The following is an 898,257-nucleotide window of genomic DNA, read 5'->3' as shown; positions in this document are numbered from 1 at the left end:
CCCGAGATCGCGCAGCACCGCCAGGCCCTGTGCCGCGAACGCCTCGTTCAGTTCGATCACGTCCATCTGCGCGAGCGACAAGCCGGTGAGTTCGAGCACCTTGCGCGTCGCCGGTGCCGGGCCGAAGCCCATGATGCGCGGCGCGACGCCCGCCACCGCCATGCCGACGACCCGCGCCTTCGGCGTCAGGCCGTGCTTCGCGGCGGCCGACTCGCTGGCGAGCAGCAGCGCGCACGAACCGTCGTTGACGCCCGAGGCGTTGCCGGCCGTCACGGTGCCGTCGGGCTTGACGACGCCCTTGAGCTTGGCCAGCGCTTCGAGCGACGTTTCACGCGGGTGCTCGTCCTTCGTCACCTGGATCGGATCGCCCTTCTTCTGGGCGACACTGACCGGCGTGATCTCGGCGTCGAAGAAGCCGCTCTTCTGCGCCGCCACCGCCTTGAGCTGCGAGGCCAGCGCCATGCGGTCCTGCGCCTCGCGCTCGATCCTGAAATCGGTCGCGACGTTCTCGGCCGTCTCGGGCATCGAGTCGACGCCGTGCATCTGCTTCATCAGCTTGTTGACGAAGCGCCAGCCGATCGTCGTGTCGTAGACCGCGTTGGCGCGGCTGAACGCGCTCTCGGCCTTGGGCATCACGAACGGCGCGCGGCTCATGCTCTCGACGCCGCCGGCGATCATCAGCTGCGCCTCGCCGGCCTTGATCGCGCGCGCCGCGGTGCCGACCGCGTCCATGCCCGAGCCGCACAGGCGGTTCATCGTCGTGCCGGCCACGTCCAGCGGCAGCCCGGCGAGCAGCGCGGCCATGCGCGCGACGTTGCGGTTGTCCTCGCCGGCCTGGTTGGCGCAGCCGTAGACCACGTCGGCGACCTGCGTCCAGTCGACGTTCGGGTTGCGCGCCATCAGCGCCTTGATAGGGACCGCGGCCAGGTCGTCGGTGCGCACCGACGACAGCGCGCCGCCGTAGCGGCCGAAGGGTGTGCGGATTGCATCGCAGATGAAAGCTTGGGTCATGTTTTCGTCTCCAGTGTCAAGGTCACGCGATCAGCGGCACGCCGCTGAGCTTCTGCAATTCGTCGTGCGACAGGCCCGAGGTGTTCTCGACCACCTTGAGCCCCTGCGGCGTCACGTCGATCACCGCGAGGTCGGTGTAGACGCGGCTGACGCAGCCGATGCCGGTGAGCGGGTAGCTGCAGGTCGCGACCAGCTTGCTCTCGCCCTGCTTGGTCAGGTGCTCCATCATCACGAAGGTGCGCTTGGCACCGATCGCCAGGTCCATCGCGCCGCCGACCGCGGGGATCGCGTCGGCGCCGCCGGTGTGCCAGTTCGCCAGGTCGCCGGTGGCCGAGACCTGGAACGCGCCGAGCACGCAGATGTCGAGGTGGCCGCCGCGCATCATCGCGAAGCTGTCGGCGTGGTGGAAGAACGCGCCGCCGGGCAGCAGCGTGACCGGCTGCTTGCCGGCGTTGATCAGGTCGTAGTCTTCCTCGCCCGCGGCCGGGGCCGGGCCCATCCCGAGCAGGCCGTTCTCGCTGTGCAGGAAGATCTCGCGCTCCTTCGGCAGGTGGTTGGCCACCAGCGTGGGCAGGCCGATGCCGAGGTTGACGTACGAGCCTTCGGGGATGTCGCGGGCGACGCGCGCCGCCATCTGGTCACGGTTGAGCTTGTTCATTGTTTACGCCGCCTGCTTGAAACCGGCCGCAGCGGTCGCGGTGCGCGCGATCTTGACGACCCGCTGCACGAAGATGCCCGGCGTCACGATGTGCTCGGGGTCGAGCTCGCCGAGCGCGACGAACTCGTGGACCGACGCGACGGTGACCTTGGCCGCCATCGCCATGATCGGCCCGAAGTTGCGCGCGGTCTTGCGGTAGGTCAGGTTGCCCCAGCGGTCGCCGCGCTCGGCCTTGATCAGCGCCAGGTCGGCGTGGATCGGCGATTCGAGCACGTACATGCGGCCGCCGATTTCGCGCGTCTCCTTGCCCTTGGCCAGGTCGGTGCCGTAGCCGGTCGGCGTGAAGAAGCCGCCGATGCCGGCGCCGGCGGCGCGGATGCGCTCGGCGAGGTTGCCTTGCGGCACGAGTTCGAGTTCCAGCTTGCCGCTGCGATAGAGGCCGTCGAACACCTGCGAATCGGCCTGGCGCGGGAACGAGCAGATGATCTTGCGCACCCGCCCGGCCTTCAGCAGCGCCGCCAGCCCGGTCTCGCCGTTGCCGGCGTTGTTGTTGACGATGACCAGGTCCTTCGCGCCCTGCGCGATCAGCGCGTCGATCAGTTCGTTCGGCTGGCCGGCGCCGCCGAAGCCACCGATCATCACGGTGGCGCCGTCCGGCGTGCCGGCGACCGCGTCGGCGACGGACGCGACTTGCTTGTCGATCATGGGTGCAGCTCCGCGCCGGCGTCCGGCTCTGTGGCGAGAGCCCAAGAATAGCCGGTCCGCTCAGCCCTGCCCGAGCTGTGCGCGCGCCGCGCCGGCGATCAGCCCGCGCAGCCAGCGGTGCGCCGGCGCGTGGTGCGCGCGCTCATGCCACAGCTGGTAGAAGCGCATGGTCGGGAAGCCGGCCGGCGCGGCCAGCAGCACCAGCGGCAGCAGCGCGGTGAACGGTTCGGCGAAGTGGCGCGCGGTCGTGAACACCAGGTCGGTCTGCGCCACCACGTAGGGCGCCAGGCCGAAGTACGGCACCGCCACGCGGCCGTCGCGGGCCAGGCCGTGGCGCGCGAGGTGGGTCTCGACGACGCCGCGGTTCAGGCTCGAGTAGCGCATCGGCACCACGTGCTGCGCGCCGAGATAGCGCGCCTCGGTCAGCTCGCCCTCGGCCAGCGGGTGGCCGCGGCGCACCAGGCAGACCAGCTCGTCCTCCATCAGCAGCGAGAGATGCAGCCGCTCGGGCGGCTCGGGCCAGTTGCCGATGATCACGTCGAGCCGGTCTTCGGCCAGGGCGCGTTCTGAATCGAACTCGGGCCCCAGCGGGTGCAGTTCGATCCGGCAGTTCGGCGCTTCGCCGTGCAGGCGCCGCGTGACCTCGGCGAGCACCGCCGGCGCCAGGTAGTCGGGCGAGGCGACGCGAAAGGTCTGGGTCGAGGCCGCCGGGTCGAACGCCTCGCGCTCGGCCACCAGCGCACTCATCGCGTCCAGTGCGGTGCGTGCCTGCACCGCCAGCTGGACCGCGCGTGCGGTCGGCACCATGACGAGCTGGTCGCGCACCAGCAAGGGGTCGGCGAACACGGCGCGCAGGCGCTTGAGCGCGGCGCTGACCGCCGGCTGCGTCTGCGACAGGCGCCGCGCGGCCCGCGAGACGCTGCACTCGTCGACCAGCACGCAGAGCACGCGCAGCAGGTAGCCGTCGAGTTGGTCCACGTTGCTGCGCGATGTCATGGCGAAGGGCGGCTCCCGGGGTCATGCGTTTGGCTGATGGACTCTATATCCGTTTCCGGGCTCGCGCGGCGCGCGATTCAGGCGGACAGTGGCGCACTCCTTGCACCTCGCAACCGGCCCCATCGTTGGAGAGATTCGCATGTCGACCCTTGAAGCCACGCCCCCGTCCGGCCTCGTCGCACCGACCCCGAGCGCGCTCGACGAGACCTACCGCGTCATCACCTGGCGCCTGATCCCGTTCCTGTTCGTGCTGTGGGTGCTGGCGTGGATCGACCGCGTCAACGTCGGCTTCGTGAAGCTGACGATGCTCGACGAGCTCAAGTGGAGCGAGACCGTCTACGGCCTGGGCGCGGGCATCTTCTTCCTCGGCTACTTCTTCTTCGAGGTGCCGTCGAACCTGCTGCTGCAGCGGATCGGCGCGCGCAAGACGATCACCCGGATCACGATGGGCTGGGGCGTCGTGTGCGTGCTGATGATGTTCACGACCACGCCCGGCATGTTCTATTTCCTGCGCTTCCTGATGGGCGTGTTCGAGGCCGGCTTCTATCCGGGGATCATCCTGTACCTGACCTACTGGTACCCGAGCGCGCGCCGCGCCAAGGCCTTCGGCATGTTCATGTCGGCCTCGGGCATCGCCGGCGTCATCGGCGGGCCGCTGGCGGGCACGGTGATGAACGGCATGCACGGCGTGAACGGCTGGTCGGGCTGGCAGTGGGTGTTCCTGATCGAGGGCATCCCGTCGATCATCGCGGCGGTCGTGACCTGGTTCTATCTGACCGACAAGCCGGCGCAGGCCAGCTGGCTCACGCCGGCCCAGCGCCAGCTGGTCGAGGACGATCTGGCGCGCGACGCCGCGGCGCTCGGCCATCGCGAGGAAAGCCTGCTCGCCTCGCTGAAGAACGGGCGCCTCTGGCTGCTGATCCTGGTGTTCTTCTGCGTGATCGCGGCCAACTCGTCGTTGACGTTCTTCGGACCGTCGGTGGTCAAGGAAGTCGGGTTCTCGAACCCGGCCACGGTCGGCTGGATCATGTCGCTGTCCTACCTGTGCGGTGCGATCGGCATGGTCGTCAACGGCCTGCACTCCGACCACAGCAACGAGGCGCGGCTGCACTGCGCCATCGCGGCGGCGCTCGGTGCGGTCGGCCTGCTGCTGACGGCGCTGTTCATCAAGACCAGCCCGACGCTGGCGCTGGCCGCGCAGACGCTCGCGATCATCGGCACGATGAGCGCGATCCCGGTGTTCTGGCAGCTGCCGGGGCGCTTCCTGGCCGGCGCCGCGGCGGCCGGCGGCGTGGCGCTGATCAACTCGATCGCCAACCTCGCCGGCTTCGGCGCGCCGTTCATGCTGGGCGTGATCAAGACCCAGACCGGCGGCCTCGCACCCGGGCTGCTGATCGTGGCCGCGGTCGAGGTCTGCGTCACCGTGCTGATCCTGCTGTTCATCCCGCGCTTCGCGAAGAAGGTGCCGGCATGAGGTTCGACGACCTGGCGGCGCTGGACCGCCCCGCCTTCATGGCCGCGCTCGGCGACCTGTTCGAGCACTCGCCCTGGGTGGCCGAGGCGGCCTGGGGCCGGCGTCCGTTCGCGAGCGAGGCCGCGCTGCACGACGCGATGATGGCCGCGGTGCGCAGCGCGCCACTCGCGGTGCAGGTCGCGTTCCTGCGGCTGCACCCCGAGCTCGCCGGCAAGGAGGCCCAGGCCGGCACCATGACCGGGCACTCCACCTTCGAACAGGCCGGCCTGAACGCGCTGAGCCGCGACGAGGTCGACGAGCTGCGCCGCCTGAATGCCGCCTACGCCGAGCGGCACGGCTTCCCGTTCATCATCTCGGTGCTCGGCCACACCAAGCCGCAGATCTTCGCGGCGCTGCGCTCGCGCACCGAGCGCGACACCGAGACCGAACGCGAAGAGGCGCTCGCGCAAATCGCGCAGATCACCCGCCGTCGACTGAGCGCGCGTTTTGCCGCTGCCAGCTGAGCGCGTTTAGCTCCTTCCTGATCCTCCCCGCCCCCTCCACTCCGGAACACCCACCATGCTCGATCGACCGCTGACCCGCCGCTCCTTCCTGCCCGCCGGCCTTGCGCTCGGCGGCCTCGGCCTGCAACTGTCCCAGGCGCAGGCCGCCGACGCACCGGCCTCCGCACCGGGCGGGCTGACGGCCGCGCCGACATCGATGTCGGGGGTCTCGCCGCGCTTGACGGTGCACGCGATCGACTCGTTCCACGGCGTCACCGGGGCGGGGCTGAAGATGGACCTGTCGCGCTACGAGGGCGACAAGTGGGTGGTGCTGAAGCGCGTGCAGGCCCTGGCCGGCGGCCGGCCCGCCGACCCGCTGCTGCTCGACAGCGCCTACACGCCCGGCCGTTACGAGGTGCTGCTGCACCTGGACGACTACTTCGCGGCCATGGGTGCGAAGCTGCCGCAACCGTCGTTCCTCTCGAAGGTACCGCTGCGCTTCGTGATCGCCGACGCCTCGCAGCGCGTGCACCTGGCGGCGCTGTTCTCGCCCTGGGGCTACTCGTACTACCGCGGGTCCTGACCACAACCGATCGCGCCCTCGCACCCACCTCGAAGGAACACCCATGGCAGGCATCTCCACCCACGTGCTCGACAACTACACCGGCCGCCCCGGCGCCGGCATGCGCATCGACTTCTCGGCACGCCAGCCCGACGGCAGCTGGAAGCTGGTCAAGTCGGTCAGGACCAACGCCGACGGCCGCACCGACGGCCCGGTGCTTGCGGCCGCCGACGCGGCGGTCGGCGAATACGAACTGGCGTTCCACGTCGCCGACTTCTATGCGCCGCGCGGCACCGCGATCGGCGACCCGGTCTTCCTCGACCAGGTCGTGCCGCTGCGCTTCTCGATCTTCGACGTCAAGCAGCACTACCACGTGCCGCTGCTGTGCACGCCCTGGAGCTGCTCGACCTACCGCGGTTCCTGACCGGCCGCCGCTGATCCGGCCGCGCGCCGGCTCAGCACCACGTGCATCGCGTTCGGCGTGCCGGCGTGCGCGGTGCACGCATAGCCCAGCGCCGCCAGGTCGATGCCGGCGAGCAGCGCCTCGCCCGAGCCGAGCAGCGCGGGCGTCAGGGCGAGGTGGATCTCGTCGACCAGCCCGGCCTGCAGGTACTGGCGGATCGTCGCGACGCCGCCGCCGATGCGCACGTCGCGCGTCCCGGCCGCCGCGCGGGCCCGTTCCAGCGCCGCGTGGATGCCGTCGGTGACGAAGTGGAAGCTCGTGCCGCCGGCCATCTCGATCGACGCCCTGGGATGGTGCGTCAGCACGAATGCCGGGACGTGGTACGGCGGGTTGTCGCCCCACCAGCCGCGCCACGAGTCGTCCGGCCACGGCCCGCGCACCGGGCCGAACATGTTGCGGCCGAGGATCCACGCGCCGGTGTTCGCGAAGCCGCGCGCCGCGAAGTCGTCGTCGATGCCGGTCTCGCCGCCTGCTGCGCCGAACACCTTCTGCTGCATGGTGCGGGTCGGGAACGCCCAGCCCATCAGGGCCGGCCCGCCGACGCCCAGCGGGTTCTCGAGACTTTGCCGGGGACCGGCGCTGAAACCGTCGATGGAAACGCCGACGCAGCTGACCTTGACGATGCTCATGCGGAACTCCTGCGCGAAATGCGCGGTTCAAGACTGTCCTTATTGTGTCGAAATAGGTCCACTGCCCTGCCGTCGAGGGGCGCCGCCCCTTCCCACTCCATTGCACAGGACCACCATGAAGCTCCAATCCATCGCCGCGACTGTCGCCCTCACGCTGTTCACCCTGGGCAGCGCCCACGCCGCCGACCCCAAGGCGACCATCGCCGACCTGGATGCGCGCCTGGCCAAGATCGGCGTCGCCAAGGTCGACGGCACCGACAAGGCCGGTGACAAGAACGTGCCGGCGCTCTATTTCGGCGAGCGCAAGATCAACAACAACTACGACGTGGTCGACGCGGTGCGCAAGGCGCACGATGCGACCGCGACCGTCTTCGTCAAGGACGGCGACGAGTTCGTGCGCGTCAGCACCAACGTGCTCACGCCCGAGGGCAAGCGCGGCGTCGGCACCCAGCTGGCACGCAACAAGGCCTACGAAGCGGTCATCAAGGGAACCCAGTACTGCGGCCCGATCGACGTGCTCGGCACCGCGTTCGACGCCTGCTACAACCCGATCAAGGATGCCGGCGGCAAGCTGGTCGGCGTGAGCTACATCGGCCACAAGAAGTAATTCCCCTCACGTGTCGCACGCCGACGGAGACCGCCCCATGAAGATGATTCACCGCCTGCGGGCGCACGTCGGCCGCATGCCGATCCGCCGCCAGCTCTATGCTGCGTTCGGGTTCGTGCTGCTGCTCACGGCCGGCGTCGGCGCCGTCGCGCTCGACGGCCTCGGCCGCGTCGATGCGCAGGCCCATGCGATGGATACGAAGTGGTTGCGCAGCGTCGGCCTGCTCGGCGAGATGCGCATCGCGCTGGCGGACGCGCGCGAGTTCGAGATCAAGCACAGCCGCACCGCCGACACCAGCTACCACTCGGAATACGAGGAGAAGCTCGGTGTCGCGACCAAGCAGGTGACGACCACGCTCGCGAGCTTCGCCGCCCTGCCCGGCGACGACACGGAACGCGCCGCGATCGCCAAGTTCGGCAAGGGCTGGACCGCTTACCGGCAGTTCAGCGAGCGCGTCGTCTCGCTCGGCCGCGAGAAGAAGCAGCAGGACGCCGCCGACATCAGCGATGGCGGCGCCAGCATGGCGTTCGACGAGGCGATGGGTGCGTTGAACGGCCTGTCGAAGAACGCGTTCGCCGGCGGCACCACCGCAGCGGCGACCGCCACGACCATCTATGCGCGCGCCCGCCTGCTCGTGATCGGCCTGCTGGCCGGCGCGCTCGCGGTCGGCGTGCTGCTGAGCTGGCTCATCACCCGCCACCTGCTGCGCCAACTGGGCGGCGAACCTGCGGTGGCGTCCGAACTGGCGCGCCGCGTCGCCGATGGCGACCTGACCGCGCAAGTCACGATCCGCGCCGGCGACACCGACAGCCTGATGGCGCGCCTGCAGACCATGCAGCGCAACCTCGCCGGTGCCGTCGCGGAAGTGCGCCGCGGCTCCGAGAACGTCGCGACCGCCAGCGCGCAGATCGCGCAAGGCAACCACGACCTGTCGAGCCGCACCGAGCAGCAGGCCAGCGCGCTGCAGGAGACCGCCGCGACGATGGACCAGCTCGCGGCGACGGTGCGCAACAACGCCGAGAACGCGCAGCAGGCCAGCCAGCTGGCGCAGGGCGCGTCCGCCGTCGCGGTCAAGGGCGGTGCGGTCGTCGGCGAAGTCGTCACGACGATGAAGGGCATCAACGACAGCAGCCGCCGGATCGCCGACATCATCGGCGTGATCGACGGCATCTCGTTCCAGACCAACATCCTGGCGCTGAACGCGGCCGTGGAGGCCGCACGTGCCGGCGAGCAGGGCCGCGGCTTCGCGGTCGTCGCCGGTGAAGTGCGCAGCCTGGCGCAGCGCAGCGCCGAGGCCGCCAAGGAGATCAAGGGGCTGATCAACGCGAGCGTCCAGCGCGTCGCCGACGGCACCACGCTGGTCGACCAGGCCGGCCAGACGATGACCGAGATCGTCGGCTCGATCAAGCGGGTCACCGACATCGTCGCCGAGATCAGCGCCGCCAGCAGCGAGCAGAGCAGCGGTGTCGCGCAGGTCGGTCAGGCCGTGTCGCAGATGGACCAGGCGACGCAGCAGAACGCCGCGATGGTCGAGCAGAGCGCCGCGGCGGCGCAGAGCATGACGCAGCAGGCGCAGCAGCTGGTGCGCGCCGTCGCCGTCTTCAAGCTCCAGGCGACTTGACGGCCGACGCCGGCAGCGCGGCGAGCAGCGCCGCGCTCGGCGTGTGCCAGCCGACGATCGCGCCCTGCGCCGCGATCATCGCGAGCGCGGCGGCCTTGAACGCGGGGAAGTAGCTCTCGGTCGCGTCCTCGACGAGCAGGCAGTCGTAGCCGCGGTCGTTGGCCTCGCGCATCGAGGTCTGCACGCAGACCTCGGTCGTCACGCCGGTGAACACCAGGTGCGTGACGCCGAGCGCCTGCAGCATCTCGTGCAGGCCGGTGGCCCAGAACATGCCCTTGCCGGGCTTGTCGATCGCGAGCTCGCCGCGCTGCGGCGCAAGCGCCGGGATGATCGACGTGCCGGGCTCGCCGCGCACCAGCAGCCGGCCCATCGCGCCGGTCTCGCCGATGCGCAGGCTCGGCGCGCCGCGCAGGCGCTTCGCAGGCGGGCAGTCGGACAGGTCGGGCAGGTGCGCCTCGCGCGTGTGCACGACCGGCCAGCCGCGCGCGCGCCAGGCCGCGAGCAGGGCCGCGATCGGCTCGATCGCGGTGTGCAGCAGGCTCACGTCGTTGCCGAGCGAGGCGCCGAAGCCGCCGGGCTCGACGAAATCGCGCTGCATGTCGATGACGATCAGCGCCGTCCTGCCGCCGGGCGCGAACGGGTACGGGAACGGCGTGGCCGCGATCGGGATCGGTTCGTCGTCGCTCATGCGGCCTCCGGCAGCGCCTGCGGTTCTTCGTGATGGCCGCCGCCCATGTGGGCGCCGATCACGCGCCGATCGGCGCCGGCCGCCGCGGTCTCGAACACGATGCGCCCCTCGCTCATCACCGCGATGCGGTCGCTGAGCTCGAGCAGCTCGTCCAGGTCCTCGCTGATCAGCAGCACCGCGCCGCCCTTCGCGCGCACCTGCAGGATGCGGGCGTGGATCTCCGCGACCGCCGCGAAGTCGAGCCCGAACACCGGGTTCGCGGCGATCAGCACGTTGATCTGGCCGGCCAGCTCGCGCGCCAGCACCGCGCGCTGCACGTTGCCGCCGGACAGGCTGGCGATCGGCGCGTTCTCCCCGCGGGTCTTGACGCCGTATTCGGTGATCCAGCGGCGCGCACGCTCGCGCCAGGTGCCGAAGCGCAGCCAGCCGCGCTTCAGCGGCGCCTCGTCGAAATCGCGCAGCGCCATGTTCTGCGCGACGCTGAGCTCGCCGACGCAGGCATTGCGCAGCGGCTCTTCGGGCAGCGCGCGCAGCTGCAGGATGCGGTTCTCGCTGCGCCGGCCCATGTAGGGCTCACCGACGACGCGCACCGTGCCGGCCACGCGCGGCCGCTGCCCCACCAGCGCCTCGACCAGCTCGCGCTGGCCGTTGCCCGAGACGCCGGCGATGCCGAGGATCTCGCCCTGGCGCACCGCCAGCGTCAGCCCCTGCACGGCGAGCGTGCCGCGGTCGCCCATCGCGGCCAGGCCGTCGACCTGCAAGGCGACCGGCGCATCCGTGGCGGTCGGCGCGCGCGGCGCGGCGCTGCCTTCCGAGACGAGCGCCGACGCGCTCGCGGCCGAGTCGCCGATCATCGCCTGCGCAAGTTGCTCGGGCGTCGTGCCGGCGACCTTCGCGCCATGCACGCGCTTGCCACGGCGCAGCACGGTCACCTCATCGGCATAGGCCATCACCTCGCGGAACTTGTGCGTGATCATCAGCACCGTGCACTCGCCGCGCCGCGCGACGGCGCGCACGTAGGCGAGCACCTCGTCGGCCTCCTGCGGCGTCAGCACCGAGGTCGGCTCGTCGAGGATCAGCAGGCGCGGCTTGAGATACAGCTGCTTCAGCAGTTCGAGCTTCTGCTTCTCGCCGGCGGCCAGGCCGGCGGGCGTGGCATCGAGGTCGAGCTTGAACGGCGTGGTTTCGAGGAAGGCATTGAGCGCGGCGCGCTCCTTCTTCCAGTCGATCAGCGCCGGCGTGCGCCCGCCGGCGAGCAGCAGGTTCTCGGCCACGTTCATGCCCGGCGCGAGCGTGAAGTGCTGGTAGACCATGCCGATGCCGAGCTCGCGCGCGACCACCGGTGTGGCGATGTCGTGCTCGCGCCCGTCGAGCAGGATCGCACCGCCCTCGGGCCGCTGCGAGCCCGCCACGCACTTGACCAGCGTGCTCTTGCCCGCGCCGTTCTCGCCGAGCAGCGCATGCACCGAGCCGGCCGCGACGTTCATCGTCACCGCGTCCATCGCGGTGAAGCTGCCGAAGCGCTTGGTCAGCTCGAAGGTGTCGAGCGTCAGCGCGCCGGTGTGCGCGGGCTTGGGGTCGAGCGGAGCGGTCATCCCAGCACCTCCAGTACGTTGGCGGACTCCGCATGCGCCCCGAACACGCCGCCCTGCATCTCGATCATCTTCAGCGCGGCCTCGTGGTTGCCGCGGTCGGTGGCGGCGGTGCAGTCGTCGAGCAGCAGGCACTCGAAGCCGCGGTCGTTGGCCTCGCGCATCGTCGTGTGCACGCACACGTCGGTCGTGATGCCGGCGAGCAGCAGGTTGCGGATGCCTTGTGTGTGCAGGATCAGCTCGAGGTCGGTGGCACAGAACGAGCCCTTGCCGGGCTTGTCGATCACGATCTCGCCGGGCAGCGGCGCGAGCTCGTCGATGATCTGCCAGCCCGGCTCGCCGCGCACCAGGATGCGCCCGCACGGGCCGGCGTCGCCGATGCCCACGCCGTCGGTGCCGATGCGGCGCGAGCGCCAGCGCTTGTTCGCCGGCAGGTCGGCGAGATCGGGGCGGTGGCCCTCGCGGGTGTGGATGACGTGGAAGCCGCGCGCCCGCATCCGCGCCATCAGCGTCTTGATCGGGGCGATCGGCGCGCGGGTCAGCGACAGGTCGTAGCCCATCTGGTCGACGTAGCCGCCGACGCCGCAGAAGTCGGTCTGCATGTCGATCACGACCAGGGCGGTGTTGGCCGGCCGCAGGTCGCCGTCGTAGGGCCACGGGTACGGGTTGGCGTCGATCACGGTGGCGCTCATCGGGTCACCGCGTCGACGACAGTTCGCCGGGGCTGCCGACCGCCACCTTGCCCGGCCGGCAGCTGATCACCAGGATCACCAGCGTCAGCACGTACGGCACCGCGGCAAACAGGTTGTAGCCGGCGCTGATGCCGATCGACTGCAGCGCCGGCCCGATCGCCCCCGCACCGCCGAACAGCAGCGCCGCGCCGACGCAGCGCAGCGGGCTCCAGCGCGCGAAGATCACCAGCGCCACCGCGATCAGGCCCTGGCCGCTGGAGATGCCTTCGTTCCAGCTGCCCGGGTAGAACAGCGTCAGCGACGCGCCACCGAGGCCCGCGATCGCGCCACCCGCCGCGGTGGCGGCGATGCGGATGCCGTTGACCGAGTAGCCCAGCGCCTTGGTCGCGCTGGCCGAGTCGCCCGCCAGGCGCACCAGCAGCCCCCAGCGTGTCCGGGCGAAGCCCCAGTACATGGCCAGCGCGAGCAGCAGCCCGAGCGGCAGCAGCGAGTTGACCTGCAGCGCGGACTGGAACAGCGGCGAGCTGCTCCACGCGCCGAGCGCCAGCGCCGGCAACTGCGTCGCCTGCGGCTGGATCAGCGGCTTGCCGAGGTAGAACGCCAGGCCCGTGCCGAGCAGCATCAGCGCGATGCCGGTGGCCACGTCGTTGACCCGCGGCAGCGAGCACAGCAGGCCGTGCAGCAGCGCGAGCAGCGCGCCCGTGCCCGCCGCGACGAGCACGCCGATCCACGGCGAGCCGCTCAGGTACGAGCCGCCGAACGCGGCCATCGCCGACAGCACCAGCACGCCTTCGAGGCCGAGGTTGATGCGCCCGGACTTCTCGGTCAGGCACTCGCCGAGGCTGACGAACAGGAAGGGCACGCCGACCCGCAGCGCCCCGCCCAAGATCGCCGCGACGAATGGCAGCAGGATGTCGTTCATCGCGTGTTCATGTCGGTTTGATCGTGCTGCTCAACGGCACTTCCTTGGGCTGCATCGAACGCCGGAAGCGCTCGCCGGCGGCCTGCCAGTCGACGCCGCGCAGCGCCTCGCTGGCCAGGATCAGCACGAACGCGATGCCCTGCAGCACCTGCACCGACGCATCGGGCAGGCCGAGCCGCCGCTGCAGCAGGCTGCCGGCCGCACCGAAGCCGCCGAACAGGATCGCGACCGGGATGATCGCGAACGGCGAGTGCCGCGCGATGAACGAGACCAGGATGCCCGCATAGCCGTAGCCGGCGATCAGCGAGGCGTTCGCGTTGGTGTGGACGGCCGCGACCTCGATCGCGCCGGCCAGCCCCGCGCTGCCGCCGCCGAGCGCACATGCCAGCAGGATCAGCGCGCTCGCCGGCAACCCGACGAGTTGCGCGGTGCGCGGGTTGCCGCCGACCACGCGCACCGAGAAGCCGCGCGCCGTCAGCGCCAGCCACAGGCCGAGCGCGAGGCACGCGACGACGCCGATCACGAAGCCCCAGTGCACATCGGACCCGAAGATGCCGCCGATGCGGATCGCTTCGTCGAGCGCGCGGGTCGACGGCTTGTTCAGCGTCGCCGGATCGCGCATCGGTCCCTCGACCAGCTGCTTGAAGATCGCGATCGCGGTGTAGGCCAGCAGCAGGCTCGAGATCGTCTCGTTGACGCCGCGGTACTGGCGCAGTGCGCCGGCCAGTGCGATCCAGCCCGCGCCGACCGCGAAACCGGCCAGGCAGACCAGCACCGTGCCCGCCGCATTGCCGGGCAGCGGCATCAGGTAAGGCAGCGCCGCCGCCGCCAGCCCGCCGAGTACCACCGCGCCCTCGCCGCCGATGATGACGAGTCCCGCGCGCGCCGGCAGCGCGACGCACAGCGCGGTCAGCATCAGCGGCGCCGCGCGCGTCAGCGTGTTCTGCCACGAGAACCAGTCGCCGAACGCGCCCTTGAACAGCAGCACCCAGGTCTCGACCGGGCTGACCCCGCCTAACCAGACGAACAGCCCGAACAGCAGCAACGCGCCGATCAGCGCGCCGATCGGCAGCAGGGCGTCGACGAGGGTGTTGCGCATAGTGGTTATGTCCTCATCGGGACGCTGGCACGATCGGCGCGAGCAAAGGCGCATGCGGGCAGGCCGCGGCGCTTCGCTGAGGCGGTCGCCGCTGGAGGGCCACGAAGGGGGCCCTTCGTGGCCCTGCAGCGGCGACCGCCACCGAATGAGCGCCCGGCGGGCTGCCATTGCCGCGACGCGCCGATGCCACCAGCCCGAGAGGATTCGGTTCCATTCAGACCGAGCCGATCACGCCTTCGACCAGGTAGTTGATCCCTTCGAGCGCCGGGTCGGTCTGCTTCAGCGTCTTCGGCACGACGACCACGCCCTTGTTGCTCTTCAGGCCGCCGGCGAAGATGTCGAAGGTGCCGGCGAGCATCTTGGCCTTGATGTCCTCGGCCTGCTTCTTCGCCACGTCGGGCACCATCGCGCCGTACGGCGACATCTTCACGTAGCCTTCCTTCAGCCCGCCGCGCAGGAAGTTCGGATGCGGCTTGCCGGCCTGGGCGGCGTCGACGACCGTCTTGTACGCGGTGGTCCAGTTCCATTCGGCACCCGTCAGGTACGCCGCCGGGGCGAGCTTGGCTTGGCTGACGTGGTAGCCGCAGACCATCTTGCCGCGCTTGGCGGCGGTCTCGACGATCACCTTCGGGCTGTCCACGTGCATCGTGAACACATCCACGCCCTGGTCGGCCAGGCTGTTGGTCGCCTCGGCCTCCTTGACCGGCATCGACCACTCGCCGGTGAAGATCACCGTGGTCGTGATCGCGGGGTTGACCGAGCGCGCACCCATCGTGAACGCGTTGATGTTGCGCAGCACCTGCGGGATCGGCTTGGCGGCGACGAAGCCGAGCTTCTTGCTCTTCGTCATGTGCGCGGCGATCACGCCGTTCAGGTACTGGCATTCGTCGATGTAGCCGAAATAGCTGCCGGTGTTCTTCGGGTGCTTGCCTTCGGTCCACATGCCGCCGCAGTGCGAGAAGCGCACCTCGGGGTCCTTCGCGGCCATCGCGACCATGTACGGATCGAAGTAGCCGAACGAGGTCGGGAACAGCAGCGTCGCGCCGTCCTGCTTGATCATGCCGGTCATCGTCTTGGTGACGGCCGCGGTCTCCGGCACGTTCTCTTCCTCGACCACCTTGACGCCCGGCATCTTCTTCAGCTCGGCCGCGGCCGCGGCCTGCGACTGGTTGTAGCCGAAGTCGTCGCGCGGGCCGACGTAGATCACGCCGACGGTCAGCGGCTTCTGGGCGAAGGCGCCGCGCAGCGCGAACGGTGACGCCGCCGCGAACGACAGGGCAGACAGTTGCGCCAGCGAGCGGCGCCGCGAGGCATCGTGAGGATTCGACATGGAAGTTTCTCCGCGAGGTGAAGGGCCGGCCGCACTTTGGTGCACGCCTTGGTATACCAAGAGGGATTCAGCAAAAGCCGTGCCCGCTGCCAGCCCGTCGCGCGCGTGTACCGGGGCCCTCGCGGTGCGCCCCGGCCCGGTCGCCGTCCGCCTATTTCCCGGGCAGGCGCGAGCGGGCCTCGTGCAGCGTGTGCAGCGTGATCTTGCGCACCTCGGCCTTGCTCTGGTCGATGTGTGTCTTCAGCAGCAACTGCGCCTGATCGGCCTTGCGCTGCATGACGGCGCGCAGGATCTTGCCGTGCTCGGCGTACGTGGCTTCGATGCGGTCCAGGCGGGTGAAATCGAGGTGCCGGATGATGCGGATGCGCTCGGTCACGTCCCAATGCACCCGCGCGATCTCGGGGTTGCCTGCGGCGCGCACCAGCGTGGCGTGGAACTGCTCGTCGTTCGCACCGACCTGTCGCGCGTCGGTCAGGCGCTCGGCCACCGGCACCAGCCACGCGTCCTTCAGCGCCTCGAGTTCCGGCGGGTCCTCGACGCGGTTGCACAGCTTGACCAGGCTCGCCATTTCCAGCACGACCCGCAGGTCGTACAGGTGTTCGAGCTTGTCGAAATCGATCGGACGGACGAACCAGCCCAGCTTGGCCTCGACCTCGAGGAACCCCTCGTTGCGCAGCCTGAACAGCGCCTCGCGCACCGGCGTGCGGCTGACGCCGAGCCGGTTGCCGAGCTCGGCCTCCGAGAAGCGGTCGCCAGCGACGAGTTGGAAGTCGTGGATCTCCGCCTTCAGTCGCGCATACACCTGCTCGGCCAGATTCGGACGTGGCGCGGCGAGCGGTACGGCAGGCGGAGGCAGCGTGGTCATGACCCGATCTTAGCGACCCGTCATGGATCGATGAGGCTGACATGCGCCGCCACCACCCGCCAGCCCTGCGGCAGGCGCACCCAGGTCTGGCTCTGGCGGCCGATCTTCGCGCTGCCCTCGCGCCGGAACTCGGTCATCGCCGTCGCCGCGTCCAGGCCGTAGGTGGTGATCACGGTGTTGACGAGTTGCCGCGCCAGGCCGGCCGCGGGCCGCGCCACGCGGAAGGCGCGGATCGCCTCGATGCCGACCAGGTTCTCGCCGATGCCGTAGCGCACGGTCCGGGCCGAATCCCAGAACAGCTCGTCGAGCACCTCGACCTGGTTGTGGACCAGCGCGTCTTCGTAGCGCGCGAACACCGCCGTCACTTCGGCGAGCACCTCGGGTCGATTGATGTCCATCACAGTGCGGCCACCGGGGAGGTGGCGATGCCCGACGATTCAAGCTGGTGCGCGACGCGCAGCGCCAGGTCTTCGCGCCACGGCGCGGCGATCACCTGCACCCCGATCGGCAGCGTCGCGTGCACGCCCCACACCGGCACGGCGCAGACAGGCAGGCCGATGCACGAGATCGGCTGCGTCAGCAGCCCGAGGCTCGGACGCGCCGGCAGGCGCCGGCCGTTGATCTCGAGCCACTCGGTGCCGAGCCCGGGCGCGACGCAGGGCGTGGCCGGGGCGAGCAGCACGTCGACCTCCTCGAACAGCTCGGCCGCGCGCAGCGCGAACCAGCGCCGCACCCGCTGCGCCTGCTGCACCCACGCGGCGGGCAGCAACGCGCCGGCGAGGAAGCGGTCGCGCGACAGCGGCTCGAAGTCCGCGGCACGGGTGCGCAGGTCGGCCAGGTGCAGCGCGGCGCCTTCGGCATTGCTGATCAGGAACGCCGCGGCGCGCGCCCGCGCGACCTCGGGGAGCTCCACGCTGCGGGTCGCGTCGAGCGCGTGCGCGACCCGCGCGACGGCGGCGCGCGCGTCGGCGTCGGCGAAGTCCGCGAAGTAGCCGTCCAGCGTCGCGATGCGCAGCCCGCGGGTGCCGAGCGCGAGCGCCTGTGCGGTCGGCTCCACGGCGCGCTCGACGCAGCCCGGGTCGTGCGCATCGAAGCCTTGCAGCGCGTCGTACGCGAGCGCCAGATCGCGCGTGCTGCGCGCGAACGGGCCGAGGTGGTCGAGGCTGGCGACGAACGGGTAGCTGCCGTGGCGCGGCAGGCGGCCGTAGGTCGGCTTCAGCCCGAAGGTGCCGCACAGCGACGAGGGCACGCGGATCGAGCCGTTGGTGTCGGAGCCGAGCGTGAGCGGTACCTGCCCGGCCGCGATCGCCGCGGCCGAGCCGCCCGACGAACCGCCCGCCGTGCGACCCAGGTCGTGCGGGTTGTGGCACGGGCCCTCGTGGCTGTTCTCGGTCGTGAAACCGTAGGCGTACTCGTCCATGTTGAGCGCACCGACCAGCACCGCGCCGGCCGCCTGCAGGCGCGCCACCAGCGCGCCGTCGCGCACCGCGGGCGGCCGGCCGCGTTCGATCTTCGAGCCGGCGAGCGTGGTCAGGCCCGCGACGTCGAACAGGTTCTTGACCGCGAACGGCACGCCGAGCAGCGGCAGCGATTGCAACGTCGTGTCGCCGACCGCGAGCCGGGCATCGAGCGCTGCGGCGGCCTGCAGCGCACGCTGCGCCGTCACGTCGGTGAAGGCGTTGACCCGCTCGTCGGTCGCGCAGATGCGCATCAGGCTCGCCTGCACCAGCGCGGTCGCCGTCACCGCGCCGCTGCGCACGGCGTCGGCCATCGCGGCGGCGCTGCCGCGCAGCAGGGCCTCGGCGCTCATGCGTGGCCGCCGCGCGGCGCGATCGGCACGAAGGCCTCGGCCGGGTCGTCGGTGATCTGCAGCGGGTGCGCCCCGACCAGCTCGGCCATGCCGGCCGCGAGCGCGAAGTAGTTCAGCACGCCGAGCCGGTGCTCGGCCGCGATCGGCAGGGCCAATGCGGCAGCCGCCGCGTCCACGTAGTGTTCGATCTGCGCTGGGGTCATCGGGCAGGGCGCCTTTCAATGTCGGGGCGGGTTCGTTCGCCGCCCCGAAACCGGTCCGGACAGCGTGGCGACGGTTCGCGGTCGCGCTTCATCGTATTGCAAGATCCCGGCCACCCGGAGCCCGTTGGGTCGGCATGCGCGCCCGGTCGGCCAGGACGCTCGCAAAGCCGCGGCTCGACCGACGCGGACGAAGGCGGCTCAGCCCGGCATGCCGGCTGCGACGAACGCCCGCCAGCCGCCGAACGCGGTGACGTCGCGCGCCGCGCCGAGCGCGTGCGCCTCGCAGACGAAGCCGTGCACCTGGCGGCCATCGGCGAGTTCGAGCGAGCCGAGGCCGAGCGGCGGCGGAATCAGCGCGAGGAAGGAGCCGACCGCGGCCACAGGCACGTCCCACACCTCGACCGCGATGGCGGCGCCGCCTTCGGCCACGCGCAGCAGGCCGGGCTTGGGCGGCACCGTGCCCGGCAGCGCGAACAGGCGGTAGTGGGGCGCGGTGAACGTGGTGTCGCGCAGCGTCGCGCCACGCTCGGTCAGCTGGCCGTTCAGCGGCAGCCCGCTGAGGTGCGCGCCGACGACCGCGATCGGCAGCGTCGGCGCGCTGGCGGGCCACGCGCCCGGCGCGTCCGCTGAGGCCGCACCCAGTGCCAGCGGGCGGCCGGTCGCGCCGAGCGGTCCGGCAAGCGCCGCCTCCCAGGTCTGACCGAAGCGCGCAAGTGCGGCATCGGCCGCGCCGGGCGCGATGAACGTGACGCCGAACGGCAGCCCGCCGGTGGTGAATCCGGCCGGCAGCGCGAGCGCGCACCAGCCGAGCAGGTTGACGAAGTTCGTGTACGTGCCGAGCAGTGCGTTGGTGCCCAGCGGGTCGGCATCGACGTCGGCATGGGTCGGGTGGGTCGGGGCGGTCGGCACCATCAGCAGGTCGAAGTCCGCCCACAGCGCCGCGGTGTCGCGTTGGGCCTCGCGCAGCGTGTACTGGGCGCGGAAGGCGTCGGTCGCGCTGAAGTTGTCCGCGACCTCGATCACCCGGCGCACGACCGGGTCGAGGGCCTGCGGGTCGCGCTCGAGCAGCGCCTGCACCACGGCGTGGCGCTCGGCCACCCACGGGCCGCCGTAGAGCAGCCGCGCGACGGCGAGCAGGGGCGCGAAGTCCAGCGGCACCAGGGTGTGGCCGAGGGCGGCGGCGCGCGCCTTCGCCTGATCGAAGCAGACGCCGTACCCGAGATCGCCGTGGAACAGCGGCGTGGCCGGCACGCCGATGCGCAGCGCGGGCTTCCACTGCGCCGCGCCGGTGCGGAACGCACTGTACGCATCGGCGGCATCGGGGCCTTCCATCACCGCGAGCACCGCGGCGGCATCGGCGACCTCCAGCGCAAGCACCGAGATGCAGTCGATGCTGCGGCACGCCGGCACGACGCCCGCGTTGCTCACCCGGCCCGGCGTCGGCTTCAGGCCGACCAGGTTGTTGAAGCCGGCGGGCACCCGTCCGGACCCGGCGGTGTCGGTGCCGAGCGCGAAGGCCACGTCGCCACGCGCTACTGCCACGGCCGAGCCCGAACTGGAGCCGCCGCTGATGCGCTCGGGCGCGAAGGCGCTGCTCGGACGGCCGTACGGCGAGCGCGCGCCGACCAGACCGGTCGCGAACTGGTCGAGGTTGGTCTTGCCCATGCACACGGCGCCGGCCGCGATCAGCCTGGCGACCGCATGCGCATGCGCCAGCGGGGTCCGTGCATAGGCGGGGCAAGCCGCGGTGGTGGGCAGGCCGGCCACGTCGATGTTGTCCTTCACCGCGAACGGCACGCCGAACAGCGGCATCGCGCGCAGTGCAGCGGCGCGGTCGGCATGGCGCGTAGCGCGGGCCTCGAGCGCGGTGACGGCGGCGTCGATGTCGGCGGCGCCGGCGCGCGTGATCCAGAGCTCCGGCGGGCTCGCGGCGGCCAGGCGCTGCTGCTGCGCGCCGAGCAGCGCGCGCGGCGCGGCGCCGTCACGGTACGCGTGCCGCCAGTCGGCCAGGGTGAGGAGCGAAGTCGGCTTCATGCAGTCAAATGGTGCACTCGTTGGTATACCAAAAAGTGCACAGCATGAAGCGTGCCTGCGAATCGGCCCTGCGCTCAGGTCAACGCGACGACTTCAATCCAGTTGGGGTTGCGGCCGGCCGCGCAGGTGCTGCGCAGTGCCAGCACGCCGTGACGCGCGTCGATCGCGTAGACCGCGAGCCGGTCGGACTGCTGGCCGGCGGCAATCAGGAACGCCCCATCGGGCGTGATCGCGAAACCGCGCGGTTGGGCCTCGGTCGGCACGTGGCCGAGCGGCGCGAGCTGTCCGTTCGCAGGATCGACCCGGAACGCGGCGAGCATGCTGGAGCGGCGCTCGCTGCCGTAGAGGAAGCGGCCGTCGGGGCTGAGGTGCAGGTCCGCGGCCCAAGGGGCGCCGTCGACACGGGGCGGCAGCGACGCCAACGTCTGCACGGTGCGCAGCGTGCCGGCCGCCGCGTCGAAGGCCAGCACGTCGATCATCGCGTCGAGCTCGTTGAGGAGGTAGACGAAGCGCCCAGCCGGGTCGAACACGAAGTGACGCGGGCTCGCGCCGGCATGCGGCGTGAACAGCGGCGGATCGTTCGGCGACAGCCGGCCGGTGGCGACATCGAAGCGCAGCTGCATCACGTGGCCGCCGCCCAGGCAGGTCGCGAACACGAACCGGTTCGACGGGTCCGCCCCGATCGCGTGCGCATGCGGCGCGGTCGCGATCGCCTGCTGCGCGGGTTGCGCGACGCCATCGGCCCCGATCGGGCTCACCGCGATCAGGTTGCCCCCGTACGACGCGCTGAACAGCCAGCGGCCGCTGCGGTCGGTCGCGATGTTCGCCATGCTGTGCGGCAGCGGCGCGGCGCCGAGCGCGGCGAGCTCGCCGCTGCGCGGGTCGATCGCGAAGCTCAGGACCTCGAGCGGATCGGATCGGCGCGCGGCGTAGAGGAAGCGCCTGTCCGGGCTCAGCGCCATCGGCATCACCTGCCCGCCGACCGCGACGGCCTGGACCGGCGCGAGCTCGCCGCGCGCGGCGTCCAGGCGGTAGACGCCGATCTCGCCGCTGTCGGCGTTCGAGACGTAGACGATCACTTCAGCAGCAGCTGGGGCAGCCACAGGGAGATCGCCGGCACGTAGGTGACGAGCATCAGCACCACGAACAGCGCGACAAAGAAGGGCTTCATCGCGCGCGTGATCGCCGCCATCGGCAACTTGGAGACGGCGCTGCCGACGAACAGCACGGTGCCGACCGGCGGCGTGATCAGGCCGATGCCGAGGTTGACCATCATGATCATGCCGAAGTGCACCGGGTCGACACCCAGCGTCTTCACGACCGGCAGCAGGATCGGTGTGAGGATCAGGATCAGCGGCGACATGTCCATCAACGTGCCCAGCACCAGCAGCAGCACGTTGATCATCATCAGGATCGCATACTTGTTGTCCGATACGCTGGTGAAGAAGGTGGTGATCTTCAGCGGGATCTGCATCAGCGTCATCAGGTAGCCGAAGCATGCCGCGAAGCCGATCAGGATCATGACCACCGTGACGGTCTTGACGGTGCGGTGCACGAGCTTCGGCAGGTCCCGCCACTTGTAGTCGCGGTAGACGAACATCGTGACCATGAAAGCCCAGACCACCGCGACCGCCGCCGACTCGTTGGCCGTGAACACGCCGGAGAGGATGCCGCCGAGGATGATGACCATCGTCATCAGGCCCCACATCGCCTCGATGCAGATCCGGATCGCCTGGCGCAGCGGGATGACCTCGCCCTTCGGATAGTTCTCCCGGCGCGCGATGAACAGGCACAGCGCAGCCAGCGTCAGGCCGAGCAGCAGCCCCGGCATCACGCCGGCGATGAACAGGCTGGCGATCGAAACCGAGCCACCGGCCGCCAGCGAATAGATCACCGCGTTGTGGCTGGGCGGGATCAGGATCGCCTGGACCGAGCCGCTGACGGTCACCGCGGTCGCGAAGTCGCGCGGGTAGCCCTTGCGCTCCATTTCCGGGATCAGCACCGAACCGATCGACGCGGTATCGGCCACCGACGAGCCCGAGATCGCGCCGAAGAACGTCGAGGCGAGGATGTTGACCAGCGACAGCCCGCCGCGAATGAACCCGACCAGCACGCTCGCGAACGCCACCAGCCGGCGCGACATGCCGCCCTCGGCCATGATCGCGCCGGCCAGCACGAAGAAGGGAATCGCGAGCAGCGAGAACTTGTTGACGCCGGAGGCGAGCTGGATCATCACCGCGTCGAGCGGCAGGTCGATCCAGAGCGCACCGGCGAGCGAGGCCAGGCCCAGCGAGTAGGCGATCGGCACGCCGATCATCATCAGCACGATGAAGCTGCCGAGCAGCACGATCATGTCCATCAGCGGGCGCTCCCGGCGGCGTCGGCCTCGACGAGCTGTTCCTCATAGCGCACGATCGGACGGTGCTCCTGCGCCCCGTACACGATGCGCTCGATCACGAACAGCAGCGTGATCGCGCTGCCGATCGGCAGTGCGGCGTACGTCGCGCCCACCGGCAGCCAGCTCAGCTCGCTGATCGACTGGCCCCAGGTCTCGATGCACAGCCGCGTGCCGTACCAGGCGACGAACAGGCACACCGCCACCATCAGCAGGTCGACGACGAGCGCGAGCGCCCGCCGCGCCCCGGCCGGCAGGCGGTCCGTCAGCATCGTCACCGCGATGTGACCGCCGGCGCGGTAGGCACAGGCCGCGCCCAGGAACGTGAAGACCATCATCAGCAGGATCGCGATCGGCTCCGGCCACTGCGAGCCGGTGCCCAGCACGTAGCGCGTGAACACGCCCCACGGGATGATCAGCGACATCAGCAGGATCGCGAAGCCGGAGATCCAGATGCAGGCCAGGTAGAGCCTGTCCATCAGGCGGATGTAGGGACGGTCCATGTCGTCGCGTGGCGCCGGGCTACTTGACCGCTTCGATGCGCTTGATCAGGTCGGCGAACTTCTCGCCGTACTTGGCGCGCACCGGCGCGGTCGCGTCGTAGAACGGCTTGTTGTCGATCGCGATGAACTCGACGCCGGCCGCCTTCAGCTTGGCGGTGTAGTCGGCGACGCTCTTGTCCCAGAGCACGCGCTGCTCCATCTGGGCCTCGCGCGAGAACTTCTTGACCAGCGCCTGGTCTGCCGGCGTGAGCTTGTCCCAGGTGACCTTCGACATCACGAAGATCTCGGGAATGATCAGGTGGTTGGTCTGGGTGTAGTACTTCGCGCCGGCCTGGTAGTGGTTGGCGGTGAACAGCGTCGGGGCGTTGTTTTCGGCACCGTCGACCACGCCGGTCTGGATCGCGGTGAAGACCTCGCCGTAGCCCATGGAGATGCCGTTGCCGCCCATCGCGTTCATCGTGTCGACGAACAGCGGGTTACCCATCATGCGGATCTTCTGGCCCTTCAGGTCGGCCATCGTGCGCACCGGCTTCTTGGTGTAGAGGCTGCGCGAGCCGCCGTCCATCCAGCCGAGCGCGACGAGCTTGGCCGGCGAGGCGGTGATCTTGTCCAGCATCTCCTGGCCGATCGGGCCGTCGATCACCGCGCGCATGTGGGCCTCGTTGCGGAACACGAACGGCATGTTGAACACGTTGACCTCGGGCACGACCGGGCCGATCGGGCCGAGCGAGGTGCGCAGGATCTGGATCGCGCCGACCTGGGTCTGCTCGATCATCTCCTTCTCGCCGCCGAGCACCGAGCCGGGGAACATCTGGAACTTGATGCGGCCGTTGGTCGCGGCATCGAGCTTCTTGCCCATGTTCTCGATTGCGACCACGTTCGGGTAGCCGGCCGGGTGCACGTCGGCGGCCTTCATCACCATCGTCTGGGCGTGGGCCGGCAGGCCGGCGGACAGAGCGCTCAATGCGACGGCGGCGGTCAGCAGGGTTCTTCTGAAGTTCATGGTTGTCTCCTGTGAGGTGATGAATGGGGCGTCGAGCGCGGACTCACTCGAACGGCCCCTTGATGCAGAAGCCGCCGCCCTGGTACCTGGCGACCGGGTCGGTCGGGTCGATGCGCGGCTGGCGCGCCTCGCGGTCGGCGCGGAACGGCTCGGAGCTGTCCTGCGGGCGATAGCCGATGTGGCGCGCCGGGGTGTTGTCCCACCAGGTCGTCGCGTTGTCGCTCATGCCGTAGATGACGCTGTGGCCGACGATCGGGGCGGACAGGCTCGCGACGACCAGGCGTTCGAGGTCGTCGACGCTCATCCAGGTCGCCAGCATGCGGCGATCCACCGGCTCGGGGAAGGACGAGCCGATGCGCAGGCTGACCGTCTCGATGCCGTAGCGGTCGAAGTAGAACTGCGCCATGTTCTCGCCGAAGGCCTTGCTGATGCCGTAGTAGCCGTCGGGGCGCATCGGCATCGTGGCGTCGATCACCTCGTCCTGGCGGTAGAAGCCGGTCACGTGGTTGGAGCTCGCGAACACGATGCGCCGCACTTCGTGCTTGCGCGCCGCTTCGTAGAGGTTGTAGACGCCGACGATGTTGGCCTGCAGGATCGGGCCGAACGGTCCCTCGACCGAAACGCCGCCGAGGTGCACGACCGCGTCGACGCCGTCGAGCAGCGCGTGCACCGCGTCGGCCTGCTCGAGCGCGGCGGGCACCAGTTCCTCGCCCGGCGCGGCCGCGCCGAGGTCGGCGATGTCACTGACGCGCAGGACGCCACAATGCGCCTTCAGGCGCGGCCGGAGTTCGCGGCCCAGGCCACCGGCGGCGCCGGTCAGCAGCAGGCGGGCGTACAGCGGGGCGATGGGGGCGGCAGGGGTCATGAGCGGCGATCGATTTGGAAGGGTTGCCACGGATTGTTTTTGTCGGCTGTCCTGCAGAATGTAGAGCAGCTTGTCATCAGTTGTCGTACAACTAGATGGTAGCCAGCCTCCTATTCCTGTCAATGCCGCCCCGTCGGGGTTTGTACTGAACGATCGATGAATTCGACCCCGCCCCTTCGCCGCGCCCGCACGCTCGCCCATGAGTTGGTCGAATCGCTGGGCGACCGCATCCGCGACGGTCGGCTCGCGGCGGGCGACAAGCTGCCCACCGAAGCGGCGTTCATGACCGAGTTCGGCGTCAGCCGCACCGTGGTGCGCGAGGCGATCTCAAAACTGCAGGCCTCCGGGCTGGTCGAGACGCGCCACGGCGTCGGCACCTTCGTCGTCGGCATGGGCGACGCATCGGCCTTCCGGATCGCGCCGGAGCAGTTGGCGACCTTGCGCGACGTCGTCGCGATGCTGGAGCTCCGGATCGGCGTGGAGACCGAGGCCGCGGGGCTGGCGGCGCAACGCCGCACGACCCAGAACCTGATCGCGATGCGTGACGCGCTCGACGCGTTCACCCAAGCAGTGGAAGCAGGTCGAGACGCAGTGGGCGCTGACTTCCAGTTCCATCAGGAGATCACGCGCGCGACCCAGAACGCCCACTTCGTCAACCTGATGGCGACGCTCGGCACGATGAGCATCCCGCGCGCCAGGCTCGACCCGTCGCGCCCGCCGGACGAGGAGCGCCTGGCCTACCTGCGCCGCGTCAACGCCGAGCACCTGAGCATCCTCGACGCGATCGAAAACCAGGACGTGGAGGCCGCCCGCGCGGCGATGCGCACCCATCTGGCCAACAGCCGGGAGCGCCGCCGCCGCGCCGCCGCACTGGCGGGCGAAAGCCCCTGATCTCGGGTTGGCCCGCTTGTCGGGCACGCGCCAGTGATCTAGGATAGTTGTACGACGACGTACAACTGGAGACTTCCGAATGCGCTCGACCTTCCTCCGCTGCCTCGGCCTGACGGCCGCCTGCCTGCTCGCCGCCGTGGCCTCACCGGCCGCCTGGGCGGCTTACCCCGACAAGCCGGTGACGATCGTGGTGCCGTTCCCGCCGGGCGGCTCGACCGACGTGATCGCGCGCGCACTCGCGGCGCGGCTGCAGGAGAAGCTCGGCCAGACCTTCATCGTCGACAACAAGGCCGGCGCGACCGGCACGATCGGCGCCGGCTTCGTCAAGCGGGCCGCGCCGGACGGCTACACGCTGCTCGTCTCGTCGCTCGGTCCGTACGTGATCGCACCGCACCTGATCAAGGGCGTGCCCTACGACGCGACCCGGGACTTCGACTACCTGACCGTCGCAGTGCAGGCGCCCAACGTGCTGGTCGTGCCGGCCGCATCGCCGTACAAGACGCTGGCCGACCTGCTGGCCGATGCCAAGGCCAACCCGGGCAAGCAGACCTTCGCGTCGTCGGGCAACGGCTCGTCGGACCACCTGACCGTCGAGCTGTTCTGGCAGCGCACCGGCACCAGCGGCGTGCACGTGCCGTACAAGGGCGGCGCCCCGGCCGTGACCGACTTGCTGGGCGGCGTCGTCAACGCCTCGTTCCAAAACATCAACGCGGTGATCCAGCACGTGAATTCCGGCAAGCTGCGCGCGCTGGCGGTGACCGGCACCAAGCGCTCGGCGCTGCTGCCGCAGGTGCCGACGCTGTCGGAAGCCGGGGTCAAGGGCGCCGACGTGTACTCGTGGCAGGGCGTGGCCGCGCCGCACGGCCTGCCGGCCGACATCAAGGCCAAGCTGAGCGCCGCGATGGTCGCCGCGCTGAACGACCCGCAGGTCAAGCCGAAATTGCTCGAGCAGGGCTTCGAGATCGTCGCGAACACGCCCGAGCAGATGACCAAGTTCCAGGCCGACGAGTTCGCGCGCTGGAAGACCGTCATCGAGACCGGCAAGATCACCGCGGATTGAGCATGAGCACGACCCCCCTCGTCGCCGACGTCCGCGTCATCCCGGTCGCCGGCCGCGACTCGATGCTGATGAACCTGAGCGGCGCGCACGCGCCGTTCTTCACCCGCAACCTGGTGATCCTGACCGACAGCGCCGGCCGCACCGGCGTCGGCGAGGTGCCGGGCGGCGAGAAGATCCGCCAGACGCTCGAAGAGACGCGCGGGTTGCTGGTCGGCCAACCGATCGGCACGATGCAGCAGCTGCTCGGCGAGGTGCGCGCCGCGTTCGCCGACCGCGACGCGGGCGGCCGGGGGCTGCAGACCTTCGACCTGCGCACGACGATCCACGTCGTCACCGCGATCGAATCCGCGCTGCTCGACCTGCTCGGCCAGCACCTCGGGCTGCCGGTCGCGGCGCTGCTGGGCGAAGGCCAGCAGCGCGCGCAGGTCGAGATGCTGGGCTACCTGTTCTTCGTCGGCGACAAGGCGAAGACCGGCCTGCCGTATGTCAGCGAGCCGGGCGCAGCCGACGACTGGTCGCGGCTGCGCCACGAGGAGGCGATGACGCCCGAGTCCATCGTGCGGCTGGCCGAAGCCGCGCACGCGCGCTATGGGTTCAACGACTTCAAGCTCAAGGGCGGCGTGCTGGCCGGCGAGGCCGAGGTCGAGGCGATCCGCGCGCTGCACGAACGCTTCCCGACCGCGCGCGTCACGCTCGACCCGAACGGCGGCTGGCTGTTGAAGGATGCGATCCGCATCACCCGCGACCTGCACGGCGTGATGGCCTATGCCGAGGACCCGTGCGGCGCGGAGGACGGCTTCTCGGGCCGCGAGGTGATGACCGAGTTCCGCCGCGCGACCGGCCTGCCGACCGCCACCAACATGGTCGCGACCGACTGGCGCCAGCTCACGCACGCGTTGTCGCTGCAGTCGGTCGACATCCCGCTGGCCGACCCGCACTTCTGGACCATGGCCGGCTCGGTGCGCGTGGCGCAGACCTGCCGCGACTGGGGCCTGACCTGGGGCTCGCACTCGAACAACCACTTCGACGTGTCGCTGGCGATGTTCACCCACGTCGCGGCCGCCGCGCCCGGCCGAGTGACCGCGATCGACACCCACTGGATCTGGCAGGACGGCCAGCGCCTGACGACCGCGCCGCTGCAGATCAAGGGCGGGCTGGTCGACGTGCCGACCGCGCCCGGCCTGGGCGTGACGCTGGACATGGCCGAGGTCGAGAAGGCCCACGCGCTGTACCTGCAGCACGGTCTGGGCGCACGCGATGACGCGATCGCAATGCAGCACCTGATCCCGAACTGGCGCTTCGACCCGAAGCGGCCGTGCATGGTGCGCTGAAACCGCGCACCCACAGAACACTTTCCCGGAGACGACTCGATGAACAAGCGCCAGAACCTGATCGCCGCGGCCGCCACGCTGCTGGCGACCGCCCTTGCCGGCCCCGCAGCCCACGCTCAGGCGTGGCCCAGCAAGCCGATCCGCATCGTCGTGCCGTACACGCCCGGCGGCTCGTCGGACATCATCGCCCGCGCCATCAGCGGGCCGCTGGCCGAGGCGCTGAAGACCACCGTCGTGGTCGAGAACAAACCCGGCGCGAACGGCAACACCGGCACCGACCTGGTCGCCAAGTCGCCCGCCGACGGCTACACGATCCTGCTGTGCGACGTCGGCGCGCTGGCGATCACGCCCTCGGTCTACACCAAGCTGCCGTTCGAGCCGAGCAAGGACCTGAAGGGCGTGACGATGCTGGCGTATTCGCCGCACATGCTGGTCGTGCACCCGTCGGTGCCGGCCAACAACCTGCAGGAACTGGTCGCGCTGTCGAAGACGACCAAGCTGAACTTCGCGGTCACCGCGATCGGCAGCGCGCCGCACGTGGCCGGCGTCGCGGTCGAGAAGGCGACCGGCGCGAAATGGGAGTACATCCCGTACAAGGGAGGCTCGCAGGCCATCACCGACACGATCGCCGGCCAGACCCAGGTGCTGATGAACGGCATGCTGGCGACGCTGCCGTTCGTTCAGAGCGGCAAGCTCAAGGTGCTGGGCATTTCGAAGGCCACGCGCATGCCGCTGCTCGCGAACGTGCCGACGATCGCCGAGCAGGGCGTGAAGGGCTTCGAGTCCGGCACCTGGCAGGGTGCCCTGGTGCCGGCGGCCACCCCGCCGGCCGTGCTGGCGCGGCTCTCCGCCGAACTGACGAAGATCATCCGCTCGCCCGACGTGCGCTCGCGCCTGACCGCGCAGGGCGCCGAGGTCAACACGATGTCGCCGACCGAATTCTCGAGCTTCTTCGAAGCCGAGCGCAAGCGCTGGGCCGGCGTCGTCTCCCAGGGCGGCATCAAGCTCGACTGATCAGGGAGATCCACGATGACCTTGCCCACCCCCTACAAGCCCTTCCCGAACAGCTTCCGCGCCGACCTGCGCGCCGGCAAGACGCTGATCGGCTGCTGGTGCTCGCTCGCCAACCCGATCACGACCGAGGTGCTCGGCGTCGCCGGCTTCGACTGGCTGCTGCTCGACGGCGAGCACTCGCCGAACGACGTGATCACATTCATCCCGCAGCTGATGGCGCTGAAGGACAGCCCGAGCGCGCCGGTCGTGCGCCCGACCTGGAACAACCCGGTCGAGCTGAAGCGGCTGCTCGACGGCGGCTTCTACAACTTCCTGATCCCGTTCATCGAGAGCGGCGAGGAGGCGCAGCGCGCGGTCGCGGCCACGCGCTACCCGCCGCAGGGCTTCCGCGGCGTCTCGGTCTCGCAGCGCAGCAACCGCTTCGGCGCCGTGCCGGGCTACTTCGAGGGCATCAACGAGCAGATCTGCGTGATGGTGCAGATCGAGAGTCGCAAGGGCGTGGCGGCGGCGGCCGAGATCGCAGCCGTCGACGGCGTCGACGGGCTGTTCATCGGGCCGTCCGACCTGGCCGCCGGCTTCGGCCACTTCGGCAACCCGGCCCACCCCGAGGTGCAGGCCGCGATGGCGCAGGTCTTCGCGGCCGGCAAGGCGCACGGCAAGCCGATCGGCATCCTCGCGCCGGTCGAGGCCGACGCGCGGCGCTACATCGCGCAGGGCGCGACCTTCGTCGCAGTCGGCAGCGACCTGGGCGTGTTCCGCTCGGGCACGCAGGCGCTGCGCGACAAATACCTCGCGGCCTCCTGAACATTCACTGACATCGGAGCAATCGACATGAGCAAGTTGGGATTCATCGGCCTGGGCATCATGGGCACGCCGATGGCGCTGCGCCTGGCGGCCGGGGGCCACGAGCTGTTCATCCACACCCGTAGCGAGCCCAAGCCCGAGGTGCTGGCAGCCGGCGCGTTGCGCTGCGCCAGCGCCAAGGAAGTGGCCGAGCGCGCCGACATCGTCTTCACGATGGTGCCGGACACGCCGGACGTCGCGAAGTTGCTGTTCGCGGACGATGGCGTCGCTGCCGGCCTGTCGAAGGGCAAGACCGTCGTCGACATGAGCTCGATCTCGCCGATCGAGACCAAGGACTTCGCCCGGCGCATCAACGCGCTCGGCGGCGACTATCTCGACGCGCCGGTCTCCGGCGGCGAGGTCGGCGCCAAGGCCGGCACGCTGACGATCATGGTCGGCGGGCCGGAGGCGGTGTTCGAGCGCGTCAAGCCCCTCTTCGAGCTGATGGGCAAGAACATCACCCTCGTCGGCGGCAACGGCGACGGCCAGACCTGCAAGGTCGCCAACCAGATCATCGTCGCGATGAACATCGCGGCGGTCGGCGAGGCGCTGGTGTTCGCCAGCAAGGCCGGCGCCGACCCGGCCAAGGTGCGCCAGGCGCTGATGGGCGGCTTCGCGGCCAGCCGCATCCTGGAGGTGCACGGCGAGCGGATGATCAAGCGCACCTTCGCGCCGGGCTTCCGGATCGGGCTGCACCAGAAGGACCTGAGCCTGGCGCTGGCCGGCGCGCGCGCGCTCGGCGTCGCGCTGCCGCAGACGGCCGGCGCGGCGCAGCTGATGCAGGCCTGTGCCGCCAACGGTGGGCAGGACCTGGACCACTCGGCGCTGGTGCAGGCGCTGGAGCTGATGGCGGCGCACGCCGTCGCCTGAGCGGTAAGGTTTCACGACCGTGTGGCCGCAAAGGCCACACGCACCGAAACTTTCGGTGCTAGGTCCGAGAGGGTCGCGCAATCGTTTGCGCGAATGCCCGCCGCCTCCGAGACTCGCGCGTCGCCGCTGTTCAAGCGGCCAATCGTCTCGGAGTGCGCGTGAATCTCGTCTGGATCATTCTGATCGGCCTGCTGGCCGGCTTCGTTGCCAAGCTGCTGACGCCGGGAAGCGGCCCCAGCGGCTTCCTGCTGACCAGCGCGCTGGGCATTGGCGGCTCGCTGGTCGCCACCTTTCTCGGCCGTTTCATGGGCCTTTACACCGCCGGGCAATCGGCGGGGTTCATCGGCGCGGTCATCGGCGCCGTCGTGCTGCTGCTGGGCTACCACCTCGCGACGAAGAAGTAATCCCCTTTTCAAGGAACACCTTATGTCATTCGATCTCGGCAGCCTGCTTCAGCAGTATATCGGCGGCCCGGTCGCCGCCGGCCAGCACACCGAAAACCACTTCGATCAGGCGGCGCAGGCGGCGCCGACCGACATCCTCAGCGCCGGGCTGGCGGCGATGTTTCGCTCCGACCAGACGCCTGCATTCGGCCAGATGGCCGGGCAGATGTTCGGCCAGGCCAACCCGAACCAGCAGGCCGGGATGTTGAACTCGCTGATCGCCTCGATGGGGCCGGCCGTGCTGGCGTCGTTGCTGAACAAGGGCGCGTCGGGCGCCGGCGCGCTCGGTGGGCTGGGCGGCTTGCTCGGCGAACTCTCCGGCGGCGGCGCCGTCGTGCCCGCGCTGACGCCTGCCCAGGCCTCGCAGCTTTCGCCGGAGCAGGTCGAGGTCCTCGTCGACCACGCCCAGCAGGCCGATCCCGGCATCATCGACCGGCTCAGCAACTTCTACGCCGAACACCCGACGCTGGTGAAGACCGTGGGCAGCGCCGCGCTGACGATCGCGCTGGCCAAGATGGCCGAACGCGCGCGCGGCTGACGCCGCCGGGTCGCCGACGAGCGCGTCTAGCCGACGTGCCGGCCGAAGTGAGCGAGCGAACGTTCGAGCGCCGTGGCTGCGGCACCGGCGTTGTAGGAACCGCGCTGGTCGCAGTTGAAGCCATGGTTGGCGGCGTACAGGTGGACCTCCACGCCCGGCTGCGCCTGCTCGAACGCCTTCACGCTCTCGACGCTGATGTGCGCGTCCTGGTCACCGAAATGCGCCAGCGTCGGCACCGCGGGGCGGCGCGATGGCTCGCTGCCGACCGTCATGCCGCCCCCGTAGTACGCGACGGCTGCTGACAGCCCGCGCACGGACTCTGCTGCACGCCACACCAGCAGTCCGCCCCAACAGTAGCCGACGATGCCGACCTTGCCGGCCGCCGCGACCCGGTCGACCGCGGCCTGGACGTCCTGCAGCACGCCGGGCGCGGGCAGCGCCTCGACGGCCGCCTTCAGGCGCATGCCGCGAGCCATGTCGTCCGGCGTGTATCCCAGATCGATGCCGCGTTCGATGCGGTCGAACGTCGCCGGCGCGATCGCGAGGTAGCCGGCCCTGGCATACCCGTCAGCGACCTGCCGGATGTGCGAGTTGACGCCGAAGATCTCCTGAAGCACGACGATGGCGCCTTTCGGCGTCCCGGAAGGTTCGGCGAGATAGGCCGACGACGTGAAGCCGTCGGCAGCGGTGAGGGTGATCGTCGATGAAGGCATGAACGGCGCTCCGGGTTGCTGGTTCGAGGGGGACTTGTTCACCACCGCGTGGTCCACGCGGCAAGGCCACCCGGGCTTTTAGCGCAATTCGATCGACCCTGACGCCGCCGGGCTACGGCGCGCTCGCAGACGAGGCCGGCAAGGACACGACCGACGCAGCCGACGGCACGGAGGGATCGGACGCGGGCGACGAGGCCGGGACGACGCCGACGGGCGCGCTGGTCACGGTCGGTGCGGTAGGCGCAGGGTTCGGCACGTCGGCGGGGGTCCGCTTGTCGCAGCCGGCGAGCGCGACGACGAGCGCCGCCGGGATGAGGATGAGGGCGAGGCGCATGGCAGGTTCAGCGGCGCGACTGCAGGTACGACTCGACCCGGCTGGCGCGGTCGCCCACAGCGGCCACGGCCTCCTTCAGGCGCTCCTTCGAGACGCCGAACTTCTTCGACCAGTCGGCGAGTTCGTAATCCTCATCGATGTTGATGCGGGCGCGGTCCTGGCCGCCAACCTTGGTCTTGTCATCGGACATGTGGGTGCTCCTGTCGAACGCAAATGCGTCGATCCGGCGCGCGACCGATGCGAGAGAACGGCGCGTGTCGTTGACGGTGCTGTCCGACAGCGGCGCTCTCGAGACCCCTCATCAGGGCTGGCCGGTCTCCTTGAACGACGCCGCGCGCCAGTAGCCCAGCACCTGCTCGGCCGCCTCCTCGCTCCTGGCCCCGCGGACCAGCGACTCCAGGCCTCGATACAACGCCCGCGCGTCCTCGGCCAGGCCGAACAGAACGAGCGATCGAAGCAGTCGGCTGACCCGCAGATCATCGGGGCCCGCTACACGCGACCATTCCGAGGAGTCCTGCCAGCTCTCTCGCTTCAGCAGCAGACCTTCCCGCAGTTCGAGGCCCAGATACCGGAGTACCCGATCCCTGCTCAATGCGATGCCGGCACGAACGCGATGATCCAGCGACAGCCGCTCGATTTCATCCGACGTCAGCAACGGGCCGCGCTGAGTGAACATGCTTCTCTCGGCGGTCGGTAGCATCCACTGGATGAACGTCGTGTGCGCACCCATCCATTCGTCGCTCTGTGACAGCATCGTGAACAAGGTACTGCCGTGGCTGTCCAGGCCGCGGTACCCCAGGAACGATCTGAGAACTCCGTAGCGGGTCCTGTCCAGCGCCGGGCGGCACAACCAGCGCGTACGCAGCGCCCTTGCCCGCTCGAGCGCAAGCCTCGGCGCGACTGGCGATGAAGACTCGCCGGTGTTGCCGTCCGCGACTTCCGCGTGGACGTTGCGCGCATGGATGTGTGGCGCGAGCTCCTTCCAGCAACCGGCGGCCATCAACGCGGCCTCCACGAGTTGCCACGCGGACCGGTCGTCGTAGCAGAGGGAAACGGGCTCGCCGAGCTCCCTCAGGAAACTCCCCAATCTGCGCCCGAGCACCGCCAGACCGGCCCTCTGGGCGCCGGGCGCGCGTCCGAACAACGGGACCACTTTGGCGTTCGAGCGGTCGGCCGTCTCGGGGGTTTCCGCCTCGTCGTGGATGCCCAAATAGCAGCTGGCCGACCCATCTTCGGAGATCAGGCCGATGGCCGGCAGCTGCTTTGCGTCGGGGGCGGGATTGAACTCGGCGTCGACGAACAGGCGCTGCATGCGGTCCACGGAGTCCGGAAGTGTCGCTGTGTCACAGTGCGGCGGAGCCGGTGGCGGGCGGGCTGCCGATCACGCGAATTCTGCGGTGGTGCGCCCGGCTGGGATCGAACCAGCAACCCCTGCCTTCGGAGGGCAGTACTCTATCCATTGAGCTACGGACGCGACGCCCGCGATTCTATCAGCGCCCCTTGCGGACCCCCGGTCGCGGCGGCGGGTGAGCTGGGCGTCGGCCCTATAATTCCGAGGTTTTGCGCGGGGCCTTTCGGGGCTCGGGGCTCGCCGGCCCTCCCCGCCTCCCCGATTTGCGCAGTTTGAGGATCTCATGAGCGACGCCCAGAACCAGCACGATCACGATGGCCCGCACGAAGGCCCCATCAAGACGCCCAAGCAACTGATCCTCGCGGTCCTGTATGCGTTCGTCGTACCGGTCATCGTGATCGTGCTGCTGGTTGAATACGTGACCAGCGACCACCGGCCCGCGGCCGGCACCGAGGCGCTCGCGCCCGCCGCTGTGGCCGAGCGCATCCGCCCGGTCGGCATGGTGCAGGTGAAAGACGCTTCGGACCTGTCGACCCTGAAGACCGGCGAGCAGGTCTTTGCGGCCCAGTGCACGACCTGCCACACCGCCGGCCTCGTCGGCGCGCCGAAGCTCGGCGACGCCGATGCCTGGGGCCCGCGCCTGAAGACCGGCTACGACGCGCTGCTGCACTCGGCGCTGGCCGGCAAGGGCAACATGGGCGCGCAAGGCGGTGGCGACTACACCGATCTCGAAATCGGCCGCGCGGTGGTCTACATGGCGAACAAGGCCGGCGGCAAGTTCGACGAGCCGAAGGCCCCGGCCGCCGGCGCCTCGGCAGCGGCCGCCACCACGGCGGCAGCGCCGGCGCCAATGGCGGCCCCGGCCGCTTCGGCGGCTGCTCCGGTGGCAGCGCCGGTTGTCGCGGCCGCCGCACCGGCGAAGGCGGATGCCGCGGGTGCCGTGCCGGCGCTCTACACGCAGCTGTGCCAGACCTGCCACGCCACCGGCGTCGCGGGCGCACCGAAGGTGGGTGACAAGGCAGCCTGGGCCGCGCGCCTGGCCGAAGCGAAGGACATCGACGGCGTCACCGCCATCGCCATCAAAGGCAAGGGCGCGATGCCGCCGAAGGGCGGCTCGACCGCTTCGGACGCCGAGATCAAGGCGGTCGTGACCTACATGGTCAATGCATCGAAATAGTCCTGCCCGCGTTCGCGAACGAGCCGGCCCTGGGCCGGCTTTTTTGCGTCCGCACGCGGCGCAATGGCCTCGCGGCGCCAAGGAGGTTTTTGCCGCGGCTGCATCCAGTTGCACGGTCCGGCCGTAGGTGTCGGGCGTGGCCCATCGCGCCACATCCAACAACCCCAGAGGAGCCCACCCATGAAGACCGTCCTGATGATTGCCGCCGCAGCCGTTCTCGGCGCCTGCGCCACCAGCCCGATGATGATGAAGGTGGACAACGCCGCCCTGCCGGAGGCCGTGCGCGTGCCGGCCGGCCAGAAGCTGATGATGGCCACGTCCGCCACCGGCGAGATCACCTACGAATGCCGCGAGAAGAAGGACATGGCGGGCGCACACGAGTGGGCGTTCGTCGGCCCGGTCGCGACGCTTTACGGCGCCGACAAGAAGATGGTCGGCAAGTACTACGCCGGCCCGACCTGGGAAGCGGCCGACGGCTCGAAGGTCACCGGCAAGCAGGTCGCGGTCGCGCCGGCGAAGCCGGGCAGCATCCCGCTGCAGCTCGTGAAGGCCGACCCGGCGATGGGCGCGGGCGCGATGACCGGCGTCAGCTACATCCAGCGCCTGAACACCAAGGGCGGCGTGGCGCCGGCGATGGCCTGCGATGCGATGGGCAAGGGCAAGCGCCAGGTCGTCGCGTACGAAGCCGACTACGTGTTCTACGGGATGTGATCAGGCCTTCTTCGGCTTCAGCACGAAGCCGAAGCGTTCCGACAGTTCGTCGAAGCGGATCTCGGTGGGCGGCCACCGACCCGCTTCGACCGCGTCTGCGGCCAGCTCCATGTCCAGCGTGTGGACCACGCCCAGGCCGAGGTCCGTCGCCAGGAAGAGGCGGCCGTGCTCGTCCAGCCACGCGCTCTGGAACTGCGCAGCTCGGCCGGTGTGGCTGGTGATCGTCGGCGCGTTCGCTTCACCACCGAGACGCCAGACCCACGGCGCCGCCTCGAGTTCGACATAGACCCGCTGCGGCCCGTTCTGGAAGAACCAGCAGCCCGCGTCGTCGTGGAGGTAGTTGCGCTCGATGAACTCGCGCAGCTTCTCGTGCTGGATGCGGCTGCCCTTCACCTGCGGGAACGGCCCGGCGTGCTGGATGCGCTCGTCGCGCATGTACCAGTCGCCGCGCGCGTCGAGCGCGAGCCAGTCGTAGCAGTGGGGCACGTTCGGCCACTTCTTGAGGGCCTGCTTGACGATGTCGTCCATCCTTCGATGCTGACGCAAATCTTAGATCGCGGCCTGGATCCAGCCCATGACCCGCTCGGGCAAGGTGAGAACGTGGCCCGGCCAGCGCCCGCCCGGGAAGCCGACGTGCCCGCCATGCCGCGGCTGCCACAGCGTGACCGACGGCCCCACGTCCCGCTGCAGCGGCAGCGACGCGGCCGGCACGAACGGATCGTTGAGCGCGTTCAGCACCAGCGCCGGGATGCGGATGCGGTGCAGGTGCGGCTTGGCCGAGCCGCGGGACCAGTAGTCGTCGGTATCGCGAAAGCCGTGCAGCGGCGCGGTGAACACATTGTCGAAGTCGTACAGCGTGCGCGCGGCCAGCAGCTGCTCGCGGTCGAACAGGCCCGGGTGCTGCGCCAATTTGGCCAACGCCTTGGGCTTCATCGTGCGCAGGAACATGCGGGTGTAGACCTGCCGGTTGAAGCCGGTGCCGATCGCCCGCCCGCCGGCCGCCAGGTCGATCGGCGACGAGACCGCGCACACCGCGTCGGCGATCCGCGCCGCGCTCTCGCCCGCCTCCTCGGCCCAGCGCAGCAGCGCGTTGCCGCCGAGCGAGACGCCGACCGCGGCGATCCTGCCGAGTCGTCCCGCGCGTATGCGCTGCAGCACCCAGCCGATCTCCTCGAAGTCGCCCGAGTGGTAGGCGCGCGGTGCGCGGTTGAGCTCGCCCGAGCAGCCGCGGAAGTGCGGCACCACGAAATCCCAGCCGTTCGCGCGCGCCCAGTGCGCGAAGGCCTGGGCGTAGTGGCTGCCGGACGAGCCCTCGAGGCCGTGGAAGAGCACCAGCAGTGGCCGCTCGGTCGTCGCGTCGCGAGCGCTCGGCGAGACCTGCCAATCCACGTCGATGAAGTCACCATCCGGCGTGTCCCAGCGCTCGCGGCGGAACGTCGGCACTGGCCCGTCGAAGCGCTTGCCGAACAGCGCCGGCCAGATCGTCTGGGCGTTGCCGCCGATCAGCCAGCGCGGCGCGAGATAGCCAGCGTCGTCCATTCGCGGCGCGGATCAGTGCAGGACCGACGCCGCCTCGACGATCTCCTGGACCTCGCGCGGCGAACCCGGGCTCGCGTGGTGCGACACCAGCCGCCAGCCGCGCGCGCCGTTGACGTAGACGTTGGTCGCGACCACCCAGGCCGACTGTGGCCCCTCGGCCGTCATGACCTGGATGTGCTCGAGCACGCTGTGGACCGCGCAGTCGTGGGTCTGCAGGCGCCGCACCTTCTCGGGCTGCGCGTTGACCGCGCCGTTGGCGAAGATCGATTCGAAGGCCGAGCGGATCGCGGTCGCGCCGACCACCCGCGGCCCGCCCGGGTGCACGCAGCTGATCTCCTCGTCGTCCGACCAGACGGCCATCAGCCGCTCCAGGTCGCCGCGCTGCAGCGCCTCGTAGAACTGCTGCTCGATCTCGTCGGGCGAGGCGATCGGCGGGGCGGGTTTGCTGCGGGCCATCGGGGGCTCTCAGGTGAACACGACGGTCTTGCGGCCGTTGATCAGCACACGGTGCTCGACATGCCAGCGCACGGCACGCGCGAGCACGACGCTCTCCACGTCGCGGCCGACCGCGGTGAAGTCCTCCGGCCCGCGCGAGTGGTCGACCCGCTCGACGTCCTGCTCGATGATCGGCCCCTCGTCGAGTTCGGCCGTCACATAGTGCGCGGTCGCGCCGATCAGCTTCACGCCGCGTTCGTGCGCCTGGTAGTACGGCTTCGCCCCCTTGAAGCTCGGCAGGAAGCTGTGGTGGATGTTGATCGCGCGGCCGCGCAGGAACTCGCAGAACGCCGGGCTCAGGATCTGCATGTAGCGCGCCAGCACGACCAGGTCGATCTGCTCGGCGGCGATCAGCCGCTCGACCTGCTGCTCCTGCGCGCGCTTGGCCTCGGCGCTCGCGCCGGTGGCGAGCGGCAGGTGGTGGAACGGCACGCCGTGGCTCGCGCACAGCTCGGCGAAATCGGGGTGGTTGGAGACGACGGCGGCGATCTCCGCCGGCAACTGGGCCGACTGGCAGCGGAACAGCAGGTCGTTCAGGCAGTGGCCGTGCTTGCTGACCATCAGCAGCAGCCGCGGGCGGCGCGCCAGCGCGTGCACCTGCAGGTCCATCGCGAAGCGTTCGCGCAGCGGCGCGACCAGCGCTTCCAGCGCCGCAGGGTCGGTTGCCAACGCCGGCGGCGCCTCGAAATGCACCCGCATGAAGAACAGGCCGGTGGCGTCGCTGCTGAGCACGTCGCCGAACTGCTGGGAGTCGAGGATGTTGCAGCCGGCTTCGTACAGCAGTCCGGACACGGCGTAAACAATGCCCTTGGTGTCGCGACAGGACAGGGTCAGGATGAATTCGCGGTGTTCGGACATTAGGATAGGCTTCGCTCCGCGTTCGATTGTACGAACGACCCGTGAAACCGCGCCCGGCGCCGCGCCCGCGCCCCGATCGACCCCGCCGGAACAAGCCACCACCGATGCCGACGCCCCAAAGCGACTGGTCCGAACGCAGCCTCGAGCTTTCGAGGCTCCTTGCGCGCTCGGGTCTCGGCGATCGTGCGGCATTTGCCACGCTCTACGAGCGCAGCAGCCCGCATCTGCTGGGCGTGATCCTGCGTATCCAGCGTGACCGGGCCCAGGCCGAGGACATTCTCCAGGAGGTGTATGTCAACGTCTGGCGCGCGGCGCGAAGCTTCGATGCTGCCCAAAGCCAGCCCTTGACCTGGCTGACGAGCATTGCGCGCAACCGCGCGATCGACAGCCTGCGCCGCACGCAAACCCAGCCGCAGTTGCAGACCCATTTCTCCAACCCCGACAACGAGGATTCCGACGTGTACGACACCGTGGCCAGCGACGCGCCCGGCCCGCTCGATCTGCTGAGCCGGGCATCGGATGCCCGCGCGCTCGCAGCGTGCATGGAGGGCCTGAGCGCGCCTCAGCGCCAGAGCGTGGCGCTGGCGTTCTTCGACGGGCTGAGTCACGCGGAGGTGGCCGAGAACATGGCCCAGCCGCTCGGCACCGTGAAATCGTGGGTGCGGCGTGCGCTGCTGTCGTTGAAAAGCTGCCTGGACGCCGCGGTGCGCCGCGACGCCGGTACCGCGGGCGGCTGAGCCCCGCCCCCGAGAACGCCATGGACTACAGCCGCCCCGAACTCGCCGATCGCCTCGCCGCGGAGTACGCCGCGGGGCTGCTGCGCGGGCCGGCGCGGCGCCGCTTCGAGGCGCTGCTGCCGGCGCACCCCGCACTGCGCGGCGCGGTGCAGGCCTGGCACGACCGCCTGATGCCCCTGACCTCCGCGATCACGCCGCAAACGCCGTCGCCGGCTGTCTGGACGAAGATCGAGGCCCGCGTCCATGGCGGCCCGGCCCCCGCCGCGAACGCCGCCTCGTCGGCCGAGCCGGGCTGGTGGCGTCAATTGGCGTTCTGGCGCGGCGTCTCGGCGTTTGCCGGTGTCGCGGCGCTGACGCTCGGCCTGATGGTCGCGAACCCGGGCCCGGTGCAGCCGCCGGTCGTCGTGGTGCTGTCGGCCACGGCGCCCGCACCGGGGGCACCGGCTGGCGCGGTGGTGCCGGCGTCATTCGTCGCCAGCATCAGCGGCGACGGGCGCGCTGTCGTGACCCGTCCGCTCACCAACGTTGCGCTGCAACCCGATCGCGCGCTCGAGCTCTGGGCCGCCGCCGGCACCGGCGCACCGCGCTCGCTCGGGCTGATCTCGGCCAACGGCGCCACCGTGGTTCGCAAGGCGGTGCTGCCGCCGGGGACCGACCATCTCGCCGTCAGCCTGGAGCCGCCGGGCGGCTCGCCGACCGGCGCGCCGACCGGTCCGGTGCTTTACGTCGGCAAGCTGACGCTCTGAGGCCCGCCCAGCGCGTCGTCGAGCGCCTGCTCGACGCGTCCGGCGCTGACGCCGGTCAGGCAGCGCGTGTGACCGAACCGGCAGACGCGGTCGAAGCACGGTGCGCAATCGAGCTGCAGTTCTTCCTTCAGCCACAGCACCCGCGCGCGTGGGTTCAGGGGCGGGGTGTGCTCCGGGCTGGTCGAGCCGAAGACAGCGGCCTGCGGCACGCCGAACGCGGCCGCCACGTGCATCAGCCCTGAATCGTTGCTGACGACGCCCCGCGCGGCCGCGATCAGCGCCATTGCGTCGATCAGCGAGATCTGCCCGGCCAGCACCCGGCAGGCGCCGTCGGCCGCCGCCTCGATCTGTGCGCAAAGCGCAGCCTCCTTGCCCGAGCCGAGCAGCAGCACGGTCTGCCCGCCGCGCGCATGCAGCACGCGGGCCAGTTCGGCGTAGTGCTCGGGCGGCCAGCACTTGGCCGGCCCGTACTCGGCGCCGGGCGCGAACGCCCAGTACGCCCCAGGCGCGACGCCCGCGGCCGCGGTCACGCGCGCCAGCGTCGCGGCGTCGAACCGCAGCGTCGGGCGTTCGCCCGCGACGCAGGGCTCACCGGCCAGTGCGCTGTAGAACGCCACCATCGGCGGCCGGCCCGCCGGGTTCGGCAGGCGCCGGTTCAGCAGCAGATAGCGACCCTCCCCGTGATAGCCGACGCGCCGCGGGATGCCTGCCAGCCAGGGCAGCAGCGCCGATTTCAACGAGTTGGGCAGCACATACGCGTTGTCGAAGCGGCCGCGCAGCGTGGCTGCGACGCGGCGGCGCCCGGCCCAGTCGAGCCGGCCATGCGCAAACGGCAGGTCGATGACCTCGGCGACTTGCGGCATCGCGCGGTACACCGGCGCGACCCACGGCAGCGCCGCGACCGTCAGCTGCTCACCGCGCGCGGCCAGCCGCGCCAGCAGCGGCTCGGTCATCACCGCATCGCCGATCCATTGCGGGGCGATGATCAGCGAGCGGATCACACCGTCAATGGGCGTGGACTTTTTCGCCGGCCTTCAGGCGATAGACGGTGCCGCAGTACGGGCACTTGCCTTCGCCGGTGGTGGCCACGTCGATGAACACGCGCGGGTGGGTGCTCCACAACGCCATCTTCGGGTTCGGGCAGAACACCACGCCCGGGCCTTCCAGGTCGTTCGCGGTCACCTCGACCGTTGCAACAGGGGTCGTCATGGTCACACCTTGCTCAGCCACTCGGCGTATTTCGGATTGCGCCCGTTCACGATGTCGAAGAACGCGCTCTGGATCTTCTCGGTGATCGGCCCGCGCGAGCCGGAGCCAAGCTCGATGCGGTCGAGCTCGCGGATCGGCGTGACCTCGGCGGCGGTGCCGGTGAAAAAGGCCTCGTCGGCGATGTAGACCTCGTCGCGGGTGATGCGCTTCTCGACCACCTTCAACCCCAGATCGGCGCAGATCGCGAACACGGTGTTGCGGGTGATGCCGTTGAGTGCGCCGGCCGACAGGTCGGGCGTGTAGACCACGCCGTTCTTGATCACGAACAGGTTCTCGCCGGCACCCTCGCTGACGAAGCCGTTCGCGTCGAGCAGCATCGCCTCGTCGTAGCCGTCGTCGGTGGCCTCCATGTTGGCCAGGATCGAGTTGGTGTAGTTGCTGACCGCCTTGGCCTGCGTCATCGTGATGTTGACGTGGTGGCGGGTGTAGCTCGAGATCTTCACGCGGATGCCGCGCTTCAGGCCTTCCTCGCCGAGGTAGGCGCCCCAGGGCCAGGCCGCCACCATCAGATGGACCTGGTTGCCCTTGGGCGAAACGCCCAGCTTCTCGGAGCCGATCCAGGTCAGCGGGCGGAGGTAGCAGCTCTCCAGCTTGTTCTCGCGCACGACGGCGAGTTGCGCCTGCATCACCTCGTCGAAGCTGAACGGGATCTTCATGCGCAGGATCTTGGCGCTGTTGAAGAGCCGCTCGGTGTGCTCGCGCAGCCGGAAGATCGCCGTGCCCTTGACGGTGTTGTAAGCACGCACTCCCTCGAAGGCCCCACATCCGTAATGCAGGGTGTGGGTCAGCACGTGGATCTTGGCGTCGCGCCAGTCGACCATCGTGCCGTCCATCCAGATCTTTCCATCGCGGTCGGCCATCGACATGGGGAGCTCCAAAGGTGCGGGAGCGGAGATTCTAGGCGAGAGGGTCATTCGGGCGGTCGCGACGCCCGGTTTGCACCAAGTGCGACGCCAACCATCAAACTAGGGGGTTCGGCAAGCCAATTTGGGAGCTTTTTCCCCCGCGAGTGGGGGGGTCTCGTGCATTGCTAACGAAAATCAGGCGCGCACAATCGACTCAGCCGAATCACTCCGGGTCGTTGAGAGAGTTGAAGCCCGGCAAGTTTTCCCCTTAACGCTGTCTCAGGAGTTCATACATGAAATTTTCCCGCTCGCTGCTTGGTGCTGCCGCCGCAGTCGCCCTCTGCGCCAGTGCCCTCCCCGCGTTTGCTCAGCAAGCGGTCTACACGTTCAACGACGGTGGCTCTGCCTTCCCGTCGCCGGGCAACTACGGCACGATCACGCTGACCCAGAACGGCTCGGACGTCGACTTCAGCGTCGTGCTCGCGGACGGCTTCAACTTCGTCACCACAGGCAACCAGAACAGCAAGGCCACGTTCTCGTTCAACGGCGCAGGCGTCACGCTGACCGACATCACCGACATCATGACCGCCGGTGGTGGCTCGTACGCCGCTTGGACACCGGGCAACAACAGCCCGTTCGGCACGTTCGACTTCGGCATCTACTGCTCGGACTGCAAGAACGGTGGCGCCGGTCAACAGGCTGACCCGCTGACCTTCACGGTTCTGAACTCGGTCCTCGGCGACTTCGCTTCGCTGAGCACCGCCGGCGCTTATTTCTCGGCAGACGTGATCAGCGGTTCGTCGACCGGCTCGGTCGGTGCGACCGTCCCGGCCGTCCCGGAACCCGAGACCTATGCGCTGATGCTCGCCGGCCTGGGCGTCGTCGGCTTCATGGCCCGCCGCCGCAAGCAGCAAGCCTGAAGCGCCTGACAGGCGCTCGCCAGACAACCCCGCCTCGGCGGGGTTTTTTGCGTCTGGCCGGCACGCGCAGGCACCGCGCGACAATCGCACGATGCCGACCCTGAACCCGATTCCGGCAGCGGCGGCGCCAGCCCCGGTCGCGCCGCGTCCCGGCCCGCAAAAATACGCGGTGCACGTCGCCGCGAGCCGCATCGACGGCCAGGGCGCGTTCGCCGCCGAGCCGATCCCGGCGCGGCGCAAGATCGGCGAGATCCGCGGCGAATCGATCAGCGTGCGCGAGGCCCGGCGGCGCGCCAAGGGCGTCGACCGGATCATGATCGTCGAGCTCAGCGAGACCCGCGCGATCGACGCCTCGCAATCCACCGACCCGCTGCGCTTCACCAACCACTCTTGCCGGCCCAACGCGGTGCTGCGAATTCGCCAGGGCCGGGTCGAGTTCTATGCGATGCGCGACGTGGCGATCGGCGAGGAACTGACGGTCAACTACGGCGAGACGCATCACGAAGGGCGCTTGCGCTGCCGCTGCGGCGCGCCGGGCTGCGTCGGCCGGCTCTAGCGCGCGCCCGCGCGCTCAGTGCGACGCCGCCGCGCGCAGGCGCGCCGTGGTGGCCGCGAGGTCGGGCCACGCGGGCTTGTCCGGCGCGAAACGCTGCCGCATGTAGGCGGCGAGCTGCGCGATCTGCGCGTCGTCCAGGTGGTCCCGGAACGCGGGCATGAAGCCGATCTCGCGCGTCGCCGGTTCGCGGATGCCCTCGAGGATCACGCGCAGCAGGTTGTCGGGTCGGTCGCTGTGCAGGTTGGTGTTCAAGGCCAACGGGAGGTTCTGCCCGAGCAGCTGCGGGCCGCTGCCGTCGTGGTGGCAGGCGCCGCAGGCGGTCGTGAAGAGCCGCTGCGCCGGCCCCGTCGCGAGGGCTTCCGGCGCCTGGCTGCGCGCGACGCGTGCTGCCGCGTCGCGCGCGTCGGGACCGGGCGCCGTGAGCGACGCGAGGTAGGTGGCCATCGCGCGCACGTCGGCCTCGGGCAGTTGCGCGAGCTGCTGCACGACCGGCGCCATCGGCCCGCTGGCATTGCCGTGCTGGGCCGAATGGCCGTGGCGAAGGTAGTCGAAGAGCGCCGCCTCGGTCCACGGCACCGGCGCGCGGCTGAGTGTGGTGAGTGCGGGCGCCTCCCAGCCGTCGACGATCGCGCCGGCCAGGTAGCCGGCACCGCCGCGCTCGGCGCCGAGCGCGTTGCGCGCGGTATGGCAGGCGCCGCAGTGGCCGACGCCGTCGACCAGGTACGCGCCGCGGTTCCATTCGGCGGACTGCGTCGCGACCGCCGCGACCGGGCCGGGCGTGAGGTACAGCGCATTCCAGAGCGCCATCAGCGGGCGCACGCTGAACGGGAACGCTAGCCGGGTCTGCGGCGCGGCGGCGGCGATCGGCGGCTGCGCCATCAGGTAGGCGTACAGCGCGGTCAGGTCGTCGTCGGTGGCGCGCGTGAAGGCGGTGTACGGAAACGCCGGATACAGGTGGCGGCCGTCGCGCGAGATGCCCTCGCGCATCGCGCGCTTGAAGGCGCTGAACGACCAGCTGCCGATGCCGTGCACCGGATCGGGCGTGAGGTTCGTGGAATAGACGATGCCGAACGGCGTTTCGAGCGCGCGGCCGCCCGCGTTCGGCGCGCCGCCGGGCGCCGAGTGGCAGACGATGCAGTCGCCGGCCGCGGCGAGGAGGCGGCCCTTCTCGATCGTCGCGGCGGTGTAGACGTTCGCGCTGCCGGCCGCGATCGGCGCGATCGTGGAACGCCAGCCGAGCAGCCCGAGCGCAGCGGCGCCGAAGCCGATGAGCAGCGCAGCCGCCTTGGCGACGCCGCCGCGCGTCGCCCTCGCGCCGGTCTTCCCATCAGAGGGAAGTGAGCGCGGGGCGGAAGAGGCGGCCTGATTCTTCGCCGGCTCCTCGATCCCGAGCGCCTTGCGCACCACCTCCGGCGTGAACGGCGGCTCGCGAAAGCGCACGCCGGTCGCGTCGAAGATCGCATTGGCGATCGCCGCGGTGCCCGGCACCGACGACGACTCGCCGGCGCCCAGCGGCGGCTCGCCGGGCCGCGGCATCATCAGCACGTCGACGACCGGCACCTCGCGGAAGTTCAGGATCGGGTAGCTGCCCCATTCACGCGCCACCGGCACGTGGGTCGCCGCATCGACCGGCACCGATTCCTTCAGCGCGCGCGAGGTCGTCTGCAGCACGTTGCCGTGGATCTGGTGCTGCACGCCGGCCGGGTTGATCATCAACCCGGCGTCCTGGCCGACGACGACGCGGCTGACGTGGACCTCACCGGTCGTGCGGTTGACCTCGACATCGGCGACCCACGCCGCCCACGCGGCGCCGTATCCGGGAAACTTGCTGTGCACGTAGCGCGCGTAGGCGAAGCCCTGGCCCTTCAGCAGATCGCCCTCGGCCGCCTGCTGCTGCGGCTGCGTGTGCGCGCGCCAGCCGGCACGCGCGGCTGTCGCCTTCACGAGATCGCTCGCGCGCCCGTCCTTCAGGTGCCGCAGCCGGAACTCGACCGGGTCGACGCCTGCCGCCGTGGCGAGCTCGTCGACATACGATTCGTGCGCGAACGCGTTCGGCAGCGCGGACACGCCGCGCAGCCACGAGGCGCGCAGGATCGGCGGCATGTCGTTGGCAACGACGCGCAGGTGGTCGACCTGGTAAGGCGGCACCGCGGTGCGGTCGCCCATCTCGTAGGCGTGCGCGTCGGAGGCGACCGTGCCGGTCAGCAGCAGCGCCAGCGTCGGCGCGCCGTTGCTCGGGTACGAGGTCTGGAAATCGTAGGCCGCGACACCGCCACCCGCATCCAGCCCGCCGTTCACTTGCATCAGCTGCGCAGCGCCCTTCGGCTCCCACAGGTGTTCCTGCTCGCGGGTCAGCTGCACGCGGACCGGCGCGCCGACGGCGCGCGACAGCAGCGTGGCGTCGGCCGCGACATCGTCGGCGCAGTTGCGACCGTAGCACCCGGCCGCCTCCATGCGGATCACGTCGATCGCGGTGTCGGGCAGGCCGGTCAGCGTCGCGAGGTCCGCGCGCAGCACGTGCGGGTTCTGCGTGCCGGCCCAGACCGTCATGCGGTCCGGGTGCCAGTCTGCCAGCGCGCACGACGGGCCGATCGACGCGTGCAGCTGGTACGGCCAGACGTAGGTGCGCTGCAGCGGCTGCGCAGCGCGGGCGATCGCGCCGTCCACATCGCCCTGATCGACGAGCACGCGGCGGGTCGACGGGTTGTTGCGCAGCGCGTTGGCGAGATCGCCTAGCGGCACGCTGCCGGGCCAGTCGCGCCAGGTGACCTTCAGCGTGCGCATCGCCGCGTCGGCCTGCTCCTCGCGCTCGGCGACGATGCCGACGAAATCGCGGATCACGACCACCGCGCGAATGCCTGCGATATGAGCGATCGAGGATTCGTCGACCGCCTCCAGCGTGTTGCCGACGAAGTCGCCGGCGTCGACGCCTGCATACGGCGGGCGCACGACGCGGCCGTGCAGCATGCCCGGCACGCGCTTGTCGTGGACGAAGACCTCGTCGCCACCCGCCTTGGCAGGGATGTCGACGCGCGGCGGCGAGCGGCCCACCACGCGGTAGTCCTGCGGCGATTTCAGCGGGGCGGCGCTCGTCAGCATCAGTTCGACCTGGCGGCCGGCGAGCTTCTCGCGCACGCCCGTGCCCGGCTGCGCGGCGAGCCACGCCCGCGCCTGCGCGGCCGCGCGGCGCAGCGGTTCGGCATGGATCTGGATCGAGCTGCTCGCAATCGTCGCGCCCTGGTTCGGCGCGATCGCGGTGCTGCCGAGGACCACGTGGACCGCCGTCAGATCGACATCCAGTTCCTCCGCGACGATCTGCGCCAGCGCGGTGCGGATGCCGGTGCCCAGATCGACATGGCCGTGCAGCGCGGTGACGCTGCCGTCGTCCCAGACCGCCACCAGGATCTCGTCGCCCTCGGCCGGGTTGGACGGCACCGCGGCCGGCTGCCCTTGGGCCGGAACGCCCGCGGGCGGCGGCGGGCGCGACACCAGCAACACGCCCGTCGCGGCGCGCAGGTCGGCGCGCGAATGCGGCGTCTGCGCGCGCAGGCCGGTCATCGCGGCGCCAGCAGCCCGGCTGCGCGCTGGACCGCCTGCAGGATCTCGAGGTGCGTGCCGCAGCGGCACAGGTTGTGCGCGAGCGCGTCGCGCGCCTGCCGCTCGGTCGGCTGCGGGTAACGCTGCAGCAACGCGACGGTGCTGACGATCATCCCGTTCAGGCAGTAGCCGCACTGCGCGGCCTGGCAGTCGATGAAGGCCTGCTGCACCGGGTGCAACTGGCCGTCGCGACCCAGGCCCTCGAGCGTGGTGATCGCACGGCCCTCGACACCACCGACCGGGATCACGCACGACCGCGCCTCGACGCCGTCGACCAAGACCGTGCAGGCGCCGCACTCGCCCAGCCCGCAGCCGTACTTCGGACCGTTCAGCCCGAGGTCGTTGCGCAGCACGTTCAGCAGCGGTGCATCGCGCGGCACGGCCAGCGCGTGGGCGCGGCCGTTGACGGTCAACGCGATCGCCGGCACGTCAGGCGATGTCGCTGGCCTGGATCCGCTTCACGCCCTTGGCCGTCATCTGCTTCCAGGCGGCGGCGAGCGAGCCGTTCAGGTCGATCGCGCGGGTCGCGTCCTCGATCACGTAGACGTTGAATCCGGCCTTGCGCGCGTCCATCGCGGTCCAGGCGACGCAGAAGTCGGTCGCGAGACCTGTCACGTACAGCGTCTTGATGCCGCGCGCCTTCAGGTAGCCGGCCAGGCCGGTGGCGGTCTTGTGGTCGGCCTCCTCGATCGCCGAGTAGCTGTCCATCTCCTTGTGGAAGCCCTTGCGGATGATGATCTGCGCGGTCGGCAGCTTCAGGTCCTTGTGCAGGTCGGCGTCGGCCGTGCCCTGCACGCAGTGGTCGGGCCACAGCACCTGCGTGCCGTAGCTCAGCTTGGTGGTCTCGAACGGCTTCTTGCCGGGATAGGTGCTCGCGAACGAGGCGTGGCCCGGCGTGTGCCAGTCCTGCGTGACGACGATGTTCTGGAACGCCGCGGCCAGCTTGTTGATCACCGGCACGACGGCCTCGCCGTCCTTGACCGGCAGGGTGCCGCCGGTGACGAAGCAGTTCTGCACGTCGACGACGATCAGCGCGCTCTTCGCGTCGGGGGTGAACTTGGCGGCGGCGATGGCGCCGGTGGCCGAGAAGCCGGTGGCCGCCAGCGCGCCGGCGCCGGACAAGGCCTTCAACAGGGATCTGCGGGTGGGGTGGTGCATGACGAAACCTCCGGTGGTGTGCTGGATGGTGGTGCAGCTAGACGCTCAGGTAGGCCCGCCGCACGTCTTCGTTGACCGCGAGTTCGGCCATCGAAGCCTGGTAGCGGATCTGGCCCTTCTCGAGCACATAGGCCCGGTCGGACACCAGCTCCGCGAAATGCATGTTCTGTTCGGACAGCAGGATGCTCACGCCCTGCGCCTTCAGCTCGAGGATCATCTGCGCCATCTGCTCGACGATCACCGGCGCGACGCCCTCGCTCGGCTCGTCGAGCAGCACGAGGTACGGGTTGCCCATCAGCGTGCGCGCGACCGTCAGCATCTGCTGCTCGCCGCCGCTCATGCGGCCGCCCGGGCGGTCCGGCATCTCGCCGAGGTTGGGGAAGAGCTTGAACAGCTTCTCCGGCGTCCAGACCGGCGCGGCGCTGCCGTCGGCCCAGGTGCGCGGTGGCTGCTTGCCCACCTCGAGGTTCTCCATCACCGTCAGATCGGCGAACACGCGGCGGTCCTCCGGCACATAGCCGAGGCCGGCGCGGGCCACGTCGTGCGGGTCGGCCTTCGACACGTCGGTGCCGAGGAAGTGGATCGTGCCCTTGCGCTTGGCGAGCAGGCCCATCAGCGTCTTCAGCGTCGTCGACTTGCCGGCGCCGTTGCGCCCCATCAGCGCGACGACCTCGCCGCGGTGCACCTGCAGGTCGACGTCGAACAGGATGTGCGCGGCGCCGTACCAGGCGTTCAGGCCCTTCGCTTCGAGCAGCGGCGCGCTCATGCCGCGACTTTCTTTTCGAAGGTCTTGCCGGTGCCGAAGTACACCTCCTGCACCTTCGGGTGGTCGCGGATCTCGGCCGGTTGGCCTTCGGCGATCAGCCGCCCGCGCGCGAGCACGATCATTCGGTCGGCATGCGCGAACACCACGTCCATGCTGTGCTCGGTGAACAGCACGGCCAGGCCACGCTCGACGACGAGCCGCTTGGTCAACGCCATCAGCTCGTTGCGCTCCTTCGGCGCCATGCCGGCGGTCGGCTCGTCCATCAGCAGCAGCTTGGGATCGTTGGCCATCGCGATCGCCAGTTCCACGCGCTTGACGTCGCCATACGCCAGCTCCCTGCACGGCCGATCGGCCTGCGCCTGCATGCCGACCTGCGCCAGCAGCGCGAGCGCGTCGTTGCGACGGTGCATCGCCGCCCGCCGCCACAGCTGGTAGAGCTTGGCATCGGCCGAGAGCAGCGCCATCTGCACGTTCTCGACAACCGTCAGCGACGCGAAGGTCTCGGCGATCTGGAAGGTGCGCCCGACGCCGCGGTGCCAGATGTCGCGCGGCTTGCGGCCGATCAGCTCGACGCCATCGAGCGTGATCGAGCCGGTGTCGGCGCGCAGCTGCCCGTTGACCATGTTGAACGTGGTCGACTTGCCCGCGCCGTTCGGCCCGATCAGCGCCAGCAATTCGCCGGCCGCGACCTCGAAGCTCACGCCATCGACCGCGCGGTTGCCGCCGAAGCTCTTGCCGAGGTTGATGACCTTGAGCAGGCTCATGCCTTGGCCTCCCGGCGCCGATCGAACAGCCCGCCGACAAAGCCGGCGATGCCCTGCGGGAACACCAACACGAGCAGCAGGATGATGCCGCCGAGCAGGGCCTTCCAGTAATCGGTGTTGCGCGCGACGGCGTCCTGCAGCCACGTGAACGTGACCGCGCCGACGATCGGGCCGGCGAGCGTCTGCAGCCCGCCGAGCAGCACCATCACCAGGCCGTCGACCGAGCGGCCGACCGCCACCGTGTCGGGCGAGATGCTGCCTTTCGAGAACGCGTACAGCGCGCCGGCCAGCCCCGCGAAGACCGCGGCGATCACGAACGCGACCCACTGGATGCGCTTCACGTCGATGCCGATCGCGTCGGCGCGCAGCGGCGAATCGCGGCCCGCGCGCATCGCGTAGCCGAACGGTGCGAACAGCGCGCGGCGGATCAGCAGGATGCCGCCGACCACGAGCGCGAGCGTCAGGTAGTAGTAGGTGCGCTTGTCGGCCAGCCACTCGGCCGGCCAGACGCCGGTCAGCCCGTTGCTGCCGCCGGTGAAGTCGTCCCACTGGAACACGACCGACCAGACGATCTGCGAGAACGCCAGCGTCAGCATCGCGAGGTACACGCCCGACAGCCGCACGCAGAACCAGCCGAACACAAGCGCGCCGACGGCGGCGACCAGCGGCGACAGCAGCAGCGTCAGCTCCATCGGCAGCCCGAGCGAACGCACCAGCAGCGCCGCGCCGTAGGCGCCGAGGCCGAAGTACGCGGCGTGGCCAAAGGAGTGCATGCCGGCCGGGCCCATGATGAAGTGCAGGCTGGTCGCGAAGAGCGCCGCGGTCAGCAGGTCGATCGCGAGCACGGTCAGGTACGGCGAGTTCGCGGTCGCGACCGGCCATGCGAGCAGCGCCAGCAGCAGCACGCCGCCGGCAATCTTCAGCGCGGCGTCCGCCTGGCGCAGCGGCGCTTCGGCCGGTGCCGAATTGCGGCTCACCGCCTGCGGCTTGCCCATCAGCCCCCACGGCCGCACGACCAGCACGACCGCCATCACGAGAAACTCGACGACCAGCGTCAGCTTCGAGAACGAGAATGCGATGCCGAAGATCTCGACCGCGCCGATGCCGATGCAGATCGCCTTGATCTCGGCGATCAGCAGCGCGGCCACATAGGCGCCCGGGATCGAGCCCATCCCGCCGACCACGACGACGACGAACGCATCGCCGATCGTCGCCAGGTCGAGCCCCAGATTGGCGGGCTCGCGCGGCAGTTGCAGCGCGCCGCCCAGGCCGGCGAGCATCGTGCCGAGCGCGAACACCGCGGTGAACAGCCACGCCTGGTTGACGCCGAGCGCGCTGACCATCTCGCGGTCCTGCGTCGCGGCGCGCACCAGCGTGCCCCAGCGCGTCTTGGTCAGCAGCAGCCACAACAGGCCGAGCACCAATGGGCCGACGACGATGAGGAACAGGTCGTAGGTCGGGAACATGCGGCCAAGGATGGGCACCGCGTGCGAGAGCCCCGGCGCGCGCGGGCCGAGCAGGTCTTCGGCGCCCCACATCCACAGCGCGGCGTCCTTGATCACCAGCATCAGCGCGAACGTGGCGAGCAACTGGAACAGCTCGGGTGCGCGGTAGACGCGGCGCAACAGCACGACCTCGACGACCGCGCCGATCACGCCGACGGCGAGCGACGCGAGCAGCAGCGCCGGCCAGAACCACAGGCCACCGCCGAGCTTCTCGGTCAGCATGTAGGCGATGTAGATGCCCAGCATGTAGAACGAGCCGTGCGCGAAGTTGACGATGCGGGTGACGCCGAAGATCAGCGACAGCCCGGCACCGACGAGGAACAGCGAAGAGGCGCCGGCCAGGCCGTTGAGGAGTTGGACGACGAGGCCGGAGAAGTTCATGCGGGCGCGGAAAGATCAGTTCGGCGCGCGCAGTGCCTTGACCTTGTCGTTCGACGGCAGGAACTTCGCGCCGTCGAGGTACTTGTAGTCGACCATCACGCCCTTGCCACCCTCGTTCTTCGTCCGGCCGACGAACGCGCCCATGGTCGATTGGTGGTCCTCGGCGCGGTAGGTGAACTTGCCGAACGGCGAATCCATCTGCAGCCCCTCGAACGCGGCGACGAGCTTGTCGGCCTCGGTGCTCTTGGCCTTCTTCACGCCGGCGGCGATCGACTTGATCATCGTGTAGCCGACCACCGAGCCCAGGCGCGGGTAGTCCTTGTACTTGCCGTGGTACGCGAGGAAGAAGGCCTTGTGCTCGGGCGTCTGGATGCCGTACCACGGGTAGCCGGTGACGATCCAGCCGTTCGGGGTGTCGTCCTTCAGCGGGTCGAGGTACTCGGGCTCGCCGGTCAGCACGCTGACGACTTCCTTGCCCTGGAAGATGCCGCGCGTGGTGCCCTCGCGCACGAACTTGGTCAGGTCGGCGCCGAACAGCACGTTGAAGATCGCGTCGGGCTTCGCGTCGGCGATCGCCTGCGCGACGCTGCCGGCGTCGAGCTTGCCGAGCGGCGGCGCCTGCTCGGCGACGAATTCCACGTCGGGCTGCGCGGCGCGCAAAAGCTCCTTGAACGCCGCGACGGCCGACTGCCCGTACTCGTAGTTCGGGTAGACGATCGCCCAGCGCTTCTTCTTCAGCTTGGCCGCCTCGGGCACCAGCATCGCGGCCTGCATGTAGGTGCCGGGGCGCAGGCGAAAGGTGTACTTGTTGCCGCTGCCCCAGATGATCTTGTCGGTCAGCGGCTCGCCGGCGAGGTAGAAGAACTTCTTCTGCTTCGCGAAGTCGGTCAGCGCCAGGCCGGTGTTCGACAGGAACGCGCCGGCCAGCACGTCGATCTTCTCGCGCGAGACCAGCTCTTCGGCCGCGCGCACCGCGTCGCCGGGGCTGGCGTTGTCGTCCCGCGTGATCAGCTCGAGCTTCTTGCCGTTGACGCCGCCGGCCGCGTTGATCTCCTCGACCGCCAGCTCCATGCCCTTCTTGTACGGTTCGAGGAAGGCCGGCTGCGCCTTGTAGCTGTTGACCTCGCCGATCTTGATCGTCGGCCCGCCTTGCGCGTGCGCGGCCGAGAACATCAGCGAGGCCGCGGCGGCGGTGGCGGCGAGCAGCAGGGGGCGGCGTTGGGTCATCGGTGGCTCCTTGGGAAAACAGGTTCGGTGAATTGTGCTGGCGGGGCGTGCAGGCGCGAATCAGCGCAAACCATCCTCGCCCTTGATCTCGTGGGCCTGCAGGCCGCCGATGCGCGGCAGCGGCCGGCCGCTGTCGGTGACGGCGACGCAGACCACGATCTCGTTGGCGCGCGGCGCATCGGCGACGCGCGCTTCCATCGCGTCGAAATGGCTGCGCACGAAGGCGGCGTCCTTGTGGCCGAGCGGCACGTCGATCGCGGCGCCCAGGCCGCCGCGCTTCTTGGCCGACGGCACCAGCGCGGCGCCTTTCTCGACCGCCTTGCGCAGCGGCGCGCCGAGCTTGGGGTGCAGGATCGCGGCGGCGTGCTCCAGCTCGCCGGCCTCGCCGACGATCGCGGCCTTGCCGTAGCTCTGCGCCGCACCGGGCGCGATGCCGAGCGCCGCGACGCACTTGTCGCCGAGCAGGCCGCCGAGTTCCTCGCCGATCGCGATCAGCGCGTCCAGGTTTTCCTCGTAGCGGCCCGCGAACGGGTTCTCGATCACGGCCATCGCGAGCGCGCGGCGGGTCGGCGGCGTGACCGCCCGGCCCATCTCGATGCGGGTCTCGTCGACCTGGACGATGAGTTTTCTGATCTTTGCAAGCATGGTCGTGGTTCCTTCGGCGCAGGCCGTTCCCTGCGCTCAGCGCAGTCCATCCCATTTGGCGATGTCTTCCGCCTTCAGCCCGCCGACGCGCGAGTGCACCCGCGCTCCGGTGCTCATCACCAGGATGAAGACGATCTCGTCGGGCAACGGTGCGCCCGGCACGCGCACCTCGATCGCGTCGAAGTGGCTGCGCACATAGGCGGCGTTGATGTGGGTCAGCGGCACGTCGAGCGTCGCGCCGGGCGGGCCGACCTTCTTGGTCGACGGCACGATCGCGAGCGCGTTCTGGGTCTGGCCGGCGGGGGCCGCGATGCTTGACGACTTGCCCGCCGCGTAGGCGTTCCGATCGCCCTTCCAGCCCAGCAGCTCGCGCATCGCGTAGCCGCCCGGCACATGCCACAGCGCGCCATGTTCGAGCTCGCCGGCGGCGCCGACGATGGCGCCCTTGCCGTAGCCCTCGATCCGCTCGACCGGCACGTCCATCGCGGCGCGCAGCTGCTGCGCCATGTCGATACCGACCGGCTGCAGCGCGTCCATCATCGGCAGGATGTCCTGCACGTACCGGCCGGCGAACGGGTTCGTCAGCACCGCGCCAATGGCGCCGCGGCGCAACGGCACCGCGGCGACCGGGCCGAACTCGTGGTGGATGTCCTCGACGTGGGTGAAGACGCGGCGGATCTCGATCACCGGGCGCTCCTTGCGGTCGTGAAGTCAGTGGCGTGCATCTCGACTTTCGTTAAGCAAATACTGAACCAACCGCCTTGGCGGCCGACGGCAATTCGCCAGGCGCTGTGGCTTCGACGCCGAGGGCGCGATGTTGGCATACGAGCAGCGCCGAATGAATCAACCCGTCGCGTTGCAGCGCGCGGGCGCGGGCCGCGCCGGCCTGCAGGGCCGCCTGCACCTGCACGGGCGGCAGCGGCGGCACCGCGACGGTGACCGGCAGATCCCGGAGGTCGCTGTCGTCCTTCAGTTCGCACGCCGGGCGGCGTGCGATGCGGCTGTCGTCGACGTTCACGGCGTTGCCGATCACGGTCGCCGCGGCGTCGGCCATCGCGGCGGTGCGTGCCAGCACCGTCACGCTGTCGGCGATGCCGAGCGAGAAGCTGCGCCCGCGCCAGCCGCTGGTCGCGATGCCGCGGACAGCCAGGTCGGCGGTCACGGTGAAATTGCCGTCGAGACGCGGCGCGCCATCGGCCGGGTCGAAGCGCGCGAGGTCGGCGAACAGGCCGACCTTGACCGATGCGCCCGGCGCGAGGTGCAGCGCGATGTCGCCGCCGTTGTTGACCCACGCGCGGTCGATGCCGGGGCGCTCATAGGCCGGGACGATCTCCTGCGCGACCGCGCCCGCGACCGCCGCCATCGGCGTGATGAACTGGGAATGGAATGGCCGGCACGCGAGCCACATGCGGCGCGCGACCACGCCCTGCAGCGGGCAGGGCCCGCGCACCGGCAGGCGCAGCGTGCGCAGCTCGGCGACGAGTTCGGGCAGAACGGTCTGGAACCGCGCCCAGGCGGCCCCGTGCGCGGCCTCGACGGCGCCGGGCTCCCCCTCGGCGCCGATCACGAGATCGATCGGCCCGTGCTGGAAATGCCAGCGGCCGTCGGCCAGGCGAGCGCGTGTCGCGTGCATCGCGCTCATCCCAGCAGCGGCGGCTGCCCGAGCGGCCACGGAGTGGCGGCCGGCAGCGCCTCGAAGCGCCGCGCGGTCGGTGCACCGTCGTCGTGCCAGGCGCCGCGGGCGAGCGCGTCGCCGAGCGAGCGCACGTGCTCCATGTGTCCGCCGAGTGCCTGGTAGTCCGCCAGCGTCATGCTGAACTCGATCGGCGCGACGATCGCCGGCGTCGGCACGGTGCCGAAGCTGTTGTCGGGCATCCGCGCGACATCGACCATCACCGTGATACCGCCGCCCGGCCACACATAGGCCGGCGCGCCACCGCAGGTGACGTTGACGACGGCCTGCTTGATCGAGCGCGTCAGCCGCACCGGGTTGTCGGTGACGCCGGCGCGCAGGCTGCCGCCCGCGCCGCCAAGGAAGAGCACCGTCGTCAGCGAGGGTTCGCAGTTCTCGCCGATGCGGTCGACGACCGCCTGGACGGCCGCCGGCATCGCCGCTTGCTGCGGCACCAGCGCGTCGTCGAGCACGTACCACGCGGCGTGCTCGCCGGTCGTCGAGACCATCAGCAACTTCAGGCCCGGCCACGCGACCGACCCGTCCCAGCCCTCGACGATCGCCAGCGGATCGACCAGGTCGGTCCCGCCCCAGCCGGTGCCGGGGTTCGCGACCTGGAAGTAGCGCCCCGGCGTCGACTTGCGGCCGCGGATCTGGATGCCCGAGGGCCGCATGTCGAGGCAACGGCCGGCCTGGTGCTGGGTCAGCACGCCGGTGATGTGGTCGTCGACGACGACGACCTCGTCGGCCTGCCCGAAGAACTGCTTCGCGAAGATGCCGACGGTGGCCGAGCCGCAGCCGACCCGCATCCGCTGCTCCTCGACGCCGCCGACGATCGGCGCCTTGCCGGACTGGATCACGACCTGGGCGCCGCCGTCGATCGAGAGTTCGACCGCCTGCTTGTTGCCGAGCGCCAGCATCATCTCGCAGGTGACGCGGCCCTCCTTCTTGCTGCCGCCGGTCAGGTGGTGCACGCCGCCGAGCGAGAGCATCTGCGAGCCGTACTCGGCCGTCGTGACGTGGCCGACCACCTCGCCCCTGCAGCGCACGTTGGCCTGCTCGGGGCCGAGCCAGCGGTCGGTGTCGATCTTCACCTTCAGGCTGCAGTAGCTGAAGATGCCCTCGGTGACGACGGTGATCATGTCGACGCCCGCCACCTGCGAGGCGACGATGAACGGCGCCGGCTTGTAGTCGGGGTAGGTGGTGCCGGAGCCGACGCCGGTGACGAACACCTCGTCCTGCGCGGCGAGCGGGTTGGCGGCGATGGCCGCGTCGCTTTCATCGCTGCGCGCGACGAACGGCACCAGCGCGGCGTCGCCGCTGTCCAGCGTGCGCCGCAGCAGCACCACCGGATCGACCCGGATCAGGGTGCCGTCGGCGTTGGCGTAACGGTCGCAGGCGCCGGTCTTGCCGGGCGAGATCTGGCACAGCACCGGGCAGGCATTGCACTCGATCTTGTCGGTGGCCATGCGCTCGTTGCGCGGGCGCGAGCGCTCGAGCACCTGCAGGGTCTCGGGCAAGCCGTCGGTCTTGGTGTGTTCGTTCATCGCGGTACGATCGTGTTCCAACCCTGAAGCAAGCCCCGGATCGCCGTTTCATGTAGTATTTACTGAACGACGATGTTGCGGATACTACATGCCGGCCCCGGCCGGCGCAACCGAATCACTCCTACCTCTCGCTGGACCCGACCATGAGCGCCTTCAACGAAGAAACCGTGCTGAGCGTGCACCACTGGACCGACAAGCTGTTCACGTTCACGACCACGCGCGACCCCGCGCTGCGCTTCTCGAACGGCCACTTCACGATGATCGGCCTGCGCGTCAACAACAAGCCGCTGCTGCGCGCCTACAGCATCGTCAGCGCCAACTACGAGGACCACCTCGAGTTCCTCAGCATCAAGGTGCCGGACGGCCCGCTGACCAGCAAGCTGCAGCACATCAAGGTGGGCGAGAAGATCATCGTCGGCAAGAAGCCGACCGGCACGCTGGTCATCGACTACCTGACGCCCGGCAAGCACCTGTACCTGCTGTCGACCGGCACCGGCCTGGCGCCGTTCATGAGCATCATCCGCGACCCGGAGACCTACGAGCGCTTCGAGCAGGTGATCCTGGTGCACGGCGTGCGCACCAAGGACGAACTGGCGTACCACGACCTCGTCACCGAGCACCTGCCGGCGCACGAGTTCCTCGGCGACATGGTCAGCAGCAAGCTGCGCTACTACCCGACCGTGACGCGCGAGGCCTACAAGAACATGGGCCGCGTGACCGAGTTGATGGAGAGCGGCAAGATGTTCACCGACCTCGGCCTGCCGCCGCTCGACCCGGTGCACGACCGCGTGATGATCTGCGGCAGCCCCGGCATGCTGCGCGACCTGAAGCACATGCTCGAAGCACGCGGCTTCAAGGAAGGCAACACGTCGACCCCCGGCGCCTTCGTGATCGAGCGGGCTTTCGCCGAGCAATGACCGCGACTCGGCCGCTCGGGGTCCGGGCCCAGGCGGCGGCGGCCACGCGCGAGAACATCCTGCGCGCGGCGACCAAGGTGTTCGCGAAGCACGGCTACGCGGGCGGGCGGATCGAGCAGATCTCCAAGGCCGCGAAGTCGTACGACCGGATGATCTACTACTACTTCGGCAGCAAGGAAGGTCTCTTCATTGCCGTGCTGGAGGAGATGTACCGGCGTTTCAACGAGGCCGAGTCGAAGCTCTCGCTTGCCGACGCGCATCCGGTCGAGGCGCTGCAGACGGTGATCCGCTTCATGTGGCTGCACTACCAGAAGCACCCCGAGTTCATCACGCTGCTCAACACCGAGAACCTGCACCGCGGCAAGCACATCGCCAAGTCGCTGCGGGCGCGCGAGTATTCGTCGCCCGCGGTCAGCGCGCTCGGCGACGTGCTGGCGCGCGGGGTGCAGCAGAACCTGTTCCGTGCCGACGTGGCGGCGCGCGACGTCTACCTGATGATCGCGTCGATGGGCTACTTCTACCTGTCGAACCGGTTCACCCTCTCGGCCTTCCTCGGCGAGCAGCTCGACACGCCCACGGCGCTGGCGCATTGGGAGTCGTTCCTGATCGACTCGGTGCTGCGCACGCTGGCGCCCGCCTGACGGTCATCGGGATCGCAGCCGCGTGCGCGGCGAGTGCGAGTGGGTGTGGTGCGCGTCCGGCACGTGGGGGTGCGCGTGACGCACCGGCGCGTGGCGGTGCGGGTGGCTGTGCGCGCCCTCGGGCATCTGGGCGTGCGGGTGGTCGTGGTGCCCGTCGTCGTGACGGTGCGCGTGCTCGTGAGCCAGCGCCTCGTGCGCATGGGCATGCGCGTGGCGCTCGGCCAGGTGCAGCGCGATGCCGCCGAGCATCAGCAGGGCGGCCAGCAGCGTCGATACGGTGCCGCTGCGATCCCCCAGAGCGATCGCACCGAGCGCGCCGACGAACGGGGCGAGCGCGAACACCGAGCCGGTGCGAGCGGCGCCGAACGCGCGCTGGGCCAGCAGGTACAGGCGCAGGCTGAGACCGTAACCGGCCGCGCCGACCGCAAGCAGCGCGAGCGCCGCCGTCGTGGCCGGCACGGGCTCGCCGAGGCCGACGGCGATCGCCAACGCGGCCGAAGCGCCGAGCGCGCTCTTCAGCATCACGACCGCGCCCGGGTCGCGCGCTGCGACACCGCGCGACAGCGCGTTGTCGACGCCCCAGGCGAGCGTCGCGAGCGCGACCGCGAGCAGGCCGATGGACAGGCCTTCGGCCGCGGCGTCCGGGCGCCAGACGAGCAGCATCCCGCCCGCCGTCAGCAGCGCCAGCGCCACCACGAGGCGCCGGTCGATCGCCTCGCCGTACCAGGCGCGCGCGAGCACCGCCGTGAACACGGCCTCCAGCGTCAGCAGCAACGAGGCCGCGGCGCCGCCGCTTCGCTGCAGCCCCCAGGCCAGGGCGACCGGGCCGATCACCGCGCCGAACAAGGCCATCAGCGCCAGCCGGCCGATGTCCTCGCGCCGCACCCGCGCCTCGCGCGCGGCCGAGCGCCGCGACAGCGCGCCGACCGCTGCGGCCCCTGCGTAGAGCAGCGCCGCGGTCGTGAAACTGCCCAGCCCGGCGCCGAAGCGCTGGACCAGCGGCGTGCTGAGCCCGAACAGCAGCGCCGCCGCCAGCGCGAGCAGGCCGCCGCGCAACGCGGGGAGATCGAAGCGGAAAGGCATGGTCGGGCCACTGTAGCGCCACGGTAGAGTGCGGCCGGATGAACCCCGATGCCGCCGTCGACAAGCATGCCGGGCGAGCCGCCGGACCCTCGGAGGCGCCGCGTGCCGTCCCCTTCCGCGAAGCGTTCGCGTTCTGGCTGCAGCTCGGCTTCATCAGCTTCGGCGGGCCGGCGGGGCAGATCGCGATCATGCACACCGAGCTCGTCGAACGGCGCCGCTGGATCAGCGAAAGGCGCTTCCTGCACGCCCTCAACTTCTGCATGGTGCTCCCCGGACCGGAGGCGCAGCAGCTCGCCACCTACATCGGCTGGCTGCTGCACCGCACGCGCGGCGGCATCGTTGCGGGCGCGCTGTTCGTGCTGCCGTCGCTGTTCATCCTGATCGCGTTGTCGTGGATCTACCTCGCGTTCGGCCACGTGCCGGTGGTGGCGGGCGTCTTCTTCGGGCTGAAGCCGGCGGTCGCGGCGCTGGTGGTGCACGCCGCGCACCGCATCGGCTCGCGGGCGCTGAAGAACCCCTGGCTGTGGGCGATCGCCGCAGCGGCGTTCGTCGCGATCTTCGCGTTCGACGTGCCGTTCCCGTTCATCGTGCTGGCCGCAGGGCTGATCGGCCACTTCGGCGGCCGTCACGCCCCGGCATTCTTCGCGCTCGGGGGCGGGCACGGTGCGGCGCAGGCCTCCTGCGGCCGCGCGCTGATCGACGACGACACGCCGACCCCGCCGCACGCGCTGTTCACGCGTGCCCGGCTCGCGCGGGTGCTGGCGATCGGCTTCGGATTGTGGGTCGCGGCGATGGCGGTGCTGCTCGCCAGCGTCGGCGCCGACGGCACGCTGACGCAGATGGGCTGGTTCTTCACCAAGGCCGCGCTGCTGACCTTCGGTGGCGCGTACGCGGTGCTGCCCTACGTCTACCAGGGCGCGGTCGAGCACCAGCACTGGCTGACCGGCGCGCAGATGATCGACGGCCTCGCGCTCGGCGAGACGACGCCCGGTCCGCTGATCATGGTGGTCGCGTTCGTGGGCTTCGTCGGCGGCTGGGCGAAGCAGGTGCTCGGGCCCGACGCGCTGTTCCTTGGCGCGGCGCTGGCGGCGAGCGTGGTGACTTTCTTCACCTTCCTGCCGTCGTTCGTATTCATTTTGGCCGGCGGGCCGATCGTGGAGTCGACCCACGGGCAGCTGAAGTTCACCGCGCCGCTGACCGCGATCACGGCCGCGGTCGTCGGCGTGATCCTGAACCTGGCGCTGTTCTTCGCGTACCACGTGCTGTGGCCGCAGGGCCTGGGCGGGTCGGTCAGCATGGCGTCGGCGGTGATCATGGGCGGCGCGGCGCTGGCGCTGTTCCGCTTCAAGGTCGGCGTGCTGCCGCTGCTCGCGGGCTGCGCCGTCGCGGGCCTGATCGTGACGATGGTCGCCCCGTAAACTGGCGCCTCACCGACCGAGGACCGCCATGACATCCATCCGCCTGATCGCCGCCACACTGACCCTGACCCTCGTCGCAGGTGTCGCCCACGCCCAGACCCAGGCGCCGGGCCTCTGGGAGCACACCTTCAGGATGAAGTCGCCCGGCGGCGAGATGGAGAAGGCGCAAGCCCAGATGCAGGCGCAGCTCGATGCGATGCCGCCCGAGCAGCGCAAGCAGATGGACGCGATGATGAAGAGCCGCGGCGTCACGATGGGCGCACAGGGGACGACCGCGAAGTTCTGCCTCACGAAAGAGCAGGCGGCCAAGCCGCCCGAGGCGCGCATGACCGGCGACTGCAAGCCGGCCGACATCAAGCGCAGCGGCAACACGATGAGCTACAAGTTCGCCTGCACGACGCCGCAGCAGGTCAACGGCGAAGGCCAGCTGACCTACGTGAGCGACAAGGCCTACACCGGCACCGCGAACGTCACGACGCAGGCCCAGGGCCAGGCCCGGCAGATGACGATGGAGATGACGGGCAAGTGGCTCGGCGCCGACTGCGGCGACGTCAAGCCGCTCGGCGCGCCGCCGTCGAAGTGACGGCGCCTCGGCCGGGCCGCTGGGCGGTCGCACTGGCCGGCGCGGTGTCGCTCGCCGTCGCGATGGGCATCGGCCGCTTCGCGTTCACGCCGCTGCTGCCGATGATGCTGCACGACGGCGTCGTCGACCTGCCCACCGCCAGCTGGCTCGCCAGCGCGAACTACCTCGGCTACCTGGCGGGCGCGCTGCTGTGCACCTTCCAGCCGTGGATCTGGAAGCGCGCGCCGCGCCTGCCGCCGGTCAACGGGCCGTGGCTGCTGCGCGCCGGGCTGGTCGCCACCGCGCTGCTGACGCTGGGGATGGCGCTGCCGGTGGCGACGGCGTGGCCGCTGCTGCGCTTCGCGGCGGGCGTGGCGAGCGCCGTCGTGTTCGTCTACACCTCGGGCTGGTGCCTGGCACAGCTCGCGCGGCGCGGCGCGAGCGCGATGGGCGGCGTGATGTACACCGGCCCGGGCGCGGGCATCGTCGTCAGCGGCGTGTTCGCCAGCGGCATGGTGCAGTGGGGCTGGCATGCGGCGACCGGCTGGGCGATCTTCGGCGTGCTGGCCGCCGGCCTGATCGCCCTCGTGTGGCGCACGTTCCGTGGGGGCGCCGGGGCGCCGGCGCCCGCGGCAGGCGCGATGGCCGCCGGCGTGCCGCCGGACGCGGGCCATGGCCGCGGCGAGATCGCGGCGCTGACCGCGGCCTATGGCATCGCCGGCTTCGGCTACATCGTCACCGCCACGTTCCTGCCGGTGATCGCGCGCGCCGCGCTGCCCGGTTCGCCGTGGCTCGACATGTTCTGGCCGATCTTCGGCGCCGGCGTGATGATCGGCGCGCTGCTGGCGACGCGGCTGCGCACCGACGGCGACCTGCGGCTGCTGCTCGCCGGCAGCTACGCGATCCAGGCGGCGGGCATCGGCATCAGTGTCTGGAGCCCGAGCCTGTCCGGGTTCGCGATCGGCAGCCTGATGCTCGGGGTGCCGTTCACCGCGATCACCTTCTTCGCGATGCAGGAGGTGCGGCGCCTGCGCCCGGCCCTGGCGTCGAGCTACATGGGGCTGCTGACCGCCACCTACGGCATCGGCCAGATCGTCGGCCCGCCGCTGGTCGCGTGGCTGCTGCACCGCAGCGCCAGCGCGGGGGCGGGCTTCACGCTGTCACTCGAAATCGCGGCCGGGGCGCTGGTGGTCGGCGCGGGCCTGTACCTGTGGATGGTGCGGGCATATCCGGTGCAGCGCGCCTGAGCTAGCCGCCCGCGCGCTTGACGACGTGGCCCTCGGCCTTCAGGCGTTCGATCACGCGCTCGACGTGATCGCCCTGGATCTCGATCACGCCGTCCTTGAGCGTGCCGCCGGAGCCGCAGGCGGCCTTGAGTTGCTTGCCCATCACGGTCAGCGCCGCCGCATCGAGCGCGAGACCTTTCACCAGCGTCACGCCCTTGCCGGCGCGGCCCTTGGTCTCGCGCGAGACGCGCACGATGCCGTCGCCCGCGGGCACCGCCTTCCGACCGCAGACGCACGCCGCGATCGGCTGGCGGCACGCCGGGCACATGCGCCCGGCGTCGGTCGAGTAGACGAGCCCGCCGCTCGCCGAGCGTCCCTTCATCGCGGGACGATCTTTGCGCCGGTGAGCTGCTCCTGCGCTTCGACCAGTGCCGGCACGTACTTGCCGCCGTGGCCCAGCGCGCTGGCGATCGAGAGCGACTGGTGCACCGCCTCGCCGATCACGCTCGGCACGTTCAGCGACTCGGCCAGATGGGTGTAGTAGCGCAGGTCCTTGCGGGCGTTGTCGAGCTCGAACTTCAGGCCGGTCATGTCGCCGTCCAGCGTCTTGGCCATCGCCTGGAACAGGCCCGAGTTGACCGCCCCGGCCGAGACCAGCTCGACCAGCTTCTTCAGGTCGACACCCGCGCGCTGGCCGGTCGCGAAAGCCTCCGCGGTCGCGGTGCAGATCGCCTGCGCGATGAAGTTGTTCAGCAGCTTGATCGTGTGGCCGGCGCCCGGGCCGCCGACGTGGATCACGTTCTCGGCGAAGGTCGCGAGCACCGGCTGCAGCTGCGCGAAGTGCTCGGCGCTGGCGCCCACCATCACGTTCAACTTGCCGAGCTCGGCCTCGACCGGCGTGCGCGCGAGCGGCGCGTCGACGAACGCGACTCCGGCGGCCGCGCACTGCTCGCGCAGCGTCGTCGTCGAGCCGGGCTCGCTGGTCGAGCAGTCGACGATCACGAGCCCCGGCTTCGCCGCGCCGAGCAGCCCGTTCGCACCCGTCACCGCCGCCTCGACCTGCGGCGAGCCGGTGACGCAGATGAAGACGATCTCGCACGCCTGCGCGAGCGCGGCCGGCGAGGCCGCCTCGGTCGCGCCCGCGGCGAGCAGGTCCGCCACGCGCTCGCGGTTGCGGTGCACGGTCAGCGCCAGCGGATGGCCCTTGGCGCGCAGGTTCTTGGCCATCCCGTGGCCCATCAGGCCCGAGGCGCCGATGAATCCGATCTTCTGCATGTTGTCGTTCACTCCAGCTTGATGTTGGCGGACTTGATCACCGCGGCCCATTTGGCGACCTCGGCCTTCTGGAACGCGGCGATCTGCTCGAGCGTCATGTCGGCGCCCTGCATGCCGAGCTTGGCGATGCGCTCCTGCATCTCCGGCTCCTTCAGGATCTTCGCGATGTCGACGTGCAGCTTGTCGACGATGGCTTTTGGCGTGCCGGCCGGCGCGAAGATCGCCTGCCACGAGATCACCTCGTAGTCGGCCAGGCCGGGCACGCCGCTCTCGGCGACGGTCGGCACGTTCGGCATCGTCGGCAGGCGCTTGGCCGAGGTCACGGCCAGCGCGCGCAGCTTGCCGCTCTCGATGTGCGGGCCGGCGACGACGGTGGTGTCGAACATCATGTCGACCTGACCCGCGATCACGTCCTGGATCGCCGGGCCGCTGCCCTTGTACGGGATGTGCGTGATGTCGATGCCGGCCTTGGACTTGAGCAGTTCCAGCGCCAGGTGCTGCGAGGTGCCACTGCCGGCCGACGCGGAACTCAGCGGCTTCTTGGCCTTGGCCGCGGCGACCACGTCGGCCAGCGTCTTGTACGGGCTGGCCTGGTTGACGACGAGCACGACCGGGTTGGTGCCGATCAGCGTGATCGGCGCGAACGACTTGATCGGGTCGTAGCCGAGCTTCGGATACAGGCTGACATTGATCGCGTGCGAGCTGATCGTGCCGCCGAGCAGCGTGTAGCCGTCCGGCGCGGCGCGGGCCGCCATCTCGGAGCCGACGCTGCCGCCGGCACCGCCCTTGTTGTCGACGACGATCGTGGTGCCCAGCATCGGCCCGAGCTTCTGGCCGATCAGGCGGCCGAGCACGTCGGTCGTGCCACCGGCCGGGAACGGCACGATGTAGGTGATCGGCTTGCCGGGCCATTTGTCCTGCGCGGAGGCGCGGCCTCCAAGGGCCGCGAGCGTGGCGGTCAGGGTGAAGTGGCGGCGGGAAATCTGCATGCGCTTGTCTCCGTGGTTCGGCTGTACGTGAATGGTATGACGATTAGCCGAAACTGACCGAAAATCAGACCGCCGTTCCACGAGAGCCCCCATGACCGAGATCACTTTGCCCCGCGCCCCGCTGTTCATCACGATGAACGCGCTCGACAACGTCGCGATCGTCGCCAATGACGGCGGGCTGCCGGCCGGCACCGTGTTCGCCTCGGGGCTGACACTGGTCGACAAGGTGCCGCAAGGCCACAAGGTCGCGCTGGTCGACTTCGCACCCGGCGACGAGGTGCGGCGCTACAACGTCGTGATCGGCCGCGCCGCGCGGGCGATTCCGAAGGGCAGCTGGGTCCACGAGCGCCTGCTCGAGATGCCCGACGCGCGCTCGCTCGACGGCCTGCCGATCGCGACCGTCCAGCCGCCCGCGCTGGAGCCGCTGGCCGGCTACACCTTCGAGGGCTACCGCAACGCCGACGGCTCGGTCGGCTCGCGCAACATCCTGGCGATCACGACGACGGTGCAGTGCGTGGCCGGCGTGCTCGACTTCGCGGTCAAGCGCATCAAGGCCGAGCTGCTGACGAAATACCCGCAGGTCGACGACGTGGTCGGGCTCGAGCACACCTACGGTTGCGGCGTCGCGATCGACGCGCCGGACGCGATCATCCCGATCCGCACGCTGCGCAACATCTCGCTGAACCCGAACTTCGGCGGCGAGGTGATGGTCGTCAGCCTCGGCTGCGAGAAGCTGCAGCCGGAGCGGCTGCTGCCGCCGGGCTCGTTCGCGATCGTCGACGAGCGCAGCGTCGCCGACGTCGGCGCGAGCGCCGAGACCCCGCTCGACGTGGTGTGCCTGCAGGACGAGGCGCACGTGGGCTTCATGTCGATGATCGAGTCGATCATGGCCGCGGCCGAGCTGCACCTGGAACGCCTGAACGCACGTCGCCGCGAGACCTGCCCGGCCAGCAGCCTGGTCGTCGGCGTGCAGTGCGGCGGCAGCGACGCGTTCAGCGGCGTCACCGCGAACCCGGCGGTCGGCTTCTGCACCGACCTGCTGGTGCGCGCCGGCGCGACCGTGATGTTCAGCGAGACGACCGAGGTGCGCGACGGCATCGACCAGCTGACGTCGCGCGCGTCGACCCCCGAAGTCGCCGACGCGATGATCCGCGAGATGGCCTGGTACGACGCCTACCTCGCGAAAGGCCGGGTCGACCGCAGCGCCAACACGACGCCGGGCAACAAGAAGGGCGGGCTGTCCAACATCGTCGAGAAGGCGATGGGCTCGATCGTCAAGAGCGGCAGCGCGCCGATCAGCGGCGTGCTGTCGCCGGGCGAGAAGCTGCGCGACCGCGGCATCACCGGCGGCCTGGTCTACGCCGCCACGCCGGCGAGCGACTTCATCTGCGGCACGCTGCAACTCGCCGCCGGCATCAACCTGCACGTGTTCACCACCGGCCGCGGCACGCCCTATGGCCTGGCGCAGGTGCCGGTGATCAAGGTCGCGACGCGCAGCGACCTGGCGCGGCGCTGGCACGACCTGATGGACGTGAACGCCGGCCGGATCGCCGACGGCGACGCGACGATCGAGGAGGTCGGCTGGGAGCTGTTCCGCCTGATGCTCGACGTGGCCAGCGGCCGCCGGCAGACCTGGGCCGAGCGCTGGAAGCTGCACAACGCGCTGGTGCTGTTCAACCCGGCGCCGGTGACCTGAGGCGGCGCTGCCGCCTCAGCGGGCAGGCAGATTCGCCTTCAAGAAGCGCACGGTGGCGGCATTGAAGTCCGCGTGGAACGCCGCCCGGTCGAAGCCGTCCGCGCTGGTGCAGATCGAAGGGACCCGCGTCGCGAGCGCCTCGCTGCAAGGCGCGAGGAAGTCGAAGTGGCCGGCGCCGGGGACGACATGGTATTCAGGGTCGTTCGGCAGGGCCAGCCGCACCGCTTCGGCGTAGCGGGGATGGGGGACGATGGTGTCGTTCTCGGCCCGCCACAGCTGCACCGGCACCCTGACCTTCTCCAGGCCGCCGTGCGCGTACGTGAAGCCGAGCGCGGGCGCGGCCACGACGGCCGCCCTGATGCGCAGGTCGGTCGAATCAATTCGCGCCGGGGCGGCCACCGGCGCCTCGCGGGTGGCGAGCAAGCGGCAGGCATAGTCGCCCGGGTGCTGGCGGCACATCGGCGCGACCGTCGCGAAGTCCGGCACGCCGCCGATGTTTGCGAGTGCGGTGAAGCCGCCCGACGAGAAGCCGAACATCCCGATGCGCGCCGGGTCGATCGCGGCGCTCCCGGACCATGCGGACAGCATGTGGTCGATGACCCGGCTGACCTGGCGCGGTCGGTCCATGACGTCGACGCTGCGGCGCTGGTCCGCGTAGTTGTCGCCCGTGTGGCTCAGGGCCACCACGACGAAGCCGGCGTCGGCCAGCGCGATGGCCGTGTCGAAGTGACTGAGGAACGAGCCGCCCGTGCCGTGCGACATCACCACCAGCGGCAACCCCGAACCGTCGATCGGCGCGTCCGTCGCAACCGTCATGCTCGTCGGTCCCAGCGCGACAAGCCGACCCGGGCTGCGGCTCGGGTACCAGATGCCCACCTGGAGCGCCGGGCCGGCGGGTCGGCCGCGGTCCCTTGCTGGAAGCCTGCGGCTTGCGCCGATTCGGTGGCGAGCGCGACGGCCAAGGCCGCGGCGGCTGAGAGCAAGGTGGATGCGACGAGGTTCATGGGGGTCCGATCGATGAATGAAGCCCATTCTGCGAAGCGCGATACTGAAGGGCGACTCCGCTGCGACGAGACGACAGTCCGCGTCGCGGAATCGGTCGGCTCGGGCGCGAGATGGCGTCGGCCGAGCTCAGGAATGTCCGACACCGGAGCAAGACGTGTCCCGACCCGACCTCAACATGCTGTTCACGCTCGACGTGCTGCTGGCCGAAGGCAACGTGGCGCGCGCCGCGCGGCGTTTGCACCTGAGCCCCTCGGCGATGAGCCGGGCCCTCGCACGGCTGCGCGAGGCGACCGGCGACCCGCTGCTCGTGCGGGCCGGTCGCGGGCTGGTGGCGTCGCCACGCGCGCTCGAACTCCGCGATTCCATCGGCCGCCTCGTTCGCGAGGCCGAGGCCGCGCTGCGTCCGGCCGGCGAATTGAACCTGGCCGCCCTGGACCGCACGTTCAGGATCCGGTGCAGCGAGGGCTTCGTCGAGAACTTCGGCGTGCACCTGCTGGCCCGCACGTCGGCGGACGCACCGGGGGTCCGGTTGCACTTCCTGCACAAGCTCGAGAAGGACAGCGGCCCGCTGCGCGATGGCACCGTCGATCTGGAAACCGGCGTGCTGGACAAGGACATTTCGCCCGAGGTCCGCACCCAGGCGCTGTTTCGCGATCGCTATGTCGGCGTCGTCCGTCCCGGTCACCCGTTCACTCAGGGCGAGATCACACCCGAACGTTTCGCAGCCGCGAGCCACGTCCACGTCTCGCGCCGCGACCCGGACAAGAGGCCCCTGGACGAGGCGCTCGCCGCGCTCGGCCTCGAGCGGAAGGTGGCCACGACCGTCGGCGGGTTCACGGCGGCACTGGCGCTCGCCCGGGCCACGGATCTGGTCGCCTGCGTCCACGAGCGGCACACCGGCAACCTCTACGCCGGCATGCACAGCTTTGCGATCCCGCTCGACATCCCGCCGTTCACCGTCTCGCTGCTGTGGCACCCGCGGCTCGATGGCGACCTGGCGCACCGGTGGCTGCGCGGCTGCGTCCGGGAGGTGTGCAGGGTGACGGATCCGACGCCGGCGTAGGCTCGGTGCGCGTCAGGCTTATCGCTGCCGCGGCGAGCGCCAACCCGGCCGCGAGACCCAGGCCGACTCGCGGCGCCGACCCGGTCGGCGCGAGCGCGAACAGCAGGCTCATGCCGATGCCGCCGATGGTCTGGCCGACCAGCCGGGCGGTGCCTTGCATGCCTCCGGCCGCACCGCTGCGCTCGGCCGGCGTCGACAGGAACATGTTGCGGTTGTTCGGGACCTGAAAGAAACCGAATCCGAGACCGCATGCCACCGTGGTCCAGACGAGCGGCCCCGCGCCACCGTGCACCGGCAGCAGCGATGCGATGGCGAGCCCACCGCACAGCAACGATGCGCCGGCGCCGCACAGCCACGCGGTCGGCACGCGACTCGCGAGGTGGCCGGCGAGCGGCGCCGCGATCGCGACGGTCAGCGGCCACGGCATCATCAGCAGCCCCGTGGCCAGCGCGGACCGGCCGAGTTGGTGCTGCAGGTGGAACGGCAGGGCCAGCAGCGCCAGGGTCACCCCGGCGAAGCAACAGACCGATGCGAGGACGGAGCGCCGGAAGGATACGGCCCGAAGCAGATCGAAGGGAACCAGCGGCACGTCGCGCCTCAGCTCGCGGCGGATCAGCACGGTGCCGCTCATCATCGCCAGGAGCAGCAACCCGCCGGCACGGCCCGGGGCCGTCGCCAACATCTCGGCACCGACCACCAGCGAAGCGAACGCGACGGCATGGAGCGTCACGCTGAACCGGTCGAGGCTTCGGCCCGTCCCGGGCGAATCGGGCAACGCGCGCGTCGCGAAGAGCACCGCCACGCCGAACGGGAGGTTCAGCGCGAAGAGCCAGGGCCAGCCCGCGAACGACAGGACGGCCGCGCCGAGAGCGGGACCGGCGGCGGACGACAGGGCCACCGCCAGCGCATTCCAGCCGATGGCCGCGCCCAGTTCGCGCGGCGGTACGACACGCCGCAGCAGGGCGATCCCGAGCGCCATCACGGCGGCGGCGCCCAGCCCTTGACCGAAGCGCGCCGCGAGCAAGGCCGGCAGCGAGCCGGACACGGCGCAGCCGCCGGAGGCCAGCGTAAAGAGCACAACCCCCGCCGTGAAGACCCGCCGATGGCCGAGCTTGTCGCCCAGCGCCGCACATGGCAGGAGGCCCATCACCAAGGCGGCTTGGTAGGCGGTGACGATCCCCACCGCGGCGGCCGGCGTCACCTGCAGCGATCGGGCCATCGTTGGGAGCGCCACGTTGACGATGGCGGCGTCGAGCACCGCCAGCACCATCGCGCCGAGCACGGCGGCGATCGCCATGGCGCGCTCGCGCCCGACCAGGCCCGGACCGACGGAGGCGGTCATGGCGACCCGGCGGTCGTCCACGCGCCGTCGCGTTCGACGTAACGCGCCACGCGGCGCGCCTCCTGGTCCTCCTTCTTCAGGTCCCGCTCGGTGAACCTGAACAGCAGCGCGGGACCGCTGACGCAGCGGGTGTCATGGATGTCCCCGGGCAGGTACACCTGCACTTCTCCGGGCCTGACGCGGGTCGAGTTCCGCTTGACCAGCCGCACGCGGCCGTCCGCGTCCTCGACCCGGCCGTAGGTCCCCATGTCGATCTCGCCCTGCTGGATCGCGTAGATCACCCAGCCGCGGCCGTGGTCGTGGGGCGGCCGGTACAGGCCGGCGTGTTCGGTGTGCGCCAGCAGCACGAAGCCGCGCTCGGGGTCTCGGTGCAGTTCCCGATTCGCGGGTCCTTCACGGCGCAGCGCGGCCAGCCACGATTCCGCGACGGGGGCCTGGAGCAGGCGCTCCAGGTGTGCGCGACAGCCGTCGACGACCTGGCTGCTCAACGGCCCCCAGGCCGCCGTGATGCCGTCGATCGCAATGTCGAGGGTGCTTTTGTCCATGCGGCTTCTCCTTCGATGTCGATGGCGCGCCCATCGCGCCTCGGGGTGCGATGAAGATACGTGGGCACCCGCGCGGGCGGAAGGCGCGGCAGACGCAATGGGTTCATGCGTTCGACGCCATGTCGGCCCGGACGGTCCGGCCGGCGGCGTCGGCCGGCCGGGCGGGCGCCGACGCGATCCGGGCGCGGCTGGTCTAATGGCGCGTCCTCGCCGCCGAAAGCCCACCCCCGCATGAACGCCATCATCTCCGTCGCCGGTGTCTCGAAGGTTTACGCCACCGGCTTTCGGGCGCTGGACCACATCGACCTCGAGATCCGGCAGGGCGAGATCTTCGCGCTGCTCGGCCCGAACGGGGCCGGCAAGACGACGCTGATCGGCCTGATCTGCGGCATCGTCAAGCTCGGCGAAGGCCACGTGACGGTGGCGGGCCTGGACATCGGCACCGACTACCGCGCGGTGCGCGCGATGATCGGCCTGGTGCCGCAGGAACTGACGACCGACGCGTTCGAGACCGTGTGGGCCACCGTGTCGTTCAGCCGCGGCCTGTTCGGCAAGGCGCCGGATCCGGCGTACATCGAGAAGACGCTGCGCGCGCTCTCGCTGTGGGACAAGAAGGACAACAAGCTGCGCGAACTCTCGGGTGGCATGAAGCGCCGCGTGATGATCGCCAAGGCGCTGTCGCACGAACCCCGCGTGCTGTTCCTGGACGAACCGACCGCCGGCGTCGACGTGGCGCTGCGCAAGGACATGTGGGCGATGGTGCGGCAGCTGCGCGAGTCCGGCGTGACCATCGTGCTGACCACCCACTACATCGAAGAGGCCGAGGACATGGCCGACCGGGTCGGCGTGATCAGCAAGGGCAGGATCATCCTGGTCGAGGAGAAGGCCACGCTGATGAAGAAGCTCGGCAAGAAGCAGATGACGCTGACGCTGCAACAGCCGCTCGCCCGGATCCCGCCCGGGCTCGAGGCCCACACGCTGGCGTTGAACGCCGAAGGGACCGAATTGAAATACACCTACGACCCGCGCGCCTCGCAGGACGCGATCGCCTCGTTGCTCGACGACCTGCAGCGCGCCGGCATCCGCCTGAAGGACCTGCAGACCAGCGAGAGCTCGCTCGAGGACATCTTCGTCAGCCTGGTGGAGGGCGCACGATGAACCTGCACGCGATGCGCGCGATCTACAACTTCGAGATGGCGCGCACCTGGCGCACCATCACGCAGAGCATCATCTCGCCGGTCCTGTCGACCGCGCTGTACTTCGTGGTCTTCGGCTCGGCGATCGGTTCGCGCATCGCGCAGGTCGACGGCGTCAGCTACGGCGCGTTCATCGTGCCGGGCCTGATCATGCTGTCGGTGCTGACGCAGAGCATCTCGAACGCGTCGTTCGGCATCTATTTCCCGAAGTTCACCGGCACGATCTACGAGCTGCTCTCGGCACCGATCTCGCACCTGGAGATCGTGCTCAGCTACGTGGGTGCGGCGGCGACCAAGTCGGTCGTGATCGGCCTGATCATCCTGGCGACCGCGGCCCTGTTCGTGCCGATCCACATCGAGCACCCGGTGTGGATGTTCCTGTTCCTCGTGCTCACCGCGGTCACGTTCAGCCTGTTCGGCTTCATCATCGGCATCTGGGCCGACGGGTTCGAGAAGCTGCAGCTGATCCCGATGCTGATCGTGATGCCGCTGACCTTCCTCGGCGGACCGTTCTACTCGATCAGCATGCTCCCGCCGCTGTGGCAGAAGCTGTCGATGCTGAACCCGTCGGTCTACCTCATCAGCGGCTTTCGCTGGAGCTTCTTCGGCAACTCGGAACTGCACATCGGCGTCAGCTTCTCGGTGACGCTGGTGTTCTTCTTCGTGGCGCTGTGGTTCGCCACGTGGATCATGCGGACGGGCTGGCGACTGAAGGCCTGAGCCTTCGCGTCGTCGACTTCTCGCCGGTCAGCCGCGGCGGCGGCGCGCGACCAGGCCGATAGCGCCCAGGCCGGCCAGCAGCAGCGCGTAGGTCTCGGGCTCGGGCACCGGCGTCACGACATCGCGAACGAAGAAGTTGATGTTCGAGAACCCGGGCACCTGCCCGCCGTTGTTCAGCCACTCGATCGACCAGGTGCCGTTCTGCGTGACCGACGCGAACGAGGTGTGGTCGTCGAACAGGAAGGCGCCGCTGCGGTCGGAAGCGTGCATCGCGAACACGAGGTCGTAGGTCGCGTTCTGGTCGGTTGTCAGCGACCAGGTGCCGTCGGCCTGCGAGAAGCCCAGCGTGAAGGTCACGCCGCCGACGGTCGCCGAACCGGCGCCCTTGCTCAGCAACGTCCACCCGCCGCCGAAGGTGCCGTCGAAGCCGCTGGTGTTGCCGTTCGGGCCCTGCGACGGATTGACGCCGGAGAGCACGCACATCGACGAATCCATCCCGCCGAGCGTGACGTCGTCGGTCGATGCATTGCCGATGAAGCTTTCGAACCCTGCCGTGGCAGTACATGCCGCAGCCTGCGCCACGCTGGCGCCCGTCAGGGCGGCCACGGCGACGGCCATCGCGACGAGAGGTTTCGATACTGCAGACATGCGCGCTCCATCAGGAAAGTTCAAGATTGAACAAAGTCTAGGTAGCCGCCTGCACGCCGCGATACCCCTAGGTATGCCGGATATGTGTCTGCACCAATCAAACGTCTCGAGATGTTTCCTTGTCGGCGCACGGGAGGTAGGACCGCACCGACAGTGACGCCCGTCGTCGACCGCTGTCCTGGACCGCGCTTCGTGAATAAGGTCTGCGTTTCTCAACCACCAGGACTCACCATGAAAGCGATTCGATTGATCCTGACGGCCGCGCTGCTCGGCGTCGCCTCGATGAGCACGTTTGCCGCCGACGCTTCGGCCGAGGCGGCCCGCCGCGAGCGCATGGACCAGGCCTACGAGGACTACCGCAATCCGCAACCGGGCCCGGCCGCGCGCGCCGAGAACTCGATGAAGCGCGGCGTGCACCGCGCCGGGCATGCGATCAAGCACGGTGCCGAGAAGGCCGGCCACGCGATCGGCAAGGGGGTGCGCAAGACCGGCGAGGCGATCGGCCGCGGCGGCGAGAAACTCGAGGACGCGGCAACGCCGAAACCGTAGCATCATCGCGCCCAGGCCACGCTGCGCGGAGATCTCGATGAAGGTGTATGCCGTTTCCAAGGTGCGACTGGATGCCGACGGGCGCATTACCCACGTCCTGTGGGGTGAGGTGGACACCCGACGCAACGAATGGGCCGACGGCGAAACGATCGCACCGGTGGCAGACGCGGTGCGTGCGCTGCACAGCGGTCACGAGGTCTTCGCGCTGTTCCCGTCGACCCATGGCCACCTGCCGGAGCGCCGTTTCCGCGTGGTCGACTACGACAGCGGATGGGAAACGGTCTCCCTCGATGGCCCGCCCACGCACGAGCGCGAGGTGCACGACATGGAGCGCCTGCCGGCCTGAACCGCGGACGAATCAGGGCGCCGCTGGCCCCTCGGTCAACGCGATCCGCCGTTTCAGGCGAGCGACCTCGTCCGCGTCGCCGGCCTGTGTTGCGAGGCGCAGCTGGACGCCGAGCCAGGCCAGCAGCGGTCGCCGCCAACCCTGTGCGGAAGCGGTATCCACGGCGGTAGAAATCACCGACGGATCGGCCCGACCGGCTTCGAACTGCACCCCGGCGGCGATCAGGCGCGAGAGCGGATCCGGGATGCCCGCCACCGGCCCACCGCGGTGCGCTGCCGGCAACAACGCGATTTCGTCCCCACTGGCGCGACCCGCCAGATAGGCCGCATACGCGCGTTCCGGGGCGGGGGCATCCACGCGCAACGGCTCGAACGCCGCGCACGGACCGAAGGCGAGGCTCGCGACCTGCGCGGCGCATTGCGCTAGCTCGACCCGCGCCAGCAGATCGGCGCGCCCGGTGCGCGAAACCTCGCTGCGGGCGCGTGCCAGTTCGGCGGCCTCGACCCGCGCGTCGCCGGTGAGGTAGGCAGCCACCGCACGTTCGCTCGCTGCCTTGGCACGGCCTTGCCAGTCGGGCGCGGGTGGCTGGCTCGAGCAGGCAGCCAGCGCGGCGGCGCAGGTCATGTGGGCAAGCCAGCGCGCGCTCATGGCAGTCTCAGCTCCGTGTCGCGCGCGAACGGCCACTTGCGGTTGACCTCGCCGATCAGCTGGTCGATGTTGCGCAGGCTGGCCTCGACCTCGGCGCGCAGCGTGCCCAGATCGGCCGTGGCCACCCGCGCATTCGCACCGACGGCCTTCGCGTCGTCGAGCACCGCGTCGACCTTCTTCAAGCTCGCGCGCGCGTCGCCGAGCACGGCGTTGAGCTGCTGCACGGTCTGCTTCGCGTCGCGCATCACGCCGTCGGCGCCGAACACCTGGGTGTCGGCCTTCGCGGCCAGACTGTCGAGCCGCGCGAGCAATGCGTTGGTCCGGTCCAGCGCGGACAGGATCTTGGCGGCCTGCGCGTCGCCGCCGAGCAGCGCGCCCATCGCGCCGCCGGGTGCATTCAGCTTGCCGGTGAAGGTCTTCAGGTTCGCCAGGCTCTCGTTGATCGCCGAGCCTTCGGCGCTGATCGCGTTCAGGTTGACCAGCAGCTGGCGTGCCTCCGCCATCAGGCGCGGGATCTCGGCCGCCGCGTCGCCGCGCAGCACCGTGCGGACCGCGCCGTCGGGCAGCGGCGGGTCGGTCAGCACGCCGGTGTAGGCGCGGATGTTGGTGTTGCCGACCACGCCGCGCTGCACGGCGAACACGCTCGATTCGCGCAGCCAGTGCGCGTCCTTGACCGGCACGTCGACGGCGATGCGGGCGTTGCCGTCCGGGCCCAGTTCGATGCGGCGCACCCGGCCGATCGGGAAGCCCGCGAAGGTCATGTCCATGCCGACCGCGACCCCTTCGGAATCCTCGGCCACGAGCACGAGTTGCTGGGTGCGCTCGAACGCACCGCGCGCATAGCTCAGGTACAGCCCGGCCCCGGCCACCAGCAGCAGCAGCACGAGCAACAGCAGCGAGGCCTTGAATTCGAGGTGGGCGGGCGCCGGCGGCGACGTCACGGGTTCGGCGGGTTCGTCCATCGGCGAGTCAGTAGTAGTTGCCCATCAGCGAGACGACTTCGATCACCAGGATCGCCGCGAACAGGCGGACCAGGCTGTCGAGCTCGGCGCTGCCCGCGCCGCCGCGCGGCCCGCGCAGGAAGGCCGCGACCGGTATAAGCGAGACCGCGAGCGCGAAGAACAGCGTCTTCAACGCCAGGATCATCGTCACGCCGGGATCGAAGATCTGGCCCATCGCGCGGGTGAAGCCGTCGAACGCGCCGAACGTGAAGCCGAACACCGCCGCGTAGGCCAGGCCGGTCGCGATCACGCAGCTGACCGCGGCCAGCAGCAGCACCGCGAAGATGCCGGCCACCACCCGCGGCATCAGCTCGTGGCGCAGCGGATCGCCGCCGGCCTGCACGAGCTCGGTGAAGGCCCCGCGCGCATGCAGGCGCAGCAGCGCGGCACCGCTGGGCACCGTGACCTGCATCGCGACGAACAGCGCTGCGGTCAGCGGGATCAGCTCCAGCACCAGCACCCGGATCAGCAGCTGCAGCGCGTACTGCGACAGGCCGTAGCTCAGCGCCGTCACGAGCACAATGCGGATCAGCACCACGCTGATCACCGCCGACAGCAGCGCGAACCACGGCAGGATCGGCGCCGTGTCGAGGTAGACATGGTGCGCGAGCGCGCGGCGGTTGGCGCGGTCGTAGGTCGACGGCGACAGGGCGAGCACCATGATCAGCGCGCCCACCTTGACGACGTGCCACCAACTCACCGACCAGCCGATCGACGAGCGCAGACCGCTGCGGCCGAGGTCGCCGAGGCCGTCCTGGAGCAGCCGCAGGGTCGAAGGCGGTTTGGGCATGCGCCGATGATAGGCGGCGCCTCGGGGAGAGGGGCCTCAGGCGTGGACGGGGCGCTTCGCCTTGGCCAGCGGCCGGCCGTTGACGACCGAGGCTTCGACGACCCGGCCGCTGCCGCCGGCCAGCGGCCGTGCCTCGCCGTCCGCCTCGACGCGGTCGCCGATCCCGAGTCGCAGCTGCGCCATGCCTTCGGGGCGGGTGTGGATGAAGTCGCCGGTGTCGAGCACGAAGCCGTTCGGCTCGCCATGCCGCGCGAAATTCAGGCGCACGACGATGCCGCTGTAGGGCGCGCGCCGCATGGCGTGCGCGGGGTCCCCGGCCGCGCGGCCGTCGATGTCGACCAGCCGCTCGAGGGCATAGACGTGGTGCGCGGGTTCGCCGTGGTGATCGGAGGCCGGCTGCGGGCGCGCTTCGACGCGAATGCGGGCGCCGGCGCGCAGGCGCTCGAAGGCCGCGGTGCCGGCCGCGTCGTGCGGGTCGAACACCAGCTGCAGCTCGTCCTCGTCGACCAGCAGCATCGCCCCCTCGATGCCGCCGCGCGGGCTGTAGACCGGGTAGCGGAACTCGGCGTCGAGGACGTGCGGGGCGGGGTGGTGCAGGAGGTTCATCGGCGGTGGGTCGGCGAAGAGATGGCGAACGCGAAGCCTAGGACACCGCGGCGCGCGCGTTGTAGGTCGGCGCCGCATGCCCACGTCATAATTTCCCGCGAGCCCCTGCACCCGGCAGCCGGCGCATCCCGGAGCACCCATGGCAGACGCAGCAACCACCGGCAAATCGGGCAAGGTCGTGATCCGCAACATCGGCTTGCTGCTGTCGGGCGACATCGACCGTCCGATCCTCGACGCCGACACGATCGTCGTGCGCGACGGCCTGATCGTCGGAGTCGGCCGCGAAGCCGACCTGGACACCGACGAACCCGACACGCTGATCGACGCGCGCCAGACCTGCGTCGCCCCGGGCCTGATCGACAGCCACGTGCACCCGGTGTTCGGCGACTGGACGCCACGCCAGAACCAGCTCGGCTGGATCGACAGCACGATGAACGGCGGCGTGACCACGATGATCTCGGCCGGCGAGGTGCACCTGCCCGGCCGACCCAAGGACATCGTCGGCCTGAAGGCGCTCGCGATCACCGCGCAGCGCGCGTTCGACAACTTCCGTCCCGGCGGCGTGAAGGTGCTGGCCGGCGCGCCGGTGATCGAGAAGGGGATGGTCGAGAGCGACTTCAAAGAACTGGCCGAGGCGGGCGTCGGCCTGCTCGGCGAGATCGGCCTGGGCTCCGTCAAGGGCGGCACCGAGGCTGCGACGATGGTCAAGTGGGCGCGCCAACACGGCATCCAGAGCACGATCCACACCGGCGGGCCGTCGATCCCCGGCTCGGGCCTGATCGACAAGGACGTGGTGCTGGAGGCCGACGCCGACATCATCGGCCACATCAACGGCGGCCACACGTCGCTGAGCGAACAGCATGTCTGCGAACTCTGCGAGAAAAGCAGCCGCGCGATCGAGATCGTCCACAACGGCAACGAGAAGATCGCGATCGCGGCGGCCCAGGCGGCACTGCAGCTGAAGTGCCCGCACCGCGTGATTCTCGGCACCGACGGACCGGCCGGCTCGGGCGTTCAGCCGCTGGGCATCCTGCGAATGGTCGCGTTGCTGTCCAGCCTCGGCAACATCCCGGCCGAGCTGGTGTTCTGCTTCGCGACCGGCAACACCGCGCGCATCCGCAACCTCAACTGCGGGCTGATCGAGGCCGGCCGCGCGGCCGACTTCGTCTTCATGGACCGCGCCCAGCACACGGCCGGACGCACGCTGCTGGAGAGCGTGCAGCTCGGCGACATCCCGGGCGTCGGCATGGTGATGATCGACGGCATCGTGCGCTGCGGCCGCAGCCGCAATACGCCGCCGGCGACCGAGATCCCCGTCGTCGTCGGGGCGCACTGAACGCCGGCGGGCGCAGAATCCGTCGATGAAAGCACCCGCCAGACTGCAGACCCTGATCGACGAAGGCCTGATCGACTCGGTGCAGCGCCAGCTGATGAGCGGCAAGGAGGCGATGGTGTTCGTCGTGCGCTGCGGCGACGAGACGCGCTGCGCCAAGGTCTACAAGGAAGCCACGCACCGCAGCTTCCGCCAGGCCGTCGACTACACCGAGAACCGCAAGGTCAAGAACACCCGGCAGGCGCGCGCGATGGCCAAGGGCACCCGCTTCGGCCGCGAGGCGCAGGAGGCGGCGTGGCAGAGCGCCGAGGTCGATGCGCTCTATCGCCTGGCCGCGGCCGGCGTGCGCGTGCCCAAGCCGTACAACTTCCACGAAGGCGTGCTGCTGATGGAGCTCGTGGCCGACGCCGACGGTGCCGCCGCGCCGCGCCTGAACGATTGCCGCTTCACGCCCGATGAGGCGCGCGCGCACCACGCCGCGCTGTTGCGCGAGGTCGTGCGGATGCTGTGCGCCGGCGTCGTGCACGGCGACCTGTCGGAGTTCAACATCCTGCTCGCTGCCGACGGGCCGGTGATCATCGACCTGCCGCAGGCGGTCGACGCGGCCGGCAACAACCATGCGCAGCGGATGCTGCTGCGCGACGTGGAGAACCTGCGCCACTTCTTCGGACAGTCCGCGCCCGAACTGCTGCCCACGCAGTACGGCGCCGAGATCTGGAGCCTGTACGAGCGCGGCGAACTGACGAACGACAGCGTGCTGACGGGCCGCTACGAGCGCAAGGCCGGGGCGGTCGACCTGGGCGGCGTGCTGCGCGAGATCGACGACGCCAAGATGGAAGAGGCGGCGCGGCGGCTGCGCATGCAGGCCGCCGGCTGACGCCGGTCAGCCCGGCTTGCGAAAGCCGTCCTCGATCCAGGCGCTCGCGCTGGCGGTCGTCAGGCGGAAGTCGGGCTTGACGCGCAGGGACGCCAGCGTCTCGCCATAGGGATCCTGCGCCGCGAGCACCGCGTGCGGGTCGTCCTCGTCGGGCACGATGTCCAGCGTCACCAGCACGCGGCGGCCGTCGACCGTGACGCTGACGTTCTTGTGGTGCTGCGCGTGGAGCGCCTGCTCGTGACGGCGGATCACTTCGGCGGCGGTCTTGACCAGCACGTTGAACGCCGCGGTGTCGAGCGGCTTCGGGTTCTTCTTGTCGCGGCCCATGGTCCACGGGCCGACGAGCGCGGGCTCGGCTTCACCGTCGCGCGTCATCGCGACGGCCCAGCCCTCGTCGTCCTCGTTCTTGATGACGCGTGCGGTCCAGCCGTTGTCGCGCCAGAGCGTGGGTTCGTGGATCGAATCGTCGGCAGGGTTCATGGGGCAGTGGGAAGGTCGGTGCGCCACGGCGGGAGGCGGGCACCGCAGTCGCGGCAGAACCGCGCGCTGGGCAGGTGGCCTTCGCTGAGGCATTCGGGACAGGTGCGCGTGGTCGGACCGGCGCCGCTGCGCTGCGCCGCGTACTCGGCGCTGACGATGCCGGTGGGCACGGCGAGCGTGCCCCAGCCGAGCAGCATCATCACGGAGGCGATGCTCTTGCCGAGGTCGGTGCGCGGCGTGATGTCGCCGAAGCCGACGGTCGTCATCGTCGTGATCGCCCAGTACACGGCCATCGGGATGCTGGTGAAGCCGTTGTCGGGCCCTTCGACCACGTACATCAGCGTGCCCATCACGAGCACGACCATCAGCACGAACGTCACGAACACGAAGATCTTACGGCGCGATGCGGCCAGCGCGCTCCCGAGCGCACCGAATTCCTCGACGTAGGCGCCCAGCTTGAGGATCCGGAACAGACGCAGCAGCCGCAGGATGCGCACGTCGATCAGCGCATGCAGGCCGGGCACGAGGAACGCCAGGAAGGTCGGCAGCACCGCGAGCAGGTCGATGATGCCGAGCACGCTGCGCGCATAGCGGATCGGGTGCCGGACGCAGATCAGGCGCGCCACGTACTCGGCCGCGAACAGCAGCGTGAAGCCCCATTCGAGCGCGAGAAACAGATCGGCGTGGCGCGCGTGCACGGCCGCCATGCTGTCGAGCATGACCACGCCGACGCTGGCCACGATCAGGGCGATCAGCACCAGGTCGAAAGCGCGCCCGGCGCGCGTGTCGGCCTCGAAGATGATGGTGTAGAGCTGCAACCGCCAGCCCGTCTGCGGCCGGCCGTAGGGCTCGGCTGCGGGTCGATCCGGCGCGCGCACCGCGGGCATCAGCTGTTCACCGCGAACACCTGCCGCAGGTACGCGAGGAAGGTCTCGTCGTCGCACAACAGCTTGCCGGGCGAATCGCTGAGCTTGGCCACCGGCTGGCGGTTGGCGTGGGTCAGCTTCATCACGATGTGCAGCGTCTTCAGCCCCATGTCGTTGGTGAGGTTGGTGCCGATGCCGAAGCCGCACTGGGTTCGGTCGGAAAAATGGTGGTGCAGCGCGATCGAGCGGTCGAAGTCCAGGCCGTCGGAGAACACCAGCCGCTTGGTCTGCGCGTCCACGCGCAGCTTCGCGTAGTGCGCGAGCGCCTTCTCGCCCCAGACGTACGGGTCGCCCGAGTCGTGGCGCAGGCCGTCGAACAACTTGGCGAAGTAGAGGTCGAAGTCGCCGAGGAAGGCGTCCATCCCTACCACGTCGGTCAGCGCCACGCCCAGGTCGCCGCGGTACTCCTGCACCCAGTCCTCGAGGGCGGCGCGCTGGAAATCGCGCAGGCGCACGCCGAGGGTCTGGTAGGTCTGCAGGTACTCGTGCGCCATCGTGCCGATCGGCACCAGGCCGAGGTCGCGCGCGTACAGCACGTTCGAGCAGCCCTTGAAGTACTGCGGCACCTCGCGCTTGAACATCGCCACGACCTCGCGCTGCCAGTCGCCCGAGAAGCGGCGGCGCACGCCGAAGTCGAAGAACTCGAACGGGTGGCGGCGCTTGGGCTCGTCGTCGAACGCGCGCAGGCGCTCGATCTTGGCGTGCAGCCGCTTGCGGCCTTCGGCGAACGCCGGCGTCTGGTCGAAGCGGCGGAAGTACAGCTCGTTGACGATCGCGAGCACGTAGATCTCGAACGCCATCACGTGGACCTGCGGGCCGCTGGCGACGATCTCGAGCTGCTTGCCGACCGCGCGCGCGCTGATGAACTCGCGTTGGAAGTGGAAGATGCGCAGGAAGTCGATGAAGTCCGAGCGCATGAAACGCAGCCCGCCCAGGTAGGCCAGGTCGGGCGCGGTGAACTTCAGGTTGCACAGGTGGTCGAGCTGCCGGTTGACGTCGTCGACCAGCTGGGCCAGCGGGAACGCCGGCTCGTTGCGGCACACGAAGGTGTACTCCGCCTGCGTCGCCGGGTGCCGATGCAGCATCGTCTGCCACATCGTGAACTTGTACAGGTCGGTGTCGAGCAGGCTGGTGATGACGGGTTGCATCGCGGAGAAGGTCTCGTGGCTGGACAGAGGAACGCGCATCGGCCGCATCACGCGTGGTGGGCATTCTCGCGCCTTCCGGCACCTGCGCGAACGGCGCGTCGTCCGGCGCCACGAGCGCGCCGATTCCGACACGCCACGCGGGCTGCCCCGATGGCAGCGCCGTCGGCGGCGGCTAACCTACTCGTTTCCTGCCACACGGAGGCCGACACCATGGTCCGCGCGCTCGCATTCTTTCTCGTCCTCGTCCTCGTCGGGCTGTTCGCCCTGCTCAACTGGGATGCGTTCTCGGCGCTCACGCCGTTGAACCTGGGCCTGACCACCGTCCAGGCGCCGCTCGGCCTGATCATGCTCGGGCTGGTCGCATTCCTGTGCGTGCTGTTCACCGTCTGGGTGGTCACGCTGCAGGCCAGCTCGCTGATGGAAGCCCGCCGCCAGACCCGCGAGCTGCAGGCCCAGCGGGACCTCGCGGACCGGGCCGAGGCCTCGCGCTTCACCGAATTGCGCAGCGAACTGATGGCGCGGCTCGACCGCATGCAGAGCGACTCGCGGATCGCCATCGAGCAGAGCAGCAACGCACTGGCCGCGCAGGTCGGCGAGCTCGAGGACCGCCTCGTGCGCGAGCGCCTGCTCGGCCCGCCGTCCGTCTGAAAAATCCCTTTACAAGGTTGCTGTCCCGCAGGTGACAGGCTTCGAGGGTTAGTGCGCCTGCTCGCGGAGAAGCGCGCGGATATTCTGCGCTCGCCGCATCCCGGCGCCCAGTATGTGTCGGTGCTGCAGAACATCACCGGCGGCCCGCGGCCGATGTTCGCGCAGGGGCTGGCCTACGGCCAGTCGTTCCCGTCGGCCTACGGTACCTTCGCGGCCGACCCGAACACGCCGTACGGCTCGGTCACTGGCATCCTGAACAAGAACGTGCTCGACACCACCGGCTTCACGTACACGATCGACGGCGACGCGGCCGCGACGACCGCGCTGAACGCGTCGGTGCAGAAGATCACGCCGGACGCCGACGCCAACCGGCTGCGCACCGATGGCCTGCGCTGGATCCCCAAGGTGAATGGTGAATTCAAGATCCCGGTGGTGTCGATCCACACGCTCGGCGACCTGTTCGTGCCGTTCAGCATGGAGCAGGTCTACCAGAAGCGCACCGCCGCCAAGGGCAACAGCGCCTGGCTGGTGCAGCGCGCGATCCGCGGCATCAGTCACTGCGACTTCACGGTCGCCGATTCGACGACATGGTCAAGTGGGAAGCCGGCGGCGCCAAGCCGGCCGGTGACGATGTGGTGACGCCTGCCACCGTGGCCGCGACGACCTACGGCTGCACGTTCACGAAGAACACGCCGGGGCCGGACGATTCGGCCAGCACCTTGGGTCTGCGCCAGATCATCGCGGCCACGACGCCGGCCTGCCCGTAAGGCCCTGCACCCCGGCCGCACGCGCGGCCGGGGGGTCCGCTCAGAGGTCGAAGAACACCGTCTCGCCCTCGCCCTGCAGGCGGATGTCGAAGCGGTAGACCGGGACGGCACCTGGGCCGGTGCCGGCGCTGCGCTGCGCGATGAGCGTGGTGCGGCGTGCCTCCCACTCGATGAGGTTGAGCACCGCGTCCTTCGCGTTCGCCTCGGCCTCGTCGCTGAAGTACAGCCGCGTGTTCAGCCCCAGGTTGATCCCGCGCGCCACCACCCACACGTTGATGTGCGGCGCCATGAAGCGGCCATTGCGCCCGGTGACCACCCCTGGCTTGATCGTGTCGAAGCTGTAGACCCCGGTGTCGAAGTCGGTGCAGCTGCGCCCCCAGCCGCGGAAGTCCGGGTCTTCGGCCTTGCCCGGCTGTCGATCGGCCGGGTGCGCGTATCGGCCGGCGGCGTTGGCCTGCCAGATCTCGATCAGCACGTCCTTGAGCACCGTGCCGATGCCGTCGAACACCCGGCCTTCGATCCGGATGCGCTCGCCCTGCGTGCGCTCGTTGGTCAGCACGCTGCCGAAGTTGTGCTCGAAGATCTCGAAGCCGGCCTGCTGCGGCGCCAGCCCGATGTGCACGTAGGGGCCGGCGGTCTGCGAGGCGGTTTCTCTCATCAGCGGCTGCATTTGCTGCTGGCTCATTGGGCGCTCCCTTGCACGGCGTTCTCGAACAGCGTCGCGCGCTGGCCGCGCAGCACGATGTCGAAGCGGTAGGCGCGGCTGTCGAGCTGGACGAAGGCGCTCGTGTCCTGCAGCGCGATCAGGCCGCGGATCTGCTCCTCGCTGGGCACGATGCGCAGGATCGGGCAGGTGGCGATCAGCGGGTCGCCCTCGAAGTACATCTGGGTGATCAGGCGCTGGACCCAGCCGTTGCCCGAGATGGCGTAGTGGATGTGGGCCGGGCGCCAGTCGTTGACGCGGTTGCGCCACGGGTAGGGGCCGGGGCGGATGGTGCGGTAGGCGTAGTAGCCGTTGGCGTCGGTGAGCATGCGCCCGCAGCCGCCGAAGTGGGGGTCGAGCGCGCCGATGTACTGGTCCTTCTTGTGGCGGTAGCGGCCGCTGGCGTTGGCCTGCCAGACTTCGACCAGCGCGTTCGGCACCGGGCGGCCGAGCTGGTCGTGGACGTAGCCGTGCACGACGATGCGCTCGCCGATCGGCAGGCCGTCCTTGGCGGCGTTCAGGATCAGGTCGTGGTCGAGCGGGCCGAACTCCTCGGCGCGGAACACCGGCGCGGTGACCTCGGACAGCGACTGCTGCAGCGAGATCGGCGCCAGACGCGGCGAGCGCAGCACGCTGGTCTTGTACGCCGGCGTCAGCGCCGGCGGGTGCGACGTCGTGTCGCGCATCAGGTATTCGGCGTCGGGCGCGGGGGCTCTCATCGGCGGCTTCCGTTTCTGTGGAATCCTCGACTGTAGGAGACCGCTTTCGAATTGTCACGACCGCGTGCCCTCCGATCGCCGCGGCGGATGTCGGCCTACAGCCCGGCGCCGGCGTTGAGTACAGACTGGTCCACCGGATCATCCAAGGAGCGTCCCATGAGATACCACGCCATCGTCAGCGCCGTCGCGGCCTTTTCCATGACCGTCAGCGGTCTGGCGTTCGCTCAGAACGACAAGGATGTCCGCGCCGACCGGGCCGGCCAGGGGAGCTATGACGTTCGCCTGCCGCGCCACGCCGACCCGCGCGACCGCCCGGTGGACACTCGCCGTGACGACCGCAGGAGCGATCGTCGCGATGACTACCGCAGCCGCAACGACCGCCGGGACGACTACCGTGGTCGTGACGACCGGCGCGGCCCGCCCGGCCACGCGCCTGCGTACGGCTACCGCGACGGTCGCGGCGCCGGCCCGAACCACAACTTCTACCGCGGCGGGCGCCTGCCGCCCGAGTGGCGCAGCCGCCAGTACGTCGTCGACGACTGGCGCGGCCACCGCCTCACCGCGCCGCCGCGCGGCTACCACTGGGTGCAGACCGGCGGCGACTACGTGCTGGTGGCCATCGCCACCGGCATCATCGCGTCGATCCTGTTGAACCAGTGATCGCCTGAGGCTCAGGCGCGGCGCCGCCGCGCCGCGAACCCGAGTGCGCCGAGACCGACGAGCATCAGCGCGTAGGTCCCGGGCTCGGGGATCGGCGTCACCGGCACACCGCCGGTCTGCGTGAAGCCCGCGTAGGTCACGTTCGCCTGCGAGTTGTTGAAGAAGCCGAACTGACCGCCGGTGAAGGTGGTGTCGACGACCGTGGTGTCCCACAGCGTCGTCGCGCCGTTCTTCACGACGACGTGGATCTCGCCCGGGTTCTGGTCGAAGTCGAGGTGGAAGCTGTAGTCGGTGGCCGCGAGCCAGCCGGCCGAGGACGACTGGTTCTTCGCCAGCACGACCATGTCGCCGAAGCTGACCTGGTTCTCCCAGAACTCCTCGAGCGAGAGATCGGTGGCACCGTTGCCGGTGCCGCCGGTGAACTTCTTGATCGCCATGCCCTCGGCCGCGGTGCGGCCCACGTAGCCCTGCGTGCCCTGCTTCCAGTCGAACAGGTAGAAGTTGCTCGAGTTCTGGTAGCCGAACACGAAGCCCATGTAATCGTCGTCGCCGGTGCCGGCGTCGACGCGCCAGGTGCCGTCGATCGAGTACTTCGTCTGGTTCAAATTGTTCAGATAGAAGGACGGATCGGCGTTGATCACCTGCTTCACGGTGGTGTTGCCGGCCGAGAGCACCCAGCTGCCGGACCCCTGGCCGCCCGGGTAGTTCAGCGTGAGCGGCGTCCAGGACGACAGGTCGAGCGGGTCCGCGGACACGGCGAACGGGGCGGCCGACAACAGTGCGGCGAGCGCGAAGCGGTTCAGGCGAGTGGTCACGGGTGGGTCTCCTCGAAGGTGGACGTGGCGGGCAATTTGTCTGGATTGCGACAATGCAAAGCGCGAAGCTGGACTGTCGGATTCGTCAACCCGTCTGAACACCCCAAGTCCTAGGGGCAGGACCCCTGAATCGGGGGATACCGCGGTCGGCCGAGGGCACCCGCTAAACTCGACGCCTTTGCCGCCGCACGAATCCATGGCTGTCGTCCTCCAGGCTCCTGCTGCCTTCGAACTCAAGAGTGCCGCGCTCACGCTGGTGGCGGTGATGTTGAAGACCACCGACCTCGCGCGCCTGTCGCAGGCGCTCGACGAGCGCTTCGCCGACGCACCGGGCCTGTTCGACAACGATCCGGTCGCGATCGACCTCTCGCACGTGCGCGACGCCGACGAGCCGATCGACTTCGTCGTGCTCATGCACCTGCTGCGCGGTCACAAGATGTTGCCGGTGGCCGTCAAGTCCGGCAATGCGCAGCAGATGGAAGATGCGCTCGCCGCCGGCCTCAGCGAGGCCCACGGCAGTGGCCCGGGCGCGCTGCCGGTGCGCCAGCACACGCCGATCGATGCCGGGGCGGAGCCGCCGGCGAAGGCAGTGGCGGCGGTGGCACCGGCCACCGAGCCCGAGCCGATGCCCGAACCCCCGCGCACGGCGCTGGTGATCGACAAGCCGCTGCGGTCCGGTCAACGGGTCTATGCCAAGGGCGCCGACCTGATCGTGCTCGCGGTGGTCAGCTTCGGTGCCGAGGTGATCGCCGACGGCAACATCCACGTCTACGCGCCGTTGCGCGGCCGGGCGCTGGCCGGCGCGCTGGGCGACACCAGCGCGCGCATCTTCACGACCTGCATGGAGCCGCAGCTGCTCTCCATCGCGGGCATCTATCGAACCACCGAACACGAATTGCCCGCCGCCGTGCTGGGCAAGCCCGCACAGGTGCGGCTCGCGGGCGAGAAGCTCGTCGTCGAGCCCCTCCAATCAGATTGAACCAAAGGATTCCGAGACCATGGCCAAGATCGTCGTCGTGACCTCCGGCAAGGGTGGCGTGGGCAAGACCACCACCAGCGCCAGTTTCGCCTCGGGCCTCGCACTCGCCGGCCACAAGACCGCAGTGATCGACTTCGACGTCGGCCTGCGCAACCTCGACCTGATCATGGGTTGCGAGCGCCGCGTCGTCTACGACCTGATCAACGTGATCCAGGAAGAGGCCAACCTCAACCAGGCGCTGATCAAGGACAAGCAGTGCGACAACCTGTTCGTGCTCGCGGCCTCGCAGACGCGCGACAAGGACGCGCTGACGCAGGAGGGCGTCGAGAAGGTGCTGAACGATCTCGCCGCGATGGACTTCGAGTACATCGTCTGCGATTCGCCGGCCGGCATCGAGACCGGCGCGCTGATGGCGATGCACTTCGCCGACGAGGCGCTGGTCGTGACCAACCCCGAGGTCTCGTCGGTGCGCGACTCCGACCGCATCCTGGGCATGCTGTCCTCCAAGACCAAGCGCGCGATCGACGGCAAGGAGCCGATCAAGGAGCACCTGCTGATCACCCGCTACAACCCGAACCGGGTCGAGGGCGGGCAGATGCTGTCGCTGGGCGACATCAAGGACATCCTGCGGATCGACCTGATCGGCGTGATCCCCGAGTCGGAGACGGTGCTCGACGCCTCGAACCAGGGCGTGCCGGCAGTGCACCTGAAGGGCACCGACGTGTCCGAGGCCTACAAGGACGTGGTGGCGCGCTTCCTCGGCGAAAGCCGACCGATGCGCTTCACGGAGGCCGTGAAACCCGGCTTCTTCAAACGCGTCTTCGGAGGGAGGTAAGGCATGTCTCTGCTGTCCTTCCTGCTCGGAGAAAAGAAGAAGACCGCCAGCGTCGCCAAGGAGCGGCTGCAGATCATCCTCGCGCACGAGCGCAGCGGGCGCGGCGCCAGCCGCCCCGACTACCTGCCCGCGCTGCAGAAGGAGCTGATGGCGGTGATCTCGAAGTACGTGTCGATCAAGCCCGAGGACATCAAGGTCGAACTGGAGCGCCAGGACAACCTCGAGGTGCTGCAGGTCAAGATCGAGCTGCCCGACGCGTTGCGCTGAGGCCCGCGAGGGAATAGCGGCACCGTCCCAAGCGTCTACCGAGAGCGGACGTCTCGTCCGCGCCTCCGGACTGCCGCCATGCGTTTCGCCCTTCGCCCCCTATCGCTCCTGATCTTCAGCGCCGCGTTGCTCGGCGCCTGCGCCGTCATGGCGCCCGCCCCGGCGCGGACCGCCGACGGCGTGCTCGTCGGCGCCAACGGCATGACGCTCTACACCTTCGACAAGGACACCGCCGGCAGCGGCAAGTCCGTCTGCAACGGTGCGTGCGCGACCAACTGGCCGCCGCTGATGGCCGCCGACACCGACAAGCCGGCCGGCGACTACAGCATCGTCACCCGCGACGACGGCAAGAAGCAGTGGGCGCTGAAGGGCAAGCCGCTGTACTACTGGGCCAAGGACACCAAGGCCGGCGACAAGACCGGCGACGGCGTGCTCGGCATCTGGCACACCGCCAAGCCCTGAGCGCGCAGCCGCGCGCGGGAGGCGGGCCCGCTCCTTGCGTTGCCTGACGCAGAATGCCGCTGGGCGCCGACACGTGGGTCGGCGCAGGCAGGGCTGACGAAGGGTGAGCGCGGTGGCAAAGATTCCTCCAGGTGTGGGCCCGCGGTTCCCGCAGGTCGTGGTGCTGTTCGGCGCGACCGGCGATCTGGCGCGGCGCAAGCTGCTGCCGGGGCTGTTCCACCTGGCGAGCGCCGGCTTCATTCCGGGCTGCCGGATCATCGGCGTCTCGCTCGACGAGTACGGCGTCGAGGAGTTCCGCGCCGCGGCACGCAGCGCGCTCGACGAGTTCGCCGCGCGCAAGGTCAGCGACGCCGACTGGGCCACCTTCGCCGCCACGCTCGACTACGTGCCGCTCACCGCCGGCCCGGCCGCGCTGCGCGCCGCGGTCGATGCCGCCGAGGCCACGCTCGCGGGCGAGAGCCGCCGGCTGCACTACCTGAGCGTGCCGCCGAGCGCCGCGCTGTCGGCGGTGCGCATGCTGGGCGAGGCGGGTCTGGTCGAACGCTCGCGCATCGTGATGGAAAAGCCGTTCGGCACCGACAAGGCCAGCGCCGTGGCGTTGAACGCGAAGCTGCACGAGGTCTTCGCCGAAGAACAGATCTTCCGCATCGACCACTTCCTCGGCAAGGAGCCGGCGCAGAACATCCTCGCCTTCCGCTTCGCGAACGGGCTGTTCGAGCCGATCTGGAACCGCAACTTCATCGACCACGTGCAGATCGACGTGCCGGAGACGCTGGGTCTGGGCAAGCGCTCGGGCTTCTACGAGCAGACCGGCGCCTACCGCGACATGGTGGTCACGCACCTGTTCCAGATTCTCGGCTTCATGGCGATGGAGCCGCCGACCTCGCTCGAGCCCGCGCCGATCAGCGAGGAGAAGAACAAGGTCTTCCGCAGCATGCTGCCGATCCAGCCGGGCGACGTGGTGCGCGGCCAGTACAACGGCTACCGGCAGGAGGAGGGCGTCGACCCCGAATCGGAAACCGAGACCTTCATCGCGCTGAAGTGCTTCATCGACAACTGGCGCTGGGCCGGCGTGCCGTTCTTTCTGCGCACCGGCAAGCGCCTCGCCGAGGGCCAGCGGATCATCTCGATCGCGTTCCGCGAGCCGCCGAAGAGCATGTTCCCGGCCGGCTCGGGCGTCGGCGCGCAGGGGCCCGATCACCTGACCTTCGACCTGGCCGACGCGTCGAAGATGAGCCTGTCGTTCTACGGCAAGCGGCCCGGCCCCGGCATGCGGCTGGACAAGCTGAGCCTGCAGTTCGCGATGCACGACACCGGGCTGATCGGCGACGTGCTCGAAGCCTACGAGCGGCTGATCCTCGACGCGATGCGCGGCGACCGCACGCTGTTCACGACCGCCGAAGGCATCGAGCGGCTCTGGGAAGTGTCGACACAGCTGCTCGAAGCGCCCCCGCCGGTGCGGCTGTACCCGCCGGGCTCGTGGGGCCCGAAGTCGATCCACCAGCTGATCGCGCCGCATGCCTGGCGGCTGCCGTTCGAGCGGGCCTGGCGCGATCCGAACAAGTCGGGCGGGTGACCGCGGCCGTCAGCCGCGTGCGACCTCGGCGGTGATCTCGTAGGAGCGCAGGCGCGCCGCGTGGTCGAAGACCTGCGAGGTGATCATCAGCTCGTCGGCGCCGGTGCGGTCGATGAAGGCGCGCAACTCGCGCCGCACCGTGTCGGGAGAGCCGACCGCGGCGCAAGACAGGACCGAGTCGAGCAACGCGTTCTCCTGCGGGCCGAGGCGCTCGCGGTAGCCGGCCTGTGGCGGCTGCAACTGGCCTGGCCGGCCGCTTCGCAGGTTCACGAAGGCCTGTTGCATCGACGTGGCGAGGAACTCCGCCTCGTCGTCGGTGTCGGCCGCGAAGACATTGAAGCCGAGCATCACGTGCGGCTTGCCACCCGGCGCCGAGGGCCGGAATTGCTGCCGGTACAGCGCGATCGCCTGCATCATCTGCGCCGGCGCGAAGTGCGACGCGAAGGCGTACGGCAGCCCGAGGGCGGCCGCGAGCTGCGCGCCGTACAGACTGGATCCGAGGATCCACAGCGGAACGTTCGCGCCGCGCCCGGGCACCGCGAGCACCGGCTGGCGCGGCGCGTCGCTCAGGTAGTCGGCCAGTTCGAGCACGTCCTGCGGGAAGCTGTCGACGTCGGACCCGAGGTGGCGGCGCAGCGCGCGGGCGGTGGGCTGGTCGGAGCCCGGCGCACGGCCGAGGCCGAGGTCGATCCGGCCCGGGTACAGCGCCGCCAGCGTGCCGAACTGTTCGGCGATGACCAGCGGTGAATGGTTGGGCAGCATGATGCCGCCGGCGCCGACGCGGATCGTCGAGGTGCCGCCCGCCACGTGGCCGATCAGCACCGCGGTCGCGGCGCTGGCGATGCCCGGCATGCCGTGGTGCTCGGCGAGCCAGAAGCGGTGGAAGCCGAGGCGCTCGGCATGGCGCGCCAGGTCGAGCGTGCGGCGAAACGATTCCGCGGCGTCGCTGCCCTGCGTGATCGGCGAGAGGTCGAGTACGGAAAGCGGAGTCTTCATCCACCGCATCTGGGGGCGGCCGGGCCGCCTGCAACCGCCGAATCAGCCGCGCAGCGCGTCGCCGGCCCACAGCGCGTCGAGCTGCGAGGCGCTCCAGTCTCCGCGCGGCTCGCGAGCGCTGATGGCGTCGCTGGCGTCGGCGCGCGCCAGATCGATCTGCTGGGCGGGGATCGGCATGTTCGAGCGGGTCGAGAAGAAGACCTTGACGGTCGGCGCGGTCAGGTTGGTCGCGTGCTGCTTGACGACCACGGCGAGGCGCCCGGAGCGCAGCCGCACCAGCGAGCCGGTCGGGTAGATGCCAAGGCTGCGCACGAACACCGCGAACAGCGTCGGGTCGAAGTGGCCGGCCCAGGAGGCCATGCGCGAGATCGAGTCGGCCGGGTCCCACGCCGCCTTGTACGGGCGGTTCGAGCTGATCGCGTCGTAGACATCGCAGATGGCGCCCATGCGCGCCATCTGGGAGATCGCGTCGCCGGCCAGTCCTTGCGGGTAGCCGCGCCCGTCGACGCGCTCGTGGTGGTGCAGGCAGACGTCGAGCGCGACCGCGCCGGCCGTGCCGCCTTCGAGCAGCACGGCGTGGCCGCGGGCCGGATGCGAGCGCATCACGCCGAACTCGGCGTCGGTCAGCTTGCCGGGCTTGTTGAGCACCTCCAGCGGCATGAGCGCCTTGCCGACGTCGTGCAGCAACCCGGCCAGCCCGGCCTCGCGGCACGCCGCGGCGCCGAGGCCCGCTTCGCGCGCCAGCGCGATCATCAGCGCGCAGACGGCCACCGAGTGCATGTAGCTGTAGTCGTCCTTGGTCTTGAGCCGCGCCAGGCTGACGAGCGCGCCCGGGTTGCGGAACACCGAAGCCGCGAGTTCCTCGACCAGCGGCTGGAAGGCTTCGGCATTGAGCGCCTTGCCCATGCGCAGCTCGCCGAACAGCTGCTGCACCGCGAGCTTGGATTTCTTGCACAGGCGCGCGGCCTGGGCCAGCTCCTCCTCGAACGCGACGCTCGGCGCGGGCACGGTGTCGGCCGGGTCGGGCAGCCCGGCGAGCGGCGCCGGCGCGGTCGGCGAGTCCTCCACCGCCGGCATCGCAGGCGCCGCAGGGGCCGCCACGTCGAGACCCTTGGACGAGTCGATCCAGCAGTGCATGACGCCGCTGGAACGAACGGCGCTCAAGTCTGCCGCGTCAGCGAGTACAAACTTCGTTCGCCAGAAGGGGTGATCGAGCCACGGCCCCTCCAGGGCATGCAGGTGCATGCCCAGGCGAAGATCGGCGGTGGCGATTTTCTTCAGCATCGGGTGGGGTGCCCGTGCCGCGTCGAGCCGGCACCGGTCAGTGGATATCGGCCGTTGCCGGCTCGGCCTGAGCCGGGCCTTTTCCGGTCCGTCGGCGATGCAGCGTGCGCCGCGCCCATTCCATCAGGTCGTCGATGACGCTGAAGATCACCGGGATCACCAGCAGGCTGATGAAGGTCGAGGTGATCAGCCCGCCGATCACGACGATCGCCATCGGCGCCCGGAAGCTCGGGTCGGTGCCCAGGCCGATCGCGATCGGCAGCATGCCGGCGCCCATCGCGATCGTCGTCATCACGATCGGGCGGGCGCGCTTGTGGCAGGCGTCGAGCAGCGCGTCGGTGCGCGACAGGCCCAGGTCGCGCCGCGCCATGATCGCGTACTCGACCAGCAGGATCGAGTTCTTCGACGCCACGCCCATCAACATGATCAGCCCGATCATCGACGGCATCGACAACGCCGTGTGGGTGACGAACAGTGCCAGGAACGCGCCCGGGATCGCCAGCAGCAGCGCGCCCAGGATGCTGACCGGCTGCACGAAGTCGTGGAACAGCAGCACCAGCACGATGTAGATGCACAGCACGCCGGTCAGCATCGCCAGGCCGAAGCTCGCGAAGAGTTCGCCCATCGCCTCCACATCACCGACGCCGCGCTGCGAGATGCCGGGCGGCAGGTCCTTCAGGCTGGGCAGCGCCTGCGCGTGCTTCTCGACCTCGCCGAGCGGCTGCTGGTTCAGTTCGATCTCGAAGTTGATGTTGCGCTGCCGGTCGTAGCGGTCGATCTGCGCCGGGCCGCTGTCGATCGCCAGCGTCGCGACGTTGCCCAGCATCACCGGCCCGCGCGCGCCGGGCACGGCCAGGCGCGACAGCAGGTCGAGGTCGGTGCGCGCATCGGCCTTGAGCTTGACGACGATCGGCACCTGGCGCTGGCTCAGGTTGAGCTTGGGCAGCGCCTGATCGTAGTCGCCGGCGGTCGCGATCCGCAGCGTGTCGGCGATCGCGGCGGAGGTGACGCCGAGGTCGGCGGCGCGCGCGAAATCGGGCCGCACGATCAGCTCGGGCCGCACCAGGCTCAGCGTCGACGTGACTGAGCCGATGCCGGGGATCGTGCGCAGATCGCGCTCGACCAGCTTGGCGTGCGCGGCGAGCGCGTCGCCGTCTTCGCCGGCCAGCACCAGCACGTATTTCTCGCTCGAGCCGCCGAAGCCGACCTTCACGCGCGCGCCGGGCAGCACTTCGAGTGCGTCGCGCAGCTGCGCCTCGACCGCCTGCTTCTTGATGCCGTGGCGCTGGTCGCGCGGCGTCATGTTGATCGTCAGCGTCGCCTTGCGGACCTCGGCTGCGCCGCTCGGCGCGAACGGGTCGGCGCCGGTGTTGCCGCCACCGATCGCGGTGTAGACGAGCTTCACATGCTCGTTCTTCTGCACGATCGCCCGCGCCGCCTCGGCGGTCGCGAAGGTCTGCGCGAAGGTGGCGCCCGGCGGCAGCGAGATCGAGACCTGGGTCTGCGACAGGTCGTCCGGCGGGATGAAGCCGGTCGGCAGCAGCGGCACCAGCATGAACGAGCCGACCAGGAACACGGTGGCCGCAATCGTCGTCCACACCCGGTGCTTGAGCGCGCCCTGGACCCAGCGCATGTAGATGCCGAGCCACGCGCCTTCGCGGTGTTCCTTCTTCGGCACCTTGAGCACGTAGGCGGCCATCATCGGCGTCAGCAGGCGCGCCACGACCAGCGACATGAACACCGCGATCGCCGCGGTCCAGCCGAATTGCACGAAGAACTTGCCCGGCACGCCGCTCATGAACGCGGTCGGCAGGAACACCGCGATCAGCGTGAAGGTGGTCGCGATCACCGCGAGGCCGATCTCGTCGGCCGCTTCCATCGCGGCCTCGAACGGCTTCTTGCCCATGCGCAGGTGCCGCATGATGTTCTCGATCTCGACGATCGCGTCGTCGACCAGGATGCCGACCACCAGCGACAGCGACAGCAGCGTCACGCCATTGAGCGTGAAGCCGAACAGGTACATCGCCGCGAACGCCGGGATGATCGACAGCGGCAATGCGGTCGCCGAGACCAGCGTCGCGCGCCAGTCGCGCAGGAACAGCCACACGACCAGCACCGCCAGCGCCGCGCCCTCGTACAGCAGGATCATCGAGCCGTCGTAGTTCTCCTGCACCGGGTCGACGAAGTTGAAGGCTTCGGTGATCGCGATGTCGGGGTGCGCGGCCTTCAGCGTCTCCAGCTGCTTGCGCACGCCGGCCGCGACCTCGGTCTCGCCGGCGCCGCGGGTGCGCGTGATCTCGAAGCCGACGACCGGCTTGCCGTTGAGCAGCGCTGCCGAGCGCCGCTCGCCGACCGTGTCGAGCACGCTGGCCACCTGGTCGAGCCGCACGCGGCGGCCATCGGTCAGCGTGATCTCCATGCGCGCGAGTTCGTCGGCCGACTTGACCGTGGCGATCGTGCGGACCGACTGCTCGGCGCCGCCGACGTCGGTGCGCCCGCCAGACGCCTCCTGCTGAACCATGCGCAGCTGGCGCGAGATGTCGGCCGCGGTCGCGTTCAGCGCCTGCAGCCGGCCCGGATCGAGCTCGACGCGCACCTCGCGGGTCACGCCGCCGACCCGGCTGACCGCGCCGACGCCGGGCACGCTGAGCAGCGTCTTCGCGACCGTGTTGTCGACGAACCAGCTGAGCGCCTCGTCGTCCATGCGGGTCGATGCGACCGTGAAGGTCAGGATCGGCGCGCCGGACAGCTCCATCTTCGTGACCACCGGGTCGCGCAGGTCGCCGGGCAGGTCGGAGCGCACCCGCGAGACCGCGGCGCGCACGTCGTCGACCGCCTCCTGCGTCGGCTTCTCCAGGCGGAACTCGGTCGTGACGATCGCCGAGCCGTCCTGCACCGTGGTGTAGATGTGCTTGACGCCCTGCAGCGTGGCGATCGAGTTCTCGAGCTTGCGCGCGACCTCGGTCTCGAGCTGCGCCGGCGACGCGCCGGGCAGCGCCGCGGTCACGGTGACGGTGGGCAGGTCGATGTCGGGAAAGTTCTGGATCTTCATCGCCTTGAAGGCGACCAGGCCGACCAGCGTCAGCATGATGAAGAGCAGCACGCCCGGCACCGGGTTGCGGATCGACCAGGAGGAGACGTTCATCGCGCGGACCTCACTTGGCAGCCGACGCGGCGGCGGGCGCTGCGACCACGCGCACCAGGTCGCCATCGGCCAGGAAGCCGCCGCCGGCCGCAACCACGCGGGCACTCGCGTCGAGCCCGCCTGTGATCTCGATCCGGTCGCCCAGGCGCCGGCCGACAGCGACCTTGACCTGCGCGACCTTGGAGTCCGGCCCGACCCGCAGCACGTAGCTGAAGCCGTCGCGCAGCAGCACCGCGCTCTGCGGCAGCGTGAGCCCCGAGCCATTGCCGATCTCGAACTCGCCGCGCGCGAACATGCCGGCGCGCGCCGCGCCGGCCGGCGCCGGCAGGTCGACGTAAACGATGCCGTTGCGGGTCTGCGGGTCGACCGTCGGCGCGACCATGCGCACCGTGCCACGCACCGGTGCCGCATCGCCCGCGGTGACCTGCGCGACCATTCCGGGCTTCAGTTTCGCCATGTCGTTCGCCGCGACTTCGGCGCGCCATTCGAGCCGGCCCTGGCGGATCATCCGGAACAGCTCCTGCCCAGCAGGAAGCACCGCGCCGACGGTGGCGCTGCGCGCCGAGATCACGCCGAAGTCGGGCGCGAGCACCTGCGTCTGCTTCAGCCGCAGCTGCTGCGTGCGGGCCAACGCGCGCTGCGCGTCGAGCCGCGCCTTCGCGGTGCGTTCCGCCGTCAGGTACTGGTTGATCGCCGCCTCGCTGAGTGCGCCGGTGGCCTGCAGGCCGCGCGCCCGCTGCGCGTTGGCCGAGGCCTCGGCGAGCGTGGCCTCAGCCTCGGCGACCGCGGCGCGCACTTGCGCCACGTCGGCCTGCATGGTGTCGGGCGCGAAGGTCGCGAGCACCTGGCCGCGCTTGACGACGTCGCCGATGTTGACCAATACGGTCGCCAGCCGCAGCCCGTTGGCCTCGGTGCCGACGCTCGCCTCCTGCCAGGCGGCGATGCTGCCGTTGGCAGTGATGCGCAACGGCAGCGCGATCGACTGCGGTTGCGTGACGGTGACCGTCAGCGCGGGGCGGGCCGGCGCGGCAGCGGCCTTGTCATCGGCCGCACGCACGGCCAGCGTGCCGGTCGCGAGTGCCGCGGCAACGATCAACAGCGTCGCGGGCAGTGCACGCGGCCAGGGAAAACGGATGATGGGAGTCATGGGGTCAGCGTGGCGAGTGACGTGTCGGTGGCGGACCAGCCGCCGCCGAGCGCGCGGTACAGCGAGATCCAGGCAGTGGCACGTTCGCGCTGCAGGTCGATCAGCGCAATCTCGGCCTGCAGGGCCGAGCGGCGCGCGTCTTCGAGTTCGTACAGACTCGCCAGGCCGCCCTTGAAACGCGCCTCGGTGGCGCGGAACGAGGCCGCGTAGCCGGCGCTCGCGGTCTGCGCATCGGTGCTGCGGTCGGCGGTGCTCTGCAGCGCCACCAGCGCCTCCTCGACCTCGCGCACCGCCGTGCGCAGGCGGGCGCGGTAGAGCAGGCCGGCCTCGTCGTAGCGGGCGCGCGCGGCGTCGACATTGGCACGGCGCGTGCCGCCGTCGAACAGCGGCAGGGCCACGGTGATCGGGCCGATGGACCAGAGCGTGCCGCTGCTGTTGCCGAAATCGGCGGACTCGATGCGCGCCGCGCTCAGACTGCCGTTCAACGTGATGCGCGGCAGCCGTGCGGCGCGCGCCTGGGCCACCTCGGCGCTGGCCGCGACGACCTCGCGCTCGGCCGCCGCCAGATCGGGCCGCTGCGCCAGCACCTGCGCCGGCACCGCGGCCAGCGCGATCGGCGCGGGCTGCGGCAGGCGGGCCGCGTTCGGCGCGAGCCGACTGCGCAGGCCCGGCTCGTCGATGCCGGTCAGCGCGACCAGGCCCTTGACCAGCACGTCGCACTGCGCACGGCGCTGGGTCAGCAAACCGTTGCCCTGCGCGGCGCTTGCGCGGGCAAGCGCCGCGTTCGCGGGCGATTCGAAACCGGCCTTCGTGCTGAGATCGGTCAGCCGCGCCGTCTCGTTGCGCGAGCGGCTGTCGAGTTCGCTCTGCGCCACCTGCGCCTCGCAGGCGCGCAGGCTGGTGTAGGCGGTGCCGACCTCGGCGGCAACCGCGACACGCGCGTCGTGCCAGCCGGCCTGCGCGCCTTCGAAGCGCGCCTGGGCGGCCTCGCCCGCGGCGCGGCGGCCGCCGAACAGGTCGATTTCCCACGCGGCCTGCACGCCGGCGCTGGCGCTGTTGTCCAGGCCGCTGATGAAGTCCTGCCGGCCGCGCACCGCGCTGGCGTTCGAATCGACCGACGGCAGCAGCGCGGCGCCGACGGCCACGCGCGTCGCCCGCGACTGCGCGATCCGCGCCGCTGCGGTCGCGAGCGTGGGGCTCGCCGCCTGCGCGGCGTCGATCAGCGCGGGCAGCACCGGGTCGTCTAATTGCCTCCACCACTCGGCGAGCGCCGTGAGCTCGCCACGGTGCGGCAACGGCGCCTGCCATTGCGGCGGCGCATCGGTGCCGGGGGACGGCGGGCGCGTCGGCGGCCCGCTGCTGCAGGCGGCAAGCGCCGCCGCGGCCGCGGCCGCCAGGGTGGTGCGCCACGGGTTGAACGAGGGTCTGATCACAGGTCGCTTTCGTTGTCGCGTGCACCCGTCGGAACGGGATCGGCCTCGACGAGGCCCGCAGCATAGCAACGAGACGACGTTCGTCGCGGCCCGAAATCGACACGGCCGCGCGGCTGCTGACAACACGGTGTCAGCAGCGGACGCGCGAGCTCACCAGGCGAACTGGCGCTGTGCCGGCTCGGCGCGCGGCCCCGCGACGGGCGCGGCGTGCGGCACGTAGCCGCGGGTCGCGAGGTTCCAGCCCTCGGTGGCGCTGGCCTCGCTCAGCGGCAGCATCACCGCCGAACTCAGCTTGCGGGCGACCGCGCGCGCGAGCAATGCCTCGCACGACGCCGCGCTGAGCTGGCGCGCGAAACGGGTCCAGCGCTGCTGCACCAGCGTCGCGCGCCACGCGTCCTCGACGGCCCAGCGCGCGTGGCACTCGTCGCCGGCACGCCCGGCCTCGATCACGCGCGGCAGCAGGCTCATGAAGAAGCCGCGGAAATCCCGCTTCAGCGCCTTGCCAGGCAGCAGGTCCTCGAAGCGGCTGATGCGGTGGCTCCAGCCCGGCTTCAACAGCTGCTGGCTGACGAAGGCCTGCAGCGCCTGCACCGGGTTGAACAGGCGCAGCCGGTTCGGCGGCAGCACCAGCAGCGGCAGGGCGCAGGCCTCGTCGTGCGGCAGCGGCTCGACGAAGCTGCACAGCACCGCGGTGCGCGACCACTGCTCGGCCGACAGCCCGCCCAGGCCGGGCAGTTGCTCGGCCTCGATCTGCTGCACGAAGCCGATCGCGTCGCGGAAGCCGTGCGCGCCCTTCGCATGGTTGGCCTTGGTGCTCATCACCGCGAGGTTGCCGGCGGCGTAGCCGGCGTCGTTGCGAACGCGGTCGATCGATCCGTCGCTGCCCTCGAGCGTGGCGCTGGACAGCGGCACGCGGGTGATCGGGCAGTGGCTGGCGTCGATCTGCTGCAGGTAGTTCGGCGTCACCTGCACCAGCTCGACGCTGCGGCCGCGCAGCCAGGCGTTCAGGCGCAGCTGCAGCCACTTGCGCACGTGGCGGTTGGCGGCCAGCGTGCGCGTGCCGAACGCGGCGTCGCCGGCGAGCAGGCCGTTGCGCAGCGGGGACGGCTCCTGCGCAAACGGCGTCGGCAGTGCGACCCGGTAGTGGGCATAGTCCCAGCCGAGTTCGAACCCGACGTGCTCGTGCGCCGTCAGGCCGGAGATGGGGAGGCCGGTTTGCAGGTCGATCAGGCTCGCGGTGGTGTGGGTCATGGCAGGGCTCCAGAACTTTCGCGGCGACCGTTTCGCAGCGATGGAGGCAGTGTGTCGATCAGGTAGCTCAAGGCGTGAGCTACCCACGGCCGATCCGCTCGGGGTATGCTCTGCGCCACTGGCTCACCTGGTGAGCCACCGACCTGATCCAGAATCGCCGCGATGGACCGTACCGAACGCTTCTACAAGATCGAGCTGCTGCTCAAGAGCCGGGGCTGCGTCAGCTTCGCGGCGCTGCAGGCCGAGCTCGATGTCTCGCCGGCGACGCTCAAGCGTGACCTGCAGTACCTGCGCGACCGGCTGGCCGCGCCGATCGTCTACGACGCGTTCGCCAACGGTTACCGCTTCGCCGCGGGCGAGTCGGGGCCGTCGGCCGACACGCGCCGCGAACTGCCCGGCCTGTGGTTCAGCGAGAACGAGATCCACGCGCTGCTGACGATGCACCAGCTGCTGGCCGGCCTCGACGACGACGGCGTGCTGGCGCGCCACCTGCAACCGCTGATGGAGAAGCTGCAGGGCATGCTGGGCACCGACGAGAGCGCGGCGCGCGAACTGATGCGCCGCGTCAAGGTGATCGGCACCGCGCGCCGCCGCGTGCCGAGCAAGCATTTCGAACTGCTCGGCAGCGCGCTGCTGCAGCGGCGCAGGCTGCGCTTGCGCTACTTCAAGCGCAGCGACCGTTCGACCAGCGATCGCGAGGTCTCGCCGCAGCGCCTGATCAATTACCGCAACACCTGGTACCTCGACGCCTGGTGCCACGCCAGCGAGGGGCTGCGCCGCTTCGCGCTCGATGCGGTGCGCGACGCGGCGCTGCTGGTCGCGAAGGCCAAGCACGTGCCGTTGCGCGAGCTCGAGGGCGCACTCGATGCCGGCTACGGCATCTACGGCGGCGGCGATGCCAAGGTCAAGTGGGCGACGCTGGTGTTCAGCGCCGAGGCCGCGCAATGGGTCGCGAACGAGGAGTGGCACCCGCAGCAGAAGGCTCGCTGGCTGGATGGCGCGGCCGGCGAGGGCCGCTACGAGCTGCAGGTGCCGTACAGCGACCCGACCGAGCTCGCGATGGACATCCTGCGCCACGGCGACAGCGTCGTGGTCACCGGCGACAAGGCGCTGGCGGCGTTGATCGCACAGCGCCTGCGCAGCGCGGCGGCGCGCTATGCGGCGCCGCCCGCCGCCAAGCTCAGTCCAGCGTGATGCGCAGCACTTGTCCGCCGTCCGGGAACGCGCCGGGGATCGGCCCCGGCACGATGCCGAAGTTCGTCACGTAGGCGGCGCCGTCGGGCCCGATCGCGAGGCCGCCCGGGTAGAACAGCCCGGCATAGACGATCGTCTGCGCGCCGTTCGCCGCGACGCGGATCAGCTTGCCCGGCGCCTTCAGCGGTGGCCCGCCAGGGCCGGCGAAGCCGTCGCCGATCTGCAGCACGTAGAGCGTGCCGCGGGCGTCGAACGCCAGCCCGGCGATGTTGGTGAAGCCGCTCGCGTAGACCTGCGGCGTGCCGCCCTGCGGCGGGATGCGGTAGACGTTCGCCGCGCCGACCGGGAACGGGAAGCCGGTCAGCTGCCCGGCATAGAGCCATCCGTCCGGCCCCTGCGCCACGCTGGTCGGCACCGCCTGCATCGGAATGTTGGTGCCCGCCGGCAGGCCGAGGAAAGGCGGGGCCGCCACCATGCGCGCCGGGAACACGGCCAACGTGCTGATGGTCCCGTTGGCGGCAACCTCGTACAGCGCGTTCGCGCCGGCGTCGGCGACGACGTGGCGCGACGGTAGCGCGACGATGCCGAACGGATTGCTGTCGTTGCCGCCGGGGACCGGGTTGTTGACCTGCTCGAACGCCGCGATATCCGCGCCGGGTTTCCAGCCCCCGGCGACGTTCACCCGCAGCGTGGTGCCGAACAGCGCGGCCTTCGCGCCCAGCCCCTGGCGTGCGGACCCGACCGTGCCGAGCCCGATCGCGAGCTGGCCGTTGCCGGTGCCGACGAAGGAGATCGCCGTCGGCCCGCCGGCACCGAAGCCGCCCGCCGGCGCCAGCGAGGGCAGCCCGCTGATCACGCGAACCGGCGCGCTCGCGCCGGTCGGGTCGACGCGGGTCAGCGCGCCGGTTTCCCCGTAGCAGGCGGTCTGCCCGTCGCCCAGCACGGTGCAGGCGCCGTTCCCGCCGCTGCCGGCCTCGGCGACGAACAGCTGGCCGTTGGGCGCGAAGCCGATGCCGCGCGGATTGGCCAGGCCGCGGGCGATCACGTCGACCTGCGGCGCCGCCTGCGCACATGCCGCGGCCAGCAGGCCCAGCGCGAGCGCGCTGCGGCGGAACAGTCTCGGGAGGGTCATGGGAAGTCTCCTTGGCAACGGTGTCAGGCAACCGCCTGGGGGACCGAAGTGTGAACTTCCGAAAACCGCTTGACCCCCCAGTGCCGGCCCTCAAACTAGGGAGGCCAGCACGGTCCTGGCAGATGCGCGATCATCCGGGCCGACCGAGCCACCGAGAGACCACCCCATGAAAGCAAGCTGGAACGGCGTCACGATCGCCGAGAGCGACGACACCGTGATCGTCGAGGGCAACCACTACTTTCCCGAGAGCAGCCTGAAGCGAGAGTACGTGACCTTCAGCAACCACCGCAGCAGCTGCCCGTGGAAGGGCCAGGCGTACTACTACAGCCTGTTCGTCAACGGCGAGATGAACGAGAACGCGGTCTGGTACTACCCCGAGCCGAGCGAGGCCGCCGCCAACATCAAGGGGCGCGTCGCGTTCTGGAAGGGCGTAGTCGTTTCGTGATCACTTCCCGGCTTTGAACGAGGTGAAGATCCTCGTTTGAACGCGGCGGATCTCCTGCGGCGCGGCGTCGGGCGGGGTCAGGCGTTTCAGGTCGGCATCGCTCAGGAAGATTGTCTTGTTCGCCGCCACGTCCTTCTTGACGAACTTCAGCGAGGCCGCGTTCGGGTTCGCGTAGAAGACCTTGTTCGTCAGGCCGGCCGCGACCTCCGGCCGCAGGATGTAGTTGATGAAGAGGTGCGCGTTGTTCGGGTGCGGGGCGTCCTTCGGGATCGCCATCGTGTCGAAGAACAGCGTGGCGCCGCTCTTCGGAATCAGCGCCTCGATCGCCGGCGGCGCCTTGGGTGCGGCTTCCAGTGCCCGGGCGCGCGCGATGTTGATGTCGCCCGAGTAGCCCATCACCGCGCACAGCTGGCCGCTGGCCAGGTCATTGATGTAGCCCGACGACGAGAAACGGGTGACGAACGGGCGCACGCTCTTGAGCATCGCCGCGGCCGCGTCGTAGTCGGCCGCCTTGGTGCTGTAAGCCGGCTTGCCGACGTACAGCATCGCGACCGGCAGCACTTCGGACGCCGAGTCGAGGAAGTTCACGCCGCAGCTCTTCAGCTTGGCCGCGTACTTCGGGTCGAAGATCAGCGACCAGGCGTTGTCGGGCATCGGCAGGTCGCCCAGCGCCGCCTTGACCTTCGCGGTGTTGATGCCGACCGTCACGTAGCCCCACATCCAGTCGACCAGGTACTGGTTGCCGGGGTCGACGTTGGCGAGCTGCTCGAGCAGACCCTTGTCGAGGTTGCCCCAGTTCGTCAGCTTGCTGCGGTCGAGCTTCTGCAGCAGGCCGCCGGCGATCTGCGTCTTCGCGAAGTGCGAGCCGGGCACGACGATGTCGTAGCCGGTCTTGCCGGCCACCAGCTTGGCGTGCAGGATCTCGTTGGCATCGTAGTTGTCGTAGTTGACCTTGATGCCGGTCTCCTTCTCGAAGTTCTTGATCGTGTCGTCGGCGATGTAGTCGGACCAGTTGTAGATGTTCAGCACCTTCGGCTCGTCGGCCGCGCGGGCGACGAGGGCGCACGCCCCCAAGGCGAACAGCAGCGCGGTCTTCTTCAGCTTGGACGTGGTCATCACGGGTCGGGCTCCTCGGGAAGTTGTGGCTCGGGTCCAGGTGCAAATGCTAGCGGCAAACCCTCATGCGACCGGAAATTGCTTGCCGGGGATTTCGCGACGCAGGCATGATCGGCGCCGCTCTCAACCCCACCCCACAAGGACTCTCCATGCGCCTGAACGTTCACAAGACATTGCCGCTGCTGGCTTTGGCCGCCCCGCTGTTGGGGATGATCCCGGAGCTGGTGCAGGCCCAGGCCGGCGGCACGCTCGACAAGGTCAAGGCCTCGGGGACGATCACGCTCGCCTACCGCGAGTCGTCGATCCCGTTCTCATACCTGGACGACAAGGCCCAGCCGGTCGGCTTCGGCCACGAGATCTGCCTGAAGATCGTCGACGAGGTCAAGAAGGCCACCGGCCGCGCCGACCTGAAGGTGGCGCTGCAGTCGGTGACCTCCGCCAACCGCATCCCGCTGCTGCAGAACGGCACGATCGACATCGAATGCGGCTCGACGACCAACAACAGCGCCCGCGGCAAGCAGGTGCAGTTCGCGACCAACTACTTCTACACCGGCACCCGGTTCCTGGTGAAGACCGGCACCACGATCAAGACCATCGACGACCTGAAGGGCAAGACCGTCGTCTCGACCGCCGGCACGACCAACTTCCAGATCCTGCGCAACCTCAACGAGCAGAACAAGCTCGGCATGGACCTGATCGCCGCGAAGGACCACGCCGAATCCGCGCTGCTGGTCGAGAGCGGCCGCGCCGTCGCGTTCGGCATGGACGACATCCTGCTGTACGGCCTGCGCGCCAGCAGCCAGAACCCGGCGTCGCTCGCGGTGGTCGGCGAGCCGATCCAGGTCGAGCCGTACGCGATCATGCTGCGCCTGGACGACCCGGCGTTCAAGAAGCTGGTCGACACGACGCTCGCCAACCTGATGGCCAGCGGCGAGTTCACCAAGCTCTACACCAAGTGGTTCATGTCGCCGATCCCGCCGAAGGGAATCAACCTGAACGCGCCGATGAGCAAGGAGTTGGTGGACAACTTGAAGGCGCTGAGCGACAAGCCCGCGACTTGATGGGTCAGAGCGTCGCCGCCAGCCGCGTCCCCTGGTCGATCGCGCGTTTGGCGTCGAGCTCGGCGGCTTCATCCGCGCCGCCGATCAGGTGGGTCTTGACGCCCGCCGCCTTCAGCGGCGCGAGGAGCTCCCGCAAGGGCTCCTGGCCGGCGCACAGCACGACCGTGTCGCACTCGATCAACTGGCCATCGGCGCGCTTGTCGCCGTAGGTCACGAACAGGCCCTGCGGACCGATGCGCTCGTAGTTGACGCCGCCGATCATCTCGACCTGCTTCATCTGCAGCGCGGCGCGGTGGATCCAGCCGGTCGTCTTGCCCAGCCCCTTGCCGAGCTTGCCGGACTTGCGCTGCAACAGCGTCACCTGGCGCGCCGGCGCGGCGGGCTGCGCGCGCACGACGCCGCCGCGCACCGTCGCCGGATCGGCCACGCCCCATTCGGCCAGCCACTCGTGCAGGTTCAGGGTCGGCGAGTGGCCGGGCACAGTCACGAGGTACTCGGCCACGTCGAAGCCGATGCCGCCGGCGCCGACGATCGCGACGCGCGCGCCGACCGGCCTGCGGTGCAGCAGCACGTCGACATAGCTCAGCACGTTCGGCCCGTCGGCGCCCGGGATCTTCGGCATGCGCGGCAGCACGCCGGTGGCGAGCACGACCTCGTCGAAGCGCTGCGCGATCAGCGCCGCCGCCTCGATGCGGCGCGACAGGTGCAGCTGCACGCCCGTCAGCGCCAGGCGCCGGGCGAAGTAGCGCAGCGTCTCGCTGAACTCTTCCTTGCCCGGGATGCGCCGCGCCATGTTGAACTGGCCGCCGATCTCCGACGCGGCCTCGAACAGGTGCACCTCGTGGCCGCGCTCGGCCAGCGCCGTCGACGTGGCCAGCCCCGCCGGACCGGCACCGACCACGGCGATGCGCTTGCGCCTCACCACCGGCCGCAGCACCAGCTCGGTCTCGTGCCCGGCGCGCGGGTTCACCAGGCAGGACGCGAGCTGCGCCTTGAAGGTGTGGTCCAGGCAGGCCTGGTTGCACGCGATGCAGGTGTTGATCTCGTCGCGCCGGCCGCGCGCCGCCTTGACGACGAACTCGGCATCGGCCAGCAGCGGCCGCGCCATGCTGACCATGTCGGCGCAGCCTTCGGCCAGGATCGCCTCGGCGACCTCGGGCATGTTGATGCGGTTGCTGGTGACCAGCGGGATGTTCAACCCGGCGCCGCGCAGCTCCTTGCGCATCTTCTGCGTCACCCACGCGAACGCGCCGCGGGGCACGCTGGTCGCGATCGTCGGCACCCGGGCCTCGTGCCAGCCGATGCCGGTGTTGATGATGGTCGCGCCCGCTCGCTCGATCGCCTTCGCCAGCGTGACGACCTCGGGCCAGCTGCTGCCGTCCGGGATCAGGTCGAGCATCGACAGCCGGTAGATCAGGATGAAGTCGGGCCCGACCGCCTCGCGCACGCGCTGCACGATCTCGACCGCCAGTCGCATGCGGTTCTCGTACGCGCCGCCCCACTCGTCGGAGCGGTGGTTGGTGTGGGTGACCAGGAACTGGTTGATGAAGTAGCCCTCGCTGCCCATCACCTCGACGCCGTCGTAGCCCGCCTCGCGCGCCAGCACCGCGCAGCGCACGAACGCGCGTATCTGGCGCTCGATGCCGCGCGCGCTCAGCTCGCGCGGCGTGAACGGCGAGATCGGGCTCTGGATGCGCGACGGCGCGACGCAGAACGGCGAGTAGCCGTAGCGCCCGGTGTGCAGGATCTGCAGCGCGATCTTGCCGCCCTCGGCATGCACGGCGTCCGTGACGACGCGATGGCGCCGCGCCGCGCCACCGGTGCTCAGCGTGCCGGCCAACGGCTTGGCCCAGCCCTCGATGTTCGGCGCGAAGCCGCCCGTCACGATCAGCCCGACGCCGCCGCGCGCCCGCTCGGCGAAGAACGCCGCCATTGCCGGGAAGTGCCTGCGTCCATCCTCCAGCCCGGTGTGCATGCTGCCCATCAGCACCCGGTTCCGCAGGGTCGTGAAGCCGAGGTCGAGCGGCGCGAGCAGGTGGGGATAGGGGCTGTTGGCCAAGGCGGCTCCGGGGTCGGACAAGGTGGCGCATCGTAAGCTTGGCGCATGGTCGACGTGACGATCACCGTGGTCCACCGGCGCCGGCTGCGCGAGGTCTATCGCTCGGCCGGCTGGCCGTGCCTGGACGGCATCGAGATCGAGCTGCTGGCCGCGGGCCTGCTCGAGCGTCAGCGCGCCGCGCCGGGCCACGAGACGGTGCGCGTGACGGACGCCGGCCTCGCCCTGATCGCCGACACGCTGCAGCGCAACCGCGCGCGGCGCGACGCGCACGAGGTGCTGGTCGAGCGCGTCGCCCGCGAGATGACGCGCGCCGGTCGCCTCGCGTGGCGCGGGCTGAGCCTGCGCGCCAAGGTCGGCGATGCGTGGGCGATGGCGATGCCCGATGTCTTCTCGATCCGCCACACCAGCGTCGAGGCCTACCTCGAGCCGATCGTCCACGAGGTCAAGGTCAACCGCAGCGACCTGCTGTCCGACCTGCGCAGCGCGACCAAGCGGGCCGCCTATTTGCAGCTCAGCAGCGAATGCTGGTACGTGATCCGCGCCGGCATCGCGACGCCGGACGAAATCCCGCCCGAGTGCGGCGTGCTGGTCGCGCACGACGGCGCGCTCGACGTGGCGCGGCCCGCGCCGAAGCGGCCGATGCAGATGCCGTTCGGGCTCTGGATGGCGCTGGCGCGCGCCACACCGCTGGAAGGGTGGCGGCTCGACGAGGCACAGGGCCGGCTCGGCGACACTTCGGGTTGCTCCACCGAAGAAAGTTGACCCGGATGCCGCCTGCGTTCGACGCGCCCACCGATTCCGACCTGCCGCCGCCCGCGCGGCACGATCCCGCCCGCCAGGCCCGCCACGCGCTGTGGGCCGCGATCGCGATGGTCGCCGTCTGGGGCAGCAACTTCAGCGTCCAGAAGGCCGTGTTCACGGCCTTGTCGCCCGGCGGCTTCCTGTTCGCGCGCTACCTGATGATGCCGGCGGCAGCGGCCGGGTTGCTGCTGTGGCGCAGCGGCCTGGCCTGGCCGCGCGTGCCACGCGCCGACCTGTTCGCGCTGCTGAAGCTCGGTCTCGCCGGGCACCTGCTGCACGTCGGCCTGGTGACCTACGGCATCCACTGGTCGACGGCGTTCTCGAGCTCGCTGATCCTGGCGTGCGGGCCGGTGTTCACGCTGCTGATCCTGCGCTGGCAGGGCGTCGAGCAGCTGACCCGCGGGCAGGTGGCCGGCGTCGCGGTGGCGTGCGCCGGCGTGCTGGTGTTCCTGTCCGACAAGCTGCTCGGCGGCCACTGGCAGGCCAGCGGCGGCGACATCACGCTGCTGGTCGCGGCGTCATTCTTCTCGTACTACACGGTCAGCGCCAAGCCGTTGATCGAGCGCCACGGCGGCGTCACCGTGATGACCTACGCGACGCTGCTCGGCAGCGGCCCGGTCGTGCTGCTGAGCCTGCCGGCGGGGCTGGCGGTCGACTGGCGCGCGGTCAGCCCGGCGATCTGGGCCGGGCTGTGCTACGCGGTGCTGATCTCGGCCTTCCTCGGCTGGCTGGTGTGGGGCTGGGTCAACGCGGTGCGCGGGGTGGCCCGCAGCGCGCCGCTGATGTACCTGATGCCGCCGGTGGCCGGGCTGGTCGCGTGGGCGCTGACCGGCGAGCGCTACACGGGCACCAAGCTCGCGGGTGCGGCACTCACGCTGGCGGGCGTCGCGGTGGCCCAGTTCGCGTCGACGCGGCCCGGCGATCCGGTGCGCGAAGCCCCCGCCCTGGTCGACTGATTGACACACTTCGTACACTTCGCACTTCGACGAGGAGCCGTCATGTCCCAACCGCCCCGCCACGCCCTGTCCGCCATGGCCGTCGCCGCGCTCTGCGCGGTGACGCTCGGCGGCTGCTCGAAGCCCGCCGACAAGACGCCGAAGCCGAAGACTGCCGAGGTCACCGCGACCGCGCCCGCCACGGTGGCCGCCGCGCCCGCGCCGGCCGACCATGCCGCCGGCATCGCGTGGAAGAACGCGTCGAACGACGCCGACGTCGATGCCGCGTTCGCGCAGGCCAAGGCCGAGACCAAGCCGGTGTTCGTCTACTGGGGCGCCAAATGGTGCCCGCCGTGCAACCAGGTCAAGGCGACGCTGTTCAATCGCCAGGATTTCATCGAGCGCTCACGCGCGTTCGTGCCGGTGTACGTCGACGGCGACAGCCCCGGCGCGCAGAAGCTGGGCGCGCGCTTCAAGGTCAGCGGCTACCCGACGATGGTGCTGTTCACGCCGCAGGGCGCCGAGCTGACGCGCCTGCCCGGCGAGGTGGAAGCCGAGCGCTACACCCAGGTGCTGACGCTCGGCATGAACGCGCAGAAGCCGGTGAAGGAGGTGCTGGCGCAGGCCAGGACCGGCGGCGCGGGCCTGACCGCGAACGACTGGCGCCTGCTCGCCTTCTACTCGTGGGACACCGATCAGCAGCAGCTCGTGCCGAAGGACGGCGTGCCCGCGCTGCTGAAGCAGCTGGCCGACGCCTGCCCGTCCGACCAGACCGAGATCGCCACACGGCTGCGCCTGAAGGCGCTCGCCGCGGTCGACGACAAGGCCCCGGCGAAGCCGGACCCCGCCGCCCAGGCCACGCTGCTCAAGGTGCTCGCCGACGCGGCAGCCGCGCGCCCGTACATGGACGTGCTGACCAACTACGCCACTGACATCACCCGTGCGCTCAGCGCCAAGGGCACGCCGCAGCGTGCCGAGCTGCTGGCCGCATTCGACGGCGCGCTCAAGCGCTTCGAGGCCGACACCACGCTCTCGCGTGCCGACCGCATGGGCGCGCTGATCGCACAGGTCGACCTGGCCACCATCGATGCGCCCAGGGACGCGAAGGCCAAGCCGACCTTGCCGGCCGCGCTGCTCGCCGACATCCGCGAACAGACCGCGCGCGCCGACCGCGAGATCACCGACGGCTACGAGCGCCAGGCCGTCATCACCGCGGCCGCCTACCTGCTCGAGAAGGCCGGGCTCGGCGCCGAGTCGGACACGCTGCTGAAGGCCAACCTCGCGAAGAGCCACTCGCCCTACTACCTGATGAGCGAGCTGGCCAGCAACGCGAAGGCGCGCGGCGACAAGGCCGAGGCGCTGAACTGGTACGAGCAGGCCTTCGACAAGAGCGAGGGGCCGGCGACGCGCCTGCAATGGGGCTCGAGCTACATCAATGCACTGGTCGAGCTCGGCCCGACCGAAGAGGCGCGCATCGAGAAGGCCGCGAGCCAGCTGTTCGCCGAAGCCGCCAAGCAGCCGGACGCGTTCTACGAGCGCAGCGGCCGCTCGTTGCAGCGCGTCGGCAGCAAGCTGCAGGCGTGGAACAAGGGCGGCGCGCACGGCGCCGCGATGAAGCGGCTGCAGACGCAGCTCGACGGCGTGTGCAATGCGCTCGACGCGAACGACCCGAAGCGCGCCAACTGCGCCGCGCTGCTGAAGCCCGCGGCGAAGACCACCGCGTGAAGCCGCCCGCACGCGACCCGGTGCCGGCGCCCTCCTCCTTCGACGCGACGCGCCGCGCGGTGCTGTCCGCCGCCGCCGCGACGCTGGGCGGCTCGATGTGGCCGCGCGCGTCCGCTGCCGACGATGCGACGGCCGGCGACGGCCCGCTGCTCGACGTCTGGACCCACGGCTACGCGGCGTTCGGCAAGCCGAAATACGCCCGCGACTTCGCGAACTTCGACTACGTGAATCCGGCGGCGCCCAAGGGCGGCACGCTGTACCTGCGCAACCCCGACCGCCGCTCCAGCTTCGACAAGTTCAACGGCTTCACGCTGAAGGGCGCGGCGCCGGCCGGCATCACGATCTTCATGTTCGAGACGCTGGCGGTGCTCTCCGGCGACGAGCCGCAGACGATGTACGGTCTGCTTGCCGAGGAGATGCTGATCGCGCCGGACAAATCGTCGATGACGATCCGCCTGAACCCGAAGGCGCGCTTCTACAACGGTGACCCGGTGACCGCGGCGGACGTGAAGCACAGCTTCGATTCGATGGCCGGCAAGCTCGCGTCGCCGGCGCTGCAGAGCCAGCTCGCCGTGATCAGCGCCGCGGTCGTGCTCGACCCGCGCACCGTGCGCTTCGACCTGAAGGAGCGCAGCACCGACACGCTGTTCGTCGTCGGCAGCCTGGCGATCTTCTCGGCCAAGTGGGGCGTGGGCCCGGACGGCCAACGCAAGCCCTTCGACCAGATCATCACCGAGTACCCGATCACGACCGGGCCGTACACGATCGGCGTGGTCGACTCGAACCGCCGCATCGAGTTCGCGCGCAACCCCGACTACTGGGCCCGCGACCTGCCCGTGCGCCGCGGCTTCTTCAACTTCGACCGCGTGGTCTACCGCTACTACAAGGACAACGACGTCGCCCGCGAGGCCTTCCGCGCCGGCGAGTTCGACATCCTGAAGGAGTACAGCGCGCGCAGCTGGGTGCGCCAGCACGCGGGGCCCAAATGGGACAGCGGGCAGATCATCAAGGACCCGTTCCCGACCGCGTTCGGGCAGATGCAGCAGGCCTTCGACCTGAACCTGCGCCGGCCGAAGTTCCAGGACCTGCGGGTGCGCCGCGCGATCGACCTGACCTACGACTTCAAGATGGTCGTGAACCGCTACGGCCAGTACACCCGCGGCGACAGCATGTTCGCGAACAGCGAGTTCGCCGCGGCCGGCACGCCGTCGGCCGCGGAACTCGCGCTGCTCGAGCCGTTCCGCAAGGAGCTGCCGCCGGAAGTGTTCGGCCCGGCGTTCGTCGCCCCGCGCACCGATGGCGACCCGGCGAAGCTGCGCGCCAACCTGCTGCAGGCGCGCGCGTTGTTCAAGGCCGCGGGCTGGGCCCTCGCGCCCGACGGGCGCCTGCGCAACGCCGCCGGCGAGGCGTTCACGATCGAGTACATGCGGCCCGGCGAGGCGAGCAACAACCTGCCCGAGTGGCAGACCAACCTCGAGAAGCTCGGCGGCCGGCTGACCTTCCGCGATGTCGACTTCGCGCTCTACCAGCGTCGCCTGGAGGCGTACGACTTCGACATGGTCGCGATCGTCGAGGGCAAGTTCACCCTGCCGCCGGTCACCGACCTCGTCAGCCTCTACGGCTCGAAGGCCGCCGACGAGAAAGGCAACAGCAACTACCGCGGCGTGAAGAGCGCCGCGGTCGACAAGCTGCTCGAGGTGATGGGTGCGGCGACCACGATGGACACGCTGGTCACCGCGAGCCGCGCGCTCGACCGGGTGGTGATGTGGAGCGCCTGGCAGGTGCCGGGCTACTACACGGCCAACGAGCGCGCCTCGTACTGGAACAAGTTCGCCAAACCGGCGGTGCGGCCGCAGTACTACACCGTCGAGAGCCCGGGCGACCTGCAACCCGCCTGGCCGATCACGACCTGGTGGATGAAGCCCGGCGCTGCCGCCTGAGCCCCGAACCGAGAGCGACGACTCGATGCTGAGCTACATCCTCAAACGCGTGCTGCTGATGATCCCGACGCTGTTCGGCGCGCTGGCGATCACGTTCGTCGTGATCCAGTTCGTGCCCGGCGGCCCGGTCGAGCAGCTGATGGCCGAGGCCCGCGCGAGCCAGCGTGGCGGTGGCGAAGGCGGCGGCTACCGCGCCTCGCGCGACAACGACGCCAAGCAGATCGCCGCGCTGAAGAAGCAATACGGCTTCGACAAGCCGGCGCCCGAGCGCTTCGTCGAGATGATCGGCAACTTCCTGCGTTTCGATCTCGGCCGCAGCTTCCTGCAGAACAAGGACGTGTGGCAGCTGATCAAGGAGAAGCTGCCGGTGTCGATCAGCCTCGGGCTGTGGACCTTCCTGTTCACCTACATGATCTCGATCCCGCTCGGCGTCATCAAGGCGGTGCGCGAGGGCTCGCGCTTCGACGCCGTGACGTCGATGATCGTGCTGATCGGCTACGCGATCCCGGGCTTCGTGCTGGGCCTGTTCCTGATCGTGCTGTTCGCCGGCGGCACGTTCTTCGAGTGGTTTCCGCTGCGCGGCCTCACCTCGGACAACTGGGCCACGCTGAGCTGGCCGGCGCGGATCGCCGACTACTTCTGGCACATCACGCTGCCGCTGATCTGCATGGTGATCGGCAGCTTCGCGATCGTGACGATGCTGACCAAGAACACCTTCGTCGAGGAGATGCGCAAGCAGTACGTGCTGGTCGCGCGCGCCAAGGGCCTGTCGCAGAAGCGCGTGCTGTACAAGCACATCTTCCGCAACGCGCTGATCCCGCTGATCACCGGCTTCCCGGCCGCGTTCGTCGGCGCGTTCTTCGCCGGCTCGGTGCTGATCGAGACGCTGTTCTCGCTCGACGGCCTGGGGCTGCTGTCCTACGAATCGGTCGTGCGGCGCGACTACCCGGTCGTGCTGGGATCGCTCTACCTCTTCACGCTGATCGGGCTGGTCGTCAAGCTGATCGCCGACCTGCTGTACGTGCTGGTCGACCCGCGCGTGCAGTTCAGCAGCGTGGGCAAGTGACATGAGCGCGATTCCGACACCCCTGCCGGCAGCCCCGACCGCGCCAGCCCTCGCACCGGTGGCTCACGCGAAGCCGATGTCACCGAATCAACGCGCCTGGGCGCGCTTCAAGCGCAACCGGCTCGGCTACTGGTCGCTGTGGATCTTCAGCGTGCTGTTGTTCCTCGCGACCTTCGCGGAACTGGTCAGCAACGACCGGCCGCTGCTCGCGCGCTACAACGGCGAACTGGTCACGCCGCTGTTCCACAACCCGCCCGAGACCCGCTTCGGCGGCGACTTCGGCACGCCCACCGACTGGAAGGACCCGTTCGTGCGCGAGCAGTTCGCCAAGCCGGGCAACTGGGCGGTGTTCACGCTCAACGAGCACTCCGACCAGTCGCAGGACTACTTCCTGAAAGCGCCCGCGCCCTCGGCGCCGAGCGCGCAGAACCTGCTCGGCACCGACGGCGACTCGCACGACATGGTTGCCAAGCTGATCTACGGCTTCCGCGTCAGCATCTGGTTCGCGTTCGCGCTGACGCTGGTCGGCACCGTGCTCGGCATCCTGGCCGGCGCGGTACAGGGCTACTTCGGCGGTCGCACCGACCTCTTCCTGCAGCGCATCTTCGAGATCTGGGGCGCGGTTCCCGAGCTGTACCTGCTGATCATCTTCGCGTCGATCTTCGAGCCGTCGATGCTGTTGCTGCTGGTGCTGCTGTCGCTGTGGGGCTGGCTCGGCCTGTCCGACTACGTGCGCGCCGAGTTCCTGCGCAACCGCGGGCTCGAGTTCGTCAAGGCGGCGCGCGCGCTGGGCCTGTCGAACGCGCAGATCATCTGGCGCCACGTGCTGCCGAACTCGCTGACGCCGGTCATCACCTTCCTGCCGTTCCGGATGAGCGCGGCGATCATCGCGCTGACCTCGCTCGACTTCCTCGGCCTCGGCGTGCCGCAAGGCACGCCGTCGCTCGGCGAACTGCTGCGCCAGGGCAAGGCCAACCTCGACGCCTGGTGGATCATCTTCCCGACCTTCGCGGTGCTGGTGCTGACCATGCTGCTGCTGACCTTCATCGGCGACGCGCTGCGCGACGCCTTCGACACCCGCAAATCATGACCACGCCCCTCCTGTCGGTCGAGCACCTGACGGTGCGCTTCGGCGCGAGCACCGTCGTCGACGACGTGTCGTTCGCGATCGCGCCGGGCGAGAAATTCGCACTCGTCGGCGAATCGGGTTCGGGCAAGTCGATCACCGCGCTGTCGGTGCTGCGGCTGGTCGATGCGGCGACGACGAGCGGCGCGATCCGCTTCGACGGCGCCGACCTGCTGAAGAAGTCCGAGCGCGAGATGCGCGGCATCCGCGGCGCCGACATCGCGATGATCTTCCAGGAGCCGATGACGGCGCTGAACCCGCTTTACACGGTGGGCAACCAGATCGGCGAGGTGCTGGAGCTGCACGAGGGCCTGCGCAAGAACCAGGCGCGCGAGCGCGCGATCGAGCTGCTGCGGCGTACCGGCATCCCGGAACCCGAACGCCGCATCGACGCGTTCCCGCACCAGCTCTCGGGCGGCCAGCGGCAGCGCGCGATGATCGCGATGGCGCTCGCCTGCAAGCCCAAGCTGCTGATCTGCGACGAGCCGACCACCGCGCTCGATGTGACGATCCAGGCCCAGATCCTCGCGCTGCTCGATGAATTGCAGGCCGAGATGGGCATGGCGCTGCTGTTCATCACGCACGACCTGAACCTGGTGCGACGCTTCACCCACCGCGTCGGCGTGATGGAGCGCGGCAAGCTGATCGAGAGCGGCGAGACCGCTGCGGTGTTCGCCAGGCCGCAACACCCCTACACGCGCAAGCTGATGGCGAGCCGGCCGCAGCGCGTCGTCGAGCCGCTGGCCGCGGACGCGCCGATCCTGCTGTCCGGCCGCGATGTCGGCGTGAACTTCGCGATCGCGCAAGGCTGGTTCGGCAAGCGCGTGTTCGAGGCGGTGCGCCGCGCCACGCTGCAGCTGAAGCGCGGCGAGACGCTCGGCATCGTCGGCGAATCGGGCTCGGGCAAGACGACGCTGGGCATGGCGCTTCTCGCACTGCAGCCGATCGCGAGCGGCGAGGTCGAGATGGGCGGCCAGCGCATCGACAACGCCGACCGCGGCGTGCTGCGCGCGATGCGCAAGCGCATGCAGGTCGTGTTCCAGGATCCGTTCGCGTCGCTGAGCCCGCGCATGACGGTCGGCCAGATCGTCGGCGAGGGGCTGGCGCTGCACCGACCCGAGCTGACCCGATCGGCGCGCGACAAGCTGGTGCTGGACATGCTCGCCGAAGTCGGCCTGAGCGAAGCGAACGGCGTGTTCAACGTGCTGCAGCGCTACCCGCACGAGTTCTCGGGCGGCCAGCGCCAGCGGATCGCGATCGCGCGCGCGGTGGTGCTGAGGCCCGAGGTGCTGGTGCTGGACGAGCCGACCTCGGCGCTCGATGTCTCGGTGCAGCAGCAGGTGCTCGCGTTGCTGGCCGAGCTGCAGCGCCACTACGGACTGAGCTACGTGTTCATCAGCCACGATCTGGCGGTGGTGCGGGCGATGTCGCACCGCGTGATGGTGATGCAGAACGGGGACGTGATCGAGGAGGGCGAGGCGCTCGCGCTGTTCGACGCGCCGCGCGAGGACTACACCCGCCGCCTGCTCGCGGCCGCGCACCTGGCGGCGGCCTGAATTTCGTCGGGCGCGGCTTCTGGCATGCTCCGCCACCTGCTTCCACTGGCCCGTTCCGAATGACCGATTCCGCCCCCGCCCCCATCCCTGCCCCCGAGACAGCGTCGAAGCCCGAGCTGCCCGACCGCCTGTCGGTCGACCCGCGCAGCCGCCATCACGTGGCGGCCGTGTTCGAGCACCCGATCGGCATCCGCCTGAACGGCAAGGAGCGCTTCGATGTCGAGGAGTACTGCATCAGCGAAGGCTGGGTGCGCGTGCCCGCCGGGAAGACCCTGGATCGCAAGGGTCAGCCGTTGATGATCCAGCTGAAGGGGCGCGTCGAAGCGTTCTACCGCTGAGCGCGGGTCGGCCTCAGGCCAGCGCCTCGCGCACGGCGTCGAGCCGGTCCTGGCCGAAGAACATCTCGGTGCCGACGAACATCGTCGGCGCGCCGAACACCCCGCGCGCGACGGCCTCCTCGGTGGTCGCGCGCAGGGCGGCCTTGACCTCGGCGTCGTTCGCCCAGCCCATCACTTCCGCAGGCTCGAAGCCGGCGACCGCCAGGGCCTTGGCGGCCGTGGCCGGATCGTTCAGGTTCTGCGGCTCGACCCACATCGCGTGGAAGACGCCGCGCAGGTACGCATCGAGGCGCGCCGGCGCGCGCAGCTGCACGCCGGTGGCGCCACGCATCAGCACCAGCGTGTTGATCGGAAAGAACGGGTTCGAGGCGAGCGGCACGCCGTAGCGGCGCGCATGGCGAGCCATGTCGGTGTCCATGTAGCGGGCCTTGGCCGGCACGTTGGCGGGCGAGGCGTTGCCGGTCGCCTGGAACACGCCGCCGAGCAGCATCGGCCGGTAGACGAGTTCGGCCCCCGCCTGCGCGCACAGCCCGGGCAGCTGCGTCCACGCCAGGTAGGTCGTCGGGCTGCCGACATCGAAGAAGAACTCGACTTGCTTGCTCATGGCATCATCCCGATTCAATCAACGATCGTTCACTGAACGGATTGAATGTGAGGCTCCGGCCGGTGTCAACCGGGCGAGTCTCTAGCGTTTCCGGAAAGGTCGACCGCCGTGCGCTACGCCGCCACCCACAAGCAGGAAACCCGCGCGAAGCTGCTCGCCAGCAGCCGCGCGATCGCCAAGAAGGGCGGCTTCGCCTCGACCGGCGTCGATGCGCTGATGGCCGCGATCGGCCTGACCGGCGGCGCGTTCTACAGCCACTTCAAGTCCAAGGACGAGCTGTTCGCGGCGATCGTCGCGCAGGAGATGGACAACAGCACCGCGATGCTGGCCGGCGACGACGACTCGGCGCCCGACCATGTCGAGAAGGCACTGCGCGGCTATCTGAGCACCCGCCACGCACTGCATCCCGAAGCCGGCTGTGCGCTGACCACGCTCGGGCCCGAGATCGCGCGCGCCGACCCGGCCGTGCGCGCCGGCGTGGAACGCGCGCTCAAGAAACTGCAGCGCAGCTGGAGCGGGCGGCTGGACGGCGACGGCGACAAGGCCTGGGCGCTCCTGGCGCAGTGCGTCGGGGCGATCGTGATGGCGCGGGTGATCGAAAGCGAGCGCACGCGGCAGGAGATCCTCGCCGCGAGCCGCCGCTCGGTCGAGAGGGCGACGCGGGCGGATTGACAGCCGTCGGCGCGTCGCCTACCGTCAATGCCTGAACGATCGTTTTTCAAACCAGGAGGCAGGGCATGACCACGGACACGGACCGCCCCGGCGTCGCGCTGGTGATCGGGGCCGGCGACGCCACCGGCGGCACGATCGCGAAGCGCTTCGCCGCCGGCGGCTACACCGCCTGCGTGACGCGCCGCGAGGCCGACAAGCTCGAGCCGCTGCTGCAGTCGATCCGCGCGGCCGGTGGCCGGGCCCACGGCTTCGGCTCCGACGCGCGCAAGGAAGATGAAGTGGTCGCGCTGGTCGAGCGGATCGAGCGCGAGATCGGCCCCATCGAGGTGCTGGTGTTCAACATCGGTGCCAACGTGCCGTGCAGCGTGCTCGACGAGACCGCGCGCAAATACTTCAAGATCTGGGAGATGGCCTGCTTCGGCGGCTTTCTCAACGGGCGCGAGGTCGCGAAGCGCATGGTCGCGCGCGGCCGCGGCACGATCATCTTCACCGGTGCGACCGCGGCGCTTCGCGGGGCCGCGAACTTCGCGGCGTTCGCCGGCGCGAAGCACGCGCTGCGCGCGCTGGCGCAGAGCATGGCGCGCGAGCTCGGGCCGCAGGGCGTGCATGTCGCGCACGTGGTGGTCGACGGCGCGATCGACACCGAGTTCATCCGCAGCAGCTTCCCCGAGCGCTACGCGCTGAAGGAGCAGGACGGCATCCTGAACCCCGAGCACATCGCCGAGAACTACTGGCACCTGCACCTGCAGCCGCGCGATGCGTGGACCTTCGAGCTCGATCTGCGCCCCTACATGGAGCGCTGGTGAATCAGCGCTTCGCGGACGAGAAGCGAACCTCGTAGCGCGAGCGGCGGTCGTTGTCGACGAACTGCAGCGTCGGGCCGAGCCATTCGTAGGGGGCGGTGAACTCGTCGATCTGCACCACGTGGTGCATCACGATCACGTCGACCTGGCTGCTGTGGAGCTTCAGGTTGTAGACGATGTCGTCGACGCGCATGCGCAGCGAGCCGTCCGCGCGCAGATCGACCTGCGCCGGGCCGCAACTCGGCGGCATCGGCAAGGTGGCCACGCAGAGTTCGGCCGCATGGCGGCCGACGTCGGGTCGCGATGGCGGCGCGGCAACCGCCAGGCCGCCGACCGCCGATGCGAGCAGCGCGGCAACGATCGGCCGCGCCGCTGCCCTCACTTCACCAGGCCTTCGGCCTTCATGGCCGCCTGCACCGCCGGGCGTGCCGCCATGCGGGCCTGGAACGCGCCGAGGTTCTTCAGCTTCGAGATGTCGATGCCGGTGTGCGCGGTCCAGTTGGTGACCGTGAACAGGTAGGCATCGGCGATCGAGAACGCGTCGCCCATCAGGTACTGCTTGCCTTCGAGCTGCTGGTCGACCCATTCGAGCTTGGACAGCGCCTTGGCGCGGATCACGGCCTTGCCCTCTTCCGGCATGGCCGGATTGAACAGCCCGCCGATGCCCTTGTGCAGCTCGCTGGTGACGAAGTTCAGCCACTCCTGCAGGCGGTAGCGGGCCATCGTCCCGTTGGCCGGCGCGAGGTTCTTGGCCGGCACCTGGTCGGCGATGTACTGGGTGATGGCCGGGCCTTCGGTCAGGCGATCGCCGCCGTCGAGCTCGAGCATGGGCACCTGGCCCTTGGGCGCGACCGGGTAGTAGTCGCTGCCGTCGGCGGCGAGCGTGTGGGTCTTCAGGTCGGCCTTGACCAGCGTGAACGGCAGGCCCGCTTCGTTGAGGACGATGTGCGGGGCGAGCGAGCAGGCGCCGGGGCTGTAGTAGAGCTTCATGGTCGGTCAGTCGGAAGTCGGGGGACCCGCATTACACCGCGTTCCGGACAACCGCGCTGACGGGCCGTTCAAGCGCTTTGAAGGATGTGTGCAGTCGCCGCCGTTTGCGTGGCGCGGACGCGGCACTACATTGATCCCATGAACACCACCACCTCCTCCATCCCGGCCGCCTCTTCCACGCTTCGGCGCTCGCGCCAGGTCGAGCGGCTCGTGCGCGGCCAACCCACGTCCGACGGCGACGGTGTCAAGCTGACCCGCGTGCTGACCCAGCCGCTGCAGAAGCGGCTCGATCCGTTCCTGATGCTCGACGCCTTCGGCAGCGACGCCGCGAGCGACTACATCGGCGGCTTCCCGAGCCACCCGCACCGTGGCTTCGAGACCGTGACGATCATGCTGGAGGGCCGCATGCGGCACCAGGACAGCGTCGGCAACGTCGGCCTGCTGGAGCCGGGCAGCGTGCAGTGGATGACGGCCGGGCGCGGCATCATCCACTCGGAGATGCCGGAGCAGGACGAAGGCCGCATGGCCGGCTTCCAGCTGTGGGTGAACCTCGCGGCAAAGGACAAGATGCAGCCGCCCGCTTACCGCGACGTGCCGCCGGCCGATGTGCCGGTGGTGACGCTCGACGGCGGTGTCAGCGTGCGCGTGATCGCCGGCAGCGCGCTCGGCGTGACCGGCGCGGTGACGCGGCCGACGACCGAGCCGCTGGTGCTCGACATCGTGCTGCCGGCCGGCCGCTCATTCGAGGCTGCGCTGCCTCCGGGGCACAACGCGTTCGCGTACGTGTACGGCGGCGGCGTGGTGACGATCGGCGACGGCCAGGCTGCCAACAGCGCGGCGCGCATCGAAAGCGAGCGCATGGCGATTCTCGCGAACGACGCGCAGGCCGATGGCGTGCGGTTCACCGCCGAGTCGAACGCCCGCGTGCTGCTGGTCGCCGGCGCGCCGCTGAACGAGCCGATCGCGCAGTACGGCCCGTTTGTGATGAACTCGACCGCCGAGATTCATCAAGCCGTGGCCGACTTCCAGCGCGGCGCGCTCGCGGTGTAGGCTAGGCTCTCGGCTTTCCAGACCACGGAAGGCCGAGACACCATGCCCCGCCAGACGCTCGACGACTCCCGCCTCCACCCTGCGATCCGCGACAAGGTCGAGAACCTGCACGCGGACATCGTGCACAACGTCAACGCGGCGGCGCTGTCGAACCCGGTGCTCGTCGTCGGCATGGCCGGCAACCCGCACTGCCGGCGCGCCCGGCGGCTGCTCGAGGAAGCGGCGATCCCATTCCACTACCTCGGCTACGGCAGCTACCTGGCCGAATGGCGGCCGCGCGGGGCGCTCAAGGCCTGGACCGGCTGGCCGACCTTTCCGATGGTGTTCGTGAAAGGCAACCTCATCGGCGGCGCTGCGGACCTGGAGCGGCTGATCAAGAGCGGCGAGATCAAGCGCCTCCTCGGCGAATGACGCGGGCGGCCGTGCGGTGCAGCGCGCTCGCGCTGGCCGGCCTGCTGGCGGCCGGCGCGGTGCAGGCGCAGGTGTCGTCGCTGGTCGACTGCCGCGTCGCCGGGCTGCGCAACAGCGTCAAATGCGGCGTGGTGCCGCGCGCACTCGATCCGGCGCGGCCGGACGGTCCGAAGATCGACATCAAGTACGTCGTCGTGCCCGCGATGGCGCGGCGCAAGCTGCCGGATCCGGTGTTCCTGATCGCCGGTGGCCCGGGTCAGAGCGCGATCGACGTGGCGCCGCAGGTCATGCCGCTGTTCACTCGGCTCAACAACCGCCGCGACATCGTCTTCGTCGACCAGCGCGGGACGGGCCAGAGCGCGCCCTTGACCTGCCCCGATGCCAAGCGCGAGAGTCTGGCCGAGCAGGCCGACGAAGGTGCGCAGCTGCGCCAGCTGCAGGAGTGCAAAGCCGCGCTGCTGAACAAGCCGTACATCCGGGCACCCGAGGACCTGGGCTTCTTCACGACGACGCTGGCGATGGGCGACCTGGACGCGGTGCGGGCGCAACTCGGCGCGCCGCAGGTCGACCTGGTCGGCGTCTCGTACGGCACGCGCGCGGTGCTCGAGTACATGCGACTGTTCCCGGGCGCGGTGCGCCGCGCGGTGCTCGATTCGGTCGCGCCACCGGACATGGTGTTGCCGACCAGCTTCTCCACCGACGGGCAGGCCGCGCTCGATGCGCTGCTGACCGCGTGCGAACGCGAGCCCGGCTGCGCCACCTCGTACCCGACGCTGCGCACGGACTGGGCGGCACTGCTCGCCGGCCTGCCCAAGCCCGTGAGCGCACCGCACCCGCTGAGCGGCGCGAGGGAGAACTTCACGCTGACGCGCGAGATGGTGCTCGGTGCGGTGCGCGGTGCGCTCTACAACCCCGCGATGGCCGCCGCGCTCCCGGCCGCGATCACCGCGGCGAAGGCCGGGCACTACGAGGGCCTCGTCGGCATGGGTTCGCTGCTCGGCTCGCGGCGCGGGCTGCAACTGGCGATCGGCATGCACTTCTCGGTCGTCTGCGCGGAGGACATGCCGCTGGTGGCCAAGGCCACCGACGCGCCGGGCGCCGACTTCGGCAACGCGCAGGCCCGGGTCTACCAGCGCGCGTGCGCCGACTGGCCGCGCGGCGCGGTGCCGGACGCGTTCTACCGGATCCCGCCGTCGCGCACGCCGGTGCTGCTGCTCAGCGGCGGGCTCGATCCGGCCACGCCGCCGCGCCACGGCGCGCGCGTGGCGGCGGCGCTCGGGCCGGCGGCGCAGCACGTGATCGTGCCGAACGCGGGCCACAGCGTGCTTGGCGTCGGCTGCGCGCGCGACGTGCTGTTCCGCTTCATCGACGCGGCCGAGGACGCGGCGGCAACCGCGGTCGACGCCGGCTGCCTGAAGGCGATCCCGCGGCCCGGCGTGTTCCACCCGATCGATCTCGACGCGGGCCGTGCAAAGCCATGATCCACATCGAACACCTCGCCAAGTCGTTCTCGGCCCCGGCGGGCGGCGCGCGGCGGCTGGCGCTGAAGCGCACGCCGCCCCGCATCGTGCACGCGGCACGCGACGTCAACCTGCACGCCCCGGACGGCCACATCACCGGCCTGCTCGGCCCGAACGGGGCCGGCAAGACGACGACGCTGCGGATGCTCGCCGGCCTGATTCCCGCGGATGCGGGCCGGATGCAGGTGGATGACATCGATGTGAGCGCTCGCCCGCGTGCAGCGCTTGCGCGCATGGGCGTACTCTCGGACGCCCGTGGCCTGTACCCGCGGCTCACGGCGCGCGAGAACATCGCCTATTACGGCCGCCTCCAAGGCATGCCGGCCGACGCGGCCGACGCGCGCGCCGAGTCGCTGGCCAGCATGTTCGACATGCGCGCGCTGCTCGATCGCCGCACCGACGGCTTCAGCCAGGGCGAGCGCATGAAGACGGCGCTGGCGCGCGCGCTGGTGCACGACCCGGCCAACATCATCCTCGACGAGCCGACCAACGGCCTTGATGTGCTCGCCACCCGCGCGCTGCGCGAGAGCCTGCGCTGGCTGCGCACGCCCGCGGGCGGCGCGAAGTGCATCGTGTTCTCCACGCACATCATGCAGGAGGTGGAACGGCTGTGCGACAGCGTCGTCGTCGTCGCGCACGGGCGCACGGTGGCGAGCGGCACGGTCGACGAACTGCTCGCGCAGACGGGCGAGACCGACTTCGAGGAGGCGTTCGTCAAGCTCGCATTCGCCGAGGAGCAGGCGCAGCAGGGAGCCGCGGCATGAAGCGCCTCGCGACCGTCCTGACGATCTACCGCAAGGAGATCGTCGACGCGCTGCGCGACCGCCGCACGCTGCTGACCGTGCTCGCGTCGTCGGTGCTGATGGGGCCGCTGGTGCTGCTGGCGATCTCGGCGCTGGTGGCGTCGCTGGAAGCGAATGCGGAACAGCGCGAGGTCGCGATCGCCGGCCTAGAACGCGCGCCCACGCTGGTCAACTTCATCGCCCGCCAGACCTACACCGTGAAACCCGCGCCGGCCGACTACGAGCAGCGGCTGCGCAAGGCCACGCTGGCGGACGCGGTCGTCGTGGTGCCGGACGACTTCGAGGCGGCGCTGGTGCGGGGCGAAGCGCCGATCGTCGAGATCGTCTCCGACAGCGCCAACCAGCGCTCGCAGGCCAGCGCGGCGCGCGCGGCGCGGCTGGTCGAAGGCTTCAGCCGCGAACGCGCGCTGCTGACGCTGGCGCTGCGCGGCGTCTCGCCCGACGCGCTCGAGCCGCTGCGCGTGGCCGAGCGCGACCTGGCCAGCACGCAGACGCGCGCGACGCAGATCACCGGCATGCTGCCGTTCTTCGTGCTGATGGCGGTACTCACCGGCGCGCTCAATGCGGCGCTCGACACCACCGCCGGCGAGCGCGAGCGCGGCTCGCTGGAACCGCTGCTGATGAACCCGGCCGAGCGCTGGGTACTGGTGCTCGGCAAGTGGGGGGCGGTCGCGAGCGTCGGCATGCTGATCGCAGTGCTGGCGTGTTCCAGCTTCCTGCCCGGCCAGTGGTTGCTGCGCAGCGACACGCTGGCGGCGATGTTCCAGTACGGGGTGCCGGAGCTGCTGCGGTTCCTGGTCGTGCTGCTGCCGTTCGCCGCCGCGGCATCGGCGCTGCTGATGGCGGTGGCGATCCGCTGCAAGACCTTCAAGGAGGCGCAGGCAAGCACCACCGTCGTGATGCTCGCGGCCTCGCTGCTGCCATTGATCAACGTGTTCAGCCTCGGTGAGGAATCGCCCTGGTATCTCTGGGTGCCGGCGCTCGCGCAAAACGTTCTGATGACGCATGTGCTGAAGGGCGAGGCGCTCGGCATCGACCGGCTGGCGCCGCCGCTGCTGGTGTGCGCGGCGATCGCCGCGGCCTCGGTCTGGTTCGTCGCGCGCACCCTGCGCAGCGCGGCGGTGCGGTGATGGACCGCCCCGCCCTGCCGCCGCCGGCCTGGCGCTGGTGCCGCTTCGACGAACTGAGCGTGATCGAGCTCGATGCGATCTACCGCGCACGCCAGCAGGTCTTCACGATCGAACAGCAGTGCATCTATCTGGATGCGGACGGCCACGATGCGCATTCGCACCACCTCGCGGCGTGGGCGGGCGACGACCGGACGCTGCCGCTCGCCTACGCGCGGCTCGTGCACCCCGGGCGCAAGTACGCGGAGCCCTCGATCGGCCGCGTGATCACGACCGAGGCGGCGCGCGGCACCGGCCTGGGCCGCGAGCTCGTCGGGCGGGCGACGGCGCTGTGCGTGCAGACCTATCCGGCCCGCGGCATCCGCATCTCGGCGCAGACGCGGCTCGAGCGCTTCTACGCCGGGTTCGGTTTCGTCGCGGTCGGTGCGCCGTACCTCGAGGACGGCATCCCGCACACCGAGATGCTGCGGCACCCCTGACCGTGACGTGCCGGCGGGCACTCCCTACAATCCGGGGTGCTCAAAAAATAGGCAAGACGAGATGCTGTTCCCGAAGGAATTCGACGTGATCGTGGTCGGCGGCGGCCACGCCGGCACCGAGGCTGCGCTCGCGTCGGCGCGCATGGGGGCGGCCACGCTGCTGCTGACCCACAACATCGAGACGCTCGGCCAGATGAGCTGCAACCCGTCGATCGGCGGCATTGGCAAGGGGCACCTGGTGAAAGAGGTCGACGCGCTGGGCGGGGCGATGGCGGCCGCGACCGACGAAGCCGGCATCCAGTTCCGCATCCTGAACGGCTCGAAGGGTCCTGCCGTGCGCGCAACCCGCGCGCAGGCGGATCGCATCCTGTACAGGGCCGCGATCCGCCAGCGCATCGAGAACCAGCCGAACTTGTGGTTGTTTCAAGGCGCCTGCGATGACCTGATCCTCGACGGGGACAGGATCGCCGGCGCGATTACGCAAGTGGGCATTCGCTTCAAGTCTCGTGCGGTCGTGCTGACTGCCGGAACGTTCCTCGACGGGAAAGTGCACGTCGGCTTGCAGAGCCACAGCGCCGGTCGCGCCGGCGATCCGCCGGCGGTGGCGCTGTCGGCCCGCCTGAAAGAGCTGAAACTGCCGCAAGGCCGCCTGAAGACGGGCACGCCGCCGCGCCTGGACGGCCGCACCATCGACTTCAGCGTGCTGACCGAACAGCCGGGTGATCTGGATCCGGTGCCGGTGTTCAGCTTCATGGGCGACGCGTCGCAGCATCCGCGCCAGCTGCCCTGCTGGATCACCCACACCAACGAACGCACCCACGCGATCATCCGCGCCGGCTTCGACCGCAGCCCGATGTTCACCGGCCTGATCGACGGCGTCGGCCCGCGATACTGCCCGAGCATCGAGGACAAGGTGAACCGGTTCGCGGACAAGGATTCGCACCAGATCTTCCTCGAGCCCGAAGGCCTGACGACGCACGAGTTCTACCCGAACGGCATTTCCACCTCGCTGCCGTTCGACGTGCAGCTCGCTGCGGTGCACAGCATGGCCGGGCTGGAGAACGCGCACATCCTGCGGCCGGGCTACGCGATCGAATACGACTACTTCGACCCCCGCGAGCTGAAGGCGTCGTTCGAGACGCGCTCGATCGGCGGGCTCTACTTCGCCGGCCAGATCAACGGCACGACGGGCTACGAGGAAGCCGCGGCCCAAGGTCTGTTCGCGGGCATCAATGCGGCGCTGCAAGTGCGTGGGGACGCACCGTGGCTGCCCCGGCGTGACCAGGCCTACCTCGGCGTTCTGGTCGACGACCTGATCACCAAGGGCGTGACCGAGCCGTACCGCATGTTCACCAGCCGCGCCGAGTTCCGGTTGCAGCTGCGTGAGGACAACGCGGACATGCGACTGACCGAGGCCGGTCGATCGATGGGGCTGGTCGACGACGCGCGTTGGGCTGCGTTCAACCGGAAGCGGGATGCGGTTGCGCGAGAGACCGAGCGAATGAAGTCGACCTGGGTACAACCTTCGAGCCTGTCGGCCGAGAATGCCACCCGCCTGCTGGGCGCACCGATCGAGCACGAGTACAGCCTGGCCGATCTGCTGAAGCGGCCGGATGTCGAGTTCGACCGCCTGGCCGAGATTGCACACATCGCGCGCCCGGACATCGCTGTTTCACGTGAAACACTGCGAGCCGAGTTCGGCGTGTCGCTGGCGGATTCGGTGATCGAGCAGGCCCAGATCTCGATCAAGTACGCCGGCTACATCGACAAGCAGATCCGCGATGTCGAGCGCGCCGGGTCGTTCGAATCGCTGCGGCTGCCGGATGACCTCGACTATGCGCAGGTCACGGCGCTGTCGTTCGAGGCCCGCCAAAAGCTGGCCAAGCACCGCCCCGAGACATTGGGCCAAGCCTCGCGCCTGTCCGGCATCACGCCGGCTGCGGTCTCGTTGCTGCTGGTGCACTTGAAGAAGGGCAAGTTCAAGGGCTTCGCGACGCCTCCTGCCGACGCCGAGTCGATAACGTCGGCGCGTTGAGCGATGGTTGCCACGACTGGGGCGCTGCGCCCCGCCTTGCGCACCATCACTGCTGAACTTGCGCTGGACCTCACCGAGCAGCAGGCCGATACCCTTCTCGGCTATCTGGCGCTGCTGCAGCGCTGGAACGCCCACTACAATCTGACTTCGGTGCGGGATCCGGCGCAGATGCTGACCCACCATCTCGCCGATTGCCTCGCGATCATGGCACCGCTGCGCCGCCTGGTCGGCACCTCCCCGCTGCGCGTGCTGGACGTCGGCAGCGGCGGCGGCTTGCCCGGGGTGCTCATCGCGGCCTTGAACCCGGAGGTCGAGGTGACCTGTGTCGATACCGTCGGCAAGAAGGCGGCCTTCGTCCAGCAGGTCGCCGGAGAGCTGCGGCTGAAGAACCTCCATGCGGCGCATTCGCGCGTCGAGAACCTGGTGACCGCACCGTTCGACCTGATCACCGCTCGGGCGTTCGCGTCGCTGGAAGACTTCATTGCGTTGACCCGGGCACGGCTCGCCGTCGGCGGAATCTGGCTCGCGATGAAGGGGAAGACGCCGACCGCGGAGATCGAGTCCCTGCCGGCCGACATCGACGTGTTTCACGTGGAACAACTGGCGGTGCCCGGCCTGGATGCCGAACGCTGCATCGTCTGGATGCGCCCCAAGGGCTGAAACAGCGCCGGTCGCGGGTGCCGCTCTCCCTATAATTCCCCCTCTACGCCGGGGCACTCGCCCTCCTCCCAACCCCTTTCTCGAGCGCCAATGGCCAGGATTTTCTGCATCGCGAATCAGAAAGGCGGCGTCGGCAAGACCACGACGACGGTCAACCTTGCGGCGGGTTTGTCGCAAATCGGCAAGCGCGTGCTGGTGGTCGACCTGGACCCCCAGGGCAACGCGACGATGGGTTCAGGGGTCGACAAACGCGCGCTGGACCTGACCGTCTATGACGTCCTGCTCGAAAACGCGTCGATTGCGGAAGCTCGTCAGGTCCATACCAAGGCGGGCTACGACGTGCTGGGCGCCAACCGCGAGCTGGCGGGTGCCGAAGTGGAGCTGGTCGAGCTCGAACGCCGCAACGGCCGGCTCAAGGGGGCGCTGCAGGCGGTGCGGGACGACTACGATTTCGTGCTGATCGACTGCCCGCCTTCGCTGAGCCTGTTGACGCTGAACGGCCTGTGCAGCGCCCACGGTGTCGTCGTGCCGATGCAGTGCGAGTATTTCGCGCTCGAAGGCTTGAGCGACCTGGTCAACACGATCAAGCAGGTGCATGCCAACCTCAACCCCGATCTGGAGATCATCGGCCTGCTGCGCGTGATGTTCGACCCCCGCATCACGCTGCAGCAGCAGGTCAGCGAACAGCTCAAGGCGCATTTCGGCGAGAAGGTGTTCAACACCGTGATTCCGCGCAATGTGCGGCTGGCCGAGGCGCCGAGTTACGGGCTACCGGGCGTCGTGTTCGACCCGGCGTCCAAGGGCGCGATCGCGTTCGTCGAGTTCGCGAAGGAAATGTCGCAGCGCCTGGGCGCACCGGTGCGCGTTGCCGCGTGACCCCCGGCCCCACCTCGGCGCTCCCCTCCGGTCCGGCTCTTTCCCTGTTGTCGCGAATCGAAGACGCCGGTCTGAATGCCAGCGCGCCCACGCAGCAGCGCTGGGTCGATGGGTGGCTGGTGCGCTTTTCGCCCGGCAAGGCCAAGCGGGCCCGCTGCATCAACGCGGTGGCCGACGGACGGCTGCCGATTGTCGAGCGGCTCGCCGTCTGTGAAGCGGTGTTCGCCGAGGCCGGCCTGCCGCTGATCGTGCGGATCACCCCATTCACGCGGCCTGCCGAGCTGGACGCGCATCTCGAAAGTCGAGGCATGCGCCGCTTCGATGACACCCGCGTGATGGTGCTCGGCGAGCTGGGCCGCCTCGCGGCGCGGCCGGCTGCACGCGGCATCACGATCACGGCGATCGGCGCCCACGCCTTCGCGCGCCGCGTCGGCAGTTTCCGCGGCTCGCCGCTCGCTCAGCAGCAAGCGCAAGCGGAACGTCTGATCAACTCGCCGGTGCCTTTCAGCGCGTACGAGCTGCAGGAGGACGGAGAGGCGGTCGCCTGCGGACAGTTTGCCCGCGAGGGCGAACTGGTCGGCCTGTACGACGTGTTCACCGCGCCCGCCGCGCGTGGCCGAGGCCTCGCAGGCGTGCTGTGCCGCCACCTGCTGGTCGAAGCGCAGGCGCAAGGGGCGCGCCACGCCTACCTGCAGGTCGAAGGCGACAATCACGCCGCCCGGGCCGTGTACCACCGCCTCGGCTTCACCGATGGCTACGCGTACCACTACCGCACGCGCGATCCCTCTGCCGCCTGAGCGGCGCCGCGGGCGTCAGAGCCCCTTGGACTCGTCCACGCCGAGGTGCACGTTCATCGACTGGACCGCCGCGCCGCTCGCCCCCTTGCCCAGGTTGTCCAGCCGGGCCATCAGGATCAGCTGGTGGTCGTTGGCGAACACGAAGATGTCGACACGATTGGTGTCGTTGCACGCCTGGACGTCGAAGAAGCCGTCTTCCAGCGTCGGCGCATCCCGCAACGGCATCACGCGGACGAAGCGCTCGCCCGCGTAGCGCTTTTCGAACGCGGCTTGAACCGACTCCGGCGTGGCGCTCGCCGACAACTGCGAAAGATGTAAGGGCACGCTTACCGTCAATCCCTTGTAGAACTTGCCGACGATTGGCAGGAAGATCGGCTTCGTGGCAAGCCCCGTGTGCGCCGTCATCTCCGGCACGTGCTTGTGGCCGAGGCCGAGCGCGTAGGGGCGCGGCGCGTCGAGCCGCGCGTCGCCGCCGGCCTCGTACTGCTCGATCATCTTCTTGCCGCCACCCGAGTAACCGGTGATCGAACTGGCCGAGATCGGCAGCCCGGGCGGCACCAGGCCGGCATCGACCAGCGGGCGCAGCAGCAGGATGAATGCCGACGCATGGCAGCCAGGGTTCGAGATGCGCTTCGAGTCGCGGATGAGTTGACGCTGCGACGGCGCCAGCTCCGGCAGCCCGAAGGCCCAGCCCGGCGCGGTGCGGTGCGCGGTACTGGCATCGATCAGGCAGGTGTTCGGGTTGGTGACCAACGCCGCCGCCTCCTTGGCCGCCGCATCGGGCAGGCACAGGAACGCCACGTCGGCCGCGTTCAGCAAGCGCGCGCGCTCCGCAGCATCCTTGCGCTTGTCGGCATCGATGCGCAGGACCTCGATGTCGTCGCGCTGCGCGAGATACTCGTGGATGCGCAGGCCGGTCGTGCCCTCCTGGCCATCTACAAAAGCGCGGTAAGCCATGGCACCTTCTCCTTCAAAACAGCAACTCGCAAGGATAAACCAGCGCCCATGACCGACGATGCCACCACGCCCCGCATCCTGCTGCTCCCCGGCTGGCTCGACTCCGACGCCGCGCACTGGCAGACGCGTTGGGAGGCGCTGCATGGCGACCGCCGCGTGCAACAGGACGACTGGCAGTGGCCGCGGCGCGGCGACTGGATGGCGCGGCTCGACGAAGCGCTGCTGGCGTCCGACACGCCCGCGGTGCTGGTCGCGCACAGCCTGGGCTGCCTGCTCGTCGCCGCGTGGGCGGCCCACTCGCAGCACACGGCGCGGGCGCGCGGCGCGCTGCTGGTCGCGCCGCCGGATGCCGAGCGGGACGACATGCCGCCGCACCTGTTCAGCTGGCGCCCGATCGTCCGCACGCGCCTGCCGTTCGCGAGCGTGGTCGTCATCAGCAGCGACGATCCGTATTGCGATGCATTGCGCGCACAGCAATTCGCAAGCGACTGGGGCGCGCAGTCGTTCGACGCCGGCCCGCGCGGTCACCTGAACGGCGAGTCGGGCCTGGGCGACTGGCCGCAGGGTCGCGCCCTGCTGCGGACCCTGCTCGACTGATCACCGACAATCCGCGCATGGTCACCAAGAAACCCAAAGGCCTCGGCCTCGGCCTCGAAGCGCTTCTCGGCCCGCGAGTCAAAGAGGCCGGCGACACGCCCGCCACGGTCAGCGACGGCGTGCCGCACACCCTGAAGCTCGCGCAGCTGCAGCCCGGCAAGTACCAGCCACGCACGCGCATGGACGAAGGCTCGTTGTACGAGCTGGCCGAGAGCATCAAGGCGCAGGGCGTGATGCAGCCGATCCTGGTGCGACCGGTCGGCGGCGACCGCTTCGAGATCATCGCCGGCGAACGCCGAACGCGCGCCGCGCGCCTGGCCGGGCTCGACGAGGTGCCGGTGCTGGTGAAGGACGTGCCGGACGAATCCGCCGCGGCGATGGCGCTGATCGAGAACATCCAGCGCGAAGACCTCAACCCGCTCGAGGAAGCGCAAGGCCTGAAGCGCTTGACCGACGAGTTCGGCCTCACGCACGAACTCGCGGCGAAGGCGGTCGGTCGCTCGCGCAGCGCGGCCAGCAACCTGCTGCGATTGTTGAACCTGACCGAGCCGGTGCAGCAGATGCTGATGGCTGGCGACATCGACATGGGCCACGCACGCGCACTGCTTCCGCTCGACGGCGCACAGCAGATCCTCAGCGCCAACGCGATCGTCTCGAAGAAGCTCTCGGTGCGCGAAGCCGAGAAGCTGGTCGCCCGCGCGAGCGCGAGCAGCAGCGCCGGCCGTCAGACGCCGTTGCTGCGCTCGCGCCACGACAAGCCGCGCGACCTGCAACGCATCGAACAGGAACTGTCGGATGCGTTGACGGCACAGGTCGACATCCGCGTGAAGAAGCGGACCAAACGCGGCGAACAGGGCGAGGTCGCGATCGCCTTCGGCTCGCTCGACGAACTCACCGGGTTGCTGCACAAGCTCGGCCTGCCGCCACGCTGAGAACCGTCGCACGGAACTTCATGCATCCAGCGGCGCTCTGTGACGTAACAGGGTCAACCGGCAGCGCATCGGCACGTTGTTTGCTAAACACCCGTACCGACATTTGTTGTTGTGCGAGCCCATCGAAAAGGGTGGTCTTGAACCTTGTACTCGAAGGACCGCCTGGCGCAGAATGAACGAAGCTTGATTCACACACCGCTCCGCTGAAACGGAAAGCTCTGATGGCGCCCCACCGGGTTTCATCAGAACTTCCCCAAGACGTTGAAGCCGAAGGCATCGCCCGCTTCAACGTCTCCTTGGCAACCACCCAGGAGTCAGCATGGACGTGATCAGCAACTTTGCCGCTCGGTTCGAACGCAGCCGCGAAGAAGAACTCTCGATCGAGGAGTACCTCGCCGAGTGCAAGCGCAACCCGATTGCGTATGCGACCGCCGCCGAGCGCATGCTCAAGGCGATCGGCGAACCCAAGTTCGTCGACACGCGCAACGACCCGCGCATGTCGCGGCTGTTCGCGAACAAGGTCATCAAGATCTACCCTGCGTTCGCCGAGTTCTACGGCATGGAAGACGCGATCGAACAGGTCGTCTCGTACTTCCGCCATGCCGCCCAGGGCCTCGAGGAAAAGAAGCAGATCCTCTACCTGCTGGGCCCGGTCGGCGGCGGCAAGAGCTCGATCGCCGAGCGCCTGAAGCAGTTGATGGAGCACGTGCCGTTCTACGCGATCAAGGGGTCGCCGGTGAACGAATCGCCGCTCGGGCTGTTCGACCCGACCGAAGACGGGCCATTGCTCGAGAAGGAGTACGGCATCCCCGCGCGCTACCTGCAGCGCATCCTCAGTCCGTGGGCCGTCAAGCGCCTCGAAGAGTACGGCGGCGACATCCGCAAGTTCAAGGTCGTCAAGCGCCTGCCGAGCGTGCTGAAGCAGGTCGGCGTCGCGAAGACCGAGCCCGGCGACGAGAACAACCAGGACATCTCGGCACTGGTCGGCAAGGTCGACATCCGCAAGCTCGAGACCTATGCGCAGGACGACCCGGACGCCTACAGCTTCTCCGGCGGCCTGTGCCTGGCGAACCAGGGCCTGCTCGAGTTCGTCGAGATGTTCAAGGCGCCGATCAAGGTGCTGCACCCGCTGCTCACCGCCACGCAGGAAGGCAACTTCAAGGGCACCGAAGGCTTCGGCGCGATCCCGTTCGACGGCATCGTGCTCGCGCACAGCAACGAGAGCGAGTGGAAGACCTTCCGCAACAACAAGAACAACGAGGCGTTCCTCGACCGCATCTACATCGTCAAGGTGCCGTACTGCCTGCGCGTCTCGGAGGAAGTGAAGATCTACGAGAAGCTGCTGCGCGGCTCGTCCCTGGTCGACGCCAAGTGCGCCCCCGGGACGCTGAAGATGATGAGCCAGTTCGCGATGCTGACGCGTCTGAAAGAGCCCGAGAACTCGTCGCTGTACTCGAAGATGCAGATCTACGACGGCGAGAACCTCAAGGACACCGACCCGCGCGCCAAGAGCTACCAGGAGTACCGCGACTATGCCGGGGTCGACGAAGGCATGAGCGGCGTGTCGACGCGCTTCGCGTTCAAGATCCTTTCGAAGGTCTTCAACTTCGACCCGGCAGAAGTCGCCGCGAACCCGGTGCACCTGATGTACGTGCTCGAACAGCAGATCGAGCGCGAGCAATTCCCGGCGGAGCTCGAGCAGAAGTACCTGGGCTTCATCAAGGAACATCTGTCGGCCCGCTATGCCGAGTTCATCGGCAAGGAAATCCAGACTGCGTACCTGGAGAGCTACAGCGAGTACGGTCAGAACATCTTCGACCGCTACGTGACCTACGCCGACTACTGGATCCAGGACCAAGAGTACCGCGACACCGACACCGGCGAAGTGTTCGATCGCGCCTCGCTGAACGCCGAACTCGAGAAGATCGAGAAGCCCGCCGGCATCAGCAACCCGAAGGACTTCCGCAACGAGATCGTCAATTTCGTGCTGCGGGCGCGGGCCAGCAACGCCGGCAAGAACCCGCTGTGGACCAGCTACGAGAAGCTGCGCACCGTGATCGAGAAGAAGATGTTCTCGAACACCGAGGAGTTGCTGCCGGTCATCAGTTTCAACGCCAAGGCCAGCGCCGACGAGGCCAAGAAGCACGAGAACTTCGTCAACCGGATGGTCGAGAAGGGCTACACGGCCAAGCAGGTCCGTCTTCTTTGCGAGTGGTACCTGAGGGTGCGCAAGAGCAGCTGATCCGCCCGGGGCGACCAACGGAGTATTCATGCTTCAGCAGATCATCGATCGCAGGCTCGCAGGCAAGAACAAGTCGATCGGCAACCGCGAGCGCTTCCTGCGTCGCCACCACGCGCAGGTGCGCGATGCCGTGCGGCGCGCGGTCGACGGCCGCGGCATCCGCGACATGGAGCGCGGCGAAGACATCCGCATCCCGAAGAAGGACATCTCCGAGCCGGTATTCGGCCACGGCCCCGGCGGTACCCGCGAGATGGTGCACCCGGGCAACCAGGAGTACGTGACCGGCGACCAGATCGAGCGGCCCAAGGGCGGCGGCGGCAAGGGCAGCGGCAAGGGCGAGGCCGGCGACTCCGGGGAAGGTGAAGACGATTTCGTCTTCCACCTGACCAAGGAAGAGTTCATGCAGATCTTCTTCGACGATCTCGCGCTGCCACGCATGACGCAGACGCAGCTCGCCGAGACGCCCGAATGGAAGAGCCATCGCGCCGGCTTCGTCAGCGACGGCACGCCGAGCAACCTCAGCGTCGTGCGCTCGATGCGCGGCGCGATCGGACGACGGCTCGCCATCGGCGCGGGCTCGCGCGGTGAGTTGCGCGAACTCGAGGAGCAACTCGCCGCGCTGCTCCTCGAACCCGCCAGCGAATTGCGCGACGCGCACCGCGACGACCTGATGCTGCGCATCGATGCGCTGAAGAACCGGTTGTCGCGAATCCCCTACCTCGACCCGATCGACCTGCGCTTCCGCAGCCGCGTTCGCGTGCCGGTGCCGACCACCAAGGCGGTGATGTTCTGCCTGATGGACGTGTCAGGCTCGATGGACGAGGCGCGCAAGGAGCTGTCCAAGCGCTTCTTCATCCTGCTGTACCTGTTCCTGACGCGGCACTACGACAAGATCGAGCTGGTCTTCATCCGCCACCACACGCAGGCGCAGGAAGTGGACGAGGAGAACTTCTTCCACGCCCGCGAGACCGGCGGCACCGTCGTGTCGAGCGCGCTGGTGCTGATGGACGAGATCATCAAGGCGCGCTACTCGCCGACCGAATGGAACATCTACGGCGCGCAGGCCAGCGACGGCGACAACTGGCACCACGACAGCGGCCGCTGCCGCGAGATCCTGACCGAGAGCCTGCTGCCCGCCTGCCGCTATTTCGCGTACGTTCAGGTCGCGGAGGAAGAGCAAAACCTGTGGGAAGAGTACTCGCGCCTGCAGGAGAGCCACCCGGCGTTCGCGATGCGCAAGGTCACGCAGGCATCGCAGATCTACCCGGTCTTCCGCGAACTCTTCAAGAAGGAAGGCGCGGCGGCATGAGAAGGGCACCATCATGAGCACGTTCCCTGGTGAGCGGCGCGTCAGCGTCGAGCCGCCCACGCTTTATCCGCACGACCGCCGCAAGGCCGAGTTCGGCCCGCTCCAGGCGCCGCGCCCGCCCGGCCCGCGCCCCGCCGCACCGCTTCCGGACCCGAGCGACTGGAGCTTCGAGCTGATCGAGCAATATCACGAGGCCATCCGCGCGACTGCGGCGCGCTTCGGCCTCGACACCTACGCGAACCAGCTCGAGATCATCACCGCCGAACAGATGATGGACGCCTACGCGTCGATCGGCATGCCGGTGAACTACCGCCACTGGAGCTACGGCAAGGAGTTCATCGCCAACGAGAAGAACTACAAGCGCGGCCACATGGGGCTGGCGTACGAGATCGTCATCAACTCAGACCCCTGCATCAGCTACCTGATGGAGGAGAACACGACCGCGATGCAGGCACTGGTCATCGCCCACGCCGCCTACGGCCACAACAGCTTCTTCAAGGGCAACTACCTCTTCAAGCTGTGGACCGACGCGTCGTCGATCATCGACTACCTCGTCTACTCGAAGAACTACATCGCCGAGTGCGAGGAAAAGCACGGCCTCGGCCCGGTCGAGGAACTGCTCGACAGCTGCCACGCGTTGCAGAACTACGGCGTCGACCGCTATCGCCGCCCGAGCAAGCTCTCGTTCGCCGAGGAACTCGAGCGTCGCAAGGACCGACTGGCACACGCACAGTCGCAGGTCAACGACATCTGGCGCACGCTGCCTCGCAAGGCCGAGAAGACCGGCGAAGCCGCCGAGGTCAAGCGCTTCCCGGCCGAGTTGCAGGAGAACATCCTGTACTTCATCGAGAAGAACGCACCGCTGCTCGAACCGTGGCAGCGCGAGATCGTGCGCATCGTGCGCAAGATCGCGCAATATTTCTATCCGCAGCGCCAGACGCAGGTAATGAACGAAGGTTGGGCGACGTTCTGGCATCACCACCTGCTGAACACGATGTACGACGACGGGTATCTGACCGATGGCGTGATGATCGAGTGGCTCAAGTCGCACACCAACGTGATCTACCAGCCACCGGTCGGGCACCGCGCGTACAGCGGCATCAACCCGTACGCGCTCGGCTTCGCGATGTACACCGACATCAAGCGCATCTGCGAGAACCCGACCGACGAGGACCGCGAGTGGTTCCCGAACTTCGCCGGCCAGCCCTGGCTGCCGACGCTCGACCATGCGATGCGCAACTTCAAGGACGAGAGCTTCGTCGGCCAGTACCTGTCGCCCAAGCTGATGCGCGACCTGCGCCTGTTCGCGATCCTTGACGACGAAAAGGCCGAGAACCTGCAGGTCTCGGCGATCCACGACCCGTCGGGGTTCAAGCGGCTGCGCGAGGCGCTGTCGAAGCAGTACGACCTCAGCTCCCGCGAGCCCGACATCCAGGTCTGGAACGTGAATCTGCGCGGCGACCGCTCATTGACGCTGCGCCACACACGCCACAACAACCGCCCGCTGCACGAGAGCTCGCACGAGGTGCTGAAGCACGTGGCGCGGCTGTGGGGCTTCGGCGTGCACCTCGAGAGCGTGGACAGTTCGGGGACGAGTCAGCAGACCTTGTCGGTCCCGGCGCCGACCAGTTGAGCGCGCGGTCAGAGCGAGAAGATCTTCCCGGGGTTCATGATGTTCTTCGGGTCGAGCGCGCGCTTGACCGTGCGCATCATGTCGATCGCACCGGCGCCCGCCTCGTTGACGAGGAAATCCATCTTGTGCAGCCCGATGCCGTGCTCGCCACTGCAGGTGCCCTGCACGTCGATCGCCCGCTGCACCAGTTCCTGATTCAACCGCTCGGCCAGTTCGCGCTCGGCCGGCACGGTCGGATCGACCAGATAGGCGATGTGGAAGTTGCCGTCGCCCACGTGGCCGACGATGTAGTGCTGCATGCCGGCGGTAGTGGCCGCCTCGGAGGCCGTCGTCACGCACTCTGCCAAGCGCGAGATCGGCACGCAGGTGTCCGTGCTCACCGTGCGGCAGCCCGGCTTCATCTGCGCGCCGGCGAAATAGGCGTGGTGACGTGCGGTCCACAACCGGGTGCGCTCCTCCGGCGTCGTCGCCCACTGAAAGCCGGAGCCGCCGAACTCGCTCGCGATGTCCTGCACCGTCGCGGCCTGCTCGGCGACGCTCGCCTCGCTGCCGTGGAACTCCATCAGCAGCAGCGGTGACTCCGGCAGGCTCAGCTTGTCGTGGCGGTTCACGGCGCGCACCGCGTGCGCGTCGAGCAACTCGCAGCGTGCGATCGGAATGCCCATCTGGATGATCTGGATCGTCGTGCGCACCGCCGCGTCGATGCTGGGGAAAGTGCAGGTCGCCGCCGAGATCGCCTCGGGCAGCGGGTACAGGCGCAGCGTGATCTCCGTCATCACGCCCAGCGTGCCTTCGCTGCCGACCATCAGGCGCGTCAGGTCGTAGCCGGCGGACGACTTGCGCGCGCGCGTGCCGGTGTGGATCGTCTCGCCGCTGGCGGTCACCACGGTTAGTCCGAGCACGTTCTCGCGCATCGTGCCGTAGCGCACCGCGTTCGTGCCGCTGGCCCGCGTCGCACTCATGCCGCCCAGGCTCGCGTCCGCGCCCGGGTCGATCGGGAAGAACAATCCGGTGTGGCGGATCTCGTTGTTCAGCTGCATCCGCGTGACGCCGGCCTGCACGGTCACCGTCAGGTCCTCCGGTTGCACCGCGATGATCCTGTTCATGCGCGACAGGTCGATGCTGATGCCGCCCTGCACCGCGAGAAGATGACCTTCGAGCGACGAGCCGACGCCGAACGGAATCACCGGCACCGCATGCTGGTCGGCCAGCTTGACCAACGCTGCGACGTCCTCGGTGCTCTCGCAGTACACCACCGCCTCGGGCGGCGGCGCGTCGATCGGCGACTCGTCGCGGCCATGCTGCTCGCGCACCGCCAGCGCCGTCGAGCAGCGCACGCCGAAGTGCGCCTGCAGCGCAGCCAACATCGCGGCCGGCACGGGACGCGGCTCCAGGCGGGGCAACAGGTGGGCGGGCAGCGGTGCGTTCATGCGGGTCTCCGTGGCCACGCGAGGCATGACCGAATGTCGATTGTGCCAAGGTCGACGCGCCGCGCTAGCATCCGCCGATGGCCAACCGACTCTCCCAGATCGCGACGCGCACCGGCGACGATGGCACCACCGGCCTCGGCGACGGCACGCGCGTGCCGAAAGACCACCTGCGCGTGCAGGCAATGGGCGATGTCGACGAGCTGAACTCGCAGCTCGGGGTGCTGCTGGCCGAGCCACTGCCGGCCGACGTGCGCGAGCTGCTGGTCGTGATCCAGCACGAGCTGTTCAACCTCGGCGGCGAGCTGTCGATCCCGGGCTTCGAGCTGCTGAAGGCCGCCGCGGTGTTGCGGCTCGACGAGGCACTTGCGCACTACAACGACCAGTTGCCGCGCCTGAAGGAGTTCATCCTGCCGGCCGGCACGCGCAGCGCGGCGCTCGCGCATGTCGGGCGCACCATCGCTCGCCGAGCCGAGCGCGCAGTCGTGGCGCTGACGGCCGCCGACGCGGTGCGCGCGGAGCCGCGCCACTACCTGAACCGCCTGTCCGACCTGCTGTTCGTACTCGCGCGCGTCCTGAACCGGGCCAACCTCGACGGCCTGGGCGGCGACGACGTGTACTGGAAGAGCGAGCGCCTCGCGCGCGACACCGCCGGCGACGAACCCGCCGCTTGAGCCTACTGCTTGACCGGCGGCGTCGCGCCGACCGCGAACTCGGCGAACGACAGGAAGCTGTCGCGGTCGCGGTCGAGCTCGTCGAAGCGCGCAGCGATTTCGGGGAAGCGCTGCGCCTCGTCGCGGGACAGCTTGCCGTCGCCGTTGGTGTCGGCGCGCGCGAAGGCGGCCTCGATCGCTTCCCGGTCGACGGCCGACAACTCGGCCGCGGCCGGCAACGCCGTCGCGAGCAGCCCGGCCAGCAGCATCAACAGGCCAACTTGCAGCGGCCGAACCAGCTTGTCAGGCATCTCGTAGGTTCCATGCGCCGCTCCGGGCGCCAACGGCGATGATCGATTGGACCTGCTCGGCCGCCGCCGCGCCAGTCCGCTTGCGCACCATTACGTCGGTTACCGACGCCGCGGGCCGATTCACTTCAGCGCGGCGCGTGACTTCACCGCCTCGCTGAGGACGTCCAGCACCTCGAGCGAATGCTCCCAGCCGATGCACGCGTCGGTGATGCTTTTGCCGTACTCGAGCTTGGCCGGGTCGTCCTTGCCGGCGCTGAACTTCTGCGCGCCCGCCTGCAGGTGGCTCTCGACCATCACGCCGAAGATGCAGCGGCTGCCGGCGCGCATCTGCGCGGCCACGTCGCGCGCCACGTCGACCTGACGCTCGTGCTGCTTGCTGCTGTTGGCGTGGCTGCAGTCGACCATCAGCGTGCAGTCGAGCTTGGCGGCTTCGATCTCCTTGCAGGCCGCTGCCACGTGCGCGGCGTCGTAGTTCGGCGCCTTGCCGCCGCGCAGGATCACGTGGCAGTCCCTGTTGCCGCGCGTCTCGACGATCGCGACCTGGCCGTTCTTGTGGACGGACAGGAAGTGGTGCGGCCGCGCCGCCGCCTGGATCGCATCGATCGCGATCCGGATGTTGCCGTCGGTGCCGTTCTTGAAGCCGATCGGCGCCGACAGGCCCGACGCCAGCTCGCGGTGCACCTGGCTCTCGGTGGTGCGCGCGCCGATCGCGCCCCACGAGATCAGGTCGCCGATGTACTGCGGCGAGATCACGTCCAGGAATTCGCTGCCGGCCGGCATGCCCGAGCGGTTGATCTCCAGCAGCAGCTGGCGCGCGATGCGCAGGCCTTCGTCGATGCGATAGCTCTCGTCGAGGTACGGGTCGTTGATCAGGCCCTTCCAGCCGACCGTCGTGCGCGGCTTCTCGAAGTAGACCCGCATCACGATCTCCAGCGTGTCCTTGTACTTGTCGCGCTGCACCAGCAGCCGGCGCGCGTACTCGGCGGCGGCGACCGGGTCGTGGATCGAGCAGGGGCCCATGATGACGAGCAGCCGGTCGTCCTTTTTCTGCATGATCCGGCGGATCGCAGCGCGGGTGTTGCCGATCAGCGTCTCGACCGGGGTGCCGGCGATCGGGAAGAAGCGGATCAGGTGCTCCGGCGGCGGCAGCGGCGTCACGTCCTCGATCCGCTGGTCGTCGGTCTGGCTGGTGCGTTCGCTGTGCGCATACCAACCCTCGGCGGATGCGGTGTTCGTCTTGTTCGTCATGGCTTTGCTCCTGAAGGGGGATTCGAGTTCGTGCAGGCGAAAAAAAACCGCCGGGGGTGAGCCCGGCGGTTTTCGGAGATTCTTTGGCGCTTTACTTGGCGTGTGCGCTGGCCTCTCCGGCCGCAGGGCGGTGGGAGCTCCAAAAGTACGCGAAGTAAACGGCGCGGGAATTCATGGCCGCGAATGTAGCACAGCGTCTCGCCCCCGCCGTGCTCAGGCAGTGCCGCCGACCGTGAGGCGGTCGATGCGCAACGTGGGCTGGCCGACGCCGACCGGCACGCTCTGCCCTTCCTTGCCGCACACGCCCACGCCCGGGTCGAGCTTCATGTCGTTGCCGATCATGCTGACGCGGGTCAGCGCATCGGGCCCGTTGCCGATGATGGTCGCCCCCTTCACCGGGTACTGGATCTTGCCGTTCTCGACCCAGAATGCCTCGCTCGCCGAGAACACGAACTTGCCGCTCGTGATGTCGACCTGGCCGCCGCCGAAGTTGGTGGCGTACAGGCCGCGCTTGAGGCCGGCGACGATCTCTTCCCTGGTCTTGTCGCCGCCCAGCATGTAGGTGTTGGTCATGCGCGGCATCGGCACCGCGGCGTAGCTCTCGCGGCGGCCGTTGCCGGTCGGCGCGACGCCCATCAGGCGCGCGTTCATCGAGTCCTGGATGTAGCCCTTCAGGATGCCGTCCTCGATCAGCACGTTGCGCTGCGAGGCGTTGCCCTCGTCGTCGACGTTGAGCGAGCCGCGCCGGTCGGGGATGGTACCGTCGTCGAGCACCGTCACGCCCTTGGCGGCGACGCGCTGGCCGACACGGCCGCTGAACGCGCTGCTGCCCTTGCGGTTGAAGTCACCTTCGAGGCCGTGGCCGATCGCCTCGTGCAGCAGCACGCCCGGCCAGCCCGGCCCGAGCACCACGCTCATCTCGCCGGCCTTCGCGGGCCGCGATTCGAGGTTGGTCAGCGCCGCGGTGACGGCGTCCTGCACGTAGCCCTCGATCACGTCGTCGTGGAAGTAGCCGAAGCCGAAGCGCCCGCCACCGCCGCCCGAGCCGACCTCGCGGCGCAACTCGCCGCCGATCGTCTGCTCGGCGATCACCGTGACGCTCAGGCGCACCAGCGGGCGCACGTCCGCGGCCAGGGTGCCGTCGGCGCGCGCGACCATCACCACGTCGTACTCGCCGGCCAGGCCCGCCATCACCTGCACGATGCGCGGGTCCTTGGAGCGTGCCAGCTTCTCGACCTTCTCGAGCAGCGCGACCTTCTGCGTGCTGTCCAGCGTCGCGATCGGATCCATCGGCGCGTAGAGCACTCGGCTCGCGCCGACCTTCTGCTTCGTGCCGACCTTGACCTTGCGGCTCTGGCCGGCCGCGGCGATCGTGCGCACCGTCGTCGCGGCGTCCATCAGAGCGGCCTCGGTGATGTCGTCCGAGTACGCGAACGCGGTCTTCTCGCCGGCAACCGCGCGCACGCCGACGCCCTGGTCGATGCCGAAGCTGCCGCTCTTGACGATGCCCTCCTCCAGGCTCCAGCCCTCGCTGCGGGTGTACTGGAAGTAGAGGTCGGCGTCGTCGATGCGGTGCGTCGCGATCGTCGCGAGCGCCTTGGCCAGCGTGGCCTCGCTCAGGCCGAACGGCTCGAGCAGCAGCGAGCGGGCAACGGCCAGGCGTTCGATCGTGGGTTCGCGAGAGATCATCGGAGCGTCCTGAAGCGGGGTGCGGCGATTGTAGGAGTCGGCCCCGCGGGACGCGCGCGCGGCCGCGCTTGGCCCTGCGCACGGCAGGCGCTGCAGTTCAGCGTGAGGACGAGAACGCCGCGGCAAGGAAGTCGAACACGAGCTTGAGCCGCGGCGTGCCGCGCAACTCGCGGTGCGCCGTGAGCCACAACGGCAGCGGCGGCACCGGGATCTTCGGCAGCACCCGCACCAGTTGCGGCGACAGGGCCGCGACGCGCACCATGCCGACGCCGATCCCCAGCCCCGCGAGCACCGCGTGCCAGGCCACGATCTGGTTGTCGCAGCGGAAGGCGAACATCTTCTTGCCGACCTGGAACCCGGCGTCGCGAAAGCCGCGCAGCATCTGGTCCGAACGGTCGTAGCCGACCCATTCGTGCCGCTCCAGCGTCGCTGGCGTCGGCTGGCCGTGCGCCAGCACGTAGTCGCCATGGGCGTACAGCGCCAGCGGTTGGTCGGGCAGGCGGCGCGCAATGAGCGTGCCCTGTTGCGGCCGGACCCATGCGCAGCGCGATGTCGGCCTCGCGTTCGAGCAGGTTCTCGACCGCGTTGCTGGCCACCAGTTCGACCTGGATCTCCGGGTGCGTGGCGCGCAGGGCGCGCAGCATGTCCGGCAGCAGGTAGGCGCTGACCATCTCGCTGGCGGTGATGCGCACCGTGCCGGCCAGCGCCTGAGAACGGCCGGCCGCCACCATCGCGAGCTGTTGCGCGTGCTCGCGCATGCGCTCGGCCGGCTCGCGCAGGGCCGTGCCCGCGTCGGTCAGGCGCACGCCGCGCGTCGTGCGCTCGAACAGCGCATGCCCGAGTTGGGCCTCGAGTTGCGCGATCTGCCGGCTCAGCGTCGGCTGGCTGCTGCCGAGCGCCTGTGCCGCGCGGCTCATCGAGCCGCTGGTCGCGACCTCGAGAAACGCGCGCAGCAGACTCCAGTCCGGCTCGGCACGAGCCGGTGATCCGACGATCTTGCTATTCATCGATGAATGACGTTCATGCAACGGAGTCGATTGTGCATCGCGCCGCCGCGTCCAAGAATCATGTCATTCGATCCACCATCCAGCGAGATCCGCCATGTCATCCACCGTCCTGATCCTCGGCGCCGCCGGTCGCATCGGCCAGTTGCTGGCGCTCGCCTTTGCCTCGGCCGGCTGGCACGTGCGCGCCCAGTCCCGCAAGCCCCTGCCGGTCACGCTCGCAACGCACAGCCGCATCCAGCCGGTCCGGTGCGACGCGACCGACAACACCGCGCTGGCGGCCGCAGCCCAAGGCTGCATCACAATCGTCAACGCGCTGAATCCGGTCTATACCGAGTGGGACCGCCTGGCGCTGCCGCTGGCCGACGCGGCGCTCGCCGCGGCCCGCGCCAGCGGCGCCCTGCTGATGCTGCCCGGCAACGTCTACAACTTCGGCCGCGACCTCCCGCCGGTGCTGACGCCGGACACGCCCGAACGTGGCGACGTGCCGAAGGCGCGGATCCGCATCGAGATGGAGGCGCGCCTGGCCGCCGCCGCGCTCGACGGTGTCGACAGCGTCGTGATCCGCGCCGGCGACTTCTTCGGTGGCCCGGGGCCGGGCACGTGGTTCGACATGGCACTCGCGTCCAAGCTCGGCAAGGACCGGTTCGTCTACCCCGGCCGCGCAGACGTCGCCCACGCCTGGGCCTACCTGCCGGACCTGGCACAAACCTTCGTGAAGGTGGCGGAACGCCGCCAGCAGTTGCGCGGTCACCGGCGACTGCACTTCGCCGGCCACACACTGACCGGCGAGGACTTCAAGTGGGCGTTCGAGGCCCAGACCGGCCGCACGCTGCGGCGCGTCGACCTCCCGTGGACGCTGATCCGACTGGTGTCGCCGTTCGTCCCGATGTGGCGCGAACTGCAGACGATGCGCTACCTGTGGCAGCGCCCGCACGCGCTCGACGATTCGGCACTGCGTGCGCTGATCGGCCCCGTGCCGCACACACCGCTGCCGCAGGCGCTGCATGCGGCGCTGGTCGAACTCGACGCGCCGCTCGCCCCGCCGCTGAGCGCGGCCGGCGCAGCGGCGCGCTGAGGTGCCCTACTCGTCGGCGGCGGCGTTCTTCAGTGCCAGCGCACGCTCGTAGAGCGCGTTGCGCGGCGCGCCGGTGAGTTCGGCCGCAAGCGCGACAGCCTGCTTCAGCGGCAGCGCCGCCATCAACGTGCGCAGCGTCGCGTCATGGGCCGGCGCGGTGGCGTCGGGCTCGGCGGCGGCGAGCGCGTGCACGACCAGCACGAACTCGCCGCGGCTGCGGTTCGCGTCCGACGCGAGCCACGCCGGCAGCGCGTTCGCGGGCAGCGTCTGCACGGTTTCGAACTGCTTGGTCAGCTCGCGGCACACCGTCACCGCGCGACCTGTGCACGCTTCGGCCAGAGCGGACGCGAGCGCGTCGATTCGGTGCGGCGCCTCGAACAGCACCTGCGTGCGCGCATCGCCCGCCAGGCGCTTCAGTGCCAGCGCGCGCTCGCCGCTGCGCTGCGGCAGGAAGCCGACGAAGGTGAACGGTCCGCCGAGTGCATCGCCGGCCACGCTCATCGCGGCCACGGCGCTGCTGGCGCCCGGGATCGGCAGCGCCCGGTAGCCGGCAGCCTGAACCGCCGCGACCAGCGCCGCGCCCGGGTCGCTGATCGCCGGCGTGCCGGCGTCGCTGATGTAGGCGACGCGCTCGCCGCGCGCCAGGCGAAGCAGCACGCCCGCCGCAGCTTCGCGCTCGTTGTGCTCATGGACCGCCAGCAGGGACTTGGCCTCGATGCCGAGCTGGCGCAGCAGCGGCCCGCTGTGGCGCGTGTCCTCGCAGGCCACGGCGTCGACCAGCCCGAGCACATGGATCGCACGCAGCGTGATGTCGGCCAGGTTGCCGATCGGCGTGGCGACCACGTACAGTGCGCCGGTGGGGTACTGCTGCGCGCCGGCCGCATGGGCGACCGCGGACTGCAGCATCGAGAGCGAGTCGGCGGGGGATGAGGGCACGGCGGTTCCGGGTATGACGACCAAAGAGAGTGGCGACGCCGCCGAGGCGCGCGCCCTGGCGCACCTGCTGGCCCAGGGCCTGACCCTGGTGCGCCGCAATTATCGGGTCGCGCGCGGCCCGAACGCACGCGGCGGCGAGATCGACCTGATCCTGCGCGAGCGCGACGGCACGCTGGTGTTCGCCGAGGTCCGCGCGCGGCGCTCGGCCAGTCACGGCGGCGCCGCAGCGAGCGTGTCCGCCGTCAAGCAGCGCAGCCTCATCCTCGCGGCGCAGTATTTCCTGCGCACCCTGCGCACCGTGCCCCCTTGCCGCTTCGACGTGGTCGCGATCGACGGCGCACGGATCGAGTGGCTGCGCGGTGCGTTCGACGCCTGAGCGACACGCCCGGGCGCGGGACTACGGCGCGCCATTGGCCGTTCCCACAGCCGCCAGGGCACGGCAGGACTAAGCTGCGTGCATGAATCCATCGTCCGCCCCGATCACCGGCATGGCCGAAGCGCTCGCGGCGGTGTTGCTCGTTGCCGTGGCGGTCAGCCTGCGGCCGCTGCGTTGCATCGGTCCTGCCGGGCCTGCCTGGGTCTGGGTCGGGACCTGGGCGGCGATGCCGGTCCTGTGGTCGCTCGATCGATTGCTCGCGAATCCGATCGTGCCGGTCATGTCGCTCGCGCCCTTGTCCGTGCTGCTCGCCGGCTGGCCGCTGACCGTCGTGATGATGGCGCCCATGGCCCTGTTGGCCGGGCTGGCCGGGCACCTCGAGCCGTTCGAGGCGGTCCACCGGTTGCTGTGGCTGGGCCTGGCGCCCGCCACGCTGACGCTCCTGCTCGGTGCGGCGTCCCGGCGCTGGCTGCCCCGGCACCTGTTCATCTACATCCTCGTGCGCGGCTTTTTCGCGATCATCGTTGCACTGGCGCTGGCGGGAGCCGCCGCGCTCGCCGTCGCGCCCACGGTCTGGCCGGCGAGCGGGCTCGCACGGGGCGACCAGTGGCTCGGCACCCTGCTGGCAGCCTTCGGCGAAGCGACCATCAGCGGGCTCGTGGTGGCCGCACTGGTCGCGTTTCGGCCGCATCATCTCTCGACCTACACGGACCGCCTGTACCTGCCCCGCTGACGCCGCGTCGCGGGAACTGGCGCGCCAGGACCGTGTCATATGATCCGTGGTCATGCTTGAACAACGAATCCAACAGCAGTTCTTCGACAGCGCCGACCTGAAGTACGCCGCCGCCGAAGTTCTCGCGAAGCCCATCGCCGACGCCGTCAGCGCCCTGGTCGGCAGCATCACCGCGGGCGGCAAGGTGCTGGCCTGCGGCAACGGCGGCTCGGCCGCCGACGCGCAGCACTTCGCGGCCGAGTTCGTCGGCCGCTTCGAGCGCGAGCGGCCCGGCCTGGCGGCGATCGCGCTGACGACCGACAGCTCGATCTTGACCGCGATCGGCAACGACTACGACTTCAACGCCATCTTCTCGAAGCAGGTGCAGGCGCTGGGCGCGCCCGGCGACGTGCTGCTGGCGATCAGCACCAGCGGCAACTCCGCCAACGTGATCGCGGCGATCGAGGCGGCCCGCGCGAAGGAGATGGTCGTGATCGCGCTGACCGGCCACAAGGGCGGCAAGATCCGCGAGATGCTGACCGAGACCGACGTGCTCATCTGCGTACCGCACGAGCGCACCGCGCGCATCCAGGAGGTGCACCTGCTGACAGTGCATTGCCTGTGCGATGCGGTCGACCTGCAACTGCTCGGCGAACAGGAAAACACATGACTCCCAAGACTTCCATCTGGCGCCTGAGCGCGCTGCTCGGCGCCGTCGTCGCCTCCACCGCACTCACCGCCTGCGCGCCGCTGCTGCTGGGGGGCGCGATCGTCGGCAGCTCGATGGTCGTCACCGATCGTCGCAGTTCCGGCGCGCAGGTCGACGACCAGGCGATCGAGCTGAAGGCCACCAAGCGCATCAACGAGACCATCGGCGACCGCGGCAACGTCAGCACCACCAGCTACAACCGTATCGTGCTGCTGACCGGGGCGGTGACCAACGAGGCCGACAAGGCCGCCGTCGAGCGCGTCGTCTCGGCGATCGAGGGCGTGCGCTCGGTCGTCAACGAGGTCGCGATCGGGCCGACCGCGTCGTTCGGCAACCGCTCGAACGACACGCTGCTGACCAGCAAGGTCAAGGCCAGCATGGTCGACGCGAAGGACGTTCAGGCGAGCGCCTTCAAGGTCGTGACCGAGCGTGGCATCGTCTACCTGATGGGCCGCGTCACCGAGCGCGAGGCCACCCGCGCCGGCGACATCGCCCGCGGTGTCGGTGGCGTGCAGAAGGTCGTGAAGGTCTTCGAGATCGTCACCGAGGCCGAGCTGAACGATCTGCAGCCCAAGCCCGGCGCCGCGCCCAAGACTTGATCGCGCGCCGGCGTGTGACTCAGCGCAGGCGGCGCAGCAGGCTCGAAGTGTCGAGCCGGTTGCCGCCCTGGGCCTGGATGTCGGCGTAGAACTGGTCGACCAACGCGGTCACCGGCAGGCGCGCACCGTTGCGCTTGGCCTCGTCGAGCGCGATGCCGAGGTCCTTGCGCATCCAGTCGACCGCGAAGCCGAAGTCGAATTGGTCGTCGATCATCGTCGGCCCGCGGTTGTCCATCTGCCAGCTCTGGGCGGCGCCCTTGCCGATCACGCCGAGCACCGCCTTCATGTCCAAGCCGGCCTTCGTGCCGAAGGCGATCGCCTCGGCCAGCCCCTGCACCAGCCCGGCGATCGCGATCTGGTTGACCATCTTCGCGAGCTGGCCGGCACCGCTTTCGCCGAGCAGCGTCACCGCCTTCGAGAAGGCCATCGCGACCGGCTGGATCGCCGCGAAAGCGGCCGCGTCGCCGCCGCACATCACCGTCAGCGCGCCGTTGATCGCACCGAGGTTGCCGCCCGAGACCGGCGCGTCGATGAACTGCAGACCGCGCGCCTGCGCGGCTGCGCCCAGTTCGCGCGCGACCTCGGCCGAGGCCGTCGTGTGGTCGACGAAGATCGCGCCGGGCGCCATGGCGGCCAGCGCGCCGTCGTCGCCGAGCACGACCGAGCGCAGGTCATCGTCGTTGCCGACGCAGCAGAACACGATCTCCGCGCCGGTCGCGGCGGCCCGCGGCGTCGCGGCAGCGGCGTGCCCGTGTTCGGCCGTCCACTGCGCGGCTTTCGCCGGCGAGCGGTTGTAGACCGTCACGGTGTGGCCGGCCGCGGCCAGGTGTCCAGCCATCGGGTAGCCCATCACGCCGAGGCCGAGGAAGGCGACACGGCGTGCCGGAGTGGGTTCGTAGGTCCTGGTGCTCATCGAGGGGTTCCTTGAAATGCGAAGCGGCCTCCGAAGAGGCCGCCGGAATGGTGTGCGCGAAGCCTACACGATGGTGAGGTGTTCGGTGCCGGCGGAGAGATCGCTGCTGCGTGCGCGCTGGCTGTGCAGCTTGATCTGAAGCCGCAGGTCGTTGACCGAATCGGCGTTGCGCAGCGCATCCTCGAACGTGATCGCGTGGCCCTCGTACAGGTCGAACAGCGCCTGGTCGAAGGTCTGCATGCCGAGCTCGCGCGAGCGCTTCATGATTTCCTTGATCTCGGAGACCTCGCCCTTGAAGATCAGGTCGGAGATCAGCGGCGTGTTGAGCATGATCTCGACCGCGGCGACGCGGCCTCGCCCTTCCTGGCGCGGCATCAGGCGCTGCGAGATCAGCCCCTTCAGGTTCAGCGACAAGTCCATCAGCAGCTGCGCGCGCCGCTCTTCCGGGAAGAAGTTGATGATCCGGTCCAGCGCCTGGTTGGCGCTGTTGGCGTGCAGCGTGGCCAGGCACAGGTGGCCGGTCTCGGCGAACGCCACCGCGTGCTCCATCGTCTCGCGGTCGCGGATCTCGCCCATCAGGATCACGTCCGGCGCCTGGCGCAGCGTGTTCTTCAGCGCCTGCTCCCAGCCCTCGGTGTCGATGCCGACCTCGCGCTGCGTGATGATGCAGTTCTTGTGCGGGTGCACGAACTCGACCGGATCCTCGATGGTGATGATGTGGCCGAACGAGTTCTCGTTGCGGTAGTCGACCATCGCCGCCAGCGAGGTGCTCTTGCCCGAGCCGGTAGCGCCGACGAAGATCACCAGGCCACGCTTGGTGACCGCCACGTCCTTCAGCACCTGCGGCAGGTTCAGGCTGTCGATCGTCGGCAGCGTCTGCGGGATCGTCCGCATCACCATCCCGATGTTGCTCTGCTGCACGAACGCGTTGACGCGGAAGCGCCCGATGCCCTGCGGCGCGATCGCGAAGTTGCATTCCTTGGTGCGCTCGAATTCCGCCGCCTGCTTGTCGTTCATGATCGACCGCGTCAGCGCCAGCGTGTGCTGGCTGGTCAGCGGCTGCGGCGAGACCTTGGTGACCTTGCCGTCGACCTTGATCGCGGGCGGAAAGTCGGCCGTGATGAACAGGTCCGAGCCGTTGCGCGACACCATCAGCCGCAGCAGGTCGTTGATGAACTTGGAAGCCTGATCGTGTTCCATGACAGGGTCCTAGCCGGGGAAGTTTTCGGGGAACTTGGCCTTGCCGCGCGCCTCGGCGGGCGAGATGACGTTGCGCCGCACCAGGTCGGAAAGATTCTGATCCAGCGTCTGCATGCCCATCGCATTGCCGGTCTGGATCGACGAATACATCTGCGCGATCTTCGCCTCGCGGATCAGGTTGCGGATCGCCGCGGTGCCCAGCATGATCTCGTGCGCCGCGACGCGCCCGCCACCGTCCTTGGTCTTGCACAGCGTCTGCGAGATCACGCCGATCAGCGACTCCGACAGCATCGCGCGGACCATTTCCTTCTCGGCCGCGGGGAAGACGTCGACCACGCGGTCGATCGTCTTGGCCGCGCTCGAGGTGTGCAGCGTGCCGAACACCAGGTGGCCGGTCTCGGCGGCGGTCAGCGCCAGCCGGATGGTTTCCAGGTCACGCAGCTCGCCGACCAGGATCGCGTCCGGGTCCTCGCGCAGCGCACTGCGCAGCGCGTTGTTGAAGCTCAGCGTGTGCGGGCCGACCTCGCGCTGGTTGATCAGGCACTTCTTCGACTCGTGGACGAACTCGATCGGGTCTTCCACCGTCAGCACGTGGCCAAACTCGTTTTCGTTCAGGTGGTTGACCATCGCCGCCAGCGTGGTCGACTTGCCGGAGCCGGTCGGCCCGGTCACCAGCACCAGGCCGCGCGGCTTCAGCGACAGCTCGGCGAACACCTTCGGCGCGTTGAGCTGCTCCAGCGTCAGGATCTTCGACGGGATCGTCCGGAAGACGGCGCCGGCGCCGCGGTTCTGGTTGAACGCGTTGACGCGGAAGCGCGCCAGGCCCTGGATCTCGAACGAAAAGTCGCACTCCAGCGTTTCTTCATACGCCTTGCGCTGCGAGTCGTTCATGATGTCGTACACCATGCCGTGGACCTGCTTGTGGTCCAGCGGATCGATGTTGATGCGGCGCACGTCGCCGTGCACCCGGATCATCGGCGGCAGCCCCGCCGACAAATGGAGGTCGGACGCCTTGTTCTTGACCGAAAAAGCCAGCAGCTGGGTGATGTCCATGAATCCGTGGGTAGGTTGGCGCGAAGTGCGGTGAACCAGACGGCAGGCTAGGCTCACCCTAAGCCCTGCGGGATACTTCGGCGCATTATGGCGATGATCGCAGACAACTTACAACAAGTGCACGAGCGCGTGGCCGCTGCGTGCACGCAGGCCACGAGGCCCGTGCGAAGCGTCACGTTGCTGGTGGTGAGCAAGACCTTCGATGCGGGCGCAGTTCGCGAGGCTGTTGCGGCCGGCGAGCACCGTTTCGGTGAGAACTACGTGCTCGAGGGCGTCGAGAAGATCGCTGCGCTGGCCGATCTGCGCGCGCAGCTCGAATGGCACCTGATCGGGCCGCTGCAGTCGAACAAGACCCGCATCGTCGCCGAGCAATTCGACTGGGTGCATTCGGTCGACCGACTCAAGATCGCGCAGCGGCTGTCCGAGCAGCGCCCCGCCCACCTGCCGCCGCTGCAGGTCTGCCTGCAGGTCAACATCAGCGGTGAACCCAGCAAGAGCGGGCTGAGGCCCGACGAGGTGCCCGATGTCGCCCGCGCGGTCGACATGCTGCCCCGGCTGACGTTGCGCGGGCTGATGGCCATTCCCGAACCCGCCACCGACCTGGCCGCCCAGCGCGCACCGCACCGCGCGCTGCGCGAACTGCTGACGCGCCTGCGCGCCGGTGGGTTGACGGGCCTGGACACCTTGTCAATGGGCATGAGCGCCGACCTCGAGGCGGCGATCGCCGAGGGCGCAACGATCGTGCGCATCGGCAGCGCGATCTTCGGCGCGCGGCGTACCGCGGCCTGACCAGCCTGTTCAGTCGGGGCGAAGCGCCAGCGTCATGAACACGCTGTTCACGTCTTCCACATAGCTGGCGAACGGCCCGGCGCGGACGAACCCGACGCTTTCGTACAGGCGATGTGCCGGCGCGAACGCCGCGACCGAGCCCGTCTCCAGGCTCAGCCGCTCATAGCCGCGCGACCTCGCCACATCGAGGATGTGCATCAGCAGCGCACGCCCTGCACCGGTGCGGCGGCGCGCCTCGGGCGTGCGCATCGACTTGATCTCGCCATGCGTCGGGCTCAGCTCCGACAGCGCGCCGCAGCCCATCAGCTCCCCGTCTTCCCAGGCCGACCAGAACGTGATGCCGGGCGCACGCAGCTTGGCGAGATCGAGCGCGTGCACGCTTTCGGGTGGCCCGAGCGCATGCATGTTGCGCAAGTGCTCCTTGAGCAGCGCATGGATCTCGGGGCGGGACAGGTCGTCGAGTTCGATTCTCATCGTCGGCTCAGAGGGGCAGCAGGGTCGTATTCTTCACCTCTTCCATCACCGCGTAGGTGCGCGTCTCGCGCACGCCGGGCAGCGCCCAGATCACCGAGCCGACGAAGCCGCGGTAGGCGTTCATGTCGGCCACGCGGGTCTTGATCAGGTAGTCGAAGCCCCCCGCGACGAGGTGGCATTCGAGGATCTCCGGCCGCACCTGCACCGCGGCCTTGAAGATGTTCATCGCGTCGTGGGTGGTGCGGTCAAGCACCACCTCGATGAACACCAGCAGGCCCGCGCCCAGCTTGTCCGGATTCAGCCGGGCCTCGTAGCCGAGGATGAAACCATCGCGCGTCAGGCGCTTGACGCGTTCGAGCACCGCGGTGGGCGACAGGTGCACCGCCTCGGCCAGCTTGAGGTTCGAGATGCGGCCATCGGACTGCAGCACGCGCAGGATGCGGGTGTCGATCCGGTCCAGCAGCAGCGGTGGCGTGTCGTCAGCTCCCATACCGAATTATTCTCCACCAAACCGCGGCGATTCGGAGATTAATGCAGGAAGCAAACCCATAACCTAGCCATCCATCCCGCCCCAGCGAGGTCCACGATGTTCGACTTGCCCACCGCCCGCGCCCGCCTGCCCCAGCCGTATCGGGGCGAATTCGAGGTGCTGGGCGCGCTGCTGAAGTCGCTGGAAGGGCAGGTCGACTGGCCGGCCGCGGTCCGCATGGCGCGGCCGTGGGTGCAGTCGGTGCGCGACAACCCGGCCCCGTTCTGGGCAATGGAATCGCTGCTGCAGGAGTACCCGATCTCCACCGCCGAGGGCCTGGCGCTGATGCGGCTGGCCGAAGCGCTGCTGCGCGTGCCCGACGCCGAGACCGCGATCGCACTGACGGCCGACCAGCTCGGCAAGGCCGACTTCGATGCCGACTCCGGCGGCGCGCACAAGCTTCTCGCGAACCTGTCGGCCAGCGCGATCGCGTTGTCGAAGAAGTTCCTGCCCGAGAACGACGCCGAGCGCGGCATCCTGAAGCGCCTGGGTGCGCAGACGGTCGTCGCCGCCACCGTGCGCGCGATCCAGCTGCTCGGCAAGCAGTTCGTGCTCGGCCGTTCGATCAAGGAAGCGATGGGCGAGGCGGCGTGGGCGCGCAAGGCGTTGAGGGGGCTGCGCTTCAGCTACGACATGCTGGGCGAAGGCGCGCGCACCGAGGCCGACGCGCAGCGCTACCTCGCCTCGTACCTGAACGCGATCCACGCGATCGCCGGCGCGACGAGCAGCGCCGGCCCGGAGGCGGCCGACGGCATCTCGATCAAGCTCAGCGCGCTGTTCTCGCGCTACGAGGATGCGCAGCGCGAGCGGGTGTTCGCCGAACTGCTGCCGCGCGTCTGGCAGCTGATCGAGCCGGCCGCGCGGGCCGACATCAACCTGACGATCGACGCCGAGGAAAGTGACCGCCTCGAACTCTCGCTCGACGTGCTGGACGCGCTGGCCGCCCGCATCGCGCGCGAGTTCCCGCAGTGGCGCGGCTTCGGCCTCGCGGTGCAGGCCTACCAGACCCGCGCGCTCGACGTGATCGCCGAAGTCGCGCGCATGGCGCGTGAGCACCGGCTGCGCTTCATGGTCCGGCTGGTCAAGGGCGCGTACTGGGACGGCGAGATCAAGCGCGCGCAGGAGATGGGCCTGGCCGGCTACCCCGTGTTCACGCACAAGCACCACACCGACATCTCCTACCTCGCCTGCGCCCGTGCGCTGATCGCGAACGCCGACGTGATCTACCCGCAGTTCGCGACCCACAACGCCGGCACCATCGGCGCGATCATCGGCATGGCACAGGCTGCGGGCGCGAACTACGAGATGCAGCGCCTGCACGGCATGGGCGAGGGCGTGTACCGTGAAGTGATGCGCGACCCGCGCATCCCGGTGCGCGTCTACGCGCCGGTCGGCGAGCACCGCGACCTGCTCGCCTACCTGGTGCGGCGGCTCCTGGAGAACGGCGCGAACTCGTCGTTCGTGCACCAGTTGTCCGACGACGCCGTCGAGGTCGACATGCTGCTGGCGTCGCCGCTGGTGCCGGCGGCGCAGGCCGGTATCGCGGCGCCGGTCGCGCTGTACGGGTTCGATGGCCACCGCGGGCGCGCGAACTCGCGCGGCGTCGACCTGGCCTGCCTCGCCGAGCGTGCACCGCTCGACGCCGCGCTCGCCGCGACCCGCGTCCCGGTGGTGCGCGAAGCCACCCGCGCCGAGGTCGACGCGGCGATGACGCGCCTGGCCGCCGGCGCCAAGCCCTGGAACGCCACCCCGCTCCCCCAACGGGCCGCAGTGCTGCGCCGCGCGGCCGACGCCCTCGAAGCACACCTGCCCGAGTTCTGCGGCCTGCTCGTCAAGGAGGCGCACAAGACGCTCGGCGATGGCGTGTCCGAAGTGCGCGAGGCGGTCGACTTCTGCCGCTACTATGCCGACCAGGCCGAGGCGCGCCTGGCCACGCAGGTGCTGCCGGGCCCGACCGGTGAGAGCAACGAGCTGCACCTGCATGGCCGCGGGGTGTTCGTCTGCATCAGCCCGTGGAACTTTCCGCTCGCGATCTTCGCCGGGCAGGTCGTCGCGGCGCTCGTCGCCGGCAATGCGGTCGCGGCCAAGCCGGCCGAGCAGACGCCCGCCGTCGCGCAACGCTTCGTCGAGCTGCTGCACGCCGCGGGCGTGCCCGCCGACGCGCTCGCGCTCCTCCACGGCCCGGGCGAGACAGTTGGCGCGGCGCTGGTTGCCGATGCGCGCACGGCGGGCGTCTGCTTCACCGGCTCCACGGCGGTCGCGAAGCTCATCAACCGCACGCTCGCGGCCAAGGACGGCGCGATGGTGCCGTTGATCGCCGAGACCGGTGGCATCAACGCGATGATCGTCGACAGCACGGCGCTGCCCGAGCAGGTCGTCGACGCGGTCGTGCAGAGCGCGTTCCGCTCCGCTGGCCAGCGCTGTTCGGCACTGCGCCTGCTGTGCGTGCACGAGGGCATCGCCGACGGCGTGATCGAGATGGTGCGGGGTGCGCTGAAGGAACTGAACGTCGGCGACCCGGCGCGGCTCGCGACCGATGTCGGCCCGCTGATCGACGACGAGGCCTTCGCCGGCATCGGCGCGCACGTGGCGCGCCTGCGCGCGCAGGCCAAGGCCATCGGCGAGGCACCGCTCGCGTCCGACGTCCCGCGCCTGATCGCGCCGATCGCCTTCGAGCTCGACGCGATTGCCGACGTGACGCAGGAGATCTTCGGACCGGTGCTGCACGTCGTGCGCTGGCGCGGCGACGTAGACGAAGTCGTCGCGCAGATCAATGCGCTCGGCTACGGCCTGACGCTGGGCATCCAGACGCGCATCGACTCGCGCGCGCTGCGCCTGGCCGCCGCGGCGCGCATCGGCAACGTCTACGTCAACCGCAACATGATCGGCGCCGTCGTCGGCGTGCAGCCGTTCGGCGGGGAGGGCCTGAGCGGCACCGGCCCGAAGGCGGGCGGGCCGCACTACCTGTACCGCTTCTGCGCCGAGCAGACCGTGACGATCAACACCGCCGCGGCCGGCGGCAATGCGACGCTGCTGGCCGGCGGGCACTGACCCGGCTCGCCCGGCGTTGACCGTGTGGGCGCTGAGGCCTTGTCACGCGCTCCACAGGCCGTGGCGCCTGTGCCAGTCCTCCAGCGACTCGTCCGGCATCTGCTCGAACCGCGCGTGCCCGTCGCCCGCCGGCACGTCGATCCAATCGGGCGCCCACGCCAGACCGATCTCGACCACCTCGGGTGGCTTCGGCAGCGGCGTGTCGATCGCCGACGCGTGCGGGTGCACCAGCTCGGGCCAGCGCGGGTCGAAGAGCCAGAGCGGGCTGCCGCACTGCATGCAGAAGCGTCGCCCGGCCGGCGAGCGCGTGGCGCGCTGGCCCGGCTCGCGCAGCACGGCGTGGTAGACGCCAAGGTGCTTGCGGCCACGCACCTTCAGCGTCGCGGCATCGGCACCCAGGTTGATCGCATAGCCGCCGCTGCCGGCCGTCTTGCGGCAGATCGAGCAGTGGCAGTGCATGAACGGCACCGGGCTGTGCGATTCGACGCTGAACGTCACCGCGCGACAATGGCATGAACCTTCCAGACGCATCCCCTTCTCCTTCGAGCATCGAGCCTTTCATGAACATGATCGCATTCATCGGCGGCGGCAACATGGCCAGCGCCATCATCGGCGGGCTGGTCAAGAGCGGCCGCGCGCCCGAGTCGATCGTCGTCATCGACCCGGGTGCGGCGCAGCGCGACAAGCTGCACGCCGATTTCGGCGTGCGCACGCTGGCCGCGGCCGACGCGACGCTGGCCCAGGCCGCGATGGTGGTGTGGGCCGTCAAGCCGCAGCTCTTCCAGGAGGCCGCACGGCCGTGCGCACCGTTCATCGGCCCGGCGCTGCAACTGAGCGTGATGGCCGGCATCCGCAGCGAATCGATCGCGCACGCCACCGGCGCGGCACGCATCGTCCGCACGATGCCCAACACGCCGGCGCTGGTCGGCCAGGGGATGACCGGGCTGTTCGCGCGCGACGCGGTCGGCGCCGCCGACCGCGCGCAGGTCGAGGCCGTGCTGGCGCCGACCGGCGCGCTTCTGTGGGTCGATCGCGAGGCCGATCTCGACGCGGTCACCGCACTGTCGGGCTCCGGGCCGGCGTATGTCTTCTACGTCGTCGAGGCGATGACGCAAGCCGCTGTGCAGATGGGCCTGACCGCCGAGCAGGGCAAGGCGCTGGCGCTCGGCACCTTCGCCGGCGCGACCGCACTGGCGCAGGCCTCGCCGGACGCGCCCTCGGTGCTGCGCGAGCGCGTCACGTCCAAGGGCGGCACGACCCACGCCGCGCTGACGTCGCTCGAGGAAGCGGGGGTCAAGGCCGCGTTCGTCACGGCGATCACCGCCGCGCAGCAGCGCGCGCGCGAGCTCGGCGACGAGTTCGGCCGCTAGGCGCCGTAGAGCGCCGAGATCTCGGCCACCGTCCGCGCCACCGCGTGCCGCAGCGCCGCGGGGCGGATCACCTCGGCTTGCGGGCCGAGGCGCAGCATCTGCCCGGTCGCGTGCTCGATCGTCTCGATCGGGATCGAGACGCGTTGCCAGCCGGGCTTGACCCTGTCGCGGCGTGCGCTGGCCGCCGCCGCATCACCGAGCGCAGGGCCAAGGTTCCGCAACCGCTTCATGCCGAGCGGCGTGATGCGCAGCAGGGCCGTGCCCTGAACCAGCTCCGCCTCGAAGCGCCGGGTGGATTCGGTCCAGTACGCGGCCAGGTCGAAATCCTTCGGCCGCTCGAAGCGCTCGGTTCCCACCGCCAATTCCAGGATGTTCGACAGGCGCCAGGTGCGCGGCCCCTTGCCATGGCTCGCCACGACGTACCAGACGCCGGCCTTCAGCACGATGCCGAGCGGGTCGAGCCGGCGCCGGTTCGTGCCGCGCCAGCTCTCGTAGCGCACGTCGACCCGGCGCTCGCCCCAGACGGCCTGCGCGATGGCCGGCAGGTGATCGGTCTCGGCCGGGCCGCGGTACCAGTCGATCGGGTCGACGTGGAAGCGCGAGCTGACGCGCCGCGCGTCCTCGCGCCAGCCGTCCGGCAGCGCCGCCAGCAGCTTCAGCTGCGCCGAGGCCATCGCCTCGCCGAGGCCGAGATCGGCCGCCGGCCCGGGCAGGCCGCCGAGGAACATTGCCTGCGCCTCGCGGGCCGTCAGCCCGTCGACCCGTGTGCGCCACCCCGGCTGCAGCACGAAACCCCCTTGCCGGCCGCGTTCCGCCCACACCGGCACGCCGGACGCACTCAGCTCGTCGACATCGCGGTACACGGTGCGCACCGACACCTCGAGTGCCGCGGCCAGTGCCTGGGCGCTCAGCCGGCCGCGGCTTTGCAGCAGCATCAGGATCGACAACAGGCGGCTCGCTCGCATGCGGGCCAGTGTGCTTCAAAAAGCTGACATCCGTTGGCAGGTATCGGTCGCGATCATGCCGTTCCAATGTTTGCCCGGAGCCTTCATGAACACCTTGCCCCCTGTCATCGAGTTGCGTCAGTACACCCTGCATCCCGGCCGTCGCGACGCGCTGATCGCGCTGTTCGAACGCGAATTCATCGAACCACAGGAGGCGCTCGGCATCACCGTGGCCGGCATCTTCCGCGACCTCGACGAGCCCGACCGCTTCGTCTGGTTGCGCGGCTTCACCGACATGGCCGGCCGGCCCGCCGCGCTGGCCGGCTTCTACGACGGCCCGGTCTGGCGCACCCACCGCGACGCCGCGAACGCGACCATGATCGACAGCGACGACGTGCTGCTGCTGAATCCGGCCGACCCGCACGCCGTGCTCGGCGAAGCCGGCCTGGTGACCGCGACGGTGTGCGCGGTGCGTTCCCACACCCGCGCGCTGATCGACGCGTTCGAGCAGCACGTGCGCGCGCCGTGGCTGGCGGCCGGCGCGCAGTGGGTCGTCGGCCTCGTCACCGATGCGTCGCCCAACAATTTCCCGCGGCTGCCGGTGCGCGAGGGCGAATCGGTGATCGTCTGGCTCAGCGGCTTTGCCGACGCCGGGGCGCAGCAGCGCCATGCCGCGCAGATGGCCGCGGGCGCGGACTGGCAGCGCTGGTGCGAAGGGCTGGAAGAGCCCGCGTCGACGCGCCGCCTCGCGCCGACCACACGCTCGGCGATCGGGCCGGCGTATGTCGGACGGCGGCACGACTTCGATTTCCTCGTGGGCCGCTGGGAGGTCCACAACCGCCGTCTCGCGCGGCGCCATGTCGGCAGCACGGCGTGGGAGGAATTCCCCGGCCTCGAACAGGCGACGACCCAGCTCGACGGCCTGGTCTCGGTCGACCAGATCGACTTCCCGACCCGGGGCTTCAGCGGCTGCACCGTGCGCACGCTGGACCTGGCGGCGCAACGCTGGTCCATCCACTGGATCAACAGCGGCAGCGGGCGGCTGGAGCCGCCGGTGCACGGCGGGTTCCGCGGCGACCGCGGCGAGTTCTTCGGCGACGACACGGACGACGGCCGAGCGGTGCGCGTGCGCTTCGTCTGGCAGCGCCTCGGCGGCGACGCAGCGCGCTGGACCCAGGCCTTCGCCCTGCCCGGACAGGCGTGGGAAACGAACTGGATCATGGAGATGCGGCGCCGGTCCTGAACCTCGCGGCTCGGTTCGGCAGCGCGACGCGGCGGCATCGGCCACGCGGCCGGACGTGGCGCGCTGCTTCGCCGTCGGCATGGCGTAGCGCTTGGCGGTCTCCGGCCGCTGCGTTGAGGCTCGGCAGCGCATCGAAGTACGCCGGCGGGCGCGGCGCCGATGCCGGGCGCGCGTCAACGCATGCAAACCCGGCATGGCGCCGCGCCCCGAAACGGCGCAGGCTGCGCCTACAGTGTCGCCCCATGCCGGTCACGCGCCACGAGCAGGTGGCCGTGCATGTCGCATCGTTCGATTCCCATGAAGAGACAAGCATGAGCCAACTTTCCTACGTCAGCCACACCGGGGGTACCGCCTGGGACACCTACATCTCCCAGGTCGACCGCGTCATCCCTTACCTGGGCCACCTCGCCCGCTGGTCCGAGACGCTGAAGCGGCCGAAGCGCGCGCTGATCGTCGACGTGCCGATCGAGCTCGACAGCGGCGAGGTCGCGCACTTCGAGGGCTACCGCGTGCAGCACAACCTGAGCCGCGGCCCCGGCAAGGGCGGCGTGCGCTACCACCCCGACGTGACGCTCGAAGAGGTGATGGCGCTGAGCGCCTGGATGACGGTCAAGTGCGCCGCGGTGAACCTGCCGTACGGCGGCGCCAAGGGCGGCATCCGCGTCGACCCGAAGAAGCTCTCGCTGAAGGAACTGGAGCGCATGACGCGCCGCTACACCAGCGAGATCGGCATCATCATCGGCCCGCAGCGGGACATCCCGGCGCCCGACGTGAACACCAACGGCCAGATCATGGCCTGGATGATGGACACGTACTCGATGAACACCGGCACCACCGCCACCGGCGTCGTCACCGGCAAGCCGCTGCACCTGGGCGGCTCGCTCGGGCGCGTCAAGGCGACGGGCCGCGGCGTGTTCGTCACCGGGCGCGAGGCGGCGCGCCGCCTCGGCCTGAGCCTGGAGGGCGTGCGCATCGCGGTGCAGGGCATGGGCAATGTCGGCGGCGCGGCGGCCGAACTGTTCGTGCAGGCCGGTGCCAAACTCGTCGCGGTGCAGGACCACACCGGCACGCTCGTCAACCCGAACGGCTTCGACATCGCCGACACGATGGCGGTGTTGCACCGCGACGGCGGCATCGCCAACTACGCTGGCGCCGAGCGGGTCGACGACGAGTCGTTCTGGGACGTCGACTGCGACATCCTGATCCCGGCCGCGCTCGAATCGCAGATCACCGCGGCGCGCGCCAGGCGCATCAAGGCCAAGCTCGTGCTCGAAGGCGCGAACGGCCCGACGCTGCCCGACGCCGACGACGTACTGCACGACCGTGGCGTGCTGGTCGTGCCCGACGTGATCTGCAACGCCGGCGGCGTGACCGTCAGCTACTTCGAGTGGGTGCAGGATTTCTCGTCGTTCTTCTGGAGCGAGGACGAGATCAACCTGCGGCTCGACAAGATCATGGTCGACGCGCTGAAGAAGATCTGGGACACCGCCGACCGCCACAAGATCAGCCTGCGCACCGCCACCTTCGCGGTGGCCTGCGAGCGCATCCTGACCGCGCGCGAGGAGCGCGGCCTGTACCCCTGACCAACCCGAGGAGAAGATCATGCTTGCTCACGTCACCCGTCCGCTGCTGGCGGCCACGCTGTTCGGCCTCGGCGCGGTCGCGCACGCAGCCGGCTTCACGCTCACCAGTGCCAACGTCAAGCCGAATGCCCGGCTGACCGATGCGCAGGTGTTCAACGGCTTCGGCTGCACCGGCAAGAACATCTCGCCGGCGCTGAGCTGGCACGGCGCGCCGGCCGGGACCAAGAGCTTCGCCGTCACCGTCTACGACCCCGATGCGCCGACCGGCTCGGGCTGGTGGCACTGGGTGGCGTTCAACATCCCGGCCGGCACGACCGAGTTGCCCGAAGGCGCCGGGACAGCCGACGGCAAGGCGCTGCCCGCCGGCACGGTGCAGGGACGCACCGATTTCGGCGCGCCCGGCTTCGGCGGCGCCTGCCCGCCGAAGGGCGACAAGCCGCACCGCTACATCTTCACGGTCCACGCGTTGAAGACCGACAAGATCGAGGTGCCGGCCGACGCCAGCGCCGCGCTCGTCGGGTTCATGATCAACGCCAACCGCATCGGCAAAGCCAGCTTCACGGCCCGTTACGGTCGCTGATCGCAAGTCATCCGGCGCCCCCTTGAAAGGGTCGCGCCCGCCAATATCTCCATCGACGCCCGGCCTGCGGCCACCCGCAGCGGGCGTCGACTTCGTTCCACGGACCGCGAAAGGAGATACGGCCATGTATGCATCACTGCTCAACACCCCGGGCGCCCTGTTCGGTGACTTCGAACGCCTGCGCCGCGAACTCGACGACGTGTTCGAGAGCGCCGGCATGCCCGCCAGCATCCGCTCGGTGGCTCCCGGGGCCTTCCCTGCCATCAACGTCGGCAACACGCCCCAGAACCTCGAGGTTTACGCGTTCGCGCCGGGCGTCGACCCGGCGAAGATCGAGGTCACGGTCGACCGCGGCGTGCTGACGATCGCCGGCGAGCGCCCGTCCGACCTGCCGTCGCGCGAGGCGCGCAGCGGCGGCAATGGCAACGGCAACGGCAATGGCAACGAGAGCACGCCCAGCGTCTTCGGCCGCGAGCGCATCAGCGGCAGCTTCCGCCGCGCGATCAGCCTGCCGGAGGACGCCGACCCGGCGCAGATCACCGCGCAGTACCGCGACGGCGTGCTGCACGTCAGCGTCGCGCGCAAGCAGGCGGCGCAGCCGACCCGCATCACCGTCCAGTAAACGCCACGCGAGGAAAGGAGAAACGAATCATGGGCAACGACAAGGAACTGACCACCACGACCAGCGCCGCCGACAACGCGGTGCGAGCGTCTTCCGACAGCGGCAACGGACGCGAGTCACGCGACACCCGGGCGCTGCTGCCGCGCGTCGACGTGCTGGAGGACACCGCCGGCATCACGCTGCTGGCCGACCTGCCCGGCGTATCGAAGGAGCGGCTCGAGCTGAAGGTCGAGGGCGACACGCTGCTGATCGAAGGCGAAGTCGGCACGCCGATGCCGGCGCAGATGCAGTCGGTCTATGCCGAGATCCGCGTGCCGCGCTACCGCCGCGCGTTCACGCTGAGCCGCGAGCTCGACAGCGCGCGCATCGAGGCCAGCATGAAGGACGGCGTGCTGCGCTTGCGCATCCCGAAGCAGGAGCATGCGCGCCCGCGCCGCATCGAGGTGCGCGCGAACTGAGCACGCTCAGCGCAGTGCGAACGCCGCCGCAATTCCGGCGAACACCACGAAGCCGAGCCAGTGGTTGAGCCGGAATGCGCGGAAGCAGCCGTCGCGCGAGCGGGTGCGGATCAGCGTGTAGTGCCAGGCCGCGAGCAGCGCCGCCGCGGCCAGGCCGGCGAAGTACGGCCAGCGCAGCCCGAGCTGCGCCCCGAGCACGCCCCAGATCGCGATGAACAGGCCGTAGAACAGCATCACGCCGGCCACGTCGAAACGGCCGAGCGTGATCGCCGAGGTGCGGATGCCGATCTTCAGGTCGTCGTCCTGGTCGACCATCGCGTACTCGGTGTCGTAGGCCAGGACCCAGAACAGGTTGCCGATCAGCAGGCCCCAGGCGAGCGGCGGAACCGCTCCCTGCACCGCCGCGAAGGCCATCGGGATGCCGAAGCTGAACGCCACACCGAGCACCGCCTGCGGCATCGACAAGAAGCGCTTGGTGAACGGGTAGGCGATGCTCACCGCGAGCGCGACGACGCTCCATGCGATCGTCGCGGCGTTGGTCGTCAACACCAGCCCGAACGCGAGCAGCGCGAGCCCCGCGCCGAGCAGCAGCGCCTCGCGCACGCCGACGGCGCCGCTGGTCACCGGGCGCTGCGCGGTGCGCTTGACGTGCCTGTCGAACTCGCGGTCGGCCACGTCGTTGACCGCGCAGCCGGCGCTGCGCATCAGGAACGTGCCGAGCACGAACACGATCAGCAGATGCCAGCCCGGGAAGCCGCCGGCCGCGATCCACAGCGCCGACAGCGTCGGCCACAGCAGCAGGTAGGTGCCGGCCGGGCGGTTCCAGCGGATCAGGTCGAGGTACAGCGCCAGGCGCGAGCGCACCGGTGGCGCCGACTGCGACCCGGCTTCTGCCGAGGCCGTCACGCCGTCATCACGACCCGCCCGAACGCGTGCCGTCCCTCGATGTAGGCGTGCGCCTGCGCCGCTTCGGCGAGCGGGAACACGCGCGCGATCTCGACCTTCAGCTCGCCGCTCGCGACTCGCGCCAGGCACTCGGCCACGAGTTCATAGGCGCGCGGGTACTCGTGCTGCAGCGCGGTCGCGAACAGCACGCCATGCAGCGTGTTGTTGCGCGCCCAGAGGTTGAAGGCGTTGACGGCCGAGCCGCCGCGCCCGGCGACGCCGACGCTGATCAGCCGGCCGCGCCAGCCGAGCACCTTGACGCTGTCCGCCAGCGTCTTGCCGCCGACGCTGTCGACCACCACGTCGACACCGCGCTTGCCCGTCAGCCCCTGGACCGCGGCAACGAAGTCGTCTTCCACATAGTTGATGCCGTGGTCGAGGCCGAAGGCCTTCAGGCGCTCGAGCTTGTCGGCGCTCGACGCGGTCGCGATCACGGTCGCGCCGGCCGCCTTCGCAAGCTGGATCGCCGCCATGCCGACCCCGCCGGCGCCGGCATGGATCAGCACCGTCTGATCGCGCTTCAGGCCGCCGGCGTTGAACAGGCAGTCGTGCGCGGTCGCGAACGCCACCGGCACGCACGCCGCGGCCTGCGTCGACAGGCCGTCGGGGATCGCCCAGGCCATCGCCGCCGGCACCGCGCGCACGCTCGCGTGCGAGCCGTTCGCGTTGAGCGTGACCACGCGCTCGCCGACGCGCCGCCCGGTGACCTTGGCGCCGACCTCCCGCACCGTGCCGGCCGCGATGTAGCCGACGACGTGCGCAGCGCTCAGCGGCGGCGTCATCAGGCGCGCGAGCAGGTCGCCGCCTTCGATCGAGATGGTCTCGACATCGATCACGATGCCGTCGTCGGCGCAGGCCGGATCGGGCAGCTCCTCGTAGACCAGTTCCTCGGGGCCACCGTTGCGATGGATCACTGCTGCTTTCATGGAATTGTCTCCGTTCAGGGAGCGACGATTGTCGCGCCGGCGGCGACGCTCACTGCTGGCGCAGCGCCTTCAACCGGTCGAGCTTGCCGGCGTAGAGGTCGTGGTCCTTGCGGGTCGTGCTCACGTCCATCGCGCGCTTCAGGTGCAGCGTCGCGCGCTCGGCATCGTTCATCTCCATGTAGGTCACGGCGAGCCAATACTCGAATTCATGGTGGTAAGGCGCGCGCTCGATCTCCTTCGAGAACAGGCGACGCGCGGCCTCGAATCGTCCTTCGCGCAGCGCCACCTGGCCCTGCTTGAAATAGCTGAATGGCGGGTGCGGATCGAGCCGCGCGAGGCGCTCGCCCAGCTGCTGTGCCTCGGCGTTGCGCCCGAGGTCGCGCAGCGCCAGCACGCGGTTCGACATGGCGGACAGGTTGTCCGGCTCGCGCTCCTCGACGCGACGCAGCACCGCCTCGGACCACTCGGGCCGCTCGCGCTTGCGGTAGATCACGCCGAGCGTGACGTACGAACTCAGCAGCTTGGGCGCGGTCATGATCGCTTCACGAGCCCACCAGTAGGCCTCATCCAGCCGGCCATGCGCCAGCGACTCCACGGCGCGATTGTTGAGGTACATCGCGACCACGGTGGGCTCGTCGATCTCGCGCGTGTCGAGCGCGATCGCGTCGCGCGCAGGCAGGAAGTCCACGATCAACGGGCGCTGAGTGAACGCGATGCCCAACCGTGGCTTGTTGTCCTCCAGGACCAGATTGACGTGACCGATGCCGATGTAGAGCTCGCCGTTGCGGTCCCAGATGTCCTCGCCGTTGACGGCCTGGTAGTGCACGGTCAGGCCCAGCTCCTTCGCGAACGCCGAGGTCATCAGCACCAGCGCGAGGCAGTTGCCGGAGCGCGCGTCGAAGGCTTCGGCCGCCGTTCGGGTGATCGCGGCGTCGTACTCGAGCTTCAGGTCGCCGTGATACAGCGCGTCGATCAACTGGCGGCGTCGGTCGCCCGCGAATGCCTGGCTGACGCGCTTCGAGCGCAGGTACTCGCGCATCGCCGGACTCAACGCCAGCACCGCCGCCGAATCGACCGGTTTGACGGGTGCGCTGAACGCCTCGTCGTGGAGCAGGGGCGCCGCGGGCGGCATCGGCGCGGTGCTCGCGCAGGAAGCCAGGAACACGGCGATCAACAGGGCGGCCAGGGTCTTCATCGCGCCTCCTCGGAGTCGAGAAGACCATATTAGGCCGATCAGCCGTCGAGCTGCTTCTGGAAAACCAGCCCCGCGTGCTCGCGCAGCGCATGGAAGTGGATCTTCGGCCAGTTCTCCTGCATCGCGCGCAGCTCGCCGGCGTATTCGAGCAGCACGCAGGGCGCGCCGACGGCGTCGAGCGCGACGCGGTGGGCATTGCCGTCGATGAAGCGCTTGAGTTCGCGCTCGCCACCGTCGGCCTCGTCGCAAGTGACCCAGCGCGCGACGTTGTAGCGCGCCGGCGCGATCCGCGCCTTCACGCCATATTCATGCTCCAGCCGGTGCGCGACGACCTCGAACTGCAGCTGGCCCACTGCGCCGAGCAGCAGCACCGACCCCGCCACGGGGCGGAACACCTGGATCGCGCCCTCCTCGCCGAGCTGCTGCAGCCCGGAGCGCAGCTGCTTGATGCGCAGCGGGTCGGCCACCTCGACGCTGCGGAACATCTCGGGCGCGAAGAACGGCAGGCCGGTGTACTGCAGCGATTCGCCCTCGGTCAGCGTGTCGCCGAGCTGCAGCACGCCGTGGTTCGGGATGCCGATGATGTCGCCGGCGAAGGCCTCGTCGAGCAGCTCGCGGCGCTGGCTCAGAAACGAGACGACGGTGTTCGGCCGCATCTCCTTGCCCGAGCGCGCCACCTTGATCCGCATGCCGCGCTTGAAGTGGCCGCTGGCCACCCGCACGAACGCGATCCGGTCGCGGTGCGCCGGGTCCATGTTGGCCTGGATCTTGAAGACGACGCCGGTGAGCTTGGGCTCCTCCGGCTGTACGACGCGCTGGATCGCCGCCCGCGGGCCCGGCGGCGGCGCCAGGTCGACCAGTGCGTCCAGCACCTCCTGCACGCCGAAGTTGTTGACCGCCGAGCCGAAGAACATCGGCGTCTGGCGGCCGGCCAGGAACGCGGCCTTGTCGAACGGCGGCGCGGCGTCACGCAGCAGCTCGATCTCGTCCTTCGACTGCGCGTACTGCATCCCGAAGCGCTCGGGGTAGACCGGGTTGTCCAGCCCGTCCAGGAACTCGGCGCCGCCTTCCTCGCCGCCGAAGACGCGCATGCGCTTTTCGCGCAGGTCCATCACGCCGTGGAACGCCTTGCCCATGCCGACCGGCCAGGTGAAGGGTACGACCTCCATGCCCAGCTCGCGCTCGATCTCGTCCATCAGCGCCATCGGTTCCTGCACCTCGCGGTCCATCTTGTTGACGAACGTGAGGATCGGCGTGTTGCGCGCGCGGCAGACCTGCAGCAGCCGGCGCGTCTGCGGCTCGACGCCGTTGGCCGCGTCGATCACCATCAGCGCGGCGTCGACCGCGGTCAGCACGCGGTAGGTGTCTTCCGAGAAGTCCTGGTGGCCCGGCGTGTCGAGGAGGTTGATGACGCAGTCGCGGTATTCCATCTGCATCACGCTGGAGGCGACCGAGATGCCGCGCTGCTTCTCGATCTCCATCCAGTCGCTGGTGGCGTGCCGCGTGGCCTTGCGCGCCTTGACCGACCCGGCGATCTGGATCGCGCCGGAGAACAGCAGCAGCTTCTCGGTCAGCGTGGTCTTGCCGGCGTCAGGGTGGCTGATGATCGCGAAGGTGCGCCGGCGGCGGACTTCCTTGGCCAGCGGGGACGGGGTGAGCTCGGACATGCGTGCGCGGCCGCTCGCGCGGGCCGCCTCGAAAGGACAACCCGCGATTATCGGTCGCGGCGCGCGCCGGCGCTCAGCGGGCCGACCCGCCGAATTCGTCACGCACCCAATCGTCGATCAGGTTCTTCTCGTATGAGAGTGGCTCGCTGCTGTAGCGGGTGTGGCGGGTCAGGAACATGATGTCGCGCAGCTGGCGCGAGCCTTCCTTCAGCACCGCGCCGTTCGCGTCAACCAGCTGGAAATTCAGGTCGATCCGCGGCGGCGTGGTGTTGCGCACGACGCGCAGGTCGGTGCCCGCGCGGTGCCACGGCTCGATCATGCCGGCGCGCTGCACGTCGGTGATCGTCACCGACAGGTGCCGGCCTTCCGGCACGGCCACGGCGGCGCGCCTGGCGACGTACCGGCTCAATTCATCGAGCCAGTCTCGGCGCGCGCCGAAGTCGCGATCCATCTCCGTGAAGCCGGCCGGGTTGCGGTAGCTGACCGCGACCCGGTCGTTGCTGACCGGCGCACCGGGTGCCATGGCGGCAGCGGCGACGCCACAACAGGCGAACAGCATCGCGCAGCAGAGGCCACGGCGAATCGGGGTGGTGATCATCGGCATGGTGGGCTCCTCGCGTCGCTGGCGGCGACCGGGGGCTGTCCGACTACGGCGCCGGGACGAAGGGTCGCACCACGTCCAGCAGACGCTCAACATACGCCTCTTTCTCGCCGACCGGCGCCGCGTAGTGCAAAGCCCGCATCGCCGCGTCGACGCCCGCACCACGCACCATCAGCCACGCGGCCAGGTATTGCGACGCCAGGCAGCCGCCGGCCGTGGCGATCGGCCCGCGGGCGTGGAACGCCGCCTCCTCGACCCGCACGCCCGCCTCGACCAGCCAGGGCTTGGTCGTCAGGTCCGTGCAGGCCGGCATGTCGGCCAGCAGGCCGAGGCGCGCCAGCAGCAGCGCGCCGGAGCACTGCGCGCCGATCAGCTGGCGCACCGGGTCGAGCTGCAGCCGGTCGAGCAGGGCGCCGCGCCGGCCGTAGTCCTCGGCGATCGCGCGGGTGTAGATGCCGCTGCCGAAGATCACGGCATCGGCCTCGTTCGCGAACTCCAGCGGCTGCTGGGCCTGCACCGTGACGCCGTTCATCGACGTGACCTGCGCGCTCGGGCTGGTGATCTCGGCCTTCCAGCCGTCCGCGCCCAGGCGGTTCAGCAGGCCGAGCGCGATGAACGAATCGAGCTCGTTGAAGCCGTCGAAGGTGAGGATCGCGATGCGCACGCCCGGACGTTACACGATCAGGCCTCGAGGTTGGCGCGCAGCATCCACGCCGCCTGTTCGTGGACGGTCAGGCGCTGGGTCAGCAGGTCGGCGGTCGGCTCGTCGCCGGCCTTGTCGGCCAGCGGGAAGATGCTGCGCGCGGTGCGGGCGACGGCCTCGTGGCCCTCGACCAGCACGCGCACCATGTCGAGCGCGCTCGGCGGCACGGCCGGCGCGTCCTTCAGCGAGGTGAGCGCGCCGAACTGCGCGTAGGAGCCGGGCGCCACGTGGCCGAGCGAGCGGATGCGCTCGGCGATCGGGTCGACCGCGTTCCACAGCTCGGTGTACTGCGCCATGAACATCGCATGCAGCGAGTTGAACATCGGCCCGGTGACGTTCCAGTGGAAGTTGTGCGTGGTCAGGTACAGCGTGTAGGTGTCGGCCAGAAGCCGTGACAGGCCGTCGCTGATGGCGCTGCGGTCCTTGTCGCTGATGCCGATGTGGATCTCGGCGCGGCGGCCGGTCGGCGTGGCCGATGCTGTCTTGCTCTTGCTGTTCTTTGCCATGGGGTCTTCTCCTGCGGCGGACGGTTGAAAGGTCAGGCCAGATCGTAGCGGTCGAGGTTCATCACCTTGTTCCACGCCGCCACGAAGTCGCGCACGAACACGGCCTGCGCGTCGCTGCTCGCGTAGACCTCGGCCAGCGCGCGCAGCTGCGAGTTCGAGCCGAACAGCAGGTCGACGACCGTGCCGGTGAGCTGGAGTTCGCCAGTTTGGCGGTTGCGCCCCTCGAGCACGAACTCGGCATCGGCGGACTTCTTCCAGGCGGTATTCATGTCGAGCAGCCGCACGAAGAAGTCGTTCGTCAGCGCGTCGGTGCGCTCGGTGAACACACCGTGCTTCGCGCCGCCGACGTTCGCGCCGAGCGAGCGCAGGCCGCCGATCAGCACCGTCATCTCGGGCGCGGTCAGCGTGAGCAGGTTCGCCTTGTCGATCAGCAACTCGGCGACGGCCGCCTCCTGGCCCTGGCGAACGTAGTTGCGGAAGCCGTCGGCCACCGGCTCCAGCGGCGCGAAGGAGGCGGCGTCGGTCTGGGCTTGCGAGGCATCGGTGCGGCCGGGGGCGAACGGCACGCTCACCGCATGCCCCGCCTTCTTCGCCGCCGACTCGATGGCGGCGCAGCCGCCCAGCACGATCAGGTCCGCCAGCGACACCTTCTTGCCGCCGGTCTGCGCGTCGTTGAACGCCTTCTGCACGCGCTCCAGCGTCACCAGCACCTTGGCCAGTTCGGCCGGCTGGTTGACTTCCCAGTCCTTCTGCGGCGCCAGACGGATGCGCGCGCCGTTGGCGCCGCCGCGCTTGTCGCTGCCGCGGAAGGTCGAGGCCGAGGCCCACGCGGTCGTCACCAGTTGCGGGATGGTCAAGCCCGAGGCGAGCAGCTTCGCTTTGAGCGCGTCGATGTCCTGCGCGTCGACCAGGGGGTGATCGACGGCCGGCACCGGGTCCTGCCAGAGCAGTTCCTCTTGGGGTACCAGCGGGCCGAGGTAGCGCGAGCGCGGCCCCATGTCGCGGTGGGTCAGCTTGAACCAGGCGCGCGCGAACGCATCGGCGAATTCCTGCGGGTTGGCCATGAAGCGGCGCGAGATCTTCTCGTAGGCCGGGTCCATGCGCATCGCCATGTCGGCCGTCGTCATCATCGGCGCATGGCGCCTGGCCGGGTCGTGCGCGTCGGGCACGGTGCCGTCGCCGCTGGCGCCGACCGGCTTCCACTGGTGCGCGCCGGCCGGGCTCCTGGTCAGCTCCCACTCGTAGCCGAACAGGTTCTCGAAGTAGCCGTTGTCCCAACGGATCGGGTTCTTCGTCCACGCGCCTTCGATGCCGCTGGTCGTCGTGTTCACGCCGTGGCCGGTCTCGAAGCTGTTGATCCAGCCCAGGCCCATGTGCTCGATGTCGGCGCGCTCGGGTTCGTGGCCGAGGTGCTTCGGGTCGACCGCGCCGTGCGCCTTGCCGAAGGTGTGGCCGCCGGCGGTCAATGCCACGGTCTCCTCGTCGTCCATCGCCATGCGGGCGAAGGTCTCGCGGATGTCGCGAGCCGAGCCGAGCGGGTCGGGCGTGCCGTTCGGGCCTTCCGGGTTCACGTAGATCAGGCCCATCTGCACCGCGGCGAGCGGTTTCGCGAGCTCGCGGTCGCCGCTGTAGCGCTCGTCGCCGAGCCAGGTGGTCTCGGTGCCCCAGTTGATGTCTTCGCGCGGCTCCCACACATCGGGCCGCCCGCCGCCGAAACCGAAGGTCTTGAAACCCATCGATTCGAGCGCGACGTTGCCGGTCAGGATGAACAGGTCGGCCCACGACAGCTTGCGGCCGTACTTGGCCTTGATCGGCCACAGCAGCCGGCGCGCCTTGTCCAGATTGCCGTTGTCCGGCCAGCTGTTCAGCGGCGCGAAGCGCTGCTCGCCGCTGCCGCTGCCGCCGCGGCCGTCGCTGGTGCGGTAGGTGCCGGCCGAGTGCCAGGCCATGCGGATGAAGAACGGGCCGTAGTGACCGTAGTCGGCCGGCCACCAGGGCTGCGAATCGGTCATCAGCGCAAGCAGGTCCTTGATCACCGCATCGAGGTCGAGGGTCTTGAACTCGGCGGCATAGTCAAAGTCCGGGTCCATCGGGTTCGACAGCGCGGACTGCTGGTGAAGCAGCCTGAGGTTCAGCGCTTCGGGCCACCAGGCAGAGTTCGTCGTGGCGCGGGCGCCGGGTTTGTTGCCGGCGGCGAACGGACATTGGGCTTGCTCGGACATGGGTGACTCCTGAACGGGTTGCGGCGATAGGCACCAGTCTAGGGAAACCACATAGCTGTAGTCAATTGAACTATCCTATGCAATAGATAGGCTCGATCAGCCGGGGCCTTCGTGCCGCAGGCTGTTGCCCAACGCCGTCTTGCGCACGATCACCGCGAACGAGTGCACGGGCGCGGCCTTCTCCCCATCCAGCCGCCACAGGATGCCGGGCGTGCGGATCGGCGTCGGGCTCTCGATCGGGATCATCTGCAGCCCGCTCATTGCCGCCGGCACCGCGTTGATCGCGACGATCGCGCCGATCTGCGTGCGCAGCACCAGCCCGAGCATCGGCGCGATCGTCGACATCTCGGCGACGACGATCGGCTCGGCGCCGCTGGCCTTGAAGCACTCGTCCAGCAGCGTGCGGGTCGAGAAGTAGTCGGGCATCAGCACCAGCCGCTGCTGGTGCAGTTCGACCATGCGGATGCGTTTGCGGCCGGCGAGCGGGTGGGTGTCGGAGACGACGAGCACCATCTCCTCGTTGTAGAGGGGCTCGAACCACAGGTCGGTCGGGCCGGTGGGCTTGTAGGCGATGCCGATGTCGAGCTCGCCGGCGTGCAGCTTGGCGATGATCTGGACGGCCGGCAGCTCGTCGATGCGCACCCGCACCGTCGGGTGCCGCGCGAGGAACTGCGCGACGCACTCCGGGATCAGCCCGATGTTGAAGGTGTGGGTCGCGCCGATGCAGACCTCGCCGGTCAGGCCGCCGCCGCCCGGCTTGAGCATCGCGATGCCGTGGTCGACCTCCTTCAGCGCGCGGGTCGCGTAGGCCAGGAACAGCTCGCCAGCCTCGGTCGTCACGACCTTCTTGCCGATCCGGTCGAACAGCGGCTGGCCGACCTCCTCCTCGAGCTGGCGGATCTGGTGCGACAGGGTCGATTGGGTCACATGGACGCGGTCGGCGGCCTTCGTGAAGCTGAGGTACTCGGCCAGCGCCACGAAGTAGCGAAGATGCCTCATCTCCATGTAAACCCCCGTATCGAATCGATGCCATCGATCATATCGATGTGAATTCACCATTTCCGTGCGACCGGTGATCTCCCTAAGCTTCGCTCCTGCCGAGACCCCGGGAGTCGAGATGTCCGAGTACAACCAGGAAAAGCTGACGCAGGACGTGCTCGCCGCGTTCGCCAACACGCCCGACCCGCGCCTGCGCGAATTGATGACGGCTCTGGTCAAGCACGTGCACGCCTTCGCCCGCGAGGTCGACCTGAAGCCCGACGAATGGCTGGCCGGCATGAAGTTCCTCGACGCGATCGGCCGGATCTCGACCGAGCGGCGCCCCGAGTTCATCCTGCTGTCCGACACGCTCGGCCTGTCGATGATGGTCGTCGCGCTGGAACAGGCCCGCGCCACCGGCGGCGCGAAGGGCGCGACGCCCGCAACCGAGGCGACCGTCGAAGGTCCGTTCTACTGGCCCGGCGCGCCGGACCTGCCGCTGGGCGCGGACATCGGCGAAGGCGTGCCCGGCGAACCGACGTTCTACATGGGCCGCGTGACCGACACCGACGGCCAGCCGCTGCCCGGTGCGCTGCTCGACGTGTGGTCCGGCGACGGCGAGGGCAAGTACGACGTGCAGCTGGCGGCCGAGCCGACGATGCGCGCACGCGGCCGCTTCCGCACCGACGCCGAAGGCCGCTACTGGTTCTGGTCGATCCTGCCGGCCTACTACCCGATTCCGGACGACGGCCCGGTCGGCTCGATGATGCGCGCGACCGACCGCAGCATCTACCGCCCCGGCCACATCCACATGCAGGTCTCGGCGCCCGGCCACGTGATGCTGACCACCCACATCTTCGTCGCCAACAGCCCGTACATCGACCAGGACGCGGTCTTCGGCAAGCGCGACAGCCTGGTCGTCGACTTCGACCACCACGCGCCCGGCAAGGCCCCCGACGGCCGCGAGATGGCCAAGCCCTACCACTCGGCGAGCTACGACTTCCGCCTGGCACCGACCCCCGCGCCGACCCCGGCCTGAAAGACGTCCCCATGAAGATCGGCAAAGCCACCGTTCCGCGCAGTTCGATCTGCACCTCCGACGAGCACACCATCGTCGTGCGCGGCCGCGACCTGTCGAAGGAACTGATCGGCAAGGTCTCGTTCATCGACCACTTCTTCCTGCTGCTGACGGGCCGGCCGCCGACCTCCGGAGAGGCGGCGGTGCTGAACGCCACCCTCGTCGCGATCGCCGAGCACGGCCTGGTGCCGAGCGTGCAGGCGGCACGCATGACCTTCGCCGCCGCGCCGGACGCGATGCAGGGCGCGGTCGCGGCTGGCATCCTGGGCTGCGGCTCGGTCGTGCTCGGCTCGTCGGAGACCGCCGGGCGCATGTATGTCGAGATCGATGCGATGGTGCAGGCCGGCACGCCGCTGGAGGCCGCCGCGCTGCGCGTGATGCAGTCGTGGCGCGCGGCCGGCAAGGCGATCCCCGGCTACGGCCATCCACTGCACAAGGAGCGCGACGAGCGCGTCGGGGCGCTGTTCCATGTCGCCCGCAATGCCGGCACCGACCTGCGCTTCATCGCGATCGCCGAGGCTGCCGAGGCACAGATGCCGGCCGTCCTGAAGAAGGACCTCAAGCTCAACGTCTCCGGCGCCATCCCCGCGGTGCTGCTCGGCGCCGGCTTCCCGGTGCAGGCGCTGAAGGGCGTGCCGATCCTCGCGCGCACCGCCGGCCTGATCGCGCACCTGTTCGAGGAGATCAACGACCCGATCGGCTTCGCGCTGTCGTACCAGGCCACGCGCGAGGCGGTGTACGAGGGTGAGGTCCCGGCCGGCTTCGGAGCCCACCGATGATCCAGGTGTTGAACGGGCTGAAGGTCGTCGAGCAAGGAACCTTCATCACCGGCCCCGCGGCCGGCATGCTGCTGGGCGACCTGGGCGCCGACGTGATCAAGGTCGAGATGCCGGGCACCGGCGACCCGTTCCGCGCCTTCAAGGACGGCCTGTACAGCCCGCACTTCCAGACCTACAACCGCAACAAGCGCAGCATCACCCTCGACACCAAGTCCGAAGCGGACCGGGCGGTGTTCGACGCGCTGATCGCGGACGCCGATGTCTACATCCAGAACTTCCGCCCCGGCGTCGCCGACAAGCTCGGCGCCGGCGAAAAGCGGCTGCGGACGCTGAACCCGAAGCTGATCTACTGCTCGATCAGCGGCTTCGGCGCCACCGGCCCGGCGGCGAATCGGCCCGCCTACGACACCGTCGCACAGGCCGCGAGCGGCTTCCTGAACCTGCTGGTGAACCCCGAGAACCCGCGCGTCGTCGGGCCTGCGATCGCGGACTCGCTGACCGGCTTCTACGCCGCCTACGGCGTGCTGGGCGCGCTGTTCGAGCGCGGCCGCACGGGCGTGGGCCGCACCGTCGAAGTGTCGATGCTGGAGGCGATGGCGCACTTCAACCTCGACGCGTTCACGCACTTCTTCCAGGCCAACGAGGTGATGGGCCCGTACAGCCGGCCGAGCGTCTCGCAGTCCTACGTGCTGGAGTGCATCGACGGCAAGTGGATCGCGCTGCACATGTCTTCGCCCGAGAAGTTCTGGCAGGGGCTGGCCCACGCGATCGAGCAGCCCGACCTGTTCGCCGATCCGCGCTTCGCGACCCGCGACGCCCGCATCGCCAACCAGGAGACGCTGATCGGCCTGCTCGGCGAGCGCTTCAAGCGCCGCACCCGCGACGACTGGTGCGTGCGGCTGCAGGCCGGCGACGTGCCGCACGCGCCGATGTACGACACCAGCGAGGCACTCGAAGATCCGCAGGCCGTCCACCTGCAGATGACCACGCAGGCCGAGCACCCGGTGATGGGGCTGTTCCGCACCGTGCGCTCCCCCGTCTCGTTCGACGGCCAGCGCGCGCTGCACGTGCGTCCGCCGCCGACGCTGGGCGAGCACAACGAAGAGATCCGCGCGTCACTCCACCTGCCGAAGGCCTCCGCATGAACCGCCGCCACCTGATCGCGTCTGGCCTGCTGGCCGTCTTCGCCGCCGCCCACGCACAGGACGGCCCGGTCAGGATGATCGTGCCGTTCGGCCCGGGCACCACGACCGACACGATCGCCCGCGTCGTCGCCGAGGGCCTCGGCAAGGAGCTGAAGCAGACCGTCGTCGTCGACAACCGCGCCGGCGCCGGCGGCTCGGTCGGCACCGACCAGGTCGCCAAGTCCGCGGCCGACGGCAAGACGCTGGTGATGGGCACCGTCGGCACGCACGCGATCAACGCGGCGCTGTTCCGCAAGCTGCCGTACGACACGCTGCGCGACTTCGCGCCGGTCGCGTTCGTCGGCTACACGCCGACGCTGCTGGTGGTCGGCGCGAATTCGCCGATCAAGTCGCTGAAGGACCTGGCGGCGCTGGCCGCGCGGCCCGACGGCGTGACCTTCGCGTCCGCCGGCAACGGCACCTCGGGCCACCTGGCCGGCGAGCTGCTCGCGCAGCGCCTGGGCGGCCGGATGATCCACGTGCCGTACAAGGAAGGCGCGGTCGCGATGACCAGCGTGATGGCCGGCCAGGCCGACTTCATGTTCTATCACCCGGCTGCCGTGATGCCGCAGATCAAGGCCGGCAAGCTGCGCGCGCTCGGCGCCAGCGGCGCGGTGCGCAGCAGCGCGGCCAGCGACGTGCCGACGCTGATGGAACAGGGCCTCAAGGACTTCGACCTCGTCGCCTGGTTCATGCTCTACGCGCCTGCGGCCACGCCGCCGGCCATGCTCGCGCAACTGCGCAGCGCGAGCGCTGCGGCGCTGGCGAGCCCCGAGGTCGCGACGCGGCTGCGCGAGCAGGGCGTCGAGCAGCGCGCGATGCGCGCCGACGAGATGGCGCCGTTCAACAAGGTCGAGCTCGGCAAATGGGCCGAGCTGGTCAAGCGCTCCAGCGCGCAGGTCGATTGAGATTTCCCGACAACAACTGGAGACGAGGCTGATGAACACGACGAACTTCTCGCGCCGCACCGCGGTGGCCGCCACGCTGCTCGGCCTGACGGGCCTCGGTATCTCGGGCGCACAGGCGCAGACGCCCACCGGCGCGCCGATCCGCGTCGGCAGCACGCTCGCGCTGACCGGGCCGCTCTCGGCGACGGCGCAGATCCACAAGCTGGCCGGCGAGATCTACATCGAGCAGGTCAACAAGCGCGGCGGCTGGCTGGGCCGGCCGGTGGTCTGGGAAGTGAAGGACGATCAGTCCAAGCCCGACCTCGCCAGAACCTTGTACGAGCAATTGGTCACCGCCGACAAGGTCGACCTGCTGATGGGGCCGTACGCGACCGGCGCGATCCTGTCGGCGATCGGCGTCGCGCAACGCTACAACAAGGTGCTGGTGCAGCACACGCTGGGCATCCCGTCGCTGGCGAAGTACGACATGACCTTCCCGGCCTGGTCGATCGGCTCCGAACCGCAGACCACCGTGCCGAACACGGTGTTCGACGCGCTCGCCGCCGGGCCGAAGCCGCCGAAGACCGTCGCGGTCGTGACCAGCAAGTTCCCGTCGATCCAGTTCATGAGCGCCGGCGCGCGCGAGGTGCTGAAGAAGCGCGGCCTGACCGAGGTGCTGTTCCTCGAATGGGACTTCGGCAACCGCGACTTCGGCCCGATCGCCAACCGCGTCAAGGACGCCAAGCCCGACTTCGTCTGGGTCGGCGCGATCGGCCTCGAGGGCAACCTGCTGCTCGACGCGATGAAGAAGATCGACTACGTGCCGCCGCAGCACTTCTACATGTACCCGGCGCCCGGCCCGCTGGTCTCGCTGCCGGAAGCGAAGAACGCGCTGTCGGTGACGATCTTCGAGGACCAGCCGCCGTTCACGTCGAACACCGGTGCGGCCGAGTTCGTGAAGCTCTACCGCGAGCGCGCCACCAAGGCGGGGTTGACCGATCCTTCCGTCGAGACCCAGGCCGCCGCGTCGTACACCGCATGGCAGATCCTCGAGGCCGGCGTGGTCGCCACCAAGAGCATCGACGACAAGAAGATCGGCGAGTGGCTCAAGGCCAACAAGGTCGACACGCTGCAGGGCAAGCTGCGCTTCAACGGCACCGGCAATTTCGGCGACGACCTGATGCGCGTCAAGCAGGTGCAGAACGGCAAGTGGGTCGTGGTGTGGCCGAAGGAAGTGACCTCTGGCGGCGCGAAGCTGCTCGCGCAATGATGTTCGCCCCCACGTCGCTTCGCTCCTGCCCCCCGCGGGGGCGCTCAGCCTCCTTGGGGCGGCCCGGCGCCGGCTGAGGCCCAGCATGGGCTTCACGCTGCCCAGCGTCTCGCTGCTGTCGCAAAGCATCCTGTCGGGCATCTTCGTCGGTGGGCTGTACGGCTTGATGGGCCTGGGCCTCAGCCTGAGCTGGGGCCTGCTGCGGCTGATCAACCTGGCGCACTTCGCGTTCGCGTTCCTGGCGGCGTACCTGTGCCTGCAGCTGACGACGACGATGCACATCGATCCGCTGCTGACGATGCTGGTGATCGCGCCGGCGTTCTTCGCGCTGGGCGGGGCGCTGCATTGGGTGATGGCACGCTTCAAGGTCACGCCGTTCAACTCGCTGCTGCTGACCTTCGGCCTGGTCGGCATCATCGAGGCGATCATCCAGACGATCTGGACCGCGGACTTCCGCAAGCTCGAATCGCACTACGGCGAGATGAAGTTCAAGGTCGGCGGGCTGTTCGTGCCGGTGCCCGAGCTGATCACGCTGGTGCTGGCCGTCGGCATCTCGGTCGCCGCCTGGGCGGTGCTGCGCTACACCGACCTCGGCAAGGCGATGCGCGCCGCGGCCGAGGACGCGCCGATCGCCTCGGCGTTCGGCGTCAACCAGCAACGCAACGCGCTGCTGCTGGCCGGAACCTGCGCGGCGCTCGCGAGCATCGCCGGCGTCTGCCTGGCGCTGAGCTTCACGCTCGCGCCGTCGCAGATCTATGCCTGGATCGGCGTGGTGTTCGCCGCCGTGATGCTGGGCGGCCTGGCGCGCCCGCTCGGCCCGCTGATCGCCGGCACCGTGATCGGCGTCAGCGAGGCGATCACGATGGCGGTGACCGCGCCGTCGTGGGCACCGATCGTGTCGTTCACGCTCCTGATCGTGATCCTGGTGCTGCGTCCGGGACGGGCCGCATGAAGCGCACCCCGCTCGTCATCGTCGCGGCCGCGATCGCGCTGGCCTTCGTGCCGCAGCTCGGCCTGCCGGCGTTCTACGACTCGCTGCTGTACCTGATGCTGCACTGGATCGTGCTCGCGACGTCGTGGAACATCCTGTCCGGCTACACCGGCTACTTCTCGTTCGGCCACGGCGCGTTCTTCGGCGCGGGCCTGTACACCACCAGCACGATGCTCGCGCGCTACGACTGGCCGTTCCTGTGGACGCTGCCGATCGCCGCGCTCGTCGCGGCGGTGCTGGGCGTCGCGCTCGGCGCGGTGGTGTTCCGGGTCAAGGGCGTGCGCGGCGAACTGTTCGCGCTGCTGACGCTGGCGATCACGTTCGTGATCGGCACGATCGTCGTCAACACGCCGCTGGACGGCGGCAACGGCGTGTCGCTCAGCGCGGTGCCGATCCCGAAGATCGGGCCGACGGCCTCGTCGACCTTCTACCTGCTGGCGCTGGCCGCCGCCACCGCGACGCTGCTGATCGCCTGGGCGATCTACGTCTCGAAGTTCGGCGCCGGCCTGTTCGCGATTCACGACGACGAGGACGCCGCCGAAGTGATGGGCGTGCCGACCTACCGCTACAAGCTGCTGGCGCTGGCGATCTCGTGTGCGCTGGCCGGCGTGGCCGGCGGCATCCATGCCCTGTTCCTGTCGTACGTGACGGTCGGCGAGGTGTTCACGATCGCGGTGCCGCTGACCGTCGTGCTGATGAGCGTGCTCGGCGGCACGCGCCACTGGGCCGGGCCGGCCATCGGCGCGATCGCGATCACCGCGCTGCTCTACAGCTTCACCGCGGCCGACCACGCGATCGCCGGCAAGGCCATGGTCGGCGTCATCCTGATCGCGGCGATCCTGTTCATGCCGGACGGCATCCTCTCGCGGCTGCAGAAGCTGTTCGCGCGGCGTACGGCCGCGGTCCCGGTCGCGGCACACGGCACCCCGGCGCCCGCACCCGTCGACGCACCGATCGCGCGCTCCGCCGGTGTCGCACCCGGCGAGGTGCTGCTGCGGGTGCGCGGCCTGAAGAAGTCGTTCAAGGGCGTGCATGCGCTGACCGGCGTCGACGTGGACGTGCGCCGCGGCGAGATCCTCGGCCTGCTGGGGCCGAACGGTTCGGGCAAGTCGACCTTCATCAACGTCGTCACCGGCCACTACACGCCGACCGCCGGGCAGATCGTGTTCGAGGGTCGCAACCTGACCGGCCGCGCCGCACACGAGATCGCGGCGTCGGGCATCGCCCGCACGTACCAGATCCCGCGGCCGTTCGCGCACCTGAGCGTGCTCGACAACGTGGCGCTCGCGACGATGTTCGGCGGCGCGGTGCACGACGTGGCCGCCGCGCGCCGACAGGCGTTGACCTGGCTCGACTTCACCGGCCTGATTGAGAAGGCCGCAGCGCGCCCCGACGACCTGAACCTGCACCAGCGAAAGTTCCTCGAGCTCGCCCGGGCGCTCGCGTCGCGGCCGCGCCTGGTGCTGCTCGACGAGGTGCTGTGCGGCCTGACGCCGAGCGAGATCGACGACGCGGTCGCGCTGATCCGGCGCATCCGCGACCAGGGCTCGACGATCGTGTTCGTCGAGCACGTGATGCGCGCGGTGATGGCGCTGACCGACCGGATCGTCGTGTTCAACCACGGCGACCTGCTGGCCGAGGGCAGCGCGACCGACGTGATGCAGCGCCCGGAGGTGATGACCGCGTACCTGGGGACGGCCCATGCTTGAAGTCCGCGACCTGCAGGTGGCGTACGGCGCCGCGCGCGCGCTGTGGGGCGTCTCGCTCGACGTGCGCGCCGGCGAGCTGCTGTGCGTGGTCGGCCCGAACGGCGCCGGCAAGACGACGCTGATCAACACGCTGGCCGGCATCCTGCGCGCCAACGCCGGGCGGCTCGTGTTCGAGGGCCGCGACATCACGCAGCTCGCGCCGCACCGCTTCTGCGAGGCCGGCATCGCGGTCGTGCCGGAGGGCCGGCGGCTGTTCACCGGGATGAGCGTGCTCGAGAACCTGGAGCTCGGCAGCTACCTGCCCGCCGCGAAGGCACATCGGCAGGAGTCGCTCGATTCGGTGCTCGAGTTGTTCCCCGCCCTGAAGGCCAAACTGACCAGCGCCGCTGGCGAACTCTCGGGCGGCCAGCAGCAGATGGTCGCGATCGCGCGAGCGCTGATGGCGCGGCCGCGGCTGCTGCTGCTCGACGAACCGTCGCTCGGCCTGTCGCCGCTGATCGTGCACGACATGTTCGCCGCCATCCGCCGCATCAACGCGGCCGGCATGTCGGTGTTGATGGTCGAGCAGAACGTCGTGATGGCGATGCAGGTCTCGACCCGCGCCTACGTGCTCGAGGAGGGCCGCATCGTCGCCGAGGGCGAGCCCGACGAGTTGCTCGCCCGCCCTGAAATTCAACGCGCCTACCTCGGCGTCTGAAAGGACCCACCCATGCTGTTCCCCACCACGATCGTCGGCAGCTTCCCGCAGCCCGAATGGCTCATCGACCGCGCCAAGCTGGCTGGCCGCTTCCCGCCACGCACGCGGGCCAAGGAACTGTGGCGCATCCCGCCGCAGTACCTGGAGCAGGCGCAGGACGACGCGACGCTGATCGCGATCCGCGCCCAGGAAGCGGCGGGCCTGGACATCGTCAGCGACGGCGAGATCCGCCGCGAGAGCTACTCGAACCGCTTCGCGACCGCGCTCGAGGGCGTGGATCTCGACAACCCCGGCACCGCGCTCGACCGCTCCGGTCACCCGAATCCGGTGCCGCGCATCGTCGGCAAGATCCGCCGCATGCACGCGGTCGAGGTCGACGACCTGAAGTTCCTCCGCGCCAACACCGACCGCATGGTGAAGATCACCGTGCCCGGCCCGTTCACGATGCTGCAGCAGGCGCAGAACGACTTCTACAAGACCGAAGAGGAAGCGGCGATGGACTACGCCGCCGCCGTCAACGCCGAGATCCGCGACCTGTTCGCGGCCGGCGCCGACGTGGTGCAGATCGACGAGCCCTACATGCAGGCGCGGCCCGAAAAGGCGCGCCAGTACGGCCTGGCGGCGCTGAACCGCGCGCTCGACGGCATCACCGGCACGACCGCCGTCCACATCTGCTTCGGCTACGCCGCGATCATCCACGAGCGGCCGAGCGGCTATTCCTTCCTGCCCGAGCTGGCCGGCTGCAGCTGCAAGCAGATCTCGCTCGAGACCGCGCAGTCGCACCTCGATTGCTCGGCCCTGGCCGCGCTCGACGGCAAGCGGCTGATGGTCGGCTGCATCGACCTGTCGGACCCGCAAGTCGAGTCGGTCGCGACGATCGTCGAGCGCATCGAGCGCGCGCTGCCGTTTGTTGCGCCCGAGAACGTGATCCTTGCCCCCGATTGCGGCATGAAGTACCTGCCGCGCGAGACCGCCGTCGGCAAGCTGCGCGCGATGGTCGAGGCCGCGAAGGTGCTGAGGCAGCGGCACGGCGGCTGAGCGGCGATGCTGTTCGCGTTCCACCTCGTCGATCGCGCCGATGCCGGCGACCTGCGCGCGCGCGTGCGGCCCGAGCACAAGGCCTACCTCGCGCAAGTGGCGGACCGCATCGCGTTCGCCGGGCCGCTGACCGGCGACGACGGGCAGACGATGCTGGGCAGCCTGCTGGTGATCGACTTCGCCGACCGGCCCGCGGCGCTCGCGTGGCTGTCCCGCGAGCCGTTCACCGTCGCCGGCCTCTACGGCCAGACGCAGGTGCACGCCTTCCAGAACCTGTGGCCGCAGCGCACCGGGTTCGTCGCCCCACCGAACTGAGGAGATTCTTTCAACCCAGCACTGCGCAAGCAGCACACCAAACAACGGGTCATGGCTGGGCGTGACTCACCTTTGAGGAGACAACGCCATGTGCAGACTCTGTGACGAAGGGAAACCCCAGAACCATTACTTCGGCTCGCGACGAGGATTCTTCAAGGCCGCCGCGGCCACCGGCGTCGCGGCCACCGCGTTCGACCTGCTTGCCGCCGGCCCGGCCGCCGCCCATGAGGACAAGGCGCCGGACGACAGCGGCCAGCATGGCAGGCGCTACGTGATCCGCGGCGGCGCGGTGATGTCGATGGACCCGAAGGTCGGCGATTTCGCGCAGGCCGACGTGCTCGTCGAAGGCAAGAAGATCGTCGCCGTCGGCCGCAGCCTGCATGCCGGCGGCGCGGCCGAGATCGATGCGCGCGGCCGCATCGTGATGCCGGGCTTCATCGACACCCACCATCACCTGTTCGAGACCGCGCTGCGCAGCTTCCTGGCCGACGGCATCCTGATCAACGACGGCTCGGGCACGCGCAGCGCCGACCCGACCTACTTCGAATACATCCTGCTGAAGTTCGCGCCGCTCTACCGCCCGCAGGACGTCTACATCAACCAGCTGTTCGGCTCGCTGAGCCAGCTCGACGCGGGCGTGACGACGGTGCACGACATCTCGCAGATCCACCACTCGCCGCAGCACTCGGACGCCGCGATCAAGGGCGTGATGGACTCCGGGCGGCGCAGCGTGTTCGGCTACTTCGAGAGCGCCGGCGCCGCGATCCTCGGCACCAACCCGGGCAACAAGTACCCGGACGACGCGATCCGCATCAAGAAGCAGTGGTTCTCGTCCAGCGACCAGCTGATGACGATGATCATGGGCGGCGAGCTGTACCTGCCGGCCTACGAGAAGGCCTGGAAGATCGGGCGCGAACTGGGGCTGCAGGTGGCCGCCCACGTGCTCTCGCCGTTCGGCATCCGCCCGACCCTGGACCTGCTCGCGCAGGGCAAGGGCGGCGACAGCGGCACGCTCGGCCTCGGGCCGGACAACCTGTTCGTGCACATGACCGGCATGTCCGACCTGGGCTGGCAGCGGGTCAAGGAGGTCGGTGCGCAGGTCTCGCTGGCGGTGCCGATCGAGATGAACATGCGCCACGGCATGCCGCCGATCCTGAAGATGCAAAGCCTGGGCATCGAACCGTCGTTGAGCACGGACGTGGAGTGCACGCTGACGGCGGACTTCTTCACCCAGATGCGCTCGACGATGAACGTGCAGCGCGCGCTGGTGAACCAGATGGTGCTGGAGCAGGGCGCCCTGACGCCGCCGACCCAGTACCCGACGCCCGCCGCCGGCGTGCCGCCGCTGCTGACGACCCGCGACGTGCTGCGCTACGCGACGATGAACGGCGCGAAGGGCCTGCGGCTGGACAAGAAGGTCGGCTCGCTGACGCCGGGCAAGGAGGCCGACATCATCATCCTCGACGCCAGCGCGATCAACGTCGCGCCGCTCAACAGCGTGCCCGGCGCCGTGGTCTCGCTGATGGAGCGCTCCAACGTCGAGACCGTGATCGTCGCCGGCAAGGTGCGCAAGTGGAAAGGGCGCCTGCTCGACACCAACCTGTCGCGCCTGCGCACGCAGCTCGAGGACTCGCGCGACTACCTGTTCAGCGCCGCCGGCATCGCGCAGGACGTGTTCCGCTGATCCGTCGCGGCCCGCGCATCCGCGCGGGCCGCCCGTCGGTCACGACAACCGCTTCACGCCTTCGAGCGGACACGCGTAGATCGCGTTGCGCAGCGCCGCGATCGCCTCGTACCGGGTGAAGGTGCGGCGCCACGCGAGCACCACGCGGCGCGTCGGCACCGGCTTGGTGAACGGGATGTAGACGATGTGCGGCTGCTTGTCCTTCGGCACGCTCAGTTGCGGCACGACGGTCACGCCCATGCCCGAGGCGACCATGTACTTGATCGTCTCGAGCGACGAGCCTTCGAAGCTCTTTCGGATGCCCTCCGCCTCGCTGCTCGCGAAGCGCGCGTACTCGGGGCAGACCTCGAGCACGTGATCGCGAAAGCAGTGGCCGGTGCCCAGCAGCAGCATCGTCTCGTCCTTCAGCTCGTCGGTGCTCAGGCTCTTGCGCTTGGCGAGCGGGTGCAGCTTGGGCACCGCGGCCATGAACGGCTCGTCGTACAGCGGCGCGACGGCCAGGCCGGTGTCGGGAAAGGGCTCGGCCATGATCGCGCAGTCGAGCTCGCCGTTGCGCAGCATCTCGAGCAGCTTGGCGGTGAAGTTCTCCTGCAGCATCAACGGCATCTGCGGCACGCGCTCGATCGCCTGCTTCACCAGGTCGGGCAGCAGGTACGGGCCGATCGTGTAGATCACGCCCAGACGCAGCGGGCCGCTCACGGGATCCTTGCCGCGCTGCGCGATCTCCTTGATCGCGGCGGCCTGCTCGATCACCATTTGCGCCTGGCGCACGATCTCCGCGCCCAGCGGCGTGACGGTCACCTCGTTGGCGCCGCGCTCGAAGATCTTCACGTCGAGCTCTTCCTCGAGCTTCTTGATCGAGACGCTGAGCGTGGGTTGCGACACGAAGCACGCTTCGGCGGCGCGCCCGAAATGGTGTTCGCGGGCCACGGCGACGATGTAGCGCAGTTCGGTGAGCGTCATGGCCGCGATTCTGTGGGCAATTCAGGCCTTCAGGTAGTCGGAGCGACCGCCGAGCCAGCGGTTCACGTGCGCAAGCGCGACCTGCGGGTGGCGGTCCAGCAGCAGCGTGGCAGCGTCGCGTGCGAGATGGACCAGCGCCTCGTCCTCGGCCAGGTCGGCGAAGCGCAACAGCGGCGCGCCCGACTGGCGCGCGCCGAGAAACTCGCCCGGGCCACGGATGTCGAGGTCGCGGCGCGCGATCTCGAAGCCATCGCCGGTTTCCAGCATCGCCTTCAGCCGCGCCTTGCCGGTGTCCGACAGCGGCGCGGTGTAGAGCAGCACGCACACGCTGGCCACCGTGCCGCGGCCGACGCGCCCGCGCAGCTGGTGCAGCTGCGACAGGCCGAAGCGCTCGGCGTGCTCGATCACCATCAGCGAGGCGTTGGGCACGTCGACACCGACCTCGATCACCGTCGTCGAGACCAGCACCGCCATCTCGCCCGCCGTGAACAGCGCCATCACGGCGGCCTTCTCGCTCGCCTTCATGCGCCCGTGCAGCAAACCCACCATCCGCCCCGGCAAGGCCGCGGTGAGGTGCGCGTGGGTCTCGGTCGCATTCTGGAGGTCCAGCGTCTCGCTCTCCTCGATCAGCGGGCAGACCCAGTAGACCTGCTGGCCCTGCGCGACCGCGTCGCGGATGCGGCCAATCACCGCCTCGCGCTTGTCGTCGGCGAACAGCTTGGTGACGACCGGCGTGCGGCCCGGCGGCAGCTCGTCGATCGTGCTCACGTCAAGGTCGGCGAACAGCGTCATCGCCAGCGTGCGCGGAATCGGCGTGGCGCTCATCATCAGCGTGTGCGGCTCGATCTGGTTCGAGCGCAGCTTCTCGCGCAACGCCAGCCGCTGCTGGACGCCGAACCGATGCTGCTCGTCGATGATCGCCAGGCCCAGTTTCGCGAACTGCACCTGCTCCTGGATCACCGCATGCGTGCCGACGACCAGCATGGCCTCGCCGGACGCGACCTGCGCGAGCATCGCCGCGCGCCCCTTGCCCTTGCGGCTGCCGGTCAGCCAGGCGACCGTGATGCCCAGCGGCTCGAGCCAGCCGACGAGCTTGCGCAGGTGCTGCTCGGCGAGGATCTCGGTCGGCGCCATCAGCGCGCACTGCCAGCCGTCATGGATCGCGATCGCAGCCGCGAGTGCGGCGACCACGGTCTTGCCGGAGCCCACATCGCCCTGCAGCAGCCGGTGCATCGGCACCGCGCGCTGCAGATCGTGCGCGATCTCGTCGACGACGCGGCGCTGCGCCTTCGTCAGCGCGAACGGCAGCGCGGCCAGCAGCCGTTCCTGCAGCCCGCCGCCGCGCACGCGGAACGGCGGCGCGCGCTGCAATTCGCGCTCGCGCTTGGCCTGCAGCTGAGAGAGCTGCTGCGCCAGCAGCTCCTCGAACTTCAGCCGCTGCCATGCCGGGTGGCTGCGATCCTCCAGCGTCGCGAGGCCGACGTTCGGCGCCGGGTGGTGCAGGAACAGCAGCGCTTCGCGCAAGCTCATCATGCCGGCCGGCACCGCCTCGGACGGCAGCAGCTCGGACAGATCGGCCCGTGCCAAGTTGGCATCCATCGCCTTGCGCAGGTAGGCCTGCGGCAGCTGCGCGCTGGTCGGGTAGACCGGCGTCAGTGCGGTTGCGAGCGGCGCGCCCTCGGCCACGGCCTTGAAGGTGGGGTGGACCATTTCCAGCCCGAAGAAACCGCCGCGCGCCTCGCCGCGCACGCGCACGCGCGCGCCCACCGCGAGCGCCTTCTGGTGCGACGGGTAGAAGTGCAGGAAGCGCAGCACCAGGTCGTCGCTGCCGTCGTGCAGGCGCACGACGAGCTGGCGCCGGCCGCGGATCTGCACCTCGCACGATGCGACGACGCCTTCGACCTGGCCGACGCTGCCGTCGCGCAGGCTGGCGATCCGCACCAGCCGGGTCTCGTCCTCGTAGCGCATCGGCAGGTGCAGCGCGAAGTCGATCGGGCGCACCAGGCCGAGCTTTTCCAGTGCGCGTTGCGGGCCGGACTTGTCCTTGGCGGCAGGAGAAGCGGGCACGGCGGGCATGGGAGAATTCTGCCCTTCTTCTTCCAGTTGGCACGGGCCGGTCCAGCCCTCAACCGCATGACGCCTACCTATTCGCTGAGCGACTTCGATTTCGCTCTGCCCTCCGAACTGATCGCCCAGCAACCGGCCGCCGAGCGCAGCGCTTCGCGGCTGCTCGACGGCACCGGAGCCGCGCCGGTCGACCGCGTGTTCCGCGAGCTGCCGGCGCTGCTGCGCGCCGGCGACCTGCTGGTCTTCAACGACACCCGCGTGATCAAGGCGCGGCTGCTCGGCCTCAAGGCCAGCGGCGGTGCGGTCGAGGCCCTGGTCGAGCGCGTGCTGCCGGGCCATGAGGTGCTGATGCACCTGCGCGCGAGCAAGTCGCCGAAGGCGGGCAGCACGGTGCGCTTCACGGGCACCGACGGCCAGCACGCGTTCGACGCCGAGGTGCTGGGCCGCGCGGGGCCGCACGAGTCGCTGTTCCACCTGCGCTTCCCTGCCGACCCGCTCGCACTGCTGGCCGCCCACGGCCACGTGCCGCTGCCGCCCTACATCACGCACGCGGACACCGCGGAAGACGAGCGCCGCTACCAGACCGTGTTCGCGACCAAACCGGGCGCGGTGGCGGCGCCGACCGCCGCGCTGCATTTCGACGAAGCGCTGCTGGCCGAACTCGCCCATCGTGGCGTCGCGACCGCCGGCGTCACGCTGCATGTCGGCGCCGGCACCTTCCAGCCGGTGCGCACCGAGAACCTCGCGGAGCACACGATGCACAGCGAATGGTTCGACGTGCCGCAGCCGACCGTCGACGCGATCGCGCGCACCCGCGCCGCGGGCGGGCGCATCGTCGCGGTCGGCACGACGACGCTGCGTGCGCTCGAATCCGCCGCCGCTTTTTCCGGTCATTGCGGCGTGCTCGAAGCCGGCGCGCGCGACACCGACATCTTCATCACGCCGGGCTTCGCGTTCCGCGTCGTCGACGTGCTGATCACCAACTTCCACCTGCCGAAGAGCACGCTGATGATGCTGGTCAGCGCGTTCGCGGGCTTCGATCGCATCCGTGCGCTGTATGCCCACGCGATCCGCGAGCAGTACCGCTTCTTCAGCTATGGCGACGCGATGCTGATCGCACGCACGCCGCACCACCCCGGGATCGACCATGCTGACCTTTGACCTGCTGAAGACCGAGGGCCACGCGCGCCGCGGCCGGCTGACCCTCAACCACGGTGTCGTCGAGACGCCGGTGTTCATGCCGGTGGGCACCTACGGCACGGTCAAGGGCGTGATGCCGGCGTCGCTCGAGGCGATGGGCGCGCAGATCATCCTCGGCAACACCTTCCACCTGTGGCTGCGGCCCGGGCTCGACGTGCTGAAGCAGTTCGGCGGCCTGCATCGCTTCGAGGCGTGGAGCAAACCGATCCTGACCGACAGCGGCGGCTTCCAGGTCTGGTCGCTCGGCGAGATGCGCAAGATCAGCGAGGAGGGCGTGAAGTTCGCGTCGCCGGTCAACGGCGACAAGCTGTTCCTGACGCCAGAGATCAGCATGCAGATCCAGCGCGTGCTGAACAGCGACATCGTGATGCAGTTCGACGAGTGCACGCCCTACGAGACCAAGGGCCACCTCACGACCGAGCGCGAGGCGCGCGTCTCGATGGAACTGAGCCTGCGCTGGGCGGCCCGCTGCCTGGCCGAGCACGCGCGGCTCGAGAACCCGAACGCGCTGTTCGGCATCGTGCAGGGCGGGATGTTCGAGAACCTGCGCGAGGAGTCGCTCGCCCAGCTGGTCGAGCTCGACCTGCCGGGCTACGCCATCGGCGGCGTCAGCGTCGGCGAACCCAAGCCGCTGATGCAGCGCATCGTCGCGCACACGCCGCACCGGTTGCCGGCGCACAAGCCGCGCTACCTGATGGGCGTGGGCACGCCGGAGGACCTGGTCGAGGGTGTCGAAGGCGGCGTCGACATGTTCGACTGCGTGATGCCGACGCGCAATGCGCGCAACGGCCACCTGTTCACCCGCTTCGGCGACCTGAAGATCCGCAACGCGCGCCACAAGACGGACGAGTCGCCGCCGGACATGACCTGCACGTGCCACACCTGCGCGAACTTCTCGCGCGCCTACCTGCACCACCTCGACCGCTGCAACGAGATGCTCGGGCCGATGCTGGCGAGCATCCACAACCTGCACTACTACGTGAACCTGATGCGCGAAGTACGTGAGGCGCTCGACGCGGGCGAGTTCGCGGCGTTCGCGAAGCGGTTCCGGGAGGACCGGGCGCGGGGGGTGTAGCGGTTCAGTCCTTCACGCTGTTGGCGCGCACCCATTCCGCGAATTCCAGTTCACTCGACTCCCCCCCGTCGAGCCACCGTGCTCGGCGAGTTGCTCCTCGTGCACCGCGTGGATGACCGAAGGATCGATCCAGATCCACGGGTCGTTGGCCGGATTCACTTCGCCAGCTCGTGGAGCACGTTGCGGCGCTTGCGCATGATCGCGCGCGCCGCCTTCATCTGCGCCTCGAAGGTCGGATCGTGCGGCGTGATGCGCAGGCCTTCGGCGCTGTCGGTCAGGTAGATCAGGTCGCCCTTCTCCACCTTCAGCTGCGCCAGCACCTCTTTCGGCAGGATCACGCCGACCCGACGCAAGCGGCCTCGTCGGAGATTTCTTACGCGGCGGGCGCCCGTCCCCCGATATCTCGCACGCAACGCGGCGCCTAGTCTCATCGAACCAGCCGAACGCCCCGTTCGCCGCATCCCCAGGGACACCGACATGGCCACCATCAACGACATCATGACCCGCGAGGTCACGACCATCCAGTTGACCGACAACCTGCAGACCGCCGCACAGCAGATGCGCGACCTCGACGTGGGCGTCCTTCCGGTCTGCGACGGCGAGACGCTGGTCGGCATGGTGACCGACCGCGACATCGCGGTGCGCGGTGTCGCCGCCGGTCTCGCGCCCGGTGACGCGTTGGTCTCGGACGTGATGACCGACGAAGTACATTCGTGCAGCGCGACCGACACCGTCGACACCGCGATGAAGCTGATGGGCGACGCGCAAGTGCGCCGCCTCGCGGTGGTCGACCCGAACGGCAGGATCATCGGTATCGTCGCGCTGGGCGACCTGGCCACGCGCCAGAGCGCACCCACCGATGAAGCCCTTCGAGAGATCTCCGAGAACGACGCGCAGGTCTAGGCGCGCCATGGCGCACTTGGCGGCCGAGGGCAAGCCGCCGCGCGGTCGCGTCGCGCTCTTTCGCGAACGCGTCCTCGGTCCCCAGTTCACGACGGTTTTGCAGCACCCCGGCGCATTCGCGTGGAACACGCTGAAGGCGTTCCGCAAGAACCAGGGCCTGCTGCTGGCCGGCGCGGTCGCGTACTACGCGTTGTTGTCGATCGTGCCGCTGTTGATCCTCACCGTGATCGCGCTGTCGCACTTCGTCGACCAGGCGGCGCTGCTGCAGACGCTCGCGCGGTACCTCGAATGGCTGGTGCCCGGGCAATCGCGCGCGGTGATCGCGGAACTGTCGAACTTCCTCGCCCACCGCGAGCTGATCGGCGGGGTGCTGGTCGTCACGATGATCTTCTTCAGCACGCTGGCGTTCACGGTGCTGGAGAGCGCGATGACGGTGATCTTCCTGCACCGGCTGGTCGTGCGGCGCCGACATTTCCTGGCCTCGGCGGTCCTGCCGTATCTCTACATCCTGTCGCTGGGCATCGGGCTCCTGCTGGTCACGCTCGTGGCCGGCAGCTTGCAGGCGATCGGCCAGGCGAACGTCGAGCTGTTCGGCCGCGCCTGGTCGCTGCACGGCGTGTCCGGCGCATTGCTGTACCTGCTCGGCGTGGCCGGCGAGATCTTCGTGCTGACGTCGGTGTACCTCGTGATGCCGGTCGGGCGGCTGCGGGTCAGCCACGCGCTGATCGGCGGCGTCACGGCGGCGGTGCTGTGGGAGATCACGCGCCACGTGCTCGTCTGGTACTTCGCGACGCTGTCGCAGGTCAGCGTCGTCTATGGCTCGATGACGACGGCGATCGTCGTGCTGCTCAGCCTGGAGATCGCGGCGACCCTGCTGCTGCTCGGCGCACAGGTGATTTCCGAGTACGAGCGGCTCGGCCGCACGGCCGCGAAGCCGGCGTGAGCTTCAGCGCGCGTTCACCAGAACGCCCACTGCCGCGTCGCCAGCACCCAGATGCCGAGCGCGCCGTTGGTGACGGCATGCGCGATGACCGGCACCCACAGCTTGCCCGTACGCACGTACAGCAGCGCGTACGCCAGACCGGCGACGATCGCCGCCAGCCACAGCGTGTGCGCCAGCACGAACACGAACGTCGACAGCACGATCGCCTTCAGCGCCACCTGCTGCGGCACGACCGATTCGAACTGCGGGCTCTGAATCCAGCGCATCAGGAACGAGCGCCAGAACAGCTCCTCCATCAACGGAACGATCAGCGCGGCACCGATCCAGCGGACGATCACCAGCGGCCAGATCAACGCGCCTTGGGCATCGATCGGCAGGAAGGTCGCCGAGGGGCTGCCGATCGTCATCCACGGGGCGTCGAGGTGAATCCACAGCCCGAACACGACCAACCCGGCTGCGACCCCCAGCGCCAGTTCGGTCAAGTTGGGCCAGGTCTGCGCGACCAGCTCACCGTATTCGCGCCAGAAGTACGCGAGCAGCCCGCCGACCACGAGCACGGTGAGGCCGTAGATCCAGCGCGGGTCGATGCCCCACGAGCCGTCGACCGGCACCGCGCCGCGCGCGGCCAGCAGCAGCATGAATGCCGCGAACGGAAGGATGCGCGCGACAGCGGCGCGGCTCAACTGCAAGGCCATTCTTGTTCGACTCCCCGGGCGGCAAAAGCCGCAGAGGATGCCAGATCAGGAGGCCAGCAGGTGCGAAACCCTTTCACGCAGCCCGGCCGGCGTGACGGCCGCCGGCGCCACCGCATCGCCGGCGACCAGACCCACCCGGCTGAACCAGCCGCGCCGGAACGGCTTGCTCATCGCCGAGCCGTCCTTGCGTGAGAAGTACGAGCCCCACAGGTTCTGCAGCGCCAGCGGCACGACCGGCACCGGGTTCGATTCGAGCAGCTTCATCACGCCGCCTTTGAACTCGCCGAGCTCGCCGTCACGGGTCAGCGCGCCCTCGGGGAAGATGCACAGCAGGTCGCCTTCGTTCAGCACCTCGCGCGCCCTCGCGAACGCCTGCTCGTAGGCGACCGGGTCGTCGCGCTGCGGTGCGATCGGGATCGCCTTGGCGAGCTTGAAGAACCAGCCGAGCACCGGCATCGCGAAGATCTTGTGGTCCATGATGAAGCGGATCGGCCGCGGGCTCGCCGCCATCAGCAGCACCGGGTCGACGAACGCGACGTGGTTGCACACCAGGATCGCCGCGCCGGTGGCCGGGATGTTCTCGTCGCCGCGCACCTTGAAGCGGTAGACCACACGCGTGACGATGAACGCGACGAAGCGCAGGAAGTACTCCGGCACCAGCATGAAGATGTAGAACGCGACCACCGCGTTCAGCAGGCCGGTGATCAGGAACACTTGCGGGATCGTGAAGTGCGCGGCCAGCAGCGCGCCGACGATCAGCGAACTCACGATCATGAACAGCGCGTTCAGGATGTTGTTCGCCGCGATGATGCGCGCGCGGTGGCTGGGCTGCGAACGCAGCTGGATCAGCGCATACATCGGCACGCTGTACAGCCCCGCGAACAGCGACAGCAGCGCCAGGTCGGCCATCACGCGCCAGTGCGCCGGCTGCGCGAGAAAGCCGCCCAGCGTGTAGCCGGCCGACGGCGCGAGGCCGCGCGCCGCGAAGTACAGGTCGATCGCGAACACGCTCATGCCGATCGCGCCCATCGGCACCAGACCGATCTCGACATGGCGCTTGGAGAGCATCTCGCACAGCAGCGAGCCGGTGCCGATGCCGATCGAGAACACCACCAGCAGCAGCGACGCGACCCGCTCGTCGCCATGCAGCACGTCCTTCGCGAAGGCCGGAAACAGCGACAGGAACACCGCGCCGAAGAACCACATCCACGAGATCCCGAGCAGCGAGCGGAACACGACGATGTTCTCGCGCGCCAGCATCAGGTTGCTCCAGGTCTCGGTGACCGGGTTCCAGTTGATGCGCAGCTGCGGGTCGCTGCTCGGCGACGGCGGCACGCCCTGCGCCGTCAGGCGCCCGAGCAACGCGACCGCCACGCAGCCGATCGCCACGTAGTGGCGGCCAACCTCGGGGATCGCCACCAGCAGGCCACCCGCCACCTGCCCGAGCAGGATCGCGACGAAGGTGCCCATCTCGACCATGCCGTTGCCGCCGGTCAGCTCGCGCTCGTTCAGGTGCTGCGGCAGGTAGGCGAACTTGACCGGGCCGAAGATCGTCGAGTGCAGGCCCATCAGCAGCACGCAGGCGAGCAGCACGATCACGTTGCCGGTCCAGAAGCCGAACGCCGCGAGCGCCATGATCGCGATCTCGAGGTTCTTGACGAAGCGGATCACCGCGGTCTTGTCGTACTTGTCGGTCGCCTGGCCGGCAGTCGCCGAGAACAGCAGGAACGGCAGGATGAACAGCGCGCCGATCACGAGGCCGGCCATGCTCGCCGGCAGCCAGCTGACCTGCAGCTGGTAGGTGATCATCACCGTGAATGCGAACTTGAACAGGTTGTCGTTGCCGGCCCCGAGGAACTGGGTCCAGAAGAACGGTGCGAAGCGCTTCTGCTTCAGCAGCGCGAACTGGTTCGGATGCGCGGCGGCGTGCTCGTTCGGGGTCATGCGGGTCCCTGTCGTGTTGTTGAGCGCAGGCGGAATCTACCGGATCACCTGGACCGGGCCGCCCAGGCCGCTGCGATTCATCCAGCTGAACACCGAGTCGACCGTGACGGTGTCGATGCGATCGGCGAAGCGCTTCTCGTTCGGGTGATCGTCGAACGCGACGTTGGCGGCGGTCAGGCGACCACCGAGGCGCTTCAGCGCGCCGATGTGCAAGGTCGTCGGCTGGTAGTCCTTCAGCTGCAGCCAAGCCTGCGCGCGTTCGCGGGTGCGGGCGCCCGGCTCCTGCGTCATCGCCAGCGTCTCGATCGCCCACTGGTTCGACTGCTGGTAGCGCTGCGCCCACGGGTACGCGACCACGCTGTAGGCCGGTGTGTTGAGCTGCGCGAGCCGGGCGTTGTCCTTCAGCGCCGGCAACAGCTTCGCCTGCACCTCGAGTTGCGGCACGACGATCGCCGCCTCGTAATCGAACAGGTCGTCCAGGAAGAACTCGCCGAGACCTTGCCGATAGACCGAGCCGTTGGCGGTGCCGCACTGGTTCAGCTTGTGGACGACGCGCCAGCGCTCGCCGTCGCGGTACGCGAAGCCGAGGTGCGAATAGCGCAGGTGGTACTCGCTCAGGTCCTGTCCGGCGCGCGCCAGCAGCACGACCTGCGCGCCGCTGCGATCGAGCTGTTGCGCGGTGTGCTCGGCCAGCGCCATCGAGCGCTCGACCGCGCTCACGGTCGGCGGGCGGTTCTCGCAGCTGCGGCCGGCCTGCGCCTGCGTGGCGGCGAACATGAGCAGTGTGGCAGCCGCGCCGGCACGCGAGGCCGCGTTCACCGCGTCACCCGTTCGTTGTAGAGCAGCGCGTTGCCGATCTCGTTCGGCACGAACGCGATCGCGCGGCTCGCGGTCGACAGCACCCAGCCGGTGCTGACGGCCGTGACGACGACCACGGTGCCGGCCGCCAGCGACAGGCCCGCCGCCGCCTGCCCGCTCAATCGCAGCGTCGTGCGGGCGCCGTCCGAGGCGCGCTCCAGCACGCACAGCGCACCGGCCGCGGAGTACTCGACCGCGACGACGCTGAGCGTCGCGCCGGCCGACAGCAGCACCACGGGCGCGGCGACCGACACCGCGATCGGTAGCGCCGAGAGCGCGCTCGCCTCGGACACCTCCGAATGCGCCTGCGCGCCGGCGACAAGCCCGGCCAGCAAGGCCGCGAGGGCAAAGTGACGAATCGATTTCATGAAGAGTCTCCAGATCGAGTCAGGGGTCAGGCGACGTCGCGCTCGGCGCGCAGCGCTTCGTGGGCATCGCGCAGCGTCTTCGCCAGCGTGAACACGGTCGAGATCAGGAACAGCCAGCTGACGCCGAGGAAGGCCTTGTAGGTCGGGTTCACGTCCATGCGCCACAGCCCCCAGCCCGTCAGGACCATCGCCAGCGCGAAGCCGCCCCAGACGACCAGGCCCCACATCGGCGTGTCGTTGCGGGCGATCTCGTTGTCCCGCACGTACTTGGCGAGCGCGAACGCGGTCGACAGGCAGAACATGTAGCCCATCACCATGAACACCCGGTCCAGGTCGGCGCCGGGCAGGTAGGCCAGGCCGGTACCGCAGAGCAGAACGGCCACACCGAACGAGACCCAGACCTGAAGTTTCCAGGCGCGGGTGTCTTGACGGATCGAGGTGCGTGACATGAGGTGCTTTCGGGGTGGGTTGAACACGGAGCGAATGGTCGTCGTCGCGCCCTCGGGTATCAATCACCCGAAGGAGGGTCGCGGAGTTGCAGCCCTCTGGTATCGTTTCAAGGTACTTTTGGGGACCGCATGAGCACCACCCACGACCTGGTCATCGCGCTGAAGGCCGAACTCAAGGCCGCCGGCATCACCTACGCCGACCTCGCCGATCAGCTCGGCATGGCCGAGTCCAGCATCAAGCGCATCTTCGCGAAGGGCGACATGCCGCTGTCGCGCATCGACGAGGTGCTGCGGGTGCTGAAGATGGACTTCGCCGAGCTCGCGCGAAAGATCGCCGACGCGCAACCGCTGCGCCGCGAGCTGACGCTGGAGCAGGAGACCGCGGTGGTGGCCGACCGCAAGCTGATGCTGCTGGCACTGTGCTGCGTGAGCCAGTGGACCTTCGAGCAGATGGTGGCCACCTACGCGATCAGCGAGGCCGAGTGCGTGCGCTACCTGCTGCAGCTCGACAAGCTCGGCTTCATCGAACTTCGGCCGCTGAACCGCTACCGGCTCAAGGTCGGCAAGGGCTTCCGCTGGCGCCCGCACGGCCCGGCGATGGCCTACTTCCGCGAGCACGTCGCCGACGACTACTACAGCGGCGGATTCGACGGCGAGGGCGAGACGCTGATGCTGGTGCACGGCCACATCAGCACCGCGCAGGCGGTCAACTTCGTCGAGCGGCTGCAGCGCGTCGGCCAGGACTTCGCGCAGCAGCACCTGGCCGACCAGAAGCTCTCCGCCGAACAGAAGGGCCACTACACGCTGGTCGTCGGCATGCGCTCGTGGCTGTTCGGTCCCTTCCGGGACCTCAAACGGGCCGCGCCGCGGCCCGCGTGAAAGTCGCTCAGCGCTGGCGGCGCCGCACCGTCCAACCCATCAGGCCGAGGCCGGCGAGCATCAGCGCGTAGGTTTCGGGTTCCGGGATCGGCGGCGTGCCGCCGTTGCTCTGCAGGAACGAGAACGTGTTCAGCGCGTAGATGCCGTTGTCGTTGAGCGGCGCGTAGTTGCCGCCGCAAACCGGCAGGCCGCACGCGGTGGTGGTCGAGATCATGTCGATGTCGGCAATGATGAACAGCGCGCCGGCACCGGCGGCGTACTCGCCCGCCTTCCAGTAGGCCGAGGTGATCTGGCCATCGGCGTTGACACCGCCGACGTGCCCGTTGTGCGCCGTGATCGCCGCGCCATCGAGCTGGCCGGTGAGGTAATACTGGTTCACGTCCTGCGCGGCGCCGAACGGTCCGTCGAACAGCGGTGCACCGCCGTTCGACACCGAGCCGCTGCTCGCGGTGGTGCTGATGCCGAGCGCGGCGCCGAGGCCGTCGTGCCCGGCGTCGTCCTGCAGCAGGAACAGGTCGCCGCCACCGAGGAAGAAGTTCGTCACGGCGGCCGAGATCGGCGCCGCCTGCGCATCCGAGATCCAGGTGCCGACGAACATGTTGACGCCGGCCAGCGTGCCCGCGGTCACCGAACCCAGCGTCGTGGTCTGGATGCTGCGGTTGACCACGCCGGCAGGGCCGAAGTAGATCGGGTTCTCGAGAGCCGCGCGGAAGCCGGTGAGGTAGGAACCGTCCCAGGCCCACTGCCCGCTGTCGGAGGTGATCGTCTGGCTCGCGCCGGCCACGACGTAGGGTGCGGCCACGGCCTGCAGCGCCGCGCCGCACAGCGCGATCACCACCGCGCCGCGGCGAATGGTTGGGGAAATGACTGACATGGCAACGCTCCTTCGAAGTCGGGTCGGCCGGAGTGGCGACCGCGGCTTCAGATGGTCGGCGCGCGACGGGCACACGCCCATCCCACGCTCATCGGCCGCCACCCCTACGCTTGGGGGGCCAAGGCGTTACGCCGCGCGCTGCTCGAGCAGGTAGTTGGCGCCGTCGTACTGGCCGAGCACGTCAGTCAGGTAGGGCAGCACGGTCAGCAACTCGTCGTGCAGCGTGAACGGCGGGTTGATCACGAACATGCCGCTGCCGGCGAGGCCGAAGCCCTGCTGGTCGGGCTGCTGCACCGTCAGCCGCGCGTGCAGCCAACCTTTGGGCGCGAGGGCCTCGAGCCGCTTGGGCAGCTGCGCGGCCTCGAGCTTGCTGACCTGCGGGTACCACACCAGGTACACACCTTCGGCGAAGCGCAGCAGCGCTTCGCGCAGCGAACTGATGACCTTGCCGTAGTCCTTGTGGCCCTCGTAGCTCGGGTCCATCAGCACCACGCCGCGCCGCGACGACGGGGGCACCTGGCCTTTGAGGCCCTCGAAGCCGTCGGTGTCGTAGACCGTCGCGCCGGGCACCTCCCCGATGTACGACTGCAGGATGCGGTGGTCGGTCGGGTGCAGCTCGAACATCCGCAGCTGGTCCTGGGCCCGCAGCAGCATCTGCGCGAAGGCGGGCGAGCCGGGGTATTGCTCGAGCATGCCGTCCGGGTTGAACTGGCGCACGAGCTGCACGTAGTCGGCCACCGCGGGCGGCAGGTCGTCGCGATCCCAAAGACGCAGGATGCCCTGCTCGAACTCGCCCTTCTTCTGCGCGAAGCGGCCCTCGAGCGAGTAGCCGCCGGCACCGGCGTGGGTGTCGACCAGGCGGTACGGCTTGCCCTTCTGGTTCATGTAGCGCAGCACCAGCGTCAGCACGGTGTGCTTGAGCACGTCGGCATGGTTGCCCGCGTGGAAGGCGTGTCGGTAGGCAAGCATGGCGCTAGTGTCGTCGCGTTTGGAGGTCGGGGCCGGGCAGGCACTGTAGCCGCTCGCGGGCAGTCCGCTTTAACCGATTTCGCGGCGCGCCGTGCGCCGGCCTGTTATTCGGCGCAGCCGTACGATGGCTTCATCCACTGACTTCCCGGCCCGCCCGCATGACCACGCTGTTCGACACCATCCACTTCGGCGACATCGCCGCCGCCAACCGCATCGTGATGGCCCCGCTGACGCGCGACCGCGCCGGTCCCGATCAGGTGCCGACGCCGCTGATGGCGAGCTACTACGGGCAGCGCGCCACGGCCGGCCTGATCGTCACCGAAGGCACGCAGATCAGCGCCGAGGGCCAGGGCTACCTCGACACGCCGGGGATCTACAGCGCCGCGCAGATCGCCGGCTGGAAGAAGGTCACCGACGCCGTGCACGCCAAAGGCGGCAAGATCGTCGTGCAGTTGTGGCACGTCGGGCGGATCTCGCACCTGTCGCTGCTGCCGCCGGGCCTGCAGCCGGTGTCCAGCACCGCGACCCGCGCAAAGGGCAAGACCTTCACCGCGCAGGGCTTCGAGGACGTGTCCGAGCCGCGTGCGCTGCGCACCGACGAGATTCCGCGCCTGATCGCCGACTATCGCCAGGCCGCGCGCAACGCGATCGACGCCGGCTTCGACGGCGTCGAGGTGCACGGTGCCAACGGCTACCTGCTCGAGCAGTTCATGCGCGACAGCATCAATGACCGCACCGACGTGTATGGCGGCTCGCGCGAGAACCGCGCCCGACTGGTCGTCGAGGTGATGACCGCGATCGTCGACGAGATCGGCGCCGGCCGCACCGGCATCCGCCTGTCGCCGGTCACGCCGGCCAACGACGCCGGGCCGGACAGCGACCCGCAGGCGACCTACGAACTCATCGTCGAGAAGCTCGCGACACTGAAGCTCGCCTTCGTCCACGTCGTCGAGGGCGCGACCGGCGGCCCGCGCGATGTCGCGCCGTTCGACTTCGCGGCACTGCGCGCGCGCTTCAAGCAGGGTCACCCGCAAGGCGCCTGGATCGTCAACAACGGCTACACCCGCGAGATGGCGATCGAAGCCGTGGCGAGCGGCGCGGCCGACATGGTCGCGTTCGGCAAGCACTTCATCAGCAACCCGGACCTGGTCGAACGCCTGAAGCGCGATGCGCCGCTCGCCCAGCCGAACCGCCAGACCTTCTATGGCGGCGGCGCCGAGGGCTATACCGACTATCCGCCGATGGAGCTGGCGCCGGCCTGATCGACGCGCGGTCCCACGCAAACGGGCGGCCCGCGGGCCGCCCGTTGTCCACTCGAGGCGAGATCGATCAGGCGGGGATGCGCAACACCTGGCCCGGGTAGATCTTGTCCGGGCTGGTCAGCATCGGCTTATTGGCCTCGAAAATCTTCGGGTACTCGTTGGCATTGCCGTACTGGGTCTTGGCGATCGCCGACAGTGTGTCGCCGCGCACCACCGTGTACCAGCGGGATTCGTCGGCCGGCTCGGCCGTCGTCATCGCATCGTCGACCTGGGTGACGCCCGACACGTTGCCGCAGCACAGCACGACCTTCTCGCGGGTCGCCTGGTCGGCGGCCTCGCCGGCCACCGAGACGGTGCCGGTCGCGCCGTCGAACGCCACATCGAGGCCCTCGACCTTCAGGTTCTGCGTCTTGATGTACGCGGTGATCGCATCGGCCGCGGTCTTGTTGGCGGCATCGACGTCGGGCGCTTCGGCGGCAGCGGCGGGCTTGTGACCGAACAGCTTTTCGCCGGCTTCCTTGATGAAACTGATGATGCTCATGGGTGCTTTCCTGGTGGGTGATCGAACGGATGCGGCTTCGATCGAGAGCTTTCAGCCGCACAGCCCCGCAATGTAGCGAGGCAGTGCAAAGCCGCGCAGCACCAATGGTCGGCGGTTGTAACAGGCGCCCGCTGCGCGTGCCTCAGCGTCGGTGCGGCGCCACACGCGCGCGGAACAGTTCCGCGATGCCGACCTCCTGCGGCCCGGGAACCCATTCGAACGCCTCGCCCGCACGCAGCGTGCCGGGGCGGCGCACGTCGAGGTAGAAGCCGCACCAGCTGTTCTGCACCATCAACTTCGACGCCTGCTTGAACCCCATCGCGGCATTGAACTTGAAGCAGGGGAAGCGCGGCTCGCTGACCGCCAGCTCGCAATCCGGGAAGCGCAGCACGTCGCCGACCCAGACCTGGTCCTCGAGCAGCCCGGCGATCGTCAGGTTCTCGCCCAGCGCGCCGGGGACCAGCGTCTCACCCCATGCCGCGGCGCGCGCCTGGGCCCGAACCGTCTGCCAGAACGGGTAGTGCTCGCTCGGATAGGCGTAAATCGCCTTGCCGGGCCCGCCGTGCACCGACAGATCGGCCTGCTCGTCGCCCGCGAGGCCGAGCGGCCCGACCTCGACCGGGCCGGCGACGCTCCGCTTGAGGATCCCGGTCATCACCTCACGGTCGTCGATCAGCATCGGTCGCGCGGCGGACACGTTCAGGCTCAGCAGCTGGCCGAAGCGCGAGGCAGGATGGGTCACGGCGAGCGGTACTTCCCGTGGTGGGCAGCGACCACGCGTCGCCCTCGTGGCCCGGCGACCCACGCGACGAACAGCTTGCCAGCGGGGTGCCGGCTGGCGAACGCACGCATCACGTGCACCGGCTCCGCCAGCACCGGATCGCCTTCGACCAGCACGCCGAGCGGCGCGCCACCCTGCGGGGCCCAGGCGCCGCGTTCCACGAGCGCGTAGGCGCCGCGGGCGCGTGCTTGCGCGATCAGGCGCGCAGCTGGGTCGCCGCTCCCATACCAGGGCGCCGCGGGCGCAATGCCGGCCAGGCGCCAGAGCGCCTGTTCGGCCAGGTGCAGGCCCGAACCGTCGCCCGCGGACAGGAAGGTCACCGCACCGGGCATGGCGAGCGCGGCGCGCTGCACCTGCGCCAGCGCGGCGGCGGCGTCGGTCCCACCGGCGATGCCGGCCGGATCTTTTTCCCTTTCCTTGGACTTACCGCGCACCAGCGGGCCGACCAGCACGAACGCCCCCGTCGCGACCGGCTGGCGGTCGTGCGCGAAGCCCTGCTGCACGAGGCGCGCTTCGGCGTCGGGGGCGTTGGTCAACGCCGCATCCAGCTCGCCGCGCTCCAGCGCGTCCAGCAACGGCCGCGCCGGACCGGCCACCGCCTTCACGGCGATTCCGGTATCGATGCCGAACGCGCGGAGCAGTGCCGGCGCCAGGCCCGACTCGACCAGCGACGTGTCCACGCCCAGGCGGAACGGGTCGGCGTTCGACCGTTGCGGCTGGGCCGCCCCGGGCGCCGTGACGGCGATCCACGGCAACGACAACAGCAGGCGGCGGCGCAAGGGCATCGTCGATTATCGCCAGGCCTCGGGGCGGCATAAAGTCATACCGAAAGCGCATGACCCCCCGGGAAATGGTGGTTACCTGCCCATTACACTGGGACGACAATCCCCAAAAGGAACTGTAGAGAGCGGCGCCGGTCCGACCGATTCGGGCGCTCGTAATCGGCCCGTAACCACCGTTGCGGGGCTTGCGCCCAGCGGCATTGGGCAAGCCGGTCCGGCCCCTGCTACGGGCCGAGCGGGTTTGCCCAATCCCGCTTTTTTTGACTCCGATGACTGGACCCACGATGAACCGTCCCGCAATGGAAGGCGTGCGCCTGAACGTGCCCTCGAGCGTTCGCCACGCCCAATTGATCGAATGGGTGGCCGAAATGGCCGCGCTGACCGAAGCCGCCGACGTTTACTGGTGCGACGGCAGCAGCGCCGAATACGACCGCCTGTGTGCGCAGCTGGTCGCCGCCGGCACGTTCAGGAAGCTCAACCCCGAGCTCCGGCCGAACAGCTACCTCGCCTGCAGCAGCCCGAGCGACGTGGCCCGGGTCGAAGACCGCACCTTCATCTGCTCCGAGAAGAAGGAGGACGCCGGCCCCACCAACAACTGGATGGCGCCCGGCGAGATGCGTGAGCTGCTGCAGACCGGCCCGAACGCGCTCTTCCGCGGCGCCATGAAGGGCCGCACGATGTATGTCGTGCCGTTCTCGATGGGTCCGCTGGGTTCGCCGATCGCGCACATCGGCGTCGAGCTGTCGGACAGCGCGTACGTCGCCGTCAACATGAAGCTGATGACGCGCATGGGCGCCAAGGTGCTGGACGTGCTCGGCACCGATGGCCATTTCGTCCCGTGCATGCACACCGTCGGTGCGCCGCTGGCCGCCGGCCAGAAGGACGTGTCCTGGCCGTGCAACACGACCAAGTACATCGTCCACTACCCCGAGACGCAGGAAATCTGGAGCTACGGCTCGGGCTACGGCGGCAACGCGCTGCTCGGCAAGAAGTGCTTCGCGCTGCGGATCGCGTCCACCATGGGGCGCGAGCAGGGCTGGCTGGCCGAGCACATGCTGATCCTCGGCGTCACCTCGCCCGCGGGCAAGAAGCACCACGTCGCGGCGGCGTTCCCGAGCGCCTGCGGCAAGACCAACTTCGCGATGCTGATCCCGCCGGCCCAGCTAGGCGACTGGAAGGTCACGACGATCGGCGACGACATCGCCTGGATCAAGCCGGCGGCCGACGGCAAGCTCTACGCGATCAACCCGGAAGCCGGCTACTTCGGCGTGGCCCCGGGCACCAACGACAAGACCAACTTCAACTGCATGGCCAGCCTCAAGCGCGACGTGATCTTCACGAACGTCGCGCTGACCGACGACGGTGACGTGTGGTGGGAAGGCATGACCGACACCCCGCCGGCGCACCTGACCGACTGGCAGGGCAAGGACTGGACGCCCGCGATCGCGAAGGAGACCGGCGCCAAGGCCGCCCATCCGAACGCCCGCTTTACCGTCCCCGCCACCAACAACCCGGCGCTCGACCCGGAATGGGACAACCCGGCCGGCGTGCCGATCGACGCGTTCATCTTCGGCGGACGGCGCTCGACGACCGTGCCGCTCGTCACGGAGGCGCGCAACTGGGTCGAGGGCGTGTACATGGCCGCGACGATGGGCTCGGAGACCACCGCCGCCGCTGCCGGTGCGCAAGGCGTCGTTCGCCGCGACCCGTTCGCGATGCTGCCGTTCATGGGCTACAACATGAGCGATTACTTCCAGCACTGGCTCGACCTCGGCCACAAGCTCGAGGCGTCCGGCGCCCAGCTGCCCAGGATCTATTGCGTCAACTGGTTCCGCAAGGGCGCCGACGGCAAGTTCGTCTGGCCCGGCTACGGCGAAAACATGCGTGTGCTGCAATGGATGATCGGGCGTGCCGACGGCACCGCGAAGGGCGAGGAAACCGCCTTCGGCGTCACGCCGCGCTACGGCGATCTTGACTGGACCGGCCTCGACTTCACGCCGACCCAGTTCGACCAGGTGACCCACCTGGACAACGCGGCGTGGAAGACGGAACTCGGTCTGCACGCCGAGCTGTTCCAGCAACTGGCCTACCACCTGCCGACCGAGCTGACCGCCGCGAAGGCCGCGCTGGAGCGTCGCCTGGCCGCCTGACGGCGCGTCGCCTCACCAAAGCAAAGGCCGGCGATTGCCGGCCTTTCTCAATGTGCGGGCGCGGTGCGCCAGTTCGAGAACCAAGCCGCCAGCCGCACCAGCGCGCTGATCGGCCCGTTCGCCTCGTGGTCGATCGCCGGGAGGCGGCTGCGCGGTGCGAACCGCGACGTGTCGTGGCCGTCAGTCCGCATACAGGCCTTCATGGCGTGCCGCGGCGGCGTACAGGTCGGCGGCGAAGCCCGGATCGGTCTTGGCGTAGGTCGAGGCGAGCTGGCGGACCTTCTGGGCTTCGATCGAGGCCGATTCGGCGGCACCGGCCGCAGCGGTCGACGCCGCGGTGCGCGCGGCCGGGATCAGGTTGGTCAGCGCGGCGAGCAGGTGATGGGCGAAGCGGTTGCGTTGCACATTCGCGTGCAGGGTGGCGGTGGTCATGGTGTGTTCCTTGACGTATTCGATTTGAGAGGTGGTGCGCGGCGCGTCAGGCCAACGGGCCCTGGCGGGACGCGGCCCGGAGTTCCTTGGCCAGTTCAGGCTGGAGCGCCTCGCACTGATCGGCAAAGGCGAGCAGGTGGCGCTGGGCGCGGGCGCGACCGGCCGCCTCCAGCGCGCGCCAGATGGCCGCACCGGCCTGCTTGAACTGACGGCGCAGACCGGCGCCGGTCGATGCGGTGTCCGCGGCAGCGGACGTGATCGGCAGCGATGTGACAGCGGTGTTCATGCGAATTTCCCTTCTTTGCCGGGGCCGTTCTGGTCCCGATGTGCAGATACTAGGGTTAACCCGGATAATTCTCCAATCAATCTTATGAATCGCCGTTATCACGACGGCGTATGACGAATGCCCACCGCGCTGAACTTCCGAACCCTCGACCTGAACCTGCTCCGCGTGTTCGACGTCGTGATGGCCGAGCGCAACCTCACCCGCGCCGCGGAGTGCCTGTCGATCACGCAACCCGCCGTCAGCAATGCCTTGAAGCGCCTGAGGGAATCGGTAGGTGAGGACTTGCTTACACGTGCAGCGACCGGCGTGAAGCCGACCCCGCGGGCCGAAGCCCTCTGGCCGGAAGTCCGCACGGCGCTGGGCCACCTGCGCGCGGCGCTCGCGCCCGGCGAGTTCAACCCGCAGTCCGACGCCGCCAGCTTCCGTATCGCGATGGCCGACGCGACCGCGGCGCTGTTCATGCCGCCGCTCGTGGCGCAGATCGAGTCCAGCGAGGCACTCGCCAACGTGCGGGTGCTGCCCTTGGCCACCCGCGACCCGAGCGAGATGCTGGAGCGCGGCGATGCCGACCTGGCGATCGGGTACTTCCCCGAAACGATCGCCGCGCTGACCAGCCAGGGCAGCGATGCGCCGCTCCACCATGCGCACCTGCACGACAGCGAGTACGTCTGCGTCATGCGCGAGGGCCATCCGCTCGCCGCCGGCGAGCTGACACTGGACGCCTTCTGCGCGGCCGATCACCTGCTGGTCAACTTCGCCGGTCGCCCGCACGGCCTGGCCGACCAGGCGCTGGCGGCACTGAACCGCAAGCGCCGCATCGTCCTGACGGTGAACCAATACTTCACGGCGGGCCGTGTCGTCGCCAACAGCAACCTGCTGACCGTGCTGCCGGCCTACTTCGTCGAGGCGACGGGCTACCACGAACACGTCGTCACCCGACCGCTGCCGTTTGACCTGGCCGGCTTGCACGTGGCGATGGTCTGGCACCAGCGCAACGACCGCTCCAGTGCGCACCAGTGGCTGCGCGCTCGGTTGCTGGAAGCCGCAGCGCAGCACACCGCCAACGGTTGACGCGGCGCGCATCTTCCCTCATGCTCCGCAAAGTGGTCTAGACCACTTTGCCTCCATGCACGGAAAGACGCGCGATGAACTCCTCCACCGACCCGAACACGCTCGCCGACGCCGCCGCGCGCGGTGCACGCTCCGCCCCTGGCCGCGTCGTGCGCGCCCCGCACGGCAGCACGCTCCATTGCAAGTCGTGGTTGACCGAGGCCGCGTTCCGCATGTTGCAGAACAACCTCGATCCGGACGTTGCGGAGCGCCCCGAAGAACTGGTCGTCTACGGTGGCATCGGCCGCGCCGCACGCGACTGGGCCTGCTTCGACAAGATCCTCGATTGCCTGCGCGTGCTGGAAGACGACGAATCGCTGCTGATCCAGTCCGGCAAGCCGGTCGGCGTGTTCAAGACCCATGCCGATGCGCCGCGCGTGCTGCTGGCCAATTCGAACCTGGTGCCGAAGTGGGCCACGTGGGAGCACTTCCACGAGCTCGACCGCCAGGGCCTGTTCATGTACGGCCAGATGACGGCCGGCTCGTGGATCTACATCGGCACCCAGGGCATCGTGCAGGGCACCTACGAAACCTTTGCCGAGGCCGCGCGCCAGCACTACGGCGGCAGCCTGGCCGGCAAATGGATTCTCACCGCCGGCCTCGGCGGCATGGGCGGCGCCCAACCTTTGGCCGCGACCTTCGCCGGCGCGGTTTCGCTGAACATCGAGTGCCAGCAGGCCAGCATCGACTTCCGGCTGCGCACCCGCTATGTCGACGAGCAGGCGACCGACCTCGACGACGCGCTGGCCCGCATCGCGAAATACACCGCCGAAAAGAAGGCGGTGTCGATCGCGTTGCTCGGCAACGCCGCGCGCATCGTGCCGGCGCTGGCCGAGCACTTCAAGAACAGCGGCTCGAACCGGCCGGCGCTGGTAACCGACCAGACCTCGGCCCACGACCTGATCCACGGCTACCTGCCGGCCGGCTGGTCGGTCGAGCACTGGCAGGCGGCACAGGCAGACTCCTCGCAACACGCGACGCTGAAGGCCGCGGCTGCAAAGAGCTGCGCCGAGCATGTCAAGGCGATGCTGCAGTTCCAGGCGATGGGCGTGCCCACCGTCGACTACGGCAACAACATCCGCCAGGTCGCGTTCGACGAAGGCGTGAAGAACGCATTCGACTTCCCCGGCTTCGTGCCCGCCTACATTCGCCCGCTGTTCTGCGAGGGCAAGGGGCCGTTCCGCTGGGTCGCGCTCTCGGGCGACCCGGAGGACATCCGCAAGACCGATCGCAAGATCAAGGAGCTGTTCCCGCACAACGCCCACGTGCACCGCTGGCTCGACATGGCGGGCCAGCGCATCGCGTTCCAGGGGCTGCCCTCCCGGATCTGCTGGCTGGCGCTGGGCGAGCGGCACCTGGCCGGGCTGGCGTTCAACGAGATGGTGCGCACCGGCGAACTGAAGGCGCCGATCGTGATCGGCCGCGACCACCTCGACACCGGATCGGTCGCCAGCCCCAACCGCGAGACCGAAAGCATGCGCGACGGCACCGACGCCGTCTCCGACTGGCCGCTGCTCAACGCGCTGCTCAACTGCGCCGGCGGCGCGACCTGGGTCTCGATCCACCACGGCGGCGGGGTCGGCATGGGCTACTCGCAGCACGCCGGCATGGTGATCGTCGCCGACGGCACCGAGGCCGCGGCGAAACGGCTGGCGCGCGTCCTCGTCAACGACAGCGGCTCGGGCGTGATGCGCCATGCCGATGCCGGTTACGAACTGGCGATCCGGACCGCGAGCGAGCAGCACCTGAACCTGCCGATGCTCGCGACGTGAGCGCCGCGCCGCAGCGCTTCGACCTGCGCGAGATCGCGCCGCAGCCGTGGAAGAACGGCGCCGGCGTGACGCGCGAGATCGCGTTCGGCGGCGTCAGCGCCGGCGACTTCGACTGGCGGCTCAGCGTCGCGGAGGTCGCGCGCGATGCGCCGTTCTCGGCCTTCCCCGGGATCGATCGCTGCATTGTGCTGCTGCGCGGTGCCGGCATGCGGCTGCGCTCGCCGGACGGCACGCTCGATCACGCGCTGACCGTGCCGCTCGACCCGTTCCGCTTCAGCGGTGACGTGGCGCTCGACGCGACACTCGTCGATGGGCCCTGCCGCGACTTCAACGTGATGACGCGCCGCGGCGCGTGGCGAGCCGAGGTCAGCGTGCAGCGCGGCCAGGGTCTGCTGACACCCGCCGACGTGACGATGGTGATGTGCGTGGACGGCAACTGGACCGTCGATGGCGTGACGCTCGAGCCGATGCAGGGACTCGTGCTCGCCATCCCTCCGGCAGCGGGGTGGGGCGAAGGCGTCTCGCTGCTGGCGGTTCGCCTCCTCGACGACCGATCTCCATGAAGAACATGCTGCTCGCCGAACACGCGTTGCTGCCCGGCGGCTGGGCGCGCGACGTGCTGCTGTGCTGGGACGCCGCGGGCATGTTGACCGGCGTGACCGTGGGCGCCGCGCCGGCACCCGACACCGCGCGCGCGAACGGCCCGGTCCTGCCCGGCATGCCCAACCTGCACTCGCACGCCTTCCAGCGCGCGTTCGCCGGTCTCTCCGAATTCCGCAGCGCAGACCGCGCCGAGGACAGCTTCTGGACCTGGCGCGCGCTGATGTACCGCTTCGCCCGCGACCTCGGCCCCGACCAGCTGGAGGTCATCGCGACCCAGCTCTACATCGAGATGCTGCGCGCCGGCTACACCACGGTGTGCGAATTCCACTACCTGCACCACGCACCCGACGGCCAGCGCTACGCCGACGCGGCCGAGATGTCGATGCGGCTGCTGGCGGCCGCCCAGCGGGCCGGTATCGGCATCACGCTGCTGCCGGTGCTGTACCAGGACGCCGGCTTCGGCGGACAGCCGCCCCGGCCCGAGCAGCGGCGCTACCTGAACAGCGTCGACGCGCTGCTCGACCTCGTGCAGCGTGGCCGCGCGCACGGGGCGCGCGTCGGCGTGGCGCCGCACTCGCTGCGGGCGGTCGGACCGCAGGCACTGCGTGAGCTGCTCGCCGGCCTGCAGTCGATCGACCCGCGCGCGCCGATCCATCTCCACATCGCCGAGCAGCAGCAGGAGGTCGACGATTGCCTGGCCTGGAGCGGGCAGCGCCCGATTGCATGGTTGCACGCGAACGCATCGGTCGATGAACGCTGGTGCCTCGTTCACGCGACCCATCTCGACGCCACCGAACGCAGCGCGCTGGCGGCGAGTGGCGCCGTTGCCGGGCTGTGCCCGACGACCGAGGCGAACCTGGGGGACGGCGTGTTCCCGGCCGCCGCCTACCTCGGCGCCGGCGGCGCCTGGGGCATCGGCTCGGACAGCCACATCAGCGTCGACGCCGCCGAAGAGCTGCGCCTGCTCGAGTACACGCAGCGGCTCGCGCAGCAACGCCGCAACGTTCTGGCCGGTGACGGTCGGCCCGACGACGCGGCCCCGCGCCAGGTCGCCGATCACCTGTGGCTCGGCGCCGTCGCCGGCGGCGCACAAGCCAGCGGTCGCGCGGTCCGCGGCCTGGCGGTCGGCCAGCAGGCCGATTTCGTCGTGCTCGATGGCAGCGGCCCGCTGGGCGGCCTGGGGCCTGCGCAGGCTCTCGCCAGCCACGTGTTCGCGAACAGTGGCCGCAGCGCGGTTCGCGACGTGTTCGTCGGCGGCGTGCAGCGCGTTTGCGATGGCGAGCACGCGCTGCAGGGCGTCGCCTGCCGGCAATTCGTCGCCACGCGCAGCGCGCTGCTGCAGGAGGATTGAGCCGCCATGCCCACCCCCGAGTTCGACCTGCTGATCCGCAACGTCCGCATCGTCGCGTGCGACGACGACGCCGGCGCGGCGTCGCCGCCTTCCTTCGTCGCGATCTCGAACGGCCAGATCGCGGCGCTCGGTCCCAGCGAAACACTCGCCCCGGGCGCGACTGCGACAGCCGAACTCGACGGCGCCGGCGCGCTGCTGACGCCCGGGCTGATCGACTGCCACACCCACCTCGTGCACGCCGGCAATCGCGCGCGCGAGTTCGAGATGCGGCTGTCCGGCGCGAGCTACGAGGAGATCGCGCGGGCGGGCGGCGGCATCGTCTCGACGGTGCGCCAGACCCGCGCCGCCAGCGCGGACGACCTGTTCGCGGCCTCGGCACGCCGGCTGATCGAGCTGATGCGCCACGGCGTCACCACGGTCGAGATCAAGTCCGGCTACGGCCTGTCGCTGGCCGACGAACTGAAGATGCTGCAGGTCGCGCGTGCGCTCGGCCAGCGGTACCCGATCGACGTGCGCACGACGCTGCTCGCCGCGCACGCGATCCCGCCCGAGTTCGCCGGCCGCGCCGACGCCTACGTCGACGCGATCGTCGCGCAGATCATCCCCGAGGCCGCGCGCCTCGGGCTGGCCGACGCCGTCGACGCGTTCTGCGAGCACATCGCGTTCACGCCGGCGCAGACGCGGCGGGTATTCGAGGCGGCGCGCGCGCACGGGCTGCCGGTCAAGCTGCATGCCGAGCAGCTGTCGAACCAGGGTGGCGCGGCGCTGGCCGCCGAGTTCGGCGCGCTGTCGGCCGACCACCTGGAGCACGTCGACGAGAGCGGCGTGCGGGCGATGGCGCAAGCCGGCACCGTCGCGGTGCTGCTGCCCGGGGCCTACTACTTCCTGCGCGACACGCAGCCGCCGCCGATCGCGCTGTTCCGCGAGCACCGCGTGCCGATGGCGATCGCGACCGACTGCAACCCGGGCACCAGCCCCGGCACGCACCTGCCGCTGATGCTGAACATGGCCTGCACGCTGTTCCGGATGACGCCCGCCGAGGCGCTGCTCGGCGTCACGCGACACGCCGCGCAGGCGCTGGGGCTGGCGCACAGCCGCGGGCGCATCGCGCCCGGCCTGCGTGCCGACCTGTGCCTGTGGGACATCGACCAGCCCGCCGAGCTGGCTTACGCGATCGGCTCAAGCCCCTTGCGCGCGCGCCTGCAGAACGGCGTCCAGCATCCGCTGTAGCAGCGGCTGCACCTGTGCCGCCAGGTCGGGGCGGTAGTCGAACGGCGCCGTCTCGTTCATGTAGGTCGACTGGCACATTTCCAGCTGCAGCGCGTGCACGCCCGTGTCCGGCTGCCCGTAGTGGCGCGTGATGTAGCCGCCCTTGAAGCGACCGTTGCTGACGTGGGTGAACTGCGCCTGTCCGGCCATCGCCGCCTCGGCCGCTGCCTGCACGACGGGCGCGCAACTGGTGCCGTTGGCGGTTCCCAGGTTCAGGTCCGGCAGCTTGCCGTCGAAGAAGCGCGGCAGCACGCTCGCGATCGAGTGTGCGTCCCACAGCACGACGCTGCCGTGCAGTCCCTGCAGACGCGTCAGTTCGGCGCGCAGCGCATCGTGGTACGGCTGCCAGTAGGTCGCACGGCGCTGCTCGACTTCGCCGGCCGTCGGCGCCTCGCCCGGGCGGTACAGCGGCTCCTTGCGGAAGGTGTCCAGCGGCAGCAGGCCGGTCACGTCCTGACCGGGGTAGAGGCTCTCGTCCTTCGGCGGGCGGTTCAGGTCGACCACGTGGCGCGCGAAACGCGCCACCAGCGTGCTCGCGCCCAGCGCCCGCACGAACGCGTACAGCTGCGGCAGATGCCAGTCGACATCGGCGCGCTGCAGCGCCTCGGGGGTCATGCGCGCGGCAAGCGCGTTCGGGATCTCGGTGCCCGCGTGCGGGAACGAGACCAGCAGCGGCGCGGTGCCGGGCGTCAGCGTGAACATGGTCGAAAGTGGTCTAGACCGGTTGGAACCCGAGTGTAGACTGCGCGGCACGCGGCTTGCATCCGGGCTGCGCACCACCTCACATCCTCACGGGAGTCACGATGAGTCCAATTCGCCGCCTCGCCAAGCTCACTTCGCTCGCCGCTGCGCTCGGCGCCGCCTTGCTCGCCGCATCGGCCTCCGCCCAGGACACCAAGGTCGCCATCGCGATCTCCGGCTGGACCGGCTTCGCGCCGCTCACGCTGGCCAAGGAGGCCGGCCTGTTCCAGAAGCAGGGCCTGGACGTGACGATCAAGAAGATCCCGCAGAAGGACCGCCACCTCGCGATCGCCTCGGGCGACGTGCAGTGCGCTGCGACCACCGTCGAGACCTGGATCGGCTGGAACGCCAGCGGCGTCGCGACCACCCAGATCTTCCAGCTCGACAAGAGCTACGGTGCCGACGGCCTGGTCGTCAAGCCCGGCATCGCCAAGATCGCCGACCTGAAGGGCAAGACCGTCGCCGCGTCGGCACCGGGTACCGCACCGTACTTCGGGCTGGCCTGGATCCTGAAGAAGAACGGCCTGTCGATGAAGGACGTGAAGGTGCTGACGCTCGAACCGCAACCCGTCGCCAACGCGATGATCGCCGGCACGACCGACTTCGACGGCGGCATGACCTACGAGCCCTACCTGTCCGCCGTCCGCGCCAAGCCCGAGGCCGGCAAGATCATCGCGACCACGCTCGATTACCCGATGGTGATGGACACCTTCGGCTGCTCGCCGAAGTTCCTGAAGGAGAACCCGAAAGCCGCGAAGGCGCTGGCCGACGGCTACTTCGCCGCGCTCGACATGATCAAGTCCGATCCGAAGAAGTCCTACGAGATCATGGGCGCGGACGTGAAGCAGAGCGGCGAAGCATTCGAGAAGTCCGCCGCCTACCTGCGCTGGCAGGACAAGGCCGCGAACCAGAAGTTCTTCGCCGGCGAGCACGCGCAATTCACGAAGGAGGCGGCCGACCTGCTGCTCGAGATCGGCACGATCAAGGCGATCCCCGACCTGAAGGCGCTGGCCGACACCAGCTTCATCAAGTAAGCCTGCGCCGACGATCTTGAAGCCGCTGCGCGAGATCAGCCCGGGGCGCCGCAACGCCCTCGGCCTGGCCTTCTTCGTCCTGTTCTTCGTCGCGTGGGGGATCGCGACGCTGGGCGGCTTTGTGCCGAAGACCTTCCTCGCCGACCCGATCGCGATGCTGCGTTCGGGCTGGGTGCTGCTGACCGAGCAGGGCTTCGCGACGGACATCGGCTTCACGATCTGGCGCGTGCTCGGCGGCTTCGTGCTGGCCGCGATCGTCGCGGTGCCGCTGGGCGTGGCGATGGGTGCGTACAAGCCGGTCGAGGCGTTCTTCGAGCCGTTCGTCTCGTTCGCGCGCTACCTGCCGGCCTCGGCCTTCATCCCGCTGCTGATCCTGTGGGCCGGCATCGGCGAGGCGCAGAAGCTCGCGTTGATCTTCATCGGCTCGTTCTTCCAGCTGGTGCTGATGATCGCGCTGCAGGTCGGCGGCACCCGGCGCGACCTGGTCGAGGCGGCGTACACGCTGGGTGCGAGCGATGTCGGCATCGTCCGCAGCGTGCTGATCCCCGCCGCGGCGCCGCAGATCGCGGAGACGCTGCGGCTCGTGCTCGGCTGGGCCTGGACCTACGTGATCGTCGCCGAGCTGATCGGCGCGTCGAACGGGATCGGGCACATGATCACCGACAGCCAGGCGCTGCTCGCGACCGACCAGATCATCTTCGGGATCATCACGATCGGGGCGATCGGGCTGGTGTCGGACGTGCTGTTCAAGCGCTTGAATCGCAGGATGTTCGGATGGGCATCGATCTGATGGGCAAGTTCGCCGCGTCGCGGCAGGCGGCAGCCGAGCGCGCCTTTGCCGCCCCAACCAACGCACAGCCATGAGCACCCTCTCCATCCAAGGCGTTGGAAGAACCTTCGCCGCCGTCCACGGCGGCAAGCCGACGCTCGCGTTGCAGCCCACGAACCTCGACGTCGCGCACAACGACTTCATCACCGTGCTCGGGCCGTCGGGCTGCGGCAAATCGACGCTGCTGCGCATCGTCGCCGGGCTCGACACGCCCACGGTCGGCCAGGTGCTGCTCGACGGGCAACCGGTCACCGGCCCCGGCGCCGACCGCGGCATGGTGTTCCAGAGCTACACGCTGTTCCCGTGGCTCACGGTGCGCGAGAACATCTGCTTCGGGCTCAAGCAGAAAGGCATGCCGGCCGGCGAACAGGCCGAGATCGCAAAGCGGTTCATCGCCGAAGTCGGGTTGACGGGCTTCGAGTCGCATTACCCGAAGCAGCTGTCCGGCGGCATGCAGCAGCGCGTCGCGCTGGCCCGTGCGCTCGCCAACGATCCGAAGATCCTGCTGCTCGACGAACCGTTCGGCGCGCTCGACAACCAGACCCGCGCCTTGATGCAGGAGCTGCTGCTGTCGATCTGGGAGCTGCACAAGAAGACCGTGCTGTTCGTGACCCACGACATCGACGAGGCGATCTTCATGGCCAACCGCTGCGCGGTGTTCAGCGCGCGGCCCGGCCGCATCAAGAACGAGCTGCGGATCGACCTGCCGTACCCGCGGCACTACACGGTCAAGACGACGCCGCGCTTCTCGGAACTGAAGGCGCAGGTCACGGAAGACATCCGCGTCGAGACCTTGCGCGCGGTGCAGATGGAGCGGTAGCGCCTAGGCGTCGATCCCGGCTTCCACCAGCGCCGTCGCCGCGGCGATGTCGGGCGCCATCAACCGATCGACGCTCAAGTGCTCGACCTTGGCACGCAGTCGCGCCAACTGCGCCTCGAGTGCCTCGGACGAGCGCAGCGGCCGGTGGAACTCGACCGCCTGTGCCGCGCAAAGCCACTCGATCGCCACCACCGCCGCGGTGTTGTCGAGCATCGCATGCAGGCGGCGCGCGGCGAAGGTCGCCATCGAGACGTGATCTTCCTGGTTGGCCGACGTCGGCAGCGAATCGACGCTGGCCGGGTGCGCGAGCGACTTGTTCTCGGACGCGAGCGCCGCCGACGTGACCTGCGCGATCATGAAGCCCGAGTTCAACCCGCCGTGCTCGATCAGGAACGCCGGCAGGCCCGACAGGCCCGGATCCATCAGCATCGCGGTGCGGCGCTCGGCGAGCGCGCCGATCTCGGCGATCGCGAGTGCGAGGTTGTCCGCGGCGAAGGCCACCGGCTCGGCGTGGAAGTTGCCGCCGGACAGCGCCTCCTTGGTGTCCGAGAACACGAGCGGGTTGTCGGAGACGCCGTTCGCCTCGATCAGCAGGATGCCCCAGGCGTGCTCGATCTGGTCCAGGCATGCCCCCATGACCTGCGGCTGGCAGCGCAGGCAGTACGGGTCCTGCACGCGGTCGCAGTCGAGGTGCGACGCACGCAGCGGGCTGCCGGCGAGCCAGTCGCGGTAGCGTCTCGCGACCGCGCGCTGGCCGCGCTGGCCGCGCACCGCGTGGATGCGGTCGTCGAACGGCGTGTCGGAACCCTTCGCGGCATCGACCGTCATCGCACCGACCGCGACCGCGGTATCGAAGACGCGCCGCAGGCGCTGCACCGCATGGATCGCCAGCGCGGTCGAGGCCTGGGTGCCGTTCAGCAGCGCGAGACCCTCCTTCGGGCCGAGCTGCAGCGGCGCCAGCCCGGTATGCGCGAGCGCCTGCGCGGCCGGCATGCGTCGACCGTCGACGAACGCGTCGCCGACGCCGATCAGCACGCCGGCGAGATGTGCCAGCGGCGCCAGGTCGCCCGAGGCGCCGACCGAGCCCTTCTCGGGCACGACCGGCAGCACGTCGGCGTTCAGCAGCGCGAGCAAGGCATCGATCACCTCGGGCCGCACGCCCGAGACGCCATGCGCGAGGCTCGCCGCCTTCAGCAGCAGCATCAACCGCACCACCGGCGCCGCCAGCGGCTGGCCGACGCCGGCGCTGTGCGACAGCACCAGGTTCTTCTGCAGCTGCGCGAGATCGTCGTCCGCGATGCGGGTCTGCGCCAGCTTGCCGAACCCCGTGTTGATGCCGTAGACCGCCGCGTGCTGCGCGACCAGCTCGCGCACCGTGGCGACGCTGGCCTCGATATCGGCGCGGGCCGAGGCGTCGATCGCCCAGCGCGCGCCGCCTGCGGCGGCCTGCTCCAGCATCGTGGCGTCGAGTCGACCGGGGACGATGGTGTGCTGCGGCAGGGTCGAGTGCATGGACTAACTCCAAAGTGGACTAGACAACTTTAGCATGCAGGTCGATAGAATGCGGCGATGAAATCACCCTCCGTGGCCATCCGCACACTGCCGTATGCGACCGTCAAGGCGGCGTTGCGCGAGCGCATCGCGCAAGGCGGCTGGGAGCCGGGGGTGCGCCTGCCGTCGGAGCGCGAGCTGGTGCAGGAGTTCGGCTGCGCGCGCATGACGGTGCAGCGCGCGCTGCGCGAACTCGAAGAGGAAGGCCTGATCGAGCGCCGCCAGGGCTCCGGTTCGTACGTAGCCGAACTGCACCCGATTTCCAACCTGCTGCAGGTGCGCGACATCCACGACGAGATCCGCGAACGCGGCCACGCGCACACCACGCGGGTCGTCGGCGTCGTGCGCGAGAAGGCCGACGCGCGCACCGCGGCGGCGATGCGGCTGACGAAGGGCGCGCCGGTCTATCGCGTGCAGCTGGTCCATCTGGAGAACGGCGTGCCGATCCAGCTCGAGGACCGGCATGTCAACCCGGCGCTGGCGCCGGACCTGCTGGCGCGCGACTTCACGCAGGTCACGCCGTCGTTCGTGCTGTTCGAACACGCGCCGCTGACGGAAGCCGAGCAGGTCGTCGAGGCGGTGCTGGCCAGCGCGGAGCAGGCATCGCTGCTCGACGTGGCCGAAGGCAGCGCGCTGCTGATGGTGTCGCGCCGCACCGTCTCGCAAGGCGCCGTCGCGTCGGTGGCCCGCCTCTATCACCCCGGCACCCGCTACCGCCTGATCGTTCGCTCCGTCTGACGGAGCGAACGATCACAATCCGGGCATGACGCCCAAAGAAACACCCCCGTCGACCGCCGCGCGCGCCCACGACCTGACCGACGCCGAGTTCGCCGAGCTCGACGACCTGCTGCTCGAGACTCCCGAGCCGCTCGAACCCCTCGACGCGGTGATGCTCGACGGCTACCTGTGCGGCGTGATCGTGCAGCCGGTGCTGCTCGAACCGGCCACCTGGCTGGCCCATGTGTTCGATTTCGACGGCCGGCCACTGCCCGACGACGTGAACCAGGAATGGCTCGCCCGCACGACCGCGTTGATCATGCGCCGCCACGCGGCGCTGAACCGCGCGATCGTGGAGGATGGCTGGTTCGATCCGCTGGTGCTCGAGTTCGACGACGAGCACCCGCGCGAGCCGGTGCCCGAGGGCGAGATCGACCCCATGGCCGGCCTGAGCCCGGTATCGCAGTCGCTGATGCCCTGGGTCGCCGGCTTCCACCACGCCGCCGAGACCTTCCCCGACCTGGCCGAGATGCCCGACGACGCGGTGATGGCTGCCCTCGCGCGCTTGTACCGCCACCTGCCGGTCGAGGACGACGAGCAGCGCGAGCTGGTCGCGCTGCTCGACCGCGAGCACCCGCTGGCGACGCTGGACGACGCGATGGAAGAACTGGTCGTCACGATTGCCGACCTGCAGGACCTCACCGCCGAGCAACGTTACAAGGTCGAGACCGTCAAGCGCGAGACGCCCAAGGTCGGCCGCAACGAGCCGTGCCCGTGCGGCAGCGGGAAGAAGTTCAAACAATGCCATGGAGCGTGAGCCCCGGCGCCGATGCGACTGCAGCTGCTGTCCGACCTGCACCTGGAGCGTGACCCGTCGTTCCAGCCGAAACCCGCACCCGCCGTCGACGCGCTGGTCCTTGCCGGCGACATCGGCTCGTACCAGGCCGGCTCGCGCCTGAGCGACGACGATTTCGGGCTCGCGCGCTTCTCGCCGCTGCGGCCCGGCGCGCCCTGGCCGGTGGTGCTCTACGTCCCCGGGAACCATGAATTCGACGGGCTGGATTTCGACGCGACCACCGCCCGGCTGAAGCGTGTGTGCGCCGACCTCGGCATCACCTGGCTTGAACGCGAGACCGTCACGCTGGGCGGGGCGCGCTTCATCGGCACGACGCTGTGGAGCGACTTCGACGCATTCGCCAGTGCGGCGATCAAGCCGACCGAGCAGGCCAAGCGGCGCGACAAGGCGTTTCGCGCCGCGAACTTCTACCTGCGCCGCTTCACGACCCTGCGCGACGGCCAGCCGATGCTGGCCGAGGCGATCCGCGAACTGTCGCTCGACTGCCAGGCCTGGCTGCGCGCCGCGCTGGCGCAGCCGTTCGACGGCACGACGATAGTCGTCACGCATTTCGCGCCGAGCCTGCGCAGCGCCGACCCGCGCTACGGGCTCACGCCCGGCACCGCGGGCTTCTGCAACGCGATGGACGACTGGCTGCCGCAGGCCGACCTGTGGCTGCACGGTCACCTGCACTGCGCCAACGACTACCTCGCGCAAGGCGAGGCGGGCGCTCGGCCCTACCGCTGCCGCGTGGTCGCCAATCCGCTGGGCTATGCCGACAAGGGCGAGCAGCTCGCCTTTCGCGAGGACCTGGTGATCGAGATCCCCGGCTGAAGCGCCGGGCGCGCGGCGTCAGGCCCGCGCTGGCGGCGCCCCGGCCAGGCCGCGGAAGCAGGTCGAGAGCAACAATTCGACGATGCGTTCGTCCGTGAAGTTGGCGCTCGCCTTCAAGACACCCGACACCGGGTCGCAGGCGCGGGCGTAGATCGTGTAGAGAATGACCTCGGGCGGCAGCGCCGGGTCCAGCTCGCCGGCGGCCTGCGCCGCCAGAATCCAGGCCCCGAGCAGATCGCTGACCTGCATCACCCGGTCCAGGTAGGCGCGGTTGGCCATCAGCGCGCTGCGCAGGGCCGAGTTCTGCGCCGGCAGCGACGGCATCTCGCCCGCGAGCTGTGCCTGCATGGCCCAGCGAGTCACGGCTTCGAGGCGCTCGCGCGCGCTGGTGGTCTTGTCGCGCTCCAGGGTCTCGATCAACGCCAACGCCCGGTCGAGCACGCCGATCATGGCTGCGGCGGCCAGGTCTTCCTTGGACTTGAAGTGCTTGTAGAGGCTGGCCTTGGCGATGCCGACTTCGGCCGCGACCTCGTCGACCGTCATCGCCTCGAAGCCCTTTTCGGCGAGCAGGCGGTTGACGGCCTCGACGATCGCCCGTTCGCGCGCGATCAGCACCTGTTCCCGGAATGAGCCTCGCGCCATGAACCGATTCTAGGCCGCCCGCGACGCGGGCAAACGTGCCGGTCGCGGCGCGACCGACAAGTTCAGCGTGGACTCACAACCCGGTGCGTCGGGTCAGACGGTGTTCCCACGGCACGGGCGACTCCGCTGCGGCGGGTGGCGGGGACGGCTCGCCCCTGCCGACGGCATCGAAGCTCGCGTCGAGCCCGAACGCCGTGCCCATGTCGGCCGGGTCCGCGCCGTCGGTGGCGGAGTGTGCAGGCGGCCGGAGTGCCGCCAACCATGAAAGACCTGTGGACCAGCTCATCGCGACCTCCCGCGTGACCTTGTGATGTGCAATGAGTGTGCAATTGTTTTCGGCTGGCGATACGCCGATATGAGGGCGAGTTCGGTCGCAGTTGGCACCACCCCTGTGCGCGATGCGCCGCAACGCGTCGGCCTGGGGCGATTCCCCTCATTGACGGATGGCGCGGAGCTTGCGGGCCGCCTATGGTTGGGACGGCGCGCGCCACCTTTTCACGCGCCACTGGCAACGCAGGGAGCCGATCATGATTCTGGAAGGGCGCAAGACGCTGGTGTGGGGCACCATCGCGGCGGCGGTGTTCAGCGCGCTGTGGCTGGGCGCTTCCGATGGCAGCATTCCGCGCCTGAACGCCCAGCCCGGCGCGGCCGAGCGGCGCGATGCGCCGACGCTGATGCGTCAACGCGCCCCGTCGTCCGGCCCGGTCAGCGCGGCGCACTGAGCCCCCGGCCCGGCCAATGTCGGGCGCGATGCGGTCTAATTCGGTCTGACCCGCGACGCGGCCATTTGCCGCGCGCGCCCACCTCCCGAACCGAAGGACCGCCATGTACTCCGACGTCAAGCTTTTCATCAACGGTGAATGGACCACCGGCTCCTCGGGCAAGAGCGAGCCGATCGTGAACCCCGCGACCGGCCAGGTGCTCGCCCGCCTCGCCCACGCCGGCACCGCCGATCTCGACGAGGCGCTGCACGCCGCCGACAAGGGATTCAAGGTCTGGCGCAAGGTCTCGGGCTTCGAGCGCTCCAAGCTGCTGCGCAAGGCTGGCGACATCATCCGCAGCCGCGCCGACGAGATCGCCGCGCTGATGACGCAGGAGCAGGGCAAGCCGCTGGCTGAAGCCAAGATGGAGACGATGCTCGCCGGCGACATCATGGACTGGTTCGCGGAGGAATCGCGCCGCACCTACGGCCGCATCGTCCCGGCGCGCGCCGACGGCGTGATGCAGCTGGTCGTGAAGGAGCCGGTCGGCCCGGTCGCCGCGTTCACGCCGTGGAATTTCCCGATCAACCAGGCGGTCCGAAAGGTCTCGGCCGCGCTGGCCGCGGGCTGCTCGGTGATCCTGAAGGGGCCGGAGGAGACGCCGGCGAGCGTCGCCGCGCTGGTCAAGGCGTATGCCGACGCGGGCCTGCCGGCCGGCGTGCTGAACCTGGTGTTCGGCGTGCCGTCGGAAATCTCCGAGTACCTGATCCCCAGCCCGGTGATCCGCAAGATCACCTTCACCGGCTCGACACCGGTCGGCAAGAAGCTCGCCGCGCTCGCCGGCCAGCACATGAAGCGCATCACGATGGAGCTCGGCGGTCACGCGCCGGCCATCGTGTTCGGCGATGCCGATGTGGACACCGCCGTCAAGCAGCTCGCGGCGTCCAAGTTCCGCAACGCCGGCCAGGTCTGCATCGCGCCGACCCGCTTCCTCGTCCACGAATCGGTCTACGAGCGCTTCACCGAGGGCTTCGTCAAGGCCGCGCAGGCGATCAAGGTCGGCGACGGCATGAACGCCGAGTCGCGCATGGGCGCCCTGGCCAACTCGCGCCGGATCGAGGCGATGCAGATGTTCGTCGACGATGCGGTGGCCAAGGGCGCGAAGCTGCTGACCGGCGGCAAGCGCATCGGCACGACCGGCAACTTCTTCGAGCCGACCGTGCTCGGTCACGTGCCTGCCGGCGCCCGCATCATGAGCGAGGAGCCGTTCGGCCCGATCGCGCCGATCGTGTCGTTCAGCTCGTTCGACGAGGTCGTCGCCGAGGCGAACCGCCTGCCGTTCGGGCTGGCCTCGTACGCTTACACCCGCTCGTCGAAGACGGTGCAGGCGATCGGTGCGGCGATCGAGAGCGGCATGGTCACGATCAACCACGTCGGCTTTGCGCTGCCCGAGCTGCCGTTCGGCGGCATGAAGGATTCGGGCTACGGCTCGGAGGGCGGCACCGAGGCCATCGAGGCGTACCTCAACACCAAGTTGATCACGCAACTCGGGGTCGAGTAAGCAGCGCGCTCAAGGCGACGCGACGTACTTGTTGCCGTTCGCCTTGAAGCGCGCCACCGACTTCTTCAGGTCGGTGTACTCCTCGCACGGCAGCCGGCAGACCTGGTCGAGCGTGGCCAGGCGCTCCTCGGCCTTCGCGAGGTCGCCGGTCATCAGGTACAGCTCGCCCGAGTATTCGAGCGCGCCGCGGTGCTTGGGGTCGATCCGCAGCGCCTCGTTGTAGAACTTCTCGGCGGCGGCATAGTCCGGCGCGGGGCCTTTGCGCAGGCTGTAGCCCATCAGGTTGTTCCAGTCGGCGCTGCCGGTCTCGTTCACCTTCTTCAGTTCGTCGATCGCGCCACTCCAGTTCTTCTTGGCGATCTGGGCACGCGCCGGCGCGAGCGAATCGGCCTTGGCGGGTGCGGTGTCGGCCGCGTGACTGGCGCCAAGCATCGAGGCGAGCAGGGCGGCAGCGAGGGTCGGGCGGACGCGCATCGGTCTCTCCGTGGAACGAACTCAGGGCTCAGCGTCGCACCATTGCGCGCCCGGCGCAAGCCGGTCGAGCGGCGGTCAGTAGAATCGCGCCCCCGCCCCACTGCCATCGCCGGCCCTCGCCCCATGTTCTGCGCCATCGACTTCGGCACCTCGAATTCCGCGATCGCGATCCCGGCCGCCGCGGGCGCGATGCGCCTGGTGGAACTGGAGCCGGGATACACGACGATGCCGACGGCCGTCTTCTACTTCGTGGATGACCCCAGAACGGGGCCCGAGTTCGACGGCCCGCCCCGCGCCTTCGGCCGCGCCGCGGTCGCCGCGTATGTGGACGGGCTCGACGGCCGGCTGATGCGCTCGATGAAGAGCATCCTCGGCAGCAACCTGATCGACCAGACCACCGACGTCGGCGGCGGCCGCGGTGCGAAGTACCTGGACATCGTCGCCGGCTACCTGAAGCACCTGAAGGGCCGCGCCGAAGCGCAGGCCGGCGCGCCGATCCGCCGCGCCGTGCTCGGGCGGCCGGTGTTCTTCGTCGACGACGATGCGGCACGCGATGCGCAGGCGCAGGCCGCGCTCGAGGCGGCGGCGCGGCAGGTCGGCTTCGACGACCTCCAGTTCCAGTACGAGCCGATCGCCGCGGCGTTCGACTACGAGCGCAGCGTCGACCGCGAACAGGTCGTGCTGGTCGCCGACATCGGCGGCGGCACCTCCGACTTCTCGGTCGTGCGGGTCGGTCCGCAGCGCATCGACCTGCTCGACCGCAAGGCCGACATCCTGGCCAACCACGGCGTGCACGTCGCCGGCACGGACTTCGACCGCCGCATCGAGCTCGCCGCGATCCTGCCGCAGTACGGCTACGGCGCGTACGGCCCCAGCGTGGCGGGCGCCCCGGCGCGCGAGGTGCCGAGCGGCGTGTACTTCGACCTCGCCACCTGGCACCTGATCAACACGGTCTACAGCCCTGGTCGCGTCGCGGAGCTGCGCGGCATGCGCAGCTTCTACGGCGATCCGAAGCACCACGAGCGGCTGATGGTCGTCGTCGACGAACGCCTCGGCCACGAGCTGATGGCGCGAGCGGAAGCCGCCAAGATCGACGTGGCCGACGGCGGCGCGACGAGGATCGATCTGAGCCACACGGAACGTGACCTCGCGGCCGCGCTGACCGAGCGGCAGGCGGTGGAAGCCATCGAGGTCGACATCGCGCGGATCGTCGACGCCGCCGGCGAGGCCGTCGCGCAGGCCGGGCTGCAGCCGGCGCAGGTCGACGCGCTCTACTTCACCGGCGGCTCGACCGGGCTGCGCCTGCTGGCCGATCGCATCGCTGCGGCGTTCCCGTCAGCGCAGGTCGCGCGCGGCGACCGCTTCGCCAGCGTCGCGACCGGGCTCGGGCTGCACGCGCAGCGCTGGTTCGGCAGCACCTGACGCGTCAGCCGGCGAGCACCGCCGCCATCGCCACCGCGGTCGCCTCCACATTCCCGCTGTTCAGCCCCGCGACGCAGATGCGCCCCGAGCGCACCATGTAGACGCCGTGCACCTCGCGCAGCGCGTCGACTTGCGCGGTCGTCATGCCGGTGTAGCTGAACATGCCGCGCTGGGTCAGGAAGTAGCCGAAGTCGCGGCCCGGCACCTTGGCGGCGAGCACCGCGTGCAGCTGGGTGCGCATCGCCAGGATGCGCTCGCGCATCGCGCCGAGCTCGGTCTCCCAGCTCTGCCGCAGGCCCGGGTCGGTCAGTACCGTCGCGACGATCTGGCCGCCGTGGATCGGCGGGCTCGAATAGTTGCGGCGCACCGTGAACTTCATCTGGCCGAGCACGAGCGCGGCCTCGTGTGCGTTCGGGCAGACCACGCTGAGCGCGCCGCAGCGCTCGCCGTACACGCTCATGCTCTTCGAGAACGAGTTCGCGATGAAGAAGCTGACCCCGGCGCTCGCCAGCGCGCGGGCGGCGTACGCGTCCTGCTCGATGCCGTCGCCGAAACCCTGGTACGCGAGGTCGAGGTAGGGGATCAGCTGGCCGTCGCGCAGCACCGGGATCAGCTGCTCCCATTGCGCGCGGGTCAGGTCGACGCCGGTCGGGTTGTGGCAGCAGGCGTGCAGCAGCACGATGCTCTTGGCGGGCAGGCTGCGCAGCGTGGCGAGCATCGCCTCGAACTTCAGGCCACCGGTGGCGGCGTCGTAGTACGGGTAGGTGTTCACCGTCAGGCCCGCGCCTTCGAACATCGAGCGGTGGTTGTCCCAGGTCGGGTCGCTGACCCAGACCTGGCTGCCCTTGAAATACGTCGCCAGGAAATCGGCACCGACCTTCAGCCCGCCGCTGGAGCCCACCGACTGGATCGTCGCGACGCGGCCCGACGTGACCGCTTCATGGCCGGCGCCGAACAACAGGTGCTGCACCGCGGTGCGGAAGTTCGCGGCGCCCTCGATCGGCAGGTACGGCTTGGGCCCGCCCTTGGCGACGACCATCGCCTCGGCGCGGCGCACCGAGTCCATCACCGGGATGCGCCCGGCATCGTCGAAGTAGATGCCGATGCTCAGGTTGATCTTGTGCGGCCGCGGGTCCTTCTGGAAGTCCTCGTTCAGGCTCAGGATCGGATCGCCGGCGAAAGGGGGAATGTGCTCGAACATGGGGCGCGCGTGTCGGTGGGTTCAGGAAGGCTCAGGCGGCGAGTGCCGCCTCGATGTCGCGGGTGATCGATTCGGGCTTGTCGGTCGGGGCGTAGCGCTTGAGCACGCGACCGTCGCGTCCGACCAGGAACTTGGTGAAGTTCCACTTCACCGCCTTGCTGCCGAGGATGCCCGGCGCCTCCTTGGTCAGCCATTGCCACAGCGGGTGCGCCTCGGCGCCATTGACCTTGACCTTGCTCATCATCGGGAAGCTGACGCCGTAGTTGAGCTGGCAGAACGACGCGATCTCGCCGTCGCTGCCGGGGTCCTGCCCGCCGAACTCGTTGCTGGGAAAGCCGAGCACCACCAGGCCCTTGTCGGCGTAGGTCTTCCACAGCTTCTCCAGTCCCTCGAACTGCGGCGTGAAACCGCAGGCGCTCGCGGTGTTGACGATCAGCATGACCTTGCCGCGCTGCGTCGACAGCGCCGCCGGCTGGCCATCGATGCTTTGCGCCTCGAAGTCGTAGATGCTGGTGGGCGTGGTGGCCATGACGTGTCTCCGATGTGCCGCGATGCTGCGGGATGCGTGCAATCGTACCGCCGCCGCCCGGTGCGACCGGGCCGGCGGATTGCGCCGCCACGGGCGGCCAACGACGATGTGCCCCCGCGCAGCCCCCGCCTGTCGCGATCGCCGCCCCCTACGCAGATGACATCCTCCACGCCTGTCCCTTCCGCCGACGTCGATCTGCTGCTCGACATCGAGGCCCCGCGGCGAGCCCGCTCGCAGCGACGCGACGGTGCCGGGCGCGACGTGCTGGTGATCGACAGCGTCGCCATCGCGCGCAAGTTCCTGATGCAGCGGCTGGAGCGCTTCGGCTATCGCGCGCAGGGCGCCGAGCGCGGCGACGACGCGCTGGCACGCCTCGGCACGCAGCCGTTCGCGGTCGTCTTCTGCGAACTCTCGCTCGGGCCGGACGACCCGCTCGACGGGCTCGGCCTGTGCCGGGCCGTCAAGCAGCTGCCGCGCGCGGGCGGAACCGGCGCGCCGGGCTTCGTGCTCGTGACGGGCCGGCTCGGCGCCAGCGACCGCGTGCGCGGCGCCCTGGCCGGCTGCAACGCCTACCTGACCAAGCCGCTGGACGAGAGCGCGCTGCTGGCCGTGCTCGCGGGCGTCGACCCGGCCTTCCGCTAGGCGGGCCGCGCCGTGGTCAATGCTTGTCGCTTCGGGCGATGGCCAGCAGGTGATCGAGTTCGGTCTTGTACTTCACCCCGTTCGAGCGGTGCCAGCGGTAGATCAGCCACATCGTGCCGGCGACGACGCCGCCGAACAGCGCGATCGCGGTGAACGCCGACAGGCCGAACTTCGTCATACCGGTGTAGAACGCGCCCAGGCCGAGGATGCAGGCCTGCTCGTTGAAGTTCTGGACCGCGATCGAGCGGCCCGCGCCCATCAGGTTGGCGCCGCGGTGCTGCAGCAGCGCGTTCATCGGCACGACCATGTAGCCGCCGATCGCGCCCAGCATGATCAGGAACGGCGCGGCCACCCAGACGTTGGTGATCGCGTTCAGGCCGATCACCAGCAGGCCGAGCAGGATGCCCATCGGGATCACGCTGGTGGCCTGGTCGAGCCGCATGCGCATCGAGGCCACGACGGCCCCGGCCGCCGTGCCGATCACCACCACCGCCACCAGCGAGGTGGCCTGCGTCGTCGTGTAGCCGAGCGCCGCGGTGGCCCACGCGAACACGATGATCCGCAGGTTGCCGGAGACGCCCCAGAACAGCGTCGTCGTCGCCAGCGAGATCTGGCCCAGCTTGTCCGACCACAGCCGCGCGTTGCAGCTCGAGAAATCGCGCATCAGGCCGATCACGCCGTGCGCCAGCGGCTGCAGCGGCGCGTCGGTGCGCGGGATGCGCAGGTTGAATGCCGCCGCGATCAGGTACAGGAACACGATTACCGCGATCGCCGATTCGGGCGCGGTGACGATGCCGGTATCGATCAGCGGCAGGTCGATCGCCAGCAGGTGGCGCGACACCACGGCGCCGATCAGCTGCCCCCCGAGCGCGATGCCCAGGATGATCGACATGATCGTCAGCCCTTCGATCCAGCCGTTGGCCTTGACGAGCTGCGAGTTGGGCAGCAGCTCGGTCAGGATGCCGTACTTCGCGGGGGAGTAGGCGGCGGCGCCGAGGCCGACGATCGCATACGCCAACAACGGATGGCCGCCGAACAGCATCAACAGGCAGCCGACCACCTTGATGCCGTTCGACAGGAACATGACTTTGCCCTTGGGCACGGCGTCCGCGAACGCCCCGAGGAACGGCGCGAGGATCACGTAGAAGAGCGCGAACATCGGCCCCAGTGCCGGGATGTTCCACGACGGCGCGTTCGTGGTCTTCAGCATCTCGATGGCGGCCACCAGCAGCGCGTTGTCGGCCAGCGAGCTGAAGAACTGCGCCGACATGATCGTGTAGAAGCCCTTTTTCATGCGTGCGGAGGCTTCTCTTCAAACTGGGGGGGTCGGGCGAGCATGCCGGCATTGTCGCCGGAGCCAGGTGACGTTTTGTCACGGGCGGTACGCCGGGTTACCCCTTAGCTCGGTGGTGCAGAATCGATCGATGCCCCGCCCCATCGAAGCGCTGATCCACACCGAGGCCCTGGCCCGCAACCTCGTCCGCGCCCGCGCCGCGGCCCCGGAAGCGAAGGTCTGGGCGATCGTCAAGGCCAACGCCTACGGCCACGGCATCGAGCGCGCCTACGCGGGGCTCAGAGGTGCGGACGGCTTCGCGCTGCTCGACCTGGCGGAGGCCGAGCGCATCCGCGCGCTCGGCTGGCGCGGACCGGTGCTGCTGCTCGAAGGCTGCTTCGAGCCGCGCGACCTGGAGCTGTGCTCGCGTCTGAACCTCTGGCACACGGTGCACCACGAGGCGCAGATCGACTGGCTCGCTGCGCACAAGACGCACGTGCCGCACCAGGTGTTCCTGAAGATGAACAGCGGCATGAACCGGCTCGGTTTCAAGCCGGCGGCGTATGCGCACGCTTGGCGGCGCCTGAGCGGGCTGACGCAGGTCGAGAGCATCGCGCTGATGACGCACCTGTCGGATGCCGACGGCCCGCGCGGCATCGCGCACCAGCTCGCGGTGTTCGACGAGGCCGCGCACGACCTGCCCGGGGAACGCACGGTCGCCAACAGCGCCGCGACGCTGCGCTTCGCACCCGGTGCGGAGAACGTGCGCGGTGACTGGGTGCGCCCCGGCATCATGGTCTACGGCTCGTCGCCGGATTTCCCGGATCACTCGATCGCCGATTGGGACCTGCAGCCGACGATGAGCCTGCGTGCGCAGGTGATCGCGGTGCAGGACCTCAAGGCCGGCGAGCAGGTCGGCTACGGCAGCCGCTTCACCGCCGAGCGCGACATGCGCATCGGCGTGATCGCCTGCGGCTACGCCGACGGGTATCCGCGCGTCGTGCCCAACGGCACGCCGGTGTTGATCGGCGACGTGCGCACGCGCCTGATCGGCCGCGTCTCGATGGACATGATCACGATCGACCTGACGGCGGCGCCGGAGGCCGGCGTCGGCAGCGTCGCGACGCTGTGGGGCACGAGCCCGGGCGGCGCGGTGCTGGCGATCGACGAGATCGCGGCCGCGGCCGGCACGATCGGCTACGAGTTGATGTGCGCGCTGGCTCCGCGGGTGCCGACGCGGGCGATCTGAGCGCCCGATGCCCACCATCCCCGAGCACGAGGTCGAGTTCACCGCGATCCGCGCGCAGGGCGCCGGCGGACAGAACGTCAACAAGGTCTCGAGCGCGGTGCACCTGCGCTTCGACATCCGCGCCTCGTCGCTGCCCGAGCCGATCAAGGAGCGCCTGCTCGCGCTGAGCGATTCGCGCATCACTTCCGAAGGCGTGGTCGTGATCAAGGCCCAGACCACGCGCAGCCAGGACATGAACCGCGCCGATGCGCTGGCACGCCTGCAGGCGATGGTCGATGCGGTCGCGGTGCCGCCCAAGGCGCGGCGGCCGACCAAGCCGACCTTCGGCTCCAAGCAGCGGCGTCTCGCCGGCAAGAGCCAGCGCGCGCAGGTCAAGGCCGGACGCGGCCGGGTCGACGAGTAGCGCAAGCGCACGCCCGCATTTCGCGCCGGCTGCCGACGCCTCGCGCCGCGCGTCGGCGCTTCGTCGCAACATGGGTGCGCGACACGGCCCGGCTTCCTACAGTGACTCATCCGCCACCTTCGGGAGTCCCCATGAAAGCCCTTCTCACCGTCGCCACCGCCACCCTCGCGCTGCTGTCGTTCGCCACGCTGGCGCACGCACAGCCCGGCTGCGCCAACGTCGAGGTCCAGAACCTGCGCGTCGGCCAGGGGCCGTTGATGCTGGCCGCGTACAGCGATGCGGCCACCTTCCGCAAGACGGCAGCGACGCAGATGCAGGTCGCCGTGACGAACCCGACGATGACGCTCGCCGTCTGCGGCCTGAGCGGCGACGCCATCGCCATCACGCTGTACCAGGACCTCAACGCCAACGGTCGCCTGGATGCCAACCCGTTCGGCATGCCGACCGAGCCGTGGGGCGCCTCCGGCAAGCCGGCGCCGATGGGCCCGAGCTGGGCGTCGGCGCAGGTGCCGCTCGACACCGAGACCATCGTCGTCAAGCTGTCGCAGTGAGGAGCGCCGCCATGCAACGCCGCGACTTCCTGATCGCCTCTCTGCGCGCCGGCGCCGCCTTCGGCGCTGCGAGCGCGTGGCCCGCATTCGCGCTCTCGCCCGAGGGCCGGGCCTTCGATGCCGCGGTCGCCGCGCAGCCCTGGCTCAAGCCGTTCAAGGGCGTGACCGACCAGGACCTGCGCTGCGACGCGCTGACGCTGTCGGGCCGCTGGCCGGCGGACTTCCGGGGCCGCTTCTACCGCAACGGCCCGGCGCTGTACGAGCGCGACGGCCAGCGCTACCACCACTGGTTCGCTGGCGACGGCATGGTGCAGCAGTTCAGCTTCGGCGGCGGTGCGCGGCCCGCGGTGCGCCACCTCGGCCGCCTGGTGCGCACGCCCAAGCTCGCCGCCGAGCAGCAGGCCGGCAAGTTCCTGGTCAGCGCCTACGGTACGAAGATCGAGAGCGACGCGCCGACTCAGGGCGCCGACAGCTTCAACGTCGCCAACACCAACGCGATCGAGCACGCCGGCCGGGTGCTGGCGCTGTGGGAGGGCGGCTCGGCGTTCGCGATGCGCCCGGACGACCTCGCCACGCTCGGCCCGGTCACCTGGCAGGAGGGCCTGGCGCAGATGCCGTTCTCGGCCCATCCGAAGCTCGACGCGCAGGGCCACCTGTGGAACTTCGGCAGCGCCGGAAAGAACCTGGTCGTGTGGCACATCGACGCGGCCGGCCGACTCGTCGACGCGCAGATCGGCGAGACGCCCTACCACGGCGGCATGGCGCACGACGCGGCGATCACCGAGCGCTACATCGTGCTGCCGCTGCCGCCGATCAAGCTGCGCTTCGGCGAGGACGCGGCGTCGGGCCAGGCCTTCACGTACGAAGCGAACGAGCCACTGCGCGTCCTCGTGATGCGGAAGGAGGACATCGCGCAGCGCCGCGTCTTCGAGCTGCCGTCGCAGATGGTGTTCCACGTCGGCAACGCGCACGAGCGCGCCGACGGCAGCATCGCGCTGAGCTTCGTCGGCTCGCCGACGCCGGAGTTCGTGATGAAGACGGCGTCGTCACTGCTGGCCGGTCATCCGGGCAGCTTCGGTGGCTCGAGCACGCAGCTCGCGGTGCTCGACATGCGCAGCGGCCGCGTGCGCGTGGAGTCGATGAACGACATCGTCGAGTTCCCGCGCGTGCACCCGCTGCGCAACGGCCTGGACACGCGCTGGCTGCTGACCGCTGCAACCTGGGCCGGCAGCGCCGCGAAGCCGCTGTGGTTTCACGGCCTGCAGCTGCGCGACCTGCAGACCGGTCGAGCGCAGCGCTACGACTACGGCCCGCAGACCGTGGTCGAGGAGCACATCCTCGTGCCCAAGCCCGGCGCGCAGGGCGAACTCGACGCGTGGCTGCTCGGCACGACCTATGACGTGAAGCGGGGCGTGACCCGCGTCAACCTGCTCGACGCCCGCCACCTTGCCGACGGCCCGGTCGCGCAGGCGACGCTGCCGTACGGGTTGCCGTACGGGTTCCACGGCAATTTCACGGCGGCGTGAGGTCGGCCACCGGCCGCGCCGCCCGCAGCGCCGTGACCTCGATCTCGATCCGCATGCGCGGGTCGGCGAGGCCGGCGTGGATCATCATCGCGGCGGGCCGCACGTCACCGAAGTGACGGCGCAGCACCGGCCAGCACCGGCTGAAGTCGTTGCCGGGCGGCAGCACGTAGTGAACGCGCACGACGTCCTTGAATGCGGCGTTCGCGAGCGCGAGCGCGGCCTCGATGTTGCGGAAGCACTGCTCGGTCTGCTCGACCAAGTCGTCGGCGATCGTCATCGTGGTGTAGTCAAAGCCGGTGGTGCCGGAGACGAACACCCAATCGCCGTCGACGACGGCGCGGGAGTAGCCCATCTCCTCCTCGAAGCGGGAACCGGAACTGATCAGCTGGCGGGTCATGGCAGGGCAGGAGAGTCGTGACGGCCGATTGTGGAGGGCGTCGGTCGCCCCGCACGCCGCGAAGAAGCGTCCGGTTGTGACCGCGGCGACGTTTCGCTTGCGATGACAATCCCCGCATGGCCAAAGAAAAGTCGATCTACCTCTGCACCGAATGCGGCGGCACGTCCGCGAAGTGGCTCGGCCAGTGCCCGAGCTGCGAGGCCTGGAACACGCTGGTCGAGTCGGTTGCCGACGCGACGCCGAAGAACCGCTACGCCACGACCACGCGCGGCCTGATCGCGAGCCAGCCGGTCACCACGCTGTCCGAGATCGAGGCCAGCGACGTCGACCGCCAGCCGACCGGGATCGACGAGCTCGACCGCGTGCTGGGCGGCGGGATCGTCGCCGGCGGGGTGGTGCTGATCGGTGGCGATCCGGGCATCGGCAAGTCGACGCTGCTGTTGCAGGCGCTCGATTCGCTCTCGCGCGGCATGAAGACGCTCTATGTCACCGGCGAGGAGAGCGGCGCGCAGGTCGCGCTGCGCTCGCGGCGCCTCGGGCTGAACGGCTCGCAGGTGCGCGTGCTCGCCGAGATCCAGCTCGAGAAGATCAGCGCCACGCTCGACCAGGAGCAGCCCGCGGTCTGCGTGATCGATTCCATCCAGACGGTCTACAGCGATCAGCTGTCGTCCGCGCCGGGCTCGGTCGCCCAGGTGCGCGAGTGCGCGGCGCAGCTCACCCGCATCGCCAAGCGCAGCGGCACGACGATCGTGCTGGTCGGCCACGTCACGAAGGAGGGCGCGCTGGCCGGCCCGCGCGTGCTCGAGCACATCGTCGACACGGTGCTGTACTTCGAGGGCGACACGCATTCGAGCTTCCGCCTGGTGCGTGCGATCAAGAACCGCTTCGGCGCGGTCAACGAGATCGGCGTGTTCGCGATGACCGAGAAGGGCCTGAAAGGGGTCGCGAATCCGAGCGCGATCTTCCTGTCGACGCACGGCGATCCGGTGGCCGGCTCGTGCGTGCTGGTCACGCTCGAAGGCACGCGGCCGCTGCTGGTCGAGATCCAGGCGCTGGTCGATTCGGGCGGGCCGTCGCCGCGGCGCCTGTCGGTCGGCATCGAGCGCGACCGGCTGGCGATGATGCTGGCGGTGCTGCACCGCCACGCCGGCGTCAGCGCGTCGGACCAGGACGTGTTCGTCAACGCGGTCGGCGGCGTGCGCATCAGCGAGCCGGCGGCCGACCTGGCGGTGATGCTGGCGATCCAGAGCAGCCTGCGCGGCAAGGCGCTGCCGCGCGGCTTCATCGCGTTCGGCGAGGTCGGGCTGGCCGGCGAGGTGCGGCCCGCGCCGCGCGGGCAGGAGCGCCTGAAGGAGGCGGCCAAGCTCGGCTTCTCGGTCGCGATCGTGCCGAAGGCCAACGCGCCCAAGAAGCCGATCGAAGGCCTGACGATCCACGCCGTCGACCGCATCGAGCAGGCGATCGACGTGGTGCGCGGGTTGTGAGAAGGGCCGCGAGCCGCGCCGTCGGTTACAACAGCGGCCTTGTCATCGCCCCCGCCGCCCGCACGTTGAGCGCTGGTCGCCGTGTCGCGACGCCTCGATTGGAGTAAGTCCCATGTTCAAACGCATCGCCGTGCTCTGGTCGCTGGTCAAGGGCGACGCCCGCCTGTTGTGGCGCGCGCTTCGGCATCCGCAGGCGCCGGGCTGGCTGAAGCTCGGCACGCTCGGGATCGCGCTGTACCTGCTGTCGCCGATCGACCTGATCCCGGACGTCATCCCGGTCTTCGGTGTGCTCGACGACATCGTGATCGTGCCGCTCGCGATCCGCTGGCTGCTCGGCCGCTTGCCGTCGCACCTGCGGGCGGACATCGGCGCGGGGTCGCGCGCCGCATGAATCCGGTCGTCGGCTGGGCGCTCGCGTTCATCGCGCTGGTCGCGGGCTGGTTCAGCTACGGCTGGCCCGGTATCGCGCTGGCGTTCAGCGTGATCGTGTTCTGGCTGCTGATCCAGTTCAACCGTTCGGTGCGGGTGATGCGCGACGCGTCGGAGGCGCCGGTCGGCCACGTCCCCAGCGCGGTGATGCTGCACTCGAAGCTGAACGTCGGCCAGCCGATGCTGCAGATCGTCAGGATGACGAAGAGCCTCGGCCGGCGCGTCAGCGAATCGCCGGAGATCTGGTCGTGGACCGACGACTCCGGCGCCGAGGTGCGCATCACGTTCGACAAGGGCGTCTGCGCCAGCTGGACGCTGGACCGTCCGGGCTGAACCGGCGGGGCGCTGGCGATGCAACTGATCGACGCCGCGACGACGCGCCGCCACCTGCCATTCGACGCGCTGATCCCCGCGCTGCGGACGATGTTCGTCGCCGGCGCCGAGGTGCCGTTGCGCACCGCGCACCGCGTCGGTGGCCAGGGCGGCGACGGCCATGGCGGCACGATCCTGCTGATGCCGGCCTGGCGAAACGGCGCACGGCTCGGCATCAAGACCGTGACGATCTTCCCCGGCAACGGCGCGCTCGGCCTGCCCGGCCTGCACTCGACCTACCTGCTGTTCGACGCCACCACCGGCGTGCCGCTGGCGCAGCTCAACGGCAACGAGATCACCTCGCGGCGCACCGCGGCCGCCTCCGCGCTGGCCGCGTCGTACCTCGCGCGCACCGATGCGCGGCGGCTGCTGATCCTGGGCACCGGCCGCGTCGCCACGCTGCTGGCGGAGGCGATGCGCGTGGTGCGACCGATCGACGACGTCGTGATCTGGAACCACCGGTCAGCGTCTGCCGAACGGCTCGCGGGCGAGTTGCGGGCCGCGGGCATCGCCGCGCGCGCGTCGACCGATCTCGAGACCGCCGTCGCGCAGGCCGACATCGTCAGCTGCGCCACGCTCGCGACCGCCGCGCTGGTGCGCGGCGCATGGTTGCAACCCGGCACGCACCTCGACCTGATCGGCAGCTTCACGCCGCAGATGCGCGAGGCCGACGCCGACTGCTTCGCCCGCAGCCGCGTGTTCGTCGACACCGAGGAAGCGCTCGTGAAGTCCGGCGACGTGCTCGAGGCGATCGCCGCCGGCGCGTTCGATCCGGCGCAACTGAAGGGCACGCTCGCCGAGCTGTGCACGGGCACGCGCCCTGGCCGACGCGACGCGGCCGAGCGCACGCTGTTCAAGGCGGTCGGCACCGCGCTGGAGGACCTGGCGGCGGCCGAGTTGGTGTTCGACGCGGTCCAGCGCGAATCGCTATCCTCGTGCGGATGAACGACATCACCCCGGCCGCCGCACCCGCACCCCGCACGATCCGCTGGTACTGGGAGGACTTCCCGGTCGGCAACCTGCGCGAGTTCGGCGCGATGCACGTGACCCGCGAGGCGATCCTCGCGTTCGCGGGGCAGTTCGACCCGCAACCCTTCCACCTCGACGACGCGGCCGCCGAGGCGTCGCTGTTCGGCAAGCTGTCCGCCAGCGGCTGGCACACCTGCGCGATGTCGATGCGGATGATGTGCGACGAGTACCTGCTCGAATCCAGCAGCCTCGGCTCGCCTGGCATCGACAGCCTGCGCTGGACCAAGCCGGTGCTGGTCGGCGACACGCTGAGCGTGCGCATGACGGTGCTCGAGGCGCGGCCGATGAAGAGTCGGTCCGCGGTCGGCCTGATCCTGTCGAAGTGGGACGTGCTCAACCAGGACCGCGAGCAGGTGCTGACGATGCAGGGCTGGGGCATGTTCGGCCGGCGCACGCCGGCGGTCGCGTAGCGGCGGCATCGATGCGCGCCTCGATCGCCCTCGCGCTCACGGTGCTGGCCGCAGTGGCCGGGTGGACCGCCCCTTCGTCCCGGGCGGCGGAGGCAGCACCGGCAAGTGCCGCGGCGGCATCGGCACCCGCAGCGGCACCGCAACCGGCGGACCTGTTCGATTTCTGGCTCGGCGACTGGTCGCTCACCTGGAAGAACGCCGACGGCAGCACCGGCACCGGCCGCAACCGCATCACCCGGATCCTCGATGGCCGGGTGATCCAGGAGGACTTCGAGGCGCTGACGGACCCGTCACCGCCGCTGCTGAAGGGCCGCTCGCTCTCCGTTCTCAACAATGGCGTGTGGCGTCAGTCGTGGGTCGACAACCAGGGCGGCTTCTTCGCGTTCAGCGCGCGGGTCGACGGCGAACGTCGGCTGTTCGTCACGGAGCCGCGCACGCTGCGCGACGGCCGCACGCTGGTCCAGCGCATGGTGTTCCACACGATCACGCCGGTGTCGCTGACCTGGGACTGGGAGCGCTCGGAGGACGGTGGCCGCACCTGGACGCGTGACTGGCGCGTGCATTACACGCGCTGACGCGCGCCGCGAACCCCCAACTTGACGCCGCCGCGCCGCGCACGTCGCCGCCAGAATCACGGCTCCCGCGCGACGCGCGCCATCCCCGGAGACCGACCCATGCTGACGATGAACAAGTACGCGATCGTGACGACCGACGGCACGCACTGGACCGCCTACGCGGAGCAGTACAGCCCCGCGACCGGCTCGGTCTCCTTCTTCGTCGGCGGCAATGCGTTCACGACGATCGCGAACGTGCTCAGCGTCACGCTGGTCGGGCTGGCACCGGCAGGCACGACCGACGGCATGGCCCGCATCGACGAACTGACCTGAGCGCCGCGCGTCGCGCGGCGCTCAGGCCGCCGTCGCGGCGCGGTCCGCCTTCAGCAGCGTCTCGAGGCATTGGTCGCGGATGCCGTAATGGCCCTTGACGGCCTCGATCTCGCGCCAGATTTCATCGGCGGGCGTGGCCCGCGCCCGCTTCACCGCCAGGATCATCTTGTTCTTGTTCGTGTGCTCGAGCGCGACGAATTCGAACACCTGCGTGTCGTAGCCGCAGGCTTCGAGCAGCATCGCGCGCAGGCCATCGGTCAGCATCTCGGCCTGCTGGCCCAGGTGCACGCCGTGCTTCAGGATCGGTCGCAGCGGGTGCGGGCTGAGCAGTTGCGGCCGCAGCTCCTTGTGGCAGCACGGCGAGCACATGATGATCTGCGCCCCGGCCCGCACGCCGGTGTGGATGGCGTAGTCGGTGGCCACGTCGCACGCGTGCAGCGCGATCATCACGTCGATCTTGGGCGGCACGACGCTGCGCACGTCGCCCTCCTCGAAGCGCAGGCCCTGCGCGCCCAGCCGCTGCGCCGCGCCGTTGCACAGCGCGACCATGTCCGGGCGCAGTTCGACGCCGGCCACGCGCGCCGGCAGGCCAAGCGTCTCGTGCAGGTAGTCGTGCATCGCGAACGTGAGGTAACCCTTGCCGCTGCCGAAGTCGACCACGTCGAGCTGCGGGGCCGACTTCAGCGTCGTCTCGGCCAGCGCATGGTCCAGCACCTCGATGAACTTGTTGATCTGCTTCCACTTGCGCGCCATCGCCGGCACCAGCCGGTGCTGCGCGTCGGTGACGCCGAGCTCGGCGAGGAACGCGCGGTCCAGGTCCAGGAAACGGTGCTTCTCGCGGTCGTGGGCCGCGGGCGCGGCGCTGTGGCTTGCCTTGCCGCGCAGCAGCGTGCGCTTGCCCTTCTTGCTGACGAGCAGCTGGATCTCCTCCACCGCGGTGAACAGGTGCGCGTGGGCGAACGCGCCGTCCATCAGCGCCCGGACCCGCTGCACGCCGTCGGCCGGATCGAGGTTCTTGGTGATGTCGCGGGTCGGGTGGGTATGGACGAACGACAGCTGGGTCGCCCCCTTCAGCGTCACCGGCCGCACCGTCACGCGCACCAGGTCGCCAGCCGCCGCACCGGGCTTGGCGAGCACGAGTTTGGCGAACGTGCCCTGCGCGATCGCGTTGTCGAGCAGCGAAGCGAATGTCGCGAGGGGATCGAGGTCGGCCATGCTGCTAGTGTAGGGAGCATGGCCACGCGCGCGCCCCGCAGCAACCGGAAGCACCACTACAGCGTGTACGTCGTCGAACTCGCCGACACGGTCTGGAACCTCGCCGGCTTTCGCAAGGCCAACCCCGGCTACGTGCTCGGCAAGCCGTTCGTCTACGTCGGCATGACCGGTCTGGACCCGGACCTGCGCTTCGACCGCCACAAGGCCGGCATCCAGGCCAACCGCTACGTGCGCGACTACGGCCTGCGGCTGCTGCCGCAGCTGTATGCCGTCTACAACCCGATGCCGTACCACGGCGCCTGCGAGATGGAGGTCGAGCTCGGCATCGCGCTGCGCGAAGCCGGCTATGGCGTCTGGCAGGGATGACGGATCATCATCGCGCCATGACCGCCATCGCCTTCACGCTGTTCGACACGCCCGTCGGCACCTGCGCGCTGGTCTGGGGCGAGCACGGCATCGTCGGCACTGCGCTGCCCGAGGCCAGCGACGCGGCCACGCGGGCCCGGGTGCAACGCCGGTTCGGCGCCCTGCCCGACGCGGCGCCGCCCGCCGAGCTGCAGGCCGTGATCGCGCGCGTCCAGGCGCTGCTGCACGGCGCGCCCGACGACCTGGCCGACATCGCGCTGGACCTGCGCGGCGTGCCGGCGTTCGACACCCGCGTCTACGCGTACGCACGTGGCATCCCGCCGGGCCAGACGCGCAGCTACGGCGAGGTGGCCGCAGCGCTCGGCGAGGCCGCGCCGATGGCGCGCGCGGTCGGCCAGGCCCTGGGCGCCAACCCGTTCCCGATCATCGTGCCGTGCCACCGGGTGCTGGCCGCGGGCCGTCGCGCCGGCGGCTTCTCGGCGCCGGGCGGCACGCGAACCAAGCTGCGGTTGCTGGAGATCGAAGGCGCGCGGCTCGGCGGGACGCCGGGCCTGTTCGACCGCTGACCGGTCAGCCCGCGGGGGCTGCCGTGGCCGAATCCGGCGGCAGCGACTGGGGCGGCGCGGGCGGCGCCAGCAAGCGCGCCAGGACCGCGTCGAGCTCGATCCGCGCCGTCAGCACCTGGGCCATCTTCGGCGTGCACAGCTGGCCGATCCGCTCGAACGCGAACCAGCCGTAGCCGTCCATCTCGGGCAGCTGGCGGCCGGACCAGCGGTCGAGGTAGCGCGTCTCGCAGCGCAGGTCCTTCAGGTCGAAGCGCGGCATGCAGGTCGCGAACAAGTGCAGGTTCTTCTTGTTCGTGTAGTGGAAGCGGCCCAGGTCGATCAGCGCGTCGGGTTCGAGCCGCACGCCCGATTCCTCGCGGGTCTCGCGCACCGCCGCCTCCAGCGGCGTCTCGCCGGGATTGATGCCGCCCTTGGGCAGATCCCAGTGGTTCTGCCCGGTGACGTGGCAGAGCAGCAGCTCGCGACCCGGATTCAGGATCACGACACCGCAGCTCAGGCGCTTGGGGTTGAAGAACGACATGGCGGGCTCGATCGGAGCCCCGAGTCTGGCACGGCCGCGCCCGGCGAACCCATGCCGCGCTTCACCTCACGTGCACGGGCCCGCGACTCAGGCCGTGCGGCGCGACGCCGCCTTCTTCGCCGCGACGGGCCGGGCGGCCTTCCTCGCAGGCACCTTCTTCGCAGGCACCGTCTTCTTGCTCGCCGCGCGCCGGCGAGCGGGCGCCTTCGCGTCGGCCACGATCGCCTCGTACCCGCGACCGAGCGGCGCTTCCCTCGGCGCGGCGCCGACGCCGAGGACCCCGAGCGCCAGCGCGTAGTAGCGCTGACGATCGGCCAGCCCGTTGGTGCCGCCGTTGATGCGCTTGGTGATCGCGACGAAGTCGCGCACGTCGGCCAGCTCGTTCAGGCCGTTCTTCTGCCAGTAGAGGCCCGCGGTCGCGAACGCGACGCCGGGCGTGGCCGCGAGCGCCGGGTCGCTCGTCAGGTCGAGGCCGAGCAGCGCGCCGTATTTCTCGTAGTTGAAGCGGCCGGTGATCTGGATCGGCCCGCGCCCCTTGAAGCGCTTGCCGTCGCCGGCCTGCGTGTTGCCGAGTCGCTTGGCCAGATCACTCGGCGGCTCGTAGCGGCGCTGCGCATCGGTCGGGCCCCAGATCTCCTCCATCCAGCGGAACTCGCCGGACTCGTGCGCCAGCTGCGCGACGAAGGCCGCGATGCGCAGCGGGCCGTCGATGCCGTGCGCCTGCATCGCGGCGTCGAGGTGCGGCAGGTAGAGCGCCCGCTTCGCCGCAGCGAGGTTGGGCATGATCTGCTGGAGCTGGGCGTCGGTGAGCATCGCGGGTCCCCTCGGCCGGTGCGGGCCGCCGGGCACTATGACCACGCCCCACCGCCGACGGAATCCCTACTGTGAAGTCACCGCTTCACTCGGCAGGCCGGTACGCGATGCGACGCTCGCCCTCCTCAAAGTTGTCGAGCGACTGGGCCCAGCGCTGGTCCGGCCACAGCAGCTCCACCTGCCCGCTGCGCGGGCGGTACACCGCGCCGTACAGCGTGCCGTAGCCGCGCAGGTAGGCCGACTGGAACAGCGGCGCACGCAGCAGCGCCCCGGTCGCCTCGGTCAGCGAGCCCGGGCTGTCGATCTGCGCCTGCAGCGCGCCGCAGCGCTCCACGGAATGGGTCGCCCGTGCGTGCTCGGGCCACTCCACGCGGTGCTGGAAATTCGTGACGACCCGGTGGCGCGTCACCTCGGTCGGCCGGTCTGGCGCGACGAACACCGTGGCCCAGTCACCGGTGCCGTCAAGCAGCGTGACGCTGTAGCTCATGCTGACCGGCACGCGCTGCAGGATCGCAATGGCCTCCGCGGTGCTGTGCGACACATCGAGCACGTAGCGCAACACCAGCGGGATGCCGAACCCGGTGCCCGAGACCGTGCGCCCGCCGAACGACAGCGCGGCGGCGAGCCCGGCGTCGTTCAGGCCATCGAGCGCGCCCCACAGGCAGTCACCCAGCGCCGCCACGCGCTGGCCGTTCCAGCGGGTCGCGAGCCAGCTGCCTTCGAGCAGGCCGGGCGCGAAGTCGTAGTTGCGCAGCAGCGCGGGCTCTTCGTTACCGAGCGGGTCGACCCAGATCGCCTGCGAGCAGCCGGCGATGTAGGGCGGCGGACACCACAGCGACAGGAAGCGCGCCTCGACGTCGCCGCCGCCGGCGAGCGCGACCAGCCTCTCCCAGGTCGGCACCAGCTCGGGCATGTGCTCGCGCAGCGCGCGCCGGCTCTCCAGGTAGCTCGGCCGGCCGACCGCGCCGCTGCGCAGGAACCACGAGCGGTACGCCGGCCACAGGCGCTCGAACAGCGCCTGCCATTGCGGGCCGGGCGCGTCTTCGATCAAGGTCTTGAAGGTGACCGAGATGTCGGCCATCAGAGGATCTTGAACGAACCCGGCTCGGGCGCCAGCGCGTGCTGCGTCGTCACGATCGGCTTGCCGTCGTAGTGGCTCTTGATGCCGCGGATCCAGTCGCGGGCGCGGATGTTCAGGCGGAAGTTGTCGTCCATCGAGCGCCCGCGCGTGATCAGGATGCCGAGGTCGGCGCCTTCGTAGCGGTAGTCGCCCGGGCCGGTGATGCGCATGAAGAAGGCCTCGCGCTCGCTGTCGATCGCGCGGCGCTCGTGGTCGTAGCGCTGGTAGCCGATCGAGCCGTCCTCGTTCATCTTGTAGATGCCGGTGGCCGGCGCGCGCGTGACCTGGTCGACCTTGTCTTCGGTGTACTTGATGACGACCTGGGACCACGAATCGATGAAGTGCGACTGCGCCCAGCGTTCGTTGATCTCCTTGACGTTCAGGTCGAACGGCGCGCCCGAGAACTCGAGCAGGTGGAACAGGAACAGCGGCGCGTCGGCATACGCGAACGCGGCGTGGTTGGTCATCGGGCTGGCGCCGCAGATGCGCGGGTTCAGCTCGCCCAGATACACCTCGCCGTTGTCCTGGTCGATCAGGAAGTCGAGGTCGAAGTAGCCGCGGTAGCCCTCGGCCAGCAGCTGGTTGCCGAACTTCTCGGCCATGTCGCGCGCCTTCTGGCGCACGCCCTCGCTGAACGCGCCGGGGAAGACCTCGTTGCCGCACCAGCCGCCCTTGTACGGCGTCAGCTCCTTCGCGCCGACGACCTCGGTCAGCAGCGGCCCCACCAGCGTGCCCGACTGCGTGGCGCACGCTTCGAGCGTGGCGCCGCGGCAGTTGATCCGCTTCATGATCTTCACCTCGGGGTCGTTGACGATCTCGTCCTTGTGCTTGTTGAACTCGTCTTCGTTGGAGATGAAGAAGGTGGTGTGGCCCGAATCGCCGAACGCCGACTGCACGACCAGATCACGCCCGAGCTTGTTGCGCTCGGCGATCTGCATCAGGTGCTCGTAGCTGTCGACCTTTTCCAGCGCGTTGGGCACCGAGAAGACCCCGGCCTTGTGGCCGATGCGCACGGTCTCCATCTTGTTGTCGCAACGCTGGCGCAGCTTGGCGGGCGGGAACCAGATGTCGAGGCCGATCTCCTTCGCGAGCGCCTCGGTCTTCTCGTCGAACATCAGGAAGGTGCCGACCGGCTTGCCGCCGCGGCGCTCGATCAGGTCGACCACGTCCTTGTGCTGCAACAGGTAGTTGTTGATGTCCTCGATCGACTCGAACTCGGCGTGCGGCGCCTCGCCCGGCACGAACACGTTCGGGTGCCGGCCGTCGAAACAGTCGATGTAGCTGATGTAGCGGAAGCGGTTGACCCAGCGGTCGACGCCTAGCAGGTTGAAGTTAGTCGCGCTGATGAAGTAGATCGGCCGTTCGTTCGTGTGGAACATCAGCTTGAGATCGGAGACGTTCCTGACTTTGTTGATGCTCATGACTGGACTCGCGTGGTGGCTGGGGTGGCGGGGGTGATGCCTTCTTGGACTTCGACGGTCTCGGACACGGTTTGCGAACCGCGCTCGACCGGGAACGCCGCGCGTCCGGTCGCGGCCAGCGCGGCGCGTGCCGCGGTGGCCTCGGCGACGCGCCCGAGCGCCTCGTCGTTGAAGATGCGAAAGCCCAGCTCGGGGCGGAAGCCGTGGATCTCCTTCACGTCGAGCGCCTGCATGAACTGCAGGATCTCGGCGCTGATCACCTGGCCCGGCACGAGGATCGGGAAGCCCGGCGGGTACGGGATCACGAACAATGCCGAGACCAGCTCGCGCCCCCCCTTGATTGCCTGCGCGGCCTCGTTCATGCCGATGTACTCGCAGTTCTCGTCGTCATACGAGAGAAAGAATGCGCTGCGGATGTCGCCGTCGCGCGTCTGCGCCCGGCCCTCGACGCTGCGGCCGCGGAACGCGAAGTGGAAGCTTGAGAAGTCCGGCAGCGGCGGTTGTTCCAAGGTCAGCGAACGCACGCGCTTGTCATGGATGCGGCGCTCGATCGCGCTCATGTCGGCCACGCGCTTGTCCACGTCGCGCGCGATCTTGACCAGCACCTCCAGCAGGTAGGCCACCGCCGAGCGCGTGCTGCCGATGTTCGTCATGAACAGCACCGTGTTGCGCGAGGTCTTGTTGATCTGGATGCCGTACTTGTCCATCAACTCCTTGTTCTTGAAGGTGTCGCCGTCCATGCCGGTCAGGCCGATGTAGAGCGTGGCGCGGGTCGGGTCCATCGCGAACTCGTCGGTGCGCCAGGCCTGCTCGAGGTTGTTCCAGCCGCTGTCGACGTTGTAGTAGGTCTCGACCCCCGACTCGCGGTACTGCGGCGGCACCAGGTCGCCGACGCGCATGAAGCGGAAGTACTTGCTCAGCAGCGGGTGGTTCAGCACCTGCTCGCGCAGCGTCATCGCGAGTTCGAGCTGGCGCTGCACGAGTTCGTAGCCTTCGAGCTCGACCTGGCGGCGGCCGACGTCCAGCGACGCGAGGATCTGGTAGTTCGGCGACGTGGACGTGTGCGTCATGTAGGCCTCGTGGAAGGCTTCTTCGGCCTTGTCCTTGAAGTCCTGGTCCCACACATGGATCATCGAGCCCTGGCGCAGCGCGGTCAGCGTCTTGTGGGTCGAGTGGGTGGCGTAGACGCGCACGCGCGCCTTCTTCGGGTCGGGCAGCAGGCGGGCGTTCAGCACCTTCTCGTCGTCGCCCCAGGCCGCGTCGTCGAAGCCGGCCTTGAACTCTTCATAGCGCTTCGCGTAGGCCGGGTCGGCAAACAGGTCGGCGAGCTTCGCGGCCGTGGCCATGCCGGTGCGCTGGCGGTAGATCGGGTGGCAGCGCGCGAACGCGAACCAGGCCTCGTCCCACAGGAACACCAGGTCGGGCTTGATCGCCAGGCACTCCATCATCACGCGCTCGACGTCGTAGACCACGCCGTCGAAGGTGCAGTTCGTCAGCAGCACCATGCGAACGCGGTTCAGCGTGCCGGCCTTGAGGAAGTCGAGCAGCGTCTGCTTGATGTGGCGCACCGGCACGGCGCCGTACATCGAATACTGGTCGAGCGGGTAGGAGTCGAGGTAGGTCACCTGCGCGCCCGCCAGCACCATGCCGTAGTGGTGGCTCTTGTGGCAGTTGCGGTCGACCAGCACGATGTCGTCGGGCCGCACCAGCGCCTGCACGACGATCTTGTTGCAGGTGCTGGTGCCGTTGGTTGCGAAGTAGGTGCGCTTGGCGCCGAACGCGCGCGCCGCGTACTCCTGCGCCACCTTCAGCGGGCCGACCGGGTCGAGCAGCGAATCGAGCCCGCCGGAGGTCGCGGACGTTTCGGCCATGAACAGGTTCATGCCGTAGAACTGCGCCAGGTCGCCGATCCAGTTCGAGTTCATGATCGACTTGCCGCGCGCCAGCGGCAGCGCGTGGAAGACGCCGGTCGGCTGTTTGGCGTACTCGCGCAGCGCGTTGAAGAACGGCGTCTTGTGGCGTTCGCCGACGCCTTTCATGATCGAGCTGTAGAGCTCGATGTGGTCTTCCTCGCGGAAGAAGATGCGCTTGAAGATCTCGCCAGCGCGCGCCGCGATCTCTTCCACGTTCACATCGGTGACGAGGTACAGATCGAGCTCGGGCCGCAGCTGCGCGATCTGCCGGCCGAGCAGCGGGCCACGCTCCGATTCGGCGAGCTTCTCGATGCTGTTGTCCACGCCGTCGAGAAAGCGCCGCAGCATGTCGTTGTGGTACATCGAGCGGAACGGGAACCCGTGCCGGATCACGACCGCCTGCAGGTTGAAGTTCACCAGCGTCGCGATCAGCGCGTCCTCGAAGCTCGGCACGATCACCACGTCGAACATGAAGTCGTCGTCGGGGTTGCGCTTGCTCTGCACGCGGCGGCGCAGCGCCTGCTCCTCGCCGGCGCTCATCTCGTCGACGATCAGCACCTCGAAGTAGGGGCGCGACAACTGCTTCTCGCGCTCGCTGTCGGTCTCGATCTGCGAGGGCAGGTCGCCCTCGGCGTCGATTGCCGCTGACTCGTGGCGGTACGTCTGCGCCGCCAGCATGCGGTGGATGCGCCGGGCAGCCTGGTGCGCGCGGGCGAGTTCACCGCGCTCGATCCAGTTGCCGAGTTCGCCGAACACGCGGCCGCCCGGAAAGGCCCAGTAACTCTCGATCGGCGCGAGCGCCGCGACGACCGTGCGGACGCGCGCGAGCGTGGGCTCGAAGTCGGCATGGGTGCGCGGCAGCGTGGCGAGTCGGCCCAGGTCGTCGACCAGGCCGATCCAGCCGTCGGCACGCATCTCCCAGACGCTGCGGTGCCGGCTCAGCGAGTCGGCGGTGTGGCTGTTGACCACGTCGGCTTCTGTCATGTCACCTCCAATGAGCACGGTGTTCGCGTGGAACCCGGCTTCGTGTTGTCGCCTGTCGGCGCGGGGAAATTAGAAATCAGGAAAGGTCAAAGGGGCTTGGTCAGCGGCCCGAGGGTGTGCAGGAATGCCTGGGCCTCGCTGCCCTTTCGATACACGTCGAAATCGCAGTCGCGGTCGCGGAAACTCTTCAGCGGCTGGCCAAGGTTGCTGCGCAGCCCCTGCTCGCGCTCGCGCCGCACGAGCGCGAAGTCGACCGCGACCGGCACGATCTCGGCGCCCACCTGCGACTGGTGAATGACGTTGCCCGACGGGTCGCAGACGATCGAGCGGCCCACGCCGCCGTCGCCGACGCCGTTGATGTCGAAGAAGTACACCTGGTTCGTCACCGCCGAGGCGCGCGCGATCGCGAGCTCCACGTCGCGGTCGATCGTGTCGGTCATCGTCGGGTGCAGGATCACCTCGGCGCCCATCGCGGCCAGCGTGCGCGTGGTCTCGGGGAACCACATGTCGTAGCAGATCGAAACGCCGAAGCGGCCGGCGCCGGGCACGTCGAACACGCAGAACCCGGTGCCGCCTTCCACGTCCCTTTCATACGGACGGAACGGGAACAGCTTGCGGAAGCGCCGGATCACCTCGCCCTGCGGGTCGATCACCGAGGTGGTGTTGTAGACCTTGCCGTCGGCCTGCTCGAACAGCGAGCCCGGGATCAGCCACAGCCCGGTTTCGCGCGCCAGCGCGCACAGGCGCTGCTCGGTCGGGCCGGGCAGCGGCTCGGCCTTCGAGTGCTTGGGGCCGAGGGCGGCGAGCTCTGAGAACAGCACCATGCGCACCCACGGAAAACGCACGCGGATGTGGCGCAGGTACGCGCCCATGCGATCGACGTTGTCCTCGAACGCCGAGACACTCATCTGCACGCCGGCCACCCCAAAGGTGCCCGCGGACGTGCTCACGGGAACGCTCACTTGTCCAGACCCCCGAGGCACACGTACTTGACCTCGAGGAAGTCGTCGAGCCCGTACTTCGAGCCCTCGCGGCCCAGGCCCGATTGCTTGACGCCGCCGAACGGCGCCTCGGCCGTCGAGATCAGCCCGGTATTGACGCCGACGATGCCCGATTCGAGCTGCTCGGCGACGCGCATCACGCGGCCGATGTCGCGGCTGTAGAAGTACGCGGCGAGGCCGAACTCGGAGTCGTTGGCCAGCTCGATGACCTCGGCCTCGGTGTCGAACGCGAAGATCGGCGCGAGCGGGCCGAAGGTCTCTTCCTTCGCGAACAGCATGTCGGACGTCGCGCCGCCCACCACCGTCGGCTCGAAGAACAGGCCGCCGAGCGCGTGGCGCTTGCCGCCGGTCAGCACCTCGCCGCCCTTGGCGCGGGCGTCGGCGATGTGCTCCTCGATCTTCGCGACCGCCTTGGCGTCGATCAGCGGGCCCTGATTGACGCCGGCCTCCAGGCCGTTGCCGACCTTGAGCGCCTTGACCTTCGCGACCAGCTTGTCGGTGAAGGCCTGCAGCACGCCGCGCTGCACGTACAGGCGGTTCGCGCAGACGCAGGTCTGGCCGGTGTTGCGGTACTTCGAGATCATCGCGCCGTCGACGGCCGCATCGATGTCGGCATCGTCGAACACGATGAACGGCGCGTTGCCGCCAAGTTCGAGCGAGAGCTTCTTGATCGTGTCGGCCGATTGACGCATCAGCGTGCGGCCGACTTCGGTCGAGCCGGTGAAGGTCAGCTTGCGCACGATCGGCGAGCGGGTCATCTCCCCACCGATCTGCGAGGCCGAACCGGTCAGCACCGCGAGCAGGCCCTGGGGCACGCCAGCGCGCTCGGCCAGTTCGGCGAACGCCAGCGCCGAGAACGGCGTCTGCGTCGCGGGCTTGACGACCATCGAGCAGCCCGCCGCCAGCGCCGGACCGGCCTTGCGCGTCAGCATCGCGGTCGGGAAGTTCCACGGCGTGATCGCCGCGGTCGTGCCGACCGGCTGCTTCAGCGCGAGGATGCGCTTGTCGTTCGAGGTGGCGGGAATCGTGTCGCCGTAGACGCGGCGCGCCTGGTCGGCGAACCACTCGATGAACGACGCGGCGTAGGCGATCTCGCCCTTCGCCTCGGCCAGCGGCTTGCCCTGCTCGCTGGTCATGATCAGCGCCAGGTCGTCGGTGTTCGCGAGCATCAGGTCGTTCAGCTTGCGCAGGATCGCGGCACGTTCCTTGGCGGGCACGTGGCGCCACTGCTTCTGCGCCTTGTCGGCGGCCTCGATCGCGCGCACGGTCTCTGCGGTGCCGCACATCGGCACGGTGCCGAGCTGCTCGCCGGTCGCGGGGTTGGTCACGGCCACGGTCTCGCCGCTGTCGGCATCGATCCATTGGCCGGCCACGTAGGCCTGTTGCTTGAACAGGCTGGGATCCTTCAACTTCAACATGGGCTGCTCCTTAAGCGGTCATCGCTGTCGTGAGGATAGCCATGCCTTCGTCGAACACCGCGTCCTGGATCGTCAGCGGGAACAGGAAGCGCACGACGTTGCCGTACACGCCGCAGGTCAGCAGCAGCAGGCCGGCCGCTTGCGCGCGGGTGACGATCGCCTTGGTGAAATCGGGGTCGGGCGTGCCGTCGGCCTTGGCGAACTCGACCGCCACCATCGCGCCCAGGCCGCGCACCTCGGCGATGCCCGGCACCTTGGCGCGCAGGCCGTTCAGGTGCGCCTTGAGCTTGGTGCCCAGCACCTCGGCGCGGGCGCAGAGCTGCTCGTCCTCGATCACGTCGAGCACCGCGTGCGCGGAGGCAATCGCCAGCGCGTTCGCGGCATAGGTGCCGCCCAGCCCGCCCGGGGCCGGCGCGTCCATGATCTCGGCGCGGCCGCACACGGCCGACAACGGCACGCCGCCGGCGAGGCTCTTGGCCAGCGTCATGATGTCGGGCAGCACGTCATGGTGCTGCATCGCGAACATCTTGCCGGTGCGCGCGAAGCCGGTCTGGATCTCGTCGCAGATCAGCACGATGCCGTGCTGGTCGCAGATGCCGCGCAGCGCGCGCATCAGCTCGGCCGGCATCACGTAGAAGCCGCCCTCGCCCTGGATCGGCTCCAGGATGATCGCGGCGACCTGGGTCGGCTCGATGTCCGACTTGAACAGGTTCTGGATCGCCTTGAGCGTGTCGTCGACCGAGACGCCGTGCAACGCCATCGGCGCCGGCACGTGGAAGATGCTGCCCGGGAACGGCCCGAAGCCGATCTTGTACGGCGCGACCTTGCCGGTCAGCGCCATGCCCATGTAGGTGCGGCCGTGGAACGCGCCGGTCAGCGCGATCACGCCGGGGCGGCGGGTGTGGGCGCGGGCGATCTTGATCGCGTTCTCGACCGCCTCGACGCCGGTCGTGAAGAACGCAGTCTTCTTCGCATGCGTGCCCGGCGTGAGCTGGTTCAGGCGCTCGGCCAGGCGCACCACGCTCTCGTACGGCACGACCTGATAGGCGGTGTGCGTGAAGTGATCGAGCTGGTGGCGGATCGCCTCGACGATGCGCGGGTGGCGGTGGCCGGTGTTCAGCACCGCGATGCCCGAGCCGAAGTCGATGTAGCGCTTGCCTTCGACATCCCACAGCTCCGAGTTCAGCGCGCGCTCGGCATAGATGTTGAAGCCGATGCCCACGCCGCGCGGGGTCGCGGCGACGCGGCGCGCGTCGATCTCGGCGTTCGTCAGGGCCTTGCGGGCGGCCGCCTGGATGCGGGCGGATTCGGTCTGGGTCGTCGTGTTCATGGGGCCTCCGGACGGGCACGCACAGGGCCCGACAAGCTGGTTCAAAGCGCGAGTCTAGGTCGGTCTTGGCCCTATGATTGGAACCAATCTTGGCCATTTCATAGAACCAATGCGATGAGTTTTGCATCCGCCCATGCCGCTCTTTCGCGGCGGCCCCAGGCCGCGGCGCTGCCCGACTTCGTGCTGCGCCTGTTCGACCCGCGGAGCACCGAGCACGACCACCGGCAGCTCTACCGGATCCTTCAGTCCGGCATCCGCGAGGCGGTGCTCTTGGCGGGATCGAAGTTACCGCCCACTCGCGCGCTGGCTCAGGCCCTGGGCATCGCTCGCAACACGGTTGTCCATGTCTACGAACAACTGGCGCTGGAAGGGTATGTCCAGGCAGGGGTTGGGCGCGGCACCTTCGTGGCCGCGGTCGGACCGCGGCTGGTCGAGCGCGGGAGCGCGCCTTCCGCCGCGACCTCGTTGACTCGGCAGGCCGCGCTGTCGCAGCGTGGCGGCAGGCTCGTCGCCGACGCCAGCGCCGCCCGGCTGCAATGGGGGGCGTTCACGCCCGGCGTGCCGGAGGTCCGGATGTTCCCGTCGCCGGTCTGGACTCGCCTGCAGGCCAAGGTCTGGCGCAGCGCGACCCCGCATCACCTCACCTACGCCACCGGCGCCGGCGATCCCGGTCTGCGCGCGGCGGTCGCCGAGTACCTGCAGGGCACACGCGGCGTCGGCTGCACGGCCGAGCAGGTCGTGATCACCAGTGGCACCCAGCAGTCGCTCCACCTGATCGCGCAACTCCTCGCCGACCCCGGGGACTCGGTCTGGCTGGAGGACCCGGGCTACTGGGGGGCGCGCAGCGTGTTCCGCGCGCTCGGGCTCAAGCTGGTGCCGGTGCCGGTCGACGCCGAGGGCCTCGCGCCCGGCCCCGAGCACCTGCGCGAGCCGCCGCGCGCGATGTTCGTCTCGCCGTCGCACCAGTACCCGACCGGCGCGCTGATGAGCCACGGCCGCCGGCGCCAGCTGCTCGACTACGCGGCGGTCCACGGCGTCTGGGTGGTCGAGGACGACTACGACAGCGAATTCCGCTACGGCGCGCGCCCGCTGCCCGCGCTGCAGGGCCTGGACGAACACGGCCGCGTGATCTACCTCGGCACCTTCTCGAAGACGCTGTTCCCGGCCATGCGCCTGGCCTACCTGGTGCTGCCGCCCGAACTCGTCGACCCGTTCGCGCGCGCGCTCAACGAACTCTTCCGCGAAGGCCAGACGCTGCAGCAGGCCGTGCTCGCGCGCTTCCTGGCCGAGGGCCACTACGCGAGCCACATCCGCAAGATGCGCGCGGTCTACAGCACCCGGCACGACGCGCTGATCGACGCGATCGGCCGCCACTTCGGCCGTGCGCTGCCAGTGATCGGCGGCGATGCGGGGTTGCACCTGGTGCTCGGCCTGCCGGATCACCTCGACGACCAAGCCGTCGTGCAGCAGGTGCTGCGCGCGGGCGTCACGACCCGGCCGCTGTCGCTGTACTCGATGCGCCGGCCCGCGCCATCGAAAGGCCTGCTGCTCGGCTACGGCGCCGTGCGCGAGGAGGAGATCGCGACGAACTTCGCGCTGCTGGCGCGGGCAGTCCAAGGGTTCCTGTGAGGAGCCGCGTCGCGAACGCCTTCCCACGCGCCCGCTACGATCACCGTCGCCTCCACTCGAATCACCCCGCATGAACCCGCTCACCCGCCTGCCCGGCCACCGCTTCCTGCATTCGCCCGGCCCGAGCCGCGTGCCCGACGAGGTGCTGCACGCGATGAGCCGGCAGCCGATGGACCTGGCCGATCCGCGCGTCGACGCGACGATCGCCGCGTGCGAGGCCGGCCTGAAGCGCCTGCTGCACACGGAGCACGACGTGTTCCTCTACGCCGCCAACGGCCACGGCGCGTGGGAGGCGGTGATCGCCAACCTCGTCGCGCCGGGCACGAAGGTGCTGATCGCCGGCACCGGCCACTTCTCGGAATCATGGGCGGTGCAGACCGAGGCGATGGGCGGCGTGGTCATCCGCACGCCGTGGGTCGAGGGCCTGCCAATCGCACCGGCCGACATCGAAGCCGCGCTGCGCGACGACACCGCTCGGGCGATCGCCGCGGTGTTCGTCGTCCACACCGACACCGCCAGCGGCATCACCAACGACCTGGCGGCGATCCGGGCCGCGATCGACCGCGCCGGCCACCCGGCGCTGTTCGTCGTCGACGTGGTCGCCTCGCTCGGCGCGGCGCCGTTCGACATGAACGCGCTGCGCGCCAACGTCGTGCTCGGCGCGTGCCAGAAGGGGCTGATGGTGCCGCCCGGGCTCGCCTTCGTCGCGGTCGACGACGCCGCGATGGAAGCGTCCCGCCGCAACCCGGCGCCCCGCTTCTACTGGGACTGGCGGCTGCGCCAGAGCCCGCTGTCGTACCGCAAGTTCTGCGGCACGCCGCCGCAGAGCCTGCTGGCCGGGCTCGAGGCGTCGCTCGCGCTGATCGCGCGCGAAGGCGAAGCGGCCGTGCTGGCACGCCACCGCCGCCTGGCCGATGCGGTGCACGCCGCGGTCGCGCGCTGGAGCGAGGCCGGTGCGCTGAGCTTCTTCGGGCAGGTGCCGGCGTCGCGCTCGGTCTCGGTGACGACGATCGCGGTCGCCCCCGGCGTCGACCCGGAGGCGATGCGCACCGTCGCGCGCGAGCGCTTCGAAGTCGCGATCGCCGGAGGCCTCGGGCCGCTCGCGGGTCGCGCGTTCCGCATCGGCCACCTCGGCGACATCAACGCCGCGATGGTGCTGGGCGCGCTGGCCGGCGTGGAAGCCGCGATGGCGGTGCAGCGCATCCCGTTCGGGCGCGGCGGCGTCGAGCAGGCCGTCGCCAGCCTCGCCGCCGACTGAGCGGCCGGCGGCGCGTCAGCCGCGCAGCAACGCGAACGGCCCGCGCCCGCTGGCGGCGGTCAGCAGCCCGAGCGTGCGGCCCGGCTCGGGGCCGACCATCGACCAGTCGAAGCGCCAGCTCCAGTTGCCGGTCGGCGTGCCGGGCAGGTTCATGCGGTGGCTGCCGTCCAGGCCGAGCACGTCCTGCATCGGCACGATCGCGGTGTTCGCGACCGAGTTGAACGCGGCGCGGATCATCGCCCAGTGCACGTCGTCGGCATCCGCCGCGAGGTACGCACCGGCGAAGGCACGCTCGTGCACCGGGATCGCCGCCCACCAGCCGCGCGAGGTGTCGTTGTCGTGCGTGCCGCTGTAGACCACCGAGGCGGGGGTGTGGTGGTGCGGCAGGTAGACGTTGCGCGCGTCGTCGCCGAACGCGAACTGCAGGATGCGCATGCCGGGGAAGCCGCAGTCGTCGCGCAGCGCGGTCACGTCGGGCGTGATCACGCCGAGATCCTCGGCGACGATCGGCAGCGGGCCGAGCGCGCGCGCGAGGGCGTCGAACAAGGCCTGGCCCGGTCCGGGCACCCAGCGGCCGTCGATGGCCGTCGGGCTGGTCGCCGGCACCTCCCAGTACGCCGCGAAGCCGCGGAAGTGGTCGATGCGGAACGCGTCGGTCTGCGCCAGCGCGCGCCGCATCCGGGCGATCCACCAGGCGTAGCCTTCGGCGGCCATGCGGTCCCAGCGGTACAGCGGGTTGCCCCAGCGCTGGCCCTCGGCGGCGAAGGCGTCGGGCGGCACGCCGGCCACCACGGTCGGCTGGCAATCGGCGTCCAGTGTGTACAGGTCGGGGCGGGCCCAGCAATCGGCGCTGTGGTGCGCGATGAAGATCGGCAGGTCGCCCATCAGGTAGACGCCGCGCTGGTTCGCATGTGCCTTCAGCGCGGCCCATTGGGTGTCGAAGCACCACTGCACGAACTGCCAGAAACGGATCTCGCCGGCCAGCTCGCGCCGCGCCGCCGCCAGCGCCGCCGACTCGCGCGCGCGCTGCGGCTGCGGCCAGTGCCACCAGGGCGCGCCGGCATGCGCCGTCTCCAGCGCCATGAACAGCACGTAGTCGTCCAACCAGCCGGCCTGCTCGATGCACCAGGCCGCGAACGCCGCCCGGTCGTCGCGCGACGCGCGCGCGAAGAAGACATCGGCCGCCGTGCGCAGCTGGGCCAGCCGCCAGGGCCCGACGCGCGCGAAGTCGACCCGCGCGGCGCCGAAGCCGCCCTCGGGCAGCAACGGCGGCGGGAGCCAGCCCTTCGCGACCAGCGGCTCCAGCGCCACCATCAACGGGCTGCCGGCGAACGCCGAGACGCTTTGGTAGGGCGAGTCGCCGGGCCCGACCGGGGTGGTCGGCAGCACCTGCCAGATCGACTGTCCCGACGCCGCCAGCCAATCGACGAAGTGATGGGCCTCGGGGCCGAGGTCGCCGATGCCGTGCGGCCCCGGCAGCGAGGTGATGTGCAGCAGCACGCCGGCGCTGCGCTGGTTCAGGTTCATCGGCCCGATTGTGCCGGCCGCCTCGCGCCGATCGGCGCGCGCTCAGCCGTTCAGCAGCGCCGCGAGCACCTGGGCCGCTTGCCTGCACTGCGCGCCGCTCACGTCCAGGTGCGTGACCGCGCGCACCGTGCGCGGGCCGAACGCGTTCAGCAGCACGCCGCGCTCGCGAGCCCGCGCCGTCAGCGTCGGCGCGTCGATCGCGACGCTGGCCGGCAGGTGGAACACGATGATGTTGGTCTGCACGCTGGCCAGGTCGAGCTGCACCGGTGCCGCGGCCGCCAACTGCTCCGCGAAGGCACGCGCGTTCGCATGGTCCTCGGCGAGCCGGTCGAGGTGGTGGTCCAGACCGTGCAGCGCGGCCGCGGCGAAGATGCCGTTCTGCCGCATCGCCCCACCCAGGCGCTGGCGATGCCGGTGCGCGGACTGGATCAGCGCCTTGCTGCCGGCCAGCAGCGAGCCGCCGGGCGCGCCCAGGCCCTTCGAGAACGCGACCGCGATCAGGTCGAACGGGGCCGCCAGCGCGGCCGGCGCCAGCCCGCTCGCGACGCTCGCGTTCCACAGCCGCGCGCCGTCCAGAAACCGCGCCAGCCCGTGTTCCCGCGCGGCATCGCACAGGCGCTGCACCTCGGCCTGCGGCACGACGACGCCGCCGGCGCGGTTGTGGGTGTTCTCGATCTGCACCAGCGTCGTCGACGGGAAGATCGCGAAGCTCTTCGGCTTGATCGCCGCGAGCATCTCGTCGACGCTGAACAGACCGCGCGCGCCGATCTCGTGGACCTGCACGCCGGCGTTGGCCGCCGCGCCGCCGGCCTCGTGCCAGCGGGCATGCGACTCGCGCGACGCGATCACCTCGTCGCCCGGCCGCGTCAGCACGCGCAGCGCGACCTGGTTGGCCATCGTGCCGGTCGGCAGCCACAGCGCTGCCTCCTGGCCGAGCAGATCGGCCACGCGCGCCTGCAGGCGGTTGGTCGTCGGGTCCTCGCCGTACTGGTCGTCGCCGACCGGGGCGGCGGCCATCGCGGCGCGCATCGCGTCGGTCGGGCGGGTGACGGTGTCGGAACGCAGGTCGATCGGTGCAGTCATGGTGGTGATGAAGGTCAGGGGTGGACGATGCCGAGCGCGAGCAAGCTGCGCGCGGTGTCGAGGATGCTCTGTTCTTCGGGCCGCGTGGCCCAGCCGAGCACGGCCCGGGCATGCGAGGCGTCCTGGTTCCGGACCGAACCGAGCTCCGGGGCGACCGCGCGCGCGACCGGGTTGAAGTGCGCGGCGATCCGCACCAGCCAGTCGGGCACGTCGCGCGTGGTCACGCGCCGCGCCTGCGCCCCGAGACCGGCGCGCAGCACCTCGGCGACGTCGCGCATCCTCATGAAGCGGCCCGAGGCGATGAAACGTTCGCCGGCCATGTGCGGTGCCGTCAGCGCCCGCACGTGCAGGTCGGCCACGTCGCGCACGTCGACGATGCCGAAGCCGAAGTTCGGGCAGGCGCGCACGCTGCCGTCGAGCAGCTTGCGCACGATGACCACCGAGGCCGAGTAGTCGGCGCTCCACACCGGCCCGAGCACGACCGACGGGTTGATGCTGCAGAACTCAAGCCCGGCGCCTTCGGCGGCGACCCAGTCGCGCGCGGCCCGCTCGGCGATGGTCTTGGAGCGCACGTACGGCGTCAGGCCGGGCCGGTCGAGCCGCGTCCAGTCGGCCTCGGTGAAGTGGTGCACGCCGCGGCCGCGGCCGTAGGCGATCGCGGCGACCGACGACGTCATCACGAAGCGCCGTGCGCCCGCGGCCCGGGCGGCGCGCAAGGCCCGCAGTGCGCCGTCGCGCGCCGGCACGATCAGCTCGTCCGGGTGCTTCGGCACGCCGGCCGGCAACGGCGACGCGAGGTGCGCCACGTGGCTGCAACCGGCCGCCGCGTCGGCCCAGCCGGCGTCGGCGTTCAGGTCGGCCGCGAAGAAGTGCAGGCGGCTGTCGTCGACGGCCAGCAGGCGCCGCACGCCGGCCTCCTTGGCCAGGTCGCGCACCGTCGAGTGCACGGTCCAGCCCTCGGCCACCAGCTGGCGGATCAGGAAGCCGGCGATGTAGCCGCTGCCCCCGGTGACGAGCACTCGCTTGTCCATGACGCTGTTCCCACTCCCGGTGCCGGATGCACCCCGGCCGGATTGTGGCCGGCTTCAACCGCGCGCCGCGTGCAGCAGGTTCGCGAGCTCGACGGCCGAGGCGACCTCGAGCTTGTCGAAGACCTTCGCCCGGTGGACCTCGACGGTGCGCACGCTGAGCGCCAGCGCGTCGGCGATGCGCTTGTTCGGCAGGCCGCGGGCGATCAGCGCCATGACCTCCTGCTCGCGCTCGCTGAGCTCGGCCAGCCCGCGCAGCCGGCGCGCGCGCTCGCGCCGCGCGATGAGCGCCGTGGCGCTCGCCGCGAGCGCCTGCTCGATCCGGTCGACCAGCGCGTTGTTCGAGAACGGCTTCTCGACGAAGTCGAACGCGCCGCGCTTGACCGCCGCCACCGCGGTCGGCACGTCGCCATGGCCGGTCAGGAAGATCACCGGCAGCGCGGCGGTGAGGCCCCGGTCCACCAGGCGCTCGAACAGCGCCAGCCCGCTCATGCCGCCCATGCGCAGGTCGAGCAGCAGGCACGACGGCGCGTTCGGCCAGGCGTCGGCCTCGGCCCCGGCCAGCGCGGCCTCGAACGCCTCGGCGCTGGCGTGCCCCTGTGACAGCAGCCGGCGCGAGCGCAGCAGCCAGGCCACGGCATCGCGCACCACGTCCTCGTCGTCGACGAGGTAGACCATCGGCAGGCCCAGCCCGGGGGGCAGGTCGAGGCTCACGACGCGAGCGCCTCGCTCTCGCGCGCTGCCCGCGCCTCAGGACCCGGCGCCGCCGGCAGCGTGAAGCGGAATTCGGTGCCGGCGGCCGCGCCGCCGGCGTCGCGCAGGTTGGCGAAATCGAGCGCGCCGCCGTGCTGCTCGACGATCGTCCGGCACACGCTCAGGCCCAGCCCCATGCCGTCGCTGCGGGTCGTGAAGAACGGCGTGAACAGCTGCCGCGCGACCTCGTCGGCGATGCCCGGCCCGCGGTCGACGACCGACAGCTGCACCCATGGCGCATGGGTCTGGCGCACCCGCAGCGTCAGCACCGGCTGGTGGCCGGCGGGCGCGCCTTGCATCGCCTGGAGGCCGTTGCGGGTCAGGTTCAGCAGCACCTGCTCGACCATCGCGCGGTCGCAGACGACGCGCGCCATCGGCACCGGGAGGTCGAGCTCGACGCGGGTTCCGCTCTTGCGCGCCTGCAGCCGCACCAGCGGCAGGATCGCATCGATCAGCGCATCGGCGCCGACCGCCTCGCGCGCCTGCTCGCGGCGCCGCACGAAGTCGTGCACGCTCTTGATGACCCGGCCGGCGCGCTCGGCCTGCTCGGCGATGCGCTGGGCGGCCTGGTGCAGCAAGGGCCACAGCGTCGGGTCGTTCGCGGCGCCCGCGGCCTGCGCTTCCATCATGTTCAGCGAGCCGGTCGCGTAGGCCGCGATCGCCGACAGCGGCTGGTTCAGCTCGTGGCTCAGCAGCGAGGCCATCTCGCCCGCGGTCGCGAGCCGCGCGGTCGCCTGCAGCCGCTCCTGCTGTTGGCGCGCGACCTCCTCGACACGGCGCTGCGCGGACAGGTCGAGCACGGCGCTCATCCACCCGGTGTGGGTGCCGGTGCTGTCGAGCAGCGGTGCCTCGAACACCATCGCCGGGAAGCGTTCGCCGCCGCGGCGCACGAACGCCGTCTCGAAGGCCTCGCGCGAGTGGGTCGCCGGCGAGCTGGCGAGCCGGCGCTGCTGGCGCTGCTGGTACTCGGCGAGCTGCTCGGGGGGCCAGTACGGCGGCGGGTCCTGGGCAACGAGGGCGTCGGCGGAGTAGCCCACCATCGCGCAGAAGGCCGGGTTGACGTAGGTGGTGCGGCCCTGCAGGTCGCGCGCCCGCAGGCCGGTCACGACCGAGTCCTCCATCGCCTTGCGGAAGGCCAGCGCATCGGCCAGCGCGCCCTCGGCCTTCGCCCGCTTGCGCACGTCGTGCGCGAGCAGCACCACGACGCCGAACAGCGTCACCGACAGCCCGATCACCAGGCCGGTGACGAGATCGGGCACCAGGCTGGGCGCCCGGGCCGCGCTGTCGACCTGCAACTGCATCGCGGTGCCGGGCAGGTCGATCATCCGGCTGGCCTTGTAGACGCCGGCGCCGACGTGCATCCGGCCATGCGCCAGCCGCGACCCGTCGGCCTCGACGAAGAACAGGTCGTGGCCGGGCGCGAGCGCCTGCGCCGACAGCTGGTCCAGCAGGCCGGTCAGCGAGTAGCTCGCGATCACGAAGCCGGTGACGACATCGCTGGTGCGCTCGGCCACGCACAGGTCCATCACCTCGACGCCCAGACCGTCCGGCTGCGGGACGTAGTAGCTGTGCGAATACGTGGGCCCGCCGCGCCGCTGCGTCGCGCGGCAGGCGAGCTCGATCTCGAACTGCACCTCCTCGCGCCGGTAGCGGCCGAACAGCGGCGGCCGGGCGCGGGTGTCGACCGCGCTGACGATCCGCATCTGCGCATCGCGGCGCTCGAAGCGCAGCAACTCGGGCCGCGCCACGAGCAGCTGCTCGGCGCGTGCCTGCCACGCAGCCGCCGGCGCGCCGGGGCCGGGCATGTCGAGCATCGCCTGCAGGTCGCGCGCGAACAGTTGCGCCAGTTCGGCGCTCGCGGCCGCGGCATTCGCCTCGACGGCCTCCTGCGTGCGCGCCGATCGGTAGTGGAAGGCCAGCGCGACGAGCAGCGTCTGCGCCGCGATCAGCAGCACCACGAGCGCCACCCACAGCAGCGCGCGCCAGCGGCGCGGGCGGGGCGCCGCCACCGCGTCGAGCGGCGGCAGCAGGAGGGCGGGCGGAGCGTTCATCGGGGGCGGGCGGGTCAGCCCCGCACGGTAGCCGATCCGGCCGGCGCGCGGGGGCCGCCGCGCGCTATTCGGCGATCAGCTCGGCCGGCTCGCGCAGCTTCGGCGCCAGGCGGATCTTGCGGCCGTAGGCGACCAGCTGGGCGATGATCAGCAGGCTGCAGGCGCCGATGAACCAGGCGCTGATCGGCCGGTGCAGGAACACCATCAGGTCGCCGCGCGACAGCAGCATCGCGCGCCGGAAGTTCTCCTCCAGCATCGGCCCGAGCACGAAGCCGAGCACGATCGGCGAGACCGGAAAGTCGAGCGACAGGAACACCGCCCCGATGACGCCGAACACCGCCACCTCGCCGACGTCGAACAGGCTGTTCTTGGTGCTGTAGACGCCGACGCAGATGAAGAACAGCGCGGCCGGGTACAGGTACTTGTACGGCACCTGCAGCATGCGTACCCACACGCCGATCATCGGAACGTTCATGATCACCAGCAGCACGTTGCCGATCCAGAAGCTCGCGATCAGGCCCCAGAACAGGTCGGGGTGCTCGGTGATCAGCTGCGGGCCGGGCTGGATGCCCTTGATGATCAGCGCGCCCAGGATCAGCGCCATCACCGCGTCGCCGGGGATGCCCAGCGACATGGTCGGGATGAAGTCGACCTGCGTCTTCGAGTGCGACGACGCCTCCGGCGCGGCCACGCCCTCGATCGCGCCCTTGCCGAAACGGCTCGGGTCCTTGGCGATCTTGCGCTCCAGCGCATAGGCGATGAAGGTCGTGATCGTCGGCCCGGTGCCGGGCATCGCGCCGAACAGCGTGCCCACCATCGTGCCGCGCACCATCGGCCAGAACGCCTGCTTCATCTCGGCGCGGGTCGGCCGCATGTCCTTCATGCTGACCTTGGCGTCGCTCGCCTTGACCGTCGTGCGGTTGACGCTTACCAGGAAGTCGGCGATGCCGAACAGCCCCATGCACAGCGCACCCAGCTCGACGCCGTCGGCCAGTTCCGGCAGGTCGAAGGTGTAGCGCGTGGTGCCGCTGATCACGTCGGTGCCGACCACGCCGCACAGCAGCCCGAAGATCGTCATCGCCACGCCCTTCAGCGGCGAGCCGCGCGACATGGTCGCGCCGGCCAGCAGGCCGAGCAGCATGATCGAGCAGATCTCGGTCGGGCCGAATTTGAACGCGATCTCCACCAGGAGCGGCGACAGGAAGATCATCACGACGATCCCGACCGACGCGGCGAAGAACGAGGACATCATCGTGATGCCCAGCGCCGCGCCGCCGCGGCCGGCCTTGGTCATCGGGTAGCCGTCGAGGCAGGTCACCGCGTGCGGCGGGTGGCTCGGCAGGTTCAGCAGGATCGCGCCGATCGCGCCGCCGTACTGCGAGCCGTAGAAGATGCCCGCGAGCATCAGGATCGCCGGCACCGGCGCGATCACGTAGGTCAGCGGCAGCAGCATCGAGATCGTGGTGAGCGCGCCCATTCCGGGCAGCACGCCGATCAGGTTGCCGATCAGCACCCCGAACACGCTCCACATGAAGTTGCTCGGCTGCAGCGCGATGCCGAAGCCGTACCACAGGTCCATCATCGATTGGTACATGGTCGGCTCCTCAGACCCACTGGAACAGCGGCAGCTGCAGCTTCAGCCCGAAGTGGAAGACCACCAGGCAGAACAGCGTCAGGGTCGCCGCGAGCAGCGCCGACGCCTTCACGGTGCTCTGCCGGTCGCCGAGCGCCGCGACGAACACCGAGGCGAAGGTCGCCGGCAGCAGCCCGCCGTGGTCGCCGATCACGACGAACGCCAGCACGGCGCCGAGGATGCAGCCCCAGCCGCGCCATTCCGGCCCGTGGTGCGCGCCGCTGTCATGGCCGGGCAGCGGGTTGGTCATCTCGCGCCCGGCCGGTGCGGCGGTGATGCCGATCGCGGCGCCGACCGCCATCAGCAGCACGCCCAGCACGACCGGGATGAAGCCCGCGCCCATGTGGTTCAGGCTGCCGATGTGGTAGCCGATGCCCAGCGCGAGCACGGCCGCACCGAGCGCGAGCAGCAGCAGCGCACCGAGGTGGTCCTTGCTCCAGGTGGATGGTCGCGGCACGGTGGGTCTCCCGAAAAGTGGTCGACCCAGTCTAGGCAGCGCCGCCGCCCGTGCGCTGTGGGAACTACGTAGCCGCGACGCGCGTCAGGCGGTGTCGGCGATGCCGATCTCGGCGCGGGTTTGCGCGTGCAGCCGCGCGCACAGTTCGGCGGCGGTGGCCAGCGCGCCGTCAGCCAGGGCCGCGTCCACCTCGGCGGCGAGCGCGGTGATGCCGCCGTAGCCGAACGAACCGGCCGTGCCCTTCAGCGTGTGGGCCAGGCGGCGCAGTGCCGGCCAGTCGCCGTGGTTCAGCGCGCGGTCGATCGCGGCGAGCGTGTCGGGCAGGCCGGCGACAAACTCGGCGGTCAGCGCCGCGAGACGGCGCTCGTAGCCCGTCTCGGTGTCTTCGAACGGCGCCGCGACCGTGTGCGCCGCGGCGACGTGGCGTTCCAGCACCGCGTAGAAGTGGCCACGGTCGACCGGCTTGGCCAGCACGTCGTCGCAGCCGCAGTCGCGGTAGGTTTCGACATCGGCGCGCATCACGTTGGCGGTCAGCGCGACGATCGGGCCGGCGTAGCCCCGGTCGCGCAGCGCGCGGGTCGCGGTCACGCCGTCCATCAGGGGCATCTGGATGTCCATCAGCACCAGCGCATAGTCGCCGGCCAGCGCCCGCTCGACCGCGTCGCGGCCGTTGTCGACCATCTCGAACGTCAGGCCGGTCTGGCGCAGGTAGGTCGCGAACAGGCGCTGGTTGTCGACGCCGTCTTCGGCCACCAGCACCCGACCGTTCAGCCCCGGCACCGCGATTGGCGCGCTCAGCGCCTGCGGGCGTTGCGCCTCCTCGAAATCGCGCGGATCGGCCAGCAGCTGCAACGCACCTGCGTCGATGCCGAGCGGCACGCTCAGCGTGAAGCAGCTGCCCACGCCAGGCTCGCTGGTCACGCCCACGTCGCCGCCGAGCAGGTCGGCGAGCTGGCGCGAGATGTAGAGCCCCAGGCCGGTGCCGCCGAACTCGCGGGTCGTCGACACGTCGGCCTGCACGAAGGGCTTGAACAGGCGCGAGATCTGCTCGGCCGTCATGCCGATGCCGCTGTCCGTCACCTCGAAGCGCAGCGTCTGCGTCGCCGCGTCGTGCCGCACGTCGATGCGGACTTCGCCGGCCGCGCTGAACTTGATCGCGTTGCTGCAGAAGTTGAGCAGGATCTGCTTGAGCCGGACCGGGTCGGTGCGCAACGCCGCCGGCAGCGGAAGGTGGTGCGCGACCGAGAACTTCAGCGCCTTCTCGCGCGCCCGGCCGGAGACCAGCGCCGTCACGTCGCCCAGCAGCTTCGGCAGCGCGACCTCGATGCGCTCGACCTCGAGCTGCTGGGTCTCGATCTTCGACAGGTCGAGGATGTCGTTGATGACCTCCAGCAGGTGGCGGCCGTTGCGGATGATGGTCGTGGCCGCATCGGCCTTGTCGCCCGCGGAGCCGCTCGGGTCGAGCAGCAGCTCGGCGAAGCCGATGATCGAGGTCAGCGGGGTGCGGATCTCGTGGCTCATGTTGGCGAGGAAGCTGCTCTTCGCGCGGTTGGCGCGCTCGGCGGCGTCGCGGGCCTCGCGGAACTCGGTCACGTCGACGATGCTGCCGACGATGCCGCCCGGCGAGCCGTCGAGCTTGTTGAAGCTCACCTTGGTGACGATCGTGTCGCGCGGCGGCCGACCCGGGCGACGCAGCTGCTTCTCGTAGCTGGCGCGACCGGGTTCGCGCAGCAGCGCCGCGTCGCATTCCAGGTTCGTGGGGGCCTCGTCCCCGAAAAGCTCGTGCGGGTGGCGGCCGATCACCGCCTCGTGGGGGAGCGCCATTAGGTCCAGCCAGGCCTGGTTGACGATCGCATAGCGGCCCTGATCGTCCTTCAGGAACACCGGGATCGGGCTGATCTCCAGCAGCCGCGCGTTGAACGCCAGCTGCGCCTTGAGCTTGTCGCGCGCGGTCTGCTGGGTCTTGCGGTCGGCGATCACCGCTGCCGAAATGTCGTTGCCGACGCCGCGGTAGCCGATGTGGCGATCGCCCTCGAACACCGGCTCGCCGCTGATGCGCATGTGGTAGCACGGGCCCTGCGCCGAGGTGACCTCGAACTGCAGGTTGTGGAACGGCTTGCGCGCGGCCATGCGCTGCTGCAGCCGGTCGAGCTCGGCGGGCGCGCAGCGCAGCGCGCCGTCGACCGCGCAGGCGGCGCCGAGCAGCTGTTCCGCCGCGAGACCGGTGCGTACCTCCAGGTCTTCGGACACGTAGGTGAAGCGGCCCTCGACATCCTGCTCCCAGGCCCAGTCGGACGAGAGCGAGAGCAGGCTCGCGAGGCGCGACTGGCTGGCCTGCAGCGCCGCGTTCAGCGCCGCCATCTCGGCCGTGGCGTCGTGCTGGGATCGATCGAGCAGGCCGCGTTCGCGATCGGCATCGACGTAGGCCTGGCTGATCCGCGCCAGCAGCGACGCATACGTCGCGCCCTCGGGCAGCTGGCCGGGCGCCAGGCCCAACACCTGCAGCTGACGCTGCAGCGCAGGGTGCAAGTCGGTGGTCGGCATCAGCAGCAGGTCTCCGAGAACAGCGCCGGCTCGGCGAGCGCCGCAGGCGGCAGCGTGGACGGCGGCGGCAGCGTGATGTGGATGGCCGCGCCGCCGCCGGGCGCATTGGCGGCGCTGATCCGGCCCCCGTGGGCGCTCATGATCTTGCGGCAGATGGTGAGCCCCAGGCCCGTGCCGCCCGAGCCGTCGCTGGTGCGCGAGGACTGAACGAACGCGTCGAAGATCGTCTCCAGCTCATCCGGCGGGATGCCGGGCCCATGGTCACGGACGACCAGCTCGACCGTGCCCAGCGCATCCGCGGCGCGGCAGTCGACCTCGATGCGCGAGCCCTCGGGCGCATAGCGGATCGCGTTGGCGAGCACGTTGCGGATCACCTGCTGCATCCGGAACGCATCGACATCGGCCGGCAATTCGGCGGCCGGCCGCGGCACCTCGATGGCGAGGGCGCGCCCGGCGGCGATCGGCCGCAGCTCGCGCACCACCGCGTCGACCAGCTCGACGACATCGCGGCGCTGCAGCGCCAGCGAGCCGACGCTGCTGTCCATCTTCGAGACATCGAGCAGCCCGTTGACCAGCCGCAGCATGCGCTGGCCGCCGGCCTGGATGTCGCCGAACATCTCGTGCAGCTCCGGCTGCGCACCGGCCAGCTCGGCGCCGAGCTCGGAGAAGCCGATGATGGCCTGCAGCGGCGTGCGCAGCTCGTGGCTGATGTTGGCGATGAACTCCGACTTGGCGCGGTTGGCGCGCTCCGCGGCGGCCTGCGCCTCGCGGGTGTGGCGCTCGGCCTCGCGGAACTCGGTCACGTCGATGATGCTGCCGACGATGCCGGCCGGCCTGCCATCGGCCTGCGTGAAGCGCACCTTGGTGACGACGGTGTCGCGCTCCTCGCCGTCCGGGCGGGTCAGTCGGTTCTCGTAGCGCACGCGCTGCTCGGTCGTCAGCAGTGCCCGGTCACTCTGCGCGTGGGTCTGGACGTCGGCACCGAACAGTTCGATCGAATCGCGGCCGATCACGGCGTCGGCGCTCAGGCCCATCAGGTCCAGCCAGGCGTGGTTGACGGTCACGAAGCGCCCTTCGCGGTCCTTCACGAACAGCGGCGTCGGGCTGACCTCGAGCAGACCGGCGGTGAACGCGAGCTGGGATTCGAGCTCGGCGCGCGCGCGCTGGCGCTCGGTCACATCGATCGCGAAGCCGGCGAAACCCTCGACCGCGCCGTCCCGGCCGTGCACCGCCGCCACGCTGACCTCCAACGTGCGCGCGGCGCCGCGCGCATCGACGATCTGCACCGTCAGCGTGCCCGGTCCGTAGCCACCGGGTTGCGGGCCGAACAGCGCATCGACCTCCGGCTGCCCGGTGGGCACGCACAGCTCCGACAGGCGGCGCCCGATCGCGCTCGATTCGAGGCGGCCGGTGATCTGCGTCCAGCGCGCGTTGACGAAGGTGATGCGGCCCTCGGGATCGGTGCGGAAGATCAGTTCCTGCACGCTCTCGACCAGCGTGCGCAGGTCGCGCTCGCTGGTGGCGACGCGGTCGCGCGTGGCCTGGAGCGCCAGCTGCACCGCCGCGTGGCTGCCCAGGCTGCGCCACCCCAGCGCCACCATCACGCCGATCAGCAGCAACGCGATCGTGCAGGCGCCGACCAGCCAGCCGGCGATGCGCCGGAACTCGGCATCGACCCGGGCATGGTCGCACTCGACGATCACCGCCAGCGCGCGCTTGCGCAGGGTGCGGAAGGCGGTCAGCACCGGCGCGCCGTCGAGACCGGGGCCCACATAGCTGCCGCTCTCGCGCGCGGGGAGGAAGCGCGTGAAGAACGCGTGGCGCGCGGCCGAACTGCCGGGGGCGAGCTGGATGTTGCCGGTGGCCGCCAGCAGCGTGCCGTCGATGCCGAGCAGCGCGGCGGCGCGGTCGCGGTCGGCCAGCGTCAGCTCGTAGGCGTTCGCGAAGAAGTCCGGGTTCAGCGCGGCGACCAGGTACAGCGCGTCGGCGGCCGGTGGCCCGACGCGCCGCACCAGCGGCACGAAGCTGTGCGAGCTGCCGACCGGCGGCGCGGCGGCGTCGGCCAGGTCGCGCCCCAGCACCAGCGAGCCGAGCCGGTCGACCGCCGTCTCGCCCGGCAGCGGCAGCTTCCGCGCCGCGACGGTGGCGCCGACGTTGCGCGTGTCGGAGCTCGCGAGCACCACGCCGGCCGCGTTCACCACCGACAGGCTGCGCAGGAACGGCATGCCGCGCTGGGCCTGGGCCAGGGCGCGGCCCGCACCCGCCGGGTCGGCACGCGTCGCGTCCGGCGTTATCGCTTCGGCCAGCGTCGCGAGCGTCAGGTCGACGGTGTCGAAGGTGCGGTTCGCATGGTCCTCGATCACGCGCGCCAGCATCTCGCTGCTCCGCAGCTCGTGGCGCTCGATCTCGCGGTGCTCGTACCAGAGGAAGGCGGCGACCACGGCCAGCACCGCGCCGGCCAGCGTGGCACCGGTCCAGGCGATCGCGCGCCGGCTCAGCCAGCCCGGCAGTCCGGAACGTTGGCGATGGGGCATGCCGGCAACCGCCTGCTACTTGGTCACCGCGATGTCGCTGAGTCCGTTGTGCTTGGCCGCGGCCTCGAGCCGGCCGTCGCGCTTGATGCGCGCGACGAAGTCGTCGACCCGGCGCAGCCAGTCGTCGTCGCCGGGCTTCACCGCGTAGGCGTACGGCAGCACGTGGTACGGCGTCGGCGGTGCGACCAGGCGCGCCCAGTCGGCGTTGTCGAGCAGGCGCCGGCTGTACGGGTAATCGGTCATGAAGACGTCGACCCGGCCGGCCTCGAGCTCCTGCTCGCGCGTCTGCGGCGGGCGGACCACGACCATCTTGGCCTGTTTCAGGCCGGCGGCCATCACCGGTTCCATGAAGGTACCGGCCTGCACCGCCACCTGCACGCCGGGCTTGTCGATGTCGGCCCAGCTGCGGATTGCGCGGTTGCTGCGTGTCGTCACGCCGTAGATGTCGCTTTGCAGGTAGGGCTGCGAGAACCTGAGCGCCTGCTGGCGCTGCGGCAGCACGCCGATCGCGAACATCGCGATGTCGCAGCGGTCGGCGACCAGGTCATCGATCAGCTTCGGGAACGAGGAATCGACGTACACGAGCTTCACGCCCAGGTCCGCGGCGAAGGCCTGCGAGAGCTCGACGTCGATGCCCGCGAGCTGCTGCGTGCGCGGGCTGCGGAACGTGATGCCGTAGTAGTCGGGCCAGATGCACACGCGCAGACTCGACGCGGCGGTGACGCGGTCCTGCACCGGCCCGGCGTGCGCCGAGGCGGCGAGCGTCAGGACGAGCGCGGCGGCGAGCGCGACGGCGGTGAACGGAGCGGTGGTCTTCATGCGGGTATCCGATCGAGCGTGTGGGTGGTGTGGAAGGGCGCGGGCTCGGTGGCCGGCGGTTCGGCGAAGCGCTGGTTGATGCCCTGCACCTGCGGGACGAGCGCGACGAAGTGCTCGAGCAGGCGCGGCTCGAAGTGGATGCCCGACTGCGTGTGCATGTACGTGATCGCCTCGTCGACCGGCCAGGCCGGCTTGTAGGGCCGCGCCGAGGTCAGCGCATCGAACACGTCGGAGATCGCGACGATGCGCGCGGCCTCGGGAATCGCCTCGCCGGCCAGTCCGTGCGGGTAGCCGCTGCCGTCCCATTTCTCGTGGTGCGAGATCGCGATCTCGCGCGCCATCACCATCAGGTCGCTGCCGCCGCCGGCCAGGATCGCCGCGCCCACTGTCGTGTGGGTCTGCATGACGCGACGTTCCTCGGGAGTCAGCGGGCCGGGCTTGAGCAGGATACGGTCCGGGATGCCGATCTTGCCGACGTCGTGCATCGGGCTGGCGTGCAGCATCAGCTCGCAGCGCTCCCGGCTCCAGCCGATGCTTCGCGCGAGCAGGGTCGACGCGTGGCTCATGCGCATCACGTGCTGGCCGGTCTCGTTGTCGCGGAACTCGGCGGCGCGGCCCAGCGAGTGCACGATGTCCAGGCGTGACTGGCTCAATTCGCGGGTGCGCTGCTGCACCATCTGCTCCAGCACGGTGTTCTGGCTGAGCATCGCCTGGCGCGCCAGGTGGGCGAGCAGGATGTTGTTGGCACGCGCCAACAGCTCGCGGCGGTTGAATGGTTTGCTGAGAAAGTCCGTGGCGCCCGCGTTGAGCGCGCGCAGCAGGAAGTCGTCGCCCGACTGCGCGGTCAGGATCACGATCGGCGGCGCGAGGGGGTCGCCGACGCCGCGGATCTGCTCCATCACGCCGAAGCCGTCGAGGTGCGGCATGTTGATGTCGAGCAGGATCAGGTCGGGCCGGGCGCGCAGGTAGCTGCCGAGCGCCTCGCGCGGGTCCTGCACCAGTTCGATGTCGTGGTAGCCGGCCGTGCGCAGCATCAAGCCCAGCAGCTTCAGGTTCGCGGGTTCGTCGTCGACGGCGAGGATTCGCGCCGACTTGGTGTCGAAGGAGGAGTCGGCTGGCATCGAAGGTTCCGTCGGGCTGGGTGGGACGAGGCGTACGGTCGCTATCGGCGCGCGCAGAAGGTTCTGAAACAGAAACAGCTCAGAACTGATTCTTATCAATGTCGAGACTCGTTTTGCGCGTCATTTCTCACACCCCGGCGACGACTGCGCCGCGGGCCAGTTCGGGTAACCTCGGAACGACGGAATGAACGGGCCTTTCCCATGCTCCCCAAGACGCTTGCTCTCGTCGACGACGACGCCGAGTTTTCCGAATTCCTCGCCCAGTACCTCCAGGAGCGCGAGGTCGCGGTGCGCGTGTTCCACGACAGCGACGAGCTGCTGACCGACCGCGAGCCGTACGACTTCGACTTCTACGTGCTCGACCTGTCGCTGCCGGGCGTCGACGGCCTCGAGCTGATCCGGCTGCTGCGCCGCCGCACCAGCGCCGGCATCCTCGTGGTCTCCGGCCGCCTCGCGCCCGACGTGTTCGACTCGGTGATCAACGCCGGCGCCGACATGTACCTGGCCAAGCCGGTGCGCTTCGAGCAGGTCGCGCTGGCGGTCAAGGCGGTGCACCGTCGCAGCGCGACCGCCCGCGAGCAGGTCTCGAACTGGCGCCTCGACCGGCGCGGCAGCGAGCTGGTCGCGCCCGATGGCGCCCGCATCGCGCTCAGCGAGACCGACCTGCTGGTGATGGAGTGCTTCGCCGCCGCCGGCGGCGCGACGGTCACCCGCGAGGCCTTGCGCGAGCGCCTGGGCCGTCCCGCCGCAGACGAGCCCGACAACCTGCTGCATGCCACGATCTACCGGCTGCGCCGCCGGATCGAGCGCGCCACGCCGGTGCTGGTGCCGCTGCAGTCGCAATCACGCGTCGGCTACGTGTTCCGGGCGACGCTGTCGAGCGGCTGAACGCCCGCCGGCGCACGCCGCCGATCAGTCGTCGAACGCCTGCGGCACCACCAGCTGCATCGTCAGACCGGACGGCTCCTGCCGCACCCGCACCTCGCCGCCGTGCATCTGCAGGATGCGCTGCGTGACATAGAGCCCGAGGCCGTGCCCGCGCGGGTTGTTCACGTGGTCGCCGCGGGCGCCGCGGGTGAACAGCCGCGCCGCCAGCTCGGGCGGGAAGCCGGCGCCCCGGTCGCTGACCTCGATCAGCAGCGCGAGGGGTTCGTCGGAATCGGCGATCTGCACCGTCACCGGCTGATCGGGCGGGCCGTAGGCCAGCGCATTGGTCAGCAGGTTGCGCAGCGCCAGGCGCATCAGGCCGGCGTGCATCGAGGCCGTGCGGGTCGACGTCGTGCGGCTGCGCACGATGCGCTCGCGGCTGGCCGGGTCGATGTCGGCGATCGCCAGCGAGACCAGGGTGTCGATGTCGATGTCCTGACGGGCGAGCGGCCCGTCGCCGCCGAGCAGGACCGCGTCGGTCAGCGTGTTGTCGAGCGAGGCCGTCACCTGCGCCAGCACCGTCTTCGCGCGCCGCAGCCGGGCCGAGGCGCGCTCACGGTCGTCCGGCCCGCCGGCCAGCGCCTGGGCCGCACTCTGCAGCGCCGCGGAGGCGTTGTTGAGCGGCTGACGCACCTCGTGGGCCAGCACCGCGAGCATCTCCTCGCGCGACGAGAGCAGACGCCCGCGCTCGTCGAGCAGCGCGGCCTGCTCGGCGTTGCGCAGCTCGGTCTGGGCCCGGCGCTCGAGTTCGCGGGCCAGTTCGGCAGAGCGCCGCAACTCGTGGTCGCGCGATTTCTCGAGCGCGATGCCGATGTAGCCGAGGTTGCCGAACAACGCCGCGACCACCGAGGAAGCGAAGCTGAGCACGAAGTCGAGGCTGCCGGCGAACGGCCGCGGCTCGCTCCAGTGGCCGCCGACGAAGGTCAGGCGAACCGCCAGCGCCAACGCGTAGAGCGCGAAGGTGCCGCTGACGAGTGCGGCGCTGCGGTACCCGGTGGCGCGGTGCAGTTGCCAAGCCGTCCACGCCAGCCAGCCGGCGCCCGCGAGGTTGACGGCCAAGGCGATCAGGAAGCGCGGTTCATCGATGCCCGGCCGCAGCCACGTGGCCGAATACAGGCCCGCGGCCAGAACCCAGGGCAGTGCCAGCCGCAGGGAGTCCACGGGCAGGCCGCGCTCACGCTGCATGGCCGCGCCGCGCAACGGGTAGGCCGCGAACATCAGCGGGCTGGCCAGGCCGGGCGCCAGCCAGTCCGGCAGCGGCTCGCGCAGCACCAGCAGGATGAAGCCGACGCCATAGAGCAGGCTGCCGCTGCACCACAACGCCACCGCCACCCGGTCGTGCCGACGATGCAGGATCGTCCATGCGGCCGCGGGCAGCGCGATGAACAGCAGTCCGACGATCAGGAAGGCCGTGGGCGGGTGCAGCATGCCCGGATCATCCGCGATTCCTTTGCGAGACGGCCGGCCGCCGCCGCTGCGCCAAACCGTCAACAATCTGGGGTCATAGCTCAGAAATGATTTAAGGGGCAACGGGTTGCGGACGATAACCGTGCCGTGCCGCTGCTCCGCCACCGCTCCATCCGTACCCACCTGCTGACGCTGGTGGCCGCGTGCGTGATCCCGGCGATCGCCGCGTCGGTGTTCCTCGTCTTCCAGAACTACCGGCTGCAGCGCGAGCGGACATATCACGATGCGGAGCGCGTCGCGCGCAACCTCATCGGTGATGTCGACGGCGAACTGCAGGGCATCGAATCGGGCCTGCGGGTGCTGGCCACCTCGGCCGACCTGGAGCGCGGCGACCTGCCGACCTTCCACCTGCGCGCGCTCGAGGCCCTGAAATTCCAGAACGCCGACAACTACGCGCTGACGGACCGCAGCGGCCAGCAGGTGCTGAACACCCTGCGCCCGTTCGGCAGCCTGCTGACGCCCAGCGGAGCTGCGGCACAGCTCGCACCGGTGTTCGCCACGCGGTCGGTCGTGCTGAGCGACCTGTTCCAGGGCACGCTGACCCACCGGCCGCTGATCGTGATGGCGGTACCGGTCCAACGCCGCGGCGAAGTCGTCTACACGCTGAACGCGAGCTTGTCCCCGCAACGCCTCACCGACATCCTGTCGCGCCAGAAGCTGCCCGAGGGCTGGGTCGCGGCGCTACTGGACAGCTCGGGCACCATCGTCGCGCGCAGCCGCGACGCCGCCCGTTACGTCGGCCAGCGCGCGGTCGATCCGCTGATCCAGGCCTCGCGCGAGCGCCGCGAAGGCACGCTCGAGACGGTGACCAAGGACGGGGTGCCGGTCCTGACGGCCTTCAACCGATCGACCATGTCGCCCTGGACGATCGCCGTCGGCGCACCGCGGCAGGCCCTGAGCGCCCAGGTCGATCAGGGGCTGACGGGGGTCGGGATCGGCATGCTGGTCGCGCTTCTGGTCGGCCTGTGGCTCGCCTCCTCGATCGCGGCGCGGATCGCCCACGCGGTGCGCGGGCTCATCGAGCCGGCGCTGGCGCTCGGGAGCGGCCGGCCGGTGGAGATGCCGCCGCAGCCGCTGCGCGAGACTCAGGCGGTCGGCCAGGCGCTGCAGCGCGCGGCCGACATGCTGGCGCGCGCCCAGCACCTGGCCAACCACGACGGGCTCACCGGCCTGTGCAACCGCATGCTGTTCGATGAGCTGGCGCGGCGCGAACTGGCCGCGGCGCGGCGCTATGGCCGGGCGCTCGCCGTGCTGGCGATCGACCTCGACGGGTTCAAGGAAGTGAACGACAAACACGGCCACGCCGCCGGCGATCTGGTGCTGAAAACCGCCAGCGACCGGATCCTGAGCATGTCCCGCTCGACCGACACGGTCGCCCGCCTCGGCGGTGACGAGTTCGCGATGCTGTTGCCCGGCGCCGACCGCGACGGCGCGAGCCGCTTCGCCGCCACGCTGGTCGAAGCGCTCGCGCGGCCCTACCCGGGCGTGGGCACGGCCGTGTCCGCGAGCATCGGCGTGGCGCTGCTGTCCGAGGCCGGCACCACCGTGACCACGGTGCTGAAGCGCGCCGACGGCGCGCTCTATGACGCCAAGCGCGCCGGCAAGAACCGCGTGATGGTCTGGAGCGACACGGTGGCCGACGCGTTCGCCTGACGCGCCGCCCGCGTCAGCGGGGGTCCAGGAAGAAGCGGACCATCTCGGCCGAGGCGTCCGGGCCGGTCGGGTCGGTGTACGACCCTTCGGCACTGCCGCCCGACCAGGCATGCGCGCCGCCGTGCAGCAGCCACGACTCCACCCGCGCGCGGCCGTCCTCGTCGGTGTAGACCGTGCGGGTGTAGTCGCGGCCGCGCGCGCTGGCCCGCTCGCGCGGCGTCGGCGTCAACGGCACGCCACCAGCCACCGCCTGCGCGACGATCGCCTCGCCGTTGCGCGCGACCACAGTCGCGTCCTGGTCGCCGTGGAAAACGATGGTGCGCGGACCGGGCGCGCCGCCAGCGCCGCGGCGCGACGGCGGCCGCGAGTGGCCCGCCTGCGCGCCGCTCATGGCCATGAAGGCGGAGCCGACGTCGTGCGCGGCGCCTATCGGCAGCCCCGAGTGCGCGCCGACCGCGGCGAAGACCTCGGGGTGCGTCTGCCCCAGGATCACCGCCATCGCGGCGCCGGCCGAGAGGCCCGCGACGAACACCCGCGCCGGGTCGACCCGGTGGTCGCGCACCACGTCGGCGACGATGCCCGCGAGGATCGCCGGTTCGCCGCCTTCGCGCCGCTGGTCCTCGCGGCGGAACCAGTTCCAGCAGTTCGAGCCGTTTGCGTTCCGCGATTGGGCCGGGTAGGCGACCAGGAAGCCGTGCTGCTCGGCCAGCGCGTTCATGCGCGTGCCGGCGGCGAAGTCGTCCGGATTCTGTTTGCAGCCGTGAAGCATCACGACCAGCGGTCGGGGCCGGTCGGCGGCGCCGGCCGGCACGTAGAGCTTGTACGGGCGGCTGCCAGCCGAGCCGGTGTGGTTGAGGGCCAGGAAGGCCCCGCCGTCGACCCGCTCGACGACGGGCAACGGCTCGTCGACAGTGGTCCGCGCGGCGGGCGCGAGGCCGCTCGCATGGGGTGCCTGTTGGGTCAGGCCGGCGGAGGCGAGCGCGCGGCGGATCGTCTCGGAAACGCCCTTTGCGGGACCGGTGGTCGGGTCGAGCCCGGCCGAGCGCAGCGCGCGCTCGATGGTGTCGGAAATGGTGTGCAGGCTCATGGAGGTCCAGTGGGAAAGAGAAATGGTGCAGTGCAGCATAGTGCCTCGTTTTTCGTTCCGGCGTCATCGGCAGCGACCCTTTACGGCGTGGGACATCGCCTACGTCTCGCATCCGGGGTGGCCGCCTGTCGTCCTACAGCACGAGCCGCTGCACGCCGGCAAGGGGGCCGGTCGGGCCTGCGTAAGCTTCCCGCACCTAGAAACCGAGGAGAACCCCGCATGAGAAACATCCTGATCCCGGCCGCCCTGGCCTCCCTGTTCGCCCTGGCCGCCTGCGACAAGCCGGCCGTCGTGGCGGTGCCGGCGCCGTCGCCCGCCCCGTCCACCGTAGTCGTGCCGGGCCCCCCGGGACAGCCGGGGCCGCAAGGCGAAGCCGGCAAGGCGGGCGACACGACCGTCATCGTCACGCCGCCGGCAAGCGCCGCGTCGAACTGACCGCCTGACCGTCGTTACCGGCTCGCGCGCCGCGAGCCGGGTTTGACGGCTCTTTTCCGGCGATCGCGCAGAGCGCGTCGCGGCATGCTGCGGGCTGGGCCATCTGGTCTGCCCGCCGCACCGTCCCGACATGCCCGCCTTCACCGAAGAACAAGCCCGCGCCTACATGCACAAGCTGCTGGCGGCCATGAGCCAGGCCGGCGGCTCCGACCTGTTCATCGCGGCGGACTTTCCGCCGAGCATGAAATCGCATGGCGCGATGAAGCCGCTGACCACGCAGAAGCTCAGCGCCGAGCTGACCCGCGAACTGGCCAACGCCCTGATGAACGAAGCGCAGCGCGCCGAGTTCGAGCGCGAGATGGAATGCAACTTCGCGATCTCGATCCCGGGCATCTCGCGCTTTCGCGTCAACGTGCACGTGCAGCAGCAGTGCGTGAGCATGGTGATCCGCACGATCGCCTCGGAGATCCCGAACTTCGAGAAGCTCAAGCTGCCCGAGGTGCTGAAGGACGTCGTGATGAACAAGCGCGGGCTCGTGCTGGTGGTGGGCGCGACCGGCTCCGGCAAGTCGACCACGCTGGCCGCGCTGATCGACCACCGCAACCGCACCCATGCCGGCCACATCATCACGGTGGAAGACCCGGTGGAGTATGTGCATGCGTCGCGCCTGTCGCTGGTGACGCACCGCGAGGTCGGCGTCGACACCAAGTCGTGGCACCACGCGCTGAAGAACACGCTGCGTCAGGCGCCCGACGTGATCCTGATCGGCGAGATCCGCGATGCCGAGACCATGGAACACGCGATCGCGTTCGCCGAGACCGGCCACCTGTGCCTGGGCACCCTGCACGCCAACAGCTCCAGTCAGACGATCGAGCGGATCATCAACTTCTTCCCCGAGGAGCGGCGGGCACAGCTGCTGATGGACCTGTCCGCGAACCTGCGCGCGATCGTCTCGCAGCGCCTGGTGCGGCGCGAGGACGGCCACGGCCGCGCCGCCGCGATCGAGATCCTGCTGAACACGCCGATCATCGCGGAGCGCATCTTCCAGGGGCAGTTCCACGAACTGAAGGTGATCATGTCCAAGTCGCGCGAGCTCGGCATGCGCACCTTCGACTGGGCGCTGTTCGAGCTCTACAACGCCGGCACGATCAGCTTCGAGGAGGCCATCCGCAACGCCGACTCGGCCAACGAACTGCGCCTGCACATCAAGCTCAAGAGCGAGCGCGGCGAGCCGCCGCCGTCCAACTTCATGGACCTGGCGATCGAGGACGACGGACCGACGCCCGAACAGCTCGAGGAGCAGCGCCACGAGGAGCTGCTGCGGCAGCAGGAGACGCGCCGCCGGCGCGAGGACGCGGAACTGGAACAGATGCGCGAGCGCAAGCGCCTGGCGGAGGCGGCGGCGCGCAAGCCCTGACGGCGGGCTCTTCAGCGGGGGCCGGCGAACACGGTCCACCAGCGAATCCGCGGCATGAAGCTTGCAACACCCGCCCCTTCAACTCCCGGGGACCAACGTGCAGGCGTCGACGTCGATCAAGGTGCGAATCCGGGCCATCGCCGAGGTGCTGGTCATCGCGATGCTCGGCACGATCCCGGCGCTGCTGCCCGCCACCGCCCTGCTGGCGCTGATCGACTTCCACAAGGACAGTGACGGCTTCATGATGGCGATGCTTTACGCGGGCAGCGTCGGCGGCGCCACGGTCGGCATGGCGTTCGCGAAGCGGCGCGCCGGCAAGCCCTGACGGTCGCGCGGCGACGCCCTACATCGCCGCCCGCGCCGATGGGCTAAGTTCGAGGCTTCAGGACCGAGCCTGCCAGCCGCGAAGGAGCCAGCGCATGAGTGCCGAGGGCGTCGAGCGGTTCCTGGACGCCCAGGAGCCGATCTACGGACAGGTCGTCGAGGAGTTGCGCCGCGGGCGCAAGACCAGCCACTGGATGTGGTTCGTGTTCCCGCAGCTGCGCGGCCTGGGCCGCAGCCCGGCGGCGCAGTTCTACGGGCTGGCATCGGCGGACGAGGCCCGGGCCTACCTCGAGCAGCCGGTGCTCAGCCAACGACTCAGGCAGTGCGTCGACCTGGTGCTCGCCGTCGACGGCCGCTCGGCGCACGACATCTTCGGCAGCCCGGACGACCTGAAGCTGCGCTCCAGCCTGACGCTGTTCGACCACGTGGCGCCGCACGACCCGGTGTTCGGGCGGGCGCTGGACCGGCTGTTCGGCGGCATGCGCGACGACCGCACGCTGGTGCTGCTCGGCCATCGACCCTCAACCCCAGGAGATCCCCCATGACGTCGCAGCAGATCAAGCCCGAGCTTCACGGCAAGACCATCGAATCGGCCGAAGTGCTCGAACGCCCGAGCGGCGACGCGGAGTTCGTGATGCGATTCACCGACGGGTCCACGGCCACCGTGGCCGCTTGGAAGCGCGAGGGTCATGCGCTGCAGATGAACGTCGACCTGTCGCCGAACGCGCATCCGCTGACGGATGGCGGGACGCATCGGCGCAACGTCTGAACATCGCCATCCCGACCGCGACGCCCAGCCCGAGCAGCGCGGTCGTCGACGGCTCCGGCACCGGCAGGAAGCGGATGTCGTCGATCGCCACGGCCGTGCGTTCGTCCGGGGTGCGCAAACCGATCCTCAGCTCGACCAGCCGACCCGCGAACGCCGACACGTCCCCGCGCCATTCGCCGCCGACGGGCCGCATGTCGATCATCGTGCCGTCGAGCGACAGCGAAAACGCGGACTCGCTGGCGAGCACGCTCACGGTGGTTGCACCGATCGGGACCGTGCCGGTCTGCCAGACCTCGGCTTCGACGAAGCCGCCACGCGGGATCTGCTCGTACAAGGTTCCGCTGTGCATGTACAAGGCGTACGAGCCCGTCCCGAAAGCCGTGCAGCACCCCGACACCGGATACAGCGAATAGCTCACGCTGTAGCCGACGTTGAGATTCTCGTAGCCGAGGTAGGCATCGGCCGCCCGGTGACTCCATCCCGGGGCCCCCTGGCTCCAGGTCAGCAGGCCGCCCTGCTCGAGTTCGGACAGCTGCGCCTCCTCGAATCCGAGGTTGACGAAATTCTGCGCGTGAACCCCGAAGCTGGCGCTTGCGAGGACAGCAATGACGCAGGACGCGAGTCTCATGGTCGTCTCCCGCCGACAGAGGAAGCCCGGATATTCGGCGGCGCGACGGCGCCTTGCAAGTGCTTGGGGGCCCGGGCTCTTCCCCGGGTCGACGACCTGATATGAGAGGCCACTGAAATGGCTGGACTGAGGGGTGCCACAAATCAACGTCTGTCCAACATTTTCTGTCCGGCCCAAGTTCGAAATTCATTGAAATCACCAGACTTACTGCCGGCAGTTCACCAATATGGCTGGACTACCTCCAGACATGCCAAGCGCAGTGTCGGCTTCGTTTAGCTTTTACTTCTAGCTCGAGCGACGTGAGCACTATAGACGCCCGAGGCTGCGGATACTCCAGGTCCGGAAAACCGCCAGAAACGTCGACCGAGCCATAGGCCGCTTGCGAGTTCGCGCGGAAGTGAGGGGTGGGGTCCGCTTGTGCGGCCGCCCAAGGAGCAGACCCGACCAGAGCCAGCCAAAGCAGCAACTTCGCAGTTGGCGGGAGAGAGCTCAGTGTCTTCATGCGCGCCTCTGATTGTTCGCACGACGAATTTGAGCCATCCCATCGAGACTGCGTGTCGGCATGGCGCGCCCGCCAATGTAGGAACGGGTCGGTTCTGCCGCCGACCCACCGGTACCGGCGCACCCCCCACCGACTGTTCCAGCGGATCATCTCGTGATACTGTAACGAAATGCACGTTTTGCGAGCCCTCCGATTCGTCTGCGCTTTGGCGCTCCTTTGCAGCTTCAACGCGCGTGCACAGCACTGGGAGGTCAAGTCCATCCTTGCGAACGTCCAGCAGCCAAACGTTCGCCTGACAGCCACTAAGAACGGCAATGTCGAGACCGTCGACACCGTCAAGCGCGAGTGGGTTCTGCGCGTTGCCACCGTGACTGAGCGGCTCGCTCCTGCTTACGGATTGCGGGCACCCGACCAATACCTCGTGAAGCAGAGCGGCCCCAACGCTTTCGTTACGTTCTACAAAGACCAGCCGGCGATGTTCGTTAACACCGACATGCTCCGGCTCGCCGGCGATGACGACGACATGATGGCTGCCGTCATCGGGCACGAGCTGGGTCACCTCAAGGCGAACCACCTCACCGACGGAAAGAATCGTGCTGCAGTAGTCTCGTTGCTAAGTACGCTTGCCGGGCTCGCAGTGGATATCGCGCAAGCAAAGCGCGGAGTCGACACGGGAGGCCTTGGAACTCAGGTGGGAAGCCTGGGCGGGCAACTCGTCAACGCAAAGTTCTCGAGGGACCAGGAGCGCGAAGCGGACGACATCGGTCTTCGAAGCATGGCGTCTGTTGGATATGACCCGCACGCGGCCCCTCGTTTGTGGGCCCGGATGGAGGCCCTTAGCGGCGGCGGCAGCGGCCTTTGGCTGTCCTCGCATCCAAGCAGCGCAGAGAGGTTCCAGACTCTGACTGTCGCTGCGGCCAAGCTCCCTTCCGCTTCGACGACTACCTATGCGAAGACGGACACCACCCCGGCGCCCTACGACCCCTATCCCGTATCGGTATACCGAACCATGGCGCTCACAAGCGAAGAGCTTGGCGCCCTCGAGCCCGGCCCGTACCGCAGGGGAGTCGTGGCTACCAAGAGCGGGGCTCTCGTCGAGGCCGTCGAGCAGTACGCGATAGCTGCTGAGCAGGGTGACGAGCGCGCCATGGCCGCCCTCGGCGATGCCTACAGCACAGGCAAAGGCGCCAACCAGGATTTCGCGGTCGCAATCGACTACTACAAGCGCTCCGCTAGCAAAGGGTTCGGCCCGGGGCTTTTCGCACTGGCGTCCATGAACCTGGCGGGCCGAGGACAAGCAGTCGACCCGACCGAAGCCATGACCCTCTACTCTTCCGCCGAAGCGCGAGGTTTGCCGCGCGCCACGGCGATGATTGGCCTCATGTATGCGGAGGGGGCGGGAGTCCCGAAAGACTTGGTCAAAGCGCGAGAGTTGACAAGCCGCGCTGCCTCCAAGGGCGACATGTTTGGCAGGGCCGCCTATGCGGCGATGCTGCGGGATGGCGTGGGCGGTCCCACGGATGTCCCCAAGAGCTTTGAAATACTGAGCAGCTTGGGTGAAGAAAATGTCGGGTACGCGCACTTTCAGCTTGCGCTTTCCTACGATCAAGGCGCTGGCACCGCGCCTGACAAAAACAAGGCAGCGGAGTTTTATAGGAAAGCGCTCGCCAGCGGTTTGGCTCCCGCCAAAGCCCGCCTGCAAGCGCTCGGATTTGCCGAGTAGCCCACAGCTACCAGCCCGCCGCGGACCTGCCCCAAATAGTATGTTCAATGTAAGAGCAGTTCACGACCCCTTGACCAAGGTGAGTTGACGGCCGGCGCGTTGAACTCGCCGCGACTGCCCGCCGGACGGCATCTGTGCAGCAGGCTGCTGCACAAGTGTCCAAGCGCCGCTTGGAAAAAACTCCAACTCTGCGCATGGCGACGCGAACCGTACGTCGGATCGGGTCCAGTCGCTACGCAACATCCTTCACAGACAAGGCATCATCACGCCGGCTAAACGTCTCGAATGGAGATGCTGGACATGGATCACGCCCGCCTTCAGGCAACCCTGCGTCACTTCGCCGCCGAGCGCGACTGGCAAGCGTTCCATTCACCGAAGAACCTGTCCACGGCGCTGATGGTCGAAGCGGCCGAGCTGGCGGAAATCTTCCAATGGATGACGCCTGAGCAATCACGTCAGGCTCACGACGAGGCTGACGTGAAGGCCCGTATCGGCGAAGAGCTTGCCGACGTCCTGCTCTACCTGCTGCAGGTCGCGGACCACACCAAGGTCGACCTGACGCAGGCGGTTCAACACAAGCTCGTGCGTAACGCCGAGAAGTATCCGCCGGTGCGATCCATCGAAGCGGCCGCATCCGCAGCATCGCGGCCTGGCGAGACACACGTCCTGCTCGACTACGAGAACGTCCAGCCGAGCGAAGCCGAGCTGCGAGCGCTGGTCCCCGGCGTGTCAGACGTGTGGGTGTTCCACGGCACGCACCAGAAGCTGGTCGACGCGCGTTTCACGTCGTTCGGCAGGGGCGTGACCCTGATACCCATCAGCAAGACAGGGAAGAACGCGCTGGACTTTCACCTCTCGTACTACATGGGTTACATCACATCGCGCAATCCGAACGCGCGGTTCGTCGTGGTGGCCAACGACAAGGGCTACGACTCGATGCTGGAGCATGCAAAGGAGTTGGGATTCGCTGTCGAGAAGCGCGGTCATCAGCGGGTGGGTGCGGAGTCACCGCGCGCGGTGGTGAGCAGGAAGGTGTCACCGGAGCCGACAGTACCGAAGGCCGCGGCAAAGAAGAAGCCTGCGAAGAGGCCAGTGGCGGCGAAGACGGTCGCAACTAGAAGGACTGCAGCCAAGAAAGCGGCGCCTGTCACGGCCAAAGTGAACCCACCGACGAAAAAAGTTGCAAACAGATCTGGAACGACCAAAAAGGTGGTGAAAGCCGTTGCACCGGGTTCAGCTGCCATGCTGGCAAAGATCCTTGCCAGCCTGCGAAAGATGGGCGTTGCGCGGCCTGCCAAGGCGGCTTCACTTCGCCGTACCGTCAAGACACACCTGGGTAAGAGCGCCTCCGACGATGCGGTGACCGCATCAATCAATAACCTCGTGGCCAAGGGCGCAATCGCAGTAAGCCCGACCGGCGACATCACTTACTGGCTGTAAGCGTCAAATTTTGGCGACACGGAACTGCGTCCTCGCCCGAGGCGGCAATGCAAACCACCCGTCGGTGTCCCCGCCCGAGCGTCGCCGCCCTTCTATCGACATGCGTCTACGCGCCCCCGACCGCTGTCTCTCTGCCTCTCAAAGCAGCAGTCGGGGTTCTTGCGTGGGTCAGTTTTAGATGGAAATCATCGGCGTTTGTGGGTCACTTCGAGATGGAAGTCAACAAGCCGCGCCTCCCGCCACGAAACAGTGATGACACCGCTCGACGTCATGTCAAGGGAGCGATTGCTGCTAGCGTTCACTCACTGATGCCATCGATGCGATGCGCCAAGATCGGTGAAGGAGGAAGTCAATGCGTTCGCGGCGACAATCCTCCGGCCGAGGTGGCGCAGCCAGCATGGCGTGCACCCCAACCAGATCACCGACTGGAAGAACACTAGTTGCTGGCCAAGGCCGCCGACCTGTTCGGTGGTGAGCCTCAACCGGATGAACCCACGGTCGACCTGAAGGCGCTGCCGGCCAAGATCGGCCAGATCTCGGCGCACGATGGTCCGCATGCCTTTGCGAAGCTCTTTGAACGGTCGACCTGAGGCCGTCGCCCCTTACCTAAGACCGGCCCATGCCAGCCAAGCCTTGCCGTGACTGACGTGGTTTGGGGCAGCTTTGGCTTATCGAACGCTCACTTTTGCCCGCGCGCCGGCAACGCCCCCGCGCCGGACCACGCCGAGCCGAGCACCGAGCCGGCGCTGCCAAGCCGCAGCGACATCGAAAACGGTCAGTTCTTGCACAGCCTCTGCGAATGGTTGATCGAGCGCGCAGTGCAGATCCGACTGCGCCGGCGGCGCGGGCTGCCACAGCCCGCCCCAGTCCAAGACGGGCAGCGGTTGGCCAAACTGACGCGCAATGACGTGCCAGCAGCGGACCTCTATCCAAGGAAGGTTCTTGGCAGCGAAGGCCTGGCGCTTTCGGTCGTCGACCGCGTGGGTATGCCAGACCTCGACCAGCAAGAGAATCTTGCCGTCCGAGTTCGTGACCGTGAGGTCCGGGACGCACCTGCGACCGCCCACCATTAGAGGTCGCTCCCGCAACACGTGGTGGTCGCCGCCATCGGGCAACAGCCGCTGCAGCCCACACCAGTCGACTCCGGAGTGAAATCGGGCCTCAAGCCCAATTTCTGTCGTGAGCGCCACCTGGAGCCGCTTGATGGCGAGTCCGTGCGGCGGGTGACCTCCCCAGCCAAGACGCCGTCTGCGTTGCACGGAACTGGAACGGCACAAGCGCAAGTTCATCGTCGACTTCGGCCTTAGCATGGGAGCACTCCCTATGTAACTGAGAGGCTCAAGTTAGTCCGCATGGCCGTTTTTTTGCAGTCCGAAACCATCCTAGAACCGTCGGTGGACGCTTCCAGCCCCGAGGCAGCGCAGGCCGCCGCGGTAGCGTGCGCTTACCTTCTGGAGACTAGGCAACACCACAAATCACACGCATTTCAGGTGTTCTTTGCGCTGGCTCAGGCGACGCGCGAGCGGAGCCTTCGGGGCTTGGCCGTTGAGTTCAGCGCAGCCAACCTGAAGGCGGCGGTGGCACCGCATGCAGCGAAGGAGGCGAGCGGATGGATGAGCCCCCACTGGGCTCGGCTCACGAGCCTTGAGTTGGAATGGCAGGAGGGCCTGACCGCGACCGCTCGGGTTCTGAGCTTGCGATTCACACCGCGCCTACGGAAGGACGCCGGATCCCCTGCGCTGTACACGCTGGAGCCGGTACCGCTATCCGACGAGGAGCCCGGCACTCCGCTATCCGAGGTTCCTGACGGCGGGGTGCGCTACACGCCGGAAGCGGTCAAGGCGCCCGCGGCTTGGCTCAGTAGCGCGCTCAAGTCCGGCGTCGTCAGGTGGACCGTGGGTATTCGCTGGGGCATTCTCGGAGCGCTGGTGCTCACCACTGTGGTCGTCTTGTTGGGGATTTGGGCCGTCTTTACTGTCGGCATCAGATCGACCCGGGCGCTGAGCTTGGCCGATGTGCTCGGCATCATCAGCGTAGCCGCAATCGCGCTATGGCTGATGTCCCTGTACCGGTTCTTGGATGACCTGTTCGATCTTCGAATCGTCATGGCGCCGCTGATCCTGACCCCCTTTGCACATCACAACGTCACGCTGGAAGCCAGACGGCGGGACAGCGAAGATGAAGTGGGCGAGCTCGCGTTTGTAAGGTACTCGGCGATCTGCCCGCTTTGCGACGGATCAGTGTCCGTAATGCCAGGGCGGCGACGTTTTCCTGACCGCTTGGTCGGACGGTGTCGCGGATCGGGCCGGGAACATGTTTTCAGTTTCGATCATGTGTTGCGAGTGGGTCGGCAGCTTGTTTGAGCAATTTCCGATGCGTCCCAAATTGAGACCGCGCGATCTGGTTTATTTGTACTCCGCTACTGGGATGGACTGCTTTTGCCAAGCGGTTGGACAAGTCCTTGGATGACCTTGGCCCCCGCAGAGCGAGCCTCTGCGTTCATGGGCGCTTCGAGGGATCGGCACGGATCGCCCGCAAGTGCTCCCTCCAAGCACACACGTGCCCTTGTGGATGAACACATACTTGACCAACTCATCCAACATGTTGGGGAACAGGTACAGCGAAGCGTTGAACGCTTGCATCACATCGCGTGACTTCACTGACTTCGGCGGAAATGAGCTTCTTTCCGAACACGGCCAGCACCTGGCGGTACCGCCGCATCCGGCAGCGCCCCCGGCCCGTCCGGCATCGGTGCTTCCCGAAGGCATGGTCGAGCGTCGCAGGCCTCGGGTGGGTTGATTTCTAGGAGTTGCCCAACCCTCAGGTGGGGGGGCGAAGCGGGCCGCCCGAACCGCTATCAACGCATCATCGCCACAAATGAGAGCGCGGCCACAACGCCCAGAACGGCCGCCACTGCGGCACCGCCCCAAGCGCCAATCTTCGGCTTCAGAACGTAGTACATCCCGAAAGTCACGAGACCACCGACCAAGCCGAACAATTTCACAATGACCAAGGTGGCCACCGAGGGCAATAGCCAGCCCCAAGAACTGCTCTTCGTTTCTGCAATAGCCGCCTGTGCTATCTGTTCATCGTTGCTCATCTGGTACTTCTTTCTTCGTTGCTACTGCCGAATGACAATGCTACTTTTCAGTCGGTCGTGCGCGGCCATGGCGGCCTTGTCCTTATCTATGTACGACAAGGTAATCAGAACCTTGTCTGCGCCCATTGGTACGTGGTACTGAGCGACCATCATCGTTTCTGCCGGGTTGATAGTTGATGTGCGAGCGTAACGAAAGACCCACGCAAGCTGCCCCCCCAACATCTCTACTGCGGCAGCGGCCCGACCGACTTCCGTTGACCCCATTTTTGCGAGCCCAACCCACATCGGGGCCGACTCCGCCTTCCAGAGGTCGTCAAGGTCTCTCACGACCTGATTTCGATCAGCCTTCGCATCTTCACGGGCGTCCGATTGGGAAATTGGAGGCGAAAGATTGATGAACGATGCCCGCACAGACACCCGCGCGGCGGAGGGTGAAGATTGAGCCGACAGGGAGGCTACATGCTGATCCTGAACGCCGGTGATCTTTTCCGCCAATCGCGTGACGCTCTTTCGGCCCTCCGCGTCACGGATTGTCCAGTTCTCGGGCACCTCCAACAGCACCCTGTCCCTGACGTTCAGCCTCGTATAGCCAAGCGACTGCGCCACCGCGTTCGCATTCAAGACTGAGGTAAGCACGCAGGTGCTCGCAAGGAAAGTGAGAATCCGCGTGACGCTCGTCATTCAAAGGACCTTCTCGACTTCGCAGCTCGTTCCAGTGCTGAAGATGATCTTGCCGATTGAGAAGCCGCCTGTACTGTCGATGCGCAGGATCGCCTCGTCCCCATACGCGTATTCGTAGCAATACCGGGTGACTACGTAGTTCTTTCCGCCGTCGACTTTGTACAAGTCCTGATCTTTTCGGGTGACTGTCACCTTGTAGACGTCAGCTGCAAACGCAGTGCCTGCGAAAAGCATTGAAACGGCCGCCGTCATGGCGGCATGGATTCTCACCATTTCCACTCCCTCATTGTTCTGAGCGTTATGTTACATGGGGGGAGCTACATGACCCCGCTCGCGTCCCACACCGCGAGGTCCAAGTTGACGAGAACGTAGCCCACTGCGAACGTAGAGACTTCGAGGTATCTGCTCTACTGGCCATACGTTGCAGCGTGGTCGATGAACTTCCGCGAACGGTCGCACAGCACGACCTTGAGCGGCAATCTGTCGATCCGCTTGAGCGCCTTCCCGATGTCGCGAGCGGGCAGATTGGCAGAGGAGCCTTCATTGCACTTGACGCACCTTGGATCCGAAGAAGCGCAAGATTTTCGTCGTGCGCCCATTCAGTACCGGCAGATCCTCGCGGTTGCACCATCCAATGAGCTCCTGTACGTTCGATTGCCCGAACTCGTCGAGTTTGTAACGCGGTTCGTAGATTAGGTTGCTCATGCGCTCGACAACATCGCCCGGACCGAACACAAGATAGGCTAGCGACTCGCGGGCGCGCGCCGGATCGTTGGCCTTCGGAAAGACTTGCCTCCAAGTCTTCAAGCCACCTGCGAAAAACCGGAATCGGTCATGGAAGGAATGGAGCGTTGCCAGCGCGTCGAACAATTCCTCGTCGTTCGCGGCCTTCACGGTTTCCTCCGAAGCAAAGACGCGTTTCAGACGTTGATAGTGTTGATTTCCATCCAGAAGTGATCCACTGACCTCGCTGATTTCCATTTAAAACTGACCCACGCAAGAACCCTAACCTGCTGCTTTGAGTGGCAGGGAGCAGTAGGAGTGATTGACGTGGCGACACTGAGTGTCATCAGGCGGTGGGCCCTGCGCGAGCAGCTGTCCATCCGCGAGATAGCCCGACGCACCGGCCTGTCTCGCAACACCATCAGGAAGTACCTTCGGGCCGGTACGGTCGAGCCCCGGTACGCGAAGCGCGCGAGCCCGAGCAAGCTCGACTCGTATGCCGACAAACTCTCGGGCTGGCTCAAGGCCGAGGCGACCAAGTCGCGCAAGCAGCGGCGAACGTTGAAGCAGATGCACGCCGACCTCGTCGTGCTCGGCTACGCGGGTTCCTACAACCGCGTCGCTGCCTTCGCCAGAGCTTGGACCGCGCAGCGGCACGAGGTCGAGCAGACCACTGGACGCGGCACCTTCGTGCCCCTGACCTTCGGCGCGGGTGAGGCCTTCCAGTTCGACTGGAGCGAGGACTGGGCCGTCATTGCCGGCGAGCGCACCAAGCTGCAGGTTGCGCACTTCAAGCTCAGCCACAGCCGGGCGTTCCTGCTGCGGGCCTACCCGCTGCAGACCCACGAGATGCTGTTCGACGCGCACAACCACGCCTTCGAGGTGCTGGGCGGCGTCCCGCGCCGCGGCATCTACGACAACATGCGCACCGCCGTCGACAAGGTTCGACGCGGCAAGGAGCGCGACATCAACGCGCGCTTCCAGGCCATGGTCAGCCACTACCTGTTCGAGGCCGAGTTCTGCAACCCCGCCTCCGGTTGGGAGAAGGGCCAGGTCGAGAAGAACGTGCGCGACGCTCGGCACAGGCTGTGGCAACCGACGCCTGCGTTCCCGACGCTGGACGCCTTGAACGACTGGCTCGAGCAACGCTGCAAGGCGCTGTGGGCCGAGATCAGCCACGGCAGGCTGCCCGGCACCGTTGCCGACGTGTGGGCGCAAGAGAAGGCGTTCCTGATGGAGCGGCCTCGCGCCTTCGACGGCTTCGTCGAGCACACCAAGCGTGTCTCGCCGACATGCCTCGTGCACTTTGAGCGCAACCGCTACAGCGTGCCGGCGTCGTATGCCAACCGCCCGGTGAGCCTGCGGGCCTATGCCGACCGGCTCGTGGTCGCGGCCGAGGGCCAGATCGTGTGCGAGCACGTTCGCATCATCGACCGGCGCCACGACACGAGCGGCCAGACCGTCTACGACTGGCGCCACTACCTGGCGGTGCTGCAGAGGAAGCCGGGAGCGCTGCGCAACGGCGCGCCGTTCGCCGAGCTGCCCGAGGGCTTCCGGCGGCTGCAAGGCTCGTTGCTCAGACAACCCGGCGGCGACCGGGAGATGGTGGAGATCCTGGCGCTGGTGCTGCACCATGACGAGCAGGCCGTGCTCGCCGCGGTGGAGCTGGCGCTGGAAGCCGGCGTGCCGACGAAGACGCATGTGCTCAACGTGCTTCACCGGCTGCTCGACGGCAAGCCGCCCGCGCCGCCGGTGACCGCGCCGCAGGCTCTGCGCCTGGTCAACGAGCCGCAGGCCAACGTGCTGCGCTACGACGCGCTGCGGGGCAAGGCCCAGGCCGCTGTGCACGCCTACGCGGCCAAGGAGAACTGCCATGCGTCATGACCCTGCGAGCGCGGCGATCGTGATCATGCTGCGCGAACTCAAGATGCACGGCATGGCGCACGCGGTAGCGGAACTGGCCGAACAAGGTGCACCCGCCTTCGAAGACGCGCAGCCGGTCCTGTCGCAGCTGCTCAAGGCGGAGACGGCGGAGCGCGAGGTGCGCTCGGTGGCCTACCAGTTGAAGCTGGCGCGCTTGCCCGTCTACCGCGACCTCGCAGGCTTCGACTTCGGGCAGAGCGAGGTCAACGAAGCACTGGTGCGTCAGCTGCACCGATGCGAGTTCCTAGAGGATGCGCAGAACGTGGTGCTCGTCGGCGGGCCGGGCACGGGCAAGACGCACCTGGCCACTGCGCTCGGGGTGCAGGCCGTCGAGCATCATCATCGGCGCGTAAGGTTCTTCTCCACGGTCGAGCTGGTCAATGCGCTGGAGCTCGAGAAGGCCACGGGCAAGGCCGGTCAGATCGCGCACCGGTTGATGTACGCCGACCTGGTCATCCTCGACGAGCTGGGCTACCTGCCGTTCAGCGCGTCAGGCGGGGCGTTGCTGTTCCATCTGCTGTCCAAGCTCTACGAGCGGACCAGCGTGGTGATAACGACCAACCTGAGCTTCAGCGAGTGGGCCAGCGTGTTCGGCGATGCGAAGATGACGACGGCGCTGCTGGACCGGCTCACGCATCATTGCCACATCCTGGAGACCGGCAACGACAGCTACCGCTTCAAGAACAGTTCAGCCCAACCAACCCAACCCAAGAAGGAGTCCAAGACCAAGAAGTTATCCACAACGTGAGCCCGCGGGGCTCAAATACGGGTGGGTCACTATTGAATGGAAAAGGCGGGTCAGGATTACGTGGAACTCAACACCGCAAGACCGTCGAAGCGTTCGGCGGTCTGAACGAGATCCATACTCCAAGAATCATCCGAGAAGCTTTATCGATCAGTACCGTCAGATACGGTCGACCGAGCAGCATGCCGCCGTCCTCGGCAATACACAGGAGATCCAGCGGCGTGTGATCCATCTCCACCCGCTCGAGAAGGCGTGTGACCTCTGCAGCTTTGCCGAATATTCGGGTCCGCCGTCGAGCAACGGCTGGTCCATATCGCCTGTTGAGCAGCTCTTCGCGATCCATTCCATCCAAAAATCGTTGAAGCAGGCGGCGTGTCGGCTTCGGAATCAGTTCGTTGGGCCGCTTGTATTTGTTCGCCTCATTGACTTGGGCCTCGATGGACTCGAGCGTGGCAGACACGGTAGGCCGCGTCGCCTTGGCGTGAAACTCATCGATCACACGCTCCATGATTGGCTTCAGAGTGGCTGGGAGCGCCTTCGGGCTTCGACCACCACGCAGGTCATACCGGTTGACAAGGCGCGACATGAGAAAGTTCGGATGTCGCCAGCAGCGCAACCACTCATAAAACGTAGACGCACCAGGGGGACTTTTGGGCAACGCCACTCCTTTCAACTTAAAAGGGAGTTCCTTGTGCAGTTGAAACAGAGCTTTCTTGAGCTGGTCTCGGCGAACCTGGATCACCCCTCCAGGACAGATCTCCTGAAGGTAGTACACCTTCACCGCGACCTCTTCGCGCTGCTTCTCGCTGTAGTCCGAGAGAGCTTGGTTGACGGCTCTGAAATTCACCGTGGGCGAGCGATCTGAAAACAAATCGAAATGCTCTAACGTCCCTCTGCGGAACGCCTGACGAAGGGCTGACACATCACGCGTCTCCAAGGCACCGCTGGTCTCGTCCCGGACGATGCGCTTCCGCACTCCCTCTTCTTTGACTACACAAAAGCGCCTGTTCCGCTCGCAGAACTGCATCCCCACTGCGAATTCCGTCGCGCTCATGCTTCACCCCGCACAAAGCGGTTGCTGAGCCGATGACCAACGAATCGCCGTCCCTGAGCATTTCGCAATCTGGTAAGCGGCGTCCACTGCGCAGCGTCCGCGACGCCCATCTTGAGCAGCGAGCGATACGTCGGCGATTCACGAAGCGCTTCTGCCAGCGCCCCAAGGACACGCAAGCGAACATGCTCGTACTCGTCGACCAGACTCACCACCGTCCGCGGGCTCCCCAACGACTCGACGTAGTGGCGGCGCCCGGCCTCAGCTGCAAGGCGAATGTCCGGCATGCCGTCGCGTGGAAAATGCCGCTCGGTTACGACTACGAAGTGATAGCCGTGCGCTAGCGCGGCCACGCCGATGGCTTCGAATTTCTTCTGCCACACAGGAAGCATGGCGAGTTCGAGCGGTTTGACCTCGATGAGCCAGGGGACGCATTCAAACCATTCGACATATACGTCGGGCGTGTATCCGCTTGCGCGACGCGCGCCTTCGACCTTGATGCGCAGGCGCGGCGGCTGTTCTGTGAACGAACGAATAGATGGGAGAGTTTCTAGCGCTTGGAACACACTGAGTTCCAAAAGTGACTCGCACTTCAGATGGCGGTCGTTGCAAAGCGACCAGTGCTTCGCGCGAAAGCTAAGTCGGCCAGGCACGCGCGCAGGGTCGCGAGAAGGCCGAACGCCGTCCGGGGTGATGACTTGCATAGGTGAGCTCCTCCAGCGAAGCTACGCGTAGAGGCGCGGCTTCGACGGTCATTGACGAGGTTGTCTACGCACACATCGGTGATGCCAGATGCGCACGTAGCGACACGCGGCTTGACCGTCTGCTGAAAGCTCGCAACACTTGAGGCACTCCTACCCGATATCGCGAGATATCCCTCAGACGGGTCTGACCGCAAGGTTGGTCCCGTTTGTTGTTTGTGGCGGCAAAGCTCCCTTCGCGGAAAGTGGACGAAGTCGACCGCGCCGCGCTCGCGCGCGGCGTCAATCCTTTTTGCGTTACCGCCTAAGCAGTAGCAAACGAGTCTTGGCTGAGTGCAGCACGTGAGAGCATGCGGTGAACTTGCGAGCTCACGTCCTCGGCTAACGTGTCATCGTTCGTGACGACAGCGCGGTCGGACATGCACATGCGACGGCGGCGCCATACCTCCCGCACCCGAGCGAGATCCGACTCATCAATTTGATCGAGGTGGCTGTCCCTCAGAACCACGAGCCTCGCCTCGTTTGTCAGCGCAAGAAGACACAGTCGCGCGAAGCGTTCCTTGTCCCTGGCGACAGATACCGTCGTGCTCGCAAGCCACACGTACCAAACATCGCCGTTCGTCCACTGAACGCTGGCGACGACGGAATCGTCACCAGGTTCGCTTGATTCGAATACCCGCCCCAAGAATCGGAAATCCGAGATGCCCTCGCACGCGTTCATGGCTTGCTCGAGCTTTCGCTTCTTCTCCGCGTCGCATCGGATCAGTCGCCCATTGCTCTCCGACTGGGCGCCTCCTTGACGACAAGCGCCGACCAGGCGGGACACCTTGAACGCCGCCCGACGCAGGTCGGGCCCAAAACCTTGTTGAATTGCACGCATGTCCAAAACTCCTTCGGATGTGTCATTGCCAGCGCACACGAGTGCGTCCCTGAGCTAGCGTCAGGTTCCGCGCTCGACTTGCGCAAGCATCGAAAATGACTTGACCGCCGGGAGGCGCACGCGCAATACTGCAATCGTTGACACCGAGATCGCGCGAGCGGTTCTCCACAGGGGCAGACCATCAAGGTGCTGCCCCTTTTCTTTGTCTGCCCATGTCAGGCCCGTCACGGCTCGGGCTGTGGCTTCCAGACCTTGTCTCTGCGCCAGAGGCGTGAAGTGGAAGGCTCGGCCTGGCCCACGTCGACGCTCGCGAACGCGTCCAGTGAAGTCAGCAGGGCGTCGACCTGGACCGGCGGCATCCGCTCTAGCCTGTCGAACAGGCGTCTGACCAGCACGAACTTACTTGGCGAAGTCTCTGGCGGAATCACGTAGACCCGCTGTGAGTCACGGTGTGCAGCAAACAGCTCGGCGCGCTCCGAGTCTGAGAGCGTCAATGCATTGGCAAGCGCCCCAACGAATTCCTGGTCTACCGACTCCCTGTGGTCGTTCTCAAGCGCCGAGATTGTTCCGCGGTCGCAACCCACGGCACGCGCGAGCTCGTCTTGGCGTTGCCCACGCGCGATCCGCTGCAATCTCAAAGTTTCTGCAAATGGATTCGCCATGGACCTAGTGTGAAAGTTGAACTGGGGGCGGATTCGAGCGCGCTTGGAACGGCACGCGAGCGACCACTAGATCAGGAATGAAAGTGAAATACCAGAGGGTCGCCCGCCGACGATTCGGACCTACCCACATACGGTATATCGCGCATGCGCGCAAACCTGCTTGCAAAAGTGGCCGAGCACTTTCGTGCAGATTCATTGAGACGCTGGCGCGCTGTCGGATGCGCATAGCCAACATGGTTCGTGTAGAAGATCGTCGGGAAACCATGTCAAAAATAATGGGCGTGCTTACCGTCCTTCGGCAAAGTCCCACCTGCGCAGTGGGTGACTTGACAGTCAATTTCCGCCAGGTGAGACCTGCACCATGGCCGTCGACATGTTTCACGCGACTTTCCTCATGCCTCTATCCGGCTACACAGCAGGCGGCATCGCGCCACGTGCTTGCAGGGACGAGTTCCTCGGCACCGGCGCGCCAACCTGATAGGCTCAGCAAAACGCTAGCGTTTTTCACACAGGAGCTTCGTTTGAGCGTCACCAAAACCGAAGTCATCAGCGTTCGTGTCCCGCCGGATGTGAAGGCCGCCTTGATCTCTGCAGCCGCGCAAGAACGGCGTAGTCAGGCCTCCATGCTGGAGTTCATGGTGTTGGACTACTGCAGGACCCGCGGCGTCGTTCTGGCACCGCCGATCAAGTCCGCAAGGCCGCGCAAGGCAACGTAGGTCGAGCTTCCAACTTCCATCACAAACAAAGCAATCTCTCGCTGACGACATGACCGCTCTTTCCACGCTGCTCGACCACTACCGCCAATCCTCAATGTCTGAGCGTGAGAAGGGCACCTACTTCGAAGAGCTGATGCTCTGCTACCTGCGCAACGAGGCGACCTATCGCGACCTCTACAGCGAGGTCTGGACCTACGCCGACTGGGCGCAACTTCAGGGCTTGGACAAGCGAGACGCGGGCATTGACCTGGTGGCCAAGACCCAGGGCACCGGCGAAATCCACGCGATCCAGTGCAAGCTGTACGCTGAAGACTACCGGCTACAGAAGAGCGACATCGACAGCTTCTTCACCGCCTCGGGCAAGAAGCCCTTCACCCACCGCGTCATCGTCAGCACGACGAACCACTGGAGCACCCACGCAGAGGAGGCTCTGCGCGACCAGCAGCCGCCGGTCAGCAAGATCGATCTGAACGATTTGGAGAACAGCCAGATCGACTGGGCCAGGTACCAGCCCAAAGCTGCGCCGGTACTGAAGGTCAAGAAGCAGCTTCGCCCCCATCAGCAGCAGGCGCAGGATGCCTCGCTAGCCGGATTTCAGACCGCTGACCGGGGCAAGCTCATTATGGCCTGCGGCACTGGCAAGACCTTCACCAGCTTGAAGATCGCCGAGGCCCTGGCCGGCAGGGGGAAGCGCGTTCTGTTCCTGGTGCCCAGCCTTTCCCTCCTGTCGCAGACCCTGACCGAGTGGACCCAGGAAAGCGCCACGCCGTTGCACAGCTTCGCAGTCTGCTCGGACAGCGACGTCGGCAAGAAGCGCCAAAGGGAAGACGACAGCGTCCAGACCTTCACCCACGAATTGCGCTACCCGGCCACGACCGAACCGGCCCGCCTAGCCACCGAGATGGCCAAGCGGCACGACGCCGCGCACATGAGCGTTGTCTTCAGTACCTACCATTCCATTGACGTAATCAGCGGTGCCCAGCAGAGCCACGGTCTGGCTGATTTCGACCTGATCGTCTGTGACGAGGCGCACCGGACCACGGGAGCCACCTTCGGCGACGACGACGAGAGCACCTTCGTCAAGGTGCATGACGCGGCGTTCATCCGGTCAGCCAAACGTCTCTACATGACGGCCACGCCGCGCATCTATGGCGACAGCGCCAAGGCCAAGGCCGAGCAAGGCAGCGTAGCGCTGTGCTCGATGGACGACGTGGCCCTCTATGGCCCGGAGCTCCATGTCATCACCTTTTCCGAGGCGGTCAGGCGTGGCCTGCTGGTGGACTACAAGGTCATCGTGCTGTCGGTGGAGGAGAGTCATGTCAGCCGCCGCCTCCAGTCCCTGCTCAAGGACCAGGACAATCAGCTGAAAGTGGACGACGCGGCCAAGATCATCGGCTGCTGGAAGGCTCTGGCAAAGCAGGGGCTCACCGAGGAGCTGAATGGCGACCACCAGGCCATGAAGCGCGCCGTGGCCTTCTGCCAGGTCATCGAGGTGAGCAAGGGTGCGAAGACCCACAAGGTCAGCTCCAAGAACATCGCCGGCATGTTCCAGGCGGTGGTGGAGGCCTACCAGGCATCCGAGGAGGACGACGCTGCCTCGACGCTGGCCTGCGAAGCTGACCACGTAGACGGCAGCATGAATGCCAGTGAAAAGGAAGCCAAGCTGGCGTGGCTCAAGGCCGATGCCGCCGAAGACACCTGCCGCATCCTGAGCAATGTGCGCTGCCTTTCCGAAGGAGTCGATGTGCCGGCCCTCGACGCCGTACTGTTCCTGACCCCGCGCAACTCGCAGGTGGACGTCGTGCAATCAGTCGGCCGGGTTATGCGCAACGCACCAGGCAAAAGGCGCGGCTACGTCGTCCTGCCAGTGGTCGTTCCGGCCGGCGTGGAGCCGCACGATGCGCTGAGCGACAACAAGACCTATGCGGTGGTGTGGCAAGTGCTGCAGGCGCTGCGCTCCCACGACGACCGCTTCGATGCGATGGTCAACAAGCTGGACTTGATCGGCAGGGACACCAGCAAGATGGAAGTCGTTGCCATCACCGACAAGATTCAGAAGAAGTCGGAGAAGGCGAAGGGGCCGAAGAACAAGGACGCAGGCAAGGGCGGCTTCAGCATCGGCGAACCGGAACCCAAGCGCTACGGCAGGGAAGACCAGACGGCCCTGCCGTTCGAAATCGGCGAGATTGAGAAGGCCATCTACGCCAAGCTGGTGCAGAAAGTGGGGAACCGCCACCATTGGGAGGACTGGGCCAACGACATCGCCAAGATCGCCCGCACCCACATCGACCGCATCACCGGCATCGTTGAAGACCCGGCCAATGAGAAAGAGCGCGCGGCCTTCAACACCTTCGCCGGAGAGCTGCGCGACGACCTGAACGGCAGCATCAGCGATGGCGAGATCATCGAGATGCTGGCCCAGCACCTCATCACCAAGCCGGTGTTCGATGCCTTGTTCGAGGACTACAGCTTCGCCCAGCACAACCCGATGTCGCTGGCCATGCAGGGCGTTCTCGACGTGCTGCAGGAGCACCGGCTGGACAAGGAGGCGGACACACTCCAGCGCTTCTACGACAGCGTGAAGATGCGTGCCCAGGGCATCGACAACGCGGCGGGTAAGCAGAAGATCGTCGTCGAGCTGTACGACAAGTTCTTCCGCAACGCCTTCCCCAAGATGACCGAGCGACTGGGCATCGTCTATACGCCGGTGGAGGTTGTCGACTTCATCATCCACAGCGTCGCCCACATCCTGAAGACGGAGTTCAGCCAGACGCTGGGCGATGAGGGCGTCCACATCATCGACCCCTTCACCGGCACCGGCACCTTCATCACCCGGCTGCTGCAGAGCGGCTTGATTGCGCCCGAGCACCTGCCCCACAAGTACAAGCACGATATCCACGCCAACGAGCTGGTGCTGCTGGCCTACTACATCGCCGCTATCAACATCGAGGCGGTCTACCACGGCATCGTAGGCGGCAACTACCAGCCGTTCGAGGGCATCTGCCTGACCGACACATTCCAGATGTACGAGAAGGAAGACCTAGTCGATGCGCTACTAGTGGACAACAGCGCGCGGCGCAAGCGGCAGAAGAAATTAGACATTCGGGTCATCATCGGCAACCCGCCCTATTCCATCGGGCAGGGTAGTCAGAACGACAACAACCAGAACCTCGCTTATCCGCACCTGGATGCTCGCATCGAGTCGACGTATTCAGCGCAGTCGAATGCCGCTCTTTCCCGTGGCCTCTACGACAGCTACGTACGGGCTATTCGGTGGGCAAGTGACCGCGTTGGGGCAAGCGGCGTCATCGGCTTTGTTACTAATGCCGGATTCGTAGAAGCGAACTCTGCTGACGGCCTTCGCAAGTGCCTTGCTGCCGAGTTCAGCAGCATCTACGTCTTCCATCTTCGCGGTAACCAACGTACGTCTGGCGAACTCTCGCGTAGAGAAGGGGGCAAGATTTTCGGTAGCGGCAGCCGCGCTCCGATCGCCATTTCGATCCTTGTCAAGAATCCAGCCGCGCAGCTTCAGGGCCAAGTCCACTTCCACGACATAGGGGACTATCTAAGCCGGGAAGAGAAACTATCCAAGATCGAAGCTTTCGGCAGCATTGGTGGAATCGCGGCACAAAACGCGTGGGAGTTCATAACGCCAGACGCGCATGGCGACTGGTTGAAACAGCGCAATGACAGCTTTGCCGAGCACTTGGTGCTGGGGGACAAGAAGGGCAATGCGTCGACGTTGTTTGAGAACTTCTCACTCGGCGTGTCAACCAACCGGGACGCTTGGTGCTACAACGCCTCGAAGGCCGGCTTGACGGCCAACATGACGCGCATGATTGCCTTCTACAACAAGGAAGCCCAACGCTTTTTCGACACGCATCACGGGGCAGACAAGAAGCAACGCGACTCGCTCGTTGACGCCTTTGTTGACACCGATCCTGCCCAGATTGCTTGGACAGTGAATCTGAAGCAGGAGCTGGTTCGTAATCGGCGATTTGCTACGGACACGAGTTGCCTTGTTCCGGGGCTATATCGTCCGTTCAACAAGCAGTGGATGTATTTCAGTCGCAGTTTCAATGAGCGGGTTCTGCAGATGCCGCGCATCTTTCCTGAAGGCGCCGCGGACAACCGCGTTATCGTGATTCACGGGCCTGGGGAAGTCCTACCGTTCACCGTGTTGATGGCCTCGGTCCTACCAAACATCCATGTTTTGCACGGTGGCCAGTGTTTCCCGCTCTACCTGTACGACGAATCTGAGTCGGACGCGGCAGACCCTGCACATGAGCAATCTGCGCTTTTCGGCGCAGCCAATACATCAGCGACGCCACCCGCACGTACGCGCCGCGACGCCATCACCGCTGAGGGGCTGGCGCACCTTCAATCGGCGTACCCGGCGGAGACCATCACCCGCGAGGACATCTTCTATTACGTCTACGGGCTGCTGCACTCGCCCGACTACCGCGAGCGCTTCGCCGACAACTTGGGGAAGGAACTGCCGCGCATTCCGCGCGTGAAGACGGCTACCGACTTCTGGGCGTTCTCCCAGGCTGGCCGCAGGCTGGCCGACCTTCACTTGAACTACGAAAGCGTCGATCCCTACCCGCTGAAGATCGACAGCGCCGGCAAGACGCTCACCAATGCCGACTACCGCGTCGAGAAGATGCGCTATGGCAAGAAGGGCAAGGACAAGGACCTGACGACTCTGCACTACAACGACAGGATCACCTTGACCGGCATCCCGCCCGAAGCCTACGACTATGTCGTCAACGGGAAGCCGGCGTTGGACTGGGTGGTCGAGCGCCAGGCCGTCAAGACCGACAAGGACAGCGGCATCGTCAACGACGCCAACGACTGGGCGGTCGAAACCATGGGCAACCCGCGCTACCCGCTGGAGCTGTTCCAGCGCGTGGTCACGGTCAGCATGGAAACGATGAAGATCGTGGGGTCGTTGCCCAAGCTTGAGATTTCGCCGCCCGTCGCCGGCTAACCAAGAACCCAAGCCGCCTACGCAAATGCCGACTTCAGAAACTCAGGCGTATCACGTTGACTTCGCTCTTCACACATTGGGCTGGAAGGCCTTCCAGGACCTATGCGCGCAGGTCATGGAGGAAGAGCTGAAGACCACGGTCTCGGTGTATCGCGAAGCCCAAGATGGCGGTCAGGATGCTGTGTTCCTTGCAAACGGCCCCGATGTCTTTACTGTAGTGGGTACGGTGCAATGCAAGTTCTCCAGCAAGCGCGAGCAACGTCTGCGGCCATCAGACGTCACGGGCGAACTGGAACATGTCGAACAGCTCGTCGCCAAAAAGATGGCGGCCGTCTACTACTTCATCACCAGCATGAGTGTGGATGCCGACGTCGCGCGGGAGGTTCGCGAGCGACTGTCGGCACTAGGAGTAGCGGAGCCTCATGTCGTCGGCAAGGACTGGTTGTTGGGGAAGATCAAGGGCAGTCCTCGCCTGCGAGCGCTGGTTCCGCGCGTTTACGGACTTGGCGACCTCTCCACCATCCTTGACGAGCGGTGTGCGGCCCAGACCCTCGCGTTGCTAGGCGACCATCGCAAGGCCCTCAACGTGTATGTACCGACGGCACCGCATCGAGCCGCTGTAGACATTCTGGCGCAGCACAAGCTGGTGCTCCTTCTTGGCGCGCCGGCAACAGGCAAGTCCACCTTGGCGGCGATCCTCGCCATGATGGCCGTCGACAAGAACGAAGTGCAGGCGTTCAAGTGCGACGGGCCTATAGAACTGAAGCAGCACTGGAATCCCAACGACAACAAGCGCTTGTTCTGGGTTGACGATGCCTTCGGCTCCAACCTGCTGATGCCCGAATACGTCAACGCCTGGATTGAGTTCATGCCGAAGCTCAAAACGGCGCTTGACCATGGATGCCATTTCATCCTCACGTCGCGTACCCACATTTGGAACGATGCGAAGCCCCGCATTGGCTCCAGAAACCACCAGCTCCTGGAAACAGGCACGGCCGTCGTCAACGTCGGTGACCTGACGCAATCCGAGCGGGAGCAGATTCTCTACAACCACGTGAAGGCAGGCACCCAGCCGCCTCGCTGGAAGGCGGACATCAAGGACCACCTGTCGCGGCTGTCAAGAGAGGTTCGACTGTTGCCGGAATTTGCACGGCGCCTAGGTGACGAGAAGTTCACCGGGCACCTCAATAAGCTCCCAGAGGACCTGCTGCGCTTCATTTCTCACCCGCAACAGTTCCTGGTCCAGACCTTCGAGGAATTGTCGGTGGAGCAGCGAGCCGCGATGACGCTGGTGTTCCTGACTCGATCACGACTGCCGGTTCAGTTGCTACCGGAGGAAGAGGTTACCTTGGTGGCAACAAGCTATGGTGTGACAAAGGCCAGCCTGACTCAGGCTCTGCTGCAGCTCGCGGGCTCGTTCGTCGTCCGTCGGAAAGACGGTGACAAGCAATATTGGGCCTTCTGGCACCCCACATTTGCCGATGCTATCAGCGCGATTCTGAGCAAGCGACCGGACCTGATTGACGTCTACGTGCGGGGAGCAGGACTCGACACGCTCCTCAACGAGGTGGTCTGCGAAGGCGCGTCCCCCGTTCGCGATGCCGTAGTGGTTCCGCTTAGTAGCAGCGAAGCGCTCATCGGGCGGCTGCTTGAAACCCCTGATGAAAAGGGTGCGAACGAACAGCTATTTGAGTTCTTGAATCGTCGGCTACCCAAGGATTTGGTCAAGGAGATCTTGGAGCGTGCGCCCGCCATCCTTGGCAGGCAAGGAGAGCCTCCCCTCTGGTTTCGCCTCCGTCGCAGCGAAGAGGTTCGGCTCCGCGCGACTGCACATGCGATGGGGTTGCTCAACGAGCGAGTTCGCTCCGACACGGTAGCGGTGCTTAAGGAAGGCGCCCTCTACTCACTCGACGCTTCGTTCGTTCAAGATGACAATATCCTCGCAATGTTCCGGCCTTCGGAACTGATGCACCTGACCGCCAGCCTGCTAGCCAAGCTGGACTCGGAAATCGCGCAGAAGATTGCAGATTGCCGAAAGCAAGCAGACCCAAATGGCGACATTGACAGTCAGTTCGAAGAGGTTACCGACTTCCTCGACCACATCCGATACCTAGTTGAGGCTGACGGGTTCTTCGAAGAAAAGCACAGCGAGCTGAGTCGCGCCTTGGAAAAAGCCAAAGAAGAAGTCAAGGCAAAGAAGTCAACCGAGGAAGAAGAGAGCTTCTTCAACAGCGTTCCCCGCGCTGTACAACGTGAACAGCAAGGTGGCCGCTCTGTCTTCAGCGACGTCGACGAATGACCCCTCGGTCTGGTACGCATGCCAGCAGAGCACCAACGTGGAATCTTGGGCCTAGGGCACTAGGCCGCCGCTGCTCCGAACTACCTCTTCTTCTGCCTCTCGATGGCCGACTTCCGCCAAGCTTCCAAGGCATTGACGTCGGCATGCATTTCATCAGGCGACGGCGGCGCAACGTTGGCCACTTGCGCGCCATCATGGCCGGTGTAGTTAGAACACTTTGCCATGCCAGCCGTGATGGCTACGATGTCTTCGGGCTCGACACCAACCTTCTTCAGGCGCTGCGTTTCGATGCCCTTGCGGAATCGAAGAACGACCTCATTCAGAAGGACCTCCTCCACGCCGCGTTCCCATGCCATACGGAGGTCGTTGTAGAGGTCTCGGGCGAGAAGTCGGAATCCGGCTTGATCCCCGTCCCTGTGTCTCCTCGCGCACTCGACCTGCTTGTTGCGCAGCATGCCAACGCGCTGAGAGACGTTTGCACCAGCGAAGGGCAAGGTCTCCTCGGCAACGCCGAAGCCCTCGGGGGTCTGGTTGAGGGTGAGCGCTTTCGGAGTGAGCCCCAACGCCGCGGCCTCAAACATGAGCACGTTGAGAAAGAAGATGTCGTGGGTGAAAACGACGACCTGGCGCTCCTGTGCCTCGGCCGCTATGCGTCGAGCGACGCGTTCGCGACGAGCGTGATCGAGTGATGAGACCGGGTCGTCGAAGACGATGCCGCCCTTCCCCTTGCCAAGCTTGACCTCGGCAAGGAACGTCGCGATGGCGATAGCGCGCTGCTCGCCCTCACTCAGGATGTCCTGGGGAGCGGCGCCGCTCTCAGACTTCAAGACGAGTTTGAACGTGGTCTTGGCCTTGGTAGAGGAGGGCTGCATGGCGACGCTGATGCTATTTACGCCCAGAGCCAGAAGCTCGTCGCTCAATGCTTCTGCAACCTCCTCGGTGGCCATGGTGCTGGTCAACTCAGTCGACTTGCGTGAGATGGCCGTAGTGCTAGTCGCTGTGAGGCATTCGGCGAGCTTCGCACTCAGGATGAAGCCGTCCACTGTGTCGAGTGCCACAGCCTTGAGGTCGGAGAGTTGGCCCCGAGCCTGGAGCTCCGCCAGGTCCTTCTCCATCTTGGTCCGGGCGGCCGTGTCCTGGGACTGGTCGAGCTTGAGGGCCGCCTCGCGCCAGGCAGCGGCAATCTGATGGAGCGTGTCGCGCGGGCTAGCTGGGAGTTCCGGAACCCGGCCCCACGTAGTGCCAGAGTCAGGCTTGGCTGCTTCACGAACAGCATCACGGCGATCCCTCAGCGCCCTCTGGAATGCAGTACAGGCAGCCACGAGATCGGGGTTCGCCTCAAGATCGTGGGCCAGCGTCTCGTCAAAGTTCAGGTCGAGCGGAGCATCCACGACGGCCTTGAAGGCCGCCACCGCTTCCCTCCGGGCCTTGTCCGCGGCCTTTGTGGCTTCGCCTTCGATGAACTCGTCGAAGGCAACTAGGCGCGTGACGCCAGCCTCACCGACTGGGTTCTGGCAGAGCGGACACCGAGAATCGCTGGCGAGGCGCGGGAAGGCCTGGACGGCGTGCGACGTTGCGCAGAACTGCCGAGCGGCCCTGAACATCTCCAGCCACGGGTCGTCGCCGGTCCCTTCGAGGGTGTCCATCTCCTTGAAGCGCTGCGCCACAGTTTGAGCGACGCCCTTGGTCTGGTTGGACTTGTCGACCAAGGCGCGGAGACCGTCGACCTTGGGCTGTGCAACGATCTCTACCGCGGCGTCGAGGCGCTGTACCAGTGCGTCGACGCGAGTGGCTTTGACGCGCAGCTCGGCGGCCCGCCGTTTGGGGTCGGCTTCGCCCAGGGTCTTGGCGAGGCTTTCGAGCTGGGCCAAGTCCTGATCCAACAGCGTCGCCAGCCTCTCGATGTCTTCCTTGCGGGTCTTGCCAGACAGTCCTTTTGCAAGAAGGCCTGCCTGGGTGGGGGTGAGGGCGAGCCTAGTGAACGGTTCCACGTTGGGCTTGGCGGTGCGCTGTTCTTGCTGAATACGTTCCTTCAGCCAGGTGCATACCTTGGCGAGGCCTTCCAGGATGTCGAGGCCATAGGGGACGTAAGAGAAGTCGCCTTGGTTGTCGACGTATGCGCGGGCACAGCGAGAGTCAAATATTGCGATGCTGGACAGTTCAGCCGGCGACGCATTTCCGTCGGTCCAGTGGTACTCGGTGGCCTCGCCATCGACGAGGGTGTCGAAATCAACGGTCGCGGCTTCGGCCAGAAGAGGGTGCTTGTAGGCGTTAGGTCGAATCTGCTCCGACCGGTCTCTCGCGCGGCAGGCCTTCTTGAGCACGCGGGTGTACCCAGACTTGCCAGCGCCGTTGTCACCGTAGATGTTGGTCAGCCCGGTGGGGGCAATGGATAGCACCTTTCCAGGTGCCAGAGCGTTGACGTTCTGAAGGTTCTTGATTGCGGTTAGCTGAACAAGGGGCTGGCCGGCTTGCGGCACAGCGACTTGCTCTTTGGTCAGCTTTCTCGCTTCGCGACCGACAAGGTCAGCTATTCCATGGGTATCCTGAAGCAGCGCCAGGATGTCCTCGAGGTCGTCGGCCGATGGGGTCGGACGCTCGTAGAGCACAGCGACGGCGTGCTGCTGCCAGACCGGCAGCTTCTCGGCCCACTTCTGGATTTCGCTGAGTATCGTCACTCGTGGCCTCGCAAGGTCTGTCGCCCCATAGCGCCACCTACTAGCAGGTGCTACGGCTGAATAGCGCCCTCAAGCAATCGAGTGGAAAGTCCAACGATATCCGTCAATCGAGTCCGGGGAATTCCGGAATAGTCCAACTAATTCCGTTTCCTCTCAATACTACTTAAACGTCGATATTCGCCGCCCGCAGCGCATTCGTCTCGATGAAGTTGCGCCGCGGCTCGACCTCGTCGCCCATCAGCATCGTGAAGACGCGGTCGGCCTCGATCGCGTCGTCGATCTGCACGCGCAGCAGGCGGCGCACGGCCGGGTCCATCGTCGTCTCCCAGAGCTGCGCGGGGTTCATCTCGCCCAGACCCTTGTAGCGCTGGCGCGCGACGGCGCCTTCGGCCTGCTGGATCAGCCAGGCCATCGCCTCGCGAAAATCGCCGACGCGCATTTCCTTCTGCTTCTCGCCTTCGCCGCGCATCACCACGGCCTCCTCGCCGACCAGGCCGCGGAAGGTCGCGCCCGCGGTGCTCAGCGCCTCGTAGTCGGCGCCGTGCACGAAGTCGGCGGTGATCACGCTGCTCTTCACGTTGCCGTGGTGCATGCGGCTGATGCGCAGGATGTGCTTGTCGGTGCGGGCGTCGAACTCGGCGGTGACCTCGGCGTCGTGCAGCGCGGCCTTCAGCGCGGCGGCCGATTGCTCGGCGGCCTCGAGCGTGTCGACGTCGAGCGCGAGGCCGTTGGCCATCGCGCGCAGGGCTTCCACGTCCATCCAGCTCGACAGGCGCTCGACCACGTTCTTCGCGAGCACGTACTGGCGCGCCAGCGCTTCGAGCGCATCACCCTGCAGCAGCGCGGCACCGGGCACCTTGGTGTCGAGCTTGGCGTCCTTCAGCGCGACCTTGAGCAGGTACGCGTCGAGCTCGTGGCCGTCCTTCAGGTACTGCTCTTCCTTGCCGAGCTTGACCTTGTAGAGCGGCGGCTGCGCGATGTAGATGTGGCCGCGCTCCACCAGCTCCGGCATCTGGCGGAACAGGAAGGTCAGCAGCAGCGTGCGGATGTGCGCGCCGTCCACGTCGGCGTCGGTCATGATGATGATGCGGTGGTAGCGCAGCTTGTCGGGGTTGAAGTCGTCGCCGCCCATGCCCTTGCCGATGCCGGTGCCGAGCGCGGTGATCAGCGTCAGGATTTCATTGCTGGTCAGCAGCTTCTCGTAGCGCGCCTTCTCGACGTTCAGGATCTTGCCGCGCAGCGGCAGGATCGCCTGGAACTTGCGGTCGCGGCCCTGCTTGGCCGAGCCACCAGCCGAATCGCCCTCGACGATGTAGATCTCGCACAGCGCCGGGTCCTTCTCCTGGCAGTCGGCCAGCTTGCCGGGCAGGCCCATGCCGTCGAGCACGCCCTTGCGGCGCGTCATCTCGCGCGCCTTGCGCGCGGCCTCGCGGGCGCGGGCGGCGTCGACGATCTTGCTGCAGATGATCTTCGCGTCGTTCGGGTTCTCCTGCAGGTAGTCGGTCAGCGCCTTGCTGACGACATCTTCCACCGGGCCGCGCACTTCGCTGCTGACGAGCTTGTCCTTGGTCTGCGAGCTGAACTTCGGCTCGGGCACCTTGACGCTGAGCACGCAGCACAGGCCTTCGCGCATGTCGTCACCGGTGACTTCGACCTTCGCCTTCTTCGCGAGCTCGTTGTCCTCGATGTACTTGTTGATCACCCGGGTCATCGCGGCGCGCAAGCCGGTCAGGTGGGTGCCGCCGTCGCGCTGCGGGATGTTGTTGGTGAAGCACAGCACGCTCTCGCTGTAGCCGTCGTTCCACTGCATCGCCACGTCGGTCGTGATCGTCGTGCCCTGTTCGCTAACCTTCTCGCCAGTCGCGCCGAACACGGTCGGGTGCAGCACCTTCTTGCCGGTGTTGATGAACTCGACGAAGCCCTTGACGCCGCCGGCAAACGCGAAGGTGTCTTCCTTGTTGTTGCGCTCGTCCTTCAGGCGGATCTTCACGCCGTTGTTCAGGAAGCTCAGCTCGCGCAGCTTCTTCGCGATGATGTCGTAGTGGAAGTCGATGTTCGAGAAGATCTCGAGGTCGGGCAGGAAGTGCACCTCGGTGCCGCGCAGGTCGGTCTGGCCGATGATCTTCATCGGGCTGACTTCCACGCTCTTTCCCGATCCATCGTCACGTTGCTCGATCAGCCGGTCCTGCGGGATGCCCTGCTTGAACTCCATGAAGTGCGCCTCGCCGTCGCGGCGCACGGTCAGGCGCAGCCACTTGGACAGGCCGTTGACGCAGCTCACGCCCACGCCGTGCAGACCGCCGGAAACCTTGTAGCTGTTCTGGTTGAACTTGCCGCCGGCATGCAGCTCTGTCAGCGCGATCTCGGCGGCCGAGCGCTTGGGCTCGTGCTTGTCGTCCATCTTCACGCGCGTCGGGATGCCGCGACCGTTGTCGGTCACGCTGATCGAGTTGTCGGAGTGGATCGTCACGACGATGTCGTCGCAGTAGCCGGCCAGCGACTCGTCGATCGAGTTGTCGACCACCTCGAACACGAGGTGGTGCAACCCGGTGCCGTCGGACGTGTCGCCGATGTACATGCCGGGCCGCTTGCGCACCGCCTCCAGGCCTTCCAGGATCTGGATGCTGCCTTCGCCGTACGCGGCGCTGTCGGCGGCGTGACGGGTGGTCTTCGCGGCGTCGTCTTCGGGGGTGATCGGGGTGTCGCTCATCGGGTCTTTCACACTCGCATCTGGGGCCGGAATCGCTAAAAGCCAGCCCTTTGAAAAGCACTCAAGCGGGCCGAAGCCCGCTTGGTCGTGGGTCGTTCGCAGCGGCGCTAGATGCGCATCGGCATCACGACGTACTTGAAGCCGGCCTGCTCGGGCACGGTGATCAGCGCGCTGGAGTTGGTGTCCTGCAGCTCCATCTTGATCATGTCGACGCTCATGTTCGACAGCGCGTCGATCAGGTAGGTCACGTTGAAGCCGATCTCGATCGCGTCGCCGCCGTAGTCGACCTCGAGCTCTTCCTTGGCCTCTTCCTGCTCGGCGTTGCTCGACGCGATGCGCAGCGTGCCCGGCTCGAGGTTGACGCGCACGCCCTTGAACTTCTCGCTGGTCAGGATCGCAGCGCGCTGCAGGCTGGCCAGGAACGGCGCCCGGCCGAGCGTCACCGAGTTCTTGTGGTTCTTCGGGATCACGCGGTTGTAGTCGGGGAACTTGCCCTCAACCAGCTTGGTGACGAACTCCATGCCGCTGAAGCTGAACTTGGCCTGGTTGCCGGCGAAGCGCATCTCGATCAGGCCCTCGTCGTCCTTGCCGTCGTCCTTCAGCAGGCGCTGCAACTCGAGCACCGTCTTGCGCGGCAGGATCACCTCCTGCTTCGGGATCTCGACATCGAGCGTCGCCTGCGCCAGCGCGAGTCGGTGGCCGTCGGTTGCGACCAGCGTCAGGCTCTTGCCCTCGGCGACGAACAGGATGCCGTTCAGGTAGTAGCGGATGTCGTGCACCGCCATCGCGAAGTGCACCTGGTTGATCAGCCCCTTCAAGGCCTTCTGCGGCACGCTGAATGCCGGACCGAAGTCGGCCGCCTCCTGCACCAGCGGGAAGTCGTCGCTCGGCAGTGTCTGCAGCGTGAAGCGGCTCTTGCCGCCCTGCAGGGTGAGCTTGCTCTGGTTCGCGGTCAACGTGACGATCTGGTCCGCAGGCATCGAACGCAGGATGTCGATCAGCTTGCGCGCGCCGACCGTGGTCGCGAAGTTGCCGCTGTCACCGCCCAGTTCGGCGCGGGTGCGGACCTGGATCTCCAGGTCGCTGGTGGTCAGTTCGAGGTTCTCGCCGGTCTTGCGGATCAGCACGTTCGCCAAGATCGGCAGCGTGTGGCGCCGCTCGACGATTCCGGCCACCGCCTGCAACGCGCTCAAAACTTTTTCTTGTGCTGTCTTCAAGACAATCATTTGAACCTCTCAACTTGGTCGTAATAGTAGAGAACGCCGGTTTCTGTGGACAACGCCATTTTCGCCTGTTCCATCAATCACTTAGGCCAATGACAAGCCTGGGGCCCGACCCCTTGGCACGCTCGTGCCGAACAGACAACAACTTCCCGGAACCCGTCGGGCCTGTGGACAGACCGGCAGTTGCCAGAAAGTTGTCCCCAGGGTTGTGGCTTGACACGGCGCGATTCATCTCAGCCTTTCAGGGTCTGCTCGAGCACGTGGAGCTGCTGGTTCAGCTCGGTGTTCTTCTGGCGTTCGGCGGCGATCTTGCGCACCGCGTGCAGCACGGTCGTGTGGTCACGGCCGCCGAACAGCTCGCCGATCTCGGGCAGGCTCTTCTGCGTCATGTCCTTGGCCAGGTACATCGCGATCTGACGCGGCCGGGCGATCGAGGCCGGGCGTTTCTTGCTGTACATGTCGGCGACCTTGATCTTGTAGAAGTCGGCCACCGTCTTCTGGATGTTCTCCACGCCGATCTGGCGGTTCTGGATCGACAGCAGGTCCTTCAGCGCTTCGCGCGCCAGGCCGATGTTGATTTCCTTGTGCGAGAAGCGCGAGTACGCGAGGATCTTGCGCAGCGCGCCTTCCAGCTCGCGCACGTTGGCGCGCACGTTCTTGGCGACGAAGAAGGCCACGTCCTCGGGCATCGGCGTGGCCTCGAGTTCGGCCTTGCGCATCAGGATCGCCACGCGCATCTCGAGTTCGGGCGGCTCGATCGCCACCGTCAGCCCGGCGTCGAAGCGCGACGTCAGCCGCTCGTCGATGTCCACCAGCCCCTTCGGGTAGGTGTCGCTGGTCATGATGATGTGGGCGCGCTTGGCCAGCAGCGCCTCGAAGGCGTTGAAGAACTCCTCCTGCGTGCGCTCCTTGCCGGCGAAGAACTGCACGTCGTCGATCAGCAGCAGGTCGAGCTGGTGGTACTTGGCCTTCAGCTCGTCGAAGGTCTTGCGCTGGTAGTTCTTCACCACGTCGGTGATGAACTGCTCGGCGTGCAGGTAGAGGATGCGCGCGTCCGGCTTGTCGGCCAGCAGCGCGTTGCCGACGGCGTGGATCAGGTGCGTCTTGCCCAGGCCGACGCCCCCGTAGATGAACAGCGGGTTGTACATCTGGCCCGGCGCGCCGGCGACATGCAGCGCCGCGGTGCGCGCCATCTGGTTGGCGCGGCCGGGCACGAGCGTGTCGAAGGTCAGCGCCGGGTTCAGCCGGCTGCGCGACGGCACCTGCTGCCCCGCGCCGACTGACGCAGCGGCAGCCGGAGGGCGCGTCATGTGGAGCGCCTGCGAGACCGGCACCGCACCGCCCGCACCGTTCGACACCGCCTGATGCGCGGCCTCGTGCTGCACCGGAGCCGTGCGCGCGGCCAGCGCGATGTCCAGGCGCACCGGCTTGCCGGCGAGTTCGGCCAGCACGGCCTCGATGCGGCCGCCGTACTGGTTGCGGATCCAGTCGAGCTTGAACCGGTTGGGCACGCGCAGCGTCACGACGGCGCCGGCCTCGCCCTGGTCGGTGACCTCGGCAGCCGCCAGCGGGCGGATCCAGGTGTTGAATTGTTGTTCAGGCAGCTCGGCGGCGAGTCGCTCGCAGCCGCGTTGCCAAAGGTCAGCGCTCATTGTGGAAAACTTGTCTCGGGAGCGGGCGAATTGTACGTTGCGCGGGGCGGTCGGGGATGGTTATCCACAGTCCCGGGGGCGCCTCGAATGCCCCCGCTCCTGCAAGGCCCGCGGTGTAAGTCATTGACCGAGCAGGGGGTTTTTGGTGTAATAGTGGGTTTCCCGAAGCCGACTCCGGCAGACGGCCAAAACCAAATCGAAACATCGACCTGGCGTTCGCCAGGGCACATGCTGGTCTTCGCCAGCGGGGATCAGATCATGAAACGCACCTACCAAGCCTCCAAAGTCCGCCGCGCCCGCACCCACGGCTTCCTCGTCCGCATGAAGACGCGTGGCGGCCGCGCCGTGATCAACGCGCGCCGCGCCAAGGGCCGCAAGCGCCTTGCCGTCTGAGGTCCGCGCCTCGTCGAACCGCGCCAGTTCATGATCGCGCGCCTCGTGCGGTCGGCAGATTTCGAACGCGTGCTGCGCACGCGAACCCGGGTGAACAGCCAGCACTTCGCAGTGCACCACGTGGCTGAGCGTCCGAGCACGCCCTCCAGGCCGGCCGCCAAGGCGCTCCCGGGTGAGTTGTCAACAGGTGAGGTACGTATTGAACTTCCGCCTGTGGATGACTCGGTCTGGCTGGGCACCGTCGTGCCGAAGCGCCATGCCAAGCGGTCGGTCACGCGGAGCTTGCTGAAACGCCAGATCCGGCACGCCGTCACGGCCCATTCGGGAGCGCTTGCGGGCGGCCTCTGGGTCGTTCGCCTGCGGGCGCCGTTCGACCGTGCGCACTTCGTCAGCGCCGCGTCCGACGAACTGCGGCGCGTTGCGCGCGAGGAACTCGACAGCCTGATCGGCAGCGCCGCCCAACGCGTGGCCGCCGGCGCCTAGTCGCCGCGCGCGTGCCATGCTGAATGCGATCGCCCTCTTGCCGCAGCGCGCGCTGATGGCGCTGGTGCGCGGCTACCGGCTGGTGCTGAGCCCGTGGCTGGGCAGTTCATGCCGCTTCGAGCCGACCTGTTCCGCGTACTCGCTGCAAGCACTCGAAAGACACGGTGCGGCAGTGGGCACTTACATGACACTTCATCGGCTGGCGCGTTGCCACCCCTTCTGCGCCGGCGGCCATGACCCGGTGCCGGAGCGCGCGCCGGCCCTGTTCCCCACCTCGACCGACAAAGCCTCCCCATGACCGATATGCGCCGCACCCTGCTGTGGGTGGTGTTCTCGATGTCCCTGTTCCTGATCTACGACGCCTGGCAGAAGCACAACGGCCACCCGTCGTTCTTCAGCCCGGTGCCGGCCAAGGTCGCGGCGCCCGCGGCGTCGGCCGCCGGTGGTCTGCCCACCCCGACGGCCGCGAACCCGGCCACCGGTGCCGCGGCTGCCGCGCCTGGCGCACCGGCCGGCGCGGCGCCGACCGTGGCCGAGCGCACGACGATCACGACCGACGTCGTCAAGGCCACGCTCAGCGGCGCGGGCGGCACGCTGACCCGCGTCGAACTGCTGAAGTACCCGGATCACGTGCTGAAGGAGTGGTACGACCCGCTGCTCGAACTGTTCGGCAAGAAGGCCGCCGCGGCCGCGCCGAAGGACGTGGTGCTGCTGGACGAATCACCCGAGCGCCTGTACGTCGCCGAATCCGGCCTGATCCCCGCGGCGGGCGGCTCCGGCCTGCCGAACCACCACACCGTGATGACGCTGGTGCCGGGCGAGCGCACGCTGGCGGCCGGGCAGAACACCTTGCAGGTCAAGTTCGAATCGCCGGTCGTCGGCGGCGTCAAGCTGGTCAAGACCTACACCTTCAAGCGCGGCGACTACGTGATCGACGTGAAGAACGAGGTCGTCAACGAGTCGGGCGCCGCGGTCTCGCCGCGGCTGTACCTGCAACTGGTGCGCGACGGCGTGCCGCCGCCGGGCGAGTCGAGCGTCTACTCGACCTTCACCGGCCCGGCGGTCGATGACGGCAACAAGTTCCAGAAGGTCGACTTCAAGAGCATCGAGAAGCGCACCCCGGCGGACAAGCCCGACCACACCACCGAGTCGGACAGTGGCTGGGTCGCGATGGTCCAGCACTATTTCACCTCCGCCTGGCTGATCGACAAGGCCGATGGCAGCAAGCAGCCGCGCGAATACTTCACCGGCAAGACCGACATGACGAACCCGTCGACCGGCCAGAGCGCGCGGGTCTACTCGGTCGGCATGTTCGTGCCGCTCGGCGAGATCGCGCCCGGCGCGACCAAGGCGTTCGACGCCAAGCTGTTCGTCGGTCCGCAGGAAGAAGAGAAGCTCGCCAAGCTGGCGCCGCGGCTCGAGCTGGTCAAGGACTACGGCATCTTCAAGATCCTGGCCGAGCCGCTGTTCTGGCTGCTGACGCAGCTGCACAAGGTGATCGGCAACTGGGGCTGGTCGATCGTCGGCCTGGTCGTGCTGCTGAAGATCGCGTTCTACTGGCTCAACGCCAAGGCCTACGGCTCGATGGCCAAGATGAAGGCGATCAACCCGAAGATCACCGCGATGCGCGAGCGGCTCAAGGACAAGCCGCAGGAGATGCAGCAGGAGATGATGCGCATCTACCGCGAGGAGAAGATCAACCCGCTCGGCGGCTGCCTGCCGATCTTCGTGCAGATGCCGTTCTTCATCTCGCTGTACTGGGTGCTGCTGTCGACGGTGGAGATGCGCGGCGCGCCGTGGATCGGCTGGATCACCGACCTCTCGGCCAAGGACCCGTACTTCATCCTGCCGATCCTGATGACGCTGACCAGCCTGCTGCAGACCTGGCTGAACCCGACGCCACCCGATCCGGTGCAGGCCAAGATGATGTGGTTCATGCCGCTGATCTTCTCGGTGATGTTCTTCGTGTTCCCGTCCGGCCTGGTGCTGTACTGGCTGACCAACAACATCCTGTCGATCGCGCAGCAGTACGTGATCAACAAGCGGCTGGGCGTGCTCGGCAAGTAGACGCGCCGTCGCCGCGATGCTGCCGCGCCACCACGAGCCGATCGTCGCCGTCGCGACGGCGAGCGGGCGCGGCGCGGTCGGCATCGTGCGGGTCTCGGGGCCCGACCTCGGCGCCTTCATCGGCGCGCTGCTCGGTCGCCCGCTGCTGCCGCGCCACGCGACCTACCTGCCGTTCACCGACGCGAGCGGCGCGCCGATCGATCGCGGGCTCGCGATCCACTTCCCGGCGCCGCACTCGTACACCGGCGAAGACGTGCTCGAACTGCAGGCCCACGGCGGCCCGGTCGTGCTGCAGCTGCTGCTCGCGCGCTGCTTCGAACTGGCCGCGACGAACCTGCCGGGCCTGCGTCTGGCGGAGCCCGGCGAGTTCACCGAACGCGCCTTCCTCAACGACAAGCTCGACCTCGCGCAGGCCGAGGCCGTCGCCGACCTGATCGAAGCCAGCACCGAGGCGGCCGCGCGCTCGGCCGGGCGCTCGCTGACCGGCGCGTTCTCGGCCGAGATCAACGCGCTGCGCGATCGGCTGATCGAGTTGCGCATGCTGGTCGAGGCCACGCTCGACTTCCCCGAAGAGGAGATCGACTTCCTCGAGAAGGCCAATGCGCGCGGCCGGCTGCAGGCGATCGCCGCGCAGGTCGACGCGGTCCTCGACCGCGCGCGCCAGGGCGCGCTGCTGCGCGAGGGCATCACGGTCGTGCTGGCGGGGCAGCCGAATGTCGGCAAGAGCTCGCTGCTCAACGCGCTGGCGGGTGCGGAGCTGGCGATCGTCACGCCGATCGCCGGCACCACGCGCGACAAGGTCAGCAGCACGATCCAGATCGAGGGCGTGCCGGTTCATGTGATCGACACCGCCGGGTTGCGCGACTCGACCGACGAGGTCGAGCAGATCGGCGTCGCACGCAGCTGGAGCGAGATCGAACGCGCCGACGCCGTGCTGCTGCTGCACGACCTCACGCGCGTCGGCGAGCCCGCCTACGAAGCCGGCGAGGCCCATATCGCCGCACGGCTGCCGGCGGCGCTGCGCGCCAGCGACCGGCTGCTGCACGTCTTCAACAAGGCCGACGCCGTGCCGGCGGGGGAAGCCGGGGCGAGCGGCCTGACGGTGTCGGCCCGCACCGGCGCCGGCATCGGCGCGCTGCGCACGACGCTGCTCGAACTGGCGGGCTGGCACGCCCAGCCCGAGGGCCTGTTCATCGCCCGAACCCGCCACGTGCAGGCGCTGCGCGAGACGCGCGAGCACCTGGCATCGGCGTTGGCGCAGGCGGCGCGCGCCGACGCGGCGCTCGATCTGCTCGCCGAGGAACTGCGCCTGGCGCACGACGCGCTCGGCGCCATCACTGGCGCGTTCACGCCGGATGACTTGCTCGGCGAAATCTTCAGCCGCTTCTGTATCGGCAAGTAGTTCAGACCAGCGGCTTTTCCTCGGTCGGCACTGGCGCGGCTTCGTCCGGCACCTTCGCGACATCGGAGGCGTGGTGCTCCATGTGCGTCTTCTTGCCCGGCTGCGGGGTCTTGTCGGCGCCGGGCGCGATCGCCTCGCCCTGATGCTTCTTTTCCTGCTGGACTTTCTTGTCGTGGGCGATGTTGCGCGGGTCGGTCATGGGATGCTTTCGTGGAGTGAGTCCGCATCTTCCCTGCCCCCAGGTGCCCTGCGGGTAGGACAAGCCGACGTTGACGCCCGGCCGAGGCGACGCCTGCTCAGGCGGCGACGCCCAGGATCACGCTCGACGCCTTGAACACCGCCGTCGCCGCGGCCCCGATCTTCAGCCCCAGCGCGTCCGCACTGGTGTTCGTGACGACCGCGGCCACGCTGCCGCCGCCGGGCAGCGTCAGCACCACCTCGGTGTTGACGGCGCCCGGCAGCACGCGGGTCACGGTCCCGGCGAGCTGGTTGCGCGCGGACAGGCGCACGTCGCCGGCGTCGGTCATCAGCAGGATGGACGAGGCCTTCACGAGCGCGAACGCCTTCGCGCCGACCTCGAGCCCGAGCTCGGTGCGGCTCTCGCGCGTGACGGTCGCGATGATGTTCAGCCGGCCGATCACCTGCAGCTCGATCTCGTCGTTGATCGCGCCGCTGCGCACGGCACGCACAACGCCGGCGAACTGGTTGCGGGCACTGGTCTTCATCGCCATGCTCTCCATCAGCGCGTAGTCGTCGGTCAGGCCGCGCGCCTGGCGGTTCAGGCGCGCGACGAAGCGGGCGTGCTCGTCGCGCACCAGTTCGAAGTTGCGCACCAGCTTCTCGCCGCGCGGCGTCAGGCGCGTGAAGCCACCGCCCTTGCCGCCGGCCGCGCGTTCGAGCAGCGGCTCGCCCGCCAGGTTGCTCATGTCCTCGATCGCGTTCCAGGCGCCCTTGTAGCTCAGGCCGACGACCTTCGCGGCCTGCGTGATCGAGCCGACCCGCGCGATCTCGGCCAGCAGCGCGACGCGCCGCGCCCCGGCCAGGTTCTGGCCGCCGAGGTCGAGCCAGAGGTCGGCCCCGACCGTCAGCGCCGGCGCGGCGGACCGGGCGCGGCTCATGGCACAGGCCCGCGCGCCGCACGCGGCGGCACGAGCCGCTCGACGGCCGCGGGGGCGTCGGCGATGCGGCCGTCGCGGAGGTACAGCGCCGCGTCGCCGAACCACCCGAGATCGTCCGGGTCGTGCGTGATCATCAGCACCGGGATGTCGATGCGCCGCAGCAGCGTGTCGAGCTCGGCGCGAAGGCGGTCGCGCAGCGCCGGATCGAGCGCGGAGAGCGGTTCGTCGAGCAGCAGCGCGCGCGGCGAATGCACCAGCGCCCGCGCCAGCGCGGTGCGCTGGCGCTGGCCGCCGGAGAGTTCATCGGGCCGCTGGGCTGCGACCTCGGTCAGTTCGAACGCCCGCAGCGAGCGTTCGACCGCCGCGTCGTCGTCGCCCCGCGCCGGCGGGTTGCGCCAGCCACGCTTGAGGCCGAACGCGATGTTCTGGCGCACGTTCAGGTGCGGGAACAGCGCGTAGTCCTGAAACAGGTAGCCGAAGCCGCGTTCGCGCGCCGGCCGGTCGATGCCGGCGTCGGCATCGAACAGCGCCGCGCCGTCGAACGCGATGCGGCCGCGATCGGGCGTGACCAGCCCGGCGATCGCCTGCAGCGTCAGCGTCTTGCCGGCACCGGACGGCCCGAAGATCACCGTGCGTCGCACGGTCGTGTCGAAGCGCACGCGCAGCTCGAAGCTGCGACGCGCGCTGCGCACGGTCTTGACGATGTCGACCTGGAAGCTCATCGCGCTGCGGCCGTCCGGCGCGGTGCGAGACGCCCGGCGGCGAGCAGCACCACGATGCAGGTCACCGAGGTGATCGCGACCAGCAGGTTGGCCGTGTCGTCCTGCCCCGCCTGCACCGCCTCGTACACCGCGACCGACAGCGTCTGCGTGCGGCCCGGAATGCTGCCGGCGACCATCAGCGTGGCGCCGAACTCGCCGAGCGAGCGTGCGAACACCAGCAGCGTGCCGGCCAGGATACCCGGCCACGCCAGCGGCAGCGTGACGCGGCAGAACAGCGCCCACTCGCCGAGGCCCAGCACGCGCGCCGCGTTCTCCAGCTGCGGATCGACCGCCTCGAACGCGGTCCGCGCCGCCTTCAACACCAGCGGGAACGCGACGATCGTCGCGGCGATCACCGCGCCCTGCCACGTGAAGATCAGGTGGATGCCGAGGTGCTGTTCCAGCCAGCCACCGAGCCAGCCGCGCCGGCCGATCACGACCAGCAGGTAGTAGCCCAGCACGGTCGGCGGCAGTACCAGCGGCAGCGTCAGCACCGCATCGACGAACTCGCGACCGGGGAAGCGGCGTCGCGCCAGCAGCCAGCCTGCCGCGACGCCCAGCACCAGGTTGATGGCCGTCGCCCACGCGGCGACCTTGAGCGTGAGCGCGAGCGTGATCCAGATCGGGGTGTCCATGCGGTGCGTGCTCAGGGCCGGCTGAAGCCGTGGCGCGCCAGCACCGCCTGCGCCGTGGGCGTCGCGAGGAAGGCGAGGAACGCGCGCGCCGCCGCCGGGTTCGGCCCGCCGGCGACCACGGCGACGGGATACGTGATCGCCGTCCCGGTCGGCACCGTGGCCACGACCTTCACCTTGTCCTTCAGCACCGCCGCGTCGGTCGCGTAGACGAAGCCGGCCTCGACTTCGCCGCGCGCGACATAGTCGAGCGCTTGGCGCACGCTCTGCGCCAGCACGGCCTTGGGTTCGACGACGGGCCACAACGCCGAGGCTTCGAGCGCACCGCGGGCATAGCGGCCCGCCGGCACGCTGGCCGGGTTGCCGATCGCGACGCGCCGGACCGCGGCCTGCGCCAGATCGGCTGGCGCCTTCAGGCCGAGCGCGCCATCGGTCGGCGCGATCATCACCAGCGTGTTGCCGACGAAGTTGCGGCGCGTGCCCGGCACGAGCAGCCGTTGCCGGTCCGCGCGGTCCATCGCGTCCTGGTCGGCCGACGCGAACACGTCGACCGGCGCACCCTTCGCGATCTGCGCAAGCAGCGCATCCGACGCCGCGAAGTTGAAGACGACGGCGGTGCCCGCGTGCTGCGCCTCGAACGCCGGCCCGAGTTCGCGGAACGCGTTGGTCAGGCTGGCGGCGGCCGAGACGGTGAGGTCGGCGGCGTGCGACACCAGCGCCAGCGGCAGCGCCACGGCAGCGAGCAGAAGCCGGACAACGAAGCGGGTGTGCATGGGACCGAAATATAACGGAGTACATAACGGTTGTTGAGGGTGCGGGCGAGCAGGACAGACGGGCCAATCCCGCGGACAGGGGGCGGCCCCCCACGCTTGCAGGCACGCGCGACGCCCATGCGCGCGCCCATAATCGCGGAGCACGAGCGTCGCATGCATGCCGTCGCCGTCGTTGGGAGGTACCTCATGATGGAAATCGACGAACTGGTCCAGGCAATCCAGACCCTCAACGCGGAGGACGCGTTCCGAGCACGCCTGAGCCTCGAGCAGTGGCGCAGCATCGCGCCGTACCTGACGCGCCACGAGATCCGCGCCGGTGACCTGCTGATCAAGCAGGGCGACGCCGACCGCTCGATGTACTTCCTCGCGCAGGGCAGCCTGCAGATCTTCGTGACCGGCGGCCCGCCGGGCAGCAACCGCATCGCGATCCTGCGCACCGGCTCGGTCGTCGGCGAGCCCGGGCTGTTCGGCGACAGCCCGCGGATGGCCAACGTCGAGGCGATGACGCCGTGCGTGGTCTACGCGCTGCGCGTGCCGCGCCTTGAGGAACTCGCCCAGCGCCTGCCCGCCCTCGCGCTCGAACTGTTGCGCGCCGCTGGCGGCGTGATGGCGACGCGGATGCGCGCCAACCTCGCGAAGCAGACGCCGTTCAGCTGACCGCGAACGCGCCGAGCACGCGCACCGGCGCGTCGGGCCGGCCTTCGATCACGCATCCGGCGCCCATGTCGGCGAACTGGCCGGTCAGTGCGGTGATGTTGACCTGGTGCGTCACCCAGACCTCGAACCGCCCGGCCGGGATCGTCGCCGCGGCGGTGGCGAGCGCCGCGGTCTGGCGCTGGCGCGCCGCGTCGTCGCCGAAGAACGAGTTCAGTGCCGGCCACGGCTCGACCTTGCCGAACGCGAGGCGGGCGGTGTCGACGCAGCGGCACCACGCGCTGCTGCGCACCCGCGCCGGCACGAGCCCGTGCGTGCGCGCCCACGCGCCGATGCGCTGCGCGAGCTGACGGCCCGGGTCGCTGAGGTTGCGCTGCGTGCTGCAGTCGTCGAGCCGGAAGCCCGGCGGGTCGCCGACGCCTGGGTCGGTCGTCGCGTGCCGCAGCAGCAGGATGACGCCGCCCGCGCGCAGGCGCTCGACCAGGGCATCGGCGGGCGCGGCGATCGTCGTACGAACAAGCGCCGGGCCGACCAGCGGCGCGGCGGCGAGGCGAAGGAGGTCACGTCGTTGCATCGCGCGCATGCTGCCGGAACGCGGCAACCTTGCGACGGACAGGGTCGCGCTACTTCTTGCCGAGCAGCCGCCCTTCGGCGAGCGCCAGCGCCTCCGGCTTGCCGGCCAGCACCAGCGTGTCGCCGGCCGCCAGCACCATCGACTCGTCCGGCTTGACGACCGCGCCGCTCGCGCGCCGCACCGACGCGACCGACACGCCGACCGCGTGCAACGCCTGTGCCGCGAGCGTCTGGCCGAGGTGGCTGCCGGCGGCCGGCAGCGTGACGCTGAGCAGCCGCGCGGTCTTCATTTCGTCGACGGTGTCGTCGTCGGCGCCGTGGAAGTAGCCGCGCAGCAGGCCGTAGCGCGCGTCGCGCTGGTCCTGCACGACGCGGATCACGCGCCGCATCGGCACGCCGACCAGCGCCAGCGCGTGGCTCGCGAGCATCAGCGAGCCCTCGATCGCCTCGGGCACGACCTCGGTCGCGCCGGCGGCCTGCAGGCGTTCGATGTCGGTGTCGTCGATCGTGCGCACGATCACCGGCACCTTCGGTGCGTGCTCCTGCACCAGCCGCAGGATCTTCAGCGCCGACGCGGTGTCGGCATAGCTGACGACGACTGCGCTGGCGCGTGCCAGGCCGGCCGCCATCAGGCTCTGCAGCCGCGCCGCGTCGCCGAACACCACGCTCTGGCCGGCGGCGGCGGCCTGGCGCACGCGGTCGGGGTCGAGGTCGAGCGCCATGTACGGGATCTTCTCGCCGTCGAGCAGGCGCGCCAGGTTCTGGCCGCTGCGGCCGTAGCCGGCGATGATGATGTGGGCCTCGGCGTTGATCGAGCGCTTCGCGATCGTCGTCATCGCGACCGACTGCATCAGCCAGTCGTTCGCCGACAGCCGCATCACGATGCGGTTGCTGTACATGATCAGGAATGGCGTCGCCAGCATCGACAGCACCATGCTGGCCAGCACCGGGCTCTGCAAATTGGGCGGCAGCAGCCCGCCGTCGGTGGCGAGCGCGAGCAGCACGAAGCCGAACTCGCCCGCCTGCGCCAGGTACAGGCCGGTGCGCAGCGCCACGCCGGGTGCGGCGCCGAACAGGCGCGCCAGCAGCGTCACCAGCACGAACTTGAAGACCACCGGCGCCACCGTCATCGCCAGCACCAGCGGCCATTGCCGCCACACGGCCTCGGCGTCGAGCTTCATGCCGATCGTGATGAAGAACAGGCCGAGCAGCACGTCGTGGAACGGCCGGATGTCGGTCTCGACCTGGTGCTTGTACTCGGTCTCGGCGATCAGCATGCCGGCCACGAACGCGCCGAGCGCGAGCGACAGCCCGGCATGCTCGGTCAGGTAGGCCAGCGCCAGCGTCACCAGCAGCAGGTTCAGCACGAACAGCTCTTCGCTCTTCAGGCGCGCGACGATCGTCAGCCACCAGCGCATCACGCGCTGGCCGCCCACCAGCAGCACGGTCAGCAGCGCGGCCGCCTTCAGCCCGGCGATCGCCAGCGCCTCGAGCAACTGGGCCGGCGGCGAGCCCAGCGCCGGGATCAGCACCAGCAGCGGCACCACGGCCAGGTCCTGGAACAGCAGCACGCCCATCACGCGGCGGCCGTGCTCGCTCTCGAGCTCGAGCCGCTCCGCCATGAGCTTGACGACGATCGCGGTGCTGCTCATGGCGAGCGCGCCACCGAGCGCGACCGAGCTCTGCCAGTTCAGCCCCCACGCGCGCCCTGTCATCGCGAAGCCCCAGCCGAGCAGCAGGTTGCCGGCTACCGCGGCGACGATCGTCAGCGCGACCTGGCTCAGGCCGAGCCCGAACACCAGCTTGCGCATGCTCTTCAGCTTCGGCAGGTTGAATTCCAGCCCGATCACGAACATCAGGAACACGACGCCGAACTCGGCCAGGTAGCTGACCCGCGCGGTGTCCTTCGCCAGCGCCGTGGCGTTCGGGCCGATCAGCACGCCGACCGCCAGGTAGCCCAGCATCGGGGGCAGCTTGGCCATGCGGCACACGACCACGCCCGCGACCGCGGCCACGAGGTAGAGCAGCACCAGACCGAGCGGGGAAGAGATCATCGTCGAGGGGATTGCAAGCGGCGTGCCCCGGGCGGTCGGCGCGCGCAGGCAGGGTCATAGAATCGACCGATCCTACTGGACCCCCCGCCGGGCTCCTATCCGTACAGTGCCTGCCCAAGCCTCATTTCCCGACTTCGACGCGGACCGCGCGCTGCAACTCGCGCGCGAGACCTTCGACATCGCCGCGCAGGCGCTGCTCGCGCTGAAGGCGCGCCAGGGCGAGGGCTTCACGCGAACCTGCCGCGCGATGCTCGAGTGCCGCGGCCGCGTGGTCGTGATGGGCATGGGCAAGAGCGGCCATGTCGGCCGCAAGATCGCCGCGACGCTCGCGTCCACCGGCACGCCCGCGCTGTTTGTGCACCCCGGCGAGGCCAGCCATGGCGACCTCGGCATGGTCGCGCCCGGCGACGTGGTGCTCGCGATTTCCAACTCCGGCGAGAGCGACGAGCTCGGCGCGATCATCCCGGCCCTGAAGCGCCTGGGCGTCACGCTGGTCGCCATGACCGGCCGGCCCGACTCCACGCTCGCCACCGCCGCGGACATCACGATCAGCAGTGCCGTCGACCAGGAGGCCTGCCCGCTCAACCTCGCACCCACCACCAGCACCACCGCGCAGATGGCCCTCGGCGACGCGCTGGCGGTCGCGCTGCTCGACGCGCGCGGCTTCCGCGAGGAAGACTTCGCGCGCTCGCACCCGGGCGGCAGCCTCGGCCGCAAGCTGCTGATGCATGTGCGCGACCTGATGCGCAGCGGCGCCGACGTGCCGCGCGTGACGCCCGAGACGGCATTCACGGAGATGCTGCGCGAGATGACCGGCAAGGGGCTGGGCTTCACCGCCGTAGCCGACGCCGACGGCGCCGTGCTCGGCATCTTCACCGACGGCGACCTGCGCCGCCTTATCGAGCGCGGCGCCGACCTGCGCGCGCTGCGGGCCGCCGACGTGATGCATCCATCGCCCAAGCTGATCCACGCCGACGCGCTCGCGGTCGAGGCCGCCGACCTGATGGAGCTGCACCGGATCACCAGCGTGCTGGTCGTCGACGCCGCCGGCCGGCTCGCCGGCGCGCTGAATTCGAACGACCTGATGAGAGCGAAGGTCATCTGACGATGACGGGCGAAGGTCATCCGACGATGCCGGGCGAAGGTCATCCGACGATGCCGACGGCGCTGACCCCGGCGCTCGCGCTGCCGCCCGAGCTGCTGCTGAAGGCGCAGGGCATCCGCTGGGCGATCTTCGATGTCGACGGCGTGCTGACCGACGGCCGCCTCTACATCGGCGAGCACGGCGAGGCCGTGAAGGCGTTCTCGACGCTCGACGGCCACGGCCTCAAGCTGCTCGCGAAATACGGCATCGTGCCGGTCGTGATCACGGGCCGCGATTCGCCGGCGGTGCGGCGCCGGGTCGCGGACCTCGGCATCGCCCACGCGGTCTACGGCGCCGCCGACAAGCTCGCCGCCGCGTATGCGCTGATGGCGCAGCTCGGCCTCGGCTGGGACACGCTGGCCGCGATGGGCGACGACTGGCCCGACCTGCCGCTGCTGACCCGCGCCGCGTTCGCATGCGCGCCGGCCAACGCCCACCTCGAGGTGAAGGCGATCGCGCACCACGTGACCACGGCCCGCGGCGGCCACGGCGCCGCACGCGAGTGCTGCGACCTGCTGCTGACGGCCGCCGGCCGCTACGCCGACGCGCTGCGCGACCACCTCGTCACGCTCGACGGCGGCACCGCGCCGTGAACGCCATCGCCACCCCGCCGCCCGCGCCCTGGCAGCGGCGCGCATCGTGGTACCTGCGCGTGATCGACGCGGCCTCGACCTACCTGCCGCTGCTGCTGATGGCGGTGCTCGCGCTCGGCACCTGGTGGCTGGTGAAGAACACGCCGCTGTTCGAGAACGACCGCGTCATTGCGCCGCCGCGCCACGAACCCGACTACACGATGACCCAGTTCCTGGTCCAGCGCTTCGGCGCCAACGGCGCGATGCGGGTGCAGATCGAGGGCGACCTGATGCGCCACTACCCCGACACCGACACCATCGAGATCGACAACCCGCGCATCCGCGCGATCGGCGACGACGGCCGCGTCACGCTCGCGAGCGCGCGCCAGGCGCTGTCCAACCGCGACGGCAGCGAGGTGCAGCTGACCGGTGGCGCGCACGTGGTGCGCGAGGCCACGGCGAAGGACGCGGCGATCGACTTCCGCGGCGAGTTCCTCCACTATTTCCAGTACACCGAGCGCGTGCGCTCCCACCTGCCGATCGTCGTGACGCGCGGCAGCTCCGAGGTCCGTGCCGATGCGATGGAATACGACAACCTGTCCGGGCTGCTCAGCCTCAAGGGCCACGTGCGTGGCGTGCTGATGCCGCCGGGAGCCAGGAAGTGAGCGCGCCGCTCGTCTTCATCACCGGCGCGTCCAGCGGCATCGGGCAGGCGCTGGCGCTGCGCTTCCATCGCGCCGGCTACCGGCTCGCCCTGGTCGCCCGCCGCGCGGCGGAGCTGCAGGGCTGGGTCGACGCGCAGGGCATCGCCGCCGACCGCGCCACCGTCTACGCAGCCGACGTGCGTCAGGTCGATTCGATCGTCGGCGCCGGCCACGCCTGCATCGCGGCCCAGGGTGTGCCGAACGTCGTGATCGCCGCCGCGGGCATCAGCATCGGGTTCGACACCGCCGAGTTCGCCGACCTGGAGGTGATGCGCACCGTGTTCGAGACCAACAACCTCGGCACCGCGGCCACGTTCCACCCGTTCGTCGGGCCGATGACGGCGCGCCGCAGCGGCACGCTGGTGGGCGTGGCGAGCGTGTCGGGCATCCGCGGCCTGCCCGGCCATGGCGCCTACAGCGCCAGCAAGGCTGCCGTCATCAGCTTTTGCGAGAGCCTGCGGGTCGAGCTGGCCGGACAAGGCGTCAAGGTGGTCACGATCGTGCCGGGCTACATCGACACGCCGCTGACCCGCGGCAACGCATACGGCATGCCGTTCCTGATGCCGGTCGAGGCGTTCGCCGATCGGGCCTTCCGCACCATCGATGCCGGCACGAGTTACCGCGTGATTCCATGGCAAATGGGTCTTGTCGCGAAAATGCTGCGGCTGCTGCCGAACGCGCTGTACGACAAGGTCGTCAGCGGCCGTGGCCGCAAGGCCCGCCAGACCCGCTGAGCGCGGCGCGCGCCCATGAAAAAAGCGGTGGGCTTTCGCGCCACCGCTTTCAGAGTCGATCCGGTTTCGGCTCAGTAGCCGCCGCGGCCACCGCCGCCGCCGCCACCCGAACGGCTGCCGCCGCCGCCGCCGTAGCCGCCGCCACCGCCGGAGCGGCCACCGCCACCGCCGCCGTAGCCGCCACCACCGCCGCCGCCGAAGCCGCCGCCGCCACCGCCCGAACGGCCACCGCCGCCGAAGCCGCCACCGCCGCCACCCGGACGCCCGCCGCCGAAGCCGCCCGGACGCTCTTCGCGCGGACGGGCCTCGTTGACGACGATCGCACGGCCGTCGAGGGCCTGGCCGTTCATGCCGTTGATGGCCGACTGCGCTTCCGCATCCGAACCCATCTCGACGAAACCGAAGCCCTTGGAGCGACCGGTGTCGCGATCCATCATGACCTTGGCCGACGAGACGCTGCCGTACTGCGCGAACGCTTGCTGCAGATCCTCGTCACGGATGTTGTAGGAGAGATTACCGACGTAGAGTTTGTTGCCCATGGGAGAGCCCCTTTCCATTTCCTGAAGACCATGTGGAGCTTCTACCCATCGTGAACCATTCAAGCGAAGGCGCTGCTTCCATACACAGATTTGTGAATATAAGTGAATTGCACGAAACCGCGCAGGAACCGCTTGAATAAAGTGTTGTTTTCGGGCAAGCAAGTATCAACCCGAATATCAACCCGTTCACAGCCGACCCTTCACAGGGCCACCGCTATGATCCGGCTCGCCTGTTGGTCCCCCTGAACGAGCCTTCCCGATGCCCGAGCGCGACCCGTTGAGCGCCCTCAGCCTGGTGCTACGCAGCGTCGACGCGCTGCGCAATGCCCGCGCGCTGTTCGTGCTGCTCGGCACGTTCGCGATCGCCGGCATCCTGGTCGCGATGGCCGAAGCGTCGCTGGCGCGCGACGCCGGCTGGTGGGGCCCGGTGCAGGCCGGGGCCGCGCTGTTCGTCGCGTTCTACGGCGGCAACGCGGCCGGCATCCTGGTGATGGACGACGCCCGGGGACGCCCGGTGCGCGAGGTGCCCGAAGCGTTGCGCGCCTCGCTGGCCCGCGCGCACCGGCTGCTGCTGGTGCTGGCCTTGTGGATCGTCGCCTACGGGGTCGTCGCCGCAGGCGTCTGGGTCCTGTTCTGGCTCAGCCGGGCGGCCGTGACCGGGGCGGTCGTCGGCCCGCTGCTGTTCGGGCTGGCCGTGCCGGTCGGCGTGGTCGTCTCGGGTCTGGCGGCGGTCACGGCGATGGCCGTCGTCGTGCCGTTGTCGGCGCCCGCGGTCTGGTCCGGTGCCGGCGTGGGCCGGGTCGTCGCCGGCCTGGTCCGCGTGATGCGTCGGCGGCTGCCGATCGCGGCGCTGCTGGCGGCCGTCGTCAGCCTGTTGACCGCGGCGATGGGCGCGCTGGTCACCTCGGTGGTGATGATCGGCGGCCGGGTCGTGGCCGAACTGGGCGTGCGCGTGGTCGGCGTCGACGTGCCGGCGCAGCAGCTGACGGCCGGGCTGTTCGGCTACGGCCTGCGCAGCCTGGGGGCGGCAGGCGCGCCGACCGGCTCGACCGGCCACGCGGCGGCGGCCCTGGTCGGCGGCGGCGTCGTGTTCGCGATCGCGCTGCTGCTGCCGGGCCTCGTCTACCTGCGCGGCACCTGTGCGGCCTACTTGGCCTTGATCGACGACGATCCCGTGGCGCCATGACGGTGCGGATCGCCAGCCTGGTGCCGAGCCTGACGGAACTGGTCGTGGCACTCGGGCTCGGCGACGTGCTCGTGGCGCGTACCGGCTTCTGCATCCATCCGGCGCAGGTGCTGCGCACGGTGCCCAAGGTCGGCGGCACCAAGGACGTCAACCTCGCGAAGCTCGAACGTCTGGCGCCGACCCACGTGCTGGTCAACGTCGACGAGAACCGTCGCGAGACGGTCGACGCGCTCGCCACCTGGGCGCAGCCGCCGCAGGTCATCGTGACGCACCCGCTCGATCCCGAGGACAACCTCGCGCTGATCGATCAACTGGTCGCGCATTTCGGCGCGCTGCCCGGGGTGCACGAGCGCGCCGCCGCGCTGACCGGCACGCTGGCCGCCGAGCTCGCGCAGACTCGCCCCGAAGGCCGCGCACCACAGCGCGTGCTCTACCTGATCTGGCGCGAGCCGTGGATGACGGTCGCGCGCGACACCTACATCGCCCGCATGCTCGCCCGCGTCGGCTGGCACACGCTCCCCGCCGTCACCGGTGGCGCGTCCGGCGCCGCCCGCTACCCGGCCTTGCGCGGCGACGAGCCCTGGCTCGCCGACGTGGAACACGTGTTGCTCAGCTCCGAACCGTACCGCTTCGACGCCTCGCACCTGGCCGAAGCGCAGCGCCTGTGCCCGAACGCGCACGCGCGCCTCGTCGACGGGGAAATGCTGAGCTGGTACGGGCCCCGCGCGGTGCCGGGCCTGCGCTACCTGCGTGCCCTGGCCGACGCGGTGGCCTGACGAGACACAATTCGACATGGACATCTACAAGCCGCTGATCGCGTTGCTCGCCATCGTGAACCCGATCGGGGTGATTCCGTTCTTCATCCATTTCACCCACGGCTTCACCCGCGAGCAGCGCCACAACACCGCCCGGGTCGCCGGGATCGCGGCCTTCTGCGTGATCGCCGTCAGTGCCCTTGCGGGGCTGCGGATCATCGAGATGTTCGGCATCTCGCTCGCGTCGTTCCAGGTCGGCGGCGGGCTGCTGCTGCTGATGTCGGCGATCCAGATGTTGAATGCGCAACCTGCCGAGAGCCGCAAGGAAGACCTCGACCAGGGCGGCGACAAGGCCGAGACCGGCGCCAGCATCGCGATCGTGCCGCTGACCATCCCGCTGCTGACCGGGCCGGCGTCGATCTCGACGATGATCATCTACGCCGACAAGACGCGCCACTGGTGGCAGCTCGCGGTGCTGGTCGGCTACGGCGTCGTGATCGGGCTGGTGGTGTGGATCGCGTTCCGCCTGTCGGGCACGATCGCCAAGGCGCTCGGCCAGACCGGCATCAACGTGATGACGCGTCTGATGGGCCTGCTGCTCGCCGCGCTCGCGGTGGAGGTGATGTCCGACGGGCTGATCAAGCTGTTCCCGGCCTTGTCCGGCCTCAAATAGAACCATGAGCGACACGACCTACGACTACATCGTCTGCGGGGGCGGCACCGCCGGCTGCCTGCTCGCCAACCGCCTCAGCGCCGATTCGAGCAAGCACGTGCTGCTGGTCGAGGCCGGCGGCAACGACGACTACCACTGGATCCACATCCCGGTCGGCTACCTCTACTGCATCGGCAACCCGCGCACCGACTGGCTCTACGCCACCGACGCGGACCCGGGCCTGAACGGCCGCAGCCTGCGCTACCCGCGCGGCAAGGTGCTCGGCGGCTGCAGCAGCATCAACGGCATGATCTACATGCGCGGCCAGGCGCGCGACTACGACGGCTGGGGCGCCGGCGACGGCTACGGCGGCAACCCGGGCTGGAGCTGGGAAGAATGCCTGCCCAACTTCCTGAAGCACGAGGACTTCTACAAGGGCGCCGACGCCTTCCACGCTGCGCCCGGCTTCGACCCGACCGGCGCGCGCCCCGGCGGCGAGTGGCGCGTCGAGAAGCAGCGCCTGCGCTGGGACGTGCTCGACGCGTTCGCGCAGGCCGCGCAGCAGGCCGGCATCCCGCACAGCGAGGACTTCAACCGCGGCGACAACGAAGGCGTCGGCTACTTCCACGTCAACCAGAAGGCCGGCATCCGCTGGAACGCGACCAAGGCCTTCCTGCGGCCGGCGCAGCACAAGCGCGGCAACCTGCAGGTCTGGACCGGCGCGCAGATCGGCCGCGTGCTGATCGAGGATCGCGACGGCGCGCGGGTGGCGGTCGGCGTCGAGGCGCTGCCGGTCAACGGTGGCGCAGCCGTGCAGGCGCGGTTGTCGCCGGGCGGCGAGGTGATCCTTGCGACGGGCGCGGTCGGCACGCCGCAGGTGCTGCAGCTCTCGGGCATCGGCGACCCGGCGCTGCTGCAGCCGCTGGGCATCCCGGTCGTCCACGCGCTGCCCGGTGTCGGCCGGAACCTGCAGGACCACCTGCAGATCCGCGCGGTGTATGCCGTCGACGGCGTGAAGACGCTGAACACGATGGCCAACACGTGGTGGGGCAAGGCGCTGATCGGCATGGAGTACGCGTTCAAGCGCAGCGGGCCGATGAGCATGGCGCCATCGCAGCTCGGCCTGTTCACGCGCAGTGACGCGGGCCGGCCGCACGCCAACCTGCAGTACCACGTGCAGCCGTTGTCGCTCGATGCGTTCGGCGAGCCGCTGCACGGCTACAACGCATTCACCGCGAGCGTGTGCAACCTCAATCCCTCGAGCCGCGGCGCGGTGACGATCAGGACGCCGAACGCGCAGGACGCGCCCAGCATCGCGCCGCGCTACCTGAGCACCGACGAGGACCGGCTGATCGCCGCGAACAGCCTGCGGCTGACGCGCCGCATCGTCGCCCAGCCGGCGCTCGGCAGGTACCGTCCGAAGGAAGTGAAGCCGGGCGTGCAGTTCGAGACCGACGCCGAGTTGTGGAAGCTCGCCGGTGACATCGGCACGACGATCTTCCACCCGGTCGGCACCGCGAAGATGGGCCCGGCGGCCGACCCGATGGCGGTGGTCGACGCGCGCTTGCGCGTGCATGGGGTCGGCGGGTTGCGCGTCGTCGACGCGAGCGTGATGCCGCGCATCACCAGCGGCAATACCAACTCGCCGACGCTGATGATCGCGGAGCGCGCGGCGGGGTGGCTGCTCGCAGGAGCGTGAGGCGAACGCTGCGCCCGCGCGCAGCGTCGATCAGGACGCGGGCGGCTGCTCCGCGGCCTGCTCGGGCGCGAGGTGGCCGGACGCGTGGAACTGTCGGATCGCGACCCGCACCACATCCTCGGCGCTCAACTCGGGCCGGGTCTGCTGCAGGCGCGTCGCACAGATGCGAATCCAGTCGACCGAGTTGCGGCCGAGCATGTTGGAGGCGAGCTGCATGGCGGACTCCCGTCAGCTGAAGAGCCAGTTCAGGCGCGCCAGATACTGGCTCCACGAACGGTTCGGCAGGCTCGGCAGCGGCGTCGGCTGGCGCAGGCGGCGAAACGTGAGGCGGCTCGAGTTGTGCGGCAGGGTCGGCGCGCGGCGGCCGGTGTCGAACGAGGACATGGTCAGCTCCTGAATCCGACGCGGGGGTCGCGTTCGGTAAGGAGATGTTCCCTTGCGCTCCGGCCGCGGACTGCCGGACGTTTGTCGAATCCGCTGTAGGCGAATTCCTGCCTCAACCAGGGGGGCAGGCGGCGCCGTTCGAGATCCACGCCTCGACGAGCTGGCCGAATGCGGCCTGCGTGCCGGGCGCCGGCGTGCGGTTGGCGCCCGGGTTCCAGCCCCAGCCGACCAAGGTGTCGCGCGCCATGTGCTCGTGGATCTGCGCGAGCGACTTGTCGCCGTTGCGCCTTCGGTCCTTGATCTGCTCGCAGATCTGGCCGAGCGACTTGCCCTGCCATGCCATCGAGATCGGCGCCAGGTGCCACAGCGGATGCCCCGGCACGCCGGACGGCGCGAAGTTGGCGCCCTGGTGGCAGGTCATGCAGCGCAGCGCGGTCGCGCCCATGTCGGCCTGGCCGCGCACCACCATCGGCAGGTGCAGGTGCATGTCGTTGCCCTGCGTCGGGCGGTCGCCGTTCGGATGGCAGTTCAGGCAGCGCGGGCTCTGGATCACCTTGCCGGCCTCGACGAACAGTGCGCGCGAGCGCTCGGTCTTGTCGGCGATCGCGTCGAAGCTCTGCGGCGTGCGCAGTTCGACCGCCTGCGCGAATGCGCCGCCGCTCAGCAGACCCGTCATCAGCACCAGCGCCGCATCTCGTAGCGATCCTTGCATCGTCGAGCTCCTGCAGAATTTTCGATGCACCAGCATACTGCGGCATCCGCTTTTTCACAGGATGCCGGCCATGCCCTTCACCCTCAACGTCAACGGCCAGAACCGGACCGTCGACGCCGATCCCGAGACCCCGCTGCTGTGGGTCATCCGCGAAGACCTGGGCCTGACGGGCACCAAGTACGGCTGCGGCGTCGCGCAATGCGGCGCCTGCACCGTGCATGTCGACGGCGAGTCGCTGCGCTCGTGCTCGGCGCCGGCCGGCGCCATGGCTGGGCGCAAGATCACGACGATCGAAGGCCTGTCGTCGCGTGCCGCCCAGGCGGTGCAGAAGGCCTGGGTCGACCTCGACGTCGTGCAGTGCGGCTACTGCCAGTCGGGCCAGATCATGACCGCCACCGTGCTGCTGCAGCAGAACCCGAAGCCGACCGACACCGACATCGACCAGGCCATGGCCGGCAACATCTGCCGCTGCGCCACCTACCAGCGCATTCGCGCCGCGATCCACGCGGCGTCGAAGCAGCTGGCCGCCTGAGGAGCACCACGATGCATCCGCTGCTCCAGAGCCTGAACACCCCCGAACAGCGCGCCGAGCTCGACGCGGCGTTCGGCCTGCCGCCGCGCGCCGTCGTCGGCCGCGGCGTCACGCGCCGCGCCGTGCTCGCCGGCGGTGCCGGCACCGGCCTGCTGATCGCGGTCGGCGGGTTGCTGCCGTCCTCGGCGATGGCCGCCGCGCCCGGCCCCGAGGGCGCCGCCACCGGGCCGCTCGCGCCGAACCAGTTCGTCCGCGTCGGCACTGACAACCTCGTCACGATCGTCTGCAAGCACCACGAGATGGGCCAGGGCAACGCGACCGGGCTGGCCTCGATGGCGGCCGACGAGCTCGACGCCGACTGGTCGCTCGTTCGCACCGAGTTCGCGCCGGCCGATGCCAAGCTCTACGCCAACCTCGCGTTCGGCATGCAGGGCACCGGCGGCTCGTCGGCGATCTCCAATTCGTATCTGCAGATGCGCAGCGCCGGCGCGACGGCCCGCGCGATGCTTGTCGCGGCCGCTGCCGAGGCGTGGAAGGTGCCCGCCAGCGAGATCAAGGCCTCGAAGAGCGTGCTGACCCACGCCTCCGGCAAGCGCGCCACCTACGGCGAGATGGCCGCCGCTGCCGCGAAGCAGACGCCACCGGCGAACCCGGTGCTCAAGACCCCGGCGCAATTCACGCTGATGGGCAAGAGCGACGCGACGCCGCGCGTCGACTCGCTCGAGAAGTGCACCGGCAAGGCGACCTACACGATCGACGTCAAGCTGCCCGGCCTGCTGACCGCGGTGATCGCGTGGCCGCCGTCGTTCGGGGCGAAGCTGGTGTCGTTCGATGCGACCGACGCGAAGAAGGTCAAGGGCGTGACCGACGTGGTGCAGGTGGCCGAAGGCGTGGCCGTCGTCGCCACCGGCACCTGGGCTGCGCTGCAGGGGCGCCGCGCGCTGAAGGTGGTGTGGGACGAGGCCGAGAGCGGCAAGCTCGATTCGGACGCGCTGCTCGCGCAGTACAAGGCGCAGGCCGCCACCGCCGGCAAGCCGTTCGCGCGGCCCGCGAAGGACGCGCCTGCCGCGCAAGCGGTCGCGAAGACGATCGAGGCCGTCTACGAGTTCCCGTTCCTGGCCCACGCGACGATGGAGCCGATGAACTGCGTCGCCTGGCTGCACGACGGCATGCTCGAGACCTGGAGCGGCCACCAGTTCCCGACCTTCGACCACATGTTCGCCGCCAAGGCCGCTGGCCTGCCGATGGAGAAGGTCAAGCTGCACACGCTGGTCTCGGGCGGCAGCTTCGGGCGGCGCGCCAACGCGTACAGCGACTTCACCGTCGCCGCCGTCAACGTCGCCAAGGCCATCAACGGCCGCGCACCGGTGCGGCTCCAGTATTCGCGCGAGGACGACATGGGCGCCGGTCTGTACCGCCCGATGTACGTGCACGCCGTCAAGGCCGGCCTCGATGCGCAGGGCCAGATCGCCGGCTGGCAGCACACCGTGGTCGGCCAGTCGATCATGGCCGGCACCGCGATGGAGATGATGGTCAAGGACGGCATCGACCCCACGTCGGTCGAGGGCGTCTCGCCGTCGATCTATGCGTTGCCGATGCTGAGCGCCGACCTGCACACCACCACCGCGGCGCCGAAGCCGTTGTGGTGGCGCTCGGTCGGCAACACCCACACCGCGTACGTGATGGAAACGATGATGGACGAGCTGGCGCGCGCCGCGGGCCGGGACCCGCTCGCGTTCCGCCTCGCGTTGCTCGGCAAGAGCGACCGCGCCGCCGGTGTCCTCAAGCTCGCGGCCGACAAGGCCGGCTGGGGCAAGCCGACGCGCGCCGGCATGGCGCAAGGCCTGGCGGTGCACGAGTCGTTCGGTTCGTTCGTCGCGCAGGTGGCCGATGTGTCGATGAAGGACGGCAGGGTGAAGGTCGACCGCGTGGTCTGCGCGGTCGACTGCGGCATCGCCGTCAACCCGGACGTGATCAAGGCCCAGATGGAAGGCTGCATCGGCTTCGCGCTCGGCGCGCTCTACTACGGCGAGATCGAGGTCAAGAACGGCCGCGCCGCGCAGCGGAATTTCGACACGTACAAATCGCTGCGCATCCACGAGATGCCGAAGGTCGAGGTCTACATCGTGCCCAGCACGGTGGCGCCCAGCGGCGTCGGCGAGCCGGGGGTCCCGCCACTCGCGCCGGCCGTGGCGAACGCAGTCGCGCGCTTGGGCGGGCCGAGGGTGAGGCGGTTGCCGTTTGCTCGGGCGGGGCTGGTGGAGGCTTGAGCTCTCGGATCCTCGCTGATCACGGCTTGAGCGGCAAAGGCGCGGCCCGGCGGGCGGCGCCTTTGTTGCAACCGTGGAAGCTTTTCCGCCGACGCGCTCGACCGAGACACGCGACCTACGCGACCAGCGCAGGCCTCCCCACCTACACACGCGCGGCAGTTCGGCCGATTCGGCCGGCTGTTCGACGCGGGCATTCTCCGGATCACCGAGGCGCAGCCACCGAGCCCCGCGCCCGCCACTTCAGGAGAACGCCATGCTCTACACCATCGTCGTCGTCCTTCTCGCCCTCTGGGTGCTCGGCCTGGTGACCTCGTTCACCGCCGGCGGCCTGCTGCACATCCTGCTGGTCGTCGCAGTCATCGTGCTGGTCTACCAGCTCGTGACCGGCCGGCGCGGCGTCTAGCTACTCCAGCTTGCCGATGCGGCGCACCGCCTGCGTCATCGCGGCGGCGTCGCTGTCCCAATAGCGCTGGAACTCGGGCGCATCGAGGTATTCGATCGGACTGCCCGCCTTGGCGACGACCTGACGCACGGCCGGGTCCGTCGCCACCTTGGCGGCTGCCGCGCGCAGCCGTTGCACGATCGCGTCGGGCGTCTTCGCCGGCACGAACAGCGCCGACCATTGCGCGAAGCGCACCGCGTGACCGGTCTGCGTCAGGCTCGGCACACCGGGCAGCGCGGCCAGCGGTTGCTCGCCCCAGTGCGCGAGCGCGCGCAGCTTGCCGGCCTGGATCTGCTGCACCACGGTCGACGGGCCGCTGGCGATCGCGTCCACCTGGCCCCCCAGCAACGCAACGATCGCCGGCCCGGCACCGGTGTACGGGATGTGCGTCATCTTCAGTCCGGCATCGGCGCTGAGCATTTCCATCGGCACGTGCATCGTGCCGTAGTTGCCCGAGCTGCCGTAGTTGATCGCTCCGGGCCGCACCTTCGCATCGGCAATGAAATCGGCCAGCGTTCGCCACGGCGCATCCGCGCGCACGACCAGAACGGTCGGGTCCGCGGTGAAGCGCGCGATCGGCTTGAAGTCGTCGAGCCTGAATGCCGGCTTGCGCTCGAGCACGCGGTCGGCTTCGGGCAGGATCGAGATCGACGACAGGCTCAGCAACACGGTGTAGCCATCGGGCGCCGCGCGCGCCGCCTGGCCGATGCCCAGCGCACCGCCGGCGCCCGCGCGGTTCTCGACGACCACAGTCTGCTTGAGCTCGCGCGCCAGCGCCTCGGCGACCGGGCGTGCCACCGTGTCGGCCACGCCGCCGGGCGGGAACGGCACGATCATCGTGATCGGCTTGTCGGGCCAGGCCGGGGCTTGCGCGGCGGCCGGTCCCAGCACACTGCACAGCACGGCGCCGAGCAGGTACGTGCGGCGCGTGTTTCGCTGGGTCATCGGTTCGTCTCCTGAAGGGGTGGGGCGCGGTCAGACACAGCGGTTCTCGATCCGGCCGATGCCGTCGATCTCGATCCGCACCACGTCGCCGCGGCGCAGGAAGCTCGGCGGCGTCAGCCCCATGCCGACGCCGGCCGGCGTGCCGGTGGCGATCACGTCGCCGGGGTAGAGCGTGATGCCGCGCGAACAGGTCTCGATCAGCGTCGGGATGTCGAAGATCAGGTCGGTCGTCAGCCCGTCCTGCCGCAGCGTGCCGTTGACCCAGCAGCGCACGCGGGTCGCGGTGCCGTCGAGTTCGTCCGCGGTGACGAGCCACGGCCCCATCGGGCAGAAGGTGTCGAAGCTCTTGCCCAGGTCCCACTGCTGGTGGCGCATCTGCACGTCGCGCGCGGTCACGTCGTTGACGATCGTGTAGCCGAAGACGTGGCCGAGCGCATCGGCACGCGAGATGTTGCGGCCCTCCCGGCCAATCACGACGGCGAGTTCCGCCTCGTAATCGATCTGTGCGGAGACCGCGTCCCCCGGCAGCCGCACCTCGTCGTGCGGGCCGATCACGCACTCGGGCACTTTCGTGAACACGATCGGCCAGCCGTCGGCGTCGGGCGTGCTGGCCTTGAACACCGAGCCCTGCAGCTCCTTCGCATGCGCGCGGTAGTTGCGGCCGACGCAGAACAGGTTGCGGCGCGGGCGCGGCAGGGGAGCTTCGAGGGCGACGTTGGCCAGCGGCACGGCCGCGCCGGTCGCGGGCAGCGCTTCGCCGCGCGCGAGCGCCTCGATCAGTGGCAGCGCGCCGCGCTCGGCCTGCGCGGCATCGAGCGCGAACGGCAGCAGCGACAGCCCGTCCTCGGTCACGCGGCCGACTTCGCGGCGGCCGTCTCGGCGGTAGGTGGCGATGCGCAAGGGGGTCTCCAGCAGTTCGGCCCAAATGCTACCAATTGGCTACCAATCGACCATGCGCGTCAACCCGAACGGCACGACGCGCTCACCGCTTGATACGATGCGGGCACGATGGACAGCGCCGTGGCCCTGCGGGAAGCGATTCTCGAGAACCTGCGATCCCGCCACTGGCGGGCCGGCCACCGCATCCCCACCGAACGCGAGCTGAGCGGCCAGTTCGGCCTGAGCCGATCGGCGGTACGGCGCGTGCTGGCCGACATGAAGGACAAGCGCCTGATCATCCAGACGGTGGGCAGCGGCACCTACGTGAGCGACGAGGTCAACGAGGCGCTGGCCGCTGCCGCGAGCAGCGTCGGCCCGCTGCCGACCAGCCCGGCCGAACTGATGAGCGCGCGCGCCGTGCTCGAGCCGGCGATCGTCGCGATGGTCGTCGGCAATGCGACGTCGCTCGACTTCGCCCGCATGAACGAGTGCTGCGACAAGGGCGAGGCCGCGAAGACGCTCGAGCAGTTCGAGCACTGGGACGCACAACTGCACGAGGCGATCGCCGATGCCGCGCACAACAGCTTCATCTCGAAGGTGTTCCGGCTGATGAACCAGGTGCGCGAGCAGGGCGAGTGGGGCGCGCTGAAGCGCCGCAGCGCCACGCCGGAGCGGCGCCGCGAGTACCAGTCGGAGCACCGCGCGCTGGTCGCCGCACTGCAGGACCGCGATGGCGCGCGCGCGACGGCGCTGTGCCTTGCGCACCTCGACCACGTGCGGCGCAACCTGCTCGGGTTCTGAGCGCGCGTGATCGCGGCAGGGGCAAACCCGCTGTCGCATTGACCGCACCCGGGGCGCTCGCTATATTGGGCCGGCTGCGGCGACCTCCGCAACCAATTCATACCAATCGACGGTGCGACTGCGCCGATTCCCGGAGACAACGAATGACCGCAGCCCGTGTCCACGGCGTCCCGCGTCGCGCCTTCCTGGCCGGTGTCGGCGCAGCAGCGCTCGCGCTCGGCGCACCGTTCGCGGCGTCGGCACAGGAGTACCCGGCGCACCCGGTGCGCGTGATCGTGCCGTTCGCGCCCGGCGGGCCGGCCGACGTCTATGCGCGCTTCATCGCGAATCGGCTGCAGGAGTCGCTCGGCCAGACCTTCGTCGTCGACAACCGGCCCGGCGCCGGCTCGATCATCGGCACCGACGCGGTCGCGAAGAGCGCGCCCGACGGCTACACGCTACTGCTGATGTCGAACACGCACACGGTGAACGAATCGCTGATCCCGACCAAGCCGTTCCAGCTCATGCGGGACTTCGTGCCGGTCGCGCCGATCAACTACTCCGACCTGGTGCTGGTCGCGCGCAGCGGCCTGCCGGTGGCCAACCTTGGCGAGCTGCTGAAGCTCGCGAACGCGAAGCCGGGGAGCCTGTCGTACGCCTCGTCCGGCCCGGGCACGCCGTACCACATGGCCGGCGAGTTGTTCAAGGCGATGGCCGGGGTCTCGATCCTGCACATCCCGTACAAGGGCAGTTCCGGCGCCCGCACCGACGTGCTCGGCGGCCAGGTCGACCTGATGTTCGACGCGGTGCCGACGATGAGCGAGCACGTGCGCGCCGGCAAGGTCAAGGCACTCGGCACCACCGGGCTGACCCGCTCGGCCGTGATGCCCGAGGTGCCCACCGTCGCCGAAGCCGGTGTGCCGAAGTACGAGGCGACGATCTGGCTCGGGCTAATGGCACCGAAGGGCACGCCGCCCGCGGTCGTCGCGCGGCTGAATGCCGAGGTCGGCAAGATCGTCGGTGCGCCCGACACCGCGAAGGCGTGGAAGGCGCAGGGCGCGACGCCGATGGTGATGACGACCGCGGAGTTCGGCCGCTACCTGAACGAGGACATCGCGAAGTGGGCCCACATCGTGAAGGTCTCCGGCGCGAAGCCGGAGTGAGTGCCGGATGACGACCCCCACGTTGAACATCCTCTGCGCCGGTGCGGTGCAGGGCGTCGTCAAGGCGCTGCAGGCGTGCTTCGAGCAGGACGCCGGCGCGACGCTGCAGGCGCGCTTCGGTGCCGTCGGTGCGATGAAGGAAGCACTGCTGGCCGGCGAGCCGTGTGACGTGATGATCGTCACCGACGCGATGGTGGTGGCACTGCAGGCCGACGGCCAGCTGTCGAGCGCGGCACGCGCGCCGCTCGGCCGCGTGCGCACGGGGGTTGCGGTGCGCTCCGGATCGAACGTGCCGGACGTCACCACGCCCGACGCGTTGAAGACCGCGCTGCTGGCGGCGAGCGCGGTGTACTTTCCCGATCCGCAGCGCGCGACGGCAGGCATTCACTTCGCATCCGTCCTCTCACAACTCGGCATCGATGACGAACTCGCCGGGCGCGTGCGCAACTTTCCGAACGGCGCGACCTCGATGCGCGAACTCGCCGCCGACCCGAGCGCCGCGCCGATCGGCTGCACGCAGATCACCGAGATCCTCTACACGCCCGGCATCGCGCTGGCCGGCCCGTTGCCGGCCGCGTTCGAGCTCGCGACCGTCTACACCGCCGCGATCGCCGCACGCGCCGCGCAACCTGCGCTCGCGCAACGCTTCGTCGAGCTGCTGGCCGGGCCGCAGAGCCGCGAACTGCGCCGCGCCGGCGGCTTCGAGTTCGACTGACCGACACCCGCCCATGCCACCCGGAGTACCGATGACCCTCACCCGTTCGTTCGCCCGCGGCCTCGCCGCCGCCGCGCTCGCGCTGATCGCGGCCGGCACTGCCCACGCGCAAGCCTCGGCACCCGCGACCGCCGCCGTCGCGCCAGCCCCTGCTGCCGGCAAGGTCGGCGTGCTGTGGCTCGGCCAGTCGGCGTTCAAGATCACCACGCCGACCGGCAAGGTGATCGTGATCGACCCGTACCTGACCGCGAATCCGAAGACTCCCGAGGCCTACAAGAAGCTCGAGGCGCTCGGCAAGGTCGACCTGATCCTCGTGACCCACGGCCACCTCGACCACTACCTCGACGCGCCCGCGCTCGCCAAGCTGAACAACGCGCCGCTGTGGGCGCCGGCCGGGCTGTCGCAGTCCATGCAGACGCTGGGCGTGCTGCCGGTCGCGCAGGCCAACCGCATGAACAAGGGCGGCAGCATCCGCCCGTTCGGCCCGGCCGGCGTGCGCATCACGATGACCCATGCCGAGCACAGCTCGGAGCTGGTCTGGCGCAACCCGGCGACCGACAAGGACGAGACCCATGTCGGCGGCGAGCCGTGCGGCTTCGTCATCGAGTTCGAGAACGGCTTCAAGCTCTGGCACCTCGGCGACACCGGCGTGTTCGGCGACATGAAGCTGCTCGGCGAGATGCTCAGGCCCGACCTGCTGCTGATCCCGATCGGCGGCGGCCAGTTCGTGATGAACCCGGCCGACGCCGCCTACGCGACCCGCGAGCTGATCAAGCCGAAGATGGCGCTGCCGATGCACTACGGCACCAACGCCGCGCTGGTCGGCACGCCGGAGGAGTACAGCAAGGCACTGGGCAATGCGTCGGTGAAGGTGCTGGCGATCAAGCCGGGCGACGCGCTCGAATTCTGACCAGGAGACATAACGATGGACCGCCGTTCGATTCTCAGGACCAGCACCGCCGCACTCGGCGGCGCGCTCGCCGCCGGTTGCGCCTCGGTGGCTGCCGACGGCGGCAGCCCGCGCAGCCCGTTCAAGGTGGCGGCGGTCACGCTGCCGATCGTCGGCTCGGCCGAGGTGTTCCCGGTGCGGCGCATCTACTGCATCGGCCGCAACTACGCGGCCCATGCGCGCGAGATGGGCTCGGACCCGACGCGCGAGCCGCCGTTCTTCTTCCAGAAGCCGACCGACGCGGTGCAATACGTCGCGATCGGCACGACGGCCGACCACCCGTACCCGTCGCTGACCAAGAACTACCACTACGAGCTCGAACTCGTCGCAGCGCTGAAGAGTGGCGGCAAGAACATCCCGATCGAGCAGGCGCTGCAGCATGTCTACGGCTACGCGATCGGGCTGGACATGACGCGCCGCGACCTGCAGCGCGGCATGGGCGACCAGAAGAAGCCGTGGGAGATCGGCAAGAGCTTCGACATGTCGGCGCCGATCGGGCCGATCCATCCGGTGGCGATGACGAACCACATCACCAAGGGCAAGATCGAGCTGAAGGTCAACGGCCAGACCAAGCAGCTCGCCGACCTGAGCTACATGATCTGGAGCGTGGCCGAGCAGATCGCGCAGCTGAGCCAGGCCTTCGAGCTGAAGGCCGGCGACATCATCTACTCCGGCACGCCGGAGAACGTCGGCCCGGTCGTCAAGGGCGACGTGCTGGTCGGCCACATCGACGGGCTGCCCGAGCTGTCGGTGCGGATCGTCTGACGCTAGACTGCGCGCCATGGACCGCACGCTTCATACCGCCTTCGCCGACACGGCAGCGGGTGCGTGCGCGTCCTGCAAATCCAAAGAAAAACAGCGGCTCGTCTGACCGGAGCTCGCCGTTCCGTCAGATGTGTGACGGAACCGCAGCAGAGCCTCTTCTCCCTGATCTCAATCGCCCTCCTGCCCGCGCACCGCTGACGGTTTCCACCGTTCGGTCGTTCAGGAGTGGAAGCGATGACGATGAATTTCTCTGGCATCTGGGTGCCGTTGGTGACGCCGTTCGCACGCGACGGCACGGTCGATCACGCGGCCTTGCGCGGACTGGCGAAGCGCTGTGCCGACGCGGGTGTCGCCGGCTTCGTCGCGCTGGGCACGACCGGCGAGCCGTCGTCGTTGACAGAGGCCGAGCAGGACGCGGTGCTCGCGACGATCCTCGACGCGGCGGGCGGGACCCTGCCCGTCATCGTCGGCCTCGCCGGCAACCACGCGCCGGGCTTGCTGGCCCGCGCGAAGCACCTCGCCACGCTGCCGATCGCCGGGCTGCTGGTGCCGGCGCCGTACTACGTGCGGCCGGCGCAGGACGGCATCCGCGATCACTTCGTGCGCCTGGCCAACGCGAGCGCGGTGCCGCTGGTGCTCTACGACATCCCCTACCGCACCGGCGTGACGATCGCGCTCGACACGCTGCTCGCGCTCGCCGCGCACCCGAACATCGTCGCGATCAAGGACTGCGCCGGTTCGGTCGACACGACGCTGGCGTTGATCCGCGATGGCCGGCTGCAGGTGCTCGCCGGCAACGACATCGAGATCTTCGGCACGCTGTGCGCCGGCGGCGCCGGCGCGATCGCCGCGTCGGCCCACCTGCGGCCGCGCGCGTTCGTCGACGTGGCGCGCGCGCTCGCGCAGTGCCGGCTCGCCGACGCCCGTGCCGCCTGGCACGCCTTGGTGCCGCTGATCGCGGCGCTGACCAGCGAGCCGAACCCCGCGCCGGTCAAGGCCGCCCTGGCGCAACTCGGGCTGCTGCACGACGCCTTGCGCCCGCCGATGACGATGGCCAGCGCGGCGTTGCGTGAGCGGCTCGCGGCGCTGCCGCTGGCCTGAGGCCTATGCTGTGGGTGTCGGCCGACAGGGCGTCGCGCCCCTGTCCGGGGCCGGCGGCCCGCGCGACCGTCGACGATGTCGAAGCCCAGAACCCCGAAGGACCACCTCATGGCCACGCACACCCCGCACAAGCCGCACCGCACGAACGCCGAAAAGGCCGAGGACGATCCCGAACCCGGCATGCTGCCGGTCGAGCCCGACCAGGGCCCCGTGCCGCCGGCCATCCCCGAGGATCCGGAGCACGACCGCACGGTCGATCCGGAGGCGTGAACCCCTGCCCGGACCAGCGACCGCCGAACTCGACGCCTTGCTCGCGGACTCGAAACGGTCTTCCGAGCAGGACCTGACCCGTCAACGCAGCGCCGCCGCCCGCGCCAGCAGCAACTCGCGTTCGCGCGCATTGCGCGTCATCGCCGCGGCGCGTTCGAACTCGGCGCGCGCGTCGGCCGCGCGCCCGAGCTTGGCGAGCAGGTCGGCATGCACGCTGGGCAGCCAGTGGTAGCTCGCCAGCCGCGGGTCTTCGATCAACGCCCCGACCAGCGGCAAGGCCTCGGCCGGACCGTACGCCATGCCGATCGCGACCGCCCGGTTCAGCTCGACCACCGGCGACGGCGCGACCTGCACGAGCGCGTCGTACAGCGCGACGATCTGCGCCCAGTCGGTCGCGTCGGCGGTACGCGCCCGCGCGTGGCAGGCCGCGAGCGCGCCCTGCAGCGCATACGGCCCGCGCGCGCCGCCCAGCGCTTCCGAGCGGGCCAGCGCGGCGAGGCCGCGGCGGATCAGCAGCGGATCCCAGCGGCTGCGGTCCTGCTCCATCAGCAGCACCGGGCGGCCCTCGGCGTCGGTGCGCGCGGCGGTGCGCGAGGCCTGGATCTCCATCAGCGCCACCAGGCCGTGCACCTCCGGTTCGTCGGGCACCAGGCCGGCGAGGATCCGCCCGAGGCGCAGCGCCTCTTCGCACAGCGCGGGGCGCATCCAGTCGTCGCCGGCGGTCGCGGAATAGCCTTCGTTGAAGATGAGGTAGATGACTTCGAGGACCGAGCCGAGCCGCTCCGGCAGCGCCGCGGCGCGCGGCACCTCGAACGGCACCTTGGCCGCGGCGAGCGTGCGCTTGGCGCGCACGATGCGCTGCGCGATCGTCGGTTCGGGCACCAGGAACGCGCGTGCGATCTCCTCGGTCGCGAGGCCGCCGAGCAGGCGCAGCGTCAACGCGACCCGCGCGTCGGTGGACAGCACCGGGTGGCAGGCGGTGAACACCAGCCGCAGCAGGTCGTCGCCGATGTCGTCCTGGCGCGCGGCGTCGAGCGCGTCGACGAAGTCGGGCGTGACGTGGGCCTGCAGCGCGTCCAGGTCGGCGCCGAGCTCGTCGTGCTTGCGGGCGTGCAGTGCGTCGGCGCGCAGCCGGTCGAGCGCGCGGTTCTTCGCGGTGGTCATCAGCCAGGCGCCGGGGTTGTCGGGCAGGCCGTCGACAGGCCAGCGTTCGAGCGCGGTGACGAGCGCGTCCTGCGCCAGCTCCTCGGCCACGCCCACGTCTCGCACCAGCCGCGCGACGTGCGCGATGACCTTGGCCGATTCGATCCGCCAGACGGCCTCGATCGCACGGTGCGCGGCGGTGCTCACTTGCTGATGCGATCCAGCTCCCGCAGCCGCGCGATCGACTCGGTCTGCGGGAAATCGTCGATCTCGTACAGCGGCCGGACCTCGATCGTCGCCTCGACACCGCGTCCCATCGGCGCCGGGAAGCGCCGCGCCCACTCCATCGCCTCCTCAATCGAGCGCACCTGGATCACGGTGTACCCGGCGACCAGCTCCTTGGTCTCGGTGAACGGGCCGTCGACGACGCGGCGGCTGCCGTCGCGGCCGTAGTGGATGCGCCAGCCCTGTGCGCTGGGCTTCAGGCCGCTGCCGTCGAGCAGCACGCCGGCCTTCTGCAGTTCCTCGTGGTAGCCGGTCATCTCGGCCATCAGCGTGTCGTCTTCGGGAAAGATGCCGGCCTCGCTCTCGGCGGTGGCCTTGACGATGATGATGAAGCGCATGGGGAATCTCCGTGTCGATGCGGTTGCTGTCTCCCGTACGACGCGCCGGCCGCGGGCGGATCGACACGCAGCCGCCGTCGTTACATGCGCGCGGTCACGCCCAGCACGGTCCCAGCTGGCGGACTTCGACCGTGCACCACGCCGCCGCCGGGCACTCGGCCGCGATCGCGACAGCCTCGTCGCGCGTCTTGCAGTTCAGCAGGAAGAAGCCGCCGACCATCTCCTTGGCCTCGGCGAAGGGCCCGTCGACCAGGCTGGTGCGGCCGCCGCGCACCTGCACCCGGGTGGCGTTCCTGTCGTGGGCCAGCGACTCGACGCCGAGCAGCACGCCGCGCTGCTTGAGCGCCTCGGCGAACGCAAGCATCTGCGCATAGACCTGCTGGCCCGCCTCGAGCCCGCGCTCCTCGCGCTGGCCGCGCGGCTCCACGATCAACAGCATGTAGGACATCGGTGTCTCCGGAGTTCAGGGCGGCATTCTGCCGCGCGCCGGCCGGCTCGTTACAGCGGTTCGCATCTGATAGGGGTACGCCGCACAGACGCAACTGATCACAATTCGCCGCATGCGCGCGATCTTCATCAGCTACCGCCGCGACGACACCGAGGGCCACGCCGGGCGCCTGTTCGAAGACCTGTGCGATCGCTTCGGCAAGGGCTCGGTGTTCATGGACGTGGCCGGGATCGAGCCGGGGCGCGACTTCCGGCGCGTGATCGAGCAGCAGGTCTCGTCCTGCGGCGTGCTGCTGGCAGTGATCGGCAAGAACTGGCTGACCGTCGCCGACAAGCACGGCCAGCGCCGCCTCGACGACCCGTACGACTTCGTGCGCCTTGAAACCGCGAGCGCGTTGAAGCGCGACATCCCGGTCATCCCGGTGCTGGTGCACGACGCCGAGATGCCGCGCGCCGAGCAGCTGCCCGACGACCTCCGGGAACTGGCGTTCCGCAACAGCGTCGAGCTGAACCATGCGCGCTGGTCGTCCGACGTGCAATTGCTGATCCAGGCGCTGCTGCCGCATGTCGACGTGGAGCGAGCCGATCCGGCGGTGCGCTTCCCGGGCTGGGCGACCGCGTCGATCGCGGTGCTGGTGGCCGGCGGTGTGGGCTACGCGGCGTGGGACCACTTTGCGCCCGCGCCGCCAGCGGGCGACGAGCCGCCGGTCGCGTCGCCGGCCTCGTCCCCGAACTTGTCGGCAAGCGCGTCGGCCGCGGCGGCGGCGTCGGCCGCGCGGGGGGTCGCGCAGCCCGCGTCCGCGTCGTCGCTGGCGCGCGCCGCGTCGACGCCATCGGTTGCCGCGAGCGCCCCGGCGGTCGTGGCGACGGTCGGGGCCGCCTCCGCAACCCGGCCCGCGCCGGTGCCCGCCGCGCCGCCAGCCGCGAGCCGCGCGCCGGCGCCGAAGCCGCCGTCGCCACGCCCGCCGGCACCGGCACCGGCACCGGCACCGGCACCGGCTCCCACGGCTGCGCCTGCGGCACAGCCGTACCCCCGCCCGGCGGACGCCGGGTCGGGCTATGCGCCTGCGCCCGCGGCAGCGCCAGCACCGTCACCGTCACCGTCACCGTCACCGATCTCCGCCGCGCCGCGGCCGGCACCGGCGCCGCCGGTGGCCGCCGCACCACCTTCGGGCCCGCAAGTGCTTGCGGCGCGCAGCGATCCGTCGTTGGAACTGTTCGGCAGCCCGGCGCCGGTCTCGCTGGTGACGCGGACGATCGCGATCGGGCCGGGCACGAGCTACGTCAACGTCACCGGCGGCGAGGTGATCCGCTTCGATATCGGCGACAAGAGCTTCGTCTGGAACTTCAATGGCCAGCGCAGCAGCTTCGACCTCGCCAAGGTGGCGCCGCCCGGGCTGCTCGCCCGCAAGATCACGGCCTACGTGGCGCCGAACCCGATGCAGCCGCGGCGCAGCTGAGTCACTCGTAGGGGCGGTCCTGCCACCACGGGAAGAACGCCGGCATGTCGGTCGAGACCTTGCTGCTGAATTGCGCGGGGCGCTTCTCGAGGAACGACATCACGCCTTCCTTCGCGTCGGGCGACGCGCCGCGCGCATAGATCGCGCGGCTGTCGATCTTGTGGGCCTCCATCGGGTGGTCGGCGCCGAGCATGCGCCACATCATCTGCCGCGTCAGCGCGACCGAGACCGGCGCCGCATGGTCGACGATCTCGCGCGCCAGCGCACGCGCCGCCGGCAGCAGCGCGTCCGGCGCGTGCACCGCGCTGACGAGGCCGCCGGCGAGCGCCTCGGCGGCCGGGAAGATGCGGCCCGAGTACGTCCACTCCAGCGCCCGGCTGATGCCCACCAGGCGCGGCAGGAACCAGCTCGAACACGCCTCGGGCGTGATGCCGCGGCGCGCGAACACGAAGCCGATGCGCGCCGTCTCGGAGGCGAGCCGGATGTCCATCGGCAGCAGCATCGTCGCGCCGATGCCGACCGCCGGGCCGTTGATCGCCGCGATCACCGGCTTCAGGCATTCGTAGATCCGCAGCGTGACGCGACCGCCGCCGTCGCGCACCGACTCGTGGCTCCAGACCGGCTGGCCGGCCGCGTCGAGCGGCGTGCCGGCCTTGTCGGGCTTGTCCTCGCGCTTGGCGTAGTCGAAGGTCTTGGCGCCCTGCGACAGGTCGGCCCCGGCGCAGAACGCGCGGCCGGCGCCGGTGACGATGATCGCGCGCACCTCGTCGTCGGCATCGGCGGCGTCGAACGCCTTGATCAGCTCGTTCATCATCGGGCCGTTGAACGCGTTGAGCTGCTCGGGGCGGTTCAGCGTCAGGGTCAGGATCTGGTCCTCGACCTCGTAGCGCAGGGTCTCGAAATTCATCGTCGGTGTCTCCGTGAGGGCGCGCCGACGGCGCGGCGCAGTGCCCGCATCGTGCACCGATTCAGCCGGGGTCGCTGTCGCCTGGTTGACCGGCCGGCAGGCGCTGCACGAACGCGTCGACCTCGGGCGCATCGGTGCGCGGCGCCAGGTCGCCGTCGAGCGCGCGCTGCACCAGGCGCGCCAGCGTGGCCGGCTGCGGCGTGATCGTGCCGAAGAACAGCGTGTGGGCTCCGCGCGCGATCAGCAACGTCGGGAAGTTCTCGACATCCACGTCGTCGAGCAGCGCCGCGTCGTCCTCGATGTCGAACCACGCGAACGCGGTGCCCGCATCGAACGAGGTCGCCGCGGCGTCGAAGGTCGCGCGGTAGTCGCGGCACACGCCGCACCAGCCGGCGCACAGGCAGATCACGCGCAGCGCGGTGTCGTCGTTCATCCGCGCAGTGTGCCGTGGCCGCGCTCGCCTTGCAGCCGCTGGGCTTAGCTGAAAACCTGCAATCGAATCCACGGATATGCAAATTCGGATTTCATGGTTCCGCGCGCCGCCGGCCGCGACTAACCTGCGCGGCCGATGCCAGCCACCCTCGCCCTTCCTCCCCTCGATCACGCCGCCCCGCTGCCGCGCCGCAAGCCGCGCCGCGTGCTGCCCGGCTTCGGGCTGTCGCTCGGCGTCACGATCACGTACCTCTCGCTGATCGTGCTGATCCCGCTGTCCGCGGTGTTCTTCAAGACCGCCTCGATGGGCTGGGAGCGCTTCTGGAGCGTCGTCACCTCGCCGCGCGTCGTCGCGTCGTACCAGCTCAGCTTCGGCGCCTCGCTGCTCGCGGCCGCCATCAATACCGTGTTCGGGCTGCTGCTCGCATGGTCGCTGGTGCGCTACACCTTCCCCGGCAAGAAGCTCGTCGACGCGCTGATCGACCTGCCGTTCGCGCTGCCCACTGCGGTCGCCGGCATCGCACTGACGGCGCTGTACGCGAAGAACGGCTGGCTCGGCGGGCTGCTCGAGCCGCTCGGCCTCCAGGTCGCGTTCAAGCCGCTCGGCGTGCTGGTCGCGCTGACCTTCATCGGCCTGCCGTTCGTCGTCCGCACCGTGCAGCCGGTGCTGGAAGACATCGACACCGAGCTGGAGGAGGCCGCCGCCAGCCTGGGCGCACACCGCTGGCAGACCTTCCGCCACGTCGTGCTGCCGGTGCTGACGCCGGCGCTGCTGACCGGCTTTGCCCTGGCGTTCGCGCGTGCGGTCGGCGAGTACGGCTCGGTGATCTTCATTGCCGGCAACCTGCCGATGGTCTCGGAGATCACGCCGCTGATGATCATCACCAAGCTCGAACAGTTCGACTATGCCGGCGCGACGGCGATCGCCACCGTGATGCTGGCGTTCTCGTTCGCACTGCTGCTCGCGATCAACGGGCTGCAGGCGTGGAGCGCGAAGGCGCGCGGCGTCGGCGCGGGGCGTGGGCGATGAGCGCGCTCGCACCCGCCGCGCGCTGCGAAGCCAACCCCGCGACACGCGAGGCGCCGTGGGTCCGATGCACGATCCTCGCGCTCGGCCACGCCTTCTTCGCGCTGTTCCTGCTGCTGCCCCTGACGACCGTCTTCACCGAGGCGCTGCGCAAGGGCGTCGACGTGTACCTCGCCGCGCTGACCGAGCCCGACGCGGTCGCCGCGCTGAAGCTCACGCTGATCGCCGCGGCGATCGCGGTGCCGCTGAACCTGGTGTTCGGCGTGTGGGCCGCGTGGCTGGTGACGAAGTTCGATTTCCGCGGCAAGAGCTTCCTCGTCACGCTGATCGACCTGCCGTTCTCGGTCTCGCCGGTCGTCGCCGGGCTGATCTACGTGCTGATGTTCGGCGCGCAGGGCTGGTTCGGCCCGTGGCTGCAGGCGCACGACCTGAAGATCGTGTTCGCGGTGCCGGGCATCGTGCTCGCGACCACCTTCGTGACCTTCCCGTTCGTCGCGCGCGAGCTGATCCCGCTGATGGAGGCGCAGGGCCGCGAGGAGGAAGAGGCCGCGGCCGTGCTCGGCGCTTCCGGCTGGCAGACCTTCCGGCACGTGACGCTGCCGAACGTGAAGTGGGGACTGCTCTACGGCGTGATCCTGTGCAACGCGCGGGCGTTCGGCGAGTTCGGCGCGGTCTCGGTGGTCTCGGGGCACATCCGCGGCTTGACCAACACGCTGCCGCTGCACGTCGAGATTCTCTACAACGAATACCAGTTCGCCGCCGCGTTCGCGGTCGCGTCGCTGCTCGCGCTGCTGGCGCTGGTCACGCTCGCGCTGAAGCAGTTCGTCGAGTGGCGGCAGGCGCGCAGCAGTTCAACGGAAGCAGTCGCATGAGCATCCAGGTCCGCCACATCCACAAGTCGTTCGGCAGCTTCACCGCGCTCGGCGACGTGAGCCTCGATTTTCCGATCGGCGAGCTCGTCGCGCTGCTCGGCCCGTCGGGCTGCGGCAAGACGACGCTGCTGCGCATCATCGCCGGCCTGGAGAGCGCCGACCGCGGCAGCGTGCTGCTCGATGGCGAGGATGCCTCGGACACGCACGTGCGCGAACGCCAGGTCGGCTTCGTGTTCCAGCACTACGCGCTGTTCCGCCACATGACGGTGTTCGACAACGTCGCGTTCGGCCTGCGCGTCAAGCCGCGCGGCCACCGGCCGAGCGACGCCGAGATCCGGCGCAAGGTGCACGAGCTGCTCGATCTGGTGCAGCTCGACTGGCTCGCCGACCGCTTCCCGCCGCAGCTCTCCGGCGGCCAGCGCCAGCGCATCGCGCTGGCCCGCGCGCTCGCGGTCGAGCCGCGCGTGCTGCTGCTCGACGAACCGTTCGGCGCGCTCGACGCCAAGGTGCGCAAGGAGCTGCGCCGCTGGCTGCGGCGCCTGCACGACGAGCTGCACATCACCAGCATCTTCGTCACCCACGACCAGGAGGAGGCGCTCGAGGTCGCCGACCGGGTCGTGTTGATGGACCACGGCCGCGTCGAGCAGGTCGGCTCGCCGACCGAGGTCTACGAGCGCCCGGCGACGCCGTTCGTCTACGGCTTCCTAGGCGCGTCGAACCGCTTTCCGGGCCAGACGGGCGGCGAGCTGGGCTTCTCGCGCCCGCACGAGGTCGCGATCGCAACCCAGCCGGCGGCCGGCGGGACCGAGGCGCGCGTGTTCCGCGTGCTGAGCTTCGGCGCCGCCAGCCGCGTCGAGCTGACCGGTGCCGGCGACCAGCACTTCGAGGTCGAGCTCGCGCGCGAGCGGGCCGAGGCGCTGGCGCTGCAGCCGGACCAGCGCGTCTGGCTGGTGCCGCAGCGCTTGAGCGTCTTCGCCGCGCCGCTCGACGAGGCGGCATAGTCACGGCATGAACTTCCAGCAACTGCGCATCATCCGCGAGGCGGTCCAGCGCAACTTCAACCTGACCGAGGTCGCGAACGCGCTGTTCACGTCGCAGTCGGGCGTCAGCAAGCACATCCTGGATCTGGAGGACGAGCTCGGCATCGAACTGTTCGTGCGCAAGGGCAAGCGGCTCACCGGGCTGACCGAGCCGGGGAACGAACTGGTCGGCATCGTCGAGCGCATGCTGATCGACGCGAAGAACATCAAGCGGCTGGCCGAACAGTTCGCCAACCGCGACGAGGGCAGCCTGACGATCGCGACCACCCACACCCAGGCGCGCTACGCGCTGCCGCCCGTGGTGCGGCGCTTCAAGCAGGCGTTCCCGAAGGTGCACCTGGTACTGCACCAGGCGAGCCCCGCCGAGATCGTCGCGCTGCTGCAGTCGGGCGAGGCCGACATCGGCATCGCGACCGAGGCCCTCGACGGCGGCAACTCGGCCATCGGCAACTTCGCCAGCTTCCCGTTCTACGACTGGCACCACCTGGTCGTGGTGCCCGACGGCCATCCGCTGACCCGGGTCAAGAAGCTCACGCTGCAGGGCCTGGCCGAGCACCCGCTGATCACCTACCACGCCGGCTACACCGGCCGGCCGCGCATCGACACCAGCTTCCGCGAAGCCGGGCTGGCGCCCGATGTCGTGATGAGTGCGCTCGACGCCGACGTGGTGAAGACCTACGTCGAGGTCGGGCTGGGCGTGGGCATCATCGCGTCGATGGCGTTCGACGCCGCGCGCGACGCCGCACTGCGCAGCATCGACGCCTCGCACCTGTTCCCGCCGAACACCACACGCATCGCCGTGCGGCGCGGCCATTACCTGCGCGGCTACGCCTACCGTTTTCTCGAGGAATGCTCGCCGACGCTGACCCCGGCGGTCGTGAAAGGCGCGCTCGACGCGGAGTAAGCTTGCAGCCGATGGCGACCGCGCTGCTCGACAACATCTTCTGGCATGCCTTGAACGGCCCGCAGGCGCAGTGGGCGGCGGGTGGCGGCGGTGTGCGACGCTACGCCACGGGCTTCTCGCCGATCGTCGCGTTCGAGGACGCGTCGAACGCCGACTTCGAGGCCCTGGCCGCCTGCACCGCCGAAGGCGAGTCGCTCTATGTCGCGGGCTGGTCCGGCGCGCTGCCGCCGGGCTGGCGGCTCGATGCCGATGCGACGATGCTGCAGATGGTCTGGGACGCGCCGGCGCCCGAGGTCGGGCCCTTGCCCGGCCTGCGCGCGCTCGGCGCCGCCGACGTGGCCGAGGTCCTGGCGCTGACGGCGCTGACCCATCCGGGCCCGTTCGGCCCGCGCACGATCGAGCTTGGCGAGTACCTCGGCTGCTTCGACGGCGAGCGCTTGATCGCGATGGCCGGCGAGCGTTCGCAGGCCGGACGCTGGCACGAGATCAGCGGCGTCTGCACCCACCCTGACGCGCAGGGCCGCGGCCTGGCGGCCGGGCTGATGACCCGGCTGATCAGGCGCCAGCTGGCCGAGGGCGAGGTGCCGTTCCTGCACGTGATGCGCAGCAACGCCAACGCCGTGCGACTCTATCGCCGCATGGGGTTCCGGGAGCGCATCGAGACCCCGGTGCGGGTCGTCACGCGGGTGCCGGCATAGCCGCCTCCGCGGCGCGCGGCTTCATCAGCGGCAGCACCGCCAGCACGATCATGCCGACCGCGGCGTCGACCGCCAGCGTCACCGGGTAGCCCCAGCGCGTGATCGCCCAGCCTTGCCACCACGCGGTGTAGCTGATCACCAGGTTGGACATCGCCATGTACGCGGTGAACTGGGTGGCCGCCACGGCCTTCGTCGTCACGTCCATGAACAGCGCGCTGCGCACGCCGTAGTACAGGCCCTGGAAGATCGCGAACGACAGGCTCGCGATCCAGAACGCCGCGAGCAGCGCGGCCGACGGCTGCGGCCGGTTCGCGGCCTTCAGCTCGACCGGCATGATCCAGTGCGCCTGCGCCATCGTCCACGCCAGGTACAGCGTCGGCAGCGCGGTCAGGAAGATGAACAGCGCCAGCATGCGGCGCCGGCCGTAGCGGTCGGACAGCCAGCCGCCGGCGATGCACGCGAACGCGAAGATCACCGTCGAGGCCAGGTTCAGCTGCGCGATCTGGTTGTCCGACAGGCCGAGCTCGACCGCGAGATTCGACTGCAGCGCCAGGCTCAGCGCGTACGCGCCGGCCGGCAGCAAGGCCACGACGACGCCGACCAGCGCCGCGCGCGAGCCGGTGAACGCACGCCACGAGTCGCGCACGAACGCGGCCAGCTCGCGGCCGATCGCAGCGGCCGCGCTGCCCGGCTGCGGTGGATGCGGCCCGCGCTTCGGCTCGTTCAGCGGCAGCACGACGAACACCGTGACCGCCAAGATCGCCGCCATCACGAACACGTAGGTCGAACTGAACGGCAGCACGTCGGACAGGAACAGCACGCCGGCGCCGCCGATCGCCTGGCCGATCGAGGCGCCGGCGAACATGAAGCCGTTGGCGGTGCCGCGCTCGGGCTCGGGCAGCACACCGACCGCGAGCGCGTCGATGGCCACGTCCATCGTCGCGGCGAACGCGTTGTGGAGGAAGATGATCGCGGTGAACAGGCCGAGCTGGGTCACGAAGTTCACCGGCATCGCGAGCACCAGCGTGCCGACCATGCCGAGCTGCATCATCAGGATCCACAGGCGGCGCCGACCGAAGCGGTCGGTGCTGAGCGTGTCGACGAACGGGCCCATCACCCACTTGAACGCCCACGGCAGGTACAGCGAGCCGACGAAGGCGCCGATCTCGGCCGGGCCGAGCTCCTGGCGCCGCATCTGCGTCGCGATCGCGACGGCGGTGAACCCGAGCGGGATGCCTTCGGTCACGTAAAGCAGGAAGAACGCGACCAGGCGGCCGATGCGGGTCGAGAGGAGATCGGGCAACGGAAGGCGCATCGGCCCGATCGTACCCAAGCCGCCCCTTTCAGGACAGCAGCTGCTTGCGCGCGCGGTGGATGCGCACGAACAGGTTCTCCTCGCTGATGCCGAGCGCGCGGCACACCTCCTCGGTGCTCTGCTCCTCCAGCACGCGCAGGCGCATCGCGTCGCGCAGGCCGGGCGGGAGCGCCTCGATCCGTTGCAGCGCGAGCATCAGCAACTGGTGCTGCTCGGCGACCTGGTCGGGACGCGGTTGCGGGCACTCGATGTCGCAGACGCCGGATTCGTCGTCGTCGTGGCCGAACGCGTCGTCCAGCGAGTCGGTGCCGGCATTGCGACGCACCGTGTCGACGATCTTGTGCTTGAGCACCGCCGTCAGCCACGAGCGCAGCGCAGCCCGGCCGGCGAACACGGCGCGGCCCGAGAGCACGGCCTCGAACACGTCGTGCACCGCGTCCTCGGCCAGCAGCGGGTCGCGCAGCTTGCGCTGGGCGAAGCGCACCAGGTAGCCGCGGTGCGCGACCATCTCGGTCCACGAGACGCTGGGGACGAAGGCGACGGGGTGGGCGGCAGCGGCGGTGTTCATGGGGCGGTGTCCATCGGGTGGCGATGGAATGAACTGTCGGCGGCGCACCTCGCGCCCACCTCACCGAACCTCACGGGAAGATCACAATCTCGTCAAGGCGCCGGCGTAAGAGCCGGCGGTTCCGTCCGACCTACCTTGCCCATGCCGCCTGCCCACATCCTCGTTGCCGAAGACCAGACCGACATCCGCGACCTGCTGGTGATGAACCTGCGCAACGCCGGCTACGAGGTCTCGGCGGTGGGCGATGGCGAGGCGGCGCTGGCGCAGCAGCTGGCCGCGCCGGCCGACCTGCTGGTGCTCGACCTGATGATGCCGCGCATGGGCGGACTGGAGGTCTGCAAGGCACTGCGCGCCAAGGGCAGCGCGGCACCGATCCTGATGCTGACCGCCAAGTCGACCGAGCTCGACCGCGTGCTCGGCCTGGAACTCGGCGCCGACGACTACCTGACCAAGCCGTTCTCGCTCGCCGAGCTGCTGGCGCGCGTGAAGGCACTGCTGCGCCGTGCGCAGCTGCTGGCGGCCGCGCAGACCGCCGGTGCGGCGGGCGCCAAGGCGGCCGCGAGCATCCGCAACGGCGAGCTCGAGATCCTGCCGGCCAAGCGCCAGGTGCGCTGCCGCGGCGAGTCGATCGAGTTCACCGCGCTCGAGTTCGACCTGCTGCTGCACTTCGCGTCGCACCCCGGCCACGTGTTCTCGCGCTCGCAGCTGCTGAACGCGGTTTGGGGCTACACCCACGACGGCTACGAGCACACGGTGACAACCCACATCAACCGCCTGCGCGCCAAGCTCGAGGCCGACCCGATGCGGCCGCAGATCATCCTGACCGCGCGCGGCGCCGGCTACAAGATGCGCGACCTCGCGCCATGACCGTCCGGCTCAAGCTGGCGCTGGCGATCTTCGCGACCGGGCTGGTGACCATGCTGCTGGTGGTCGCCACCGTGATCTACGCGTTCCAGCGCTTCGAGCACGAGACCACCTACCGCCGCGGCACCGCGTTCCTCGGCCGCGTGGTCGCGAACAACGACTACCTGTTCGAGACCTACGAAGGCGAGCCGGACAAGTTCCGCGGCTGGCTGCGCAACATGGTGCTGTTCGAGCCGGACACGCAGCTCTATCTCCTGGCGCTCGACGGCGCCGTGCTCGCCAGCAGCGGCAACGCGAAGATCCCGCCCGGCTTCAAGGTGGCACTGACGCCGGTGCTGCAGGCGGTCGGCCACCCCGACGCCGCCTACGTGATGGGCGACGACCCGGAGCGCATGGACGCCAACGCCGTCGTCGCGGTTCAACCGGTGCGTCGCGCGACGATGAGCGCCGGCGACGCGGTGGTGGGCTACCTTTACCTGGTGCTGCACACCGGCCCGCCGCCGGGCGCCAACGCGCCCGACGGGCGCTGGAGCGACCTGCGCATGAGCTTCGGCCGGCCGGCGCTCGGGCTGATCGTCGCGGTGGTCGCGTTCACGACGCTGCTGTCGGTGCTGATCATCGTCTCGGTCACGCGGCCGCTGCGGCGCCTCACCGACGCCGTCTCGACGATCTCCCAGCGCGGCCTCGACGCCGGCCTGGCCGACGCGCCGACCGCGTTGCCCGCCGTCACGCGCGACGAATTCGGCCAGCTGACGCGTGCGTTCGAGATGATGCTGGCGACGCTGCGCCGGCAGTGGACCGAATTGCGCCGGCTCGATCACTTCCGCCGCGAGGGCGTCAGCAACCTGTCGCACGACCTGCGCTCGCCGCTGACCGCGACCGTCGCGTGCCTTGAGACGCTCGACGAGCGCTGGGCCGGCGATGCCGCGCGCGGCGAGGACCGCCGCCTGGTCGAGGTCGCGCTGCGCAACACCCGCAACGCCGCGCGGCTGGTGCAGTCGCTGGGCGACCTGGCCAAGCTCGACGAGCCGCAGTTCGCGCTCCACGCCGAGGTCGTCGACCTGGGCGAGCTGCTCGACGACATCGCGCTGCGCTTCGCCGAGCGCGCCGCGCAGCAGGGCATCGCGCTGGAAGCCGCGCGCCCCGCCGACGAGATGCGCGCGCTGCCGATCGCCCGCGTCGACATCGAACTCTTCGAGCGCGCGATCGCCAATCTGGTCGACAACGCGCTGAAGTTCTGCCCGCCCGGCGCACGGATCACCCTGGGCGCGATGGCGGTCGACGGTCGCGTCGAGGTCAGCGTCGCGGATACCGGCCCGGGCATCGCCGCGGCCGACCTACCGCACCTGTTCGACCGCTTCTACCAGAGCCGCCACAGCGTCGCCCCCGCCACCGGCGAGGGCGGGAAAGGCCTGGGCCTGGCGATCGTCAAGCGGATCGCCGAGCTCCATGATGGTGCGGTGGCGGTGACCAGTGCGCCCGGTGCCGGCACTACCGTGCGCCTGACCCTGCCAGCCGCCACGACGCCCGGTTGACCATTCCTCAGAATCCCGGCCGGGAAACCCCTAGTGCACCGGTTCCGGGACGCGCCTACAGTCTGGGTTCTCGCGGCAGGCACCTTCGTGGTGCCGCGCAGGACGGGGCTGAGGAGACAGAGACAACGCACCCAGGCGACATGCCCGCGGTCGCGAACGATACGCAGGCCGCCATGCGCGCCGATGCAAAATGCGAAGGGCGTCAGTTGATCCTGACGCCCTTTTCCATTTCTCCGGACCGTTCCCTTTGCTTGAGACCGCCATCGTCACGCTGGCTGCCCTGTTCGCCGGCTGTGTCGATGCGATCGTCGGGGGCGGCGGGCTGATCCTCGTTCCCGCGCTGTTCAGCGTCTTTCCGAACGCGCCCCCCGCCACGCTGCTGGGCACCAACAAGGCGACCGGCGTCTGGGGCACGGCCTGGGCGACGCGGCAGTTCGCGCGCCGGGTGCAGATCCCGTGGAGCGCGATGGTGCCGGCCGCGCTGGTCGCCGCGCTCGGCAGCCTGGCCGGCGCCTGGACCCTGACGCTGGTCAGCGCCGACGGCCTGCGCAAGGCGCTGCCGATCGTCCTCGTCGCCGTGCTGGCGTACACGCTGGTCCGCAAGGACCTGGGCATCACGCACGCGCCGGCGCTGCGCGGTCGGCACCAGGCGGCGGCCGCGGCGGCGATCGGCGGCGTGATCGGCTTCTACGACGGCTTCTTCGGCCCGGGGGCCGGCAGCTTCTTCGTGTTCGCGCTGGTGCGGGTGCTCGGCTTCGACTTCCTGAACGCCAGCGCCAGCGCCAAGCTGATGAACACCGCGACCAACCTCGCGGCGCTCGCGCTGCTGGCCCTGAAGGGCCATGTGTGGTGGCACGTGGCCGCGGTGATGGCCGTCGCCAACGTCACCGGCAGCCTGATCGGCACGAGGCTCGCGCTGAAACACGGCGCCGGCTTCGTGCGCGTGGTGTTCATCGGCGTGGTCGCGGCGCTGATCCTGAAGACCGGCTGGGACGCCTTCGGCCGCTGAACAGCGGGGCGAGCACCCCGCTTTTCGGGCGACGGGGCGCGGCGCGAGTGCCTAGGATGCAAGCTGTCCTCGCTTCGCTGCCGAAAGCCGCCCATGCCCGTCGACCCCGCCCTGCGCTCGCTGAACATCGACATCCCGTCGCAGCCGGAGTCGCTCGTCACGCTGTCGACGATGCTGGCGGACGAGAACATCAACCTGCAGGCCGTCAGCGCGCTGATCTCGGGCGACATGGCGCTGGCCTCGGCCGTGCTGAAGGCGGTCAACTCGTCGCTGTACGGGCTGCGCGGGCGCGTGCAGTCGGTTCAGCAGGCCATCACCCACCTCGGCACGCGCGAAGTCGCGTCGGTCACCTTCGCGATGGGTCTCAAGGCCGTGTTCCCGGCCGGGCCGGAACTCACGCCGATCTGGGAACGCGCCAGCGTGCGCGGGCTGCTGATGGGCCGCATCGGGCAGGCCGTCGGTGTCGACCCGTGGGCCGCGCACTCGGCCGGCCTGTTCGAGGAATGCGGCAAGGCCGTGCTGCTGCGGCATGCGACGACGCGCTACCGCGAACTGCTGGCGCAGGCCGCCGACGACGAGGAACTGCTGATGCTCGAGCACCAGGAGTTCGGCGTCAGCCACGACGCGCTCGGCGCCGCGTTGTGCGAGAGCTGGGGCCTCGCGCCCGCGGCGGTCGCGAGCGTGCGCTTCCACGTGCTGGTGATCTCGACGCGCGAACTGCCGATGCAGCTGCCGCGGCGCGGCATCTGTGCGTTGTCGGCGCTGGCCCATGCGCTGATGACCGACCCGGATTCGCTCGACGAGGTCGCGCAGGCGGTCGCGCCGCAGGCCGGCCTGGACCCGACCCTGGTGCTGCGCGGCGCGCGCAAGATCCAGGAGCAGATCGAGGCGGCGGTCGCTCGCGAAGCTGCGGACTGACGCGCTGCGCGGGCCTCGGGAATATCCCTGACTCGGCGCGGTTGTCGCGCCGCGCAAGCTGCGGGGGCGCCCATTCGGCCCTACAGTTCCGGCTCGGCGCGATGGCCGCGCAAGGAACTCACTTCATGCAAACCCGACGAGAGATGATGAGCCGCAGCGCCGCGGTGGCCATGCTGCTGGCCGGCGCCGGCGTGCTGCCCGCGCACGCCCAGAGCGCGTGGAACAAGGCGGCGTTCGAAGGCAAGTCCATCGACGACGTGATCAAGGGCCTCGGCATCGCCAAGCCGGTCGAGAGCAAGGACATCGTCTTCACCGCGCCCGACATCGCCGAGAACGGCGCGGTCGTGCCGATCGGCGTCGCCACCACGCTGCCCGGCGTCAAGCGCATCGCCTTCCTGGTCGAGAAGAACCCGACCACGCTGGCCGGCGTGTTCGAGTTCACCGACGCGGTCGAGACCAGCGTCAAGACGCGCATCAAGATGGGCCAGACCTCCAACGTGCTCGCGGTCGCGATCACCGGCGACGGCAAGGTCCTGTACGCGCAAAAAGAGGTCAAGGTCACTTTGGGCGGCTGCGGCGGCTAACAGGAGTACAGAACATGTCCGACCCGATGCGCATCCGCGCGCAAGTGCAAGGCAGCGGCGCCGTCGTGCGCGTGCTGATGAGCCACGAGATGGAGACCGGCCAGCGCAAGGACGCCGCCGGCAAGACGATCCCCGCCTGGCACATCACGGAGGTCACCGCCGCGCTGAACGGCAAGACCGTGATGACCGCGCAGTGGGGCACCGCGATCGCGAAGAACCCGTTCACCGAGTTCGTCGTCAAGGGGGCGAAGGCTGGCGACAAGATCACCGTGACCTGGGTCGACAACCGCGGCGACAAGCGCAGCGACGAGGCCGTCGTCGCATGAAGGCGCTGCGCATGGCTGCGCTGGCCGCGGTCGCTCTCGCCACCGCCGGCGCACAGGCGCAGACGAGCGCCGCGGACGGCATCGCGCAGTACCGCGCGTTGCTGGCCGACGGCAACCCCGCCGACCTGTGGGAAGCCAAGGGCGAGGCGCTGTGGAAGACCAGGCGGGGCCCGAAGAACGCCTCGCTCGAAGCATGCGACCTGGGCAAGGGCCCCGGCGTCGTGAAGGGCGCGTTCGTCGAGCTGCCGCGCTACTTCGTCGACACCCAGCGGGTGCAGGACCTGGAGTCGCGCCTGCTCAGCTGCATGGAGACGCAGCAGGGCTTCAAGGCCAGCGAGATCGCCGCCACACCGTTCGGCCGCGGCGAACAGACCAACATCGAGGCGCTCGTGGCATACATCTCGGCCGAATCGCGCGGGCTGAAGTTCAACCTGCCGCAGGCGCATGCGGCCGAGCGCCAGATGTACGAGGTCGGCAAGCGCGTCTTCTTCTTCCGCGGCGGGCCGTACGACTTCGCGTGCGCGTCGTGCCACGGCGAGGCGGGCAAGCGCATCCGCCTGCAGGACCTGCCGAACCTGACCGTGAACCCCGGCGACGGCGTCGGCTTCGCCGCCTGGCCGGCGTACCGCGTGTCGAGCGGCGAGCTGTGGAGCATGCAGCGGCGGCTGAACGACTGCTACCGCCAGCAGCGCTTCCCGTACCCGGGCTATGCGTCGGACGCGACCATCGCGCTCGGCGTCTACATGGGCGTGCAGGCCAAGGGCGCGGCGTCGACCGCGCCGGCGATCAAGCGGTGAACGACATGAGCATCCCCACCCGAACCTTCGCACTCGCTGCCGTGGCGCTCGTCGCCGGCTGCAGCAGCGCGCCGAATCCGCAGGAGACTCAGCGCATCACGCAGGGCGTCATCCAGTCGTCGTTCCACGAGCAGGGCATTGCCAAGCTCGACCGGCTGACGCAGGACGAGGTCCAGCAGGCCTGCTCCGCCGAGCAGTCGCCGCCGCCCGACGTGATCAAGCGCCTCGAAGCCGCCCAGCTCGCGACCGTGAAGTGGCCGACCGACGGCGTCTACCTCGGCGACTGGAAGGTCGGCGAGGCACTGGCGCAGAACGGCCGCGGCATGACCTGGACCGACCCGGCCGGCGTGCCCGCTGGCGGCAACTGCTACAACTGCCACCAGATCACCAAGGCCGAGATCTCGTACGGCACGATCGGCCCGAGCCTGTACCACTACGGCAAGCTGCGCGGCGTGACCGACCCGGCCGACCCGAAGTCGGCCGCGATCGTCCAGTACACCTGGGGCAAGCTGTGGAACGCCAAGGCCTACAACGCCTGCTCCGGCATGCCGCGCTTCGGGCACGCCGGCGTGCTCACGCCAGCGCAGATCAAGGATCTGATGGCGCTGCTGCTGGACCCGAAATCGCCGGTGAACGCGCAGTAGCGGCCACGGGCGGCGCACCTTCGCCGCCCCGCCGCCAGAACGGCGCGATGAAGCGGCCGCGCCGCCCGGCGATCACCAGCAGCACGACGCCGGCGGCGCTGGCGAGCACGAATGCGACCGCCGAGGCCTCGACGCCGAACGCGCCGCCGGTCAGCCACTCCGGCCCGGCCACGCTGCTGACGAAGATGCCGTTCATCGGGATGCCCGAGGTGGGCAGGCCGTAGATGCCGCTCTGCGTGAAGTTCCACGCCGCGTGGATGCCGATCGCGAACCACAGTCGCCGCGTCAGCAGGTAGGCGGCCGCCAGCAGCACGCCGGCCTCGATCGCGATCGCCACCGCCGCGAGCGCGCTCGCGTTCGGATTGGCGAGGTGGCCGGCGCCGAAGATCGCCGCCGAGATCGCCATCGCGATCCAGGTGCCCAGCGAGGCCTCGAGAAGGCGGAACACCACGCCGCGCATCAGGATCTCCTCGATCGCCGCGGCCGCGAGCGAGACGCACAGCGGGATCAACATCACCGTCACGTCGTCGCGCAGCCCCGTGATCTTGTAGACGCCGAGCAGCGCCAGCACCGCGATCACGCTGCTGAACAGCACCGCGCCGAACGCCAGGCCCGCGCCCAGCTCCTTCAGCGCGCCCGGGCCGCGCAGTTCGTCGGCCGGGCGCTTCTCGACCCAGCGCGTGTACAGCGCGTAGGCGGCCCAGCCGAGCAGGCAGGCGATCGCGACCGACAGCAGCGCGACCGGCACCTTGCCGAAACGCTTCGCGAGCCCCCAGACCGCGGCCTGGCCGATGAACACCGGCACGATGAACAGGAGGGCGAGGGGCAGACGCAGCAGCGGAAATCTCATCGCGCGATCATCGCTGCAAACCCGCGGGCGTGTCCGGGACGGCGGCGCACGCGGACTCGGTAGTCCCTCTCTTGGCGCCGCGTGCGCCTTGCCCTATTTTCGGCGGCGCGCACCGGGCCTGTTGCCCGCCGCGGCCGAGGAACGCCCCGATGTCGACCCCCTCCACCGTCTCGCCCGATGCCCTGGCGCTGCAGCGCCTGTACCACTGGGAGCGCACCGCGCCCGACCGCGTCATCCTGAGCCAGCCGCTCGGCGGCGGCGCAGTGCGCGACTACACCTGGGCGCAGGTGATGGACGAGTCGCGCCGGATGGCCGCGCACCTGCAGGCGCTCGGGTTCGCCCCGGGCAGCCGGATCGCGATCCTGTCGAAGAACTGCGCGCACTGGCTGATGTGCGACTTCGCGATCTGGCTCGCCGGGCACGTGTCGGTGCCGCTGTATCCGACGCTGGCGGCCGGCACGATCCGCCAGATCCTCGCGCACAGCGAGGCGAAGCTGCTGTTCGTCGGCAAGCTCGACGGCTGGGACGCGATGCAGCCCGGCGTGCCCGAGGGCTTGCCCTGCATCGCGACACCGCTCGCGCCGCGCACCCACTACCCGCAGTGGGAGGCGATCGTCGCCGAGACGCCGCCGCTGCAGGGCCAGCCGCTGCGCGACGGGGGCGAACTCGCGACCATCATGTACACCTCGGGCACGACCGGCATGCCCAAGGGCGTGATGCACAGCTTCGAGACCTTCGCGTGGTCGCTGTCGACGGCGCTGAAGCGCGTGCCGCTGCAGGGCGACGCGCGCATGCTCTCGTACCTGCCGCTTGCGCACGTCGCCGAGCGCACGCTGGTCGAACACGGGCTGCTGGCCACCTCGATGCACGTGTACTTCGCCGAAAGCCTCGAGACCTTCGGCGTCGACATGCAACGCGCCCGCCCGACCTGCTTCTTCTCGGTGCCGCGGCTGTGGGTCAAGTTCCAGCAGGGGGTGCACGCGAAGATGCCGCCCGACAAGCTGGCGCGGCTGCTGAAGCTGCCGATCGTGCGCCGAATCGTCGCGAAGAAGGTGCTGACCGCGCTCGGCCTCGACCAGTGCATCATCGCCGCCGGCGGGGCCGCGCCGATGCCGCCGGAACTGCTGCGCTGGTACGAGCGCCTGGGGCTGCCGATCATCGAGGTCTACGGCATGACCGAGAACTGCGGCGTCTCGCACGCCACGCTGCCCGGCGTGCAGCGGCCGGGCACGGTCGGCCTCGCGTACGACGGCGTGCAGAGCCGGCTCGACCCGCAGACCGGCGAGATCCAGGTCAAGAGCCCCGGCCTGATGCTCGGCTACTACAAGGAGCCCGAGCTGACGCGCGACGCGTTCACCGCCGACGGCTGGCTGCACACCGGCGACAAGGGCCAGCTCGACGCCGAGGGCAACCTGCGCATCACCGGCCGCGTGAAGGACCTGTTCAAGACCAGCAAGGGCAAGTACGTGGCGCCCGCGCCGATCGAGGACAAGCTGGTGATGAACGGCGCGGTCGAGGCCTGCGTCGTCACCGGCGCCAACCTCGGCCAGCCGCTCGGCATCGTGATGCTCAATGCCGAGTCGGCCAAGCGCGCCGAAGATTCGACGCAGCGCCAGGCGATGGCGGTGTCGCTGTCGGCCCACCTCGACGCCGTCAACGCCCAGCTCGATCCGCACGAGCAGCTCGACTGCCTGGTCGTGGTCAGCGAACCGTGGACGGTCGACAACGGCTTCATCACGCCGACCTTCAAGGTCAAGCGCAACCGGATCGAGGAGGCCTATGCGCCGCTGTACGAGCGCTGGACCGGCACGCACCAGCGTGTGGTGTGGCACCACGGCTGACGCGTCGGGCCGATCTACCCGGCCACGACGCCCTTGATCGCGTTGGCGCGGGCTTCGCAGGTGATGCGGCCGCGTGCGTCCGGCGCCAATCGTTCGCGCAGGCGTGTCCGGAGCGTCGCGACGTCGGCCGCCGGCATCGCGGCAAGCCGGGGCGCCAGGCGCGGGCCGGATTGCGCGATGCGCCAGAAGGTCTCGAGGTCGTCGAACTCGCGGCGCACGGTGATCACGCGCGTCTCGACCTCCACCAGCCCGGCGTCGCGCCACAGCGTGCGCAGCGCGTCGAGCCGCGACGCCTCGACGCTCGGCGGCCACAGCGGCGGCACGCCGAGCGCGGCCATCTCTTCCTGCAGCACCGCGAACGGGAAGCCGTCGCCGAGGATGTCCCACGCGTAGGCGGAGACGCTGCCGCCCGGCCGCACGACGCGGGCCATCTCGGCCACGCCGCGCGCCGGGTCGGGCACGAAGAAGATCACCAGCGCCATCACCGCGGCATCGAACGCGCCATCGGCATACGGCAGCGCCTGGGCATCGCCGACGTCGAAGCGGGCGACCGCGCCGTCCAGCCGCGCACGTGCATACGCGATCTGCTCGGGCGAGGGATCGATGCCCTGCAGCGAACTGGGGGCGCAGCGCGTCGCCAGCATCTCGGTGAACGCGCCGTTGCCGCAGCCCACGTCGACCCAGCGCCGCCCCGTCGGCGGCGCAAGCCAGGGCAGGAAGACCTCGCCGGCCAGGCGGCTCCACGTGCCCATGAATTCCTCGTACGCGGCGCCGTCGTCGAAGCGGATCTGCGAGTCGTTCATGCGGATTCTCCGGTTACTTTTCCTGCGTCATCAGCAGGTAGGCGTGCGAGAGCACGAATGCGGCGACGAGCAGCCAGCGGTGGATCGAGGTGGCACGGGGCATCGTGCGGGCGGAAAGTCGGCGGATTGCAACGATGGCATGTTGCCACCGACACGCATCGCGCGCGGCGGGCCGGCGGCCAGCTTACAGTCGCATCCGCGCTCCGACGATTCATGACGCCCACCACACCCCGCCCCGCCCGCCCCGCCATCAGCTGCGTCGTGCCCGCGTACAACGAGGCCGAGAACCTCGGCCCGTTGCTGGCCGGCCTGACGGTGCAGCTGGCCGACCTGACCGATCGCTGGGAGGTGCTGGTCATCGACGACGGCAGCCGCGACGCCACGCCGGCCGCGGTCGCCCCGTGGCTGCTGGCGCCGGGCGTGCGCTACCTGCGCCTGTCGCGCAACTTCGGCAAGGAGGCGGCGCTGACCGCCGGCATCGACCACGCCGCCGGTGACGTGGTGCTGCTGATGGACGCCGACCTCCAGCACCCCGCCTCGCTCGTGCCCGAGATGGTCCAGGCCTGGCAGGCCGGCGCCGACATGGTCTGCGCCGCACGCGCGTCACGCGCCGACGAGAGCTGGCCCAAGCGGATCGGCACCGCGCTGTTCTACCGGCTCGTCAACCACAACGCGGCGGTGCCGATCCCGGTCGATGCCGGCGACTTCCGGCTGATGGACCGCCGCGTCGTCGATGCGCTCAAGGCGCTGCCCGAGCGCAACCGCTTCATGAAGGGGCTGTATGCCTGGGTCGGCTTCCACACCGTGATCATCCCGTACGTGCCGGCCGAGCGCCTGTCGGGCACCAGCAGCTTCTCGCTGCGCAGCCTGTCGAAGCTCGCGTTCACCGGCGTCACCGCGTTCACCAACGCGCCGCTGCGGCTGTGGAGCGCGCTCGGCGTCGTGGTCGCGCTGTTCGCGCTCGCGTTCGGCGTGTGGATCGTCATCGAGCACTTCATCTACGGCAGCGACGTGCCCGGCTGGGCCACGCTGGTGTGCGGGATGATGTTCTTCAGCGGCATCCAGCTGCTGTCGATCGGCATCCTCGGCGAATACGTCGGGCGGATCTTCGACGAGGTCAAGCAACGGCCGGTCTACCTGATCGGCAGCCAGGCCGGGCGCGGCGCGATCGCCGCCGCCTCGGACGACGCCGGCGCATGAGCGCCTCGGCCGGCCGCGGCGGGCAGCGCTTGCTCTCCCTGTGTGCGGACGATTTCGGGCTGGCGCCCGGCATCTCCGCCGGCATCGCCCGGCTGGCCCACGCGCAGCGCCTGACCGCGATCTCGTGCATCACCAACAGCCCGCACTGGCCGAAGACGGCCGGGCTGCTGAACGGCCTGCCGGACACGGTCGATGTCGGCCTGCACCTGAACTTCACCGAAGGCCGGCCGCTGAGCACGCGCCTCGCACGGCACTGGCCGACTCTCCCGCCGCTGCCGCGCCTGATCGCACAGGCGCACCTGCGGCTGCTGCCGATCTCGCAGGTGCGCAACGAGGTCCATGCACAACTCGCCGCCTTCAACCATGTGCTCGGCCGTCCGCCCGCGTTCATCGACGGCCACCAGCACGTTCACCATCTGCCGGGCGTGCGCCGCGTGATCCTCGACATGGTCGAGCATGTGCAGCCGCTGCCCGCGCTGCGCAATACCGGCCGGCTTATCGGGCCCGGCGCCGGCTTCAAGCGCTGGGTGATCGAGCGCACCGGCGGGCGCACGCTGGAGCGGGAACTGACCCAGCGCGTGATTCCGCACAACGCGGTGCTGCTCGGTGCGTACGACTTCGTCGATCCCGACTATCAGGGGTGCATGCGGCGCTGGCTCGCCGAGCTGCCCGCCGAGGGCGGCCTGCTGTTCTGCCACCCCGGTGAGCACCTGCCCGGCGATCCGCCCGATGCGATCCAGGCGGCGCGCAAGCGCGAGCTCGCCTACCTGGGCAGCGTGGCGTTCGACGACGATCTGGCGGCGGCCGGCGTGCGCCTCGGGCGCGTCTGGCGGACCGTCACCGAAACGTCCAGACCCGGTTGATCGCGAACGTCAGCAGCAGGCTGGTCAGCGTCGCGATCACCTGCGCGATCAGGTAGTGCAACCCGAGCCGCACGCCGAGCGCGACGATCGCCATCCCGAGTACCGCGCCGAACAGCGCCGTGAGCATGAAGCGCGGCCACGACGCACCGATGCCGCCGCGGTGTGCGAACGTGAACCAGCGGTTGCCCGCATACGCCAGCTGCGCGCCGACCACCGCCCCCGTGCCGGACGCCAGCCAGGCGGCCCAGCCCGCGCCCTCGACGAGCCCTGCGAGCACCCCGTAGTGGAGCGCGGTCGCCACCGCACCGACCAGCGTGTAGCGCGAGAAATGGCGGGCCGTGCTCAAGGGCACACCCGCCCCGGCAAGCGCCAGAGCTCGGTGCGCTTGTCGGCGAACGCACGCGAGGCGCCGGGCAGGCCCGAGACGCGGTCGGCGTGTCCGGCCGACACGATGAACCAGGTCGCGCTCGTGCCGCAGGCCATGCGGTCCAGCTCGGTCAGCGGTCGCAGCAGCTGGCGCGCGAGCGGCGGGTCGAAGCGCGCCGCATCGGCCACCTCCTTGCGCCAGTTGTCGCGGCGCGGAATCTCCGGATCGGCCCAGTCCGCGGCGATCACCACCGGCCGCGCGAGCCGGGCATAGAACGGCACGTCGTAGAAGTATTCGTCGACCATCACGACCCGGTCGGCGGGCTGCATCGCCGCGCGCAGCACCTGCGCCAGCGCCTGGTTCGACTGCGGCGCCTTCCAGGCCGCGAAGCCGACGATCGCCACGCACGCGAGCGCCGCCGCGCCCATCACCGCCCGCCAGGCGCGCCCCGTGCCCGCCGCGACGGCCAGCGCCAGCAGCGCACACCACGGCGCGAGCGCCGGCAGCGCGTAGCCGACCAGCTTGGAGCTCGGGATCGAGAAGAAGCCGACGATCGCGACGACCCACCACGCGTACAGCAACGTGGTCGGGCTGCGATCCGCCCACGCGCGCTTGAACGCCACCGGCGTCCACGCGCTCCACGGCAGCGTCGCGAGCGGCAGCACGGCGAGGAAGAACCACGGACCGTGCACGTTGTTGAAGGTCGACTGCGCGAAGCGGCGGAAGTGCTGCTCCATCACGAAGTAGTCGAAGAAGCCGGGATAGCGCTGCTGCATCACGATGAACCACGGCAGCCCGACGACGGCGAACACGACCAGGCCGAGCGGGTGCAGCAGCCCCAGCACCTGCCGCCAGCGCCCCTGCGCGAGCAGCCACGGGCCGATCACCAGCGCCGGCAGCACGATGCCGATCAGGCCCTTGGCCAGCATCGAGAACGCGCACAACAGCCAGCCGGCCACGAGCCAGCGCAGATCGACCCGGGGCGGTTTGTCGACCGCCCGCGACATCGCCAGCACCGCGGCGGTGATCAGCCCGCCGACCAGCATGTCGTGGTTCGCGTACTGGCCGCCGACGAAGAAGAACGGCGTCGTCGCCAGCACCCCGAGCGCGAGCGCGGCGGTGCGCGCGCCGTGCCAGCGGCGCATCGCGAGGAACAGCGCCGCGCCCATCAGCCAGGCCCCCACCGCCGAGCCGAAGCGCCCGGCGAATTCGTGCACGCCGAGCAGCTGCAGCGCGGCTATGTCGAGCCAGTAGAACAGGGGCGGCTTGTGGAAGAACGGCAGCCCGTTGAGCGTCGGCACCAGCCAGTCGCCGTGCCACATCGCGCGCGCCACCTCGGCATAGCGGCCCTCGTCCGGCAGCAGCAGCGGACGCAGACCGAGCGTGGCGAGCAGCCACAGCGCCAGCGCGCCGAGCAGCACCGGCGCCGAAGCCGGGGCGGCGGCGGCACGGGAGTCAGGGGCGGGAGCGGGCATCGGCGCGGCGGGGTCGGAGTGGCGCGCCATTAGACCATCGGCTCACCCCTGGACCACGCGTCACGCAGGCGATCGGGACGCGGGACGGTGCGGCTCAATCCACCTTCGCGCCCGAGACCTTCACGACCTGCGCCCACTTCTTCGTCTCGGCCGCGATGAAGGCCGCGAACTCGGCCGGCGGCTGGCCACCGGGGATCGCGCCCTGCGACTGCAGCCGCTCCTTGAACGCGGGCGACTGGAACGACTTGGCGGTTTCCTGGTTGATGCGGTTGACGATGTCCATCGGCGTGCCGGCCGGCGCGAACAGGCCGAACCAGGAGCTCGCGTCGAAGCCCTTCATCACGCCGCCGCTTTCGGCGATGGTCGGCAGGTCGGGCAACGCGGCGCTCCGCTGGATCGACGTCACCGCGAGCGCCTTCAGCTTGCCCGACTTGATGTGCGGCAGCGCCGACGGCAGGTTGTCGAACATCAGGTCCATCGTGCCGCCGATCAGGTCGAGCAGCGCCGGGCCGGAGCCGCGGTACGGGAAATGGACCATGTAGGTGCCGGTCACGCTCTTGAACAGCTCGCCGGTCAGGTGGATCGAGGTGCCGTTGCCGCTTGACGCCATGTTCAGCTTGCCGGTGTTCGCCTTCGCGAACCGCACCAGGTCGGCGACGTTGTGGATCCCGGCCGATTCGGCCTTCGCCGGGTTCATCACCAGCACGTTTGGCACGCCCGCGACCAGCACGACCGGGACGAAATCCTTGACCGGGTCGAACGGCATCTTCGGGTACAGCGCCGCATTGATCGCGTGCGTGCCGACCGTGCCCATCAGCAGGTTGTAGCCGTCCGGTGCCGACTTGGCGATCGCGTCGGCACCGAGGTTGCCGCCGGCGCCGGGCTTGTTGTCGATGATGAAGGTCTGGCCGAAGGCCTTCGTCAGCTCGGGGGTCAGCGCACGGGCGAGGATGTCGGTGGTGCCCGCGGGCGCGAACGGCACGACGATGCGCACCGGCTTGTTCGGCCACGCGGACTGGGCGCGCACGGCGGCGGGTGCGAGCAGGGAGCCGGCGCTGGCAAGCAGCAGGCGGCGGCGATCGATCGTCGGCATGGGGAACCCCTTCGTGGACTGCATGGTGCGCGAGAGTGTCGCGCGCCGCACGTCCGGGGGTCAGAGGGCTTGCCCGCAGAAAAAAAGAAGGGAAGCGGGACAGTGATCGCGGGGGCTCGCTCTCGACTCCGCCCCAGCCTGCCCGCTCCCCTCAGGACGTCAGGACCGTCCGCAAAAGGGTAGACGCCGCGTTGTCAACGCAAGTTCAGTTCGGCGCGCAGCCACAACGACAGCTGGGCCGGCGCGCGGCTGGTCTGCAGCACGCGGAACGGTTGGCGAGGTGCGCTGGGTTGAAGCACCGGGTCGCGGCGCTGCGGCAGCACGCGGCTGGCGGCGGCGACAGGTCGCTTGACGATGGGCGACGTGGCGTTCTGGTTCATCTCAGGCCCCCGTGCCGCGGGCGGGCACGTCGAAGTGCGGGCCGGTGACCGGCAGCAGCACGCTGGCGGCGCGGCTCATCCAGTCGGACAGGTCCAGCGTGGTCGGCAGGCGCTGGGCGCCGGGCTGGGTCAGCCGCAGCACCGAGGAGGCGCCGCCGCGGCAGCGGGGGGTGGCCGGCCGCAGGCGGCGCGGCGTGGAGGAGGCAGTCCGGACAGAGCGGTTCAGCGGCATGGCAACGACGTCCTTGGAGTCCTTGACCCGTCGCGGCCGGCGGCTGCGCGGGTGCTGTGAGCCCACAGGCGCAACCTCCGTGCCAGCGCCCGTGGACCCCGCCAACGGTGGCGCCGACGGGTCGGGTGACGCCAAATCGAACAAGCGCGAACGAAAACCGGCGTACCCGTAAGCGGAGCGTTACAGGTTCGACCGGATTCGTCGCGGGCTGGCCGGCGCGCCTGCGGTCAGGCGACCGCGCGGTACCCGCGCGGGATGGCCCCCAGCAGCCGCCGCGTGTACTCCTGCTGCGGCGCGTCCAGGATCTGCGCCACGCTGGCCTGCTCGACGACCTCGCCGTCCTTCATCACCAGCACCTCGTCGGCCATGAAGCGCACCACCGCCAGGTCGTGGCTGATGAAGATGTAGGCCAGGCCGAATTCGTCCTGCAGGTCCTTCAGCAGGTTCAGCACCTGGGCCTGCACCGACACGTCGAGCGCGCTGACCGCTTCGTCCAGCACCAGCACCTCGGGGTCCAGCGTCAGGCAGCGCGCGATCGCCACCCGCTGGCGCTGCCCGCCGGAGAACTCGTGCGGGTACTTGTCCATCGCCGCGTCGTCGAGGCCGACCTTGCGCAGCAGCGCACGGGCGCGCTCCTCGCGATCGTCCTGATCGCGGCCGATGCCGTGGATCGTCATCGGCTCGACCAGCGTCTGGCCGACCGTGAAGCGCGGGTTCAGGCTCGCGTACGGGTTCTGGAACACCACCTGGATGCGCTTGCGCATCGGCAGCATCTCGCCCTTGCTCAGCGCCAGCAGGTCGATGCCGTCGAATGTCACCTTCCCGGTGACCGGCCCGCCGCTCGGCTCGTGCAGGCGCAGAAGCGCGAGCCCCATCGTCGTCTTGCCGGAGCCCGACTCGCCCACGACGCCCAGCGTGTGGCCCTGGCGCAGCTTGAAGGTCGCGCCCTTGACGGCCTTGAACTCCTTGCGCCCGAACACGCCGCTGCGCAGCCAGAAGCTCTTGGTCAGCGCGCTGGCCTCGATGATCACCCGGGCGTTCGGGTCCTTGGCCTTGCCCACGGCATCGCGGGCGTGGCCCGCGATGTGGTCGTCGATCACCATCAGCCGCGGGGCGCGCTGCTCCAGCGTCGGCCGGCAGGCCAGCAGCGCGCGGGTGTACGCGTCCTGCGGGTCGGCGAAGATCCGCGCCACCGGTCCCTGCTCGCGGACCGTGCCGTGGCGCATCACGACCACGTGGTCGGCGATCTCGCCGACGACGCCCAGGTCGTGGCTGATGAACAGCATGCTCATCCGGTACTTGGCCTTCAGGCCGGCCAGCAGCTCCATGATCTGGCGCTGGATCGTCACGTCGAGCGCGGTGGTCGGTTCGTCGGCGATCAGCAGCTTGGGCTCGCAGGCCAGCGCCATCGCGATCATCACGCGCTGCTGCTGGCCGCCCGACAGCTGGTGCGGGTAGACGCCGAGACGCCGCTTCGGCTCCGGCATGCCGACCTCCGTCAGCAGCGCCTCGGCGCGCTTCATCGCATCGCGCGCATTCAGCCCCAGGTGCTTCATCAGCGGCTCGCAGATCTGCTGACCGACCGTGAACACCGGGTTCAGCGAGGTCATCGGGTCTTGGAAGACGCAGGCGATCTCCTTGCCGCGCAGCTTCTGCAGCTCGCTCATCGGCGTGGCGAGCATGTCGCGACCCTGGAACGTGATGGCCCCGCTGCGCTCGGCGTTGTCGGGCAGCAGGTTCAGGATCGACATCGCGGTCACGCTCTTGCCCGAGCCCGATTCGCCGACCAGCGCGACCGTGGTGTTCTCGGGCACGTCGAAGCTGACCCCCTTGACCGCCTCGAACCGCTTGACGACGCCGTTCTCCTTGCCGAGCCGGAAGGCGACCCGCAGGTTGTCGATGCTCAGTAGCGTGCTCATTCCAGACCCCGCAGCTTCGGATCGAGCGCATCGCGCAGCGCGTCGGTCATCAGCGAGAACGCGGTGACGAACACCGCCATGAAGATCGTCGCGGCGGCCAGTTGCCACCAGTGGCCGAGGATCAGCTCGCTCTGCGCCTCGCTGAGCATCGTGCCCCAAGAGACCTGGTCGACGCCGACGCCCAGGCCGAGGTACGACAGGATCACCTCGCTCTTGATGAAGCCGACGACGTGAATCGACAGCTGCACCAGCACCACGTGGCTGACGTTCGGCAGGATGTGGCGGAACATGCGCGACGCATTGCTCGCGCCGATCGCCTCGGCCGAACGCACGTAGTCGCGGTTCGCGTGCTTGATGAACTCGGCGCGCACCAGGCGGTAGATGCCGGTCCAGCCCGCCAGGCCCAGGATCAGCACGACCGAACCGATGCCGCGCCCGAACACCGCCGCGAACGCGAAGATCAGCAGGATGCCGGGGATCGCGGTGAAGACGTTGTAGACCCACTCCAGCAGGTCGCCGACCTTGCCGCCGAAGAAGCCGGCGACGGCGCCGAGCAGCGTGCCGATCACGGTGGCCAGCACCGCGGCCGAGACGCCGACCAGGATCGAGACCTGCGCGCCCTTGATCGCCTTGGCCAGCACGTCGCGGCCGAGCCGGTCGCCGCCGAACGGCAGCGTGTCGGCGCGCACCGCGTCCTTGGTCTGGTACTTCTTGGCCGCTTCGGCCCACTCGGCGTAGCGCGGCGCGAGCGGGTCGACCGCGGAGATGTCGACGTTCGGGCCGCTCGGCGCGGCGATCGCGACGCTCTCGGTCTTGGCGGCGGGGCCGATGAAGGTGGGCGGCGCGTCGGGCACGCCGCGCTCGACCTGCCAGTCCTTCGCGACCAGGCCGAGGCCCGACGCGAGCACCAGCAGCAGGAACAGCGCCACGATCACCAGCGAGGTCAGGCCGACATGGTCGGTCTTGAAGCGTGTGGCCGCCGCGGCCCACACGCCCTTGCCGCGCGTCATGCTCGGCGTCAGTTGGGGACTCACCAGCGTGGAACTCATTTCAGCACCACCCGCGGGTCGACCAGCTTGTAGAGGATGTCGGTCAGCAGGTTCACGACCATCGTGATCACCGCGATGTAGATCGCGAACGCCTGGATGACCGGGTAGTCGCTGCGGTTCACCGCCAGCAGGATCTCGCGGCCCAGGCCCGGAATCGAGAAGAACACCTCGATCAGGAACGAGCCGACGAAGATGCCCGGCAGGCTGACCGCCACGTTGGTCAGGATCGGGATCATCGCGTTGCGCAGCACGTGCTTCATCAGGATGACCGGCTCGGTCAGGCCCTTGGCGCGCGCGGTGCGCACGTAGTCGTGGCCGATCTCGTCGAGGAAGAAGGTGCGATACAGGCGCGTCGTCGGCGCCAGCGAGACCGCCACGGCCAGCAGCACCGGCAGCGGCGCGTAGGTGGTCAGGTTGGTCCAGACGCTGTCGCTCCAGCCCTGCACCGGGAACAGCCCGAGCTGGAACGCGAACACGTACTGCCCGACGATCACGTAGACCAGGAACGAGATCGACAGCGCCACCGTCGTCAGCACCATGATCGCGCGGTCGGTCAGCGAGCCGCGCACGTAGGCCACGCCCATCGCGAACGGGATGGCGAGCAGCGTGTCCAGGATCAGGATCGGCACCATCACCGTCAGCGTCGCCGGCAGGCGGGTGGCGAACAGGTTGGAGACCGCCTCGTTGGTCGCCCAGCTCTTGCCCCAGTCGAACGTGACGATCTGCTTGAGGAAGATGCCGAACTGGGTCCACAGCGGCTCGTTCAGCCCGAGCTGCTGGCGGATCGCGTCGACCTGCTGTTGGGTGGCGTTCAGGCCGCCGAGGATTTCAGCGGGATCGCCGCCGAAGGCTTTGAATAGCAGGAACACCAGCAGAACGACGCCGAACAGTGTCGGGATCATCTGCCAAAGGCGTCGGATCAGATAGGCCGCCATGGCGGGGCACACTCCTCATTCAGTCAAATCGGGGCACCCCGCGCGCCGCCCGTGCTCGTGGCGGGGCGGGCGGCGCAGGGTGCGAGCGGACGGGAGTCTAGGGCCTGCGCGGGGCCGCCCTCCCCCGCGTTTGCCCTCTTTCACCGCCGCGCGGCTGGCGGGCCGGCACGCAATTCGCGTGCCCCGGGTCGGCGGCGGCGGAACCTTGGTGCTTGCACCGTGTCCGACGGCGCAGCGCTGCCCCTAGACTCCCGCCTTCGATTCACCGGCCCCACCCGGGCCCCTGTCGTGATCCCACAAGGAACGCCGTCCATGCCCTCTCGCGCCGCCGCGCCGCGCCGCGCTTTCGTCCTTCGCGGCCTCGCGGCGCTCGTCGGCGGCTGGTTCGCGCCGCGGGCCGGGGCGCAACCCGCGCCGGCCACGGCGCCCGGCGGCAAGAAGGTCCTGCGCTACGCGATGCGCGTCGCGGAGACCGGCTTCGACCCGGCGCAGATCTCGGACCTCTACTCGAGCCTGATCGCCTCGAACATCTTCGATTCGCTGTTTGCCTACGAATTCCTCGCGCGTCCGGTGCGGTTGCGACCGAGCACCGCCGCGGCGTTCCCCGAAGCGTCGGCCGACTTCAAGCGCTTCACCGTCCGCGTCAAGCCGGGCATCTTCTTCGCCGACGATCCGGCGTTCAAGGGCGTGAAGCGCGAACTCGTCGCGGCCGACTACGTCTACAGCATCAAGCGCCACTTCGACCCGCGCTGGAAGAGCCCGACGTACCAGACCCTCGCGAACAACGCGATCGTCGGTCTGGACGACCTGCGCCAGGCATCGATCAGGAACAAGACGCCGTTCGACTACGACACGCCGGTCGAGGGCCTGCGCGCGACCGACCGCTACACGATCCAGTTCATCCTCGGCACGCCGAACCCGCGCTTCACCGATGCGCTGAGCGATCCGTCCAAGCTCGGCGCGGTCGCACGCGAGGTGGTCGAGTTCTATGGCGACAAGATCATGGAGCACCCGGTCGGCACCGGGCCGTTCCGGCTCGCCGAGTGGCGGCGCAGCTCGCTGGTGGCGCTCGAGAAGAACCCGAGCTACCGTGACGAGTTCTACGACGAGGAGGCGCCCGCCGGCGACGCGCTCGCCCAGGCCGCCGCCGCCAGGCTGAAGGGCCGCAAGCTGCCGATGGTCGACCGGGTCGAGCTCAGCGTGATCGAGCAGCCGCAGCCGCGCTGGCTGGCCTTCATCAACCGCGAGATGGACGTCGTCTGGCAGGTGCCCGAGGACTTCACCAACATCGCGATCCCGAACAACCAGGTCGCACCCAACCTCGCGAAGCAGGGCGTCTACCAGGTCCGCTACCAGCGCAACGACGCGTCGATGTCGTACTTCGGCATGGAGAACCCGGTGGTTGGCGGCTACACGCCCGAGAAGGTCGCGCTGCGCCGCGCGATCGCGCTGGCAGTCAACGTCGACGAGGAGATCCGCGTGGTGCGGCGAGGCCAGGCGATCGTCGCGCAGTCGATCGTGCCGCCGGGCCTGTACGGTTACGACCCGGCGTTCAAGAGCGAGATGGGCGAGTTCAACCGCGGCAAGGCGCAGGCGCTGCTCGACCTGTACGGCTACACGGACCGCGACGGCGACGGCTGGCGCGAGCAGCCCGACGGCTCGCCGCTGACGATCGAGTACGCGACCCAGCCGAACGACCTTGATCGCCAGCTGATCACCCAGTGGAAGAAGAACATGGATGCGATCGGCATCCGCATGGTTTTCAAGACCGCGCAGTGGCCCGAGAACCTGAAGGCCTCGCGCGCCGGCAAGCTGATGATGTGGGGCGTGGCCTGGACCGGCGGGCCCGACGGCGAGGAGTTCCTCGTGCTCGGCGACGGCCCCGAGAAGGGCCAGGCCAACCACGCCCGCTTCGACCACCCCGAATACAACCGCCTGTTCCAGCAGATGCGCGTAATGCCCGACGGCCCCGAACGGCTGAAGGTGATGACCCGCATGAAGGAGATCCTGGTCGCGTTCATGCCCTACAAGGCGCACGTGCACCGCATCTGGACCGACCTGGCGCAGCCCTGGGTCGTCGGCTACCACCGCAACCTGTTCGTCGCCGAGTTCTGGCGCTACGTCGACATCGATCTGGACGAGAAGGCGAGGCGCCTGGGATGAGCGGCGCCGAATTCACCCGCCGCAGCGTGCTCGCGGCCGGCGCCGGGGCGGCGCTGGGCCTGCCGGCGGCCGCGCGTGCCGAGCCGGGAAAGAAGGTGCTGCGCTATGCGTTCGAGGTCGCGGAGACGAGCCTCGATCCGGCCAAGATCAACGACCTCTATTCGCGCATCCTGACGCCGCACATCTTCGAAGGGCTGTACCACTACGACCACCTGGCGCGGCCGATCAAGATCAAGCCGCTCACCGCCGACGGCATGCCGCAGGCGTCGAGCGATTTCCGCACGTGGACGGTCAAGATCAGGCCCGGCATTTACTTTGCAGAGGACCCCGCCTTCAAAGGCAAGCGACGCGAACTCGTCGCGCAAGACTACGTCTACAGCTTCAAGCGCTTCGCCGACCCGGCCAACAAGAGCCCGGTCTGGTCGGGCCTCGAGACCGAACGGCTGCTCGGCCTCAACGAGTTGCGCCAGGCCGGCCTCGATGCGCGCAAGCCGTTCGACTACGACCGCTACATCGAAGGACTGCGCGCGCTCGACCGCTACACCTTGCAGTTCAAGGTGGCCGAGCCGCGCCCGCGCTTCCATGAGAACCTGGCGTCCGGTGACCTGTTCGGGGCGGTGGCCCGCGAGGTGATCGAGTTCTACGGCGAGGAGGCCGAGTCCCATCCCGTTGGCACCGGCCCGTTCCGCCTCGTGCAGTGGCGACGCAGCTCGTTCATCGCATTCGAGCGCAACCCCGGCTTCCGCGAGATGTTCTACGACGCCGAGCCTGCCGCCGACGATGCGGAGGGGCAGGCCTGGGCGGCGCGACTCAAGGGACGCCGCCTGCCGATGGTCGATCGCGTCGAGATCTCGATCATCGAGGAGGAGCAGCCGCGCTGGCTGGCGTTCCTGAACAACCAGGCCGACCTGCAGTTCGAGATGGGCTTCCAGTTCATCCCGCAGGCGATGCCGAACGGCAAGGTCGCGCCGAACCTGGCGAAGCGCGGCATCCAGGGCTACCGCTATCTGGAGCCGACGGTCTACTGCGCGTTCTTCAACATGGAGGACCCGGTCGTCGGCGGCTACGAGCCGGCACGCATCGCACTGCGCCGCGCGATCGGGCTGGGCCTCGACGGTCGCGTGCTCGTCGCGTATGCCTTCAACGGCCAGGGGACACCGGCGCAGACCCCGCTGCTCCCGCACACCAGCAACTACGACCCGAAGTACCGCAGCGAATTCGGCGAGTACGACGCCGCGCGTGCACAGGCCCTGCTGGACCTCTACGGCTATGTCGACAAGGACGGCGACGGCTGGCGCGAACAGCCCGATGGCAAGCCGCTGGTGCTGCGCATCAACACCCAGGCGGACCAGCGCTCGCGCAAGATCGCCGAGGTGATGGACCGCAACCTGCGCGCGCTGCGCATCCGCAGCGAGTCGGTCGTGGCGCAGTGGCCCGAGAACCTGAAGGCCGCACGTGCCGGCAAGCTGCAGGTGTGGACGGTCGGATCGCAGGCCGACGCGCCCGATTCGATCGGCGCGCTTGCGCGCTACGACAGCCGCCAGATCGGCGGCCAGAACATGGCGCGATTCCGCATGCCCGCGTTCGACGAGTTGTACGACCGAGCGCAGGCGCTACCGGACGGCCCGGAACGCGCCGCGCTGTTCGAGCAGGCCCAAAAGCTTGCCGTCGCCTACATGCCGTACAAGTACACGATGCACCGAATTTCCACCGACATGGCCCAGCCGTGGCTGATCGGCTACCGCCACCCGGTGTTCTGGACCGACTGGTGGCAATACGTGGACATCGACGACTCTTTGCCCCATCCCACCCGATGAAGAAGCTGCACGACCTGTTGTTCGCCGCCGGCCTGCTCGCCGCTGCGGCCGCCCACGCGCAAACCCCCGCGCCGGCCGCGTCGCCGCAAAAGGTGCTGCGCTACGCCTTCGAGGTCGCCGAGACCAGCCTCGACCCGGTCAAGATCAACGACCTCTATTCGCGCACGCTGACGCCGCACATCTTCGAGGGCCTGTACACCTACGACCACCTCGCGCGGCCGGTGAAGATCAAGCCGCTCACGGCCGACGGCATGCCGCAGAACTCGGCCGACTTCCGCACCTGGACGGTCAAGATCAAGCCCGGCATCTACTTTGCCGACGACCCGGTCTTCAAGGGGGCGAAGCGCGAGCTTGTCGCGCAGGACTACGTCTACGCGATGAAGCGCTTCGCCGACCCGGCCAACAAGAGCCCGGTCTGGAGCGGGCTCGAGAACGAGAAGCTGCTGGGCCTGGCGGAGTTGCGTCAGCGCGCCATCGACAGCAAGAAGCCCCTCGACTACGACACCGAGATCGAGGGCGTGCGCGCCCTCGATCGCTACACCGTGCAGTTCCGCATCGCCGATCCGCGCCCGCGCTTCATCGAGGCGCTCGCCGGCGGCGATCTGTTCGGCGCGGTGCCGCGCGAGGCAGTCGAGTTCTATGGCGAGCAGTTCCAGGCGCACCCGGTCGGCACCGGACCGTTTCGCCTCGTGCAGTGGCGGCGCAGCTCGTTCATCGCGCTGGAGCGCAACCCGGGCTACCGCGAGCGCTATTACGACGCCGAACCGGCCGTCGACGACGCCGAAGGCCAGGCCATCCTGGCGCGGCTCAAGGGTCGGCGCCTGCCGATGGTCGACCGGGTCGAGATCTCGATCATCGAGGAGGAGCAGCCGCGCTGGCTGTCGTTCGTCAACGGCGAGGCCGATCTGGCCTATCGCGTCGGCTACCAGTTCGTGAACCAGGCGATGCCGGGCGGCAAGGTTGCACCCCACCTTGCGAAGCGCGGCGTGCAGGGCTTCCGCTACGTCGAGGCGGCGGCGAACTACTACCTGTTCAACCTCGATGACCCGGTGGTGGGCGGCTACACGCCCGAGCAGGTGGCGCTGCGCCGTGCGTTCGGGCTCGGTCTGAACACGCAGAACATCATCGACTACGCCTACAGCGGCATGGGCACGATCGCGCAAGGGCCGACGCTGGCGCACACTAGCGCCTACGACCCGAAGCTCAAGACCGAGGTGGGCGACTACGACCCGGCGCGTGCCAACGCGCTGCTCGATCTTTACGGCTACAAGGACCGCGACGGCGATGGCTGGCGCGAGCGCCCCGACGGCTCGCCGCTGGTGCTGGACGTCAACACCCAGTCGCAGTTGCGCGACCGGCGCATCGCCGAGGTGATGACCAAGAACATGAAGGCGCTCGGGATCCGGGTGCGGATGAAGGTCGCGCAATGGCCCGAGAACCTGAAGTCGGCGCGTGCCGGCAAGTACCAGATGTGGGCGCTCGGCGGTTCGTCCGCCTCGCCGGATTCGGCCGGCGCATTCCAGCGCATGGACAGCCGCCAGATCGGCGGCCAGAACATGGCGCGCGTGCGCCTGCCCGAGCTCGACGCCGCCTACGCCAAGCTGCAGGAACTGCCCGACGGGCCGGAGCGCCTGGCAGTGTTCCGCCAGGCCGAACAGATCGCGCTCGCGTACATGCCCTACAAGTTCACGCTGAACCGCGTCTCGATCGACATGGCGCAGCCGCAGGTGATCGGTTACCGCCATCCGGTCTTCTGGCAGGACTGGTGGCAGTACGTCGACATCGACGACTCCCTGCGCCCGAGGCGCTGAAAGCATGAGGCTGCGCCGGTTCCTCTGCATCGTCGCCGTGCTGGCCGGGGCAGCGGGCGCGCGCGCCGAGCCGCTGAAGGTGCTGCGCTACGCGTTCGAAGTCGCCGAGTCGAGCCTGGATCCGGCCAAGACCAACGACTTCTATTCCAAGCAGGTCATCGGCAACGTCTACGACGGCTTGTTCGCCTACGACCACCTCGCGCGGCCGGTGAAGATCAAGCCGTGGACCGCGCGCGCGCTGCCCGAGGTCAGCGATGATTTCAAGGTCTGGACGATCAGGCTGCGCCCCGGCATCTACTTCGCCGACGATCCTGCCTTCAAGGGTCAGAAGCGCGAGCTGGTTGCCCAGGACTACGTCTACTCGATCAAGCGCTTCGCCGATCCGGCCAGCAAGAGCCCGAGCTGGGGCGGCGTCGAGGCCGACGGCATCGTCGGATTGGCCGAGCTCCGCGCGCAGTCGCTGAAGAACCGGACGCCGTTCGACTACGACCGCGAGATCGAGGGCCTGCGCGCGCTCGACCGCTACACGCTGCGCATCACGCTGAAGGAGCCGCGCCCGCGCTACAACGAGAGCCTGGCCGGCGGCGACCTGTTCGGCGCCGTCGCGCGCGAGGTGGTCGAGTTCTATGGCGATCGGTTCGATGCGCACCCGGTCGGTACCGGGCCGTTCAAGCTCGCGCAGTGGCGGCGCAGCTCGTTCATCGCGTTCGAGCGCAACCCCGATTTCCGCGAGGTGCTGTACGACGCGGCGCCCGCCGCCGACGACACCGAAGGCCAGGCGCTGCTCGCAAAGTACAAGGGCCGGCGCCTGCCGCTGGTCGATCGCGTCGAGATCTCGATCGTCGAGGAAGAGCAGCCGCGCTGGCTCGCCTACGTCAACGGCGAGGCCGATCTTGCGTACCGCGTGGGCTACCAGTTCGCACCGCAGGCGATGCCGAACGGCAAGGTCGCGCCGAACCTCGCGAAGCGCGGCATCCGCGGATTTCCGATCGTCGAGTCGGCCGGCAACTACTACTACTTCAACATGGAGGACGCGACCGTCGGCGGCTACACGCCGGAGAAGGTCGCGCTGCGCCGCGCGATCGCGCTCGGCATCGACGCGAAGAACGTGATCGACTACGCCTTCAACGGCCTGGGCACCTACTCGCAGGGCCCGACCCTGCCGTTCACCAGCGCCTACGACCCGTTGCTCAAGACCGAGTTCAGCGACTACGACCCGGCGCGCGCGCGAGCGCTGCTCGACCTGTACGGCTACGCGGACCGCGACGGCGACGGCTGGCGCGAGCTGCCCGACGGCGCGCCACTGCTGCTGCGCGTCTCGACCACGCCGGTGCAGCGCGACCGCAAGATCGCCGAGGTGATGAACAAGAACATGAAGGCGCTGGGCATCCGCGTGCAGCTGCTGACGGCGCAGTGGCCCGAGAACCTGAAGGCGGCGCGCGCCGGCAAGCTGCAGATGTGGTTCCTCGGCTCGATCTCGACCGCGCCGGATGCGGGCGGATCGTTCGCCCGCTACGACGGTCGCCAGGCCGGTGGCCAGAACCTTGCGCGTTTCAAGCTGCCCGAGGTCGATGTGCTCTACGACCGGCTGCAGACGCTGCCCGACGGCGCCGAGCGGCAAGCGACCTTCCGCGAGATCGAGCGCCTGGCGATCGCCTACATGCCGTACAAGTTCACGTTGACCCGGGTGTCGCTCGACATGACCCAGCCGCAGCTGATCGGCTATCGCCGGCCGGTGTTCTGGAAGGATTGGTGGCAGTACGTGGACATCGACAACACGAAGCGGGTGGCCCGGTGATCGACCGCCGCAGCTGGTCGGCTGCGATGCTCGGCGGGCTGGCGCTGCCGTCGTGGGCGAACGCGGCCGAACCCGACACCATCGGCGAGAACATCCTGCGCGTACCGTTCGAGTCGGCCGAGACGGGCTTCGACCCGGCGCAGATTGCGGACCTCTATTCGGCTCGGGTCACCGCGCACATCTTCGAGTCGCTCTACCGCTACGACTGGCTCGCGATGCCGGTCAAGGTCAAGCCGCTCACCGCGGCCGCACTGCCCGAGGTGACCGACGACTACCGCGTCTGGACGATCCGGCTCAAGCCCGGCATCTTCTTCGCCGACGACCCGGCGTTCAAGGGCCGGCGGCGCGAGCTCGTCGCCGAGGATTACGTCTACTCGATCAAGCGCATGTACGACCCGGCGACGAAGAGCCCCAGCCTGTCGACGTTGGAAGAGGACGCGCCGCTCGGGCTGGCGGAACTGCGCGAGGCCGCGCTGCGCCAGAAGAAGCCGTTCGACTACGACACGCCGGTGCCGGGCCTGCGCGCACTCGACCGCTACACGCTGCAGTTCCGGCTCCCGGAGTCGCGGCCACGCTTCGTCGCCGGGCTGTGCGCGTCGTCGATCATGGGCGCGGTGGCGCGCGAGGTCGTCGAGCATTACGGCGACGAGATCATGGCGCACCCGGTCGGCACCGGGCCGTACCGGTTGAAGAGCTGGCGGCGCAGCTCGCGCATCGTGCTCGAACGCAACCCGACCTTCCGTGAAGTGCTGTACGACGGTGAGCCGGCCGCGGACGACGTCCAGGGACAGGCCTGGCTGGCGCGTTTCAAGGGTCGCCGCCTGCCGCTGAACGACGGCGTCGAGATCTCGGTGCTCGAAGAGGGCCAGGCGCGCTGGCTGTCGTTCCTGCAAGGGCGCGTCGACTACGTGCGCGTGCCGCCCGAGTTCACCAACTTCGCGGCGCCCGCCGGCACGCTGGCGCCCAACCTCGTGAAGCGTGGCATCCGGGCGCGCAAATACGTGAATCCCGATTTCACGGTCTCCTGGTTCAACATGGAGGACCCGGTCGTCGGCGGCTACACGCCCGACAAGGTTGCGCTGCGGCGGGCGATCGGCCTGTCGTACAACATCGATCGCGAGATCAGGATCGTGCGACGCGGCAGCGCGATCGCGGCGCAGGCGCCGATGCCGCCCGGGACCTACGGCTACGACGCCGCGTTCCGTACCGAGCAGAGCCAGCACGACCCGGCGCGCGCCAAGGCACTGCTCGATCTGTACGGCTACGTCGATCGCAACGGCGATGGCTGGCGCGAGCAACCGGACGGCTCGCCGCTGGTGCTGCACATGGCGACGCAGACCTCGAACATCGAGCGGCAGCTCGACGAGAACTGGCAGAAGAGCATGGCGTCGGTCGGCGTGCGGGTCGTGTTCGACACCGCGCAGTGGCCCGAGAACTTCAAGGCCGCGCGCGCGGGCAAGCTGCAGATGTGGGGCCTCGGCTCCACGCTCGGCGAGGACGCGCAGGCCGGCCTCGAATACATGTATGGCCCGTCGATCGGCAGCGGCAACCTGGCGCGCTTCAAGCTGCCCGCGTTTGACGCGATCTACCGGCGCATGCTGGTGCTGCCCGACGGCCCCGAGCGCGCCGCGCTCTTCCTCGAGGCGGCCAAGCTCGTCACCGCCTACATGCCCTACAAGATGCACGTGCACCGCGTCTACACCGACCTGACCCAACCGTGGATCACCGGCTGGCGCGAGGGGCTGTTCCGCCGCGAGTCGTGGATGTTCGCGGAGGTCGACGGCCCGCTGCGTGAGCGTTTGTCTCGTTGACGACCGGTCGGCGGCTTGCACAATGGCCGCATGACCTCGCCCCGCATTCACCACATCACCCGCTACACCGACTGGCTCGCGCGCGAGCGCGGCCTGCATTTCGACCCGGCGACGACCGAAGGCTACGACGCGCTGTGGCGCTGGTCGGTCACCGACCTGCGCGCGTTCTGGGGCTCGATCTGGGAGCACTTCGGCATGCAGTCGCCGACGCCGTACGGCACCGTGCTCGAGGCCGAGGTCATGCCCGGCGCGCGCTGGTTCGTCGGCGCGCAGGTCAACTACGCGCAGCACCTGTTCTCGCATGCCGACGCGGCGCATGCGGCCGGGCACCCGGCCATCGTGTTCCAGAACGAGGCGATGCGCGCGCGCGGCGAGCTGCAGGAGATCGCCTGGCCCGAGCTGCGCCGCCAGGTCGCGTCGCTCGCCGCGCGGCTGCAGGCGCTCGGCGTGCAGCGCGGCGACCGGGTCGGCGCGTTCATGCCGAACATCCCGCAGACCATCGTCGCGTTCCTGGCCTGCGCCAGCCTCGGCGCGATCTGGTCGGTCTGCTCGCCGGACATGGGGCCGGTCGCGGTGCTGGACCGCTTCCGCCAGATCGAGCCGAAGGTGCTGATCGCGGTCGACGGCTACACCTACGGCGGCGTCGCGCACGACCGCCTCGCCGTGCTGCGCGGCCTGCTCGACGAACTGCCCAGCGTGCACCACGTGCTGCTGCTGAAATACCAGGACGAAGCCGCCGACGCGGCCGCACTCGCCGGCCCGCGGCGCGCGGTGCACGACTTCGCCGCGGCCTGCGCCGTCGACCTGCCGTTCGCGCCCGTGTGGCTGCCGTTCGACCACCCGCTGTGGGTCGTCTACTCCAGTGGCACCACCGGTCTGCCCAAGCCGATCGTTCACGGCCACGGCGGCGTGATGATCGAGGCGCTCAAGGCCGGCGCGCTGCACAACGACGTCGGCCCGAGCGCGCTCGGCGGCGACCGCTACCACTGGTACAGCGCGACCGGCTGGATCATGTGGAACTCGCAGGTCGGCGCTTTGCTCGGCGGCACCACGATCTGCGTGTACGACGGCAACCCGGGCGGCGCGATCAAGGCGCCCGACCTGAACACGCTGTGGCGCTTCGCGGCCGACGCGGGGGTGACCTTCTTCGGCGCCGGCGCGGCGTTCTATGCCAACTGCCTGAAGGCCGGCATCGAGCCGGCGAAGGTGGCTGACCTGTCGGCACTGCGCGCGGTGGGGTCGACCGGCTCGCCGCTGTCGGTCGATTCGTACCAGTGGGTCTACGACCAGATGCCGAAGGTCGACGGCCATGACATCTGGCTGACGCCGATCTCCGGCGGCACCGATTTCGCCGGCGCGTTCGTCGCCGGCCTGCCGACCCTGCCGACCGTGATCGGCGAGATGCAGTGCCGCTGTCTCGGCGCGGCCGTGCACGCCTGGGACGAGCAGGGCCGCGACCTGATCGACGAGGTCGGCGAGCTGGTGTGCGCCAAGCCGATGCCGTCGATGCCGCTGTACTTCTGGGGCGATGCCGACGGCAAGCGCGGAGCTGCCAGTCAAGAAGCTGCTGATGGGCACGCCCGCCGAGCAGGTGTTCAAGCTCGACGCGATGGCCAATGCCGGCTGCGTCGCCTGGTTCGTCGCGTTCGCGAAGCGGCGCGCCGACGCCTGACGCGACCTGGCGCGACGGCGGGCAGGTGCTGTCCTACGCCGGCTGCCCGCGGCTTCCGACGTTGCGGCGCCGGCGCGCTCATTACAGTCCTGCGACAGGCTGGATGCGGGATCGCGCCGCATCGGTCGAACCGGGGACAACGTGCGCACCAAGTCGAGCTCTCGCCGCAGCATCCTGTCGGTGCCTCCTGACCCTGCTGCTGCCGCCCAGCCGTTCGAGGACAGCGCGCTTGGCGGTTTGGCGGACGCCTGGCGGGCTCTGGACGCTGGGGATGCGCAGAAGGCGCGCAACATCGGCCAGTCGGCGCTGATCGCCGCCAAGGCGCGTGCGGATCTGCACGGCGAAGCGCAAGCCCTGAACTGCCTCGCGCATGCCGACCGGATCGACTCGCGCCTGCGCCGCGCCGGAGAGACCAGCCGACGCGCCGCGCAGGTGTTTCAGCGCCTGGGCGACGTCGAGGGCGAGGCCGGCGCGCTGACCACGCTCGCACACGTCGCCATGCTGCTCGGCCGCAACGACGAGGCCGTCGAGGCCGCGATCCTGTGCGTGCGCCTGTGCAACCCCGACACGCCGACGCCCCAGGCCGTGCTGGCCTACAACGGCCTGGGCATTGCCTATGGATGGAGCGGCAACTACGACCGCGCCAACGCGGCACTGGCGTTCGCAGTCGAGGTCGCCGCCCTGTGCGACCCGCCGGTCAGCGCCTACCAGCCGCGCTTGAACCAGGCGTGGATCGAGGCGGCACGCCTGGCCGACGAGCGCTACGAGAAGGGCGAGATCGGCAGCCTGACCCGCCTGGCCAGCCTGGTCGAGGAGTGCCGCGCGCTCGAGGGCGAAGGCGCCGGCGCCACCGTGCTGCCCGGCCTGATGCCGGCCGCCCGCACGGTGTCCCTCGTGCTGGGGGCGCTGCTGGCCGCCTGGCGCCGCGACGTGCCTGCGGCGCGCCGCGAGGCCGAGCTGGCGGTCCGCTCGCTGGGCGGCATCGTCACCTGGCTGGATGCGGTCGTCCATTGGGTCCTCGCCGAGCTGGCGTGGCTGCAATCGGACTGGAGTAGCGCCGAGATCGCGCTGCGCGAGATGAAGGAGCTGGGTCTCGCGGTCGAGCACGAGCAGCTCGCCTGCATGGCCCATCTGCTGCTCATCCAGGTATTTGAGCAGCAGGGCAAGTTTCCCGCCGCGCAGCAGGAGCAGCGCGCGCTGCGCTCGCGCGAGCGGCGCATGCGCAGCGACAGCGTCAGCAGCCGCGAGGCGGTGGTGAAGTGGCAGCTCGGCGCGCGCCAGAGCGAGGCCCACCTGCAGCGCGCGCTGGTCGAGTCCAAGCAGTTCGAGCGCTGGTCGTTCGAGGACCCGCTGACCGGCATCGCGAACCGGCGCTACTTCGAGCAGGAATTGAGCGAGCGTCTCGCCCGGGCCGCCGGTGACGGCCGGCCGCTGACCGTGGCGATGATCGACCTCGATCACTTCAAGGCCGTCAACGACACCTACACCCACCAGGTCGGGGACAGCGTGTTGAGTGCGCTCGCCGGCGTGATGGCCCGGACGGTGCGACAGGGCGACCTCCCCGCCCGCCTGGCCGGTGACGAGTTCGTGGTGCTGTTCCACGACGCCGACACCGAGGTCGCGGCCGAAATCTGCGAGCGCATCCGCGCCGCGATCGCGGCGTTCGACTGGAGCGCCATCGCGCCCGGGCTCCAGGCGTCGGTCAGCATCGGCATGGCGACCGCGGTCGAGGGCGACACCGTCGGCACGCTGCTGCATCGCAGCGACCAGTCGATGTACACGGTCAAGGCCAGCGCATTCAGGAGCAGCTACTGACCCACCCGGAAACTCCCCCCGGGGTGCGCGCACTCGTTACATACCCTTTCGGCATGGGCCGTCGCGGGGCCGGTACACCGCAGTTAAAGTCCGCACCCAAGGGATTGGTTGTCGGCCGTCGCGCCGCGGGCGCGCAAAAGAAACCCGCCAGGGTTCGCCCGGACATTCGAGGAAAGTTCTTGGAAAGCGACACGATCATCGGGGTGCTGCACGAGGCGCACCTGCCGCTGCGCTCGATGCTGCAGAGCGATTTCGGCCCGGAAGCCGGCAGCGAAGACGAAGTCAGCCGGCTGTTCAAGATCCGCAGTGCCGACTCGTTCGGCCAGCGCAGCTCCGCGTCGGTGCTGATCAACCGCATGTATTCGGCGCGCGGCTACCGCACCACGCCGCTGCCGACGAGCCAGCAGCCGACCCGCATCACGTTCACCGCCACCGAGCACGACGAGACCATCGGCACCATCACGGTCGGGTTCGATTCCGCCAACGGGCTGCATGTGGACGAGTTGTTCGAGGTCGAGACCGAGCAGATCCGCGCCCAGGGTCGCCGGCTGTGCGAGTTCACGAAGCTGGCGATGGACAGCGTCGTCAAATCCAAGCGCGTGCTCGCGTCGCTCTTTCACGTCGCCTACATCTTCGCCCACCGCATCATGGGCATCGACGACCTCGTGATCGAGGTCAACCCGCGCCACGTGCGCTACTACGAGCGGATGCTGGGGTTCGAGGCGATCGGCGAGCCGCGCCACAACGGGCGCGTCAACGCGCCGGCGGTGCTGATGCGCCTGCGCTTTTCGCACGCACACGAGCAGATCGACCGCTTCGGCGGGCGACCGGAACTCGGCGCGAGCGAACGCTCGCTGTACCCGTATTTCTTTTCGGTGAAGGAGGAGGCGTCGATCGTCGGTCGCCTGCGGCGCACCCAGCCGGACTGGGCGCTGCTGGACGATCAGCCGGCGCCGTCGTTCTTCACGCGGCCGGTGCAGCCGCGCGCACCGCACCACTGAGGGCGGGACTCAGGCGTCGCAGAGCGACGATTCGTATTCGAGTTCGGCGGCCATCACCGGGTCGAAGTGCCCCAGGTCGCCCCACAGGTCGCACGCCAGTCGGCGCGTACGCTGTTGCCCCAAATGGGGTCGAAGCTCCATCAGCGTGCTCGAGAACGCCTCGACCCACTGCGCGCGCGGCGAGCGCAACGCGGCCAGCGGGACGGCGGTGCCGCGCTTGAAATTGCCTTGTGCCTGCATCGTGGTGGGTGGAGTGGTCCGGAACCCGATGTTCGCTGAAGTCGACGGGTCGCGCGTGTAGGAGAAACCGCGCGCGACCCGTCGGATCAGACCGTCAGCTGCGCTGGCGGCGACGAGCGACGAAGCCGACGGCACCGAGGCCCGCCAGCATCAGCGCATACGTCTCGGGCTCGGGGACGGCCGACACCTGCTGGAAGCTGATCTTGCCGCCGCCTTGCGTGATGTAGAACCCGCCTTCGAACGGCGTGACCGTGTCCGGCGTGTTCGCGAACGTGGTCAGCGCGATGTCGTAGAACGGGTTCGGCGCGGCGAAGAAGCCGGCGTTGGTCGCGTCGATGTCGAAGTTCAGCGAGGCGCCGGCGAAAGCGTAGAACTTGCCGGTCGTCGGGTCGGGCAGGGTCGAGCCGCCACCCGAGATCAGCGAGCCGGTCGCAAGAACCTTCTCGCCAGCCGCGGTTTCCACAGCGTTGCCGCCGGCATCGAAGCCGAAGGTCGCGGTGCCGACGTCGTTGTAGCCGTACAGCGTGTAGGTCAGCGAGTTGAACGTCGCGATCGTGCCCGCGGCGGTCGGGTCGGTCCCGACGGTGGTGCCGCTGGCGGTGAACATCACGTACATGCCCAGACCCGGGACGGTGATCTTCGGATCGGTGGCCGACTGGAAGCCGGTCATGACCAGGTAGCCGGTCTCGGTGAAGGTCGACGCGCTGGTGAACGTGACCTTCGAATAGTCGGAGATCAGGATATTGTTTGCGGTGACGCTGTCGCCGGTCAGGCCCGCAGCGGCCGGATCGAACGTGAAGGACGGCGGGTCTGCCGCCATCGCCGCCGAGCCGGCAGCGGCGATTGCCAGTGCCACGGCAGTGCGTAGCAGCGGCAAACGGGTCGAGGAAATTTTCATGGACATGGCGCTCTCCTGAGAAGGTGTGTGATGGGCCCGCTTTTGTCGCGGACAGCACATTTCAACCAGGGACGATCGAAGTTCTTGTAGGACGACGCCGCACCCCGCCGTCTCCCCCCCGTGAACGCGGGGGCCGTCGTTACACCGCAAGCAAATGCAACATGTATTCCGACTGGTGAGCGGGACGAATTCCTACGTGCGCGAGGCGTGGTGTGGAGGAAGCTGGCCGTCCCCGAAGTGCCCCGGACCGCCGACTGATCATGCGCCTGTCGCCATCGTGTTTCCTCCGCTCGCAGCGCAGCCGCGCGGCCGCGGCATGAACGTGCGGGACGCGGGTTCGGTGGCGTCGTTCGATTACGACGAGGCGTTCTCTCGCAACCTCGGCTGGGTCACCGAAGCCGAGCAGGCGAAATTGCGCCGGAGCCGCGTCTGCATCGCCGGCATGGGCGGGGTCGGCGGCATCTACCTGCTGACGCTCGCGCGGCTGGGTGTCGGTGCCTTCAGCATCGCCGACTTCGACACCTTCGCGCCCGCGAACATGAACCGTCAGGCCGGCGCCACCGTGTCGTCGATGGGGCGGCCCAAGGTCGACGTGATGCTCGAGATGGCGCGCGACATCAACCCCGACCTCGACGTGCGGGTGTTCGACCAGGGCCTCGACGCGTCCAACCTCGACGCGTTCCTCGCCGACGGCGACGCCTACCTCGACGGGCTGGACTTCTTCGCGCTCGACATCCGGCGCCAGGTCTTCGCGCGCTGCGCGGCGATGGGCATGCCGGCGACCACGGTGGCGCCGCTCGGCATGGGTGCGGCGCTGCTGAACTTCGTGCCCGGCGGCATGAGCTTCGACGACTACTTCCGGCTCGAGGACCAGACCGACGACGAGCAGGCGCTGCGCTTCCTGGTCGGCCTGTCGCCGGCGATGCTGCAGCTGCGCTACCTGGTCGACCCGTCCCGTGTCGACCTCGCACGCCGCCGCGGCCCGTCGACCGTCATCGCGGTGCAGTTGTGCAGTGGTCTGGCCGCGGCGCAGGTGATCAAGCTCGTGCTGGGCCGGGGCCCCGTCGTCGCCGCGCCGCGCGGCCTGCATTTCGACGCCTACCGCAACCGGCTCAAGCACACCTGGCGGCCGGGCGGCAACGGCAATCCGATGCAGCGCTTGCTGATGAACGTGGCGCGGCGTCGCCTGAGCACGCGATGAAACCCGCGGATCAGACGCTGCGCGAGCTCCTCGCGGCCGGCCTGCTGGCGCCGTCCGCGGAGAACAAGCACGAGCTGCGGTTCGTCGTCGAGCGCGACCAGGTCGCCCTGGTGCCGACCGAGCGCGCGAGCTGGGCGGCGGCGCCGCACCGCGAGCTGCTCACGCTGATGTCGTTCGGTGCGATCGTCGAGAACATCGCGTTGATGTCCGCGCGGCACGGATTGCTGCTCCAGCCCGCGCTGTCGCTGCAGGCGCGCGACGGCGCCGTCGTGCTGCTGCGCTGGCGCGAGCGGCCGGCGTCGATCGGGGCGCTCGATCCGCTGGCCGACGCAGTTGCGCTGCGCCACACCAACCGCCGGTTCTACGCGCGTGCGCCGGTCGAGTCGGCCACGCTCGCGGCGCTGTCCCAGGCGGCGCTTGGCGTGGACGGCGCGCGTGTCCGCTGGCTGGCCGCACCCGACGAACGCCGCCGCGCATTGCGCGCCATCCGCCTCGCCGAGACCGAGCGCTTCAAGCGCCGCGCGCTGCACGCCGAACTGTTCGGCGCGGTGCGCTTCGAGGCCGGCTGGGAGGGCACGCTGCCGGAGTGGCTGGCACCGGCGACGCTCGAGGTGGAGCCGCCGGCCCGGCCGATGTTCGGCGCGCTGCGCCACTGGCGCGCGATGCGCGCCGCCGCGTGGGTCGGCGCGCCGGCGATGCTCGGGCTGCGCGCCGGCTACCTGCCCGCGGCGCTGTCGCCGCATCTGGGCATCGTGCTCGCGCGCGGCGAAGACGACGCGGCCACGGCGTTCAGCGCCGGCCGCGCATTCCAGCGGCTGTGGCTCGCCGCGGCGGCCGCCGGCCTCGCACTGCAGCCGATGGCCGCCGCGACGGCATTGGCACGCCAGCATGCCGGCGGCGACTGGGTCGCGCCATCGGTGCAGCAGGAGCTGAAGCGACTGCTGGCCACGCTCGGCCCGGCGGTGGGCGAGCAGCCGCAGATGCTGTTCCGGCTCGGTCGGGCGCGCGCGCCGTCGGCCGTGGCCGGGCGTCGGCCGCTCGACGACTACCTCGAAGGCGAGGTCGTGTCGTCCCCGTCGCCGCCCTGAATCGGCAGCTCGGTGAAGTAGCGGCCGCCGTGGAAGATCAGCGGCTGCGCGTCGGTCCGGTGCGCGCAGCGCTCCACCTCGCCGACGAAGATCACGTGGTCGCCCTCTTCGTAGCGGCTGCGGTTGAAGCACTCGAACACCGCCGCCGAGCCGGCGAGGATCGGCGCGCCGCCCGCGCCCTCGCTGAACGCCACGCCCTCGAAGCGCCGCGCCGACTTGCTGGCGAAGCGCTCGGCCAGCGCATGCTGGTCCGCCGCGAGGATGTTGATCGCGTAATGCGAGCCGCGCTCGAAGTGCGGCATCGAGCCGGCGCTGCGGGCGAGGCTCCACAACACCAGCGGCGGCGCGAGCGAGACGGAGTTGAACGAGTTCGCGGTCAGCCCGACCGGCGCGCCGTCGGCACCGCGCGCGGTGACGATCGTCACGCCGGTCGCGAACATGCCGAGCGCGGCGCGGAAGTCGCGGGCCGAGAAGCTGGGTGCCACGGCGCGGAGCGGGGGAGTCATGGGTCGCATTGTCCGGGATTCGCCGCCGCCCGGCCGGCCTACACTTTGGCGCATGGACCCCCTGGCGCCTCCCCTGCCGACCGCGGCCTCCGGCAACGCCCGCAACCTCCGCGAGCAGGCCCTCGGCGAAGCCGCGATCCGTCCGGCGGAATAAGCCGCCGGCGCCGCGCGTATACCGATCGTGCACGCCCCCGCCGCCTTTCGCCAGCAGCTGCTCGGAGCGATACCGCGCCTGCGGCGCTACGCGCGCTCACTGGTGTTCGACACCCATGCTGCCGACGACCTGGTGCAGACCGCGCTGGAGCGCGCGCTCGCCCACTGGCACCAGTTCGACCAGCAGCGCGACATCCTGGTCTGGACCCTCAGCATCGCGCACAACGCCTACATGGACGACCGCCGCCGCCACGCGCGCCTGCCGATCGCCGATCCGCACGATGCAAGCAACGCCGGGCTGGACGAGCGCCATGCCGCCGAGACGCCGGACATCGGCCTGCGGCTCGACCTGGTCGCCGCGCTGAAGCAATTGCCTGTCGAGCAGCGCGAGCCGCTGTTGCTGGTCACGCTCGAACAACTCTCCTACGCCGAATGCGCCGAGCTGCTGCGCATCCCGATCGGCACCGTGATGTCGCGCATCTCGCGCGGGCGGGTCGCGCTGCGCGCGCTGCTCGACGGGCGTGCGCCGCATGCCACCGCGCCCGGCCTGCGCCGCGTGGTCTGATGCCGCGCGCCTCGAACGAACCACCATGACCTCCGCCCCGATCGACGACCTCACGCTGCACGCCTGGCTCGACTGCGAACTCCCGCCCGAGCGCCACGCCGAAGTCGAGGCATGGTTGCAGGCGCACCCCGAGGACGCCGCGCGCGTGCGCCTGTGGGCCGCCGACCGCGAACTGATGCGCACGCGGCTCGGTGCCGTGCTCGACGAACCGGTGCCGCCCGCGCTGCAACAGGTGGTGTGGCGCCGCGGCGAGCGCGGCCGGGTGCTCGGCGCGGGCTGGCAGCGCTGGGCCGCGGCTGCCGCGGTGTTCGCGCTCGGCGGGCTGCTGGGGGCGGGGGCGATGTGGCGCGTGCAGGCGACCGGCCAGCCGCTCGCCGCCGCGGGGGCCGGCGAGCCGGCCTGGGTCAGGCGCGCGGCGGTCGCGCATGCGGTCTACGTGCCCGAGGTGCGCCACCCGGTCGAGGTCAAGGCCCAGGAGGAGCACCTCAGCCGCTGGCTGACGCGCCGACTCGACGTGCCGGTGAAGTTGTTCGACCTGCGCGCGCAAGGCTTCGAGCTGGTCGGCGGCCGCTTGCTGCCGGATGCGTCCGGGCCGAGCGCTCAGCTGATGTACGAGCGGGCGGCGGCGCCGGCGGCGTCGGGTGTCGCCGCCAAGCCGCTGCGGGTGACCGTCTACCTGCGCAAGCCGGATCGCGACACCCCGGCCGCGTTCCGCTACGAGCAGCAGGGCGCGCTCGGGATGTTCTACTGGGTCGAGGGCGCGAGCCCGCAGGGCGGCCCGGTCGGCTACGCGCTGGTCGGCGAACTGCCGCGCGCGCAGTTGCTGGCGATGGCCGAGGCGATCTACCGGCAAGGCGCTGCGCCGGCCAAGTGAGGCGGGCGAGAATCGCCCGATGACGACAAGTGCCGCCCCCTGGCCCGCCCGGCCGGTCGCGCCGGAGGACCTGGCCGCGATCAGCATCGCCCAGTGGCGCGCCGTGCTCGACGGTGCGCCGGACCAGGCCGCCGGCTGGGTCACAGCCGCCGCCCGGCTCGGGCACGCCGAAGCGCAGGCCGTGCTCGGCCAATGGTGTCTCGACGGCCACGGCGTCGTGCGCGACCCGGCGCAGGCGCTGCACTGGTTCCTGCGCGCGGCGCACCACGGCCACGCGATGGGGATGAACATGGCGGGCCGCTGCCATGAGCAGGGTTGGGGCGCGCCTGCCGATGCCGCCAAGGCGGTGCACTGGTACCGGCTGGCGGCACGGACGAACCTGCCGCAGGCCCAGTACAACCTCGCGAACCTGCTGGCCGCGGGGCAGGGCGTCAAGCGCGATCACGCGCAAGCGTTCGGGCTGTACCGGGACGCGGCCGAGCAGGGCTACGCGAAGGCGTTCGCGAAGCTCGGGCGGTATTTCGAGGATGGTGTGGTCGTGCCGCGGGACCCGCAGAAGGCACGCGACTGCTACCGCCGCGGCGCCGAAGGTGGCGACTTTCGCGGCCAGTTCTGCCACGCCGGCATGCTGGCCGAGGACGGCCGGCACGACGAGGCCCTGCGCTGGCTGGCCCAGGTGCCCGAGACCGCGACGCCGCGTTATCTCGAGCAGGCCGGCACACTGTTGCTGCAGTCGCCGCACGGCGCGATCCGCGCCGTGGGCGAGCGCATGCTGGCGAAGCTCAGGCCGCCGGCTTGCGGCGACGTGCCATGAAGCCGATGGCGCCCATGCCGGCGAGCATCAGCGCGTAGGTCTGCGGCTCCGGAACGGCCGGCACGTTGGTGAACAGCGACGCGTGCGACAGGCCGAGACCGCTGGTGTTGGCCAGGTTCACGGTGTAGGCCAGGTTACCGGCGGCGACGCCGTCGGCGAAGTAATAGGCGGACCAGGCCTGGCCCAGCTTCAGCGTCAGCACCAGCGGGCTGGAGAAGGCTTGCGCGAAGGTCACGTAGCCGCCGCTGTTGGACAGGCCGACCGCGTCGATGAACGAGGTGGTCGTGCCGACGGCCGAGCTGTTGTCCTTGTACTGGATGCTGAAGGGCGCGCCCCAGCCTTCGGCGGCGATGATCGCGTTGACTTGCGTCAGGTCGTCGTTCGGCGGCGGTGCAATCGAGCCGTAGCAGTCGGACGCGGCCGCCGAGAAGGTGACGGCACCGCAGGCCCACGATCCGTCGGCCACGGGGGCGTTGACAGCGAAGCTGGAGCCGGAAGCAGCGAGGGTCGAAACGGCGATCAGGGCGCCGAGGACATTGCGCGAGAAGTTCATGTGGTTTCCTTGGTGTGATGACGGTGGTGAAGCGATTCGTCGTGTCGTCAGGACTGCACGGCGAGTGAAGAGAAGTGTGGCGTTCGGCAACGTTTGCTCGCACCCCCGAGACGCGGGGCACGCCACAGCTCGTTCGAGAACTGCTTCGCATTTTTCGCGGCATGCGTGCGCCGCGGCCCTCGTTTCGGGGGGTGGCTGTCGCCTGTTTCGTTGTCCAACGGTTGACCGTTCGACGTTCCGCGGCGCGGGCCGGGCGTGCCGGTCGCATAAGCTACGGCCATGACTTCATGCCGCCGTCTTGGACACCTCTAGCAGCGTCCACCCGCCCGCACGCTTCAGTGCCGCCACCTTCTACCGGCTCGTCGTCGTCACGGCGCTCGGCTTCGCGTCGGGGTTGCCACTCGCGCTGACCGGGCAAGCCATGCAGGCGTGGCTGAGCGTCTCGGGCGTCGACATCGCGACCATCGGCTTCCTGAGCCTTGTCGGCCTGCCGTACACGTTCAAGTTCCTGTGGGCGCCGTTGATGGACCGCTTCGAGCTGCCGTGGCTCGGCCGACGCCGCGGCTGGCTGGTGCTGACCCAGCTCTTGCTAGCCGGCGCGCTGATGTGGATGGCCGCCACGTCGCCGAGCGGCGCGACCCGCTTCTTCGCGCTGCTCGCGGTGTTGGTGGCGTTCCTGTCGGCGTCGCAGGACGTGGTGATCGACGCCTACCGCACCGATGCGCTGCATGCGAGCGAGCGTGGCCTGGGCTCGTCGCTGTTCGTGCTCGGCTACCGGGGCGCGATGATCGTGTCGGGCGGCATCGCGTTCATCTGGGTCGATCCGGCGCAGGGCGGGGGCTGGACCTGGCCCGAGGTCTACCGTTTCATGGCCGGCGTGATGGTCGGCGCGGCGGTGCTGTCGGCCGTCGCGCTGCCGCGCCTGCCGCTCGCGCTGGTGCCGTCCAGCGTGCCGCGCCGCGATCTGCTGGGCTTCCTCGCGGTGCTCGCGGCGGTGGCGGTCGGCGTGTTCCTGAGCGACCGGTTCGGCCCGCCGATCGCGAAGGGCCTGCTCGGCGGCTGGCTCGCGAGCGGTGCGATGCCGACGGCGTTGCAGGGCAAGTGGATCGACCTCGCGGCGCTGATGCTCGGCATCGCGTTCACGCTGCCGCTGGCGGCGTGGGCGGCGCGGGCGGCACGCTTCGAGACCTTGCTCGGCGGGCTGCGCAGCTACTTCTCGCAGCCGGGCGCCGCGGCCTTCCTCGCCTTCATCGTGCTCTACAAGCTCGGCGACGCGTTCGCCGGCTCGCTGATGACGCCGTTCCTGCTCCAGGCGATGCAGTACAGCACCGCCGAGGTCGGCGTGGTCAACAAGGTGATCGGCCTGTGGCTGACGATCGGCGGCGCGTTGCTGGGGGGCGCGCTGATGCTGAAGCTGGGCCTGTGGCGCGCGCTGCTGCTGTTCGGCGTGCTGCAGATGGCGAGCAACCTCGGGTTCTGGTGGCTCGCCGTCAACGGCCGCGACGTGCTGCCGGGCCTGACGATCCCGGCCTTCGACTGGGGCTTCGTCAAGCTGCTGCACGCCACCCCGGTCGACGGCGGGTTGCTGCTGGTGATCGCGGCCGAGAACCTGTCCGGCGGCATGGGCACCGCGGCGTTCCTCGCGTTCCTGATGAGCCTGTGCAACCAGCGCTTCACCGCGACCCAGTTCGCGCTGCTCAGCGCGTTCGCGTCGGTCGGCCGGGTGTGGGTCGGGCCGCTGGCCGGCGTGCTGGCGGAGTCGATCGGCTGGCCGGTGTTTTTCCTCGTCTCGACCGCCGTTGCGCTGCCGGCCCTGGCGATGCTGTGGTGGATGCGGGATACCGTGCGTGCGCTCGAATACGATCCGGCGACGGCGCCGGCCGACGATTGAATTGCCGACGCGCGACCCGACCTACACGCCGCTTTCCGAGCATGGGCGAGAACCGATGAACCAAGACACTTCCCTGCTGCACCACGTCGGCTGCAGCTGCGCTTTCCACGGCCGCCGGCTGTTCACCGGCGGGCTGCTGCTCGGCAGCGGCGCCACGCTGTTCGCGCTGCCGGCATGGGCGCGCGAGGGCGTCGATGTCGGTCCCCAGTCGAGCTTCAGCAAGCTGGTGTCGGCCGAGCAGATCGAGAAGGCGGCGCAGCAGAACTACCTGCAGCTGCTGCAGCAGGCGAACACGAAGGGCGCGGTCGCCAGCCCCTCGCACCCGCAGCTCACCCGCTTGCGCGCGATTGCGCAGCGGCTGATCCCGTACACCTACGAGTGGAACGAGCGTGCGCGCCAGTGGCGCTGGGAAGTCAACCTGATCAACAGCCCGCAGATCAACGCGTTCTGCATGCCGGGCGGCAAGATCGCGTTCTTCACCGGCATCCTCGAGAAGCTCAAGCTCACCGACGACGAGGTCGCGATGATCATGGGCCACGAGATGACCCACGCGCTGCGCGAGCACGCCCGCGAGCGCATGGGCAAGAACGCCGCGACCCAGGGCGCGATCGAGATCGGCGCGGCGATCTTCGGCCTCGGCAACGGCGGGCGCTACCTGGCCGGCATGGGCGGGCAGCTGCTGACGCTCAAGTTCGGGCGCGATGACGAATCCGAGGCCGACCTGGTCGGCATGGAACTCGCCGCCCGCGCCGGCTACGACCCGCACGCCGGCGTCACGCTGTGGCAGAAGATGGCCGCGGCCAGCAAGGGCGCGCCGCCGCAGTGGATGTCGACCCACCCCTCGGGCCCGACGCGCATCCGCGACATCGAGCGAAGCCTTCCCAAAGTCGAGCCGCTCTATGCGCGGGCGGGGAAGCCCGCGCAGCGGTTCGACACCGCGCGCTGACCCAGCGGCGGCTTCTGCGCGCGTTTACCTCGCTGGCGCAGGCGCCAGCACGCGCAGCAGCCAGCGGTTCATGTCGGCGATCTCGTCGGGGCAGACCGAGTGCGGCATCGGGTACGCGTGCCACTCGACCGGGTGGCCGAGCGCGACGAGCGCGTCGCGCGACTGCAGCGCGCGCGCGATCGGGATCACCGGGTCGGCCGTGCCGTGGGCCTGGAAGATCGGCAGGTCGGCGTTGGCCGGGCTGCGCTCCGCGGCGGTCAGCGCGCCAAGCGGCAGGTAGCCCGACATACCGAGCAGCCCGGCCAGCCGCTCGCCGTGGCGCAGCCCTGTCATGAAGGTCATCGCGCAGCCTTGCGAGAAGCCGGCCAGCACGATGCGCGAAGCCGGCACGCCGCGTGCCTTCTCGCGTGCGATCAGCGTCTCGACCAGCGCCTGCGATTCGCGCAGGCCGGCCTCGTCTTCGCGCTTGACGCCGCCCGGGCCGAGTTCGGCGCCGAGGATGTCGTACCAGGCGCGCATCACGTAGCCGCCGTTGATCGTGACCGGCCGCGTCGGGCCGTGCGGGAACACGAAGCGCACGGGACCGATGGCGGTGAGATCGAGCTCCTGCGCGATCGGCACGAAATCGTTGCCGTCGGCGCCCAGACCGTGCAGCACGATGATCGACGCGGTCGGGTTCGGCGCGGTTTCGAATTCGATGACGTCGAGGGACATGGTGGGTGCTTCTTTCGGATTCAGAGGGTGAAGTCGTAGTCGATCACCAGCGGCGCGTGGTCGCTGAAACGCTGTTCGAGGTAGATGTTTTCGGCGACCGCGTGCTTGGCGATGCCTGGCGTGGCCAGGTGGTAGTCGAGCCGCCAGCCGACGTTCTTCGCCCACGCCTGACCGCGGTTGCTCCACCAGGTGTATTGCTCGGAGCGCGGGTTGAGGGTGCGGAACACGTCGACCAGGCCGATCTCGTCGAGCAGTGCGGTCATCCAGGCGCGTTCCTCGGGCAGGAAGCCGCTGTTCTTCTGGTTGCCCTTCCAATTCTTCAGGTCGATTTCCTTGTGGGCGATGTTGATGTCCCCGACCAGGATCAGCTCGCGCTCGGCGGCGAGCGCCTTCAGGTGCGGCGCCATCAGCGCGAGGAAGCGGAATTTCGCGGCCTGGCGCAGCTCGCCGCTCGAGCCGCTCGGGAAGTAGCAGCTGATCAGGCTGAGTCGGCGCGTGGGGGTGTCGAACCGCGCCTCCACGTAACGGCCCTCGGCATCGAACTCGGCGTTGCCGATGCCGGTGACCACGGCGCTCGGCGCCTTGCGGCTGTACAAGCCCACGCCCGAGTAGCCCTTCTTGTCGGCGTAGTGGAAATGCCCGGTCATGCCGGCCACCGTGTCGAATCGGCCGACGACCGTGTCGGCCTGGGCCTTGATCTCCTGCACCCCCATACAATCGGCCGCCAGCCCGGCGACCCAGGGTTCGAAGCCCTTGGTGGCGGCGGAGCGGATGCCGTTCAGATTCAGCGACACGAGACGAAACACGACAGAGGACCTTCGGGATGAGCACCACCGACCCCCAGGATTCACTCGCGCAGGACTTCGTGAAGTTCGCGGTCGAGGCGGGCGTGCTGCGCTTCGGTGAATTCAGGACCAAGGCCGGCCGGCTGTCGCCGTACTTCTTCAATTCGGCCCTGTTCGACGACGGCGCCAAGCTGGCGCGTCTGGCGGAATTCTATGCGCGGCGCCTGCTGGCGTCGGGCTGCGAGTTCGACATGCTGTTCGGCCCGGCCTACAAGGGCATCACGCTGGCCGCGGCCTCGGCGATGGCGCTCGCGCAGCTCGGCCGCAACGTGCCGTTCGCGTTCAACCGCAAGGAGGCCAAGGCCCACGGCGAAGGCGGCACGCTGGTCGGCGCGCCGGTGCAGGGGCGGGTCGTGATCATCGACGACGTGATCACCGATGGGGCCTCTAAGCGCGAATCGGTCGACATGCTGCGCGCGGCCGGCGGCACGCCGGCCGCGGTGCTGATCGCGCTCGACCGGATGGAGCGCGGCGGCACCGACGACAACCTGTCGGCCCGCTCGGCCGTTGAGGATTTCGAGCACGATTACGGGTTGCCGGTGATTTCGATCGCGTCGCTCGACGACTTGCTTCAGTACCTGCATTCCAATGCCGATACCGCGCTCGGGGCCCATTTCGAGCGGGTCTCCGCCTACCGTGAACGCTATGGAGTCTGAATGAGAGCCCACCGTCCTGTTGCCGGCGCTGCGCTGATCATGCTGTCGCTGCTGGCCGCGAGCCCGCTGGCGACGGCCCAGACGACCGGCGGGCGTTCGATCTTCACCTGCGTCTCGGCCGCCGGCAAGACGCTCACTTCCGACCGGCTGATCGCCGACTGCGTCGGCCGTGAACAGCGCGTGCTCAATGCGGATGGCTCGCTGAACCGCATCGTGCCGCCGAGCCTGACTGCCGAGGAGCGCGCCAAGGCCGAGGAACGCGAGGCTGCGGCGGCCGCCGTGCGCGCCGCCAAGGCCGAAGCCGTGCGCCGCGACCGCAGCCTGCTGACCCGCTACCCCGACGACAAGGCGCACAAGCGCGCCCGTGAGGCGTCGCTCGACTCGGTCCGCAAGCTGGTCGCCGCGAGCGAGGTCCGCCTGAAGGTGCTGGAGGAGGAGCGCAAGCCGCTGCTGGCCGACGCCGAGTTCTATGCCGGCAAGCGGTTGCCGCCGAAACTGAAGACCCAGCTCGACGCGAACGAGGTGTCCACCGAGGCGCAGCGCGCGCAGATCGAATCGCAGAAGCAGGAGATCGCGCGAATCAACCAGCGCTTCGACGAAGAGCTGCTGCGCCTGAAGAAGATGTGGGCCGGCATGCCGCCCGGATCGTTCGAGGTCCAGGCGGCCATCGCAGCGTCGACGCCGGCCAAGTGACCGCCGCGGCGGTCAGCCGAGTTTCTTCTTCAGCAGCTCGTTGACCTGGCTCGGGTTGCCCTTGCCCTTGGTCGCCTTCATCGCTTGGCCGACCAGCGCGTTGAACGCCTTCTCCTTGCCCGCGCGGAACTCCTCGACCGACTTGGCGTTGGCCGCCAGCACGTCGTCGATGATGCGCTCGAGTTCCCCGGAGTCGCTCATCTGCTTCAGGCCCTTGACCTCGATCAGCGCGTCGACGTCCTGACCTTCGCCGGTCCACAGCGCGTCGAACACCTGCTTCGCGCCGTTGTTCGAGATCGTGCCATCGGCGATGCGCCGGATCATTGCAGCCAGCGCCTCGGCCGAAACCGGGCTCGCCTCGATGGCGCCGCCCTGCGCGTTGAGCCGGCGCGAGAGCTCGCCCATCAGCCAGTTCGCAACCAGCTTGGGCTGGCCGCTGGCCTGCGCCGCGGTCTCGAAGAACGCGGCGAACGCCTTGCTCTGCGTCATCAGCGTCGCGTCGTACGCGGCCAGTGCGTAGTCGCGCTCGAAGCGCGCGGCCATCAGGCGCGGCAGCTCGGGCATCTGCGCGCGCACCTGCTCGATCCACTCGGGCGCGATCGCCAGCGGCGGCAGGTCCGGGTCCGGGAAGTAGCGGTAGTCGTGCGCGTCTTCCTTGCTGCGCATCGCGCGGGTCTCGCCGCTGTCCGGGTCGAACAGCACGGTGGCCTGGTGCACGCTGCCGCCGTCCTCGAGCAGGTCGATCTGCCACTGCACTTCGTAGTCGATCGCCTGCTGCATGAACTTGAAGCTGTTCAGGTTCTTGATCTCGCGGCGCGTGCCGAACTCCGCCCCGGGGCGGCGCACCGACACGTTGGCATCGCAGCGGAACGAGCCCTCCTGCATGTTGCCGTCGCAGATGCCGATCCAGGTGACGATCTGGTGCAGCGTCTTGGCGTACTCCACCGCCTCGCGGCTGCTGCGCATGTCGGGCTCGGTGACGATTTCGAGCAGCGGCGTGCCGGCGCGGTTCAGGTCGATGCCGCTCTGGCCCTGGTAGTCCTCGTGCAGCGACTTGCCGGCGTCCTCTTCCAGGTGGGCGCGGGTCAGGTTGACCTTGTGCTTCACCCGCTCTCCTTGTGGACCATCGACGAAGAACTCGACCGCGCCGCCCTGCACCACCGGCGTCTCGTACTGGCTGATCTGGTAGCCCTTGGGCAGGTCGGGATAGAAGTAGTTCTTGCGCGCGAAGATCGACAGCGGCGCCACCTTGGCGCCGACCGCCAGGCCGAAGCGGATCGCGCGCTCGACCGCGCCGCGGTTCATCACCGGCAGCGTGCCCGGCAGCGCCAGGTCGACCGGCGACGCCTGCGTGTTAGGCGCCGCGCCGAAGTGCGTCGACGAACCGCTGAAGATCTTCGATTGCGTGGAGAGTTGCGCGTGGGTCTCGATGCCGATGACGACCTCGAAACCGCGGATCAGTGCGGGTGTGCTCATGCTCGTGTTCAGTAGCCCGAAGGCGCCCGCGAATGCCAGTCGGTGGCCTGCTGGAACGCGTGCGCGGCCTGCAGCAGCGCGCCTTCCTGGAAGTAGTTGCCGATGAGTTGCAGGCCGACCGGCATCGCCGCTTCGCCGAAGCCGGCAGGCAGGCTCATGCCGGGCAGACCGGCCAGGCTGGCGGGCAGCGTGAAGATGTCGGCGAGATAGTTAGCGACCGGATCGTCGCTCTTCGCGCCGAGCTTCCACGCGACCGTGGGCGCGACCGGACCCGCGATCAGGTCGCACTGCGTGAAGCAGGCCTGGAAGTCGTCCGCGATCATGCGGCGCAGCTTCTGCGCCTGCAGGTAATACGCGTCGTAGTAGCCGTGGCTCAGGACGTACGTGCCGATCATGATCCGGCGCTTGACTTCCGGGCCGAAGCCTTCGCTGCGGCTCTTCTTGTACATGTCCTCCAGGTCGCCGTACTTCGCCGCGCGGTGGCCGTAGCGCACGCCGTCGAAGCGCGAAAGGTTCGACGACGCCTCGGCCGGCGCGATGATGTAGTACACCGGGATCGACAGCTCGGTGCGCGGCAGGCTCACGTCGACCAGCGTGGCGCCGAGCTTCTCGAACTCGGCGAGCGCGGCGCGCACCGCGCCGTCCACGTCGGCGGCGAGTGCGGCCGGGAAGAACTCCTTCGGCAGGCCGATGCGCAGGCCGCGCAAAGGCTGCGCGGCGGTCGCGCCGGCGCGGGCCTGCAGCATCGCGGCGTGGTAGTCCTGCGGCGGGCGTTGGGCGCTGGTCGAGTCGCGCTCGTCGAAGCCGCTCATCGCGCCGAGCAGCAGCGCGCAGTCCTCCGCGCTGCGCGCCAGCGGGCCGGCCTGATCCAGGCTGGAGGCGAAGGCGATCATCCCGTAGCGCGAGCACACGCCGTAGGTCGGCTTGATTCCGGTGATGCCGGTGAAGCTGGCCGGCTGGCGGATCGAACCGCCGGTGTCGGTGCCGGTCGCGGCAGGCATCAGCCGCGCGGCGACGGCGGCAGCGGAGCCGCCCGACGAGCCGCCCGGCACGCGGGCCGGGTCCCACGGGTTGCGCACCGTCCGGTAGGCCGAGTTCTCGTTGCTCGAGCCCATCGCGAACTCGTCGCAGTTGAGCTTGCCGAGCGTGACGACGCCGGACTCGGCCAGGCGGGCCACGACGGTCGCATCGAACGGGCTGCGGTAGCCCTCGATCATCTTGGACCCCGCGGTGGTCGGCAGTTCGCGCGTGACGAAGATGTCCTTGTGCGCGAGCGGCACGCCGTGCAGCGCGCCTGCGTCGCCGGCTGCGCGTGTCGCATCGGCGGCGGCGGCCTGCGCGAGCGCGCCGGCCTCGTCGACGTGCAGCAGCGCGCCGAGTTGTTGGTGTGCGGCAACCCGTGCGAGCAGATGTTTCGTCACCTCGACGCTGGAAAGCTGCTTCGCGCCCATCGCGCGGCCAAGTTCGGCCACGCCCATCTCGTGGATCTGCTTCATGCGCCGATCACCTTCGGCACCAGGAACAGGCCGTCCTCGACGGCCGGCGCGCTGCGCTGGTTGGCCGCGCGCTGGTCGGTCTCGGTGACCACGTCGTCGCGCAGCCGCAGCGTCACTTCCTGCACCGCCGACAGAGGTGTGTAGAGCGGTTCGACACCGCTCGTGTCGACCGCGCTCATCTGCTCGACGATGCCGAAGAAGCCGTTCAACTGCGACAGCATCGCGGCCTGTTCGGCGGGCTGGAGTTCGAGCCGCGCCAACTGGGCGATGCGGCTCACGTCTTGCGGGGTCAGGGCCATGGCGTGGGTGGGAAAAGGAGGGGCTCTTCAGGGGCCCAAAACAGGGCGCGCCGTCACGAATGCGACGGGGCTTGCGGTATTATCCCCGGTTATCCACAAGCCCTTCGAGCCTGTGCAAATCGTCATCCGATGGCGATTTGACGCCGGGTCGCAGCGCGCGTGCCATGAGCCCACCGGCCTGCGAAAGCACACGGTCGGCGCCCCGACAACACGTTCAACCCACGGAATACGATCCGTCCCGCCAGTGCCGCGTCTGCTTCAATGCCCGCAGGCTGCTTGACGAATCCCCAGCCCACACACCATGTTCGGATCCTTTCGTCGCTATTTCTCGACTGATCTGGCCATCGACCTCGGCACCGCCAACACGCTGATCTACGTGCGTGGCAAAGGCATCGTGCTCGATGAGCCCTCGGTCGTCGCCATCCGCCACGAAGGCGGCCCCAACGGCAAGAAGACCATCCAGGCGGTCGGCGCCGAGGCCAAGGCCATGCTCGGCAAGGTGCCGGGCAACATCGAGGCGATCCGCCCGATGAAGGACGGCGTCATCGCCGACTTCACCGTCACCGAGCAGATGCTCAAGCAGTTCATCAAGATGGTGCACCCGCGCTCGGTGCTGCGGCCGAGCCCGCGCATCATCATCTGCGTGCCCTGCGGCTCGACCCAGGTCGAGCGCCGCGCGATCCGCGAATCGGCGCTGGGTGCCGGCGCGAGCGACGTCTACCTGATCGAGGAGCCGATGGCCGCCGCGATCGGTGCCGGGCTGCCGGTCAGCGAGGCCAGCGGCTCGATGGTCGTCGACATCGGCGGCGGCACGACCGAGGTCGGCGTGATCTCGCTCGGCGGCATGGTCTACAAAGGCTCGATCCGCGTCGGCGGCGACAAGTTCGACGAGTCGATCATCAACTACATCCGCCGCAACTACGGCATGCTGATCGGCGAGCCGACTGCCGAGGCGATCAAGAAGAGCATCGGCAGCGCCTTCCCCGGCTCCGAGGTCAAGGAGATGGAAGTCAAGGGCCGCAACCTCAGCGAGGGCGTGCCGCGCAGCTTCACGATCTCGTCGAACGAAATCCTCGAGGCCCTGACCGACCCGCTCAACCAGATGGTCTCGGCCGTCAAGAACGCGCTCGAGCAGACGCCGCCCGAACTGGGCGCCGACATCGCCGAGCGCGGCATGATGCTCACCGGCGGCGGCGCGCTGCTGCGCGACCTGGATCGCCTGCTGTCGGAAGAGACCGGCCTGCCGGTGCTCGTCGCCGAGGATCCGCTGACCTGCGTGGTGCGCGGTTGCGGCATGGCACTCGAGCGCATGGAGCGGCTCGGCTCGATCTTCACGTCAGAGTAACCAGAATGCAGTTGCGAAGCCGGCACGTTCGTCGCGTGGCCGGCTTCGCCGTTTCTTCTTTCGACGCTTGTTCGACGCACCGAGTCCGCGGCCATGTCCATCGGCACCATTGATCGCACGCCGCCGCCCTTCTTCCGCCAGGGGCCGTCGGCGCTGACGAAGCTGATCCTGTGCTCGGCGCTGGCGCTGTTCCTGATGGTGGCGGACAACCGCTTCACGATCACGCGTCAGCTCCGCGCCGTCGTCGCGACAGCGCTCTACTACCCGCAGCAGGCGCTGCTGGTGCCGGTGGAGGCGATTCGTGGCGTCGGCAATTACTTCATGGGCCTGCAGGGCGCGCTGTCCGGCGAGCAGGCTGCGCGCCGCGACCTGGCCGCGCAGGCCGAGCGCGCGCTGCGGGTCGACCAGCTCGCCACCGAGAACGCGCACCTGCGCGGCCTGCTGGAACTGCGGCCGAGCCTCACGGTGCGTTCGCAGGCGGCGCAGGTGCTGTACGAGGCCTCCGACCCGTACTCGCGCAAGGTCGTGATCGACCGCGGCGCGACCAACGGCGTGGCGCTGGCCTCGCCGGTGATCAACGAAACCGGCGTGCTCGGGCAGGTCACGCGCGTCTACCCGCTGTCGAGCGAGGTCACGTTGCTGACCGACAAGGACGCCGCGATCCCGGTGCTGAACACGCGCACCCAGGTCCGCAGCGCCGCGTTCGGCAGCGCCGGCGCGCTCGGTGGCGGCATGGAGATGCGCTTCATGGCCGGCAATGCCGACGTTCAGCCCGGCGACGTGCTGACCACCACCGGCGTCGACGGCATCTACCCGCCCGGGCTGCCGGTCGCGAAGGTCATCAGCGTCGACCGCAAGCTCGATTCCGGCTTCGCCCGCATCCTGCTCGCACCGAACGCCAAGACCGACGGCGTGCGCCACGTGCTCGTGATCGAGCCGATCGGCTTGCAGATGCCGGCCCGGCCGGAGGTGCCGCCGGCGCTCGACCCGAAGGCCGCCGCGGCAGCCAAGAAGGGTGCGAAGGCCGCTGCCGCGAAGGCCTCGGCCGCCGCCTCGGGGGCCGCGCCGTGAGCTTGCCCGGAGGTCGCACGTCATGATCATGCCGCGCGCCAGCGACCAGCTGCTGCTGCCGGTCAACCCGCTGTTCGTCGCGTTCACGCTGCTGTTCGCGTTCGCGCTGAACATCGTGCCGCTCGGCCGGGTGCCGCTGCTGCCCGACTTCGTCGCGCTGGTGCTGGTGTTCTGGAATGTCCACCAGTCGCGCCGCGTCGGCGTCGGCCTGGCGTTCCTGTTCGGGCTGATGATGGACGTGCACGACGGCGCGGTGCTCGGCCAGCACGCGCTGGCCTACACGCTGCTGAGCTTCTTCGCGATCACGATCCACCGCCGGCTGCTGTGGTTCACGGTGCCGTCGCAGGCGGTGCAGATCCTGCCGCTGTTCTTCGCCGCGCACGCCGTCTCGCTGGTCGTGCGCATGATCGCCGGGGGCATGTTCCCCGGGTGGCAGGTGCTGCTCGCGCCGGTCTTCGAAGCGCTGCTGTGGCCGATCGCCACATGGCTGTTGCTGGCTCCGCAGCGCCGCGCGCCCGATCGGGACGAAAATCGACCGCTGTGACTGAGCTGAAAAACGTCGAACAGGAAGTCGGGCGCTTTCGCATGCGTCTGGCGGCGGCGGCGGCGTTCGTCCTGTTGGCGTTCGGCCTGCTCGGCGTGCGGCTGGTCTACCTGCAGATCTACAAACACGAGGAGCTCTCGACGCAGGCCGAGAACAACCGCATCACGGTCGTGCCGATCGTGCCGAACCGCGGGCTGATTCTCGACCGCAACGGCATCGTGCTGGCGAACAACTACTCGGCCTACACGCTCGAACTCACGCCGTCCAAGATCGACGACCTGGAGGCGACGATCGACCGGCTCGCCGCGCTGGTCACGATCGAGCCGCGCGACCGCAAGCGCTTCAAGCGGCTGATGGAGGAGAACAAGAGCTTCGAGTCGCTGCCGATCCGCACCAAGCTCAGCGACGACGAGGTCGCGCGCTTCACCGCGCAGCGCTTCATGTTCACCGGCGTCGACATCAAGGCGCGGCTGTTCCGCAACTACCCGCTGGGCCAGGTCGGCAGCCACCTGATCGGCTACATCGGCCGGATCAACGAGGCCGAGAAGGCCAAGATCGACGACTCCGAGGACGAGGCCAACTACCGCGGCACGCAGTACATCGGCAAGCTCGGCGTCGAGCAGAGCTACGAGGCCGAGCTGCACGGCACGACTGGCTTCGAGGAGATGGAGACCAGCGCCGGCGGCCACCCGGTGCGCCGCCTCGACAGCCGCCCGGCCACCCCCGGCAACGCGCTGGTGATGTCGATCGACATCCGGCTGCAGGCGCTCGTCGAGGAGCTGTTCGGCGACCGCCGCGGCGCGCTGGTCGCGATCGACCCGCGCAACGGCGAGGTGCTCGCCTTCGTCAGCAAGCCCAATTTCGATCCCAACCTGTTCGTCGACGGCATCGACAGCGAGAACTGGAAGGCGCTGAACGAGTCGCTCGACAAGCCGCTGCTGAACCGCGCGCTGCGCGGCACCTACTCGCCCGGCTCGACCTACAAGCCGTTCATGGCGATGGCGGCACTGACGCTGGGCAAGCGCACGCCGCAGCAGGCGATCAGCGACCCCGGCTACTTCAACTTCGGCAACCACCGCTTCCGCGACGACAAGGAAGGCGGCCACGGCTCGGTCGACATGTACAAGTCGATCGTGCAGTCGTGCGACACCTACTACTACATGCTCGCCAACGACCTCGGCGTCGATGCGATCCACGACTTCATGGCGCCGCTGGGCCTGGGCCAGCTGACCGGCATCGACATGCAGGGCGAGCTGCGCGGCGTGCTGCCGTCCACCGAGTGGAAGCGCAACGCCTACCGCAAGAAGGAGCTGCAGAAGTGGTATGCCGGCGAGACGATCTCGTTGGGCATCGGCCAGGGCCAGAACACCTTCACGATGCTGCAGCTGGCGCAGGCCACCGCCACCATGGCGTCGGGCGGGCTGCGCTTCAAGCCGCACCTGGTCAAGATCGTCGAGAACTTCGAGACGCGCGCGCAGCGGCGCGCCGTCGGCGAGGCGCTGCCGCCGCTGAACTGGAAGCCGGAGCATGTCGAGTTCATCCGCAAGGCGATGTACGGCGTCACCCAGGAAGGCACCGGTCGCGGCGCGTTCCTGAATGCGCCCTACCAGTCGGGCGGCAAGACCGGGACCGCGCAGGTCATCGGCATCAAGCAGGGCGAGAAGTACAACGCCAAGAACCTCGACGAGCGGCATCGCGACAACGCGCTGTACACCGCGTTCGCACCGCTCGAATCGCCGCAGATCGCGATCGCGCTGGTGGTCGAGAACGCCGGCTTCGGCGCCGGCGCCGCCGCGCCGATCGCGCGCCGCGTGATCGACTACGTGCTCACCGGCATGGTCCCGAGCGAGGCCGACATCGCGGCGACCAAGCTGGGCCAGTCGACCGCGCCGATCGGCACGCCGCGTCCGGCGGCCTCGGTGCCCTTGCCCGGCACCACGGTCGACGGCGCGGCCGCGGCGCTGCTGACGCCGCCCGCGCCGGCGGCCTCTGCCGTGGTTGCGGCGAACGAGAGGTCTCGGTGAGCGCGATCTTCGAGCGGCCGTCGCTGTGGCTGCGCATCAAGCCGGTGTTCACCGGGTTCGACGTACCGCTGATCCTGGCGATGCTCCTCCTCGCAGGTGCCGGGCTCGTCACGATGTATTCGGCGGGCTTCGACTCGGGCACGCGCTTCGTCGACCACGGCCGCAACATGCTGCTGGCGCTGGGCGTGGTCTTCATCGTCGCTCAGGTCTCGCCGCAGACGCTGATGAAGGCGGCGGTGCCGCTGTACACGGTCGGTGTGGCATTGCTGATCGCAGTGGCCGTGATGGGCGTGACCAAGAAGGGCGCGACCCGCTGGCTCAACGTCGGCGTCGTGATCCAGCCGAGCGAGGTCCTGAAGATCGCGATGCCGCTGATGCTGGCGTGGTGGTTCCAGCGCCGCGAGGGCCAACTGCGCGCGCCCGACTTCGTGATCGCGGCGCTGCTGCTGCTGGTGCCGGTCGGGTTGATCGTCAAGCAGCCCGACCTCGGCACGGCGATCCTGGTGCTGTCGGCCGGCTTCTACGTGATCTTCTTCGCCGGGTTGAGCTGGAAGCTGATCCTGCCGGTGCTGCTGGTCGGGGCGATCGGGATCACCGCGATCGTCGTCTCCGAGGACAAGATCTGCCAGCCCGACGTGAGCTGGCAACCGGTACTGAAGGACTACCAGAAGAACCGCGTCTGCACGCTGCTGGACCCGACGACCGACCCGCTCGGCAAGGGCTTCCACATCATCCAGGGAATGATCGCGATCGGCTCCGGCGGCGTCCACGGCAAGGGATTCATGAAGGGCACGCAGACGCACCTGGAGTTCATCCCGGAGCGCACGACCGACTTCATCTTCGCGGCCTACTCCGAGGAGTTCGGGCTGGTCGGCTGCATCGGCCTGGTGCTCGGCTTCGTGTTCCTGATCTTTCGCGGGCTGATGATCGCCGCGGAGGCGCCCACGGCGTTCACGCGGCTGCTCGCCGGCGCCATCACGCTGAGCTGGTTCACCTATGCGTTCGTCAACATGGGGATGGTCAGCGGCATCCTGCCGGTGGTGGGCGTGCCGCTCCCGTTCATCAGCTACGGCGGCACCGCCATGGTCACGCTCGGCCTGGGGCTGGGGATCCTGATGTCGATCTCGAAGAGCCGTCGCCTGATTCAAAGCTGACGGTCGGCCCCGCCTCTTCGTCTGCCGGCGTTGCACTGCTCGCCTGCAGCCGCACCGTGATCAGCGTGCCGGGTGGCGTGCGGGTCGACGCGTCTGTGATCGCGATCTCCGCACCGTGCTGCATGGCGATCTCGCGCACGATCGCCAGGCCGAGGCCGGAGCCGTCGACCTCGGTGCCCAGTGAACGGTAGAACGGCTGGAACACGAGCTCGCGTTCGGCAAGCGCGATGCCGGGCCCCGAATCCTCGACCTGCAGGACCACCACCTGGCCAAATGGATCGTCGATCACCCGCACCGTCACCGTGCCGCCAGCGGGCGTGTACTGCAGCGCGTTGTCGACCAGGTTGCGGATCAGCTCGCGCAGCAGCAGCGCGTGGCCGAGCACCTGCGGGCCTTGCGGGTGGCGCGCGGCGGCCATGTCGCCGGGCCCCTCGTAGCCCAGGTCGATGCGCTTTTCGAGCGCGCGCGGCACGAAGTCGTGCACGGTCTCGGTCGCCAGCCGCGCCAGGTTCACGACCTGGCGCTGCGGTGCCTGTTGCTGGTTCTCGGCACGCGCCATCGCGAGCAGCTGGTTCACCATGTGCGCGGCGCTCTGGCTGGAGCGGGCGATCTGCTGGAGCGTCTTCTTGAGCGCCTGCGGGTCGGTCTGGCCGGCGTCGATCTGTCGCTGCGCCAGTTCGGCCTGGGTGCGCAGGCCCGCCAGCGGCGTCTTCAGCTGGTGGGCGGCGTCGGCCAGGAAGTGCTTCTGCGAACGCAGCGACTGGTCGAGTCGGGCAAGCAGGTCGTTGATCGCGCGCACCAGCGGCGAGACCTCTTCGGGCGCCTGGCGCTCGTCGATCGGGCTCAGGTCGTTGCTGTCTCGCCGACGGATGCGCTGCTGCAGCTCGTTCAGCGGCGCGATGCCGCGCGCCAGCGCCAGCCACACCAGCAGCACCGCGAGCGGCAGGATCACGAACTGCGGCAGGATCACGCCCTTGATGATCTCGGTGGCCAGGCGCGAGCGCTTGCCGAGCGTCTCGGCCACCTGCACCAGCGGGGCCTCGCCGGTCGCCGGGGTCGTCGCATCGGGGTCCGGCGGCCGGTCCTGGACGTTGACCCACAGGTAGGCGACTCGCACGCTCTCGTTGTTGAGCGTTTCGTCGCGGAAGCGCACCTCGCCTGGCGGCGCGCGGTCCTCGTCGGCCGGCACCGGCAGCGCGGCGTCGCCGCTGAGGAACTCGCCGCGCAGGCCCAGCACCTGGTAGTAGATGTCGTCGGCCTCGTCGGTGCGCAGGATCTCGGCCGCCGCGGCGGGCAGCTTGAACTGTGCCCGCGCGCGCCCGGGCTCGCCGCGCACCGAGACTTCCTTGGACAGCACGCGCACCATCTCGCCGAGTTCGCGATCGAACGGCTTGTTCGCGATGCCCTGCGCCACGAGCCAGGTCAGCACCACGCTCATCGGCCACAGCAGGAGCAGCGGCGCGAGCATCCAGTCGAGGATCTCGCCGAACAGCGAGCGTTGCTCGCGGGGGCGCGAATCGGGCAGCGTGGGCATGGGTGCGGCGGAGCATAGCGCCGTGGCCTGTCACGGTGGCTGACAACGTGTTGCGCCGTTGCCCTTTTCCCCGGGTATCGCTGCGCGGCACATGTTCCTAAAGTCAAGCACGAAGAAGGAGATCGCCATGCACTTCCCGCAGATCGCCACCGCGTTCGCCGCCGCCAGCCTGGCCGCCGCCGCCCACGCTGCGCCACTGGCGAGCGACGACTTCGATGCCAACACCTTGAAGCTGAACGGCGTGCCGGCCGGGTGGAGCGTCACCGGCGGCACCGTCGACATCATCGGCAGCAACTTCTCCGGCACCGCGTTCAACCTGGTGCCCGGTCACGGGGCGTACATCGACCTGGACGGCAGCTCGGCCGATGCCGGGCTGTTGAGCCGGTCGTTCATGCTGACCGCAGGCGTCGAATACACCGCCAGCTTCGACCTCGCGGGCAGCCATCGCGGCTCAACAGAGAGCGGGACCGTGACGTTCGGAGCCGCCTCGCTCACCTACCAGATTGCCTCGGCCACCGACTTTGCCGGCTACGTGCTGACCTTCACGCCGGACACCACAGGCGACTACGCGCTGACGTTCCAGAATGCCGGCGGCGACAACGTCGGCGCGCTGCTCGACAACGTCGCGGTCACCTTCACCAGCGCCGTGCCCGAGCCCGGCGCGTGGGCCCTGACGCTGGCGGGCCTGCTGGTGGTCGGGCTGCGGTCGCGACGCAGCCGCTAAGCCGCGATCTTCTCGAGGCAGTAGCCGAGGCCGCGCACGGTGGCGATGCGCACCGGGCCCTGCTCGATCTTCTTGCGCAGCCGGTGGATGTACACCTCGATCGCGTTGTTGCTGACCTCTTCGCCCCACTCGCACAGGCGCTCGACCAGCTGGTCCTTGCTGACCAGCCGACCGGCGCGCTGCAGCAGCACTTCCAGCAGGCTGAGTTCACGCGCCGACAGTTCGACCATCTGGTCGTTCAGGTAGGCCACCCGCCCGGTCGCATCGAAGCTGAGCGGTCCGTGCTTGATGATCGCCGAGGCGGTGCCGAGGCCCCGCCGCGTCAGCGCCCGCACCCGCGCTTCCAGTTCCTGCAGCGAGAACGGCTTGGCCATGTAGTCGTCGGCGCCGAGATCCAACCCCTTGACGCGCTGCTCGACGCTGTCCGCGGCGGTGAGGATCAGCACCGGCACGCTGGCGCCGCGCGCACGCAGCTTGCGCAGCACCTCCAGGCCGTGCAGCTTGGGCAGCCCGAGGTCGAGGATCACCAGGTCGAACTCGTGCGACGACAGCGCCGCGTCCGCCTCGGTGCCGCTGCCGACCTGATCGACGGAGTAGCCCGCGTTGCGCAACGAGCGCAACAGGCCGTCGGCCAGGACTTGGTCATCTTCGGCGATGAGGATGCGCATGCGAGTCTCCAGACGGGCGCGGCTCGGGGCCGCGTCTTCATTGTAGGGAGCGCCGCAAAAATCGGCGCACTGGCACTGTACAAACATCCAGCTTTTGAGATAATGCGCCCTACTTCAGGAGAATCCCTTGGACGCCACCGCAAAAGCCGCTGCCCCCGCCCCGACCGCTCTCAACACCGAAAAGGCCAAGGCCCTGCAGGCGGCGCTCTCGCAGATCGAGAAGCAGTTCGGCAAGGGCACGATCATGCGCCTGGGCGAGGGCGAAGTCATCGAGGACATCGAGGTGGTCTCCACCGGTTCGCTCGGCCTCGACATGGCGCTGGGGGTCGGCGGCCTGCCGCGCGGCCGGGTCGTCGAGATCTACGGCCCTGAATCGAGCGGCAAGACCACGCTGACGCTGCAGGTCATCGCGCAGATGCAGCGCGTCGGCGGCACCTGCGCGTTCATCGACGCCGAGCACGCGCTCGACATCGGCTACGCGCAAAAGCTCGGCGTCAACCTGCAGGACCTGCTGATCAGCCAGCCCGACACCGGCGAGCAGGCGCTCGAGATCGTCGACGCGCTGGTGCGCTCCGGCTCGGTCGACCTGGTCGTGGTCGACTCGGTCGCCGCGCTCACGCCGAAGGCCGAGATCGAGGGCGAGATGGGCGACTCGCTGCCCGGCCTGCAGGCCCGCCTGATGAGCCAGGCGCTGCGAAAGCTCACCGGCAGCATCAAGCGCACCAACACGATGGTGATCTTCATCAACCAGATCCGCATGAAGATCGGCGTGATGTTCGGCTCGCCCGAGACCACCACCGGCGGCAATGCGCTGAAGTTCTACGCTTCGGTGCGCCTGGACATCCGCCGCATCGGCTCGATCAAGAAGGGCGAAGAGGTCATCGGCAACGAGACTAAGGTCAAGGTCGTCAAGAACAAGGTCTCGCCGCCGTTCAAGACCGCCGAATTCGACATCCTCTACGGCCAGGGCATCAGCCGCGAGGGCGAGGTGATCGACATGGGCGTGGAGCAGAAGGTGTTGGAGAAGAGCGGCTCCTGGTACGCCTACAACGGCGAGAAGATCGGCCAGGGCAAGGACAACGCGCGCGAGTTCCTGCGCGAGAACCCGGCGCTGGCGTTCGAGATCGAGAACAAGGTCCGCGAGGCTGCCGGCATCCGCCTCCTGGCCGACGCCGGGCTGGCCGACGAGAAGCCGGCCAAGTTGAAGGTCGTGAAGGAGTAGGCCACGCCCGCGCCCAAGCCCCGGTCGCTGAAGGCGCGTGCGCTGCAGTGGCTGGCGCAGCGCGAACAGAGCCGCGTCGAGTTGCGGCGCAAGCTGCTGCCGCACGCGGTCGCGGAGTTGGCGGCGGCGACGGGTGACGGGGCGACCGACCCCACCGAACCGGAGGCCGCTGCGAGCGCCGCTGCGCGCGTCGACGCGGTGCTCGACTGGCTCGAGACCCACAACTACCTGTCCCAGGAGCGTTTTGTCGAATCACGCGTCCATGCCCGCTCGGCGCGATTCGGCAACCTGCGCATTCGCCAGGAATTGAAGCAGCACCAGGTCGCACTCGGTGCCGATGCGGCGCAGGCATTGAAGGACAGCGAACTGGCGCGCGCCCGCGCCGTGCGCGAGCGCAAGTTCCCGTTGTGGCCGGCGGACGCTGCCGAACGGGCTCGGCAGGCCCGGTTCCTGGCGGGTCGCGGCTTCTCGCCCGATGTGATCTCGCGCGCGCTGCGGGGCGCGCCCCGGCCCCGCGATCCCGGCGACGACGACGGGGGCTGAGCGGTTCCGCGTTCGCGCGGCTGTCATCCCGGCGTCAGCGATGGTGCAGAGCAGCATGCTACATTCGCGGGCTGATTTGCGGGTTCGTCCCGGGCGTCGTCGCCCCGGCCGCCCCGCCCCGAAGCGCCGCCACCCCGAACTCCGTTCACTTCGCCCTTCGCCCCACCGATGGCCCTGCCGACCGCAGCCAGCGACCGCCAGCTCAAGCACCGCCGCAGCATCGACGTGCAGATCTACGCACGCGGCAACGGCCTGTGGGAAGTCGACGCGCACATCACCGACGTGCGCCCGCGCGAGACCCGCATGGCCACCGGCATGCTGCCGGCCGGGGCGCCGATTCACGACATGCTGCTGCGACTGGTCGTCGACGAACGCTTCAACGTCGTCGAAGCGGGCGCCGAGACGGCGGCGATGCCCTACCCGGGCGAATGCAACAGTCATGGTGAGGTCTACGGCCGACTTGTCGGATTGAACCTGATGAAAGGGTTCCGCCAGGCCGTCAAGGAGCGGCTCGGCGGCGTTCAAGGCTGCACCCACATCACGGAGCTGACCCAGGTGCTGCCGACCGCGGTTGTGCAGGCCTTTGCCGGCGAGGTGCTCGACACCCGCGGCGACAGCGCCGACAGCACCCAACCGTTCCAGATCGACCGCTGCCACGCGCTGCGCGCCGATGGCCTGGCCGTCAAGACGTATTACCCGCGCTGGTATCGAGCCCCGCAGAACAGCGCCCCTGCCCGCAGCGCGCCACCCGGCGCCGCCGTTGTTGTCCCCTCCGAAACCTGAAAGCCCGAGAGACCGACCATGAAGATCCACGAGTACCAAGGCAAGGAAATCCTGCGCCAGTTCGGTGTGCCGGTGCCGCGCGGCTATCCCGCGTTCAGCGTGCGCGAGGCCAACGAGGCCGCGCAGAAGCTCGGCGGCCCGGTCTGGGTCGTGAAGGCGCAGATCCACGCCGGTGGGCGCGGCAAGGGCGGCGGCGTGAAGCTGGCGCGCTCGATGGCCGATGTCGAGAAGCTCTCCAACGAAATCCTGGGCATGCAGCTCAAGACCCACCAGACCGGCCCGGAAGGCCAGAAGGTGCGCCGCCTGCTGATCGAGGAAGGCGCGGACATCAAGAAGGAGTATTACGTCGCCGCGGTCACCGACCGCGCGACGCAGAAGGTCGCGATCATGGCCAGCTCCGAGGGCGGCATGGACATCGAGGAAGTGGCCCACGCCACGCCCGAGAAGATTCTCAAGGTCTTCGTCGACCCGGCCACCGGATTGACCGATGCGCAGGGCACCGAACTCGCGAACGGCATCGGCGTGCCGCCGGGCTCCACCGCGCAGGCGATCGACGTGTTCAAGAAGCTCTACCAGTGCTACATGGACACCGACTGCTCGCTGGCCGAGATCAACCCGCTGATCCTGGAAGGCAACGGCAACATCAAGGCGCTCGACGCGAAGTTCAACTTCGACTCGAACGCGCTGTTCCGCCACCCCGAGATCGTCGCCTACCGTGACCTCGACGAGGAAGACCCGGCCGAGATCGAGGCCAGCAAGTTCGACCTCGCCTACATTCAGCTCGACGGCAACATCGGCTGCCTGGTCAACGGCGCCGGGCTGGCGATGGCGACGATGGACACGATCAAGCTGTTCGGCGGCGAGCCGGCGAACTTCCTCGACGTCGGCGGCGGCGCGACCGCCGAGAAGGTGACCGAGGCCTTCAAGATCATGCTCGGCAACCCGAAGGTCAAGGCGATCCTGGTCAACATCTTCGGCGGCATCATGCGCTGCGACACGATCGCCGAGGGCGTGATCGCCGCGTGCAAGGCCGTGAACCTGAACGTCCCGCTGGTCGTGCGCATGAAGGGCACCAACGAAGACCTCGGCAAGAAGATGCTGAAGGACTCGGGCCTGCCGATCATCACCGCCGAATCGATGGCCGACGCCGCCAAGGCCGTGATGGCCGCGCTGGCCAAGTAAGCAAGGAACACCATGAGCATCCTGATCAACAAAGACACCAAGGTCATCACGCAAGGCATCACCGGCAAGACGGGCCAGTTCCACACTCGGATGTGCCGTGACTACGCGAACGGCAAGGCCGCGTTCGTCGCCGGCGTGAACCCGAAGAAGGCCGGCGAGGACTTCGAAGGCATCCCCATCTACGCCAACGTGACCGAGGCCGCCAAGGCCACCGGCGCCACCGTCAGCGTGATCTACGTGCCGCCGGCCGGCGCCGCCGCGGCGATCTGGGAGGCCGTCGAGGCCGACCTGGACCTGGCGATCTGCATCACCGAAGGCATCCCCGTGCGCGACATGCTGATGGTGCGCAACCGCATGAAGGAGAAGGAAGCCAAGGGCGGCAAGAAGACGCTGCTGCTCGGGCCGAACTGCCCCGGCCTGATCACGCCGGACGAGATCAAGATCGGCATCATGCCGGGCCACATCCACAAGGCCGGCCGCGTCGGCGTGGTTTCGCGCTCGGGCACGCTGACCTACGAAGCGGTCGCGCAGCTGACCGAGCTCGGCATCGGCCAGTCGAGCGCCGTCGGCATCGGCGGCGACCCGATCAACGGCCTCAAGCACATCGACATCATGAAGCTGTTCAACGACGATCCGAACACCGACGCCGTGATCATGATCGGCGAGATCGGCGGCCCCGACGAGGCCGATGCGGCGCGCTGGTGCCAGGCCAACATGAAGAAGCCGATCGTCGGCTTCATCGCCGGCGTCACCGCGCCGGCCGGCAAGCGCATGGGCCATGCCGGTGCGCTGATCTCCGGCGGCGCCGACACGGCCGATGCCAAGCTCGAGGTGATGGAGGCCTGCGGCTTCACCGTCACCCGCAACCCGTCGGAGATGGGCAAGCTGCTCAAGGGTCTGCTCTGACGCCGGCTTGACGAGGCACGCCGTGCCGCGTCGGTGATAGTCCCACCGACGCTGCGCGCCGGCCTGCCTAGAATCCATACCAGCTCGACAACGGGCGGCCGCGTGCCGCCCGATTTCATTCCTACATACGGGCCTGCTTCATGGACTTCACTTCCGGCGCCTACTGGGCGGCACTCGGTTCCATCATCCTCGCCAACATCGTGCTGTCGGGCGACAACGCCGTCGTCATCGCGATGGCGGCGCGCTCGCTGCCGCCGCATCAGCAGAAGAAGGCGATCTTCTGGGGCAGCGCCGCCGCCATCGTGATGCGGATCATCCTGACGCTGATCGCGGTCGAGATGCTGAAGTGGCCGTACCTGAAGATCGTCGGCGCGCTGCTGCTGCTGTACATCGGCATCTCGCTGCTCAGCGAGGACGATGGCGACGACGACGGCCACAAGGAGATCGGCGGCATGGCCGCGGCGATCCGCACCATCCTCGTCGCCGACCTGGTGATGAGCCTGGACAACGTGCTGGCCGTCGCGGCGGCGGCCAAGGGCAACACCGCGCTGCTGATCATCGGCCTGGCGGTCAGCATCCCGCTGATCATCTTCGGCAGCACGCTGCTGCTCAAGGTCATGGAGCGCTTCCCGATCATCATCACGCTCGGCGCCGCGCTGCTCGGCTTCCTGGCCGGCGAGATGCTGCTGACGGACCCGGCGGTGGTCACGCGTTTCGGTGAGCAGCCGCACATGGTCATCAACGCGGCCGGCGTGATCGGCGCGGTGATCGTCGTCGCGGTCGGGCTGTGGATGCAGCGCCGAGCGCGCGCCAAATCCCCCGCTTGACACGGGTCGGGCGGCCCTGTCCTAATCGGGGCCTTGAAGGGGAGTAGCTCGACGTCTCGCGCCTCAGGGTGCAGCAGGCGTTTCGGTGAGCCGTCAATACGAAGCGGGGTCCACGACCCGCTTCCGGTTCACCGGGCCAAAACATTCACTCCATGCCGGGCAAGACCTTCGATGCAAGCCGCTTCTGCGTGAGCAGGGCGGCGGGCTCGAGGTCGGCGCGCGGTCTTCACCCACCGCCACCTTCCTGAGTTCGCTGTCTGCGTTCGCCATCGGCGCGGCTTTGCATCGTTCGTCGTGCATTGCCCTGTCCATGGAGACCGTATGGAACTCTTCTCCGCCGCGTGGCTGTCCGCGCTGCTCGCGATCATCCTGATCGACCTCGTGCTCGCCGGCGACAACGCGATCGTCATCGCGCTGGCCGCCCGCAAGCTCCCGCCGCAGCTGCAGACCAAGGCCATCATCTGGGGCACGGTCGGCGCGATCGTCGTGCGCACGATCATGACCGTCGGCGTCGTCTGGCTGCTCAAGATCCCGGGCCTGATGCTGATCGGCGGGCTGGGCCTGGTCTGGATCGCCTACAAGCTGCTCGCGCCCGACTCGGGCGGCCATGGCCACGAGCCGACCGCCACCACCTTCTGGGGCGCGATGAAGACCATCGTGATCGCGGATGCGCTGATGGGCGTCGACAACGTGCTCGGCGTCGCCGGCGCGGCCAAGGGCAGCATCGACCTGGTCGTGATCGGCCTGCTGGTCAGCGTGCCGATCGTGGTGTTCGGCAGCACCCTCGTGCTGAAGCTGGTCGAGCGCTTCCCGATCATCATGTACCTCGGTGCGGGCGTGCTCGCCTACACCGCCGCGCACATGATCGTCAGCGAACCGCTGCTCGACGAGCTGTTCGACCCGAACCTGGCGATCCGCGTCGCCACCCACGCCGTGCTGATCGTCGGCGTGCTCGCCGCCGGCTGGTGGGCGACCCACCGCGCCTCCCCCTCGGGCCGTGAACCCACGGCCACCTGATCCCCGCGTCACCCACCCCTGAACAGGAGCACTACAAATGGAAAAGATCGCCGTGTTCGTCAACGACGTGGCCAGTGCACGCCACATCCTGCAACCGATGCTCGAAGGCGAGGGCCCGACGCACTGGGTGCTGGTGGCGTGCCCGCCCACGCTCACCCGCCACATCGGCCGCTGGGTCTCGCACAGCGCGCGCCGCCAGTGGCGCGAGCGCTGGGCGACGGACCTCTTCACCGCGTTGCAGCCCGAGCTGCAGGCGCGCGCGGGCAGCGAAGTCGAGACGCTGATCGCGAACCGGCCGCTGGTCGACGTGTCGGCCCGCCTGGTCGCGCGCCTGCCGCACCTGCGCCTGCTCGATGCGCGCCAGCCGCGCGTCGGCCGCGCCGACGAGCCGATCAGCGCGGCGCAACCCGGTCAGCCGGGGCCACGCTGGGCCGCGCCCGTCGCCGCCACAGCCGGGTTGTCGGTGATGCTGGCGCTGGCCGACTGAACCGGCACGCGTGTCGCAGTCGGGGGTTCGGCTGGCCGCACCCCTGTGCTAACGTGCCTGCGCAATGAGTAGGCACCCCTCCCCGAACCCCGCGCCGGCCCCGGGCCGCGCTGTCGATGCGGCCTGAGTGGGGTCTGGCGGTCTGGGCCCCGCTGGTGGTCGCGGTGGCCGGCGCGTTCGGCCTGGGCTGGTGGTTCGGGTCGCGCCGCCGATCCGCCTCCGGCGCGGCCGATCGAGCAGCGCGAGCGCTCGGCTCCCCGTCCGACGCTGCACCGGGCAACGCCGCAGTCGTCGGCAACCCGCAGGGGCCGAGCGTGCAGCCGGAGCGCGCCACCCTCGGGCGCTACCGGATCGAGCGTCAGCTCGGCCGCGGCTCGATGGGCGCCGTCTACCTGGGCCACGACCCGCAGATCGGCCGCGCCGTCGCGATCAAGACGATGGCGCTGAGCCGCGAATTCGAGGGCAGCGAACTGGCCGACGCGCGCGCCCGCTTCTTCCGCGAGGCCGAGATGGCCGGTCGGCTGCACCACCCGGACATCGTGACGATTTTCGACGCCGGCGAGGAAGACGGCCTGGCCTACATCGCGATGGAGTTCGTCACGGGCCACGACCTGGTGAGCCACACGCTGCCCAACCAGCTGCTGCCCGTGCCGCAGGTCCTGCGCACGCTGGCGCGCGTGGCGCAGGCGCTCGGGCACGCCCACACGCAGGGCGTCATCCACCGCGACGTGAAGCCGGCCAACGTGATGATCGATCCGGCCAGCGGCACCGTGAAGGTCACCGACTTCGGCATCGCGCGCATCACCGACGCCTGCCGCACGCGAACCGGCATGGTGCTGGGCACGCCGTCGTTCATGTCGCCCGAGCAGATGGCGGGGCGCCGGGTCGATGGCCGCACCGACCTGTACTCGCTCGGCGTGATGCTGTTCCAGCTGCTCACCGGTGCGCTGCCGCACCGTGCCGAGTCGATGGCGGCGCTGATGAGCCAGATCGTCAATGACGCCGCACCCGATGTGCGCACCCTCCGGCCGGAGCTGCCCGAAGCGCTGGCCAACGTCGTCGCGCTCGCGCTCGAGAAGCGCGTCGAGGTGCGCTACGCGGACGGCGGGCAGCTGGCGCAGGACCTGCTGCAGGTCGCCGCGATGATCGACGCCGACGCCGAGCCGGCGCCGCCGGCACCCGCGAGCGTGGGGGCAAAATCGGCGACGTTCGAGGCCACGACGAGATTTTCTCCGGGCGATCCAAGGCACAATGCCGGGCACTGATCAGGGTTCTTCATGCCCGTACACGTTCCGTCCATGACCCTCGAATTCTTCAGCGCCACCGACACCGGCCGCGCGCGCAGCAACAACGAAGATTCGGTCGCCGTCGACGACGCCACCTCACTGGTCGTGCTGGCCGACGGCATGGGCGGCTACAACGCCGGCGAGGTCGCCAGCGGCATGGCCACCGCCTTCATCAAGTCCGAACTCGGCCGCTGGCTGGCCGAAGCCTCCGAGACCGCCACCGACACCGACGTGCGCCGCGCGATGGACATCTGCGTGGACAACGCCAACCGCGCGATCTTCAATGCCGCCAATTCGAACCCGCAGTACGCGGGCATGGGCACGACGCTGGTCGTCGGAGTGTTCCGCGAATCGCGGCTGCTCGTGGGCCACGTCGGCGATTCGCGGGCCTACCGGCTGCGCGCGTCGCGCCTGACCCAGATCACCCACGATCATTCGCTGCTGCAGGAGCAGATCGACTCCGGCCTGATCACCCCCGAGCAGGCCGCGTTCTCGGCCAACAAGAACCTCGTGACCCGGGCGGTCGGCGTCGAGGACACCGTGCTGCTCGAGACCCACCTGCACGACGTGATGCCCGGCGACACCTACCTGCTATGCTCCGACGGACTGTCCGACATGCTCGACGACGAAAGCATCGCGCAGTTGCTGATGGGCGCCGAGACGCTGCCCGAGGCGGCCAGCGCGTTGATCGACGCGGCCAACGAGGCGGGCGGCAAGGATAATATCTCCGTGGTGCTGGCGCGAGTCCGCGGCGGCGCCGGTGCCGCGCGCTCCTGGTGGCCGTTCCGCCGCTAAGACTTAGTCACAAGAGGTCAAACAGCAATGGGCAAACTGGTCGTATCGCTCGATGGTGTGGTGATCAAGGAAGTGCAGATCACCAAGGACAAGACGACGCTCGGCCGGCGGCCCTACAACGACATCGTGATCGACAACCTCGCGGTCAGCGGCGAGCATGCCGTGCTGCAGATGGTTGGCGCCGATGTCTTCATCGAAGACCTGAACAGCACCAACGGCACCTACATCAACGGCAAGGCCGTCAAGAAGCAGCTGCTGAGCCACAACGACACCGTCGAGATCGGCAAGTACAAGATCAAGTTCATCGTCGACGACGGCACCGACTACGAGAAGACGATGATCATGAAGCCCGGCACTCGCCCGCCGGGCGTGCCGGGCCAGCCGCCGCACTCCGGCTTCGGCAACTCCGGCTTCGGTTCCCTCGGCTCGTCGACGATCCCGGCCTCGATCCGCGTGCTGAACGGCGCCGCCGCCGGCCGCGAGGTGTCGCTGACCAAGGTCGTCACCACCGTCGGCAAGCCCGGCGTGCAAGTCGCGTCGATCACCAAGCGGCCGGGCGGCTACGTGCTGGCCCACGTCGAAGGCGCGCTGCAGCCCACCGTCAACGGCAACCCCGTCGTCGGCGAGACCGTGCACCTCAAGAACGGCGACGTGATCGAGCTCGCCGGCACGCAGATGCAGTTCGTCCAGGCCTGATTCCCTTCCGGCCCGCGCCGTTGCGGACCTGCCAGCCTCTCCTGCGATGACCTCGCGCTCCGGCCTGTGGCGCGCCTTGCGCGCGCTGCTGCTGCTGGCCGCGCTCTTGGTCGCGCTGGGCCACGCCACCGGCTTGCGGCCGCTGCGCACGCTGACCGGGCTCGATCTGGCGATCGACGACGCGCGGCTGCGCACCTTCATGCCGCGCACGTCCGATCCGCGGATCGTCATCGTCGACATCGACGAGAAAAGCCTCGCCGAGGTTGGCCGCTGGCCCTGGAGCCGCGACCACGTCGCGGCGCTGGTCGACGAGCTGTTCACGCGTCAGCGCGCCGCCGTCGTCGGCTTCGACTTCGTGTTCGCCGAGCCGGACACCAGTTCCGGATTGCCGACGCTCGAACGCCTCGCGGCCACCGCGCCGGCCCTGGCCAGCGCGATCGAACCGCTGCGCCCGCAGCTCGACTTCGATGCCCGCTTCGCCCGTTCGCTCGCCGACCGCAACGTCGTCCTCGGCTACTACCTGACCAACCTGCGCGACGGCCGCCAGAGCGGCCAGCTGCCGGCGCCGGTGTTCGACGCCGCGCTGCTGCAGGGCCGGCCGATCTCGTTCACCCGCTGGGACGGGTACGCGTCGAATCTGCCGCAGTTCGCGCGCGCCGCGCCCGCCGCCGGCTACTTCAACAACGTGCCCGACCCGGACGGCCTGGTGCGCGCGGTGGCGTTGATCTCCGAGCTGGGCGGGCGCCACTACGAGCCGCTGTCGCTCGCGATGTACCGGCTCTACACCGGCTCGCCCGCGGTGCTGCCCGGCTTCCCGCACGAGCGCTGGCTCGCCAGCGACTACAACGCGCTGCAGAGCGTGATCCTGCAGCAGGCGGGCAGCGCCGGCCGGGGCACGCAGCAGCAGGCCATCCCCGTCGACCAGCACGCACGCGTGCGCGTGCCCTACCGCGGGCCCGGCGGGCCACACGGCGGCTCGTTCGAGTACGTCTCCGCGGTCGATCTGATGCGCGCCCGGATCGCGCCGGGGCACCTGGACGGCAAGCTCGTGTTCATCGGCACCACCGCGCCGGGCCTGTACGACCAGCGCGCCACGCCCGTGGCCGAGGTCTTCCCGGGCGTCGAGGTGCACGCCAACCTGCTGTCCGGCCTGCTCGACGGCCAGGTGCCCGCCGCCCCCGATTGGGCGAGCGCGTTCGAGGTGCTGCAGCTGCTGGCCATCGCCGCGCTGCTCACCTGGGCGCTGCCGAGGGCGCGCGCGCTGCGCGGCGCGCAGGTGGCCGCCGCGGTGGCGTTGATCCTGGTGGGCACCAACCTGTGGGCCTACCGCGCTCACGGCCTGCTGCTGCCGCTGGCCGGCCCGCTGCTGCTGACGGTCGCGATCTACTTCGGCGCCACGATATGGGGCTACATCGTGGAAGGCCGCAGCCGGCGCTCGCTGGCCCGCCTGTTCGGCACCTACGTGCCGCCCGAGCTCGTCGAGGAGATGGCGCGCGACCCGGCGCGCTACGACATGCGCGCCGAGAATCGCGAGCTCACCGTGATGTTCTGCGACATGCGCAACTTCACCCGCGTCTCCGAGCTGCTGCCGCCGGAGGACGTGCGCGGCCTGGTCAACAGCTTCTTCTCGGCCATGACCACGCAGATCCGCGCCCAGCGCGGCACGCTCGACAAGTACATCGGCGACGCGATCATGGCCTTCTGGGGCGCGCCGCTGCCCGACACCGCGCATGCCGAACACGCCACCCGCGCCGCACTGGCGATGGTGCAGCGCCTGGAGGCCCTCAACGCCGAGCTGCGCGGACGCAAGCTGCCCGAGATCGGCCTGGGCATCGGGCTGAACACCGGCATCGTCTGCGTCGGCGACATGGGCTCCAGCATGCGCCGCAGCTACACCGTGATGGGCGACGCCGTGAACCTGTCGTCACGCATCGAGGGGCTGACCCGGCACTACGGCGTCGACATCCTCGTCGGCGAGGACACGCGTCGCGGCGTGCCGGCGCCGGCGGACTGGCGCTGGGTCGAGGTCGACCGGGTGCGGGTCAAGGGCAAGAACCGACCCGTGACGCTTTTCACGCCGGTCGTGATCCCGCTCGACCGATCTGCACGCTTCGACGAGGAAACGCGACTTTGGCAGCTTGCGCTCACCTCGTACCGGCTGCAAGATTGGGACGCTACCCACGCCCGCCTGCAGGGGCTGCTCGAGGGGTTCGCCGAGTCCGGCCTTGCCGGTCTGTACCGCCAGCTCGACGAACGCACCTGCCACCATCGCACCACGCCCCCACCCGACGGATGGGACGGGGCCCACACCTTCGACAGCAAATGAATCTCACCGTGCTCGGCTGCTCCGGGTCCATCGCCAAGGGCTGCAAGACCACGGCGTTCCTGCTCGACGGCGACGTGCTGATCGACGCCGGCACCGGCGTCGGCGACCTGGAGCTCGACGCGCTCGCCCGCATCGACCACATCCTGATCAGCCACTCCCACCTCGACCATGTGCTCTCGATCGGCCTGCTCGCCGACGCCGTGATGCGCGTGCGCGAGGAGCACCAGCGCGGCGCGATCCAGGTGCACGCGCTGCCCGAGACCATCGCCGCGCTGCGCACCCACATCTTCAACGGCGTGATCTGGCCCGACTTCACCCGCCTGCCCAGCGCCGACGACCCGATCCTGAAGCTCGTGCCGTTCGCGGTCGGGGATGTCCTGGAAGTCAACGGCAAGCGCATCGAGGTACTGACCGCATCGCATACCGTGCCGGCCGTCGGCTTCGCGGTGCTGCCCCGGGACGAGGCGGCCGGCGCCTGGGTCTTCACCGGCGACACCGGGCCGAACCCGGCGTTGTGGGAGCGGCTGCGGACGATCAAGGTGGCGCACCTCGTCATCGAGACGGCCTTCAGCGACGAGGAGCGCCAGCTGGCGCGCATCAGCCGCCACCTGTGCCCGGCGGCGCTGGGGCACGAGCTGGCGCAGCTGGCGGGAAGCGTCGACGTGCACATCACGCACATCAAGCCGGGCGAGAGCGAGGCGGTGATGGCGGAGATCGGGCGGCTGGGGTCGCCGCATCGGATTGCGGCGTTGGGGGCGGGGCAGGCGATGCGAATTGGGGTGACCTAATGGGTCGTAGTGACGCAGCGCGCCCGCGATTAGGGAAAAACGGTGACCTTTAGTGTCACTTTTCGACCGCGCCTTACCGATCTCACCCAAAAACGGCTTGGCACACGCTTCGCATCTACGCGCTGCCCCATCCCTATATCTCAACGGAGTTCTCTTATGAAGCGCAGCGTTCAAGCAGGTTTTACCCTTATCGAGTTGATGATCGTCGTAGCGATCATCGGCATCCTGGCAGCCGTCGCATTGCCGGCGTATCAAACCTATACGATCAAGGCCAAGGTCTCGGAAGGCATTTTGGCGACCAGTCAGTGCCGCACTGCCGTCGCTGAGGTCTATCAGACCTCGAATGCGACTGTTGGGCCGGGCGCAAACGGCTGGGGTTGCGAACAAACCACCGCGAACGGTTCGTCCAAATACGTTAGCACCGTTACTACCGGTACCACCGGTGTTATCACCGTGACGCTGTCGAGCGCCGCCGACCTGAAGGACGCGGCCGGTGGCACGATTACGCTGACTCCGCTGAAGGCGGACGGCTCTGCGCTTGCGTTGACTGACATCCCAATTCAGGTCGGTACGTTTAAGTGCGCCGCCGGTACCATCCCGGCCAAGTACCTGCCGGGCTCCTGCAAGTAACGATAGTTCGGCAGCCAATCACTTCTAATAGGAGGTCACCTATGAAGCGTCGAGTTCAAGCAGGGTTCACCCTCATCGAATTGATGATCGTTGTCGCGATCATCGGCATCTTGGCGGCGGTTGCGCTGCCGGCGTACCAGACTTACACGATCAAGGCCAAGGTCTCGGAAGGTATTTTGGCGACCAGTCAGTGCCGCACAGCAGTGGCCGAGGTCTATCAGACCTCGAACGCCACTGCTGGGCCAGGCACAAACGGCTGGGGCTGCGAACAAACGACCGCGAATAGCTCGTCAAAGTACGTTAGTACCGTCACTACAAGCGACATTGGTGTGATCACTGTGACGCTGACGAGCGCGGCAGACTTGAAGGACGCGGCCGGCGGCACGATCACACTGACCCCGCTGAAGGCGGACGGCTCTGCCCTGGCGTTGACGGACATCCCGATTCAGGTCGGCACGTTCAAGTGCGCTGCCGGCACCATCCCGGCCAAGTATCTGCCAGGCTCCTGCAAGTAGCAGTAGCTGGGTAGTCCAATGAGGCGCTCAGATCGAGCGCCTCTTTTTCGTTTCAGCCCTGGACGGCATTTCCATGGACCTGACGATCTTGATGCCGTGCCTCAATGAGGCGCGCACCCTCGGAAGCTGTATCGAGAAGGCCAAATCCTATCTTGAGCGAGCGAAGGTCGATGGCGAAGTAGTCATTGCTGACAACGGCTCTACCGATGGTTCGCGCGCAATCGCCGAGCTTCACGGCGCGCGAGTCGTCGAAGTTCCAGTGCGCGGCTACGGGGCGGCCCTTATTGCTGGAATACGTGCGGCCCGCGGCAAGTTCGTCGTGATAGGCGATTCCGACGACAGCTACGACTTCTCGCAACTCGACGCGTTTGTCGGCGCACTGCGCGGAGGCGCCGAACTGGTCATGGGCAACCGCTTCGCCGGCGGTATCGCGCCGAACGCAATGCCGCGCTTGCATCGCTATCTGGGCAATCCCGCGCTAAGCGGGATTGGCCGGGTATTCTTTCGCACGCCGATACGCGACTTCCATTGCGGTCTGCGCGGCTTTGAGCGCGGCGCCATCCTTGGTTTGGATCTCTGCTGCACAGGGATGGAGTTCGCGAGCGAGATGGTCGTAAAGGCGTCGCTGTACGGCCTGCGTATCGTCGAGGTTCCGACGACGCTCAGCCCCGATGGCCGCGGTCGCCCACCCCATCTGCGTAGTTGGCGCGATGGATGGCGACATTTGCGCTTTCTACTGATTCACGCGCCGCAGTGGCTCTTTCTGTATCCTGGTGCGATGCTCGCCGGTCTCTGCTTGGCGCTCATGATCATGCTTGAGCTTGGGCCGGTGGTGCTCGGCCCGCTGGGCCTCGACGTGCATACGTTGGTCTATGCGATGGTTGGCTTCAATGTCGGATGGCAGATGCTGCTTTTCGGTGCGCTTTCCTACATGCATGCGGTGCGAATGCGCACCCTTCCGCTCCTCCCTCGCGCGCTTCAATGGCTTGACCGCGTGACTCTCGAACACGGCCTGCTGGTTGCCGGCCTACTGGTCTTGTGCGGGCTCGGGTTCGCAATCTTGAGCGTTGCCTATTGGTCGGGTGTGGGTTTCGCCGCTACCGATCCGCGTGTGTTGATGCGCATCGCAGTGCCGTCGGGCGCCCTGTTGCTTTCGGGAAGCCAACTGGTGGTAGCTGCTTTTGTGCTCGAATACGTTCGCCTGCCGTTGCCCGGCGTGCGCAAAACCCAGCGCTCAACTGACAACCCTACCTCCCAATCTGCAATTGACAACCAGCTCGTTGCTGCCCGGTGGCCCCATTGACTCCGGCCGCGCCCTCCTGTCGCGGATGACCCCCATCTGGCGAGACGTCGCGCTGGCATTGCTGACGGCTTTGCTGCTGTTTGCGAGCGTTCCACTTGCATACGTCAGTCTCGGCCTGTCGTGGGCTGCGCTTAACCATCATTTCTACCTCGGGTGGTCTGCCCTACATCCGCGCTTCCATCTGGATGTGGACGCGGCGCACTCCCAGGTCTATCAATACCCCTATCTGTACGTTCCGCTGTATTTGCTTGCTGCTGCCGGCGCCACCGGCGTCCAAGCGGGAGTGGCTTTAGCGGCGCTACAGGCGCTTGTGGCGGTACCACTTGCGTTGCTTGCACGCAAGCTGCTGCCTGGTGAAAGCGCCCGGGATATAGCGCTACGCTGGTTCGGCGTCCTGCTTGGCCTGCTCAGCCCGGTGGTGCTGTCGCAGATGGACAGCACATCGAATGATCTCCTTGCAAGCATCCCCTTGGTATTTGCGGTCGCCCTCTTGGTGGGCGATGAGCGAAAGCCAGAAGGTTGGTGGCGAACGGCCGCACTCGCTGGAGCGCTGGGTGGCGCTTCGGTGGGCTTCAAGTTGTCGAATGCACCGATGCTGCTGGCCACGATCCCGCTCTGGCTCGTTGCCTCTCCGCCGGGTCTGATGAACTGGTTGCGAACGGCATTGCTGGCGAGCACATCTGCAATCGTTGGCTATGTCATCGCATACGCGCCATGGGGCTTTCAGTTGTGGAAGTCATTCGGCAATCCTTTTTATCCGATGTTCGATGGCTGGTTTCACAACGTGGCCTCACCCCCAGGCGGGGGCGGGAGCGCCCTGATGTCGCGTTTCATCCCGGAGACCCTGGCTGAAGCATTGGCGCGCCCCTTGGTGATGGCCGACCCTTCCAGTGGCGTCTACCTGGAAATCCCTGCACCAGATTCGCGATTTGCAATCGCCCTGCTTCTCGCGTTGTGGCTCGGCGCATTGGTCTGGAACCAGCGTGCACGATGCGGCCGTGCGCTGACCGGGCTCGCGGGGTTCATCATCTCGGGCTTTGCTCTTTGGGAGGCCACCTCCGGCAACGGGCGGTACTTCGTACCGGCTCTGTTGGTTGTGGGGCCGTTGATTGCCGCGCTGATGGTTCGTCTTGCGCTTTCGACCCGGACAACGGTGTGCATCGCGATAGGAGTTCTAGCTTTGCAGGGCCTGTCAATGCAATCCGCTTGGGCGCCAGACGAATGGGCCCTGACGCGTTGGAAGCGCGACTACTTCGATCTGCGGCTACCCAACGACCTGGCACACGAACCAGCCACATTTTTGACGGCAAGTGGCATCTCGTTCTCGCTAATCGCGCCAAAGTTCCACCCCCAATCCAGTTGGATCAGCATCTCCGATGCGAGGCAAATCGAGGGTGGACTGGCAAACGAAAGGATCTCACGGCTGATTTCCAGGAACGAGGCAGTTTGGGTGATCGGTCCCCGCCTCGATTCCCAATTCAATGGAAACGGCGAGCCGCAACAACGGACTGCCGAAGCCATCGACGCAATGATGGCGCCGTATGGTTTGCGGTTGAAGGATCCTCTGAACTGCAGGTTCCTTGAATCGACCAGTCTCCCCAAGATTCCTGATGATGCGAAGGCCTTGCACCCGAAACTGCTGCAGGGATTTACGATCTGTCGCCTAACCAAGAGCCCAGCGAGTTCGAAATCAGAACGCACCGAGGCGAGCGAGTTGCGCGTACGCGCCGAAGCTGTGTTGCAGAAGCTTGAAATGGCGTGTCCGAAGTTCTTCCCGCGTTCTGGAAATAGCCTGGCCGTCAGAGGCCGCGAGGACTATCGGCGTGGGTATGCAATGACCGACATTGGCGCAATTGTCAGAGACGACGGCTTGGTCTACTACAAGTATTTCCGAGCGCTCAATCCGGTCGTCGTCGGCAATGTCGCGACGATTCTCCGCCCCGACTTTGCGATGCCCTGCGATCGTTTGCAGGGGCGCTACCACTTTCCGTGGGACAAGGATTTTTGACTGCGGCCGCCGTCGGCGCAAAAGACGCGGGAGCGGCGCGATTTCTCAATGCGCACGACTCGCGCCTCGCGTTGCGATGCCCGATGTGTGCGAGCGGACTGAAGTACGACTCGCCTACGTGGCATTGCCTCGGGCAGCCGGTGCACGTCCATCCAGACATCGAAGGTGTGCCCGTCCTGCTGAATCCTGCGCGCAGCGTATTCCGCGCCGAAGATTTTCAGCCACGTGCGCGTACTACCTTCAAGAATCCCGCCCCGTGGGCGCTGAAACTGGGACGATGGCTGCCTTCACCTAGCCGCGACGTATCGTCAGTTCACTGCCGTCGGCGGTTGACTGCGATGCTCGCGGCGCGGCCGGTGGACCGACGGCGTGTGCTAGTTGTCGGTTGCGGCGACGGAACCGCGGGCTATGGTGAGCTTGCTGACGTCGAGGGTGCTCTCTGGCTCGAGACCGACGTGTCGCTCGCCGGACGCGCACGCATCGTGTGCGACGCTTCCGATCTTCCATTCCACGACGGCGGCTTTGATCTGATCATCTGCATTGCGGTCCTTGAGCATGTGCTCGAGCCGCAACGCTGCGTCGACGAGATGCGGCGCGTGCTCGCTATCGACGGCCTGATCTACGCGACCACACCATTCATGCAGCAAGTCCACATGGGTGAATTTGACTTCACTCGCTTTACCCGTTCCGGGCACCGCTGGCTGTTCCGCGAGTTTCATGAAGAGGCGAGTGGACTGGCAACCGGCCCGGCAAGCGTTCTGGTCTGGAGCGTCGAGTACTTTCTGTTAGCGTGGACATCGTCGGTCGCGCTGAGGCGAGTCTTCAAAGGAATCACTCGTCTGTTGCTGGGCTGGCTTACGTTGCTGGACCCGATACTTGCCCGACGCGCGGCCGCACTCGATGGCGGCGGTGGTTTCTATTTCATTGGCCGCCGCGCGTCCGAAAGCGCGATCGATGCAAGGGCCATGATGAACTACTACCGCGGCGCGGACGCGGTGAAATGAGCGCGGTCGTCCATCAACGCGTGCTGCGCATCGTGCTGGTGACCCACTACTACCCCGCCCATGGCGGTGGCATCGAGCGCGTGGCAGCGCAGCTCGCTGCTTCGATGGCAAAGAGCGGCGCGGAGGTCGTCTGGTGTGCGAGCGACACTGACCCCCCCCCTGCGCTGCCCGGTGTCTCATGCGCGCCGATGACGACATTCAATGCGATGGAGCGCATTTCCGGTCTACCCTACCCGCTGTGGAGTCCGCGATCATTGATGCGTCTGGCACGCCGTGTGCGTGATGCCGATGCCGTGCACGTACACGACGCCATTTATGCGGGAAGCCTAGCCGGCGCCTGGCTGGCGCGTCGGTATCGGAAGCGCCTGATCGTCACACAGCACATCGGGCCAGTGCCACTTCCAGCGCTGCTTCGACCGCTCTTGGTATTGGCCAACCGAACCGGCGCACGCTATGTGCTGCACCCCGCAGACGCTGTCGCGTTCATCAGTCCGGCCGTGCGTAGATACTTCGAGACCTTGACGAGACCTTCGCCCCGATTTCATGACGTGCCCAACGGCGTAGATGGTGGGGTGTTCCGACCCAGTGAAGGCGACCCCGCCGAAATTCGCAGCCGGCTCGGATTCGACCCATCCCGCCCATTGATGTTGTTCGTCGGCCGGTTCGTGCCGAAGAAGAGGCTACCGCTGCTTCGCGAAATGGCCGCTGCGCGTCCGGATTGGCAATGGTGCGTCATCGGTCATGGGCCGGAGCAGCCGGAACGGTGGGGTTTGCCGCAGGTGCGCGTGCTGCCCGCGATGGACCAATCGAACCTGGTTGCGTACTACCAAGCCGCCGACCTGCTCGTCTTGCCAAGTCATGGCGAAGGTTTTCCACTTGTGGTGCAGGAGGCCATGGCTTGCGGTTTGCCGGCGTGCATCACCGAATCGGTCGCCGCCGGGTCCGCGGTGCCGCCATCTCTGCGCGTCATCCTGCCCGAGGCCGGAATTGAAACGTCACATCGTGCCGTCGCCGCGGTCGCGGGCTGGCTCGCCCTGCCCGATGCTCAGCGCGACCAGCAGCGGCATGACTGTGCCGCTTTCGCCGCAGCGTACTGGAACTGGGACGCGGCAGTGCACTGGCACTTGCAACAGTTGGCAGAGTCGCGTCGTGAGTAGCGACGACCAGTCCTCACAGGCTCGTGCACTTGGTCGCGGGATGGCAATCGTCGCGGCCTTTGCCGCTTTAACGGGCGCGGCGCGCGTCGGGCAAGACGCCGCCATCGCTTGGCGTTACGGCGCGGGCCCGACCGTCGACGCGTACTATTACCTACTGAACCTAGTCAACTGGCCTGTCGCAGTAGCGATATCGACGTTGACACTCTTGGTGGCGCCTGTCGACGCGTCCCTTCGTTCGGAACGGCCACTTGTCATCAGACGCTTTCGCTCTGAGCTTTTTGGCGCGATGCTTGTGGTAGCACTGATCTCGTTGCCTATTGCATGGTGGGGAATGTCGCTGTTCGCGCGAGGCGTCTTCGGCGCGCCAAGCGGCAGCGCGTCGGCACAAGCGGCGCTTGGCGTGCATGCGTTGGTTTGGGTGGTGCCGGTGGGACTGGTTGGCGCGTTGTTCGCAGCCTGGTTGGTTTCCTCGGGGTTGCATCTGCTGACGCTGTTAGAGGCTGTCCCGCCGGTAGTGCTCATAGTGACGCTCCTAACGATGAACGACTCGATGTTGTTCTGGGGAACCAGCTTCGGTTTGACGCTTCAGGTGATCGTGATGGCACTTGCCCTACGAGTTTCCGACACACTTCCCAGTCCGAGAATAGGATTCGAATCCGAAGCTTGGAGTGGCTTCAGGCGGGGCGCCTCAGCGCTGCTAATCAGCCAGGTGTTGTTCACACTCGTACCTCTGGTGGATCCGTTCTTCGCGGCCGGGTTAGGCGACAGTGCGATTGCGACAATTAGCTACGCCAACCGCTTGGTGCTCGGAATGCAAGGGCTTGCGGGAATCGCGCTCCAGCGCACGAGCCTGCCACTGATGGCGAATTGGATGGCGCGAGACCCCATTGGTGCTCGCCGGGCGGGCCTCCGTTGGGCACTAGTGGCGGCTGGAGCTGGCGCTCTACTAGGGCTTGCCATTGCTTTTTTCGCGGAGCCACTTGTGTCGCTCTTATACGAGCGCGGTCGCTTTACTGCAGAGGATCGAGTGTTGGTTGCACATTTGTTGCGCTACGGCATGTTTCAAATGCCAAGCTTTTTGGGTGGCCTGATTCTTGTCGCTACCTTGGCGGCAGCTGGCGCCAGATGGTCCCTGGCTTTAGTAGCGGTTCTAGGGCTCGCGGCTAAGCTTCTGGCAAGCGCACTCCTGATACAAGGCCACGGCGCAATTGGCTTAATGTTGGCAACGTGCGTGATGTACCTTGTGACGGCCACAGTAGCTTGGATCGCGTTGCAAAGTAGGCGGACATGAGTCAGTCTATTCGCGCACCCACCCGGATATCTCTATTTTTGCCGTCTCTCGCCGGAGGTGGGACTGAACGAGCTTTCGCACTTATTGCGAACGGCTTGGCGGCTAGAGGGGCGGAAGTTTATCTGGTTGTCGCTCAAGCCGTCGGGCCAATTCTCAGTAGCGTCAGTAGCGACGTGCGAATTGTCGACCTTAGGCAGGCGTCGATAGCGCGGGCGCTGCCAGCGTTGATATCGCATCTCCAACAGGTTCGCCCCTCGGCGCTTATGGCTGGGATGAGTCACGCCAATGTCGTTGCCGCGATCGCCCATCGCGTCGCGGGGTCTAGGGCGCGTTTGGTCCTTAGCGAGCACGCGCACATGACCTCGGTATTTCGGCAGTACAGAGATATTCAGACACGGCTAACAAGGCGTCTAATTCGATTGACATACCCGTGGGCAGATGCAGTGATCTCCGTCTCAGAAGGCGTACGGGCCGACATGCACCATCACGTCAAGATCGCTGATGATCGATCAATGGTCATATACAACCCGGTGGTGGACGCCGCGCTAACTGTGAAGGCTGCGATGCAACCGTCACATCCATGGCTCGTGGACCTTGCCGTACCGGTTGTGCTCGCCGCCGGTAGACTCACTCACCAGAAAGATTTCTCAAACTTGCTCGAAGCGTTCGCGGTGGTAAGACGGCTTCGAACTGCTCGGCTGATCATTCTTGGCGAAGGTGAGTTGCGGATGCCACTTTTGCAGCTAGGCGAGCGTCTTGGAATTGCCAGCGATTTGAATTTGCCTGGGTTTGAACCTAACCCGTACTCCGCAATGCGCGCCGCCCGAGTGTTCGTGCTGTCATCAGCCTTTGAGGGCATGTCATATGTTCTTGTCGAGGCAATGGCTTGCGGGGCAAGGGTGGTGAGCACCGATTGCCCAAGTGGACCTAGAGAGGTTTTGGAAGGAGGTCGTTGGGGCCGTCTTGTGCCCGTCAACGACCACCGTGCGCTAGCGGCAGCCATTTGCGCTGCATTAGATGACAATGATCCGCCGAATGTACGAGTTCGGGCCGCTGAGTTTTCTGTTGACAGCGCCGTCGCGAAATACGCCGGGATACTTGGTCTGCCTGATTAATGGCGCGCTCTGCTTATTTCATGCATCTACCTTTCCAAAATTTGCCACCGCTTTAGCCACCTGTTCCCTTGTCCACAAGCACATGGCTCTTTCGGGGTAAGGTGGAATCCAATCTTCGATTGTGGCAATTGGAGATTTTGGAAAGTTGTATGGATAAGAGAAGAGATCAATTAGGCGACCTTCGCCAGTCTTTATGTCCTTGTTCTGAAATTCGTTCACCCTAGTGTGCGTGGTGGTGAGCAAATACGTAATATCGGAGCGAATAAAATTTTCAAGCACCAATTTGGTGTCTTCGTAGGAAAAATGAAAGAGACAATCTCGGCATATTAATAGATCGGCGCGCGGAAGCGGATCGCAGATCAAATTGACATGCATAAATGAAATTCGATCGCTCGAATAATTTTGAGTATGAGTATCAATAATTTCTTTGACAATATCGCCGCCGATGTATTGCAGGTTGAGCTCGGGAAGCAAATGCCTCATCCAGTTAAAGTCGCCGCAAGGCGCATCGAGCAAGACCTTGACAGACAGGCGTTCGAGTAATCGCGGTAACTCCGCTCGCAGATTTTGAGTGGAATCAAGGGTAGAGCCAGGTCCGCTGACACTTTCGGCGCTACCCCAGTGATTATTTTGATATATCCATGAGAAAGTTGCTTCCACGGAATCTCGTCGCAGCACTCTTCCTGTAAAGTACAATTCTTTCAAGCGCCGAAAAGGATAAGTCTTAACACGGACCATCGTCTCGGATAGGCCGTCGCGCTTAAGAGATTCGATGACTAGCCTTATGATTCGCGGCATCACTCGGTCCGAAAAGATCGCTTGTTAACTAAAAATCCAAGTATTTAAATGACTTTTAAACCCGGAAGCTCTCGGCTGGTAGTATCAACGTACGAGCTCAAATAAGAATTCATTACAAGCCCCAGTACCGCCGGCGGTCGTCATTTCGCGCATCGTAAAGCCGCGCGTTTGAAGAAATCGGAAAACTTCTTCAGGTTTCGCCACTTCGAACGGGTAACCTCCCAGCCAATCGAGCATGTCATACCAGAGGGTCATGCCACGTTTTATCCGACCTAGACCGGTGAGTCGGCGATACATCCATCGCAGGCAAATGAAATATGGCGTATACACGGCGATTAGGAGTGTTCGCGCCGCTGCGTTGCGGTTGTAGAGGCGCTTGACGCCGGTCCAATAGCGGCTGATGCCGCCCTGGTCGTTGTAGATTGCGATGAACAGTCGCCCGCCGGCCGAGACTCGCCGACTGACGTTGTCGATCGCGGTCCACATCTGCCCCGTATGGTGCAGGACGCCCCAGCTGTAGACAATGTCGAAGGTTCCCAGGTCCGCCAGATACCGGGTATCGAGTACAGAGCCCTCTTCGACTCGCCACAGCGCGTCGTCCCTCGCGTAGCGCTGCCGCAGCGCGTGTGTGCAAGCGACGGATTTCGGATCGTAGTCGAAGGAGTGCACGCTTGCGCCAAGGCGTCGAGCAGCGAGACTGAACAGGCCGCTGCCCGAGCCAGCGTCGAGAAAGCGCAAGCCTTGAAGGGATTGAATCCCCAGCATTTGCTGAAGCGACTGCTCCGCCTCGAGGATGCGCACGTCGTCGAGGTGCCGCAAGAAGCGCGCCCAGTTCGCGCCAAAGGCGAACCTCTCGCCTGTCTCGATCTCTCGGGCGTGGGATGCGTCGCTCGCGGTCACCGGTGTAGACCTCATGCGCCCAATTGTCTTCCATGACAGGCCTGCTCCCGCCAAGCCTCGAACATCAACACCGGCCAGAGTCGATAGCCCCAGTCGCTACGGCCAGACAGGTGCTGCCGCCACAGTTCGCGCACCGGCGCAGGATCAACCAAACCTGCCCGGCGAAGCCGGTCTTCAGCCAGCAGCCCCTCGGCCCACTCGCGCAACGGCCCGCGCAACCAAGCGTGTATCGGAATGCCGAAACCCTTCTTGGGTCGTTCGGTCAGGACGCGCGGTACGTGACGCTCGAGCAGCTGGCGCAGGATCCACTTGCCCCGCCCCGCGCGGATCTTCTGGTGCAGGGGTAGCCGAAGCGCGAACTCCACAATCCGATGGTCCAGCAGCGGCACACGGGTCTCGAGAGAGGCCGCCATGGCCGCCCTATCGACCTTCACCAGTATGTCGTCCGGCAGGTACGTTCGGAGGTCCAACAACATCATGCGCGTAGCGAACTCGAGATCGCCACAGGGCGGGTCGGTGAACGCCGTGTACGGCTCGACGCCGTGAGACGCCGGGTTGGTGCCGGGTGGCCAGAAGGCGACGACTTGCCGATAAACCTCGTCGTCCGTGCGTGCGCCGAACACGCTGGCAAGCTTGCGCAGCCGGTCCGCTCGGTCGCGTACGCGGAACTCGCGCGGCAGCAGCGGTGAAATTGGCGCGAGCATCGTGCTCCATGCTTCGGCGGGAAAGGCGCGCAGCGCCAAACCGCAGGCACGGCGCAGCGCCGGCGGTACGGCGGCGACGCGCGCGGCCCAGCGGTAGCGCTCATAGCCGCCGAACAGTTCGTCGCCCGCATCGCCGGACAAGGAGACGGTGACCTCCCGTCGCGCGAGCTGACTCACGAGGTACGTGGGAATCTGGGAGGCATCGGCGAAGGGTTCGGCGTACAAACGCGGCAATTCGGGTATGACGCGCAGCGCCTCTGCCGCCGTGACCACCAGCTCGGTGTGGCGAGTGCCGAGGTATTGGGCGATCGACCGCGCATCGGCCGATTCGTCGAGGGCTGCGTCAGGCAGGCCGATGGTGAACGTTCTCACCGGCGTCGAAGACATGGACTGCATCATCGCGACGATCGTCGTCGAGTCGATGCCGCCCGACAGGAAAGCGCCGAGCGGAACGTCGGCCATGCGCTGACCTTCTATGGATCGGCGCAAGAGGAATTCCAGCTCGTTGACCGCGTCATCGTCGCTCATCTCGAGCGGGGCGCGTGCTCCGGCCAGCGCGACGTCCTGAACCGACCAATAAGTCGTCGGCGCAGCATCTGCATCCGAGGGGCGAGAAAGGTGCAGCATCGTACCCGCGGGTAGCTTGCGAATCCCTGTATGGATAGATCGCGGGGTGGGCACATAGCCGTACTGAAGCATCAGAGCAAGCGCGTCGCGGTCGATGTCGCCACGCCAGGACGGGTGCGCACGTAGGGCCGCCAACTCCGAGCCAAAGAGCAACACACCGCCTTGGAGGCCGTAGTACAGCGGCTTCTCGCCCAGGCGATCACGCACCAGCGTCAGGACGCGCTGCCGACGGTCCCACAGAGCGAGCGCGAACATGCCAACCGAACGCTCAATAGTCTTTCCAATGCCCCAGGCCGCGATGGCGGCGAGCAGTGTTTCGGTATCTGAGTGACCGCGCCACGCTGGGGCCTCCTGACGGGCTTCCAGCTCGCGACGCAGCGCCGCATGGTTGTAGATCTCGCCGTTGAAGCTGATGACCCAGCGGCCGTCGGCGCTGACCATCGGCTGGCTACCCGCCGGTGTCAGATCAACGATCGCCAGGCGACGGTGAGCGAGCGCGACACCGGCGTCTGCGTCGATCCACTCGCTGCGACCGTCGGGGCCGCGGTGCCGCAGGCGATTTCCCATCGCCTGAGCGATGTCGATTGCATCAGCCGTCAGTGGTTCCTGACAGAAGAAGCCGGCAATGCCACACATGTCAGCCTGCCTTGCTCTGGGCGGGGTCGATAAGCGCTCGGTATATCTCGGCGTAACGTTGCGCGACAACCTCCATATCGAACTCGGCACGTACACGCTGGCGCGCCCGGCTGCCCAACTCGGCCCGGCCGCTCAATCCGCGGTCGACCATTGCGACCATTGCGTCGACAAGTGCGCCGCAGTCGCTCGGTGGCACCTGACAGCCGGAGTCGCCGACCACTTGGGGTGAATCGCCGACGCTCGTCACAACGCACGGCAGCCCACAGCTCATCGCCTCGCCGATCGAGTTCGAAAAGGCCTCGATACGCGCCGACGCGGAGACGTAGACATCCAGGCCCGTCAGCAGTGATGCAATCTCGTCACGCTGCTCGCCCAGCAGGCAGACACGTTCGCCTAATCCGGTTTCGGCGATCACTCGAGCGATATCCGCGTTGTCCGCATCAACGCCAGTCCCTGCGAGCACAAAACGCACGTTTGGTCGAACGTCGCGAGCTCGCGCAGCCGCGCGCAAGAAACCGGCATGGTCCTTTGCTGGGTGATAGCGGGCAAACATGCCAAATACGACATCTTCCTCGCCCGCGCCCCAGATCGCGCGCCAACGCGCCCGCTTCGCGGCATCAGGTGCGAATGCCGCAGTGTCGAAGCCGTTTGGCAAATACTCGGCGCGCGAAGTATTGAAACCCTGCACCCGATGCTGCATTAGGCTGATGTTCGAATTGAACAGCAGTCGATCTGGCCAAACTGATCCGACGCGATTTAGCGCGATGCCGATGCGCGCGAACAGGTTCTCACCATCGAGGCTGGGAAGCGATTGACGAATGCTCCATACCAACGGCAAAGGGCGCGCCAGCGCCCGGTGCGCCAGCGACGCGCCAAGATTGCCGTGATACAGCCAGCCCTGCACCAAGTCGGGTTGGGCGCGTCGCGCGAGCCGAGCCAGGCGGACCGAGCCCTCGATCAACGGCAGTCGGCCCAGAAAATTCAGCTCATCCACGCGGGCGCCGGTGGCGCGCATCGGCGCAGCCATGGCGCCGCCCGGCAGCATCGCAATGACACGCTGGTCGAACCCCGACAATGCGCGCGCGCCAAGCAACTTCAACAACATGCGCTCGGCGCCGCCGATACCTAACGCCGTGATCACATGGAGCACCCTCATCTGAGAAACTCTCTGCCATCTCCGCGTGTCAGCTCGCTCGAACCGGAATCGGCGACGATGCAAAGTCCTGAATGGGCGCAGGTGCGAAACAGCCTCAAGAGCAACTGCTTATGAACTGGGCATACCATGGCCAAGGCGACCTATGCAGTGCCGGCAGTGGCTGGCGCGGCCCCGCGGACCGATACACCGCGCCCGATGGCGTGGTACTCGATACCCAGTGCACGGACGGTGGTTGGCTCGAACAAGTTGCGACCGTCGAAGATCAGCGCGTGCTTTAACGCGCTTAGGATGACCGGGAAGTCGGGGCTACGGAACTCGCGCCACTCGGTCAAGATGATGAGCGCATCGGCGCCGGCCAGAGCCGCGTTCTGGTCTGCAGCGTACGCGACCCCTGGCACATCCTCCAACACGCGCCGCGCTTGCGCCATGGCCGCTGGATCAAAGGCCTGTAGACGGGCACCACGGCGCGCCAACTCGCGCACGACGACAAGACTCGGCGCCTCCCGCATATCGTCGGTATCGGGTTTGAAGGCCAGGCCCCAAATTGCGAATGTTCGGCCGTGCAAGTCGTCACCGAAGCGCTCGACTACTTTGTCGACGAGCACCCGTTTCTGGCGCTCATTGGCGGCTTCCGCGGCGGCAAGCAAGCGAAGTTCGATGCCATGGTCGCGTCCGGTGCGAAGCAGGGCCTTAACGTCCTTCGGGAAGCACGAGCCGCCGTAGCCTGCTCCCGGGTAGAGGTATGAGCTGCCTATGCGTGGATCGCTGCCCATGCCGCGGCGCACCAGTTCGATGTCGGCCCCGACGCGCTCCGCCAGCAGCGCCAACTCGTTCATGAAGCTGATGCGGGTCGCGAGCATCGCGTTGGCCGCGTACTTGGTAAATTCGGCGCTGCGCAAGTCCATGATCTGCAGCCGATCGCGGTTGCGCGTGAACGGCGCGTATAGCGCGCGCATCAGCAAAATTGCGCGTTCGTCCTCGGCGCCGACGATGATGCGATCGGGACGCATAAAGTCGTCGATCGCCGCGCCTTCCTTAAGGAACTCCGGGTTGCTGACAACCGCGAACTCGACGTTGATCGCGCGGCGTACGAGTTCGGCATCGATCGTGGCGCGCACTTTATCGGCCGTGCCTACCGGTACCGTGCTCTTGTCAACGACGACCTTGTAGTCGGTCATATGGGTGCCAATACTGTGCGCTGCGGCGAGTACATGGCGCAGGTCCGCTGAGCCATCTTCCTCGGGCGGCGTGCCTACTCCTATGAGCAGCATCGTGCCATGGCACACGGCACTCGCCATGTCGGTGGTGAACTGCAGACGCCCTACCTCCGCGTTGCGATGCACAAGCTTGTCAAGGCCAGGTTCGTGGATAGGGATACCGCCCGCCTTGAGCATCTCGATCTTTTTCTCGTCAATGTCCGCACACACAACGTGATTGCCCATTTCGGCAAGGCATGCGCCCGTAACGAGACCAACATAGCCACTGCCGATCACAGTAATCTTCATATCAGTCTCTGTTTGACTTGAACAATGATCCTTGCAGAAGGATCAGAATGTTGTACAAATTAGGTGCCGGGCAGCTGGGGATTGAAGCGACGGCGCTTAGGTTTCAGCTCCAGCCGCCACGTCAATTCAAACGTTGTAGTAGTCGCGGTACCAATCAACGAATCGGGCAATGCCGTCGCGAATCTGCGTCTTTGGCGCAAAGTCGACCCAGTCGTGCAGCGCATTGACATCGGCGTAAGTAGCAGGCAGATCGCCGTTCTGTAGAGGCAACATGTTCAAAACGGCCTTCTTCCCCAGCGCGACCTCAATGCTTGCTATGAATTCGAGCAGCGGCACGGACTCGTGATTGCCGATGTTGAACAAACGATATGGCACGTTGCTGGTAGCGGGGTCGGGCGTTGCGGGTTTGAAGTTGGCGTCGGCGCCGGCCGTGCGATCCAGCACGCGCACAACGCCCTCGCAGATGTCTTCGATGTAGGTGAAGTCACGTCGCATCTGGCCGTGATTGAATACGTCGATTGGACGACCCTCGAGGATTGCCTTCGTAAACAGGAAGGGCGCCATATCGGGTCGGCCCCAAGGCCCGTACACCGTGAAGAACCGAAGCCCCGTGGTCGGCAAGCCGAAGAGATGGCTGTAACTGTGCGCCATCAGCTCGTTCGATTTTTTGGTGGCGGCGTAAATGTTTACAGGGTGATCGACGCTGTCGTGCTCGCAAAACGGAAGCTTCGTGTTGACGCCGTAGACGCTGGAACTCGACGCGTACACCAAGTGGCGAACGTCGGTGTATCGGCAGCCTTCGAGCACGTTCAGGAAGCCAACGACATTGCTTTCGACGTATGTGTGGGGGTCCTTCAATGAGTGGCGAACGCCGGCTTGCGCTGCTAAGTGCACGACCCGCTCGAAACGTTCGACTTCGAAGAGCTGCGCCATGCCCGCGCGGTCCGCCAAATCAAGCTTCACGAATCGGAAATGGGGGCTCAACGTCAACTGCGCCAACCGGTCGCTCTTGAGGCGTACGTCGTAGTAGTCGTTCAGGTTATCCAGACCGACTACCTCGTCGCCACGCGCCAGTAGCCGCAAGGCGGTGGCCATGCCGATAAATCCGGCCGCACCGGTCAAGAGAAGTTTCACAGGCTCGCCGTCCGTTGCCTCCGAAGATGCGAGTAGCGTAACACCGCGCTAGGAGGGCTCGGGTCGCCAGCCAGCTCTTGACCATTCCAGAATCCGCAACTCCCGCGCAATTCGGCGCTACCAGGATCGACTTCGTCAGTTGAAGACCAGACGATTCGCCATCGGTGTCGACACCCTGTCGACCGTTCGCCTATTTCTTCTCGTCGATCTTCTTCTCTTCCATCTCGTGCACCGCCTTAGCCGCCGCCTTGTCGCTCTTGGCCGCGTGCTTGGCTGACTTGTCGCAGGCGCGCTTGGCGCTGCCTTCGAGGGCCGACTTGCAGTCCGCGCGGTTCAGGTCTTCGTTGGCTTCGGCGACGTTCTTGCGCGCCTTGTACTGCCCTTCGGACTGCGCTTTCAGGCTCTTCGCTTCGTCCTTGGTGATCGTCGTCGGTTCGGCGGCGCCAGCGCTCAGGGCAAAGGCGGTGGTCGCGGCGGCGATCAGCAGGGTGAATCGGTTGGTCGTCATGTTGCTTCCTTCGTTCAAGTGGATTGATGCGCACACGGTGGATGGAGGCGCTGCATCGAGATTCGCAGGCTACGGTCGATGGCCGGGACGCACCATCCGGGCACCGCGCTTTTCCCGGTAGGGCGCCTCCTACGTCGGGGGCATGGACAATCTGGCGATGCCGCCCACTCCGTCCTCTGCGCCCCTGTCCGTTACCGCCACCACCCCGTTCTGGCCCGCGCTGGCCTCCCTGGCCATCGGCCTGCCGATGCTGCTGGCCTTCAACCTGCCACCGTCCTCCACCTTCCTGAACCAGGCCGTCGCGCTGGTCGGCTGGGGCGGCTGGCTGGCGGTGCTGGCGGCGTCGCTGGCCCGGGCGCCGCGTGGCCGCCGGCCGGCCGGGCTGATGTCGCTGCAGGCGGCGCTGCTCGTGCTGCTGGCTTCTGCGCTGGCTTCCCCGCTGTGGGCCGACCTGCCCTGGTCGCTGTCGCTGTCGTCGGCCGGCATGATCGCCGCGGCGATGCTGGCGGTGCAGGCGGGCGCGCGCGCGCAGGGGGACGGGTTCGCGGTACCCGCGTTTCGCGCGCTGTGCCTCGGGCTGGTCGTGGCCGGGACGCTCAGCAGCGCGGTCGGGCTGATCCAGGTGTTCGCGCCGGGCTGGACCGACGGCAACTGGATCGCACGCACGTACATCGAGGGCCGCGCGGTCGGCAACATGCGGCAGCCCAACCACCTGAGCAGCCTGCTGCTGTGGGCCGTCGTCGCGGCGGCGTGGCTGGGCGAGGCGCAGGTGCTGCGGCGCTGGCTGGTGAACGCGCTCGCCCTGCTGTTCGTCTTCGTCGTCGTGCTGACGGCCTCGCGCACCGGTGCGCTGAGCATGCTGCTGCTCACCGCCTGGGCGCTGCTCGATCGTCGCCTGTCGCGCCCGGCGCGCTGGCTGCTCGGGCTCGCGCCGTTGATCTACTTCGTGTTCTGGTACGGCACCGGCGTCTGGGCCGATGCCAGCCACCACGTGTTCGGTGGCGAGACGCGCTTCAGCACGCAGGGCGACGTGTCGAGCTCGCGGCTCGGCATCTGGTCGAACACGCTGGCGCTGATCCGCATGCACCCGTGGACGGGCGTCGGCTTCGGCGAATTCAACTTCGCCTGGACGCTGACGCCGTTCCCCGGCCGCCCGGTCGCGTTCTTCGACCACACCCACAACCTGCCGCTGCAGTTCCTCGTCGAACTGGGCATTCCGCTCGGCGCGCTGGTGCTCGGGCTGATGTTGTATGCACTGTCGATCGCCTGGCGCGCGGCGCGTGCGCCGGTGCCTGGCGATGCCGCGCCCGGCGAGTCGCTGCTGCGGCCGGCGGCGTTCGCGATGGTGCTGCTGATCCTCGTGCACAGCCTGCTCGAGTACCCGCTCTGGTATGCCTATTACCTGCTGCCGGCCGCCTTCGCGTTCGGCTTGTGCCTCGCGTCACCGCCGGTCGATGCGCCTGCGGCGAAGCGCGGCGGCGTGAACGGGCTCCTGATCGGCGCGGTCGCGCTGATGCTGGGCGGCGCGCTGTCGGTGGTCGATTACGCCCGCGTCGTCGTGATCTTCTCGCCGTCCGCCGGTTCGCCGGCGCTGGCGCAGCGCATCGTCGACGGTCGCAAGAGCATCTTCTTCTCGCACCACGCCGACTACGCCGCGGCCACCACCAGCGAGCACCCGGCCGACGTGATGCCGGCCTTCCTCGGCGCACCGCATTACCTGCTCGACGCGCGCCTGCTGCAGGCCTGGGCCACCGCGCTCGATCAGGCCGGCGACACCGAGCACGCGCGCTACCTCGCGCAGCGCCTGCGCGAGTTCCGCAACGACCAGTCGGCCGACTTCTTTGCGCCGTGCGACGCGCCGCCCGCACCCGGTTCGGCCTTGCCGTTCCAGTGCCTGGCGCCTGCCCGCGCGTTCAAGTTCGAGGACTTTCGCTGAGCGGGTCGCGCGCGCTCAGCCCGCGACCCAATCCCCCGACTTCCCCCCGTGCTTCTCCAGCACGCGGATCCCGTCCATCACCATGCCGCGGTCGGCGGCCTTGCACATGTCATAGACCGTCAGCAGGCCGATCTGCACCGCGGTCAGCGCCTCCATCTCGACGCCGGTGCGGCCGAGCGTCTCGACCTGCGCGGTGCAGCGCACGCTGCTGGTCGCCCGGTCGGTCTCGAACTCGACCGCCACACGGGTGATCGGCAGCGGGTGGCACAGCGGGATCAGCTCGGCGGTGCGCTTGGCGGCCTGGATCGCGGCGATGCGCGCGACGCCGATCACGTCGCCCTTCTTCGCCTGCCCGCCCTCGATCAGCGCCAGCGTCGCCGGCAGCATGCGGATCGTGCCGGTCGCGCGCGCGATGCGGTGGGTCTCGCCCTTGGCCGAGACATCGACCATGTGCGCCTGCCCCTGCGCGTCGAAATGCGTCAGCGGCGAGGCGGCAGGCGATGCGGGCGGCGTTGAACTCATGGCGCGAAACATCCTCGAAACGTTTGTGCGGCATCATAGCCACGCGCTTTCGCAGCCCACCTCCGTGTCGACACCACCCGATCGCCCCCGCCCGCTGCCGCGCCGCCTCGTCGCCGCCGCCACCGCCCTCGCGCTGCTCTTGCCGAGCACGCTGCCGCCGGTGTGGGCGCAGAACCAGCTGCCGTCGCTGGGCGATCCGTCGGGTGACGATTTCAGCATCGCGACCGAACACAAGCTCGGCGCCGAGATCATGCGCGAGATCCGCGCCGACCCGGACTACCTCGACGACCCCGTGCTGCTCGAATACGTCCAGTTGCTGTGGCAGCCGCTGGTCGCGCAGGCGCGCGTGCGCGGCAACCTGAGCGCCGACATCGACCAGCGCCTCGCGTGGGAGCCGTTCCTGGTGCGCGACAAGGAGGTCAACGCGTTCGCGCTGCCGGGCGGTTTCGTCGGCGTGTACCTCGGCCTGATCGCGCTGACGGGCAGCCGTGACGAGTTGGCCTCGGTGCTGGCGCACGAGATGTCGCACATCACGCAGCGCCACATCGCGCGCAGCATCGGCAACGCCAAGCGCCAGTCGATCCTCAGCCTCGCGGCGATGCTCGCGGGCCTGGTCGTCGCGAGCCGTGCCGGCAACAGCAGCATCGACGCCGCCAATGCGGCAGTCGTCGGCAGCCAGGCGCTGGCGGCTCAGGGCCAGCTCAACTTCTCGCGCGACATGGAGCGCGAGGCCGACCGCGTCGGCTGGCAGGTGATGACCGGCGCCGGCTTCGCACCCGGCGGCATGGCGGCGATGTTCGAGAAGCTCGAGCAGTCCTCGCGGCTGAACGACTTCGGCGGCTACCCGTACCTGCGCAGCCACCCGCTGACGAGCGAGCGCATCGGCGAGGCGCGCGCGCGCATGGGCACGGCCGGCGCGGCCAGTGCCGCCAGTGCGGTGGTCGCGCTGCCCGCGACGCCGGCGCAGCTGGAGCACATCGCCGCGCAGGCCCGTGCGCGGGTGCTGATGGACTCGCGCTTCGACGCGCTGCGCCGCTGGCAGGCGCTCGATGGCGACCGCATCGCGACCACCACCGGCGAGAAACTGCTCTCGGCCTACTCGAGCGCGCTCGCCTCGACGCTGTTGCGCGACTGGTCGCGCGCCGACGCGTCGATCGGGGCTGCCGCCGCCCTGGTGCGCGGCAACGCGCGCGCCGAACGCGCGGTCGCGCTGCTGAACGTGCAGTCGCTGCTGGCGCGCGGCGATGTCTCGCGCGCCACCGCGGTGCTCGATCCGTACCGCACCGACGGTTCGCGGCCGACGCTGCTGCTGGCGGCGCAGGCGACGCTGGCCGCGGTGCCCCGGCAGGCGCCCGACAGCCCGGCACTGCGCCAGCAGGCTGAGCAACTGCGCACCTGGACGGCGATCCGGCCGACCGACTCGCTCGCGTGGACCGCGCTGAGCCAGACCGAGGAGCGTCTCGGCCAGCCGCTGCGGGCGCTGCGCGCCGATGCCGAATCGCGGGTCGCGCTCGGCGACCTGGAGGGCGCGGCCGACCGCCTGCGCGCCGGCCAGCGCCGCGCCCGCAGCGGCGGCGCCGTCGACTTCATCGACGTCTCGGTGATCGACGCGCGGCTGCGTGATGTCGATGCGCAACTGCGCCAGCGCAAGGCCGACGAGAAGTCGCTCAAGTAGTGCGGCACCGCTCGTAGACTCTCGCGACGCCGGGCCGGACCCGGCGCGAATCAGGGAGTCGGTGCATGCGGTCAGTCGTCGAGAAGTTCCGGGCCTGGCCCACAGTCATTGCATTCCTGGCGGCGCTCGCCGCCGTGCCGCCGGCACACGCCGCGACCATCGCCGCGGTCACGCCGCAAGGCGAGGTCGCTCAGGTGCGGCAGATCACCGTGAAGTTCTCGGAGGCCGTGGTCGCGTTCGGCGACCTGCGCCTGCCGGACCCGATGGCGCTCGCCTGCCAGGGCGCGGTGCCGGCCGGCGCCGGCCGCTGGGCCAATGACCGCGTCTGGCTCTACGACTTCCGCGAGCCGCTGCCGCCCGGCACGCGCTGCACGCTGAAGGCGCGCAGCGACTGGAAGCCGCTGAACGGCGCGCTGACCGGCCCGGCCGAGTACAGCTTCAACACCGGCGGCCCGGCCATCGTCTCGATGCAGCCGTACGACGGCTCGCAGATCGCCGAGGACCAGTATTTCCTGCTGCGCCTGAACGGCGCGGCGGTCGAGCGCACGGTGCTCGCCAACGCCTGGTGCGAGGTCGAGGGCATCGGCGAGCGGATCGGCGTCACCGTGATCGGGGGCGACGCGCGCGCCGCGCTGCTGAAGACGCGCGGCATCGACAAGAAGGAGCAAATCGAGCGCACGCTGATCCTGGCCTGCAAGCGCCCGCTGCCCCACGCCGCGGCGGTGCGGCTGACCTGGGGCCAGGGCATCACCGGCGTCGCGAACCCGAAGATCGCAACGACGATCGAGCAGCGCTACCGCTTCACGGTGCGCCCGGCGTTCACGGCCGAGTTCAGCTGCGAGCGCGAGAACGCGAACGCGCCGTGCCTGCCGATCCGGCCGATGACGGTGCGCTTCTCGGCGCCCGTCGCGCGCGAGACGGCGGCGAAGCTGCGGCTGAATCCGCCGTCCGGCGGCGCGCTCGCGCCGGTGTTCGACAAGGACGACAAGTCGACCGAGGTCAGCGCCGTCACGTTCCCGATCCCGCTGCCGGAACGCGCGGCGTTCACGATCGCGCTGCCGGCCGACCTCAAGGACAACGCCGGCCGGACGCTGGACAACGCGTCGATGTTCCCGCTTCAGGTCGCGACCGGCGAGGCCCCGCCGATCGCCAAGTTCGCCGCGGCGCCGTTCGGCGTCATCGAGGCGGCCGACCCGCTGTTGCCGGTCACGGTGCGTCATGTGCAAGGCGACCTGAGGCCCGCGGCGCCGGGCGGCCAGGTGCGCATCAAGCACCTGCAGACCGACGCCGACATCCTCGCCTGGTTCGCGACGCTGCGCCGCTACGACGAGAGCCGCATCAGCGCGAAGGACGCCGGCCTGCCCGAGTCGCAGTGGTTCACGACCGAGACCGACACCGACGCGCGCGGCCGGCCGATCAAGCGCAAGGCGGAGCGGTTCGTCGCGACCCGCGAGCTCTCGCTGCTGAACAAGGACGCGTCCGCGAAGCGCCTCGACCTGCCGCAATTGAACGGCGGCGACCCGCGGCCGTTCGAGGTTGTCGGCATCCCGATCGCCGAGCCGGGCTATCACGTCGTCGAGATCGAGTCGCTGCGGCTCGGCCAGTCGCTGCTCGACAAGCGCGCGCCGATGTTCGTGCGCACCGGCGTGCTGGTCACCAACCTCGGCGTGCACTTCAAGCTCGGGCGCGAGAACAGCCTGGCGTGGGTGACCTCGCTCGATCGCGGCAAGCCGGTCGACGGCGCGGAGGTCGTCGTCAACGACTGCACCGGTCGCAAGCTGTGGTCCGGCCGCACCGACGCGAACGGGCTGGCCCGGATTCCTCAGGCGCTTGACGCGGACGTGGCGGTCTGCCCGGCCGAATCGGGCCTGTTCGTCACCGCGCGCCAGGCCGATGCGAAGGGTGTGGTCGACACCGCGTTCGTGTTCAGCAGCTGGCAGAAGGGCATCGAATCGTGGCGCTTCAACGTGCCGGTCGGCCGCGGCGTCGAGCCCGACGTGCGCACCGCCACGGTGTTCGACCGCACGCTGTTCCGTGCCGGCGAGACGGTGTCGATGAAGCACTTCGCGCGCACCGAGACCTCGGCCGGCCTCGCCGCGCTGAAGCCCGAGGACCTGCCGACGCGCATGAAGATCGTCCACGCCGGCACCGGCCAGGAGTTCGTGCAGCCGTTGAAGTGGAACGGCGCGCGCCATGCGCTCGCCACCTGGGCGATCCCGCCGGCCGCCAAGCTCGGGGTCTACAACGTCGTGCTCGTGCGCGAAAGCGCTGACGCGAAGCGCCGCCGCGAGTGGACCAGCGGCGATTTTCGCGTCGAGGAGTTCCGCCTGCCGCTGGTCGATGCGCGCCTGACCGGGCCGAAGGCGGTCGCGGTCGCACCGAAGGAGCTGCCGATCGCCGCGCAGCTCAACTACTTCTCCGGCGGGCCGATGGTGCAGCAGCCGGCGCGCGCGTCGGCACTGCTGAAGAGCCGCAGCGTCGCGTTCGCCGGCTACGAGGAGTTCTCGTTCGAGCCGCCGCGCGACCCGGCCGCCACGCCCGCGTCCCGCGACGAAGAGGACAGCGAGACCGCACCCGAGGCACGCGACGGCAAGCTGATCGCCGACAAGCTCGCGCTGACGACCGACCGCAACGGCGCCGCCAACTTCACGCTGAAGGACCTGCCGCCGACCAGGCGCGCCAGCGAGGTCACCGCCGAGCTGACCTACAACGACCCGAACGGCGAAGTGCAGACGGTCGCGACCACGATCCCGTTGTGGCCGAGCGCGGTGGTGCTCGGCGTCAAGACCGGCTCGTGGGCGAGCGGCCGCGGCAAGGCCCGCTTCAGCGCCGTCGCGCTCGACACCCAGGGCCAGCCGATCAGGAACCAGGCCATCGAGGTGCGCGGCCGCCTGAGCCAGGTGATCAGCACGCGCAAGCGCATGGTCGGCGGCTTCTACGCCTACGACAACCGCACCGAGCAGAAGGACCTCGGCGCGCTGTGCAGCGGCCAGACGGACGACCGCGGGCTGCTCGCCTGCGAGGCCGAGCTCGACACCGCCGGCCAGGTCGAGCTGATCGCGTCGAGCAAGGATGCCGCTGGCAACGCCGCGCAGGCCGCCGCCAGCCTCTGGGTCACGAAGCAGGGCGAGCTCTGGTTCGCGCAGGACAACGACGACCGCATCGACCCGCTGCCCGAGAAGAAGCGCTACGAACCGGGCGAGACGGCGAAGCTGCAGGTCCGCATGCCGTTCCGCGAGGCGACGGCGCTGGTGGCGGTCGAGCGCGAGGGCGTGCTGGACACGCGCGTCGTCACGCTGCGCGGCGACGACCCGACCGTCGAGCTCAAGATCGAGCCGAGCTGGGGTCCGAACGTGTACGTCAGCGTGCTCGCGCTGCGCGGGCGCCTGCGCGAGGTGCCGTGGTACTCGCTGTTCACCTGGGGCTGGAAGGAGCCGCTGAACTGGTGGCGCGCGTTCCGCGTCGAGGGCCGTGACTACCAGGCGCCGACCGCGATGGTCGACCTCGCGAAGCCGGCGTTCAAGCTCGGCGTCGCGGCGCTGAAGATCGGCTTGAAGGCGCACGAGCTGCAGGTGAGCGTGACGACCGACAAGCCGCAGTATTCGGTGCGGCAGAAGGCGGTCGCGAAGGTCAGGGTGGCGTTCGGCGGCAAGCCGCTGGCCGGTACCAGTGTGGCCTTCGCGGCGGTCGACGAGGGCCTGCTCGCGCTGCGCCCGAACGATTCGTGGGACCTGCTGAACACGATGATCAAGCCGCGCGCCTGGGGTGTGGAGACCAGCACCGCGCAGAGCGAGATCATCGGCCGGCGCCACTACGGCCGCAAGGCGGTCGCGGCCGGCGGCGGCGGCGGGCGTGGCAGCACGCGCGAGCTGTTCGACACGCTGCTGCTGTGGAAGGGCGACGTGCTGCTGGACGCGAATGGCGAGGCCACGATCGAGGTGCCGTTGAACGATTCGTTGACCAGCTTCAGGCTCGTGGCCATCGCGGATGCCGGCGTGCAGCAGTTCGGCACCGGCAGCGCCAGCATCCGCGTCACACAGGACCTGCAGCTGCTGGCCGGCCTGCCGCCGCTGGTGCGCGAGGGCGACCAGTTCGGCGCGATGCTGACGCTGCGCAACACCACCGCGCGCGAGATGAAGGTCCACGCGACGCTGCAGGGCACCGTGAACTCGGGCACCGCGCCCGACATCGTCCGCACGCCGCTGAACGTGCCCGCGCAGGACGTGGTCGTGCCGGCCGGCGGCGCGCAGGAACTCGCCTGGCCGGTCAGCGTGCCGGCGGATGCGTTCAGCGTGACCTGGGAAGCCGGTGCCGACGAGCAGGGCGCCGGGCCCGCCGCGGCACGCGCGCGCGACCGCGTGAAGGTCACGCAACTGGTCGCGCCCGCCGTGCCGGTGCGCGTGCTGCAGGCCACGCTGCAGCAGCTCGAAGGCACGCTGACGCTGCCGATCGCCGCACCGGCCGACGCGCTGCCCGCCAACGGCCCCAAGCGCGGCGGCATCCTGGTCGCGACGCAGCCCAAGTTGAGCGGCGCGCTGCCCGGCATGCGCCGCTACTTCGAAACCTACCCGTTCATCTGCCTGGAGCAGAAGACCTCGAAGGCGGTCGGCCTGAAGGACGCCAAGCTGTGGGCCGCGGTCGCCGGCGCGCTGCCGACCTACCTCGACAGCGACGGCCTGGCCAGCTACTTCCCGCCGCGCGCCGAGGACGGCCCGCGCGGCAGCGACCGGCTCACCGCCTACGTGCTCGCCGCGACGCACGAGGCCGGCTTCGAGCTGCCGGCGCCGGCGCGCGACGCGATGCTCGGCGGCCTCGCCGCGTTCGTCGAAGGCCGCATCGAGCGCAGCTTCTGGTCGCCGCGCGCCGACCTGGACGTGCGCAAGATCGCGGCGATCGAGGCGCTCTCGCGCTACGGCCGCGCGCAGCCGAAGATGCTCGGCTCGGTCAACCTCACGCCCAACACCTGGCCGACCGCCGCGGTGATCGACTGGCTGCGCCTCCTGCGCCAGCTCGACGGCGTGCCGAACGCGGCGAAGCGCATCGACGAGGCGAACCAGATCCTGCGCAGCCGCCTGACGTATGCCGGCACGACGCTGAAGTTCAGCAACGAGCAGGACGACTTCTGGTGGTGGCTGATGGACAGCGCCGACGCGAACGCCGCGCGGCTCATCCTCGCGGTGATGGACGACCCGGCGTGGAAGGAGGACGTCCCGCGCATGGTCGTCGGCGCGCTGAGCCGCCAGCGCGCCGGCGCGTGGCTGACGACGACCGCGAACCTGTGGGGCTCGCTCGCGCTCGACAAGTTCTCGGCGAAGTTCGAGTCGGTCAAGGTCGGCGGCCGCACCGCCGCGACACTGGCCGACCGCAGCGGCGCGATCGACTGGGCGAAGAGTCCGAACGGCGGCTCGATGATGCTGGCGTGGCCGGCCGCGCCGGGGCCTTTGAACGTCGCGCAGGACGGCACCGGCAAGCCGTGGCTGACAGTGCAGAGTCTGGCCGCGATCCCGCTGCGCGCGCCGCTGCGCGCCGGCTACAGCGTGGTTCGCAGCGTCAGCCCGGTCGAGCAGAAGGACAAGGCGGGTTGGTCGCGCGGCGACGTGGTCCGCGTGCGCATCGAGGTCGACGCGCAGAGCGACATGACCTGGGTCGTCGTCAGCGACCCGGTGCCGGGCGGCGCGACCATCCTCGGCAGCGGCCTGGGCCGCGACTCGGCGATCGCGACCCGCACCGAGCGGCGCGCCGGCAGCGCCTGGCCGGCGTTCGACGAGCGCGGGTTCGAGGCCTTCCGCAGCTATTTCGAGTTCATGCCGAAGGGCAAGCATGTCATCGAGTACACGGTGCGGCTGAACAACCCGGGCCAGTTCTCGCTGCCGCCGACGCGGGTCGAGGCGATGTACGCGCCGGAGAGCTTCGGCGAGTCGCCGAACGCGGCGCTCGAGGTCCGGCCGTGAGGCGATGGCGCGCTTCGATCGCGGTGGCGCTGCTCGGCGCGTCCACCGCGGCGAGCGCGTTGCCGACCTTCGAGCAGGTGCGCGCCGCCCATCGCCCGTCCGACGTCACGCTGACCGACCGCACCGGCGTGCCGATCCAGACCCTGCGCGTCGACAAGACCGTGCGCCGCCTGCCGTGGGTGCCGCTCGACGGGATGTCCCCCGCGCTGCTGCAGGCCATCGTGCTCAGCGAGGACCGCCGCTTCTACGAGCACGCCGGCGTCGACTGGAGCGCGGTCGCGAAGAGCGCCTGGGGCAACCTCTGGAACACGAAGACGCGCGGCGCATCGACGCTGACGATGCAGCTCGCCGGCCTCCTCGACAACGGCCTCGCGCGGCCCGCCGGGGGCCGCAGCGTCGTGCAGAAGATCGACCAGGCGCTGACCGCGGCGCAGCTCGACGCGCGCTGGAACAAGAGCGAGATCCTCGAGGCGTACCTCAATTCGGTGCCGTTCCGCGGCGAGGTCGTCGGCATCGACGCACTGAGCCTGACGCTGTTCGGCAAGCACCCGAGCGGCCTCGACGTGCACGAGGCGGCGATCGCCGCAGCGCTGCTGCGCGGGCCGAACGCCAGCGCCGAGACCGTCGCGCAACGCGCCTGCGGCGTGCTGCAGCTGCAATCGCAACCCTGCACGGGCGTCAACGCGCTGGCCGCGACCGCGCTCGCGCGCCGCGGCGGCATGCCGCTGGGCGAGCAGCTGGCGCCGCATTTCGCGCGCCAAGTGGTCGCAGCCGGCGGCGCGGCGGTGCAGCGCAGCACGCTCGATGCCGGCCTGCAGCGCGTCTCGGTCGCGGCGCTGCGGCAGCAGCTCGGCGAGCTGGCCGGTCGCAACGTCGAGGACGGCGCGATCGTCGTGCTCGACAACGCCAGCGGCGAGGTCCGCGCCTGGGTCGGCTCGAGCGGCGACCTGTCCGGCGCGGCGCAGGTCGACGGCGTGCTCGCGCGCCGCCAGCCCGGCTCGACGCTCAAGCCCTTCGTCTACGCGCTCGCGTTCGAGCGGCGCTTGATCACGCCGGCCAGCCTGATCGACGATTCGCCCGCGCAGCTCGAAACCCAGAACGGCCTGTACCTGCCGCAGAACTACGACCACGACTTCAAGGGCTGGGTCAGCGCGCGCACCGCGCTCGGCGCGAGCCTGAACGTGCCGGCGGTGCGCGTCGGTGCGATGCTGGGGCCGGACACGCTGGTCGCACGCTTCAACGCGCTCGGATTCGCGCTGCCGAAGCCCGGCGGCTTCTACGGCAACGCGCTCGCGCTCGGCGCGGCGGACGTGACGCTGCTCGCGCTGACCAACGCCTACCGCGCGCTCGCGAACGGCGGGCGCTATGCGCCGGTCGCGCTCGCCGGCCACGCCACCGCGACGGTCCGCGTGGCCGACCCGGCCGCGGTGTTCCTCGTCACCGACATCCTGGCCGACAACAATGCCCGCGTGCGCACCTTCGGCCTGAACAACCTGCTCGCGACGCGCGGCTTCGCGGCCGTCAAGACCGGCACCAGCAAGGACATGCGCGACAACTGGTGCGTCGGCTTCACCGACCGCTACACGGTCGGCGTCTGGATCGGCAACGCCAGCGGCGCGGCGATGCACGACGTCAGCGGCGTGAGCGGCGCCGCGCCGATCTGGCACGCGCTGGTGCAGCGACTCCATGCGGCTGCGCCGTCACGCGCGCCGCGTGCGCCGGCCGGTGTGGTCGCGACACGCGTCGCGTTCGACGCGCAGCGCGAGCCGGCGCGCGGCGAGTTCTTCATCGCCGGCACCGAGCAGGCCGTGCAGCGCGCCGGCGTGCAGGTGGCGCAGTCGCAGCGCTTCGGCATCGCGAGCCCGCGCGACGGCAGCATCTTCGCGCTCGACCCGGACATGCCGCCCGCCGCGCAGCGCATCACCTTCGAAGGGGCCGCCGGCGTGTGGATGCTCGACGGCAGGCGCCTGGGCCAGGCGCGCCGGATCACGTGGGCACCGTGGCCGGGCCGGCACGAGCTCGCGCTGCTGGGGCGCGACGGCGCGGTCGTCGAGACCGTGCGGTTCGAGGTGCGTGGCGCGGGCGTCAGGGCGACGCCGGCCGCCGCGCGCCGCTAGGCGTCAGCGCGAGAAGATTCGTTCCATCGCCACGTCGATCACCATCCCGCACAGGCTGTAGAGCAGCGAGCCGATCAGCGCGGCGACGAAGCCGGCGACGTGGAACCCGTCGAGCATCGACGCGGCGAAATAGAACATCAGCGCGTTGATCACGAACAGGAACAGGCCGAGCGTGAGCACCGTGACCGGCAGCGTCAGCAGCACCAGGATCGGCCGCAGCAGCGTGTTCAGCAAGCCGAGCACGAACGCCGCGATCAGCGCAGAGGTGAAGTTGTTCACCGTCACGCCGGGGTAGAGGTAGGCCACCAGCAGCAGGGCGGCGGCGAGCAGGAGCCAGCGGACGATGATTTTCATGCGCGAAGAATACCGCGCCGCGCGCGGGGTGCAATTCGTGAATAGGAATGGTTCGCATTAGTGTTAATATCCGTGTCCGATGTCGAACCACCGCGCGCCTCCGTCGACCCCTGCCGCTGACGCGCTCGATGCGCCACGCGGCGAGGTGTCGCCGGTGCCCGCCGCCCAGGGCGATGCCCGCACGGTGGCCAGCGACGCGCTGTTTCGCGGCGCGACCGAACTGCGCATCGACCATGGTGGCGTGATCTATCGCCTGAAACTGACCGCGCTCGGAAAGCTGATCCTGACCAAGTAGCGCCCCGTTCCGTTCTTCGCCTCTCGCACCAGCCCGCCATCGCCAGCCCGTGCCGACCCCTTGTCCAAGGAGCCTCACGTGCCGACCGTCCCCATGTCCACCCCATTCCTTCCACCGGCCGCACCGCGGCTGTTGCCGCTCGGCGCGCTGGCGGCCGGCTTCGGCCTGCTGGCCGGCCCGGTCGGCGCGCAGACCGCGGTCGTGGCGGCTGCGCCGTCGGTGACGCTGACGCCGGTCGTCGTCAACGGCAAGGCCGAGACCGACGCGAACTCGCTGCGCGCCGCCACCTCGACGATCGGCAAGGGCACGCAGGATCTGCGCGACATCCCGCAATCGGTGACCGTGATCACCGAGAAGCTGATGGAGGACCGCCGCATCGACACGCTGAAGGAAGCACTGCACCAGACCGCCGGCGTCTCGTTCCTCGCGGCCGAGGGCGGCGAGGAGGACATCCGGTTGCGCGGCTTCTCGCTCGCCGCCAGCGGCGACATCTACGCCGACAGCCTGCGCGACCCGGCGTTCTACGAGCGCGACACCTTCAGCTTCGACCGCATCGAGTTGCTGCGCGGCTCGGCCTCGATGCTGTTCGGGCGCGGCTCGACCGGCGGCGTGGTCAACCAGGTCAGCAAGATGCCGTTCCTGGCGAACGCATCGCAGGTCGACTTCACGGCCGGCACCGGCAGCTTCATGCGCTTCACCGGCGACTTCAACCTGAAGACCGGCGACGCCTCGGCGCTGCGCGTCAACACGATGGTCACGCAGGCCACCAACGACGGCAACAAGCTCGACAAGCAGGGTCTCGCGCCGAGCTTCCGCTGGGGCATCGGCACCGACGACGAGTTCCACGTGTCGGGCTATTACCTGCGCAACAACAACGGCATCAACTACGGCCTGCCGTGGGTCAAGCAGACCCAGACGCAGACCGGCGCGAACCCGTCGTCGATCGACACCCGCCTCGATCCGAACCACGCCTACTACCAGGCCGCGAGCGACTACAACGCCGGCGGCGCCGCGCTCGCGACCGCCGGCTGGACGCACCGTTTCGCCGACGGCGGCGAGCTCAAGTCGGCCATCCGCCACGGCCGCTACGACCGCGACCAGCGCGCCGGCACGATCCGCTTCTATATGAACGCGAATGCGGCCAACGGCCCGATCGTCGCCGCGCCCGGCCTGGACACGGTGAACGGCGCGACGCGCCTGGTCGAGAACGGTCCGAACAACAAGGTTCAGGACATGACGACCACCTACGCGCAGAGCGACTACAGCAACCAGTTCGGCGGGTTCGGCATGAAGCACAACGTGCTGACCGGCGTCGATGCCGCGCACGAGGTGTTCCACGGCTACGCCACGGCGCTGCCCGCCGGCGCCGTGCTGAACAAGAACGCCGTGCCGTTCACGCTGGACGGCGGCAACCCCAACAGCGTCGACGAAAGCCTGCGGTTGAAGCGCCAGGCGAGCGCGTTCGACGCGAAAGCGCTGGGCGTGTACTTCCAGGATCTGGTGGAAGTCGCGCCGCACTGGAAGCTGCTCGGCGGCTTGCGCTGGGACTACTTCAAGGGCAGCTACCAGACCTTCCAGACCGCCGAGCCGACGACGGCGGTGCCGAATCCGCCGCCGGTCGGCACGCAGCTCGCCGACCGCGGCCGCTCGGACAAGCTGTGGAGCAAGCGCTTCGGCGTGCTTTACCAGCCGACCGACGAGACCTCTTTCCACTTCTCGTACGGCACCTCCTTCAACACCTCGGGCGACACCTACCAGTACGACGCGCAGACCGCGAACACGCCGCCCGAAGGCAGCGAGAACTACGAACTCGGCGGCAAGGTCGACTGGTTCGGCGGCAAGCTGAGCACGCGCGTCGCGGCCTTCTACAGCATCAAGACGAACGAGCGCAATCGCGATCCGGACAGCGCCGCCACCGCCGCGCTGCTTTCCGGCAAGCGCCACGCCGCCGGCCTCGAGCTCGAGGCGGCCGGCCGCATCACGCCGGCGTGGGAGGTGTTCGCGTCCTATGCCTGGACGCCGGTCGCGAAGATCGACATCGGTGCGCCGGGTTCGGTCGCCGGCGTCGGCGAAGGGGCGGGCACCCGCTCGTCGCTGACCCCGCGCCACAGCGGCACGTTCTGGACGACCTACCAGTTCACGCCGGCGTTGCGCCTGGGCGGCGGCCTGAACGCGCGCAGCTCGCAGACGCCGAACCGCAACCCCGCCGGCATCGTCGCGCCCAGGTTCGTCACCGGCGACCTGATGGCCGAGTACACGCTCAGCGACGCGGTCGCGTTCAAGCTCAACGTCAACAACGTCGCGAACAAGTTTTACGCCGATGCGCTCTACAGCGGCCACTACATCCCGGGCGCCGGACGCTCGATCCAGGTCACGATGACCACCCGGTTCTAGCGAGGGTTGCGCCGCCGATGCTGCTCCGCGTCAAGCAAGTCCTGAACGCCGACGAGTTGCGCGAAGCCCGCGCGATCCTGGCGCGCGCGACCTGGGGCGACGGGCGCGTCACCGCCGGCGTGCAATCGGCCCAGGCCAAGAACAACGAGCAGCTGCCGCAGGACGCCGCCGAGACGCGCGCGCTGCAGCAGATCGTGCTCGGCGGGCTCAACCGGCACGCGGTGTTCTTCTCGGCGGCGCTGCCGAAGCGGGTGTTCCCGCCGCTGTTCAACCGCTACGGCGGCGCCAGCAACGCGTTCGGCGACCACGTCGACAACGCGATCCGCTTCCTGCCCGGCGGACAGGGCGACCGGATCCGCACCGACGTCAGCTGCACCCTGTTCCTCGCCGAGCCCGACGAGTACGACGGCGGCGAGCTGACCGTGGAAGACACCTTCGGCCCGCAGCGCATCAAGCTGCCGGCCGGCGACATGGTGCTGTACCCCGGCACCAGCGTGCACCGCGTCGAGCCGGTGACCCGCGGCCACCGCGTCGCGAGCTTCTTCTGGCTCGAGAGCATGGTGCGCAGCGACGAGCAGCGCCGGCTCCTGTTCGACATGGACTCGCACCTGATGCGCCTGCGCACCTCGGTGGGCGAGTCCGACCCCGCGGTGATCGGCCTGACCGGCACGTATCACAACCTGCTGCGCCTGTGGGCCGACGCCTGAGCGCATCGCTTCTTCACCCTGAAAGGAAGACCCATGAAACGCCAACTCCTGACCCTGTGCCTGGCCCTTGCCGCCGGCGGCGCGTTCGCGCAGCACGCCGAGAAGTGCGAGCCGATCCCGAAGGCAGAGTGGAAGCCGCAGGCCGAGCTCGAGCGAAAGCTGAAGAACGAGGGCTGGACGATCAGCCGCGTGAAGATCGAGAACGGCTGCTACGAGGTCTACGGCAAGAACGCGACCGGCAAGAAAATGGAGACCTTCTTCCATCCGAAGACCTTCGAGGTCGTCACCGCGCCGGCCAAGTGATAGGTCGATGACGACGCTGCGCCGGCCATGACCAAGACGCTGCGCCGTCCATGACCAAGACGCTGCGCGTCTGGGACCGCGCGGTCCGCACCCTGCACTGGGTGCTGGTCGGTGCGGTCGCGCTGTCGGCGCTCGGCCTGGTCGCGCTGTTCGGCGTGCACCAGCCGGCCGGGTATGTCGCGCTCGCCGCGGTCGGGGTGCGCCTCGTCTGGGGCGTGGCCGGCACGCGCTACGCCCGCTTCGCCCAGTTCGTCCGCGGGCCGCGCACCGCCTGGCGCTACGCCCGCGCGGTGGCCGCGCACCGCGAGCCGCGCTACCTCGGCCACAACCCGCTCGGCGCGTGGATGGTGGTCGCGCTGATGGCCTGCGTGGCCGGGCTCGCGCTGACCGGCTGGCTCTACACGACCGACGCGTATTGGGGCGACGAGACCGTCGAGGGCGTTCATCGCGCGCTCGCATGGACGCTGCTCGGCCTGGTCGTCGCGCACGTCGCGGGCGTGATGTTCACCGGCCTGCGGCACCGCGAGAACCTCGTCGCGAGCATGCTGCATGGCGACAAGCGCGCGCCCGACGGCGACGACATCGCGTGAGCGCGGTGCGCGCGCGGTGATGTCGTGCGGCGACAAAGCGCGTTCCACCTCGAAGAAATGCGCGTTTCTCCTGTGAAAACTTCTTCTCTCTGTACTACGCAGGCATTACTATTCGCTCCGCACGGTGCTATGGAGAAATGAGAGTCCACGCGGCTCTCGCCCATCCCGGGCACATCAACCAACTTTGATGGAGAGAATCAACATGGCAACTGCGAAGAAAGCGCCGGCTAAGAAAGCGGCACCAGCGAAGAAGGCCGCACCGGCCAAGAAGGCGGCACCTGCGAAGAAGGCCGCGCCTGCCAAGAAGGCAGCGCCCGCCAAGAAGGCGGCTCCTGCGAAGAAGGCTGCAGCACCGGCCAAGAAGCGCACTCCCAACGCCGCCTTCATGAAGGCGATGACCCCGAGTGCCGCGCTCGCTGCGATCATCGGCCCGAAGCCGGTGCCGCGCACCGAGGTGACGAAGAAGGTCTGGGAGTACATCAAGGCCAACAAGCTGCAGGACGCAGCGAAGAAGACGATGATCAATGCCGACGCCAAGCTGAAGGAAATCTTCAAGAAGGCGCAAGTCTCGATGTTCGAGATGACCAAGCTGATCAACGCTCACCTGAGCTGATCGTCGAGTCGCGCGTTCCGCGCGCGAGGAAGAAGCCGGTGCATGCACCGGCTTTTTTCATGTCAGCGCGGCGTCGCCACCTCGAACAGCGCCGCCGCATTCCCCACGCCACACGTTGCGCCACCGCCGGCGGCAGGTCGCCGAGCCAGACACGCGCGGCGCGCATCAGGTTCTCGTAGTCGTTCCAGCGCGCGTTGATCCAGGTGTCCGAGCCGACCATGAACCGGTCCGGGAACTCGCCGATCAGCGCCTTCCACTCGGCGCTGAGGTGGCCGTCGGCCTCGGTCAGGCCGGGCCGGTACGACAGCTCGCCCATCAGCGCGGGGTAGCGCGCGAGCAGCGCCCGCACCCGCGCGACCGGAGCACCGCCGATGCCGGTGTGGGCCCAGATCAGGCGGGCGCCCGGGGCGTTCCGCAGCAGCCGGTCTATCGCGTCGTCGTCGACATGGGCGAGCACCGCGAGCTTGTTCTGCTGCGCCAGCTGCATCAGCTGGCGCGCGACCGACCCCTCGGCATTCGCGCTGTCGTACAGGTGGAACTCGCCGATGCCGCGGAACGGACCGGCCTTCGTGCCGGCCGCGAGCTGCTGCTTCACCATCGTGTAGATCGTCGGGTCGCCGAACCAGCCGGTGTAGTCGGCGCGGTTGCGGTACAGCCGCACGAAAGGCACGACGGTGACGCCGGCCGCGGCCGCCTGCGGCGCTGCCGCGAGGGCGATCGTGCCGTCGTTCGGCCGGCTGTTCGCGACGATCGCGCGCACGCCGCTGCGCTGCATGCGCGCCAGCACGTCGGCGATCGGGAACGGCGCGGCCGCTTCCTCGTTGTAGTGCAGGTGGGTGTCGAACAGCGGGCCGCCATAGGGCTCGGCGCGCGCGCCGAGCGCCGCGGCCAGCAGCGCGGCGCCGGCGAGCCAGCCGCGGCGCATCAGCCGCGCGCCAGCCGGCGCTCGAGGTAGTCGAGCCGGTCCTGGCCCCAGAAGATCTCGCCGTCGACCACGTAGCTCGGTGCGCCGAACACGCCGATCTCGATCGCGTGACGCGAGTCGGCGTCGTAGCGGGCCTGGACCTCGGGCGCCTGCGCGTCGTCCAGACGCGCGGGAGGCAACCCGCAGGTCGCGAGCAGCGCGGCCAGCGTGGACTCGTCGGCGATGTCGAGCTCGTCGACCCAGACGCCGCGCATCGCCGCGCCGGCCAGGTCCATCGCTGCGTCGCTGCCGTCGTGCGTGTCGACCGCGATGATCAACCGCGAGGCCGCGTCACTCGCGACCGGGAAGAACTTCGGATGCAGGTTCAGCGGCACGCCGAGGTGCTCGCTGAAGCGCTTCAGCTCGACCAGCCGATAGGCCTGGCGCTGCGGCGCCCGCTTGGCGAGCGGCAGGCCGCCGGTGACCGGGAAGACCTGGCTCAGGTCGACCGGCCGCACGTGGATCGTGGCGCCAGCTGCGCGCGCTATGGCCGCGAAGCGCTCATGGCCCAGGTAGGTCCAGGGCGATTGCGGCGAGAAGTAGTAGTCAACAGAAAGATGCAAAGCGTGTGCTCCCGTGGAGGAGACCGTAGTCTACCGACCCCGTATATTCGGCTGAGTAGTCGTAGGAGACGCAACCTGAGATATTGGGGCACTCTCGTTTCGAGGTAGTGGTTCGGGCTGCACCCTCTCAGAGGCTTAGGGCAAAGCGCCAGAATCTCTTTCATCATCGGGTTCCATTGGCGAGCGGGTCGCTGGACGGCTTGCGTCGAAAATTCATCGATACCGGTCTCCGCGAAGCCTGTGCGCCAGACTGAACCGCCCCGGGTTTTTTGGGGAGGCTCCGCCTCTTGAAGAGATGGAACCATGAACAAGTCGACCAAGTTCTCACCCTATGCCTGTGAGTGCGCCGTGCGCCGTGCGCATGGTGCAGGAAAAACGATACGAGTGTCCGTCGTTGTAGGCGGCCGTGGAGTCGATCGCGCCGACGGTCGGCTGCGTGCCTCAGGCGCTGTTGACGTGGGTCCAGTGCGACGGAAACGACAGCGGTTTGCGCGATGGTTGACGACGGCCGAGGCGCAGCGCGTCCGGGCTAACAGGGTCCTGAAGTTGGCCAGCGCGCCTTTCTCCCAGGAGGAGCTCGACCGCCGACTCAAGTCTTGAAAACTTCATCGTCAAAGATCGCGCCAGCCACGGGATCGAGTCGATCAGATGCCCCATCGGCTTATCGACGCACGCGGCACCAGGCACGGCCTGCAGGGCATCAGGCACGGCAAGGTCGTGCGCACCGCCGTCAGCGACGGCAAGGCAGTGCCCACTGGACCGGGTCAACTGGAGTTCCGCGCCGAGCAGCTGGGAGTCTTCACCTACCAGTCGACCTGGCAGGGCTGGCTCTACGTGGCCCTCGTCATCGACATATTCGCCCGGCGCAGCGTCGGCTGGCCGGTGAGCAATGGGATGCGGACCGACTTCGTTCTCGTTGCGCTTGAGCAGGCGCTGTCGCGCGCAAGCCTTAGCGCACCAGTGGCTTAGTCCATCACTCGGACCGCAGCTCGCAATACGTCAGCATCCGGTAGGCCGCGATGTATGCCGCCCATCTTTAACGGTCGCACGTCACTTCGCGACTCCGATGACTGGGCGGCACCCTGCGTTTGTGTGACCGCGTTGCTTTGCGAATGGGGGTTGTGAGACGCCCATTTTGGACGTAGTTGCGGCGCGTAATCTCCCGTCTTTTCGTGCCGCATCCGTTCAGCGACTTGTTCTAGCGGCAGGCTTGCCTGCATGTTGAGAGCATATTGCGACCTCGTTGCATATAAAGAATTTATCTTTTCGCTGCGGAACGCCTTATGACACGCACTGCGGAGGTAACTTCTCGGCTCATCTTATAACAAGCAGAAAAGTTCTCTCGTCGCTTCGAATGCTTTTGCGTCAAGATCCCAGCAAAGACCTCAAAGGAAGGTGTACCCAAAAGTGATCATTTGGTGCGATAGCGATATCGAGTGTCGCAATATCGGTATGCAACGCCGACAGTCAGGGATAATAGATTTGGCGTGGTCGGCTCATGTCGTAGATGTTACCGCCCGTAGGCATCGACCCAGCGTTTTCGCGCTTTCCGTTAGTAAGAGGCAGTATTTCTTCGTCGGCATTACGCCACGATGCCCCGACCATTCCTTTGGTCTTGTACCAGTCGGAAGTTCAACTCGAATCCAGTCAAGCCCCAATCCGTTGTGCGATTCATCTAAGTCAGCGGTCCTGTCATAGCCCGCATCTATTTCGAATCTCTCCATCAAGGGATGTGAGTCAGAATAGCGAACCCACTGTAGGGCGTTGAAAGCTTTATCATAAGGAGCGGACCGTTTCCGATGCTGGTCGCGTTGGCAAGGGCTAGGGCCCGGTAAGAAATCCGCAAGCTCTTCTGATATGCTGCTGCGTTTTTTAGTAAGTCCTCCACCAATTGAATGGGCGAGATCCTCAGTGCACTTCCCAGTTCTTTGTTCGCCGTCGTGTGGACCAGTTATAAGATCTTCCGACTATGTGACGTTTTCCGCCTTGGTGTCCGCGTTGCGCACGCGATACCTCGCATTGGGTGATCGGAACTCTTGTTCGAGATCAGGCGGAAGTCCGCAGTGCTTTATCAATGGCTCTCGGTCGATCGCGTTAACTCTAGGCTCCGTAGTCGCGTTCAAACGCGCAGGAGCTGAGCGCTATGGGTGCATTACTGCACTAGATGCCGCTCGCACCTTCGAAGCTATCCTGACACGCAAATGCACCATAGCCAGCCAGCGCTCTTGAAGGATTTCATGTAGGTATCAGACCACGGACAACATTAAGCGCGTCGCTGAGCCGCGTGGTTGCGAGCCCTACACGACTTCTCGCTGCGAGGAGGCGCTTTCAGGTCGTGCAATATTGAAACTGTCAGCCGTTCGTTCGGCTTCGAAGGTGATTGCAACGGCAATTCATAGTCGGTGTGTGGGCTTAGGCTCCAGAGAGCGCTCCGAGGCATAAGTAGGCGGGCTCTCTGGCCTGATGGTCATTACACATTCCATGAATTTGCGGAGTCCGCGAAGAGTAAACTTAAATACTGACTACTACGCGCGATATGGTGCAAGTCAGTGTCATTTCCGTTTTGGCATTTCATGCGTGCGAGCAAGTTCCTCCGTGCGCGCAAGTTCCTCCGTGCGCGCGTATCAGTCGACTACGTGCCTAAACTGGATCGCATAGGAGGACCGGTACAACTATTGTGTTCTGACTGTATGCTTACAAATAACGATCGGTTTGTAGTCGCCGCACCTTCGGTGGCGTGAATCAACTGTGTGAACCGCCGTTGCTCCGATCTGCCAAGTGAATATGGAAGTGCGCACCGGAAGTTTTAAGTGCGGGCTCAGTCTGGCGCTTGGGCGACCGCGCGCCACTCACTTCACTGCTTGCGAAATACGACTGCGGGTTGCGCTCGCATCGAAACGCGATCGCTTGTCAGCGACATTGAGTCTCAATGGCAATGAAGTGGGGCTGCAAGGCTGTTAGGGCTTCGTCCAATTCCCACGCTCAGATACTAGTGTGGTGATCTCGCTATTCATTGGCTGAGCTGTTCCTGAGATGCCAGCCGAGCTGGAGCGTTTAACGCCCCATAGTATTGGTAGCCGTTGCGCTGAACGATCTCAAAGAAGAAGCGATCGTCGAATGTTTTGCTGTAGGCGTGGAGATAGCGGCCATCGCAGCTGGCGTCATACAGGATGTCGAGGGCCTGCATCCGCCGCACCAGCGTCTCGTCGAGCGCGAGGCGTGCGATCAGGTCGTCGTAGTAGTTCGCCGAGATCGGCACGAAGCGCGCACCGCGCGCACGCAGCTGCGCCATCGTCGCGAAGATGTCGTCGCAGCCGAACGCAATGTGGTGCACGCCCCCGCCGGAACGGCCGCTCGCGCTGACTTGGCGTGCGGTGCGCGTGTGGTCGCCGATAGAGGTGTTGAGCACGAAGCGCACGCTGCCGTCGGCGTTGGCGACGCCGCGGCTGCGGATCAGGCCGAACGGGTCCGCGAGTTCCAGGCTTTCGCCCGAGGACAGGTCGAGCACCGCGCGGCTGAACAGCGTCCAGGTGTCGAGCTGGTCATTGGCCAGGCCGAGCGCGACGTGGTCGATCGTGCGCAGGCCGGCGCCGCCGTCAGCCGCCGCGCCGTCCGCGGGAACGAAATCGGCCTCGATGTCCTGGCCGGTCGGCACGAACTGCATCACGATGCCGCCCGGCGACACGATCGCCGGCAGCTCCAGCTCCTGCGCGCCGCGCGGGCTGTCGCAGCGGGCGGAGAGCAGGGCCTGCCCGCGTTCGGCGGCCTGCCGGGGATCGCGGGTCGACAAGCCGATCGTGCAGACGCTCGTACCCTGTTGGGCAAATCGCGCCTGCGCGTCCGAGCCCGGCTGCGCGTTGAGCACGAGGCGGATGTCGCCTTGCCGATACAGCGCCACGTCCTTGCTGCGGTGCTGGCCGTGGCGGTGGAAGCCGAAATGTTCCAGCAGCTCGCCAAGCGCGCGGCCGGCGGCGGGATCGACCGCGAATTCGATGAACGCGAAGCCGTCGAACGGCGCCGCGGCGGGCGGATCGGCCAGCGGCACGCGGTCGACGATGGCCGCGTCGCCGGCGCGCTGGAGCCGCCCACGCACCTGGCTTTCCAGATAGAGCAGCGAGCGCATCGCATCGAGCGCGGTGCGCCGGTTCGGCGTCGCGCGGAACACGTCGTTGAAGATCTCGAGCGACAGGTTGCCGGTGTAGCCGGCCCGCAGCACCTGCTCGAAGAAGTGCTCCAGGTCGAACTGGCCCTGGCCGGGGAAGTTGCGGTGGTGCCGGGCCCACTGCAGCACGTCCATCGCCATCAGCGGCGCATCGGCCATCTGCACGAAGAAGATCCTGTCGCCGGGGATGGCGCGGATGCCGGTTGGGTCGTCGCGCAGCGACAGCGTGTGGAAGCTGTCGAGGATCAGGCCGAGGGCCGGGTGGTCGCCGCGCTGCACGATGTCCCACGCCTGTCGGTACAGGTTGACCCAGCGGCCCCAGGCCAGCGCCTCATAGCCGATGCGCAGGCCGCGCCGGGCCGCGCGTTCGGCCAGTTCATGCAACTGCGCGGCCGCGAGCGCGGGGTCGTTCAGCGATTGCGGCGAGGTGTTCGAGCACACCAGCATCAGCGGCGTGCCCAGCGTCTGCATCAGGTCGAACTTGGCTTCGGCGCGGTCGAGGCTGCGCCGGAACAGCGGCTCGGGCATGCCTTCGAAGTCGCGGAACGGCTGGTACAGGTCGATGCCGAGGCCGAGGTCGTCGGCGCGCGCCTTCAACTCGGCCGCGCTGCCGTTGAAGTTGATGAAGTCGGCCTCGAACAGCTCGATGGCGTCGAAGCCGGCGGCCGCGACCGCCTCGAGCTTCTGCGGCAACGTGCCGCTGAGGGAGACGGTGGCGATCGACTTGCGCATGGCGTGACAGGTCCGCTCAGATGTCGAAGAACACCGTCTCGCCCTCGCCCTGCAGGCGGATGTCGAAGCGGTAGACCGGGACGGCACCTGGGCCGGTACCCGCGCTGCGCTGCGCGATGAGCGTGGTGCGGCGTGCCTCCCACTCGATGAGGTTGAGCACCGCGTCCTTCGCGTTCGCCTCGGCCTCGTCGCTGAAGTACAGCCGCGTGTTCAACCCGAGGTTGATCCCGCGCGCCACCACCCACACGTTGATGTGCGGCGCCATGAAGCGGCCGTTCCGGCCGGTCACCACCCCTGGCTTGATCGTGTCGAAGCTGTAGACCCCGGTGTCGAAGTCGGTGCAGCTGCGCCCCCAGCCGCGGAAGTCCGGGTCTTCGGCCTTGCCCGGCTGTCGATCGGCCGGGTGCGCGTATCGGCCGGCGGCGTTGGCCTGCCAGATCTCGATCAGCACGTCCTTGAGCACCGTGCCGATGCCGTCGAACACCCGGCCTTCGATCCGGATGCGCTCGCCCTGCGTGCGCTCGTTGGTCAGCACGCTGCCGAAGTTGTGCTCGAAGATCTCGAAGCCGGCCTGCTGCGGCGCCAGCCCGATGTGCACGTAGGGGCCGGCGGTCTGCGAGGCGGTTTCTCTCATCAGCGGCTGCATTTGCTGCTGGCTCATTGGGCGCTCCCTTGCACGGCGTTCTCGAACAGCGTCGCGCGCTGGCCGCGCAGCACGATGTCGAAGCGGTAGGCGCGGCTGTCGAGCTGGACGAAGGCGCTCGTGTCCTGCAGCGCGATCAGGCCGCGGATCTGCTCCTCGCTGGGCACGATGCGCAGGATCGGGCAGGTGGCGATCAGCGGGTCGCCCTCGAAGTACATCTGGGTGATCAGGCGCTGGACCCAGCCGTTGCCCGAGATGGCGTAGTGGATGTGGGCCGGGCGCCAGTCGTTGACGCGGTTGCGCCACGGGTAGGGGCCGGGGCGGATGGTGCGGTAGGCGTAGTAGCCGTTGGCGTCGGTGAGCATGCGCCCGCAGCCGCCGAAGTGGGGGTCGAGCGCGCCGATGTACTGGTCCTTCTTGTGGCGGTAGCGGCCGCTGGCGTTGGCCTGCCAGACTTCGACCAGCGCGTTCGGCACCGGGCGGCCGAGCTGGTCGTGGACGTAGCCGTGCACGACGATGCGCTCGCCGATCGGCAGGCCGTCCTTGGCGGCGTTCAGGATCAGGTCGTGGTCGAGCGGGCCGAACTCCTCGGCGCGGAACACCGGCGCGGTGACCTCGGACAGCGACTGCTGCAGCGAGATCGGCGCCAGACGCGGCGAGCGCAGCACGCTGGTCTTGTACGCCGGGGTCAGCGCCGGCGGGTGCGACGTGGTGTCGCGCATCAGGTATTCGGCGTCGGGCGCGGGGGTGTTCTTCATGGCGTTCTCCTCCAGGGCGATCATGCCGCCGCGGCGGCGGGCAGGCCGAGCAGCGCACGCGCTTCGGCCACGCTCGCGGGCCGGCGGCCGTACTCGGCGCACAGCTCGGCCACCTGCTTCACCAGCGCGGCGTTCGACGGGGCGAGCGTGTCCTTGTCCAGCCGCACGTTGTCCTCGAGCCCGGTGCGGCAGTGGCCGCCGAGTTCGAGCGACCACTGCGCCAGCGTGCGCTGCGCGCGGCCGATGCCGGCGCCGGTCCAGGTGGCGTCGGGCGCCAGGCGCTTCAACGTCCTGACGTAGAACTCGAACACCTCGCGATCCACCGGCATCGCGTTCTTGATGCCCATGATGAACTGGATGTGCAGCGGCCCGACGATCTGGCCGGCACGCTGCATCGCGACCGCCTGGAAGATCATCGACAGGTCGAAGGCCTCGACCTCCGGCTTGACGCCGTATTGCTTCATCTCGCCGGCCAGCCATTCGACCAGCTCGGGCGAGTTGTCGTAGACGCGGGTCGGGAAGTTGACCGAGCCGGTCGCGAGCGAGGCCATGTCGGGCCGCAGCGAGAGCATCGCCCCGCGCTCGTGCCCGGCGCCGGAGCGGCCGCCGGTCGAGACCTGCGTGATGATGCCGGGCGCGTGCTTGCGGATGCCGTCGAGAACGGTCGCGAAGAGCTCGGGCGCCGAGGTCGGCGTCTCGTCGTCGTTGCGCACGTGCAGGTGGACGAGCGTGGCGCCGGCCTCGTAGGCGGCCTGGGTCGACTCGATCTGCTCGCTGATGCTGATCGGCACCGCGGGGTTGTCCTTCTTCTTCGGCAGCGAGCCGGTGATGGCGACGGAGATGATGCAGGGGGGCGTCATGGTGGGAGTTCTCTGAAGGTCAATACATGATCTGCGCGACCGCACGGAGCTCGTCCGGCGTGGCAGTGCCGAAGCCGAAGAACTCCAGGTAGGCGGGGATCATCTCGAACAGCATGTCGGTGCCGACCTGCACCGGGCAGCCCTTGGCCCGTGCGGCGGCGAGGAGTGGCGTGATCGCCTGCTTCATCACGACCTCGCCGACGAAGGTGCGCGCGGCGATGCGCGAGACGTCGAACGGCAGCGGGTCGCCGTCGGTCATGCCGAGCGGGGTCGCGTTGACGACGAGGTCGAAGCCGGCCGGGTCGTTGGAGCCGGTGCGCACGAGGAGGGCCGGGTAGTGCGCGCGCAGGCGCGCTGCCAGCGCCTCGGCGGACGACGGGAAGCTGTCGAACAGCGCGAGTTCCGCGACGCCGGCCGCCGCGAGCGACGCCGCGATCGCCGAGCCGACGCCCCCGCTGCCCGAGACCAGCGCGCGCGCGCCAGTCAGCTGCAGGCCCTTGCGTTGCGCGCCGCGGACGAAGCCGGTGCCGTCGAACTGGTCACCGAGCCACGAGCCGTCAGGCCGGCGCAGCAGCGCGTTGCAGGCGCCGGCGATCTTCGCGGTCGGGGTGACCTCGTCGGCCAGCGTCAGCGTGGTGACCTTGTGCGGCATCGTGACCAGCGCGCCGCGCAGGTTGGTCACGCGCGCCAGCGCCGCCAGCGTGGCCGGGTAGTCGTCGGGCTTGACGCCCATCGGCACCACGACCGCGTCGATGCCCTGCGTCTCGAACCAGGGGTTGTAGATCATCGGCGCCTTGAACGCCTCGGTCGGGTAGCCGAGGTGGGCGATGAGCTGGGTCTTGCCGCTGATCATGGCGATCTCCGTCGACGGGTCAGGCGAAGGCGGGAGACGACGGCGTGCGCTGGCCGAGCATTTCCATCGGCACGTTGCTGGTCTCGCGCGCCGACCAGGCCGCGAGCGCCGAGACGACGGCCGCTGCGGTCGTGAACGCCGCCACCGGCATCCAGCCGTTCGGCCCCGCTCCCATCACCGCGGCGCTGATCGCCGGTGCAAAGCCGCCCAGCGCAAAGCCGAGCTGCGTGCCGATCGCCATGCCCGACAGGCGCACCCGGGTCGAGAACATCTCGCCATAGAACGCCGGCCACACGCCGTTGGCGGCACTGTAGACCACGCCCGACAGCAGCAGGCCGAGCGCGAAGATCATCGGGATGTTCGCGGTGCTCAGGGCCCACATGTACGGCCAGATCAGCGCGGCCGAGCCGAGCGCGCCCAGCACGAACACCGGGCGGCGACCGATGCGGTCGGACAGCATCGCCCACAGCGGGATCGCGCCGAGTGCCACCAGGTTGGCGAGCACCAGCACCGTCAGCATCGTCGCCCGCGGGATGTGCACGGTGTTGACTGCATACGAGAGCGTGAACACGCTGAAGATCGTGCTGACCACGGAGACCAGCGCGGCGAAGACGACCCGCAGCACGTCCGGCCAGTGGCTGGCGAACAGCTCGACGATCGGCAGCTTCGGCGTGGCGTGGGCGTTCTCCTCGGCGGCGAAGGCCGGCGTCTCGGGCAGCGTGCGCCGCACCCAGACGCCGACGGCCACGACGACCGCGCTCAGGAAGAAGGGGATGCGCCAGCCCCAGGCGAGCAGGTCGGCTTCCGGCAACGCGGACACCGGGATGAACACCAGCGTCGCGAGGATCAGCCCGGCCTGCGTGCCCGACAGCGTGAAGCTGGTGAAGAACGCGCGCTTGTTGTCGGGGGCGTGTTCCAGCGTCATCGAGTTGGCGCCGGCCTGTTCGCCGGACGCCGAGATACCCTGCAGCAGGCGCAGGATGACCAGCATGATTGGTGAGGCGATGCCGATCTGCTCATAAGTCGGCAGCGCGCCGACCAGGAAGGTCGAGATGCCCATCAGCAGCAGCGTGAAGGTCAGCACCTTCTTGCGCCCGAACTTGTCGCCGACGTGGCCCAGGATCACGGCGCCGAACGGCCGCGCGATGTAGGCGACGCCGAAGGTCGCGAACGCGGCGACGGTGGCGAGCTGCGGGTCGATCGACGGGAAGAAGATCTTGCCGAACACCAGCGCCGCGGCGGTGCCGTAGATGAAGAAGTCGTAATACTCGACCGCGCTGCCGATCCAGCTGGCGATGGCCGCCTTGCGCGGGGAGCGCACCGGCTGCGCGGTGGATGACGGGGAAAGGGGTGTCATGGATGTCTCCTGAAGCTCGGGTCATCGAACCGTGACCACGGATCACAATGTACTAACTAGTTCGTTTTCTTTTATGCGGGGAAACCCGCATTCACCTGTAAAGAGGCGTTTTGATTGACGTGCTAGGCTTGCCAAATGAACCAAGTAGTACAGGAAACGACCGATACGGGCGCGGCCGGGGGTATCCGTCCGAAACGCGCGTACGACGCGCAGGGCTCCATGGCCGACATCCTGGCGGTCGCCACCGCGGAGTTCGCCGAAAAGGGCCTGGCCGGCGCGCGGATCGACGAGATCGCCGCCGCCACGCGCACCAGCAAGCGGATGATCTACTACCACTTCGGCAGCAAGGAGGGGCTCTACCTTGCGGTGCTGGAAGAGTCGTACCGCCGGATCCGCGAGATCGAGTCGCAGCTCCATCTCGAGGACCTCGAGCCCGAGGACGCGCTGCGCAAGCTGGTCGCGTTCACGTTCGACTACCAGCAGGACAACGAGGACTTCATCCGCCTGGTGATGAACGAGAACATGCACCGCGGCGAATACCTTGCGCAGAGCAAGACGATCCACCAGCTGAACGTGCCGGCGATCAACGCCGTGAAGAGCATCTACGAGCGCGGCGTGAAGGCCAAGGTGTTCCGCCGCGGGGTCGACCCGGTCGACCTGCACATGTCGATCTCGGCCCTGTGCTTCTTCAACGTCGCCAACCGCCACACCTTCAGCCTGATCTTTGCGGGCTCGCTGGACACGCCGGCCGCCTTGCGGGCGCGCCGCGACAACATCGTCGAGATGATCGTGCGCTTCGTGCGGAAGTAGCCGCGCGTCACCGCAGCAGCGGCGCGAAGACGAGCCGCGCGACCGTCTCGGAGCCGGCCGGCGTCAGGTGGCCGTAGTCGCGCACCAGCAGCCTGAGCGATTCGGCCGAGTCGGTCATCGCCAGGCAGCCCCGCGGGTTGCACAGGGCGTCGATCAGCGAGACGAAGCGCACGTCGCCGCCCGCGGGGTAGGCGGCGCGCAAGCGAGCATCGGTCCGCAGGATGGTGGTGTCGAGACCGTCGCGCAGGTAGCGCGGCCGGGTGTCGAGCGCGTGCGCGTAGCGCAGCGGCAGGGAAGGCAGCCACTGTGGCGACGGACCGACGAGCACCATCTCGCCGCCGTGGTCGCGCACGAAGCGCGCGATCGCCGCCCAGTCGGTGAGCTCGTGGCCTTCGCGTTGCGCCACGAAGACCCGCCGCGGCCGGTGGCTGCGGATGTAGTCGCGCGCGGCGCGGTTGCTGGCGCGGCAGGCCGCAGGGTCGATCGCGCCGGGAGCGAGATCGTCCAGTCGCGGCGGGCACGCACTCGCCGCGACGAGGGCGATCGTGCCCGGCGGCGCGACCCGGTCGAAGCCGTACCAGAGCGACTGCGCGTGCGAGTCGCCCCACAGCAGGAAGAGGCCGCGCCCGGCACCGGCGGGCAGGCATTCGGCATCGATCGAGGCCCGCGCCGACTTGGTCCGGACGTCGTGGAAGTTGCAGGCCTCGCGCATCGTCGCGTCGGTGTCGAACGGATCGCCGTCGGCGTAGATGTCGGCGAAGCGCTTGTCCTGTGCCTGAGAGGTCGGTCGGTAGTCGGCCGTGGCCCATGCCGCGCCGGCCAGGACCAGCAGGCTCGCGAAGGCCGTGGCCACCCGTGTCACCGGCACGCGGCGCTGCAGCTGGATCGGCCGTTCGACGGCGACGTACGTCAGCGCCGCCAGCACGACCGTGAGGCCGAGCGCCGCGCCGAGCTGCGGCGTGGTCAACGAGTCGTAGTCGTTCCAGATCCACGCGAACGTGAGCAACGGCCAGTGCCAGAGGTACAGCGGATAACTGATCCGACCGACCCAGACCGCGGCCGGGTGCGCGAGCAGCCGGTTGGGCGCCGCCCCGGGGCCGGCCGCGATCAGCAGGGTCGCGCCCAGCGTCGGCGCGAGGGCGAACGCGCCGGGGTAGGCGAGGTCGCGGTGGTAGAGCACGCAGGCGGCACCGATCGCCAGCACACCGAGACCCGACGCGGCGTGCCGCAGCCGATCCGCCAGGCGCGGCAGCCACACCAGCATCGCGCCGGCGAGCAGCTCCCACGCGCGGGTGTGCGGGAGGAAGAACGCTGCGGAGGGCGACTCCCGCGACAGCAGGACACACGCGGCCAGCGACGCGACGACGATCGCGACCGTGAGTCCGACACGCCAGCGCCAGAGCGCGAGCAGGGCCAGCGGCCACACCAGGTAGAACTGCTCCTCGATCGCGAGCGACCACAGATGGAGCAGCGGCTTCAATGCCGCGTCGGTGTCGAAGTAGCCCGACTCGCGCCACAGCACGACATTGGAGCTGAAGGTCACGCCACCGATGACATGCCGGCACAGGGTCGCCAACTGCCTCGGCGACAGGATCAGCCAGCCGGCGAGGAGCGCGAACGCCAGCACGACCGCGAGCGCCGGCAGGATGCGGCGCGCCCGGCGTGCGTAGAACCGGGCGAGCGTGAAGCTGCCGGCCGCGATCTCGCGCGCGACGATGCCCGTGATCAGGTAGCCGGAGATCACGAAGAACACGTCGACACCGACGAACCCGCCGGGCAGCGCGTGCGGAAACGCGTGGTACGCGATCACCGCGAGCACGGCGACGGCGCGCAATCCGTCGATGTCCGCGCGGTAGTGCTCGGTGCGTGTCGGCGCGATGAGGTTCTCCTGGCATGACGGCGCGCATGCGCCCTGCTCGCAGGGTCGCCGAGTGAGGCTCGCGCGGCTGTAGGGCGCTGCCGCGCCCACCCGTCAGTGAGGGGCGGGCGGGCCCACGGCGCGGTCCGGCGACTGCGCGTTCGTCTCGAGTTGCGGCGCGGGTCGGGGCATCCAGCCCTCGGCCAGCTCCTGGTACAGCTCGGGCCCGAAACGCCCGCTGACCGTCTTCGACAGGAACGCCACCGCCATCAGGCTGATCACCATCTGGTGGCCGTTCACCATCTCCATCACGATGATCGCTGCGGTGATCGGCGATTGCGTCACGGCCGCGAGGAACGCCGCCATGCACAGCGCGATCCACGCGTGCGCGTCGATGCCGAGGCCGACCCACTGCGACAGGTCGCTGCCCACGGCGGTGCCGACCGCCAGCGACGGCGCGAAGATGCCGCCGGGCATGCCGCTGAAGTAGGTCGCCAGCGTCGCCAGGAAGCGCGTGATCGGCGCGTGCCATTCCAGCGTGATCTGGCCGCCGATCGCCTGCGACGCCGCGGCGTAGCCGCTGCCGAACGAGGTGCCGCCGCTGACCCAGCCCAGCCCCGCGACGACCAGCCCGCAGCCCGCCGCGAACCACAGCGGGTGCGCGCGCCGCCAGGCCCACAGGCCGAACATCGGATGGCGCTGGGGCCACAGCACCAGCCAGCTGAACAGCCCGCCGCCGACGCCGCAGACGATGCCGGCGATCAGCGTCGGCAGCCACACCGCGGTGCCGAGATCGCGCACCGTCAACTGCCCGAAGTAGGTGTAATTGCCCTTCAGCGCGATCGCCACCAGGCCCGAAATGATGATCGTGCTGACCAGCACGCCGCTGGTGCGGCTTTCCAGCCGGCGACCGAGTTCCTCGACCGCGAACACGATGCCGGCCAGCGGCGTGTTGAACGCCGCGGCGATGCCGGCCGCGCCGCCGGCCAGGATCAGGTCGGACTGGCGCAGCGTGCGGCCGTTCGGCAGGAAGCGGTTCGCGAACTGCAGCACCGACGCCGCGACCTGCACCGACGGCCCCTCGCGTCCCGCCGAGAAGCCGCCCACCAGGGCCAGCGAACCGAGCGCCACCTTCGCGCTCGCGACGCGCCAGGACAGCAGCGCCGTCACCGGCCGGCCGATCGCCGCGAGCCGCGTCGCCGCGACCACCTGCGGAATGCCGCTGCCCGCGGCGCCGGGCACATAGCGGCGCGTCGCCCAGACGACGAACACGCCGAGGGCCGGGCTGAGCAGGAACGGCGACCACCACCAGCGCCGCTGCAGCATGTCGAACAACGCCAGCGCGTGTTCGGCGAGCGTGGCAAAGCCGACCACCGCGAGCCCGGCCGCGCCGGCCGCGAACCACAGGACGGCGCGCATCTGCCAGCGCTGGCGCAGCCGCCGGTTCGTCAGCCACGCCAGGCCGTCGCGCGCTCGCATCGATCGGCCCGCCGCTCTCGTCAGCCCGACGCCGTGATCAGCGCTTCACGTAGCGGATGTCCGCGCGGCGGTTCTCGGCCCACGCCGCTTCGTCGTGGCCCTCGGACTTCGGCCGCTCCTCGCCGTAGCTGACCGGCTCGATCTGCGCCGGCTTCGCGCCCATCAGTTCGAGTTGCTTGGCCACGATCTGGGCGCGCTTGTCGCCGAGTGCGAGGTTGTATTCACGTGAGCCGCGCTCGTCGGTGTTGCCTTCGATTCGGATCTGCACCTGCGCATGGCTTTGCAGGAATCGGCCGTGCGCCTGCACCAGCGGCTGGTACTTGGGGTCGACCGCGAAGTCGTCGTAGCCGAAGTAGACGCTGCGCGCCGCCAATTCGCTCTTCGGATCGTCCAGCGGATCGAGCGTGACGGTGGCGACCTTGCTCTGTGCGGTGCCGGCCGGCGGCGTCGCGGGCGGCAACGTCGTGGCGCTGGTCACCGGCGGCTTCGGGGTGTCGAGCGGCGTGCTGCTGCAGGCGGCCAGCGCAGCGGCCGCGGCGAGCGCGAGGGTCAGGGTCTTGAAGGTCATCGAGTTTCTCCTTGGGGATGGCAGCGGACGACGCCCGCTATTCGGTAAAGGGCAACGGTGCGCCGGCGAGTGCCGGGTCGAAGCCGCCCATGCACTCGACCAGCACCGCGAGGCCGTCATGGACCTGCCGGCGCTGCGCCGGGCTCATGCCGTCGAGCACGTCCGGCAGCAAGCCGCGTGCCGGACCGGCCGATCGCGCCAGCGCCTTGCGGCCCGCCGCCGCGAGGTGCACCTGGACGATGCGCTGATCGTCCGGCGAACGGCCCTTGCGCACCAGGCCCGCGGCCTCGAGGCGATTCAACAGGTTGCTCATCGTCGTCTGATGCACGCGCAGGCGCTGCGCGAGTTCGCCCACGCTCAGGCCATCGGCCTGCGCGACCTCGTGCAGCGTCCACATCTGCGCACCGGGCAGGCCGGTCGCGCGCTCGACCACTGCCGAATGGTTGCCGGCGAGCCGGAACACCACGCGCAACAGTTCGAGCACATCGAGCGCGCCCGGCGCGGCGCGGCGCCGGCGGGTCGGAGCAACAGGGGCTTTCATTTGCGCAAAGTATATTGCCGCAAATGTAATCTCCGGATGTTGCCAAGTTGTTTCCAAAGGCCACATTTGCGGCATTGGGGTGCGTCGCGTTAGGCTGCGCGCCCGCACACAACGACAAAGAGACAGGGATCGCATGGACCCGGACTTGCTCGGCCCGCTCGTGGCCTGGCCCTTGATGCTGCTGACCGCGTGGTCCGCCGGTGAATGGGTCTTCCGGCACTGGAACGTGCCGCGCGTGTGCGCCTACGGCGCGGTCGGGCTGCTGCTCGGCGGCATCGGCGTGTCGCAGAACGTCGCGTCGCACATGGCGCAGGGCTTCATGGCGAACGTGGCGCTGGCGCTGACGCTGTTCGAGCTCGGCTACCGCATCAACCCGCGCTGGTTCCGCCACAACCCTTGGGTGCTGGCGGCCGGGATCGCGCAGGCGCTGCTGACCTTCGGCGCGGTGTTCTGGGTCGGCGGGCTGTTCGCGCTGAACACCGACCATCGGCTGGTGCTGGCCGCGCTGTGCGTCGCGACCTCGCCGGCCGCGATCATGCGCGTGACCCACGAGCTGCGCAGCGCCGGGCAGGTGACCGAGCGGCTGCTGCACCTGTGCGCGCTGAACTGCCTGGTCGCGGTGCTGCTGCTGAAGCTCGTCGTCGGCTACTGGCACCTGGAGACCAGCGGCGATTTCGGCCAGGCGGCCTTCAACAGCATCTACGTGATCGGCCTGTCGCTGGTCGCGGGCGCGGTGTTCGGCTTCGTCGCGCCGCTGCTGAACCGCCTCGCGACCAGCAGCAACAGCACCACCGTGACCTTCGCGTTCCTGGTGCTGGTGCTGACCGGCCTCGCGCAAAGCCTGCACCTGTCGCCGCTGCTGGCCGCGCTGGCGTTCGGCGTGGTCGCGCGCGAGCGGCGCCTGATGCTCAGCCACGCGCAGCGCAATTTCGGCGCGCTCGGCGACGTGCTGACGGTGTTCCTGTTCGTCTACATCGGCAGCCTGCTGTCGTGGCACGGGCTGGTCGCCGGGCTGGTGCTCGGCGTCGCGGTGCTGGCAGCGCGCAGCACCGCGCACACGCTGGTCAACGTCAGCGTCGCGCGCGTCAGCGGCACCACCTTCCGGAAGGGCGCGTTGACCGGGCTGGCGCTGATGCCGATGTCGGCGTTCGCGCTGCTGCTGCTGGAGGAGAGCCGGCTCTACGGCTTCGACCTGGCACGCGACAGCCTGCCGGTGATCGTGGGCCTGCTGGTGCTGCTCGACGTGATCGGCCCGCTGGTCACGCAGCGCGCCCTGATGCTGGCGGGCGAGGCCCACCCGGAGGAAGCCTGATGCCGCTCGGACCTTTCGGACAATCGCAGGCGCTGTCGCTCGGCGTCGAGCTCGAGCTGCAGCTCGTCAACACCGTCGACTACGACCTGACCTCGGGCGCCAACGACCTGCTGGAGCTGCTCTCGCGCAAGCCGTTCCCGGGCACCGTGACGCCCGAGATGACGCAGAGCATGATCGAGATCGCCACCGGCATCCAGACGCAGCACGCCCCGCTGCTGGCCGAGCTGCGCGGCATGCGCGACACGCTGGTGGCGGCGTGCGATCGCCTCAACATGGGCATCGCCGGCGGCGGGACGCATCCGTTCCAGCGCTGGTCGGAGCAGCGCGTGTTCGAGAAGCCGCGCTACCAGCAGCTGTCGCAGCTGTACGGCTACCTGGCGAAGCAGTTCACCGTGTTCGGCCAGCACGTGCACGTGGGCTGCGCGTCGGGCGACGATGCGCTGTTCCTGCTGCACTCGCTGAATCGCTACGTGCCGCACTTCATCGCGCTGTCCGGGTCGTCGCCGTTCTTCCAGGGCGTGGACACGCTGTTCGATTCGGCGCGGCTGAACTCGGTGTTCGCGTTCCCGCTGAGCGGGCGCGCGCCGTTCACGCTGAGCTGGGACGATTTCGCGAACGGCTATTTCACGAAGATGGAAGCGACCGGCGTCGTCAAGTCGATGAAGGACTTCTACTGGGACATCCGCCCGAAGCCCGAGTACGGCACGATCGAGCTGCGCGTGTGCGACACGCCGCTGACCGTCGAACGCGCTGCCGCGCTCGCGTGCTACCTGCAGGCGATCTGCCGGCGACTGCTCGAACGCGCCGAGCCGATGCCGCAGGAGGACGACTACCTGGTCTACACCTTCAACCGCTTCCAGGCCTGCCGCTTCGGCCTCGACGGCACGATGGTCGACCCGCAGACGCGCGAGAGCCGCACGATCCGCGAGGACATCCTCGCGACGCTGCGCCATGTCGAGACGCACGGCGCCGTGCTGCAGAGCCTGCCGGCGCTCGAGGAGATCGAGCGCTGCGCGGCCAGCGCCGGCAACCACGCGACGCACCTGCGCCAGGTGTTCGCGCGCACGCGCAACGCGCAGAGCATGGTGCAGGAGAGCACGCGCGCATTGCGCGCCGGGCCCACGCTGTGAACCGCTTCGGTCAACGCACGCGCGACGGGGCGCCGAGCACCAGCGTCCAGTAGCGGCCGGTGCCGCTCTCGCTGACGCTGCCGTCGCTGCAGGCCAGGCCGAGCTCGGCGACCTTCGCGCTCATCAGATTGGCGCAGTGGGCTTCGCTGTCGAGCCAGGCATCGACCACCGCATCGAGCGACGCGTAACCGACCGCCACGTTCTCGACTGCGGTGCTGAAGCGATAGCCCATCGCATCCAGGCGCTCGCCGAGGTTGCGGTTGAGGCTGTCGCGGTGGCTCATCTGGTCGAGCTTCGCCATGTCCTGCGCCTGTGCCGCCGCGACGGCGGCCAGGCGCGGATTCCACGCGAGCGGCGCGGCCCGGGTCGGCGTTCCCGGACGGTGACACGCGGCGCCGCGCGCGCGGGTCGCGTTGAGTCGTTCCAGCACCTGGTCGGGCGAGAGCGCCGCGCTGCAACGCGTCGCCGCAGCCGCTTCCGGATGAACTGCGCGGGGCGCGAGCGTGCCAACCGTCACAATCAGGCCCGCGGTGACCCAGAGGGCCGGCTTGAACACGGGAGAAGTCATGGCGGAAGCATCGGAACGGGAGACACCTGTCTTGAGCAAAATCGGCGCCGCGAATCCGCCCGACCATGAGTGACACTTCGAAAATGGTGTCTCGGGCACTCAGGTGTGACTTATTGACTCCCTGGGTCAGAGGGAACCCCCCGCGTCCCCGGGAGCACGGAAACGGGCATGCCCCGTTAGATTGGCTCCATGTCGCAAACAGTTACGAAACTGCCATGAAGAGGTCGTCGTCCCGCCGGGTGTTGGAGCTGCTGCTGTGCAGCTTCGCCGCCTTTCCGTTGATGGCCGCGGCGGCCGCATCGTCGGCGCCACCGACCCTCGCGCTCGAGCGCTGCAGCTGGGACCATCCGGGCGTGAACCCGTTCATGGGCGACGTCGTCGCCGCGGTGGACCGATACGCTGACATCCCGGTCGACGTGCGCGAGCGCCTGAAGGCGCGCATGGAAAAGCGCGAGTACGACGACCTCGTCGAGATCCGCCGTGACAGCATGATCGGTCGCGGTGGCTACGACTACGGCAACACGATCACCGACATGCACTTCGGCACGCACCAGGTCTGCCGCACGGTGACGCGCAACTCGTGGACCCCGCAGATGCAGGAGCGCGGACTCGTCTATTGCGAGAGCGGGCACTGCATCCTGGTGCCCACCGTGTGCCGCAACGTGAGCCGCGTGACGCGCCGCGGTGTGGGGCCAGCGATGGCCGAGAACGCGCCGCTGCTCGGCAGCGAGCCGCCGGTCGCCGCGCTCGCACCGCCGCCGGCCATGGACGACGCGCTGCCGCCGATCGACTGGGACGGCCCGACCGGCGCGGGCCCGCTCGAAGCCGGCCCGATCGGCCATGCGGACGGCGTACCCGCACTCGCGGGTCCGGAGTGGGCCGGGCTGCCGGGGTCCGGCTGGTATGGCTTGCCGGTGATCGTGCCGGGCCTGATCGGCGGTGGTGGTGGCGGTTCGACCGTCGCGACAGCCAAGCCGCCCTTCGGTTCGGACGGCAACCCGCTGCCACCCGCGCCTCCGGTCACCACGCCCGTGCCCGAGCCGCAGACCTGGGCGCTGATGCTGGCCGGCCTGGCCGCCGGCGCGTTGATCCGCCGCCGCGCGGCGATCAGGCGCTGAGCAGCGGCTTCAGGTAGCGCCCGGTGAAGCTCGCCGGGCTCGCGGCCACGTCTTCCGGCGTGCCGGTCACCAGCACCGTGCCACCGCCGGCGCCGCCCTCGGGGCCCATGTCGATGATCCAGTCGGCGGTCTTGATCACGTCGAGGTTGTGTTCGATCACGACAATCGTGTTGCCGGCGTCGCGCAGCTGGTGCAGCACCTTGAGCAGCAGGTCGATGTCGGCGAAGTGCAGGCCGGTGGTCGGCTCGTCGAGGATATAGAGCGTGCGGCCGGTGTCGCGCTTGCTGAGCTCGAGCGCGAGCTTGACGCGCTGCGCCTCCCCCCCGGACAGCGTCGTCGCGCTCTGGCCGAGACGGATGTAGCCCAGCCCCACGTCGAGCAGCGTCTGCAGCTTGCGGGCGATGTTCGGCACCGCGTTGAAGTAGGCGTGCGCGTCCTCGACGGTCAGGTTCAGCACCTCGGTGATGTTCTTGCCCTTGTAGAGCACCTCGAGCGTCTCGCGGTTGTAGCGCTTGCCGTGACACACGTCGCAGGGCACGTACACGTCGGGCAGGAAATGCATCTCGACCTTCAGCACGCCGTCGCCCTGGCAGGCCTCGCAGCGCCCGCCGGCCACGTTGAAGCTGAACCGGCCGGGCCCGTAGCCGCGTTCCTTCGCGGTGTTCATCTCGGCAAAGAGTTCGCGGATCGGCGTGAACATGCCGGTGTAGGTCGCGGGGTTGCTGCGCGGCGTGCGGCCGATCGGGCTCTGGTCGACGTTGATCACCTTGTCGAACGCGTCGAGGCCCTCGATCGACTCGACCGGCTCGGACTCGGCGTGGCTGTTGTAGAGCTTGCGGGCGACGGTCGCGTACAGCGTGTCGTTGACCAGCGTGCTCTTGCCCGAGCCGGACACGCCGGTCACGCAGGTCAGCAGCCCCACCGGAATCTCGACGCTGACGTTCTTGAGGTTGTGTCCGCGCGCGCCGACGATGCTCAGTTCGGTCGGGCCGTCGCCATGCGCGCCCCAGGCCTGGCCGCGACGCGGCACGCGGCGCTTCGGCACCTCGATGCGCAACGCCCGCGACAGGTACTGGCCGGTCAGCGACGCGGGGTTGGCCGCCACCTGCGCCGCGGTCCCTTGCGCCATCACGCGCCCGCCGTGCACGCCGGCGCCCGGGCCCATGTCGATCACATGGTCGGCGGCCATGATCGCGTCCTCGTCGTGCTCGACCACGAGCACGCTGTTGCCGATGTCGCGCAGGTGGCGCAGCGTGCCGATCAGGCGCTCGTTGTCGCGCTGGTGCAATCCGATGCTCGGTTCGTCGAGCACGTACATCACGCCCGTGAGGCCGGAGCCGATCTGCGACGCGAGGCGGATGCGCTGCGACTCGCCCCCCGACAGCGAATCGGCGTTGCGGTCCAGGCTGAGGTAGTTCAGCCCCACGTCGTTCAGGAACTTCAGGCGCGAGCGGATCTCGCGCACCACCTTGTCGGCGATCTCGGCCTTCGCGCCCTGCAGCGTCAACGACTCGAAGTAGGCGAGGCACTCGCGCAAGGTGAAGTGCTCGACGCGGAAGATGGGTTCCTTGTCGGCGCTGGTGGCGTCGACCAGGAACACGTTGCGCGCCTCGCGCCGCAGCCGCGAACCCTCGCAGTCGGGGCAGGGCTTGGCGCTCTGGTAGCGCATCAGGTCCTCGCGCACCGCGGCCGAGTCGGTCTCGCGGAAGCGCCGCTCCAGGTTCGGCAGGATGCCCTCGAACGGGTGCGAGCGCTTGACGACGCGTTGCTTGCCGCGGGCGCCCTCGGCCTCGTAGACGAACTCGATGTCGGTCGTGCCCGAGCCGTGCAGCAGCACCTTGCGCGCGTCGGGCGGCAGGTCCTCGAACGCGGTGTCGATGTCGAACGCGTAATGCTTCGCGACGCTCTCGAGCAGCGAGAAGGTGTAGCCGTTGCGCCGGTCCCAGCCCTTGACCGCACCGCTGGCCAGGCTCAGCGACGGGAAGGCGACGACGCGGTCCGGATCGAACACGGTGGTGTGGCCGAGGCCGTCGCACGTCGGGCAGGCGCCGACCGGCGAATTGAAGGAGAACAGCCGCGGCTCGAGTTCGCTGAGGCTGTAGCTGCACACCGGGCACGCGAACTTGCTGGAGAACAGGTGCTCGCGGGCGGTGTCCATCTCCAGCGCCATCGCGCGGCCCTCGGCGATGCGCAGCGCTGCCTCGAAGCTCTCGGCCAGGCGCTGCTGCAGGCCGGGCTGCACCTTGACGCGGTCGATCACGACATCGATGTCGTGCTTCTCGGCCTTCTTGAGCTTCGGCACGTCGGCCGCCTCGTACGCGGTGCCGTCGACGCGGAAGCGCACGTAGCCCTGCGCCTGCATGTCGGCGAACAGCTCGGTGAACTCGCCCTTGCGGTCGCGCACCACCGGCGCCACCACCATCAGCCGCGTGCCCTCGGGCAATGCCAGCGCCGCATCGACCATCTGGCTCACCGACTGCGCCTGCAGCGGCAGGTGGTGGTCGGGGCAGTAGGGAGTGCCGGCGCGGGCGTAGAGCAGGCGCAGGTAGTCGTGGATCTCGGTGACGGTGCCGACGGTCGAGCGCGGGTTGTGCGAGGTCGCCTTCTGTTCGATGCTGATGGCCGGGCTCAGGCCCTCGATCACGTCGACATCGGGCTTGTCCATCAGCTGCAGGAACTGCCGCGCGTAGGCCGACAGGCTCTCGACATAGCGTCGCTGCCCCTCCGCATACAGCGTGTCGAACGCCAGCGAACTCTTGCCCGAGCCCGACAGCCCGGTGATCACCACGAGCTGGTTGCGCGGGATGTCGAGGTCGATGTTCTTCAGGTTGTGCGTGCGAGCCCCGCGCACGCGGATCGCGTTGGCGACCTCGGGCACGACGGCGGTCTCGGTGGGGTGGGGCATCGGTGAGTTGCGCAAAACCGACCATGATAACGGCCCGGCCCTTTGCGGGCATTCACCGCCGCCGGGCGGCCACTCAGGGCGCGGCGCCGTCCAGGTCCTGAAGCAACTGGTCGACGGTGGCCGCCGGCAGCGCGGCGGCGTGGGTGTCGGGCGTGGACCAGGCGTGCTCGGCGTCGAAACGCAGGGTCGCCGTCGGCGCGCCGTCGCGGTACAGGCGCAGCACGCGGCCCGCCTGCGCCGGCGCGGCCTCGTCGGTACGCCGCCAGCGGCCGACCGTGGCCGCGTCGAACTGCGCCAGCCAGCGCTGCATCTTCGGCGTCATCGGTTGCGCCAGGCCGTTGCGCTGCCAGTGCCAGCGTTGCGGCTCGGCGCGGATCGACGCCAGCGCCTCGGCCCACGACGCGGAGCGGCTCACCGGCCGGTCACTGGACTCCGCAAGGCCCTTGCCCGCTGCCGCGCGGTTGTCGGCGCTCTCCAGGGCGGGCAAGGGAATCGGGGCCGGTGCCGGGGCCGCCATCGGGGCCGTGGGCGAGGGTGCCGGCGGCGCCGCTGGCGGTGCAGGTTTTGCCGGCGCCGGCTTCTTCGCCGGCGCGGGTTCGACGGTGCGCAATCGGGCATCCGCCGCACCGGCGGGCGCCGCGTCGCGCGGGCCGGGCTCGGCGCTTGCCGCCGGTGCCGGGGGTGCGTGCGGGTCGATGGGTTGGCCCCACCACATCAGTCCCACCACAGTGGCGATCATCACGCTGGCGAACCCGGCCGCCACCGGCGGGCGGGCCAGCCAGGCCCACGCCTGGGCCCAGCGACCGCGCGCCGCCGCGGATGCAGCGGCGGGTGCGGCGCTCGCGGCGGCCCGCGCCTGGCGCAGGATGGCGTCGCTCACGGCCGTCGGCGGCGCGGCCCGCGCGTCCGGCGCGTGGCGCAGCGCCTCGCGCAGCCAGGCGTCGCGCTCGGGGTCGGCCCGGTCATCCGGGTGCATGGGCGCGGTCATCGCGGTCCGCTTCCGAGCGGCGCGAGGTGCGCGCCCATGCAGGTGCGCAGCTTGCTCATCGCGTAGCGCAGGCGGGTCTTCGCGGTTTCGAAGCCCACGTCCAGCGCGCGCGCCACGTCGTCGAGCGCGAAACCGTCGTCGTGGTGCAGCAGGAAGGTGCTGCGCTGCGGCAGCGGCAACTGATCCAGGCAGCCCAGCAGCTGCTCGCCGGCACGGCGCCAGAACGCCAGCTCCTCGGTGTGCGCCGCCGCGCCGGCCGGCGCCGGCCAGTGCTGCCACGCGGCCGAGGCGTCGGCGACGGGTTCCCACGGCGCGCCGTCGTCGTCCTCGAACGCGTCGAGCGCCACCTCGCGCCCGCTGCGGCGCAGCAGGTCGACGACCCGGTGATGGGCCAGCGTGAACAGCCACGTGCGGAAGCTCGCGCCGTCCTGCGTCCAGCGCGTGCGCGCCTGCACGACCCGCAACCAGGTGTCCTGGAACACCTCGTCCGTCTGGGCGTTCAACGCACTGCCGAGCAGCCGGCGGATGAAGCGGTACAGACCGGCGTGATGGCGCGCATAGAGCTGCTCGAACGCCCGGGCGTCGCCTGCGGCGTAGGCGGCCATCAAGGCGTCGTCGGCGGGATCGGGGCGGTGGGCGCTCACGCGTGAAGTTTGCCTGAACGCGTCAGTCGCCCAGCACGCGCAGGATCTCGCGCCCGTAGGCCTCGAGCTTCTTCGCGCCGACGCCGCTGATGGCGCCGAGCGCATCGAGCGAGTCGGGCATCGACTGCGCCATCTCGGCGAGCGTCGCGTCGTGGAAGACGATGTAGGCCGGCAGGTTGTGCTCTCGCGCCACCTCGGCACGCCAGTGCTTCAGTGCGTCGAAGCGCGCCGTGGCCGCGGCGTCGAGCGGGATCGGTGGCGCCTTGTCCTTGGTTCGCGCGCCGCGCGTGGTCTTGCCGGTGCCGCCGCGGCGCTTCGGCGCTTCGCTCGGCTGGCGCAGCAGCAGCTGCACGTCGCCGCGCAGCACGTCCCGGGCGGTGGCGGTCAGTTCGAGGGTGTTGTACTCGCCCTCGGTGCGCAGGTGGCCCAGCGCGATCAGCTGGCGCAGCACGACGCGCCACTGCGCCTCGCTGACGTCGGCGCCGATGCCGAAGGTGCTCAGGCTTTCGTGGCCGTTCTGTGCGACCTTGTCGGTGACCTTGCCGCGCAGCACGTCGATCAGGTGGCCGGCGCCGAAACGCTGGCCGCGGTTCTGGTGGAAGCGGTAGATGCAGGACAGCGCCTTGCGCGCCGCCTCGGTCGCATTCCAGGTGGCCGGCGGGTTCAGGCAGTTGTCGCAGGCGTTCTGGTACGCGGCGCACGCGCTGCTCTCTTCGCCGAAGTAGGCGAGCAGGCGCACGCGCCGGCAGTCGTGCGCCTCGGCCAGCGAGAGCAGCGCGTCGAGCTTGCCGCGTTGCCCGCGCTTGAACTCCTCGGCAGCCGGGCTCTCGTCGATCATGCGGCGCTGGTTGACCACGTCGGCCAGGCCGTACGCCATCCACGCGTCGGCGGGCAGGCCGTCGCGCCCGGCGCGGCCGGTCTCCTGGTAGTAGGCCTCGATGTTCTTCGGCAGGTCCATGTGGGCGACGAAGCGCACGTCCGGCTTGTCGATGCCCATGCCGAACGCGATGGTCGCGACCATCACGATCGCCTCCTCGCGCAGGAAGCGGTCCTGATGCTTGCGGCGCACGTCGGCGTCGAGCCCGGCGTGGTACGCGAGTGCGGTGAGGCCCTCGCTGCTGAGCCACGCCGCGGTCTCGTCGACCTTCTTGCGCGACTGGCAGTAGACGATGCCGGCCTCGCCCTCGTGCTCGTCCTGAATGAAGCGCAGCAGCTGCTTGCGCGCGTCGTCCTTCTCGACCACGGCGTAGCGGATGTTCGGGCGGTCGAAGCTGCTGATGAAGACGCGCGCCTCGTGCAGCGACAGGCGCTCGATGATGTCGGTACGGGTCAGGTCGTCGGCGGTCGCGGTCAGCGCGATCCGCGGCACGCCGGGGTAGCGCTCGTGCAGCACGTTGAGCGCGAGGTAGTCCTCGCGGAAGTCGTGGCCCCACTGGCTCACGCAATGCGCCTCGTCGATCGCGAAGAGGCTGAGAAGACCGCGTTCCTCCAGCGAATCGAGCTGCGCGAGCATGCGCGGCGTCGTCAGGCGCTCGGGCGCGACGTACAGCAGCACGAGCCGGCCGCCCATCATCTCGCGCTCGATGCGCTGGACCTCGTCGAGCGTCAGCGACGAGTTCAGGAACGCCGCATGCACGCCGGCTTCCTCGAGCGCGCCGACCTGGTCGTGCATCAGCGCGATCAGCGGCGAGACCACCACCGCCACGCCCTGCTCGCGGCGGTGCCGGGCGATCGCCGGCACCTGGAAGCACAGGCTCTTGCCGCCGCCCGTGGGCATCAGCACCAGCGCGTCGCCGCCGGCGATGACGTGGTCGACGATCTCGGCCTGCGCGCCGCGGAACGCGCTGTAGCCGAACACGTCGTGCAGGATGGCGTCGGGCGCGGTGGAGGCGGGTGTGGTCACGGGGCGGGGGCGCGCTAAACCCTCGATGGTACGGGAGCGGCCCCGGCTACCCGTGAAAGAGTGTCAGACGTTTGACGATTGCGCCCGCGTCGACACGACCGTCGGCAGGTGAATCAGTAGAGTGGTCGATCGATGACGGCCATCCCACCACGCCCCGGGCGCCCGCAGGTGCCCGGCCGCGGCATCCTGGCGCGGGTCTACCAGTCCGCCTTCGCCCGACCGTTCAAGTCGGTGGCGCTCGAGCACGCCTTCCGCGCCGAATGCGCGCGCCGCTTCGCCGGCCAGCGCCAGGCCATGATCGTACTCGGCGCCTTCGCCTGGGTCGTGTTCGCGTACTGGGACCGCGACACGCTGATTCGTGCGAACAGCCTGGACGCGGCATTCTGGCTCCTGCTCGGCATCCGGTTCGGGGTGTTCGTGTTCCTGATCGGGATGCTGTTCGCCACCACGGTCGGAAAGTGGTTCGAGAGCGACGAGCGCGTCGCCTCGGCAACCTGTGCGATCGGGTCGTACATCGTGTTCGCCTGCGCCTACTGGCAGATGCGGCTGGTGCCGGACGCGGATGCCGAGGCGTACTACGGCCCCGGCGTGATGGTCGTCGTCAGCTACACGCTCGCGGCTTTCCGGCTGCCGGTCAAGGCGATGACGTTGCTGCTCGTGGCCTGCCTCGTGTCGCCGACGCTGTGGATCTCGATCGAGGTGCTGTTGAGCGCAGCTGATCTGACCGGCGACCGCTACTACGTCTTCCGCTTCAGCAACATCCTCTGCGCGGCCGGGCTGCTCAGCGCCAGCCTCGGCCATCAGCTGGAGCGGTCGCAGCGCCTCACCTTCCTGCGCGAGTACGAGCTCGCACTGTCCAACGCCGCGTTCCGGCGCCAGAGCCAGGAACTGCAGCAACGCAACGAGGAAATCCGGCTGTCCAGCCAGCAGGCCGAGGAGAAGGCGTTGGCGCTGATCGACTTGAAGGAGAAGCTGCGCGCGAGCGCAGATCGGAAGAATCAGGAGAAGTCGCAGTTCCTGGCCGGGGCCGTCCACGATCTGCGCCAGCCGCTCCAGGCCATCGGCAATGCGCTGGAGCCCGCCCGGCTCTGCGTTGCGGAAGGCGACGCCGCGGCTGCGGCGCAGATGCTCGAGCTGGCGCAGCGCGCGTCGGTCCTGATGGCGGAGCAGCTGGGCGCGATGCTGGAGATGTCGCGCCTCGAATCCGGGTTCATGCGCGCGGAGATCGAGACGGTCGACCTGGTCGCGATTGCCGAAGCCGGCATCGTGCAGCTCGCGAAGGGCGCCGCGAAAGAGGGCGTGCGGCTGCGCATCGAGAAGCCCGCTGCCCGTGTCTGGGTCGAGAGCGATCGCCACTTCCTGGGCCGCATCCTGCGCAACCTGGTCGGTAACGGCGTCAAATACTGCGATCCGTCCAAGAGCCCGGGCTGCGAGGTGTGCATTCGCGTGAGCAACCTGCCGGCGTGCGTGCGACTGGAGATCGAGGACAACGGCCTGGGCATCGCGCCGGAGCACTTGGCGGACGGCGCGATCTTCAAGCCGTTCTATCAGGTGGGCAATCGGCGGCCGCAGGCGGACAAGGGCGTCGGGCTCGGCCTGTCGATCGTCAGTGCGCTGCTCGGGCTGCTGCCGGAGCACCACCTGGACATCGAGTCCGTTCCGGGCCGCGGCAGCCGGATGATCGTCACGATGCCGCACGGGTCGGCGCGGTTCGTCGCCGCCGCCGCCGACGCCGAGGCGGTCGCGGTGGCGTCGATGGTGCAGCTCGCCGGGGTGTACGTGGTGATGGTCGAGGACGACGAACTGGTCGCCACCTCGACGGCCCTGCTGCTGGAGGCGCACGGCGCCATTCACGAGACGGTAGCGTCGTTCGAGGCCTTCGAGCAGCTGCTGCCGATGCTGGAACGCACGCCCGACCTGGTCCTCTCGGACTTCCGACTGCCCAACCACCGCACGGCGATCGACGTCTGCCGCGCTGCGCGCCTGTTCGACCACCAGATGCAGATCATGGTGCTGACCGGCGAAGTCCTGTCGCCCACCATGCTGGCGGCGTTGGCGCCGGCCGCCGTGTTCTACAAGCCGCTTCCGGCCGTCGAGCTCATTCGGGCGATCGATGCGATGGTGGCGCAAGCGCCGCACGCGGCGGCGGAATCGTGATGCCGCGGCGTGCCACCTCGACGATCAGCTCGGTGCGCCGGGCCACCTTGAAGAAGCGCAGCAAGTCCGAGACGTAGTCGCGCCGCACCGTGCCCTCGCTGATGCCCAGGCGGTTGGCGATCGACTTGTTCGGCAAGCCCTGGCACACGTAGTAGAGCACCTCGCACAGGCGCGGCGTGAGGCCGAGGTCGGTGGCAGCGCCGGCGCTGCCGAGGCGGTTGCTGCCGACGATCGACGACGGCAGGTAGACGCCGCCGTTGAAGATGGTGGCGAGGGCGCGCCCGAAAACCGACTCGTCGCCCTGGCCCTTCGTGATGAAGCCGGAGGCGCCGGCGGAGATGCACTGCATCACCGTGACCGGGTCGTCCCGGCCGGACAGCATGACCACCTTGACCGGTCGGCCGGCATCGCGGATCGCGGCGAGGGTTTCGATGCCGGACATCTCGGAACGCAGGTCGATGTCGAGGAACACCACTTCGAAGTCGTGCTCGGCCATGCGCTGGATCGCCTCCTCGTGCGACCCGGCCTCGACGATGTGGCAGCGCGGCTCGGCGATGTGCAACATCATCCGGATTCCTGTTCGAACGAGCTGCTGGTCCTCGACGAGAAGAACCTTTGTCACCATGGGAGCGGTCGCCGGAGATGGTGTCGAGGGTTCTCGACGCCGAGCCGAGACCATACGCCCGCGACGCTGGCGGCGCTACCCGTCAAAGGTCGGATCGACAACCTCCACCGGTCCGCGACGCCTGCATCACCTGTCGGGTGGTCACTCCGGGACGGCGAGCGCACATTCGATTCCGAGCATCGAGGTCTGTGCTCACCGCGGTGTGCGGATGGAGACCGGAAGGGCGAGGGGCACATGGAGAAGCGACGCATGGAGGGGCCGGGCGCGTCCATCACCGGCAAGGTCGTGCTGTTGACGGTCGCCGCGACACTGCTGATTGCCGTCGTGTCGATCGCGGTGCAGGCCGTGAGCGAATACCGACGTGGCCAGCGCAGCGTCGAGTCGATGCTCGAAGGGGTCGCGAGCGAATCGTTGCCGGAGCTCCGGGCGGCGATCGGCGAGTCCCGCCATGTCGATGTCGAGAAGGCGCTGCGCCGGATCGCGGCGATGCCCAACATCGTCGGCGTGGCGCTGGTGGCCGCCGACGGCACGACCCAGGCGTCCGCCCCCAACGTGAACCCGGTCCGCGCCGGGCAGACCGAGCGGCTGCTGCGGTCGTTCCCGATCGACCGCGCGATCGACGACGACATGATCCCGAGTGCCGGCACCGGCCGGCTGCAGCTCGAAGCGTCGCTCGATGCCGTGAACCAGCGCGTGCTCGACGCGGTCGGCGTCCTGACATTGACTGAACTGCTGCGTGCCGGCCTGCTCGGGGGCCTGCTGGCGCTGGGCCTGCGCGCCTTGGTGGCGAGCCGGCTGCTGCACATCGCTCAGTACAGCGCGAGCCTCTCGATCGAGAATCTGGAGGGGGCCCTGGTGATGCCGGCACCACGCGGGCGCGGCGGCGACGAAATCGACCGGCTGGCGGAGTCGATCGACAACATGCGCATGACCTTGCGCCACGAGATCGAACGGCGTCTGACCTCCGAGTCGCAGTCCGGCCAACTGCTGATCCAGAAGCAGGCGGCGGAACTCGCCAACGAGGCCAAGAGCGACTTCCTCGCGAACATGAGCCACGAGATCCGCACCCCGATGAACGCGATCCTGGGCCTGTCGAAGCTGACGCTGGATGGCCCGCTCGACCCGCGGCAGAAGAACTACATGGAGAAGGTCCTGGCCTCGGCGCGGCTGCTGCTGCGGATCATCAACGACATCCTCGACTATTCGAAGGTCGAGGCCGGCAAGCTCGACATCGAGGCGGTGGAATTCAGCATCGAGAGCGTGTTGGAGAGCGTCGCCGACATCGTCGGCCTGCGCGCCGAGGAGAAGGGCCTGGAGCTGATCTTCGATCAGCCCGTCAGCCTGCCGCCGATCGTCATCGGCGATCCGCTGCGGCTGCGCCAGGTGCTGCTCAACCTGTGCAACAACGCGGTCAAGTTCACCGACCGCGGCGAGGTGACGATCGGCGTCTCGCAGCTGGGCCGCACGGAGACGACCACGACGCTGCGGCTGTGGGTCACGGACACCGGCGTGGGCATCGACGAATCCAAGTTCGACACCTTGTTCGAGCCGTTCACGCAGGCCCACACCCACAGCGCCCGCCGCTATGGCGGCAGCGGGCTGGGGCTTGCCATCACCAAGCAGTTGCTCGGGCTGATGAATTCCGCGATCCATGTCACCAGCCGGGTCGGTAAGGGCAGCACCTTCGAGTTCACGCTCGAACTCGGGCTGCCTCCCCAGAGCCGCCGCCTGTTGTGGTCGGACGCGTTGCCGGTCGCCGGGCGCCTGCTGGTCGTCGACGACAACGTGCCGGCCCGCCAGATGCTGGCTTCGATGGCGCGGCGCCTCGGCTTCGATGTCGAGGAGGTCGAGGGCGGGGAACGGGCGCTGATCCGGGTGGCATCGGCCGAGGCACAGAAGCGCCGCTTCGACCTGGTGCTGTTCGACTGGCACATCCCGGGCACCAACGTGCTCGCCTGCATCCAGCGCATGGCGATCGAAGTGGCCCACCCGCCGTGCGTGCTGATGGTCACCGCGTTCAGTCGCGACGAGACGCTGAAGAAGGTGCGTTCGATGCACATCAGTCTCGGCGCCGTGTTGACCAAGCCGGTCACGCCCTCCTCGCTGTTCGAGGCCTACGAGACGGCGCTGAGCGGGAGTTCGTTGCGCATGCCGCGGGTGGCGGCGCCGCCGAGCCAGATCGAGTCGTACCGCGCGCAGCTCAGCGGTCGCCGCGTGCTGCTCGCCGAAGACGACGAGCTCAGCCTGCTGCTCGCCACCGAGCTGCTGCGGCGGGTCGATATCGAGGTGCTGACGGCACGGGACGGCCGGGAGGCCATCGCCCAGCTCGAGCGCTTCAAGGTCGACGGCGTGCTGATGGATTGCCAGATGCCCGACATGGACGGTTTCGCCGCGACCCGGTCGATCCGCCAGGAGCCGCAGTGGGTCGACCTGCCGATCATCGCGATGACCGCCAACACCATGACGGGTGACCGCGAGGCCGTGCTCGCCGCCGGGATGAACGACCACATCGCGAAGCCGCTGGACTTCGATACGTTCTACCGCATCCTGCTGCTGTGGCTGACCGATTCGCGCGAGATGCCGGTCATGCCGCCGCCCCCGGCGGCGTGCCTGCCGATCGGACCGTCGCGCGCCAACTGAGCGGGCGGGTGCCCCCGCTCAGCTCGCCGCGCGATCGGGCTCGGGCGTCACCCGGCGCGCGAGCGCGCCCATCACGGCGCTGTGCAGCTCGTGCATCTCGAACGGCTTGCCGAGGCAGCCGTCGAACCCGGCCGCGCGCGCGATCATCGTGTCTCCTGCCAGCGTGTTCGCACTGACCGCGATCACCGGCAGGTGCCGGCACGCCGGATCGAGGCGGAGCCGGCGCAGGACCTCGAAGCCGTCGATGCCGGGCAGCTGGATGTCGAGCAGGATCAGATCCGGCGCCTCGTCGACCGCCATGCGCAGGCCGACTTCGGGCAGCTCGGCGCACACCATCGTCACGGCGTTCGCCGTGGGCAGGCGCGCCAGCATCGCCTCCATCAGCAGGATGTTGACCGGGTTGTCCTCGATGTAGAGCACCTTGCGCGGGCGTTGCGCGGCGGCGGGCGTGGCGGGGGCGGAGCCGGCGGCGCCGATGCCGCGCCGGCTCGACCGCGGCCGATCGGCCGCCGGCAGCGAGATCCGGAACGTGCTGCCCCGACCCACCGCGCTGTCCACCGCGATCGCGCCGCCCATCGCGCGCATCAGCACGCGGCTCAGCGCCAGGCCCAGTCCGGCGCCTTCGATCGTCGTCTTGCCGGCGTCGAGCCGCTCGAAGGCCTCGAACAAGCGGGCGCGTTGCGCCGCGCTCAGTCCGGGACCGTCGTCGACGACCTCGACCTCGACCTCGCCCGCGACCAGCGCGCAGCGGATGCGCACGCTGCCATCTCGCGCGTTGTACTTGATCGCATTCGAGATCAGGTTCAGCAGCACCTGCGTCAGGCGTGTCCGGTCGCCCAGGCCATGGACCTCCGGGGCGCCGGCGTCGAGTGCCACGAGGCGGATGCCGGCCGTGTCGGCCAGTGGCCGCAGCAGGGCCACGCACTCGTCGATCACGCCGCGCATCGGCACCGGCGCGAGCGTGATCTTCAGCTGGTCCTGCTCGGCGATCGACAGGTCGAGCAGCTCGTTGATCAGCGCGAGCAGGTGCCGCGCCCCGTGCCGGATTTCGCCGATCTGCAGGCGCTGCTTGTCGGACAGCGGCGAGTCCCGGTCGGACAGCAGCAGCTCGCCGAACCCCGCGATGGCGTTCATCGGCGTGCGCAGTTCGTGCGAGATGTTGCGCAGGAAATCGGATTTCGCGCGACTGGCACGCTCGGCCTGTTCCTTCGCGGCGATCAGCGCTTCTTCGGCCTCCTTGCGGGCGGTGATGTCCAGCGCGAACGCATAGCACTTGCGCTTGCCGGGCCGCGCATCCGCGCCCATCACCTGGGTGACCTGGAGCCAGCGCGTGGGCACGTCCGGGCCGGGGTCGTAGGCGCTTTCGACCGTCAGTTGGGCGCCGGTGGTGGCCTGGTGCATGAAGTCGAGGATGTCGGCGGCGCGCTGCGCGCTCAGGTGCGGCCGCGCCGAGCGGCCGATCAGTTCGGCACGCGGATGGCCGATCCACGCGGCCGCGCGGTCGTTGACGTAGAGATAGTTCAGCTCGTCGTCGCAGACCACCATCAGCCCCGGGAAGCCATCGAGCATCGCGCGCATTTCCCGTTCGGAATTGCGCAGCGCCTGTTGGGTACGGACGTAGGGTGTCACGTCGACATAGGTGCGCACGAAGCCGCCGTCTGCGGTCGGCATCGTGCGCACCTCCATGTAGCCGCCGGAGCGCGTGCGCCGCACGTGCTGGCCCTCCCGCGCGCCGGGCCCGGTGCCGTTGCCCAGCGACGGGTCGGCGCCCTGCGCGAGCACGGCCGGTGCGCTGAAGTCGCCGCGTTCCATCTGGAAGCGCAGGATGTCCTCGAAGCGGGCCCTGCCCTCGAACAGCGCGGCCGGCAGATCGAGCAGTTCGAACACACGCGTGTTGTGGATGTTGATCACGCCGTCCCGGTCGACGCTGATGATGCCGTGCAGCATGCTCTCCAGCGTCAGCTCGAGCGCACGCTCCTTCTCGGCCAGCGCGACGTGGGCACCGCTGCGGGACGCTCTGCGCCGCCGCTGCTGCGCCCGGGCCAGCGGGTTCGAGGGACGCGACAGGTTCGCTTTCGCGCCGCGGGCGGCTTTTGCAGGCGAGTTCAACCGGGGCCCTTGCTTGCCGACGGGCTCATCGCGCATCCGCCACGCAGACCCGGTTGCGGCCGTTGCGCTTGGCCTCGTAGACCGCGACGTCGCAGCACTTGGCCACGTCGGCGGGCGTCTGCTGGCCGCGCTGCTCGGCCACGCCGATCGAGACTGTCGCGTGCAGCAGCGGATCGACCAGCAGCGGCTGGGCGGCGACGGCTTCGCAGATGCGCCGCGCGATCGCGGCGGCTTGGCTGACCGAGGCGTCCCGCAGCAACACGGTGAACTCTTCGCCGCCGGTGCGGGCCAGCAGGTCGAAGGGGCGCAGGCAGTCGGACACCCGGCGCGAAAAGGCCTGCAGGGTCCGGTCGCCGACATCGTGGCCGAAGCGGTCGTTGATCTGCTTGAAGTGGTCGATGTCCAGCATCAGCAACGAGTAGGTGCCGCCGACCGAGCGCCGGCGCCGGTCGACCTCGAGCAGCACGCGGTCCATCTCGCGACGGTTGGCCTGCTCGGTCAGCGGATCGGTCGCCGCCTCGCGCACCACGTGTTCGAGCGACTGCTGCAACTGCGCCGAGAGTTCCGCGTTCTGCAGGCGCAGCAGGATGTTGTGGCTCATCACCCGTTCCACGCGGCGCACATACAGCATCAGGACGCCCTGGAACACCGCCACCGCCACGACCATCTGGAGCGAGCCCGGCGTGTGGAGGTGCGCGATGCCGAATGCCGCGATCGGCAGCCACATCGCGAACAGCTGCGCGCCGTATGCGGTCAGCACCAGCGCCCTTGGCGGCGCGTTGACCGCCGCCACGCCGCACAGCGTCGTCACCAGCCAGGTGTCGAGGACGCCGTCGACGCCGAAGACGAACAGCGCCAAGCTGCCCCAGGCGAGCCCGTCGAGGAAGGCCGCGACATGCAGCCAGGCGAGCTTGCGCGTCGGCGAACAGCGCTCGGAGCGCGCGTGCCAGAGCCGCTCGAGGATGAACGCGAGCACCACGGAGAAGCAGCCGATCCAGTAGAGGGTCGGGCCCACCGGTGCGCGGGTCGAGACCAGGCCCAGCACGACGAGCCAGCCGAGCGGCGTGGTGGCCTGCGTGGTGAAGACCTGTTCGATCGTGTGCTGCACCTTCTCGCGGTGCGCATGATCGAGCAGATCCTTCGAAAGGGGCGGGGCTTGCGCTGAAAGAGCCATGTCGACGCGTCTGTGAATCGAAGGGTGCGCGGGCGCTTCGGCCTCGTCAACGGACGGGCGGGCAGACATAGTCGCAGCGCCGACAATCAAGTCGACCGCGGCCTCTGCCCGACATCGAACACCGCCACCGAGGTGACGAGCTGGCGCGCATGGTCGCGCAGACTCTCGGCGGCCGCGGCGCTCTGCTCGACGAGCGCGGCATTCTGTTGCGTGGCCTGGTCCATGCTCGCGACGGCTTCGCCGACCTGACCAACGCCGGCGCTCTGCTCTGCACTGGCCGCACTGATCTCGGCGACGATGTCGCTGACACGCCGGATCGACGCGACGATCTCGCTCATCGTGGCGCCGGCCCGATCGACCAGCGTCGTGCCCTGGTGGACCCGGTCGACGCTCGACGAGATCAGATCCTTGATCTCCCTGGCCGAGTCGGCGCTGCGCTGGGCCAGGCTGCGGACCTCGTTGGCGACGACCGCGAACCCACGCCCCTGTTCTCCGGCGCGTGCCGCCTCCACGGCTGCGTTGAGCGCGAGGATGTTGGTCTGGAAGGCGATGCTGTCCATCACGCCGATGATGTCGGCGATGCGCTTGGAGCTCGCGTTGATGTCGCGCATCGTCTCGACCACCTGCCGCACCACCTCGCCGCCCTGGATCGCGACCGCGCTGGCGCCGAGCGCCAGCTGATTCGCCTGGTTGGAGTTGTCGGCGTTCTGGCGGACCGTGGCGGCGAGCTGCTCCATCGATGCGGCCGTCTGTTCCAGGGCCGAGGCCTGGCGCTCGGTGCGTTCGCTCAGGTCGACATTGCCCTGCGCGATCTGCGCGCTCGCGGTCGCGACGTGGTCCGAACTGCCGAGCACCGAGCCGACGATGCGCTGCAACGACGCCTGCATGCGCGCCATCGCTGCCATCACGCTGGTGGTGTCGCCGGGCCTCACGGCGATCGTGCCGCCGAGGTTCGAGCCGGCGATCCGGTTCGCCAGGGCGGCCACGTCGGACGGCTCGCCGCCCAGGTCGCGGTCCAGCCTGCGCACCACCAGAAGGCACAGCAGTCCGGCACAGCCCAGGCCGAGCGCGGCGGCGGCGAGCATCGCGACCCGCGCGCGCGTGTTGGCGGCGTCGCTGGCCAGTCCTGCGGTCACGGCGCCGGCATGGTTGAACGCGATCACCTTGATCAGCGACTCGGTCGCTGCGGTGTATTGATCGAGCGAGCTGCCGAACACGAGGCGGCGCGCGCCCTCGGCATCGTGCTGCTTCGACAGCGCGACCGCCTGCTCGCTGGTGGCCAGGTAGCCCTTCCACCGGGCCATGAAGCCCTCGTAGAGCCGGCGTTCCTCGACGCTGCCGATCAGCGCATGCGAGTAGGTCGTTCGCGCCTTGTCGAACTGGGCCAGCGTCTTGGCGATGCGGATCTCCACCTCGGCGCGCTCGCGGTCGTCCGTCATCAGCAAGTGGCGCAGCTCGAGCACCCGCAGGTCCGACTTCGCCACGTGCATCTGGCCCAGCGTCTCGACGCTGGGCAGCCAGTTCGCGTTGATCGCGACCGCCGATGCGCGCATGCTGCTCATGCCCCACAACGCGATGCCGGCGGTCCCGAGCAGCATGGCCCCGAGCACCGCGAAGGCGAGCGTCAGGCGCCGGCCGATCTTCATCTTGGCGAACATCTCTTTCCTTCCGGATTGAACGGTTGACTCTCGGTATCGGCGCGGGGGCGGGACAGACAAACGCCGCGAGCCCTGTTTTGTCGGGTGGCCGACATTGAAGGGAGCGCGGCCGGCAAATGTCGCCAGATTGACAAAAGGCGACGGCCCGGTGGTCCGGACACGCGCGCTGGCGGCAGCGGTCGTGTTGACGCTGCGGCAGGACCGACAGGCGGCGATCGCCCAGGACCAGGCCCGCGCCGTGAAGGTGGCCGAAGGCGTGCAACTGTTCGCCAGCGACGGGTCGGGCTTGCAGCTGCTGCCGGCGGTGTTCCTGCCGGGGCTCGACTGGTGCCTGCCGATCCGCCTGGGCGCGCAGCAGGAGTTCGTTCAGGCCGGGCAGATGGTGGCGCTGGTGCCGGTACGGCGCCTGGTCGCGACGTCCGTCAGCATCCGCGTCGTCGCCGGTGTGCATGTGATGTTCTCGACGCCGGCGGGCGTGCCGCTGTTTCGCTACTTCGAGGAGACAAGTCGGGTCGAGCCGTCGCGGTGTCGGCACCGCTGGTCGAGCAGAACTGGCTGCGCCGGTCGCCGGGCCTGATCCTTTGCCTGCTGCTCGCCGGGCTGGCGGCGATCATGTTCGGGTCGCGGCTGTACGCGGCGCGATCCGCGCTCGCGCGGAAGAATTCGATGGTGCGCCACCTGTCCGAGTCGATCGTCGCGCGCACCGCGCGCGAATCCGCTCACCGGCCTGCTCGATCGGTACGCGTTCCAGCACCGGCTGCAGCAGGCGATCGACGAGCGCCGCCAGGGCGCGCTCGGTGTCGTGACGCTGGACCTGAATCGCTTCAAGGAGGTCAACGAGTCCCTGGGCCATGCGGCCGGCGACACCATCCTGCGGGCCCTGGCCGAGGTTGACGCAGCGCTTCGGCAGCGGCGGATTCATCGCCCGCCTGGGCGGCGACCAGATCGCGCTGTGTGTCTCGCTGCCCGCGCGCGAGAACGTGATCGGAACGCTGTACGGCGACCTTGACGACACGTCGCCCAGGCGCTCACGATCAGCGGCGTGTCCTTGACGCTGACGGCCAGCGGTCGAGACGGCCGAGATCGCCGGGCTGCTGACGCGCATGGGCTGCGATGTTTCCCAGGGCTACTTCCATGCGCGGCCGATGCCGCCCGAGGAGCTCGAGGCGAAATGACTCGCGCGCGGCGGGGGCGCCGTGAGGCCCGGCGCGCCGGATCGGGCTGGAGTAAGCTTCGGCTCGAAAACAGTGTTCGGAGCGCTCCATGGCATCAGTCAACAAGGTCATCGTCCTCGGCAATCTCGGCCGTGATCCCGAGGTGCGCTATACGCCCAGCGGCGCCGCCGTCTGCAACCTGCGCATCGCGACGACGCGCAACTGGAAGAGCAAGGATTCCGGCGAGAAGATGGAAGAGACCGAGTGGCACTCGGTCGTCCTGTACGACCGCCAGGCCGAAATCGCCGGCGAGTACCTGAAGAAGGGCCGCCCGGTCTACATCGAGGGCCGCCTGAAGACCCGCAAATGGCAGGACAAGGAAGGCGTCGACCGCTACACCACCGAGATCGTGGCCGACTCGATGCAGCTGCTCGGCGGCCGTGACGACAGCGGCGGCGGTCGCGCCAGCGGCGGCGACGACGAAGGCGGCGGCTACAGCGAGCGCAGCGCCCCGGCGCGCTCGGCGCCGGCGGCTCGCCCGCAGGCGGCGCCGCAGCGTCCGGCACCGAAGTCGGCCTCGACCGGCTTCGACAACATGGACGACGACATCCCGTTCTGACGCGGCCCGCGCCGCCGCATCGTCACTTGACGCTGCGGTACTTCGCGACGTCGAGCGCCGATACCGGCGCAGCGCGATTGCCCCAATTGGTGCGCACGTGGCTCAGCAGTTGAGCCACGTCGTCATTGCTCAGCACGGTGGCATAGGGTGGCATGCCGAACGGCCGCGGGTTGCCCGCGGTGCTCGGCGGAAACCCGCCCTCCAGCACCATGTGGACCAGGTTCGCCGGCGTGCGCAGCGTGACCGCGCGACTGCCGGCCAGCGCCGGGTAGATGCCCGCCACGCCCTCGCCCTGCTCGCCATGGCATTGCACGCAGTGCTGGGCGTACAGCTTGGCGCCGGGCGTGCTCGAATCGGCCGGTGCGGCGCCGGTGGCGCTCGTCCGGGACGTCGTGGACGCGGGGCGCTGCGGCAGGGCCTTCAGGTAGGCGGCCATCGCCTGCAGGTCCGCGTCGTTCAGGTGCTGAGTGCTCCCGGCCACGACCTCGCGCATCGGGCCCATCACCGCGCCACGTGCCGAGACGCCGGACTTGAGCAACTCGACGATGTGGGCCAGGTCCCAGTCGGCCACGCCGGCTTCGTCGGGCGAATCGAGCGCCGGCGCGTACCAGTTCTGCACCGGGATCAGGCCGCCGGCCAGGTCCAGCGTGCTGGTGGTCGCGCCGAGCGCGTTCCGGCTGGCGTGGCACGCGTTGCAGTGGCCGAGGCCCTCGACAAGGTAGGCGCCACGCTGCACCGGTGTCGTGCCGGCCGCGTCGTTCGCGGACATCGGTTCGGCCGCGCGAAAGTAGAGCGCGCGCCAGACGGCGAGCGCTGCCTGCTGGTCGAACGGGAACGGCAGTTCGTGTGCCTTGTTCGCCTGCACGACCGGCGGCAGGCTCTTCAGGTACGCGTGGATCGCGTCCGAATCGGCGCGCGTCACGCGCGTGTAGTTCGGGTACGGGAACGCCGGGTAGAGCAGGCGCCCGTCGCGCGAGCGGCCGTTGTGCAGCGCGCGCCAGAACTCGTCCGGGGACCATTCGCCGATGCCGGTCGTTCCGTCGGGCGTCAGGTTGGGCGCATAGATGGTGCCGAACGGCGTCGGCACGCCGCGCCCGCCGGCATACGCGGCGCCGCCGGGTACGGTGTGGCAGCCCATGCAGTTGCCGGCTCGCGCCAGGTAGGCGCCGCGAACGACGAGTTCGGCGCTGGCGGGAGCCGACACAGCGCTGCCCAGCGGCGACTCGCCGCGCACGTTCAGCCAGGCGACCAGCCCGGCGGCGAGCGCACCGAGCACGAGTACCGCGAGCGCGGCGCGGATCAAGAGCCGGCTCATTTCGCGGGCCCGTCGGGGACGCCGCCGCACGGCATCGGCAGCGGCTCGGGCAATTGCGTCGCGGGCTTGGCGTTCGACGCCACGCGCTGCGCCCCCAGCCATTGCGACAACGCGCTGATGTCGGCCGGCGCCAGGCGCTGCGCGATCTGCGCCATGCAGTCCGGCGCGTTCGCGTGCCGGGTGCCGGTGCGCCACGCGCCGAGCTGCGCGTTCAGGTAGTCGCGCGGCATGCCGATCAGCGCCGGCACCGCAGGCGCGACACCCATCAGCGCGCTGCCGTGGCACTGCACGCAGGCGGGGATCTTCAGCGCCGCGTCGCCGCGCAGCACCAGCGCCTCGCCGCGGCTCAGCGCATCGACGCTGCCGGTCGCCGCCTGTGCGGGCGGGTAGGGAATTTCCAGGTTCGCGAAGTGCTCGGCAATCTCGCGGAGGTAGGCGTCGGACAGCGGCGCGAGCAGGTTCGTCATCAACGCGTACTGACGCCGGCCATCACGAAAGCTCACGAGCTGGTTGTACAGATAGCCCGCGGGCTTGCCGGCGATGCGCGGGTAGTAGCCGTCGCTCGCCGCGCGGCCCTGCGGCCCGTGGCAGCCGGTGCAGGCCTGCACGCGCTGCGCCATCGTGTCCTCGACCTTCGGTGCGGCGCCCGCCAGGGTGGCCGCGGCGCACATCGTCGCCGCGGCGCATCGCGCGCGCCAGCCAGCCTTCAGATTCAATTCCGCCATGGGGAGGTTGTATCAGGGTTCCGCGGCCGCCCCGGGCGATGCGTGGCGTGCCTCGTGCAGGCGCAGGTCGGGCAGGTGTGCGACGAACCACAGCGACAGCAGCGAGATCGCGGCGCTCAACCACATCACGCGTTGGAACGCCACGTCGCTGGCCGGCGCGCCATGGCCGCCGCGCGAGGCGTCGATCAGCTGTCCCAGGCCTTCGGCATCGAGCCCCTGGACGCCGGCGGGCAGGTGTTCGCGCAGCAGCAGCAACGCCACCGAGCTCAGTACCGCGATGCCGATCGCGCCCCCCAGCAGGCGGAAGAACGACGTCAGCGCCGTGACCGTGCCGAGCTGGTCGCGCGACACCGACTGCTGCGCCGTGATCAGCGTGGTAGGCATCTGCAGCCCCATGCCGGCGCCCAGCAGCACCAGCGCCGCGGTCGCGGCCCATCCGCCGGCCGACGCGAAGCCCGAAGCCGCCAGTGCGACCGGCACCAGCATCACGCCGAGGCGCTGCATCGGCAGCACGCGCCCGGTGCGCGAGAGCCAGCGGCCGCTGGCGAACGCGGCGGCGGGAATCGCGAGTGTCAGCGGCAGCAGCCGCAGTGCCGCATCGGCTGCGCTGTAGCCGGCCACCAGCTGCAGGCGCAACGGCACCAGCACCGACATCGCGATGAAGTTGAAGAAGCAGATGAACAGCAGCGCGCAGCACGCCACCACCGTGCGGTTCGCGAACAGTGCCATCGGCACGATCGCCTGCGGGTGACGGCGCTGCTGCGCGACGAACACCACCAACAGCGCCACCGCGATCGCCCAGCCGATCAGGTTCCACGCGTCGGACCAGGCCGTGCCCTGGCCGACCCGGGTGATCGGGATCAGCAGCGCGGTCAGGCCGGTCAGCAGCAGCAGCGCGCCGATGCCGTCGATGCGCGCCCGGCGCGGCGTGACCGGCAGGGCCTTCAGCGAGCGGTGCACCAGCAACAGCGCGACCAGCCCCACCGGCAGGTTGATCCAGAAGATCCAGGGCCACGACAGGTACTCGGTGAGCACGCCGCCGATGACCGGTCCCAGCATGCTCGCGACCGCCCAGACGATGCTGACGTAGCTCTGGTAGCGGCCGCGTTCGCGCAGCGGCACCACGTCCGCGATCACCGACTGCGCGGTGGCGATCAGCCCGCCGCCGCCGATGCCCTGCACCACGCGCGCGAGCACGAGCTGCGGCAGCGTCTGGGCGAGCGCGCAGGCGATCGAGGCGGTCAGGAAGATCAGGATCGCGATCGTCATCACGCGGCGCCGCCCGACCAGGTCGCTGAGCCGGCCGTACAGCGGCGTGACGACAGTGCATGCGATCAGGTAGCCCGAGATCACCCACGCCATCCACTCGAAACCGCCGAGCTGCCGCGCGATCGTCGGGACGGCGACGCTGACGATGGTCTGGTCGAGCGCCGCTAGCAGGATGGTCATCATCACCGCGGCGGTCGCGGCGCGGAACTGGCTCGGGGTCAACGGGGTGTGGGCAGCACTCAATGCGGGCGGGTCGGCGACGGCGGGGTGCCGAGCATGCCTCAAAGCGTGCGAGTGTGCTGCCGCGCCGCGCGCGCGACCCTCAGCTCTCCGCGGCCGGGTAGCCGGCGAGCTCCGCTGCCCGGGGAACGCCGGCGTCGCGCAGCCCGCGCGCCACGCCGTCGCGGTCGGCGGCGCTGCGGTTCTGGCTCACCTTCCACTTGCCGACCAGCGAGCCCAGTTCGATCTCGATGCCGACGATCGCGCGCAGCATCGACGTGACATAGTCGTCGGGCGCGTCGGTGACCGCCCACGGTTGTTCGCGCGCGGCCTCGTGTCGATCGGTCAGGCGCGTCACGAACGCGCGCAGCCACGGCGCGTCGTCGACCGCGCGCAGTCGGCCGCGGCCCTGCGCGATCACGTAGTTCCAGGTCGGCACGACCTTGCCGTGCTCGGCCTTGCTCGGGTAGAAGCCCGGCGAGATGTAGGCCTGCGGACCCTGGAACACCACCAGCGAATCGCGATCGGTGCGCGCTTCGCGCCACACCGGGTTCGCGCGCGCGACGTGCGCGCGCAGGATGCCGGGGCCGCCGGCCGGGTCGGCATCGAGCACGAACGGCACCGTGTTCGCGGCCAGCTCGCCGGCCGCGTCCTGCGTCACCAGCAGGCCGAGCGGATGCTCGCGGAGCAGGGCGTGCAGCACCTCGGGGCGCTTCTCTTCGAAATGGGCGGGCAGGTACATGGCGGGTCGGGTGAAGGGAACGCGAGGCCGGTCAGTCTCGCATCACGGACGCGCCTTTTCACGCGCGATCCAGTCGTCGATCTGCTGCTCGAGCGCGCCCAGCGGCATCGCGCCATTGTCGAGCACGGCCATGTGGAAGCGTCGGATGTCGAAGCGCGCGCCGAGCGCGGCGCGCGCGCGGTCGCGCAGCTCGATGATCTTCAGCTGCCCGATCATGTAGCTCAGCGCCTGGCCCGGCCAGACGTAGTAGCGGTCGACCTGCGGCTCGATGAACTCGCGCGCCATGCCGGTGCGCTCGGTCATCCACTCGATGGCCTGCGTGCGCTGCCAGCCGAACGCGTGGATGCCGGTGTCGACGACCAGCCGCGCCGCGCGCAGGCTTTGCCATTGCAGGTGGCCGAAGCGGGTGTACGGCGTCTTGTACAGACCGAGTTCCGGGCCCAGCGTCTCGGCGTACAGCGCCCAGCCTTCGCCGTACGCGGTGTAGCCGCCGCCGCGGCGGAACCGCGGCAGGTCCGTGAGCTCGCGCGCCCGGGCCGTCTGCAGGTGGTGGCCGGGCACGGCCTCGTGCGCGAAAAGCGTCTCCATGTTCCAGATCGGCCGCTGCGCGATCGCGACGACGTTGGCGTTGAACCACCCGGCCCCGCTGCCGTCGCGCGGCGGGCCGGAGTAGTTCTCGGACTTGCCGATGCCTTCGTGCGCCGGGATGGCGCGCACGCCGTAGGGGGTGCGCGGCAGCTCGGCGAACAGCTTGGGCAGCTCGGGGTCGACGCGCTTGGCGATGTCGCGGTAGCCGGCCAGCAGCGCCTCGGGGTCGGTGTAGAAGAAGCGCGGATCGGTGTTGAGGAAGTGGACGAATTCCGCGAAGCTGCCCGCGAAGCCGGCGGCCCGCATCTGCGCCTCCATCTCCCCGCGCAGGCGCGCGACTTCACGCAGCCCGATCTCGTGCACCTGCGCCGCACCCAGGTCGGTGGTGGTGTGCTGGCGGACGAGGTAGTCGTATGCGGCCGCGCCGCTCGGGCGCGTGCTCATCGCGCCGTTCTCGCGGGTGTGCGGCAGGTACTCGTCGACGATGAACGTGCGCAGGCGGCGCATCGCCGGGTACACGTGGGCGCGCAGCGCCGCGGCGCCGTCGGCGGCCAACGCGGTGCGCGTGTCGGGCGGGATGCCCATTCCCAGCCGCGTGAACGGCTCGTACAGCGGGCTGCGGGTCACGTCGTCCGGCAACTGGCCGTCGATCTGCGCCGGCACCTGCTGCATCGACGCCCGCGCCGCCACCCATCCCATCGCAATGCCGTCGCGCAGGCGGGCGATGACCTGATCGACCCGGCTCGGGAACTGCGCCAGCCGGGCCAGCATGTTGCGCACGTCGGCCTCGGTGGCGACCGGGCTGACGCGCAGCAGGCTGGCGAGGTCGTTGTGCAGGCCGCCCTCTCCGTCGAGCACCAGCGTGTTCAGGCCGGCGAATTTCTCGCCGTCGAGCCACTCTTGCGTGCCCTGGACCATGATGTCGCGCGAAACGCGGTCGGCCGGCGCGAGCTGCTCGCGGTCGATGCCGCGCAGCGTCGCGAGACGCTCGCGGGCATGGGCGTAGCGCTTCTCATCGGCGGCGCGCGAGCGGTCGGTGAGCTGTGCGCCGTAGCGGTGGTCGCCGGTGTAGGTGGCGCGCTCGGGGTCGTCGCGCATCTCCCATTCCCACTCGGCGTCGAACAGTGCATGCAGACGCTGCGTGGCCTGGGCGTCGGTCTCGGCGCGGACCGGGCCGGCGGCGCCGGCGATGCAGCAGAGCGCCAGCACGAGCATTCGCCATCGGACCATCGGTGGTTTCCTTTCCGTTCAGGACGAACCCGAGATCACCCCGCCACCGAGGCACACCTCGCCGTCGTACAGCACGGCCGACTGGCCCGGGGTGACGGCCCACTGCGGCCGATCGAAACGCAGGTCGAACCCGCCGGCGCCGGCCGCGGTGAACGTGCACGTCGCGTCCTGCTGGCGGTAGCGGGTCTTCGCGGTGAGTGCGTCGGTCCGCGGCGCGTAGCCGGCGATCCAGCTGGTGTCGTCGGCGCTCAGGCGCTGGGCCAGCAGCCACGGGTGGTCGTGGCCTTGCACGATGTAGAGCGTGTTGGCGGCCATGTCCTTGCGGGCGACGAACCAGGGGTCGTGGTCTCCCCCGCCCCGCGGGGCACCGCGCTCCTTCAGCCCGCCGATGCCGATGCCCTTGCGCTGGCCGAGCGTGTAGAAGCTCAGCCCCACGTGCTCGGCGATCGTGCGGCCGCGGTCGTCCTTGATCGGCCCGGGCGTGTTCGCGAGGTAGCGGTTCAGGAATTCGCGGAACGGCCGTTCACCGATGAAGCAGATGCCGGTCGAGTCCTTCTTCTTCGCATTCGGCAGGCCGATCTCGGCGGCGATGCGGCGCACCTCGGTCTTCGGCAGTTCGCCGACCGGGAACAGCGTCTTCGCCAGCTGCGCCTGCGTGAGGCGGTGCAGGAAGTAGCTCTGGTCCTTCAGCGGATCGAGACCCTTGAGCAGTTCGAACTCGCCCGCTTTCTCGCGGACCCGGGCGTAATGACCCGTCGCGATCTTCTCGGCGCCCAGGCGCATCGCGTGGTCGAGGAAGGCCTTGAACTTGATCTCGGCGTTGCAAAGCACGTCGGGGTTCGGCGTGCGGCCGGCCTCGTACTCGCGCAGGAACTCGGCGAACACGCGGGCCTTGTAGTCGGCGGCGAAGTTGACGTGCTCGATCTCGATGCCGAGCACGTCCGCCACGGCGGCGGCGTCGACGAAATCGATGTTCGACGAGCAGTATTCGCTGTCGTCGTCATCCTCCCAGTTCTTCATGAAGATGCCGATGACCTCGTGGCCCTGCTGCTTGAGCAGGTGCGCGGTGACGGCCGAATCGACGCCGCCCGACAGGCCGACGACGACACGCTGGGGTTTCATCCCTGCGATTTTAGGTGACGGGACCCCTCGGCCGATGGGTACATCGTCCGATCCCCCGAGGGGATGCGGGCCCGGCTTGGGGCGGCCCGGCGCTCAGGCCATGTCGCCCCTGCGACGTATACGCCCAAGGGCTTGGCCGTAAAATTCGGTCGCCGGCCGCAAGGTCGGCACACGTCTTCAGGGCGGGGCGGAATTCCCCACCGGCGGTAAATCACGCAAGTGATGAAGCCCGCGAGCGCTCCCCACCTCCCGGTGGAGAGGTCAGCAGATCTGGTGCGATACCAGGGCCGACGGTCACAGTCCGGATGAAAGAAGATGTGCTCACGCAGTGCGGCTGCGCCGTCCCCCGGCGTGGCTGCGCCGTGTTTGCGCGCCCTGGAATGTTTTTCGTTCAAACGAGGAGCGTTTCAACCATGTCCAACCTCTCTGCCACCCACCGCCCCCTGCCGCCTCGACTGAGGATCGCGCTGGATGCCATCCGCCACGGCCGCGCCGTGGTCCTGCTCGACGACGACGATCGTGAGAACGAGGGCGACCTGATCGTCGCCGCCGAGCGCATCACCGTGCCGATGATGGCCACGATGATCCGCGAGTGCTCGGGCATCGTCTGCCTGTGCATGGCCGATGCCGAACTGCAGCGCCTGGCCTTGCCGCCGATGGTCGCGAACAACGGCAGCCGCTACGGCACCGCGTTCACGGTCTCGATCGAGGCGCGCGACGGCGTGACGACCGGCGTCAGTGCCGCCGACCGCGTCACGACGATCCGCACCGCGATCGCGGCGGGCGCGCAAGCGTCCGATCTCGTCAGCCCCGGCCACGTGTTCCCGCTGCGCGCCGCGCCCGGCGGCGTGCTCGAACGCCGCGGTCATACCGAGGGCGCGGTCGAGCTGGCGCACCTAGCCGGTTTGCAGCGGGCCGCGGTGCTGTGCGAGTTGATGAACGAGGACGGCAGCATGATGCGCGGCGACGAACTCGTCGCGTTCTCGCGCCTGCATGGCTACCCGATGCTGACGATCGCGGAGCTGGTCGCGTACCGGCGCGAGATCGAGGACACGCCGGTCAGCGCTTGATCTCGGGGTCGTAGACCGTCCGGTCGGTGGTGATCGCGTCGAGCGGGAGCCGCCGGCCGGCCAGGTAGTCCTCGACGCAGCCCAGCACGTGCGGGCTGCGGTGGCGCGCGCGGCTCGCGCGCAGCTGCTCGAGCGTCATCCAGACCGTGCGGACGATCCCGTCGTCGAGGCGGCGCGCCGGGTCGGGCGCGCCGACGCGGCCGCCGAAGGCGAAGCGGACGAAGGTCACGTCCTCGTCGCGCGCCGGGCGCTTGAAGCGCGACAGGTAGATGCCGATCAGGCGGTCGGGCGTGAACACGCAGCCCGTCTCCTCCAGCACCTCGCGGATCACGCCCTCCTGGGGCGACTCTTCGGGATCGAGGTGGCCGGCCGGATTGTTGAGCTTCAAACCCTCGGGCGTGTGCTCCTCGACCAACAGGAACTGCGGCGTGTCGCCGACGCGTCGCTCGATGATCGCGGCAACGGTGACACTCGGTTTCCAGCGGTCGGCCATGCGGCCATCTTAGCCACGCCTGAGAGTTGTGTAAGCTCCGCCAAAATCCAGAAGTCCAAGCGCCTGAGGAGGCACCCATGTTGATAGGAGTTCCGCTGGAGACGGCGGTCGGTGAAACGCGCGTGGCCGTCACGCCCGAAACGGCGAAGAAGCTGGTCGCGCAGGGCCACACGATCCGGGTGCAATCGGGCGCGGGGGTCGCCGCCAGCGTCACCGACGCCGCGTACGAGGCGGCCGGCGCCGAGATCACCGACGCCAGCGGCGCGTTCGGCTGCGACCTGGTGCTGAAAGTGCGCGCGCCGCTGCACAGCGAGCTGTCGCAGATGAAGACCGGCGCGAACCTGGTCGGCATGCTGAACCCGTTCGACAGCGACGGCCTGCACCGGCTGGCCGGCGCGGGCATCACCAGCTTCGCACTCGAGGCCGCGCCGCGCACCACGCGGGCGCAGAGCATGGACGTGCTGAGCTCGCAGGCCAACATCGCCGGCTACAAGGCCGTGATGATCGCGGCCGACAAGTACCAGCGCTTCTTTCCGATGCTGATGACCGCGGCCGGCACCGTGAAGGCCGCGCGCGTCGTGATCCTGGGCGTCGGCGTCGCGGGTCTGCAGGCGATCGCCACCGCCAAGCGCCTCGGCGCGGTGATCGAGGCCAGCGACGTGCGCCCGTCGGTGAAGGAGCAGGTCGAATCGCTCGGCGGCAAGTTCATCGAGGTCTCCTACGACACGCCCGAGGAGAAGGAAGCCGCCGAAGGCGTGGGCGGCTACGCCAAGCCGATGCCGCCGAGCTGGCTCGCGCGCCAGCAGGTCGAGGTCGCCAAGCGCGTGGCCGCGGCCGACATCGTGATCAGCACCGCGCTGATCCCGGGCCGCGCGGCGCCGACGCTGATCACCGAAGAGATGGTCAAGTCGATGAAGCCGGGCTCGGTGATCGTCGACATCGCCGCCGGCAAAGGCCCCGATCTGGCCGGTGGCCTGACCGGCGGCAACTGCCCGCTCAGCGAGGCCGACAAGACGGTCGTCAAGCACGGCGTCACGATCGTCGGCGAGACCAACCTGCCGGCCCTGGTGGCGGCCGACGCGAGCGCGCTGTACGCGCGCAACGTGCTCGACTTCCTCAAGCTCGTGCTGCCCAAGGACGGCGGCTTCGTCGTGCCGATGGACGACGACATCGTCGCCGCCTGCCTGATGACCCAGGCCGGTGAAGTGAAGCGGAAATAGGAAAGCGGACCATGGAACACGAAATCGTTTCCCACACGATCACCAACCTGATCATCTTCGTGCTCGCCATCTACGTCGGCTACCACGTCGTCTGGACCGTCACGCCTGCGCTGCACACGCCGCTGATGGCCGTGACCAACGCGATCTCGGCGATCGTGATCGTCGGCGCGATGCTCGCCGCCGCGCTGACCGAAGGCGGCGTCGGCAAGGTCTTCGGCGTGCTCGCGGTCGCGCTCGCGGCGGTCAACGTGTTCGGCGGCTTCCTGGTGACGCGGCGAATGCTGGAGATGTTCAAGAAGAAGGACAAGAAGGTCGTCGTGAAGGAGGTCTCCAAGTGAGCATGAACCTCGTCACGCTGATGTACCTGATCGCCAGCGTCTGCTTCATCCAGGCCCTGAAAGGCCTGAGCCACCCGACCACCTCGATCCGCGGCAACGTCTTCGGCATGACCGGCATGGCGATCGCGGTCGTGACCACCGCGGCGCTGATCTTCAAGCTCGCCGGCGAGGCCGGGCACAGCGGCGTGGCCGGCCTGGCGTGGGTACTGATCGGCCTGCTCGCCGGTGGCGCGCTCGGCGCCTACATGGCGCAGAAGGTCGAGATGACCAAGATGCCCGAGCTGGTCGCGTTCATGCACAGCATGATCGGCATGGCGGCGGTGTTCATCGCGATCTCGGCAGTGGCCGAGCCGCACGCGTTCGCGATCGTCGCCAAGGCGCTCGACCCGATCCCGGCCGGCAACCGCCTCGAGCTCGCGCTCGGTGCCGCCATCGGCGCGATCACCTTCAGCGGCTCGGTGATCGCGTTCGGCAAGCTCAGCGGCAAGTACAAGTTCCGCCTGTTCCAGGGCGCGCCGGTGCAGTTCCCGGGGCAGCACATCCTCAACCTGGTGCTGGGCCTGGCGCTGCTGTTCTTCATCTACGGCTTCGTCGACAGCCAGAGCTGGACCGATTTCATCGTGCTGCTGGCGATCGCCTTCGTGCTCGGCGTGCTGATCATCATCCCGATCGGCGGCGCCGACATGCCGGTGGTCGTCTCGATGCTCAACAGCTACTCCGGCTGGGCCGCGGCCGGCATCGGCTTCTCGCTGAACAACGCGATGCTGATCATCGCGGGCTCGCTGGTGGGCAGTTCGGGCGCGATCCTGAGCTACATCATGTGCAAGGCGATGAACCGCTCGTTCTTCAACGTGATCCTGGGCGGCTTCGGCGGCGAGGCGGCGACCGCCGGCGGCGGCAAGGCCGAGCAGCGCCCGGTCAAGAGCGGCAGCGCCGACGACGCGGCCTTCGTGCTCGGCAACGCCGAGACGGTGGTGATCGTGCCGGGCTACGGCCTAGCGGTGGCGCGCGCGCAGCACGCGGTGAAGGAACTCGCGGCCAAGCTGACCGAGAAGGGCGTGACCGTGAAGTACGCGATCCACCCGGTCGCGGGCCGCATGCCGGGCCACATGAACGTGCTGCTGGCCGAGGCCGAGGTGCCGTACGACCAGGTCTTCGAGATGGAGGACATCAACGGCGAGTTCGGCCAGGCCGACGTGGCGATCATCCTCGGCGCCAACGACGTGGTGAACCCGGCCGCGCACACCAAGGGCAGCCCGATCTATGGCATGCCGATCCTGGAGGCCTACAAGGCCAAAACCATCATCGTCAACAAGCGCTCGATGGCCGCCGGCTACGCCGGCCTGGACAACGAACTGTTCTACATGGACAAGACGATGATGGTGTTCGGCGACGCCAAGAAGGTCGTCGAGGACATGGTCAAGGCCATCGAGTAACGCCGGTTCAACCCGCCAGCACGGTGGCCACCTCGGCCGCCGAGCGCACCCCCAGCTTGGCATAGACGCGGGCGCGGTGGACCTCCACCGTGCGCACCGAGACGTGCAGCTCGTCGGCGATCACCTTGTTGAGCTTGCCGGCGGCGACGCGGTGCATCACCTCGGTCTCGCGCTCGGTCAGGCTCGCCAGCCGGGCACTGCGCTCGGCACTTCGGGCGTCGGTCGCGTGCATCGCGGTGTCGACGGCCAGCGCCTGCTCGATCCGGTCGGCCAGCGCATTGTCGCTGTACGGCTTCTCGAGAAAATCGAACGCACCGTTCTTCAGCGCCTCGACCGCCATCGGGATGTCGCCGTGCCCGCTCAGGAACAGCACCGGGTTGCGCAGTCGCCGTGCGACCAGCTCGTCGAACACGCGCAGGCCCGACATCGGTTCCATCCGCACGTCGAGCACGAATACGCCCGCCAGCGGCCGCGCCGTCGCGTCGACGGCCGCGAGCAATTCCGCACCGCCAGCGAAGCTGCGCACCGCGAGGCCGCGCGAGCCGAGCAGGAAGGCGAGCGCATCGCGCACCGCGGCCTCGTCGTCGACGAGGTAGACCTGGCCGCGCGACACCCCATTCATGCCAGGGTCTCCGCGCCCGGTGCGGACTCGGTCATCGGCAGCTCCACCGGCAGCGTCATCGAGAACCACGCGCCGCCGCCCGGTGCCTCGGTGGCGTCGAGCGCGCCATGGTGCGCCTCGACGATCGAGCGGCAGATCGCCAGGCCCATCCCCATGCCTTCGACCTTCGTCGAGTAGAAGGGTGCGCACAGCGCCTCGATGCGGCGACCCTGCAGGCCGGGGCCGTTGTCGCGCACGTCGATGCGCACGAAGCGGCGATCCGGCGTCTGCAGCGTGCAGGCCTCGATGCGGCGCGGGCGTTCCGGATCGACGGGCCGGGCCGCGAGCGCGTCGACCGCATTGCGCACCAGGTTGATCACGACCTGCTCGATCAGCACCGCATCCGCGATGACCGGTTCGAGCTCCGGCTGCAAGGTCAGCGCGATCTGCACCTGCTGGCGCGCGATCTCGCGCCGCAGCAGGTCGACCCCGCCCTGCACGATGGCGTTCAGCGAGCAGGTCTCGAGCTGCGGCTCGCGCCGCGTCAGGAACTGGCGGATCCGCTGCACGATGCGCCCGGCGTGCGCGGCCTGTTCGCCCAGCCGCTGCAGGGCACGCAACACGGTGGGGTCGACAGGCGCTGCCTCGGGCGCGGCCCGCTGCAGCGAGTTCATCACGCCGGCGTTGTAGCTCGAGATCGCGCTGAGCGGCTGGTTCAGCTCGTGGGCGAGCGTCGAGGCGATCTCGCCGAGCATCGTCAGGCGCGCGTGGTGCGCCATCGTGTCGGTCTGGCGGCGCCCGCGCTCCTCGAGCCGCTTGCGCTCGGTGTTGTCCAGCACCGAACCCATCCAGCCGACGTGTCGGCCGCTGGCGTCGACCAGCGGCGCCTCGAACAGGATGATGTCGATCGGGCGCCCGTCGCGATGCCGCCAGCGTGCTTCGTAGCCGCCGCGCGGCGCGTCGCCCGCCATGTTGCGGCGGTGGCGCTGCATCGACTCGTCGAGCGCGTCGGGCGGCCAGTAGGGCATCGGCGGGCGCAGACCGTTCAGTTCGTCGGCGCCGTAGCCCACCATGTCGGCGAACGCGCGATTGACGTACAGGATGCGGCCGTCGAGGTCGCGGGCGCGCAGCCCGACGGTCAGCGAATCCTCCATGGCGCCGCGCCACGCCGCCTCGGTGCGCCAGGCCGCCTCGGCGCGCGACACGTCGTGCACTTGGCGCCTCAGCAGCGCCGTGATCGCGCCGATCAGCACCAGGAAGCCGGCGACCATCGCCACCGGCAGGCTGCGGTACCACGGCGTGACGCGGTCGCGCGCGATCAGCTCGAGGTAGGCATCGCTGAGCGTCGGCTCCAGGCTGGTGCGGTGGAACTGGCGGTCGCCGGGGTCGCGGTTGTCGGTGGTCGAGGCGATCACGTCGCCGAAGCTGTCGACCAGTCGCACGTCGTACTTGCGGGCGAGCCACCACGGCACGTTCTGGCGCAGCATGTCGGTCGGCGAGTAGCGCGCCACCAGCGCGCCGCCCGAGGCCAGCGGCACGCGCAGGTGCGCGCTCAGGCAGGTCGCGACCAGGCTCGTCGGCAGATCGGGCCGCGGCGCCAGGTCGGGCACGTGCGCGACGATGCGGTTGCCGGCATCCAGCCAGGTCAGCGCGACCCAGAACCGGTGCAGCCCCTGCTGCACCTCGGGCGCGGCCGCGAAGGCGGCGGGCGAGAGCTGCCGCACTTCCATCGTCGCGGCGAACGCGGCCAGCAGCGCGCTCTCGCGCTCGATGCGGGCGCTCACCTGCGCCTGCAGTGACAGGGCGTCCGAGATCAGCTCGGTGCGCTGGCCCTCCAGCTCGGCGCGCTCGTCGGCGCGCAGCCACGCCAGCACCGCGGCGACGAACGCCAGCGAGATCAGCAGCGGCAGCGCCCACAGTCCGCGCCGCAGCGCCGGGCGCGGCGGCAGCGCCAGCAGCGGCCGCGGCGGCGCGGTGACGAGGCGGTGCGAGGACATGCCCGGAAGTCTAGGCCGAGCCCCGCGCGGGGCCGACGCACACGCCGCCGAAATGTGGAACTCCACAATGTCGCGACCCCGGCCCCGGCTCGCAGAATCGCGGCGCAGATTTCATTCCAAGACCGGAGACAAGCTGATGAGCCACCCTTCACGCCGCCTCGTGCTCGGCGCCGCCGCCGCGACCGCCGCCTCCCTCGCGCTGCCTGCCGTCGTGCGCGCGCAGGCGCCGATCGTCATCAAGTTCAGCCACGTCGTCGCGCCCGACACGCCCAAGGGCAACGGGGCGCAGAAGTTCAAGGAGCTCGCCGAGGCGCGCACCGGCGGGAAGGTCAAGGTCGAGGTCTACCCGAACAGTCAGCTCTACAAGGACAAGGAGGAGATGGAGGCGCTGCAGCTCGGCTCGGTGCAGATGCTCGCGCCCTCGCTGGCCAAGTTCGGCCCGCTCGGCGTCAAGGAATTCGAGGTGTTCGACCTGCCCTTCATCTTCAAGGACCAGGCCGCGTTCCGTGCCGTGACCGACGGGCCGGTCGGTGCCGACTTGTTCAGGAAGCTCGAGCCCAAGGGCATCAAGGGCCTAGCCTACTGGGACAACGGCTTCCACATCATGTCGGCCAACAAGCCGCTGCACAAGGTCGCGGACTTCAAGGGCCTGAAGATGCGCATCCAGTCGAGCAAGGTGCTCGACGCCGAGATGCGCGCGCTCGGCGCGATCCCGCAGGTGATGGCGTTCAGCGAGCTGTACCAGGCGCTGCAGTCGGGCGTGGTCGACGGCTGCGAAGGCGTGCCGTCCAACTTCTACACGCAGAAGACCTACGAGGTGCAGAAGCACACGACGATCTCGAACCACGGCCACCTGGCCTATGCGGTGATCGTCAACAAGAAGTTCTGGGACGGCCTGCCCGCCGACATCCGCACCACGCTCGAAGGCGCGCTCAAGGAGGCAACCGCGTTCGCCAACCAGATGGCGACGAAGGAGAACGTCGAGGACCTCGAGAAGATGCGTGCCAGCGGCAAGACCACGATCTACACGCTGACGCCGGAAGAGAGCAACGAGTGGAAGAAAGCGCTGATGCCGGTCCACAAGGAGATGGAAGCGCGCTTGGGCAAGGCGACGATCGACGCCGTCTACGCGGCGTCGGGCTTCGTCGCGCCGAAGTGACCGCACCGTGGTCCTGCGTGCCCTCGATCACCTGGAGGAATGGCTGATCACCTTCCTGATGGGTGCGGCCACCTTCGTGATCTTCCTCGCGGTGCTGCACCGCTTCGCCTCCGGCGTGCCGGTCATCCAGGACTACACCATCCGGATGAACGTCAGCTGGGCGCAGGAACTGTGCATCTACATGTTCGTCTGGATGGCCAAGTTCGGGGCGGCGTACGGCGTGCGGCACGGCACGCACGTCGGCGTCGACGTGCTGGTGCGGGCGCTGCCGAAGAGCAAGGCGCGCTACCTGATCATGTTCGGGCTGCTGGCCGGCGCGCTGTTCACCGGCATCGTCGGCACGCTGGGCGCGCGCTTCGTCTGGGAGAACGGCTTCCACTACGCGTTGCTGCACAACTGGCTGGGCATGGACGTGGGCGATCTGCCCGAGGGGCCGACCTCGCCGGACCTCGAAGTGCCGACCTGGATCCCCTACTCGTGCGTGCCGCTGGGCTCGTACCTGATGTGCTTCCGCTTCCTGCAGGTCGCCTGGGCGTTCTGGAAGACCGGTGACGTGCCGCATGCCGACCACGGCGTCAAGGGCGTCGACGAAGCCGAGCTCGACGTGCTCGTCGCGACCGGCCCCACGTCCGCCGCCGCGCAAGGGAGCGACAAGCGATGAACACGCTCATCATCTTCGTGCTGCTGCTGGCGCTGATGCTGACCGGCATGCCGATCAGCATCTCGCTCGGCCTGACGGTGCTGACCTTCCTCTTCACGCTGACGCAGGTGCCGATCGAATCGGTGGCGCTGAAGCTGTTCACCGGGATCGAGAAGTTCGAGGTCATGGCGATCCCGTTCTTCATCCTCGCCGGCAACTTCCTCACGCATGGCGGGGTCGCCAAGCGGATGATCAACTTCTGCACCTCCATGATCGGCCACTGGTACGGCGGCATGGGGCTGGCGGGCGTGATGGCGTGTGCGCTGTTCGCAGCGATCTCGGGCTCGTCGGTCGCCACCGTCGTCGCGGTCGGCTCGATCATGCTGCCGGCGATGGTCAAGGCCGGCTACCCCAAGCGCTTCGGCGCCGGCGTGATCACGACCTCGGGGGCGCTGGGCATCCTGTTCCCGCCGTCGATCAACCTGGTGATGTACGCGATCGCCACCGCCGGCATGAACGCGACCGGGCCGAACGGCGAGCCGGTCAGCTCGGCCTCGGTCGGCCAGCTGTTCCTCGCCGGCGTGGTGCCGGGGCTGTGCCTGTCCTTCCTGCTCGGCGTCACGACCTGGTGGCGCGCGAAGAAGTTCGACTACCCGCGCATGCCGAAGGCGACCTGGGGCGAGCGCTGGCGCGCCTTCCGCGAGAGCATGTGGGGCCTGCTGCTGATCGTCGTCGTGATCGGCGGCATCTACAGTGGCATGTTCACGCCGACCGAGGCGGCGGCGATGGCGGCGGTCTACGCCTTCTTCATCTCCGTGTTCGTCTACAAGGACCTGAAGCTCAGCGAAGTGCCGAAGTCGCTGCTCGGCGCCGCGGCGATGAGCTCGATGCTGCTCTACATCATCACCAACGCGGTGCTGTTCAGCTTCCTGATGACCAGCGAGCAGATCCCGCAGGCGATGGCGGCCTGGATGACGAGCCAGGGCTTCGGCCTGGTCGTGTTCCTGCTGCTGGTCAACATCATCCTGCTGGCCGCGGGCAACTTCATGGACCCGGCCGCGATCGTGCTGATCATGGCGCCGATCCTGTTCCCGGTGGCCGTCAAGCTGGGCGTCGACCCGGTGCACTTCGGCATCCTGATGGCGGTCAACATGGAGGTCGGGCTGTGCCACCCGCCGGTCGGGCTGAACCTGTACGTGGCCTCGGGCATCACCAAGATGGGCATCACCGAGCTGACGGTCGCGGTCGGGCCGTGGTTGCTGACGATGATTGCGTTCCTGGTGCTGGTGACCTACTGGCCGACGCTGTCTCTGTGGTTGCCGCACCTGATGATGAGGTGAGCGGCGCGGCCGCGGGCGCTACGGCTCCTCGTCGGCGGTGATCGACAGCGCCACCCGCTGGGCGCCGCCGCGCACCGCGCAGGTTGCGTTCAGGCGCAGCGGCCGGCCCACCGGCACGGTGCGCGCCAGGCGCAGGTCAAGCGAATCGGGTCCGTCGGCCGGCGTCGGCGCGCTGCGCTCCCATTCGAGCGCGCCGTCGACCAGCACGCGCAGCGCGTGGCTCGCGCCCGGCCGCCCGGCCGGGTTGGCGGCGATGAGCCGCACATAGATCTCGAAGCGGCGCTCGCGCAGTGCATCGGCCGGAATGTCGAGCTTGACGACGTCGCGGTGGCCGGCGTCGGCCGACCAGTGCTCCGGCCGGCGCTCGGTCGGCGCGCCCGGCGCCGGCGTGGAGGGCGGTCGGGTGCGGCTCAATGCATCTTGTCGCGCGGCGGCTTGCGGAACGACTTCGGGGTGTAGACGTTGCCGTCCCAGTTGCCGCGGTTGCGCGCGCGCTCGATCGCCTCGGCCGCGGCCTCGCGTGCGCGCTGCGCATCGCGCCGGGCCGCGCGCCAGTTCCAGACCCACAGCCCGAAGCGCCGAATCGGCAGCCAGGCCCGGCGCACCGCCATGTCGAAGCGGTAGCGCCGCGGCGCGCTCAGCACCAGGCGCAGCATCAGCACGGCGCAGACGGCCAGGACGATCGCGGCGAGGATTCCTTCGAACATGACGTGGGCGGCGCAACGGTAGGTCAGGCCATTATCGAACGGCGGGCGCGCGACCGTATGTCAAGGTTTTCGCGCTGCGAGGCCATCTTGTACTACGCTCGCCGAAGCTTTGCGTTGCCGGGGAGAAGCGACATGCCGACACCGACCCTCCTTCGCCATGTCATCGCGGCCGCGCTGGCGATGTCCGCCTGCGTCGCCGCGACGGCACAGCCCATCGATGCGGAGACGCTCAAGCGCTACGGTGGCAGCTACGCCGTCGACTGCGGCCGGCCGGGCACGCCGCGGCTGCAAGTGCAGGCCGGTGCGCTCGCCGTCGAACAGGGCAACCAGCGCATGACCGGTCGCAACGCCATGAGCGCATACAGCTATTTCGGCAACAGCCCGCCGCCCAAGGATTTCCAGGTCGCGCTGATCAGCGAGGTCCGCGGTGACCAGCAGCTGATCTTCATGGTCTATTCCGACCGTGCGGGCCCGTACATCCGGATCGAGGCGGATCCCAAGGTCGCCGCCGCACTCGGCCGGGCGCTGACGTCGCCGAAGTACCGGCGTTGCGAAGCCGCGGCCCTGCCGCCCGCCCCCGCGCTGCCCGGACCCGCCGCGGTGCCGTCGCCGCGCGCCGCGCCGGCACCGGGCGCGGTGCCTGCACTCGGCAGCCTCGCCGCCGATCCGGCGTTCAAGCGCGCCTACCTGCGAGCGCTGGGGCCGCGCGCCGGTGAGCGCTGGCTGGCGCGGCTCGAGGGCCCGGCACCGGAGACGCGGGAACTGCGCGTCGGGGGCGTTCCTTACGTCGTCATCGCGATCTGCAAGGCCCACGACTGCTACGACCACAACGCGGTCTTCCTCTATTCCGCGGCACAGCAGCAGGTGATCGGCCTCGTTCAGCAGAAGGGGGCGAAAACGCTGGTCGGGTCGCCTGCCCCGACGCAGGCGGCCCAACTCGAGCGCCTCTGGCAGTCGGAGTGGCGCCAGAAGTGAGGACGGGTCACCGGCCGCGTCGCGCGCGCCACGCGTCGAGGCGGGCCGGGCCGCGCCCCGGGGACAGGTAGGTGGGCCCCACGCTGTCCAGCGACGCCGGCGTGATGCCCAGCGCCGCCAGCCCCGGCAACTGGCCGGTGGCGACGTTCGGCACCTGCATCGACGCGAGGTTGTCGCGCGACATCAGCGGCTCGCCGGGCAGCAGCTCCATCGCCAGGGCCTGCAGCCGGCCCATTGCCGCCGGCAGGCCGATCACCGGGCGCGGATGGCCCGACCAGCGGCCGACCGCCGCGACGAGCTGCTGCAGCGTGTACACCTGCGGCCCTGCGCACTCGTAAGTCGAGCCGATCGTCGCATCGTCGACCAGCGCCCGGGCGATCGCGCCGGCCACGTCACCCACCCACACCGGTTGGAAGCGTGCCTGCGCCCCCGCCAGCGGCATCACCGGGAACACCGATTGCAGCTGCGCGAACAGGTTCAGGAAGCGGTCGTGCGCGCCGAAGATCACGGACGGGCGCAGCACGGTCAGATCGAGTCCGGCGGCGCGCAGCACCGCCTCGCCGGCGGTCTTCGAGCGCAGGTAGCGGCTCGGTGCGTTCGGCCCGACGCCGAGCGCGCTGACATGCACCACGCGCCGAACGCCCGCGGCGGCGCAGGCCCGCACGAGCTTGCGTGGCAGTTCCACATGGGTGCGTTCGAACGCCGCGTCGCTGCCGTGCAGGATCGCGACGAGGTTGACGACCGCGTCGCGGCCGCGCAGCAGCGTGGTCAGCCGCGCCTCGTCGTGCACGTCCGCCGCGCTGAGCCGCACCGTCGGCAGCGATTGCAGGTGCTTGGCGCGCTCCGGGTGCCGGCTCGGCACGAGCAGGTCGGCGGCCGCGCCGCCGGAGCGCTCGACCAGAGCACTGCACAGCTGCCGGCCGACGAAACCGGTGCCGCCGAGCAGAAGGATTCGATCGTTCATCTCACGCCTTCGAAGTACCGCCGGATGATGCCTGCGGAAGCCGGCCCGATGTGCGGGACAATCACCCCTTCACTCACTCGAACTGTCCCATGACCGGAAACGATCAACCGAACCTGCCCCAAGGCTATGTGCAACTCACCGAAGGCCGCATCCGCACCACGGACCTGGTCTTCGGCAAGTCCTCCAACGGCTGGAGCGAACCGCATGCGTTCGTCGTCGGCAGCGCCGTCGGCGCGGACGGCACCCGCGTGGCCCGTCGCGTGCCGGCGGAAAGCAAGACCCGCACGCGCAACTGACGCGGCGGCGGTGCGCGTCGACCAGCGCGCACCCGGAACGCGGGGTTGACCGGGAACCCCGCGTTCGCGACCATCGGTTCACATTTGAACTCGTGGCGCGAACCGATGAACACCCCCATGCCCTCTCGACGCGCGTCGGCCGACGACCAGCGCATCCGCTCGTGGCTCGTGCTGCGCAACGAACTCGCCGAGATGCATGCGCGGCTGGAATATTTGAAGCTGCTGCTGCGCCTGCGCGCGAAGCGCTGAGCAGCCCTACATCACTGCCCCCAGCGCCCACGGCACGAATTCGTTCTGCCCGTAGCCGTGGACCTCGCTCTTGGTCTTTGCGCCGGACGCGGTCCGCAGCATCAGCTGAAAGATGCGTTCGCCCATCTCGTCGATGCTGGCGCTGCCGTCGATGACCTCGCCGCAGTTGATGTCGATGTCGTCTTCCTGCTTGATCCACAGCGCGGTGTTGGTGCTGAGCTTGAGCGACGGTGACGGCGCGCAGCCGTAGGCGGAGCCGCGGCCGGTGGTGAAGCAGATCAGGTTCGCGCCGCCGGCGACCTGGCCGGTCGCGCTCACCGGGTCGTAGCCCGGCGTGTCCATGAAGACCAGGCCCTTGGTTGTGACCGGCTGCGCGTACTCGAACACGTCGGTCAGGTTGGTGGTGCCGCTCTTCGCGATCGCGCCGAGGCTCTTCTCGAGGATGGTCGTGAGGCCGCCGGCCTTGTTGCCGGCCGAGGGGTTGTTGTCCATCTCCTGGTCGTTGCGCGCGGTGTACTGCTCCCACCACTTGATGCGCGCGATCAGCTTGTCGGCGATGGCCGGGGTGACCGCGCGGCGCGTCAGCAGGTGCTCGCCGCCGTAGATCTCGGGCGTCTCCGACAGGATGGCCGTGCCGCCGTGACGCACCAGCCGGTCCACCGCGGCGCCGAGCGCCGGGTTCGCGCTGATGCCCGAGTAGCCGTCGCTGCCGCCGCACTGCAGCCCGACCGTGATGTGCGCGGCGCTGACCGGCTCGCGCTGCACGCGGTTGGCCTCCTCGAGCAGCCACTGCACCAGCTCGACCCCGTGCGCAACGGTCTTCGCGGTGCCGCCGGTCTCCTGGATGTTGAAGGTGTGGAACTGGGTGCCGGTCGACAGGCTCTCCTGCTCCATCAGCCCCGAGATCTGGTTGGTCTCGCAGCCCAGGCCGACGACCAGGATCGCGGCGAAGTTCGCATGCTTCGCGTAGCCGCCGAGCGTGCGCCGCAGGATCTGCAGCGGCTCGCCGGCGCTGTCGGTCGCGCAGCCGGCGCCATGGGTCAGCGCGATCACGCCGTCCACGTTCGGGTACCTGGCGAGCGCCTCGGGGTGGATGTCGCGCCGGAAGTGGTCGGCGATCGCACGCGCAACGGTGGCCGAGCAGTTCACCGAGGTCAGCACGCCGATGTAGTTGCGCGTCGCGATGCGGCCGTCGGCGCGCCGGATGCCCATGAAGGTGGCCGGTGTATCGACATACGCGGTCGAATGCGTGCCGGTGCTGGCCGCGTAGTCGCGCGCGAAGCTGCTGAACTCCAGGTTGTGCGTGTGCACGTGCTGGCCGGCGGCGATCGCCTGCTTGGCCGTGCCGATGATCTGGTTGTAGCGCCGCACCGGCGCGCCGGCCGCAATCGCGCGCACCGCGATCTTGTGGCCCGGCGGCACCAGGCCGATCACGGTGACGCCCTCGCTCGCCAGCACCGTGCCGCCGACGAGCTGCTGCCGTGCGATCACGACGTCGTCGGCCGGGTGGATGCGGATGATCGAGGGGTCGCTCATGGCCGGTCCTAGTTGTCGATCAGCGCCGGGTCCCAGGCGTGGACGGACTGGTCCTGCTGGCCCAGGCCCTCGATGCCGAGCTTCATCGTGTCGCCGGCCTTCAGGTACCACGGGCTGGGCTTCTGGCCCATGCCGACGCCGGGCGGCGTGCCGGTGCTGATCAGGTCGCCGGGCATCAGCGTCATGAAGCGGCTGATGTAGCTCACGAGGTGAGCCACGCCGAACACCATCGTCTTCGTGCTGCCGTTCTGCACCTTCTTGCCGTTCACTTCGAGCCACATCGACAGCGCCTGTGGGTCCGGCACCTCGTCGGCCGTGACCATCCACGGGCCGACCGGGCCGAAGGTGTCGCAGCCCTTGCCCTTGTCCCAGGTGCCGCCGCGCTCGATCTGGTACTCGCGCTCGGAGATGTCGTTGACGACGCAATAGCCGGCCACGTACTTCAGCGCGTCGGCCTCGCTGACGTAGCGCGCCTTGGTGCCGATGACGACGCCGAGCTCCACTTCCCAGTCGGTCTTGACCGAGCCCTGCGGGATCACGACCGGGTCGTTCGGCCCCATCAGCGCGCTGATCTGCTTGGTGAACAGCACCGGCTCGGCCGGCACCGGCAGGTTCGATTCGGCAGCGTGGTCGGCGTAGTTCAGGCCGACGCAGATGAACTTCTGCATGCCCGACCACGGCACCGCGATGCGGCCCGGGTTGCTCACCTCGGGCAGCGACGCGAGGTTGAGCTCGCGCAGGCGCTGCAGGCCGTGCGGCGTCAGCGTGTGGGCGGTGATGTCCACGAGTTCGCTGGACAGGTCGCGCACCACGCCCTGGGCGTCGACCGCCGCGGGCTTCTCTGCGCCCTTGGCGCCGTATCGCATCAGTTTCATTTTCGCTTCCTTGTGAGTGATCAGTTGGACCAGCCGCCGTCGATGATCTGCGCCGTGCCGGTGGTGAAGCCGGATTCGTCCGACGCGAGATACACCGCCAGCGCGGCGATCTCCGCGGTCGTGCCCACGCGCCCCATCGGCTGGCGCGCCACGAACCAGGCCTCGGCCTGTTCGAGCGTCTGGTTGGTCGATTTTGCGAGTGCGGCCATCCGCTCGCGCAGCGACGGCGATTCGACCGTGCCCGGGCAGATCGCGTTGCAGCGCACGCCGCGGGTGATGAAGTCGGCTGCGATCGACTTCGTCATGCCGATGACGGCCGCCTTGGTCGCGCCATAGACGAAACGGTTCGGCGCGCCCTTGATGCTGCCGGCGACCGACGCCACGTTGATGATCGAGCCGTTGCCTTTGCCCGTGGCGGCGGATTCGAGCATCGCCGGCAGGAACGCGCGGGTCATGCGGTACATCGCCCGCACGTTCAGGTCGAACGAGAACTCGAAGGCCTTCTCGTCGCAGTCGAGGATCGTGCCGGCATGCACGTAGCCGGCACCGTTGAACAGGATCTGCACCGCGCCGGCGGCCTGCGCCGCGGCGGTCACCGCGTTGGCGTCGGTCACGTCGAGCAGGCGGGTCTGGCAGCCGGTCGCCTTCGCGAGGTCGGCGAGCAGCGCCTCGTTGATGTCGGTGGCGATCACGCGCGCACCTTCGCGCGCGAAGGCCTCGGCAGTGGCGCGGCCGATGCCCTGGCCGGCGGCGGTCACGAAGGCGGTCTTGCCCTGAAGTCGTTGGGTCATGTCTGCAAGCTTTCGGGTTGATTCATCGGGAAAGGATCAGGCCGCCCTGCGCACCGGCCGGCGGCGCAGCGCGGGCGGCTTGAGGCGCGCGCGGGCGTCGACCGGCTTGGCGCTGGCGATGCTGGCGGTGTAGCGGTCGTGCGAGTTCTGCAAGTGCGTGGCCATCGCACTGCGCGCGGCCTCGGGCGAGCGGCTGGCGATCGCGTCGATCACCGCGAGGTGCTCGTCGATCGCGGCGCGCCAGCTGCGCTCGGTCTCGAAGTGGCTGATCAGCTGCTCGGCCAGCGGGTTGTGGCGCTCGTCGTGCAGCTCGCCGACGATGCGCACCAGCACCGAGTTCTCGGACGCCTCGGCAATGCGGGCGTGGAACAGCCGGTCGCCCTGCCAGGCGAGCAGGCCGCTGTCCAGCTCCTGCTGCATCAGGGCGACGGCGTTGCGCAGCCCGGCGATCTGCGCCTTCTTCATGTGCTGCGCGGCGTGCGCGGCCAGGCCGCTCTCGATGACCTGGCGGGCGCGGATGGTCTCGAGCGGTCCCTCCGCGCCGACGTGGTGGGTGCGCGGCGCGTCGTCCGGCGGCAGCACGTAGATGCCCGAGCCCATCCGCACCTCGACCAGCCCCTCGACCTCCAGCGCGATCAGCGCCTCGCGCACCGAGGGGCGCGACACTCCGAGCTGCAGCGCCAGGTCGCGCTCGGGCGGCAGCCGCGAGCCGACCGCGTATTCGCCGCGCTCGAGCAGGCCGCGCAGCTGGTCGGCGATCTGGCGGTAGAGGCGGCGGGGTTCGATGGTCTGGATCGGCATGACGGCGACAGTGGAGGGCGGGCCCGCGGTCAAGTGGCCTGACCAATTTCGGTAAAGAATAGTGGATGCTGCCGGATCGGGTCAACATCGGGTTTCCCCGGCCCTGTACCTGCGGTCCCCGGGGGCCGAACAACGCTGCCGGCGCGCCAGCTCGCAGCCATCAGAATTCCACGCATGGAACAACCCGAGCCGCCACCGCATTCTTCCCCCTTGTCGAGCGGCGCCCCGCGCGCGCCCGTCACGCGCCGCAGCCGCTGGCTCGGCAGCCTCGTCGCGCTGCTCGCGCTCGGTGCGATCGGGTGGTGGGCGTGGCACCTGACGCACCCCGCGACGACCGCTGGCGCGTCAGGCGCGTCGGCCCCCGGCGGCGCTCCCGGCGCACGGGGCCCGGGAGGCGGCCGCGGCGGTCCCCCGAGCACGGTCGGCGTCGCGGTCGCGAAGCGCGCCGACATTCCCGTGATCATCGAGGCGCTGGGCACGGTGCTGCCGGTCGCCAGCGTCACGGTCCAGCCGCAGGTCTCCGGCGTGTTGACCCAGGTCCTGTTCAAGGAAGGTCAGATGGTGCGCAAGGGCGAGCTGCTCGCGACGATCGCGCCGGAGCCGTTCGAGATGGCGCTGCAACAGGCCACCGGCGCGCGCCTGCGCGACGAGGCGCAGCTGCAGGCCGCGCAGGTCACGCTGCAGCGCTACCAGACGCTGCTCGCGCAGGACTCGATCGCGCGCCAGGACGTCGACACCCAGGCCGCGCTGGTCAAGCAGCTGCAGGGCACCGTGACGATCGACCGGGCCAACGAGGGCACCGCCCGGCTCAACCTCGGCTACACCCGCATCGTCGCGCCGATCTCGGGCCGCGTCGGCCTGCGACCGGTCGATGCCGGCAACTCCATCAGCACCAATACCACCGGCGGCGTCGCGCTGATCACGCAGGTCGCGCCGATCGATGTCGAGTTCGCGATCCCGCAGGACCGCGTGCCCGAGATCCAGGCGCGCAGCGGCGGCGGCGCGACGCTCGCGGTCGCCGCGTGGGACCGCTCGCGCACCCGCCAGCTCGACACCGGCACGTTCTCGACGCTGGACAACCAGATCGACACGACCACCGGCACCGTGAAGGCCAAGGCGCGCTTCGCCAACGCGCAAGGCACGCTGTTCCCGAACCAGTTCGTCAATGCGCGGCTGCTGCTGCGCACGATCGAAGGTGCGATCGTCGTGCCGGTGACGGCGCTGCGCCACGGCCCGAGCGGCGACTTCGTCTACGTGATCAACGAGGACCGCACGGTCACGCTGCGCAACGTGACCCGCGGCGAGGCCGGCGTCGACAACGTCGCGATCACCGCCGGGCTCGCGCTCGGCGAGCAGGTCGTGACCGAAGGGGGCGACCGGCTGAAGGATGGTGCGCGCGTGCAGACGGCGGTCGACCGGCCGGCCGGCGCGGCATCGGGCGCAGCGTCCGGCGCGCGCGGGCGCCGCGGCGGCGCGGCCAGCGGTGCGTCGGGCGCGTTCGGCGACGGCGCGTCGCCGTCGGCCTCGGGCGCCCGCTGGCGCGACCGCGCGGCGAGCGCCACGCAATGACGGGCGCCGGCGCGGTGGGGGCGCGCGCATGAGCCCGTCCCGCCCGTTCATCGAGCGGCCGGTCGCGACCTCGCTGCTGATGCTGGCGATCGTGCTGGCCGGGCTGGTGGGCTTCCGCTTCCTGCCGCTGTCGGCGTTGCCGCAGGTCGACTACCCGACCATCCAGGTGCAGACGATCTACCCCGGCGCCAGCCCGGAGGTGATGAGCAACACCGTCACCGCGCCGCTCGAGCGCCAATTCGGCCAGATGTCGGGGCTGGACCGCATGGCCTCCACGAGCGCGGCCGGCGTCTCGATCGTCACGCTGCAATTCACGCTCGGCATGACGCTGGACGTGGCCGAGCAGGAGGTGCAGGCCGCGATCAACGCCGGCGGCTCGCTGCTGCCGGCCGACCTGCCGGCGCCGCCGGTCTATGCCAAGGTCAACCCGGCCGATGCGCCGGTGCTGACGCTCGCGATCACCTCCGACACGCTGCCGCTCACCGAGGTGCAGAACCTCGTCAACACGCGGCTGGCGCAGAAGGTCAGCCAGGTCAGCGGCGTGGGCCTGGTGTCGCTCAGCGGCGGGCAGCGGCCGGCGGTGCGCATCCAGGCGGACACGCAATCGCTGTCGTCCTACGGCATCGGCCTGGACACGCTGCGCACCGCCATCAGCGCCGCGAACTCCAACGCCGCGAAGGGCAGCTTCGACGGGCCGAAGCGCGCCTACACGATCAACGCGAACGACCAGCTGCTGACGGTCGACGACTACAAGAACCTGATCGTCAGCTACAAGAACGGCGCGCCGATCCGCATGATCGACGTGGCGCGGGTCGTCGAGAGCGCCGAGAACAACCAGCTCGGCGCCTGGGCCGGGACGGCGACTCCCGACGGCCGGACGCTGACCCCCGCGATCATCATGAACGTGCAGCGCCAGCCCGGCGCGAACGTGATCGCCACCGTCGACGCGATCAAGAAGCAGCTGCCCGTGCTGCAGGCCGGGCTGCCGGCGGCGCTGAAGATCGAGGTGCTGTCGGACCGCACGACCGGCATCCGCGCGTCGGTCGAGCACGTGCAGATGGAGCTGATCCTCGCGGTGGTGCTGGTCGTGCTGGTGATCTTCGCGTTCCTCGGCAGCCTGCGCGCGACGGTGATCGCCAGCATCGCGGTGCCGATCTCGCTGGTCGGCAGCTTCGGCGTGATGTACCTGCTCGGCTACAGCCTGAACAACCTGAGCCTGATGTCGCTGACGATCGCGACCGGCTTCGTCGTCGACGACGCGATCGTGATGATCGAGAACATCGCCCGCTACATCGAGGAGGGCGAGCACCCGATGGCCGCGGCGTTGAAGGGCGCGACGCAGATCGGCTTCACGATCATCTCGCTGACGGTCTCGCTGATCGCGGTGCTGATCCCGCTGCTGTTCATGGGCGACGTGGTGGGCCGCCTGTTCCGCGAGTTCGCGGTGACCCTGGCGATCACGATCCTGATCTCGGCCGTGGTGTCGCTCACGCTGGTGCCGATGATGTCGGCGCGTTGGTTGAAGCCGAAGGCCGAGCGGGACAGCCCCAAACCGCCGTCGCGCACGCAGCGCTTCTTCGGCGACGTGATGCACCGCTACGACCGATCGCTGGTGTGGGTGATCGACCACCAGGCGCTCACGCTGCTGGTGGCGCTCGCGACCCTCGCGCTGACCGTGCTGCTGTACCTGTGGATCCCGAAGGGCCTGTTCCCGACCCAGGACACCGGCCAGTTGCAGGGCCGCATCCAGGCCGCGCAGGACGTGTCGTACGCGCGCATGGCGCAGCTGCAGCAGCAGGCGGCCCGCGCGATCCTCGAGGACCCGGACGTCGAGAACCTGAGCTCGTTCGTCGGCGTCGACGCCGCCAACAACACGATGCTGCACGCCGGCAGCCTGCTGATCAACCTGAAGCCCGGCCACGGCGACCAGCAGGCCACGATGGACCGGCTGCGCGAGCGTGTCGCCAAGGTCGCGGGCGTGACGCTGGCGCTGCAGCCGACACAGGACCTCACGATCGACGCCGAGACCGGCCCGACCCAGTACCGCGTGTCGCTGGAAGGCGTGGACAGCGCGACGATCACGCTGTGGATGAACAAGCTGGTCGACCGGCTGCACGACGTGCCGCAGGTGCGCAACGTCAGCAGCGACGCCGGCGCGCAAGGCCTGGCCGCGTACATCGAGGTGAACCGCGACACCGCCTCGCGCCTGGGCGTGACGGCGAGCGCGGTCGACGATGCGCTCTACAGCGCGTTCGGCCAGCGCATCGTCTCGACGATCTTCACCGAGACCAACCAGTACCGCGTGATCCTCGAGGCGCGCCCCGGGCTGGTGGAGAACGCGCCCGACCTGGGCAAGCTGAACCTGATCACCGGCGGCGGCACCGCCACGCCGCTGTCGGCGTTCGCGACCATCACCGAGCGCCAGGCGCCGCTGCAGATCACGCACGTGGCGCAGTACCCGGCCAGCACGCTCAACTTCGACACCGCGGACGGCGTGGCGCTCGGCGCCGCGGTCGACTCGATCCGCCAGGCCGCCAAGGACATCGGCCTGCCGCCGAACGTGACGCTGACCTTCCTCGGTGCCTCCGGCGCATACGAGAAGTCGCTGTCGAACCAGCTGTGGCTGATCCTGGCGGCGGTGATCTGCGTCTACATCGTGCTCGGCGTGCTGTACGAGAGCTACGTGCACCCGCTGACGATCCTGTCGACGCTGCCATCGGCGGGCGTCGGCGCGCTTCTCGCGCTGATGCTGACCGGCAACGACCTCGGCGTGATCGGCATCATCGGCATCATCCTGCTGATCGGCATCGTCAAGAAGAACGCGATCATGATGATCGACTTCGCGATCGACGCCGAGCGTACGGAAGGCAAGAGCGCGCGCGAGGCGATCCACCAGGCGGCGCTGTTGCGGCTGCGGCCGATCCTGATGACGACGCTGGCGGCGCTGTTCGCGGCGGTGCCGCTGATGCTGAGCTGGGGGGACGGGGCGGAGCTGCGTCGTCCCTTGGGGTTGGCGATCTTCGGCGGGTTGATCGTCAGTCAGTTGCTGACCTTGTTCACTACGCCTGTGATCTATCTTGGGTTCGATCGGTTGGGTCGGCGGTTTCGCGGTTCGCGTCCGGGTGGCGATCCGGTGGCGGAGACTGCGCAGTGAGTCGCGCGTCGCGGCAGGCGGCACCCGGCAGGCGCTCATTCGGTGGCGGTCGTCGCTGCGCGCCGACTCCGCTCCGGTGCTCGCTCCGGGGCCGTCCTCGCCAACTCACTGCGCTCACTTCGTTCGCTTCGTTCAGACAGGCGCTCGGAAGTCAGTTCACGAGCGCGCTGCGCGCGCCGGCCCCGAAGCTGCGCTCCTCACCGCCACCCAAATCGCCCCTGCCGGGTGCCGCCTGCCGCGACCCCCACCACCTGAGCGTTTCGGACCCGCTTCCACGGTTGCAGCAAAGGCGCGGTCGGGTGCGCTGCGCCGCGCCTGGGAGGCGTCGAGCAGCGCAGGGCGTGTGGCCGCGCGCGCAGCGCGCTCGTGAACTGACTTCCGAGCGCCTGTCTGAACGAAGCGAACGGAGTGAGCGCAGTGAGTTGGCGAGGAGGCCACGCGCCCGAGCAGCGCAGAGCAGTCGCCGCGCAGCGGCGGCCGCCTCCGCGGCGCGGCGCAGCGTACCCGACCGCGCCTTTGCCGCTCAGACCTGCGCAGGCAACCCGTGAATCTGTCGGCCCCCTTCGTCCGCCGCCCCATCGGCACCGTGCTGCTGACAGTGGGCATCGCGTTGGCAGGAATAGGCGCGTTCTTCGCGCTGCCGGTCTCGCCGCTGCCGCAGGTCGACTTCCCGGTGATCTCGGTCAGCGCCAGCATCCCCGGCGCGAGCCCGGACACGATGGCGACGAGCGTGGCGACACCGCTCGAACGGCGCCTGGGGACCATCGCCGGGGTCAACGAGATCACCTCGTCGAGCGGCACGGGCTCGACCCGCGTGACGTTGCAGTTCGACCTGAGCCGCAACATCGACGGCGCCGCGCGCGAGGTCCAGGCCGCGATCAACGCGAGCCGGGTCGACCTGCCCGCCACGTTGCGCAGCAATCCGACCTACCGCAAGGTGAACCCGGCGGCGGCGCCGGTGATCATCCTGGCGCTCACGTCCAAGACCAAGACGCCGGGGCAGATCTACGAGTCGGTCTCCAACATCGTGAGCCAGCGGCTGTCGCAGGTCGACGGCGTCGGCGACGTGGAGATCGGCGGCGGCTCGCTGCCGGCGGTGCGGATCGAGTTGAACCCGTTCGCGCTGAACAAGGTCGGCATCAGCACCGAAGACGTGCGCGCCGCGATCCAGGCCAGCAACGCGAACCGGCCGAAGGGCATTGTCCAGGGCGACGACCGCCGGCTGCAGATCTACACCCAGACGCCGGCGCTGCGTGCGAGCGACTACGCGCCGATGGTGATCGCGTGGCGCAATGGTGCGGCGGTGCGGCTGCAGGATGTGGCGCAGGTCGTCGACGGCGTCGAGGACACCCGCACCCTCGGTCTGTTCAACGGCGAGCCGGCGATCATCGTCCTGGTCACGCGGCAGCCGTCGGCCAACGTGATCGAGACTGTCGACGCGGTGCGCGCGCTGCTGCCCGAACTGCAGGCCGACCTGCCGGCCGACGTGACGCTGCAGGTCGCCACGGACAGCACCAATTCGATCCGCGCCTCGTTGCACGAGGTCGAACTCACGCTGGTGATCTCGGTGCTGCTGGTCGTGCTGGTCGTCAGCCTGTTCCTGCGCAGCGTGCGCGCGACCATCGTGCCGGCGGTCGCGACCGTGGTGGCGCTGCTCGGCACCTTCGGCGTGATGTACCTGCTCGGCTTCTCGCTGAACAACCTGTCGCTGATGGCGCTGACCGTCGCGACCGGCTTCGTCGTCGACGATGCGATCGTCGTGCTCGAGAACACCAGCCGCCACATCGAGGCCGGCATGGCGCGCATGCAGGCCGCGCTGCTCGGCGCCAAGGAGGTCGGCTTCACGGTGCTGTCGATCAGCGTGTCGCTGGTGGCGGTGTTCATCCCGCTGCTGTTCATGGGCGGTCAGCAGGGGCGGCTGTTCAAGGAGTTCGCGGTCACGCTGTCGGCCGCGGTGCTGATCTCGCTGGTGATCTCGCTGACCACCACGCCGATGATGTGCGCGTGGCTGCTGAAGCCGGGCGGCGCGCAGACCAAGCCACCGGGGCGCGTGGCACGCGTCGCCGAGCGCGGCTACCAGTGGGTGTGGCGGCGCTACGAGGCCAGCCTCGATTGGGCGCTGGCCAGCAAGGCGCTGGTGATGTTCATCCTGCTGGCGGTGATCGGCCTGAACGTCTACCTGTTCGCGGTCGCCCCCAAGGGCTTCTTCCCGCAGCAGGACACCGGCCAGCTCAACGGTGGCCTGCGCGCCGACCAGAGCATCTCGACCAAGGCGATGGGCGAGAAGCTGCGCCAGGTCGTCGACATCGTGCGCAAGGACCCGGCCGTCTCCACCGTCGTCGGCTTCACCGGCGGGGGCCGCGCCGGCGGTGGCTTCATGTTCGTCAACCTGAAGCCGCTCGGGCGCGGCGCGGGCCAGCGCACCGACACCGGCCTCGCGGTGATCGCGCGGCTGCGCCCGCAACTCGCGCGCGTCACCGGCCTGTCGATCTTCCTGAACCCGGTGCAGGACGTGCGCTCCGGCGGCCGTTCCAGCAATTCGACCTATCAGTACACGCTCAAGAGCGACAACAACCAGGCCCTGAAGACCTGGGCGGCGCGGCTCAACGACGAGATGAAGCTGCAGCCGGTGCTGACCGACGTCGACACCGACCAGCAGGAGAACGGCGTGCAGACGGTCGTGAAGGTCGACCGCGACGCCGCGAAGCGCCTGGGCGTCAGCTCGAACGCGATCGACTCGGCGCTCTACAACGCGTTCGGCCAGCGCCAGGTCGCGACGATCTATACCGAGCTGAACCAGTACCACGTGGTCATGGAATGGGCGCCCGGCTACACCACCAGCCCGAACGCGCTGGCCGACATCTACGTCCCCGCCACGCGTCTGGCCACGAGCGGCGGGCAGACCGTCGCGGTCGAGAGCACGGCGGCGTCGACCGCCGCGACGAGCGGCACGTCCTCGTCGACCACCCCCGCGGTCTCGGCCAATCCGGGCGTCAAGGGCGCGTCGACCGGCAGCGTGCTGGCGAACAGCGTGACCAACCTCGTGCCGCTCGCGACCATCGCCTCGTTCGCCGAGGAGTCGACCGCGACCTCGGTCAACCACCAGGACACCGAACTCGCCACGACGATCTCGTTCAACCTCGCCCCCGGCGCGACGCTCGACCAGGCCCGCGACGCGATCAAGACCGCCGAGGCCAACATCGGCCTGCCGACCAGCGTGCGCGGCGACTTCGCCGGCAGCGCCGCGAGCGCGCAGCAGTCGAACAGCCAGCAGACGCTGCTGATCGTCGCCGCGATCGTCGTGATCTACCTCGTGCTCGGCATCCTGTACGAGAGCCTGGTGCACCCGGTCACGGTGCTCAGCACGCTGCCGTCGGCCGGCGTCGGCGCGGTGCTGGCGCTGCTGATGTTCAGGATGGAGTTCTCCATCATGGCGTTGATCGGCGTGTTCCTGCTGATCGGCATCGTCAAGAAGAACGCGATCCTGATCATCGATTTCGCGCTCGAGGCCGAGCGCTCACGCGGACTGAGCCCGCTCGAGGCGGTGCGCGAGGCCTGCCTGCTGCGCTTCCGCCCGATCCTGATGACCACGCTCGCCGCCGCACTGGGCGCGTTGCCGCTCGCGATCGGCTTCGGCGAGGGCTCGGAGCTGCGCCAGCCGCTGGGCATAGCGATCATCGGCGGGCTGATCGCCAGCCAGTTGCTGACGCTGCTGACCACCCCGGTCGTCTACCTGCTGCTCGACAAGCTGCGTCGCCGCGGCGCCGACGAACGCCACCTCAGTCGCGGCATCGACCCGACGCCGACCCCTGCGAACGCCCCATGAAGACACCCCTGCTCGTGCTCACCGCGATGGCCGCCGCGCTGCTGGCGGCCTGCGCCTCCCCTCCGTACCGGGTGCCCGAGGTCACGACGCCCGCAGCCTTCAAGGAGGCGCCGGCCGCCGACGCCGGCTGGTTCCCGGCCGCGCCGGCCGACACGCTGGACCGCGGCCCGTGGTGGGAGCTGTTCGGCGACGCCGAGCTGAGCCGGCTGACCGCGCAGGTCGAGGTCTCGAACCAGAACGTCGCCGCCGCGGTGGCCGCGTACGCGCAGGCGCAGGCGCTGGTGGCGCAGGCGCGCGCGTCGCTGTTCCCGCAAATCACGCTCGACGGCAGCGCGCAGCGCAGCGGCGGGCGCGGCGCGAGCAGCAGCGGCAATGACTTCCGGCTCGGTGTCGGTGCGAGCTGGGCGCCGGACGTGTGGGGGTCGCTTCGCCTGGCCGCGCAGGGCGCGCAGGCGAGCGTGCAGGCGAGCGCCGCCGACCTGGCCGCGGCGCGCCTGTCGGCGCAGGGCGAACTGGCGACCAACTACTTCTCGCTGCGCGACGCCGACACCGAGCTCGAGCTGCTGCGGCGCACGGTCACGGCCTACCAGCGCGCCGTGACGATCACGCAGAACCGCTACACCGCCGGCATCGCACCGCGCACCGACCTGCTGCAGGCGCAGACCCAGCTCGCCAACGCGCAGGCCGATCTCGCCAGCCTGACCAGCACCCGCGCGCAACTCGAGCACGCGATCGCGGTGCTGATCGGCAAGGCGCCGGCCGAATTCTCGATCGCGCCGACGACCTGGAACATGGCCGTGCCGGCGGTGCCGCTGGTCGTGCCGTCGGAACTGCTGCAGCGCCGGCCGGACATCGCCTCGGCCGAGCGCGCCGTCGCGGTCGCCAACGCGAACATCGGCATCCAGCGGTCGGCCTACTTCCCGAGCTTCGGCCTGAGCGCGTCGCTCGGCAACTCGACCAGCCGCATCGGCGACCTGTTCAACGCCTCGACCACGCTGTGGTCGGTCGGCCTGTCGGTCGCGCAGACGCTGTTCGATGCGGGCGCGACCCGCGCGAAGGTCGCGGGTGCCGAGGCCGCCCGCGACGCGGCCGTGGCCCGCTACCGCCAGACCGTGCTGACGGCGTTCCAGGCAGTCGAGGACCAGCTCTCGGTCACGCGCGCGCTCGCCGAGCAGGCGGGCCTGCGCAAGGCCGCGTCCGAAGCCGCCGACCTGACCGAGAAGCAACTCCTCAACCGCTATCAGGCCGGCCAGGTGAGCTACACCGAAGTCGTCACGGCGCAGGCGTCGGCGTTGAACGCGCGTCGCACGCTGGCGCAACTGGCGGCGAGCCGTCAGGCCGCGGCGATCGCACTGATCCAGGCGCTCGGTGGCGGCTGGCATGCGCCGGCCTTGAACTAGAGCCCCAGCGCAGCCTTCATCCTCTGCGCGGTCATCGGCAGGCGCTGCTGCGGCCAGGCGTTCACCGCGGCGACCATGCGCGCGTTGCGTGGCGCCGTGCGGCCGAGCGATTCGGCCAGCCGCACGACCTCGCCGCACAGCGCGTCGATCTCGGTGGTGCGGCCGGCCGCCAGGTCGTCGGCCATGCTCGAACGGGCCTTCGGATCGATGCGCAACATGCGCGCGGCGATCAGCTTGAACAGCGGCGTCGGCAGCCGCAGCAGCTGCGGGATGCGGTGTGCCGGCAGCGCACCGACCTGGGCCGGCGCGATGCCGGCCTGCTTCAGCAGGCCGAGCGCCTCGGTCTGCAATGCGGCCAGGCACAGGCGGTAGCCGCGGTCCATCAGCTGTGCGCGCAGCGGCAAGCCCGAGAGCGCGTTGACCGGGTTGTTCAAGTTCAGCAGCAGCTTGCCCCACTGCACCGCGCGCAGGTCGGCATGCAGTTGCAGCGGCAGGCCGGCACGGGCGAAGTCGGCCGCGAGCGCGCGCAGCGCGGGGTCGTCCTGGGCCGCGAGCGTGCCGGTGGTGCCGCGGTGGTAGTGGCCCGGCCCGATCTCGGCGACGTTGTAGGGCACCATGCCGGCCAGCCAGCGCAGCGACGGTGCGGCGCCGCGGCCGACGAGCGCGTTCGACAACCCGTTCTGCATCGACACCACCGGCGTGCCGGCGGGCAGCGCAGCGGCCAGCATGGCGGCGGCCTCCGCGCTCGCGCCGCTCTTCACCGCGAGCAGCACCAGCCGGGGCAGGATGCCGGTGGGCATGCGTTCATGCAATTGCAACGCGGCCGCGTCGATGTGCTGGCTGCCGCCGTCGAGATCGGAGACGGTGAGCCCGTGGGTACGCAACGCATCGAGCACCCGCGGCCGCCCGACGAGGACCACCGGCACGCCGGCCGCCTGCAGGCAGCCGCCGAGGTAGCAGCCGATCGTGCCGGCCCCCATCACGAGAACGGGTGCGGCGGTGTGGGGGTCGGTCATGGCGGCATGCTAACCAGCGCGTGCCCCGGGGCAAGACCCTAGGCCGGGTGTCACGGTGCTCGGTCAGAATTCCCCGCTGTTTCTCGGAGCCCTCGATGGAAAAGACCTGGTTGAAGCAGTACCCCGCCGGCGTGCCGGCCGAGATCGACGTCGAGCAGTACGGCTCGCTGGTCGCGCTGTTGGACGAGAGCTTCAAGAAGTACGCCGGCCGCATGGCGTACAAGTTCATGGGCAAGACGATCACCTTCGCGCAGGTCGACGACGCCTCGCGCGCGCTGGCGGCCTACCTGCAGGCGCAGGGCCTGGCGAAGGGCGACCGCGTCGCGATCATGATGCCCAACGTGCCGCAGTACCCGGTCGCGGTCGCCGCAGTGCTGCGCGCCGGCTATGTCGTCGTCAACGTCAATCCGCTGTACACGCCGCGCGAACTCGAGCACCAGCTGAAGGACTCCGGCGCGAAGCTGATCATCATGGTCGAGAACTTCGCCACCACGCTGCAGCAGGTGCTGGCCGCGGTGCCGACCCAGAAGATCGTGATCACCGCGCTCGGCGACATGCTCGGCTTCCCGAAGTCCGCCATCGTGAATTACGTGGTGCGCAAGGTGAAGAAGATGGTGCCGGCCTACAGCCTGCCCGGCGCGGTGCGCTTCAACGCCGCGATCTCGCAGGGTCGCGGCAAGTCCTTCAAGCCCGCCACCGTGGGCCCCGACGACATCGCGGTGCTGCAGTACACCGGCGGCACGACCGGCGTCAGCAAGGGCGCGGTGCTGCTGCACCGCAACCTCGTCGCCAACATCCTGCAGGCCGAGGCCTGGTATCAGCCGGCGCTGAAGAAGATCCCGGCCGGCCAGCAGATCGTGACGATCTGCGCGCTGCCGATCTATCACATCTTCGGCTTCAACACGAACATGATGCTGAGCGCGCGCATGGGCGGCGCGAACATCCTGATCGCCAACCCGCGCGACCTGCCGAGCGTGTTCAAGGAACTCAAGGGCGAGACCTTCCACAGCTTCCCGGCCGTCAACACGCTGTTCCAGGCGATGGCGCACCACCCCGAATTCAGCAGCGTCGACTGGAGCGGGCTGGTGATCTCGGTCGGCGGCGGCATGGCGGTGCAAAGCGCCACCGCGAAGCTCTGGCTCGAGAAGACCGGCTGCCCGATCGTCGAGGGCTACGGCCTGTCCGAGACCTCGCCGTCGGCCACCTGCAACCCGGTCGACAGCACCGCGTACAGCGGCAACATCGGCCTGCCGATGCCGAACACCGAGCTGAAGCTGCTCGACGACGACGGCAACGAGGTGCCGCTGGGCACGCCGGGCGAGATCGCGATCAAGGGCCCCCAGGTGATGGCCGGCTACTGGCAGCGCCCGGACGAGACCGCCAAGGTGATGACGCCCGACGGCTTCTTCCGCAGCGGCGATATCGGCATCGTCGACGAGCGCGGCTACTTCAAGATCGTCGACCGCAAGAAGGACATGATCTTGGTCAGCGGCTTCAACGTCTACCCGAACGAGGTCGAGGACGTGGTCACGCAGATGCCCGGCATCCTCGAATGCGCGGCGGTCGGCATCCCGGACGCCAAGGCCGGCGAGGCGGTCAAGCTGGTGATCGTGCGCAGCAATCCGGCGGTCACCGAGGCCGACGTGCGCGCCTACTGCGAGGCCAACCTCACCGGGTACAAGCGACCCAAGGTCGTCGAGTTCCGCAACGAGCTGCCGAAGACGAACGTCGGCAAGATCCTGCGCCGGGAATTGCGCGACAAGGCGTGACAGTGACGCCTGTCACGCATCGTGCCGCCGTGGCAACGCGGCCCGGCACTGCGGCACGCCTTTGTAGCGATGGTGCTGATACATTCGCGCTGATCGCCCGGCCCCCGCACGCCGGGCGCGCGGCGTCAATGGGACATCACAGGTGATCTGGGCCAAGACCGAAGCAGGGCGAACGGAAATCCAGGCGCGTGCGCTCGTGAAGGAGCGCGCGCAGCGCAACCTGCTGCTTGTCATCGACGGCGTCAAGACCGAGGAGATGCTGCTGGCCAACCTGGCCGGCATCAGCGCCGACGATTTTGCCGCGCTGCAGTCGCTCGGGTTGATCGTGCCGATCGCGCCGCCGGTGGGCCGCTCGGGCGCGGCGCCGGCCCATCGACCGGGCGTTGCCGCGGCGCCCGCCGCGCCGGCCGAACCGGTGGTGCTCGACTACGCGCAATTCACCGCGGCGCTGACGCAGATGATCTCGAAAGAGCTCGGCCTGCGCGGTTTCGTGCTGACGCTGGCGGTCGAGAAGGCCGGCACGATCGAGGAACTGCAGGCCGTCGCGCAGCGCACGTTGGCGCAGATCGCCGAGCGCAAGGGCGAAGCGGTCGCTGCCGCCGCGCGGCGCACGTTGTACGGCGGCTGAGCGGCGCCCGACCTCCCGCCGATGTCGCGCCTGCCGATCGCTATCGTCAGCGCGATGCACGACGAACTGCGCGCGTTGCTGCCGCTGTTGCGCGACCCCCAGCCGGTGCGGCTCGCCGGGCGCGACTTTCATCAAGGCACGGTCCACGGCCAGCCGGTCGTGCTGGTGCTGTCGGGCATCGGCAAGGTGGCCGCCACCACCACCGCGGCTCTGCTGCTGCACGAGTTCCAGGCCACCGAGCTGGTCTTCACCGGCGTGGCGGGCGGCTTGCGGCGCGGCGTGAAGGTCGGCGATGTCGTCGTCGCCGAGCAGCTGCTGCAGCACGACATGGACGCCTCGCCGCTGTTCCCGCGCTTCGAGGTGCCGCTGACCGGCCGCTCGCGCTTCGATGTCCACGCCGGGCTGGCCGATGCGCTGGCGGCAGCGTCGCAGCGCTGCGTCGACGATGCCGCCGCGTTGATCGGCAGCGCGCACCTGTTGAGCTTCGCCATCGAGACGCCGCTGGTGCACCGGGGGCTGGTCGTCAGCGGCGACCGCTTCGTCTCCAGCGTCGCGGCGAGCGACGAGCTGCGTCAGGTGCTTCCGGACGCGCTCGCCGTCGAGATGGAAGGTGCGGCGGTCGCGCAGGTCTGCGCCGATTTCGGCCGGCCGTTCGCGGTGCTGCGCACGATCTCCGACCGCGCCGACGACAGCGCGCATGTCGACTTCACGCGCTTCATCGAAGAGGTCGCGAGCGTCTACACGCGCGCGATCGTCGCGGACTGGCTCCAGCACCGCGTCCGCGCGTAAAGTCGGCATGTGAATGCGATCCGACCGCTGTGGCGCGCACTGCGCGCGCTGCTGCTCGCGCTGGCGGCGCTGTGGTTCTTCCTCGAGGAATTCGGCTGGCACCCGCTGGCGACATGGCTCGGCCGCTTCGCGCGCTGGGGCCCGTGGCAGCGCATGGAGGCGCGCATCGCCGCGTTGCCGCCGCGCCCGGCGCTGGTGCTGTTCCTCGTGCCGGTGCTGGCGCTGCTGCCGGTCAAGCTGCTGGCGCTGCGGTTGCTCGGCGCCGGCCAGCCACTGCTCGGCCTCGTCGTCATCCTGGCTGCCAAATTGGTGGGCACCGCGATCGGCGGACGCCTGTTCGTGCTGCTGCGGCCCCAGCTGATGACGCTGCGCTGGTTCGCCCGCGCCATGGCGCGATGGCGTTACCTGCGCCGCCGGGTGCGCCATGCATTGCTGGCATCGGCCGCATGGCAGGGACTGCGCCAGAGGGCCAGGCGCTGGCGCAGTCGTTGGCGCTCGCTGCGGCGCCGTGCGGAGGCGGGCATGCGCGAGCGCTGAGGCACACTCGGCGCATGCCGCCTCGCCTGTTCATCGATCACCCGCTGCCGCCGATCGGCAGCACGTTCGCACTGCCTCCCGGTCCGGCGCGTCACGTGCAGGTGCTGCGGCTGCAGCCCGGCGCGGCGCTGACGTTGTTCGACGGCGCCGGCGGCGAGCAGGCTGCCAGCGTCGTGCAGATGGGGCGCAGCGAGGTCACGGTTCAGCTCGGCGCGCGTGCCGACGTCGATCGCGAGTTGACGCGGCCGATTACGCTCGCGCTCGGCATGCCGGCGAACGAGCGCATGGACACCGTGATCGAGAAGGCGACCGAACTCGGCGCGGTCGCGGTTCAGCCGCTGCTGTGCGAACGCTCGGTGTTGCGCCTGAGCGGCGAGCGCGCACAGAAGAAGGTCGCGCACTGGCAGGGCGTGGCGCTGGCCGCGAGCGAGCAGAGCGGGCGCACGCGCGTCCTGCAGGTCGCGCCGGTGCGGTCGCTCGGCGAGTGGTTGCGCGAGCTGCCGGCGCCGGACGGGCGGACGCGCTGGCTGCTGAGCTTCGACGGAGCCACGCCGTTGGCATCGATGCCGTTGCCGGCCGGCGGCGTGATCTCGTTGAGCGGGCCCGAAGGCGGTCTTTCGCCGGCCGAGGAAGCGCTGGCGCGCGCCGCCGGTTTCCTGCCGGTCTCGCTGGGCGCGCGCGTGCTGCGGGCCGATACCGCACCGCTCGCACTGCTCGCCCACCTCTCGATCGGCGCCCCATGAACCTGCGACTGCTGCTGCTCACGTTTTGCCAGGGTCTCTTCCTCACCAACAACGTCACCTTCATCGCGATCAACGGCCTGGTCGGCCTCGCGCTCGCGCCGACCGCGTGGATGGCGACCTTGCCGATCACCGGCTACGTCGCCGGCGGTGCGTTGTGCGCGGGGCTCGTGGCGCGCCACCAGCGTGCGTGGGGACGCCGGCGCGCCGGCATTCAAGGAGCGCGCGATCTCGTGGGTGCTTGCCGGCGGCATCCTCGGCGCCGTCGCAGGCCCGAACCTCGCGAGCCTGACGCGCGACGCGCTGCCCGTGCCCTTCGCCGGTGCGTATGCTGCGCTGGTGGTCGTCGCGCTGCTCGCGCTGCTGACCATCTCGTTCATCGGGTTCCCGCCCTTGCCGAAACCGAGTGCCGCGGCTCCCGCCCGGCCGCTGCGCGAGATCGCCCGCCAACCGGTGTTCATCGTTGCCGGCTCGATCGTGCCGGTGACGATCGCCGGTCTGGCGATCGCCTGGCTTGCGCTGCAGCGCCGGGGTGCCCAGAATCCGGTGTCAACCTGAGGAGTGCTGCAATGAGCTTGCTTGATTCGGTGATCGGCGCCCTGGCGAACGCCCAACCCGGAGCCCAGCCCCCCTCGCCCGGCGCCACGCAGGGCACCGCGGGCTCGGTCCTGTTGAGCACGGTGATCGCGATGCTGGCCAACGGCCAGCAGTCGCAGGGCGCGGGCGTCGGCGGGCTCGGCGACCTGATCGGCCGCTTCACGCAGGGCGGCATGGGCGACGTGATCGGCTCGTGGATCGGCCACGGCCAGAACGCGCCGATCTCGGGCGACCAGCTGTCGAACGTGCTCGGCGCCGACACGATTGGCCAGATCGCCGCGCAGTTGGGCCTGTCGCATGGCGAGGCCGCCAGCCAGTTGGCGCAGATGCTGCCCGAGGTCGTGAACCGGCTGACGCCGGAGGGTCAGGCGCCCGGCGAGGGCCTTGGCGACGACATGGGTGCGCTGCTCGGTCAGCTGACCGCGCGGCGCTAGACCTTGTTGCGGGCCGAACCGGCGACCAGGTCGAAGCGGAACAGCCGGCACTCGATCGGCCCGTTCCACATCGGCACGCGGCGTGATTCCTTCAGGCGCATCGCGCTCGGCAGCTTCATGTCGGGGCTGAGCACGTAGGCGGTCCAGCCCGCCGGGTGCTGGGTGTAGGCACGCTTCCAGTGCGCGGACAGGCGCGGGAAGAAGTCGCTCGGGGTGTCGCGGTCTTCCGCCGAGTCGCGCGCCGCCTTGCCGCCGACCTCGATCCGTTCGCCGTACGGCGGGTTGATCATCAGCGTACCGGGGAGATCGGCGGGCAGCTCCGGGGCGGGACGCTCCAGCGCATCGCCGCCGTTGAACGTGATCGCGTTCAGCACGCCCGCCCGCTCGGCGTTGCGGCGCGCGAAGTCGACCATCCGGAACGACACGTCGCTGGCGAAGATCGGCACCGCGCTCGCGTGGATGCGTGCCGTAGCAAAGCTGCGCAGGCGCTGCAGTTCGGCGCGCTGTTCGTCGCCGATGAACGGCAACAGTCGCTCGAACGCGAAGCGCCGCTTCAGCCCGGGCGCGATGCCGCAGGCGATCTGCGCGGCCTCGATCGCGATCGTGCCCGAGCCGCAGCACGGGTCGTGCAATGCGCCGCCGGCTTCCTTGGTGCCGCGCCAGCCGGCGGCGGCGAGCATCGCGGCGGCCAGCGTCTCCTTCAGCGGCGCGTCGCCCTTGTCCTCGCGCCAGCCGCGCTTGAACAGGGACTCGCCCGAGCTGTCGACATAGATCGTCGCTTCGAGCTCGCCGAGGTGCAGCACGATCTGCAGATCGGGGTGGCGGGTGTCGACGCTCGGGCGTTCGCCGGTCGCGTCGCGCAGCAGATCGCAGACGGCATCCTTCACCCGCAGCGCCGCGAAGTTCAGGCTCTTCAGCGGCGACCGGTGTGCGGTGGTGTCGACACGCAGCGTGTGCTGTGGCGTGATCCACTGCGTCCAGTCGACGCTGTGCGCGAGTTCGTAAATGTCGTTCTCGACCCGGTACGAGCCGTGCGCCACCTCGATCAGCACGCGCTGCGCCAGCCGGCTTTCGAGGTTCAGCGTCATCACCTCCAGCGGGTCGCCTTCGAGCGCGACGCCGCCGCGCGCCTGATGCACGCGCGCCTTCGGCAGGATGCGTTCGATCTCTTCGGTGAGCAGCGCCTCGACGCCCGCGGCGCAGGGCAGGAACAGCGGCAACGGCATCACATCGCCTTGCGCAATTGCGTCGGCGCGATCTTCAGCGCGTCGCGGTACTTCGCGACCGTGCGGCGCGCGACCTGGATGCCCTGTTCGTCGAGCATCTGCGAGATCTGGCTGTCGCTCAGCGGCTTGGCCGGGTTCTCGGCCGCGACGATCTGCTTGATCAGCGCGCGCACCGCGGTGCTCGACGCGTTGCCGCCGGCCTCGGTGTTCAGCGACGAGCCGAAGAAGTATTTCAGCTCGAAGGTGCCGAACGGCGTGTTCATGTACTTCGCGGTGGTGACGCGCGAGATCGTCGATTCGTGCAGGCCGAGCTCGTCGGCGATCTCGCGCAGCACCAGCGGCTTCATCGCGATCGCGCCGTGGGTGAAGAAGTTCTTCTGGCGCTCGACGATCGCTTGCGAGACGCGCTGGATCGTGTCGAAGCGCTGCAGGATGTTCTTCATGAACCAGCGTGCTTCCTGCAGCCGCGAGTTCAACCCGGCGCCGGCGCCGTTCAGGGCGTCGGGCGCGCTGCGCGAGCCGGGGCCGCGCTGCGCGCGGATCGCGTTGGCGTACAGGTCGTTGATGCGCAGCTTGGGCATCACGTCGGGGTTGAGCGTGACCTTCCAGCCGCGGCCGGCCTTCTGCACGATCACGTCGGGGATGATGATGTTCGCCTCGGCGCGAGCGAACTGGCGGCCCGGCTTGGGCTCGAGCGCGACGATCAGGCCCTGCGCCTCGCGCAGCATGTCCTCGTCGGCGCCGGTCACGGCGCAGAGCTTCTTCAGGTCGCGGCGCGCCAGCAGTTCGAGGTGCGACTTGCAGACGATGATCGCGACCATCTGCGCCTCGCTGCGCGGCAGCAGGCGCAATTGCAGCGTCAGGCATTCGGCGAGGTCACGCGCGCCGACGCCGGTCGGCTCCATGCTCTGCAGGTAGCGCAGCCCGCATTGCAGGCGTTCCAGCAGTTCCTCGCGCTGTTCGGCATCGTCGCCGGCGAGTTGCGATGCGATGTCTTCGAGCGGGTCGTCGAGGTAGCCGTCGTCGTTCAGCGACTCGATCAGCACCATCACCGCGGCCGCGTCGGTCGCCGGCAGGCGCAGGCTGGACAGTTGCTCGCGCAGGTGGTCCTGCAGGCTCGGGATCGCGGTATCGCGGTCGGCCCCGTCGAAGTCATCGCCATCGGGGCTGGCGCTGCTCTTGCCCGGGGTTTCGCGGATGCCGTCGAAGTCCTCGCGCTCGGTGCCGTTCTCCCAGTCGTCGCGCTCGGTGGCGCCGAACTCGGCGGCGTCCAGCGGCGCGGCGGCCTCGTCGCTGGCGCCGACGCCGTCGCCGCCGGTCTCGGCAGCGCGCTCGGTCTCGCGCTCGCCGACCCGCTCGGCCACCGTCGTGCGCTCGACCAGCGGCTCGAACGCCGGGCCGTCGTCGCCATCGGTTTCGAGGAACGGGTTCTGCTCCAGCATCTGCTCGACTTCCTGGTGGAGCTCGAGCGTGGAAAGCTGCAGCAGCCGGATTGACTGCTGCAGCTGGGGCGTCAGCGCGAGGTGCTGGGACAGCCGGAACTGCAATGTCGGCTTCATCTCGGCCTACATGCGGAAGTGTTCGCCGAGGTAGACCTTGCGCACGTCGGGGTTGTCGACGATCTCGGTCGGCGTGCCCTCGGCCAGTACACGCCCCTCGCTGATGATGTAGGCGCGGTCGCAGATGCCCAGCGTCTCGCGCACGTTGTGGTCGGTGATCAGCACGCCGATGCCGCGGCTCTTCAGGAAGCCGATGATCCGCTGGATCTCGATCACCGCGATCGGGTCGACGCCGGCGAACGGCTCATCGAGCAGGATGAAGCGCGGCTGCGTCGCCAGCGCCCGCGCGATCTCGACGCGGCGGCGCTCGCCGCCCGACAGCGCCGGCGCCGGCGAGGCGCGCAGCTTGTCGATCGACAGGTCGTGCAGCAGCCCGTTGAGCAGTTCGTCGATCACGGCCGGCTTCAGCGCCTTGCCGTTCGCATCCACCTGAAGTTCGAGCACCGCGCGCACGTTCTCCTCGACCGTCAGCTTGCGGAAGATCGAGGCCTCCTGCGGCAGGTACGACAGGCCGAGCCGCGAGCGCCGGTGGATCGGCAGCCGCTCCACGCGCTCACCTTCGATCGTGATCTCGCCGGCGTCGGCCCGGACCAGGCCGACGATCATGTAGAAGCTCGTCGTCTTGCCCGCGCCGTTCGGCCCGAGCAGCCCGACCACCTCGCCACTGCGCACCGACAGGTGCACGTCCTTGACGACGGTGCGTGCGCCGTAGGACTTGCGCAGGCCGGAGGCTTCGAGCCGGTGCTCGCGAACGGCGTTCGGGTCCAGGCCGGAGACGGTCAACGCTTGTCCTTCCCGGCGGCTGCGGGTGCGGGCGCGGAGGCACCCAGCGCGGGGCTTGTCTTCAGCGGCGCCGAGGCGGCCATCGCGGCGGCGGCTTCGATCTCGGCGGCAGCCTCGGTGCCCTGGCGAGGTGTGATCACCGAGGTGATGCGGCCGTTCGGATTGGCGGCGGTCGGCTTGGCGCCGCCGGTGACCGTGGTCTTCTCGGTCGTCGCGTCGTAGGTGATCAGGTTGCCGGCGATCTCGCTGGCCGGCGTGGCGCCGCGCAGCTGGCGCAGCTGCGCGCCGTTGACGAAGCGCACCACGTTGGTCCGGCCGTCGAACTCGAGGCGCTCGGCCTCGCCTTCCCAGTATTCGTCGACGCCGTCGCGTTTCTGCCGGAAGGTGGCCGGCTTGCTCGAACTGCCCAGCGCCACCGCGGTGTAGTAGCCGCTCGGCAGCTCCCGCACCTCGACGCGGGCGGCGCGGATCACCATCGTGCCCTGGCTGATCACGACGTTGCCGTCGTAGGTGACGACCTGCTGGCGGGTGTCGATCAGGCCCTCGCGGTCGGCGGCGATGTTGATCTTCTGCAGCCGGTCACTCCGCTCGGCCTGCGCCACCGGCGCCCCCAGCAGCAATGCGGCCAGGCACGACAGGCCGGCCGCGGATCGGCGGATCGAAGGGGGGAGGCGGAAGTGGGTCATAAAGGGCATGAAACTTGCAGGCCATTCTAGCCGACGTGGTTTCATGCCCGGCGCGCCGACCGCCCGGGTCGATCCGACGGATCGGGGGCGGAGCGCGAGAAATGTCGCACTTGAAGCCCTGGTTGGCGCCAGGGCTCTGCAGCGTATCAGCTGCTCAGGCATTCCTTCATGAATGCCTTGCGCTCGTCGCCCTTCGCGGCCTTGGCCTTCGGGTCGGCATTGCAGGCCTTCATCTTTTCCTGCTGGGTCGCCTTCTTGGCCGACAGGCAGGTCTTCATGAACGCCTTGCGCTCGTCGCCTTTCTTGTCGCCGGCGTCCTTGTTGCACTCGGCCATCTTGGTCTGCTGCTTGCCCATCGGCGCGCTGGCACCCTTGGCCATGTCGGGCGCTTCCTTGTGGGTGGTCGCGAAGGCCGAGGTGGAGAGGCAGGCCACGGACAGGGCCAGAACGGTCATCAGGTGTTTCATCGGGGCTCCTCAGGAGTCTGTTGAAGTGGGGCAGGGCGCCGGCGGACATTGAAGCATGGGGCCGATGTGCCAGCAAGGGCACAACGCCGCCGGCTGTCTCGTGGTGGACACGAGCGTGTGCCGCTGCTCTCGCTTACAGGATGCGCCGCGGATGGGCGAGCGCTTCGTGCGCGACGTGCAGGCGCCGGACCAGCACGCGGATGAATGCCTCGTCGAACAGGTGCTTGCAGCCCGGGCTCACCTGCACCAGCGTGTCGGGGGTGAACGAGATCGTCGTCGCCGGCTCGCTGACCAGCACGTCGGTGCTGTGCCGCTTGAGTTCCGGGTTCGGCGCGAGGTAGGCCATCTCGCCGACCGAGGTGCCCGGCCCCAGCTTGGCGACCCGCTTGCCGTCGCGGAACACCTCGACCTCGCCTTGCGCGAGGATGTGGAAGCTGTTGCCTTCCTCGCCCTTGCGGTACAGCGCGTGGCCGAAATGGAAGCGCTGCCACTTCGCGCGATGCACCACCTCCCACAACTCCACGTCGCCGAAGCTCGAGAAGAAGTCGAGCGTGCGCAGCAGGTTGAAGCGCTCGGAATCGAGCACGCCCTGCAGCTGCCCGCGCGGCACCTGCTGGTTGGTGATCAGCGCCGACAGCGCCTGCGCGAACTCCTCCCAGTTGGCATAGCGCTGCTCCGGCTGCTTGGCCAGCGCGCGCTGGATCGTCGCGTCCAGCGCCGGGCTCACGCCGTCGCGCAGCGAGGCCAGCGAGGCCGGCTTGATGTGGTAGATCTGGTGCATCATGGCCGACTGCACCTGCGCATCGAACGGCGGCCGCCCGGCGATCAGCTGGTAAAGCACGGCGCCGAGCGAGTACATGTCGGCACGGCAATCGAGGGCGCTGCCGTCGAGCTGCTCGGGCGACATGTACGCCAGCGAGCCGACCCGGTAGATCTGGGTCGTGTCGGCCGACAGGTTCAACACGCTGCCGAAGTCGCTGATCTTCACGTCCGTGACCGCGCCGTTGGTCAGCACCGCCAGCAGGTTGGCCGGCTTCACGTCGCGGTGGATCAGGCCCTGGCGGTAGACGTAGCCGAGCGCCATCGCGCACTTGAAGCCGATCTCGACGACCAGCTCCAGCGCGATCAGGTTGTCGGGCCGGCCGAACGGCCGCAACGTGCTGCCGGGCACGTACTCCATCACCAGGTAGGGCGCGACCGGGTCGGGCACGGCGTCGAAGATCTGCACCACGTTCGGGTGGTTCAGGCGTCCGACCAGGGCCGCCTCGGCCGCGAAGAAGCGCTCGGAATAGCGCTCGGCCGTGGCGTCGCCGCTGGCATTCGGTCGCACCCGCTTGATCGCCACGTCGATGCCCTTGAACGCGTCGTGGCACAGGAACACCTCCGCGGTTGCGCCTTCGCCCAGGCGCCGCAGCACCCGGTACTTGCCGATGTGGCTGGGCAGCGCGGGTTCGTCCGGCGGGCTGGCGGAGAAGGGCGTCGGAACGGTTTTCATGAGGCGGTCGGCAGGGCGCATCTTCGCATCGGCGCGGGGCGCGCGCTCGGCCGAACTGGCGGGCAATGTGCAACCAATCCCGCCACGTCGCCCCCCGTAGAATCGTTGGATGATCCAAGCCAAGCAGGACCTCCTCGACGCGCTCGGCGCCGCGATGGCCGAGGTCGCGCCCGGTGGCACGCTCGCCCCGGCCTTCGAATCCCCCAAGCAGGCCGCGCACGGCGACCTCGCCTGCACCGCGGCGATGCCGCTCGCCAAGGCGCTGAAGAAGAACCCGCGCGAGGTCGCGGCCGCACTCGTCGACGCGCTGAACCGCCAGCCGGCCGTGCAGCGCTGGGTCGACGCGCTCGAGATCGCCGGTCCCGGCTTCATCAACCTGCGCCTGAAGGCCGCGGCCAAGCAGGCGATCGTCGCCGAGATCGCCGCCGCCGGCCACGCCTTCGGCCGCCAGCCGGCGAAGGCCGACAAGGTGCTGGTCGAGTTCGTTTCGGCCAACCCGACCGGGCCGCTGCACCTCGGCCACGCGCGCCAGGCGGCGCTGGGCGACGCGATCTGCAACCTGTTCGAGACCCAGGGCTGGCAGGTCAGCCGCGAGTTCTATTACAACGATGCGGGCGTGCAGATCGCCACGCTCGCCAACTCGGTGCAGGCGCGCCTGCGCGGCTTCAAACCGGGCGACCCGCAGTGGCCCGAGGCTGCCTACAACGGCGAGTACATCGCCGACATCGCCGCCGATTTCCTCGCGAAGAAGACCGTGACCGCCGACGATCGCGCGTACACCGCCTCGGGCGACGTGGACGACCTCGACGGCATCCGCCAGTTCGCCGTCGCCTACCTGCGCCACGAGCAGGACCTGGACCTGCAGGCCTTCGGCGTGCGCTTCGACCACTACTTCCTCGAATCGAGCCTGTATTCGAGCGGGCGGGTCGACGACGCGGTGCAGCGCCTGATCGCCGCCGGCAAGACCTTCGAGGAAGGCGGCGCGCTCTGGTTGCGCACCACCGAATACGGCGACGACAAGGACCGCGTGATGCGCAAGTCCGACCAGACCTACACCTACTTCGTGCCCGACGTCGCCTACCACCTGCACAAGCACGAGCGCGGCTACACGAAGGCGATCAACATCCAGGGCGGCGACCACCACGGCACCGTCGCCCGGGTGCGCGCCGGCGTGCAGGCTGCGGACCGCGGCGTGCCGGCCGGCTACCCCGAGTACGTGCTGCACAAGATGGTCACGGTGATGAAGGGCGGCGAGGAGGTCAAGATCTCCAAGCGCGCCGGCAGCTACGTGACGCTGCGCGACCTGATCGACTGGACCAGCCGCGACGCGGTGCGCTTCTTCCTGCTCAGCCGCAAGGCGGACAGCGAGTTCACGTTCGACGTCGACCTGGCGCTGAAGCAGAACGACGAGAACCCGGTGTTCTACGTGCAGTATGCGCATGCGCGGATCTGCTCGGTGATCCGCAACTACATCGAGCAACGCGGCGCGCTCGACGCGACGCCGGACCTGTCGCTGCTCACCGCGCCGACCGAGGCGGCGCTGATGCTCAAGCTCGCCGAGTTCCCGGCGATGCTGGCGAACGCCGCCGCCGGCCTGGCGCCGCACGACCTGACCTTCTACCTGCGCGACGTGGCCGGCGCGTTCCACACCTACTACGCCGCCGAGCGCGTGCTGGTCGACGACGCGGCGCTGGCGCGGGCGCGCATCGCGTTGCTGATCGCGACGCGCCAGGTCATCCGCAATGCGCTCGCGGTGCTCGGCGTCGACGCGCCCGAGCGCATGGACCGCGACGCCGAATCCCGAGACAAGCTGGAAACCGCATGAGCAGCAAGCACAAGAACAACGCAGTCGGCCGCATCGCCGGGCAACGCGGCGGTTTCGCCATCGGCCTGATCATCGGCCTGCTGATCGGCCTGGCGCTGGCACTCGGCGTGGCGCTGTACGTCACCAAGGTGCCGATCCCGTTCGTCAACAAGGTGCCGCAGCGCACCGCCGACCAGGACGCGGCCGAGACCCAGAAGAACAAGAACTGGGACCCGAACAGCCCGCTCTACGGCAAGAACCCGGCCAAGCCGAACAACGCGGCCAGCGGCACCGTGGCGCCGCTGCCGTCGGTGGCCACGCCGCAGCCGGGTGCGCTGCCCGCGCCGGCGGTCACCGGCAGCGTCACGCCGCCGCCTGCTGCCCGCGCGTCCGCGCCCGCCGGCCGAGCCTCGGCGCCGGCGAGCACCCGCGACCCGGCCGCGATCCTGGCCGACAAGGCGCCGCCTCCCGCGCCGAAGATCACGACCACGGCCCCTGCCGCGTCCGGCGGCGCCGACCCGTTCACCTACTACGTCCAGGCCGGTGCGTACGGCCGGCCGGAAGATGCCGAACAGCAACGCGCCAAGCTGGCGATGCTCGGCATGGAGGGCCGCCTGACCGAGCGCGAGCAGGCCGGCCGCACGGTCTATCGCGTGCGCGTCGGCCCTTTCGAGCGCAAGGGCGACGCCGAGGCCACGAAGGCCAAGCTGGGCGATGCGGGCGTCGAGGCGGCGCTGGTGCGGGTCCAGCGTTGAACATGCGCTGCCCCGGGCCTGAACTTTGCTGATCCGTCCGGGTCCGTCGTCCACTCTTCCACCACCGGCACCTCCCATGAAACGTCGCGTCTTCTCGACCTCCCTGCTCGGCGCCGGCGCCGCAGCGCTGGCCTGGCCTGCGCTCGCGCCCGCCCAGGGCGGCCCGGTGGAGGGCCAGCACTATGTACGGCTCAGCCAGCCCGTGGCCGTGTTCGCCGAGGCCGGCAAGATCGAGGTGATCGACTTCTTCCGCTACGGCTGCCCGCACTGCTACGCCTTCGAGCCCACGCTCGACGCCTGGTCCAAGCAACTGCCGGCCGATGTGGCGTTCCGGCGCGTGCCGGCGGCGTTCGGCATTGCCGGCTTCGTGCCGCACCAGCGCATCTTCTATGCGCTGGACAGCCTCGGACTGCTCGCCACCATGCACCGCCGCGTGTTCTATGCCATCCACGCCGACCGGATGCGCCTGGACCAGCCGGCCGAGATTTCCGCCTTCATGACGAAGAGCGGCGTCGACGCGCCGAAGTTCATGGAAGCCTACGACTCGTTCGCGATCCAGGCCAAGCTGCGCCAGGCCGACCAGCTCGTCAGCGGCTACAAGATCGACGGCGTGCCGGCGCTCGGCATCCAGGGCCGCTTCTTCACCTCGGGCACGCTGGCCGGCGACAACCCGCGGGCACTCACGGTCACCGATTTCCTGGTGCAGCGGCTGCGCAAGGCGAGTTGAGCGTCGACAGGCGCGCGTCCGCGCCGGTCAGTTCAAGCGGGTGACCGCTTCCAGTACGCCGCATCGCCGTAGCTGTGCTTCAGGAAGTCGATCCACAGCCGCACCCGCAGCGCCAGGTGCTTGGCGTGCGGGAACACCGCGTAGATGCCGTTCGGCGGCGCGGCGAACGCGTCGAGCACGCTGACGAGTTCGCCGCTCGCGACCTCCTGCGCCACCTCCCAGGCCGAGCGCCAGGCCAACCCGAGCCCGGCCGAGCACCAGGCGTGCAGGACTTGGCCGTCGGTGCAGTCGAGGCGCCCGGTGGGGCGCAGGTGGATGACTTCGCCGTCGACCCGGAACGCCCAGCCGCGCGTCTGGCTGGCATCGCTGCTGAGCGCCAGGCACTCGTGGCGCGCCAGGTCGCCGGGGTGCATGGGCGTGCCCGCGCGCTTCAGGTAGGCGGGTGTGGCGACGCACAGCCGCCGGTTGTCGGCCAGCCGCACGCTGACCAGGCTGCTGTCGGGCAGGTCGCCGACGCGCACCGCGCAGTCGAAGCTCTCGTTGACGATGTCGACGACGCGGTCCGACAGGTTCAGCGACAGGCTGACCTCCGGGTGCAGCGCCAGGAAGCGTGGCACCAGCGGCGCGACATGGCGGCGCCCGAAGCCGGCCGGCGAGGTGATCCGCAGGTGCCCGCTGGCCTTCACGCCGCCGGCGCTGACGCTGGCCTCGGCGTTCGCCCAGTCGGCGAGCAGGCGCTGGCAGTCCTCGAGGAAGGCACTGCCTTCGTGCGTCAGGCTGATCCGCCGCGTCGTGCGCACCAGCAACTTGACCCCGAGCCGCGCTTCCAGCGCGTCGATGCGGCGCCCGATCACTGCCGGCGCGACGCCTTCGGCGGCGGCGGCGGCCGTCAGGCTGCCGCGGGTCGCGACGGCGGCGAACGACTCGATCTGCTTCAGCTTGTCCACGATTCAGTGCAATTTAGTCATCAATCCAGCAATCGCATCGTACTTAATGCCGGTTGGGTTCTCGAATAAATTTCCTGGATGGACAAAGCTGCCCCCGTCATCCGTCCCCGCGCGGTGCTCTTCGACGCCTACGGCACGCTGTTCGATGTCTACAGCGTCTCGCTGCTGGCCGAGCAGCTGTTCCCCGGCTTCGGTGAACGCCTGTCCGTGCTGTGGCGCGACAAGCAGATCGACTACACCCGCCTGACCTCGATGAGCGGCCAGTACAAGCCGTTCTGGGAGCTGACCCGCGCCGGTCTGCGCTTCGCGGCGCTGCGCCTGGGCCTGGCGTTGACGCCGGTCGCCGAGGACCGGCTGATGAACCAGTACCGTCACCTCAGCAGCTTCCCCGAGAACCGCGAAGTGCTGGCCGAGCTGAAGGCGCGCGGCATCCCGGCCGGCATCCTGAGCAACGGCGACCCCGAGATGCTCGGCGTCGCGGTCAAGAGTGCCGGTTTTTCCGGCCTGCTCGCGCACGTGATCAGCGTCCACGCGCTGAAGAAGTTCAAGACCGACCCGGCCACGTATGCCCTCGGCACGCAGGCGCTGAACCTGCCCGCGCGGGAGATCCTGTTCGTGTCGAGCAACGGCTGGGACGCGATTGGCGCGACCTGGGCCGGCTACACCACACTCTGGGTCAACCGCTTCGACCTGCCACTGGAGCAGCTCGACACGAACCCCACGCGCATCGGCACCAGCCTGCGCGACGTCCTTTCCTTTTTCGATCAACCAACCGCTGCATGACCATGACTGATCGCACCACGCTTCACGGCCTCCAGGTCGCCACCACGCTCCACCGCTTCGTCGAGGAGCAGGTGCTGCCCGGCACCGGCATCGACGCCGCCGCCTTCTGGCAGGGCTTCGACGCGATCGTCAGCGACCTCGCGCCGAAGAACGCCGCGCTGCTCGCCGAGCGCGACCGGCTGCAGACCGAGCTCGACCACTGGCACAAGAAGCACCCCGGGCCGATCAAGAATCCGGTCAAGTACCAGGCCTTCCTGACCAAGATCGGCTACCTGGTGCCGGTGCCGCCGGTCGTCAAGGCGACGACGAAGAACGTCGACGCCGAACTGGCGCTGCAGGCCGGCCCGCAACTCGTCGTGCCGATCACCAATGCCCGCTACGCGCTGAACGCCGCCAACGCGCGCTGGGGCTCGCTGTACGACGCGCTGTACGGCACCGATGCGATCTCCGAGGCAGACGGCGCCGAGAAGGGAACGGGCTACAACCCGGTGCGTGGCGCGAAGGTGATCGATTACGCACGCCATGTGCTCGACCGCACCGCACCGCTCAAGAAGGGCTCGCATGTCGACTCGACCGGCTACAAGGTGGTCGCCGGCGCGCTCGTCGTCACGCTCGCGAACGGCACGACGACGGGCCTGGCCAAGCCCGCGCAATTCATCGGCCACCAGGGCGATGCGGCCGCGCCGTCCGGCGTGCTGCTGCAGCACAACGGCCTGCACCTGGACCTGCGCATCGACCGCTCGACCGCGATCGGCAAGACCGACCCGGCCGGCGTGGCCGACCTGGTGCTCGAAGCGGCGCTCTCGACCATCCTCGACCTGGAGGACTCGGTGGCGGTGGTGGATGCCGACGACAAGGTCCAGGCCTACGGCAACTGGCTCGGCATCCTGAAGGGCACGCTGACCGAAGCGGTGAGCAAGGGCGGCAAGACTTTCACGCGCGGCCTGAATGCCGACCGCGTCTATGTCGGTGCCAACGGTGAACCCGTCCGCTTGCACGGCCGCTCCCTGCTGTTCCTGCGCAACGTCGGCCATCTGATGACGAACCCGGCGATCCTGTGGGGCGCGGACGGGCAGGAGATTCCCGAAGGCATCATGGACGCCGTCATCACGACGACCATCGCGCTGCACGACCTGCAACGCCACGGCAAGGACGGCATCGTCAACTCGCGCAAGGGCTCGGTCTACATCGTCAAGCCCAAGATGCACGGCCCGGCCGAGGTGGCGTTCGCGAGCGAGCTGTTCGGCCGCGTCGAGCAACTCCTCGGGCTGCCGAAGGCGACCGTCAAGCTCGGCATCATGGACGAGGAGCGCCGCACCAGCGTCAACCTGAAGGCCTGCATCGCCGCCGCGGCCGACCGTGTCGCGTTCATCAACACCGGCTTCCTCGACCGCACCGGCGACGAGATGCACACCGCCATGCAGGCCGGCCCGATGCTGCGCAAGGGCGACATGAAGGGCAGCGCCTGGATCGCCGCGTACGAGCGCAACAACGTGCTGGTCGGCCTGCAATGCGGGCTGCGCGGCAAGGCGCAGATCGGCAAGGGCATGTGGGCGATGCCCGACCTGATGGCCGCGATGCTCGAGCAGAAGATCGCGCACCCGCGCTCGGGCGCCAACACCGCCTGGGTGCCGAGCCCGACCGCCGCGACGCTGCATGCGCTGCACTACCACCAGGTCGACGTGGCCGCGGTGCAGAAGTCGCTCGAGAAGACCGATGCGGCTGCCGTGGCGCCCGCGATCCTCGAAGGCCTGCTGACCGTGCCGGTCGTCAAGAAGGCCAAGTGGACCGACGCCGAGCGCCAGCAGGAGCTCGACAACAACGCGCAAGGCATCCTCGGCTACGTGGTGCGCTGGATCGACCAGGGCGTGGGCTGCTCCAAGGTGCCCGACATCCACAACATCGGCCTGATGGAAGACCGCGCGACGCTGCGCATCAGCAGCCAGCACATGGCGAACTGGCTGCTGCACGGCGTGGTGAGCAAGAAGGAGGTCAACGCGACCCTCAAGCGCATGGCCAAGGTCGTCGACCGGCAGAACGCCGGCGACCCGCTCTACCGGCCGATGGCCGGCCGCTTCAAGGAATCGGCCGCCTACCAGGCTGCGCACGATCTGGTGTTCAAGGGCCTGGTGCAGCCGAGCGGCTACACCGAGCCACTTCTGCACGCCTGGCGGCTGAAGGTCAAGGCGTTGTGATCCGGCGCGGGCGCTGCGGCGCCCGCGAGGGGTAGAGTCGCGCGCTGCGCCCACCGGCGCGTCGACACGACCCGCGGTTGACCGACCGCTGCAGGAGCCCCGCTTGAGATTGCCCGCCTTCACCCTGAGCCTCGCAGCCGCCGCGCTGCTCGTCGCGTGCGCCGGCACGCCCTCGGCCTTCCGCCCGGCCGCGCCCACCAGCGGCGTCGACCTGGCGGCGATCGATCCCGGCGTCCGCCCGCAGGACGATTTCTACGCCCATGCGAACGGCCGCTGGCTCAAGGCCACGACCTTCCCGCCCGACAAGGCCTACATCGGCGCCGCCGAGCAGATCCACGACACCACGCAGCAGCACCTGCGCACCTTGGTCGAGGAGGCTCAGCGCCGCCCCGCCGATGTCGACGCGCGCAAGATCGGCGAGCTCTACGCCAGCTTCATGGACGAGGCGACGGTCGAGCAACGCGGCCTCGCGCCGTTGCGCGCGGAGCTCGCGGCCATCGATGCCGTCACCGATGGCCGCGGGCTCGCGGCACTGATGGCGCGGCTCGGCGCGATCGGCGTCGGCATGCCGATCGGCATGTACATCGGCCAGGACGACCGCGACGCGACGCGCTACGTGCCCTCGCTGGTGCAATCCGGCCTCGGCCTGCCCAACCGCGACTACTACCTGAACCTGGACGACGCGAAGTTCGCCGCGGTGCGCGGCAAGTACGTCGAGTACCTCACGACCCTGCTGACCCTCGGCGGGCAGCACGCGGCCGGCGCCGCCGCCGGCGCCAGGGCCATCCTCGCGCTCGAGACCGAACTGGCCCGCGCGCAATGGAGCGCGGTCGAGAACCGCGACCCGGTCAAGGCCTACAACCGTGTCGCGCTGACCGACCTGGCCGCGCTGGCGCCGGGCCTGGACGCGCCGGCCTACCTGGCTGCCGCCGGCCTCGCCGGCCGCACGCCCGATGTGCTGGTGCGCCAGCCCAGCTACCTGACCGGCCTGGGCCGGCTGGTCGCGGCGACGGCGCTGCCGACCTGGAAGGTCTACGCGCGGGCCAAGCTGCTCGGCGCCTATTCGCCGTACCTGGGCCGCGCGTTCGTCGACAACCGCTTTGCCTTCGCCGGCACCGTGCTGAGCGGCACGACCGAGAACCGTCCGCGCTGGAAGCGCGGCATCGCGCTGGTCGACGAGTCGATCGGCGAGGGCCTGGGCCGCGCCTACGTGGCCCGCTACTTCCCGCCGGCCAGCAAGGCGCGCATGGACGCGATGGTCGATAACCTGCGCGCCGCCTACCGCGAGAGCATCGTCACGCTCGACTGGATGGGCCCGGCCACGCGCGCGCAGGCGCTGGCCAAACTGGCCAAGTTCAACACCAAGATCGGTTACCCGGCGCGCTGGATCGACTACGCGACGCTCGAGATCCGCCGCGACGACCTGGTCGGCAACGTGATGCGCGCGCGCCGCTTCGAGGACACGCGCCAGCTCGCCAAGCTCGGCCAGCCGATCGACCGCGGCGAGTGGCAGATGAACCCGCAGACGGTGAACGCCTACTACGACGCCTCGATGAACGAGATCGTCTTTCCCGCGGCCTACCTGCAAAAGCCCAACTTCGATCCCGACGCCGACGACGCCGCCAACTACGGCGCGATCGGCAGCGTGATCGGCCACGAGATCAGCCACGGCTTCGACGACGAGGGCGCGCAGTACGACGGCGACGGCAACCTGCGCGACTGGTGGACCGACGCCGACAAGACCCGCTTCGCTGCGAAGACCAAGGCGCTGGTCGCGCAGTACGACGCGTTCGTCGCCGTGCCGCCGGCCTACCACGTGAACGGCGAGCTGACGCTCGGCGAGAACATTGCCGACAACTCCGGCCTCGCGATCGCGTGGAAGGCGTGGCAGCGTTCGCTGAACGGCAAACCGGCGCCGGTGATCGACGGGCTGACCGGCGCGCAGCGCTTCTTCTACGGCTTCGCGCAGGCCTGGCGCGGCAAGGCGCGCGACGACGCGCTGCTCGCGCTGATCAAGTCCGACCCGCACTCGCCCGACGAGTTTCGCGTGCTCGGCACGCTGCGCAACCACCCGGCCTTCGACGCCACGTTCGGCCTGAAGCCGGGCGACGGCATGTACCTGCCGCCCACCGAGCGGGTCTCCATCTGGTGACCGACACCGACCCGCATCCGCACTCGCGCGCCGGCCTCGAACGGCGCTTCGGCCCGCGCTACCGCTGGCGCGTGCTGCTGACGGTGATGATCGGCACGATGGCGTCGATCATGGCGTCGACCATCGTCAACGTCGCGGTGCCCGACATGAGCCGCGTGTTCCACCTCGGGCAGGAGCGCGCGCAGTGGCTGTCCGCCGGCTTCATGGCGGCGATGACGCTGTCGATGCTGACCACGCCGTGGCTGCTGCAGCGCTTCGGCTATCGCCACACCTACTACGGCGTCGTGTCGCTGCTGCTGGCCGGCGGCGTGATCGGGGGCCTGAGCCCGTGGTTCGAGCTGGTGCTGGCGATGCGCGTGGCCGAGGGCCTGGCGGCGGGCGTGCTGCAGCCGATCCCGGCAATCGTCGTGATGCACGCCTTCGGCCGCGCCGAACAGGGCAAGGCGATGGGCATCTTCGGCTTCGGCGTCGTGCTCGCGCCGGCGATCGGGCCGAGCGTCGGCGGCGTGCTGGTGGAGTGGTTCGGCTGGCGCTCGATCTTCTTCGTCGTCGCACCGTTCTGCCTGGTCGCACTGCCGCTGGCGCGCCGCTACCTGCCGATCAGCGCGCCCGGCGGCGCCCCGGTGGACCGGGGCGGTGCGCGGCTCGACGTGGTCGGCCTCGGGCTGATGGCGATCGCCGTGCTCGCCCTGCTCAACGGCATGGTGCAGCTACATGGCGCCGGCACCGCCACCGGCTGGGCGCTGCTCGCGTGCAGCGCCACCGCGCTGATCGGCTTCATCGCGCACCAGCGCCGCGGCGCGCAGCCGCTGATGGCGCTCGGGCTGTTCGCGCATCGCAACTTCGCGCTGGGTGGCGTCGTCGCGTTCATCTACGGCATGGCGCTGTTCGGCTCGACCTACCTCGTGCCGGTGTTCATGCAGATCGCGCTGCAGCTGCCGCCGAGCCAGGCCGGCGCCGCGCTGCTGCCGGCCGGGATCGTGCTCGCGCTGACGATCCCGTTCGCCGGCCGGCTTACCGACCGGCTACCGTTCGGCCGCATCGTCGCCTTCGGCCTGTCGCTGCTCGCGGCCTCGTTCCTGCTGATGGTCACGGTCGGCCCGGCGAGCTCGCTGTGGTGGATCGTCGCGTGGGCGGTGGTCGGGCGCATCGGGCTGGGCTTCGTGCTGCCCTCGCTCAACGTCGGCGCGATGCGCGGCCTGCCGGACACGCTGATCTCGCAGGGTGCGAGCACGATCAACTTCATGCGCCAGCTCGGCGGCGCGGTCGGCATCAGCCTGGTCGGCATCGTGCTCGAATGGCGGCTGCAGGCCCAGCCCGGCGCGGCGGTGCGGGCCTTCCACGAGACCTTCGTGCTGGTCGGCTTCATCACCGCGTGCGCGGTGATCGCGGCCTTGCGCATGGGCGTCCCCGCGCCCGGCTCGTCGCCGTCCGCCTCCTAGAATCCCACCGCTTTATCCGGTCCCTTTCGCGCCCATGAATCTCGGCATCGACTCCCTCCCCGCCGCGTGCGACGTGCTCGTGATCGGCGCCGGCCCGGCTGGCGGAAGTGCCGCGCTGTTGCTCGCCCGCGCCGGGCTCGACGTGGTGCTGGTCGACCAGCACGCGTTCCCGCGCGACAAGGTCTGCGGCGACGGGCTGATCCCCGATTCGCACCACGCGCTGCGCAAGCTCGGCCTGCTCGACGAGGTGATGGCGCAGGCGCAGGCGAGCGGCTTCGTCGGCTGCATCGCGCCGCGCGGCGGCCGCATCGACGTGCCCGGCGTGCTCGCGGTGCTGCCGCGCAAGCAGCTCGACCTGATCGTCTGCCGCGCGGCGGTCGCGGCCGGCGCGCGCATGTTCGCGCCGGTGCGCTTCACCGCGCCGATCGAGGAGAACGGTGTCGTCGTCGGTGCGCAGCTCCACCACGGCGACGTCACGCGCGACGCGCGCGCGCGCTGGGTGCTGCTGGCCACCGGCGCGGTGCCGCAGGCGTTGATTGCCGCGGGCATGTCGAGCCGGCACACGCCGAGCGGTGTCGCGCTGCGCGGCTACGTGAAGAACGACGCGATGGTCGGTCGCATCACCGCGCTCGAGGTCGTCTGGCACCGCGCGCTGACGCCGGGCTACGGCTGGATCTTCCCGTGCCGCGACGGGGTGTTCAACATCGGCGTGGGCATCGCCGACAGCCACAGCGAGCACAAGGGCGGCAAGCTGACCAAGCAGGAGGTCAATCTGCGCCAGGTGATGAGCGATTTCCAGTCCGCCTACGAACCGGCGCGCGCGCTGATGCAGGGCGGCACGCTGCTCGGGCCGATGAAGGGCGCGCCGCTGCGCTGCACGCTCGAAGGCGCGCGCTACACGCGGCCCGGCCTGATGGTCGTCGGCGAGGCGGCCGGCAGCACCTACTCGTTCACCGGCGAGGGCATCGGCAAGGCCTTCGAAACCGGCATCCACGCGGCCGAGGCGGTGCTGGCGGGCGGCATGCGGCCCGAAGCCGCGGTGCGCGCCGACTACGAGGCCCGCCTGCTGGCGCTGAAGCCGCGCTTCGACCTGTACCAGCGCGCCAACGTCGTCAACCGCCACCCCTGGCTCGCCGACCTGCTGATCTGGCGCGCGAAGCGCAGCCCGCGCATCGTCCGGCGCATGAGCGGCGTGCTGAACGAGACCAGCAACCCCGGCAACCTGGTCAGCGTGAAAGGCATCGCGCGGCTGTTCCTCGATCGACGCTGAGCGACCCGACACCATGTGCCAACTCCTCGGCATGAACGCCAACACGCCGACCGACGTGATGTTCAGCTTCACCGGCTTCGCCACCCGCGCCGAGGAACACAAGGACGGTTTCGGGATCGCGTTCTTCGAGGGTGCCGGCGTGCGGCTGATGGTCGACGCGCAGAGCGCGCGCGAATCGCCCGTGGCCGAGATGGTGCGGCGCTTCCCGATCCGCAGCGAGAACATCATCGCCCACATCCGCAAGGCGACGCAGGGGCAGGTGACGCTGGCGAACACGCATCCGTTCGTGCGCGAGTTGTGGGGCCGCTACTGGGTGTTCGCGCACAACGGCGACCTGAAGGGCTTCGCGCCACGGCTGCACGGCGCGTTCCGGCCGGTCGGCGAGACCGACAGCGAGCGCGCGTTCTGCTGGCTCATGCAGGAGCTGGCGAAGGCGCACGCCACCGTGCCACCGATCGCCGAGCTCACCGCGACGCTGCGCGAACTCGCGCCGATCCCGGCCGCGCACGGCACCTTCAACTTCATGCTGAGCAACGGCCAGGCCCTGTGGGCGCACTGCTCGACGCACCTGCACCACCTGGTGCGCCAGCACCCGTTCACGCGCGCCTCGCTGCAGGACGACGACGTGACGGTCGACTTCGCCCAGCACACGTCGGCCCGCGACCGGGTCGCGGTGATCGTGACCGAGCCGCTGACGCGCGACGAAGCCTGGACCGCGTTCGCGCCGGGTGAACTGCGCGTGTTCGTCGACGGCGCACCGCAGCCGGTGTGAGGCGCGGGAAACCGGTTCCGGAGGACGCAGCGAGGGTGAATTGGGGCAAACTGTACGGTTACCGAATGCCGTGCCACCGCGTTCTGCCGCATGCCCACCGCCTTGATCGCCGATGACGAAGAGGCGCCGCGCGCCCAGTTGGTCGCGGCGTTGGGCAGCGCCTGGCCGGCATTGCAGGTGGTCGCGGAATGCGTCAACGGTGTCGACGCGTGGGACGCCTACCTCGAGCACGAGCCGGCGGTGTGCTTTCTCGATGTGCGCATGCCCGGGCTGACCGGCATCGAGGTCGCGCAGCGCATCGGTCCGCACGCCCGCGTGGTGTTCGTGACCGCCCGCGGCGACCATGCGCTGGCCGCCTTCGAAGGCGGCGATGTCGACCATGTCGTCAAGCCGATCGACCCGCGTCGACTGGCGCTGACGATCGAGCGCGTGCAAACGCATCTGGCCGCGCCCGACCGTGCCGCCGACGATCGGCAGCACTTGCTGGCGCAGCTCGTCGGCCAGGTCCGCAAGCCGGCCCCGCTGGAGGCGATCCAGGCCGGCTCCGGCAAGGAGACGCAGTGGGTGCCGGTCGAGCGGGTGGCCTACTTCGAGGCCGACAGCCGCTACACGCGCGTCGTCTGCGGCGGGCCCGACGGCGACGCCGAATGGGCGATCCGCACGCCGCTGAAGGAATTGAGCGCGGAGCTCGATCCCGCGGTGTTCTGGCAGATCCACCGATCCGTCATCGTTCAGCACCGGCTGGTCGCGGGCGTCGAGCGTGGTCCCGGCAGCATGCTGCTGAGCTTGCGCGGTCGCAGCGAGAAACTGCCGGTCGCGCGACACTTCCAGTCCCTGTTCCGCGACCGGTGAGCCGGCCGCGGCCCGAACCAACCCCCCCCGAGCCGAGACCCCGACCGACCCATGACGACCCCCGCCACGCCGGTGCCGCGCTTCGACACCTTCTACCGCCACGACGAACTCACCCGCCTGCTGTTCGACTATGCCGATGCCCACCCCGGGCTGGTCTCGGTCGCATCGATCGGCAAGAGCTACGAAGGCCGCGACATCTGGGTCGCGACCGTCACCAACACCGCCACCGGCCCCGACACCGACAAGCCGGCGTTCTGGGCCGACGGCAACATCCACGCCGCCGAGCTGACCGCCAGCACCGCGGTGCTGTACTACCTGCACCAGCTCGTCACCGGCTTCGGCAGCGACGACCAGGTCACGCACCTGCTCGACACCCGCGTCGTCTACCTGTGCCCGCGGCTGAACCCGGACGGCGCCGAACTCGCGCTCGGCGACAAGCCGCGCCACATCCGCTCGAGCACGCGCCGGTATCCATACGACGAGGACCATGTCGAGGGCCTGACGGTCGAGGACATCGACGGCGACGGCCGGGTGCTGTTCATGCGCATCCCCGACCCGCACGGCGGCTACAAGAAGTGCGATCGCGACCCGCGCCTGATGGTGCCGCGCCGGCCCGGCGAGTTCGGCGGCGAGTACTACCGGCTGATGCCCGAGGGCTCGCTGACGAACTACGACGGCCTGACGATCCAGGTCAACAAGGACCCGGAAGGCCTGGACCTGAACCGCAACTTCCCGGCCTTCTGGCGCCAGGAGTTCGAGCAGGCCGGCGCCGGCGACTACCCGACCAGCGAGCCCGAGGTCAAGGCGATGGTCGACTTCGTGCTCGCGCACCCGAACATCGGTGCGGCGATCAGTTATCACACGCACAGCGGCGTGATCCTGCGGCCGATGGGCACGCAGAGCGACGACGACATGATCCCGGAGGACCTGTGGTCGATCAAGCGCTTCAGTGCGCTCGGCACCGAGCTGACCGGCTACCCGGCGGTGAGCATCTGGCACGACTTCAAGTACCACCCGAAAGAGACGATCGGCGGCACCCAGGACTGGCTGTACGAGCACCTGGGCGCGCTGTTCTGGGTGGTCGAGCTGTGGGGCCCGAACAAGGCCGCCGGCATCACCGACTACAAGTGGATCGACTGGTACCGCGACCATCCGATCGAGGACGACCTGAAGCTGCTGAAGTGGAGCGACGAGCAGTGCCGCGGCGATGCCCACCCCGACTGGCGCCCGTTCATGCACCCGCAGCTCGGCGCGGTCGAGATCGGCGGCTGGGACAAGATGAATTACTGGCGCAACCCGCCACCCCAGTTGCGCGAGCGCGAGGTCGCGCGCTTCCCGGCGTGGATGAACCAGATCGCGCTGAGCCTGCCCAAGCTCGAACTGCTGCGCACCGAAGTGCGTGCGCTCGGGCCGGACACCTGGCGCATCCGCTTCGCGGTCGGCAACGCCGGCTGGCTGCCCGCCGCGGTGACGAAGCGGGCGCTGGCGCGCAAGGTCGTGCGCGGTGTGATCTTCGAGATCCACCTGCCGCCCCACCACCCGGAGGTCGCGCTGATCGGCGGCAAGCCGCGCGTCGAGGGGCCGCACCTGGAGGGCCACGCCCCGAAGGCATCGCTGCAGGCCTTCCTGCCCAACCGCGAGGTCACCGGCGACCGGGCCGTGGTCGAGTGGGTCGTGCGGGCACCGAAGGGCACGCGCCTCGCGTTGACGGCCCAGGCCGAGCGTGCCGGCGTCGTGCGCACCGAGGTTCGCCTGGACTGAAGCGGCGGGACACCCGTCACCGCGCTGTGCTTCAATCGCGCATCGACTCAGGAGCATCCACGCATGAATCCCATCAAGTTGGTCGCGATCGTGCTGATCGTCGCCGGTGTCCTGGGGCTGGCCTACGGCAGCTTCAGCTACACCAAGGACACCACGGTCGTGAAGCTCGGGCCGCTCGAGGTTTCGGCGAAGCAGAAGGAGACGGTCAACGTGCCGATCTGGGCCGGTGTCGGCGCCATCGTCGTCGGCGGGCTGCTGCTGGTGCTGGGCGGCAAGCGCGGCTGAAGGGGGGTCGTGCGATGAAGGCCCGCCTGCTTCCTGCGCTCGTCGCTGCGGCCATCGGCCTGCCCGCGGCGCACGCGGCCGACATCTATCGCTGGGTCGACGACGCCGGCAAGACCCACCTGTCGGACACGGTGCCCGAGAAGTACCGGAGTCGCGCGACCCGGGTCGACTCGGACGCGTACGAATTGAGCCCGGCGCAGCGGGCGATCGCCGAGGCGCGCGCCCGCCGGGCGGGCCGTGCGGCGGCGGCCTCCACCGCCTCGTCGCCAGCGCCCGCGATCAGTCTCGGCGGTGCGCCCGCTGCCTCGATCGGCGCGGCGTCGCGCGCCGCCGCGAACGATACGCGCGACTGCGCAGGCTGGCAGAGGCGCTACATCGAAAGCCAGGAATGCTTCGCCCCCTACAAGCTCGTCAACGGCGGCATCAAGCCCGAGGCGTTCCAGCGCTGCACCGAAGTGCCCGACCCGGCCACCGCGTGCGGCGCGCCGCGCACGCCCTGAGCGCCGCGCCGACGCGCTAAGCTCGCACCCCGTTTTCTTCACGCGCAGGAGCTGTCGGCATGGACCCCCAGAATCTTCGGATCGTCCCGGTCTTCTCGATGGACGATCAGGCCTGGATGCGGCGCTCGTCGGTCGCGATGCCGAAGTTCTGGCAAGGCCACAGCGTCGCACCGCTGGTCGGCGACGTGCTGCGCATCGGTGGCCGGCAGTTCGCCGTGCAGGGCCGCGTCTGGGAGCACGACGGCACCGCGCCGGTGCTGCGGCTGTTCCTGAGCAGCGGCCACGCCGAGAGCGACACCGTCTTCGGCTGATCCGTCGGTCGGCGCGCGCTATGACGCGGGTGCCTGCGCAGGAGCTGGTGCTGCGCGATGCGGTCACGGCCGATGTCCCCTGCCTAAGGTTCGCGCAATCGACGCGGCACATCACCCACGCGCTGCTGACGACGCCGGCCGCCCGCGCGGTCGAGCTCGTCCGCCTCTACGTGCAGCGGCCCTTCCTGGGGCGCGGGATCGGCACCGCGCTGCTGCGCCGCTGCGAGGCGCAGGCCAAGGCCGACGGGGCATCGACGCTGTGGCTGACCGCCTGGGTCGGCAACGAGCGCGCGCGGCGCTTCTACGCGGCCCGCGGCTACGTCGACCAAGGGGCCACGACCTACGCCTTCGACGGCGAATCGTTCGAGAACCGGCTGTACGCGCGCCAGTGGCGCTGAGCCCGCCCGTCAGTCGTCGAGCTCGCTGCTCGACGCGGTACGCGGCAGCACCGGTGCCTCGCTGAGCGCCTGACGCCAGACCTTCTTCGGCAGGAAGGTGCGCAGCTGCTCGATCGCCTTGTCGATCAGCGCGGGATGCAGTTCGTGGCCGATGCCGGGGAGCACGTCGGCGGTCACGTCGGCGCCGAGCTCGACCAGCGTCTGCGCCGAGTCGACGGCGGCCGCCGCCGGGATGACCGGGTCGGCCAGGCCGTGCAGCAGGTGCACCGTGGTGTCCAGCGGGGCGTGCGCCGGCGCGCTCGCGTGGCGGCCGGCGAAGGCCAGCACGCGGCCGGCCAGCAGCGGCTCGGCCTGGACGGCCTCGAGTGCCATGATCGCGCCCTGCGAGAAGCCGGCCAGCGCGGTGCGCTCCCAGGCCATGCCGAAGCGCCCCTGCAGCGCCCGCACGGTCGCGACGAAGGCCGGCAACGCGGCCGCCACGCGCCCGGGTCGGTTGTGCTCGTCGACGCCGCGGACCGAGAACCACTGGTGGCCCGCGCCGCTGCCGGGCACCGCGTCGAACGGGTCGGGCGCGTTCAGGCACAGCACCGCGGCCTGCGGGTACTCCTGCACCAGGCGGCGCGCCAGCGGCACCATCGCGTCGGCGGTCGCGCCGACGCCGTGGAACAGCAGGTACAGCAGCTCGGGGTCGCCCGACTCGGGCAGGTGGGCGAGGGCGGAGGTGGTCATGGCACGCGGCGGTCGTGATGTCGTTGACGCCAGTGGAACACGACTGGGCGGGGCGCTCCGGCGACCTGGCGAAATGCCGCAGAATCGGGCCGCCCCGAACGACCCTGGAGACCGCGTGGAGCTTTCGATCAACGGCCAGACCCGCACGCTCCCGGACGCCGCGGTCGACCCGGCCATGCCGCTGCTGTGGGCGCTGCGCGACGTGCTGGGCCTGACCGGCACCAAGTTCGGCTGCGGCGTGTCCGCCTGCGGGGCCTGCACCGTGCAGGTCGACGGCCAGGCGGTGCGCAGCTGCGTCACGCCGCTGTCCGGCGTGGCCGGCAAGCGCATCGTGACGATCGAGGCGCTCGGCAGCGCAGCGGCGCCGCACCCGCTCCAGACGGCCTGGATCGACCACCAGGTTCCGCAGTGCGGCTACTGCCAGAGCGGCATGCTGATAGCGGCCGCGGCGCTGCTGGCGTCCAAGCCGAACCCGAGCGACGCCGAGATCGACGCCGCGATCACCAACATCTGCCGCTGCGGCACCTACCCGCGCATCCGCGCGGCGATCCGCAGCGCCGCGGCGGCGCTGCGCCCGCCCATCGCGACGAAGCTCGCGCGGGCCAAGCCATGAAGCGCCGCACGCTGCTGCTGAGCGGCCTGGGCGCGGCCGGCGCACTGGTGGTCGGCTGGGGCGTGCTGCCGCCGCGCGGCCGCCTCGGCAGCGCGGATTCCTTGCCGGTCGTACCGGGCGAGGTCGGCCTGAACGGCTGGATCAAGGTTGCCGAAGACGGCACGGTCGTGCTGGCGATGCACCGCAGCGAGATGGGTCAGGGCGTGCACACCGCGCTGGCGATGCTGGTCGCCGAGGAGCTCGACATCGCGCTCGCGAAATTGCGCCTGCAGCAGGCCGGGCCGGACGCGCTGTACGGCAACGTCGCCGGGTTCGTCGCGTCGCTGCCGTTCCACCCGGCCGACACCGAGGCGGGCCACGAGACGACGATGGTGAAGTCCGGCCAGTGGATCGTCGCAAAGCTCGCCCGCGAGCTCGGCATCAACATGACCGGCGGCTCGTCGACCGTCGCCGACGCGTGGGACGTGCTGCGCCTGGCGGCCGCGACCGCGCGCGCGCAGCTGCTCGGCGCCGCATCGCTGGCGTGGAAGCTGCCGGTCGCCGAACTCGGCGTGAAGAACGGCGTGGTCAGCCACGCGTCGGGGCCGCAGGGCCACTACGGGCTGTTCGCGAAGGCCGCGGCCGCGACGCCGCCCGGCGACGTGGTGCTGAAGGCGCCGAAGGACTGGACCCTGATCGGCACCGCGGCGCCGCGCATCGACCTCGCCGCCAAGGTCGACGGCAGCGCGCAGTTCGGCATCGATGTGCGCCTGCCGGGGCAGCTCTACGCGGTCGTGCGCCACAGCCCGATGCTGGGCGGCGCGCCCGGCGCGGTGCGGGCCGATGCGGCGATGGCGCTGCCCGGCGTGGAGCGGGTCGTGCGCCTCGGGCCGGTCGCCGGTTCGACCGCGGCGCTCGCGGTCGTCGGTCGCACCTACTGGCACGCGCAGCGCGGTGCGCAGGCCTTGCAGGTCGAGTGGCAGGCGCCGCCGGCCGGCACGGTGTCGAGCGCGGCGATCGCCGAGTCGCTGGGCCGCACCGCGCGCAGTGCGGCGGCCATCGGCGGCGGTACGACGTTCCACAGCCGCGGCGACGTGACGGTGGCGGCAGGCGCCGCGGCGCGGCAGGTCGAGCAGCTCTACAGCGCGCCGTACCTCGCCCATGCGCCGATGGAGCCGATCAACTGCACCGCGCGCGTCGCCGACGGGAAGGTCGAGGTCTGGGTGCCCACGCAGGTGCCGGGCGCGGCGCGCGCGCTGGCCGCCCGCGTGGCCGGCGTCGCGCCGGACGCGGTCACCGTACACGTGACCTACCTCGGCGGCGGCTTCGGCCGGCGGCTCGATGTCGATGTCGTCGGCCAGGCCGTGCGCGTCGCGATGGAGACCGGCGGGCGCCCGGTGCAGCTGGTCTGGCCGCGCGAAGAGGACCTGACCCACGATTTCTACCGCCCCGCCGGCGTCGCGCTGCTGCAGGCCAGTCTCGACGCCACCGGCATGCCGACCGCGCTGCGCATCACCAGCGCCGGCGACGCGATCACGCCGCGCTGGATGGAGCGCAGCCTGCCCGCGCTCGCCGGCCCGATCGACATGCCGGACAAGACCGCGGCCGAGGGCCTGATCGACCTCCCGTACGGCATCCCGAACCAGCGCATGGCGCACGTCGCCACGCACAGCGGCGTGCCGGTCGGCTTCTGGCGTTCGGTCGGCCATTCGCACAACGCGTTCTTCTCGGAGGGCTTCATCGACGAGCTCGCGCACGAGGCCAGGCAGGACCCGGTCGCGTTCCGCCTCGCGTTGCTCGCGGCGGCGCCGCGCCATGCCGCGGTGCTGCGGCTGGCGGCCGAGAAAGCCGGCTGGGGGCAGCCGCTGCCGGCGGGCGTGGCGCGCGGCGTGGCGCTGCACGACAGCTTCAACAGCATCGTCGCGCAGGTGGTCGAGGTGTCGATGGACGGCGGCCGGCCGCGCGTGCGGCGGGTCGTCTGCGCCGCCGATGTCGGCACGGTGGTGAACCCGGGCATCGTCGCGCAGCAGATGGAGAGCGGCATCCTGTTCGGGCTGAGCGCGGCGCTGTACGGCCGCATCGACATCGACGCCAGCGTCGTGCGCCAGACCAACTTCCCGACCTACCCGGTCGTGCGGCTGGCCGAGGCGCCGCGCATCGAGACCCACCTGGTGCCGAGCACGCGGTCGCCGGGCGGGGTGGGCGAGCCGGGCACGCCGCCGATCGCGCCGGCGGTCGCGAATGCGATGTTCGTGCTGACCGGCCGGCGCATGCGCTCGCTGCCGCTGGTGGCGTGAGCGCCGCGGTGCGCTCAGAATGACGGTCCAGTCGCCGGTTCTGTTCCTCCACCATGATGCCCGAAGCCCCCCTCCTGACCAGCCAGGTCATCGTGCAGGTCTGCCTGTTCCTGATCGCCGCGATCGCGATGGCCGGCGGCGCGCTGCAGTTCGTGCTCGGCCAGCCGGAGACCTCGCCGCGACTGGACAACGTCCACCGCTTCATGGCGGGCGTGTACTTCTCGACCGGGCTGATCAGCCTGTGGGCCGCGCTGACCGTGCGCCAGCAGGGCACGCTGGTCTACCTGCTCGCGCTCGGCGTGCTGCTGGCGGGGGTCGGCCGGCTTGTCTCGATCGCGAAGGTCGGGCTGCCGAAGCCGGCGCCGGTCTGGCTCGGCTACCTGATCCCCGAACTCGTGCTGCCGTTCGTGCTGGCCATCGCCCACCACCGAACCGGCTGATGCGCCGCGCGACCGCATGCACCCCTTCGACACCGCCACGCTGATCGAGCCGCCGTCGGACGGCCATTTCCGCGGCCACACCAGCCCCGCCTACGCGAACATGGTCGGCCCGTTCGGCGGCGTGACCGCGGCCTGCGTGCTGCAGGCCGCCCTGCAGCACCCGGCGCGGCAGGGCGATCCGGTTGCGCTGACGGTCAACTTCGCGGCGGCCCTGGCCGACGGCGACTTCGAGCTCGTCGCGCGGCCGCTGCGCACCAACCGGTCGACTCAGCACTGGTCGATCGAGCTGTCGCAGGGCGGCGAGATCGCGGCCAGCGGCAGCGCGGTGTTCGCGCTGCGCCGCGAGACCTGGTCGGCCCCCGAGGCGGCGCCGCCGGCCGACATCCCGCCGCCCGACGCGCTCGCGCGCTCGCCCGTGTTCGGCCGGCCTGCCTGGACGCGCCACTACGACATGCGCTTCGTGCGCGGCCCGATGCCCGAAGTGTTCGACGCCGCGCACCAGGCCGACTCGCACAGCGAGGTCTGGACGCGCGACGAGCCGCCGCGTCCGCTCGACTTCATCTCGCTCGCGGCGCTGTGCGACAGCTTCTTCCCGCGCATCTTCGTGCGCCGGCGCGAGCTCGCGCCGATTGGCACGGTGTCGCTGACGACCTACTTCCACGCCGACGCCGCCCTGCTCGCCGCGCAGGGCGCGCGGCACGTGCTCGGCACCGCCCGCGCGCTGAACTTCCGCAACGGATACTTCGACCAGAGCGCCGAGGTCTGGGGCGACGATCGCCAGCTGCTCGCGAGCAGCCACCAGATCGTCTACTACCGGGCCTGAACGCGGCGCGCCGGCACCAGCGCGGCGAGCGTGCGGCGCAGCTTGCTGGCGTCGATCGGCTTGGTCAGGAAATCGTTCATGCCGGCGTCGAGCGCCTCGGCGCGCTCGGACACCAGCGCGGCGGCCGTCAGCGCGATGATCGGCAGCGCCTCCGGCGCGTAGTGGCGGCGCAGTTCGCGCGCCGCCTCGTGCCCGCCCATCACCGGCATCTGCACGTCCATCAGGACCACGTCGAACGGCCGGCCCTGGCCTGCCGCCGCGTGCACCGCGTCGATCGCGGCGCGGCCGTCGTGGGCCTGCTCGACGTGCACGCCCCAGTGCTCGAGCATCGCGACCGCGATCATCATGTTGACGGGGTTGTCCTCGGCCATCAGCACGCGCGCGTCGGCGAGGTCGGCGATCTCGCTCGCCTCGGTGCTGGCCGAGCGCTGCACCGGCGCGCTGCTCGGCAGCGGCAGGTCGGCCCAGAAGGTGCTGCCGTGCCCGGGCGTGCTCTCCATGCCGACCGCCCCGCCCATCAGCTGCGCCAGCTCGCGGCAGATCGACAGGCCCAGGCCGGTGCCGCCGTAGCGCCGCGTGGTCGACGAATCGCCCTGCGAAAACGGCCTGAACAGCCGCGCCTGCGTTTCGTCGGGCACGCCCGGTCCGGTGTCGGAGACCGCCAGCCGCACCGCGCCGTCCGGGCGCAGCGTCGCCGCGATGCGCACGTGGCCACGCTCGGTGAACTTGAGCGCATTGGTGATGAAGTTCGACAGGATCTGCCGCACCCGCAGCGGGTCGCCGCGCACGGTGGCGGGGAGCTGTTCGTCGATGTCGAGCAGCAGCGCCAGTCCCTTGACCGCGGCCAGCGCGTCGTAGGCGTGGTGCACGGCCTTCAGCGCATCGCGCAGGTCGAACGGCGTGTCCTCGAGTGCGAACTTGCCGGCCTCGATCTTCGAGACATCGAGGATGTCCGACATGATGCCGCCCAGGCTCTCGGCGCTGTCGACGATCTGCGCCAGGTACTGCTGGCGCCGGGCCTCCGGCAGGTCGGCCTGCATCGCCAGACGGGCGAGCCCGAGCAGCCCGTTCAGCGGCGTGCGGATCTCGTGGCTGGTGTTGGCGAGGAACGCGCTCTTGGCGCGGCTCGCGGCCTCGGCCGCGTCGCGCGCCGCGGCGAGTGCGGCATCGAGGCGGCGCCGCTCGGTCACGTCCTCGGCGATCCAGATCGTGCCGCCGTTGACCGGGTCGTTGCGGTCGACCACCTGAGCCAGCAGGCGGCACCAGAAGCGGCTGCCGTCGCGCCGGCTGACGCGGCGCTCGATCTCGAACGGCTTGCCGGTCGAAAGCAGCGGCCCGGCCAGCTCGCTGATCTCGCGGTGGTCGCGGTCGGTGGACCAGACCACCGAGCCGGGCTCGCCCGGCAGCGTGCCGGCGGGCCAGCCGAACATGCGCTCGAAGTACGGGTTGGCCTGCACGAAGCGGCCGGCGCGCGTGAACGCGATGCCGATCGAGGCGCGTTCGAGGATCGCGGCGTGCTGCAGCCGGGTGCGCTCGCTGTCGGTCACGTCGCGCGCGTTGACGACGAGGTAGTCGCGCCGGTCCATCTCGAAACGCCCGGCGCCGAGCAGCATCGACACGTGCGCGCCCGACTTGGCGACGAACACCGCGGGCAGGTCGAGCACGGTGCCGTCGCGCTCCACCCGCGCGAGCAGGTTCGCGGCCTGCGCCGGGTCGGCCCACAGGCCGAGCTCGGCGCCGGTGCGTCCGACCACCTCGTCGGCAGCGAAGCCGGTGACGCGGCAGAACGCCGGGTTGACCAGCGTGTAGCGACCGGTCTCCATCTCGGCCAGCGCGATGCAGTCGGGACTGGTCGCGAACAGCTGCGACAGCATCGCCTCGCTGCGCCGCAGCGCGCCTTCGGCGGCCTTGCGCGCGGTGATGTCGAAGAAGATCGACAGGTTGGCCGGCCCGCTGACGGTGTCGACCCGGACCGCGGTCGCCTGCACGCTGAGCGGACGTCCGTCGACGGCGCGCAGCTGGAAGTCCGCCACCGCCAGGCCGTCGCCGAGCGGCATCGACTCCAGCTGTGCGAGCCGTTCGAGCACACGCTCCCGTTGCGTCCCCGGCGGGAAGAGCGTCACGATCCCGATGCCGTTCATCGCCGCGGCGTTCGCAAAGCCGAACAGCCGCGCCGCCGCTTCGTTGGCATCGAAGATCGTGCCGCGCCGATGCAGGAACAGCGGTGATGGCGAGCGCGTGAACAGCTCGCGATAGCGGGTCTCGCTCGCCGCGACGGCGCGCTGCGCGAGCACTTCTTCGGTCACGTCGCGGGCGACGCCCCAGTAGCCGCTGAACGCGCCGGCAGCGTCGAACTTGGGCTCGCCGCTGATGCTCACCGTGCGCCATTGGCCGTTCGGCTCGCGGCAGCGTGCAAGCACCGCACTGAACGCGCGGTGTGCTTCCAGGTCGGCGCGGTGCGCGTCGAGCTGCTCGTCGGTCAGGCCCATGCGCTGCGGATCCCACGGCGGCTGGAGGGTGGCGCCGGTCTCGACGGCGTCGGCCGCCACCTTGGCGACCCGGGTGAACTGGAACTGCCGGTCCTGCTCCCAGTACCAGTCGGCGGCGACGCGCAGCAGCCCGCGGAAGCGCTGCTCGCGTTCATGGGCCGCGCGCAGATAGTGGTCGAGGACGCGGGCGATCAGCACCCCGCCGATGGAGCTGCTCACCACCATCAGGCTCTGGTACAGCAGCGCCGCCGGCAGCGGCGTGGGCGTACCCGCCGCGATGGGCGTCAACCCGTTCATCTCGAGCCAGGCGAGCAGCAGCACCTGGGCCAGCGCGAACGCACCGAGCGCCGGGCCCGACCAGGCGCCGAGCACCGCGCCGGTCGCCAACACGACCAGCAGGCAGAAACCCATTACCGGGCTGCGCAGGCCTTCGCCGAGCGAGAAGCTGACCGCACTGCTCAGCGCAATCGCCAGCAGCGCGACCGCCCACATTGCGGCGCGGATCGGGAAGTTCCGCTGCGCGCTCAGGCGCGCCAGCACGGCACAGAACAGGGCGAAGCACGCCAGTGCGGCGACCACGCCGAGCTGCCGCGACGGCGCCAGCGCCGAGGGCAGCCAGCCGAGGATGGCGGCGCTCATCGTCGTCGCCGCCGCCGTCGTGCCGAAGTAGAACCGACCGATGATCCGCGCGGCGGAGTCGGGCAGTTGAACGTCGGCCGCGAGGAAAGTCATCGTGCGTGGGACATCGAAACTCGGCGCATGGTACGAGTTCAAGCCGTTTCGCGTCGTGCGAAGTGACCGCAATGAGTCAATTTGGCTCATGCAGGCGGCCGCCGCGCGCGGCAGCGCTGTCTCAGGACGCCGCCGGTCGCGCGGCGTTCAGCTCGGCGCGCGCCGCCTGCGCCGCCGCCCGCGCCGCCTCCGCAAAGTTGTCGCCCCGGCTCGCGTACAGCACGGCCCGCGACGAGCTGACGATGATCGGTGCGTCGGGGCGCCAGCCGGCGCGCACCGTCGCGGCCGCGTCGCCGCCCTGCGCACCGATGCCCGGAATCAGCAGCGGCAGCGTCGGGGCGAGCTCGCGCACCCGTTCGATCTCGGCCGGGAAGGTCGCACCGACCACCAGGGCCAGCTGACCCGAGCGGTTCCAGGGTCCGGCTGCCAGACGCGCGATGTGTTCGAACAGCTTGTCGCCGTTGGGCAGCGTCTGCGCCTGCAGGTCCGAGCCGCCGGCGTTCGAGGTGCGGCACAGCAGGATCGCTCCCTTGCCGTCGTAGGCCAGGTAGGGTTCGATCGAGTCGAAACCCATGAACGGCGACAGCGTTACCGCGTCGGCCTGGTAGCGCTCGAACACCTCACGCGCGTACTGCTCGGCGGTGCTGCCGATGTCGCCGCGCTTGGCGTCGAGGATCACCGGCACCTCGGGCGCGACCTGGTGGATGTGCGCGATCAGCCGCTCGAGCTGCTCCTCGGCGCGGTGGGCGGCGAAGTAGGCGATCTGCGGCTTGAATGCGATCACCAGATCGCGGGTCGCGTCGACGATGGTTGCGCAGAAGTCGAAGATGCGCGTCGGGTCGTCCCTCCACGACCCGGGGAACTTCGCGGGGTCGGGGTCGAGGCCGACGCAGAGCATCGAGTCGTTGGCGGCTTCGGCGCGGGCGAGCTGGGTGGTGAAATTCATCGCGCTCACCCGATCCGCTTGGCCAGTTCGACCGCTCGGCCGGTGTAGCTGCCCGGTGTCATCGCGAGCAGGCGCTCGCGTTCGGCGGGCGGGATTTCGAGCGTCGCGATGAACGCGGCGATCGCCTCGCGGGTGATGGCCTTGCCGCGCGTCAGCTCCTTGAGCCGCTCGTACGGGTTCGGCAGGTTGTAGCGCCGCATCACGGTCTGCACCGGCTCGGCCAGCACCTCCCAGGCGTGATCGAGGTCGTCGGCGAGCGCGGCTTCGTTGATCTCCAGCTTGTCCAGGCCGCGCAGCAGCGAGTCCAGGCCCAGCAGCGAATAGCCGAGCGCCACGCCCATGTTGCGCAGCACCGTGCTGTCGGTCAGGTCGCGCTGCCAGCGGCTGACCGGCAGCTTCTGACTCAGGTGGGTGAGCAGCGCGTTGGCCAGGCCGAAGTTGCCCTCCGCGTTCTCGAAGTCGATCGGGTTGACCTTGTGCGGCATCGTCGACGAGCCGATCTCGCCGGCCTTGGTGCGCTGCTTGAAGTAACCCAGGCTGACGTAGCCCCAGACGTCGCGCGACCAGTCGATCAGGATCGTGTCGGTGCGCGTGACCGCGTCGAACAGCTCGGCCATGCAGTCGTGCGGCTCGATCTGGATCGTGTACGGGTTGAACGTGAGGCCGAGCTGCTGCTCGATCACGCGGCGCGCGAACGCCTCCCAGTCGAACTCGGGGTAGGCGGCGAGGTGGGCGTTGTAGTTGCCGACCGCGCCGTTCATCTTGGCCAGCAGCTTCACGTCGGCGATGCGGGTGCGCGCATGCGCGAGCCGCGCGACGACGTTGGCGATTTCCTTGCCGACGGTCGTCGGGCTGGCGGTCTGGCCGTGGGTGCGGCTGAGCATCGGCACGGCGGCGAGCGTGTGCGCCATCGCCGTCAGCTTGGCGATCACCTTGTCGAGTGCCGGCAGCAGCACCTCGTCGCGGGCGGCGCGCAGCATCAGGCCGTGGCTGGTGTTGTTGATGTCCTCGCTGGTGCAGGCGAAGTGCACGAACTCGCCGGCGGCGCGGAGCTCGGCCATCGATTCGAAGCGTGCCTTCAGCCAGTATTCGACCGCCTTCACGTCGTGGTTGGTGGTGCGCTCGATGTCCTTGATCGCCTGCGCGTCGGCTTCGGAGAAGCGCAGCACCAGTCCGCGCAGCAGGCCGCGCGCGGCCTCCGAGAGCGGCTTGAATTCGGCGAAGCCGGCATCCGACAAGGCGATGAACCACTCGACCTCGACTTGCACGCGCCGGTGCATCAGCCCGAATTCGGACAGCAGCGGGCGCAGCGCGGCGACCTTGGCGGCATAACGGCCGTCGAGCGGCGACAGGGCGGAGAGGGCGGACAGGTTCATGGCGGTTGGCGCGGGTCGCGCGCGGGTCGGCGGCGTATCGGTGCCAGATTGTAGAAGTGCACACATTCGGCCCGTCGCGGCCGTGTCCTTCGGCTCCAGCGGCGGCGCTGGGTACCGATAACCGGGTTGAATCCGTCCGCACCCCATCCATGACCCCGACCGTCCAGCACGAACTCATCGCCTCGATGCAGCACAGTACGGCGGGCTGGTTGCTGTTCGACCCGCGCGACCGGCTCGCCGCGGCCAACGGGAGTGGCCGCGCGGCGCTCGGCATCGGGCCGGACGAGCACCCGACCTGGGAGCAGATGATGCGCAACTGCCACCAGCGCCGGCGCGGCCTGATGATCAACACCGACGACATCGATCGGTGGCTCGTCCGCGTCCGCCGGGCGTACCGCCGCCAGCCGGTGCGAAGCTTCGAGTCCGACCTGACCGATGGCCGCTGGATGTGGGTGACCGAGACGACCCGCCCCGACGGCTGGGTGTTCGTGGTGCTGGTCGACATCACGCCGCTGAAGGTCAACGAGGCGACGCTGCGCCGCGCCCGCGACGACGCGCTGATCGCGGCGATGACCGACCCGCTGACCAGCCTGTACAACCGCCGCTACATCTTCCGCCGGCTCGACGACCTGCTGTGCACGACCCAGAAGATGCGCATCCCGCTCGCGGTCGCGATGCTCGACCTCGATCACTTCAAGCGCGTCAACGACGTGCACGGCCACGCGGTCGGCGACGGCGTGCTGCAGCATTTCGCGCAGCAGATGCGCAAACACCTGCGCCCGCTCGACGCCGTCGGTCGAATCGGGGGCGAGGAGTTCCTGATGCTGCTGCCGAACGCCGACGCGACCAGTGCGTTGCCGGTGCTGGAGCGCCTGCGCGCGCGCCTCGACGACATGCAGGCGCCGCCGCCGCTGCCCTACACCTTCTCGGCCGGTGTCGCCGCCGCGTTGCCGGGCGATGGCGTCGCCGAGGTGGTGCGGCGCGCCGACGATGCGCTCTACGCGGCCAAGACTGGCGGGCGCAACCAGCTCGTCGTCGCGGCCTGCCCGGCCTGAATGCCGGCCATGCGCTTCAGCGCGCCGCGGCCTCGCGGAACCGCGCGATGCGTTCGGCGTCGGCCGGGTGGCTGGCGAGCGCGATGCCCAGGTCGACGCCTTGGCGCCCGCGCGCCGCGCCACGCTGCGCGGCCAGCCGCTCGAACAGCTCGACCATCACCGCCGGTGAAACCCCGGCGGCGCGCAGCAGTGCGATCGCGTCGCGATCGGCGTCGCGCTCGAAATCGCGCGAATACCCGGACTGCCCGAGCAGCGCCGGCGCTGCGGCCAGCACGCTGCTGAAGTCGCCGATCGCGATCCCGGTGGCCGTGCCGATCAGCGTGGCCTGCACCAGCAGGCGCATGCCGTGGCGGCGCTGCACATGCCCGAACTCGTGGCCGAGCACGCCGATCAGCACGTCGTCGCGCCCTTCCAGCAGCGCCAGCATCTCGTCGGTGACGACGATCGTGCCGCCCGGCAGTGCGAACGCGTTCGGGCCGAGCGGCGACGGTGCATCGGGCCCGCTCGCGCGGCCGGCGCGAAACAGCAGTTCGTGGCGCGCGCCGGGGCCTGCGCCCGGCGGATGGGCGCGCGCGAGCGCCTGCGAGAACGCAACGCGCAATGCGAGCCGGCGGGCTTCGGGCACGCGGCTCGGCGCCAGCAAGGTGCCGTCGAACGAGCGCAGCGCGGCGTCGCCGATCGTGCGGTCGATCGACACCGGCAGCAGCACGAGCACCGAGCGCGCGAGCCACGGCACGCCCCACAGGTAGCCGGCGGCGGCCAGCGCGAGCAGCAGCACGACCGCCACGCCGGTCGCACGCCAGCTCTGCTGCGCCCGGACCACCGCCGATTCGCCGAGGCCGCTGGCGCGCGCCCAAGCGTCCCATGCGCCTGCGTCCAGCGCGTGGACCGCGCCGCCGTCGTCGAAGTGGGCGACGCGTGCGCCGTGCCGGGTGCGCTCCGGCCAGCGCACGGCGGCCAGTGGCACGCGCCGCGCGGCGCCGTCGTCGCCGTCGATCTGCAGTGCCGCGCCGTCGATGCGCAGCGTGACGCGCCGCGCCCGCGCGGAGCTGCCGTCGAACAGGTCGGCGGCCAGCGCAGGCAGGGGCGCGCCGGCGTTCACAGGCCGATGTCGATCCCGAACAGGTCGCCGGCGGCATCGCCCGCCGCGTCGTCCGCGCGCCGGCGCAGCCGGTCGGCGAGTTCGTCCGGCGGCAGCATGGTCTGCACGCTCATCGCCTCGAGCCGCAGACGCGTCATCGCGACCTTGGCGAACGGCAGGTAGAGCCCGAGCGTCACCAGCACCAGCAGCCAGTTCTTCAGCGTCAGCCGCAACAGCGGCCAGAACCGCAGCCGGCTGTCGAACTCGACCAGCGGCCCGCGCGTGCGACCCCAGACGAGGTTCTGCAGCCGCGAGGTCAGGTACGGGGAGATGACCAGGATCATCGCGGCATACGCGCTGATGAACAGCAGCGTCATCGCGATGATCGCCGCCACCGACGCGCGGTTGCCGTTGCCGCCGAACACCAGCGCCAGCGCGCCGAACCCGCCGACGACCGCGGCGACCGCGCCGGCCAGCAGCGAGACGATCAGCACGACGCCGATCGTCTTGAGCGCCAGCCCGTAGAACGAGCCGGCGCCGGTGTCCAGGGTGGTGCGGGCCTGGCCGAGCGCGTAGTGGTCGTGCTGGTACTTCTTCAGGCGCCAGAAGAACAGCGGGAACAGGGCGAGTGCCGCCAGGAACGCCAGCCCCGCGACGCGATCGCCGGCGCGCGCGGACCGGCCGTCGAGAATCACGCCGATCAGCGAGATCGCGCCCGGCACGAACAGCGGCAGCATCGCGAGGTAGGCGCCGCGCAGGTCGCCGTCGAAGCGGAAGCGCAGGCCGCGCCAGCTGGTATTGGCCAGCCGGAACTGCATCGACGCGCGGAACAGCGCCGGCCACAGCGCCGCGACGATCAGGAACGCGATCAGCCCGGCCGTCGGCGAGACCCGGCCCGCCACCGAATACAGCAGCACCATCGCGCCGACCAGCAGGAAGCCGCGCAGCATGCGTTTGGGGTCGCCGTGGAAGTCGAGCGCGTGACCGCCGACCGAGGTGTTGCCGTAGAAGTAGCGCAGCCGCCGCACCTTGGCCCACGGGTAGTAGAGGCCGAGCGTCACCAGCGTGAGCAGCAGGTTGACGATCCAGATCCGGAAGTATTCGCTGCCCGAGCCGCTGAACGCGATCTCGAGCGGGTGCCGCGGCCCGGTGAGCGGCAGCGGTGCCGAGGCGGCGGCAGGGGAACCGAACCGCATCGACTCGAGCGGCATCGGAATCGTGTCTTCCATCGTGAACCTCCCTCCCCGTGCCTGTCTGGGTGCAGTTGGGGTGCCGCAAATCTAGCATCCGACGCCGTCATCGGGCCAACCCCGTTGCGTGCGCGGAACGGCTCTTGCTTAATCGCGATCGCGGCGCGCGCCGCATCAACCCACGAGGAGATCCGTCCATGCAGCCTTCCCGTCGTCTCGCCCTGGCCCTTGCCGCGGCCACTCTGGCCGCGCTTTCCAGCGCCGGTGCGTTCGCGCAAGCCAAGATCAAGGTCGCCGCGATCTACACGGTGCCGGTCGAGCAACAGTGGGTCAGCCGCATCGACAAGGCGCTGAAGGCCGCGGTCGCGCGTGGCGAGATCGAGTACGTGTTCAGCGAGAACGTCACGAACGCCGACTACGAGCGTGTGATGCGCGGCTACGCCGAGGGCGGCAACACGCTGATCGTCGGCGAGGCGTTCGCGGTCGAGGCGGCGGCGCGCAAGGTCGCGAAGGACTACCCGAAGGTCAGCTTCCTGCTCGGCTCCAGCGGCAAGCCGCAGGCGCCGAACTTCGGCGTGTTCGACAACTTCATCCAGGAGCCGGCGTACCTGAGCGGCATGATCGCCGGCGGCATGACCAAGAGCGGCAAGATCGGCATGGTCGGCGGCTACCCGATCCCCGAGGTCAACCGCCTGATGAACGCGTTCATGGCCGGCGCGAAGGAGACCAATCCGAAGGTCGAGTTCATGGTCAGCTTCATCAACAGCTGGTTCGACCCGCCGAAGGCCAAGGAGGCCGCGTTCGCGATGATCGACAAGGGCGCCGACGTGATGTATGCCGAGCGCTTCGGCGTCAGCGATGCCGCGAAGGAGAAGGGCAAGCTCGCGATCGGCAACGTCATCAACACGCAGGACAAGTACCCCGACACCGTGGTCGCCTCGGCGCTGTGGAACATGGAGCCGACGATCGACCTGGCGATCAAGTCCGTCAAGGCCGGCAGGTTCGAGGCCAAGGAGTACGGCGAGTACTCGATGATGAAGCACAAGGGCAGCGAGCTCAGCGCCCTCGGCACGTTCGCGAGGAAGGTGCCGGCCGACGTGGTCGCCAAGATGGAAGCGAAGCAGAAGGCGATCCTCGCCGGCAGCTTCACGGTGCCGGTCGACGACAGCCAGCCGAAGCCCACCGCGAAGTGACCGCGCCGGCCGGCTCAGGTCACCGCGGCCCAGACGAGGATGGCGAGCATCGCCAGGCCCATCGCGACCGGGTAGACCGCCCCCAGCGCCGCCAGCCGCAGCAGGCGCGGCCAGCGGCGTCCGCCGTAGATGCGGCCGAGCGCGAACCAGGTGTGCAGCGGCACCGCGACCAGGGTCACCGCTTTCAGCAGGCCGATCCCCGGCAGCGCGAGCACCATCGCGAGGAACCAGAACGCCTGCAGGTGCAGGGCGGCCACCAGGTGCTCGGTGTAGCGGCGCTGCCGGTTCGGATACAGCACGGCCAGACACAGCGCGAGCAGCGGCAGCACCGCGAACATCGCGACGCCGAGGTTCGAGACGAAGCGGTCGCCGAAGCGGTCGAGTTCGCGCTGGAAGCCGGCCGCGTCGAGGTTCACGCGCTGCTCGATGCGCCGGCACAGCCCGGCCGGCAGGCGCTCGCAACTGAACCGGCCGTCCTTCATCTCGAGGCGGCCGGGCCCGATGTCGAGCGCGAAGGCACCGGCGCGCGGGTCGAAGCCGTCGCCCTTGGCGATCGCCGCCGCGTCCGGGTCGAGGCTCGACGCGACGCGCAGCATCAGCAGCACGGCGACGCTGATCGTCAGGTAAAGCCGCAGCGGCAGCACGTAGTGCTTGCGCCGGCCGGCGAGGTACTGGCGCGTCAGCTCGCCGGGCCGCAGCACCAGCAGCTTGAGGCTGCGCCACAGCGCGCCTTCGGTCGACAGGTACGCGCCGCCGAACTGCTGCGCGAACTCGAGCAGCGTCGGCGGCTTGATGGCCGTGTCCTGGCCGCACGCCGGGCAGAACCGCGGCCGGTTCGCACCGAACGCTTCGCCGCAATTCAGGCAGGCGGCCGGTGGCGGGGCGTCGGCGGCGGGGGAATCACGCATGGCGCCGCAGTCTAGAGCCTCCACGCCCGCCGCCGCGCCGGTCGAGGTGCTGCGCCTCGACGCGATCACCAAGCGCTTCGGCAGCCTGGTCGCCAACGACGCGATCTCGCTGACGCTGGCGCGCGGCGAGGTGCTGGCGCTGCTCGGCGAGAACGGCGCCGGCAAGAGCACGCTGGTGTCGATCCTGTTCGGCCACTACGTCGCCGACGAGGGCCGGATCGAGGCCTTCGGCCAGCCGCTGCCGCCGGGCAACCCCAAGGCGGCGCTGGCGGCCGGCATCGGCATGGTGCACCAGCACTTCACGCTGGCCGACAACCTCAGCGTGCTCGACAACGTGATGCTCGGCACCGAGCCGCTGTGGCAGCCGTTCTCGCGGCGCGCGGCGGCGCGGGCCGCGCTGCTCGAGACGGCGCAGCGCTTCGGGTTGCAGGTCGAGCCGGACGCGCGGGTCGTCGACCTGTCGGTCGGCGAGCGCCAGCGGGTGGAGATTCTCAAGGCGCTGGTGTCCTTCGGAACGAGATGGGGCGCGAAGATCCTGATCCTCGACGAACCGACTGCGGTGCTGACGCCGCCCGAGGTCGTCACGCTGTTCGCGACGCTGGAGCAACTCGTCGCGCAGGGCCTGGGCGTGATCTTCATCAGCCACAAGCTCGACGAGGTGCTGCGCGTGTCGCACCGGGTCGCCGTCCTGCGCGGCGGCAAGCTGGTGGCAACCGTGGCGGCGAAGGACGCGAGCAAAGCCTCTCTGGCGGCGCTGATGGTCGGACGCGAGGTCGCGCCGGCGACGCGCACGCCGCGCGCGGCCGGCGCCGTGGTGTGTTCGCTGCGCGGCGTCGGCGTGGCCGGCGCGGGCCACGGCGCGCGGCTCGAAGGCGTCGACCTCGACCTGCGTGCCGGCGAGATCGTCGCGATCGCCGGTGTCGCGGGCAACGGCCAGCAGGCGCTCGCCGAACTGCTGTTCGGCATGCTCGCGGCCAGCGCCGGCAGGTTGACTTTCGACGGCCAGCCGCTGCCGGCCCACCCGCACGCCCGGGTGCGGGCCGGCGTTGCGCGCATCCCGGAAGACCGCCACGCGGTCGGTGTCGTCGGCGACCTGCCGATCTGGGAGAACGCGGTGCTCGAGCGCTACGCGACGCCGAGCTTCGCGCGCTTCGGCGTGACCAGGCGCGCCGCGGCGCAGGCGCATGCGCGCAAGGTGATCGAGCGCTTCGATGTGCGCGGCACGGAGTCGGCCGGCCTGGGGACGCCGACGCGGTCGCTGTCGGGCGGGAACATGCAGAAGCTGATTCTCGGGCGCGCGCTGCTCGGCGATCCGGGCGCTGCGATCGGCCCGCGCCTGATCGTCGCCGACCAGCCGACCTGGGGGCTGGACATCGGCGCGGTCGCCTTCGTGCACCAGCAGCTGCTCGACGCCTGCGCGCGGGGCGCCGCGGTGCTGCTGATTTCGGAAGATCTCGATGAGATCCTCGCCATCGCCGACCGCGTGGCGGTGATCCATGCCGGCCGCCTGACGGCCGCGAAGCCGGTCGCCGACTGGACGCTCGAATCGATCGGTCTCGCGATGGCCGGCGCGCAGGCGCCCGACCAGGCGCACGCCCATGCGCCTTGAACGCCGCGCCCGCCCGTCGCGCGCGCTGCAGGCCGGCGCGCCCTTCATCGCGGTCGCCTTCACGTTGCTGGTCACGTCGGCGCTGGTCGCATGGGCCGGCGCGCCGGTCGGCCGCGCGTATGCGCTGCTGCTCGACGGCGGCTTCGGCTCGCGCTTCGCGTGGAGCGAGACGCTGACGCGCGCGACGCCGCTGATCCTGACCGGCCTGGCGGCCGCGGTCGCGTTCAGGGCGCGCCTGTTCAATATCGGCGCCGAGGGCCAGTTGTATGCCGGCGCGCTCGCTGCGGTCGCGATCGGCGGCCTGCACGGCGGCACCGGGTACGCATGGAGCCCGTGGATGCTGTTCCCGCTGATGATGCTGGCCGCGGCCGTCGCCGGGGCACTGCTGCTGCTCGGCCCGGCGCTGCTGAAGAGCCGGCTCGGCGTCGACGAGGTCGTGACGACGCTGCTGCTGAACTTCATCGTGCTGCTGTTCGTCTCGATGATGCTCGACGGCCCGATGAAGGACCCGACCGCGATGGGCTGGCCGCAGAGCGTCGCGCTGCAGGAGTCGATGCAACTCGGCAAGCTGATCGAGCGCACCCGCGTGCACACCGGGCTGCTCTGGGCGCTGGTGCTGGCGGTCGCGCTGTGGGCGCTGCTGCGCTTCACGACCACCGGGTTCGAGATCCGGGCCGTCGGCTTCAATGCGCGCGCCGCGGCGTTCGCGGGCATGCCGGTGGCGTGGGTCAACGTGAAGGTCGCGCTGCTGTCCGGTGCGCTGGCCGGGCTGGCCGGCGCGATCGAGGTCGCGGGCCGCACCGGCTACGTCACGCTCGACATGTCGCCGGGCTACGGCTACAGCGGCATCGTGATCGCGATGCTGGCGGGGCTGAGCCCGCTCGGCGTCATCGCGGCGTCGGTGTTCGTCGCCGGCATCCTGGTCGGGGCCGACAGCATGAGCCGCGCCGTCAACGTGCCGACTTACATCGCCGACGTGATCGTCTCGGTCTCGCTGCTGAGCATGCTGGTCGCCACGCTCGCGGCCCAGTACCGCGTCGTGCGCGCGAGGAGCGCCCATGTTCGCTGAGATCGCCGACCTGCTTCTGAGCGCGCCGTTCTGGGTCGCGGTGCTGCGCATCGCGACGCCGCTGATCCTCGGCACGCTCGGCGTGCTGCTGTGCGAGCGTGCCGGCGTGCTGAACCTGGGCATCGAAGGGATCATGGTTGCCGGCGCGTTCGCCGGCTGGCTCACGGTCTACCAGGGCGGCGCCCTGTGGGTGGGCGTGGCCGTGGCTGCGTTGGTCGGTGCGTTGTTCGGGCTGCTGCACGGGCTTTTGACGGTGACGCTGTCGCTGTCGCAGCATGTCTCGGGTCTGGGCATCACGCTGTTCGCGACCAGCCTGGCGAGCTACGGCTACCGCGTCAGCTTTCCGAAGGTCGAGAGCCCGCCGACGATCCAGCCGTTCGCAGCGATGGAATGGCTGCCCGTTCCGGTGCTGAGCGGGCAGACGCCGCTGACGCTGCTGGCGCTCGTGCTGGTGCCGGCGATCGGGTGGCTGCTGTACCGCACGCCGCTCGGCCTGGCGCTGCGCACCGTCGGCGAGAACCCGGCCGCCGCCGAAGGGCAGGGGCTGAATGTCGCGGCGCTGCGCATCGGCGCGCTTGCCGCGGGGTCGGCGCTGATGGGCGTGGCGGGCGCGTTCCTGACGCTCGCGGCGTTCAACGCGTTCTACTTCAACATGGTCAACGGCCGCGGCTGGGTCTGCGTCGCGCTGGTCGTGTTCGCGTCGTGGCGGCCCGGCAAGGCGCTGCTCGGCGCGCTGCTGTTCGCGGTGTTCGACGCGCTGCAGCTGCGCCTGCAGCAGTCCGGCACCGGTCTGTTCGGCGTCAGCGTGCCGTACCAGGTCTACCTGATGCTGCCGTACCTGCTGTCGATCGCCGCGCTGGTGCTGGTGGCGCGCTGCGCGGCGTATCCGCAGGCGTTGATGAAGCCCTATCGCAAGGGCGAACGCTGACGATTCATTTGAAGGGGTTCGCGGTCGCGAACCACAGGCCGATGCCGGTCGCGATGATGAACGCGCCGTCGAGCACGCCGACCAGCAGGAACACCTTGTTCTGCAGCGTTTCCATCAGCTCCGGCTGGCGCGCCGAGGCCTCGAGGTACTTGCTGCCGAGCAGGCCGACGCCGAGGCACGAGCCGATCGCGCCGAGACCGATCATGTGGCTGACGCCGAGCGGGAGGAGGTTGATGCCGTCCATGTGAACTCCGGGGGTTGAGAAGCTGCGTTGAGGGCATCTTCCCGCCGGGCGATCATTGGGGCGATGACCTCTCAGGTCATGGCCGCGCGCGGCTCAGATCCGCAGGGCGGTCGCGAGCCGGTCGATGCGGCGCTTGAGCACGTCGATCCAGCCGGGCTCGGCGTTGGTGCGGTCCTGCGCGGCGATCACCAGCACCGCCATCACGGCGACCAGGGTCGTGCCGAACAGCCACAGCGCAGTGCCGAGCACGAAGTCGATCGACACCGTGCGGCTCCACGGCCGCGCGATGCCGAGGAAGGCGCAGTACAGCCACAGGCAGTTGGACAGCGCGACCGGCACCGCGACCCGCAGGAAGTCACGCGGCTTCCAGCGCGCGACGCGTCGGCCGCGGGCCAAACCGGGGAAGGTGTAGCGGTGCAGCACGAAGGCGTTGATCGTCAGCACCACCACCAGCACCAGCTTGCCCTGCAGCTTGGGATTGCCGCTGAGGTAGCTGGGATCGGTTCCCAGGCCGAGCAGGATCATGGCGCCGCCGGTGACGTACAGGACCATCAGCGCGATCGTGATCAGGCGCATCACGTAGGGGTTGGGCGGCGCGATGCGCACGCGGTCATCGGCCAGGCGGCGCAGCAGCCGCATGTCGGTGGCGACGATCGCCCCGAGTGCCAGGCTGGTGCCGAGCAGGTGGGCGAACAGGAGAAGCAGCTTGAACACGGGGGCGGGGCGGGTGCCTGGGGCCTAGACTCGGAGTCGATTCTCCATTTTCGACCTCCTGGCCGGTTGCTTGAGGTGGCGTGTGTTTCCGGACGTTTGTGGAAAGATTGGCAGATGCAAGAACACCAGCCCCTTCTATTCCGCGGCGCGTCGCTCGTCGATGGCCGGGTCGACCAGGACGTGCTGGTGCAGGCCGGCCGCATCGCGGCGATCGGCACCGCCCTTGCCGCGCCGGCCGACGCGCAGGTGATCGAGGCCGGCGGCGGGCTGCTCGCGCCGCCGTTCGTCGACCCGCACTTCCACATGGATGCGACGCTCAGCTACGGCCTGCCGCGCATCAACGCCAGCGGCACCCTGCTCGAAGGCATCGCGCTGTGGGGCGAACTGAAGCCCGAGCTGACGCAGCAGGCCCTGGTCGAACGCGCGCTGCAGTATTGCGACTGGGCAGTGGCCAAGGGGCTGCTGGCGATCCGCACCCATGTCGACGTCTGCGACGACCGGCTGCTCGCGGTGGAGGCGCTGCTGCAGGTCAGGAAGACGGTGGCGCCGTACCTCGACCTGCAGCTCGTCGCGTTCCCGCAGGATGGCGTGCTGCGCTCGCCGACCGCGCTCGCCAACCTGAAGCGCGCGCTCGACCTCGGCGTCGACGTGGTGGGCGGCATCCCGCATTTCGAGCGCACGATGGCCGACGGCGCCGAGAGCGTGCGCCTGCTTTGCGAGCTGGCGGCCGAGCGCGGCCTGCGGGTCGACATGCATTGCGACGAGAGTGACGACCCGCTGTCGCGCCATGTCGAGACGCTCGCGTTCCAGACCCATCGCCTGGGGTTGCACGGCCGGGTCACCGGCTCGCACCTGACCTCGATGCACTCGATGGACAACTACTATGTGAGCAAACTGCTGCCGCTGATGCGCGAGGCGCAGTTGCATGCCATCGCGAACCCGCTGATCAACATCACGCTGCAGGGCCGGCACGACACCTACCCCAAGCGCCGCGGCATGACGCGCGTCCCGGAACTCATGGCGGCCGGCATCAACGTCGCATTCGGCCACGATTGCGTGATGGACCCGTGGTATTCGCTCGGTTCGGGGGACATGCTCGAGGTCGCGCAGATGGGGCTGCACGTGGCGCAGATGACCTCGCAGGCCGGCATGCGCGCGTGCTTCGACGCGGTGACGGTCAACGCCGCGCGCGTGCTCGGGCTCGAGGGCTACGGCGTCGACGTCGGCTGCCACGCCGACTTCGTGCTGCTGCAGGCGCGCGACCCGGTCGAGGCGATCCGCCTGCGCGCGCAACGCCTGCAGGTGGTGCGGCGCGGTCGGGTGGTGGCGCAGACGCCGGCGGCCACCGCCGCAGTGCACTTGCCGGGACGGCCGCAAAGTGTGGACTGGACGCTACGTCGCTGAGGCGGTGCGCACGAGGGGCGCCGCTAAAATGGGCCAGAGCCACCAGTGTGGCCACAGGGACGGCTCTCCATGAAACTCATTGGTTCTCTCACCAGCCCGTACGTGCGCAAGGTGCGCATCGTGATGGCCGAGAAAAAACTCGACTACCAGCACGAGCTCGAGGACGTGTGGGCCAATGACAAGATCATGAAGTCCAACCCGCTGGGCAAGGTGCCCTGCCTGGTGCTGCCGGGCGGCGAGGCGATCTTCGATTCGCGCGTGATCGTCGAGTACCTGGACACCCGCTCGCCGGTCAGCCGGCTGATCCCCGAGGGCAGCCGCGAGCGGATCGAGGTGCGCACCTGGGAGGCGCTGGCCGACGGCATCCTCGATGCCGCGATCCTGGCCCGGCTGGAACAGACCTGGGCCGGCCGCACCGACGCGCAGCGCAGTCCGGCCTGGATCGAGCGGCAGATGCACAAGATCGACGTGTCGCTCGACGCGGTCAGCACCGGCCTGGCGGACAAGCCGTGGTGCACGGGCATCCACCTGTCGCTGGCCGATATCGCGGTCGGGTGCGCGCTCGACTACATGAGCTTTCGCTTCCCGCAGGTCGCCTGGCGCGAGAAGCATGCCAACCTCGCGAAGCTCGCCGACAAGCTCGCCACGCGCGCCAGCTTCGCCGACACCCGGCCGCCGGGCACCTGAGCGTTCAGTCCGGTCCGTTGGCGGCCGGACGCGGACGAAGGTCCAGGTGCAGCTTGCGGTAGATCGCACGCAGCGTCAGGCCGATCTGTTGCGGCGTCATCTGCGTGCTGCGTGCGACCTCGGCCATCGAGGCGCCGGCGCCGATGGCGTGCAGCAGCTTCAATTCGGGCTCGAGCAGCGGGTGTGCACCGGTGCGCAACTGCATCGTCAGCAGCTGCGCGACGCGTGCATCCATCGACGACTCGCCGGCGAGCATCCGCTGCATCCGCAGCAACAGGTCGGGCCCGACATGGCCGGAGAGCGCATAGCCGTCGGCGCCGTGCCGCAGCGTGTGCATCAGGTGCGGATCGCGCAGCGATGGCGTCAGCGCCAGCACATGCGAGCGACGCGGCCGCAGCTCGTCGAGCAGGTTGACCAGCGGGCCGTCGGGCAGGCGCACGTCGGCGACGATCAGGTCGGGCAGGCGCCGGGCGAGCGCCGTGCGGGCAGCGGCGAGCGAGTCGACCGCGTCGCTGACCGCCATCGTGGCGTCGCTTCCGGCGAGGCGGCTGATCTCGGCGCGCGCCGTCGCGTCGAGGACGATGAGAAGAATGCTGGACATGAACGCTCGTCGCGTGAATCGAGGAGCGAATTGTTCCGAACCGGCCCGGTTTGCGCATCCCGCGGGTCGTGTGCGTGCGCAGCCGACGCCGCGTGTCGGAAGGGCGCTGACACGCTGTGAACTGCGGACACATTCGTGCGCCGGCGGCGCGGCGGCCCCCGGGCGCGTCAGCGCGTGGCCGCGACCCCGAAGCTCGAGGCCTGCGCCTGCGGCCAGTAGATCCTGAACACCTGCTGCGACATCTCGCCGCGCAGCAGTTCGCCGGGCTGCACGAACGGCATCAGCGTCGCGAGGAGCTTCACGCTCTGCTCGGCGGTGCGGCGCACGATGTGCGAAGCGGTGATCTGGCTCGGGTCCGCGAGGCCGGCGGCCTGCACCAGTTCCTTCAACGCCATCAGCGTGTTCTGGTGAAAGTGAAAGACCCGCTCGGCCTTGGTCGGCACCACGAGGGCCCGCGCGCGCTGCTCGTCCTGCGTCGCGACGCCGGTCGGGCAATGGCCGGTGTGGCAGCTCTGCGCCTGGATGCAGCCGAGCGAGAACATGAAGCCGCGCGCCGAGTTGCACCAGTCGGCTCCGAGCGCGAGCATGCGCGCGATGTCGAACGCGCTGACCACCTTGCCGGCGCACCCGATCTTGATCTTGCTGCGCAGGTTCAACCCGACCAGCGTGTTGTGCACCAGCAGCAGCCCCTCCTGCAGCGGCGCACCGACATGGTCGGTGAACTCCAGCGGCGCCGCGCCGGTGCCGCCTTCGGCGCCGTCCACGACGATGAAGTCGGGCGTGATGCCGGTCTCGAGCATCGCCTTGGCGATCGCGAACCACTCCCACGGGTGGCCGATGCACAGCTTGAAGCCGGTCGGCTTGCCGCCCGACAGGGTGCGCAGCTTGTCGATGAACTGCATCATCTCGATCGGTGTCGAAAACGCCGCGTGGCTGGCCGGCGAGACGCAATCGATCCAGGCCGGCACGCCGCGCGCCGCGGCGATCTCGGGCGTGACCTTCGGCCCCGGCAGCACGCCGCCGTGGCCCGGCTTGGCGCCCTGGCTGAGCTTGAGTTCGATCATCTTCACCTGCGGCTGGCAGGCGTTGGCGGCGAAGCGCTCCTCGCTGAACGCGCCGTGCTCGTCGCGGCAGCCGAAGTAGCCCGAACCGATCTCCCAGATCAGGTCGCCGCCGTTCTCGCGGTGGTAGCGGCTGATCGAGCCCTCGCCGGTGTCGTGCGCGAAGTTGCCGCGCTTGGCGCCGGCGTTGAGCGCCAGGATCGCGTTCGCGCTGAGCGCGCCGAAGCTCATCGCCGAGATGTTGAAGATGCTGGCGCTGTACGGCTGCGCGCGCGCCGCGCCGATCGTGATGCGGAAGTCGTGCGACGCGAGCGTGGTCGGCTGCAGCGAGTGGTTGATCCACTCGTAGCCGACCGCGCCGACGTCCATCTGCGTGCCGAACGGCCGCTTGTCGGCCTCGCCCTTCGCGCGCTGGTAGACCAGCGAGCGCTGCTGGCGCGAGAACGGCGCGGCCTCGTTGTCGCCCTCGATGAAGTACTGCCGCATCTCGGGCCGGATGAACTCGAGCAGGAAGCGCAGGTGGCCGATCACCGGGTAGTTGCGCAGCACCGAATGGCGCGTCTGGCGCGTGTCGCGCACGCCCAGTCCGACGAGCAGCGTGAAGGCCAGCGCCGGCGCGCCGCCGACGCCGAAGCCGACCCACGTGAAGGCGCACAGCAGCGCGCCGACGGCGCACAGCAACCACACCGCATACCGCACCGGCACGTGCCGGTCGAGCTGCTTGAGCCAATCGAACATGAGCGTTCACCCCGCGTCTTTGGCGCGATGGTAGGGCCGCGCCGCGGCGATGTTCGGTGCGGGAATGCCCGAATACCGGTGCAGACGCGGGCATCGCCGGGCGCGCAACCGACGCTGCCCGGTGCTCAGGGAGGCCGAAGCGCGCGTCTGGCCGCGGACAGCACCTCGCGGCTCAGCCCGTCGACCAGGCGCGCGGCCGAGCGTGCGTGCTGCCAATGCAGCGGCGTGTCGAGCGGCGTGCCGGGCACGAGTTCGACCAGGCGGCCGGCCGCGAGGTGGGACGCGATCAGTGCCTGTGGCTGCAGCCCCCAGCCCATGCCGGCCAGCGCCGCGACGACGAAGGCCTGCGGCGAGGGCAGTCCATGGCGCGGCAGGTCGACGTGCCGATGGCACTGTCGTCGCGCCCAGCGGGCCTGCAGTTCGTCCTTGGCGTTGAAGACCAGGCTCGGCGCCTGCGCCAGACTGGAAGCCCCGACGCCGCCGGCGAAGTGACGGGCCACGAACGCGGGGCTTGCGACCGCCAGGTAGCGCAGCGCGCCGAGCGGGCGGCTGTTGCAACCCGCCGCGGGCCGGGCGGTGGCGGTCACCGCGGCCAGCACCGAGCCGCTGCGCAGCCACTCGGCGGTGTGGTCCTGGTCGTCGACCGCCACGTCGACGAGCACGTGCGCGTCGGCGGCGAACGCCGCGAGGGCCGGCGCGAACCAGGTCGCCAGGCTGTCGGCGTTGACCGCCAGTGGCAGCCGCACGCGCGCGATGCCGTTCCGGGCCAGCGCCGGGGTCGTGCCCTGCAGTTCCTGCTCGAGCAGCCGCACGCGATCGACGTGCTGACACAGCCGGCGCCCGGTCTCCGTGGCGCGGCACGGCTGCTCGCGCACCACCAGCGGGCAACCGATGCGCTCCTCGAGCAGGCGGATGCGCTGCGACACCGCCGAGGGCGTCACGTGGAGTGCGAGCGCAGCCCGCTCGAAGCTGCCCTCGCGGATGACGGCCGCCAGGGCGGCCAGCGCGGCGTAGTCCAGCATCGGTTCAGTTTCGCTTCATTCGACGTAGAAAGCTTAGTTTGCCTACGGCACGTCGGGCTGGCAAGCTGACCGCATGACGCCGACCCTGAGCACCGTGGCTGCCTTCCCTGTCTTCTTCAACGGGCTGGTGTTGAGCCTGGGGCTGATCGTCGCGATCGGTGCGCAGAATGCCTTCGTGCTGCGCCAGGGGCTGCGCCGCGAGCACGTCGGCACGGTCGTGCTGTTCTGCGCGGTCGCCGACGCGGTGCTGATCGCGGCCGGGGTGCTCGGCATGGCGCAGGCGCTCGGTGAGAGCCCGCGGCTGGCGCAGGCACTGGCGCTGGCCGGGGCGGCCTTCCTGGCGTGGTACGGCTGGCAGGCGCTCCGGCGCGCGCGTCACGCCGGCAGCCTCCAGGCGGCCCCTGGCGGCAACGGGCTTCGCCGTGGCGCCGCGATCGCCCAGGCGGCGGCATTCACGCTGCTCAACCCGCACGTCTATCTCGACACGGTGCTGCTGGTCGGCAGCATCGGCGCGCAGCAGCCGGCGGCGCTGCGCGGTTGGTTCATCGCCGGCGCGGCGGGCGCGAGCCTGCTGTGGTTCGTGCTGCTGGGCTTCGGCGCCCGTCGGCTGGCGCCCTCGTTCGCGCGACCACGGGCCTGGCAGGTGCTCGACGCGCTGATCGGCGGGACGATGTGCCTGTTGGCGGCGCTGCTGGTTCGGCACGCGCTGTCGGGCGGCTGACGAACCGCCGCGCCGGTGCCCTTCAGGTCGCCGGCGGAGTCGGCGCGTTCGCCGAGGTCGGCGGCGCCGGCTCGGCCGCACTGATCAGCATCGTCGGCGGGCTGCTGAGCTTGATCTGCGCGTCGTGCAGGCGCTTGAGCACATCGAACAGCAACGCGCTGCGCACCCGCGCGACGCTGCGCGGCGAGTTGACGTAGCCGGTCGCGTTGAACATCAGCTGGCCGTGGTCGACGCCGTCGAGCAGCACCGCAGGCCCGGGGGTCTCGAGCACGTCGTCGTTCGCATCGTAGGCCTGCAGCAGCTGCTCGCGCACGGTCTCCGCGTCGCTGCCGAGCGGCACTGGCAGCTTGATCTGCACCAGGCCGAGCGGGTCGGCCAGCGTGACGTTGCGGACGATCTTGGTGATGAACTCGGAGTTCGGCACGATCACCGTCGAGCGGTCGCCCATCTGGATCTCGGTGGCGCGCACATTGATGCGCCGGATGTCGCCTTCGACACCGCCCAGCGACACCCAGTCGCCGACCTTCACCGGCCGTTCCGCGAGCAGGATCAGGCCCGAGACGAAGTTCTGCACCACCGCCTGCAGCCCGAAGCCGATGCCGACCGAGAGTGCACTGGCGACCCATGCGATGCGCTCCAGCCCGACCCCCATCGCCGACATCGCCAGCGCGATCGCGATCACCACGCCGGCGTAGCCGAACAGCGAGGTCGTCGAGGCACTCATGCCCGCATCGAGCATGGTGGTCGGCAGGTAGCGCGTGGCGAGCCAGTGGCGCAGCACCCGCACCACGCCGAGGCCGACGACGAGCACCAGCAGCGCCTGCAGTGCCGCGCCCGGCAGCAGCTTGAACTCGCCGATCGCGATGCCCTGCTGCCACTGCCCGCTGCGCCGCAGCAGCTCGGCCGGGCTCTCGCCGAAGGGCGCCACCAGCAGCATCAGCGCGACCAGCAGCACCGCCAACCGCAGCGCGCCCGACGCCAGCACCGCGATCTGCGCCGCGGGCTTGGACGTCACCGGCAGCCTGGCCTTGTGCTCGGCGGCCTCGTCCGCGGCGGCGGGCTCGGTCGCCAGCCACGCCATCAGCAGGTCGTCGATCAGCGCGGCAAGCAGGTAGGCCGAGCCGAGCACGATGCCGGCCCACACGACCTGGCGCACCGCGAAGCTGCCGAACGCGACATAGCCCGCCAGCAGGCATACGACCGCGGTCGCGAGCACCAGCCAGTTCAGGCCGCCGAGCACCGCGAGCCAGACCGGGCGACCGCGCGCGCCTTCCTTCGCGAGCTCCTGGCGCCAGACGCGTTCGCCATGCATCAACCCGAGCCCGACCGTCAGCCCGACCGTCAGCGCGACGATGCAGTTGATCGCCACCGTCGTCGACAGGCTCGCATTCGCCATCACCGCGATGCGCTCGGCCGACCAGGTCGCGACGCTGACGAACGTGATCAGCGCCGGGAAGTGGCGCAGGCTCGTGGCGACCGCGTCCGGCAGCGGCAGCAGCCGCCAGCTCGGCCGGCGCGCGCAGATCAGCGCGGTCGCCAGGCCATACATGAAGCCGGCGACCCAGAACAGCGCGATGAACACGCCCAGGTCGGTGGCCGGGGCCTCGGCGAGCGTGCCGTTCCAGTCGAACGCCGCGAACACGGCCGCCCCCACCAGGCCGAACGCGAGCGTCCACTGGGCGACCACCAGCGTCGCATACAGCGATCGCCGCAGGCGCCCGGGCGGCGTGTGCCCGGTCAGCCATCGCACCAGCGCACTGCGGCCCCAGGCCAGCGCCCACACCAGCGCCGCCGCGACCACCGGCAGCGCCAGCCACACCGCCATCGGCGCGGCGCGCGCCGCGTCCACCAGCGGGCTGGCGACTTTGCGCACCCGCGCCAGGTCGTTCGGAAGATCGTCCCGCCAGTCCGACCAGAACGGCCCGGCCAGGATCGAGTTGGTGCGCGTGCCCAGCTGCGCCTGGAACTGCGCGCGCCGCAGCGTCGACAGCTGCGCCGCGAGTTGCTGGCTCTCGACGGTGAGCAGCCGGGCGAGCTTGACCTGGCCGTCCAGCGTGCCGCGGCTCTTGGCGATCAGCGCGCGCTGCGCGGCGACGTCGGCGTCCTCCTTGGCGCCGGCCGCCGGCGCGCCGAGTTCGGCCACGCGTGCATCCACGCTCGCCAGCTGCGGCGCCAGCAGGTCGGCGATGTCCGAGGCCTGCTGCTGCGCCGCCTGCGCCGCGCTGCGCAGCTGGCGCAATTCGGCGTCGCCCGGCGGCTCGGCCCGGGCGAGGGCGCGCTGCGAGGCGTCGATCTGCAGGCGAATGCGGTCGAGCGAGGCGTCGATGTCTCCGCCCGGTGCCGCCGGCGCCTGCGCCGCCGCCACGGCCGCGAACAGCCAGAGCAGCAGCGGCGCGACAAGGCGAAGAAAAATCCGATCGACGAAGAATCGCATGCGCGGCGGCAACCCGAGCGCGGCGCCGGGCCGCGAAGCGCCTCGTTATACTCGCCCCACAGCGCCGATTTGTTCCGAATTGCGGGCGCTTTAAAAATGCCGCTAAAGAGGGACGCCCGACCCGGTGTCCGCCTCCGCAGCGGTCCGGGTCTTTTGCATTCTTGGGGTGTCATGGGTTCGATCGGCGACGTCCAGCCGCAATTTCTCCACTTCGCGCCACCGCTGCCGCTGCGCAGCGGCGCGCAGTTGCGCGACTACACGCTCGCGTACGAGACCTACGGCACGCTGAACGCGGCGCGCAGCAACGCCGTGCTGGTGTGCCACGCGCTGAACGCGAGCCACCACGTCGCCGGCACCTATGCCGGGCAACCCCGGAGTGAGGGCTGGTGGGACAACCTCGTCGGCCCCGGCAAGCCGCTCGACACCGACCGCTTCTTCGTGATCGGCGTCAACAACCCCGGCTCGTGCTTCGGCTCGACCGGGCCGATGCAGACGAATCCGGACACCGGCCGCACCTATGGCGCCGACTTCCCGGTCGTCACGGTCGAGGACTGGGTCGACGCGCAGGCCCGCCTGCTCGATGCGCTCGGGATCACGCAGCTGGCCGCGGTGCTCGGCGGCAGCCTGGGCGGCATGCAGGCGCTGAGCTGGTCGCTGCGTCACCCGGACCGGCTGCGCCACTGCATCGCGGTGGCGACGGCGCCGAACCTGTCGGCGCAGAACATCGCGTTCAACGAGGTCGCGCGGCGGGCGATCGTCACCGACCCCGAGTTCCACGGCGGCCACTTCTACGCGCACGGCACGCTGCCGCGGCGCGGGCTGCGGGTGGCGCGGATGATCGGCCACATCACCTACCTCAGCGACGACGCGATGGAGGCCAAGTTCGGCCGCGAGCGCAGGGCCGGTGCCAGCGGCTTCAGCACCCAGGACGTCGAGTTCGAGATCGAGAGCTACCTGCGGCACCAGGGCGACAAGTTCAGCGAGTACTTCGACGCCAACACCTACCTGTTGATCACCCGCGCGCTCGACTACTTCGACCCGGCGCGCGAGTTCGGTGGCGACCTGACGGCCGCGTTCGCGCCGGCGCGCTGCAAGTTCCAGCTCGTCAGCTTCACGACCGACTGGCGCTTCGCGCCGGCGCGCTCGCGCGAGATCGTCAAGGCGCTGGTCGACCACAAGCGCGACGTGAGCTACGCCGAGATCGACGCGCCGCACGGCCACGACGCCTTCCTGCTCGACGACCCGCGCTACCACGGCGTGCTGCGCGCGTGCTTCGACAACATCGCGAAGGAGTTCGGACCGAGCCGAGCGCCGGGCCGTCCCAAGCCGGCGAGCGCCCCCTCGGGGGGCAGGAGCGAAGCGACGTGGGGGCCCCATGTCTGATCGCAAGGACATGGAGCTGATCGCCGAACTGGTGCCGAGGGGCTCGCACGTGCTCGACCTGGGCTGCGGCAACGGCGAGTTCCTGGCGCTGCTGCGCGACACCCGCGGCTGCACCGGCTACGGCATCGAGATCGACGACGCGAACGTGCTCGCCTGCACCCAGCGTGGCGTCAACGTGATCCAGCTGAACCTCGAGGAAGGCCTGGCGCTCTTCGAGGACCAGAGCTTCGACGTGGTGCTTCAGATCGAGACGCTGCAGCACCTGCGCAACACCGAGAAGATGCTGCGCGAGACCGCGCGCGTCGGCCGCATCGGCATCGTCAGCTTCCCGAACTTCGCGCACTGGCCGAACCGGCTGCAGGTCGCGGCCGGCCGCATGCCGGTCACGCGCGTGCTGCCCTACCAGTGGTACGACACACCGAACATCCGCGTCGGCACCTTCGCCGACTTCGAGGTACTGGCGCGCAAGGACGGGCTGCGCATCCTGGACGCCTTCGGCATCCAGGCCGGCGCCGCGGTGCGGCGCTGGCCGAACCTGCGCGCCAGCGTGGCAGTGTTCAAGTTCGACCGCGGCTGAGCACGCTCAGAACGGGATCAGTTCGCCATTGACGACCCACGGCGTGCCGAAGCGGTCGATGCACATGCCCCAGGTCTTGGCCCAGAACGCCGGCTGCATCGGCATCGTGACCTGGCCGCCGGCGGCCAGCGCGGCGAAGACGGTCTGGGCCTGCGCGACCGAGTCGTAGTCGACCGCGATCGACACGCCCTTGATGCCTTCGTACGGCACATGGGCCGGCGCGTCGCCGGCGTAGAGCATGCCGCCGCCCGGCAGCACGAGACGCGCGTGCAGGATGCGGTTCGCGAACTCCTTGGGCATCTGCTCGGCCATCGGCGAATCGGCGCCGCTCATCAGCACTTCGAGTCGGCCGCCGAGGGCCTGCTCGTAGAAGCGCATGGCGTCGGCGCAGGTGCCGTCGAAGGCGAGGTAGGCGATGGCTTGGGTCATGGTGATTCCTCCGGGGGGTTGACGATGCGGACCGCCGGATCCTGACCTGACGACGGTCGGGCGGCCCGGCGATCGACAATCGGGCGACAGCAATTTTGGGCATGCATGTCACAAGCACGCCGGTTCGAACGTCTGACCCTTCATCGGCCAGACCTGGAACTCCGAATGGACGACGCCACCCGCACCTTCGACCGCCTGCGCCCGCGCCTGCAGGGCATCGCCTACCGCATGCTCGGCTCGACCGGCGAGGCCGAGGAGGTGGTGCAGGACGCCTGGCTGCGCTGGCACGAAGCCGATCGGGCGACCATCGCCAACGCCGAGGCCTGGCTGGTCACGATCGCCACGCGCCTGGCGATCGACCGGCTGCGCGCGGCCAAGGTGCAGCGCGAGCACTATGTCGGCTTCTGGCTGCCCGAGCCGCAGCTGGCCGATTCGCCGCACTCGCCCGAGCAGGTGCTGGAGCGGGCGGACGATCTCTCGGTCGCGTTCCTCACCCTGTTGGAGCGCCTCGCGCCCGAGGCGCGCGCCGCGTTCCTGATGCGCGAGGTGTTCGACGCCGACTACGACGAACTCGCGCAGACCATCGGCAAGAGCGAGGCCGCGTGCCGCCAGATGGTCAGCCGCGCGAAGGCGCAGCTGCGCGAGGCCCGCCCGCGCTACACGGTCACGCCGGACGCCCACCAGCGTGTGATGCGCCGCTTCGCCGACGCGCTCGCGCAAGGCGACTTCGCGTCGATGAAGGCGATGCTGGTCGAGGACGCGGAGCTGATCGGCGACGGCGGCGGCAAGGTGCCGAGCTTCGGCAAGGTACTGCTCGGCGGGCCGCGCATCGCGCAGTTGTTCTATGCGGCCAACCTGCGCTTCAAGGCGGGGCTGCGGATCGAGCTGGCGGTGATCAACGGCCAGTGGGGCGTGCTGCGCTTCATCGATGGCGTGCTCGAATCGGCACAGTCGTACGAGACCGACGGTGAGCGCGTCGTGCGCATCCACGTGCAGCGCAATCCGGACAAGCTGGCGCGCATCGCCGCCGCGCTCGGGCCGGTCTGACCCGGCGTTGTCACAACCGGCGCGGCCCGCGCGTCTTCAGGGCATGTGTTCAACCACCTGAAGCGAGCCGCACCATGACCCAACGCATCAACTACGCCGAACAGTCGTCGGAGTACTTCAAGAAGTTCGCCGCCTTCAGCACCGCGCTGAACGGCAGCTCGATCGAGGCGGGCACCCGCCACCTGGTCGAGATCCGCGCCTCGCAGCTCAACGGCTGCGGGCTGTGCGTCGACATGCACGTCAAGCAGGCCACGATCCACGGCGAGCGCCAGCTGCGCCTGCACCACCTGGCGATCTGGCGCGAGTCGCCGCTGTTCGCGCCGCGCGAGCGCGCCTGCCTGGCGTGGACCGAAGTGCTGACGAAGATTCCCGAGCACGGCGTGCCCGACGAGCTGTACGAGCGCGTGCGCGCCCAGCTGTCGGAGAAGGAGATCTCGGACCTGACCTTCATCGTGATGTCGATCAACGCCTGGAACCGCGCCAACGTCGCGTTCAGGACCGTGCCGGGCGCGTTCGACGCGGCCTACGGTCTCGACAAGGCCCATCTCAACTGAACCCGGAGCGCAGCACCATGAAGATCGTCGTCATCGGCGGGAGCGGCCTGATCGGCGCCAAGCTCGTCGGCCGGCTGCGCGCGCGCGGCCACGAGGTCGTCGCGGCCTCGCCGCAATCGGGCGTGGACACGCTCACCGGCCGAGGCCTGGCGCAGGCCCTCGCGGGCACGCAGGTCGTCGTCGACGTCGCGAACTCGCCGTCGTTCGAGGACGCCGCCGTGCTCGCGTTCTTCGAGACCTCGGGCCGCCACCTGCTCGCGGCCGAGGCGGAGGCGGGTGTGAAGCACCACGTCGCGCTGTCGGTCGTCGGCACCGAGCGGCTGCAGCAGAGCGGCTACTTCCGCGCCAAGGCGGCGCAGGAGCGCCTGATCCGGGCCGCGAGCGTGCCCTACACGATCGTGCACTCGACCCAGTTCTTCGAGTTCGTCGGCGGCATCGCGCAAGCGGGCACCGCGGCCGACGGTCGAACGGTGCACCTGTCGCCGGCGAGCATCCAGCCGATCGCGTCCGACGACATCGCCGCAGCGATGGCTGACGTGGCGCTCGGCGCGCCGCTGAACGGCACGCTCGAGGTCGCCGGGCCGGAACGGCTGCGGCTGTCCGAGCTGGTGCAGGCCTACCTGGCCGCGAAGAAGGACCCGCGCATCGTGGTCGCCGACGAGCACGCGCGCTACTTCGGCGCCGAGCTGGACGATGCAACCCTGCTGCCCGGCCCGAATCCGCGCCTCGGCGCGACGCGCTTCGAGGAGTGGCTGGCCGGTCAGCTCGTCCCGGCCTGAGCGTCGTGCGCGGCCGATGCCGCGCGCCAGGCCAGCGGCAGGGCCACCAGCGACACGACGAGGCCGAGCGCCGCCGCCGCGGTCCAGCCGCCGGCCTGCACGCAGGCGGCCATCGTCGGCGGGCCGAGCAGCGAGCCGCTCGCGCCGCACTGCGCGAGCAGGCCGTTGGCGCGCACCATCTGGCCGGGCGCGGTCGCCAGCCGCGGCAGCAGCGCGAAGCCCAGGCTCGCGAACACGCCGCCGGCCATGTTGAGCGCGATCGCCAGCGCAATCGCGACAGTCGCGGACGGGCCCGGCGTGAACACGCCGAACAACAGCAGCGGCGGCAGGCCGAGCGACACGATCGCGGGCCCGCGCAGGCTGACGCCGTGACGCAACAGCCAGGCCGCCGCCGCGCTGCCGGCGATCGCGCTGACCGAGGCGATCGCGGTCCACTGTCCGGCCGCCTGTGCGCCAAGCCCTGCTTCGCGCACCAGCAGCGTCGGCAACAGCCCGAGCACGCCGACCTGGAACAGTGCGAACAGCCCGAACGCCAGCGTCAGGCACCACAGCGGTGGCGTGAGCCGCGCGGCCGGCGCGTCGGTGGGCGTGTCCGCGTGCTCGGGCACGCCGGCGCGCCACAACACCGCCCACAGCAGCGCGCCGACCGCGCCGCTGGCGGCCATCGCGGTGCGCCAGTCCCATGCCGTCGCGACGCTCGCGCTCGCCGCGGCGCCGAGCGCCAGGCCGACCGGCACGAACGTGCTCCACAGCGTCAGCGCGAGCTGCACGCGCGGGCCGGCCGCGCCGGCATGGTGGGCGATCAGCACCGGCGCGCTGACGATCACGCCGAGGTAGCCGGCCGCTTCGAGCAGCCGCCAGCCGAGCAGACCGGTCGCGCCGTGGGCGGAGGCACCGCCCAGGCCGGCGAGCGCGAGGCACGCGACGCCGGCGCGCAGCGTGCGCCGCAGCCCGAGCCGGTGCGCGATCAGGCCGGCGACGGTGCCAAGCGTCGCGCCGCCGATCTCGATCAGCGAGATCGCGATCGCGACCGTGGTCAGGCTCAGGCCGAGCGCCGTCGCGATCAGCGGGGCGAGCGCGGACATCTTGCCGAGCTGGGCCGCCGCCAGCAGGCCGCACAGGTACAGCAGCCCGACCAGCGGCCAGGGCGAACGCGCGGCGGTCATCGCATCGGCCCCGCGGCGCTACCATCGCCGGCACGGTGTCCACGCTTCTCCGTATCAGCAGCGGCGACGGGCGTGCGCTCGGCCGCTCGTTGCGCGCCTGGCGCGCGCTGAACGGCCAGAGCCCGCGCGCGCCGGTTCACTTGATGTGCGACCTGACCCACCGCCTGCTCGCCGCGTCGCCCGCACGCGAGGCGCACCGCGACAGCGACGACCTCGCAAGCCTCGCCTGCGACATGCGCTGGGTGCACTTCCAGTTCTCGGACGGCAGCTTCGCGCGGCTGGTCGAGGCGGTGCGGCCGCAGCCGCTTCACGCCGCCGCGCCGGCGAGCCAGTCGGCCAGCGCGGTCATCGAGTCGCACTGACGGAAGCGCGGATCGCCGAGCGGCGCCGCGGCCTCCTCGTGCGCCCACACCAGCGGGTACGGGATCAGCACCGCGAAGCAGCCGGCCTCGAGCGCGGGCAGGATGTCGGAGCGCACCGAGTTGCCCGCCATCAGCGCGTGCTCGGGCCGAACGCCGTGGCGCGCGAACGCGCGGCGGTAGGTCTCGGCGCTCTTCTCGCTGACGATCTCGACGCCGGAGAAGAAGCGGCCCAGGCCGGAGGCCGCGAGCTTGCTCTCCTGGTGGAACATGTCGCCCTTGGTGATCAGCACCAGCGGCGCGATGTCCGCAAGCCGCTCCAGCGCCTCGGTGACGCCGGGCAGCGGCTCCATCGGGTGGCGCATCAGGTCGCGGCCGGCCGCCAGGATCTCCGCCAGCACGGTGCCGGGCGCCTGCGCGTCGCTCAGCTGCAGGGCCGTTTCCAGCATCGACAGCGTGAAGCCCTTCGCGCCGTAGCCGTAGGTGCCAAGGTTGCGCCGCTCGACGGCGGCCAGCGCGTCCTCGACCGTGGCCGCATCGGCCCACGGCGCGAGCAGCGCGTTGAAGCGCTCATGGGTGAGCCGGAACAGGGTTTCGTTGTGCCAGAGCGTGTCGTCCGCATCCAGGCCGATGATCTTCGGGGGCGTCATGGGCGTCATGGGCGTCAGCTTAAGGGCAGTGCACCGCGCCGCATCGACGCGGCGCTGAATCGACTATTCAGGCCGGCTGCCGCAGCCCGCGCAGGTAGGCGTCGAACACCTGCGGGCCGACCTGCAGCAGGTCGAAGCCGTCGCGGTCGAGCATCCAGTTCTGCAGCAGGCCGTCGAACAGCGCGAACAGCCCCAGCGCGGCGCTGCGCACGCGCGTGCCCTTGGGCAGTTCGCCGCTGCGCAGCGCACGCTTGAGGGCGCGTTCGATGTCGGACAGGCACTCCCGGCGCATCCCCAGGTGGCGCTCGCGCACCGCGTTCATCTCGCCGACGTACTCGACCTTGTGGGTCGCGATGTCGAACACGCGGCGCAGCTGCGGGTCGCGCACGACCCGGCGCAGGGTCTCGACGAAGCCGTCGCGCACCTGGACCAGCGAGGCGTCAGGGCCGCAGAAGCCGCCGCAGGCGTCGGCCTCCTCGAGCGGCAGCGTGGCGCGGTCCATCATCGCGTTGAACAGGTCGGCCTTGTCCTCGAAGTGCCAGTAGATCGCGCCGCGGGTCAACCCGGCGGCCTTCGCGATCTCCGCCAGCGACGTACCCGACACGCCGCGCGCCTCGAACACGAGCTCGGCCGTGTCCAGAATGTGGCTGCGGGTGGCTTGGGCCTCTTCTTTCGTGCGGCGGACCATGAGGTGGTGAAGATTTGATGCGGCGCCTCGCGCCGCTTACATACATTCAACGATGTATGTATACTAACCTCGATCGACCCCGGGACGTGTGTTCTTTTCACATTGAGGCATTAGCATGTCGCCCTCCAGCCCCGCTGGCTCGATTCTTGAATCGCCTTTTGCGGTTCCCCACGATCGATCGACACCTATCCGCCGGCGCGCCGACGCGCCCACCAGACTGAAGGGTTCTGCATGTCCGCGTTGAAGATCATCCCGGCCGCCTCGGCCGTCGTGCTGGCCATTTCGCTCCTCGCGGCGTGCGGGCAGAAGCCCGAGGGTGCGGGCGGCCCGCCCGGCGGCGGCATGCCGCCGGCCGAAGTCGGCGTGATCACGGTCGCGACGCAGTCGATCGGCCTGGCGACCGAACTGCCGGGGCGGCTCGAGGCCTCGCGCGTCGCGCAGGTGCGGGCGCGTGCCGCCGGCATCCTGCAAAAGCGCCTGTTCACCGAAGGCAGCGACGTGAAGGCCGGGCAGGTGCTGTTCACGATCGACGCGGCGCCGTACCAGGCCACCGCCGCCAGCGCGCGCGCCGCGCTGGCCCGCGCCGAGGCCAACCTGACGCAGGCCACCGCGCTCGCCGAGCGCTACAAGCCGCTGATGGAAGCCAACGCGATCAGCAAGCAGGAGTACATCAACGCCGTCGCCGCGCAGAAGACCGCGCAGGCCGACGTGGCCAGCGGCCGCGCCACCGTGCAGACGGCGCAGATCAACCTCGGCTACGCGACCGTGACCGCGCCGATCTCCGGCCGCATCGGCCGCGCGCTCGTCACCGAGGGCGCGCTGGTCGGCCAGGGCGAGGTCACCCCGCTCGCGACGATCCAGCAGATCAACCCGATGTATGTGAACTTCACGCAGAGCACGACCGACGTGCTGCGCCTGCGCCGCGCGGTCGAGAGCGGCAAGTTCAAGCGCTCCGGCACCGACGGCGCCGCCGTGCGCGTGCTGCTCGAGGACGGCAGCGACTACGGCCAGACCGGCAAGCTGCTGTTCTCGGACCTGACCGTCGACCCGACCACCGGCCAGATCACGCTGCGCGCGCAAGTGCCCAACCCGACCGGGCTGCTGCTGCCCGGCATGTACGTGCGGGTTCGGCTCGAGGAGGCGCAGGCCGAGGCCGGCATCGTCGTGCCGCAGCAGGCGGTCACGCGCGGCACCAGCGGCGACACCGTGATGGTCGTCGGCGCCGACGGCAAGGTCGCGCCGCGGCCGGTCAAGGTCGGCGCCGCGGTCAACGGCCAGTGGGTCGTGCTCGACGGCCTGAAGGCCGGCGAGCAGGTCATGGTCGACGGCTTCCAGAAGCTGCGCGGCAATGCGCCGGTCAAGCCGGTGCCATGGCATCCGGCGGCCTCCGGTGCGGCGGCGTCAGGCGCGGCACCGGCCGGCGCCGCAGCCGCGCCGGCCGCACCGGCATCGGCCGCCAGCGCACCCGCCGCCGCGGCGTCGAAGTAAGAAGGGGCACGGCACATGGCCCAGTTCTTCATCGATCGCCCGATCTTCGCGTGGGTGATCGCGCTATTCATCATCGTGCTCGGCGGCACCGCGATCACGCAGCTGCCGATCGCGCAGTACCCATCGGTCGCGCCGCCGTCGATCGTCATCAACACCGCCTACCCGGGCGCCTCGGCGCAGACGCTGGAGGACAGCGTCATCAGCGTCATCGAGCGCGAGATGAACGGCTCGCCGGGCCTGCTCTACATGGAGTCGGTCAGCCAGGCCGACGGCACCGGCTCGATCACGCTCAGCTTCGAGGCCGGCACCAGCCCCGACCTGGCGCAGGTGGATGTGCAGAACCGCCTGTCGCGCGCCACGCCGCGCCTGCCGCTGGCGGTCACGCAGCAGGGCGTGCGGGTCGACAAGTCGCGCTCGAACTTCCTGCTGTTCACGATCCTGTCGAGCGACGACCCGAGCATCGATCCGATCGCGCTCGGCGACTACGCCTCGCGCAACGTGCTGCCCGAATTGCAGCGCCTGCCCGGCGTCGGCCAGGCCCAGCTGTTCGGCACCGAGCGCGCGATGCGCATCTGGATCGACCCGCAGAAGCTGGTCGGCTTCAACCTGTCAACCGCCAACGTCACCGCGGCCATCCAGCAGCAGAACGCGCAGGTCTCGTCGGGCACGATCGGCGACCTGCCGAACGTGCCGGGCCAGTCGATCTTCGCGACCGTGGTCGTGAAGGGCCAGCTCAGCTCGATCGCGCAGTTCGGCGAGATCGTGCTGCGCGCCAACGCCGACGGCTCGACGGTCAAGCTAAAGGACGTTGCCCGCATCGAGCTCGGCGGCCAGAGCTACGCGACCTCGGCGCGCCTGAACGGCAAGCCGTCCACCGGCATCGGCGTGCAGCTCTCGCCGACCGGCAACGCGCTGCAGACCGCCAAGCTCGTGAAGGCGCGCATGGAGGAGCTGCAGAAGTACTTCCCGGCCGGCGTCAAGTACACGATCCCGTACGACAGCTCGCGCTTCGTCAAGATCTCGATCAGCCAGGTCGCCGAGACGCTGGTCGAGGCGGTGGTGCTGGTGTTCCTGGTGATGTACCTGTTCCTGCAGAACATCCGCTACACGATCATCCCGACGATCGTCGTGCCGGTGGCGCTGCTCGGCACCTTCGGCGTGCTGCTCGCGCTCGGCTTCTCGATCAACGTGCTGACGATGTTCGGCATGGTGCTGGTGATCGGCATCGTGGTGGACGATGCGATCGTCGTCGTCGAGAACGTCGAACGCATCATGAGCGAGGAGGGCCTGCCGCCGAAGGAGGCCACGCGCAAGGCGATGGGCCAGATCTACGGCGCCATCATCGGCGTGACCGTGGTGCTGATCTCGGTGTTCGTGCCGCTCGCGTTCTTCAGCGGCTCGGTCGGCAACATCTACCGCCAGTTCTCGGCGGTGATGGTCGCGTCGATCGCGTTCTCGGCGTTCATGGCGCTGTCGCTGACGCCGGCACTGTGCGCGACGCTGCTGAAGCCGGTCGAGGCCGGCTCGCACCTGGAGAAGAAAGGCTTCTTCGGCTGGTTCAACCGCGGCTTCAAGTCGACCGCGAAAGGCTACGAGGGCTGGGTCGCACGCATCCTGAAGCGCGCGGGCCGGTTCATGATCATCTACGCCGCGATCGCGGTCGCGGTCGGCCTGCTGTTCGTGCGCCTGCCCACGTCCTTCCTGCCGAACGAGGACCAGGGCTACATCATCGCCAACGTGCAGCTGCCGCCGGGCGCGACCCAGGCGCGCACGCTCGAGGCGATGAAGCAGGCCGAGAACTTCTTCCTGAAGCAGCCCGAGACCCAGAACATGGTCAGCGTGCTCGGCTTCAGCTTCTCGGGCACCGGCCAGAACGCCGGCCTGGCGTTCGTGCCGCTGAAGGACTGGAGCGAGCGCCACGGCGCCGAGCATTCGGCGCAGGCGCTGGCCGGTCGCGGCTTCGGTGCGCTGATGGGCGTGCGCGACGCGTTCATCTTCGCGCTCAGCCCGCCGCCGATCCCCGAACTGGGCAACGCGACCGGCTTCACCTTCCGCCTGCAGGACCGCGGCGGCAACGGCCACGCGGCGCTCGTCGCCGCGCGCAACCAGCTGCTCGGCATGGCCGGGCAGAGCAAGATCCTCGCGGGCGTGCGACCCGACGGCCTGGAGGACGCCCCCCAGCTGCAGCTGGACATCGATCGCGACAAGGCCAACGCGCTCGGTGTCGACTTCGGTTCGATCAACACCGCGCTGTCGACCTCGCTCGGCTCGTCGTACATCAACGACTTCCCGAACAACGGCCGCCTGCAGCGCGTGGTCGTGCAGGCCGACGCGCCCGAGCGGATGCAGCCGGACGACCTGCTGCGCATCAACGCGCTGAACAGCAAGGGTCAGCCGGTGCCGCTGTCCGCGTTCGTCTCGACCCGCTGGATCAACGGCCCGGTGCAGACCGTGCGCTACAACGGCTACCCGACGATGCGGATCTCCGGCGACGCGGCGCCTGGGCAGTCCACCGGCCAGGCGATGCGCGAGATGGAGCGGCTCGCCGCGCAGCTGCCGGCCGGCTTCGGCTTCGAGTGGACCGGCCAGTCGCGCGAGGAGCGCCTCGCCGGCTCGCAGGCCTACCTGCTGTACGGCTTCGCGATCCTGGCGGTGTTCCTGTGCCTGGCCGCGCTGTACGAGAGCTGGACGATCCCGCTCGCGGTGATCATGGTGGTGCCGCTGGGCGTGCTCGGCGTGGTGCTGGCGACGATGTTCCGCGGCCTGTCGAACGACGTGTACTTCCAGGTCGGGCTGATCACGATCATCGGCCTCGCGGCGAAGAACGCGATCCTGATCATCGAGTTCGCGAAAGACCTCGAGGCCGAGGGCAAGAGTCCGATGGAGGCGGCCCTGGCCGCCGCGCACCTGCGCTTCCGCCCGATCATCATGACCTCGCTCGCGTTCATCCTCGGCACGCTGCCGCTGGCGATCGCCAGCGGTGCCGGCTCGGCGAGCCAGCGCGCGATCGGCACCGCGGTGATCGGCGGGATGATCACCGCCGTCGCGCTCGCGGTGCTGTTCGTGCCGGCCTTCTTCGTGGTCGTGCGCGCCGTCTTCAAGAAGAGCAGGGTCAAGCCGCACCGCGGTGCGCCGCTCGGCCACGACACGCCACCGGCGCCGGCGCAGGAGAGCGCATGATGAAACGACAAAACCTTCAACGCGCGGGTCTGCTCTGCGCGTTCGCCCTGGCCCTGCTGTCGGCGGGCTGCATGAGCTTCATCCCGCCGTACGAGCGCCCGGCCGCGCCGGTCGCACCGGCCTACGCGCCCGAGCTGACGCCGGTCGGCGCTGCCGGCGTGCCGGCCGCGGCCGACATCGAGTGGCAGCGCTTCTTCGCCGACCCGCGGCTGAAGCGCCTGATCGAACTCGCGCTGCAGAACAACCGCGACCTGCGCGTCGCGATCCTGAACATCGAGCAGGCGCGCGCGACCTACCAGGTGCGTCGCGCGGACCAGTTGCCGACGCTCGGCGCCGGCGTCTCGGCCGCGCGCGAGGCCGGCACCAACGGCGGGCTCGTCAACGTCTACGCGGCCGGCCTGCAGGTCACCGGGTACGAGCTCGACTTCTTCGGCCGCGTGCGCAGCCTGAGCCAGGCCGCGCTGTCGCAATACCTCGCCACCGAGGAGGCGCGCAAGACCACGCAGATCGCGCTCGTCGCCGGCGTCGCGACCACCTACATCGGCCTGCTGGCCGACGAGGAACTGCTGCGCGTCACGCGCGAGGCGCTGAAGACCCGCGAGGATTCGTTCCGCCTGACCAAGCTGCGCTTCGACAACGGCGCGTCGAGCGAGATCGACCTGCGCCAGGCCGAGCAGCTGCTCGAGACCGCCAAGGCGACGCTCGCGCAGACGCAGCGCCAGCGTGCGCTCGACGAGAACGCGCTGGTGCTGCTGGTGGGTCAGCCGCTGCCGGCCGGTCTGCCGGCGCCGCTGCCGCTCGCCGCTCAGCAGGGTGTGACCGATCTGCCCGCGGGCCTGCCGTCCGACCTGCTGACGCGCCGGCCCGACGTGCTCGCCGCCGAGCAGCAGCTGCTGGCCGCCAACGCCAACATCGGCGCGGCGCGCGCGGCGTTCTTCCCGCGCATCTCGCTGACCGCGAACGCCGGCAGTGCGAGCACCGAGCTGTCGGGCCTGTTCAAGGGCGGCAGCTGGGCGCTGACCGGCAGCGCGAGCCTGCTGCAGCCGATCTTCGACGCCGGGCGCAACCAGGCGAACCTGCAGATCTCGAAGGTCAACAAGGACATCGCGATCGCGCAGTACGAGAAGGCGATCCAGACCGCGTTCCGCGAGGTCTCCGATTCGCTCGCCGGCCGCGCCACGCTCGGCGAGCAGCTGCGCGCGCAGGCCGCGGTCGCGAACGCGGCGCAGGTCGGCTACAACCTCGCCGACCTGCGCTACCGCAACGGCGTGGCCAGCTACTTCGACCTGCTCGACGCGCAGCGCACGCTGTTCGCGGCGCAGCAGGCGACGGTGCAGGTGCAGTCGGCGCAGGCGCAGAACCTGGTCACGCTCTACAAGGTGCTCGGCGGCGGCTGGACCGAGCCGTCCCGGCCCAACTGACCATGCGCCCGGCGACGCACCGCGCCCAGTTGGTCGGGCTGCTCGCCGAGGCGGCCGAGATCGAGCACTGCCTGATGTGCACGTATCTCTATGCTGCGTTCTCGCTGAAGCAGTCGGTCGACGAGGACCTGCAGCCGCACGAGCTCGAGGCGGTGCAGCGCTGGCGCCGCGAGATCATCGCGATCGCGACCGACGAGATGCTGCACCTCGTTCTCGCCAACAACCTCGCGATCGCGGTCGGCGCACGCCCGCACTACCGGCGCTTCAACTTCCCGATCGCGCCGGGGCTGTTCCCGGCGGACGTAGCGGTCGAGCTGGCGCCGCTCGACGCGGCCACGCTCGATCACTTCGTCTACCTCGAGCGCCCGGCCGACGTGGCCGAACGCGACGGCGCGCGCTACGAGAAGGCCCGTTACGAACGCCACGCGCCCGCTGGCCGGCTGATGCAGGTGGCGGACGACTACGCCACCGTCGGCGAGCTGTACGAGGCGATCGCGCAGAGCTGCGACCTGATCGCGGGCCACCTCGGCGAGCCGGCACTGTTCATCGGCCCGCGCGACTCGCAACTCGGCCCGGCCGACTTCCGGTTGCCCGGCATCATGACGATCGGCAGCCTGGCCGAAGCGCACGAGGCGCTCGAATTCATCCGCCACCAGGGCGAAGGCTCGCGGGACGAGAAGGCCGGCTCGCACTACGCGCGCTTCCGCGCGATCCGCCGCGAGTGGGAGGCGCTGACGCGCGCGCGGCCGGGCTTCGTGCCGGCGCGTGCGGCGGCGCGCAACCCGGTGCTGCGCGATCCGGTGGACCCGGCCACGCGCGTCCAGGTTGTCGCCGAACCGGCCGCGACGCTGCTCGACGCCGGCAACGTCTGCTACGAGCTCATGCTGCGGCTGCTGACCGCTCTGTCCGACGTGGTGCCCAGCAGCCCCGCGGCGATCGCGCGCCGCCAGGCGATCTGCGACCAGACGCTGGCGCTGATGCACACGCTGGCCGAGGTCGGCGCGCTGCTCAGCGGGCTGCCGGCGAACCCCGGGCGCCACCCTGGCGCGAATGCCGGCCTGACGTTCACCGCCTCGCGCACCGTGCTCGCGTTCCTGTCGCCGGAGACCGCGACGCTGCTGCTGGCCGAGCGTTTCGGCTGCGTGGCCGACCGGTTCGCGACGCTCGCCGCCCAGTTGCCGTCGCTGGCCGGCCACGCAAAGACCCTGCAGCGCTTCTCCGACCACTGGTCGGCGGAACATGATCGCCGCTGGCCGGAAGGCGCTGTGCCGCCGGCCGAGCCCGCAGTGAAGGAGAACCCGATGGACGCCACACCCGCCGCCACACCCGCCGCCGCGCCCGCCCCCAAGGCCCCCGACGAGGCACGCGGCCGCGACGTGCTGCTGCGCTTCGACACGCAGCGCTGCATCCATGCGCGGATGTGCGTGCTTGGCGAGCCCGAGGTGTTCCTCGCGAACACACCGGGCGAATGGCTGTTCCCTGACAAGGCGACGCCGGAGCGGATTGCGATCGTCGCGGCCGCCTGCCCGTCCGGCGCGATCACCTACGACCGGCTCGACGGCGGCCCGGACGAGGCCGCGCCGCGCGTCAACGCGTTGCGGGTGCGCGAGAACGGCCCGCTGGCGGTGGTGGCCGAGATGCACCTCGTCGGCCACGAGAACGCGACGGGTTCGCACTTCCGTGCGACGCTGTGCCGTTGCGGCGCGTCCGCCAACAAGCCGTTCTGCGACGGCTCGCACAACGCGGCGGGCTTCAAGGCGAGCGGCGAGCCGGCGACGCGCGAGTCGCAGCCGCTCGCGCTGCGCAACGGTCCGCTCGAGGTCACGCCCACGCGCAACGGCCCGCTCGAGGTGAAGGGCAACCTCGAGATCTGCTCGGGCACCGGTCGCACGGTCGACCGCGTCACCACCACCTGGCTGTGCCGCTGCGGCCAGTCGCAGAACAAGCCGTTCTGCGACGGCTCGCACGGCCGCACCGGCTTCGTCGCCGACGGCGCCTGAGCGCGTTCCCATCCCTCAACGGAGTCCCAAACCATGCGCCACCATCCTCTCGGCCGCACCGGCCTGTTCGTGTCCGAGCTCTGCCTGGGCACCATGACCTTCGGCGGCAGCGACGGCATCTGGGGCCAGATCGGCGACCTGCAGCAGGCCGATGCCGAACGCCTGGTCGGCGCCGCGCTCGATGCCGGCATCAACTTCATCGACACCGCGGACGTGTATTCGGGCGGCGTCTCCGAGCAGATCACCGGCCAGGCACTGAAGAACCTGAAGGTCGCGCGCGACAGCGTCGTCGTCGCGACCAAGGTGTTCGGCGAAACGGGGCCGGGGCCGAACATGCGCGGCGCCTCGCGCGGCCACATCGCCGACGGCGTCAAGGCGAGCCTCGCGCGGCTGCAGCTCGACCACATCGACCTGTACCAGATCCACGGCTTCGATCCGGCCACGCCGATCGAGGAAACGGTGCGCGCGCTCGACCAGCTGGTGCGGCACGGCCACGTGCGTTACGTCGGCGTCTCGAACTGGGCAGCGTGGCAGATCGTCAAGGCGCTGGGCATCGCCGAGCGCCACGGCCTGGCGCGCTTCGAGTCGTTGCAGGCGTACTACACGGTCGCCGGGCGCGACCTCGAACGCGAGCTGGTGCCGATGCTCGAGAGCGAAGGCGTCGGCCTGATGGTCTGGAGCCCGCTGGCCGGCGGGCTGCTCAGCGGCAAGTACGGCCGCGACCAGCAGGGCGAGGCCGGCAGCCGGCGCACGCAGTTCGACTTCCCGCCGGTCAACCGCGACCGCGCGTGGGACTGCGTGGATGCGATGCGCGTGATCGCCGACGCGAAGGGCGTCTCGGTCGCGCAGATCGCGCTGGCGTGGCTGCTGCACCAGCCGCAGGTGACGAGCGTGATCGTCGGCGCCAAGCGGCCCGACCAGCTGGCCGACAACATCGCCGCGACGAGGGTGGCGCTGACGGCCGATGAGCTGGCGGCGATCGACGCCGTCAGCGCGCTGCCGACCGAGTACCCGGGCTGGATGCTGAAGCGCCAGGGCGGCGCGCGCCGCCAGCAGCTCGCCGGCACGCCGCCCGGCAGCAGCCGCTGATCGGCGACGTGGCGCGGCGCGCGGCTCAGCGCGTCGAGGAAAGCGCCGCGAACTCCGGCGTGGCCTTGGTCTTCCAGGCCGCGATCGCGACCGCCATCTCGTCGGTGTCGAAGATCGCGCTCTGCAGCAGCGTCATCTGCGCCAGGCTCGCGGCGGTGCCGTGATCGCGGGCGTGGTTCAGCGCCAGCTTGCTGCCGGTGATCGCCAGGGGTGACTTGGCGGCGATGGCGCGTGCGAGCGTCATCGCGTGGGCGAGCGCCGCGTCGGCATCCGGCAGCACCGCGTTGACCAGGCCGACCGCGAGCGCGCGCTCGGCGCCGACCCGGTCGCCGGTGTAGGCCATCTCGCGCGCCATGCCGGGCGGCACGATCTTGGCCAGGCGCTGCAGCACGCCCAGGTCGGCCATCATGCCGATGTGGATCTCCTGCACCGTGAAGAACGCGTCGGCAGTGCAGACGCGGATGTCGCAGGCGGTCGCCAGGTCGAGCGCGCCGCCGACGCAGCCGCCCTGGACCGCGCAGACGACCGGGAAGCGCGCCTCGTCGAGCGCGCTGAAGCAGTCGATCAGTTCGCGCAGCGTCTCCTGGAACGCGAGCCGCGCCCGCGCGGTGGCGGTGACGAACATGGCGTCGTCGGCGCCGAACACGTCGAGCGCCATGCCGGCGCAGAAGTGCTTGCCGGTCGACGAGATCACCAGCACGCGCGTGTCGCCGGTGGTCTGCAGCCCGCGCACCGCGTCGCGCAGCAGCGGGAAGAACGGCGGCGCCATCGTGTTCAGGCGTTCCGGGCGGTTCAATTGCAGGTGGGCGATGCCGTTGTCGACGGCCAGCGAAAAGAAGTCGTTGCTCATGGTGTTCCTGTGGATGCGGCGCGCGAAACCGGCAGCCTACACTGCCGCCCATGCCGATGCCGACGACCCTGACCACGGCCGATGGCCTGACCCTTCGCACCTGCGAGTGGCCGGCCACCGACGCGCGCAGCACGGTGCTGATCGTGCACGGCCTCGGCGAGCACGCCGGCCGCTACGCGCACGTCGCGGCGCACCTGGTGAATCACGGCCACCATGTCGTCGCCTACGACCACCGCGGGCATGGCGACAGCGACGGCCCGCGCGGCCGGCTGCACCACCCCGACGACCTGCTGCGCGATCTGGCGCGCGTGATCGACGCGGTGCGCGCGGCGCGCCCGGGGCCGCTGGTGCTGCTCGGGCACAGCATGGGCGGCGCGGTCGCGGCGCGCATGGTCGCGGCCGGGCTCGAACCGAAGCCGCCGCGGTGGCACCGTGCGGTCGATGCGCTGGTGCTGTCGTCGCCGGCGCTGGACATCGGCCTCGGCGGCGCGCAGCAGGCGCTGCTGGCCGTGCTCCGCCGCCTGGCGCCGAACTTCGCGATCGGCAACGGGCTGGAGCCGGAGTGGGTCTCGCGGGACGCGGCCGTCGTCGCGGCCTACATCGACGACCCGCTGGTGCATGACCGTGTATCGGCGAAGCTGGTGCGCTTCATGGCCGACGCGGGCGCGTTCGTGCGCGCGCAGGCCGCGCAATGGCGCGTGCCGACCCTGCTGCTTTACGCCGGCGCCGACCGCTGCGTCGTGCCCGCCGGCAGCGCCGCGTTCGCCGCGGCGGCGCCCGCATCGGTCGCCACGGTGCGGGCTTTCCCCGCGCTGTACCACGAGCTGTTCAACGAGCCCGAGCAAGCCGAGGTGTTGGCCGCGCTGACGGCGTGGCTGGGCACGGCGCCCTACACTGGCCACTGACCGTTGAGGAGAACGACGCCATGAACGCACGCGACCCCCTGCTGCCCGTGCAGCCCGACGAAGCCGATGCCATCGCCCAGTACGCGAGCCGGATGTGGGACGAGGAGATCGTCCCGAAGATCACCGACTACATCGCGATCCCGGCCAAGAGCCCGATGTTCGATGCCGACTGGGCCGCGAACGGCCACCTCGAGAAGGTGATCCGCGACGCCGCGGCCTGGGTCGAAAGCAAGAACGTCGCCGGCCTGAAGCTGGAGGTGGTGCGCATCGAGGGCCGCACGCCGGTGATCTTCTTCGAGGTGCCGGCGACCAAGCCCGGCAGCACCGACACGATCTGCCTCTACGGCCACCTCGACAAGCAACCCGAGTTCAACGGCTGGCGCAACGACCTGGGCCCGTGGACGCCCAAGTACGAGAACGGCCTGCTCTATGGCCGCGGCGGCGCCGACGACGGCTACGCGGTCTATGCCTCGCTCACCGCGATCATGGCGCTCGACAAGCAGGGCATCCCGCGGCCGCGCTGCGTCGGCATCATCGAGAGCTGCGAGGAAAGCGGCTCGTTCGACCTGCCGGCCTACATCGACGCGCTCAAGCCGCGCCTGGGCAACGTCAGCCTGGTCGTCTGCCTCGACAGCGGCGCCGGCAACTACGACCAGCTCTGGCTCACCACCAACCTGCGCGGGATGGTCAGCGGCGTGCTGAAGGTCGAGATCCTGACCGAAGGGGTGCACTCGGGCGATTCCAGCGGGCTGGTGCCGTCCAGCTTCCGCATCCTGCGCCAGGTGCTGGACCGGCTCGAAGACAGCAAGACCGGCGACCTGCTGCCGCAAAGCTTCCACTGCGAGATCCCGGCCGACCGCATCGAGCAGACCCGCACGACCGCGGCGATCCTCGGCGACGGGGTCTGGAAGCGCTTCCCGTGGGCCTGCGGCGCCGACGGCACGGTCGCGCTGCCGACCACGACCGACCCGACCCAGGCGCTCCTGAACCGCACCTGGAAGCCGACGCTGAGCGTGACCGGCGCCGACGGCTTTCCGGAACTGAAGAACGCCGGCAACGTGCTGCGCCCCTACACCGCGTTCAAGCTCAGCCTGCGGCTGCCGCCGCTGATCGACGGCAACGAGGCCGCGCTGAAGCTGAAGGCGCTGCTCGAGGACAACGCGCCGTACAACGCCAAGGTCACGTTTTCGCCCGACGGCCGCGCCGGCGCGTTCGGCGCAACCGGCTGGAACGCGCCCAGCCTCGCGCCGTGGCTGGAGAGCGCGCTGAACACGGCCTCGCAGGCGCACTACGGCGCGCCGTGCGGCTACATCGGGCAGGGCGGCACGATCCCGCTGATGAGCATGCTGCAGAAGAGCTTCCCGGCCGCCCAGATGATGGTCTGCGGGGTGCTCGGCCCGAAGAGCAACGCGCACGGCCCGAACGAGTTCCTGCACGTGCCCTACGGCAAGAAGCTCACCGCGGCCGTCGCGCAGGTGATGGCCGCCTGCCCCTGAACGACGGCCCGGGCGCCGCGCCCGGGCTCAGCCGCTGCGGCTGCGCCGCAGCACCAGCAGCGCGAAGCACGCGGCACTGGCGGCGAGCGCGAACAACGCCAGCGGCTGGGCCAGTTCATGCAGCGCGTCGAGCGCGTCGGCGGCGAACCACCGCGGCGCCTCGGCCATCCAGGCGATCGCCGCCTCGGCGCTGCCGCGGGGCGTCGGCGGCTTGCCGTGCAGCATCGCCAGGCCGGCCTGACGGCCGAGCGCGCTGAGCGTGTCGCCGACGATCGTGATGCCGTACAGCGTCGCCAGCAGCTTGTGTCCGAGCGCCAGCACCAGCGCCAGCACCGGCATGCCCCAGCGCTTGAGCCAGGCCGAGGCGGCCATCGTCGCGAGCAGCAGCGGCATCAGCCAGAACAGCGCCAGCAGCACGCCGAGCAGGCCGCGCAGCAGGCCGGTGAGGCCGACGGCCAGCAGCGTCCCCCACGGCAACGCCAGCGCCTGCGCGCTGCCGAACACCTTCCAGAGCAGCGCGAAGCCGATCGCGTAGCTGAACGCGGCCCCGATCGCGAGCGCGAGCAGCGGCACCACGACCAGGTGCATCAGCAGCGGCGCCGCGACGCTGGCGCTGTGACTCGTCGGCAGGGACAGCCAGAACTCGATCGAGCGGTCCTGGCGGTCGCGCCGCGCCAGCCCCGGCGTCTGGAAGAGCAGCGCGATCGCGGTGATGCCGAGCACCAGCGCCGGCACGCCAAACATCGCCGCGAGCATCATGCCGACCGCCGGCAGCGGGCCGAGCTCGCCGGGGCCGAACTCGACCGTGCCGAACGGCACGACGAGCAGCAGGATCAGCGGTGGCGCGAGCATCAGCGCGAGCCAGCCGCGGTGGTGCTGCATCCATTCGCGCAGCAGCAGGGTGTTGAAGCGGGAGGCGGTGGTCATGGTGTGAGCGGCGGCCATTCAGCCCACCGTCCGGTTCATTTCGGGAGCGCGGGTGAGGGCGACGAACAGGTCGACCAGGCTGGGCTGGAAGCGCTGGCCCAGCGCCGCCACGTCGGCCGGCGGCGGCCCGTCGAACAGCGCCGCGGCCTGGCCCTGCTGGCGGTAGCGCAGCAGCGGGTGCGCCGCGGCCACGCGGTCGGCCGCAGCGGCGTCGTGGCTCAGGCCGACGAAGCGCTGGTCCATGTCGACCAGGCTGGTCGCGAGCACGACGCGGCCTTCGTTGAGCATGATCACGTCGCTGAGCAGCGGCTGGATTTCCTCGACCTGGTGCGTGGAGATCAGCACGCTGCGCTCGCCGTCGCACCACTCGTCGACCAGCATCTCGTAGAACGACTTGCGCGACAGGATGTCCAGGCCGAGCGTCGGCTCGTCGAGCACCATCACGCGCGCGTCGACCGCGGCGATCAGCGCCAGATGCACCTGCACCACCATGCCCTTCGACAGCGTCTTGACCTTGTCGCGCGGGCCGATGCTGGTGCGCTTGAGCAGCGCCCGCGCGCGCTCGGCCGAGAAGCGCGGGTGCAGCCCGCTCATCAGCGTGATCAGCTGGTCGACGCGGGCCCAGCGCGGCAGCACCGCCACGTCCGGGATGTAGCACAGCGACTCCAGCATCGCGACGCGCTCGCGCTGCGGCGCCAGGCCGAGCACGCGCAGCTCGCCGCTGCACGGCACCAGGCCGACCAGCGCCTTCATCAGCGAGGTCTTGCCGGCGCCGTTGTGGCCGAGCAGGCCGACGACGCGGCCGGGCGGGATGGCGAAGTCGATGTGGTCCACGGCGGTCTTGCTGCCGTATTGCACCGTCAGGCCGCGGGCTTCGATCAGGGGCGTGGTCATCAGGGTGTCCAGTTCAGTTCGTCGGGGCCGATGCCGAGCTGGCGCAAGCGCGCGCGCAGCAGCGGCCATTCTTCGTTCAGGAAGCGTTCGCGCTCGGCGCTGCGCAGCCGCGAGCGCGCGCCGGTCTGCACGTACATGCCGACGCCGCGCCGGCTTTCGACCAGGCCGTCGTCGACCAGCATCTGCAGCGCGCGGCCGACCGTCAGCGGGTTGATCAGGTAGCGGCTCGCCAGCGCGCGCACCGACGGCATCGCCTCGCCCTCGGGCGGGTCGCCGGCCAGCAGCTGGCCGGTCAGGCGGTCCGCCAGCTGCCGGTAGATCGGCGCGGTTTCGTTCCAGGTGTGCATGTCGTCCGTTCAGTGTGTTACTGATGTAGGACACTGTAGCGGCGGCCCGAGACCCGTGCCCGTGCTTTGCGACAGGCTGCAGCAGCGGCCGACGAACCGCAATGGCGGCGCCGTTCAGACGGGCAGTTTCAGCAGCCTGCGCGCCACCGCCTCCGCGACCTCGATCCCGTCGACCCCGGCCGACATGATCCCGCCGGCGTAGCCTGCGCCCTCGCCGGCGGGGTACAGGCCCTGCACGTTCAGGCTCTGGAAATCGCGCCCGCGCGTGATCCGCAGCGGCGACGAGGTGCGGGTCTCGACGCCGGTGAGCATCGCGTCGGACATCGAGAAGCCGCGGATCTGGCGCTCGAACGCCGGCAGCGCCTCGCGGATCGCGTCGATCGCGTAGTCGGGCAGCGCGGCGTGGCCGGGCGCGCCGAGGTCGGTCGGCTTCACGCCGGGCTTGTACGACGGCAGCACGCTGCCGAACGCCGTCGATCGCGTGCCCTGGAGGAAATCGCCGACGAGTTGGCCGGGCGCCTCGTAGTTGCCGCCGCCGAGCTCGAACGCGCGCGATTCCCAGAAGCGCTGGAACGCGATGCCGTCGAGCGGATTCACCGGGCCGTCGGCGCGCCCGTCCTGCCGGTAGTCCTGCGGCGCGATGCCGACGACGATGCCGGCGTTGGCGTTGCGCTCGTTGCGCGAGTACTGGCTCATGCCGTTGGTGACGACCCGGCCGGGCTCGGAGGTGGCCGCCACCACCGTGCCGCCCGGGCACATGCAAAAGCTGTAGACCGAGCGGTCATTCTGGGCGTGGTGGACCAGCTTGTAGTCGGCCGCACCGAGGATCGGGTGGCCCGCGTTCGGCCCGAAGCGCGCACGGTCGATGATCGACTGCGGGTGCTCGATGCGAAAGCCGATCGAGAACGGCTTCGGTTCCATGAACACGCCGCGTGCGTGGAGCATCTCGAAGGTGTCGCGGGCGCTGTGGCCGAGCGCGAGCACGACGTGCTCGGCGGCGATCTGCTCGCCGCCGGCCAAGGTGATGCCGCGCACCGCGCCGCCCTCGATCAGCAGGTCGGTCACGCGCTGCCCGAAGCGGATCTCGCCGCCCAGCGCCTCGATTTCCGCGCGCATCTTCTCGACCATGCCGACCAGCCGGAACGTGCCGATGTGCGGCTTCGCGACGAACAGAATTTCTTCGGGCGCGCCGGCCTTGACGAATTCGTTCAGGACCTTGCGCGTCAGGTGCCGCGGGTCGCTGATCTGGCTCCACAGCTTGCCGTCGGAGAAGGTGCCGGCGCCACCCTCGCCGAACTGCACGTTCGACTCCGGATTCAGGACGTTCTTGCGCCACAGGCCCCAGGTGTCCCGGGTGCGCTCGCGCACGGCCTTGCCGCGTTCGAGGACGATCGGCCGCAGGCCCATCTGCGCCAGGATCAGTGCCGCGAAGATGCCGCAGGGGCCGAAGCCGATCACGACCGGGCGCGGCTCGCGCGGCCAGTCGACCGGCGCGTGGCCGAGGAAGTGGTAGGCCGTGTCCGGCGTCGGCCGGATGTGCGGCTGGCCGGCCAGCCTGGCGAGCACGACGGCCTCGTCGCGCACCTCGCAATCGACGGTGTAGATCAGCACGATCGCGGCCTTCTTACGCGCGTCGTAGCTGCGCTTGAAGACGGTGAACGCGGACAGCGCGTGGTCGGCGATGCCCAGCCGCGCGACGATCGCCGGACGCAGGGCGTCGTCGGCGTGGCCGAGCGGCAGGCGCAGTTCGGTGATGCGCAGCACGTCAGGGAGCGAGGGTCGTCAGCATGAGCCCGCTATTGTCGCCGTGCCATGGAAAAGGCCGCCCGCAGGCGGCCTGTGTCGCGTGTTGCGCGCGGCGGCGATCAGCTCGCGTCGCGGGCGAACTTCGCCTTGACGCGCTGCGCGAACGTCGCCGAGGCGGCGTGCTGGTTGGCTTGGCGAGTCAACGAGGCCACGTCGTCGTAGTCGGTGCGTTGCAGCGTGCCGGCGCGGGCGGCTTGCAGCACCTCGTCCTTCACCTCGCTGCGGGCCAGCGTCGAGGTCTCCAGGACCTGCGTGCCGAACGGGTTGTAGGTGCGGTTCGCGTCGGGGCCGACCAGCGCCTTGCGGGCCTGCTTGGCCTCCGCCAGCTCGACGGCGACTTGCTGGCGCGTCACGGTCGACGCGACGGCTTGCGGGCGGTACGAACCGACGTCGTAGTCGGTGCGGCGCAGCGTGCCGTTGGCGATGGCTTGCTGGGTTTCGGCATTGACCTGCGCGCGGGTCATCGGCGCTTCGTCGGCGAACGCCAGCGAGCTGATCAACGAGACGGCGACGGTGGCGGCATAGAGGAACTTGCTGTTCATGGTGATGACTTTCGATCCAATGTGATTGACGTTCCGGGCAGGGCGGCGGTTGTTGTTCGGTGCCGTCTTGTCCAACCTCGGTGAGGTCTTCCTCATCGATGGGATGAACTGTAGGCATTGCCGAAGCATCAATAAACAGCGTATGGTTCAATTGCACATTGCTGAAATAGAAACAAAGCCGGGAGTTGCACATGGACCGACTGCATTCCATGCGGGTGTTCTCGCGGGTCGTCGACGAAGGCAGCTTCGCCCGGGCCGCCCGTGAGCTGAACCTGTCCCCCGCGGTCGTGACGCGGCTCGTCGCCGACCTCGAGGAGCACCTGGGCTCGCGGCTGATCAACCGCACGACGCGCCGCCTGTCGCTCACGGACACCGGCGAGCTCTACCTCGAACGCGTCCGCCACATCCTGACGGAAGTGGAAGAGGCCGAGGCCCTGGCGACGGCCGCCACCGCCGAGCCGCGCGGCCACCTGCGCGTGCTGTGCCCGCCGGCCTTCGCGGTGCACCAGATCGCCAAGCACCTGCCGAAGTTCCGCGCGCTCTACCCGCGCGTCTCGATCGAGCTGTCGGTGCCGGGGCCGGTCGAGACGGTCGACGAGAACTTCGACGTCAGCATCCTCACCGAAGGCCGGCGCCCGCTGGATGGCAACTTCATCGCGCGGCGGCTGGCGCGTTCGGAAGTCGTGCTCTGCGCGTCGCCCGAATACCTGGACAAGCGCGGCCGGCCGCAGCACCCCAAGGACCTGGAGAGCCACGAATCGATGGTGCCGCCGTTCCTGCGCGAACTGGTGCTGGAAACCGGCGCCGGCGGCGACGACGAGCCGCCCGGCGAGTCGTACACGCTGGTGCCCAAGCGTTCGGGGCTCAGCACCATCCACACCGACACGATGTACGCGGCGGCGCTGGCCGGCCTGGGCATCACCGGGCTGCCGTCGTTCGTCGCCGAGGATGCGCTGCTCGAGAACGCGCTGGAGCGCGTGCTGCCGCAGTGGCACCTGTTCACGACCACGCTCTACGCCGGCATGCCGACCCGCAAGCACGTGCCTGCGCGCACCCGGGTGTTCGTCGACTTCCTGGTCAAGACCTTCGGCGGCGAGGAGCGCGACCCGTGGCTGATCGCCGCTGGCTGCGAGACCCAGCCGCGGCCGAAGAAGGGCGCGCCGGTGCAGGCGTCGCTGGAGTTGACGGCATGAGCAACTATCGGTTTCTGACCCTGGCCCTGGCGGCCGCGCTCGGCGGCGCGATGGCGCGTGTCGAAGCCGCGCCGCCGAACCAGTGCGTGGTGAACGGGACGGTCACCTATCAGCAGGGGCCCGGTTCCTCGGGCCAGATCCGCAAGCAGCCGACGCTCGAAGAACTCAACGCCGCGGAGAAACAGCGGCGTGCCGCGGCCCTGCTCAACTGCCCGGGCGTGAAGATGGACGGCGACCACGACGGCGTCCCGTGCGAGAAGCAGTGGTGCGCACGCTGACGCGCGCCGGCTAGTAGAACCCTTCGATACGCTCTGCCCCCATCAGCGGCTCCAGCAGCCGCGACAGCGGCCGCAACGCGTTGTAGCGCGACGAGACCTTGTGCGCGTAGTTGAAGAAGCGCGGCAGGTCGGTGCTGTAGTTCGGCTTGGCGTCGCGGTGCTTCAGGCGGCAGAAGATGCCGAGCACCTTGAGGTGGCGCTGCAGGCCCATCCACTCGACCTGACGCCAGAACTCGCCGAAGTCGTCGGGCAGCTCGAGGCCGGCCTTGCGCGCTGCCTGCCAGTAGCGCACCGCCCAGTCGATCTCGAGCTCCTCGTCCCACGAAATGAACGCGTCGCGCAGCAGGCTCGCCAGGTCGTAGCTGATCGGGCCGCGCACCGCGTCCTGGAAGTCGAGGATGCCGGGATTGTTCTCAGCCGTGACCATGAGGTTGCGCGGCATGAAGTCGCGGTGCACCGCGACGGTGGGTTGCGCGAGCGCGCTGGCGACCAGGGCGTCACAGGCGGCGGCCCAGGTCTGCTGCTCCTCGGCCGTCCAGGTGACACCGCACTCGCGGGTCACGCACCAGTCGGGGAAGAGCTGCAGCTCACGGCGCAGCAGCGCGTCGTCGTACGGCGGCAACCCGCTCGCGTCGGCGCGGGTCTGCCACTGGACGAGCGCGCGGATCGCGTCGCGCATCAGGCTCTCGCGCCGCGCGGCGTCGTCGCGCGCGACCGCCTCGTTGAGCGCGTTCAGGTAAAGCGTGCTGCCGAGGTCGGTGAGCAGCAGGAAGCCGTGGTCGGCATCCTGTTCGAGGACGCTCGGTGCATGAAGCCCGGCACGCTCGAGCAGTGCGGCGATCGCGACGAACGGCCGCACGTCCTCCTGCGGCGGCGGGGCGTCCATGACGATGAAGCTCGCGCCGCGACCGTCGATCCGGAGGTAGCGCCGGAAGCTGGCGTCGCTGGAGGCGGCGCGCAGCGTCCCCGTATCGAGGCCGTGCGCTGGCGCAACGCGCGCCAGCCAGGCGTCGAAGGCGGAGTGGCGGGCAGCATCGGGCCACGCAACGGCGGTGGCGGACGCGGGGGAACTCGGGGTGCTCAATCGGTGGTGTCGCTGGAGGGCTCGTGGATAATCGATTCTACAAACCACACTGCCCCGGGCAGCCTGGGTGACGGCACGCCGCCATCACTGCGGCGCGCCACGGCCGGCGACTCCCCAACGCTCTCGATCGTCACTCCTTGGTGCTGCACTCCCGACCCCGCCTCGCGCGCCCGCTCCTGACGCCACTCGCGGCCGCGCTGGCCGCGGCGCTCGCGGCGCCGGTGTGCGCGCAGGACCGGGGTCCGGACGAGCCGATCGAGCTGCGCGCCTCGCCCGCGCTGCAGCCGCCGGTACGTGGCGAAGCCGCCAACCGGCTGCCGATCATCCTGAACGCGCAGTCGGTGAGCGGCAGCCCCGAGCTCGACGCGGTCGCCGAGGGGAACGTCGAATTCCGCCGCAGTGGCACGGTGATCCGCGCCGACAAGCTGCGCTACGAGCAGGTCGACGACCTCGCGACCGCGCTCGGCCATGTGCGCATCAGCCGCGACGGCAATGTCTACAGCGGCCCCGAGCTGCAGCTGAAGGTGCAGCGCTTCGAGGGCTTCTTCCGCAACCCGACCTACTACTTCGCGCGCACCGGCGCGGGCGGCACGGCGCAGCGCATCGACTTCCTCGACGAGCAGCGCGCGACCGCAACCGCCGCCACCTACACGAGTTGTCCCGCCGACGACGCCGGCAGCGGTCCGGCGTGGCTGCTGACCACCGACAAGGTGCACCTCGATTTCGCCACCAACGAGGGCATCGCCGAGGGCGGCGTGCTGCGCTTCTATGGCGTGCCGATCCTGGCGGCGCCGCGCCTGAGCTTTCCGCTCACCGACGACCGCAAGTCGGGTTGGCTGCCGCCGAGCATGGGGCTGGATTCGAAGAGCGGTTTCCAGTTCTCGATGCCGTACTACTGGAACATCGCGCCGAACCGCGACGCGACAATCACGCCGGCGATCAGCACGCGGCGCGGGCCCTCGGTGGAAACCGAGTTCCGCTACCTCGAGCCGAACTACGCCGGCGAGGTCAAGCTCAACCTGATGCCGAACGACCGCGTCACCGGCAGGGAGCGCTATTCGCTGGCGGCCGCGCACGACAGCGACTTCGGCGACGGCCTGCGCCTGCAGATGCGCGCGCTGCGCGTCTCGGACGACGACTACTGGAAGGACTTCCCGCGCGACGTCTCCTCGAGCCTGACGCCGCGCCTGCTGCCGTCCGATTTCCAGGTCAGCCGTCCGTTCGGCGACTGGACCACCTATGCCCGGGTGCAGAAGTGGCAGGTGCTGCAGACGGTCGACCCGACCACGCGCATCGAGGCGCCGTACGAGCGGGCTCCGCAGCTCGGCGCGCGCTACGGCGGGCGCTTCGGGCCGGGGCTTGAAATCGGCTTCGAGACCGAGTTCAATCGCTTCACCGACCCCATCAACGCGTCGCTCGTGCCGCGCCCCACCGGCAACCGCGTGCATGCGCTGGGCAGCGTCGCGTGGCCGTACGTCACGCCGGGCTGGACGCTGACGCCGAAGATCGCGTTCAACGCCGCGTCGTACGCCGTCGACCAGCCGCTCGGCGTCGCGACCGGCGCGGCGAACGGCTCGCGCGTCATCCCGACCGTGAGCCTGGACAGCGCCTGGGTGTTCGAGCGCGACACCCGCATCTTCGGCAAGGCGATGCGCCAGACACTCGAGCCGCGTCTGCTGTACGTCAACACGCCGTACCGGGACCAGAGCGGGCTGCCGAACTTCGACGCGTACGCGAAGGACTTCAACTTCGACTCGATCTTCACCGAGAACGCGTTCTCGGGCGTCGACCGTGTCTCGGACGCGCACCAGGTCACTGCCGGCGTCACCACCCGCTTCATCGACCCCGACACCGGCGCCGAGCGCCTGCGCCTCGGGCTCGCGCAGCGCTACCTGCTGCGCGATCAGCTCGTGACGCCCGACGGCCAGCCGCTGACCCAGCGCTTTTCCGACCTGCTCCTGCTCGGCTCGACGACGGTGATCCCGTCGTGGTCGCTCGACGCCTCGGTGCAGTACAGCCCGGACAGCAACCGGGTCTCGCGCTCGGTGATCGGCGCACGCTACTCGCCCGGTCCGTACCGCACGATCAGCGCGACCTATCGGCTGACCCGCGGCCTCAGCGAGCAGGTGGAGCTCGGCTGGCAGTGGCCGCTCTACGGCCCGACGCCGGATGCCTCGCGGCCGCGCTCGACCGACGGCAGCGGCTGCCAGGGCAGCTGGTATGGTGTCGGGCGCGTCAACTACAGCACGCTGGAGCGCCGGCTGGTCGATGCGGTGGTCGGCGTCGAGTACGACGCGGGGTGCTGGATCGGCCGCGTCGTCGCGACGCGCCAGTCCACCGGCCTGTCCGAAGCCACGACCCGATTGCTGTTCCAGCTGGAACTCGTCGGCCTGTCCCGACTCGGAAGCAACCCGCTCCAGGTCTTGAAGGACAATATCCCCGGTTACAAGCTGCTGCGCGAAGGCCGTGCGGTGGCGCCAGCGTCGAGTGCCTATGACTGAATTCTCGTTCTTCCGCCGCGCTGCCCTGCGCACCGCGAGCGTGCTCGCGCTGTGCCTGACCGTGCCGCTCGCGCCCGCGCAGACCCGATCGTCGTCTGCGCCGAGCATGGCCGACTACATCGTCGCCATCGTCAACCAGGAGTTGGTCACCAACGGCGAGTTGCAAGCCCGGCTGGCGCGGATCCGCGAAGAGGCGGCGCGCACCAACCAGACCCTGCCGCCGCCGGCCGAACTGCGCAAGCAGGTGCTCGATGCGCTGATCGACGAACGCGTGCAGGTCACCAACGCCCGCGAGACCGGTCCGAAGATCGACGAGGCCGAGGTCGACCGCGCGGTCGCCAACGTCGCGGTGCAGAACCAGATGACGATGCCGCAATTGCGGGCACGATTGCAGCAGCAGGGGATGGCGTACAGCACCTTCCGCAACAACGTGCGCGACCAGCTGGCGGTCGAGCGCGTGCGCGAGCGGGAGGTCAACCAGCGCATCCGGATCACCGACAGCGATATCGACGCGCTGATCGAGCAGCGCCGCGCCGCCAGCGGCAACGGCGTCCAGTTGAACCTGGCGCAGATCCTGGTCACGGTGCCGGAAAACGCGAGCGCGGAGGTGGTCGCGCAGCGCCGCGCGCGGGCCGAGGCGGCGCTCGCGCGGGTGCGCGGCGGAGAGGATTTCATCGCGGTCGCGCGCGAAATCTCCGAGGACGGCAACAAGGCGCAGGGCGGCGTGATCGGCCTGCGCCAGGCCGATCGCCTGCCGGACGTGTTCGTCGAGGCGGTGCGCGGGCTGAAGTCGGGCGAAATCGCGCCGACCTTGCTGAAGAGCGGTGCCGGCTTCCACGTGCTGAAGGTGATCACGCGCCAGGAAGGCGCGGCGTTCTCGGTGCAACAGACGCATGCGCGCCACATCCTGCTGCGCGTCTCGCCGCAGTTGTCGGCCGAGGCCGCGGGCCGGCGCCTGGCCGAGTTCAAGCGCCAGATCGTCGCGGGCACCAAGTCGTTCGAGCAGCTGGCACGCGAGAACTCCGAGGACGGCTCGGCGCAGATCGGCGGCGACCTGGGTTGGACTTCGCCCGGCACGTTCGTGCCCGAGTTCGAGGAAACGATGAACGCCCTCCCGATCAACGGCATTTCCGAGCCGGTGCTCTCGCGCTTCGGCGTGCACCTGATCCAGGTGCTGGAGCGGCGCGAAGTGCTGCTCGATGCGAAGCAGCAGCGCGAGCAGGCGCGCAACGTGCTGCGCGAGCAGAAGTTCGAAGCCGCCTACCTCGACTGGGTGCGCGACCTGCGCGGCCGCGCCTACATCGAGATGCGCGAAGCGCCGCAGTGAGCACTTGAAACACATCGCGCGGAAGCGCTTCGGGCAGCATTTTCTGACCGATGGCGCGATCATCGACGCGATCGTCGACGTGATCGATCCGCAGCCCGGCGAGGTCCTGGTCGAGATCGGGCCAGGCCTGGGCGCGATGACCGATCCGCTGGTCGCGCGCTGCAAGACGCTGACGGTCATCGAACTGGACCGCGACCTGGCCGCGCGCCTGCGCCGCCGCCCCGAGCTCACGGTGATCGAGTCCGACGTGCTGCAGGTCGACTTCGCCGCGCTGGCCGAGCAGCACGGCCAGGCGCTGCGCGTGGTCGGCAACCTGCCGTACAACATCTCGACGCCGATCCTGTTCCACCTGCTCGGCGCGGCCGACCGCGTGGTCGATCAGCACTTCATGCTGCAGAAGGAAGTCGTGGACCGGATGGCCGCCGAGCCGGGCGGCAAGGACTACGGGCGCCTGAGCGTGATGCTGCAGTGGCGCTACGCGATCGAATCGGTGCTGGACGTGCCGCCCGAGTCGTTCGACCCGCCGCCGCGGGTCGATTCGGCGATCGTGCGGATGCGCCCGCTGCGGCCCGCCGCGCCGGTCGACGCGGCGCTGCTCGAGGAACTGGTGCGGGTCGCGTTCTCGCAGCGTCGCAAGGTGTTGCGCAACACGCTCGGCCGCTGGCTCGACGAGCGTGGGTATGCCGGCGACTTCGCCCTGCAGCGGCGGGCCGAGGAGGTGCCGGTGGCGGAGTACCTCGCGCTCGCTGCCGCGCTGGCGGCGCAATAGCAAAGCCCCGCGCGGCGTGAGCCGGGCGGGGCAGCGATTTCAGACGCCGGATGCGGCCTGTGCCGCCTGTCCGGCGACGCGGCTCACGCCGCGTTCAGCCACATCGCGGTATCGAACGCGCTGCTCATCATCGGCATGTTCATGCCGAAGGTGCTGTTGGCGGCGCTCTTGGCGGCCGGCTTGGCGGGCTTGTCTGCCACGGCGGGGGTCACTTCGGTAGCCCGCTCCCAAGACGCGAGGTCTTGTGAGCGGGCTACTGAAAAGAATAGAAGCACCTGAACGGTATTTTTCGCTCCGCCCAGAAGTCCGCCGCGTCGCGGAACACGTCGAGCAGCTGCTCGCGCGCCTCGCGGTCGAAGCGCGGGTTGTCCGGCAACTGCTCCAGCACCACCACGAAGCCGGGCTGCGCGCCGGACTTGTGAACCAGGTCGGTCATGCAGTCGTAGAGCGCGTCCAGGTTCTTGCCGAAGTGCGCCGGAAACATGAAGGCCTGGGCGATGCCTTCGAGGACGTCCTGCTTGGACTGGGCCGCGGTCAGGTTCGCATAGAGGAAATGCTGCTCGGCGCCTTGCGCCGCCTGCATCAGATCTTCGACGCGAAACGCGCGGATCGATTGAACAATGTTCGGACGGACTGTCTGCAACAGCATGGTCACGTTCCTCCTCGTGTCAAAAAACAAAAACGTTGCGGCCGGTCACTGCACGATGCGTCGGAACGACGTGTAGTGGTCGGCGGTGTAGAAACAGGCGTCGGGGCGTGTCGCCGGCACGCCGCCGCAGACGATGCGCCGCGCGCCGCGGTCCCGCGCCCCCGGGGTCTCGACCGTGTACTCGTGGTAGTAGCCGCGTGGCTTGCCCGGCAGCGCCCGCTCACGGTTAGCGAACACTGCGCCGTCCTTGCGATGCGGAAAGGGCCCCCCAGCGTGGATCAACCGGTGGGTCGCCTGCGCCTCGGCCGGCAAACTCGCCAACGCCACCGCAGACACCGTCTCCGGCCGTGAGCCCCTGGCCTGAACCGAACCGGCCATCAGGACCGCGCCTGCCAGTGTGACCAACAGCCCCGTCTTGTGCAGGGCTTGCCACCACGGTGGCCGACCGGAGAGAAACACGGGAAATCCCTGAATTCAGAAGCCGCGATGTTACCGAATCGGGCCGGAAACCTCAAGCGCCTGCCTCAAAATGGGGCAATCGCGGACCCGGCTTTGTGGGCGCTCACTCTGCTTTTCGGCTATTTCCGGCCGTTATGCGGGGCGAAATTCACCCCCCGTCAACTGGACGCTCGCCCCGAAAGGGCGTGCTGACAAACCCTTCGGGTTTTCCCGGTCATTGGCCGAAGGGTGTTTTTCGGCTCAGCGCGCGGCGTTGGCGTCCGCGACGGTGAGCGCGGTCATGTTGATGATTCGGCGCACCGTCGCCGACGGCGTCAGGATGTGCACCGGCTGGGCCGCCCCGAGCAGCACCGGACCGATCGCAATGCCGCCGCCGGCCGCGGTCTTCAGCAGGTTGTAGCTGATGTTGGCAGCGTCGATGTTCGGCAGCACCAGCAGGTTGGCTTCGCCGGTCAGCGCGCTGTTCGGCATGATGGTCTTGCGGTACGCGCCGTCCAGCGCGGTGTCGCCGTGCATCTCGCCGTCGACCTCCAGCCAGGGCGCCTGCTGCTGCAGCAACGCCAGCGTCTCGCGCATCTTCACGGCCGACGGCTGGTTGCTCGAGCCGTAGTTGCTGTGCGAGAGCAGTGCCGCCTTCGGCTGCAGGCCGAAGCGCATCATTTCCTCGGCCGCCATCACGGTGATCTCGGCCAACTGCTCGGCGGTCGGGTCGTAGTTGACGTGGGTGTCGACCAGCATCACCTGCCGGCCCGGCAGCACCAGGCCGTTCATGCAGGCGTAGGTCTTGGAGCCCTCGCGCTTGCCGATCACCTGGTCGATGTAGTGCAGGTGCAGCGCGGTTGTGCCCCAGGTGCCGCACAGCATGCCGTCGACCTCGCCGGTCTTGAGCAGCATCGCGCCGATCAGCGTCAGGCGCCGGCGCATTTCGATCTTGGCGAGCTGCGCGGTCACGCCCTTGCGCTCGGTCATGCGGTGGTAGGTCTGCCAGTAGTCGCGGAAGCGGTGGTCGTTCTCGGTGTTGACGAGGTCGTAGTCGGTGCCGGCGGTCAGGCGCAGGCCGAACTTCTCGATGCGCTGGGCGATCACCTCGGGGCGGCCGATCAGCGTGGGCCGCGCCAGGTTCTCGTCGACGACGACCTGCACCGCGCGCAGCACGCGTTCCTCTTCGCCTTCGGCATAGGCCACGCGCTTGTGCGCCGCGCGCTTGGCCATCGTGAAGATCGGCTTCATCGTCGTGCCCGAGGCGTAGACGAAGGTCTGCAGCTTCTCGCGGTAGGCGTCCATGTCCTCGATCGGGCGCGCGGCGACGCCCGAGTCGGCCGCGGCCTTCGCCACAGCCGGCGCGATCTTCATCATCAGCCGCGGGTCGAACGGCTTCGGAATCAGGTTCTCGGGCCCGAAGCTCAGCGACGCGCCCGCGTAGGCCGCCGCGACCACCTCGTTCTGCTCGGCCTGCGCGAGCTCCGCGATCGCGTGGACCGCCGCGATCTCCATCTCGATCGTGATCGTGGTCGCCCCGCAATCGAGCGCGCCGCGGAAGATGTACGGGAAGCACAGGACGTTGTTGACCTGGTTCGGGTAGTCGCTGCGGCCGGTGGCGATCAGCGCGTCGCTGCGCACCTCCTGCACCTCTTCGGGCAGGATCTCGGGCGTCGGGTTCGCGAGCGCGAAGATCATCGGGTTCGGCGCCATCGTCGCGACCATCTGCTTCTTCAGCACGCCGCCGGCGGACAAACCGAGGAAGATGTCCGCGCCCTTGATCACGTCGGCCAGCGAGCGCGCATCGGTCTTCTGCGCGAACTGGACCTTGTCCTCGTCCATCAGTTCGGTGCGGCCCTCGTAGACCACGCCGGCCAGGTCGGTGACCCAGATGTTCTCGCGCGGCAGCCCGAGCTTCATCAACAGGCCCAGGCAGGCGAGCGCCGCGGCGCCGGCGCCCGAGGTCACGAGCTTGACCTGGTCGATGCGCTTGCCGGCGACCTTCAGCGCGTTCAACAGCCCGGCGCCGACGACGATCGCGGTGCCGTGCTGGTCGTCGTGGAAGACCGGGATCTTCATGCGCGCACGCAGCTGTCGCTCGACATAGAAGCAATCGGGCGCCTTGATGTCCTCGAGGTTGATGCCGCCGAAGGTCGGCTCCAGCGCGGCGATGTGGTCGACCAGCTTGTCGAGGTCGTTCTCGGCGATCTCGATGTCGAACACGTCGATGCCGGCGAACTTCTTGAACAGCACGCCCTTGCCTTCCATCACCGGCTTGCTCGCGAGCGGGCCGATGTTGCCCAGGCCGAGCACCGCGGTGCCGTTGGTGATCACCGCGACCAGGTTGCCGCGCGAGGTGTACTTGAACGCCGCGGCCGGGTCGGCCACGATCTCCTCGCACGCGAACGCGACGCCGGGCGAATACGCCAGGGCCAGGTCACGCTGGTTCACCATCTGCTTGGTCGCATGGATGGCCACCTTGCCGGGCGTCGGAAACTGGTGATAGTCGAGCGCGTCGCGGCGAAGTTCAGCGGCCTTCTGTTCGGCGTTGGTGGACATGCGGTTGTCTCGGTGATGGTTGTCGGAGCCGCAGCGCATGCCAAGCACGCACGCCCGCGGGCCGATGATTGTAGAAGTCGGGCGCGCCGCGCGGCGCCGCGGCGGGCCACGCGGATAATGCCGATGCCGCATGTGCGCAGGTTCGCGCCGCATGCCGGCCTCCCTTCCACCCACCGACCCATCGCGATGTCCCTCGGCGAGTTCGACCTGATCGCGAAGTACTTCACCCGCACCGTCACGCGCGCGGCGCTCGGCGTCGGCGACGACTGTGCGCTGTTCGCGACCTCGCCGGGCATGCAGCTCGCGGTGTCGAGCGACATGCTGGTCGAAGGCCGCCATTTCCTGCCGACCGTCGACCCCGAACGCCTGGGTCACAAGGCGCTGGCAGTGAACCTGAGCGATCTGGCGGCGTGCGGCGCGAAGCCGCTCGCGTTCACGCTCGCGCTGGCGATGCCGCGCGTCGACGAGCGCTTCCTCGAAGGCTTCGCACGCGGCCTGCTCGCGCTGGCCGACGCGCACGGCTGCGAGCTGATCGGCGGCGACACCACGCAAGGCCCGCTGAACCTGTGCATCACGGTGTTCGGCGAAGTGCCGCAAGGCCAGGCGCTGCTGCGCTCCGGCGCGCAGGCGGGCGACGACCTGTACGTCAGCGGCACGCTGGGCGATGCGCGGCTCGCGCTCGAGGCGTTCCGCGGCACGGTCGCGCTCGCGGGCGATGCGTTCGAGCGGGTGCGCGTCGCGATGGAGCGGCCGCAGCCACGGGTGGCGCTGGGTCTCGCGCTGCGTGGGATGGCGACGAGTGCGATCGATGTCTCCGACGGGATGCTCGGCGATCTGGCGCATGTGCTGCGGCGCTCGGCGCTCGGTGCCGAAGTGAATGTCGATGCGCTGCCACGCAGCTCCGCGCTGCGCGCGCTGCCGTTGGCGCTGCAGCGCACCTGCACGCTGGCGGGTGGCGACGACTACGAGCTGGTGTTCACCGCAGCGCCGGCACGCGCCGCGCAGGTCGACGCGGCGGCGCAAGCCGCGCAGGTCCGCGTCACGCGCATCGGCCGCGTCGTCGCCGAGGGCGGCCTGCGCCTGCTCGACGAGGCCGGCGCCATCGTGCCGAACACGTTCGGCTCCTTCGACCACTTCAAGGCATGAGCGATCCGACGCCTTCGCTCAATCCGCCGCTCCCCATCGCGGCGCGCAAGCCGACCTGGCGCTTCCTGCTCGCGCACCCGGCGCATGCGATCGCGCTCGGCTTTGGCAGCGGGCTGTCGCCGGTCGCGCCGGGCACGGTTGGCACGTTGTGGGCGTGGGTCGCGTTCCTGGTCCTGCAGCCGCACATGACCGATCTGCGCTGGGCGCTGCTGATCGGCGTCGGCAGCCTGGTCGGCTGGTGGGCCTGCACGGTGACGGCGCGCCATCTCGCGGTCGCCGACCCGGGTGCGATCGTCTGGGACGAGGTGCTCGCGTTCTGGCTCGTCTTGTGGCTGGTGATGCCGGCCGGTCTGTGGGCGCAGGCGGTCGCCTTCCTGCTGTTCCGCGCGTTCGACGCGGCCAAGCCGGGCCCGGTGGCCTGGGCCGACAAGCTGTTCAAGCTGAAGCGCGGCATGCCGATCGGCTGGGCGCAGGGCTTCGGCATCCTGCTCGACGACTTCGTCGCCGCGCTGTGTGCGCTGTTCCTGATCGCGCTGTGGAGGTTCGTATGAGTGACGTCGAACCACTCGTGCTCGCGCTCGCCGACGCCTTGCGTGGGCGCGGGCTCAAACTCGTGACCGCCGAGTCGTGCACCGGAGGGATGATCGCCGCCGCCTGCACCGCAGTCGCCGGCTCGAGCGACTGGTTCGAGCGCGGCTTCGTGACCTACTCGAACGAGGCCAAGGCCGAGGCGATCGGCGTCGATGCCGCGCTCGTCGCCGCGCACGGCGCGGTCAGCCGCGAGGTGGCGCTGGCAATGGCGGAGGGCGCGCTCGCGCATTCGGCGGCGCAGCTGGCCGTCGCGGTCACCGGCATCGCCGGGCCGACCGGCGGCACGCTCACCAAACCGGTCGGCACGGTCTGGCTGGCCACCGCCCGCGCGGGCGAGGCCACGCGTGCCGAGCTGCTGCAACTCCACGGCGACCGCGCGGCGATTCGCGCGGAAACGGTGCGCCACGCGTTGCAACGGCTGATCGAGCGCGCGAACGGCGCTGGCTGACGGCGATGGCGATCCTCGTCGCGGCCGGGTTCGACGCTGCCGACTGGGCGGCGTGGTGGCCGCTGCTCGAGGCGGCACTGCCGGGCGAGCGCCTGCTGCGCGATCTGCACGGCGTGTCGCCCGACCAGATCGACGTCGCGCTCGTCGCCAACCCGCCGGTCGGCAGCCTGCGCGGGCTGCCGAACCTGCGGCTGATCCAGTCGCTGTGGGCCGGCGTCGACCGCCTGCTCGACGACGCCAGCGTGCCGGCCGACGTGCCGCTCGCCCGGATGGTCGACCCGGCGATGAACGAGACGATGGCGCAGACCGCGCTGTGGGCGGTCGCGAGCCTGCAGCGCGGCTTCTTCGACTACGCGGCGCAGCAGCGTGCCGGCGTGTGGCGGCAACATGGGCTGCGGCGTGCCGACGAGTTCGCGGTCGCGGTGCTCGGCACGGGCCAGATGGGGCGCGCGGCGGCGCGGCGGCTGACCGAGCAGGGGCACCCGGTCGATGTCTGGAGCCGCGACGCCGGGCCGCTCGAGGCGGTGCTCGCGCAGGCCGACGCGGTCGTCAACCTGCTGCCGCTGACGCCCGCGACGCGTGGGCTGTTCGATGCGCGGACCTTCGCGCAGATGCGGCGAGGCGCGAGCTTCGTGAACCTCGCGCGCGGCGCGCACGTCGTCGAGGGCGACCTGCTCGCCGCACTCGCCAGCGGCCACCTGCGCCACGCGGTGCTCGACGTGTTCGCGACCGAGCCGCTGCCCGCCGGCCACCCGTTCTGGTCGCATCGGTCGATCACGGTGCTGCCGCATGTCGCGGCACCGACCGATCCGCGCAGCGCCGCGCTGATCGCCGCGCGCAATGTCGCCACGCTGCGCCGCGGCGAGCCGCTGCAGCACGTCGTCGACCGCACCCGCGGCTACTGAGATCAGGCCTGCAGCGCGAGCCGCTGCACCACGACCCGCCCGCGCGCGCCGGCGGACGCCGCCGAGGTGTGCTGCAGCAACATCAGGACCAGGCGGCGCAGGCCGTCCCACGGGTCCTGCGGCCAGTCGGGGTGCTTGAGGCCCTTGACCAGGCCGTCGCAGATCTGCGCCGCGTCGAGCAGGTGCGCGACCGTGTGATCGGTCAGCATCGGCACGACGCGTTCGAACAGGCGCTCCTTCGCGCCCCAGACGCGGCCTTCGCGCAGCGCCATCGGCAGCGGCTTGCCGGCGGCCACCGCGTCCTTCACGCGCTTGAGGGCGCGGATGTCCTCGGTCAGCGTCCAGTGCACCAGCACCGCGGCCTCGCCCTCGGCGTGCAGGCCATCCAGCATGCGCAGCGCGCGGGCGACCTGGCCGGCCAGCACCGCTTCACCGAGCTTGAACACGTCGTAGCGCGCCACGTTCAGCACCGCCGATTCGATCTGCTCGAAGCCGAGTTCGCCAGCCGGGTAGAGCAGCCCGAGTTTCTGGATCTCCTGGTGTGCGGCGAGCAGGTTGCCCTCGATCCGGTCGGCGAAGAACGCGAGCGTGCGCTGCCCGTCCTCGCCGCCGACCACGCGCTGGCCCTGCTGCGCGAGCCGCTGGGCGATCCACTGCGGCAGCGCCTTGCGGTCGATCGGGTCGACCCGCACGGTGACGCCGGCGCCGTCCAGCGCCGTGAACCACGCGCTGCCCTGCTGGGTGCGGTCGAGCTTGGGCAGTTGCACCAGCGTGACCACGTCGTCGCCGAGCGAATCGCAGTAACGCTGCAAGGCCTCCGAGCCCTCCTTGCCCGGTTTGCCGGACGGGATGCGGATCTCGATCAGCTGGCGCTCCGAGAACAGGCTCATCGCCATCGACGCGCCGAGCAGCCCGCTCCAGTCGAAGTGCGCGCCGGCGACGGTGTGCACCTGGCGCTCGCTGCAACCGCTCGCGCGTGCCGCGGCGCGGATCGCGTCGCCGGCTTCCTGCGCCAGCAGCGGTTCGTCGCCCCACACGGTGTAGATCGGGCGCAGCCCCTTTTGCAGGTGCGCGGTCAGTTGATCGGCGCGGATCTGCATCAGAAGGTCTGGACGGAGGCGAGGCGCCGCATCACCTGCGACACGATGTCGGTCTGCATCGCGCGGTACAGGAAGTTCTCTTCCTGCTCTTTCGCGAGCGCGGCGCTCTCGGTGTAGCTGAGGTCGCGGTTCTGAAGAATCTCGGTCTCGGGGATCAGCTCGCGCCCGTTGACGCTGCGCAGGCGGAATCGGAAGCGCTCGCGCAGCTGGAACTCCGTGACCTGCCCGACCGCGCCGCTGGCGACGACGACCTTCTCGCGCACGTCCTCGATCGCCTCGAGCACGACCTGCGCCTGCGCGATGCCCTCGACGACCAGCGTGGTCGTGCTCGCGTTGATGTTCATCCGCAGTTCGTCGGCCAGCGGCGAGCGGCGCGGGAAGTTCGCGAGCTGGATGGTGCGGAACTTCAGCTCCGGCGCGCGCCGCAACTCGAAGCCGCAACCCGCCAGCGGCAGCAGCGCCGCGAGCAACAGGTGGCGGCGGAGGGGATTCGTCGGCATCGCGCTCAGACGACGATGTTCACGAGGCGACCGGGCACGATGATCACCTTCTTCGCGCGCTTGCCTTCCGCGAACTTGATGAAGTCCGGGCTGTGCGTCGCCGCGTGCTCGATCGTGTGCTTGCCGGCATCGGCCGCGACGCGGATCGATCCGCGCAGCTTGCCGTTGACCTGCAGCATCAGCTCGATTTCGCTCTGCTGCAGCGCCGCGTCGTCGACGCTCGGCCAGGGCGTGTCGAGCAGGTCGCCCAGCGCGGCCTTGAAGCCGAGCTCGCCCCACAACGCGTAGGTGATGTGCGGCGTCGCCGGATACAGCACCCGCAGCAGCACGCTCAGGCCCTCGCGCAGCGCGGCGGCGTCGGCGGGTGTGTGGGCGAGCTTGGCGCCTTCGAGCGCGTTGAGCAGCTTCATCGCACCCGAGGCGACGGTGTTGTACTGCAGCCGGTCGTAGTCGTGGCTGATCTGGCGCAGCAGCAGGTGGACCTCGCGGCGCAGTTCCTTGGCGGCGTCGCTCAGGCCGGTGAAATCGCTGCCGGCCGCGCGGACCGCGTCGGCATGCCGGACGCCGAAGTTCCACAGCCGGCGCAGGTAGCGGTACGAGCCTTCCGCGCCCGAGTCGGACCAGGCCGCGCTCTGGTCCGGCGGGCCGGCGAACATCGTGAACAGACGCGCGGTGTCGGCGCCGAATTTCGCGATGATGTCGCGCGGCTCGACCACGTTGTTCTTCGACTTCGACATCTTCTCGATGCCGCCGAGCTGCACCTGCCGGCCATCGGCGTTCAAGGTCGCGCCGGTCGGGTGACCCTTCTCGTCGACCTGGACCGTCACCTCGCTCGGGTAGAACCAGACGCGCTTGCCGTCGCTGCCTTCCTCGCGGTAGAACGACTCGTTCAGCAGCATGCCCTGGGTGAACAGCTTGGTGAACGGCTCGCCATGGTCGACCAGCCCGAGGTCGCGCATCGCCTTGGTCCAGAAGCGCGCGTACAGCAGGTGCAGCACCGCGTGCTCGATGCCGCCGATGTACTGGTCCATCGGCGTCCAGTAGGCGTTGCGCGCGTCGACCATCGCGTCATGGCTGTCCGGGCAGGTGTAGCGCATGAAGTACCAGGCCGAGTCGACGAAGGTGTCCATCGTGTCGGTCTCGCGCCGCGACGGCTGGCCGCAGGTCGGGCAATCGACGTTCAGGAACTTCTCGCTCTTGTTCAGCGGGTTGCCGGAGCCGTCGGGGATCAGGTCCTCGGGCAGCACGACCGGCAGGTCCTTCTCGGGCACGGGCACCACGCCGCACTTGGCGCAATGGATGATCGGGATCGGCGTGCCCCAGTAGCGCTGGCGGCTGATGCCCCAGTCGCGCAGGCGCCAGGTCGTCTTCTTGCCGCCCAGGCCCTTGTGGTGCAGCGCGCTCGCCACCGTGTCGATCGCGACCTGGTAGGGCAGGCCGCTGTAGATGTCGGAGTTGATCGTCACGGCGCGTTCGCCGCTGGTGTCCTTCAGGCCGTACCACTCCTGCCAGTGGTCGTAGGTGAAGTGCGGCTCGCCATCGACGTGGATCACCTGCAGGATGTCGATGCCGTACTTCTTCGCGAACGCGAAGTCGCGCTCGTCGTGCGCCGGTACGCCCATCACGGCGCCGTCGCCGTAGCCCATCAGCACGTAGTTGCCGATCCACACCGGGATCGACTCGTGCGTCAGCGGGTGCTCGACGACCAGGCCGGTCGCGATGCCCTTCTTCTCCTGGGTGGCCAGTTCGGCTTCGGTCGTGCCGCCGGCCTTGCACGCCTCGATGAACGCGGCGATGGCCGGGTTGCCCGCGGCGGCGTGCAGCGCCAGCGGGTGCTCGGGCGCGACGGCGCAGAAGGTCACGCCCATGATCGTGTCGGCGCGGGTCGTGAAGACCCACATCCGGCCGTCGCCGATCAGGTGGCCGTCAGGGCCCGCGATCTTGTGCGTGAACGCGAAGCGCACGCCCTCGCTCTTGCCGATCCAGTGCTCCTGCATCAGCCGCACGCGCTCGGGCCAGCCGTGCAGGTAGCCGGGCGCAGCGGGGTCGGCCACGTTGGCCAGCAGCTCGTCGGCGTACTGCGTGATCGCGAGGTAGTAGCCGGGGATCTCGCGCTTCTCGACAATCGCGCCGCTGCGCCAGCCGCGGCCGTTCTCGACCTGCTCGTTCGCCAGCACGGTCTGGTCGACCGGGTCCCAGTTGACGACTTGCGTCTTGCGGTAAGCGATGCCCTTCTCGAGCATCTTCAGGAAGAACCACTGGTTCCACTTGTAGTACCCTGGGTCGCAGGTCGCGATCTCGCGGGTCCAGTCGAACGCGAGGCCGAGCGGCGCGAACTGCGCCTTCATCTCGGCGATGTTGCTGCGCGTCCAGGCCGCAGGCGGCACGTTGTTGGCGATCGCCGCGTTCTCGGCCGGCAGGCCGAAGGCGTCCCAGCCCATCGGCATCAGCACGTTCATGCCTTTCATGCGCAGCTGGCGCGTGAGCATGTCGTTGATCGTGTAGTTGCGCACGTGGCCCATGTGCAGCTTGCCGCTGGGATAGGGCAGCATCGAGCAGGCGTAGAACTTCGGGCGTTTCGGATCCTCGACGACGCGGTACGCATCGGCGGCGGTCCACGCCGCCTGTGCGGAACGCTCGATCTCGTCGGGTTTGAAGTCGGGAGTCATGAAGTTGCGCCACCGGGCGCCTGAAACGATTGAGGACGATTATAGGAACGGGGGTGTGGCGCGGCCCGGGCGGGGCCGGGTGAACTCACCCCTGCGGGGGCGCCCGCAGACCGCTCCGATGGCGGATGGCCGTGGCGGCCACTGCGCGGGACGATGCGCTCGACCAACCCGGAGCCCCGCACCATGTCCCTCCTGTCACGCCGCCAACTGCTCTTCTCCCTCCTGTCCGCCGGGCTGGCGGCCCCGCGTGGCGCACTCGCTGCACCGGCGCTGCCGCTGCTCGGCGTCTGGAGCGACGCGCTCGACCCTGCCGCCTACCTCGTCAGCGAAAAGTACGACGGCGTGCGCGGCGTGTGGGACGGCACGACGCTGCGCTCGCGCACCGGCCGCCGGCTCGCCCCGCCGCCGGCGTTCACCGCGGGCTGGCCGAGCACGCCGCTGGACGGCGAACTCTGGCTGGGCCGCGGGCGCTTCGAGGAGCTCTCGGGCATCGTGCGCCGCGAGCGTCCCGCGGCGGATGCCTGGCGCGGCGTGCGCTACCTGGTGTTCGAGTGCCCCGGCGCGCGCGGCGATTTCGCCGAGCGGGCGCGCGCGATCCGGGCGCTGGTGCAGCGCAGCGGCTCGCCGCGCCTCGTCGCGGTCGAGCAGTCGTTCGTCGGCGACCACGCGGCGCTGCAACGGCGCCTGGCCGACGTGCTCGCGCAGGGCGGAGAAGGGCTGGCGCTGCATCGCGCGGACGCGCCCTATGTCACCGGCCGCAGCGACGCCCTCGTGAAGCTCAAGCCCAGCCTCGACGCCGAAGCGACGGTCGTCGGCCACCACGCCGGGCGCGGCAAGTACGCGGGCCAGCTCGGCGCGCTCGCCATGCGCACGCCCGAGGGCCGGCGTTTCCTGCTCGGCAGCGGGCTGACCGATGCGTTGCGCCGCGATCCGCCGCCGATCGGCAGCGTCGTCACGTACCGCTACCGCGAGCTCACCGGCCGCGGGCTGCCGCGCTTCGCCACCTATTGGCGGCTGCACGCCGCGCCCTGACGCGCGGCGCCGCATCGTCCACACTACGACCGATGAACTTGTCCGCCGCCGACCGCGTGATCGCCGAAACCCGCGCCTGGGTCCGGCGCGCCGTCGTCGGCCTGAACCTCTGCCCGTTCGCGAAAGCGCCGCTGGTGAAGGAGCAGGTCCGTTTCGTCGTCTGCGAGACCGACGATCCGCGCACGCTGCTCGACGTGCTGATCGCGCAGATGCGGGAACTGGCAGCGGCCGACCCGGCCGTCGTCGAGACGACGCTGCTGATCCACCCGAACGTGCTGCGCGATTTCGCCGACTTCAACGATTTTCTCGACGCGGCCGATGCCGCGCTCGACGACCTGGGACTGGACGGCGTGCTGCAGGTCGCCAGCTTCCACCCCGACTACCGGTTCGCGGACGCCCCCGCGGACGACATCGGCAACGCCACCAACCGCTCGCCCCATCCGACGCTGCACCTGCTGCGCGAGGCGAGCATCGAGCGCGCCGTCGCCGCCATGCCGGCGCCCGAGGCCATCTACGAGGCGAATATCGCGACGCTGGAGGCGCTCGGCGCCGACGGCTGGGCGCAACTGCAGGCGCAGTGCCGCGCCGACGCGCAGCGCTGACGTTCAACCCGCCGCGACGATCGCGGCGAGCTGCCGCAGGCCAGCGTCGGTTTCGCGCGTGAAGGGCGTGCCGCAGCTGATGCGGATGAAGTGATCGAAGCGCCGCGAGTTCGAGAACAGCGTGCCCGGGGCGATGCGGATGCCTTGTGCGAGCGTAGTCTCGAACACCGCGTCCGCCGAGCGCTGCCCGGGCAACTCGACCCACAGCAGCATGCTGCCCGCCGGCACGCTCAGCCGCGTGCCGGCGGGAAAGTGCGCGGCGATCGCGTCGGCCATCTGTTCGCGCTGGTGCTGCAGCGCCCGGCGCAGGCGCGTCAGGTGCCGATCGTGCGCGCTCGACGCGATGAACTCGGCCATCGCGATCTGCGACAGCGCCTCGTTGGCGCGGCTCTGCGCGTACTTCAGCATCTCGATCCGCGCCTGCCAGCGGCCGCCGGTCATCCAGCCCAGCCGCATGCCCGGCGCGATCGTCTTGCGCAGCGATGCGCAGTGGATCACATGGCCGCTGCGGTCGAAGCTCTTCAGCGCCGGCAGCGGCACGTCGTCGGCGTGGAAGGCGCTGTAGGTGTCGTCCTCGATCAGCGGCAACGCATGCTGCTCGCACAGCGCCACCAGGCGTTCCTTGGCGGCGTCCGGCATCGTGCAGCTCAGCGGGTTCTGCAGGTTCGGCACGACGACCACGGCCTTGATGCCGGCCGGTTCGCGCAAGGCGCGTTCGAGCGCGTCGACCGAGAGGCCGGTGCTCGGGCTGGTCGGGATCTCGAGCGCGCGCAAGCCCAGGCTTTCGAGCACCTGCAGCAGCCCGTAGTACGTGGGTGACTCGACCGCGACCGTGTCACCGGGCTGCGCGACGGCGCGCAGCGCGACGTTGAGCGCCTCGATGCAGCCGTGGGTCACGACGATCTGCTCGGGCGCGAGCTGCATGCCGGCGTCGAGCGCGCGGCGGGCCAGCGCCGCGCGCAACCCGGCCTCCCCGTTCGGCGCGATGGGACGCACCAGCAGGCCCGGGTCGCGGCGCAACGCGCGCATCGCGGCGCGCTGCAGGTCGGCACCCGGATAGGCCTCGGGCGACGCGTAGGTGGCGGCGAAGTCGACCCGTACCGGATGGCGCTCGCTCATCGCGACATAGCGCGACACGCGGTCATGGATCCCGACGTACTGGGCCGCGTCGGGCGCGTGCCGCAGGTCCGGCTCGTCGAGCGGCAGGATCGCGGCGCGCCGGCGTCGCAGCACGAAGTAGCCGGAGCGCGGCCGCGCCTCGAGCAGGCCCTCGGCCTCGAGGCTGCGGCAGGCCTGCAGCGCGGTCGACAGGCTGACGCGGTGCAGCCGCGTCAGCGCCCGCACCGAGGGCATCGCGTCGCCTGGCGCGAGCGCGCCGCTGCGGATCGCGCCGCGGTAGTGGCGGGCGATGCGGGCGTAAAGCGGGGTCGTGGCGGGCGAATCCATCAGAGGTGGATGATGCCGTGCTGCGCGCGGGCTGGGCAGTACAGATCGACGCCGCCGCGAAGCGGTCTGTGCCTGTCGCCGCCGCTGCGTGCCGCGTATTCTGGCGGCATGCTGCAATTCAACGACATCGAACTCGCCGCCGCCCGCCTCAAGGGCGTCGCCCACCGCACGCCGGTGTTGACCTCGCGCACGCTCGACGCGCTGCTCGGTGTGCAGGTCTTCATGAAGGCCGAGAACCTGCAGCGCATGGGCGCGTTCAAGTTCCGCGGCGGCTACAACGCGGTGAATGCGCTGAGCGATGCGCAGCGCGCCCACGGCGTGGTCGCGTTCTCGTCCGGCAACCACGCGCAGGCCGTCGCGCTCGCGGCCCGCCTGCACGGCTGCCACGCGACCATCGTGATGCCGCACGACGCGCCGGCGCTCAAGCTCGCGGCAACGCGTGGCTACGGCGCCGAGGTGGTGATCTACGACCGGTACAAGGAGGACCGGGCGGCGATCGCGAAGCGGCTCGTCGAGGAGCGCGGCGCGACGCTGATTCCGCCGTTCGACTACCTGCCGGTGATGGCAGGGCAGGGCACCGCGGCGCTGGAGCTGATCGAGGACGTGGGCACGCTCGACGCTCTGGTGGTCTGCGCGGGCGGTGGCGGTTTCCTGTCGGGCTGTGCGGTCGCCGCGAAGCATCTGTTGCCGGCGATCGAGATGTTCGGCGCCGAACCCGAACGCGGCAACGACATGCAGCAGTCGCTGCGCGCCGGGCGGATCGTCAGCATCGAGGTGCCGCGCACGATCTGCGACGGCCAGCAGACGCAGGCGGTCGGCGCGCATCCCTTCGAGGTGATCCGCACCCACGTGACCGACGTGCTGACCGCCAGCGATCCGGCCGTCGTCGACGCGATGCGCTTCGCGTTCGAGCGCATGAAGGTCGTGCTCGAGCCATCCGGCGCCTGTGCGCTGGCGGCCCTGATGGTGAACGCCGAGCGCTTCCGCGGCCGGCGCGTCGGCATCACGCTGTCGGGCGGGAACGTGGGGCTTGACCGGTTCGTCGCGCTCTTGTCCGGCGCCGAGAAGGTCGACTGACCCTCACCCGCCGCGGGCCGCGGCGTCGAATCCGTCGAGCACGTTGACGGTGTTGATGCCGACCTCGGCGACCGCGTAGCCGCCCTCGAACACGAACACGGTGGGCAGGTTCGCGGCCGCGATGTCGCGGCCGACCCGCAGGTAGTCGTCGCTGCGCAGCAGGAAGCCGGAGATCGGGTCGCCCTCGAAGGTGTCGACGCCGAGTGAGACGATCAGCGCCTGGGCGCCCGCACGTGCGATCGTGTCGAGCCCGGCGTGAAGCGCCTCGCGCCAGCGCGCGAAGCCGGTGCCGCGCGGCAGCGGCAGGTTCAGGTTGAAGCCTTCGCCGGCCCCGACGCCGCGCTCGTCGGCATGGCCGAGGAAGAACGGGTATTCGGTGCGCGGGTCGCCATGTATCGAGACGGTCGTCACGTCGGCGCGGTCGTAGAAGATCGCCTGCGTGCCGTTGCCGTGGTGGTAGTCGACGTCCAGCACGGCCACGCGCGCGGCGCCGGCGTCACGCAACGCCTGGGCGGCGAGCGCGGCGTTATTGAGGAAACAGTAGCCTCCGAAGAAGTCCGCCCCGGCGTGGTGGCCCGGTGGACGCGACAGCGCAAACGCGCTGCGCGCGGCGCCGCTCCCGACGACGCGTGCCGCGGCGATCGCGCAGGCCGCGCCCGTGCGTGCGGCGGCCCAGCTGCCGGCCGTCAGCGGCGTCCCGGCGTCGAACGAGAACAGGCCCAGGCGGGCGGCGAAGTTGTCGGGCAGCACATCGAAGCGCATGCCGGGCGCCGGCCACACCGAAGGCAGCGCGTCGCGCTCGGCATTGCTCGGGTCGAGCGCCACCCAGTCGTTCCACGCGCGCTCGAGGAAGTGCAGGTAGCGCGGCGCGTGAGTGCGCGAAAGCGCGGCGTCGAGTTCGTCATCGTTCAACGCCGGTGTCTGCAACGGACCGGCACCCCGCCGCTGCAGTTCGGCGAGCACGTGATCGAGCCGCTGCGCGGTCTCGTGGCAAGGCACGAGCCGGCCGCGGTACATCTCCTCGCGGCCTTGATGAAGATGATGAAGCGGGTTGTGGATCGTCAGCATCGCGGCCCCCGATCGACGGTCAGGGCTTGGCCGGCGCGGTCTCGGTGACGAACCCGATCCGGCTGAGCCCGGCCTTCTGCACCAGGCCGATCACCTCGGCCACGCGGCCGTACGGCACGCCCTGGTCGGCGCGCAGCTGCACTTCGGTGCGTGGGTTGCGCCTCGCGGCCTCGGCGACGCGAGCCGCGAACGCCGCGGGCTCCATGGCGTCTTCGCCGAAGTACAGCCGCCCCTGCGGATCGAGCGCGACGCTGATGAACTGCGGCGCGTCGTTCGGCTGCGCGCCTTCGGCCTTCGGGAGGTCGAGCTTGAGGCTCGAGCTCATCAGCGGCGCGGTGATCATGAAGATCACGAGCAGCACGAGCATCACGTCGATCAGCGGCGTCATGTTGATGTCGCTCATCGGCGACGCCCGGCTGCTGCGTTCGAGGCGACCGAAGGCCATCACGCCGTCGTGTTCGTCATCATCTCGCGCAAATCATGCGCGAAGCCTTCGAGCTCGGCCTCGCTGCCCGCGACCATCTTGCCGAAGATGTTGTAGGCCAGCACGGCCGGGATCGCGACGGCCAGGCCCGCGGCCGTCATCACCAGCGCCTCGCCGACCGGCCCGGACACGCGTTCGATAGACATAGAGCCCGCGGCCGAGATGCCGACCAGCGCGTGGTAAATGCCCCAGACCGTGCCGAACAGGCCGATGAACGGCGCGGTGCTGCCGATCGAGGCGAGCAGCACCTGACCGAACTGGAGTTGGTCGAGCACGCGGTGCAGCGCATCGCGCAGGCGGCGGGTGAGTTGCGAATCGCTGTGGCCCTTCGCCTCGAGCGTGCCGTCCGGCGCGGCAGCGGTGGCAGCGCCCAGCAGCGGCAGCAGCGCGCGCTCGCGGTCGAAGGCGAGCAGCGCGTCGCGCCCGGCGTCCAAAGTCGGCGCGGCCCAGAACGCGGGCACGGCGCGGTCGATGTCGCCCCGCACGCGGCGCAACAGCCAGGCCTTCCAGAAGATCACGATCCAGGCGCTGATCGACATGATCAGCAGCAGTGCGGCGACGCCGCGCGTGACCGCGTCGCCCTGGTTCCAGAAGACCGCCAGGCCGCCCATCGTTCAGCGCAGGCCGAGCACGTCGTCCATGCCGAACAGGCCGCTGTCGCGGTCGGCGAGAAAGCGCGCCGCGCGCAGGCTGCCCTGCGCGTAGCCGGCGCGGCTGTTCGAGCGGTGGGTGATCTCGATGCGCTCGCCGGTGCCGGCAAACAGCACGGTGTGGTCGCCGACGATGTCGCCGCCGCGCACGGTCGCGAAACCGATCGACGATGGATCGCGTTCGCCGGTGACGCCTTCGCGCGCGTAGACGGCGCAGTCCTTGAGGTCGCGGCCCAGCGCGGCGGCGATCACCTCGCCCATCTTCAGCGCCGTGCCGCTGGGTGCGTCGACCTTGTGGCGGTGGTGGGCCTCGATGATCTCGATGTCGTAGCCGACGTTCAGCAAGCGGGCGGCCTGGTCGAGCAGCTTCATCATCACGTTGACGCCGACGTTCATGTTCGGCGCCATCATCACCGCGAAGTGGCGCGCGTGCTCGGCGATCTGCGCCTTCTGCGCGTCGTCGAAGCCGGTCGTGCCGATCACTGCCTTCACGCCCAGCTCGCGGCAGACCGCGAGGTGGGCGAGCGTGCCTTCCGGGCGCGTGAAGTCGATGAGAACCTGCGCGTCGCCCAGGCCGGCACGCAGGTCGGCGGTGATCGTCGGGCCGCCTTGGCGACCGAGGAAGGCGGTGGCGTCCTGGCCGAGCGCCGGGCTGCCCGCCACGTCGAGCGCGCCGCTCAAGATCAGGTCCGGTGCGGCGCTGATCGCCTCGATCAGCATGTGGCCCATGCGGCCCGAGGCGCCCGCCACCGCCACGCGCATCGGCACGACCGCGCCCGTCATGGCGTCGGTTCGAGCGGCGGGTAGGTGCGGACCGGGCCGATCGGCTCGGCTTCCACCAGGGCCGGACGCGCCGGCGCGGGCAGCGCCTTCAGCTGCTCGGGCGTCAGTTCCAGCGGGGGCGCATTGCGCGACGTCTTGAAGGTGTCGATCGACGCGACGAATTCGCGCTCGGTCGGCAAGTCGCCGCCCGTGTCGATGCTCTTCAGCGCGTCCCCTTCGAACAGCACGACCACGCGACGCGCCTGCGGCTCGGCGCCCTGGCGGCGGATCGTGAAGACGTAGTCCCAGCGGTCGACATGGAACGCGTCGGTCAGCAGCGGCGAGCCCAGCACGTCGCGCACCTGGGCGCGGTTCATGCCGGGCTTGACGACGGCGGCCTGCTCGCTCGTGATCACGTTGCCCTGGACGACCTCCACCTTGTACGGCGTGACGACGCCCAGGAACCGATCGGTCGAGGTGGGAAGCGACGGCAGGTATTGACAACCGCTCAACGCCGCCGCCACGGCGATCGCGAGGCTGGGTCGAACAAAAGGCGATGACAGGGACATGGTGGCAACCCGGCGCGCCGTGGACGGCGGCCAACCTCGATATGATCGGTTCATTCTAGCGGCTGGCTTCCCGGCCCGGACCGCGCCGCTCGATGACCGCCACCCTCGCCATGACGCACGCCGACGAACTGAAGAACAGCGGCCTGAAGGCCACGCTGCCGCGCATCAAGGTGCTGGAGATGTTCCAGAAGACCTCGCAGCGCCACATGAGCGCCGAGGATGTCTTCAAGATGCTGCTCGCCGAGGGCGCCGACGTGGGGCTGGCAACCGTCTACCGGGTGCTGATGCAGTTCGAGCAGGCGGGCATCCTGTCGCGCAACCATTTCGAGACCGGCAAGGCGGTGTTCGAGCTCAACGAAGGCAAGCACCACGACCACCTGGTCTGCATGGACTGTGGCCGGGTCGAGGAGTTCTTCGACGCCGAGATCGAGAAGCGCCAGCGTGCCGTCGCGCAGGCGCGCGGGTTCGAATTGCAGGAGCACGCACTCGCGCTGTACGCCACCTGCACGAAGAAGGCGTGTCCCCACAAGACCAAGTCGTGATCAAACCTATTCGGGTTTGAGCATGGCTTTCGCGTGGCGCTCGATGAACTCTTTGTAGGTGTCGATCCCGCGCAGCTGCAGAATCGTGTTGCGCACCGCGGCCTCGACCAGCACCGCGAGGTTGCGCCCGGCGTCGACCGCGATCACGGTCTTGCGCACCGGCACGTCGAGGATGTCCTCGTTCAGCGGCTCGTAGGGCAGGCGCTCGAACTCGCGATCCATCGTCTCCTTGCGCACCAGGTGGACGATCAGCTTGAGCCGCATCTTCCGGCGCACCGCGGTCTCGCCGAAGATCGCCTTGATGTCCAGGAGGCCGATGCCGCGCACCTCGAGCAGGTTCAGCAGCAGGTCGGGGCAGCGGCCCTCGAGTCCGGTCTGCGAGACGCGGTACAGGTCGACCGCGTCATCGGCGACCAGGCCGTGGCCGCGCGAAATCAGCTCCAGCCCCAGTTCGCTCTTGCCCAGGCCCGATTCGCCGGTGATCAGCACACCGACGCCGAGGATGTCCATGAACACGCCATGGCGCGTCGTGCGCTCGGCGAAATGCTGGCCCAGGTAGGCGCGGACCACGTCGATCACGTGACCGGCGGATTCGCCGGTCGCGAACAGCGGGATGTCGGCGCGGTCGCACATCGCGACGAGCTTGTCGGGGGCGGTGTCGCCGTCGGCGACGATCAGCACCGGCGGCTCGAGCGTCACGATGCGCGAGATCCGGCGCTCTGCCACGTCCGGCGAGCTGGTGTTCAGGTAGGCCACCTCGCGCCGGCCGACGATCTGGACGCGATACGGATGGATGTAGTTCAGGTAGCCGACCAGGTCGGCGGCCGACTGCGCGTTGCGCACCGCGGCCTCGTCGAACCGGCGCTCCGGGTGGGCGTGCCCGGCGATCCACTCCCAGTGCAGGATCTCGCGGTGTTCCTCGAACAGCGCTTCCGCGCTGATGACCGTGGGTTTCATGGAGCCCCCGGCCCGGAATACCGGGCCACCCCCCGGGGGGGTGCGGGCCGGCCTGGGGCGGCCCGGCGCTCGGCCCGCGCGTCACCGACGGAGAAGCGCATTTGTCAGGCGACCGACTTCAACGGTTCCCAGTTCGCGATCAACTCGTGCACGGTGGCCGCGTCGGCCTCGGTCTTCAGGCGTTCGCGCAGTTCGCGGTCGGAGAGCATCTCGGCGATCTCGGACAGGATCTCGAGATGGCGCTGCGTGGCGGCCTCGGGCACGAGCAGGAAGATCAGCAGCCCGACCGGCTGGTCGTCGGGTGCATCGAACGGAATCGGCTGCTGCACGCGCAGCACCGCGGCGAGGGGGTTCTTCAGGCCCTTGATGCGCCCGTGCGGGATCGCCACCCCGTGGCCCAGGCCGGTCGAGCCGAGCCGCTCGCGGGCGAACAGGTTGTCGGTGACCGTGGCGCGCGCGATGGCGTGCTGGTTCTCGAACACCAGGCCGGCATGCTCGAAAGCGCGCTTCTTGCTGGTGGCGTCGACATCCACCAGCACGTTGCTGGCAGGAAGGATGGCAGCGAGGCGATTCATCGTTGGCACTGGCCTAAGGTTCGACTCCGATCGACACGCGACCGCAGGGGTAACGGGTCTCGAATTATGGAGCGCCTGCCGCACACGCGTGCAGGATCGACATGACGCCCATGCACGATTTTGCATGCCCTGCTGCGCCGCAGCAACGGACGATCACGCACTTGCGTGCAGGAAATCGCCGCGCCCGCAAAAAAAGGCGGCCCGCAGGCCGCCCGGTTCGGTTGGTTCGGAGGCTGTTCAGACCGGCGTTGCGTCGATCCGCTTCGGCGCCGCATGGTGATGATCCTGGACCTTGTCCTTGTGGCGGCACACCTGACGATCCAGCTTGTCCATGAGCTGGTCGATCGCTGCGTAAAGATCCTCGCTGGACTGCTCGACGAAAATGTCCTTGCCCTTCACATGGAGGGTGACTTCGGCCTTCTGGCGGCGTTCCTTCTCCTTCAGTTTCTCCACCGACAGCAGCACGTTGATGTCGACGACCTGGTCGAAGTGGCGCGTGACCCGGTCCAGCTTGGTGAGCACATACTCTCGCAAAGCCGGGGTGACATCAAGGTGGTGACCGCTGATCGTCAGGTTCATGGGGGTTCCTTTCGCGGGGTGGGAGGGAGCGGGGAAGGGGAATGGAATCGTCAGGCGGGAACGGCGCAGGGAAGCCGTCGAACCCAGTGTGCACAGGTTCAGCGCCGCTGACAAGCGCATACCGGGGATGCCGAAAAGGTCCGCTTTTCAAGGCCCGGAGCGGCAAGAATTTGTGTCCTGACGGGTGCGATAATCCGAGGCTACCGCCCGGAGATTGGCCTGGACTCCTCGCTCACTGCCGGTGAGCCGTCCGCTCCAGCGCTTGCCCGCCCGCCCGACGCGCCGGAGCCCCCATGCTCAATGTCTTCACGCTGGCCAACGGCCGGCTCGCCCAGCAAGAGATCGAAAGCCTGGATGCGCTCGCCGAGGCGCTGACGCAGGTGCGTCCCGTCTGGGTCGACCTGGACGCGCCGACCGAGGAAGAGAAGGGCTGGATCACGCAGCACTTCGGGCTGACGATCCCGGCCGACGCGGTCGACGACGACCTCGAGGAATCGGCCCGCTTCTACGAGGAAGACAACGGCGAGCTGCACATCCGCTCCGACTTCCTGATCGATGACGACGAGACGCCGCGCAACGTGCGGGTCGCGTTCATCCTGTTCAACAAGATCCTGTTTTCGATCCACGGTGAAGAACTGCCGGTGTTCCGGCTGCTGCGCCTGCGCGCGCGCCGCATCCCCGCGCTGATCGAGGACGCCAAGGACGTGCTGCTCAAGCTCTACGACGCCGACGCCGAGTACAGCGCCGACGCGCTCGAAGGCATCTACGACAGCCTGGAGAAGGTCAGCTCCAGCGTGCTCAAGCAGCAGCTCGACGACCAGGCCGCCGGCGAGGTGCTGAACGCGATCGCGCGCGAGGAAGACCTGAACGGCCGCATCCGCCGCAACGTGATGGACACGCGCCGCGCCGTCAGCTTCATGATGCGCAGCCGCATGCTGAATGCCGAGCAGTTCGAGGAGGCGCGCCAGATCATGCGCGACATCGACTCGCTCGACAGCCACAGCACCTTCCTGTTCGACAAGATCAACTTCCTGATGAACGCCACCGTCGGTTTCATCAACATCAACCAGAACAAGATCATCAAGATCTTCTCGGTCGCCAGCGTCGCGCTGCTGCCGCCGACGCTGATCGCGAGCATCTACGGCATGAACTTCAAGGCCATGCCGGAGCTCGACTGGTCGCTCGGCTACCCGTACGCGCTCGGGCTGATGGTGATGTCGGTCGCGGCGCCGCTGATCTACTTCCGCCGCAAGGGCTGGATGCGCTGATGGCCGGTCGCCGCGCCGCCAGCATCCGCGCGCTGACGCTCGACCTCGACGACACGCTCTGGCCGATCTGGCCCGCGATCGAGCGCGCCGAGCACGAATTGCATGGCTGGCTCGCGCAACACGCCAGCGCAACGGCGCAGCGCTTCGACATCGCCGCGCTGCGCGGCCTGCGCGAGGCGATCGCCGCCGAGAACCCCGCGTGGGGCCACGACTTCATGCGCATGCGCCACGCCAGCCTGGTGCGCGCGCTGACGCTCAGTGGAGACGACCCCGCGCATGCCGACGGCGCGTTCGCGGTGTTCTTCGCGGCCCGCAACCGCGTCGAGCTGTTCGCCGACGCGTTGCCGGCGCTGCAGGCGCTCGCCGCCCGCTGGCCGATCGCGGCCGTCACGAACGGGAATGCCGACCTGCACGGCATCGGCCTGGCCGCGCACTTCACGACGACGGTCTCGGCGCGCGAGTTCGGCATCGGCAAGCCCGATCCGCGGATCTTCCACGAGGCCTGCCGGCGGCTCGAGGTGCAGCCGCACGAGGTGCTGCACATCGGCGACGACTGGGCGCTCGACGTGGTCGGCGCGCACGGCGCCGGGCTGCACAGCGCATGGGTGCGCCGCGAAGGCGACCCGACGATGCCGGCCGGCACCGCGCAGGCGAGCTGCGTGGTGCGCGACCTGAACGAACTCGTCGCCTGGCTGGACGATTGAGTCTCAGTCGCGCACGAGCGTGAACTGCATGACGCTCGTGTTGCGGGTCGCGAAGGCGGCCTCGCAGTAGCCGAGGTAGAACTCCCAGATCCGCATGAAGCGGGTGTCGAAGCCGAGCCGGCGCACCGGCCCGTCGGCCGCGAGGAAGCTGGCGCGCCAGCGCTTCAGCGTCTCGGCGTAGTCGAGCCCGAAGTCCAGTTCGTTGTCCACGCGCAAGCCGGCCGCGGCCGCGGCGGCGCGGAACGCCGACGGGCTCGGCAACAGGCCGCCGGGGAAGATGTACTGCTGGATGAAGTCGGTCGACTTCACGTAGCGCTCGAACAGGTCGTCGCGGATCGTGATGCTCTGGATGCAGGCCTTGCCGCCGGGCTTGAGCTGGGCCTTCAGGGTCGCGAAGAAGCTGGGCCAGTACTCGCGCCCGACCGCCTCGAACATCTCGATCGATGCGATGGCGTCGAACGGGCCGTCGGTGATGTCGCGGTAGTCCTGGTAGCGCAGGTCGCCCGGCAGGCCGGCGTCGGCCAGGCGCTGCTGGCCCCACGACAGTTGTTCGCGTGACAGCGTGACCCCGGTGACCGTGGCACCGAACTCGCGCGCCGCCGCCTCGGCCAGCGCGCCCCAGCCGCAGCCGATCTCGAGCACGCGGTCGCCCGGCTGCACGCCGCATTCGCGCAGCGCGCGCCGCACCTTGGCGTGCTGCGCGTGCACCAGGTCGCCGCTGCGGTCGCCCTCGAACCAGGCGCTGCTGTAGTTCATCGTCGGGTCCAGCCACAGGCGATAGAACGCGTTGCCGAGGTCGTAGTGGGCGTGGATGTTCTTGGCGCTGCCGCGGCGCGAGTTGCGGTTGAACAGGTGCTTGGCGCGGTAAAGCAGCGAGCCCCACCAGCTGCCGTAGATCACGGCCTCGACCTCGTCGCGGTTGGCGATGAACAGCGTCAGCAGCGCGGTCAGGTCCGGCGTGGTCCAGTCGCCGGCGATGAAGCTCTCGGCGAAGCCGATGTCGCCCGACTTGAGCGCTGCGGCGCAGGGCGACCAGTTGCGCAGCCGGATCGCGGCGCGCAGTCCGGCGTCGGTGCTGGTCCCGAAGCTGAGCGTGCTGCCGTCGGGGACCTGCACGGTCAACGTGCCGTGCTGGAGATCGCGCAGCAACCGGAACACCGCGCGTGCGGCGGCCGGGGCCGAGTCGACCAGGTGAGGCGGGAGCAGGGTGCGGCTGGTGTCCATCGTCGATGTGCTCAGCGGGTCGTGAAGTTCGGCGGCGGTGCCGGCTTGCGGAAGAACGGCACGCGCTTGCGCCAGAGGCGCAGCGCCTGCCAGTGGATGCGGGCGATCACGCCGAGCGTCATCAGCGGCATGCCGAAGAACGCCGCCCGCGCCCGCGCCGCGGTCAGCGGGCGCAACTGGCCGCCGACGCTGGTGCGGATCAGCAGGCCGTGCCCGTCGTGGTGGTCGACGCAGGCGATCGTGCGCTCGGCGCTGCGCACGAAGCGGAAGCGGTAGTTCCCCGTCACCTCGCAGAACGGCGAGACGTGGAAGACCTTGGCCGCCTGCAGCTCGCGACCGAAGCCGACCTCCGGCCCGTCGAGCAGGTAGCAGTGGCGCTCGCCGAAGGTGTTGTTGACCTCGACGACGACCGCCGCGAGGCTGCCATCGGCGCGGTGGCAGTACCAGAAGCTGACCGGCTTGAAGGTGAAGCCGAGCACCCGCGGATAGCAGTGCAGCCAGATCTCGCCGTCGGCGTCGCGCACGCCCTCGCGCGCCAGCAGCGCGTCCAGCCAGGCGAGGCTGTCGGCCCGGCCGTCGCCGTGGTCGCGGTCGAAGAAGCTGATCAGCCCGAAGCTGTTGCGCGCCAGCGCGTCCGACGGCGCCGCACGCAGGCTGCGCATCGGCAGCATCAGGAAGTAGGTCGGGTAGGCGAACCGGTTCGGCACCGGGCGCTCGCGCGCGTGGCGCACCTCGCCGATGCCCAGCAGCGGGACCGCCGGCCGCACCTCGGTCATGCGGCCTCCCGCAGCGCGTGCGGCGCAGCCCAGGTCCGGCGCAGGTCGGCGACGACGGCCTGGCCGGACATCAGGCCATCCTCATGGAATCCGTAGCGCGTCCACGCGCCGCAAAACCAGGTGTTGCGCTCGCCCTGCAACTCGCCGACGCGCTGCTGCGCCCGGATCGCCGCGGCATCGAACACCGGGTGGGCGTAGTCGAACTCGGCGTGCACGAGCTCGGCGCGCGGCTCGCGCACCGGGTTCAGCGAGACCACGACCGGCGTCGTGAACGGCAGCGGCTGCAGCCGGTTCAGCAGGTAGTGCAGGCAGACAGACGCCTGCTCCGGCGCATGGGTCGCGGCGCGCTCGTAGTTCCACGCCGCCCAGGCGCTGCGGCGGCTCGGCAGCAGCGCGGTGTCGGTGTGCAGCAGCGCGCGGTTGCGCTGGTAGCGGATCGCGCCGAGCACCGCGGCCTCGGCCTCGCTCGGGTCGGCCAGCAGCGCCAGGGACTGGTCGCTGTGGCTGGCGAGCACGACGTCGTCGAAACGCTCGGTGCCGTCGCGCGAGGTGACCTGCACCGCGCCCTCGACCCGCCGAATGCGGCGCACCGGCGTGGCCAACCGAGCATCGGGGACCGCGCGCAGCATCTTCTCGACGTAGGTCCGCGCGCCGCCGCGCACCGTGTACCACTGCGGCCGGTTCGCGACCTGCAGCAGCCCGTGGTTGTGGCAGAAGCGCAGCATCGTCGCGACCGGGAAGCGCAGCATCTGATCCACCGGGCAGGACCAGATGCAGCCGATCATCGGCAGGAAATACCACTCGCGGAACTCGCGGCCGAAGCGATGTTCGTCGAGGAAGTCACCGATGGCCTGTTCGCCGGCGAGCGCGTCGCGCCCCGCCAGCGCGGTGGCCAGCCGGTTGAAGCGCAGCAGGTCGGCCAGCATGCGCCAGAACCCCGGCCGCAGCAGGTTGCGGCGCTGCGCGAAGACGGTGTTCAGGTCGCAGCCGCTCCACTCCAGGTCGCGCGTTGTCCCGTCACCGGGGACCTGCACCGAGAACGACATCTCCGACTTGGCGATCGGCACGCCCAGTTCGTCGAACAGGCGCAGCAACTGCGGGTACGTGCGCTCGTTCAGCACCAGGAAGCCGGTATCGACGCCGTGCGTGACGCCGTCCAGCGTCAGGTCGACCGTGTGGGTGTGGCCGCCGAAGTAGTCGCCGGCCTCGAACAGCGTGACGCGGGCCTCGCCGGCCAGCGCATGCGCGACCGACAACCCGGAGATACCCGACCCGATGACAGCGACGCGGCGCATCGCGGGTCAGGCGGCGGGGCCGCGAACGGCCGCCGCACGTGGAAGAGTGTTGCGAAGCGCCCCCAGGGGAATCAGGGAGGGAGGAGGGAGGAGATCAACCGCCCGGGGATTGCAACCGGATCGAACCGGCGGCTTCGCAACGAAAACAGGGTGCCCGGCACCGGCCGCAGCGCCACGCCGCGGCATGCTCGTTATGAAACGACCGGCCCGGCCGAGTTCCCTCGTCTCGAAGGTAAAGAAATGCGGCCGGTCGGCAGGATCGTCGTGGGGCATGGGATCGCGGTGTGACTGGCTGGTATTAAATATAACCGAGTAGTCGCATATACGCGCGGGCGGCAGTTCCGGATGCGCCGGGATGTGCCGGCCGCACGGGGACGCCGCATCAGGGTCACGAGCCGCGGACTAGAATCGCGCGCACTATGAAGGCCCAAGCGATGATCTACCCCGAACTCTTCAAGCAGCTCGAAGCGGTGCGCTGGAACATGGACAAGGACATCCCCTGGGACCAGTTCGACGCCAGCCGCCTGACGGAAGAGCAGGCGCAGACGATCAAGATGAACGCGATCACCGAGTGGGCGGCGCTGCCGGCCACCGAGATGTTCCTGCGCGACAACAAGGGCGACGCCGACTTCTGCGGCTTCATGAGTGTCTGGTTCTTCGAGGAGCAGAAGCACTCGCTGGTGCTGATGGAATACCTGCGCCGCTTCCGCCCCGATCTGGTCCCGACCGAGGCGGAGCTGGAGGAAGTGCGCTTCGAGTTCGACCCGGCGCCGGCGCTGGAGACGCTGATGCTGCACTTCTGCGGTGAGATCCGCCTGAACCACTGGTACCGCCGCGCGGCCGAGTGGCACAGCGAGCCGGTCATCCAGGCGATCTACGAAACCCTCGCACGCGACGAGGCCCGTCACGGCGGCGCCTACCTGCGCTACATGAAGCGCGCGCTGCAGAACTTCGGCGACGAAGCGCGGGCCGCGTTCGCCAAGGTCGGCGTGCTGATGGCCAGCGCGCGCCGCACCGCGCAGGCGCTGCACCCGACCAATCTGCACGTCAACGCCAGCCTGTTCCCGCGCGACACGGTGCAGAGCCGGCTGCCGGACCCCGAGTGGCTCGAGCAGTGGCTCGACAAGCAGATCCAGTTCGACGCGGTCTGGGAGACGCGCGTGGTCGAGCGCATCCTGCACAACATGAGCCTGCTGATGGAACGCAGCTTCGCGAGCGTCCAGGAGCTCAACCGCTTCCGCAAGGAAGTGACCGCACGCGTGGCAGCCGCCGCGCTGGGCGCCACGCTAGGGACGCAGCCGGTCTGAGCGGGCCGGCCATGCGCGCCGCGCCTGCGTTCCTCGACAAGCTCTGCACCCGCGCTGAACTCGCCGCGCGGGTCGCGGCCCTGCCGCAGCCGGTGGTGTTCACCAACGGCGTGTTCGACATCCTGCACCGTGGCCACGTCAGCTACCTCGCGCAGGCGCGCGCACTGGGCGCGAGCCTGGTGATCGGGCTGAACAGCGACGCCTCGGCACGAGGGCTCGGCAAGGGGCCGGACCGGCCGCTGAACAGCGAGCTCGACCGCGCCTGCGTGCTGGCCGCGCTGGAGAGCGTCAGCCTCGTCACGCTGTTCGACGAGGCGACGCCGGTCGAGTTGCTGGAACTCGTGCGGCCGCAGCTGTATGTGAAGGGCGGCGACTACGACATCGAACCGCTCGAGGAGACGAAGCGCGTGCGCCGCTGGGGCGGGCAGGCGCTGACGCTGCCATTCGTCGAGGGGTACTCGACGACCGCGCTGGTCCAGCGCATCCGCAGCTGAACCGGTTCAGCGCTCGACCGCGTCCGGCGCGCTCACGCGGATGCCGAGCCGCTCGCGCACCCGCTGCGCCGGGAACGCGATGTCCCGCTCGACCCAGTGCAGGAAGCGCAGCGCTTCGGGCGAGCGTTCCTTCGCCAGGTGCGCGAGCAGCGCGTCGTCGCTGAAATACGGCGTGGCCGGACGGCCGAACTCGCGCCAGCCGGCCGGGTAGCTCAGGGCGAGCGCGCCGTTCGACGCGGTCATGCCAACGATCGCGCGCACGTCGGCGGCGCGCACCCAGCGGCGGTGGTCGGCGTCCTCCAGCACGTCGACCGGAATGCCGCGGAACGCGAAGTGGCGGCCCTGCACCGGTTTCAGCGCCCGGGCGCGTGCCTGGTGGCGCAGGTCGCTGGCCAGGTCGAGCAGTGGCTTGGCCAGCGCGACGCCGAACAGCGGCGCGACCGCCACCATCGGTACCAGCCCGCCGATTCGCCACACCGCCCACGCCATCGCCACGCACAGCGCCAGCCGCCACGCGATGCGGAAGGCGGCCGTCTGCATCATCCCCGCGCCTCGGCACGTGGCCTGCCGAGCCACAGCGCCAGCGTGGCGCAGCCGGCCCCGGCGATCGCGCCGGTCGCGTGCGCGAACGGTGCGACGGCGATGTCCAGCCCGACCGGATGCCGCAGCGCCGGTCCCCACGGCGATTCGCTGGCGATCTTCACGCACAGGCCGGCCAGCACGGCGGCGCCGACGAGCCGCTGCGCGCGCGTGCCGTGGGCGAGCAACCACACGGTCACGGCCGCAACGCCACCGTGCAGCACGCCGGAAAGGCCGCCGTAATGCGTCAGGTCGGGCCGCAGCAGCAGGCCGACATGGGTCAACAGCCAGGCGGCGAGCCACGCCCACGCGACCCGTGCGGGGACCTGCGCGATGACGCCGAACGCTGCCGCCACCGCGAGCCCGACCAGGTTGATGACCAGATGCTGCGCGCTGTAGTGCACGCCGACCGCGCTGAACGCGCGCCACGGCTCATGCCAGGCCAACGCCGGCTGCCAGTCGATCGAGGTCCGGGGAAGCGCTGCACCGGCGATGGCGACGACGCCGAGCAGCGCCGCCACCGCCAGCCAGGCGCGCGCGCCGCGGGTCATGGTGCCGGCGGCGGGATCCCGTCGGGCGCGTCGAACACGGTGTGCCACAGCGCCAGCACCGCGTCGCGCGGCGCGGCCAGCGCGTCGGGATCGACCTGCGTGGGCTGCTCGTCGAGGCGCGCGGTGTGCTGCGCGCGGCGCAGCTCACGGTAGGCGTCGGCGGCGCGGCTGCCGATGTGGTCGGGCAGCAGGCCGGCTTCCTGTGATCGTTGAAGCAGCGCGATGTTGCCGACATCGTCGAGCAGGCCCGGATGCGCCGCGCCATGCGCAAGCACCAGGTACTGCACCGCGAACTCCACGTCGACCATGCCGCCCGGGCTGTGCTTGACGTCGAAGCGGCCGGCGCGCACCGGGTGGGCGTCGCGCAGCTTGGTGCGCATCGCGCGCACCTCCGTGCGCAACGCAGTCGCATCGCGCGGCGCGCACAGCACCGTGCGGCGCACGTCCTCGAATTGCGGCTCCAGCGCGCGCCAGCCGGCGCACCAGCGGGCGCGGGTCAGCGCCTGATGCTCCCAGGTCCACGCGGTGTTGCTGCCGCGTCCGGCCTGGTAGCGCGCGAACGACGCGATCGACGTGACGAGCAGCCCGGAGTTGCCGTTGGGCCGCAGCGCGGTGTCGATGTCGAACAGTTCGCCGGCCGCGGTGCGCAGCGTCAGCCAGTTGATGACCTTGCGCACGAACGCGCCGTAGACCTCGGTGGCCTTGTCCGGGTCCGGCTCGTCGGCGTCGTCGTACAGGAACACCACGTCCAGGTCGCTGCCGTAGCCCAGCTCCTTGCCGCCGAGCTTGCCGTAGGCGACGACCGCGAGGCGCGGGGTGTCGCGGTGCGCCTGCTTCAGGTGCGACCACGCCCAGCGCAGCGCGATGTCGAGCGTGGCGTCGGCAAGCGCGGAGAGATCGTCGGCCACCTGCTCCACGGTGATGTGGCCTTCGACGTCGCGCACCAGCGTGCGGAACACCTCCGCGTGGTGGGCGCGGCGCAGCGTGTCGAGCAGCGACTCTTCGTGTGCCTCGCCCGAGCGCGTCCAGGCCTCGTGGCGTGCGTCCAGTTCGGCCGTGAATTGCGCCGCGTCGAAGCGGCCATGCAGCAGGCGCTCGTCGGCGAGTTCGTCGATCACGCCGGGGTGCAGCATCAGGTAGCGCATCGGCCAGCGCGCCAGGCCGAGCAGGCGCAGCAGCCGGGTCTGCACCTCGGGCCGCTCGACCAGCATCGCCAGGTAGCTCTCGCGCCGCAGCAGCGGCTCGATCCAGTCGACGAAGCGGGTCGCGGCATCCATCGTGCATTCGCCGTCGCGGGCGGCATGGCCGGCGCGCTTGATCAGCCGCGCCAGCCTCAGCTTGCTCTCGTCGCGCAGCATCCGGATCTTCGGCTGCTCGCGCAGCGGTCGCACACGCGCCGCCAGTTCAGGCGGCAGCTGATCGAGGAACGCGTCGCTGTCGACCGGCAGCGGCGGCGCGCCACAGGTGCCGTTGCGGCAGCTGCCGGTCTTGACGGTCGGCGCACGGCCGTCGTGCAGCAGCGCGTCGAATTCGAGCGCGACGAACTCGCGCGTCGCGCCCAGCAGGTCGAGCAGGTCGCAGGCTGCGGTGCCGGACGGGCCGCGTTCGCGGCTGCTGAAGCCCAGGCTCTGCGCGATCCACGCCAGGTCGGCGTCCACGGTCGGCAGCAGGTGGGTCTGCTGGTCGTCGAGGTACTGGATGCGGTGTTCGATGCGCCGCAGGAATTCGTAGGCTTCGGCCAGTCGGTTGGCACTGGCCGGCTTCATCAGGCCGCCGGCCGTAAGCTTGGTCAGCGCCTTCAGCGTGGACCGGGTGCGGATCTCGGGGAACTGACCGCCGCGCACGACCAGCAGCAGCTGCACGATGAATTCGATCTCGCGGATGCCGCCGCGCGAGAGCTTGACGTCGTTGGCACGCTCGGGACGTCCGGCGGCGCGGCGCTGCGCTTCCTCGCGGACCTTGGCGTGCAGCTGGCGCAGGCCTTCGAACACGCCGTAGTCGAGGTAGCGCCGGTAGACGAAGGAGGTGACCAGGCCGCGCAGCGCGACCGCGCGGCCGTTCTTGACGCTCGCCGTCGGCGCGACCACGCGGCTCTTCAGCCACGCGAAGCGTTCCCACTCGCGGCCCTGCACCTGCAGGTATTCCTCCAGCATCGCCAGGCTCACGCAGGGCGGGCCGGAATTGCCGTTCGGGCGCAGCGCCAGGTCGACACGGAACACGAAACCGTCTTCGGTCGTCTCGCCGATCAGCGTGTACAGGCTCTTGCAGACGTGCGAGAAGTATTCGTGCGCGCTGATCGGCTGCGCGCCGTCGGTCTGTCCGTCTTCCTCGTAGACATAGATCAGGTCGATGTCGGACGAGACGTTCAGCTCGCGCGCGCCGAGCTTGCCCATGCCGACGACCCAGAAGTCGATGCGCTCGCCGGCGGCGTTGCGCGGCGTGCCGTAGCGCGCCTCGTGGTCGAGCCGGGCCTGCGCGAGCGCGCGGTCGAGCGTGCACTCGGCGAGCTCGGTCATCGCGACGGTCACGTCCTGCATCGGCGCCGCCTGCTCGACATCGAGCACCGCCAGGCGCTCGAGCACCAGCTGGCGTGTCACGCGCATCGCGCTGGCGAGGCCGCGGCCCTCGTGCTGGAGGCGCTCGATCAGCGCGTCGATGTGCTGGCGCGTCGGCAGGCCCGGCGGGAGCAGCGGCAGTTCGGCGGCGTAGCGACGCCGGATGCGCTGCACGAAGCGGCTGTGGTCGGCCAATGCCGAGACGGGCGCGTTCGCGATGACCGGTTCAAGAGGGCGGGAACCCATGAGTGCTGCGACGTGTCTGTGCTAGATTGAGTTGTCAGCGGCGCGCGCCGACAGACCCGCTGGCGGCATGCCGCCCACCCCTGAATCGCCCCACCCGTGGCTGGCGCACCGATGTCTTCATGCCTTTGATCCCGCCTGCCACGTCGCCCTCCGTCATCGACCGTGGCCCGCCGCGCTTCACGGCGCTGCGCTGGGTTGCACGCGTGTTGCTGGGCCTGATCTTTATCGCGTGGAGCTTATTGCTGATCGCGTGGCTGACACTCCACTGGGGGATTCTGCCCCACATCCAGCAGTGGCGTGAGCCGATCGAAACGCGGGCCAGCGCGGCACTCGGGGTTCCCGTGAAGATTGGCCAGATCGAGGTGCGCTCGGCCGGCTGGGTGCCGTCGTTCGAGCTGCGCGAGGTGGTGCTGCTCGACGCGAAGCAGCAGCCCGCGCTGCGCCTGCCGCGCGTGTTCGCCGCGATCTCGCCACGCTCGCTGCTGTCGTTCGAACTGCGCTTCGAGCAGTTGCTGATCGATGGCGCGCAGCTCGAGGCGCGGCGCGATCCGACCGGCCGCATCTTCGTCGCGGGGCTCGACTTCAGCGGCCCGGAGGTCGGCAACGGCAGCGCCTCGTCCGACTGGTTCTTCGCGCAGCACGAGTTCGTGATCCGCGGCGGTTCGATCCGCTGGACCGACGAGCTGCGCGGTGCCCCGCCGCTGGCCCTCACGGATGTCCAACTCGTCGTGCGCAACGGCCTGCGCCATCACGAGCTGCGGCTGGACGCCACCCCGCCGCCCGACTGGGGCGAGCGCTTCACCGCGACCGGCCGCTTCAGCCAGCCGCTGCTGGCGCGCCGCGGCGACTGGCGGCGCTGGAACGGCACGGTCTACGCCAACCTGCCGCGCGCCGACGTGCGCGAGCTGCGCCGCCACGCGACGCTGCCGTTCGAGCTCGGCGAGGGCGTCGGCGCGTTGCGTGGCTGGGTCGATCTGAAGGCCGGCGAGCCGGTTGCCGCAACCGTCGACCTGGCGCTGCGCGCAGTCACCCTGCAGCTCGCGCCGGAGGCCGAGCCGCTCGTCGTCGAGGAGGTCGAGGGTCGCCTGGTCGGCCAGCGCACCGAGGAAGGCGTCAGCGTCGCGCTGCAGCACTTCACGTTCGAGACCGGCGACAACATCCGCTGGCCGCAGGGCGACATGACGCTCGCCTGGCGGCAGCGCGCCGGGCAGCCGTCCACCGGGGGCGAGTTCACGGCCCAGCGCCTCGACCTGGCGCTGATGGCTCAGGTCGCGACGCGGGTGCCGCTCGGCGCACCGGTGCGCAAGCTGCTCGCCGAGTTGAACCCGCGCGGCCTGGTCGCCGATCTCTCGACCACCTGGGACGGCCCGTTCGATGCGCCGCGCCATTACCGCGCCAAGGCCCGCGTCAACGGCCTGGCGCTGACCGCGCGGCCGGCTGAAGAGCCGCGTGGCGTCGGACGCCCGGGCCTGCGCGGCGCGACTGTGCAGCTCGACGCGACCGAGGCCGGCGGCAGCGCGCGCGTCGCGATCAACGGCGGTGCGCTCGACCTGCCGGGGGTGTTCGAGGACCCGCTGCTGGTGCTGGACCAGTTGAGCGCGCAAGTGCTGTGGAAGATCGAGCCGACGCCGGTGCCGGGCATCGCGCCGCAACTCACGGTGCAGGTCAAGGAGGCGCGCTTCGCGAACGCCGATGCGAGTGGCGACCTGGCCGGCACCTGGAGCACCGGCGCCCCGACCGCGCGCGGCGGACGCTTCCCGGGCCGGCTGGAACTGGACGCCCGGCTCGCCAACGGCACGGCCGCACGCGTCTACCGCTACCTGCCGCTCGGGCTGCCGAAGGGCACGCGCGACTACCTTCAGCACGCGGTGCAAGGCGGGCGCATCGCGAGCGCCACCTTCCGCGTCAAGGGCGACCTGAACGAGTTCCCTTTCCTCAACGTCAAGAACCCGAAGGACGGCGAGTTCCACATCGCCGGCAAGATCGAGGACGGCGCCTACGCCTTCATCCCGAGCACGCCCGCGCAGGGCACCGCGCCCGCGTTCGAATCGCCGTGGCCGGCGTTGACCCGGACGAGCGTCGAACTGATCGTCGACCGCGGCACGCTCGAGCTGCGCAACGGCCGCACCCAGATCGCCAACGTCGACTTCCCGAAGGTCCAGGCGACGATCCGCCACCTCGAGGCCGACCCGGTGTTGAGCCTCGACGCCAGCGGCCGCGGGCCGCTCGGCGAGATGCTTCGCGTCGTCAACACCACACCGGTCGGCGGCTGGATCGGCAAGGCGCTGGCCGGCGGTACCGGCACCGGCGCGGCCGATCTGACGCTCGGCTTGACGATCCCGCTGCTGCGGGTCAACGCGAGCACGGTGAAGGGCAGCTTGGGGCTGGGCGGCAACGACGTGCGCCTCACGCCAGACAGCCCGCTGCTCGGCGCCGCCAAGGGCCGGGTCGACTTCACCGAGAAGGGCGTGAACGTCGTCGGCGCCAGCGCCAAGCTGTACGGCGGCGACGCCACGTTCGACGGCGGCACGCAGCCGGATGGATCGGTCCGCTTCAGCGGCACCGGCACCGTCAACGCCGACGGGCTGCGGCGCGCCGTCGAGCTCGGCGCGCTGTCTCGCGCCGCCGGCGCGCTCGCGGGGCAGGCCAGCTACCGCGCGAGCGTCGGTTTCGTGCGCGGCCAGCCCGAGCTGAACATCACCAGCAACCTGGTCGGCCTGGCGATCAACCTGCCGGCGCCACTGGCCAAGGCGGCGGAAACGCCTGTGGCGCTGCGCCTGTCGAGCATGCCCGAGGCTACGGCGCCCGGTCAGCCGGCGCAGCGCGACACGCTGCGCTTCGAGCTTGGCAACCTGGTGCAGGCGCAATATCAGCGTGACCTCACCGGCGACCAGCCGCGCGTGCTGCGCGGCGGCATCGGCGTGCTCGAGCCGGCGCCGCAGCCGGCGACCGGCGTCGCCGCCAGCATCAACCTGCCGCGCCTGGCGACCGACGAATGGGAAAGCGCCGTCGATCGCCTCTTCGGCGCCGCCGAGGCCCGCGACGCCGCGACGCCCTCGGCCTACGTGCCCGACACGATCGGCCTGCGCGTGCAGGAGCTGGTGGCCGGGCCGCGCCGGCTGACGCGCGTGTCCGCCGGGCTGTCGCAGCAGGGCGGAGTCTGGCGCGCGAACGTCGATGCCGAGCAGCTCAATGGCTACGTCGAATACCGGCTGCCGGTGCGCCGCGCCGGGGCGGCCGTGGCGGGTGGGCGCGTGTACGCGCGGCTGTCGCGGCTGTCGCTGCCGAAGGGCGACGACGAGCAGGTCGAGAGCCTGCTCGACCAACAGCCGGCGACGATGCCGGCGCTCGACCTGGTGATCGACGACTTCGAACTGCGCGGCAAGAAGCTCGGCCGCGTCGAGGTGGAGGCGGTCAACCGCGCAGGCGGTACGGGCCGCGACTGGCAGCTGTCGAAGTTCAACATCACGACGCCCGAGGCCCAGTTCGTCGCCACCGGCCACTGGTCGGCGGCCGGGCCGGGTGGCGCGCGCGGCGGTGCCGAGCGGCGCGCGGTGATGGACTTCAAGCTGCAGATCGCCGACAGCGGCGCGCTGCTCGACCGCCTCGGCACCAAGGGCGCGGTGCGCGGCGGCAAGGGGCAGCTGTCGGGCCAGATCGGCTGGAGCGGCTCGCCATTCGCGCTCGACTACCCGACGCTGGGCGGCCAGATCAACGTCGCGGTCGAGTCGGGCCAGTTCCTGAAGGTCGATCCGGGCGCGGCGCGGCTGCTGGGGGTGCTGAGCCTGCAGTCGCTGCCGCGCCGCCTGTCGCTCGACTTCCGCGACCTCTTCCAGGAAGGCTTCGCCTTCGACAGCATCACCGGCGACGTGAAGATCGGCCTCGGCGTCGCGGTGACCAACAACCTGCGCATGCGCGGCGTGCAGGCGCTGGTGCTGATGGAAGGCCACGCGGACATCGAACGCGAGACGCAGGACCTGCGCGTCATCGTCGTGCCCGAGCTGAACGCCGGCACCGCGGCGCTCGCCTACGCGGTGATCAACCCGGCCATCGGCCTGGGCGCATTCCTCGCGCAGGCGCTGCTGAAGAAGCCGCTCACCGCGGCGAGCACGCGCGAATTCCACATCAGCGGGCCGTGGGCCGATCCGAAGGTCGAGCGCGTCGACCGCAAGCTGGGCGATGATGTGCCCTCGGCCGAGGCCGCTGCCTCGGCACCGGAGAAGAAATGAAGATCGCTGCCTTGCAGATGGTGTCCACCACCCGGGTCGACGAGAACCTCGCGACGGCCCAGCGCCTGATCGCGCAGGCCGCACGCGACGGCGCCGAGCTGGTCGCGCTGCCCGAGTACTTCTGCCTGATGGGCCGCACCGATCGCGACAAGCTCGGCGTCGCCGAAGGGCCCCGCGACGGGCCGATCCAGGCGATGCTGGCGCATGCGGCGCGCGAGCACCGCGTGTGGGTGATCGGCGGCACGCTGCCGATCCGCACCGACGACCCGCAGCGTGTGCTGAACTCGAACTGCGTCTACGCGCCCGACGGCACGCTCGCCGCCCGCTACGACAAGATCCACCTGTTCAAGTACGACAACGGCCGCGAGCGCTACGACGAGGGCTGTGCGATCCGCGCCGGCAGCGTGCCGACGACGGTGCAGGCGGCCGGATTGCGGGTCGGGTTGAGCGTCTGCTACGACCTGCGCTTTCCCGAGCTGTACCGGGAAATGATGCACCCGCCGTGCGACCTGATCTCGGTGCCTGCCGCGTTCACGCACACGACAGGCCTCGCGCACTGGGAACTGCTGCTGCGTGCCCGGGCCGTCGAGAACCAGTGCTACGTGATCGCCGCCGCGCAAGGCGGCACGCACGAGAACGGCCGACGCACCTTCGGCCACAGCCTGGTGGTCGACCCGTGGGGCGAGGTGCTTGCGATGCTGCCGGAAGGCGAGGGCGTGGTGCTGGCCGAGGTCGAACGCGAGCGCATCGCGTCAGTGCGGATGCAGTTGCCGGCGTTGGAGCATCGGCGCGTCGCTTGATGCACTGCCGTCATGGAGGCGCGCTGCGCGCGCGGCCGCGAGCCCTGCGCTCCTCGGCGCCTCACAGGCGCGCCGCACGCGCCTTTGCAGCCACCGCGGGGGCTTTTCCCAAGAAGAGCTCTTGCCGCGATGCGCTGAAGAAGCTCAAGCAAGCTCTGCATTGATCGCCGCCAGTGCGGCCGACCCCGGGCAGAGTTGCGCGTCGCCGAGCCGGTTGAGCGGCTCGTCGACCGTGTTCAGGTGCTCGTGAAGGTCCTGCGCCGACGCGTTCACGTACAGCAACCCGGTCAGGATCTCGCCGCGCGATTCGTGGGTCGCGATGTGGCTCATCGCCGCCAGCCGGTCCCCCGCGTCGTAGCCGGCGGCGAGCTTGCGCAGGCGCAGCACGCTGCCGTCGTGCTGCTGCACCTCGATCACCTCGCCGGGCGCGTACATCAGGTGAATCGCGTCGCGGCTGGGCATGAAGTCGAGCCGGTTCACCGCCTCGTTGTGGGCGCGCACGTAGTCGTAGCTCTTGGTGCTGCCGGCGTGGTTGTTGAACGCGACGCAGGGGCTGATCACGTCGATCAGCGCGGCGCCGTGGTGTCGCATCGCGCCCTTGATCAGCGGGATCAACTGCTCCTTGTCGCCCGAGAAGCTGCGTGCCACATAGCTCGCGCCGAGCTGCAGCGCGAGCGCGACCAGGTCGATCGCCGAGTCGGTGTTGACGACGCCCTTCTTGCTCTTGCTGCCCTGGTCGGCAGTGGCGGAGAACTGACCCTTGGTCAGGCCGTAGACGCCGTTGTTCTCGACGATGTAGGTGAGGTTGACGCCGCGCCGCATCGCATGCGCGAACTGGCCGAGGCCGATCGACGCCGAGTCGCCGTCGCCGCTGACGCCGAGGTAGAGCAACTCGCGGTTCGCGAGGTTCGCGCCGGTCGCGACCGAGGGCATGCGGCCGTGCACGGTGTTGAAGCCATGCGACGCGCCGAGAAAGTAGTCCGGCGTCTTCGACGAGCAGCCGATGCCCGACAGCTTCGCGACGCGGTGCGGCTCGATGTCCAGCTCCCAGCACGCTTGCACCAGCGCGGCCGAGATCGAGTCGTGCCCACAGCCGGCACACAGCGTGCTGATCTTGCCCTCGTAGTCGCGCCGCGTGAAGCCAAGCGCGTTCCTTTGCAAGGTCGGATGGTGGAGTCGGGGCTTGGCGAGGTAGGTCATGGGGTGAAGTCCGCTGGAGTGGAGCGCGCCGCGAGCGTCGGGTGGCCGGCTGCGCTCATGTCCCCCGGCCCGGGCTGCGCCCGAGCCTCCTCCTTTACTTCGCTCCGCCGGCCACCCGACGCTCGCGACCGGTCACCGTCGCTGTTCTTTGGGGGAGGGCGGTTTGGGTGGTGGATCGGGCGGGCGGGGTGTTCTGTGGAGCGAAGTAAAGGAGGAGTCGCCGGCCGCAGGCCGGCGACGGGGGACATGAGCGGAGCAGAACACCCCGCTCGCCCGATCCCGCTCGACGCATAACAAACGGCGTTCATGCCGCCTGCCCCTTCTTGATCGGCTCGACGTTGTGAGACCGGATGTGCTTCGCGATCGCGTCGGTGATGAAGCGGGCGGTGATCGGCGTGCCGTCGTAGTGGAGGATGGGGACGAGCCGCGCCGGGTTGATCTCGTGCTCGGTGACGATCAGCGTGCGCAGTTGCGCGTCGCGGTTCTGCTCGACCACGAAAACCGTCTCGTGGGCGGCGATGAACTGGTCGAGCGCCTCGCTGAACGGGAACGCGCGGACGCGCAGCACGTCGACATGCACGCCCTGCGCCTGCAGCACGTCGAAGGCCTCGTTCATCGCCGGGCTGGTCGAGCCGAAGTGGATCACGCCGAACCGGGTCGGTCGCGCCGCATCGCGGCGGATCGGCTGCGGCACCAGCGTCTTCGCGGTCTCGAACTTGGTCAGCAGGCGCTGCACGTTGTAGAGGTAATCGGGGCCGGTCTCGGAGTAGCGGGCGTAGGCGTCGCGCGTGGTGCCGCGGGTGAAGTAGGCTCCCTTGTCGGGGTGCGTGCCGGGGTAGGTGCGGTACGGGATGCCGTCGCCGTCGACGTCGAGGTAGCGGCCGAAGTCCCTCCCCGCTTCGAGCTCCTCGGCGGTCATCACCTTGCCGCGGTCCATCTGCTTGCTGTCGTCCCATTCGAGCGGGTCGCACAGGCGGTGGTTCATGCCGATGTCGAGGTCGGTCATCAGGAACACCGGCGTCTGCAGCCGGTCGGCGAGGTCGAGGCACTTCGCGCCGAACTCGAAGCACTCCTTCGGGTCCTCGGGGAACAGCAGCACGTGCTTGGTGTCGCCGTGTGACGCGTACGCGCAGCTCAGGATGTCGGCCTGCTGGGTGCGCGTGGGCATGCCGGTGCTCGGGCCGCCGCGCTGCACGTTGATGATCGTGACCGGGATCTCGGCGAAGTACGCCAGGCCGATGAACTCGGTCATCAGCGAGACGCCCGGGCCCGAGGTGCAGGTGAACGCGCGCGCGCCGTTCCAGCCGGCGCCGGTGACGATGCCGATCGACGCGATCTCGTCCTCGGCCTGCACGATCGCGAACTTGTTCCTGCCGGTGGCCTTGTCGACGCGCAGCCTGCTGCAGTACTTCTGGAAGCCCTCGGCGACCGACGAACTCGGCGTGATCGGGTACCACGCGCAGACCGTCGCCCCACCGTACACGCAGCCGAGCGCGGCGGCGGCGTTGCCTTCCATGAAGATGCGCTTTCCGACCGCGTCGCGGCGCTCGATCTTCAGGCCGAGCGCGTGGTCGAAATACTCGTTCCCGTGGTGCAGCCCCATCATGAACGCGTCGAGGTTCGGCTGGATCAGCTTGGCCTTGCCCTTGTACTGCTCGCCGAGCAGCGTCGCGATCACCTCGGGCTCGATGCCGAGCATGGCCGACAGCACGCCGACGTAAACGATGTTCTTCAGCAGCTGGCGCTCGCGCGGGTCGTTGTAGCGCGTGGCGCACAGGTCGGCCAGCGGCACGCCGAGCACGTGGATGTCGTCGCGGAACTTGGCCGACGGCATCGGCTTGCTGCTGTCGTAGAGCAGGTAGCCGCCGGGCTCGATCTCGGCCAGGTCCTTGTCCCAGGTCTGCGGGTTCATCGCGACCATCAGGTCCACGCCGCCGCGCCGGCCGAGGTAGCCACGCTCGTTGACGCGCACCTCGTACCAGGTCGGCAGGCCCTGGATGTTGCTCGGGAAGATGTTGCGCGGGCTCACCGGCACGCCCATGCGCAGCAGGCTGCGTGCGAACAGCTCATTGGCGGATGCGGAGCCCGAGCCGTTGACGTTCGCGAACTTGACGACGAAATCGTTGACGGCGGTGATGCGGGGTTTGGCGGTCGTCGGCATCTCAGAGGATCCTCGTGGTCGACGTGTTCTTGTCGCGGCAGCCGCGCCCGGCCTGCGTCAGGTCGATCAGGAATTTCTGCATGTCCCAGGCGCCGGTCGGGCAGCGCTCGGCGCACAGGCCGCAATGCAGGCACACGTCCTCGTCCTTCACCATCACGCGGCCGGTTTTCAGGTCGCCCGATACGTAGAGCGCCTGGTCGGGGTGACGCGCCGGTGCGCGCAGGCGGGTGCGCAGGTCGGCCTCGTCGCCGTTGGCGGTGAAGGTGATGCAGTCGGTCGGGCAGATGTCGACACAGGCGTCGCACTCGATGCACTGGCCGGTGTTGAACACGGTCTGCACGTCGCAGTTCAGGCAGCGCTGCGCTTCCTTCCACGCCGCCTGCACGTCGAAGCCGAGCTCGACCTCGACCTTGATGTTGCGCAGCGCCGCGTTGACGTCGCGCCACGGCACCTTGTGGCGCAGGTCCGGCGAGACGGCGTTGTCGTAGCTCCACTCGTGGATGCCCATCTTCTGCGACACCAGCGTGACGCCGGGCGCCGGGCGCTTTGCGACGTCCTCGCCATGCAGGAACTTGTCGATCGAGATCGCGGCGGCGTGGCCCTGCGCGACGGCCCAGATGATGTTCTTCGGGCCGAGTGCGGCGTCGCCGCCGAAGAACACGTTCGGCCGGCTCGACTGAAGCGTCACGTCGTTCAGCACCGGCATGCCCCATTCGTTGAAATCGATGCCGGCGTCGCGCTCGATCCACGGGAACGCGTTCTCCTGGCCGACCGCGACCAGCACCTCGTCGCACTCGACCACCTGCGGCGGCGCGCCGGTCGAGACCAGGCGTCGGCGGCCGGAAGCGTCGCGCTCGGCGCGCACCTTGTCGAAGCTCATGCCGGTGAGGCGGCCGGTGCCGTCGTGCAGGAACGCGATCGGCACCAGGCAGTCGAGGATCGGGATCGCCTCGTGTGCGGCGTCCTCCTTCTCCCACGGCGACGCCTTCATCTCGTCGAATGGCGAACGCACGATCACCTTCACGTCGTCGCCGCCCAGGCGCTTGGCGCTGCGGCAGCAGTCCATCGCGGTGTTGCCGCCGCCGAGCACGATCACGCGCTTCGCGATCGACGTGACATGCCCGAACGAGACCGACGCGAGCCAGTCGATGCCGATGTGGATGTGCTTCGCGGCCTCGTCCCGGCCCGGGATCTTCAGGTCGCGCCCGCGCGGCGCGCCCGAGCCGATGAAGACGGCGTCGTAGTTCTCCGCCAGCAGCGCCTTCAGCGACTCGATCCGCGTGCCGCCGCGGAACTCGACGCCGAGCTTCAGCACGTAGCCGGTCTCCTCGTCGATCACTTCCTCCGGCAGCCGGAAGCGCGGGATCTGCGAGCGGATCATGCCGCCGGCTTTCGTGTCGCCGTCGAACACCGTGACCGCGTAGCCGAGCGGCGCGAGGTCGCGTGCCACCGTCAGCGCCGCCGGTCCCGCGCCGACGCAGGCGATGCGCTTGCCGTTCATCACCTGCGGGGCGCGCGGGAAGCGGTCGCTGATGTCGTCGTCCTTGAAGTCGGCGGTGACGCGCTTCAGGCGGCAGATCGCCACCGGCTCCGGCTTCTCGGCCTGCGCCTCCTCGACGCGGCCGCGCCGGCACGCGGGCTCGCACGGCCGGTCGCAGGTGCGGCCGAGGATGCCGGGGAACACGTTGGACGCCCAGTTGACCATGTAGGCATCGGTGTAGCGGCCCGCCGCGATCAGGCGGATGTACTCGGGCACCGGGGTGTGGGCCGGGCACGCCCACTGGCAGTCGACCACCTTGTGGAAGTAGTCGGGCGCGTGGATGTCGGTCGCTTGCAAGCAGTCTCTTTCCGCGCGCTCGATTCCGGCAGGGGCCCGGGGCCGACGCGCTGTGGCGCATCTGTGCGGTGAGCCGATCCTAGGACGCGTCCCGCTCCCTGTCAGCGGGGGTTTGCGCCAGTGCGCGGGGCAGGGTCAGGCGAGCATGTCGGCCCAGATCGAGCGCGCCCAGCTGAACGCGAGCGAGGCTTCGAGTTCGTTCGGCGCTGCGGACAGGCCGCCCGAACCGGCGACCGGCTTGAAGGTCTTCTCGCCGGCCACGTAGGCGTGCACGCTGGCGACGTGGACCGCGCGCTTGTCGTCGACGAAGCTGTAGCAGGTGTTCGTCAGCATCGGCGCCGGATCGAGCTCCCAGCCCGCCAGCTCGGCGACGATCGCCGCCGCGGTCACCTTGGCATGGCTGTTGGCCATGTGGCCGCTCTTGGGCATCAGCGAGGCGATCTGGATCGCGTCGCCGATCACGTGGATGTGCTTCGCCGCGGTCGATTCGAAGTTGATCCAGTCGACATTGCACCAGCGCCCGTTGGAGTTGGCCAGGCCGGTCTGCACCGCGATCGCGCCGGCACGCATCGGCGGCAGCACGTTCAGCACGGCGGCGCGCACGTCGTCCTGGATCTCGAACTTGACCGTGTTCGTCGTCACGTCGACCGCGGTCGCCTTGCTCTGCGGCCGGTACTCGACGATGCCCTTGTACGACTCGGCCCAGGCCTTCTTGAACAACGGGCCCTTGCTGGTCACGTCCTCGTTGGCGTCGACGATCAGCACCTTCGAGCGCGGCTTGGCCGCCTTGAAATACGCGGCGACCATCGAGGCGCGTTCGTACGGCCCGGGCGGGCAGCGGTACGGCGCCTCGGGGATCGCGATCGCGAACACGCCGCCGTCCGGCATCGCCTCGAGCTGGCGGCGCAGCGCCACCGTCTCCGGCCCGGCCTTCCAGGCCTGCAGGATGCGGCCGTCGCGCTGCGCGGCCCGCAGGCCGGCAACTTCGTCGAACATCATCTCGACGCCGGGCGACAGCACCAGCTTGTCGTAGCGGATCGTCGCGCCCGAGGCGAGCACCGCGACGCGCTGGGTCGGGTCGATGCGCGCGACCGTGTCGCGCACCACGCGCACGCCGTGGGTCGCGCCGAGTCGATCGTACGGCCGCGTGATGTCGGTCAGCGCGTGGTGGCCCGAGACGACCAGGTTCGACAGCGGGCAGGAGACGAACGCGGAGTCCGGTTCGATCATCACCACGTCGATCGTGTGCTGCGACAGCAGCCGCACGTACTTGGCCGCGGTGGCGCCGCCATACCCGCCGCCGACGACGAGCACGCGCGCGCGCTCGGGCGTGCCGACGGCACCCGGCCGCGGGGTCGCGGCGCAGCCGGCCAGGCCCAGGCCGGCGGCTCCGGCCAGCGCCAGCACGGACCGCCGGGTCGGCGCCGCGCTCATCGCTTCACCTCCGCGACCGGGTTCGCGAAGTAGGCCGCCAGCAGCACGATCTGCGCGTCGCTGTAGCCCTTGGCGAGCTGCGGCATCAGCGTGCCGGGGCGGGTACCGTTCTTGAACGCAGTCATCTGCTCGATCAGGTAGGTCGCGGGCTTGCCCGCCAGCGCGGCCATCGCCGAGCCCGGCGGCACGTGGCCATCGGTGCCGTGGCACTGCGCGCAGGTCGCGGCCAGGCTGCGGGCGCGCAGCGCGAGCGCGTCCTGTGCGTGCGCGCACGACGCGGCTGCGAGCAGCGCGGCGGCGGTGACGCGGGCGAGCGGGCTGGGTGTCATCGGTGCACCTCCGGAGTCGGCAACGGACGTAGTGTCACGCAAGCGCCGTCAGAGCGTCGCGGCGCTGCGAAAACCGAACAGGCCGACCAGCAGCACGGTCGGGAACTGGCGGATCGCACGGTTGTATTCGGTCACCGCCTCGTCGAACTGGCGGCGCGCGAACGCCAGCGTCGCATCGGTCGCCTGCAGCTGCGCGTTCAGGTTCGCGAGTTCGCTGCCAGGCGCGCTCTGCACCGGCAGACGCGCCCGTGCCTCGGCGAGGATCTCGTCGGCCAGGCGCAGGCTGGTGATCGCGCCGACGGTGCCCGGCCGCACCCGCGCGTTCGCGCACGCCGCCTCCACCTGCCCGCAGGCAGCCCGCAGCCCATCGAGGCGCGGGCCGGCGTTGGTCAACAGCGGCGCCAGCGTGTCGAGCAGCGCCAGCAACAGCGCGTGGCGCTGGCGGAACTGCTCGTCCACCGGCACGAACAGCCGCACGATCGTGCCGCGCAGCCGCACCAGGCGGTTGTAGGCGCCGACGGCCCAGAACACCAGCAGGGCCGCGACCGCCCAGCCGACGATTTCGGATGTGTTCATGCGAGGGACTCTACGTCAGGGCGCGAATGCTTCGATGCGCGACGAAGTTTCGACCAGCTCGGCCCGGCGATCATTGCGGCTCTGTCACGCCACGCCTCTTTGTCCATGTCCGATGTCACCACGCCCACGTTCCTGGCCCTCGTCGCGGCGGTGTTCGCGCTCGGCGGCTTCGTCAAGGGCGTCGTCGGCCTCGGGCTGCCGACGATCGCGATGGGCCTGCTCAGCGTGCTGATGCTGCCGGCACAGGCGGCGGCGCTGCTGGTCGTGCCGTCGCTGGTGACCAACCTGTGGCAGATCGGCGGGCCGGGGCTGGCGGCGCTGCTGCGCCGCCTGGCCGGCCTGCTGCTCGGCGTGTGCGCCGGCGTGGCCCTGGGCGCCGGCTGGATCGCCGGCGGCGGGGCCGGCGCGCGCGGTGCGGCGTTCGCGAGCCTCGGGCTCGGCATCGCGTTGATCGTCTACGCCACGCTCGGCTTGCTGCAGTGGCGCGCGCATGTGCGCCCGGCCCACGAACCGTGGCTCGGGCCGCTGGTCGGCGTCGCCACCGGGCTGGTCACCGCGGCCACCGGCGTGTTCGTGATCCCGGCGGTGCCGTACCTGCAGGCGCTCGGGCTGGAGAAGGACGCGCTGGTGCGCGCGCTGGGCGTGTCGTTCCTGGTCTCGACGATCGCGCTCGGGGTGAGCCTGGGCCACGGCGGCGCGCTGCCGGCTGCGTCGCTGCTCGCGTCGGCGCTCGCGGTGCTGCCGGCACTGCTGGGCATGGGCGCCGGCCAGTGGCTGCGCGGGCGGGTCCGCCCGGAGACCTTCAAGACCGTGTTCTTCATCGGCCTGCTGCTGCTCGGGGCGTACCTGGCGGTGCGGGCGGTGCTGCGCCTCGCCTGAGCCTGGTCGAGAATTCCGCGATGGCCGACGCCCCCGAGCCCCGCTTCGCGAAAGTCGCCGCGATCATCGGCGATCCGACGCGCGCGCGCATGCTGTCGGCGCTGATGGGCGGCGAATATCTCGCTGCGGGCGAGCTCGCCGCGGCCGCCGGCGTCAGCGCGGCCACCGCGAGCACGCACATCGCGAAGCTGCTCGACGCCGAACTGGTGGTCGTGCGCATCCAGGGCCGGCACCGCTATGTGCGACTTGCCGGCGAGGAGGTCGCGCACGTGCTGGAGGCGCTGTCCTTCGTCGCCGAGCGCAGCGCCCACGTCGACAAGTGGGAGCGCGGCGCGTACAAGCCGCTGAAGGCCGCGCGCACCTGCTATCGGCACATCGCCGGCGAACTGGGCGTCGCGCTGTTCGAAGGCCTGCTCGCTCGCGGCACGCTCGCGGCCGAACGCGGGGAGCACGCCGGGCAGTTCGCGCTCAGCGCCGCCGGCCGCGCCGACCTGGCCGAACTCGGCATCGCGGTGCCGCCCGATGCGACCCCTTCGCGCCGGTTCGCACACGCGTGCTTCGACTGGTCCGAGCGTCGCGATCACCTTGCCGGCAGCCTCGCGGTGACGCTGCTCGATCACGGACTGGCGCAGGGCTGGGTGCGGCGCACCCGGGGCTCGCGGGCCCTGCAGCTGACGCCGCCGGGCGCGCAGGCACTCGCGCGCTGGCTCGGGCCGCCGGCCTGAGCGCTAAGCCGGTGCGCGCTCGCGCAGCCAGCGCGCGTGGCCGTCGCGGCGCAGCACGCAGGCCGGGCACGCGCCGCAGCCGTAGCCCCACGCGTGGCGCTGCGCGCGGTCGCCGAGGTAGCAGGTGTGGGTGTGCTCGATCGTGAGGTCGACCAGCGCATCGCCGCCGAGCTGCTCGGCCAGCGCCCAGGTCTGCGCCTTGTCGAGCCACATCAGCGGCGTCTCGATCGTCATCGGCGCGTCCAGGCCGAGGCTGATCGCGACCTGCAGCGCGCGCAGCGTGTTGTCGCGGCAATCGGGGTAGCCGGAGTAGTCGGTCTCGCACATGCCGCCGACCAGCACGCTCGCACCGCGTCGATAGGCGACCGCCGCGGCAAAGTTGAAGAACAGCAGGTTGCGGCCGGGCACGAAGGTGTTCGGCAGGCCCTTCGCCGTCATCTCGATGGCGCGCGCGCCGGTCAGCGCGGTGTCCGAGAGCTGGCCGAGCAGCGCGAGGTCGAGCAGGTGATCGTCGCCGAGTCGCGCGGCCCAGTGCGGGAACGCGGCGACGAGTGCGCCGCGCACCTCGCGCCGCGCGTCGAGTTCGATGCGGTGGCGCTGGCCGTAGTCGAAGCCGATGGTCTCGACATGCGCGTAGCGCGTCAGCGCCCACGCCAGGCAGGCGGTCGAATCCTGCCCGCCCGAGAAGAGGACCAGCGCACGGCGCGGGTCGACCGCCGCGACCATCGCCGTCAGCCGCGCAGCTCGCCGTGCCCGAGCACGATCCACTTCAGCGAGGTCAGCCCTTCCAGGCCGACCGGCCCGCGCGCGTGGAACTTGTCGGTGCTGATGCCGATCTCGGCGCCCAGGCCGTATTCGAAGCCGTCGGCGAAGCGGGTCGACGCGTTGACCATCACGCTGGCCGAGTCGACCTCGCGCAGGAAGCGCTGTGCATGGGTGTGGGTGTCGGTCAGGATCGCGTCGGTGTGGTGCGAGCCGTAGCGGTTGATGTGCGCGATGGCCGCGTCGAGCCCGTCGACGACCTTGACACTGATGACCGGCGCAAGGTATTCCTCGCTCCAGTCCTGCTCGGTGGCCGGCGCGAGCGTGGTGCCCGGCACGGCGCGCAGCAGCGCGAGCGCGGCGGCATCGCCGCGCATCTCGACGCCCTTGGCCGCGAACAGCGCGCCGATCCGCGGCAGGAACGTCGGCGCGATCGCCGCGTGCACCAGCAGCGATTCGGCGGCGTTGCACGGGCTGTATTTCTGCGTCTTCGCGTTGTCGGTCACCCGCAGCGCCATTTCCAGGTCGGCGCTGGCGTCGACGTACACATGGCAGTTGCCGTCCAGGTGCTTGATCACCGGCACCCTGGCTTCGCGCGAGATGCGCTCGATCAGCCCCTTGCCGCCGCGCGGGATGATCACGTCGACCGCGTCGGGCGAGCCGATCAGGTGCCCGACGGCGGCGCGGTCGGTGGTCTGCACCAGCTGAACCGCGTCGGACGGCAGGCCGGCATCGACCAGCGCCGCCTGCACGATCTTCCACAGCGCGAGGTTGGAGTGGATCGCCTCCGAGCCGCCGCGCAGGATCGCCGCGTTGCCGCTCTTGATCGCCAGCGACGCGGCCTCGATCGTCACGTTCGGCCGGCTCTCGTAGATCATGCCGAACACGCCGAGCGGCACGCGCATGCGACCGACCTGGATGCCGCTGGGGCGTTGCGCCAGGCCGCTGACCTCGCCGATCGGGTCGGCCATCGCCGCGATCTGCTCGCAGCCCTGGGCGACGGTCTCGATCACCTTCGGCGTCAGCTTCAGTCGGTCGACCAGCGGCGCGGCCAGGCCGGCCTGCTGGGCGGCGGCGATGTCGAGCGCGTTCGCGGTGCCCAGTTCGTCGGGCGCGGCGCGCAGGCGCCGGGCCAGCGCCAGCAACGCGGCATTCTTCGCGGCGGTCGGTGCCGCGGCCATGTGCGCGCTCGCGGCGCGCGCCGCCGCGCCCATGTGGGCGATGAGGGCTTGCAGGTCGGTCGAGGTCATGCCCGATTGTCTCAAACCGGGCGCGCGCCCGTGCGCTGCGTCAGTCGACGCGGTCGTTCGCGCGCAGCCGCACGCACTGCGGGTGCAGCTGCCAGCGCGACGCGCGGCACACCTGCTGCATGCAGCGGTACAGCGCGAACTCGGTGCGGCCGCTGCAGGCGGCGCGCGGGCTCGCGTTCTCGCCGCGGGCGGCCTGGCGCGACGTCGGGGCGCGCGGCGCCGGGGGCGGGTTGTTCTGGCGCGGCGCTGCGGCGGGCGGGTTGCGCTCGATCATGCGCTCGGGATCGAGACCGGCGATCGCCGGCGATGGGGATTGCTGCGGCGGCGTGACGGTCGACGGCGGTGCCGGCGTCGCCGCCAGCGTGGCGGCTTCGCTGGCGGGCGCGGCGGCCGGTGTCGTCGCGGCCGGCAGGCTCGCGCTCGAGTTTGCGACCGCGACCGGCGCCGATGCAGCGGCCGTATCGGCACCCGCTGCGAGGGCTGCCGTGGCGCTGGCCGCGGGACCCGGCGATGTCTCTGCCGAGGTCGCCGTGGCCGCGGCGGGGGGTGGAGGTGCGGTGGTCGTCGTCACGGGCGGCGTCGGATCAACGCGGGTGGGTGCCGGCGCGGTGGCGAGCGGCCGCTCGACCGCGATCTCCGGCGCCATGTTCCAGCCGCCGCTGACCAGACCGAGCACGCCGATCGCGAGCACCGTCAGGCCGGCGGCCAGCGCCAACTTGTAGCGGCGTGCCCGGTTCGGAGCGCGCGACAGGGCCGGCGCGACCCAGGGCGCGCGGTCGACTGCCGCGAATTCCGTGTCGGCGAAGGTCGGTGCCTCGACCGGACGCCCGGCCGCGGGCGCGACCGGCGGCAGCGACGACGGCGTCGGCCGCACCGGCGGGGGCAATGCGGTCGAGGTGGGCCGCGTCGCCGTGGTCTCGCCGAGACTCGCGGTGTCACCGGCGCGCGCAAGCGCCTCGCCCCCGGTGCTGCGCGGCGCCGGCTCCGGTGCCGGGCTGCCGAACGGATCGAACACCGGCTCGGCGCGCTGCCGCGCCGGCGGTGGGGCGTTGTCGTCCAGCCAGGCGCGAAACTGCGCGGCGCTGGTCGGCCAGTCGGCGGGCAGGGGCGACAGCGCGGCATCCAGGCTGCGCAGCAGGCCGGCACTGTAGCGCGGGCGCTGCGCCGGCTCGAAGGTTTGCGCGATTACTTTTACCAGTGCCTGCGCGCGCGCCGGGTCGGCGGCTGGCGGCGGCAAGGTGCCGGTGATGCAGAACCGGGTGACCTCGGCCAGCGCGCGCAGGTCGGCGATCGCGCCGTGCGCCGGCGAGTGCGCCGCGCGCATACCGGGCTGCGGGCCGAGCGGCGTCTCGATCGTCGCCATCAGCGTCTCGACCAGGTCGCTGCCGATCTCGCGGCCCGCGGCACCGGGCCCGAGCAGCAGCGGTCGGTCGTCGCCGAGCAGCATGATGTTGCCGGGCGTGACGCCGCCGTGCGAGCGGCCGCCCTGATGGATCGCCTCGAGCGCGCCGAGCAGGTCCTCCAGCAGGCTGCGCAGCGAGGCCTCGTCCGGTGCCTCGGGCATGTCGCGGCGGATGTCGACCAGCCGCCTGCCCGAGTAGTAAGGCATCACGCGGTAGGCGGTGCCGTTGGCCTCGAACAGCTGGTTGACGCGCACCAGCGCCGGGTGATCGCAGTGCGCGAGCAGGCGTGCCTCGTCGACGAACGCGCGCAGGCCGCGCGCGATCACGTCCTCGTGCCACTCGTCGGTCGCGTGCAGGCGCAGCGCGGCGTCCCGATGCACCAGTCGCGACGGCAGGTACTCCTGGACCGCCACCGCGAGCGCGAGCGCATGGTCGGTCGCGAGGTAGACCGCACTGCTCGCGCTGCGCGCGATCAGCCGCTGCACCTCGAACGGACCCAGCCGCGTGCCCGGGGGCAGCCCGGGATCGGCCAGTCCGGAGGCTGGGTGCAAGGGCGGCAGGTGGCGGTCGTTCATCGGCGGAGTCGGGGGCATGTGCGCGCCGCAGCTTAGCGCCGCGGATCCGTGGAGATGTTCCGATATGTAGGCCGGGGCCTGACCTGCACAACCCGGGCGCTACATCTTCGAACGCGTTCGTGGCCTGGGCGGGCAGCATGAGGCATGCGCGATTTTGAGGAATCCACGCTCTGGCGTGTGAGTGAATTCGAGCGCGTTCGCGAATTGAACGGCGGCAGCGGCTTCGCCGGCCTGAATCGCCCGACCGTGCTGCCGACGACCCTGATGGCCGAGTTGCGCCGGCTGGATGCCGATGGCGGCAGCACCGACCTGCTCGAGGTCGTGGCCGCCTGCGTGCGGCACCGCGAGCCGGCGCTGCTGCTGTTCGACTACGAAGGGCTGGTCTGGCCGGTCACGGTGTTCCCGCAGCAGCAGCTGTACCACTCGCCGCGCGATTTTGCCGACGCGGCCACGGACGCGCTGGCCCAGCTCCGCCTGATCGGCACCGAGCCGCCGGGCGTGCGACCGCCGGGCCACTGGATGCACGAGCGCGTCGCGCAGACCGCGCACTACCGCGCGCTCGCGCCGCTGTTGTGGCAACTGGCGCTGGCGGGCCCGCGCGCCACGCTGTTGGCCGAGATCTCGGGCACCGCGGCCTACCGCGCGTTGCGCGACCCGGCGGACGACGGCGTGGCGCTCAGCGGTGCGCTGCGCCCCGCGGCGCTGCGGCTGCGCCGCGAGACGGTGGCGCTGCGCGACATCGCCGGCTGGCCGGGCATGAGCGTGGAGCGGGCGAGCCGGCTCGTGAACGGGCTGTACCTCGGCGCGTCGCTGCTGGCGACCCGCGCCCACCCGGCGGCCCGTCCCGAACCGCGCCCGCTCTGGCGCGGCAAGCCGCGGCGCTGAAGTCGCGCGTCAGCCGAGCTCGTGGACGCGGTGGCAGGCCACTTGCTGGCCGCCGCCCAGGTCCTGCAGCACCGGCACCTCGACGCGGCAGCGCTCGACGGCGTACGGGCAGCGCTTGTGGAAGGCGCAGCCGCTCGGTGGATTCAGCGGCGACGGCAGCTCGCCGCTCAGCACCTGGCGCTGCTGGCGCGCGGCCTTGTCGATGCGCGGCGTGCTGGCGAGCAGCGCGCGCGTGTACGGGTGCCGCGGCGTCGCGAACAGCGTCGTCTTGGGCGCCTGCTCGACGACCTTGCCGAGGTACATCACCAGCACCTCGTCGGCGATCAGCTCGACGACCGCGAGGTTGTGCGAGATGAACACGTAGGCGACGCGGGTTTCATCCTGCAGGTCCATCAGCAGGTTCAGCACCTGCGCCTGGATCGACACGTCGAGCGCCGAGACCGGCTCGTCGAGCACGACCAGGCTCGGCTGCAGCATCAGCGCGCGCGCGATCGCGACGCGCTGGCGCTGGCCGCCGGAGAACATGTGCGGGTAGCGCGCGTCGTGCTCGGGCCGCAGGCCGACGCGGGCCATCATCGCGCGCGCCTTGTCGCGCCGCTCGGCCTTGCCGTCCGTGGTGTTGATGACCAGAGGCTCCTCGAGCGCGAGGCCGATCTTCTTGCGCGGGTTCAGGCTCGCGAACGGGTTCTGGAACACCATCTGGACCTGCTGGCGCAGGACCTTCTTCGTCGCCGCGTCGGCGTGGGTCACGTCGGCGCGCGCGCCGCCGCCGGTGCCGATCAGCAGTGCCCCGGCGGTCGGCGGCTCGATCATCGTGAGCTGCCGCGCCAGCGTGCTCTTGCCGCAGCCCGACTCGCCGACAACCGCGAGCGTGCGCCCGGCGGCCAGCGTGAACGAGACGCCGTCGAGCGCACGCACCAGCGCCTTCGGCTTCATGAAGCCGGTGGACACCGGGTAGTGCTTGCTGAGGTCGCGCGCTTCGAGGACCGTGGTGTCGTCGGTCATGCCGGCACCCCCGTCGTCGGCTGCAGCGGATAGAAGCAGCGCGCCTGCGCACCCGGCGCGCCATACAACGCCGGCGGCTCGGCGCGGCAGCGGTCCTGGACGTACGCGCAGCGCGGCGCCAGCAGGCAGCCGGCCGGCCGGTCGAACGCGCCCGGCACCATGCCGCCCATCGAGCGCAGGCGCCGCTGGCCGATGTTGTGCTCGGGCAGCGCCGACAGCAGCGCCTCGGTGTACGGATGCCGCGGCGCCTCGAAGATCTGCGGCACCGCGGCGGTCTCGACCACCTGGCCCGCGTACATCACCTGCACCCGCTGCGCGACCTCGGCGACGACGCCCAGGTCGTGAGTGATCAGCACCAGCGCCATGCCGCGCTCGCGCTGCAGCTTGAGCAGCAGCGCCAGCATCTGGGCCTGGATGGTCACGTCGAGCGCGGTCGTCGGCTCGTCGGCGATCAGCAGCCGCGGGTTGCAGGCGATCGCCATCGCGACCATCACGCGCTGGCTCATGCCGCCGCTGAGCTGGTGCGGGTACGCGTCGAGGCGGCGCTCGGCGTCCGGGATGTCGACATCGCGCAGCAGCTGCAGCGCGCGTGCGCGCAGCGCCCTGCTCGACCCGCCTTCGTGGATGCGCAGCGTCTCGACCAGCTGGAACGCGACCGTGAAGCACGGGTTCAGGCTGGTCATCGGGTCCTGGAAGATCATCGCGATGTCGCGGCCCAGCATCTGGCGGCGGTCCTTCTCGCGCATCGCCAGCAGGTCGCGGCCGTCGAACGACAGGCGCGTCGCGCCGACCTTGCCAGGCTCGTCGATCAGCCCCATCAGCGCCAGCGCGGTCACGCTCTTGCCCGAGCCCGATTCGCCGACGATGCCGACGACCTCGCCGGCGTTGACGGTCAGGCTGACGCCGTCGACCGCCTTGAACGCACCGAAAGAGACACCGAGGTTCTCGACCTCCAGCAGCGGAGCGCTCATCGCTTCAACCTCGGGTCGAGCGCGTCGCGCAGGCCATCGCCCATCAGGTTGAACGCGAGCACCGAGACCAGGATCGCCAGGCCTGGCAAGGTCACGACCCACCATGCGCTCTGGATGAACTCGAGCGCGCTGGCGAGCATCGAGCCCCACTCCGGCGTCGGCGGCTGCGCGCCCAGGCCGAGGAAGCCGAGCGCGGCGGCGTCGAGGATCGCGGTCGAGAAGCCGAGCGTGGCCTGCACGATCAGCGGCGCCGCGCAATTCGGCAGCACGGTGTCGAACATCAGCCGCGCCCGGCTCGCGCCGGCGATGCGCGAGGCGTTGACGTAGTCCTTCGCGAGTTCGCCGATCACCGCGGCGCGGGTCAGGCGCACGAAGTGCGGCAGCATCACGATCGCGATCGCGTACATCGCGTTCATCAGCCCGGGCCCGAGGATCGCGACCACCGCCACCGCGAGCAGCAGGCTCGGCAGCGCGAGCATGATGTCCATCAGCCGCATGATCGTGAACTCGACGCCGCCGCGGAAGAAGCCGGCGAGCAACCCGAGCAGCGCGCCCAGGCTCAGCGACAGGCTCACCGAGACCAGCCCGATCAGCAGCGACAGCCGCGTGCCGTGGATCAGCCGCGACAGCAGGTCGCGCCCGACCGGGTCGGTGCCGAGCAGGAACACGTGGCCGCCGATCGGCTGGGTCGACGGCGGCTTGAGCACGGCATCGGTGAACTGTTCCTTCGGCGAGTACGGCGCGATCACGTCGGCGAGCAGCGCGCACAGCAGCAGCGCGACGATCACCGCCAGGCCGATCATCGCGCCGCGGTTGCGGCGGAAGTCGCGCCAAAGCTCGGCGAACGGGGAGGGTGGGGTGGTGGTGTTGAGGATGGCGCTCATGGCGTGCGGCGGTTCTTTGCGTCGCGGCAGGCGGCACCCGTCAGGGGCTCATTCGGTGGCGGTCGATGCTGCGCATCGACTGCGCTCCGGTGCTCGCTCCGGGGCCTCCTCGCCAACTCACTTCGCTCACTTCGTTCGCTGCGTTCAGACAGGCGCTCGGAAGTCAGATGACGAAGCGCGCTGCGCGCGCCGGCCCCGAAGCTGCGCTCCTCACCGCCACCCAAATCGCCCCTGCCGGCTGCCGCCTGCCGCGAAGGCCACCACCGGAGCTCTTCGACCGAAAAGCCACGGTGGTTGGCAGCAAAGGCGCGCGCGGGTGGGTTGCGCGGCGCCTGGGAGGCGTCGAGCAGCGCAGGGCGTGTGGCCGCGCGCGCAGCGCGCTCGTCCTCTGACTTCGTCGCGCATGTTTGAACGCAGCGGACGAAGTTCGCGGAGTGAGTTGGCGACGAGGCCACGCGACCGAGCAGCGCAGAGCAGTCATCGCGCAGCGATGACCGCCTCCGGGGCGCTGCGCAGCCCACCCGCGCGCGCCTTTGCCGCTCGAACGATCGCAGGATCACACCCATGTCAGTGATGCCGAATCCGCGGATTGATCACGCCATACAGCACGTCCACGATCAAATTCACCCCGATGATCACGCTCGCGCTCATCAGCAACCCCCCTTGCACCGCAGGGTAGTCGCGCCGCCCGATCGCCTCGACCAGCCACTTGCCGATGCCAGGCCACGAGAAGATCGTCTCGGTCAGGATCGCCCCGGCCAGCAGCGTGCCGACCTGCAGGCCGATCGTCGTGATCACCGGGATCAGCGCATTGCGCAGCGCGTGGATGCCGACGATGCGGAAGGTCGAAGCACCCTTCGCGCGCGCGGTGCGCACGTAGTCCTCGCGCAGCACCTCGAGCATGCTGGAACGCGTCATGCGCGCGATCACCGCGAGCGGGATCGTGCCGAGCGCGATCGCCGGCAGGATCAGGTGCGAGACGGCGCTCTTGAACGCGCCCTTGTCGCTGGAAAGCAGCGAGTCGATCAGCATGAAGCCGGTCACCGGCGGGATGTCGAACTGGATCGCGATGCGGCCCGAGACCGGCGTCCAGCCGAGCCAGACCGAGAAGGTCAGGATCAGCAGCAGCCCCCACCAGAAGATCGGCATCGAGAAGCCGGTCAGCGAGGCGCCCATCACCGAGTAGTCCCACACGGTGTTGCGCTTGACCGCCGCGATGATGCCGGCGGGCAGGCCGATCAGCAGCGCCAGCAGCATCGCGCAGACCGAAAGCTCGATCGTCGCCGGGAAGCGCGCGATGAACTCGCGGAACACCGATTCGTGCGTGATCGTCGACAGGCCCAGGTCGCCGTGCAGCGCCTTCCAGACGTAGTCTGCGTACTGCACCGGCAGCGGCCGGTCGAGGCCGAACTCGTGCAGCAGCCGCGTGTAGCGCGCCGGGTCCATGCCGCGCTCGCCCGACAGCGCCTCGACCGGGTCGCCGGGCAGCAGCCGGATCAGCGAGAACACCAGCAAGGTGATGCCGATGAAGGTCGGCAGCACCAGGCCGAGGCGCTTGAGGACGAAGGTGAACAAGGGAATCGCCCTCAGCCTGATCAGAAGCTCAGCCGGCGCCGGGCCGCCCCAAGGCGGCTGAGTGCCCCCGAGGGGGGCAGGAGCGCAGCGACGTGGGGGCTGACATCTATTTGTCGGCCAGATCGACCTTGTTGAAGTAGTGGTGAGCGGTGGCGTCCATCTTGTAGCCGATCACTTCCTTGCGGATCGGGTCGAAGCGCACCGAGTGGGCGATCGTGATCCACGGCGCTTCTTCCTTCGCGATCACCTGGGCCTTCTCGTACAGCGCGGCGCGGTCGGCCTGCTTGGTCGCGAGCTTGGCCTTCTGGATCAGGTCCTCGAAGTCCTTGTTGCACCAGCGCGCGACGTTGCCGCCGCCCTTGACGGCCGAGCAACCGAGCAGCGGGACGAAGAAGTTGTCCGGGTCGCCGTTGTCGCCCGACCAGCCGAACATCATCGACTGCTGCTCGCCGGTCTTGCTGCGCTTGCGGTACTCGCCCCACTCATAGGTGATCAGCTTGGCCTTGATGCCGACCTTCTCCCAGTCCGACTGGATCAGCTCGGCCATGCGCTTGCCGTCCGGGTTGTAGGGGCGGGTGACCGGCAGGTACCAGAGGTCGACCTCGGTGCCGGCGGGCACACCGGCCTGCGCCAGCAACGCCTTGGCCTTGGCCGGGTCGTAGGCGTAGTCGACGACCTTGTCGTTGTAGCTCCACAGCGTCGGCGGGATCGGGTTCTTGGCGACGGCGCCGGCGCCCTGGAACACCGCGTCGAGGATGCCCTTCTTGTTGACGGCCATGTTCAGGGCCTGGCGCACCAGCTTGTTGTCGAACGGCTTCTTCTCGACATTGAACGCGATGTAGCCGACGTTCAGCCCGTTCTTCTGCACCAGGTTGATGTTCGGGTCGTTCTTCATCAGCGCCACGTCGGCCGGCTTCGGGAAGGCCATCACGTGGCATTCGCCGGTCTTGAGCTTGGCGTAGCGCACCGACGCGTCGGTCGTGATCGCGAAGACCAGGTTGTCGATCTTCGGGCGGCCGCCCCAGTACGCATCGAAGGCCTTGTAGCGCACGACCGCGTCTTTCTGGTACGAGACGAAGGTGAACGGGCCGGTGCCGATCGGCTCGCGGTCGATCACGTCGGGCGTGCCGGCGGCCTTCATCTTGTCGAAGTATTCGGCGCTCAGGATCGACGCGAAGTCCATCGCCATGTTGGCCATGAACGGCGCCTCGGGTTTCTTGAGCACGAACTTGACCGTCATCGCGTCGACCTTCTCGACCTTGTCGACGATGTTCTTCATGTCCATGTCGTCGAAGTACGCGTAGGTCACGCCCGGCGTGGTCTTCGGGATCGCCGGGTCGGCCATGCGGTTGAACGAGAACAGCACGTCGTCGGCGTTGAAGTCGCGGGTCGGCGTGAATTTGGCGCTCGAGTGGAACTTGACGCCCTTGCGCAGCTTGAAGGTATAGGACAGGCCGTCCGGCGCGGCAGTCCAGCTCTCGGCCAGGCCCGGCACGATGTTGGTCGTGCCGGTGTCGAACTCGACCAGGCGATTGAACATCGGCACCGAGACCGCGTCGAAGGTCGTGCCGGTCGTGTAGTACTGCGGGTTGAAGCCCTCGGGGCTGCCCTCGGAGCAGTACACGAGGGTCTTGGCCGCGAAGGCCGCGCCGGTACCGGCGAGCAGCACGCCGGCTGCGAGCGTGGAGAGAGTGAAGCCGCGGAGTGTCATGGGGTGGTTCCGGAAGATGGGGGCGACGAGTGCTCCTCGTGGGAGCGGCTGAATGATAGGCGGCGTGATTTGCGCACCATGCTGGTGTTCCCCCTAGCAATCCGCCGGCCAGGCTCAGCGCTGCAACCAGCCCAGCACGACCAGCCACGCCGGCGCGACGGCGACGAACGCGAGCGTCGAGAACACCGTCGCGGCCGTCACCTCGCCCTCGAGCGTGCGGTAGCGCTGCGCGAAGATCAGCGCGTTGCTGCCGATCGGCAACGCCGCCATCATCACGATCACCGTCAGCGGCAGGCCGCTCAGGTGGAAGCCCCAGTGCGCGATCAGCAGCACCACCGCGGGCAGCACCAGCAGCTTCAGCGCCGACAGCCCCAGCGCCGCCCGGGCCGCGCCCTGCACGCCGTAGTACGCGAGCGACATGCCGATCAGCACCAGGCACAGCGGCACCACCGCCTGACCGAGCGTGGCCAGGATCTCGTCGGCCACGGTCGGGATCGGCAAGCCGAGCGCGTTCCAGGTCAGCCCGATCAGCACCGGCAGCACGACCGGGTGGATGACGGTGTTGCGCGCGGTGCCGAGCAGCGTCTTCGCCAGATGTGGGGCCTCGCCGCCGAGCACGCGCTGCGCCTTTGCCAGATCGAGCTCGACCAGCGCCGTCGACAGCGTCAGCAGCACCAGCGCGTGCAGGCTGACGATCGCGAGGTGGATCTGCAGCCCGCGCTCGCCGAACAGCGCCGCCGCCATCGGGATGCCAACCTGCACGGTGTTGCCGAACGCCGCGGTGATCGCACGGACGGCGGGGGCCGCCGGGGGCAGCGCGCCGTCGCGGTTGCGCCGCTTGATCACGACGTACACGCCGAGCAGCATCAGCACCAGCGGCACGAACACCGCGATCAGCGTGTCCCAGGGCATGGCGTGGAAGTCGATCCGCGCGGTGGTGCGGAACAGCAGCGCCGGCACGAAGATGTAGTACGCGGCGTTCGCCAGCACGCGCGCCGGATCGGCCTGCGCGCCGCTTTCGGCGTCCGCCGGGCTGAGCCAGCGCAGCTTGCCGACGATCCAGCCGATCGCCACGATCACGAAGATCGCGAGCAACTTGAAGAACACGAGGGACGACATGGTGGCGAGTATCCGCGACGCCCTGCGCCCGCTCGGCTAAGCTGCGGCCCCTCGTTCATTGCCCCGCATTTCCCCCTTGACCTCCCCGCCTTCACGCCGGCCCGGCCCGGTCGCGCGTCTGTCGCGCGCCGCCGTTGCGCTGGTGATCGCCGGCCTCGTGGCGCTGACCCTCGCGCAGCGCCTGAGCCCCGTCAGCCCCTGGTGGCTGGAACTCACCCGCTACGCACCGTACCCGCTGTGGCTCGCACTCGCCGGCGTGGCGGTGCTGCTGTCGCTCGCGTGCGGCCGCCGCTGGATCCTGGCCAGTCTGGGCGCGCTCGTGCTGGTGGCGACGCTGACGATGGGCTGGGTCTGGAACCCGGCCCCGACCGCGGGCGTGCCGGCTTTGCGGGTGATGACCTACAACATCAAGGCGTACCGGGCCGGCCTGCAGCCCGAGGGGTTCGGTCGCCTCGCCGCCGAGATCGCCCGCCACGACCCGGACATCGTGCTCGCGCAGGACGCTCATCCCCTGGCGGCGCCGCGCGTCGCCGACGATGCCGCGCTGTTCGGCGCGCGCGAGCGCCACCGCGTCGGGCAGTACGTGATCGCGAGCCGTTACCCGCTGCGCGATTGCCGGGCCGGGCGGCTCGAGGTGCGCGGCGACGACGTCGGCACGCTCCAGTGCACGGTGCGGTTCGGCGGTGTCGACCTGGACCTCGTCACGGTCCACTTCGATTCACCCCGTAGCGGCCTGAACGCCGCGCGGCGCGAGGGACTCGACGGCGCCGACGAATGGCGACGAAACTATCAGGACCGCCTCGACCAGGCGCGCCTGCTCGCCCGGCAACTCGGCCCGGCACAGCGCCCGCGCATCGTCGCCGGCGACCTGAACGCGCCGGAGGCCTCGCCGGTCGTGCAGACGCTGCTCGCGACCGGCCTGCGCGACGCGCACTCGGCCGCCGGGCGCGGCTACGGGTTCACCTACGGTCAGGCGCTGCGGATCGGCCGCTCGTTCCTGCGCATCGACCACATCCTGGTCAGCGAGGGCATCGAGGTGGCGGCCTGCACGGTCGGCGGCGGCAAGGCGTCCGAACACCGGCCGGTGATCGCCGAGTTGCGCCTGCGGCGCCCGTAGCGCGCCGGTTCAGCCCAGTTCGGCGCGGCGCGGCATGTCGGCGCCACGGCGCGAACAGGTGATCGCCGCGGCGCGCGCGGCGAATTGCAGCGCCGCGCGCAGGCTGTCGGCCAGCAGCGCCTGCAGCCCTGCGCGCGTCAGCGCGCCGTGCTCGGCGAGCCAGCAGATCAGCGCGGCCTGGAACGTGTCGCCGGCACCGACCGTGTCGACCACCTCGACCGGCACCGGCGCCGCCTCGACCCGCGCGCCGCCGGCCCAGCCGACCGCGCCTTCGCCACCGCGCGTCACGACGACCAGGCGCACGCCGGCGGCGAGCGCGCGCGCCGCGAACGCATCGATGCCCGTGGCGGGCAGCAGCAGCCCGAGGTCCTCGTCGCTGATCTTCAGCAGGTCGGTGCGCGGCAGCATCCAGTCGAGCTGGTCGCGCCAGCGGGCGAGGTCGGGCTCGACATTGAGCCGGATGTTCGGGTCGTATGCGATCAGCGCGCCGCGGGCGCGCTCGCGCTCGACCAGCGCACGCTGGGTCGACGCGACCGGCTCGACCACCGTCGCGTAGGAACCGAGGTGGACCAGTGCGACGCCGCTCGCCACCGCGGCGAGGTGCTCGGCGGTGACGTTGCGGTCGGCCGCGCCCTCGCCATAGAACGCGTAGTTCGGCACGCCGTGCGCATCGAGCCCGATCAGGCTGAGCGTCGTCGGGTCGTCGGTGCGGGCGATGGCGCGGGTGTCCACGCCCTCGGCCACCAGCGCCCGCATCAGGCGCTCGCCGGCGAAGCCGGTCGAGACCGCGGTGAACAGGGCGGCCGGCTGGCCGAGGCGGGCCAGCCCGACCGCGAGGTTGAACGGCGAACCGCCGACGCGCGCATCCAGCGACATGCCGGTGGGGGTGTCCGCGCCCTGGAAGACGTCGAACAACGCCTCGCCGCAGATCATCAGCATGGGTGTGTCTCCGAGTGAATTCGGGCGTCAGCTTCGCGCGCCGCGCCGACATCTGCCATTCGGGTTTTCCATTAATAAATCAAGTTGATTTATTAAAAGAGAGTACCGACAATGAAGCCACACCGATCCCAGAAACACCCCCAGGAGACCCGCCATGACCTCGACCGCCACTTCCTTCTCGCGTCCCGCCCTGACCCTGCTCGCGCTCGCTGCCGCGTGCACGCTCGCCAGCGCCGCCGACCAGCCGGTGATCGGCCTGATCACCAAGACCGACACCAACCCGTTCTTCGTCAAGATGAAGGAGGGCGCTCAGGCGGCCGCGACGGCCAAGGGCGCGAAGCTGCTGACCGCAGCCGGCAAGGTCGACGGCGACAACGCCGGGCAGGTCACCGCGATCGAGAACATGATCGCCGGCGGCGCCAAGACCATCATGATCACGCCGAACGACTCGAAGGCGATCGTCCCGGCGATCAAGAAGGCGCAGGCGCAGGGCGTGATGTTCATCGCGCTGGACAGCCCGGCCGACCCGATGGAGGCGACCGACGCGCTGTTCGCGACCGACAACTACAAGGCCGGCCAGCTGATCGGCCAGTACGCCAAGGCAGCCGTCCTTGCCAACTTCGCCGGCAAGCCCGCCAAGATCGCCACGCTCGACCTGTTCCCCGGCCACCCGGTCGGCGCGCAGCGCCACAACGGCTTCATGGCCGGCTACGGCCTGAAGGCGGCGGACGCCAAGAGCAACGAGCTGAGCAAGAGCGCCGAGATCGTCTGCATGGCCGACAGCTTCGGCGACCAGGCCAAGGGCCAGACGGCGATGGAGAACTGCCTGCAGAAAAATCCCGACATCAACGTCGTGTACACGATCAACGAGCCGGCCGCGGCCGGCGCGTATCAGGCGCTGAAGGCGGCGGGCAAGGAGAAGGGCGTCGTGATCGTCTCGGTCGACGGCGGCTGCGCCGGCGTCAAGAACGTCAAGGCCGGCGTGATCGCCGCGACCTCGCAGCAGTACCCGCTGAAGATGGCCTCGATGGGCGTCGAGGCCGGCATCGAGTACGCGAAGACCGGCAAGAAGGTCAAGGGCTACACCGACACCGGCGTGACCCTGATCACCGACAAGCCGATGGCCGGCGTCGACAGCAAGGACACCAAGGTCGGTACCGATCTCTGCTGGGGCAACAAGTAAGCGGCAGCCGCCCATCCATCCACCGGAGCCGCCCCCATGAGTGATTCCAAGACCTCGAAGTTGCCGCCCATCGCGACGCTCGGCCCGCTGATTGCGCTGCTGCTGGCGGTGATCTTCTTCTCGACGCAGAGCGACCGCTTCCTGTCGGTGCAGAACTTCTCGCTGATCCTGCAGCAGGTGATGGTGGTCGGCACGATCGCGATCGGCCAGACGCTGATCATCCTGACCGCGGGCATCGACCTGTCCTGCGGCATGGTGATGGCGCTGGGCGGGATCGTGATGACCAAGCTGGCGGTCGGCGCGGGCATGAACGCCTACCTCGCGATCGTCTGCGGGCTGCTGGCGTGCATGGCCTTCGGGCTGCTGAATGGGCTCCTGGTCACGCGCATCAAGCTGCCGCCGTTCATCGTCACGCTCGGAACGATGAACATCGCGTTCGCGATCACGCAGCTCTACTCGGGCGCGCAGACCATCACCGACCTGCCGCCGGCGATGACCTTCTTCGGCAACACCGTTTCGCTCGGGACCGCCGCGTTCAACTACGGCACCGTGTTCATGCTGCTGATGTACGCGTTCATGTGGTGGGGCCTGCGCGATACCCAGCCCGGCCGCCATGTCTACGCGGTCGGCAACAACCCGGAAGCGACCCGCCTGACCGGCATCCCGACCGACCGCGTGCTGCTCGGCGTCTACGTGCTGGCCGGCCTGTTCTACGGCATCGCGGCGCTGCTGTCGGTGGCGCGCACCGGCGTCGGCGATCCGAACGCCGGGCAGACCGAGAACCTCGACGCGATCACCGCGGTCGTGCTCGGCGGCACCAGCCTGTTCGGCGGGCGCGGCATCATCCTCGGCTCGCTGCTCGGCGCGGTCATCGTCGGCGTGTTCCGCAACGGCCTCACGCTGATGGGCGTGTCCTCGGTCTACCAGGTGCTGATCACCGGCGTCCTCGTGATCCTCGCGGTGACCACCGACCAACTTTCGCGCAAGGGAGCACGTTGATGAGCACCCCGAACCAATCTTCTCCGCTGGTGATGGAAGCCCGCGGCCTCGTGAAGCGCTACGGGCAGGTGACGGCGCTCGACGGCGCCGATTTCGAACTGCGCGCCGGCGAGATCCTCGCGGTGATCGGCGACAACGGTGCCGGCAAGTCCTCGCTGATCAAGGCGCTGTCCGGCGCGACGATCCCCGACGAAGGGGAGATCAAGCTCGACGGCAAGGTCATCCACTTCAAGAGCCCCGCCGACGCGCGCCGCGAGGGGATCGAGACGGTCTACCAGGACCTGGCGGTGGCGCCGGCGATGTCGATCTCCGAGAACCTGTTCCTCGGCCGCGAGATCATCAAGAGCGGCTTCGTCGCAAAGCTCCTGCGCATCATCGACAAGAGGAAGATGCTGGAGGAAAGCGTCGCACGCATGAACGACCTGAAGGTCGGCATCCGCTCGATGACGCAGGCGGTCGAGACGCTCTCGGGCGGGCAGCGACAATGCGTCGCCGTGTCGCGCGCGGCCGCGTTCGCGCAGCACGTGGTGATCCTCGACGAGCCGACCGCCGCGCTCGGCGTCAAGGAAGGCAACATGGTGCTGGAGCTGATCCGCCGCGTGCGCGACAAGGGCCTGCCCGTCATCCTGATCAGCCACAACATGCCGCATGTCTTCGAGATCGCCGACCGCATCCACATCGCCCGCCTCGGCAAACGTGCGTGCATCGTCAACCCGAAGACGATCAGCATGAGCGACACCGTCGCGGTGATGACCGGGGCCAAGCGGGCCGACGAGCTGCCGGCCGAATGCCTGGCGTGATGAGCGCTGCCGGCGCCGAGAGCAGGTTGCGGCCTCGGGGGTCCAACCATGTCGGCATGCGCCAGTTCAACGAGCGCGTCGTGCTGCAGGCGATCCGGCTGCACGGCAGCGTGCCGAAGGCCGAGATCGCGCGGTTGACGCGCCTGACCGCGCAGACGGTGCAGGTCATCATCGCGCGGCTCGAGGCCGACGGCCTCGTCACCAAGCTCGAGCCGGTGCGCGGCAAGGTCGGCCAGCCCTCGGTGCCGATGGCGCTGAACCCCGACGGCGCGTTCTCGATCGGCATCAAGATCGGGCGGCGCAGCATGGACATGCTGCTGCTCGACTTCACTGGCCAGGTGCGCGAGCGGCTGTCGCTCGACTACGAATTCCCCGACCCCGACACGCTGTTCGCCGAGATCGAGGCGCGCCTGCGCCACCTCACGCTGAGCCTGCCGGTCAAGCTGCGCGGGCGGCTGCACGGGGTGGGCGTCGCCGCGCCGCTGTCGCTCGAAGGCTGGCACGACGTGCTCGGCATCGGCCGCGCGCAGGCCGCCAAGTGGGCGGACATCGACATGCGCGAGCGCATCGCCGCGATGACCGAGCTGCCGGTCGAGTTCGTCAAGGACACCGCGGCCGCCTGCGTCGCCGAGCTGGTGTCCGGGCGCGGCCGCAACATCCGCAGCTTCCTGTACGTGTTCTTCGACACCTTCATCGGCGGCGGCCTGGTGATCGACAGCCAGCTGCGCGCCGGGCCGAGCGGCAACGCCGGCGCGGTCGGCTCGCTGCCGCTCGGCCTGGCCGGCGCGGGCCGTGCGCACGCGCCGGACCAGCTGCTGAGCCACGCGTCGCTGGTCAACCTCGAGGCGCGCTTTGCGGCCGCCGCGCTCGATGTCAACGCCGTCACCGACGCCCGCGCGATGCAAAAGCCCTGGTGGCCGCACACCGAGCGCTGGCTGCGCGACGCGGCGCCGGCGGTCGCGCTGGCCGCGAACAGCGCGGCCTGCCTGCTCGACCTCGACGGCGTGATCGTCGACGGCTCGTTCAGCCGGGAGCTGCTGCGCGCGACGCTGACCGCGATCAACCACGCGCTCGACCAGTACAGCTGGGAGGGCGTCGCGCGCCCGCAGGTGTTCGAGGGCACGATCGGCTCCGATGCGCGCGCGATGGGCGGCGCGCTGTTGCCGCTCTACGCCAACTTCGCGCCGGACCGCGAGTTGTTCCTGAAGCTCGGCGCATGACCTGCAGCGCTGCGGGGGCGCCGGCACAATGACCGCTCACCTGGAGAGTTGCCCATGAACCTCATCACCACGCCGACCGCACCGATCGCCGGCCAGCGCCCCGGCACCTCGGGCCTGCGCAAGAAGGTTGCGGTGTTCCAGCAGCCCGGCCACCTGGAGAACTTCGTGCAGTCGATCTTCGACGCGCTCGAAGGCTTCCAGGGCCAGACGCTGGTCGTCGGCGGCGATGGCCGCTTCCACAACGACGTGGCGATCCAGACGATCGTGCGCATGGCCGCAGCCAACGGCTTCGGCCGCGTGCTGGTCGGCCAGCGCGGCATCCTGTCGACGCCGGCGGCCAGCTGCGTGATCCGCAAGCATGTGGCGTTCGGCGGGATCATCCTGTCGGCCAGCCACAATCCCGGTGGCCCGGACGGCGACTTCGGCATCAAGTACAACACCGGCAACGGCGGTCCCGCGCCCGAGAAGATCACCGAGGCGATCTACGCCAACACCCAGCGCATCGCGCGCTACCTGACGACCGACACGCCCGATGTCGACCTCGGCACGCAGGGCAGCAGCCAAGTCGGTGCGATGCAGGTCGTCGTGATCGATTCGGTCGCCGACCATGCCGACCTGCTGGCATCGCTGTTCGACTTCGAGCGCATCGGCGCGCTGTTGCGCGGCGGGGCGTTCCGTCTCTGCTTCGATGCGATGCATGCAGTCACCGGCCCCTACGCGCACGAGATCTTCATCGAGCGCCTCGGTGCACCGGCCGCCAGCGTGATCAACGGCGTGCCGCTGCCCGACTTCGGTGGCGGCCACCCGGACCCGAACCCCACGTACGCCGAAGACCTGATCAAGGTCATGTTTGCCAGCGACGCTCCTGATTTCGGCGCCGCGAGCGACGGCGACGGCGACCGCAACATGATCGTCGGTCGCCGCTTCATCGTGACGCCGAGCGACAGCCTTGCGGTGCTGGCCGCGAACGCGCATCTGGTGCCCGGCTACGCGGGCGGGCTGAAGGGCGTCGCGCGCTCGATGCCGACCAGCGCCGCGGTCGACCGCGTTGCCGCGAAGCTCGGCATCGCGTGCTACGAGACGCCGACCGGCTGGAAGTTCTTCGGCAACCTGCTCGATGCCGGCCAGGTCACGCTGTGCGGCGAGGAGAGCGCCGGCACCGGCAGCGACCACGTGCGCGAGAAGGACGGCGTCTGGGCCGTGCTGTTCTGGCTCAACATCCTGGCGGTGCGCGGCGAATCGGTCGAGGCGATCCTGCGCGACCACTGGCGCACCTACGGCCGCAACTACTACTCGCGCCACGACTACGAAGGCGTCGACAGCGCGGCCGCGAACGGCCTGGTCGCTCACCTGCGCGAATCGCTCGCGACGCTGCCCGGCCAGGTCATCGACGGTGCGACGATCGCGAGCGCCGACGACTTCTCGTACACCGACCCGGTCGACGGCTCGGTCAGCAGCGCGCAGGGCATCCGGATCGGGCTGGCCGACGGCTCGCGGATCGTGTTCCGGCTGTCCGGCACCGGCACCGAGGGCGCGACACTGCGGGTCTACCTCGAACGCTTCGAGCCCGATCCGGCGCAGCACGCGGTCGAGACCCAGCAGGCGCTGGCGCCGCTGATTGCGCTGGCCGACACGCTCGCCGGCATCCGCGAACGCACCGGTCGAACTCAGCCGACCGTGATCACCTGAAACTCAAGCGCGGCGTCGTCGCCACTGTGCCGCGCAGATGGCGCCGAGCCCCCCGAGCAACAGCGCATAGCTGCTGGGTTCGGGCACCGGCGACACGTCGACGAATTCGAGGACGTAGACCAGAAACCGGGCGTCGGACGGCCCGATCAGGCTCGAGTTGGTCGCATGCACATGAAGGGTTCCGGATTCGGTCAAGGTGTCGGCCGTCGCGCCGCTCCGGGTCTGGAACGTGACGACCTCCTCGCTGATCGAAACGTAGGGGTTGGCCCCCCGCGGCTCGACCCGACCCACCACGATCTGGGCATAGGCCAACTCGTAGCCGGTCGGCTGTGGGCCGCAGTTCGGGAGCGTCTCGCCGGTGCAGAACTGGTAGGTCCGCAAGGCGGGCAGCCCGTCGTCGGCGAGCATGACCGTGTAGTCCCAGTACCAGTCGCGAGACTCGCCCGGCGGCACGACGATGTCGACGAGGCCGGTGTCGACACCGTAGGTCGAAGTGGTCGTTTGGAGGACGACCGGAACCTGTCCGTGCGGCGTCAGCGCCACCTTGGCGCTGGCGTTCGCGAGCGCGCTGGTGTTCGACGACAGCGCCGCGGCGACCGTCAGAAACAGCCCGATGGCCTTGTGCATGATGATCTCGTGAATGCGGATGCCGAAGCCGGCGGTCCGTTGACGGTACGGCAAAAGCACGGATGGACTTTGAGTTGCCTCAAGCTCTGCCGGCGGTCGCGGGCGTCAGCGTGAGCCGAACATCATCTGCCGCGCCAGCGCCGACTTGGCAGGCCCGATCAACTGCAGCGCAGCCAGCCCGAGACCGCGGGCCGCGCCGGCGCCGGGCAGCTTCCAGGTGAAGCTGCGGGCGAGGAAATCGGTCGCCGCGATCATCGCCCAGCGGTCGGGGCCGCGCTGCCATTCGAGACGGCGCAGCACCGCGTCGACATCCGGGTTGCGGGACAGCGCATGCACCAGCTCGAACGCATCGCGCAGCCCGAGGTTCAGGCCCTGGCCGGCGACCGGGTGCAGCGTCTGGGCGGCGTTGCCGATGCGCACCGTGCGGCCGTCGGTCAATGTGCGTTCGGCGCTGAGGCCGAGCGCGAAGTCCTTCAGCGGCGTGACCGACGCGATGCGGCCGGCGGCCGGGTGGAAGATGCTGTTGAGCACGGTCACGCGCTGCGCCGCGTCGAGCTCGCGCACCGGGTCGTCGTCGGTCGGCACGCACCAGACCAGGCCGGCACCGCCGGCCTTCAGCGGCAGCAGCGCGGCCGGGCCGTGGCGCGTGAAGCGCTCGAACGCGACGCCCTTGGCCCGCGTCGCGTCGTCCTCGAACGTCACCTGGCCGACCCACGCGGTCTGGCGGTAGTCGTGCCGGATCGTCGGGCGCTCGGTCACGCCCACGAGCTGGCGCGACGGGTCGGTGGTGAACACGCCGCCCTCGGCCACGATCGCCAGGTCGAAGCGCTCGGCGATGCCGGCATCGACCTCGATCCCATGCTCCAGGTTCTTCAGCGCCGCGACCGGCTGGCCGAAGCGGCTGTGCAGACGCTTCGGCGCCGCGGCCTCGGCCGCCAGCCACGCCTGCTGCAGGGGTGCCACGATGCTGCCGTAACTCAGCACCGCGCCGAGCAGCGGCACCGCCTCGTCGACCGCGCGGATGCGCAGCTCGGGTTCGCCCAGCAGATCGGCCAGCCGACCCGGCAGCGGCAGCATCGACGGCGGTTGCTGCGACACGTGGACCTCGAGGATCGGCTGCGCCAGCTCGGCGCGCCACGCGCCGAGCCGCTCGAGCAGCTGCACGCTGCCGAGCGACAGCGCCAGCGTGCGCGGGTCGCCGGACACGTCCTTGTCGACCGGGCGCGCGTCGAACAGCGTCACCTGCGAATCGGGCAGCGCGCGCGCCGCTTGCAGCGCGAGCGCCAGGCCGACCGGGCCGGCGCCGATGACCGCGATGTGGAGCGCTGTGACGGGTGGGGTTTCAGGCATGCGGACTCACCCGTTGCAGGGGGTTGAAAAAGGAGGCTCCGGCGTATTATTCGCCGCACCCGGATCCCCGGGGGTTCTGGAGGAGCGATCTGCCATGGCGCTGATGGATTTCATCAAGAAACAGTTCATCGACATCATCGAGTGGATGGAGACGGGCGACGGCACGCTCGCCTGGCGCTACCCGATGGCGGACCGCGAAATCCAGAACGGCGGCTCGCTGACGGTGCGCGAGTCGCAGATGGCCGTGTTCGTCAACGAGGGCAAGATCGCCGACGCGTTCGGCCCCGGCCGCTACACGCTGACGACCGCGACCTTGCCGATCCTGACTTACCTGAAGAACTGGGACAAGCTCTTCAAGAGCCCGTTCAAGAGCGACGTCTATTTCTTCAGCACGCGACAGCAGGTCGACCAGCGCTGGGGCACGACCCAGCCGGTGACCATCCGCGACAAGGACTTCGGCGCCGTGCGGCTGCGCGCGTTCGGCAACTACAGCTACCGGATCGCCGATCCTAAGCTGTTCCACACCGAGATTTCCGGCACGCGCGATACCTACACCGTGGCCGACCTCGACGGCCAGCTGCGCGGGCTGATGCTGCAGCACATCTCGGATGCGGTGGCCTCCAGCGGCGTCGCGTTCCTCGACCTCGCGGCCAACCAGGTCGAGTTTGCGAAGGCGCTGCTCGACGCGACCGCGCCGTCGTTCGCCGCGCTCGGCCTCAAGCTCGAGAGCGTGACGATGCAGAGCGTCTCGCTGCCCGAGGAGCTGCAGAAGATCCTCGACCAGAAGATCGGCATGGGCATGGTCGGCGGCGACATGGGCAAGTTCATGCAGTACCAGACCGCGCAGGCGATCCCGAAGTTCGCCGAGGGGGCGGCCAACGGCGGCGGCGTGGTCGGCGACGCGATGGGCCTGGGCGCCGGGGTCGCGCTCGGCCAGGTGATGGCCCAGCAGCTCGGCCAGGGCCTGAGCGCGAATGCGCCCGGGGCGCCGGCTGCGGCCGCCGGTGCTGCCGCGGCGGTGGGCGTGAAGCCCGAGGACGTGATGGCCACGCTCGAGAAACTCGGCGAACTCAAGACCAAGGGCATCCTGACCCAGGACGAGTTCGACGCGAAGAAGGCGGAGCTGCTGAAGAAGCTCGTCTGACCTGGCCAGCGCCCACTTGGCCACCGAACCGTCCCCGCAGCGCGCCTACCGCGCGGCGTGTCCCAACTGCGGCGCGCCGGTCGAGTTTCGATCGGCGGCGTCGGCGTTCGCCGTCTGCAGCTTCTGCAAGAGCACGGTCGTGCGCGAGGGCGACGCGCTGCGCAAGATCGGCGAGAGCGCCGAGGTCTTCGACGACTTCTCGCCGCTGCAGCTGGGCGCCGCCGGCACCTACCAGGGCGCGGCGTTCACGCTGGTCGGCCGACTGCAGTACCGCTACAGCGACGGCACGTGGAACGAATGGCACGTGCTGTTCGACAGCGGCAAGTCCGGCTGGCTGAGCGAGGACAACGGCCGCTACGTGATCGCGTTCGACGCGCCGCTGGCCGCCCCGGCGCCGGCGGCGGGCAGCCTGCGCGCCGGCGCACCGGTGCAGGTGGAAGGGCAGGCGTGGTCGGTCGCGTCGATCACGAGCGCCACGCTGCTGGCCGCGCAGGGCGAGCTGCCGCGCCGGCCGAACGGGGCCGGCAGCTTCGTCGTCGCCGACCTGCGCAACACCCGCGGCGAGGTCGGCACGCTCGACTACAGCGAACGCGACGCTCCCGGCTGGTCGATCGGCCGCTCGGTGGCGTTGAGCGAGCTCGCGCTGACCGGGCTCGCGGACGCGACCGAGAAGACGCTGAAGGGCAAGACCGTCGAATGCCCGAGCTGCGGCACCGCGCTCGAGATCAAGCTCGCGACGACCCAATCGATCGTCTGCACCCAGTGCCATGCGGTGGTCGACGTGTCGCAAGGCGTCGGCGGCGCGCTGCAGCATTACGCGCAGGCCAACGGCAGCGAGCCGCAGATCCCGCTCGGCAGCACCGGCACGCTCGCGCTCGGCAAGGCGGCGCTGCCGTGGCAGGTGGTCGGCTACGCCGAGCGCTGCGAGGTCGACCAGGGCGAAGGCGATGAGCAGACCGTCTGGCGCGAGTACCTGCTGTACCACCGCACCGAAGGCTTCGCGTTCCTGGTCGACGCGCAGGACGGCTGGAGCTGGACCGCGCCGCTGACCGGCGTGCCGTCCGGCAGCGGGCAGGTCGTGAGTTACCAGGGCGCGACCTACCGCAAGCTCTACGACTACACCGGCATGGTCACCTACGTGCTGGGCGAGTTCTACTGGCAGGTCACGCGCAACCAGCGCACGTTCAACAGCGACTACCAGGGCACCGGCAGTGCCGGCGCCAAGCGCCTGAACCGCGAGCAGACCGGCGACGGTGCGACGCAGGAGGTGGTCTGGTCGGGCGGCGAGACGCTGTCGGCCGAGACGGTGCTGAAGGCCTTCCGCCTCGCGCCCGACAAGAGCGCCGCGCTGCAGCGCGATGCGTTGCCGACGTCGCTGAACGGTGCGTCGCTGCTCGCCAAGATCTTCTTCTGGGCCTTCGTCGTGATCGTCGTGCTGATGCTGTTCCGTTGCAGCCGCGGCGGGAGGTCGTCCAATTGCGATGAGGTGCGCAGCACCTTTGGCGCGGCCTCGTCCGAGTACCAGAACTGCCTGAACAGCAACCGCAGCGGCGGCGGCTACTACGGCGGCACCGGCGGTTCGTTCGGTGGCTTCTCCAGCGGCGGCGGCCACAAGTAGCTTCACAGTTTTCGACAGGAGGTTCGCGATGAACGGAATTGAATGGCTGAAGCCCGGCGTGGTCGCCGGCTCGATCCTCTACGCGCTGATCGGCGTGGCGATCTTCTGGATCTGCTTCGTGATCGTCGACAAGCTCACGCCCTACGACCTGTGGAGCGAGATCGTCGAGAAGAAGAACGTCGCGCTGGCCATCGTCGTCGGCGCGATGTGCATCGCGATCGGGCTGATCGTCGCGGCCGCGGTCCACGGGTGAATCCAGCGCCGCGCCCGGCCGAGGTCGCGCTACTCGCGTCGGTCTTCGTCGTCGCGGCCTGCGGGCTGGTCTACGAGCTCGCGGCCGGCACGCTGGCGAGCTACCTGCTGGGCGACTCGATCCTGCAGTTCTCGACCGTGATCGGCGCCTACCTGTTCGCGATGGGCGTCGGTTCGTACCTGTCGCGCTTCTTCGAGCGGCAGCTGGTCGCGCACTTCCTGCGCATCGAACTGCTGGTCGGTCTCGTCGGTGGGCTGATGCCGGTGGCGCTGTTCGCGCTGCAGTCGCTCGCGAGCAGCTCGTTCCGCTTCGCGCTGTACGCGCTGGTGCTGCTGGTGGGCATCCTGGTCGGGCTGGAGATCCCGCTGGTGATGCGCATCCTGCGGCGCCACCAGCACGGCGGCATCGGCAAGCTCGTCTCGCAGGTGCTGACCTTCGACTACCTGGGCGCGCTCGCGGTCGCGGTCGCGTTCCCGCTGCTGCTGGTGCCGCACCTCGGGCTGATCCGCACCGGCGCGCTGTTCGGTTTGATGAACGCGGCGGTGGCAGTCTGGGCGCTGCTGCTGTTCCGCGGCGAGCTGCGCCGCTTGGGCGCGCACGCGCTCGCGTGCGCCGCGACGATCGCCGCGCTGCTCGCCGCATTCGCCGCGGCCGACCACGTGACCACTTGGGCCGAGGACCGCTTCTATGCCGACACCGTGCTGTTCAGCGAATCGACCCCGTACCAGCGCGTCGTCGTCACCGCCAGCCCGCAGGGCGTGCGCCTCTTCCTGAACGGCAACCTGCAGTTCCACTCGCGCGACGAGTACCGGTATCACGAGGCGCTGGTCCACCCGGCGATGGCGGCACACGGGGCGCCGAAACAGGTGCTGGTGCTCGGTGGCGGCGACGGCATGGCGGCGCGCGAGATCCTCAAGTACCCGAGCGTCGAACGGGTCACGCTGGTCGAGCTCGATCCGCGCATGACGCAGCTGTTCTCGATCCAGCCGCTGCTGCGCCAGTTGAACCGCGATGCGTTGCTGTCGCCGAAGGTGCACATCGTCAACGCCGATGCGTTCGGCTGGCTCGAGCAGGACGCCGGCCGCTACGACGTGATCGTGGTCGACTTCCCCGACCCCACCAACTTCTCGATCGGCAAGCTCTACACCTCGAGCTTCTACCGCCTGCTCGACCAGCACCTCACGGCGAGCGGCTACGCGGTCGTGCAGACGACTTCGCCGCTGATCGCGCGCAAGAGCTTCTGGACCGTCGCGACCACGCTGGAGGCCGCGGGCCTCGCGACCACGCCGTACCACGCGCACGTGCCGAGCTTCGGCGAATGGGGCTTCATCCTCGCGAGCCGCCGGCCGTTCCGGATGCCGACCGCGCTGCCCGCCGGCCTGCGCTTCCTGTCGCCGGCCGACCTGCCGACGCTGTTCAACTTCCCGCTCGACATGGCGCGCGTGCCGACCGAGGTGAACCGACTCTCCAACCAGGTGCTGGTGCAAACCTTCGAAGAGGAATGGGGCAAGGTGCACCAGTGACGTCGCCCGCGACGATCCGCCGCCGCACGCTGCTGGCGGGCGCCGCGCTCGCGCCGCTGGCGGCCTGCACGCGCGATGCGCCGGCCGCCTACGGCGGCGGCTGGATCGGCGCGAGCGCGCAGCGCGGGCACCGTGTGCGCGATCGGGACGCGCTGCTGCGCGCCGCACCGGCCGTGCAGCGCCGCGTCGGCGCGATCGTGGTCGGCGCCGGCGTGTCGGGCCTGGCCGCCGCACGCGCGCTGGCGCGTGCCGGTATCGACGACGTCCATGTGTTCGACCTCGAAGACGCGGCCGGCGGCAACAGCCGCGGCCACGCGATCGCCGGCATGCGTTGCCCGCTGGGAGCCCATTACCTGCCGGTGCCCGGCGAGCACGCGGTCGAGGTGATCGACCTGCTCGAAGCACTCGGCGTGCGGCGCACCGAGCAGGGCCGGGCGGTCTACGACGAACGGATGCTGTGCCACAGCCCGCAGGAGCGGCTGCACATCGAGGGCTTCTGGCACGACGGGCTGCTGCCGCCGATCGAGGCGCTGCCGCCGGCGCAACGCGCCGACACGCTCGCGCAGTACCGCCGCTTCGGTGCGGCGGTCGACCCGGCCGGTGCCGCCGGCGCGTTCGCGATGCCGACCGCGCGCAGCCCCTGGAGCGCGCAGCTCGGCGCGCTCGACGCGGTCACCTTCGCGGCGTGGCTCGACGCGCAGGGCCTGAACGCGCCGGCGCTGCGCTGGTACCTCGACTACTGCTGCCGCGACGACTACGGCGCCGGTGCCGCGCAGGTCTCGGCCTGGGCCGGGCTGCACTATTTCGCGAGCCGGCACGGCTTCCACGCGCCCGGTGACGCGGCGGAGGAGCGCGACGGCGTGCTGACCTGGCCGGAGGGCAATGCCTGGCTCGCGCGGCAACTCGCGCAGCCGCTGCGGGACCGGCTGCACACCGGTTGCGTCGCGCTGCGGGCCACCGAGGCGCGCGACGCGGTCGCAGTCGATCTGTGGAACGTGGCCGCGCAGCGCGGCGAGCGCTGGCAGGCCGCGCATGTGGTGATGGCGGTGCCGTTGTTCGTTGCGCAGCGGCTGCTCGCTGCACCGCCGGCCGCGTTGGCGGCGGCCGCTGCGGTGCCGCATGCGCCGTGGCTGGTCTCGAACCTGCACCTGGGCGAACCGCTGGACGAGCGGCCCGGCGCGCCGCTGTCCTGGGACAACGTGGTCTACGAGCCCGCGCGGGCCGAGCCCACGCTCGGCTACGTCGACGCGATGCACCAGAGCACGCGCAGCCTGCCGGGCCCGACCGTGCTGACCGCGTACTGGGCGCTCGGCGGCGATTCGCCCGCGCAACTGGCGGCGGCGCGCGCGCGGCTGCTGGAGCAGCCGTGGTCGACCTGGGCCGGCGCCGTTGTGGCCGATCTGGCGCGCGTCCACGCCGACCTGCCCGGCAAGCTGAAGCAGATCGACCTGATGCGCTACGGCCACGCGATGAGCGTGCCGGTGCCGGGCGTGCGCAGCAGCGCGGCGCTGCGCGCGCTGGCGGTGCCGCAGCGCCGCGTCCACTTCGCGCACACCGACCTGTCGGGCTACTCGGTGTTCGAGGAGGCGATGTACCAGGGCGCGCGCGCGGCGGCCCAGGTCGTCCGGCGCGACGCCGGCGAGTGAGCGGGCGGTCGCTCAGTCGTCCAGCGGTGCCGGCCGCGTCCGGCGGTCCATGCCGGACTGGGTGTAGAAGTCGCGCTTGGCCGCGAACATGCGGTCGTCGGCGCGCGACACCATCGCCTCGAGCCGCTCGCCGGCCTGCGCGGTCGCGCAGCCCATCGCCAGGCTGAGCACCGCGCCGGGGTAGTACTGGTTGTTCAGGTCCACCAGCGACTGAATGCGCTCGATCATCGCGGTGCCGGCGCGCTCGTCCTCGCCCGGCATCAGCAGCACGAACTCGTCGCCGCCGATGCGCGCAGCACAGGCGGGCTTGTCCGCCAGCTTGCCGAGCACCTCGCCGGCGCGACGCAGCAGCGCATCGCCCGCGGCGTGGCCGGCCTGGTCGTTGGTCGCCTTCAGCCGGTTCAGGTCGATCGCGACGATCGTCACCGGCCACGGGCCCTTGCGTTCCAGGCGGTGCAGTTCGTCCTCGAAGTACGCGCGGTTGCGCAGCTGCGTCAGCACGTCGTGCTTGCCCAGGTATTCGAGGTAGGCCTCGGCCTTCTTGCGCGCGGTGATGTCGATCAGCGCGACCTGCACCAGGCGCCAGTCGTGCTCCGCCCCGGGCAGCACCGAGAACTGCAACAGCACGTTGATCAGCTCGCCGTCGAGCCGGTAGTTGATGACCTCGCGGTGCTGCATCAGCTTGCCGTGCCACAGGTCGATCAGCTGCTCGGCGAACGGCGTGTGCATCTCGTCGCGGAACACCCGGTCGATGTTGCGCAGCAGCGTGTCCTTGTCGGGCGCGTGGAACATCTCGAGCGTGCGGCGGTTCACGTCGATCACGCGGATTTCCTGCATGCAGCGGGTCACGAACTCCGGGTGCACCTGCGTGAACACGCGAAAGTCCTCGATGCCGCGGGCACGCAGGTCGTCGAGCAGGCGCTTGATGGCGCTGAAGTCCTCGACCCACAGCGAGACCGGCGAATCCTCGAACAGGCCGCGCGCGTAGCGCTCCGATTGCGCGAGGCGCGCCTCGGCCCGGCTGCGCTCGGTGACGTCCTCGATCGCGACCAGCACGCGCGACCAGTCGTCGGCATGGCCGGGCAGCACGCTGCCGTTGACGAGGATGTCCAGGGGCTGCCCGTCCAGGGTGTAATTGACGGTCTGGCTGGCGAACGCGAGCTTGCCGTCCCACAACGCGACCAGCTCGTCGATGTGCGTCTCCAGCATCGCGTCGCGGAACACCCGGTCGAGGTTGGCCACCAGTTGCGCGGTGTCGGCGGCGCCGAACAGCGTCAGCGTGCGGCGGTTGACCTTCAGCACCTTCAGGCAGCGGCTGCACTCGGCCACGCGCGCGCGGTCGGCGTTCAGGTGCGCGCGCAGGTCGGTCACGCCGACGGCGCGCCAGGTCGCGAACAGCTCGTGCAAGGCACTGTAGTCCTCGAGCCAGAGCGACACGGGCGCGAGCTCGAACATCTCCTCGTAGTCGGTGGTCATGCGGCGTCGCGCATCAGCGCCTCGATGGCGCCGGCCTCGACCGGCACGCCGCGGCTGATCAGCTCGCAGCCGGTGTCCGTGACGACCGCATCGTCCTCGATGCGGATGCCGATGTGCCAGAAGCGCTCCGGCACGCCGAGCGCCGGGCGCACGTACAGCCCAGGCTCCAGCGTCACGACCATGCCTGCTTCGAGCAGGCGCGACGGCTTGGCGTGGATGGTGCGGCCGGCGCCATCGAGTCGCTCGACCGGCGCCTCGCCGAGCGAGAGGTACTCGCCCACGTCGTGCACGTCGCGACCCAGCCAGTGGCCGGTGCCGTGCATGTAGAACTGGCGGTAGGCGGTCGCGGCGATCGCGTCGTCGAGGCCGCCGACCACGTCGCGGTCGAGCAGCCCCGCATCCAGCATGCCTTGCGTGAGCACGCGCACCGCGGCGTGATGCGCGTCGAGGTGGCGCGCGCCGGGACGGGTGACGGCCGCCGCGGCCTGCTGCGCAGCGAGCACGATGTCGTAGAGCTCGCGCTGCGCCGGCGTGAATCGGCCATCGGCCGGGAAGGTGCGGGTGATGTCGCTCGCGTAGCCGTCGAGCTCGCAGCCCGCGTCGATCAGGCACAGCTCGCCGGCGCGCAGCTCGGCGTCGCTGGCGGCGTAGTGCAGCACGCAGGCGTTCGCGCCGGCCGCGACGATGGACGGGTACGCCGGGCTCTGCGCGCCGCGGCGGCGGAACTCGTGCAGCAGCTCGGCCTCGATCTCGTACTCGCGCACCGTGCCGTCCGGCGCGGCGCGGAAGCGTGCGGCCGAGAAGCGCATCGCGCGGGCGTGCGCGTCGGCGCTGATCTGCGCGGCGCGGCGCATCGTCGCGAGTTCGGCGGCGTCCTTGCGCACGCGCATCTCGGCGAGCAGCGGCGCGAGGTCGCGCACCGCAGTCGGCGCCTCGACCCCGCTGCGCGCGCGCGACCGCAGCGTCGCGAGCCAGCCGTCGATGCGGGGCACCACGCCCGCGCCGGGCTCGAACGGGAACCAGACCGCAGGCGCACCGGCGAGCCACTCGAGCATGAAGGCGTCGAGCGTCTCGATGTCGAACGCGCTGTCCACGCCGAGCGCAGCGGGCGCCGCGTCGACGCCGAGCCGCACGCCTTCCCAGATCTCCATCTCGGGGTTCTTCGCGCGGCAGCCGATCGCGCACGCGCCGCTCGCGTTCAGCACCAGCCAGGCGCCGGGCTCGTCGAAGCCGGTCAGGTGGTGGAACGAGCTGTCGTGGCGGTACGGGTGGTCGTTGTCGCTGTTGCGGTTGCGCTCGGGCGCGGTCGGGATGACGGCCACGCCGCCGCCGGCCGCGCGCAAGGCCGCCGCGAGTCGCGCGCGCCGCGCGGGGTAGACGGAGGAATCCATGCCCGAACTGTAGCCGGGCCACGCCGCGCCAGCGGCAGCGCGGTGCATCGGCTAACCTCGCCGCACTCTCGACACGAACATCGGAACACACCATGCAATACCGACGACTGGGCCGCAGCGGCCTGCAGGTCAGCGAACTCTCGCTCGGCTCCTGGGTCACGTACCACAATCAGGTGGACACGGCCGCCGCGACCGAGATGCTGGCCGCCGCGATGGACGGCGGCGTCAACTTCTTCGACAACGCCGAGGTCTACGCCAATGGCGAGAGCGAGCGCGTGATGGGCGCGGCGTTCAAGGCGCTGAAGTGGCCGCGTCTGAGCTACGTGGTCTCGACCAAGTTCTTCTGGGGGCTGGCGACCGAGGGCGCCGGCATCAACCGAAAGAACACGCTGAACCGCAAGTACCTGATGCAGGCCATCGACGGCTCGCTGCAGCGCATGGGTCTCGACCACATCGACCTGGTCTACTGCCACCGCCCCGACCCGGCCACGCCGATCGACGAGACGGTGCGCGCGATGAGCGACATGATCACGCAGGGCAAGGCGCTCTACTGGGGCACCAGCGAATGGAGCGCCGGCGAGATCCGCGCCGCGTGGGACATCGCCGACCGCCATCACTTGCACAAGCCGGTGGTGGAGCAGCCGCAGTACCACCTGTTCCACCGCCAGCGGGTCGAGAAGGAGTATTCGCGGCTCTACGACGACATCGGCCTGGGCCTGACGACCTGGAGCCCGCTGGCCAGCGGCCTGCTCACCGGCAAGTACAAGGACGGCATCCCGCCCGGCAGCCGCGGCGCGCTCGAGAACATGGGTTACCTCGCCAAGAGCCTGACCGACGCGAAGAAGCTCGCCGCCGTCGAGCAGCTGGCGCCGATCGCGGCGGAGCTGGGCTGCAGCGTCGCGCAACTGGCGATCGCGTGGGCCGCGAAGAACCCGCGTGTCAGCACCGTGATCACCGGCGCGTCGAAGCTGTCGCAGCTGCAAGCGAACCTGGGCGCGGTCGACGTGATCGCGAAGCTGACGCCCGAGGTGATGGCGCGGATCGACGCGATCAGCGCACCGATCGCGCAATGAACGCCACGCGCCCGGTCAGGGGCGCTTGAACACGCGCCACGCGTACCAGGCGCCGGTGCCCAGCAGCGCGACGACGCCGAGCCGGCGCGCACTGCGCAGGCTGCGGCGCAGTCCGAACGCCGGCGCCAGCCCGCCGACCAGCGCGGCGGCGGTGCGGTAGCGGCGCAGCAGCCTCAGCCCCAGCGCGAGCCAGCCGGCGGTGTTCGCCGGCAGCTGGTTCGCGCCGAACAGCGCCTGCCCGACGCCGCCGGGCAGCGCCGAGCGCAGCAGGTGCGGCACGCTCGCGGCCTGGCGCACGCGGCCCAGGTCGCTGCGCAGCATGCTGCGCTCGAAGGCGATGCGGGTGAGCAGCAACTGCTTGCGGGCGTCGCGGTCCATCATCGTCATCACGCGGTCCTCAAGGTCGCTCGGGCGCCGCGCTGGACGGCTCCGGAGCGGCCTCGCCGCGCATGAACGCGGCATCGTTGCGCAACTCGGTCAGCGTGTCGGCCAGCAGCGGCGGGTGACCCCGCAACCGCTCGCGCAGCCACAGCAGCACGGCGACGCCGGCCACGAGGTACACCAGCGCGATCCAGCCGAGCACCGCGTAGCCCAGCGTCGACCACAGCGCGAGGGCGATCCAGGCCGAGAGCGCCAGCGCCGCGCCGGCCAGCAGCAGCGCCGCGGCGAACGCAGCGACCAGCGTGAACACCAGCCGCGCGCGCGCTTCGCCGAGCTCGATGCTGGCCAGCTCGAGCCTGCTTTGCAGCATGCCGAACAGGCCGCCGCCGAGGCGCGTCAACGCCTCCAGCAGTCCCGGGTCGTCACGGCTCATTCGCGAGTCTCGGGAGCCGGATCAGCGACGGCCGATCAGCAGCCCGATCACGACGCCGACGCTGGCGGCGGCGACGATCGAGCGCCACGGGTTCTCGTGCACGTAGTCGTCGGTCGCGGTGGCGGCGGCCTTGCCCTTCTGCACGGCGGCGGACTGGGCGTCGTCGATCTTGGCGCGCAGCGCCTTCAGCTGCTGCATGGCCTTGGCGCGCAGCTCGGCAGCGCGTTCGCCGGTGCTGTTGGCGGCCTGGGTGAGCATGTCCTCGGCGCCGCTGATGGCGTCGTTGACGGCGGTCTGGGCGGCGTCCGAAATCTCGGCGGCGGTGGCTTTGGCGTTCATCGGGGGGTTCCTTCGTTCATGGCGCACACATCGACGGCCAGCCGCTGCGCTCGGTGCGGCCAGCCCGGGAGAAGGGTCCCAACGATCAGCAATCCTCGTGCCGCGCTCTCGTGTGATCCGGGGCGGCTGCTCCTGCAGCCATCATAGTGCGCGAATCGCGCGAATCAGCGAATCAGCGAATCAGCGATTCAACGTGTCCAACTGCGCCGGCGTGCCGACGTTCTCCCAGGCGCCGGCGTAGACCTCGGCCGTGATGCGCCGCTGGCGCATGCCGTCGAACAGCAGCGGCGCGAGCGCGACCTTGGTGCCGGGCACGACGCCGGCCACCAGCGCGCCGCGCATCAGTGCGAAGTTGGCATAGGTCCAGGTGCGGCCGTCAGGCCCCGGGCCATCGGCCAGGCCGTACCCGTCGGCGTCGAGGCCGAAGTCACCGCGGGGATGGAACGGCGGGTTCGGGACAAGCCAGAGGTGAGCCTGCGCGCTGCCCGCGGCGAAGCGCTCGACCGCCGCGGCGTCGAAGCCGAAGTCCGGCGCATGGATGTCGCCGGAGACGACCCAGAACGGCTCGTCCGTGTGGTCGACCAGCAGCGGCAGCGCCGTCGCGATGCCGCCGGCGGTCTCCAGCGCGCCGCCGAAGTCGCGGCCTTCCATCGAATAGCGCAGCGCCACGCCGAAGCGCGCGCCGTCGCCGAGCGCCGCGACGATCTGGTCCCCCAGCCACGCGGTGTTGACGACGATCTCGCGCACGCCGGCTCGCGCCAGCGCCTCGATGTGCCACTCGATCAACGGTTTGCCGCGCACCGGCAGCAGCGGTTTGGGCGTGTGGTCGGTCAGCGGCCGCATCCGCTGGCCGCGGCCGGCCGCCAGGATGATGGCCTTCATGACGACCCCTCGCGACCGCGTTCGAGCGCATGGCGTTCGACCCGGCCCGGCGCGAAAGCGGCCAGCAGCGCTTCGAGGAGCGCGTGCGCGCGCGCCGAGTTGTCGCCGCCAAGGTTGCAGACGTAGACATCCAGCGTCACGCCGCCGATCTCGGGCCAGGTGTGGACGGCGAGGTGCGATTCGGCCAGCAGCACCACCCCGGTGATGCCCACCGGCGCACCGGCCGGCACGCCGGGCGCCGGCGCGAAGCGGTGGAACAGTTCGGCGACCGGCTGCAGGCCAGCCGCCTGCACGGCGTCGACGCACACGCGGCGCAGCGCGTCGGGCTCGGTCATCGGCGCGCGGGCGACGGGGCAGTCGCGCAGGTCGGCGGTCAGGTGCAGTCCGTGCATCGCGCGGATTATCCCGGGCTCGCCGGGCGGCCGGCGAGCGCCCCGGGCCCGCCGACGGCCGCCCCTAAAATGGCGGGCTTTCCGCCCACCCGCAACGGACCCGCATGGCCACCCACTCCAACCCCACCAACGCGACCCTGATGGCCAACTCGATCCGCGCGCTCGCGATGGACGCGGTCCAGCAGGCCAATTCTGGCCACCCCGGCGCCCCGATGGGCATGGCCGACATGGCCGTCGCGCTGTGGGGCCGCCACCTGCGTCACAACCCCGGCAACCCGCAGTGGGCGAACCGCGACCGCTTCGTGCTCAGCAATGGCCACGCGTCGATGATCCTGTACGCGCTGCTGCACCTCACTGGCTACGACCTGCCGATGAGCGAGCTGCGCAATTTCCGCCAGTTGCACAGCAAGACGCCGGGCCACCCCGAGCACGGCCTGACGCCAGGCGTCGAGACCACGACCGGCCCGCTCGGCCAGGGCATCGCGAACGCGGTCGGCATGGCGCTGGCCGAGAAGCTGCTAGCGAAGGAATTCAACCGCGAGGGCCACGCCATCGTCGACCACCACACCTACGTGTTCCTGGGCGACGGCTGCATGATGGAAGGCATCAGCCACGAGGCGGCCGCGCTGGCCGCGGCGTGGAAGCTCGGCAAGCTGATCGCGCTGTACGACGACAACGGCATCTCGATCGACGGGCAGGTCAAGCCCTGGTTCGTCGACAACACGCCCGAGCGCTTCCGCGCCTACGGCTGGAACGTGATCGCCGAGGTCGACGGCCACGATGCGGACGCGGTGGACGCCGCGATCCAGCAGGCGATCGCGCAGGGCAGCGGCACCGCGCCGGGCGGCGGCAAGCCGACGCTGATCTGCTGCAAGACCGTCATCGGCCAGGGCTCGCCGAACCGCGCCGGCACGGCCAAGGCCCACGGCGAGGCGCTCGGCGCCGACGAGATCAAGCTGACCCGCGAGGCGATCGGCTGGACCCCTTTGCCCTTCGTGATTCCCGAGGAGTCGTACTCGCTGTGGGACGCGCGCCAGCAGGGCCTGGCCGACGAGACCGCCTGGGTCGACGCGTTCGCCGCCTACGCCAAGGCCTACCCCGAACTCGCGGTCGCGTTCGCGCGCCGCATGGACAACGAGCTGCCGAAGAACTGGTCGCAGACGGTGGTCGACGCCGCCGTCGCCGCGCAGACCAAGGCCGAGACCGTCGCCAGCCGCAAGGCCAGCCAGCTCGCGCTCGAGGCCTTCACGAAGGCGCTGCCCGAGCTGATCGGCGGCAGCGCCGACCTGACCGGCTCGAACCTCACCAACACCAGCAGCACCGCGCCGTTCCGCCTCGAGGCCGACGGCAGCTCGAACGGCGGGCGCCACATCAACTACGGCGTGCGCGAATTCGGCATGGCCGCGGTGATGAACGGCATCGCGCTGCACGGCGGGCTGATCCCGTACGGCGGCACCTTCCTCACCTTCAGCGACTACAGCCGCAACGCGATCCGCATGGCCGCGCTGATGAAGCAGCGCGTCATCCACGTCTTCACGCACGACAGCATCGGCCTGGGCGAAGACGGGCCGACCCACCAGTCGATCGAGCATGCGGCGTCGCTGCGGCTGATTCCGGGGCTGGACGTCTGGCGCCCCTGCGACACCGCCGAGACCGTGATCGCCTGGGCCTGCGCAATCGAGAACACCGGCCGCCCGAGCGCGCTGCTGCTGTCGCGCCAGAACCTGCCATACGCGCCGAAGAAGTCGCTCGACGGCATTTCCAAAGGTGGCTACGTGCTGGCGGAGCCGAGCGAGGTCGGCCTGAACAAGAAGGCGCAAGCGGTGATCCTCGCGACCGGCTCGGAAGTGCAGCTCGCGCTGCATGCACAGCAGGAGCTCGCCAAGCGCGAGAACGGCGGCATCGCCGTCACGGTGGTCTCGATGCCGTCGACCACGGTGTTCGACCGCCAGACCGAGGCCTACAAGACCAGCGTGCTGCCCAAGGGCGTGCCGCGGATCGCGGTCGAGATGGGCGTGACCGGCGGCTGGTGGAAGTACGGCTGCGCGGCCGTCGTCGGCATCGACACGTACGGCGAATCGGCGCCGGCCCCGGTGTTGTTCAAGCACTTCGGCTTCACGACCGAGAATGTCGTGGCCACAGTCCGTCAGGCGCTCGGCAAGCGCTGAAGCGCGAATCGGCTCGCGATCGAATTTTTCCCCGACGCACCCGCGTCCTTTCCCTGTAGAAGTCGACTGAGACAACGACCATGACCCCGAGCCGATACGCCGCCCCGATCCGTGCCACCCTGGCACTCCTCGCCACCGCCGCCGCGCTGGCCACCGCGCCCGTTGCGGCGCAGACGCTGACCTCCATCAAGGTCGAGCCCGCGATCGCGCGCGTCGGCCAGCCGGTCACGCTGACCGCGCAGTTCGACATCAGCAAGGGCCTGAACTGCAATGTGCGTGTGCGCTTCGGCGACGGCGTGCAGGACGACTTCAAAGTCAACCAGGAGAAGGACGCGACGATGGTGATGACGCACGTCTACCAGAAGCCGGGCGACTACACGGTCGATGTCGAGCCGCGCCGCGCATTGCCGCTGCTGGGATGCCTGGGCGCGCAACTGCATGCCAAGGTCGCCGTGGCGGCGGCTGCACCTGCCGCCGCACCGGCCAAGGCTGCGGCACCGCAGCGCTGCCCGGACGGCTGGACGCTGGTCGCCAAGAGCGTCAACAAGAAGACCGGCGCGTTCCAGTGCAGCGCCAAGCCGAATGCCGTCGCGCCGGCGACGCGCCCGGCCTGCCCGGGCGAGCTGACCTACGTGGAGAATCTGAAGAAAGGCCAGATCGGCTGCCGTCCCTGACCGCCGCCGGCGCCATGCCCCGCTTTCCGAACCCTGAGTCCTCCAAGGAGATTTTCAAATGACCATCAAGATCGGCATCAACGGCTTCGGCCGCATCGGGCGCATGGTGTTCCGCGCCGCCATCCAGAACTTCGAGGAGATCGAGGTCGTCGGCATCAACGACCTGCTCGAGCCCGAGTACCTGGCCTACATGCTGCAGTACGACTCGGTGCACGGCCGTTTCAAGGGCACGATCGCGGTCGACGGCAACACCCTGATCGTCAACGGCAAGAAGATCCGCCTGACGCAGGAACGCGACCCCGCGAACCTGAAGTGGGCCGACGTCGGCGCGGACATCGTCGTCGAGGCCACCGGCCTGTTCCTGACCAAGGAGACCGGCCAGAAGCACATCGATGCGGGCGCGAAGAAGGTGATCATGTCGGCGCCGTCGAAGGACGACACGCCGATGTTCGTCTTCGGCGTCAACGACAAGACCTACGCCGGCCAGACGATCATCTCGAACGCCTCGTGCACGACCAACTGCCTGGCGCCGGTCGCGAAGGTGCTGCACGACAAGTGGGGCATCAAGCGCGGCCTGATGACCACCGTGCACGCGACTACCGCGACGCAGAAGACCGTCGACGGCCCGTCGAACAAGGACTGGCGCGGCGGCCGCGGCATCCTCGAGAACATCATCCCGTCGTCGACCGGTGCGGCCAAGGCCGTCGGTGTCGTGATCCCGGAGCTGAACAAGAAGCTGACCGGCATGTCGTTCCGCGTGCCGACCTCCGACGTCTCGGTGATCGACCTGACCGTCGAACTGGTCAAGGAAGCGAGCTACAAGGAGATTTGCGCCGAGATGAAGGCGCAGTCCCAGGGTGCGATGAAGGGCGTGCTCGGCTATACCGAGGACAAGGTTGTCTCGACTGACTTCCGCGGCGAATCGATGACCTCGGTGTTCGACGCCGAGGCCGGCATCGCGCTCGACGGCACCTTCGTCAAGGTCGTGTCCTGGTACGACAACGAGTGGGGCTACTCGAACAAGGTGCTCGAGATGGTGCGCGTCGTCGCCAAGTAAGCGGCAGCAGCAACGAGAAGGGCGCCCGAGGGCGCCCTCTTTCATGGCCGATCGAACCGCGTTCGCTCAGCGCCAGTGCCGCCCGCCGCGCCAGCCGCCGACGTAGCCGATGCCGAAGCTGATCGACGGCGCGCCGTAGTAGTACGGCGCAGCGGGGTAGTAGTAGACCGGCGGCGGCAGCGGGTCGTAGTAGACCGGCTGCGGCTGCGGCTGCGGCGGCGCGGGCTCGGCGCTCGCCACCGGTGTGTCGTAGGTCGGCACCGGGGTCGACATCACCGGCGCGGGGACGGCGTTGCCGTTCACATCGGCCGGCTGCACGCTGACCGCCAGCCGCTGCCCCGGGTCGCGCGCCAGCCGCGTGCTGTAGCGCTGGCCGGCGTAGTCGTACATCACGTCGTAGCCGACGATGCGGTTCTCGTAACGCGTGGCGGTCTGGCAGCGCCGCACCGGCACCGCGGTGGCCGGCTGGCCATCGGCCTCGATCTGGTTGCCGATCACGGACCCTGCGACGGCGCCGATCCCGGTGGCGGCCGCGCGCCCGAAGCCGCCGCCGACCGTGTGGCCAAGCAGCCCGCCGGCGATGGCGCCGACCACCGCGCCGGCGCCGCTGGGCGCGGGTTGCACGAGTTGCTGCGCGTCGCTGCAGTTCTGCCGCTGCACCGGGACGGTGGCGGTGACGGGCGTCGACGAGACGACAGTGGCGTACTCGGCCGCAAAGGCCGCGGGTGCGGCGCACGCCGCACCGATTGCGGCGGCGGCCAGCAGTGGGTGAAGGGCTTGGCGCATGGTCTGGCTCCTGAGTGGATCGAGGGGTTCGCAACCCCGGCGATCAAAGCATACGCGCCGGCCTGAATGCATTCGCGTGCGCGGCGTAAAGAAGCGTTGCCATGAGGGCGCAAGCGTGTGTTGTTGACAAAACTTTTCGGCCGGTCACTGGGCGGAAATTCACCTCCTGCGACGCCCGGGCCCAATCGTGGACCCGCTGCCGGGAGCGGGCGGCTTCGTGTGAAACCAAACTCCAAAGGACGTGTGACGTGAAGAATTCAAAGTGGTGGCCGTGGGTCGGCGTGGTGGTGTTGGGCGCCCTGCTGTCCGGTTGTGGCGGCAGCGGCGGCGACTCGTCGGGCAACGCTTCCCTGCGCGTGGCGAACGCGACGCTGACCCACGCGTCGCTCGACCTGCTGGTGAACGCGTCGTCGTCCGCTGCCACCGCGATCGCCAGCGACACCACCAGCGCGTACGTCACGCCGGCGAGCGGCAGCGTCACACTGCAGCTCAACGACGCCGGCTCGAGCACCGCACTGGCCACCACCGTGCCGACGCTGACGGGCGGCAACCATTACACGCTGCTGGCCTATGAGTCGGGCGGCGCGGTCAAGACCGTGGTGCTGAACGAGGACTACACGCTGCCCGCGTCGGGCGCCGCGCAGCTGCGCGTCTACGACGCCGCGCCCGAAGCCGGTGCGATCGACATCTACGTGACCGATCCGTCGACCGACCTCGCGACCGTCTCGGCCCCGACCGTGAGCCTGGGCAGCGCCACCGGCAACCAGACCACCTCGCTGCTGACCTACAGCCCCGGCACCTACCGCGTGCGCGTCACCGCCGCCGGCAGCAAGACCGACCTGCGCGCGGACATCCCGAACGTCGTACTCGAAAGCCAGCAGATCGCCACGGTCGCGCTGACGCCGACCGTCGGCGGCTCGCTGATGAACGGCTCCACGCTGATCCAGCAAGGCACCTACAGCGCCGCGCGCAACACCAACACGCGGGTGCGTCTGGCGGGCGCGGTGGCCAACGGCGTCACCGTCGCGGCCTCGACCGGCAGCACGCCGATCGACAGCGGCGTGTCGCCGACCTTCGGCTTCGCCTACACGCTGGTGCCGGCAGGCAGCGCGCTGAACATCACCGTCGGCGGGCAGTCCGTCGGTGCCCCGGCGACCGCGCTGGCCGCGGGTGCCGACGTGACGCTGCTGGTCTACCAGGACGGCGGTGCTGCGGTCGCCAGCCTGATCGCCGACGACAACCGTGCCCCGACCGACGCCACCACCGTGAAGCTGCGCATGCTCAACGGCGTGACCGGCGGGCCGGGCGCGCTGACCCTGACCGCGAACAACGCGCCGGTCGGCGTGGCGATCCAGCCCGGCGCCGCCTCGGGCTACGCCAGCATCGCCGGCAGCACCACTGCGACGGCCTTCGGACTCGTTTCGTCGAGCGTCAACATCCCGGCGCCGACGCCCGGTACCAGCCCGCTGACGGCGAACAAGGTCTATTCGGTGCTCGTCGGCGGGACCGCCGCGGCGCCGCAACTGCTGATTCGCTAGGGCGCGAAAACACGGGCGAAAGCGTGCGTTTTGCGCGGTTTGGGGGCGCACGGCTGCCTCTACACTCGGGACGCAATTCCCAGGTGACCTGTTCATGAAGACGCTTTCCCGCCGTCGCCCCGCTTGGGCCGTTTCCCTTTTGGCGCTCGTGTGCGTGTGCGCGTCCGCGCTGCCCGGTGCGGGCACCGAACGGGGGCCGAAGCCGCGTGGGTCCGCTGCCCGCACGGTCGTCGACGCGCCCGAGAGCGAGGCCCGCGTCATCGTCAAGTACAAGCAGGATGCGGTGCTGATGCGCGCCGCCTCAGCTGCGAACGCGCCGGCGCAGCACGCCCAGGTCTTGTCGGCGCGGCTCGGCATGACCCTCACCGACGGCCGCACGATCGGCTCGGACATGCAAGTGCTGAAGGCCCGTGGCCTCGGCTCCAAGGCGCTGGCCGACCGGTTGGCCGCGCAGGACGATGTCGAGTTCGCCGTTGTCGATGGCCGCAAGCATGCGCTCGCGGTCCCGAACGATCCGCTGTACGCGGCCAGCGCATCAACCAATCCCACCGTCGGCCAGTGGTACCTGCGCCCGCCGACCAGCGCGACGATCGTCGACGCGACCAGCGTCGTCTCGGCGATCAATGCCGAAGGGGCCTGGGCCATCACGAACGGTAAGCGCCGAGTGGTGGTGGCGGTGCTCGACACCGGGGTGCGCCTCGACCATCCCGATCTGGCGCCCAAACTGCGGCCAGGCTACGACTTCATCGGCAATGTGCCGACCGCGAACGATGGCGGTGGGCGCGACAGCGATCCGAGCGATCCTGGCGATGGCGTGACCTCAGCCGATGTGGGGGTGGTCAGCGGCTGCACCGCGGCCGACATCGGTTCGAGCACATGGCATGGCACTCAGACGGCGGGACTGATCGGAGCGGCCACCAACAACGGCATCGGCATGGCGGGCGCCGGCCGCGACGTGATGCTCCTGCCGGTGCGCGTGCTCGGCAGGTGCGGTGGCTTCGATTCCGACATTCAGGCCGCGATGCTCTGGGCGGGTGGCGTCGAGAGCATTCCGTACGAGAACCCGAACCCCGCGAAAGTGATCAATTTGAGTCTCGGCTCGACTGGAGCCTGCAGCGCCGACTACCAGAGTGTGATTCAGCGGCTGACCCTGAAGGGAGTTACGGTGGTGGTCGCTGCCGGCAACGACGGTCTTGCGGTCGGCACGCCGGCCAACTGTCCCGGCGTGATAGCCGTCGCCGGCGTCCGTCATGCCGGGACCAAGGTCGGCTATTCCGACCTCGGACCCGAGGTCGCGATCGCGGCGCCGGCCGGCAACTGCGTGAACCTGAGCGGCAACTGCCTGTTCCCGCTGCTGACCACCAGCAACAGCGGCGACATCGCCCCGGTGGCCGGCGAGGCCGGTGCGATCTACACCGACACCGGCGCGAACGCGTCGCTCGGAACCAGTTTCTCGGCGCCCCTGGTCTCGGGCACGGTCGGGCTCATGCTGTCAGCGAACCCGACGCTGACGCCGGCGCAGGTGCTTGAAAGGCTGAAGGCGACCGCACGGCCGTTCCCGGCCACGGGCGCTGGCCCCGGCGTGACGGCCTGCACCGCGCCGACCAGCGTTGCGCAGGGCAGCGAGTGCTACTGCACCACCAGCACCTGCGGCGCCGGCCTGCTCGACGCCGGGGCGGCGGTCGCCAACGCGGCGATCCTGAATGCGAACATCGACACCGCCACCACCAGCGTCGGCCTCGCGACGCCGATCGCGGTCGATGGCGGCAGTTCGAGTGCCGCGGCCGGCCGCACGGTGATCGGCTACGCGTGGAGCATCGTCTCCGGCACCGACATCGCCGCGTTGACCAGCGCCAACAACGCCGCGAGCGCAACGCTGCAGTTCAGCGCCTATGGCAGCGCGACCGTGCAGCTGACCGTGACCGATGACGCCGGCGCGACCGACACGACCCAGGTGGTGCTGACGGCGCCGTCTCCCGTCATCACGCCGCCCGCGTCGAGCGGCGGTGGCGGCGGCGGAGGCGGCGCGCTGCAACTGGGCTGGTTGTTCGCGTGGCTCGTCGGCGTGGGCGCGACCGCGCTCGTCACGCCTCGCCGATCGCGGCGCTGAGCGCGACGCTCAGGCGCCGGTCGTTCGCGCGCAGGCGGCAAACGACTGGCCGCTCGCGGCCAGGTGGAGCTTCGCAGCCTGCGCGGCAATCGCGGGGTTGGCACCATCCACGCGCAGCCAGAAGCGCCCGACCGCCGGAGCGAGTTCGACGACCCGGGCGGTGCGGATGCCTTGCTGGCTGAACTGTTCGAGGGCCCGCGCGGCCGCGTCGGGATTGTCGAAGCGGCCGAGCGACAGGCCCGGCGCGAGCGTCGCGCTGTCACGGATCTCTTCGTAGGGCAGGCGGCGGCGCCTGAGTTCGTCTTCCTTCTTCGTCATCGCGTCGCGGCCCGCATAACGGCCCATGTACACCATCCAGCTGCCCGGCTGGGTGGTCTTCACCGTCGCGACGCTCCCCGCCGGCAACGCGGCCTGGGCAGCAGAGCGCACGGCGTCCAACTCGGCTTCGGCGAACGGACCCGCCTCGAGGCAGGCGGCGGCCGCACCGACGCTGGCGGCACTGGCGGCACCTGGCGGCAGCACGCGAATGATCTCGGGCCGCACCTGGCGCAGCAGGCGCTCGGGCTCGCGCTCGCTGCCCGGTCGCCAACCGACGGCCTCGAGCCAGCCCTGTGACCAGCCGAAGAAGAGCAGGTTGGCCAGCAGCAGCAATCCGACGATCACGCGCAGCATCGCTGTCGCCTCACTGCGGTGCCGGCCGCACGCTGACTTCGCCGCTGGCGATGCAGCTGATCGCGCCGTCCGCGCCCTGCACCTGCAGCGCGCCGTCCGGCGCGACGCCGCGCGCGGTGCCCTCCGGCAGCTCCTTCAGCGTCGTCGTGACGGCGCGCCCGTCCAGGATGTCCCGTGCCGCGAAACGTGCGGCGAACGCGGCGAAGCCGTCGCGCTCGAACTGCTGCAGCGCCAGCACCAGCGGCCGGGCGACGCTCGCGAGTACCGCGGGGGCCGTGACGGCCGTGTCGAGCTCCTGCAGCGACGCGAAGCCGGTGCCGGCCGCGCCCGCAGCTAACGGCAGCACGTTCAGGCCGATGCCGATGACCGCGCGCCGCGGACCGCCGCCGGCGGCGATGCTCTCGATCAGCACGCCGCCGAGCTTGCGGCCGTGGTCGCTGTCCATCAGCCAGAGGTCGTTCGGCCACTTCAGGCCGATGCGAGGCGGGGCGTCCGGGGTCGGCTCGAGCGCCTCGCACAGCGCCACGCCGACGGCGAGCGACAAGCCCGACCAGTCCGCGCGCGCGATCGGCAGCGCCAGCGAGAAGGTCAGCGACGCGCCCGCCGCGGACTGCCACTCGCGACCCTGGCGTCCGCGACCGCTGGTCTGCTGCTCGGCGACCAGCAGGCAGGGATGCAGATCGACCGCGCGGCGCCCGAACGCGGCGCTCTCGACACTGCATCGAACCTGGACGTCGCCGTCGGTCTCGCCGCTTTGGCCGCGTCGTGGCGGTACCGCGCGGCCGCGCTCGAGCAAGACGCTGTTGGTCGAGCCGGTCCGCGGCAGCACCTCGATGCTGATGTCCGGCAACAGCGGGACCAGCTGCTCCCACAGCGCTTCGGCCTCCCAGCGGATCGGTTGCTCCGGCATCGCGCGTCGGCGGCTCATCCGCGCTTCTTCGGCGCGAGCATCGTGCCGCGGCAGCCCTTGGTGCCGCAGCGGCACTCGAACTGCTTCTTGAGCTTCTTGGTGTACGGCTCGTCGATGATCAGGCCGTAGTCGTAGAACAGTTCGGTGTCGGGCGGGATCGCGCGCAGTGCCTTGATGAAGATGCGGCCGTCGATCTCGTCGGCCTCGCAGTTCGGCGTGCACGCGTGGTTGATCCAGCGCGCGGCGTTGCCGCCGTACTTCGCGTCGATCACGTGCTTGTCGTCGACGTGGAAGTAGAACGTGTGGTCCGGGTCCTTCGGGTCGTGCGGGTGGCGGCGCAGCGCCTCCTTCCAGCTGATGACCTCGCCGATGTACTCGATCAGCACCTCGCCCTTCTTGAGCTTCACGGTGCTGAACACGCCCTTGCCGTGCACGCCGGACTTGCGCACCTGGATGCGCTTGCCCGCCTTCTTCGGCGCGGTCGTCGATTCGGGGGTGCTGGCGGCGCTGTCTTGCGTCATCGGATTCTTTATGTACATTGAAATCATGGGTGCGCGCGTGTGTGTGCGTGTGCGTGTACGTGTGCGTACACGTGCGTGCATGCGCGCGAGAAGCCCGGATTGTATTGATGCGTGGGGCGAGCCCCGCGCGAACCGAGAAGAAACATGACCAAGTCACTGATCATTGCCGAGAAGCCATCCGTCGCCCAGGACATCGTGCGCGCCCTCACGCCCACGGCCGGCAAGTTCGACAAGCACGACGAATACTTCGAGAGCGAGGGCTACCTGGTCACGTCCGCGGTCGGCCACCTGCTGGAGATCAAGGCGCCGGAGGAGTTCGACGTGAAGCGCGGCAAGTGGAGCTTCGCGAACCTGCCGGTGATCCCGCCGCACTTCGAGCTGAACCCGATCGACAAGAGCAAGGGGCGCCTGGGCGCGATCGTCAAGCTCGTCAAGCGCAAGGACGTGAGCGAGCTGATCAACGCCTGCGACGCGGGCCGCGAGGGCGAGCTGATCTTTCGTCTGATCCAGCAGCACAGCAAGAGCAAGCACCCGGTGCGCCGCCTGTGGCTGCAGAGCATGACGCCGGCCGCGATCCGCGACGGCTTCGAGCACCTGCGCAGCGACAAGCAGATGCTGCCTTTGGCCGACGCCGCGCGCTGCCGCAGCGAGGCCGACTGGCTGGTCGGCATCAACGGCACGCGCGCGATGACGGCGTTCAACTCGCGCGACGGCGGCTTCTTCCTGACCACGGTGGGCCGGGTGCAGACGCCCACGCTGTCGATCATGGTCGAGCGCGAGGAGAAGATCCGCAAGCACGTGGCACGCGACTACTGGGAGCTCAAGGCCACCTTCGCCGCGCAGGCCGGCGAGTACGAGGGCAAGTGGTTCGACCCGAAGTGGAAGAAGAACCCCGACGACCCGGAGTTGCGTGCCGACCGCCTCTGGAACGAGCGTGACGCCAAGGCGATCGCCGACGCCGCGCGCGGCCAGCCAGCCAGCGTGACCGAGGAGGCCAAGCCCAGCACGCAGAGCTCGCCGGGCCTCTACGACCTGACGACGCTGCAGCGCGAGGCCAATTCGCGCCTGGGCTTTTCGGCCAAGACGACCCTGTCGATCGCGCAGGCGCTGTACGAGAAGCACAAGGTCCTGACCTACCCGCGGACCGACAGCAAGCACCTGCCGGAGGACTATGTCGACGTCGTCAAGCAGACGATGAAGATGATCTCGACCGAGGACATGCCGGGCCCGCTGCGCGCGCTGTCGGTGCACGCGAAGACGGCGATCAAGGAAGGCTACGTCAAGCCGAACAAGAAGATCTTCGACAACGCCAAGGTCTCCGACCACTTCGCGATCATCCCGACGCTGCAGGCGCCCAAGAGCCTGTCCGAGATCGAGGCCAAGCTGTACGACATGGTCGTCAAGCGCTTCATGGCGGTGTTCTTCCCGCCGGCCGAATTCATGGTCACGACGCGCATCTCCACCGTCAAGGTGCAGGACAGGGAACACAAGTTCCAGACCAACGGCAAGGTGATGGTCAAGCCGGGCTGGCTGGCGGTCTATGGCCGCGAGGCGCAGGAAGACGATGCCAACCTTGTCGCCGTGGCACCCGGCGAGATCGTGCGCACCGAGGACGTGGCGGTCAACGCATTGAAGACCAAGCCGCCCGCACGCTACACCGAGGCGACGCTGCTGAGCGCGATGGAAGGCGCCGGCAAGCTGATCGACGACGACGAACTGCGCGAGGCGATGCAGGAGAAGGGCCTGGGCACGCCGGCCACGCGCGCTGCCATCATCGAAGGGCTGATCTACGAGAAGTACATCCACCGCGACGGCCGTGACCTGGTGCCTGGCGCCAAGGCGTTCCAGCTGATGACGCTGCTGCGCGGCCTCGGCGTCGAGGAGCTGACCCAGCCCGAGCTGACCGGCAACTGGGAGTTCAAGCTCGCCGAGATGGAGAAGGGCCGGCTCGAGCGCGAGGCCTTCATGGCCGAGATCGCCGGCATGGCCGAGCGCATCGTCAAGAAGGCCAAGGAGTACGACCGCGACACCATCCCCGGCGACTACGCGACGCTGAAGGCCGCGTGCCCGAACTGCGGCGGCGTCGTCAAGGAGAACTACCGCCGCTTCGCGTGCACGGGCATCCCGGGCAAGACCGAGGGCTGCGGCTTCTCGATCAGCAAGATCCCGGGCAGCCGCGCGTTCGAGCTCGACGAGGTCGAGACCTTCCTGACGGCGAAGAAGATCGGCCCGCTCGAAGGCTTCCGCTCCAAGGCCGGCTGGCCGTTCACCGCCGAGCTCAGGCTCGCGTTCGACGACGAGATCAAGAACTGGAAGCTGGAGTTCGACTTCGGCGAGGACGCGAAGAAGGACGGCGAATCCGGCGAGCCGATCGACTTCTCCGCGCAGGAATCATTGGGCGCGTGCCCGAAGGACCAGGGTCGCGTCTTCGAGCACGGCAGCAGCTACGTCTGCGAGCACGCGGTCGGCGCCCACGTGACCTGCGACTTCAAGAGCGGCAAGATCATCCTGCAGCAACCAGTCGCGCGCGAGCAGATGAGCAAGCTGCTGGAGACCGGCAAGACCGACCTGCTCGAGGGCTTCGTCTCGAACAAGACGCGCCGCAAGTTCAAGGCGCGCCTCGCCTACGACAAGAAGGAAGGCAAGGTCACGTTCGAGTTCGAGCCGCGCGCGCCGCGGGTGCCGGCAGCGGCGAAGAAGGCTGCGGCGAAGAAGACGGCTGCGTGACGTCGACATGAGCGCGACATGACCGCGGGCTGGCCCTGCCTGTCGGTGCACGGCCAGACGCCGTGGCTGGCGGTCAGCGTCCAGCCGAATGCGAAGCGCACCGCGGCCGACGGGCTGCACGACGGCACGCTGCGCGTGCGGCTGGGCGCGCCGCCGGTCGACGGCAAGGCCAATCAGCTGCTGATCGACTGGCTCGCCGGCGAGCTCGGCCTGCCGAAGCGGGCGGTCACGCTGGTGCGCGGCGACGCGTCGCGGCGCAAGTGGCTGGCGATCGACGCGCCGCGCGAGCGCGTCGAGGCCTGGCTCGCCGCCACGGTCTCCGTCACCGTCACGGCAGGCACATCACCGACGCCGTCGCCACCAGTTCGTTGAACAGCGCCATCGAGACCTTGCCCGACACCGCGTACGGGTCGAGCACGGCGGCCTCGGAGTACTTCAGCAGCAGCGCCGGGTTGAGCCGGCTCATGTTGACCTGGCCCATCGCCCAGCCGGCGAAGCTGCGCTCGTCGATCTCTTCGTAGCTGAGCAGCACCACGTCCTGGTGGCGCGGGTCCTGGGCGATGCGGTTGTAGAGCTTGCTCACCTGGCCGCGGCCGCCTTCGAGCACCTGCAGGAAGATCTCGCCGGAGAAGCACAGCACGCCGGTCACGCCGACGGCCGGGTTGTTGTGCGTGGACTTCTTCAGGATCGCGTTCAGCACCTCGGGGCGCACCGTTTCGGTGGCGCGGCTTGCGTACATCAGTCGGACCAGCATGGTGTGTTCCTCAAACTTTCTTGCTGAGCAGGGAGAGGAATTCGCGCCGCAGGTTGGCGTCCTTCAGGAATGCGCCGCGCATCACGCTGTTGGTCATCATCGACTCGTCGTCCTTGACGCCGCGCCAGTGCATGCAGAAGTGGTCGGCCTCCATCACGATTGCCAGCCCGTCGGGCTTGACCCGGCTCTGCAGCTCGTTGGCCAGCATCGTCACCGCCTCTTCCTGGATCTGCGGACGGCTCATGATCCACTCGCAGATGCGCGCGTACTTGGACAGGCCGATCAGGTTCGAGTGCTCGTTCGGCAGGATGCCGATCCACACCTTGCCCATGATCGGGCACAGGTGGTGCGAGCAGGCGCTGCGCACCTTGATCGGGCCGACGATCATCAGCTCGTTCAGCCGCTCGGCGTTCGGGAACTCGGTGACCGCGGGCATCGGCACGTAGCGGCCCCGGAACACTTCGGTCAGGAACATCTTCGCGACGCGCTTGGCGGTCTCGTTGGTGTTGTGGTCGCTGTCGGTGTCGATCACCAGCGCGCGCAGCACCTCCTGCATCTTGGCTTCGACCTCGGTGCGCAGTTCGTCGATCTCGCCGTCCTGGATGTAGGCCGAGATGTTGTCGTTCGCATGGAAGCGGCAGTCCGCGCCCATCAGGCGGTAGCGGATGCGTTCCGACGCCGCGAGCCGCGCCAGGTCTTCCTCGCTTCTGAAAATCGGTGTCGCTTGCTCGCCGCGCATGGAGTGGCCTTCCGGTCTTTACACGCTGCGAGCGTACCGCAATGCGGGATTTCACCGGGCCGGCCGACGGGCTGCCCGTAGACTGCGCGCGGTGAACGCCGCCGTCCCGCCACCCGCCCCGCACTCGTCGCTGCCCTTGGCGCAATTGCTGAACCACGCCGCGGACGCGGTCCAGGCGGTGCGCGCAGGCGCTTCGCTGAACACGGCGCTGGCCGCCACGCCCGGCGCCGCGCGCCCCGGCACGCAGGCGCTGAGCTTCCACGCGCTGCGCTGGCTCGGCGCCGCCCAGGCGCTGCGCACACTGCTGGCGCCGAAGACGCCGCCGCCCAAGGTCGATGCCCTGCTGCTGACCGCGCTGGCGCTGCTCTGGCCGCAGGCCGAGGCGCCCTACGCCGAGCACACCTTGGTCGATCAGGCCGTGGATGCGGCGCGGCAACGCGCCAAGCCGAGTGCGTCGTTCGTCAATGCGGTGCTGCGGCGCTTCCTGCGCGAGCACGACGCACTGGTGGCTGCGGCGCTCCGCGACCCGCTGGCGCGCTACAACCATCCGGGGTGGTGGGTCGATCGGCTGAAGGCCGACTGGCCCAACGACTGGCAGGCGATCCTCGATGCCGACAACCAGCGCCCGCCGATGACGCTGCGCGTGAACGCGCGGCATGGCGGCGTCGCCGAGTATCTCGAGCGGCTCGCCGCGCTGGGGCTCGGTGCCGAGCGGCTCGGTGGCCAGGCGCTGCGACTGGCGCGCCCGTGCACGGTCGCCCAGCTGCCGGGCTTCGCGCAGGGCGATGTCTCGGTGCAGGACGCCGCGGCGCAGCGCGCCGCGCCGCTGCTGATCGGCGCCGGCCTCCCGCGCGGCGCCCGCGTGCTCGACGCCTGTGCCGCCCCCGGCGGCAAGACCGCGCACCTGCTCGAACTGGCCGATCTCGACGTGCTCGCGCTCGACAGCGACCCGGCGCGCCTGGTCCGCGTGCACGAGACGTTGGGGCGCCTCGGGCTGAACGCGACGACGATCGCCGCCGACGCCGGCGCGCCCGCCACCTGGTGGGACGGTCGCCCGTTTGATGCGATCCTGCTCGACGCGCCGTGCAGCGCCGCCGGCATCGTGCGCCGCCATCCCGATGTGCGCTGGCTGCGCCGCAGCAGCGACATCCCGGCGCTGGCGGCCACGCAGGCGCGCCTGCTCGACGCCCTGTGGCCGCTGCTCGCGCCCGGCGGACGCTTGCTGTATTGCACCTGCTCGGTGTTCAAGGCCGAAGGTCAGGACCAGATCGACGCTTTTTTGCAACGGCAGCCCGACGCGGCCCCCGCCGCCGACCCGGCATCGCCCGGTCACCTGCTGCCGCTGCCCGACAATCGGGGCGAGCGCCCAGTGCACGACATCAGTGCGGCCGCGGATGGTTTTTTCTACGCCCTGATCGAGAAGAGCACCTGAGGTTCACGACGGCTCCATGCACAGCGCGGCATCCCTTCACGGCGACCATCGGCCCGCCGCCTCGCGGCATGCGGGCTCGAGCAGCGTGCTCCGGCTGACGCTGGCGTGGGTCCTTGCGCTGGGCATGGCCCTGGGGCTCGGCGGGCCGATGGCCCGCGCGGCCGAACCGGAGCTGACGAACTTCGAGCTCATCCACAACGAGGACGGGCTGTTCCTCAACTACGGCGTCAACCTCGAACTGTCGCGCAGCGTCGACGATGCGCTGACCAAGGCGGTGCCGCTGTTCTTCGTCGCCGAGGCCGAGGTCTTCCGCAACCGCTTCTACTGGCGCGATCAGCGCGTCGGCTACGCGGTGCGCCGCTGGCGCATCGTGTTCCAGCCGCTGACCTCGACCTACCGCGTCACCTTCGACGGCGGCCTGAGCCAGAACTACACGACCCGCGCCGAGGCGTTCGCGGCGATCAGCCGCAGCGTCCGCTGGAAGATCGCCGAGGCGGCGCAGATCGAGGAGGGCAGCCGCCACTACGTCGAGTTCAGCTTCCGGCTCGACACCTCGCAGCTGCCGCGCCCGATGCAGATCGGCATCGGCGGCCAGGCCGACTGGGCGATGTCGGTGCAGCGCACGCAGAAGATCAATTGATCTGACATCGCGATGACCAAGGCACAGCGGTGGGCATGGCTGATCTCGACGGTGGCCGCCACCGGCGCCGGGCTGGTGCTGGCGTTCCTGCTTTCGATCGCGACCAACAACCCGGCGCTGTACGAGCGCCACTATGTGTGGCTGCTCTGGGTCAACATCGTCGTCGCGACGCTGCTGGTGCTGGTAATCGTGATCGCCGGCGTGCGCCTGCTGCTGCGCGTCAAGCGGGGCAAGTTCGGCAGCCGGCTGCTGCTCAAGCTGGCGGCCATCTTCGCGCTCGTCGGCGTCGTGCCCGGCGTGCTCATCTACACCGTGAGCTACCAGTTCGTCTCGCGCAGCATCGAAAGCTGGTTCGACGTCAAGGTCGAGACCGCGCTCGACGCCGGGCTCAAGCTCGGCAAGGGCACGCTCGACGCGGTCGTCGCCGACGTGGCCGTCAAGACCCGCCTGGCCGCCGAGCGGCTCGGCGAGACGCCGGGCTCGGCGCAGTCCCTGGCGCTCGAGCGCGTGCGCGAGCAGCTTTCGGCGCAGGACATCGCGATCGTCGGTCCCGCCGGCCAGGCCGTGCTCAGCACCGGCGGCAGTGCGGCCAACCTGATGCCGGAGCGGCCGTCGCTCGCGCTGCTGCGCCAGGCGCGCAACCAGCGGGTCGTCAGCGAGCTGATCGGGCTGGACGAAGAGCCGGCGGCCGGCGGCAGCGGCGCCGGGAACGCGCGCGTGCGGGCGATCGCGTACATCCCGACCACCACCTTCACGCTCGGCGAGGAAGACCGCTACCTGCTCGTCAACCAGCCCCTGCCGCGCGCGCTCGCGACCAACGCGCTGGCCGTGCAGGCCGCCTACCGCGAGTACCAGCAGCGCGCGCTCGCCCGCGGCGGGCTGCGCAAGATGTACATCGGCACGCTGACGCTCGCGTTGGTGCTCGCCGTGTTCGGCGCGCTGCTGCTGGCGGTCACGCTGAGCAACCAGCTCGCGCGGCCGCTGCTGCTGCTGGCCGAAGGCATGCGCCAGGTCGCCAGCGGCGATCTGAGCAGCAAGCCGGTGTTCGCCTCGCGCGACGAACTCGGCGGGCTGACGCGCTCGTTCGCCGACATGACCAGCCAGCTCTCGGAAGCGCGCGAGCTGGTGCAGCGCAGCGTCGTCCAGGTGGAGGGCGCCCGCGCCAACCTGCAGACCATCCTCGACAACCTGACCGCCGGCGTGATCGTGTTCGATCGCCAGGGCAACATCGACACCGTCAACCCCGGCGCGACGCGCATCATGCGGCTGCCGCTGTCGGCCTACCGCGGTCAGCCGCTCGCCAACGTGCCGGGCCTCGAGACCTTCGCGCAGGCCGTGGGCAACCGATTCGAACTGCACAGCACCAGCCCCGAGGCCGGCGAGCGCGACCACTGGCAGGATTCGTTCGAGCTCCAGACGCCGGCCCAGCCCGGCCGCGACAACGACTCGATCACGCTGCTGGTGCGCGGCGCCTCGATGCCGCAGGGCGCCACGCTGATGGTGTTCGACGACATCACCGAGCTGGTCTCGGCGCAGCGCAGCGAGGCCTGGAGCGAGGTGGCGCGGCGGCTCGCGCACGAGATCAAGAACCCGCTGACGCCGATCCAGCTCTCCGCCGAACGCCTGCAGCACAAGCTCGGCCCGAAGCTCGAGGGCGCCGACCAGGCGATGCTCGGTCGTTCGGTCGACACCATCGTCAACCAGGTGCAGGCGATGAAGACGCTGGTCAACGAGTTCCGCGACTACGCGCGGCTGCCGGCGGCGCACCTGATCCCGATCGACCTGAACGCGCTCGTGACCGAGGTGCTCGGGCTGTACGGCGCGGCGCAGGAGTCGGGCCGGCTCCATGCCGACCTGGCGCCGGCGCTGCCCGCGATCGTCGGCGACAGCACCCAGCTGCGCCAGGTGATCCACAACCTGGTGCAGAACGCGCTCGACGCCGTGGCCGAGCAGCCCGACGGGCGGGTTCGCATCTGCACGGAGATCGCCCGCACCGAGCAGGGCGAGCTGCGGGCGGTGCGGCTGCAGGTGATCGACAACGGGCCGGGCTTCTCCGACAAGGTGCTCAAGCGCGCCTTCGAACCCTACGTGACGACCAAGTCCAAAGGCACCGGGCTCGGACTGGCCGTCGTCAAGAAGATTGCCGACGAGCACGGCGCGCGCGTGCGGATCGCCAACCTCGGCACGGGAGTGGAAGGCGATGCGGCCGGCGGGATACCGCGCGGGGCACAAGTCTCGCTATCATTCGCGAAATTCGCGCCCGGAGCCGGCGCTCCCCCCCTGTCCGCAACACCTCTCTCTTCTCCCGGCACCCCAGCCGCTTCCGGCGCGCACTGAGTACTCATGGCCACGATTCTTGTTGTTGACGACGAACTGGGCATCCGCGCCCTGCTCTCCGAGATCCTTGCCGACGAAGGCCACACGATCGAATTGGCCGAGAACGCCGCGCAGGCGCGCGCCTGCCGTGAACGCATGCGGCCCGATCTGGTGCTGCTCGACATCTGGATGCCCGACGTCGACGGCATCACGCTGCTGAAGGAGTGGGGCGCCACCTCGATGCTGACGATGCCGGTCATCATGATGAGCGGCCACGGCACGATCGACACCGCCGTCGAGGCCACCAAGTTCGGCGCGATGGCCTTCCTCGAGAAGCCGATCACGCTGCAAAAGCTGCTGCGTGCCGTCGAGCAGGGCCTGGCCAAGCCCGCCTCGCGCGCCGCGGCGCAGCCCAATTCGCCGCTCCACAACGCCGGCGAGAACGGCCTGACCGTCGAGGCCGCGATGACCGGCGGCGCCATGCTGCCGACCACGCCGCTGATGCTCGGCCCGCAAGCCGAGCAGAGCTTCGACCTCGACCGCCCGCTGCGCGAGGCGCGCGACGCGTTCGAGAAGAGCTACTTCGAGTTCCACCTGGCGCAGGAGAACGGCAGCATGACCCGCGTTGCCGAGAAGACCGGGCTGGAGCGCACCCACCTGTACCGCAAGCTGAAGCAACTGGGCGTCGACCTGTCGCGCAACAAACGTGGCGGCGGGATGTAAGGGGCGCCGCTGGCCTCGGCTATAATCGTCGGCTCACGGCCTGGTAGCTCAGTTGGTAGAGCAGCGGATTGAAAATCCGCGTGTCGGTGGTTCGATTCCGCCCCAGGCCACCAGACATGTCAAAGGGTTAGCTCAGTCGAGCTGACCCTTTTTTCATTTGGCTTAGCCGTAGCGCATCCGCCGAAATCAGCGCGTGTGCTGGCGTTCCCGTCTGGCGGTACCAGGTTGCGGAGGTGTCCTGCAGATCGATTCCGGAGCGCCATGAAAAAGCGCCCAAGGCCCGGAGTCCGGAGGGCCTCAGGCGCATGACACCTGGAGAGCGGTGCGCGGCGCGTGCCGCGCCGGAGAGGATCAGCGTACTTCGGGTGCGAGACGCTTGGCGACGACGACGACGCGTTCGAGTTGCACCACGCGCACCTGCTTGGCGGCGGCGGGCGCATCGACGGGCGGGTGACGCACCGTCGCGGCAAATGCCAGCGAGGTGGTGCCGACGATGGCGAAGATGACGGCGCTGAGGGTGAGGCGGCTGATCATGGTCGGGCTCCTGGTTCGGCTCGTTCGCGGGATGCGATGGAGCGAACTCTAGGAGCCGGACCGACCCGGGCCAACCGGTGCGCGATGAACCGCGCACGTGCGGGATGAGCTGCAATCTGCCGCGATGGACGCGTGGTCTGCAAACTGCGGGGAAGGCGCAGTTCGCGGCGCGCCCGAATCCATGCATGCTCCCACCAGACTCACTTCATGCCGACATTGCGCTCACGAAGTCCCGGCCGTGATCGCGAACGACCGCCCGATCAAAGCCCGACAGCACCGCCACCAGCACGAGGGCCGCGATCGGGCCGGCGAACGGATGAAGCATCGAGGCCAGGATGGGCGCCACCAGCAGCAACTGCCGGAGCCCCCAGGCGTAGAGCAATCCGGCCCGGCGCGCATAAACCTGGCCGGTGGCGGCCCAGCGCTTGCGACCGGTCGATTCCACCGGCATGCCGCCGATGAAGCCGAGGTGATTGAAGTACCTCACGGCCATGGCCGAGGAGACCAGGGATGCGAAGAGCAGCGCCAGCAGCGTGAGTTCCAGCACGAGCCGGGTGGTCAGGTGGGGCAGCAGCGATCCGTCGGCAGCGAAGCTTCCGTGCAGCGACGGCGCGGCCAGCGTGACCGTGCCCATCAAACCCAGCACGGCCGTCGAGGCGGTCATGGTCGCCGACATCAGCGAATTGCGCAGCGTCTGTACCGCCAGGATTTCGGAACCGCGCTGCGCCGACACTTCCGCGAACCACTCCTCGCGCAGCGAGGCATGTGCCGAGCGGGCGAGTTCTGCCGGTCGCCGACGCTGCGCCCAGGCCAGGCGCAGCTCGTAGACCGCGAGGATCAGCAGGGTGGCGAGCGCCGCGAGCCAGTTCGCCGTCGTGTCCATGGCGTCAGGTCGTCGCGTGCACGGCGCGCGCCGCAGTGCGCCGCTCGAGCCGGTCGAACGCGCCCATGCCGGCGAGCATCGCGATCACGAAGACCGCCGCCTTCCATTCCCCCATGCCCAGCGCCACCAGGCCCGGGCCGGGACAGAAGCCGGCGAGGCCCCAGCCGATGCCGAACAGCACGCTGCCGCCGACCAGGCGCCGATCGATCTGGCGCGCGCCCGGCAGTTTCATTTCCAGTCCGAGGAACGAGAGGTGACGGCGGCGCGCGACCGCGAAGCCCACCAGCCCGACCGCGATGGCGCCGCCCATCACGAGCGCGAGCGATGGGTCCCAGCGCCCGGCCAGATCCAGGAAGCCGAGCACCTTGGCCGGGTTGGCCATGCCCGAGACGATGAGGCCCAGCCCGAAGACCAGACCCGACAACAATGCAGCAAGAATAGGCATGTCGACTCCTCAGACTGCCAGCAGATGCCGGACGACGAACACGGTCCCGAAGCCCGCGCCCATGAACGCGATCGTGGCGACCAGCGAGCGCGGCGAAAGGCGCGACAGTCCGCACACGCCGTGCCCGCTGGTGCAGCCGGCCCCGTAGCGGGTGCCGATGCCCACCAGCAGGCCCGCGCCGATCAGGGCGGTCCAGCCGGCGTCGATGGTCGGGCGCGGCAGCGTGGCCGCCAACGCGTAGACCACGGGTGCGCCGACGAGGCCGAGCACGAAGGCCACCCGCCAGCCGACGTCGCCTGGCGTCGGCCTGAACAGGCCGCCGATCACGCCGCTGATGCCGGCGATGCGGCCGTTCAACAGCACGAACAGCGAAGCGGCGATGCCGATCAAGGCCCCGCCGGCCAGGGCCGACCACGGGGTGAACGCGTTCCAGTCGATCGTCATCGGTTACTCCTTGCAGTAGAGGCGATACAGGACGTCGAGCACCTGCATCACGCGTGGGTCGGCCACGCGGTAGTAGATCCGCTTGCCCTCGCGGCGGGTGTCGACGACGCCCTCGCCGCGCAGCACTGCCAGTTGCTGCGACAAGGTCGGTTGGCGGATGTCCAGTTCCTCCTCGAGATCGCTGACGCACATCTCCCCCTGCGAGAGTTGGCACAGCAGCAGCAGGCGGTCCTCGTTGGCCAGCACCTTCAGGGCGCCGACGGCCTGACCGGCGGCCCGGCGCAACACGGCCGGGTCGATGAGGGCTTTCATCTTGGGCATTGAGACAGGTCAATCATTTAACTTGCATACATTATATTATCGTATATAGTGTAAGTCAAGCGAACCAGACGAGACGCCGCCATGACCACAACGACCAACACCGCGACCACGATCCAGGGCTTCTTCGACCCGGCCACCTGGACGGTCTCCTACGTCATCAGCGACAACGCCAGCCACGCCGCGGCGATCGTCGATCCGGTGTTGGACTTCGACTTCAAGTCCGCCCGGACGAGCACCCGCTCGGCCGACCAGGTGCTGGCCTATGTGAGAGAACGCGGGTTGCAAGTCGAGTGGATCCTGGAGACCCACGCCCATGCGGATCACCTCTCCGCTGCCCCCTATCTTCAGCAGCACGTCGGCGGACGGATCGCGATCGGCGAGCGCATCCGCGATGTGCAGGCCACGTTCAAGACGCTCTACAACCTCGACCGCGGTTTCCTGCCGGATGGCAGCCAGTTCGACCACCTGTTCAAGGATGGCGAGAAGTTCCGGATCGGCGAGGTCCAGGCCACCGCGCTGCTGGTACCGGGCCACACCCCGGCCGACATGGCCTACGTGGTCGACGACGCGGTGTTCGTGGGCGACACCCTGTTCATGCCCGACGTGGGGACCGCGCGCGCCGACTTCCCCGGTGGCGACGCCCGCACGCTGTACCACTCGATGCGGCGCATCCTCGAGTTGCCCGCGGCCACCCGGATGTTCGTCTGCCACGACTACCCGCCAGCGGGCCGACCGGTGCGCTGGGAGACGACGGTCGCCGAACAGCGCGAACGCAACGTCCACGTCCACGACGGCATCGGCGAGGCCGAGTTCGTCGCGATGCGCCAGGCGCGGGACGCGACGCTCGACGTGCCCACGCTGATCTTGCCGGCGCTGCAGGTCAACGTCCGGGCCGGCCGTCTGCCGCCCGCGGAGGGCAACGGGGTGGCCTACCTGCGCATCCCGCTGAATGCGTTGGGCGCGCCCCGACCTTGATCTCGATCATGTCGGACCCGCCCGATCCGGTGATGATGTCCAGGGCACATGGGAGAAAGTCATGATTCACAACGTGGGTGGTGTCGACCGGGTGATCCGGATCGTGGCGGGGGTGGCGCTGATCGGTGCCGCCGCTCTGGGCTACATCGGTGCATGGGGCTGGATCGGCGTCGTGCCGCTCGCGACCGGGCTGTTCAGGGTCTGCCCCGCGTACCTGCCTTTCGGCGCCAGTACCTGCGCCGCCCGAAGCTCCGACGCCAAACCGTGAGTGAGCCGGGGCACAGCATGAGTGAACCCCGTACCGATTACCGCGGACTGACGCAGTCGGTCTCGGCGGGCCTCGCCACGTTGCGGTCAGGGACGCCCGAGGTCATGAGGGCCTTTCACGACCTTGGTCGCGCCGCTACCGCGGACGGTGTGCTGGACCGCAAGACCAAGGAGCTGATCGCGCTCGCGCTCAGCGTGGCCGCCCGGTGCGATCCCTGCATCGGCTTCCACATGCAGACGCTGGTCAAGCTGGGCGTGACGCGGCCGGAAATCGACGAGACGCTGGGCGTGACGACTTACATGGGCGGCGGGCCGTCGCTGATGTACGCGGCAAACGCCATCGCCGCATTCGACCAGCTCTCGAGCCCGTCATGATGTGCGGCCGCTCACCAGCTCAAGGGGTTGACGCGGTACAAGAGGCTCATCTCGCGAAACAGCGCCGCGTGCGCCTGTGCCAGCCGCTGCGGCTGCTCGAAGAACGCCTCGCTGGCGACCGCGAAGAACTCCGCGGCATCGACCGCGCCGTACGCGTCGAGCAGTGACGGCTCGCCGGCCGCCACGCGCTGCCGCAGGGCCTCGAACTCGGCGGTGAACACCGCGCTCCAGCGCTCGCGCCGCGCGCGCGTCGGCAGATACGGCGCGCCATTGGCGGGGCCGTTCGCCTGGTCGAGCTGGTGCGCGAACTCGTGGATCACGACGTTGCGGCCGTCGTCCGGATGGCGCGCGCCGTCCAGCGCGTCCTCCCACGACAGGATCACCTGTCCGGTCGACCACGACTCGCCCGACAAGGCGTGGCGGCGTTCGTGGGCCACGCCCACGCCGTCGGTGCGCAGCTGGTCGACGACGAACGCGCCGGGGTAGACGAGCACCTGGCGCAACTGGGCGAAGTAATCGGTGCGCCGGTTCAGGATCAGCAGGCAGGCCTGCGCCGCGATCGTGACGCGCATCTCGTCGGTCACCTCCAGCCCGGCGCAGCCGATGAACGGCTTCTCGGCCAGGAACACCTGCATGCGCTTCTTCAGCTGCAGCTGCAGGTCGGCAGGCAGGGTGCGGAAGTAGGGCACCCGCTCGCGCAGGATGCGCCGCCATTCGGATGGGAACGGCTGCCGGCGCACCCGTGCGCGGCGCCATTCGGCAAACAGCGGCTCGCGCAGCAGCCAGGTCAATAGCGCCAGCGTGGCAACGAGGACGAGCAGCAATGACACGCTGGGATTCGCGCCTGAGTGAGCCGGTTGGCCGGCTCTCGAAACTGAGGCCGGGTGGCCGCGATTCAATGCGCCGTCGCGTCAAGCTGGTGCGCTCAATCAGAAATACAGGAAAGTACCAGTCGAGCAACGCAAAAGAGTATCTGTACTCGCGCCTGCTGTACCGGGCCCGGCAACTCGATACGCCTATCTTTCGCTGGCCGGCGCGCTGCACGCGTCGCGATCGAACCGAACAACAGGAGACACGACCCCATGAAACTCAAGACCGCCTTCGCCTTCGGGCTCAGCGTGATCGCCGCCGCTTCCGCGCACGCGGTCGACCTCGTCATCGCCACCGTCAACAACGGCCACATGATCGAGATGCAGAAGCACTCCAAGGACTTCGAGAAGGCCAACCCCGGCATCACGCTGAAGTGGGTCACGCTCGAGGAAGGCGTGCTGCGCCAGCGCGTCACGACCGACATCGCCACCAAGGGCGGCCAGTTCGACGTGATGACGATCGGCCTGTACGAGGCGCCGATCTGGAGCAAGAAGGGCTGGCTGACCGAGATCAAGACCGACGCCGCCTACGACGTCGACGACCTGCTGCCGGCGATCCGCAGCGGCCTGTCGCAGGGCGGCAAGCTGTACGCCGCCCCGTTCTACGGCGAGAGCTCGATGACGATGTACCGCGAGGACCTGGTCAAGGCCAAGGGCCTGACGATGCCGCCGAACCCGACCTGGGCGCAGATGGCCGACATCGTCGGCAAGATCCACGATCCGGCCAAGGGCGTGTATGGCCTGTGCCTGCGCGGCAAGCCGGGCTGGGGCGACAACATGGCGTTCCTGACCACGATGGTCAACGCCTACGGCGGCCAGTGGTTCGACATGGCCTGGAAGCCGCAGATCGACACCAAGCCCTGGCACGACGCGATCACCCAGTACGTCGACCTGATGAAGAAGTACGGGCCCCCGGGCGCATCGGCGAACAGCTTCAACGAGAACCTCGCGCTGTTCAACGAGGGCAAGTGCGGCGTGTGGATCGACGCGACGATCGCGGCCTCGTTCATCAGCGACCCGAAGCAGTCCAAGGTCGCCGACAAGGTGGCCTTCGCCGCCGCGCCGACCGCGGTGACGAACAAGGGCGCGAACTGGCTGTGGTCGTGGAACCTGGCGATCCCGTCGTCCTCGAAGCAGCCCGAGGCAGCGCAGAAGTTCATCACCTGGGCGACCTCGAAGGACTACATCAACCTGATCGCGAAGGAAGCCGGCTGGCATGCCGTTCCGACCGGGACGCGCAAGTCGACCTACGCGAACCCCGAGTTTCAGAAGGTCGCCAAGTTCGCCGCGGAGGAGAAGCGGGCCATCGACTCCGCGAACCCGAACGACAGCACGCTGCCGAAGTCCCCGTACGTGGGCGTGCAGTACGCGGCGATCCCCGAGTTCCAGGCGATCGGCCTCGCGGTGGGCCAGCAGATGAGCGCGGCGCTGTCGGGCAAGGTCTCGGTCGATGCGGCGCTGAAGACCTCGCAGACCGCGGCTGAGCGCGAAATGACCAAGGGCGGTTACTACAAGAAGTAGATGACAGCCCCTCGGTCGATGGGTACATCGACCGATCCCCCGAGGGGATGCGGGCCGGCTTGGGAGCGGCCCGGCGCTCGGCCCGCTCTCGCCGCCGCACCCCTTGGAATTTCCCGAAGGTCCTGCCATGTCCCGATTCCTGCCCCGCGCGCTGATGTCGCCGGCGGTCGTCACGCTGCTCGCGTGGTCGCTCGTGCCGCTGGTGATGACGATCTACTTCGCGCTCATCCACTACAACCTGAACCAGCCCGGCGAGCACGGCTTCGTCGGCCTGGAGAACTTCAGGTACTTCATCACCGACCCGGACTTCTGGCCTTCGGTGCTCCAGACGATCGAGCTGCTCGGCTGGGTGATCGTCATCACCGTCGTGCTCGGCGTCGGCCTGGCGCTGCTGATCAACGACCCGTTCCCGGGGCAGGGCATCGTGCGGGTGCTGCTGATCTCGCCGTTCTTCGTGATGCCCACGGTCAATGCGCTGCTGTGGAAGCACATGATGATGAACCCCATCTACGGGGTGCTCGGCAAGGTCTGGCTGTTCTTCGGCGCGACGCCGATCGACTGGATGACCGACTACCCGCTGGCCTCGGTGATCATCATCCTGAGCTGGCAGTGGCTGCCGTTCGCGTGCCTGATCTTCATCACGGCGCTGCAGTCGCTCGACCGCGAGCAGATGGAAGCGGCGCGCATGGACGGCGCCAACAAGCTGCACCAGTTCTGGTACCTCACGCTGCCACACCTGGGCCGCTCGATCGCGGTGGTCGTGATGATCGAGATGATCTTCCTGATGAGCGTGTTCGCCGAGATCTTCACCACCACCAGCGGCGGCCCTGGCAACGAGAGCACCAACCTCGCGTTCCTGATCTACAAGCAGGCGCTGATGAACTACGACGTGGGCGTGGCCTCGGCCGGCGCGCTGTTTGCGGTCGTACTCGCCAACATCGCGGCGGTGTTCCTGATCCGCATGGTCGGCAAGAACCTGGACTGATGCCATGGCAAAGAAAGCCCCCTTCCCCTACGTGCGGACGTTCTTCGCATGGTTCCTCGCGTTGCTGCTGTTCTTCCCGCTGTTCTGGCTCGGCATCACCGCGTTCAAGACCGAAGGCCAGGCGATCGCCGGTGACCTGTTCTTCACGCCGACGCTCTCCAGCTTCGTCGAGGTGCAGGCCCGCAGCGACTACCTGCACTACGCGAAGAACTCGCTGATCACCAGCGTGGTCTCGACCGTGCTCGGCCTGCTGATCGCGGCACCCGCGGCCTACTCGATGGCCTTCTTCCGCACGACGAAGACGCGCGACATCCTGATGTGGATGCTGTCCACCAAGATGATGCCGGCCGTCGGCGCGCTGATGCCGATCTACGTGCTGGCGCAGACGACCGGCATGCTGGACTCGCTGCCGGCGCTGATCATCGTGTTCACGCTGTCGAACCTGCCGATCATGGTGTGGATGCTCTACAGCGCGTTCAAGGAAGTGCCGAACGACATCCTCGAGGCCGTGCGCCTCGACGGCGCCACGGTGTGGGACGAATTCCGCCACGCGATCCTGCCGCTGACCATGGGCGGCATCGCCTCCACCGGCCTGCTGTGCCTGGTGCTGGCGTGGAACGAGGCGTTCTGGTCGCTCACGCTGACTTCCGCCGGCGCCGGCACGCTGGCCGCGCTGATCGCGCAGTACAGCAGCCCCGAAGGCCTGTTCTGGGCCAAGTTGTCGGCGGCCTCGTTGCTCGCCATCGCGCCGATCATCGTGTTTGGCTGGTTCTCACAGAAGCAACTCGTCCAGGGTCTGACCTTCGGCGCAGTGAAGTAAGGAGCAAGACATGGCTTTCCTCGAACTCAAGGGCATCGTCAAGGAATTCGGGCCGGTGCGCACGATCAAGGGCATCGACCTGCAGATCAACAAGGGCGAGTTCATCGTCTTCGTCGGGCCTTCGGGCTGCGGCAAGTCGACGCTGCTGCGGCTGATCGCCGGGCTGGAATCGACGACCGCCGGTTCGCTGCACCTCGACGGGCGCGACATCACCGACGTGCCCTCGTCGAAACGCGACCTGGCGATGGTGTTCCAGTCGTACGCGCTGTACCCGCACATGACCGTGTTCGACAACATGTCGTTCGCGCTCAAGCTGGCCAAGGTCGACGTGAACGTGCGCAAGGAGAAGGTCGAGCGCGCCGCGAAGATCCTGAACCTGACGCAGTACCTGCAGCGCACGCCGAAGGAGCTCTCGGGCGGCCAGCGCCAGCGCGTCGCGATCGGCCGCGCGATCGTGCGCGCGCCGAAGGTGTTCCTGTTCGACGAGCCGCTGTCGAACCTCGACGCAGCGCTGCGCGGGCAGACCCGCGTCGAGATCGCGAACCTGCATCGCGACCTGGGCGCGACGACGATCTACGTCACCCATGACCAGGTCGAGGCGATGACGCTGGCCGACCGCGTCGTCGTGCTGCGCGACGGCCTGATCGAACAGGTCGGCTCGCCGCTGGAGCTGTACGACCGCCCGGCCAACCAGTTCGTCGCGCAATTCATCGGCACGCCGCAGATGAACGTGCTGCCGGCCGCGACGCTGCCCGAACTCACGCGCATCGCCGGTGCACGGCTGCCGTCCGACGGGTCGGTCGGCGTGCGGCCCGAGTACGTGCGCATCGTGCCGGCCGGGCAGGTGGGTCAGGGTCAGGTCATGGCCGGCAAGGTCGAGCTGGTCGAATCGCTCGGCTCGGACACGTTGATCCACACCCGCGTCGGCGCCAACGTGCCGCTGGTGTCGCGCCAGAGCGAGCGCACGACGCTGAAGCTCGGCGACGCCGTCGGCGTCGAGATCGATCCGAACGCGCTGCTGTTCTTCGACAAGCAGGGCCGGGCGATCCGCGAGATGCAGAAGGCAGCGTGACCATGAGCAAGCCGTTCGTGATCCTGCACCTCGGCCTGGGCTCGTTCCATCGCGCCCACCAGGCCGTCTACCTGAACCGCCTGATCGAACAGGGCGAAACCGACTGGGTGCTCGCCGGCGGCAACCTGCGCGGCGACATGCTCGAGACGATCGCGGCGCTGCAAAAACAGGGCGGGGCGTACACGCTCGAGACCGTCACGCCCGGCGGCGAGCGCCACTACGAGCGCATCCAGTCGATCCGCCACATCATCCCGTACGAGCCGTCGCTGGCCGGGCTGATCGAGGTCGGCGCGGATGCGAACACCCGCATCATCTCGTTCACCGTGACCGAGGCCGGCTACTACCTCGACGCGCACAACAAGCTCGAGACGAGCTACACCGACCTCGCGTCCGACATCGCCGGCACGACGCGCAGCACGATCTACGGTGCGCTCGCCGCGATCCTCAACGAGCGCAAGCGGCTCGGCAGCGGGCCGGTCACGCTGCTGAACTGCGACAACCTGCGCAGCAACGGCGAGCGCTTCAAGCTCGGCTTCGCGGACTTCCTGACCCGCCGCGGCGACACCTCGCTGCTCGCCTGGGTCAACGCCAGCACCAGCACGCCGAACGACATGGTCGACCGCATCACGCCGCGTCCGCTGCCCGACGTCGCGGCGCGCGTGCAGGCCGCAACCGGCTTCGACGATGGCGCGCCGGTGATGGGCGAGAAGTTCATCCAGTGGGTGATCGAGGACCACTTCATCGCCGGCCGCCCGGCCTGGGAGAAGGTCGGCGCCGAGATGGTCGACTCGGTGCTGCCGTACGAGGAGGCGAAGATCCGCGTGCTGAACGCGACGCACAGCTGCGTCGCGTGGGCCGGCACGCTGATCGGGCTGCAGTACATCCACGAGGGCGTCGACCACCCGGCGATCCGCCAGATGGCGTTCGACTACGTCACCGACGACGTGATGCCGTCGCTCGAGGCCGAAACGAGCCCGTACCCGCTCGACATCGCCGCCTACCGCGATGTCGTGCTCGAGCGCTTCAGCAACCCGCACATCCAGGACACCAACCAGCGCGTCGCGGCCGATGGCTTCGCGAAGATCCCCGGCTTCCTCGGGCCGACTTTCCGCGAATGCCTGGCGCGCGGCGCGTCGATCGCGGCGGTCGCGAAGCTGCCCGCGCTGTTCTTCGAGTTCCTCGGCCGCTGGCACCGCGGCGAGCTGCCGTTCGAGTACCAGGACCAGGGCATGGACCCGGCCAGCGCGCACGCGATCTTCGCGAGCGCCGACCCGCTCGACGCGTTCGCCCGTGATCCCATCCTGTGGGGGCCGCTGGCCGGCGATGCCCGCCTGCTCGCCGCGCTGCGAACGGCGCACGCCGAGGTGCTGGTCTTCGTCGCCGCGAATGCGAAACGCTGAGCCGGGCGCCGCACGACAATACGACCCATGAGCCTCAAGCGCGCCCGCACCCCCGAACTCGAGCACGATTTCGTTCGTGACCCGACGCTCGGCTACGAGCCGGCGGGCAGCTACGGTTACGTGCGCTGCCTGGAGCACGGCTTCCCGAACCCGCTGGTGCGTTGGCACTACCACGAGGAGTACGAGCTGCACCTGATCGTGCAGACCCGCGGCAAGGCCTTCGTCGGCGACTACATCGGCCACTTCGAGCCGGGCCACCTCGTGCTCACCGGTCCGCGGCTGCCGCACAACTGGATCTCGACCGATGTCGGCCCCGAGGGCGTCGCGCAGCGCGACATGGTGCTGCAGTTCGCCGGTGAGCCGCTGAAGCGGGCGTCCGAGTCGATCGGTGACCTGCGCGAGGTGCTGCCGCTGCTGGAGCGCGCGCGCCTGGGCATCGAGTTTTTCGGCATGTCCGAGCGCGCGAGCGAGAACCTGCAGACGATCAAGCGCCTGCACGGCGTCAAGCGTTTCAGTGCGTTCCTGAGCTTCCTCGGCGAACTCGCCGAGTGCACCGACTACCGGCTGCTGTCCAGCATGCCGCTGCAGAGCTTCGACGACGACAATTCGCTGGCCCAGATCAGCACGATCGTCGACTACATCACCGCCAACGCCACCGAGTCGTTCTCGATGGGCCAGCTGTCGCAGCGCGTGGGCATGAGCGAGAGCCAGTTCTCGCGCTACTTCCGCCGCGCGACCGGCAACACCTTCACCGATTTCGTCAACCGTTTGCGAATCGCTCGTGCCTGCCAGCTGCTGATGGAGACCGACCGCTACATCAGCAACGTCTGCTACGACTGCGGGTTCAACAACGTCGCCAACTTCAACCGCCGCTTCCTCGAGATCAAGGGCATGACGCCGAAGGAATTCCGGCGCCAGGGCGAGGCCCGCTTCGGCCTGCGCCCGACCACCGACGCGCACCGCCAGGCCGGCGCCAAGACCGCGCCGGGGTAAGGCGCGCCGGCGCGCGTCGTCCTCCCCCAAAGGTGGGAATTCGGAGCGAGAGCGTCGCCGCGTGACGACGGTATGACTCCGAAGTGTGAGTTCTTACCCCCTTCTGGTGGGTTTTCCGGCGCGCCGAATCCGTTGATCATTCGTGAATCGGGGGCCACGTGAGGCTGCCGGAGCGATCAACATGCATTTCGATGAACGCAAGATCGGTGAGTACCGCGTCTACACCGGTGCACTGGAAGGACCGCAGGGCGACGGGTACATCGCGGCGCTGGTCGTGATGTCCGAGCAGGGTGGCGTCGCCCGCGAGCTCGTGCGCGACGAGAGCCTGGCTTGCGGCCACCGCTGGCCGTCCCCGGACGCCGCGCTGGCCTACGCGATGACCAAGGCCCAGGACATCATCCGCAAGCAGGCGCTGCTCGCCTGCTGAGCCAAGGCCCTGCATGACGCCGGGCCTTGCCCGGCCGGCCCGCGAGGGCTGCACGTAGACTCTGTGCTCGATCCCTCCTGCGCAGAAAGTCTCCCCAACGATGCCCCACAACGTCAGCCTGATCTCCACGATTGCCGCGGGATTCGGTCTGGCGCTGGTGTTCGGCTACATCGCGGCGCGCGTCAAGGTGCCGCCGCTGGTCGGCTACCTGCTCGCCGGCATCCTGATCGGCCCGGCGACGCCCGGGTTCGTGGCCGATGTCGACCTCGCCGGCCAGCTCGCCGAAATCGGCGTGATGCTGCTGATGCTTGGCGTCGGCCTGCACTTCTCGTTGAAGGATCTGCTCGCGGTCAAGCGCATCGCGATCCCCGGTGCCCTGCTCCAGATCGCGGTCGCGACCGTCCTCGGCATGGGCACCGCGGCGTGGTGGGGCTGGAGCGTCGGTGCCGCGCTGGTGTTCGGGCTGGCGCTGTCGGTGGCAAGCACCGTGGTGCTGCTGCGCGCGCTCGAATCGCGCGGCGTGCTCGAATCGATGAACGGTCAGATCGCGGTCGGCTGGCTGATCGTCGAGGACCTGGTGATGGTGCTGGTGCTGGTGCTGCTGCCGGCGCTCGCGCCGCTGCTCGGCGGCGCAGGCGGCGACCCTGCCGCGCCGGGCCAGGGCATCTGGGCGACGCTTGGGATCACGCTCGCGAAGGTCGCCGCATTCATCGCGCTGATGCTGGTGGTCGGCCGGCGCGTGTTCCCGCGGCTGCTGTGGCTGGTCGAGCGCACCGGGTCGCGCGAGCTGTTCACGCTGTGCGTGATCGCCGGCGCGGTCAGCGTCGCATACGGCTCGGCCAAGCTGTTCGACGTCTCGTTCGCGCTCGGTGCGTTCTTCGCCGGGATGATGATGCGCGAATCGGAGTTCAGTCACCGCGCCGCCGAGGAATCGCTGCCGCTGCGCGACGCGTTCTCGGTGCTGTTCTTCGTCTCGGTCGGCATGCTGTTCGACCCTCGCGTGCTGCTCGACGAGCCGCTGCGCGTGCTGGCCGTGGTCGCGATCATCATGGTTGGCAAGACGCTGGCGGCGGTCGCGCTGGTGATCGCGTTCCGCTACCCGCTGAACAGCGCGTTGACCGTCGGCGCGAGCCTTGCGCAGATCGGCGAGTTCTCGTTCATCCTGGCCGGGCTCGGCGTCGCGTTGAAGCTGCTTCCGGTGGAAGGACAGAGTCTGATCCTGGCCGGCGCCCTGATCTCGATCGGGCTCAACTCGTTGCTGTTCGGCGCGATCGGCCCGGTGCAGGCGTGGCTGCGGCAGCGCTCGGCGCTGGCGCGCCGCCTGGAACTGCCCGACGACCCGTTGGCCGAATTGCCGATGAGCACCGACCAGACGCTGCTGACCGGGCAGGTGGTGCTGGTGGGCTACGGGCGCGTCGGGCGGCGCATCGCGCGGTCGCTGCAGGCGCAGGGCGTGGCGTTCGTCGTGGCCGAGCAGAACCGCGAATTCGTCGAGAAGCTGCGGGCGCAGGGGACGGCCGCGGTGAGTGGCGACGCGACCGAACCGGCGGTATTGATCCAGGCGCACATCGCGCAGGCGGCGATGCTGGTGATCGCGACGCCGGACACGCTGGGCGTGCGCAAGATGGTCGCGACCGCGCGCACGTTGAACCCGGGCATCGAGGTCGTGGTGCGCAGCCACAACGAGGAGGAGGCCGCGCTGCTCGAGTCCGAGCGCATCGGCAAGGTGTTCATCGGCGAGCGCGAACTGGCGCACGGCATGGCCGGGCACGTGCTGTCGCGGATGCGCCCGGCCGCAGGCGGCGTTTCAGGCGCCGTCGCTCCCGCGACGGCGCACTAGCGGGTGTCGCTCAGGCAGCGAGCGCAGCCGTCGCGGCGGCGAGGCACTTGTTGCACTTGCCCAGGCCGGGCAGGCGCGCGTCGGGCTTGCCGTCGCCGGTCTTGAAGTTCGCCTGGCAGCGGCGGCAGACGTACATCTTCGAGCTCGACATCATCGGCTTGACGCCGGGCTCGCCGGCCGGGCGCGCGGCGACGTACTCGGCCTGCGTCTGGCGCAGCTTCTGCGTGGAGTCGGAGGTGGCGGAGGGAGCGGGACGACGGGTGGCCATGGGCGGTCCTGAAGAAGAAGTGCGGACGACCGTGGAGCTTGACGCCAAACACGGGCAACCTGTCGATTGTCCCAGCATTCGGTGACGCGCGTGCAAACCCCGAGGAATGGGCCTTGGGGATTGTGTTTCCGCTGGTGACAGGTCCCACTGCGCCGGGGCGCAGCTTCAGGGGGCGCCCAGCCCGACGCCCTGATCGAGATCCAGCCTGCCGCCCGGCACCACGACCAGACTGGGCTGTGCCTCCCGCATCGCCGGCGCGAAGCGCGCCGCCGCCCCCGCGACAACGACCCGCCGTCCAGTCTGGCCGAGGTGCGCCACGGCGTAGCGCTGCACATCCTCCGCGCTGACGGCCGACAGTGCATCGATCCGGGTGCGCAGCTCGGCCGGCGAGCGTCCGGCGACGATCAATCCCTTGACCGCGGCGGCCAGCCCGGCGGTGGTTTCGACACTGCGGCTGAAGTCGCCGATCACCGTGGCCTTGCGGGCCGCCAGTTCGTCGGCGCCGACCGGCGCGGTTGCGAGCCGATCCAGCTCGGCCTGCACCAGCGTGACGACCTCGGCCGCCGATTCGTTCTTGGTCTGGATCACCGCCCGCAGCGAGCCGCCGTCCGGCCGGGCGTCGAGCCCGCTGCCGGCCGAATAGCTCAGGCCGCGCTTGATCCGGATCTCCTGGTTCAGTCGCGACGAGTAGCCGCCCCCCAACACCGAGTTCATCACCGCCGCGGTCGCGCGGTCGGGGCCCAGCGGCGGCAGCGGCGTGGCGACGACGACGGCCGCCTGGCCCGCCTGCGGCATGTCGATCACCGCCGCGGCTTGCGGCAGCGCGGCGTTCGGCGGCAGGTCCGCCGCCGCAGCGGCGCCGTGCGGCGGTTGCCAGCGGCCGAAGTGGCGCCGTGCCAGTTGCAGCGCAGTGGTCGCATCGAGATCGCCGGCGAGTACCAGCACGGCGTTGTCCGGACGGTAGCGCGCCGCGTGCAGCGCCACCAGGTCGGCGCGGGTGATGGCCGTCAGCGAGGCCGGCGTGCCACCGGCGGGGTGGCCGTACGGGCCGGCGCCGTAGAGCAGCCGCTGCGCCGCCAGTGCCGCCAGGCGGCCGGGCTGGCTGTAGGCGACCTTCAACTCGTCGAGCGACTGGGCACGCAGGCGGTCGAGTTCGGCCGGCGCGAACGCCGGCTGCTGCACGACCTCGCTGACCAGCGCGAGCGCCGCGTCGAGCTTCGGCACCGTGACGGTGATCCCGACGCCGGACTGGTGCCAGCCGGCCCCGCCGTCGAGCGCGCCGCCGAGCGACTCGGCGGCCTGCGCGAGCTGGGTTGCGCTGTGCCGCCGCGTGCCCTTGGTCAGCAGGCCCGCGGTCATCGACGCGAGCCCGGCGCGGCCCGGCGGATCGACCTCGCTGCCTGCCAGCACCACCAGCTCGGCCGTGACCAACTGAACACCGCGACGCTCGGCCAGTACCACGCGCAATCCGTTCGGCAGCCGCTGTTCGACCGGCGCGGCGATCGCGAGCGGCCGCGGCGCGCCCGGCTGCGGCGCCTGGTCGAAGCCCTGCCCGTGCGCGGCGGCGACGCCACCCGCGGTCAGCGCCAGCAGCAGCGCACGCCTGATGAAATCGGTCGCGGTCATTTCGGCGCGCTCTCCTGGACGTAGTGCAGCACGAGCTTGTGGGTCGACGCGACGTAGCGCTGCATGACCCGCTGGACGTCCGCGGCCGTGACCTGCTGCAAGGCCGTCAGGTCGGTGTTGACGGTGGCGGCGCCGCCCTGCAGCACGGCCGCTTCGGCGACGGCGGACGCCAGCCCTTCCGGCGTCTGGCGCGTCAGCAGCGCGCCGGTGACGATCTGCGTCTTGACCTTCGCGAGTTCGGCCGCGGCGACCGGCTGCCGGGCCAGCTTGAGCACCTCGGCAAGGAGGGCCTTCTCCACGACCGCCGGCGAGCGGCCGCTCGCGGCGATTGCGGTCGCGGTCAGCAGCCCGGGCCCGACGCGCAGGTCGGCGTTGAAGCCGGCCTGGCCCGCGACGCGCTGCCGGTACACCAGCGATTGATTCAGTCGCGACGACTCGCCGCTGCCGAGCAGCGCCGCCGCCACCTGCAGCGCGGGCGCATCGGCGCTGGTCGTCGGCGGGCCGAGCCACACCAGCGCGACGGCCGGCAGCGGCACCTGCGGGCCGGTGACGGTGGTGCGCCGGTCGGCCGTCCACGCCGGCTCGGTCGCGGTCACGCGCGGCAGCGCGGTTGCGGGACGCGGCACGCGGGCGAAGTACTTGTCGACCCAGGCGTCGAGCTGCGTCGGGTCGAAGTCGCCGGCGACGACCAGCGTCGCGTTGTCCGGCCGGTAGTACGTGGCGTGGAACGCGACCACGTCCGCCAGCGTCGCGGCCTCCAGGTCCTCGATGCTGCCGATGCCGGGGCGCTTGTACGGGTGCACCTGGTAGGCCGCCTTCGGGATCGCGTTCGCGAACCGGCCGTAGGGCGAGGCAAGCACGCGCTCGCGGTACTCCTCCTCGACCACGGCGCGCTCGGAGACGAAGTTCTCCTGCACCACGTTCAGGTTCGACATGCGCTCGGCCTCGGCCCACAGCAGCACCTCGAGGTGGTTGGACGGCACCAGGTCGGTGTAGCCGGTCACGTCATTGCTGGTGAACGCGTTGTTCGCGCCGCCCACGTCCTCGGTCATGCGGTCGAACTGCTCGCTCTTCAGGTGCGCGGTGGTCTTGAACATCAGGTGTTCGAAGAGGTGCGCGAAGCCGGAGCGGCCGCTCGGGTCGTCCTTCGAGCCGACGTGGTACCAGACCTGCACGCTGACCGTCGGACTCGCGCTGCTCGGCACCGCGATCACCTGCAGGCCGTTCGGCAGCACGCGTTCGGTGAAGCGGATCGGCGCGATCGTCAGCGCGGGCCCGGCCGACCACGCGGTGGCCGCGATCGTCAGCGTCAGCAGTGCCGCGGCGCGGCGCAACAGCGGTCCCGAACCCATCGCGCGCGTCACGCCGACTTGGCGACCAGCGTGAAGTGCTCGACCACCGGTGGCGCCGCGAAATACGGCCCGATGATCGCGCGCCACTGCGGGAACAGCGGGCCCTGGCGGAAGTCGACGGTGTGGTTCTCGAGCGTGTCCCAGTAGATCATCAGGATGTAGCGCTCGGGCGATTCGACGCCCTTGTTGACCTTGAAACCGCGAAACCCGGTGGCCTTCGACGCGACGGTCTCGATCGCCTGCTGGATGGCGGCGTCGAACTCGTCCTGTTTGCCGGGCGGGATGCGGATGTCGGCGATTTCGAGAATCATGCGCGGGCTTTCGGTGGCGGTGGGTAGCGTGCCAGTCTACAAGCGCGCGGCCATCGCTGCCGCACGCGCGGTCGGTCAGACGCCGAGGAAGCGGGACAAGGCTTCGGTGTCCGCCGACAGATCGGCCGACGCGCCGGACGCGACGATCACGCCCTTCTCCAGCACCACCGCGCGGTCGGTGTGGGCCAGCACCGCGCGGTAGTTGCGGTCGACGATCAGCGTGCTGATGCCGGTGGCGCGGATCGCGCCGATCACGCGCCAGATCTCGGCGACGATCAGCGGTGCGAGGCCTTCGGTCGCTTCGTCGAGGATCAGCAGCGTCGGGTTCGTCATCAGCGCGCGGCCGATCGAGAGCATCTGCTGCTCGCCGCCCGAGAGCTGCTGGCCGCCGTGGCCGAGCCGTTCGGTCAGGCGCGGGAAGGTGGCGAGCACGCGCTCGTAGGTCCAGTCCTTCTTGCCGTCGACGCCGGCGCGGGCCGTCATCACCAGGTTCTCGCGCACCGACAGGTTCGGGAAGATGCCGCGCCCTTCGGGCACGTAGCCGATGCCCAGCCGCGCCATGCGCTCGGGCGCCGCGTTGGTCATGTCGCGGCCGTGCCAGCGCACTTGTCCTTTCGCGACACGGACGTAGCCCATCAGCGCGCGGATCAGCGTGGTCTTGCCCATGCCATTGCGGCCGAGCAGGCCGAGCGCGGTGCCGGCGGGCAGGTCCAGGCTCACGCCGCGCAGCGTGTGGCTGTCGCCGTAATAGGTGTGGAGGTCGGTGAGCTGCAGCATCGCGTCGTCGTCGCTACGTCAGTGCGCATCGCCGAGGTAGGCGGCAATCACCTCGGGATGCGTTCGGATCGCGGCCGGCGCATCGCTCGCGATGACCGTGCCGTTGACCATCACGGTGATGCGGTCGGCGATCCGGAACACCGCGTCCATGTCGTGCTCGACCAGCAGGATCGCGTGGTCGCGCTTGAGCTCGCCGAGCAGCGCGAGCATGCGCTCGGTTTCCTCGGCGCCCATGCCGGCGAGCGGCTCGTCGAGCAGCAGCACGCGCGGCCGCGTGGCCAGGCACATCGCGATCTCCAGCTGACGCTGGCCGCCGTGGCTGAGCAGGCCGGCCGGGCGCTGCGCATGTTCGGTGAGGCCGGCCGCCTCGAGCGCGGCACGCGCGGCCTGCGTGCTGTAGGCGCAGCGTTGCGCCGACTCCCACACCGCCCACGGCTTCGGTTGCGCGGCCTGCGCGCTGAGGCGGCAGTTCTCCAGCACCGTGAAGCTCGGGAAAATCGTGGTGCGCTGGTAGCTGCGGCCGACGCCGGCCAGCGCGCGCCTGGGCTGCGCCCAGCCGCCGATGTCCCGGCCATCGAGTTCGATCGTGCCGCTGCTGGCCGGCAGCTCGCCCGAGAGCATGTTGATCAGCGTCGACTTGCCGGCGCCGTTGGTGCCGATCACCGCATGCACCTCGCCGGCGTGCAGGTCGAGCGAGACCCGGCTGACCGCGGTGAGACCGCCGAAGCGGCGCGTCAAGTCCACCGCGCGCAGCAGTGCGCGCGGATGGCCCTCGCGGAGCAGCGCCTCAGCCATGGGCCGCTCCGGTCAGGCGCTGGCGCAGGCCGATCAGGCCCTTCGGCAGCAGCGCGACGAACGCGATGATCGTCAGGCCCAGCGTCATCTGCCAGTGGCTCGCGATCGGGCCGAGCAGCGACTCGAGCTGGAACAGTTCCTTCAGCAACGTGAACGCGATCGCGCCGATCACCGCGCCGCGCAGGTGGCCGATGCCGCCGAGGATCAGCATCAGCAGCACCGCACCCGATTCGTGCCAGCTGAGCAGTTCGGGGTTCACGGTGCCGTCCTTCACGGCGAGCAGGAAGCCGGCGAGCCCGGCCAGCGCGCCGGCAATCACGAACGCGGCCAGCTTGTACCAGTAGGTCGCGTAGCCGGTCGCGCGCATGCGCTGCTCGTTGACGCGGATGCCCGCCAGCGCATGGCCGAAACGCGAGCGCAACAGCAGCGCGAGCAGCGCGTAAGTGCCGATCAGCGCGCCCATCACCGCGTAGTACATCGTCCGCTTGTCGTCCAGGTTCAGCGCGCCGAGCACCGGCTTGACGTACAGGAACATCCCGTCGCTGCCCCCGGCGAGCTTGGTGTCGTGGAACACGAAATACGCCATCTGCGCGAACGCCAGCGTGACCATGATGAAGTACACGCCCCTGGTCCGCAGGCTCAGCGCGCCGACGAAGAGGGCGTAGGCGGCCGCCGCGCCGATCGCGAGCGGCAGCACCGTCGCGACCGACCCGCCCGCATCGCCCGACGCCAGCACCGTCACGTACGCGCCGATGCCCAGGAACGCCGCGTGCCCCAGGCTCACCAGCCCGGTGACGCCGACCAGCAGTTCCAGGCTCAGCGCGAACACCGCGTAGATCGCGATCTTGACGACCAGGTCTTGCAGGTACGGCGAGAGAATCGGCTGCAGCGCCAACAGCGCGATGCCGGCGACGATGGGAACGAACGAGGCCGCCTTCATCTAGTAGGCCCGCTTCATCAGGCCTTCCGGCCGCCACACCAGGATCACCGCCATCAGCAGGTACACGCCCACGCCGCTGTACTCGGCGAAGAACACCTTGCCGAACGTGTCGACGAATCCGACCAGCAAGGAGGCGATCAGCGCCCCGGTGATCGAGCCGATGCCGCCGATCACGACGACGACGAAGCAGATGATCAGCACGCTGCCGCCCATGCCCGGGTAGACCGACGACAGCGGCGCGGCGATCATCCCGGCCAACGCCGCGAGCGCGACGCCGCCGGCGAACACGATGCGGTACAGCAGCTTGATGTCGAGCCCCAGGCCGCGCGCCATCTCGCGGTTGCTCGCGCCGGCGCGGATCATCATGCCCAGGCGCGTGCGGTTGACGACCGCGTACAGGCCGAGCGCGACGACGATGCAGGCGACCGACGCGAACACGCGATACCACGGGTACGACATCAGCCCCCCGAGCTGGAAGCCGCCCGCCAGCCACGCCGGCGCCTGCACGCCATGCACGTCGTTGCCGACGAGCAGGCTGCGCGCTTCCTCGAACACCAGGATCAGCGCGTAGGTCATCAGCACCTGCTGCAGGTGGTCGCGCTGGTACAGGAAGCTGAAGAACGCCCACTCGAGCAGGTAGCCGAACACGGCCGCGAGCACCACGCCGACCAGCAGCTTGGTGATGAACCAGTCGCCGAAGTAGGGCGCCAGCACGAACGCGACATACGCGCCGATCATGTAGAAGCTGCCGTGCGCGAGGTTGATCACGCCCATGATCCCGAAGATCAGCGTCAGGCCGCTGGCGACGAGGAACAGCAGCAGGCCGTATTGCACGGCGTTCAGGCACTGGACGAGGAAGGTGGCGAGGTCCACGGGGTAGCCATGAAAAGGGCGGCCCGCGGCCGCCCGTGGATGAGGTGAGAACTGCGCTTAGAGCTTACAACCGCGTGCCGGGTCGGCCAGCGCCTTGACCGCGATCGACCGGTATTCGTTGTTGTTGCCCTTGACCTCGCGCAGGTAGATGTCCTGGACCGGGTTGCCGGCCGGCGAGATCGTGAACTTGCCGCGCGGGCTGTCGACGGTGACCTTGTGCATCGCGGCGGTCAGCGCGTCGCGCTTGCCGAGGTCGCCTTTCACGGCGTTCAGGCCGGCCGCGAGGATCTGCGCGGCGTCGTAGCCCTGCACCGCGTAGACGTCGGCATTGGCCTTGTAGGTCAGCGCGAAGGCCTTGCGGAACGCGTTGTTGCGCGGCGTGTCGAGGTTGTCGGCGTAGTGCAGCGTGGTCAGCATGCCCTGCGCGGCGGCGCCTTGCGCCTCGAGCGTGCCGTCGGTCAGGAAACCCGGGCCGTACAGCGGGATGGTCTTGTTCAGGCCCGCGGCGGCGTAGTCCTTGACGAACTTGACCGCGCCGCCGCCAGCGAAGAAGGCGTAGACCACGTCCGGCTTCTGCGCCGCGATCTCGGTCAGCAGGGCCTGGAACTCGACGCCGGGGAAGGGCAGGTTCATGTCCTTGACGACCTTGCCGCCGCCCTTCTCGAAGGCCTCGGTGAAGCCCTTCACCGACTCGGCGCCGGCCGCGTAGTTCCAGGTGATCGTCATCGCGCGCTTGGCGCCCTTGTCGGCCGCGACCTTGCCCATCGCGTAGGCCGGCTGCCAGTTCGAGAACGAGCTGCGCACGATGTTGGCCGCGCACATCGGGCCGGTGATCGCGTCGGCGCCGGCGTTCGGGATGATCAGCAGCGTGTTGTTGTCCTTGGCGGCCTTGGCCATCGCCAGCGCCACGCCCGAGTGCACGGTGCCGACGAGCACGTCGACGTTGTCGCGCTTGATCAGCTTGTTGACGTTGTCGGTGCCCTTGGACGGCTCGGATTCATCGTCGACCTTGAAATACTGGATCTCGCGCCCGCCGAGCTTGCCGCCCTGCTCCTGCACGTAGAGCTTGAAGCCGCTCTCGATCATGTTGCCCAGGCTGGCGTAGGTGCCGGTGTACGGCAGCATGAAGCCGACCTTGATGGGACCGGTCGCCTGGGCGTGCGCGGCGAGGGAGACCAGGCCCAGGGCGGCGGACGCGAGGAGGGCTTTGGCGGTGACGTGCATGGGGTTCTCCGAGCTCAGGGGGTTGGATGTTCGTGGATGAATCGCGCGGCTTGCGAGGCCAGCAGCGCCGGTTGATCCCGGTGCGGCGAGTGTCCGCATTTCGGGATCACGAGCAAGCGGGTTTTCGGCAGTCGGGCTTGGATGCCGCGGATCTGCGCGAGTGTGCCGTACTCGTCGTCCTCGCCTTGCACCGCCAGCACGGGGCAGGTGATGGTGTCGAGCTCGGCGCGGATGTCCCAGTCGCGGAACGCCGGAGCCAGCCAGATGTCGTTCCAGCCTCGGAACGCGGAGTCGGGATCGGCGTGGTAGCGCGCCAGGCGCGCGCGCAGGTCGGTGGTCTCGTAGGCGGTGCGCGCCTGCTCGATGCTCGCGATCGACGCGTCCTCGACCAGGATGTGCGGGGCCACGACGACGATGCCGGCAACGTCGAACTTCGCGGCGTGCAGCAGCGCGATCGAGCCGCCGTCGCTGTGGCCGAACAGCCAGGGGCAGGTGATCTGCAACTGTGCGAACAGCAGGGGCAGGACCTCGTGCGCCTGGGCGTGCATGAACGCGGGCGTCCAGCGCTCGTCGGCCGGCCGGGGCGTCGACCCGCCGTAGCCGTAGCGCGAGAACACCAGCCCGCGCAGGCTGTGCTCGGTGCACATGCGCTCGGGGAAATCCTTCCACATCGCCACCGACCCCAGGCCCTCGTGCAGGAAGACGACCGGCGGCTGCGCCGCCGCCGCGTCACCAACCCACTGGTACTCGAGCCGAAGCGGCTGGCCGCGCCAGTCGAGCTGCGCGAAGCGGATGGCCTCGGCGCTCACTTCGGTGCGCGCGCGCTGGCGTTCGCCACGTCCCGCAGGCGGAAGCGCTGGATCTTGCCGGTGGCGGTCTTGGGCAGTTCGTCGATGAACTCGATCACGCGCGGGTACTTGTACGCGGCCAGCCGGTCCTTGACGAAGGCCTTCAGCGTCGCCTCGTCGACCTCGGTAGCGCCCGGCTTGCGCACGACGCAGGCCTTGGTCTTGGTCAGCCCGTCGGAATCCTCGAAGCCGATCACCGCGCACTCGAGGACCGCCGGGTGCTGCATCAGCGTCGCCTCGACCTCGAACGGCGACACGTAGACGCCGCTCACCTTCAGCATGTCGTCGCTGCGGCCGGCATACACGTAGCAGCCGCGGGCGTCGATCGAGTACTTGTCGCCCGTCTTGGTCCACTCGCCCTGGAAGGTCGCGCGCGACTTGTCACGCTGCGCCCAGTACATCAGCGCCGAACTCGGGCCGGCCACGTACAGGTCGCCGATCTCGCCCGGCTGGGCCTCCTGGCCGCCCTCGTCGACCAGCTTCAGCTTGTAGCCCGGCACCACCTGACCGGTGCTGCCGTACTGCACCTGGCCCGGGCGATTCGACAGGAAGATGTGCAGCATCTCGGTCGAGCCGAGTCCGTCGACGATCTCGCAGCCGAAGTGCGCGGTGAAGCGCTCGCCGATCTCGCGCGGCAGCGCCTCGCCGGCCGACGAGCACAGGCGCAAGCGCACCTGTGCCTTTGCCGGCAGGTCTGGCGCGGCCAGCATGCCCGCGTAGCCCGTGGGCGCGCCGAAGAACACCGTGACGCCGTGGTCGACCCAGCGCTTGAAGACGGCCGCCGGCGTGGGCCGCTCGGCCATCAGAACCGTCGTTGCGCCCACGCTCATCGGGAAGGTCAGCGCGTTGCCCAGCCCGTACGCGAAGAACAGCTTGGCCGCCGAGAAGCCGACGTCGGACTCGCGCAGGCCGAGCACCGGCGTGCCGTACAGCGCCGCGGTCCAGTACAGGTTGGCGTGGGTGTGCACCGTGCCCTTCGGCCTCCCGGTCGAGCCCGAGGAGTAGAGCCAGAAGCCGATGTCGTCGCCGCGCGTGTCGGCCGCCGCGGCCAGCGGCGGCGCCTCCAGCAGCTGCGCGAAGGCGTGCGTGCCCGCGGGCGCGTCTCCAGCGCCGGAGACGATCACCGGGATCGACGAGCCCGCCAGCGCCGCCTGCAGCGTCGGCCACAGCGCGCGCGACACCAGCAGCGCCTGCGCGCCGCAGTGCTCGAGCATGAAGCCGTAATCGTCGGCGGTCAGCAGCGTGTTGACCGGCACGGGGACGATGCCGGCGTACAGCGCGCCCAGGAACGCGGTCGGAAAGTCGACGCTGTCGTGCATCACCATCAGCACGCGCTCTTCGCGCTTCAGCCCGAGGGCGCGCAAGCCGGCCGCGCAGCGGCGCACCCGGTCGGCCAGCGCGCCATAGCTCACGCGCTGCTGGTCGTCGATGTAGGCGATCTTGTCGCTGCGCGCCACGTTCAGCGCCAGCAAGTGCGCGGCAGCGTTGAAACGGTCTGGCGGCGGCGCGACCGACGAGGTAGCCTCGGGGCTGTCTGAGTGCAGCGTCACGTCGGACTCGATGTAATATGTTGCATGTCAATTGCACTATAGCGCCGATCATTCCGCCTGACCTCCACGCAAACCCGAAGACCGCCGCCTTGGACCTTTCCGAATCCCACGACCGCGCGGACGCCGACGACCGCGATCCGTTCCTCGCCGCGCTCGGTGAACGCACCCGTGCATTGCGGGCTCGCCGCGGGCTCACGCGCAAGGGGCTCGCGAAGGCGGCCGACGTCTCGGAGCGGCATCTCGCGAACGTCGAGATGGGCGTGGGCAACGCCTCCGTTCAGTTTCTGCGGCAGATGGCGCAGGCGCTGAACTGTTCGCTGGCCGAACTGGTCGGCGACGAGACCGCCAGTTCGCCCGAGTGGCTGATGATCCGCGCGCTGCTGCGCGGCCGCAGCGAGGCCGACCTGGTGCGCGCCCGGGCCGCGCTCGCCGCGCTGTTCGACGAGTCGCCGAGCCCGTCGGCGCGGCGCGAGCGGATCGCGCTGATCGGCCTGCGCGGTGCCGGGAAGAGCACGCTGGGCCGCGCGCTGGCCGAGGGCTGGGGCGTGCCGTTCATCGAGCTGAACCGCGGCATCGAGGCGTTGGCCGGCTGCACGCTCCCGGAGATCCACTCGCTGTATGGCCCGATCGCCTACCGACGCTACGAGCGCCGGGCAATGGAGGAGGCCATCGCCCGCCATCCGCGCGCCGTGATCGCGACGCCGGGCGGCATCGTCTCCGACCCCGGCACCTTCAACCTGCTGCTTGCCAACTGCTACACCGTGTGGGTGCGTGCCACGCCCGAGGAACACATGAGCCGCGTCCTCGCGCAGGGCGACACGCGCCCGATGGCCGGCAATGTCGGCAATGCCGAGGCGATGAACGACCTGCGCCGCATCCTCGAGAGCCGCGCCGCGTTCTACTCGAAGGCCGACACGGTCTTCGACAGCAGCGACATGAGCCCCGCCGAGGCGGTCGCCGCGCTGCGCGAGCAACTGACGACCGCGCTCGCCGGCTAGCCTGCGGCGCAATATATTGCATTGCGGGGGTGCTGGCCCGCAAAACGCGCCGCCTACAATCCCGCCCGCAGTCGCCAGGCTGAACCACAAGACAACAACAGGAGATACGCATGACACGCTCGGCTCGCCGCCAGTTCCTGACCCAGGCCTCGGCCCTCACCGCGGGCACGCTCGCCTCCTCGATGGTCGGCAGCGCCGCGTTCGCGCAAGGCGCGGAGTTCAAGATGAAGTTCGCGAGCAACCTGCCGGCGATCCATCCGCTGAACGTGCGCATGAAGGAAGCCGCCGAGGCGATCCTGAAGGAGTCCGGCGGGCGTGTCGACATCCAGGTGTTCCCGAACAACCAGCTGGGCTCGGACACCGACATGCTCTCGCAGGTGCGTTCGGGCGCGATCGACTTCTTCACGCTGTCGGGCCTGATCCTGTCGACGCTGGTGCCGGTCGCGTCGATCAACGGCATCGGCTTCGCGTTCAAGGACTACGAGCAGGTCTGGGCCGCGATGGACGGCGATCTCGGCGCCCACGTGCGCGGCGCGATCGGCAAGGCCGGCCTGGTCGCGTTCGACAAGATCTGGGACAACGGCTTCCGCCAGATCACCAGCTCGAGCAAGCCGATCACCAAGCCCGAGGACCTGAAGGGCTTCAAGATCCGCGTGCCGGTCAGCCCGCTGTGGACCTCGATGTTCAAGGCGCTCGACGCCTCGCCGGCCAGCATCAACTTCAGCGAGGTGTATTCGGCCCTGCAGACCAAGATCGTCGAAGGCCAGGAGAACCCGCTCGCGATCATCCAGACCGCCAAGCTGTACGAAGTGCAGAAGTTCTGCTCGTTCACCAACCACATGTGGGACGGCTTCTGGTTCCTCGCCAACGGCAAGATGTGGGAGAAGCTGCCGGCCGACCTGAAGGCGATCGTCACCAAGCACATCAACGCCGCGGCGCTCGCCGAGCGCAACGACGTGCGCCGCCTGAACAACACTGTCGAGGTCGAGCTCAAGGTCAAGGGCCTGACCTTCAACGCGGTCGACACCACCGCGTTCCGCGGCACGCTGAAGAAGGCCGGCTTCTACAAGGACTGGAAGGCCAAGTACGGCGCCGACGCCTGGGCCATCCTCGAGAAGTACTCGGGCAAGCTGGAGTAGGGCGTCGTGTCGTCGACCGCGTCCCGCGCTCGACGGGGGCTCGACAGGGGCATCGGCTGGGCGAGCGAAGTCCCGGCCGCCATCCTCGTGACGCTCGAGATCGGCGTGCTGCTGGCCGGCGTGATCTCGCGCTACGTGTTCAACGCGCCGCTGACCTGGTCCGACGAGCTCGCATCGATCCTGTTCCTGTGGCTCGCGATGCTGGGCGCCGTGATCGCGCTGCGCCGCGGCGAGCACATGCGGCTGTCGACGCTGGTGAACCGGCTCGCACCGCCGCGCCGCGGCTGGGTCGAGCTGGCGGCGCGGCTGGTGGTGATCGCGTTCGTGCTGCAGCTGCTGTGGCCGGCGTACGAGCATTTCGAGATGCAGTGGGACATCCGCACCCCGGCGCTCGAGATCCGCGACGGCCTGCGCGTCGGCGCGATCCTGGTCGTTGCGCTGCTGATGCTGCCGATCGCGGCGCTGCAGATCGCGCGCCACAGCAGCGGCCGGCAGATCGCGATCGCCGTCGCGCTGTTCGCCGCGGTCAGCGCGGCCGCGTGGTTCGCCCGGCCGATGTTCATGCACCTGGGCAACGCGAACCTGCTGATCTTCTTCGTCGGCGTGGTGGCGCTCTGCGTCGCCGCGGGTGTGCCGATCGCGTTCGCGTTCGGGATGTCGACGCTGTCCTACCTGGCGCTGACCACGTCGACGCCGCTGACCATCGTCGTCAGTCGCATGGACGAGGGCATGTCGAGCCTGGTGCTGCTGTCGGTGCCGCTGTTCGTGTTCCTCGGGTTGCTGATCGAGATGACCGGCGTCGCCAAGGCGATGGTCGACTTCCTCGCGTCGCTGCTCGGCCACGTGCGCGGCGGCCTGGCCTACGTGCTGATCGGCGCGATGTATCTGGTCTCCGGCATCTCCGGCTCCAAGGCGGCGGACATGGCCGCCGTCGCCCCCGCGTTGTTCCCCGAGATGAAACGCCGCGGCGCGCAGGACGGGCGGCTGATCGCGCTGCTGTCGTCGTCGGGCGCGATGTCCGAGACGATCCCGCCGAGCCTGGTGCTGATCACGATCGGCTCGGTCACCGGCGTGTCGATCGCCGCGCTGTTCACCGGCGGGCTGCTGCCGGCGCTGGTCGGTGCGCTGGCGTTGTGCGTGGTGGTCTGGTTCCACAACCGCCATGAAGACCTGTCGGGCGTTGTGCGCGCCGATCGCCGCACCATCCTGAAGACGTTAATCGTCGCGCTGCCGGCGCTGGCGCTGCCGTTCGTGATCCGCACCGTGGTCGTCGAAGGCGTCGCGACCGCGACGGAGGTCTCGACCGTCGGCATCGCCTACACCGTGCTGGTCGGCCTGTTCGTCTACCGCCGCTTCCACTGGCAGCGGCTGTACCCGATGCTGATCGAGACCGCCTCGCTGTCCGGCGCGATCCTGTTCATCATCGGCTGCGCGACGGCGATGGCCTGGGCGCTCACCCAGTCCGGCTTCTCGCGCGACCTGGCCGCGTTCATGCAGGGCGTGCCGGGCGGCGCGGCCGGCTTCATGGCGATCTCGGTCGTCGCGTTCGTGATCCTCGGCAGCGTGCTCGAGGGCATCCCGGCGATCGTGCTGTTCGGCCCGCTGCTGTTCCCGATCGCGCGCGCCGTCGGCATTCATGAGGTGCACTACGCGATGGTGGTGATCTTCGCGATGGGCCTGGGCCTGTTCGCGCCGCCGTTCGGCGTCGGCTTCTACGCGGCGTGTGCGATCGGCCGGGTCGACCCGGATCGGGCGGTCGCACATGTGTGGCCGTACCTCGGCGCGCTGTTCGTCGCACTGATCGGGATCGCGGCGTGGCCGTGGTTGTCGATCGGGTTTCTGTGAGTCGGGCTGTTCAGGTCCTGGATTCGCGCTCGAGGATGGCCTTGGCATCTTCGAACCCGACCGGTGCGGAGGTGTGCTCGTGAATGATGCGCAGAACATGACCACTCGCCTGAAGTACCCAGGTGATGCGGTTCTGCATCTCCTTCAGCGCGCGGCCGTCGGCTGAGACGCCTGCGTAGGTCACGACGGCGCTCATCGAGGCGAAGCCCTGCTCGCCCGCGATCTTCACGTCCTGGAACGTGACCCTGACACGCTCGTCCCCCAGCGACGAAAACCAGCCTTCGACAGCCACCCGCCACGCCGCAGCCCCCTCGTATGACCAGATGCCCCAGGTGTCGAACACGCGGACGTCGGGGTCGTACAGGTGCATGAACGTCTCGACGTTCTTCGCCAGTACGGCGGACTGGTACGTGTCGAGCGCGCGCTGCACCTGCTTCTCGGTATCACTCATGGTGGGTCTCCGTCGTAAGACCTGGATCGACTTCTTGAATTCAGTCCGAAATTCCCTCGGTCTCTTGCCGTAGAAGTCAGCGCCGCCATTCAGGCCAACAAGCTCACTTCGAAAGAGATCGAGTTCTTCGTCGTATTCGATCCTCGCGTGATACCCATCCGCTTCAATCAAGGGCAAGGGGAGAAACGAAAGACTGTTGACTACCGCGGAAGCCCCTGTAATGGGCAGGCCGCATTGCTGGTGGCCTGAGGGGCGAGGGGCTTCGTCATGAGGACGCTCAAGAAGTTCGTGTGTGGTCGCCAGTCACAGGTGCCGACCTGAGCATAGCCCCAGGACCGGTACATCTCGATCAGATCAGTAGCAGGCTCGGCAGTGTGGAGCGCCATGACTTGGCAACCCTCGAGAACGGCATGTTGCAATGCAGCATCGTGGATGCGCCTTCCGTAGCCCTTACCTTTATGTCCTGGCGCGACGGCAAACTGACCGAACGACCACGTGTACTCGTCGCGCAGGAGCGGAACCTTGGACTCGGGGTCGGGTTTGCTGAGCGTGATTGTGGCGATCAGTTCTCCGTCTACCTCGCCAACGAAGCCGACGCCTCGGGAAAGGCGCCTGGCCGTGTCCTCGACGGACTGGTGGGTTGCCCAATAGCGGAGCCCCTTCAGCGCATGCGGCGCGTAGGCGGCACGAATCAGAGCAGTGAGTGCCACCAGGTCTTCGTTCTCGGCTGTTCTTCGGAAGTGCATGCTGGCACCGTGACTAGTTTTGCAGCCTAACGTGACTCAAGCGGACTGCCGTAGGCGAGGGGTCCGCTTGAAGGAAGGGTTAGGCCGCACTCGGCGATGCGCATACTTAGCGCGGCGTAAGCTCATTGGACAACTGAAGAATGCCCCAAACGACTGCCACCAGTTGGAGAAAGTTGATGAGCAGCGCCGCGGAGTGCACGCGCCGAAAGTTCTCTACGGCTGCCTCCTCACTGGCTTGAATCTTCTCACCCAGGCGCTCCATTGCATGTACGAGTTGTTTGCGCAAGAGTGATGTGATGATGGCGAAGATCGCCGCGCCTATGGCAAAGTAGTAACGGCCCCAAGCTGCATAGCTGATACATGCGCCGAGCGAAGTCCAGAATGCCGCTCGGTAGTACACATTGAAGAAGCTTCGGATGAATCGAGCATCGAGTGGTACGTCGTGCTTGAGGACGAGGAGCGGCAGCCCACCCATCAAGAAGTACGCGGTGGTCACCAAGAGTGCCACGGTAAAGAACAACGCTGCGTACATGATGGGCGGCTACCTGTTGTCCTGGTGATCTTGAACCACGCTCCAGCTGTGCGGCTAACGTAGAGCTAAGCGACATCCCACGGCCTGCCGTGGGACGTCCGCTTGAGCGCCGGGTTGGGCCCGTACGGTGAATGCCGCGCAGACCTTGACTGGAAGACCACCTTCGCCTTCAAGAATTCGCCCTCGCAAGCAGCCGAAGGAATGCGATGGCCCAGGACGATAGCCGCGCTCTGCGCGCGAGCTCAGCAATTTGGAAAAAAGTGACGACCGTTGCATGAGGACTCTCGGTTGCTCTTTGCCCAACGTGATATGGACGGAATGGTTTGCCGCCAATTGTTTGGCCTGATTCGTTCTCGATTCATCGCGCTCCCTCTGCCAACTTCCCTCGATGGAGGGGTCGCCTTTGCATTCACCATACGGTGTCGTCCTTCTCATCGGGGCCGACTAGAAATCTTGGGATGTCCGCGCCTCGAGGCACTGCGGCATTTTGCATTCACGGTCGTTGAAATGTCGCGCGACTTTCGGCGTCCAGTCAATCTTGTCGGCGATGCCTGTCTGCGCAATCTGGAAACTTTCGGCGACGCGATGCGCCCGCATCGTCGATCGGCCTGGTCGCCTCAGGAAAAATGCAGGCCGTCGACCCGCACCCACGGCAGCACCCACCCACCCGTGTCGATGCGCTCGGCGCTCACCGCCTGCACGTCGCGCAGCATCTGCGCGACGTTGCCGGAGATCATCGTCTCGGCCAGCGCCCCGCCGACGCGGCCGTGGTCGATCGCGAAGCTGTTCTTGATCACGCCGGAGAAGTCGCCGCTCGCAGCCGGCCGGCCCATCGACAGGCGATCGACCAGCGCACCGCGCGGCACCGCGGCGATCAGCGCGTCGCGTGATGTGGTCCCCGCCGCCATGTCCCAGCCTTCCATCGCGAGCGCGACGTGCGGCAACCCGGTCTTGCGGCTGCCGTACAGGCTCGGCGTCAGGCACCGCAGCCGCCCCTGCGCAATCAGCTCGACCGGCGCCGCGACGAACGCGTCGGCGGTCAGCGGTGACACGCCCGGCGCGTCGGTGCGGTGCCGCAGGTTGAGCAGTGGTGAGGCGACGAGCCGGCCGACCGCGTCGCGGTAGACCGAGCTCCCGTCGATCAGCGCCTGGTCGCCGAGCTGCCCGAGCAGCCAGCCGACCAGGTCGGCCATCGCCTTCGGCGTCAGCACCACGCCGCCGACGAAGCGCTCGCCGATGCGTTCGGTGTGCGTCTGCTTTGGCAGTGACTGCAGCAGGTCGTCGATGCCGAAGCGCGCGATCAGCGGCGCATCGGCCAGGCTGTCGCAGTTGCCGCCGGCGTAGTTGAACGAGCTCGCCTGCGTGCCGTCGCGCGCCAGCCCGAAGACGCCGGCATCGAACCAGTGGATTTCGCAGGCCAGGTCAGTGCCCGCGCTCGTCAGCGTGCTGACCCAGCTGCTGTTGTGCGCGACCGCCATCTCCTCGAGCATCACGCTCGGTGCTTCGCGCTCGCGGAAGGCGAGCAGCGCGCCGGTCGCATCGGCCAGCTCGGCGAGTTCGGCCTGCGCGCGGCCGCGCACGATGCGCGCGTGCCGGCCGGCCGAGACGGCGTTGGCTTCGTCCTGCGGTGCCGAAGCGACGCTGTCCCACAGGCTGCGCACGGTCGCCCGCAGCTGCTCCTCGCCGATCTCGCTGGCGTCGGTCGCGGCGCGGCGGCCGTCGAGCAGGCCGACCAGCTGCAGCCGATGCGTGTCGGTGCTGCGCAGCAGGCTCGCCTCGTTGTGGGCGACGCAGACCTCGCTGCGCCGCTGCCGGGTCACGCTGACCTGCGCGCCGTCGAAGCCCTGCGCGCGCATCAGCGCGATCAGGCGCTGCGCGGTGTCGGCCGGCGCCACCCCCACGGGCGCGCTCATTCGCCCCCCAGGTGTGCGCGGGTGCGCAGCGCCGGGCCGCCCATCGAGACGATCATCGGCTGCTTCTTGCCGCAGTAGCCGGAGCAGTCCCAGACCATGTCGTCGCTGACCGCGTCGACGCTGCTGAGCACCTTGAGCGCCGAGCCGGAAACCGTGGTGTTGCGCACCGCGCGGCCCAGCTTGCCGCCGCGGATCTCGTAGGCCAGCGTCACGCCGAACATGAATTCGGTGGTCGAGTCGGCCTGGCCGTTGCTGGTCTTCATCAGCAGGTAGCCGTCGTCGACGCCCGCGATCATCTCGGCGAGCTTCGACGTGCCGGGCAGGATCACGGTATTGCGCATGCGCACCAGCGGCTCGTCGTTGGGGTTGTAGGCGCGCGCGTTGCCGGTGGCGGCCTCGCCGAGGCGCGCCGCGGTCTCGCGGCTGTGCATGAAGCCGGTGAGGCGGCCGCGGTCGATCATCGTCACGTCGCGTGCCGGCGTGCCCTCGTCGTCGACATAGACCGGCGCCATCGCCTCCTCGCCGTTCCAGGTGTGGGCGATATCGAGCATCGTCACCAGCTCGCTCGCGACCTGCTGGCCGGCCAGCGACGCGGTCACCGCGCCGCCGAGCACCGCGTCGGCCTCGCACGGGTGGCCCATCGCCTCGTGCGCCAGCATGCCGGCCAGCTCGGGCGCGAGCACCACCGTCTGCTGGCCGCCGCGCGAGGCGACCGCGTGGCGCTTGGCCTGCAGGTGCTCGTGGGCGCGCGCGAGCAGCGGCGCCAGCGTCTCGAGCGACCAGTCGAGATCCGCCAGGCTGCCCTTGCACGAGCGCAGCAGGTCGACCTCGATCGGCGCGCCGCTGTCGTCCTCGGCGCCGAGCACGATGCCGCAGAACGCGCGCTGGATGCTCGCGAGCGACTCGCCGCCGGCCGCGGTGCGCAGCTGCTTGGTGTGGTGCTCGTCGCCGATCAGCAGGCGTGTCGCGCGCAGCCCCGGGTAGTGCTGCAGGCAATGGGCGTGCAGCGCGGCCAGGCGCTCGTTGCACTCGGTCGCCGAGAGCGGCGCGCGCCCGGCGAACACATGCTCGCCACGGTACGGCTCCGACGCCATCGCGAGCGCGCGGCGCGGCCCGAAGCGGGCCATCGCGCGGGCGTTCGCCAAGGCCTCGTGCTGCACGCGCTCGCGCTGGCCCGCGCCTTCGAGCGGCGCGGACGCGAAGCCCCAGTAGCCGTCGACATAGGCCCGCGCGCTCAGGCCCTGCTGGACAGTGCGCAGGTTGCCGGTCAGATGCCCGTCGACCATCTGCATGCGCGTCTTGCGCAGCTCGTGGTGGCGGGTCTCGAGTTCGCGGGCGGCGAGGGTCGTGGTCATGGGCCGATCCAGTGCGGCGCGCGCGCCGGTCGGGCCATCATACGGACCGGCGCGCGACCGCGAGCGCGCATTCCGGGTGGTGCGCTACGGCATCTTCGCGGCCGCCGCCTTGATCGCCTCGCGGATCCGGCCGTAGGTGCCGCAGCGGCACATGTTCTCGATCGCGTCGATGTCGGCGTCGGTCGGGCTCTTGGTGCGGCTGAGCAGGTCGACCGCGGCCATGATCTGGCCGGGCTGGCAGAAGCCGCACTGCGGCACGTCGCGGTCGAGCCAGGCCTGCTGCACCGGGTGCAGCACGTCGCCGGTGGCCAGGCCCTCGATCGTCGTGACCTTCTTGCCGGCGACCGAGGCCACGCTGGTCACGCAGGTGGTCGTCGCCTTGCCGTTGACCAGGCAGGTGCAGGCCTTGCACACGTTGGTGCCGCAGCCGTACTTGGGGCCGGTGATGCCGAGCTTGTCGCGCAGCACCCAGAGCAGCGCCAGGTCGCCCGGCGCATCGACGTTGACGGCCTTGCCGTTGACGGTGAAGGATTGGTTGGGCATGTGAGGCTCCTCAGGACAGGAAGACGGGCACGGCGATCTGGCCGGGGGCGACCGGCGTGTAGGCCGGCTGGGCATTGAGCGGGAACTTGCGCGGCTTGATGCCGGTGGCGCGCGCGTACGCGTTCGCGATCGCGCCCGAGTTGGCCGACAGGCCGACCTCGCCGAGGCCGCCGATCGCATCGCCCTTGTTCGGCATGATGATGATCTGCACGTTCTTCGGGTAGTCCTTCATCTTCGTGAAGCGGTAGTTCGCGTAGCTCGATTCGATCGGCAGGCCGGCCTTGATCGTCAGGCCGGCGTTGAGCACCAGCGCGATCGATTCGGCCAGGCCGCCCTGCAGCTGCGCCTCGATGCCCGACGGGTTGATCGGCTTGCCGACGTCGATCGCGATCACCGCGCGGGTGACCTTGGCGTTGGTCGGGTCGGTCGCGTCGATCTCGACCAGCGACGCGGTGAACGAGCGCGATTCCATGTGCACCGCGATGCCCTGCGCGCAGCCGGCCGGCATCGCGCGGCCCCAGTTGCCGGCGGCGGCCACCGCCTTCAGCACCGCACGGGCGCGTTCGACGCGCAGGTACTCGAGGCGGAACGCGAGCGGGTCCTTGCCGAGCTTGCGCGCGATCTCGTCGACGATGATCTCCTCGACGCTGCGTGCCGGCTGAATGTGCACCGAGCGGTACGACACGGTGTTCATGTTGATCGCCACCGGCGTCAGCACCTTCGTGCTGACGCCGAAGTTGTACGGCGACGACACCATCGTCTTGAAGAAGAACTCCTCGTAGCCGAGGTTGCCGACGGTCTGCTGCACCAGCGGCGGCAGCGAGCCGCCGGCGGCGGTGGTGATCTCGCCGTAGCCGTGGCGGGCGTCCAGGCGCACCGCGGCGACGCGCTGCTCGTAGCTGATCACCTGCCCGAGCAGCACGGTCGCGCGCACCTTGTGGTACTGCGGCGGACGCAGCCGCGTCTGGCGGGTGTCGTCGGTGCGGTGGTACATCAGCTTGCAGGCGCGGCCGGTGATCTTCGAGACCTGCGCTGCGACCTGCACCGGGTCCCAGAACAGCCGGCGGCCGAACGAGCCGCCCGACGGCACGACGTGCACCGTGACCTTGTCGGCCGGCAGGCCGAGATCGATCGCGATCGCCTGCTTGGTGATGATCGGCGTCTGCAGCCCGGCCCAGATCTCGGCGCGGTCGCTGCGCACGTCGGCGATCGCGCATTCGACCTCAAGCGGGCAATGGGTTGCGGCCGCGAACTGGAACTCGCCCTCGACCGTGACCGAACCGAGCGGCGGCAGCGCGAACGGCAGGATCGCCGACTTCAGCGTCGCCTGGATCGAGGCGTCGGACTGGCCGGCGAGCGGGCCGTTGCCCCAGGTGATGTCGAGCGCCGCGGCGGCCGCGTAGGCCTGGCCGAAGGTCTCGGCCATCACCGCGACGCCGGGCGGGTTCGGCACGATCGTGCCGCCGCTCGCGATGACGACGACCGCGATCACGCCGGGCATGCCGCTGACGGTGTTCAGGTTGTTGACGCTGACGACCGTGCCGCGGATCTGCGACGGCATGCGCAGCATCGTCGGCTTGGCGTTCGGCACGTCCTGGTCGAGCGTGAACTTCTTCTTGCCGGTGACGATGTCGCGCGCGTCGAGCCGCCCCGAGCGCACGCCGATCACCTTGTACTGCGACGCGCTCTTCGGCACCACGCCGGTCGGCAGCGGCAGCGCCGCGGCGGCCGCGGTCAGCGAGCCATAGGTCGCGGTGCGTCCGTCCGGCGCGATCACGACGCCGGCCACGACCGTCAGCCCGACGGTCGAGATGCCCCACTGCTGCGCCGCGGCGGCCAGCAGCCGGGCGCGCGCGCCGGCCGCGATCAGCGGCAGCGCCGCGTCGAAGCAGCGCACCGCGGCCGAGCCGCCGGAAATCTGGTTGAACACGAGTTCGGGCCGCGCGTCGGCGGCGGTCACGTCGACCATGCTCAGCGGCACGTCGAGTTCCTCGGCGATCATCATTCCGCAGGCGGTGGCGATGCCCTGGCCGGATTCCAGTCGGGGCAGGTCGAGCGAGACGCGACCGTCGGTGCCGACGGCGACCTTCACCAGCGGCATTGTCGGCAGCGCGGTCTGCACCAGCGAATCGCCGACGTCGTAGTAGTCGACCGTGTCGGGCGGCGTCAGCGGCAGTGGCAGCGCCATCGCGTCCGACGAGGCGGCGAGGTTGACGCCGAAGCCGGCGGCGACCGTCATCACGGGGGCCGACATGGCATAGGCCAGCAGGCTGCGGCGGCGCAGCGGCAGCGACGTGTCCGCCGGCGCGCTCGCGGGCGCCGGGTCGGCGCTCGTCTCGAGTTCGTTCATCGTTGTCTCCTGTTGTGGTGAGGGTGCGCGACGATGTTGCCGAGAAGGCCCGGCCAAGGTTGTCTTTGCGACGACATCTCTGACAAGCGTTTCCGATTGCATCCAATCGGCCCGCTCGCGCGTACGCGAGCAGTGGAGGAGGACAAACCCCATGCAGACGCTGGAGACGATGCTGCGCGCGAGCCTGTGGGCCGCGACGCTGACGCCCGACGAACTCGACCGCGTGGTGCGCGAGTCGCACGAACGCCGCATCCCGGTGGGCGGCAGCGCGATCCGCTGCGGCGCGCCGGCCGATCAGTGGATCGGCGTGATCGAAGGGCTGGTGAAGATGTCGGTGTCGCAGCGCGACGGCCGGTTGTCGACCTTCACCGGCGTCACCGCCGGCGGCTGGGCCGGCGAAGGCTCGCTGTTGCGGCCGGGCATCTGGCGCTACGACGGTGTCGCAGTTCGGGACACCCGGATCGCCTGCGTCCCGCGCCACACCTTCGAACGGCTGGTCTCGACCAGCCTGCCGTTCAACCGGTTTCTTCTGTCACACATCAACGCGCGGTTGAGCCTGTTCATCGGCCTGGTCGAGTTCGACCGGTTGCTCGGGCCCGATGCCCGGGTCGCGCGCTGCCTGGCGAGCCTGTTCGATCCCGACCTGTACCCGCAGGCCGGTTCGTACGTTCAGCTCAGCCAGGAGGAGATCGGGCTGCTGTCGTCGGTCTCGCGCCAGCGCACCAACCAGGCGCTGCACACGCTGGAGCGCGCCGGGCTGCTGCGCGTCGAATTCGGCGGCGTGATCGTGCTCGACCTGCCGGCGCTGCGCGCCTACAGCGGGGGCGCGCCGCCGCGCGGCGTCTGCGACATGAAGACGCCGCTTCCCGGCGAACGGGGCCGCGCGCTCTAGGGTTTTCCCCGCAGAGCCGCACGTCAATCTCCGTGGCGATTCGATGCCGCGGCTCTGAGCGCGTCGCTCAGGTGCGCAGGGGAAGCTCGACGGTGCCGGCCAACGCGACCTGGGTGATGCGTTCGGCGCTCGCGACAATCACCGCGTGTCGGGCGCTCGCCGCGACGCGGGCCAGCGCCGCCCACAGGCAGCGGATCGACGGTGCATCGAGGCCGCCGGTCGGCTCGTCCAGCAGCACCAGCGGCCGGCCCGAGGCGAGCGCGGCGGCCAGCCACACCTTGCGCTTCGAGCCGGTCGACAGCATGAAGAGCGGCTTGTCGAGATGCGGCCCGAGCGCGAAGCCGGCGACGAGTTCATCCCAGCGCGCGGGGTCGAACGCGGCATCGCCGTCGCCGAGCATCGCGGTCGCCGCGCGCGCGGTCACCTGGTCGAGCGCGTCGGTCGCGGGCTCGCAGAAGAAGCGTTGGCGACGGTAGGCCGTGGCATCGGCATCGAGCGCGACGCCATTCAACGTCAACCGGCCCGCCGCCGCATGCAGGCCCGCGAGCGCGCGCAACACCGTCGTCTTGCCGCTGCCGGTGTCGCCGTGCAGCAGCGTCACGCCCGGCCCGATCGCGGCCGTCCAATGCGCGACCAGCGGCGCCGAGCCTTGGTGCGCGACGCTCAGAACGTCGATGCGCAGGATCGCGTCGGCCGCTTTGCGGGTCATCGCGCCGGTTGCTGATACGTCTTGATCACCGCCGCATCGTCCAGCTCCGCCCAGCCGCGCGCCACCGTCTCGCGCAGCCGCGCGAGCGCCGCGTCGCCGAGCGGCGTCGCGTGGTCGACGCCGGCGGCCAGCGCGGTCGCCAGGCCCATGTCCTTGGTCAGGATGTGGGCCGCGGCGCGCGGCGGCGTGTAGTCCTCGTCGAGCGCGCGCGCCATCCGGTCCTCGAACACCCACGACGCGCCGCTGGACGCGCGGATCAGGTCGTACATCGCGCGCGGGTCGAGCCCGAGCTTCGCGCTCAGCGCCAGCGCCTCGGCGCCCGCGACGAGGTTGACGCCCGCCAGCAGGTTGTTGACGAGCTTGGCCTTGGCCGCGTCGCCGATCGCTTCGCCAACGACGAAGCGCTTCTCGGCCAGGTCGGCCAGCACCGCCTGCCACGGGGCCAGCGTGACAGACGGCGCGGCGATCATCATGCTCATCGCACCGGCCCGCGCACGCACCGGCCCGCCGGAGATCGGTGCATCGACGCAGGCGAGGCCGTGCGCGGCCAGCTGGGCCGCGAAGCGCACGGTGTCCTGCGGCGCGATCGTCGAGCACAGCACGACGGTGCGGGCGCCGGCGGAAGCGTGGATCACGCCATCCGCGCCGAACAGGACCTCGTCGATCTGCGCGGCGTTGACGACGATGACGAACACGATGTCGGTCGCCGCGGCGAGTTCGCGCGGCGACGCGCACACCGTGATGCCGGCGGCACGCGCCTGCACATCGGCCTCGGGCCGCACGTCGCGCGACCAGACGGCATGGCCGCGCTCTCGCAGCCGGTGCGCCATCGCCATCCCCATCGCGCCCACGCCGATCAGGCCGATGCGCGGGCTCGCCGGGTGGGCAGGGGTGGTGGTCATCGCGGGCCTTGTCGAAAGTGAACGGGAAGGGCGCACAGGCGTTGTGCGCTGCACCAACAAAGTCCTCCTCGCCGGTGCATCGCCGCGAGTTTAGGCGCGCCGCCCCGGGCCGGACGCTGGCACATCGATTGCATAGGACTCCTGCGAAGGTCAACGGCGATCTTCGACATGGACATGGAAGGCCCGCGCCAACGCCGGCCGGCCTTCCATCGCTCCCGGCGCATTCCGCCCATTCCGATCGTTCTGTCGGCCTGGTGACGGCCCTCTTGGCGCCCTCGACCCGACCCGATTCATCTCGCGCTGACGCCAGGGCATGGCCCCGACGCGGCAGCGCCGCGCACCGCTTCTTCTTCGACCTTCACGAGACCTGCCCATGACTTCGACGATCTCGACCCCGCCCCCGGCTCCCGTGCCCGATCTCCGTCGCCGCAGCCTGATCCGGGCCGCGGCCGCGGCCAGCGCCGCCGGCCTCGTGCCCGGCCTGCACACCGCCGTCTACGCACAGGGCTCCGACAAGCCCGAGAAGGAGGAAGTGAAGATCGGCTTCATCCCGCTGACCGATTGCGCGTCGGTGGTGATGGCCTCGGTGCTCGGCTTCGACAAGAAATACGGCGTCAAGATCATCCCGACCAAGGAGGCCTCGTGGGCCGGCGTGCGCGACAAGCTCGTCAACGGCGAGCTCGACATGGCGCACGTGCTGTACGGCCTGATCTACGGCGTGCACCTCGGCACCGCCGGTCCGAAGAAGGACATGGCCGTTCTGATGAGCCTGAACAACAACGGCCAGGCCATCACCCTGTCGAAGGCGCTCGCGGACAAGGGCGCGGTCGACGGTCCGTCGCTCGCCAGGCTGATGGCCAGGGAGAAGCGCGAGTACACCTTCGCCGGCACCTTCCCGACCGGCACCCACACGATGTGGATCCACTACTGGCTCGCCGCCTCCGGCATCAACCCGCTGAGCGGCGCCAAGCTGATCACCGTGCCGCCGCCGCAGATGGTGGCGAACATGCGCGTCGGCAACATGGACGGCTTCTGCGTCGGCGAGCCGTGGAACCAGCGCGCGATCATCGACGGCATCGGCGTCACCGCGATCACCACGCAGGACATCTGGAAGGACCACCCGGAGAAGACGCTCGGCACCACCGCCGACTTCGTCAAGAAGCATCCCAACACCTGTCGCGCCGTGATGATGGCCGTGCTGGAGGCGGGCCGCTGGATCGACGCGAGCCTGGCCAACAAGATGAAGATGGCCGACACCGTCGCCGAGAAGAGCTACATCAACACGAGTGCCGACGCGATCAACCAGCGCATCCTCGGCCGCTACCAGAACGGCCTGGGCAAGACCTGGGACGACCCGAACCACATGAAGTTCTTCAACGACGGCGCGGTCAACTTCCCGTACCTGTCCGATGGCATGTGGTTCCTGACCCAGCACAAGCGCTGGGGCCTGATGAAGGAACACCCCGACTACCTCGCGGTCGCCAGGCAGGTGAACCAGATCGAGCTCTACAAGCAGGCGGCCGGTGCGCTGAAGATCAGCGTGCCCAAGGACCCGATGCGTTCCAGCAAGCTGATCGACGGCGTGGTCTGGGACGGCAAGGACCCGAAGAAGTACGCCGACAGTTTCGCGATCAAGGCCTGAGGAGTCGCCAACATGGTCAGTGCCGTCTTTCACACCTCGCTCGACACTCGGGGCCTCGCGGCCAAGGCGGCGCCCGCCGCGAACGTCGCCAAACCGCGCGCGGCGGCCGTCTCGTCGCCCGCGCCCGACAAGGCAGGCATCGACTGGCGCGCCTTCTTCATGAAGGTGCTGCCGCCGCTGGCGGGCATCGCGATCCTCGTCGGCATCTGGGCGCTGGCGACGCTGAACAGCACCACGTTCCCGACTCCGGCCGCGACCTTCACCGAGGCGGTCAAGGTGTTCTCCGACCCGTTCTACCGCAACGGGCCGAACGACCAGGGCATCGGCTGGAACATCCTGTTCTCGCTCGAGCGGGTGGCAGTCGGCTTCGGGCTCGCGGCGCTGGTCGGCATCCCGGCCGGCTTCATGATCGGGCGCTTCGAGTTCCTCAACCACATGGCCTCGCCGCTGATCAGCCTGCTGCGGCCGGTCTCGCCACTGGCCTGGCTGCCGATCGGCCTGCTGGTGTTCAAGGCCGCCAACCCGGCCGCGATCTGGACGATCTTCATCTGCTCGATCTGGCCGATGGTGATCAACACCGCGGTCGGCGTGCAGCGCGTGCCGAGCGACTACCTGAACGTCGCGCGCGTGCTGAACCTGTCGGAGTGGAAGGTCGTCACGAAGATCCTGTTCCCGGCCGTGCTGCCGTACATGCTGACCGGCGTGCGCCTGAGCGTGGGCACCGCGTGGCTGGTGATCGTCGCGGCCGAGATGCTGACCGGCGGCGTCGGCATCGGCTTCTGGGTCTGGGACGAGTGGAACAACCTGAACGTCAAGCACATCCTGATCGCGATCTTCGTGATCGGCGTCGTCGGGCTGCTGCTCGAATGGACGCTGATCGCGATCGCCAGGCGCTTCAGCTACGACGACGTCTGACCGGAGCCATGACCATGCAGAATTTCATCCAGGTCCAGAACGTCGAGATGGTGTTCACGACCAAGAAGGGCCGCTTCCACGCGCTGCGCGAGATCGACCTGACGGTCGCGAAAGGCGAATTCGTCACGCTGATCGGCCACTCGGGCTGCGGCAAGTCGACGCTGCTGAACCTGATCGCCGGCCTCACGCTGCCCACCGGCGGCGTGCTGCTGTGCGACAACCGCGAGATCGCCGCGCCCGGCCCGGAGCGCGGCGTGGTGTTCCAGAACCACTCGCTGCTGCCGTGGCTGACCTGCTTCGAGAACGTGCACCTCGCGGTCGAGCGCGTGTTCGGCGCGACCGAGACGAAGGCGCAGCTCGCGGCGCGCACGCTCGCCGCGCTCGAACTGGTCACCATGGGCCACGCGGTGCAGAAGCGGCCGAACGAGATCTCCGGCGGCATGAAGCAGCGCGTCGGCATCGCCCGCGCGCTCGCGATGGAGCCGAAGGTGCTGCTGATGGACGAGCCGTTCGGCGCGCTCGATGCGTTGACCCGCGCGCACCTGCAGGACGAGCTGCTGAAGATCGTCGCGCGCACCCACAGCACGGTCGTGATGGTCACGCACGATGTCGACGAGGCGGTGCTGCTGTCCGACCGCATCGTGATGATGACCAACGGCCCGGCCGCGACGATCGGCGACATCCTGCCGGTCGACCTGCCGCGCCCGCGCAACCGCGTCGAGCTGGCCGAAGACCCGCGCTACACCCACCTGCGCAAGGAAGTGCTGGACTTCCTCTACACCCGCCACGGCCACGTCGAGAAGGCGGCCTGAGCGACAGCGGCCTCCCCTCAGCCCTTCAGCCCATCAGCACCTGCATGTTGCGTTCGTACAGCGCGGTCAGCTGTTCGAAGGCCGCCAGCTCGGCCTCGCTCGATTCGCCCAGCGCGCGCTGGCCGGCGGCGCTGCGCACCTGCGTGGCGGCCTGGGTCAGCGTGGTCCAGGCGCGTTCGGCGGTCTCGATCAGGTCGCGGATCTCGCGCGCGTTCAGCGGCGTCGATCTCAGGTACTTCATCGCCTGCTCGAATTCGAGCGCGGTGTTGGCCATCGCGTCGCGGGCGCGCTGGCCGTCGTCGCCGGCCAGCAGCAGCCCGAGCAGCGCCTGCTTGGCAAAGCGCTGCGACAGCATGCGCTGACGGCCCGAGACGTTGATCACGTGCAGCGTCGTCACCAGGCCCGCGGTCTCGAGGTGCTGGGTCAGCTGGTCGGCCTGCGTCAGCACCTGCTCGGCCAGGCGGTCGAGCTCGCCGAGCTGCGCCACCGTGGGCGCGGCGCCGACCTGCGCGCGCAGTTGCGCCGACGACTGCGCAACCACGTCGAGGAGATCGCCGAAGGTCGCCTTCGACAGGCGCTTGCCGAGCGCTGCGATGTTGGCGTCGAGTTGCTCGATCGAATCGGCCAGCTGGCGCTCGCCGAGCTCCGTGGCCGGCCCGGCCAGGCGCAGCGCACACAGCTTGACCAGCCGCTGCGACAGCATCCGCAGCTTGCCGGCGCGGTTGACCGCATCGGCGTAGTGCGCCGCGGCGATCACCTGCTGCGAAACCTGGCCGACCCGCTGCTTGCTGTGCATCGACGCCGTGCGCAGCGTGCGGAACGCGTCCTCCTCGGTCATCTGCAGCGCCCGCATCAGGATGCCCTTGGCGCGATCCACCAGCTTGCGCTCCTCGAACCGGTGCGACACGTCGGCCAGCTGCCCGCGCAGCTGCTGCTCGTGCTTGAAGCGCGCCTGCGCCACATGCACCAGCGCGCGCAGCCGGTTGATCGCGTAGCCGTTGATCACGTAGGCGTGCACGCCGGCGGCGAGTGCGCGCTCGATCTTCTCGGCGTCCGGGTCGTTGGTGAACACGATCACCGGGCGCGCCGCGGTGGCGGCGAGAAGCTCCATGTCGCCGAACAGGCCGGGCTCGACCTGCGTCTCGTAACAGATCACCACGTCCGGCGTCAGGCGGATGGCCTCGTGCACCATGTTGCAGCGCAGCACCGCACCAAGCACGTGAATCCCGACCGCGGCCAGATCGGCCGGCAGGGCGGGCGCGCCGGCGGCGGACGATGAAATGACGAGCGCGGAAGTCATCGGATGGACAGGCCTTACGCCGGGTGAATGAGGTGCGGCGCGCCAAGCGCTGCCGGCAGGTGGATTGCAAGTTCGCGGCCAGCCCGCTGCAGTGCAGCATATTGGCATGGCGATTGCATTGAGACGGGCAGGTGCGACGCTGCACCTGACTGCCACGCACGCACTGCGGGTCACGCTCACACCGATGTGGGTCTGATGTGCCTCCTCCCCGCCGGCTCCGCCGGTGGCCACCACTTGGAGCCCGCCGTGTCGTCGTCCCTGTCCAGCCTCAAGACCTTCGCGAACTCCGGCCACTGGCCGACGCTGTTCGCGTCCTTCCTCTACTTCGATTTCACGTTCGCGATCTGGGTGCTGAACGGCGCGATGGCGCCGTTCATCAGCGAGACCTTCGCGCTCGACGCGGCCCAGAAGGGCTTCATGGTCTCGGTGCCCATCATCGCCGGCGCGCTGATGCGCTTTCCGCTCGGCGTGCTGTCGCAGTACATCGGCCGCAAGAACGCGGCGATGGTCGAGATGGGGCTGATCATCGTCGCACTGCTGTACGGCTGGAAGTTCGTCGGCTCGCACAACTCGGTGCTCGCGATGGGCGTGCTGCTGGGCATCGCCGGCGGCAGCTTCGGCGTCGCGCTGTCGCTCGGCTCGGGCTGGTACCCGCCGAAGTACAAGGGCCTGGCGATGGGCATCGCCGGCGCCGGCAACTCGGGCACGGTGCTGGCCGTGCTGTTCGCGCCGCCGCTGGCGATGAAATACGGCTGGACCGCGGTCTACGGCCTGGCCGCCGCGACCATGGTGCTGCCGATGATCGTGATGTGGTTCGCCGCCAAGGAACCGCCGGACCGCGAGCACCAGACGCTGCGCGAGCACGTCGCCTGCCTGTTCGAGAAGGACGGCTGGGCCTTCAGCCTGATCTACATCATCACCTTCGGCGGCTTCATCGGCCTGGCGAGCTTCCTGCCGAGCTACTTCTACGACCAGTTCAAGGTCACCAAGGTCGAGGCCGGGCAGCTCACGATGCTGGCCACGCTGATGGGCTCGGCGGTGCGGGTGGTCGGCGGCTACGTGTCGGACCGCATCGGCGGCATCGCCACGCTCAGCGGCGTGCTGATGCTGGTGATCGTGACGCTGGTGCTGTGCGGCATCGCGGGCCAGTCGGTCGCGATCACGACGCTGCTGTTCATGGTCTGCTTCGCCGCGCTCGGCGCCGGCAACGGCGCGCTGTTCCAGCTCGTGCCGCTGCGCTGGCCGCTGACGACCGCGGTCGCCGGCTCGATGATCGGCGAGATCGGCGCGCTGGGCGGCGGCTTCATCCCCAACGCGATGGGCCAGAGCAAGCAGCTCACCGGCAGCTACTTCTGGGGCTTCGTCGCGTTCGCGGTGCTCGCGGCGGGGATGCTGGTGATGCTGCGCGTCGTGCAGATCCGCTGGACCCGCACCTGGGCCGAGAAGGGCGGCCGGGCGCGACCGCAGACGGCGCCCGCCGACACGCCCGACTACGGCGGCCTGCGGGCCGGCAAGGTGCTGCCGCGATGAGCCGCACCCGGCCCGCGCCGTCAGCGCGGCAGAAACAGCAGCCAGTAGATCAGCAGCGCGTTGAACAGCAGCGACGCGCCGAGGGCAATCTGCCACAGCGCGGTCGGGTGGCGCGCCAGCAGCGGCGTGCCGGCGAGCGCGGCGAGCGGGCGCGAGGCGCCGCGCTCCAGCGCCAGCACCAGCTCCTCGGCGGTCTCGAAGCGCTGGCGCGGGTCGAGCGCAACCGCCTTGAGAGCCACCTGGTCGAGCCAGATCGGCACGTCGGGCCGCAGTCGCGACGGCGGCTTCGGGTCGCGCCGGAAACGGCCGCCCTGGTAGGGCTCGATCTCGCCGTACGGCAGCTTGCCGGTCAGCCACTGGTACAGCGTGACGCCGAGCGCGTAGAGGTCGCCGGGCGCGTCGGCAGGTTGCGGCTCGGCGTCGCCGAGGCCCCACTGCTCGGGGTTCATGTAGCTCGGCGTACCGGCGTGCAGCGCGCGCAGCGCGGCCGGGTCGCTGCCCGAGACCGCGGCGCCGAGGTCGAGCACGCGCCACTGGCCGTCGTCGCCGAGGTACAGGTTGCCGGGCTTGATGTCGCGGTGGATCACGCCGTGGCGGTGCAGCCGGGCCAGCGCGCGGGCGACCGCGATCGTGCCGGCGACGATGTCGGCCACCGCGAAGCGCCGGCCCTGGCCGAGCATCGCGTCGAGCGTGACGCCGGCGTGCCAGTCGAACACGGTGTAGAACGCGCTCGGCTGCGCGGGCTCGTGGGTGCAGACGAAGCCGGCCTCGCCGCGCGGCGGTTGGCGCTCGGCGACCCGGCTCGCGAGCCAGGCCTCGTGCACCAGCATCGCGCGCTCCTGCGCGTCGTGGGCGCGCGACTCGTGCAGCGTCTTCAGCACGACCAGCGCGCCGCCTGCGATCTCGCGCGCCTGGTAGAGCCGGTGCACGCCGGTGTCGGCGAGCGGCGCGGTGATGACGTAGCCATCGACCGTGTCGCCGACCTTGCGGCGCGGCAGTGCCGGCAGGCCGCGGCCCTGCAGCAGCGCGTCCTCGAAGCGCCCGGCGTCCAGGCCGTTGACGCGCAGCACCAGCGCGGTCGCGTTGTCGAGGGTGCCGGCTGCGATGGCCGCGTTAACGATCGCCTCGCTCGCCGCCTGCGCGCTCGCGTGGGCACCGGCCAGCGCCCGCAGGCGGGCGCGGTCGAGCACGCCGTGCACGCCGTCGGTCGTCAGCACGAAGGTGTCGCCGATGCGCAGCTCGCCCTGCTCGAAGTCGACACGCACGCGGTCGTCCAGGCCCATCGCGCGGGTCAGGCGGCTGCGCTGGAAGGCCTCTTCGAAGGCGTGGTCCTGGGTCAGCTGCACGCAGTCGGTGGTGCCGCCCGGCGCCGCGCGCAGCAGCCAGGCGCGCGTGTCGCCCACATGCGCGAGCATCCAGGCCTGGCCGCGCAGCACCAGCACCGTCAGCGTGCTCATCGCGAGCGGCGCGTCGGCGCCGTTGTGCGCGCCCTGGCGGCGCCGGTTGTGGTCGGCCAACCAGGCGTTCTGCGCACTGATCAGGCGGTCGAGCACGACCGAGGTCTCCCAGGTGTCGGGCGCGCCGTGGTAGTCGGCGACGACGCTCATCACGCTGGTCTGCGCCGCCTCGCGGCCGGCGCCGCCGCCGCTGACGCCATCGGCGATCGCGACGACCACGCCGCGCGTCGCGTCGCCGGGCGCGGGGCGCACGGCGGCGGCGAAGTCCTCGTTGCGTTCGCGCGGCCCCTGCAGGCTGAAGTGCCCGATGTCGACGTCGAAGCTCATGGGCGCGGAGTATCCGCGACGCGCCCGCACGTTCAATGAAATCCGGACCGGAGATGGCGATGAAGAAGATGAAACTGGCGATGGTGGGCAACGGCATGGCCGGGGTGCGCACGCTCGAGGAGCTGTTGAAGATCGCCCCCGATCTGTACGACATCACGGTGTTCGGCGCCGAGCCGCACCCGAACTACAACCGCATCCTGCTGAGCCCCGTGCTGGCCGGCGAGCAGACGCTCGACGAGATCGTGCTGAACCCGCTGAGCTGGTACGCCGACAACGGCATCACGCTGCACCTGGGCAAGAAGGTGGTCGGCGTGAACCGGCGCCAGCGCGTCGTGACGGCCGAGGACGGCACCACCGAATCGTACGACCGCCTGCTGATCGCGACCGGCTCGAACCCGTTCATCCTGCCGGTGCCCGGCAAGGACCTGAAGGGCGTGATCGCGTATCGCGACATCGCCGACACCAACACGATGATCGAGACCGCGCGCACCCACCAGCACGCGGTCGTGATCGGCGGCGGCCTGCTCGGGCTGGAGGCCGCGAACGGGCTGATGCTGCGCGGCATGCAGGTGACGGTCGTCCACATCATGCCGTGGCTGATGGAGCGCCAGCTCGACGACGTCGCCGGCAAGATGCTGCAGAAGTCGCTCGAGGACCGCGGCCTGAAGTTCATGATCGGCGCGCAGACCGATGCGCTGATCGGCGATGCGGATGAGGGCAAGGGCGGCCGCGTGAAAGCCGTGCGCTTCAAGGACGGCACCGAGGTGCCGGCCGACCTGGTGGTGATGGCCGCCGGCATCCGCCCGAACGTCGAGCTGGCCGAAAAGATCGGCCTTCATTGCAACCGAGGCATCGTCGTCACGGACACGATGCAGACCACCACCGACGCGCGGATCTACTCGGTCGGCGAGTGCGCCGCACACCGCGGCACCGCCTACGGGCTGGTCGCGCCGCTGTTCGAGCAGGCCAAGGTCTGCGCCACGCACCTGGGCGAGTTCGGCATCGGCCGCTACCTCGGCTCGCAGACCTCGACCAAGCTGAAGGTCACCGGCATCGACCTGTTCTCGGCCGGCGACTTCACCGGCGGCGAGGGCACCGAGGAGATCGTGCTGCGCGATCCGTACAGCAGCGTCTACAAGAAGCTGGTGGTGCGCGACGACGTGCTGATTGGCGCCTGCCTGTACGGCGACACCGCCGACGGCTCGTGGTACTTCGACCTGGTGCGCGAGAAGAAGAACGTTTCGGCGATCCGCGAGAGCCTGATGTTCGGCGAGGCCCACCTCGGCGACACCGGCCACGCCGGCAACAGCAAGGCCAGCTCGATGCCCGACAGCGCCGAGGTCTGCGGCTGCAACGGCGTGAAGAAGGGCACCATCATCAAGGCGATCCGCGAGCAGGGCCTGTTCACGCTCGACGAAGTGAAGAAGTGCACCAAGGCCAGCGCGTCGTGCGGCTCGTGCACCGGCCTCGTCGAGCAGATCCTGATGGCCACCGCCGGTGCCGGCTACTCGGCCGCGCCGAAGCTGAAGGCGGTCTGCGGCTGCACCGATGCCAACCACCAGCAGGTGCGCGACGCGATACGCGAGAGCCACCTGCTGACGATCCCCGCGGTCTACGAGCAGCTCGGTTGGCGCACGCCGAACGGCTGCGCGAGCTGCCGCCCGGCGATCAACTACTACCTGATCAGCACCTGGCCGCACGAGGCGCTGGACGACCCGCAGTCGCGCTTCATCAACGAACGCTCGCACGCCAACATCCAGAAGAACGGCACCTATTCGGTCGTGCCGCGGATGTGGGCCGGCGAGACCAATGCGTCCGAGTTGCGGCGCATCGCCGACGTGGTCGACAAGTACCAGATCCCGACCGTGAAGGTCACCGGCGGCCAGCGCATCGACCTGCTCGGCGTGAAGAAGGAAGACCTGCCCGCGGTCTGGAAGGACCTGGGCATGCCCTCGGGCCACGCCTACGGCAAGACGCTGCGCACCGTGAAGACCTGCGTCGGCAGCGAGTGGTGCCGCTTCGGCACGCAGGACAGCACGCGCATGGGCAAGGAGCTGGAGCGCGACCTGTGGCGCATGTATGCGCCGCACAAGGTCAAGCTCGCGGTCAGCGGCTGCCCGCGCAACTGCGCCGAGTCGGGCATCAAGGACGTGGGCATCATCGGCGTCGACTCGGGCTGGGAGATGTACATCGCCGGCAACGGCGGCATCAAGACCGATGTCGCGCAGTTCTTCTGCAAGGTGCAGACGCATCAGCAGGTGCTGGATGTGTCGGCCGCCTTTCTGCAGCTTTATCGCGAGGAGGGGTGGTACCTGGAGCGGACCGTTCACTACGTCGCGCGGGTCGGGATCGATCATGTGACGGCGAAGGTGCTCGATGACGCTGCGAACCAAGCTGCGTTGGCGGCGCGGTTGCGCTTTTCTCTCGATGGGTTGCCGGATCCTTGGTTCGAGTTCGACAAGGCTTCTGTCGACGTGCGGCAGTTCGAGGCGTTGACGGTATGAGCGGGCAAACGCGCGCCCGGGCGGGCTGCGCAGCGCCACGGAGGCGGTCATCGCTGCGCGATGACTGCTCTGCGCTGCTTGGGCGCGTGGCCGTCCTCGCCAACTCACTTCGCTCACTTCGTTCGCTGCGTTCAGACAGGCGCTCGGAAGTCAGTTCACAAGCGCGCTGCGCGCGCGGCCACACACCCTGCGCTGCTCGACGCCTCCCAGGCGCCGCGCAGCCCACCCGGGCGCGCCTTTGCTGCAACCGTGGCGGCTCTTCCCTGAACGTGCGCCGCGGGTGGGAGTCGCGGCAGGCGGCACCCGGCAGGGGCGATTTGGGTGGCGGTGAGGAGCGCAGCTTCGGGGCCGGCGCGCGCAGCGCGCTTCGTCAACTGACTTCCGAGCGCCTGTTAGAACGCAGCGAACGGAGTGAGCGAAGTGAGTTGGCGAGGACGGCCCCGAAGCGAGCACCGCAACGCAGTCGCCACGCAGTGGCGACCGCCACCGAATGAGCCCCTGCCGGGTGCCGCCTGCCGCGACGCGCGCAGACCTTCGAACGATTGATTCAGGAGCCATCCCATGACCCAATGGAAGACACTTTGCAAGGTAGAAGACATCCCCAAACTCGGCGCCCGCCGCGTCACGCGCAGGGAGGGCGGTGACGTCGCTGTCTTCCGCACCGCCGAGAACAAGGTGTTCGCCTTGCTCGACAAGTGCCCGCACATGGGCGGCCCGCTGTCGCAGGGGATCGTGTTCGGCGAGAGCGTCGCCTGCCCGCTGCACAACTGGACGATCGGCTTCGGCGACGGTTGCGCCGCCGCGCCCGATGTGGGCTGCGTGCAGAAGTTCAGCGTCAAGGTCGAGGGCGATGACGTCTCGCTCGACCTCGACGAGTTGAACGGCGCCGTCGCCGCGACCGAACCGGCCAAGGCACTGGCGTGAAGACCGAAACGCGCTCGACCTGCCCGTACTGCGGCGTGGGTTGCGGCGTGCTGATCGAGACCGAGGCCGGTGCGATCACCGGCGTGCGCGGCGATCCGGATCACCCCGCGAACTTCGGCCGGCTGTGCTCGAAGGGGAGCAACCTGCACTTGACCGCGACCGCGGCGGTGACGCTGCAGACGCGGCTGTTGCAGCCGATGCAGCGCTTGCAGCGCCACGCACCACCGCAGGCGATCGGCTGGGACGCGGCGCTCGATCTGGCCACCGAGCGCTTCGCAACGGTGATCGAGCAGCACGGCCCGGACGCAGTCGGCTTCTACATCTCGGGCCAGTTGCTGACCGAGGACTACTACGTCTTCAACAAGCTCGCGAAAGGCCTGATCGGCACCAACAACGTCGACACCAACTCGCGCCTGTGCATGAGCAGCGCGGTGGCCGGCTACAAGCTGACGCTCGGGGCCGACGCGCCGCCCGCCTGCTACGACGACCTGGCGCATGCCGGCACGCTGTTCATCGCCGGCTCGAACACCGCGTTCGCGCACCCGATCCTGTTCCGCCGGATCGAGGATGCGCGCGCCGCGAACCCGGCGCTGAAGATCATCGTGGCCGACCCGCGCCGTACCGAGACGGCCGAGGCCGCCGACCTGCACCTGCAGATCCTGCCGGGTACCGACGTGGCGCTGTTCAACGGCATGCTGCACATGATGCTGTGGGAGGGCTGGGTCAACCATGCCTACATCGCCGCGCACACCCGGGGCTTCGACGCGCTGAAGGCGCGGGTGCGCGACTTCGCGCCGAAGGACGTGGCCAAGCTGTGCGGCATCCGCGAGGCCGATCTGGTGCAGGCCGCGCGCTGGTTCGCGACCGCGTCGCCGACGTTGTCGCTGTACTGCCAGGGCCTGAACCAGAGCCGCAGCGGCACGCTGAAGAACGCCGCGCTGATCAACCTGCACCTCGCGACCGGGCAGATCGGCAAGCCGGGCGCGGGGCCGTTCTCGCTGACCGGGCAGCCGAACGCGATGGGCGGGCGGGAGGTCGGCGGCCTGGCGAACCTGCTCAGCGCGCACCGCGACCTCGCGAACCCGGCGCACCGCGCCGAGGTCGCCGCGCTGTGGGGCGTCGATGACGTGCCGGCCGCGCCGGGCAAGACGGCGGTCGAGATGTTCGAGGCGGTGGCCGACGGCCAGATCAAGGCGCTGTGGATTGCCTGCACCAACCCCGCGCAGTCGATGCCCGACCAGGCGACCGTGCGGCGCGCGCTGGAGCGCGCCGAGTTCGTCGTCGTGCAGGAAGCGTTCGCGACCACCGCGACCTGCGCGTTCGCCGACCTGCTGTTGCCCGCGACCACCTGGGGCGAAAAGGACGGCACCGTGACCAACAGCGAGCGCCGCATCAGCCGCGTGCGACCGGCCGTCGCCGCGCCGGGCGAGACGCGGGAGGACTGGGCGATCGCGACCGCGTTCGCGCAGCGGCTCGAGGCGCGGCTGCGCCCCGGGCGCGCTGCGCTGTTCCCGTATGCCGACGCGCAGTCGGTCTGGAACGAGCACCGCGAATCGACGCGCGGCCGCGACCTCGACATCACCGGCCTGAGCTACGCGCAGCTCGACGCCGCGCCGGCGCAATGGCCGTGGCCCGAGGGTGCGACGGGCGGCCGTGCGCGGCTGTACGAGGACGGTGTATTCCCGACCGCCGACGGCCGCGCGGCGTTCGCCGACACGCCGTTCGAGCCGGTCGCCGAGCCGCGCGATGCGCGCTTTCCGTTCGCGTTGAACACTGGCCGTCTGCGCGACCAGTGGCACGGCATGAGCCGCACCGGCACGCAGGGCCGGCTGTTCGGCCATGTGCCCGAACCGGTCGTCGAGATGAACGCGCAGGACATGGCGCGGCTCTCGCTCGTGGACGGCGACCTGGTGCGCCTCACGTCGCGCCGCGGTGAACTGGTGGTCCCCGCGCAGGCCAGTGCCCAGCAGGCACCAGCGCAGGTCTTCGTCGCGATGCATTGGGGCGAGGAGTTCCTGTCGGGCGCGTCGGCCGCGGGTTCGACGCTGGCCGGCGTGAACGGGCTGACCACCTCCGCGTACTGCCCGAAATCGAAGCAGCCGGAGTTGAAGAACGCCGCAGTCAAGGTCGCGAAGGCCGAGCTGCCGTGGCGGCTGCTCGCGCTGGCGTGGCTGCCGCACGAGGCGGCGCTGGCCGCGCGCGAGGCGCTGCGCCCGCTGCTGGCCGCGTTCGGCTTCGCCGCGCTGGTGCCGTTCGGCCGAGAGCGCAGCGGCGTGTTGCTGCGGGCCGCAGCCGCCGTGGCGCCGCCGCCGCAGCTGCTGCTGAAGATCGAGAGCGAACTCGGCCTCGGCGCCGCCGGCGTGCTGCACTACGCCGACGTGCGCCGCGGCCAGCGCCGCACGATGCGGCTGCTCGGCGAGGGCGACGCAATGCGGCTCGACGGCTTCCTGCTCGCCGGCGACATCGCCGCCGAAGCCTGGGTACGACCCCTGCTGCAGGACGACCTGCCGGCGCAGGCCTACGGCCGCGCGTTGCTGATGCCGGGCGCCAAGGCCCCGGTCGCGCTGGCGCCGCGCGGGCGCCAGGTCTGCAGTTGCTTCGATGTGAGCGAACCGCGCATCGTCGCCACGCTCGCGACCTTCGCCGGCCCGCCCGAGGCACAGCTCGCGCAGTTGCAGGGCACGCTGAAATGCGGCACCAATTGCGGCTCGTGCCTGCCCGAGCTGCGCCGCCTCGTCCGCGCCCACGCGCCGACTTCCGTTCAGGAGACCACATGACCCCTTCGCTGCCCACCGTCCACCTCGTCGGCGCCGGTCCGGGAGACCCCGAGCTGCTGACCGTCAAGGCGATCCGCGCGATCCGCCAGGCGACCGTGCTGCTGGTCGACGACCTGGTCGGCGACGGCGTGCTGCGCTATGCGCGGCGCAGCGCCCGAATCGTCCACGTCGGCAAGCGCGGCGGCTGCGCGAGCACGCCGCAGGCCTTCATCGAGCGGCTGATGGCGGCCGAGGCGCTGGCCGGCGAGCGGGTGGTGCGGCTGAAGGGCGGCGACCCGTTCGTGTTCGGCCGCGGCGGCGAGGAGGCGGCGCACCTGCGCGCGCTCGGGCTGCAGGTCGAGGTCGTCAACGGCATCACCGCGGGGCTGGCGGCCGCGACCTCGATCGGCGTGCCGTTGACCCACCGCGCGCACGCCCACGGCGTCATCTTCGTGACGGGCCACGCCCGCGGCGACGCCGACCCGCTCGACTGGCCGACGCTGGCCCGCGCCGCCGCGCAGGGCCTGACGCTGGTGATCTACATGGGCATCTCGACGATCGAGTCGCTGCAGGCCGGGCTGCTGCAGGGCTTGTCCGGCGCGACGCCGGTCGCGATCGTCCAGCACGCGAGCCTGCCGCAGCAGCGCGACGCGCGCTGCACGCTGGCGGACCTGGCGCGCACCGTGGCGCGCGAGCAGCTCGGCAGCCCGGCGATCGTGATCGTCGGCGACGTGGCGGCCGCGCTCGGCGCGATCGCCGAGCCGGCGCGGCGCGCCGCCTGAGCAGCTCGCCTGGCATCGACCGCGGGCGACGCCTGCGGCAAGATCCGATTGACCCGTGGCGGTGTCCCGGGCCAGACTGCGCGCCTTCTCGTTCCCTCGCGCGCGCCACCGGCCGCCCTGTCTCCGATGACCCTCCGCCCCCGCTTCGAGCGCCTGTTGTGCGCCACCGCCACCATGATCGCCGTCTCCAGCACCACCCCTTTGGCCAGCGCGGCCACCGAGCGCCCCAGCACCCGCGTGCGGTCCGAGATCCCGGCCGAGTTCCGCTGGGACTTCAGCGCCATCTATCCCGACTGGGCCGCGTGGGAAGCCGACATGCTGCGCATCGACACGATGATGAGCGGCTTCGGGCAGCTGAAGGGGACGCTGAAAGGCGGCCCCGATGCGCTGGTCAAGGCGCACCGGCAGTTCGACGAGATCGGCAAGCTGCAGTACCGCCTGTACCGCTACCCGCAGCTGCAGCGTGATGTCGACGGCACCGACCAGGCGATCGCCGGCCGCTTCCAGCGCGTGATGGCGCTGTTCGCGAAGTTCGATGCCGCCACCGCCTGGTTCCAGCCCGAGCTGCTGGCGCTGCCCGAGGCGGACGTGAAGGCGTGGATCGCCCGCACGCCGGCGCTCGCGCCGTACGCGTTCGGCATCACCGACAGTTTCCGCAAGCAGCGCCACGTGCTCGACGCCGCGGGCGAACGCCTGCTCGCGCTGGCCCGCCCCGCGGGCCGCGCCAGCGTCAGCACCTACGAGGAGCTGAGCACCACCGACATCAAGTTCCCGACGATCACGACCAGCGATGGCCGCAGCGTCACGCTGAGCCCCGGCAACTACAGCGCGCTGCTCGAGGGCAACCCGAACCAGGCCGACCGCGCCAAGGCGGCCGCCGCGCACCTCGCGACCTACGGCGCGCAGGCCAACACCTACGGCGCGATCTACGCCGGCATCCTGCAGCGCGACTGGTTCAACGCGCAGGCGCGCCAGTTCCCGACCACGCTCGACGCCGCGCTGAACGACAACAACGTGCCCCGCAGCGTCGTCGAGACGCTGATCGAGGCGACCCGCGCCGGCACCGCGCCGCTGCGGCGCTACGTCAAGCTGCGCCAGAAGCTGCTGGGTCTCGCCGACTACCACCTCTACGACGGCTCCAGGCCCCTGTTCGCCAGTACGCAGACGTACCCGTATGCACGCGCAAGCGCGCTCGCGCTGGAGGCGGTCGCGCCGCTCGGCGACGACTATGTGCGGCGCTACCGGAAGTTCGTCGGCGGCGGTCGCATCGACGTCTACGAGAACGACGGCAAGCGCAGCGGCGCGTACAGCGCCGGTGTCTACGGCGTCGGCCCGTACCAGCTGCTCAACCACAACGACACGCTGTCCTCCGCGTTCACGCTTGCGCACGAGGGCGGCCACGCGATGCACACGGTGCTGTCGTACGAGAACCAGCCGTTCAGCACCGCGAGCTACACGATCTTCGTCGCCGAGGTGGCCTCGACCACCAACGAGCGCTTCCTGCTCGAGACGCTGCTGAAGAAGACCGACGACCCGAAGGAGCGCTTCCTGCTGCTGCAGCACGCGGTCGACAGCATCGTCGGCACCTTCTACACGCAGGTGCTGTTCGCCGACTTCGAGCTGCAGGCGCACCAGCTGGTCGAGAAAGGCCAGCCGGTCACGACCGAGGTGCTGAACCAGCTCTACGCCGGGCTGCTGAAGACCTACTACGGCGATTCGCTGACGGTCGACGACTTCTACAAGTGGACCTGGGCGCGCATCCCGCACTTCTACCGCTCGCCGTACTACGTCTACCAGTACGCGACCTGCTTCGCCTCGTCGGCGCAGCTGTTCAAGCAGATGACGACCGGCAGCGACGCCTCGAAGAAGGCCGCGACCGAGCGCTACCTGACGCTGCTCAAGAGCGGCGGCAACGACCACCCGATGGCGCAGCTCCAGAAGGCCGGCGTCGACCTGACCCAGCGCGCCACCGTGCAGGCGGTGGTGGACCAGCTCGACGCACTGGTGTCGCAGATGGAGGTCGAGGCGGCGAAGATCGCGCGCTGATCAGGCCAGCTTCAGCAGCCGCTTCGCGTTCTCCTTCAGGATCAGCGGGCGCACCTCGTCCTTGAAGCCGACCTCGGCGAAGTCCTTCATCCAGCGGTCGGGGGTGATCAACGGGAAGTCGCTGCCGAACAGGATGCGGTCCTTCAGCTGCGTGTTGGCGTACTGGATCAGCTGCGGCGGAAAGTACTTCGGGCTCCAGCCCGAGAGGTCGATCCAGATGTTCGGCTTGTGCACGGCGAGCGACAGCGCCTCGTCCTGCCACGGCCAGCTCGGGTGGGCGACGACGATCTCCATGTCGGGGAAGTCGATCGCCACGTCCTCGAGCAGCATTGGGTTGCTGTTCTGCAGCCGCAGCCCGCCGCCGCAGCGCATGCCCGAGCCGATGCCCGAGTGGCCGCTGTGGAAGATCGCCGGCAGCTTGTACTCGGCGATCACCTCGTACAGCGGCCAGGCCATCTTGTCGTAGGGCAGGAAGCCCTGCACGGTCGGGTGGAACTTGAAGCCCTTGACGCCGTGCTCCTCGATCAGCTTGCGGGCCTCGCGCGCGCCCATCTTGCCCTTGTGCGGGTCGATGCTGCCGAACGCGATCATGATGTCGCTGTTGGCCATCGCGGCCTCGGCGATCTCCTCGTTCGGGATGCGCCGGCGGCCCATCTGGGTCTCGGCGTCGACCGTGAACATCACGAAGCCGATCTTCTTCTCGCGGTAGAACGCGAGCGATTCGGCCATCGTCGGCCGCTTGCTGGAGCGGAAGTACTTGTCCGCGGCGCGGTCGTACTCCTCGCCGTAGTTGTCGAACGGGTTCCAGCAGCTCACCTCGAGGTGGGTGTGGGTGTCGATCGCGATCAGGTTGGCGTGGTCCATCGGCGCGCTCCTCGCAGCAGGGCTCTTGCAGGGCTATCGGCTTACCGGCAGCTGAAGTTGTCGGCGGATTCGATGCTACCGCTGCCGTTGTAGCGCGCGACCTTCGGGTACGGGCACAGCGGGCGGGTACGGTTGGCGGCCCAGCCGGCAGGGATGTCCGGATTCACGCCCGCGGCGTTGCCGGCACCGCGCGCCTGTGCGACCACGCTGTCCGGCGCGACGCCGTTCTCGACCCACGCCACCAGCGGGGTCAGCATGTCGAACTGGTCGGTGGCCGGGCCGGCCGAGCAGTGCGTCATGCCGGGCACGCGGTAGAAGCGCGCGAAGTCGCTGGCGTCGCCGCCGTTCTCGGTGCGCAGCGCCTCGTACCAGGCGGTGGTGTCGTCGCTCGAGAAGATCGGGTCGCTGGTGCCGTGGTAGACCATCATCTTGGCGCCGCGGTTCTTCAGCGTGCCGAGCTGGGTCGGGTTCGGCGCGGTCATGAACGACAGTGCGTTCTCCGGGTACGTGGTGCTGGTGGCCTGGATCTTGGCGAGCAGCGTGTCGATGTTCGACGTCGCCGCGAAGCTCGTGCCGCTGAAGCCGGTCGGGCTCTCGGGCGGCACCTGCCAGATGAAGGCGATCGCGCTGGCGTCGCGCTGCCACGGCGCGGTCCAGTACCAGGTCGTGGTGTTGCCTCCGGCCACGCCGGTGTCGTACGGCCAGCTCGCGTAGAACTTGGTGCCGGCGCCGTTGGTGACGCCGGAGAAGCGCTTGGCGATGACTGTCTTCTGCGCCGCGGACAGGCAGGTGCCGTCGCGGGCGCCGGTGCAGGTCGGCACGTCGCGTTCGAGGTTGAAGGCGGCCTGGCAGGCGGTGGTGTCCTGCACCAGGCCGTCGGCGCTGCCGTCGAGCGCGTCGCACTTGGCGAGCACGGCGTTCGCGACCAGCGTGCGCTCGGCGGGCGTGTACGCGGTCGAGACATCGGCCGGGTTGCTCGCCACCGTCAGGAAGCCCTGGTAAGCGGCGACGTTCGCGACCGCGGCCAGCGGCAGCCGCGCGCCCGGGTCGCCGACCAGGTAGCCGTCGTATTCCTCCGGCTGGCGCGAGGCCGCGACCAGCGTGTGGCGCCCGCCGTTCGAGCAACCGCCGAAGTACGAACGGTCCGGCCCCTTGCCGTAAGCGGTCTTGATCGCGGCCTTGGCCATCGGCGTCAGCGTGGCGGCGGCGGTATAGCCGTAGTCGAGCCGGGCCTGTGGGTCGATGCCGAAGGTCGGGTTCTGCGCCCCGGTGTGGCCGGCGTCGGAGCTGATCACCGCGAAGCCCTGGTTCAGCGCGTTCGTCAGCGCGAAGCCGCCGTTGACGCCGCCGGTGGCCGTGCCGACGTTGCCGTCGGTGCCGCCGTTGGCCTGGTAGAAGAAGCGCCCGTTCCAGGCGTTCGGCAGGCGCATCTCGAAGCCGATCGCGTAGCTCTGGCCGTCGACCGTGCTGGTGCGCTGGTTCATCTTGCCAACAACCTGGCAGTGCGCCGGCACCGGCGTCCCGGCGACCGTCAGCGTGCCGGCGGCGATCGCGTTGGCGGCAGTGATGGTGGTGTTCGTGAACGACAGGCGCGTCACCAGGTCGGCGCAGGAACCGAGCGTGGCGCCGGTGGCGGCACTGAGGCGCGGCAGTGCGTTGTTGCCGCCGCCGCCGCAGGCGGAAAGCGTGGCCAGCAGGCCGATCGCGCTGGCCGAGAGGACGAGGGAAGTTCGGGTCATCGGTGTCTCCTGAAGGGGATAGGGCGAGCATCACTTTGCGGCGATTGGTTAAATCTAATAACTAAAATGGCGTCGGCCCTCATGGATTTCCCGTACCGACAGTCGCTCAACATACAGAGCGCGAATGCGGGTAAGTCCTGATCAGGCCGTCGCGAAAGTGCTTAATACTTTTAATCATTCTGAAAGGATGAGGGATGACTGCCACGTTCTCGGCCGCGACCGGCCTGCTCGCCGGGCTGGACCTGCTGCGCATCGAGCAGCGCGCCGCCACGCTCCACATTCGACTGAACCGCCCGGCCAAGCGCAACGCGATCAACGACGCGCTGGTCGCGCAGCTGCACACGGCGTTCGTCAACCTGCCGGAGAGCGCGCGCGTCGTCGTGCTGAGCGGCGAGGGCGATCACTTCTGCGCCGGGCTCGACCTCTCGGCGCTCGGTGAGCGCAGCGTCGCCGAGGGCATCGTGCATTCGCGCTCGTGGCATGCCGCGTTCGAGCAGATCCAGTTCGCGCGCGTCCCGGTGATCGCGGTGCTGCACGGCGCGGTGGTCGGCGGCGGCCTGGAGCTGGCGAGTGCCGCGCACATCCGCGTCGCCGAGGCGAGCACGTTCTACGGGCTGCCGGAGGGCCAGCGCGGGCTGTTCGTCGGCGGCGGCGGATCCGCCCGGGTGCCGCGCCTGGTCGGCGCCGCGCGCATGGCCGACATGATGCTGACGGGTCGCGTCTACGACGCCGACGAGGGCCTGCGCATCGGCTTTTCGCAGTACGTGGTCGAGGCCGGCCAGGGCTTGGAGAAGGCGCTCGCGCTGGCCGACAAGGTCGCGGCGAATGCGCCGCTGTCGAATTTCGCGGTCGTGCAGGCGCTGCCGCGCATCGCCGACATGAGCCGCGAGGACGGCCTGTTCACCGAGTCGCTGATGGCCGCGATCGCGCAGGGCGACGACGCCGCGAAGGGGCGGATGCGCGCGTTCCTCGACGGCAAGGCCGGCAAGGTCGCCAAGAGCTGAGCGTCGCGATGAATACCCCCATGCCCCGCTACCGCGCCGTGCCGATGGGCGGCTCGCTGGCCGCGCGCTTCGAGGCGCGCGCCGACGGCAGCCAGATCGTCACCTCGACCGAACCGCTGCAGCCCTACGCGGCGCGGCTGACCGACCGCTTCCTGCACTGGGCGCAGACGACACCCGAGCGCACCCTGGTCGCCAAGCGCGTCCTCAACGAGGACGGCACGTGCGGCGACTGGCGCCGCGTCAGCTACGCCGAGGCGCTGACCGGTGCGCGCTCGATCGCGCAGGTGCTGCTCGACCACGGGCTGAGCGCCGAGCGGCCGCTGGCGATCCTGTCGGACAACGACATCGAGCAGCTGCTGCTCGGCCTGGGCGCCATGCTGGCCGGCGTGCCGTTCGCGCCGATCTCGGCCGCGTACTCGCTGCTGTCGCAGGACCACTCGAAACTGCGCCACATCGTCGGCACGCTGACGCCGGGCATGGTGTTCGCGGCCGATGGCGGCGGGTTCGCGAAGGCGATCGCCGCGGTCGTGCCGGCCGAGGTGCCGGTGGTGCTGACGCGCGGAGCGATCGACGGGCGCCGCACGCTCACGTTCGCCGACCTGCTCGCGACCCGCGCCACGCCGCAGGTCGACGCGGCGCACGCGCAGGTCGGCCCCGACACGATCGCGAAGTTCCTGTTCACCTCGGGCTCGACCAAGCTGCCCAAGGGCGTGATCAACACCCAGCGCATGCTGTGCAGCAACCAGCAGATGATCCGCCAGTGCTTCACGCAGCTGCAGGACGAGCCGCCGGTGCTGGTCGACTGGCTGCCCTGGAACCACACCTTCGGCGGCAACCACAACGTCGGCATCACGGTCTACAACGGCGGCACGCTCTACATCGACGACGGCAAGCCGACGCCGGCGCTGATCGGCGAGACGTTGCGCAACCTGCGCGAGATCGCACCGACGATGTACTTCAACGTGCCCAAGGGCTTCGAGGAGATCGCCAACGCGCTGGAGCTCGATCCCGTCCTTCGCGAGACGCTGTTCAGCCGCGTGAAGATGTTCTTCTTCGCCGGCGCCGGCCTCGCGCAGCCGGTCTGGGACAAGCTCGACCGCATCGCCGAGCAGCATGCCGGCGAGCGCATCCGCATGCTCACCGGCCTGGGCATGACCGAGACCGCGCCGTTCGCGGTGTGCGCCAACGCGCACGAGGTCAAGTCGGCCCACATCGGGCTGCCGGCGCCGGGCGTCGAACTCAAGCTCGTGCCGAGCGGCGACAAGGTCGAACTGCGCTACCGCGGCCCGAACGTCACGCCGGGCTACTGGCGCGCGCCCGAACAGACGGCCGAGTCGTTCGACGACGAGGGCTTCTACTGCAGCGGCGATGCCGTCAAGCCGATGGACGCGGCGCTGCCCGAGAAGGGCTTCATGTTTGACGGCCGCATCGCCGAGGACTTCAAGCTCGCGACCGGCACCTTCGTCTCGGTCGGCCCGCTGCGCGCGAAGATCATCGCCGCCGGCGACCCGTGCGTGCAGGACGTGGTGGTCGCGGGCATCAACCGCAACGAGCTCGGCATCCTGATCTTCCCGCGCCTCGACGCCTGCCGCGCGCTGGCCGGCGCCGCGCCGTCGCTGCCGGCCGCGCAACTGCTCGCCGAGCCGCCGCTGCGCGAGTTCTTCCAGCAGCTGGTCGACAACCTGTGGGCCAGCGGCACCGGCAGCGCGACCCGCGTCGCACGCGCGCTGGTACTGGTCGAGCCGCCGAGCATCGACCGTGGCGAGGTCACCGACAAGGGCTCGATCAACCAGCGCGCGGTGCTGGCGCACCGGGCCGAGCTGGTCGAAGAGCTCTATGCCGACGACGGCGCCGGCGTGATCCTGCCGCGCCGCTGACTTTCAGGGAACACGACATGAACATCCACGGACAAGCCGCGCTCGTCACCGGCGGCGCGTCGGGCCTGGGCGCGCAGACCGCGCGCGAACTCGCGAAGCGCGGCGCCAAGGTCACGGTGCTCGACCGCAACGGCGCCGGCGCGCAGGCGCTCGCCGCCGAGATCGGTGGCCTCGGAGTCGAATGCGACATCACCTCGACCGACAGCGTGCTCGCCGCGCTCGCCGCCGCGCGTGCCGCGCACGGCCCGGCGCGCATCCTGATGAACATCGCCGGCATCGGCACCGCGAAGCGCCTGATCGGCAGGGACGGCACGCCGATGCCGCTCGAGGACTTCGAGCGCGTCGTCAAGATCAACCTGGTCGGCACGTTCAACATGACGCGCCTGGCCGTCGCCGACATGGTCAAGCTCGAGCCGCTGGAAGACGGCGAGCGCGGCGTGGTCGTCAACACCGCGTCGGTCGCCGCGTTCGACGGCCAGGTCGGGCAGGAGGCGTATGCCGCGTCGAAGGGTGGCGTGGTCGCGCTGACGCTGCCGCTGGCGCGCGACCTGGCGCAGTTCGGCGTGCGCGTCTGCACGATCGCGCCGGGCCTGTTCCTGACGCCGCTGATGGCCGGGCTGCCGCTGCCGGTGCAGGAGTCGCTCGCCGCGAGCATCCCGTTCCCGAAGCGGCTGGGCAAACCCGAAGAGTTCGCGCACCTGTGCGCCGCTATCGTCGAGAACCTGTCGCTGAACGGCGAGGTGATCCGCCTCGATGGCGCGCTGCGCATGGCGCCGCGCTGACCCCGGATCGAGCGCATCACTCAACACGGTCCCATGTCCCGCACGACCACCTATTCCGTCGACGTGACCTTCGGCGATTGCGATCCCGCGGGGATCGTGTTCTTCCCGAACTTCTCGCGCTGGATGGACACGGCCTCGCTGTCGTTCTTCATGCAGTGCGGGGTGCCGCCGTGGCGCGAGCTCGAGAAGACGCGCGGCATCGTCGGCACGCCGCTGCTCGAGATCAACACGAAATTCGTCAAGTCCGCGACCTACGGCGAGCGGCTGACCGTCACGACCCACGTCGAGGAGTGGCGCGCCAAGGTCGTCGTGCAGATGCACCGCATCACCCGCGCCCGGCCCGATGGCGGCGTCGACCTGATCTGCGAGGGCCGCGAGGTGCGCGCCTTCGTCAAGCGCGACGAGCACGACCGCGACCGGCTGCGCGCGATCCCCGTGCCCGAAGACATCCGCCTGCTTTGTTCCTAGCGCTGTTCTGACAACGACCCCACCGGAGACCCGCATGAAGAAGATCCACCTGCTCGCCGCCTCGATCGCCGTCGCCTTCGCCGGCGCGGCCCATGCCGACATCACGATCGGCGTCAGCATCTCGCTGACCGGCCCGACCTCCGCGCTCGGCATCCCGACCAAGAACGGCATCGAGCTGTGGCCGAAGTCGATCGCCGGCGAGAAGCTCAACGTGATCGTGCTCGACGACGCGACCGACCCCACGCTGGCCGTCAAGAACACCCGCCGCTTCATCACCGAGGACCATGTCGACGTGATCGTCGGCTCGGTCGCCACGCCGGTCGCTGCGGCGATGGCCGATGTCGCCGCCGAAGGCCAGACGGTGCAGCTGATGCTGTCGCCGGTGAACCTGCCGGAAGGCAAGGGCGGCTGGTCGTTCCGCATGCCGCAGTCCACCGCGGTGATGGCGATCCCGATCGTCGACTACTGGAAGCGCACCGGCGTCAAGACCTACGGCTTCCTCGGTTATGCCGACGCCTACGGCGAAGCCTGGCTGAAGGACATCCAGGCGGCTGCCGACAAGGCCGGCATCAAGCTGATCGCGACCGAGCGCTTCGCGCGCTCGGACACCAGCGTGACCGGGCAGGCGCTGAAACTGGTCACGGCGAACCCGGACGCGATTCTGGTCGCGGCCTCGGGCAGCGGCGCGGCAATGCCGCACAAGGGCCTGGTCGAGCGCGGCTACGCGAAGACCAAGATTTTCCAGACCCACGGCGCTGCATCGCGCGACCTGATCCGCATCGGCGGCGCCGATGTCGAAGGCTCGTTCGTCTCGTCCGGCCCGGCGGTGGTGCCCTACCTGCTGCCGGACAGCAATGCCAGCAAGGCGATCGCGACCAAGTACGTCGCCGACTACGAGAAGGCGTTCGGCAAGGGCAATGCCAACCAGTTCGCGGCGCATGCGTACGACGTCGTCGTCGTGCTCGAGAAAGCGGTGCCGCTGGCGCTGAAGAAGGCCAAGCCGGGGACCAAGGAGTTCCGCGCGGCGCTGAAGGATGCGCTCGAGACGATGGGCCGCACGCCGGTGTCCCAGGGCGTGCTGAACTACACCGCGGCCGACCATTTCGGCTACACGCCCGAGACCGGCGTGCTGCTGACGATCGGCGGCGGCGAGTGGAAGCTGGCGCCGACCAAGTGATCGTCTAGGGTTTCTCCGGAGAGTCCGGCGCGTCGCCGGCTCCCGGTCCGCTTGTATGATCCCCGGCTGTCTCGACCGACCGGTCGGTCGAACAAGCCCGCTTCGTCATTCCAGCCTGCGCCGCTCATGGACTTCTCGATTGCCAGCATCCTGATGCTCGACGGCGCGACGAACGGCGCGATCTACGCGCTGCTCGGGCTGGCGACCGTCCTGGTGTTCGCGATCACGCGGGTGATCTTCATCCCGCAGGGCGAATTCGTGGCCTACGGGGCGCTGACGCTGGCGCTGCTGCAGATGGGCAAGGTGCCTGGCACGGTCTGGCTGCTGGTGGTGATGGCGGCGATCGCGACCGCGCTCGACCTGGTCGCTGCGCTGAAGCGCGGCGTACCGGTCGGGGCGGCACTGATGAAAGCGGGTCGCTGGCTGGTCGCGCCGGTGATCGTCGCGGCCGTCACCTGGTGGGCCGCCCCGCTGAAGCTGCCGCTGCTGTTCCAGAGCCTGCTGACGCTGGCGATCGTCACGCCGCTCGGCCCGCTGGTCTACCGCCTCGCCTATGAAAAGCTCGCCGATGCCACCGTGCTGGTGCTGCTGATCGTCTCGGTCGGCACCCACTTCGCGCTGACCGGCCTGGGGCTGGTGTTCTTCGGCGCCGAGGGCTTTCGCAACCCGAGCTTCTGGGACGCGCGCTTCTCGGCCGGCGCGCTCGCGCTGTCGGGCCAGGCGGTGATCATCTTCATGGTCTCGATCGCGCTGATCCTGATGCTGTACCTGTTCTTCGAGCGCACGCTGCGCGGCAAGGCGCTGCGCGCCACCGCGGTCAACCGGCTCGGCGCGCGGCTGATGGGCATCTCGACGACCGGCGCCGGGCGGCTGAGCTTCGGCCTGGCCGCGTTCATGGGCGCGCTGTCGGGCCTGCTGATCGGGCCGACGACGACGCTGTTCTACGACTCCGGCTTCCTGATCGGCCTGAAAGGCTTCGTCGCCGCGATCTTCGGCGGCCTGGCGAGCTACCCGGCCGCGGCGGTCGGCGCACTGTTCGTCGGCCTGCTCGAGAGTTTCGGCTCGTTCTACGCGAGTGCGTTCAAGGAGGTGATCGTGTTCACCGTGATCATTCCCGTGCTGCTGTGGCGCTCGTTCCAGCACGGCCATGACGACGAAGAGGAATGACGCCATGACCATGCGCCGTTCCTTCCTGATCGCTTTCATCGTGCTGCTGGCGCTGCTGCCGCAGCTGCCGGTGCCCGAGTTCTGGATCACCCAGGCCAACTACATCGGGCTGTACACGCTGGTGGTCATCGGTCTCGTGCTGCTGACCGGCGTGGCCGGGCTCACCTCGTTCGGGCAGGCCGCGTTCGTCGGCCTCGGGGCGTACACCGCCGCGTACCTGACGCTGACGCAGGGCGTGTCGCCGTGGCTCACGGTCTGGATCGGGCTGGTCATCACCGCGATCGCGGCCTTGATCCTCGGCTGGATCACGCTGCGCATGTCCGGCCACTACCTGCCGCTCGCGACGATCGCGTGGGGCCTGAGCCTGTACTACCTGCTCGGCAACATCGACGCGCTCGGCAAGTACGACGGCCTGCTCGGCGTGCCGGCGCTGAAGTTCTTCGGCATCGAGCTCAACACCGGCCGCAGCTTCTTCTACCTGCTGTGGGTGATCGTCGTGCTGGCCGCGCTGGCCGCGACCAACCTGCTCGACTCGCGCGCCGGCCGCGCGCTGCGCGCCGTCAAGGGCGGCTCGACGATGGCCGAGGCGATGGGCGTCAACACCTTCCAGACCAAGGTCACCGCGTTCGTGCTCGCGGCGATGCTGGCGAGCATCTCGGGCTGGCTGTTCGCGCACTTCCAGCGCACCGTCAACCCGTCGCCGTTCGGCCTGAAGATGGGCATCGAGTACCTGTTCATGGCGGTGATCGGCGGGGTCGGCCACGTCTGGGGCGCGCTGGTCGGCGCCGGCGTCGTCAAGATCCTCGAGGACCAGCTGCAGGTCTGGCTGCCCAAGCTGCTGGGCGGCAGCGGCAACTACGAGATCATCGTGTTCGGCATCCTGCTGGTGCTGGTGCTGCAGTACGCGCGCGACGGCATCTGGGCGTTCATCGAGGCGCGCCTGCCGCGCGTCCAGCGCAAGGTCGACTGGGCCGATGCGCCGGCGCTGGCCGAGCGCTCGCGCCCCCCGCATGGCGAGGTCGTGCTCGACGTGAACGCGGCGCGCAAGGAGTTCGGCGGCCTGGTCGCCGTCAACGACGTGAGCTTCCAGGTGCGCGCCGGCGAGATCCTCGGGCTGATCGGGCCGAACGGTGCGGGCAAGTCGACCACCTTCAACCTCGTCACCGGCGTGTTGCCGGTCACGCGCGGCAGCGTCACGCTGCGCGGCGAGCGCATCGACTCGCTGCCGTCCCGCCAGATCGCCAAGCGCGGCGTCTCGCGCACCTTCCAGCACGTCAAGATGATCGCCGGCATGACGGTGCTCGAGAACGTCGCGCTGGGCGCGCACCTGCGCGGCTCGCGCGGCGTGGGCTCGGCGATGCTGCGGATCGACCGCGCCGAGGAGCGGCAACTGCTCAAGGAAGCCGAGAAGCAGCTGCGCCGCATCGGCATGGCCGAGCACATGCACGAACTCGCCGGCAACCTGGCGCTCGGCCCGCAGCGGCTGATGGAGATCGCCCGCGCGCTGTGTGCGGACCCGACGCTGCTGCTGCTCGACGAGCCCGCCGCCGGCCTGCGCCTGAAGGAGAAGCAGGGCCTGGCCGACGTGCTGCGCCAGCTTCGCGACGAGGGCCTGAGCATCCTGCTGGTCGAGCACGACATGGACCTGGTAATGGGCCTGGTCGACCGCATCGTCGTGATGGAATTCGGCACCAAGCTGATCGAAGGCACGCCGGAAGAAGTGCAGGCCAGCCCGGCCGTGCGCGCCGCCTACCTCGGCACGGAGCACTGAGCATGACGACCGACCTGATCCTCGACGTTCGCGATCTGCACGCCGGCTACGGCCGCGCCGAGGTGCTGCACGGCCTGAACCTGAAAGCGGCGAAGGGCAGCGTCGTCACCGTGATCGGTCCGAACGGCGCCGGCAAGTCGACGCTGCTGAACGCGCTGATGGGCTGCCTGCCGTCGCGCGGCGCGATCGACTACCAGGGCCGATCGATGGTCCTCGACACGCTCGAAGAGCGCGTGATGCAGGGCATGGCGCTGGTGCCCGAGACGCGCGCGCTGTTCGGCACGATGCCGGTCGAGGACAACCTGCTGCTCGGCGCCTACCGCCAGGTGCGCCTGGGCAAGAAGGACAGCGCCGCGGCGATCGAGGAGGTGTTCACGCTGTTCCCGCGCCTGAAGGAACGCCGCACGCAGCTGGCCGGCACGCTGTCGGGCGGCGAGCGCCAGATGCTCGCGATCGGCCGCGCGCTGATGAGCAAGCCGCAATTGCTGATGCTCGACGAGCCCAGCCTGGGCCTCGCGCCGCTGGTCGTGAAAGAGATCTTCCGCATCATCGACGGGCTGCGCGCGACTGGCGTGACCATTCTGCTGGTCGAGCAGAACGCGCGCGCCGCGCTCGAGGTCGCCGACCACGGCTACGTGCTGGAGATGGGCGAGATCGCCCTCGAGGGCCCGGCTGCCGACCTGGCGAAGGACTCGCGCGTGATCGACACCTACCTCGGCGCGGCGCGCAAGAACGCGGCCTAGACTCCAGGATGCCTGGAACCGCCGCTCCCCCGCCCGCGAGCGCCGACACGCTCGACCAGTCCCGCCTGACCCACCTCGTCGGCTACGCCGCGAGTCGCGCCGCGATCACGATGAAGCGCGTGTTCGCGCGCAACTTCGAGCCGCTCGACCTCAAGGTCGTCGAGTTCTCGATCCTGATGCTCGTGGCCGCGAACCCGCAGGTCAACCAGAAGCAACTCGGCGAGGCGCTCGACATCTCGGCGCCCAACATGGCCGTCACGCTCGACCGGCTGGTCGAGCGCGGCTGGGTCGAACGGGTGCGCAGCACCAAGGACCGGCGCGCGATGCACATCCACCTGACCGCCAGCGGCCAGGACCTCGTCGAGCGCGCCGAGGCCATCGCCGCGACGATGGAGGCGCCCGCGCTGCGCGCGCTCTCGGCCGCGGAGCGCGCGCTGCTGATCGAACTGCTGATGAAGGTCGCGACCGGCAAGCCGGTCAAACGCTGACGCCGGACTCGGCCGCTAGCCCGCCACCGTCGCGAGCAATCCCACCACGCCCAGCCCCAGCGCCGCGAGCGCGTCGCCCGCGATCAGGCCACCGCCGATCAGCGACGTGGTGCTCATGTCGTCGGCCAGCGTGTCGTCGCTGCGACGGTCGGTGGCGCCGCGACCCCCGAGCCAGTTCGCGACGCTGCTGATCACGCCGCCGGCCGCGAACCAGGCCGACGTCGCCAGGCTCAGGAAGGTGCCGAACGAATACGCGTAGGGCGACGGGATCAGCGCCGCGTCGATCACGAAGTCGGCCGCGCCGCCGAGCCGCCCGCTCTGCCTGAAGCGCTGGTAGGCGGCGCGCGAGAACAGCCACTGGCGCAGCAGCTGGACCGAAAGCCCGATCGCGATCCCGATCACGATCGCGGTGCGCTGGTAAGGCTTGTCGTCCGTCAGGCTGCGCAGCACGCCGACGAACTTGTAGGTCATCGTCGACTGCCACTGGGTCGATTGCTCGGCGGCCGACTGCACGGTCTGGTCCAGACCCAGCACCGGGTAGGCGCTCATGAACAGCTTGGCGAAGCCGACGGTCAGGATCGCGCCGACCACCAGACCCATCACCTGGAAGCGGAACTGGATCGTCCGCGGCGTGCCCAGGCGCCAGCCGGTCGAGCGGTCCTGCTGCATGTCGCCGGCGACGCTGCAGGCCACCAGCAGGATGCTGCCGGCCATCAGCCCGACGATCGGGTCCTTGAGCCCGAGGGCGGCCATCAGCACCACCGCGGTGACGAAGGCCGACGAGATCGGGTTGCTGTCGCTGATGCCGAGCGAGATGCCGTTGACCATCGCGAACACGAACACCAGCACGATCGCCACCGCCATGAAGAACACCGGCTGGTGCAGCACGCCGGCGCCGACCCACACGACCGCCGCGCCCCAGAACGCGACCCACGCGAGCAGCCGGCCGGTGCTGGTGCGCTTCCACTCCTCGCCAGCCACCGGCGCCTTGGCGACCGGCGGGGCGCGCCAGCGGCGCCAGGCCTCGGCCAGGATCTGCCCGATGTCGAGGATCGCCGCGCCCATGATCAGCCCGAGGCCGATCAGGAACGTGATCTTGCGGAACGGCTCGCCGGCCTGCAGCCAGCCGATCGAGACGAAAAACGGGATCAGCAGCGTGCCGGTCGCGCCGGCCACCAGCGCCGCCACGCCGATGCGTGCGCCGACCAGCATGCCGGCGCCGAGCGTCGACGTGGAGATCTCGATCGCCGCCAGCCAGCCGAGCTTGGCGGCACCGATGCCGCCGGCCAGGCCCAGGCCCATGCCGGTGCCGAGCCGCGCGATCGACTGGCGCAGCAGCACCGGGTCGGTCAGCGCGCGCAGGATGTTCGCGACCGCCAGGCCCGAGGGGAAGGTCAGCTGCAGCCGGTCGACCAGCACCGGCGTGTACAGCATGCCGACGCCGGCGCCGAACATGCCGATCGCGCCCATGAACAGCATCAGCTGCCACAGCGGCGGCTGCGGCAGCCCCATCCAGACCATCGCCTGGATCAGCACGCCCATGCCCGCCATGCCGGCGACCGAGGCGGCCGCCGTCTGCATGTAGTTGGCGCCGTGCTTGCCTTCGGGGCCGTAGCCCAGCGTCACCGTCGAGCCGAGGATGCCGGCCAGCACCTGCCCGCCGACGAAGAAGCCGATCGAGAAGTTCATGTACGACGCGGTCACGCCGCCGAGCGGCCCCAGCACCAGCGCACCGAGCAGTCCCAGCATCAGGTAGTAGCGGCGGCTGCCGATCGGCGGCAGCCAGGCCCAGCGCGGGGCGGTGAGGGCGGTGGGCGGGTTGGTCGTCATCGCGGTGTTCGGCAATCGGGGCGGGCGGATTGTCCGACAGAACCGCGCCGGCCAGCGGGCCGCTACAGTGCGCCATGCACGTTCGAACCCATCCGCTCGCCGGCGCGCCGCTCGGCACGCGCCGCGAAATCGTCAGCTTTCACTACGGCCCGGTCGATGCCGGCCGCAAGGTCTATGTGCAGGCCTCGCTGCATGCCGACGAGCTGCCCGGCATGCTGGTCGCGCACCACCTGCGGCAGCGGCTGGCCGCGCTGGAGCGCGACGGGCGGCTGCGCGGCGAGGTGGTCGTCGTGCCGGTCGCGAACCCGATCGGCGTCGCGCAGACCGTGCTGTTGAAGAACGAGGGCCGCTTCGAACTCGGCAGCGGCGAGAACTTCAACCGCCACTACCCGGCGTTGTTCGGGGCGGTCGTCCCGCTGCTCGAAGGCCGGCTCGGCGCCGATGCGAATGCCAACGCACGGACGGTGCGCGCCGCGCTGCGCTCGCTGATCGCGGCGCTGCCCGAGGACACCGAGCTGATGAGCCAGCGCAAGGCGTTGCTCGGCCTGGCCTGCGACGCCGAGGTCGTGCTCGACCTGCATTGCGACGCCGAATCGCTGCTGCACCTGTACACCGGCACCGCGCTGTGGCCGCAGTGCGAGCCGCTCGCGCGGCTCACCGGCGCGCGCGCGTCGCTGCTCGCGAGCGAATCCGGCGACAACCCGTTCGATGAGGCCTGCTCGCAGACCTGGTGGCAGCTCGAAGCGCACTTCCGCGGCCGCCACCCGATCCCGATGGGCTGCCTGAGCGTGACGCTGGAGCTGCGCGGCGAAGCCGACGTGGCGCACCCGCTGGCCGGGGCGGATGCCGACGCGCTGGTCGCGTTCCTGACCCACCGCGGCCTCGTCGACGGCCCGGCGCCGGCGCTGCCGCCGCTGCGCGAGCCGGCCACGCCACTCGACGCGACCGATGTGCTGAAGGCGCCGGTCAGCGGCGTCGTCGTCTACCTGCGGGAGCTCGGCGAGCGGCTGCACGCTGGCGACGTGGTGTTCGACGTGGTCGATCCGATCGCCGGCACCGCGCACCCGGTCGCGACCCGCACCGACGGCCTGTTCTTCGCCCGCGAATCGCAGCGCTATGCGCGCGCCGGGCGCGCGCTCGCGAAAGTGGCGGGCGCGGTCACGGTGCGCTCGGGCAAGCTGTCGAGCGACTGAGGGCGCTGGCGGTGCCCGAACGGCCGGCGTCAGCCGGCCAGGGCTTGCACCGCGCGGGCGATCGACATCCAGGCGGGCGTGGCGCTCAGCGGCACGGCCAGCAGCTGATTGGCGAGCAGCAACGCGCCACCGATGAGGTAGGCCGGATGCGGCCGGCCGCGCGTGCGCGCGTCGTACACCATGCCCGCGACGATCAGCAGGTCGACCAGCAGGCCGGGAGGAACCGACACGAAGACCGGTGGCGGCCCCTTCGCATCGGGCGGCGCGAACAGCGTCATGAAGACGCGGGCCGTCGCGGCGTGCATCAGCGGGATCATCGCCAGCAGCATCAGCCGCTTGTGGATCTCGCTGCGCCGCACCTGGACGATCGCCACGGTCAGCAACCCCGCGAACAGCACCACGCCGCTGAGCGAGACATACGAGAAGCGCCGCGCCTGCTCGACCATGCCGATCGTTTCCGCCACGCGCATCGAGTTGATCGCGGCGAGCACCACCGAGCACGCCATCGCCGTCGCCAGCGAGATGCCGGCCAGCCCCCACGCGCGGTGATCCGCGGTGCGCCCGAGCGCGACGAGGGTCGTCTGCACCAGGAAGAACAGCGTCCACGTGAAGAACAGGGCGCCGTGGATGTGCAGGATCGGGGCGCCGCCGAAGCTGCCTGTCGCCAGGCGCGACCAGTAGGTGGGAACGAAGCCGCCGAACGCGATCAGCACGCACGCGCTGGCCATCCAGACATAGAACCAGCGCGTGTCGGACCGGGCCGCAGCCGTCCCGCCCACCCCGAGAGTCGTCGTCGTCATCGTCGTCTCCGCCAGGCGCCACCGAAGAGGGGCGGCCGGAAGACTAACGCAATCCGGAGCGCGGCGGAGCGAAATGTCAGCCCCACACCTCCTGCGCCACCTCGACGACCAGGCGCAGCTTGTCCCGCTGTGCCTGCACCGCGATGTTGTTGCCGTGCACCGTGCTGCTGAAGCCGCACTGCGGTGACAGGCAGAGCTGGTCGAGCGGCGCGAACTTCGCAGCCTCGTCGATGCGGCGCTTGAGTTCGTCCTTCGATTCCATCGCGCCGAACTTGGTCGTGACCAGGCCGAGCACGACGATCTTGTTCTTCGGCAAGAAGCGCAGCGGGCGGAAGTCGCCGGAGCGGGCGTCGTCGTACTCCATGAAGTAGGCGTCGAGGTTCATCTCGGCCAGCAGCGCCTCGGCCACCGGCTCGTAGTTGCCGGCCGCCGCGTGCGTGCTCTTGAAGTTGCCGCGGCACAGGTGCATCGCCAGCGTCATGCCGGCGGGCTTCTGCGCGACCACCTTGTTGATGAAGGTCGCGTAGCGGTGCGGCAGCTCGTTCGGGTCGTCGCCGCGCTGGCGGGCCGCCTCGCGCATCTTGTCGTCGCACAGGTAGGCGAGGTTGGTGTCGTCCATCTGCACGTAGGTGCAGCCCGCGGCGGCGAGCGCGCGCAGCTCGTCGCCGTAGGCGGTTGCCACGTCGTCGTAGAACGCCGGGTCGAGCTCGGGGTAGGCCTCGCGGCTGATGCCGGCGCGGCCGCCGCGGAAGTGCAGCATCGTCGGCGACGGGATCGTGACCTTCGGGGTGCGGCCCGCACTGACCTGCGACTTCAGGTACTCGAAGTCCGCGCGCTGGATGTCCTTCACGTGCCGGACCTTGCCGGTCACCTTCATCACCGGCGGCGCGAGTTCCTCGCTGCCGTCGGGCCGGATCACGGTGACCGGCGGCGCGCACTGCACGCCGCCGAGCTGCTCGAGGAAGTCGATGTGGAAATAGGTGCGGCGGAACTCGCCGTCGGTGATCGAGTGCAGGCCCACGTCCTCCTGGAATTTCACGATCTCGGTGATCGCCTTGTCTTCGACCGCCCGCAGCTGCTCGGGGCTGATCTCGCCCTTGGCGCGTTGCGCGCGCGCGTCGAGCAGGAACTTGGGGCGCAGGAAGCTGCCGACGTGGTCGGCGCGGAAGGGCGGGGTGGTGCGCAGCGTCATCTGTGTCTCCGTTCGAGGTCCGGCGGCCATTGTTGAATACAGCGAATGGGATTGAATGCGGGTTAACCCGCTAATGATGCTGCTCACGGGGTTGGAAACTCTCATCTCTGTATACAACGATCCGGCGTACGACGATGAGCTCGACCTTTCCGCTGAACGCCTGGTATGCCTGCGCCTACGATGTGGAGGTCGGGCGCGAACTGCTCGCGCGCACGGTCTGCCAGCGCAAGCTGGTGATGTTCCGGCGCGTCGACGGCACGCTGGCGATCCTCGAGGACGCCTGCTGGCACCGCCTGCTGCCGCTGTCCAAGGGCCGGCTCGACGGCGACGAGGTGACCTGCGGCTACCACGGCCTGGTCTACAACGCCGACGGCCGCTGCACCCGCATGCCGTCGCAGGAGACGATCAACCCGTCGGCCTGCGTGCGCAGTTTCCCGGTGGTCGAGAAGCACCGCTTCATTTGGGTCTGGCCCGGCGAAGTCGCGCTGGCCGACCCCGCGCTGGTGCCCGACCTGCACTGGAACGACGACCCGGCCTGGGCCGGCGACGGCAAGATGATCCGCGTCAAGTGCGACTACCGGCTCGTGCTCGACAACCTGATGGACCTGACCCACGAGACCTTCGTGCACGGCTCCAGCATCGGCCAGCAGGCGGTGGCCGAGGCGCCGTTCGTCGCGACCCATGGCGACCGCACCGCGACCGTGACGCGCTGGATGGAGAACATCGACCCGCCGCCGTTCTGGGCCAGCCAGCTGCGCCACGGCCTGGGCCGCGAAGGCCAGGTCGACCGCTGGCAGATCATCCGCTTCGAGGCGCCGGCGACGATCGCGATCGATGTCGGCGTCGCGGTGACCGGGACCGGCGCGATCCCACGCGACGGCAAGGACAGCGACCGCAGCCAGGGCGTCAACGGCTACGTGCTCAACACCATCACGCCGGAGACCGAGACCACCTGCCTGTACTTCTGGGCCTTCGCGCGCAACTACGCGCTGGCCGACCAGCGCCTGACCCACGAACTGCGCGAAGGCGTCGCGCGAATCTTCCGCGAGGACGAACTGATCCTCGAAGCGCAGCAGCAGGCGATCCTCGACCACCCGGACCACCGCTTCTACAACCTCAACATCGACGCCGGCTCGATGTGGATGCGCCGGCTGATCGACCGGATGATCGAGCGTGAAACGGGCGGCACGCCGGCGCCGCAGCGCGTGATCCCGCTGCGGCCGGCCGCATGAACAGCGTCGACGAGGTCGTGCCGGCCGCGACCTCGCAAACGGTCAAGGCGCAGTTGGCGCTGCGCGAGCTGATCCTCGCCGGCGAACTGCCGCCGGGCGCGCGCATCGCGGAACTGTGGCTGGTCGAGCGGCTCGGCGTCTCGCGCACGCCGGTGCGGCTCGCGCTCGTGCGGCTCGCCGAGGAAGGCCTGCTCGACACGCTGCCGGCCGGCGGCTACGCGGTGCGCGATTTCAGCGAGGCCGACATCGTCGACGCGATCGAGCTGCGCGGCACGATCGAGGGCCTGGCCGCGCGCTTCGCCGCCGAGCGCGGCGTGCGCCCGGCCCTGCTGAGCGAGGCACGCGACTGCCTGCGACGCATCGACGACGCGCTCGCCGCGCCGGCGCTGACCGACGAGACCTTCTCGGTCTACGTCGCGCAGAACGACCGCTTCCACGCGCTGCTCGCCGAGATGGCCGGCAGCCCGCTGCTGGCGCGCCAGCTCGACAAGGCCAAGGCGCTGCCGTTCGCGTCGCCGAACGGCTTCGTGCTGGCCCACGCGGTCGGGCCGCGGGCGCGCGACGTGCTCGTCGTCGCGCAGGAGCAGCACCGCATGGTCATCGAGGCGATCGCGCAGCGCGAGGGCGCGCGGGCCGAGTCGCTGATGCGCGAGCACGCCCGCATCGCGCGGCGCAACCTGCAACAGGCCCTGCACGACCAGCAGGCACTGCAGCATGTGCCGGGCGCGCGGTTGATCCGCCGCGCCGCGGCGCGCTGACCTCCCGAATAGAGAACGACGATGCGCAGCAGCGACCACTGGCACCCCGCCCATCTCCGCGCGCTGCGCGACCTGACGACGACGGTGCGCGAATTCGAGATCCGCCCCGAGGGCGGCGTTCGGCCGTGGACGGTCGGCAGCCATCTGAACGTGCGGGTGACGATCGACGGCCGCGAGGACACGCGCTCGTACTCGCTGACCGGCCTGCCGCATGACCCGGTCGCGCGCGAGGTCTACCGCATCGCCGTCAAGCGCGTCGAGCCAGGGCGCGGCGGCTCGCGCCACCTGTGGTCGCTCGAACGCGGCGCCGAGCTGATGGTCGGCGAGCCGGCCAACCACTTCGAGCTGCCGCTCGGCGCGCCGCAGTACCTGCTGATCGCCGGCGGAATCGGCATCACGCCGATCGTCGGCATGGCGCAGCAGCTCGCCGCGCACGGCGCCGACCTGCAACTGCTCTATGCCGCGCGCAGCGCCGACGAACTGGCGTTTGCCGACGCGCTCGGCGCGGCGCTCGGCGGACGGTTGCGCACCTTCGTCGATGCGCAAGGCGAGCGCCTCGATCCGGCCGCGCACCTGGCCGCGCTGCACCCGCAGGCGCTGCTGCTGTGCTGCGGGCCGCTGCCCCTGCTCGACGCGGTGCGCGCGGCCTGGTCGGCAGCCCGACGGCCCGCGGCGAACCTGCGCTTCGAGACCTTCGGCAACACCGGCGCGCATGCGAGCGAGGCGTTCTGGGTCAGGCTGCCGCGCCACGGCCTGGAACTGACCGTGCCGGCCGACCGCACGCTGCTCGACGTGCTCGAGGCCGCCGGCGTCGAGACGCTGTACGACTGCAAGCGCGGTGAATGCGGGCTGTGCGCGGTCGACGTGCTCGCGGTCGACGGCCGCATCGACCACCGCGACGTGTTCTTCAGCGACCACGAGAAGGCCGAAGGGCGGCGCCTGTGCGCGTGCGTCTCGCGCGTGACCGGCAGCGGGCTCGTGCTGGATTCCTCCTATCGGCCCGACTGACGCGCGCCGCTACAGTCGCACAGCCTTTTTCGAAACACCAGACCTACTTCCGGAGACTCCCGATGAACAGCAAGCGCCTCGTCCTGAAAGCCACCCTCGGCCTGCTCGCCGCCGCCTGTGGCGCCACCGTGGGCGCCGCCGACACCGGGCCGATCAAGATCGGCCTGATCCTGCCGATGACCGGCCAGTCGGCCTCGACCGGCCGCCAGATCGACGCTGCGGTCAAGCTGTGGATGGCCCAGAACGGCAACAAGATCGCCGGCCGCACCGTCGAGGTGATCCTGAAGGACGATGGCGCCGTGCCCGACCAGACCAAGCGGATCGCGCAGGAGATGATCGTCACCGACAAGGTCGCGGTGATCGCCGGCTTCGGCATCACGCCGACCGCGCTCGCGACCGCGCCGCTGGCCACGCAGAGCAAGACCCCGCTGGTCGTGATGGCCGCGGCCACCAGCAGCATCACCGAGGCGTCGCCGTACATTGTGCGCACCAGCTTCACGCTGCCGCAGGTCACGATCTCGATCGCCGACTGGGCCGCGAAGAACAAGATCAAGAAGGTCATCACGCTGGTCGCCGACTACGGCCCCGGCTTCGACGCCGAGAAGTTCTTCGACAGCCAGTTCCGCCTGAACGGCGGCCAGATCCTCGACAAGCTGCGCACGCCGCTGCGCGCACCCGACTTCGCGCCGGTGCTGCAGAAGGTGGCCGATGCGAAGCCGGACGCGCTGTTCGTGTTCCTGCCGTCGGGCCAGGGCGCGGCGTTCATGAAGCAGTTCGCCGAGCGCGGCCTGGACAAGAGCGGCATCCGCCTGATCGCGACCGGCGACGTGACCGACGACGACCAGTTGAACGACATGGGCGACGTGGCGCTCGGCGTCGTCAACTCGCACCATTACTCGGCGGCGCATCCGTCGGCCACCAACAAGAAGTTCGTCGAGGCGTTCCAGGCCGCGAACAAGGGCATGCGGCCGAACTTCATGGCCGTGGGCGGCTACGACGGCATGCGCGTGATCTACAAGGCGCTCGAAGCCACCAAGGGCGCAGGCGGCGACGCGCTGCTCGCTGCGATGAAGGGCCAGATCTTCGAGAGCCCGCGCGGCCCGGTGCTGATCGACGGCCAGACCCGCGACATCGTGCAGGACGTGTACATCCGCAAGGTCGAGCGCGTGCCGGCGATGGGCAATGGCCTGTACAACGTCGAGTTCGACGTGATCAAGGCCGTGAAGGATCCGGGCAAGGCGAAGTGAGCTGACCCGCCGGCATGTTGACGCTCCTCTTCGACGGCATCGCCTACGGCATGCTGCTGTTCGTGCTCGCGGTCGGTCTCGCCGTGACGCTGGGGTTGATGAACTTCATCAACCTCGCGCACGGCGCGTTCGCGATGGCGGGCGGCTACATCACCGTGCTGCTGATGAACCGGCTGGGCGTGCCGTTCCTGGTCTGCCTGCCGCTCGCGTTCCTCGGTGCGGCGGCACTGGGCGCGGTACTCGAGCCGCTGCTGTACCGCCGCATGTACGCCAAGCCGCACCTCGACCAGGTGCTGTTCTCGATCGGGCTGGTCTTCATCGCGGTGACCGCGGTGGACTACGTCGTCGGCGGCATGCAGCAGAACATCCAGGTGCCGGCCTGGCTGCAGGGCCGCTTCGACATCGAGTGGATCGGCATCGGCAAGTACCGGCTGTTCATCATCGTCGTCTGCGCCGCGCTGACGCTGGCGCTGCAGGCGGTGCTCACCCGCACCCGTTTCGGCGCGCAACTGCGCGCGGCGGTCGACGACCCGCGCGTCGCCGGCGGCCTCGGCCTGAACGTGAACCGCATCTTCCTGCTGACCTTCGCGGTCGGCTCGGGCCTGGCCGGCCTGGGCGGCGCGCTCGGCGCGGAAGTGCTGGGCCTGGACCCGACCTTCCCGCTCAAGTTCATGGTCTATTTCCTGATCGTCTGCGCAGTCGGCGGCACGACCACGATCACCGGCCCGCTGCTCGCCGCGCTGCTGCTCGGCATCGCCGACGTGGCGGGCAAGTACTACGTGCCCAAGCTCGGCGCCTTCATCGTCTACAGCCTGATGATCGTGATCCTGATGATCCGCCCGCAGGGGCTGTTCGCGCGCGCCGGAGGCGGCCGGTGAGCGCCGCCGCGGCGGGTCTCGCGCGCGCCGCCCGCTGGCGCTGGTGGGAAGGCGCGCTGCTGCTCGCGCTGCTCGCCTCGTGGGCGCTGCTGCCGTCGCACGCACTGCTGCTGAACGAGATCGCGATCCTGGCGCTGTTCGCGGTCTCGCTCGACCTGATCCTCGGCTACGCCGGCATCGTCTCGCTCGGGCACGCGGCGTTCTTCGGCTTCGGCGCCTACGCCGCGGCGCTGTTCGCGAAACTGGTGATGCCGGACCCGTGGGTCGGCATGGCGGTGTCGATCGGCGCGACGGCGGCGCTCGGCGCGGTCTGCAGCCTGCTGATCCTGCGCGGCTCGGACCTGACGCGGCTGATGGTCACGCTCGGCGTCGCGGCGATCCTCTACGAACTCGCCAACAAGCTCGACTGGCTGACCGGCGGGGCCGACGGACTGCAGGGCGTCGTGATGGGCCCGCTGCTGACGCCGTTCGGCCGCTTCGAGTTCGACCTCTACGGCCGCACCGCGTATGGCTACACGCTGTTCGTGCTGATCGCGTGCCTGTTCATCGGCCGCCGGCTGGTGCACTCGCCGTTCGGCTACTCGCTGCAGGCGCTGCGCGACAACCGGCTGCGTGCCGCGAGCATTGGGCTGTCGGTCAACGCGCGGCTGGTCGCGGTCTACACGATCGCCGCGGCGATGGCCGGCGCCGCCGGCGCGCTGCTGGCGCAGACCAGCGGCTTCGCCTCGCTCGACGTGTTCGACTTCCACCGCAGCGCCGAGGTGCTGCTGGTGCTGGTGATCGGCGGCACCGGCTACCTGTACGGCGGCATCTTCGGCGCGATCGTCTTCAAGCTGCTGCACGACCTGGTGGCGGCCTGGACGCCGCAGTACTGGAACTTCTGGCTCGGCGTGTTCCTGGTCGTGCTGGTGCTGGTCGGCCGCGAGAAGCTGACGCGGCCGCATCGATGGTTCGAGCGCTCATGAACGACATCGTCCTGGAAACCCGCGGCTTGCTGAAGCGCTTCGGCGGCATCACGCCGACCAACGAGGTCTCGATCCAGGTCGAGAAAGGCGCCCGACGCGCGCTGATCGGCCCGAACGGCGCCGGCAAGACCACGCTGATCAACCTGCTGACCGGCGTGCTCGAGCCGACCGCCGGTTCGATCTGGCTCGACGGCGTCGACATCACCCGCCTCGCGCCGCACCAGCGCGTGCGCCGCGGCATCGTGCGCACCTTCCAGATCAACCAGCTGTTCAATGCGTTGACGCCGCTGCAGTCGCTGGCGCTGAGTGTCTCGGCGCAGCTCGGCATCGGCGGGCGGTGGTGGCGCAGGCTGGGGGCCGACCCGCGGGTGGCGCCTGTGTGCGACACGCTGCTGCGCCAGTTCCACCTCGACGACGTCGCCGACCAACCCGTGCAGCACCTCGCCTACGGCAAGCGCCGGCTGCTCGAGATCGCGACCGCGCTGGCCTGCGCGCCGCGCGTGCTGTTGCTCGACGAGCCGGTCGCCGGCGTGCCCGAGGGCGAGCGGCAGGAGATCTTCGAGATCATCAACGCGCTGCCGGCCGAGGTCTCGGTGCTGCTGATCGAGCACGACATGGACCTGGTCTTCAACTTCGCGAAGAGCGTGACGGTGCTGGTCAACGGTGCAGTGTTCGCCGAGGGCGACGTGCAGTCGATCTCGAACGACCCGCGGGTCAAGGCCGTCTACCTCGGCGAGGCCGTCCATGGCTGAGCTGCTGAAGATCGAAGGGCTCCGATCCGGCTACGGCGAGGCGGTGGTCGTGCAGGGCATCGACCTCGTGCTGCCGCAGGGCGAATCGCTGGCGCTGCTGGGCCGCAACGGCACCGGCAAGACCACGCTGCTGAACACGCTGGTCGGCGTGACGCGCCGCCACGCCGGCCGCATCGTGCTGGCCGGCCAGGACCTGACCGCGCTCGCGCCGCACCAGCGCGCCGCGGCCGGCATCGGCTGGGTGCCGCAGGAGCGCAACATCTTCAAGTCGCTGACGGTCGACGAGAACCTCAGCGCCGTCGCGCGCCCCGGGCCGTGGACGGTGGCGCGCGCCTACGAGATGTTCCCGCGCCTGGCCGAGCGGAAGGCCAACATGGGCAACCAGCTCTCGGGCGGCGAACAGCAGATGCTCGCGGTCGCACGGGCGCTGGTGCTGAACCCGAAGCTGCTGCTGCTCGACGAGCCGCTGGAGGGCCTGGCGCCGATCATCGTCGAGGAGTTGCTGCGCTCGATCGCGCGGGTGGTGCGCGACGAGGGCATGAGCGCGATCATCGTCGAGCAGAACCCGCGGATGATCCTGCCGATCACGCAACGCGCCGTGGTGCTGGACCGCGGCAGCGTCGTGCACGAAGGCGCCAGCGCCGCCCTGCTCGAAGACCGCGAGCAGCTCGACCGCTGGCTCGCGGTCGCGCGGCATTGAGCGGCCCCAGGCTCAGCGGAACACGCTGACCGCCTCGACCAGCCGCACCGCCTGCAGCCGCAGGCTTTCCGATGCGGCGGCGCTCTGCTCGACCAGCGCGGCGTTCTGCTGCGTGATCTCGTCCAGGTGCCCCATCGCCTGGCCGACCTGCGTGATGCCGGTGCTCTGCTCGATCGTGGCGGCGCTGATCTCGGCGATCATCTGCGAGACCCGCTTGACCTCGTCGACGATGGTGCCCATCGTGCGGCCCGCGTGATCGACCATCGCACTGCCGGACTCGACCTTCTGCACGCTGGTCGCGATCAGTTCCTTGATCTCGCGCGCCGCGGTCGCGCTGCGTTGCGCGAGCGCCCGGACCTCGGCGGCCACCACCGCGAAGCCGCGGCCCTGCTCGCCGGCGCGGGCCGCTTCCACGGCGGCATTGAGCGCCAGGATGTTGGTCTGGAACGCGATGCCGTCGATCACGCCGATGATGTCGCCGATCCGCTTCGAGCTCTGGGTGATGTCCTGCATCGTCTGCACGACCTCGGCCACCGCCTGGCCGCCCTTCGCGGCGGCGCCGCTGGCCGAGGCCGACAGCTCGTTTGCCTTGGAGGCGGTGTCGGCGGTGCTCTGCACCGTGGCCGTCATCTGCGTCATCGCCGAGGCCGACTCCTGCACGCTCGATGCCGCCTGCTCGGTGCGCGACGCCAGGTCGTTGTTGCCCTGCGCGATCTCGCTGCTCGCCGATTGCACGGTGATGACCTGTTCGCTCACGTCGTCGATCAGCCAGCGGAACATCAGCCCCAGCTGCCCGATCGAGCGCATCGTCATGCCGATCTCGTCGACCCGGTTCAGCGCGGTGACTCTCTGGGTCGCGCCCGACGCCACGCTGAGCGCTTCCCGGCACATGGATTCGAGCGGGCGCGCGATCTGGGCCTCGAACCACCAGCCCGCGGCCAGCGTCAGCGCGGCCGTCGCGCCGGCGAACATCGCGAGCGACGAGCCGCCCAGGCCGAGCCCCCAGCCCACTCCGATGAGGGACGGCGCAAGGACCAGCAAGCCGCTGCGCAGCCGCCAGCGCACCGGCATCGTCTGCAGCGCCGAGGTCCAGCCCAGCAGGCCGGTGCGCACGATCAGGCCCTTGTGGAAACGGCGGCTGCCCGCCGCGCCGGTGCGGAAGTCGCGGTACAGCGACTCGGCCCCGGCCACCTCGGCGGCCGTGGGCTTGGTGCGCACCGATAAGTAGCCGGCCTGGCGCCCGCTGCGCACGACCGGCGTCGCGTTCGCCTGCACCCAATAGTGGTCGCCGTTGGCGCGCCGGTTCTTGACCAGCGCGACCCACGGTTCGCCGCTCTTCAGCGATGCCCACATGTCGGCGAACGCCTCCGGAGGCATGTCCGGGTGCCGGACCATGTTGTGCGGCTGCCCCTGCAGCTGTTCACGGGTGAAGCCACTGGTGGCGCAGAACGCGGCATTGGCGTAGGTGATCCGGCCCCGGGTGTCGGTGCTCGACATCAGGGTCGCGTCGTCGGGGAAGACGTATTCGCGCTGGGTGACGGGTTCGTTGAGGCGCATCGGGTGTCCTTGTCGTTGTGCGTCGCTGGAGGTGGACAGACGGCATATCGGCCGTCCGGCGGCACGACTTCGCGCTGAATGCATCCGCTTTGATCTAGATCAATGTGTGATGCGGGCCGGCATTGCGTCACGGATGGCCGCAGGATGTGGGCACAGCCCTCCTGCCGACCTTTCGTGAATGTCAAGAGTTTGTTAACTCAGTCGATATGACGGGCATGAAACAGAATGAAGTGCCGTTCACACCGCTCGAGTGGCCGCGCCGTCTGCTGGTGCTTGCGTTCGTGGTCGCGAGCGTCTGGTACCTGCATTGGCGCTATGGCACGCTCAACCCCGAGGCCCCGGTCTTTTCCGGGCTGATCTACGGCGCCGAGGTGTTCGGCTTCGCCACCGCGCTGCTGCACGTGTTCATGTGCTGGCGCCTGACGGAGCGCAAGGCGCCGCCGGCGCGGCTCGATGTGACGGTGGATGTGTTCGTTCCCACCTACAACGAATCGGTCGATCTGGTGCGCAAGACGCTGCTGGCCGCACGCGGCATGGACCACCCGCACACCACCTGGCTGCTGGACGACGGCCGGCGCCCCGAGATGAAGGCGCTGGCCGCGCAACTCGGGTGCGAGTACCTGGCCCGGGACGACAACGAACACGCCAAGGCCGGCAACCTCAACCACGCGCTGAGGCACAGCCGCGGCGAGCTGATCGCGATCTTCGACGCCGACCACGCGCCGCGGCAGGACTTCCTGGCCAAGACGCTGGGCTACTTCGAGAACCGCAAGGTCGCGTTCGTGCAGACCCCGCAGGACTTCTACAACCTCGACTCGTACCAGCACCGCCCGGGCGGCGCCGGGCGCACGGTCTGGACCGAGCAGTCGCTGTTCTTCCGGGTGATCCAGCGCGGCAAGGACTACTGGAACGCGGCCTTCTTCTGCGGCAGCTGCGCGGTGATTCGCCGCAGCGCGCTGGAGGACATCGGCGGCTTCGCGACCGGCACCGTCACCGAGGACCTGCACACCTCGATGCGCATCCACGCCAAGGGCCACCAGTCGGTCTACCACGCCGAGCCGCTGGCGTTCGGCCTCGCGCCCGAGTCGATCCAGCCGTTCCTCGCGCAGCGCGTGCGCTGGGGGCAGGGCGCAATGCACGTCTGGCGCAAGGAAGGCATCCTGACGCACCGTGGCCTGAGCCTGGCGCAGCGCCTGAACTACTTCGCGTCGGTGCTGACCTATTTCGACGGCTGGCAGAAGGCGATCTTCTACTTCGCGCCGGTGCTGGTGCTGCTTTCCGGGGTGCTGCCGATGCGCGCCAGCATGACCGACTTCCTGATCCACTTCGCGCCGTTCTGCCTGCTGACGTTCTGGGTCTTCGAGGAAGTGGCGCGGGGCTACGGGCGCAGCCTGTTCATCGAGCAGTACAACATGGCGCGCTTTGCAGCGTTCGCCTGGGCCACGCTGGCCTGGATCGTGCCGCCGATGAAGTTCAAGGTCACCGCCAAAGGCATGCCGGCCGCGCGTGCCGCGATGCGGCTCACCTTCCCGCAATGGTCGGTCCTGGCGCTGAATGCGCTGGCGATCGTCGTAGGCGGCATCGTCTGGCTCGTCGCGCCGAACCTGCCGGTCGGCGCGGTCGTCGCCAGCATGTTCTGGGCGATCGTCAACAGCGCACTGGGGATCGGCGTGATCGCGTTCACCACGATCACGCAGCGCAACCGCCGGACGCAGTACCGGTTCCCGGTCGCCGTCCCGGCCGAGCTCGTGATGGCGGACGGCACGCGGGTGCGCGGCACCGTCGACGACGTGTCGGAAAACGGCCTGCGCTTCTACGGCCGCCTGCCGGTCACGCTCGCGGTCGGCGATGCGCTGACCGGCCACCTCACGGTGCCGGAAGGCCCGGTCGCGTTCTGGGGCGAGGTGCGCGGCGCCGTGCCGATGGCGGGCGGCGAGCCGGGCCTGAAGGCGCTCGGCCTGCACTTCTCGACCAGCGCCGAGGGCCGCGACCGGCTCGAAGGCTTCCTGTTCGGCTCCGACCTGCAATGGGTGCTGAACGGCTACACCGACCAGGTCCACACGCCGATGAGCCGGTGGCTGCCGGGCATCGTGCCCGGCCCGGGGCCGAACCCGCTGGTGAACGTGCGCTGGAACGCCGGCCTGGTGCGGGTCGAGCGCGACGGTCCGGCCGAGCCGGTGCTTCTGTCGGCCGAAGGCAGCACCGGCGGCGAGGCCTACATCGTCAGCCACCACGCGCTGCCCGAGCAACGCGACCTGATCCTCGACGTGAGCCGCCGCATCGACGCACCGGCCCGCGCGGTCCGCCTCGCGCCGCTGGCGCTGAGCGGGCCGGGCGGCAGCGACGTCGCAGTGTGCGCCTATCGCATCGTCAGCAGCACCGAGCTGGCGCCGGCCGGGGCCTCTTCGCTGTCCGAGTCGCTCGAGCGCGGCGACTTCGTGCGCCGCCGCGATGCGCAGCCTTCCACCTATTAGCACGACCACCCGCGCGGCGCCTGCGGCGCCCGCCGTTTCCGGAGTACCGACCGTGTCGATTCCTTCAAGCCCCCGCGCCGCGCTCGTCGCGGCGAGCCTGCTGCTCGGCGCCGCGCACGCGCAGGCGATCGAGTACGCGCAGCTCGACACCTCGTCCAGCGCCACCACCGCGGTGCTGGTGCACGCGCTCGGCAGCAGCACGGCCGAGACGCCGGCGGCGTTGCTGTCCGCCACTTACGCGCGCTGGGACACCGGCCACGCCGCCGCGGCTGGCGCCACCTACCGCTGGCAAGTCGCCGGCGACGTGCACCACTGGATCGTCGGCCTGGGTGCCGGCGTCAACGAATTCCGCAGCCGCGACGTGGCCAACCCGCAGCACGTGACCCGCCTGTCGGCCCGCGCGCAATCCGAGTGGTACGGCCCGACGGTCGGCGGAGACTACTACGTGCTGCTGCAGGGCTCGAGCTTCCGCGGCAGCTGGCTTGCGTCCGCGCAGTACGCGCCGACCGGCTGGCCGGTGGCGTTCGAGCTGAGCCGCTACCACGAGCGCGGCTACCAGGCGACGAATGCCGGCGTGCGGATCGCGCTCGGCGCGTCGAAGTGGTTCCTGCGTGTCGGCAACAACCGCAGCGAGGGCGACTCGCAGCCGTACATCGGCATCGCCTACAACGGCTTCTGACGCCCCGTTCGCCGCGCGAGGCGGCTCAGCGCTTGCGCTGCTTCGCCCAGTAGCCGAATTCGTCCTCGTGGCACTCGATGTCGACCTCGGTGACGCGCGCGATCAGCCGCTCCTGCACCGCGCCGACGGCCTGGTTGTAGACGCTGGGCGCGATCTCTTCGAGGAAGAAGTGCAGCAGCGCGGCGGCCTGGATGTTGCCGATCTTCTCGTCGAAGGTTTCCTTGTAGTAGCGCTCGATCGAGAGGATCGCGGTGGCGCGCGCGTCCTTGCTGAGTTCGATGGTCATGGGGCTGTTCCTCGGGTTCGTTCGGCCGCCCACGCGGCCAGCAGGTCGGCCTCGCGCTCGCGCGTGAGCTTGCCGGCGCGGCGCCGGTCGTCGGCCGGTGGCACGCCCTCGGCGAGCACGGCGGCGACGGTCTCGCGCAACGGGCGCGTGCGCAGTCCGGTGGCCGCCGCGCGGGTCAGCGTGCGGTTGAAGCCCGCGTAGGCCGGGTCGATCGACGGCAGCCACAGCGGCAGTTCGCTCCACGGCTGCACGCCGTGCTGCATCAGGAAGGCCTCGTCGACCGGCACCGCGTCGGCCGGGGCGCGGCCGGGCGCGGCGGCTTCGGCGCGACAGACCTCGATCAGGTGGTGCCAATCGACCGGCGCGGCGCCGACCGGTCCGCTGCCGTCCACCGCGCCGCGCACGCCGGTCTCGAGCAGATGCACCATCCAGGCGCCGAGATCGCGCACGTCGATGAACTGCAGTGCCTGCGTCGGCGGCACGTCGGGCACCAGCATCGCGCCGCCCTCGGCGCTGCGCCAGACCCAGTGCGAGAAACGCCCGCTGCGGTCGCCGGGGCCGACGATCAGCCCCGGCCGCACGATCAGCGCGCGCGGGCCGAACGCCTCCAGCACCTGCGCCTCGCAGGCGGCCTTCTGCGGGCCGTAGTGGCGCTGGTCGCGTTCGTCGGGCGCGATGGCGTCGAACGCGGCCAGCGGCTGCGTCTCGTCGCCCACCGGCTCGGTCGTGTCGGCGTAGGCCGAAATGCTCGAAACGAACAGGCAGGCATCGCACGCGTTCCTCAGCGCCGCGGCGCTCGCCTGCACGTCGGCCGGCACGTAGCCGCAGGTGTCGATGACGGCGTCCCAGCGCCGGCCCGCGAGCCGGCCCAGGTCGGCGACGCGGTCGCCGGTGATGACCTCGACGCCCTCCGGCCATGCGCTGCGCGCGCGGCCGCGGTTGAACACCGTGACGCGGTGGCGCTGCGCCAGCGCGGCGTCGAGCACCGCGCTGCCGAGGAACACGCCGCCGCCGATCAGGAGCAGGTCCATCGCGTCAGCCCAGGGTGGCGGGGTCGACGTTGGCGCCGCAGACGATCAGCGCGATGCGCTCGCCGGCGGCCGGCCGGACCCGTCCGCTGCGCAGCGCCGCCAGCGGCAGCGCGGCGGCGGGCTCGACCGCGAGCTTCAGCTCGGTCCACAGGAAGCGCTGCGCGTCGCGGATCGCCGCGTCGGTGAGCAGTTCGGCGTATGCGACATGCTGCTGCGTGATCGCCCAGGCGATGTTGCCGATGCGACGCGCACCGAGCGAATCGGCTGCGATGCCGCCGACTTCCACGTCGACCGGCCTGCCGGCGGCGCGGGCGCGGAACAGTGTCGGCGCGAGTTCCGGCTCGAGCGCGATGACGCGGCTGCGGCCGGCGCACCACGCCGCGATTCCCGCGACCAGCCCGCCGCCGCCGACGCTGACCAGCACCGCGTCGGGCGCGCCGCCGGCCTGCGATTCGAGTTCGCGCGCCAGCGTGCCGGCACCGGCCACGACCTCGGGCTGGTCGTAGGCGTGCGTCATCAGCGCGCCGGTCTCGCGCTGGCGGGCGACGCAGGCCTCGGCCGCCTCGGCATAAACCGCGCCGGCGATCACCACCGTGGCCCCGAGCGCCTCGAGCCGGGCGCGCTTGGCGGCCGAGATCACGCTCGGCACGAACACTTCGGCGCGCACGCCCAGCGCCTGCGCCGCCACCGCGGTCGCGATGCCGGCGTTGCCGCCCGACGCCGCGATCACGCCCGCCGCGGGGATCGGATTCGACAGCAGGCGGTTGAACATGCCCCGCGCCTTGAAGCTGCCCGAGCGCTGCAGCTGCTCCAGCTTGAGCAGCACCTCGAAGGGTGGCGCGTCGGCCGGCAGGCCGAAGGCGCTGCTGGGCAGGCGCCACAGCGGCGTCTCGCGCACGTGCGGCGCGATGCGGGCGGCGGCGGCAGTGATGTCGTCGGCGGTGATCGTCATGGACAGCGGGGTCGGTGGATGCGACGGCCAGTATCGCTCGGCTGTTCCCACTACGATGCGCGCTTGCGCGCCGCCGGCGCGACCAGGAGCGATGAGCGATGCAACTCGGAATGATCGGCCTCGGCCGCATGGGCGCGAACATGGTGCGCCGACTGACCCGCGGCGGCCACGCGTGCGTGGTGTTCGATCGTGCGCCCGCCGCCGTCGAGGCGCTCGCGAACGAGGGCGGCGGCATCACTGGCGCCGCCTCGTTCGCCGACCAGATCGCGAAGCTCGCGGCGCCGCGCACGCTGTGGCTGATGGTGCCGGCCGGCGTCGTCGACGCGACGATCGACGAACTCGTGCCGCTGCTCGCGCCCGGCGACACGCTGATCGACGGCGGCAACTCCTACTACGTCGACGACATCCGCCGCGCCAAGGCACTCGCGGCCAAGCAGCTGCATTACGTGGACGTCGGCACCAGCGGCGGCGTGTGGGGGCTGGAGCGCGGCTACTGCATGATGATCGGCGGCGAGGCCGAGATCGTGAAGCGGCTCGATCCGATCTTCGAGACGCTGGCGCCGGGCATCGGCACGATCCCGCGCACGCCGGGGCGCGATGGTGCCGGCACCGCCGAGCGCGGCTACCTGCACTGCGGGCCCAACGGCGCCGGGCACTTCGTCAAGATGGTCCACAACGGCATCGAGTACGGGATGATGGCCGCGTACGCCGAGGGCCTGGCGATCCTGAAAGGCGCGAACGTCGGCCGTGCCGACCATGCGCACGACGCCGAGACCACGCCGATGCGCGACCCCGGGCATTACCAGTACGAGATGCCGCTGCACGACATCGCCGAAGTCTGGCGCCGCGGCAGCGTGGTCTCGTCGTGGCTGCTCGACCTGACCGCCAGCGCGCTGCACGAGGACCCGCAGCTCGCGAAGTTCGGCGGCCACGTGTCCGACTCCGGCGAAGGCCGTTGGACGATCCAGGCCGCGATCGACGAGGCCGTGCCGGCGCCGGTGCTGACGGCCGCGCTGTACGCCCGCTTCAGCTCGCGCGGCGAGGCGGAGTTCCAGAACCGGATCCTGAGCGCGATGCGGTTCCAGTTCGGCGGGCATGTGGAGAAGAAGGGCGGGTAAAGCCCGCGCCGGGGTGTCTCCGCATCCCACGATTTAGCGAAGACGCTGCCGGGCGACGCGTTCAGAATTCCTCGGGCGCGCCGGTGCGCGATCGGGAGGGGCGAATGAACACGAGCATGCGGATCCTGGGCGGGCTGGCGGCGGGCGTTCTGGTCGCCGGGTGTGCGGGCGTGAGACACCACGACATGGGGCACGGCGAAGGCCGATTGATCGCGCCCGCGCTCGTGTGCCCGCCGACGGCCTGCGATGCGTACGTCAAGGTATGGACGGACGGGGGCGGGATCTGCCGCTTGCAGGTGTCGGACGACACGATCGAGGTGCAGCGCGGGCACAAGCCCGTGTTGACCTGGCAACTGCGGCAGCTCAATCCGTCCGACGGCTACCAGTACCGGTTCAACGATCTGACGGGTATCGCGTTCAAGGACCCGTCGCGCGTCACGCTCAACGACTTCGACAGCAACCACGCGGTCGGCCAGGACAAGTACCGCTGGCGCTCGGTGAACGGTCGCGCGGGAGACTTCCATTACAGCGTGAACGTGGATCGCAAGCCCAACGGCGGTTCTTGGTCACCTTGCCCGGTGCTCGACCCGCGGATCGTCAACGACGGGCCGTGAGCTCCGGCCCGCGTTCACACGACGACGTCGACCTTCGCGAGGCGCCGGCCCAGTTCGGAGTTCGGTCCCGCGTTCAGTTCGTGCGCCAGGCGTGACGCGTGATCGATGGCGGCTCGGGCCTCTTGCGGCCGGCCACCCAGCGTCTCGACCTCGGCGCGGTTGCACAGCAAGAGCGCGAGGCTCAGCGAGTCGGACAGTTCCATCAGCAGCCGCTCGCCCTGCTTCAGCGCGTTGCGCGCGTCGCCCATCCGCCCGAGCCGCGCGAGTGCCACGGCGAGGTAGCCGCTGAACTGGGCTTCGGAGCGCAGATCGCCCGACTCCACCGCGGCATCGATCGCCTCCTGCAGGCGAACCGCAGCTTCGCCGTCCCGGTCCTGCGCCATCAGGCACAGGCCGATGTTGCAGATCACCGTGTAAGTCAGGCGCATGTGCCCGGTCTCGCGGGCGATCAGCAATGCCGCGTCGAACTCGCGCGCGGCCGCATCGGCCCGCAGCTCGTCGAGGTAGAGCAGCCCGAGGTTGCAGCGGGCGTTGCCTTCCCAGCGTCGGTCGCCGACGTCGCGCGCCAGCGTCAGCGCGCGCTCGTAGTGGCTGCGCGCGTCGTTCAGGCGCCCGAGGTCGTGATGCAGGCCGCCGAGGTTGCCTAGCACGCCGCCTTCGAGTCGGCGCTCACCGGTGTCGCGCGCCAACGCGAGCGCCGCGTCGTAGTGGGCGCGGGCCTCGACGAGCCGCGACTGGTGATCCATCAGTCGGCCCAGCCCGTTCAGCACGTAGGCCTGGAGTGTCGGCGTGCCGAGGGCGACCGCGAGGTCGAGCGCCTCGCTCAGGCTGCGCTCCGCGGCGTCGAGCTGTCCATCCGTGGTCTGGCGCATGCCGAGCAGGAACAGCAGGCGTGCCCGGGTGATGCCGTCGCGCGGATCGATGGCCAGCGCGAGCCCGGCGGCGATGTGCCGGCGCGCGTCGTCCACCTGTCCCAGGCCGTCGAGGCTGCCGCCGATCACCCAGTGGACGCGCGCGCGTTCGCCGTCGCTCTGGCCGGGCAGGTCCGCCACCATGTCGGCCAGCTGCGAGCACACCCGCAGCGGCCCGGTCAGGCGCAGTGCCGCCCAGGCGCCCTGCAGGCACCCCACGGCGTGGTGCACGTCCCCCGCGGCGGCCGCGCGCCGGCACGCGAGCACCAGGTTGTTGGCCTCGATGCACCGCGACGCGGTGGCGGCGCGGTCGTCCAAGCCGGCGAAGTACCTCCAGTGGCTCTGGAAGGCCGCGTCGGCGGCGGCGGGCCCGCTGCCCGGGAATCGCCCCTCGGTGCGCAAGTGCTCGGCCGCGTACTCGCGCACGCTCTCGAGCAGGTCGAAGCGTTCGTCGGCCACTTCGCGGACGAAGCTCTTGTCGATGAGCCATTGCAGCAGGTCGACCGTGGCCGGCGCATGCGCCTCGGCGTCGATGCGCACGACCGCCTCGGCGGATGCGAGCGTGAACCCGCCTTCGAAGACGGAGAGCTGCGCGAGCGCCGCCTTCTCCGGATCGCTGAGCAGTTCCCACGACCAGTCGAACGCCGCGCGCAGCGTCGCCTGTCGATCGCGCCGGCCCGAGCGGGACATCAGCACGTCGAAGCGGCGGTTCATCCGCTCCAGCAGAGCGTGCGGCGCCATCACGCGCACCCGCGCGGCCGCCAGCTCGATCGCGAGCGGCAGGCCGTCGAGCACGCGCACGAGTTCGGCGACCGCGCGCAGGTCCGTCTCGTCCGGCGCGAAGCCGCTGCGCGCCGCCTCGGCGCGCCGCAGGAACAGCGCCACGCCGTCGTCGCGGTTCAGCGGTGCCAGGGCCAGCGTCTCCTCGCCGACGATGCCGAGCACCTCGCGGGTCGTGACGATGAACTGCGCCTGCGGGGCGCCGTCCAGCCAGTGGCCGAGCGTCTCTTCGGCGTGGCGGGCGACCTGCTCGAAGTTGTCGAGCACGACGAGGCAGCGGCCGCGCCCCGCGATCGCCTGGGCGAGCTGTTCGACCGGATCGCTCTTGCCGAGCGGGACGTCGAGGCCCTGCGCGACGGCGAACAGGATGCCGTCGACCGTGCGGGCGGCCGAGAGATCGCAGAACCAGATGCCGCCCGCGTAATCGCCGAGCCGGGAGGAGGCGAAGCGCGTGACGAAGCGCGTCTTGCCGGTCCCGCCCATCCCGAGCACCGACACCAGCCGCGCGCCTTCCTCGAGCTTGCGCGCCAGCACCTGCAGCGGCTCGCTGCGGCCGACGAAACCGTCGCGCTCGGCGGGCAGGCTGTGCCGCACGTCGCGCACCGGCAGCCACAAGTCGCGCTGGCGCACGACGCGCCAGGCCTTCTCGTCGTCGGCCGGCGGGGTGAACGGCGCGCCGGCCTCGCCGATCTCGAACAGCTCGAGCGGCTCGGGCACGCCCTTCAGGCGCCAGTGGCCGTGTGACAGCATGCGCAGCGCCGTCGCGCCGAGGGCCTCGCGGGCGTCGCCCGTCAGCAGTGTCTGGCCGCCGAGCGCGGTCGCCATCACGCGGGCGGTGATCGGCTTGACCAGCCCGTCGACCTCGACCCGCTTGGCGCCGAGATCGGCGTCCGCCGCGTCGGTCTCGCGCAGCGTCATCGGCCCGGCGTGGATGCCGACGCGCGCCTTCAACGGCACCGCCAGGGCTGCGAGCGCACGGTGGTAGCCGGTCGCGAAACCGACCGCGTCGGCGACGGTCTCGAACAGCGCGAGCAGGCCGTCGGTCTTCTCGATCTCGCGCCCGCGCCACGCGCGCAGCAGGTCGCGCGCGGCGCGGTCGTGTTCGGTCCAGACGCGCGCCATCGCCTCGTCGCCGAGGGCGTGCGACAGCCGCGTGCTGTCGACGACGTCGGTCAGGAGCAGAGCGCGCGGCGGGGCAGTCATCGCATCGGTCGGGTGGGCGCCTGATGTTGGTGGCGCGCCAGCCGCGTGTCAACGCGCCGATGCCGGGCCGGGTGCTCCTGCGCCGAGTGGGCGTCAGGCCCCGGCGAGCGCGAGTGCGAAAAGCTCGTTCCGATGGTGGATGCCGAGCCGCTCGAAGGCGCGGTTGCGATAGGTCTTCACCGTCGTCGCCGACAGGCCGAGCTCGGCGGCGACGCCGTCGAAGCTCAGGCCGCGCAGCAGCCGCTCGCAGACCGCGCGCTCGCGCGCCGTCAGCGCCGGGCAGAGTTGCTGCAGCCGCTGCGCCGGCGTCAGGTGCGCGCTGCCGAGCTCGATGTGGCGCTGCACGACCGCCACCAGCGTGCCCGCGACATCGAGCACCGTGTCGAGCTCCGCGGGCGCGAAGCGCGGCTGTGCGCGGTGCCGGTACAGGTTGACCGCGAGCAGCGCGCCGTGCGCGTCGCCGTCGCTTTCGGCGGCGACGATCGACAGCCGCTCGCTCAGCGAATGTGCCGCGTAGATCTGCTCGCGGTGCGCGCGGCCGAAGTCGTCGGCCAGGCAGTGGGTCATCACGGTGCGCGTGTCTTCGCGGCCGGCCTGAGCGCACGCATCGGCGAAATGGGTGTCGTCGCGGTAGACGCCGCTGCGGTAGATGCGCCAGCAGTCGAGCGCGATGTCCGGCACGGCGTGGCTGGCCTGTGCGCAGAGCTGCGGCGGCTGGTCGTCGAAGACGCGGTAGACCGTCCACCACGCGACGGGCAGCGCGCGGTTCACCTGGGCCAGCGCGCGATGGGCGAAGTCCTCGCGCGCGATGCAGCCCACCAGCGCAGGGCCGACGTCCCGCTGCACCGCGGGCGCGGCGCGCGTGGGGACGGCAGGGACGGACCAGACTTGCATGGCGCGCACTGTCGCCCGTCGGCCGCCCCGCGACAAGCCCGGGGGAACGCGCAGACGGCGGCGGCCTTGTCCTCTTCGCGGAGGACAGACGGCGCGCCATTCGCCCCCTACGCTGCCGCCCAACCCCTGACTTTGGAGACCGCCCGATGAACGCCCACCCGCTCGCCCCCATTCCCGATGCCGATGTCGACGCGTTCTGGCGCGACGGCGTGATCTGCCTGCGCGGCCTGTTCGATGCCGACTGGATCGAGCACATGCGCGCCGCCGTCGAGGACGACCTCGCCCACCCCGGCCCGCTGGCACGTGAGTACGCCACCCAGGCCGGCCAGCGCTTCCTCGGCGACATCGGCGCCTGGGCGGTCAAGCCCGGGCTGCGCAAGTACGTGGAGGAATCGCCCGCGGCCGAGATCGCCGCGCGGATGCTGCGCTCGCGCAAGGTCAACTTCCTGTACGACCAGCTGTTCGTCAAGGAGCCGGGCACCGCGGCGGTGACGCCGTGGCACCAGGACGGGCCGTACTGGCCGGTCCAGGGCGACCAGATCCTGTCGATCTGGCTGGCGCTCGACGACGTCACGGTCCAGTCCAGCGGCGTCGAGTACATCAAGGGCTCGCACCGCTGGGGCCGCGAGTTCCGGCCGATCCACTTCGGCGGCGACACCGAGGCTTACAAGATGCTGCCCGGCGAGACCCTGCCCGACATCGACGCGATCCGCCGCGAGCCCGGCAGCGGCGGTCTGGAGATCGTCAACTGGGACATGAAGGCCGGCGACTGCCTGTTGCACCACAGCATGACGGTGCACGGCGCGCCCGGCAACGCCAGTTCGACGCAGCGTCGCCGCGCGTATGCGACCCGCTGGACCGGCGACGACGTGGTCTACGCGCCGCGCCACGGCCAGGCCAGCATCACGATCGACAAGCCGACGATCCAGCCCGGCGAGCCGATCGACTGTGCAGTGTTTCCCCGCTTGTGGCCGCGCCCGCAAGATAGTTCACTGGCATAACTAAATCACGTCCGGAGACCTTCCAATGACCCGACTCGCTTCCCTGGTCCGCGGCCTGTTCGCCGCCGCCGCGCTCGGCGCCACCGCACTGGCCCAGGCCGACGTCAACGTCGGCGTGATCGTCTCGCTGACCGGCCCGGGCGCGTCGCTGGGCATCCCGGCCGACAACACGTTCAAGCTCTGGCCCACGGAACTCGGCGGGCAGAAGATCAACCTGTTCGTCCTCAATGACGGCACCGATTCGACGACGGCCGCGAAGAACGCGACCAAGCTGATCACCGAGGACAAGGTCGACATCATCGTCGGCCCGTCGCTGACGCCGACCTCGCTCGCGGTGATCGAGGTCGCGGCGCGCTCCGGCGTGCCGGTGATCTCGCTGGCCGGCGGCGGCGCGATCGTCGAGCCGCAGGACGGGCCTCGCCGCTGGGCGTTCAAGATGGCGCCGACCGAGACGATCTCGATCAACGCGGTGCTCGACCACATGCTCAAGAACAACGCGAAGACCGTCGCGACGATCGGCATCGCGACCGCGTACGGCGACGGCTTCTCGAAGGCGATCGAACGGCTCGCGCCGGCCAAGGGCATCAAGATCGTGGCGGTCGAGAAGTACGCGCAGGTCGACACCAGCACGACGCCGCAGGTGCTCAAGCTGATGGCCGCGAACCCCGACGCCGTCTACATCTTCAGCGCCGGCACGCCGGGTGCGCTGCCGCACGTCGAACTGGTCAAGCGCGGCTACAAGGGGCTGATCTACCAGACCCAGGGGGTGGCGAATGCCGACTTCCTGCGGGTCGGCGGCAAGGACCTGGACGGCAGCTTCATGACGGTCGCGCCGGTGCTGGTCGCCGACCAGCTGCCGGACAACAACCCGGTCAAGGCGCCCGGCGTCGATTACGTGAAGCGCTACGAGGCCAAGCACGGCGCCGGTTCGCGCTCGCTGTTCGGCGCGACCGCGTGGGACGCGCAACTGTGGCTCAACGCGGCGATCCCGGTCGCGCTGAAGAAGGGCCAGCCGGGCACCGAGGCGTTCCGCCTCGGGCTGCGCGACGCGATCGAGGGCTTGAAGGAGTTCGTCGGCTCGCAGGGCGTGTTCAACCTGAGCGCCACCGACCACAACGGCGTCGACGCCCGCAGCCAGGTGATGGTGAAGGTCGAAGGCGGGGCGTGGAAGCTGGTGAAGTGAACGCCGCGGCCGACCCGCTCGCCGCGCCGGCACTCGCGCGCTTCGCCGACCTGAGCGTGCAGGTCGCGGCGCCGGTCGAGGTCGGCGCGGTCGGTCATGGCACGCGTCGCGTGATCACGATCCTGGGCGGCAGCTGCATCACGCGCGACTGGACGGCCCGGGTGCTGCCCGGCGGCGCCGACTTCCAGCTGATCGTCAACGAGCGCATGGCGCGGCTCGAAGCCCGCTACGTGCTCGAGACCGACGCCGGCGACCGCATCTACGTGCAGAACGACGCGGTGCGGACCGCCGCGCCCGAGGTCATGGCGCGGCTGGTGCGCGGCGAGCCGGTCGACCCGGCCGACGTGTATTTCCGCTGCGTGCCGCGCTTCGAGGCCAGCGCGCCCGCGCTGCGCCGCATGATGGAGCGCGTGTTCCTCGGCACGGGGCTGCGCCGGCCGGACGAGGTGGTGATGCGCTTCTTCGAGGTGCTGTAGCCGCGTTACTTGCCGCCCGATTGAGGCACGCGCTGGATCTTCGCCGTGTCGTAGCCCTGCGATCCGACGAACGCGATCAGGCGCTGCAGGTCGGCCTCGGGGATCGTCGGCGTGCGCGCCATGATCCAGACGTAGTCGCGCTTCTCGCGCGCGATCACGGTCTGGGTGTAGTCGGGCGACAGGTACGCGATCCGGTAGTCGGCCTTGATCGGCCAGATGTACTGCTGGCCCCAGACCGCGCCGCTCGCATCGAGCACGAAGCCCTTCGAGCCGTAGCTCTTGCGCGGGCCGTCGAAGCCGTCGGCGTTGAAGCTGAAGGTGGTCGGGATCGTGCCGTCCGGCGCGAGCGTGTAGCTGTCCTTCGCGTTGTGCGCGCCCTTCTCGAGGAAGGTCGGGATGTTGGCGATCACATACCAGTCGCCCATGAAGCGCGGGATGTCGACCTTGGCGACGAGGGCGACGGGCTTCATCGCGGTCTCCGGGCCGCTGGCGCAGCCGGCGAGTGCACCGACGCAGGCCAGGCCGATGAGATGCAGGCGCATGGTGGATTTCCTTTCAAGTGGGTGTTCATGGCAGCCGATAGCTCAGCTTGCGGCCGCCGGCGACGATCGAGTCGAGCCCGACCCACTCGCCGCGCGGCGTGTACCAGACGACGATCGGCTGCGCCGGACCGGTGATGCGGAACTCGTTCGCCTCGACCGGCTTGCCGCGCACCTCGACCGAGCCGCTGCCGATGCGCCGCACCTGCACCGACTCGAGCCGCCCGGTCTGCGCGTTGAGCAGGCGGGTCTGGGTCTGGATGGCCGGGTTCCAGTACGCGAAGCTCATCACGCAGCCCTTCAGCGCGTCGGTCTGGTCGACGCGCACGGACTCGGGCTTGCCGTCGTCGTCGGTGGTCGAGTCGAGCGCGGTCAGGCAGTTGCCGCGCCAGTGTTCGATGGCCTGATGGCGGTAGCGGTAGGCGGTGATGCCGAGGAACTTGACGGCAAAGTCCGCGCGGCTGAGCACACGGCGCTCGTCGCCCTCGCCGCTGACGCTGAAGCGGTGCTCGCCGATCGGCTCGCCGTCGAGCAGCGCGCGGAACGCCCACTCGCCGGTCGGGCCCGAGGCCACGGCGGCCGGCAGCGCGGCAGCGCCGAGCACGAGTGCCACCGCGGCGCGGTTCATGACGCGTTGCCGCGCTTCGGCGGGCCGGGAAAGAATGCGTTGGTGCGGGCGATGTAGTCGCGGTAGGCCGGGCGGCGCTCGGCCATGTCCTTCTCGAGCAGGCTCACGCCCGAGACCTTCAGCAGCAGCACGGTCATCAGGATCGGCGAGACGACCGACCACGCACCGCCCCAGCCCGCGCCGCCCAGCGCCACGAGCCAGAAGCCCCACCAGATGCAGGTCTCGCCGAAGTAGTTCGGATGTCGCGTGTAGCGCCACACGCCGCGGTCCATGACCCGGCCCTTGTTCGCCGGCTCGGCCTTGAAGCGCGACATCTGCGCGTCGCCGATCGCCTCGAACACGATGCCGAACGCGGCCAGCGCCAGCCCCGCGATGTCGAGCGCGCCGAGCGGGCGCGAGCCGGCCATCGCGGCGAAGAACGGCGCCGAGACCGTCCACGCCAGCACCGCCTGCAATGCGAAGACGAGGTACAGGCTCTTGAACGCGAAGTTCGGCTGGTTGCGCGCGCGGATCTCCTGGTAGCGCCGGTCTTCGCCGTGGCCCCAGTTGCGGGCGGTGATGTAGATGCTCAGCCGCAGCGCCCAGGCGACCGCGAGGATCAGCATCCACGCGCCACGTGCGCCCGAAGGCGGCAGCAGCGCGAAGTAGACCGCGGCCGCGCCGGTGATGAAGATCGACCAGGTGCGGTCGACCAGGCTCACGTCGTGCTGCACGACGCTGGCGATCCAGGTCAGGATGCCGAGCGCGGCGATCAGCGCCAGCCCGGTAAGAGCGATCTGCAGCTCAGACACGCGCAGCCTCCGACATGCCCACGCCGTCGAAGCGCGTTCCCAGCCACACCAGCAGCGGCATCGCCACCGCATAGATGCAGGCGAGCATGACGAGCGCCGCCGTCTTGTCGATGAAGACGGCGCCGCCGAGCTCCACGCCGCCGGAGAACGCCGCCGGGCCGCCGATCGCGCCGAGCAGCGCCGCGAGCCACCAGCGGCCCTTCAGCCAGCGCATCGTCACGTTCAACGCGATCGCGAGCTCGCCCCACAGCGCGACCATCCAGTAGGGCGCGAGCCCGGCGATCGGCTGGCCCGACGGGTAGGCGACGTGGCCCTGCCTCGCGACCGCGCTCTCGACGACGAGCCCGATCGCGCAGGCCAGCGCGACGAGCACGGCTTCCGGCCCGGGGCGCGCGGACACGCCGAGGTGCCACGCGATCGCGGCGATCACGCAGGCCGTGCCCCACAGCGGCAACTGGTGCGCCGCGCCGAGCACGGCGGCGAACCACGCGGCCTGGAAGATGACGAAGTTCGCGAGCTGCACGCCCCGCGTCGGCGCGGTCGGTGCGCAGGTGAGGCGGGTCGTCATGGCCGCTGCGAGGTTCATCCGCGTCGGTCGAACAGGTAGTGGCTGACCCACCACTGTCGGCCTTCGTCGTAGCCGAACAGCTCGGCCACCGACATGAAGAACAGCCGCCAGCGCATCCACCAGACGCCCGCCTCCGCGCGGCCGTAAGTCTGCTCGAAGAGGGGCCACAGCGCATCGCGCTGGTCGTCCATGCGGCGCAGCCAGGCTTCCGAAGTGCGCTGGTAGTGCGTGCCGTCCCAACGCCAGCGGCGTGCCAGGCGCAGGTCGTCCTGGCAGTGCAGCGCGAGGTCGTCGCTGGGCATCATGCCGCCGGAGAAGAAGTGGCGGCTCATCCAGTCGCTCGCGTCGCGCTCGACGAACGCGTAGGGCGCCTCGCGGTGCGCGAACACGTGCATGAAGAAGCGTCCGCCCGGCCGCAGCCAGGACGCCACCTGCGCGAACGCGCGCGGCCAGTTGCGCAAGTGCTCGAACATCTCGACCGAGACGACGCGGTCGAAGCGCTGGTCGGTCTCGAACGCGTTGATGTCCTGCGTGATCACGCGCAGGTTGGTCAGGCCGCGCTGAGCCGCCTGGACCTCGATGTATTCGCGCTGCGAGTGCGAGTTCGACAGCGCGGTGATGCGGCTGGCCGGGTAGCGCTCGGCCATCCACAGGCTCAGCGAGCCCCAGCCGCAGCCGAGCTCGAGGATGTGCTGGCCGTCCTGCAGATCGGCGCGCTCGCAGGTGATCGCCAGCGCCGCCGCCTCGGCCTGCGCCAGCGTGTGCACCGGCTCGGCCGTGCCCGGCTCGCCCCAGTAGCAGCTGCTGTACTTGCGGTGCGTGCCGAGCACGGCGCCGAAGAACTCGGCCGGCACCTCGTAGTGCTGTTCGTTGGCCTTCTCGGGCAGCAGCGCGAGCGGGGCGCCGCGCAGTTCGTCGACGAAGGCCTGCGTCAGCGTCGCGACGGCGGCCGGATCCCCGCTGTGCAACTCGCTCAGCCTCGCCTTCAGCAGGCGGCGGATGCCGAGCCGCACGACCCGGTCGGGCACGAGCCCTTGTTCAACCCAGTTGACTGCGACGGCGGTGCTGTCGGCCATTCAGCGCTCCTGTTCCGGCCGGCCGAAGGGCCAGCTCGCGGATTCGATACGCCGACTCTAGCCGATCGGATGCATTTCTGCACTGAGCGGTCACAAAATGACCTAAACAGTCTACGCGGCGTGCGCCAGCGCGTCGGCCGCGTAGACCTGGCCGAAGCGATTGCCCAGGAACGCGGCGAGCGGCACATCCTCCTGGCGCACGAAGCCGGCGGTGGGCAAGGCCCCGGAGGCCAGCATGTCCAGCATCGCGCACAGGCTCGACGCCGTGGTGATCTGGATCGCGCTGCGCATCTTGCCGGCCAGCACGTGGCTGTAGACCTTGCGGGCGTACGTCTCCTGCTGCAGCCGGCCATCGCGCAGGCCGGAGACGGTGACGAACACGATCACGACGTCCTGCATCGTGGCCGGCAGGGCCTGCTCGAGGATGTCCTTGAGCACCCCGCGCCGGTCCTTCAGTCGCAGGTCGTGGAGCAGCGCCTTCATGATCGCGGCGTGGCCGGGGTAGCGGATCGTCCGGTAGTTCAGCGTGCGGACCTTGCCGGCCAGCGTCTCGCACAGCGTGCCGAGGCCGCCACTGGTGTTGAAGGCTTCGTAGAGCACGCCGTCGAGCGAGAACTCCTCGCGTTCCTCGAGCGCCGGCACCTCGCGCACCGCGCCGTCGACGATCGCCTCGCACGGCTCGCAGTACTCGTTGATGACGCCCTCGGTGCTCCAGGTCAGGTTGTAGTTGAGCGCGTTGCTCGGGTAAGCGGGCAGCGCGCCGACGCGCATGCGCACCGAGTCGAGGGAATCGAACTGGCGCGCGAGGTCGGCCGCGACGATCGAGATGAAGCCCGGCGCCAGGCCGCATTGCGGGATGAACGCGGTGGGTGCGCCCTGCGCCAGCGCGCGGATCGCGCGGGTGCTGGCCACGTCCTCGGTCAGGTCCAGGTAGTGGACGCCGGCGGCGCGCGCGGCCTGCGCGATCTGCAGCGTCAGGTGGAACGGCGCCGCGCTGAGCACCGCGAACCGGCCGGCAAGTGCCGCCTGAAGTTGCGCGGGGTCGTTGACATCGAGCACCTGCGTCGACAGGCGCGCGGATCGGCGCGGATCGGCGGCGATCCCGGCCAGCAGCGTGGCCGACCGATCGGCCACGGTGACACGGTAGCCGCCGGCCTCCGGGGTGTCGACGAGCAGGTCGGCCACGACCGCGCCGATCTTGCCGGCGCCGATGACGAGGATGTTGTGCATGGAAGCCTCCGTGGCGGGGTGATGGCGAGATTCTGCGGGGCGGTGCTGCAGAACGCATCTGGCATCCAGATGATTCGCGGTCCATACTTCGGCAGATCGCAGGCTTCATTCAGACAAAGTGACCAGAACTGCCCTCGACCCGACCGATGTCGCGCTGCTCGCGCTGCTGCGCGACGATGCCCGCGCGCCCACCGCGGAACTGGCGCGCAAGCTGAAGTTGTCGCGCACCACGGTGCAGAGTCGCATGGAGCGGTTGCAGCGCCAGCAGGTCATCGCCGGCTACACCGTCGTCGTGCCCGACGAGCTCGAAGCCGACCTGGTGCGTGCCCACGTGCTGATCACCTTGGCGCCCAAGCGCAGCGGGGCCATCGAGGTGGCGCTGCGCAAGATCCCCGAGGTGCGCGTGCTGCACTCGGTCAGCGGGCCGTTCGATCTGATCGCGATCGTCGCCGCCGCGTCGATCGGCGAACTCGACGCGCTGATCGACCGCATCGGCGGGCTCGATGGCGTCGAGCGCACGACCTCGGCGATCGTGCTGTCGACGCGGATACAGCGCTAGCGTCGGCGGGGCCGCCGCACAATGCCGGCACGATGACGCGCCACCCGCTGCCCACCCGCCGCACCGCCCTCGGCCGGATCGCGGTCCTCGCGGCCCCGGCATTGCTGGCCGGGCGAACCGCGCGGTCTGCCGAACTGCTGCGCCTGACGCCGGCCCAGACCGAAGGCCCGTTCTACCCGGTCGAGTTGCCGGCCGACACCGACTTCGACCTGCTGCACCAGGGCGACCTGCGCTACCCGCGCGGCCAGCCGAGCTGGCTCGACGGCACGGTGCGCGACCCCGAGGGCCGGCCGGTGCGCGGCGCGAGCGTCGAGATCTGGCAGTGCGATGCGGACGGCCACTACCGCCACCCGCGCGATGGCGGCCGCGCCGACCCGGCGTTCCAGTCGTTCGGGCGCGTCGCGGTCGATGCGCAGGGGCGCTTTCGCTTCCACACGATCCGGCCGGTCGCGTACAGCGGCCGCACGCCGCACATCCATGTGAAGATCAGGCTGGCCCAGCGCACGCTGCTGACGACCCAGCTGTATGTCGAAGGCGACCCCGGCAACGACCGCGACCCGCTGTGGCGCAGCCTGCGCGACCCGCGGGACCGCGCCGCACTGACGGTGCCGTTCACGCCCGCGGCGGACGGCCTGCGCGCGGCCTTTCCGATCGTCGTGGCGGCCTGAAGGCGGCCGGCGCGAGAATGGGCGCCCCATCGATCCGCGACCGAGGTCTGCCATGCGCCGTTCGTTCCTTGCCTTCGCTGCGGCGCTTGCCGCCGCGCCGCTGCTCGCCACCGCCCAGACAGCCGCGACGCCGACCCGCGTCGTCGTCCAGGTCAGCGAGGCCGACCCGGCGCGCTGGAACCTGGTGCTGAACAACGTCAAGAACCTGCAGGACGAACTGGGCGCGGACAAGGTCACCGTCGAAATCGTCGCCTACGGTCCCGGCATCGGGATGCTCAAGCTCGACGCACCGACGAACTCGCGTGTGACCGACGCGATCAAGGCCGGCGTTGCGGTGCAGGCCTGCGAAAACACCATGCGAAACCAGAAGATTGCGCGGGCCGACATGCATCCGAACGTAACTTATGTTCCAGCGGGCGTTGTCCAGATCATTCGGCGCCAGCAGGAAGGCTGGTCCTACTTGCGACCGTAGCGCGTGATTTAAGGCGCCGGCGGGCGGGAGGCAGGTCGGCGGCGATTCAAGTCGGTCAGGGGCTCGCCGATATCCCCGACAAGCCGCGTGAACCCGTTGTTCACGCGCCCCGAACCGATGAAACCTGCCACCGCCAAGGAACTGATCGAGGTCGACGACCTCCGCGTCGGCATGTTCGTGCACCTCGACATGAGCTGGATGTCGCACCCGTTCCCGCTCGGCAGCTTCAAGATTGCCAACGAGGAGCAGGTCGCGACGATCCGCTCGCTGGGCGTGCAACGGGTACGCTGGAGCCCGACCCAGAGCGATGCCTTGCCGCCGGTCGAATCGACCGGCTGGACGCGGCCGGCGCCGCTCGAGGGCGATGCGCATGCAGACGATCCCGACAGCGCCGAACCGGCCCCCGCAACCGGCGCCGCCGACGCCGTGCCCGCGCAGGCCGGTGTCGACATCACGATCACGCCGTCCGAGAAATTCGCCGCGGCGGGCACCGTCACCGCCGCCGGCGCGCTGCACAGTCAGGCCCCGGCCGAATCGCCCGAACAGCAGATCCGCAGCGCCCACAGGCGCCGCCTGGCGCGCGAGCGCGCCGCGCTGCAGCACTGCGAGAGCCAGTACAGCGAAGCTGCACGCGATTGCCGGCACGTGACCGAGCTGGTCGTCTCGCGCCCCGCCGAGGCGCGTGCGCAGGCCGAGCAGCTGTCGAAGGCGCTGGTCGACAAGATGATCGGCGAGCACGAGCTGTGCATCCGGCTGCTGTCGGATGCCGCCGGCGACAAGGCCTCGATGCACGCGATGAACGTCACGATCATCTCGATGCTGATGGGGCGCACCTTCGGTCTGGGCGAGAGCGACATGCTCGACCTCGGTGTGGGCGCGATGCTGCACGACATCGGCAAGCTCGACCTGCCGGACCGGGTGCGCCACCGCGAGGACCACTTCAGCGGCTCCGAGCTGCGGTTCTATGAAGAGCATGTCGCGCACGGCGTGACCCACGCGCGCAAGATGGGGCTGTCGGCCGGCGCGACGCTGGTGATCGCACAGCACCACGAGCACGCCGACGGCAGCGGCTTCCCGCTGCGCCTGAACACCGACCGCATGACGGCGGCGGCGCGCATCGTCTCGCTGGTCAACCGCTACGACAACCTGTGCAACCCGCATGTCGCCGCCAGGGCGCTGACGCCGCACGAGTCGCTGTCGCTGCTGTTCGCGCAGGGCAAGACCAAGTTCGACACCGCGATCCTCGGCGCCTTCATCCGGATGATGGGCGTGTACCCGGCCGGCTCGACCGTGCAGCTCACCGACGACCGCTACGCGATGGTCGTCGGCGTCAACTCCACCCGCCCGCTGAAGCCGCGGGTGCTGGTGCACGAACCCAAGGTCCCGCGCGACGAGGCGCTGGTGCTCGATCTCGAGAAGGCGCAGGGCCTGGGCATCCGCCGCAGCATCAAGCCGGCGCAACTGCCGGTGAACTCGCTCGAGTACCTGGCGCCGCGCCCGCGCGTCGCGTACTTCTTCGAGCCGGTGCTGGCCGCCAACGACGGCGTGGACGACGGCGCCGCCGCGCGCCCGCTCGCTGCCTGATAGAAACGTCCCCGTGAACCGCGATCTCGTGGTGTCCCTTGCGCCCACTGCGGCACCCACGGGTTGGGTTCGGCTGATCGAAGCGATGCTCGACGCGGTGTGGCTGGTGGACGCGGAGTCGCTGCACGTCGTCGCGGCCAACCATGCCGCCGGCGAGCTGATGGCGATGGCGCCGTCGCAACTGGTGGGCAAGGACGTGATCGAGCTGGCGACCACGCCCGAGGACCTGTTCTTCTGGGGCGAGGTGGCGCAGGGCCTGTCCGACTCGATCGAATCCGAGACGCTGGTCAACGACACCCACGGCGTGACCCATGCGGTCACGCGCCGGGTCAGCCGCGTGCAGGCGGGCGGCGAGCCCGCGTATTTCGTGGTCGTGCTGCACGACCGCAGCGAACAGCAGCGGATCGAGCGCGAGCTCGAGGGCGCTTCGGCCGACCTGCGCGCGACGCTCGAATCGACGCAGGACGGCATCCTCGTCACCGACCTGGCCGGCCGCATCCGCAACTTCAACCAGCGCTTCGCGGCGCTGTGGCAGATCCCGCCGGACATGCTGCTCCAGCGAGACGACGACGCGGTGCTCGAATGGATGCGCCGCAGCGTCGGCGACGCGCCCGGTTACATGCGACGCCTGGCCGCGATCGACGACGCGACGATGCTGCAGGCGACCGACGTGCTGCGCCTGCACAGCGGCCGCGTGCTGGAGCGCGTGACCCGGCCGCAGTGCATGCAGGGCCGGCCGACCGGGCGCGTCTACTCGTTCCACGACATCACCGAGCGGCTCGAGGCCAACGAGCGGATCGAGACCTTGTCGTACACCGACGCGCTGACCGGCCTGCCGAACCGGCGCCTGCTGGCCGACCGCGCCGAGACTGCGATCGCGCAGGCGCGGCGCGACGGCACGCCGTTCGCGCTGCTGTTCCTGAATCTGGACCGCTTCAACCACATCAACGAGACGCTCGGCCGTGTCTATGGTGACCGGGTGCTGCTCGACGTCGGCGACCGCATCAAGACCTGCGTGCGCCAGGTCGACACCGTCGCCCGGCTGGGGAGCGACGAGTTCGTCGTGCTCGTCAACCAGGCCGACAGCCGCGCCGCCGAGACCACCGCGTGGCGCATGCTCGACGCGCTGAAGCAGCCGTTCTCGCAGGGCGGCATGAGCTTCACGGTGACGGCCAGCATCGGCATCGCGCTGTATCCGACCGATGGCGCGTCGATGGACGAACTGATGCGCCGCGCCGATGCGGCGATGCGCGAGGTCAAGCACGCCGGCCGTGGCGCGTTCCGGTTCCACCGGGACCGGCCCGAGGCCGACCACGGCGTCTCGCGCTCACGCATGCGGCTCGACCACGCGATGCGGCTGGCGCTCGCCAACGAACGCTTTCGCCTGCACTACCAGCCCCAGGTCGACCTGAACACCGGCGCAGTGCTCGGCGCCGAGGCGCTGATCCGCTGGCGCGATCCGGAGCTGGGCGAGGTCTCGCCGGGCGAGTTCATCCCGGTCGCGGAAGAAAGCGGCTTCATCGTCGCGCTCGGTGACTGGGTGCTCAAGCACGCCGTCACCCAGGCGGCGCGCTGGGATGCGGCCGGGCTGGCGATGCCGGTCTCGGTCAACGTCTCGGCGCTGCAGTTCCAGCAGCCGGGCTTCGTCGATGGCGTCGCGCAGGCGCTGCGCGACGCGGGTCTGCCGCCGCACCTGCTCGAACTCGAACTGACCGAATCGATCCTGGTGCAGGACGCGCAGGACGCGATGCTGCGCCTGCAGGCGCTCGCGCAGCTCGGCGTGAAGCTCGCGATCGACGATTTCGGCACCGGCTACTCGAGCCTGGCCTACCTGAAGCGTTTTCCGATCGGGCGGCTCAAGATCGACCGCAGCTTCGTCAGCGGCCTGCCCGCCGAGGAGAGCGATGTCGCGCTGGTTCACGCCATCATCCACATGGGGCAGGCCCTGCGTCTGCAGGTGATCGCCGAAGGCGTCGAGACCGAGGCCCAGCGAGAGTGCCTGCGCGTCGCGGGCTGCGATCTGTTTCAGGGCTTCCTGTACGCCCCGGCACTCGACGTGCCCGCCTTCGAAGCCCGCATCGGCTTCGTCGGTCCGGCCCGGGACTGAGCCGGCGCAAGCGCCGCAGAGTCAACTTTTGTACAGTCGAGCCCGGAGGTTCGACGATGAAAGTCATGGACTCGTTGCTGGAGCGCAAGCTCGACCAGCTGACCTTGCCGCTCGCGGTGGTGCTCCCGGACGGTCACCGCATCGGCGCGGCCGACGCCGCAATCACGATCCGCCTGAAGCAGATGTCGTCGCTCGCGCACATTGCGGCCGGCGAGGTCGGCAAGGTCGCGCAGGACTATGTCGAGGACCGGCTCGACTTCGACGGCAGCGTGCGCGACCTGATGGTCATCGCCGCGCAGATGATCGGCACCGACCCGACCCAGGACAGCGGCGGCAGCGCCACGCTGAACTGGTGGCGCGAGATCCGGTTGAACGCCCGCTCGCGGGCGCGCCACCAGGTCCATGCCGATGCGCAGCAGGTGCAGTTCCACTACGACGTGTCCGATGCGTTCTACGAACTCTGGCTCGATCCGAAGCGTCTTTATTCCTGCGCCTACTTCGCGGCGCCGGACATGGACCTCGGGCAGGCCCAGCAGGCCAAGCTCGACCACATCTGCCGCAAGCTGCTGCTGCGCCCGGGCGAGCGTTTTCTCGACATCGGTGCCGGCTGGGGCGGCCTGCTGCTGTGGGCAGCCGAGCATTACGGCGTGCGCGGCCACGGCATCACGCTGAGCCGCAACCAGCACGCGCATGTCAACCAGCTGATCGAGGAGCGCGGGCTGGGCGGCCGCGTCACGATGGAACTGATGGACTACCGCGAGTTGCCCGAGGACGACCCGTACGACAAGATCGCCTCGGTCGGCATGTTCGAGCACGTTGGGCGCGCGCTGATGCCGGCGTACTTCGCCAAGATCCAGCGCCTGCTCAAGCCCGGCGGCCTGCTGATGAACCACGGCATCACCGCCGGCGGCACGCGCAACCACCAGCTTGGCGCCGGCATGGGCGAATTCATCGAGCGCTACATCTTCCCCGGCGGCGAACTGCTGCACGTGTCGAAGGTGACCGAGACCATGAGCGAGGCGCAGCTCGAGCCGCTCGACCTCGAGAACCTGCGCCCGCACTACGCGCGCACGCTGTGGGCATGGAGCGATGCGCTGGAGGCCAACCTCGCGAAGGCGCGCCAGCTGACGCGGGAGAGCGTCGTACGCGCCTACCGCCTGTACCTGGCCGGCAGCGCGATGGGCTTCGAGCAGGGCTGGATGGCGCTGTTCCAGATGCTGGCGGCGCGCCCGAGCGGGCAGGTCGACCAGGGTCCGATGCGGGGCGCACAATCGCAATTCCCATTCAACCGCGCCTACATGTACCGACCATGATCTACAAGTTCAAATCCAAGGCCGCCGGCGACGTCATCATGATGGGCCCGGCCGGCGACGATGTGCTCAAGCTGATCGGCAAGTCGCCGGCGGCGCAGGGCATCATCGAGAGCGGCTCGATGAGCGGCGCGATCGCCGCGATCGAGCAGGCGGTCGCTGCCGACGAGGCTGCGCGCGCGCAGGCCGAGAAGGACGCGGCGGCCGAAGGCGCGAAGCTCGCGCCGCGCGAGGGGGTGACGCTGCGTCAGCGCGCCTGGCCGCTGGTGGAGATGATGAAGCGCTCGATGAGCGAGGGCGCCGACATCGTGTGGGGTGTCTGAGATGAAGCTCTGGAGCGACAGCTTTATCAACGGGGAGCGCATCCCCACCGTCTATGCCGCCGGCCGGCCCGATGTGGCCCAGGGCGTGACCTTCTCCGACAACGTCAGCCCGCACCTGGCGTGGAGCGAGGTTCCGACCGGCACGAAGTCGTTCGCGCTGATCTGCCATGACTTCGACGTGCCGAGCCAGGGCGACGATGTCAACAAGCCCGATCGCGAAGTGCCGGCCGACCTGCCGCGCGTCGACTTCTTCCACTGGGTGATGGTCGACATGCCGGCCACGCTGGCCGAGCTCGCCGAGGGCCAGTTCAGCCGCGGGTTCACGCCGCGCGGCAAGCCCGGCCCCGACGTGGCGGCCCTGCCCGGTGCGCGCCACGGCCTGAACGACTACACCGGCTGGTTCGCCGCCAACGGCGACATGGCCGGCGACTACTTCGGCTACGACGGCCCGTTCCCGCCGTTCAACGACTCGCTGATCCACCACTACGTGTTCACGGTCTACGCGCTGTCGATCGCGCGGGCGCCGGTCGAGGGCCATTTCACCGGCGCGCAGGTGCGCCAGGCGATCTACCCGCACATCCTCGCCGAGGCCACGCACTCGGGCACCTACACGCTGAACAAACGCCTGATCTGATCGCGATGGACGCCGACCAGCAGCCGACGCGGGTCCTCGCGATCCGCCACGGCGAGACCGCGTGGAACGTCGACGGCCGCATCCAGGGGCAGCTCGACGTGCCGCTGAACGAGACCGGCCGCTGGCAGGTGCACCGCCTCGCCCTGGCGGTGGCCGAGGAGGACATCGCCGCCGTCTATTCGAGTGACCTGCTGCGCGCGCTCGAGACCGCGCAGGCGGTGGCGCGCGGCAGCGGCGATCCGGTCGTCACGGACACCGGGTTGCGCGAGCGCGGCTTCGGCACGTTCGAGGGCATGAGCTACGCCGAGATCAACGAACGCTGGCCCGACATGGGCGAGCGCTGGCGCCGCCGCGACCCGACCTTCGGCGCGCCCGGTGGCGAGACGCTGAACGATTTCTACGCCCGCAGCATCGCCGCCGCCAGCCGGCTCGCGGCCCTGCACCCGGGGCAGACCATCGCGCTCGTCTCGCACGGCGGCGTGATGGACTGCCTGTACCGCGCCGCCACGCGTGTCGCGCTCGACGCGCCGCGCTCGTGGCAGCTCGGCAATGCCGCGATCAACCGGCTGCTGTATACGCCGCAGGGGTTCACGCTGGTCGGCTGGAGCGACACCTACCATCTCGACGACGACAGCCGCGACGAGGCCGCCGCATGACGGCCCCTGCCGCCGCGCGCGTCGGCGACGGCGTCGACGCGATCGACACGCCGGCGCTGGTCATCGACCTGGACGCGATGGAGCGCAACCTCGCGACGATGGCCGCTTTCGCGCAGGCCCGCGGCCTGCGGCTGCGCCCGCACGCGAAGATGCACAAGAGCGCCGCAATCGCGCGGTTGCAGATGCGCGCCGGAGCCGTCGGCATGTGCGTGCAGAAGGTCGGCGAGGCCGAGGCGCTGGCCGACGCCGGCGTGACCGACCTCTACATCAGCAACGAGGTCGTCGACTCGCGCAAGCTCGCTCGTGTGGCGGCGCTCGCCGGCCGCGTGACGCTGGCGATCGCGGTCGATTCCGCGCTCGGCGTCGAGCGGCTCGCGCACACGCTGAAGGCCGCGGGCACGACGCTCGCGGTGTTCGTCGAGATCGACGTCGGCCACGGCCGTTGCGGCGTCGCGCCGACCGCGGCCAGTGCGCTGGCGCACCAGGTGGTCGCGCACGGCCTGCGCTTCGCCGGCCTGCAGGCGTACCACGGCCGCGCCCAGCACCTGCGCAGTCCCGCGGAGCGCGCGGCCGCGATCCGCCATGCGGTGACCCAGGTGCGCGCGGCGCAGGCCGGCATCACGTCCGCGGGCATCCGCTGCCCGCTGGTGACCGGGGCCGGCAGCGGCAGCTTTGCGCTCGAGGCCGCCAGCGGGGTCTATGGCGAGCTGCAATGCGGCAGCTACCTTTTCATGGACCGCGACTATGCGGACAACGAGCCGGCGCCGGACGCGCCGCGCTTCGAGCACGCGCTGTTCGTCAAGTCGCAGGTGATGAGCCGCGGCGCGTCGCACGCCGTCGTCGACGCCGGGCACAAGGCCCACGCGATCGACTCCGGCCTGCCGCGCGTCTGGCAGCGCGATCTCAAGTTCAGCAACGGCGGCGACGAGCACGGCATCCTGATGCCGATGCACGCCGGTGCGCCGCTGCCCGACCTCGGCGAGACCGTCTGGCTCGTCCCTGGCCACTGCGACCCGACGGTGAACCTGCACGATCACTACATCGCCGTGCGTGGCGGCTTGCAGGCCGGCGTCGTCGAAGCCGTCTGGCCGATCGACGCGAGAGGCCGCCTGACCTGAGAATCCTCTCCATGACCGGCCCCCAGATCATCGTCCTCGCGACGCCGCTGTTCTTCCTGCTGATCGGGATCGAATACCTCGTCGGCCGGCGCCGCGGGCGCGACACCTACCGGCTCAACGATGCGCTCAACAGCATCGGTCTGGGCGTGATGAGCCAGCTCACCGGCGTGTTCGCGGCGCTGCTGACGCTGGGCGTCTACACCCTGGTCTACGAGCACGCGGCGCCGTGGCGGCTGTCGGCCAGCGCGGCGTGGGTCTGGATCGTCGGCCTGGTGCTCTACGACTTCTGCTACTACTGGCACCACCGCTTCGGCCACACCGTCGCGCTGTTCTGGGCCGCGCACGCGGTGCACCACCAGAGCGAGGACTACAACCTGTCGACCGCGCTGCGCCAGACCAGCAGCGGCTGGATCGGCGGTTGGCTGTTCTATCTGCCGATGGCGCTGCTCGGTTTCCCGCCGCTGGTCTTCGGCACCGTCGCGCTGATCGATCTGCTGTACCAGTATTGGGTCCACACGCAGCAGATCGGCAAGCTCGGCTGGTTCGACCGCTGGTTCTGTGCACCGAGCAATCACCGCGTGCACCACGCCGTCAACGACCAGTACCTCGACAAGAACTACGGCGGCATCCTGATCGTCTGGGACCGCCTGTTCGGCAGCTACGCCGAAGAGGACGACGCCGTCCCCTGCGTGTACGGCACGCGCGGGCCGCTGCGCAGCTGGAACCCGGTGTGGGCCAATCTGCACCTGTATGCCGAGCTGGCGCAGGACACGCGGCGCGCGTTGTCGTGGGGCGACCGGCTGCGTCTGTGGTTCAAGCACCCGGGCTGGCGCCCGGCGGATGTGGCGGCACGCTGGCCCAAGCCGGCCTTCGATCTGGAGCGCGTCGTGCGCTACGACCCGCCGATGAGCCGCGGGGCACAACGCGCTGCGCTCGCGGTGTTCGGCGTGCTGCTCGCGGCGACGACGCTGTTCCTTTGGAACGCGCACCTGCTCAGCTGGCCGCAGCGCGCCGCGGCGGCCGCCGGCGTCGTGGCCCTGCTGTGCGTGGTCGGTTGGCTGAGCGAGCCGCGCAGGACGATGGCCGAACGCGGCCTGCAGGTGTAAACCACCTCGGTGTTTTCCCGGCAATTGAGGGCGCGGGGCTTGCGGTGGCCGCCGTCCTGAAAGAGACTCCGCGGCTGTTCCACTGAACCACGTTCAACCTGCTGAACGGTTGACGTGGCCACCCCGGAGACGACCCTGCACGCCACGCCCACCTCATCGCGATCGCCCGCGCGTCGCCCGCCGCATTCGGCGGCGGCGCCGCTCGTTCCCGCGGTGACGCGTGCGCTGACCCTGCTCGACCGGCTCGCCCAGCAGCGCGAGCCGATGAGCCTGGCGCAGCTGACCCACGAGCTCGCGCTGCCCAAGAGCAGCGTGCACGGGTTGTGCAACACGCTGATGTCGTTCGGCTACCTGCGCCGCCAACCCGACGGCGCGTTCCTGATCGGCCCGCGCGTGATGAGCCTGGCCGAAGCCTTCGTCTCGGGCACCGACGTGGCGCAGGAGTTCAACGCCCTGTGGGCGGACGCGGGTTTCGCGCCGGAGGAGACGGTGGTGCTGTCGGTCCTCAGCGGCGGCGACGCCCTCTACGTGGCGGTGCGCAACAGCGCGCGGCCGCTCGGGCTGGCGTTCAATGTCGGCATGCGGCTGCCGGCCTACCTGTCCGGCAGCGGCCGGGCCACGCTGGCCTACCGCGATCCCGACGAAGTACGCAAGCTCTATGCCGCGGGGCTGAACACGCACCTCACGCGCAAGGGCCCGCGCGAGATCGAGGCGCTGCTGAAGGAGCTGGCGCTGAACCGCAAGCGCGGCTACAGCATCGACGACGAAGCGGTGCGCGAGGGCGTCTACTCGTTCGGCGCGCCGGTGTTCGACGCCAGTGGCCAGGCGGTGGCCGGCGTCGCGGTCTGCATCAACAAGGCGCTGCTCGGTGCGGACCGCGGCGAGCGCCATCGCGACGCGGTGCTCGCGGTGGCGCGCACGCTGTCGCAGCGTCTCGGCGGCGACGTGAAGACGGCCGCGACGCGGCAACGCAAGGCCGGAGGCCATTCATGAGCGGTGATTTCATCCTCGAGACGCGCGAGCTCACCAAGGAGTTCAAGGGTTTCGTGGCCGTCAGCAAGGTCAACCTGAACGTGAAGCGCGGCAGCATCCACGCGCTGATCGGGCCCAACGGCGCCGGCAAGACGACCTGCTTCAACCTGCTGACCAAGTTCCTGATCCCCACCAGCGGGCAGATCCTGTTCGACGGCACCGACATCACGCCCGAGAAGCCGGCCGCGATCGCGCGCCGCGGCGTGATCCGTTCGTTCCAGATCTCGGCGGTGTTCCCGCACCTGAGCGTGCTGGAGAACGTGCGGGTCGCCTTGCAGCGCCAACTCGGCACCTCGTTCCACTTCTGGAAGGCCGAGCGCTCGCTCGAGACGCTGGACGACCAGGCGCTCGCGCTGCTGCGCGAGGTCGATCTGGAGTCGTATGCGCGCATCCCGGCCGTCGAACTCAGCTACGGCCGCAAGCGCGCGCTCGAGATCGCGACCACGCTGGCGATGGACCCGAAGCTGATGCTGCTCGACGAGCCCACGCAGGGCATGGGCCTCGAAGACGTCGACCGCATCCGCCAGCTGATCAAGAAGGTCGCCGCCAGCCGCACGGTGCTGATGGTCGAGCACAACATGAGCGTCGTCGCGAGCATCGCCGACACCATCACCGTGCTGCAACGCGGCGCCACGTTGGCCGAGGGCCCCTATGAAGAGGTCTCCAAGAATCCTGCCGTGATCGAGGCCTACATGGGCTCGGCGAACGTCGAGCTGAAGGGAGCCCACTGAGATGGCGACACCGTTCCTGGAGGTCAAGGACCTGCACGGCTGGTACGGCGAATCGCACGTGCTGCACGGCGTGAACTTCCACGTCAACGAAGGCGAGGTCGTCACGCTGCTCGGCCGCAACGGCGCCGGCCGCACGAGCACGATGCGCGCGATCATGGGCCTGATCGGCGCGCGCAAGGGCTCGATCAAGGTGCGCGGCACCGAGACGGTGGACCTGGCCACGCACCGCATCGCGCGGCTCGGCCTCGGCTATTGTCCTGAGGAGCGCGGCATCTTCTCGAGCCTGTCGTGCGAGGAGAACCTGATGTTGCCGCCGACGCTGGCCGAAGGCGGCATGAGCGTCGAGCAGATCTACACGATGTTCCCGAACCTGCGCGAGCGCGCCAACAGCCAGGGCACGCGCCTGTCGGGCGGCGAACAGCAGATGCTGGCGGTCGCACGAATCCTGCGCACCGGCGCCCGGCTGCTGCTGCTGGACGAAATCTCCGAAGGCCTGGCCCCGGTGATCGTGCAGAAGCTGGCCGAGATGGTGATCTCGTTGCGGCAGCAGGGCTACACGGTGCTGATGGTGGAGCAGAACTTCCGCTTCGCCGCGCCGCTGGCCGACCGCTTCCTGGTGATGGAGCATGGCCAGGTCATCCAGGAGTTCACCCAGGCCGAACTGCCGTCCCGCCTCGAACGTTTGCATGAATACCTCGGCGTCTGACACGGCCGCCGCCACCCCGTCCCACCCCTCGATTCCCACAAGGAGACTCTCGATGAAGTTCAGCAAAATTTCTGCCGCCTGCGCGCTCGCCGCGACCACGCTGTTCGCCGCTTCGGCCCAGGCCCAGATCTCGGGCGACACGATCAAGATCGGCTTCATCACCGACCTGTCCGGCCTGTATGCCGACATCGACGGCCCGGCCGGTGCCGAAGCGATCCGCATGGCGATCGCCGACATGGGCGGCAACATCGGCGGCAAGAAGATCGAGCTGCTCGTCGCCGACCACCAAAACAAGCCCGACGTCGCCGCCTCGAAGGCACGCGAGTGGTTCGACCAGCAAGGCCTGGACGCGCTGATCGGCGGCACCAACTCGGGCACCGCGCTGGCGATGGCCAAGGTCGCGGCCGAGAAGAAGAAGCCGTTCCTGGCCGTTGGCCCCGGAAGCTCGGCGCTCACCAACGACCAGTGCTCGCCGTACACCGTTCACTACGCCTACGACACCACCGCGCTGGCCAAGGGCACCGCTCCGGCCGTCGTCAAGTCCGGCGGCAAGAGCTGGTACTTCCTGACCGCCGACTATGCATTCGGCTCGGCGCTGCAGGCCGACGCGACCAACGCGGTCAAGGCCTCGGGCGGCAGCGTCGTCGGCTCGGTGCGGCACCCGTTGTCGGCCAGCGACTTCTCGTCGTTCCTGCTGCAGGCGCAATCGAGCAAGGCCGAGATCCTGGGCCTGGCCAACGCCGGTGGCGACACGATCAACGCCATCAAGGCGGCGAACGAGTTCGGCATCACCAAGACGATGAAGCTGGCCGGCCTGCTGATGTTCATCAACGACGTGCACTCGCTCGGCCTGAAGGCCACGCAGGGCATGTACCTGACCGACAGCTGGTACTGGAACCAAAGCGCCGAATCGCGCGCCTGGTCGAAGCGCTTCTTCGACAAGTTCAAGCGCATGCCGTCGTCGATCCAGGCGGCCGACTACTCGGTCGCGGGCTTCTATCTGAACGCGGTCAAGGCGCTCAACAGCGACGATGGCGACAAGGCGATGGAGCAGATGCGCAAGAGCAAGGTCAACGACATGTACGCCAAGAACGGCTACGTGCGCGCCGACGGCCGCATGGTCCACGACATGTTCCTGATGCAGGTCAAGACGCCGGCCCAGTCGACCACGCCGTGGGACTACTACAACGTGGTCGCGACGACCAAGGGCGAAGAGGCGTTCACGACGAAGGCCGAATCGAAGTGCGCGCTCTGGAAGTGACGACCGACCACCCCTGACGCCATGGACATCTTCGGCATCCCGATTCAGGCCTTCCTGGGCCAGTTGCTGCTCGGCCTCGTCAACGGCTCGTTCTACGCGATGCTGAGCCTGGGCCTCGCGGTGATCTTCGGGTTGCTGGGGATCGTCAACTTCGCGCACGGCGCGCTGTACATGATCGGCGCGTACGTCGCGTACGTGCTGCTCGAGAAGTTCGGCGTCAACTACTGGTTCGCGCTGGTGTTGTCGCCGCTGGTCGTCGGCGCGCTCGGCGTGGTCGTCGAGCGCACGCTGCTCAAGCGTCTGTACAAGATCGACCCGATCTACGGCCTGCTGCTGACCTTCGGCCTGGCCCTGATCGCCGAAGGCGTGTTCCGCTACTGGTTCGACGTGTCGGGCCAGTCCTACCCGGTGCCCGAGTTGCTTGAGGGCGCGACCAACCTCGGCTTCATGGTGCTGCCGAACTACCGCGCGTGGGTCGTCGTCGCGTCGCTCTCGGTGTGCCTGGGCACCTGGTTCCTGATCGAGCGCACGCGGCTGGGCGCCTACCTGCGCGCCGGCACCGAGAACCCCGCGCTGGTGCAGGCCTTCGGCGTCAACGTGCCGGTGATGGTGATGCTGACCTACGGCGCCGGCGCGGGCCTGGCGGCGCTGGCCGGCGTGCTCGCGGCGCCGGTGATCCAGGTCACGCCGCTGATGGGCAGCAACCTGATCATCGTGGTGTTCGCGGTCGTCGTGATCGGCGGCATGGGGTCCATCCTCGGCTCGATCCTGACGGGTGTCGCGCTGGGCATCGTCGAGGGGCTGACCAAGGTGTTCTATCCGGAGGCATCGAACATCGTGGTGTTCGTGATCATGGCCATCGTGCTGATGATCCGCCCCGCCGGGCTGTTCGGCAAGGAGGCGTGATGCACGACACCCCGGTTCGATCGATGTTCTCGTCGCGCGGCGGCCGGGCCCTGATGTGGGCCTTCATGGCGCTGTTGCTGGTCGCGCCGTTCATCGGCCTGTATCCGGTGTTCCTGATGAAGGCGCTGTGCTTCGCGATCTTCGCCTGCGCGTTCAACCTGCTGCTGGGCTACACCGGGCTGCTCTCGTTCGGCCACGCGGCCTATCTCGGGGCCGCGGCCTACGCGACCGGCTGGCTCGTCAAGTCGGCCGGCCTGACGCCCGAACTCGGCGTCGTCGCGGGCAGCCTGATCGCCGCGCTGTGCGGCCTGGTGGTCGGCGCGATCGCGATCCGGCGCCAGGGCATCTATTTCGCGATGGTCACGCTCGCCATGGCGCAGATGATCTACTTCGTGTTCCTGCAGGCGCCGTTCACCCACGGCGAGGACGGGCTGCAGGGAGTGCCGCGCGGCAAGCTCTTCGGCATGTTCTCGCTCGCCAACGACACGGTCCTGTACTACCTGGTGCTGGCGGTGTTCGTCGCGGTGTTCCTGTTCATCGTGAGGATCGTGCACTCGCCCTACGGCCAGGTGCTGAAGGCGATCCGCGAGAACGAGCCGCGTGCCGTCTCGCTGGGGTACGACGTCGACCGCTACAAGCTGCTGGCCTTCGTGCTCTCGACGGCGATCGCCGGCCTCGCGGGATCGATGAAGACGCTGGTGCTGGGCTTCGCGACGCTGTCCGACGCGCACTGGTCGCTGTCCGGCGAGGTCGTGCTGATGACCCTGCTCGGCGGCATGGGGACCTTTGCCGGCCCGGTGATCGGCGCGTTCACGATCATCGGCCTGCAGGACTTCCTGGCCGACCAGGTCGGCTCATGGATCAACGTGATCATCGGCGCGATCTTCGTCGTCTGCGTCGTCGCGTTCCGCAAGGGGTTCGTCGGCGAGTTGCTCGCCTGGCAGCAGCGCCGCAGGGGCAGCTGAGCCGGCCGGCGGGCCTCGAACCGCGGGGCTTGGCAAGCCGTCGTCCCGGTGTCTAGACTGGCGTCCGAGCCACTCGAGGAGACACGGGATGAGCATCAAGCGACTGACCAAGGACGACATCCGCCGGCAGTCCGGCATCTTGAACCCGGTCGGGCACGTCGTGCTCGCGTTCAAGGACGACACGGTCGCTGCGCAGGCCGTGGCGGCGCTGCGCGAGGGCGGCGCGGCGGAGGAAGACATCCTGCTGTACACCGCCGCCGAGGCCACGCCGCGCCTCGAGGAGCGGGTGCGCACGTCGAGCGGCGCCGCCGGCTTCGGCTACGAGATCACGCTGATGCGGCGCTACCTCGCGTTTGCGCAGGCCGGGGCCGGCTGGCTGATCGTCTATGCGCCCGACGACGGCGCGGTGCAGCGCATCACCGAAGTCGCGCAGCGCTTCGAGGCGCTCTGCGCAGTCCGCTACCACCGGCTCGCGAACGAAGACCTGGTCTAGGGTGCGCCTTCAGGGCTCGAACAGATCGGCTGCGCCCGACGGCCGCGGCGGCGTGACGCCGAGGTGCCGGTACGCGGCGAGGGTCGCGACCCGCCCGCGCGGCGTGCGCTGCAGATAGCCCTGCTGGATCAGGTAGGGCTCGATCACGTCCTCGATCGTGTCGCGCTCCTCGCCGACCGCGGCGGCCACGTTGTCCAGCCCGACCGGGCCGCCGTCGAAGCGGTGCACGATCGCCTCGAGGATCTTGCGGTCCATCACGTCCAGGCCGTGGGCGTCGACGTCGAGCATCTTCAGCGCCTTGTCGGCCAGCGCGCGGCCGATGCGGCCGTCGGCCTTCACGTCGGCATAGTCGCGCACCCGGCGCAGCAGCCGGTTGGCGATGCGCGGCGTGCCGCGCGAGCGGCGCGCGATCTCGAACGCGCCGTCGTCGTCGGTCGGCACGTTCAGCAGGCCGGCCGAGCGGCGCACGATGCGCGCGAGTTCCTCGGCGGTGTAGAACTCGAGCCGCGCGACGATGCCGAAGCGGTCGCGCAGCGGGTTGGTCAGCATGCCGGCGCGGGTGGTCGCGCCGATCAGCGTGAACGGCTGCAGATCGAGCTTGATCGAGCGCGCGGCCGGGCCCTCGCCGATCATGATGTCGATCTGGTAGTCCTCGAGCGCCGGGTACAGGATCTCCTCGACGACCGGGCTGAGCCGGTGGATTTCGTCGATGAAGAGCACGTCGTTGCGCTCCAGGTTGGTCAGGATCGCGGCCAGGTCCTTCGGCTTCTCGAGCACCGGGCCGGAGGTCTGGCGCAGGTTCACGCCGAGCTCGTTGGCGATGATGTGCGACAGCGTCGTCTTGCCCAGCCCGGGCGGACCGAACAGGAGCACGTGGTCCATCGCCTCGCTGCGCATCTTGGCGGCGCCGATGAAGATCTCGAGCTGCTCGCGGGCCTTCGCCTGGCCCACGTACTCGGCCAGGCCCTTGGGCCGCAGCGCGCGCTCGATCGCCTCCTCGTTGGGGCTCGTGGCCGCGGCGCTGACGACGCGGTGGTCGGCGGGGCGGCGGGCGGGCTCGAAGTCGTCGGTCTGGATCGCCATGGTTCATTATCCGGCGGCGCCTGCCGATAATCGTCTGAGACAATCCGCTCCGTCATGAAACTGCGCCATCCGTCGTCGCGCTGGGCCCTGTGGGCCTTCGCCGCCGCATTGCTGCTGAAGTCGGCGATGCCGTGGCTCGCGAACGCCTCGGCACAGATGCAGGGCAAGACGCTGGTCGAGGTCTGCACCCTGTACGGCGTGGCGCTGGTGCCGCAGGGCCAGGGCCAATCGGAGCCGACGGATCACCCTGCCGACCACGCGAGCGCGGAGTGCGCATTGACGGCGCTGACCGTGCTCGCACAGATCGATCCGCCGGCGCGGGTGTCCTTGCCCGCGCAGCAGCGCGACGCAGCCCCGCCGCTCGCGCAGCGCTCGTCGCGGGCACCGGACGCCTGCGCGAGCTGGGTCGCACGGCTCCAGCACGGGCCGCCCGCCTTCGCCTGAACCCCACCGTTGTCGGAGTTGACGCGCGCCCGATCGGGCGTACGCTGCCCCGGCCTGTGTCATGGCGCGCGACCCGGTCGCCGCCCGTTCAGGATCGACCATGTTCCCGCCCACCGTTCGTGCGCTCGCCTGCGCCGCGGCCGCCGCCGTTCCGCTCGCGCCCCTGGCGCAAACCGCCGCCGGCGACAACGGCGTCCCCGTCAAGTCGCTCGGCGTCGTCACCGTCACCGGCAGCCAGCCGACCTCGCTGCCGACCCAGATCCCCGCAACGATGGAGGGCGTCACGCGCGAACAGATCGCCCGCAGCGTCAATGCCAGCGACAGCGAAGACGCGCTGAAGTACCTGCCCAGCCTGCTCGTGCGCAAGCGCTACATCGGCGACTACAACCACGCGATCCTGTCGAGCCGCGCCTCGGGCACCGGCAACAGCGCGCGCTCGGCGGTCTACGCCGACGGCATGCTGCTGTCCAACTACCTCGGCAACGGCGTCGGCGGGCTGAGCTTCCCGCCGCGCTGGGGCATGGTGGCGCCCGAGGAGATCGAGCGGGTCGACGTGATGTACGGCCCGTTCTCGGCCGCGTACCCCGGCAACTCGGTCGGCGCGGTCGTGGTGTTCACTACTCGCATGCCGAAGGCGTTCGAGGCCCATGCCAAGGTCGGCCTGGGCAGCCAGCCGTTTGCGCTCTACGGCACGCGCGCCACCTACCGGTCGTGGGACGCGAGCGCTTCGCTCGGCGACCGGGTCGGTGCGTTCGCGTGGCGGCTCGCGGTCCACCATGCCGACAGCGAGGGCCAGCCGCTGACTTTTGCGACCCGGCTGCAAGGCAGCGGCACGACCGGGGGCGCCGGCACGCCGGTCACCGGCGCCGTGGCGGGGCTCAACAACGCCAACCAGCCGTGGTGGGTGGTGGGCAGCGGCACCGAGTACCGGTCGAAGCAGGACCAGTTGAAGGCCCGGCTGGCCTATGACCTCACGCCGACGATCCGCGCGACCTACGTGTTCGGCCTGTGGCAGAACCGCGCGCAGAACACGCCGGCGTCGTACCTGCGCGATGCGGCCGGGCAGGCGGTGTACGGCGGTACGGTCAACATCGGCGGCCAGTCGTTCGCCGCGCTGACCGGTGCCGATTTCGCCGCGACACAGGAGAAGCTCACCCACGTGATGCAGGGCCTCGCCGTCAAGAGCCACACCCGCGGCGCGTGGGACTGGGAACTGGACGCCAGCCGCTACGACTACCGCCGCGACGTCAAGCGTCAGAACGCTGCATCGAACCTGCTGCCGGGCGCGCTGAGCGGCGGCGCGGGCACGCTGGCCGATGGCGGCGGCACCGGCTGGAACAACCTCGCGCTGAAGGGCACCTGGCGTCCCGCTGGCCTCGATGGCGCGCACATCGTCGATGCCGGCTTGCAGCTGGACAGTTACCGGCTGCGCTACCTCACGTCCGCCATCGCCGGCGACTGGCTCGGCGACGGGGCCGGTGGGCTCGCCAGCAACGTCAGCGGTCAGACGGCCCTGCGCAGCGTCTACGCGCAGGATGCGTGGCGCTTCGCCGAGCAGTGGAAGGCGGTACTCGGCCTGCGCGCCGAAGACTGGCGTGCGCAGGACGGTGCGACGGCGTTCTCCGCGGCCAGCGCGTTGACCTACCCATCACGCCGCGCGCGCTTCGTCTCGCCGAAGGCCGCGCTGTCGTTCCAGGCCGCGCCCGACCTGGTGCTCAAGGCCTCGATCGGCCGCGCCGTGCGCATGCCGACCGTCAGCGAGCTGTACGGCGCCACGTCGACGGCCAACGCCCAGTACATCAACGACCCGAACCTGAAGCCGGAGGCCTCGTGGACGACCGAACTGACCGCCGAAAAGGAGGTCGGCCCCATGCAGCTGCGCCTGACCGCCTTCGGCGAAGACACGCGCGACGCGCTGTACTCGCAGACCACGTTCGACGCCGTGGCCAACCGGAACATCAGCCGCGTTCAGAACGTCGCTCGCATCCGCACGAAGGGGCTGGAGCTCGCGGTCAACGGCACCGACGTGCTGCGCAAGGGACTGGACCTGAGCGCAAGCGTGACCTATGCCGATTCGGTCATCCGGGCCAACGACGGTTTCGTCGCGACGCCGGGCGACACGGTCGGCAAGCGCCAGCCCAACGTGCCGGCGTGGCGCGCCACCGTGCTCGCCAGCTACCGCGTCGACGAGCGCTGGTCGGTCGCCTACGGTGCGCGCTACAGCGGCAAGCAGTACCGCACGCTGAACAACGCCGACGTCAACGGCGACACCTACCAGGGTGTCAGCCACTACTTCACCACCGACCTGCGGGTGCGCTGGCAGATCACGCGCCAGTGGTCCGCGGCGATGGGTATCGACAATCTCAACAGTTGCCGTTACTGGAACTTTCACCCCTACCCCCAGCGGAGCTACAACGCCGAGCTGAAATTCGACCTCTGACGGAGAACCCCACCATGAAGACGAAAACCATCCTGACCGCCGCCGCGCTGGCCCTGGCAAGCGCATTGACCCATGCCCATTCCTTCAAGGTCGGCGACATCGACATCGGCCACCCGTATGCGCGCGCCACCGGCCCCGGCCAGCCGACCGGCGGCGGCTACCTGAAACTCGAGAACAAGGGACGGGACGACCGGCTGCTGTCGGCCCGCGCCGCGGTTTCGGCGAGCGTCGAACTGCATTCGATGACCATGGAGGGCGACGTGATGCGGATGCGCCAGGTCGAAGGCGTCGCGTTGCCCGCGGGCCAGACCGTGGAACTCAAGCCCGGGGGCTACCACATCATGTTCGTCGGTCTGAAGGCGCCGCTGAAGGACGGCGACAAGTTTCCGATGACGCTGAAGTTCGAGAAGGCCGGCGAGGTCGAGGTCACGGTCAATGTCGAGGCGCCGAAGGCCGGCGCCGCCGCCGAGCACAAGCACTGACTCACTTGGCCAGCGCGCGCAGCGCAAGCTTGATGCCGTCGCTGACGCCCACGTCGGCCGGCAGGGCCTTCAAGGCCGCCGCGGCCTCGCGGTCGCTGTAGCCGAGCGCGAGCAGCGCCTGCTGGATGTCGCCCTGCGCGTTGCCGGCGATGCTGGTCGGCGCGGCGATCGCGTCGCCGAGCTTGCCCTTCAGCTCGAGCAGGAGCCGCTCGGCCGTCTTCTTTCCGATGCCCGGCACCTTCACGAGGCGCGCGCTCTCCTGCAGGCTCACCGCCTGAGCCAGGTCGTTGACGCTCAGGCCGGACAGGATCGACAGCGCCGTGCGCGGTCCCACGCCGGAGATCTTCACCAGCAGCCGGAAGGTCGCGCGCTCGTCGTGGGTCAGGAAGCCGAACAGCACCTGCGCGTCCTCGCGCACGACGAAATGCGTCAGCAAGGTGACGCGTTCGCCCAGCGCCGGCAGGTTGTAGAAGCTGGACATCGGCACGTCGACCTCGTAGCCGACACCGTTCACGTCGATGAGCAATTGCGGGGGCGATTTTTCCGCGAGCGTGCCGGTGATGCGTCCGATCATCGACCGATTATCACCACCCGGCCCAGGCCGGGAGCTCCATCAGGAGCGGCGGAACAGCCCCAGGCGCTGCGCTTCCAGCGCGGCTTCGGCGCGCGAGCTGACGTTGAGCTTGCGGTAGATCTGCTTCACGTAGTCGGCGATCGTGTGGCGCGACAGGTTCAGCTGCACGCCGATCTCGGGCAGCGTGTAGCCCTTGGCGACGCGCAGCAGGACCTCGTTCTCGCGGTCGGTCAGCGCGACGTGCGGCATGTTCTGCGGCCGCTCCTGCGGGCGCGTCTGGGCTGCGAAGTGCGAGATCACGCGGCGTGCGATCGAGGGGCTCAGCGGCGGCTCGCCCTGGCTCATGCGGTTCAACTGCTCGGCGATCAGTTCGCGCGCCTGCTCCTTGAGCAGGTAGCCGAACGCGCCGGCCTGCAGCGCGGGAAACAGGTGGTCGTCGTCGTCGTGGATGGTCACGACGACCGACTGGCATTCGGGTTGCGATTCGCGCAGCGCCGCGACCACGTCGACGCCCGAGCCGTCGGGCAGGCCCAGGTCGCACAGCGCGAGGTTGAACCGGACGGCCGAGACCAGGCCGAGCGCGTCGTGCACCCGCGCGGCCTCGTGGATCTGGGCGTTCGGGAACACCTGTTTGACGAGCGCCTTCATCCACGAGCGGATTTCGGGCAGGTCTTCGAGCAGCAGGATGTTGGTCATGGGCAAACGCCTTGGTTCAATGCGCCGGCACGGCGCTGCGCCGAGGGTGCGCGCTTTTTCATCGTAAGGGTGTATCGGCGAATTCCGCGGGCCTTGTAGCCCCCGGCTCACAAGGGGAGCGTGAGCCTTATCACGGTCCCATACCCGGGGCCCGATTCCACCAGGCACTGGCCCTGCATCTGCTTGGCCCGGTGCTTCATGCTGGACATGCCGTGGCCGCGGTCGAGCGTGCCGTCCAGCTCGAGCGGGATGCCCTTGCCGTTGTCCTGCACCGTCAGCCCGAACTGGCGCTCGGTGATCGCGCAGCGCACCTTGCAGTGCGACGCGCCGCTGTGCTTGATGATGTTGCTGACCGCCTCGCGCAGGATGCGGGTCGTCTGGACGAAGTCGCGCGCGGGCAGCAGCTGCTCCACTTCCTCGGACGGGCTGCGCCAGTCGGCCTCGATGTTGGCCTGGCCGAGGCGCGAGACGGTCTCGGCGCGCCAGTCGGCCAGCGCGTCGGCCAGGCGCATCGGCTTGCCGGTCAGCCCGCGCACCGACAGGCGCATCTCCTCGAGCGCCTCGCGCGCCAGCGAGGAGATGCGCTCGGACTCGCTGGTGTGCACGATCGTCAGCAGTTTCGCGCCCAGGTCGTCGTGCAGGTCGGCAGCGATGCGCTTGCGTTCCTTCTCGGTCACCTGCTCGACGCGCAACTCGGCCAGCTGCGCGAAGTTGCGTTCGATCTCGGCAGTGACTTCCTGGACCCGGCTCTCCAGGCTGTCACGGCCGTCCTCGGCCGCGCGCAGCGCCCGCGCGAAGATCTGCAGCAGCCGCACCGCCATGCCGATGAACAGCAGCGGCAGCGCGATCTGCAGCATCGGCAGGCCGGGCGAGGGCAGCAGGCCGTGCTGGAACGCGAACTCGAGCCCGAGCAGGGCCGTCACCACGCCCAGCAACGCGGCCATGGCCCAGAAGTCCTGACGCTTGCGACGCCAGGTCACCGTCAGGTGCAGCCCGATCGCGCCGAGCACCTCGACCGTCAGCACCGCGTACCAGATGCCGGCCATCAGGAACAGCCGGCCCGGACCGGCCAGCAGCAGCGTGGCCGGCAAAAGCACCCATTGGGCCGCCAGCGCGTTCTCGATCCAGCGCGAGCGCAGCCCGACGAAGCTGATCAGGAACTGCACCGCCAGCGCCACCAGCGGCGCGAACCCGGTGCAGAACAGGAACTCCATCACCCCGGTGTCCCACGGCATGTCACGCCACCAGACGCGCGCCGACAGCAGCGCCCACACCAGGCACAGCCAGCCGAAATGACCGAGATAGGCCTCGCGCCGGTTGGTCCAGCCCAACCCGATCATCACCAGGCCGAGCACGCCCAGCGCGAGGTTGACCAGTTGGACCGCCGTGACGCTCCAGAAGCGGCGCTCGGCGTACACGTCGTCCAGCAGCGCGTACGGGCCGATCTGCATGGCCGACATGCCGCCCGCCCGCTGCCGCGAGGCGACGCGCTCGAGCGAATGGCCCTGCAGCTGCACGTCGAGCAGGTTGGCCTTGTCCTGCAGCAGCGCCGCGGGCAGCGTGACCAGCTGCGGGTAGTGGCAGTTGCGGGTGACCGGCTCGCCCATGCTGCCGCCGCTGAAGATGCGGTTGCCGTTGAGGTAGACCTCGACGTTGCTGCAGACCCGCTCGATGTACAGCGCCATCAGCTCGTGCGGGTCGACCGCGGACGGGCGGTCGAAGCTGGTGCGGTACCAGACGCTGCCCTCGAAACGGGGCCGGCTGACGGCCCAGTCGTCAGGCAGCTTGACGGTCTGCGCCAGCGGCGTGACCGCGCCCGGGGCCCCGGTGCTCTGGACTGACAGCGCCTGGCCGATCACGAGGATGCGGTCGTCCGCCGCAGCCGCCGGCAGGGCGGCGGCGAGCCAGAACGCCCATGCCGCCAGCCCGTACCGGGCGAACGACCGGAGCAGGGCGAGGAGGGTGAGCGGTTTCGGCATCGACGCGCATTGTGCCGGCAAGTGTCGCGTCCGCGCGTCGCCGCAGCGCGTCGAAGCGGGCGCCGGTGTCGACAACGGCACGCTCCGGCGGGTGACAATCCCACCCAGCCCCCCGGAAGCCGCCTGCCTTGATCCTTCGCCATTCCTTCGAACCGCGCGACAACGCCCGCCTCGCACACCTTTGCGGCAGCCTGGACGAGCACCTGCGCACCATCGAGAGCCTGCTCGACGTCAGCGTCTCGCGACGCAACGAGTTCTTCCGGGTCGAGGGCCGCAAGGCGAACGCCGAGCATGCGATGAACCTGCTGCAGGCGTTGTACGAACAGTCGCAGCGGCCGATCGACCCGCAGCAGCTGCAACTGGCGCTGGTGCAGGTCGGCGCAGCCGACGGCATCGCGCCGGCGAGCGCCGCCGGCGCCGCCGGCGACGATGCGGTGACGCTGCGCACCCGCCGGGCCGACCTGACCGGCCGCACCCCCAACCAGGCCACCTACCTGCGCAACATCCTGGCGCACGACATCACCTTCGGCATCGGCCCGGCCGGCACCGGCAAGACCTTCCTCGCCGTCGCGTGTGGGGTCGACGCGCTCGAGCGCAGCGCGGTGCAGCGCATCATCCTGACCCGGCCGGCGGTCGAGGCCGGCGAGCGACTCGGCTTCCTGCCGGGCGATCTGGCGCAGAAGGTCGACCCGTACCTGCGCCCGCTCTACGACGCGCTGTACGACCTGATGGGCGCCGACAAGGTGGCCAAGGCGTTCGAGAAGGGGACGATCGAGATCGCGCCGCTCGCGTTCATGCGCGGGCGCACGCTGAACCACGCGTTCGTGATCCTCGACGAGGCGCAGAACAGCACGGTCGAGCAGATGAAGATGTTCCTGACGCGGATCGGCTTCGGCACCAAGGTCGTGATCAACGGCGACGTGAGCCAGGTCGACCTGCCGCGCGACACGGAGAGCGGGCTGATCCATGCCGAGCGCGTGCTGCGCCGCGTCCGCGGGATCGCGACGACGCGCTTCACCTCGAGCGACGTGGTCCGCCACCCGCTCGTCGCGCGCATCGTCGAGGCCTACGACGCCGCCCGGCTGGACGAGGCCTGACGTGGCCCGACCCGCCCGCCCGCCGCTCACCTTGTCGCTCCAGTTCGCGGATCCCGCCGATCGCGCACTGCTGCCGCGGCACAAGGTCGCCCGCTGGATCCGCGCCGCGCTGGAGGTGCCCGGCGAGATCACGGTGCGCGTCGTCGGCGCCGCTGAAGGGCAGGCACTGAACCGCGACTACCGCGCGAAGGACTACGCGACCAACGTGCTCACCTTCGACTACAGCGCCGAGCCGGTCGTCGTCGCCGACCTGGTGCTGTGCGCACCGGTGCTGCAGCGCGAGGCGCGCGAGTTGAACATCCCGCTCGAGGCTCACTACGCCCACCTGCTGGTCCATGGCACGCTGCATGCTCAGGGCTACGACCATGAAGTGGACGGCGAAGCACGCGCGATGGAAGCCCGCGAGACCGACGTGATGCGCTCGCTCGGGTTCGCCGACCCGTACGCACGATGAGCCTGCGGCGCCTCGTCCTGCTGGCCTGCGCGGCCACTTGGGCGCTCGGCGCGTTCGCGCAGGCGCCGGCCGCCGCGCCCTCGCACGCCAGCCGCATGCCGCGGAACTGGCGCGAGCACGCCGAGAACTTCGACCGCCTGCCGATTCCGTTCACCGGGTTTCGAGCGCGAAGTACTGCGACCCGTCGTGGCGACACGACGAGCGAACCGCGCCGGTCACGGGGTCGCCGATGCGCCCTCGGGGCGGTCTGCCTCGCCTGCGGCCGCCGCGACGGCGGCAACCAGGCGGCCTACTTCTTCCTCGGCCAGCCGTGATCGGCGCGCTGTCTTTCCTGGACATCGCCAACGCGGTCGCGGTTGTTGCGCAGGCGATGACCGCGGCGCTGGCGGCCGGCCGGCGGCGGCTCGACTGGTTCGGCGTCGCGACGCTGGGCTGCGTGACCGCGCTGGGCGGCGGCTCGATCCGCGACGTGGTGCTGGGCCATTACCCGTTGTCGTGGGTCGCGCAGCCTGCGTTGCTGCTGCTCGCGGCCGGGGCGGCGCTCGCGACCATCCCGCTCGCGCGCGTCGTACGGCGCATGCCGCGGACCTTCCTGGTGCTGGATGCGCTCGGCCTGGTCGTCTTCACGGTGATCGGCTGCGACGTCGCCGTCGGCTTGGGGGTCGGCACCGTCGTCGCGGTGGTCTGCGGCCTGGCCACCGGCTGCACCGGCGGCGTGATGCGCGACCTGCTGTGCGGCGACGTGCCGCTGATTCTGCGCAGCGAGCTCTACGCCACCGTTGCGCTGCTGACCGCCGGCCTGTATGTGGGCGGCCTGGCGCTCGGCTGGCCGCACGATGCGGTCATGCTCGGCGCGATGTGCAGCGGCTTCGCGCTGCGGATGCTGGCGATCCGCCACGCCTGGCGCCTGCCGACCTTCTCGATCGACGACGAACCTAGGCTCTAGCGCGCGCCGGCCACAGCACCGAGGCGATCGCGGCCAGCATCAGCAGCATCGCCGCGTAGTCCTGCCAGTGCAGCTGTTCGGACAACCACCACGCGCCGGACGCGACGCCGAGCACCGGGATCAGCATCACCGACAGCGTCGACGCGATCGGCGGCAGGCTGCGCGCCAGCACCAGCCAGATCGGCTGCGCCATGCCGAACACCAGCACCGCGTTGTAGACGATGCCGAACCACGCCGCCGCCGGCGGCGCGACCCAGCGGTCGTGGTCGAACGCGACGGCGAGCACGGTCATCACCAGCGTGGTGGCCAGCGTCATCCAGAACACCATCGCCATCGTCGGCGCGGTGATCCGGGTGCGGCGCATCTGCTGGGTGCCGAGCGCCCAGGTGGCTGCGGCGAGCAGCATGCCGCCCGCCGCCCACGGCTTGCCCGCCATCGTGCCGAGTTCGTGCCACAGCAGCAGGGCCACGCCGACGGCTGCGGCGGCCACGCCGGCCCATTGCCGCGCGCTCAGCCGCTGGCCGAACAGCACCATGCCGATCACCGCGGAGAAGATCGGCATGGTGTAGCCGAGGATCGCCGCGCGGCCCGACGACAGCGCCTGCAGCGCGACGATCGCGACCGCGTACCAGATGATCATGTTGGTCAGCGTGAGCCAGCCGAGTTCCCGCCAGTCGTGCCGCTCGATGCGCAGCGGTATCTTCAGCGCGCGCGTCGCGGCGTAGAGGAACGGCAGCCCGAGCCACATCGAGACGGTGCGGAAGCTCAGCGGCGGGAAGCCGCCGATCCCGGCCTTCATCACCGGCCAGTTCAGGCCCCAGACCAGGGTCAGCGCGGCGAGCAGGAAGGCTTGGCGGCGTGTCAGCGCAAAACTCATTTGGGCGGCCGGCTCAGGTAGCGCTTGCGCCAGAAGTACACGCTGAGGCCGACGCCCAGCGCCAGCATCACGCTGAACGTGATCCAGAACGCGCGCGGGCTGTGGATGCCGGGGAGGGTGTCGAAGTTCATCCCGAAGAAGCCGGTGACCAGGTTGAGCGGCAGGAAGATCGCGGTGAGCACGGTCAGCGTGCGCATGATCTCGTTGGTGCGGTTGCTCTGCGCCGAGAAGTGCATCTGCACCGCGTTCTCGGCCGACGACTCGAGCCGGCGCACGTGCACGAGCACGCGCTCGATGTGCTCAAGCACGTCGCGCGAACGCACCCGCAGCAACTCACGCTCGCGCAGCACCGCGGCATCGCCGTCGGGCGGCAGTTCGTCGAGCGCGTCGATCCATTCGGTGATCGCGGCGCGCTGGTCCTCGCAGGTGTCTTCGAGCAGGTGCAGACCGTTGCGCGAATCGAGCAGCAGCTTCCAGCTGCTCTGCTCCGGGCTCGGGCCGAACAGCTCCTGCTGCAGCTGGTCGAGCTGGCGGGTCAGCAGGCGGCGCAGCTCGAGGTAGCTGTCGACCATGTAGTTGACCATGCGCAGCGTCATGTCCGCCGGGCTGGGTGGCATCCGGGCCGCGCCGGTGCGCGTCAGTTCGCGGCTGTCGGTGCTCGGCGTCTGCTGCTGAAGCCGGTTGGCGAAGTACTCGCGCACCATGCAGTCGGCCGGGTGCACCGTCAGCAGCACGCGGTCGAACACCGCAAAGCCGACCGGGCTGGTGTCGATGCGCGTCATGGCGGCCGGCGGCGCATCGGCAGCGTCATCGTCGGCACTGATCGCAGCGAGCCTGCGGAACACCAGCAGGTCGTACCACGAGGTGTAGTCGAAGTGCGACGGCAGCTGCGGGTTCAGCAGGTCGGAGACGTGCAGGTCGACCAGCTGGCCGCCGGTCCAGCGCTGCAGCGCGCCCTGCAATGTGCCGACGTTCCGTTGGAACTCGGCCCGTGCGATGCCGACCCAGAGATAGCCTACCGGTGGCGCGGCATCGGGCAGCGCCTGCAACTCGGTGAACTGGTCACCGTGGATGTGGAAGATCCGCACGCGTGTCGGTCGCTCAGCCGTTCTTCTTCAGCCAGCGCGCGGCCTCGAGCGCGAAATAGGTCAGCACGCCGTCGGCGCCGGCGCGCTTGAACGCGAGCAGGCTCTCCATCATCACCGCGTCGCCGTCGAGCCAGCCGTTCAGTGCCGCGGCCTTCAGCATCGCGTACTCGCCGCTGACCTGATAGGCGAAGGTGGGCACGCGAAACTCGTCCTTCACGCGGCGCACGATGTCGAGGTAGGGCATGCCGGGCTTGACCATCACCATGTCGGCGCCTTCGGCCAGGTCGAGCCCGACTTCGCGCAGCGCCTCGTCGCTGTTGCCCGGGTCCATCTGGTAGACCTTCTTGTCGCTCTTGCCGAGGTTGGCGGCCGAGCCGACCGCATCGCGGAACGGGCCGTAGAAGGCGCTGGCGTACTTGGCGCTGTAGGCCATGATGCGCGTGTGGATGCGACCGTTGGCCTCGAGGGCATCGCGGATCGCGCCGATGCGCCCGTCCATCATGTCGCTCGGCGCCACGATGTCGACACCCGCCTGGGCCTGGGTCAGCGCCTGGTCGGTCAGCACTGCCACGGTCTCGTCGTTCAGGATGTAGCCGCTGGGGTCGAGCAGGCCGTCCTGGCCGTGCGAGGTGAACGGGTCGAGCGCCACGTCGGTCATCACGCCGAGTTCCGGGAAGCGCTTCTTGAGCTCGCGCACGACCGTCGGCACGAGGCCGTCCGGGTTCAGTGCCTCGGCCCCGTCGGGCGTCTTCAGCGCCGGGTCGATGACCGGGAACAGCGCCATCACCGGGATGCCGAGCTGCACGCATTCTTCGGCCAGCGGCAGCAGGCGGTCCAGCGTCAGGCGCTGCACGCCGGGCATCGACGCGATGTCCTGCGTCTGCTGGGCGCCGGCGAGCACGAACACCGGCAGGATCAGGTCCGACGCATGCAGCCGGTGCTCTCGCACGAGGTTGCGCGTGAAGGCATCGCGGCGCAGGCGACGCGGGCGGTTCGACGGGAACGGGGCAGGAGTGTGCATGGGCGCGTGCGGCCGGTTGCGCAACGCCGCGCCGGGGCCGGCCCTTTACAAAACTTTGTTATAGAAACCAAGCGTTTTGGGGGTCTCCCACGACGGTAGCAAAACGCACCGCTTCTGCTAAAGTAGGTTTTGAATGATAGCCGGAAGGTTGTTGTTCCCTGCTTTTCCTCCCTGAGCAGGTGCCCGACCGTGATGACAGCGTGAAGGCATTTCAAGCCCCGGCCCCGTGCCGGGGCTTTTCTTTTCGAGGGCGCAATCGGGGCCCACACATAATCGTCCGATGCTCTGGATCAAAGCCTTTCACATCGTCTTCGTCGCGAGCTGGTTCGCCGGTCTGTTCTATCTGCCGCGCCTGTTCGTGAACCTCGCCGCGGTGCCGGCCGACAGCCATGCCGAGCGCGAACGCCTGTTGCTGATGGCGCGCAAGCTCTACCGCTTCTGCAGCCTGCTGATGATCCCGGCGCTCGGCCTGGGCCTGTGGCTCTGGCTGGGCTACGGCTTCAAGGGCGGCTGGCTGCACGCCAAGCTCGTGCTCGTGGTGCTCGCGATCGGCTACCACCACGCCTGCCGCGCGCTGCTGCGCAAGTTCGAGACCTTCGACAACCAGCGCAGCGAGCGCTGGTTCCGCGTCTTCAACGAGTCGGCGGTGCTGCTGTTCACCGCGATCGTCGTGCTGGTGGTCGTCAAGCCGTTCTGACCGGTTCCGCGCATGCCACGCCACCGCAGCTCCGCCACGCCGATGGCGTGGGCCTACGCGGTGCTGATCGCGTACGCGAGCCTGTACCCGTTCGTCCCGTGGCGGATCCCCGGGGTGCCGCTCTTCGGGTTCCTCGTGCTGCCCTGGCCGCGCTACTGGACCGCGTTCGATCTCGTGGCCAATCTGCTCGGCTACATCCCGCTCGGCGCGCTGGTGTTCGGCGCGGTGGTGCGCAGCGGCGGGCGGCCGGTCTCGGCACTGTGGGTCGCCTTCTCGGCGGGTACGGCCTGGTCGTTCGCGATGGAACTGTTGCAGAACTTCCTGCCGCACCGGGTGGCGTCGAATGTCGACCTGGGCCTGAATTCGCTCGGCACGCTGATCGGCGCCGCGCTGGGCTGGCGCGTGCAGATGTTCGCGGGTGTCGAGCGCTGGCAGGTCGCGCGCGACCGCTGGTTCATCGCCCGCAGTGCGGGCGGACTCGCGCTATTGCTGTTGTGGCCGATCGGCATGCTGTTCCCGTTGCCGGTGCCGCTGGCGCAGGGCCAGGTGCTGGCGCAGTTGCAGGAGGGCATCGCGGCGGTGTTGAGCGGGACGTCGGTGGCGCCCTGGGTGCAGAGCTGGGCCGATGCGGAGCTGGACCGATCGCCGCTGTCGCCGGCGGGCGAGTTCGCGTTGATCGCGCTGGGGCTGCTCGCGCCGTGCCTGGTCGCGTTCTCGGTCTCGCGCGCCGGATGGCGGCGGCTCGTGCTGGTGCTCGGCGCGGCCGCGCTCGGTGCGCTGGCCACCACCTTGTCGACGGCGCTCAATTTCGGTCCGCAGCACATGTTCGCGTGGAGCACGCCGCAGGCGCTCGCGGCCCTGGTCTTCGCGATCGTGCTGGCATCGGTCCTGGCGATGTTGCCGCGGCGTGCCGCCGCCGGTGTCGGGCTGATGGCGTTGACGGCGCTGGTCACGGTGGTCGCGCAGGCGCCTGCGGATCCGTTCTTCGCGCAGAGCCTGCAGGCCTGGGAACAGGGGCGCTTCATCCGCTTCTACGGCGTCGCGCGCTGGGTCGGCTGGCTGTGGCCGTACGTCGCGATCGTCTACCTGCTGGCTCGCCTGGGCGCGCGCGACGAGCGTGAAACCGCGGCGCCGGCGCCGCCTCCTAAAATGCCCCCATGAGCTATTACAAGCGTCACATCTTCTTTTGCCTCAATGAGCGCGACAAGGGCGAGGACTCCTGCGCCCCGCAAGGCGCTCACGCCGGATTCGACCACTGCAAGAAGCGCGTCAAGGGCGAGCAACTGGCCGGACCCGGTGGCGTGCGCGTCAACAAGGCCGGTTGCCTGGACCGCTGTGCCGGCGGCCCGGTCGCGGTGGTCTATCCCGAGGCGGTCTGGTACACCTTCGTCGACAAGTCCGACATCGACGAGATCGTCGACTCGCACCTGAAGAACGGCCAGGTCGTCGAGCGCCTCCTGCTGCCGCCCAACGTGGGCCGCTGAGCTTGAATTCGCAAACGACGCGCACGACCGTCGCCGGCCCCGCCGGGGTCATCGAGTGCGCGATCGATGCGCCGGCCGGCGAGTCGCGCGGCGTGGCCATCGTCTGCCATCCGCACCCGCAGTTCGGCGGCACGATGGACAACAAGGTCGTGCAGACGCTGGCTCGCGCGTTCGTGCAACTGGGCTGGCGCTGCGTGCGCTTCAACTTCCGCGGCATCGGCGGCTCGGCCGGGGCGTGGAACGAGGGGGTCGGCGAGATCGACGATGCGCTCGCGGTGATCGCCGCGATGCGCGCGCCGGGCGAGTCGCTCATCCTCGGCGGGTTCTCGTTCGGCGCGTTCGTCGCCTCGCACGCGGCGACGCGGCTGGCCGCGGACGCGAAGCCGCAACGCATGGTGCTGGTCGGCCCGTCGACGCTGAAGCAGCCGATGGCCAGCGTGCCGGCCGACACGATCGTGATCCACGGCGAGAGCGACGATGTCGTACCGCTCTCGGCGACCTTCGACTGGGCCCGGCCCCAGGCGCTGCCGGTGATCGTGTTCCCCGGCGTCGGTCACTTCTTCCATGGTCAGCTGGGCTTGCTGAAAAACACGGTCGTGCAGGAACTGCAGCCGCGCATGCCCCTCTGATCGTCTGTTTCTCCTCGACGAGCGGGCCTGGCCCCGGGTCGCCATCACCATCAACGGTATCTCCATGAAACGCCTCATTGCTCTCGCTCTTTCATTCGTCGTGGCGGTCGCCGCGCACGCCCAGGTGCCGCAGCCGCCCGAAGTGGCCGCCAAGAGCTTCCTCGTGCTCGACCTGACCAGCAACCAGACGCTCGCCGAGCGCGACGCCGATGCTTCGGCCGATCCGGCCTCGCTGACCAAGCTGATGAGCCTGTATGTCGTCTTCACCGCGATCCACGACAAGAAGCTCACGCTCGACCAGAAGCTGCCGGTCAGCAAGCGCGCGTGGGACGAGCGCAAGGCCGGCGGCTCGCTGATGTTCATCGACACGACCATGACGCCGACCGTCGAGGAACTGCTGAAGGGCGAGATCGTGCAGTCGGGCAACGACGCGGCCGTGGTGCTGGCCGAGGCGGTCGGCGGCACGCTCGACCAGTTCGTCGCGATGATGAATCGCCAGGCCCAGGCGTTCGGCCTGAAGAACACGGTGTTCAAGAACGTCACCGGTTTGACCGAGGCCGGCCACAAGAGCACGGCCCGCGACCTCGCCGTGATCGCGACGCACATCATTCGCGACTACCCGGAGTTCTTCGCGTACTACTCGATCAAGGAATACAAGTACAACAACATCAACCAGCCGAACCGCAACCTGCTGCTGCGTCGCGACCCGAGCGTCGACGGCCTGAAGACCGGCTACACCGACGCCGCCGGCTACTGCCTGATCGCCACGGCGCAGCGCGAATTCCCGAACCTGGCGGCCAACGGCAAGGGCCCGGGGAAGCGGCGCATCCTGACCGTGGTGCTGAACACGACCTCGATGGAAGCCCGCGCCAGCGAAAGTCAGAAGCTGCTGAACTGGGGCTTCGCGGCCTTCGACACGATCCGCCTGTTCGACGACGCGAAGGCGATCGCGACGGTGCCGGTCTGGAAGGGCAAGGCGCCCGAGGCCAAGCTGGGCGCGGCCGGCGGCCTGTTCGTCAGCGTGCCCAAGGGCGAGGGCGGCAAGCTCGCGACGAAGATCGAGCGCACCGATCCGCTGGTGGCGCCGCTCGAGAAGGGCCAGCGCGTCGGCACGATCAAGGTCGCCACGGCGTCCGGCGCGCCGGTGCTCGACGTCCCGCTGGTCGTTCAGGAGGCGGTCGAGCAGGCCGGCATCTTCGGCCGGGCCTGGGATGCGATGCGGCTCTGGATCAAGTAGTAGTCTTCGCCTTCGTCCAGGAGTTCGACCATGCAGATGCTTCCCGACACGCTGTGCTACCTGAACGGTGAGTACGCCCCGCTGCGCGACGCGAAGGTCTCCGTGCTCGACCGCGGCTTCATCTTCGGCGACGGCATCTACGAGGTGGTGCCGGCCTACGGCGGCAAGCTGTTCCGCTTCGACGAGCACCTGGCGCGGCTCGACCGCAGCCTGACGAAGCTGCGCATCGCCAACCCGCACACCCGCGAGGAATGGCTGCAGCGCTGCCGCACGCTGCTCGTCGCGCTGGCCGAGAAGGGCGGCGGGCCGGACCAGCTGGTCTACATCCAGATCACCCGTGGCGTCGCACTGCGCGACCACGTGTTCCCGGCCGACGTGACGCCCACCGTCTTCATGATGTGCAGCACGATGAAGCCGGCCACGCCCGAGCAGCGCCACGCCGGCGTCGCCTGCATCACGGCGCGCGATTTCCGCTGGGAGCGCGGCGACATCAAGAGCATCTCGCTGCTCGGCAACGTGCTGGCACGGCAGATGTCCGCCGACAAGGGCGCGACCGAGACCATCATGTTCCGCAACGGGTTCCTGACCGAGGCGGCGGCGAGCAACGTCTGGATCGTCCACGAGGGCGCGGTGCTCGGTTCGCCGAAGAGCGAGCACGTGCTCGAGGGCATCCGGTACGAGCTGATCCGTGAGTTGTGCGAGGACGTCGGCATCGCCTACAACCTGCGCCCGATCCCCGAGGCCGACGTGCTCTCGGCCGACGAGGTGCTGCTGAGCTCGGCGACCAAGGAGATCCTCCCGGTCACCAGCCTCGACGGCGAGCCGGTCGGCCACGGCGCCCTGCGCGGCAAGCCCGGGCCGGTCTACGCGCGGCTGTTCGAGGCCTACCAGGGGGCCAAGGTGCTGCAATCGATCTGATCTGGAAAATCGCGGGCGCGGCCTCACCTGTGCCCGCATGCGAACCGACACCCTGATGCAAGACATCCCGCCCGAGCAGTCGCTGATCGAGTACCCGTCGCAGTTCCCCATCAAGGTGATGGGCCTGAACGTCGATGGCTTCGTGCATGCGATGACGACGATCGCCGAGCAGTTCGACCCGGCGTTCGACGCCGCGACAGTCGAGCTGCGCCCGAGCAAGGGCGACAAGTACCTGGGCGTGACGCTGCACATCACCGCCACCAGCCGCGAGCAGCTCGACGAGCTGTACCGCACGCTCAGCACGCACCCGATGGTGAAGATGGTGCTGTGAGCGCGGTGCTGCGCGCACTCGGCCGCGTCGACTACGAGCCGACGCTCGCCGCGATGCGGGCGTTCACCGAAGCGCGCACGCACTACATGCCCGACGAGATCTGGTTGTGCGAGCACCCGCCCGTCTACACCCAGGGCCTGGCCGGCCAACCCGAGCATGTGCTGGCAGCGCACGGCATCCCGGTCGTGCAGACCAACCGCGGCGGGCAGGTCACGTACCACGGGCCGGGGCAGGTGGTCGCGTACCCGTTGATCGACCTGCGGCGGCTCGGCATCTACGTCAAGGAGTTCGTCTTCCGCCTCGAACAGGCGGTGCTGAAGACGCTGGCGGATGTCGGCGTCACCGGCCACCGTGTCGCCGGGGCCCCCGGCATCTACGTCAATCTCGCTGACCCGTTCGGCCACGCCGCGCTGACGGGCCCACGCGCCGACCCGTTCGAGGGGCTCGGCAAGATCGCGGCGCTCGGCATCAAGGTCACTCGCCACTGCACGTACCACGGCGTGGCGCTGAACGTCGCGATGGACCTGCGACCCTTCGAGGGCATCAACCCCTGCGGCTACGCCGGGCTGCGGACCGTGGACCTTTCTACAATCGGCGTTCCGGCCTCGACCGGCGAGGTGGCCGAGGTCTTCGGCCGCCACCTCGCGAACGGCCTGCGCCCCTGACCAGAAAGCGCCCATGAGCACCACGAACGTGACCCGCGACGCCGCCCCGGCGGAAGGCTACGACGCCACGGCCAAGCAGAAGTCGCAGGCCAAGACCGCGCGCATCCCGATCAAGATCGTGCCCGCGGAAGCGCTGAAGAAGCCGGACTGGATCCGCGTCAAGGCCGGCTCGCCGTCGACGCGCTTCTACGAGATCAAGTCCATCCTGCGCGAGCACAAGCTGCACACCGTCTGCGAGGAGGCCTCGTGCCCGAACATCGGCGAGTGCTTCGGCAAGGGCACGGCCACCTTCATGATCATGGGCGACAAGTGCACGCGGCGTTGCCCCTTTTGCGACGTCGGCCACGGCCGGCCCGACCCCCTCGATGCCGATGAACCGGCCAACTTGGCGAAGACGATCGCGGCGCTGCGCCTGAAGTACGTGGTGATCACCAGCGTCGACCGCGACGACCTGCGCGACGGCGGCGCGGGTCACTTCGTCGACTGCATCCGCCAGGTTCGCGCCCTGTCGCCGCAGACGCAGATCGAGATCCTGACGCCGGACTTCCGCGGCCGCATGGACCGCGCGCTCGAGATCCTGAAGGCCGCGCCGCCCGACGTGATGAACCACAACCTCGAGACCGCGCCGCGCCTCTACAAGGAAGCGCGCCCCGGCTCCGACTACGCCTATTCGCTGAACCTGCTGAAGCGCTTCAAGGAATTCGCGCCGCACGTGCCGACCAAGAGCGGCCTGATGGTCGGCCTGGGCGAGACCGACGACGAGATCCTGCAAGTCATGCGCGACATGCGCGAACACGGCATCGACATGCTGACGATCGGCCAGTACCTCGCGCCGAGCGGTCACCACCTCCCGGTCAAGCGTTACGTGCACCCGGACACGTTCAGGATGTTCGAGCGCGAGGCCGCGGCGATGGGCTTCACGCACGCGGCCGTGGGCGCGATGGTGCGTTCCAGCTACCACGCCGACAAGCAGGCCGAATCGGCCGGCCTGGCCCCGAGCGCGGCCTGACCACCGCGGCGACGCACCGACGCCGTGTCCGCCTTCACGGCGCCCTTCGTCGAAGCGACGCTGCCGTGCGGCAACTGCCGCGAGCCGATGCGGCGGCTGACGCTGCCGAGCCACTACGGCATGCCGGTCGAGCTCGACGTCTGCGCCGGCTGCCACCTGGTCTGGTTCGACAGCACCGAGACCGCGCGCCTGAACGGCCCGGCGCTGCTCGCGCTGATCGGCGAGATGGCCGGCATGCAGCGGCTCGCGCACGAAGTGCTGCGCAAGGAGGCGGCGTGCCCGCGTTGCAGCGGCGGCCTCAAGACCATCCACAACCAGACGCGCTGGGGGCGGTCGCTGCAGCTCGAATGCCTGGTGCGGCACGGCGCCTACCAGTCGTTCGCGCAGTTCCTGCAGGAAAAGGGGCTGCTGCGGCCGATGTCCGCGCTCGACCGCGCCCGCCTGATCGAGCAGAACGGCCGCATCGATTGCGTGAATTGCGGCGCTGCGGTCGGGGCCGACGACGAACGCTGCGCTTACTGCCAGTCGGTGGCCAGCCTGCTCGACGTGGCGCGGCTCGCACGCGCGCTCGACCCGGAGGGAGCGATCGCGCCGCACGCGGTCCATGGCACCCCGGCCGAGCAGGCGGCGCTGCAATGCGTAGCGTGCGGTGCGGCGCTGCCGCGGGGCAAGTCGCTGGCGTGCGGGACCTGCGGCGCCACGCTGGCGATCAACCGGTTGGCGGACGCCCACGCGCAGGTCGATGCGCTCGCACCAGCGCTGCGCGCGCACGCCGCGAAGCCGGCGCCGGCGGTGGTGAAGCGCCGGCTCGACGCGCTCGGCGAGGACATACCGCGCCGCCGCGCCTGGGCCGCCGAAATGGAAGCGAGCGCGCAGCGGCGACCGGAGCCGGTCGACGACGAGTTCGACTGGAGTTCGCTGTTCAGCCGCGGCACGAACCCGGTGCGCGCGGTGTTCATCGCGCTGGCGATCTGGTTCGTCTGGTATTTCTGGCCGCGCGGCTGAACGCGCGGCGCGGCGGAATCAGCTTTCGGCGAGGAGCTTCTCGACCAGCTGGTGCAGCGCCGCGAAATCGGGCTCGCCGACATAGCGCTTGACGATTTCGCCGCGCTTGTTGATCAGCACGCTCGTGGGGGTGAGCTGCACGGGGCCGAAAGACTTGGCGATCTCGCCGGTGTTGTCGATCGCCACGCCGAACGGCAGCTTGCGCGTCTCGGCGAAGTTGATCACGTAGGCCGGCGGGTTGTAGCTCATCGCCACGGCCAGCGTGTCGTAGCCGCGCGCCTTGTACTTCTCGTGCGTGGCGACGATGTTGGGCATTTCCTTGACGCAGGTGGTGCAGTCGGTCGCCCAGAAGTTCACCAGCATGACCTTGCCGTGCTGCTGGTTCAGCGTCGACTTGCTGCCGTCCAGCAACGTGTACGAGACATTCGGCGCCGGCGTGCCGCCGTTCAGCGCCGCGAACGTCAGGTAACCGCCCACGCCGAGCACGAGGGCCACAATGACGGAGGCAATGGTCTTGGCAGGTTTCACGGGAGTCTTTCAATGCAGCGTCGAAATTTTACGTCAGGCGTGTTCTCCGCGGCCGGGCTGTGGGCACTGGCGGCCTGGCGGCCGGCCGTCGCCGCCGGCATCACCGAAAGCGATGCGGCGCTGGGCGTGCGCGCGGCGCTGGAACGCGGCGCGACCTCGGCGGTGGCGATGCTCGGTCGCAACGGTGGATTTCTCGACAACCCGAAGGTGCGCATCCCGCTGCCTGGCTTCCTGAACGAGGCGGCCAAGGTCGCGAAGTTCACCGGGCAACAGAAGCGGGTCGACGAACTGGTGACCGCGATGAACCGGGCCGCCGAGGCGGCCGTGCCGCAGGCGAAGAGCCTGCTGATCAACGCGGTCAAGTCCATGAGCGTCGAGGACGGCCGCCAGATCCTGACCGGGGGCGACAACGCCGTCACCCAGTTCTTCGCCGGCAAGACGCGCGGACCGCTGTCGATCACCTTCCTGCCGATCGTGACCCGGGCGACCGAGAAGGTGGCGCTGGCCGAGAAATACAACGCGCTGGCCGGCAAGGCGTCGGGCCTCGGGCTGGTGCGCAAGGAGGACGCCAACCTCCAGCAGTACGTGACCGGCAAGTCGCTCGACGGCCTCTACCTGATGATCGGCGAGGAGGAGCGCAAGATCCGCCAGGACCCGGTGGGCACCGGCAGCGCGATCCTCAAGAAGGTGTTCGGCTCGCTGAAGTAGCGTTCAGAGGCTCTTCGACAGCTCGAACATCAGCATCGATGGCAGCGACGCGGCGATCGCGTCGCGCCCGACGCGCGCCATCGACGCGCCGGCGAACCCCGACATTTCCGTGCCCTTGCCCTGTTCGACGAGCTCGATGAACACGAAGTCGGGCACCTCCGCCGCGATCTCGGCGCGAAAGTGCTGAAAGCGCTCGCCCGACTGGATCGATTCGATGATCACGGCGTGCGGCAGGCCCTCGCTGCAGAACGCCGCAGCCTCGTCGACCGAATTGACGAAGTCGATGATCAGGCTCATGTGACGCAGGGACTCGCGGATCTGCGCCCGCACGTCGCGGCGGGCGCTGATCACGAGCACGTGGCTGCCGGCGAGCGGCTGCGAATTGGCCGACGGCGCGAAGCCCTCGTTCAGCTCCATCGTGCTGACGCCCTCGATCACGCTGCTCGCGGTGCGCGGGAACTCCAGCGTCAGCAGGGTCTTGTGCGCCTCGTCGCGGCGCTCGACGATCAGGCCCATCGTCCACGCGGTCTGCTCGAGCAGGCGCCAGGTCAGCGAATCGAGGCTCGCGGGCACCGGCGCCGCGGCGTCGTCCGCCAATTCGTCCGCCGGGCGGTGCGCGAAGCGGCAGGTCAGCAGTGCGTGGGCCGGCCAGGTCTTGATGTCGATCGCGATGTCGATCTGCGACTGCGCATTGGCCAGCGCCCAGTCCACCGTCGAATTCAGCAGGCTGAACAGCAGCGACGCATCGACGATGACCTCGACCGGCTTGAGCACCGGCCGGACGACAAGCCCCCGGGCGGTGGTCTCGCGGGTGCGGTGCGCGATCACGCCGTGCAGCACGTCGGCGAGCTGCAGCCGCTCGTGCGACTGGCGCAGGCGACCGGACGCGAAGCGCGTCAGCTGCTGGCCGATCATGCCGGCCTGGCGTGCGGCCTCGACCTCGTCGCGCAGCGCGCGCAGCGCGGCGCGGTCGATGCGGCCGGTGCTGGTCAGTGCATTGATGCGCTCGAGTGCCGCGGTCAACGGCGCGGCGACCTCGGCTCCGATCTGCGACACCAGGTCGTGCCAGCGCTCGTGCTCCGCGGGCGAACCGTCGCCCGGAAGCGTGCGCGCGGTGGCGCGAGAGGCCGCAACGCGCGTTGTTTGGGGCATCCCCATGGGTGTTCCTTGTCTTGTTCGCCCGGCGATTTGGTCTCGGCCCCAGTGGGGACAGGCGTTACAAGGAGTTTCGGGCGGCTCGCGATTCGGCGCCAGCCCCGAGTTCGCGATTTTTCGTGTCCAGGGGGGTAAAGATGTCACGCTTGGGTGTTCGGATTCAGCGTTGGCGAGACAGAACGCTGCGCGCCGTCACGATTCGTTGTTCCAGGTAGGCGCCGTAGAAGTCCGGCACTCCGGCCCCGACGAGGCGCTGCGCGAGTTTGTCGCCGCGCGGGCCGAGGAACAGCACGGTGGGCGTGAAACGGGCCTCCCGCGCCCGCGCCCAGGCGTCGTGGGTGCGGGCGGCGCCGTCGAAGTCGACCAGCGGGCGGTCGCTGCCCACGTCGATTTGCACCACGCCGCCGCCGGCAGCCAGCGGCGCCAGGTGAGCGCGCCGGATTTGCTCGCAATACGGACAGCCCGGCAGGCTGACAAGCACGATCAGCGCTTCGCCGCGGCCGGCGGCGGCCTGCGCCTCGGCCGGCAGGGAAGCCGGGCGCGGCAGTGCCAGCTCCTGGGCGGACGCGACCAGCGGCAGCGCGGCGGCCAGCGCCAGGCAGCGGCGGCGCGTCCACGGCGCCATGTCAGATCGCCCGGGCCGCGCGCAGGGCCTCGATCGCCGCGTCGTCCAGATCGAACTCGCGCAGCACCTCGATCGTGTGCTCGCCGAGCAGCGGGGGCGGGCGGCGGTACTGCACCGGTGTGGCCGAGAACTTCATCGGGCTGGCGACCAGCCGGACCCGCCCCGCCTGCGGATGGGGCATCTCGACCGTCATGCCGCGTTGCGCGACCTGGGGATCGGCGAACACGTCGTCCAGGTCGTTGATCGGGCCGCACGGCACCTTGGCCGCCTCGAGGGACTCGAGCCAGTCGGCCCGCGTGCGCGACTTCATCAGCGCCGCCAGCAGCGGCACCAACTCGGCGCGGTGGCGCACGCGGTCGGCGTTGCGGGCATAGCGCGGGTCGCGCGCGAGCTGCGGCTGGCCGGCGACCTCGCAGAACTTAACGAACTGGCTGTCGTTGCCGACCGCCAGGATCATGTGGCCGTCACGGACCTCGAACACCTGGTACGGCACGATGTTCTGGTGCGCGTTGCCGACCCGCTGCGGCGCGACGCCGGTGGTCAGGTAGTTGGCGCCGAGGTTCGCGAGCATCGCGACCTGGGTGTCGAGCAGGGCCATGTCGATCGCTTGGCCGACACCGGTGAGATCGCGGTGGCGCAGCGCGGCGAGGATCGCGGTGGTCGCGTACATGCCGGTGAACAGGTCGGCCACCGCCACGCCGACTTTCTGCGGGCCGCCTCCGGGTGCATCGTCCGCGATCTCGGCGCGCGACGGGCCAGTCACGCTCATCAGACCGCCCATGCCCTGGATCGCATAGTCGTAGCCGGCGCGCTCGCGGTACGGTCCGGTCTGGCCGAAGCCGGTGACGGAGCAGTAGATCAGCCGCGGGTTGAGGTCGCTGAGGCTGGCGTGATCGAGGCCATAGCGGGCCATGTCGCCGACCTTGTAGTTCTCGACGAAGACGTCGCTGCGCAGTGCCATGCGACGGATCAGTGCCTGGCCCCCGGGCCGCGCGATGTCGACGGTGATCGAGCGCTTGTTGCGGTTGGTGCCGAGGTAGTAGGCGGCCTCGAGCGTGTCGGCGCCGTGCTCGTCCTTCAGGAACGGCGGACCCCAGCCGCGGGTGTCGTCGCCGCCGCTGCGACGTCCGTCGGCACCGACCGTGGCGGGCCGCTCGACCTTGATCACGTCGGCGCCGAGATCGGCCAGCGTCTGCGTGCACCAGGGGCCGGCCAGCACCCGCGACAAGTCGAGCACGCGCACGCCGGACAGCGGCTGTGCGGAGGCGGAAGGAGTGGCTTCGGTCGTCATGCCGACGATTGTGAAGCAGCGTCGGGATAATGCCGTGATGCGCCTCCGCCGTCTCCACGCCGCTTTGATCGCCCTCGCCGCGGGGGCTGGGGCGGGCTGCTCGCCGGCCCTCGACTGGCGCGAGTTCGTGCCCGAGGGGACCGACGTGACGGTGAGTTTTCCATGCCGCCCGGATCGCGTCGCCCGTCGGGTCATGCTGGCCGGTGCGGCCGCGCCGATGCAGATGCTGGCCTGCAGCGCCGGCGAGGCGACCTTCGCGCTGGCGTTCGTCGACGTCGACGATCCGGCGCGCGTCGCCGAGACGCTGACCGCGTTGCGCCAGCTCGCGGTGGGCAACCTGCAAGGCGCGGCGCCGCAGCTGTCGCCGCTGCAGATCCGCGGCATGACGCCCAACGCACAGGCGACCCGGCTGAGCGTGTCCGGGCGCCTGCCCGACGGCGCCGCGGTCCAGGAGCATGCCGCGTTCTTCGTGCGCGGCCGGCGCGTCTACCAGGCCAGCGTGATCGGCACTCAGCCGCCGCCCGCTGCGGTCGATGCGTTCATTGCCGGGCTGAAGTTCCCCGCATGAGCGGCGCTGCGGCCGCGGTCACCCACGCCTCGTCGCGCGTCGCCGGCCGCCAGGCGGTCGCGGTGTTCCTGATCTTTGCATTCAGCTACTTCATCTCGGCTCTGGTTCGCGGCGTGACCGCGACGCTGGCGCCGTTGTTCACGGCCGAGCTCGGCCTCACGGCAGGCGACCTCGGGCTGCTCGGCGGCGCGTTCTTCCTCGGCTTCGCGACAACGCAACTGCCGCTGGGCCGCGCGCTCGACCGCGTCGGCCCGAAGCGCGTGCAGCTGGGATTTCTCGCGGTGGCCGTGATCGGCAGCGCCGCCTTCGCGCTGGCGCGCGACTTTCTCGGCCTGGCGCTGGCGCGGGCGCTGATCGGTGTTGGCGTGAGTGCCTGCCTGATGGCGCCGCTGACGGCGTTCCGGCGCAGTTTCGACCCCGTGGCGCAGCTGCGCGCCAACTCGTGGATGCTGATGTCCGGCTCGGTGGGGATGGTCGCGTCGACGCTGCCGGTCCAGTGGCTGCTCCCGACCCTGGGCTGGCGCGGGCTGTTCTGGGCGATCGCGGCGTGGATGGTGTTGTCGATGCTGGCGATTGCGCGTTTCGTGCCGCCCGATGCGCCGGCGGCCGTCCCGGCGAGCGCCGGCGGGGCCGGGACAGCGGTGAGCGGGAGCTATGCCGCGGTGTGGCGCCACCCGACATTCCTGCGGCTCGCGCCGATGGGCTTCTTTCACTATGGCGGCTTGATCGCCGTGCAGTCGCTGTGGGCCGGGCCGTGGCTGATCGAGGTCTGCGGGTGGACGGCCGCGCAGGCCGCCCAGGGACTGTTCACGATCAACATGGCGATGCTGTTGAGCTTCATGGCCTGGGGCAGCTTCGTGCCGCGGTTGTACGCGCGGGGGTGGTCGGCACAGCGCCTGATCGCCGTCGGCGCGCCGCTGAGCCTCGTCGCGCTCGGGCTGGCGATCGGCCTGGGGAGCGCAGCGGGTGCGTGGGTCTGGGTGCTGTTTTGCGTCGGCTGTTCGGTCGTGTCGCTGTCGCAGCCGGCGGTCGGGCTCGCGCTGCCGGCGAATCTCGCCGGGCGGGCGCTATCGGCCTACAACCTGGTGATCTTCCTCGGCGTGTTCAGCCTGCAGTGGGGAATCGGGATCGCGATCGACCTGCTGCGCGCCGCGGGGTGGGACACCCTGTCGGCCTACCGGGGTGGTTTCGCGTTGTTGCTGATGTGCTGCGTCGCCTCCTATGTGTGGTTTTTGTGTCGGGCCGAGCCTTCGCCGCCCGCGAAACCTCATTGACCACTGTGAACTGCCGATAATTTGTCGCCATGCCCGGACTGATGATCATCGCCCATGCGCCATTGGCGTCCGCGCTGAAGGCCGTGGCCGAGCACACGTTCCCGGACTGCTCCCGACTGCTCGAAGCGCTCGATGTCGCGCCGGATACGCCGGTCGAAGAAGTCGAGGCCCAGGCCCGGGCAATGCTGGCGCGCGTGCGTCACCCCGATGCACTGATCTTCACCGATGTGTTCGGTGCGACCCCCTGCAATGTCGCGCAGCGCCTGGGTGACGGCACGCAGGTGCGAGTGATCGCCGGCGTCAACGTCCCCATGCTCTGGCGCGCGCTCTGTTACGCCACCGAACCGCTCGAGGCGGTGGTGATGCGCGCCGTGTCGGGTGCGACGCAGGGCGTGATGCAGGTCGCGACCTCCAAACCGCAGAACCAGACCCTCAAACCGGGCGGAAATGATCAAGCAAAGCATCACCATCAGCAATAAGCTCGGGCTCCACGCCCGCGCCTCCGCCAAGCTGACCAAGCTCGCCGGCAGCTTCAAGAGCGACGTGTTCATGTCTCGCAACGACCGCCGGGTCAACGCCAAGAGCATCATGGGTGTGATGATGCTTGCCGCGGGCGTCGGCAGCGTCGTCGAGCTGGAGGTCGATGGGCCCGACGAGCAGGCCGCGATGGCGGGGCTGATCGCGCTGATCAACGACAAGTTCGGCGAAGGTCAATAGGCGCCTGCTGGCGGCCTGACAACCCGACATCACAGGGGCAAATCCGCCCTGGTTCCCCCATCCGGCGCTGCTAGCATCGGTCGCATGAGCTTCCAGGTGTTCGGCTTGCCGGTGTCACGCGGCGTCGCGATCGGACGCGCCGTGCTCGTGGCGTCGAGTCGGGTTGACGTCGCTCACTACTTCATCGACGAGGACCGCGTCGAGGGCGAAGTGGCCCGCCTGCGCGTCGCCCGCGATGCCGTGGCCGACGAGCTCACGACCTTGCAGCGAGACCTGCCTCCCGAGGCGCCGGCCGAGTTGTCCGCCCTGCTCGACGTGCACCTGATGCTGCTGCACGACGACACGCTCACCGGCGCCACCAAGCAGTGGATCCACGATCGCCACTACAACGCCGAATGGGCCTTGTCTGCGCAGCTGGAAGTCTTGGCGCGCCAGTTCGACGAGATGGAGGACGAGTACCTCCGAGAGCGCAAGGCCGATCTCGAGCAGGTGGTCGAGCGCCTGCTGCGGGCCATGGCCCGCGGGCCGGCGTCATCGTTCGCTCCGGCGCCGGGCGTGCGGCCGCGCGATTTCGCCGGCGAGGATCCTCTCGTGCTCGTGGCGAACGACATTGCGCCGGCCGACATGTTGCAGTTCAAGCGCAGCGTGTTCACCGGCTTCATCACCGACGTGGGCGGCAAGACCTCGCACACTGCGATCGTCGCGCGCAGCATGGACATCCCGGCGGTCGTCGGCGCGCGCGAAGCGAGCCGCATCATCCGCCAGGACGACTGGATCATCATCGACGGCGATGCGGGCATCGTGATCGTCGATCCGTCGCCCATCGTTCTCGAGGAGTACCGTTTCCGGCAGCGCCAGAGCGATCTGGGCCGCGAGCGGCTCGCGCGGCTGCGGCACACGCCGGCCGTCACGCTGGACGGGGAGCGCGTCGAACTGCTCGCGAACATCGAGATGCCGAGCGACGCGATCGCCGCGCTGGAGGCGGGGGCGGTCGGGGTTGGGCTGTTCCGCAGCGAGTTCCTGTTCATGAACCGCGACGGCGAGCTTCCGGGCGAGGACGAGCAATTCGAGGCTTATCGTGCCGCGGTCGAATCGATGAAGGGGCTGCCCGTCACGATCCGCACGGTCGACATTGGCGCCGACAAGCCACTGGAACGCATGTCGGCCAACGAACTGCGCCACGACCACGCCCTGAATCCGGCGCTCGGCCTGCGCGCGATCCGCTGGAGCCTGTCGGAGCCGGGAATGTTCCGCCAGCAGCTGCGGGCCATCCTGCGTGCCAGCGCCTACGGCAAGGTGCGGCTCCTGATCCCCATGGTCGCGCACCTCAGCGAGGTCCGCCTGACGCTCGATGCGCTGACGCGCGCCCGGCAGCAGCTCAATGAAGCGGGCAGGACCTACACCGACATCGATGTGGGCGCGATGATCGAAGTGCCGGCCGCGGCACTGATGCTGCCGACGTTTCTGCGCCACTTCGACTTCGTGTCGATCGGCACCAACGACCTGATCCAGTACACCCTGGCGATCGATCGCGCCGACGAGGCGGTGGCCCACCTGTATGACCCGTGGCACCCGGCCGTGCTGGGTCTGCTCGCCCGCGTGATTGCGCAGGCGCGCGCCGCCAACAAGCATGTGAGCGTGTGCGGCGAGATGGCGGGGGACCCCGATTTCACGCAGCTCCTGCTGGCCATGGGGCTGCGCAGCCTGTCCATGCACCCTTCGCAAATCGCATCGATCAAGCAGAACGTCTTGCGCACGGAGGCCCGACGTTGGGCATCTCACCTGGAGGCCATCCTCTCCTCCGACGATCCGCAACGTGCCTGCGAAGAGGTGAGCCGTCTGCTTTCTCCAGGGCGCCGGGTGGTGACGGCAAACGCGTCGTAGGCATGCCCCGAGAAAAATCTACGCGGCGGTTGCGAAGGCTCCAAATGCTGTGCTACAGTCGTGGGCTTCGCTGATCAAGACAGGCAAGGCGAACGCCTTAAACGACTGAGAGCAGCGGAGAAAACGAAAGCGCGAAACGCTTGACAAGGTTTTCAAAAACATGTCAGAATCGCTCTCTCGGCTGAAAACAGAGATTCAAGCGAAAGCGGCAAATCAAAGTGGTCAGCAGAAAAGAATAAAGCCTAGCGGTTGACAAGGTTATTAGAATCAAGTCATAATCGCAGACTTAGCTGATAACTGCAAACGCAGCAGCAACTACCGAAAGGTAGCGCCGAAAGGCGGCTCTTTAAAAACTAACAGCCGATAAGTGTGGACGTTTGAAGGCGAGTGCCAAGACGATCCAGGGAAGCCTGGAAAGTCAAGGTCTCATGGACCTTAAACGCTCACAGAAAACAGTATGAACTTTATGCAAATAAAGTTCCTATCAATTCTTTGAGTAATTTTATCAAGATCGAACTGAAGAGTTTGATCCTGGCTCAGATTGAACGCTGGCGGCATGCCTTACACATGCAAGTCGAACGGCAGCACGGGAGCAATCCTGGTGGCGAGTGGCGAACGGGTGAGTAACATATCGGAACGTGCCCAGTAATGGGGGATAGCCCGGCGAAAGCCGGATTAATACCGCATACGACCTACGGGTGAAAGCGGGGGATCGCAAGACCTCGCGTTATTGGAGCGGCCGATATCAGATTAGCTTGTTGGCGGGGTAAAAGCCCACCAAGGCGACGATCTGTAGCTGGTCTGAGAGGACGACCAGCCACACTGGGACTGAGACACGGCCCAGACTCCTACGGGAGGCAGCAGTGGGGAATTTTGGACAATGGGCGCAAGCCTGATCCAGCCATGCCGCGTGTGGGAAGAAGGCCTTCGGGTTGTAAACCACTTTTGTCAGGGAAGAAACGGCTCTTACTAATATTAGGAGCTAATGACGGTACCTGAAGAATAAGCACCGGCTAACTACGTGCCAGCAGCCGCGGTAATACGTAGGGTGCAAGCGTTAATCGGAATTACTGGGCGTAAAGCGTGCGCAGGCGGCTTTGCAAGACAGATGTGAAATCCCCGGGCTCAACCTGGGAACTGCATTTGTGACTGCATGGCTAGAGTACGGTAGAGGGGGATGGAATTCCGCGTGTAGCAGTGAAATGCGTAGATATGCGGAGGAACACCGATGGCGAAGGCAATCCCCTGGACCTGTACTGACGCTCATGCACGAAAGCGTGGGGAGCAAACAGGATTAGATACCCTGGTAGTCCACGCCCTAAACGATGTCAACTGGTTGTTGGACGGCTTGCTGTTCAGTAACGAAGCTAACGCGTGAAGTTGACCGCCTGGGGAGTACGGCCGCAAGGTTGAAACTCAAAGGAATTGACGGGGACCCGCACAAGCGGTGGATGATGTGGTTTAATTCGATGCAACGCGAAAAACCTTACCTACCCTTGACATGTCTAGAAGTTACCAGAGATGGTTTCGTGCTCGAAAGAGAACTAGAACACAGGTGCTGCATGGCCGTCGTCAGCTCGTGTCGTGAGATGTTGGGTTAAGTCCCGCAACGAGCGCAACCCTTATCATTAGTTGCTACGCAAGGGCACTCTAATGAGACTGCCGGTGACAAACCGGAGGAAGGTGGGGATGACGTCAGGTCATCATGGCCCTTATGGGTAGGGCTACACACGTCATACAATGGCCGGTACAGAGGGCTGCCAACCCGCGAGGGGGAGCTAATCTCAGAAAACCGGTCGTAGTCCGGATCGCAGTCTGCAACTCGACTGCGTGAAGTCGGAATCGCTAGTAATCGCGGATCAGCTTGCCGCGGTGAATACGTTCCCGGGTCTTGTACACACCGCCCGTCACACCATGGGAGCGGGTTCTGCCAGAAGTAGTTAGCCTAACCGTAAGGAGGGCGATTACCACGGCAGGGTTCGTGACTGGGGTGAAGTCGTAACAAGGTAGCCGTATCGGAAGGTGCGGCTGGATCACCTCCTTTCTGGAAAATGCACTCAAATTTGAGCGCCCACTCTTATCGGCTGTAGTTGAACACAGCATGTGAACGTGACCCGGCTGAGCGCCGCAAGGCAAGTCGGACGATGCTTCACGAACAAAAAGTGAAGGGTCTGTAGCTCAGCTGGTTAGAGCACCGTCTTGATAAGGCGGGGGTCGTTGGTTCGAGTCCAACCAGACCCACCATCTTCACGATTTGGAATTCGGGGGATTAGCTCAGCTGGGAGAGCATCTGCTTTGCAAGCAGAGGGTCGTCGGTTCGATCCCGTCATCCTCCACCATTCACATTGAGATCGATTGCTGAAGCAAGTTGCATGAATTGCAGCTTGCTTCAGCGATTCGAAAGAATCGGCTGTTGTTCTTTAACAATTCGTAGAGTCGAAAATCAGAGTTGTCGGCTGAAAGCGCTGGTCTTGGTAAAGGGCCAGGCGCTCCGTCCAGCCGATGACGTTTTTGATTGCGTCAACAGAATTCAACTCGCGAAAGCAATTTCGAGAGCATTGAAGACGGCAAACGCGTAATACTCATATTGATAGACGGTCATTGACACCACGTTGAGTCTTGACCTGGCGAAAGTCGGGTCAGGGGTCAAAGTTATAGGGTCAAGTGACTAAGTGCATGTGGTGGATGCCTTGGCGATTACAGGCGACGAAGGACGTGATAGCCTGCGATAAGCTTCGGGGAGCTGGCAAATTAGCTTTGATCCGGAGATTTCCGAATGGGGAAACCCACCCTTAGGGGTATCGCATGATGAATACATAGTCATGCGAGGCGAACCGGGTGAACTGAAACATCTCAGTAGCTCGAGGAATAGACATCAACCGAGATTCCGAAAGTAGCGGCGAGCGAAATCGGAACAGCCTTGTACTCTTTAGCAATCGACATATCAGAACGGAATGGAAAGTCCGGCCATAGCGGGTGATAGCCCCGTATGAAAAATGACTTTTGTGGAACTAGGTGTACGACAAGTAGGGCGGGACACGTGACATCCTGTCTGAAGATGGGGGGACCATCCTCCAAGGCTAAATACTCGTAATCGACCGATAGTGAACTAGTACCGTGAGGGAAAGGCGAAAAGAACCCCGGGAGGGGAGTGAAATAGATCCTGAAACCGCATGCATACAAACAGTCGGAGCCTCCTTGCGGGGTGACGGCGTACCTTTTGTATAATGGGTCAGCGACTTACATTCAGTGGCAAGGTTAACCGAATAGGGAAGCCGTAGAGAAATCGAGTCCGAATAGGGCGTTCAGTCGCTGGGTGTAGACCCGAAACCAAGTGATCTATCCATGGCCAGGATGAAGGTGAGGTAACACTTACTGGAGGTCCGAACCGACTAATGTTGCAAAATTAGCGGATGAGCTGTGGATAGGGGTGAAAGGCTAAACAAACTTGGAAATAGCTGGTTCTCTCCGAAAACTATTTAGGTAGTGCCTCAAGTATTACCATCGGGGGTAGAGCACTGTTATGGCTAGGGGGTCATGGCGACTTACCAAACCATTGCAAACTCCGAATACCGATGAGTACAGCTTGGGAGACAGTGCACCGGGTGCTAACGTCCGGACACAAGAGGGAAACAACCCAGACCGCCAGCTAAGGTCCCCAAAATTGGCTAAGTGGGAAACGAAGTGGGAAGGCTAAAACAGTCAGGATGTTGGCTTAGAAGCAGCCATCATTTAAAGAAAGCGTAATAGCTCACTGATCGAGTCGTCCTGCGCGGAAGATGTAACGGGGCTAAGCCAGTTACCGAAGCTGCGGATGTGCGCGCAAGCGTACGTGGTAGGAGAGCGTTCTGTAGGCCTGTGAAGGTGGCTTGTGAAGGCTGCTGGAGGTATCAGAAGTGCGAATGCTGACATGAGTAGCGTTAAAGGGGGTGAAAAGCCCCCTCGCCGAAAGCGCAAGGTTTCCTACGCAACGTTCATCGGCGTAGGGTGAGTCGGCCCCTAAGGCGAGGCAGAGATGCGTAGCTGATGGGAAACAGGTCAATATTCCTGTACCGATATGTAGTGCGATGTGGGGACGGAGAAGGTTAACTCAGCCGGGTGTTGGATGTCCCGGTTCAAGCGTGTAGTCATACCCTTTAGGCAAATCCGGAGGGTTTAGATGAGGCGTGATAACGAGGAGGCTTGCCTCTGAAGTGAGTGATACCCTGCTTCCAGGAAAAGCCACTAAGCTTCAGCTACATACGACCGTACCGCAAACCGACACTGGTGCGCGAGATGAGTATTCTAAGGCGCTTGAGAGAACTCTGGAGAAGGAACTCGGCAAATTGACACCGTAACTTCGGAAGAAGGTGTGCCTTTAGTAGGTGATCCATTTACTTGGTGAGCCCAATGAGGCCGCAGAGAATCGGTGGCTGCAACTGTTTATTAAAAACACAGCACTCTGCAAAGACGAAAGTCGACGTATAGGGTGTGACGCCTGCCCGGTGCTGGAAGATTAAATGATGGGGTGCAAGCTCTTGACTGAAGTCCCAGTAAACGGCGGCCGTAACTATAACGGTCCTAAGGTAGCGAAATTCCTTGTCGGGTAAGTTCCGACCTGCACGAATGGCGTAATGATGGCCACACTGTCTCCTCCAGAGACTCAGCGAAGTTGAAATGTTTGTGATGATGCAATCTCCCCGCGGAAAGACGGAAAGACCCCATGAACCTTTACTGTAGCTTTACATTGGACTTTGAACAGATCTGTGTAGGATAGGTGGGAGGCTTTGAAGCGGTGCCGCTAGGTGTCGTGGAGCCAACGTTGAAATACCACCCTGGTGTGTTTGAGGTTCTAACCTTGGCCCGTTATCCGGGTTGGGGACAGTGTATGGTGGGCAGTTTGACTGGGGCGGTCTCCTCCCAAAGCGTAACGGAGGAGTTCGAAGGTACGCTAGCCACGGTCGGAAATCGTGGTGATAGTGCATTGGCATAAGCGTGCTTGACTGCGAGACTGACAAGTCGAGCAGGTACGAAAGTAGGACAAAGTGATCCGGTGGTTCTGTATGGAAGGGCCATCGCTCAACGGATAAAAGGTACTCTGGGGATAACAGGCTGATACCGCCCAAGAGTTCATATCGACGGCGGTGTTTGGCACCTCGATGTCGGCTCATCTCATCCTGGGGCTGTAGCCGGTCCCAAGGGTATGGCTGTTCGCCATTTAAAGAGGTACGTGAGCTGGGTTTAAAACGTCGTGAGACAGTTTGGTCCCTATCTTCCGTGGGCGCTGCAAGATTGAGAGAGCCTGCTCCTAGTACGAGAGGACCGGAGTGGACGCACCTCTGGTGTATCGGTTGTCACGCCAGTGGCATTGCCGAGTAGCTAAGTGCGGAAGAGATAACCGCTGAAAGCATCTAAGCGGGAAACTCGTCTCAAGATGAGTCTTGCCGGGGCCTTGAGCCCCCTGAAGGGTCGTTCGAGACCAGGACGTTGATAGGCTGGGTGTGGAAGCGCAGTAATGCGTTAAGCTAACCAGTACTAATTGCCCGTGAGGCTTGACCCTATAACTTTGACTTGACCGTCAAATAGGGGTTTTACGCTGTACCGTTCTTCGATTGAATTCGGTGCGCAATCAAAAATTCTGATTCCCAGTTGTGATGATCACAGCCGGGCGACTCTGCGAATTGGCCGTCTTGCGCTTTGTATGAGCGCCAAGATGGTGACCGGTTAAGCCTGATGACCATAGCGAGGTGGTCCCACTCCTTCCCATCCCGAACAGGACAGTGAAACGCCTCAGCGCCGATGATAGTGCGGGTTCCCGTGTGAAAGTAGGACATTGTCAGGCTACTATTAGAAAAGCCCTCGTCGAAAGACGAGGGCTTTTTGCTTTTGTGCCCCGGTAGTTCAGTTGGCGACTAGTCGTCGTGAATATGATTTCCGTTGATGCGAATGGCAGAAGAAGCTGCGAGTTCGCTGATCAGTGCACTTGACCATTCGAGAAACGGCATCTCGGCAAAATGTCGCTCGTGCGTCAGGCGCATGAATCTCGTCTCGAGCATCCACTGGATAAGTTGGTCGCGTTCAGCTTCCCTGACTTCAAGCATGTGAAACTTGATCAGGACTTTCGCGGCGTGCCGCGAATGCCTTGCGGGATCGGAAAGAAAGCCATTCAACCGCTGGTGCGCCCGACCCAGCGCGGCCGCCATGCCTTGGAACGGGGAGCCGTGACCCGGGATGACCCAATCGACGTCGAGTCCTGCCAGGCGATCTAGCGTTTGTCGCACGGTCTCGAACGCCGTGATCCCTTCGATCTCCGGAAACACGACGCCAAAGCCGTTCTGCCACAGCGCGTCGGCAGAAATCAGCAGCTTCATGTCAGGTTGGTACAGCACCACCGACGCGGGATCGTGGCCTGGTGCGGCGATCACCCTCCAGGGATAAGGACCGAGGCGGATCTCGTCGCCATCGCGGATCGCCCCCATCCTGCTGAACCTCGGACATGTCTGGCCAGTGTCGCGATAGGTCAACGCTGCTTCGTCCCATCGATCGACCTTGTCCACCTCGCCGCTCGGCACGTCGATCGCGCAATCGAACTCGCCCTGCAGGGCCGCGTTGCCACCGCAATGATCCGAGTGCAGGTGGGTGTTCACGACGCGGGCCAAGGGTCGATCCTCGAGGGCTGCTCTGACCAGTGCGACCGTCTGTGCGGCGTGGGTCACATAGCCGGTATCGACAAGTACGGGCTCCTGCGTCGAGCCACCCGGGAACAGGACATTGTTGGAGGACAGCCAACCGCGCTCGAATACGCGTAACCCGGCGCGAGCGAAGACCTCATTCATCGGGCGGTGTGCGAGACATCGGAGTACATGCGATGCATCGTATCGCTATCGGCGCCCGTGCCGTTCAAGGAAGACGCGCCAACGCGTCGGTCATGCCGGCACCTTCGGAGCTGGTCGCGGATGCGGCAAACAGCGCCGAAGCGAGCGCCCGCTCGCGGGTTCGGACAATGGATATGAAGTCTTGTGCACCCTGCATCGCGCGAAAAGTGTCGAACCCCGTCTCGAGAAAATGCTGGAGCTCGGCCAGGCCAGCGGCGCGCGCCGGGCCGCGCATCAGCCGCAGGCTGTTTCGCAGCAAAGGGCGACGCGTGAAGCGATCCAATCGCTCGGCCACGTCAAGTGTCAGCGCGATCTGCCGCTCGCGCGCCTCGGGGTGCGCTGTCTGCTGCCAGGCTCGGACATACGACGCGCCGTTGACATCCACGCCTTCGTCGACATGCTCGCCCATGCGCGTGTCGAGGCTCTCCGACAGCGCATGCAGTTCGGCCAGCGTGGCCACGGTCGAGACGATCTCCCTGGGGAACAACTTCACCAGCGCCGGTACGACGCGTGCGAACTGAGCGTCGCGGCGGGTGAAGTCACTCGGCCCGTACAACTCGTCGAGAAAAAATCTGGACGCGGCGCCGTACCGGGCGCTGTTCAGCAGGTCGGCGTAGGTGTGCGAGAAACGGCGCTGTTGATAGGCCTTCACCAGAACCACGCGATCGTGCAAGCCCGGCGCCGTCGATCGCTTTCGACGTTCAGCCTCCACTTCGTGCAGGTGAGCAAGGATGGTGGCCGCCGAGTTGGTCATGCGCGATGGGATTCTCACTGGGGAGAGGCGTCTACTGTACCGAGCCTGCCTATGCCCGACCGACGCTAGCATGCCCAATGCTCGCGCGTCTGCAGAAACTCATCACCGCGGGCCTGTTCGGGGCCGCTCTCGGCTGGGCCGTGTTTTGGGCCAGGGCGGGTCACCCGGGGTGGGCCGCCGGCGGTGCCTTGGCCATCGTGCTCGGGTACGCGCTGTTCCTGGCCGCCGAGTTCGCGATGCTGTACGTCGTCCAGCACGCCGAGGCAGCGCCGCGCGCCGCCTTGCGCGAGGTCTGGCGGGCCTGGTGCGGCGAGGTGGTGACGGCGCCGCGCGTGTTCCTGTGGCGCCAGCCGTTCCGATCGCGCGCCGAGCCTGATCACCTGCCGCCGGGCACGGGTCGCCGCGGCCTGGTCCTGGTGCACGGCTTCTTCTGCAATCGCGGCCTCTGGAATCCTTGGATGCGGGCGCTGCGGGCACGAGGCATCCCTTTCGTCGCGGTCAACCTCGAGCCGGTGTTCGGCTCGATCGAGCACTATGCCGACATCATCGAGGCGGCGGTCGCTCGCGTCGAGGCGACGACCGGGCGACCGCCGGTGGTGGTCGGCCACAGCATGGGGGGCGTCGCGATCCGGGCCTGGCTGGCGCGCTTCAACGCAGACACACGCGTGCACCACGTCGTCACGATCGGCACGCCGCACCATGGGACCTGGCTGGCGCGCTTCGGGCACACCACCAACGGGCGGGAGATGCGCCACCGCGGCGCCTGGATTGTCGACCTCGCGTCGCGCGAGCCGGCGGAGCGCTACGCAAAGTTCACCTGCTATTTCGGCAACTGCGACAACATCGTGTTCCCGTCATCCGCCGCCGTGCTCACCGGCGCCGAGAACGTGCACGTCCCGGCCACGGCGCATGTCCAGATGGCCTTCAGCCCCGTGGTCTTCGCGGGCGCGTTGCGCTGGTTGGGCTGAGCGGGAGGCGCTCGTCAGGTGACGCTCAGCGCAGCCGTTTGTCGACGGTGCACGGGTAATCGCCGGTCGCGAGCGCCGACTCCGCGCCGGCCGCCTGCGCGTAGATGCCCGCCGCGCTGGCCAGAATCGTCATCGTCAAGACGCCGCGCGCAAGAACCTGAACCATTCGAGCTCCGGTGGGCGATCGATTAACGGGGCGATGCCGGCTCGTCCTTCAGCACCCCGCGCCGCACCTGGTCGAGCTCGATGCTCTCGAACAACGCGCGAAAGTTGCCTTCGCCGAACCCCTGGTCGCCCTTGCGCTGGATGATCTCAAAGAAGATCGGCCCGATGACGGTCTGCGTGAAGATTTGCAGCAGCAGCTCGTTGGGTGCGCCCAGGTGCGTCGCGCCGTCGATCAGGATGCGCAGCCGTTTCAGTTCGTCCAGGTTCTCGCCGTGGTGGGGCAAGCGGCGCTCTATCAGGTCGTAGTAGGTCGCGATCGTGTCCTGGAAGGCGACGCCTTGCCGCTTCATGCCGTCGACGGTCGCGTAGATGTCGTCCGTGCCCATTGCGATGTGCTGGATGCCTTCGCCGTGGTACAGGTCGAGGTACTCGGCGATCTGGCTCTTGTCGTCCGAGCTCTCGTTGATCGGGATGCGGATCTTCCCGCACGGGCTCGTCATCGCTTTGCTCTTCAGGCCGGTCAGCTTGCCCTCGATGTCGAAGTAGCGCACTTCGCGGAAGTTGAACAGGCGCTCGTAGAAGTCGGCCCACTCCTTCATGCGGCCGCGATGGACGTTGTGGGTGAGGTGGTCGATGTAGGTCAGTCCGCAACCTGGCGGATTGGCCTGGGCGCCCTCGATCGGCACGAAATCGACGTCGTAGATGCTGATGTTGCCGATCGCGCCGGGCGCCGCACCGTCCTTCCCATGCCAGCGGTCGACGAAGTAGATCAGGCTGTCGCCGATGCCCTTGATCGCCGGGATGTTGAGCTCCATCGGCCCGGTGTGGTTGTCGAAGCCCCACGCGCCGAGCTCGAGCGCACGCTCGTAGGCCTGCTTGGCGTCCTTCACGCGGAACGCCATCGCGCACACGCTCGGCCCGTGCTGGCGCGCGAAGCGCTGCGCGAACGAGTTCGGCTCGGCGTTGATGATGAAGTTGACCTCGCCCTGGCGGTACAGCGTGACCTTTTTGGTCCGGTGCTTCGCGATCGCGGTGAACCCCATTGTCACGAAAAGCTCGCCGAGCGCGACCGGATCCGGCGCGGCGTACTCGACGAACTCGAATCCGTCGGTTCCCATCGGGTTGTCCCAGGGCGTGAATTGCATGATCTGTCCCGTCGCGTGGTCGATGCAGGACTGTAGGTTCGGCCGGCCGCAGCTTTTCTGCAAGTTTCCGCCTCGATCGCGGCGGCCGCGCATGAAACATGCAAAATGTTGAGCATGGAAACCGGAGAACAGCTGGATGCGATCGATCGACGCATCCTTCGGGCGCTGCAGGCGGACGGGCGCATGATCTACGACGCGCTGGCTGCGCAGGTCAGCCTGTCCCCTTCGGCGACCCTGCGGCGGGTCAAGCGGCTGGAGGAGTCGGGGGTGATCGCCGGGTATGTGGCGCTCGTCTCGCCCGAGCGCGTCGGTCTTAGCCTCACGGCCTACCTGAACGTGCGGCTCGAAAAACATGCCGAGATCCACAAGCGCACGCCGATGGACCTGTTCCGTGCGTCGGTCCAAGCGTGGCCCGAGGTCGTCGAATGCGCGGCGCTGACCGGCGAGATGGACTTCCTGCTGCGCGTCGTCGTCCAGGACATGGCGCACTATTCGCGCTTCATCATGGACACGCTGCTCAAGCACCCGAGCGTGCAGGATTGCAAGACCAGCTTCGTCCTCGATCGCGTCAAGAACACGACCGCCATGCCGGTCTGAGGGCCGGCCGGGCGGCCGGCCCTGCGCTTCAGCGGTCCGACTCGGCCAGCCCGCGGTAGACCAACGCGCCCAGCACCGCGCCCACGATCGGCGCGATCCAGAAGAGCCACAACTGCGCGATCGCCCAGTCGCCGACGAACAGCGCGACGCCAGTGCTGCGAGCCGGGTTGACCGAGGTGTTGGTCACCGGGATGCTGATCAGGTGGACCAGCGTCAAGCCCAGACCGATCGCCAGCGGCGCGAAGCCGGCCGGCGCGCGCCTGTCGGTCGCGCCCATGATGACGATCAGGAACATCATCGTCATCACGACCTCGCAGACCAGTGCCGCGACCAGCGAATACTTGCCGGGCGAGTGCTCGCCGAAGCCGTTCGACGCGAAGCCGCCGGCGGTGCTGAAGTCGGCCTTCCCGCTGGCGATCAGGTACAGCACGCCGCCGGCGACGGCTGCCCCGAGCACCTGGGCGACGATGTAGGGAAGCAACTTGCTGCCTTCGAAGCGGCCGCCGGCCCACAGGCCGATCGACACCGCCGGGTTGAGGTGGCAACCGGAGATGTGGCCGATGGCATAGGCCATCGTCAGTACCGTCAAGCCGAAGGCGAGCGCGACGCCCGCAAAGCCGATGCCGAACCCGGGAAACGCCGCGGCCAACACCGCGCTGCCGCAGCCTCCGAGCACCAGCCAGAAGGTTCCAAAAAACTCCGCGCCATAGGCCTTCATCGTCACACTCCTCGTTGGTTGATTTAGGCGGCGGACTCTGCCACCGGGCCGGGCGGCGAACCAGCGCTTGTCAACGAAGGAGTGCGATCTTCAGCGTCGGAGGGACGTAAAAGCGACAGCGGATCGCGCACGCGTGCGCGAATGCCGCGGCGAGATTCAGATTTCGCGGACGAACTCCATGGCTGCCGCCGGTGACAGGTTCAGCAGGTCGGCGATGTCGTCCACATCGTCCGGAATCGCCGCGTTGTCCCAACCGCTTGCGGTGTGTCGCGCAAGCCGCAGCGCCAGCGCGACGCTGCGCACGCTGGGCGTGTCCGCGTGACGGTCGTCGTTGATGCGGATCAGCAATTCCGGTAGTCGCCATGCCTTCATCAGCGCCTGCTGGAGATCGGCAAGCTCGATGTTCAGCAGAGCGTGCTGTGCCACGCTGGAGCGCAGCGTCGAATCGGCCCGCTGCGCGTCCCGGATCTGCAGCGCCAATGCCGGAGCGTGGCACCACAACAGCATCTCGGCGAAGTCGTGCAGCAGCGCCGCGGCATGGATGACCGCGGCGTCGTGGTCCATGCGGTGCACGGCGAAGCCGAGCGCGAAATTCGCGCCGCGGTGCGCGCGCCGAATCGTGTCCGTCAGGCCGTCCAGCGCCAACGGGACATGGGCGAGGCGGTCTTCGACCGTGGGCTGCGGACCGAACGCCCGGAAGAACGGCGAGATGCCCATCATCACCAGTGCCGAGGTGACCGTCTCGACATCGGTCACGACGCGTTCGCTGCGGTTCGTCGCCACATGCGCGAGGACCTTCAAGGTCATCAACGGGTCGTTCGAAATCATCTCGCCGGTGCTGTTCGCGTCGACATCGTCCTCGTTCGCGCGTAATGCTTCCAGCGCGTTGGCCGTCTGCGCGAGCACCGGAATCTCGGCGGCGCGGAAGTGCGCCGTCCAGGCGGCCAGATCGGGCAGCGCCCGGGTCAGCTGGCCGTGCGGAAAGTGGGAGTCCGGCATGGATGTGGTCGAGTGGCGTTGACTCTCATATCGGAACGCACAGCCCTTGCTTGAGGCGACCCGTCAGACCTTGAGCATGTGCCCTTCGGCGGGATTGGTGCGGCCCTCCAGCAAGGCGGCATACACCGCTTCGATTGCCGCGCGGCCCTCGCCGCGCACGACATGCAGCCAGGGTGGCTGCGCGCTCGTGACCGGCTGCATGAAGGCCGACCACGCGGCGCCCAGCCGCTGCTGCAGCCCGGCAGGGCCCCAGTCGGCGTTGCGCTTCTTGACCTGCGCCGGTGCGAAGAACAAGGTCGGTCGAGGCCCCGGCAGGCCCTTGCCGCTGCCGAGCTCATCCCAGTGCGTGCCGCCGACCGAGCAGCTGTATGCGAGCGCGCCGGCGAGGTGCGTGTGGATGGCGCTGCGCAAGCCGACGCTGCCGCTGAAATCGACGTAGACCGACGGGACCTCGGACGCCAGCGATGTCACCTCGTCGTAGGTCAGAACGTCGTCGTAGCAGCCCAGCGCGCGCGTGAACGCCAAGTTCGCCGGTGAGGTGAGCCCGATCACGCGCACCGCGCCCGCGCGCCGTGCCACACAGGAAGCCGTGCCGTACGCTGTCTTGCTCGATGCGCTGGACAGGATCACGTTGCGGGCGCCGAAGAATGCGTTGTCAGCCAGGAAGTCGTCGATCAGGAACGAGGTCGTGAACAGCGGCCGGAACAACGCCTGCTCGGCCTCGTGTGCCGCGCTGTACGCCGGATCGGCACTGCAGCGCAGATAGTGGTTGTAGACCGCGTGCAATTCGCGCCGATGCGTTGCGCCGTCGAAGAAGCCGGCGTCGCCGACCCGCGCCGGCTGCAGCACGACGTTGTCCGCAATCGGCCAGTAACCGTAGAAGCGTTCGCCGACCGCGACGCCGTCGCAGCGCGACTCGGCCACATCGGCGAAGCCCCAGACCGGGATGCAGCCGGTCGCCGCGTCGCCGGTCGGGAAGAACCCCCAGTAGTTCATCGCGTCGCCGAAGGCCGCATAGGTGATGTTGTTCGCAGTCAGCGCGAAGCCGTCGATCGCGAAGCGGACCTCGCCTTCCTGCAAGGGGGCGGGTTCGCGCTGTGTCCAGCGTGACTGCGCGAGCTTCTGGCGCTCGACGACGAAGGTGGTGGTCATCTGCGGGGTCTCCGGTGGACGCGGTCGTGTGCCGCACGCCTTCTTGCGTTGGTCTTAGCATGCAGTATCGCGTCTCCGGAGATTCCATGAACAGCGTCGTCCTGCCTGACGGAAGCGCCTGGCCCGCGCTCGGCCTTGGCACGTGGCACATGGGCGAGTCGGCGCGCACGCGCGCCGCCGAGATCGCCGCCGTGCGACTGGCGCTCGAGATCGGCTACCGCGTGATCGACACCGCCGAGATGTATGGCGACGGCGGCGCCGAGGACGTCGTGGGAGAAGGCGTGGCCGAGGCGCTGCGCACCGGCGGTGTCGCGCGCGACGAGTTGTTCATCGTCAGCAAGGTCTATCCGCACAACGCCAGCCGAGCCGGCGTCGCGGCAGCTTGCGAGCGCAGCCGGCGCCGATTGCGACTGGACCGGATCGACCTGTATCTGCTGCACTGGCCCGGGCCTCATCCACTGAACGAGACCGTCGCGGGCTTCCAGGCGCTGCAGGTGGACGGCCACATCCGGCACTGGGGCGTCAGCAACTTCGACACTTCGGAGATGCAGGCGCTGGCCGCGGTGCCCGGGGGCGCGACGTGCAGCGCGAATCAGGTCTATCACTCGCTGACCGAGCGTGGGGCCGAGTTCGATCTTCTGCCTTGGCTGCGCGAGCGCTCGATGCCGATGATGGCCTACTGCCCGCTGGACCAGGGCGGCCTGGTCGACGAGCGGGTGTTGCGCGAGGTCGGTGAGCGGTACGGTGCCACGCCCTCCCAGGTGGCGCTGGCCTGGTCGATGGGAAGGACCGGCGTGATGGCCATTCCCAAGGCGGTGCGCGAGGCGCACCTGCGCGAGAACTTCGCGTCGGCGTCGCTCGTGTTGACGGCAGACGATCTCGCGACGATCGAGCGCCGCTTCCCGATGCCGCGCCGCAAGCAGCCGTTGGCGATGCGCTGAGCGCCAGGACGGCGGGCGGCGCACCGGTGCCGGTGCGCCGCCCGCCGTCGGGTCACAGACGTTGCACGCCGCTCACGAAGCCGACGAGCTTGCCGTCCACGTAGAGCGCCCCCTCGGGCGCGCCCGCTTCGGCGTAGAACTCGAGCTGCGGGGCGGGTCGCGCGACGCGGCCCGCCGGAACGGCCAACCGGCGCGAGAGCCGCGCGAGGGCCGCGCTGGCGCCCCGCAGGCCGATCGCCACGAGGCGGACCGCTGCTTCGCGGGCGGGGCGGGGCGCTTCGAGGGCGCCGGCGCGGAGGTATTTCAGGCTCGACATGGTGATGTCCTTCAGGGCTTGCGCGGGTCGGCCGCGCAGGGGTCACGGGCTGTGCTGTTTCATTTGGTCCAGTTCGCGCTTCAGCGACCGGCCACCTTGCTGGCGCATCGAGCGGCCACCGGGTTGGTGGCTGCCGGCACGGCGGAATCGGGCGTGCGCGATCAGCGGGTTGCGGGGCTTGCGAGCGGTGACGTTGATCTTCATGAGGTTCTCCTGGTGAATTGCCGCATGACGGCCGGAAAGCAAAACGGCCCGGGGCGTGGAACGCAACCCGGGCCGTCGACGCTGCAGCGTCGGAAGCGACGTCTCAGCGTGGTGGCGGACCAGGCGGCGCGCGGTGCGCTCCGATGACCGACTGCGAATTCATCGACGACGCGCCCATCCCTGGCGCGCGGCGCAGGGGCCTGGAGACGGTCGATGCATTGATGAAGGTCATGAACTTCGAATGGGGTGGATCGATGGGTGTCGTCGGCAGCGGCTCGTGTCGACTTGCGCAAATGATAAACGTTTGATTATCTTGCGCAAGGGGTGTTGCGCAGATTTTTCAACGGGTGTCGCGCGCCTGCCGCGCGGCGGCGCCTCAGCGCTTGGACTTCAGCGGCTTGACCGCCGCCTGAGTCTTGCTCCACAGGTCGAGGCCGTCGTCCGGCGGCGGCGCGGGCTGGGCGGCGGTCGCAGGCTTCGCCGGTGCCGTCGACGTGAGCACCTCGCCGAGCAGGTCGAGCAACCGCGTTCGCGCGCGCTGCGGGTGGCGCCGGTAGTAGGTCAGCACGAGGCCGACGATGAAGCGCTCGTCGTCGTCCTGCGGCACGTTGTGCTCGGCGTCGCGGTTCGCGATGGAAGGCGCCGCCGCCACGGGGACGGTGCGGGCGCCGACCTGCGGCGCGTTCGCCCACTCGTGCGCGCTGTGGCGTTCGTCCATCCAGCCCGGCGGCTTCTTGCACAGCTGCTCGAACTGCCGCGCCAGCCGCTCGCCGATCTGGCGCGAGCGCCCCTTGATCTGGCTCCAGTAGCTCGGCTGAATCTGCAGCCGCTCGGCGAAGCGGCCTTCGAGGCCGCGCAACGTCGCCGCGTCGGCATGCTTGACGGTCGCGTGCACGAACTCGTCGAAGAGGATCAGGGCGTTCGCGAGGCGAATCTGGGCGACATCGCGCGGGCCGGAATTCATGTGTCAGATGATAAAGCGCCGTTGACCACCTCCGAGGCCGGGGTCCCTCGGCCCTTCGGGGAGAATCCGCGCTCTGTCTTTCCCTCCAGGACGCGCTCGATGACCACGCTCGGAACCCCGCTCTCACCCCACGCCACCAAGGTCATGCTGCTCGGCAGCGGCGAACTCGGCAAGGAGGTGCTGATTGCACTCCAGCGGCTGGGCGTCGAGACGATCGCCGTCGACCGCTACCCCAACGCGCCGGGCCAGCAGGTGGCGCATCACGCGCGGACGATCACGATGAGCGATCCGGCGCAGTTGAAGGCGTTGATCGAGGCCGAGCGCCCGCTGCTCGTGGTGCCCGAGATCGAAGCCATCGCCACGCCGATGCTCGAGGAACTCGAGGCCGCCGGGGTCGTGCGCGTGATCCCGACGGCGCGGGCCGCGCGGCTGACCATGGACCGCGAGGGCATCCGTCGCCTCGCTTCGGAGACACTGGGGCTGCCGACCAGCCCGTACCGCTTCTGCGATTCGATGGCCGAGTTGCAGGCGGCCATCGATGAGGGCATCGGCTATCCGTGCATCGTCAAGCCGGTGATGAGCAGTTCGGGAAAGGGCCAGAGCCGGCTCGACGGACCGGTCGACGTCGCCAAGGCGTGGGACTACGCGATGGCCGGTGGCCGCGTCAGCCGCGGTCGGGTGATCGTCGAAGGCTTCATCGACTTCGACTACGAGATCACGCTGCTGACGGTGCGCGCGCTCGGTGCCGACGGTCGAGTCGAGACGCAGTTCTGCGCGCCGATCGGCCACGTCCAGGTGGCCGGCGACTACGTCGAGAGCTGGCAGCCGCATCCGATGAACGCCGCCGCGCTCGAGCGTGCCCAGGCGATCGCGCGGGCCGTGACCGACGACCTGGGCGGGCAGGGCCTGTTCGGGGCCGAATTGTTCGTGAAGGGCGACGAGGTCTGGTTCAGCGAGGTCTCGCCGCGCCCGCACGACACCGGCATGGTGACGATGATCACGCAATGGCAGAACGAGTTCGAGCTGCATGCCCGCGCGATCCTCGGGCTGCCGGTCGACACCGCGTTGAAGAGCCCAGGCGCGAGCGCCGTGATCTATGGCGGCGTCGACGCCCAAGGGCTGGTGTTCGACGGCATTGACGCCGCGCTGCGCATCCCGAACAGCGAGCTGCGCCTGTTCGGCAAGCCCGAGAGCTTCGCGAAGCGCCGCATGGGCGTCGCGCTGGTGCACGACGCCGATGTCGAGCTGGCGCGGCAGCGCGCGAAGCAGGCGGCCGCATGCGTGAAGCCGCGCGTGCCCTGAGCGGTTCTGCCGGCCTTTGATGCGCCTCGACAACTTGGGTGCGGCTTCGCACCGGTAGAAAGTCGCGCCAACGGCGCGCACTTCGCCGCCGCCCGCAAGACCGGGCACGGCTCGCTACGCTGCCGGGTTCGGTGGGTTCGGCACGCAGGTGCGCGGCCGCGGGACCGGGGAGGCGACATGACGGTGCAGGATGGTGGGCTTTGGATCGGGCTGGGGCTCGCATTGGGCGCGATCGCGGGGAGCTGGGTGACGCTCTGGACCGTCGGCGTCCGCCACGCCGCCGCGGTGCGGCGCCTGCGCGACGACTTCCAGCGTCGGTCGGACACGTCGGCCAACCAGTTTCGCATCGTCCAGCTGCGGTCGCAGACCGAACTCGAACAACTGCGCCAAGGCTTCCAGCGCCAATTGGCCAGCGCCAGCGACGAGCCGCGTGCGGCCCTTGCGCGCGCCGAAGCGCGCCTGCGCGCCGCCTACGACGAGATCGACCGGCTCCGCCGCGCCCAGGCCCACGAGACGACGGTCCCGGCCGGCCTCGGCGACGGCTTCGCCGCGACGCGTCCGATGGTCGAGGGGATGTAGCGCCGACGCGGCGCGCTCAATCCTCGTCCTTGGCCTGATAGCGGCTCGTCAGGGCCGCCTGCGCCGACGGCGGCACCGGCTCGTAGTGGCTCATCTCGAGCGTGTACCGGCCCTGGCCGCCCGTCATGCCGTTCAGCCGGGCCTGGTAGTTGGTGAGCTCCGACAAAGGCGCCTGCCCGCTGACGACGATCGCGCCGCCGGCGAGCGACTGCGTCGCGCTGACCTGGCCGCGCTTGGCGGACAGGTCGCCCGTCACGTCGCCCATGCTGTGTTCGGGCGCGGTGATCTCGACCTTGACGATGGGCTCCAGCACGATCGGGCTGGCCTTCTTCACCGCGTCGATGAACGCCTTGCGGCCGGCGGTGGCGAACGCGATGTCCTTGGAGTCGACCGAATGCGACTTGCCGTCGTAGACGATCACCCGCACGTCGCGCAGCGGATGGCCGGCGATCACGCCGGTGTCGAGCACCGAGCGCACGCCTTTTTCGACGGCCGGGATGAACTGCGTCGGGATCGTGCCGCCCTTGACCTGGTCGACGAACTCGAACCCGGCGCCGCGCTCCAGCGGTTCGATGCGCAGGAACACCTCGCCGAACTGGCCGGCGCCGCCGCTCTGCTTCTTGTGGCGGTGGTGGCCCTCGGCCGGCAAGGTCACCGTCTCGCGGTAGGCGATGCGTGGCGGCCGGGTCACGACCTCGCACTTGTAGACCTCGGTCATCCGCTCGAGCAACGTGCGCAGGTGCAGCTCGCCGAGGCCATAGACGACGGTCTCGTTGGTCGTGGCGACGTGCTCGACCTTCAGGCACGGGTCCTCGTCGACCAGCTTCTGCAGGATCTCCCACATGCGCTGCTCGTCGCCGCGGCGCTTCGGCTCGATCGCCAGGCCGTGCACCGGCACCGGGAACGGCAGCGGGCGCAGGTGCAGGTGGTCGTCCTCGGCGGCGTCGTGCAGCACCGCGTCGAAATGCATCTCGTCGACCTTGGCCACGGCGCAGATGTCGCCCGGCACGCCGCGCGCCACCTCGACGTGATCCTTGCCCTGCAGCATGAACAGGTGGCCGACCTTGAACGGCTTGCGGCCGTCGCCGATGTAGAGCTGGCTGTCCTTCGTGACCGTGCCCTGGTGGATCCGGAAGACGCCCATCTTGCCGACGTACGGGTCGACCGTGACCTTGAAGACGTGCGCGATCACGTGCTGATCCGGGTCGGTCTGCGCGTGCAGTTCGGTCGCGTCGGCCCCTTCGCCCTTCAGGAATTGCGGCGGGTTGCCCTCGGCCGGGTTCGGCAGCAGCGCCTCGATCACGTCGAGCAGCTCGGCCACGCCGGCCCCGTTGCGGGCCGAGACGAAGCAGATCGGGATCAGGTGACCCTGGCGAAGGGCCTCTTCGAGCGGCGCGTGGAGCTCGCGCGGATCGACGTCGCCGTCCTCGAGGTAGCGCTCGACGAACGCCGGGTCGACCTCGACCACCTGTTCCACGAGCGCCCGGTGCGCCGCTTCGACGCTCGAGAAATCGGCCTCGCCCGAGGGGTTGAAGAAGCAGTCGACGACCTTCGTGCCGCCTGCGGCCGGCAGGTTCAGCGGCAGGCATTCCTTGCCGAAGGCCGCCTGGATCTGCTCGACCAGTGCCGCCAGGTCCACGCCTGCCGTGTCGATCTTGTTGACGATCACCATCCGGCACAGGCGCCGGCCGGCTGCCCACTCCATCATGCGGGCGCTCATCACCTCGATGCCGGTGGCGGCGTTGATCACGATGGCGGCGGTGTCGACGGCTTCGAGCGCGGTCATCGACTGGCCGATGAAGTCGGCATACCCGGGCGTGTCGATCAGGTGCACGCGCGTGCCGCGGTGCGTCAAATGCAGCACCGAGGCGTTCAGCGAGTGCTGCGCGCGCCGCTCCATCGGGTCGAAGTCGCTGACGGTGCTGCCGCGCTCCAGGCTGCCGATGGCGCCGATCGATCCGGCCTGGCACAACAGCGCCTCCGCCAGGCTGGTCTTGCCACCGCCCGTCTGGCCGACGAGCGCGAGGGTCCGGATCGCCTGGATCGCGGGGCTGGGGCTGGTTGTCGGCATGGCGCGCTCCTGGGGGAAGGGCGGCGCTCGCGGTCCGATCGCATCGCGTGCCCCGGGCTGGGCTTGCTGGTGTGACAAACAGCCTAAGGGATCGCACCGCGCGAGGCAATCCGGGCTGTCCTCGGCGCCAGGCATCGCCCGCTGGCTAAAATCTTGAGTTTACATTCGGTAACTGGTACGTCATGGCCCTTTCGATCGCGCTGCCGACCCGACGTGCCCTGCCAGCGCGGGAAGTGACCCCGCACCAGGCGCTCCTCTTCGCGCTCGGCATGGTGGTGGTGTGGGCCGTGTGGGCCGGCTACTTCAACACGGCCCAGTTCGGCGACAACATCGAGCAGTTCAACTGGGCGCAGAGCCTCGAGCTCGGCTATCACAAGCACCCGCCACTGCCGTCCTGGGCATTGGGGTCGGTCATCAGGCTGTTCGGGGCGTCGGTCTACTGGGCCTATCTGCTGGCCACGCTGTGCCTGCTCGGCACGGCGCTGCTCACGTGGCAGATCGGGCGCGAACTCGTCGGCGAGCGCGCTGCCGCAGCGGCGATCGTGCTGTGGGGGTTGAACATGACATTCTCGCAGCGCGTGCAGCTCTACAACCACAACACCGTGCTGGTGCTGTTCATGGCTGCCAGCACCTGGTTCGCGATGCGGGCGAGCCGCGCTCGGCGCGACGCGCCGCTGTGGTGGCTGGCCACCGGGCTGGCGGCCGGCGCGGCGACGCTGTCCAAGTACCAGGCGCTGGTGCCCCTGGCCGGGCTGCTCTTCGCGCTGGTTGCCTCCGGCCGGGTGCGGCACCGGTCGCAATGGGGCGGCTTGCTGTTCGCCGTGGTCGTGATGGGGGTGGTGTGCGCGCCCCATGCGGTCTGGGTCGCCCAGCACGACTTCAGCACGCTGCGCTATGCCTCCGAGGCGATCGAAGCGGCGAGCTGGCGGCAGCGGTTCGGCTTCATGGTCTCGTTCTTCGCCAACCAGGTGCGGCTCTGGTCGCCGGCACTGCTCGCGATCGGCTTGTGCTGGGCCTGGGCGCGGCTCGCGCCGAGGGGCGACGAACGCCTGTCGCCGGCGCAGGCGCCCGCCGCCGACCTGCAGATCTGGCTGATCGGCCTGCTCTGGGCCGGCATCGTCGTGCTGATCGTGATGGCGCTCGCCGCCGGCGCAAGCCTGCGCAACCACTGGGGCGTGCAAGGACTGCAGTTCTTCTGCCTGTGGCTCGCCTGGCGCTGGCAGCGCCGCGCTGCGATCGACCTGCGCCGGCTGGTCGGCGTGGCACTGGTCATCCACGGCGCAAGCCTGGCCTGGTACGCGGCCGAGCACGAGGATCCGACGACGGTGCTGACCAGTCGCCGCATCGACACGATGTACCCCGCGCGCCGCCTGGCGCGCACGGCGGTTGCGCATTGGGCCGCGACCACCGAATGCCCGCTGCGGTACGTCGAAGGCTCGGTGTTCGACGCCGGGCTCGTGTCGCTTTACTCGGGCGGTCAGGTGATGGTGTTCGACTCCGACCGCGCCACCCCGTGGGTGCGGCCCGAAGATCTCCAGCGCGATGGCGCGCTGTTCGTGCTGGACCAAGGCGACCCGGTGCCCGACGGCGTCATCAGCGTCGTGCCGTTCGACCTGGTCCCGAACCGCCCCGATCTCGCGCACAGGGCGCTGCGGCTCGGCGTGCAGCTGCCGGCGCGGCCCTGCACCGGAGACTGATCGCTACTGGAACGCCACTTCGGCGAAGCTGCGAAGCTTGCGGCTGTGCAACTGGTCGACGCCGGCCTCGCGCAGCAGCTCGATCGCGCGGATGCCGATGCGCAGGTGCTGGTCGACCCGCTCGCGGTAGAAGTGATTGGCCATGCCCGGCAGCTTGATCTCGCCGTGCAGGGGCTTGTCGCTGACGCACAGCAGCGTGCCGTAGGGCACGCGGAAGCGGAAGCCGTTCGCGGCGATCGTCGCGCTCTCCATGTCGAGCGCGATGGCCCGGCTCTGGCTGAAGCGCCGCTCCGGCGTACTCGCCGCGTGATGCGACGGCAGCAGTTCCCAGTTGCGGTTGTCGGTGCTCGCCACCGTGCCGGTGCGCATGATCCGCTTGAGCTCGTAGCCCTTGAGCTGCGTGATCTGCTCGACCGCCGATTCCAGCGCGACCTGCACCTCGGCCAGGGCCGGAATCGGCACCCACAGCGGCAGTTCTTCGTCGAGCACGTGGTCCTCGCGCACGTAGCCGTGGGCGAGCACGTAGTCGCCGAGCTGCTGGGTGTTGCGCAGCCCCGCGCAGTGACCCAGCATCACCCAGGCGTGCGGGCGCAGCACCGCGATGTGGTCGGTGATCGTCTTCGCGTTCGCCGGACCGACGCCGATGTTGACCATCGTGATGCCGCTGCCGTCGGCCCGCACCAGGTGGTACGCGGGCATCTGCGGCAGGCGCGGCGGTGCGCTGCCGAGGTCGTCGCCCGCCTGTGCCGCCAGACCCTTGCGGCGCGTGATGACGTTGCCGGGCTCGACGAACGCCACGTAGTCCTGCGCCTTGGCCGCGCTCGACATCGTCTCGTGCCCGAGGCGCACGAACTCGTCGATGTAGAACTGGTAGTTCGTGAACAGCACGAAGTTCTGGAAGTGCTCGGGTGCGGTGCCGGTGTAGTGGCGCAGCCGGTGCAGCGAGTAGTCGACCCGCGGCGCCGTGAACAGCGCGAGCGGCTGGGCCTCGCCGGGGCCGGTCTCGCGGGTGCCGTTGGCGATGCCGTCGTCCATCGCGTTCAGGTCGGGCAAATCGAAGCGGTCGCGCATCAGCAGCCGCCGCTCGGCGCTCAGGTTGCCCTCGATGTGGTCGTTCTCGGCGAGCGAGAAGTGCACCGGGATCGGGTGCGCGCTGGTGCCGACCTCCAGCGACACGTGGTGGTTCTTCAGCAGCAGCCGGAACTGCTCGAGGTAGTAGTTCGAGAACAGGTCCGGCCGCGTCAGCGTGGTCTCGAACGTGCCGGGGCCGGCGACGAAGCCATAGCTCAGGCGCGAATCGGCGCGCGCGACCGTGTCGGTCTTGACCCGCACGAAGGGATAGCAAGCGCGCACGCGTTCGGCCATCGGGTCGCCGGCGACGAAGGCCTGCAGCGCGCTGCGCAGGTGCTGCACGCTGCCGTCATAGATCGCGCGCACCTGGTCGAGGGCGGCGGCGGGGTCGGTGAAGCTGGCGGGCGCGATGAAATTCGGAACGACGGACATGGGGATCTTCTTCTTGGAGTCGATTCGCCATTTTCGCTTGCAGACCCGGCAGCGCCGGGCAGCAAGGTTGCATTTCGTGACCTCGCTTGTCCTACAGGCTGCGCGCCGGTCAGCCGACCACCCGCAGCCAGACGGACTTCTAAGCTGAACGCAGCTGGTTCAGAGCCGGCGTTTCGACCACCCGGCCCCCAGCGGGCCTCAGCCAAGGAGTTATTCGAATGAACGCTTCCAAGACCCTGACCGCCGCCATCGCCGCCGCCACCATTGTGGGGACCGTGGGCTACGTGTCCGCGCAAACGACGACCGAGCCGGCGAACACGACCCCTTCGCAGACCATGCAGCAGCCGTCGACGACCACCACGCCGGCGGCAGACACGAGCATGCCGGCGCCGACCGGCACGACGCCTTCGGCCACCGGGCCGTCCACGATGCCGGCGCCGAACGCAGCGCCGTCGAATGTGCCGTCGTCGAGCAGCGACATGTCGACCCCGGCCGTGACCAGTGACGTGAACGCCGCGCCGGCCGAGCCGGCGCCGAAGGCCGACCGCAACTGATTCGACGATTCGGGGCCGACCACCGTGCGCATCCGCCACATCCTGGACCGCCACCCCGACCTCGTCGTCGGGCTGCGGCAGGGCGTGCTGGTGGGCGCCGCGGTCCTCGCGGTCATCCTGCCGCCGGCCGGCTCGGCCACGGCGCGGCTTTCGCCGCGCCCGACGCCGCCGGTGGCCTCCACGGCGCTACAGATTCCGGACGATCCGCGCGTTGCCGACTTCGGCGAGCACGTGGCGTCCGAGGATGCGCGTCTGGTCGCTGATTGGGTGGCGCGTCGGGCGGACAACCAGCGCCTCCCGTTTGTCATCCTCGACAAGCGCGACGCACGCGTCTTCGTCTTCGATGCCGGCGCCCGGCTGGTCGATTCGAGCCCGGTGCTGCTCGGTGCTGCGGCGGGCGACGATTCGGTCGCCGGCATCGGCCAGCGCCCGATCGCCGACGTCCGCCCCGAAGAGCGCACGACGCCGGCCGGCCGATTCGTCAGCCAGCCCGGCCGCAATGCCTCCGGGGAAGACGTCGTGTGGGTCGATTACGGTGCCGCGGTCTCGATGCACCGCGTGCGCCCGGTCGATCCGAAGGAGCGCCGACTCGAACGGCTGGCGTCGAACGATCCGGCGCAGCGCCGCATTTCCTATGGGTGCATCAATGTGCCGGTGGCGTTCTTCGACACGGTCGTGAAGCCGGTCGTCGGCGCGCAGAAGGCGATCGTGTACGTGCTGCCCGAGGTTCGGGACGTGCGCAGCGTCTTCGCGGGCCTGGGAGGCGCCAGCGGCTGATCCGCCGCCTCTGCGACGAAGTAACGAATTCCCGGTCGCTGTGACCGGATATCTCTCCGACACATGTCGGAATCGCGACAATCCGCCCTGGCGCCGTTTTCGGCCGCCCGGTGGGAGCAGTTCGGCTTCACCGCCGATGGATTTCCCACCCAGGAAGTGTCGCGATGTCGCGTCGTGTCCCGAGGCTGTGTGCTGCGGCCCTGTCGTTGTTCGCCGCGCTGTCGTGGGCCGCGAGTGCGCCGCCCCCCGATTTCGCCGGCGAGTCGGTCTCCGACGCAGCGCTGTACGCGGTCACGCAGGCGTTGACCTACGGTGACGCGCTGGGCCGGCCGTTCGCCGTGGTCGACAAGCGCGAAGCGCGGTTCTACCTGTTCGATGCCGGCGGCCGCCTGGTCGGTGCCGCGCCGGCGTTGCTCGGCGCGACGCCCGGCGACACGGCGATCGCCGACATCGCCCGGCGCAGCCCCGCCAGCCTGGCACCGCATGAGCGCAGCACGCCCGCCGGCCGGTTCGAGACCCAGCCGGGCCACAACGACAAGGGCGAAGCGATCGTCTGGGTCGACTACGCCGCGTCGCTCGCGATCCACCGCCTGCGCCCGTCGCCGCTGGTCGAGCGCCGGGTCGCCCGGCTCGCCTCGCCGTCGCCGGACGACAACCGGATCACGCTCGGCTGCGTCGTCGTGCCGGTGGCGTTCTACGAGGGCGTCGTCGAGCCGCTGCTCGGCAGGCAGCGGGGCGTCGTCTACGTGCTGCCCGAGAACGGGCCGGTGCAGGCCATGTTCGCCGCGCCACGCTACGCCGCACTCGCGCCCTGAGCGCGGCGCGCGGCCCCGTACACTGCGGCCGGGCACGGACGCTGCAGGGAGCATGGCGATGAAGGTGTTGGTACTCGGCAGCGGCGTGATCGGAGTCTCGTCGGCCTACCAGTTGGCGCTCGCCGGTCACGAGGTGACGGTGGTCGACCGCCAGCCCGCCGCGGCGCTGGAGACGAGCTACGGCAACGCCGGCGAGGTGTCGCCCGGCTATTCGTCCCCGTGGGCCGGACCCGGCGTGCCGATCAAGGCGATCAAGTGGCTGCTGATGCAGCACCGCCCGCTGGTCATCCGCCCCAACATCGACCTGAATCTGCTGCGCTGGGGCGTGGCGATGCTGCGCAACTGCACCAGCGCGCGCTACGAGGTGAACAAGAGCCGCATGGTCCGGCTGGCCGAGTACAGCCGCGACTGCCTGAAGGCGCTGCGCGCCGAGACCGGCATCCGCTACGACGAGCGCATGCAGGGCACGCTGCAGCTGTTCCGCACCCAGGCGCAGCTTGACGGCACCGCCGCCGACATCGCGATCCTGCAGCGCTACGGCGTCGCGTTCGAGCTGCTCGACCGCGATGGCTGCATCCATCATGAACCCGCGCTGGCGAACGTGCGCGAGAAGTTCGTCGGCGGCCTGCTGCTGCCCGGCGACGAGACCGGCGACTGCTTCAAGTTCACGCAGAACCTGGCCCAGCTGGCGGTGCAGCGCGGCGTGCAGTTCCGCTACGGCACGCGGGTCAGGAAGCTGGTCCTGGCCGGCAAGCAGATCGACCGCGTGGTGACCGACGCCGGCGACATGCGCGCCGATGCCTACCTGGTCGCGTTCGGCAGTTACTCGCCGTTGCTGCTGAAGCCGCTGGGCATCCGCATCCCGGTGTATCCGGTCAAGGGCTACTCGATCACGGTGCCGATCACCGACGCGGCCGGCGCGCCCGAATCGACCGTGATGGACGAGAGCCACAAGGTCGCGGTGACGCGGCTCGGCGACCGCATCCGCGTCGGCGGCACCGCCGAGCTGGCCGGCTACACGCTGAAGCTGCACGACGCGCGCCGCCAGACGCTCGAGCACGTCGTCACCGACCTGTTCCCCCGCGGGGGCGACGTGTCGCGCGCCGAATTCTGGTGCGGGCTGCGCCCGATGACGCCGGACGGCACCCCGGTGGTCGGCGCCACACGGCTGCCGAACCTGTTCCTCGCGACCGGCCACGGCACGCTCGGTTGGACGATGGCCGCCGGCACCGGCCGCGTGATGGCCGACGTGATCTCCGGCCGCACGCCCGGGATCGACATGGACGGGCTGACGGTCGACCGCTACCCGAACGCCTACGCCTGAAGACCGACGATGACCGAGCGGAACGTTCATGCGCCGATGGCCTGCACCGTCGTCGAGATCGCGGTCGGCGTCGGGCAGGTCGTGCGCGCCGGCCAGACGTTGCTGATCCTCGAGGCGATGAAGATGGAGCACGAAGTGCATGCCGACGGCGATGCGCGCGTGCTGGAGGTGGCCGCGCGGGCGGGCGACCTGGTCGCCGAAGGGGAGGTGCTGCTGCGCCTGGGGGCGTCAACGGGCGGCGACGCGCGACCCGGCCCGCTCCCGGTGGTCGGAGTGCACGCGGATGACGGCCTTGCGCCGCGCGCCGACCTGCAGGACGTCCGCGCCCGCCACGCCGCCACGCTCGACGCCGCCCGGCCGGCCGCGATCGCCAAGCGCCACGCGCTGGGCCTGCGCAGCGCCCGCGAGAACCTCGCCGACCTGTGCGACGCCGACAGCTTCGTCGAGTACGGCGCACTGGCCCTGGCGGCGCAGCGCTCGCGCCGCAGCCTCGACGACCTGATCGCCAACACGCCAGCCGACGGCATGGTCACCGGCATCGGCGGCGTCAACGGCGCGCTGTTCGGCCCCGAGCGCGCGCGCTGCGTCGTGATGGCGTACGACGCGACCGTCCTCGCCGGCACGCAGGGCATGCGCAACCACCAGAAGACCGACCGCATGCTCGGCATCGCGCTGCAGCAGAAGCTGCCGGTCGTGCTGTTCGCCGAGGGCGGCGGCGGCCGGCCGGGCGATGTCGACATGCCGATCGTCGCCGGATTGCATGTGACCACGTTCGCGAGCTACGCGCGGTTGTCCGGCCAGGTGCCGGTGGTCGGCATCGTCGCGGGTCGCTGCTTCGCCGGCAACGCCGCGCTGCTCGGCTGCAGCGACGTGATCATCGCGACCCGCGACAGCAACATCGGCATGGGCGGCCCGGCGATGGTGGAAGGCGGCGGCCTCGGCCGCTTCGCGCCGGAGCAGATCGGGCCGAGCGACGTGCAGGCCGCGAACGGCGTCATCGACCTGCTGGTCGACGACGAGGCCGCGGCAGTCGCGGCCGCGCGCCTGTACCTGTCGTTTTTCCAGGGCGCGCTCGAGGGCGGTGCCGCGCCGGACGCGGCCGCGCTGCGCCGCGTGCTGCCGGACAACCGCGTGCGCGTCTACGACATGCGCGAGGCGATGCGCGGCGTCGTCGACACCGGCACGCTGCTGGAACTGCGCGCCGGCTTGGGCGTCGGCATCCACACCGCGCTGGCGCGGATCGACGGCCGGCCGATCGGCCTGATGGCGAGCAACCCGGCGCACCTGGGCGGCGCGATCGATGCCGATGCGGCCGACAAGGCCGCGCGCTTCATGCAGCTGTGCAACGCGCACGGCCTGCCGCTGGTGTCGCTGGTCGACACGCCGGGCTTCATGGTGGGGCCGGAAATGGAAACGCAAGCGCAGGTGCGCCACGTCAGCCGGATGTTCGTGGCCGCCGCGCATTTGCGCGTGCCGTTCTTCGCCGTCGTGATGCGCAAGGGCTACGGCCTCGGTGCGATGGCGATGACCGGCGGCGGCTTCCATGCGCCGGTCGCGATCGCGGCGTGGCCCAGCGGCGAATTCGGCGCGATGGGCCTGGAGGGCGCGGTTCGGTTGGGCTACCGCAGGGAGCTCGAGGCATTGCCCGAGGGCGCGGCGCGCGAGGCGCGCTTCCAGCAGCACCTCGACGAGCACATCGAGAAAGGGCGCGCCATCAACATGGCGGCCACGCTGGAGATCGACGCGGTGATCGACCCGGCACAGACGCGCGATTGGCTGCTGCAGGGCCTGCGCTCGGCGCGCGTCGGCCCGCGCTCGACCCAGGGAATCGACCCCTGGTGATCTCGATCAGCTGAAGTCGGCGAAGCCGGTGCGCGGGGCGTCCGGCCAGTGGTGTGACTGCAGGGCGGGATGAGCGGCTTCGTAGCCGATGTCGGTCGTGTCGTCGTCCGCAGGCACCGGCTGCACGGCGGCGCGGCCTTGGCCCGAAAAGTACCAGCGCCTCACGTCAGCCACCCAATCCGCATCGTTCGCCATGATCGTCTCCACGCCGGCCGCACCGCGCAACCGATGAACGAATCGTCGGGTCCGCAGCGGCGCCGCACCATCGGGTGACTGGCGAATCGGATGTAGGGCTTCGCCTACGATGGGCGTCGGGCAAGTGTGGCGAGAATGGTGGCGAGCGCCGGGCCCGATCGCCTGCGCACCTCGAGAACCTGCATGGACCGCACCGTCGACAGCCCGGCCACCCACGCTTCGAGCGCGGGGGCCCCACGCCTCCAGGCCCCCGCGGTACGGCACCTGCGCCAGATCCTGCTATGGCCGCTGCGCCTGATGCCGGTGCCGCGCCGCCCCGGCGAGGCGCGCCGCACGCCCTGGCAGATCCTGCGCCACCTGGGGGATGCCTCGCCCTGGCGCGAGGTGGTCGACGAATACACCGGCGACAGCGCGCGCTTCCACGAGCGCCACTACAACGAGTTCGTCACCTTCCTGCCGTACGTCCAGCGCTTCCTGTACGGCGAGGGTCGCCACACCCGCGACGCCACGGGCCGCGATGCCGACGCGCCGATGCGGGTGTTCCGCCGCGAGGACATCGCTCACGTTCGCGTCGTCGCCCGACGCGGCGACGCACCGGTCACGCTCGAGGTCATCCACGTCGATCTGTACTTCTTCTTCGATGTCGACGTGGTGCTGCTCAACGTCGAACTCGGCGCGAACGACCTGACGCTCGACCAGGCGCAGGAGCAGCTCTACCGCTTCGGCCGCGGTTACCCGGCGGGCTGGGACGACGCCGGCCAGGCGCTTCACACGGCCACGAGCGTCGAATGGCTGGATGCCAACGGCACGGTGCTCGAGCGCTCCGACTCGCAGCAGCGCGAACTGTTCATGGCGCATGTCGCCGAGCACCGCGCGCCGCGGATCGCCGCGCACTGGGCCTTCATGCTGCGGCCGCTGGTGGCCGACCATTCCGACGAGCCCGGCGATCTGCGCTACCGCCAGATCGAGTACTACCGCATGCCGCTGATGGCCTACCTGGCCCTCGACGACCCGCGCGCGCTCAGCCGCAGCGATTTCATCCGCCTCGGGCTGGTGACCGGTGCCGGCGGCTCGGACAACGGCAGCCCTGTCGACGACAGCTCGCCGCAGGCGCTGCGCGACGGCGGACCGCTGCAAGGGGATGGAAACGGCAGCGCGCTCCCGTATGGCGCCGAGCACCTGGCCGACTTCGAGCAGCGCTACTGCTACGACCGCTTCTGGGCCAATGCCGGCGCCGCACCGAACACGCGCTACCTGTGCAGCGGCCACGCGCTGATCGTGATCGGCGATGCGCGCTCGCCCTTCTACGGCTGTCGCGACCGCGGCGTGCTGGCGCAGTTTCGCCACCAGCACTTCATGCTGTTCCTGATCGCGCATTTCCAGAAGGCGGCGCTGCTGATGTCGTCCGACCGGCTGGTCGAGGCGCTGAAGAACCTCGACGTCGGCGACGCCGACAGCGTGCGCGCGTTCAAGCGCTCGATCCGCGGCAGCTTCGAGAGCTTCCTGCGCTTCACGCACCGCTACTGGTTCCACGAGGTCTCGGAACAGGCGCAGGTGCGCGCGCTGTTCCGCCTGTGCACCACGCACCTGCAGATCGACCCGCTGTACGACGAGGTCAAGGTGCGCATCGACGACATGAACACCTACCTCGACGCCGACAGCCTGCGCCGCCAGGCCAACACGGTCGTGCGGCTGACGGTCGTCACCATCCTCGGCCTGATCGGCACCGTGACCACCGGCTTCCTCGGCATGAACCTGCTCGCCGAAGCCGACGCGCCGATGAGCCGCAAGCTGGTGATCTTCGCGATCGTGTTCGTCGCGACCACGGTGCTGACCTTCTACACGATGGTCAAGTCCAAAGGCCTGTCCGATTTCCTCGACGCCTTGTCGAACGAGCGCCTGTCGGTGTGGACGAAGTTCAAGGCGCTCGGCGCGGTGTGGCGCCGCAATCCACTGGACTGACCCCATGGACATCACCGATCTCGGCGCGACCGCACTCTCGCAAGCCCTCCACGCGCGCCGCATCTCGTGCCGCGAAACGATGCAGGCCTACCTCGAACGCATTGCGCGGCTGAACCCGGCGCACAACGCCCTGATCAGCCTGCGCGACGCCGACGCGCTGCGACACGAGGCCGACGCCTGCGACGCGGAACTCGCGCGCGGCAGCTCGCGCGGCTGGATGCACGGCATGCCGCAGGCGATCAAGGACATCGCTTCGACCGCGGGCCTCGTCAGCACGATGGGCTCGCCGTTGCTGCGCGACTTCGTGCCGCGCGAGGACGGGCTGATGGTGCGCCGCATGAAGGCCGCCGGCTGCATCGTCGTCGGCAAGAGCAACACGCCCGAATTCGGCCTGGGCTCGCACACCTTCAACGAGGTGTTCGGCCTCACCCGCAACGCCTTCGACCCGACCCGCTCCGCCGGCGGCAGCAGCGGCGGCGCCGCGGTCGCGCTCGCACTGAGGCTGCTGCCGGTGGCCGACGGCAGCGACTTCATGGGCAGCCTGCGCAACCCGGCCGGCTGGGCCAACGTGTTCGGCCTGCGACCGAGCCAGGGCCGCGTGCCGTCCTGGCCGGCGGCCGACGTGTGGGTCGCGCAGCTCGGCACCGAAGGGCCGATGGGGCGCAGCGTGGAGGACGTGGCGCGGCTGCTCGACGTGCAGTCCGGCCCGGACGCGCGCACGCCGCTCGCGCTGCCCGCGCACGCCTCGTTCGCTGCCGGGCTGGCGCAGGTCGAGGGCGCGACCGATCGCATCGGCTGGTTGGGCGACCTGCGCGGCCACCTGCCGATGGAGTCCGGCATCCTGGCCGTGTGTGAGCAGGCCCTGGCGCGCCTGCAGGGGATCGGCTGCGCCGTCGAGCCGACCGCGCTGGGTCACCCACCCGAAGCCGTGTGGGACGCGTGGCTGGTGTGGCGGCGCTGGCTCGTGGCCGGCCGCATTGCGCCGTTTCTGGTCGACCCGGCGAACCGCGCGCTGATCAAGCCCGAGGCGCTGTGGGAGCACGACCAGGCCGCCGGCCTGACCGGTGCGCAGACGCTCGACGCCAGCGCCCAGCGCAGCGCGTTCTACCAGCACCTGCTCGGGTTGTTCGAGCGCTTCGACGTGCTCGCGCTGCCGAGTGCGCAGGTCTGGCCGTTCGACGCGGCGCTGCGCTGGCCCACGCAGATCGCCGGACGCACGATGGACACCTACCACCGCTGGATGGAAGTCGTGATCTACGCCACCTTCGCCGGCCTGCCGTGCATCAGCGTGCCGGCCGGGTTCAACGCCGCGGGCCTGCCGATGGGCCTGCAGCTGATCGGCCGGCCGCAGGGCGAGGCGGCGCTGCTGCGGCTGGCGCGAGCCTACGAGCGGGCGGCGGCCGAGGTGCTCGCCGTCAGGCCGTCAGCTTGAGCCCCGCGATGCCCAGCACGATCAGGCCCAGGCACACCAGTCGCAGCGGCGCCGCCGAGTCGCCCATCAGCATGATGCCGAGGATCACGGTGCCGACGGTGCCGATGCCGGTCCAGACCGCGTAGGCGGTGCCGACCGGCAGGTGCTTCATCGCCAGGCCGAGCAGCACGACGCTGGCGACCATCGCGGCGATCGTCAGCGCGCTCGGCACGAGCTTGCTGAAGCCGTCGGTGTATTTCAGGCCGATGGCCCAGGCGACCTCGAACAGGCCGGCGAAGAAGAGGAGTGTCCAGGGCATGGGCTAGAGTCTAGAGACGCCGCGGCGCCCGCGCGACTGTGGCGCCGCAACCACCCAGGCGCGGGCCGGGCATCGTGCAGGAGACGACATGAGTGAAGCGACGAATCCGAGGATCCGTGTCGGCGTCGGCGGCTGGACCTTCGAGCCCTGGCGCGACAACTTCTTCCCGGCCGGCTGGCCGCACAGCCGCGAGCTCGAGTACGCGAGCCGCAAGCTCACCGCGATCGAGGTCAACGGCACTTACTACAGCTCGCAGAA

853 protein-coding genes, 4 tRNA genes, 3 rRNA genes, 8 pseudogenes and 2 riboswitches (2 of these 870 running past the window's edge) are annotated in these 898,257 nt (G+C 69.4%); of the genes and pseudogenes, 469 read left to right on the top strand and 399 right to left on the bottom strand.

Annotated features, from left to right (window positions below):
• The 4 genes in view from pcaF to ACWH49_RS11860 are tightly spaced (at most 60 nt apart) and all read right to left on the bottom strand, a layout consistent with a single transcriptional unit that may run on beyond the window.
• Positions 1-1,011: the 5' portion of a 3-oxoadipyl-CoA thiolase gene (gene pcaF, locus ACWH49_RS11875; RefSeq protein ID WP_448171657.1), read on the bottom strand. The gene continues 192 nt to the left of window position 1, outside the view; only the first 1,011 of its 1,203 coding nucleotides appear in the window; its start codon is at positions 1,009-1,011; the stop codon falls past the left edge of the window.
• A gap of 22 nt (positions 1,012-1,033) precedes the next feature.
• Positions 1,034-1,669: a 3-oxoacid CoA-transferase subunit B gene (locus ACWH49_RS11870; protein WP_448171656.1), complete on the bottom strand. Its 636-nt coding sequence runs from the start codon at positions 1,667-1,669 to the stop codon at positions 1,034-1,036.
• Between the two features lie 3 nt (positions 1,670-1,672).
• The gene (locus ACWH49_RS11865; RefSeq protein ID WP_448171655.1) at positions 1,673-2,374 is read right to left on the bottom strand and encodes a 3-oxoacid CoA-transferase subunit A; all 702 of its coding nucleotides are present in this window, start codon (positions 2,372-2,374) and stop codon (positions 1,673-1,675) included.
• 60 nt (positions 2,375-2,434) lie between these two features.
• On the bottom strand, positions 2,435-3,370 hold the full coding sequence (locus ACWH49_RS11860) for a LysR family transcriptional regulator (RefSeq protein ID WP_448171654.1): 936 nt from the start codon (positions 3,368-3,370) through the stop codon (positions 2,435-2,437).
• Positions 3,371-3,509: 139 nt separating this feature from the next.
• Here ACWH49_RS11860 and ACWH49_RS11855 point away from each other — a divergent pair, with 139 nt between their 5' ends.
• From ACWH49_RS11855 to uraH, 4 genes are read left to right on the top strand one after another with little or no spacing between them, the layout of a single operon-like run.
• Positions 3,510-4,844, top strand: a complete 1,335-nt coding sequence (locus ACWH49_RS11855; protein WP_448171653.1) for an MFS transporter — start codon at positions 3,510-3,512, stop codon at positions 4,842-4,844.
• The gene (uraD, locus tag ACWH49_RS11850; RefSeq protein WP_448171652.1) at positions 4,841-5,347 is read left to right on the top strand and encodes a 2-oxo-4-hydroxy-4-carboxy-5-ureidoimidazoline decarboxylase; all 507 of its coding nucleotides are present in this window, start codon (positions 4,841-4,843) and stop codon (positions 5,345-5,347) included. The genes ACWH49_RS11855 and uraD overlap by 4 nt, the downstream gene beginning before the upstream one ends.
• A gap of 55 nt (positions 5,348-5,402) precedes the next feature.
• Entirely contained in the window at positions 5,403-5,909 is a 507-nt protein-coding gene (locus tag ACWH49_RS11845) for a hydroxyisourate hydrolase (protein ID WP_448171651.1), read from the top strand.
• Positions 5,910-5,952: 43 nt separating this feature from the next.
• Positions 5,953-6,312, top strand: a complete 360-nt coding sequence (gene uraH, locus ACWH49_RS11840) for a hydroxyisourate hydrolase (RefSeq protein ID WP_448171650.1) — start codon at positions 5,953-5,955, stop codon at positions 6,310-6,312.
• Here the strand turns inward: uraH and ACWH49_RS11835 are convergent.
• The gene (locus tag ACWH49_RS11835) at positions 6,297-6,980 is read right to left on the bottom strand and encodes a dihydrofolate reductase family protein (protein ID WP_448171649.1); all 684 of its coding nucleotides are present in this window, start codon (positions 6,978-6,980) and stop codon (positions 6,297-6,299) included. The genes uraH and ACWH49_RS11835 overlap by 16 nt on opposite strands.
• Positions 6,981-7,095: 115 nt before the next feature.
• On the opposite strand from ACWH49_RS11835, the gene ACWH49_RS11830 reads away from it, so the two are divergent.
• Together ACWH49_RS11830 and ACWH49_RS11825 are read left to right on the top strand one after the other, a co-directional pair.
• On the top strand, positions 7,096-7,587 hold the full coding sequence (locus ACWH49_RS11830) for a Cache 3/Cache 2 fusion domain-containing protein (RefSeq protein ID WP_448171648.1): 492 nt from the start codon (positions 7,096-7,098) through the stop codon (positions 7,585-7,587).
• Positions 7,588-7,624: 37 nt separating this feature from the next.
• Complete coding sequence (locus tag ACWH49_RS11825) at positions 7,625-9,208, top strand: methyl-accepting chemotaxis protein (protein WP_448171647.1); 1,584 nt, start codon at positions 7,625-7,627, stop codon at positions 9,206-9,208.
• Here ACWH49_RS11825 and ACWH49_RS11820 read toward each other — a convergent pair.
• The 16 genes from ACWH49_RS11820 to ACWH49_RS11745 form a co-directional block, all read right to left on the bottom strand.
• A complete protein-coding gene (locus ACWH49_RS11820; RefSeq protein WP_448171646.1) occupies positions 9,189-9,896 on the bottom strand; it encodes a cysteine hydrolase family protein in 708 nt (235 codons plus the stop codon). The genes ACWH49_RS11825 and ACWH49_RS11820 overlap by 20 nt on opposite strands.
• Positions 9,893-11,491, bottom strand: a complete 1,599-nt coding sequence (locus ACWH49_RS11815) for an ABC transporter ATP-binding protein (RefSeq protein ID WP_448171645.1) — start codon at positions 11,489-11,491, stop codon at positions 9,893-9,895. Before ACWH49_RS11815 ends, ACWH49_RS11820 begins: the two co-directional genes overlap by 4 nt.
• Positions 11,488-12,180, bottom strand: a complete 693-nt coding sequence (gene biuH / locus ACWH49_RS11810; protein WP_448171644.1) for a biuret amidohydrolase — start codon at positions 12,178-12,180, stop codon at positions 11,488-11,490. The genes ACWH49_RS11815 and biuH overlap by 4 nt, the downstream gene beginning before the upstream one ends.
• 4 nt (positions 12,181-12,184) lie before the next feature.
• Positions 12,185-13,102 (bottom strand): ABC transporter permease, encoded by a 918-nt coding sequence (locus ACWH49_RS11805; protein ID WP_448171643.1) that lies wholly within the window; start codon positions 13,100-13,102, stop codon positions 12,185-12,187.
• Positions 13,103-13,109: 7 nt separating this feature from the next.
• Positions 13,110-14,201: an ABC transporter permease gene (locus ACWH49_RS11800; protein WP_448171642.1), complete on the bottom strand. Its 1,092-nt coding sequence runs from the start codon at positions 14,199-14,201 to the stop codon at positions 13,110-13,112.
• A gap of 214 nt (positions 14,202-14,415) precedes the next feature.
• Positions 14,416-15,531 carry a BMP family ABC transporter substrate-binding protein gene (locus ACWH49_RS11795; RefSeq protein WP_448171641.1) on the bottom strand — a complete coding sequence of 372 codons (1,116 nt, stop codon included), beginning with the start codon at positions 15,529-15,531 and terminating at the stop codon, positions 14,416-14,418.
• A 151-nt stretch (positions 15,532-15,682) separates the two neighbouring features.
• Positions 15,683-16,396, bottom strand: coding sequence for a GntR family transcriptional regulator (locus ACWH49_RS11790; protein ID WP_448171640.1), 714 nt, complete (start codon positions 16,394-16,396; stop codon positions 15,683-15,685).
• A gap of 20 nt (positions 16,397-16,416) precedes the next feature.
• On the bottom strand, positions 16,417-16,794 hold the full coding sequence (gene hpxZ / locus ACWH49_RS11785; protein WP_448171639.1) for an oxalurate catabolism protein HpxZ: 378 nt from the start codon (positions 16,792-16,794) through the stop codon (positions 16,417-16,419).
• The gene (locus tag ACWH49_RS11780) at positions 16,794-18,206 is read right to left on the bottom strand and encodes an AtzE family amidohydrolase (RefSeq protein WP_448171638.1); all 1,413 of its coding nucleotides are present in this window, start codon (positions 18,204-18,206) and stop codon (positions 16,794-16,796) included. The genes hpxZ and ACWH49_RS11780 overlap by 1 nt, the downstream gene beginning before the upstream one ends.
• Entirely contained in the window at positions 18,203-18,409 is a 207-nt protein-coding gene (locus ACWH49_RS11775) for an AtzG-like protein (protein ID WP_448171637.1), read from the bottom strand. The genes ACWH49_RS11780 and ACWH49_RS11775 overlap by 4 nt, the downstream gene beginning before the upstream one ends.
• A 198-nt stretch (positions 18,410-18,607) precedes the next feature.
• On the bottom strand, positions 18,608-20,443 hold the full coding sequence (gene atzF, locus ACWH49_RS11770) for an allophanate hydrolase (protein ID WP_448171636.1): 1,836 nt from the start codon (positions 20,441-20,443) through the stop codon (positions 18,608-18,610).
• 74 nt (positions 20,444-20,517) lie between these two features.
• The gene (locus ACWH49_RS11765) at positions 20,518-21,522 is read right to left on the bottom strand and encodes a lactonase family protein (RefSeq protein ID WP_448171635.1); all 1,005 of its coding nucleotides are present in this window, start codon (positions 21,520-21,522) and stop codon (positions 20,518-20,520) included.
• Positions 21,519-22,802 carry a TRAP transporter large permease gene (locus ACWH49_RS11760; RefSeq protein ID WP_448171634.1) on the bottom strand — a complete coding sequence of 428 codons (1,284 nt, stop codon included), beginning with the start codon at positions 22,800-22,802 and terminating at the stop codon, positions 21,519-21,521. The genes ACWH49_RS11765 and ACWH49_RS11760 overlap by 4 nt, the downstream gene beginning before the upstream one ends.
• Positions 22,802-23,341 carry a TRAP transporter small permease gene (locus ACWH49_RS11755; protein ID WP_448171633.1) on the bottom strand — a complete coding sequence of 180 codons (540 nt, stop codon included), beginning with the start codon at positions 23,339-23,341 and terminating at the stop codon, positions 22,802-22,804. The genes ACWH49_RS11760 and ACWH49_RS11755 overlap by 1 nt, the downstream gene beginning before the upstream one ends.
• 19 nt (positions 23,342-23,360) lie before the next feature.
• Positions 23,361-24,344, bottom strand: coding sequence for a TRAP transporter substrate-binding protein (locus ACWH49_RS11750; protein ID WP_448171632.1), 984 nt, complete (start codon positions 24,342-24,344; stop codon positions 23,361-23,363).
• 43 nt (positions 24,345-24,387) lie between these two features.
• Complete coding sequence (locus ACWH49_RS11745; protein WP_448171631.1) at positions 24,388-25,209, bottom strand: NAD-dependent epimerase/dehydratase family protein; 822 nt, start codon at positions 25,207-25,209, stop codon at positions 24,388-24,390.
• A 156-nt stretch (positions 25,210-25,365) separates the two neighbouring features.
• On the opposite strand from ACWH49_RS11745, the gene ACWH49_RS11740 reads away from it, so the two are divergent.
• The 8 genes from ACWH49_RS11740 to ACWH49_RS11705 all read left to right on the top strand — a co-directional run bounded on the left by ACWH49_RS11740 (position 25,366) and on the right by ACWH49_RS11705 (position 32,199).
• Complete coding sequence (locus ACWH49_RS11740) at positions 25,366-26,100, top strand: FadR/GntR family transcriptional regulator (protein WP_448171630.1); 735 nt, start codon at positions 25,366-25,368, stop codon at positions 26,098-26,100.
• 79 nt (positions 26,101-26,179) lie between these two features.
• Positions 26,180-27,160, top strand: a complete 981-nt coding sequence (locus ACWH49_RS11735; RefSeq protein ID WP_448171629.1) for a Bug family tripartite tricarboxylate transporter substrate binding protein — start codon at positions 26,180-26,182, stop codon at positions 27,158-27,160.
• Between the two features lie 2 nt (positions 27,161-27,162).
• Positions 27,163-28,491 carry a glucarate dehydratase gene (gene gudD, locus ACWH49_RS11730; protein ID WP_448171628.1) on the top strand — a complete coding sequence of 443 codons (1,329 nt, stop codon included), beginning with the start codon at positions 27,163-27,165 and terminating at the stop codon, positions 28,489-28,491.
• Between the two features lie 39 nt (positions 28,492-28,530).
• Positions 28,531-29,505: a Bug family tripartite tricarboxylate transporter substrate binding protein gene (locus ACWH49_RS11725; protein ID WP_448171627.1), complete on the top strand. Its 975-nt coding sequence runs from the start codon at positions 28,531-28,533 to the stop codon at positions 29,503-29,505.
• Between the two features lie 15 nt (positions 29,506-29,520).
• Positions 29,521-30,309: a 2-dehydro-3-deoxyglucarate aldolase gene (garL, locus tag ACWH49_RS11720; protein ID WP_448171626.1), complete on the top strand. Its 789-nt coding sequence runs from the start codon at positions 29,521-29,523 to the stop codon at positions 30,307-30,309.
• A gap of 27 nt (positions 30,310-30,336) precedes the next feature.
• Entirely contained in the window at positions 30,337-31,218 is an 882-nt protein-coding gene (gene glxR, locus ACWH49_RS11715; protein WP_448171625.1) for a 2-hydroxy-3-oxopropionate reductase, read from the top strand.
• 158 nt (positions 31,219-31,376) lie between these two features.
• A complete protein-coding gene (locus tag ACWH49_RS11710; RefSeq protein ID WP_448171624.1) occupies positions 31,377-31,622 on the top strand; it encodes a GlsB/YeaQ/YmgE family stress response membrane protein in 246 nt (81 codons plus the stop codon).
• A 22-nt stretch (positions 31,623-31,644) separates the two neighbouring features.
• Complete coding sequence (locus ACWH49_RS11705) at positions 31,645-32,199, top strand: hypothetical protein (protein WP_448171623.1); 555 nt, start codon at positions 31,645-31,647, stop codon at positions 32,197-32,199.
• Between the two features lie 26 nt (positions 32,200-32,225).
• Here ACWH49_RS11705 and ACWH49_RS11700 read toward each other — a convergent pair whose 3' ends face one another.
• From ACWH49_RS11700 to ACWH49_RS11680, 5 genes are all read right to left on the bottom strand, one after another.
• Positions 32,226-32,912, bottom strand: coding sequence for a dienelactone hydrolase family protein (locus ACWH49_RS11700; RefSeq protein ID WP_448171622.1), 687 nt, complete (start codon positions 32,910-32,912; stop codon positions 32,226-32,228).
• Between the two features lie 112 nt (positions 32,913-33,024).
• Entirely contained in the window at positions 33,025-33,246 is a 222-nt protein-coding gene (locus tag ACWH49_RS11695; RefSeq protein WP_448171621.1) for a hypothetical protein, read from the bottom strand.
• Positions 33,247-33,253: 7 nt separating this feature from the next.
• A complete protein-coding gene (locus tag ACWH49_RS11690; RefSeq protein WP_056473057.1) occupies positions 33,254-33,436 on the bottom strand; it encodes a DUF3606 domain-containing protein in 183 nt (60 codons plus the stop codon).
• Between the two features lie 111 nt (positions 33,437-33,547).
• On the bottom strand, positions 33,548-34,558 hold the full coding sequence (locus tag ACWH49_RS11685; protein WP_448171620.1) for an opioid growth factor receptor-related protein: 1,011 nt from the start codon (positions 34,556-34,558) through the stop codon (positions 33,548-33,550).
• A gap of 86 nt (positions 34,559-34,644) precedes the next feature.
• A tRNA-Arg gene (locus ACWH49_RS11680) sits at positions 34,645-34,720 on the bottom strand.
• A gap of 160 nt (positions 34,721-34,880) precedes the next feature.
• Here ACWH49_RS11680 and ACWH49_RS11675 point away from each other — a divergent pair.
• Together ACWH49_RS11675 and ACWH49_RS11670 are read left to right on the top strand one after the other, a co-directional pair.
• The gene (locus ACWH49_RS11675; protein WP_448171619.1) at positions 34,881-35,774 is read left to right on the top strand and encodes a c-type cytochrome; all 894 of its coding nucleotides are present in this window, start codon (positions 34,881-34,883) and stop codon (positions 35,772-35,774) included.
• A gap of 180 nt (positions 35,775-35,954) precedes the next feature.
• Entirely contained in the window at positions 35,955-36,485 is a 531-nt protein-coding gene (locus tag ACWH49_RS11670) for a DUF3455 domain-containing protein (RefSeq protein ID WP_448171618.1), read from the top strand.
• Here the strand turns inward: ACWH49_RS11670 and ACWH49_RS11665 are convergent, their stop codons facing one another.
• Genes ACWH49_RS11665 through purU form a run of 4 tightly spaced genes read right to left on the bottom strand, consistent with a single transcriptional unit; the run spans position 36,486 to position 39,377 of the window.
• A complete protein-coding gene (locus ACWH49_RS11665; protein WP_448171617.1) occupies positions 36,486-37,013 on the bottom strand; it encodes a DUF2946 family protein in 528 nt (175 codons plus the stop codon).
• 21 nt (positions 37,014-37,034) lie between these two features.
• The gene (locus tag ACWH49_RS11660; protein ID WP_448171616.1) at positions 37,035-38,024 is read right to left on the bottom strand and encodes a YheT family hydrolase; all 990 of its coding nucleotides are present in this window, start codon (positions 38,022-38,024) and stop codon (positions 37,035-37,037) included.
• A gap of 12 nt (positions 38,025-38,036) precedes the next feature.
• Positions 38,037-38,480, bottom strand: a complete 444-nt coding sequence (locus ACWH49_RS11655; RefSeq protein WP_448171615.1) for a YybH family protein — start codon at positions 38,478-38,480, stop codon at positions 38,037-38,039.
• Positions 38,481-38,489: 9 nt separating this feature from the next.
• Entirely contained in the window at positions 38,490-39,377 is an 888-nt protein-coding gene (gene purU / locus ACWH49_RS11650) for a formyltetrahydrofolate deformylase (RefSeq protein WP_448171614.1), read from the bottom strand.
• A 104-nt stretch (positions 39,378-39,481) separates the two neighbouring features.
• On the opposite strand from purU, the gene ACWH49_RS11645 reads away from it, so the two are divergent.
• Positions 39,482-40,114, top strand: a complete 633-nt coding sequence (locus ACWH49_RS11645) for a sigma-70 family RNA polymerase sigma factor (protein WP_056473033.1) — start codon at positions 39,482-39,484, stop codon at positions 40,112-40,114.
• A 20-nt stretch (positions 40,115-40,134) separates the two neighbouring features.
• On the top strand, positions 40,135-40,860 hold the full coding sequence (locus ACWH49_RS11640) for an anti-sigma factor (protein WP_448171613.1): 726 nt from the start codon (positions 40,135-40,137) through the stop codon (positions 40,858-40,860).
• On the opposite strand, the gene waaF is transcribed toward ACWH49_RS11640, so the two are convergent.
• The 3 genes from waaF to ACWH49_RS11625 are packed head-to-tail and all read right to left on the bottom strand — an operon-like array spanning position 40,836 to position 42,995.
• On the bottom strand, positions 40,836-41,861 hold the full coding sequence (waaF, locus tag ACWH49_RS11635) for a lipopolysaccharide heptosyltransferase II (RefSeq protein ID WP_448171612.1): 1,026 nt from the start codon (positions 41,859-41,861) through the stop codon (positions 40,836-40,838). The two genes, ACWH49_RS11640 and waaF, sit on opposite strands and share 25 nt — an antisense overlap.
• A 4-nt stretch (positions 41,862-41,865) precedes the next feature.
• Positions 41,866-42,069, bottom strand: a complete 204-nt coding sequence (locus ACWH49_RS11630; protein WP_056473026.1) for a zinc-finger domain-containing protein — start codon at positions 42,067-42,069, stop codon at positions 41,866-41,868.
• A gap of 2 nt (positions 42,070-42,071) precedes the next feature.
• Positions 42,072-42,995, bottom strand: a complete 924-nt coding sequence (locus ACWH49_RS11625) for a branched-chain amino acid transaminase (protein ID WP_448171611.1) — start codon at positions 42,993-42,995, stop codon at positions 42,072-42,074.
• Between the two features lie 272 nt (positions 42,996-43,267).
• On the opposite strand from ACWH49_RS11625, the gene ACWH49_RS11620 reads away from it, so the two are divergent.
• Both ACWH49_RS11620 and ACWH49_RS11615 read left to right on the top strand, forming a co-directional pair.
• On the top strand, positions 43,268-43,894 hold the full coding sequence (locus tag ACWH49_RS11620; protein WP_448171610.1) for a PEP-CTERM sorting domain-containing protein: 627 nt from the start codon (positions 43,268-43,270) through the stop codon (positions 43,892-43,894).
• A 91-nt stretch (positions 43,895-43,985) separates the two neighbouring features.
• A complete protein-coding gene (locus tag ACWH49_RS11615) occupies positions 43,986-44,450 on the top strand; it encodes an SET domain-containing protein (protein WP_448171609.1) in 465 nt (154 codons plus the stop codon).
• Between the two features lie 15 nt (positions 44,451-44,465).
• Here ACWH49_RS11615 and ACWH49_RS11610 read toward each other — a convergent pair whose 3' ends face one another.
• From ACWH49_RS11610 to ACWH49_RS11560, 11 genes are read right to left on the bottom strand one after another with little or no spacing between them, the layout of a single operon-like run.
• Complete coding sequence (locus ACWH49_RS11610; RefSeq protein WP_448171608.1) at positions 44,466-48,008, bottom strand: molybdopterin cofactor-binding domain-containing protein; 3,543 nt, start codon at positions 48,006-48,008, stop codon at positions 44,466-44,468.
• Positions 48,005-48,475: a (2Fe-2S)-binding protein gene (locus ACWH49_RS11605; RefSeq protein ID WP_448171607.1), complete on the bottom strand. Its 471-nt coding sequence runs from the start codon at positions 48,473-48,475 to the stop codon at positions 48,005-48,007. Before ACWH49_RS11605 ends, ACWH49_RS11610 begins: the two co-directional genes overlap by 4 nt.
• 1 nt (position 48,476) lies before the next feature.
• On the bottom strand, positions 48,477-49,205 hold the full coding sequence (pncA, locus tag ACWH49_RS11600; RefSeq protein ID WP_448171606.1) for a bifunctional nicotinamidase/pyrazinamidase: 729 nt from the start codon (positions 49,203-49,205) through the stop codon (positions 48,477-48,479).
• Between the two features lie 37 nt (positions 49,206-49,242).
• Entirely contained in the window at positions 49,243-49,971 is a 729-nt protein-coding gene (locus tag ACWH49_RS11595) for an ABC transporter ATP-binding protein (RefSeq protein WP_448171605.1), read from the bottom strand.
• Complete coding sequence (locus ACWH49_RS11590) at positions 49,968-50,735, bottom strand: ABC transporter ATP-binding protein (RefSeq protein WP_448171604.1); 768 nt, start codon at positions 50,733-50,735, stop codon at positions 49,968-49,970. Before ACWH49_RS11590 ends, ACWH49_RS11595 begins: the two co-directional genes overlap by 4 nt.
• The gene (locus ACWH49_RS11585) at positions 50,732-52,621 is read right to left on the bottom strand and encodes an ABC transporter permease (RefSeq protein ID WP_448171603.1); all 1,890 of its coding nucleotides are present in this window, start codon (positions 52,619-52,621) and stop codon (positions 50,732-50,734) included. Before ACWH49_RS11585 ends, ACWH49_RS11590 begins: the two co-directional genes overlap by 4 nt.
• A gap of 15 nt (positions 52,622-52,636) precedes the next feature.
• A complete protein-coding gene (locus ACWH49_RS11580) occupies positions 52,637-53,848 on the bottom strand; it encodes an ABC transporter substrate-binding protein (protein ID WP_448171602.1) in 1,212 nt (403 codons plus the stop codon).
• A 60-nt stretch (positions 53,849-53,908) separates the two neighbouring features.
• The gene (locus ACWH49_RS11575; RefSeq protein WP_448171601.1) at positions 53,909-54,493 is read right to left on the bottom strand and encodes an amino acid synthesis family protein; all 585 of its coding nucleotides are present in this window, start codon (positions 54,491-54,493) and stop codon (positions 53,909-53,911) included.
• 36 nt (positions 54,494-54,529) lie between these two features.
• Positions 54,530-55,180 carry an amino acid synthesis family protein gene (locus ACWH49_RS11570; protein WP_448171600.1) on the bottom strand — a complete coding sequence of 217 codons (651 nt, stop codon included), beginning with the start codon at positions 55,178-55,180 and terminating at the stop codon, positions 54,530-54,532.
• Positions 55,181-55,229: 49 nt separating this feature from the next.
• Positions 55,230-56,126 carry a UPF0280 family protein gene (locus ACWH49_RS11565; protein WP_448171599.1) on the bottom strand — a complete coding sequence of 299 codons (897 nt, stop codon included), beginning with the start codon at positions 56,124-56,126 and terminating at the stop codon, positions 55,230-55,232.
• Positions 56,127-56,131: 5 nt separating this feature from the next.
• A complete protein-coding gene (locus ACWH49_RS11560; RefSeq protein ID WP_448171598.1) occupies positions 56,132-57,712 on the bottom strand; it encodes a 6-hydroxynicotinate reductase in 1,581 nt (526 codons plus the stop codon).
• Between the two features lie 143 nt (positions 57,713-57,855).
• Between ACWH49_RS11560 and ACWH49_RS11555 the strand changes: the two genes are divergently transcribed.
• Entirely contained in the window at positions 57,856-58,629 is a 774-nt protein-coding gene (locus tag ACWH49_RS11555; RefSeq protein ID WP_448171597.1) for a ferredoxin--NADP reductase, read from the top strand.
• The gene (locus tag ACWH49_RS11550) at positions 58,626-59,270 is read left to right on the top strand and encodes a TetR family transcriptional regulator (RefSeq protein ID WP_448171596.1); all 645 of its coding nucleotides are present in this window, start codon (positions 58,626-58,628) and stop codon (positions 59,268-59,270) included. The genes ACWH49_RS11555 and ACWH49_RS11550 overlap by 4 nt, the downstream gene beginning before the upstream one ends.
• A 3-nt stretch (positions 59,271-59,273) precedes the next feature.
• Here the strand turns inward: ACWH49_RS11550 and ACWH49_RS11545 are convergent, their stop codons facing one another.
• Positions 59,274-60,353: a DMT family transporter gene (locus ACWH49_RS11545; protein ID WP_448171595.1), complete on the bottom strand. Its 1,080-nt coding sequence runs from the start codon at positions 60,351-60,353 to the stop codon at positions 59,274-59,276.
• A gap of 38 nt (positions 60,354-60,391) precedes the next feature.
• Between ACWH49_RS11545 and chrA the strand changes: the two genes are divergently transcribed.
• The 3 genes from chrA to ACWH49_RS11530 are packed head-to-tail and all read left to right on the top strand — an operon-like array spanning position 60,392 to position 63,580.
• On the top strand, positions 60,392-61,771 hold the full coding sequence (chrA, locus tag ACWH49_RS11540) for a chromate efflux transporter (protein ID WP_448171594.1): 1,380 nt from the start codon (positions 60,392-60,394) through the stop codon (positions 61,769-61,771).
• Between the two features lie 28 nt (positions 61,772-61,799).
• Positions 61,800-62,354, top strand: a complete 555-nt coding sequence (locus tag ACWH49_RS11535) for a DUF3617 domain-containing protein (RefSeq protein ID WP_448171593.1) — start codon at positions 61,800-61,802, stop codon at positions 62,352-62,354.
• Positions 62,351-63,580 (top strand): YbfB/YjiJ family MFS transporter, encoded by a 1,230-nt coding sequence (locus ACWH49_RS11530; protein ID WP_448171592.1) that lies wholly within the window; start codon positions 62,351-62,353, stop codon positions 63,578-63,580. The genes ACWH49_RS11535 and ACWH49_RS11530 overlap by 4 nt, the downstream gene beginning before the upstream one ends.
• 1 nt (position 63,581) lies before the next feature.
• On the opposite strand, the gene ACWH49_RS11525 is transcribed toward ACWH49_RS11530, so the two are convergent.
• Genes ACWH49_RS11525 through ACWH49_RS11515 form a run of 3 tightly spaced genes read right to left on the bottom strand, consistent with a single transcriptional unit; the run spans position 63,582 to position 65,823 of the window.
• Entirely contained in the window at positions 63,582-63,941 is a 360-nt protein-coding gene (locus tag ACWH49_RS11525) for a translation initiation factor Sui1 (RefSeq protein ID WP_448171591.1), read from the bottom strand.
• Complete coding sequence (locus ACWH49_RS11520; RefSeq protein ID WP_448171590.1) at positions 63,938-64,834, bottom strand: NAD(P)-dependent oxidoreductase; 897 nt, start codon at positions 64,832-64,834, stop codon at positions 63,938-63,940. The genes ACWH49_RS11525 and ACWH49_RS11520 overlap by 4 nt, the downstream gene beginning before the upstream one ends.
• Before the next feature lie 8 nt (positions 64,835-64,842).
• Positions 64,843-65,823 (bottom strand): Bug family tripartite tricarboxylate transporter substrate binding protein, encoded by a 981-nt coding sequence (locus ACWH49_RS11515; protein WP_448171589.1) that lies wholly within the window; start codon positions 65,821-65,823, stop codon positions 64,843-64,845.
• 91 nt (positions 65,824-65,914) lie between these two features.
• Between ACWH49_RS11515 and garD the strand changes: the two genes are divergently transcribed.
• Complete coding sequence (gene garD / locus ACWH49_RS11510; RefSeq protein ID WP_448171588.1) at positions 65,915-67,519, top strand: galactarate dehydratase; 1,605 nt, start codon at positions 65,915-65,917, stop codon at positions 67,517-67,519.
• 15 nt (positions 67,520-67,534) lie between these two features.
• On the opposite strand, the gene ACWH49_RS11505 is transcribed toward garD, so the two are convergent.
• Positions 67,535-68,335, bottom strand: a complete 801-nt coding sequence (locus tag ACWH49_RS11505) for an alpha/beta hydrolase family protein (protein ID WP_448171587.1) — start codon at positions 68,333-68,335, stop codon at positions 67,535-67,537.
• Between the two features lie 343 nt (positions 68,336-68,678).
• Between ACWH49_RS11505 and ACWH49_RS11500 the strand changes: the two genes are divergently transcribed.
• Complete coding sequence (locus ACWH49_RS11500; RefSeq protein WP_448171586.1) at positions 68,679-69,587, top strand: LysR family transcriptional regulator; 909 nt, start codon at positions 68,679-68,681, stop codon at positions 69,585-69,587.
• On the opposite strand, the gene ACWH49_RS11495 is transcribed toward ACWH49_RS11500, so the two are convergent.
• The gene (locus tag ACWH49_RS11495) at positions 69,478-70,929 is read right to left on the bottom strand and encodes an MFS transporter (protein ID WP_448171585.1); all 1,452 of its coding nucleotides are present in this window, start codon (positions 70,927-70,929) and stop codon (positions 69,478-69,480) included. The genes ACWH49_RS11500 and ACWH49_RS11495 overlap by 110 nt on opposite strands.
• Complete coding sequence (locus ACWH49_RS11490) at positions 70,926-71,474, bottom strand: hypothetical protein (RefSeq protein ID WP_448171584.1); 549 nt, start codon at positions 71,472-71,474, stop codon at positions 70,926-70,928. The genes ACWH49_RS11495 and ACWH49_RS11490 overlap by 4 nt, the downstream gene beginning before the upstream one ends.
• Positions 71,475-71,705: 231 nt before the next feature.
• Between ACWH49_RS11490 and ACWH49_RS11485 the strand changes: the two genes are divergently transcribed.
• Entirely contained in the window at positions 71,706-72,632 is a 927-nt protein-coding gene (locus ACWH49_RS11485; protein ID WP_448171583.1) for an ABC transporter ATP-binding protein, read from the top strand.
• A complete protein-coding gene (locus ACWH49_RS11480; RefSeq protein ID WP_448171582.1) occupies positions 72,629-73,390 on the top strand; it encodes an ABC transporter permease in 762 nt (253 codons plus the stop codon). Before ACWH49_RS11485 ends, ACWH49_RS11480 begins: the two co-directional genes overlap by 4 nt.
• A 27-nt stretch (positions 73,391-73,417) precedes the next feature.
• Here the strand turns inward: ACWH49_RS11480 and ACWH49_RS11475 are convergent, their stop codons facing one another.
• Positions 73,418-74,038 carry a PEP-CTERM sorting domain-containing protein gene (locus tag ACWH49_RS11475; protein WP_448171581.1) on the bottom strand — a complete coding sequence of 207 codons (621 nt, stop codon included), beginning with the start codon at positions 74,036-74,038 and terminating at the stop codon, positions 73,418-73,420.
• Between the two features lie 231 nt (positions 74,039-74,269).
• Here ACWH49_RS11475 and ACWH49_RS11470 point away from each other — a divergent pair, with 231 nt between their 5' ends.
• Positions 74,270-74,587, top strand: coding sequence for a hypothetical protein (locus ACWH49_RS11470; protein WP_448171580.1), 318 nt, complete (start codon positions 74,270-74,272; stop codon positions 74,585-74,587).
• Positions 74,588-74,624: 37 nt separating this feature from the next.
• On the top strand, positions 74,625-74,933 hold the full coding sequence (locus ACWH49_RS11465) for a hypothetical protein (RefSeq protein ID WP_448171579.1): 309 nt from the start codon (positions 74,625-74,627) through the stop codon (positions 74,931-74,933).
• Between the two features lie 12 nt (positions 74,934-74,945).
• Here the strand turns inward: ACWH49_RS11465 and ACWH49_RS11460 are convergent, their stop codons facing one another.
• The 4 genes from ACWH49_RS11460 to ACWH49_RS11445 are packed head-to-tail and all read right to left on the bottom strand — an operon-like array spanning position 74,946 to position 77,978.
• Entirely contained in the window at positions 74,946-75,581 is a 636-nt protein-coding gene (locus ACWH49_RS11460) for a hypothetical protein (protein WP_448171578.1), read from the bottom strand.
• Entirely contained in the window at positions 75,578-76,543 is a 966-nt protein-coding gene (locus ACWH49_RS11455) for an MlaD family protein (protein ID WP_448171577.1), read from the bottom strand. The genes ACWH49_RS11460 and ACWH49_RS11455 overlap by 4 nt, the downstream gene beginning before the upstream one ends.
• A gap of 7 nt (positions 76,544-76,550) precedes the next feature.
• Positions 76,551-77,372, bottom strand: coding sequence for an MlaE family ABC transporter permease (locus ACWH49_RS11450; protein ID WP_082549432.1), 822 nt, complete (start codon positions 77,370-77,372; stop codon positions 76,551-76,553).
• Between the two features lie 36 nt (positions 77,373-77,408).
• A complete protein-coding gene (locus ACWH49_RS11445; RefSeq protein ID WP_448171576.1) occupies positions 77,409-77,978 on the bottom strand; it encodes a hypothetical protein in 570 nt (189 codons plus the stop codon).
• 139 nt (positions 77,979-78,117) lie between these two features.
• Here ACWH49_RS11445 and ACWH49_RS11440 point away from each other — a divergent pair, with 139 nt between their 5' ends.
• Together ACWH49_RS11440 and ACWH49_RS11435 are read left to right on the top strand one after the other, a co-directional pair.
• On the top strand, positions 78,118-79,314 hold the full coding sequence (locus ACWH49_RS11440; protein WP_448171575.1) for an amidohydrolase family protein: 1,197 nt from the start codon (positions 78,118-78,120) through the stop codon (positions 79,312-79,314).
• A 25-nt stretch (positions 79,315-79,339) separates the two neighbouring features.
• Positions 79,340-80,188, top strand: coding sequence for a PA4780 family RIO1-like protein kinase (locus ACWH49_RS11435; protein WP_448171574.1), 849 nt, complete (start codon positions 79,340-79,342; stop codon positions 80,186-80,188).
• Between the two features lie 6 nt (positions 80,189-80,194).
• On the opposite strand, the gene ACWH49_RS11430 is transcribed toward ACWH49_RS11435, so the two are convergent.
• From ACWH49_RS11430 to pncB, 3 genes are read right to left on the bottom strand one after another with little or no spacing between them, the layout of a single operon-like run.
• Positions 80,195-80,668: a hypothetical protein gene (locus tag ACWH49_RS11430; RefSeq protein WP_448171573.1), complete on the bottom strand. Its 474-nt coding sequence runs from the start codon at positions 80,666-80,668 to the stop codon at positions 80,195-80,197.
• Positions 80,665-81,555, bottom strand: coding sequence for an ion transporter (locus tag ACWH49_RS11425; RefSeq protein ID WP_448171572.1), 891 nt, complete (start codon positions 81,553-81,555; stop codon positions 80,665-80,667). The genes ACWH49_RS11430 and ACWH49_RS11425 overlap by 4 nt, the downstream gene beginning before the upstream one ends.
• Positions 81,555-82,742: a nicotinate phosphoribosyltransferase gene (pncB, locus tag ACWH49_RS11420; protein ID WP_448171571.1), complete on the bottom strand. Its 1,188-nt coding sequence runs from the start codon at positions 82,740-82,742 to the stop codon at positions 81,555-81,557. Before pncB ends, ACWH49_RS11425 begins: the two co-directional genes overlap by 1 nt.
• A 210-nt stretch (positions 82,743-82,952) precedes the next feature.
• Here pncB and ACWH49_RS11415 point away from each other — a divergent pair, with 210 nt between their 5' ends.
• Both ACWH49_RS11415 and ACWH49_RS11410 read left to right on the top strand, forming a co-directional pair.
• Positions 82,953-83,390 carry a LapA family protein gene (locus ACWH49_RS11415; protein WP_448171570.1) on the top strand — a complete coding sequence of 146 codons (438 nt, stop codon included), beginning with the start codon at positions 82,953-82,955 and terminating at the stop codon, positions 83,388-83,390.
• 102 nt (positions 83,391-83,492) lie between these two features.
• Positions 83,493-84,157 (top strand): annotated as a pseudogene (locus ACWH49_RS11410) (alpha/beta hydrolase); the annotation flags it as partial.
• Between the two features lie 40 nt (positions 84,158-84,197).
• On the opposite strand, the gene pcaG (ACWH49_RS11405) reads toward ACWH49_RS11410, so the two are convergent.
• Both pcaG (ACWH49_RS11405) and pcaH (ACWH49_RS11400) read right to left on the bottom strand, forming a co-directional pair.
• Positions 84,198-84,842, bottom strand: a complete 645-nt coding sequence (gene pcaG, locus ACWH49_RS11405) for a protocatechuate 3,4-dioxygenase subunit alpha (RefSeq protein ID WP_448171569.1) — start codon at positions 84,840-84,842, stop codon at positions 84,198-84,200.
• Positions 84,839-85,579, bottom strand: coding sequence for a protocatechuate 3,4-dioxygenase subunit beta (gene pcaH, locus ACWH49_RS11400; RefSeq protein ID WP_448171568.1), 741 nt, complete (start codon positions 85,577-85,579; stop codon positions 84,839-84,841). Before pcaH (ACWH49_RS11400) ends, pcaG (ACWH49_RS11405) begins: the two co-directional genes overlap by 4 nt.
• A gap of 156 nt (positions 85,580-85,735) precedes the next feature.
• Here pcaH (ACWH49_RS11400) and ACWH49_RS11395 point away from each other — a divergent pair, with 156 nt between their 5' ends.
• Entirely contained in the window at positions 85,736-86,239 is a 504-nt protein-coding gene (locus ACWH49_RS11395; protein WP_448171567.1) for an RcnB family protein, read from the top strand.
• A gap of 11 nt (positions 86,240-86,250) precedes the next feature.
• Here the strand turns inward: ACWH49_RS11395 and ACWH49_RS11390 are convergent, their stop codons facing one another.
• On the bottom strand, positions 86,251-87,054 hold the full coding sequence (locus tag ACWH49_RS11390; protein WP_448171566.1) for a PEP-CTERM sorting domain-containing protein: 804 nt from the start codon (positions 87,052-87,054) through the stop codon (positions 86,251-86,253).
• Positions 87,055-87,250: 196 nt separating this feature from the next.
• Here ACWH49_RS11390 and minC point away from each other — a divergent pair, with 196 nt between their 5' ends.
• The 5 genes from minC to zwf all read left to right on the top strand — a co-directional run bounded on the left by minC (position 87,251) and on the right by zwf (position 91,173).
• On the top strand, positions 87,251-88,033 hold the full coding sequence (minC, locus tag ACWH49_RS11385) for a septum site-determining protein MinC (protein WP_448171565.1): 783 nt from the start codon (positions 87,251-87,253) through the stop codon (positions 88,031-88,033).
• Between the two features lie 19 nt (positions 88,034-88,052).
• Complete coding sequence (gene minD / locus ACWH49_RS11380; RefSeq protein WP_056471248.1) at positions 88,053-88,868, top strand: septum site-determining protein MinD; 816 nt, start codon at positions 88,053-88,055, stop codon at positions 88,866-88,868.
• 3 nt (positions 88,869-88,871) lie between these two features.
• Entirely contained in the window at positions 88,872-89,135 is a 264-nt protein-coding gene (minE, locus tag ACWH49_RS11375; RefSeq protein WP_056471251.1) for a cell division topological specificity factor MinE, read from the top strand.
• 78 nt (positions 89,136-89,213) lie between these two features.
• Positions 89,214-89,597, top strand: coding sequence for a COG4315 family predicted lipoprotein (locus tag ACWH49_RS11370; RefSeq protein ID WP_448171564.1), 384 nt, complete (start codon positions 89,214-89,216; stop codon positions 89,595-89,597).
• Positions 89,598-89,709: 112 nt separating this feature from the next.
• On the top strand, positions 89,710-91,173 hold the full coding sequence (gene zwf / locus ACWH49_RS11365; RefSeq protein WP_448171563.1) for a glucose-6-phosphate dehydrogenase: 1,464 nt from the start codon (positions 89,710-89,712) through the stop codon (positions 91,171-91,173).
• A 9-nt stretch (positions 91,174-91,182) separates the two neighbouring features.
• On the opposite strand, the gene ACWH49_RS11360 is transcribed toward zwf, so the two are convergent.
• The 6 genes from ACWH49_RS11360 to ACWH49_RS11335 form a co-directional block, all read right to left on the bottom strand.
• The gene (locus ACWH49_RS11360; RefSeq protein WP_448171562.1) at positions 91,183-92,169 is read right to left on the bottom strand and encodes an LLM class flavin-dependent oxidoreductase; all 987 of its coding nucleotides are present in this window, start codon (positions 92,167-92,169) and stop codon (positions 91,183-91,185) included.
• A gap of 42 nt (positions 92,170-92,211) precedes the next feature.
• Positions 92,212-93,453, bottom strand: a complete 1,242-nt coding sequence (locus tag ACWH49_RS11355) for an HD-GYP domain-containing protein (protein ID WP_448171561.1) — start codon at positions 93,451-93,453, stop codon at positions 92,212-92,214.
• Positions 93,454-93,490: 37 nt separating this feature from the next.
• Positions 93,491-96,598 carry an efflux RND transporter permease subunit gene (locus ACWH49_RS11350; RefSeq protein WP_448171560.1) on the bottom strand — a complete coding sequence of 1,036 codons (3,108 nt, stop codon included), beginning with the start codon at positions 96,596-96,598 and terminating at the stop codon, positions 93,491-93,493.
• Positions 96,599-96,608: 10 nt separating this feature from the next.
• Complete coding sequence (locus tag ACWH49_RS11345) at positions 96,609-97,745, bottom strand: efflux RND transporter periplasmic adaptor subunit (RefSeq protein WP_448171559.1); 1,137 nt, start codon at positions 97,743-97,745, stop codon at positions 96,609-96,611.
• Positions 97,742-99,178, bottom strand: coding sequence for an efflux transporter outer membrane subunit (locus ACWH49_RS11340; protein WP_448171558.1), 1,437 nt, complete (start codon positions 99,176-99,178; stop codon positions 97,742-97,744). The genes ACWH49_RS11345 and ACWH49_RS11340 overlap by 4 nt, the downstream gene beginning before the upstream one ends.
• Positions 99,179-99,328: 150 nt before the next feature.
• Entirely contained in the window at positions 99,329-100,429 is a 1,101-nt protein-coding gene (locus tag ACWH49_RS11335; RefSeq protein ID WP_448171557.1) for a hypothetical protein, read from the bottom strand.
• Positions 100,430-100,591: 162 nt separating this feature from the next.
• Here ACWH49_RS11335 and ACWH49_RS11330 point away from each other — a divergent pair, with 162 nt between their 5' ends.
• Positions 100,592-101,623, top strand: coding sequence for a helix-turn-helix transcriptional regulator (locus tag ACWH49_RS11330; protein WP_448171556.1), 1,032 nt, complete (start codon positions 100,592-100,594; stop codon positions 101,621-101,623).
• On the opposite strand, the gene ACWH49_RS11325 is transcribed toward ACWH49_RS11330, so the two are convergent.
• The gene (locus ACWH49_RS11325; protein ID WP_448171555.1) at positions 101,610-102,755 is read right to left on the bottom strand and encodes a ScyD/ScyE family protein; all 1,146 of its coding nucleotides are present in this window, start codon (positions 102,753-102,755) and stop codon (positions 101,610-101,612) included. The two genes, ACWH49_RS11330 and ACWH49_RS11325, sit on opposite strands and share 14 nt — an antisense overlap.
• Positions 102,756-102,921: 166 nt before the next feature.
• On the opposite strand from ACWH49_RS11325, the gene ACWH49_RS11320 reads away from it, so the two are divergent.
• Positions 102,922-103,200, top strand: coding sequence for a DUF427 domain-containing protein (locus ACWH49_RS11320; RefSeq protein WP_056471277.1), 279 nt, complete (start codon positions 102,922-102,924; stop codon positions 103,198-103,200).
• Here ACWH49_RS11320 and ACWH49_RS11315 read toward each other — a convergent pair whose 3' ends face one another.
• Positions 103,201-104,316: a polyamine ABC transporter substrate-binding protein gene (locus ACWH49_RS11315; protein WP_448171554.1), complete on the bottom strand. Its 1,116-nt coding sequence runs from the start codon at positions 104,314-104,316 to the stop codon at positions 103,201-103,203.
• Between the two features lie 209 nt (positions 104,317-104,525).
• Here ACWH49_RS11315 and ACWH49_RS11310 point away from each other — a divergent pair, with 209 nt between their 5' ends.
• On the top strand, positions 104,526-105,377 hold the full coding sequence (locus ACWH49_RS11310; RefSeq protein ID WP_448174343.1) for an amino acid ABC transporter substrate-binding protein: 852 nt from the start codon (positions 104,526-104,528) through the stop codon (positions 105,375-105,377).
• 4 nt (positions 105,378-105,381) lie between these two features.
• Here ACWH49_RS11310 and ACWH49_RS11305 read toward each other — a convergent pair whose 3' ends face one another.
• Positions 105,382-107,436 (bottom strand): oxidoreductase, encoded by a 2,055-nt coding sequence (locus tag ACWH49_RS11305; protein WP_448171553.1) that lies wholly within the window; start codon positions 107,434-107,436, stop codon positions 105,382-105,384.
• A 45-nt stretch (positions 107,437-107,481) separates the two neighbouring features.
• Here ACWH49_RS11305 and ACWH49_RS11300 point away from each other — a divergent pair, with 45 nt between their 5' ends.
• From ACWH49_RS11300 to ACWH49_RS11265, 8 genes are read left to right on the top strand one after another with little or no spacing between them, the layout of a single operon-like run.
• Complete coding sequence (locus ACWH49_RS11300; protein ID WP_448171552.1) at positions 107,482-108,198, top strand: hypothetical protein; 717 nt, start codon at positions 107,482-107,484, stop codon at positions 108,196-108,198.
• 5 nt (positions 108,199-108,203) lie between these two features.
• Positions 108,204-109,193 (top strand): DMT family transporter, encoded by a 990-nt coding sequence (locus tag ACWH49_RS11295; protein ID WP_448171551.1) that lies wholly within the window; start codon positions 108,204-108,206, stop codon positions 109,191-109,193.
• Positions 109,194-109,235: 42 nt separating this feature from the next.
• The gene (locus ACWH49_RS11290; RefSeq protein WP_448171550.1) at positions 109,236-110,897 is read left to right on the top strand and encodes a thioredoxin family protein; all 1,662 of its coding nucleotides are present in this window, start codon (positions 109,236-109,238) and stop codon (positions 110,895-110,897) included.
• On the top strand, positions 110,894-112,837 hold the full coding sequence (locus ACWH49_RS11285) for an extracellular solute-binding protein (RefSeq protein WP_448171549.1): 1,944 nt from the start codon (positions 110,894-110,896) through the stop codon (positions 112,835-112,837). Before ACWH49_RS11290 ends, ACWH49_RS11285 begins: the two co-directional genes overlap by 4 nt.
• Positions 112,838-112,862: 25 nt before the next feature.
• Positions 112,863-113,903, top strand: coding sequence for a microcin C ABC transporter permease YejB (locus tag ACWH49_RS11280; protein WP_448171548.1), 1,041 nt, complete (start codon positions 112,863-112,865; stop codon positions 113,901-113,903).
• Position 113,904: 1 nt separating this feature from the next.
• On the top strand, positions 113,905-114,993 hold the full coding sequence (locus tag ACWH49_RS11275) for an ABC transporter permease (RefSeq protein WP_448171547.1): 1,089 nt from the start codon (positions 113,905-113,907) through the stop codon (positions 114,991-114,993).
• A complete protein-coding gene (locus tag ACWH49_RS11270) occupies positions 114,990-116,585 on the top strand; it encodes an ABC transporter ATP-binding protein (RefSeq protein ID WP_448171546.1) in 1,596 nt (531 codons plus the stop codon). Before ACWH49_RS11275 ends, ACWH49_RS11270 begins: the two co-directional genes overlap by 4 nt.
• A 59-nt stretch (positions 116,586-116,644) precedes the next feature.
• On the top strand, positions 116,645-116,923 hold the full coding sequence (locus tag ACWH49_RS11265; RefSeq protein WP_448171545.1) for a DUF3297 family protein: 279 nt from the start codon (positions 116,645-116,647) through the stop codon (positions 116,921-116,923).
• Between the two features lie 13 nt (positions 116,924-116,936).
• Here the strand turns inward: ACWH49_RS11265 and ACWH49_RS11260 are convergent, their stop codons facing one another.
• On the bottom strand, positions 116,937-117,527 hold the full coding sequence (locus ACWH49_RS11260; RefSeq protein WP_448171544.1) for a 2-hydroxychromene-2-carboxylate isomerase: 591 nt from the start codon (positions 117,525-117,527) through the stop codon (positions 116,937-116,939).
• Positions 117,528-117,635: 108 nt separating this feature from the next.
• On the opposite strand from ACWH49_RS11260, the gene ACWH49_RS11255 reads away from it, so the two are divergent.
• Positions 117,636-118,199, top strand: a complete 564-nt coding sequence (locus ACWH49_RS11255; protein ID WP_448171543.1) for a TetR/AcrR family transcriptional regulator — start codon at positions 117,636-117,638, stop codon at positions 118,197-118,199.
• 65 nt (positions 118,200-118,264) lie between these two features.
• Complete coding sequence (locus tag ACWH49_RS11250; protein WP_448171542.1) at positions 118,265-119,005, top strand: SDR family oxidoreductase; 741 nt, start codon at positions 118,265-118,267, stop codon at positions 119,003-119,005.
• 1 nt (position 119,006) lies between these two features.
• Here the strand turns inward: ACWH49_RS11250 and ACWH49_RS11245 are convergent, their stop codons facing one another.
• Together ACWH49_RS11245 and gstA are read right to left on the bottom strand one after the other, a co-directional pair.
• Entirely contained in the window at positions 119,007-119,384 is a 378-nt protein-coding gene (locus ACWH49_RS11245) for a hypothetical protein (RefSeq protein ID WP_448171541.1), read from the bottom strand.
• On the bottom strand, positions 119,381-119,992 hold the full coding sequence (gstA, locus tag ACWH49_RS11240; protein ID WP_448171540.1) for a glutathione transferase GstA: 612 nt from the start codon (positions 119,990-119,992) through the stop codon (positions 119,381-119,383). The genes ACWH49_RS11245 and gstA overlap by 4 nt, the downstream gene beginning before the upstream one ends.
• Before the next feature lie 138 nt (positions 119,993-120,130).
• Between gstA and ACWH49_RS11235 the strand changes: the two genes are divergently transcribed.
• From ACWH49_RS11235 to ACWH49_RS11190, 10 genes are all read left to right on the top strand, one after another.
• Entirely contained in the window at positions 120,131-121,042 is a 912-nt protein-coding gene (locus tag ACWH49_RS11235) for a pirin family protein (RefSeq protein ID WP_448171539.1), read from the top strand.
• A 42-nt stretch (positions 121,043-121,084) separates the two neighbouring features.
• Positions 121,085-121,453 (top strand): glutaredoxin, encoded by a 369-nt coding sequence (locus ACWH49_RS11230; protein ID WP_056471321.1) that lies wholly within the window; start codon positions 121,085-121,087, stop codon positions 121,451-121,453.
• On the top strand, positions 121,450-122,934 hold the full coding sequence (locus ACWH49_RS11225; protein ID WP_448171538.1) for an alpha/beta hydrolase: 1,485 nt from the start codon (positions 121,450-121,452) through the stop codon (positions 122,932-122,934). Before ACWH49_RS11230 ends, ACWH49_RS11225 begins: the two co-directional genes overlap by 4 nt.
• The gene (locus ACWH49_RS11220) at positions 122,931-123,737 is read left to right on the top strand and encodes an ABC transporter ATP-binding protein (protein ID WP_082549362.1); all 807 of its coding nucleotides are present in this window, start codon (positions 122,931-122,933) and stop codon (positions 123,735-123,737) included. The genes ACWH49_RS11225 and ACWH49_RS11220 overlap by 4 nt, the downstream gene beginning before the upstream one ends.
• A complete protein-coding gene (locus ACWH49_RS11215) occupies positions 123,734-124,906 on the top strand; it encodes an ABC transporter permease (protein ID WP_448171537.1) in 1,173 nt (390 codons plus the stop codon). Before ACWH49_RS11220 ends, ACWH49_RS11215 begins: the two co-directional genes overlap by 4 nt.
• Positions 124,906-125,382: a GNAT family N-acetyltransferase gene (locus ACWH49_RS11210; protein WP_448171536.1), complete on the top strand. Its 477-nt coding sequence runs from the start codon at positions 124,906-124,908 to the stop codon at positions 125,380-125,382. Before ACWH49_RS11215 ends, ACWH49_RS11210 begins: the two co-directional genes overlap by 1 nt.
• 61 nt (positions 125,383-125,443) lie before the next feature.
• The gene (mnmG, locus tag ACWH49_RS11205; protein WP_448171535.1) at positions 125,444-127,417 is read left to right on the top strand and encodes a tRNA uridine-5-carboxymethylaminomethyl(34) synthesis enzyme MnmG; all 1,974 of its coding nucleotides are present in this window, start codon (positions 125,444-125,446) and stop codon (positions 127,415-127,417) included.
• A 3-nt stretch (positions 127,418-127,420) separates the two neighbouring features.
• Positions 127,421-128,077, top strand: coding sequence for a 16S rRNA (guanine(527)-N(7))-methyltransferase RsmG (gene rsmG, locus ACWH49_RS11200; protein ID WP_448171534.1), 657 nt, complete (start codon positions 127,421-127,423; stop codon positions 128,075-128,077).
• 90 nt (positions 128,078-128,167) lie between these two features.
• The gene (locus ACWH49_RS11195) at positions 128,168-128,953 is read left to right on the top strand and encodes a ParA family protein (RefSeq protein WP_448171533.1); all 786 of its coding nucleotides are present in this window, start codon (positions 128,168-128,170) and stop codon (positions 128,951-128,953) included.
• Positions 128,950-129,750, top strand: a complete 801-nt coding sequence (locus tag ACWH49_RS11190; protein WP_448171532.1) for a GNAT family N-acetyltransferase — start codon at positions 128,950-128,952, stop codon at positions 129,748-129,750. Before ACWH49_RS11195 ends, ACWH49_RS11190 begins: the two co-directional genes overlap by 4 nt.
• Positions 129,751-129,765: 15 nt before the next feature.
• On the opposite strand, the gene argC is transcribed toward ACWH49_RS11190, so the two are convergent.
• Positions 129,766-130,707 carry an N-acetyl-gamma-glutamyl-phosphate reductase gene (gene argC, locus ACWH49_RS11185; RefSeq protein ID WP_448171531.1) on the bottom strand — a complete coding sequence of 314 codons (942 nt, stop codon included), beginning with the start codon at positions 130,705-130,707 and terminating at the stop codon, positions 129,766-129,768.
• 48 nt (positions 130,708-130,755) lie between these two features.
• Here argC and ACWH49_RS11180 point away from each other — a divergent pair, with 48 nt between their 5' ends.
• From ACWH49_RS11180 to ACWH49_RS11160, 5 genes are all read left to right on the top strand, one after another.
• Positions 130,756-131,304, top strand: coding sequence for an RBBP9/YdeN family alpha/beta hydrolase (locus tag ACWH49_RS11180; RefSeq protein WP_448171530.1), 549 nt, complete (start codon positions 130,756-130,758; stop codon positions 131,302-131,304).
• 17 nt (positions 131,305-131,321) lie between these two features.
• Entirely contained in the window at positions 131,322-132,236 is a 915-nt protein-coding gene (locus ACWH49_RS11175) for a ParB/RepB/Spo0J family partition protein (protein WP_448171529.1), read from the top strand.
• Positions 132,237-132,555: 319 nt separating this feature from the next.
• Complete coding sequence (locus ACWH49_RS11170) at positions 132,556-134,478, top strand: PrkA family serine protein kinase (RefSeq protein ID WP_056471355.1); 1,923 nt, start codon at positions 132,556-132,558, stop codon at positions 134,476-134,478.
• 28 nt (positions 134,479-134,506) lie between these two features.
• Complete coding sequence (locus ACWH49_RS11165) at positions 134,507-135,787, top strand: YeaH/YhbH family protein (RefSeq protein WP_448171528.1); 1,281 nt, start codon at positions 134,507-134,509, stop codon at positions 135,785-135,787.
• Between the two features lie 13 nt (positions 135,788-135,800).
• On the top strand, positions 135,801-137,420 hold the full coding sequence (locus ACWH49_RS11160; RefSeq protein WP_448171527.1) for a SpoVR family protein: 1,620 nt from the start codon (positions 135,801-135,803) through the stop codon (positions 137,418-137,420).
• An 8-nt stretch (positions 137,421-137,428) separates the two neighbouring features.
• Here ACWH49_RS11160 and ACWH49_RS11155 read toward each other — a convergent pair whose 3' ends face one another.
• Positions 137,429-138,850 carry an FAD-binding oxidoreductase gene (locus ACWH49_RS11155; protein WP_448171526.1) on the bottom strand — a complete coding sequence of 474 codons (1,422 nt, stop codon included), beginning with the start codon at positions 138,848-138,850 and terminating at the stop codon, positions 137,429-137,431.
• 77 nt (positions 138,851-138,927) lie between these two features.
• Here ACWH49_RS11155 and ACWH49_RS11150 point away from each other — a divergent pair, with 77 nt between their 5' ends.
• Positions 138,928-139,521: a cob(I)yrinic acid a,c-diamide adenosyltransferase gene (locus ACWH49_RS11150; protein WP_448171525.1), complete on the top strand. Its 594-nt coding sequence runs from the start codon at positions 138,928-138,930 to the stop codon at positions 139,519-139,521.
• 2 nt (positions 139,522-139,523) lie between these two features.
• Here ACWH49_RS11150 and ACWH49_RS11145 read toward each other — a convergent pair whose 3' ends face one another.
• The 5 genes and pseudogenes from ACWH49_RS11145 to ACWH49_RS11125 all read right to left on the bottom strand — a co-directional run.
• A complete protein-coding gene (locus tag ACWH49_RS11145) occupies positions 139,524-139,811 on the bottom strand; it encodes a hypothetical protein (protein WP_448171524.1) in 288 nt (95 codons plus the stop codon).
• Between the two features lie 120 nt (positions 139,812-139,931).
• Positions 139,932-141,059, bottom strand: a complete 1,128-nt coding sequence (locus tag ACWH49_RS11140; RefSeq protein ID WP_448171523.1) for a 3-deoxy-7-phosphoheptulonate synthase — start codon at positions 141,057-141,059, stop codon at positions 139,932-139,934.
• Positions 141,060-141,272: 213 nt separating this feature from the next.
• Entirely contained in the window at positions 141,273-142,748 is a 1,476-nt protein-coding gene (tldD, locus tag ACWH49_RS11135) for a metalloprotease TldD (RefSeq protein WP_448171522.1), read from the bottom strand.
• Between the two features lie 97 nt (positions 142,749-142,845).
• Positions 142,846-143,226: a LysR substrate-binding domain-containing protein gene (locus tag ACWH49_RS11130; protein ID WP_448174342.1), complete on the bottom strand. Its 381-nt coding sequence runs from the start codon at positions 143,224-143,226 to the stop codon at positions 142,846-142,848.
• Positions 143,227-143,338: 112 nt separating this feature from the next.
• Positions 143,339-143,665, bottom strand: a pseudogene (locus tag ACWH49_RS11125) (LysR family transcriptional regulator); the annotation flags it as partial.
• Positions 143,666-143,849: 184 nt separating this feature from the next.
• Here ACWH49_RS11125 and ACWH49_RS11120 point away from each other — a divergent pair.
• The gene (locus ACWH49_RS11120; RefSeq protein ID WP_448171521.1) at positions 143,850-144,830 is read left to right on the top strand and encodes an NmrA family NAD(P)-binding protein; all 981 of its coding nucleotides are present in this window, start codon (positions 143,850-143,852) and stop codon (positions 144,828-144,830) included.
• A gap of 6 nt (positions 144,831-144,836) precedes the next feature.
• Here ACWH49_RS11120 and rsmI read toward each other — a convergent pair whose 3' ends face one another.
• On the bottom strand, positions 144,837-145,736 hold the full coding sequence (gene rsmI, locus ACWH49_RS11115; RefSeq protein WP_448174341.1) for a 16S rRNA (cytidine(1402)-2'-O)-methyltransferase: 900 nt from the start codon (positions 145,734-145,736) through the stop codon (positions 144,837-144,839).
• Positions 145,737-145,779: 43 nt separating this feature from the next.
• On the opposite strand from rsmI, the gene ACWH49_RS11110 reads away from it, so the two are divergent.
• The 4 genes from ACWH49_RS11110 to ACWH49_RS11095 all read left to right on the top strand — a co-directional run bounded on the left by ACWH49_RS11110 (position 145,780) and on the right by ACWH49_RS11095 (position 148,162).
• Positions 145,780-146,142 carry a YraN family protein gene (locus ACWH49_RS11110; protein ID WP_448171520.1) on the top strand — a complete coding sequence of 121 codons (363 nt, stop codon included), beginning with the start codon at positions 145,780-145,782 and terminating at the stop codon, positions 146,140-146,142.
• Positions 146,143-146,224: 82 nt separating this feature from the next.
• Entirely contained in the window at positions 146,225-146,875 is a 651-nt protein-coding gene (locus tag ACWH49_RS11105) for a hypothetical protein (RefSeq protein WP_448171519.1), read from the top strand.
• A 52-nt stretch (positions 146,876-146,927) separates the two neighbouring features.
• Positions 146,928-147,524 (top strand): phosphoheptose isomerase, encoded by a 597-nt coding sequence (locus ACWH49_RS11100; protein WP_056471390.1) that lies wholly within the window; start codon positions 146,928-146,930, stop codon positions 147,522-147,524.
• A complete protein-coding gene (locus tag ACWH49_RS11095; RefSeq protein ID WP_448171518.1) occupies positions 147,521-148,162 on the top strand; it encodes a BON domain-containing protein in 642 nt (213 codons plus the stop codon). Before ACWH49_RS11100 ends, ACWH49_RS11095 begins: the two co-directional genes overlap by 4 nt.
• A gap of 19 nt (positions 148,163-148,181) precedes the next feature.
• On the opposite strand, the gene ACWH49_RS11090 is transcribed toward ACWH49_RS11095, so the two are convergent.
• From ACWH49_RS11090 to ACWH49_RS11080, 3 genes are all read right to left on the bottom strand, one after another.
• Positions 148,182-149,075, bottom strand: a complete 894-nt coding sequence (locus tag ACWH49_RS11090; protein ID WP_448171517.1) for an NAD(P)-dependent oxidoreductase — start codon at positions 149,073-149,075, stop codon at positions 148,182-148,184.
• A 63-nt stretch (positions 149,076-149,138) separates the two neighbouring features.
• Positions 149,139-150,275: a PilT/PilU family type 4a pilus ATPase gene (locus ACWH49_RS11085; protein ID WP_448171516.1), complete on the bottom strand. Its 1,137-nt coding sequence runs from the start codon at positions 150,273-150,275 to the stop codon at positions 149,139-149,141.
• Between the two features lie 9 nt (positions 150,276-150,284).
• The gene (locus ACWH49_RS11080) at positions 150,285-151,328 is read right to left on the bottom strand and encodes a type IV pilus twitching motility protein PilT (protein ID WP_056471401.1); all 1,044 of its coding nucleotides are present in this window, start codon (positions 151,326-151,328) and stop codon (positions 150,285-150,287) included.
• A gap of 87 nt (positions 151,329-151,415) precedes the next feature.
• On the opposite strand from ACWH49_RS11080, the gene ACWH49_RS11075 reads away from it, so the two are divergent.
• The gene (locus tag ACWH49_RS11075) at positions 151,416-152,117 is read left to right on the top strand and encodes a YggS family pyridoxal phosphate-dependent enzyme (RefSeq protein ID WP_448171515.1); all 702 of its coding nucleotides are present in this window, start codon (positions 151,416-151,418) and stop codon (positions 152,115-152,117) included.
• Between the two features lie 9 nt (positions 152,118-152,126).
• Here the strand turns inward: ACWH49_RS11075 and ACWH49_RS11070 are convergent, their stop codons facing one another.
• Positions 152,127-152,591 (bottom strand): GNAT family N-acetyltransferase, encoded by a 465-nt coding sequence (locus tag ACWH49_RS11070; protein WP_448171514.1) that lies wholly within the window; start codon positions 152,589-152,591, stop codon positions 152,127-152,129.
• Between the two features lie 7 nt (positions 152,592-152,598).
• Complete coding sequence (locus ACWH49_RS11065) at positions 152,599-153,081, bottom strand: Lrp/AsnC ligand binding domain-containing protein (RefSeq protein ID WP_448171513.1); 483 nt, start codon at positions 153,079-153,081, stop codon at positions 152,599-152,601.
• Positions 153,082-153,177: 96 nt separating this feature from the next.
• Between ACWH49_RS11065 and ACWH49_RS11060 the strand changes: the two genes are divergently transcribed.
• Positions 153,178-156,171, top strand: a complete 2,994-nt coding sequence (locus tag ACWH49_RS11060; protein ID WP_448171512.1) for an L-glutamate gamma-semialdehyde dehydrogenase — start codon at positions 153,178-153,180, stop codon at positions 156,169-156,171.
• A 42-nt stretch (positions 156,172-156,213) separates the two neighbouring features.
• Here the strand turns inward: ACWH49_RS11060 and ACWH49_RS11055 are convergent, their stop codons facing one another.
• On the bottom strand, positions 156,214-156,702 hold the full coding sequence (locus ACWH49_RS11055) for a GFA family protein (RefSeq protein WP_448171511.1): 489 nt from the start codon (positions 156,700-156,702) through the stop codon (positions 156,214-156,216).
• 29 nt (positions 156,703-156,731) lie between these two features.
• Between ACWH49_RS11055 and proC the strand changes: the two genes are divergently transcribed.
• Positions 156,732-157,541, top strand: coding sequence for a pyrroline-5-carboxylate reductase (proC, locus tag ACWH49_RS11050; protein WP_448171510.1), 810 nt, complete (start codon positions 156,732-156,734; stop codon positions 157,539-157,541).
• Here proC and ACWH49_RS11045 read toward each other — a convergent pair.
• Complete coding sequence (locus ACWH49_RS11045; protein ID WP_448171509.1) at positions 157,538-158,506, bottom strand: helix-turn-helix transcriptional regulator; 969 nt, start codon at positions 158,504-158,506, stop codon at positions 157,538-157,540. The two genes, proC and ACWH49_RS11045, sit on opposite strands and share 4 nt — an antisense overlap.
• Positions 158,507-158,591: 85 nt before the next feature.
• Here ACWH49_RS11045 and ACWH49_RS11040 point away from each other — a divergent pair, with 85 nt between their 5' ends.
• The 5 genes from ACWH49_RS11040 (at position 158,592) to ACWH49_RS11020 (ending at position 162,971) form a co-directional block, all read left to right on the top strand.
• Positions 158,592-159,728 (top strand): NIPSNAP family protein, encoded by a 1,137-nt coding sequence (locus ACWH49_RS11040; RefSeq protein ID WP_448171508.1) that lies wholly within the window; start codon positions 158,592-158,594, stop codon positions 159,726-159,728.
• Positions 159,729-160,039: 311 nt separating this feature from the next.
• Positions 160,040-161,311: a Glu/Leu/Phe/Val family dehydrogenase gene (locus tag ACWH49_RS11035; protein WP_448171507.1), complete on the top strand. Its 1,272-nt coding sequence runs from the start codon at positions 160,040-160,042 to the stop codon at positions 161,309-161,311.
• A gap of 19 nt (positions 161,312-161,330) precedes the next feature.
• Positions 161,331-161,891, top strand: coding sequence for a YbhB/YbcL family Raf kinase inhibitor-like protein (locus ACWH49_RS11030; RefSeq protein ID WP_448171506.1), 561 nt, complete (start codon positions 161,331-161,333; stop codon positions 161,889-161,891).
• Positions 161,892-162,015: 124 nt separating this feature from the next.
• Entirely contained in the window at positions 162,016-162,513 is a 498-nt protein-coding gene (locus ACWH49_RS11025) for an Hsp20/alpha crystallin family protein (protein ID WP_448171505.1), read from the top strand.
• A 29-nt stretch (positions 162,514-162,542) separates the two neighbouring features.
• Positions 162,543-162,971: an Hsp20/alpha crystallin family protein gene (locus ACWH49_RS11020; RefSeq protein WP_448171504.1), complete on the top strand. Its 429-nt coding sequence runs from the start codon at positions 162,543-162,545 to the stop codon at positions 162,969-162,971.
• 6 nt (positions 162,972-162,977) lie between these two features.
• Here the strand turns inward: ACWH49_RS11020 and ubiA are convergent, their stop codons facing one another.
• The 9 genes from ubiA to ACWH49_RS10975 form a co-directional block, all read right to left on the bottom strand.
• A complete protein-coding gene (gene ubiA / locus ACWH49_RS11015; RefSeq protein ID WP_448171503.1) occupies positions 162,978-163,877 on the bottom strand; it encodes a 4-hydroxybenzoate octaprenyltransferase in 900 nt (299 codons plus the stop codon).
• Positions 163,874-164,842: a quinone oxidoreductase family protein gene (locus tag ACWH49_RS11010; protein ID WP_448171502.1), complete on the bottom strand. Its 969-nt coding sequence runs from the start codon at positions 164,840-164,842 to the stop codon at positions 163,874-163,876. The genes ubiA and ACWH49_RS11010 overlap by 4 nt, the downstream gene beginning before the upstream one ends.
• A 49-nt stretch (positions 164,843-164,891) precedes the next feature.
• The gene (locus tag ACWH49_RS11005; RefSeq protein WP_448171501.1) at positions 164,892-166,037 is read right to left on the bottom strand and encodes a tetratricopeptide repeat protein; all 1,146 of its coding nucleotides are present in this window, start codon (positions 166,035-166,037) and stop codon (positions 164,892-164,894) included.
• A 38-nt stretch (positions 166,038-166,075) separates the two neighbouring features.
• Positions 166,076-167,704, bottom strand: coding sequence for a peptide chain release factor 3 (locus tag ACWH49_RS11000; RefSeq protein WP_448171500.1), 1,629 nt, complete (start codon positions 167,702-167,704; stop codon positions 166,076-166,078).
• Positions 167,705-167,777: 73 nt separating this feature from the next.
• On the bottom strand, positions 167,778-168,308 hold the full coding sequence (locus ACWH49_RS10995) for a DUF3016 domain-containing protein (RefSeq protein ID WP_448171499.1): 531 nt from the start codon (positions 168,306-168,308) through the stop codon (positions 167,778-167,780).
• 43 nt (positions 168,309-168,351) lie between these two features.
• A complete protein-coding gene (locus ACWH49_RS10990) occupies positions 168,352-168,969 on the bottom strand; it encodes a DJ-1/PfpI family protein (RefSeq protein WP_448171498.1) in 618 nt (205 codons plus the stop codon).
• Positions 168,970-168,986: 17 nt separating this feature from the next.
• Positions 168,987-169,514 carry a Dps family protein gene (locus tag ACWH49_RS10985; protein ID WP_448171497.1) on the bottom strand — a complete coding sequence of 176 codons (528 nt, stop codon included), beginning with the start codon at positions 169,512-169,514 and terminating at the stop codon, positions 168,987-168,989.
• 32 nt (positions 169,515-169,546) lie between these two features.
• Positions 169,547-171,736, bottom strand: coding sequence for a catalase/peroxidase HPI (gene katG / locus ACWH49_RS10980; protein ID WP_448171496.1), 2,190 nt, complete (start codon positions 171,734-171,736; stop codon positions 169,547-169,549).
• Positions 171,737-171,832: 96 nt separating this feature from the next.
• Positions 171,833-172,741: a LysR substrate-binding domain-containing protein gene (locus ACWH49_RS10975; RefSeq protein ID WP_448171495.1), complete on the bottom strand. Its 909-nt coding sequence runs from the start codon at positions 172,739-172,741 to the stop codon at positions 171,833-171,835.
• A 112-nt stretch (positions 172,742-172,853) separates the two neighbouring features.
• Between ACWH49_RS10975 and ACWH49_RS10970 the strand changes: the two genes are divergently transcribed.
• From ACWH49_RS10970 to ACWH49_RS10920, 11 genes are all read left to right on the top strand, one after another.
• Positions 172,854-173,753, top strand: a complete 900-nt coding sequence (locus ACWH49_RS10970; protein ID WP_448171494.1) for a dioxygenase family protein — start codon at positions 172,854-172,856, stop codon at positions 173,751-173,753.
• 11 nt (positions 173,754-173,764) lie between these two features.
• Positions 173,765-174,571, top strand: coding sequence for a citryl-CoA lyase (locus ACWH49_RS10965; RefSeq protein ID WP_448171493.1), 807 nt, complete (start codon positions 173,765-173,767; stop codon positions 174,569-174,571).
• Positions 174,568-175,716, top strand: a complete 1,149-nt coding sequence (locus ACWH49_RS10960) for a CaiB/BaiF CoA transferase family protein (protein WP_448171492.1) — start codon at positions 174,568-174,570, stop codon at positions 175,714-175,716. Before ACWH49_RS10965 ends, ACWH49_RS10960 begins: the two co-directional genes overlap by 4 nt.
• Entirely contained in the window at positions 175,713-176,663 is a 951-nt protein-coding gene (locus tag ACWH49_RS10955; protein ID WP_448171491.1) for a Bug family tripartite tricarboxylate transporter substrate binding protein, read from the top strand. Before ACWH49_RS10960 ends, ACWH49_RS10955 begins: the two co-directional genes overlap by 4 nt.
• Before the next feature lie 31 nt (positions 176,664-176,694).
• Entirely contained in the window at positions 176,695-177,912 is a 1,218-nt protein-coding gene (locus ACWH49_RS10950; protein WP_082549365.1) for an amino acid ABC transporter substrate-binding protein, read from the top strand.
• A gap of 85 nt (positions 177,913-177,997) precedes the next feature.
• On the top strand, positions 177,998-178,864 hold the full coding sequence (locus ACWH49_RS10945; protein ID WP_448171490.1) for a branched-chain amino acid ABC transporter permease: 867 nt from the start codon (positions 177,998-178,000) through the stop codon (positions 178,862-178,864).
• A complete protein-coding gene (locus ACWH49_RS10940; RefSeq protein WP_448171489.1) occupies positions 178,861-180,612 on the top strand; it encodes a branched-chain amino acid ABC transporter ATP-binding protein/permease in 1,752 nt (583 codons plus the stop codon). Before ACWH49_RS10945 ends, ACWH49_RS10940 begins: the two co-directional genes overlap by 4 nt.
• Positions 180,605-181,309, top strand: a complete 705-nt coding sequence (locus ACWH49_RS10935; protein WP_448171488.1) for an ABC transporter ATP-binding protein — start codon at positions 180,605-180,607, stop codon at positions 181,307-181,309. The genes ACWH49_RS10940 and ACWH49_RS10935 overlap by 8 nt, the downstream gene beginning before the upstream one ends.
• Positions 181,310-181,321: 12 nt before the next feature.
• Entirely contained in the window at positions 181,322-182,347 is a 1,026-nt protein-coding gene (locus ACWH49_RS10930; RefSeq protein WP_448171487.1) for a uroporphyrinogen decarboxylase family protein, read from the top strand.
• Positions 182,348-182,353: 6 nt separating this feature from the next.
• Positions 182,354-182,662 (top strand): YciI family protein, encoded by a 309-nt coding sequence (locus ACWH49_RS10925; protein WP_448171486.1) that lies wholly within the window; start codon positions 182,354-182,356, stop codon positions 182,660-182,662.
• An 88-nt stretch (positions 182,663-182,750) separates the two neighbouring features.
• Positions 182,751-184,346 (top strand): amidohydrolase family protein, encoded by a 1,596-nt coding sequence (locus ACWH49_RS10920; protein ID WP_448171485.1) that lies wholly within the window; start codon positions 182,751-182,753, stop codon positions 184,344-184,346.
• Positions 184,347-184,385: 39 nt separating this feature from the next.
• Here ACWH49_RS10920 and ACWH49_RS10915 read toward each other — a convergent pair whose 3' ends face one another.
• Both ACWH49_RS10915 and recG read right to left on the bottom strand, forming a co-directional pair.
• The gene (locus ACWH49_RS10915; protein WP_448171484.1) at positions 184,386-185,309 is read right to left on the bottom strand and encodes a LysR substrate-binding domain-containing protein; all 924 of its coding nucleotides are present in this window, start codon (positions 185,307-185,309) and stop codon (positions 184,386-184,388) included.
• 21 nt (positions 185,310-185,330) lie between these two features.
• Positions 185,331-187,385 carry an ATP-dependent DNA helicase RecG gene (gene recG / locus ACWH49_RS10910; protein WP_448171483.1) on the bottom strand — a complete coding sequence of 685 codons (2,055 nt, stop codon included), beginning with the start codon at positions 187,383-187,385 and terminating at the stop codon, positions 185,331-185,333.
• A 57-nt stretch (positions 187,386-187,442) separates the two neighbouring features.
• Between recG and queA the strand changes: the two genes are divergently transcribed.
• The gene (gene queA / locus ACWH49_RS10905) at positions 187,443-188,537 is read left to right on the top strand and encodes a tRNA preQ1(34) S-adenosylmethionine ribosyltransferase-isomerase QueA (protein WP_448171482.1); all 1,095 of its coding nucleotides are present in this window, start codon (positions 187,443-187,445) and stop codon (positions 188,535-188,537) included.
• Positions 188,524-189,651, top strand: coding sequence for a tRNA guanosine(34) transglycosylase Tgt (gene tgt / locus ACWH49_RS10900; protein WP_448171481.1), 1,128 nt, complete (start codon positions 188,524-188,526; stop codon positions 189,649-189,651). The genes queA and tgt overlap by 14 nt, the downstream gene beginning before the upstream one ends.
• Before the next feature lie 155 nt (positions 189,652-189,806).
• On the opposite strand, the gene ACWH49_RS10895 is transcribed toward tgt, so the two are convergent.
• Positions 189,807-190,004: an AbrB/MazE/SpoVT family DNA-binding domain-containing protein gene (locus ACWH49_RS10895; protein WP_448171480.1), complete on the bottom strand. Its 198-nt coding sequence runs from the start codon at positions 190,002-190,004 to the stop codon at positions 189,807-189,809.
• Between the two features lie 124 nt (positions 190,005-190,128).
• Between ACWH49_RS10895 and ACWH49_RS10890 the strand changes: the two genes are divergently transcribed.
• The gene (locus ACWH49_RS10890; RefSeq protein ID WP_448171479.1) at positions 190,129-190,554 is read left to right on the top strand and encodes a CBS domain-containing protein; all 426 of its coding nucleotides are present in this window, start codon (positions 190,129-190,131) and stop codon (positions 190,552-190,554) included.
• A gap of 7 nt (positions 190,555-190,561) precedes the next feature.
• Positions 190,562-191,497 (top strand): YihY/virulence factor BrkB family protein, encoded by a 936-nt coding sequence (locus tag ACWH49_RS10885; protein WP_448171478.1) that lies wholly within the window; start codon positions 190,562-190,564, stop codon positions 191,495-191,497.
• Positions 191,498-191,511: 14 nt separating this feature from the next.
• Here the strand turns inward: ACWH49_RS10885 and ACWH49_RS10880 are convergent, their stop codons facing one another.
• The 5 genes from ACWH49_RS10880 to ACWH49_RS10860 are packed head-to-tail and all read right to left on the bottom strand — an operon-like array spanning position 191,512 to position 195,811.
• On the bottom strand, positions 191,512-192,192 hold the full coding sequence (locus ACWH49_RS10880) for a CAAX prenyl protease-related protein (protein WP_448171477.1): 681 nt from the start codon (positions 192,190-192,192) through the stop codon (positions 191,512-191,514).
• Between the two features lie 45 nt (positions 192,193-192,237).
• Positions 192,238-194,136, bottom strand: a complete 1,899-nt coding sequence (locus ACWH49_RS10875) for an MFS transporter (RefSeq protein WP_448171476.1) — start codon at positions 194,134-194,136, stop codon at positions 192,238-192,240.
• A 36-nt stretch (positions 194,137-194,172) separates the two neighbouring features.
• Positions 194,173-194,913 (bottom strand): DUF2145 domain-containing protein, encoded by a 741-nt coding sequence (locus tag ACWH49_RS10870; RefSeq protein WP_448174340.1) that lies wholly within the window; start codon positions 194,911-194,913, stop codon positions 194,173-194,175.
• Between the two features lie 38 nt (positions 194,914-194,951).
• The gene (locus ACWH49_RS10865) at positions 194,952-195,362 is read right to left on the bottom strand and encodes a hypothetical protein (protein ID WP_448171475.1); all 411 of its coding nucleotides are present in this window, start codon (positions 195,360-195,362) and stop codon (positions 194,952-194,954) included.
• 26 nt (positions 195,363-195,388) lie between these two features.
• Positions 195,389-195,811: a YiaA/YiaB family inner membrane protein gene (locus ACWH49_RS10860; protein ID WP_448171474.1), complete on the bottom strand. Its 423-nt coding sequence runs from the start codon at positions 195,809-195,811 to the stop codon at positions 195,389-195,391.
• A 129-nt stretch (positions 195,812-195,940) separates the two neighbouring features.
• Here ACWH49_RS10860 and ACWH49_RS10855 point away from each other — a divergent pair, with 129 nt between their 5' ends.
• Complete coding sequence (locus ACWH49_RS10855) at positions 195,941-196,690, top strand: helix-turn-helix domain-containing protein (protein WP_448171473.1); 750 nt, start codon at positions 195,941-195,943, stop codon at positions 196,688-196,690.
• 7 nt (positions 196,691-196,697) lie between these two features.
• On the opposite strand, the gene ACWH49_RS10850 is transcribed toward ACWH49_RS10855, so the two are convergent.
• Together ACWH49_RS10850 and ACWH49_RS10845 are read right to left on the bottom strand one after the other, a co-directional pair.
• On the bottom strand, positions 196,698-197,564 hold the full coding sequence (locus ACWH49_RS10850; RefSeq protein WP_448171472.1) for a PEP-CTERM sorting domain-containing protein: 867 nt from the start codon (positions 197,562-197,564) through the stop codon (positions 196,698-196,700).
• A gap of 126 nt (positions 197,565-197,690) precedes the next feature.
• The gene (locus tag ACWH49_RS10845) at positions 197,691-198,533 is read right to left on the bottom strand and encodes a 23S rRNA (adenine(2030)-N(6))-methyltransferase RlmJ (RefSeq protein WP_448171471.1); all 843 of its coding nucleotides are present in this window, start codon (positions 198,531-198,533) and stop codon (positions 197,691-197,693) included.
• A 158-nt stretch (positions 198,534-198,691) separates the two neighbouring features.
• Between ACWH49_RS10845 and ACWH49_RS10840 the strand changes: the two genes are divergently transcribed.
• Positions 198,692-199,795 carry an alkene reductase gene (locus ACWH49_RS10840; RefSeq protein ID WP_448171470.1) on the top strand — a complete coding sequence of 368 codons (1,104 nt, stop codon included), beginning with the start codon at positions 198,692-198,694 and terminating at the stop codon, positions 199,793-199,795.
• A gap of 67 nt (positions 199,796-199,862) precedes the next feature.
• On the opposite strand, the gene lysM is transcribed toward ACWH49_RS10840, so the two are convergent.
• The 3 genes from lysM to ACWH49_RS10825 form a co-directional block, all read right to left on the bottom strand.
• Positions 199,863-200,336, bottom strand: coding sequence for a peptidoglycan-binding protein LysM (lysM, locus tag ACWH49_RS10835; protein ID WP_056471538.1), 474 nt, complete (start codon positions 200,334-200,336; stop codon positions 199,863-199,865).
• Positions 200,337-200,478: 142 nt separating this feature from the next.
• Positions 200,479-201,015, bottom strand: a complete 537-nt coding sequence (locus ACWH49_RS10830) for an MOSC domain-containing protein (RefSeq protein ID WP_448174339.1) — start codon at positions 201,013-201,015, stop codon at positions 200,479-200,481.
• 59 nt (positions 201,016-201,074) lie between these two features.
• The gene (locus ACWH49_RS10825; RefSeq protein WP_448171469.1) at positions 201,075-201,902 is read right to left on the bottom strand and encodes a substrate-binding domain-containing protein; all 828 of its coding nucleotides are present in this window, start codon (positions 201,900-201,902) and stop codon (positions 201,075-201,077) included.
• 281 nt (positions 201,903-202,183) lie between these two features.
• Between ACWH49_RS10825 and ACWH49_RS10820 the strand changes: the two genes are divergently transcribed.
• The gene (locus ACWH49_RS10820; RefSeq protein ID WP_448171468.1) at positions 202,184-204,049 is read left to right on the top strand and encodes a phosphoenolpyruvate carboxykinase (GTP); all 1,866 of its coding nucleotides are present in this window, start codon (positions 202,184-202,186) and stop codon (positions 204,047-204,049) included.
• A 47-nt stretch (positions 204,050-204,096) separates the two neighbouring features.
• Here the strand turns inward: ACWH49_RS10820 and ACWH49_RS10815 are convergent, their stop codons facing one another.
• From ACWH49_RS10815 to ACWH49_RS10805, 3 genes are read right to left on the bottom strand one after another with little or no spacing between them, the layout of a single operon-like run.
• Positions 204,097-204,240 (bottom strand): hypothetical protein, encoded by a 144-nt coding sequence (locus ACWH49_RS10815; RefSeq protein WP_448171467.1) that lies wholly within the window; start codon positions 204,238-204,240, stop codon positions 204,097-204,099.
• The gene (locus ACWH49_RS10810) at positions 204,230-204,481 is read right to left on the bottom strand and encodes a hypothetical protein (RefSeq protein WP_448171466.1); all 252 of its coding nucleotides are present in this window, start codon (positions 204,479-204,481) and stop codon (positions 204,230-204,232) included. Before ACWH49_RS10810 ends, ACWH49_RS10815 begins: the two co-directional genes overlap by 11 nt.
• A gap of 46 nt (positions 204,482-204,527) precedes the next feature.
• Entirely contained in the window at positions 204,528-204,767 is a 240-nt protein-coding gene (locus ACWH49_RS10805; protein WP_448171465.1) for a hypothetical protein, read from the bottom strand.
• A 117-nt stretch (positions 204,768-204,884) separates the two neighbouring features.
• Here ACWH49_RS10805 and ACWH49_RS10800 point away from each other — a divergent pair, with 117 nt between their 5' ends.
• The 5 genes from ACWH49_RS10800 (at position 204,885) to hutI (ending at position 210,833) form a co-directional block, all read left to right on the top strand.
• Positions 204,885-205,838 carry a LysR family transcriptional regulator gene (locus ACWH49_RS10800; protein WP_448171464.1) on the top strand — a complete coding sequence of 318 codons (954 nt, stop codon included), beginning with the start codon at positions 204,885-204,887 and terminating at the stop codon, positions 205,836-205,838.
• A gap of 74 nt (positions 205,839-205,912) precedes the next feature.
• A complete protein-coding gene (gene hutU, locus ACWH49_RS10795) occupies positions 205,913-207,649 on the top strand; it encodes a urocanate hydratase (protein WP_448171463.1) in 1,737 nt (578 codons plus the stop codon).
• Positions 207,646-208,212 carry a HutD/Ves family protein gene (locus tag ACWH49_RS10790; protein WP_448171462.1) on the top strand — a complete coding sequence of 189 codons (567 nt, stop codon included), beginning with the start codon at positions 207,646-207,648 and terminating at the stop codon, positions 208,210-208,212. The genes hutU and ACWH49_RS10790 overlap by 4 nt, the downstream gene beginning before the upstream one ends.
• A complete protein-coding gene (locus tag ACWH49_RS10785) occupies positions 208,209-209,603 on the top strand; it encodes a formimidoylglutamate deiminase (protein ID WP_448171461.1) in 1,395 nt (464 codons plus the stop codon). The genes ACWH49_RS10790 and ACWH49_RS10785 overlap by 4 nt, the downstream gene beginning before the upstream one ends.
• 6 nt (positions 209,604-209,609) lie before the next feature.
• Complete coding sequence (gene hutI / locus ACWH49_RS10780; RefSeq protein ID WP_448171460.1) at positions 209,610-210,833, top strand: imidazolonepropionase; 1,224 nt, start codon at positions 209,610-209,612, stop codon at positions 210,831-210,833.
• Here the strand turns inward: hutI and hutG are convergent.
• Positions 210,783-211,574 carry an N-formylglutamate deformylase gene (gene hutG, locus ACWH49_RS10775; protein ID WP_448171459.1) on the bottom strand — a complete coding sequence of 264 codons (792 nt, stop codon included), beginning with the start codon at positions 211,572-211,574 and terminating at the stop codon, positions 210,783-210,785. The two genes, hutI and hutG, sit on opposite strands and share 51 nt — an antisense overlap.
• Before the next feature lie 101 nt (positions 211,575-211,675).
• On the opposite strand from hutG, the gene ACWH49_RS10770 reads away from it, so the two are divergent.
• The 3 genes from ACWH49_RS10770 to ACWH49_RS10760 all read left to right on the top strand — a co-directional run bounded on the left by ACWH49_RS10770 (position 211,676) and on the right by ACWH49_RS10760 (position 214,296).
• Positions 211,676-212,647, top strand: coding sequence for an ABC transporter substrate-binding protein (locus ACWH49_RS10770; protein WP_448171458.1), 972 nt, complete (start codon positions 211,676-211,678; stop codon positions 212,645-212,647).
• A gap of 13 nt (positions 212,648-212,660) precedes the next feature.
• Entirely contained in the window at positions 212,661-213,437 is a 777-nt protein-coding gene (locus tag ACWH49_RS10765) for an ABC transporter permease (protein WP_448174338.1), read from the top strand.
• A gap of 70 nt (positions 213,438-213,507) precedes the next feature.
• On the top strand, positions 213,508-214,296 hold the full coding sequence (locus tag ACWH49_RS10760) for an ABC transporter ATP-binding protein (RefSeq protein ID WP_448171457.1): 789 nt from the start codon (positions 213,508-213,510) through the stop codon (positions 214,294-214,296).
• Positions 214,297-214,299: 3 nt separating this feature from the next.
• Here the strand turns inward: ACWH49_RS10760 and hutH are convergent, their stop codons facing one another.
• Entirely contained in the window at positions 214,300-215,808 is a 1,509-nt protein-coding gene (gene hutH / locus ACWH49_RS10755; protein WP_448171456.1) for a histidine ammonia-lyase, read from the bottom strand.
• A 57-nt stretch (positions 215,809-215,865) separates the two neighbouring features.
• Here hutH and hutC point away from each other — a divergent pair, with 57 nt between their 5' ends.
• From hutC to ACWH49_RS10740, 3 genes are read left to right on the top strand one after another with little or no spacing between them, the layout of a single operon-like run.
• Entirely contained in the window at positions 215,866-216,585 is a 720-nt protein-coding gene (gene hutC / locus ACWH49_RS10750; RefSeq protein WP_448171455.1) for a histidine utilization repressor, read from the top strand.
• Between the two features lie 25 nt (positions 216,586-216,610).
• Positions 216,611-217,381, top strand: coding sequence for a UPF0149 family protein (locus ACWH49_RS10745; RefSeq protein ID WP_448171454.1), 771 nt, complete (start codon positions 216,611-216,613; stop codon positions 217,379-217,381).
• A gap of 12 nt (positions 217,382-217,393) precedes the next feature.
• Entirely contained in the window at positions 217,394-218,233 is an 840-nt protein-coding gene (locus tag ACWH49_RS10740; protein WP_448171453.1) for a metallophosphoesterase, read from the top strand.
• A gap of 18 nt (positions 218,234-218,251) precedes the next feature.
• On the opposite strand, the gene ACWH49_RS10735 is transcribed toward ACWH49_RS10740, so the two are convergent.
• The gene (locus tag ACWH49_RS10735; RefSeq protein ID WP_056471587.1) at positions 218,252-218,875 is read right to left on the bottom strand and encodes a TetR/AcrR family transcriptional regulator; all 624 of its coding nucleotides are present in this window, start codon (positions 218,873-218,875) and stop codon (positions 218,252-218,254) included.
• A 73-nt stretch (positions 218,876-218,948) separates the two neighbouring features.
• Positions 218,949-219,161: a hypothetical protein gene (locus ACWH49_RS10730; RefSeq protein ID WP_448171452.1), complete on the bottom strand. Its 213-nt coding sequence runs from the start codon at positions 219,159-219,161 to the stop codon at positions 218,949-218,951.
• A 241-nt stretch (positions 219,162-219,402) separates the two neighbouring features.
• Between ACWH49_RS10730 and ACWH49_RS10725 the strand changes: the two genes are divergently transcribed.
• Both ACWH49_RS10725 and ACWH49_RS10720 read left to right on the top strand, forming a co-directional pair.
• Positions 219,403-219,597: a hypothetical protein gene (locus ACWH49_RS10725; RefSeq protein WP_157615949.1), complete on the top strand. Its 195-nt coding sequence runs from the start codon at positions 219,403-219,405 to the stop codon at positions 219,595-219,597.
• A 103-nt stretch (positions 219,598-219,700) separates the two neighbouring features.
• Positions 219,701-221,137 (top strand): NAD-dependent succinate-semialdehyde dehydrogenase, encoded by a 1,437-nt coding sequence (locus ACWH49_RS10720; protein WP_448171451.1) that lies wholly within the window; start codon positions 219,701-219,703, stop codon positions 221,135-221,137.
• A 9-nt stretch (positions 221,138-221,146) separates the two neighbouring features.
• Here ACWH49_RS10720 and ACWH49_RS10715 read toward each other — a convergent pair whose 3' ends face one another.
• Entirely contained in the window at positions 221,147-221,611 is a 465-nt protein-coding gene (locus ACWH49_RS10715) for a tetratricopeptide repeat protein (RefSeq protein WP_448171450.1), read from the bottom strand.
• A gap of 123 nt (positions 221,612-221,734) precedes the next feature.
• On the opposite strand from ACWH49_RS10715, the gene ACWH49_RS10710 reads away from it, so the two are divergent.
• Positions 221,735-223,033 carry an Hsp70 family protein gene (locus tag ACWH49_RS10710; protein ID WP_448171449.1) on the top strand — a complete coding sequence of 433 codons (1,299 nt, stop codon included), beginning with the start codon at positions 221,735-221,737 and terminating at the stop codon, positions 223,031-223,033.
• Positions 223,034-223,037: 4 nt separating this feature from the next.
• Here the strand turns inward: ACWH49_RS10710 and ACWH49_RS10705 are convergent, their stop codons facing one another.
• Positions 223,038-224,234, bottom strand: a complete 1,197-nt coding sequence (locus ACWH49_RS10705) for an amino acid aminotransferase (protein WP_448171448.1) — start codon at positions 224,232-224,234, stop codon at positions 223,038-223,040.
• A gap of 31 nt (positions 224,235-224,265) precedes the next feature.
• Positions 224,266-224,763 carry a glutathione peroxidase gene (locus ACWH49_RS10700; RefSeq protein WP_448171447.1) on the bottom strand — a complete coding sequence of 166 codons (498 nt, stop codon included), beginning with the start codon at positions 224,761-224,763 and terminating at the stop codon, positions 224,266-224,268.
• A 156-nt stretch (positions 224,764-224,919) separates the two neighbouring features.
• On the opposite strand from ACWH49_RS10700, the gene ACWH49_RS10695 reads away from it, so the two are divergent.
• Positions 224,920-225,405, top strand: coding sequence for a response regulator (locus tag ACWH49_RS10695; protein WP_448171446.1), 486 nt, complete (start codon positions 224,920-224,922; stop codon positions 225,403-225,405).
• Positions 225,406-225,421: 16 nt separating this feature from the next.
• Here ACWH49_RS10695 and lplT read toward each other — a convergent pair whose 3' ends face one another.
• Entirely contained in the window at positions 225,422-226,699 is a 1,278-nt protein-coding gene (gene lplT / locus ACWH49_RS10690; RefSeq protein WP_056471620.1) for a lysophospholipid transporter LplT, read from the bottom strand.
• 130 nt (positions 226,700-226,829) lie between these two features.
• Between lplT and alr the strand changes: the two genes are divergently transcribed.
• The 4 genes from alr to ACWH49_RS10670 all read left to right on the top strand — a co-directional run bounded on the left by alr (position 226,830) and on the right by ACWH49_RS10670 (position 230,407).
• Positions 226,830-227,927 (top strand): alanine racemase, encoded by a 1,098-nt coding sequence (gene alr / locus ACWH49_RS10685; protein ID WP_448171445.1) that lies wholly within the window; start codon positions 226,830-226,832, stop codon positions 227,925-227,927.
• A 7-nt stretch (positions 227,928-227,934) separates the two neighbouring features.
• Positions 227,935-228,330 (top strand): alternative ribosome rescue aminoacyl-tRNA hydrolase ArfB, encoded by a 396-nt coding sequence (arfB, locus tag ACWH49_RS10680; protein ID WP_448171444.1) that lies wholly within the window; start codon positions 227,935-227,937, stop codon positions 228,328-228,330.
• 131 nt (positions 228,331-228,461) lie between these two features.
• Positions 228,462-228,881, top strand: coding sequence for a DUF2141 domain-containing protein (locus tag ACWH49_RS10675; protein ID WP_448171443.1), 420 nt, complete (start codon positions 228,462-228,464; stop codon positions 228,879-228,881).
• 11 nt (positions 228,882-228,892) lie between these two features.
• Positions 228,893-230,407: a carotenoid oxygenase family protein gene (locus tag ACWH49_RS10670; RefSeq protein ID WP_448171442.1), complete on the top strand. Its 1,515-nt coding sequence runs from the start codon at positions 228,893-228,895 to the stop codon at positions 230,405-230,407.
• Here ACWH49_RS10670 and ACWH49_RS10665 read toward each other — a convergent pair.
• Positions 230,394-230,804, bottom strand: coding sequence for a RidA family protein (locus tag ACWH49_RS10665; protein ID WP_448171441.1), 411 nt, complete (start codon positions 230,802-230,804; stop codon positions 230,394-230,396). The genes ACWH49_RS10670 and ACWH49_RS10665 overlap by 14 nt on opposite strands.
• Positions 230,805-230,920: 116 nt before the next feature.
• Between ACWH49_RS10665 and radA the strand changes: the two genes are divergently transcribed.
• The 7 genes from radA to ACWH49_RS10630 all read left to right on the top strand — a co-directional run bounded on the left by radA (position 230,921) and on the right by ACWH49_RS10630 (position 235,415).
• Positions 230,921-232,288: a DNA repair protein RadA gene (gene radA / locus ACWH49_RS10660; RefSeq protein WP_056471641.1), complete on the top strand. Its 1,368-nt coding sequence runs from the start codon at positions 230,921-230,923 to the stop codon at positions 232,286-232,288.
• A gap of 112 nt (positions 232,289-232,400) precedes the next feature.
• The gene (locus ACWH49_RS10655; protein WP_448171440.1) at positions 232,401-232,679 is read left to right on the top strand and encodes a YkvA family protein; all 279 of its coding nucleotides are present in this window, start codon (positions 232,401-232,403) and stop codon (positions 232,677-232,679) included.
• Positions 232,676-233,050 (top strand): hypothetical protein, encoded by a 375-nt coding sequence (locus tag ACWH49_RS10650; protein WP_448171439.1) that lies wholly within the window; start codon positions 232,676-232,678, stop codon positions 233,048-233,050. The genes ACWH49_RS10655 and ACWH49_RS10650 overlap by 4 nt, the downstream gene beginning before the upstream one ends.
• An 18-nt stretch (positions 233,051-233,068) precedes the next feature.
• Positions 233,069-234,034 carry an ornithine cyclodeaminase family protein gene (locus ACWH49_RS10645; RefSeq protein ID WP_448171438.1) on the top strand — a complete coding sequence of 322 codons (966 nt, stop codon included), beginning with the start codon at positions 233,069-233,071 and terminating at the stop codon, positions 234,032-234,034.
• Positions 234,031-234,528, top strand: a complete 498-nt coding sequence (locus ACWH49_RS10640) for a MaoC family dehydratase (RefSeq protein ID WP_448171437.1) — start codon at positions 234,031-234,033, stop codon at positions 234,526-234,528. The genes ACWH49_RS10645 and ACWH49_RS10640 overlap by 4 nt, the downstream gene beginning before the upstream one ends.
• 11 nt (positions 234,529-234,539) lie before the next feature.
• Positions 234,540-235,103: a hypothetical protein gene (locus tag ACWH49_RS10635; protein WP_448171436.1), complete on the top strand. Its 564-nt coding sequence runs from the start codon at positions 234,540-234,542 to the stop codon at positions 235,101-235,103.
• A gap of 99 nt (positions 235,104-235,202) precedes the next feature.
• A complete protein-coding gene (locus tag ACWH49_RS10630) occupies positions 235,203-235,415 on the top strand; it encodes a hypothetical protein (protein WP_448171435.1) in 213 nt (70 codons plus the stop codon).
• 21 nt (positions 235,416-235,436) lie between these two features.
• Here ACWH49_RS10630 and ACWH49_RS10625 read toward each other — a convergent pair whose 3' ends face one another.
• Positions 235,437-236,630, bottom strand: a complete 1,194-nt coding sequence (locus tag ACWH49_RS10625; protein ID WP_448171434.1) for a class I SAM-dependent methyltransferase — start codon at positions 236,628-236,630, stop codon at positions 235,437-235,439.
• Positions 236,631-236,648: 18 nt separating this feature from the next.
• On the opposite strand from ACWH49_RS10625, the gene ACWH49_RS10620 reads away from it, so the two are divergent.
• Complete coding sequence (locus ACWH49_RS10620; RefSeq protein ID WP_448171433.1) at positions 236,649-236,996, top strand: hypothetical protein; 348 nt, start codon at positions 236,649-236,651, stop codon at positions 236,994-236,996.
• Between the two features lie 17 nt (positions 236,997-237,013).
• Positions 237,014-237,562, top strand: coding sequence for a methylated-DNA--[protein]-cysteine S-methyltransferase (locus ACWH49_RS10615; protein ID WP_448171432.1), 549 nt, complete (start codon positions 237,014-237,016; stop codon positions 237,560-237,562).
• 4 nt (positions 237,563-237,566) lie between these two features.
• Here ACWH49_RS10615 and ACWH49_RS10610 read toward each other — a convergent pair whose 3' ends face one another.
• The 8 genes from ACWH49_RS10610 to gabT all read right to left on the bottom strand — a co-directional run bounded on the left by ACWH49_RS10610 (position 237,567) and on the right by gabT (position 248,082).
• Complete coding sequence (locus tag ACWH49_RS10610) at positions 237,567-238,082, bottom strand: NUDIX hydrolase (RefSeq protein ID WP_448171431.1); 516 nt, start codon at positions 238,080-238,082, stop codon at positions 237,567-237,569.
• A gap of 87 nt (positions 238,083-238,169) precedes the next feature.
• Positions 238,170-238,895, bottom strand: coding sequence for a glycoside hydrolase family 19 protein (locus ACWH49_RS10605; RefSeq protein WP_448171430.1), 726 nt, complete (start codon positions 238,893-238,895; stop codon positions 238,170-238,172).
• Between the two features lie 85 nt (positions 238,896-238,980).
• Positions 238,981-239,976 (bottom strand): C45 family autoproteolytic acyltransferase/hydolase, encoded by a 996-nt coding sequence (locus ACWH49_RS10600; RefSeq protein WP_448171429.1) that lies wholly within the window; start codon positions 239,974-239,976, stop codon positions 238,981-238,983.
• Positions 239,976-241,436, bottom strand: a complete 1,461-nt coding sequence (locus ACWH49_RS10595) for a biotin carboxylase (protein ID WP_448171428.1) — start codon at positions 241,434-241,436, stop codon at positions 239,976-239,978. The genes ACWH49_RS10600 and ACWH49_RS10595 overlap by 1 nt, the downstream gene beginning before the upstream one ends.
• The gene (locus ACWH49_RS10590) at positions 241,433-244,333 is read right to left on the bottom strand and encodes an aminotransferase class I/II-fold pyridoxal phosphate-dependent enzyme (RefSeq protein WP_448171427.1); all 2,901 of its coding nucleotides are present in this window, start codon (positions 244,331-244,333) and stop codon (positions 241,433-241,435) included. Before ACWH49_RS10590 ends, ACWH49_RS10595 begins: the two co-directional genes overlap by 4 nt.
• Before the next feature lie 86 nt (positions 244,334-244,419).
• Positions 244,420-245,283, bottom strand: coding sequence for a carbon-nitrogen hydrolase family protein (locus ACWH49_RS10585; RefSeq protein ID WP_448171426.1), 864 nt, complete (start codon positions 245,281-245,283; stop codon positions 244,420-244,422).
• A gap of 8 nt (positions 245,284-245,291) precedes the next feature.
• Positions 245,292-246,752, bottom strand: a complete 1,461-nt coding sequence (locus ACWH49_RS10580) for an NAD-dependent succinate-semialdehyde dehydrogenase (protein WP_448171425.1) — start codon at positions 246,750-246,752, stop codon at positions 245,292-245,294.
• A gap of 10 nt (positions 246,753-246,762) precedes the next feature.
• Positions 246,763-248,082, bottom strand: coding sequence for a 4-aminobutyrate--2-oxoglutarate transaminase (gabT, locus tag ACWH49_RS10575; RefSeq protein ID WP_448171424.1), 1,320 nt, complete (start codon positions 248,080-248,082; stop codon positions 246,763-246,765).
• A 114-nt stretch (positions 248,083-248,196) separates the two neighbouring features.
• Here gabT and pdxR point away from each other — a divergent pair, with 114 nt between their 5' ends.
• Positions 248,197-249,711 (top strand): MocR-like pyridoxine biosynthesis transcription factor PdxR, encoded by a 1,515-nt coding sequence (pdxR, locus tag ACWH49_RS10570; protein WP_448171423.1) that lies wholly within the window; start codon positions 248,197-248,199, stop codon positions 249,709-249,711.
• A gap of 70 nt (positions 249,712-249,781) precedes the next feature.
• Positions 249,782-250,969 (top strand): pyridoxal-phosphate-dependent aminotransferase family protein, encoded by a 1,188-nt coding sequence (locus tag ACWH49_RS10565; RefSeq protein ID WP_448171422.1) that lies wholly within the window; start codon positions 249,782-249,784, stop codon positions 250,967-250,969.
• A 15-nt stretch (positions 250,970-250,984) separates the two neighbouring features.
• Here ACWH49_RS10565 and malQ read toward each other — a convergent pair whose 3' ends face one another.
• From malQ to ACWH49_RS10510, 11 genes are all read right to left on the bottom strand, one after another.
• Positions 250,985-252,496 carry a 4-alpha-glucanotransferase gene (gene malQ / locus ACWH49_RS10560; RefSeq protein ID WP_448171421.1) on the bottom strand — a complete coding sequence of 504 codons (1,512 nt, stop codon included), beginning with the start codon at positions 252,494-252,496 and terminating at the stop codon, positions 250,985-250,987.
• 42 nt (positions 252,497-252,538) lie between these two features.
• A complete protein-coding gene (locus ACWH49_RS10555; RefSeq protein ID WP_448171420.1) occupies positions 252,539-253,579 on the bottom strand; it encodes a threonine aldolase family protein in 1,041 nt (346 codons plus the stop codon).
• Positions 253,580-253,593: 14 nt separating this feature from the next.
• Complete coding sequence (locus ACWH49_RS10550; RefSeq protein ID WP_448171419.1) at positions 253,594-254,610, bottom strand: NAD-dependent epimerase/dehydratase family protein; 1,017 nt, start codon at positions 254,608-254,610, stop codon at positions 253,594-253,596.
• A gap of 54 nt (positions 254,611-254,664) precedes the next feature.
• Positions 254,665-255,285 carry a response regulator transcription factor gene (locus ACWH49_RS10545; protein ID WP_448174337.1) on the bottom strand — a complete coding sequence of 207 codons (621 nt, stop codon included), beginning with the start codon at positions 255,283-255,285 and terminating at the stop codon, positions 254,665-254,667.
• A 32-nt stretch (positions 255,286-255,317) separates the two neighbouring features.
• Positions 255,318-257,411, bottom strand: a complete 2,094-nt coding sequence (locus ACWH49_RS10540; protein ID WP_448171418.1) for a sensor histidine kinase — start codon at positions 257,409-257,411, stop codon at positions 255,318-255,320.
• Positions 257,412-257,475: 64 nt separating this feature from the next.
• Positions 257,476-259,005: a tripartite tricarboxylate transporter permease gene (locus ACWH49_RS10535; RefSeq protein WP_448171417.1), complete on the bottom strand. Its 1,530-nt coding sequence runs from the start codon at positions 259,003-259,005 to the stop codon at positions 257,476-257,478.
• A 10-nt stretch (positions 259,006-259,015) separates the two neighbouring features.
• Positions 259,016-259,501, bottom strand: coding sequence for a tripartite tricarboxylate transporter TctB family protein (locus ACWH49_RS10530; RefSeq protein ID WP_448171416.1), 486 nt, complete (start codon positions 259,499-259,501; stop codon positions 259,016-259,018).
• 84 nt (positions 259,502-259,585) lie between these two features.
• A complete protein-coding gene (locus ACWH49_RS10525) occupies positions 259,586-262,045 on the bottom strand; it encodes an ATP-binding protein (RefSeq protein ID WP_448171415.1) in 2,460 nt (819 codons plus the stop codon).
• Complete coding sequence (locus ACWH49_RS10520; RefSeq protein ID WP_448171414.1) at positions 262,045-264,579, bottom strand: sensor histidine kinase; 2,535 nt, start codon at positions 264,577-264,579, stop codon at positions 262,045-262,047. Before ACWH49_RS10520 ends, ACWH49_RS10525 begins: the two co-directional genes overlap by 1 nt.
• Positions 264,580-264,594: 15 nt before the next feature.
• A complete protein-coding gene (locus ACWH49_RS10515; RefSeq protein ID WP_448171413.1) occupies positions 264,595-265,398 on the bottom strand; it encodes an ABC transporter substrate-binding protein in 804 nt (267 codons plus the stop codon).
• Positions 265,395-266,519: an HD-GYP domain-containing protein gene (locus ACWH49_RS10510; RefSeq protein WP_448171412.1), complete on the bottom strand. Its 1,125-nt coding sequence runs from the start codon at positions 266,517-266,519 to the stop codon at positions 265,395-265,397. The genes ACWH49_RS10515 and ACWH49_RS10510 overlap by 4 nt, the downstream gene beginning before the upstream one ends.
• A 201-nt stretch (positions 266,520-266,720) precedes the next feature.
• On the opposite strand from ACWH49_RS10510, the gene ACWH49_RS10505 reads away from it, so the two are divergent.
• Complete coding sequence (locus ACWH49_RS10505) at positions 266,721-267,407, top strand: response regulator transcription factor (protein WP_448171411.1); 687 nt, start codon at positions 266,721-266,723, stop codon at positions 267,405-267,407.
• A gap of 24 nt (positions 267,408-267,431) precedes the next feature.
• Here the strand turns inward: ACWH49_RS10505 and ACWH49_RS10500 are convergent, their stop codons facing one another.
• A complete protein-coding gene (locus tag ACWH49_RS10500; RefSeq protein WP_448171410.1) occupies positions 267,432-268,874 on the bottom strand; it encodes an ATP-binding protein in 1,443 nt (480 codons plus the stop codon).
• A gap of 126 nt (positions 268,875-269,000) precedes the next feature.
• Here ACWH49_RS10500 and ACWH49_RS10495 point away from each other — a divergent pair, with 126 nt between their 5' ends.
• Complete coding sequence (locus tag ACWH49_RS10495; RefSeq protein WP_448171409.1) at positions 269,001-270,566, top strand: diguanylate cyclase; 1,566 nt, start codon at positions 269,001-269,003, stop codon at positions 270,564-270,566.
• 13 nt (positions 270,567-270,579) lie between these two features.
• Here ACWH49_RS10495 and ACWH49_RS10490 read toward each other — a convergent pair whose 3' ends face one another.
• Positions 270,580-271,653, bottom strand: a complete 1,074-nt coding sequence (locus ACWH49_RS10490) for an extracellular catalytic domain type 1 short-chain-length polyhydroxyalkanoate depolymerase (RefSeq protein ID WP_448171408.1) — start codon at positions 271,651-271,653, stop codon at positions 270,580-270,582.
• 219 nt (positions 271,654-271,872) lie between these two features.
• Here ACWH49_RS10490 and ACWH49_RS10485 point away from each other — a divergent pair, with 219 nt between their 5' ends.
• The 4 genes and pseudogenes from ACWH49_RS10485 (at position 271,873) to ACWH49_RS10470 (ending at position 274,374) form a co-directional block, all read left to right on the top strand.
• A complete protein-coding gene (locus ACWH49_RS10485; protein WP_448171407.1) occupies positions 271,873-272,088 on the top strand; it encodes a hypothetical protein in 216 nt (71 codons plus the stop codon).
• A gap of 130 nt (positions 272,089-272,218) precedes the next feature.
• Positions 272,219-273,325 (top strand): annotated as a pseudogene (locus tag ACWH49_RS10480) (PilT/PilU family type 4a pilus ATPase); the annotation flags it as partial.
• A 277-nt stretch (positions 273,326-273,602) separates the two neighbouring features.
• Positions 273,603-273,830: a hypothetical protein gene (locus ACWH49_RS10475; protein WP_448171406.1), complete on the top strand. Its 228-nt coding sequence runs from the start codon at positions 273,603-273,605 to the stop codon at positions 273,828-273,830.
• 94 nt (positions 273,831-273,924) lie between these two features.
• Positions 273,925-274,374 carry a DUF1810 domain-containing protein gene (locus tag ACWH49_RS10470; RefSeq protein WP_448171405.1) on the top strand — a complete coding sequence of 150 codons (450 nt, stop codon included), beginning with the start codon at positions 273,925-273,927 and terminating at the stop codon, positions 274,372-274,374.
• Between the two features lie 96 nt (positions 274,375-274,470).
• Here the strand turns inward: ACWH49_RS10470 and ACWH49_RS10465 are convergent, their stop codons facing one another.
• Positions 274,471-275,226 carry a PEP-CTERM sorting domain-containing protein gene (locus tag ACWH49_RS10465; RefSeq protein ID WP_448171404.1) on the bottom strand — a complete coding sequence of 252 codons (756 nt, stop codon included), beginning with the start codon at positions 275,224-275,226 and terminating at the stop codon, positions 274,471-274,473.
• 671 nt (positions 275,227-275,897) lie between these two features.
• Here ACWH49_RS10465 and ACWH49_RS10460 point away from each other — a divergent pair.
• The 5 genes from ACWH49_RS10460 to ACWH49_RS10440 all read left to right on the top strand — a co-directional run bounded on the left by ACWH49_RS10460 (position 275,898) and on the right by ACWH49_RS10440 (position 281,254).
• Positions 275,898-277,451 (top strand): M48 family metalloprotease, encoded by a 1,554-nt coding sequence (locus tag ACWH49_RS10460; protein ID WP_448171403.1) that lies wholly within the window; start codon positions 275,898-275,900, stop codon positions 277,449-277,451.
• A 285-nt stretch (positions 277,452-277,736) separates the two neighbouring features.
• On the top strand, positions 277,737-278,891 hold the full coding sequence (locus tag ACWH49_RS10455; RefSeq protein WP_448171402.1) for a PIN domain-containing protein: 1,155 nt from the start codon (positions 277,737-277,739) through the stop codon (positions 278,889-278,891).
• Between the two features lie 440 nt (positions 278,892-279,331).
• Positions 279,332-279,481, top strand: a complete 150-nt coding sequence (locus tag ACWH49_RS10450; protein WP_448171401.1) for a hypothetical protein — start codon at positions 279,332-279,334, stop codon at positions 279,479-279,481.
• A 48-nt stretch (positions 279,482-279,529) separates the two neighbouring features.
• Complete coding sequence (locus tag ACWH49_RS10445) at positions 279,530-279,964, top strand: hypothetical protein (protein WP_448171400.1); 435 nt, start codon at positions 279,530-279,532, stop codon at positions 279,962-279,964.
• Between the two features lie 279 nt (positions 279,965-280,243).
• Positions 280,244-281,254, top strand: coding sequence for a hypothetical protein (locus ACWH49_RS10440; RefSeq protein ID WP_448171399.1), 1,011 nt, complete (start codon positions 280,244-280,246; stop codon positions 281,252-281,254).
• Positions 281,255-281,748: 494 nt separating this feature from the next.
• Here ACWH49_RS10440 and ACWH49_RS10435 read toward each other — a convergent pair whose 3' ends face one another.
• The 4 genes from ACWH49_RS10435 to ACWH49_RS10420 form a co-directional block, all read right to left on the bottom strand.
• The gene (locus tag ACWH49_RS10435) at positions 281,749-281,991 is read right to left on the bottom strand and encodes a hypothetical protein (protein WP_448171398.1); all 243 of its coding nucleotides are present in this window, start codon (positions 281,989-281,991) and stop codon (positions 281,749-281,751) included.
• 21 nt (positions 281,992-282,012) lie between these two features.
• Positions 282,013-282,672 (bottom strand): hypothetical protein, encoded by a 660-nt coding sequence (locus ACWH49_RS10430; protein ID WP_448171397.1) that lies wholly within the window; start codon positions 282,670-282,672, stop codon positions 282,013-282,015.
• Positions 282,673-282,924, bottom strand: coding sequence for a hypothetical protein (locus ACWH49_RS10425; protein ID WP_448171396.1), 252 nt, complete (start codon positions 282,922-282,924; stop codon positions 282,673-282,675).
• 288 nt (positions 282,925-283,212) lie between these two features.
• On the bottom strand, positions 283,213-283,653 hold the full coding sequence (locus tag ACWH49_RS10420) for a hypothetical protein (RefSeq protein ID WP_448171395.1): 441 nt from the start codon (positions 283,651-283,653) through the stop codon (positions 283,213-283,215).
• A gap of 60 nt (positions 283,654-283,713) precedes the next feature.
• On the opposite strand from ACWH49_RS10420, the gene istA reads away from it, so the two are divergent.
• Positions 283,714-285,279 (top strand): IS21 family transposase, encoded by a 1,566-nt coding sequence (gene istA / locus ACWH49_RS10415; protein ID WP_448170694.1) that lies wholly within the window; start codon positions 283,714-283,716, stop codon positions 285,277-285,279.
• Positions 285,269-286,066: an IS21-like element helper ATPase IstB gene (istB, locus tag ACWH49_RS10410; protein WP_448170693.1), complete on the top strand. Its 798-nt coding sequence runs from the start codon at positions 285,269-285,271 to the stop codon at positions 286,064-286,066. Before istA ends, istB begins: the two co-directional genes overlap by 11 nt.
• Positions 286,067-286,133: 67 nt before the next feature.
• On the opposite strand, the gene ACWH49_RS10405 is transcribed toward istB, so the two are convergent.
• From ACWH49_RS10405 to ACWH49_RS10390, 4 genes are all read right to left on the bottom strand, one after another.
• On the bottom strand, positions 286,134-287,117 hold the full coding sequence (locus tag ACWH49_RS10405; RefSeq protein WP_448171394.1) for a hypothetical protein: 984 nt from the start codon (positions 287,115-287,117) through the stop codon (positions 286,134-286,136).
• The gene (locus ACWH49_RS10400; protein WP_448171393.1) at positions 287,114-287,818 is read right to left on the bottom strand and encodes a Tn7 transposase TnsA N-terminal domain-containing protein; all 705 of its coding nucleotides are present in this window, start codon (positions 287,816-287,818) and stop codon (positions 287,114-287,116) included. Before ACWH49_RS10400 ends, ACWH49_RS10405 begins: the two co-directional genes overlap by 4 nt.
• Positions 287,819-288,119: 301 nt before the next feature.
• Positions 288,120-288,695, bottom strand: a complete 576-nt coding sequence (locus ACWH49_RS10395; protein WP_448171392.1) for a hypothetical protein — start codon at positions 288,693-288,695, stop codon at positions 288,120-288,122.
• 224 nt (positions 288,696-288,919) lie between these two features.
• On the bottom strand, positions 288,920-289,357 hold the full coding sequence (locus tag ACWH49_RS10390) for a helix-turn-helix domain-containing protein (RefSeq protein ID WP_448171391.1): 438 nt from the start codon (positions 289,355-289,357) through the stop codon (positions 288,920-288,922).
• 521 nt (positions 289,358-289,878) lie between these two features.
• Here ACWH49_RS10390 and ACWH49_RS10385 point away from each other — a divergent pair.
• Genes ACWH49_RS10385 through ACWH49_RS10375 form a run of 3 tightly spaced genes read left to right on the top strand, consistent with a single transcriptional unit; the run spans position 289,879 to position 297,362 of the window.
• Positions 289,879-290,073: a hypothetical protein gene (locus ACWH49_RS10385; RefSeq protein ID WP_448171390.1), complete on the top strand. Its 195-nt coding sequence runs from the start codon at positions 289,879-289,881 to the stop codon at positions 290,071-290,073.
• Positions 290,074-290,122: 49 nt separating this feature from the next.
• A complete protein-coding gene (locus ACWH49_RS10380; protein WP_448171389.1) occupies positions 290,123-295,063 on the top strand; it encodes a DEAD/DEAH box helicase in 4,941 nt (1,646 codons plus the stop codon).
• A gap of 25 nt (positions 295,064-295,088) precedes the next feature.
• A complete protein-coding gene (locus ACWH49_RS10375) occupies positions 295,089-297,362 on the top strand; it encodes an nSTAND3 domain-containing NTPase (protein ID WP_448171388.1) in 2,274 nt (757 codons plus the stop codon).
• An 80-nt stretch (positions 297,363-297,442) separates the two neighbouring features.
• Here the strand turns inward: ACWH49_RS10375 and ACWH49_RS10370 are convergent, their stop codons facing one another.
• The 4 genes from ACWH49_RS10370 to dnaA all read right to left on the bottom strand — a co-directional run bounded on the left by ACWH49_RS10370 (position 297,443) and on the right by dnaA (position 305,625).
• A complete protein-coding gene (locus ACWH49_RS10370; protein ID WP_448171387.1) occupies positions 297,443-300,040 on the bottom strand; it encodes an AAA family ATPase in 2,598 nt (865 codons plus the stop codon).
• Between the two features lie 163 nt (positions 300,041-300,203).
• Positions 300,204-302,750 (bottom strand): DNA topoisomerase (ATP-hydrolyzing) subunit B, encoded by a 2,547-nt coding sequence (gyrB, locus tag ACWH49_RS10365; protein WP_448171386.1) that lies wholly within the window; start codon positions 302,748-302,750, stop codon positions 300,204-300,206.
• A gap of 107 nt (positions 302,751-302,857) precedes the next feature.
• A complete protein-coding gene (gene dnaN / locus ACWH49_RS10360) occupies positions 302,858-303,976 on the bottom strand; it encodes a DNA polymerase III subunit beta (protein WP_056471742.1) in 1,119 nt (372 codons plus the stop codon).
• Positions 303,977-304,206: 230 nt separating this feature from the next.
• On the bottom strand, positions 304,207-305,625 hold the full coding sequence (gene dnaA / locus ACWH49_RS10355) for a chromosomal replication initiator protein DnaA (protein ID WP_448171385.1): 1,419 nt from the start codon (positions 305,623-305,625) through the stop codon (positions 304,207-304,209).
• 258 nt (positions 305,626-305,883) lie between these two features.
• Here dnaA and rpmH point away from each other — a divergent pair, with 258 nt between their 5' ends.
• The 5 genes from rpmH to mnmE are packed head-to-tail and all read left to right on the top strand — an operon-like array spanning position 305,884 to position 309,970.
• Positions 305,884-306,018 carry a 50S ribosomal protein L34 gene (gene rpmH / locus ACWH49_RS10350; protein ID WP_007834827.1) on the top strand — a complete coding sequence of 45 codons (135 nt, stop codon included), beginning with the start codon at positions 305,884-305,886 and terminating at the stop codon, positions 306,016-306,018.
• Positions 306,019-306,048: 30 nt separating this feature from the next.
• Positions 306,049-306,501, top strand: a complete 453-nt coding sequence (locus tag ACWH49_RS10345) for a ribonuclease P protein component (RefSeq protein ID WP_082549374.1) — start codon at positions 306,049-306,051, stop codon at positions 306,499-306,501.
• Positions 306,502-306,538: 37 nt separating this feature from the next.
• Positions 306,539-306,799, top strand: a complete 261-nt coding sequence (gene yidD, locus ACWH49_RS10340; RefSeq protein ID WP_056472150.1) for a membrane protein insertion efficiency factor YidD — start codon at positions 306,539-306,541, stop codon at positions 306,797-306,799.
• Positions 306,796-308,568, top strand: a complete 1,773-nt coding sequence (gene yidC, locus ACWH49_RS10335; protein WP_448171384.1) for a membrane protein insertase YidC — start codon at positions 306,796-306,798, stop codon at positions 308,566-308,568. Before yidD ends, yidC begins: the two co-directional genes overlap by 4 nt.
• 16 nt (positions 308,569-308,584) lie before the next feature.
• Positions 308,585-309,970, top strand: coding sequence for a tRNA uridine-5-carboxymethylaminomethyl(34) synthesis GTPase MnmE (mnmE, locus tag ACWH49_RS10330; RefSeq protein WP_448171383.1), 1,386 nt, complete (start codon positions 308,585-308,587; stop codon positions 309,968-309,970).
• A 1-nt stretch (position 309,971) separates the two neighbouring features.
• On the opposite strand, the gene ACWH49_RS10325 is transcribed toward mnmE, so the two are convergent.
• From ACWH49_RS10325 to modA, 5 genes are all read right to left on the bottom strand, one after another.
• The gene (locus ACWH49_RS10325) at positions 309,972-310,169 is read right to left on the bottom strand and encodes a hypothetical protein (protein WP_448171382.1); all 198 of its coding nucleotides are present in this window, start codon (positions 310,167-310,169) and stop codon (positions 309,972-309,974) included.
• Positions 310,170-310,266: 97 nt separating this feature from the next.
• A complete protein-coding gene (locus ACWH49_RS10320) occupies positions 310,267-311,088 on the bottom strand; it encodes a TOBE domain-containing protein (protein ID WP_448171381.1) in 822 nt (273 codons plus the stop codon).
• Positions 311,085-311,810 (bottom strand): ATP-binding cassette domain-containing protein, encoded by a 726-nt coding sequence (locus ACWH49_RS10315; protein WP_448171380.1) that lies wholly within the window; start codon positions 311,808-311,810, stop codon positions 311,085-311,087. The genes ACWH49_RS10320 and ACWH49_RS10315 overlap by 4 nt, the downstream gene beginning before the upstream one ends.
• Positions 311,807-312,484 carry a molybdate ABC transporter permease subunit gene (modB, locus tag ACWH49_RS10310; protein WP_448171379.1) on the bottom strand — a complete coding sequence of 226 codons (678 nt, stop codon included), beginning with the start codon at positions 312,482-312,484 and terminating at the stop codon, positions 311,807-311,809. Before modB ends, ACWH49_RS10315 begins: the two co-directional genes overlap by 4 nt.
• A gap of 11 nt (positions 312,485-312,495) precedes the next feature.
• On the bottom strand, positions 312,496-313,254 hold the full coding sequence (modA, locus tag ACWH49_RS10305) for a molybdate ABC transporter substrate-binding protein (protein ID WP_448171378.1): 759 nt from the start codon (positions 313,252-313,254) through the stop codon (positions 312,496-312,498).
• A 186-nt stretch (positions 313,255-313,440) separates the two neighbouring features.
• Here modA and ACWH49_RS10300 point away from each other — a divergent pair, with 186 nt between their 5' ends.
• Positions 313,441-313,911, top strand: coding sequence for a cyclic nucleotide-binding domain-containing protein (locus tag ACWH49_RS10300; protein WP_235580550.1), 471 nt, complete (start codon positions 313,441-313,443; stop codon positions 313,909-313,911).
• On the opposite strand, the gene ACWH49_RS10295 is transcribed toward ACWH49_RS10300, so the two are convergent.
• Positions 313,904-314,482, bottom strand: coding sequence for a histidine phosphatase family protein (locus ACWH49_RS10295; RefSeq protein WP_448171377.1), 579 nt, complete (start codon positions 314,480-314,482; stop codon positions 313,904-313,906). The two genes, ACWH49_RS10300 and ACWH49_RS10295, sit on opposite strands and share 8 nt — an antisense overlap.
• A gap of 49 nt (positions 314,483-314,531) precedes the next feature.
• Positions 314,532-316,535 carry a cation:proton antiporter domain-containing protein gene (locus tag ACWH49_RS10290; RefSeq protein ID WP_448171376.1) on the bottom strand — a complete coding sequence of 668 codons (2,004 nt, stop codon included), beginning with the start codon at positions 316,533-316,535 and terminating at the stop codon, positions 314,532-314,534.
• Between the two features lie 97 nt (positions 316,536-316,632).
• On the opposite strand from ACWH49_RS10290, the gene ACWH49_RS10285 reads away from it, so the two are divergent.
• The 4 genes from ACWH49_RS10285 to ACWH49_RS10270 are packed head-to-tail and all read left to right on the top strand — an operon-like array spanning position 316,633 to position 319,689.
• Positions 316,633-317,640, top strand: a complete 1,008-nt coding sequence (locus ACWH49_RS10285) for a KpsF/GutQ family sugar-phosphate isomerase (RefSeq protein WP_082549390.1) — start codon at positions 316,633-316,635, stop codon at positions 317,638-317,640.
• Positions 317,641-317,690: 50 nt separating this feature from the next.
• The gene (locus tag ACWH49_RS10280; RefSeq protein ID WP_448174336.1) at positions 317,691-318,272 is read left to right on the top strand and encodes a KdsC family phosphatase; all 582 of its coding nucleotides are present in this window, start codon (positions 317,691-317,693) and stop codon (positions 318,270-318,272) included.
• Positions 318,269-318,916 (top strand): LPS export ABC transporter periplasmic protein LptC, encoded by a 648-nt coding sequence (gene lptC / locus ACWH49_RS10275; RefSeq protein WP_448171375.1) that lies wholly within the window; start codon positions 318,269-318,271, stop codon positions 318,914-318,916. The genes ACWH49_RS10280 and lptC overlap by 4 nt, the downstream gene beginning before the upstream one ends.
• Positions 318,913-319,689, top strand: a complete 777-nt coding sequence (locus tag ACWH49_RS10270) for an SDR family oxidoreductase (protein WP_448171374.1) — start codon at positions 318,913-318,915, stop codon at positions 319,687-319,689. The genes lptC and ACWH49_RS10270 overlap by 4 nt, the downstream gene beginning before the upstream one ends.
• A gap of 71 nt (positions 319,690-319,760) precedes the next feature.
• On the opposite strand, the gene ACWH49_RS10265 is transcribed toward ACWH49_RS10270, so the two are convergent.
• Positions 319,761-320,228, bottom strand: coding sequence for an RNA recognition motif domain-containing protein (locus tag ACWH49_RS10265; RefSeq protein ID WP_448171373.1), 468 nt, complete (start codon positions 320,226-320,228; stop codon positions 319,761-319,763).
• Positions 320,229-320,487: 259 nt separating this feature from the next.
• On the opposite strand from ACWH49_RS10265, the gene ACWH49_RS10260 reads away from it, so the two are divergent.
• From ACWH49_RS10260 to ACWH49_RS10245, 4 genes are read left to right on the top strand one after another with little or no spacing between them, the layout of a single operon-like run.
• A complete protein-coding gene (locus ACWH49_RS10260; RefSeq protein WP_448171372.1) occupies positions 320,488-321,414 on the top strand; it encodes a hypothetical protein in 927 nt (308 codons plus the stop codon).
• Positions 321,411-322,190, top strand: coding sequence for a helical backbone metal receptor (locus ACWH49_RS10255; protein ID WP_448171371.1), 780 nt, complete (start codon positions 321,411-321,413; stop codon positions 322,188-322,190). The genes ACWH49_RS10260 and ACWH49_RS10255 overlap by 4 nt, the downstream gene beginning before the upstream one ends.
• Positions 322,191-322,206: 16 nt before the next feature.
• Positions 322,207-322,842: a MarC family protein gene (locus ACWH49_RS10250; RefSeq protein ID WP_056471800.1), complete on the top strand. Its 636-nt coding sequence runs from the start codon at positions 322,207-322,209 to the stop codon at positions 322,840-322,842.
• Positions 322,843-322,846: 4 nt separating this feature from the next.
• Positions 322,847-324,520, top strand: a complete 1,674-nt coding sequence (locus ACWH49_RS10245) for a GMC family oxidoreductase (RefSeq protein WP_448171370.1) — start codon at positions 322,847-322,849, stop codon at positions 324,518-324,520.
• A 30-nt stretch (positions 324,521-324,550) separates the two neighbouring features.
• On the opposite strand, the gene ACWH49_RS10240 is transcribed toward ACWH49_RS10245, so the two are convergent.
• The 3 genes from ACWH49_RS10240 to ACWH49_RS10230 form a co-directional block, all read right to left on the bottom strand.
• Positions 324,551-324,736 (bottom strand): hypothetical protein, encoded by a 186-nt coding sequence (locus ACWH49_RS10240; RefSeq protein ID WP_056471806.1) that lies wholly within the window; start codon positions 324,734-324,736, stop codon positions 324,551-324,553.
• Between the two features lie 12 nt (positions 324,737-324,748).
• Positions 324,749-324,904 carry a hypothetical protein gene (locus ACWH49_RS10235; RefSeq protein ID WP_157615957.1) on the bottom strand — a complete coding sequence of 52 codons (156 nt, stop codon included), beginning with the start codon at positions 324,902-324,904 and terminating at the stop codon, positions 324,749-324,751.
• Positions 324,905-325,016: 112 nt separating this feature from the next.
• Positions 325,017-325,616 (bottom strand): Isoquinoline 1-oxidoreductase subunit, encoded by a 600-nt coding sequence (locus ACWH49_RS10230; RefSeq protein ID WP_448171369.1) that lies wholly within the window; start codon positions 325,614-325,616, stop codon positions 325,017-325,019.
• A 70-nt stretch (positions 325,617-325,686) separates the two neighbouring features.
• On the opposite strand from ACWH49_RS10230, the gene ACWH49_RS10225 reads away from it, so the two are divergent.
• From ACWH49_RS10225 to ACWH49_RS10215, 3 genes are all read left to right on the top strand, one after another.
• Positions 325,687-326,148 (top strand): (2Fe-2S)-binding protein, encoded by a 462-nt coding sequence (locus ACWH49_RS10225; RefSeq protein WP_056472166.1) that lies wholly within the window; start codon positions 325,687-325,689, stop codon positions 326,146-326,148.
• Between the two features lie 11 nt (positions 326,149-326,159).
• Positions 326,160-328,418: a molybdopterin cofactor-binding domain-containing protein gene (locus tag ACWH49_RS10220; RefSeq protein ID WP_448171368.1), complete on the top strand. Its 2,259-nt coding sequence runs from the start codon at positions 326,160-326,162 to the stop codon at positions 328,416-328,418.
• Positions 328,419-328,671: 253 nt separating this feature from the next.
• Positions 328,672-328,821 (top strand): lmo0937 family membrane protein, encoded by a 150-nt coding sequence (locus tag ACWH49_RS10215; protein WP_157615959.1) that lies wholly within the window; start codon positions 328,672-328,674, stop codon positions 328,819-328,821.
• Here the strand turns inward: ACWH49_RS10215 and ACWH49_RS10210 are convergent, their stop codons facing one another.
• Together ACWH49_RS10210 and ACWH49_RS10205 are read right to left on the bottom strand one after the other, a co-directional pair.
• The gene (locus tag ACWH49_RS10210) at positions 328,822-329,805 is read right to left on the bottom strand and encodes a tripartite tricarboxylate transporter substrate binding protein (protein WP_448171367.1); all 984 of its coding nucleotides are present in this window, start codon (positions 329,803-329,805) and stop codon (positions 328,822-328,824) included.
• 30 nt (positions 329,806-329,835) lie between these two features.
• Entirely contained in the window at positions 329,836-330,705 is an 870-nt protein-coding gene (locus ACWH49_RS10205; RefSeq protein WP_448171366.1) for a fumarylacetoacetate hydrolase family protein, read from the bottom strand.
• A 108-nt stretch (positions 330,706-330,813) separates the two neighbouring features.
• Between ACWH49_RS10205 and ACWH49_RS10200 the strand changes: the two genes are divergently transcribed.
• The 7 genes from ACWH49_RS10200 to ACWH49_RS10170 all read left to right on the top strand — a co-directional run bounded on the left by ACWH49_RS10200 (position 330,814) and on the right by ACWH49_RS10170 (position 336,427).
• Positions 330,814-331,485 (top strand): FadR/GntR family transcriptional regulator, encoded by a 672-nt coding sequence (locus ACWH49_RS10200; protein ID WP_448171365.1) that lies wholly within the window; start codon positions 330,814-330,816, stop codon positions 331,483-331,485.
• A 143-nt stretch (positions 331,486-331,628) separates the two neighbouring features.
• Positions 331,629-332,627, top strand: coding sequence for a tripartite tricarboxylate transporter substrate binding protein (locus ACWH49_RS10195; RefSeq protein WP_448171364.1), 999 nt, complete (start codon positions 331,629-331,631; stop codon positions 332,625-332,627).
• A gap of 7 nt (positions 332,628-332,634) precedes the next feature.
• Complete coding sequence (locus ACWH49_RS10190; protein ID WP_448171363.1) at positions 332,635-333,342, top strand: molybdate ABC transporter substrate-binding protein; 708 nt, start codon at positions 332,635-332,637, stop codon at positions 333,340-333,342.
• A 31-nt stretch (positions 333,343-333,373) separates the two neighbouring features.
• Positions 333,374-334,252: a metal-dependent hydrolase gene (locus ACWH49_RS10185; RefSeq protein ID WP_448171362.1), complete on the top strand. Its 879-nt coding sequence runs from the start codon at positions 333,374-333,376 to the stop codon at positions 334,250-334,252.
• A 15-nt stretch (positions 334,253-334,267) separates the two neighbouring features.
• A complete protein-coding gene (locus ACWH49_RS10180; protein ID WP_448171361.1) occupies positions 334,268-335,056 on the top strand; it encodes a fumarylacetoacetate hydrolase family protein in 789 nt (262 codons plus the stop codon).
• A gap of 234 nt (positions 335,057-335,290) precedes the next feature.
• On the top strand, positions 335,291-336,157 hold the full coding sequence (gene dapA / locus ACWH49_RS10175) for a 4-hydroxy-tetrahydrodipicolinate synthase (RefSeq protein ID WP_448171360.1): 867 nt from the start codon (positions 335,291-335,293) through the stop codon (positions 336,155-336,157).
• Positions 336,158-336,265: 108 nt separating this feature from the next.
• The gene (locus ACWH49_RS10170; RefSeq protein ID WP_157615961.1) at positions 336,266-336,427 is read left to right on the top strand and encodes a hypothetical protein; all 162 of its coding nucleotides are present in this window, start codon (positions 336,266-336,268) and stop codon (positions 336,425-336,427) included.
• 81 nt (positions 336,428-336,508) lie between these two features.
• On the opposite strand, the gene ACWH49_RS10165 is transcribed toward ACWH49_RS10170, so the two are convergent.
• The 3 genes from ACWH49_RS10165 to ACWH49_RS10155 form a co-directional block, all read right to left on the bottom strand.
• Positions 336,509-337,777 (bottom strand): RNA polymerase sigma factor, encoded by a 1,269-nt coding sequence (locus ACWH49_RS10165; protein WP_448171359.1) that lies wholly within the window; start codon positions 337,775-337,777, stop codon positions 336,509-336,511.
• On the bottom strand, positions 337,774-338,193 hold the full coding sequence (locus tag ACWH49_RS10160) for a YciI family protein (RefSeq protein ID WP_448171358.1): 420 nt from the start codon (positions 338,191-338,193) through the stop codon (positions 337,774-337,776). Before ACWH49_RS10160 ends, ACWH49_RS10165 begins: the two co-directional genes overlap by 4 nt.
• Positions 338,194-338,287: 94 nt before the next feature.
• The gene (locus tag ACWH49_RS10155; protein ID WP_448171357.1) at positions 338,288-338,641 is read right to left on the bottom strand and encodes a YciI family protein; all 354 of its coding nucleotides are present in this window, start codon (positions 338,639-338,641) and stop codon (positions 338,288-338,290) included.
• A 112-nt stretch (positions 338,642-338,753) separates the two neighbouring features.
• On the opposite strand from ACWH49_RS10155, the gene ACWH49_RS10150 reads away from it, so the two are divergent.
• On the top strand, positions 338,754-340,100 hold the full coding sequence (locus tag ACWH49_RS10150; RefSeq protein WP_448171356.1) for a CzcE family metal-binding protein: 1,347 nt from the start codon (positions 338,754-338,756) through the stop codon (positions 340,098-340,100).
• Between the two features lies 1 nt (position 340,101).
• Here ACWH49_RS10150 and ACWH49_RS10145 read toward each other — a convergent pair whose 3' ends face one another.
• Together ACWH49_RS10145 and ACWH49_RS10140 are read right to left on the bottom strand one after the other, a co-directional pair.
• Positions 340,102-341,007, bottom strand: a complete 906-nt coding sequence (locus ACWH49_RS10145; RefSeq protein WP_448171355.1) for a crotonase/enoyl-CoA hydratase family protein — start codon at positions 341,005-341,007, stop codon at positions 340,102-340,104.
• Between the two features lie 61 nt (positions 341,008-341,068).
• A complete protein-coding gene (locus tag ACWH49_RS10140; RefSeq protein WP_448171354.1) occupies positions 341,069-341,440 on the bottom strand; it encodes a thioredoxin domain-containing protein in 372 nt (123 codons plus the stop codon).
• 135 nt (positions 341,441-341,575) lie between these two features.
• Here ACWH49_RS10140 and cysT point away from each other — a divergent pair, with 135 nt between their 5' ends.
• The 5 genes from cysT to ACWH49_RS10115 are packed head-to-tail and all read left to right on the top strand — an operon-like array spanning position 341,576 to position 345,980.
• Positions 341,576-342,469, top strand: a complete 894-nt coding sequence (gene cysT / locus ACWH49_RS10135; RefSeq protein WP_448171353.1) for a sulfate ABC transporter permease subunit CysT — start codon at positions 341,576-341,578, stop codon at positions 342,467-342,469.
• Positions 342,466-343,338: a sulfate ABC transporter permease subunit CysW gene (gene cysW / locus ACWH49_RS10130; protein ID WP_448171352.1), complete on the top strand. Its 873-nt coding sequence runs from the start codon at positions 342,466-342,468 to the stop codon at positions 343,336-343,338. Before cysT ends, cysW begins: the two co-directional genes overlap by 4 nt.
• A complete protein-coding gene (locus ACWH49_RS10125) occupies positions 343,335-344,339 on the top strand; it encodes a sulfate/molybdate ABC transporter ATP-binding protein (protein ID WP_448171351.1) in 1,005 nt (334 codons plus the stop codon). Before cysW ends, ACWH49_RS10125 begins: the two co-directional genes overlap by 4 nt.
• A 7-nt stretch (positions 344,340-344,346) precedes the next feature.
• Complete coding sequence (locus ACWH49_RS10120; RefSeq protein ID WP_448171350.1) at positions 344,347-345,282, top strand: CysB family HTH-type transcriptional regulator; 936 nt, start codon at positions 344,347-344,349, stop codon at positions 345,280-345,282.
• A gap of 11 nt (positions 345,283-345,293) precedes the next feature.
• Entirely contained in the window at positions 345,294-345,980 is a 687-nt protein-coding gene (locus ACWH49_RS10115) for a GNAT family N-acetyltransferase (RefSeq protein ID WP_448174335.1), read from the top strand.
• Here ACWH49_RS10115 and ACWH49_RS10110 read toward each other — a convergent pair.
• Both ACWH49_RS10110 and ACWH49_RS10105 read right to left on the bottom strand, forming a co-directional pair.
• Entirely contained in the window at positions 345,961-347,295 is a 1,335-nt protein-coding gene (locus ACWH49_RS10110; protein ID WP_448171349.1) for an MFS transporter, read from the bottom strand. The two genes, ACWH49_RS10115 and ACWH49_RS10110, sit on opposite strands and share 20 nt — an antisense overlap.
• 28 nt (positions 347,296-347,323) lie before the next feature.
• Positions 347,324-347,863: a sigma-70 family RNA polymerase sigma factor gene (locus ACWH49_RS10105; protein ID WP_448171348.1), complete on the bottom strand. Its 540-nt coding sequence runs from the start codon at positions 347,861-347,863 to the stop codon at positions 347,324-347,326.
• Positions 347,864-348,004: 141 nt separating this feature from the next.
• Here ACWH49_RS10105 and ACWH49_RS10100 point away from each other — a divergent pair, with 141 nt between their 5' ends.
• The 8 genes from ACWH49_RS10100 to soxX all read left to right on the top strand — a co-directional run bounded on the left by ACWH49_RS10100 (position 348,005) and on the right by soxX (position 354,540).
• A complete protein-coding gene (locus ACWH49_RS10100; protein ID WP_448171347.1) occupies positions 348,005-348,730 on the top strand; it encodes a response regulator transcription factor in 726 nt (241 codons plus the stop codon).
• Positions 348,727-350,262: a sensor histidine kinase gene (locus ACWH49_RS10095; RefSeq protein ID WP_448171346.1), complete on the top strand. Its 1,536-nt coding sequence runs from the start codon at positions 348,727-348,729 to the stop codon at positions 350,260-350,262. The genes ACWH49_RS10100 and ACWH49_RS10095 overlap by 4 nt, the downstream gene beginning before the upstream one ends.
• 190 nt (positions 350,263-350,452) lie before the next feature.
• A complete protein-coding gene (locus ACWH49_RS10090) occupies positions 350,453-351,271 on the top strand; it encodes a sulfite exporter TauE/SafE family protein (RefSeq protein ID WP_448171345.1) in 819 nt (272 codons plus the stop codon).
• 93 nt (positions 351,272-351,364) lie between these two features.
• Positions 351,365-352,189: an HDOD domain-containing protein gene (locus ACWH49_RS10085; RefSeq protein ID WP_448171344.1), complete on the top strand. Its 825-nt coding sequence runs from the start codon at positions 351,365-351,367 to the stop codon at positions 352,187-352,189.
• Positions 352,190-352,314: 125 nt separating this feature from the next.
• The gene (gene soxY / locus ACWH49_RS10080; RefSeq protein WP_448171343.1) at positions 352,315-352,773 is read left to right on the top strand and encodes a thiosulfate oxidation carrier protein SoxY; all 459 of its coding nucleotides are present in this window, start codon (positions 352,315-352,317) and stop codon (positions 352,771-352,773) included.
• 14 nt (positions 352,774-352,787) lie between these two features.
• A complete protein-coding gene (soxZ, locus tag ACWH49_RS10075) occupies positions 352,788-353,099 on the top strand; it encodes a thiosulfate oxidation carrier complex protein SoxZ (RefSeq protein ID WP_056471863.1) in 312 nt (103 codons plus the stop codon).
• Entirely contained in the window at positions 353,096-353,896 is an 801-nt protein-coding gene (soxA, locus tag ACWH49_RS10070; RefSeq protein ID WP_448171342.1) for a sulfur oxidation c-type cytochrome SoxA, read from the top strand. The genes soxZ and soxA overlap by 4 nt, the downstream gene beginning before the upstream one ends.
• A 5-nt stretch (positions 353,897-353,901) precedes the next feature.
• Positions 353,902-354,540: a sulfur oxidation c-type cytochrome SoxX gene (gene soxX / locus ACWH49_RS10065; protein WP_448171341.1), complete on the top strand. Its 639-nt coding sequence runs from the start codon at positions 353,902-353,904 to the stop codon at positions 354,538-354,540.
• On the opposite strand, the gene ACWH49_RS10060 is transcribed toward soxX, so the two are convergent.
• Complete coding sequence (locus tag ACWH49_RS10060; protein WP_448171340.1) at positions 354,485-355,390, bottom strand: CPBP family intramembrane glutamic endopeptidase; 906 nt, start codon at positions 355,388-355,390, stop codon at positions 354,485-354,487. The genes soxX and ACWH49_RS10060 overlap by 56 nt on opposite strands.
• 149 nt (positions 355,391-355,539) lie before the next feature.
• On the opposite strand from ACWH49_RS10060, the gene ACWH49_RS10055 reads away from it, so the two are divergent.
• A complete protein-coding gene (locus tag ACWH49_RS10055) occupies positions 355,540-357,231 on the top strand; it encodes an AMP-binding protein (protein WP_448171339.1) in 1,692 nt (563 codons plus the stop codon).
• Between the two features lie 14 nt (positions 357,232-357,245).
• On the opposite strand, the gene ACWH49_RS10050 is transcribed toward ACWH49_RS10055, so the two are convergent.
• Positions 357,246-358,034: a class I SAM-dependent methyltransferase gene (locus ACWH49_RS10050; protein ID WP_448171338.1), complete on the bottom strand. Its 789-nt coding sequence runs from the start codon at positions 358,032-358,034 to the stop codon at positions 357,246-357,248.
• A 213-nt stretch (positions 358,035-358,247) separates the two neighbouring features.
• On the opposite strand from ACWH49_RS10050, the gene ACWH49_RS10045 reads away from it, so the two are divergent.
• Together ACWH49_RS10045 and ACWH49_RS10040 are read left to right on the top strand one after the other, a co-directional pair.
• Positions 358,248-359,234, top strand: coding sequence for a glycosyltransferase family 2 protein (locus tag ACWH49_RS10045; RefSeq protein WP_448171337.1), 987 nt, complete (start codon positions 358,248-358,250; stop codon positions 359,232-359,234).
• Positions 359,231-360,097 (top strand): ChbG/HpnK family deacetylase, encoded by an 867-nt coding sequence (locus ACWH49_RS10040; RefSeq protein WP_448171336.1) that lies wholly within the window; start codon positions 359,231-359,233, stop codon positions 360,095-360,097. Before ACWH49_RS10045 ends, ACWH49_RS10040 begins: the two co-directional genes overlap by 4 nt.
• Here ACWH49_RS10040 and ACWH49_RS10035 read toward each other — a convergent pair.
• The 8 genes from ACWH49_RS10035 to ACWH49_RS10000 all read right to left on the bottom strand — a co-directional run bounded on the left by ACWH49_RS10035 (position 360,072) and on the right by ACWH49_RS10000 (position 367,547).
• Positions 360,072-360,443, bottom strand: a complete 372-nt coding sequence (locus tag ACWH49_RS10035) for a GtrA family protein (protein WP_448171335.1) — start codon at positions 360,441-360,443, stop codon at positions 360,072-360,074. The genes ACWH49_RS10040 and ACWH49_RS10035 overlap by 26 nt on opposite strands.
• Positions 360,440-361,939 carry a glycosyltransferase family 39 protein gene (locus tag ACWH49_RS10030; protein WP_448171334.1) on the bottom strand — a complete coding sequence of 500 codons (1,500 nt, stop codon included), beginning with the start codon at positions 361,937-361,939 and terminating at the stop codon, positions 360,440-360,442. Before ACWH49_RS10030 ends, ACWH49_RS10035 begins: the two co-directional genes overlap by 4 nt.
• 94 nt (positions 361,940-362,033) lie before the next feature.
• Positions 362,034-363,032: a tripartite tricarboxylate transporter substrate binding protein gene (locus tag ACWH49_RS10025; RefSeq protein ID WP_448171333.1), complete on the bottom strand. Its 999-nt coding sequence runs from the start codon at positions 363,030-363,032 to the stop codon at positions 362,034-362,036.
• A gap of 194 nt (positions 363,033-363,226) precedes the next feature.
• On the bottom strand, positions 363,227-363,412 hold the full coding sequence (locus tag ACWH49_RS10020; RefSeq protein WP_448171332.1) for a hypothetical protein: 186 nt from the start codon (positions 363,410-363,412) through the stop codon (positions 363,227-363,229).
• Between the two features lies 1 nt (position 363,413).
• Entirely contained in the window at positions 363,414-363,554 is a 141-nt protein-coding gene (locus ACWH49_RS10015) for a hypothetical protein (protein ID WP_448171331.1), read from the bottom strand.
• Between the two features lie 317 nt (positions 363,555-363,871).
• Positions 363,872-365,563, bottom strand: coding sequence for an ABC transporter ATP-binding protein (locus ACWH49_RS10010; RefSeq protein ID WP_448171330.1), 1,692 nt, complete (start codon positions 365,561-365,563; stop codon positions 363,872-363,874).
• Positions 365,560-366,612 carry an ABC transporter permease gene (locus ACWH49_RS10005; RefSeq protein ID WP_448171329.1) on the bottom strand — a complete coding sequence of 351 codons (1,053 nt, stop codon included), beginning with the start codon at positions 366,610-366,612 and terminating at the stop codon, positions 365,560-365,562. The genes ACWH49_RS10010 and ACWH49_RS10005 overlap by 4 nt, the downstream gene beginning before the upstream one ends.
• Complete coding sequence (locus tag ACWH49_RS10000; RefSeq protein WP_448171328.1) at positions 366,609-367,547, bottom strand: ABC transporter permease; 939 nt, start codon at positions 367,545-367,547, stop codon at positions 366,609-366,611. Before ACWH49_RS10000 ends, ACWH49_RS10005 begins: the two co-directional genes overlap by 4 nt.
• A gap of 312 nt (positions 367,548-367,859) precedes the next feature.
• Here ACWH49_RS10000 and ACWH49_RS09995 point away from each other — a divergent pair, with 312 nt between their 5' ends.
• The 8 genes from ACWH49_RS09995 to ACWH49_RS09960 all read left to right on the top strand — a co-directional run bounded on the left by ACWH49_RS09995 (position 367,860) and on the right by ACWH49_RS09960 (position 381,435).
• Positions 367,860-369,710, top strand: a complete 1,851-nt coding sequence (locus ACWH49_RS09995; protein ID WP_448171327.1) for an ABC transporter substrate-binding protein — start codon at positions 367,860-367,862, stop codon at positions 369,708-369,710.
• Positions 369,707-371,527 (top strand): ABC transporter substrate-binding protein, encoded by a 1,821-nt coding sequence (locus ACWH49_RS09990; RefSeq protein WP_448171326.1) that lies wholly within the window; start codon positions 369,707-369,709, stop codon positions 371,525-371,527. Before ACWH49_RS09995 ends, ACWH49_RS09990 begins: the two co-directional genes overlap by 4 nt.
• Entirely contained in the window at positions 371,524-373,338 is a 1,815-nt protein-coding gene (locus tag ACWH49_RS09985) for an ABC transporter substrate-binding protein (protein WP_448171325.1), read from the top strand. The genes ACWH49_RS09990 and ACWH49_RS09985 overlap by 4 nt, the downstream gene beginning before the upstream one ends.
• Before the next feature lie 4 nt (positions 373,339-373,342).
• On the top strand, positions 373,343-375,136 hold the full coding sequence (locus tag ACWH49_RS09980) for an ABC transporter substrate-binding protein (RefSeq protein WP_448171324.1): 1,794 nt from the start codon (positions 373,343-373,345) through the stop codon (positions 375,134-375,136).
• Positions 375,133-376,947 (top strand): ABC transporter substrate-binding protein, encoded by a 1,815-nt coding sequence (locus ACWH49_RS09975; RefSeq protein WP_448171323.1) that lies wholly within the window; start codon positions 375,133-375,135, stop codon positions 376,945-376,947. Before ACWH49_RS09980 ends, ACWH49_RS09975 begins: the two co-directional genes overlap by 4 nt.
• 30 nt (positions 376,948-376,977) lie before the next feature.
• The gene (locus ACWH49_RS09970) at positions 376,978-378,810 is read left to right on the top strand and encodes an acetoacetate--CoA ligase (RefSeq protein WP_448171322.1); all 1,833 of its coding nucleotides are present in this window, start codon (positions 376,978-376,980) and stop codon (positions 378,808-378,810) included.
• Positions 378,800-380,434: a diguanylate cyclase gene (locus tag ACWH49_RS09965; RefSeq protein ID WP_448171321.1), complete on the top strand. Its 1,635-nt coding sequence runs from the start codon at positions 378,800-378,802 to the stop codon at positions 380,432-380,434. The genes ACWH49_RS09970 and ACWH49_RS09965 overlap by 11 nt, the downstream gene beginning before the upstream one ends.
• 179 nt (positions 380,435-380,613) lie before the next feature.
• Positions 380,614-381,435, top strand: coding sequence for an N-acyl amino acid synthase FeeM domain-containing protein (locus ACWH49_RS09960; RefSeq protein ID WP_448171320.1), 822 nt, complete (start codon positions 380,614-380,616; stop codon positions 381,433-381,435).
• A gap of 9 nt (positions 381,436-381,444) precedes the next feature.
• On the opposite strand, the gene ACWH49_RS09955 is transcribed toward ACWH49_RS09960, so the two are convergent.
• Together ACWH49_RS09955 and pepA are read right to left on the bottom strand one after the other, a co-directional pair.
• A complete protein-coding gene (locus ACWH49_RS09955; protein ID WP_448171319.1) occupies positions 381,445-381,675 on the bottom strand; it encodes a hypothetical protein in 231 nt (76 codons plus the stop codon).
• A 94-nt stretch (positions 381,676-381,769) separates the two neighbouring features.
• Entirely contained in the window at positions 381,770-382,579 is an 810-nt protein-coding gene (gene pepA / locus ACWH49_RS09950; protein ID WP_448171318.1) for a flocculation-associated PEP-CTERM protein PepA, read from the bottom strand.
• Between the two features lie 271 nt (positions 382,580-382,850).
• On the opposite strand from pepA, the gene ACWH49_RS09945 reads away from it, so the two are divergent.
• Together ACWH49_RS09945 and ACWH49_RS09940 are read left to right on the top strand one after the other, a co-directional pair.
• Complete coding sequence (locus ACWH49_RS09945; RefSeq protein WP_448171317.1) at positions 382,851-383,774, top strand: ThiF family adenylyltransferase; 924 nt, start codon at positions 382,851-382,853, stop codon at positions 383,772-383,774.
• Positions 383,771-384,862 (top strand): hypothetical protein, encoded by a 1,092-nt coding sequence (locus tag ACWH49_RS09940; protein WP_448171316.1) that lies wholly within the window; start codon positions 383,771-383,773, stop codon positions 384,860-384,862. The genes ACWH49_RS09945 and ACWH49_RS09940 overlap by 4 nt, the downstream gene beginning before the upstream one ends.
• Here the strand turns inward: ACWH49_RS09940 and ACWH49_RS09935 are convergent.
• On the bottom strand, positions 384,820-385,368 hold the full coding sequence (locus tag ACWH49_RS09935; RefSeq protein ID WP_448171315.1) for a flavin reductase family protein: 549 nt from the start codon (positions 385,366-385,368) through the stop codon (positions 384,820-384,822). The genes ACWH49_RS09940 and ACWH49_RS09935 overlap by 43 nt on opposite strands.
• A 181-nt stretch (positions 385,369-385,549) precedes the next feature.
• Between ACWH49_RS09935 and ACWH49_RS09930 the strand changes: the two genes are divergently transcribed.
• Genes ACWH49_RS09930 through ACWH49_RS09920 form a run of 3 tightly spaced genes read left to right on the top strand, consistent with a single transcriptional unit; the run spans position 385,550 to position 387,774 of the window.
• Positions 385,550-386,086, top strand: a complete 537-nt coding sequence (locus ACWH49_RS09930; RefSeq protein ID WP_448171314.1) for a sigma-70 family RNA polymerase sigma factor — start codon at positions 385,550-385,552, stop codon at positions 386,084-386,086.
• A 25-nt stretch (positions 386,087-386,111) separates the two neighbouring features.
• The gene (locus ACWH49_RS09925) at positions 386,112-386,960 is read left to right on the top strand and encodes an anti-sigma factor family protein (protein WP_448171313.1); all 849 of its coding nucleotides are present in this window, start codon (positions 386,112-386,114) and stop codon (positions 386,958-386,960) included.
• A gap of 19 nt (positions 386,961-386,979) precedes the next feature.
• A complete protein-coding gene (locus ACWH49_RS09920; RefSeq protein ID WP_448171312.1) occupies positions 386,980-387,774 on the top strand; it encodes a tetratricopeptide repeat protein in 795 nt (264 codons plus the stop codon).
• Here ACWH49_RS09920 and ACWH49_RS09915 read toward each other — a convergent pair.
• Positions 387,743-388,327, bottom strand: coding sequence for a PEP-CTERM sorting domain-containing protein (locus ACWH49_RS09915; protein WP_448171311.1), 585 nt, complete (start codon positions 388,325-388,327; stop codon positions 387,743-387,745). The genes ACWH49_RS09920 and ACWH49_RS09915 overlap by 32 nt on opposite strands.
• A gap of 298 nt (positions 388,328-388,625) precedes the next feature.
• Between ACWH49_RS09915 and ACWH49_RS09910 the strand changes: the two genes are divergently transcribed.
• On the top strand, positions 388,626-390,218 hold the full coding sequence (locus tag ACWH49_RS09910) for an AmpG family muropeptide MFS transporter (RefSeq protein WP_448171310.1): 1,593 nt from the start codon (positions 388,626-388,628) through the stop codon (positions 390,216-390,218).
• 55 nt (positions 390,219-390,273) lie between these two features.
• The gene (locus tag ACWH49_RS09905; RefSeq protein ID WP_448171309.1) at positions 390,274-391,164 is read left to right on the top strand and encodes a M48 family metallopeptidase; all 891 of its coding nucleotides are present in this window, start codon (positions 390,274-390,276) and stop codon (positions 391,162-391,164) included.
• A 24-nt stretch (positions 391,165-391,188) separates the two neighbouring features.
• Here the strand turns inward: ACWH49_RS09905 and ACWH49_RS09900 are convergent, their stop codons facing one another.
• Positions 391,189-391,878: an alpha/beta hydrolase gene (locus ACWH49_RS09900; protein WP_448171308.1), complete on the bottom strand. Its 690-nt coding sequence runs from the start codon at positions 391,876-391,878 to the stop codon at positions 391,189-391,191.
• Positions 391,879-391,898: 20 nt separating this feature from the next.
• Complete coding sequence (locus ACWH49_RS09895) at positions 391,899-392,684, bottom strand: exodeoxyribonuclease III (RefSeq protein ID WP_448171307.1); 786 nt, start codon at positions 392,682-392,684, stop codon at positions 391,899-391,901.
• Positions 392,685-392,701: 17 nt separating this feature from the next.
• Here ACWH49_RS09895 and pyrE point away from each other — a divergent pair, with 17 nt between their 5' ends.
• Positions 392,702-393,379: an orotate phosphoribosyltransferase gene (pyrE, locus tag ACWH49_RS09890; protein WP_056471964.1), complete on the top strand. Its 678-nt coding sequence runs from the start codon at positions 392,702-392,704 to the stop codon at positions 393,377-393,379.
• Positions 393,380-394,072 (top strand): hypothetical protein, encoded by a 693-nt coding sequence (locus tag ACWH49_RS09885; RefSeq protein ID WP_448171306.1) that lies wholly within the window; start codon positions 393,380-393,382, stop codon positions 394,070-394,072.
• A gap of 12 nt (positions 394,073-394,084) precedes the next feature.
• Here the strand turns inward: ACWH49_RS09885 and gatB are convergent, their stop codons facing one another.
• Genes gatB through gatC form a run of 3 tightly spaced genes read right to left on the bottom strand, consistent with a single transcriptional unit; the run spans position 394,085 to position 397,343 of the window.
• A complete protein-coding gene (gene gatB / locus ACWH49_RS09880; protein WP_448171305.1) occupies positions 394,085-395,548 on the bottom strand; it encodes an Asp-tRNA(Asn)/Glu-tRNA(Gln) amidotransferase subunit GatB in 1,464 nt (487 codons plus the stop codon).
• 8 nt (positions 395,549-395,556) lie between these two features.
• A complete protein-coding gene (gene gatA / locus ACWH49_RS09875; protein ID WP_448171304.1) occupies positions 395,557-397,044 on the bottom strand; it encodes an Asp-tRNA(Asn)/Glu-tRNA(Gln) amidotransferase subunit GatA in 1,488 nt (495 codons plus the stop codon).
• Positions 397,041-397,343 (bottom strand): Asp-tRNA(Asn)/Glu-tRNA(Gln) amidotransferase subunit GatC, encoded by a 303-nt coding sequence (gatC, locus tag ACWH49_RS09870; protein WP_056471979.1) that lies wholly within the window; start codon positions 397,341-397,343, stop codon positions 397,041-397,043. The genes gatA and gatC overlap by 4 nt, the downstream gene beginning before the upstream one ends.
• A 301-nt stretch (positions 397,344-397,644) precedes the next feature.
• On the opposite strand from gatC, the gene ACWH49_RS09865 reads away from it, so the two are divergent.
• The 5 genes from ACWH49_RS09865 to rodA all read left to right on the top strand — a co-directional run bounded on the left by ACWH49_RS09865 (position 397,645) and on the right by rodA (position 403,481).
• A complete protein-coding gene (locus ACWH49_RS09865) occupies positions 397,645-398,688 on the top strand; it encodes a rod shape-determining protein (RefSeq protein WP_056471982.1) in 1,044 nt (347 codons plus the stop codon).
• A gap of 93 nt (positions 398,689-398,781) precedes the next feature.
• Positions 398,782-399,759, top strand: coding sequence for a rod shape-determining protein MreC (gene mreC, locus ACWH49_RS09860; RefSeq protein WP_448171303.1), 978 nt, complete (start codon positions 398,782-398,784; stop codon positions 399,757-399,759).
• Positions 399,760-399,781: 22 nt separating this feature from the next.
• Complete coding sequence (mreD, locus tag ACWH49_RS09855; protein ID WP_056471988.1) at positions 399,782-400,303, top strand: rod shape-determining protein MreD; 522 nt, start codon at positions 399,782-399,784, stop codon at positions 400,301-400,303.
• On the top strand, positions 400,300-402,327 hold the full coding sequence (gene mrdA, locus ACWH49_RS09850; RefSeq protein ID WP_448171302.1) for a penicillin-binding protein 2: 2,028 nt from the start codon (positions 400,300-400,302) through the stop codon (positions 402,325-402,327). The genes mreD and mrdA overlap by 4 nt, the downstream gene beginning before the upstream one ends.
• Positions 402,324-403,481 (top strand): rod shape-determining protein RodA, encoded by a 1,158-nt coding sequence (gene rodA / locus ACWH49_RS09845; protein ID WP_448171301.1) that lies wholly within the window; start codon positions 402,324-402,326, stop codon positions 403,479-403,481. Before mrdA ends, rodA begins: the two co-directional genes overlap by 4 nt.
• On the opposite strand, the gene ACWH49_RS09840 is transcribed toward rodA, so the two are convergent.
• Entirely contained in the window at positions 403,414-405,015 is a 1,602-nt protein-coding gene (locus ACWH49_RS09840; protein WP_448171300.1) for a sensor histidine kinase, read from the bottom strand. The two genes, rodA and ACWH49_RS09840, sit on opposite strands and share 68 nt — an antisense overlap.
• A gap of 127 nt (positions 405,016-405,142) precedes the next feature.
• Here ACWH49_RS09840 and ACWH49_RS09835 point away from each other — a divergent pair, with 127 nt between their 5' ends.
• On the top strand, positions 405,143-405,739 hold the full coding sequence (locus ACWH49_RS09835) for a PEP-CTERM sorting domain-containing protein (protein ID WP_448171299.1): 597 nt from the start codon (positions 405,143-405,145) through the stop codon (positions 405,737-405,739).
• On the opposite strand, the gene ACWH49_RS09830 is transcribed toward ACWH49_RS09835, so the two are convergent.
• On the bottom strand, positions 405,736-406,407 hold the full coding sequence (locus ACWH49_RS09830; protein WP_056471999.1) for a response regulator: 672 nt from the start codon (positions 406,405-406,407) through the stop codon (positions 405,736-405,738). The two genes, ACWH49_RS09835 and ACWH49_RS09830, sit on opposite strands and share 4 nt — an antisense overlap.
• Positions 406,408-406,534: 127 nt before the next feature.
• Between ACWH49_RS09830 and recA the strand changes: the two genes are divergently transcribed.
• The 21 genes from recA to ACWH49_RS09725 all read left to right on the top strand — a co-directional run bounded on the left by recA (position 406,535) and on the right by ACWH49_RS09725 (position 428,288).
• A complete protein-coding gene (recA, locus tag ACWH49_RS09825) occupies positions 406,535-407,629 on the top strand; it encodes a recombinase RecA (RefSeq protein ID WP_448171298.1) in 1,095 nt (364 codons plus the stop codon).
• A gap of 81 nt (positions 407,630-407,710) precedes the next feature.
• Positions 407,711-408,172, top strand: a complete 462-nt coding sequence (locus ACWH49_RS09820) for a regulatory protein RecX (protein WP_448171297.1) — start codon at positions 407,711-407,713, stop codon at positions 408,170-408,172.
• Positions 408,173-408,340: 168 nt separating this feature from the next.
• Positions 408,341-408,955 carry a DUF2889 domain-containing protein gene (locus tag ACWH49_RS09815; RefSeq protein WP_448171296.1) on the top strand — a complete coding sequence of 205 codons (615 nt, stop codon included), beginning with the start codon at positions 408,341-408,343 and terminating at the stop codon, positions 408,953-408,955.
• Positions 408,956-408,973: 18 nt separating this feature from the next.
• The gene (gene sucC / locus ACWH49_RS09810) at positions 408,974-410,137 is read left to right on the top strand and encodes an ADP-forming succinate--CoA ligase subunit beta (RefSeq protein ID WP_056472008.1); all 1,164 of its coding nucleotides are present in this window, start codon (positions 408,974-408,976) and stop codon (positions 410,135-410,137) included.
• Between the two features lie 12 nt (positions 410,138-410,149).
• Entirely contained in the window at positions 410,150-411,043 is an 894-nt protein-coding gene (sucD, locus tag ACWH49_RS09805; RefSeq protein ID WP_056472011.1) for a succinate--CoA ligase subunit alpha, read from the top strand.
• 140 nt (positions 411,044-411,183) lie between these two features.
• Positions 411,184-411,870: a TerC family protein gene (locus ACWH49_RS09800; RefSeq protein ID WP_448171295.1), complete on the top strand. Its 687-nt coding sequence runs from the start codon at positions 411,184-411,186 to the stop codon at positions 411,868-411,870.
• A gap of 321 nt (positions 411,871-412,191) precedes the next feature.
• Positions 412,192-412,887 (top strand): TerC family protein, encoded by a 696-nt coding sequence (locus ACWH49_RS09795; RefSeq protein ID WP_448171294.1) that lies wholly within the window; start codon positions 412,192-412,194, stop codon positions 412,885-412,887.
• Between the two features lie 37 nt (positions 412,888-412,924).
• Positions 412,925-413,374, top strand: a complete 450-nt coding sequence (locus tag ACWH49_RS09790; protein ID WP_448171293.1) for a hypothetical protein — start codon at positions 412,925-412,927, stop codon at positions 413,372-413,374.
• A gap of 116 nt (positions 413,375-413,490) precedes the next feature.
• On the top strand, positions 413,491-414,639 hold the full coding sequence (locus ACWH49_RS09785) for a serine/threonine-protein kinase (RefSeq protein ID WP_448171292.1): 1,149 nt from the start codon (positions 413,491-413,493) through the stop codon (positions 414,637-414,639).
• A 33-nt stretch (positions 414,640-414,672) separates the two neighbouring features.
• Complete coding sequence (locus ACWH49_RS09780; RefSeq protein WP_448171291.1) at positions 414,673-415,455, top strand: Stp1/IreP family PP2C-type Ser/Thr phosphatase; 783 nt, start codon at positions 414,673-414,675, stop codon at positions 415,453-415,455.
• 27 nt (positions 415,456-415,482) lie between these two features.
• Positions 415,483-416,151, top strand: coding sequence for an FHA domain-containing protein (locus tag ACWH49_RS09775; protein WP_448171290.1), 669 nt, complete (start codon positions 415,483-415,485; stop codon positions 416,149-416,151).
• A gap of 46 nt (positions 416,152-416,197) precedes the next feature.
• Positions 416,198-418,477, top strand: a complete 2,280-nt coding sequence (locus ACWH49_RS09770; RefSeq protein WP_448171289.1) for a CHASE2 domain-containing protein — start codon at positions 416,198-416,200, stop codon at positions 418,475-418,477.
• Entirely contained in the window at positions 418,474-419,265 is a 792-nt protein-coding gene (locus tag ACWH49_RS09765) for an MBL fold metallo-hydrolase (protein ID WP_448171288.1), read from the top strand. The genes ACWH49_RS09770 and ACWH49_RS09765 overlap by 4 nt, the downstream gene beginning before the upstream one ends.
• Before the next feature lie 156 nt (positions 419,266-419,421).
• The gene (locus tag ACWH49_RS09760; protein WP_448171287.1) at positions 419,422-419,895 is read left to right on the top strand and encodes a pilin; all 474 of its coding nucleotides are present in this window, start codon (positions 419,422-419,424) and stop codon (positions 419,893-419,895) included.
• Positions 419,896-419,936: 41 nt separating this feature from the next.
• On the top strand, positions 419,937-420,410 hold the full coding sequence (locus ACWH49_RS09755; RefSeq protein ID WP_448171286.1) for a pilin: 474 nt from the start codon (positions 419,937-419,939) through the stop codon (positions 420,408-420,410).
• 73 nt (positions 420,411-420,483) lie between these two features.
• Entirely contained in the window at positions 420,484-421,713 is a 1,230-nt protein-coding gene (locus ACWH49_RS09750; RefSeq protein ID WP_448171285.1) for a glycosyltransferase family 2 protein, read from the top strand.
• Positions 421,714-421,738: 25 nt separating this feature from the next.
• Positions 421,739-423,721: a hypothetical protein gene (locus ACWH49_RS09745; protein ID WP_448171284.1), complete on the top strand. Its 1,983-nt coding sequence runs from the start codon at positions 421,739-421,741 to the stop codon at positions 423,719-423,721.
• Positions 423,718-424,725, top strand: a complete 1,008-nt coding sequence (locus tag ACWH49_RS09740) for a class I SAM-dependent methyltransferase (RefSeq protein WP_448171283.1) — start codon at positions 423,718-423,720, stop codon at positions 424,723-424,725. The genes ACWH49_RS09745 and ACWH49_RS09740 overlap by 4 nt, the downstream gene beginning before the upstream one ends.
• Positions 424,722-425,882, top strand: coding sequence for a glycosyltransferase family 4 protein (locus ACWH49_RS09735; protein ID WP_448171282.1), 1,161 nt, complete (start codon positions 424,722-424,724; stop codon positions 425,880-425,882). The genes ACWH49_RS09740 and ACWH49_RS09735 overlap by 4 nt, the downstream gene beginning before the upstream one ends.
• A gap of 40 nt (positions 425,883-425,922) precedes the next feature.
• Entirely contained in the window at positions 425,923-427,173 is a 1,251-nt protein-coding gene (locus ACWH49_RS09730) for a lipid II flippase MurJ (protein ID WP_448171281.1), read from the top strand.
• Positions 427,170-428,288 (top strand): glycosyltransferase, encoded by a 1,119-nt coding sequence (locus tag ACWH49_RS09725; protein ID WP_448171280.1) that lies wholly within the window; start codon positions 427,170-427,172, stop codon positions 428,286-428,288. Before ACWH49_RS09730 ends, ACWH49_RS09725 begins: the two co-directional genes overlap by 4 nt.
• An 18-nt stretch (positions 428,289-428,306) precedes the next feature.
• Here the strand turns inward: ACWH49_RS09725 and ACWH49_RS09720 are convergent, their stop codons facing one another.
• The 7 genes from ACWH49_RS09720 to ACWH49_RS09690 form a co-directional block, all read right to left on the bottom strand.
• On the bottom strand, positions 428,307-428,948 hold the full coding sequence (locus ACWH49_RS09720; protein WP_448171279.1) for a class I SAM-dependent methyltransferase: 642 nt from the start codon (positions 428,946-428,948) through the stop codon (positions 428,307-428,309).
• 222 nt (positions 428,949-429,170) lie between these two features.
• Positions 429,171-429,986, bottom strand: a complete 816-nt coding sequence (locus tag ACWH49_RS09715) for a class I SAM-dependent methyltransferase (protein WP_448171278.1) — start codon at positions 429,984-429,986, stop codon at positions 429,171-429,173.
• Positions 429,987-429,997: 11 nt separating this feature from the next.
• Positions 429,998-431,953 (bottom strand): asparagine synthase (glutamine-hydrolyzing), encoded by a 1,956-nt coding sequence (gene asnB / locus ACWH49_RS09710; protein WP_448171277.1) that lies wholly within the window; start codon positions 431,951-431,953, stop codon positions 429,998-430,000.
• A 1-nt stretch (position 431,954) separates the two neighbouring features.
• Positions 431,955-433,109 (bottom strand): glycosyltransferase, encoded by a 1,155-nt coding sequence (locus tag ACWH49_RS09705; protein ID WP_448171276.1) that lies wholly within the window; start codon positions 433,107-433,109, stop codon positions 431,955-431,957.
• A 140-nt stretch (positions 433,110-433,249) separates the two neighbouring features.
• Positions 433,250-434,614, bottom strand: coding sequence for a UDP-glucose dehydrogenase family protein (locus ACWH49_RS09700; RefSeq protein ID WP_448171275.1), 1,365 nt, complete (start codon positions 434,612-434,614; stop codon positions 433,250-433,252).
• Between the two features lie 126 nt (positions 434,615-434,740).
• Positions 434,741-435,748 carry an NAD-dependent epimerase gene (locus ACWH49_RS09695; protein WP_448171274.1) on the bottom strand — a complete coding sequence of 336 codons (1,008 nt, stop codon included), beginning with the start codon at positions 435,746-435,748 and terminating at the stop codon, positions 434,741-434,743.
• Between the two features lie 190 nt (positions 435,749-435,938).
• A complete protein-coding gene (locus ACWH49_RS09690) occupies positions 435,939-436,256 on the bottom strand; it encodes a hypothetical protein (protein WP_448171273.1) in 318 nt (105 codons plus the stop codon).
• 142 nt (positions 436,257-436,398) lie between these two features.
• Here ACWH49_RS09690 and ACWH49_RS09685 point away from each other — a divergent pair, with 142 nt between their 5' ends.
• Positions 436,399-438,192 carry a Wzy polymerase domain-containing protein gene (locus ACWH49_RS09685; protein WP_448171272.1) on the top strand — a complete coding sequence of 598 codons (1,794 nt, stop codon included), beginning with the start codon at positions 436,399-436,401 and terminating at the stop codon, positions 438,190-438,192.
• A 15-nt stretch (positions 438,193-438,207) separates the two neighbouring features.
• Here the strand turns inward: ACWH49_RS09685 and moaC are convergent, their stop codons facing one another.
• Positions 438,208-438,714, bottom strand: coding sequence for a cyclic pyranopterin monophosphate synthase MoaC (gene moaC, locus ACWH49_RS09680; RefSeq protein ID WP_056472060.1), 507 nt, complete (start codon positions 438,712-438,714; stop codon positions 438,208-438,210).
• Between the two features lie 64 nt (positions 438,715-438,778).
• Here moaC and ACWH49_RS09675 point away from each other — a divergent pair, with 64 nt between their 5' ends.
• From ACWH49_RS09675 to pbpC, 3 genes are all read left to right on the top strand, one after another.
• Positions 438,779-440,389, top strand: a complete 1,611-nt coding sequence (locus ACWH49_RS09675) for a M48 family metalloprotease (protein ID WP_448171271.1) — start codon at positions 438,779-438,781, stop codon at positions 440,387-440,389.
• 65 nt (positions 440,390-440,454) lie between these two features.
• Entirely contained in the window at positions 440,455-446,340 is a 5,886-nt protein-coding gene (locus ACWH49_RS09670) for an alpha-2-macroglobulin family protein (protein ID WP_448171270.1), read from the top strand.
• Positions 446,337-448,457: a penicillin-binding protein 1C gene (gene pbpC, locus ACWH49_RS09665; RefSeq protein ID WP_448171269.1), complete on the top strand. Its 2,121-nt coding sequence runs from the start codon at positions 446,337-446,339 to the stop codon at positions 448,455-448,457. Before ACWH49_RS09670 ends, pbpC begins: the two co-directional genes overlap by 4 nt.
• A gap of 3 nt (positions 448,458-448,460) precedes the next feature.
• Here the strand turns inward: pbpC and ACWH49_RS09660 are convergent, their stop codons facing one another.
• Positions 448,461-448,811: a phage holin family protein gene (locus ACWH49_RS09660; RefSeq protein ID WP_448171268.1), complete on the bottom strand. Its 351-nt coding sequence runs from the start codon at positions 448,809-448,811 to the stop codon at positions 448,461-448,463.
• 79 nt (positions 448,812-448,890) lie between these two features.
• Here ACWH49_RS09660 and hemP point away from each other — a divergent pair, with 79 nt between their 5' ends.
• The 6 genes from hemP (at position 448,891) to ACWH49_RS09630 (ending at position 453,713) form a co-directional block, all read left to right on the top strand.
• Complete coding sequence (gene hemP, locus ACWH49_RS09655) at positions 448,891-449,106, top strand: hemin uptake protein HemP (protein WP_448171267.1); 216 nt, start codon at positions 448,891-448,893, stop codon at positions 449,104-449,106.
• 93 nt (positions 449,107-449,199) lie between these two features.
• The gene (locus tag ACWH49_RS09650; RefSeq protein WP_448171266.1) at positions 449,200-451,500 is read left to right on the top strand and encodes a TonB-dependent receptor; all 2,301 of its coding nucleotides are present in this window, start codon (positions 449,200-449,202) and stop codon (positions 451,498-451,500) included.
• 17 nt (positions 451,501-451,517) lie between these two features.
• Positions 451,518-452,207, top strand: a complete 690-nt coding sequence (locus ACWH49_RS09645; RefSeq protein WP_448171265.1) for a Fe2+-dependent dioxygenase — start codon at positions 451,518-451,520, stop codon at positions 452,205-452,207.
• Between the two features lie 33 nt (positions 452,208-452,240).
• Positions 452,241-452,510, top strand: a complete 270-nt coding sequence (locus tag ACWH49_RS09640; RefSeq protein WP_056472080.1) for a PepSY domain-containing protein — start codon at positions 452,241-452,243, stop codon at positions 452,508-452,510.
• A 50-nt stretch (positions 452,511-452,560) separates the two neighbouring features.
• Positions 452,561-453,100 carry a cytochrome b/b6 domain-containing protein gene (locus tag ACWH49_RS09635; RefSeq protein WP_448171264.1) on the top strand — a complete coding sequence of 180 codons (540 nt, stop codon included), beginning with the start codon at positions 452,561-452,563 and terminating at the stop codon, positions 453,098-453,100.
• Positions 453,101-453,302: 202 nt separating this feature from the next.
• On the top strand, positions 453,303-453,713 hold the full coding sequence (locus ACWH49_RS09630; protein ID WP_056472086.1) for an SWIB/MDM2 domain-containing protein: 411 nt from the start codon (positions 453,303-453,305) through the stop codon (positions 453,711-453,713).
• 62 nt (positions 453,714-453,775) lie between these two features.
• Here the strand turns inward: ACWH49_RS09630 and ACWH49_RS09625 are convergent.
• Both ACWH49_RS09625 and ACWH49_RS09620 read right to left on the bottom strand, forming a co-directional pair.
• Positions 453,776-454,638, bottom strand: a pseudogene (locus tag ACWH49_RS09625) (amidohydrolase family protein).
• Complete coding sequence (locus tag ACWH49_RS09620; RefSeq protein ID WP_448171263.1) at positions 454,638-455,240, bottom strand: DsbA family protein; 603 nt, start codon at positions 455,238-455,240, stop codon at positions 454,638-454,640. The pseudogene ACWH49_RS09625 and the gene ACWH49_RS09620 overlap by 1 nt, the downstream one beginning before the upstream one ends.
• Before the next feature lie 303 nt (positions 455,241-455,543).
• Between ACWH49_RS09620 and ACWH49_RS09615 the strand changes: the two are divergent.
• Positions 455,544-455,845 (top strand): annotated as a pseudogene (locus ACWH49_RS09615) (IS3 family transposase); the annotation flags it as partial.
• 76 nt (positions 455,846-455,921) lie between these two features.
• Positions 455,922-456,190: pseudogene (locus ACWH49_RS09610) on the top strand (IS3 family transposase); the annotation flags it as partial.
• A gap of 2,060 nt (positions 456,191-458,250) precedes the next feature.
• On the opposite strand, the gene ACWH49_RS09605 reads toward ACWH49_RS09610, so the two are convergent.
• Genes ACWH49_RS09605 through ACWH49_RS09580 form a run of 6 tightly spaced genes read right to left on the bottom strand, consistent with a single transcriptional unit; the run spans position 458,251 to position 464,605 of the window.
• A complete protein-coding gene (locus ACWH49_RS09605) occupies positions 458,251-460,134 on the bottom strand; it encodes a bifunctional sugar phosphate isomerase/epimerase/4-hydroxyphenylpyruvate dioxygenase family protein (RefSeq protein ID WP_448171262.1) in 1,884 nt (627 codons plus the stop codon).
• 16 nt (positions 460,135-460,150) lie between these two features.
• A complete protein-coding gene (gene pcaG, locus ACWH49_RS09600; protein WP_448171261.1) occupies positions 460,151-460,795 on the bottom strand; it encodes a protocatechuate 3,4-dioxygenase subunit alpha in 645 nt (214 codons plus the stop codon).
• Positions 460,792-461,535 (bottom strand): protocatechuate 3,4-dioxygenase subunit beta, encoded by a 744-nt coding sequence (pcaH, locus tag ACWH49_RS09595; RefSeq protein WP_448171260.1) that lies wholly within the window; start codon positions 461,533-461,535, stop codon positions 460,792-460,794. Before pcaH (ACWH49_RS09595) ends, pcaG (ACWH49_RS09600) begins: the two co-directional genes overlap by 4 nt.
• A gap of 20 nt (positions 461,536-461,555) precedes the next feature.
• Positions 461,556-462,395 carry a 3-keto-5-aminohexanoate cleavage protein gene (locus ACWH49_RS09590; protein ID WP_448171259.1) on the bottom strand — a complete coding sequence of 280 codons (840 nt, stop codon included), beginning with the start codon at positions 462,393-462,395 and terminating at the stop codon, positions 461,556-461,558.
• A gap of 19 nt (positions 462,396-462,414) precedes the next feature.
• Positions 462,415-463,248 carry a shikimate dehydrogenase family protein gene (locus ACWH49_RS09585; RefSeq protein WP_448171258.1) on the bottom strand — a complete coding sequence of 278 codons (834 nt, stop codon included), beginning with the start codon at positions 463,246-463,248 and terminating at the stop codon, positions 462,415-462,417.
• 19 nt (positions 463,249-463,267) lie between these two features.
• Positions 463,268-464,605, bottom strand: a complete 1,338-nt coding sequence (locus ACWH49_RS09580) for an MFS transporter (protein ID WP_448171257.1) — start codon at positions 464,603-464,605, stop codon at positions 463,268-463,270.
• A gap of 219 nt (positions 464,606-464,824) precedes the next feature.
• Between ACWH49_RS09580 and ACWH49_RS09575 the strand changes: the two genes are divergently transcribed.
• Positions 464,825-465,415 carry a TetR/AcrR family transcriptional regulator gene (locus ACWH49_RS09575; protein ID WP_448171256.1) on the top strand — a complete coding sequence of 197 codons (591 nt, stop codon included), beginning with the start codon at positions 464,825-464,827 and terminating at the stop codon, positions 465,413-465,415.
• A gap of 7 nt (positions 465,416-465,422) precedes the next feature.
• Here the strand turns inward: ACWH49_RS09575 and ACWH49_RS09570 are convergent, their stop codons facing one another.
• From ACWH49_RS09570 to ACWH49_RS09555, 4 genes are read right to left on the bottom strand one after another with little or no spacing between them, the layout of a single operon-like run.
• The gene (locus ACWH49_RS09570; protein WP_448171255.1) at positions 465,423-467,384 is read right to left on the bottom strand and encodes an acyltransferase family protein; all 1,962 of its coding nucleotides are present in this window, start codon (positions 467,382-467,384) and stop codon (positions 465,423-465,425) included.
• Between the two features lie 3 nt (positions 467,385-467,387).
• The gene (locus tag ACWH49_RS09565; RefSeq protein ID WP_448171254.1) at positions 467,388-468,752 is read right to left on the bottom strand and encodes a chloride channel protein; all 1,365 of its coding nucleotides are present in this window, start codon (positions 468,750-468,752) and stop codon (positions 467,388-467,390) included.
• 37 nt (positions 468,753-468,789) lie between these two features.
• Positions 468,790-469,320, bottom strand: coding sequence for a peptidoglycan-associated lipoprotein Pal (gene pal, locus ACWH49_RS09560; protein ID WP_448171253.1), 531 nt, complete (start codon positions 469,318-469,320; stop codon positions 468,790-468,792).
• Between the two features lie 37 nt (positions 469,321-469,357).
• Complete coding sequence (locus tag ACWH49_RS09555) at positions 469,358-469,861, bottom strand: MarR family winged helix-turn-helix transcriptional regulator (protein ID WP_448171252.1); 504 nt, start codon at positions 469,859-469,861, stop codon at positions 469,358-469,360.
• 133 nt (positions 469,862-469,994) lie between these two features.
• On the opposite strand from ACWH49_RS09555, the gene ACWH49_RS09550 reads away from it, so the two are divergent.
• A complete protein-coding gene (locus ACWH49_RS09550) occupies positions 469,995-471,173 on the top strand; it encodes a cation:proton antiporter (RefSeq protein WP_448171251.1) in 1,179 nt (392 codons plus the stop codon).
• Positions 471,173-472,303 carry a YbdK family carboxylate-amine ligase gene (locus ACWH49_RS09545; protein ID WP_448171250.1) on the top strand — a complete coding sequence of 377 codons (1,131 nt, stop codon included), beginning with the start codon at positions 471,173-471,175 and terminating at the stop codon, positions 472,301-472,303. Before ACWH49_RS09550 ends, ACWH49_RS09545 begins: the two co-directional genes overlap by 1 nt.
• 10 nt (positions 472,304-472,313) lie before the next feature.
• Here ACWH49_RS09545 and ACWH49_RS09540 read toward each other — a convergent pair whose 3' ends face one another.
• On the bottom strand, positions 472,314-472,871 hold the full coding sequence (locus tag ACWH49_RS09540; protein WP_448171249.1) for a CAP domain-containing protein: 558 nt from the start codon (positions 472,869-472,871) through the stop codon (positions 472,314-472,316).
• 215 nt (positions 472,872-473,086) lie between these two features.
• On the opposite strand from ACWH49_RS09540, the gene ACWH49_RS09535 reads away from it, so the two are divergent.
• Positions 473,087-473,989, top strand: a complete 903-nt coding sequence (locus tag ACWH49_RS09535) for an MHFG family PEP-CTERM protein (RefSeq protein WP_448171248.1) — start codon at positions 473,087-473,089, stop codon at positions 473,987-473,989.
• On the opposite strand, the gene uvrA is transcribed toward ACWH49_RS09535, so the two are convergent.
• The 4 genes from uvrA to recQ form a co-directional block, all read right to left on the bottom strand.
• Complete coding sequence (gene uvrA, locus ACWH49_RS09530; protein ID WP_448171247.1) at positions 473,979-476,894, bottom strand: excinuclease ABC subunit UvrA; 2,916 nt, start codon at positions 476,892-476,894, stop codon at positions 473,979-473,981. The genes ACWH49_RS09535 and uvrA overlap by 11 nt on opposite strands.
• A gap of 73 nt (positions 476,895-476,967) precedes the next feature.
• Entirely contained in the window at positions 476,968-477,882 is a 915-nt protein-coding gene (locus ACWH49_RS09525; protein ID WP_448171246.1) for a hypothetical protein, read from the bottom strand.
• Positions 477,879-478,526, bottom strand: a complete 648-nt coding sequence (locus ACWH49_RS09520; RefSeq protein WP_448171245.1) for a sigma-70 family RNA polymerase sigma factor — start codon at positions 478,524-478,526, stop codon at positions 477,879-477,881. The genes ACWH49_RS09525 and ACWH49_RS09520 overlap by 4 nt, the downstream gene beginning before the upstream one ends.
• Positions 478,527-478,548: 22 nt before the next feature.
• Positions 478,549-480,429, bottom strand: coding sequence for a DNA helicase RecQ (gene recQ / locus ACWH49_RS09515; protein ID WP_448171244.1), 1,881 nt, complete (start codon positions 480,427-480,429; stop codon positions 478,549-478,551).
• Between the two features lie 132 nt (positions 480,430-480,561).
• On the opposite strand from recQ, the gene ACWH49_RS09510 reads away from it, so the two are divergent.
• On the top strand, positions 480,562-482,586 hold the full coding sequence (locus ACWH49_RS09510) for an ATP-binding protein (RefSeq protein ID WP_448171243.1): 2,025 nt from the start codon (positions 480,562-480,564) through the stop codon (positions 482,584-482,586).
• Here ACWH49_RS09510 and ACWH49_RS09505 read toward each other — a convergent pair.
• The gene (locus ACWH49_RS09505; protein WP_448171242.1) at positions 482,528-483,211 is read right to left on the bottom strand and encodes a response regulator; all 684 of its coding nucleotides are present in this window, start codon (positions 483,209-483,211) and stop codon (positions 482,528-482,530) included. The genes ACWH49_RS09510 and ACWH49_RS09505 overlap by 59 nt on opposite strands.
• Before the next feature lie 234 nt (positions 483,212-483,445).
• Between ACWH49_RS09505 and ACWH49_RS09500 the strand changes: the two genes are divergently transcribed.
• The gene (locus ACWH49_RS09500; protein WP_448171241.1) at positions 483,446-485,851 is read left to right on the top strand and encodes a response regulator; all 2,406 of its coding nucleotides are present in this window, start codon (positions 483,446-483,448) and stop codon (positions 485,849-485,851) included.
• 18 nt (positions 485,852-485,869) lie between these two features.
• On the opposite strand, the gene ACWH49_RS09495 is transcribed toward ACWH49_RS09500, so the two are convergent.
• From ACWH49_RS09495 to ACWH49_RS09485, 3 genes are all read right to left on the bottom strand, one after another.
• A complete protein-coding gene (locus tag ACWH49_RS09495) occupies positions 485,870-487,960 on the bottom strand; it encodes an ATP-binding protein (protein ID WP_448171240.1) in 2,091 nt (696 codons plus the stop codon).
• Between the two features lie 25 nt (positions 487,961-487,985).
• Complete coding sequence (locus tag ACWH49_RS09490) at positions 487,986-489,134, bottom strand: diguanylate cyclase (RefSeq protein WP_448171239.1); 1,149 nt, start codon at positions 489,132-489,134, stop codon at positions 487,986-487,988.
• Positions 489,135-489,220: 86 nt separating this feature from the next.
• Positions 489,221-490,792 carry a methyl-accepting chemotaxis protein gene (locus ACWH49_RS09485; protein WP_448171238.1) on the bottom strand — a complete coding sequence of 524 codons (1,572 nt, stop codon included), beginning with the start codon at positions 490,790-490,792 and terminating at the stop codon, positions 489,221-489,223.
• Positions 490,793-490,940: 148 nt separating this feature from the next.
• Between ACWH49_RS09485 and ACWH49_RS09480 the strand changes: the two genes are divergently transcribed.
• The 3 genes from ACWH49_RS09480 (at position 490,941) to ACWH49_RS09470 (ending at position 492,565) form a co-directional block, all read left to right on the top strand.
• Positions 490,941-491,369 carry a hypothetical protein gene (locus tag ACWH49_RS09480; protein WP_448171237.1) on the top strand — a complete coding sequence of 143 codons (429 nt, stop codon included), beginning with the start codon at positions 490,941-490,943 and terminating at the stop codon, positions 491,367-491,369.
• 84 nt (positions 491,370-491,453) lie between these two features.
• Entirely contained in the window at positions 491,454-491,801 is a 348-nt protein-coding gene (locus tag ACWH49_RS09475) for a diguanylate cyclase domain-containing protein (protein WP_448174334.1), read from the top strand.
• 254 nt (positions 491,802-492,055) lie between these two features.
• Positions 492,056-492,565 (top strand): single-stranded DNA-binding protein, encoded by a 510-nt coding sequence (locus ACWH49_RS09470; protein WP_056466777.1) that lies wholly within the window; start codon positions 492,056-492,058, stop codon positions 492,563-492,565.
• Positions 492,566-492,587: 22 nt separating this feature from the next.
• Here the strand turns inward: ACWH49_RS09470 and ACWH49_RS09465 are convergent, their stop codons facing one another.
• The 6 genes from ACWH49_RS09465 to mnmA all read right to left on the bottom strand — a co-directional run bounded on the left by ACWH49_RS09465 (position 492,588) and on the right by mnmA (position 499,775).
• On the bottom strand, positions 492,588-493,880 hold the full coding sequence (locus ACWH49_RS09465; RefSeq protein WP_448171236.1) for a c-type cytochrome: 1,293 nt from the start codon (positions 493,878-493,880) through the stop codon (positions 492,588-492,590).
• On the bottom strand, positions 493,877-494,605 hold the full coding sequence (locus ACWH49_RS09460) for a c-type cytochrome (protein ID WP_448171235.1): 729 nt from the start codon (positions 494,603-494,605) through the stop codon (positions 493,877-493,879). Before ACWH49_RS09460 ends, ACWH49_RS09465 begins: the two co-directional genes overlap by 4 nt.
• 12 nt (positions 494,606-494,617) lie before the next feature.
• The gene (locus ACWH49_RS09455) at positions 494,618-496,096 is read right to left on the bottom strand and encodes an MDR family MFS transporter (protein WP_448171234.1); all 1,479 of its coding nucleotides are present in this window, start codon (positions 496,094-496,096) and stop codon (positions 494,618-494,620) included.
• Positions 496,097-496,196: 100 nt separating this feature from the next.
• On the bottom strand, positions 496,197-496,835 hold the full coding sequence (locus ACWH49_RS09450) for an FMN-binding negative transcriptional regulator (protein WP_448171233.1): 639 nt from the start codon (positions 496,833-496,835) through the stop codon (positions 496,197-496,199).
• Between the two features lie 42 nt (positions 496,836-496,877).
• Positions 496,878-498,653 carry a DUF885 domain-containing protein gene (locus tag ACWH49_RS09445; protein ID WP_448171232.1) on the bottom strand — a complete coding sequence of 592 codons (1,776 nt, stop codon included), beginning with the start codon at positions 498,651-498,653 and terminating at the stop codon, positions 496,878-496,880.
• Positions 498,654-498,671: 18 nt separating this feature from the next.
• Complete coding sequence (gene mnmA, locus ACWH49_RS09440; RefSeq protein WP_448171231.1) at positions 498,672-499,775, bottom strand: tRNA 2-thiouridine(34) synthase MnmA; 1,104 nt, start codon at positions 499,773-499,775, stop codon at positions 498,672-498,674.
• Between the two features lie 169 nt (positions 499,776-499,944).
• Positions 499,945-500,096, top strand: a riboswitch (FMN riboswitch).
• 92 nt (positions 500,097-500,188) lie between these two features.
• Here mnmA and ribB point away from each other — a divergent pair.
• Positions 500,189-500,845: a 3,4-dihydroxy-2-butanone-4-phosphate synthase gene (gene ribB, locus ACWH49_RS09435; RefSeq protein ID WP_448171230.1), complete on the top strand. Its 657-nt coding sequence runs from the start codon at positions 500,189-500,191 to the stop codon at positions 500,843-500,845.
• Here ribB and ACWH49_RS09430 read toward each other — a convergent pair.
• Positions 500,835-501,338 (bottom strand): NUDIX hydrolase, encoded by a 504-nt coding sequence (locus tag ACWH49_RS09430; RefSeq protein WP_448171229.1) that lies wholly within the window; start codon positions 501,336-501,338, stop codon positions 500,835-500,837. The genes ribB and ACWH49_RS09430 overlap by 11 nt on opposite strands.
• A 77-nt stretch (positions 501,339-501,415) precedes the next feature.
• Here ACWH49_RS09430 and ACWH49_RS09425 point away from each other — a divergent pair, with 77 nt between their 5' ends.
• The 3 genes from ACWH49_RS09425 to ACWH49_RS09415 are packed head-to-tail and all read left to right on the top strand — an operon-like array spanning position 501,416 to position 504,332.
• Positions 501,416-502,558 carry a Re/Si-specific NAD(P)(+) transhydrogenase subunit alpha gene (locus ACWH49_RS09425; protein ID WP_448171228.1) on the top strand — a complete coding sequence of 381 codons (1,143 nt, stop codon included), beginning with the start codon at positions 501,416-501,418 and terminating at the stop codon, positions 502,556-502,558.
• 11 nt (positions 502,559-502,569) lie between these two features.
• Entirely contained in the window at positions 502,570-502,896 is a 327-nt protein-coding gene (locus tag ACWH49_RS09420; RefSeq protein ID WP_448171227.1) for an NAD(P) transhydrogenase subunit alpha, read from the top strand.
• Positions 502,893-504,332, top strand: a complete 1,440-nt coding sequence (locus tag ACWH49_RS09415) for an NAD(P)(+) transhydrogenase (Re/Si-specific) subunit beta (RefSeq protein WP_448171226.1) — start codon at positions 502,893-502,895, stop codon at positions 504,330-504,332. Before ACWH49_RS09420 ends, ACWH49_RS09415 begins: the two co-directional genes overlap by 4 nt.
• A gap of 7 nt (positions 504,333-504,339) precedes the next feature.
• On the opposite strand, the gene ACWH49_RS09410 is transcribed toward ACWH49_RS09415, so the two are convergent.
• Both ACWH49_RS09410 and ACWH49_RS09405 read right to left on the bottom strand, forming a co-directional pair.
• Positions 504,340-504,954, bottom strand: a complete 615-nt coding sequence (locus tag ACWH49_RS09410; RefSeq protein ID WP_448171225.1) for a response regulator transcription factor — start codon at positions 504,952-504,954, stop codon at positions 504,340-504,342.
• Positions 504,951-506,930 (bottom strand): sensor histidine kinase, encoded by a 1,980-nt coding sequence (locus tag ACWH49_RS09405; protein ID WP_448171224.1) that lies wholly within the window; start codon positions 506,928-506,930, stop codon positions 504,951-504,953. Before ACWH49_RS09405 ends, ACWH49_RS09410 begins: the two co-directional genes overlap by 4 nt.
• Positions 506,931-507,066: 136 nt before the next feature.
• On the opposite strand from ACWH49_RS09405, the gene ACWH49_RS09400 reads away from it, so the two are divergent.
• Genes ACWH49_RS09400 through ACWH49_RS09390 form a run of 3 tightly spaced genes read left to right on the top strand, consistent with a single transcriptional unit; the run spans position 507,067 to position 510,069 of the window.
• Positions 507,067-508,089 carry a TRAP transporter substrate-binding protein gene (locus ACWH49_RS09400; RefSeq protein WP_448171223.1) on the top strand — a complete coding sequence of 341 codons (1,023 nt, stop codon included), beginning with the start codon at positions 507,067-507,069 and terminating at the stop codon, positions 508,087-508,089.
• Positions 508,090-508,102: 13 nt separating this feature from the next.
• Positions 508,103-508,750 (top strand): TRAP transporter small permease, encoded by a 648-nt coding sequence (locus ACWH49_RS09395; protein ID WP_448174333.1) that lies wholly within the window; start codon positions 508,103-508,105, stop codon positions 508,748-508,750.
• Positions 508,747-510,069 carry a TRAP transporter large permease gene (locus tag ACWH49_RS09390; RefSeq protein ID WP_448171222.1) on the top strand — a complete coding sequence of 441 codons (1,323 nt, stop codon included), beginning with the start codon at positions 508,747-508,749 and terminating at the stop codon, positions 510,067-510,069. Before ACWH49_RS09395 ends, ACWH49_RS09390 begins: the two co-directional genes overlap by 4 nt.
• Before the next feature lie 18 nt (positions 510,070-510,087).
• Here ACWH49_RS09390 and ACWH49_RS09385 read toward each other — a convergent pair whose 3' ends face one another.
• On the bottom strand, positions 510,088-510,483 hold the full coding sequence (locus tag ACWH49_RS09385; protein WP_448171221.1) for a hypothetical protein: 396 nt from the start codon (positions 510,481-510,483) through the stop codon (positions 510,088-510,090).
• Positions 510,480-510,776: a hypothetical protein gene (locus ACWH49_RS09380; protein ID WP_448171220.1), complete on the bottom strand. Its 297-nt coding sequence runs from the start codon at positions 510,774-510,776 to the stop codon at positions 510,480-510,482. The genes ACWH49_RS09385 and ACWH49_RS09380 overlap by 4 nt, the downstream gene beginning before the upstream one ends.
• Positions 510,777-510,908: 132 nt before the next feature.
• On the opposite strand from ACWH49_RS09380, the gene ACWH49_RS09375 reads away from it, so the two are divergent.
• Positions 510,909-511,751 (top strand): Ivy family c-type lysozyme inhibitor, encoded by an 843-nt coding sequence (locus tag ACWH49_RS09375; protein WP_448171219.1) that lies wholly within the window; start codon positions 510,909-510,911, stop codon positions 511,749-511,751.
• Between the two features lie 7 nt (positions 511,752-511,758).
• Here ACWH49_RS09375 and ACWH49_RS09370 read toward each other — a convergent pair whose 3' ends face one another.
• A complete protein-coding gene (locus tag ACWH49_RS09370; RefSeq protein WP_448171218.1) occupies positions 511,759-512,715 on the bottom strand; it encodes a complex I NDUFA9 subunit family protein in 957 nt (318 codons plus the stop codon).
• Between the two features lie 89 nt (positions 512,716-512,804).
• Between ACWH49_RS09370 and ACWH49_RS09365 the strand changes: the two genes are divergently transcribed.
• Together ACWH49_RS09365 and ACWH49_RS09360 are read left to right on the top strand one after the other, a co-directional pair.
• Entirely contained in the window at positions 512,805-513,011 is a 207-nt protein-coding gene (locus ACWH49_RS09365; protein ID WP_448171217.1) for a hypothetical protein, read from the top strand.
• Positions 513,012-513,128: 117 nt separating this feature from the next.
• A complete protein-coding gene (locus ACWH49_RS09360) occupies positions 513,129-513,260 on the top strand; it encodes a hypothetical protein (protein WP_448171216.1) in 132 nt (43 codons plus the stop codon).
• Positions 513,261-513,266: 6 nt separating this feature from the next.
• On the opposite strand, the gene ACWH49_RS09355 is transcribed toward ACWH49_RS09360, so the two are convergent.
• Genes ACWH49_RS09355 through ACWH49_RS09340 form a run of 4 tightly spaced genes read right to left on the bottom strand, consistent with a single transcriptional unit; the run spans position 513,267 to position 517,263 of the window.
• Positions 513,267-514,796, bottom strand: a complete 1,530-nt coding sequence (locus ACWH49_RS09355) for a UxaA family hydrolase (RefSeq protein ID WP_448171215.1) — start codon at positions 514,794-514,796, stop codon at positions 513,267-513,269.
• 8 nt (positions 514,797-514,804) lie between these two features.
• Entirely contained in the window at positions 514,805-515,671 is an 867-nt protein-coding gene (locus ACWH49_RS09350) for a fumarylacetoacetate hydrolase family protein (protein ID WP_448171214.1), read from the bottom strand.
• A 20-nt stretch (positions 515,672-515,691) separates the two neighbouring features.
• Positions 515,692-516,462, bottom strand: coding sequence for an SDR family oxidoreductase (locus ACWH49_RS09345; protein WP_448171213.1), 771 nt, complete (start codon positions 516,460-516,462; stop codon positions 515,692-515,694).
• Positions 516,463-516,498: 36 nt separating this feature from the next.
• Positions 516,499-517,263, bottom strand: a complete 765-nt coding sequence (locus tag ACWH49_RS09340) for a FadR/GntR family transcriptional regulator (RefSeq protein WP_448171212.1) — start codon at positions 517,261-517,263, stop codon at positions 516,499-516,501.
• A gap of 174 nt (positions 517,264-517,437) precedes the next feature.
• On the opposite strand from ACWH49_RS09340, the gene ACWH49_RS09335 reads away from it, so the two are divergent.
• The 4 genes from ACWH49_RS09335 (at position 517,438) to ACWH49_RS09320 (ending at position 527,212) form a co-directional block, all read left to right on the top strand.
• Positions 517,438-518,832 carry an efflux RND transporter periplasmic adaptor subunit gene (locus tag ACWH49_RS09335; protein WP_448171211.1) on the top strand — a complete coding sequence of 465 codons (1,395 nt, stop codon included), beginning with the start codon at positions 517,438-517,440 and terminating at the stop codon, positions 518,830-518,832.
• A 28-nt stretch (positions 518,833-518,860) separates the two neighbouring features.
• Positions 518,861-521,986 carry an efflux RND transporter permease subunit gene (locus ACWH49_RS09330; RefSeq protein WP_448171210.1) on the top strand — a complete coding sequence of 1,042 codons (3,126 nt, stop codon included), beginning with the start codon at positions 518,861-518,863 and terminating at the stop codon, positions 521,984-521,986.
• Positions 521,987-522,530: 544 nt separating this feature from the next.
• The gene (locus ACWH49_RS09325) at positions 522,531-525,812 is read left to right on the top strand and encodes an efflux RND transporter permease subunit (RefSeq protein ID WP_448171209.1); all 3,282 of its coding nucleotides are present in this window, start codon (positions 522,531-522,533) and stop codon (positions 525,810-525,812) included.
• Positions 525,809-527,212 carry an efflux transporter outer membrane subunit gene (locus tag ACWH49_RS09320; RefSeq protein WP_448171208.1) on the top strand — a complete coding sequence of 468 codons (1,404 nt, stop codon included), beginning with the start codon at positions 525,809-525,811 and terminating at the stop codon, positions 527,210-527,212. The genes ACWH49_RS09325 and ACWH49_RS09320 overlap by 4 nt, the downstream gene beginning before the upstream one ends.
• Here ACWH49_RS09320 and ACWH49_RS09315 read toward each other — a convergent pair.
• The gene (locus ACWH49_RS09315; protein WP_448171207.1) at positions 527,209-528,228 is read right to left on the bottom strand and encodes a 2-dehydropantoate 2-reductase; all 1,020 of its coding nucleotides are present in this window, start codon (positions 528,226-528,228) and stop codon (positions 527,209-527,211) included. The two genes, ACWH49_RS09320 and ACWH49_RS09315, sit on opposite strands and share 4 nt — an antisense overlap.
• Positions 528,229-528,323: 95 nt before the next feature.
• On the opposite strand from ACWH49_RS09315, the gene ACWH49_RS09310 reads away from it, so the two are divergent.
• From ACWH49_RS09310 to ACWH49_RS09280, 7 genes and pseudogenes are all read left to right on the top strand, one after another.
• Positions 528,324-529,997 carry a long-chain-fatty-acid--CoA ligase gene (locus ACWH49_RS09310; protein ID WP_448171206.1) on the top strand — a complete coding sequence of 558 codons (1,674 nt, stop codon included), beginning with the start codon at positions 528,324-528,326 and terminating at the stop codon, positions 529,995-529,997.
• A 142-nt stretch (positions 529,998-530,139) separates the two neighbouring features.
• Positions 530,140-530,625: a hypothetical protein gene (locus ACWH49_RS09305; RefSeq protein WP_448171205.1), complete on the top strand. Its 486-nt coding sequence runs from the start codon at positions 530,140-530,142 to the stop codon at positions 530,623-530,625.
• 21 nt (positions 530,626-530,646) lie between these two features.
• Positions 530,647-531,414, top strand: coding sequence for a 5'-methylthioadenosine/adenosylhomocysteine nucleosidase (locus ACWH49_RS09300; RefSeq protein ID WP_448171204.1), 768 nt, complete (start codon positions 530,647-530,649; stop codon positions 531,412-531,414).
• A 9-nt stretch (positions 531,415-531,423) separates the two neighbouring features.
• Positions 531,424-531,951, top strand: a complete 528-nt coding sequence (locus ACWH49_RS09295) for a hypothetical protein (protein WP_448171203.1) — start codon at positions 531,424-531,426, stop codon at positions 531,949-531,951.
• A 14-nt stretch (positions 531,952-531,965) separates the two neighbouring features.
• Complete coding sequence (locus ACWH49_RS09290; RefSeq protein ID WP_448171202.1) at positions 531,966-532,694, top strand: 16S rRNA (uracil(1498)-N(3))-methyltransferase; 729 nt, start codon at positions 531,966-531,968, stop codon at positions 532,692-532,694.
• Positions 532,691-533,165, top strand: a pseudogene (locus tag ACWH49_RS09285) (MFS transporter); the annotation flags it as partial. The gene ACWH49_RS09290 and the pseudogene ACWH49_RS09285, both read left to right, overlap by 4 nt.
• A gap of 95 nt (positions 533,166-533,260) precedes the next feature.
• Positions 533,261-533,722, top strand: coding sequence for a YidB family protein (locus ACWH49_RS09280; protein ID WP_448171201.1), 462 nt, complete (start codon positions 533,261-533,263; stop codon positions 533,720-533,722).
• Here the strand turns inward: ACWH49_RS09280 and ACWH49_RS09275 are convergent.
• The 6 genes from ACWH49_RS09275 to ACWH49_RS09250 all read right to left on the bottom strand — a co-directional run bounded on the left by ACWH49_RS09275 (position 533,719) and on the right by ACWH49_RS09250 (position 539,938).
• Positions 533,719-534,948, bottom strand: coding sequence for a THUMP domain-containing class I SAM-dependent RNA methyltransferase (locus tag ACWH49_RS09275; protein WP_448171200.1), 1,230 nt, complete (start codon positions 534,946-534,948; stop codon positions 533,719-533,721). The two genes, ACWH49_RS09280 and ACWH49_RS09275, sit on opposite strands and share 4 nt — an antisense overlap.
• Positions 534,948-536,507 (bottom strand): RNA polymerase factor sigma-54, encoded by a 1,560-nt coding sequence (locus ACWH49_RS09270; protein WP_448171199.1) that lies wholly within the window; start codon positions 536,505-536,507, stop codon positions 534,948-534,950. Before ACWH49_RS09270 ends, ACWH49_RS09275 begins: the two co-directional genes overlap by 1 nt.
• A 6-nt stretch (positions 536,508-536,513) precedes the next feature.
• Positions 536,514-537,290, bottom strand: coding sequence for an LPS export ABC transporter ATP-binding protein (lptB, locus tag ACWH49_RS09265; RefSeq protein WP_448171198.1), 777 nt, complete (start codon positions 537,288-537,290; stop codon positions 536,514-536,516).
• A complete protein-coding gene (gene lptA / locus ACWH49_RS09260; protein ID WP_448171197.1) occupies positions 537,287-537,976 on the bottom strand; it encodes a lipopolysaccharide transport periplasmic protein LptA in 690 nt (229 codons plus the stop codon). The genes lptB and lptA overlap by 4 nt, the downstream gene beginning before the upstream one ends.
• 146 nt (positions 537,977-538,122) lie before the next feature.
• Positions 538,123-538,443, bottom strand: coding sequence for a PsiF family protein (locus ACWH49_RS09255; protein WP_056466634.1), 321 nt, complete (start codon positions 538,441-538,443; stop codon positions 538,123-538,125).
• 133 nt (positions 538,444-538,576) lie between these two features.
• Positions 538,577-539,938 carry a serine/threonine-protein kinase gene (locus ACWH49_RS09250; RefSeq protein WP_448171196.1) on the bottom strand — a complete coding sequence of 454 codons (1,362 nt, stop codon included), beginning with the start codon at positions 539,936-539,938 and terminating at the stop codon, positions 538,577-538,579.
• 109 nt (positions 539,939-540,047) lie between these two features.
• Between ACWH49_RS09250 and argS the strand changes: the two genes are divergently transcribed.
• The 3 genes from argS (at position 540,048) to ACWH49_RS09235 (ending at position 543,224) form a co-directional block, all read left to right on the top strand.
• Positions 540,048-541,763 (top strand): arginine--tRNA ligase, encoded by a 1,716-nt coding sequence (gene argS / locus ACWH49_RS09245; protein ID WP_448171195.1) that lies wholly within the window; start codon positions 540,048-540,050, stop codon positions 541,761-541,763.
• Complete coding sequence (locus ACWH49_RS09240) at positions 541,760-542,497, top strand: SPOR domain-containing protein (RefSeq protein ID WP_448171194.1); 738 nt, start codon at positions 541,760-541,762, stop codon at positions 542,495-542,497. The genes argS and ACWH49_RS09240 overlap by 4 nt, the downstream gene beginning before the upstream one ends.
• A 76-nt stretch (positions 542,498-542,573) precedes the next feature.
• Positions 542,574-543,224 (top strand): thiol:disulfide interchange protein DsbA/DsbL, encoded by a 651-nt coding sequence (locus ACWH49_RS09235; RefSeq protein ID WP_448171193.1) that lies wholly within the window; start codon positions 542,574-542,576, stop codon positions 543,222-543,224.
• Positions 543,225-543,256: 32 nt separating this feature from the next.
• On the opposite strand, the gene ACWH49_RS09230 is transcribed toward ACWH49_RS09235, so the two are convergent.
• Entirely contained in the window at positions 543,257-544,171 is a 915-nt protein-coding gene (locus tag ACWH49_RS09230; protein ID WP_448171192.1) for a LysR family transcriptional regulator, read from the bottom strand.
• A 78-nt stretch (positions 544,172-544,249) separates the two neighbouring features.
• Between ACWH49_RS09230 and ACWH49_RS09225 the strand changes: the two genes are divergently transcribed.
• The 12 genes from ACWH49_RS09225 to ACWH49_RS09170 all read left to right on the top strand — a co-directional run bounded on the left by ACWH49_RS09225 (position 544,250) and on the right by ACWH49_RS09170 (position 556,892).
• Positions 544,250-544,954, top strand: coding sequence for a haloacid dehalogenase type II (locus tag ACWH49_RS09225; protein ID WP_448171191.1), 705 nt, complete (start codon positions 544,250-544,252; stop codon positions 544,952-544,954).
• Between the two features lie 2 nt (positions 544,955-544,956).
• Positions 544,957-547,149 carry a malate synthase G gene (locus tag ACWH49_RS09220; RefSeq protein WP_448171190.1) on the top strand — a complete coding sequence of 731 codons (2,193 nt, stop codon included), beginning with the start codon at positions 544,957-544,959 and terminating at the stop codon, positions 547,147-547,149.
• Positions 547,150-547,252: 103 nt separating this feature from the next.
• Positions 547,253-549,301, top strand: a complete 2,049-nt coding sequence (locus ACWH49_RS09215) for a M13 family metallopeptidase (RefSeq protein ID WP_448171189.1) — start codon at positions 547,253-547,255, stop codon at positions 549,299-549,301.
• Positions 549,298-550,743: an MFS transporter gene (locus ACWH49_RS09210; protein ID WP_448171188.1), complete on the top strand. Its 1,446-nt coding sequence runs from the start codon at positions 549,298-549,300 to the stop codon at positions 550,741-550,743. The genes ACWH49_RS09215 and ACWH49_RS09210 overlap by 4 nt, the downstream gene beginning before the upstream one ends.
• A 34-nt stretch (positions 550,744-550,777) precedes the next feature.
• Positions 550,778-552,013 carry an NAD(P)/FAD-dependent oxidoreductase gene (locus ACWH49_RS09205; protein ID WP_448171187.1) on the top strand — a complete coding sequence of 412 codons (1,236 nt, stop codon included), beginning with the start codon at positions 550,778-550,780 and terminating at the stop codon, positions 552,011-552,013.
• Between the two features lie 13 nt (positions 552,014-552,026).
• Positions 552,027-552,785 carry a class II glutamine amidotransferase gene (locus tag ACWH49_RS09200; protein ID WP_448171186.1) on the top strand — a complete coding sequence of 253 codons (759 nt, stop codon included), beginning with the start codon at positions 552,027-552,029 and terminating at the stop codon, positions 552,783-552,785.
• Positions 552,786-552,875: 90 nt separating this feature from the next.
• Positions 552,876-553,637: a LytR/AlgR family response regulator transcription factor gene (locus ACWH49_RS09195; RefSeq protein ID WP_448171185.1), complete on the top strand. Its 762-nt coding sequence runs from the start codon at positions 552,876-552,878 to the stop codon at positions 553,635-553,637.
• A gap of 51 nt (positions 553,638-553,688) precedes the next feature.
• Entirely contained in the window at positions 553,689-555,398 is a 1,710-nt protein-coding gene (locus ACWH49_RS09190; protein ID WP_448171184.1) for a M14 family metallopeptidase, read from the top strand.
• A 63-nt stretch (positions 555,399-555,461) separates the two neighbouring features.
• Complete coding sequence (locus ACWH49_RS09185; RefSeq protein WP_056466594.1) at positions 555,462-555,683, top strand: hypothetical protein; 222 nt, start codon at positions 555,462-555,464, stop codon at positions 555,681-555,683.
• Positions 555,684-555,697: 14 nt separating this feature from the next.
• A complete protein-coding gene (locus ACWH49_RS09180) occupies positions 555,698-556,183 on the top strand; it encodes a DUF4124 domain-containing protein (RefSeq protein ID WP_448171183.1) in 486 nt (161 codons plus the stop codon).
• Positions 556,184-556,242: 59 nt separating this feature from the next.
• Entirely contained in the window at positions 556,243-556,494 is a 252-nt protein-coding gene (locus tag ACWH49_RS09175) for a hypothetical protein (protein WP_056466588.1), read from the top strand.
• 20 nt (positions 556,495-556,514) lie between these two features.
• Positions 556,515-556,892, top strand: coding sequence for a GNAT family N-acetyltransferase (locus ACWH49_RS09170; RefSeq protein WP_448171182.1), 378 nt, complete (start codon positions 556,515-556,517; stop codon positions 556,890-556,892).
• Positions 556,893-556,901: 9 nt separating this feature from the next.
• Here ACWH49_RS09170 and ypfH read toward each other — a convergent pair whose 3' ends face one another.
• Positions 556,902-557,621 (bottom strand): esterase, encoded by a 720-nt coding sequence (gene ypfH / locus ACWH49_RS09165; protein ID WP_448171181.1) that lies wholly within the window; start codon positions 557,619-557,621, stop codon positions 556,902-556,904.
• Positions 557,622-557,736: 115 nt separating this feature from the next.
• Here ypfH and ACWH49_RS09160 point away from each other — a divergent pair, with 115 nt between their 5' ends.
• Genes ACWH49_RS09160 through ACWH49_RS09145 form a run of 4 tightly spaced genes read left to right on the top strand, consistent with a single transcriptional unit; the run spans position 557,737 to position 561,773 of the window.
• Complete coding sequence (locus tag ACWH49_RS09160; protein WP_448171180.1) at positions 557,737-558,234, top strand: (2Fe-2S)-binding protein; 498 nt, start codon at positions 557,737-557,739, stop codon at positions 558,232-558,234.
• On the top strand, positions 558,231-560,510 hold the full coding sequence (locus tag ACWH49_RS09155; RefSeq protein WP_448171179.1) for a molybdopterin cofactor-binding domain-containing protein: 2,280 nt from the start codon (positions 558,231-558,233) through the stop codon (positions 560,508-560,510). Before ACWH49_RS09160 ends, ACWH49_RS09155 begins: the two co-directional genes overlap by 4 nt.
• Positions 560,511-560,566: 56 nt before the next feature.
• On the top strand, positions 560,567-560,950 hold the full coding sequence (locus ACWH49_RS09150) for a DUF4345 family protein (protein ID WP_448171178.1): 384 nt from the start codon (positions 560,567-560,569) through the stop codon (positions 560,948-560,950).
• Between the two features lie 16 nt (positions 560,951-560,966).
• Positions 560,967-561,773 (top strand): acyl-CoA thioesterase, encoded by an 807-nt coding sequence (locus ACWH49_RS09145; protein WP_448171177.1) that lies wholly within the window; start codon positions 560,967-560,969, stop codon positions 561,771-561,773.
• On the opposite strand, the gene ACWH49_RS09140 is transcribed toward ACWH49_RS09145, so the two are convergent.
• From ACWH49_RS09140 to purB, 3 genes are all read right to left on the bottom strand, one after another.
• Positions 561,761-564,994 carry a PAS domain S-box protein gene (locus ACWH49_RS09140; protein ID WP_448171176.1) on the bottom strand — a complete coding sequence of 1,078 codons (3,234 nt, stop codon included), beginning with the start codon at positions 564,992-564,994 and terminating at the stop codon, positions 561,761-561,763. The genes ACWH49_RS09145 and ACWH49_RS09140 overlap by 13 nt on opposite strands.
• A gap of 121 nt (positions 564,995-565,115) precedes the next feature.
• On the bottom strand, positions 565,116-565,940 hold the full coding sequence (gene pyrF, locus ACWH49_RS09135) for an orotidine-5'-phosphate decarboxylase (RefSeq protein WP_448171175.1): 825 nt from the start codon (positions 565,938-565,940) through the stop codon (positions 565,116-565,118).
• A gap of 5 nt (positions 565,941-565,945) precedes the next feature.
• Complete coding sequence (gene purB / locus ACWH49_RS09130) at positions 565,946-567,316, bottom strand: adenylosuccinate lyase (RefSeq protein ID WP_448171174.1); 1,371 nt, start codon at positions 567,314-567,316, stop codon at positions 565,946-565,948.
• 149 nt (positions 567,317-567,465) lie between these two features.
• On the opposite strand from purB, the gene ACWH49_RS09125 reads away from it, so the two are divergent.
• Entirely contained in the window at positions 567,466-568,371 is a 906-nt protein-coding gene (locus ACWH49_RS09125; protein ID WP_448171173.1) for a diguanylate cyclase, read from the top strand.
• 16 nt (positions 568,372-568,387) lie between these two features.
• On the opposite strand, the gene ACWH49_RS09120 is transcribed toward ACWH49_RS09125, so the two are convergent.
• Together ACWH49_RS09120 and ACWH49_RS09115 are read right to left on the bottom strand one after the other, a co-directional pair.
• Entirely contained in the window at positions 568,388-569,473 is a 1,086-nt protein-coding gene (locus tag ACWH49_RS09120) for a M48 family metallopeptidase (RefSeq protein WP_448171172.1), read from the bottom strand.
• Positions 569,470-570,681, bottom strand: coding sequence for a YjgN family protein (locus ACWH49_RS09115; protein WP_448171171.1), 1,212 nt, complete (start codon positions 570,679-570,681; stop codon positions 569,470-569,472). Before ACWH49_RS09115 ends, ACWH49_RS09120 begins: the two co-directional genes overlap by 4 nt.
• A 158-nt stretch (positions 570,682-570,839) precedes the next feature.
• Here ACWH49_RS09115 and ACWH49_RS09110 point away from each other — a divergent pair, with 158 nt between their 5' ends.
• Positions 570,840-571,835, top strand: a complete 996-nt coding sequence (locus ACWH49_RS09110) for a BMP family protein (RefSeq protein ID WP_448171170.1) — start codon at positions 570,840-570,842, stop codon at positions 571,833-571,835.
• 14 nt (positions 571,836-571,849) lie between these two features.
• On the opposite strand, the gene ACWH49_RS09105 is transcribed toward ACWH49_RS09110, so the two are convergent.
• A complete protein-coding gene (locus ACWH49_RS09105; protein ID WP_448171169.1) occupies positions 571,850-572,743 on the bottom strand; it encodes a DUF3667 domain-containing protein in 894 nt (297 codons plus the stop codon).
• Here ACWH49_RS09105 and ACWH49_RS09100 point away from each other — a divergent pair.
• From ACWH49_RS09100 to ACWH49_RS09090, 3 genes are read left to right on the top strand one after another with little or no spacing between them, the layout of a single operon-like run.
• Positions 572,742-574,352, top strand: coding sequence for an ABC transporter ATP-binding protein (locus ACWH49_RS09100; RefSeq protein ID WP_448171168.1), 1,611 nt, complete (start codon positions 572,742-572,744; stop codon positions 574,350-574,352). The genes ACWH49_RS09105 and ACWH49_RS09100 overlap by 2 nt on opposite strands.
• A complete protein-coding gene (locus tag ACWH49_RS09095; protein ID WP_448171167.1) occupies positions 574,342-575,421 on the top strand; it encodes an ABC transporter permease in 1,080 nt (359 codons plus the stop codon). Before ACWH49_RS09100 ends, ACWH49_RS09095 begins: the two co-directional genes overlap by 11 nt.
• Positions 575,411-576,349, top strand: coding sequence for an ABC transporter permease (locus ACWH49_RS09090; RefSeq protein WP_448171166.1), 939 nt, complete (start codon positions 575,411-575,413; stop codon positions 576,347-576,349). Before ACWH49_RS09095 ends, ACWH49_RS09090 begins: the two co-directional genes overlap by 11 nt.
• A gap of 4 nt (positions 576,350-576,353) precedes the next feature.
• Here the strand turns inward: ACWH49_RS09090 and atpE are convergent, their stop codons facing one another.
• A complete protein-coding gene (gene atpE / locus ACWH49_RS09085; RefSeq protein WP_056466547.1) occupies positions 576,354-576,593 on the bottom strand; it encodes a F0F1 ATP synthase subunit C in 240 nt (79 codons plus the stop codon).
• A gap of 93 nt (positions 576,594-576,686) precedes the next feature.
• Positions 576,687-577,307, bottom strand: a complete 621-nt coding sequence (locus ACWH49_RS09080) for a hypothetical protein (RefSeq protein ID WP_448171165.1) — start codon at positions 577,305-577,307, stop codon at positions 576,687-576,689.
• Between the two features lie 114 nt (positions 577,308-577,421).
• Between ACWH49_RS09080 and ACWH49_RS09075 the strand changes: the two genes are divergently transcribed.
• Both ACWH49_RS09075 and ACWH49_RS09070 read left to right on the top strand, forming a co-directional pair.
• Entirely contained in the window at positions 577,422-578,711 is a 1,290-nt protein-coding gene (locus ACWH49_RS09075) for an amidohydrolase family protein (RefSeq protein WP_448171164.1), read from the top strand.
• A gap of 69 nt (positions 578,712-578,780) precedes the next feature.
• Positions 578,781-579,398 (top strand): glutathione S-transferase family protein, encoded by a 618-nt coding sequence (locus ACWH49_RS09070; protein ID WP_056466539.1) that lies wholly within the window; start codon positions 578,781-578,783, stop codon positions 579,396-579,398.
• A gap of 4 nt (positions 579,399-579,402) precedes the next feature.
• Here ACWH49_RS09070 and ACWH49_RS09065 read toward each other — a convergent pair whose 3' ends face one another.
• The 3 genes from ACWH49_RS09065 to ACWH49_RS09055 all read right to left on the bottom strand — a co-directional run bounded on the left by ACWH49_RS09065 (position 579,403) and on the right by ACWH49_RS09055 (position 582,820).
• Positions 579,403-579,999, bottom strand: a complete 597-nt coding sequence (locus tag ACWH49_RS09065; RefSeq protein WP_448171163.1) for a hypothetical protein — start codon at positions 579,997-579,999, stop codon at positions 579,403-579,405.
• A gap of 167 nt (positions 580,000-580,166) precedes the next feature.
• On the bottom strand, positions 580,167-581,798 hold the full coding sequence (locus ACWH49_RS09060) for an FMN-binding glutamate synthase family protein (RefSeq protein WP_448171162.1): 1,632 nt from the start codon (positions 581,796-581,798) through the stop codon (positions 580,167-580,169).
• A 125-nt stretch (positions 581,799-581,923) separates the two neighbouring features.
• Positions 581,924-582,820, bottom strand: coding sequence for a LysR family transcriptional regulator ArgP (locus tag ACWH49_RS09055; protein WP_448171161.1), 897 nt, complete (start codon positions 582,818-582,820; stop codon positions 581,924-581,926).
• 73 nt (positions 582,821-582,893) lie between these two features.
• On the opposite strand from ACWH49_RS09055, the gene ACWH49_RS09050 reads away from it, so the two are divergent.
• Positions 582,894-583,541, top strand: coding sequence for a LysE/ArgO family amino acid transporter (locus ACWH49_RS09050; RefSeq protein ID WP_448171160.1), 648 nt, complete (start codon positions 582,894-582,896; stop codon positions 583,539-583,541).
• 22 nt (positions 583,542-583,563) lie between these two features.
• Here the strand turns inward: ACWH49_RS09050 and ACWH49_RS09045 are convergent, their stop codons facing one another.
• Positions 583,564-585,975, bottom strand: a complete 2,412-nt coding sequence (locus ACWH49_RS09045; protein ID WP_448171159.1) for a DUF3772 domain-containing protein — start codon at positions 585,973-585,975, stop codon at positions 583,564-583,566.
• 51 nt (positions 585,976-586,026) lie between these two features.
• Positions 586,027-586,102: riboswitch (SAM riboswitch) on the top strand.
• Between the two features lie 44 nt (positions 586,103-586,146).
• Here ACWH49_RS09045 and metX point away from each other — a divergent pair.
• Positions 586,147-587,358 carry a homoserine O-succinyltransferase MetX gene (metX, locus tag ACWH49_RS09040; RefSeq protein ID WP_448171158.1) on the top strand — a complete coding sequence of 404 codons (1,212 nt, stop codon included), beginning with the start codon at positions 586,147-586,149 and terminating at the stop codon, positions 587,356-587,358.
• Positions 587,351-587,935 carry a methionine biosynthesis protein MetW gene (gene metW / locus ACWH49_RS09035; RefSeq protein WP_448171157.1) on the top strand — a complete coding sequence of 195 codons (585 nt, stop codon included), beginning with the start codon at positions 587,351-587,353 and terminating at the stop codon, positions 587,933-587,935. The genes metX and metW overlap by 8 nt, the downstream gene beginning before the upstream one ends.
• 6 nt (positions 587,936-587,941) lie before the next feature.
• Here metW and ACWH49_RS09030 read toward each other — a convergent pair whose 3' ends face one another.
• Positions 587,942-588,364 carry a VOC family protein gene (locus ACWH49_RS09030; protein WP_448171156.1) on the bottom strand — a complete coding sequence of 141 codons (423 nt, stop codon included), beginning with the start codon at positions 588,362-588,364 and terminating at the stop codon, positions 587,942-587,944.
• A 165-nt stretch (positions 588,365-588,529) separates the two neighbouring features.
• Between ACWH49_RS09030 and ACWH49_RS09025 the strand changes: the two genes are divergently transcribed.
• From ACWH49_RS09025 to ACWH49_RS09015, 3 genes are all read left to right on the top strand, one after another.
• Entirely contained in the window at positions 588,530-589,411 is an 882-nt protein-coding gene (locus ACWH49_RS09025; protein ID WP_448171155.1) for an RNA polymerase sigma-70 factor, read from the top strand.
• A gap of 74 nt (positions 589,412-589,485) precedes the next feature.
• Positions 589,486-589,965: a carboxymuconolactone decarboxylase family protein gene (locus ACWH49_RS09020; protein WP_448171154.1), complete on the top strand. Its 480-nt coding sequence runs from the start codon at positions 589,486-589,488 to the stop codon at positions 589,963-589,965.
• A gap of 17 nt (positions 589,966-589,982) precedes the next feature.
• Entirely contained in the window at positions 589,983-590,744 is a 762-nt protein-coding gene (locus tag ACWH49_RS09015; RefSeq protein WP_448171153.1) for an SDR family oxidoreductase, read from the top strand.
• On the opposite strand, the gene ACWH49_RS09010 is transcribed toward ACWH49_RS09015, so the two are convergent.
• The gene (locus tag ACWH49_RS09010; RefSeq protein WP_448171152.1) at positions 590,726-591,910 is read right to left on the bottom strand and encodes an MFS transporter; all 1,185 of its coding nucleotides are present in this window, start codon (positions 591,908-591,910) and stop codon (positions 590,726-590,728) included. The two genes, ACWH49_RS09015 and ACWH49_RS09010, sit on opposite strands and share 19 nt — an antisense overlap.
• 35 nt (positions 591,911-591,945) lie before the next feature.
• Between ACWH49_RS09010 and ACWH49_RS09005 the strand changes: the two genes are divergently transcribed.
• Complete coding sequence (locus tag ACWH49_RS09005) at positions 591,946-592,272, top strand: hypothetical protein (RefSeq protein WP_448171151.1); 327 nt, start codon at positions 591,946-591,948, stop codon at positions 592,270-592,272.
• Here the strand turns inward: ACWH49_RS09005 and ACWH49_RS09000 are convergent.
• Both ACWH49_RS09000 and ACWH49_RS08995 read right to left on the bottom strand, forming a co-directional pair.
• Positions 592,218-592,928 carry an HAD family hydrolase gene (locus tag ACWH49_RS09000; protein WP_448171150.1) on the bottom strand — a complete coding sequence of 237 codons (711 nt, stop codon included), beginning with the start codon at positions 592,926-592,928 and terminating at the stop codon, positions 592,218-592,220. The two genes, ACWH49_RS09005 and ACWH49_RS09000, sit on opposite strands and share 55 nt — an antisense overlap.
• Positions 592,929-592,986: 58 nt before the next feature.
• Positions 592,987-593,607 (bottom strand): TetR family transcriptional regulator, encoded by a 621-nt coding sequence (locus tag ACWH49_RS08995; protein ID WP_448171149.1) that lies wholly within the window; start codon positions 593,605-593,607, stop codon positions 592,987-592,989.
• 231 nt (positions 593,608-593,838) lie between these two features.
• Between ACWH49_RS08995 and ACWH49_RS08990 the strand changes: the two genes are divergently transcribed.
• The 5 genes from ACWH49_RS08990 to ACWH49_RS08970 are packed head-to-tail and all read left to right on the top strand — an operon-like array spanning position 593,839 to position 602,785.
• Complete coding sequence (locus ACWH49_RS08990; RefSeq protein WP_448171148.1) at positions 593,839-595,095, top strand: efflux RND transporter periplasmic adaptor subunit; 1,257 nt, start codon at positions 593,839-593,841, stop codon at positions 595,093-595,095.
• Between the two features lie 15 nt (positions 595,096-595,110).
• On the top strand, positions 595,111-598,275 hold the full coding sequence (locus ACWH49_RS08985; protein ID WP_448171147.1) for an efflux RND transporter permease subunit: 3,165 nt from the start codon (positions 595,111-595,113) through the stop codon (positions 598,273-598,275).
• Positions 598,275-599,696, top strand: coding sequence for an efflux transporter outer membrane subunit (locus tag ACWH49_RS08980; RefSeq protein WP_448174332.1), 1,422 nt, complete (start codon positions 598,275-598,277; stop codon positions 599,694-599,696). The genes ACWH49_RS08985 and ACWH49_RS08980 overlap by 1 nt, the downstream gene beginning before the upstream one ends.
• A gap of 2 nt (positions 599,697-599,698) precedes the next feature.
• Complete coding sequence (locus ACWH49_RS08975; RefSeq protein WP_448171146.1) at positions 599,699-601,696, top strand: ferritin-like domain-containing protein; 1,998 nt, start codon at positions 599,699-599,701, stop codon at positions 601,694-601,696.
• Between the two features lie 33 nt (positions 601,697-601,729).
• Entirely contained in the window at positions 601,730-602,785 is a 1,056-nt protein-coding gene (locus ACWH49_RS08970) for an aldo/keto reductase (protein ID WP_448171145.1), read from the top strand.
• 25 nt (positions 602,786-602,810) lie between these two features.
• On the opposite strand, the gene ACWH49_RS08965 is transcribed toward ACWH49_RS08970, so the two are convergent.
• Complete coding sequence (locus ACWH49_RS08965) at positions 602,811-603,635, bottom strand: enoyl-CoA hydratase-related protein (protein ID WP_448171144.1); 825 nt, start codon at positions 603,633-603,635, stop codon at positions 602,811-602,813.
• Between the two features lie 50 nt (positions 603,636-603,685).
• Between ACWH49_RS08965 and ACWH49_RS08960 the strand changes: the two genes are divergently transcribed.
• Complete coding sequence (locus tag ACWH49_RS08960) at positions 603,686-604,540, top strand: alpha/beta hydrolase (RefSeq protein WP_448171143.1); 855 nt, start codon at positions 603,686-603,688, stop codon at positions 604,538-604,540.
• A 20-nt stretch (positions 604,541-604,560) separates the two neighbouring features.
• Positions 604,561-606,036, top strand: coding sequence for a M20 family metallopeptidase (locus ACWH49_RS08955; RefSeq protein ID WP_448171142.1), 1,476 nt, complete (start codon positions 604,561-604,563; stop codon positions 606,034-606,036).
• 27 nt (positions 606,037-606,063) lie between these two features.
• On the opposite strand, the gene ACWH49_RS08950 is transcribed toward ACWH49_RS08955, so the two are convergent.
• The 5 genes from ACWH49_RS08950 to ACWH49_RS08930 all read right to left on the bottom strand — a co-directional run bounded on the left by ACWH49_RS08950 (position 606,064) and on the right by ACWH49_RS08930 (position 610,552).
• On the bottom strand, positions 606,064-606,963 hold the full coding sequence (locus ACWH49_RS08950; RefSeq protein ID WP_448171141.1) for a hypothetical protein: 900 nt from the start codon (positions 606,961-606,963) through the stop codon (positions 606,064-606,066).
• 18 nt (positions 606,964-606,981) lie between these two features.
• A complete protein-coding gene (locus tag ACWH49_RS08945; protein ID WP_448171140.1) occupies positions 606,982-607,857 on the bottom strand; it encodes an ABC transporter ATP-binding protein in 876 nt (291 codons plus the stop codon).
• On the bottom strand, positions 607,857-608,204 hold the full coding sequence (locus ACWH49_RS08940; protein ID WP_056466469.1) for a GntR family transcriptional regulator: 348 nt from the start codon (positions 608,202-608,204) through the stop codon (positions 607,857-607,859). Before ACWH49_RS08940 ends, ACWH49_RS08945 begins: the two co-directional genes overlap by 1 nt.
• 114 nt (positions 608,205-608,318) lie before the next feature.
• Positions 608,319-609,968, bottom strand: a complete 1,650-nt coding sequence (locus ACWH49_RS08935) for an NAD(P)/FAD-dependent oxidoreductase (protein ID WP_448171139.1) — start codon at positions 609,966-609,968, stop codon at positions 608,319-608,321.
• Between the two features lie 101 nt (positions 609,969-610,069).
• Positions 610,070-610,552: a DUF4148 domain-containing protein gene (locus ACWH49_RS08930; protein WP_448171138.1), complete on the bottom strand. Its 483-nt coding sequence runs from the start codon at positions 610,550-610,552 to the stop codon at positions 610,070-610,072.
• A gap of 191 nt (positions 610,553-610,743) precedes the next feature.
• Here ACWH49_RS08930 and ACWH49_RS08925 point away from each other — a divergent pair, with 191 nt between their 5' ends.
• Positions 610,744-611,745, top strand: a complete 1,002-nt coding sequence (locus ACWH49_RS08925; protein ID WP_448171137.1) for a LysR family transcriptional regulator — start codon at positions 610,744-610,746, stop codon at positions 611,743-611,745.
• Positions 611,742-612,023, top strand: coding sequence for an excalibur calcium-binding domain-containing protein (locus ACWH49_RS08920; RefSeq protein WP_448171136.1), 282 nt, complete (start codon positions 611,742-611,744; stop codon positions 612,021-612,023). The genes ACWH49_RS08925 and ACWH49_RS08920 overlap by 4 nt, the downstream gene beginning before the upstream one ends.
• A gap of 10 nt (positions 612,024-612,033) precedes the next feature.
• Here ACWH49_RS08920 and ACWH49_RS08915 read toward each other — a convergent pair whose 3' ends face one another.
• Positions 612,034-613,107 carry an aminoglycoside phosphotransferase family protein gene (locus tag ACWH49_RS08915; protein WP_448171135.1) on the bottom strand — a complete coding sequence of 358 codons (1,074 nt, stop codon included), beginning with the start codon at positions 613,105-613,107 and terminating at the stop codon, positions 612,034-612,036.
• Positions 613,108-613,247: 140 nt separating this feature from the next.
• Between ACWH49_RS08915 and ACWH49_RS08910 the strand changes: the two genes are divergently transcribed.
• From ACWH49_RS08910 to rsmA, 3 genes are read left to right on the top strand one after another with little or no spacing between them, the layout of a single operon-like run.
• Entirely contained in the window at positions 613,248-615,608 is a 2,361-nt protein-coding gene (locus tag ACWH49_RS08910; RefSeq protein WP_448174331.1) for an LPS-assembly protein LptD, read from the top strand.
• A complete protein-coding gene (locus ACWH49_RS08905) occupies positions 615,601-616,935 on the top strand; it encodes a peptidylprolyl isomerase (protein WP_448171134.1) in 1,335 nt (444 codons plus the stop codon). The genes ACWH49_RS08910 and ACWH49_RS08905 overlap by 8 nt, the downstream gene beginning before the upstream one ends.
• Positions 616,936-616,939: 4 nt before the next feature.
• Positions 616,940-617,704 carry a 16S rRNA (adenine(1518)-N(6)/adenine(1519)-N(6))-dimethyltransferase RsmA gene (gene rsmA, locus ACWH49_RS08900; RefSeq protein ID WP_448171133.1) on the top strand — a complete coding sequence of 255 codons (765 nt, stop codon included), beginning with the start codon at positions 616,940-616,942 and terminating at the stop codon, positions 617,702-617,704.
• A gap of 253 nt (positions 617,705-617,957) precedes the next feature.
• Here the strand turns inward: rsmA and ACWH49_RS08895 are convergent, their stop codons facing one another.
• From ACWH49_RS08895 to ACWH49_RS08885, 3 genes are all read right to left on the bottom strand, one after another.
• The gene (locus ACWH49_RS08895) at positions 617,958-618,353 is read right to left on the bottom strand and encodes a barstar family protein (protein ID WP_082549086.1); all 396 of its coding nucleotides are present in this window, start codon (positions 618,351-618,353) and stop codon (positions 617,958-617,960) included.
• Positions 618,354-618,398: 45 nt separating this feature from the next.
• Positions 618,399-618,731, bottom strand: a complete 333-nt coding sequence (locus tag ACWH49_RS08890; RefSeq protein WP_448174330.1) for a ribonuclease domain-containing protein — start codon at positions 618,729-618,731, stop codon at positions 618,399-618,401.
• A 321-nt stretch (positions 618,732-619,052) separates the two neighbouring features.
• Positions 619,053-621,350, bottom strand: coding sequence for an NADP-dependent malic enzyme (locus ACWH49_RS08885; protein WP_448171132.1), 2,298 nt, complete (start codon positions 621,348-621,350; stop codon positions 619,053-619,055).
• Positions 621,351-621,536: 186 nt separating this feature from the next.
• Between ACWH49_RS08885 and thiL the strand changes: the two genes are divergently transcribed.
• From thiL to ACWH49_RS08865, 4 genes are read left to right on the top strand one after another with little or no spacing between them, the layout of a single operon-like run.
• Positions 621,537-622,496 (top strand): thiamine-phosphate kinase, encoded by a 960-nt coding sequence (gene thiL / locus ACWH49_RS08880; protein WP_448171131.1) that lies wholly within the window; start codon positions 621,537-621,539, stop codon positions 622,494-622,496.
• Positions 622,493-623,047, top strand: a complete 555-nt coding sequence (locus ACWH49_RS08875; protein WP_448171130.1) for a phosphatidylglycerophosphatase A family protein — start codon at positions 622,493-622,495, stop codon at positions 623,045-623,047. Before thiL ends, ACWH49_RS08875 begins: the two co-directional genes overlap by 4 nt.
• Positions 623,044-623,535, top strand: coding sequence for a CinA family protein (locus ACWH49_RS08870; protein ID WP_448171129.1), 492 nt, complete (start codon positions 623,044-623,046; stop codon positions 623,533-623,535). Before ACWH49_RS08875 ends, ACWH49_RS08870 begins: the two co-directional genes overlap by 4 nt.
• Before the next feature lie 5 nt (positions 623,536-623,540).
• The gene (locus ACWH49_RS08865; protein ID WP_448171128.1) at positions 623,541-624,440 is read left to right on the top strand and encodes a 2-hydroxyacid dehydrogenase; all 900 of its coding nucleotides are present in this window, start codon (positions 623,541-623,543) and stop codon (positions 624,438-624,440) included.
• A gap of 2 nt (positions 624,441-624,442) precedes the next feature.
• Here the strand turns inward: ACWH49_RS08865 and holA are convergent, their stop codons facing one another.
• Genes holA through leuS form a run of 3 tightly spaced genes read right to left on the bottom strand, consistent with a single transcriptional unit; the run spans position 624,443 to position 628,709 of the window.
• A complete protein-coding gene (holA, locus tag ACWH49_RS08860; RefSeq protein ID WP_448171127.1) occupies positions 624,443-625,540 on the bottom strand; it encodes a DNA polymerase III subunit delta in 1,098 nt (365 codons plus the stop codon).
• The gene (locus tag ACWH49_RS08855; protein WP_448171126.1) at positions 625,540-626,040 is read right to left on the bottom strand and encodes an LPS-assembly lipoprotein LptE; all 501 of its coding nucleotides are present in this window, start codon (positions 626,038-626,040) and stop codon (positions 625,540-625,542) included. The genes holA and ACWH49_RS08855 overlap by 1 nt, the downstream gene beginning before the upstream one ends.
• Before the next feature lie 5 nt (positions 626,041-626,045).
• Positions 626,046-628,709, bottom strand: coding sequence for a leucine--tRNA ligase (gene leuS / locus ACWH49_RS08850; RefSeq protein WP_448171125.1), 2,664 nt, complete (start codon positions 628,707-628,709; stop codon positions 626,046-626,048).
• 183 nt (positions 628,710-628,892) lie between these two features.
• Here leuS and ACWH49_RS08845 point away from each other — a divergent pair, with 183 nt between their 5' ends.
• Positions 628,893-629,741, top strand: a complete 849-nt coding sequence (locus tag ACWH49_RS08845) for a DNA ligase (RefSeq protein ID WP_448171124.1) — start codon at positions 628,893-628,895, stop codon at positions 629,739-629,741.
• 32 nt (positions 629,742-629,773) lie between these two features.
• Positions 629,774-630,343, top strand: coding sequence for a DUF1415 domain-containing protein (locus ACWH49_RS08840; RefSeq protein ID WP_448171123.1), 570 nt, complete (start codon positions 629,774-629,776; stop codon positions 630,341-630,343).
• A gap of 3 nt (positions 630,344-630,346) precedes the next feature.
• Here ACWH49_RS08840 and ACWH49_RS08835 read toward each other — a convergent pair whose 3' ends face one another.
• Entirely contained in the window at positions 630,347-631,789 is a 1,443-nt protein-coding gene (locus ACWH49_RS08835) for an aminotransferase-like domain-containing protein (protein WP_448171122.1), read from the bottom strand.
• A 108-nt stretch (positions 631,790-631,897) separates the two neighbouring features.
• Between ACWH49_RS08835 and ACWH49_RS08830 the strand changes: the two genes are divergently transcribed.
• Entirely contained in the window at positions 631,898-632,866 is a 969-nt protein-coding gene (locus ACWH49_RS08830; protein ID WP_448171121.1) for a threo-3-hydroxy-L-aspartate ammonia-lyase, read from the top strand.
• Between the two features lie 3 nt (positions 632,867-632,869).
• On the opposite strand, the gene ACWH49_RS08825 is transcribed toward ACWH49_RS08830, so the two are convergent.
• Genes ACWH49_RS08825 through ACWH49_RS08805 form a run of 5 tightly spaced genes read right to left on the bottom strand, consistent with a single transcriptional unit; the run spans position 632,870 to position 636,399 of the window.
• Positions 632,870-633,934: a histone deacetylase family protein gene (locus ACWH49_RS08825; protein WP_448171120.1), complete on the bottom strand. Its 1,065-nt coding sequence runs from the start codon at positions 633,932-633,934 to the stop codon at positions 632,870-632,872.
• Positions 633,935-633,953: 19 nt separating this feature from the next.
• Positions 633,954-634,379: an ExbD/TolR family protein gene (locus ACWH49_RS08820; RefSeq protein ID WP_448171119.1), complete on the bottom strand. Its 426-nt coding sequence runs from the start codon at positions 634,377-634,379 to the stop codon at positions 633,954-633,956.
• The gene (locus ACWH49_RS08815; RefSeq protein ID WP_448171118.1) at positions 634,379-635,029 is read right to left on the bottom strand and encodes a MotA/TolQ/ExbB proton channel family protein; all 651 of its coding nucleotides are present in this window, start codon (positions 635,027-635,029) and stop codon (positions 634,379-634,381) included. Before ACWH49_RS08815 ends, ACWH49_RS08820 begins: the two co-directional genes overlap by 1 nt.
• Before the next feature lie 3 nt (positions 635,030-635,032).
• Positions 635,033-635,851 carry a 4-hydroxy-tetrahydrodipicolinate reductase gene (gene dapB / locus ACWH49_RS08810; RefSeq protein ID WP_448171117.1) on the bottom strand — a complete coding sequence of 273 codons (819 nt, stop codon included), beginning with the start codon at positions 635,849-635,851 and terminating at the stop codon, positions 635,033-635,035.
• The gene (locus tag ACWH49_RS08805; protein ID WP_448171116.1) at positions 635,848-636,399 is read right to left on the bottom strand and encodes an outer membrane protein assembly factor BamE; all 552 of its coding nucleotides are present in this window, start codon (positions 636,397-636,399) and stop codon (positions 635,848-635,850) included. The genes dapB and ACWH49_RS08805 overlap by 4 nt, the downstream gene beginning before the upstream one ends.
• A 110-nt stretch (positions 636,400-636,509) precedes the next feature.
• On the opposite strand from ACWH49_RS08805, the gene fur reads away from it, so the two are divergent.
• Positions 636,510-636,941 carry a ferric iron uptake transcriptional regulator gene (gene fur, locus ACWH49_RS08800; RefSeq protein WP_056466400.1) on the top strand — a complete coding sequence of 144 codons (432 nt, stop codon included), beginning with the start codon at positions 636,510-636,512 and terminating at the stop codon, positions 636,939-636,941.
• 6 nt (positions 636,942-636,947) lie between these two features.
• Here fur and hprK read toward each other — a convergent pair whose 3' ends face one another.
• From hprK to hpf, 3 genes are all read right to left on the bottom strand, one after another.
• Positions 636,948-637,898, bottom strand: coding sequence for an HPr(Ser) kinase/phosphatase (gene hprK, locus ACWH49_RS08795; RefSeq protein ID WP_448171115.1), 951 nt, complete (start codon positions 637,896-637,898; stop codon positions 636,948-636,950).
• 104 nt (positions 637,899-638,002) lie between these two features.
• Positions 638,003-638,473 carry a PTS sugar transporter subunit IIA gene (locus tag ACWH49_RS08790; RefSeq protein ID WP_448171114.1) on the bottom strand — a complete coding sequence of 157 codons (471 nt, stop codon included), beginning with the start codon at positions 638,471-638,473 and terminating at the stop codon, positions 638,003-638,005.
• Between the two features lie 237 nt (positions 638,474-638,710).
• Positions 638,711-639,052, bottom strand: coding sequence for a ribosome hibernation-promoting factor, HPF/YfiA family (gene hpf, locus ACWH49_RS08785; protein WP_056466391.1), 342 nt, complete (start codon positions 639,050-639,052; stop codon positions 638,711-638,713).
• 293 nt (positions 639,053-639,345) lie between these two features.
• Between hpf and corA the strand changes: the two genes are divergently transcribed.
• Positions 639,346-640,320 carry a magnesium/cobalt transporter CorA gene (gene corA / locus ACWH49_RS08780; RefSeq protein ID WP_056466388.1) on the top strand — a complete coding sequence of 325 codons (975 nt, stop codon included), beginning with the start codon at positions 639,346-639,348 and terminating at the stop codon, positions 640,318-640,320.
• Positions 640,320-641,024, top strand: a complete 705-nt coding sequence (locus tag ACWH49_RS08775) for an HAD family hydrolase (protein WP_448171113.1) — start codon at positions 640,320-640,322, stop codon at positions 641,022-641,024. The genes corA and ACWH49_RS08775 overlap by 1 nt, the downstream gene beginning before the upstream one ends.
• A gap of 3 nt (positions 641,025-641,027) precedes the next feature.
• Here the strand turns inward: ACWH49_RS08775 and ACWH49_RS08770 are convergent, their stop codons facing one another.
• From ACWH49_RS08770 to ACWH49_RS08760, 3 genes are read right to left on the bottom strand one after another with little or no spacing between them, the layout of a single operon-like run.
• Positions 641,028-642,248, bottom strand: a complete 1,221-nt coding sequence (locus ACWH49_RS08770) for a class I SAM-dependent methyltransferase (protein WP_448171112.1) — start codon at positions 642,246-642,248, stop codon at positions 641,028-641,030.
• A gap of 11 nt (positions 642,249-642,259) precedes the next feature.
• Positions 642,260-643,024: a DUF1365 domain-containing protein gene (locus ACWH49_RS08765; protein WP_448171111.1), complete on the bottom strand. Its 765-nt coding sequence runs from the start codon at positions 643,022-643,024 to the stop codon at positions 642,260-642,262.
• On the bottom strand, positions 643,021-644,319 hold the full coding sequence (locus tag ACWH49_RS08760; RefSeq protein ID WP_448171110.1) for an NAD(P)/FAD-dependent oxidoreductase: 1,299 nt from the start codon (positions 644,317-644,319) through the stop codon (positions 643,021-643,023). Before ACWH49_RS08760 ends, ACWH49_RS08765 begins: the two co-directional genes overlap by 4 nt.
• Positions 644,320-644,753: 434 nt before the next feature.
• Between ACWH49_RS08760 and ACWH49_RS08755 the strand changes: the two genes are divergently transcribed.
• Both ACWH49_RS08755 and rfaE2 read left to right on the top strand, forming a co-directional pair.
• Positions 644,754-645,626, top strand: coding sequence for a ferritin-like domain-containing protein (locus ACWH49_RS08755; RefSeq protein WP_448171109.1), 873 nt, complete (start codon positions 644,754-644,756; stop codon positions 645,624-645,626).
• An 11-nt stretch (positions 645,627-645,637) separates the two neighbouring features.
• A complete protein-coding gene (gene rfaE2, locus ACWH49_RS08750) occupies positions 645,638-646,120 on the top strand; it encodes a D-glycero-beta-D-manno-heptose 1-phosphate adenylyltransferase (protein ID WP_448171108.1) in 483 nt (160 codons plus the stop codon).
• A 6-nt stretch (positions 646,121-646,126) separates the two neighbouring features.
• Here rfaE2 and ACWH49_RS08745 read toward each other — a convergent pair whose 3' ends face one another.
• Genes ACWH49_RS08745 through glnE form a run of 3 tightly spaced genes read right to left on the bottom strand, consistent with a single transcriptional unit; the run spans position 646,127 to position 650,051 of the window.
• Positions 646,127-646,660, bottom strand: a complete 534-nt coding sequence (locus tag ACWH49_RS08745) for a hypothetical protein (protein ID WP_448171107.1) — start codon at positions 646,658-646,660, stop codon at positions 646,127-646,129.
• Entirely contained in the window at positions 646,660-647,250 is a 591-nt protein-coding gene (gene rrtA / locus ACWH49_RS08740) for a rhombosortase (RefSeq protein WP_448171106.1), read from the bottom strand. Before rrtA ends, ACWH49_RS08745 begins: the two co-directional genes overlap by 1 nt.
• Positions 647,247-650,051, bottom strand: a complete 2,805-nt coding sequence (gene glnE, locus ACWH49_RS08735; protein ID WP_448171105.1) for a bifunctional [glutamate--ammonia ligase]-adenylyl-L-tyrosine phosphorylase/[glutamate--ammonia-ligase] adenylyltransferase — start codon at positions 650,049-650,051, stop codon at positions 647,247-647,249. Before glnE ends, rrtA begins: the two co-directional genes overlap by 4 nt.
• 119 nt (positions 650,052-650,170) lie before the next feature.
• On the opposite strand from glnE, the gene ACWH49_RS08730 reads away from it, so the two are divergent.
• Both ACWH49_RS08730 and ACWH49_RS08725 read left to right on the top strand, forming a co-directional pair.
• Entirely contained in the window at positions 650,171-654,280 is a 4,110-nt protein-coding gene (locus ACWH49_RS08730) for a YhdP family protein (protein ID WP_448171104.1), read from the top strand.
• A complete protein-coding gene (locus ACWH49_RS08725; RefSeq protein ID WP_448171103.1) occupies positions 654,277-655,080 on the top strand; it encodes a carbon-nitrogen hydrolase family protein in 804 nt (267 codons plus the stop codon). The genes ACWH49_RS08730 and ACWH49_RS08725 overlap by 4 nt, the downstream gene beginning before the upstream one ends.
• A gap of 144 nt (positions 655,081-655,224) precedes the next feature.
• Here ACWH49_RS08725 and ACWH49_RS08720 read toward each other — a convergent pair whose 3' ends face one another.
• The 6 genes from ACWH49_RS08720 to ACWH49_RS08695 all read right to left on the bottom strand — a co-directional run bounded on the left by ACWH49_RS08720 (position 655,225) and on the right by ACWH49_RS08695 (position 662,617).
• Positions 655,225-656,280, bottom strand: a complete 1,056-nt coding sequence (locus ACWH49_RS08720) for a 2-oxoacid:ferredoxin oxidoreductase subunit beta (protein WP_448171102.1) — start codon at positions 656,278-656,280, stop codon at positions 655,225-655,227.
• Positions 656,281-656,584: 304 nt separating this feature from the next.
• Complete coding sequence (locus ACWH49_RS08715; RefSeq protein WP_448171101.1) at positions 656,585-658,441, bottom strand: 2-oxoacid:acceptor oxidoreductase subunit alpha; 1,857 nt, start codon at positions 658,439-658,441, stop codon at positions 656,585-656,587.
• A gap of 1 nt (position 658,442) precedes the next feature.
• Positions 658,443-660,278 (bottom strand): FAD-dependent oxidoreductase, encoded by a 1,836-nt coding sequence (locus tag ACWH49_RS08710; RefSeq protein ID WP_448171100.1) that lies wholly within the window; start codon positions 660,276-660,278, stop codon positions 658,443-658,445.
• Between the two features lie 135 nt (positions 660,279-660,413).
• Positions 660,414-661,712 carry an FCSD flavin-binding domain-containing protein gene (locus tag ACWH49_RS08705; RefSeq protein WP_448171099.1) on the bottom strand — a complete coding sequence of 433 codons (1,299 nt, stop codon included), beginning with the start codon at positions 661,710-661,712 and terminating at the stop codon, positions 660,414-660,416.
• Positions 661,709-662,041, bottom strand: a complete 333-nt coding sequence (locus ACWH49_RS08700) for a c-type cytochrome (RefSeq protein ID WP_448171098.1) — start codon at positions 662,039-662,041, stop codon at positions 661,709-661,711. The genes ACWH49_RS08705 and ACWH49_RS08700 overlap by 4 nt, the downstream gene beginning before the upstream one ends.
• Positions 662,042-662,089: 48 nt before the next feature.
• Positions 662,090-662,617 carry a LemA family protein gene (locus tag ACWH49_RS08695; RefSeq protein WP_448171097.1) on the bottom strand — a complete coding sequence of 176 codons (528 nt, stop codon included), beginning with the start codon at positions 662,615-662,617 and terminating at the stop codon, positions 662,090-662,092.
• Positions 662,618-662,722: 105 nt separating this feature from the next.
• On the opposite strand from ACWH49_RS08695, the gene ACWH49_RS08690 reads away from it, so the two are divergent.
• Both ACWH49_RS08690 and ACWH49_RS08685 read left to right on the top strand, forming a co-directional pair.
• Entirely contained in the window at positions 662,723-663,496 is a 774-nt protein-coding gene (locus tag ACWH49_RS08690) for a sulfite exporter TauE/SafE family protein (RefSeq protein ID WP_448171096.1), read from the top strand.
• A gap of 20 nt (positions 663,497-663,516) precedes the next feature.
• The gene (locus tag ACWH49_RS08685) at positions 663,517-664,221 is read left to right on the top strand and encodes an ArsR/SmtB family transcription factor (protein WP_448171095.1); all 705 of its coding nucleotides are present in this window, start codon (positions 663,517-663,519) and stop codon (positions 664,219-664,221) included.
• Positions 664,222-664,224: 3 nt separating this feature from the next.
• Here ACWH49_RS08685 and queC read toward each other — a convergent pair whose 3' ends face one another.
• Genes queC through ACWH49_RS08670 form a run of 3 tightly spaced genes read right to left on the bottom strand, consistent with a single transcriptional unit; the run spans position 664,225 to position 668,229 of the window.
• Complete coding sequence (gene queC, locus ACWH49_RS08680) at positions 664,225-664,947, bottom strand: 7-cyano-7-deazaguanine synthase QueC (RefSeq protein ID WP_448171094.1); 723 nt, start codon at positions 664,945-664,947, stop codon at positions 664,225-664,227.
• A gap of 5 nt (positions 664,948-664,952) precedes the next feature.
• Complete coding sequence (locus ACWH49_RS08675) at positions 664,953-666,233, bottom strand: glutamate-5-semialdehyde dehydrogenase (protein WP_448171093.1); 1,281 nt, start codon at positions 666,231-666,233, stop codon at positions 664,953-664,955.
• Positions 666,234-666,273: 40 nt separating this feature from the next.
• Positions 666,274-668,229: a serine/threonine protein kinase gene (locus ACWH49_RS08670; RefSeq protein WP_448171092.1), complete on the bottom strand. Its 1,956-nt coding sequence runs from the start codon at positions 668,227-668,229 to the stop codon at positions 666,274-666,276.
• Positions 668,230-668,355: 126 nt separating this feature from the next.
• Here ACWH49_RS08670 and ACWH49_RS08665 point away from each other — a divergent pair, with 126 nt between their 5' ends.
• Positions 668,356-669,096, top strand: coding sequence for a hypothetical protein (locus tag ACWH49_RS08665; protein ID WP_448171091.1), 741 nt, complete (start codon positions 668,356-668,358; stop codon positions 669,094-669,096).
• A 9-nt stretch (positions 669,097-669,105) separates the two neighbouring features.
• Here ACWH49_RS08665 and ACWH49_RS08660 read toward each other — a convergent pair whose 3' ends face one another.
• The 6 genes from ACWH49_RS08660 to ACWH49_RS08635 form a co-directional block, all read right to left on the bottom strand.
• Positions 669,106-670,101: a dipeptide ABC transporter ATP-binding protein gene (locus ACWH49_RS08660; RefSeq protein ID WP_448171090.1), complete on the bottom strand. Its 996-nt coding sequence runs from the start codon at positions 670,099-670,101 to the stop codon at positions 669,106-669,108.
• Positions 670,098-671,072 carry an ABC transporter ATP-binding protein gene (locus ACWH49_RS08655; RefSeq protein ID WP_448171089.1) on the bottom strand — a complete coding sequence of 325 codons (975 nt, stop codon included), beginning with the start codon at positions 671,070-671,072 and terminating at the stop codon, positions 670,098-670,100. Before ACWH49_RS08655 ends, ACWH49_RS08660 begins: the two co-directional genes overlap by 4 nt.
• Positions 671,069-671,956, bottom strand: coding sequence for an ABC transporter permease subunit (locus ACWH49_RS08650; protein ID WP_448171088.1), 888 nt, complete (start codon positions 671,954-671,956; stop codon positions 671,069-671,071). Before ACWH49_RS08650 ends, ACWH49_RS08655 begins: the two co-directional genes overlap by 4 nt.
• Positions 671,957-672,523: 567 nt before the next feature.
• Positions 672,524-673,531, bottom strand: a complete 1,008-nt coding sequence (locus tag ACWH49_RS08645) for an ABC transporter permease subunit (RefSeq protein WP_448171087.1) — start codon at positions 673,529-673,531, stop codon at positions 672,524-672,526.
• 106 nt (positions 673,532-673,637) lie between these two features.
• Positions 673,638-675,242, bottom strand: a complete 1,605-nt coding sequence (locus ACWH49_RS08640; RefSeq protein ID WP_448171086.1) for an ABC transporter substrate-binding protein — start codon at positions 675,240-675,242, stop codon at positions 673,638-673,640.
• 114 nt (positions 675,243-675,356) lie between these two features.
• Positions 675,357-676,361: an AEC family transporter gene (locus tag ACWH49_RS08635; protein WP_448171085.1), complete on the bottom strand. Its 1,005-nt coding sequence runs from the start codon at positions 676,359-676,361 to the stop codon at positions 675,357-675,359.
• 76 nt (positions 676,362-676,437) lie between these two features.
• On the opposite strand from ACWH49_RS08635, the gene ACWH49_RS08630 reads away from it, so the two are divergent.
• Positions 676,438-677,478 carry an endonuclease/exonuclease/phosphatase family protein gene (locus tag ACWH49_RS08630; protein WP_448171084.1) on the top strand — a complete coding sequence of 347 codons (1,041 nt, stop codon included), beginning with the start codon at positions 676,438-676,440 and terminating at the stop codon, positions 677,476-677,478.
• A gap of 9 nt (positions 677,479-677,487) precedes the next feature.
• Here ACWH49_RS08630 and ACWH49_RS08625 read toward each other — a convergent pair whose 3' ends face one another.
• Positions 677,488-678,417 (bottom strand): carbohydrate kinase family protein, encoded by a 930-nt coding sequence (locus tag ACWH49_RS08625; protein ID WP_448171083.1) that lies wholly within the window; start codon positions 678,415-678,417, stop codon positions 677,488-677,490.
• A gap of 154 nt (positions 678,418-678,571) precedes the next feature.
• Here ACWH49_RS08625 and ACWH49_RS08620 point away from each other — a divergent pair, with 154 nt between their 5' ends.
• The 5 genes from ACWH49_RS08620 to ACWH49_RS08600 are packed head-to-tail and all read left to right on the top strand — an operon-like array spanning position 678,572 to position 684,308.
• Entirely contained in the window at positions 678,572-679,600 is a 1,029-nt protein-coding gene (locus ACWH49_RS08620; RefSeq protein ID WP_448171082.1) for a substrate-binding domain-containing protein, read from the top strand.
• Between the two features lie 36 nt (positions 679,601-679,636).
• Positions 679,637-680,599 (top strand): ABC transporter permease, encoded by a 963-nt coding sequence (locus ACWH49_RS08615; protein WP_448171081.1) that lies wholly within the window; start codon positions 679,637-679,639, stop codon positions 680,597-680,599.
• The gene (locus ACWH49_RS08610; protein WP_448171080.1) at positions 680,599-681,399 is read left to right on the top strand and encodes an ATP-binding cassette domain-containing protein; all 801 of its coding nucleotides are present in this window, start codon (positions 680,599-680,601) and stop codon (positions 681,397-681,399) included. Before ACWH49_RS08615 ends, ACWH49_RS08610 begins: the two co-directional genes overlap by 1 nt.
• Before the next feature lie 56 nt (positions 681,400-681,455).
• Positions 681,456-682,619, top strand: coding sequence for an ROK family transcriptional regulator (locus ACWH49_RS08605; RefSeq protein WP_448171079.1), 1,164 nt, complete (start codon positions 681,456-681,458; stop codon positions 682,617-682,619).
• A 54-nt stretch (positions 682,620-682,673) separates the two neighbouring features.
• Positions 682,674-684,308: an alpha-D-glucose phosphate-specific phosphoglucomutase gene (locus tag ACWH49_RS08600; protein WP_448171078.1), complete on the top strand. Its 1,635-nt coding sequence runs from the start codon at positions 682,674-682,676 to the stop codon at positions 684,306-684,308.
• A gap of 3 nt (positions 684,309-684,311) precedes the next feature.
• Here ACWH49_RS08600 and ACWH49_RS08595 read toward each other — a convergent pair whose 3' ends face one another.
• The gene (locus ACWH49_RS08595) at positions 684,312-684,995 is read right to left on the bottom strand and encodes a PEP-CTERM sorting domain-containing protein (protein WP_448171077.1); all 684 of its coding nucleotides are present in this window, start codon (positions 684,993-684,995) and stop codon (positions 684,312-684,314) included.
• A gap of 45 nt (positions 684,996-685,040) precedes the next feature.
• The gene (locus tag ACWH49_RS08590) at positions 685,041-686,285 is read right to left on the bottom strand and encodes an FAD-dependent monooxygenase (RefSeq protein ID WP_448171076.1); all 1,245 of its coding nucleotides are present in this window, start codon (positions 686,283-686,285) and stop codon (positions 685,041-685,043) included.
• Between the two features lie 94 nt (positions 686,286-686,379).
• Here ACWH49_RS08590 and ACWH49_RS08585 point away from each other — a divergent pair, with 94 nt between their 5' ends.
• Genes ACWH49_RS08585 through ACWH49_RS08565 form a run of 5 tightly spaced genes read left to right on the top strand, consistent with a single transcriptional unit; the run spans position 686,380 to position 692,469 of the window.
• Entirely contained in the window at positions 686,380-687,429 is a 1,050-nt protein-coding gene (locus ACWH49_RS08585) for an SPFH domain-containing protein (RefSeq protein ID WP_448171075.1), read from the top strand.
• A 16-nt stretch (positions 687,430-687,445) separates the two neighbouring features.
• Positions 687,446-689,047 carry a DUF4178 domain-containing protein gene (locus ACWH49_RS08580; RefSeq protein ID WP_448171074.1) on the top strand — a complete coding sequence of 534 codons (1,602 nt, stop codon included), beginning with the start codon at positions 687,446-687,448 and terminating at the stop codon, positions 689,045-689,047.
• A gap of 28 nt (positions 689,048-689,075) precedes the next feature.
• On the top strand, positions 689,076-689,300 hold the full coding sequence (locus ACWH49_RS08575) for a DUF350 domain-containing protein (protein WP_056466275.1): 225 nt from the start codon (positions 689,076-689,078) through the stop codon (positions 689,298-689,300).
• Positions 689,255-690,823, top strand: coding sequence for a polyamine aminopropyltransferase (locus tag ACWH49_RS08570; RefSeq protein WP_371262118.1), 1,569 nt, complete (start codon positions 689,255-689,257; stop codon positions 690,821-690,823). The genes ACWH49_RS08575 and ACWH49_RS08570 overlap by 46 nt, the downstream gene beginning before the upstream one ends.
• Complete coding sequence (locus ACWH49_RS08565) at positions 690,820-692,469, top strand: FAD-dependent oxidoreductase (RefSeq protein ID WP_448171073.1); 1,650 nt, start codon at positions 690,820-690,822, stop codon at positions 692,467-692,469. Before ACWH49_RS08570 ends, ACWH49_RS08565 begins: the two co-directional genes overlap by 4 nt.
• A gap of 12 nt (positions 692,470-692,481) precedes the next feature.
• Here ACWH49_RS08565 and ACWH49_RS08560 read toward each other — a convergent pair whose 3' ends face one another.
• Both ACWH49_RS08560 and ACWH49_RS08555 read right to left on the bottom strand, forming a co-directional pair.
• On the bottom strand, positions 692,482-693,945 hold the full coding sequence (locus ACWH49_RS08560) for a sensor domain-containing diguanylate cyclase (RefSeq protein ID WP_448171072.1): 1,464 nt from the start codon (positions 693,943-693,945) through the stop codon (positions 692,482-692,484).
• Complete coding sequence (locus tag ACWH49_RS08555; RefSeq protein ID WP_448171071.1) at positions 693,942-695,336, bottom strand: aminopeptidase P N-terminal domain-containing protein; 1,395 nt, start codon at positions 695,334-695,336, stop codon at positions 693,942-693,944. Before ACWH49_RS08555 ends, ACWH49_RS08560 begins: the two co-directional genes overlap by 4 nt.
• Before the next feature lie 92 nt (positions 695,337-695,428).
• Here ACWH49_RS08555 and ACWH49_RS08550 point away from each other — a divergent pair, with 92 nt between their 5' ends.
• Positions 695,429-696,409 (top strand): potassium channel beta subunit family protein, encoded by a 981-nt coding sequence (locus ACWH49_RS08550; RefSeq protein WP_448171070.1) that lies wholly within the window; start codon positions 695,429-695,431, stop codon positions 696,407-696,409.
• A 15-nt stretch (positions 696,410-696,424) separates the two neighbouring features.
• Here ACWH49_RS08550 and ACWH49_RS08545 read toward each other — a convergent pair whose 3' ends face one another.
• The 5 genes from ACWH49_RS08545 to speD form a co-directional block, all read right to left on the bottom strand.
• Positions 696,425-696,796, bottom strand: a complete 372-nt coding sequence (locus ACWH49_RS08545; RefSeq protein ID WP_448171069.1) for a hypothetical protein — start codon at positions 696,794-696,796, stop codon at positions 696,425-696,427.
• 10 nt (positions 696,797-696,806) lie between these two features.
• Positions 696,807-697,223 carry a phage holin family protein gene (locus tag ACWH49_RS08540; RefSeq protein WP_448171068.1) on the bottom strand — a complete coding sequence of 139 codons (417 nt, stop codon included), beginning with the start codon at positions 697,221-697,223 and terminating at the stop codon, positions 696,807-696,809.
• Between the two features lie 21 nt (positions 697,224-697,244).
• Complete coding sequence (locus tag ACWH49_RS08535) at positions 697,245-697,562, bottom strand: DUF883 family protein (protein WP_056466254.1); 318 nt, start codon at positions 697,560-697,562, stop codon at positions 697,245-697,247.
• 180 nt (positions 697,563-697,742) lie between these two features.
• Positions 697,743-698,444 carry an N-acetylmuramate alpha-1-phosphate uridylyltransferase MurU gene (gene murU / locus ACWH49_RS08530; RefSeq protein WP_448171067.1) on the bottom strand — a complete coding sequence of 234 codons (702 nt, stop codon included), beginning with the start codon at positions 698,442-698,444 and terminating at the stop codon, positions 697,743-697,745.
• Complete coding sequence (gene speD / locus ACWH49_RS08525) at positions 698,441-698,836, bottom strand: adenosylmethionine decarboxylase (RefSeq protein WP_448171066.1); 396 nt, start codon at positions 698,834-698,836, stop codon at positions 698,441-698,443. Before speD ends, murU begins: the two co-directional genes overlap by 4 nt.
• Before the next feature lie 104 nt (positions 698,837-698,940).
• On the opposite strand from speD, the gene tkt reads away from it, so the two are divergent.
• The 3 genes from tkt (at position 698,941) to gap (ending at position 702,735) form a co-directional block, all read left to right on the top strand.
• On the top strand, positions 698,941-701,004 hold the full coding sequence (gene tkt, locus ACWH49_RS08520) for a transketolase (RefSeq protein WP_448171065.1): 2,064 nt from the start codon (positions 698,941-698,943) through the stop codon (positions 701,002-701,004).
• A gap of 80 nt (positions 701,005-701,084) precedes the next feature.
• A complete protein-coding gene (locus tag ACWH49_RS08515; RefSeq protein ID WP_448171064.1) occupies positions 701,085-701,678 on the top strand; it encodes a PKD domain-containing protein in 594 nt (197 codons plus the stop codon).
• A gap of 58 nt (positions 701,679-701,736) precedes the next feature.
• Positions 701,737-702,735 (top strand): type I glyceraldehyde-3-phosphate dehydrogenase, encoded by a 999-nt coding sequence (gene gap / locus ACWH49_RS08510; RefSeq protein WP_056466239.1) that lies wholly within the window; start codon positions 701,737-701,739, stop codon positions 702,733-702,735.
• A gap of 66 nt (positions 702,736-702,801) precedes the next feature.
• Here gap and ACWH49_RS08505 read toward each other — a convergent pair whose 3' ends face one another.
• Positions 702,802-703,521 (bottom strand): glycine zipper 2TM domain-containing protein, encoded by a 720-nt coding sequence (locus tag ACWH49_RS08505; protein WP_448171063.1) that lies wholly within the window; start codon positions 703,519-703,521, stop codon positions 702,802-702,804.
• 248 nt (positions 703,522-703,769) lie between these two features.
• Here ACWH49_RS08505 and ACWH49_RS08500 point away from each other — a divergent pair, with 248 nt between their 5' ends.
• On the top strand, positions 703,770-705,059 hold the full coding sequence (locus ACWH49_RS08500; protein ID WP_448171062.1) for a DUF4397 domain-containing protein: 1,290 nt from the start codon (positions 703,770-703,772) through the stop codon (positions 705,057-705,059).
• 94 nt (positions 705,060-705,153) lie between these two features.
• Entirely contained in the window at positions 705,154-707,169 is a 2,016-nt protein-coding gene (locus tag ACWH49_RS08495) for a S8 family serine peptidase (RefSeq protein WP_448171061.1), read from the top strand.
• 9 nt (positions 707,170-707,178) lie between these two features.
• On the opposite strand, the gene ACWH49_RS08490 is transcribed toward ACWH49_RS08495, so the two are convergent.
• The 3 genes from ACWH49_RS08490 to ACWH49_RS08480 are packed head-to-tail and all read right to left on the bottom strand — an operon-like array spanning position 707,179 to position 709,272.
• Positions 707,179-707,841, bottom strand: coding sequence for an SPOR domain-containing protein (locus tag ACWH49_RS08490; protein ID WP_448171060.1), 663 nt, complete (start codon positions 707,839-707,841; stop codon positions 707,179-707,181).
• A gap of 10 nt (positions 707,842-707,851) precedes the next feature.
• The gene (locus ACWH49_RS08485; protein WP_448171059.1) at positions 707,852-708,769 is read right to left on the bottom strand and encodes a biotin--[acetyl-CoA-carboxylase] ligase; all 918 of its coding nucleotides are present in this window, start codon (positions 708,767-708,769) and stop codon (positions 707,852-707,854) included.
• Positions 708,766-709,272, bottom strand: coding sequence for an SET domain-containing protein (locus tag ACWH49_RS08480; RefSeq protein ID WP_448171058.1), 507 nt, complete (start codon positions 709,270-709,272; stop codon positions 708,766-708,768). Before ACWH49_RS08480 ends, ACWH49_RS08485 begins: the two co-directional genes overlap by 4 nt.
• A 144-nt stretch (positions 709,273-709,416) precedes the next feature.
• Between ACWH49_RS08480 and ACWH49_RS08475 the strand changes: the two genes are divergently transcribed.
• Positions 709,417-711,999 carry a DNA topoisomerase III gene (locus ACWH49_RS08475; protein ID WP_448171057.1) on the top strand — a complete coding sequence of 861 codons (2,583 nt, stop codon included), beginning with the start codon at positions 709,417-709,419 and terminating at the stop codon, positions 711,997-711,999.
• An 18-nt stretch (positions 712,000-712,017) separates the two neighbouring features.
• Entirely contained in the window at positions 712,018-712,371 is a 354-nt protein-coding gene (locus ACWH49_RS08470; protein WP_448171056.1) for a DUF167 domain-containing protein, read from the top strand.
• On the opposite strand, the gene ACWH49_RS08465 is transcribed toward ACWH49_RS08470, so the two are convergent.
• A complete protein-coding gene (locus ACWH49_RS08465; RefSeq protein WP_448171055.1) occupies positions 712,328-712,753 on the bottom strand; it encodes a BLUF domain-containing protein in 426 nt (141 codons plus the stop codon). The genes ACWH49_RS08470 and ACWH49_RS08465 overlap by 44 nt on opposite strands.
• 10 nt (positions 712,754-712,763) lie before the next feature.
• Entirely contained in the window at positions 712,764-713,492 is a 729-nt protein-coding gene (gene folE / locus ACWH49_RS08460; protein ID WP_448171054.1) for a GTP cyclohydrolase I, read from the bottom strand.
• Positions 713,493-713,583: 91 nt separating this feature from the next.
• Here folE and rsmB point away from each other — a divergent pair, with 91 nt between their 5' ends.
• The 5 genes from rsmB to ACWH49_RS08435 all read left to right on the top strand — a co-directional run bounded on the left by rsmB (position 713,584) and on the right by ACWH49_RS08435 (position 718,716).
• Entirely contained in the window at positions 713,584-714,924 is a 1,341-nt protein-coding gene (gene rsmB / locus ACWH49_RS08455) for a 16S rRNA (cytosine(967)-C(5))-methyltransferase RsmB (protein WP_448171053.1), read from the top strand.
• Between the two features lie 16 nt (positions 714,925-714,940).
• Entirely contained in the window at positions 714,941-715,564 is a 624-nt protein-coding gene (locus ACWH49_RS08450; protein WP_448171052.1) for a DUF4390 domain-containing protein, read from the top strand.
• A 12-nt stretch (positions 715,565-715,576) separates the two neighbouring features.
• Complete coding sequence (locus tag ACWH49_RS08445; RefSeq protein WP_448171051.1) at positions 715,577-717,901, top strand: ATP-binding protein; 2,325 nt, start codon at positions 715,577-715,579, stop codon at positions 717,899-717,901.
• 6 nt (positions 717,902-717,907) lie between these two features.
• The gene (locus ACWH49_RS08440) at positions 717,908-718,603 is read left to right on the top strand and encodes a response regulator (protein ID WP_056466199.1); all 696 of its coding nucleotides are present in this window, start codon (positions 717,908-717,910) and stop codon (positions 718,601-718,603) included.
• A 37-nt stretch (positions 718,604-718,640) separates the two neighbouring features.
• Positions 718,641-718,716, top strand: a tRNA-Phe gene (locus tag ACWH49_RS08435).
• A 238-nt stretch (positions 718,717-718,954) separates the two neighbouring features.
• Here the strand turns inward: ACWH49_RS08435 and ACWH49_RS08430 are convergent.
• From ACWH49_RS08430 to ACWH49_RS08410, 5 genes are all read right to left on the bottom strand, one after another.
• Positions 718,955-719,137, bottom strand: a complete 183-nt coding sequence (locus tag ACWH49_RS08430; RefSeq protein WP_448171050.1) for a hypothetical protein — start codon at positions 719,135-719,137, stop codon at positions 718,955-718,957.
• 205 nt (positions 719,138-719,342) lie between these two features.
• A complete protein-coding gene (locus tag ACWH49_RS08425; RefSeq protein WP_448171049.1) occupies positions 719,343-720,020 on the bottom strand; it encodes a DUF599 domain-containing protein in 678 nt (225 codons plus the stop codon).
• A gap of 4 nt (positions 720,021-720,024) precedes the next feature.
• Positions 720,025-720,465: a DUF6691 family protein gene (locus tag ACWH49_RS08420; protein WP_448171048.1), complete on the bottom strand. Its 441-nt coding sequence runs from the start codon at positions 720,463-720,465 to the stop codon at positions 720,025-720,027.
• Positions 720,466-720,474: 9 nt separating this feature from the next.
• Positions 720,475-720,909, bottom strand: coding sequence for a YeeE/YedE family protein (locus ACWH49_RS08415; protein ID WP_448171047.1), 435 nt, complete (start codon positions 720,907-720,909; stop codon positions 720,475-720,477).
• A gap of 3 nt (positions 720,910-720,912) precedes the next feature.
• On the bottom strand, positions 720,913-721,221 hold the full coding sequence (locus tag ACWH49_RS08410; RefSeq protein WP_448171046.1) for an ArsR/SmtB family transcription factor: 309 nt from the start codon (positions 721,219-721,221) through the stop codon (positions 720,913-720,915).
• Positions 721,222-721,311: 90 nt separating this feature from the next.
• Between ACWH49_RS08410 and ACWH49_RS08405 the strand changes: the two genes are divergently transcribed.
• From ACWH49_RS08405 to ACWH49_RS08395, 3 genes are all read left to right on the top strand, one after another.
• Complete coding sequence (locus ACWH49_RS08405) at positions 721,312-722,205, top strand: MBL fold metallo-hydrolase (protein ID WP_448171045.1); 894 nt, start codon at positions 721,312-721,314, stop codon at positions 722,203-722,205.
• 61 nt (positions 722,206-722,266) lie between these two features.
• Positions 722,267-722,473 (top strand): YgaP family membrane protein, encoded by a 207-nt coding sequence (locus tag ACWH49_RS08400; protein ID WP_448171044.1) that lies wholly within the window; start codon positions 722,267-722,269, stop codon positions 722,471-722,473.
• Between the two features lie 17 nt (positions 722,474-722,490).
• Positions 722,491-722,847 (top strand): carboxymuconolactone decarboxylase family protein, encoded by a 357-nt coding sequence (locus ACWH49_RS08395; protein WP_448171043.1) that lies wholly within the window; start codon positions 722,491-722,493, stop codon positions 722,845-722,847.
• A gap of 11 nt (positions 722,848-722,858) precedes the next feature.
• Here the strand turns inward: ACWH49_RS08395 and ACWH49_RS08390 are convergent, their stop codons facing one another.
• Complete coding sequence (locus ACWH49_RS08390) at positions 722,859-723,677, bottom strand: M90 family metallopeptidase (RefSeq protein WP_448171042.1); 819 nt, start codon at positions 723,675-723,677, stop codon at positions 722,859-722,861.
• Between the two features lie 252 nt (positions 723,678-723,929).
• Here ACWH49_RS08390 and ACWH49_RS08385 point away from each other — a divergent pair, with 252 nt between their 5' ends.
• The 8 genes from ACWH49_RS08385 (at position 723,930) to ybaL (ending at position 732,774) form a co-directional block, all read left to right on the top strand.
• The gene (locus ACWH49_RS08385; RefSeq protein WP_448171041.1) at positions 723,930-725,237 is read left to right on the top strand and encodes an ABC transporter substrate-binding protein; all 1,308 of its coding nucleotides are present in this window, start codon (positions 723,930-723,932) and stop codon (positions 725,235-725,237) included.
• 127 nt (positions 725,238-725,364) lie between these two features.
• Positions 725,365-726,222 (top strand): carbohydrate ABC transporter permease, encoded by an 858-nt coding sequence (locus ACWH49_RS08380; protein WP_448171040.1) that lies wholly within the window; start codon positions 725,365-725,367, stop codon positions 726,220-726,222.
• Between the two features lie 4 nt (positions 726,223-726,226).
• Positions 726,227-727,042 carry a carbohydrate ABC transporter permease gene (locus tag ACWH49_RS08375; protein ID WP_448171039.1) on the top strand — a complete coding sequence of 272 codons (816 nt, stop codon included), beginning with the start codon at positions 726,227-726,229 and terminating at the stop codon, positions 727,040-727,042.
• 10 nt (positions 727,043-727,052) lie between these two features.
• Positions 727,053-728,114, top strand: coding sequence for an ABC transporter ATP-binding protein (locus ACWH49_RS08370; protein ID WP_448171038.1), 1,062 nt, complete (start codon positions 727,053-727,055; stop codon positions 728,112-728,114).
• A gap of 2 nt (positions 728,115-728,116) precedes the next feature.
• Complete coding sequence (gene dalD / locus ACWH49_RS08365; RefSeq protein ID WP_448171037.1) at positions 728,117-729,514, top strand: D-arabinitol 4-dehydrogenase; 1,398 nt, start codon at positions 728,117-728,119, stop codon at positions 729,512-729,514.
• Positions 729,515-729,541: 27 nt separating this feature from the next.
• On the top strand, positions 729,542-730,507 hold the full coding sequence (locus ACWH49_RS08360) for an AraC family transcriptional regulator (RefSeq protein ID WP_448171036.1): 966 nt from the start codon (positions 729,542-729,544) through the stop codon (positions 730,505-730,507).
• 181 nt (positions 730,508-730,688) lie between these two features.
• On the top strand, positions 730,689-730,934 hold the full coding sequence (locus ACWH49_RS08355) for a hypothetical protein (protein ID WP_448171035.1): 246 nt from the start codon (positions 730,689-730,691) through the stop codon (positions 730,932-730,934).
• A 100-nt stretch (positions 730,935-731,034) separates the two neighbouring features.
• On the top strand, positions 731,035-732,774 hold the full coding sequence (ybaL, locus tag ACWH49_RS08350) for a YbaL family putative K(+) efflux transporter (RefSeq protein ID WP_448171034.1): 1,740 nt from the start codon (positions 731,035-731,037) through the stop codon (positions 732,772-732,774).
• A gap of 10 nt (positions 732,775-732,784) precedes the next feature.
• Here ybaL and ACWH49_RS08345 read toward each other — a convergent pair whose 3' ends face one another.
• From ACWH49_RS08345 to ACWH49_RS08295, 11 genes are all read right to left on the bottom strand, one after another.
• Entirely contained in the window at positions 732,785-733,042 is a 258-nt protein-coding gene (locus ACWH49_RS08345) for a hypothetical protein (RefSeq protein ID WP_056466134.1), read from the bottom strand.
• Positions 733,043-733,207: 165 nt separating this feature from the next.
• Positions 733,208-734,668, bottom strand: coding sequence for a M16 family metallopeptidase (locus ACWH49_RS08340; protein ID WP_448171033.1), 1,461 nt, complete (start codon positions 734,666-734,668; stop codon positions 733,208-733,210).
• Positions 734,665-736,020, bottom strand: coding sequence for a M16 family metallopeptidase (locus tag ACWH49_RS08335; protein WP_448171032.1), 1,356 nt, complete (start codon positions 736,018-736,020; stop codon positions 734,665-734,667). The genes ACWH49_RS08340 and ACWH49_RS08335 overlap by 4 nt, the downstream gene beginning before the upstream one ends.
• 8 nt (positions 736,021-736,028) lie before the next feature.
• Positions 736,029-736,331, bottom strand: a complete 303-nt coding sequence (locus tag ACWH49_RS08330) for an antibiotic biosynthesis monooxygenase family protein (RefSeq protein ID WP_056466126.1) — start codon at positions 736,329-736,331, stop codon at positions 736,029-736,031.
• A 75-nt stretch (positions 736,332-736,406) separates the two neighbouring features.
• Positions 736,407-737,108, bottom strand: a complete 702-nt coding sequence (locus tag ACWH49_RS08325) for an ABC transporter ATP-binding protein (protein WP_448171031.1) — start codon at positions 737,106-737,108, stop codon at positions 736,407-736,409.
• A gap of 18 nt (positions 737,109-737,126) precedes the next feature.
• On the bottom strand, positions 737,127-737,903 hold the full coding sequence (locus tag ACWH49_RS08320) for an ABC transporter ATP-binding protein (protein ID WP_448171030.1): 777 nt from the start codon (positions 737,901-737,903) through the stop codon (positions 737,127-737,129).
• On the bottom strand, positions 737,896-738,843 hold the full coding sequence (locus ACWH49_RS08315; RefSeq protein WP_448171029.1) for a branched-chain amino acid ABC transporter permease: 948 nt from the start codon (positions 738,841-738,843) through the stop codon (positions 737,896-737,898). The genes ACWH49_RS08320 and ACWH49_RS08315 overlap by 8 nt, the downstream gene beginning before the upstream one ends.
• Entirely contained in the window at positions 738,844-739,716 is an 873-nt protein-coding gene (locus ACWH49_RS08310) for a branched-chain amino acid ABC transporter permease (RefSeq protein ID WP_448171028.1), read from the bottom strand. It lies immediately after the preceding gene.
• A 57-nt stretch (positions 739,717-739,773) separates the two neighbouring features.
• Positions 739,774-740,940: an ABC transporter substrate-binding protein gene (locus ACWH49_RS08305; RefSeq protein ID WP_448171027.1), complete on the bottom strand. Its 1,167-nt coding sequence runs from the start codon at positions 740,938-740,940 to the stop codon at positions 739,774-739,776.
• A 14-nt stretch (positions 740,941-740,954) separates the two neighbouring features.
• Positions 740,955-741,749, bottom strand: a complete 795-nt coding sequence (locus ACWH49_RS08300; protein WP_448171026.1) for an alpha/beta fold hydrolase — start codon at positions 741,747-741,749, stop codon at positions 740,955-740,957.
• Positions 741,746-743,338, bottom strand: a complete 1,593-nt coding sequence (locus tag ACWH49_RS08295) for a benzoate-CoA ligase family protein (protein ID WP_448171025.1) — start codon at positions 743,336-743,338, stop codon at positions 741,746-741,748. Before ACWH49_RS08295 ends, ACWH49_RS08300 begins: the two co-directional genes overlap by 4 nt.
• A gap of 89 nt (positions 743,339-743,427) precedes the next feature.
• Between ACWH49_RS08295 and ACWH49_RS08290 the strand changes: the two genes are divergently transcribed.
• The 3 genes from ACWH49_RS08290 to ACWH49_RS08280 all read left to right on the top strand — a co-directional run bounded on the left by ACWH49_RS08290 (position 743,428) and on the right by ACWH49_RS08280 (position 747,320).
• Positions 743,428-744,336, top strand: a complete 909-nt coding sequence (locus ACWH49_RS08290) for a helix-turn-helix transcriptional regulator (RefSeq protein WP_448171024.1) — start codon at positions 743,428-743,430, stop codon at positions 744,334-744,336.
• Between the two features lie 110 nt (positions 744,337-744,446).
• Positions 744,447-745,475 carry a TRAP transporter substrate-binding protein gene (locus ACWH49_RS08285; protein WP_448171023.1) on the top strand — a complete coding sequence of 343 codons (1,029 nt, stop codon included), beginning with the start codon at positions 744,447-744,449 and terminating at the stop codon, positions 745,473-745,475.
• A gap of 6 nt (positions 745,476-745,481) precedes the next feature.
• Positions 745,482-747,320: a TRAP transporter large permease gene (locus ACWH49_RS08280; protein ID WP_448171022.1), complete on the top strand. Its 1,839-nt coding sequence runs from the start codon at positions 745,482-745,484 to the stop codon at positions 747,318-747,320.
• A gap of 10 nt (positions 747,321-747,330) precedes the next feature.
• On the opposite strand, the gene ACWH49_RS08275 is transcribed toward ACWH49_RS08280, so the two are convergent.
• From ACWH49_RS08275 to ACWH49_RS08245, 7 genes are all read right to left on the bottom strand, one after another.
• Positions 747,331-747,771, bottom strand: a complete 441-nt coding sequence (locus ACWH49_RS08275; protein WP_448171021.1) for a YybH family protein — start codon at positions 747,769-747,771, stop codon at positions 747,331-747,333.
• A gap of 200 nt (positions 747,772-747,971) precedes the next feature.
• Positions 747,972-748,517, bottom strand: coding sequence for a GNAT family N-acetyltransferase (locus ACWH49_RS08270; RefSeq protein WP_448171020.1), 546 nt, complete (start codon positions 748,515-748,517; stop codon positions 747,972-747,974).
• Positions 748,518-748,623: 106 nt separating this feature from the next.
• Complete coding sequence (locus ACWH49_RS08265; RefSeq protein ID WP_448171019.1) at positions 748,624-749,049, bottom strand: hypothetical protein; 426 nt, start codon at positions 749,047-749,049, stop codon at positions 748,624-748,626.
• A 617-nt stretch (positions 749,050-749,666) separates the two neighbouring features.
• Positions 749,667-750,962: a metallopeptidase TldD-related protein gene (locus ACWH49_RS08260; protein WP_448171018.1), complete on the bottom strand. Its 1,296-nt coding sequence runs from the start codon at positions 750,960-750,962 to the stop codon at positions 749,667-749,669.
• Complete coding sequence (locus ACWH49_RS08255) at positions 750,959-752,317, bottom strand: TldD/PmbA family protein (RefSeq protein ID WP_448171017.1); 1,359 nt, start codon at positions 752,315-752,317, stop codon at positions 750,959-750,961. The genes ACWH49_RS08260 and ACWH49_RS08255 overlap by 4 nt, the downstream gene beginning before the upstream one ends.
• A gap of 84 nt (positions 752,318-752,401) precedes the next feature.
• Positions 752,402-752,860: a (2Fe-2S)-binding protein gene (locus ACWH49_RS08250; protein WP_056466076.1), complete on the bottom strand. Its 459-nt coding sequence runs from the start codon at positions 752,858-752,860 to the stop codon at positions 752,402-752,404.
• Between the two features lie 10 nt (positions 752,861-752,870).
• Complete coding sequence (locus ACWH49_RS08245) at positions 752,871-755,210, bottom strand: molybdopterin cofactor-binding domain-containing protein (protein WP_448171016.1); 2,340 nt, start codon at positions 755,208-755,210, stop codon at positions 752,871-752,873.
• A 151-nt stretch (positions 755,211-755,361) separates the two neighbouring features.
• On the opposite strand from ACWH49_RS08245, the gene ACWH49_RS08240 reads away from it, so the two are divergent.
• Entirely contained in the window at positions 755,362-756,102 is a 741-nt protein-coding gene (locus ACWH49_RS08240) for a Crp/Fnr family transcriptional regulator (protein ID WP_448171015.1), read from the top strand.
• Between the two features lie 67 nt (positions 756,103-756,169).
• Here ACWH49_RS08240 and ACWH49_RS08235 read toward each other — a convergent pair whose 3' ends face one another.
• A complete protein-coding gene (locus ACWH49_RS08235; RefSeq protein WP_448171014.1) occupies positions 756,170-756,811 on the bottom strand; it encodes an ABC transporter ATP-binding protein in 642 nt (213 codons plus the stop codon).
• Positions 756,808-757,713 carry an NAD(P)-dependent oxidoreductase gene (locus ACWH49_RS08230; RefSeq protein ID WP_448171013.1) on the bottom strand — a complete coding sequence of 302 codons (906 nt, stop codon included), beginning with the start codon at positions 757,711-757,713 and terminating at the stop codon, positions 756,808-756,810. Before ACWH49_RS08230 ends, ACWH49_RS08235 begins: the two co-directional genes overlap by 4 nt.
• Positions 757,714-758,086: 373 nt before the next feature.
• Between ACWH49_RS08230 and ACWH49_RS08225 the strand changes: the two genes are divergently transcribed.
• From ACWH49_RS08225 to ACWH49_RS08215, 3 genes are read left to right on the top strand one after another with little or no spacing between them, the layout of a single operon-like run.
• A complete protein-coding gene (locus tag ACWH49_RS08225) occupies positions 758,087-759,355 on the top strand; it encodes a CmpA/NrtA family ABC transporter substrate-binding protein (protein ID WP_448171012.1) in 1,269 nt (422 codons plus the stop codon).
• A gap of 12 nt (positions 759,356-759,367) precedes the next feature.
• A complete protein-coding gene (gene ntrB, locus ACWH49_RS08220; protein ID WP_448171011.1) occupies positions 759,368-760,270 on the top strand; it encodes a nitrate ABC transporter permease in 903 nt (300 codons plus the stop codon).
• Between the two features lie 14 nt (positions 760,271-760,284).
• Positions 760,285-761,082 carry an ABC transporter ATP-binding protein gene (locus tag ACWH49_RS08215; protein ID WP_448171010.1) on the top strand — a complete coding sequence of 266 codons (798 nt, stop codon included), beginning with the start codon at positions 760,285-760,287 and terminating at the stop codon, positions 761,080-761,082.
• Positions 761,083-761,107: 25 nt separating this feature from the next.
• Here the strand turns inward: ACWH49_RS08215 and ACWH49_RS08210 are convergent, their stop codons facing one another.
• On the bottom strand, positions 761,108-762,382 hold the full coding sequence (locus ACWH49_RS08210; protein WP_448171009.1) for a type IV pili methyl-accepting chemotaxis transducer N-terminal domain-containing protein: 1,275 nt from the start codon (positions 762,380-762,382) through the stop codon (positions 761,108-761,110).
• Positions 762,383-762,640: 258 nt separating this feature from the next.
• Here ACWH49_RS08210 and ACWH49_RS08205 point away from each other — a divergent pair, with 258 nt between their 5' ends.
• Positions 762,641-763,912, top strand: a complete 1,272-nt coding sequence (locus tag ACWH49_RS08205; protein WP_448174329.1) for an MFS transporter — start codon at positions 762,641-762,643, stop codon at positions 763,910-763,912.
• Between the two features lie 20 nt (positions 763,913-763,932).
• On the opposite strand, the gene ACWH49_RS08200 is transcribed toward ACWH49_RS08205, so the two are convergent.
• Positions 763,933-765,696, bottom strand: coding sequence for a protein kinase domain-containing protein (locus ACWH49_RS08200; RefSeq protein WP_448171008.1), 1,764 nt, complete (start codon positions 765,694-765,696; stop codon positions 763,933-763,935).
• A 59-nt stretch (positions 765,697-765,755) separates the two neighbouring features.
• Here ACWH49_RS08200 and nirB point away from each other — a divergent pair, with 59 nt between their 5' ends.
• The 5 genes from nirB to pepF all read left to right on the top strand — a co-directional run bounded on the left by nirB (position 765,756) and on the right by pepF (position 774,708).
• A complete protein-coding gene (nirB, locus tag ACWH49_RS08195) occupies positions 765,756-768,200 on the top strand; it encodes a nitrite reductase large subunit NirB (protein ID WP_448171007.1) in 2,445 nt (814 codons plus the stop codon).
• 561 nt (positions 768,201-768,761) lie between these two features.
• A complete protein-coding gene (gene nirD, locus ACWH49_RS08190; protein ID WP_448171006.1) occupies positions 768,762-769,124 on the top strand; it encodes a nitrite reductase small subunit NirD in 363 nt (120 codons plus the stop codon).
• Positions 769,121-771,901, top strand: a complete 2,781-nt coding sequence (locus ACWH49_RS08185) for a nitrate reductase (protein ID WP_448171005.1) — start codon at positions 769,121-769,123, stop codon at positions 771,899-771,901. The genes nirD and ACWH49_RS08185 overlap by 4 nt, the downstream gene beginning before the upstream one ends.
• On the top strand, positions 771,898-772,662 hold the full coding sequence (cobA, locus tag ACWH49_RS08180; protein WP_448171004.1) for a uroporphyrinogen-III C-methyltransferase: 765 nt from the start codon (positions 771,898-771,900) through the stop codon (positions 772,660-772,662). The genes ACWH49_RS08185 and cobA overlap by 4 nt, the downstream gene beginning before the upstream one ends.
• A gap of 126 nt (positions 772,663-772,788) precedes the next feature.
• Complete coding sequence (pepF, locus tag ACWH49_RS08175; RefSeq protein ID WP_448171003.1) at positions 772,789-774,708, top strand: oligoendopeptidase F; 1,920 nt, start codon at positions 772,789-772,791, stop codon at positions 774,706-774,708.
• Here pepF and ACWH49_RS08170 read toward each other — a convergent pair whose 3' ends face one another.
• Both ACWH49_RS08170 and ACWH49_RS08165 read right to left on the bottom strand, forming a co-directional pair.
• Positions 774,709-775,572 carry an amidohydrolase family protein gene (locus ACWH49_RS08170; protein WP_056466045.1) on the bottom strand — a complete coding sequence of 288 codons (864 nt, stop codon included), beginning with the start codon at positions 775,570-775,572 and terminating at the stop codon, positions 774,709-774,711.
• A 41-nt stretch (positions 775,573-775,613) separates the two neighbouring features.
• The gene (locus ACWH49_RS08165; RefSeq protein WP_448171002.1) at positions 775,614-777,311 is read right to left on the bottom strand and encodes a tannase/feruloyl esterase family alpha/beta hydrolase; all 1,698 of its coding nucleotides are present in this window, start codon (positions 777,309-777,311) and stop codon (positions 775,614-775,616) included.
• A gap of 194 nt (positions 777,312-777,505) precedes the next feature.
• Here ACWH49_RS08165 and ACWH49_RS08160 point away from each other — a divergent pair, with 194 nt between their 5' ends.
• The 9 genes from ACWH49_RS08160 to ACWH49_RS08120 all read left to right on the top strand — a co-directional run bounded on the left by ACWH49_RS08160 (position 777,506) and on the right by ACWH49_RS08120 (position 786,788).
• The gene (locus tag ACWH49_RS08160) at positions 777,506-778,315 is read left to right on the top strand and encodes a crotonase/enoyl-CoA hydratase family protein (protein WP_448171001.1); all 810 of its coding nucleotides are present in this window, start codon (positions 777,506-777,508) and stop codon (positions 778,313-778,315) included.
• 8 nt (positions 778,316-778,323) lie between these two features.
• Positions 778,324-780,192: a feruloyl-CoA synthase gene (locus ACWH49_RS08155; protein WP_448171000.1), complete on the top strand. Its 1,869-nt coding sequence runs from the start codon at positions 778,324-778,326 to the stop codon at positions 780,190-780,192.
• 17 nt (positions 780,193-780,209) lie between these two features.
• Complete coding sequence (locus ACWH49_RS08150) at positions 780,210-780,974, top strand: SDR family NAD(P)-dependent oxidoreductase (protein ID WP_448170999.1); 765 nt, start codon at positions 780,210-780,212, stop codon at positions 780,972-780,974.
• A gap of 33 nt (positions 780,975-781,007) precedes the next feature.
• Positions 781,008-781,442, top strand: a complete 435-nt coding sequence (locus ACWH49_RS08145) for an acyl-CoA thioesterase (RefSeq protein WP_448170998.1) — start codon at positions 781,008-781,010, stop codon at positions 781,440-781,442.
• A 34-nt stretch (positions 781,443-781,476) separates the two neighbouring features.
• Positions 781,477-782,619: an ABC transporter substrate-binding protein gene (locus ACWH49_RS08140; RefSeq protein ID WP_056466026.1), complete on the top strand. Its 1,143-nt coding sequence runs from the start codon at positions 781,477-781,479 to the stop codon at positions 782,617-782,619.
• 126 nt (positions 782,620-782,745) lie between these two features.
• Positions 782,746-783,786: a branched-chain amino acid ABC transporter permease gene (locus ACWH49_RS08135; protein ID WP_448170997.1), complete on the top strand. Its 1,041-nt coding sequence runs from the start codon at positions 782,746-782,748 to the stop codon at positions 783,784-783,786.
• Positions 783,787-783,790: 4 nt separating this feature from the next.
• On the top strand, positions 783,791-785,557 hold the full coding sequence (locus ACWH49_RS08130) for a branched-chain amino acid ABC transporter ATP-binding protein/permease (RefSeq protein WP_056466022.1): 1,767 nt from the start codon (positions 783,791-783,793) through the stop codon (positions 785,555-785,557).
• A 2-nt stretch (positions 785,558-785,559) separates the two neighbouring features.
• Positions 785,560-786,300, top strand: coding sequence for an ABC transporter ATP-binding protein (locus ACWH49_RS08125; RefSeq protein ID WP_448170996.1), 741 nt, complete (start codon positions 785,560-785,562; stop codon positions 786,298-786,300).
• A gap of 8 nt (positions 786,301-786,308) precedes the next feature.
• Positions 786,309-786,788: a MarR family winged helix-turn-helix transcriptional regulator gene (locus tag ACWH49_RS08120; protein WP_448170995.1), complete on the top strand. Its 480-nt coding sequence runs from the start codon at positions 786,309-786,311 to the stop codon at positions 786,786-786,788.
• Between the two features lie 15 nt (positions 786,789-786,803).
• Here the strand turns inward: ACWH49_RS08120 and ACWH49_RS08115 are convergent, their stop codons facing one another.
• On the bottom strand, positions 786,804-788,618 hold the full coding sequence (locus ACWH49_RS08115; RefSeq protein ID WP_448170994.1) for an OPT/YSL family transporter: 1,815 nt from the start codon (positions 788,616-788,618) through the stop codon (positions 786,804-786,806).
• 74 nt (positions 788,619-788,692) lie between these two features.
• On the opposite strand from ACWH49_RS08115, the gene ACWH49_RS08110 reads away from it, so the two are divergent.
• Positions 788,693-789,811 (top strand): succinylglutamate desuccinylase/aspartoacylase family protein, encoded by a 1,119-nt coding sequence (locus ACWH49_RS08110; protein WP_448170993.1) that lies wholly within the window; start codon positions 788,693-788,695, stop codon positions 789,809-789,811.
• A gap of 29 nt (positions 789,812-789,840) precedes the next feature.
• On the opposite strand, the gene ACWH49_RS08105 is transcribed toward ACWH49_RS08110, so the two are convergent.
• Positions 789,841-790,611: a hypothetical protein gene (locus tag ACWH49_RS08105; protein WP_448170992.1), complete on the bottom strand. Its 771-nt coding sequence runs from the start codon at positions 790,609-790,611 to the stop codon at positions 789,841-789,843.
• 76 nt (positions 790,612-790,687) lie between these two features.
• Positions 790,688-791,803: a 5-methyltetrahydropteroyltriglutamate--homocysteine S-methyltransferase gene (locus tag ACWH49_RS08100; protein WP_448170991.1), complete on the bottom strand. Its 1,116-nt coding sequence runs from the start codon at positions 791,801-791,803 to the stop codon at positions 790,688-790,690.
• A gap of 134 nt (positions 791,804-791,937) precedes the next feature.
• Between ACWH49_RS08100 and ACWH49_RS08095 the strand changes: the two genes are divergently transcribed.
• The 8 genes from ACWH49_RS08095 to ACWH49_RS08060 all read left to right on the top strand — a co-directional run bounded on the left by ACWH49_RS08095 (position 791,938) and on the right by ACWH49_RS08060 (position 799,343).
• Complete coding sequence (locus ACWH49_RS08095; protein WP_448170990.1) at positions 791,938-793,035, top strand: aromatic ring-hydroxylating dioxygenase subunit alpha; 1,098 nt, start codon at positions 791,938-791,940, stop codon at positions 793,033-793,035.
• Positions 793,032-793,793, top strand: a complete 762-nt coding sequence (locus ACWH49_RS08090; RefSeq protein WP_448170989.1) for a GntR family transcriptional regulator — start codon at positions 793,032-793,034, stop codon at positions 793,791-793,793. Before ACWH49_RS08095 ends, ACWH49_RS08090 begins: the two co-directional genes overlap by 4 nt.
• A 21-nt stretch (positions 793,794-793,814) precedes the next feature.
• Complete coding sequence (locus ACWH49_RS08085; RefSeq protein ID WP_448170988.1) at positions 793,815-794,801, top strand: PDR/VanB family oxidoreductase; 987 nt, start codon at positions 793,815-793,817, stop codon at positions 794,799-794,801.
• 62 nt (positions 794,802-794,863) lie between these two features.
• The gene (locus tag ACWH49_RS08080; RefSeq protein WP_448170987.1) at positions 794,864-796,048 is read left to right on the top strand and encodes an ABC transporter substrate-binding protein; all 1,185 of its coding nucleotides are present in this window, start codon (positions 794,864-794,866) and stop codon (positions 796,046-796,048) included.
• Between the two features lie 14 nt (positions 796,049-796,062).
• Positions 796,063-796,926 carry a branched-chain amino acid ABC transporter permease gene (locus tag ACWH49_RS08075; RefSeq protein WP_056465997.1) on the top strand — a complete coding sequence of 288 codons (864 nt, stop codon included), beginning with the start codon at positions 796,063-796,065 and terminating at the stop codon, positions 796,924-796,926.
• A complete protein-coding gene (locus ACWH49_RS08070; protein WP_448170986.1) occupies positions 796,923-797,891 on the top strand; it encodes a branched-chain amino acid ABC transporter permease in 969 nt (322 codons plus the stop codon). The genes ACWH49_RS08075 and ACWH49_RS08070 overlap by 4 nt, the downstream gene beginning before the upstream one ends.
• Positions 797,888-798,643 (top strand): ABC transporter ATP-binding protein, encoded by a 756-nt coding sequence (locus ACWH49_RS08065; protein ID WP_056465991.1) that lies wholly within the window; start codon positions 797,888-797,890, stop codon positions 798,641-798,643. The genes ACWH49_RS08070 and ACWH49_RS08065 overlap by 4 nt, the downstream gene beginning before the upstream one ends.
• Positions 798,636-799,343, top strand: coding sequence for an ABC transporter ATP-binding protein (locus ACWH49_RS08060; protein WP_448170985.1), 708 nt, complete (start codon positions 798,636-798,638; stop codon positions 799,341-799,343). Before ACWH49_RS08065 ends, ACWH49_RS08060 begins: the two co-directional genes overlap by 8 nt.
• 12 nt (positions 799,344-799,355) lie before the next feature.
• Here ACWH49_RS08060 and ACWH49_RS08055 read toward each other — a convergent pair whose 3' ends face one another.
• Positions 799,356-800,900 (bottom strand): methyl-accepting chemotaxis protein, encoded by a 1,545-nt coding sequence (locus ACWH49_RS08055; protein WP_448170984.1) that lies wholly within the window; start codon positions 800,898-800,900, stop codon positions 799,356-799,358.
• A gap of 215 nt (positions 800,901-801,115) precedes the next feature.
• Between ACWH49_RS08055 and ACWH49_RS08050 the strand changes: the two genes are divergently transcribed.
• A complete protein-coding gene (locus ACWH49_RS08050) occupies positions 801,116-803,374 on the top strand; it encodes a glycosyltransferase (protein WP_448170983.1) in 2,259 nt (752 codons plus the stop codon).
• A 52-nt stretch (positions 803,375-803,426) separates the two neighbouring features.
• A complete protein-coding gene (locus tag ACWH49_RS08045; RefSeq protein WP_448170982.1) occupies positions 803,427-804,053 on the top strand; it encodes a hypothetical protein in 627 nt (208 codons plus the stop codon).
• 25 nt (positions 804,054-804,078) lie between these two features.
• Here the strand turns inward: ACWH49_RS08045 and ACWH49_RS08040 are convergent, their stop codons facing one another.
• The 3 genes from ACWH49_RS08040 to ACWH49_RS08030 are packed head-to-tail and all read right to left on the bottom strand — an operon-like array spanning position 804,079 to position 806,322.
• Positions 804,079-804,339: a DUF2164 domain-containing protein gene (locus ACWH49_RS08040; RefSeq protein WP_448170981.1), complete on the bottom strand. Its 261-nt coding sequence runs from the start codon at positions 804,337-804,339 to the stop codon at positions 804,079-804,081.
• Complete coding sequence (locus ACWH49_RS08035) at positions 804,336-805,370, bottom strand: NAD-dependent epimerase/dehydratase family protein (RefSeq protein WP_448170980.1); 1,035 nt, start codon at positions 805,368-805,370, stop codon at positions 804,336-804,338. Before ACWH49_RS08035 ends, ACWH49_RS08040 begins: the two co-directional genes overlap by 4 nt.
• 4 nt (positions 805,371-805,374) lie before the next feature.
• Positions 805,375-806,322 (bottom strand): threonine/serine dehydratase, encoded by a 948-nt coding sequence (locus tag ACWH49_RS08030; RefSeq protein WP_448170979.1) that lies wholly within the window; start codon positions 806,320-806,322, stop codon positions 805,375-805,377.
• Positions 806,323-806,420: 98 nt separating this feature from the next.
• Here ACWH49_RS08030 and gnd point away from each other — a divergent pair, with 98 nt between their 5' ends.
• A complete protein-coding gene (gnd, locus tag ACWH49_RS08025) occupies positions 806,421-807,440 on the top strand; it encodes a phosphogluconate dehydrogenase (NAD(+)-dependent, decarboxylating) (protein ID WP_448170978.1) in 1,020 nt (339 codons plus the stop codon).
• 104 nt (positions 807,441-807,544) lie between these two features.
• Complete coding sequence (locus tag ACWH49_RS08020) at positions 807,545-808,054, top strand: hypothetical protein (RefSeq protein ID WP_448170977.1); 510 nt, start codon at positions 807,545-807,547, stop codon at positions 808,052-808,054.
• 14 nt (positions 808,055-808,068) lie between these two features.
• On the opposite strand, the gene ACWH49_RS08015 is transcribed toward ACWH49_RS08020, so the two are convergent.
• Together ACWH49_RS08015 and ACWH49_RS08010 are read right to left on the bottom strand one after the other, a co-directional pair.
• Positions 808,069-810,948 carry an ATP-binding protein gene (locus ACWH49_RS08015; protein WP_448170976.1) on the bottom strand — a complete coding sequence of 960 codons (2,880 nt, stop codon included), beginning with the start codon at positions 810,946-810,948 and terminating at the stop codon, positions 808,069-808,071.
• A gap of 93 nt (positions 810,949-811,041) precedes the next feature.
• Positions 811,042-811,842, bottom strand: coding sequence for a helix-turn-helix transcriptional regulator (locus ACWH49_RS08010; protein ID WP_448170975.1), 801 nt, complete (start codon positions 811,840-811,842; stop codon positions 811,042-811,044).
• A gap of 146 nt (positions 811,843-811,988) precedes the next feature.
• On the opposite strand from ACWH49_RS08010, the gene ACWH49_RS08005 reads away from it, so the two are divergent.
• Genes ACWH49_RS08005 through ACWH49_RS07995 form a run of 3 tightly spaced genes read left to right on the top strand, consistent with a single transcriptional unit; the run spans position 811,989 to position 814,502 of the window.
• A complete protein-coding gene (locus tag ACWH49_RS08005) occupies positions 811,989-812,843 on the top strand; it encodes a phytanoyl-CoA dioxygenase family protein (protein WP_448170974.1) in 855 nt (284 codons plus the stop codon).
• A 25-nt stretch (positions 812,844-812,868) separates the two neighbouring features.
• Positions 812,869-814,026, top strand: coding sequence for an ABC transporter substrate-binding protein (locus tag ACWH49_RS08000; protein WP_448170973.1), 1,158 nt, complete (start codon positions 812,869-812,871; stop codon positions 814,024-814,026).
• Positions 814,008-814,502, top strand: coding sequence for a DUF3237 domain-containing protein (locus ACWH49_RS07995; RefSeq protein WP_448170972.1), 495 nt, complete (start codon positions 814,008-814,010; stop codon positions 814,500-814,502). The genes ACWH49_RS08000 and ACWH49_RS07995 overlap by 19 nt, the downstream gene beginning before the upstream one ends.
• A gap of 5 nt (positions 814,503-814,507) precedes the next feature.
• Here ACWH49_RS07995 and ACWH49_RS07990 read toward each other — a convergent pair whose 3' ends face one another.
• The 6 genes from ACWH49_RS07990 to ACWH49_RS07965 form a co-directional block, all read right to left on the bottom strand.
• Complete coding sequence (locus tag ACWH49_RS07990; RefSeq protein WP_056465945.1) at positions 814,508-815,044, bottom strand: lipocalin family protein; 537 nt, start codon at positions 815,042-815,044, stop codon at positions 814,508-814,510.
• A gap of 25 nt (positions 815,045-815,069) precedes the next feature.
• Positions 815,070-815,669, bottom strand: coding sequence for a DUF6134 family protein (locus ACWH49_RS07985; RefSeq protein ID WP_448170971.1), 600 nt, complete (start codon positions 815,667-815,669; stop codon positions 815,070-815,072).
• Positions 815,666-816,460, bottom strand: coding sequence for a DUF1295 domain-containing protein (locus ACWH49_RS07980; protein WP_448170970.1), 795 nt, complete (start codon positions 816,458-816,460; stop codon positions 815,666-815,668). Before ACWH49_RS07980 ends, ACWH49_RS07985 begins: the two co-directional genes overlap by 4 nt.
• Positions 816,453-817,028 (bottom strand): DUF2878 domain-containing protein, encoded by a 576-nt coding sequence (locus tag ACWH49_RS07975; RefSeq protein WP_448170969.1) that lies wholly within the window; start codon positions 817,026-817,028, stop codon positions 816,453-816,455. The genes ACWH49_RS07980 and ACWH49_RS07975 overlap by 8 nt, the downstream gene beginning before the upstream one ends.
• Positions 817,029-817,042: 14 nt before the next feature.
• Positions 817,043-818,104, bottom strand: a complete 1,062-nt coding sequence (locus ACWH49_RS07970; RefSeq protein WP_448170968.1) for an SAM-dependent methyltransferase — start codon at positions 818,102-818,104, stop codon at positions 817,043-817,045.
• A 111-nt stretch (positions 818,105-818,215) separates the two neighbouring features.
• Positions 818,216-819,334 carry a saccharopine dehydrogenase C-terminal domain-containing protein gene (locus ACWH49_RS07965; RefSeq protein ID WP_448170967.1) on the bottom strand — a complete coding sequence of 373 codons (1,119 nt, stop codon included), beginning with the start codon at positions 819,332-819,334 and terminating at the stop codon, positions 818,216-818,218.
• A 118-nt stretch (positions 819,335-819,452) separates the two neighbouring features.
• Between ACWH49_RS07965 and ACWH49_RS07960 the strand changes: the two genes are divergently transcribed.
• The 18 genes from ACWH49_RS07960 (at position 819,453) to ACWH49_RS07875 (ending at position 835,965) form a co-directional block, all read left to right on the top strand.
• Positions 819,453-819,893: an Lrp/AsnC family transcriptional regulator gene (locus tag ACWH49_RS07960; protein WP_448170966.1), complete on the top strand. Its 441-nt coding sequence runs from the start codon at positions 819,453-819,455 to the stop codon at positions 819,891-819,893.
• A 32-nt stretch (positions 819,894-819,925) separates the two neighbouring features.
• Complete coding sequence (locus ACWH49_RS07955) at positions 819,926-820,561, top strand: dioxygenase family protein (RefSeq protein WP_448170965.1); 636 nt, start codon at positions 819,926-819,928, stop codon at positions 820,559-820,561.
• Between the two features lie 52 nt (positions 820,562-820,613).
• A complete protein-coding gene (locus tag ACWH49_RS07950; protein ID WP_448170964.1) occupies positions 820,614-821,033 on the top strand; it encodes a DsrE family protein in 420 nt (139 codons plus the stop codon).
• A gap of 117 nt (positions 821,034-821,150) precedes the next feature.
• Positions 821,151-822,617, top strand: a complete 1,467-nt coding sequence (locus tag ACWH49_RS07945) for an HD-GYP domain-containing protein (RefSeq protein ID WP_448170963.1) — start codon at positions 821,151-821,153, stop codon at positions 822,615-822,617.
• 13 nt (positions 822,618-822,630) lie between these two features.
• Positions 822,631-824,724, top strand: a complete 2,094-nt coding sequence (locus tag ACWH49_RS07940; protein ID WP_448170962.1) for a putative bifunctional diguanylate cyclase/phosphodiesterase — start codon at positions 822,631-822,633, stop codon at positions 824,722-824,724.
• A 56-nt stretch (positions 824,725-824,780) separates the two neighbouring features.
• The gene (locus ACWH49_RS07935) at positions 824,781-826,037 is read left to right on the top strand and encodes a class I SAM-dependent methyltransferase (protein WP_448170961.1); all 1,257 of its coding nucleotides are present in this window, start codon (positions 824,781-824,783) and stop codon (positions 826,035-826,037) included.
• On the top strand, positions 826,034-826,357 hold the full coding sequence (locus ACWH49_RS07930) for a DUF1840 domain-containing protein (protein WP_448170960.1): 324 nt from the start codon (positions 826,034-826,036) through the stop codon (positions 826,355-826,357). Before ACWH49_RS07935 ends, ACWH49_RS07930 begins: the two co-directional genes overlap by 4 nt.
• Position 826,358: 1 nt before the next feature.
• On the top strand, positions 826,359-826,991 hold the full coding sequence (locus tag ACWH49_RS07925; RefSeq protein WP_448170959.1) for a YbhB/YbcL family Raf kinase inhibitor-like protein: 633 nt from the start codon (positions 826,359-826,361) through the stop codon (positions 826,989-826,991).
• Positions 826,992-826,996: 5 nt separating this feature from the next.
• Positions 826,997-827,647 (top strand): histidine phosphatase family protein, encoded by a 651-nt coding sequence (locus tag ACWH49_RS07920; protein ID WP_448170958.1) that lies wholly within the window; start codon positions 826,997-826,999, stop codon positions 827,645-827,647.
• Positions 827,644-828,765: a DSD1 family PLP-dependent enzyme gene (locus tag ACWH49_RS07915; RefSeq protein WP_448170957.1), complete on the top strand. Its 1,122-nt coding sequence runs from the start codon at positions 827,644-827,646 to the stop codon at positions 828,763-828,765. The genes ACWH49_RS07920 and ACWH49_RS07915 overlap by 4 nt, the downstream gene beginning before the upstream one ends.
• Before the next feature lie 11 nt (positions 828,766-828,776).
• Entirely contained in the window at positions 828,777-829,871 is a 1,095-nt protein-coding gene (locus ACWH49_RS07910; protein ID WP_448170956.1) for a sterol desaturase family protein, read from the top strand.
• Positions 829,872-830,084: 213 nt separating this feature from the next.
• Positions 830,085-830,864 carry an IclR family transcriptional regulator gene (locus ACWH49_RS07905; RefSeq protein WP_448170955.1) on the top strand — a complete coding sequence of 260 codons (780 nt, stop codon included), beginning with the start codon at positions 830,085-830,087 and terminating at the stop codon, positions 830,862-830,864.
• Entirely contained in the window at positions 830,861-831,634 is a 774-nt protein-coding gene (locus ACWH49_RS07900) for an ABC transporter ATP-binding protein (RefSeq protein ID WP_056465902.1), read from the top strand. The genes ACWH49_RS07905 and ACWH49_RS07900 overlap by 4 nt, the downstream gene beginning before the upstream one ends.
• Before the next feature lies 1 nt (position 831,635).
• A complete protein-coding gene (locus ACWH49_RS07895; protein WP_056465899.1) occupies positions 831,636-832,340 on the top strand; it encodes an ABC transporter ATP-binding protein in 705 nt (234 codons plus the stop codon).
• A 52-nt stretch (positions 832,341-832,392) separates the two neighbouring features.
• Positions 832,393-833,601 carry an ABC transporter substrate-binding protein gene (locus ACWH49_RS07890; RefSeq protein WP_448170954.1) on the top strand — a complete coding sequence of 403 codons (1,209 nt, stop codon included), beginning with the start codon at positions 832,393-832,395 and terminating at the stop codon, positions 833,599-833,601.
• A 21-nt stretch (positions 833,602-833,622) separates the two neighbouring features.
• Positions 833,623-834,507, top strand: coding sequence for a branched-chain amino acid ABC transporter permease (locus tag ACWH49_RS07885; protein WP_448170953.1), 885 nt, complete (start codon positions 833,623-833,625; stop codon positions 834,505-834,507).
• Between the two features lie 23 nt (positions 834,508-834,530).
• A complete protein-coding gene (locus ACWH49_RS07880) occupies positions 834,531-835,472 on the top strand; it encodes a branched-chain amino acid ABC transporter permease (protein WP_448174328.1) in 942 nt (313 codons plus the stop codon).
• Positions 835,473-835,560: 88 nt separating this feature from the next.
• A complete protein-coding gene (locus ACWH49_RS07875) occupies positions 835,561-835,965 on the top strand; it encodes a hypothetical protein (protein ID WP_448170952.1) in 405 nt (134 codons plus the stop codon).
• Between the two features lie 9 nt (positions 835,966-835,974).
• Here ACWH49_RS07875 and ruvB read toward each other — a convergent pair whose 3' ends face one another.
• Positions 835,975-837,048, bottom strand: coding sequence for a Holliday junction branch migration DNA helicase RuvB (gene ruvB / locus ACWH49_RS07870; RefSeq protein WP_448170951.1), 1,074 nt, complete (start codon positions 837,046-837,048; stop codon positions 835,975-835,977).
• Between the two features lie 54 nt (positions 837,049-837,102).
• Here ruvB and ACWH49_RS07865 point away from each other — a divergent pair, with 54 nt between their 5' ends.
• The 3 genes from ACWH49_RS07865 (at position 837,103) to ACWH49_RS07855 (ending at position 840,414) form a co-directional block, all read left to right on the top strand.
• The gene (locus ACWH49_RS07865) at positions 837,103-837,492 is read left to right on the top strand and encodes a hypothetical protein (RefSeq protein ID WP_448170950.1); all 390 of its coding nucleotides are present in this window, start codon (positions 837,103-837,105) and stop codon (positions 837,490-837,492) included.
• Between the two features lie 100 nt (positions 837,493-837,592).
• Complete coding sequence (locus ACWH49_RS07860; protein ID WP_448170949.1) at positions 837,593-839,932, top strand: TonB-dependent receptor; 2,340 nt, start codon at positions 837,593-837,595, stop codon at positions 839,930-839,932.
• Positions 839,933-839,946: 14 nt separating this feature from the next.
• A complete protein-coding gene (locus tag ACWH49_RS07855; RefSeq protein WP_448170948.1) occupies positions 839,947-840,414 on the top strand; it encodes a copper chaperone PCu(A)C in 468 nt (155 codons plus the stop codon).
• A 1-nt stretch (position 840,415) separates the two neighbouring features.
• Here ACWH49_RS07855 and ruvA read toward each other — a convergent pair whose 3' ends face one another.
• The 3 genes from ruvA to ACWH49_RS07840 all read right to left on the bottom strand — a co-directional run bounded on the left by ruvA (position 840,416) and on the right by ACWH49_RS07840 (position 843,663).
• Complete coding sequence (gene ruvA / locus ACWH49_RS07850) at positions 840,416-840,988, bottom strand: Holliday junction branch migration protein RuvA (RefSeq protein WP_448170947.1); 573 nt, start codon at positions 840,986-840,988, stop codon at positions 840,416-840,418.
• A 39-nt stretch (positions 840,989-841,027) separates the two neighbouring features.
• Complete coding sequence (locus ACWH49_RS07845) at positions 841,028-841,684, bottom strand: response regulator (protein WP_056465870.1); 657 nt, start codon at positions 841,682-841,684, stop codon at positions 841,028-841,030.
• A 107-nt stretch (positions 841,685-841,791) separates the two neighbouring features.
• Positions 841,792-843,663: an ATP-binding protein gene (locus ACWH49_RS07840; RefSeq protein WP_448170946.1), complete on the bottom strand. Its 1,872-nt coding sequence runs from the start codon at positions 843,661-843,663 to the stop codon at positions 841,792-841,794.
• Positions 843,664-843,791: 128 nt separating this feature from the next.
• Here ACWH49_RS07840 and ACWH49_RS07835 point away from each other — a divergent pair, with 128 nt between their 5' ends.
• The 4 genes from ACWH49_RS07835 to ACWH49_RS07820 are packed head-to-tail and all read left to right on the top strand — an operon-like array spanning position 843,792 to position 846,160.
• On the top strand, positions 843,792-844,760 hold the full coding sequence (locus ACWH49_RS07835) for a PhoH family protein (protein WP_448170945.1): 969 nt from the start codon (positions 843,792-843,794) through the stop codon (positions 844,758-844,760).
• 1 nt (position 844,761) lies between these two features.
• Positions 844,762-845,214 (top strand): rRNA maturation RNase YbeY, encoded by a 453-nt coding sequence (gene ybeY / locus ACWH49_RS07830; RefSeq protein WP_448170944.1) that lies wholly within the window; start codon positions 844,762-844,764, stop codon positions 845,212-845,214.
• Complete coding sequence (locus tag ACWH49_RS07825; protein ID WP_448170943.1) at positions 845,211-845,528, top strand: hypothetical protein; 318 nt, start codon at positions 845,211-845,213, stop codon at positions 845,526-845,528. Before ybeY ends, ACWH49_RS07825 begins: the two co-directional genes overlap by 4 nt.
• Positions 845,525-846,160 (top strand): trimeric intracellular cation channel family protein, encoded by a 636-nt coding sequence (locus ACWH49_RS07820; RefSeq protein WP_448170942.1) that lies wholly within the window; start codon positions 845,525-845,527, stop codon positions 846,158-846,160. The genes ACWH49_RS07825 and ACWH49_RS07820 overlap by 4 nt, the downstream gene beginning before the upstream one ends.
• Here the strand turns inward: ACWH49_RS07820 and ACWH49_RS07815 are convergent.
• The 3 genes from ACWH49_RS07815 to hemB are packed head-to-tail and all read right to left on the bottom strand — an operon-like array spanning position 846,150 to position 849,146.
• Entirely contained in the window at positions 846,150-847,037 is an 888-nt protein-coding gene (locus tag ACWH49_RS07815; RefSeq protein ID WP_448170941.1) for a DMT family transporter, read from the bottom strand. The genes ACWH49_RS07820 and ACWH49_RS07815 overlap by 11 nt on opposite strands.
• On the bottom strand, positions 847,034-848,125 hold the full coding sequence (locus ACWH49_RS07810) for a magnesium transporter CorA family protein (RefSeq protein WP_448170940.1): 1,092 nt from the start codon (positions 848,123-848,125) through the stop codon (positions 847,034-847,036). The genes ACWH49_RS07815 and ACWH49_RS07810 overlap by 4 nt, the downstream gene beginning before the upstream one ends.
• A gap of 13 nt (positions 848,126-848,138) precedes the next feature.
• The gene (gene hemB, locus ACWH49_RS07805; protein WP_056467354.1) at positions 848,139-849,146 is read right to left on the bottom strand and encodes a porphobilinogen synthase; all 1,008 of its coding nucleotides are present in this window, start codon (positions 849,144-849,146) and stop codon (positions 848,139-848,141) included.
• A gap of 280 nt (positions 849,147-849,426) precedes the next feature.
• Between hemB and ACWH49_RS07800 the strand changes: the two genes are divergently transcribed.
• The 10 genes from ACWH49_RS07800 (at position 849,427) to ACWH49_RS07755 (ending at position 857,121) form a co-directional block, all read left to right on the top strand.
• Positions 849,427-849,843 (top strand): CopD family protein, encoded by a 417-nt coding sequence (locus ACWH49_RS07800; RefSeq protein WP_448170939.1) that lies wholly within the window; start codon positions 849,427-849,429, stop codon positions 849,841-849,843.
• Between the two features lie 12 nt (positions 849,844-849,855).
• Positions 849,856-851,004 (top strand): VanZ family protein, encoded by a 1,149-nt coding sequence (locus ACWH49_RS07795; RefSeq protein ID WP_448170938.1) that lies wholly within the window; start codon positions 849,856-849,858, stop codon positions 851,002-851,004.
• A complete protein-coding gene (locus ACWH49_RS07790) occupies positions 851,001-851,327 on the top strand; it encodes a (2Fe-2S) ferredoxin domain-containing protein (RefSeq protein ID WP_448170937.1) in 327 nt (108 codons plus the stop codon). The genes ACWH49_RS07795 and ACWH49_RS07790 overlap by 4 nt, the downstream gene beginning before the upstream one ends.
• A 2-nt stretch (positions 851,328-851,329) precedes the next feature.
• Positions 851,330-851,956, top strand: a complete 627-nt coding sequence (locus ACWH49_RS07785; protein WP_448170936.1) for an alpha/beta hydrolase — start codon at positions 851,330-851,332, stop codon at positions 851,954-851,956.
• 64 nt (positions 851,957-852,020) lie between these two features.
• On the top strand, positions 852,021-853,193 hold the full coding sequence (locus tag ACWH49_RS07780) for a D-alanyl-D-alanine carboxypeptidase family protein (RefSeq protein ID WP_448170935.1): 1,173 nt from the start codon (positions 852,021-852,023) through the stop codon (positions 853,191-853,193).
• Positions 853,194-853,223: 30 nt separating this feature from the next.
• The gene (locus ACWH49_RS07775) at positions 853,224-854,111 is read left to right on the top strand and encodes a D-amino acid aminotransferase (protein ID WP_448170934.1); all 888 of its coding nucleotides are present in this window, start codon (positions 853,224-853,226) and stop codon (positions 854,109-854,111) included.
• A 37-nt stretch (positions 854,112-854,148) separates the two neighbouring features.
• Positions 854,149-854,442 (top strand): YbeD family protein, encoded by a 294-nt coding sequence (locus ACWH49_RS07770; RefSeq protein ID WP_448170933.1) that lies wholly within the window; start codon positions 854,149-854,151, stop codon positions 854,440-854,442.
• The gene (gene lipB, locus ACWH49_RS07765; protein WP_448170932.1) at positions 854,439-855,107 is read left to right on the top strand and encodes a lipoyl(octanoyl) transferase LipB; all 669 of its coding nucleotides are present in this window, start codon (positions 854,439-854,441) and stop codon (positions 855,105-855,107) included. The genes ACWH49_RS07770 and lipB overlap by 4 nt, the downstream gene beginning before the upstream one ends.
• A 13-nt stretch (positions 855,108-855,120) precedes the next feature.
• Positions 855,121-856,116 (top strand): lipoyl synthase, encoded by a 996-nt coding sequence (gene lipA, locus ACWH49_RS07760; protein WP_448170931.1) that lies wholly within the window; start codon positions 855,121-855,123, stop codon positions 856,114-856,116.
• A 24-nt stretch (positions 856,117-856,140) separates the two neighbouring features.
• Positions 856,141-857,121 (top strand): hypothetical protein, encoded by a 981-nt coding sequence (locus ACWH49_RS07755; RefSeq protein WP_448170930.1) that lies wholly within the window; start codon positions 856,141-856,143, stop codon positions 857,119-857,121.
• A gap of 18 nt (positions 857,122-857,139) precedes the next feature.
• Here ACWH49_RS07755 and ACWH49_RS07750 read toward each other — a convergent pair whose 3' ends face one another.
• Positions 857,140-857,649, bottom strand: a complete 510-nt coding sequence (locus tag ACWH49_RS07750; protein WP_448170929.1) for a TlpA family protein disulfide reductase — start codon at positions 857,647-857,649, stop codon at positions 857,140-857,142.
• Between the two features lie 12 nt (positions 857,650-857,661).
• Between ACWH49_RS07750 and ACWH49_RS07745 the strand changes: the two genes are divergently transcribed.
• Positions 857,662-858,357 carry a DUF4197 domain-containing protein gene (locus ACWH49_RS07745; RefSeq protein WP_448170928.1) on the top strand — a complete coding sequence of 232 codons (696 nt, stop codon included), beginning with the start codon at positions 857,662-857,664 and terminating at the stop codon, positions 858,355-858,357.
• Positions 858,358-858,360: 3 nt separating this feature from the next.
• On the opposite strand, the gene ACWH49_RS07740 is transcribed toward ACWH49_RS07745, so the two are convergent.
• The 3 genes from ACWH49_RS07740 to ACWH49_RS07730 all read right to left on the bottom strand — a co-directional run bounded on the left by ACWH49_RS07740 (position 858,361) and on the right by ACWH49_RS07730 (position 861,428).
• The gene (locus ACWH49_RS07740) at positions 858,361-859,515 is read right to left on the bottom strand and encodes a hypothetical protein (protein ID WP_448170927.1); all 1,155 of its coding nucleotides are present in this window, start codon (positions 859,513-859,515) and stop codon (positions 858,361-858,363) included.
• Positions 859,516-859,672: 157 nt separating this feature from the next.
• A complete protein-coding gene (locus ACWH49_RS07735) occupies positions 859,673-860,137 on the bottom strand; it encodes a SoxW family protein (protein WP_448170926.1) in 465 nt (154 codons plus the stop codon).
• Position 860,138: 1 nt separating this feature from the next.
• Entirely contained in the window at positions 860,139-861,428 is a 1,290-nt protein-coding gene (locus ACWH49_RS07730; protein ID WP_448170925.1) for a CaiB/BaiF CoA transferase family protein, read from the bottom strand.
• 37 nt (positions 861,429-861,465) lie between these two features.
• On the opposite strand from ACWH49_RS07730, the gene ACWH49_RS07725 reads away from it, so the two are divergent.
• The 10 genes from ACWH49_RS07725 (at position 861,466) to rrf (ending at position 871,692) form a co-directional block, all read left to right on the top strand.
• On the top strand, positions 861,466-861,996 hold the full coding sequence (locus ACWH49_RS07725) for a hypothetical protein (protein ID WP_448170924.1): 531 nt from the start codon (positions 861,466-861,468) through the stop codon (positions 861,994-861,996).
• A complete protein-coding gene (locus ACWH49_RS07720) occupies positions 861,993-863,270 on the top strand; it encodes an MFS transporter (RefSeq protein ID WP_448170923.1) in 1,278 nt (425 codons plus the stop codon). The genes ACWH49_RS07725 and ACWH49_RS07720 overlap by 4 nt, the downstream gene beginning before the upstream one ends.
• Before the next feature lie 29 nt (positions 863,271-863,299).
• Positions 863,300-863,749: a PTS sugar transporter subunit IIA gene (locus ACWH49_RS07715; RefSeq protein ID WP_448170922.1), complete on the top strand. Its 450-nt coding sequence runs from the start codon at positions 863,300-863,302 to the stop codon at positions 863,747-863,749.
• Positions 863,718-863,987: an HPr family phosphocarrier protein gene (locus ACWH49_RS07710; RefSeq protein ID WP_056465806.1), complete on the top strand. Its 270-nt coding sequence runs from the start codon at positions 863,718-863,720 to the stop codon at positions 863,985-863,987. The genes ACWH49_RS07715 and ACWH49_RS07710 overlap by 32 nt, the downstream gene beginning before the upstream one ends.
• A gap of 84 nt (positions 863,988-864,071) precedes the next feature.
• Positions 864,072-865,871, top strand: coding sequence for a phosphoenolpyruvate--protein phosphotransferase (gene ptsP / locus ACWH49_RS07705; protein WP_448170921.1), 1,800 nt, complete (start codon positions 864,072-864,074; stop codon positions 865,869-865,871).
• A gap of 513 nt (positions 865,872-866,384) precedes the next feature.
• Positions 866,385-867,915 (top strand): 16S ribosomal RNA (locus tag ACWH49_RS07700).
• 123 nt (positions 867,916-868,038) lie between these two features.
• A tRNA-Ile gene (locus ACWH49_RS07695) sits at positions 868,039-868,115 on the top strand.
• A gap of 19 nt (positions 868,116-868,134) precedes the next feature.
• A tRNA-Ala gene (locus tag ACWH49_RS07690) sits at positions 868,135-868,210 on the top strand.
• Positions 868,211-868,529: 319 nt separating this feature from the next.
• A 23S ribosomal RNA gene (locus tag ACWH49_RS07685) occupies positions 868,530-871,410 on the top strand.
• A gap of 169 nt (positions 871,411-871,579) precedes the next feature.
• Positions 871,580-871,692, top strand: a 5S ribosomal RNA gene (gene rrf / locus ACWH49_RS07680).
• Together the 16S, 23S and 5S rRNA genes with 2 tRNA genes alongside form the textbook arrangement of a ribosomal RNA operon.
• A gap of 70 nt (positions 871,693-871,762) precedes the next feature.
• Here the strand turns inward: rrf and ACWH49_RS07675 are convergent.
• Entirely contained in the window at positions 871,763-872,686 is a 924-nt protein-coding gene (locus ACWH49_RS07675; protein ID WP_448170920.1) for an MBL fold metallo-hydrolase, read from the bottom strand.
• 64 nt (positions 872,687-872,750) lie between these two features.
• Positions 872,751-873,479, bottom strand: a complete 729-nt coding sequence (locus ACWH49_RS07670; RefSeq protein WP_448170919.1) for an FFLEELY motif protein — start codon at positions 873,477-873,479, stop codon at positions 872,751-872,753.
• 77 nt (positions 873,480-873,556) lie between these two features.
• On the opposite strand from ACWH49_RS07670, the gene ACWH49_RS07665 reads away from it, so the two are divergent.
• A complete protein-coding gene (locus ACWH49_RS07665) occupies positions 873,557-874,447 on the top strand; it encodes an esterase/lipase family protein (RefSeq protein WP_448170918.1) in 891 nt (296 codons plus the stop codon).
• A gap of 188 nt (positions 874,448-874,635) precedes the next feature.
• On the opposite strand, the gene hppD is transcribed toward ACWH49_RS07665, so the two are convergent.
• Positions 874,636-875,757, bottom strand: a complete 1,122-nt coding sequence (hppD, locus tag ACWH49_RS07660; protein ID WP_448170917.1) for a 4-hydroxyphenylpyruvate dioxygenase — start codon at positions 875,755-875,757, stop codon at positions 874,636-874,638.
• Between the two features lie 114 nt (positions 875,758-875,871).
• Here hppD and ACWH49_RS07655 point away from each other — a divergent pair, with 114 nt between their 5' ends.
• A complete protein-coding gene (locus tag ACWH49_RS07655) occupies positions 875,872-876,354 on the top strand; it encodes an Lrp/AsnC family transcriptional regulator (protein WP_448170916.1) in 483 nt (160 codons plus the stop codon).
• Between the two features lie 28 nt (positions 876,355-876,382).
• Here the strand turns inward: ACWH49_RS07655 and aqpZ are convergent, their stop codons facing one another.
• The 3 genes from aqpZ to ACWH49_RS07640 all read right to left on the bottom strand — a co-directional run bounded on the left by aqpZ (position 876,383) and on the right by ACWH49_RS07640 (position 879,223).
• Complete coding sequence (gene aqpZ, locus ACWH49_RS07650) at positions 876,383-877,072, bottom strand: aquaporin Z (RefSeq protein ID WP_448170915.1); 690 nt, start codon at positions 877,070-877,072, stop codon at positions 876,383-876,385.
• A gap of 156 nt (positions 877,073-877,228) precedes the next feature.
• Positions 877,229-878,071 carry an HDOD domain-containing protein gene (locus ACWH49_RS07645; protein WP_448170914.1) on the bottom strand — a complete coding sequence of 281 codons (843 nt, stop codon included), beginning with the start codon at positions 878,069-878,071 and terminating at the stop codon, positions 877,229-877,231.
• A gap of 63 nt (positions 878,072-878,134) precedes the next feature.
• The gene (locus ACWH49_RS07640; protein WP_448170913.1) at positions 878,135-879,223 is read right to left on the bottom strand and encodes a DUF2855 family protein; all 1,089 of its coding nucleotides are present in this window, start codon (positions 879,221-879,223) and stop codon (positions 878,135-878,137) included.
• A gap of 86 nt (positions 879,224-879,309) precedes the next feature.
• On the opposite strand from ACWH49_RS07640, the gene ACWH49_RS07635 reads away from it, so the two are divergent.
• Positions 879,310-880,164, top strand: coding sequence for an aldo/keto reductase (locus tag ACWH49_RS07635; RefSeq protein ID WP_448170912.1), 855 nt, complete (start codon positions 879,310-879,312; stop codon positions 880,162-880,164).
• A gap of 52 nt (positions 880,165-880,216) precedes the next feature.
• Here the strand turns inward: ACWH49_RS07635 and ACWH49_RS07630 are convergent, their stop codons facing one another.
• Together ACWH49_RS07630 and ACWH49_RS07625 are read right to left on the bottom strand one after the other, a co-directional pair.
• Positions 880,217-880,480 (bottom strand): hypothetical protein, encoded by a 264-nt coding sequence (locus ACWH49_RS07630; RefSeq protein ID WP_157615588.1) that lies wholly within the window; start codon positions 880,478-880,480, stop codon positions 880,217-880,219.
• Positions 880,481-880,522: 42 nt separating this feature from the next.
• Positions 880,523-880,684, bottom strand: a complete 162-nt coding sequence (locus tag ACWH49_RS07625) for a hypothetical protein (RefSeq protein ID WP_157615585.1) — start codon at positions 880,682-880,684, stop codon at positions 880,523-880,525.
• A 143-nt stretch (positions 880,685-880,827) separates the two neighbouring features.
• Between ACWH49_RS07625 and ACWH49_RS07620 the strand changes: the two genes are divergently transcribed.
• A complete protein-coding gene (locus tag ACWH49_RS07620; RefSeq protein WP_448170911.1) occupies positions 880,828-880,992 on the top strand; it encodes a hypothetical protein in 165 nt (54 codons plus the stop codon).
• 68 nt (positions 880,993-881,060) lie between these two features.
• Here the strand turns inward: ACWH49_RS07620 and ACWH49_RS07615 are convergent, their stop codons facing one another.
• Positions 881,061-881,648, bottom strand: a complete 588-nt coding sequence (locus ACWH49_RS07615) for a hypothetical protein (protein WP_448170910.1) — start codon at positions 881,646-881,648, stop codon at positions 881,061-881,063.
• A gap of 99 nt (positions 881,649-881,747) precedes the next feature.
• On the opposite strand from ACWH49_RS07615, the gene purT reads away from it, so the two are divergent.
• Positions 881,748-882,950: a formate-dependent phosphoribosylglycinamide formyltransferase gene (gene purT, locus ACWH49_RS07610; RefSeq protein WP_448170909.1), complete on the top strand. Its 1,203-nt coding sequence runs from the start codon at positions 881,748-881,750 to the stop codon at positions 882,948-882,950.
• Between the two features lie 177 nt (positions 882,951-883,127).
• Positions 883,128-883,529, top strand: coding sequence for a hypothetical protein (locus tag ACWH49_RS07605; protein ID WP_448170908.1), 402 nt, complete (start codon positions 883,128-883,130; stop codon positions 883,527-883,529).
• A 16-nt stretch (positions 883,530-883,545) separates the two neighbouring features.
• Here the strand turns inward: ACWH49_RS07605 and fusA are convergent, their stop codons facing one another.
• Positions 883,546-885,600, bottom strand: a complete 2,055-nt coding sequence (gene fusA, locus ACWH49_RS07600; protein WP_448170907.1) for an elongation factor G — start codon at positions 885,598-885,600, stop codon at positions 883,546-883,548.
• A gap of 182 nt (positions 885,601-885,782) precedes the next feature.
• Here fusA and ACWH49_RS07595 point away from each other — a divergent pair, with 182 nt between their 5' ends.
• Positions 885,783-887,297 (top strand): glycosyltransferase family 39 protein, encoded by a 1,515-nt coding sequence (locus ACWH49_RS07595; RefSeq protein ID WP_448170906.1) that lies wholly within the window; start codon positions 885,783-885,785, stop codon positions 887,295-887,297.
• A 3-nt stretch (positions 887,298-887,300) separates the two neighbouring features.
• Here ACWH49_RS07595 and ACWH49_RS07590 read toward each other — a convergent pair whose 3' ends face one another.
• Complete coding sequence (locus tag ACWH49_RS07590) at positions 887,301-888,800, bottom strand: AMP nucleosidase (protein WP_056465773.1); 1,500 nt, start codon at positions 888,798-888,800, stop codon at positions 887,301-887,303.
• Between the two features lie 280 nt (positions 888,801-889,080).
• Complete coding sequence (locus ACWH49_RS07585) at positions 889,081-889,386, bottom strand: hypothetical protein (protein WP_448170905.1); 306 nt, start codon at positions 889,384-889,386, stop codon at positions 889,081-889,083.
• Here ACWH49_RS07585 and ACWH49_RS07580 point away from each other — a divergent pair.
• The 4 genes and pseudogenes from ACWH49_RS07580 to ACWH49_RS07565 all read left to right on the top strand — a co-directional run.
• On the top strand, positions 889,379-890,131 hold the full coding sequence (locus ACWH49_RS07580; protein ID WP_448170904.1) for a hypothetical protein: 753 nt from the start codon (positions 889,379-889,381) through the stop codon (positions 890,129-890,131). The two genes, ACWH49_RS07585 and ACWH49_RS07580, sit on opposite strands and share 8 nt — an antisense overlap.
• A gap of 164 nt (positions 890,132-890,295) precedes the next feature.
• Positions 890,296-890,946: a L,D-transpeptidase gene (locus tag ACWH49_RS07575; protein ID WP_448170903.1), complete on the top strand. Its 651-nt coding sequence runs from the start codon at positions 890,296-890,298 to the stop codon at positions 890,944-890,946.
• A gap of 58 nt (positions 890,947-891,004) precedes the next feature.
• Positions 891,005-892,270, top strand: a complete 1,266-nt coding sequence (locus ACWH49_RS07570) for a D-amino acid dehydrogenase (RefSeq protein ID WP_448170902.1) — start codon at positions 891,005-891,007, stop codon at positions 892,268-892,270.
• Positions 892,271-892,291: 21 nt separating this feature from the next.
• Positions 892,292-894,112: pseudogene (locus ACWH49_RS07565) on the top strand (carboxyl transferase domain-containing protein); the annotation flags it as partial.
• 6 nt (positions 894,113-894,118) lie between these two features.
• Here the strand turns inward: ACWH49_RS07565 and ACWH49_RS07560 are convergent.
• On the bottom strand, positions 894,119-894,319 hold the full coding sequence (locus tag ACWH49_RS07560) for a hypothetical protein (RefSeq protein ID WP_448170901.1): 201 nt from the start codon (positions 894,317-894,319) through the stop codon (positions 894,119-894,121).
• 171 nt (positions 894,320-894,490) lie between these two features.
• Between ACWH49_RS07560 and ACWH49_RS07555 the strand changes: the two genes are divergently transcribed.
• Positions 894,491-896,269: a hypothetical protein gene (locus ACWH49_RS07555; RefSeq protein ID WP_448170900.1), complete on the top strand. Its 1,779-nt coding sequence runs from the start codon at positions 894,491-894,493 to the stop codon at positions 896,267-896,269.
• 4 nt (positions 896,270-896,273) lie between these two features.
• Complete coding sequence (locus tag ACWH49_RS07550; RefSeq protein ID WP_448170899.1) at positions 896,274-897,701, top strand: amidase; 1,428 nt, start codon at positions 896,274-896,276, stop codon at positions 897,699-897,701.
• Here the strand turns inward: ACWH49_RS07550 and sugE are convergent.
• A complete protein-coding gene (sugE, locus tag ACWH49_RS07545) occupies positions 897,685-897,999 on the bottom strand; it encodes a quaternary ammonium compound efflux SMR transporter SugE (protein ID WP_448170898.1) in 315 nt (104 codons plus the stop codon). The two genes, ACWH49_RS07550 and sugE, sit on opposite strands and share 17 nt — an antisense overlap.
• Before the next feature lie 88 nt (positions 898,000-898,087).
• Here sugE and ACWH49_RS07540 point away from each other — a divergent pair, with 88 nt between their 5' ends.
• Positions 898,088-898,257, top strand: the 5' portion of a protein-coding gene (locus tag ACWH49_RS07540; RefSeq protein WP_448170897.1) for a DUF72 domain-containing protein. Its footprint extends 637 nt past the window's final position; only the first 170 of its 807 coding nucleotides appear in the window; the start codon lies at positions 898,088-898,090; its stop codon lies beyond the right edge, outside the window.

The sequence above is a fragment of the Rhizobacter fulvus genome (genome assembly GCF_964020785.1).
This window is presented reverse-complemented; position numbering and strand designations above follow the sequence as displayed.

Coding starts and splice junctions, on each gene's coding strand:
- ACWH49_RS08655 (WP_448171089.1), bottom strand. CDS start 671,072: ATGAGCGCTCCGCTGCTGGAGGTCGAGAACCTCGGTGTCTCTTTCGGT.
- ACWH49_RS10185 (WP_448171362.1), top strand. CDS start 333,374: ATGACCCTCACCCGTTCGTTCGCCCGCGGCCTCGCCGCCGCCGCGCTC.
- chrA (WP_448171594.1), top strand. CDS start 60,392: ATGAACCCCGATGCCGCCGTCGACAAGCATGCCGGGCGAGCCGCCGGA.
- ACWH49_RS09830 (WP_056471999.1), bottom strand. CDS start 406,407: ATGCGCATCCTCATCGCCGAAGATGACCAAGTCCTGGCCGACGGCCTG.
- ACWH49_RS10605 (WP_448171430.1), bottom strand. CDS start 238,895: ATGCTCACCGACGCCCAGCTCCAGCAGATCATGCCCAACCTCGCTGCG.
- ACWH49_RS07845 (WP_056465870.1), bottom strand. CDS start 841,684: ATGACCAACATCCTGCTGCTCGAAGACCTGCCCGAAATCCGCTCGTGG.
- ACWH49_RS10870 (WP_448174340.1), bottom strand. CDS start 194,913: ATGTTCGCCGCCACGCAGGCGCAGGCCGGCCGCAGCTGCGAGAACCGC.
- ACWH49_RS07985 (WP_448170971.1), bottom strand. CDS start 815,669: ATGAACCGCGCCGCGGTGGCACTCGTGCTCGGCGCTGCCGCGCTGCCG.
- ACWH49_RS10220 (WP_448171368.1), top strand. CDS start 326,160: ATGCATCCGCTGCTCCAGAGCCTGAACACCCCCGAACAGCGCGCCGAG.
- ACWH49_RS09425 (WP_448171228.1), top strand. CDS start 501,416: ATGTTGATAGGAGTTCCGCTGGAGACGGCGGTCGGTGAAACGCGCGTG.
- ACWH49_RS11800 (WP_448171642.1), bottom strand. CDS start 14,201: ATGCGCAACACCCTCGTCGACGCCCTGCTGCCGATCGGCGCGCTGATC.
- ACWH49_RS09685 (WP_448171272.1), top strand. CDS start 436,399: ATGGACAATCTGGCGATGCCGCCCACTCCGTCCTCTGCGCCCCTGTCC.
- ACWH49_RS08475 (WP_448171057.1), top strand. CDS start 709,417: ATGACCAAGTCACTGATCATTGCCGAGAAGCCATCCGTCGCCCAGGAC.
- ACWH49_RS08470 (WP_448171056.1), top strand. CDS start 712,018: ATGACCGCGGGCTGGCCCTGCCTGTCGGTGCACGGCCAGACGCCGTGG.
- glnE (WP_448171105.1), bottom strand. CDS start 650,051: ATGGGTTCCCGCCCTCTTGAACCGGTCATCGCGAACGCGCCCGTCTCG.
- ACWH49_RS11560 (WP_448171598.1), bottom strand. CDS start 57,712: ATGAACGAACACACCAAGACCGACGGCTTGCCCGAGACCCTGCAGGTG.
- ACWH49_RS11470 (WP_448171580.1), top strand. CDS start 74,270: ATGAAAGCGATTCGATTGATCCTGACGGCCGCGCTGCTCGGCGTCGCC.
- ACWH49_RS11010 (WP_448171502.1), bottom strand. CDS start 164,842: ATGAAAGCAGCAGTGATCCATCGCAACGGTGGCCCCGAGGAACTGGTC.
- ACWH49_RS10645 (WP_448171438.1), top strand. CDS start 233,069: ATGCAACTGATCGACGCCGCGACGACGCGCCGCCACCTGCCATTCGAC.
- ACWH49_RS08085 (WP_448170988.1), top strand. CDS start 793,815: ATGCGCAGCAGCGACCACTGGCACCCCGCCCATCTCCGCGCGCTGCGC.
- ACWH49_RS09940 (WP_448171316.1), top strand. CDS start 383,771: ATGAAACCCGCGGATCAGACGCTGCGCGAGCTCCTCGCGGCCGGCCTG.
- soxZ (WP_056471863.1), top strand. CDS start 352,788: ATGTCCGACCCGATGCGCATCCGCGCGCAAGTGCAAGGCAGCGGCGCC.
- ACWH49_RS10825 (WP_448171469.1), bottom strand. CDS start 201,902: ATGCCCTTGCGCCGCCGCCTGCTGTTGTCGTTGCCGTGGATCGCCGTC.
- ACWH49_RS11000 (WP_448171500.1), bottom strand. CDS start 167,704: ATGTCCGAGCTCACCCCGTCCCCGCTGGCCAAGGAAGTCCGCCGCCGG.
- ACWH49_RS09730 (WP_448171281.1), top strand. CDS start 425,923: ATGGCAATCGTCGCGGCCTTTGCCGCTTTAACGGGCGCGGCGCGCGTC.
- ACWH49_RS08385 (WP_448171041.1), top strand. CDS start 723,930: ATGAAACTCAAGACCGCCTTCGCCTTCGGGCTCAGCGTGATCGCCGCC.
- lysM (WP_056471538.1), bottom strand. CDS start 200,336: ATGAGCATCATCAGTTTCATCAAGGAAGCCGGCGAAAAGCTGTTCGGT.
- ACWH49_RS07585 (WP_448170905.1), bottom strand. CDS start 889,386: ATGCGCACGGTGGTCGGCCCCGAATCGTCGAATCAGTTGCGGTCGGCC.
- ACWH49_RS09785 (WP_448171292.1), top strand. CDS start 413,491: ATGCGGCCTGAGTGGGGTCTGGCGGTCTGGGCCCCGCTGGTGGTCGCG.
- ACWH49_RS08345 (WP_056466134.1), bottom strand. CDS start 733,042: ATGGCCACCCGTCGTCCCGCTCCCTCCGCCACCTCCGACTCCACGCAG.
- ACWH49_RS08770 (WP_448171112.1), bottom strand. CDS start 642,248: ATGGACACCAGCCGCACCCTGCTCCCGCCTCACCTGGTCGACTCGGCC.
- ACWH49_RS11745 (WP_448171631.1), bottom strand. CDS start 25,209: ATGACCCCTGCCGCCCCCATCGCCCCGCTGTACGCCCGCCTGCTGCTG.
- ACWH49_RS11160 (WP_448171527.1), top strand. CDS start 135,801: ATGAGCACGTTCCCTGGTGAGCGGCGCGTCAGCGTCGAGCCGCCCACG.
- ACWH49_RS08015 (WP_448170976.1), bottom strand. CDS start 810,948: ATGACTGCCCCGCCGCGCGCTCTGCTCCTGACCGACGTCGTCGACAGC.
- ACWH49_RS08265 (WP_448171019.1), bottom strand. CDS start 749,049: ATGTACGCAGCGTTGTTCTTTACCGTGGCACTCTTGGTGACCACCGCG.
- ACWH49_RS08325 (WP_448171031.1), bottom strand. CDS start 737,108: ATGCTGCAGCTCACCGACCTCCACACCTATTACGGCGACAGCCACACG.
- ACWH49_RS10195 (WP_448171364.1), top strand. CDS start 331,629: ATGACCGCAGCCCGTGTCCACGGCGTCCCGCGTCGCGCCTTCCTGGCC.
- mreC (WP_448171303.1), top strand. CDS start 398,782: ATGTCCATCGGCACCATTGATCGCACGCCGCCGCCCTTCTTCCGCCAG.
- ACWH49_RS11610 (WP_448171608.1), bottom strand. CDS start 48,008: ATGACCGGCCTGCGCGCGCAGACGCCGCATTCGCGCGCCGACCTGCGC.
- ACWH49_RS08885 (WP_448171132.1), bottom strand. CDS start 621,350: ATGTCCACCAACGCCGAACAGAAGGCCGCTGAACTTCGCCGCGACGCG.
- ACWH49_RS11675 (WP_448171619.1), top strand. CDS start 34,881: ATGAGCGACGCCCAGAACCAGCACGATCACGATGGCCCGCACGAAGGC.
- rfaE2 (WP_448171108.1), top strand. CDS start 645,638: ATGCGCGCCGCGCCTGCGTTCCTCGACAAGCTCTGCACCCGCGCTGAA.
- ACWH49_RS07915 (WP_448170957.1), top strand. CDS start 827,644: ATGACGGCCCCTGCCGCCGCGCGCGTCGGCGACGGCGTCGACGCGATC.
- ACWH49_RS08050 (WP_448170983.1), top strand. CDS start 801,116: ATGAAACAGAATGAAGTGCCGTTCACACCGCTCGAGTGGCCGCGCCGT.
- ACWH49_RS08335 (WP_448171032.1), bottom strand. CDS start 736,020: ATGGGTTCGGGACCGCTGTTGCGCCGCGCCGCGGCACTGCTGACGCTG.
- ACWH49_RS11670 (WP_448171618.1), top strand. CDS start 35,955: ATGAAGACCGTCCTGATGATTGCCGCCGCAGCCGTTCTCGGCGCCTGC.
- argC (WP_448171531.1), bottom strand. CDS start 130,707: ATGGCTTACCGCGCTTTTGTAGATGGCCAGGAGGGCACGACCGGCCTG.
- ACWH49_RS11505 (WP_448171587.1), bottom strand. CDS start 68,335: ATGACGGTTGCGACGGACGCGCCGATCGACGGTTCGGGGTTGCCGCTG.
- pepF (WP_448171003.1), top strand. CDS start 772,789: ATGACCCTCCGCCCCCGCTTCGAGCGCCTGTTGTGCGCCACCGCCACC.
- ACWH49_RS11520 (WP_448171590.1), bottom strand. CDS start 64,834: ATGCAGAAGATCGGATTCATCGGCGCCTCGGGCCTGATGGGCCACGGG.
- ACWH49_RS11225 (WP_448171538.1), top strand. CDS start 121,450: ATGACGCGGGCGGCCGTGCGGTGCAGCGCGCTCGCGCTGGCCGGCCTG.
- ACWH49_RS11475 (WP_448171581.1), bottom strand. CDS start 74,038: ATGTCTGCAGTATCGAAACCTCTCGTCGCGATGGCCGTCGCCGTGGCC.
- ACWH49_RS08355 (WP_448171035.1), top strand. CDS start 730,689: ATGCATTTCGATGAACGCAAGATCGGTGAGTACCGCGTCTACACCGGT.
- ACWH49_RS10705 (WP_448171448.1), bottom strand. CDS start 224,234: ATGTTCGAGCACATTCCCCCTTTCGCCGGCGATCCGATCCTGAGCCTG.
- hppD (WP_448170917.1), bottom strand. CDS start 875,757: ATGCAATTCACGCCCTGGGACAACCCGATGGGAACCGACGGATTCGAG.
- ACWH49_RS10810 (WP_448171466.1), bottom strand. CDS start 204,481: ATGACCACCGCCACCCTGCACGCGAATGTGCAACGCAACCGCTTCGCC.
- ACWH49_RS10695 (WP_448171446.1), top strand. CDS start 224,920: ATGACATCCTCCACGCCTGTCCCTTCCGCCGACGTCGATCTGCTGCTC.
- ACWH49_RS09370 (WP_448171218.1), bottom strand. CDS start 512,715: ATGAACGATCGAATCCTTCTGCTCGGCGGCACCGGTTTCGTCGGCCGG.
- ACWH49_RS09280 (WP_448171201.1), top strand. CDS start 533,261: ATGAGCTTGCTTGATTCGGTGATCGGCGCCCTGGCGAACGCCCAACCC.
- sucC (WP_056472008.1), top strand. CDS start 408,974: ATGAAGATCCACGAGTACCAAGGCAAGGAAATCCTGCGCCAGTTCGGT.
- ACWH49_RS07605 (WP_448170908.1), top strand. CDS start 883,128: ATGACGGTGCAGGATGGTGGGCTTTGGATCGGGCTGGGGCTCGCATTG.
- ACWH49_RS10260 (WP_448171372.1), top strand. CDS start 320,488: ATGCCCGAGCGCGACCCGTTGAGCGCCCTCAGCCTGGTGCTACGCAGC.
- ACWH49_RS09360 (WP_448171216.1), top strand. CDS start 513,129: ATGCCCTCTCGACGCGCGTCGGCCGACGACCAGCGCATCCGCTCGTGG.
- ACWH49_RS11025 (WP_448171505.1), top strand. CDS start 162,016: ATGTATGCATCACTGCTCAACACCCCGGGCGCCCTGTTCGGTGACTTC.
- ACWH49_RS09840 (WP_448171300.1), bottom strand. CDS start 405,015: ATGCCCACGCTGCCCGATTCGCGCCCCCGCGAGCAACGCTCGCTGTTC.
- ACWH49_RS08130 (WP_056466022.1), top strand. CDS start 783,791: ATGACCATGCGCCGTTCCTTCCTGATCGCTTTCATCGTGCTGCTGGCG.
- ACWH49_RS08865 (WP_448171128.1), top strand. CDS start 623,541: ATGGCGATCCTCGTCGCGGCCGGGTTCGACGCTGCCGACTGGGCGGCG.
- cobA (WP_448171004.1), top strand. CDS start 771,898: ATGACCCCTTCGCTGCCCACCGTCCACCTCGTCGGCGCCGGTCCGGGA.
- ACWH49_RS10145 (WP_448171355.1), bottom strand. CDS start 341,007: ATGAATTTCGAGACCCTGCGCTACGAGGTCGAGGACCAGATCCTGACC.
- ACWH49_RS07920 (WP_448170958.1), top strand. CDS start 826,997: ATGGACGCCGACCAGCAGCCGACGCGGGTCCTCGCGATCCGCCACGGC.
- ACWH49_RS11300 (WP_448171552.1), top strand. CDS start 107,482: ATGGTCGACGTGACGATCACCGTGGTCCACCGGCGCCGGCTGCGCGAG.
- ACWH49_RS09345 (WP_448171213.1), bottom strand. CDS start 516,462: ATGACCCAACGACTTCAGGGCAAGACCGCCTTCGTGACCGCCGCCGGC.
- ACWH49_RS08945 (WP_448171140.1), bottom strand. CDS start 607,857: ATGACCACGCCCCTGATCGAAGCCCGCGGCCTGACGGTGCAATACGGC.
- ACWH49_RS08745 (WP_448171107.1), bottom strand. CDS start 646,660: ATGCAGACGGCCGCCTTCCGCATCGCGTGGCGGCTGGCGCTGTGCGTG.
- ACWH49_RS10215 (WP_157615959.1), top strand. CDS start 328,672: ATGCTCTACACCATCGTCGTCGTCCTTCTCGCCCTCTGGGTGCTCGGC.
- ACWH49_RS08145 (WP_448170998.1), top strand. CDS start 781,008: ATGTCCCGCACGACCACCTATTCCGTCGACGTGACCTTCGGCGATTGC.
- ACWH49_RS11090 (WP_448171517.1), bottom strand. CDS start 149,075: ATGAGCACCAGGACCTACGAACCCACTCCGGCACGCCGTGTCGCCTTC.
- ACWH49_RS08160 (WP_448171001.1), top strand. CDS start 777,506: ATGACTGCCACGTTCTCGGCCGCGACCGGCCTGCTCGCCGGGCTGGAC.
- ACWH49_RS07930 (WP_448170960.1), top strand. CDS start 826,034: ATGATCTACAAGTTCAAATCCAAGGCCGCCGGCGACGTCATCATGATG.
- ACWH49_RS09550 (WP_448171251.1), top strand. CDS start 469,995: ATGGACCCGGACTTGCTCGGCCCGCTCGTGGCCTGGCCCTTGATGCTG.
- ACWH49_RS11615 (WP_448171609.1), top strand. CDS start 43,986: ATGCCGACCCTGAACCCGATTCCGGCAGCGGCGGCGCCAGCCCCGGTC.
- purU (WP_448171614.1), bottom strand. CDS start 39,377: ATGTCCGAACACCGCGAATTCATCCTGACCCTGTCCTGTCGCGACACC.
- ACWH49_RS11555 (WP_448171597.1), top strand. CDS start 57,856: ATGAGCGCCTTCAACGAAGAAACCGTGCTGAGCGTGCACCACTGGACC.
- ACWH49_RS10625 (WP_448171434.1), bottom strand. CDS start 236,630: ATGGCCGACCTCGATCCCCTCGCGACATTCGCTTCGCTGCTCGACAAC.
- ACWH49_RS11835 (WP_448171649.1), bottom strand. CDS start 6,980: ATGAGCATCGTCAAGGTCAGCTGCGTCGGCGTTTCCATCGACGGTTTC.
- ACWH49_RS10945 (WP_448171490.1), top strand. CDS start 177,998: ATGGGCTTCACGCTGCCCAGCGTCTCGCTGCTGTCGCAAAGCATCCTG.
- ACWH49_RS10390 (WP_448171391.1), bottom strand. CDS start 289,357: ATGGCGAATCCATTTGCAGAAACTTTGAGATTGCAGCGGATCGCGCGT.
- soxA (WP_448171342.1), top strand. CDS start 353,096: ATGAAGGCGCTGCGCATGGCTGCGCTGGCCGCGGTCGCTCTCGCCACC.
- ACWH49_RS08665 (WP_448171091.1), top strand. CDS start 668,356: ATGCGCGATTTTGAGGAATCCACGCTCTGGCGTGTGAGTGAATTCGAG.
- ACWH49_RS08135 (WP_448170997.1), top strand. CDS start 782,746: ATGGACTTCTCGATTGCCAGCATCCTGATGCTCGACGGCGCGACGAAC.
- ACWH49_RS10730 (WP_448171452.1), bottom strand. CDS start 219,161: ATGAGCTGGTCCACAGGTCTTTCATGGTTGGCGGCACTCCGGCCGCCT.
- ACWH49_RS10395 (WP_448171392.1), bottom strand. CDS start 288,695: ATGCGTGCAATTCAACAAGGTTTTGGGCCCGACCTGCGTCGGGCGGCG.
- ACWH49_RS10225 (WP_056472166.1), top strand. CDS start 325,687: ATGCCCTTCACCCTCAACGTCAACGGCCAGAACCGGACCGTCGACGCC.
- ACWH49_RS10520 (WP_448171414.1), bottom strand. CDS start 264,579: ATGCCCCATCGCCAACGTTCCGGACTGCCGGGCTGGCTGAGCCGGCGC.
- ACWH49_RS08775 (WP_448171113.1), top strand. CDS start 640,320: ATGGCCGGTCGCCGCGCCGCCAGCATCCGCGCGCTGACGCTCGACCTC.
- ACWH49_RS09605 (WP_448171262.1), bottom strand. CDS start 460,134: ATGCGCAAGTCGATCGCCACCGTCTCCCTCAGCGGCACGTTGCCGCAG.
- ACWH49_RS11750 (WP_448171632.1), bottom strand. CDS start 24,344: ATGAACTTCAGAAGAACCCTGCTGACCGCCGCCGTCGCATTGAGCGCT.
- ACWH49_RS10830 (WP_448174339.1), bottom strand. CDS start 201,015: ATGCTGATCGACGACCGTGAGGTGATGACCGGGATCCTCAAGCGGAGC.
- ACWH49_RS10615 (WP_448171432.1), top strand. CDS start 237,014: ATGACCGCCATCGCCTTCACGCTGTTCGACACGCCCGTCGGCACCTGC.
- ACWH49_RS10420 (WP_448171395.1), bottom strand. CDS start 283,653: ATGGAAATCAGCGAGGTCAGTGGATCACTTCTGGATGGAAATCAACAC.
- gap (WP_056466239.1), top strand. CDS start 701,737: ATGACCATCAAGATCGGCATCAACGGCTTCGGCCGCATCGGGCGCATG.
- ACWH49_RS09525 (WP_448171246.1), bottom strand. CDS start 477,882: ATGACCGCGCCCATGCACCCGGATGACCGGGCCGACCCCGAGCGCGAC.
- ACWH49_RS10545 (WP_448174337.1), bottom strand. CDS start 255,285: ATGGTCTACCTCGTCGACGACGAGGACGTGGTGCGCGATGCCGTGGCC.
- ACWH49_RS07550 (WP_448170899.1), top strand. CDS start 896,274: ATGGACATCACCGATCTCGGCGCGACCGCACTCTCGCAAGCCCTCCAC.
- ACWH49_RS08495 (WP_448171061.1), top strand. CDS start 705,154: ATGAAGACGCTTTCCCGCCGTCGCCCCGCTTGGGCCGTTTCCCTTTTG.
- ACWH49_RS08150 (WP_448170999.1), top strand. CDS start 780,210: ATGAACATCCACGGACAAGCCGCGCTCGTCACCGGCGGCGCGTCGGGC.
- leuS (WP_448171125.1), bottom strand. CDS start 628,709: ATGACTCCCGACTTCAAACCCGACGAGATCGAGCGTTCCGCACAGGCG.
- ACWH49_RS07595 (WP_448170906.1), top strand. CDS start 885,783: ATGGCCCTTTCGATCGCGCTGCCGACCCGACGTGCCCTGCCAGCGCGG.
- ACWH49_RS10105 (WP_448171348.1), bottom strand. CDS start 347,863: ATGAACACCGCCGCTGCCGCCCACCCCGTCGCCTTCGTCCCCAGCGTC.
- ACWH49_RS09095 (WP_448171167.1), top strand. CDS start 574,342: ATGCGCCTTGAACGCCGCGCCCGCCCGTCGCGCGCGCTGCAGGCCGGC.
- fusA (WP_448170907.1), bottom strand. CDS start 885,600: ATGCCGACAACCAGCCCCAGCCCCGCGATCCAGGCGATCCGGACCCTC.
- ACWH49_RS09920 (WP_448171312.1), top strand. CDS start 386,980: ATGACGACAAGTGCCGCCCCCTGGCCCGCCCGGCCGGTCGCGCCGGAG.
- ACWH49_RS11480 (WP_448171582.1), top strand. CDS start 72,629: ATGAACCTGCACGCGATGCGCGCGATCTACAACTTCGAGATGGCGCGC.
- ybaL (WP_448171034.1), top strand. CDS start 731,035: ATGCCCCACAACGTCAGCCTGATCTCCACGATTGCCGCGGGATTCGGT.
- ACWH49_RS09170 (WP_448171182.1), top strand. CDS start 556,515: ATGACGCGGGTGCCTGCGCAGGAGCTGGTGCTGCGCGATGCGGTCACG.
- ACWH49_RS08155 (WP_448171000.1), top strand. CDS start 778,324: ATGAATACCCCCATGCCCCGCTACCGCGCCGTGCCGATGGGCGGCTCG.
- ACWH49_RS07945 (WP_448170963.1), top strand. CDS start 821,151: ATGAAACCTGCCACCGCCAAGGAACTGATCGAGGTCGACGACCTCCGC.
- ACWH49_RS11760 (WP_448171634.1), bottom strand. CDS start 22,802: ATGGACATGATCGTGCTGCTCGGCAGCTTCATCGTGCTGATGATGATC.
- uraD (WP_448171652.1), top strand. CDS start 4,841: ATGAGGTTCGACGACCTGGCGGCGCTGGACCGCCCCGCCTTCATGGCC.
- ACWH49_RS11565 (WP_448171599.1), bottom strand. CDS start 56,126: ATGCACGCGACACGCGCTCGCCTGGCCGACGGCCGCTGGCATTTCCAG.
- ACWH49_RS08695 (WP_448171097.1), bottom strand. CDS start 662,617: ATGAACACATCCGAAATCGTCGGCTGGGCGGTCGCGGCCCTGCTGGTG.
- ACWH49_RS07615 (WP_448170910.1), bottom strand. CDS start 881,648: ATGAATTCCGGCCCGCGCGATGTCGCCCAGATTCGCCTCGCGAACGCC.
- proC (WP_448171510.1), top strand. CDS start 156,732: ATGAACATGATCGCATTCATCGGCGGCGGCAACATGGCCAGCGCCATC.
- ACWH49_RS10460 (WP_448171403.1), top strand. CDS start 275,898: ATGCACGTTTTGCGAGCCCTCCGATTCGTCTGCGCTTTGGCGCTCCTT.
- ACWH49_RS11175 (WP_448171529.1), top strand. CDS start 131,322: ATGGTCACCAAGAAACCCAAAGGCCTCGGCCTCGGCCTCGAAGCGCTT.
- ACWH49_RS11395 (WP_448171567.1), top strand. CDS start 85,736: ATGAGATACCACGCCATCGTCAGCGCCGTCGCGGCCTTTTCCATGACC.
- ACWH49_RS09000 (WP_448171150.1), bottom strand. CDS start 592,928: ATGACGCCCATGACGCCCCCGAAGATCATCGGCCTGGATGCGGACGAC.
- ACWH49_RS10845 (WP_448171471.1), bottom strand. CDS start 198,533: ATGCTTGCCTACCGACACGCCTTCCACGCGGGCAACCATGCCGACGTG.
- ACWH49_RS09115 (WP_448171171.1), bottom strand. CDS start 570,681: ATGGAAGACACGATTCCGATGCCGCTCGAGTCGATGCGGTTCGGTTCC.
- ACWH49_RS08980 (WP_448174332.1), top strand. CDS start 598,275: ATGAAACGACAAAACCTTCAACGCGCGGGTCTGCTCTGCGCGTTCGCC.
- ACWH49_RS08200 (WP_448171008.1), bottom strand. CDS start 765,696: ATGAGCTTCGACGTCGACATCGGGCACTTCAGCCTGCAGGGGCCGCGC.
- alr (WP_448171445.1), top strand. CDS start 226,830: ATGCCCCGCCCCATCGAAGCGCTGATCCACACCGAGGCCCTGGCCCGC.
- ACWH49_RS10935 (WP_448171488.1), top strand. CDS start 180,605: ATGCTTGAAGTCCGCGACCTGCAGGTGGCGTACGGCGCCGCGCGCGCG.
- ACWH49_RS10155 (WP_448171357.1), bottom strand. CDS start 338,641: ATGTCCTACATGCTGTTGATCGTGGAGCCGCGCGGCCAGCGCGAGGAG.
- ACWH49_RS08440 (WP_056466199.1), top strand. CDS start 717,908: ATGGCCACGATTCTTGTTGTTGACGACGAACTGGGCATCCGCGCCCTG.
- ACWH49_RS10850 (WP_448171472.1), bottom strand. CDS start 197,564: ATGTCAGTCATTTCCCCAACCATTCGCCGCGGCGCGGTGGTGATCGCG.
- ACWH49_RS10290 (WP_448171376.1), bottom strand. CDS start 316,535: ATGATCTCTTCCCCGCTCGGTCTGGTGCTGCTCTACCTCGTGGCCGCG.
- ACWH49_RS08760 (WP_448171110.1), bottom strand. CDS start 644,319: ATGCGCCGCGTCGCTGTCATCGGGTCGGGTATCTCCGGGTTGTCGGTC.
- modB (WP_448171379.1), bottom strand. CDS start 312,484: ATGGACACCCCGATCTGGATCACGCTCGCGCTCACGCTCAAGGTCGCC.
- ACWH49_RS09865 (WP_056471982.1), top strand. CDS start 397,645: ATGTTCGGATCCTTTCGTCGCTATTTCTCGACTGATCTGGCCATCGAC.
- ACWH49_RS11645 (WP_056473033.1), top strand. CDS start 39,482: ATGCCGACGCCCCAAAGCGACTGGTCCGAACGCAGCCTCGAGCTTTCG.
- ACWH49_RS11660 (WP_448171616.1), bottom strand. CDS start 38,024: ATGGACGACGCTGGCTATCTCGCGCCGCGCTGGCTGATCGGCGGCAAC.
- ACWH49_RS10710 (WP_448171449.1), top strand. CDS start 221,735: ATGTTCTGCGCCATCGACTTCGGCACCTCGAATTCCGCGATCGCGATC.
- ACWH49_RS11345 (WP_448171559.1), bottom strand. CDS start 97,745: ATGACTCCCATCATCCGTTTTCCCTGGCCGCGTGCACTGCCCGCGACG.
- ACWH49_RS09300 (WP_448171204.1), top strand. CDS start 530,647: ATGTCGCGCCTGCCGATCGCTATCGTCAGCGCGATGCACGACGAACTG.
- ACWH49_RS07935 (WP_448170961.1), top strand. CDS start 824,781: ATGAAAGTCATGGACTCGTTGCTGGAGCGCAAGCTCGACCAGCTGACC.
- dapA (WP_448171360.1), top strand. CDS start 335,291: ATGACGATGAATTTCTCTGGCATCTGGGTGCCGTTGGTGACGCCGTTC.
- ACWH49_RS08250 (WP_056466076.1), bottom strand. CDS start 752,860: ATGCCCAACCAATCCTTCACCGTCAACGGCAAGGCCGTCAACGTCGAT.
- ACWH49_RS08340 (WP_448171033.1), bottom strand. CDS start 734,668: ATGACCGCGACCGATTTCATCAGGCGTGCGCTGCTGCTGGCGCTGACC.
- ACWH49_RS11825 (WP_448171647.1), top strand. CDS start 7,625: ATGAAGATGATTCACCGCCTGCGGGCGCACGTCGGCCGCATGCCGATC.
- ACWH49_RS09410 (WP_448171225.1), bottom strand. CDS start 504,954: ATGAATGGGGTGTCGCGCGGCCAGGTCTACCTCGTCGACGACGAGGCC.
- ACWH49_RS10720 (WP_448171451.1), top strand. CDS start 219,701: ATGTACTCCGACGTCAAGCTTTTCATCAACGGTGAATGGACCACCGGC.
- ACWH49_RS11195 (WP_448171533.1), top strand. CDS start 128,168: ATGGCCAGGATTTTCTGCATCGCGAATCAGAAAGGCGGCGTCGGCAAG.
- ACWH49_RS09955 (WP_448171319.1), bottom strand. CDS start 381,675: ATGCAGGCACAAGGCAATTTCAAGCGCGGCACCGCCGTCCCGCTGGCC.
- ACWH49_RS10805 (WP_448171465.1), bottom strand. CDS start 204,767: ATGAACACCGCTGTCACATCGCTGCCGATCACGTCCGCTGCCGCGGAC.
- ACWH49_RS09990 (WP_448171326.1), top strand. CDS start 369,707: ATGAGCGGCGCCGAATTCACCCGCCGCAGCGTGCTCGCGGCCGGCGCC.
- ACWH49_RS10955 (WP_448171491.1), top strand. CDS start 175,713: ATGAACCGCCGCCACCTGATCGCGTCTGGCCTGCTGGCCGTCTTCGCC.
- ACWH49_RS10785 (WP_448171461.1), top strand. CDS start 208,209: ATGAAGAACATGCTGCTCGCCGAACACGCGTTGCTGCCCGGCGGCTGG.
- ACWH49_RS09060 (WP_448171162.1), bottom strand. CDS start 581,798: ATGTTCGATTGGCTCAAGCAGCTCGACCGGCACGTGCCGGTGCGGTAT.
- ACWH49_RS11575 (WP_448171601.1), bottom strand. CDS start 54,493: ATGCTTGCAAAGATCAGAAAACTCATCGTCCAGGTCGACGAGACCCGC.
- ACWH49_RS10515 (WP_448171413.1), bottom strand. CDS start 265,398: ATGAAGACCACCGCTCCGTTCACCGCCGTCGCGCTCGCCGCCGCGCTC.
- ACWH49_RS08660 (WP_448171090.1), bottom strand. CDS start 670,101: ATGACCGACGACACCACGGTCCTCGAAGCGCGCGACCTCAGCAAGCAC.
- ACWH49_RS10200 (WP_448171365.1), top strand. CDS start 330,814: ATGGACAGCGCCGTGGCCCTGCGGGAAGCGATTCTCGAGAACCTGCGA.
- ACWH49_RS11700 (WP_448171622.1), bottom strand. CDS start 32,912: ATGCCTTCATCGACGATCACCCTCACCGCTGCCGACGGCTTCACGTCG.
- ACWH49_RS08575 (WP_056466275.1), top strand. CDS start 689,076: ATGAACGGAATTGAATGGCTGAAGCCCGGCGTGGTCGCCGGCTCGATC.
- ACWH49_RS10180 (WP_448171361.1), top strand. CDS start 334,268: ATGGACCGCCGTTCGATTCTCAGGACCAGCACCGCCGCACTCGGCGGC.
- ACWH49_RS07675 (WP_448170920.1), bottom strand. CDS start 872,686: ATGAATGAGGTCTTCGCTCGCGCCGGGTTACGCGTATTCGAGCGCGGT.
- ACWH49_RS09010 (WP_448171152.1), bottom strand. CDS start 591,910: ATGACCGCCGCGCGTTCGCCCTGGCCGCTGGTCGGGCTGCTGTACCTG.
- lipA (WP_448170931.1), top strand. CDS start 855,121: ATGAGCACCACGAACGTGACCCGCGACGCCGCCCCGGCGGAAGGCTAC.
- ACWH49_RS11690 (WP_056473057.1), bottom strand. CDS start 33,436: ATGTCCGATGACAAGACCAAGGTTGGCGGCCAGGACCGCGCCCGCATC.
- corA (WP_056466388.1), top strand. CDS start 639,346: ATGCTCAATGTCTTCACGCTGGCCAACGGCCGGCTCGCCCAGCAAGAG.
- pncA (WP_448171606.1), bottom strand. CDS start 49,205: ATGCACCACCCCACCCGCAGATCCCTGTTGAAGGCCTTGTCCGGCGCC.
- ACWH49_RS09015 (WP_448171153.1), top strand. CDS start 589,983: ATGAAGATCGTCGTCATCGGCGGGAGCGGCCTGATCGGCGCCAAGCTC.
- ACWH49_RS07640 (WP_448170913.1), bottom strand. CDS start 879,223: ATGACCACCACCTTCGTCGTCGAGCGCCAGAAGCTCGCGCAGTCACGC.
- ACWH49_RS10505 (WP_448171411.1), top strand. CDS start 266,721: ATGCTCCCCAAGACGCTTGCTCTCGTCGACGACGACGCCGAGTTTTCC.
- ACWH49_RS10455 (WP_448171402.1), top strand. CDS start 277,737: ATGGAGATGCTGGACATGGATCACGCCCGCCTTCAGGCAACCCTGCGT.
- ACWH49_RS08870 (WP_448171129.1), top strand. CDS start 623,044: ATGAGTGACGTCGAACCACTCGTGCTCGCGCTCGCCGACGCCTTGCGT.
- ACWH49_RS07725 (WP_448170924.1), top strand. CDS start 861,466: ATGCGCCTCCGCCGTCTCCACGCCGCTTTGATCGCCCTCGCCGCGGGG.
- ACWH49_RS08635 (WP_448171085.1), bottom strand. CDS start 676,361: ATGTCGTCCCTCGTGTTCTTCAAGTTGCTCGCGATCTTCGTGATCGTG.
- ACWH49_RS10240 (WP_056471806.1), bottom strand. CDS start 324,736: ATGCAGCTCGCCTCCAACATGCTCGGCCGCAACTCGGTCGACTGGATT.
- ACWH49_RS09070 (WP_056466539.1), top strand. CDS start 578,781: ATGAAACTCATTGGTTCTCTCACCAGCCCGTACGTGCGCAAGGTGCGC.
- ACWH49_RS11440 (WP_448171575.1), top strand. CDS start 78,118: ATGGCAGACGCAGCAACCACCGGCAAATCGGGCAAGGTCGTGATCCGC.
- pdxR (WP_448171423.1), top strand. CDS start 248,197: ATGAGTTTTGCATCCGCCCATGCCGCTCTTTCGCGGCGGCCCCAGGCC.
- ACWH49_RS11005 (WP_448171501.1), bottom strand. CDS start 166,037: ATGAAGACCCTGGCCGCCCTGTTGATCGCCGTGTTCCTGGCTTCCTGC.
- ACWH49_RS10675 (WP_448171443.1), top strand. CDS start 228,462: ATGAAAGCCCTTCTCACCGTCGCCACCGCCACCCTCGCGCTGCTGTCG.
- ACWH49_RS08305 (WP_448171027.1), bottom strand. CDS start 740,940: ATGCACGTCACCGCCAAAGCCCTCCTCGCGTCCGCCGCCCTGGGCCTG.
- ACWH49_RS11450 (WP_082549432.1), bottom strand. CDS start 77,372: ATGCCCAAACCGCCTTCGACCCTGCGGCTGCTCCAGGACGGCCTCGGC.
- ACWH49_RS10055 (WP_448171339.1), top strand. CDS start 355,540: ATGTCGACCCCCTCCACCGTCTCGCCCGATGCCCTGGCGCTGCAGCGC.
- ACWH49_RS08075 (WP_056465997.1), top strand. CDS start 796,063: ATGTTGACGCTCCTCTTCGACGGCATCGCCTACGGCATGCTGCTGTTC.
- ACWH49_RS08755 (WP_448171109.1), top strand. CDS start 644,754: ATGATCTACCCCGAACTCTTCAAGCAGCTCGAAGCGGTGCGCTGGAAC.
- ACWH49_RS10255 (WP_448171371.1), top strand. CDS start 321,411: ATGACGGTGCGGATCGCCAGCCTGGTGCCGAGCCTGACGGAACTGGTC.
- ACWH49_RS07990 (WP_056465945.1), bottom strand. CDS start 815,044: ATGCGCCTGCATCTCATCGGCCTGGCCTGCGTCGGTGCACTCGCCGGC.
- ACWH49_RS10230 (WP_448171369.1), bottom strand. CDS start 325,616: ATGCAAGGATCGCTACGAGATGCGGCGCTGGTGCTGATGACGGGTCTG.
- ACWH49_RS07875 (WP_448170952.1), top strand. CDS start 835,561: ATGAGCATCAAGCGACTGACCAAGGACGACATCCGCCGGCAGTCCGGC.
- ACWH49_RS10470 (WP_448171405.1), top strand. CDS start 273,925: ATGAGTGCCGAGGGCGTCGAGCGGTTCCTGGACGCCCAGGAGCCGATC.
- ACWH49_RS08415 (WP_448171047.1), bottom strand. CDS start 720,909: ATGACGATCGACTGGAACGCGTTCACCCCGTGGTCGGCCCTGGCCGGC.
- aqpZ (WP_448170915.1), bottom strand. CDS start 877,072: ATGAAGGCCTATGGCGCGGAGTTTTTTGGAACCTTCTGGCTGGTGCTC.
- ruvA (WP_448170947.1), bottom strand. CDS start 840,988: ATGATCGGACGCATCACCGGCACGCTCGCGGAAAAATCGCCCCCGCAA.
- ACWH49_RS08020 (WP_448170977.1), top strand. CDS start 807,545: ATGAACACGAGCATGCGGATCCTGGGCGGGCTGGCGGCGGGCGTTCTG.
- gabT (WP_448171424.1), bottom strand. CDS start 248,082: ATGAACACGACGACCCAGACCGAATCCGCCCGCATCCAGGCGGCCGCC.
- ACWH49_RS08240 (WP_448171015.1), top strand. CDS start 755,362: ATGCAGACGCTGGAGACGATGCTGCGCGCGAGCCTGTGGGCCGCGACG.
- ACWH49_RS09150 (WP_448171178.1), top strand. CDS start 560,567: ATGCCCGAAGCCCCCCTCCTGACCAGCCAGGTCATCGTGCAGGTCTGC.
- ACWH49_RS11210 (WP_448171536.1), top strand. CDS start 124,906: ATGGACCGCCCCGCCCTGCCGCCGCCGGCCTGGCGCTGGTGCCGCTTC.
- atpE (WP_056466547.1), bottom strand. CDS start 576,593: ATGGACGGCATCAACCTCCTCCCGCTCGGCGTCAGCCACATGATCGGT.
- ACWH49_RS09405 (WP_448171224.1), bottom strand. CDS start 506,930: ATGTCCTCGCACCGCCTCGTCACCGCGCCGCCGCGGCCGCTGCTGGCG.
- ACWH49_RS09700 (WP_448171275.1), bottom strand. CDS start 434,614: ATGAAGATTACTGTGATCGGCAGTGGCTATGTTGGTCTCGTTACGGGC.
- ACWH49_RS09055 (WP_448171161.1), bottom strand. CDS start 582,820: ATGCTGGACTACGCCGCGCTGGCCGCCCTGGCGGCCGTCATCCGCGAG.
- ACWH49_RS10985 (WP_448171497.1), bottom strand. CDS start 169,514: ATGGCAAAGAACAGCAAGAGCAAGACAGCATCGGCCACGCCGACCGGC.
- ACWH49_RS08370 (WP_448171038.1), top strand. CDS start 727,053: ATGGCTTTCCTCGAACTCAAGGGCATCGTCAAGGAATTCGGGCCGGTG.
- ACWH49_RS07965 (WP_448170967.1), bottom strand. CDS start 819,334: ATGCACAACATCCTCGTCATCGGCGCCGGCAAGATCGGCGCGGTCGTG.
- ACWH49_RS11525 (WP_448171591.1), bottom strand. CDS start 63,941: ATGAAGGGACGCTCGGCGAGCGGCGGGCTCGTCTACTCGACCGACGCC.
- ACWH49_RS08990 (WP_448171148.1), top strand. CDS start 593,839: ATGTCCGCGTTGAAGATCATCCCGGCCGCCTCGGCCGTCGTGCTGGCC.
- ACWH49_RS08615 (WP_448171081.1), top strand. CDS start 679,637: ATGAGTGATTCCAAGACCTCGAAGTTGCCGCCCATCGCGACGCTCGGC.
- ACWH49_RS09175 (WP_056466588.1), top strand. CDS start 556,243: ATGGACCCCCAGAATCTTCGGATCGTCCCGGTCTTCTCGATGGACGAT.
- ACWH49_RS08040 (WP_448170981.1), bottom strand. CDS start 804,339: ATGACCATCGAACTCAGCAAGGACGCGCGCGCCACCGCGATCCTCTCG.
- ACWH49_RS11060 (WP_448171512.1), top strand. CDS start 153,178: ATGTTCGACTTGCCCACCGCCCGCGCCCGCCTGCCCCAGCCGTATCGG.
- ACWH49_RS11425 (WP_448171572.1), bottom strand. CDS start 81,555: ATGCCCGCGGTGCGCGCGCCGGATCGACCCGCAGCCGAGCCCTACGGC.
- ACWH49_RS10610 (WP_448171431.1), bottom strand. CDS start 238,082: ATGTCGTTCTTCAACCCCAAGCGCCTGAGCTGCGGTGTCGTGATCCTG.
- ACWH49_RS11080 (WP_056471401.1), bottom strand. CDS start 151,328: ATGGACATCACCCAGCTGCTGGCTTTTTCGGTCAAGAACAAGGCGTCC.
- ACWH49_RS11355 (WP_448171561.1), bottom strand. CDS start 93,453: ATGCTGAAGAAAATCGCCACCGCCGATCTTCGCCTGGGCATGCACCTG.
- rpmH (WP_007834827.1), top strand. CDS start 305,884: ATGAAACGCACCTACCAAGCCTCCAAAGTCCGCCGCGCCCGCACCCAC.
- ACWH49_RS09375 (WP_448171219.1), top strand. CDS start 510,909: ATGCCGACACCGACCCTCCTTCGCCATGTCATCGCGGCCGCGCTGGCG.
- ACWH49_RS10090 (WP_448171345.1), top strand. CDS start 350,453: ATGCGAAGGGCGTCAGTTGATCCTGACGCCCTTTTCCATTTCTCCGGA.
- ACWH49_RS10500 (WP_448171410.1), bottom strand. CDS start 268,874: ATGCTGCACCCGCCCACGGCCTTCCTGATCGTCGGACTGCTGTTCATC.
- ACWH49_RS10405 (WP_448171394.1), bottom strand. CDS start 287,117: ATGAGCGCGACGGAATTCGCAGTGGGGATGCAGTTCTGCGAGCGGAAC.
- ACWH49_RS09905 (WP_448171309.1), top strand. CDS start 390,274: ATGAACCAAGACACTTCCCTGCTGCACCACGTCGGCTGCAGCTGCGCT.
- fur (WP_056466400.1), top strand. CDS start 636,510: ATGACGCACGCCGACGAACTGAAGAACAGCGGCCTGAAGGCCACGCTG.
- ACWH49_RS10880 (WP_448171477.1), bottom strand. CDS start 192,192: ATGGCCTTGCAGTTGAGCCGCGCCGCTGTCGCGCGCATCCTTCCGTTC.
- ACWH49_RS08585 (WP_448171075.1), top strand. CDS start 686,380: ATGGCGCTGATGGATTTCATCAAGAAACAGTTCATCGACATCATCGAG.
- ACWH49_RS09225 (WP_448171191.1), top strand. CDS start 544,250: ATGGACAAAGCTGCCCCCGTCATCCGTCCCCGCGCGGTGCTCTTCGAC.
- ACWH49_RS11435 (WP_448171574.1), top strand. CDS start 79,340: ATGAAAGCACCCGCCAGACTGCAGACCCTGATCGACGAAGGCCTGATC.
- ACWH49_RS09190 (WP_448171184.1), top strand. CDS start 553,689: ATGACGACCCCCGCCACGCCGGTGCCGCGCTTCGACACCTTCTACCGC.
- ACWH49_RS09195 (WP_448171185.1), top strand. CDS start 552,876: ATGCCCACCGCCTTGATCGCCGATGACGAAGAGGCGCCGCGCGCCCAG.
- ACWH49_RS10265 (WP_448171373.1), bottom strand. CDS start 320,228: ATGGGCAACAAACTCTACGTCGGTAATCTCTCCTACAACATCCGTGAC.
- ACWH49_RS08650 (WP_448171088.1), bottom strand. CDS start 671,956: ATGAGCGCCATCCTCAACACCACCACCCCACCCTCCCCGTTCGCCGAG.
- thiL (WP_448171131.1), top strand. CDS start 621,537: ATGTCCCTCGGCGAGTTCGACCTGATCGCGAAGTACTTCACCCGCACC.
- ACWH49_RS07730 (WP_448170925.1), bottom strand. CDS start 861,428: ATGACGACCGAAGCCACTCCTTCCGCCTCCGCACAGCCGCTGTCCGGC.
- ACWH49_RS11695 (WP_448171621.1), bottom strand. CDS start 33,246: ATGCGCCTCGCCCTCATCCTCATCCCGGCGGCGCTCGTCGTCGCGCTC.
- ACWH49_RS09340 (WP_448171212.1), bottom strand. CDS start 517,263: ATGCCGATCCAGACCATCGAACCCCGCCGCCTCTACCGCCAGATCGCC.
- ACWH49_RS08230 (WP_448171013.1), bottom strand. CDS start 757,713: ATGACCACCACCCCTGCCCACCCGGCGAGCCCGCGCATCGGCCTGATC.
- ACWH49_RS09365 (WP_448171217.1), top strand. CDS start 512,805: ATGACCGGAAACGATCAACCGAACCTGCCCCAAGGCTATGTGCAACTC.
- ACWH49_RS08000 (WP_448170973.1), top strand. CDS start 812,869: ATGACCCGACTCGCTTCCCTGGTCCGCGGCCTGTTCGCCGCCGCCGCG.
- ACWH49_RS08845 (WP_448171124.1), top strand. CDS start 628,893: ATGTCCCTCCTGTCACGCCGCCAACTGCTCTTCTCCCTCCTGTCCGCC.
- ACWH49_RS08700 (WP_448171098.1), bottom strand. CDS start 662,041: ATGACACCCAGCCCGCTCGCCCGCGTCACCGCCGCCGCGCTGCTCGCA.
- ACWH49_RS08420 (WP_448171048.1), bottom strand. CDS start 720,465: ATGCCTATTCTTGCTGCATTGTTGTCGGGTCTGGTCTTCGGGCTGGGC.
- ACWH49_RS09815 (WP_448171296.1), top strand. CDS start 408,341: ATGGCCCTGCCGACCGCAGCCAGCGACCGCCAGCTCAAGCACCGCCGC.
- gnd (WP_448170978.1), top strand. CDS start 806,421: ATGCAACTCGGAATGATCGGCCTCGGCCGCATGGGCGCGAACATGGTG.
- ACWH49_RS10590 (WP_448171427.1), bottom strand. CDS start 244,333: ATGACAGAAGCCGACGTGGTCAACAGCCACACCGCCGACTCGCTGAGC.
- ACWH49_RS08705 (WP_448171099.1), bottom strand. CDS start 661,712: ATGAGCGCGGCGCCGACCCGGCGGTCCGTGCTGGCGCTGGCCGGAGCC.
- ACWH49_RS08275 (WP_448171021.1), bottom strand. CDS start 747,771: ATGAGTGATACCGAGAAGCAGGTGCAGCGCGCGCTCGACACGTACCAG.
- ACWH49_RS10280 (WP_448174336.1), top strand. CDS start 317,691: ATGCCGACGGCGCTGACCCCGGCGCTCGCGCTGCCGCCCGAGCTGCTG.
- ACWH49_RS11215 (WP_448171537.1), top strand. CDS start 123,734: ATGAAGCGCCTCGCGACCGTCCTGACGATCTACCGCAAGGAGATCGTC.
- hpxZ (WP_448171639.1), bottom strand. CDS start 16,794: ATGGACATCAATCGACCCGAGGTGCTCGCCGAAGTGACGGCGGTGTTC.
- ACWH49_RS10800 (WP_448171464.1), top strand. CDS start 204,885: ATGCCCACCGCGCTGAACTTCCGAACCCTCGACCTGAACCTGCTCCGC.
- ACWH49_RS11490 (WP_448171584.1), bottom strand. CDS start 71,474: ATGGACAAAAGCACCCTCGACATTGCGATCGACGGCATCACGGCGGCC.
- ACWH49_RS09835 (WP_448171299.1), top strand. CDS start 405,143: ATGCACTTCCCGCAGATCGCCACCGCGTTCGCCGCCGCCAGCCTGGCC.
- ACWH49_RS08030 (WP_448170979.1), bottom strand. CDS start 806,322: ATGACGATCACCGCCGACGACATCACTGCCGCCGCCGCCCGCATCGCG.
- ACWH49_RS11550 (WP_448171596.1), top strand. CDS start 58,626: ATGACCGCGACTCGGCCGCTCGGGGTCCGGGCCCAGGCGGCGGCGGCC.
- ACWH49_RS11265 (WP_448171545.1), top strand. CDS start 116,645: ATGACCGATTCCGCCCCCGCCCCCATCCCTGCCCCCGAGACAGCGTCG.
- ACWH49_RS08790 (WP_448171114.1), bottom strand. CDS start 638,473: ATGAATCGCCTCGCTGCCATCCTTCCTGCCAGCAACGTGCTGGTGGAT.
- hutH (WP_448171456.1), bottom strand. CDS start 215,808: ATGCACTCGACCCTGCCGCAGCACACCATCGTCCCCGGTCGACTCGAC.
- ACWH49_RS09090 (WP_448171166.1), top strand. CDS start 575,411: ATGTTCGCTGAGATCGCCGACCTGCTTCTGAGCGCGCCGTTCTGGGTC.
- ACWH49_RS11830 (WP_448171648.1), top strand. CDS start 7,096: ATGAAGCTCCAATCCATCGCCGCGACTGTCGCCCTCACGCTGTTCACC.
- uraH (WP_448171650.1), top strand. CDS start 5,953: ATGGCAGGCATCTCCACCCACGTGCTCGACAACTACACCGGCCGCCCC.
- ACWH49_RS10630 (WP_448171435.1), top strand. CDS start 235,203: ATGCTGACGATGAACAAGTACGCGATCGTGACGACCGACGGCACGCAC.
- ACWH49_RS11075 (WP_448171515.1), top strand. CDS start 151,416: ATGGCGATGATCGCAGACAACTTACAACAAGTGCACGAGCGCGTGGCC.
- ACWH49_RS10425 (WP_448171396.1), bottom strand. CDS start 282,924: ATGACGGCGGCCGTTTCAATGCTTTTCGCAGGCACTGCGTTTGCAGCT.
- ACWH49_RS08940 (WP_056466469.1), bottom strand. CDS start 608,204: ATGCACACCTGGAACGAAACCGCGCCGATCTACCGGCAGCTGGCGGAC.
- pcaH (WP_448171568.1), bottom strand. CDS start 85,579: ATGAGAGCCCCCGCGCCCGACGCCGAATACCTGATGCGCGACACGACG.
- ACWH49_RS08380 (WP_448171040.1), top strand. CDS start 725,365: ATGTCCCGATTCCTGCCCCGCGCGCTGATGTCGCCGGCGGTCGTCACG.
- ntrB (WP_448171011.1), top strand. CDS start 759,368: ATGGTCAGTGCCGTCTTTCACACCTCGCTCGACACTCGGGGCCTCGCG.
- ACWH49_RS08400 (WP_448171044.1), top strand. CDS start 722,267: ATGATTCACAACGTGGGTGGTGTCGACCGGGTGATCCGGATCGTGGCG.
- ACWH49_RS09575 (WP_448171256.1), top strand. CDS start 464,825: ATGGCCGACATCCTGGCGGTCGCCACCGCGGAGTTCGCCGAAAAGGGC.
- ACWH49_RS11155 (WP_448171526.1), bottom strand. CDS start 138,850: ATGAACGCACCGCTGCCCGCCCACCTGTTGCCCCGCCTGGAGCCGCGT.
- ACWH49_RS08090 (WP_448170989.1), top strand. CDS start 793,032: ATGAACAGCGTCGACGAGGTCGTGCCGGCCGCGACCTCGCAAACGGTC.
- ACWH49_RS08675 (WP_448171093.1), bottom strand. CDS start 666,233: ATGACCTCGACCGACCTGCAAGCCCTCATCGCCCACATGGGCGCGGCG.
- ACWH49_RS08010 (WP_448170975.1), bottom strand. CDS start 811,842: ATGCAAGTCTGGTCCGTCCCTGCCGTCCCCACGCGCGCCGCGCCCGCG.
- ACWH49_RS10125 (WP_448171351.1), top strand. CDS start 343,335: ATGAGCATCCAGGTCCGCCACATCCACAAGTCGTTCGGCAGCTTCACC.
- ACWH49_RS08560 (WP_448171072.1), bottom strand. CDS start 693,945: ATGACCACCGACTACGAGGAGATGTTCGAGCTCGCGCCCGTGTCGCTC.
- ACWH49_RS11325 (WP_448171555.1), bottom strand. CDS start 102,755: ATGACCCTCCCGAGACTGTTCCGCCGCAGCGCGCTCGCGCTGGGCCTG.
- ACWH49_RS10640 (WP_448171437.1), top strand. CDS start 234,031: ATGAACGACATCACCCCGGCCGCCGCACCCGCACCCCGCACGATCCGC.
- ACWH49_RS10250 (WP_056471800.1), top strand. CDS start 322,207: ATGGACATCTACAAGCCGCTGATCGCGTTGCTCGCCATCGTGAACCCG.
- ACWH49_RS08120 (WP_448170995.1), top strand. CDS start 786,309: ATGCCTGGAACCGCCGCTCCCCCGCCCGCGAGCGCCGACACGCTCGAC.
- ribB (WP_448171230.1), top strand. CDS start 500,189: ATGTCCAACCTCTCTGCCACCCACCGCCCCCTGCCGCCTCGACTGAGG.
- ACWH49_RS09200 (WP_448171186.1), top strand. CDS start 552,027: ATGTGCCAACTCCTCGGCATGAACGCCAACACGCCGACCGACGTGATG.
- hutC (WP_448171455.1), top strand. CDS start 215,866: ATGAAATCACCCTCCGTGGCCATCCGCACACTGCCGTATGCGACCGTC.
- ACWH49_RS09745 (WP_448171284.1), top strand. CDS start 421,739: ATGACCCCCATCTGGCGAGACGTCGCGCTGGCATTGCTGACGGCTTTG.
- ACWH49_RS09500 (WP_448171241.1), top strand. CDS start 483,446: ATGGAGAAGCGACGCATGGAGGGGCCGGGCGCGTCCATCACCGGCAAG.
- ACWH49_RS09760 (WP_448171287.1), top strand. CDS start 419,422: ATGAAGCGCAGCGTTCAAGCAGGTTTTACCCTTATCGAGTTGATGATC.
- ACWH49_RS10920 (WP_448171485.1), top strand. CDS start 182,751: ATGTGCAGACTCTGTGACGAAGGGAAACCCCAGAACCATTACTTCGGC.
- ACWH49_RS10595 (WP_448171428.1), bottom strand. CDS start 241,436: ATGAGCATCAACAAAGTCAGGAACGTCTCCGATCTCAAGCTGATGTTC.
- ACWH49_RS09430 (WP_448171229.1), bottom strand. CDS start 501,338: ATGGCCGACCGCTGGAAACCGAGTGTCACCGTTGCCGCGATCATCGAG.
- ACWH49_RS07890 (WP_448170954.1), top strand. CDS start 832,393: ATGAAGTTCAGCAAAATTTCTGCCGCCTGCGCGCTCGCCGCGACCACG.
- ACWH49_RS09420 (WP_448171227.1), top strand. CDS start 502,570: ATGGAACACGAAATCGTTTCCCACACGATCACCAACCTGATCATCTTC.
- ACWH49_RS11310 (WP_448174343.1), top strand. CDS start 104,526: ATGATCCCGGAGCTGGTGCAGGCCCAGGCCGGCGGCACGCTCGACAAG.
- hutU (WP_448171463.1), top strand. CDS start 205,913: ATGAACTCCTCCACCGACCCGAACACGCTCGCCGACGCCGCCGCGCGC.
- ACWH49_RS08005 (WP_448170974.1), top strand. CDS start 811,989: ATGAACGCCCACCCGCTCGCCCCCATTCCCGATGCCGATGTCGACGCG.
- ACWH49_RS09290 (WP_448171202.1), top strand. CDS start 531,966: ATGCCGCCTCGCCTGTTCATCGATCACCCGCTGCCGCCGATCGGCAGC.
- ACWH49_RS09235 (WP_448171193.1), top strand. CDS start 542,574: ATGAAACGTCGCGTCTTCTCGACCTCCCTGCTCGGCGCCGGCGCCGCA.
- ACWH49_RS10325 (WP_448171382.1), bottom strand. CDS start 310,169: ATGACCGACCCGCGCAACATCGCCCACGACAAGAAAGTCCAGCAGGAA.
- ACWH49_RS08485 (WP_448171059.1), bottom strand. CDS start 708,769: ATGAGCCGCCGACGCGCGATGCCGGAGCAACCGATCCGCTGGGAGGCC.
- ACWH49_RS09050 (WP_448171160.1), top strand. CDS start 582,894: ATGACGCCGACCCTGAGCACCGTGGCTGCCTTCCCTGTCTTCTTCAAC.
- ACWH49_RS11150 (WP_448171525.1), top strand. CDS start 138,928: ATGGCCAACCGACTCTCCCAGATCGCGACGCGCACCGGCGACGATGGC.
- ACWH49_RS09970 (WP_448171322.1), top strand. CDS start 376,978: ATGACCTCGCCCCGCATTCACCACATCACCCGCTACACCGACTGGCTC.
- ACWH49_RS08670 (WP_448171092.1), bottom strand. CDS start 668,229: ATGCCCCCGACTCCGCCGATGAACGACCGCCACCTGCCGCCCTTGCAC.
- atzF (WP_448171636.1), bottom strand. CDS start 20,443: ATGAAGCCGACTTCGCTCCTCACCCTGGCCGACTGGCGGCACGCGTAC.
- ACWH49_RS08480 (WP_448171058.1), bottom strand. CDS start 709,272: ATGACGCAAGACAGCGCCGCCAGCACCCCCGAATCGACGACCGCGCCG.
- ACWH49_RS09220 (WP_448171190.1), top strand. CDS start 544,957: ATGACTGATCGCACCACGCTTCACGGCCTCCAGGTCGCCACCACGCTC.
- minE (WP_056471251.1), top strand. CDS start 88,872: ATGTCTCTGCTGTCCTTCCTGCTCGGAGAAAAGAAGAAGACCGCCAGC.
- ACWH49_RS09185 (WP_056466594.1), top strand. CDS start 555,462: ATGAATCCCATCAAGTTGGTCGCGATCGTGCTGATCGTCGCCGGTGTC.
- ACWH49_RS10160 (WP_448171358.1), bottom strand. CDS start 338,193: ATGCGCTTCATCATCATCGTCAAGGCCACCGCCGAGAGCGAGGCCGGC.
- dalD (WP_448171037.1), top strand. CDS start 728,117: ATGAGCAAGCCGTTCGTGATCCTGCACCTCGGCCTGGGCTCGTTCCAT.
- ACWH49_RS11040 (WP_448171508.1), top strand. CDS start 158,592: ATGAACACCTTGCCCCCTGTCATCGAGTTGCGTCAGTACACCCTGCAT.
- ACWH49_RS08925 (WP_448171137.1), top strand. CDS start 610,744: ATGGACCGACTGCATTCCATGCGGGTGTTCTCGCGGGTCGTCGACGAA.
- ACWH49_RS09505 (WP_448171242.1), bottom strand. CDS start 483,211: ATGGTGACAAAGGTTCTTCTCGTCGAGGACCAGCAGCTCGTTCGAACA.
- ACWH49_RS09255 (WP_056466634.1), bottom strand. CDS start 538,443: ATGAAACACCTGATGACCGTTCTGGCCCTGTCCGTGGCCTGCCTCTCC.
- ACWH49_RS08235 (WP_448171014.1), bottom strand. CDS start 756,811: ATGACCCGCAAAGCGGCCGACGCGATCCTGCGCATCGACGTTCTGAGC.
- ACWH49_RS10150 (WP_448171356.1), top strand. CDS start 338,754: ATGCGCGCGATCTTCATCAGCTACCGCCGCGACGACACCGAGGGCCAC.
- ACWH49_RS10100 (WP_448171347.1), top strand. CDS start 348,005: ATGCCGCCTGCCCACATCCTCGTTGCCGAAGACCAGACCGACATCCGC.
- ACWH49_RS11580 (WP_448171602.1), bottom strand. CDS start 53,848: ATGACCCAACGCCGCCCCCTGCTGCTCGCCGCCACCGCCGCCGCGGCC.
- ACWH49_RS08715 (WP_448171101.1), bottom strand. CDS start 658,441: ATGCCGACGACCGCCAAACCCCGCATCACCGCCGTCAACGATTTCGTC.
- ACWH49_RS10940 (WP_448171489.1), top strand. CDS start 178,861: ATGAAGCGCACCCCGCTCGTCATCGTCGCGGCCGCGATCGCGCTGGCC.
- ACWH49_RS08600 (WP_448171078.1), top strand. CDS start 682,674: ATGAACCTCATCACCACGCCGACCGCACCGATCGCCGGCCAGCGCCCC.
- ACWH49_RS09790 (WP_448171293.1), top strand. CDS start 412,925: ATGGAAAAGATCGCCGTGTTCGTCAACGACGTGGCCAGTGCACGCCAC.
- metW (WP_448171157.1), top strand. CDS start 587,351: ATGTCTGATCGCAAGGACATGGAGCTGATCGCCGAACTGGTGCCGAGG.
- ACWH49_RS09800 (WP_448171295.1), top strand. CDS start 411,184: ATGGACTTCACTTCCGGCGCCTACTGGGCGGCACTCGGTTCCATCATC.
- ACWH49_RS09335 (WP_448171211.1), top strand. CDS start 517,438: ATGGAACAACCCGAGCCGCCACCGCATTCTTCCCCCTTGTCGAGCGGC.
- ACWH49_RS08535 (WP_056466254.1), bottom strand. CDS start 697,562: ATGAACGCCAAAGCCACCGCCGCCGAGATTTCGGACGCCGCCCAGACC.
- ACWH49_RS11445 (WP_448171576.1), bottom strand. CDS start 77,978: ATGAACCTCCTGCACCACCCCGCCCCGCACGTCCTCGACGCCGAGTTC.
- ACWH49_RS08955 (WP_448171142.1), top strand. CDS start 604,561: ATGAACGCACGCGACCCCCTGCTGCCCGTGCAGCCCGACGAAGCCGAT.
- pncB (WP_448171571.1), bottom strand. CDS start 82,742: ATGCAACCCGTCATCACCAGCCTGCTCGACACCGACCTGTACAAGTTC.
- radA (WP_056471641.1), top strand. CDS start 230,921: ATGGCCAAAGAAAAGTCGATCTACCTCTGCACCGAATGCGGCGGCACG.
- ACWH49_RS09400 (WP_448171223.1), top strand. CDS start 507,067: ATGAGCCACCCTTCACGCCGCCTCGTGCTCGGCGCCGCCGCCGCGACC.
- ACWH49_RS08920 (WP_448171136.1), top strand. CDS start 611,742: ATGAGCAACTATCGGTTTCTGACCCTGGCCCTGGCGGCCGCGCTCGGC.
- ACWH49_RS09555 (WP_448171252.1), bottom strand. CDS start 469,861: ATGAAAGCCCCTGTTGCTCCGACCCGCCGGCGCCGCGCCGCGCCGGGC.
- ACWH49_RS11775 (WP_448171637.1), bottom strand. CDS start 18,409: ATGACCCCAGCGCAGATCGAACACTACGTGGACGCGGCGGCTGCCGCA.
- ACWH49_RS11655 (WP_448171615.1), bottom strand. CDS start 38,480: ATGGCCCGCAGCAAACCCGCCCCGCCGATCGCCTCGCCCGACGAGATC.
- ACWH49_RS08100 (WP_448170991.1), bottom strand. CDS start 791,803: ATGACGCTGCGCACCACCCCGCCCTTCCGCGCCGACCACGTCGGCAGC.
- ACWH49_RS10620 (WP_448171433.1), top strand. CDS start 236,649: ATGGCCACGCGCGCGCCCCGCAGCAACCGGAAGCACCACTACAGCGTG.
- ACWH49_RS10855 (WP_448171473.1), top strand. CDS start 195,941: ATGAGCACCACCCACGACCTGGTCATCGCGCTGAAGGCCGAACTCAAG.
- ACWH49_RS08395 (WP_448171043.1), top strand. CDS start 722,491: ATGAGTGAACCCCGTACCGATTACCGCGGACTGACGCAGTCGGTCTCG.
- ACWH49_RS09545 (WP_448171250.1), top strand. CDS start 471,173: ATGCCGCTCGGACCTTTCGGACAATCGCAGGCGCTGTCGCTCGGCGTC.
- ACWH49_RS09155 (WP_448171179.1), top strand. CDS start 558,231: ATGAAGCGCCGCACGCTGCTGCTGAGCGGCCTGGGCGCGGCCGGCGCA.
- hpf (WP_056466391.1), bottom strand. CDS start 639,052: ATGAACCTGACGATCAGCGGTCACCACCTTGATGTCACCCCGGCTTTG.
- ACWH49_RS11795 (WP_448171641.1), bottom strand. CDS start 15,531: ATGTCGAATCCTCACGATGCCTCGCGGCGCCGCTCGCTGGCGCAACTG.
- ACWH49_RS08285 (WP_448171023.1), top strand. CDS start 744,447: ATGACACGCTCGGCTCGCCGCCAGTTCCTGACCCAGGCCTCGGCCCTC.
- ACWH49_RS09380 (WP_448171220.1), bottom strand. CDS start 510,776: ATGTTCGAAGGAATCCTCGCCGCGATCGTCCTGGCCGTCTGCGCCGTG.
- nirB (WP_448171007.1), top strand. CDS start 765,756: ATGAAGAAGATGAAACTGGCGATGGTGGGCAACGGCATGGCCGGGGTG.
- ACWH49_RS08080 (WP_448170987.1), top strand. CDS start 794,864: ATGAACAGCAAGCGCCTCGTCCTGAAAGCCACCCTCGGCCTGCTCGCC.
- ACWH49_RS08690 (WP_448171096.1), top strand. CDS start 662,723: ATGTCCGATGTCACCACGCCCACGTTCCTGGCCCTCGTCGCGGCGGTG.
- ACWH49_RS07745 (WP_448170928.1), top strand. CDS start 857,662: ATGCAGCGTCGAAATTTTACGTCAGGCGTGTTCTCCGCGGCCGGGCTG.
- ACWH49_RS08555 (WP_448171071.1), bottom strand. CDS start 695,336: ATGGATTCCTCCGTCTACCCCGCGCGGCGCGCGCGACTCGCGGCGGCC.
- ACWH49_RS09470 (WP_056466777.1), top strand. CDS start 492,056: ATGGCATCAGTCAACAAGGTCATCGTCCTCGGCAATCTCGGCCGTGAT.
- ACWH49_RS07635 (WP_448170912.1), top strand. CDS start 879,310: ATGAACAGCGTCGTCCTGCCTGACGGAAGCGCCTGGCCCGCGCTCGGC.
- cysT (WP_448171353.1), top strand. CDS start 341,576: ATGCCAGCCACCCTCGCCCTTCCTCCCCTCGATCACGCCGCCCCGCTG.
- ACWH49_RS10190 (WP_448171363.1), top strand. CDS start 332,635: ATGACGACCCCCACGTTGAACATCCTCTGCGCCGGTGCGGTGCAGGGC.
- modA (WP_448171378.1), bottom strand. CDS start 313,254: ATGCACACCCGCTTCGTTGTCCGGCTTCTGCTCGCTGCCGTGGCGCTG.
- ACWH49_RS07620 (WP_448170911.1), top strand. CDS start 880,828: ATGACCGACTGCGAATTCATCGACGACGCGCCCATCCCTGGCGCGCGG.
- ACWH49_RS09490 (WP_448171239.1), bottom strand. CDS start 489,134: ATGGCTCTTTCAGCGCAAGCCCCGCCCCTTTCGAAGGATCTGCTCGAT.
- ACWH49_RS11705 (WP_448171623.1), top strand. CDS start 31,645: ATGTCATTCGATCTCGGCAGCCTGCTTCAGCAGTATATCGGCGGCCCG.
- ACWH49_RS09980 (WP_448171324.1), top strand. CDS start 373,343: ATGAGGCTGCGCCGGTTCCTCTGCATCGTCGCCGTGCTGGCCGGGGCA.
- ACWH49_RS07925 (WP_448170959.1), top strand. CDS start 826,359: ATGAAGCTCTGGAGCGACAGCTTTATCAACGGGGAGCGCATCCCCACC.
- ACWH49_RS07880 (WP_448174328.1), top strand. CDS start 834,531: ATGTTCTCGTCGCGCGGCGGCCGGGCCCTGATGTGGGCCTTCATGGCG.
- ACWH49_RS11820 (WP_448171646.1), bottom strand. CDS start 9,896: ATGAGCGACGACGAACCGATCCCGATCGCGGCCACGCCGTTCCCGTAC.
- ACWH49_RS08060 (WP_448170985.1), top strand. CDS start 798,636: ATGGCTGAGCTGCTGAAGATCGAAGGGCTCCGATCCGGCTACGGCGAG.
- ACWH49_RS08905 (WP_448171134.1), top strand. CDS start 615,601: ATGACTGAATTCTCGTTCTTCCGCCGCGCTGCCCTGCGCACCGCGAGC.
- rrtA (WP_448171106.1), bottom strand. CDS start 647,250: ATGACCCGCGGCGCGCGCGCCTGGCTGGCGGTGGCGGCGCTGCTCGGC.
- ACWH49_RS10085 (WP_448171344.1), top strand. CDS start 351,365: ATGCCCGTCGACCCCGCCCTGCGCTCGCTGAACATCGACATCCCGTCG.
- ACWH49_RS09145 (WP_448171177.1), top strand. CDS start 560,967: ATGCACCCCTTCGACACCGCCACGCTGATCGAGCCGCCGTCGGACGGC.
- ACWH49_RS10030 (WP_448171334.1), bottom strand. CDS start 361,939: ATGCCCGCTCCCGCCCCTGACTCCCGTGCCGCCGCCGCCCCGGCTTCG.
- ACWH49_RS10380 (WP_448171389.1), top strand. CDS start 290,123: ATGACCGCTCTTTCCACGCTGCTCGACCACTACCGCCAATCCTCAATG.
- ACWH49_RS10245 (WP_448171370.1), top strand. CDS start 322,847: ATGAGCGACACGACCTACGACTACATCGTCTGCGGGGGCGGCACCGCC.
- lptA (WP_448171197.1), bottom strand. CDS start 537,976: ATGACCCACTTCCGCCTCCCCCCTTCGATCCGCCGATCCGCGGCCGGC.
- ACWH49_RS07975 (WP_448170969.1), bottom strand. CDS start 817,028: ATGACGACCCGCCTCACCTGCGCACCGACCGCGCCGACGCGGGGCGTG.
- ACWH49_RS07855 (WP_448170948.1), top strand. CDS start 839,947: ATGAAGACGAAAACCATCCTGACCGCCGCCGCGCTGGCCCTGGCAAGC.
- ACWH49_RS10670 (WP_448171442.1), top strand. CDS start 228,893: ATGCAACGCCGCGACTTCCTGATCGCCTCTCTGCGCGCCGGCGCCGCC.
- ptsP (WP_448170921.1), top strand. CDS start 864,072: ATGAGCTTCCAGGTGTTCGGCTTGCCGGTGTCACGCGGCGTCGCGATC.
- ACWH49_RS11100 (WP_056471390.1), top strand. CDS start 146,928: ATGCTTGAACAACGAATCCAACAGCAGTTCTTCGACAGCGCCGACCTG.
- gatB (WP_448171305.1), bottom strand. CDS start 395,548: ATGAGCACACCCGCACTGATCCGCGGTTTCGAGGTCGTCATCGGCATC.
- ACWH49_RS11735 (WP_448171629.1), top strand. CDS start 26,180: ATGCGCTCGACCTTCCTCCGCTGCCTCGGCCTGACGGCCGCCTGCCTG.
- ACWH49_RS08215 (WP_448171010.1), top strand. CDS start 760,285: ATGCAGAATTTCATCCAGGTCCAGAACGTCGAGATGGTGTTCACGACC.
- ACWH49_RS10875 (WP_448171476.1), bottom strand. CDS start 194,136: ATGACCCCGAACGAGCACGCCGCCGCGCATCCGAACCAGTTCGCGCTG.
- ACWH49_RS07900 (WP_056465902.1), top strand. CDS start 830,861: ATGAGCGGTGATTTCATCCTCGAGACGCGCGAGCTCACCAAGGAGTTC.
- ACWH49_RS09635 (WP_448171264.1), top strand. CDS start 452,561: ATGACCAAGACGCTGCGCGTCTGGGACCGCGCGGTCCGCACCCTGCAC.
- ACWH49_RS08610 (WP_448171080.1), top strand. CDS start 680,599: ATGAGCACCCCGAACCAATCTTCTCCGCTGGTGATGGAAGCCCGCGGC.
- ACWH49_RS08590 (WP_448171076.1), bottom strand. CDS start 686,285: ATGCCTGAAACCCCACCCGTCACAGCGCTCCACATCGCGGTCATCGGC.
- ACWH49_RS07555 (WP_448170900.1), top strand. CDS start 894,491: ATGGACCGCACCGTCGACAGCCCGGCCACCCACGCTTCGAGCGCGGGG.
- tgt (WP_448171481.1), top strand. CDS start 188,524: ATGCTGACCTTTGACCTGCTGAAGACCGAGGGCCACGCGCGCCGCGGC.
- ACWH49_RS09445 (WP_448171232.1), bottom strand. CDS start 498,653: ATGGTCCGATGGCGAATGCTCGTGCTGGCGCTCTGCTGCATCGCCGGC.
- ACWH49_RS09590 (WP_448171259.1), bottom strand. CDS start 462,395: ATGACGCCCCCCTGCATCATCTCCGTCGCCATCACCGGCTCGCTGCCG.
- ACWH49_RS11640 (WP_448171613.1), top strand. CDS start 40,135: ATGGACTACAGCCGCCCCGAACTCGCCGATCGCCTCGCCGCGGAGTAC.
- ACWH49_RS11845 (WP_448171651.1), top strand. CDS start 5,403: ATGCTCGATCGACCGCTGACCCGCCGCTCCTTCCTGCCCGCCGGCCTT.
- ACWH49_RS08720 (WP_448171102.1), bottom strand. CDS start 656,280: ATGACCTACCTCGCCAAGCCCCGACTCCACCATCCGACCTTGCAAAGG.
- ACWH49_RS11335 (WP_448171557.1), bottom strand. CDS start 100,429: ATGACCCACACCACCGCGAGCCTGATCGACCTGCAAACCGGCCTCCCC.
- ACWH49_RS11280 (WP_448171548.1), top strand. CDS start 112,863: ATGCTGAGCTACATCCTCAAACGCGTGCTGCTGATGATCCCGACGCTG.
- ACWH49_RS08890 (WP_448174330.1), bottom strand. CDS start 618,731: ATGGCCGGTTCGGTTCAGGCCAGGGGCTCACGGCCGGAGACGGTGTCT.
- ACWH49_RS07955 (WP_448170965.1), top strand. CDS start 819,926: ATGACGCGCCACCCGCTGCCCACCCGCCGCACCGCCCTCGGCCGGATC.
- ACWH49_RS10435 (WP_448171398.1), bottom strand. CDS start 281,991: ATGAGCAACGATGAACAGATAGCACAGGCGGCTATTGCAGAAACGAAG.
- ACWH49_RS10295 (WP_448171377.1), bottom strand. CDS start 314,482: ATGCAACGACGTGACCTCCTTCGCCTCGCCGCCGCGCCGCTGGTCGGC.
- ACWH49_RS09315 (WP_448171207.1), bottom strand. CDS start 528,228: ATGACCGACCCCCACACCGCCGCACCCGTTCTCGTGATGGGGGCCGGC.
- ACWH49_RS09485 (WP_448171238.1), bottom strand. CDS start 490,792: ATGTTCGCCAAGATGAAGATCGGCCGGCGCCTGACGCTCGCCTTCGCG.
- biuH (WP_448171644.1), bottom strand. CDS start 12,180: ATGAGCGCCACCGTGATCGACGCCAACCCGTACCCGTGGCCCTACGAC.
- pal (WP_448171253.1), bottom strand. CDS start 469,320: ATGACCTTCAAGACCCTGACCCTCGCGCTCGCCGCGGCCGCTGCGCTG.
- ACWH49_RS09125 (WP_448171173.1), top strand. CDS start 567,466: ATGACCCCGACCGTCCAGCACGAACTCATCGCCTCGATGCAGCACAGT.
- gstA (WP_448171540.1), bottom strand. CDS start 119,992: ATGAAGCTCTACTACAGCCCCGGCGCCTGCTCGCTCGCCCCGCACATC.
- ACWH49_RS09535 (WP_448171248.1), top strand. CDS start 473,087: ATGAAGAGGTCGTCGTCCCGCCGGGTGTTGGAGCTGCTGCTGTGCAGC.
- ACWH49_RS11275 (WP_448171547.1), top strand. CDS start 113,905: ATGAGCGCGATTCCGACACCCCTGCCGGCAGCCCCGACCGCGCCAGCC.
- gudD (WP_448171628.1), top strand. CDS start 27,163: ATGAGCACGACCCCCCTCGTCGCCGACGTCCGCGTCATCCCGGTCGCC.
- ACWH49_RS08320 (WP_448171030.1), bottom strand. CDS start 737,903: ATGGCTGAGGCGCTGCTCCGCGAGGGCCATCCGCGCGCACTGCTGCGC.
- ACWH49_RS08210 (WP_448171009.1), bottom strand. CDS start 762,382: ATGACTTCCGCGCTCGTCATTTCATCGTCCGCCGCCGGCGCGCCCGCC.
- ypfH (WP_448171181.1), bottom strand. CDS start 557,621: ATGACCACCTCCGCCCTCGCCCACCTGCCCGAGTCGGGCGACCCCGAG.
- ACWH49_RS09355 (WP_448171215.1), bottom strand. CDS start 514,796: ATGAGCGACCCCTCGATCATCCGCATCCACCCGGCCGACGACGTCGTG.
- ACWH49_RS08505 (WP_448171063.1), bottom strand. CDS start 703,521: ATGCGCCAAGCCCTTCACCCACTGCTGGCCGCCGCCGCAATCGGTGCG.
- ACWH49_RS10995 (WP_448171499.1), bottom strand. CDS start 168,308: ATGCCGATGATCACCACCCCGATTCGCCGTGGCCTCTGCTGCGCGATG.
- ACWH49_RS08490 (WP_448171060.1), bottom strand. CDS start 707,841: ATGCTGCGCGTGATCGTCGGATTGCTGCTGCTGGCCAACCTGCTCTTC.
- ACWH49_RS07815 (WP_448170941.1), bottom strand. CDS start 847,037: ATGAGTTTTGCGCTGACACGCCGCCAAGCCTTCCTGCTCGCCGCGCTG.
- ACWH49_RS10930 (WP_448171487.1), top strand. CDS start 181,322: ATGCTGTTCCCCACCACGATCGTCGGCAGCTTCCCGCAGCCCGAATGG.
- ACWH49_RS08965 (WP_448171144.1), bottom strand. CDS start 603,635: ATGAGCAACGACTTCTTTTCGCTGGCCGTCGACAACGGCATCGCCCAC.
- gatC (WP_056471979.1), bottom strand. CDS start 397,343: ATGGCCCTGACCCCGCAAGACGTGAGCCGCATCGCCCAGTTGGCGCGG.
- ACWH49_RS09985 (WP_448171325.1), top strand. CDS start 371,524: ATGAAGAAGCTGCACGACCTGTTGTTCGCCGCCGGCCTGCTCGCCGCT.
- ACWH49_RS07825 (WP_448170943.1), top strand. CDS start 845,211: ATGAGCCTGCGGCGCCTCGTCCTGCTGGCCTGCGCGGCCACTTGGGCG.
- ACWH49_RS09390 (WP_448171222.1), top strand. CDS start 508,747: ATGAACACGCTCATCATCTTCGTGCTGCTGCTGGCGCTGATGCTGACC.
- ACWH49_RS08405 (WP_448171045.1), top strand. CDS start 721,312: ATGACCACAACGACCAACACCGCGACCACGATCCAGGGCTTCTTCGAC.
- ACWH49_RS11270 (WP_448171546.1), top strand. CDS start 114,990: ATGACCACGCCCCTCCTGTCGGTCGAGCACCTGACGGTGCGCTTCGGC.
- ACWH49_RS10540 (WP_448171418.1), bottom strand. CDS start 257,411: ATGAACGCTCCGCCCGCCCTCCTGCTGCCGCCGCTCGACGCGGTGGCG.
- ACWH49_RS08035 (WP_448170980.1), bottom strand. CDS start 805,370: ATGGACCTGCTCCTGATCGGCGGCGGCGTGTTCCTCGGCAGCGCGGTG.
- ACWH49_RS10300 (WP_235580550.1), top strand. CDS start 313,441: ATGATGGAAATCGACGAACTGGTCCAGGCAATCCAGACCCTCAACGCG.
- ACWH49_RS07970 (WP_448170968.1), bottom strand. CDS start 818,104: ATGGCCGACAGCACCGCCGTCGCAGTCAACTGGGTTGAACAAGGGCTC.
- ACWH49_RS08165 (WP_448171002.1), bottom strand. CDS start 777,311: ATGACCCGAACTTCCCTCGTCCTCTCGGCCAGCGCGATCGGCCTGCTG.
- ACWH49_RS11045 (WP_448171509.1), bottom strand. CDS start 158,506: ATGCGAGCGAGCCGCCTGTTGTCGATCCTGATGCTGCTGCAAAGCCGC.
- ACWH49_RS10950 (WP_082549365.1), top strand. CDS start 176,695: ATGAACACGACGAACTTCTCGCGCCGCACCGCGGTGGCCGCCACGCTG.
- ACWH49_RS07645 (WP_448170914.1), bottom strand. CDS start 878,071: ATGCCGGACTCCCACTTTCCGCACGGCCAGCTGACCCGGGCGCTGCCC.
- ACWH49_RS11020 (WP_448171504.1), top strand. CDS start 162,543: ATGGGCAACGACAAGGAACTGACCACCACGACCAGCGCCGCCGACAAC.
- ACWH49_RS10820 (WP_448171468.1), top strand. CDS start 202,184: ATGAACCGTCCCGCAATGGAAGGCGTGCGCCTGAACGTGCCCTCGAGC.
- ACWH49_RS09765 (WP_448171288.1), top strand. CDS start 418,474: ATGAATCTCACCGTGCTCGGCTGCTCCGGGTCCATCGCCAAGGGCTGC.
- pyrF (WP_448171175.1), bottom strand. CDS start 565,940: ATGAATTTCACCACCCAGCTCGCCCGCGCCGAAGCCGCCAACGACTCG.
- ACWH49_RS10430 (WP_448171397.1), bottom strand. CDS start 282,672: ATGACGAGCGTCACGCGGATTCTCACTTTCCTTGCGAGCACCTGCGTG.
- ACWH49_RS07625 (WP_157615585.1), bottom strand. CDS start 880,684: ATGAAGATCAACGTCACCGCTCGCAAGCCCCGCAACCCGCTGATCGCG.
- ACWH49_RS10120 (WP_448171350.1), top strand. CDS start 344,347: ATGAACTTCCAGCAACTGCGCATCATCCGCGAGGCGGTCCAGCGCAAC.
- ACWH49_RS07740 (WP_448170927.1), bottom strand. CDS start 859,515: ATGGGGATGCCCCAAACAACGCGCGTTGCGGCCTCTCGCGCCACCGCG.
- ACWH49_RS07895 (WP_056465899.1), top strand. CDS start 831,636: ATGGCGACACCGTTCCTGGAGGTCAAGGACCTGCACGGCTGGTACGGC.
- ACWH49_RS10320 (WP_448171381.1), bottom strand. CDS start 311,088: ATGAGCCGCGCCCGGTCCGCCGCGCCGGCGCTGACGGTCGGGGCCGAC.
- ACWH49_RS08225 (WP_448171012.1), top strand. CDS start 758,087: ATGACTTCGACGATCTCGACCCCGCCCCCGGCTCCCGTGCCCGATCTC.
- ACWH49_RS08950 (WP_448171141.1), bottom strand. CDS start 606,963: ATGACCACCGCCTCCCGCTTCAACACCCTGCTGCTGCGCGAATGGATG.
- argS (WP_448171195.1), top strand. CDS start 540,048: ATGATCCAAGCCAAGCAGGACCTCCTCGACGCGCTCGGCGCCGCGATG.
- ACWH49_RS08360 (WP_448171036.1), top strand. CDS start 729,542: ATGAGCCTCAAGCGCGCCCGCACCCCCGAACTCGAGCACGATTTCGTT.
- ACWH49_RS10885 (WP_448171478.1), top strand. CDS start 190,562: ATGGCGCACTTGGCGGCCGAGGGCAAGCCGCCGCGCGGTCGCGTCGCG.
- ACWH49_RS11595 (WP_448171605.1), bottom strand. CDS start 49,971: ATGAGCGCGCCGCTGCTCGAAGCGAAGGGCCTGAACGCCTGGTACGGC.
- recG (WP_448171483.1), bottom strand. CDS start 187,385: ATGCCCGCCGTGCCCGCTTCTCCTGCCGCCAAGGACAAGTCCGGCCCG.
- ACWH49_RS11105 (WP_448171519.1), top strand. CDS start 146,225: ATGAATCCATCGTCCGCCCCGATCACCGGCATGGCCGAAGCGCTCGCG.
- ACWH49_RS09725 (WP_448171280.1), top strand. CDS start 427,170: ATGAGTCAGTCTATTCGCGCACCCACCCGGATATCTCTATTTTTGCCG.
- ACWH49_RS11360 (WP_448171562.1), bottom strand. CDS start 92,169: ATGAAGACTCCGCTTTCCGTACTCGACCTCTCGCCGATCACGCAGGGC.
- ACWH49_RS07770 (WP_448170933.1), top strand. CDS start 854,149: ATGCGAACCGACACCCTGATGCAAGACATCCCGCCCGAGCAGTCGCTG.
- gyrB (WP_448171386.1), bottom strand. CDS start 302,750: ATGAGCGACACCCCGATCACCCCCGAAGACGACGCCGCGAAGACCACC.
- ACWH49_RS07720 (WP_448170923.1), top strand. CDS start 861,993: ATGAGCGGCGCTGCGGCCGCGGTCACCCACGCCTCGTCGCGCGTCGCC.
- ACWH49_RS09310 (WP_448171206.1), top strand. CDS start 528,324: ATGGAAAAGACCTGGTTGAAGCAGTACCCCGCCGGCGTGCCGGCCGAG.
- ACWH49_RS11455 (WP_448171577.1), bottom strand. CDS start 76,543: ATGGACGAACCCGCCGAACCCGTGACGTCGCCGCCGGCGCCCGCCCAC.
- ACWH49_RS10865 (WP_448171475.1), bottom strand. CDS start 195,362: ATGAAATCGATTCGTCACTTTGCCCTCGCGGCCTTGCTGGCCGGGCTT.
- ACWH49_RS10550 (WP_448171419.1), bottom strand. CDS start 254,610: ATGGACAAGCGAGTGCTCGTCACCGGGGGCAGCGGCTACATCGCCGGC.
- ACWH49_RS10110 (WP_448171349.1), bottom strand. CDS start 347,295: ATGCGCCTTCCGTTGCCCGATCTCCTCTCGACCCGCATCGGCCGCCTG.
- ACWH49_RS08805 (WP_448171116.1), bottom strand. CDS start 636,399: ATGTCCCTGTCATCGCCTTTTGTTCGACCCAGCCTCGCGATCGCCGTG.
- minC (WP_448171565.1), top strand. CDS start 87,251: ATGGCTGTCGTCCTCCAGGCTCCTGCTGCCTTCGAACTCAAGAGTGCC.
- ACWH49_RS09565 (WP_448171254.1), bottom strand. CDS start 468,752: ATGCGAGCGCGCGACGGCCTGGCGTGGCTGACGAACCGGCGGCTGCGC.
- ACWH49_RS11095 (WP_448171518.1), top strand. CDS start 147,521: ATGACTCCCAAGACTTCCATCTGGCGCCTGAGCGCGCTGCTCGGCGCC.
- ACWH49_RS07655 (WP_448170916.1), top strand. CDS start 875,872: ATGGAAACCGGAGAACAGCTGGATGCGATCGATCGACGCATCCTTCGG.
- ACWH49_RS11065 (WP_448171513.1), bottom strand. CDS start 153,081: ATGGGAGCTGACGACACGCCACCGCTGCTGCTGGACCGGATCGACACC.
- ACWH49_RS09510 (WP_448171243.1), top strand. CDS start 480,562: ATGACGGCCATCCCACCACGCCCCGGGCGCCCGCAGGTGCCCGGCCGC.
- ACWH49_RS09025 (WP_448171155.1), top strand. CDS start 588,530: ATGGACGACGCCACCCGCACCTTCGACCGCCTGCGCCCGCGCCTGCAG.
- ACWH49_RS11315 (WP_448171554.1), bottom strand. CDS start 104,316: ATGACCACGTCCAAGCTGAAGAAGACCGCGCTGCTGTTCGCCTTGGGG.
- ACWH49_RS08970 (WP_448171145.1), top strand. CDS start 601,730: ATGCGCCACCATCCTCTCGGCCGCACCGGCCTGTTCGTGTCCGAGCTC.
- ACWH49_RS11755 (WP_448171633.1), bottom strand. CDS start 23,341: ATGGACCGTCCCTACATCCGCCTGATGGACAGGCTCTACCTGGCCTGC.
- ACWH49_RS09045 (WP_448171159.1), bottom strand. CDS start 585,975: ATGCGATTCTTCGTCGATCGGATTTTTCTTCGCCTTGTCGCGCCGCTG.
- ACWH49_RS10020 (WP_448171332.1), bottom strand. CDS start 363,412: ATGAACCAGAACGCCACGTCGCCCATCGTCAAGCGACCTGTCGCCGCC.
- ACWH49_RS10970 (WP_448171494.1), top strand. CDS start 172,854: ATGTCCGAGTACAACCAGGAAAAGCTGACGCAGGACGTGCTCGCCGCG.
- ACWH49_RS10650 (WP_448171439.1), top strand. CDS start 232,676: ATGAATCCGGTCGTCGGCTGGGCGCTCGCGTTCATCGCGCTGGTCGCG.
- ACWH49_RS09030 (WP_448171156.1), bottom strand. CDS start 588,364: ATGACCCAAGCCATCGCCTACCTCGCCTTCGACGGCACCTGCGCCGAC.
- ACWH49_RS09540 (WP_448171249.1), bottom strand. CDS start 472,871: ATGACTTCTCCCGTGTTCAAGCCGGCCCTCTGGGTCACCGCGGGCCTG.
- tkt (WP_448171065.1), top strand. CDS start 698,941: ATGGCCACCCACTCCAACCCCACCAACGCGACCCTGATGGCCAACTCG.
- ACWH49_RS07950 (WP_448170964.1), top strand. CDS start 820,614: ATGCGCCGTTCGTTCCTTGCCTTCGCTGCGGCGCTTGCCGCCGCGCCG.
- ACWH49_RS08115 (WP_448170994.1), bottom strand. CDS start 788,618: ATGACGACCAACCCGCCCACCGCCCTCACCGCCCCGCGCTGGGCCTGG.
- ACWH49_RS10700 (WP_448171447.1), bottom strand. CDS start 224,763: ATGGCCACCACGCCCACCAGCATCTACGACTTCGAGGCGCAAAGCATC.
- ACWH49_RS11870 (WP_448171656.1), bottom strand. CDS start 1,669: ATGAACAAGCTCAACCGTGACCAGATGGCGGCGCGCGTCGCCCGCGAC.
- ACWH49_RS08985 (WP_448171147.1), top strand. CDS start 595,111: ATGGCCCAGTTCTTCATCGATCGCCCGATCTTCGCGTGGGTGATCGCG.
- pyrE (WP_056471964.1), top strand. CDS start 392,702: ATGAGCACCACCGACCCCCAGGATTCACTCGCGCAGGACTTCGTGAAG.
- ACWH49_RS08140 (WP_056466026.1), top strand. CDS start 781,477: ATGAAGAAGATCCACCTGCTCGCCGCCTCGATCGCCGTCGCCTTCGCC.
- ACWH49_RS10725 (WP_157615949.1), top strand. CDS start 219,403: ATGATTCTGGAAGGGCGCAAGACGCTGGTGTGGGGCACCATCGCGGCG.
- ACWH49_RS09900 (WP_448171308.1), bottom strand. CDS start 391,878: ATGTCCCTCGACGTCATCGAATTCGAAACCGCGCCGAACCCGACCGCG.
- ACWH49_RS10315 (WP_448171380.1), bottom strand. CDS start 311,810: ATGAGCTTCCAGGTCGACATCGTCAAGACCGTGCGCAGCGCGCGTCGC.
- ACWH49_RS08815 (WP_448171118.1), bottom strand. CDS start 635,029: ATGGGCGGCCTGGCGGTCTTCTGGAACCAGGGCGACGCGGTCACGCGC.
- garD (WP_448171588.1), top strand. CDS start 65,915: ATGACCGAGATCACTTTGCCCCGCGCCCCGCTGTTCATCACGATGAAC.
- ACWH49_RS10770 (WP_448171458.1), top strand. CDS start 211,676: ATGAGTCCAATTCGCCGCCTCGCCAAGCTCACTTCGCTCGCCGCTGCG.
- ACWH49_RS11665 (WP_448171617.1), bottom strand. CDS start 37,013: ATGGACGACATCGTCAAGCAGGCCCTCAAGAAGTGGCCGAACGTGCCC.
- ACWH49_RS11295 (WP_448171551.1), top strand. CDS start 108,204: ATGCCGCCTGCGTTCGACGCGCCCACCGATTCCGACCTGCCGCCGCCC.
- ACWH49_RS09705 (WP_448171276.1), bottom strand. CDS start 433,109: ATGAGGGTGCTCCATGTGATCACGGCGTTAGGTATCGGCGGCGCCGAG.
- ACWH49_RS10060 (WP_448171340.1), bottom strand. CDS start 355,390: ATGAGATTTCCGCTGCTGCGTCTGCCCCTCGCCCTCCTGTTCATCGTG.
- ACWH49_RS11725 (WP_448171627.1), top strand. CDS start 28,531: ATGAACAAGCGCCAGAACCTGATCGCCGCGGCCGCCACGCTGCTGGCG.
- ACWH49_RS08465 (WP_448171055.1), bottom strand. CDS start 712,753: ATGCTGGTCCGACTGATGTACGCAAGCCGCGCCACCGAAACGGTGCGC.
- ACWH49_RS10655 (WP_448171440.1), top strand. CDS start 232,401: ATGTTCAAACGCATCGCCGTGCTCTGGTCGCTGGTCAAGGGCGACGCC.
- ACWH49_RS09690 (WP_448171273.1), bottom strand. CDS start 436,256: ATGACGACCAACCGATTCACCCTGCTGATCGCCGCCGCGACCACCGCC.
- mnmA (WP_448171231.1), bottom strand. CDS start 499,775: ATGAAACCCCAGCGTGTCGTCGTCGGCCTGTCGGGCGGCGTCGATTCG.
- hutG (WP_448171459.1), bottom strand. CDS start 211,574: ATGTTCACGCTGACGCCCGGCACCGCGCCGCTGCTGGTCTCGTTCCCG.
- sugE (WP_448170898.1), bottom strand. CDS start 897,999: ATGCCCTGGACACTCCTCTTCTTCGCCGGCCTGTTCGAGGTCGCCTGG.
- uvrA (WP_448171247.1), bottom strand. CDS start 476,894: ATGCCCCACCCCACCGAGACCGCCGTCGTGCCCGAGGTCGCCAACGCG.
- ACWH49_RS11070 (WP_448171514.1), bottom strand. CDS start 152,591: ATGAGAATCGAACTCGACGACCTGTCCCGCCCCGAGATCCATGCGCTG.
- glxR (WP_448171625.1), top strand. CDS start 30,337: ATGAGCAAGTTGGGATTCATCGGCCTGGGCATCATGGGCACGCCGATG.
- ACWH49_RS11140 (WP_448171523.1), bottom strand. CDS start 141,059: ATGACGAACAAGACGAACACCGCATCCGCCGAGGGTTGGTATGCGCAC.
- ACWH49_RS10760 (WP_448171457.1), top strand. CDS start 213,508: ATGAGCACCCTCTCCATCCAAGGCGTTGGAAGAACCTTCGCCGCCGTC.
- ACWH49_RS11230 (WP_056471321.1), top strand. CDS start 121,085: ATGCCCCGCCAGACGCTCGACGACTCCCGCCTCCACCCTGCGATCCGC.
- ACWH49_RS11430 (WP_448171573.1), bottom strand. CDS start 80,668: ATGAACCCTGCCGACGATTCGATCCACGAACCCACGCTCTGGCGCGAC.
- ruvB (WP_448170951.1), bottom strand. CDS start 837,048: ATGGCGATCCAGACCGACGACTTCGAGCCCGCCCGCCGCCCCGCCGAC.
- ACWH49_RS11030 (WP_448171506.1), top strand. CDS start 161,331: ATGCTTGCTCACGTCACCCGTCCGCTGCTGGCGGCCACGCTGTTCGGC.
- ACWH49_RS08820 (WP_448171119.1), bottom strand. CDS start 634,379: ATGGCCTTCGGTCGCCTCGAACGCAGCAGCCGGGCGTCGCCGATGAGC.
- folE (WP_448171054.1), bottom strand. CDS start 713,492: ATGCGCGGCGAGCAAGCGACACCGATTTTCAGAAGCGAGGAAGACCTG.
- queA (WP_448171482.1), top strand. CDS start 187,443: ATGACGCCTACCTATTCGCTGAGCGACTTCGATTTCGCTCTGCCCTCC.
- ACWH49_RS11590 (WP_448171604.1), bottom strand. CDS start 50,735: ATGAGCCTGCTCAAGGTCATCAACCTCGGCAAGAGCTTCGGCGGCAAC.
- ACWH49_RS09770 (WP_448171289.1), top strand. CDS start 416,198: ATGACCTCGCGCTCCGGCCTGTGGCGCGCCTTGCGCGCGCTGCTGCTG.
- ACWH49_RS09775 (WP_448171290.1), top strand. CDS start 415,483: ATGGGCAAACTGGTCGTATCGCTCGATGGTGTGGTGATCAAGGAAGTG.
- queC (WP_448171094.1), bottom strand. CDS start 664,947: ATGGTCGCGGCGGTCGACCCGCGCCGTGCGCTGGTCCTCTTCTCGGGC.
- ACWH49_RS08095 (WP_448170990.1), top strand. CDS start 791,938: ATGAGCTCGACCTTTCCGCTGAACGCCTGGTATGCCTGCGCCTACGAT.
- ACWH49_RS08430 (WP_448171050.1), bottom strand. CDS start 719,137: ATGATCAGCCGCCTCACCCTCAGCGCCGTCATCTTCGCCATCGTCGGC.
- ACWH49_RS11740 (WP_448171630.1), top strand. CDS start 25,366: ATGAATTCGACCCCGCCCCTTCGCCGCGCCCGCACGCTCGCCCATGAG.
- ACWH49_RS10635 (WP_448171436.1), top strand. CDS start 234,540: ATGCGCGCCTCGATCGCCCTCGCGCTCACGGTGCTGGCCGCAGTGGCC.
- ACWH49_RS08330 (WP_056466126.1), bottom strand. CDS start 736,331: ATGATTCTCGAAATCGCCGACATCCGCATCCCGCCCGGCAAACAGGAC.
- ACWH49_RS10580 (WP_448171425.1), bottom strand. CDS start 246,752: ATGTTGAAGTTGAAGGATCCCAGCCTGTTCAAGCAACAGGCCTACGTG.
- mnmG (WP_448171535.1), top strand. CDS start 125,444: ATGCTGTTCCCGAAGGAATTCGACGTGATCGTGGTCGGCGGCGGCCAC.
- ACWH49_RS11630 (WP_056473026.1), bottom strand. CDS start 42,069: ATGACGACCCCTGTTGCAACGGTCGAGGTGACCGCGAACGACCTGGAA.
- ACWH49_RS08545 (WP_448171069.1), bottom strand. CDS start 696,796: ATGACGATGATGGACCGCGACGCCCGCAAGCAGTTGCTGCTCACCCGC.
- ACWH49_RS11110 (WP_448171520.1), top strand. CDS start 145,780: ATGACGACCAAAGAGAGTGGCGACGCCGCCGAGGCGCGCGCCCTGGCG.
- ACWH49_RS11625 (WP_448171611.1), bottom strand. CDS start 42,995: ATGTCGATGGCCGACCGCGATGGAAAGATCTGGATGGACGGCACGATG.
- ACWH49_RS09180 (WP_448171183.1), top strand. CDS start 555,698: ATGAAGGCCCGCCTGCTTCCTGCGCTCGTCGCTGCGGCCATCGGCCTG.
- ACWH49_RS08315 (WP_448171029.1), bottom strand. CDS start 738,843: ATGAAGGCGGCCTCGTTCGTTCCCATCGTCGCCGGCATCGCGCTGTTG.
- ACWH49_RS10375 (WP_448171388.1), top strand. CDS start 295,089: ATGCCGACTTCAGAAACTCAGGCGTATCACGTTGACTTCGCTCTTCAC.
- soxY (WP_448171343.1), top strand. CDS start 352,315: ATGCAAACCCGACGAGAGATGATGAGCCGCAGCGCCGCGGTGGCCATG.
- ACWH49_RS10400 (WP_448171393.1), bottom strand. CDS start 287,818: ATGCAAGTCATCACCCCGGACGGCGTTCGGCCTTCTCGCGACCCTGCG.
- ACWH49_RS11085 (WP_448171516.1), bottom strand. CDS start 150,275: ATGGAACACGATCAGGCTTCCAAGTTCATCAACGACCTGCTGCGGCTG.
- ACWH49_RS09330 (WP_448171210.1), top strand. CDS start 518,861: ATGAGCCCGTCCCGCCCGTTCATCGAGCGGCCGGTCGCGACCTCGCTG.
- ACWH49_RS11685 (WP_448171620.1), bottom strand. CDS start 34,558: ATGCAGCGCCTGTTCGTCGACGCCGAGTTCAATCCCGCCCCCGACGCA.
- gatA (WP_448171304.1), bottom strand. CDS start 397,044: ATGAAGCAGATCCACGAGATGGGCGTGGCCGAACTTGGCCGCGCGATG.
- ACWH49_RS09100 (WP_448171168.1), top strand. CDS start 572,742: ATGGCGCCGCAGTCTAGAGCCTCCACGCCCGCCGCCGCGCCGGTCGAG.
- ACWH49_RS11350 (WP_448171560.1), bottom strand. CDS start 96,598: ATGAACGTCTCCTCCTGGTCGATCCGCAACCCGGTGCCGGGCGTGCTG.
- ACWH49_RS09735 (WP_448171282.1), top strand. CDS start 424,722: ATGAGCGCGGTCGTCCATCAACGCGTGCTGCGCATCGTGCTGGTGACC.
- ACWH49_RS08975 (WP_448171146.1), top strand. CDS start 599,699: ATGCGCCCGGCGACGCACCGCGCCCAGTTGGTCGGGCTGCTCGCCGAG.
- ACWH49_RS10860 (WP_448171474.1), bottom strand. CDS start 195,811: ATGTCACGCACCTCGATCCGTCAAGACACCCGCGCCTGGAAACTTCAG.
- ACWH49_RS07570 (WP_448170902.1), top strand. CDS start 891,005: ATGAAGGTGTTGGTACTCGGCAGCGGCGTGATCGGAGTCTCGTCGGCC.
- ACWH49_RS08930 (WP_448171138.1), bottom strand. CDS start 610,552: ATGAACAGCAAGTTCCTCTATGCCGCCACCGTCGCCGTCTCGTTGATC.
- ACWH49_RS11620 (WP_448171610.1), top strand. CDS start 43,268: ATGAAATTTTCCCGCTCGCTGCTTGGTGCTGCCGCCGCAGTCGCCCTC.
- ACWH49_RS10960 (WP_448171492.1), top strand. CDS start 174,568: ATGATCCAGGTGTTGAACGGGCTGAAGGTCGTCGAGCAAGGAACCTTC.
- ACWH49_RS07885 (WP_448170953.1), top strand. CDS start 833,623: ATGGACATCTTCGGCATCCCGATTCAGGCCTTCCTGGGCCAGTTGCTG.
- minD (WP_056471248.1), top strand. CDS start 88,053: ATGGCCAAGATCGTCGTCGTGACCTCCGGCAAGGGTGGCGTGGGCAAG.
- ACWH49_RS08055 (WP_448170984.1), bottom strand. CDS start 800,900: ATGCGCCTCAACGAACCCGTCACCCAGCGCGAATACGTCTTCCCCGAC.
- ACWH49_RS08065 (WP_056465991.1), top strand. CDS start 797,888: ATGAACGACATCGTCCTGGAAACCCGCGGCTTGCTGAAGCGCTTCGGC.
- ACWH49_RS11865 (WP_448171655.1), bottom strand. CDS start 2,374: ATGATCGACAAGCAAGTCGCGTCCGTCGCCGACGCGGTCGCCGGCACG.
- ACWH49_RS08550 (WP_448171070.1), top strand. CDS start 695,429: ATGCAATACCGACGACTGGGCCGCAGCGGCCTGCAGGTCAGCGAACTC.
- katG (WP_448171496.1), bottom strand. CDS start 171,736: ATGTCCGAGCAAGCCCAATGTCCGTTCGCCGCCGGCAACAAACCCGGC.
- rsmG (WP_448171534.1), top strand. CDS start 127,421: ATGGTTGCCACGACTGGGGCGCTGCGCCCCGCCTTGCGCACCATCACT.
- ACWH49_RS08445 (WP_448171051.1), top strand. CDS start 715,577: ATGACCAAGGCACAGCGGTGGGCATGGCTGATCTCGACGGTGGCCGCC.
- ACWH49_RS11220 (WP_082549362.1), top strand. CDS start 122,931: ATGATCCACATCGAACACCTCGCCAAGTCGTTCTCGGCCCCGGCGGGC.
- ACWH49_RS09995 (WP_448171327.1), top strand. CDS start 367,860: ATGCCCTCTCGCGCCGCCGCGCCGCGCCGCGCTTTCGTCCTTCGCGGC.
- ACWH49_RS11290 (WP_448171550.1), top strand. CDS start 109,236: ATGTCCCAACCGCCCCGCCACGCCCTGTCCGCCATGGCCGTCGCCGCG.
- ACWH49_RS09650 (WP_448171266.1), top strand. CDS start 449,200: ATGTCCACCCCATTCCTTCCACCGGCCGCACCGCGGCTGTTGCCGCTC.
- hemB (WP_056467354.1), bottom strand. CDS start 849,146: ATGCACACTCCTGCCCCGTTCCCGTCGAACCGCCCGCGTCGCCTGCGC.
- ACWH49_RS10740 (WP_448171453.1), top strand. CDS start 217,394: ATGCGACTGCAGCTGCTGTCCGACCTGCACCTGGAGCGTGACCCGTCG.
- ACWH49_RS07795 (WP_448170938.1), top strand. CDS start 849,856: ATGCCACGCCACCGCAGCTCCGCCACGCCGATGGCGTGGGCCTACGCG.
- hutI (WP_448171460.1), top strand. CDS start 209,610: ATGCCCACCCCCGAGTTCGACCTGCTGATCCGCAACGTCCGCATCGTC.
- ACWH49_RS08765 (WP_448171111.1), bottom strand. CDS start 643,024: ATGACCGAGGTGCGGCCGGCGGTCCCGCTGCTGGGCATCGGCGAGGTG.
- ACWH49_RS08270 (WP_448171020.1), bottom strand. CDS start 748,517: ATGCACTTCCGAAGAACAGCCGAGAACGAAGACCTGGTGGCACTCACT.
- ACWH49_RS10025 (WP_448171333.1), bottom strand. CDS start 363,032: ATGCCGACGATCGATCGCCGCCGCCTGCTGCTTGCCAGCGCCGGCTCC.
- ACWH49_RS08825 (WP_448171120.1), bottom strand. CDS start 633,934: ATGCTGACGATCCACAACCCGCTTCATCATCTTCATCAAGGCCGCGAG.
- ACWH49_RS11250 (WP_448171542.1), top strand. CDS start 118,265: ATGACCACGGACACGGACCGCCCCGGCGTCGCGCTGGTGATCGGGGCC.
- ACWH49_RS11165 (WP_448171528.1), top strand. CDS start 134,507: ATGCTTCAGCAGATCATCGATCGCAGGCTCGCAGGCAAGAACAAGTCG.
- garL (WP_448171626.1), top strand. CDS start 29,521: ATGACCTTGCCCACCCCCTACAAGCCCTTCCCGAACAGCTTCCGCGCC.
- ACWH49_RS09795 (WP_448171294.1), top strand. CDS start 412,192: ATGGAACTCTTCTCCGCCGCGTGGCTGTCCGCGCTGCTCGCGATCATC.
- ACWH49_RS11120 (WP_448171521.1), top strand. CDS start 143,850: ATGTCATCCACCGTCCTGATCCTCGGCGCCGCCGGTCGCATCGGCCAG.
- ACWH49_RS11235 (WP_448171539.1), top strand. CDS start 120,131: ATGAACACCACCACCTCCTCCATCCCGGCCGCCTCTTCCACGCTTCGG.
- ACWH49_RS08855 (WP_448171126.1), bottom strand. CDS start 626,040: ATGCCGACGAATCCCCTCCGCCGCCACCTGTTGCTCGCGGCGCTGCTG.
- ACWH49_RS10440 (WP_448171399.1), top strand. CDS start 280,244: ATGGCCGTTTTTTTGCAGTCCGAAACCATCCTAGAACCGTCGGTGGAC.
- ACWH49_RS07590 (WP_056465773.1), bottom strand. CDS start 888,800: ATGTCCGTCGTTCCGAATTTCATCGCGCCCGCCAGCTTCACCGACCCC.
- ACWH49_RS08255 (WP_448171017.1), bottom strand. CDS start 752,317: ATGACCACGACCCTCGCCGCCCGCGAACTCGAGACCCGCCACCACGAG.
- ACWH49_RS09935 (WP_448171315.1), bottom strand. CDS start 385,368: ATGACTCCCCCGCTCCGCGCCGTGGCACCCAGCTTCTCGGCCCGCGAC.
- ACWH49_RS08105 (WP_448170992.1), bottom strand. CDS start 790,611: ATGACGACGACGACTCTCGGGGTGGGCGGGACGGCTGCGGCCCGGTCC.
- ACWH49_RS08110 (WP_448170993.1), top strand. CDS start 788,693: ATGCACGTTCGAACCCATCCGCTCGCCGGCGCGCCGCTCGGCACGCGC.
- ACWH49_RS10745 (WP_448171454.1), top strand. CDS start 216,611: ATGACGCCCAAAGAAACACCCCCGTCGACCGCCGCGCGCGCCCACGAC.
- ACWH49_RS08960 (WP_448171143.1), top strand. CDS start 603,686: ATGCCGATGCCGACGACCCTGACCACGGCCGATGGCCTGACCCTTCGC.
- pcaG (WP_448171569.1), bottom strand. CDS start 84,842: ATGAGCCAGCAGCAAATGCAGCCGCTGATGAGAGAAACCGCCTCGCAG.
- ACWH49_RS11320 (WP_056471277.1), top strand. CDS start 102,922: ATGAAAGCAAGCTGGAACGGCGTCACGATCGCCGAGAGCGACGACACC.
- ACWH49_RS10525 (WP_448171415.1), bottom strand. CDS start 262,045: ATGCCGACCACCGACTTGCACCCTGCGCTGCAGCGTCAGCTGCAGGTG.
- mreD (WP_056471988.1), top strand. CDS start 399,782: ATGATCATGCCGCGCGCCAGCGACCAGCTGCTGCTGCCGGTCAACCCG.
- pepA (WP_448171318.1), bottom strand. CDS start 382,579: ATGTCCATGAAAATTTCCTCGACCCGTTTGCCGCTGCTACGCACTGCC.
- ACWH49_RS07790 (WP_448170937.1), top strand. CDS start 851,001: ATGAGCTATTACAAGCGTCACATCTTCTTTTGCCTCAATGAGCGCGAC.
- ACWH49_RS11145 (WP_448171524.1), bottom strand. CDS start 139,811: ATGCCTGACAAGCTGGTTCGGCCGCTGCAAGTTGGCCTGTTGATGCTG.
- ACWH49_RS11330 (WP_448171556.1), top strand. CDS start 100,592: ATGGACCGTACCGAACGCTTCTACAAGATCGAGCTGCTGCTCAAGAGC.
- ACWH49_RS11035 (WP_448171507.1), top strand. CDS start 160,040: ATGAGCCAACTTTCCTACGTCAGCCACACCGGGGGTACCGCCTGGGAC.
- ACWH49_RS09460 (WP_448171235.1), bottom strand. CDS start 494,605: ATGGCGGAATTGAATCTGAAGGCTGGCTGGCGCGCGCGATGCGCCGCG.
- asnB (WP_448171277.1), bottom strand. CDS start 431,953: ATGTGTGGCATTGCCGGCTTCTTCTGTCAGGAACCACTGACGGCTGAT.
- ACWH49_RS07715 (WP_448170922.1), top strand. CDS start 863,300: ATGCCCGGACTGATGATCATCGCCCATGCGCCATTGGCGTCCGCGCTG.
- rsmI (WP_448174341.1), bottom strand. CDS start 145,736: ATGCTGCAGTCCGCGGTCGCCCATGCGGCCGGCGCGCAGCAGTACCCC.
- ACWH49_RS09580 (WP_448171257.1), bottom strand. CDS start 464,605: ATGACACCCCTTTCCCCGTCATCCACCGCGCAGCCGGTGCGCTCCCCG.
- hprK (WP_448171115.1), bottom strand. CDS start 637,898: ATGAAACCCACGGTCATCAGCGCGGAAGCGCTGTTCGAGGAACACCGC.
- ACWH49_RS10095 (WP_448171346.1), top strand. CDS start 348,727: ATGACCGTCCGGCTCAAGCTGGCGCTGGCGATCTTCGCGACCGGGCTG.
- ACWH49_RS07860 (WP_448170949.1), top strand. CDS start 837,593: ATGTTCCCGCCCACCGTTCGTGCGCTCGCCTGCGCCGCGGCCGCCGCC.
- ACWH49_RS09755 (WP_448171286.1), top strand. CDS start 419,937: ATGAAGCGTCGAGTTCAAGCAGGGTTCACCCTCATCGAATTGATGATC.
- ACWH49_RS10005 (WP_448171329.1), bottom strand. CDS start 366,612: ATGAGTTCCACGCTGGTGAGTCCCCAACTGACGCCGAGCATGACGCGC.
- ACWH49_RS07910 (WP_448170956.1), top strand. CDS start 828,777: ATGACCGGCCCCCAGATCATCGTCCTCGCGACGCCGCTGTTCTTCCTG.
- ACWH49_RS08640 (WP_448171086.1), bottom strand. CDS start 675,242: ATGACACTCCGCGGCTTCACTCTCTCCACGCTCGCAGCCGGCGTGCTG.
- ACWH49_RS11180 (WP_448171530.1), top strand. CDS start 130,756: ATGACCGACGATGCCACCACGCCCCGCATCCTGCTGCTCCCCGGCTGG.
- metX (WP_448171158.1), top strand. CDS start 586,147: ATGGGTTCGATCGGCGACGTCCAGCCGCAATTTCTCCACTTCGCGCCA.
- ACWH49_RS09645 (WP_448171265.1), top strand. CDS start 451,518: ATGCTGCTCCGCGTCAAGCAAGTCCTGAACGCCGACGAGTTGCGCGAA.
- ACWH49_RS09780 (WP_448171291.1), top strand. CDS start 414,673: ATGACCCTCGAATTCTTCAGCGCCACCGACACCGGCCGCGCGCGCAGC.
- ACWH49_RS10510 (WP_448171412.1), bottom strand. CDS start 266,519: ATGCCAGCCGACTCCTCCTTCGACACCAAGTCGGCGCGAATCCTCGCC.
- ACWH49_RS09205 (WP_448171187.1), top strand. CDS start 550,778: ATGAATCTCGGCATCGACTCCCTCCCCGCCGCGTGCGACGTGCTCGTG.
- ACWH49_RS07630 (WP_157615588.1), bottom strand. CDS start 880,480: ATGTCGAGCCTGAAATACCTCCGCGCCGGCGCCCTCGAAGCGCCCCGC.
- ACWH49_RS08840 (WP_448171123.1), top strand. CDS start 629,774: ATGAACTTGTCCGCCGCCGACCGCGTGATCGCCGAAACCCGCGCCTGG.
- ACWH49_RS11460 (WP_448171578.1), bottom strand. CDS start 75,581: ATGAGCGCGCGCTGGCTTGCCCACATGACCTGCGCCGCCGCGCTGGCT.
- ACWH49_RS08830 (WP_448171121.1), top strand. CDS start 631,898: ATGCTGCAATTCAACGACATCGAACTCGCCGCCGCCCGCCTCAAGGGC.
- ACWH49_RS11465 (WP_448171579.1), top strand. CDS start 74,625: ATGAAGGTGTATGCCGTTTCCAAGGTGCGACTGGATGCCGACGGGCGC.
- ACWH49_RS09065 (WP_448171163.1), bottom strand. CDS start 579,999: ATGTCCAGCATTCTTCTCATCGTCCTCGACGCGACGGCGCGCGCCGAG.
- ACWH49_RS10565 (WP_448171422.1), top strand. CDS start 249,782: ATGAACCCGCTCACCCGCCTGCCCGGCCACCGCTTCCTGCATTCGCCC.
- ACWH49_RS08895 (WP_082549086.1), bottom strand. CDS start 618,353: ATGCTGTTGCAGACAGTCCGTCCGAACATTGTTCAATCGATCCGCGCG.
- ACWH49_RS09585 (WP_448171258.1), bottom strand. CDS start 463,248: ATGATCAGCGGCAAGACCCAGCTCATCGCCCACCTCGGCTACCCGACC.
- dapB (WP_448171117.1), bottom strand. CDS start 635,851: ATGACGGGCGCGGTCGTGCCGATGCGCGTGGCGGTGGCGGGCGCCTCG.
- ACWH49_RS10665 (WP_448171441.1), bottom strand. CDS start 230,804: ATGACCCGCCAGCTGATCAGTTCCGGTTCCCGCTTCGAGGAGGAGATG.
- ACWH49_RS07575 (WP_448170903.1), top strand. CDS start 890,296: ATGTCGCGTCGTGTCCCGAGGCTGTGTGCTGCGGCCCTGTCGTTGTTC.
- ACWH49_RS10535 (WP_448171417.1), bottom strand. CDS start 259,005: ATGTACCAATCGATGATGGACCTGTGGTACGGCTTCGGCATCGCGCTG.
- ACWH49_RS11535 (WP_448171593.1), top strand. CDS start 61,800: ATGACATCCATCCGCCTGATCGCCGCCACACTGACCCTGACCCTCGTC.
- ACWH49_RS09670 (WP_448171270.1), top strand. CDS start 440,455: ATGCGGTCAGTCGTCGAGAAGTTCCGGGCCTGGCCCACAGTCATTGCA.
- ACWH49_RS08685 (WP_448171095.1), top strand. CDS start 663,517: ATGGCCGACGCCCCCGAGCCCCGCTTCGCGAAAGTCGCCGCGATCATC.
- ACWH49_RS09275 (WP_448171200.1), bottom strand. CDS start 534,948: ATGCCGTTGCCGCTGTTCCTGCCCTGCGCCGCGGGCGTCGAGGCGCTG.
- ACWH49_RS10170 (WP_157615961.1), top strand. CDS start 336,266: ATGGCCACGCACACCCCGCACAAGCCGCACCGCACGAACGCCGAAAAG.
- ACWH49_RS11495 (WP_448171585.1), bottom strand. CDS start 70,929: ATGACCGCCTCCGTCGGTCCGGGCCTGGTCGGGCGCGAGCGCGCCATG.
- ACWH49_RS09465 (WP_448171236.1), bottom strand. CDS start 493,880: ATGAGCCGGCTCTTGATCCGCGCCGCGCTCGCGGTACTCGTGCTCGGT.
- ACWH49_RS08425 (WP_448171049.1), bottom strand. CDS start 720,020: ATGGACACGACGGCGAACTGGCTCGCGGCGCTCGCCACCCTGCTGATC.
- soxX (WP_448171341.1), top strand. CDS start 353,902: ATGAGCATCCCCACCCGAACCTTCGCACTCGCTGCCGTGGCGCTCGTC.
- ACWH49_RS11855 (WP_448171653.1), top strand. CDS start 3,510: ATGTCGACCCTTGAAGCCACGCCCCCGTCCGGCCTCGTCGCACCGACC.
- ACWH49_RS10010 (WP_448171330.1), bottom strand. CDS start 365,563: ATGAGCACGCTACTGAGCATCGACAACCTGCGGGTCGCCTTCCGGCTC.
- ACWH49_RS10485 (WP_448171407.1), top strand. CDS start 271,873: ATGAGAAACATCCTGATCCCGGCCGCCCTGGCCTCCCTGTTCGCCCTG.
- ACWH49_RS10000 (WP_448171328.1), bottom strand. CDS start 367,547: ATGGCGGCCTATCTGATCCGACGCCTTTGGCAGATGATCCCGACACTG.
- ACWH49_RS10975 (WP_448171495.1), bottom strand. CDS start 172,741: ATGGAGATGAGGCATCTTCGCTACTTCGTGGCGCTGGCCGAGTACCTC.
- ACWH49_RS08875 (WP_448171130.1), top strand. CDS start 622,493: ATGAGCGATCCGACGCCTTCGCTCAATCCGCCGCTCCCCATCGCGGCG.
- cysW (WP_448171352.1), top strand. CDS start 342,466: ATGAGCGCGCTCGCACCCGCCGCGCGCTGCGAAGCCAACCCCGCGACA.
- ACWH49_RS09640 (WP_056472080.1), top strand. CDS start 452,241: ATGAAACGCCAACTCCTGACCCTGTGCCTGGCCCTTGCCGCCGGCGGC.
- ACWH49_RS08410 (WP_448171046.1), bottom strand. CDS start 721,221: ATGAAAGCCCTCATCGACCCGGCCGTGTTGCGCCGGGCCGCCGGTCAG.
- ACWH49_RS07775 (WP_448170934.1), top strand. CDS start 853,224: ATGCAGATGCTTCCCGACACGCTGTGCTACCTGAACGGTGAGTACGCC.
- ACWH49_RS10555 (WP_448171420.1), bottom strand. CDS start 253,579: ATGACTGCACCGATCGACCTGCGTTCCGACACCGTCACCCGCCCGACC.
- speD (WP_448171066.1), bottom strand. CDS start 698,836: ATGCACGGACTGCACCTGACCGCCGACCTGCGCGACTGCCCCGTCGCC.
- ACWH49_RS09020 (WP_448171154.1), top strand. CDS start 589,486: ATGACCCAACGCATCAACTACGCCGAACAGTCGTCGGAGTACTTCAAG.
- ACWH49_RS09270 (WP_448171199.1), bottom strand. CDS start 536,507: ATGAAGCCGACATTGCAGTTCCGGCTGTCCCAGCACCTCGCGCTGACG.
- ACWH49_RS09140 (WP_448171176.1), bottom strand. CDS start 564,994: ATGACTTTCCTCGCGGCCGACGTTCAACTGCCCGACTCCGCCGCGCGG.
- ACWH49_RS11790 (WP_448171640.1), bottom strand. CDS start 16,396: ATGACCACGCTGCCTCCGCCTGCCGTACCGCTCGCCGCGCCACGTCCG.
- ACWH49_RS11260 (WP_448171544.1), bottom strand. CDS start 117,527: ATGAGCAAGCAAGTCGAGTTCTTCTTCGATGTCGGCAGCCCGACGACC.
- ACWH49_RS10925 (WP_448171486.1), top strand. CDS start 182,354: ATGCTGTTCGCGTTCCACCTCGTCGATCGCGCCGATGCCGGCGACCTG.
- ACWH49_RS10050 (WP_448171338.1), bottom strand. CDS start 358,034: ATGAACGACTCGCAGATCCGCTTCGACGACGGCGCCGCGTACGAGGAA.
- ACWH49_RS09320 (WP_448171208.1), top strand. CDS start 525,809: ATGAAGACACCCCTGCTCGTGCTCACCGCGATGGCCGCCGCGCTGCTG.
- ACWH49_RS07780 (WP_448170935.1), top strand. CDS start 852,021: ATGAAACGCCTCATTGCTCTCGCTCTTTCATTCGTCGTGGCGGTCGCC.
- ACWH49_RS07840 (WP_448170946.1), bottom strand. CDS start 843,663: ATGCCGAAACCGCTCACCCTCCTCGCCCTGCTCCGGTCGTTCGCCCGG.
- purT (WP_448170909.1), top strand. CDS start 881,748: ATGACCACGCTCGGAACCCCGCTCTCACCCCACGCCACCAAGGTCATG.
- ACWH49_RS11780 (WP_448171638.1), bottom strand. CDS start 18,206: ATGAGCGCCGAGGCCCTGCTGCGCGGCAGCGCCGCCGCGATGGCCGAC.
- ACWH49_RS09105 (WP_448171169.1), bottom strand. CDS start 572,743: ATGCGTGATTCCCCCGCCGCCGACGCCCCGCCACCGGCCGCCTGCCTG.
- ACWH49_RS08515 (WP_448171064.1), top strand. CDS start 701,085: ATGACCCCGAGCCGATACGCCGCCCCGATCCGTGCCACCCTGGCACTC.
- ACWH49_RS08260 (WP_448171018.1), bottom strand. CDS start 750,962: ATGAGCGCGCCCGTGGGGGTGGCGCCGGCCGACACCGCGCAGCGCCTG.
- ACWH49_RS08540 (WP_448171068.1), bottom strand. CDS start 697,223: ATGAGCCGTGACGACCCGGGACTGCTGGAGGCGTTGACGCGCCTCGGC.
- ACWH49_RS09240 (WP_448171194.1), top strand. CDS start 541,760: ATGAGCAGCAAGCACAAGAACAACGCAGTCGGCCGCATCGCCGGGCAA.
- ACWH49_RS10040 (WP_448171336.1), top strand. CDS start 359,231: ATGAGCGCCTCGGCCGGCCGCGGCGGGCAGCGCTTGCTCTCCCTGTGT.
- ACWH49_RS10490 (WP_448171408.1), bottom strand. CDS start 271,653: ATGAGCCTGCACACCATTTCCGACACCATCGAGCGCGCGCTGCGCTCG.
- murU (WP_448171067.1), bottom strand. CDS start 698,444: ATGAAGGCCATCATCCTGGCGGCCGGCCGCGGCCAGCGGATGCGGCCG.
- ACWH49_RS11170 (WP_056471355.1), top strand. CDS start 132,556: ATGGACGTGATCAGCAACTTTGCCGCTCGGTTCGAACGCAGCCGCGAA.
- holA (WP_448171127.1), bottom strand. CDS start 625,540: ATGCAGATCCGCGCCGATCAACTGACCGCGCACCTGCAAAAGGGGCTG.
- ACWH49_RS11805 (WP_448171643.1), bottom strand. CDS start 13,102: ATGAACGACATCCTGCTGCCATTCGTCGCGGCGATCTTGGGCGGGGCG.
- yidC (WP_448171384.1), top strand. CDS start 306,796: ATGACCGATATGCGCCGCACCCTGCTGTGGGTGGTGTTCTCGATGTCC.
- lplT (WP_056471620.1), bottom strand. CDS start 226,699: ATGAAAAAGGGCTTCTACACGATCATGTCGGCGCAGTTCTTCAGCTCG.
- ACWH49_RS09885 (WP_448171306.1), top strand. CDS start 393,380: ATGAGAGCCCACCGTCCTGTTGCCGGCGCTGCGCTGATCATGCTGTCG.
- ACWH49_RS09350 (WP_448171214.1), bottom strand. CDS start 515,671: ATGAAACTGATGCGATACGGCGCCAAGGGCGCAGAGAAGCCCGCGGCG.
- ACWH49_RS09915 (WP_448171311.1), bottom strand. CDS start 388,327: ATGAACTTCTCGCGCAATGTCCTCGGCGCCCTGATCGCCGTTTCGACC.
- ACWH49_RS09925 (WP_448171313.1), top strand. CDS start 386,112: ATGACCTCCGCCCCGATCGACGACCTCACGCTGCACGCCTGGCTCGAC.
- ACWH49_RS10915 (WP_448171484.1), bottom strand. CDS start 185,309: ATGACGCTCACCGAACTGCGCTACATCGTCGCCGTGGCCCGCGAACAC.
- ACWH49_RS10715 (WP_448171450.1), bottom strand. CDS start 221,611: ATGCGCGTCCGCCCGACCCTCGCTGCCGCCCTGCTCGCCTCGATGCTT.
- ACWH49_RS10345 (WP_082549374.1), top strand. CDS start 306,049: ATGATCGCGCGCCTCGTGCGGTCGGCAGATTTCGAACGCGTGCTGCGC.
- ACWH49_RS11585 (WP_448171603.1), bottom strand. CDS start 52,621: ATGAACTTCTCCGGCCTCGTCGTCCAACTCCTCAACGGCCTGGCCGGC.
- ACWH49_RS09450 (WP_448171233.1), bottom strand. CDS start 496,835: ATGTACCTGCCCGCCCATTTCGAAGAGAAGCGCCCCGAGGTGCTGCAC.
- ACWH49_RS08835 (WP_448171122.1), bottom strand. CDS start 631,789: ATGGATTCGCCCGCCACGACCCCGCTTTACGCCCGCATCGCCCGCCAC.
- ACWH49_RS07665 (WP_448170918.1), top strand. CDS start 873,557: ATGCTCGCGCGTCTGCAGAAACTCATCACCGCGGGCCTGTTCGGGGCC.
- ACWH49_RS11860 (WP_448171654.1), bottom strand. CDS start 3,370: ATGACATCGCGCAGCAACGTGGACCAACTCGACGGCTACCTGCTGCGC.
- dnaN (WP_056471742.1), bottom strand. CDS start 303,976: ATGATTGTCTTGAAGACAGCACAAGAAAAAGTTTTGAGCGCGTTGCAG.
- ACWH49_RS07670 (WP_448170919.1), bottom strand. CDS start 873,479: ATGACCAACTCGGCGGCCACCATCCTTGCTCACCTGCACGAAGTGGAG.
- ACWH49_RS07865 (WP_448170950.1), top strand. CDS start 837,103: ATGAAACTGCGCCATCCGTCGTCGCGCTGGGCCCTGTGGGCCTTCGCC.
- ACWH49_RS09750 (WP_448171285.1), top strand. CDS start 420,484: ATGGACCTGACGATCTTGATGCCGTGCCTCAATGAGGCGCGCACCCTC.
- ACWH49_RS08170 (WP_056466045.1), bottom strand. CDS start 775,572: ATGGACCACGCCAACCTGATCGCGATCGACACCCACACCCACCTCGAG.
- ACWH49_RS11815 (WP_448171645.1), bottom strand. CDS start 11,491: ATGACCGCTCCGCTCGACCCCAAGCCCGCGCACACCGGCGCGCTGACG.
- ACWH49_RS11370 (WP_448171564.1), top strand. CDS start 89,214: ATGCGTTTCGCCCTTCGCCCCCTATCGCTCCTGATCTTCAGCGCCGCG.
- ACWH49_RS09250 (WP_448171196.1), bottom strand. CDS start 539,938: ATGAAAACCGTTCCGACGCCCTTCTCCGCCAGCCCGCCGGACGAACCC.
- moaC (WP_056472060.1), bottom strand. CDS start 438,714: ATGAGTTCAACGCCGCCCGCATCGCCTGCCGCCTCGCCGCTGACGCAT.
- ACWH49_RS10965 (WP_448171493.1), top strand. CDS start 173,765: ATGAAGATCGGCAAAGCCACCGTTCCGCGCAGTTCGATCTGCACCTCC.
- ACWH49_RS09630 (WP_056472086.1), top strand. CDS start 453,303: ATGGCAACTGCGAAGAAAGCGCCGGCTAAGAAAGCGGCACCAGCGAAG.
- dnaA (WP_448171385.1), bottom strand. CDS start 305,625: ATGAGCGCTGACCTTTGGCAACGCGGCTGCGAGCGACTCGCCGCCGAG.
- ACWH49_RS10815 (WP_448171467.1), bottom strand. CDS start 204,240: ATGCGGACTGACGGCCACGACACGTCGCGGTTCGCACCGCGCAGCCGC.
- ACWH49_RS11055 (WP_448171511.1), bottom strand. CDS start 156,702: ATGCGTCTGGAAGGTTCATGCCATTGTCGCGCGGTGACGTTCAGCGTC.
- ACWH49_RS09660 (WP_448171268.1), bottom strand. CDS start 448,811: ATGAAAATCATCGTCCGCTGGCTCCTGCTCGCCGCCGCCCTGCTGCTG.
- pcaG (WP_448171261.1), bottom strand. CDS start 460,795: ATGAGCCAGCAGCAAATGCAGCCGCTGATGAGAGAAACCGCCTCGCAG.
- ACWH49_RS08125 (WP_448170996.1), top strand. CDS start 785,560: ATGACGACCGACCTGATCCTCGACGTTCGCGATCTGCACGCCGGCTAC.
- ACWH49_RS08245 (WP_448171016.1), bottom strand. CDS start 755,210: ATGAACGAACTCGAGACGAGCGCCGACCCGGCGCCCGCGAGCGCGCCG.
- hemP (WP_448171267.1), top strand. CDS start 448,891: ATGTCGAACCACCGCGCGCCTCCGTCGACCCCTGCCGCTGACGCGCTC.
- ACWH49_RS10235 (WP_157615957.1), bottom strand. CDS start 324,904: ATGTCCTCGTTCGACACCGGCCGCCGCGCGCCGACCCTGCCGCACAAC.
- ACWH49_RS10115 (WP_448174335.1), top strand. CDS start 345,294: ATGGCGACCGCGCTGCTCGACAACATCTTCTGGCATGCCTTGAACGGC.
- tldD (WP_448171522.1), bottom strand. CDS start 142,748: ATGATCTCTCGCGAACCCACGATCGAACGCCTGGCCGTTGCCCGCTCG.
- ACWH49_RS10600 (WP_448171429.1), bottom strand. CDS start 239,976: ATGGCCGACATCTCGGTCACCTTCAAGACCTTGATCGAAGACGCGCCC.
- ACWH49_RS10890 (WP_448171479.1), top strand. CDS start 190,129: ATGGCCACCATCAACGACATCATGACCCGCGAGGTCACGACCATCCAG.
- pcaH (WP_448171260.1), bottom strand. CDS start 461,535: ATGAAGAACACCCCCGCGCCCGACGCCGAATACCTGATGCGCGACACC.
- ACWH49_RS08725 (WP_448171103.1), top strand. CDS start 654,277: ATGAAGATCGCTGCCTTGCAGATGGTGTCCACCACCCGGGTCGACGAG.
- ACWH49_RS10465 (WP_448171404.1), bottom strand. CDS start 275,226: ATGAGACTCGCGTCCTGCGTCATTGCTGTCCTCGCAAGCGCCAGCTTC.
- ACWH49_RS10045 (WP_448171337.1), top strand. CDS start 358,248: ATGACGCCCACCACACCCCGCCCCGCCCGCCCCGCCATCAGCTGCGTC.
- ACWH49_RS11415 (WP_448171570.1), top strand. CDS start 82,953: ATGGTCCGCGCGCTCGCATTCTTTCTCGTCCTCGTCCTCGTCGGGCTG.
- ACWH49_RS08375 (WP_448171039.1), top strand. CDS start 726,227: ATGGCAAAGAAAGCCCCCTTCCCCTACGTGCGGACGTTCTTCGCATGG.
- ACWH49_RS09075 (WP_448171164.1), top strand. CDS start 577,422: ATGCAAGAACACCAGCCCCTTCTATTCCGCGGCGCGTCGCTCGTCGAT.
- malQ (WP_448171421.1), bottom strand. CDS start 252,496: ATGAACCTGAACCAGCGCAGCGCCGGCGTGCTGCTGCACATCACCTCG.
- ACWH49_RS11515 (WP_448171589.1), bottom strand. CDS start 65,823: ATGCAGATTTCCCGCCGCCACTTCACCCTGACCGCCACGCTCGCGGCC.
- ACWH49_RS08450 (WP_448171052.1), top strand. CDS start 714,941: ATGCACAGCGCGGCATCCCTTCACGGCGACCATCGGCCCGCCGCCTCG.
- ACWH49_RS10840 (WP_448171470.1), top strand. CDS start 198,692: ATGACCACGCTGTTCGACACCATCCACTTCGGCGACATCGCCGCCGCC.
- ACWH49_RS08605 (WP_448171079.1), top strand. CDS start 681,456: ATGCGCCAGTTCAACGAGCGCGTCGTGCTGCAGGCGATCCGGCTGCAC.
- arfB (WP_448171444.1), top strand. CDS start 227,935: ATGCCCACCATCCCCGAGCACGAGGTCGAGTTCACCGCGATCCGCGCG.
- ACWH49_RS08620 (WP_448171082.1), top strand. CDS start 678,572: ATGACCTCGACCGCCACTTCCTTCTCGCGTCCCGCCCTGACCCTGCTC.
- ACWH49_RS07800 (WP_448170939.1), top strand. CDS start 849,427: ATGCTCTGGATCAAAGCCTTTCACATCGTCTTCGTCGCGAGCTGGTTC.
- ACWH49_RS10140 (WP_448171354.1), bottom strand. CDS start 341,440: ATGAACGACGACACCGCGCTGCGCGTGATCTGCCTGTGCGCCGGCTGG.
- istB (WP_448170693.1), top strand. CDS start 285,269: ATGCGTCATGACCCTGCGAGCGCGGCGATCGTGATCATGCTGCGCGAA.
- mnmE (WP_448171383.1), top strand. CDS start 308,585: ATGCTGCCGCGCCACCACGAGCCGATCGTCGCCGTCGCGACGGCGAGC.
- ACWH49_RS10210 (WP_448171367.1), bottom strand. CDS start 329,805: ATGACCCAGCGAAACACGCGCCGCACGTACCTGCTCGGCGCCGTGCTG.
- ACWH49_RS08625 (WP_448171083.1), bottom strand. CDS start 678,417: ATGCTGATGATCTGCGGCGAGGCGTTGTTCGACGTCTTCCAGGGCGCG.
- ACWH49_RS09110 (WP_448171170.1), top strand. CDS start 570,840: ATGCAGCCTTCCCGTCGTCTCGCCCTGGCCCTTGCCGCGGCCACTCTG.
- ACWH49_RS11485 (WP_448171583.1), top strand. CDS start 71,706: ATGAACGCCATCATCTCCGTCGCCGGTGTCTCGAAGGTTTACGCCACC.
- ACWH49_RS11545 (WP_448171595.1), bottom strand. CDS start 60,353: ATGCCTTTCCGCTTCGATCTCCCCGCGTTGCGCGGCGGCCTGCTCGCG.
- ACWH49_RS07735 (WP_448170926.1), bottom strand. CDS start 860,137: ATGGCGCCGTGGACGCGCCGCCGCTGCCTGGCGCTGGCCGCCGCGCTG.
- sucD (WP_056472011.1), top strand. CDS start 410,150: ATGAGCATCCTGATCAACAAAGACACCAAGGTCATCACGCAAGGCATC.
- purB (WP_448171174.1), bottom strand. CDS start 567,316: ATGAACCTGTCCGCCCTCTCCGCCCTGTCGCCGCTCGACGGCCGTTAT.
- ACWH49_RS10735 (WP_056471587.1), bottom strand. CDS start 218,875: ATGGCGCGAGGCTCATTCCGGGAACAGGTGCTGATCGCGCGCGAACGG.
- ACWH49_RS08730 (WP_448171104.1), top strand. CDS start 650,171: ATGCCTTTGATCCCGCCTGCCACGTCGCCCTCCGTCATCGACCGTGGC.
- nirD (WP_448171006.1), top strand. CDS start 768,762: ATGACCCAATGGAAGACACTTTGCAAGGTAGAAGACATCCCCAAACTC.
- ACWH49_RS08995 (WP_448171149.1), bottom strand. CDS start 593,607: ATGGTCCGCCGCACGAAAGAAGAGGCCCAAGCCACCCGCAGCCACATT.
- ACWH49_RS07710 (WP_056465806.1), top strand. CDS start 863,718: ATGATCAAGCAAAGCATCACCATCAGCAATAAGCTCGGGCTCCACGCC.